Below are 919218 nucleotides of genomic sequence, written 5' to 3' on the forward strand. Positions count from 1 at the left end.
GGTAACCGGTCACTGTCCGGCGTTATTGCCTACGTTACCAAACCGTGTAATGGTGAACGCAATGGATTCTCGGCGAAGTGCTGCTTCCATTGACGAGGCGTCAGTTCTGAAACTCTGGAGGCGGGGTGGTGGCCTACGCGTTGCAAGACATCAACCAGGTAGGTGTAGGGGTCAATGTCATGTAAACGGCATGTCACGATCAGGCTCTGCATGATGCCCGCGCGCTTGGCGCCCACCTCCGTCCAGCAGAATAACCAATTGCGCCTGCCCATTGGTATCGCGCGCAAGGCGCGTTCCAGATGGTTCGTATCCATGGCCACATCCGCATCGCCCAGAAACACCTGCAGTTGCGCGCGGCGCTCGCGTGCATAGGCCAATGCCTTGGTCAACGGATTGCTGGGCAGGAAGCCTTGCCGCTCGAACTGCAAATCCACCCATTCAAAGAAGTTCTGCACCAGCGGTTTGCTGTGGCTTAGACGGTGCTCTCGTTTGGCATCCCCGTAGAGGTCACGTTCACGAATGGCTTCTTCCTGGGCGTAAATCTCGCCAATTTGCTGCAGCGCCTGGCCAGCGGCCTGTGGCTCGGCCCCTAGAGCTTCAAAGAAGCCACGCCTGCAGTGCGCCCAGCATTGGGCATGCGTAATGCCGGTCTTGGCAGCGTAACGTGCATAGGCCTCATAGCCGTCAGTGAGCAACACGGCATCTGTGGCCCCTGGCAGCCCCAATGCCTGCTGTACGTGCTCGTGGCGGCGCGACTCGAAATAGGCAAAGCACACCTCATCGAGTTCGCCGTACACAGGCCAGAAGTAGGCCGCCTTCATCTTGCCGGGCCCACTGCGCCCGGCCTTGATGGGGGTCTCGTCCATTGCCTTGACCCGGCTGTTGCGGATCGACTCGAGCTGCGTGTCGTAAATCGGCTCCAGCAGGGAAATGGTCTTTTGCGCCAGTTGCGTCAGCCACGCCCGGCTGAGTTTGAAGCCCGCTTGGCTCAGGCGCTGGTGCTGCCGGTACAGCGGAATGTGCCAGGCAAACTTGTCAACAACAACGCCTGCGAGCAAGCTCACGTCAGCGCGGCTGCCCTCAATGATGCCTGTTGGCGCGCCCGCACAGTGCAGGGTTTGCGTGTCGTGGCGCTTGATGACAGAGCGCACATACTTCAGCACCACATAGGCACCGGGGCGCTGTGCCAAGCGGTGGCTGACCTTCTGGCTGACAACCTCGTACTGATCGGGCGAGAGGTCTTTGGTCTCGGGGTTGGCCAGCTCGATGGTGTGCACGGGCACCTTGGTTTCGTCAAAGAACGATGCGGGCGTGCCCTCGTCGGCAAAGTTGCTGCGGGGTTTGCGTCGCTGGTGTGCAGGGATGGTGTTGGAGTCGGAGTCGGCTTCGGGCGCATCAGTGGCAGGGAGGTCGCCCAGGAGTTGCCCCAGGTGCATTTGCTGCGCATCGGGCAAGGGTGCAAAGCGCTCGCTCTTCTTGCCAAAGAGTTGGCGTTTGAACCATTCGAGCTGCTGCTCCAGCGCGCTGATGCTGGCGGCCTGTGCTTGCAGTGTCTGCGCGATGCTCTGCGGCGACAGCCCCATGACCGTTTCGACGGTAAATGTGGGAGTGCTGGTATTGGGCATCGACATGGGCCTTATCTTGCGGCCTTTAGGGACAAAGCAAAAGAGTGCTTCTCCGGATTGAAAATGGGCACATCGTCACCTCCGCGCAGGGTGTTGGTAGCGTTTGTGGCGTCGGCGCACTTCGATGCCTTCGAGCATCAGTTTGAGCGCCGTGCAGTCGATCTCGCCACTGCCGCCTTGAACGCCTTTACGGGAGAACTTGCCGCTCTCCAAACGCTTGCACCACAGGCACCAGCCGCTGCGGTCAAAGTACAGCACCTTCATCTGTGTTTGCCGCCGGTTGATGAAAACAAACATGTGTCCGGCCAGCACATCCACTTCAAACCCCTGGCGTGCCAGAGCGTACGGTAATCCCCCCAATTTCCACCGGACCTAAAAGTAGAACGGTTATGCAGCCATGGCCAAGTGCTGCATTGGGGTGAAACCGCCCAGGGCCATATTCGGGCGGTCGTGATTGTAGGACCACATCCACTGCGTGGCGAAGTCCTGAACTTCTTCAATACTGGACCAGTAATACTGGGATAGCCATTCGTATCGAACAGTCCTGTTAAACCGTTCGACATAGGCATTCTGCTGTGGCTTGCCCGGCTGGATATATTCAAACCGGATGCCCCATTCCTCGGCCCAGTTCTGGATGGTGCCACTGATGTTCTCGGGCCCGTTGTCACATCGAATCACTTGCGGCTTGCCACGCCAGGAAATGATCTGCTTCAATGCTCGGATCACCCGCTCCGACGGCAGCGAGAAGTCCACCTCAATGCCCAGCGCCTCACGGTTGAAGTCGTCGATGACATTGAACAAGCGCAGGTTACGGCCGTCCTCCAGCTTGTCGTGCATGAAGTCCATCGACCAGACCTGATTGATGGCCTCTGGCACAGCCAAAGGCTCGGGCTTCTCACGCACCAAGCGCTTCCTAGGCTTGATACGTAGGTTCAACTCCAGCTCACGATAGATGCGGTACACGCGTTTATGGTTCCACCCGAAACTCTTCACATTGCGCAGATACAGGTAGCACAGGCCAAAGCCCCAGTTGCGGTGGTTGTCCGTCAGCCGCATCAACCAATCAGCGATGAGTTCATTCTCAGCGTTTTGCTTGGACTCGTAGCGGTAGCAGGATTCGCTGATTGAGAACACGGAACAGGCGACCCGTATGGCAAGCCCACGCTGCTGCACGACTTCTTTGGCCATCTCGCGCCGGCGAGACGGCAGGCTTACTTTTTTGCGAGGTACTCGTTGGCGATCTCGGCCTTGAGTTTCTCTTCCAGATACATCTTCTTAAGCCGCCGGTTCTCGTCTTCGAGTTCCTTCATGCGGGCCATCATGGATGTGTCCATGCCACCAAACTTGGCACGCCACTTGTAGAACGTGGCGGTGCTGATCCCCAACTCACGACAGATATCAGGAACCGGCAAACCGGCTTCAACACGCTTCAATGCAGCCATGATCTGGCTATCCGTAAATCTCGACTTCTTCACGTAGAACTTCCTTCTTAGAAAATTCTACTTCTCGGTCCTTTGGTTTATCGGGGGGATTACCAACGCCTCGTAGGAAAAGTTAGACAACAATCCCCCCTTGGATGATGAAATCCTGAAGGAGCTTCGCAGCTCTGATGTTGACCCTGAATAAGGGTAGCGCCTTACTTTCCAAGCCTTCGAAATATGTTTTAGCCCTTTGCTGATCGACGGTTGCTTTCAGATCGTCGAAGCGACCAAATTCGTTGAGATTGGCTGGCGTTACATGCGTGTTCATTAGTGCGACGAGTTTTGCTTTATTTACACCCACCAAAGCCACCAGCTTGTCGATTTGCACATTCTTGGCATGGGCTTGATAGACAGCCAAGTAGTCGCGGAAGGTTCGGTGCGTGTCTATCTGCACGTCGCCACGCTGAATGTCGTGCAGGAAAATCTCTGCGATTTTTTGCTCTTCTTGGGACAGCGATGAAAACGAGCGGTGCAACTCGGCCAAGGTGGCTTCTTTGGCTTGCACATCGCCACCTTGCAAGACTTTAAGATATTTGTCAAAGCGCGAGTTCATGTAGTCAGCATCTATCTTGCCGGTGTCAATCTCAGTAATGTGACTATCAATCTCGAACGGAATGCTCTCGCCACCACCGCCGCCCTCAGCTCCTGCGGAAAGTTCTTTGTAACGCTGCAAAAGAGTCAGGTATTGGTGCTGGGTCAGTGCAAGTGCTACCGTCTCGTTTGTCTCGTCGCCCTCATAAATCGCCTGCTCCCAATTGAATCCCTGAATCTTGGCTGCCTCCAGCACTTTGTTGAACTCTTGGAAGGTCTTAGCAAAGGCGGCGCGCTCGGTCAGGTCGTCTGGCAGCTTCATGAAATCTTGAATGCCTGCTGCGCTGAATATGGCGCTTATTTCCGCAAAGCTGGCATTCACGCGCTCCAAATTGTGGGGCAAGCGGTCAGCAAACAGGCCAATGGGTTTGTCGCCTGAATACAGCTTTACGGCAGCGGCTGTCACTTTTCACCACATACAGGCCAATTGGTTTTCGGCACATAGGAGCCAGAGCGTTTTCGGCACATATAGGCCATTTGGTTTTCGTCATATAGGAGCCAGCCGGGGGATTGGACGGGCATCTCGAACGCGACGTAACTGTCGTTACCTTCTGAATTTTTTGTTCAGGAGTAACGGATGGGTCGCAGAAAGATCGAGATGCATGAATACAGAAACGTTTTAATCAGACTACGCGCCGGTGACGGCGATCGCGAGATCGCGCGTCTGGGCCTTATGGGCCGGGTCAAGGTGGCGAGCTTTCGCGAACACGCCCGCAGCTTGGGCTGGTTGGAGGCTGAGCTGCCGCTGCCCGAACCCGAAGTTATTGCCCTGAGTCTGTGCGCAGCGGCCAAGCGCCCATCCAGCACGGTCTCCAAAGCCCACCCATGGCGCGAACAAGTGGCGCGCTGGATGGCTGCCGGGGTTGAGGGCGTAGCCATTCATGCCGCGTTGGTGCGCGAGCACCAGTTCTGCGGCAGCTACTCCTCTGTCTATCGCATCATGCGTGACATTGCCAAGGCACAGCCGCGTACCGATCTCACTGTGAGACTGAGCTTCAAGCCCGGCGAAGCCGCTCAGGTTGACTTTGGCGCGGGGCCATTTTTGGTGCATCCGGATGGACAGCGTAGGCGCACCTGGGCCTTTGTTATGACCTTGTGTCACAGCCGCCATCAGTATGTGGAATTCGTCTGGGACCAAACGGTGGCCACATGGCTGGGCTGCCACCGCCGTGCCTTTGAGTGGTTTGGCGGTGTGCCCGAGCGCGTGATCATCGACAACGCCAAGTGCGCCATCATCAAGGCTTGCCGATTTGACCCGCAGGTGCAGCGCTCCTATGCCGAGTGCGCTGAAGGTTATGAATTCAAGATTGACCCGTGCCCGCCGCACGATCCGCAGAAGAAGGGTATCGTGGAGTCGGGCGTCAAATACGTCAAGCGTAACTTCCTGTCTACCCGCGAATTCCGTGATCTGGCGGACCTTAATGCACAGGCGCAGGCGTGGGTATTGCAGGAAGCCGGTGTGCGCATTCACGGCACCACCCGCCAGCAGCCCATGGATTTGTTTGCGCTGGAGCGGGCCTTGCTCAAGCCGCTTCCACCGCAGGCGCCGGACTTGGGCGTTTGGCAGTGCGTGACGCTGCACCGCGACTGCCACGTCAAGTTTGACTACAAGCTGTATTCCGCCCCCTTTGCGCTGGTGGGCAAAGAGCTGTGGCTACGTGCCACCGATAACTGCGTGACTTTGTTTGATGACTACCGATTGGTGGCAACCCATGCGCGGGGACAGCGTCCCGGTGAACGCCTCACGACCAAAGACCACTTGCCACCCGAGGCACAACTCTTCTTTGCCCGTGACCGCGAGTGGCTGGGTACCCAAGCGCTGCAAATCGGACCGTACTGTCAGCAGGTTATTGACTGGCTACTGAGTGACCGGATTCTGGAGCGATTGCGCGCAGCTCAGGGTGTGATTGGTCTGGCAAAGACCTACAGCGCCCAGCGTGTTGAGCTCGCCTGCCGACGTGCCATGGCCCACAACAGTCCGTATTACCGCACTGTCAAGACCATCCTGAGCAGTAATTCCGACCGGCTACCGATGCCTGATCACAGCATCGTGCCTACCTATGCAAAGGCCCGGTTTGTCCGCGACGCCGCAAGCCTCTTCACCCCCGATACCCACAACCCGCAGCAGGATTTGCTGCATTAACTATCCAGGAGACCATCCCAAATGACACCCATCCCCGAACTCGTTCCACATCTCAAGCAGTTGCGCTTGTCCGGTATTCTGGATTCGCTGGACGCCAGAAACCGCCAGGCGATTGAATCGAAGTTGGCCTATACGGAGTTCCTGGCCATCCTGATGGGCGATGAAGTGGCCCGCCGGGAGCAGAACAGTTTCAGTACCCGCCTGCGCCGGGCCCAGTTCCGCTCCACCAAAACGCTGGAGCAGTTTGACTTCGAGCGGCTACCCCAACTCAACCGCGCGCTGGTGCATGACCTGGCCACCGGGCGCTACGTGCGGGAGTGTTCTCCGGTATTGATTGTTGGCCCTAGTGGAACCGGCAAGAGTCATCTTGCGCAGGCCTTGGGCCATTGTGCGATCCGTCAGGGCGTGGATGTGCTGTTTACCAACTGCTCGGCACTCACGCAGTCACTGCACGCCGCGCGCGCCACCAACGCCTACGAGCGCAAGCTGCAGACCTTGAGTCGCATTCCGGTACTCATCATTGATGACTTCGGACTCAAGCCTCTGCGTGCGCCGGCCGACGAAGACCTGCATGAACTCATTGCCGAGCGCTACGAGCGCACTGCCACCATCGTCACCAGCAATCTGGACTTTACTGAATGGGATCAGGCATTCCCAGTCAACCCGCTCTTGGCATCCGCAACCTTGGACCGCTTACGTCACAACGCATACTGCCTGGTGCTTGATGGCCAGTCCTATCGGGCGCCACGCCAGATGCCGACCACCATGCCGACAAAAACAAAGAATTCAACGCAACAAAAAGACGTCAAATAAAGGCAAAATCCATACCCGAGTGATGTCCGTCAGACACCCTCCGGCTGGTCTCTATATGCCGAAAATCACTGGCTCCTATATGCCGCAAAGTGACAGCGGCCACGTTGCGCTTCATGGTATGCGGCTTGCGGTAGTAGCGAATGGTGCCAAACGGCTTGTCTGGCCCAAAGAGGCGGTTCGTGCGCGAAAACGCCTGAATGATGTTCTCATACGTCAAGAGCTTGTCGAGGTAGAGCGTGTTCACCCACTTCGAATCGAAGCCGGTGAGCATCTGGTTCACAACAATCAGCAGGTCTAGCCTCTTGTGTGGCTCGGCCTCGATGCGAATGTAGGGCACCTTGTGCGCAAGGCGCGCGGCAAGGTCTTGCTTGAAATTGGCATGGCTGCCCAGGTCAAACTTTTGGCCATACGCTTGGTTGTAGTCTTGCAAAATCTCCACCAGGCCATTGGTTTTAAACACCGGATCGCCACCACCGTCTTCATCGCTGATATGCGGATCAAACAGCGCGGTGATGTTTAACTGCGGGCACTTCACCTTTATCAGACGGTAGTAGGCAATAGCCTCCGACACACTGCTGGTGGCAAAAATTGCGTGGAACTTACTGCCTTGGCTCAGGGTGAGCCAATTGTCGGCAATGTCTTGCACCACGGCGTTGTGGTGCCCGGCGAGGCTGTATTGGGTGTTGGGCAAGTGGTCTTCTATGCCGGGTTGATAAAGGCCAGCACCATCCCGGTGCCCCGCCATGGGCACATCGTTCATGTAACTATTGAAAACCGCTTTCTTTTTGGCATTTGCAAAGGCTTCCGCTGGATTTGCAGCTTTGGCTTTACTCAGCGCGACAGCCTGTCGCAAATCGCGGTCGCGGTAGGTCAGCACTTGGTAGGGGTCAAAGCCCAGTACGTTTTTGTCGCGTATACCGTCGGCAATGCTGTAGCGGTGCAACTCATCGCCAAAGACATCGGTGGTGGTGTTGTCCTTGCGCACGTTCTCCCGCTGGATGGGTGTGCCGCTGAAACCGAAAAACACCGCGCCCGAAAAGCTCTCTTTGATATCAATGAGCATGTCGCCAAAGGTATTGCGGTGGCATTCATCAATGATGAACACAATGCGCTTGGCGCGCATGGTTTCCAGATCATGCGCTTTGAGGCCATCCTCCTCGTCCTTGAGCTTGCTCATCTTTTGGATGGAGCTAACGATCAGGGTGTCAGCGGGGTCCGTGCTCTTGAGCTTCTTGATGAGCATGGCGGTGTATTCCGTGGCCTGCACCGCATTGCCATCGCCTGCGAAGCTGCGGTAGGCCTGCAGCGTTTGGGTGCCTAGCTCTACGCGGTCCAGCAAAAAGACGACCTTGTCTGCGTCCTTGGAGTTGGCGATGAGCTGCGCTGACTTGAAACTTGTCATCGTCTTGCCCGAGCCGGTGGTGTGCCAGATGTAGCCGCCCAGGCGGTTGGGGTTTTTCCAATCTGTCTTGGCCACTTTGTCTGAAATGGCGTGCGCAGCGTAGTACTGGTAGCTGCGCATCACCTTGAGCACGCCGTCTGACTCATCAGCCACCGTGTAAAAGCCAATGAGCTGGTGCGCCATGGGGATGGACAGCACGCTTGCCGTAAAGCTCTTCCAGTCGTTGACAGGCTCGTTGTTGAAGTCCGCCCAGTGAAAGGCGTAGTCTTTGTTGAACTTGCCATCTGGCCCTGGGTTCGCAAAGTAAAGCGCCTCGGCGGGCTCCATGGCCACGAATATCTGGATGAGCGAAAAAATGCCCGTAAAAATACCCTCGCGCGAATATTTTTGTATCTGGTTGTAGGCCTGGCTAACCGCCACGCCGCTTTTCTTGAGCTCAATGTGAATCACCGGCATGCCACTGATGAGGAGCACCAGGTCGCCCCGCCGGTCATTGAGCAGCGGCGAGCCCCGAGCATGGCGTGGCTGCTGCACTATTTGGTAGCGGCTTTGCCCGGCGGCTATCTCGTGACGGTCGTAAATTTTTAGGCTCACCTCTTTGCCAAAGTGCAGTGCATCGTAACCGGTCACTGTCCGGCGTTATTGCCTACGTTACCAAACCGTGTAATGGTGAACGCAATGGATTCTCGGCGAAGTGCTGCTTCCATTGACGAGGCGTCAGTTCTGAAACTCTGGAGGCGGGGTGGTGGCCTACGCGTTGCAAGACATCAACCAGGTAGGTGTAGGGGTCAATGTCATGTAAACGGCATGTCACGATCAGGCTCTGCATGATGCCCGCGCGCTTGGCGCCCACCTCCGTCCAGCAGAATAACCAATTGCGCCTGCCCATTGGTATCGCGCGCAAGGCGCGTTCCAGATGGTTCGTATCCATGGCCACATCCGCATCGCCCAGAAACACCTGCAGTTGCGCGCGGCGCTCGCGTGCATAGGCCAATGCCTTGGTCAACGGATTGCTGGGCAGGAAGCCTTGCCGCTCGAACTGCAAATCCACCCATTCAAAGAAGTTCTGCACCAGCGGTTTGCTGTGGCTTAGACGGTGCTCTCGTTTGGCATCCCCGTAGAGGTCACGTTCACGAATGGCTTCTTCCTGGGCGTAAATCTCGCCAATTTGCTGCAGCGCCTGGCCAGCGGCCTGTGGCTCGGCCCCTAGAGCTTCAAAGAAGCCACGCCTGCAGTGCGCCCAGCATTGGGCATGCGTAATGCCGGTCTTGGCAGCGTAACGTGCATAGGCCTCATAGCCGTCAGTGAGCAACACGGCATCTGTGGCCCCTGGCAGCCCCAATGCCTGCTGTACGTGCTCGTGGCGGCGCGACTCGAAATAGGCAAAGCACACCTCATCGAGTTCGCCGTACACAGGCCAGAAGTAGGCCGCCTTCATCTTGCCGGGCCCACTGCGCCCGGCCTTGATGGGGGTCTCGTCCATTGCCTTGACCCGGCTGTTGCGGATCGACTCGAGCTGCGTGTCGTAAATCGGCTCCAGCAGGGAAATGGTCTTTTGCGCCAGTTGCGTCAGCCACGCCCGGCTGAGTTTGAAGCCCGCTTGGCTCAGGCGCTGGTGCTGCCGGTACAGCGGAATGTGCCAGGCAAACTTGTCAACAACAACGCCTGCGAGCAAGCTCACGTCAGCGCGGCTGCCCTCAATGATGCCTGTTGGCGCGCCCGCACAGTGCAGGGTTTGCGTGTCGTGGCGCTTGATGACAGAGCGCACATACTTCAGCACCACATAGGCACCGGGGCGCTGTGCCAAGCGGTGGCTGACCTTCTGGCTGACAACCTCGTACTGATCGGGCGAGAGGTCTTTGGTCTCGGGGTTGGCCAGCTCGATGGTGTGCACGGGCACCTTGGTTTCGTCAAAGAACGATGCGGGCGTGCCCTCGTCGGCAAAGTTGCTGCGGGGTTTGCGTCGCTGGTGTGCAGGGATGGTGTTGGAGTCGGAGTCGGCTTCGGGCGCATCAGTGGCAGGGAGGTCGCCCAGGAGTTGCCCCAGGTGCATTTGCTGCGCATCGGGCAAGGGTGCAAAGCGCTCGCTCTTCTTGCCAAAGAGTTGGCGTTTGAACCATTCGAGCTGCTGCTCCAGCGCGCTGATGCTGGCGGCCTGTGCTTGCAGTGTCTGCGCGATGCTCTGCGGCGACAGCCCCATGACCGTTTCGACGGTAAATGTGGGAGTGCTGGTATTGGGCATCGACATGGGCCTTATCTTGCGGCCTTTAGGGACAAAGCAAAAGAGTGCTTCTCCGGATTGAAAATGGGCACATCGTCACCTCCGCGCAGGGTGTTGGTAGCGTTTGTGGCGTCGGCGCACTTCGATGCCTTCGAGCATCAGTTTGAGCGCCGTGCAGTCGATCTCGCCACTGCCGCCTTGAACGCCTTTACGGGAGAACTTGCCGCTCTCCAAACGCTTGCACCACAGGCACCAGCCGCTGCGGTCAAAGTACAGCACCTTCATCTGTGTTTGCCGCCGGTTGATGAAAACAAACATGTGTCCGGCCAGCACATCCACTTCAAACCCCTGGCGTGCCAGAGCGTACAAGCCGTCGTAGGACTGGCGCATATCGGCAGCTTGGCCATACAGGAACACGCGAATGCGGCCCTCGGGAAAGAACATTACCGGCGTACCAGATGCAAACTCATGCCCGAGCCGAGTTCGATGCGTAACTCCATGGCTCCATTGCCGCTGCCGTGCACTCCAGCAAGGTCGCCCAGATCAACGAACGCCGCCTTCGGCACGGTGGTGGGGGCTACCTTGTTCGTTCGCAGCGGGGACGCGATTCCCCTCTGTTTATTCCTAAGCGTGCGTCGGCGAGCAAGGCTGCTGCGACTGATGCCTTCGCGGCTGCAAAATTCATCTATCGTCAATCCAGCGCGGTCAAAACGATCCAGTACCTCAGCCCAAGTCTGTTCACTCAACACTGCACGCCTGAGCACGCTCTGCGTCTCTTCCATATCCGACCCCGTCCTGTTTGTTGATCAGGGCGCATTCTTTGGTACCTGCAATCAGTTCGCAAGAACGCCGGACAGTGACCGGTTACTGGCGCGCGTTCTTTACGGTGGCGTCATTGAGTCTTTTGTTGCCATGGATGAGTGGCAAGGCAGTGTTTCGCAACACCTTGACGGCGGGCCGCAGCTTTTGGCTCAGCGCAGTGTGTTGGAGCGTCATGTTCACCGCCTTTATGGTGGCTCTCACACTCACCACTGTGGGGAACGTGCTGGTGACCATGTCCATGGGGCCGCTCCTGACAGCGATCATTGCGCGAGTCTTCATCGGTCATACGATTCCGAAACGCACGTGGGTGGCCGTGTGGGTTGCGGGCGCAGGCATTGTGTACATGTACGCCTCGCAGCTCGGGAGCGTGTCCCTGGCCGGTACCTTGGTCGCCTTGTGTGTGCCGCTAGCCGGCGCCACCAATTGGACGGTGACCCAACATGCCCACGATCAAGGTCACGATGTGGACCTGATGCCGGCGGTGTGGGCAGGGGGCCTGATTTCCTGCGTGGCAACCCTTCCCTTGGCCTTGCCGTTGCAAGCGACTGGCCATGATGTCCTGTTGCTCGGCTTTCTGGGCGTGTTTCAACTGGCGGTGCCTTGTGTGTTGAGTGTGCGCTGTGCCCAGATTCTGAAGGCCCCTGAAATATCATTGCTGCAGCTGCTGGAGGTGATCTTCGGCATCCTGTTAGCGTGGTGGGGCGCGGGTGAAGAGCCGGGTGCTGCCGTGTTGACCGGAGGTGCACTGGTCATAGGTGCGCTGGTTGTCAATGAATGGATAGAATGGAGACAAAGAACATGACAGATTTTTCGCAGTGCGATGAGGTGTTGGCGGAGGTTCGCGGTGGCGTGGGCTTGGTGACTCTGAACCGGCCACGAGCCTTGAATGCATTGAGCTTGCCCATGGTGCGAGCGCTGACAGCGGCCTTGAAGCGCTGGAGCGACGACCCGTTGGTGCATGCGGTGGCTATACGCGGTATGGGCAAAGAGGGACCTTTTGGTGCGTTCTGTGCCGGTGGGGACATCCGTTTTTTCCATACCGCTGCTTTGTCCGGTGATCCTGCTCTCGAAGATTTTTTTACCGAAGAGTACGCGCTGAACCACTTGATTCACACCTACCCCAAGCCCTACATCGCTTTTATGGACGGAATCGTGATAGGTGGCGGCATGGGGGTGAGCCAAGGTGCTTCGCACCGTATCGTGACGGGGCGGACCAAGATGGCGATGCCGGAAACAGGTATTGGCCTCTTCCCCGATGTAGGTGGGGGCTACTTTTTAAGCCGTTGCCCGGGGCGTGTCGGTGAATGGTTGGCACTGACGGGTGAGCTGCTGGACGGCGAGGGTGCGGTTGCTGCCGGCCTCGCCGACGTGATGATGGAGTCTGCATCACTACCCTCCGCATGGGATGCACTGTCGCAGATCGATTGGCAGTCACCGGCCTCGTTGGGCAAATGGGTTGCTACGTTTTCTATAGCTACAAGCGCAGGTGCGATAAGCGCCAGGCCCCTGATTGATGCTATTTTTGCAGGTAAGGATGTGTCGACCATCGTTCAGGCTCTGGACTCAGATGGCTCAGAGTGGGCGCGGGCGACTCTCGCTACGCTGCACAAGCGCTCGCCATTGATGCTGCATGTGGTGCTGGAACAGATCCGCCGTGGGCGCGACATGAGTCTGGCTGACGAGCTGCGCATGGAGCGTGACATGGTCCGCCATTGCTTCACGACCCGCCATCTGGCGCGTAGCGGCGCAAGCAGTGAAACAGTGGAAGGCATTCGCGCCCTGGCGGTTGACAAAGACCACCACCCACGCTGGTCACCTGCTGCTATTGAAGAAGTAACACCGGAGATGGTCGAGCCGTTCTTTGATAGCCCTTGGCCTGCTGCGGCGCATCCCTTGCGCCATCTGGCCTGATGTTCTAAGGCTATCGTCGACAAGTCAGACCGGTAGCACAGCGACCGGTCTGGCCCCAGCAGGTGGTTGAAGCCTAGCGGTTGCGGTCTTTCATCGCACGTTCCACTTCCCGCTTGCCCTCGCGGTCTTTGATGGTGTCGCGCTTGTCGTGCTCAGCCTTGCCCTTGGCCAAGGCGATATCGCATTTGACTTTGCCGCTTTTCCAGTGCAAGTTGATGGGTACAAGGGTGTAGCCTTTTTGCTCCACCTTGCCCGTTAGTCGCTTGATCTCTTCTTTGTGCAGCAGCAGCTTTTTGGTACGAACCTTGTCCGGGCTTACGTGGCTTGAGGCTGTGTGCAAAGGGTTGATCTGCAGCCCGATGATGAACATTTCGCCGTCCCGGATCACCACGTAGCCGTCGGTGAGTTGCACTTTTCCCTCGCGCAGGGATTTCACTTCCCAACCTTCCAATACCAGTCCTGCCTCAAACCTCTCTTCAAAGAAATAGTTAAAAGCGGCTTTTTTGTTGTCAGCGATGCGCGATTGAGTTTCGGGTTTCTTGGCCATGAGGTGCAAATGGGGATAACGGGCAGGTTTGAAAGAGACGCATATGGGCTTGTCTACAATCCCGCGCAACCTCGCATTCTATGAAAACCGTTCACAAGTCCGTCCTTATTTGGTACAGCCCCGCAGAAATGTACGCTTTGGTGACTGATGTCGCTCAGTACCCACGCTTTTTGCCATGGTGTGACCATGCCCAAGTCTTAAGCCAAGAGGCGGGCGGAATGACGGCGGAGGTGGGTATTTCGTTCAGCGGAATCCGTCAGACTTTCGTGACCCAGAACAATCACACGCCCAATGAGCGTGTGGGAATGCAGTTGGTCAAAGGACCCTTTTCCAAATTGGAGGGGGAGTGGGTATTTGCCCCCGTGGGGGATGGAAGCCAGCGCGCTTGCAGGGTGAGTCTGGTACTGAACTATGGTTTTGATAGTGGAACACTGGCCAAGTTGGTAGGCCCGGTGTTTGACAAAATCGCGGCCAACTTGGTCGATGCGTTTGTCAAGCGTGCGCAGGAAGTCTATGGTGAATGACTCACCGGAAAGCTTGGTAGATCAGATCGAGGTGATGGTGGCATTGGCCGTAGCACCAAGACAAGTCTCAGAAATCAGAGTCAAGCTACCAAAAGGCTTAACAGCCGCAGGCGCTATTGCTGCAAGCGGCTTGCTCACTAATGTTCCCGATGCGCACGTTGACGCACTGGCCTTGGCGATTTGGGGTAAGAAAGTTGCGCCCACGCATGTGATGAGACAAGGTGACCGTCTAGAGCTGCTATCCCCCTTGAGGGTCGACCCCAAGGTTGCCCGACGAGAGCGGTTTGCTCGGCAGGGATCCAAATCGGCAGGTCTGTTTGCCCAAGACAGGGGAGCGCGGCCCCCCCGCCGCTGAAAACCGCTCGCGCTATTTGCAATCCGCGTCGATCACACCTTGGATGCGTTGCATTTCACTGGCCCGAGCCGCATCATCCAAAAATTCACGTTCACCAGCGGAATTGGCGCGTGCTAGGCGAATTCCGGATTCGAAGGTGGTTTTGGCTTGGCGTGCAAGTTTGCAGTTGTCCGCTTTTGCTTTGGCTACTTTTTCAGCCTCGGCTTTCTTTTGGGCCGCCTCTGCAGCTTCGGCTTGTTTCTTCTTTGCGTCCAGCGCTTTGTCCACGCCTGCATCCTTGGCGGCGGGTGCCACAGCACCATCCACTTTGGTTCCTTCCGGGGTGGTTTGTGCGTTGGAGTCTGAGGCAGGCGCTTTCGTGCCGGCCGGTCGTTTCAAGATGTTTTTCTCAGGCACTTCAGGCCCCGGAGCCCGATCGCTGAAAATTTTTCTGCCGTCTTTGTCCAGCCATTGCCACTGTGCTGTGGCCATCGAGGCTGCGAGTGCCAAGGGGAGCGCAACAAGAAATTTAGAGAAATGCATGGGGCCAGTTTAGCGTTTCTCGCGGAAAGAAGCTGTGTTGTCACGGGTACAATCCGTACTTTTGGAGCTTTGACATGCGCCTTCTCGGCAAAGCGCTGACCTTCGACGATGTGTTGTTGGTTCCAGCGTTCTCCCAAGTCCTTCCTAAGGACACCAGCCTCGCCACCCGTTTCTCCCGCAACATCGCACTGAACCTGCCACTGGTATCGGCTGCGATGGACACCGTCACCGAGGCGCGTCTTGCGATTGCAATCGCCCAAGAGGGCGGCATGGGCATCGTGCACAAAAACCTGACTGCCGCTGAGCAGGCTGCGCAGGTCTCCAAGGTCAAGCGCTATGAGTCTGGTCTGTTGCGTGACCCGGTGGTGATCACCCCAGATACAACAGTTCGCCAGGTCATTGCCCTCTCCGAGCAGCTCGGAGTTTCCGGCTTCCCGGTGTGCGATGGCGGCAAAGTCGTGGGTATCGTGACTGGCCGTGACCTTCGCTTCGAGACCCGCTATGACCAGCCAGTGCGCGAAATCATGACGCCTCGTGAGCGCTTGATCACCGTGCCTGACGGTACAACGCCTGAGGCAGCAAAGGCTCTGTTGAACAAACATAAGCTGGAACGTCTGCTGGTGGTAAATGAGGCCTTTGAGCTCAAAGGCTTGATCACCGTGAAAGACATCACCAAGCAACTCAATTTCCCGAACGCTGCGCGTGATGTGACCGGCCGCCTGCGGGTTGGTGCGGCAGTGGGCGTCGGTGAAGGTACCGAGGCCCGTGTGGAGGCCTTGGTTCAGGCGGGTGTCGACGCGATCGTGGTCGACACGGCGCACGGCCACAGCAAAGGTGTGATTGACCGTGTGCGTTGGGTCAAGCAAAACTTTCCGCAGGTGGATGTGGTGGGCGGGAACATTGCCACCGGCGCAGCAGCGCTGGCGCTGGTGGAGGCGGGTGCCGACGCCGTCAAGGTGGGTATCGGCCCTGGCTCGATTTGTACGACACGTATTGTGGCTGGTGTGGGTGTGCCCCAGATCATGGCTGTCGACAGCGTGGCCACTGCCTTGCGCGGCACAGGTGTTCCCTTGATCGCGGACGGCGGCATTCGCTACAGCGGTGATATCGCCAAGGCCATTGCAGCTGGTGCTGGAACCGTCATGATGGGCGGCATGTTCGCAGGTACCGAAGAGGCCCCTGGTGAAGTGATCTTGTATCAAGGTCGCAGCTATAAGAGCTACCGCGGAATGGGCAGTATCGGCGCGATGCAACAAGGCAGCGCGGATCGCTATTTCCAAGAGTCGAGCACTGGAAACCCTAACGCGGACAAGCTGGTACCCGAGGGCATCGAAGGTCGCGTTCCTTATAAAGGATCCATGGTGGCGATCGTGTTCCAGATGGCCGGTGGTATTCGCGCCAGCATGGGATATTGCGGATGCGCAACGATTGCAGAAATGCAAGAAAAAGCGGAGTTCGTCGAAATCACCACTGCGGGCATTCGTGAGAGCCACGTCCATGATGTGCAAATCACCAAAGAAGCACCGAATTACCGAGCCGATTGAACGTTAGCCGCCTATGCATCAAAAGATTCTGATTCTTGACTTCGGATCGCAAGTCACCCAGCTTATTGCTCGCCGAGTACGCGATGCCCACGTGTTTTGTGAAGTTCATCCCTGTGATGTTTCTGATGAGTGGGTACGAGCCTACGCTGCAGATGGCAACTTGAAGGGCATCATCTTGTCTGGTAGCCACGCCAGTGTCTATGAAGACGAGACGGACAAAGCCCCTGAAGCTGTCTTTAGCCTAGGCGTTCCCGTATTGGGCATTTGTTACGGTATGCAAACCATGGCGCAACAACTCGGCGGCAAAGTGGAAGCAGGGCGCACGCGGGAGTTTGGATCTGCACAGGTGCGTGCTCACGGCCACACCCGATTGCTGGATGGCTTGGAGGATCTTCGTACAGATGAGGGGCACGGCATCCTGGATGTCTGGATGAGCCACGGGGACAAAGTGACAGAGTTGCCCCCCGGCTTCTCTGTGATGGCTTCGAACGCAGCCTGCCCGATCGCGGGAATGGCTGACGAAGCACGTCGCTTTTACGCGGTTCAGTTCCATCCCGAGGTGACCCACACGAAAAAAGGGCAAGAGCTGCTTGAGCGATTCGTTTTGCAAATCTGTGGCACCAAGCCAGATTGGATCATGGGCGACTATATTGCCGAGGCGGTGCAAAGGATCCGTGAGCAGGTGGGTGATGAAGAGGTAATCCTCGGTTTGAGCGGAGGGGTTGACTCCTCCGTCGCTGCTGCACTCATCCATCGTGCGATCGGTGACCAACTGACCTGTGTGTTTGTGGACCACGGCCTGCTTCGCCTCAATGAAGGTGACATGGTCATGGAGATGTTCGTAGGGAAACTGCATGCGAAGGTCATTCGAGTGGATGCTTCCGAGCAGTTTTTGGGGCATTTGGCAGGTGTCAGCGATCCCGAAGCCAAGCGCAAGATCATCGGGCGCGAGTTCGTGGAGGTTTTTAAGGCCGAAGCCTCTAAGTTGACCGCGTCTGGTGCGTCGAAGGCGGGCGCCAAATGGCTCGCGCAAGGCACCATTTATCCGGACGTGATTGAATCCGGTGGTGCAAAGAGTAAGAAGGCCGTCACCATCAAGAGCCATCACAACGTGGGTGGACTGCCCGAACAACTGGGGCTGAAGCTTTTGGAGCCTTTGCGGGAGTTGTTCAAGGATGAAGTTCGTGAGCTCGGCGTCGCGCTAGGGTTGCCGGCAGATATGGTGTACCGCCATCCTTTTCCCGGGCCTGGCCTCGGTGTTCGTATTCTGGGTGCGGTCAACAAGGAATTCGCAGACCTTTTGCGGCGTGCCGATGCTATCTTTATCGAGGAGCTCCGTAACACGCCTTACACCGGGGGTAGTTTGGCCGGTGCGAATCCGCGTAAGCCTCCTAAGACGTGGTACGACGCCGTGTCTCAAGCGTTCACGGTGTTTTTGCCTGTGAAGAGTGTTGGTGTGATGGGCGATGGCCGGACATACGACTATGTCGTTGCACTTCGTGCGGTGCAAACGAGCGATTTCATGACCGCAGACTGGGCTGAGCTGCCGTACAGCTTGCTGAAGACAGTATCTGGGCGGATCATCAACGAAGTACGGGGTATCAACCGTGTGACTTATGACGTCAGCAGTAAACCCCCCGCAACTATTGAGTGGGAATAGCGTTACTAGTTAGATATGAGTGAGGCGCAAAAAGCTGAGGTAACGCTCCCGTTGCCTCAGCTTTTTTAATTTTTGAGCTACGGCGGCGTCAAATCAACATTCAATGGTTCACCATTATTCTTTGCTTGATGCACAATGTTTATATGAGTACTGGCAACTTGTTGGAACAGACCGTGGACACAGACGCCCTGCAGTTTTTAGACGATGAGGTGGCGGGAGACAGTGGTAAGCCACTTGTTTGGCGTCTGCTGGTTGTCGACGACGAACCTGATGTGCACAGAGCAACAACCTTTGCGCTGGCGGGCATCGAGATATTGGGACGTCAGTTGGAGTTTTTGCATGCCTACTCAGCAGCGGAAGCGGCCAGTATTCTCTCCACACAGTCTGATGTTGCGATTGTTTTGCTTGACGTGGTGATGGAGAGGGAAGACGCCGGTCTCGCCCTTGTCAAGACGATTCGCACTGAGCTTAACCTGACGGACCTTCGCATTATTCTGCGGACGGGACAGCCTGGTTACGCGCCAGAAATCGAAACGATTCACGACTACGACATCAACGACTACAAGACAAAGTCGGAGTTAACCCGTACCAAGCTGTATGCGACGGTAACTGCTGCACTGCGCGCGTACGAACAAATCCGCAAACTGGATGAAATGGCTTTTTACGATCGCCTTTCCTGTTTGCCAAACCGTAACAAGTTCATTGACCTCAGCGAAGCTCGACTTGCTTGTGCTGCTAGTTGCAACGAGATCATCGCGATACTGGACATCGATGACTTTTCAGAGATCAATGATGCCCTCGGTCACCAGCAGGGTGACAGGTTGCTTCAGTCTGTTGCAGATCGCCTCAAATTTGAGTTGGGCCCTGATGCTGTTTTAGCACGAATCGGAAGCGATACATTCGGGCTGATGGGGCCACATGACGTGGTCGATCCGATCAGGATTCTTGCGCTTTTCCGCCGTCCTTTTGTGGTTCAAGACGACGCCATGGTTGTCACCGCGACCATGGGATTGACAAGCCTGATGAGCGGAAGTACCTCCGGCAGAGACGCGTTGAAGGATGCGAACATAGCCCTAAAGCGCGCCAAGAAAAGTCGTCGTGGAGGATTCGTGATGTTCTCCGCCGAGATGGGCTCAGACATTCGCGAGCGGGTTCGGTTATTGCAAAGCCTGCGGAGCGCTGTGGAGAGCGAACGGCTTTTTATCGTTTATCAACCTCAAGTTGATCTGATCACAAACGCGGTCGTCGGTTTAGAGGCTCTTATACGTTGGCGTAACGAAGATGGAACTTTCGTTCCTCCCGACCGATTTATTCCTCTTGCAGAAGCTTCCGGAATGATTATCGCCATTGGAGATTGGGTGTTGAGGATGGCCTGCCATGAGTTGGTTAGGCTGCAGGGGCAGGGCGCGAAGGACATTCGGATGTCGGTCAACGTGTCCCAGATTCAATTTCGAAATCCTGAGTTCATCGATAAGCTGAAGTCAGCTCTGTCCGACACATCTATTCAACCCGAGTGTCTGGAACTGGAGATTACAGAGTCCGTTGCAATGGAAGATGCAGACTTCATGCTGGAGACCCTGCACAGTGTGCGCGAGCTAGGAATATCGATCGCCATTGATGATTTTGGAACCGGATATTCATCACTCAGTCAGTTACGACAGTTGCCCATCGATAGGTTGAAGATTGATAGGGCCTTTGTTTCGGAGTTGAGTGACGATGTGATGGGGGGCCATATTGCGTCGATGGTGATCGAGTTAGGCAGAAATTTGCAGTTAAAAGTTATTGCCGAAGGTATTGAATCCGAAGCACAAGCAGCGCGCTTAAAGCAGCTGGGTTGCCACGAAGGTCAAGGGTACTTGTATGCCAAGCCCATGACCTCAGTCTTGCTGAAAGACTGGCTGAAGGAGCGCGGGGCAATCGTTGGAATCTGATGATTTTTTTATGACACTGGCCTTGGAGGAGGCCGTGTTAGCAGAGTCTGCCGGTGAAGTCCCTGTGGGTGCTGTAGTTGTTCTTAAAGGGCAGGTGATTGGCCGTGGACGGAATAGAACTCGAGAGTTGAACGACCCTAGCGCCCACGCAGAGATACTCGCGGTGAGAGATGCTTCTCAAGCCATTGGCAGTCACAGATTGAGTGGTGCTGAGCTGTTTGTAACCCTGGAACCTTGCACGATGTGTAGTGGTGCAATTTTTCATAGTCGCCTCGCTCGAGTGGTTTTTGGTGCACCAGATCCCAAAACTGGTACCGCGGGGTCTGTTTTGGATCTTTTCAGCCAGCGTCAACTCAACCACCACACGCTGGTAACCGGTGGAGTTCTCAGAGACGCGTGTCAGCGAATTCTGCAATCTTTTTTTGTGTCGGCGCGAATGAGAAACCGCGAGGAACAAATCTCACTTCGGGAAGATGCATTGCGTTTAGATGCGCAGGCATTACCTTGCCCCGATGATTCGACAATCAGAAGCAGCTATTTTTATACCAGTGAAGGTTATCGAATTCGGTATCTGGATTCGAATACGGTAAATCCGAGATACACCTTGCTTTGTGTTCATGAATTGGGTTTTTGGTCTTTCCAAGTGTGGTCCTTAGTGAGCCGCATGGCTCATCATGGTGTGCGCGTCATCGTTCCAGACCTGCTTGGCCATGGCTTGAGTGATAGACCGAAAAAAAGTGCATGGCATTCTGTGCGAGCGCACGTAAATTCGCTCATCGCATTGACGAAATATATGGACCTTACCCCGACCCATATCGTGGCCATAGGCAACGCAAAAGCGATTGGGACTGAACTTTGCTCTGTTTTGAAATTAGATGAGTCTTCAGTTTTATCAATTGTTACAGCCAGGCCGCCAGCGTTGGCGGCTCTAGCCGAGTCGTCCCGCCATCAAAGCTGCAGGTCGATCGGTGGTTTGTCCAGAAAACAATTGAATCACTTGGTTGGTTTTCCAGACAATGTGGTAAAGGCGTTGATTGCGCACTTTCCCGACAAGGGTCATGCCGCCGTATTGGATGCCATAAGAAAACCTGATTTCTCACCCGAAAATACGCTCAAATCACCGACATTTTGTCCGGTCGTTTTGGATGAAACCCATCTCGATTTTCTTGAGCGTGAGTTGTTGATCAAATGAGCCTCGTTAAAAAAGTTATTTATCTATATTCTCCATCGGGCGCTGTTCGCGACCGTGCTGCCTTCAAAAGAGGAGTTCGTCGTCTTACTGAATTGGGATATGACGTGGAAGTCGATCAAGATGCCCTGACTCGTTTTGAGCGGTTCGCCGGAGATGATGCGACTCGAATCCGAGCTGTCGAGCGTGCTGCGAATAGTGGCGCAGATGTCGCCCTGATAACTAGAGGTGGTTACGGCATTACACGGGTCATAGATCGACTGCCCTATACCTCTATTGCTTCTGCCATTGAGAACGGAACTCAGTTTGTTGGAATCAGTGATTTCACTGCCTTGCAGCTAGCTTTGTTCGCGCAAACTGGAGCCCGCACTTGGGCAGGCCCTGCACTGTGTGAGGGGTTCGGTGTAGGTGGTGTCAGCGGTGAAATTCCAGACGACATTATGGAAGACTGCTTTGCTGACCTGCTGATGGGGCAAGGGGAGGGGACAGGTTGGCGACAAGATCGCAACGGTCATATTTCAGAAACTGATTTTGTGATCGAGGACGCTACCCTGTGGGGTGGCAATCTGACGGTTCTCACGTCTCTGATAGGTACTCCTTACTTTCCGGATATTCGAGAAGGAATTCTGTTTCTCGAGGACGTCGCAGAACATCCTTACCGTATTGAGCGTATGTTGGCGCAGTTAATGAGGAGTGGCGTCCTGGCGCGTCAACAAGCAATAGTTTTAGGTCAGTTTAGCGCTTACAAACTGACTTCTCATGACAGCGGTTTTGGCCTGCCAAAGGTAATTGGCTGGTTGCGTAATCAGCTCAATATTCCTGTCTATACCAATCTTCCGTACGGCCACGTACCGACCAAAGTACTCCTTCCGTTTGGCTTGAAGGTCGATTTAACCTCGAGCGGCAAAGACGTGCTCTTGTACTGGGGGCATCATTAGTTTTAAGAGTGGCGTACTGAAAATTTGTTCGTTAGGTTGTGAGGCACTAGGCCTACAAACATGGTGCTAATTTGGTGAAGTTTCTCTTTAGCCACCGCTTCGCCACTTAAGGATGCAATTGCTGCCATAACATCCCCACGCAAATACCAAAGATCATCGATATCACTTGCATAAGTAACTCGAAGCTGAACTAAGGGGAATCGTTTTTCTGCAACATCGCCTAACGCCGCTAGCATCTCCATGCGAATCTCGTGCAACGTGGTCACCGAGGCTTTTTTTGAGGGCCCGGACAGTCCTTGCAACAAAGAACCAACGCGGCCAACCAAGTTTTTTGCAATCCAACTCATGTATATTTTCCTTGCTTTTGTGCGAACATAAAGCCATCAGGAGAGCGGTGCAATAGGGGTTTTGCGAATTGTTCCCGTTACGCAACAGCACCAAGTGGACTTAACGGTCGCGTAACAATGTTGTGTATTAGATTCGGTTGGCTCGTAATTCGCATTAACGCCTTTTAATGCGCTTGTAACTTAAGTCATGCGAAGCCTTTCGGAATATCACGGATGGGTATTAAATCAACTGTCGTCTTCACAGATCTTCATGGAAGCACCGGTGCGTTCGGGGCTTTAGGGAACGCACGCGCGACCGTTGTTATCACTCAAATTCTTGACCAGATTACAGCGCTGGTCTACGCGCATCAGGGACAGCTCGTAAAGAAGCTCGGCGACGGCGTAATGGCGGTGTTTGGGCAGCCTGGCAAGGCGTTAGATTTCGCAGTTCAGGTGCAACGGGTCCATAGCCGCCATTTATACAATTTTGAATTAGGTGTGAGTTTGCCCGTCAAGATCGGAATCGCATTTGGTGATACTGAATTCACCGAGGGTGATTACTACGGTGACGCGGTCAATGTCGCTGCGCGTCTATGTGATTTAGCTGGCCCTAGCCAGATTTGGGCGAGCAAAGGAAGTGTGGACGTGCTTGCCCTAAAAAAGGGGGTATCCGTCCGTGCCGTAGGCAACATTGCCATCAGGGGGCGTTCGGAAAACTGCGAAGTTTTACAGGTCGAGTGGAAAGAGGACGAGCAGTCTGATTTTTTGACAATGCAAGCGCAGATTATGGTGAGCACATTGTCCGGCAAAGATGTCTTAGGCAAGCAAGTCGATCTTACGTACCGGGAAAAGCACATGACATTCCGCTCGTTCGAATTACCGGCACATATAGGCCGGGTGAAGAGTGCTGAGTTTATCGTTTCCGACCCAAGGGTCTCTCGGATGCACGCGCGGCTGGTTTGGCGCAACGGGGGGGTTCTGGTCGAAGACCTCAGTACTTATGGGACGTGGGTGCGGTTTGCTGATGACTCGTCTGGGGAAATCTTATTGCGTCGTGATGAGTGTGTTTTGCACGGGTCAGGTGAACTAGGGCTTGGGGCTTCCTTTGGCGACAGCAGTGCGCCTGTGGTGTCGTTCTCAGTAAGCTGAACAATCTCCATGCACAATGGTTAACATAATATACATCGTATGAAGTAAAAGAGCCTCAACAGTAGCAAGAAGGATTCTTAGCGTGTCTTGTGGATTGCTAATGCAGCGTTAGCAATTTATGGGGCGCGCTAAAGCAGCAGATTGGATGCACCCTGGTCACGCAGATGTAGCAGCTACCAAACGCCCTTGGGACGTAGAGCCCTCACAAAGGCGCCGATGATTTCCATGGACTCGTCTTTTTTTGCCTGTCGTGCAAAGTCCATGGCCGTGAGCCCTTTGCTGTTTTTGAGACTGGGATCGGCACCAGCCTCGAGCAATAGCTTTACAACAGAACTGTTGCCGTACATCGCTGCCATCATCAGAGGTGTGGATCCATTTGGGGATGCGGCATCAATGTAGGCGAAGTTTTCCAGCAGCAGCCGCACCACAGGAATATGAGCGTTAGTCGCTGCGTAGTGCAATGGAGTCCAGCCCGTTTTATTTACGTCTGCGTCTTTGGCAATCAATACTGCACACAAATCCACATCCCCCGCGAATGCTGCCAACATCAAGGGGCTCTCATCGTCTGGAGATCTGACTTCAACACGAAGGCTGGGTTGTTCTAAAAGTAGCTTCGTGGCCTTGTTTGCCGACAACTTAATGGCCAACAGTAGCGCAGGTAAGCCCTTGGGATTCACTGTGTTGGGGTCAAAGCCGCGACTCAAGAGACTCTGGATGACCAAGGGGTTGTCAGTCTCGATGGCTTTGAAGAAATCCTCATACGATCCCGCATGAGCGCCACCGCACCAAAGGGACAAAGCACCCAAAACCAAGAGGAGACGTCTTTTAGGATGATTGCGCATGGTTACACCTTGAACAAAACATCGAAATTCACGCTTGTCTGCTCTGCAATTTTTTCAATAGTCACGTTCTTTACCCGGGCTAATTCTTGGGCTACATGAGGAACGTAGGAAGGATTGTTTAGCTTGCCACGGTATGGCACCGGTGCAAGGTATGGGCTATCGGTTTCAATCAATAAACGATCGAGTGGCACAATGGCTGCTACATCCCTGATACTTTGAGCAGATTTAAAGGTAATGATTCCAGAAAATGAAATGTAGAAGCCCAAATCAAGAGCTTGGCGCGCGACATCAACGTCTTCCGTAAAGCAGTGGAAAACACCCCCCGCACTGCTTTGATCACCGCACTCCCCTGCTTCCTTAAGAATTGCCAAGGTGTCGTCCGAGGCGCTTCGTGTGTGAATCACCAGTGGCTTATTTAATTTTCGTGCTGCCTCGATATGCACACGGAAGCGCTCTCTTTGCCACTCCATATCGGAGATGCTTCTGGATCCGAGGCGGTAGTAGTCCAGGCCTGTTTCACCGATTGCCATGACTTTGGGTAGGCTGCCCCATTGCAAGAGACGCTCAAGATCTGGCTCTTGCACTCCTTCATTGTCTGGATGTACCCCAACCGTCGCCCAAATATGAGGCTGAGCCACTGCAAACTCGTGGACCGTAGGAAACTCTTCTAGCGTCGTGCAGATGCACAAGGCGCGAGTTACCTGCGCTGTTTTCATCGCATCCGAAATATCTGGCCATTGGGATGCGAGTTCGGGAAACGTAAGATGGCAGTGGGAATCAGTAAACATGCAAAGTCCGCAAGAAACTCGCGGCCGTCCTCGACACTACATCTGACGCCCTCCGAGTCGTGAGTTTTAAACCGTTTGAGTAGGACGCTCAGAGGCCATATGCGCCCCCAAAATCTCTTCTATTTTTAACTTGAGTGCCCGTGACTTTTCGTCTTTAGGAAACAAAATACCCACCCCTTGGGTTCTCCCGCCAGCAGCTTTGGCGGGTGTAACCCAGGCAACTTTCCCTGCTACGGGGTAGCGCTGCATGTCTTCGGGCAATGAGAGCAACACATAGACATCATCACCCAGGCTGTAGTCGCGCGTTGTCGGTATGAATACGCCTCCCTCGGTAAACATGGGTATATAGGCAGCGTAAAGCGCAGCTTTCTCCTTGATCGAAAGCTGAATAACGCTGGGCCTTGCACTAGCGGTAGGGGTACTGGTCATAGTCTCTTGGGTTCCCCAGAGTTTAGGACGGTTTGCGCTTTGGATACAAGCGACTCGGTCAATAGGCCTGCGTTGAAAGGATGATCAATCGTCTTCATCGATTGTGACAATTCCTTGGACCATGCAGACAGCACAAACATGGGCACTCGCACGTCCTGGAGAGCTTGACGTGGAAAAAAGCGGGGATCTGCGCCTGTAGAAACCACCATAAGATCGTGGCAAACCTTCTGAATCGCGTCGATCTGAGAGGCCGCGCTCCAATCTTTGAATATGCTCACATCGCCCATGCGCAAAGCATGGGGGATAGCGGACCACCGATGGAGTGCGCCTTCTGCTTGCGCCAGTGTCAAGGCGAACTCAGGTCTGCCACCTGATGCCTTGAGCGCCAGATTCATCTGCTCGGCAGTGACTGCTTGGCCAGCCAACCAACTCTCGGCTTCTTGAATAGGCGGCCATTGCAATGTGTGAGAAATACAGCGACTACGGATGGTGGGTAGCAACTGGTGGGCAGATTCAGTGGCAAGGACAAACCGCACATCACCTGGAGGTTCCTCTAGGGTCTTGAGCAAAGCGTTCGCGGTAATGTGATTCATCTGCTCCGCAGGGAACACCACAACCACCTTGCCTCGCCCTCTTGCACTGGTGCGTTGCGAGAACTCCACAGCATCGCGCATTGCATCGACTCTGATTTCTTTGCTCGGCTTGCGCTTTTTGTCATCCACCTCTGCTTGGGCCTTTTCACTCAACGGCCAACCGAGCTCGATCATGGTGGTTTCAGGCATCAGCATGCACAAATCCGCATGCGTTCGCACCTCGATAGCATGGCAACTGCCGCAGGTGCCGCACGCCCCTGCCCCGCTCAGTGCTTCGCAAAGCCAGGCACGCGCAAGCTCCATAGCCAGGGCGTACTGCCCCAGTCCGGACGGACCTTGCAAAAGCCAAGCGTGACCGTTTTGGCTCAATAACGCGCTTCGCTGGCGCTCAATCCATGGTGCAAGGTTCATGCTTTCAGCAGTCCTCGCGTCACAAGTGCTGCCAATACATCAGAACGCACGGCAGCGATTGTTTGATCCGCATTGATCCTGGCAAAACGTGTAGGGTCCTCTTGTGCTCGCCGTTCGTAGGCCTCTGCCACTTTTTCAAAGAACGCCTGAGGTTGAGATTCAAATTTATCCGGGATCCGCGCAGACGTCAGTCGCTGGGCCGCTACGGCGGCCGGCAAATCGAACCAAATAGTCAACAGCGGCTTTATGGGTCGCGGCGAATCAGCGTCGTTCTTGGCAACAGGCGGAGTTTGCACCCAAGCTTCAAGGGTCTCCAAGGTGCTCCAGGCACAACCTCTGCCCCCGCCTTGATAAGCAAAACTGGCATCAGAAAAGCGGTCACACAAAACCACATCGCCACGCGCTAATGCGGGCCAAATCACCTGTTTCAAGTGATCGCGCCTCGCGGCAAACACAATCAGTGCTTCAGTCATTGCGTCCATCGGGTCATTCAAGACCAAACCCCGCAGCTGCTCAGCCAACGGTGTGCCACCTGGCTCCCGCGTCAAGGTGACTCTGGCGCCCGTAGCTTCAAACGCTAGCCGGACAGCATCGATATGGGTCGATTTGCCCGCTCCATCGATGCCCTCAAAACTTATAAACAGTCCCTGCATAACTTCTGGCTCAGCGCCCTCTTTGGTACTTGTCAACCGCCCTATTGTGCTCGTCCAAAGATTCGCTGAAATAGCTGCTTCCATCTCCCCGGGCCACAAAATAAAGTGCCTTGGATGACACCGGTTGAATCGCGGCAATGAGTGCAGATTTCCCCGGTAAAGAAATCGGGGTCGGTGGCAGTCCATTGCGGGTGTAGGTGTTGTAAGGGGTATCCGCCAGCAAATCGGAGCGTCGCAAGTTGCCGTCGAAACGTTCGCCTAAGCCATAAATCACCGTCGGATCGGTCTGCAAGCGCATTCCAATTTGCATCCGGTTGTGAAATACCGATGAAATCAACGTTTGGTCCGCCGTCTTGCCTGTTTCTTTTTCAATGATGCTGGCGAGAATCAAAGCCTGCTCGGGCGTTTGCAAATGCTGGTTTGCTCGGCGAAGGCTCCACGCGGCCTCGAGTTGCTTGTCCATTGCTATGAGGGCCTGCCCGAGTACATCCATATCACTGCTGCCCTTGGCATAGGTGTAGGTGTCAGGAAAAAAGCGCCCTTCCGGATGTTGCCCGGCTCTCCCTAGGGCTGCCATGATGGCGTCGTCCGACAACCCCCGGCTGTCTTGTTTGAGTGCGTCGGCTTTGGCCAATGCCTGTCTTGCTTGGCGAAATGTCCAGCCTTCCAGAATGGTGACGGACCTGAGCGCTTGGTCACCGCGTACAAACTTCTCCAGCAACGTCCGGGGCGTGATACCTGCATTCAGCTCGTAACTGCCAGCGCGGATTTGGCGCGATTTGCCAGAGAGCCGGAACCAAGCATAGAGCAGATCTTCCGACACATCCACTCCCGAGCTTGCCACCTGATGTGCCACTTCACGCGCACTACTTCCTGCGTCTATATGAATATCAACTACTGTTGATTCCAACTTCAGCGGTGACTGAACCCATACAAAGCCCGAAGCCACTAAAGCGACAACTGCCAAAACGACGGCAATGAAAAAGCGCACGGCCCTACTCTCTGTCTGGATGAAACGAAGAATGATAATTCAGGCTATGACAGCACTGAACGCATCCACACCATTCGCCCTGCCTACCGGGGTGGCAAGATTGACACATTGGGGCGTGATCCGTCTTCACGGCGCCGACGCTGCCAAATTCATTCATGGCCAACTGACGCAGGATTTCTCGTTGCTGGGCTCAGATCAAGCTCGCTTGGCAGCTTTTTGCAATGCCAAAGGCCGCATGCAGGCCAGCTTCGTCGGGTTTAAGGCATTAGATGGCGATATCTTTTTGCTTTGCAGCAAAGATCTGCTGGCCCCTACGCTCAAGCGTCTATCGATGTTTGTCATGCGCGCCAAGGTTCAGTTGAGTGACGTGTCGGACATTTACGCCATCTGGGGACTCTCTGGAGACGCCACCAAAACCACAGCTGGGACGCATGACCAGGCATGGTCCAAGGCTGACTTGGCGGACGGCACCGCCATTACGCTTTATCCCGCGGGACCCACCAAGCGCCAACTCTGGGTGAGCCCGGTCGATGCACCTCAACCAGAAGGTGTTGCAATGAGCTTGCAGACTTGGCAATGGGGAGAAGTCATCAGCGGCATCGCCACCGTGACACAGCCGGTCTTTGAGGCGTTTGTGCCGCAAATGTTGAACTACGAGTCTGTGGGCGGGGTCAACTTCAAAAAGGGCTGCTACCCGGGCCAAGAGGTGGTAGCTCGCAGTCAATTTCGGGGCACATTAAAGCGACGCACCTACCTCGCACACACAGCTGTCGAACTGTCGCCGGGCCAAGACGTCACTGTGGCTGAAGACACCGAAAGCGTAGTTGGCCAAGTCGTGCAAGCTGCGGCCTGCCCTTCTGGCGGTTATGACGCCTTGGTGGTGTTACAGACCTCTCACCAAGACGCTGAATTGGCAGTAGCCGGGGCTAGGCTCACGCTCCAACCTTTGCCCTACCCGTTATTGGAAAGCATTTGAGGCCTGTTTACCATCTGTTTATCGGGGTTGACGGGTTGCATGTGCCGCAAGGCAGCCCATAATAAGCATTGAACGACACCGCGCCCGAAGGACTACGACCGCTTATGTCTACACCGCTTAGCAAAGAAGAAGCTTTTGCCCGATTGGGTTCCATCACCCGTGAAATGCACGAAGCACTCTCGGTATTGGGCGCGAATCAACTTCACAACATCGTCGAAGAAATTCCGAACGCCCGTGATCGCTTGGCCTATGTGGGCAAGATGACCGAAGACGCGGCCAACAAGGTGTTGAACCTGGTCGAAGAAGCAAAGCCCGCTTGTGATGACTTGGCGAAACGTGGCGATGAGCTGGGTGCTGCGCTCACCCGCTTGGCGCAGAGCGCGGACTACAGTGATGAAAAAGCCAAGGGCCTCTTAGTGACCTGCGGAAAGTTTGCCCACTCCACGGCGCAGTTTTCATCCAAGCAGGCCGAGGTCTTGAGTGACATCATGATGGCCCAGGACTTTCAGGATCTGTCGGGCCAGGTGATCAAGAAGGTAATCGACATCATCACCCGGACCGAAATGCAATTGGTCCAGCTCCTGATCGACAGTAGCCCTGAGGCTGTGGTGAGCACAAAGGCTGCTGCAACCGAAGGCACCGTGTCCGTCGACGACCATGTGCTCGAGGGGCCGCAAACTGCGGACAACGCACTCAAGCAAGATGATGTGGATGACTTGCTGGCCTCTTTAGGCTTTTAATTGAAGCCCGGCGGCCGCTCTTCAGGTCCAGCGAATTTCCATCTCTTGGTGGGCAATGCCCGCCTCTTCGAATTCTGGCCCTACGGGCTCAAACCCTTCTTTTCGATAGAACCCGGAAGCGCTTGCTTGGGCGTGCAGCACGATGGCTCTATCCCCGCGCTGCTTGGATGCGTTCATCAAGGCGTGCAGTACTTCTCGTGCCAAACCCTGGCCGCGCAAGGCCGGGTCTGTGGCCATGCGGCCGATGCGGCCGGTTCCGGGTGCGTGCACCAGAAGCCGTCCGCTGGAAACCACTCGCCCTAAACCATTTACCACGGCCGCGTGTATCGCCGATTCATCGGCGTCGTCATAGACCAGAGCGGGCGATATCTTTTGTTCGTTCACAAACACGCTATTTCGCAAGGGCGTGATGCTTTCGCCCAGAGCCTGCCAAGACCCTGTAATCGTCTTGATCATGGGCGCGCCTGCTTCGAAATCCGAGAGAACCTTTCTTAGTGCTGTGGGCACTTGGCGTGATGTGCGGCTTGCGGGATCTGCGAACACATAAATCAGCTCAGCGCTGACGAGTAGCGCGCCGTTGTGAAACACCGCACCTGCATAACGCAGTGAACTATTGCCGATGGACTCCAGCCGGAGCCCCACTTGCAGCAACTCGTCATATAGTGCCGGAGCGTGGTAGTCCAAGGTGGCTTTTTTGACGAACAAATCGCCCTCCAAAGACGCCATCGTGTCGGTATAAGGGAGCGCCAATTCACGCCAATAGGCACCCATGGCGGTGTCGAGGTACATCAGGTAGTGCGCGTTGAATACGATCTTTTGCATATCCACTTCCGACCATCGCACCCGTAGCGGGTGCAAAAACCTGAAGTCTTGGAGCGAAGAATTCATGATGTCAGCCTCAGGTAGTGGTGTGGAGTGCCGCGCGCAGTGCGCGGGCGGCATCGGCATGTGCGTGGGCCGCCTCCGGAATGGCGCGGCCCATTTTGATGAACTCGTGGACAACGCCCCGGTAAATTTCCAGATCTACCGGCACACCCGCCATGCGCAGGCGGTCGGCATACTGCACCCCCTCGTCTACCAAGGGGTCGCATTCGGCAAGTCCTATCCATGCAGGCGCTGTGCCGGCAAGATCGGCTTCCAGTCCGTCCGGGCGCACGCCGTCCAGCGGGGCAAAGCGCCAGTCATCCCGGTCAGCTGGTGTGCGGATGTAGTGATCGAAAAAGTAAGTGATATTGGTCTCGTCGAGAACAAAGCCTTTGGCATAGCGGCGGTGTGAGGGTGTGTTTTGGTGCCCTGCACAACCTGGATAAAAAAGCAACTGCAAGGCCAAAGGCAAGCCCTGGTCCCGCGCTTCAATGGCGCATGCGGCAGACAAAGTGCCTCCGGCACTGTCCCCGCCAATGGCCATGCGCTGGCCATTCAACCCGCGCTCGCCACCATGGTGAGCAAGCCATTGCACGGCATCCCAGCTGTCCTCATGCGCTGTCGGGAATTTGTACTCCGGGGCTAACCGGTAGTCGAGGGAGACCACGGCGCAACCTGCCAGGTGGGCCAAGCGGCGGCAAAGGCCGTCGTGGGTGGCGAGGCTCCCTACGGTAAAGCCACCTCCATGCAAATACAGCAGCACCGGTAAAGCCGTGTGATCCGGTGCGTAGTGGCGGGCAGGAATCGCGTATCCATCGCGCGCGGGGATTGAAAAGTCTTCGACCCGCGCAAGCTTTTGTACCGGCAACTCCAGTACATTCGCCGCCGCCGCATAAGCCGCTTTGGCTTGGGTTGCCGAGAGTGCATGCATGGGCACGTGCCCTGCCCGGGCAATACTGTCCAACACCTTCAGCGTGGCCGGAGTGAGCAAGGCACGCGGGTTGGCGTGGCGGTCAAAATGGGGACTCATGGAACGTAGGGAATTGGGTACATTGGAAACCTGTTCAATCCTACACGGCGACACCATGGCTTTGATTCAATACCTGACCCAGATCCAGTTTGAATGTGGCGCACTGCGCCTGCTGCGCAGCGAGTGCGAGCGCGTCGGCATCAGCCGCCCGCTGATCGTGACAGATGCGGGCGTCAAGGCCGCCGGTATCTTGCAGCGGGCCTTGAATGCCTTGGGGGACATGCCCGCGGCCGTTTTTGACCAGACCCCTTCCAATCCCACCGAAGCTGCAGTGCGGGCGGCCGCCGCGCTTTACCGGGCACAAGGCTGTGATGGTTTGATTGCGGTGGGCGGCGGCTCCGCCATTGACTGCGCCAAAGGCGTTGCGATTGCGGCGACCCATGAAGGGCCGTTAACCCACTACGCCACCATCGAGGGTGGCTCTGCCCGCATCACCGACAAAGTCGCTCCCTTGATTGCGGTACCGACCACCAGCGGCACCGGCAGTGAGGTGGCGCGGGGTGCCATCATCATTGTGGATGACCATCGCAAGCTTGGCTTCCATAGCTGGTACCTGGTGCCCAAGTCGGCCATCTGCGACCCGGAGTTGACCCTGGGCTTGCCGGCGCGTCTGACCGCTGCAACCGGCATGGACGCGGTGGCACACTGCATGGAGACCTTTATGTCCGCCGCCTTTAATCCGCCGGCGGACGGCATCGCCCTCGACGGTCTGGAGCGGGCATGGGCCCATATCGAACGCGCCACTACCGATGGTACCGACATCGAGGCGCGCCGCCAACTGATGAGTGCCAGCATGCAAGGCGCCATGGCGTTTCAGAAAGGTCTGGGTTGCGTGCATTCGCTCAGCCATAGTCTGGGCGGCGTGGATCCTCGCTTGCACCACGGTACCCTCAACGCCATGTTTTTGCCAGCGGTCATCGCATTCAACGCAGAAGCTGAGTCTGTGAAAGCAGACAAGCGCCTGCAGCGCATGGCCCATGCCATGGGTTTGAACTCCGCTGCTGATATCGGAGACGCTGTCAAAGACATGAACGCCCGACTAGGCCTGCCCTCGGGTCTCGGCGCTATGGGAGTCACCGAAGATTTGTTCGACAAAATCATCGCAGGCGCTATGGCGGACCACTGTCATAAGACCAATCCACGGTTGGCCAGTTGGGACGACTACAGAGCCATGCTGGCAAAAGCGATGTAGGCCATCTTTACCCTCGTGAGCGCTATCCGGGGGCAGATAGCGCTATACACTGCGCAGCGCCTTCATCATCCGCGCTGCAGCGCTCCATTCCGCCGTCGCTATGCCCCAGGTAAAACAGAGAGCCACACAACGACTACCTTTTTTCCGCGGAAGCTATCCCCTGCTCTACTTCGCGATTCTGGTGATCATGGTTGCCGTGAGCCTGACGCGGTATCACTTGCTTATCAAAGACATCGTTGCCGAGGCCACGGAAGACCGGGCCTTGCAACTGGAGCTGCTGGGTGCGTATGTTCCAGACAATCTGTTACGCAAAAGCCTGGTCTCTCATGGCACCGAGATCCAAGACTCCTTGGACGAGGAACTGGGCAGGCATCGCGGTGTGCAGTCGCTCCAATGGGAGTTTGAAGGTCGCAATTACACCAGCGATAGGCCCGCTACCGCGAGCGCGAAAGTCCCCCGCTGGTTTGCCGAGCTCGCCAACCTTGCGCCGTTGCAACAAGAGTTCGCGGCCATCTCCCCCCAGGGCAGCAAGGCCCGCTTGACGGTCCGGATGCGAGGCGACACCACCCTGCAAAAGAGCTGGGTCACTGTGATGCGGCAGATCCCGGTCTCTCTGTTGATCTTCGTGACGGTGTTCACCTTGTTGTCGCTGCTCTTGAGGGTCAATTCCCGCTTGCTGGAGCGTTTAAGTTTCGCTAGCGACACGCTGCGTTCCGGGGAGTTGGGGGTGCGGATGGTGGAAACCGGCACCTCCGAGATGCGCGCGGTGGCCCAGACCTTTAATGCCATGGCGGCAGAAATCGAGTCTTTGGTGCACTCCTTGCGTCAGAGCAAAACAGATCACCATGAGCAGGTTCACTTTACACATCAATTTATCAATGCGCTGCCACTTCCTGTTTTTGTGAGAGATCAAGACGGCACCTGTCTTGGGGTCAACAAAGCCTGGGAAGAGTTTTTCAACCACCCTTCGGGCGCAGTGGTGGGCGGCCGCTTGCGCAGCGATTTCGCCAACTTTCCCCGCGGGACCAACCAGTATCAAAAATTTGGTAAACCGCGGGAGGATCACGAGATCCAGATAAAAGTGGATGAACACCAGGTCCGTGACATGGCCTACTACAAGGCGCCGTTCACCCTCCGGGACGGTACCCAGGCCGGCACCATCGGCGCACTGGTAGACATTACCGACCGAAAGAACGCCCAAGCAGCGCTGTTGGCCGAGAAAGAGCGCGCAGTGGTCACGCTCTCGTCGATCGCCGACGGGGTCATCACGACCAATGCCGCCGGGCGCATTGAAACCATGAACGAGGCGGCCCAGTACCTGACAGGCCACCAGTTGGTGCAGGCTGTGGGGCTGCCACTAGCGTCCGTTTTTCGCCGGGACCCCACCTCTCAACCACTGCCAGAGGGGCTCCAGGTGAATCATTTGCACCTGGTGCAAGCGCCGGTCCACGCCTTGAATCAGCTTCTGGTGCATCGTTCCGGGGAGCGCTATGCCATCGAATTCACGGCCTCTCCCATCCGTTATTCGGGGGGCGAGGTGTCCGGTTGTGTGCTGGTGTTCCGTGATGTGACCGAAACCAACGCGCTGAAGAACGAAATTTCATGGCAAGCACGCCACGACCCCCTCACCGGATTGAACAACCGCAACGCACTGGGCGAGCGGCTCACCCATGCGCTGTTTCAGGCCCGCGAATCCGGGCAGAGCCTAGCGCTTTGCCTGTTGGATCTGGACCACTTCCAGGCAATCAATGAATCCGAGGGGCAGCGAATCGGCGACCGTCTGCTCAAAGAAGTCGGCCTGCGCCTGCGGCGCTTTGTCAAAGACGAATCCGACATCGCAAGGCTGGGTGGCGATGAGTTTGTCGTACTGTTTCATGAGAGTGCACAGGGGCCCCGGTTATTTGCACGCGTGCGCGAGTTGCTGGGGGCTCTCGCCCAGCCCTTTGCCATTGACGATGTCACGGTGAGCTGCACGGCGAGTGCCGGCATTGCGGTGTATCCGATGGACAACGCGAGCCCCGATACCCTGCTACGGCACGCCGATCAGGCCATGTACCAAGCCAAGCAAGCCGGCAGAGGCAACCTCCATTTGTTCGATGCCTTGCAAGACCAGCAGGTTCAAACCACCCATACCCGAATGGCGCGAATCGGGGAGGCCTTGCAGTCCGAAGAATTCCGCTTGCACTACCAGCCCAAGGTGTATTTGCGCAGCGGCGACATCATCGGTTTCGAGGCCTTGCTTCGCTGGCAGCATCCGGAGGATGGCTTGGTGGGCCCGCAGGCCTTCCTGCCTTTGATTGAAGAGACCGACCTGATCGTCGACACCGGCAACTGGGTGCTCTCGCAGGCCATGCGGCAATTGCAGCTGTGGGTACAGCAGGGGCACGCCTGGAAGGTCAGCGTGAATATTGCCGCACGCCATTTCCACCGGCCGGATTTCGTGGACTCGCTGCGATCCCTGCTGTTGGACTACCCCTCCGTCCCCGCCGGGCTGCTGGAGCTCGAGATTTTGGAGTCCGCTGCGCTTCAGGACATTCAATACATGCGCCACATGATGCAGGAGTGTCAGGCCTTGGGCGTGAGCTTTTCGCTCGACGACTTCGGGACCGGCTTTTCGTCTTTGTCGTACCTAAAAAGACTGCCGGCAGAGACCATCAAAATTGACCGCATGTTTGTCGACGGCATTCTGACCGACCCAGAGGACAGCACCTTGGTGAGCGCGATCGTCGGTCTGGCCCGTGCGTTCGACCGCGCGGTGATTGCCGAAGGCGTAGAAACCGATCAACAAGCCGAAAAGTTGTTGTCCTTGGGCTGCGAAATGGGCCAGGGCTATGGCATTGCCAAACCCATGCCGGCGGATGCGGTGGTGCCATGGGCTAAGGCGCGCCGCACAGCGAAACCCCTGCTCTAGCGCAATCGGCTGGAGAGCGCCGGGCTCAGCGTGGCCAGAAAACCCTCTACCGTGTCGGTGTAGTTGCCGGCCAGCCCGAGGTTCTTGTTGATCTCACCATGGCTGAGGTCCTGGCCGGAGACCTGCACCCTCACCCCCACGACGAGGGCCTGTTGGCTGAATGCTTGGGCCTGGGCACAAGAGTCGCCCCTGCGGGTGGAGCACACCGCCAGCATCGGTTTGGCAGAGCCCTGCAGCTGGTGCAGTGGGGATACTGCGCGCCAGAAGTCCGGATCGGTGCCAAACGCCGGGTCATACAGCTTGTAGTGGCGCGCTTTCATGATGCCGGCCACATCGAGCGCCGCACTGTCGAGCAGCACCGAACCCAGCCAGCCTTGGGCACCCGCTTGAGGCCCGTACACGGATGATGCCGAGAGCAAAGCCACCAGATGGGCCCCGGCCGAATGACCCATGAGCACAAATTGCTTGGGGTCTGCACCCCAGCTGCGCGCCTGGTTTTGCGCCACTGACAAGGCTTGCGCGACATCGCGCACCTGGTCGAGTGGGTCGGCCTCAGGCAGCAGGCGGTTGTTGATCGAGACGAATACCAAGCCCTTGGCAAGCCAGCGATGGGCTTTGTTGTCCACCACATTGCCATTGCGTTTGTCGCCGGTGCGCCAGGCCCCTCCATGCACCATGAAAATGACCGGTGCGGGGCCCGCCGCCTGGGTGTCGGGCAGATAAACATCCATTTTTTGCAGGGCGTCGCTGCCATAAGGCACGTCGCGCAAGACCCTGAACCGCGCTTCGCTCGCAGTGCCGCCGTCCGGGGCCTCCAAGGACTCTTCTGCGCCGCGCCGGTCTCCGCTGTCCCGACGCTCCATGATGCGCTGTTTGATGCGATCCAGCACATTGTCCGCATGGCTTGGCGTGGCGCAGACCCAGAGGGCTGCACACAGCAAAGGGAGTAAGGATGCGCGGAAACCGAAGCGCGGAAGATTCATAGCGGGTGTACCTGGTTCATGTCTGGCTTGTCCAGCCAGGCGATGAACTCGTCCACCATCTGCTGGCTTGCGCTTGTCGCGGCATTCCATGCCTTGACGCGCGCATCCAGATCATTGCCGTAGTGCGTAAAGTCTGTGCGGTCCGGGAGTTTGCTGTTCGGTAAAGTTTTCACCCAATCCGGATTGGGGGCCAGCAAGACCATGGTATCCAGAAACGGCGTGCTGCGATGGCGCCATTTCAGCCCTTTGTCCAACCAGCCCGGCACCACGCTTTGCTGGAAATGCGGGTACAGCACCAAGCCTTTAGGATAAAAAGTGCCGGTAGCCCCCGTATTCATTGCGGGAACAGCTCCTGAATATGTAGCAAGTTCTGCCCCCGGGTAGTTGAGGTGCAGGTGGTAATCGGTAATGCCACCATCCCAATACGCCCCTTTGGGTGCGCCAGGGATATCGTGGACGGCCCGCAAAACAAACGGAATTGAGCAACTGGCCTGCAGCGCAGGGTTGAAGTTGGCCTCGCTCAACAGCACGCGCCGGGTGCGGTAGTCCTGGGTCGCAAATGGCAGGGGCGCCGGGCCCTCGCCTGCCCCGCCGCTGGAAAACACCACCCGCTCCAGCCAGGCGCCCATGGCCTTGCGTTTGACGGTATTGGTCAAAAAGGCGCCCAAATAGCCCAGCGGGGTGCGCACGCCATGCTCGGTGCCCAGCATGTGCCTGCCGCGGGAGGTCACGATGTGCAACCGGTACCGCGGGTGGTTCAGCACCTCGGGGACGCGGCCGCCATAAAAAGCGAGCAGGTTGCGCCCGAAGGTTTCGCTCACCTGGTCTGCGCTGACCCGCTTTTGTCCGGGCGCAAGCTCGTAATGCTGGTGGATGTAGTCGTGCTCCAAGCGCTGAAAGGCAGACACCGGGTCATTCAGGCAGGCAGTCGCCATGCGCCACGCTCCGATGGAGGCGCCCACCAGATCCACCGGCTGGTTGGATCGCTGTAGCCAATCCCCGAACAAAAAGCGGTCCATCGGGCCAAGGATCAGCCCTTTGGGCCCGCCGGCAGCGCCGGGAATGGTGCGGATGTGCTCTGGTTGCAAGCCGTGCGCGGCCAATGACGCGCGGGCCGTCGGGCCCGCATAGATGCGAAGTGCTTTCATATCCGGTTCAGGTGTGGGCTGCCCAGTCAAACGGGTCTTGTTGCAGCACCATGTCGATGTTCAGGCCCAGCGCAATGCCGACGGCATCCGGGTAGGTCACGGCCAGCCCTTTTTCACTCAAGCCGGCCTCCTTGGCGCGTGCCCGCCAGGCGGCCAGGTGAATCACGCCGGCCAGGGGCTCGTAAACATTGTTGTCAAACGGGGCGTATTGGTGCTCGATGGCATCCACCATCGGCTTGGGAAACTGCCACATCCGCGCATAGCCCGCGCCCACGCTGGCATAACAGTAGCCCAGCACAGTGCGCTCTACAAAGGCGCGGTTCATGGCCAAGGGAGCGATTTCGTTGTCCAGCATGGCACACACATCGGGCATCGCCAAGTGCATGGCCAGCTCGCCAACCGCATGGATCAGTCCGGTGGTAAACGCCGCCTGGGCGTTGAGCCGGACCAAGGTGGCCAGTGAGCGCGACACCTTGGCCACGTTGAGGCTGTAGTCCCAGAACTGCGGCAGCAGGATGCCCGGCACCGCTTTGGGCGACGCCACCTCGGCGGCGGCCTGGGCCATCATCCGGACGTGGCTCAAATCCAGCAGAGCAAGGGCCTCAGAGACGGTGCTGATCTTGCCCGACTGCTGAAAAAAGCTCGAATTCGCCAGCTGGAGCAGCCGGCTGGTGAGCGCAGGGTCGGTGCTGATCAGGCGGTTGATTTTGTGCAGGTCCGCCTCGGGTTGGCCCAGCTCGCTCAGCAGCAGCGCCACCACTTTCGGAATGCTGGGCAGGTGAAACTGCTGTTCCAGCAAGGCACTGAGAATCATGTAGGCAAGCTCCGCAAAATTTTTCCATCTCCGCCCGGATTATCACAGCGCCGGGAAGGCAGTACTTTTCCTACTATCAGTTTTGTCACGATGCGCTTTAATTGAATCTAAACGTGCACATGCTGCGTAACAAGCAAGGCCCGTTCTACTTTTGCGTCGTTGGAGACCCTCATCATGAATTTTCACAACCAATCGGTGGGGAAAAAGCTCTTTATTGCTTTTTCCATCCTGGTCACCATATTGGTGGCTGTTTCGATTCTTGCAATTCAAAGTCTGAGCCAAGCCCAGCGGGACTTTGACGGATTTGTAAGCGATGAGTTCAGTCGTGGGAGTCTGGCGCGCGACATCCGGGCTGCGACTAGCGCCCGTGCCATATCTGCCCGTAACTTGATCATTCTGAATGGTGCCGAAGACATCAAGGCTGAATCTGTTGCAGTGCAAGCGGCCCACGATCGGGTGCAAGAGCGCCTGGCCCTGCTGAAAACCACTGTTGCAAATGCCAAAGACGTCAGCAGTGAAGAGCGGGCGCTGCTCGAAAAAATAGAAAAGCTGGAGCAGCAGTACGGCCCGGTAGCCCTTGCGATTGTGGCGAAAGCGACGTCCGGGCAGAAAGATGCTGCGATCCTCCAGATGAACGAGCAGTGTCAACCATTGCTCAAACAGCTGATCGGAGCCACTACGGAGTATTCCAAACTGATTGCTACCGCAGGTGGTAACGAAATCAAACGGTCTGGCGAAAAATTCCGGAGTAACCGGTTTTTGTTGGTGGCGAGCTCCATCGCTTCGGTGGTGATTTCTATTCTTTTAGCAACCATGATTCACCGCAGTCTCATGCGCTCGTTGGGCGCAGACCCTGCCCAATTGAGCGCTGCCGCCCAGCGTGTAGCCTCCGGAAATCTGGGTACGGTGGAAGGAAGTGCGAATGCTCCGAAAGATAGCGTTTTGGCCTCCCTTGGCGATATGCAGTCGGCCCTCGCATCCATTGTTGCCGGGGTGCGAAGCTCTGCAACCTCTATCGAAGCTGGCTCCCGCGAGATTGCCAGTGGCAACAACGACTTGTCGCAGAGGACAGAGCAACAGGCCCACAGCATCCAGCAAAGCGCTGCGTCCATGGAAGAAATGACGGCCAACGTGCAGCAAAGCTCAGAGACCGCTCAGCAAGCCAGCCTGCTCGCGACCAGTGCACGGGCAGCCGCAGAACACGGCGGGAGTGTTGTGGCACAGGTGGTGAGCACGATGGAAGACATTTCCAGCAGCTCACGCCGCATCGGAGACATCATCAGCGTGATTGACGGTATTGCTTTCCAAACCAACATTCTGGCGCTCAATGCTGCCGTGGAAGCAGCCCGTGCCGGCGAGCAAGGGCGCGGCTTTGCGGTGGTAGCCACTGAGGTGCGCACTCTCGCACAGCGGAGTGCGCAAGCTGCCAAAGAAATCAAAACCCTGATCGAGGCTAGCGTGGAGCGCGTGCAAGCTGGCACATCACTGGTGCAGACAGCGGGAACAGCCATGACCGGCATCGTGACCGAAGTCAATCGGGTGGCAGACCTGATTGGAGAAATAAGCACGGCCACTCGTGAGCAAAGCACAGGGATCGGTCAAATTGGTGCTGCCGTCACACAAATCGACCAGTCGACACAGCAAAACGCGGCATTGGTCGAGGAAATGGCGGCCGCGGCCGCCACGCTGAACCAACAAGCCAACGCTCTGGTGCAATCAGTAGAGGTCTTTCAGGTTGGAGACCAAGGTGGTCCCGGCCGTATCCACCCTGCCCGTTTGGCACTTCGTTGAAAAAAAAGCCCCGTGGAACGGGGCTTTGAAGCGTGTCACATGCGCTCTTTTAGCGCTTGAGCTTGGCGAATGCGGCTGCCATGGCGTTGCCGGCAGCCGGTGCGCTGTCTTGGTAGCGACCCACCTGTCGCTCGCCACGGGCCGGGCCCTGGTAGCGGTTATCACCGGCTTTTTGGCGAAACCCCGAGTCCTGCCCTCCAGCGCCCTTGGAACCTGCGGGAGCTGCTCCTATTTTCATAGTGAGGCCGATGCGCTTGCGGGCCACATCCACTTCCACCACCTGCACTTTGACGATGTCGCCGGTTTTGACGACCTCGCGGGCATCGTTCACAAACTTGTGCGCCAGCTGGCTCACATGCACCAAGCCGTCCTGGTGCACGCCCAAGTCGATAAAGGCGCCGAACTGGGCCACGTTGCTCACGGTGCCTTCCAGAATCATGCCTTCTTTCAGGTCGGCAATGTCTTCCACGCCGTCGTTGAAGCGGGCCACCTTGAAGTCCGGGCGCGGGTCGCGGCCGGGCTTTTCCAGCTCGGTGAAGATGTCTTTGACGGTGATCACACCAAATTGCTCGTTGGCGAACAGCTCGGGCTTGAGGGTCTTGAGCATGTCGGCGCGGCCCATGATCTCGGCCACCGGCTTGCCGGTTTTGGACATGATTTGCTCCACCACCGGGTAGGTCTCGGGGTGCACGCCCGTCATGTCCAGCGGGTTGCTGCCACCGCGGATGCGCAAAAAGCCTGCGCTCTGCTCAAAGGTTTTGGCACCCAGGCCGGTCACCTTCATCAAATCCTGGCGGCTGCCGAAGGCGCCGTTGGACTCGCGCCAGCGCACCACGGCCTTCGCCACGGTGCCTGACAAGCCGGATACACGGCTGAGCAGCGGCACAGAGGCGGTGTTCAGGTCCACGCCCACCGAGTTCACGCAATCTTCCACCACCGCGTCCAGCGTCTTGGCGAGTTCGCTCTGGTTCACATCGTGCTGGTACTGGCCCACGCCGATGCTCTTGGGGTCGATCTTCACTAGTTCAGCCAGCGGGTCTTGCAGGCGGCGGGCAATCGAGGCCGCACCGCGCAGGCTCACGTCCACGTCAGGCATCTCTTGCGATGCATATTCGCTGGCGGAGTACACCGAGGCGCCTGCTTCGCTCACTACGACCTTGTCGACTTTGATCTCAGGCGCACCGGCTTGGTCGGCCATCTTGGCCAAGAGCTTGATCAGGTCGGCGGCCAGCTTGTCAGTCTCGCGGCTGGCGGTGCCGTTGCCGATGGCAATCAGGTTCACGCCGTGCTTGGCGCACAGCTTGCCCAAAGTATGCAGCGAGCCTTCCCAGTCCTTGCGCGGCTCGTGGGGGAACACGGTCGCGGTTTCCACCAGTTTGCCGGTGGCATCGACCACGGCCACCTTTACACCGGTCCGGATGCCGGGGTCCAGGCCCATCACCACGCGCGGGCCGGCGGGCGCTGCCAGCAGCAGGTCGCGCAGGTTGTCAGCAAACACCTTGATGGCCACCTTCTCGGCGTCTTCCCGCAGACGGGCAAACAGGTCGCGCTCGGTTGACAGGCTGAGCTTGACCTTCCAAGTCCAGGCCACGCACTTGCGGATCAAGTCATCGCCGGGGCGGCCTTGGTGGCTCCAGCCCAGCTTGAGCGCCAGGCGCCCTTCTGCCAATGACACCACCGCTGCAGGCCGCTTTGCTACAGAATTCGTAGCAGATTGCGCATATCCTGCGGGAGCTACAGCCTGATTTGATACAGAAACCGGCTCGGGCAGCACCAGCTTGGCATCCAGAATGTCCAGCGAACGGCCACGGAACACCGCCAGCGCACGGTGGCTGGGCACGCGGCCGATCGGCTCGTCGTAGTCGAAGTAATCGCGGAACTTGGATACATCGGCATTGTTCTCGTCCTTGCCGTCCATCAACTTGGAGCGGAACAGGCCTTCCTGCCACAGCCATTCGCGCAGGTCCTGCACCAGCACCGGGTCTTCGGCCCAGCGCTCGCTCAGGATGTCGCGCACCCCGTCCAGCACCGCCAGCACGGTGGTGAAGTCGTCGCCGGCCTCGGTCTTTTCTTTGAGTACAAAGGCCTGTGCCTCGTCCATGGGCACCAGCTGCGGGTTGGCATACAGCTTGTCCGCCAGCGGCTCAATGCCTGCTTCGCGGGCGATCATGCCCTTGGTGCGGCGCTTGGGCTTGAACGGCAGGTAAATGTCTTCCACCTCCTGCTTGGTGGCAGCGGCGTCGATGGCGGCCAACAAGGCGGGCGTGAGCTTGCCTTGTTCTTCAATGCTTTTGACCACCGCTTCCTTGCGGTCGCGCAGTTCGCGCAGGTAGCTCAGGCGGGCTTCCAGCTCGCGCAGCTGGATGTCGTCCAGCCCGTCCGTCACTTCTTTGCGGTAGCGGGCGATGAAGGGCACGGTGGCGCCGCCATCCAACAAGGCCACGGCGGCCTCGACCTGCTGGGGGCGTACCCGGATTTCTTGCGCAATTTGCGCGATGATTTTCTGCATTGCGGAAAAGCCGGTCAAAACCGGTGATGGAATTCAATCAAGGGCGCGAGTGTGCCACAGAGAGGATCTACACTTTGCCGATGCCGCGTGTTCTCTCATTCCTGCTGGGTGCCAGCCTGTTTGCTGCCTTTTGCGGCGCGGCATGGGCGCAGCCGCTCACGGTGGGAATGGGCCTGAACAAGCCGCCTTATGTGATGGACGGTGGGCAGGCCGGACTCGAGGTGGAGATCGCCCGCCAAGCTTTTCAAGCCGTGGGGCTCAGCATGCAGGCGCAGCAGTTTCCGCCGTCCAGGGCGCTCATGGTCTATCGCGCTGGCCAGCTCGACGTGCTATTGACGGTGGATGAAGGCATTGGCGGCGATGGCTTTTTTTCAGAGGTTTACATTTCCAACCAAAACGTGGCTATCACTTTGGCAGCCAATCGCTTCCCTATCAAACAAATAGAAGACCTGGCCGGCTATTCCGTGGCGGCTTTTCAAAATGCGAGTTTTTTGCTGGGCGAGCGGTTCAAGCGGGTCGCGGGCGGCCACACCCGGTATACCGAGTACCCTCAACAAATCACCCAAAACAACTTGTTGTTCGCCGGGCGGGTTGACGTGGTGGTGGGTGACAAGCGCATCCTGCACCACCTTCTGCGCGACCTGGACCCCAAGCTCGACCGCAGCAAGCCGCTCACGATTCACCCCATTTTTCCGCCCAACCCGCGCAAAGCCGTGTTCAAAGACGCAGCTGTGCGCGACCAGTTCGATGCCGGTTTGAAGATCATCCAGAGCAACGGCGTGTACGACGCGATCCTCAAAAAGTACGCCCATTTGTAGTAGGCCGTTGGCCCCGGTGGCTTTATGGGGTACAAACTAGCTCCGCCCCCTTCCCTTTTCGCGTCCCCCCTTCTCAGCGAGCAAACCGATGCAGCCGATTACCCCCAGCGTCGGCACCCTGCCCGCCCGCGCCCCCACCCAGTATCTCCATTGGACCGAACAGGGCCAAACCTGCTCTGCGGTCTGGCGCTCTGAACGCGGTGCGGCGCCGCCGGCAAAAGTGGTGCTGGCGGACGATACCTGGACTGCTGACGCGGCCTACCAGATGGCCTGTGGCGGTACGGCCCTGCTGTGGCGGGGCGACTTCCACAACGCGCGGCAACTGCTGCAGGCCCTGCAACGCCGCATTGACACCCCGCCCAAACGCAAAAACCGGGATGCAAAAGACCCGAGTGCAGCACCTACAGACGGCCCGATGGACCCCCAGGTTTTCCATTTGCACCGCCAAGCCCAAGCGCAGCGTGCCCGGATCCTGGCCATGGTATTGGTGCCCTTGGATGGCAATTACGACATCACGCTGCGCCGCGCGCCCGACTCGCGCCTTGCCTGCACAGAAGCTTGGGGGCCGGTGGTCGAGCCAGCGCAAGCCAGCGTGGCCTCGCTGCGCGATGTTCTCGCGATGCGCAGTGCCAGCGAATGGCGCAAAAATGGCGTGGAGATTGCCGCTCTGGGCCCCGCACCCGGCAACAGAATCTACCCGCACTACGGCGTTTTTTCGCCGGTCCGTGGGGAGTACATCGACTTGGTGGCCGCGCAGCCCTTGCCTGCGCAAGACGCAGCAGGAGTGCAAGAAAGCGTCCCCTACCGGGCTTTTGACATCGGTACCGGCTCCGGAGTGCTGTCGGCTGTGCTGGTTCGCCGCCGGGTGGCCCAAGTGGTAGCCACCGATCAAGACGGTCGGGCCATGGCTTGCGCCGGAGATAACTTCGCCCGATTGGGGGTGGCTGCTTCGATTGAATTGCAGCAAACCGACATGTTTCCGGAGGGGCGTGCCAATTTGGTGATGTGCAACCCCCCGTGGCTTCCTGCCCGGCCGAGTGCACCGGTGGAATATGCGGTCTACGACGAAAACAGCCGGATGCTGCTGGCATTTCTGGCAGGCCTGCCGGGCCACCTGTTGCCCGGTGGCGAGGGCTGGCTGATCCTGTCGGATCTGGCCGAGCGCTTGGGGCTACGCAGTCCCACCATGTTGACGGACGCTATAGCGGCTGCTGGCCTGGTGGTACTCGGCCGCAGCGACGCAAAACCCATCCACGCCAAAAGACGGTCGGGCCATGGCTTGCGCCGGAGATAACTTCGCCCGATTGGGGGTGGCTGCTTCGATTGAATTGCAGCAAACCGACATGTTTCCGGAGGGGCGTGCCAATTTGGTGATGTGCAACCCCCCGTGGCTTCCTGCCCGGCCGAGTGCACCGGTGGAATATGCGGTCTACGACGAAAACAGCCGGATGCTGCTGGCATTTCTGGCAGGCCTGCCGGGCCACCTGTTGCCCGGTGGCGAGGGCTGGCTGATCCTGTCGGATCTGGCCGAGCGCTTGGGGCTACGCAGTCCCACCATGTTGACGGACGCTATAGCGGCTGCTGGCCTGGTGGTACTCGGCCGCAGCGACGCAAAACCCATCCACGCCAAAAGTCAGGCCCCAGCGGATGCGCTTCACCCGGCGCGCAGCCGGGAAGTTACCAGCCTGTGGCGCTTGGGCGTGGCTCCCGTGGTGCATTAAGCCTTTGATGCGATTCTCCAAAACAAAAGGCCCTGAAACAGGGCCTTTTGTTTGGCAAGTCTGCTGACCATCGGCCGGCAGCGATTGCAGGGCTTAGCGGTGACGCTTGCCTGGGTTCTTCTTGCTGCGGGTAGCAACACCACGCTCCAAGCTCACGCGCTGGCCACGGCCGCCGGTAGGCAGGGTGAAGCCGGGCAGTGGCTTAGGAGCGGGAGTAGCTTTGCGGTCTGCTTCAGTAAAGATTTTGTTGCCCATGTGGCGATCCTGTTGAGGTTGGTGAGAAAAACAGTATTTTCTCATTATTTTGGGCCGCTATCGGCACCGGTGTAAATCAAGGCCCCACAGCAGGGCGAAAAGCGCGGATTTGCCACAATCCAGACATGCTTGCCTACTACTCGGACCAGTTTGTTTTGCCCCTGCCGGACGGTCACCGCTTCCCGATGGCCAAGTACCGCATGTTGCGCGACCGGATCGCAGCGGAGCTCCCCGCTATTGCCCTGCACGAGGCACCGGCCGCCACCGAGGGCGAGTTGGCGTTGGTGCACACGCCAGCCTATATTGACTCGATCTTGCAAGGTACGGCGGACCCTGCGGTGCTGCGTGAAATCGGTTTTCCTTGGAGCCCTGCGATGGCTGAGCGGGCCCTTCGCTCAGTTGGCGCGACGGTGGCCGCCGCGCGCTCCGCGCTCGTGGCCGGCGTTGCTGCGAACCTTGCGGGCGGCACCCACCATGCCTACGCCCACAAAGGCGGCGGCTTTTGCGTGTTCAATGACCTTGCCGTAGCCGCACGGGTCATGCAAGCGGAATGGGGCCGCAGCCGTAATCCGGATGGCAGCCGCCGCAGTCCCTTGCAAGTAGCAGTTATTGATTTGGATGTGCACCAGGGCAACGGCACCGCGAGCGTATTCCAAGGCGATGACACGGTGTTCACCCTCTCATTGCACGGTGAAAAAAACTTCCCCTTCCGCAAGGAAGCCAGTGACCTCGATATCGGTTTGCCCGACGGCTGCGCGGACGATGAATACCTGAGCACCCTGGACCACGCCCTGCAAGAGTTGGAGCTGCGCTTCTCCGCGGATTTTGTGTTTTTCCTCGCAGGCGCTGACCCGCATGAGGGGGACCGTCTAGGGCGGCTCAAACTCACCGCAGCCGGTCTTTATGCTCGAGACCAAAGAGTGCTGGACTGGTGTTTGGACCGTAGGCTTCCTGTAGTAATCACCATGGGTGGTGGCTACGGTCACGATCTAGAAAAGACAGTGGCAGTGCAAATGCAAACGTACGCGCTGGCCGCTGCCCATGCGCAACGCTGGGCAGAGGCCGACGTTTATATCTGAAAAGTGGTCGCGGTTTGGGCTGCAGCGGTTTCAGAGAACTTTAAGCGCCAGGCGGTGAACTGTTCTAAGGGCAGCGGCCGACTCAAGTGGTAGCCCTGGGCTTCGTCGCACGACAAAGCCCGTAGTTTGTCGGTGATCACCTGGTTCTCCACCCCTTCGGCCACCACAGTTTTGCCGAGGTTGTGGGCGAGTTCGATGGTCGACTTCACGATCAAGCTGTCGCTCTCGTCGCCGTCCATGCCCATGACAAAGGATTTGTCAATTTTGAGCTCATTGACTGGCAAACGCTTGAGGTAGGCCAGCGAAGAGTAACCGGTGCCGAAATCGTCAATCGACAGCTTGAAGCCGCGCTGCGAGAGGCGGTTGAGGGTTGCCTCGGCCCGGTCCGGGTCATCCATGATGGCACTCTCGGTGATCTCCAGGCAAAACGAATCGGTAGCTACACCGTGCTTGCGCATCAGGTCTTCGAGCTTGTCAGGGAAGTCCTGGTCCAGCAAGTCGCGGGTCGACAAATTCACCGACACGCACAAGGGCCCACCCGCTGAATTCAACAGTTGCATATTGCGGGCTACTTCTTCAAACATCCACAGGGTCATTTGCCGGATGTAGCCCGTTTGCTCGGCAAAAGGGATGAACTGCATCGGGGGCACCAAGCCGCGCACAGGATGTTGCCAGCGCACCAGAGCCTCTGCAGACGAGACAGTGCCGCTCGCTATGTGGAGCTTGGGCTGGAGATAGACCCGCAACTCGTTATTCTCCACAGCGTTCCGGAGCTCCGAGAGCATTGAGAGCGTTTCCGGGCTAGAGGAATCGAGGGCTGCGTTGTAGACCTGGATGCCGGTCGACTTGTTTTTCGCGACATACATGGCAATCACGGCGCGGCTCAGCAGGCGGTCTACATCTCCCGCATCGCTCGGCCAGCTGGCAATACCGATGCCAGCGCTGATGTCGACTGTCTGATCCTGCATTTTCATCGGGGCTTCAAACGCTTGTGCCACGAGGTTGGCGAACGGCAGCGCACCGTTTGAATCCACTCCCTCGAGCAAGATCGCAAACTCATCGCCGCCGACACGGGCGATGTTTTCACGCACGATGCCGGGAATACTAACCAGGCGCTCAGCCACTGCGATCAACAACTGGTCGCCGAATGCGTAGCCCAGCACGTTGTTTACGAACTTGAAGCGGTCCAGGTTCAGCATCACGATGGTCACGGGTTGCTTGGTCCCTGACTCTTGGGTGTTGCTGTTGATGGCCAAGGTGACCAGATCGCGAAACTGGATGCGGTTAGGCAATCCGGTCAAACGGTCCCAAAACGCCAGTGCGCGGATTTCGTCCTGCTGGCTCTGGATGCTGGTCCGCATGTGGTTGAACGCACGCGAAAGATCACCGATCTCATCCCTGTGCCGCAGCGCAGGCAAGGCCATCGAATAGTCACCGGCGCTTAACTGATCGGATGCCTTGGAGAGTTTGCGCAAAGGCACCGTGATGCGCCGGGCCAGAATGAAGCTGCCCAAGGTAAACAGCACCATCGCGATGGCGGCGAGTGCGAGTAACGCCTGCTCTACCCGGGAAAACGGTTCCACAAACACATCGATCGGGCGCAACATATAGACATCCAGTCCGGCGGAATGGCTCCGGTCGCCCGATTTACGCGCCACATACTCACGACCATTCAAAATGGCGTTGCCGCCGTCTTTAAGGTTCAGCAACGCTGGATAGGTAGACGACGGCAAGCTGCTGACCGCCACCCCACCCGTAGAGCCAATGATGGCCAAATCAGCCCGGCTCACTTTGACCAGTTCTTCCACCTGCTCCCGCGTGACGGGAAACGCCATCATCACCCAGCCCACTTGGACAGGGGCATTCAAAGGCACCATCACGGTGACCAGCAATTTTTCGTCAAAATCTATGAGCGTGTAACCGTCGCCGCCGGCGGCCAGTCGGCTTGCGGTTTGCTGGAAGAACCCGACCAAACCAGCTTCGGTAAATGCATCGGTGCTCGACGCTTGCAGCTTGTAGTCCACGGTCAGCAACGCAGCAAAGGCTGCTCCGATGCGCCCGGAGCTGTTGTCCAGCACCGAGCGGATGGTCTCGGTATCGCCACTGAGCACTGCATCGCGGAAGCCAAAATCGGTGGCGAGCACCAAGGCGCTCTGGCGCAAACTGGCCGCGCGCTGCTCCATCAAGGCCCACCAATTGGCATCGACCGTAATCAGTTCTTCTTTGACCTGCTGGCGAACGATATCGTCAATATTCCGCTGGGTGATCAGATAGGAAGCCGACTGAATCACCAAAAGAATGGCAATCGACATGGACACGAACTTGGTGCCCACCCCGAATCTGCGCATGAAACCAAACAACTTCAAGCCGTACTCCCCGCGACTTTGACACTGAGGGTGTCGTTACCCGGTGAAATTTTGACCGGCTGTTCGGTTAATGGTGAGCCGGGCACAACCGTGGAGTGCCAAGCTTTGAGTTGGTAATTTCCTGCCGGGGCATCGAGGGTAAGCCGCCCTTTGCCGTCGGTGACACCGAAATAAGGGGTTTCTACGATCAATACCCACGCCACCATGTTGTCGTGGATGTTGCAGCCCAGTACGGCCACTCCGGGTTTGTCAAACACTACCGGAGCTGCCGGAACACCAGAGTAGAGCTTCAATTCAAATTTTTTGGTTGGAGAGAACGAATAGACGTGGTGCCGAACCGTGTCTTTGTTGGGAAACAGCACCGAGGTATTGGGTGTCACCACAGCAATTTGTGGTGAAAACTGTTTCGCAATTTGAATGATTTCGACGCCGGACAGCGGCTTGGCTGCAGCCTTCGCGGAGGGAGACTCCAAGAAAACTACCGCATTTGCGAGGGGTTTGCCATCTTTATCGGTCACCGATACCTGTGTATTGGCAAAAGCGATGCCCGCCGCATAAAGGGTGACGAATGAAAGCAGTCGTAAGGGCCGTGATATCCAACGCATTGCGCTCTCCAACCAAGTGTTCAGTCCGGGCTTCGGTCTCATTTTGCCCGAAACTAACAGATGGTCACGGATTCAGCGGAGTAATCTTTTCAATTCCTCACCCAGATGAGGTTTATGGGCGAACGGGTCGGTGGGGTTACGTGCCAGCATTACGTCTTCCATGCGGGTTTGCACAGAAGCAATCGCCTTGGGATGGCTGTAAATATAGAAGCGCCCTTCGGCCACCGCATCGAACACCTTTTGTGCGACTTCTGCCGCGGTGACCTTGCCGCTCGTCACTGCCTTGTCCGTCATGGCCTGGCCGATCAGCTGGCTACGGGTGGGTTGGGCTGGCGCCGCATCTGACGGGCGGTTTCGCTCGCTCTGGCTGATGCCGGTGGGCACAAAGAAGGGGCACAGCACGCTGGCAGAGACCTGTTCGGTGACCAGCGCCAAGTCCTGGTACAGGGTCTCGCTCAGCGACACCACAGCGTGTTTGCTCACGTTGTAAACCCCCATATTGGGCGCGTTCAGCAGGCCGGCCATGCTGGCAGTGTTGACGATGTGGCCCTGCCACGCCGGGTCCTGCTTGGCCGCCTCCAGCATCATGGGGGTGAACACCCGCACGCCGTGGGCCACGCCCATGAGGTTGACGCCCAGCACCCATTCCCAATCGCGGGCGGAGTTTTCCCAAATCAAACCCCCTGCGCCTACGCCGGCGTTGTTGAACACGAGGTGCGGCGCGCCAAAGCGCTGCAGCGTGGCGGCACCCAGCGCCTCCACCTGTGCAGCCTGGGACACGTCGACCCGCATGCCCAGCACCTGGGCGCCTGCGGCTTCCATTTCGGCAACCGCCTTGTCCAGGGCGTCTTGCTGCACGTCAGCAAGCACCAGGTTCATGCCCAGTCGTGCGCCGATGCGTGCGCACTCCAGCCCGAAGCCGGAGCCTGCGCCGGTCAGCACGGCTGTTTTGCCTTGAAAGTCTTGAATCACAGGGGTTCTCCTCGTTATAGGTGTAAGTCAGCGCTGCTTTTCAGGCGCCGCGCAGCATTTCCAGGTGCGGAATGCCGTCTTCGGTGTAGGGCTTGCCCACGTCCACAAAACCGTGTCGCTCGTAAAAGGCCTTGAGGTGGGCTTGCGCACCGATGCGAATCGGTTGAGGGCTCCACTCGCTTTCCAGCGCTTTGACGGCCTCAGCCATCAGCAGGTGGCCCAGACCACCACCGCGGGCGTCGGGCTTGGTCACCACGCGGCCAATGCTGGCTTCGTCGAACGTTACGCCGGCGGGGAAGCAGCGCACATAGGCGACTAGTTCGGTCTTGGCCCGACCAACAAGTTCGCCATGGAGTTTGGGTGGCAGTGGGTTCTGCTCCGTACAAGGAGTAGCCCGCAACGCGGGCGGGGGACACGGAGCAGAACCCGCTGCCGCCCGAACTCCCAGCAAGTGCATAGCCCTGTCGTCCAGCCCATCCATATCCTGGAACACGCAGTTCTGTTCGACCACAAACACCTCGCTGCGGAGCCGCAGCAATTCGTACAACTGATCCCGGCTCAGCGCATCAAACGCGAGCCACTGCCACTGGATGTCCAAATTCATGCCTGCGCCGCCTTGAGCACATAGCCGATGCGCGGAAAGTGCACATGCACGGTGCCGGCACGCTCGTCCATGCGCTTCAATGTAAAGCGGGTGCGGGTGGCAGCGACCAAGGTGCCCGCAGTCGCCTCCTGGCCGAAGGTTTCGGCGGCGATGGTCACTTCGCTGCCCAAAGGAATGCCGTGCTCGTCCTGGAAGAAAGTATCCAATGGGGCTGTGGCGCGCGCAGCATCTGCGCAAGCTGCTATGGCTTCTGTAGCAGACAGCTTCTCGAAGCTGCCGTGGCCGATGGCCGCCATGCGTGCCATCCAGGCCTGTACCGAGGGGGTTGCGTTCAGGATGTCGCCCATCACCGGCACCCGTTTGGCGGTAAACCACAACGGGTGGTAGGCAGCGAAGTCGGCCACGCAGGGGGCTTGCCCCAACAAAAAGTTCTGTCCTTCGAGCATGCTGGCGATGCGGCGCAAGTAGCTCTTGTAAGCGGCGGCAGCGTCACCGGGGCGCAGGCGCGTCATGCCGCTGGACATGGCGGCGCGGTCGGCGCCGAAGGCTTTGGCGGCTTCCGGGGGCGCGCCCTCAAACATGCTGGCCGCCCCTTTGGGCTGCAGGTTGTAGGCCATGGCGGCCCAGAACAAAGTGCTGTCCGCCCACTGCGCAACGATGCGGCTGAGGCCCTTGTCGTTTTCGGGGTAGAGGGGAGGCGTGGGTCGCAGCTGTTCCAGCACTTCGCAGATCAGGGCGCTATCGCAATACACATCAGCGCCGACTTGCAGAAACGGCGTTTTGCGGTAGCCGCCGGTCAGGGCCACCACATCGGGCTTGGGCATGATGGCCGGGATGATGACGGACTTCCAAGCCTGCTGTTTGTAGCCCAGCACCAGGCGCACCTTTTCAGAAAAAGGCGAGGTGGGGTAGTGGTGAAGAATGAGGTCTGTCATGGGTTTCTCCAGAAAAATCAATAGGGCATGGCGCGCTGCAGGATGGCGTCAAAATCCACCGCAGCACCCAGGGTGCCGAAGCTGTAGCCCCAGTTGCCAGCAAGCCGGGAATCACAAAACGCCTCGAAGACCGCAGTGGGCGCCGTTTGGTAAAGCAGCGCGGCCTGCACGGCGAGTGCCACCTCTTGCGCTAGGCGGCGGGCTTCCATCTCGGTAGCCATGAGTTCCACCCGCGTGGGCAAGGACGCTGCCAGCCTGTCGAGTGCGGGGTGGGCTCCACGGGCGGGAGCCAATTCACGGGCCAGGGCTGCGGCGGTATCGCCCTTGCGCAGGGCGCGCAGCAGGTCCAGCGCCATGATGTTGCCGGCGCCTTCCCAGATGGAGTTGAGCGGCATCTCGCGGTAGATGCGGGCCATGGTGCCTTCTCCGCCCTCCTCCACATAGCCGTTGCCCCCTAGGCATTCCATGGCTTCTTGGGCAAAGGTCGCGCCGCGCTTGCAGATCCAGTACTTGGCCACCGGCGTCAGCAGGCGGCCCATCAGCAATTCATGCGGGTCAGATGCATGGTCAAAAGCGCTTGCAAGCCGCATGGAGAGTGCGCAAGCCGCTTCGCATTCGATAGCAAGGTCGGCCAGCACATTGCGCATCAGCGGTTGCTCGATGAGGGCCTTGCCGAAGGCCTGGCGCTGCGAGGTATGGTGCAGCGCGATGCTGAGCGCCTGGCGCATCAGGCCGGTGGTGCCCAAGGCGCAGTCCAGTCGGGTCATGGTGCCCATTTCCAGAATCTGCGGCACACCGCGCCCCTCCACGCCCACCAGCCAAGCCGTGGCATGTTGAAACTCCACTTCCGAGCTGGCATTGGCGTGGTTGCCCAGCTTGTCTTTCAGGCGCTGGATGCGGATGGCATTCACCGAGCCGGGTGATTGCGGATCCACAAAGTCGGGCAAGATGCGCGGCACAAAAAAGCAGGACAAACCCGCCGGGCTTTGCGCCAGCACCAGAAAAGCGTCGCACATGGGGGCCGAGAAAAACCACTTGTGGCCCAGCAGCTTGAAGCGCGGGCCCCATGCATCTTCGCCATCGGGGATGGCCTGCGTCGTGTTGGCCCGTACGTCAGAGCCGCCCTGCTTCTCGGTCATGCCCATGCCCATGGTCAGGCCGCGTTTGTGGCGGTAAAGCTTGAACTCGGGGTCATAGGCCCGCGCCATTAGGCCGGGTGCCCAAGCCTCAAAAATTGCGGAGTTGCCCCGCAGCGCGGGCAGCACCGCGTAGGTCATGGAAATGGGGCACAGGATGGACGGCTCCGCCTCGGTGAACAGCATGAATGCAGCCGCCCGCCGCAGGTGGGCGCCCTCACCCGCCGCCGGGTCCCAGGGGCTGCCATGCAGGCCGGCTTGGGCTGCAGCATCCATCAGCGCGTGGTAGCTGGGGTGGAACTCGACCTGGTCCAGCCGGCGGCCCAGCCGGTCGTGGCTGTGCAGCACCGGTGGATGGGTATTGGCCAGGCGCGCATGGGTCTGCATGGCGCGACTGCCCATTTGCCCGCCCAGGGAATGCAGTGTGGATGTGTCCATGCCCGGCGCGTGAAAAGCCAGTGCGCTCTGCAAGGCGCGGTTGCCCGCCAGCAGATTCCTGTCTGCCAGGGGCTCGGCCTGGTTGAACACCGTGTGGGTGGCCGGGAAATCGGTCTCGCTGTGCATGCTGTCTCCTCAAACGCTATTCTTTTGATAGCTGCTCGCGCTTGCTTAACGGGCGCCAGAAGCCAATTCGGCCCATAAATCGCTAGTCGGTGGCAATGCCGGTGCCCGGTGTGTTCAGTGCGTTCACGCTGCGTGCGCCGGTGGCCAGGCGTTTCATGTACTTGAAGGTGCCGGTGGCGTGGGCACAGGCTTTTCCGTTTGCGTCATAGACCGTGGCCTGGGTGAAGGCCATGGTGGCGGTGCGGTGCATCAGCTCGCCCTTGGCGGTCAGGGCGCCGACAGCGGGTTGCATGAAGCTGGTCTTCATCTCGATGGTGACTACGCCCAGCTCCGGTGTTTCACTGCGGGCCGCACTGGCCATGGTCACGTCCAGCAGGGTCATTTGCGCGCCACCATGGGTGACGTTGAACGAGTTCAGGTGCTCAGGCAGCGGTGTGTACCGGATCTCAGAGCGCCCGCCCTCAAATACGGTGAGCTCGAAACCGAGGTGGGTGACGAAGGGAATCTCAACGCCGAAGCCCACCGCTTTTTCCCAAAGGTTACTCATGCACCGGTAACCACGCTCACGCCGCCATCGACCGCCAGCCATTGACCGGTGATGTGTTTACCGGCGTCGGACGCATACAGAACGCACAGGCCCTTCAAGTCTTCATCGTCGCCCAGGCGCTTGAGCGGTGCGGCAGCGGCCAGGTTTTCTTCGCCCATGGCTTGCAACAAACCGGCTGTCATCTTGCTGGGGAAAAAGCCCGGGCACACGGCGTTCACGGTGATGTTGTACTTGCCCCACTCGGCTGCCAAAGCGCGGGTGAAGTTGATCACCGCGCCCTTGGAGGTGTTGTAGGCAATGGTTTGCATGGCCGGCGGGTTGCCGTTGAGCCCGGCAATCGAGGCCAGGTTGATGATGCGTCCGGTTTTTCGCGGAATCATGCTTTTCTTGGCAATGATCTGGCTTAGCAAAAAGTAGCCACGCACATTGAGGTTCATCACCTTGTCCCAGGCCTCCAAGGGGTGGTCTTCAGCGGGTGCGCCCCAGGAGGCGCCGGCGTTGTTGACCAGAATGTCCACATCGCCCAAGCGCTGCAGGGTTTCATCGGCCAAGCGCTGGATATCGGATTCTTTGGCACAGTCGGCAGCCACCCAACGCGCGTCGATGCCTGCGGCTTGCAGCTCGGCACAGGCCTCTTCCAGGTCTGCCGCTTTGCGCGAGCTGATCAGCACTTTGGCGCCGGCTTCGCCCAAAGCGTGGGCCAGTTGCAGGCCCAGGCCGCGGGAGCCTCCGGTGATCAAGGCGGTCTTGCCAGTGAGGTCGAAAAGTTGTTGGATAGTGCGTGTCATGCGGTCAGCCCGGAGTTGCAAAAAAGGTGGACGGAATTGTGCGCAGAACCCTGCGCAAAAGCCTGTCCCCTCAGCGATAGAAACGGGTGCTTGGGCCTATTCGCCGCGCAAGCGCGAGCGGATAAACACCATCACCACACCGCCCACAACCGCCAGGCCGCCAAGGTTGTAAAACAAGGCCGCGTCTTGCGCCTCTTGTTGGTCAATAAAGTACCCCAACACCATAGCCAGCAGGCCGCCGTAAATCAGGGTCCAGATCAAGCGCTCCATGCGCACCAATTTGACGTTAGTGGTGCCGTTGTATTTTTTAAAAAATGCCATCAGAAAGCTCCTTCGGGGAATGTTGCACAAGTCAGATCCCTCGATTGCACCACACCCAGCCAGGCATTTATCTTTGGCAACTCATAGTGGAAGAAGAATTTGGCGCAACCCACATGGCCCTGTGTCTCCAGCGTCTCTTGTCGCGGGTCGTTATCCAGCGCGCAACCGGCCACGTCCAGCCAGATCCAGGCCAACACGGTGTGGCCGAAAGCCTGCATGTAAGGCACCGCGTTCGCAAGAGCCTCACTAGGTACGCCGGTGGACCAGGCCTTCTGGGTTGCAACACCCACATCCTGCAAGGCGCGAGCCAGCGCCTTGGCGTGTGGCGCCAGCGCTGGAATGCCGTTGCAGCGGTTGACGGTGGCCATGATGCGGTGGCTCAGCAGGGTCAGGCCTTTGCCCTCCTCCATCAGCACCTTGCGGCCCAGCAGGTCCATGGCCTGAATGCCGTGGGTGCCCTCGTGGATCATGTTCAGGCGGTTGTCGCGCCAGTATTGCTCCACCGGGAAGTCGCGGGTGTAGCCATAGCCGCCGTGCACCTGGATCGCCAAGGAGTTGGCTTCCAGGCACCACTCGCTGGGCCAGCTTTTGGCAATCGGGGTCAGCACTTCAAGCAACAAGCGGGCTTCTTCCGCGTCTTGCGCGGTTCCGGTGTGTTGCTCGTCGATCAGGCGGGCACAGTACAGCTCGAGGGCTAAAGCGCCTTCGCAATAGGCTTTTTGCGTGAGCAGCATGCGCTTCACATCGGCGTGCTCAATGATGCGGGTCTGCGGAGCGGCGGCGTCCTTGCCGGCACCGGTGATGGGGCGGCCCTGTGGCCGGTTTTTGGCGTAGTCCAGTGAAGCGTAGTAGCCCGCCATGCCCAGCATGGTTGCGGCAATGCCCACACCCACGCGGGCCTCATTCATCATGTGGAACATGCAGGCTAGGCCCTTGCCCGGCTGCCCCACGAGGTAGCCCACGGCGCCTGCGCCGTTTCCAAAGGGTCCGCCGGCTTGGCCGTCGACGGGGAACTTTCCCTCGCCAAAGTTCAGCAAGGTATTGGTGGTGCCACGCCAACCCAGCTTGTGGTTCAGACCGGCGAGCGCCACGTCGTTGCGCACACCGGTCAGCTCGCCTTGGGCGTTCACCATCTTCTTGGGCACGATAAAGAGCGAAATGCCGCGGGTGCCGGGAACCAACTTGCCATCCGCATCCGGAATCTTGGCGAGCACCAAGTGCACGATGTTTTCGGTGAGCTCGTGCTCGCCGCTGGAAATCCACATTTTGTTGCCGCGCAGGCGGTATCGCGCACCCAGCGGGTCAGACTCAAAGCCCTCGCCGTCCGGCACCGCACGGGTCGCCACATCACTCAACGAAGAACCGGCCTGCGGCTCGCTCAGGCACATGGTGCCGGCCCAGCGACCCGAAAACTCGTTGTGGGCGAACACCTGCTTTTGCAACTCGGTGCCGTGCGCCATGAGCAAGTTGGCATTGCCCACCGACAGCAAGCTGGAGCCGATGCTGACCGATGCACAGGCAAAAAACGCATTGGCTGCCGCCTCCACGCTGTAGGGCAGCTGCATGCCGCCGATGTCATAGTCCTGCGCGGCGCTCAACATGCCCGACTCGGCATAGGCTTTGAACGCATCGTGGGTAGCCTGCGGCAGCGTGACCTTCTCGCCATCAAAGTGCGGCTCCTGCGTGTCCACCAGGCGGTTGAAAGGCGCGTACTTCTCGCGCGCAATGCGCTCGCAGGTGTCCAGCACCGCGTCAAAGGTTTCGCGGTTGTGATCCGCAAAGCGCTCACGGCTGGTAAGGCCGGTGGTGTCCAGCCAGTCGTGGAGCAAAAAGTCGAGGGTGGTGCGCAGGGTCATGGACGAAGTCTCAAGAAAATAAAAAAGCCGGACTGCGGATTGTGCGCAGACCGGCTCGTTTCAGTTGGCCAATGCTGTCGTGCGGGTTACAGCACTTCAAACACGCCCGCCGCGCCCATGCCGCCGCCGATACACATGGTCACGCAGACGCGCTTGGCGCCGCGGCGCTTGCCTTCGATCAGCGCGTGGCCGGTCAAACGCTGGCCGGATACGCCGTAGGGGTGGCCGACGGCAATGGCGCCGCCGTTCACGTTGAGGCGGTCTGCGGGGATGCCCAGCTTGTCGCGGCAATAGAGCACCTGCACCGCAAAAGCTTCGTTCAGTTCCCACAGGTCGATGTCGTTCATGGTCAAGCCGAGGCGCTTCAAGACCTTGGGGATGGCGAAGACCGGGCCAATGCCCATTTCGTCGGGCTCGCAACCGGCCACGGCAAAGCCGAGGAAGCGGCCCAAAGGTTGCAAACCTTTTTGCTCGGCCAGCTTTTCATGCATCAAGACCGCGGCGCCACCCCCATCGGAAAACTGGCTGGCGTTGCCCGCAGAGATGAGCCCGCCGGGCAGCGCCGAGCGCAGGCCGCTGATGCCTTCTTTGGTGGTGCCGGCGCGAATGCCTTCGTCGTCGCTCACAGTGACCTGCTTGGTCATGAGGCCCATGACTTTGTCTGCCACGCCCATGGTGACGGTGATGGGTGCAATTTCGGCCTTGAATAGACCCGCCTCCAACGCAGCGGTAGCTTTTTGCTGGCTGGCGGCTCCGTATTCGTCCATGGCGTCGCGGCTGATGTTGTAGCGCTTGGCCACGTTCTCCGCGGTTTGCAACATGTTCCAGTAGATCTCGGGCTTGTTTTTGCTCAGCCAAGGGTCGTTAAGCATGTGGATGTTCATTTCCTGCTGCACGCAAGAGATGGCCTCCACACCGCCCGCCACATACACATCACCTTCATTGGAGATGATGCGTTGCGCCGCGGTAGCAATGGTTTGCAAGCCGGAGGAGCAAAATCGGTTGATGGTCATGCCCGACACCGTGACCGGGCAACCGGCACGCAGGGCCACCTGCCGCGCGATGTTGGCACCGGTGGCGCCTTCGGGGGTGGCACAGCCCATGATGACGTCGTCCACCTCGGCGGCGTCGATGCCGGCACGCGCAATTGCGTGCTCCACGGCGTGTCCGCCCAGGGTGGCGCCGTGGGTCATGTTGAAGGAGCCCTTCCAGCTCTTGGCCAGGGGGGTGCGTGCGGTAGAAACAATAACTGCAGATGTCATGGTGATTCCTTGAATGGTGTGAACGGCGCGGACGCTCAGTTGAAGGTTTTGCCTTCAGCGGCCAAACGGGCCAGCAGCGGCGCGGGTTGCCAGAACTTGGCATCGTCCAGCGGGTTCTTGGCAAAGCGGTTCATGGCTTGCACCACGTTGAACAGTCCGACTTCATCCGCGTAGTTCATCGGGCCGCCGCGGTGTGCGGGGAAGCCGTAGCCGAAGATGTACACAATGTCGATATCGCTGGCCTTGGCGGCAATGCCCTCTTCCAAAATGTGGGCAGCTTCATTCACCAGGCTGAACACCAAGCGTTGCACAATTTCTTCGTCCGAAATCTTGCGGGGCGTGATGCCCAGCGCCTTGCGGTGCTCTTCGATCATGGCTACCACTTCCGTATTCGGGATGGCGTCGCGCTTGCCGGGCACATAGTCGTACCAGCCGGCACCGGTCTTCTGGCCGAAGCGGCCTTTTTCGCACAGCAAGTCAGCTGTTTTGCTGTACTTCATGTCTGGCTTTTCGGTGTAACGGCGCTTGCGGATGGCCCAGCCGATATCGTTGCCGGCCAGATCGCCCATGCGGAACGGGCCCATCGCCATACCGAATTTCTCCATGGCCTTGTCCACTTGCTCGGGGGTGCAGCCTTCATCCAGCAGGAAACCGCCCTGGCGGCCGTACTGCTCGATCATGCGGTTGCCGATGAAGCCATCGCACACGCCAGACACCACGGCCGTCTTTTTGATCTTTTTGGCGACCGACATGACGGTGGCCATGACGTCTTTGGCGGTCTTTTCGCCACGCACCACTTCCAGCAGCTTCATCACGTTAGCTGGGCTGAAGAAGTGCAGGCCCACCACGTCCTCTGGGCGTTTAGTGAAGCTGGCGATTTTGTTGACGTCCAAGGTCGAGGTGTTGGAGGCGAGGATGGCGCCAGGCCTCATCACGCGGTCCAGCTCTTTGAACACGGCTTCCTTGACGCCAATCTCTTCAAACACCGCTTCGATCACCATGTCGGTGCCGGCGAGGTCGTCGTAGCTCAGGGTGGTGGTCAGCAGGCTCATGCGCTGCTCGTACTTGTCTTGCTTGAGCTTTTTCTTGGCGACTTGGGCTTCGTAATTCTTGCGGATCGTGGCAATGCCGCGGTCCAAGGCTTCTTGCTTCATTTCCAGCATCTTGACGGGGATGCCCGCGTTCAAGAAGTTCATGGCAATGCCGCCACCCATGGTGCCGGCACCGATGACTGCGACCGAGTTGATAGCGCGCTGCGCAGTATCTGAGGGCACATCCGCGATTTTGGACGCTGCACGCTCCGCCAAAAACAGGTGGCGCAGGGACTTGCTCTCTGCGGTAAACATCAAGTTGATGAAGGCCTCGCGCTCGACCTGCATGCCTTCGTCAAACTTTTTCTTGGTAGCAGCTTCCACCACATCCACGCACTTGGCGGGAGCCGGGAAGTTCTTGCTCATGCCCTTGACCATGTTGCGGGCGAACTGGAAGTACGCGTCGCCTTGCGGGTGCTTGCACTTCAGGTCGCGCACGAGTGGCAAGGGGCGCACATCTGCCACCGAGCGCGCGAAGGCCAAGGCCTCTTCAGCCAGGCTTTCGGCGGACGCGGACAGCTTGTCGAACAGCTTCTGGCCCGGCAGCATGGCCAGCATTTCGCTCTTGATGGGCTCGCCGCTCACGATCATGTTGAGTGCTGGCTCCACACCGAGCACGCGGGGCAGGCGCTGGGTGCCGCCGGCACCGGGCACGAGGCCGAGTTTGACTTCCGGAAGCGCAATGCTGGTGCCGGGTGCTGCAATGCGGTAGTGGCAACCCAAGGCCAGTTCCAAACCGCCGCCCATGGCCACGGTGTGGATCGCCGCGACCACTGGCTTTTCAGAGTTTTCCAACACCTTGATGACGCTGATCAGGTTGGGTTCTTGCAGCGCCTTGGGGCTACCGAATTCGGTGATGTCCGCACCGCCGGAAAACGCCTTGCCGGCGCCGGTGATCACAATGGCTTTGACCGCGGCATCGGCATTGGCCTGGGCCATGCCGTCTGCAATTCCCTGGCGGGTGGAAAGGCCCAAGCCGTTGACCGGCGGGTTGTTCAGGGTGATGACGGCGATATCGCCATGGACTTGGTACTGGGCGGTCATGCAGGCTCCGTGGGTGAGGTTAATCTCAAAATAGAACGATCGTTCTTTTTTCGATTGTAGGAGCTTTACCCCCCTCACCAAGCCCCTTTGTCACCGCTGGGACAAAGGGTTTTCCCGAACCTCAGCGCTGGCTCACCCAGCCTTTGAACGCCAGCTTACGCGCCAGGGAGCTTGTAGTCTTTGAGCAGTTCTCGCAATTTGGTTTTCTGCATCTTGCCGGTGCCGCCCAGGGGAATCGCCTCGATAAACACCACATCGTCCGGCACCTGCCATTTCGCGGTCTTGCCGTCGTAAAAAGCAATCAGCTCATCGCGGCTCACTTCGCTGCCCGGCTTTTTGACCACCGCAATGATGGGGCGCTCGTCCCATTTGGGGTGCTTCATACCGATGCAAGCCGCCATCGCCACTGCAGGGTGGGCCATGGCGATATTTTCGACATCGATGGAGCTAATCCACTCACCGCCGGACTTGATCACATCCTTGCTGCGGTCGGTGATTTGCATAAAGCCGTCAGAGTCGATGGTGGCCACGTCGCCGGTGGGGAACCAGCCATCAACCAAGGGTGAGCCGCCCTCGCCTTTGAAGTATTCGCTGATGACCCACGGGCCTTTGACCAGCAGGTCGCCATAGGCTTTGCCGTCCCACGGTAGCTCTGCGCCCTCGCCGTCCACGATCTTCATATCCACGCCGTAAATGCCGCGGCCTTGCTTCAGGCGAACCTTCATCTTGTCGGCGGAGTCCATGGCAAGGTGCTTGTTCTTCAGGGTACACACCGTACCCAAAGGCGACATCTCCGTCATGCCCCAGGCATGGAGCACTTCCACGCCATACACATCGTTAAACGCGGTGATCATGGCCGGCGGACACGCCGAGCCACCGATCACGGTGCGCTTGAGGGTCGAGAAGCGCAGGCCGCCTGCTTGCATATGACCCAGCATCATTTGCCACACAGTGGGTACACCGGCTGCAAAGCTGACTTTCTCGGACTCAATCAATTCAAAAATGGACTTGCCGTCCATCGCCGGGCCAGGGAATACCAACTTGGCGCCGGTCATGGCAGCCGAATACGGCAAGCCCCAGGCGTTGACGTGGAACATGGGCACCACCGGCAACACCGCATCACGGGCGCTCATGTTGAGTGCATCGGGCAAAGCGCCCGAGAACGCGTGCAGGATGGTGGAGCGGTGGCTGTAGAGCGCCGCTTTGGGGTTGCCGGTAGTGCCGCTGGTGTAGCACATGCTGGAGGCCGAGTTTTCGTCAAACTCGGGCCACGTGTAGGTGGCAGGCTGCTGGCCAATCCAAGCCTCGTAGCTCTGCAAGCCGGGAATGCCGGAGTCGGCGGGCAGCTTGTCCGCATCGCACAGCGCGATGAAATGTTTGATGGTGGTGCAGCGACTGTGCACGGCTTGCACGATGGGCAAAAAGCTCATGTCGAAACACAAGACTTGGTCTTCGGCGTGGTTGGCGATCCAGACAATCTGGTCAGGATGCAAGCGTGGGTTCAGGGTGTGCAGCACGCGACCCGAACCACTCACCCCGAAATACAACTCCAAGTGGCGGTAACCGTTCCAAGCCAGTGTGGCTACGCGGTCGCTAAATGCGAGGTTCAGGCCATCGAGGGCGTTGGCCACTTTGCGGGAACGGGCGGCCACCTCTTTGTAATTGGTGCGGTGGATATCGCCCTCCACCCGGCGGGAAATCACTTCGCCTTCGCCATGGTGGCGCTCGGCAAAGTCAATCAGGGTGGAGATCAGCAACTGCTGGCTTTGCATCAGACCTAACATCAAGTCACCTCTGTCTAAATTTTTGTAACAAACACACCAACACCGGAAACAAGCTGTTGCAACTTCGGCGACTCACATAGTACTGCGAGCAAGTCCCCTCGGAGACGCTGAATTAGTCATATGCGGGACAATTCACCCATGCCCCATTTGCCCCCTGCGCCCGACGCTCTGGACCTCCCCCTCCGCTGGAATAACCGCTTTGCCACCCTGGGAGACGCGTTCTTTGCGCCGCTCTCCCCCACCCCGCTTCCGGCACCGTATTGGGTGGGCACCAGTGCTGCTGCCGCGCGCAGCGCCGGTTGGGACGAGGCTTTGTTGCGCGACCCGGATGTGTTGCAGGCACTGACCGGCAACCGCCCGCTGACCGGCAGCACGCCCCTGGCCAGCGTATACAGCGGCCACCAGTTCGGCCAATGGGCCGGGCAGTTGGGCGACGGCCGCGCGATCCTGTTGGGCGAAGTCGATGGCTTGGAAGTGCAGCTCAAGGGCGCCGGCTTGACCCCCTTCTCCCGCATGGGTGATGGCCGGGCTGTGTTGCGCAGCAGCATTCGCGAGTTTTTGGCCAGTGAGGCGATGCATGGTCTGGGTGTGCCCACTTCACGCGCGCTGTGTGTCACCGGGTCCGATGCGCCTGTGCGGCGCGAGACGATAGAAACAGCCGCGGTGGTGACGCGCATGGCCCCGAGCTTTATTCGCTTCGGGCACTTTGAACACTTCTGCCACCATGGCATGCCCGGCGAGCTGAAAATCTTGGCCGATTTTGTGATCGACCACTACTACCCCGAGTGCCGCACCGAGGCGCGCTGGAACGGCAACCCCTATGTGGCGCTGCTGGCCGCAGTGACGGCGCGGACCGCCGAGATGGTGGCGTCCTGGCAGGCGGTGGGCTTTTGCCACGGGGTGATGAACACCGACAACATGAGTATCTTGGGCCTGACGATCGATTACGGGCCCTTCCAGTTCATGGACGCTTACGACCCCGGTCACATCTGCAACCACTCAGACACGGGCGGCCGCTACGCTTTTTACAAGCAGCCGAATGTGGCGTACTGGAACCTGTTTTGCTTGGGCCAGGCCATGATGCCGCTGATCGACGAGCAGGAACACGCCATTGCCGCCCTCGAAACCTTCAAAGACCTGTACCCGCAGGCGTTTGCCCGCCGGATGGCTGCAAAGCTCGGTTTTACCGACGTGCAAGAGGCCCAGAAGCCGGTCATTGAGGGCATTTTGAAGTTGCTGGCTGCCGACAAAGTCGACTTCACCATCTTCTGGCGGCGCCTCAGCCACTGGGTGGCTGACTCCAGTGTCAAGGCTGATTCGGTGCGCGACCTGTTCTTGGACAGAGCCGGCTTTGACGCCTGGTTGCTATCTTATTCGGAGCTACTTACGCATATTCCACGTGCGCTAGCGGCTGATTTGATGCTCAAGACCAACCCCAAATATGTGCTGCGCAACCACCTCGGCGAACAAGCTATCCAAGCGGCCCGGCAAAAGGATTTCAGCGTGGTCGCCGATTTGCTAAAAGTGTTGGAGACACCTTACGACGAACATCCGGATTTCGAGGCTTGGGCCGGATTTCCGCCCGACTGGGCCGCGCAGATTTCCATCAGCTGCAGCTCCTGAACTTTCAGCGCTGTCTTGCATCCACCTACCCCAGGAGTTCCCATGACCTTCCCTATCCAAAAAACCGACGCTGAATGGAAAGCCCTGCTCGCCGAAAAAGGTGCGGAGCCGGTCGCCTTTCAGGTGACCCGCCACGCTGCCACCGAGCGGCCTTTTACCGGCAAGTATGAGACCCACTGGGCGGACGGCAGCTACCACTGCATGTGCTGCAGCGCCAAGCTGTTTGACTCCGACACCAAGTTTGACGCGCATTGCGGCTGGCCCAGCTTTTCGCTCGCGATTCCGGGCGCAATCACCGAAATCACCGACCGCAGCCATGGCATGGTCCGGGTCGAGACCGTGTGCAGCCAGTGCGGCGCACACTTGGGGCATGTGTTCCCCGATGGCCCTACCGACACCGGTTTGCGCTACTGCATGAACTCGGCCTCGCTACACTTCACGCCCAAATGAAAACACTTCTCGACTTCATCCCCATCCTTTTGTTCTTTGCGGCTTACAAGCTGCATGACACCTTCGGCATCAGCAAAGACGAAGCGATCTATTTCGCCACGCCGGTGCTGATGGCTGCCACCGTGGCGCAAATGGCGATCATTTATTGGATCGACAAAAAGCTCACCACCATGCACAAGATTACCTTGGGCATGATTCTGGTGTTCGGCGGCATCACGCTGCTGTTGCACGACAAGCGCTTCATCATGTGGAAGCCCACCGTGCTGTACGCGGGCATGGCGATTGCGCTGGCCGTGGCGGTGTGGGGTATGAAGATCAACTTCCTCAAGTCCATGTTGGGCAGCCAGTTGGAGCTCCCCGACCCGGTGTGGCACAAGCTCAATATCGCCTGGATCGGCTACACCCTGTTCATGGCGATCAGCAACGGTTATGTCGCCGCGTATTTCAGCGAAGACGCGTGGGCCAACTTCAAACTTTGGGGTTATGTGTTCCCGCTGGCCTTTTTGATTGGCCAGGGCCTCTACATTTCGCCTTATCTCAAGGGCGACAGCACACCAGAGGAGCCCCCCAAGCCATGAGCACCCTGGCTCCTACTGCGCACAACCTGGAGCAGCGCCTGCAGGCAAAATTGCAGCCGCTGCGCCTTGAAGTGATCGATGAAAGCTACCAGCACGCCGGTCATGTGGGTGCCAATGACAGCGGTGTCGGCACACATTTCCGGGTGCGGATTGCCTCGCCTTTATTTACCGGTTTGAGCCGCGTAGCTCGGCATCGCCTTGTGTATGATTCGTTGCAAGATTTCATTGATCAAGGCCTTCATGCCTTGGCCATTGAGGCCGAAGCCTCGCCCTCTGGCAACACTAAGATTTAAGCATTCCTGAAGGAAACGGTATGAAGAAGCACATTTTGTCCTCCTTGGCTGTAGCCAGCCTGATGGCGGTCTCCCAAGGCGCTGTGGCGCAGAACATTGCCATCGTGAACGGCAAGGCAGTTCCCACTGCGCGCATGGAAGCCCTGGCCCAACAGGTCGCCCGCTCCGGCCGCCCTGTGACCCCTGAAATGCAAGGCCAGATGCGTGAGGAAATCATCGCCCGCGAAATTTTTGTGCAAGAAGCGCAGGCACGCGGCCTGGACGCGACGGATGACTACAAAAACCAGCTCGATCTGACCCGCCAGTCCATCCTGATCCGCGAGTTGTTTGCCGATTTCCAAAAAAAGAACCCGGTCACCGACGAAGAAACCAAGGCTGAGTACGACAAGTTTGCCTCAGCCAACGCTGGCAAAGAGTACCGCGCCCGCCATATCCTGGTGGAAAAAGAAGACCAGGCCAAGGCCCTGATTGCCCAGCTGAAAAAAGGCGCCAAGTTTGAAGACCTGGCCAAAAAGAACTCCAAAGACCCAGGCTCCGGTGCCAATGGTGGTGACCTCGATTGGGCCAACGCCAGCAGCTACGTGAAAGAGTTCTCGGACGCGCTGATGGCCTTGTCCAAGGGCAAGATGACCGACACTCCAGTCAAGACCCAGTTCGGTTTCCACATCATCCGTTTGGATGACCTGCGCGAAGCCCAGTTGCCCAAGTACGAAGATGTGAAGCCGCAAATCGCCCAGCAACTGCAGCAACAAAAGATTGCCAAGTTCCAGGAAGACCTGCGCGCTAAAGCCAAGGTCGAATAAGCTGCTACAGGCTGATTCCCATCAAGCGGCTTCGGCCGCTTTTTTGTTGCCTATCACTGGCTTGCACCCCAAGTCCGCTCCACCCGGCGAAGGGGCGCAGCCGTAAAGCTAGCGGCCGATTCCGACCAGCCAAAGCAGGCCCAACAAGACCGGCTGGTGCAGCAGGTAGTAACTCAAACTCCACTGCCCCAGTGCTGCCAGCCGCCGCGTCAGGGCTGCCGGCAGTGGCAGCCGCCCTGTGCGGGGTTGGCGCTGCCACGCGTGCATGAACGCGAAACCCAGCAACATGACGCCCAGCCAGGGAAACAAGGGCACATAGTCCTCGGTGCGTGGCAGGCGGGTGACCCACCCGATCCAGTTCAAGGCACGGCCGTTCATATCCACGCCAAATTGAGTGCTAGCCCAGGTAGATATTGCGCTACCTGCTATGAAATGCGTAGCAATGATCGCAAGACCCAGCAATCCGCACCCACGCCCCAGCGGTGCCACAAGGCGGGTGATGAGCAGCATCACCGCCATGGCGTGCAACACCCCGAAATAGATATAGCTGCCGGGAAACATGAACCATGACCCTAAAGACACCAACGCAGCGGCGGCAGCAATCTGCAGCCAACGCCGTGCGAACTGCCACCCGCTCTGGACACGGGCATGGGCCAGCGCCTGACCGGCGCCCGCACAGCACAAAAACAGGCTGAGGATGGCAGTGCGCTGCCACGTCCAGACGGGGTCTTGCAAGAAGTTTTGTTGAATGACGCCGGCGTTGTTCAGGTCGAAGCAAAAGTGAAACACCGTCATCCACACCATGGCCAAGCCACGCACCGCATCCAGAGTGTCCAAGCGCCGGGCGTTCATGGCCGCTTCAAGGGCTTTGTGGCTTGCCGGCGGCAGACCGTTGCATGATGCTGCCCCATTGGGTGAGCACAGCACCGGTGGACGCTAACAAAAGCACTGGTATTGCAAGCCCCCAAGCGCTGTGCATGGCGGTGGACCATGCAAAAAGGGGCGGCCCCAAGGTGGCGCCCAAATTGCCCATTTGGGCCACCGCGCCGTTGGCTCGGGCCTGTTGGGCGCTGTCGTGGTTGAGGTGAGGAATCAGGGCAAAGGCGCTGCCCCCGGCCAGGCCGGAAATCAGCATCAAGGCGATGGCCGCTTCGACGTAGCCCCAGCCGGTCATGGCGCTCCAGGCACACAACACGCCCGCCAAGCCAAGGCTGGGATACAGCATGCGCAGCAAGCGCAAGGGGCTGCTCCGCTGGGTAAGCCAACCCGCACCAAAGGTGCCGGCTATGCCCATCAGGGGCAATACCGTGGCGGCCCATCGGTCTGTGTCGGTCAGGCCCCGGGGTAAAAACGTCAACAACGCCACAGCCATGCCGGTGTAACAAAAGAAACACAGGCCCGGCAGTGCGGTGCGCCAGTCGGTATAGGTGCGCACATGACGCGCCAGCAAACCTGCTCCGTGGGCGGCGCTAGCTGGCGGCGGCTGGTCAAGGGGCAGTGCCACCCAAGCCAGTACCGCAGCAATGAGCAGCAGCACCGCATGCAGTGCAAACATCGATGGCACACCGGCATACGCCAAAAACTGGTGGCCTCCTGCGGCCGTGAGGGCGAACGCGGTGCCCACAAAGGTGCTCCACAAGCCCATGGCAATCGACCGGTGACGCGCAGCAGTGGTGCCTGACATGAGCGTGGGCGCAGCCACCACCACGGCCAGGTGTGACGCTCCTTCCAGCACCCGGGTCCCCACAAACCAGTGAAATGGCAAGCTCAGTGCCTGCACGGCCGCCAGCACCGCGCCCAGCAGCATGCCCCCGCACAGCAGGCGCCGGTAACCAATGCGCGGAGCCAACAAACCCATGCTGACACCCAGACTCAAGCCCACGACGCCCACGACCGACAAGGCCCACCCCATCTGGGTGGCGCTCACGCCAAACTGCTGCTGCAACAAAGCAAACGCTAGGGACACCTTGGCAAACTGCATGGCCGCCAAAATGCCACAGCCCCATAACAGCAAAACGCGGGGCCAATAGGTGATGTGTGTGTGAGGCATGGGAGCCGGTGAGTGTAGCGGCAGCCCGCGCGCCGGCGGGGCCACGCTGCGGGATAATGCGGCCCCATGTCTTTGCAAGATTTTCAACTCGAATTGCTGGCTCCCGCCCGTACCGCCGAGATCGGCATCGAAGCGGTGAACCATGGTGCTGATGCGGTTTACATCGGCGGGCCCGGTTTTGGCGCGCGGTCCAGCGCCGACAACAGCATTGCCGATATTGAGCGCCTGGTCGCCCACGCCCATCGCTTCAACAGCCGCATTTTTGTCACGATGAACACCATCCTGCGGGATGACGAGCTCGAGCCCGCCCGCAAGCAGGCTTGGCAGTTGTACGAGGCGGGCGTGGATGCGCTGATCGTGCAGGACATGGGTTTGCTGGCGATCGACATGCCACCGCTGCAGCTCCACGCCAGTACACAGACAGACATTCGCACGCCCGAGAAGGCGCGCTTTTTGCAGGATGTGGGCCTGTCCCAGATCGTGCTGGCGCGCGAACTCACCGCCCGGCAAATTGCCGCCATCCGCGCGGCCACGGACCCTGAAAAATGCACGCTGGAGTTTTTTATCCACGGTGCGCTGTGCGTGGCCTACAGCGGCCAGTGCTACATCAGCGCGGCCCACACCGGCCGCAGTGCCAACCGGGGTGAATGCAGTCAAGCCTGTCGCCTGCCCTACCAGGTGGTCGACGACAAAGGCCGCTTCGTCGCCCATGACAAGCATGTGCTCTCGATGAAAGACAACAACCAGAGCGAGAACCTGGCCGCTTTGGTGGATGCGGGCATCCGCAGCTTCAAAATCGAGGGCCGCTACAAGGACATGGGTTATGTGAAGAACATCACCGCCCATTACCGCAAGCTGCTGGACCGCTTGATCGAAGATCGCCAGTACTCGGATCAACCCTTGGCCCGAAGCAGCAGTGGTAGCACCAGCTTCACGTTTGAGCCCGACCCCAACCAGAACTTCAACCGCGAGTTCACTGACTACTTTGTACAGGGCCGGCAGATCGACATCGGCGCCTTTGACAGCCCCAAAAACCCGGGCCAGCCAATTGGCTATGTGACCAAGGTCAACCCTGACAGTGTGGAGCTGGAACTGAGCGACCGCAGCAAGGCTTTGAGCAATGGCGACGGCCTGTGCTACTACGACTTGCAAAAAGAGCTGGTGGGCCTGGCCATCAACCGGGCCGAAGCCATCAACGCGGCCAAGGGTTTGTGGCGGGTATTCCCCAAAGACCCCCTCCCCGGCCTCAAGGACCTGCGCAAGGGGGTGGAGGTCAACCGCAACCGGGATGTCAACTGGACCCGGGTGCTCGATAAAAAGAGCAGCGATCGGCGCATCGGAGTCTGGGCGGTGTTGGCGGAAACCGATGGCGGCATGGCACTGACCCTGACTGACGAAGACGGCTTTACCGCCACCGCCCACACCACCCTGCCCTTGGAGCTGGCCAAAGACCCGGCCACTGCGCTCGACACCTTGCGCGCGAACGTGAGCAAAATGGGCACCACGATTTTTGCCACACTCGATGTGCAGGTGCAGTTCAGCCAGCCTTGGTTTGTGCCCGCGTCGGTGCTGAACCCCTTGCGGCGCGAAGCTGTCGAGGCCTTGGAGCGTGCCCGCACGCGGGGCTTTGTGCGTTTAGCGCCGGGCCATGTGGTGGAACCGCCGGTGGCATATCCGGAAGACACGCTTAGCTACCTGGCCAACGTGTTCAACCAAGCAGCGCACGGTTTTTACGCCAAACACGGGGTGAAAGTGATTGCGCCCGCCTACGAAGCGATTGAAGAGTTGGGTGAAGTGAGCCTGATGATCACTAAGCACTGCGTGCGCTTTTCGCTCAGCCTGTGCCCCAAGCAAGCCAAGGGCGTGACGGGGGTCCAAGGGCAGGTCAAAGCCGAGCCCTTGCAACTGATCAATGGCAAAGAGAAGCTCACCCTGCGGTTTGACTGCAAACCCTGCGAAATGCATGTGGTGGGCAAGATGAAAACCGGTGTCGCCAGCCAAAGCCGCTTGGAGCTGCTGGAGGCCGCACAGGGCGTGCCGATGACTTTCCACAAAACCCGCCCGAAACAAGAGTTCGGGCACTGATCGCTTAGTGGGGGCGCTGGGGCGGGCGCTCTTCAGGCGCCTGCGTCTGCAGCAACTGGCGCATGAAGTACAGCCCCAGCACCATATTGCCCACGGCAAACACCACCACCGCGATGGCCGCTGCGGGCTGCAGTGTGTGGTGTTGCACGATCCAAACCAGCGCCGTCGACAGTGCGTTCAACACCAGCATGAGCCAGAAGGCCGGCTTGCGGGGTTGAAGCAAACGGCGCAGGTACTTCACTTCAGCTCAGTGACAAAGTTTTCACGGCTGCGGCGCACCTTTTTCAGGTTCACCAACCAGTCGCCTTCGTCGGCGCGATAGCCCAAAGGCATGATCACCACGCTGCGCAAGCCGCGCTTGTCGAGCCCCAAGATTTCGTCCACGGCTTTGGGGTCAAAACCTTCCATGGGGGTGGCGTCAACCTTCTCTTCAGCAGCCGCAATCAGGGCGGTGCCCACGCCAATGTAGGCCTGGCGGGCAGCGTGCTGGTAGTTCACTTCGGCCTCGCGGGGCACGTAAGCGCCCAAAATCATCTTGCGGTAGTTTTCCCAACCTTCGTTCACGAAACCGCGCTCGGTATTGACCAGGTCGAAAGACGCATTGATGCGCTCCGCGGTGTAGTTGTCCCAGGCGGCAAATACCAACAGGTGCGAGCCATCGGTGATCTGCGCCTGGTTCCAAGCCACGGGCACGATTTTTTCACGCAACTCTTTGTTGCTCACCACGATCAGCTCATAAGGCTGCAAGCCGCTGGAGGTGGCGGTCAGGCGCACGGCTTCGATGATGCGGTCCAGCTTGTCCTGGGGGACTGCTTTGGCGGGGTTGAATTTCTTGGCGGCGTAGCGCCACTGGAGTGTGCTGATGAGGTCGGACATTTTGGCTTTCGGTGAGGTTAAAAAATTCGCTTTAAACGCTATCTGTGGCCATCCAGCTGAGGGAGTGGGAGTGAGATTTCAAGGTGAGCACTTTCAAATGACTGCAAAAAAACTTGAAAACTCTGTTCGGCCGCACATGCGGCAACAGGAAAGTCAAGGTGGGTTGCTGCTGCATCAACCCATGCGGTGAATGCAGCCCAGCTTGGCCCGGTACGCTCGCCCTCGCCTCTGAAAAACTCGGTCGGGACCTGTGTCCCCAACAGGCGCTCCACATGTTTGGCCAGTACTAGCCCACCCATCCGCGCCCCGTCCAGCACATAGCGCACACCCACGTAAGTCTCCAGGCTGAGGGGCGCTCCCCCGGGCTCACCAGCGGGCGCGCCATTTGCAGAGAGGGTTAAAAGGTCACGTTGTAACGCTACTCGTCGTGGGGTGAAGGGCGGTGGTGGCACAACATCTGGAGACCATGGGGCCACAGCAAGCAGCGGCTCAAGCTGGGAAAGCGCTTCGTTCATCGCGCGCAGCACCACGGTATACACATCCCGTGTGAGCTCGGGTGAGCACAAAGTTCGCATCAAAGGGTGGCCATCAACCCTTATATGCAAGGGATGGGTTTGCTCCCTGAGCCGCTGTCGCAACGAGTTCACAGCCATTGGGCGCCAAGTCCGCGCAGCTTGGTGGCCAGCAGTCGTTCGCTGGATGTCCACTCCCTGCAATAACCGGTTCGAACCTCTATCCATTTTTCAAACGATCTTCTGGGCGACAGTCGCAGCGCCGAAGCATCTTCCGCCGCAGGTTTGTGGGGGCTACCCGCCCATGCGATGCTCTGGTTTTCTGCTTGCCGGAACCAGTAGAGGCGCAAAATCCGCCCGCCTGACATCGGCACCTGTATCGCCATCACGCCACCCGCGAATTGGTAGACCTCTGGGTAGTCTGCGAACATCTCTTGCATGCTCTGCAAATCAGCAACTACCTCCGAACTGGCATTCAGAAACCAGTCATCCACCACTGAGAGCCCGGGGAGGTCTGGCCCCGCACCTTGGATGGCTCCGTCTTCCCCTTGCACCATGGCAAATCCATCGCAGGCGATCAGGCTTGAAAAGTGAGGCTCCACGATGTCAAACGCTGCGAGCGGATCGGCAACTCCTGCAATACTTTGCAAGGCACGTGACACTTGGCGGTCCATTCCGTCGTGCAAGCGCAAGTTGTGCGCGGCCGCAAAGCTGGAGAGCCCCAAAGAAAATGCCGATGCCAGCGCCGCGCAAGCGTCACGCTGGTCATGCGATAGCCACAGGGGTGTTGCATAGTGGTGGCAAGCGACCAGACCCCAGAGTTTCCCCCCACAATCAAGGGGACCGAAAATGAACTTCGGACCCCCATGTTGCGGAGGTATTCGAGGTGCATGGGCGACACGCTGCGCAGGTCGGAGCGGCTCAAATCAGGCGGCTGCGCATCCAAACCGTAAACGGGGTGATCCGGAGCTTCGATGTCGGGAATCATCCGGTATGGGTTCTGAAGGTACAGGCGTCGCGCAATCTCCGGAATATCCCCAGCGGGAAACCGCAAACCCATGTAGCTCCCGTAGTCGCCCGATTGATCTTCGGCGACCACTTCGCCCGTCCAGTCTTCTCTGAAACGGTAAATCATGACCCGGTCCATGCCGCTGACACGACGTACCTGGCCCACCAATGTCTGGTAGTAAGCATCTAACTCGGCGGGGAAGTTGGGTGAACGGACCACACTGCGCAAGAGCTCGTGCACAGGCACCGGCTCCACACCTGCCACCCCATGTTCCCACTCCAATAGCACGTGTGACGTGCTGACCTGCATCGCAACGGCCAACCACTCACCATCTGGCCTTGCGACTGTCAACGTCAAAGGGCGCGGCGACGTACCTGCTGGCAGGGTTTGTTCCATTTCCGGCGGGAACAACGGGGTATCTCGCCATGCGTGCCCCAATAACGCCGATAAGGGAACACCAAACATTTCACCAAGATTGGTGCTCGCATGGGTCACCATCTCATTCGCTCGAGACACCACCGCGAGGGCGCCATGGGATTGGATTTTCCCGGAGAGATGAAGCTGCTCTTGCTCACAAGACACCCATTGAACCGGAGCGTGGGTGCGAGAGGTATCAATCGCCAAGGTCATGAACCATTCCCTCGGCAGCTGGTAGCAGCGTAACCGGTCACTGTCCGGCGTTCTTGCGAACTGATTGCAGGTACCAAAGAATGCGCCCTGATCAACAAACAGGACGGGGTCGGATATGGAAGAGACGCAGAGCGTGCTCAGGCGTGCAGTGTTGAGTGAACAGACTTGGGCTGAGGTACTGGATCGTTTTGACCGCGCTGGATTGACGATAGATGAATTTTGCAGCCGCGAAGGCATCAGTCGCAGCAGCCTTGCTCGCCGACGCACGCTTAGGAATAAACAGAGGGGAATCGCGTCCCCGCTGCGAACGAACAAGGTAGCCCCCACCACCGTGCCGAAGGCGGCGTTCGTTGATCTGGGCGACCTTGCTGGAGTGCACGGCAGCGGCAATGGAGCCATGGAGTTACGCATCGAACTCGGCTCGGGCATGAGTTTGCATCTGGTACGCCGGTAATGTTCTTTCCCGAGGGCCGCATTCGCGTGTTCCTGTATGGCCAAGCTGCCGATATGCGCCAGTCCTACGACGGCTTGTACGCTCTGGCACGCCAGGGGTTTGAAGTGGATGTGCTGGCCGGACACATGTTTGTTTTCATCAACCGGCGGCAAACACAGATGAAGGTGCTGTACTTTGACCGCAGCGGCTGGTGCCTGTGGTGCAAGCGTTTGGAGAGCGGCAAGTTCTCCCGTAAAGGCGTTCAAGGCGGCAGTGGCGAGATCGACTGCACGGCGCTCAAACTGATGCTCGAAGGCATCGAAGTGCGCCGACGCCACAAACGCTACCAACACCCTGCGCGGAGGTGACGATGTGCCCATTTTCAATCCGGAGAAGCACTCTTTTGCTTTGTCCCTAAAGGCCGCAAGATAAGGCCCATGTCGATGCCCAATACCAGCACTCCCACATTTACCGTCGAAACGGTCATGGGGCTGTCGCCGCAGAGCATCGCGCAGACACTGCAAGCACAGGCCGCCAGCATCAGCGCGCTGGAGCAGCAGCTCGAATGGTTCAAACGCCAACTCTTTGGCAAGAAGAGCGAGCGCTTTGCACCCTTGCCCGATGCGCAGCAAATGCACCTGGGGCAACTCCTGGGCGACCTCCCTGCCACTGATGCGCCCGAAGCCGACTCCGACTCCAACACCATCCCTGCACACCAGCGACGCAAACCCCGCAGCAACTTTGCCGACGAGGGCACGCCCGCATCGTTCTTTGACGAAACCAAGGTGCCCGTGCACACCATCGAGCTGGCCAACCCCGAGACCAAAGACCTCTCGCCCGATCAGTACGAGGTTGTCAGCCAGAAGGTCAGCCACCGCTTGGCACAGCGCCCCGGTGCCTATGTGGTGCTGAAGTATGTGCGCTCTGTCATCAAGCGCCACGACACGCAAACCCTGCACTGTGCGGGCGCGCCAACAGGCATCATTGAGGGCAGCCGCGCTGACGTGAGCTTGCTCGCAGGCGTTGTTGTTGACAAGTTTGCCTGGCACATTCCGCTGTACCGGCAGCACCAGCGCCTGAGCCAAGCGGGCTTCAAACTCAGCCGGGCGTGGCTGACGCAACTGGCGCAAAAGACCATTTCCCTGCTGGAGCCGATTTACGACACGCAGCTCGAGTCGATCCGCAACAGCCGGGTCAAGGCAATGGACGAGACCCCCATCAAGGCCGGGCGCAGTGGGCCCGGCAAGATGAAGGCGGCCTACTTCTGGCCTGTGTACGGCGAACTCGATGAGGTGTGCTTTGCCTATTTCGAGTCGCGCCGCCACGAGCACGTACAGCAGGCATTGGGGCTGCCAGGGGCCACAGATGCCGTGTTGCTCACTGACGGCTATGAGGCCTATGCACGTTACGCTGCCAAGACCGGCATTACGCATGCCCAATGCTGGGCGCACTGCAGGCGTGGCTTCTTTGAAGCTCTAGGGGCCGAGCCACAGGCCGCTGGCCAGGCGCTGCAGCAAATTGGCGAGATTTACGCCCAGGAAGAAGCCATTCGTGAACGTGACCTCTACGGGGATGCCAAACGAGAGCACCGTCTAAGCCACAGCAAACCGCTGGTGCAGAACTTCTTTGAATGGGTGGATTTGCAGTTCGAGCGGCAAGGCTTCCTGCCCAGCAATCCGTTGACCAAGGCATTGGCCTATGCACGCGAGCGCCGCGCGCAACTGCAGGTGTTTCTGGGCGATGCGGATGTGGCCATGGATACGAACCATCTGGAACGCGCCTTGCGCGCGATACCAATGGGCAGGCGCAATTGGTTATTCTGCTGGACGGAGGTGGGCGCCAAGCGCGCGGGCATCATGCAGAGCCTGATCGTGACATGCCGTTTACATGACATTGACCCCTACACCTACCTGGTTGATGTCTTGCAACGCGTAGGCCACCACCCCGCCTCCAGAGTTTCAGAACTGACGCCTCGTCAATGGAAGCAGCACTTCGCCGAGAATCCATTGCGTTCACCATTACACGGTTTGGTAACGTAGGCAATAACGCCGGACAGTGACCGGTTACGTAGCAGCTGTACAAAGTCGTCAGCTTTCATCGGTCTGTGGAAATGAAAACCTTGACCCACATCACACCGTAACCGGTCACTGTCCGGCGTTCTTGCGAACTGATTGCAGGTACCAAAGAATGCGCCCTGATCAACAAACAGGACGGGGTCGGATATGGAAGAGACGCAGAGCGTGCTCAGGCGTGCAGTGTTGAGTGAACAGACTTGGGCTGAGGTACTGGATCGTTTTGACCGCGCTGGATTGACGATAGATGAATTTTGCAGCCGCGAAGGCATCAGTCGCAGCAGCCTTGCTCGCCGACGCACGCTTAGGAATAAACAGAGGGGAATCGCGTCCCCGCTGCGAACGAACAAGGTAGCCCCCACCACCGTGCCGAAGGCGGCGTTCGTTGATCTGGGCGACCTTGCTGGAGTGCACGGCAGCGGCAATGGAGCCATGGAGTTACGCATCGAACTCGGCTCGGGCATGAGTTTGCATCTGGTACGCCGGTAATGTTCTTTCCCGAGGGCCGCATTCGCGTGTTCCTGTATGGCCAAGCTGCCGATATGCGCCAGTCCTACGACGGCTTGTACGCTCTGGCACGCCAGGGGTTTGAAGTGGATGTGCTGGCCGGACACATGTTTGTTTTCATCAACCGGCGGCAAACACAGATGAAGGTGCTGTACTTTGACCGCAGCGGCTGGTGCCTGTGGTGCAAGCGTTTGGAGAGCGGCAAGTTCTCCCGTAAAGGCGTTCAAGGCGGCAGTGGCGAGATCGACTGCACGGCGCTCAAACTGATGCTCGAAGGCATCGAAGTGCGCCGACGCCACAAACGCTACCAACACCCTGCGCGGAGGTGACGATGTGCCCATTTTCAATCCGGAGAAGCACTCTTTTGCTTTGTCCCTAAAGGCCGCAAGATAAGGCCCATGTCGATGCCCAATACCAGCACTCCCACATTTACCGTCGAAACGGTCATGGGGCTGTCGCCGCAGAGCATCGCGCAGACACTGCAAGCACAGGCCGCCAGCATCAGCGCGCTGGAGCAGCAGCTCGAATGGTTCAAACGCCAACTCTTTGGCAAGAAGAGCGAGCGCTTTGCACCCTTGCCCGATGCGCAGCAAATGCACCTGGGGCAACTCCTGGGCGACCTCCCTGCCACTGATGCGCCCGAAGCCGACTCCGACTCCAACACCATCCCTGCACACCAGCGACGCAAACCCCGCAGCAACTTTGCCGACGAGGGCACGCCCGCATCGTTCTTTGACGAAACCAAGGTGCCCGTGCACACCATCGAGCTGGCCAACCCCGAGACCAAAGACCTCTCGCCCGATCAGTACGAGGTTGTCAGCCAGAAGGTCAGCCACCGCTTGGCACAGCGCCCCGGTGCCTATGTGGTGCTGAAGTATGTGCGCTCTGTCATCAAGCGCCACGACACGCAAACCCTGCACTGTGCGGGCGCGCCAACAGGCATCATTGAGGGCAGCCGCGCTGACGTGAGCTTGCTCGCAGGCGTTGTTGTTGACAAGTTTGCCTGGCACATTCCGCTGTACCGGCAGCACCAGCGCCTGAGCCAAGCGGGCTTCAAACTCAGCCGGGCGTGGCTGACGCAACTGGCGCAAAAGACCATTTCCCTGCTGGAGCCGATTTACGACACGCAGCTCGAGTCGATCCGCAACAGCCGGGTCAAGGCAATGGACGAGACCCCCATCAAGGCCGGGCGCAGTGGGCCCGGCAAGATGAAGGCGGCCTACTTCTGGCCTGTGTACGGCGAACTCGATGAGGTGTGCTTTGCCTATTTCGAGTCGCGCCGCCACGAGCACGTACAGCAGGCATTGGGGCTGCCAGGGGCCACAGATGCCGTGTTGCTCACTGACGGCTATGAGGCCTATGCACGTTACGCTGCCAAGACCGGCATTACGCATGCCCAATGCTGGGCGCACTGCAGGCGTGGCTTCTTTGAAGCTCTAGGGGCCGAGCCACAGGCCGCTGGCCAGTAACCGGTCACTGTCCGGCGTTATTGCCTACGTTACCAAACCGTGTAATGGTGAACGCAATGGATTCTCGGCGAAGTGCTGCTTCCATTGACGAGGCGTCAGTTCTGAAACTCTGGAGGCGGGGTGGTGGCCTACGCGTTGCAAGACATCAACCAGGTAGGTGTAGGGGTCAATGTCATGTAAACGGCATGTCACGATCAGGCTCTGCATGATGCCCGCGCGCTTGGCGCCCACCTCCGTCCAGCAGAATAACCAATTGCGCCTGCCCATTGGTATCGCGCGCAAGGCGCGTTCCAGATGGTTCGTATCCATGGCCACATCCGCATCGCCCAGAAACACCTGCAGTTGCGCGCGGCGCTCGCGTGCATAGGCCAATGCCTTGGTCAACGGATTGCTGGGCAGGAAGCCTTGCCGCTCGAACTGCAAATCCACCCATTCAAAGAAGTTCTGCACCAGCGGTTTGCTGTGGCTTAGACGGTGCTCTCGTTTGGCATCCCCGTAGAGGTCACGTTCACGAATGGCTTCTTCCTGGGCGTAAATCTCGCCAATTTGCTGCAGCGCCTGGCCAGCGGCCTGTGGCTCGGCCCCTAGAGCTTCAAAGAAGCCACGCCTGCAGTGCGCCCAGCATTGGGCATGCGTAATGCCGGTCTTGGCAGCGTAACGTGCATAGGCCTCATAGCCGTCAGTGAGCAACACGGCATCTGTGGCCCCTGGCAGCCCCAATGCCTGCTGTACGTGCTCGTGGCGGCGCGACTCGAAATAGGCAAAGCACACCTCATCGAGTTCGCCGTACACAGGCCAGAAGTAGGCCGCCTTCATCTTGCCGGGCCCACTGCGCCCGGCCTTGATGGGGGTCTCGTCCATTGCCTTGACCCGGCTGTTGCGGATCGACTCGAGCTGCGTGTCGTAAATCGGCTCCAGCAGGGAAATGGTCTTTTGCGCCAGTTGCGTCAGCCACGCCCGGCTGAGTTTGAAGCCCGCTTGGCTCAGGCGCTGGTGCTGCCGGTACAGCGGAATGTGCCAGGCAAACTTGTCAACAACAACGCCTGCGAGCAAGCTCACGTCAGCGCGGCTGCCCTCAATGATGCCTGTTGGCGCGCCCGCACAGTGCAGGGTTTGCGTGTCGTGGCGCTTGATGACAGAGCGCACATACTTCAGCACCACATAGGCACCGGGGCGCTGTGCCAAGCGGTGGCTGACCTTCTGGCTGACAACCTCGTACTGATCGGGCGAGAGGTCTTTGGTCTCGGGGTTGGCCAGCTCGATGGTGTGCACGGGCACCTTGGTTTCGTCAAAGAACGATGCGGGCGTGCCCTCGTCGGCAAAGTTGCTGCGGGGTTTGCGTCGCTGGTGTGCAGGGATGGTGTTGGAGTCGGAGTCGGCTTCGGGCGCATCAGTGGCAGGGAGGTCGCCCAGGAGTTGCCCCAGGTGCATTTGCTGCGCATCGGGCAAGGGTGCAAAGCGCTCGCTCTTCTTGCCAAAGAGTTGGCGTTTGAACCATTCGAGCTGCTGCTCCAGCGCGCTGATGCTGGCGGCCTGTGCTTGCAGTGTCTGCGCGATGCTCTGCGGCGACAGCCCCATGACCGTTTCGACGGTAAATGTGGGAGTGCTGGTATTGGGCATCGACATGGGCCTTATCTTGCGGCCTTTAGGGACAAAGCAAAAGAGTGCTTCTCCGGATTGAAAATGGGCACATCGTCACCTCCGCGCAGGGTGTTGGTAGCGTTTGTGGCGTCGGCGCACTTCGATGCCTTCGAGCATCAGTTTGAGCGCCGTGCAGTCGATCTCGCCACTGCCGCCTTGAACGCCTTTACGGGAGAACTTGCCGCTCTCCAAACGCTTGCACCACAGGCACCAGCCGCTGCGGTCAAAGTACAGCACCTTCATCTGTGTTTGCCGCCGGTTGATGAAAACAAACATGTGTCCGGCCAGCACATCCACTTCAAACCCCTGGCGTGCCAGAGCGTACAAGCCGTCGTAGGACTGGCGCATATCGGCAGCTTGGCCATACAGGAACACGCGAATGCGGCCCTCGGGAAAGAACATTACCGGCGTACCAGATGCAAACTCATGCCCGAGCCGAGTTCGATGCGTAACTCCATGGCTCCATTGCCGCTGCCGTGCACTCCAGCAAGGTCGCCCAGATCAACGAACGCCGCCTTCGGCACGGTGGTGGGGGCTACCTTGTTCGTTCGCAGCGGGGACGCGATTCCCCTCTGTTTATTCCTAAGCGTGCGTCGGCGAGCAAGGCTGCTGCGACTGATGCCTTCGCGGCTGCAAAATTCATCTATCGTCAATCCAGCGCGGTCAAAACGATCCAGTACCTCAGCCCAAGTCTGTTCACTCAACACTGCACGCCTGAGCACGCTCTGCGTCTCTTCCATATCCGACCCCGTCCTGTTTGTTGATCAGGGCGCATTCTTTGGTACCTGCAATCAGTTCGCAAGAACGCCGGACAGTGACCGGTTACGCTGGCCAGGCGCTGCAGCAAATTGGCGAGATTTACGCCCAGGAAGAAGCCATTCGTGAACGTGACCTCTACGGGGATGCCAAACGAGAGCACCGTCTAAGCCACAGCAAACCGCTGGTGCAGAACTTCTTTGAATGGGTGGATTTGCAGTTCGAGCGGCAAGGCTTCCTGCCCAGCAATCCGTTGACCAAGGCATTGGCCTATGCACGCGAGCGCCGCGCGCAACTGCAGGTGTTTCTGGGCGATGCGGATGTGGCCATGGATACGAACCATCTGGAACGCGCCTTGCGCGCGATACCAATGGGCAGGCGCAATTGGTTATTCTGCTGGACGGAGGTGGGCGCCAAGCGCGCGGGCATCATGCAGAGCCTGATCGTGACATGCCGTTTACATGACATTGACCCCTACACCTACCTGGTTGATGTCTTGCAACGCGTAGGCCACCACCCCGCCTCCAGAGTTTCAGAACTGACGCCTCGTCAATGGAAGCAGCACTTCGCCGAGAATCCATTGCGTTCACCATTACACGGTTTGGTAACGTAGGCAATAACGCCGGACAGTGACCGGTTACATCACACCCTTCTTTGCGCAATGCCTGCACTTGTGCGGCGCTCTCCACTCCTTCGGCGACTACCCGCAAGCCCAATGTATGGGCCATATCGATGATCATTTTGGCGATGCTGCGGTCATCCGGGTCTGTCGCAATGCCGTCCACGAAACTGCGATCCACTTTGAGCTCGTTCAACGGCAGTTTGCGCAAATAGGCTAACGATGAATATCCGGTGCCAAAGTCATCGATGCTGAGCTCAAAGCCCAATTGAGTGAGCGCGGCCAATCGGTCCAAGACGCTATCAAGTCGTTCCATGAGTGCGCTCTCAGTCAACTCCAGGGTGATGAGTGCCGGCTCTATCGCGTAGGTTCGGGTCAAGGAACTCAACCGACTCACAAAGCTTGCATCTTTGAGCTGATGTGCAGACACGTTAACGGCAAGCCGCTGAAGCTGCTTGCCTTGGGCACGCCAATGCGCCATGTCGCGCAGCACACACTCCAAGACATGAAAGCCCAGGTCTTTGATCAAACCAGCCGCTTCGGCAATCGGGATGAAAGTGTTGGGCGGTATCTGGCCGAGCAACTTGTCCTCCCAGCGGGCGAGCGCCTCGCCGCCGACCACGGAGCCGTCCACCAAGGACACCTTAGGTTGGTAGGCCACCGTCAAACTCCGGCGGTGCAGCGCTTCGCGCAACCCGGTCTCTAGTGTCATGCGCTGAAGTGCCTGCACTTTCATTTCGTTGGCGAAATACTGAAACTGATTGCGTCCCCGCTCTTTCGATCGGTACATCGCGGTATCGGCATTTTTAAGCAATGTCACGCTATCTTCCCCGTCGTCAGGGAACACGCTGATACCAATGCTGGCCGACACAAACAACTGATGCTCCTGAATATGGAATGAAGCGGACATAAAGTCGACCACCCGCGCTGCGATCGTATTGATCTCCTCAATCTGAGTACACGTCAGGATGGCGACAAACTCATCGCCGCCCAGGCGGGCGAGTGTGTCTGAGTCACGCACGCAACTTTGCAGGCGCTGAGAGGCCTGCACCAAAAGCAGATCCCCAACGTCGTGACCCAGGGTGTCATTCACATTTTTGAAGTTATCCAAATCAATGAACATCACTGCCAATTTACCGCCCTGCCGTTTGGCGATGGCGAGCGCATGCCTCAGGCGGTCTGTAAGCAGATTGCGGTTGGGCAGCCCCGTAAGCTCGTCGTGGCTTGCGATGTGCTCAATACGTTCCCTGGATTTCTTGATAGCGGTAATGTCGCTAAACAACAGTACGTAGTTCACCACCTGCTTGGCGTCATTGCGTACCGCCGTCACCGTGAGCCACTGCGGAAATTCAGCACCGTCCTTGCGTGTGCTGAGGACTTCTCCCTGCCAGGTGCCTTGGGTGCCCACACTCTCCAGCACCCTCTCATAATCCGACTGCACCCTCGTGTTGGCCAGCAGACTGAGCACGTCGCGGCCCACAACATCGCTGGAGGTGAAGCCGGTGATATCGGTGTACGCCTTGTTGACGCGCACAATTTGCCCTCGCGGGCTCAGGATCGCGACGCCCTCCCCCGCGTGCTCAAACACGGTGGCAGACAGCAAGAGTTGCGCTTCCGCGTTCTTGCGCGCAGTGACGTCGGTAACTTCAATGCAAACCGAACGGACGACACCCTCGCTATCCAAAATCGGAAAGCGCACGCTCTCTAGCCACACGCTTTTGCCGCCCAACTCTACAAGGTCTATGCGTTCAGTCGCTGTTGTGCCGCGCATGGTGTCGAGGTCTGCACCGCGCAATTGCGAAGCCAAATCAGGCTCAAACAGTTGCTGGTCGGTTTTGCCCAGAACCTCCTCGCTACTCCGGCCGAACATCTCTTGAAAACGGCGGTTGACGTAGGTGTAGCAGCCCGAGGCATCCTTCACTGAAACCGCCGCTATGGTGTGATGCAGGATGTCGGCCAATTGTTTCTGACTGCTTTTCAGCAAGCGCTGCGCGCTCATCAGCGCAGAGTTGTCAAGAACCACCATTACCAGCCCCTGAACCGCGGCATGTATGTTCAGGATCGGGTTGAGTAACACTTGGTAGTTGTGGGTACCTTCTTCAATCTGCAGCGTCTGTTTCTGACCCGCAGCACATACCTCTGACAACACGTTTTCGAGCCCACTCAGGTGCACGGGCAAAGGCAAACGGCTGAAATGCAGGCCGATATTGCTGGCAGGCATAGAGTAGGCTCGCACAGCGCAACCGTTGTACCGGCGCACACACAGAGCAGTGTCAAAAACGAGGACCGGGAAGTCCAGCGTGTTGTACATGCTCTCAAACTCACTGTTGACGCCTGCGAGGGTCGCCGACTTCATCAAGTTTTCTTCGTTGACGCTGATCAACTCCTCATTGGTGGCCTGTAGCTCTTCGTTAGCGGCCTCCAGCTCCTCATTTGAAGCTTGCAATTCTTCGTTGGCGGCTTGAATCTCTTCGTTCAAAGCCTGCATTTCTTCGTTCGAGCCCGCCATTTCCTCCATGAGGGTTTGAAGTTGCTCGCGCGCGCTATCGAGCTCTAAGCGGGTTTCTTCGCTGTCATGCACCGTAGGGACAGATTTGCCGGCGTCCTTCGCGTCAGGGCCTTTGCCCTCTTCAAAGACACACAACAAAAGAGGCCCCTCTCCGCTACCCGGCACCGCCTGCAGCCCCAAGCGCCAAGTCTCCCCGCTGCGTGAAACGATCCGCCTTCGTCTGCTGTAGGTGAGTTTGCCGCTTCGCAAAGCCCGTTGCAGAGTGGCCAGTAGCTCACCAGAGAGTTCTGGCACGATCAGCTGACCGAGGTTCATCTCAGGGGTACCGCTGGGAAAAGCCAAAACCTGCCCGACGGGCCCTTGGCTGTGCAGTATCCGCAAGTTGCTGTCCAGCAACATCGAGGGGCCTACATGTTCAGCCAGTGCTTGTACAAAAACTTGCTCATGGGTGCGGGCAGGTTTTCGGCTGGGCAGGCCGACCGCCTTAAACGGGCCGCGTGTTAGGGTGCCCACGCGGGCAGGTTTGCCACTAGCGCGCCCACGGTAAATGCGGGCTCGCCGGTCCACCACCGAGAAAAGTAATTCTTGCTGGTTCACAGTTTCAGACCGCCCTAGGAACAGCAGGCCGTCGTCGTTGAGGGCGTAGCGGATGTTGCCGAGCACCTTGCTTTGAAGCTCATTGTTGAAGTAAATCAGCACATTGCGGCAGGTGACCAGGTCCAATCTCAAAAATGGTGGGTCTACGCTGATGTCCTGCCTTGCAAAGGTGATGCAATCCCGCAAGGCTTTGACAGGTTCATAGCCCACCTCTGTCCTAGAAAAGTAGCGCTCGAGGTAGGCCGCCGGCAGCTCGGAGACAGCGGCAAAGCTGTAGTGCCCTTTGCGGGCCACATTGAGCGCGTCGTTATCAATATCAGTGGCAAAAATCTGCATGCGTACTTGCGGGTTGTGCTGGCGCATCAACTCAAGAAACACAATGCCCACAGAGTAGGCCTCCTCGCCAGTAGCACACCCGAGGACCCAGATGCGGAGTTCATCGCCGGCTTTTTTGGGCTGAAGCAGTTCGCCTGCTGCCCGAGACAGCACGGTAAACGCTTCGCGATCACGAAAAAACTCGGTGACCGAAATAAGTGTCTCTTTGGCCAGTGCGTCCAGCTCTGCCGGTTTGGATTTCACAAACTCCAGGTAGTCTGAAAGCGTCGGGGCGTTGGCTGCCACCATGCGACGCTGCAATCGGCGTTGCACTGTGGAAAGTTTGTAGCTGGAGAAATCGATCCGCGTGTGCTCTTGCACAAGGCCAAAGAGAATGTCTAACTCTTCACGGGGGTAGGCCAATGCATCCACAGAGACCAAGGAGCCCGGGCTTTGGGTGTAACGCTCCAAGTCAGAACCCATGTGCTCGGGCGCCAGCACCCGGTCCACCACTTGGGCCTCGATGGCTGACCTGGGCATACCGTCGTACTTGGCGGTTTCGGGCACTTGGGCCATGGTGAGACCGCCTCCGGCCTTGATGGCGAGCAGCCCGCGGGTACCGTCCGCCCCCGTACCGGAAAGGACGATGCCCACGGCCAGCTCGCCAAACTCTTTGGCCATAGACTGGAACATCTGGTTGATGGACGGCTTAGGCGACACCTCCGGGGGAGGGCTACTCAGTTTGAAACGCCCCTTGGAGAACGACACGTTGTGGCCTGCGGGCACCACATAAATCATGCCCTGCTCGGGTAGCACACCATCCCCGATGTCTTGCACAGGCAGACTGGTTTCCCGCCCAAGGATCTCGGCCATCAGGCTCCGGTGTGTAGGCGCCATGTGCTGCGCAATCACATACACACAGGGCAGGCCTGTAGGGAGCGCGGATACAAAGGCAGCCAAGGCATCAAGCCCTCCGGCAGACGCCCCTACCCCCACCACGTAACACGCAGCTACTTCGGCTGCGCTTATTTCTGCCCGGCTGACCTCTTTATCCATGGCACCCCCTTAGCATTCTCTCCGCATTATGACGGTGAAAATACTGAGAAAAGGCCGGCCAGGTTCAGCCACCGCCCCGGAAATCCGAGCCCCTGGCGCACTGCGGATGCTTTGGGGTCGGACTGTTTACATCGAACTTAACCCACCCACTTGCGCGCATTGCGCCACAACTGCATCCACGGGCTGAATTCGCTCTTGTCCAGGCTGGTCCAGCTCATCTGCACGTTGCGGAACACTCGCTCGGGGTGCGGCATCATGGCGGTGAAGCGGCCGTCTGCGGTGGTGACCGCGGTCAGGCCACCGGCGCTGCCGTTCGGGTTGAACGGATAGGCCTCGGTCGCTGCACCGGTGTTGTCCACATAGCGCATCGCAGCAATGGCCTTATCGGCGTTGCCACGGTATTTGAAGTTGGCGTAGCCCTCACCGTGTGCCACCGCAATCGGCAGGCGCATGCCAGGCCAGATCGGTAAAGAACAGAGACGGTGATTCCAGTACCTCCACCAGCGAGAGGCGCGCTTCAAAGCGCTCGCTCTGGTTGGTGGTGAAGCGCGGCCAATCTTGCGCGCCGGGGATGATGTCGGCCAGCTCGGCAAACATTTGGCAGCCGTTGCACACGCCCAGGCCAAAGGTGTCCTGGCGGGCAAAGAAGGCCTTGAACTGCTCAGACAGCACGTCGTTGAACGTGATGCTGCGCGCCCAGCCAATGCCGGCACCCAAGGTGTCGCCATAACTGAAACCACCGCAAGCGACCACGCCCTTGAAGTCCTGCAGTTTGGCGCGGCCGGTCTGCAGGTCGGTCATGTGCACGTCATAAGCTTCAAAGCCGGCTTCGGTGAAAGCGTAGGCCATTTCCACATGGGAGTTCACGCCCTGCTCGCGCAGCACGGCTACCTTGGGGCGGCTTGTCAGGATGGCAGGAGCTCCTGATTTGATAGCTGCTTGCGCAGATTCCACAAGGGCTAGAGCCTTGTTTGGCATGTAAACATGCATACCGGGGTCTTGCTCGGCACCGGCAGCGGCGTGTTCTGCATCGGCGCAGGTTGGGTTATCGCGCTGCTGGGCAATCTTCCAGCTCACGGCATCCCACACCTGGTGCAGGTCGGCCAGCTTGGCGCTGAAAATGCTCTTGGCGTCACGCCAGATTTGCAGCTCGCCCTTGCCGGCAGAGATTGCGTCAGTGGCTGGCCGTGTTTTACCCACGAAGTGGCTGAACTTGGACAAGCCATGTTCGCGCAGAGTGGCCATCACTTCCGAGCGCTCTGCCGTGCGCACCTGCAAGACCACGCCCAGCTCTTCGCTGAACAGGGCCTTGAGTGTGGCTTCTTCACGGCGGGCACCCACCTGCCCTGCCCAGTTTTTGCTGTCGCCCACGTCCATGCGGCTGTCGGAGATGCCGTCGCCTTCGGTGACCAGCATGTCCACGTTCAAAGCCACACCTACACGGCCGGCAAAGGCCATTTCGGCCACGGTCGCCAGCAGACCACCGTCACCACGGTCGTGGTAGGCCAGCACTTGGCCCTTGGCGCGCAATGCATTCACCGCGTTGACCAAGTTCACCAGGTCTTGGGCGTCGTCCAGATCGGGCACCTTGTCGCCGACTTGGTCCAGGGTCTGCGCCAGGATGCTGGCGGCCATGCGGTGCTGACCTTTGCCCAGGTCGACCAACACCAATGTGGTGTCTTCAGTCGCGTTCAGCTGAGGCGTTAGCGTGCCGCGCACGTCTTGCAAGGTCGCAAAACCGCTCACGATCAGGGACACGGGAGATGTCACCTTCTTGTCGGCGCCGGCGTCTTTCCACTGGGTGCGCATGGACAACGAATCCTTGCCCACAGGAATGGAGATACCCAAAGCCGGGCACAGCTCCATGCCCACGGCCTTGACGGTGGCGTATAGCGCCGCGTCTTCGCCGGGTTCGCCACAGGCTGCCATCCAGTTGGCGGACAGTTTTACGCGCGGCAGCTCGATGGGGGCAGCCAGCAAGTTGGTAATGGCTTCTGCCACCGCCATGCGGCCGGAAGCGGGTGCATCCAACGCTGCCAGCGGCGTGCGCTCGCCCATGGACATGGCTTCACCGGCAAAGCCTTTGAAGTCGGCGAGTGTCACGGCACAATCTGCCACCGGCACCTGCCAGGGGCCAACCATCTGGTCGCGGTGGGTCAAGCCACCCACGGTGCGGTCACCGATGGTGATCAGGAATCGCTTGGAGGCCACAGTGGGGTGTGCCAGCACGTCGATCACGGCTTTTTGCAGGTCCACACCGGTCAGGTCCAGCGGCTTGAATTGGCGAGCCACGGTCTTTACATCGCGGTGCATCTTGGGCGGCTTGCCCAAGAGCACGTTCATCGGCATGTCCACCGGAGACTCCGCGCCCTCGTCCACCAGTTGCAACTGGCGCTCTTCGGTCGCCACACCAATCACCGCGAACGGGCAACGCTCGCGCTCGCACAGCGCTTCAAACTGCGCCAGCGACGCGGGGGCGATAGCCAGCACATAGCGTTCCTGGCTCTCGTTGCACCAGATTTCTTTGGGTGCCATGCCTGACTCTTCGAGCTTGACGGCGCGCAGGTCAAAGCGCGCACCGCGGCCTGCGTCGTTGGTCAACTCGGGGAAGGCGTTAGACAAACCACCCGCACCCACGTCGTGGATGGCGAGGATGGGGTTGTGCTCGCCCTGCATCCAGCACTGGTTGATCACCTCTTGCGCGCGGCGCTCGATTTCGGGGTTGCCACGCTGCACCGAGTCAAAGTCCAGCTCAGCCGCGTTGGCGCCGGTCGCCATGGAGCTGGCCGCGCTGCCGCCCATGCCGATGCGCATGCCGGGACCGCCCAACTGGATCAGCAGGCTGCCTGCGGGAAATTCGATCTTGTGGGTCTGGTCGGCATCGATGATGCCGAGGCCACCCGCGATCATGATGGGCTTGTGGTAGCCGCGTGCCACGGTGTCCACATCGCTGGCCACCGTTTGCTCGTACTCACGGAAGTAGCCCAGCAGGTTGGGCCGGCCGAACTCGTTGTTGAACGCCGCACCGCCCAAGGGGCCTTCGACCATGATTTGCAGCGGGCTGGCAATGTGCTCGGGCTTGCCCAAGGTGCTGCCCCAGAGCTTGGAGACGGTAAAGCCGGTCAAACCCGCCTTGGGCTTGGAGCCGCGGCCGGTGGCACCTTCGTCACGGATTTCGCCGCCTGCACCCGTAGAGGCACCGGGGAATGGGGAAATGGCTGTAGGGTGGTTATGGGTTTCCACCTTCATCAGGATGTGGTTGGTTTTGCTATGTTTTTCATAGCTAGGTGCGCTGACATCACCTGCGCCAGTGGCCGATTTGGCTGTAAAACGCTCGACCTGCACTCCTTCCATCACCGAGGCGTTGTCCGAGTAGGCCACCAACATGTACTGGGGGTTCAGCTGGTGCGTGTTGCGGATCATGCCGAACATGCTCTTGTCCTGCGCCACCCCGTCGATGGTGAACTGGGCGTTGAAGATTTTGTGGCGGCAGTGCTCGCTATTGGCCTGCGCAAACATCATCAGTTCCACGTCGGTCGGGTTGCGGCCCAGCGTGGTGAAGGCATTCACCAGATAGTCAATTTCGTCAGCAGCCAGTGCCAAGCCGAACTGGGTGTTGGCCTTTACAAGCGCATCTTTGCCACCGGCCAACACGTCCACATGGTCCATGGGCGCGGGTTGCAGGGCGTTGAACAGCTCTTGCGCTTGGGCACGGTCGAGCATGGCGCTCTCGGTCATGCGGTCGTGCAGAAGAGCGGCCACGGCCTGCAGCTGCTCGGGCGTCAACACGGTTTTGCTGAGCAAGCCGCTTTTGAGTGTCAGGCGGTACTCCACCAAGCGCTCTACCCGCTTAACGGCCAGGCCGCAGTTGTGGGCAATATCTGTCGCCTTGGAGGCCCAGGGGCTCACGGTGCCGAAACGCGGGCTCACCACAATGGCGGGGCCCTCTACCGGGCCGGTGTACGGGTCGCCATAGGTCAACAGCGCGGCCAGTTTGTCGGCCAAGGGCTTGTCCAGCGCCGCTTCGGTGGCAGCGAGGTGCACAAAACGGGCTGCAATGCCGGTAATCTTGTCGCTCACGCCGTGCAGGGCGGGCAGAAGTTGTTGGACGCGGAAATTGCTCAGGGCGTTGCCGCCCTCGAAAGAGGTGATGTGCAGGGTCACTGTGGTGGCCTTGTAATGGGCTGGAGCGTTGGGGAGTGGTGATCCACACGCGGCCGCTGACTGGGGACGCATATGGAAGCTCCGGATTTTACCCGCCAGAGCGACCCGCTTTTCCCCACCGGCATTGCGGTGTCTGGCGGATGGGATAATCCTGCCCCATGACTATCACTTACAAAGACGCCCAAGGCATTGCCGGCATGCGCATCGCGGGCAGACTCGCCTCTGAAGTTCTGGATTACCTCACGCCCTTCGTGCAGCCCGGCGTGACGACCAACGAGCTCGACAAGCTGGCCCACGACTACATCACCCAGGTGCAAGGCGCCATTCCTGCGCCCTTGAACTACACCGGTGGCGGCAACACGCCGTACCCCAAATCCATCTGCACCTCGGTCAACCAGCAGGTGTGCCACGGCATCCCCAATGACAAGCAGCTGAAAAAAGGCGACATCGTCAACATCGACGTCACCGTCATCAAAGACACCTGGCACGGCGACACCAGCCGCATGTTCCTGGTGGGTGATTGCTCGATTGCAGCCAAGCGCTTGTGTTCCATTACCTACGAAGCCATGTGGGTCGGCATCCAGATGGTCAAGCCCGGCATCCACCTCGGTGATATCGGCCACGCGATCCAGCGTTTTGCCGAAGGCAAGGGCTTCAGCGTAGTGCGTGAGTTTTGCGGCCACGGCATCGGCCAAGTGTTCCATGAAGAGCCCCAAGTGCTGCACTACGGCAAGCCCGGCACCCTTGAGAAACTCAAGGAAGGCATGACTTTCACCATCGAGCCGATGATCAACGCGGGCGGCAAAGACATCAAAGATGGCCCCGAGAAAGACGGCTGGAGCATCGTGACCAAAGACCGCTCCTTGTCCGCGCAATGGGAGCACACCGTGCTCGTGACCCCCACCGGTTATGAGGTGTTGACCTTGTCTGCCGGCAGCCCCGCCACCCCTGACTTTGTGACCGTCTGACCGCCCCACGATGACCGAGCTGCAAGCACTGCGCACTGATTACCGGGCCCGCAAGGGCCAGTTGCTGGATCAAGTGGCCTCGCCTCAGGCGACCGGCCGCCAAGTGCGCAGGGTGTTGCAGCATATGGCCGACCTGACCGACGAGGTGCTGCGCAAACTGTGGCTGGCCGCGGGTCTGGGCGAACCGTTTGCCTTGCTGGCCGTGGGCGGCTACGGCCGCGCAGAGCTGTTCCCGCACTCCGATGTGGATGTGCTGGTGCTCTTGCCCGATGGCCAGTCGGCAGACACCGACAGCGAACTCAAAAAGCGCATAGAAGCCTTTATCGGCACCTGCTGGGATGTGGGCCTAGAAATCGGCTCCAGCGTGCGCACGCTCTCGGACTGTTTGTCAGAGGCTGAAAAAGACGTCACCGTGCAAACCGCTCTGCTGGAGTGCCGCCTGATCACCGGCAGCGCAGAACTGGTGGCGACCTTCCAAGAGGCCTACCGGCAGGCCATGGACCCCAAGGCGTTCTTTGTCGCCAAGACCTTGGAGCTGCGCCAGCGCCACACCAAATTTGAAGACACGCCCTACTCGCTCGAGCCCAATTGCAAAGAATCCCCCGGTGGTTTGCGCGACCTGCAGGTGATTTTGTGGGTGGCCAAGGCCGCCGGCTACGGCGAGCAGTGGAGCGATCTGGCCCGGGGCGGCCTCGCCACCGCGTTTGAAATCAAGCAGATTGAACGCAACGAAACCCTGCTGCTGCTGATTCGCGCCAAGCTGCATTTCATTGCCAAGCGCCGCGAAGACCGCTTGATTTTTGATCTGCAAAACGCAGTTGCCGAGTCGTTCGGGTTTGTGCCAGTGCAAGCCGACAAAGACCGCAAGCAAATGGTGCGCGCCAGTGAAGCGCTGATGAAGCGCTACTACTGGGCCGCCAAGGCGGTGACCCAGCTGAACCAGATTTTGTTGATGAACATCGAGGAGCGGCTCAACCCCTCCACCCATGCGCCACGCCGGATCAACGAGCACTTCAATGACAAGGCGGGCATGATCGATGTGTCATGTGACGACCTGTACCGCAACAACCCGCATGCGATTCTGGAGACCTTTCTCGTCTACCAGACTACGGTCGGGGTGAAGGGCCTGTCTGCCCGGACCTTGCGCGCGCTTTACAACGCCCGCGACCTAATGGACGCCCGGTTCCGCAAAGACCCGGTCAACCGCGCGACCTTCCTGAAGATCATGCAAGCGCCTGAAGGCATTACCCATGCCATGCGCCTGATGAACCAGACCTCGGTGCTGGGCCGCTACCTGTGGGTGTTTCGCAAAATCGTGGGCCAGATGCAGCACGACCTGTTCCATGTGTACACCGTGGATCAGCACATCCTGATGGTGCTGCGCAATGCGCGCCGTTTCTTCATGGTGGAGCATGCGCACGAGTACCCGTTTTGCTCCCAGCTGGCCTCCGGCTGGGACAAGCCATGGATTTTGTACATCGCATCGCTCTTCCACGACATTGCCAAGGGCAGGGGTGGCGACCATTCCGAGCTGGGCATCGTCGAAGCGCGCCGCTTCTGCAAAGACCACGGAGTCCCGACTGAAGATGCCAAGCTGATCGAGTTTCTGGTGGGCGAACACTTGACCATGAGCCGCATCGCCCAAAAGTCAGACCTCTCGGACCCCGATGTGATCCAGGCATTTGCGCAACGCGTGGGCAACGAGCGCTACCTGACGGCGCTGTATCTCCTCACGGTGGCTGATATCCGGGGCACCAGTCCGAAAGTCTGGAATGCCTGGAAGGGCAAGCTCCTCGAAGACCTGTACCGCTACACCGCGCGCGCACTGGGCGGCCGCGCCCCCGATGCGGATGCCGAGGTGGAACAGCGCAAACGCGAGGCGCTGGTCATTGTGGCCCTCTACGCCCTGCCCTTTGAGGCGCACAAGCCGCTGTGGGACACGCTGGATGTGGGCTACTTTATGCGCCACGACGCCACCGACATTGCCTGGCACACCAAGCAGTTGTCGCGCCTGGTGGGGACCGAACAGCCGATTGTCCGGGTGCGCCGTTCGCCTGTGGGCGAAGGCCTGCAGGTCTTGGTCTACACCCAAGACCAGCCGGATTTGTTTGCCCGCATTTGCGGCTATTTCGACCAGGGCGGATTCAGCATTCTGGATGCCCGCATCCACACCACCAAAAAGGGCTATGCGCTGGACACCTTCCAGGTGGTGACCTCGGCCGATATGGACGAGCATTACCGCGAGATGACCAGCTTGCTGGAAAACGGGCTGGCCCACGCGATTGCCCAAGCAGGGCCCCTGCCGGCGCCTAGCCGTGGCCGGGTGTCACGCCGGGTCAAAAGCTTTCCGATTGCGCCCCGCGTGTCCCTCAAACCCGATGAAAAAGCCCAGCGCTGGCTGCTCAATATTTCTGCCAGCGACCGCTTGGGCCTGCTCTACTGCATCGCCCGGGTGTTGGCCAAGCACCAGATCGTGGTGCAACTGGCCAAGGTCGCGACCCTGGGTGAGCGGGTGGAAGACACCTTTTTGATCCATGGCTCGCAGCTTCAGCACAACCGGGCCCAGATCGACATTGAGACCGAAATACTGGACGCCCTCGCGTCCTGACACCTATGCCCGCTACTGAAATTACCGTCACTGCAGCTGGCTCTGTGGCCGGAAAAGAACTGCTGATCCCTACCGGCCAACAGGCCGAAACCCTGCCCCACATCCAGGACTGGGTCACGGCCCAGCTGAGCGCAAAAAAGCCGGTCAAAGACGTGAGCAACCAGGTCTTGGTGAAAGGCATCAAGCAGTGGGCCGCTTACGAGCACAAGGTGGGCGGCAAGCGGCAGCTCACCGTTTTCAAAATCACCTGAGCCGCCCAAGGGCCGGGTCGCCCGCCTCTATCAGTCGTCTTCGGCTGCGGCAATGCCCGGGAACAACACCTCGGTAAAGCCGAATTGGCTGAAGTCCCGCATGCGCATCGGGTACAGCTTGCCCCACAAGTGGTCGCACTCGTGCTGCACCACACGCGCGTGGAAACCCTCTACCGTGCGGTCGATGGCGTCGCCGTATTGGTCAAATCCGGTGTAGCGGATATGGGTCCAACGCGGCACTTGGCCCCGCAGGCCGGGTACCGACAGACAGCCCTCCCAGTCGCTCTCCTCGGCCTCACCCATCGGGGTGATGACCGGATTGCACAGCACCGTGGGAGGCACCACCGGCCGGTCAGGGTAGCGCGGGTTGCGATCGTTACTGCCAAAAATCACCACCTGCAGGTCGACCCCGATTTGCGGAGCCGCCAAACCGGCACCATTCGCAGCCCGCATGGTGTCCAGCAGGTCGGTGATCAAGAGGTGCAGCGCATCGCTGTCGAAGGCGGTGACCGGCTGCGCGGTGCGCAGCAAGCGGGCATCGCCCATTTTGAGAATGTCTCGGACCGTCATTTCAGCAGCTCCAATAAACCGGCTTCATCCAGCACTGCCAGGCCCAGCTCGCGGGCTTTGTCCAGCTTGCTTCCGGCCTCAGACCCGGCCACCACATAGCTTGTCTTTTTACTCACCGAGCCGCTGACTTTGCCACCTGCGGCCTCGATCAGGTCTTTGGCGGCATCCCGACCCAGAGTTGGCAAGGTGCCGGTGAGCACCAGCGTCATGCCGGCCAAAGGCTTGGGGCCGGCGTCAGCAGGTGCGCCCTCAGGCCAAGTCACGCCGCAAGCGCGCAGTTGTTCGACCACCTCACGGTTGTGGGGCTGCTCAAAGAAGGTGCGAATACTCTTGGCCACGATAGGCCCGACATCGGACACACCGAGCAGTGTTTCTTCACTGGCGCTCATCACGGCATCCAGGGTGCCAAAGTGCCGGGCCAGCTCTTTGGCAGTGGCTTCGCCCACATGGCGGATGCCCAGCCCGAACAAAAAGCGAGGCAAGGTGGTGCGCTTGGATTTCTCCAGCGCTTCTAGGATGTTGAGGGCGGACCGGTCGGCCATGCGGTCCAGACTCGCCAGCGCGTTCAGACCGAGCCGGTACAGATCGGGCAGATTGCGGATGACGTTGGCGTCCACCAGCTGCTCGACCAGCTTGTCGCCCAAGCCTTCGACTTCCACCGCGCGGCGCTGGGCGAAATGCAAAATGGCCTGCTTGCGCTGGGCGCTGCAAAACAGGCCACCGGTACAGCGGTAGTCCGCTTCGCCCTCTTCCCGCACCGCCGCCGATTGGCACACCGGGCAGATATGCGGCATGGTGAACTGCGGGGCATCGGCCACCCGCTTTTCGGCCACTACCGAGACCACTTCAGGAATGACATCGCCGGCACGGCGAACAATCACGGTATCTCCCACCCGCACGTCTTTGCGGCGGGCCTCGTCCTCGTTGTGCAGGGTGGCATTGGTGACAGTGACCCCCCCCACAAACACCGGGGCAAGCTTGGCAACCGGCGTGAGCTTGCCGGTGCGGCCCACCTGCACATCGATCGCCAGCACAGTAGTGAGCTGTTCTTGGGCCGGATATTTGTGCGCGACCGCCCAACGGGGTTCCCGGGTCACAAAACCCAGGCGTTGCTGGAGAGCAAGGCTGTTGACCTTGTAGACCACGCCGTCAATGTCAAACGGCAAGGTATCGCGCCGCGCACCGATGTGCTGGTGATACGCTATCAATTCAGTAGCGCCACGCGCAATATCCACCTCGGCTGCGACCGGAAAACCCCATGATTTGAGGGTTTGGAGCATGGCGAAATGGGTGCCGAACTGCGGGCCGCCTGCGGTAGCGGGTGTGACTTCACCGAGCCCGTAGGCGAAAAAGCTCAAGGGGCGTTGCGCTGCAATGCCCGGGTCGAGTTGCCGCACGGCGCCGGCAGCAGCGTTGCGTGGGTTCACAAAGGTCTTTTCCCCTTTTTCGCCAGCCGCAATCCGGTTGCGTTGGCGCTCATTCAGCGCTTCAAAGTCATCGCGGCGCATGTACACCTCGCCACGCACTTCCAGCACTGGCGGCACACCCTCGGGCAAGCGCAAAGGGATCTGGCCGATGGTGCGGATGTTTTGGGTCACATCTTCACCGTATTCGCCATCGCCACGGGTGGTTGCTTGCACCAATACGCCCTGCTGGTAACGCAGGTTCATGGCCAAGCCGTCGAACTTAAGCTCTGCCACATATTCCACTGCGGGATCTGAATCGCTGAGCTCCAGCTCCTTGCGCACCCGGGCATCAAAGGCCTGGGCACCGGTCGATTCGGTGTCGGTTTCGGTCCGGATGCTCAGCATGGGCACCGCGTGTCGCACGCTGGTAAAGGCATCGAGGGGTTTACCGCCTACCCGTTGCGTCGGGGAGTCCGCACTCGCCCATTCCGGGTGAGCTGCTTCCAGGGTTTGGAGCTCCCGGAACAGCCGGTCGTATTCCGCGTCCGGCACCGTGGGGGCATCAAGGACGTAATACGCATGGCCATGGGCGTGCAGTTGCTCGCGCAGGGCCACGAGGCGTTGGTGGGCAGCGGCATCCGGCTGTGCCGGCTCTAGTGAAAACAAGTCCAGCGTAGCCATAAAGAAGAGAAAAACTTAGCTGAAGAGGCGGCGCGCAATCGGCGAGCCGGCGGCAATGTCCCGCTGCTCCAGCGTGTCGTAGAGCACCTGCAGGTCGGCGGCGATCATATCCATGGTTTGGGGCGCCAATGGTTGACCGTGGTCGTCGGTAACCACGCCTTCCATGGCCTGTGCCAGGGCATTGGCGGTTTCCCGCATCCGGACAAACGGCTGTTCACCGCGGTCCACCTGCGCCACATCAAGGTGCAAGGAGAGCTCGCGTATTGCACTTTGGGCCGGGTCGTCTGCAAGCGCGGCTTGGGAATCAAAACCCAGCACCAACACGGGTGGCAAGCCCTCGGCCGCTGCCGGAAGCACCATGCGACCGGGTATTGCACCGGCCACAAAGCCAAGGCGTGCAGCATTTTGATGGATATAGCCGGGGCTCCAGGACGCATTGCGGGCGCGGATGGTGAAGCCGAGCTGCGCATCGTGCGCGCTGGCAAAGTGGTCGAGCTCGCGGGCGCGGGCCACTTCGTCAATCATTTCAGGGAACTCAGGCGTGGCGTTGATAGCGTCCGCAAAGGCCTGGGTTTTGACCACATATTCGGAGTACTCAATATCGTTGAGCGCGCCGGAGCGGTTCGCCAGCTGCACACCTGCTTGAAAGCCCCCGTAGCGCTGCCCAGCGGCGGGCACTTCCCAGACCTGCGTGTTCAGGTTGAACCCTTCCACCGAAAAAGGCTTGGTGCCGGCACGCCGGGTGGCGGGCATGGCGGCCAAGGCCGCATCACCAGAGACTGCCGGGGTTGCCGGGTCCAGGGCGATGGTGGCGATCACATCGATCAGGGAGTCCATGGCGGGCCGAGCCGGTGGACGGGGCAAGTTGAAGGCGGGGGTATCTGCGTCCACTTCGGTCAGACCCGGCTCCATGGCCGAGGTGTCGTCCGTAGGCTCTTGGAGTGGCTGGGCCTGGCGGGGGGCACTGCGGCGCGAGGACCAGGCACCGTGGGCCACGACTCCGGCCAACACGATGCCGCCCGCGATGGCCAAACCGATTTGTAAGTTGCTCATAGTGATGTGGTTACCGTTCAGGCGAGCTCAGCGAGGTGTACTGCAGACTCCATGTCCACCGCGACGATGCGCGAGACGCCTTGCTCCTGCATCGTGACGCCGATGAGTTGCTCTGCCATTTCCATGGCGATTTTGTTGTGACTGATAAACAGGAATTGGGTTCCCTTGCTCATGGCGGACACCAGCTTGGCGTAACGCTCGGTGTTGGCGTCATCCAGCGGCGCATCCACCTCGTCGAGCAAACAAAAAGGTGCGGGGTTAAGTTGGAAGATCGCAAACACCAGCGCAATCGCCGTGAGTGCTTTTTCACCGCCCGACAGCAAGTGAATGGTCTGGTTCTTCTTGCCCGGCGGCTGGGCGATCACCTGCACACCGGAGTCTAGAATTTCGTCACCGGTGATGACGAGGCGCGCATTACCACCGCCGAAGAGCTCAGGGAACATGCGGCCGAAATGGGCGTTCACCTGGTCAAAGGTGCCTGACAACAGTTCGCGGGTTTCGGCGTCGATTTTGCGGATCGCGTCTTCCAGGGTGTTCATGGCCTGGCTTAAGTCGACGTTTTGCATATCAAGGAACTGCTTGCGCTCGCGGGCGGCAGCCAGCTCTTCCAGCGCTGCCAGGTTCACGGCACCCAGCGCTGTGATTTCGCGGTTCAGGCGGTCGATGTCGCCTTGCATGCCAAACAGCCGCACATTGCCATCTTTGATGCTCTGCTCGACCGCAACGAGATCGGCTTGCGCGTCGGCAAGTTGGTTCTCGTACTGCTCAAAGCCCAAGCGCGCTGCTTGCTCTTTGAGCTGGAATTCGGTGATGCGCTGGCGCAAGGGGTCGAGTTCACGCTCGAGTTGCAAGCGGCGCTCGTCGCTGGCGCGCAGCTTGGCGGTCAGGTCGTCGTATTCGCTGCGCTTGGCACCCAGGGCCTGCTCCCGCTCGAGCTTCAAGGCCAGGGCGTTTTGCAGCCCTGCTTGCGCAGCGGCGTCAGTCAGGCGATTCAGCTCATCCTGCGCCCGCTGCTCTTCGGCCTGAATGCTCTGGTTTTGCTGGATGGCGGTTTCAATGGCGCGCGAGAGCTCGGCATTGCGGGCTTGCAAACTGCGCTGGGCAAACACTGCTTCTTGCGCCTGCCGCTCGAGGCTGCGCTGTTGTTCGCGGCACTGGTTTAACTTGCCTTGGAGCTCAATGACCCGCTCGTCCAGTTGGGCGTGGCGCTCCTGGCTATCGGCCAGCTGCATGTCCAAAGACTCGAAGCGGGCCTCTGCCTCGACCCGGCGCTCCTGCAAATCGTCGAGCTGGGCTTCCACCTCCGCCATGTCGGCTGCAATCTGTGCACTGCGTGCACGGGTTTGCTCCAACATCTGCGACAAGCGCAGCGTCTCCACTTGCAGCTCGTGCGCGCGGCTCTGGGTTTCCGCGGCTTCGCGACGGGCACTTACCAGGCGCTGGGCGCTCTCGGCATAGGCGCTCTCGGCGCGGCTCAGCGCGACCCGCGATTCATCGGCGATCAGCACCTGGGCGCGGACCTGCTTTTCGAGGTTTTCAATCTCTTGCGCGCGCGCCAACAAGCCTGCCTGCTCCGAGTCTTGGGCGTAAAAACTCACGCTGTGAGCGGTGACCACATGGCCTGATTTGACGAAGATGCTCTCGCCAGCCGTTAATTGGTCGCGCTGGCCCAGCGCTTCTTCAAAACTGCTGGCGGTGTAACAGCCGTGCAGCCAGTCGGTGAGCACCGCTTTTTGGCCCGCGTCGTGAACGCGCAGCAAATCTGACAAGCGCGGCAAACGGCCGGAGGGCTCGGAAACCTGCGCCGAAGGCGGGCTGTAAAACGCGAGTTTGGCGGGGGGGCCTTCGTGGGCAAAGGCTTTGAGCATGTCGAGGCGGGACACCTCCAGCCCGCCCAGTCGCTCGCGCAGTGCGCCTTCGAGCGCGTTTTCCCAGCCTTGTTCGATATGGATGCGGCTCCACAGTCCCTGTAAATGGTCCAGGCCATGTTTGGCCAGCCAGGGTTGCAACTTGCCGTCCGTCTTGACTTTTTCTTGCAGGGCTTTGAGGGCCTCGAGCCGGGCGGAGAGGTCGGATTGGCGTGAAGACTCGGCGTTAACCCGGCTTTGCTGCTCTTTGCGGGCCTCGTCCAGCTGGGGCACGGCTTCTTGCAACTCTTGCAGGCGGGCGTCCGCAATCTGATGGCTTTCCTGCGCAACTTCTAACTGCTCTTGGAGACCCTGCAAGCGGGATTCGTCCGGGGCAGACAGCGCATTGCGGTCAGTGGAAAGCCGGTCACGGCGGCTACCCAGCTGGCGGCTTTGCTCTTCAATGCCACGCTGCTCGGCAGCCAACACCTGGATCTGCTGTTGCACCTGAGTGACCGCGCCGCGCTGGTCATTGGCAGCACCCTGGGCCTTGGCTAGTGCCTCTTCCACGTCCGGTAGCTGTTGCGCCTGCTCTTCGACCTGGGCGGCCAGCAACTCGGTTTGCTCTTCGCCCATAGCCGCCAGCTCGGCAAGCCGCTCCATTTCGTTCTGGGCGTCGTCTTTGCGGGTGGCCCACTGGGCGATTTGCTCTTTCAAAGTGATCAGGCGCTGCTCGACCCGCTGACGCCCTTCCACCACAAAGCGGATTTCGGCCTCCAAGCGGCCGACATCGGTGCTGGCCTCGTACAGCAAGCCTTGGGCTTGGTTCACCTGATCGCCCGCTGCGTAATGCGCTTGCCGCACGGTTTCCAGATCGGCTTCGATATGGCGCAGATCGGCCATACGCGCCTCAAGCGCGTTAACCGCGGCAAGGCCCTCGGTTTGCACTTTGGCTTTGTCTGCCAGGGCCTCAGCCCGCTTCAAAAACCACTGCTGATGCTGCTTCAGGGTGACTTCGGCCTGCAAGGCGTTGTACTTTTGCGCGACCTCGGCCTGCTTTTCCAGGCGGTCGAGGTTGCTCCCCAGCTCGCGCAAGATGTCTTCCACCCGGGTCAAGTTCTCGCGGGTATCGGATAGGCGATTTTCGGTTTCGCGACGCCGCTCTTTGTATTTGGAGACCCCGGCTGCTTCTTCCAGAAACAGGCGCAGCTCTTCTGGCTTGGATTCAATGATCCGGCTGATCGTGCCCTGGCCGATGATGGCGTAAGCGCGCGGCCCCAAGCCAGTGCCAAGGAACACGTCTTGCACATCGCGGCGGCGCACCGGCTGGTTATTGATGAAATAGCTGCTGGTGCCGTCCCGGGTCAACACCCGTTTGACCGCAATTTCTCCAAACTGACCCCACTGGCCCCCGGCGCGGTGGTCGGCATTGTCAAACACCAACTCCACACTGGATCGGCTGGCAGGTTTGCGGGTCGTGGTGCCGTTGAAGATCACGTCCTGCATCGACTCGCCGCGCAATTCGCTGGCCTTGCTTTCACCCAGCACCCAACGCACCGCATCCATGATGTTGGATTTGCCGCAGCCATTCGGCCCCACCACCCCGACCAGTTGCCCGGGGAGCAGGAAGTTCGTGGGTTCAGCAAATGACTTGAAGCCCGAGAGCTTGATGGAATTGAGTCGCACGGTGGAGCTTGATTGACGCTAAGTATTTGATTTTATTGAGCTTTGCCGGTCTCACACCGACACAGCTGAGCCGCGGATGATACCGCGCGGTGCCCTCAACACCTGAAAGCGGCAGGCGGCCTAAGCAGCAAGTCCGAGGTATTGGGCGACTTCAGCCTTCAAACGGAGCAGTTCAGGCGCCAACTCGGCGTAAGCGGCAGACACCGCAGCAACGTCTCCCTTTTTGCTCATGAGCTCGACCTCGGACACACGGCCATACAGCTCGGTGGTGCAAAAAATCGGGATAAAACCCTTCAAGGGGTGGAGCAGGTGGTTGGCTCCTTTGATATCGCCCTGGGCCAACAGCTCGGTAATGGCAGGCACATCGTTCGTCAAGGACTCGAGCACCATGGGCAGCATCTCTCGCAACGCGCCTTCATCGCCGATTTGCTCCATGGCACCCGCAATATTCAGGTAGCGTGGGGCATCACCGTGGGATGGGATTGCTGACATGGCTCACTCCTCAAATTCAAAGCTGGGCTAACCCGATGGCCAGCAGCCCCTGAGTTTAACGATGACTCAGGGATAATGCCGCCCCATGAATCCGAATTTGTCCCGCCTGCAGGCCTACCCCTTTGAACGCCTGCGCCAATTGTTTGCCGCAGTCACGCCTAACGCGGCCTTCAGCCCGATCAGCCTGGGGATCGGCGAGCCCCGCCACCCGACACCACAACTGATCAAGGACGCTTATTGCCACGCGATCCAATCCGGAGAGAGCGGGCTCGCTGCCTACCCCGCGACGGCTGGTGACCCCAAGCTCCGTCAATCCATGGTCAACTGGATTCAGCGCCGCTATGGGCTCGCGCTCAACCCGGCCACCCAGGTGCTGCCGGTTAATGGATCGCGGGAGGCCTTGTTCGCTTTTGCCCAGGTGGTCATCAACCCCTCGGCTTGCGATGGCACGGTGCAGGTGGTGTGCCCCAATCCGTTTTACCAAATCTACGAAGGGGCGGCGCTGTTGAGTGGTGCGCAGCCTTACTTTGTACCGTCTGTCGCTGATCGAAATTTCGCCCAGGACTGGGACAGCGTGCCAGCCTCGATCTGGCAAAACACCCAACTGATGTTTGTGTGTTCCCCGGGCAACCCCGCGGGCGCCGTGATGCCGCTCTCCGAGTGGGAGAAGCTGTTTGCCCTGAGTGATCAATACGGGTTTGTGATTGCGTCGGACGAGTGCTACAGCGAGATCTATTTCCGGGACGAGGCGCCTTTGGGCGGCCTCGAAGCCGCAGCACGCCTGGGACGAACTGACTTCAAGAATCTGGTGTCGTTCACCAGCCTGTCCAAGCGCAGCAACGTTCCAGGTATGCGAAGCGGCTTCTGCGCGGGCGATACGCGATGGATTCAAAAGTTCTTGCTCTACCGCACGTACCATGGCAGCGCAATGAGTCCGGTGGTGCAGGCGGCCAGCATTGCCGCATGGGACGACGAGGCCCACGTCATTGATAACCGGGCGAAGTACCGTACCAAGTTTGCCGAAGTCACGCCACTTCTGGCCGAAGTCATGGATGTGGCTTTGCCGGATGCCGGCTTCTATTTGTGGGCGGATGTTAAAGGCAGCGACACCGAGTTCGCCCGTGACTTGCTCGCTCAATACAATGTGACCGTGTTGCCGGGTAGCTACCTGGCACGTGAAGCCCACGGTTTCAACCCGGGCGCAGGCCGTATCCGCATGGCGCTGGTCGCAGAGACCGCAGAGTGTGTCGAAGCTGCCCAACGCATCGTGCAATTTGTGAAAAACCGGGCGGCCTGAGCACAGCGCGGCCCCCTCCCCCTTTAACTCCTGAAAACACCATGACACAACAACTCCAAACCGTGATCGAAGCTGCGTGGGAAGACCGCGCGAATATTTCTGTGGCCTCTGCGCCTGCTGAAGTCCGCGATGCCGTGGAACATGTCCTGAATGAACTCGATGCGGGCCGCCTGCGTGTAGCTACTCGTGAGGGCGTGGGCCAGTGGACGACCCACCAGTGGATCAAAAAGGCAGTGTTGTTGAGCTTTCGCCTCAAAGACAACGAAATTGTCCAGTCCGGCGACCTCGGCTTCTATGACAAGGTGCCTACCAAGTTTGCCGGCATGAGCGCTGAAGCCATGAAGGCGACCGGTGTGCGCGTGGTGCCTCCGGCAGTGGCACGTCGCGGAAGTTTCCAGGGCAAGGGCGTGATCCTGATGCCGTCGTACTGCAACATCGGCTCTTATGTGGATGAGGGCACCATGGTCGATACCTGGGCCACGGTGGGCTCTTGTGCTCAGATCGGTAAAAACGTGCACCTCTCTGGTGGTGTCGGCATTGGTGGCGTTTTGGAACCCATGCAAGCGGGCCCGACCATCATTGAAGACAATTGCTTCGTGGGCGCGCGCTCCGAGGTGGTCGAAGGTGTGATCGTCGAGGAAAACTCGGTGATCTCGATGGGTGTGTACATCGGCCAAAGCACTCCGATTTATGACCGCGCCACAGACACTGTGAGCTACGGCCGCGTGCCTGCCGGCTCGGTGGTGGTGAGCGGCAACCTGCCTAAGGGTGACGGCAAATACAGCATGTATGCAGCGATCATTGTGAAAAAGGTCGATGCCAAAACACGCTCCACGACCAGCTTGAACGATCTGTTGCGCGACTAAGCGCATCCCACGGAAGGCAACTATGGCCACGACCGGCACCGCGCAACCCGTTGGCACGATGGAGCGCATCCTGCGCCTGATGAGTGAGAAGAAGGCGTCCGACGTCTACCTCTCGGCCCATGCGCCCGCGCTCATCAAAATCAACGGGCAATGTGTCCCGATCAATAGCCAGACCCTGCCTTCTGATGCGCCCAAAAACCTGCTAGCGGAAGTGTTGCAACCGCAGCAGATTGCTGAATTGGAGCGAACCGGCGAGCTCAACATCGGTTTCCCGATTCCCGGAGTGGGCCGGTTCCGCGTAAGTGCCATGCGCCAGCGCGGCACGATTGCAGCGGTCATCCGTTTCATCAGCGTGGATGTGCCCCCGCTGCACAGCCTGCAACTGCCGCCGGTTTTGGCCGACTTGATCATGGAAAAGCGGGGCTTGTTGCTGATGGTCGGTGCCACCGGTGCCGGCAAAAGCACCACCCTCGCCTCCATGCTGGACCACCGCAATGAAAATGTGTCAGGCCATATTCTGACGATTGAAGACCCGGTGGAGTTTTTGTTCCGGAACAAAAAATCGGTGGTCAACCAGCGGGAGGTTGGAACTGATACCGAGTCTCTGCAAGTTGCTCTGAAAAATGCGCTGCGCCAGGCGCCGGACGTGATTTTGATCGGTGAAATCCGCGACCAGGAAACCATGTCAGCTGCGATTGCCTACGCGCAATCAGGCCACCTGTGCCTGGCCACGATGCACGCCAACAACAGCTACCAAGCGCTGAACCGCATCTTGAGCTTCTACCCGGTGGAGGTTCGCCCCACGATGTTGGGTGATCTGGCCACCGCCTTGCGCGCGGTTGTGTCGCAGCGCTTGATGCGCACGACCTCGGGGCTGCGCGCGCCCGCAGCAGAGGTATTGCTCAATACCAAGCTGGTGGCCGAAATGATTGAAAAAGGCGACTTCTCGGCGGTGCGCGAAGCGATGGAGCAGTCGATGGCAGAGGGCTCTCAAACTTTCGAGGCAGACATCGCGCGCTTGATCCGAGACGGCGTGGTGGATCGCAAAGAAGGCTTGGCCCATGCGGACTCGCCCACCAACCTGATGTGGCGTTTGCAAAACGACTTCACCAAGGCCGCGCAGAGCGCCGCCTTGCCGGAGGAAGACGATGAAGCGTCTTTCACCGAAATTACCCTGGATGTAAAACACTGATGACGAGAACCCTGCAGCTCACCGAGCAACTGATATCCATGGCGTCGGTGACGCCTTCCGACGGTGGCTGCCAGGCCTTGATCGCCGAACGACTGCGCCCATTGGGCTTTGTGTGTGAAACCGTAGAGAGCGGCCCCGATGACTTCCGGGTCACCAATTTATGGGCAAAACGAACTGCAGGCCCCGCAGGCAATGCGCAAGCAGCTAGCAAAACTATAGCAAAGACGCTGGTGTTCGCCGGGCACACGGACGTGGTTCCCACCGGGCCGCAAGCCCAATGGGACAGCCCCGCCTTTGTACCCAGCCACCGCGACGGCAAATTGTTCGGCCGTGGAGCGAGCGACATGAAAACCTCGCTGGCAGCCTTTGTGGTGTCGATTGAAGAGTTTTTGGCGGAACACCCGGCGCCAGACCTCAACATCGCTTTGCTGTTAACCAGCGACGAAGAAGGCCCCGCACTCGACGGCACCGTGGTGATGTGCCAGTTGCTGCAAGCGCGCGGTGAGGTTTTGGACTACTGCATCGTAGGTGAACCCACCTCGGTCGAGCGCACCGGTGACATGATCAAAAATGGACGCCGTGGGACCATGAGCGGCAAGCTCACGGTCAAAGGCGTGCAAGGTCATATTGCCTACCCGCATTTGGCTAAAAACCCCATCCATTTGGCGGCCCCGGCCTTGGCCGAGTTGGTAGGCGTCGAATGGGACAAGGGCAATGACTACTTCCCGGCCACGACCTGGCAGGTGAGCAATATTCACGGCGGAACTGGCGCGAGCAACGTCATCCCCGGTCATGTGGTGATTGACTTCAATTTCCGTTTTTCAACTGAATCCACGCCGGAGAGCTTGCAAAAGCGATTGGCCAGCGTGTTGGCCAAGCACGAGCTCGACTACGACCTCGTCTGGACCATAGGCGGCCTGCCATTCCTGACGACACCCGGCCCGCTGGTGGATGCGGTGCGTGATGCCATCCGGGCGGAGACCGGTATCGAGACCCAACTCTCCACCACCGGCGGCACCAGTGACGGGCGGTTCATCGCCCAGGTGTGCGCCCAAGTCGTCGAAGTCGGCCCGCCAAACGCCACCATCCACAAAATCAACGAGCATGTGAAGGTTGCAGATATCGAGCCGCTTAAAAACATTTACCGCCGTGTGCTCGAGAACCTGAACAAGGCGGGTGCGGCATGAACTTGTTAGCACTGGTTGCGGAATCCAAGCAGCGACTTGAGGAGGCCGGCGTGTCCTTCGGGCATGGCACTACCAACGCGGCAGACGAAGCAGCTTGGCTGGTACTGCATGCCCTGAACCTGCCGCTGGATACCCCGCTGGGACCCGATGATGAAGCATCAAAACGGCCGGTAGCCCCCGAAGAATATGCGCAAGCCGCTACGCTTTTAGGAGCGCGCATTAGCACGCGCAAGCCTGCTGCCTACCTGACCCGTGAGGCGTGGTTGCAGGGTGTGCCGTTTTACGTCGACGAGCGCGTGATTGTTCCGCGCTCGCTGATTGCAGAGCTCTTGGTGGACGGCGGTATCGACTACTGGCTTTTGGAGAGCACCCACAAAGTGCTGGATTTGTGTACCGGCAATGGCAGCCTGGGTATTCTGGCGGCGATGGTGTACCCCGATGTGGTGGTGACTGCCGCCGACATTTCGGCAGATGCGTTGGCAGTCGCACGCATCAATGTCGACAAACACGCGATGCAGGAGCGCATTACGCTGGTGCAATCCGATGGTTTGGACGCGGTACACGACACCTTTGACCTGATTCTGTGCAACCCACCGTATGTCAATGCCCAAAGCATGGCTGCGCTGCCTGCCGAATACAAAGCCGAGCCCTTTATTGCCCTGGACGGTAACCAAGCCGGTGGCAGTGGCGATGGCATGGACTTTGTCCGCACTCTTTTGAGCAGCGTGTGCACAAAATTGTCTGAGGATGGGGTGCTGGTACTGGAAATCGGCAACGAGCGGGATTTTTTTGAAGCCGCTTTCCCGGATCTTGAAGTCGTCTGGCTCGAAACAAGCGCAGGTGAAGACCAGGTGCTACTGGTGACCTATGACGCTTTGCAGCGCTTGCAGACACACTGAACTTTTTCTCTGAAGTGATCAGCTCCGTGTCGGGGCTGATAAACCATTGCCCGCCACAAGCGGGGCCACTATCTGCGGCTAGCGCCGCATTCACATCATGATTACTCTTAAGAATGTCACCTTGCGCCGCAGCGCCAAGGTGTTGCTCGAAGGCGCCTCTGTCGCCCTGAATCCGGGCGAAAAAGTCGGCCTGGTCGGTCGCAATGGAGCCGGTAAATCGAGTCTGTTTGCGCTGCTCAATGGCAACCTGCATGAGGATGCCGGTGAGTACTACATTCCTGCCCAGTGGCGCATGGGCCAGGTGGCGCAGGACATGCCTGAAACCGAACAGGGTGCCACCGACTTTGTAATCGAGGGTGACACGCAACTGGGGGCTGCACGTGCTGAGGTGACGGCTGCTGAGGCAACCGATGATTACGAGCGCATGGCAAATGCCTACACAGCGCTCCACGATGCGGGTGAGTACGATGCGGCAGCCCGTGCACAAGCACTGATTTTGGGTCTCGGGTTCAAAACGACCGAACTCGACAAGCCGGTGAACAGCTTTTCGGGTGGCTGGCGGATGCGTTTGCAATTGGCACGCGCACTGATGTGCCCGAGTGACCTGTTACTGCTGGACGAGCCTACCAACCACTTGGATTTGGATGCATTGGTATGGCTAGAAGCATGGCTCAAGAAGTACGAAGGCACTATGGTCGTCATCAGCCACGATCGGGAGTTTTTGGATGCGGTGACCAATGTCACGCTGCACATCGACATGGGCAAGCTGGTGCGTTACGGCGGCAACTACAGCAAGTTTGAGGATATGCGCGCCGAACAAATGGAGCTGCAGCAAAACGCCTTCTCCAAACAACAGGACAAGATTGCCCACTTGCAGAAGTTCATTGCCCGTTTCAAGGCCAAGGCCAGCAAGGCCAAGCAGGCCCAGAGCCGGGTCAAGGCCTTGGACCGGATGGAGAAAATCGCACCCTTGCTCTCGGAGGCGGACTTCAGTTTTGAGTTCAAAGAGCCGGCGAATCTGCCTAACCCCATGTTGTCCATGCAGGGGGTGAATTTTGGCTACCCGCCCCCTGAAGATGCCCCCAAAGGCACGCCCCCCACGGTGATCGTACACAACGTCAGCAAGTCGGTTCTGGCGGGTCAACGTATTGGTATCTTGGGCGCAAACGGCCAGGGCAAGTCGACCCTGGTAAAAACCGTGGCGCGGGACCTTAAAACCCTTGGCGGCGAAGTCACTGAAGGCAAAGGCCTGAATATTGGCTACTTTGCGCAGCAGGAACTGGATGTGTTGCGACCTGATGAGACGCCACTGGAACACATGATCCGGTTGGTCAAAGATATGACAGCCGCCGGAAAAATTGCCGGACAACAAACCCGTGAACAGGATCTGCGCAGCTTTCTCGGTACCTTCAATTTCAGCGGCGAGATGGTGAAACAATCAGTCGGCAGCATGAGCGGGGGCGAAAAAGCGCGCCTGGTGCTGTGCATGATCGTTTGGCAGCGCCCCAACCTCTTGTTGCTGGATGAGCCAACCAACCACTTGGATTTGGCAACCCGTGAAGCGCTTGCGATGGCACTGAATGAGTTTGAAGGCACTGTGATGCTGGTCAGCCACGACCGGGCGCTGCTTCGATCGGTCTGCGATGAGTTTTGGATGGTGTCGCGCGGTGGTGTAGAGCCGTTCGGTGGCGACTTGGACGATTACCAGCGCTATTTGCTGGACGAAGCCAAGCGCCAGCGCGAGCTTGCCAAAGAGGAAGCCAAGGCAGGAGCTATTGCCCCCTCACCTGCTACCTCGGCCCTGCCTGTGGCTCCCGCCGGACCCAGCGCAGATAGCATCAAGAAATGGAAGAAAGAGTTGGCGCAGGTAGAAGCCCAAATGGCGACCCTCAATACCGAAGGCGCCGAATTGGAAGCCAAGCTGTCTACCAATCCCCACCCTTCCGTGATTGCTGAGGCTGGGAAACGCTTGAAAGCAGTCAATGCAGAGCTGCAAACCCTCGAAGAGCATTGGTTGGAGCTGACCACGCAATTGGAAGCGTAAAGGCTTCTTTACGCGGGAGAGGCCTGAACCACCTCTCCCGTGCGTTACCGACGCTCATGAATGAGATTTCGCAGAAGTAAAAAAACCCGCCATCTTTCGATGGCGGGTTTTATCCACTTGTACCGTGGTGGGAACTGAGAGATTCGAACTCTCGACCTACGGATTAAGAGTCCGCTGCTCTACCAGCTGAGCTAAATTCCCAATAAATTGGTGGGACCAGCGGGGGTCGAACCCACGACAAACGGATTAAAAGTCCGCTGCTCTACCAACTGAGCTATGGTCCCGACAGTGTTCTTTAATTACTTATTGAACCCTGCGAAGCCTCAAATTATAGCGCGGTTTTTTGGGTCAAAACGCTGTTTGAGGATAATTTATCAATAATCCATCCGGCAGCACACATGCCGAAGGTTGCAGTCACGCTGACCATAGAGCCATAACCGTGGCAATTGAGCGTGCCATCGCCTTCCAGGGCGCACGAAGCATCGGGGCCGCGCACGGCTTCTTTGCTGTAGACACAAGAAACGCCGATGGACTTTCCCTCTTTCGGCGCTCCATGTTCTTTGCGCAAGCGGTACCGGAGTTGTGCGAGCAAGGGGTCGTGGGTGCAGACACTCAGGTCTCCGATCTCCACCAAATGCGCAGCCCGCTTGCCACCCGCGGCACCCACCGAAATCATCAGTTTCTTATGGCGGCGGGCCCACGCCGCGATCGCTGTCTTGGCGCGAACCTGATCGCAAGCATCAATCACCGCATCCACCTCGGATCCAAGAATGCCAGGCCAGTTGTCTTGCGTCACGAAGTCATCGACCAAGTGCACTTTGCAGGCTGGATTGATCTGCCCGATGCGCTGTGCCATGGCTTCAATCTTTGACTGGCCAACGGTGTCGGTCAGTGCGTGCAATTGCCGGTTAATGTTCGACTCAGACACATGGTCCATATCCACCAGGGTGAGCTCTGCAATACCGCTACGAGCAAGCGCCTCTGCAGCCCAAGACCCTACCCCACCGATTCCGATGACCGCCACATGCGCGCTTCGGATGCTGCGAGAGGGCTCTTGGCCATAGAGACGCGCCAGTCCTGAAAATCGACGCTCACCATCCACGACTGAAGGATATAAATCGACCGACACCGTCACTTCAACCGAGCCAAACGATCTCTAGCAGCAGATGCAGCTTCGGAGGAAGGGTAAGTGCTGAGCAACTCCTCGAGGGTCTTCTTACCGCCCTTGGCATCTTTGAGCTCAAGAAGACAATTGGCAAGTGCCAAAAGTGCCTCAGGCGCACGCTGGTGGTCTGGCGACTGTTGAACCAGCAAGCGGAAGTTGGTCAGGGCGCTCTTGTAGTCCTTGGTCGCGTACTGAGCGCTACCCGTCCAATAAAGAGCCGACGGACGGAAGCCGGAGTTCGTGTATCGAATTAAAAAATCCGAAAACAAAGACTCAGCAACCGCAAAGTCGCCTTTTCTAAAGACGGCCAGCGCTGCGTCAAAGTCCCGTTTTTCCGCTACATCTACGAGAAAATCACGGCCTTCCCAGCTGATTTTCATCGGCTCAAGCTTGCGCAAACGGTCCTCCACCGACTGGGCAGAGTCCTTTTGCTTGCGCTGAACATCAGCCACATCCTTGGTGAGCTGCTCGACCTGGCCGCGCAAACGGGCATTTTCTACCCGGCTTGTCTCTAGCTGATTCTGCAACTCCACCAGAGACCGGCGAAGTTGAGAAGACTCCTCGGTCATCAGTCTTTGGAGGTCCGCTGACTTTTGCTCTGAGTCGGCGCGCACGGCCTCGATTTTTTGTCGCAAATCGAGGATGGCGCGGCGTGCTTCATCATCGTCAAACAAGCCCGCTGCAGCAGGACCTACGCCACAAACAATCGCCAAGGCCAGGGCTGTTGCCCGCAATCGGCGAACCGGTAAACGCATGGTCGGCATTAACGGTAGCTGAATTCAGCGCGGCGGTTCTTCTCGAGAGCAGCCTCTGTATTGCCGGTCACAGCAGGTTTCTCTTTGCCGAAACTGACAGATTCCATCTGGGATTCCGCAACGCCCAGCAGGGACAGCGCTTTGCGCACTGCGTCCGCCCGCTTTTGGCCCAATGCGAGGTTGTATTCACGTCCACCACGCTCATCGGTATGGCCTTCCAGGTTCACTTTGCGTGACTTATCTGCTTTCAAATAGCGAGCGTGTGATTCCAATGTGGATTGAAATTCAGCGCGGATCACGAAGCTGTCATAGTCAAAGTAGACGGTTCTTTGCGCTGCGCTCAAGGCCGGGTCTTGTTTGGATTTGTCGAGCTCAACACTGGCAACTGCGCTCTTTGACACACCAGAGCCATCGCCGGCTTGTCCAGCCATGCCACCCGCGTTAACCGCCTGACCGCTTTTGTCTTCCACGGGAACGTTATCCAACTTCACGGACGAACCGCAGGCACTCAAAACTGCTGCCACGGAAACTACCAATACAAACTTCTTCATCTGCTCTCTCCAAGTAAATTAATGTTTATTTCTGTGCAGGACCCCAATCGGGCTCCCGTATGTCACCGGATTGACCGGCAAGTCGAGCCTTGATACGGCCGTCCAAGGACGCTGTCATCAAGGCCTCTTTTCCTTGCATCAGGGTGGCGTAAATCACCATCCTGCTGTTAGGCGAAAAGCTGGGACTCTCGTCGGCGGTCGTATCGGTGATGGCCACTGCGGTGCCGGACGAAAGGTCCATGACGTGCAGCTTGAAGGCACCGCTCACCCGCGAAATATAGGCAAGCCACTTCCCATCAGGACTCACCGCCGGCGAGATGTTGTAGTTGCCGGAGAAAGTAATCCGCTCGGCATTGCCGCCGGTCACACCCACCCGATAAATTTGCGGAGCACCGCCACGGTCGCTGACGAAATAAATGCTTTTGCCATCCGGGGAGTAAACCGGCTCTGTATCGATGGCCGAAGACTGCATCAGGCGGCGTGGCTCTCCACCGCGGGCATCCATAACGAAAAGCTGCGAGCCACCGTCACGACTAAGCGTCAATGCGATGGAGCTCCCATCAGGAGCCCATGCCGGTGCACTGTTGGAGCCCTTGAAGCTCGCAACCAACCTGCGTTTGCCGGAATCTATATCTTGTACGTAAACCACTGGCTTCCGGGCTTCGAACGAAACATAGGCGAGTTGATTTCCATTAGGCGCCCAAGCCGGGGAAATGATTGGCTCTGGGCTACTGAATGCAGCTTGCGCATTCTCTCCGTCGGCATCAGCAACCCACAGGCGATAGTTAGACCCAGCTTTGGTTACGTACGTTAGTCGTGTGGAAAAAATCCCTTTATCACCTGTGAGCCGCTCGTAAACAAAGTCGGCAATCCGGTGGGCTGTCAGTCGCAGATCTCCCGCGGGGACTGCATGACTCTGGCCACCGAGATCCTGATTCCGAACCGTGTCCCACAGCCTGAACCTCACGTCGTACCGGCCGTCGGCCAATCGGGAGACGCTTCCGGCGATTAACGCATCAGCGCCTCGCAGACGGATGGCGGACAGATCAGGTCTTGCAGTCTCATCCAGCCCGGGTGCTGTATCGAGCGGTTTGAATTGCCCGCTGCGCTCCAGGTCGGCCTGAACAATGGCCGCAATCTTCTGGGGCGACTGATCGTCACCCCGGAAACCGGAAATCGCAACGGGTATCTGAGTAAGACCAACTCCGGATACTTCAACTCTAAATTGGGCTTGCGCTTGCAAAGCCAGCAAACCCCACATACAAGAAACCAAAAAATTTTTCATTAGATAGATTATCGTTGCTGTGTCACAAGGACTTCAGAGGCGCCTAGGCTCTCTTGGTAACCAATGGATGCTTTGACTTGTTTTGTTGAAATTCGTTCCCGAACCAAGCGGGCATTCACGTTTTCCATGTCCCGACTGCTCTCTCTATGCCATAGGTGATAGACCTCTGTCGACCAGAAGCCGTTTTTGCGGCACAGGCCAGCATTATGGAGACGAAGGACGAAATCGGCGTCTTCGTGACCCCACCCGACAAATGTTTCATCAAAGCCGTTGACCGCAATGTAGTCAGACGTAAATAGTGCCATGTTGCAACTGCGAATTGCTTTCCACTTGAACGAACGCTGGAGTCTCGATGAGAAATCCGGTAAGCGGAGTTTGGCGCCTAGCTTGCTGCTCTCACCCCGGACACGCCGCCCCATCCAAACAGGCCAAGACTGGTCGATCACTGTGGCTTCACTGGTCAGAACCTTGCGCGTGAACGCCTCGCTTAACAGAACCCTGCTTCCATTTACAAAGCAATTCTTTTGCGCAAGAGACCGGTGCCGGGCGACGAAATCCAATTCGGGCACGCAGTCCCCGTCGAGAAGTATCAGGTAGCTGCCCGACGAGACTGCGACACCCAAGTTCCGGGCCTGGGCAGCTGTGAAGCCCACATCAGGGTGCCACACATGGGTCAAAGGGAAAGACGCGCTTGCTTGCAGCTCATGGATTCGCGCTTGATGGCTGGGAGTTGATCCATCGTCGGCGATGATCACTTCAAAGTTTTTATCAAACTGATGCTCTAGAGCGCCAACAACACAGGCGAGCGCGTCGCTCCGGTTGTAGGTGGTGATGACGATAGAGATAAGGTCTGCGCAGGACATTTTCGACTAGACTAGGCCGCCCTCTTGCACAGCCGCAAAAAGACAGCATGTCGATGCTCAGGAGAGGGCCGAACCTTTTGGATGTTATCACCCCATGCCGACCATCTCCGTCTACATCATTGCCTACAACGAAGTGGCGAAAGTGCAACCAGCGATAGAGAGTGTTTCTTGGGCAGATGAGGTCATCCTAGTGGACTCAAATAGTACCGACGGTACCGCCGAGTTGGCCCAGAGTCTGGGCGCGAGGGTGGTCCAAGTCGAATTCAAGGGATTTGGTCACCTGCGTAACCAAGCTATTGCAGCGTGTACCAAGGACTGGATTTTCAGCCTGGATGCTGATGAGCGTTGCACACCACAAGCCGCCCAAGAAATTCAAACACTCATCAATAGCCCCCAAGCGCTCGACGTTTATCACACGCCCCGCCGCAATTACTTTATGGGAAAGTGGATCAAACACTCGGGCTGGTATCCCAATTACCGACAGCCACAGTTGTTCCGTCGAGGAACTATGAGTTACGACATGAAGCCGGTTCATGAAGGCTATGTGCTTCATTCAAATAAGCCCATTGGACATATGGTGCAAGAGATTTGGCAGTTCCCGTTCAAGAACATGGCGGAGGTGATGCACAAAGCCAACCGATATTCAAGCCTGGGTGCTGAGAAGATCAAGCACAAGAAGATCACCATGTTTACGGCACTGAGTCATGGAATTTGGGCATTCGTAAAGCACTACTTCTTTAAAAAGGGCTTTCTGGATGGGTGGGCGGGTTTCGTCATTGCGCTTGGCAATTTTGAGGGCACATTCTTTAGGTACGTGAAAGCGATTGAACTTCAGCAAGGCGAACGTTGGAAGGCACCTGCGGCAAACGATCGGACTAGCAATGAATAAGGAAGACCGGGCGCTCTACATCCGGCTGATGGGCTTTCTGAAGCCCTACTGGAAAGCCTTTTCGATCGCTGTAGCTTGCATGGTGTGCACTGCGGCAACTGAGCCAATGTTCCCCGCCATCATGAAATACCTGCTGGACTCAGGGTTTCAAACGGCAGACAAAAAAATGGTGTGGCTTATTCCTGCGAGTATTGTGCTGCTGTTTGTCGTACGTGGCCTTTTGTCTTTTGTTACAAACTACCTGATGACGTGGGTTTCGACGCGTTTGGTTGTCGACCTGCGACGCGCCATGTTTGACAAGCTTTTGAGTGCGCCAACACAGGTTTTCCAGTCTGAGCCTGCGTCTCGCTGGATATCGCGTTTGCTTTACGACGTGGACAACATCAACCAAGCGGCAACCAATGTTTTGGTGACTGCATTGAGAGAGTCGTTAACCGCCATTGCGCTTCTCAGCTACCTGCTTTACTTAGACTGGAGGCTCACTCTGGTTACATTGACGGTAGGCCCCATCATCGCGATCCTCATTCAAAGCTTTGGAAAGCGCATCAGGAAAGCGAGCAAGGCCAGTTTAGAGTCCTTACGTGCGATCGCCCACACCGTAGAAGAAACAACTGCTGCCAACAGAGTAATCAAGGTGTACGGCGGGCAAGAGCAGCAAAGAGCCAGATTCCATCGTGTCACCGAAAGCTTCCGGCGGAGCATGATGCGCGAAGCTGTGCCGGCATCTGCTCTGACACCTATTACCCATATCGCCGCGTCGTTCGCCATAGCTTTCATCATTTTCATGGCGCTTAGCCGGTCTATGGGGCAGGCAGGGGATTCAGCGGGTGGCTTTGTCTCATTTATCACCGCGATGTTGTTATTGATTTCACCTATCAAGCAACTCACAACCATCAGCCCCATCTTGCAACGAGGCCTTGCCGCGTGTGAAAGCGTGTTCGGAGTCCTTGATGCGGAACCAGAACCCGACTCTGGAAAGCAATCGCTTACCGCCGCCAAAGGCGAATTGGCGTTCGAGAATGTGAGCTTTCAGTACCCGGGGAGCGAGAGAAATGCACTAGAAAATATCAGCTTCACCGCGAAGTCGGGCCAGACTGTCGCATTGGTTGGAGCCTCTGGAGGAGGAAAGAGCTCGCTAGCTGCTTTGATTCCGCGCTTTTTCAGTCCAACATCAGGTCGAATCACTATCGACGGAGTCGACATAGCAAATTTAACCTTGCCGAATCTGCGAAAGCATATTGCCTTGGTTAGCCAAGATATCGTCTTACTCAATGACACGATGCGAGCCAATATTAGCTTTGGAGAGTCATCTGAGGCTAGTGATGCGCAAGTGCGTGATGCAGCGATGGCTGCACATGCCTGGGAATTTATTTCAAAACTTCCCAATGGGTTGGATACTCCCGTAGGAGAAAACGGAGCAACACTTTCAGGCGGACAGCGGCAGCGGATTGCGATTGCACGCGCGCTCTTAAAGAATGCGCCCATACTTATTCTTGACGAGGCGACATCAGCGCTGGACACGGAATCAGAACGAATGGTCCAAGAGGCCTTGGCGTCACTAATGCTCAACAAAACGACATTGGTGGTTGCGCACAGACTGAGCACGATTGAAGGTGCTGATTTGATTCTTGTGATGGATCAAGGGCGTATTGTGGAACGCGGCAATCACTCCAGCCTAGTGCAAGCGAACGGTTATTACGCCAGTCTCCAGAGGTTGCAAACATGAAGATACCTATTTTGATGTATCACCAAATCGATGCGCCTCCCCCTCGCGGAACTATGTTGCGAGGGTTGATCGTGGCACCCTCCTCATTTAATTGGCAAATGAAGATGCTGCGTTTGATGGGATACACCGGCCTTTCCATGCGGGACCTAGAGCCCTATTTACGAGGTGAGAAAAAGGGCAAAGTGGTCGGGATAACCTTTGACGATGGATACCAAAATAATCTGACCTACGCTTTACCCATTTTAAAAGCCAATGGTTTCACGGGAACATGCTACGGCGTGAGTCGCATGATTGGCGGTACTAATTCATGGGACTCTGGGAAGGTTGCTGAAAAACCTCTCATGACTCAACAAGATTGGCGTTCATGGCATGCGGCAGGCATGGATGTAGGCTCGCACACGCAAGACCATGCCAAGCTAACGGAGCTTACACAAGATGATGCGCGTAAACAAATTACGCAATCCAAATTGGAATTGGAGCAAATGTTAGGAGCGGAAGTGAGACATTTCTGCTATCCCTACGGCTGGTTCCAACCAGAGCACGAAAAAATGGTGCGAGAGGCTGGCTATATATCGGCTACGAGCACGCGTCGTGGTCGTGTTCAAGCGGGGGACAATCCTTATGCGCTCAAGCGAATCATGGTCGCGAGAGCCACCAATCCCCTGCAGTTTCTTATGAAACTCGCCACATCGTACGAGGACCGCCGCTCGTGATTACATTTGCGCTCTACTGCAAGAGTTACCGAGTCGATGTCAAGCGTGCAAAGCGTTTGGCGCTGACAGTGGAGAAATATAACGTAGATACAATTCCATTTTATATTTCTTGCCCGCAAGCAGACCTGCCTATATTTAGGGAATACCTCTCTGGTTTGAGTGTCAAACTCATCACTGACGAGGAGATAATCCTGAGCAATCCAGTGCACAGCCTAGACAAGGTGAATGCCATCCCAGGGCATCTGTCACAACAAATTATTAAATCAGAGTTTTGGCGCCTAGGATTTGCAGAAGCCTATTTGTGTTTGGACTCGGATTGTCAATTCATCAGACCATTCCATCTGAGTGAATTTCTGGACACTTCAGGTACCCCATATACGGTAGTCGACGAATGTCGCGAGATACTTCTACCCGCTGTATCCTTGCGCAAGCAAAAAGTCATTGATAACTTTTATAAAGAGTCTTTTCAAGTTCAGCAGGCTTTTGAAAGAACTGGCAAGCATTACAACTTTGGGCCCAATTGCCCTGTTTGGCATCGTGATGTCTGGATGAGTCTCGACGAGAGTTTTATCAAACCGCGCGATACAAGTTTTGCTCAGCTCATCGTGGAGCATCCAATTGAAATGCGTTGGTATGGTGAGGCACTACTCAAGTATGGGGCGATCAAGCTTTTACCTTCACAGCCGTTCTTTAAGATGTACGCCTATGCTTGGCAGCTGCGGAGAGATCGTGCTGAAGGCTTGGTAGAAGAAGATCTGGCTCAATTTTATTGTGGAGTAACTTACCAGTCCGCTTGGGAACGGGAAATGGATTGGCCAAGCGAAGGGGGAAATCTGGCATCCAGACTTGGCCGTCGTTTAAGGCGATCACTGGGACGCACGTAAACCGCATCATGACTATGATCACCACAAAGAAATCAGGGACAGTATTAGTTCTTTCGGCAGCTATTCTTTTAGCAATTTGGCCCTTGCCGAATACTATGGGGGCTCGTCATTTAATGCTGCTTACGGGTTTTACTGCTGCAGCATTCATATTACTGCCAAATCGTCATTTTTTCAATTCACGCCAAGCTTGGCCGATTTACTTTTTCTTTTCTTTTTTCATATGGCTCTTATTTCACTTGCTGATACCGAGTAATCACTTGTCCGAGCAATGGAAAGAACTAACGGGAGACTGGCTAAGAAATTTCTTGGCTTCGGTAACAGGCCTCGCTCTTGGCATCGTGCTCAGTGCCCCTAAGATACACCTCTCTCCGAAGTTACAGAAGATGCAGGAGCCGGTGCTGATATGGGGCTTAGCTGGTACGACCAGCATATTTTGCGTCCGATATATTTTTGAAGTCTTTCAGACGGGTCAGTGGATCCATTCGGATTTTTACATGACGCCCTATCTTGGCAAAACACCATTGGTCATTTTTGGTGGGCTTTTAATTCCCGTCATGCTCATCAAAGCACTGGATGCGCTACAAGGCAAGGAGCGGCAAGCCTGGTATCTGTATAGCTTTATGGGGTTACTAGCAACTCTACTGATGTTTTATTTCGCAAACACAAAAAACGGTTTCGCGATGTTTGCCTTGCTGCTCGGTGTTGCTTTCTTTGCGGCCCTCAAGAATCTGGCACGAGTTAAAGTTTCTCTCCCTAAGTTGGGCGGGGTTACTTTGGTAAGTGTATTGATATTTGGTTACGTCATATACAAGCACCTCGATACCAATCCTGCTTGGTCAAATTTAGTAGCTGATTACAAGACCAGCGTCAAAATTGAAGAGCATGACAACTGGAAAGATAAGACCTCGCCACTCCCAATCAATGGGAACGGAATAGCTGTGAACGGCAGTACCTATGAAAGAGTGGCGTGGGCACGAGCTGGGCTCGAACTTCTGATTGATCATCCCCTAGGCTACGGGCTCATTAACCACTCATTTGGGGCCCTGGCCATCCAAAAGTGGAGTGACTTTCACAAACCTGACGGTAACAATAGAGGCTCAACACACAGTGGATGGCTGGACTTCGGTTTGGGTTTCGGAATACCAGGGCTGTTAATGGTTTGTATTCCTCTGATTGCAAGCTATGTAAGAGCAAGAAACAGGACAGACTTTTGGGGAGTATACGCAGTTTGGACAATTCCCTTGATCGGAGTAAGTTATCTTACCACCGAAGTATGTACTGGCCATTTTATTGAGCTTTTGTTTTTCTTAACGGCATTGTTCAGCGGCTTGACGCTCCAAAACAGCCGCGGGCCCACTGGCGAAAACGTCGGCTGAGTTTAAAGTCTTTGGCCTCATGATCTGAATAGAGCCGAGTTTGAGGGCACGAGTTATCAAGCATTCGCGCGTTCTCCGATAGTTCTAAAGTCTGATATAGCTTTTCCAATTCAGAAAAAATATTGTATTCATACATTACACGACGCTTAGCCTCTTGACGCACTTCCATACTCTTTTGATCAAAGTCGCTTCGTAAGACCTCTTGAATTGTCTTGAATGCCTCACGTGGGCGATCAATATCGATGCGGACATAGCTCCCTTTCGGAAAATAATCGGCCACGTTGATACAACCGCTATAAATCGGGAAACAATCTCTCAGAAACGGATCTGCTAGCTTTTCTGTCCAATAGTTGTGGTGAATGGAGTTTTCGAGGGCTATGTGAAAACGATACTCGGCTAAGGCCTCGTCTTTGTCGGCCATGGTTCGACTACCTCGTCCGAAGTAATCAATCTGATCCCCGAACTCCTCCTTTAACTGCTCGACAAACTTGATTCTCTGTCGGTGACCGCTTGTCACCGCATTGTTTGAGCAAATCACAGAGCACAGCTTTGTTTTTACTGGACTTTGTTTTTCTAGCGAAGAGAAATCCAACTCCGCGCGAAAGCGCTCAATCCCGTCAACGAACTTGACACCCGCGAACCAATTAATGCCTGGTTGCATCAGAATGGCTCCAGGGTGTTTTGTGTTGCTCTGGGTGGTAATCACCGTACCGAATTGTTCAAGGAATCGCGGTTGATAGCGGTGAAAACTCTCAGGTTCACCTGCCACAAAGATGCGACGATGCAAAGGCACGGAAGTCACAAGTGGCATATCTGGCCATGCTGAATAGACCACCAACCAGTCATACCCCCCCGTACAATCGGTGCCAAAAGAATAGTCGGTCTGTCCCCACGAGTCACCGACTTCTTGCATCTGCCTGCTCCAGGGCCACGCGCCACCAGACTCATCGACGAATAGCACTTTACGTTTTTTCACTGTTATGTCGCCTGTTTTTTCCATCGTGCTTTGCACCTATAACGCTCAACCTTATCTTGATGAATGCATTCAGAGCTTGCTCCAACAGACATTCCACGATTTTGAGCTGATTATCGTGGACGATGGGTCCCAAGACGGAACTCTTGCCTATTTGAATGCCCTGACGGATCCACGCATACGCGTTATTCCTCTAGATACAAATCAAGGTTTGATCTTTGCAAGAACAACCGGGTTTGATGCCGCGAAAGGCCGCTACACCGCCATCATGGACGCGGATGACATTGCTCACCCCCGAAGACTGGAAGAGCAACTCCAGGCAATGGATTCGGGAGAGGCTGATGTGTGCGGTTCTTTCCACATCACTCTGGATACAAAAAGTGGAAGGCGTCGCTCCCGACGATCTGCGTTTTCGGACAGCGATATCAGGGCTTTGCTGACCATCTACTGCCCGCTCTGCAATCCGAGCACGAGTGTGGCCACTGAACTACTTCGCCAACACCGCTACGACCCGAGCTACCCACATGCTGAAGACTATGGTCTATGGTGTGATATTGCCTCACAAGGCGGGCGGTTTAAAAATATCACAAGCCCCTTGTTGACGTACCGTTTGCACCCTGGCCAAATTAGTATTGTTAAAAGAGAGACTGCCAACAACTCATTCAAGGCGATCCAAGCCAAATATGTACAGGCTGTCACGGGCAACAGCTTAGTCCCTCACTCCATGCCGGTTAAGCAGCGATGGGAAGACGCAATAGTCTTCATGAAAATGATTAACCAAAAAATACCCGGCATCTCGTTTAGTGCTAACTACGAGCTATATGCAGAATTTCAGTATCGCAGTAACGGCTGGCTAACGCCCCTACTACGTATAGAACGTCTGGTAATCGCTTTATGGGCGACTCTACGAGGTCGCTACAAGAAATCCTGAGCCACAGGCTCATGAAGGACTAATTCAAAAGACATAAGGCCGAGGTTAAGCGGGCTATCTCTTGGAGATCTTCCTGCACAAGAGCATCGCCCAGCTCAAGCACACTATCAGCCCCGCGATAAGAATGCCACATTGAGGGAACAAATTTAGTTTGTCCGCCGAGTATTCCGGCTAAATGCGTCATACCGCTTTTAGAGCCCACAAGGATATCTGCTCCGGTCAACACCCGGAAGGACTCAATGAACGGACTATCAATCAACTCAATAACCTTGCATCGTTCAGGCGGCAACAATTCATGCCAATTCACTGGAACGCCATTTTCAGAACAGTAGCCACCGTTCAGACCTTCACTCACCACATAGACGGAGAGAGCTCTATTGCCACTGGATTGCAATATAGTCGTCAAAATTTGAAGGTACCACGCATCAGGCAGCATACGTTTTGAGAGATCTGCGAATTGCCGACCAGGCAGCAGGTCACCTCTTCGAACGTGAACTGCGACCTTCAGGGCATCCGATAGCTGGGGGGCATATTGCTCTGGGAAGCCGCTTTGCCCTGCTGCGTCATAGCAGCGTTTGAACCAAGCTCTGGTGGCTTCATATTCAAAATCACCTGTTCGTTTCTCAGGTAGACGAAAAACAATGCCATCCTCTGGGTTGGCTCTCACCGCTTCATCAACAGTGCGATAGGCTTCGTCGTCGTCTTGACAATTGGAAGGGATACTAATCGCTGTTGCTGGAAGCAGAACGAGCCTCAGCTTTCTATTACGCAAAAGTAGCTCAATCTCACTGCGATTTTTGGTGTGCGTGGAAAATCCAAACAGCGCATTGATATCGTCGCCAATATTATGTGTTTCGTAGACTTGCCTAAATGTCATTCGACGTATCCACTGCTTTATCCGCCATGCCCACTGGGTGCTGCTTGATTTCCGGACTTGAGAGTCCGAATAAGCAAAGGTAAGCCCATGACGCAGGCATATTTTCACCGCATTGTTCACATGTCCGAGTGAGTGACCAATACCTGCGTCTGGATTCTCATAGTCGACTAGATAACGCCCTAACTCACTCATAGTTCAACCCTCAGCGTACAAAAACATGGTGCACTAAACAACATCGCAGCTTTATCTTTGCGCATTAGTCCAGCCAATCATTGCTGCAACAGCTGCATTGGTGGTGTAAGGACTTTGAAACCCGTTATCCGATAACGTGAACTCTAACCATCGAACCAATAATTCTCGAACCGATTCCGCCAGATCCCAAGAGGCCGGAGCATCGGGTACAGCCTCGACAGCACGTTGGCCCGCGCACACAATTAACTCGGACATCTGAGGATTGCCATACACAGTCGCCAAAATCGGCCGCTGCATCCAAAGATACTCGTACAGTTTGGACGGAATGTACTCGGCACAAATAGGCTCTGTACCATGCAATAACAGCAATACATCCGTATTGCGCATGCGGCGCAAAATTTGCTCCCGCCCAGAGAGACCAGTGACCGGGTCGGCCTCGATCCGCCCAAGGTGTCGCACGATATCTCTGATCGGCGATTTGTGTAGGGCCGCTTCAGACACCTCATCCAGTGGCCCACCAGTGAGTTGCAGCTCAATCTGCTCTCTCAACTCGGGGCTCTCGGACACCAAGGTTTCTAACGCGCAGATGATGGGGCTGAGGTTACGGGTCGCAGACAGGGAGCCGAAATGCCCGATCACCATCTTCGGGCCCGGCACATACGGAGGCATTACTTTGAATGGCGCATCAATCCCCGGCAACATCATCTTGCCGCGCTCACCCAATTGGGGGTGACGGCACCTAGCACTTGCCAATGCCTGATCGGTGAACCAGATCGCCACATCCGCGTGGGTGCAAATAATGCGCTCAACCTCAGCTTGCATCAACTCTTGCTTGCTCACAGGCTCACTGCCCGGCATGACCAATGGATCGTGCACCTCAGCCAGCCAGCGCACGCCCAGCGTTCGCTTTAGGGCGTTACCGGCCAAATGGGCTGCAAACGCACCGCCCGTCGAATAAATCAGATCGAACTTCCGGTCACGAGCCAACAGCCAGCCCTTCACATAGGCTGATAGCCACCAAGACCAAGAGCTCTCCACCGGACGTAGAACCTTTTCGACCAACATGAAAGGCAACAAAGGCAGCGAGAGCAGCAACATCACCAGCCGGTACATCAGCGGAGAACCTAGATGCTTGCGTAAGACGTGACGCAACTCAAAGCGAATTCCTGCCGGCCCTGCTGGCCAGAGTTGGTAATGCTCGTAGTGACGATCACGGCTACCCGACACACCGCTTAGCACCACCAGCTCTATGCCTGCAGCCTCTAGGTGCGGTAACTTATCAGTAATCGTTTGACTTGCAGCACGACCGTCCATATTGAAGGCATGGGAGAGCACCAACCAGCGCTGGCGGTACCGACGCGTCACACCGGCAAAAAGCGTGCGGTAGCGCCGCCCGGCCTCGGTCCAAGAGTTTGCAGTAGCGAAGTTCACCCCACAAGTAGCCAGTGCAGTGGCCTTCTCTCTATCACCCAAAAGAGCCTGTATCTTTGAAGCAAGGTCTATGGCATCGGTCGGTGTTGACAGCAAGATGGCGTTCAAACCCTGCGTCAAATCCTTGGCGATTCCGCTGAATGGTGCGTCGCTCACCACCACCGGCAAACCATGCGCCATAGCCTCCAACACGACCATGCCGTAAGAGTCTTCCAAGGTAGGATGCACCAACATGTCCGCAGCGCTATAGGCCACAGACATATCTCTCAAGCTGCCCCTAAAGTGCACCCGAGACTGCACGCCCAGCGCTGTGGCTTGTTGCTGATAGTCGCCGGTGCGCTCCGAGCGGCCGATCACCAATAGCTGCACCGTCCTATCAAGCGTAGCCAACGCATCCAAAAGGGTTTTGAGCCCCTTTTTGCTGAAGTCATTGCCGACAAAAAGGAGCACCGGAACATCATCTGGCAACTCCAAGGCGCGTCGCGCTTCGGCTTTTACCGCTGCAGTGGCCGGCCCTGGCACTGCATCCACGCCTGGCGTAATGACCTCCAGCATTCCGCGTGAATCAGGAAATGCTCGCTCCACCACCTCTTTCAATGTGGTGGAAGCGCAGACCACTTTCTTCTTGTACGCAAATGCAAAGCGCCGCTCTTCCAGCCACAGATAGGCTAGTAAGCGTGGGCTGGTCACCACTTTCAACCAGCGCAGAGCCAAGCCAAAGCCTTGTTTCCCGGCAAACAGGGTGTGCTTAACCGGCAACACATGCACAGTCTGCACATTCCCGTGCCAGGTGTTTTCGTGAGAGTGAACGATATCGAAGCCACTTCGTGTAGCCCGCCAGGTTTTCCAGGCGAAGTAGAGTTGGTTGATCCAGCGGGGGCGCTCCACCGGCATGGGCACCTGGTGATAGGTCACGTCGGGGCAATCATGCGAAATGGTCTGCGCAAACACATGCACTTCATGCACTTGCGCGAGTTGCTCTACCACCGATATGGAGTAACGTTCTGCCCCACCCCCGGTTACCGAGAAATTGCGGCTCAGCACCGCGATACGCAAACGCTCAGTCACAGTCCACCATCACAGCAACACAATGTCGTATTGCTCCTGGGCCATGCCTGCTTCGCTCTGCAGCGACACCGGTTTGCCGATGAACTCAGAGAGTCCTGCCAAGTGCTGGCTTTCTTCGTCCAACAGGAGCTCAATCACCTTGGGCGACGCCACGACCCGGAATTCGCGGGGGGTGAACTGGCGGGCTTCCCTCAAGATTTCACGCAAGATGTCGTAGGCCACACTGCGCGGCGTTTTGACGATGCCCTTGCCTTCACAGGTAGGGCAAGGTTCACACAACATGTGAGCTAGGGATTCACGGGTGCGTTTACGTGTCATCTCGACCAGACCCAACTGCGAGAATCCGCCCGCCATCGTCTTCACCCGATCACGACCCAGCTGCTTGCGGAATTCCGCCAACACGGCATCACGATGATCCTCGCGCACCATGTCAATGAAGTCGACAATGATGATGCCGCCCAGATTGCGCAGTCGCAGTTGGCGTGCAATCGCTTGAGAAGCCTCGAGGTTGGTTTTGAAGATGGTGTCGTCAAAGTTGCGCGCACCGACAAAGCCGCCGGTGTTCACATCCACCGTGGTGAGTGCTTCGGTCTGATCCACGATCAGGTAGCCGCCCGATTTGAGCTCCACCCGACGCGCCAGTGCTTTGGCGATTTCCTCGTCAATCGAATACAAGTCAAAGATGGGGCGCTCACCCTTGTAGTGCTGCAACTTCTCGGCTGCTGCGGGCATGAACTCCGCGCCAAAAGTCTTAAGCGCGTCAAACTGTTCGCGGGAATCCACACGAATGGTCTGCGTCGTTTCACCCACCAAGTCACGCAACACGCGCTGCAACAGGTTCAAATCCTGGTGCAACAAACTTTGCGGCGGCAGACGAAGCGATGCATCCTTGATCCGGGCCCATGCCTTGCGCAGGTAGGCGATGTCGTCACCCAGCTCTTTGTCAGACGCATCTTCGCCATTGGTGCGCAAGATGAAGCCACCACCTTCTTTACCTGCCAGTGCCTGCATGCGGCTGCGCAGCTCATCACGCTGGGCCGTGGGAATTTTCTGTGACACGCCAATGTGGTCGTCTTGAGGCAGGAAAACTAGCAGGCGGCCGGCAATACTGATCTGCGTGGACAGGCGGGCACCTTTGGTGCCGATCGGGTCCTTGATCACCTGCACCATGAGGGACTGCCCCTCAAATACCTGCTTCTCAATCGGAATCTGGGGCTGTGCTGCGCGGGAGGCACTCAGCGACTCACCCTCTGCCGGGGGATGCCACACATCGGCCACATGCAAAAAGGCCGCGCGCTCTAGGCCAATGTCGATAAACGCCGACTGCATGCCGGGCAACACCCTAGCCACTTTGCCGAGGTACACATTGCCCACCAATCCGCGCTCCAGCGTGCGCTCCACATGCAGTTCCTGCACTGCACCGTGTTCCACGATGGCCACCCGCGTCTCTTGCGGGGACCAATTGATCAGGATGTCTTGTTGCATGCAAAGCCCACCTCGCGCAAGGCCTGCGCTGTTTCAAACAAAGGGAGGCCCATGATGCCAGAGTAAGAGCCCTCAATGCGCGCAATGAACGCGGCCGCCCTGCCCTGCACACCGTACGCGCCAGCTTTGCCCATGGGCTCGCCGCTCGCCACGTAAGCGGTAATGTCGTCTTCGCTCATTGCAGAGAAAGTGACTACCGATTCGGAGCACGCCTGAACGGTCTTGTCGCCCCATGCCACCGCCACTGCAGTAAACACGAGGTGGGTTCCGCCTGCCAAGGCGCGCAACATGCGCTTGGCATCTTCTGCATCTGCCGGCTTGCCGAGAATGGAGTCACCCAAGGCTACAGTCGTATCCGCGCAAAGAATGGGGCGATTTTGGCCACTAGCGCGCGCCAAGCGTGTGCGAGCCGCTATCAATTTAAGAGCAGTCACGCGCTGTACATAAGCTGCAGGCGTATCGCCCTCAAGCACCACTTCCAGGCTCTCGGCATCTTCATCCGGGGTGGGCAACAGCAACTCATGGGCGACACCAATCTGGGTCAGCAACTCGCGACGACGCGGACTCTGGGAGGCGAGATAGATGAAATCGGTGGCACTCATGGTCATTCCCTGTGGTACGGGTGATTGGCATTGACCGACCAGGCCCGGTAGAGCTGCTCAATCGTAACCGGTCACTGTCCGGCGTTATTGCCTACGTTACCAAACCGTGTAATGGTGAACGCAATGGATTCTCGGCGAAGTGCTGCTTCCATTGACGAGGCGTCAGTTCTGAAACTCTGGAGGCGGGGTGGTGGCCTACGCGTTGCAAGACATCAACCAGGTAGGTGTAGGGGTCAATGTCATGTAAACGGCATGTCACGATCAGGCTCTGCATGATGCCCGCGCGCTTGGCGCCCACCTCCGTCCAGCAGAATAACCAATTGCGCCTGCCCATTGGTATCGCGCGCAAGGCGCGTTCCAGATGGTTCGTATCCATGGCCACATCCGCATCGCCCAGAAACACCTGCAGTTGCGCGCGGCGCTCGCGTGCATAGGCCAATGCCTTGGTCAACGGATTGCTGGGCAGGAAGCCTTGCCGCTCGAACTGCAAATCCACCCATTCAAAGAAGTTCTGCACCAGCGGTTTGCTGTGGCTTAGACGGTGCTCTCGTTTGGCATCCCCGTAGAGGTCACGTTCACGAATGGCTTCTTCCTGGGCGTAAATCTCGCCAATTTGCTGCAGCGCCTGGCCAGCGGCCTGTGGCTCGGCCCCTAGAGCTTCAAAGAAGCCACGCCTGCAGTGCGCCCAGCATTGGGCATGCGTAATGCCGGTCTTGGCAGCGTAACGTGCATAGGCCTCATAGCCGTCAGTGAGCAACACGGCATCTGTGGCCCCTGGCAGCCCCAATGCCTGCTGTACGTGCTCGTGGCGGCGCGACTCGAAATAGGCAAAGCACACCTCATCGAGTTCGCCGTACACAGGCCAGAAGTAGGCCGCCTTCATCTTGCCGGGCCCACTGCGCCCGGCCTTGATGGGGGTCTCGTCCATTGCCTTGACCCGGCTGTTGCGGATCGACTCGAGCTGCGTGTCGTAAATCGGCTCCAGCAGGGAAATGGTCTTTTGCGCCAGTTGCGTCAGCCACGCCCGGCTGAGTTTGAAGCCCGCTTGGCTCAGGCGCTGGTGCTGCCGGTACAGCGGAATGTGCCAGGCAAACTTGTCAACAACAACGCCTGCGAGCAAGCTCACGTCAGCGCGGCTGCCCTCAATGATGCCTGTTGGCGCGCCCGCACAGTGCAGGGTTTGCGTGTCGTGGCGCTTGATGACAGAGCGCACATACTTCAGCACCACATAGGCACCGGGGCGCTGTGCCAAGCGGTGGCTGACCTTCTGGCTGACAACCTCGTACTGATCGGGCGAGAGGTCTTTGGTCTCGGGGTTGGCCAGCTCGATGGTGTGCACGGGCACCTTGGTTTCGTCAAAGAACGATGCGGGCGTGCCCTCGTCGGCAAAGTTGCTGCGGGGTTTGCGTCGCTGGTGTGCAGGGATGGTGTTGGAGTCGGAGTCGGCTTCGGGCGCATCAGTGGCAGGGAGGTCGCCCAGGAGTTGCCCCAGGTGCATTTGCTGCGCATCGGGCAAGGGTGCAAAGCGCTCGCTCTTCTTGCCAAAGAGTTGGCGTTTGAACCATTCGAGCTGCTGCTCCAGCGCGCTGATGCTGGCGGCCTGTGCTTGCAGTGTCTGCGCGATGCTCTGCGGCGACAGCCCCATGACCGTTTCGACGGTAAATGTGGGAGTGCTGGTATTGGGCATCGACATGGGCCTTATCTTGCGGCCTTTAGGGACAAAGCAAAAGAGTGCTTCTCCGGATTGAAAATGGGCACATCGTCACCTCCGCGCAGGGTGTTGGTAGCGTTTGTGGCGTCGGCGCACTTCGATGCCTTCGAGCATCAGTTTGAGCGCCGTGCAGTCGATCTCGCCACTGCCGCCTTGAACGCCTTTACGGGAGAACTTGCCGCTCTCCAAACGCTTGCACCACAGGCACCAGCCGCTGCGGTCAAAGTACAGCACCTTCATCTGTGTTTGCCGCCGGTTGATGAAAACAAACATGTGTCCGGCCAGCACATCCACTTCAAACCCCTGGCGTGCCAGAGCGTACAAGCCGTCGTAGGACTGGCGCATATCGGCAGCTTGGCCATACAGGAACACGCGAATGCGGCCCTCGGGAAAGAACATTACCGGCGTACCAGATGCAAACTCATGCCCGAGCCGAGTTCGATGCGTAACTCCATGGCTCCATTGCCGCTGCCGTGCACTCCAGCAAGGTCGCCCAGATCAACGAACGCCGCCTTCGGCACGGTGGTGGGGGCTACCTTGTTCGTTCGCAGCGGGGACGCGATTCCCCTCTGTTTATTCCTAAGCGTGCGTCGGCGAGCAAGGCTGCTGCGACTGATGCCTTCGCGGCTGCAAAATTCATCTATCGTCAATCCAGCGCGGTCAAAACGATCCAGTACCTCAGCCCAAGTCTGTTCACTCAACACTGCACGCCTGAGCACGCTCTGCGTCTCTTCCATATCCGACCCCGTCCTGTTTGTTGATCAGGGCGCATTCTTTGGTACCTGCAATCAGTTCGCAAGAACGCCGGACAGTGACCGGTTACGCTCAATCAGCAGCACCCGCACCATGGCGTGGGGCAAAGTCAGGTCGGAGAGGCGGATGCGTTCATGCGCAGCCTGACGAAACTCGGGGTCCAGACCGTCGGGACCACCGATGATGAGCGCCACATCGGTGCCGCCCAGCTGCCATTCTTTCAGGCGTTCGGCCAGTGCGGTGGTGCGCAGGCTGGTGCCCCGCTCATCCAGCGCCACAATGCGGGCACCCTTGGGAATCGCTTCTTCGATGCGTTTGCGCTCAGCGGCGTAAAGCTGCTCCACCGTTTTAGAGCCGCGGGGCTCCGTTTTGATGGCTTTGAGCTCTACCTTGAGTTCATGCGGAAAGCGCTTGGCGTAGTCATCCCACGCGGTTTGCGCCCAGTCCGGTACCCGCTGACCGACAGCGACGATGACCAGCCTCACGCGGGACCTCAGGCTTTACGGGGAGCGGCTTTCTTCGCAGGCGCCTTCTTGGCGGCAGCGGGCTTGGCTGCTGCTTTTTTTGCGACCGTCTTCTTCACTTCGGGTTTGACCACGACCGTCTTCACCGCAGCCTTGACTGTGGGTTTTGCGGCAGGCTTTGCAGCGGTGGTCTTGGAAGCGGCTTTCTTGGCAGGTGCCTTTACGCCAGCGGCTTTGTCTGCAGCCTTCTTCAGAGCAGCTTTGGATGGGAAGGCTTCTTCCACACCCTTCTTGGCTGCACTGGAACGGCGCATGCTTGGCTCCACGGCCTTTGCAGCGGCTTTCTTGGCGGCGGGCTTGGCCTCTTCGCTCGCCTTGGCGACCACCGGCTTTGCCGCACCCAGCTTCAGGCGCACGGGCTTCTCGCCCCACAGCTCTTCGAGGTGGTAGTACTGGCGGAAGTTGGGCTGCATGATGTGCACCACGACCTGGTTGCAATCCACAATGATCCATTCACCGTTGCCTTCGCCTTCAATACGGGGCTTGGCAAAGCCGGCTTCGCGCACCGCATCGCGCACGCTGGCTGCCAAGGCTTTGGTCTGGCGGTTGCTGGTGCCCGAGGCGATGATCACGCGCTCAAACAAGGCAGACAGGTGCTCGGTGTCGAACACCACAATATCTTGGGCCTTCACATCTTCCAGACCATCGACGACGGCACGTTGGAGTTTTTGGGTGTTTTTGGCAACGGTGGAAGTAGTCATCAGTCGGATCGATAAAGAAGGTGTTGGTCAATATAACGCGCAACCGGCTCAAAAACCAGTGGGGCAATGCTTTTGCCCGAGGCGACGCGTTGTCGGATGTCGGTGGCGCTGACTGCCATGGGAGGCATTTGCAGCACAGTCAGGCCGGGGATGTCGTTGGCGAGGTCATCAAAACGGCCATAGGCGCCCGATGAATCTGCTCGAGCAGCTACACAAATTATAGCAAGTGCCGGCAGTCGCTCCCAATGGTGCCAAGTTTTGAGCCGCTGGGCCTGGTCCTCCCCGATCAGCAGGTACAGCTGCGCACCCGGGTTTTCTGCTTGGAGCTCGCGCAGGGTGTCCACCGTATAACTCGGCCCGTCCCGCAAGGTTTCGCGTGGGTCTACGTACGTGCCGGGCACTGGGCTGAACGCCAATTCCGCCATGCGCAGCCGGTGTTTGGCGTCGGTCAGCGGCCGCGCCTTGTGCCAGGCATGCCCTGTTGGAATTACCACAAGGCGCTGCAGGCCCAGCTGGCTGATGGCAATTTGTGCAAGGGCCGTATGCCCCAGGTGTGGCGGATCAAAAGCCCCACCGAAAACACCGATTCGCAGCGGAGCGCCTTCACCCGTCAAACCCACTCCCGTGCGGTAAGGAAATGGCGGGTCAATGCCTCTTCGGGCGACCCGGCTTCCGGCACTTGCTGATAAGCCCATGTTGCGTGTGGAGGCATCGACAGCAGGATCGACTCGGTGCGTCCCCCCGATTGCAAGCCGAAATGGGTGCCGCGGTCCCAGACCAAGTTGAACTCGACATAGCGGCCCCTGCGATACAGCTGGAAATCACGCTGCCGCTGGGTGTACGCCATGTGCCTGCGACGCTCCACGATGGGCAAATACGCCTTCAGGAAAGCGTCACCCACCGACCGCAAGAGCTCGAAACTGCGAACCGGGCCCAGTTCGGAGAAGTCATCAAAAAACACCCCACCAATTCCGCGTGGCTCGTTGCGGTGCTTCAGGAAGAAATAGTCATCACACCACTTTTTGAAGCGCGGGTATTTGTCGTCTCCAAAATCCGCCAATGACTCTTTACAGGTGCGGTGGAAATGCACCGCATCGTCCTCAAAACCGTAATAGGGCGTGAGATCCATACCGCCGCCAAACCAGCACACCTCTTCGCCTTGGGGATTTTTGGCTGCAATCATGCGCACATTCATGTGCACGGTGGGCACATAGGGGTTGCGCGGGTGAAAGACCAAAGACACGCCCATGGCCTCAAAAGGGGCGCCAGCCAACTCTGGCCGATGCTGGGTGGCGCTGGGCGGGAGCTTCGGCCCTCGCACATGAGAAAACCCGCAACCACCGCGCTCTAACAGTGCCCCGCCCTCAATGATCCGTGTGATGCCTTGCCCCTGCAGGGGTTCGCCAGCGGCCTTCTCCCACGAGTCAGAGATGAAATGGCCGCCATCCGCCGCCTCCATGGCTTCCACGATGCGGGTTTGCAGACCCATCAAATAGGCGCGCACCTGCATGGAGCCCGCTGGTGAATCACTCATCTTCGAGCTTCCTTAAAACCTAACTTGGGGTATGGGGCTCATTACCCTTTGACTGCGCGGTAACCGATATCGGTGCGGTACTGCATGCCGTCAAAGGCAATCTCGTCAATCACCTGATAAGCCCGCTGTTGGGCTTGTTTGACGCTGTCTGCTAGCGCCGTCACACACAGCACCCGGCCGCCGGAGGTGCTCAACACACCGTCTTGCAACTGGGTACCCGCGTGAAACACGGCTGCATCTTCGGCCTCCTTGGGAATGCCGGTGATCACATCGCCTTTGCGCGGATTCATCGGGTATCCGTGCGCTGCCAGCACCACGCCCAACGCGGTACGGCGATCCCATTGCAGTTCGACTTCATCGAGCTTGCCGTGTGGGCCGGGCTCGGTGGCGGCCATCAGCACATCCACCAGATCGGTCTTGAGACGCATCATGATCGGCTGTGTCTCAGGGTCACCCATGCGGCAGTTGAACTCCAGCGTCTTGGGCTGGCCGTTTTTGTCGATCATCAGGCCGGCGTACAAAAAGCCGCTGAAGGGAATCCCGTCGGCCTCCATACCTTTGACCGTGGGCAGAATAATTTCGCGCATCGCCTTGGCATGCACATCCGGTGTGACCACCGGTGCTGGCGAATAAGCGCCCATACCGCCCGTGTTGGGCCCCTGGTCGCCATCCTGCAAGCGTTTGTGGTCTTGGCTGGTGGCCAAGGGCAGCACATTCTTGCCATCCACCATAACGATGAAGCTGGCTTCTTCGCCTTCCAGAAACTCTTCAATCACCACCCGGGCGCCGCCATCGTTATGGGCCACGCCCAGGGCGTTGTCCACCAGCATGAAGTCAATGGCCTCATGGGCTTCGGCCACGGTCATGGCGACCACCACGCCCTTGCCGGCAGCCAAGCCGTCGGCCTTCACCACCGTGGGCGCGCCCATCTTGTCTACATACGCATGAGCAGCTACGGGATCAGAAAAAGTAGCGTACTCAGCGGTGGGAATGCCGTGGCGGCGCATAAACGCCTTGCTGAAGGCCTTGGAGCTTTCGAGCTGAGCGGCGGCTTTGGTCGGCCCGAAAATGCGCATGCCGTGGGCTCGGAACTCGTCCACCACGCCGGCCGCCAGCGGGACTTCTGGCCCGACCAGGGTCAATAAAATTTTGTTGTCCTGTGCCCACTGGCGCAACTGCACCACATCGGTGATGGGAATGTTCTTCAAGCGGCTGTCGGTTGCAGTGCCACCGTTGCCGGGTGCGACATAAACCATCTGCACCTTGGGGGACTGGGCCAACTTCCAGGCCAAAGCATGTTCACGGCCACCGCCGCCGATTACGAGTACGTTCATAAGTGACTTCTTAAAAATTAAAGGGCAGCGTTGTGGAAGATGTCTTGTGCGTCGTCCAGGTCTTCCAGTACATCCAGCAGTTTCTGCATGCGCTCGGCGTCTTCGCCGGAGAGTTCAATCGTGTTTTCAGCGCGCATGGTCACCGTGGCGATTTCAGCGGTCAGGCCGGCAGCCTCCAGCGCGGTCTTTACCGCTTCAAAGTCAGCAGGCGCAGTCAGCACCTCAATGGCGCCTTCGTCGTCGGTGATCACGTCTTCCGCGCCGGCCTCCAGGGCCACTTCCATGACCTTGTCTTCGCTGGTACCGGGCGCAAAAATCATCTGGCCCACGTGTTTGAACTGGAAGGCCACCGAGCCTTCGGTGCCCATGTTGCCGCCATGTTTGCTGAACGCGTGGCGCACTTCGGCCACGGTGCGCACCTTGTTGTCCGTCATGGTGTCAATGATGATGGCCGCACCACCAATGCCATAGCCCTCGTAGCGGATTTCTTCGTAAGTGATGCCGTCGAGCGAACCGGTGGCCTTGTCGACGTTGTATTTCACCCGGTCCGCCGGCATGTTGGCGGCTTTGGCTTTCTCAATGGCCAGGCGCAAACGCGGGTTCATGGCCGGGTCGCCCCCGCCTTGACGGGCCGCTACCGTGATTTCACGGACGATGCGGGTCCAAATCTTGCCTCGCTTCTCGTCCTGACGCCCCTTGCGGTGCTGAATATTGGCCCATTTGCTATGTCCTGCCACACGAAACCCTTCAAAAATTCGTTACGCTACTCGTTCGATTGTACTTTTTGAGACACCTATGGCTTCCATCCAAGACGAAGGCATCCTGATTGCCCAACACGCGGGCAAGTCCGCAGTCCAATGTTTCTTGCGCCCCGACAAGGCCAACCGCCACGGCCTCATCACCGGCGCCACCGGCACCGGCAAGACCATCACGCTGCAAAGTCTGGCGGAAGGCTTCTCTGCCCTGGGCGTGCCGGTGTTCATGGCGGACGTCAAAGGCGACCTGACCGGTATCTCCCAAAAGGTGTATTGACCGAAAAGCTCGGAAAAATCATCAAAGAACGGGGGTTCGACGAACCCGCGTTCTCTGCTTTTCCCACCACCCTCTGGGACGTGTTCGGCAAACAAGGTCATCCGGTGCGCGCCACCGTGAGCGACTTGGGCCCCCTGCTGCTGGCCCGCATGCTCAATTTGAATGAAACCCAGGCCGGCGTGCTGCAACTGGTGTTCAAGATCGCGGACGACGATGGCCTGCTGCTGCTAGATATGAAGGACCTGCGCGCCATGTGCCAGGACGTGGGCGACAACGCAGCCAGCTACACCACCGAATACGGCAACATCAGCGCCGCCAGCATTGGCGCCATCCAGCGTGGCCTGATGCAAATCGAAGAGCAAGGTGGCGACCAATTCTTCGGCGAGCCCATGCTCAACATCGAAGATTTCATGCAGACCGACGGCTCGGGCAAAGGCGTGGTCAACATCCTCGCGGCAGACAAGCTCATGCAGTCACCTCGTCTGTACGCCACCTTTCTGCTGTGGATGCTGAGCGAACTTTTCGAGGCCCTGCCTGAGGTGGGCGATCTCGACAAGCCCAAGCTGGTGTTCTTCTTCGACGAGGCCCACCTGCTGTTTGCCGACGCACCCAAGGTGCTGATCGAGCGCATTGAGTTGGTGGTGCGCCTGGTCCGCTCCAAGGGCGTGGGCGTGTACTTTGTGACCCAAAACCCGCTGGACATTCCCGACAGCGTGCTCGCCCAGTTGGGTAACCGGGTGCAGCACGCCTTGCGCGCATTCACTCCGCGCGACCAGAAAGCGGTCAAGAGTGCTGCCGACACCATGCGGGCCAACCCCGGTCTGGACGTAGCCAGCGCTATCACTGAGCTAGGCGTGGGCGAAGCCCTGGTAAGCCTGATGGACGAAAAAGGCCGCCCGGCTCTCACAGAACGCGTGTTCGTCATTCCCCCGGCCAGCCAGATCGGCCCCATCACCCCCGAGCAACGCAAGACGCTGATCCTTGAATCCATCGTGGCCGGCGTGTATGAACAAGCGGTGGACCGCGAGTCTGCGTTCGAAGCACTCAAAGGCCGCACACAAAACCGTGCGCCAGCCGCTACTGATGCTGAAGGCGAGGCCACCCCTGCCGCTCCGCGTGCCCGCGCAGGTCGCGCAGCGCCTGCTGCCGAGCCGCAGGCCGCGTCCGGCGGCGGCCTCCTGGACAGCTTGGGCGACATGTTGGGCGGCGGCGCCCGCCGTTCACGCGCCAGCGTGGGCGAGCAACTCATCAAGAGTGCTGCGAGCTCTATCGGCCGCGAAGTGGGCCGCCAAATCATCCGCGGGGTGCTGGGTAGCATCCTGGGCGGCAGCAAGCGATAAGCACAAGGAACTAAAAACATGGTCACCATCGATCCCGCAGCACGTGCCAACGTCACCCTCATTGACCACCCTCTGGTCCAGCACAAGCTCACCCTGATGCGCAAAAAGGAAGCCAGCACCAGCAGCTTTCGCCGCCTGCTCAACGAGCTGGCTGGCCTGATGATTTACGAAGTCTGCCGCGACATGCCGCTGCAAGACCTGGAAATTGAAACCCCGCTGGAGAAGACGACTGGCAAGGTCATCGACGGCAAAAAACTGGTGTTTGCCAGCGTGCTGCGCGCCGGCAACGGCATTCTGGACGGTGTGCTTGGCGTAGTGCCCGGTGCCCGCGTGGGCCATGTGGGTCTGTACCGCGACCCCAAAACCCTGCAGGCGGTGGAGTACTACTTCAAGATGCCCAGCAACATGGAAGAGCGCGATGTGGTGGTGGTAGACCCCATGCTCGCCACCGGCAACTCAGCCGCCGCTGCGGTGACCCGCCTGAAAGCCTGCAACCCCAAGTCCATCAAATTCTTGTGCCTGTTGACCTGCCCCGAGGGCATCAACACCTTGTACCGTGAGCACCCCGATGTGCGCGTTTTTACGGCGGCCATAGACCGCGGCCTGAACGACCATGGTTACATCATGCCGGGCTTGGGTGATGCGGGCGATCGCATCTTCGGCACCCAATAAGTCATTCACCATGCTCGATCTGCTCATCCACAACGCCACCCTGCCCGACGGGCGCCACCACATGTCAGTGGCGGTGCAAGGTGGTCGCATCACCGAGGTCACCCAAGGGCTCACACCTGAGGCCGCTCCGGCGGCTGAGGTGGTGGACGCAGGCGGTATGCTTCTCAGCACCCCTTTTGTAGATGCGCACTTTCACATGGACGCCACGCTCAGCCTGGGTTTGCCGCGCTTGAACCAGAGCGGCACCTTGCTGGAAGGCATTGCCCTGTGGGGCGAGCTCAAACCGCATCTGACCTTTGACGCACTGGTGGACCGCGCGCTGGCCTACTGCGATTGGGCGGTGGCCAACGGTCTGTTGGCCATCCGCAGCCATGTGGACACCAGCGACCCGAGCATGCTGGCAGTGGAAGCCCTGTTGGCCGTCAAAAAGAAGGTTGCGCCCTATATCGACCTGCAGCTGGTGGCCTTCCCGCAAGACGGCGTGTTGCGAAGCAAAGGCGGCGTGGACAACATCAAAAAAGCACTGAGCCTGGGCGTGGACGTGGTGGGTGGCATTCCCCACTTCGAGCGCACCATGGCCGATGGGGCAGCCAGCGTCAAACTGCTCTGCGAGCTGGCTGCTGAGCAAGGCAAGCTGGTCGACATGCACTGCGACGAGTCGGACGACCCGCTCTCGCGCCACGTCGAAACCTTGGCTTTTGAGGCCAATCGCCTGGGCCTGCACGGCCGCGTGACCGGCTCGCACCTCACCTCCATGCACAGCATGGACAACTACTACGTGAGCAAACTGCTGCCGCTGATGGCGGAGGCGCAATTGAGCGTAGTGAGCAACCCGCTCATCAACATCACCCTGCAGGGCCGGCACGACACCTACCCCAAGCGCCGCGGCATGACCCGCGTGCCTGAAATCATGGCAGCCGGCATGACCGTCGCCTTCGGTCAGGACTGCTGCATGGACCCTTGGTACAGCATGGGAAGCGGCGACATGTTGGAAGTGGCCGGCATGGGCCTGCACGTGGCGCAAATGACCAGCCAGCCGGCCATGCAGCAGTGCTTTGATGCCGTCACGAAAAACCCTGCCCGCATCCTGCACCTGGAAGGCTATGGCCTGGAAAAAGGCTGTCACGCCGACCTGGTGTTGCTGCAGGCGCAAAACCCTATCGAGGCCATCCGCCTCAAAGCCACCCGCCTCAAGGTCTGGCGCCGGGGCGCGTTGGTGGCACAAACTCCGCCACGCACAGCGGCGTTGACTCTGCCCGGCCGGCCGGCGAACACGTCTTTCTTACATACCAAATAGGTCGCTAGCGCTCATGGATATTGCGCGAGCCGCTAGTAAAAGCATAGCAGTCACGATAGCCGCTGCGCAAAGCACCTCAGTCCCGCTGGACGTGGTGGCCAATGTGCAAAACCACCTGCGCTTTGTGGAAGCCGCGGCGCAGCATGGCGTGCAGTGGCTGGTCTTCCCGGAACTGTCGCTCACTGGTTACGAGCTGGCCGCCATGCCCGGCTTAGTGCTCCAGCCCGAACACACGCTCTTAGCCCCCTTGCGCGAAGCAGCCCGGCGCACCGGCATGGCCATCACTGTGGGTACGCCAGTGGACAGTGGCAGCGCCCTGCCCTTTATTGGTGCCATCACGCTGGGGCCGGATGGTCGCCATGCCGTCTATGCCAAGCACCACTTGCACGGCAGCGAAACCCAGTTCGCCACTGCCGGCTCTTTGCCGGTGCACTTACAAACCTTGAACGGCCACCAGATCGCCAGCGCCATTTGTGCAGATACCAACCACCCGAGCCACGCGGCACAGGCTGCACAGGCAGGGGCCAGGGTCTATGCGGCGGGCATTCTGACCTCGGCCACGGGCTATGCCGCAGAGGCCCCTCTGTGGGCCGGGTATGGCCGTGAACATGCAATGACGGTCCTGATCGCCAACCACGGCGGGCCCTCCGGCGGCTATGTATCCGCAGGCAGAAGCGGCATTTGGGACTCCGATGGCTCCTTGCTGGTGGCAGCCCTCGGGACGGGGGATTACCTAGTGGTGGCGCAGACCGCTTGAACCGATCGCCATCTGCCAACTATCTGTAGGACCTACCTGCCAGGGTCTTGTAGGGTTTGTTGATCGGATGCGGCGGTGTTCACGGCACCCGCTGCACCCGTCACAGCACCTATACCTGCTCCCACGACCACCCCAACCGGCCCGGAGATCATGACTCCGATGGCGGCACCCACCGCCGCCCCAGCAATAAGGCCACCACCCACCAGCACGGATTGCGCCTCTCTCTCGCTGTCTTCCAGCGGCAGGGGCAATTGCGCTGCGGGATCCGGATCTTGAGAGGGAATCCCGTGCCCCGGCACGGCTTGCACCTGCAAATCGGTATCAACAGGCTGCTTTTCTTCTGGGGAACGGGGTTGTGGCAGGCTCATGATGTAGTTCTCCTTAACGGGTTTGTTGGACGGTAAGGTCTTTGCACACCGCTGACTGTGCGTTGGGCAGCAGACCCGGCATTTCGCCCTCGTGACCCGCATCCCTACAGCGCGCTAACCCGCCATACAGCGTTACCCACGTCGTCGGCCACCAGCAAAGCACCCTGTAGATCAATGGCCAAACCCACCGGCCGGCCCCAGGCGCGGCCCTCGGGGCTCAAGAAACCACCCAACACCTCGAGGGGCTGAACATCCATCGGCTTGCCCCCTGCAAACGGTACAAAAACCACCTTGTAGCCACTGTGGGGCTGCCGATTCCACGAGCCGTGCTGACCAATGAACATGCCATTTTGAAAGCCCGACAGATGGCTCCCCTGCGCATTCACCAAACCGAGCGATGCGGTGTGCGGACCCAGCGCGTAGTCAGGCACCCGCGCCTTGGCCACCAGATCCGGGCGCGATGGCGACATTCGCACATCGACATGCAAGCCGTAGTAGCTGTAAGGCCACCCGTAAAAGCCATCTGCTACGACCGAGGTGAGGTAGTCCGGAACCAGGTCACTCCCCAGTTCGTCACGCTCGTTCACCACGGCCCACAGCACACCACTGGCGGGCTCCCATGCCATGCCCACGGGATTGCGCAGGCCCGAGGCAAACACCCGGTTGGCACCGGTTTGCGTGTCCACTTGCCAAATGGCCGCGCGTCCGGCCTCGACCTCCATGCCGCGCTCTGCCACATTGCTGTTGGACCCCACCGCAACATACAGAGTGCGCCCGTCCTTGCTGGCAATCAAATTCTTGGTCCAGTGGTGGTTGATGGGCCCCGCGGGCAACTCCACCAAGCGGGTGCCCTCTGCGCGAATGGTCGTGTCACCCGTCTCGTACGGAAAGCGCCAAATGGCGTCGGAGTTGGCCACAAAGAGTTGCTTGTCGATCAGCGTCATCCCCAAGGGTGAATGCAACCCGGAGAGCAGCACCGAGCGGAAATCCGCCACGCCATCCCCATTGGTATCGCGGAGCAAGGTTATGCGGTCAGCGCTGGGGGTTGCAGCGCCCGCCCGTTGCATGACCAAGCCCATGAGCCAGCCCTTGATGCCCTTGCCGTCGTCCGGCTTGGGCGGTGCATTGGTTTCAGCCACCAGCACATCACCATTGGGCAACACATACAGCCAGCGCGGGTGGTCCAGTTCAGCCGCGAAGGCGGCCACCTGGGTACCCGGGGCCGCTACCGGCGTGGCGCCGGACGCCCAACCCACCGCGGGCGCAATATTCACCGTCGGCAACACGGTGTGCACCGGTTGCGGCAACACTGGGGCGGTGCCGGAGCCGTCAGACACTGCCAGCGTGGCAGTCTCCCCGCAGGCCGATAAAAGAAGGGCCCCTGTCAACCAAAACAAGGGGCGGGGTTGCCGCTGCGGGCCGGTCATGGGGCACCTTCTGCCACCGGGGCAAGCCGCAGGGCAAGGCTGAGCTGGTCCACCATGTCACTCCAGTCAGAGTCTTGCGTCAATGACTCCCGCAAAAACGCGGCTTGCGACGCCGTCCAATACGGTGCGTCCGGCAAGCGCATGCCCTCTGCCATAGCAGAGTGCAGCGTGATGAAGCGCTGAATGTCCTCCGGATGGTTGGGCAGGCCGAGCTGGGCAAAAAGTTGGTGGAAGTGGTGCATGCAGCCCATGGTGAAACCAGGTGGATGCGCTGACTGTGCTGTGGCGCACATAGCACTGGCCCGGGGGGAGTGTGAGCCGTCGCACAGACGATCAGGCACAGAGCGCGCAAGGTTCAGCCCTTCACAACGGAAAGCCACCATGCACTCCAAGCACGCCCCCACCGACATTGACGCCCTTCGCCACGATGCCCTGCAACACCTGGAGTTAGGTGCGGTAACCACCGACTACAGCGCGGACCGGAAGGCGGTGATTGAGCGTTTAAACCAGGCGCTAGCCACCGAGCTGGTGTGCGTGCTCCGGTACCGCCGCCACCATTTCATGGCCCGTGGCATCCATGCACGCGGCGTGGCTGCCGAGTTTTTGGTGCACTCCAATGAAGAGCAAGGCCATGCGGATCTGCTGGCTGCGCGCATTGTGCAGCTAGGGGGCGAGCCCGACTTCGACCCGGACACCCTGACCCGCCGCAGCCATGCCCAGTACATCGCGGGGAGCTCCTTGCGCGACATGATCCGCGAAGACCTGGTGGCAGAACGGGTGGCCATCCACAGCTACCGCGAGTTGGTGCGCTACCTTGGTACGGATGACCCGACGACCAGTGACTTGATCAAAACCATTCTGGCCGTCGAAGAGCAGCACGCCAACGAACTGGCCGACTATTTGGAGGACTTTCCTCACTCGGCCTGAACGCAGGCTCGGGCTAGACCATCTTGGGGTACTGAATCCAGGCATCAAACTCAGCCGCAGTCAGCGCGTTGGAAGCCAGAGCTTCCTCGCGCAGGCTGGTCCCGTGGGCTTGGGCCGCTTTCGCGATCGCTGCCGCACGGTCATAGCCGATATGAGGGGTGAGCGCGGTTACCAGCATCAGCGAGCGCTCCAGCAGGCTTGTCATCCGGTCCGCATCGGCCACCATCCCCTGCATGCAATGGGTGTCAAAGCTGTGCATCGCATCGCCTAACAACCGAACGCTTTGCATGAAGTTGTGGGCAATCAGGGGCTTGAAAGCATTGAGCTCAAAATTTCCCATAGCCCCACCCAGCCCCAAGGCCACGTCATTCCCGATCACTTGGCAACAGACCATCGTCAACGCTTCGCACTGCGTCGGGTTCACCTTGCCGGGCATGATGGAGCTCCCCGGCTCGTTTTCCGGGAGGTGAATCTCGCCCAAGCCGGCGCGTGGGCCACTGGCCAGCCAGCGGATATCGTTTGCAATTTTCATGAGTGCCACCGCAAGCGTTTTAAGGGCGCCGTGCGCACTGACCAATCCATCGTGCGCCGCAATGGCCGCGAACCGGTTCTGGGCACACCGCAGGGGAAAGTCGCACTCCGCGGACAAACGGGCCGCCACGCGCAAACCGAATTCGGGGTGGGTGTTCAGGCCGGTCCCCACTGCAGTGCCCCCTACCGCAAGCTCCATCAGCGGCACAAGCGATTGCTCAAGACACGCTTTCGCATGGTCGAGCTGCGCGGCCCAGCCCGATATTTCTTGCCCGAAGGTGATGGGCGTTGCATCCTGCAAATGGGTACGCCCCAGTTTGATCAGCCCCGCATATTGTTGAGCCTGTTGATGCAATGTGCTGCGCAATTGATTCAACGAGGGCAGCAGCTTCTGCGACACCCCCTGCACCGCCGCCAAGTGCATGGCGGTCGGAAAAATGTCATTCGTCGAATGACCAAGGTTCACATGGTCGTTCGGATGCACCGTCCGGTCCAGGCCCCGCGGCCCGCCAAGAATTTCTGACGCCCGGTTGGCCAGCACCTCGTTCATGTTCATATTGGTTTGGGTGCCCGAACCGGTCTGCCAGATCGACAGCGGAAAGTCTTCCCAGTGCGCGCCTGCCAGAACTTCGTCAGCGGCTTGCGCGATAGCCGCTGCCATGGCGGGATTCAACAGCCCCAGCTCACTGTTGACATGCGCACACACCTTTTTGATATGTGCCAACGCGACAAGCAATTCCCTTGGCATGCGCTCGGTCGAGATCGCAAAAAAGGTCAACGAGCGCTGTGTCGTAGCGCCCCAGAGTGCGCCAGCGGGCACGTCGACGACGCCCATCGAATCGCGCTCTTTCCTGAATATCGGCAAGTCCATCTCGAGCCCCTGACCATTTAGTTTGGGGGGAACCGTCAACGAATGCAGGCTCCCCGATTAGCCCGTTCAAGATAGGTGCATACCAAGGGGCGGTCTGTTCGCTGGCAAGCGGTGCGCAGTGCCGAGCCCGTACCGAAGAAGCATGCCGACCTGTATCCGCGCGATACTCTAGGCCATTCTTCTACTGTCGCCCCCCAGCCCATGCCCCACTACTGGCTCATGAAAGCCGAGCCCGCCGAGGCTTCGATTGACGATGTGCTGGCCATGCCCGATGCCACCGTAGGGTGGACCGGTGTGCGCAATTACCAGGCTCGCAACTTCATGCGCGACCAGATGCAAGTGGGCGATGGCGTGCTTTTCTACCACTCCAGCTGTGCGCAGCCGGGCATTGTGGGGATCGCGCGGGTGGCATCGGGCACCAAGGTAGATCCGACGCAATTCGACCCCGCGTCGCCCTACTTTGATGCGGCGAGCAAGCCTGAAGCACCACGATGGCTCCTGGTCGATGTGCAGGTCGTGCACAAGACGCGCAACCTCACATTGCCGGCGCTGCGCGCTGACGCATCACTCGCCGATCTCCTTATTCTCAAAAAAGGCAACCGGCTGTCTATCACGCCAGTAGCGCCAGCGCATTGGCAGCACATTACCCAGACTCTGGACTTTGAAACGCGATAGCCCCGCGGGTGATCCTTCGCGCCACAGTGCAGGCGCGATTTGCATGTACCTTGGCGCGAATTGCGAGTGACGTGGCACGTCTTGCCACCTACGATTCAGCTATTCCGTCAACAAACCTCTCTGCATTCACAGGAAAACGCCATGTCTACATCTTCACGCCCCCAAGTCGTCCTCATCACCGGTGCTTCTTCCGGCATGGGCAAAGAAGCCGCCAAGTTGCTGCTTCGCCAAGGGCATGTGGTCTACACCGCTGCGCGCCGCATCGAGTTGATGCAAGACCTGCAGGCTCTGGGTGCACATCCCCTCAAAATGGACGTTACTGATGAAGCCCAGATGCAAGCCGGTATCGCGCAAATCACCGCAGCCCACGGCGGAGTGGACGTGCTGGTGAACAACGCCGGCTTCGGCATCTACGGTGCCATGGAAGACACCAGCATGGCCGATGCGCGCTACCAGTTCGATGTGAACTTCTTCGGCCTCGCACGCATGACACAGCTGGTGCTGCCCCATATGCGCAACCAGCAGCGCGGGCGCATCATCAACATCTCGTCCATGGGCGGCAAGATGTATACCCCGCTGGGTAGCTGGTACCACGCCACCAAGCACGCCCTGGAGGGCTGGAGCGATTGCCTGCGCCTGGAGCTGGCACCCTTCGGCATTCAAGTGGTGATTGTGGAGCCCGGCATCATTGCCACCGAGTTCGGCGACGTGATGACCGGCCCGCTGCTGGAACGCTCCGGCAAAGGCCCTTACGCCAAGCTGGCACACATCGTGGCCAAGGCCACCGGAGACGCTTACAGCAAGCCCAATGCTGCGTCCCCTGCTTCCGTGATTGCGGACGTGATCGCCGAAGCGATAGCCGCCCCCAGGCCCAAAACCCGTTATGTGGCGGGCAAAATGGCCAAACCCCTGATGTTCATCCGCAAATGGTTTGGTGACCGTTTCTTTGACATGGCGGTCATGAGCCAGATGAAGTAATCATCGCCACCTGACAGGAGCACCCGGTGAAACACGCCAGCAAATTTGCCATCCAACGCGGCTGGAAGCTGCTTCTGGCCGACATGGCGCTCCCCGTGGGTGAGGTGCTCGCGTGGGCAGGCCTGCCGGGCGACATGTTTTCGCGCCCGGATGCCAGCCTGAGCCCGGCAGACTTCTTCAAGCTCTGGAACGGCATGGAGCAAGTGGCCGGTGGCGACGACCTGCCCCTGCGCTTCGGCCGGGCCATTTCGGTCGAGGCGTTTGATCCGCCCATCTTCGCCAGCCTGTGTGCCCCCAACATGAATGTGGCACTGCAGCGGCTCTCCAGCTTCAAGCGCCTTATCGGGCCCATGATTCTGGAAGTGCAAGTCACCTCCAACGGCACCTCAGCAGACTTGAGCTGCTACGGCTATGAGGGGCATCTGCCCCGCAGCTTGGCGGCCACCGAAATGGTGTTTTTTACCCAGCTGGCGCGTCTGGCCACCCGCAAACAGGTGGTGCCCCTGCGGGTGGAGCTGGTGCAATTACCGGATGACTGCGCCCCGCTGGAGGCCTTCTTCGGCTGCGACTTGCAAGCCGCCGACCGTAACCGCATCACCTTCAGCCCTCAAGACGCAGCACGCCCGTTTTTGACCGAAGACAACGCCATGTGGGAGAGCTTTGAGCCCGCCTTGATGAAGCGCATCACCGATCAGGACCACACGGCCAAAGCCTCTGAGCGGGTGCACAGCGCCTTGCTGGAGCTGCTGCCCGGCGGGCGTAGCGGCATTGACGATGTGGCCACCAAACTGCTCACCAGCCGGCGGACCTTGCAACGGCAGTTGCTGGCAGAAGGCCTGAGCTTTCAGGATGTACTCAACCGCACCCGCCGGGAGCTGGCCGAACACTACCTGCGCCAGGATGCCATCACGCCCGGAGAGGTATCGTGGCTGCTGGGCTTTCAGGATGGCAACTCATTCATTCGCGCCTTCAAAGGATGGACCGGCAGCACACCCGGTCAGTACCGCAGCAACATGCCACGCCAGCCTGCCCCCATGTAATGCGAGTTGCCCCTATGGGGCGGTCTGCTATGGTTTCACATCACAACAAAGGAGACATGTTTCATGACTGCATTGCAAGCATTGGTGGGTTTTGCACTTTGGACGCTGGCCTTGATCACGCTGGTGTTTTTGTACCGCGGCCTGCGCTTTTTACGGGGCACGCCCATCAACCACTGGCCGCGGGGCAACAAACCGCAAGACGACGCCAGCCTGGTCAAACGCCTCGAAGACGCCCACGCCAACTGCATGGAAAACCTGCCGGTTTTTGCGGTGCTGGTGCTTGCGGCCAGCCTGATGGACAAGTCCAACACCATTCAAGCGATCGCACCCTTCGTGCTCTACGCCCGTATCGCCCAGACCCTGGCGCATCTGTGGGGCACAGGCCCGCTGCAGGTGTTTGTGCGAGCCAGTTTCTGGAGCGTACAGCTGGTGATTTGCCTCTGGATGGCCATTCAGCTGCTGGCGGCCTGAGGGACCCATTCATCATCCAACGAGCACCTGGCGCGCATGGAATATGCGCGGAGAGCTCCTGAATTGATAGCAAACACCATGACCATAGACACTGACCTCGCCCGCCTCGCCCTCCAGGAAGAGCGTCTGCAGTTTGACGCCTTTGACCAGCGCACCGCATGGGCGCTGGGCAGCCGCATCAAGGCCCTTAGCGAAGAAGCCGGCGTGGCGCTGGCGATAGAAATCCGGCTGGGCAAGGACACCGTGTTCTTCTACAGCATGCCCGGCACCGGCCCCACCAACGCGGACTGGGCGCGGCGCAAGCGCAACTCGGTGGAGTTGCTGCATACCAGCTCTTACGCGCTCAACCTCAAGCTGGAAAAAGAAGGCAGCACCCTGGAGGCCAAACAAGGCCTGCCACTGCGCGACTACGCCACGCACGGTGGCAGCGTGCCCATACGGGTGCGCGGCGTGGGTGTGGTCGGGGTGGTGACCGTTTCAGGCATCCCGCAGCGGGACGACCACGCCATGGCCATCAAAGCACTGGCCGAGCTTTGCGGAGTCCCTTTGTACGAAGTGGCGCTGGATTAGCGCGGAACCGGTTAGCGCCGCCGCGCAGAGCGCACGCCGGAGAGCTCGTTCACGATCTTGAGCACCCGGGTCAGGCGGCCGGATTCGGCCACTTCCACGGTGAACGTCATCCAGGCGGTGCCTTTGACAGACTGGGTCTGCACCCCGATGACATTCATCTTTTCTTTGGCGAATACCTCCGAGATGTCGCGCAACAGGCCCTGGCGGTCCAAAGCCTCAACTGCAACGTCCACCGGATACACGTTCCCGTCTTTGCCGCCCGGGGCGCCCCATTCCACCTCGATCAGGCGGTCGCCACTGCGTTGCACCATGTTGCGCAGGTTGGAGCAGTCCGACCGGTGCACGCTCACGCCCTTGCCCCGGGTCACAAAGCCGCTGATCAAATCCGGCGGTGCCGGCTTGCAGCACTTGGCCAACTGGGTCATCAGCGAATCGATGCCCACCACCAGTACCCCGCCCTTGCCGCCGGACACACCGCGCGGCTTTTTGAGCGGCATGTAGTCGTCCTGCGTGCCGGCGGGCTCGGGCGGGCGCAGCAGAAGCTCGATGTTGCGCAGTGAAAACTCGTCTTTGCCCACCACCTCAAACAAGGCGTCGGCATTGTGGAAGCCCAGCTGGCTGGCCAGGTCGTCGAGCTTAATGGCGGTTTTGCCCTCACGTTGCAGCAGCTTTTCTACCGCCTCGCGGCCCTTGGCCATGGTCTCACCCATGGCCAGCGCATTGAACCAGGCCCGCACCTTGGCCCGCGCGCGGTGGCTGACCAGGTAGCCCAGCTCGGGGTTGAGCCAGTCGCGCGAGGGGCCGCCTTCTTTCACGGCAGTCACTTCCACGGTCTGGCCGTTTTTGAGCGGCGTATTCAGCGGCACCATGGCGCCATCCACCTTGGCACCCCGGCAACGGTGGCCCAGGTTGGTGTGCACGCTGTAGGCAAAGTCCACCGCGGTCGCCCCCTGCGGCAGCTCCACAATGGCGGCATCAGGCGTGAGCACATAGATGCGGTCGTCAAACATGCCTTGGCCGTCAGACGTGGCGTGAACGCCAGAGAGATCGCGCTCCCAGGCCAGCAATTGGCGCAGCACGGCAATCTTGGCGTCGTACTCGCCGGCGGCTGTCACGCTGCCGCCATAGCCTTTGGCGCCCGCCTCTTTGTAGGCCCAGTGGGCGGCCACACCATGCTCGGCATGGTCGTGCATCGGCTGGGTGCGAATCTGCACCTCAATCGGCTGACCACCGGCGTCGCGCACCACGGTGTGCAGAGACTGGTAGCCGTTGGGCTTGGGCCGGGCAATGTAGTCGTCAAACTCTTCGGTGATGGGCGTGAAACCGGTGTGCACAAGGCTGAGAGCCGCATAGCAGTCCGGCACCGTGGGCACCACGATGCGAAGCGCCCGGATGTCATACACCTGATCAAAACCCAGCGATTTGCCCCGCATCTTTTTAACGATGCTGTAGATGTGTTTCGGCCGGCCCTGCACCGTGGCTGTAACGCCCTGAGCGGCCAGGTCATCGGCGAGTTGCTGGCGCAGGCGCTCCACCGAGGCTTCCCGCTCCACGCGCTTTTCGTCCAAGAGCTTGGCCACCTGTTTGTAGGTGTCGGGCTCCAGAAAACGGAAGGACAGGTCCTCCATCTCCCACTTGATTTCCCAGATGCCCAGACGGTTGGCCAAGGGCGCAAACACCTGCAAGCCCTCAGAGGCCAAGCCAGGCGGCACCGGCAGCTTGGTCGCAGCAAAGTGCCGCAAGGTCTGCAGGCGCGATGCCAGGCGCAACATGACCACGCGCAGATCCTTGCTGAAAGCCAGCAGCATCTTGCGCACACTCTCGGTCTGCGCCGCTGCGGTCTGTGCCATGGGTGCGGCGCTGATGCTGTGGCCCGCCGACTGGTGAGTCAGGCGCGCCATGCGCTGCAAACGCACCAGCTTGGTGGTCTCCATCGCGAGGTCGGCAAAGTTGTCGCCAAAGGCTTTCGCAATCACCTCGTGCGGCTTGTTCAGGTGGTCGCAGGCGTACACCAGATAGCTGGCGGCCTGCATAGCCTCCGAGCCGCCGATGGTGCGCAGAATGGCGGCCACCGCGTCGGCGTGTTGCAGCACGTTTTCACCGGTGTCCAGCGACTCCGTCGCCAACAAAGGCTCGGCAAAAGCGCGGGCGCGCTGCAGGGCGCCAGCTTGCTCGGGCAGGCTGTCTGCAGTAGCCGCAATCACTTGCGGGGTGGCCGAGGCAATCTCCCCGGCGTACAAACTTTTCATGGAAGGCTCACAAGGCGGGGGACGTTACCCCAGCAAAAAAGAAGTCACGGCGTCCTGTTGGTCTTGGGCGATCAGCGTGGGGGCATGGCCCACGCCGGCAAACTCCACCAAGCGGGCTTTGGGCCCCCGCTGTGTCATGGCCTGCGCAGTTTCGGGGGACAAGAGGTCAGAGTCCGCCCCGCGCAGCAGCAAGGTGTCTGCCGTGATGGCGTCATACAGCTGCCACAGCTGCGCCTGGCCGGCCAGCGCCAACTCTTCGGTCACTGCCCGGAAGGGGATGGCAATCGCAGGGTCGTAGTGCAAGCGCACCTTGCCGTCGGCCAGGGTCTTGACCATATGGCGCGACAACTCCAGCCACTGTGCCGGGGTGTGCGGGCCGAAGCTGCTCGAAATCGCCCACATGGCATCAGCCGCCTGCTGCAGATTGTCAAAGCTCACCGCACGGCCCAGATAGGTGCCGATGCGCTGCAGCGACGACCACTGGATCACCGGGCCCACATCGTTGAGCACGAGCTTGCGCACCCGCACACCCACCGACTGTGCATGCGCAGTCACCGCCAAACCGATCAAGCCGCCCATGCTGGTGCCTACCCAATCCAGCGTGGCCGGTTTCAAGTGCGCCAGCAGACCCAACATGTCGGCCGCATACACGGGTACACCATAGCCGGCGGGGTCCTTGATCCAATCGCTCTGGCCACGGCCGGCCACATCGGGGCACACCACACGGATCGGTTGGGATGAGCGAGCCACCAGCGCCCGGGCCAGCACATCAAAGTCGCGTCCCTGGCGTGAAAGGCCATGCACACACACCACCGTGTGGGCGGCATCCGCAGCGCCCCACTGCCAATACGCCATGCGGCGCGGGCCGTTGGCGTCAGCGCAGGGTACGTAATTCAGCGTAGGTTCAGACATGGTGCAATCACTCGTTTGATAATGACCACATCCTAATGGAATCCCCCCACCACTTTGTGAAGGAAGACGCATGTTGAAAGGTAAAACCGCCCTCGTTACCGGCTCCACCAGCGGTATCGGTTTGGGTATCGCCAAAGCACTGGCCGCACAGGGCGCCAACATCGTGCTCAACGGCTTTGGCGACGTGGAAGGCCCCAAGGCGGAAATCGCGGCGTTGGGTGTGCAGGTGACCTACCACGGCGCGGACATGAGCAAGCCTGCCGAGATCGCAGCCATGATCGAGCACGCCAAGGCCACTTTTGGCGGCGTAGACATTCTGGTCAACAACGCAGGCATTCAACATGTCGCGCGGGTCGAAAACTTCCCCATCGAAAAATGGGACGCCATCATTGCCATCAACATGAGCAGCGCCTTCCACGCCACGCGCCTGGCCCTGCCCGGCATGCAAGCCAAGAACTGGGGCCGCATCATCAACGTGGCGTCTGTGCATGGGCTGGTGGGCTCTGCCGAAAAGTCGGCCTATGTGGCGGCCAAACACGGTGTGGTGGGCCTGACCAAGGTGACCGCGTTGGAAAACGCCACCACCGGCGTGACCTGCAACGCCATCTGCCCAGGCTGGGTGCTGACCCCGCTGGTGCAAAAGCAGGTGGATGCCAAAGCAGCCGCGCAAGGCATCAGCAACGCGGACGCTACCAAACAGCTGTTGGGTGAAAAGGAGCCTTCGATGCAGTTCACCACCCCGGAAGAGCTGGGCGCCTTGGCGGTGTTCTTCTGCTCCCCCGCTGGGGACAACGTTCGCGGGGTGGCGTGGAACATGGATGGGGGCTGGACTGCCCAGTAATTGGGATGAAATCGGGCTCTGGCGCAGGTAGTTACTGCACCTACAGCTATCAAAACAATAGCAAAAAGCCCCGGCAGTTGTCTGCCGGGGCTTTTTTTAATGGAGCCTCGCGAGGCTAGCTCGACTGTTTGAACGCCATGACCGCCTGGTTGCGCAAGGTGCGCAGCAAGGCCAGTTCTTTTTCGTCCAGCTCCAGCGCGCCGTACTGCAGTTTGTCGGCATAAATCAGCCCGAAAGGCGCCCCTTTGATCTGCAGCGGCAACAACAAAAAGGCCGGCGCGTTCAAACCTTGGCGGTACCAAAGCGGCAGGCGCTGAGCAATGCGCAGTTCGGTGGCGTCGCTGATCATGGTGTCTGCCCCCTTCGCACACACCACGCCAAACAAATCGGGGCTCGTGGCCCGGAGATGGGTTTTGAAACCTTTGATATGCGCCTCGACGCCATGCCCCAGGCCGAAACGGGCGGTCATCATTTCGGTACGGGCATCGCGCATGCAAAAAATCACCCGATCGAAACCCAAGGCGCGGAACATGGTCTCCAAAATCATGCGCAGGATATCGGTGAGCTTGGAGTCCTCCACCATCGCGTCCGTGATGTCTTGAATACCTGCCGACAAAAGGCTCACCACCTCGGCCCTGGGCATGACGGGCGCTTGGACAGGGGGCATGCTGATCCGGACAGTGGGCGTGGCCTGCAAAGCGAGCCCCCCTAAAGAATCTTCGGTCGTCGCAGGCGCGTCCGGCGCGGTACCCAGCGCATCGGCAGGCAGCTGTAAAAGTTTGGCCGCGACGGACCCCGGCACCACATGGATATCCATCGCGTGCACCAGATCCACCAACTTGTTGCGAGCCTTGGCAGTCGCCTCCTGCAGCTGCGGGAGGCTGCCACCCAGCACAGGGGCGTATCTCTTGAGTACCGTCGCAACCCTGGGTGCTACGTCGTTGGCTTCAGCCTCCAGCAAAACGTCAGCAATCTCGTTGGATGCCATCGCAATCCAGCGGACCCGCTCGGCCGGGTCGACCGGTAGCATGGCAGGCGGTGTCCCGGCAGGTTTGCGCATGCAACGCTGGATACCGGCGGGCAAGCCCCAGCTTTTGGCGATCCCGATGCCGAGGTCTTCATAGCTCAGCCCCAGCACACTCACGGCGGCTGGCGTTTCGGTCTGCATCTCGCGGCTGCCGCAGGTCAAGGTGCGGATGTTCGCCACCTCTTCCGGAAAATAAAACTGGGCCAGCAAGCGCCCCAGGTTCTGAAACATCGAGCCGATAAACGCCTCTTCGCTCCCACGGGCGATAGGGCTGAGCTCGCCACCAATCGCACCAGCCATCAAAGACCGCAAAAACTCCTCTTTGAGCAGCGCTGCGTGGGCCTTGTCTTGCATGTGCTCCAGCAACACCAGGCTCAAAGCCATGTTGCGGATGCCGTTAAACCCCACCAAATGCACCGCACGTGACACCGTGCTGATACTTCCACTCCGGGCAAAGTGGGCACTGTTGACGAGCCGCAGCAGCTTGTTGGTCAAGGCCACGTCTTTGAGGATCTCGTTGGTAACGCTGCTAACACTTTCTTTTTCAGAAAGGGCCATGCTCTGGATGCGGGAGATCGAGTCCGACAAGGCCGGAAAATCACTCTTGTGCCGCATCCGGCGCAACAAAAACTCCAAGGTCGCGTCTGCGCCCGTGGCCTGCTCGGCCGCCGGCGCCTTGAGTGAATCGGTCCACTCCACCAGCTCGCTGCGAAACAAGCTGGCACTCGCAAAACGCTGCTGGGCATCGAGCGCCAGCGCCCGCTGCACGATGGCACGCAACCGGTCGTCCACACCGGCAGGCACCGACGCCGGCAACACCAGTTGCTCGTGGGTGACGCGGTAAATGGCGCTGTACACATCCGATTCCGCCAGCAAGCGCCGGCCGGTCAACATCTCGGCCAACACCAGGCCGGCCGAAAAAATGTCCATGGCCGGGCTGGGTGCAGCTCCGCTGGCCAACTCAGGCGACAGGTAGCCAATGGTTCCCATCAAATCTTCTTCGGGGGCGGGGCTGCCGGCATCGCGCATGCGGGCGGCGATGCCAAAGTCCATGATCAGCGCCCTGCCCTCGGTATCCAGCACGATGTTGGAAGGCTTCAGGTCCCGATGGATAACCCCGGCTGCGTGGGCCGCGGCCACTGCCGACAACACATCGGCCATGACCGCCACCGCCTGGCTGGCCGGCATCGCGCCATGCCGCTGGAGATGCTGGTCCAGGGGGAGCCCCGCCACGTACTTGAAGACCAGGTAAGGCCGGGTTTCGTGGATGTCCGCCTCATACACCGGAACAATCTGGGGATGGGTCACACGGCCCACACTGCGCGCCTCTTCCAGCCAGCGGCTCACAGCCTGTCCGTCGGCAGTACCGGCGGGCCGCAAGAGCTTCAGCGCAACATCCCTCTCCAGCCGCGGGTCGAACGCCAGCCACACGGTGCTTTGTCCGCCTTCCCCGAGGATTTTGACAAGTTGAAATCGACCAACGTAATCATTTGCTTTCAAGACTCAGCCCTTTGCATGGTGTTTTTTTAGCTGGAGCGGTACTTCCCTGCATAGGTCTCAAAGTCCACCAACGACAAGGGGCGGCTGAACAGGTAGCCCTGAAAAAACCGGCAGTGGTTTTCCAGGAGGAAATCCCTTTGACCGGAGGTCTCCACCCCTTCTGCAATCACCGACAAGCCCAAGCTCTCGCCCAATTGCAACACAGTCCGTGCAATCGCCGCATCACTCGGGTCGGTGAGCACGTCGCGCACAAAGGTCTGGTCGATTTTCAACTGATCGAGCGGGAGTTTCTTCAAATATCCGAGCGATGAAAAGCCGGTACCAAAATCATCCAAGGCGCACCCCACGCCCAAGGCGCGCAGTTGCTGCATTTTCTGGACGATATCGTTCATGTCGTGAATCAGGGTGCTCTCCGTCAGCTCGAGCTTGAGGCGCGAAGGGTTCAGGCCGAACTCATGGACCACTGCTGCCACCTGATCCACAAAGTCCGCCTGTAAAAATTGCCGCGCACTGACATTGACCGACAAAGTCAGCCGCGCCAAAGCAGGCACCTGCAACCAATGGGCCAAGGTCTGCCCTGCGGTTGACAACACCCATGCACCCACAGGCAATATTTGCCCCGATTGCTCTGCCACCGGAATAAAGTCCGCCGGAGAAACCAGCCCAAACTTGGGGTGCCGCCAGCGCAGCAAAGCCTCGGCCCCGATGACACTGCCATCCGCCTGCACTTGGGGCTGGTACAGCAAAAAAAAACTCACCGCGCGACAAGCCCTGGTCAATATCCCGCTCCAGCGAGTTGGCGGGCATTCCTTCGCTGAGCATGATGTGCACGAGAGCAATCAAACCCATCATGGCAGTCGCGGTATTGATCCAAGCGCCAACCAGGCGAATCGGCGGGGGAATGAAGAGCTCGGAGGAATGGGGCCAGTTGGAGCTGGCGAACACCACAAAAGATGCCATCAGGACGGCAACGGTGCTCCAACGCAAAAGGGGCGACTCGTTGCGGAACACCAGCATGCTGGCCAGTGTCAAAACCAAAAAGTAAAGGTGAGAGGTCCTCGGCGACACCCCATCGTGCCCGTCAAAAAACATGGCGAACAAGCAGAGCGTGACGTAACCAATCACCAGCACCAATGCCCACGCGAGCCGGGTGCGCTGGTGACGAGTAAGCCAAGCCACCGCTCCCGCAGTGATCAACAGCGCAAGCTCCAAGCCCACAAGGTCCCAGCGACCCATGAGCGAAAACACCAGCGACCAGGCACTGCCCAGCCCTGCCAACAGGGCCACACAGACCCACAACAGACTCACCACCCGTCGTTGGTGTACCTTTTTAAAAAGCGCAGATTGTTGGACGTTCATCACACACTCCCGTTGCCCCACCGGCGCGCTATCGACCCGCGAGGCCTCGCTTTTGGTTTTTACGGACGCTTCTCTCGGGTTGACGATGGCATAGGCCGTGCACCACGTCAAGGCATGGGGCCCTGGGTAGTGGTAAACCCCTCTACAAACCCGGTTGGGTTTTGAGTTGCCCTCTTAGCTCGTCTCTGGCGTTAGGGGTCATGCGCTGGGTGCCCACGGGGGCGACCGGCGGTGTTTGCTGCAAAGCCGCTCTGAGTGTTTCGCGCTTGTTTGCCCGGCTTTGCACCGGGGGCTTGGATTCCTGCAGGGGCTGCGCCGCTGGGTTTGCAGCTGGAATTTGCGCCACGGCGGCGCCGGACACGCACCCTGCCAACGCCATCAGCCAAACAATCCGACGCACCATGAACTCAGCCTCCGTCTCTAGAAGATTCCGATGGTGGCCTGAGCCCCAGCGGAAATACGTGAGAATCCGTCCTTATTTGTAACACGGTGTCAAAGACGGCCGCATCTGCGCGGTTTTCCAAAAAGTCAACGCGCAAAATCTGCTCTGTTACAAATTTGAGGACGTCATGCAAACCCAAACCAACCGACCCAACAAAATCCTGGTGGTGGACGACGATGCCCGTATCCGTGACCTGTTGCGCCGCTACTTAACGCAAGAAGGCTTCGAAGTGCTGACCGCCGAAGACGGCAAGGCCTTGACGCGGGTCATGCTGCGGGAAACAGCAGACCTGATCGTGTTGGACCTGATGATGCCCGGCGAGGACGGCTTGTCCATCTGCCGGCGCCTGCGCGCGGCCAATGACCAGACACCGGTGATCATGCTCACCGCCAAAGGCGAAGATATCGACCGGATTGTGGGTCTTGAAGTCGGTGCAGATGACTACCTTGGCAAGCCATTCAACCCGCGTGAGTTGTTGGCCCGCATCCATGCGGTGCTGCGCCGCCGGCCTGCCCAAGAGGCGCCGGGTGCACCCTCGAGTGACAACGAGATCGTTCGCTTCGGCCTGTTTGTGTTTGACTTGGGCGCCCGCACCCTGAAAAAAGTCGACCAGGAAATCATGCTTACCACCGGCGAATTCGCCATGCTCAAGGCCTTGGTGCGGCATCCGCGCATCCCGCTCTCGCGGGAAAAGCTGGCCCAGCTGTCACGGGGGCGCGAGTTTGAGCCCTTTGACCGTAGCCTCGATGTGCAAGTGTCCCGCCTGCGTAAATTGCTGGAAAACGACCCCTCCACCCCCCGTTTCATCCAAACTGTGTGGGGCGTGGGCTATGTCTTTGTGCCGGAAGAAACCACGACCTAACGGCCCCACCACCCCGGAACCCCGCTTTGCAATCCACCCAGATCCCCGACTTTGATGCAAGTGCCCCCGCTGAGCTGGGGGAAACACCGTCCAGCGGTTGGCGCAAGCCTTTCTCGTCGGTCAGTCTGTTCTGGCGTACGTTTTTCCTGCTGTCGATTTTGCTGATCGGCAGCATCCTCGCGTGGTTGCAGACCCTGCGCTCGCTGGAGTTTGAGCCCCGGGCCGTGCAGACTGCGCAGCTGTTGGCGTCGCAAGTGAACCTGAGCCGGGCAGCGCTGGTCTATGCGGATGGGATCGCCCGTATCTCCCTCATCAAGACCATGAAGGATGAAGAGGGCTTGCGGATCGTGCCCCGCGAGGCCACTGACAGCTTTGAGTCGCGGGACAACGACGCCTTCAGCCGCCGCGTGATCGCGGAACTGGGCAGCCGCTTGGGCCAAGGCACCATCGTGGCCAGCCGCATGAACGGGCAGCCCGGGTTATGGGTGAGCTTTGTGATCGATGGTGATGACTATTGGCTGCAAACCGACCAGACCAAGTTCAACCCCGCGGGTGGCACCACCTGGCTGATCTGGCTCGGCGTCGCAGCTGTGCTGTCGCTCGCCGGTGCGGCTCTGATTGCAGGCCTGATCAACCGGCCTCTCAAGGAACTCTCTTTTGCGGCCAGCCGCATGCGGGATGGGGACTTTGAAGCCAGTCAGCTCGACGAGCATGTCAACACCAGCGAAATCCGCGAGGTCAACATCGGCTTCAACCGCATGGCCCAGAAACTCGCCAAGATCGAACAAGACCGCGCCCTGATGCTCGCAGGCATCTCCCATGACCTGCGCACTCCGCTGGCCCGCTTGCGCCTCGAGACCGAGATGAGCGTGAGCAACCTCGAGGCCCGCGCCCACATGGCATCGGACATCACCCAGCTCGACGCCATCATTGACAAATTTTTGGACTACGCGCGGCCTGACCGGGTGAAGCTGACCCCTGTCGTATTGGGCGATGTCATCGACAGCTGCATCTACTCGATGCGCAAGCTCCCGGACGTCAAAATCGAGGTCGACCTTGAAGAGGACTTGCTCGTCTTGGCCGACGAGGTTGAGCTCGGCCGCGTCATTACCAACCTGCTGGAAAACGCACGGCGCTACGGCAAATCGGTGAACACCGGCATCGCCGATATCCGTATCTCAGCCTTGTCGCGGGACAAATGGGTGCTGATGAAAGTGCGGGACCGCGGCATCGGCGTTGCACCTTCGCAGCTGTACCAGCTCACCCAGCCGTTTTTTCGCGGCGAGGCAGCGCGCACTGCCGCCAACGGGGCAGGCTTGGGGTTGGCGATTGTCGAGAAAACCATGCAGCGCATGGGCGGCACCTTTCAACTGGCCAACTCCAATACGGGCGGCCTCTCTGCCCATTTGCGCCTGCAGCGCGCGACCCGCTTTTAGCCCGGGTAGCGCCTTGCTCAGGACTTGCTGAGTAGCACTACCGCGCGGGCTTCCATCGCACGGCCTTCGCCAACAGGACCCATTTTTTCGGCCGTTTTGGCTTTGACGTTGACGCACCCGATATCGAGCGCTAGCACTTCAGCAATCCGCGCGCGCATCGCTTGTATATGGGGCACGAGCTTGGGGGCTTGGGCGATCACGGTGCTGTCGAGGTTGATGATCTGGTACCCCAGCGCCCGCACATCGGCCGCCACCTTGGCCAGCAGCAAGGTGGAGTCTGCGCCCTTGTACTGCGCATCGGTATCGGGAAAGTGCGAGCCAATATCGCCCAAGGCGGCGGCGCCTAGCAAGGCATCGGTGATAGCGTGCAGCAAGGCGTCAGCATCGGAATGGCCTAGCAGGCCCTTGGTGTACGGAATCTCCACGCCCCCCAGAATGAGTTTGCGGCCTTCGACCAGTTGGTGGGTGTCCCAACCTTCACCGATGCGGATGTTCATGGTTTTGCTCTTTCGTAGTCAAAAGTGCCACTAGCGCAGGTGTAGATTGCGCTGGTAGCTATTATTTTTATAGTGGGTGCCCAGCGCGCGCAGCGAGTACCGCAGCGGCCAACGCGAAGTCTTGCGGGTAGGTCACTTTGAAATTTTGAGCGCTGCCGTCCACCAGGCGGGGAGATTGGCCCACCAACTCGAGGGCGCTGGCTTCGTCGGTCACAGCATCGCCAGCCGCCACATAGGCCGCTTGGAGCGCGCCGATGCGGAACATCTGCGGCGTTTGTGCCAGCCATTTGTCGCTCCGGTCCAGGGTGGCAGCCACCCGGCCGCCCTGCTCTTGTTTAAGGGTATCGGGCAGCTTCAGGGCCAAGAGGCCGCCCACCGGATCGTCCTTGCAGGCGTCAATCAGGCGATTCACATCCGCTGGGGTGATCAGGCAACGCGCGGCATCGTGCACCAGCACCCAATCCAGAGGCTGCGCCCCTTGTGCCAACAGGGCGGATAGACCATTAAAAACGCTTGAGGCCCTTGTGGCACCTCCGCAGTTCGCTACAAAAACAGGAGCACCCTGCGGCTGTGGCGCAGTGTCAAAAAACGGGTCCCCGGCCGACACCACCACCTGAATGCCTGCCAAGCGGTCTACCGCCGCCAAGGCCTCTAGGGTGTGCAGCACCAAGGCCTGTTGACCCAACACGGTGTATTGCTTGGGCCCCGCGGCTCCGGAGCGGCTGCCATTGCCCGCGCAGGGCACCAGAGCCCACAAACGGGGTGCCACCGCCACAAGCTCCGGGGTGGACGGGGACTGCGGGCTGGCCTTGGAGGTCGGGTCGCTGTGCGGCGCGGGGGATATTGGCGTAGTGTGGGTCATGGTGCAGCCTGCCATTCTAAAATCACGGCTGTTGCGCGCAGCCCTGTCAGGGTGATCGTGCCCCGGCTGCCGTTTGGATGGCAGCCCTCTCCCGCACACTTTGGACCCATGGACCTCCCCAAGCTCACCCCCGGCAAACGATTCACCCTGCCCCGCCCTACCGGCTCTGCCGATGCCATGTTGCTGGCGCGCCTCGGTGCGCGCGACAAGGCCGCGGGCAAGCCGATGACGGTGATCACCGCTGATGCGAGTGACGCCCAGCGGCTGCTGGAGGAAATTGCGTTTTTTGCGCCCGACCTGCGCTGCGCCCTCTTCCCCGATTGGGAAACGTTGCCCTACGACACCTTCTCGCCGCACCAAGACCTGATCAGCGAGCGCCTGGCCACCCTGTGGCGCATCAGCCAGCGCGACAAGGACAACGGGGCCGATGTGGTCATCGTGCCGGCCACCACCGCGCTCTACCGGCTGGCACCGCCCAGCTTTTTGGCGGGCTACACCTTTGAGTTCAAGGTCAAGCAAAAGCTCGACGAGGCCAAGCTCAAAAGCCAGCTGACCCTGGCCGGCTACAGCCACGTGACCCAGGTGGTCAGCCCCGGCGAATATGCGGTGCGCGGTGGCCTGATTGATCTGTTCCCCATGGGCAGTCTGGTGCCCTACCGGGTGGATTTGTTTGACGACGAGATCGACAGCATCCGCACCTTCGACCCCGACAGCCAACGCAGCCTCTACCCGGTGCCCGAAGTGCGCCTGTTGCCCGGCCGCGAGTTCCCCATGGACGACGACGCCCGTGCCAAGTTCCGCAGCCGCTGGCGCGAGCTCCTCGAGGGGGACCCGACCAAGAGCCGTATCTACAAAGACATCGGTGCGGGCGTGGCCACCGCCGGTATTGAGTACTACCTGCCCTTGTTTTTTGACGACACGGCCACCGTCTTCGACTACGTGGGGGCGGACGCCACTGTGGTCTTGCATGGCGACCTGGAGCCGGCTTTCCAGCGTTTCTGGCAAGACACCAAAGACCGCTACCGCCTGGTACACGGCGACCCCGAACGCCCGGTGCTGCCGCCTGAAAGCCTGTTTCTGGCGACCGAGCAGTTTTACGCCAAGGCCAATGCCCACGCCCAGCTAGCAATTCGCCCGCAAGCGGACGGCACCGAGTTTGCAGAACTCGGCCCCTTGCCCGAGCTGGGTGTCCAGCGCGGTACCGAAGACCCCTTGGCCCTGCTCAAGCAGCACGCCCGCAACACCCAGCAGCGCCTGCTGGTGTTGGCCGAGAGCGATGGCCGGCGCGAAAGCCTGCTGGACTTTTTGCGCGCCTCGCAGTTCAGCCCGCCAGCCTTTGACAGCTTGCAAGAGTTTCTGGATAGCAAAGAGCCTATCGGCATCGCCACCTCGGGCCTGACGAAGGGCTTCAGTTGGCTGGAGATGGGCATCGATCTCATCACCGAGACTGAGCTGTTTGCCGCCGGGCCCACCACCCGCCGCCGCAAGAAACAGGAGCAGGTCAGCGATGTAGAAGCGCTGATCAAAGACCTTTCCGAGCTCAATGTCGGCGACCCGGTGGTCCACAGTGCCCACGGCATCGGCCGCTACCGCGGTCTGATTCACATGGACATGGGCAACAAAAACGCCGCGGGCGAGCCGGAGCTGCAAGAATTTTTGCACCTCGAATACGCCGACAAGGCCACGCTCTATGTGCCGGTGAGCCAGCTGCAAATGATCAGCCGCTACACCGGGGTCAGCGCCGACGAGGCGCCCCTGCACCGCTTGGGTAGCGGCCAGTGGGAAAAAGCCAAACGCAAAGCCGCCGAACAGGTGCGCGACAGTGCGGCCGAGCTGCTCAATATCTACGCCCGCCGCGCGGCGCGCGAGGGGCATGCGTTCCGCTACAGCGCGGGCGACTATGAGACCTTTGCCAACGACTTCGGCTTTGAAGAGACTGCCGACCAGAAGGCCGCGATCCACTGTGTGATTCAGGACATGATCTCCCCCCGCCCGATGGACCGTTTGGTCTGCGGCGACGTGGGTTTCGGCAAGACCGAGGTGGCGCTGCGCGCCGCGTTTGTGGCCGTCACCGGAGGCAAGCAGGTCGCCTTTCTGGCGCCGACCACCCTGTTGGCGGAACAGCACTTCCAGACACTGGTGGACCGCTTCGGCAAATGGCCGGTCAAGATCGCTGAGATGAGCCGCTTCCGCAGTGCCAAAGAAATCACCGCGGCCCTCAAGGGCGTGGCCGATGGCACGGTGGATATCGTGGTGGGCACCCACAAGCTGCTGTCTGAAAGCACCCAATTCAAAAACCTGGGTCTCTTGATCATCGACGAAGAGCACCGTTTCGGCGTGCGCCACAAAGAGCAAATGAAGGCGCTGCGCGCCGAGGTGGACGTGCTCACCTTGACCGCCACCCCGATTCCGCGCACCTTGGGCATGGCGCTCGAAGGCCTGCGCGATTTGAGCGTGATTGCTACCGCCCCCCAACGGCGCCTGGCCATCAAAACCTTTGTGCGCACGGAAGGCAATGGCGTGATCCGCGAGGCAGTGCTGCGCGAACTCAAGCGCGGTGGGCAGGTCTACTTCCTGCACAACGAGGTGGAAACCATCGAGAACCGCCGCCAGAAGCTCGAAGAGCTGCTGCCCGAGGCCCGCATCGCCGTGGCCCACGGCCAGATGCCCGAGCGCCAGCTCGAAGCCGTGATGCGCGACTTTGTGGCGCAACGCTTCAACCTGCTGCTGTGCTCCACCATCATCGAGACCGGTATTGACGTGCCGAGTGCCAACACGATTGTGATGAGCCGCGCCGACAAGTTCGGCCTGGCCCAGCTGCACCAATTGCGCGGCCGCGTGGGGCGCAGCCACCACCAAGCCTATGCCTATTTGATGGTGCCCGACCTGGAAGGCCTGACCAAACACGCCCAACAACGCCTGGACGCAATTCAGCAGATGGAAGAGCTGGGCAGCGGCTTTTATCTCGCGATGCACGACCTCGAGATCCGTGGCGCCGGCGAGGTGCTGGGCGAAAACCAGAGCGGCAACATGCTGGAAGTGGGCTTTCAGCTCTACAACGAGATGCTGTCCGAGGCGGTGCGCTGCCTCAAAAACGGTCAGGAGCCGGACCTGCTGAGCCCGCTCAATGTCACGACCGACATCAACCTGCACGCCCCCGCCCTGCTGCCCGACGACTACTGCGGCGATGTGCACTTGCGCCTGTCGTTCTACAAAAAGCTGGCTACCGCCAAAAATACCGACCAAGTGGACGCGTTGCTGGAAGAAATTGTGGACCGTTTCGGCAAACTGCCCGCGCAAGCGCAAACCTTGATCGATGTGCACCGCCTGCGGGTGATTGCCAAGCCCTACGGCGTGCTCAAGGTCGATGCGGCACCGGGTGTGATCAACATCACCTTCAAAAAGAACCCGCCGATCGAGATGATCAAGATCATCGAGCTGATCCAGAAAAACAAGCACATCAAGCTGGCCGGCAACGAGAAGCTGCGTATTGAGCGCGAGCTGCCCGAAGTCAAAGACCGGGCCCAGATGGTGCGCGACATCCTGCGCGCCCTGGGTCAGCCCAAGGTGGAAACGGCAGCCGCTTAAAGACCAAATTAGCCTCTAGCGCCCGACCACATTGCACAAGAAGCTCCTCTATTGATAGCAGAAAACATGTCCAGCACCGAACCTACCCCCGGCCTCGTCGTTCAAAACCTGCCTGCCAAACTGCGCTTGAGCGACTACAAGCTCATCGCGTTTGACATGGATTCGACCCTGATCAACATCGAATGCATCGACGAAATCGCCGATGCCGTGGGTCGCAAGGCCGAGGTGGCCGCCATCACCGAAGCGGCCATGCGCGGCGAAATCACCGACTTCAAAGACAGCCTGCGCCGCCGACTGGCCCTGCTGCAAGGCGTGACGGTGGCCGATCTGGAAGGCGTTAAAACCCAGCGCCTCCGCTTGAATCCGGGCGCGGCTGCCTTGGTCGCGGCCTGCCAGAAGGCCGGCTTGAAAGTGCTGCTGGTGAGCGGCGGGTTCACCTACTTTGCGGAACACGTGTGTGCGCTGCTGGCCATCGACTTCATGCGCTCCAACGCGCTGGAAATCGAGGGCGGCGCCTTAACGGGTGGCTTGATCCAGCAAAGCTGGGGCGAAATTTGCGATGGCGCCGAGAAGCGCCGCACGCTGCTCGAGGTGGCGTCCCTGATGAACATTCGCCCTGAGCAATGCATTGCCATGGGCGATGGTGCCAACGACCTGCCAATGATGGGCGCGGCTGGCCTCTCCGTGGCCTACCACGCCAAGCCCGCGGTGCGTGCGCAAGCCCAGGTGGCCATTAACGAGGGTGGGCTGGATCGCCTGCTGGAAGTGTTGGCTGACTGACCACTGCCTTGGTGGCAAGGCTTGAGGTTGCCTAAGCGTTGTGAAGCTTGGGTTGCCCCTGTTCCACTACAAAGCGAGCCAGGGCGCTGATGCCACTGTCTGTGCGGGTCACATCATCCACCGCCCGCAAACTCACCTCTAGCTGCCGGGGCGTGAATTCGGCGACCCCATAACCCCGCCGCTCTCGGTCGGTGAACACAAAGTGCGGGTTCTCGGCGAGCACCGCGGCAGCTCCGTCGTTGCTGCCCCCGCGCGAGGTGATGCTGGTGCCGCAAAATTCGACGCCCACCGCTGCACTGTCAGGGCGGCTGTAGTCCGCCTTGACGTGCCCCACCCAATTGGCATGCACATCACCCCCCAGAAACACCGGATTGCTGACGCGGTGGTTTTGAAGTGCTTGGGTGAGCCGGCTGCGGGCAGGCGCATAGCCATCCCAGCCGTCGTTGCTGAGTACCTGCCCCTCACCGGGGCGGAAATCGCGCTGCCCGAACACGGTTTGCTGGGCTAATACGCTCCAGGTCGCACCACCTGCTTTTAACGATTGGTCCAGCCAGCGCTCTTGCACTGCGCCCAGCAGGCTGCGGGACGGGTCACCCCAAGAGGCGCATTGCGCGGGGTTTACGGTGCTGGAGCCCGGAGCGCCCGCCTTGGTGCAGGCCTGCCGGTCCCGGTACTGGCGGTCATCCAGCGTGTGCAGCACTGCCAGATTGCCGAAGGCGACACGGTCATAGAGCCGCAGCTCGCTGCCCGGCTGCATCACGCCCTGCAGGGCCTTTTGCAGCGTATTGGCCCGCAAGGGCATGTGCTCGTAATACGCCTGGTAGGCGGCGGCACGGCGGGCCGCGAAGTCCACCCCCTCCGGCCCGTGGGTGCCTTGGTTCAGGCCCGCGTAGTCGTTTTGCACTTCGTGGTCATCCCAGGTGAATATCCACGGACAAGCCGCGTGCATGGCTTGCAGGTCAGGGTCGCTTTTGTACAGGGCATAGCGAGCGCGGTAATCGTCCATCGTCACTGTGGCGGCGCTCGGCACCTTGCGCACCGCTTTGCTGCTGCCCCCGTACTCGTAGATGTAGTCGCCCAAAAACATCACCGCATCAAGCGACTCCGCGCGCATATGGCGATAGGCGCTGTAAAAGCCATGTTCCCAATGCTGGCACGAGGCGTAACCCAGCCGCAGCCGGGAGGCCACAGCCCCCGGTGCCGGGAAGGTGCGGGTGTGCCCGACAGCGCTGCTGGCCTGCCCCACCTGGAACCGGTAAAAGTACCAGCGATCCGGCTCCAGCCCCTGGAGCTCCACGTGCACCGCATGCCCCAACTCGGGCAATGCCATCGCGGTACCGCTCTGCACCATGCGCTTAAAGCCCTCGTCATGGGCAAGCTCCCAGCGCACCGCTACAGGGTCCCGCAAACCGCCGGGCTGGGCAGGATCCGCTGCCAACCGGGTCCAGAGCACGACGCCGTCGTGCCGGGGCGACCCGCTGGCAATTCCGAGCGCAAAAGGATCTCCGGCGGCACGCCATTGGCTCCGGGCGCTGCCTGGCAACCAAAGGCCGGCGGCACTCGCGCCTGCGAGGGCCAGCAGGCGACGGCGATCGGCAGTGAATAAGTGGCTGCCCATAGCGCGTAGATCAGCCGGCTGCGATCTGCCGAAGTGCTTGCTCAAACACCTCGGGCGGCTGGCCACCCGAGATCAAATGCTTGTCATTGATGACCACGGCCGGCACCGAGTGGATGCCCGCGCTGAGATAAAACTGCTCCTGCTCGCGCACCAAGTCTGCATAGTCGTCTCCCGCCAAAATGGCGCGGGCCTCTTCACCGGAGAGGCCAACCGACTCGGCCGCTTCGACCAGCACCGCGTGCTGACTCGGGTCTTTGCCATCGGTGAAATAGGCCTTGAACAATGCTTTCTTCAGCGCGGTTTGCAAGCCGGTGTCTTCCGCCCAGTGCAGCAGGCGGTGGGCATCAAAGGTGTTGTAGATGCGGGCGCGCTTGTCCATGTTGAAGGTGAACCCCAGTGCTTCGCCACGAACGCGGATGTTCTCGCGCGCGGCGGCGGCTTGCTCGGGGGTAGAACCGTACTTTTTGCTCAGGTGTTCGGTGATGTCTTCGCCTTCGGGCGCCATGTGCGGGTTGAGCTCAAAAGGCTGGAAGTGCATTTGCACCGCCACTTCGCCATCAAGGCGCTGCAGCGCGGTTTCCAGGGATTGCAGCCCGATGGCGCACCAAGGGCAAGACACATCGGATACGAAGTCGATTTTGAGGGTGGCTGGGGTCATAGCGAATGGGTACCTTGGGCGATAGGGTGAGAAAGAAACAGCGATGTTCCAGAGAAATGGTGCAGCGCCACATAAAATCAAGGCCGCTGCTTTTTTTACCCCCCGACTGTATGTCCGCCGTACGCTTTTTGGTTGCTGACAGCAGCCCCGCCCTCCATACTTTCGCCAGAAAAATGATCGTGGGTTACGGGTTTGAAGCCAATTGGATCCATACCGCAGCCTCCGCAGAGACCGCATTGGCGCTTGCCAATGACATCGCGCCCCACTTTGTGCTCACCGACTGCTTCAGCCGCAAGGCAACTACCGGCCTTCAACTGGTGGAGACTTTGCGAGCGCGCCTGCCCGGCCTGCGTTGGGCCTTGATGAGTATGGAGCTCAGCAGCGCACTCGGCAGTCGCGCGGCGACGCTTGGTGCGATGTTTCAGCTGCGCAAGCCCTTCACCGCGCCGGAAATGCAAACCGCCATGGGCAAAGCGCTCGAAACCTGGGGTTAGGAGTTTGATGAAGTCGGCCGCCGCATGCCGGGCTACCGACGCCCGCGCTATAGCGGCGCGCCCTACGTGCCGAGCAATACACCCACCATCAAGGCAGGTGACTTGGTCGAATACGACGGTGTGCGCCAGACAGTGAAAAGCGTAATCATCAGCCGCGGTGAGCTCAGCGTACAGCTCAGTGACTACCCCGGCGTCGTAGCGGTCCACAAGCTCTTCAAGTACTGAGACACCGGCTAACACCGCAGCGCGGCGTCAGCGTCAGCATCTGCGTGAACCGCGCGCCTTACAGCGCCTGGCCCAGGCGGGCAATACCCTCTTCAATCTTGGCCACATCAGCCGTGGCAAAGCTCAAACGCAGCGTCGTCATATCCGGGTCATGGGCATAAAACGGGGCCCCGGGTACAAAAGCCACCAGCTTGTCGATCGCCCGTTTGGCAAAGTCGCCTGCGTGGGTCGGCTTGCCGTTGGCTCCGGTCAGCCGCGCCCAGAAAAACATGCCGCCTTGTGGCGCATCGAAAGCAATCGCATCGCCCAACTCGGCTTGCAGGCGGGCAGCCATCACACGGGCGCGTTCGGCATACGTGGCGCGCACCGCAGCCAGCGCGGTCGGCAGGCGGTTGAGCGTCAGGTAATGGGCGGCAGTGGCCTGGGTCAGGTTGCTGGTGTGCGCATCGCTGAATTGTTTGCACATGGTGGCACGGCCCAATAAAGCCGGCGGCGCAATCAACCAGCCCACCCGTAGCCCCGGGCTCAGCACTTTGCTGAACGAGCCGCAGTGCGCCAGCCATTCACGGCTGCCGGGGACCGAGTCACTCAAGGCCAACAGGCTGGGCGGCGGCGCTTGGTCGAAGAATAATTCGCCATACGGGTCGTCTTCCACCACCAGGGTTTGGGTGCGGGCCGCGATTTCGAGAATGCGTTTGCGGCGCTCCAGGCTCAGCATGGCACCGCTCGGGTTGCCGAAAGACGGAATCAAGTACACCAGCTTGGGCTTGTGCTCCTCGATCAAGGCTTCGAGCTTGTCGACATCCACCCCATGGGCATCGATCGGAGCACCGATCACCTGCGCGCCATACAGCCTGAAACATTGGATCGTGGCCAGAAACGTAGGCGCCTCCATGATGACCTTGTCGCCGGGGGAAATCATGGTCTTGCCGATCAGATCCAGCGCTTGCTGGCTGCCGGTGGTAACGATCAAGCCATCCGGCGCAACGGTGGCGCCTTTGCCGGCCATGTGCCGGCTGATGCCTTCGCGCAGCGGTTGGTAGCCTTCGGTAGCTCCGTATTGCAAAACAGGGCCGGGGTTGTTTTTCAACACCGCGTCGGTGGACTCGCGAATACCCTCCACATCAAACAACGCGGGGTCCGGAAAACCACCGGCAAAACTGATGATGCCGGGCTTGCCCAGGAGCTTGAAAAGCTCGCGGATGGCAGACGTTTCGACATTGTTCAGGCGATCAGCGAATAGCATATTTAAATTCACATTTCAAACAAAAAATTATTAAAAATTAGCAAGAAACCAGATTTTCAAACCACCAGAAAACAGGTAGATTGTGTCCGTGTCCCGGTCATTCAATCACTTCAGGAGCCACCATGACCCAGCTTGCGGCCTTTTTTGAATCCGTCAAACTACCTTCGATGTCTGAGGTTGCACACGCCCTCATTCAGTCACTCAATGACGACGATGTGGGGATACCGGAGATCCGGGACTTGATCAGCCAGGATCCGGCACTCTCCGCCAAACTTCTGCGACTGGCCAATTGTGCCCAGTTTGGCCTGCCGCGCGGCGTCTCCTCGCTGGACGACGCCATCACCATGGTCGGTATGCAGAAGGTCCGTACTTTAGCGCTGGGCGCCTGCCTGTCAGAGTCGTTTCCGATCATCGAGGGCTTGGACCGCAAAGAATTCTGGCGCACCAGCATGGCCTGCGCGGGGTACTCCCAGTGGCTGGCAGTGGGCCTGGGCATGGACGGCCAGGAAGCTTGGTTGACAGGCATGATGCTGCGTTTGGGCGAGCTGCTCATCGTGCAGGCGGAGCCCGCAGTGTTGCAAGAGATCGAAAAACTCCCGCATATCCCCGGTGTGCGCTGGCAACGCGAGGCCCGCCTGGTGGGCTTTACCGAAGGCCAGATCACCTCGGAGTTGGCACGGCGCTGGAATTTCCCGCCCCAGATTGTTCAGGCGCTGGCCCAGTCTGCCGATCCGGTCACCCCCCATGGGTTCTCGCGACTGGCGGGCGTGGTGCACCTCGCGGGCCTCATGGCCGAGACCGACCACAACGGCCCGGAAGTCATCGACACACTGCCGCCCGAGGTGGTCACTGCCTTGATGCTGGACAATGATTGGCTACACGCCAAATTCCCGGCGCAAGAAAACTTCATCAATGTGACCAGTCTGTGAAACCTGCCCAGATCGAACAATTTTTTTCCACGCTACAAGCTGCCAACCCTCACCCCCAGACTGAACTGGAGTTCAGTTCGGTGTTTGAGTTGTTGGCAGCTGTTCTTTTGTCGGCGCAGGCCACAGATGTGGGGGTGAACAAGGCCACCCGACGGCTTTTTGCCGTGGCCAACACGCCCCAAAAAATATTGGATCTGGGTCTTTCGGGTCTTGAATACCACATCAAAACGATTGGTCTGTTCCGCAGCAAAGCCAGACACCTGATGGAGGCCTGCCGTATGTTGGTCGAACAACATGGCGGCGAGGTGCCTGCAGACCGCGAGTCTTTGGAGGCCCTGCCCGGCGTGGGGCGCAAAACCGCCAATGTGGTACTCAACGTGGCATTCGGGCAACCCACCATGGCGGTTGACACCCATTTGTTCCGGCTCGGCAACCGCACTGGCCTTGCACCGGGCAAAACGCCACTGGCAGTCGAGCTCAAGCTCCTAAAGCGTATTCCGGCCCGCTATTTGGTCGATGCGCACCACTGGCTGATTTTGCACGGCCGCTATGTGTGCCAAGCACGCAAACCTTTATGCCAGTCATGCTCCGTTCATGCATATTGCGGATATAAACTGAAGGGATGAGCCGCGAGTCCCTCGCGGGGGGCAGTCCAATACAAATAGTTTTCATGGCGGACATCAACACTTTTATCCAAGCAGTCAAACTCCCGGTGATGCCTGAGGTCGCGCAAGCGCTGATCCGCACCCTCACCGACGACGATGCCGATGTTGTCACCGTGCGCGACATCATCGCCAAAGACCCTGCACTCACCACTACCCTGCTGCGCATGGCGAACAGTGCGCTGTTCGGCTTGTCCCGCACTGTGACGACCCTTGATACCGCGGTCAGCGTGGTTGGCATGGCGCAGATCCGGGCGCGCGCATTAGGCATTTGCATGTCACAGGTTTTCAAGTTGCCGGATGGCATCAACCGGCTGGAATTCTGGCGCTACAGCATGGTGAGCGCGGGGTACTCCAAATTTTTGGCCCACCAACTCAGGCTGGACGAGCAGCAAGCCTGGTTGACCGCAACCATGTTGCGGCTCGGCGAGCTCCTGGTGGCTTTGCACACCCCAGCGGTGATCGCTGATTTGGAAGCCAAACCTTGCGAGCCCGGTGAGCGTTGGGCCCGCGAACAGCGCTTGGTCGGACACCACGAAGGCGAAATCACCGGCGAGATTGCCCGGCGATGGGATTTCCCAGACGAGGTGGTGCACGCCCTGACCCATTGCGCTGCCCCATTGGCTGCGGCAGCTCCGTCGAAACTCTGTGCCGTGGTGCACTTGGGCGCTTTGTGGGCCGACCAAAGCAAAACGCTGGCAGAGGTGCAGGCGGCCATCGCAGCCTCGCCACAAGACGTCATGGACTTTTTGGGACTGGACGCCCAAAAACTCATCGACACTGCGCCGGACCCCGAGCAGTTCAGCGATATCTCGGCTCTACTGCACTAAGGTATCTGCTCGAGGCGGCTACCGCCCATAAAAAAGGCTCCCCAACAGGGAGCCTTTTTTCTTGTGTTGCTGCGAATCAGCCCTTGAGCAGTGCGCCCAAAGAGCCCAGCAAATCACCCGCGTTGCCCAGGCCTCCGTTTGGCAAAGTGCCTCCGGGTGTGAGCTTGTCTACTAGGCCTGGCAGCATGGTGGAGAGCTGGCCTGCCACATCGCCGGAATTCAAACCCAACTGCTGGGCAAAGCCAGACAGGGCGTCGCCACCCAACACTTGGGTCAACTGGTCTGCAGAGACCGGCTGGTTGGCACCGCTGCCAATCCACGAGGCCACCACATCACCGAGGCCCGCCTCCTGGAATTTGCTGACCAAACCCTGCAAACCGCCAAGGCTGCCATCGTTAGCGAGCAACTGGCTGGCCAACTGCATCAGCTGCGGGTTGCCTTGCACCATTCCCATGATGTCTTGCAGGCCGCCGGAGCCACCGTTTTGCGCCACGGCGCTCAGTACGGAATCAAATAGTCCCATCCCCATCTCCTAGAGTGAATTGAAAAACCGGTGGCAGTGTGACACAAGCCTGTGAACGTTTGTTAAAGACAGACCCACTCGCCGAATGCCGGGCCGGCCACCGGCCATTCGGTGGCGTGCGTGATCGTGCGTTTGCCCTCGCTCAGCAACTGCGCAGCCCGGGCCACACCCGCATGGCTGATCCACACCTCGTGATCACCGGTGTTGCTGCGATAAGCGTCCCAAGCGTCAGCTACCCGCACCATAAACCCGGCCACCGTTTCACCGCCGCCAAATGCGTGGTGCGCAAAATCATCGGTCCAGGCTGCCATCTGCTGCGCGGAGATATCTGCCCACAGCGTGCCCTCGTGGATGCCAAAGCCCATTTCCATGAGCCGCGCATCCGGCTGGCAATCCAGTGCCAAATCAGGCCGCAGCGCACACAAAGCTTGCATGAGGCGCTCACATCTTTGTAGCGGCGAGTAGCGCAGGCGAGCCCCCATGGGCAGCACTTGGGCCGCTGCAAGGGCCGCAGACTCGGTGAGCGCTGCATCGGCCGGAATGTCCAGTTGGCCATAGCAGCTACCTGGCGCAATCAGGGGCACGGCATGTCGCACGATCCACAAGCTCATGGCACGGCACCCGCGGGCCACAACCCCCAAGCCAGCGCAAGACCCAGGTAAAACGCAATTTCACTGACCTGCTGCGCTGCGCCGAGGCAGTCGCCGGTGAAGCCTTGCAAACGTTGGGCAAACCAGCGGTGCATCCAGGCCCACGCCAACACACTGAATCCAGTCGCCAAGCCCCAGAGAGGCCACAGGTTGATGGACGGTGACCCAGTTTCTGCTACTAAATGCATAGCATCAGGCGAGAACCCTACGAGGGCTAGAGCCATAAAACACCACAAATGGGCCACCCCCAAGGCGGGCAGACTGATCTGCGCCGCCAGCGGTTTGGACTTGGAGACTGCACTATCCCCCACATGCGGCAGCAGCCGGATGGTGAGCAGCGGCCAGGTGCGGGACACCACATGCGCAGCAAACACGCCTGCCACCATCAAGCCCATGCTGAGCGAACCCAACATGGCCAGCAGCGCCACTTTGCACAGCAGTGCCAGCATGACCGCGATGGCCCCGAAGGCACCCACGCGGGAGTCTTTCATGATCTCCAGCGCCCGCTCGCGGTTGTAGCTACCACCTAAGCCATCAGCCACATCAGCCAAGCCGTCCTCGTGGAAGGCACCGGTCATCACCACGCTCAGGGCAGTGCCCAAGGTGGCAGCCACTAAGGGGGCAAACGGGCCGGCCGGCAACAGCACCAGCAAGCCCCAGGTCAACAGCGCCACCACGCTGCCCACCAGCCAGCCCACTCCGGGAAAGTGCGCCGCACTGGCGCGCAGCATGGCCGGGCTGAAGCCCACCCAGTCAGCCAAGCGGCCGGTCACTGGCACGCGGCTGAAAAACTGCAGGGCCAGCAGGTAGTGGCGGATGAAGCTGCGCATATCTGCCGCGCGCCGGGCTCAGCCCACCGCCATCGGAGCATCTGACTTCTCAGACACGCCGGCTGATGCAAAACTCGCCATGTCGCGCAGAACCGCACACGCGGATTGCAGCAGCGGCCAAGCCATTGCCGCGCCCGAGCCCTCGCCCAAGCGCAAGCCCAGGTCGAGCAAAGCCTGCACGCCCAGGTGCTGCAACATGAATTCATGGCCCCGCTCGCCCGAGCGGTGCGCAAACACACAGCGCTGCAACACCTGCGGCTGCAAGGCATGCGCCACCACAATGGCGCTGGTGGCAATAAAGCCGTCCACCACCATCACCCGTCGCTCGTGGGCAGCCTGCAACACCGCGCCCACCATGGTCGCAATCTCAAAACCCCCAAAGGCTGCCAAGGCATCCAGTGGCGCGGTCGCTTCAGCGTGCAAGGCCAGCACCTCGCGCAACACCTCGGTCTTGCGCTGCACTGCTAGGGCGTCCAGGCCGGTACCGGCCCCGGTGCACACGGCAATGTCCAAGCCGCCCAAACGCGCCAGCAACATGGACGCGGCGGACGTGTTGCCAATACCCATTTCACCCAACAAGAGCGCATTGCCGGGCAACTCCTTCACCAGCGCCATGCCATGTTGCAAGGCCTGGTCGCGTTGACTGGTGGTCATGGCCGGCTGGGCTGAAGAATCTGCTGTGCCCTGCTCGGCACCCTGCGCCTTGCGCACCTGTAAGCCGGGCCGGGTCGTACCCGCGGGCAAGCCGGCCAGAAAGTCGTGTTTCACGCCGCAGTCCACCACCGTCAAGGCAATCCCGTTTTGCTTGGACAGCACACTCACCGCAGCGCCGCCGGCCAAAAAGTTCTCCACCATCTGCCAGGTCACATCACTCGGAAACGCCGAGATGCCCCGGGCGGTCAACCCGTGGTCACCCGCAAACACCACCATTTGCGGCTGCTCCAGTACCGGCGCGGTGCTGCCCAAAATCTGGCCGATCTTGAGCGCCACATCTTCCAGGCGCCCGAGCGAGCCTAGCGGTTTGGTTTTGTTGTTGAGCGTGTCTTGCAGTGCTTGCGTCAATGCCGGATCGGCAATATCGGCCAAGGCAGTACGCCCGAGAGCGAGGTCCCAAGCGGCTGCAATGTCATTGTGAATTTCGGAAGTTTGGGCGTGCGAGCCCGATGCGGCGTGCGCCGGCGATGTATTCATGGCATTCCCCTGTGCTGAATCAAAGAAGCACAGCCCGGCCTTGCTGTGCATAAACAACATCAGGCCGGTCTTCTGGCTCGGAATCACCTGACCCGACGCGCCTTCCCGGCCTTGGCGGCCAGTGGCATTGAGCGCGGGTCATCATCCTTACAGCGTTGGGCACGCGACGGATTTACACCGTCTTCCCGATTCTCCCCAAGCCGTGGCAAGGGGCACCTGAAGCGATCGATGATAGCAGCGGCGCACCGCTGGAATAACCGCCAGCGACACCCGCCCAGAACGCAGTGTCAGCGCCCGACCAGCCCGTCCAACACACCGGGCCCAAAGTGATTGCCGATGTAATCTGCCAGTCCGTCAAACACCTTGTCCAGCGTAGGCACCTCGCCCTGCAAACGCGCACCAAACAAGGCCTGCAGCACCGCCGCATCCTCCAGCATGCCGTGCAGATACACGCCCATGACGTTGCCAGCCGCGTTGCACCACCCCAGGTCGTCCGGCAACACCGCCTGCGCTAAATTGCCTGCAGCCGCCATGGCCACATGCTGCGCCGTTTGCCCGTGGTGAATCTCATACCCAGCTACAGGCACGCCAGCGAGGGCCAACCAAGGAGAGGCAGGTTGTAAAGCGTCACCCGAGAGCTCCACCGAGCGCGGGGAGGCGAAATCGGGGGGCGATTTCTGCGCATTTGGCAGCATGAGCCCCCCGGCTTTGCCTCCCTGCGCAGGCGAACGCAACGAGACAGAAAACCGCGTAGACGTATGCCGAACCGTCTTGTCCTCCGCAAACACCGTCACCAGCGGCAACAGCCCCAACCCCGGCGCATTCCCATCAATCCCGTGCGGATCAATCAATGCCTCGCCCAGCATTTGCAAACCACCACACACGCCCAATACCGCCCCACCCTGCCCCGCATGGTGCGCCACCGCCGCATCCAAGCCCTGCGCACGCAACCACGCCAAGTCGCCACTCGTGTGCTTGGAGCCCGGCAAGATGATCCAGTCGGTAGGCTTCAGCCCCGCCAATTCGGAGGGGCTGCGCACCCACTGCAACTTGAGCCCTGGAATATTTTTGAGCGGCTGGAATTCGTCCAAGTTACTCATGCGCGGATAGGCAATCACCGCTACCGTCAAGTCCACCGAACCGCAGGCCACGCTGCGGTCGTCAAACACACCATCTTCTTCAGGCAGCCCGTGCTGCCACCACATGGGCAACACCGCCACCGTGGGTACACCGGTCAACTCCTGCAGCCGCTCCGGCGCGGGAGACAACAAGCTGGCATCGCCCCGGAACTTGTTCAGCACAAAGCCTTTGATCAGCAGCCGCTCGTCCTCAGGCAGCAAGGCCCAGGTGCCATACAAGTGGGCAAACGCGCCGCCCTTGTCAATGTCACTCACCAGCAAGCATGCCGCATCCGCATGTTTGGCCACCCGCATGTTCACCACATCGCTGCTGGAGAGGTTGATCTCGGCGGGCGAGCCGGCGCCTTCAATCACCACCACATCGTTTTCCGCGCGCAGTTCGTCCAGCGCCGCGGCAATCTGGGGCCACACCTTCAGGCTGCGCCCCCGCCAGGGCAAGGCGCTCAGCTCGGGGCTCACCTGCCCCATGAGCACCACCTGGCTATGGGTGTCGCGCTCCGGCTTCAAGAGCAACGGGTTCATGCGCACTTCCGGCACGGTGCGGGCGGCCAGCGCCTGAAAGTACTGCGCGCTGCCAATCTCGCCCTGCCCGCTGGCCGAGGACACGACCCGCGCGTTGTTGCTCATGTTCTGGGCCTTAAAAGGCACAACTTTGAGGCCCTGGCGGGCGTAATAGCGGCACAGGGCCGTGGTTACCCAGCTTTTTCCAGCGCCGCTGGTGGTGCCCAGCACCATGATGCATTTAGCGGTCATATTTCAAAGTTATTGGTTGGTAGCTTGCGCAGTCACCTGCATCAAATCAGTCACTGCTGGCACTGGCAACACACCCAGCCGCACCCAGCCGGGTAGGCCAAAGGATGTTGCGTCGCGCAGCTTGATGCCGTGGGCGCGCAAGGTTGCCAACAAGGTCGGCAAGTCGCGCCCCTCAGGCGGGCGAGCGCAGAAAAAGTTGGCATGGCTGGGCATCACCGCCCACCCTGCGTTTTCGAGCATGGCCACTTGGTGCTGCTTCCACTGGCGCAAGATGTCCAGACTTTGGGTTACCCACGCCTGCGTGTCCGCTTGCGCCCAAGCGCTCAACATGGCCACGCCATGTGCGCCCAGCACCCACGAAGGTGCCATAGCGTCCAGAGCGACGGCGGCAGACTGTACATGCACCGGCGCAACCGCGTAGGCGGCACGCACACCCGTCAGGCCAAGCGCCTTGTTGGGCGAAAACATTTGCCACACAGCTTCGCGCTGCTTTGCGCTCAACGCTGGCGCGGCGCTCAAGCGCAACGGCGCATACGCCCCATCCAGCACCACCGTGCAGCGCTCCAGCACCTGGGGCCAGCCGGTGTGGTTTTGGCCGGTGGGGCTGGCGGGGTCGCAGGCCCAAATCAAATCGGCGGCATCCGCGTCAGCGCAGGGATGCAAACCCCAAGCCTGCGCCGCATGTGCGTAGTCGCCATAGGCGTGCTGCGGCAGGTGTACCCGGCTCCCGCCCCCTTGGCGCACCCAGGCACTGATACGAAAAATGAATTCACTGGCGCTGCCCGCCAGCACCACTCGCCAAGGCTCCACGCTGTGGTGGGCGGCCAAGGCCGCTTTCAGGGCGGTGTACTGCGGATCTGGGTAGCGGGTCGCGTCGGCGGACTGCACTGCGGCCAAGGCGACGGGGCATGGGCCGCAGGCGTTGCTGTTGGTCGAGAAGTCGTGCAGCGCCACCCCGCCCGCGTCGGGCCCGCCGTGGATTCGCAATGCCGCGCTCACCTCACACCCCAATTGCTATAAAAAGAAGAGCGGCAAGCGCAATTGCTACCTGCGCCAGCACTGCTTTTGATGCATAAACCTGCGCCGCTTCGGTGTCAGCTGCCTGTGCTGCGCGCCCCTCGGGGTTGAGCACATACACCGCCGGTTTGCGCAAGGCCACGCCCAGCACCAAGGCCATGGCGGCCATGGGCCAGCCGCTGTTGGGAGACGGGGTTTTGCGGGCCTCGGCGCGCAGGGTGCTGCGCAGCGCCCAGCCGCGCCGGCCTGCCGCCAGCAAGAGCAGCACGGCCGTAATTCGGGCAGGCACCCAGCTCAGCACGTCATCGGCGCGGGCGGCCCACTTGCCGGCCCAGGCCCAGTTTTGGCCCTTGTACACACCCGGGTAGCCCCACATGGCATCCGCCGTATTGGCAAAGCGGTAGAGCACCGCGCCCGGCAGCCCGAGCAGTAAAAACCAGAAGATGGGCGCCACCACCGAGTCGTTCAGGTTTTCGGCCAGGGTTTCGATGGCGCTCTCGCGCACCTGCACTTCGGTAAGCTGGGTCACGTCGCGGCTTACCAGCCAGCGCAGGCGTTCCCGCCCTGCTTCCAGCGATACGGAGAGCGCCGCCTCCACGGCCTGCACCTCGCTTTTGAGCATGGCCAGTGCGAGCATGGGCTTGAGCAGCAGGCCCATCAGCACGCCGGCAGCCCACCACGGCAGCTCCAATGCGGCCCCCTGCAGCAGCAAAGCCGCTATCAAAAACAGAGCAGCACCCGCAATCCACATGAGCGCGGCGAGCACAAAAGCCCTTAAATCCCGGACCTCCGGGTCTTGCAGCGCCAGCCGCTGCACCCGGTCACCCGCACGGCCCAAGAAGTTGCCCATCCACACCACCGGGTGCATGCGCACCGGGGGCTCGCCCCAGCGGCGGTCTACCCACAGGGCAACGATCAGGGCCAAGCCCACGGCGCCGGCCCAATGCTGGGGGGTGAATTCAGTAGTCATGGAGGGAACGAATCTTGTAACGGTGCCGAAACGGGGCTTGCAACAGGGCTGGGCGCACGATCATACGTGCGTCAGGCGGCATGAAGGTTGGTCATGCATAGTGGGGTTTTTAGAGAGGGGATAGTGAGATACTTGAGAGTTACCGACGCGTTTCCCCTCGTGCAAAGCCATCTTTCCCCCTCCACTGCCAGCGAGCCCCGCATTCAGGGCTGGTGCCCCGGCGCGCTGCGGCCCATGCCGTCCGGCGACGGGCTGGTGGTGCGAGTCCGGCCGACCTTGGGGCGCCTCACGCCTCTGCAAGCGCAAGGACTGGCAGGATTGGCCCAGCAATTCACATCGCCCGTGCTGGAACTCACCAGCCGCGCCAACCTGCAGCTGCGCGGCGTTTGCCCCGACAGCTACCCCGCTTTGATCAACGGCCTGCGCGGCTTGGGCCTGCTGGACGAACACGCTGATGTGGAAGCCCGCCGTAACCTGCTACTCAGCCCCTTCTGGACTGACTCTGATGGCACGCCCGCCATTTGCGAGGCACTAACCCTAGCTCTGGCAGCGCCCGACGCTCCCACCCTGCCCAGCAAATTCGGCTTCGCGATCGACTTGGGCCCACAGCCCTTGCTGCGGGCGGGCTCTGCCGACATCCGGCTAGAGCGTATGGGCGATCAGGTGCTGGTCTATGCCGATGGCGCTAACACCGGCGCCTGCGTGGAACCAGCGCAAGCAGCGCAAACCGCCATGGAGTTAGCCCGCTGGTTTGTAGCTTCTGGTGGTGTCGTCAACGGCCGTGGCCGCATGGCCAGCCTGCTCCAGCGCCAGGCACTGCCCGCCAAATTCACCAGTACGCCAGCGCCAAAAGCCACAGCACAAGCACCCACCGTGGGGCCCTCTGCCACCGGCATGGTGGTCAGCTTGGAGTTCGGCCAGTTACCCGCCGAAACCCTGCACCAGCTGGCGGCCCTGGCCCCGTTGCGCGTCACGCCCTGGCGTGGATTGGTGCTCGAAGGCCTGCACACCACGCCTGCCCTGCCCGAGCTAATCACACAACCCGGCGATGCGCGCCTGCGCGTCATGGCCTGCACCGGCGCGCCCGGCTGCACCCAGGCGCTGGGCCCCACCCGTGCGCTGGCCCGTTTTCTAGCGCCTTTATTGCCCGCCTGCCGCACAGCTCATGTGTCGGGCTGCACCAAAGGCTGCGCCCACCATGGCGCCACCCTCACGCTGGTGGCCAGTGATGCGGGCTACCACCTGATTGACCACGGCACTGCCCAAAGCCTGCCCGACGCCACCGGCCTCGACGCAGCAGGCATTGCCGCTTACCTAGAACAACAACGATTGCATGCGCCATACGTATGAAACCGATGGCGACGCCATCTACCGACAGTCTTTTGCCATCATCCGCTCGGAAGCGGACCTGGCCCGCTTCAACCCTATCGAAGAGCTGGCCGTTGTCCGCATGATCCACGCCGCAGGCATGGTCGGGCTGGAAGCCCATGTGCGCTTTTCTGAGGGCATGGCCGAGGCCGCCCGCACGGCGCTGGAGGCCGGTGCGCCCATCTTGTGCGATGTGCGCATGGTGAGCGAAGGCATTACCCGCACCCGCCTGCCCGCCGACAACCAGGTGCTGTGCACCTTGCAAGACCCGTCGGTGCGCGAGCTGGCCAAATCCATGGGCACCACCCGCAGCGCCGCAGCGCTGGAGCTCTGGCGCCCGCACCTCGCCGGGGCTGTGGTGGCCATCGGCAATGCGCCGACCGCGCTTTTTCATTTGCTCAATATGTTGCAAGACCCTGCCTGCCCCCGCCCCGCGGCCATCATTGGCTGCCCGGTGGGCTTTGTGGGTGCGGCTGAATCCAAAGTCGCCCTCATGGCCGACCTGCCCGCCCCTAGCATGGTGGTGCACGGGCGCCTGGGCGGCAGCGCCATCACCGTGGCCGCCGTAAACGCACTCGCCAGCCGGAGGGAAATCTGATGGGACGCATCCTCTGCGCGGGCCTAGGGCCCGGTGACCCGGATTTGATGAGCGTGCGCTCCGACCGCGCCATCCGTGCGGCCAGCCATGTGGCCTATTTCCGCAAAAAAGGCCGCCCCGGCCAGGCGCGCCGCATTGTCGAAGGCATGTTGCTGCCCGGTGCCACCGAGTACCCGATGGAATACCCGGTGACCACCGAGCTGCCCTTTGACAGCCCCGAATACATCCATTGCCTTGCCACGTTTTACGACGACTGGGCGGACCGCCTGGCCGCACTCGCCCAAACTGAAGACGTGCTGGTGCTGTGTGAAGGCGACCCGTTTTTCTACGGCTCCTTCATGCACCTCTACACCCGGCTGCAAGGCCGCGCCACGGTGGAGGTGATACCCGGCATCCCCGGCATGGTGGGCTGCTGGTCTGCCACCGGCGTGCCCATCACCTGGGGCGACGATGTGATGACTGTGCTCATGGGCACCCTGCCTGAAGACGAGCTGGTGCGCCACATGCAAACCGCCGACGCACTCGTGGTCATGAAAACTGGCCGCAACCTGCCCCGCGTGCGCAGCGCGCTGGCCAAAGCCGGCCGCTTGGAGCAGGCCTGGTTGGTAGAGCGCGGCACCATGCCCGGTGAACGCGTCATGAAGCTGGCCGAGGTGGATGGCACCGACTGCCCCTACTTCGCCATCGTGCTGGTGCACGGCAGCGGCCGCCGCCCCGAGGTGCAGGAATGACGGCACTTCAGGCAGCAGGCACGCTGTGCATCGCCGGCCTGGGCCCGGGCGACGCGCAGCTGGTCACGCCCGAAGTGACTGCCGCCATCGAGGCCGCCACCGACATCGTGGGCTACATCCCCTACGTGGCGCGCATTGCGCCGCGCCCCGGCCTCACGCTGCACGCATCCGACAACCGGGTCGAGATGGACCGCGCCCGCGCCGCCTTGCAGATGGCGGCCGAGGGCAAGCAGGTGGTGATCGTGTCGTCTGGCGACCCCGGCGTGTTTGCCATGGCAGCTGCCGTGTTTGAAGCGCTGGAAGGCCGGCCCGACTGGCAGGCGCTTAATATTCGCGTGTTGCCCGGCATCACTGCCATGCTGGCGGCCGCCGCCAAAGCCGGCGCGCCCCTGGGCCACGACTTTTGCGCCATCAACCTCAGCGACAACCTCAAACCCGCCGAACTGATTGAAGCCCGTGTGCGCGCCGCCGCCGGGGCCGACTTTGCGATGGCGTTTTACAACCCCCGCTCCGCAAGCCGCCCCCACACATTTGGCCGCGTGTTGCAAGTGCTGCTAGAGGCCTGCGGCCCGGACCGCCTGATCACCTTTGCCCGCGCTGTGAGCACCCCGGAAGAAAAGCTGCTTTCCGTGCGACTGGGTGACGCCACCCCCGAAATGGCGGACATGCGCACCGTGGTCATCGTGGGCAACAGCGCCACCCGCCATGTGGGCCGCTTTGTTTACACCCCGCGCTCGGCGCTATGAAAATTTCAATGGCCTGCCACGCCCAGCCAGCGCAACACCTCGGGCACGCTGCCCACGGTGTGGCGGCTGGGAATGTGCGGCCGGTCTATCAAGATAACGGGCAAGCCCAACTCGCGGGCAGCCACCAGCTTGGCCTCTGCGCCCGCGCCGCCCGAGTTTTTGCCCACGATGTGCGTAATGCCATGCGCTTGCAGCAAGGCGCGGTCGCCCTGCAATGTGAAGGGGCCGCGGTCCAGCACCACATGGCCGCGCGAGGCGGGCAAGTTCAACACCGGGTCCACCAAGCGCAACAGGTACCAGTGCTGTGTGCAAGCCAAAAACGGCGCCAGGTTCTGCTTGCCGATGGCCAAAAACACACGGGCGGGCTCAACGGGCAAGGCTTTCACGGCGGTAGCGATATCCGCCACATTCGTCCATACATCACCATCCTGCGCCTGCCAGGCGGACCGCTCCAGCGCCAACAAAGGCACGCCAGCGGCGGAACAAGCCTGCACCGCGTTGCTGCTCATCTGGGCAGCGAAGGGGTGGGTGGCGTCCACCACATGGCTGATGCGCTCGGCTTGCAAAAAGGCCTGCAGCCCCGCCACACCGCCAAAGCCGCCCACGCGGGTGGGCAGCGGCTGGGCGATGGGCGCATCGGTACGGCCTGCGTAAGAAAACACCGCGTCCACCCCGGCTTGCGCCAAGGCCTGTGCCAGGCGGCTGGCTTCGGTGGTGCCGCCCAGCAACAACACCCGCAAGGAGCCGCGCGCCATGTCTGAACCGTGGTTGTCAATCATTGGTATCGGTGAAGATGGTCTGCATGGTCTGGGCGATGGTAGCCGCTCGGCACTGGCCCGCGCGCAGCATGTGTTCGGCGGGCCACGCCACTTGGCGTTGGCGGAATTGGGCAGTCGTGGCATTGCATGGCCGGTGCCGTTTGACGTGGCGCCTGTGCTCGCCCTGCGCGGCCAGCCGGTGGTGGTGCTGGCCTCGGGCGACCCGTTTTGGTTTGGGGCGGGTGGCAGCCTGGCGGCGCATTTGCAGCCCGGCGAATGGGTAGCCCACCCCGCGCCCTCCACCTTTTCACTAGCCGCCTCGCGCTTGGCCTGGCGGCTGGAAGCGGTGCACTGCTTCGGCCTGCACGCCGCGCCATTTGCCCGCACCCGCAGCGCGCTGCACCCCGGCGCGCAGTTGATCTGCCTGTTGCGCGATGCGGCGGCAGTGGGTGAATTTGCCCAATGGCTCAGCGACCAAGGCTGCGGTGCTTCTAACGTGTGGGTGCTGGAAGCATTGGGCGGCCCGCGCGAACGAGTCCGCCAGACCACTGCGGCTGCACTCGACTTTGCCGACATCCAAACGCCGGTCGCCTTAGCCGTGCAAGTGGCCAGCACCGACACCACATTTACCGGTTTACCCCGCAGCCCCGGCCTGCCCGACGCAGGATTCACCAGCGACGGCCAAATCACCAAATCGCCCATACGCGCTTTGACGCTGGCTGCACTCGCGCCCCGCCCCGGCGAACACCTGTGGGACTTGGGCGCGGGCTCGGGCTCGGTGTCGGTGGAGTGGTGCATGGCGGGCGGCACATCCAGCGCGGTGGAGCAGCACGCAGAGCGCGTGCGCAACATCCGCAGCAATGCGGCAAGCTTTGGCATAGACCACCGCCTGACGGTGCACCACGGCCACTCAGCCGACCTGCTGGCCAGCCTGCCCATACCCAACGCCATTTTTGTAGGTGGCGGGTTCGACTTGGCGCTGTTTGCCCGGATGCAAGCCACCGCACCGCAAGGCACGCGCCTGGTGGTGAACGCGGTGACGCTGGAGACCGAATCTGCCCTGCTGCAGTTGCACGCCCAGCACGGCGGCGAGTTGCTGCGCATTGAGCTGGCGCAGGCCGCCCCCTTGGGCCGCATGCGCGGCTGGCAGCCCAGCCGCCCGGTGGTGCAGTGGAGCGTGACGCTGTGAACCCCGCTGGCCAGATTGCATGACGCTGGTAGCAGGCTTGGGCTTCAGAGCCGGGTGCAGTGTGGACTCCTTGCGCTCGGCCTTGCAAGCGGCGTTGCAGGCGGCCTCTGCCCACCAAGGCGAAGAACTCACTATCGCGCACGTCCGTGGGCTTGCCACCGCTGCTGACAAAGCCCACCATCCGGCCCTGCTGCAACTGGCCGCAGAACTGCAGCTCGATATTCACCCCGTTTCCTTGCTCATACTGGCAAAAACACCCTCCAGCCCCAGCGAAAACCTGCCTGATCGCTACGGAAATCATAGCGTTGCTGAATCGTCGGCATTGGCAGCAGCAGGCCCAGTCGCGGCGCTCTTGGGCGGCCGCAGCATCAGCCCCGACCGCATGGCCACTGCCGCACTGGCTTGCATAGAAAATACCTCACCATGACTGTTCACTTCATTGGCGCCGGCCCCGGCGCACCCGACCTCTTGACCCTGCGCGGGCGCGACCTGATTGCTGCCAGCCCTGTCTGCCTGTACGCCGGCTCGCTGGTGCCCGAGGGCGTGTTGGCCCACTGCCCGCCCGGTGCGCGCATCGTCAACACAGCGCCGCTGTCGCTGGAGCAAATTTTTGAAGAAATCAGCACCGCGCACGCCGCCGGTCACGACGTGGCCCGCCTGCATTCGGGTGACTTGTCGGTGTGGTCGGCCATGGGCGAGCAGCTGCGCGGCTTGCGCGCGCTGGGCATCCCCTACACGGTGACACCGGGCGTGCCATCTTTTGCCGCCGCCGCCGCCACGCTGGAGGCCGAGCTGACGCTACCGGGCCTGAGCCAATCGGTGGTGCTCACCCGCACCTCGGGCCGCGCATCGGCCATGCCCGACACCGAGTCGCTGGCCAACTTTGCGGCCACGCAGGCGGTGCTGGCAATTCACCTGTCTATCCATGTGTTGCCGCGCGTGGTGGCCGAGCTGTCGCCCCACTACGGCGCAGACTGCCCGGTGGCCGTGGTCTGGCGCGCCAGCTGGCCGGACGAACGCGTGGTGCGCGCCACGCTGGCCACCATCGAAGCCGCGATTGGCGAAGGCATGGAGCGAACCGCGCTGATCCTGGTGGGCCACACACTCGGCCAAAACTTGGGTGAAGGAGACTTTACCCACAGCCGCCTGTACGCCGGCGACTACGACCGCCGCTACCGCCCGCTGGGCACCGCGCCACGCTTCCCGGCAGGCACCGAATGAATGCGGACATGAAGGTGGCCAAACAGATCGAACTTTGCCTGGTCGGCATTGGCACTGGCAACCCCGACCACGTCACCCGCCAGGGCGTGAAAGCGCTGAACGCGGCGGACCTTATCCTCGTGCCGCACAAAGGCGAAGGCAAGGCCGACCTGGCCGAGCTACGGCTGGAGTTGTGCCAAGAGCTGGTTACCAACCCTGCCGCGCAGGTGGTGCAGTTCGACATGCCGGTGCGCGACGCGCACGACCCGGACTACCCCGGCGCCGTCAACCGCTGGCACGACGCGATTGCCGAGGTGTGGCTGGCAAAAATCCGCGCCCATTTGCCCGAGGGGGGCCGCGTGGCCCTGCTGGTGTGGGGCGACCCGTCTTTGTATGACAGCACCCTGCGCATTGCAGACCGGCTGGCGCTGCAAGTGCCGCTGGCGGTGTCGGTGGTGCCCGGCATCACCGCACTGCAAGCGCTGACCGCCGCCCACGCCATCGCACTCAACGACATCAACGCCCCGGTCACCATCACCACCGGCCGCCAACTGCGCGACCACGGCTGGCCCGAGAGCGCCGACACTATCGCCGTGATGCTGGACGGCCAATGCGCCTTCCAACACCTGCCGCCCGAGGGCATCACTATCTGGTGGGGCGCCTACCTGGGCATGCCCCAACAAATCTGCATCGCCGGGCCGCTGGCCGAGGTGAGCGAGCGGATTCAGGCGGATCGCCAAACTGCGCGCGCGGCGCACGGGTGGGTGATGGATATTTATTTGATGAGGCGAGTGATCGACTGAAGCGTGCACTCAAGAGTGCAACGGCGAATTCCGCTTTGGGCCATCTGCAGTCACTGGCTAATGTCAGCTTACGAGTCGTTCGACTCTGTACTTTCCGTGCCGACAAAAAAAAGGTCACCGACCCCTTGAGGCTGGCCGCCGCCGCTCAGGTTCAAATGCGGAGCGGCCACAAATAGATAGTAGCCGGTCACAAAAATGGAAACTACTCAACGCGAGGCGTTTCAGTTCGCATGTATGCTGAGGTAATAAGACAAATTTGGGACCTATGGGGAGTGGCAAGCAATGACAATCCGCGTCTACGGCGAAAAAGCCGGACGTACTCACGAAAACCAGATGCTCCAGGTATTTCTGGAACGATTGGAAGACCGTTGGGCGTACAGTACCGACTGGATTGTTGCCATTGCAAACGCGATGTGGAACGGTGCAGAAATTGACTTGGTCTGCATCCTGCCTTCGGCCATTATCGTGGCCGACTTCAAGAGTCACGGCGGCAAGCTGACCGGCACCGAGAACGGACCTTGGCAAGCGGATGGCGCGATAGTAAAAGGTGGGCGGAAGGCCAACCCATACCAGCAACTGCGCGACAACAAGTTCTTCGTTCTGGATTGGTTGCAATCCAAGGCGCTGTTGTCCGGGCGCAACCTTGATCATATCTCTGCCGGTGTCATCTTTTCAAGCAGGATCGAAGATCATTTGGAACTTCCCCCCAAGGTTCGCTCCTGGTTTTACCGGACTGATTTAGCCAACTGCGCAGTCATGCTCGATGGCCTGTCCTCACCCGAGTTGAGGATTGCTCACGACGAGGCGCTGGAGATCGTCCGCAGGCTGGGTGTTCAGCCGATTGAATGGGCAAACAGTCGTCCACAGGTTCGCGATATCCACTCGCGTCCGGATCAGCCCCAGGCGCGCACCCCGCTGACGGCACATCAACGCGAGGCTTTGCAGACACTGAGCAGCTTCGTCGCGGAGGGCGATTCTGTCAGTCTCTCAGTTCTGGGCATGACTTCAACAGGCAAGAGCCGTCTGCTTGCTGAACTGGCCGACGAGGTCAAGAAGGTGGGCAAGCAAGTCATCGTGTTGCAACCCAATCGACGCCTTGCCGGTAGAGCCGAGGTGGAGTCCAACAGCATCTATGGGCATCTCTACACGGGCAGCGTGAACGGTGATGATGAGCTGGAAAACGAGGTAGAACAGAAGGAGCTCAAAGTCATACCGTTGCGCGCCTGCGATGACGCGGCCGACTGCGTCTACCTCGTGGACGATGCGCACCTGCTGGGTGACTCAAGATTCTCGACCCCTGACGGCAAACAATATGGCACCGGCCATTTGTTGTCGGACTTCTTCGAATTCGCTGCCTTCGACAAGGGAGCGCGCAAGGTTGTTTTCTTTGGTGATCCGTATCAGATTCAGCGCGGCGGCAGCGAAGGTGCTGTACTTTCAGGTGACTTCCAGAAGTCACGTGAACTGAAGCACCAATCGCTAGAGTTAACGCAGTTGATCGACTCCACAGGTGGTTCAGCCAAACTCACCAACGCAGTCAAGCTGGTAACCGCCATACATGCCCAGAAATTTGCTACTTTAGAACTAGAAACTGATGGAGGTTTCAGGGTTCTCGATAAGAAGGATGCAGCCAATGAGATGGTGGATCACTTCCAAGCAGACCCAAGTTCAGTCTGGTATTTAGCCGAGACACATGGCCAGTCGAACGCATTCACCCAGTGGATTCGTGAGCGCTTGCACCGCAAGAAACGCCTGGATACGGTGGAGGTCGGCGACCTGCTGGAGGTCTACGTGAGCCCTGATGTGCGCAATGCATTTAGCCCAGGGGAAGCCGTGCCCCCCGGCGGGCGCGTGACGGTCGCGAGTGTTAACGAGCGATCCTCTTACCAACAAGGGTTGAGTTCGGTAAAGAGCGGCCCAGTCAAGTTCCATTCCCTGAGGTGTAGGGTCGATTGTCGTGATGAGATTGAACTCGAGGTATTCGAGGAGTTCCTGCGGGCAGAAAAGCCGGAGTTGGACAAAGAGACGGCAGTTGCCGAAAGCGTCTGGCGAAAGGCCGCAAAGCGCGACAGAGAGAGCGCGTTCGGCGGTAAGCAGGCAGCGCTGCAGGGCATAGAGGTGCCTCCCCCGCCACCAGCCGAGACAGATTTCACCTATGCCCGTTATGGCTATGCCTCCACGGTCCACCATGCCCAGGGTATGTCGCAGCCGATTTGCTACGTGAATTGCGATCATGCCGCAGGTCGCCACTCTGAAGGATTTTTCCGTTGGCTGTACTCTGCACTCACCGTGGCCGAGCGTGAACTGGTTTTGTTGAATTTCACTGACATCCACCCCTTCGATGCTGCTGTTTGGAAAGCAGGTGCTGTCAAGGTAGGCGCTGACATCGCAGTGGGTGCAGGCTGGGTATTTCAGTCCAACGGAATCGCGTCCGAAAGAGATCAGCAGCGCAGCTTGCCCGAGGGACTCGACCAATCAAAGGATGTTCTCAAGTCCGTCGCCATCTGGCTTCGTGTCGTCAACGCCGTAGAGCGGTTCGGTTGGAGGGTCGCAAAAGCGGCCAGTTACCCCTACCAGGAGCAGTATGACCTTTCTGGTCCACAGGGCGAACATTGCCTACTTCGGATCGCCTACAACGGTAAAAATGTCGTCACGGCCATGCACGTGAAGGAACCCGAGCACTGGGGTTTGCTTTCTGACGTGGCCTTTGAATGCCTCTTGACGAACGACTATTCACCAGAGGCTGCAGCTTTGCTCCGATCTACCCGGTCCCGCTTGGGTCAAATTGGCTGGAAGGTCGTATCTGCCACTGAGACTTCGTATCGCTTGGCAATAACGGTTGCTCGCAGCCAAGATGAGCGAGTTGTCACTTTTCACCACATACAGGCCAATTGGTTTTCGGCACATAGGAGCCAGAGCGTTTTCGGCACATATAGGCCATTTGGTTTTCGTCATATAGGAGCCAGCCGGGGGATTGGACGGGCATCTCGAACGCGACGTAACTGTCGTTACCTTCTGAATTTTTTGTTCAGGAGTAACGGATGGGTCGCAGAAAGATCGAGATGCATGAATACAGAAACGTTTTAATCAGACTACGCGCCGGTGACGGCGATCGCGAGATCGCGCGTCTGGGCCTTATGGGCCGGGTCAAGGTGGCGAGCTTTCGCGAACACGCCCGCAGCTTGGGCTGGTTGGAGGCTGAGCTGCCGCTGCCCGAACCCGAAGTTATTGCCCTGAGTCTGTGCGCAGCGGCCAAGCGCCCATCCAGCACGGTCTCCAAAGCCCACCCATGGCGCGAACAAGTGGCGCGCTGGATGGCTGCCGGGGTTGAGGGCGTAGCCATTCATGCCGCGTTGGTGCGCGAGCACCAGTTCTGCGGCAGCTACTCCTCTGTCTATCGCATCATGCGTGACATTGCCAAGGCACAGCCGCGTACCGATCTCACTGTGAGACTGAGCTTCAAGCCCGGCGAAGCCGCTCAGGTTGACTTTGGCGCGGGGCCATTTTTGGTGCATCCGGATGGACAGCGTAGGCGCACCTGGGCCTTTGTTATGACCTTGTGTCACAGCCGCCATCAGTATGTGGAATTCGTCTGGGACCAAACGGTGGCCACATGGCTGGGCTGCCACCGCCGTGCCTTTGAGTGGTTTGGCGGTGTGCCCGAGCGCGTGATCATCGACAACGCCAAGTGCGCCATCATCAAGGCTTGCCGATTTGACCCGCAGGTGCAGCGCTCCTATGCCGAGTGCGCTGAAGGTTATGAATTCAAGATTGACCCGTGCCCGCCGCACGATCCGCAGAAGAAGGGTATCGTGGAGTCGGGCGTCAAATACGTCAAGCGTAACTTCCTGTCTACCCGCGAATTCCGTGATCTGGCGGACCTTAATGCACAGGCGCAGGCGTGGGTATTGCAGGAAGCCGGTGTGCGCATTCACGGCACCACCCGCCAGCAGCCCATGGATTTGTTTGCGCTGGAGCGGGCCTTGCTCAAGCCGCTTCCACCGCAGGCGCCGGACTTGGGCGTTTGGCAGTGCGTGACGCTGCACCGCGACTGCCACGTCAAGTTTGACTACAAGCTGTATTCCGCCCCCTTTGCGCTGGTGGGCAAAGAGCTGTGGCTACGTGCCACCGATAACTGCGTGACTTTGTTTGATGACTACCGATTGGTGGCAACCCATGCGCGGGGACAGCGTCCCGGTGAACGCCTCACGACCAAAGACCACTTGCCACCCGAGGCACAACTCTTCTTTGCCCGTGACCGCGAGTGGCTGGGTACCCAAGCGCTGCAAATCGGACCGTACTGTCAGCAGGTTATTGACTGGCTACTGAGTGACCGGATTCTGGAGCGATTGCGCGCAGCTCAGGGTGTGATTGGTCTGGCAAAGACCTACAGCGCCCAGCGTGTTGAGCTCGCCTGCCGACGTGCCATGGCCCACAACAGTCCGTATTACCGCACTGTCAAGACCATCCTGAGCAGTAATTCCGACCGGCTACCGATGCCTGATCACAGCATCGTGCCTACCTATGCAAAGGCCCGGTTTGTCCGCGACGCCGCAAGCCTCTTCACCCCCGATACCCACAACCCGCAGCAGGATTTGCTGCATTAACTATCCAGGAGACCATCCCAAATGACACCCATCCCCGAACTCGTTCCACATCTCAAGCAGTTGCGCTTGTCCGGTATTCTGGATTCGCTGGACGCCAGAAACCGCCAGGCGATTGAATCGAAGTTGGCCTATACGGAGTTCCTGGCCATCCTGATGGGCGATGAAGTGGCCCGCCGGGAGCAGAACAGTTTCAGTACCCGCCTGCGCCGGGCCCAGTTCCGCTCCACCAAAACGCTGGAGCAGTTTGACTTCGAGCGGCTACCCCAACTCAACCGCGCGCTGGTGCATGACCTGGCCACCGGGCGCTACGTGCGGGAGTGTTCTCCGGTATTGATTGTTGGCCCTAGTGGAACCGGCAAGAGTCATCTTGCGCAGGCCTTGGGCCATTGTGCGATCCGTCAGGGCGTGGATGTGCTGTTTACCAACTGCTCGGCACTCACGCAGTCACTGCACGCCGCGCGCGCCACCAACGCCTACGAGCGCAAGCTGCAGACCTTGAGTCGCATTCCGGTACTCATCATTGATGACTTCGGACTCAAGCCTCTGCGTGCGCCGGCCGACGAAGACCTGCATGAACTCATTGCCGAGCGCTACGAGCGCACTGCCACCATCGTCACCAGCAATCTGGACTTTACTGAATGGGATCAGGCATTCCCAGTCAACCCGCTCTTGGCATCCGCAACCTTGGACCGCTTACGTCACAACGCATACTGCCTGGTGCTTGATGGCCAGTCCTATCGGGCGCCACGCCAGATGCCGACCACCATGCCGACAAAAACAAAGAATTCAACGCAACAAAAAGACGTCAAATAAAGGCAAAATCCATACCCGAGTGATGTCCGTCAGACACCCTCCGGCTGGTCTCTATATGCCGAAAATCACTGGCTCCTATATGCCGCAAAGTGACACGAGTCGGTTTTGAGATCAACTTCGACAAGCAGGGGCTCGTTTCCAGCTTGCGCCCGTTGTCGTGCAGCAGCCCAGAGTCCGTTGAAACGATAAGGTCTGTTTTCCAATGACGTGGGAAGACATACAAGCGCTCCGCAAAACCGGGCGTTTCCAAGAGGCTATTGACCATGGCCTCCATGAGCTTGCGGACGATTCCAATGACTTCAAAATGCGGACGCAGATTGACTGGGCGTTCTATGGCTTGGTCAAGAACTACGTGTCTTCCATAGTTTCCAAGCTAAAAGGAGGGCAGCCAGTCCCCACCGCGGTTGTCAATCAAACTCATCAGGCGTTACGCCGATACGCGCGGCAACCGAAGCGCCGGCCAGACAACGCGCTGTCCAACATCTTGCGCGCGTTGTCGAAGATCGCGCCGCACTTTCCATTCTTCCCTGGGTTTATTCGGTGGGTGGGCTTCGACGGCCTCGGTGCGGAAGATTGGCAGTACAACCAGCTCGATGAAAATCGTTTTCCGCCTATTGCCCTTGGAATCGCCCGTGGCTTGGCGAAGTGGATGAAGGCATTCCCTGATGCGGCCCAAGAGGATATTGATCTGGCGCTTGAATGGATCGACCGCGTGCGGCCTGTGGCCGAGGGTGACGATGCCCTATGGATGGATTGGGACAGAGTTTATCTGCTGCGGCGCGTCCATCGCCATGCCGAAGCTGCCGGAGTTCTTGGTCCAGTCATCAAAGCGAAGAGAAATGAGTTTTGGGTATGGGCCGAGGCTGCGAGACTGTATTCAGAGGAGCAGCCAGACCTCGCATTAGCGTGCGCGTGTCGGGCGTTGGAATGCGGTTCAGACCCCAAGTTCACTGTTAAGGTTCACCGTGAGCTTGCCCAGATGTTGGCAGATCGCGGTGATTTTGCTCAGGCAAGCAGCGAACTGTCATCGGTGATATCTCTCCGGCAAGAGCAAGGTTGGGGAATCGATGCGGAGCTTCAGGACTTGATTAACAGCAGTTGGTATGACTCGTCAGCACAAGGTGCTGATAGGGCCAAGGACTTCTATGCCCAACATTCCCAGGACGCACTGGTACTGTGTTTCGATTCTGTAGAAGTGAAGCCTGCGACCTATTTGGGAACGATCGTGCCACAGCAGCCCAAGGATGCTCCACCGGGAAGGAAAGCTCGGCCTCTTCCTCGTTTTGCGATACGTGAATCAAATGGTGCATCGGTCAGTCTTGTTGGCCCGGGCGTTCGTTGCAGGAATATCAAGATCGGAGATCCTGTAACGCTAGTTCTTGGCAAGCAACGGGATAGTGATCGTGCCGCAATTGTTCAGGTTTCGGTTCGGTCGGATGGGGCTAACTGGGACTGTACCGATTCTGGGATCGGGCTGGTAACTCGCGCAGCAACAGATACGAGGCGGGCAAAAATCTTCGTTGATCGGGATCTTGAGGTTGGAATCGACGACGACCCTTGGATCGGGTCACGTTCCCCAGAAGCCGGGGAAGGCGTTCGTTTTCGAGTGACTCAAAACCGCAAGACGGGCCGAAAGGATCTTTTTGCCGTTGAACCAGGTCCTCGTCCAGATGCTGATGTCAAGGTGACGATTGGGCACTTGAGGAGGAATCCCAAGGGGTTCGCTTTTGTCGATGATGCGTTTGTCCCCCCTTTTATAGTTGAGACGGTCCCGCTGGAAGTCGACACCGTGGTTGCTGTACTTGTGTACGCGAAGCACCCGAAAGAGGATAGATACGGATGGCGAGCAGTAGCCGTTACCGCGACTTGACGGCAGTTTGTCAGTGACGGGTTGTCGACAGCAAGCGTGAGCTTGATTGAATAGGCGGAAAGTCAGCAGTCGCTGCATAGGCGACCTCGGCAGGCGCGCCCCATTTGTATCAGATCAGATGTCTGCTTTCGGGCGTCTATTTCAGGAGTGCGGAGGACCGCTTTGGGTCGATTGTTGAGACGAGTAAGGGCCAACTGCAGTCATCGACGAATGACAGCTATGAGGCTGGAAGATGGCTAAAGATTTCTGGGCGATTCCTGGCGTTAACGCAAACAGATGGGCAACAATGCCGGCTATTCAGAAGGATAGCTAAGAACCGAAATTCGGCGATGCATCAAATACAGTCATCCCTAATGCCGGTTACCCCATCATGCGTTTCAAACTCACCATTTTTTCGTTGATATTTTTCCTTAGCCCTGCTATCTGGGCAGTTTCGCCGACAGAAGCGGCGCAGCGCATTGCATCTCTAAGCCCATCTTTTGAACATCTTCAATCTCTTGGGAAGTTAAATCCACGTCTGGTAGACGGTACCTGTGTCTCATTTGCATTGCATTCTCTACTCGCCGAACGCGATTCAAAGATGAAATATGAGGATGTTGCTGAATTTTCCCAGAACAATTTTTGGACTCTGGGCACAGGCAATAGAGGTGTTCTTTCATCCGTTGCCGGGTTGATACCTTTATGGGGTATTCCCAAAGTAGCCCAGCATTTTGGTCTGGAATTGGAGGGAGACTGGCTCGGTCGCTTCACTGGAAATTATCCAGAATTGCTCGCTCGCTGGCTGGATGAAGGTAGAGGAGTTTTAGCGTCAGTAAAAGCATCCCGGTTGTACAAGTTGCAGATCTACAGTGACAATCCTGATCTTGCTCGGTTGAATGATGAACATGTTGTTCGAGTTGCTGCCGTTAAAAGGGATGAGAGCGGTGCGCCTGATGTTTTCTATTTAATTGATATCAATCGAGGAAATCAGGTAACAGCTGTGCCAGCGAGTCATCTCACGCACGCCTCACGAAACGCAGCAGGTCTGCCCATGGTTGCTTGGCGGACCATGGATACGCTACCTAATTCAATTAAATGAGTAAGCTGTGCGCGATGCAATCAATTACTCTTCGTCGCGCTTGCGACGCCCCCCGTTTTCCACTGGACTCTGGAGTCCGAGGTGAATTGAACGGCCGCGATTCACTGGTTGCAGATCAGATGACTGATTTGGAGATGGTAGGCCAGAGCCTCAGAAGACCGCTGTGGGCTACGAGCAGTCGATCGCAACTGACGTGATTCGCCTAGATCATTCTCAGGAGCATGCCAAGTGAACGCAGCAGAAGTCCCAAATCTTGCAATCGCCGTGAACCGATGGCTGTCCTACCAGCTGTTGTGTGGCCGAGAAGCCTTGCTATCGGAGGCATACCTGGGACATCCAATTGCTGAGTATTTGATTCACAAGCATTCGGGTTCGTTCGCAACAGAGATCGACCATCCGGTGCTCAATGCGCCAGGCCCAGGGCGTCCACGACAGATCGACTACGTGCTTCATACAAAAAACACTGGCGTGATCGAATCCGCAATTGAATGCAAGTGGGTATCGGAACGCCCGTACGACAAGCAAAGAATCGTGAATGACATCCTCCGACTTGAATGCGTCCGAGTTCCCGGACGACATGTGAAGCGGTATTTCATCGTCGCAGGGTTGAAAGAGCACTTTGACAAAAACTTCAAGGACCTGAACGTAAATGCAGGTGGAGGAAGAAAGCGGTTCACAAGGGAGTATCTGTCGTTCTCGAAAAGCAACCCAGACGCGAAGATCAAAGTAAGGGCTTGTTCTGATCGATTTCAAGAGTTCTATAAAGACTTTGAGCGCGGCTTCAATGCACAAGTCCCCATCTCATTTAGCACCAAGCGTCTGAGCTACCGAACGGCAGACAAGATATCTGTTTGCGTCTGGCAAATCTCCAGTGTCAAAAATCGTCAAGCGTTCTCTCCCGCCGCAGAGTGGCCATGATGTCTAGCTGCTTGAGGCGCGGGAAGCCCGATCTTGATCGGTTGAGGGGGACCGGCCGCCGGCGGCTGCGGATCGAACTCTGCCGACCACGGCGAGTCCGCGAGGACATCCGGTTTTCCGCACTCAATCTGGCGAAGTCAAATGTCTAAGAAGGGAATCCAAACGTGATGTGACGGCGCTGCGGCGAACGACAGCAACCGCTCCATTCTGGTTGTCTATCGTACCCATCTGGGGAACTCGCGCGGAATGTCCGCTTGCGGGTCATGAATCCGAATTGCCAGAAGACTGCAATGGGTCGAATCGAGACTCACACCAAAGCCCTAGTCAGCAACACATGCGTACTCGTCAACTGATGTTCAGCGGTTGACGTAAATTGCTTATCAACTTAGACCAGATCAACGATTAGATTTCTAGCCTAAAGAGTGGCGCACAGCGCCACTTTGCAACGAAAACTTTTGACTAAAAACAGGCTTTAGCGCTCATGAAACATGCGCAAGCAGCTCCTAATTTCATAGCGCTTAGCCACACCGCCGATACTCCGCCCTCCAGTGCTCAGCCCAATCAGCACAGCGCCCTACCCGCACATTGGCGTCGTCAAAGTCCACCACTACCAGTTGCTCCGCACCTCGCGGGGCTTGGGGTTGCTCCAGAGTGCGTCCATCGGTCAGCAGCCATAAAACCGTAGACGCGGTGCTGACACTGGTGCTGCGCACCCGGCGGTGTTGGGCCATCAAATTGTCAGCAGCAGCCATGGCCTGTGCCAAGGGTGTGCCGCCACCGCCGCCGCGCTGTTGCACGCGCACTGCGGCGGCGCGGCGTGCGGGGCCTGGGGGCACCAGCACTTCCACGCCCTGTCCGCCAAAGCACAGCAGCGCCACATGGTCGCCCGCGCGGGCGACCTGCTCCAGCACATTAGCCGCGTAGCCTTTGGCCCGCGCTAGGCGGCCGCCTTGGCGCATGGACCCTGAGGTGTCCAGCAGCAGCAAATGCAAGGTAGACGGCCTGCCCTTGGGCTCGCGCCAGCGCAGGTGCTGTGCGGCTAGGGCATTACGGCCTTTGGCTTGCAAGGTGGGTAGCCAGGCGATGGCGCCGCGTTGTATTGCCGAGCCAGATGGCGCGCGCACAGCTACCGCCGGTGCTTGGGCACCAACTGGTAGAGCTGCTGTGCGCCACCGCCCGCCGCGCGCCGCACTTTGGGGCGCGGGGCCGGGGTGGCTCAGGCTTTTTTTGGCGGGAGCACTCCTGCAGCCGCAGGCCGTAGGGTGCCCACAGGCACGGGAGGCATGGCGCCCCAATCGCCATCGGCACTGCTGGCACCGGCCGATTCCGGCCGGGGGGCGCTGGCGTCTTGGCTTTGCATTGGGGATTGGGGCTTTTGCGCTGCTTGGGGCGTTGGCTGTTGCGCCCCCACCTGCCGGCGATGGTGCAAGGCCAGCTCGGCCACGGCGTCCACATCGGCCACCGCAACCGCATCGCGTCCGTCCAGCGCGGCAGATGCGCGGGCGGCGCGCAGCATCACCAGATCGGCGCGCACACCATCTACCCCGGCGGCCAGGGCCAGCGCACCTGCGTGCGCCACCGCATCGTCCGGCCACTGCACGCGGGGCAACAGGGCTTGCGCGTCCAGCACGGTAGCAGCCAGGTTTTGCACCGCATCGGCATGGCTGGCGGCCACGGCTACGGGGTCCGCATCAAACAGCAAGCGGCTGCGCACGATCTGCTGGCGCTGCTCTGCATTAGTGGGGTTGTGCAGCCACACCGAGAGGCCAAAGCGGTCCAGCAGCTGGGGGCGCAGCTCGCCCTCCTCCGGGTTCATGGTGCCCACCAGCACAAAGCGCGCGGCGTGGCGCTGCGAGATGCCGTCGCGCTCCACGGTGTTGACGCCGCTGGCGGCTACGTCCAGCAAGGCATCGACCAGCGCGTCGGGCAGCAAATTCACCTCGTCCACATACAGCACACCCTGGTGCGCGCGCGCCACCAAGCCGGGCGAGAGGCGCACGGCGCCGCTTTGCAAGGCGTCTTCAATACTGAGTGTGCCCACCAGCTGCTCCAGGCTGGCAGCCAGTGGCAGCGTGACAAACGGGGCCTGCGGTAGCAAGGCGGCCAAGGCGCGCGCAGCGGTGGACTTGGCGGTGCCGCGCGGCCCGCCAATGAGCACCCCACCAATGCCGGGGTCTACCGCCACCAGCAGCAAAGCGCGCTGCAGTGCCTGCTGGCCCACCAGCGCGGTGAAGGGGAAAGGCACTGGCTCGGGCGCGCTGGCGGATGCCGGGGCGGCGGATGGCTCGGTGGAGCGCATGTCAGGATTAAGGGGCATGGTCAGGATGCTTCCAGTTGGTTTTCCAGCGCCAGCAGATGGTCCTGGATGCGTTCGCGGTGGTCGCCGGGCTCGGCCCACAGGCCGCGCTGCATGGCCTCCAACAGGCGCTCACCAATGCTGCGCAGGGCGCCGGGGTTGTGTTGCTGCAAGAAAGCGCGGGTGTCGTCGTCATGCACATAGGCGTCGGCAACCAACGCGTACTGGTGGTCGGCCACCACGCCGGTAGTGGCGTCAAAGGCAAACAAAAAATCGACGGTGGCCGCCATTTCAAACGCGCCCTTGTAGCCGTGGCGCTTGATGCCGTCTATCCACTTGGGGTTGACGGCGCGCGAGCGCACCACGCGGGCCACTTCTTCACCCAAGCTGCGAATTTGCGGTGCGCCGGGCACGCTGAAGTCGCCGTGGTACAGGGCGGCTGTTTTGCCGCTCAGGTGCTCCACCGCCGCGGCCATGCCGCCCATGAACTGGTAGTAGTCGCCGGAGTCGAGGATGTCGTGCTCGCGGTTGTCCTGGTTGTGCAGCACCGCGTCCAGGCCGGCCATGCGCTGGGCAAAGGCCTCGGGGGCGGCAGCACCGTCGCTGTCCTGGCCGTAAGCAAAGGCACCGGCACGCAAATAGGCTTCGGCCAGCTCGGAGCGCTCGGTCCAGTTGCCGCTGGCAATCGACGCTTGCAGGCCCGCGCCATAGCCACCAGGCCGGGGGCCAAACACGCGCCAGGTGGAAGCGCGCTCGGCTTCCGCATCGCTGTGGCCGGCGGCCTGGGCCTGCGCAGCCTCGGCCTGCACCCGCACGCGGATGGGGTTGACATCATCCGCCTCGTCCTCGGGCGAGATGGCAGCCACGGCGCGCACGGCAGTGTCAAACAAATCAATCACATTGGGGAAAGCATCACGAAAGAAGCCGGACACCCGCAGCGTCACGTCCACACGCGGGCGGCCCAGCACGGTCATCGGCATGACTTCGATGTCGGTGACGCGGTTGCTGCCGGCTGCCCACTTGGGCCGCACACCCAAAAGCGAGAAGGCCTGGGCCACATCCTCACCGCCGGTGCGCATGGTGCTGGTGCCCCATACCGACAGGCCCATGGCCGTGGGGTATGCGCCATGGTCTTGCAGATGGCGCTCGACCACGCGGTCTGCGCCCTTGGCGCCCATGGCGTAGGCGGTTTGGGTGGGGATTGCGCGGGTGTCCACTGAATAAAAGTTGCGCCCGGTGGGCAGTACATCGGGCCGGCCGCGCGACGGTGCGCCACTGGGGCCGGGCGGGATGAAGCGGCCATCGAGCCCGCGCAGCAGCTGGGTGATCTCATTGGGGCCACAGGCATCGAGGCGCGGGGCCAGCACCGATTGCAGGCGCTGCAGCACTTGGCTGGTGTGGGGCCACGCGTCGGGGATATCTGCCGGGCCACCGGGCAGCGCACTGCCCTGCTCTGCTATGTCTTGCACCACGCGGGTAGCCAGCAGCTCCACGCGCTCGCGGGTGTGGCCGGCGTGGCGCCAGGGGTCATCGCTCAGGGCTTGCAGCACGGCGGGCCGTACGCCGGTCCAGGGCTCGGCCCAGTCGGGGCTCAGGGCGTCAAAGTCCGTCAGGCCCAGGTCTTGCGCCAAGGCGACCGTCAGGCTGGCTTGGGCTGCACCTGACCCGCCGGGGTAGCGGGCCAGCGCCACCAGCGTGTCCACCCTCTGGCGGCCGGTGGGCGACTGGCCGAAGGTGTGCAGGCCATCGCGGATTTGGGACTCTTTAATCTCGCACAGGTAAGCGTCCAGGCGGCGCAGCAGCGCTTCGCGCTCAGCATCATCGACAGGTTTGGTAAAGCCCAGCTCGATATGCAAACCATCGGCCAGTACCTGCTCCAGAATGCTGCCGCGCAGCAGCTTGGCGCGGCGCGGGTCCAGGGACAGGGCTTCGTAATACTCGTCCATGCGGCCTTCGAGCTGCTGCAGGGGCCCATAGGTTTCGGCCCGCGTCATGGCGGGCATGAGGTGGTCGATGATGACGGCCTGCGTGCGGCGCTTGGCCTGCGCGCCCTCGCCCGGGTCGTTGACGATGAAGGGGTACAGGTGCGGCAGCGGGCCCAGGATGGCGTCGGGCCAGCAGGCCGCGCCCAGCGCCACGCTTTTGCCGGGCAACCACTCCAGGTTGCCGTGCTTGCCGACGTGCACCACGGCATCCACTTTGTACGCACGGCGCATCCAAAAGTAAAAGGCCAGGTAGTTGTGCGTGGGCACCAGGTCAGCGTCGTGGTAGGTGGCTACCAGGTCCAGGTCGCGCCCACGGGCGGGCTGGTTGCCCACAAAAACGTTGCCATAGCGCTGGCCGGAAATCATGAAGCGGCCATGGCGCACCAGCGGGTCCTGCTCCGGCAGGCCCCACAGCGTGTTGATGGCGGATTGGCTCTCGGCGGGCAGCGCGTGGAAGTCTTGCAGGTAGTCGGCCATGGCCAAGCTCTGCCCCACTGGGCGAGCGTCGTTGGCGTCCAGGTTGTTGGTGATGCCGCGGGTCAGGTCGGTCATCAGGGCGTCGCTGTCAGCCGGCACATCGCCCGTCGCATAGCCGGCGGCTTGCAGGGCTTTCAGGATGACCACGGTGGACGCAGGCGTGTCCAGCCCTACGCCGTTGGCCAAGCGCGAGTCGTCGTTCGGGTAATTGGCCAGCACCAGCGCCACGCGCTTTTCGCTACTCTTTTTATAGCGCAACGCGCACCATTTACGGGCGAGAGCGGCCACATAGGCCATGCGCTCAAGCTCAGGCTGGTAGCGCACCACATCAATTTCGGCGCGCTCGCAGCGCCAGGCCAGGCCCTTGAAGCTGATGGGCCGGGTGCCAATGCGGCCATCGACCTCGGGCAGCACGATTTGCATGGCCAGGTCGCGCGGGGTGAGGCCGTGCGGGTCGTCTTGCCACTGTTCTTGCGAGCAACCCGCGGTGATGAGCTGCAGCACCGGTGCATCCCCCGCCAGCAGCACGGGTTGCACCTCGGCGCCACTGTCGTTGCCGTCGATGGAACCCACCGCAAAGCTGGTGGCGTTAAGCACCACATCCACCTGGTGCTCGCGCGCCATGGTCTGCAGCAGCGCCATGCTCTCGGGGTTTTTGAGTGAGTCCAGCGCCAGCGCTAGGGTGTTGAGCCCCTGCTCTGCCAGCGCAGCCAGCATGGCGTCAAACGCGGCGGTGTTGCCGGCCTGCAAATGGGCTTTGTAAAACACCAGCAGCGCCACGGGCGCACCGTCGCGCCACGGGGCCACTTGGCTCAAGGGCTCGTAGCGCACTGCACCGGGGAGCACCTGCGCTGGTGCAGGCCGCTCGCCACGGCCAAAGGCAGCATGGGCAATCAGCTGGTAGAAGTTGTTGGCGTTGTCGCGCCCGCCTTCGCGGAGGCAGCGCCACAGGTGGGTGCAGTCGTCTTTGGCGGCGGTGCTGCGCAACAGCAACTGCGCGTCTTCCACACATTCGCCCGACACCATCACCAGCCACTGGCCGCGCGCGGCGGCGGATTCGCACACCTGGTCGACGATGTAGGCCCAGTCGCTGGGGGCGCCCAGGTGTTCGATGACGATGGCCTTGGCGTGGCGCAACACATCGTCCATGTACAAATCAGTAGACGCAGGCTGGCGCAGCCACATCAGGTTGGCCAGGCGCACGGTCGGAAAATCGGCGGGCAGGTTGCTGGCCACTTCGGCCAGGAGCGACAAGGTGGTGTCCGCCACGGTGAGCACCACGATGTCACCGGGCGTTTGCTCCACGCGCACGATGCCATTGCCATCGTCTTCGACATGGCCGCCAGGGCGGGTGGAGAGCAAATGCATGGTGAACTGCCTTTAATGAACGGCCTTTAAGCCAATGCGGCTTGCAACTCAGCCTGCAGCATGGCCGCGTCCAGGTGGTCGCCAATGAACACCAGGCGGGTGGCACGCGGCTCGTCCGCACGCCAGGCGCGGTCAAAGTAACTGTCAAAACGCTGGCCCACGCCCTGCACCACCAGGCGCATGGCGGCACCGGGCAAGGACACAAAGCCCTTGATGCGGTAAATCTCATGGCGCTGCACCAGCGCGGTCAGGGCCGGAATCACCTTGGCGCGGTCGGTCACCTGCAGGGTCAGGGACACCGAGTCGAACTCGTCGTGGTCGTGGTCCTCTTCCTCGTCGTGGTGGGTTTTGCGGGAGTCGATCACATCCTCCACCGCCCGCTCCAGACCCAGCAGCACGTCCATCGGCACATTGCCGTGCGAGGCGCGCACCAGTTTCACGCCCGCTGGCGCTTCAGCGCGGATGGTGGCTTCCACGGCTTCGAGCGCTGCGGCGTCCATGCCGTCCACCTTGTGCACGATGACCAAATCGGCCGTGGCCAGCTGGTCTTCAAACAGCTCGGCCAGCGGGGATTCGTGGTCCAAGTTGTCGTCCGAGCGGCGCAGGGCGTCTACCGCCACCGGGTCTTCGGCAAAGGTGCCGGCAGCGACTGCAGGTGCGTCCACCACGGTGATCACCGAATCCACGGTAAAGGCGTTGCGCAGCGCGGGCCACTGGAAGGCTTGCACCAGCGGCTTGGGCAGGGCCAGGCCGGAGGTTTCGATGACGAGGTAATCGATCTGGTCGCGGCGGGCGGCCAGTTGCTCCATGACCGGAGCAAATTCTTCTTGCACGGTGCAGCACAGGCAGCCGTTGGCCAGCTCGAACAACTGGCCGTTTTCTTCACCGTTTTCATCGCAGCCGATGCCACAGCCGCGCAGCAGCTCGCCGTCAATGCCCAGCTCGCCAAACTCGTTGACGATGACCGCAATGCGGCGGCCCTGTGCGTTGGTGAGCAGGTTACGCAAGAGCGTGGTTTTGCCACTGCCCAAAAAGCCGGTGACGATGGTGGCGGGGATTTTGCGGGTTTGCATGGTGTGGAAATGAACGTAAAAAAATGAATAAAACGGGTGGCAATCAGGCGCCGTCAGACTGGTGCAGCAGGGTGTACATGACAAACAAGGCGCCCACGCTGGCGGTCACGATGCCCACCGGGAGCTCTTGGGGGGCCAGAATGGACCGGCTCACCACATCGCTGAGCAACAGCAGCAAGGCGCCAATCAGCATGGCGATGTGCAGCATGCGGCGGTGCAGTGCCCCAGCCAGTGCGCGGGCGAGGTGCGGAACCATGAGGCCGACAAAACCAATCACCCCGGAGACTGCCACAAAACACGCGGTGGCAAAGGCGCACACCACAAAGGCCTGCAACCGCAGCCGCTCGGGCGCGATGCCCAAGCTGTGCGCGGTGTGGTCGCCGCTGAGCATGGCGTCCAGCGCGTGGCGCCTGTGCCACGAGAAAAGCGACAGCACCAGCAAACCCGTCAGGGGGATAAACAGGTTGTCCCAGCGGGCAGAGCCCAGGCCACCCATGGTCCAGAACATGACCGACTGGGCGGCACGCTGGTCGCCCAGAAAGGTGAAGTAGTAGGTCAGTGCGGTAAACAAAAACGAGACGGACAGGCCTGCCAGAATCATGCGCTCCGGCGTGTGGCTGCGGTAGCGGCGCAACAGCAGCAACACGACCACCACCGACGCCATGCCGCCTACGAAGGCAGCGAGCGGAAGCGTCCAGACGCCCAGCACCTCGCCGGTGAGCGTAATCACTGCCACGGCTCCGGCCGCCGAGCCCGAGGACAGGCCGAAAAGATAGGGGTCTGACAAATCGTTGCGGGTGGTGGTTTGCAACAGCGCACCCACCAAGGCCAGACCGGCCCCCACCACAATCGCCAACAACATGCGGGGCACGCGCAGATCCACCACGATGCGGTCGACCATGGTGTAGTCCGCATCGGGCGCGCCGCGCAACCACAGGCCCAGGCCATGCCCAACCTGCGACCACGCCACCTCAGTAGCACCCGACACCACTGACAGCAAGCTCACGCACGCCAGCAACAGCAGCAGACACACGGTCAGCAGGCTGGTGGATCGCACAGCAGGAGCCAGACGCATGGAGGCGGACCCGGGCATCAGCGGTTAACAGCCCGAGCCATTTTTTCAATGGCAGCCACGTTGGCCGGGCCGGGGGTGAGCTCTTCGTAGCGCAAAGCGACAAAGCGCTTGTTTTTGACGGCCGTGGTGTGCTGCATCAGCGGATGCTTTTGCAGGAACTGGAGGAGCTTGTCAGCGCCGCCGTCGTTTTGATAGTCGAGCAACACCAGGAACTCGGGGTTGCGGGCGGCCACGGCCTCCCACGCCACGGTGCCCCAGCTGGCGTCGACATCGTCCATGATGTTGCGGCCGCCCACGGCTGCCATCATCGCGGTGGGGATGGCGAATTTGCCGGCTGTAAATGGCTTGTCTTCGCCCGAGTCAAACAAGAACATGCGCAGTGGCTCTTTGCCGGTGGCTTTGGGCAAAGCTGCCAGGCGCTGCTTCCACTGGGCAATTTGTGCCTTGGCTTGGGCTTCTTTGCCGAAGATGGTGCCTAGCTTGAGGTAGTCGGCGTACAGCAGCTCCATGCTGGCAGGCGGGCGGGCCTTGTCCACATGGATGCAGCTTTCGCTCAGCACCAGCGTGGGGATTTTGTATTTTTTGAGCGTGGTGGGCGTGACCTCGCCGCCCACGGCCATGCCGTAATTCCAGCCTGCAAAAAAGAAATCAGGCTTGAGCGCCAAGATGTTTTCCAGGCTGGGCTGCTTGGGCGCAATTTCTTTGATGTTGCCCAAGGCCTGCTTGAACTCGGGGCTCATCTTGTACCAGCCGGTAATGCCGCTCACACCGGCCATCTGGCTTTGCAGCCCGAGCGACAAGGCCATGTCGGTCATATTGATGTCGTGGATCAAGGCGGCCTTGGGCGGCGCTGCAAAAGTGAGATTTTCGCCACAGCTGTCCACCGTCACTGGGAAAGTTTGGGCGTGTGCTGCCAAAGACAGCACCGAAAGGCCGCAAGCGGCAAGCCACGAGCGGCAGGAAAAAGTGAGATTGGGTTTAGTTTTCATATTCTTGGATTGCCGGGCGGAGCCCGGGGGATTCAAACACGGCGACCGGCTGGTCACGGTGGGGCAACGGCAGGTAAAACACATCCATCCCGAAATTGCCCAGCACCAGCTCGGGCGTGAGCACTTGGGCGGGCACATCGTCAGCCACCACCCTGCGCTCACCCAGCAACACGGCGCGGTGGGCAAAGCGCTGCACCAGACTCAGCTCGTGGAGTGCGGCCACCACCGTGATCTCTAGGCTGGCCAGCAGGTCCAGCACATCAGAGCGGGTACGCAGGTCCAAATGGTTGGTGGGCTCATCGAGTAACAAAATACGGGGCTCTTGAGCCAAAGCCCGAGCAATGGCGCTGCGCTGCTGCTCCCCGCCGGAGAGTGTGCCCATGGCCCGGTCTTGCAGGTCTTGCAGGCGACAGCGACTGAGCGCAGTGTCGATGGCGTGCGCATGTTCAGCGCGGCCTGCACCGCTGTGGGGTGTGCGGCCCAGTGCTACGTAGTCGCGCACCCGGAGCTGGGCATGGATAAATTCATGCTGATGCACCACGGCCATCTGCAGCGCCCGTTCGGGGCCGGGCATCTGTTGCAGATCGGTGCCGCCGAGCAACACCTGCCCAGACTCGGGCCGCAAGCGACCGGCCATCAGGTGCAGCAGGCTGGACTTGCCCGCGCCGTTGGGCCCTAGCAGTGCAATGTGCTGGCCAAACGGAATGTCCAGCGACACCTGCGCCAGCACCGCCCGCCCCTGCCGCTGATACGACACGGCAGCGAGAGACAAGGCGGGCTCAGCGGACGTAACCCGGGGCACGGTCATCAGTCTTCAATCCCGCGCTGGGCGGGCACACCGGCTTTGAAGTGGTGTTTGATCAGCGTCATCTCGGTGACGGTATCTGCCAGCTCGATCAACTCGGCTGGCGCATTGCGGCCAGTGAGCACCACGTGCACATGCGGCGGGCGCTCGCGCAGGCAAGACAGGATGGATTCCAGCGGAATCCAGCCGTAGCGCAGCGGGTACATGATTTCATCCAGCACCACCATGAAGTGTTCACCGGCCATCACCGTGGCTTTGGCTTGCTCCCAGCCGGCTTGGGCGAGTTCGGCGGAGTGGTCGAGGTCTTTGCTCTTCCAGGTGAAGCCATCGCCCAAGCCGGTAATGGGAATGCCCAACTGCTCGAACAGGCGGTGCTCGCCGAAACGGGCGGTGGGCACTTTCATGAACTGGTAGACCTTGACCGCCTTGCCCCGGCCATGGGCGCGCAGCGCCAGCCCGAAGGCGGCGGTGCTTTTGCCCTTGCCGGTGCCGGTGTGCACCAATATCAAACCACGCCGCTCGCCTTGCGGGCGGGGCGTGTCACGGTCAACGGGCGGGGCGATCAATTCCACAAGAACAGTCCTTCAACTCAAGCGATGCTCAGGCAGCGGTGTACACGCGCTGGTTGACCAAGGGGCTGCCTTGCAGGCGACGCATGGCCTTGGCAGCAGCCAATACGCCCAGGTCCACCAAAGGCTCGAGCAGCACGACGGTCATGTAGGCTGCGCCGAAGGTGGCGATCTGGCTCATGTTTTCCATACCCACGCCACGGCCGTAAATCGCCCAGAAAGCCACCCACGCCACGATGCCACCCTGGTAGGCAGCAGACAGCTTGAAAGCCTGGCTGTAGGTCAGGTCTACATAGGCCACGTTGGCAGGCACGATGCGACGGGCCAAGGCGGAGGCTGCAAACAAGGGCACCAGCAAGGTAGTGACGTTCATGCCGTACTGGGGCAAGTCTTGCTGCGCAAAAAACACGCTCTGGATCAACAAGCCGCCCATCAGGCCGATGGCTGCAGGTGCAACGCCGAAGATTAGCATCAGCGTAGTGCCCAGAATCAGGTGCACCTCGGACACGCCCACGGGGTGGTGGGGTGCCACTTCAAAGAAGCAAAACACCAGACCAATGCACAAGAAAGCGCGCGCGATCAGGGCCAAAGTGCCGTCTTGCTTGACCGCATCGACCGCCAGTTTGGTGGCATACAGGGCCGCGGTAGTGGCCGTCGCATAGCTCAGGAAGATTTTGGTGGTGTCTACCAGACCGGGTTCAATGTGCATGAGGGTGCTCCTTGGTAAAAAAAGTGATGAATGAGATTAAACAGGGAAATCAAACCATGAAAAAAAACGTTTCATGGCGCCTTCAGGGTCAGCGGCAGACCGGCCGCCATGAGGGTGACACGCTCGCAGGTTGCGGCCAACTGCTGGTTGAGCCGGCCCAGCGCGTCCACAAAGGCGCGCACTTCGCGCCCCATGGGGATCACGCCCAGGCCGATTTCGTTGCCCACCAGCACCACAGGCCCGGGAGCTTGCGAAATTGCTATCAAAAGAGAAGCTGCTCGCGCACTATCCACGGGCGCTAGAGGCCTATTTGATTCAATATCTGCGGGCATTAGCTGGTTGGTGAGCCACAAGGTCAGGCAGTCCACCACCACCAATGTTGCCGGAGTGCTGTGCTGGGCAATGCCTTCGGCCAGTGCCAGAGGCTCTTCCACAGTCGTCATGCCGGGTACGCGCTCGGCCCGCTCCTGCTGGTGGCGGGCGATGCGCAGGCGCATTTCGTCGTCCCAGGGCTGGGCGGTGGCGATCATGACCGCGCGGTGCTCGGGCGACTGCTGCACCCACTGGCGGGCCAGCAATTCGGCGCGGCGGGACTTGCCGCTCTTCTGCCCACCCAGAATGAGCTCGCTGCGGGCGATGGTGAAGTCTGTCATGCGGGTGCTCCATCGGTGGGCAAAGTCTTGTCCATCCACTGCATGAAGATGCGGTGCATCTGCTGCACTCCGTCGGTCAACGCAGCGGGGCCGGGTTGCAGGATGTCGGCGGACTTGATTTCGAACAGCTGCGCCTCCCGCACCGCCGGCACATCGGCCCAACCTTCACGGGCAGCTACCTTTTCAGGGCGGAATTTCTTTCCGCACCAGGAGCCGAGCACGATGTCGGGCGCGCGCTGCACGATAGTGGCGCCGTCGGCAATGATGCGCTGCTTGCCCATGGGCTCAAGAGAGAGCTCGGGAAAGCAGTCGTCTCCGCCCGCAATCGTCATCAGCTCTGACACCCAGCGGATGCAGCTGATATGGGGCTCGTCCCACTCTTCAAAAAACACTTTGGGCCTGCGCGCACCAGCGGCCACCCGGGCAGCGACCGCGGCTTGCATGGCCCGCAGGTCAGCTTGCATCTGTGCAATGCGTCGGGCGCCCTGCTCTGCCTCACCCACCATGGCCGCGACTTGGTAGAGCATGGAAAAAATGTCGGACACGCTGCGCTGGTTAAAGATGGTGACCTGCACCCCGCGCTTGACCAGATCGGCCGCGATGTCGGCTTGCAAGTCCGAGAAACCGAATACGCAGTCGGGCTGCAGCGCCATGATCTTGTCGGTTTTGGCGCTCAGGAAAGCGCTGACCTTGGGCTTTTCGTCCCGTGCCCGCCGAGGGCGGACGGTGTAGCCCGAGATGCCGACGATGCGGTGCTCTTGGCCCAACAGGTACAGCCACTCGGTGGTTTCTTCGGTCAGGCAGACGATGCGCTGCGGGCCGGGGCTGAAATGCAAGAGGTCCTGCGTCATGCAACCCCCTCTTGTGCCGGGGTGAACAGCTCCACCACCGCCTCCGGGCAGGATGGGAACCAAGCGTGGAAATAACTAGCCCGCACAGAACCTTGCTGCCATACCGCCTCGCCCGCATCGGGCATGGGATCGTGGTCGGGGCGCGCAGTGCGGGCGACCGGCACCAGCGGGCTGGCGCTGGTGGAGTAGTGAAAGGTGTGACCACGCAGGGTGCCCGTCTGCAGTTTGAGTTGCTGCGGGCCCAGAGCAGACAGGCGCTTGTGCATGGTGACATCACCGGGCAGCAAGCCCCAAAGGGTGTGTTGTGCACCGTCGGTGGTCGTGATCGTGTCGAACAAAACCATCATGCCGCCGCACTCGGCCCACACGGGTTTGCCCGGCCTGCACGTGGGCGGCAAGACTGTCGCGCAAACGGGTGTTGGCTGAGAGTGTGTTGGCGTGCAGCTCCGGATAACCACCGGGGATCCAGACTGCGTCGCAGGTGGGCAAGGCAGTGTCTGCGAGCGGTGAAAAGAAAACCAAGTCGGCGCCCAACTCTTGTAAGCAATCGAGGTTGGCGGTGTAGATGAAGCAGAAGGCGGTGTCCCGGGCTATGGCGATGGTTGTGCCCTTGAGGCTTGGCCTTGTGCGTGTAGAACTCGCCGTCTCAAACTCCACGGACCACTGCTGCAGGTCTTGCAGGCTCATTTTTCCCAGCGGCGTGTTAGCCAATGCGTCGGCAGCGGCATCCAGACGGGCTTGGGCGTCAGCGACTTCGCTCGCCACCGTCAGGCCCAAGTGGCGCTCGGGTAATGTCATCGCAGCGTTGCGCATCACAGCACCCAGCCACGGACTGTCGCTGCGCAGGCTGCGTTGCAGCATGGCGGCGTGGCGTTCGGTGGCAACGCGGTTAGCCAAGGCACCGGCCCAGCGCAGGCCGGGGCGGAAGGTTTGCAGGCCGTAGGCCAGCGCGCCAAAGGTGCCGGCCATGGAGCCGGAGTCCATCACGGCCATGATGGGCAGGCCAAAGCGCTGGGCCAGGTCGGCAGCACTGGGGTCGCCATCAAACAGGCCCATGACTCCTTCCACCAGAATCAGGTCCGCCTCTTCGGCGGCCTGGCTCAGGCGCTGGCGGCAATCGGCCTCACCGGTCATCCACAAATCGAGCTGGTACACCGGTGCGCCACTGGCGAGCTGGTGCCAGTAAGGGTCTAGGAAATCAGGTCCGCATTTGAAGACGCGCACTCGCCGTCCTTGGCGCGCATGCAGGCGCGCCAACGCGGAAGTGACCGTGGTTTTCCCCTGTCCAGAAGACGGGGCGGTGATCAAGAGTGCCGGGCAGGAACGTGACATTACAGGCGCTGTCTCATGCCTTGTGTTGCTTCACTCTCCCCGGCTTCCCCGCCAGGGCTTGAGCGTTACGGACATGCGCCTTGGCGCATATCCACCTTGTTGGCCGGTATCCGGGCTGGTGGAGGCAACCCTCATCGTCTTCCCAAGCGCGTGTTCAAAGCGTTCAGTGACTGTGATGAAAGCAGTGTCAAAGCGACACGTCCACTTACCGTTGCGGGGGCAGCGCAGGTTAAGGACCGCCGCGTGCGGCACCCTCTCCTGCTTCCCGTTGAACTGCGGCATGCGAACCACACCGCGAGCACCAACACCGCGCATTTTACGCAGGGAATGCTTGCGCCACCCCTACAATGAAACACTTATGGCGAATCAGACTCCCATCGACCAAATTGCCGAGCGTGTAGAACGCTTGTTGCTCCGCTACGAGGAGCTTCAGCGGACCAACGCGCTACTCACCAGCCAAGTGGAAACACTCAGCCACGAGCGGGACTCCCTCAAATCAAGATTGAGTGCCGCGCGAGCGCGGGTCGATGCGCTTTTGGAGCGCATTCCCGATCACCTGCTGACCCATAAAGATCCGACATGAAACAGCTGGAAGTTCAAATCATGGGGCAGAGCTACCTGCTTGGCTGCCCCGAAGGCGGTGAATCCCGATTGCTGGAAGCCGTGGAGCGCGTGGACACTGCCATGTGCAAAATCCGCGATGCAGGCAAGGTGCGGGCCCGTGACCGGATTGCCGTGCTAGCAGCGCTAAACCTGGCGTTCGACCTTTCTGACAAGTCTGCAGCCCCTGCCACCGTGGCTGCAAGCGCCGGCACGCCGCTAGCCATTGAGGGCGACAGTGCATTGCTGCTGACTTCGCTGCTAGAGCGACTCGATGTCGCGCTGAGCGACGATGGCCGCTTGCTCTAAGCACTGCAAATAAGCCCCTGAGGGCCACTCAAGCTCAGGGTTGACCCCTACAATGCAGGTGTCTGCGAACCTGCCGGGCTTTATATTTCCTTGAACCAATGCTCATTGAGCCAGGGCTTGGAACATTGCTCCGCTAGCGTGATCATCTCGCGTCAGATGAACCCAAAGTGGCAGCTGACCTCGCCCACCTGAACCCCGGTTCAGGATGCGGGTCCGGTGGAGTTTCGCAGACACCCTTCTCCGGGCGAACGCCCTCACTCCTCGGCACTAGCCGTATCCGGCTCCGCAGCCTGCTCAAAGAAATACGCAATTCGCTGGCGCGGCGCCAGATAGTCCAGCGCTGCCGCAGGCAGGTTGCCAGGCTTCAAGCTGCGCCGGATGCCCAGTTGCGGCATTTTCTCCAGATCCAAAATCAACGCTTCAGCCCGCGCTACACCCGGTTCGTGAAGGATGATTCGCGGCTTGAGCGGCCGCGCCGAGTTGACCGACACCACAATGCCGAACCGGTCGTCGATCAACTGCACCACGGAACCCGGGGGGTACACCCCCATCATGCGGATGAATGCACTCAAGGTCACCGCGTCGAAACGGGCTTTGAACTGCGCAAATATCAGCGAGAGCGCCTCATGCGGCGTCAGCGCAGAGCCAGGCCGGCTCGGGTTGCACAGGTTGTCATACCGGTTCACCAAGGCCAGTATCCGCCCGCTGGTGCCCAAGGCATCTCCGCGCAAGCGTGACGGGAAGCCGCTACCGTCCACCATCTCGTGGTGCTGGAGCATGGCCAGCAACACAGGGGAGCGCAGCTCCATGCCCTTTCCAATAGCGAGGCCCTGAGGCACGTGCTCTTGATAGAGGCGGTACTCTGCACTTGAAAAGTTGTCTTCCAACCAGCGCACCCGGTCCGGCAATTTCACTTTGCCGATATCGTGTAAGAAAGCCGCCATGCCGAGATCGATCAACTCTGCTTTGTTCAACCCCATGGCCTTGCCGAGCAGCAAGGAGATCACAGTGACGTTGACAGGGTGCATGGCCGATTTGTCACCTGCCGCCTCGGAGAGCAAGCGGATGGCTGCCTCACCGTTGTCCATCAGCTCGGTGACATAGGTGTTAACCATCCCGAGGCAGGGCTCAGTCGCCAACTTGGGCTGCGACTGCACCATGTCCATCGTTTTGCGATACAGGCGCACCGACTCTGCGAATCTGCGCTCACAAGCGATCAGACTGCGCTCCTGGGCGGTGAGCATGGCGGCGCGAAGTCGGCGCTGCTCGGCGTCCGCCTGCTCCTGGGTCAAAAGGCTGGCGGCTTCAGACGGGACATCAGCCGCCTCCGCAGAAGGCTCATCACTCTTGCGCGGAACCACACGCACTTGCTTTTTACCCAAGCCTTTGATGACTTCGATTTGCTTGGGGGAGCTGATTTTGAAGCTGCCGGTCGGAAATGGGTGTGCCATCCACCCTACGTCCAATTCCACGTAGTGGCCCACACGCAAAAGCGCAACATCGATCCAGACAGACTCTTCAGATTTCATAGGTTCCGGGGGTTGGCCCTTGGCGATTGCGGGCCAACAAAACTACACCGTAATGAGGATACCCCAGCGCCCGCCAACGATCGCAGAACGCACCTACTTTCTTGTGGTGCTGTCTCACTACAGACGCAAAAAAACCCGCCGAAGCGGGTTTTTGGGATGCGCAGGGCGAAATTAGCCCATGTGCAAGCCGCCGTTGACCGAGAAGTCAGCACCAGTAGCGTAGCCGCCTTCTTCAGACGCCAGCCACGCGATGATGGAGGCGATTTCCGAAGGTTCACCCAAACGCTTGACCGGCACGGTTGCCACGATCTTGGCCAGCACGTCTTCACGGATGGCTTTGACCATGTCGGTACCGATGTAGCCGGGGCTCACGGTGTTGACCGTCACGCCCTTAGTGGCCAGCTCCTGGGCCAGAGCCATGGAGAAACCATGCATACCGGCCTTGGCAGCCGAGTAGTTGGTCTGGCCGGCCTGGCCCTTTTCGCCGTTCACGCTGGAGATGTTGATGATGCGGCCCCAGCCTTTTTCCACCATGTCAGGCACCACTTGCTTGGTGACGTTGAACATGGAGTCGAGGTTGGTGCTCATCACCGCTTGCCAGTCTTCGCGGCTCATCTTCAGGAACATGCGGTCGCGGGTGATGCCGGCGTTGTTCACCAGCACGTCAATGCTGCCGTGCTCGGCCTTGGTCTTGCTGAAAGCTTCGACGGTGGAATCCCAATCACCCACATTGCCCACCGAAGCGTAGAAGCTGTAGCCCAGCTCTTTTTGCTCTGCCAGCCACTTGGCGTGGTCGCGTGTGGGGCCGCAACCGGCGATCACTTTGAAGCCCTCTTTGTGCAAACGCTGGCAGATGGCGGTCCCGATGCCACCCATGCCACCGGTTACATACGCTACTTTTTGACTCATTTTGTTTCCTCTTTTTAAATCAGTTTGCTATTCAATTTATAGCTACCAGCGCTTATCCTCTCTGCGCCAGTAGCCAAAAACACTTCAAATCAACGCTCGACCGCCAAGGCTACGCCCATGCCGCCGCCGATGCACAGGGATGCGACACCCTTCTTGGCGCCGCTACGCTGCATTTCGTGCAACAGAGTCACCAAGATACGGGCGCCGGACGCGCCGATGGGGTGGCCGATGGCGATGGCGCCACCGTTCACGTTGACCTTGGCCGGATCGATATCGAGCAGCTTGTTCACCGCGCAGGCTTGTGCGGCGAACGCTTCGTTCAGCTCAAACAAATCAACGTCAGCTGCCTTCCAGCCGGCACGCGCCAGCGCGCGCTGGGTCGCAGATACGGGGCCCAAGCCCATCAGGGCCGGGTCCAGACCGGTGGTACCGAAGCTGGCAATACGCGCCAGCGGTGTCAGGCCCAAGGCCGCGGCCTTCTTGGCGGTCATGACCATGACGCCGGCGGCGCCGTCATTGATGCCGGAGGCATTGCCAGCGGTGACGCTGCCTGCCTTGTCGAACGCGGGGCGCAGGCCAGCCAACGCTTCGGCATTGGTTTTCTTGTTGATGAACTCGTCAGTGTCAAACACCACAGGGTCGCCCTTGCGCTGGGGAATCACCACCGGCACGATTTCGGACTTGAATTTGCCCGCGTCTTGTGCCGCAGCTGCCTTTTGCTGGCTGCCGAGCGCCAAAGCGTCTTGCATGTCGCGGGTGATGTCGTTGGCCTTGGCCACGTTTTCGGCGGTGATGCCCATGTGGTACTGGTTGTACACGTCCCACAGACCGTCGGTGATCATCGTGTCAGCCATCTTCCACTCGCCCATGCGCTGGCCGTCACGGCTGCCCAACAGCACGTGGGGGGATGCGCTCATGTTTTCTTGGCCACCGGCAATCACGATCTCGCTGTCGCCCCAAGCCACAGCCTGAGCGGCCAACATCACGGCCTTCAGGCCGGAGCCGCAGACGGCGTTGATGGTGAGAGCGGGAGTTTCTTTCGCCAAACCGGACTTGATGCCGGCCTGGCGCGCAGGGTTCTGGCCCACGCCAGCCGCCAGCACTTGACCGAGGATGACCTCGCCCACCGCGTCCACCGGCAGCCCGCTGCGCTCGAGCAGGCTCTTGATCACAATGCTTCCCAACTCGGTCGCGGGCACTTTGGCCAAAGAGCCACCAAATTTTCCAACTGCAGTTCGGGCTGCAGCAACGATCACGATATCTTCCATCAGGTGTCTCCTTCTTGATAAATCGAAAACTCAGGCCTTCGCCTGGACATAGCGCCCTGGAGCCGCCTCTATGGCCTTGTACTTCCCTTTGCCATAGGTCTTGGGGGCAGCAATTTGCTTGCCAGCATGGCTTTTGAGCCAGTGTGACCAATCAGTCCACCAGCTACCGGCATGCTCGGTCGCCCCTTCCAGCCACTGCGCATGCGTTTTGGGCAATTTGCCGTCGGCGCGGATCCAGTGGCTGCGTTTGTTTTTGGAGGGTGGATTGATCACACCCGCAATGTGGCCGGAAGCGCCTTGCACAAAGCGCTTTTTGCCCGGTAGCAGCTGGGTGGACGCATACGCACCGCCGATCGGCACGATATGGTCTTCACGCGAGCCGTAGATGTAGACCGGAATATCGAGCGCGCTCAAGTCCAGCTTCTCGCCGCACACGGTGAGCTTGCCCGGCTTTTTGAGGTTGTTTTCCAGGTAGGTATTGCGCAAGTACCAGGCGTAATACGGGCCAGGCAGATTGGTGCTGTCGCTGTTCCAGTACAACAGGTCAAATGGCGGTGGTGTCTCGCCCTTGAGGTAGTTGCCCACCACGTAGTTCCACACCAGGTCGTTCGGGCGCAGGAAACTGAAGGTGCTGGCCAGGTCTTGGCCCTTCATCAAGCCACCCTTGCCCAGCTCGGCCTCGCGGAACTTGACCATGGCTTCGTCGATGAACACATCGAGAATCCCGGTGTCTGAAAAATCGAGGAAGGTGGTGAGGAAAGTCGCGCTGTCCACCGGCTTTTCGCCCCGTGCAGCCAACACGCCGAGCGCGGTACCCAACATGGTGCCCCCGACGCAAAAGCCCAGCGCATTGATGGTGGGCGAGCCGCTGATATCGCGGGTCACGCCAATCGCGCGGATCACCGCGTGCTCGATGTAGTCGTCCCAGGTCTTGTTGGCCAAGGTGTCATCAGGATTGCGCCAGCTCACCACAAAGGTGCGGTGGCCTTGCTCCACCGCGTAGCGGATCAGCGAGTTATCCGGCTGCAAGTCGAGGATGTAAAACTTGTTGATGCAAGGCGGCACTAGCAGGAACGGCTTTTCATAGACCTTGGCGGTGAGCGGCTTGTATTCGATGAGCTGGAACAGCTCGTTTTCGAACACCACCGCACCTTCGGTGGTCGCCACGTTTTTGCCCACTTCAAACAGACTCTCGTCTGTCATCGAGACATGGCCTTGCTGCAAGTCGTGCACCAGGTTTTTGACGCCCTTGGCAATGCTCTCGCCCTTGGTTTCAATGGCTTTTTTCTGGGCCTCGGCATTGAAAGCCAAATAGTTACTCGGGGAAGCGGCGGCCATCCACTGCTCTACCGCGAAGCGGATGCGATTTTTGGTTTTGCTATCTGTCTCGACTGCCTCGGCCAAGCCCATCATGGTGCGGGCATTGAGGAGATAAGCCGCTGCAGCGTAGGCTGCCACCGGGTTATCACCCCATGCGGGCGCCGCAAACCGGCGGTCCGGCAGGGGCGGCGTGTGGCCCATGCCCTGACTGAAGAGCTTGATGGCCTCTTCCACATAAGACTTTTGCAAGGCTTGCAAACGGTCCTGGGAAAACTTGATGTCCGGCACCGCCTCGCCCATGGCCGGAAAACCTGCCCCGGCGACACCTGTGTCCAGCCCTTTGAAGGACTCCAGCGCTTTGGCAAAGCTTTGGGTCAATGCCTGTTGGAACTGCTCGGCCGCTTGGGCCATAAAGTCAGAGGAGGGTTGCGTCACGCCATCACCTTCAAAATTAGTGGGTCTAGTCTAACGTGCAAGTATGGCAGTCTTAAGCTGCGATATCCTGACACATCCCACCCTCCGAAACCCTTATGTACATCGTCCCCATCGCTTGGATTTACGTGGCGCTCATGATGAGCGTTGCCGAGGCCACCAACACCAACGGTTCGGTGCTGGGCGCGATCTTCACCTTTGTGCTATACGGCGTGTTGCCCGTCGCCTTGATGATGTATTTCATGGGCACGCCCGCCCGCAAGCGGGCCTTGCGGGCCCAAGAGCTGGCAGAGCGCAACGCGGCCATCGCAGCCCACCAGGCCGCTGCCGGCGACAGCCCGTCACTCGAGCCAGACGCAAGCCGCGAAACGGCCGCTGACCCGGTCGCGCCGGTGGCTGAAAAACCGTGAGGGGTTGTTGACGGTGCACCACGCAGTGCTGCCGTCATTGCCAAAAATGCGGCGTACCCCGGCTACCTTCAAGCGGTAACGCGCGAGCCCCGGCAAATCGGCCCACCACTTGCCAGCCGTGTGGGCGGCAAAAAACGCAGCGGTATCCGGGTGCGCCTCTACAAAAGCCGCGCGCACCTCGTCACCGACTTCAAAAGCCGATTGACCGATGCAAGGGCCTAGCCACGCTATCACTTCAGGAGCACCCCCCGCAGCATTTACGTGGGCTAGAGGCTTAAATGACTCTAAAGTCTCTTCCAGCACGCCTTGACCGCCCTGCCCCAGCAAGCCACGCCAGCCCGCGTGAGCTGCGGCTACCCGGCTTCCATCACTGGCAGCAAAAAGCACCGGCAGGCAATCTGCCACCATGACGGTGCACACCGCACCGGGCTGGGCCGTAGTGCAGGCGTCGGCCTCGGTGCCATCGGGCGTAGAGGCATCAATCGCCACACAGGCGGTACCGTGTACCTGGTTCAAAAATACCGGCCTGCTGCTGAGACCACTAGCGAGTCGCTGCCTGTTGATAGCAACGTAAGCGGCATCGTCTGCGACATGCAAGCCCAGATTCAAGCCGGCATAGGGCCCCTGCGACACGCCACCCTGGCGCGTGGTGCACAGGGCACGCACCTGCGCGGGGACCGGCCAATCGGGAATCAGCCAGTCGGGCGCAAGCCCTTCCTGCGAGGGGGTGTTACTGCGGGGCATCAGGGCACGCCTCCGGTCTGGCTGCTTGAAAGGCAGGCAGTGCCATACAGGCATCAAAAGCTGCCATGGTGCGGGGCAAGCCGTCCAGCGACACCGCAAAGCGGCGGGCGTTGAAGATCAAAGGGATAAGACAGCAATCGGCCAATGTGGGCGAGTCGCCGAAGCAAAAAGTGGCAGGTGCGGGGCGCCCTTGTTCACGCTGCCAGGTATCAAGGCGCAGCAGCTGCTCTTCAAAACTGTCAAGGCCCTGCCGCGTCCAGTGGTGGTACCACTGATCTTTGGCGGGATCGGCAAGCCCCATGCCGTCTTTCAAAAACTTGAGTACGCGCAAATTGTTCAAGGGATGAATTTCGCAGGCAATTGCGAGAGCCAGCGCCCGCACTTTGGCTTTGGCAAGCGGACTTGCCGGCAACAAGGCAGGGGCCGGATGGGTCTCGTCCAGGTACTCCATGATGGCCAGAGACTGGGTCAGCAGCTCGCCCCCGTCGTCCAATACCGGAACCAAGCCGTCAGCATGGGTGGAGCGGTAATCGGGGCGGAGCTGTTCACCGTGGGCGAGGTGGACCGCTGCGTAGTCAAAGGGCAGGCCCTTGAGGCCCAGAGCGATGCGCACCCGGAAGGCTGCGGACGAGCGGAAATAGCTGTACAACTTCATGCCGGCGAGCATAAACCGATGCCGTTACTATTCCCGCTTACACCGATTTTTTTGGAGACCCCATGATTCTTGAGCTTGCAGATATCCGCATCCACCCCGGCCAGAACGCCGCTTTTGACGAAGCCATTGCCCGCGGTTTGCGCGACGTGATCAGCAAAGCCAAGGGTTGCCAGGGCTACAAAGTCAACAAGGGCATCGAGAGCCCGGAGCGCTATGTGCTGCAAATCTTTTGGGACACCCTGGAAGACCACACGGTGGGCTTTCGGGAAAGTGAACTGTTTACCCAGTGGCGTGGGATCGTCGGCCCGTTTTTCGCACAACCACCGGTGGTGGAACACTTTGACCTGGTGGTGAAGTCCGCCTGACCACCGAACCAGCCCAACGCTGATTTACTGGAGTTGCTGATGAGTTTTGTATTGCCACCACCTGCCATCCCCAGCATTGCGGTGACCGGAGCGGTCGGCCGCTTTGCGGTGCACCGCATCTACTGCGTGGGCCGCAACTACGAGGAACATGCTAAGGAAATGGGGCACACCGGCCGGGAGCCGCCTTTCTTTTTCATGAAGCCTGCAGACGCCGTGCTCGCGGCGGATGCCGGACAAGCGGTAGACATGCCCTACCCCGCCCTCACCTCCAACCTGCACCATGAGGTGGAGCTGGTGGTGGCCATCGGTATAGGGGGCAGCAACATCCGTGCAGCGGACGCGCATCGCCATATTTACGGCTACGCCGTGGGCTTGGACATGACCCGCCGCGACCTCCAGAACGACATGAAAAAACAAGGCCGCCCCTGGTGCATCGGCAAGGGTTTTGAGCACTCGGCACCCATCGGCCCAATCACCCCTGCTGCACAGGTGCCGGGGGTGGAGGCAGCCGACATTGCACTGACCGTCAACGGCACGGGCCGCCAACGCAGCAGCGTGGCCAAGCTGATCTGGAACATTGCTGAAACCATTGAGCAGCTGTCGGTCGCGTGGACCCTGCAGCCCGGCGACCTGATTTTTACCGGCACCCCCGAGGGTGTGGGCGCGGTGGTGCGCGGTGATGTGCTCTACGCCACGGTCGAAGGGCTGGAGCCTTTGACCGTGCGTGTGGTTTGAACCTTTTTCAGAACTTGCGCTGGTAGCGCACGCCGAGTCCCAGCTGGGGTTCGGCGTTCGCATCATGGCCGGGCTCGAGCTTCAGCAGGGCTTGAGCGGCCACGGTGCCGCCCCACACCTTGGGGCTTTGGTACGAGAGCGCCACATCCTTTTGCATGCCGCTCGGCGCCAAGTTCAGGGTCTGCTGGGCGTAACGCAGGCTGCCGTCTTCCTGGCTTTGCTCTACGGCGGTGGTGACCTGCATCTCGCCGGACATGGTGCGCAAAGGCATGGAAACGCTGAAACCCAGCTTGTCGCCGGTGCGCCACAAACTCTCACGCGCCAAACCCAAACTCCAGGCCATTTGCCGCACCGCGCTGGTTCCGTCGATCAGTGAGGCACTTTCATTGCGGAAGGCATCGGCCTGCCCCAACGTCAACATGGCCGAGGCTGACACACGGGCTGCGACCGGCTTGGATGCAGCCAAGGTGACAAAGCGTGTGCTGGCTTTGCCTTCCATGGCCCAGGCCTCGGTGCCGCTAGCGCCCAGCAGGGAGTTGTTTTCGAGGAGCTGACCCGCGGAAACAACAGTGGTTGCATCACCCCAGCGGCTTTGGTACTCCAACACCGCGACGGTGCGCTGCGTATCCGCAAAAGGTGCCGATTGCCACGGCGAGCTGTTCAAGGGATTGCCTTGGACCACGGAGCCCATGCGCAAAACATCCCCGCTAGCAAGCGTCCACGAAGTACCGGCATGAGTGGCGTTCTGCGCCAGGCTGAAATACGGCGCATTGAAGCGGCTCGCCTCGTCGGCCAGGCTCAAAGGCGCGCTGCCTGTGGCCTGCAAGCCGAAAAATGCATCGCTGCTGCCACCGGTACCGACGCCCCAGGCAAAGCCCGCACTCGATGGGCTGGAAAAGCTCATGCGGGCCAAGGTCAGGGGCGCCTGCTCTGCCGCCAATCCCAGCATGGTTTGCTCGGTAACCAAGGCGGTGTACTCCGCGCTGAATTTGGCGCCGCTGGTCGTTGTGGTCGTGGTCTTGCTGATGGGCAAAGCGGATGTCGCTGTCGACGTGCTGCTCACACTGGCGCCCACATTGACCTGAAAGGCCCGGTTGAACTTGTCGACTGCCAAGGTATTGACCGTTTTGAGCCCTGTGGCGAGCCCGCTTTTGGGCGTGGCGAGGCTGGCGCCCGCAAAACTAATCACTGCACCTGTTTTGGTACCCAGGTTGAGACCGCCAATAGGCTGCAGAGAAGCCCCGACGTTCACCAAGCCCCACCCGTACACAGCGTCCGCCTTGTTGCGAGGGAGGCACACAGCCGCTGCCACGTTATCGCTGCACAAACGGGTAGCGGATTGAAAGATGATTTGCGCTATATCTGTGGCAGGCAGGAAGTTCCAGTTACTTTTGATCAATGCCGCTTGGCCCGCCACAATCGGCGTTGCCATGGAGGTGCCCGACATATAGACGTAGCTGCTGGGCATGGCGGGCGTGGAGTAGCTGGAGGCGATGTTGACCCCGGGCGCAAACACGGTCCAGTTGGCCAAGGTGGCGTCGTAATTGCTGAAGCTGGCGCGCTTATTGTTGGCGTCGAGTGCGCCCACCGCGATGATCTGCCCCTTGGCCCAGGCTTGCTTGGCGTAAGCGGCAGGCCAGCTGCCGCTGGCGCGTCCGTCATTGCCCAAAGCGGCCGTGATCAGAACCCCCTTGTTGACGGCGTTTTGGATGTTGGACTGCATGGCAGCTGCGTTGCTACCCAAGCTGAGCGTGACGATGGGCGCCTTTTGTACATTTACCGCCCAGTCAATACCCCGGCCGATCGTCAGGCTGTCAGAGCCACCGGTGGTGAACACCTTGGCGACTACCAGCTTCGCACCGGGCGCCACGCCCTCGAGCAGGGACCCGTTCGCCAGACTTCCTGCAACCAAGCCACTTACGTGGGTGCCGTGGCCCATTTGGTCGGTCACATCGGTGCCGCCATTGAAGGCGTTGTAAGTCGCAATCACTTGACCGCGCAATTCAGGGTGACTGACTTGCACCCCGGAGTCCACAACCCCGACGACGACACCGCTGCCATTGCCGCTACCGAGCTGATTGGCATAGGGCTTGTTGACTTGATTCAAGAAGGTCTGGTAACTGCGCGCACGGGCCTCTGCCGCTGTGGGCGCTGCCTTCGCCAAGGTAGATGCGCTCAGCTTGGGTGCTGCAGCAGCAAGGGCCTCCCAGCCGCTATCGGCGTCTTCATGCACTTCCAGAACTTGGGCATAGGCTCCGGAGGCAAAGGCAGTGATCAATGCCGCAAAAAGGGGGGAAGGCTGAAACATGGTGCGATTCCTTGTTAACAAACACACAAGGGCTACGCAGTCCAATCATGAGCGCTGGCAAACAGCCCCATGAACCGGCAACCCCGCTGGCATGGCACTCTGAAAAAGTGCGACAGCCCGGTGGCTTTGCGTCCCGACCTTTCGACCGGTTTGCCCAAAAAACTCAACAGATATGCCGAGTCGGCCGCAATCATATCTCAAATTGTTATTTATGTGTTATTCGACTCAATCAGTGCAATGCAAGCTTGCGACACTTGCATTACAGTGAAGCACTGTTTATCCCGACTCAACGTCACTTCCATCAGGGTTTCATGCAGCGCGCTCCCCTCAAACATTGCAAAGAATGCGGTACCGCAGTGGTCTACCGCGTGCCGGATGACGGCGACACCAAGCCTCGTGCGGTGTGCCCTGCCTGCCACACCATCCACTACGAAAACCCCCTCAACGTGGTGGGCACAGTCCCGTATTGGGGGGATCAAGTGTTGCTTTGCAAACGCAACATCGAGCCACGCTTTGGCAAGTGGACATTGCCAGCCGGCTTTATGGAGCTCAACGAGACTACCGCGGAAGGTGCTGCCCGCGAAACCGTGGAAGAAGCAGGCGCCCAGTTTGAACTTGAAGGCCTGTTCAGCCTGCTCAATGTGGCGCGCGTGGGGCAAGTGCACTTGTTTTACCGGGCCCGGCTGACCAGCGATCAATTTGAGCCAGGAACCGAAACCATAGAAGCCAAACTCTTCCGCGAGGACGAAATCCCTTGGGATGAAATTGCATTCCGCACCGTCAAAGAGACGCTGGACTGCTATTTCGCGGACCGCAAGGCGGGCCACTACGGCATCCACACCCTCGACATCACGTGATGCCGGCCATGCTCCCTAGCTATGTGGTCCTCGACCTTGAGACCACCGGCGGGAATGCCGTCAACGACCGCATCACCGAAATAGCCGCGGTGCGAATCGACAACGGGGTTGAAACTGCGCGCTGGTCAAGTCTGGTGAACCCGGGCGTCCGGATCCCGCCTTTTATCCAGAGCCTCACCGGCATTACTGATGCGATGGTGGAGGATGCCCCCACCTTCGAGCAGCTGGCCAAGCCGCTGCTTGCCTTGTTGGAGGGCGCCGTCTTCGTGGCCCACAACGTGCGCTTTGACCATGGGTTCGTTCTGAACGAATTGGCACGGCTAGACATCGCTCTAAAGGTCAAAACCCTGTGCACCGTGCGCTTGTCGCGGCGCTTGTACCCGCAGCACAAGGGCCATGGGCTCGACGCCATCTTGCAACGCCACGGCTTGCACACCCAGGCACGACACCGGGCCATGGGCGATGTGGACGTGGTTTTGGCTTGGCTGGATGTGGCAAACCGCGAGTTAGGCGCGGAGGCCTTGGCACGCGAGGCGCAAGGACTCTTGCAAGGGAGTGCCGCCGTACCGCCCATGCTGGAAACACCGGTGTCTGACATTCCAGATACACCGGGTGTGTATCTCTTTTACGGCGAAAGCAGCATCCCGCTCTATGTGGGCAAAAGTGTGACGATGCGCAGCCGGGTGATGTCGCACTTTCAGGCGTCTACCAAGGTTGCACGCGAGATGCGTATCCTGCAAGAAATCCGGCGCGTCGAATGGCGCGAGACAGCCGGTGAACTCGGGGCCCTGTTGCTGGAGTCGCGCCTCGTGAAAGAGCTGCAACCCATCCACAACCGGCTGCTGCGGCGCGAGAAACAACTCACCGCCTGGAAACTTCACGACGACCCCGCCACCCGCCCCCTTGTGCAACTGGTGCGGCTCGATGAGGTAGACCCGTCTGACATGGGCCAGCTCTACGGGGCTTACCGCTCCAAACGCCAGGCGATGGAGGCGCTGCGCAGCCTTGCCGATATGCACCAGTTCTGCCCGCTGGTGCTCGGGCTGGAGTCCGGGAAAGGCGCTTGTTTTGCCAGCCAGATTGGGCGTTGCAAAGGGGTGTGCGCCGGGCGGGAGCCAGCGCCACTGCACCGAGCGCGCCTGCAAATAGCGTTGGCCGAGCATCGCTTGCAATCGTGGCCCCACGCCGGACGCATGGGTATCCGCGAGCACAACCCCATCACCGGCCGCACAGATATTCATGTGTTTGACCAATGGTGCCATGTTGCCACTGTCCATAACGAGGCGGAACTGCAAGAGGCTATTGCCCAGCGGCAGGTGCTGGCCTTTGACCTCGACACCTATCGCCTGCTGGTGAAGCGTCTCACGGGCACAGGACTGCGTTCGCGCGAGGTTTTGCACTTGGGAGGACACCCTGTCTCAGCCGCCTAGCCCTGTGCGCGCACAGATCGCCCATGCGCTCCTCGAACTCGTCGTGCAAGTGCCTGAGAGCACTGAGCAGGCAGGTGCCGACGCCGCACTGCGCGTGCATGCCATCTCACGCAAGGCCGCGCGACAGGCCAGCATGGTGGCGGCTGGCCTGTCGCTACCGCCGGGTTGGATGGGTTGGCTGACCGTGCTTCCGGAAATGATCAGTGTCTGGAAGATCCAGGCGCAAATGGTTGCTGACATTGCAGCCCTTCACGGCCAGCAGAGCCGACTGGGCAAAGAACAAATGCTGTATTGCTTGTTCAAACATGTATCGGCCCAGCTATTCCGCGACTATGCCGTGCGTGCAGGTGAGCGTGTAGTAGTCCGTTCTAGCACGATGAAGGCACTGGAAGCGCTGGCCCTGCAGATCAGCGGCAAGCTCTTGGGCACTGCGCTGCGCAAAGGCGCCTCGCGCTGGGTTCCATTGGTGGGTGCCGTCGGTGTGGGGGCGTATGCGTACTACGACACCCTACAGGTAGCAAAAAATGCGCACCATCTCTTTCAAACTAAGGGTCCAACTGGCGGGTAGATTTATATCAAATCTGCCCTGAGCCCACCAAGTAACTGCGCAGACTGCTATTTATTTGATAGCAAATCAAATCCGGTCACAATAGCCCCCTTTTAGCCCGCCCTCGCTTTCGCTCTCATGGCCAAACTTTTCTTCCGCTACTCGGCCATGAACGCCGGCAAATCCACCTCCTTGTTGCAGATTGCGTACAACTACGAAGAGCAAGGCCAGCAGGTAGCCTTGTTCACCGCACAGATTGACGACCGTTGCGGCGTTGGAAGCATTGCTTCGCGCCTCGGTATTCAGCGGGCTGCGGAAACCTTTGATGAACATACCGATTTTGAAACGCTGCTGACGCAGCGCCGCGGTTTGGCCTGTGTGTTGATTGACGAGTCTCAGTTTCTCCAACCGGATCAGGTGCGCCAACTGCACCGGGTTGCCCACATGGCCAATATCCCGACGATTTGTTTTGGCCTGCGTTCAGACTTCCAGGGTAAGCCATTCCCCGGCTCTGCCCATTTGCTCACGTTGGCCGATGACATTGAGGAGATCAAGACCATCTGCGCATGCGGCCGCAAAGCCACCATGAATGTGCGTGTGGACGATAACGGCCAAAGAGTCCGTGAGGGTGAACAGGTCGTGATCGGTGGAAACGACCGCTACCACCAAGCGTGCGCGCGTTGCTTTTATGAGGGTGCCGCTACCTGATACGCCCAAAGGCTTAGGGCCTTTGTAATACTGGGCTCCTGCAGAATCAGACAGGCAAGAAAAAAGCCGTTAAGCATTACTGCTTAACGGCTTTATCTTATTTTGGTCGGTGTGAAAGGATTCGAACCTTCGACCCCTTGCACCCCATGCTACCCCTTGTATTTCCAGCAAGGTACAGCGCAATCTCAGAAATTGAAAATAATCATTAAAAATCAATGAGTTACAGACTAGCAGCATTTTGTTGTAGTCCAAAGCAATCCAGCAAGTTACACTCTGAGCCACCCTAACGGTGGGGGCAATGGTGGGGGCAATTTGACATGGCATTGATCACAACCAAGGCGCTGGAAGCGCTGCGCGGCATGGACGACGGCAAGCGTTTGCCGGATGGCGGGTCCATGTTTGGCATGGTGCGCGCCACGCCCGATACAAAGAACCCGGTAAGTGTGGATTTTCAGTGGCGGTACAAGCTGAACGGCAAAACCCGGCAGGTGCGCATTGGCTCCTGGCCCAAGATGTCGCTCAAAGCGCTGCGCGACGAGCGCGACCGGCTGGCCGTGGAAGTGAAGTCGGGGACCGACCCCGTGCAGCGCAAGGCCACCGAAAAGCTCAAGATCGAAGTCGACCAGGTGGAGGCCCACAACAAGCAGCTTGACCGGCTGGAAGTGATCGCCCAGCAGCAGGCCCGTTTGACCGTGCGGCAACTTTTCAAGCTCTGGCGTGACTTGGCTTTGAAGCAGCGCGGCGACGGCGGTGCCGAGGCGCAGCGCGCCTTTGAGCGCGACGTTTTCCCGCTGATTGGCGACCTGGCTGTGGCGGATGTGAAAAAGGCGCACGTTCAGAACATCGTGGACACCATGATGGCGCGCGACGTGGTGCGCATGACCAAGCGCGTGCTGTCCGACCTGCGGCAGATGTTTGGCTTTGCGCTGGACCGCGACTATGTGGAAGCCGATCCGACGGCGCGAATCAAGAAAGCCAAGATTGGCCCCGATGGCGAGCGCGACCGTGTGCTGGGCGAGGCGGAATTGATCGACCTATTGAAGAAGCTGCCTCGTTCGGGCATGGCCGAAACATCGCAATGCGCCCTGCTGATTCAAATGGCCACCATCACCCGCATTGGCGAAACGGTGGGCGCGCGCTGGGAGCATGTGGATTTTGAACGCCGTTTGTGGGTGCTGCCTGAAACCAAAAACGGCAAGTCGCACCAGGTTTGGCTGAGTGACTTTGCGTTGCGCCAGTTTGAGCGCCTGCACGCTATCACGGGTGAAACGCCGTGGTGCTTTCCGGGAAGCCGTTACGACCCTGCGATTGAAAAGACCAATTTGCCACTGGATACCAAAACCGTCACCAAGCAGGTGGCCGACCGCCAGCGCGAACCGGGTGGGCAGATTGCGGGCCGCACCAAGCAGATCGACGCGCTGAAACTGGGCGGGGGCCAATGGCGACCGCACGACCTGCGCCGCACGGGCGCGAGCGCCATGGCCGAGCTGGGCGCGCTGCCCGATGTGATCGAGAAGTGCCTGAACCACACTGAAGAAAACAAGATGAAGCGCATTTACCAACGTGCCACCTATGAAGGCCCCATGCGGGATGCGTGGCGGCTGTGGGGTGAACGGCTGGACTTGTTGACCAACAAACCGGCCAATGTGGTGACGCTACGGGCGGCCTGATGCAATTTTCCGCCATTCCAGTTAAACTAAGTGCTACATCCTTGGACTCCATTGGACATTAACGGGACAAACCATGCACACATCCACACTCCGCGCCGCTGGTGGCTCCATCGCTGTGACCATTCCGCAGTCGCTGGCCAAGTCCACCGGCTTGCACCCTGGCGACAAGGTCAGTTTTGAATTTGACGCCGGGCGTTTGATCATTTCGCCGATCAGCCGTCGCAAGTACAGCTTGCAAGAGCTATTGGCTATGCAGGGCGACGAGCCGCTGGTGATTGACAAGGCGTGGGACAACATGCCCGCCGTCGGCCAAGAGGTTCCTGTTTGAGCCGCCGGATTTGGCAGCGTGGCGATATTGTGGTCGCCAGTTTCGACCCCACGCTGGGCCAAGAGCAACAAGGCCGCAGGCCCGGCATCGTGGTGACGCACGCCGACTTGAACCGGCTGGGCATGATTGGCGTGTGCCCCATCACGCAAGGTGGCATGGGCGCACGCAATGCGGGTTTGTCTGTCAGCCTCATGGGCACCGGCACGCAAACGCAGGGCGTGGTTTTGGTTCACCAGTTCAGGATGATTGACCCGTCGCAGCGCGGATTGACCCTGATTGAGCAAGCGCCAGACGATTTGGTGGAAGAAGTGCGCGCGCGGGTGGCCGCCATGCTCGATTGAACACAAAACCCGACATAGCGCGCACGTTATCCACAATTACGTTGTTTTGTTGCATGTTGGATGTGTGCGTGCTATAAACGCCGTGCTTGGACTACTGGATATAAACCCATTCGGGTTTATCGGTAGCCAAATGCAAGGCCCAAATGATCGTACTCAAAGCGACTCAAGACAAAGTTTTAGCGGTTCTTCAATCCGTTTCTGGCATCGTTGAACGACGCCACACCCTCCCAATTCTTGCAAACGTAATCGCCCGTCGCGGAGGCACCTCGATCTCTGACGGGTTTCCAGAAAGTGGTGGTGGCGGTGCCAGCGCCGCAATCACAGTCATAGGTGTTGACGCCGACGCAGCCGGGGCAGATGCCACCGGGGCCGGTCCAGACGTTGCAGCAAGTGATGACGACGAAGGCGGCGAAGGCGATGGCGACCCCGACCGACAAAGCAGAAAGGCACTCAGAACCAGAAACCCCAAGGTAGGCGCTGACCAGCGCAGTTCATTCACCCGCAAACGCCGAGATGGCGCTGTAAACCAAATGACCTCAAACCCTCGCGCAGATGCGCAACCCAATGCCACCACCCCCACGGCTGGCGCTCTCCCCTCTCCCCAAAATCCTGACATTGCCTTGTGGCGCTTGCCCACGGTGCTGGCACACGTCCCGGTTAGCCGATCCCATTGGTGGGCAGGCGTGGCCGAAGGCCGCTACCCAGCGCCCGTGAAGCTGTCAAAACGCTGCGTCGCCTGGCGCAGCGCCGACATTCGCGCCCTGATTGCTTCTTTCTAAACGAGGTGCAGCATGAAAAGCACCTTGAACGGCACAACGCCGGGAAAAAGCACGTCGGTACGCACGTCGGTTTCAATCGCAGCGGGAGATCAACATGCCGTTTGACCGCACCCTGCTACCCGACCCGGTTACCTACTTTGAGAACCAGGGCCTGACCCTCAAAGGCCCACGGTCTGCCAAGTGGAAAACCACCACCTGCAACTTTCATGGCGGCTCGGATTCCATGCGTGTCAACGTAGCCACCGGCGCATGGGTGTGCATGAGTTGCGGCGAGAAAGGCGGCGACGTGCTGGCCTATGAGATCAAGGACGGTGGCCGCGAGTTTGTGGATGCTGCCAAAGCCTTGGGCTGCTGGGCGGACGATGGCCGCCCGCAGGTTCTAACCAAGCCCACGCCACTCAGCCCACGCCTGGCGCTGTCGGTGATGGCGTTTGAATCAACGCTTGCGGCGGTAGCTGCGGGCAATGTGGCCAACGGTGTGATGCTGACCGACGCCGACCGGGCACGCCTGATGGTGGCGGCCAATCGCATCAACCGACTGGTGGAGGCTTTCGCATGAACCCGCACGACTATGAACACTTTGCAGCCGGTCTGGACGACGACTTGGGTATTGCAGTCGCTATCAATTCAGTAGCTGCTCCCGCACGTTCTACGGGGGCTACAGGCCAATTTGGCACTGAACCATTGCCAAAAAGCACGGTGGTGCTGACTTGCGGGGCCGACCTGACGCCTGAGCCCGTGCAATGGCTGTGGCCCGACTGGCTGGCGCTGGGCAAGTTCCACCTATTGGCGGGAGCCCCTGGGCAGGGCAAAACCACCATCGCAATGGGCATGGCCGCCACTGTCACCATTGGCGGGCGCTGGCCAGACGGGTCACGCTGCGCAGCAGGCAATGTGCTGATCTGGAGCGGCGAGGACCACTACACCGACACGCTGCTGCCCCGCCTGATTGCAGCGGGGGCAGACCGAAGCCGAGTCTTCTTTGTGGACGGCACGCGCACGGGCGACGCGGTCAGGCCGTTTGACCCATCCACCGACACGCGCACCTTGAAGGAAGCTATCCAACAAATCGGCAGCGTGCGCCTAATCGTGATTGACCCGGTATCGACCGCCGTGGCGGGTGACAGCCACAAAAACACTGAGGTGCGCCGTGGGCTGCAACCCTTGGTTGATTTGGCGACCACCATCAACGCGGCGTTGCTGGGCATCACCCACCTGTCCAAAGGTGGCCAAGGCAGTGACCCGGCGCAGCGGGTAATTGGCAGCATTGCGTTTACCGCCGTGGCGCGCGTGGTGCTGGTGGCGGCACGGGTCAAGGGCGAGGATGGCGCAGACAAGCGCATTCTGGCGCGCAGCAAATCCAATATCGGGCCGGACAATGGCGGGTTTGAATACCACCTGGCGCAGGTGGAAGCGCTGCCCGGTATTGATGCAAGCCGTATCGAATGGGGCCAAGCGGTAGAAGGCTCTGCCCGCGACCTGCTGACCGACCCAGCAGAGGGCGACGACGGCACCGACCACGCCGACGCGGTGGGCCTGCTGAAAGCAGAACTGACGGCTGACTGCTGGACCCCGGTTGCAGTTGCGTCCAAACCACTGAAAGACGCCGGATTCAACAAGAAGCAAATTTGGAATGCGTCCAAGAAACTCAATGTCGTTCGCAAAAAAGGCGGCATGGGTGGCGGCTGGTACTTGCGCTTGCCCGGCGGTAGCGACATGGCGTTGCCCAGCGAAGATTCCAAATCACCCGAAGGTTCCGAAGATTCCCCGTCTGAAAAACTGGAACCTTTGGAATCTTCGGAGATTGTTCATGCTGCAAATGAACTGGTCGAGGTGGAACTGTGAGCGCGCAAGCACTGATCCGGCAAGCGCAAGCGTCAGGCATAGCTCTACGACTGGTGGGCGACAAGGTCAAGGCCAGCGGCCCGCGCGAGGCAGTGACGCGCTTGCTCGTGCCCCTGCGGGAGCACCGGGAAGCATTGGTCGATGCGTTGCAATCCGAGCCGGTGGAGCCACTACACAGCGCACCGGTAAAGGCAGCGACCGAACCCGCCGACTGGCACGCGCTGGACGCGGCCTATCTGGCCCACCACTTCAACTGCCCCACTTGCATCGCCGCCGGGCGTGGCAGCCGGTACGGACAACGCTGTGGTGCTGGCATGGCGCTGTGGCGGGCATATTCGGCAGCCTGACCCACTTTGCCCGTTTGAAAAGGCGGGCAATTTCCCAAATGATTTCGGAAAATAAAGGCGGCAAAAACATGGGTGGATTCAACAGTGGCAGGAGTGGCGGAAAGCGCACCACGGGCGATATGTGTGCGCTGGACATTCGCAGGCTGGCGCGTGATGGCTTGCTGGCGCGTGGTACGGCATTTTTGTGGACATGGTCACGCGGCGACGAAAAGGTGGGCTCGATTCAGGTCTGGCCTGTGGAGCGCGACCGTGTTCGCCTGACCTACCGCACGCGCGACTACGGCGCGGACGAATGGAAAGACATGGACTACTCGGTGCGAGTGGTCTGGACTGACTGCGCTCTGGGCGGGCAGCGCGCGTGGTGGCAATGCCCTGCTGTGCGGTGCGGGCGGCGTGTGGCGGTGCTGTACGGGGGTGGCGTGTATGCCTGCCGACATTGCCATAACCTGGCCTATCGCACCCAGCGTGAACAGGCCTATGACCGCGCAAGCAGCCGGGCAGACCGCATCCGCAAGCGGTTGGGGTGGGAACCTGGCATTTTGAATGGCGACGGTGGCAAGCCTAAGGGGATGCACTGGCGCACGTTTGAGCGCTTGCATGCGGCCCATGAAGCGCATGTGAACCAGTCATTGGCGGGCATAGCAGCGCGGTTTGGGTTTCTCGCCCAGCGCTGACAAATATCTATCATTTGTCCAGCAAATGACGTTGCCGTTCAATTGGGCAAAATTACCTGTTGGCAGTGCGATACTCTCAACGAGATTCTGATGGGCGGAGTATCGCTGCGCGTTGGCAATAGATGGCAATCGCAGCCTCATGAGCAAAAGAACAAGGGGGAAGCGTGAAATCTTCAATTCGCGAGAGCAAGCGTAGGGTGTTGATGCTGACTGTGATGCGACGAGCCGCCCCTTCAACGACATACCAGGGGCTTTAATGGACGCCAAAGAAAAGAAAGAACTCAGCGAATCTGACATCAAGGCCAAATTCATTACCCCTGCAATCATCAAAGCAGGCTGGGATGAAATAGCCCATATTCGTCGCGAAGTTACGCTCACACCTGGTCCAGTCGTTGTGCGAGGCAACTTATCTTCTCGGAATAAGAAAAAGAAGAAGTTTGCCGACTACGTCCTGCAGAAGGAAAAAGGCGTTCCTATCGCCGTAATTGAGGCAAAGGACAACAACTGCACGATCAGCCATGGCCTTCAACAAGCATTGGGATACGCTGACATCCTTGATGTTCCATGTGCATTCAGTTCAAACGGCGACGGCTTTGCCAGCCATAACAAAGCTGCAGCAGCGGGCGAGGACACGGAAACTGAGTTCGCCATGGACGCGTTTCCATCACCAGATTTGCTTTGGCAGCGGTACAAACAATTCAGAGGCATCTCGGATGCAAACGAGGAGCTGGTTACCGAGCCGTATTTCGACGCAGGTGGCGGCAAGGAGCCGCGTTACTACCAGGCAGAAGCCATAAATCGAGTTATGGAAAGAGTCGCCCAGGGGCAAAAACGTTTGCTGCTGGTGATGGCAACCGGTACTGGCAAGACTTACACAACCTTCCAGATCATCTATCGCCTCTGGAAGGCCAAAAAAGTCAAACGCATCCTCTTCTTGGTAGACCGCAATATTTTGGTCGATCAGACCTTAGTCAACGACTTCAAGCCCTTTGGCTCGGTCATGACCAAGATCAAAAATCGAAAAATCGATCCAGCCTACGAGGTCTACCTTGGCTTGTATCAAGCACTAACCGGCCCCGACGAAGAAGACAAGATTTTCAGGGCCGTCAAAAGGGACTTTTTTGACCTTATCGTGATTGATGAGTGTCATCGCGGCAGCGCCAAAGAGGACTCGGCGTGGAGGGAAATCCTTGAATATTTTGAAGGCGCAATCCAGCTTGGCTTGACTGCCACACCCAAGGAAACCAAGTACGCCTCAAACATCACTTACTTTGGCGAGTCGATCTACACCTACTCTTTGAAGCAAGGTATCCAAGATGGATTTCTTGCACCCTACAAAGTGGTGCGCATCAATATCGACAAAGACCTCGAAGGTTGGACGCCGCCAGCAGGCATGACGGACGACCTTGGCAACGAAATTGAGCAACGCGAATTCAACCAGGTCGATATGGACCGCAAGTTGGTACTGAATAAGCGCACAAAGCTCGTGGCAGAACGGGTAATGAAACTGCTCAATGCCACCGATCCGTTTCAAAAGACCATCATCTTTTGTGAGGACATCGATCACGCCGAGCGCATGCGCAAGGCCATCGTCAATGCTTCCGGGCCGCTAGCCAAAGAAAACAGCAAGTATGTGATGCGCATTACAGGCGACAGCATCGAAGGCAAAGCGGAGCTAGACAACTTCATTGACCCGGAAAGTCGCTATCCCGTCATTGCCACCACATCAGAGTTGTTGACAACCGGCGTGGATGCCAAGACCTGCAAACTCATCGTGCTCGACAAGAGCATCAATTCTATGACTACGTTCAAGCAGATCGTAGGTCGTGGCACGCGCATTGATGAGCCGCACAACAAGTATTTCTTCACCATCATGGACTTTAAAAAAGCCACTGAGCTTTTCAAAGATCCGGAATTTGATGGTGAGCCTGTGGTCATCTACGAACCCGACGGCGACGACGACCCCGTACCACCAGACCCAGAACCGGGTGAAGACGACGCTGGGGATTACGAGGACGACGGCCAAACCGTCAAGAAATTTCATGTCAGTGGTGTGGAAGTACGCATCCTTTCGGAGCGAGTGGAATACATCGGCGAGGACGGTCAAATGGTCACGGAGAGTTACCGCGACTACAGCCGCAAGAACATCCGCAAGGAATTTGCCTCGCTGGATGACTTCTTGCAGAAGTGGAGCAGCACGAAGAAGAAGGCCGCCATCATTGAAGAGCTGGCCGAATACGGGATTGAGTTGCCAAAGCTTGCCCAAGAAGTGGGTAAAGATTATGGTGACTTTGACCTGATCTGCCACATCGCCTTCGACCAACCCCCTTTGACACGCAGCGAGCGCGCTAACAACGTGAAGAAGCGCAACTACTTCGCGCAGTATGGCGAGCAAGTCCGGGCCGTACTGGAAGCCCTGCTCGACAAATACGCCGACGAAGGCGTCACCAGCATTGAAAACAACAACGTGCTGAAGCTGGACCCATTCAGAACACTGGGCACACCGGTCGAAATCATCAATGGTGTTTTCGGTGGCAAGGCGAAATACGAACAAGCCGTAACGGAACTTGAAGACGAGCTCTTCAAAAAAGCAAGTTAAACCAATCAGGAAATTAGATGAGCAATGTCAGCGGAGTTATTAAGTCCATTCAGGACCTCATGCGCAAGGATGTCGGCGTTGACGGCGATGCCCAGCGCATCAGCCAACTGGTGTGGATGTTTTTTCTAAAAATTTACGATGACCGCGAAGCAGAAATCGAGCTACTGGAAGACAACTACAAGTCGCCATTGCCAGAACACCTGCGTTGGCGCAATTGGGCATCTGACCCGGAAGGCATAACTGGCGACGCACTCAATGACTTTGTTAACTTGCAACTGTTTCCAACGCTAAAAGCCAAGCTGATGGTTAGCGGCGAAGCTGGCAAGCGAGCACTGGTGATTCGCAACGTGTTCGAAGATGCCTACAACTACATGAAGTCAGGCACCCTGATGCGGCAGGTGATCAACAAGATTTGTGAGATCAACTTCAACAACACCGAGGACCGCCACACCTTTGGCAGCATCTACGAGCAAATTCTCAAAGACCTGCAAAGCGCTGGCAATGCCGGTGAGTTCTACACACCACGCGCTGTGACCAAGTTCATCGTAGACCGGGTGGACCCGAAACTAGAAGAAAGCGTGCTGGACCCAGCCTGTGGCACTGGCGGATTTCTGTCCTGCACCATTGACCACAAGCGCGTCAACTATGTGAAGAATGCCGATGACGAAGCCGCGTTGGTAGCCAGCATCCACGGCGTGGAGAAAAAATCGCTCCCCCACATGCTGTGCACTACCAACATGATCTTGCATGGCATTGATACGCCCACGCAGATAGAGCACGACAACATGCTGAGTCGCCGTGCGTACAAAGATTATGGGGACGCCGACCGGGTGAACGTGATTATCACTAACCCGCCCTTTGGTGGAATGGAAGAAGACGGTGTCGAAAACCAGTTCCCTGCCACGTTGCGCACTCGTGAAACCGCCGATCTATTTATGGCGTTGGTGGTGAAGCTATTGAAAAACCATGGTCGCGCCGCTGTGGTCTTGCCAGATGGTTTTCTGTTTGGCGAGGGTATGAAGACCCGCCTGAAAGAAATGTTGCTCAAGCAGTGCCACCTGCACACCATCGTTCGCCTGCCCAATGGGGTTTTCAACCCTTACACAGGGATCAAAACCAACATTCTGTTCTTTACAAAGAAACCAGAAAGCGAATGGCCTGCCACTAGAGAAGTCTGGTTCTACGAGCACCCCTACCCCGAAGGCATCACCAGCTACAACAAGACCCGCCCCATGCAGGTCGAAGAATTCGCCACCGAATGCGCCTGGTGGGGAAGCGAGGCAGATGGCTTTGCCGCTCGCGTCGAGACCCCGCAAGCCTGGAAGATGAGCCTCGAAGCCTTGACCGAGCGCAATTACAACCTCGACGTCAAGAACCCCCACATCGGTGAACAGATCAACCACGACCCTGAAGAGCTGCTCACACAGTATCAGGGTCAGCAACAAAACATCCAGACCCTGCGCGATCAGCTCAAGACCATCCTCGCAGCGGCCCTGAGCGGAGCACGCTGAGTATGACCGCCGATCAACTCATCACCGAACACATCGACCTGTGGACAGCCGCCATCAAGCGCAGATCCACCGCTGGCCGGGGCTCGTCCCGCAAAATTGAGCTGTATGGCATCAAGAAACTGCGTGAGCTGATTCTGGAATTGGCGGTGCGTGGCTTGCTGGTGCCGCAAGATCCGAAGGACGAGCCCGCCAGCGAACTGCTCAAGAAGATCGCCACCGAGAGGGCGAGGCTGGTAAAGGAGGGGAAGATTAAGCAGGACAAATCTTTGTCTTCGACGAGCGTCGGAAGAGCCCTACCTTACATCCCAACAGGTTGGGCTTGTGAGCGTTTTGGCAATTTTGCAGTTATCGAACGCGGCGGATCGCCAAGACCTATCCAGTCCTATCTGACTGATCAACCAGATGGACTCAATTGGATAAAAATTGGCGATACAGATATCGGGGGCAAGTACATCATCGCCACGAGAGAAAAGATCACTAAGGAGGGTCTGAGTAAAACAAGGATGGTATACCCCGGTGATTTTCTATTGACTAATTCGATGAGTTTTGGTCGTCCTTACATTACGAAAATTGAAGGATGCATTCACGACGGATGGCTTCGAATCAGCCCTTCGGAGTATCTAAACAAAGACTTTTTGTATCTCCTACTTTCATCCCCATACATTGCCAAGGCTTTCACTGATGCTGCGGCAGGTGCTGTTGTTCAAAACTTAAACTCAGAAAAAGTCAGAGAAGTTTTGATCTTGCTACCTCCTCTGGCCGAGCAACACCGCATCGTCGCCAAAGTCGATGAGCTGATGGCGCTGTGCGACCAGCTTGAGCAACAGACGTACGCCAGCCTCAGCGCCCATCAGACGCTGGTGGAAACTTTGTTGAACGCGCTCACCGGTGCGGCCGATCACGCGCAGTTCGCCAGCGCCTGGCAGCGCATCGCCGAACACTTCGACACCCTCTTCACCACCGAAGAAAGCATTGACCAGCTCAAGCAAACCCTCCTGCAACTCGCCGTAATGGGCAAGCTCGTCCCCCAAGACCCCAAGGATGAACACGCTAGCGAACCCCTCAAAAGGATCGCTGCCGAGAAGGCGAAGCTGGTGAAAGAAGGGAGGATCAAGGCGGGCAAATTGCTTTCACCAATCGCTAAAGAAGAAACTCCGTTTGCTATGCCCAGTGGATGGGCAGTTGCTCGTTTGGCTAACGTTATCAATGTGCTTAACGGACGTGCTTACAGTAAGCATGAGATGCTTTCAGAAGGGACGCCAATCCTGCGTGTCGGGAATTTGTTCACGTCTAACGAGTGGTACTTTTCCGATCTCGAGCTAGAGCCAGAAAAGTACATTGATGACGGAGATTTGATTTTTGCGTGGTCTGCCTCATTCGGTCCATTCATTTGGCAAGGCGGTAAGGTCATCTACCATTACCACATTTGGAAGATGGATTTTTTCAGCAAGGCCGAGGTAGATAAGTACTTCTTCAGGCATTACTTGCAAGCCATATCGGCAGCAATCAAAGAATCTGGCAACGGAATTGCCATGATCCACATGACGAAAGAGCGGATGGAAAGGCTGGTACTGCCCATTCCACCGCTAGCAGAACAACACCGTATCGTCGCCAAACTTGACGAACTAATGGTGCTGTGCGACCAGCTCAAATCCCGCCTGAGTGATGCGCAAACCACGCAACTGCATCTGGCCGAGGCCCTGGCCGAGCAGGCGCTGGTGGAGGCCTGAGCATGAATGCGCGGGCTGAATCCTGGTGTCAGGCCGATGGTCACGCCGACTTTGAACTGTTTGAAGACTTCAATGCCTGGATTGATCAGGGCGAAGTAAATCTGGATCTACCTCTGCTGCTCAAGCTTGGCTCGGTCGGCCTTTCCCAACCCAGCAAAGCCTTTTTCGCTGGCGACCGGGAGGCTTACGAGCAAGCGTTGAGCGCCTATCGCATCGACCGACGCCAAGAGGTGCTAAGCCGCGCGCAGTTGATCGAGGCTTTCGGTGAAGAAGATGGCAACCATTGGTTTGAACGCAATGAACAGCGTTTCAGCCAATTGCTTGAGCGTCTGGCAGAGAAGATGGTGGTGCCATTCATCGGCGCGGGTATTTCAGTTGATGGGGGCTTCCCCACCTGGGCCAATCATTTGCGACAACAAGGGCGCACGGCGGGCATCCCAAAGGAACAGATTGAAACCTGGCTGGCCGCTGGCGAATATGAGCAGTTCATTGAACACATAGAGCAGAAGAATGGACGCGACGCTTTCGCCCAAGAAATCCGCGACGTATTTGGCAAGCTCGGTAGCATCCAAGGCATCACGCTGATCATTTCCGAACTATTCAAAGACACGCTGATCACCACGAACTACGACCGACTGCTGGAACAGGTTTACGACACGGGCGCGGATTCGCGGGTACAGGTGATCAACGGTGTGACAGCCATGGAAGTGCCACTGGCCGACAAAGTGACGATCATCAAGATGCACGGCGATTTCAAAAACCCGGCAAGGTGCATTTTGGGCAAGGCGCAATACGATCAGGCCTACGGCGAGGCGCAGCTAGATATGGATCGCCCTATCCCGAAGATGCTGCGCTATCACTACAGTAACAACAGCCTTTTGTTCGTTGGTTGTAGCTTGAAAAGTGACAGGACACTGCAGGTCTTTCAAGCCACCAAGGAGCAGGCGGGCGACAAACTGTTCCCTCAACATTTCGCCATCGAGCAAGCGCCGGATCAGCTTGAGGAACTTGTGGAACGCAACGGGGAACTGGCGAGTCTGGGTATCACGGCCATTTGGTATCCCAAGGGCCAGCACAATCAAGTCGAGGCGATCCTCCGCCATGCAAGGAATGAACTGAACCACAGCCGTAGATGAACCACGTTGCGAATTCCTTGGAACTCTGCAATCAGTGGGGTTTTGGTGTGAATCCGATCACGTAGCGCCATGGGAACTAAGGCAGGTCGAGATTACACAATCTTCAACTGCTACTATATTTATAGCTGCTTGCGCACGTTCTACGAGGGCAGCTAGCGGCCTATTCGGCATATATATAGTGCTGCGCAAGAGCTTGATCAGCTTCCGCGAAGGCGGCAAGCAGCGACGAACCTTCGGCACTCGATGCGTGTCTGCGGCCTCCACCAGCGCGGTCATGCCGGGCGCACTGCCTGCTGAAAGGCGCTTTGCGCTGGTGGCAGTGCACCCAACATCACCGCTTTGCTATTGCGTGAGTCTGTAGCTTTGGTCAGTGGCCAATGCGGAGTACCGCAATGGCCAGGCACCACGAAGCTGGCGCGTAGCATCCTCCAGCAGCGCGGCCATGTGTCGCCGCGCTTGGTGGCAACGGCACATCACCGCTTGACTCGGTTCGATGCTCTGTAGTCCCAGTCAGTGGGCACGGCGCAGTACCGCCATGCCCAAGGACCACAAAGCTGTCGCGTGGTGTGCGTGGCAGTTGTGGCACTCGCCCGCTACGGCCACCCGCTTCGCTTTTACATAACGCCGCATTGCCCTCAGTGCCCGCCAGTCGCTGCGCTAAAGCTCCGCTTGGTGCCGGTCACCGCTTCGCGCCCTGTCGGGTGAAGGCAACAGGCGTTATGCAAAGTGGCCTTCGCTGGAGTCGGTCGCACAGCCGTCGGCGCTTCCCGGTCGTTGGCACGCCCTACGCGCCGCCGTCTGCGCGCCCTTGTGGCTGTCGTGGCACCGTGGCATTGGTCAGGCGCTGCGCGCTGTGTGGTCAGTCAGTGGTCTGCGGCCAGTCATGTGGTGTGTGCCCCCGCCCACCCTTGTGCTTCGCCGCTGCGCGGCATCAGCCCCGCGCTGGTCTGCCCGTCCGCCCCCCATGGGGGCTCCCTCAGCCCGCGCGCCTATTGGGTTGGCTTTGCTACATGTTTAGTAGCTAGTCACGCACGGAATACGGGGGCTACAGGCCTAACGGCCTGTAAGCCAGCGTGGCCGCTGGCTTACCTTCTATTGCGACTTCGCACAAGGGGGTATCTAAGGTACTTCCTGAGCAAACTCACTCACGGGTGAATTGAACGGTGCGTGCGTTCTAGTTTGGAAACTACTCCTAGGGGGTAGTAATGTTGGATACGCACTTTCCGCCAGCTTTTGCAGCAGTGGGGGCAATGGTGGGGGCAATTTGACAAACTAGAGCCAAAAAGAAGAAAGGACTTAGAGCATTTCTACTCTAAGTCCTTGATTCATATGGTCGGTGTGAAAGGATTCGAACCTTCGACCCCTTGCACCCCATGCAAGTGCGCTACCAGGCTGCGCCACACACCGATCGAGCCTCAAATTATAGCGTGAGTTTCAGCTGCTTCAGGCTTCGATCATCAGAAGTTCACGAATATCGAGCAATTCCTTTTTTACCTGTTGCCATTCCATGTAGACCTCGGCCACCACCGGAATGTCTTCAGCAGACTCTTCCAAGTCGTCCAACTCCATGTCGCCGAGTTCAAGAACCTCGACACCATCGAGCATGACTTCGCCGTGACGCTTTTTGTCGCGTTCGGTTTGCAGGATTTCCTGCATCTTGTTTCTCGCACCGCTGATGGTGAAACCCTGGTCGTAGAGCAAATCGCGAATACGGCGAATCATCAAGACCTCGTGGTGCTGATAGTACCGGCGATTGCCGCGCCGCTTCATTGGGCGCAACTGCGTGAATTCCTGCTCCCAATAACGTAGCACGTGAGGTTTGACACCGCACAGGTCACCGACTTCACCGATCGTGAAATAGCGCTTTGCAGGAATGGGTGGGAGCGTTTTCTCCATTGAAATCAATGCTGTACGAGACAAAGCGTAGAGGTTACTCTAAGTTTTACCTGTCTGCAAAGTTTCGATGGAGATGTGGCGAGAAATAAACCTGACGCCACGTCAATGCTCAAGAACCGGACTTGCCTTCGTCCTGAATTTGCTCTTTGAGCTTATGGCTGGCGTGAAAAGTGACCACGCGTCGAGCTTGAATTGGAATCGCCTCACCGGTCCGTGGATTGCGGCCGGGCCGTGGCGCTTTGGTACGGATCTGAAAGTTGCCAAAGCCGGAAATTTTGACGTCAGTGCCCTCGACAAGACTGCTGGCAATCAGGTCAAAGAAGGCGTCAATCATGTCTTTCGACTCACGCTTGTTCAGTCCGATCTGCTCAAAGAGCAGATCGGAAAGTTGAGCCTTGGTCAGCGCCGGGGTTTCCAGACTTTCTACAGAAAATTCCATCACTGTACCGTTCTGTTTTGCAAAGTTCAGGCGCGCTGGCGGGCACCCACCGAAGTGACCAATTGATCAACCACCGCTTTCATGGCGGATTCGATTTGGTCTTCGGTGAGGGTGGACTCGTCGCTGTTCAATGTCACGCGCAATGCCAAGCTGCGATCGGTGCTGCCGGCAATGACTTCGGCATCCTTGGCCAGCTTGGGGCGGTAAACGTCGAACAACTGAACATCACGCAGCAAGCCTTGAGTGGGTGCGCTTTTGACAGCGGCGATTAGGTCGGCATGGGTCACCTGATCTGCCACCACCACAGCGATATCACGCTGAACCGCTTGGAACTTGGCAACGCTTTGGAAAGCGGGCACCTGGCGCGCCAGCACCGCATCCAGCTCCAACTCGAACACCACCGGGGCTGCAGCCAACTCATACGATTGACGCCACTTGGGGTGCAACTCCCCCACAAAGCCGATCGAGCGCCCTTGGATCTTGACCTCCGCGGTACGACCGGGATGCAATGCGGGATGCGTTGCAGGCACGAACTCAGCTTTGAGTGGCGCGAGCAAGGCTTCTACATCGCCCTTCACGTCGAAGAAATCAACAGATTGCTCTTTGCGAGCCCATTGCAAGGTGTCTGCCCCACCGCTGGCCAAGCCGGAAACCCGCATGGGTTGGTCGAAGCCTTCTACCGTCGTATCCGTGCTCTTCACTGCGGCGTCGCGCAAGAATACGCGACCAATTTCAAACACTCGCACACGCGGCGCTTTGCGGGCGAGGTTAAACCTCAGCACCTGCAACAAAGAGCCGATCAGGCTACTGCGCATCACACTCATTTGGCTGGCGATCGGGTTCAGCAACTTGATCGGACTGGGGTTACCCGCCAGCTCGTGTTCCCAGCGCTCTTCCACGAAACTGAAGTTGATGGTTTCTTGGTAGCCCAAAGCGGCCAGCGAGCGCCGCACTGCGAACGCGCTACGCTGGGCCTCCTGTCGGATCTTGGCAGTAATGGGCGCTTGGGGTGGTGTGTGCGGCAGGTTGTTGTAACCCACCATGCGGGCGACCTCTTCAATCAGGTCTTCTTCAATTTGCAAATCGAAGCGGAAAGATGGGGGTGTCACCGTGATCAACCCGGGCTCTTCTTGCACCGGCAAACCGAGGCGGCGCAGCGCATCCGCACATTGCGCTTGGGTCAGCGGCATGCCGATCACTTTGACCGCGCGTGCAACGCGCAAGGTCACCGGAGTTGCAGCAGGCAATGCCGCCACTACATCGTCTACCGCACCGCATTGAGTTTCTGGCGTGCCGCATATATCGATGATGAGCTGGGTGATGCGCTCAATGTGCTCCACCGTCTGCTGAGGATCTACACCGCGCTCAAACCGGTGGCCGGCATCGGTCGAAAAATTGAAACGACGTGAACGACCGGCGATGGACTTGGGCCACCAGAAAGCCGCTTCGAGGTAGATGTGACGGGTATCGTCAGACACTGCGGTAGCGTCCCCGCCCATGATGCCGGCCAGAGATTCGACTTGCTGGTCATCCGCAATGACGCCCACCTTCTCATCGAGGGCTACTGTATTGCCGTTGAGGAGTTTGAGCTGTTCGCCAGGCTTGGCCCAGCGGACGTCGAGACCGCCGTGGATTTTGTCGAGGTCAAAAATGTGGCTGGGGCGGCCGAGCTCGAACATGACGTAGTTCGAAATATCGACCAAAGGACTGACACTGCGTTGGCCACAGCGAGCCAAGCGGTCCACCATCCATTGCGGTGTAGTGGCCTTGGTATTGACATTGCGGATGACTCGGCCGGAAAACCGCCCACACAGATCGGGTGCGCTAATCTTGACCGCCACTTTGTCCTGAATCGCAACAGGTGCTTGCGGGAACTCGGGCGCCAGCAAGGGGGCACCGGTCAATGCAGACACCTCACGCGCAACACCGTACACACTTAGACAATGCGCGAGGTTGGGCGTCAGCTTGAGGGTGAACAAGGTGTCGTCCAAGTACAGATATTCGCGGATGTTTGTGCCCAACGGTGCATCCAAAGGCAGCTCCATCAGACCACCATGGTCTTCAGACAGCTTGAGCTCGCGTGCGGAGCACAACATTCCCTGGCTTTCCACACCGCGCAGCTTGCCGACCTTGATCAGGAAAGGCTTGCCATCTTCGCCTGGGGGCAGCTCTGCACCCACCATGGCACATGGAATACGGATACCAACGCGTGCATTGGGTGCACCACAAACAATATTCAGCAGCTCGGCCTGGCCTACATCGACCTTGCAAACGCGCAAGCGGTCGGCATTGGGGTGCTGCTCGGCTTCCTTGATCTCACCCACGACGATATGGGTAAATGGTGGTGCAACGGGCTTGAGTTCTTCGACCTCGAGCCCTGCCATAGTCAGGGTTTCGGCGAGTTGGGCGGTAGAAATGGCGGGGTTGCAGAAAGTGCGCAACCAGGATTCTGAGAATTGCATGTTCGAGACCGGCGTGTGTGTTGTTCTTGTGGATTACTGAAATTGCGACAGGAAACGGACATCACCGTCAAAGAACAGGCGCAGGTCATTCACGCCATAGCGCAACATGGTCAAGCGATCAGGCCCCATACCGAAGGCAAATCCGATGAATTTCTCAGGGTCGAGACCCATGTTACGGATCACATTGGGATGCACTTGGCCAGAGCCTGCGACTTCCAGCCAGCGACCAGCGAGCGGGCCGGTTTGGAACTGGATGTCAATTTCTGCGCTGGGCTCGGTGAACGGGAAGAAGCTGGGGCGGAATCGCAACACCAAGTCGTCCGATTCAAAGAAGGTACGGCAAAAGTCAGTAAAGACGAACTTCAAGTCTTTGAAACTCACGTTCTCGCCCACCCACAGGCCTTCGCACTGGTGGAACATGGGCGAATGGGTCGCATCGCTGTCCACACGGTAGGTGCGGCCTGGAGCGATAACACGGATTTCTGGCATATCACCGGAGTAGAGGCCTTCCGCTGAAGCGCCAGCGGCCGCGCGGTGGGCCTTGACGTGCTGAACCGCGTACCGGATTTGCATGGGGCTCGTGTGGGTACGGAGCAGGTTCGGCGCTGCCTCGGAACCACCTTCTACATAGAAGGTGTCGTGCATCGAGCGAGCAGGATGGTCTTCGGGGGTGTTGAGCGCGGTGAAGTTGAACCAGTCGGATTCAATTTCGGGGCCTTGGGCCACATCAAATCCCATCGAACCAAAGATGGCTTCAATCCGCTCTAGTGTCAGGGACACCGGGTGCAAACCGCCCTGCCCGCGCTGACGACCTGGCAACGTGACGTCCAGCGCTTCCGCTTGGAGCTGGGTCTGCAGCTCGGCGTCGGCCAGTGCTTGGCGACGCTCGGTGAGCGCGGCCTCGATGGCTTGCTTGGCCAAGTTGATAGCGGCACCGCGGGATTTCTTCTCCTCCACGCTGAGGGCGGCCATGCCCTTCATCAGCTCGGTGATCTTGCCGGATTTTCCCAAAAACAGGGCTTTGGCATTTTCCAGATCAGCCGGCGTGAGAGCTTGCAGGAATGCAGCTTTAGCGGTGTCAACGATGTCGTTCAACTCGGTCATAAATAGGTACTTGACGATTCAGATCAATGAAAAAGGGCTAGTGCTTTTTCAAGCGCTAGCCCTTGTTTCTGGTGCGCGGAGTGCTACTGAATCAATAGCACTCTGCTGCGGACTCAAGCAGCCAGTTTGGCTTTCACTTGTTCCACGATGCCAGCAAAAGCAGCCATGTCATGGATTGCGATATCAGACAGAACCTTACGGTCGATCTCGATACTGGCTTTCTTCAGACCATTGGCAAACTGGCTGTATGTCATGCCACATTGACGGGCTGCAGCGTTGATACGCGCAATCCACAACTGACGGAACACACGTTTCTTGGTACGGCGGTCGCGGTAGGCATATTGCCCAGCCTTCATTACCGCTTGTTTAGCGATACGGTAGACATTACCGCGGCGACCGCGGAAACCCTTTGCAAGGGCCAGAACTTTTTTATGGCGGGCGCGAGCCGTTACACCACGTTTGACGCGAGGCATGTGATTACTCCTTGTACGTCGTTAATTAAATACCACGACCGGGCAACATCTGTGCCATGTGACCCATATTGGTCTCATGAACTCCAGTGGAGCCGCGCAAGTGGCGTTTATTTTTAGTGGTCTTCTTGGTCAAGATGTGACGTTTGAAGGCTTGACCGCGTTTCACGGTACCACCTGGACGGACGCGGAAGCGTTTCTTCGCCGCGCTCTTGGTCTTCATTTTGGGCATATTCATGCTCCTTTTCATTTGTGCTCGTGAGGCGTCTGAGAAACTTTCCCAGCCTTGTTGGCCCCGAGCCACTTGTGCGAGGCTATTTCAGACCTCGCTTTGCAAGGCCGCTTACGCAACCCTGCTCATCACAAACAGGTGACCGGACCTGTCTGCAAAATTTAACCTGCTGCTTCTGCAGCTGGCTTTGGTGAACCACCCGGCTTTTTACGGCCTGGTGCGATCATCATGATCATCTGGCGGCCTTCGAGCTTCGGAAACTGCTCGACGAGGATGGTGTCACCCAACTCATCACGCATCCGCTGCAACATCGCCAAACCGATTTCCTGGTGGGTGATTTCACGACCGCGGAAACGCAAAGTGATCTTGCACTTATCGCCATCCGCCAAGAAACGCCTGATGTTGCGCATCTTGATGTTGTAGTCGCCGTCATCAGTACCCGGGCGGAACTTGATTTCCTTGATCTCAATGACCGTCTGCTTGGCTTTCGCTTCCGCTGCCTTCTTTTGCTCTTGGTATTTGAACTTGCCATAGTCCATCAACCGGCACACAGGCGGGTTGGCAGTAGCGGCAATTTCAACCAAGTCAACGTCGAGGTCGCCCGCCATGCGGAGCGCCTCCATAAGGCTGACGACACCCAGAGGCTCGTTCTCAGGCCCGGAGAGGCGAACCTCGGGGGCCATGATTTCACGGTTCAAACGGTGTTTACGTTCTTCGCGCTGGCGGCGGTCACGAAATTCAGTAGCGATGGCTCAATCCTTCACAATATCTGCTACACAAACTGTAGCGGTTGCCGCACAGCGCGCACCAACAAACCATTCAATCCTTGGAAATCTCTTCAGGAAGCTTTGTTGGCAATGTCTGAGGTGATACGTTCAATAAACGACTCCAGAGGCATTGCACCGAGGTCTTGACCACCCCGGGCACGCACTGCGACAGCGCCTGCCGCCATCTCTTTGTCACCAATGACAATTAGGTACGGCAGCTTCTGCATCGAATGCTCCCGTATTTTATAGGTTATTTTCTCGTTGCGCAGATCTAAATGGACCCTAAGCCCTTGATCCTGCAGCGTTTTCGCGACGTTCCGGGCATATTCAGCCTGTGCATCCGTGATATTCAGCACGGCAATTTGCACTGGCGCTAACCAAGCAGGCAAAGCTCCCGCGCTTTCTTCGATCAAGATTCCGATGAACCGCTCTAGGCTTCCGACGATCGCGCGGTGCAGCATCACAGGGCGATGGCGGCTGCCGTCCTCCCCGACAAATTCGGCGTCCAAGCGCTCCGGGAGGTTGGGATCCACCTGGATAGTGCCGCATTGCCACGGCCGACCCAGCGCGTCTTTCAGTGTGTACTCAATTTTGGGGCCGTAAAAAGCGCCCTCACCTGGCAAATACTCAAAGTCGCATCCGGATGCGCGCAAGCCCTCTGCCAAAGCGTTTTCCGCACGATCCCAGCTCTCTTCGGTCCCGATACGCTTCTCGGGGCGAGTCGACAATTTGTAAATGATGTTGGTGAAACCGAAGTCTTTGTAGACCTTTTGCAGCAGCGTAGTGAAGGTTTTCACCTCCTCTTGGATCTGGGCTTCCGTACAAAAAATATGTCCATCGTCTTGAGTGAATGCGCGGACACGCATGATCCCGTGCAAGCCACCTGATGGCTCGTTACGGTGGCACTGGCCAAATTCACCAAAGCGCAGTGGCAAGTCGCGGTAGCTCTTGATACCCTGCTTGTAGATCAGGATGTGGCCCGGGCAGTTCATCGGCTTCAGGGCGTAGTCGCGCTTTTCACTTTCGGTGGTGAACATGTTCTCGCGGTACTTGTCCCAATGGCCTGTTTTCTCCCACAAGCTTTTATCAATGATCTGGGGGCCCTTGACCTCTTGGTAGCCATTGTCCTGGTACACCTTGCGCATGTACTGCTCAACACCCTGCCATAGCGTCCAGCCCTTGGGATGCCAAAACACGGTGCCGGGCGAGTGCTCGTCAATATGGAACAAGTCGAGCTCGCGGCCGAGCTTGCGGTGGTCGCGCTTCTCAGCCTCTTCCAGCATGGTCAAGTACTGCTGCAACTCATCTTTGGTGGCCCACGCGGTACCGTAAATCCGCTGCAACATTTCATTTTTGTGGTCACCGCGCCAGTAGGCGCCTGCCACCTTCATCAGTTTGAAGTGCTTGAGCTTGCCGGTGCTGGGCACGTGGGGACCGCGGCACAAGTCCTCGAACTTGCCTTCGCGGTACAGCGAAACATCTTCGTTTGCCGGAATACTGGCAATGATCTCCGCTTTGTACTGCTCACCCAAGCTCTTAAAGTACTCCACCGCCTCGTCACGCGGCAATACGCGGCGAACCACCGGCTCATCTTTGCCGGCCAATTCAGTCATCTTCTTTTCGATGGCGACCAAATCTTCGGGGGTGAAGGGGCGTTTGTACGAAAAGTCGTAAAAGAATCCGTGCTCAATCACAGGGCCGATCGTCACTTGCGCATCAGGAAACAACTCTTTGACGGCATAAGCCAACAAGTGGGCCGTGGAATGTCGAATGACTTCCAGCCCATCTGCATCTTTGGCTGTGATGATAGACAACGCACTGTCCGCCGACATCTGAAAACTGGTGTCGACCACCTTGCCGTCCACTTTGCCCGCCAGCGCAGCCTTAGCCAATCCGGCACCAATAGAGGCCGCGACCTCAGCGACAGTTACCGGGCCGGGGAATTCACGTTTGGAGCCGTCAGGAAGTGTGATGTTGATCATGGTGGTGTCTAAAAAGAGGATTCAGAAAAACAAAAAGCGCGGAATGGTCCGCGCTTTACTATGAATTTGGTAGCTGATTGCGCACAAGGCGCGCGGACTACGGCCTTATTGCACAGTGAATGTTGCCGGAGTAGTTCGCGGTGTCATAACCAAACTGCCTTTCTCGCTCTTATACAAAGTTGAGCGGCTATTTTACCCAATAAAAAAGGCCGGGCGCCTTGTGAGCTGCCCGGCCCTCGCTCCACAGCGGGTTGCTTAGTGGAACTGCTCTTCTTCAGTGGAACCAGTCAGCGCCTTCACGGAGGAGGAACCGCCCTGGATCACGGTGGTGACGTCGTCAAAGTAGCCAACACCCACTTCTTGCTGGTGGGACACGAAGGTGTAACCCTTTTCACGTGCGGCGAATTCAGGCTCTTGCACCATTTCGGTGTAGTGCTTCATGCCTTCGCCCTGGGCGTAAGCGTGGGCGAACTGGAAGGTGTTGAACCAGTTGATGTGAATGCCGGCCAAGGTGATGAACTGGTACTTGTAACCCAGTGCAGACAGGTCTTCCTGGAAGGACGCGATCTGGCTGTCGCTGAGGTTCTTCTTCCAGTTGAAAGAAGGCGAGCAGTTGTAAGACAGCAACTTACCAGGGCATGCCGCGTGAACCGCTTGGGCAAATTCACGTGCAAAGCCGATGTCTGGCACGCCGGTTTCGCACCACACGAGATCAGCATACGGTGCGTATGCAACGCCACGGCTGATGGACTGTTCCAAGCCGTTTTTGACACGGTAGAAGCCTTCTTGCGTGCGCTCACCGGTAATGAACGGCTTGTCGTTTTCATCATAGTCGCTGGTGATCAGGTTGGCTGCTTCAGCGTCCGTACGAGCGAGAATGATGGTAGGCACGCCCATGGTGTCTGCTGCAAAACGCGCTGCGATCAGCTTCTCGATCGCTTCGCGGGTAGGCACCAGAACCTTGCCACCCATGTGACCGCACTTCTTCACAGCTGCCAATTGATCTTCGAAGTGCACACCGGCAGCACCCGATGCAATCATGTTCTTCATCAGCTCAAAAGCGTTCAACACGCCGCCGAAGCCTGCTTCAGCATCCGCCACGATTGGCAAGAAGAAATCGATGAACTCTTTGTCGCCGGGGTTGATACCGCGACCCCATTGGATTTCGTCAGCGCGCTTGAAAGTGTTGTTGATGCGACGCACCATGGTCGGCACCGAATCGTAGGCGTACAAGGACTGGTCGGGGTACATCGTCTCGGATGTGTTGCCGTCAGCAGCCACTTGCCAACCAGACAGGTACACGGCTTCCAAGCCAGCCTTGGCTTGCTGCATGGCCTGGCCTGCAGAGATGGCGCCAAAAGCATTCACGTAGCCCTTCTTGGCGCCACCGTTGACTTTTTCCCACAATTTTTCGGCACCACGCTGAGCCAAGGTGTATTCAGGCTGCACGCTGCCACGCAAGCGAACCACGTCTGCAGCGGAGTAACCGCGCTTGACGCCCTTCCAGCGGGGATTGGTCGCCCAGTCTTTTTCCAGGGCTGCGATTTGCTGTTCGCGGCTCAATTGTTCTTTGATGGATTGCGGCATGTGAACACTCCTAGGTTGATTGAATGGTTCGGCAGCCTTGACGCTGTCGATGAGTGAATTCTAAGTCTTATATAAGACAGAAGTCCAATCTTATGTCTTATATAAGACATAAATTTTCTCATTAAAAATCAATGACTTAACTGAGATGTACTGCAATATGAAATGACTTCATACGATCCGAAAATCGAACACGTCGAATCAACCAAGGAATTTCCACATTGCGATATTGAAATGTAAGTCGCAAAAAATCGAAGAACACTACACGCCGTTAATACGCATCAGCGTAGCGATTTAATTCCCAATCACTGACAGCTTGATGAAACTCGCTCCACTCCTGCCGCTTGACGGCAAGAAACTGCTCGACGAAGCCATGGCCCAATGCCTCAGCCAAAAAGGTGTCATTCGCCAAGCAGTCAAGTGCATCAATCAAGGTCCGCGGAAGAGCTGGCGGTAAAGCGGCACCGCTGGCCGCCTTCGCATAAAGATCCACATCGCAAGGCTCCGGAGGGACTAAAGCCTTGTCGATACCGTCTAGACCTGCCAATAGAGTGGCAGCTATCGCTGCATACACATTGCAAGACGGGTCAGGGAGCCGCCACTCCAGGCGCCCCGCCACTGTCCGCACCAGACAGGTCCGGTTGTTGTTGCCATAGGACTTCCAAACAGGCGACCAAGTCGTCCCGGATGCACTGGCACTACTCGCCAACCGCTTGTAACTGTTAACAGTCGGTGCGCAAATCGCGGAAAGCGCATCCGCATGCGCCAGCAAACCAGCTGCAAACTGGTGCCCCAAAGGGCTCAGCCCCAAAGTGTCCTGCTCACTACTGAACACCGCCTCCCCCTGGGCATTGGTAATGCTCACATGAAAATGCAATCCACTACCGGGTGCATGGGCCAGTGGCTTGGGCATGCCGCTAAACACCATTCCATGCCTCTCGGCCACCGCATGGGCCGCGATCTTGAACAGCATGAATCGATCTGCGGCGGCAAGCGCGTCGTCAAATCGGTAGTTCACCTCGTATTGCCCCGTCGCATCTTCATGATCGATTTGCTGGAGTTCAAAACCCAAACTCACCAAAGTCTGGCGCATGTCATCCAAATAGGCCGCGTTGCGGTGTATCGACTTCAGGTCGTAAGACGGCTTGGACAACTGGTCACCGTCATCGGCAATCACCCAACGGCCATTTCGCTTATTCAACAAAAAGAACTCAGGCTCTATGCCAACCCACATGGTCCAACCGCGCGAGCGCAGCCGCTCAACGGCTTTCAGGAGCAACTGTCGTGAGCACGTTTCCAGCGGAACGCCATCGGCGTAGCCATCACAGACCGCGTGCGCCACTCCGGGCATGAAAGGCAAAGGGCGTATGGTTTCTGGAATGATGCGCCCATAGTATTCGCTACGCGGTCCAAAACGAGGCAAACCAGTACCCCAGATACTGGGCCCGGCGAAGCCAGCTCCGACCTCCACCCACTCCTTCAAGTTCGCCACAGGAACCAACTTGCCTTTGGCGACCCCGTGGATATCTGTGAACTGAGCTAGTAGCGAATGGATGCCTTGTGCGTGCAAGGCCCCAATCAGCGCCGGGTAATCATGCATAAAAACCCCTATGGCGCTCACCCATCGTACGGAGCGCGCTACAAAAACAATAGCAAATCAACAGCCTTTAAGCGGTGGGCGACTGCAGTACACCTGTCACAGCCCTTGAGGCTGCAGCAATCTCACGCTCACGTTTACGCGTCTGGCGTGCCACCCAGATGCTGTAGCCCACAATCACAGTGGTCACCGTAACGATCAGCAAAGTAGCGGCTGCATAGATCGTCGGATTGATACCGCGGCGGGCATAGCCGAATATGACCTGAGGCAAGGTATTCACCCCCGGACCCGACAGAAACTCTGAGATCACCACATCGTCAAACGACAAAGTAAAGCTCAGCAAAAACGCCGCCAAAATGCCTTGGGCGATGTTGGGGAGTGTGACTAGAAAGAACACCTCATGAGGTCGTGCACCCAAGTCCATGGCGGCCTCTTCCAACGAACGGTTCACTTCCAGCAGGCGGGACTGAATCACCACCATGCCATAGGCCATTCCCAACAGAGTGTGGCCCAAAATAATGGTGAACATGCCGCGTTCGGGCCAACCGAACACATTTTGGGCGCCGACCATCAACAACAAGAGTGACAAACCAATCACCACCTCAGGCATCACCAAAGGTGCATTGACCATGCCAGAGAAGGCGGTACGGCCGAGAAAACGGCGGTAACGCACCAGTACAAATGCGGCAAAAGTGCCCAACACAGCAGACAGCACGCCTGTGACCAGTGCCACTTGTATGGATAACCAAAACCCTTCGACAATTTTGGTATCCCGCGTCAGGGCTTCGTACCAGCGAAGGGAGAATCCCGTGAAGTTGGCATCCTGACGGGTGCTGTTAAACGAGAACACCACCATAAACAACAGCGGCATGTAGAGGAACAGATACACCAAAGCCAACCAGGCTTTGCCGAAATGCTTTTCTATCCAGGCTTTCATGGCGATCCTTAATGCTTGGGCTCAGCGGCTTCGCCGGTGTAGCGGTAGTACAGGGCCAAAGGCACCACAATCAGGCCAATCATCACAACGGCTAAGGCGCTGGCCCGGGGCCAGTTGTTGCTGGTGAACATCTCATCCCAGACCACCCGGCCAATCATGATGTTCTCTGGCCCACCTAAGAGCGAGGGAATCACAAATTCACCGACCGAAGGGATGAAAACCAACATGAAGCCGGCCACGATGCCCGCTTTGGACAATGGCACCGTCACCAACCAAAAGGCTTTGAACGGCGATGTTCCCAAGTCGTAGGCCGCCTCCAGAAGACGGAAATCCATCTTCACCAAGTTGGCGTAAAGCGGCAAGATCATGAAGGGCAGGTAGACATAGGTCATGCCGACCAACATCGACACATTGGTATAGAGCATCTGAATCGGCTCCGACGTCAGCCCCACCGCCATCAGCAGTTGGTTGATGACCCCCTGATCCGCCAAAATCCCTTTCCATGCATAGACCCGCAGCAGAAAGGAAGTCCAAAACGGCAACATCACCATCATCAACAGCGCGGGCCGCACACTCGGCTTGGCACGGGCGATGAAATACGCAAACGGGTAGCCAATCAACAGACACAGTACCGCCGTGCAAAGCGCATACCAAATGGAGCGCAGATAGGCCTCAATGTAGAGCGTCTGGAAAAGCGCCCCACCCTCTCCGGTTCGGAAGATGGACCAGTAATTCTCGTACTTCAACTTCAACAGACCCGTTCCCGAATCCCAAATCGGCTTGAACGGGTTGATGTCATTGCCCATGTCTACAAAACTGATGTAGACCAGAATCAGAAAAGGCAACAAAAAGAAAATCAGCAACCAACTGAATGGCACACCGATCACAAATCGGCGTCCGGGGGAAGGCAAAGGGTTCGTGGACATAAGCGACCTCAATCCCGCAACACGATGCCGGAACGATCACCCCACCAGAAAAACACATCGTCCTCCCAGGTGATATCGCTCAGGTCTTGGCGCGAGGTGTTGGCCTCGGTGATCTTCACCCGGGTTCCGTCCGTTGCGATCACGATGAAGGTGTTGTACGAGCCGAAATAAGCGATCTCTTTCACCTTCCCGGTGAACACGTTCACATTGACCGCCGGGCGCGTCTTGCTGATTTCGATTTTTTCAGGCCGCACAGCGATGCCCACCGGCATGTTGAGCGTGCCGCTCACACCATGGCCGACTTGTATCTCGCCGATACCGGTGACTGCGGCACAGCGGTCGACTTCGTCTACGCTGAGGCGACCTTCAAACACATTCACATTGCCAATAAAACCGGCCACAAAACGGTTGGCCGGATGTTCATAGACTTCTTCAGGGGTCCCCACTTGCAAGACACGGCCTTTGCTCATCACCGCAATACGACTTGCCATGGTCATGGCTTCCTCCTGGTCATGGGTCACCATGACACACGTAACGCCCACCTTTTCGATGATGTTGACCAACTCGAATTGGGTTTGCTCGCGCAGTTTTTTGTCGAGCGCGCCCAAGGGCTCATCCAACAACAACAATTTGGGGCGCTTGGCCAAACTGCGCGCCAACGCCACCCGCTGCTGCTGCCCGCCTGACAGTTGGTGGGGCTTACGCTTGGCATAGGCGCCCAGCTGAACCAAATCCAGCATCTCGCCTACACGCTGCTTAATTTCGTCTTTGGGCAGGCCCTCCCGCTTCAAACCGAAAGCGACGTTCTCCCAGATATCCAGGTGGGGAAACAGCGCATAGCTCTGGAACATCATGTTGATCGGGCGGTCATAGGGTGCCAACTTGGCCACGTCCTGCCCACCAAGCAAGATGCGCCCTGAGGTCGGCGACTCAAAACCAGCCAACATGCGCAGCAAGGTCGACTTACCACAGCCCGAGCTCCCCAAAAGGGCGAAGATTTCACCTTGGGCGATGGATAGCGAGACTTCGTCGACAGCAACAGCTTCGTCAAAGCGCTTTACCAGTTTCTCGGTGACAAGATATCCCACTTTGTCGGGTTGCACTGCCATGTGATTGACCTTTGATGATGTCTCTAGATGCAAAAAGGGCTGTTCATACCGGGGGTACAAACAGCCCTGAGGTACGTCGAATACGGGGCTTACTTACCTTTTTTGAACGCGTTGTAGGCGTTCGCCATCGATTCACGCGCTTCATTGGTGAAGCTGCTTGGTGGGATCATTTTGGAAAAGTACTCGGCATCCACAAAAATGCTCTTGTTAGCAGTCATCTCTGGATTGATTTTTTCCACCGAAGCCTTGTTACCGGTGTTGTAGTTCATCTCATTGGTCATGGATGCACCGCTCTCAGCGCGGAGGTAGAAGTCAATGAAAGCGTGGGCATTGTTAGGGTGCTTGGCATCCTTGGTCAGCCCCATCGCATCAATGAAAATCAGAGCACCTGTGCTGGGCAACATCGCTTCGATTACGTCTTTGGAGCCGTTCTCCTTGGCACGGACTGCCGCAATGTTGATATCGCCAGCCCAGCCGATGGATGCACAAGCCTTACCGCCTGCGAGATCGTCAATCATGGTGGAGCTGAACAAACGCACGTCTTTACGGACTTTCGCCAACATGGCGCCTGCTTCTTTGTAGTCATCAGCGCTGTTGGAATACGCGTCTTTACCAATGTAATGCAAGGCTACCGGCAGAATTTCAGTGGGCGAATCGAGGTAGGCAATACCGCAAGACTTCAGCTTGGCGGTGTATTTGGGGTTGAATACCAGATCCCACGCGTTTTCGGGCATGGGCATGCCGCCCAAGGCTTTCTCGACTTTGGTCTTGTTGATACCCACGGTGGTAAAGCTCCAAGCCCACGGCACGAGGTGCTTGTTATCCGGATCTGCCTTGGTCATGGTGGCCATCAGGGCCGGATCCAGATTGGCCAAGTTTTTGATTTTTGATTTATCCAGGGGCTGCAGCAAGCCGCCTTCAATTTGTGGCTTGGCGAAAACGGTGCCTGGCACCACCAAGTCGTATCCTGTGTTGCCTGCCACCAGTTTTGCATGCAGCGCTTCGTTGGTCTCAAAGGTGTCGTAGTTAACCTTGATACCGGTTTCTTTCTCAAAGGCGGCAATCATTCCCTCAGGAATATAGTCCGGCCAGTTGTAAATATTCAGTACCTTTTCTTCGGTGTTCACCGGCTCAGCCGGGGCACTCGCCACAGGCGCGGGTGTTGCCGCAGCCGCGGGTGCTTCCTCTTTTTTGCCGCATGCGGCCAAAACCAGCGCAGAGAGCGCAAACGTGCAAAGGTACTTATTCATGGTGAGCTGATTCCCGTAGAAATGAAGGTGTTGAACTACGAACGACTAGCCTGACTCAAGCAATATTCAGACCAAAAAAGATTATAGAAGTGCTATGCCAGCCCTTTGGCCCTCAGCTCCGCATGGGTAAGGTCCAATGCCAAATAAATCAAGCGCATCATTTCATCAATGTCAGCGCGGGACATGGTCAGCGGCGGGGCAATGATCATCCGGTCACCGACTGCGCGCATCACCAAGCCACTGCCGAAGCAGTGGGCCCGGCACACCATACCCACCGCATCTTGCTCAGCAAACCGGGTACCTGCGCGCTTGTCTTTGATCAGCACCATGCCAGCTACGAATCCACAGGTTTCGGCAGCAGTGACCAAGGGGTGCTCATTCAGCTCTGCAAAACGCTGCGCAAAGTAAGCCCCAATGTCACCATGCACCCTTTGAGGGAGCTGCTCACGCTCCATCAGGGCGACATTGGCCAGCCCGACAGCGCAAGCCACGGGGTGGCCGCTGTAGGTGTAGCCATGGTTGAACTCACCACCTTGTTCAATCAGGACCTTGGCGACACGGTTGCCTACCATCACGCCGCCCAGGGGGATATACCCGCTGGTGATGGCTTTGGCGAAAGTCACCAAGTCGGGCTTGTAGCCGAATTTCTCGTACCCGAACCAGTGCCCCAAACGGCCGAAGGCACAAATCACTTCGTCACTGATCAGCAAGATGCCGTATTTGTCCACAATCCGCTGGATCTCGGGCCAATAGCTGTCCGGCGGAATAATCACACCGCCCGCGCCCTGCACAGGCTCTGCAATGAATGCCGCGACCTTGTCGGGACCCACGGACAGAATTTTTTCCTCCAGCCACCCCGCTGCCCGCACCCCGAACTCCTCGGCCGACTCGCCGGGCAAGCCGTTCTCGAAGAAATAAGGCTGCCCGATGTGGGTGATGTTGGGAATCGGCAAGTCACCCTGCGCGTGCATGCCACTCATGCCCCCCAAAGAGGCGCCCGCCATCGTGCTGCCGTGGTAAGCATTCAGGCGGCTGATGATGACCTTGCGCTGGGGCTGCCCCAACAAATCCCAATAGCGACGTACCATGCGCACATTCGAATCATTGCTTTCACTGCCGCTTGACGAGTAAAAGACATGCTGAAAACTGCGGTCGCCCACATCTGGTGCCAAGGATGCCAATTTGGCGGCCAGTTGCACGGCAGGCACATTGGTCGTCTGGAAAAAGCTGTTGTAGTAGGGCAGCGTCATCATTTGTTGATGGGCTGCATCTGCCAGCTCGCGGCGCCCGTATCCGGCATTCACGCACCACAAACCACTCATGCCGTCCAGGATGCGGTGACCTTCAGAGTCCCAGACGTAGATGCCATCCGCATGACTGATGACCCGGGCACCGCGGCCCTGCAGGTCTTTAAAGTCGGTAAACGGATGCAAAAAGTGCGCGCTGTCGAGCGCCTGAATATGTGCGGTATCGATGGATGCGTTCATGGCTATTCAAATCAAAGGTGGGCGAAGGCGTTACACATGGAGCAACAAGTGCTCGCGCTCCCACGGCGAAATCACCTTCATGAACTCGTCAAACTCCAGCTCCTTGATTTCTGAATAGACCGTGACGAACTCTTTGCCCAAGACCTCATGCAAATCGGTCTCTTTGCGCAGCCAATCCAGCGCCTCCCCGAGGCTCCGTGGCAAGGCATACGGGGACAGATAGGCATCCCCCCGCATCTCCGGCTTGGGTTTGATTTTGTTTTTCAGACCGAGGTAGCCGCACGCCAAGGTCATCGCCATCGCCACATAGGGGTTGGCATCTGCGCCGATCACCCGGTTTTCTACCCGGCGGGCTGCCGGCGAGGAGATGGGCGAACGGATACCAACAGTGCGGTTGTCATAGCCCCACTCGATATTGATAGGTGCCGCTGTGTTGCGAGACAGGCGCCGATAACTATTCACATACGGTGCCACCAACACCATGGCAGCCGGAATGTAGCGCTGCAATCCACCGATGTAGTGCATAAAGGCTTCGGATGGCGTGCCATCTTCATTGCTGAACACATTCTTGCCCGACTCTACATCCACCAAGCTCTGGTGCACGTGCATGGCACTACCGGGTTCGCCTGCAATCGGCTTGGCCATAAAGGTCGCGTACATGTCATGGCGCAGTGCAGCTTCGCGCACGGTGCGCTTGAAGAAAAACACCTCATCCGCCAAGCCCAGCGGCTTGTTGTGGAAGAAGTTGATCTCCATCTGCCCTGCCCCGACTTCGTGGATCAGCGTGTCCACGTTGAGCTCCATCTTGTCGGAGTAGTCGTAGATTTCTTCAAACAAGGGGTCGAACTCGTTTACCGCGTCGATGCTGTAGGCCTGGCGGGAGGTCTCGGCACGCCCGCTGCGGCCCACCGGTGCACGCAACAGGGTGTTAGGGTCGGTGTTACGAGCGGTAAGGTAAAACTCCAACTCGGGAGCCACAATCGGCTGAAGCCCCTCCGCAGCGTAAAGATCAAGGACCCGGCGCAACACGCTGCGCGGTGCAAAAGGCACCAGCTTGCCCTCGTGGTCAAAGCAGTCGTGAATGACCTGCGCCGTAGGATCTGTAGCCCACGGGACGATACGCACCGAAGATGGATCGGGCCTCAGCTGCATGTCTTTGTCGGTGGGGTCAATGACGTCGTAGTACGGGCCACTTTCAGGAAACTCCCCTGTCACCCCCATGGCCACAATCGCTTGCGGAAGCCGCATGCCACGGTCTTCGGTGAACTTGGCGCGTGGCAGGATTTTTCCGCGAGCGACTCCGGTCAAGTCGGGCACCAAACACTCCACCTCCGTGACCCGGCGCTCATTGAGCCATTGCTCCAGATCGTTGAAATTCATGTTTTTGTTTTCCGTCATGTTGTATCTCCTTGGGGTGCTGCACCGCCATCATGCCTGCAGTGCGGCGCTGTAGACCAAATCATTCTGGTGCAAAATTGGTTGCAAACCGGAGCCATTTAAAAGACCTTCATGGTGCCACTTTAACCATTTGCATCCCCATGCTGTCAGAACTCATCCTCAGTGAAATGCACCAGCTCAGCAGCAAAGGGCAGATGCCGCTGCACCGCCAACTGTATGAAGCCCTGCGCCGGGCAGTGCTGCAAGGCAAGCTCCATGCCGGAGACAAGCTCCCCTCCAGCCGCGAACTCACCCAGGATCTGAACTTGTCGCGCAACACAGTAGTGGCCGCCATCAACCAGCTGGTCACCGAGGGCTACCTTGTCAGTAGGGTGGGCAGTGGCACCTATGTCAACGAGCAATCACGCCAGGTGACGCGCCTCCAGCCAGCGCGGGAAGACAAGGGGTCCGGGCTGTCGAGCCGGGGAGTTGCCGTGTCCACCCAGTTCACCTCCGCCCAACTCGAAGTGCAGCCGTTTACCCCGGGTGTGGCCGACTTCAGCGCTTTCCCGGTGGCTCTTTGGCAACGCCTGCAAAACAAGCATTGGCGCATGACCTACCCCGAGATGCTGGACTACTCGTACGGCGGCGGCCACACCCCTTTGAGGCGTGCAGTGGCCGACTACCTCCGGGTATCGCGGAGTGTGCCGGTCGATATGGATCAGGTGTTGATCACCAATGGAACCCAGCAGTCTCTCGATTTGTGCGCCCACATGCTTGCGGACCACGGGCAATGCGTGTGGATGGAAGATCCCGCCTATTGGGGCGCCGTCAAGGCATTCACTGCCGCCGGCTTACAGCTTCACCCTGTTTCGGTAGACCCACAAGGGTTGGCGCCCGGCCCTCTGGACGACCAGCACCCGCCCCGGCTGATTTACACCACGCCCTCGCACCAGTACCCGACCGGTGCCGTCATGTCGCTCGCCCGCCGGCAACAACTGCTTGCCTTGGGCCGGCAACACAACGCCTGGATCCTGGAGGACGACTACGACAGCGAGTTCCGTTTCAGCGGCCCTCCCCTCTCGTCCTTGGCCGGGCTCGATCACAGTGGCCGGGTGATTTATCTCGGGTCCTTTTCCAAGGTGCTCTACCCGGGCCTCAAGCTGGGGTATCTGGTCGTCCCCAAAAACGTGGCTGCTGCTTTCAAGCAAGCCCACTACGACCTCAACCGGCCGGGGCAACTCCCCCTGCAGGCAGCACTCGCAGAATTCATAGAGTTGGGCCATTTTGCGGCGGCCTTGCGAAAGGCGCGGCAAAGCTATGCCCAGCGCCGAAAATGCCTGCTGGACGCGCTTCAACCCATATTGGGGCCACACGCCAGCATCAGTGGCGCTGAGCAGGGCCTGCACTTGTGCCTGCAACTCCCCACGGTGTTGGACGACGAAGCATTGGCCCGCCGGATCGGACAAGCCGGCATGGTGGTTCGCCCCCTGTCCGCCTACTGCCTCGCACGGCGCGACGCCAAAGGCCTCGTGATCGGCTACGGATACGCCACCTTGCAGGACATTGCGCACTGGGGCCCGCAGCTCGCACGCTTGGTTGCTGGAGCGCTCAAAGATCTTTGAGCTGGTGATACGCCATGCCCAGCACCAAACTGGGCGTCCGCAACCAGCGCCCCCCCGGAAAGCTGCGATGCTGGATGCGCGCAAACACATCAAACCGCTCGGCCTGACCAGCAATAGCTTGCGCGACCAAACGCCCGGCCAAACCGGTCAAGGCCACTCCGTGCCCGCTGAAACCCTGCAGGTAATACACATTGCCATCGATGCGGCCGAAATCAGGTGCACGGTTCATGCTGATATCGACAAAGCCGCCCCACACAAACTCAAGGCGCGCCTTGGCCAGTTGCGGGAACACCCGGGCCATCCTCTGCTGCATGGTGGCCGCCAGATTGCGCGGCGTGGCCGTGGAGTAGCTCACCCCGCCACCGAACAAGAGCCGGTGATCTGCACTCCGGCGGAAATAGTCCACCGCAAAATTGTTGTCGCACACCGCCGCGTTTGCGGGCAGCAAGCTGCTGGCTAGCGTCTCTGGCAGAGGCTCGGTGCCTACCATGTAGGTGCCTACCGGCATGATGCGGCTGCGAATCTCCGGCGCCACCCGGGGGCCGAACTCCGGCAGGGTGCAATTGCCCGCCAGGACGGCAAAATCGGCTTGCACCTCACCGGTGGCTGTTTTGGCCGTCACCTTCGCCCCCCGCTCCAGCGCGGTGACTGGTGAGGACTCAAACACCTGCACCCCTGCCGCTAGCGCTGCACGCATGAGACCCAGGCCATACTTCAAAGGATGCAAGTGCCCCGAGACGGGCTCCCACGTCGCGGCAACATAGCGATCGCTTTGTATCTGCTCCTGCAGGGCAGCCCCCTCCAGCCAGCGGGTGCTGAACCCGTAGTCACGCTCCAGTGCAGCGGCATCGGCTTCAAGTGCACGCGCTTTGCGGGGGCGGTCGGCCACCGTCAGGTACCCGGTAGCCAGATCACACGCAATCTGGTGCTCTGCCACTCGTTCTATGAGCAGGGCCACGGCTTCCAAAGACATGTCCCACACGCTCCGGGCGAGCGCTTTGCCACCCTGCTGCTCCAGCGGCTCCTGCCCACTGGCCACGCCCACGATGAATTGCCCGCCATTGCGCCCCGACGCGCCGCTGACCACCCGATCCGCCTCCAGCAGCACGACCGAGTAGCCCGCTGCGCGCAAATCCAGCGCACAACACAAACCGGCAAAGCCACCACCCACCACCACCACATCCGCCCGGTGCGCGCCCGCCAGCGCCGCAGAGGCCGGCGGACGGGTCACACTCGCTTCGTAAAAGCTGTTGCGATGGAGCTGGGTGTCGGACTTCAGCAGGGACATGTTTGCTGCGCTTTACTTGGCCAATTTGGCGGCCTGCCCGCTCAGGTAAGTCCAGACAAATGTTGCCGCGGCATTGCTGGTGAGTTCGGCATGGTCATACGCGGGGGCGACCTCGACACAGTCCATCCCGATGAACGACAGCGGCGCCAATTCCTCCAACAAGGTCAGCACTTGAGAGCTGCTCATGCCACCGGGCTCAGGGGTTCCGGTGCCTGGGGCAAATGCGGGGTCCAGGCAATCGATGTCCAGCGTCAAATACACCGGCGTGTCGCCGATTCGCTCACGGATGGCCGCGACCACACCTGCCAGCCCATCGCCATCGCGCCCGCGCAGATCGCGGGCAGTAAAGATCAGCCCGCCTTGGTCCCGCACGTATTCCCGGGCGGCACGGGTGCCACTGGATCGCAGCCCGATCTGAATGGTTTTTTCAGCCTGCACCAGTCCTTCTTGCAGCGCTTCATAGGTCCAGGTGCCATGGCCTGAGGGCTCACCGAAATGGTCCTCCCAGGTGTCACAGTGCGCATCAAAATGGATCAGCGCCACCGCACCATGGCGGCGCTTGATCGCGCGCAGCAACGGCAGGGTGACGGAATGGTCGCCCCCTAGAAACACGCAGTGATGTTGGGCCAACAGAGCGTCCGCTTGATACTCAATCGCAGCCCGAACATTCACCAAAGGCGATGCATTCGGCAAAGCAAACTCACCCGCATCACCCAGCACATCGATCGGGGTCACCCCAAAGTACGGATGCAGCCCATCACACAACATCAACGATGCGCGCCGGATCTCCTGGGGGCCGAATCGTGCGCCCGGGCGGTTGGTTACCGCGCCGTCAAACGGGATGCCTGCAAGGGCAAACGGCTGGTGGTGAAGCGGCTCGCAAGCCAAAAAGCGATTGCTGTTGCTCGCGTAAGCGAAGGTACCTGCACCCATGAAACATCCTTTGGTCAACAAGTGGGTTGATGAAAATGGATGCGACCTTACCTGAACCACATCTCCTGCATGGAGCCACTTGACGCCAGTGACTTGGTGTAGGCTCATCGGGTCCTTGTCAGTCCGATTCACAGTGCGCCCCATGAACACCACGCCCCGGCTCCTTTCCTACGCTTTGCTGGCCTCCAGCATGGCACTCGTCGGCAGTTATGTCGCACTCTCCAAGCCGCTGGTGATGGTGCTCCCGGTGTTTTTGCTGGCGTGGCTGCGCTTTGGCATCGGCGGCTTGGCCACCATCCATTGGCTCAAGCGCCCCGCAGACGAAATGCCAATGAGCCCCGCCACCCGCAAGTTTTTGTTCTTGGAGTCCTTTTTCGGAAACTTTCTGTTCTCGATCTGCATGTTGTATGGCGTCAGCATGACCACCGCAGTGTCTGCCGGCGTCATCATGGCGGCCATACCGGCAGTCGTGGCGCTGATGAGCTGGGTGTTTCTCAAGGAAAAAATCAGTGGCCGCACGTGGCTGGCTGTCGCGTGCAGCGCTTTGGGTATCGGCTTGCTCGCACTATCAAAAAGTGAGCACTCTGCGCACGGACCATCTGCGCCAAGTGGCGATTTGACTCAAAACCACCACCTTTTGGGCAACGCTCTGGTGTTTGCCGCAGTGCTCTGCGAAGCCGCTTATGCAGTGATTGCCAAAAAGCTCACCGGTGCCCTGACTCCACGGCGCATCACCGCACTCATTAATTTGTGGGGCTTTGCGTTGATGACACCTCTGGGCGCTTACGTCGCCTGGTCGTTTGACTTCGGCTCAGTGACGACAGGCTCCTGGCTGCTGCTGCTGTTTTACTCTTTGGCCGCCAGTGTATGGACCGTGTGGCTGTGGATGAGCGGCCTGAAAAACGTGCCCGCTTCACGCGCCGGGGTGTTCACCGTGATGCTGCCGATATCAGCGGCCGTGGTGGGCGTTTTAGTTCTGGGCGAGCCACTGGGCGGCCTTCAGATGGTGGCGTTCGGCATCGCTGTGTTGAGCGTTGTACTGGCAACGCTGCCGGGGCGCGGCAGCGCACCCTCACACTAAGGGGCGGGGCGCGATCACCATGCCGTCCCGGTCGGCATATAACCAGTCACCCGGGCGCACCCACACGCCCTGCACCCGCACCGGGAGCTGCACCAAACCCTGTTGACGTTTTTCGGTAGGCAACGGCATGGGCGCCAGAGCCCGGATGCCCACAGGCTGCTGCTCCAGCTCTGCAAGATCGCGGACACACCCGTTCACCACAATACCGGCCCACCCGTTACGGGCCGCTGCTGCGGCCAAATTGCCTCCGACCAACGCCCGCTGCATCGAGGCACCGCCATCGACCACCAGCACCTGCGCCACGCGGCCCGTTGGCGTGTCCAGCCACCCCTGAGAATCCACCGCCTGTTTCACAAAGCTGTTGTCTTCCAAACACTGCACGGTATACACCGGCCCACAGAAGGCTGACAGTCCGCCGAACTCTCTAAAGACAGGGGGCAGCACCCTGAAATCACCGCTGCTGTCACTCTTGTAGAGATCGCAAAAGTCACAGGTGGAAAACGGAGGAAACACGAAACCGGACATCAGGGCACTCCTTGAGGACTCAATTGCATGGATTCTCCAATGAAAAAAACAACATTCGCGCAGGAAAATTGACCATGCTCCCTTGGAAAGCCGCTTTTTTGCCATTAGCATGTGCGACACCAGTGAAGAAGCTTTTTTTTGCTGGGCTAAAACCAACTTCAAAAAGGACAATTCACCATGGCAACTGCGAAAAAAGCGCCGGCTAAGAAAGCCGCTGCACCAGCAAAGAAAGCTGCTCCTGCAACCAAGGCTGCAGCACCTGCGAAGAAAGTAGCCGTCAAGGCTGCGGCTCCTGCAAAGAAAGCCGCTGCACCCGCCAAGAAAGCTGCAGCACCTGCGAAGAAGGCCCCCGCCAAAAAGCGCACTGTGAACGCCGCGTTCATGAAAGCCCTGACCCCCAGCTCCGCACTGGCAGCAGTGGTTGGTTCAGCTGCATTGCCACGCACCGAAGTGGTGAGCAAGCTCTGGACATACATCAAAAAGCACGGTCTGCAAGACGCGGCCAACAAGCGCAACATCAACGCCGATGCCAAGCTCAAAGAAATCTTCGGCAAAGCCCAAGTCACCATGTTTGAATTGGCTGGCCTGATCGGCAAGCACCTGAAGTAAGTCGCCTGCGCGACTACCAAAAAAGGCCGGACTCTCCGGCCTTTTTTTATTCGTGGTAAAGGTCAAAAAAGCCGCGATCTGGACCCCGGAACACCTAGGGTTTTCCGCCAATTTTTATTGGTATGGTTTATGCATAATCGCCACCTTTAAACCAAGGGATTTTTACCCATGAAACTCCAGGTACTCGCTCTCGCCGCAACCATGGCATTCGGAGCAACCGCATTGCAGGCCAAGACATTCAAATGGTCCAGCTCCAGTGATATCGCTACTTGGGACATCCACTCCCAAAACAACGCACTCCAAAACGGCATTCACGCCGCGGTCTACGAAAGCCTCGTTTACTACAACAGCAAGACTTTCAAGATCGAACCCGTACTGGCAACTGCCTGGAAAGACATTTCTCCCACCCAGATGCGCTTCACTTTGCGTAGTGGCGTGAAGTTTCATGACGGAAGCCCGTTGACTGTGGATGACGCTGTGTTCTCCATCCAGCGCGCCATGATGCCGACATCGAACTTCACCCCCTACATCCAGGGCGTGGACAAGGTCGTCAAGGTCAACGAAACCACCTTCGATGTGTACAGCAAGACGCCCAACCCCGTTCTGCTGAACCAGATGACCGAGCTGCGTGTGATGAGCAAAGCCTGGGCCGAGAAGAACAAGTCTGTTGCCCCCAAGGACATCAAGACCCAAGAAGAGAATTTTGCCCACCGCAATGCCAACGGCACCGGCCCTTACATGCTCAAAGAGTGGTTGCCGGACCAAAAGCTGGTTCTCACCCAAAACAAAGGCTGGTGGGGCAAGAGTGATTCGAATGTGACAGAAATTGTCTACACCCCCGTCAAGGCAGTGGCTACCCGTATGGCGGCCTTGCTCTCCGGCGAAGTGGACCTGGTGCTGGACCCCAGCCCGCAAGACTTGCCACGCGTGCGCTCCAACCCCGAGTTGAAGGTGATGGACGGCATTGAAAACCGCACCATCTTTTTCGGCATGGACCAGTTCCGCGACGAGCTCGTGGGCAGCAACATTAAGGGCAAAAACCCGCTGAAAGATGTGCGCGTCCGCAAGGCGCTCTACCAGGCAATCGACGTAAACGCCATCACCCGCGTCACCATGCGTGGACTGGGTCAAGCCACCGGCGCCATCGTGGCCCCTCAGGTCACTGGCTGGACCGAAGCTGTGCACAAGCGTTACCCGTTCGACGTGGCGGCTGCTCAAAAGCTGTTGGCCGATGCCGGCTACAAAGACGGTTTTGAAGTGGATCTGGCTTGCCCGAATAACCGCTACATCAACGACGAACAGATCTGCCAGGCCGTAACTGCCATGTGGTCGCGTATCGGCGTCAAGGCGAAGCTGCGCACCATGCCTTTGGTGACCTACTTCCCCATGATCCAGCGCAATGAAGCCAGCATTTACATGCTGGGCTGGGGCGTGCCCACATTTGATGCGCTGTACAGCCTGCAATCCCTGGTTCGTACCGTGGGCGCCGGCGGTGACGGTAACTACAACGTAGGCCGCTACAGCAACCCCCAGATGGACGCTTTGATCGAGCGCACCAAAAAAGAAACCGACCTGAAGCTACGCGCCGAATTGCTCACTAAAGCACTTCAACTGCACAACGACGACGTTGCCAATATTCCTTTGCATAACCAAGTCATTCCTTGGGCCATGAAGAAAAACATTGACGTGGTCCACCGCGCAGACAACCGCCTCGACTGGCGCTTGGTCAAAGTTAAGTAAGACCGCACTTCTTTAGTAAACGGGGTCGCGGCAGTATCTGCCGCGACCCTCATTTTTTTGAATCTATGTTTGCATTCATAGTGCGGCGCTTGGCGCAAGCGGCATTGGTGATGGTCACCGTTGCCCTCATATCGTTCATGCTGTTTCAATACGTTGGCGACCCTGTCGTCTTCTTGTTGGGACAGGATGCAACGCAAGAGCAAATCAAGGAACTGCGTCAGGCCCTGGGCCTTGACCAACCTTTTATTGTTCAGTTCTGGCATTTCCTCAGTAATGCTGCCCAGGGTGAGTTCGGTTTCAGTTTGCGCCAGGGGACCCAGGTCTCCGCGCTGATTGCCGAGCGTTTCCCTGCCACCCTTGAGCTCGCTTTGGTCGCTGGTTTTCTGGCACTTGCGGTCGGGATCCCCATGGGGGTTTATGCTGCGCTCAAACGCGGCTCGTTCTTGAGCCAAGTGTTCATGACGCTGTCGCTTCTGGGCGTCTCGCTTCCCACCTTCTTGATCGGCATTTTGTTGATTCTGGTGTTCGCCGTAACGCTGGGCTGGTTCCCGAGCTTCGGCCGTGGAGAAGTGGTGAAGATCGGCTGGTGGACCAGCGGTTTGCTGACGGCTAAAGGCTGGCACCACATCGTGTTGCCGGCAGTCACTTTGGCTATTTTTCAGCTCACCCTGATCATGCGACTGGTACGTGCGGAGATGTTGGAAGTCTTGCGGACCGACTACATCAAGTTCGCGCGCGCGCGGGGCCTGACGACACGAGCTGTTCACTTCGGGCATGCGCTGAAAAACACGCTGGTACCCGTGATGACGATCACCGGCTTGCAGCTGGGCGGTTTGATTGCCTTCGCCATCATTACGGAAACTGTGTTCCAGTGGCCGGGCATGGGCCTCTTGTTCATACAGGCGGTGACGTTTGCAGACATTCCGGTCATGGCCGCTTACCTCTGCCTGATTGCCTTGATCTTTGTGGTCATCAACCTGATCGTGGACCTGCTGTATTTCGCGGTGGATCCGCGGCTGCGTGCCGGCAAGTCCAGCGGGCATTGAGCCACAGAACCCAACCTTATTTCCCTCACAGAGGAACATCAATTGAACTCTCTATTTCACCGGTGGTGGGATGGCGATGTGGGCTATAGCTTCCGCACGTCCCCTACTGCCATCTTCGCTGCGCTGATTGCACTCACCTGTCTGGTGTGTGCGCTCTTTGCGCCTTGGATTGCACCTCATAACCCGTTTGACCTGTCCACGCTGCAGCTGGACAACGCCCGACTCCCGCCCGCCTGGAGTGAAGGCGGCAAAGCCGGCTACCTGCTGGGTACCGACGATCAGGGCCGCGACATTTTGTCCGCCTTGATGTACGGCGCCCGCATCTCACTGGCCGTGGGGCTCGCCTCCGTGGTGTTGTCACTACTGGTCGGGGTCAGCTTTGGCCTGCTGGCGGGCTTCCTGGGTGGTTGGGTTGACGCCTTGCTGATGCGCTTGTGCGACGTGATGCTCTCCTTCCCCGCAATCCTGGTCGCTTTGCTGATTGCGGGTGTGGGCCGCGCGCTCTTCCCTAATGCACATGAGTCGCTCGCCTTTGGCGTACTGATCATCTCGATCTCCCTGACGGGTTGGGTGCAATACGCCCGCACCGTGCGCGGCAGTACCCTGGTTGAGCGCAACAAGGAATATGTGCAAGCTGCGCGAGTCACCGGTGTGGCACCGCTTCGCATCATGCGCAAGCATGTGCTACCCAACGTGCTCGGCCCCGTGTTGGTGCTAGCCACGATCCAAGTAGCCACGGCCATCATCACCGAAGCCACCCTTTCCTTCCTTGGCGTTGGTGCGCCACCCACCTCTCCGTCGCTAGGTACCCTGATCCGGGTCGGCAACGACTACCTGTTCTCCGGCGAATGGTGGATCACCATTTTCCCGGGCGCGATGCTGGTCCTGATTGCCCTGAGCGTTAATTTGCTGGGTGATTGGTTGCGCGATGCCCTGAACCCTCGCTTGAGATAAGCACCTATGAGTTTGTTACAAGTTAAAAATCTGGTGGTGGAATTCCCATCACGCAGGGGCACGCTGCGTGCGCTCGATCAAGTCTCGTTCGACATTGCACCCGGAGAAATTCTGGGTGTTGTCGGTGAATCCGGTGCCGGCAAATCGCTGACCGGGGCGGCGATCATCGGCTTGCTGGAGCCGCCGGGCCGCATCGGCAGCGGCGAGATCCTGCTTGAAGGCCAGCGTATCGACAACCTGCCGCAAGATCGCATGCGTGCGATACGCGGCCGCAAGATCGGCGCGATCTTTCAGGATCCGCTGACCTCGCTGAACCCGCTCTACTCGGTCGGCCGGCAACTGATTGAAACCATCACCACCCACCTGCCACTGAACCAGGCACAGGCGCGTGAACGGGCGATTCAGCTGCTCAAAGACACCGGCATTCCGGCCGCAGAACAGCGGATCGACCACTATCCGCACCAGTTCTCTGGCGGCATGCGCCAGCGCGTCGTGATCGCTTTGGCCTTGGCCGCAGAACCCAAGCTGATTGTGGCTGACGAACCCACCACGGCACTGGACGTCTCCATCCAGGCGCAAATCATCACCTTGCTCAAGACCATCTGCAAAGAGCGTGGTGCTGCGGTCATGCTGATTACCCACGACATGGGCGTGATTGCCGAGACCTGCGACCGCGTGGCTGTGATGTATGCAGGCCGGGTGGCTGAAATCGGCCCCGTGCACGATGTGATCAACCGGCCGTCACACCCCTATACGGCGGGCCTGATGGCCTGTATCCCCGACATGAGCCAAGATCGCGAAAACCTCCATCAGATTGATGGTGCCATGCCACGACTAAATGCCATCCCACAAGGCTGCGCATTCAACCCTCGCTGCACCCGCACCATCGCCAAGTGCACCCAACAACGCCCCGACCTGATGCAGGCAGGCAACACCCAAGCAGCCTGCTGGCTGCACGAGGCTGGAGGTGCCGCATGAGCCAAGACGCACAACCGCTGGTCAGGGCGACTGACCTCGCCAAGACCTTTGACGTCTCTGCCCCCTGGCTGAACCGGGTAATCGAGCGCAAACCCAAGATGCTGCTGAAGGCAGTGAATGGCGTGAGCTTTGATATCGAACGCGGCACCACCCTCGCTCTTGTGGGTGAGTCCGGATGCGGCAAAAGCACGGTGGCGCGTTTGCTGGTCGGTTTGTATGAACCCACCCGTGGCGGCTTTGAATTCGATGGGCAAGATGCCCATGCCGCATTCAAAACCCCAGAGGGACGCAAACTGCGCCGCCGGGTGCAGATGGTGTTCCAAGACCCTTATGCCAGCCTGAATCCGCGCTGGACGGTGGGTGACATCATTGCCGAGCCCCTGATCGAGCATGAAATCCTGAGTGAGCAAGCTGCCCTGGATCAACGCGTGGGCGAGCTGCTGGAGTCTGTCGGACTCTCGGCGCAAGACCGCGTCAAGTTTCCGCACCAGTTTTCGGGTGGCCAGCGTCAGCGCATTTCGATTGCACGGGCTTTGGCGACCCAGCCGGAGTTTCTGGTGTGCGATGAACCCACCTCCGCTCTGGATGTGAGTGTGCAGGCGCAAGTGCTCAACATCATGAAAGACCTGCAGCGCAAGCAGGGGCTGACCTACCTGTTCATCTCGCACAATCTCGCGGTGGTGCGGCATGTCAGCGACCAGGTTGGGGTCATGTACTTGGGTGGCTTGGTGGAGTTGGCTGACAAACACACGCTGTTCGACAGCCCGCGTCACCCCTACACCCGCATGTTGCTAGATGCCATTCCCAAAATGCACGACACCGGGCGCGCACGTACGGCGGTGGCAGGCGAAGTGCCAAACCCGCTCAACCCGCCATCGGGTTGTGCGTTTCACCCACGCTGCCCGCACGCCAATGCACGCTGCAAGAGTGAAAAGCCGGAAATGAAGAAGCTCGATGGCATTCGCGTCGCATGCCACGCAGTGGAGGAAGGCCGAATCTGATCGGCTGAACCGCCTCCGCCCCAGCCGGGGCAAAGCACCTCAAAGCGCTCGCAGACCTTGTTCAGCGAGCGCTTTTTTTTGCGATGAGTTCTACTGCGCGGCCGGTAGCAAAGCGGGCCGAACGCTTTTATGATGTGCAAAATAGCCAAGCGTTGGAGGCACTCATGATCGTTACACTCGTCCGTACAGCACTCGTAACCCTGCTAATACTGGCCGCTCCTTTGAGCCCGGCCAAAACGTTCAAGTGGGCAGCTGCGAGCGACGTACTGTCCTGGGATCCGCATAGCCAAAACGCCGGTCTTCAAAACGGTATCCACGCGGCGGTGTACGAGAGCCTCGTGTATTACAACAGCCGGACTTTTGAGATCGAGCCTCTACTGGCGCGCCAGTGGCAACAAATCACCCCTACACACTTGCGCATCACCCTGCGCTCCGGGGTCAAGTTTCACGACGGGCGTCCATTCACTGCTGACGATGCGGCTTTTTCCATCCTGCGCGCAATGAAGCCCACCTCCACGTTCAGCCCCTTCACCCAGGGCATTGTGCGTGTCGTAAAAATTGACGACTTGAGGCTAGACATCCACACCAAAACACCAAACCCGGTCCTTCTCAACCAACTCACAGAGCTGCGCATACTCAGCGAGTCGTGGGCAAAGGAAAACGACTCGACAAATCCCAAGGACATCAAATCCAAGTCAGAAAACTACGCCCACCGTAATGCCAACGGTACCGGCCCTTTTGTACTCAAGGAATGGATCCCCAATCGGGACATCATTCTTACCCGCAACCCTGCATGGTGGGGGTCAATGGAGTCCAACGTCACAGAAATTGTTTTCAGTCCCATACCCAGTTTGCCCAGCCGGATGGCGGCACTGGAAAACAAGAGTATCGACCTGGTGCTCGACCCTAGTCCACAAACCCTGCTAACCATACGCAACAACCCAGACTTCAAAGTACTCACGGGCGCAGAGAACCGCACTTTGTTCATTGGGATGGATCATTTCAGTGATCAGCTCAAGGGCAGCAATGTCAAAGGCAAAAACCCGCTGAAAGATTTGCGTGTTCGCAAAGCGCTGTACACCGCGATAGACACAGGCGCAATCACCCGGGTGACCCTGCGCGGGATGGGACAGGTAACCGGCGCACTGATAATGCCCAAGGTCAATGGTTGGACAGAGGCGCTCAGCCAGCGGCCTGAATTCAGCATCTCCGACGCCAAAGCCCTCCTGGGCCAAGCAGGTTACCCGGACGGATTCGAGATGGAACTCTCGTGCCCCAACAATCGCTACCCCAATGATGAAGACATCTGCAAGGCGATCACGGTGATGTGGGAGCGTATCGGAGTAAAAACCAAGTTGACGACCTACCCGTTCACTGACTACTTCCCCCGCTTGCAACGCCACGAATTGGGTGCCTATCTGATCGGTTTCGGCCCTTCCACATTTGATGGCTTGAACACGCTTCAATCTCTAGTCGAAACCCGCACCCGGAACAGTGGTGACGGCAATTTCGGACGCTACAGCAACCCCGCCATGGATGCCCTCATTGGCAGAATCAGGATGGAGCTGGACCCCAAAGCCCGCACCGACCTCATTACCGAAGCCCTACAACTTCAAAATGATGAAGTGGCCAATATTCCGTTGATCAACCAAATCATCCCTTGGGCAATGCGGAGCAACGTAAGCATCGTTCACCGCCCGGACAACCGAATCGACTGGCGCATTCTTCAGCTCAACTAGCGCAAGCCCAGACAGTGCGCTCTGCTCAATCCCCGAGCGAGTGGGCGCTCTAGCAAACTTCGTAGAGCTCCAATGGCAGTCCATCGGGATCGGCAAAAAAAGTAAACCGCTTGCCGGTGTACTCGTCGACCCGCACTGCTTCCACCGCGAGGCCTTGTGCCTCGAGTTGCTGTTTGGCAAGCTCCACATCGGCCACCGCAAAACACAGGTGCCGCAAGCCACACGCCTCCGGGCGTGAAGGGCGCGGTGGCGGGTTCGGGAACGAAAACAACTCGATCTGCGAGCCATCCGGCAATGCGAGGTCCAGCTTCCAGGAATCGCGCGCGCTACGGTAGTTCTCCGCCAACACGCGCAAACCCAAAACCTCGACATAAAAGTGCTTGGAGCGGGCGTAGTCCGACGCAATCACCGCCACATGGTGCACACCTTGCAACTGCAGCGCAGGCATGGCGCTCATCGCTTGAGGGCGTTTTGGGTCAGGCTCTGCAGGGTTCCGCGGGTGCTGATGAGCTCAGGCTCCAGCACCACCTCAATCACGGTGCCCTGGGGCCGGGCCAAGGCGGCAAGCAGCTCGGCCTCAAAATCTGCACTCTTGCGGATCGTGACACCGGCATAGCCATAGGCCCTTGCCAGCGCACTGAAGTCGGGGTTCGCCAGCGCGGTACCGGCCACATGCTCTGGATATTCGCGCTCTTGGTGCATGCGGATGGTGCCGTACATGCCGTTGTTCAGCAGCAAAATGATGCTCTTGGCACCGTGCTGCACCGCGGTGGCAAGCTCTTGCCCGTTCATCAGGAAATCGCCATCCCCGGCAATTGTGAACGCCACCCGGCTCTGGCCGCTGCCAGTCGCTTCTTGACTCAAAATCGCCGCCGCAATACCTGCGGGCACGCCATAGCCCATGGCGCCGTTGGTCGGCGCCAACTGGGTCTTGTGTCCGGCGGCCAAGCCGGTGTAGCGGTAAAAACGGTGCAACCAGCTAGCAAAGTTGCCGGCACCGTTGGTCAGCACCGCATCGGCAGGCAAGTGCTTTTGCAAACAAGCGATCACATGGGGCATGTCCACCAAACCGCGCTCGTTGTCGGCCGGCAAATCGGCAATCACCGAGGGCACCAAATTCGCCTGGTAGTCGGCATTGCAGGCCTGCGTCCAAGCCTCCCACGGGACATTCACCGGTGCGGTCAACACCTCCAGAGAGCGGGCCGCGGCGCGCATGTTGGCGTGGATGGCCAGATCCGCCTGGTACACCCGGTTGAGCTCTTCTGCACTGGCGTGGATGTGCACCAGCGTCTGCGCCGCTTTAGGCGCTTGCAGCAGGGTATAGCCACCGGTGGTCATTTCACCCAAACGGGGGCCGATGGCAATGATCAAGTCACTGTCGCGCACCCGCTTGGCAAGCGCCGGGTTGATGCCGATGCCCACATCGCCCGCGTACTGCGGGTGGTGGTTGTCAAAGGTGTCTTGAAAGCGGAACGCATTGCCGACCGGCAAGCGCCAGTTTTCAGCGAAGCGCTGCAGCGCTTGCGCGGCCTGCGGCGTCCACCCCCCACCCCCTGCAATCACGAAGGGGCGCTCTGCTTTTAAGAGCAGCTGGCGCAGATCCCGCAGGGCACCAGGGTCGCTCCAGGCCTCGACAGGCTCGACACGGGCCAGCGGCTGCGGAAGCTGCCCCGCGGCATCGGGCACCAACACTTGCGTCAACATGTCTTCCGGCAACACCAGCACCACCGGGCCGGGGCGCCCATTCATGGCGGTTGCAAAAGCGCGCGCCACGTATTCGGGAATGCGTTTCGCATCGTCAATCCGCTCGACCCGCTTGGCCATGCCCAAGGCGCTGGGGCCGAACATGACCCGGTAATCCATTTCCTGAAAAGCCTCGCGGTCGCGCTGGTCGCTGGCCACATCCCCGATGAAAAGCACCATCGGCGTGGAATCCTGAAACGCGGTGTGCACACCAATGCTGGCATTCGTAGCCCCCGGGCCGCGGGTCACAAAACAAATACCGGGGCGGCCGGTCAGCTTGCCCTGGGCTTCTGCCATGAACGCAGCACCGCCCTCTTGCCGGTTGATGATGAAGCGAATCTGATCCCGGTAGCGGTGAAAGCCATCGAGCACCGCCAAATAGCTTTCCCCCGGCACACCAAAAGCGTGGGTAACGCCCTGTGCAATCAAGCACTGGACCAAGAGGTGCCCGGCGAGTGCGGGGGTGGAGGTGTCAAGAGTGGGTGTGGATGTCTGCATGCCCGACATTGTGCCGCTAGGTGCCATGCGCAGGGCGCACAGACCTATGCCATTTCCGCCAGTGCCACCCCGCCCTCCAGGTGCCACACCTGTGTGTGCCCCCGCGCCCGCAAGAGCGCTGCGGCTTGGCGACTGCGTGCGCCGCTGCGGCAGAACATGACCACTGGGCCGAAGGCTTGCGATAGGTCTGCAGGCATGCTGTGGCGAAGAGCCTCCATGGGCACATTCAGGGTGCTGGCTTGCGTCCACGGCAGCAAGTTGTGGCTGGCCTGGTGCTCGGCCACATCGCGGACATCGACCATCCGGGCGTCCGGGTGGCGTTGAAAGAAATCACCCAGGGCGTCAGCTGACAGGCCGCCCTCGCTACCGCATTCGATGGCCAGGTCAGGCCCGCCATTAACTGGGGCAGCGCCCGTACAGCAGGCCCGCAGCACTTGGCCGCAGACGGCGATGCGGGCACATGCCTCGTCGATGAAGGCTGCGTCTACTGTGGCGCCTATCGAGAGGCGCACCGCGCCCTCGGTCTGCCAGGCCGGCAAGCCCATGGCCTGCAGCACATAGCTGGGTTCGGCTTTGGCGGCACTGCAAGCGCTGCCTGCGCTGATGCGCATCCCGGCCGCGTCAAACACATTGAGCAGCGTTTTGCTGTCGATGCCGGGAACCGAAAAATTGAGCGTGGTTGGCAAGCTGCCTTCAAAGGGCATGTTGAACACCACGCCGGGCAATGCTGCCTGCAGCGCATCGGCCAGGCGGGCACGGTAGTGCGCCAGTTGCGCGTGGCTGCGGAACACCGCGTCGCCCCCGTCTTCCAGCACCTGCAACACGGCGCCCAGGGCGGCAATGCCGGGCATGTTTTCGGTGCCGGCGCGGTGCCCGCCCTCTTGGCCACCACCGGCCATCAGCGCGGTGTAGGGGCTGCCCTCCCGCACATAGAGCATGCCGATGCCTTTGGGCGCATAGAGCTTGTGGCCGGAGAACGGCGCGTAGTCGATGCGGGTGGCCGCCAAATTCAACTCGAGCTTACCCAGCGCCTGCACACAGTCCACCAGCCACAAAGCGCGGGAGCCGCTAGCCTGCAACGTGGCCTCTATACCGGCAATGTCCGACACCACTCCCGTCTCGTTGTTGGCGGCCATGGTGCACAGCAAGGTCGCGCCCGGCAGGTGTTGCTGCAGGAATGCCAGTTCGTGCAAGCCGTGTGTGTTGACCGGCACGGTCAGCACCGGCAGGTTCAGGCCCAACAGCTGGTTCCAGTGCGCCACCGCTTGTGGCACCGCTTTGTGCTCGGTGGCACCCAGCAAAATCGGCCCGTTTACCGCTTCGCCAGCATCACGGCGTGCGCGCGCGGCACACAAGGCCGACAGCACAGCCGTTTGAATGCCTTCGGTAGCCCCGCTCCCGAACACCAACTGCCCATTCTCGGTACCCAGCACCCGGGCGGCCTGCGCACGCACCCGATCAAGCACGGCCTTGGCGCGCAAGCCGGTGCTGTGGCTGCTGCTGGGGTTCCCAAATTGGCCGGACAAGGCCCGCACCGCGGCATCCCGAGCGGCGGGCAAGACCGGTGTTGTGGCATTGCAATCCAGGTAAATCTCGTGGGCAGGTGCGTGCATGGAGGTCGTCGTAGGGTGGTGAAAACAAGCCCTCGATGGTAGGCAGGCCCCCACTAACAAACATCTTATTTTTTACTCATATTCAGCGAACCATAGAATATTCATTCTCCAATAACACACCATTGAAGCAATGAAAGCCCATAAAGAACTGGACCGCACTGACCGTGCCATCTTGAGTGAGCTGCAAAAAGACGGCACCCTGTCGGTGGCACAGCTGAGTGAAAAGATCGGCCTGTCCACCACCCCGTGTTGGAAACGGGTGAAAGCGATGGAAGAGTCCGGCCTGATCGAAAAGCGCGTGGCCATCGTGAACCGCGAACAAGCCGGCCTGCCGGTCACCGTGTTTGTGAGCCTGCGCACCAACCGGCACGACGAAGCCTGGCTGCGCGAATTCGCCGCCGCGGTGGCCGGCATGCCCGAGGTGCAAGAGTTCCACCGCATGAGCGGCGATGTGGACTACCTGCTCAAGGTGGTGGCTGCCGACATCGCCGGCTACGACCGTTTCTATAAGCGCCTGATCCAGCTCGCAGAGCTCTCTGGCGTGTCATCGGCCTTCTCGATGGAGCAGATCAAGAGCACCACGGCACTACCATTGTGAAAGCAGCTTGCGCATATTCCATGGGCGCTAGCGGCTGATTTGTTTCAGTTAATTACTGCTGTCGGGGCATACATAGCCCAAATCTTAAAAGCCTAGAAGCCCCAGTACACGCAGCCCTACCCACCATCGCAGGGTGGATCTGCGGCACATAGCAACTGAGGGCGTGCCGAGAGTTTCAACCTCCAAAATTTGGTCTTTAATTTTTTTTAATGTAAATTTCCTCAAGCGAATTTCATTTTTTCGGTACAAAAAATTAAAACCAAACGTGACCTCTTTTAATTCAAACAGATTGTTATCGCTTACCTCTGTCGCGTTTTTAGTGGGGTGCACCAGCCTTCACAGGCCTGGCTATGAGGCAGTGACGTACTTCGCGCCAGACTGCGCCAACCAAGCAGCCCAGATGAGATACCTGAATAAATTGAAACATATAAAAAGTAATGATGGTACTAACGAAGTCCGATACAACCAAACAATCGATATTCAAATTGAAAGATTAGCCTACTACTGTGCGAACTCGAAATAAATTGGTAACAGCGACTTTGGGAAGCTTATTACTTCTTAACGGCTGTACAACCACAACAACTGCAGGCATGGATGTTGTGGATCTCAATTACTTCCAAATAGATTGTCGAATCAGGGAGCAGCAGTTGCAGTTTCTACAAAGACAAATTCCCTCGAAAAATGATCGGCTCCTTAATGGCCTTCGTATGACCAGTTTGAGTGGCAATATCTTCAGTGCATTAGAAGGTACTCGCTCTGAAAACCGAGCCACATTCGATGGCAAACAAGCCGCCATCGCTGAGAACTTAATTACTGCTATTCGACGCCATTGCCCACCACTAAAACCTAACACACCGCAATGCTTGCATTTAGAAGAAAACATGCCCAGCGGAGCAAGCTCGGGCACACAGTGCCGAGCAAAGGACGGACGCGCAGCAATCACCCGATGGGAGGCAATGACCAATGAATAAGACTTTTATTACGATATTTATGGCATGGACACTAGTGGGCTGCGGCACTGCAACGCGCACTGATCCACAAGTGTTGTCGGCCAAACTAATTGAAAAAGAAACCCCAGCTTGGTTTTTAAAGCCTGAAACCAATCCCTCCAACCATCAGGCAGTGGGCGATGGCGTCTCAGCCAGCATGAGCGGTGCGCTCAGCAATGCACGAACCGCTGCGTTTGAAGGCCTCTGCCAAAGTGCGGGCTCTGTGGTTCGCAGCCAAAGCAAGCAATTTAGGCAAGACACGGCCCAAAGCAGTCAGCAGGTCAACACCACCGCCACGCGCACCTTTTGTCCAGACCTTGATGTAGCCGCTGCCACGGTAGAAAAACAGCACATTATTCGCGATGGCTCCCGGTTTCGCGCATTTGTACTGCTAAGCCTGAGCAAAGGTGATGCGGGCTCTAGAGACTTTAAATCGACGTCAGAGGCAGAGTTCAAAGAGCTTGATCGTATGAACAGCGAATACAAAAACAACAAGCAATAATCCGCATGAATAAGGGCCTTAAAACAGTAGATTTTGAATTAAGCCAACAGCAAGTTAGCTTAATTAACAATCACTTCAAAAAGAGAGCCTTGGCTTGCAAACTGGAAGATGAAGACACTTCGGGCAGTGTAAAAGTAGTGCTGGAATGGGTTCCCGGCATTGGCCGACATATCACGGCTTACTATGACGGCGAGGTAACTGGAGCTGAGATAGCCTAATGTATATTTATAAAAAAACAGGGGTAAAACTACTCACGCGTTGCGAAGATCCTGCAGAGATTCCTGCCATGGATCGGGCGGTTGCGCTCGCAAGCTGCCAGTTATTAATTGGACTGGACAGAAGCTTTGTAGAAGATATATTTTTTAGCCGCGCCGTCGCCGCATGCAATGGTGCTTGGGTATGGTCGGAGCAAGTACTTCAAGCTATGGCACACGCCATACCGATGCCAGTGCACGACAGCGCGAGCCCCGCTACACCTAAGAGGCAAAGAAGCCCCGCCGTAGACCGCATCCGCCTGTACGGTCGCTCCGAGCTGGGTGCCCCATCGTCCGCACTAGTTACTCCTGAGCGGGTTTTAGAAACCAACAGCAGCACGTTCAGCAACATCGCTTGCAGCGCACAGTTCCGGTTGCAAATTGCCAAAGACACGATCGAGTGGTTATCCAAGGCGCCCGACCCTGCGCTTGAGCTCCAATGCATACAAAGCGCACGCTATTTAGGAGCGTCATTGAGTCTGCCCGCAGTGCAAACGCGGGTGCTTGAGCTGATGGCTTTAGCTTTGGTGAGTGAGCCATTCAAATGCGCGCTTGCGGGCGTTGCTCTGAGCAACATGTCTACCGCAGTAAACATCATTGCTCGGTGGGTTGGTGCCGATCGACTGGCGATTCACACTTTGTTTTCCTCTTACGGGCCTTTGGCGCAAGCCGGAGTGCATGAGGGCATGCTGCGGCAAATTGGTGATTTGGAGTCCGCACTGCGGCTGGACAACTTCGCCTTGGCTACGCAGCTACAGGAAACGCACGTTAGCCAAGAGGCCTTTTTGAACAGTTTTTTGAATTTGGCGGCACCCGCGCAAATCGCGACCGACGCGGTTCCACACCTCTCAGAGTTTCACCTGCTCGCCACGTCACTTCTTGCGCAGGCCGCCGCTGCTGGCCAGCAAGGAGTCAACGTCATGCTTTATGGCGCGCCGGGCTCTGGCAAAACGGAATACGCCAAGTTGCTGGCACAAGAATCCAAATTGGCACTCTACGAAGTACCTTGCGCCACCAATATGGGCAACAGCTTGGAGCCGCACCAACGGCTCGCCTCATTTTTGATGATGCTCAATGCACTCAAGGGGCGAACAGACGCGGCACTGCTGTTCGACGAGTCAGAAGAGGTTTTCGACTTGCCGATAGACCGCGGACAAAAGGTCAATAAAGCGTGGATGAATCAACTCATTGAGCGCACGCCAGTGCCTGTGATTTGGACCGGCAACTCGATCGCTGACGTAGACCCCGCACACCTACGGCGCTTCTCGCTACTGAAAGAGTTCAAAACCGCGCCCAGGGCTGTTAAAGAAAGCTACACACGCAAATACCTGGACGTGCTACAGCTACCTGAGCAGATGCTGCAAACCATCATCGATATGCCCGACTTGACACCAGGTCATATCCAAAACGCCGCTCGCACAGTGACATTGGCTGGCCCGAACAACGATGTGCAAGCCAGCCTCTGGATCAGCGAACAGCTCAATACATCGCGCAAAGCCTTGGGGCTCAGCAGCCTGCAAGCCACAGCAACACAAACAACCGCCTACTCCTCAGAGTTTTTGAATATCTCCCACGGCCCCAGCCCTGAGCGACTTATTGACTACTTGAAACGATCTCCCAAACTGAGCCTGTGCCTCTACGGTACACCGGGCACAGGTAAAACCGGATTCGCAAAACACATAGCTGAATCGCTCGGCCGAGACATCATCATCAAAACAGCCGGTTCACTCTTATCCAAGTACATCGGTGACACCGAACAGCGCATAGGCGCCATGTTTGACGAGGCATCTGCCGCAGGCCCCGAAACCGTGTTGTTACTTGATGAGGCAGATACCTTATTGCGCAACCGCGACGGTGCCCGCTACAGCTGGGAGATTTCTCATACCAATGAATTTCTGACGAGGATGGAAGCATTCCCCGGCACCTTCATTTGCACAACCAACCTGATGAATGAACTGGACTCAGCCATCTTGCGGCGCTTTCAGTTCAAGCTGCGCTTCAATGTGTTGACCACTGAACAGGCAAGTGCAATGTATCAACGCATTTTCTCAGAGGCCGCACCAGCCACATTACATAACGTAGGCGGATTAGTGCCAGCCGATTTTGTAAATGTGCAACGCCAAAAACTGGTGTACGGAGATGAACTGGATTCAGCAGAATATGTAGCCCTGCTGGAGGCAGAGGTAACCAGTAGACGCGGTGGAAATTACTACTACAAATCTATCGGATTTACGACCCGATTAGAAACGTAAAAACGCCATGAACTTTACTTTGGTATTTTCAAACTACGAAGGTTCTGAACTGACTGTCGGGTTGCTCTTCATACCTTGCGCAGCACGGGTGCAAGGCGGCGAGATTTTAGTTATTCCTGATCAAACAACGCCGCATCATCAGCAGGGCAGCTTGGGTAGGCTACTGAATTTAGCGATATTTACGCCCAAACTAAAGATGCGAGCAAAAAACATTTTGCCCGTTATTCACAATACTGGCCACGGTACTGAAGAAGATCTCAGCTCACTCATTACAGATTGCAAATTCGAGGGCCACTCAATTTAAACGATCAATTCGCAATAGCAAACACAATAAGGAAAGTACACCACCTATGGCAAACCTATCTTCTTCTTTAGAGCATTTAATGAAGCAAATTGGAAAGGAGTGCATCTATAAAGAAGGCGGACTGATAATGCATGCACAGCTTTCTGCCGTAAATATCAATGCCGACATGCTCGAGCTAAAGTTTAGAAAGATTCCGTCTCATGGTTTTACAGAGAGAGAGGCAAATGAGTTCAGTTGTAGCGGCATTAAAGAATACATAAACTTTAGTACCAATCGCATTTATATATCTTTGGTGAACATTGAAATTTTTTTTAAAAAGGAGCAGATTAATGGCATTAAAAAATTGATGAAAAATAAACCAAATATAAAATCTTTAACTGACCTTATTCGCGTATATCGGCAGCACAAAAGTACGAAACTGAATTCTTTTGAACAGAACCAAATGGAGCAATCATGAGTGATTTCCGTAAAAACCAGAAAGCTTGTGGAAACTGTGCTTATTGGACAGGACCTAGACAAATAGACACATTTAACTCAATGGCGAAGGTTGATTCGAGCAACGTGTCAGGGCAATGCTCCGCTCCACCCGGAGTTGGGTTTCGCGGAAGTGAGAAACGTGCTATGCACTCATGCTCCGGATGGGTTCTTTGGAATGCCATTCGCTAAACATTGGGCAATTGGGTTTATTGGAAGCAGCCAGCAAGAACACGCAAATTAAATTCAATTTGGTTGAATTTTTCGGGTTTCAAAAAACTGGATTTAAGTAACTTTAATCCACCTTTTTGAAACTATTTCAAGTTAAAGTAACAAAAAAAATGATTGCCACTTCATACTTAAAAAGATTTAAATTTTTCAAAGCTGGTGAAATCTTGGCTCGCAATCAATCAGAAATTTACTACAGATCAGCAGAAGTTGAAATAGATAGCATTGCAGGAGTTTATCTATGGATTACCCGTAATCACAATAATGATCTTGGAGTCATTTATGCAGGCAAGGCTGGATACGGGATCCATAGACGAATAAACCAACACATTGCTGGATACAAAAGAGTACCTGAAAAGTCCGCATTGGTAGCATCAATAGCAGGAAAATGCAAAGGTGCAGCAATTGAAGTTTGGTTTAGAACTTCAGCCTCTTGCCAAGTTGATCTGTTGAGCGGTGAAGTTAGTATGTACTCTATAGAGGAGGAGGCATTAATTAAAAAATTCTCACCACGCTTGAATCGCCAACTGCCGCCAAAAAACTCTATCTGAACTCAGAGCAAGGCCACACATAGAGTCAGATCAAAAAATAATATCATACAAATATCAAATGAACAGTGAAGAATTTTTTGAAATTGACTACACTCTCCTCAACTTGCTTAGGCTTACACCTTGGGAGGGAATTGAAGACAATCACGAACTAAGAGTAACACTCATAACCGAGTTAAGCAAAAAACATGATGTGGCACTTTTTCATTTCAAACTTCTTGGAAGAGAATACGCTGAGGAATTAATTAGTCAAACAACATCGAACATCTCGCGCACGAACTTATTCATTTTCAAAGGAAGTTTACCCCTGTCGCCTGGTCTTGCGACCCCCTGTGTAAACTATACGAGATTAACCCCTGAATTTTCTGCAGTTTTTAATGCAGGAATACTTGAATACATCGACTCTCAAATAATTGACTCCAGATATATCTCTTCTGACGACCTTAAATTAGCGATTGAAGCTGCTGCAGTTTTATGGCTATCTTACATTGAAATAACACAAACCGCTCCAAATCATATTGAACTTTCAATATCACGAAAAACTCGCTCTAAAGTCAAATTTGACATTACCTCTAAAGAATTACCTTATGACGGCGAAGTGCTTATCAACAAGGATACTAATAAAATAAGCATAAAACACTCACACCCTCCATTCATGATTGCTGAACTCGATGACATTTTCATTATTAAACTAAGATCAGAATTAGAGGCAATAAACAATTCAGAAGATCGACTAAAAACATTTACTGAATCAATTGAATTTATTCAGGCAAATGCAAATTCCGAGTTAACTCCAAGAAAGGGAGAGTACAGTTTCCTCGCTGATGCTTTATTGATCTTATTTTCAGGTTTGGCGATCTGGGGGATTTCGTTTCTCATACCTGTTACGTACGCAGCGATTCTTGTGATCGTTATTTCAACCATATTGAGGTTTTTTTGATAAAGACCAACCGCATGAATGCCGATATGGAATTCCTTCTCAACTTCGTGGCCATCGACATCGCCGGCTACGACCGGTTCTACAAGCGCCTGATCCAACTCGCAGAGCTCTCCGGCGTGTCATCGGCGTTCTCGATGGAGCAGATCAAAAGCACCACGGCGCTACCATTGTGATAGCAGCTTGCGCATATTGAACGGGGGCTAGAGGCTGATTTTGATCATATCTATCAGGTGGGTCCATAGCGACTCAACACGTCCGACAGGTACTCAGCCGCCGGGGTGAGCGGAAAGTCCGGGCGCTGGACCATCACAATCGCAGGCGCCGGCAGCGGCTCGCGGATCCGGATGACCTGCAACGCATCCCGGGTCATCGGGAATTCCTCCCACTGAACGGGCAACATCGCCAGCAAGTCGCTGTGGGCCAAGCTCACCATGATGGACATGGCGGAGCTGGCCTGCAGCACCACATGGGGTGCCGTGAGCCCATGGCTCTCGAACAGGCGGGCAATGTCGTCTTCCACGTTGTAGTCCACGCCCGTAATCGCCCAATCCGCCGCTTGCAAGGCCTTCAGTGAGCGCACGTTGGCCAGTGGATGGCCCTTACGGCATACCACGGCGCGCCGGTTCTCAAACATTTTGCGCATCGCCAGGCCCGGGGCCGGGGGTGTCCGCGGCGCCGCCCCCAGATAAAAATCCACCGTGCCATCGCGCAACGGGCCTTCCGCATCCGGGAACAGGCCTTCGATGATTTGCAGCTTCACGCCGGGGTAGCGCGCCCGGAAGGTTTTGAGGGCAAAGGGCAACATGCCCACGTGCGGCATGATCGACAGAGCCACCACCACCGCCCCGCGGTCATCGCCCCGGTGCTGGGCGATTTCGTCTTGGGCCCGGCGGGCTTCATGCACGATATTGCTGGCCCGGATATGAAAGCGCCGCCCGGTGTCGGTGAGCGTCATGCCGGTGGTTTCGCGTGTGAACAGCGAGCCCCCCAACTCCTTCTCCAAGGCACGGATACTGCGTGTGAGCGCAGGCTGCGGCACGCCCAATCGTCGGGCTGCAGAGCGCAGGCTGCCATGTTCCACGATGGCGACAAAGTACTGGAGTTGATCAAGCTTCATGGGAGATGCGAAATATGAATCACGATTTGCAATTTGCCATCTTATGTGAATCACAGGCCACTTCTACAGTCACGCCCAGATCGACATATTCGTCGACGACCACAGGAGACACCATGAAACCCCTATCGCGTCAACGGCGCGCCGTGATTGCGGCCGCCTGCTTGCTGGCCGGTGCCGCCGGAGCCTTTGCACAAAACTGGCCCGCCAAGCCCATTCGCATGATTGTTCCCGCCCAAGCCGGTGCTGCACCGGACGTGGTGGCCCGCCTGATCGGAGACCGCTTGAGCGCCGCACTCGGCCAAGGCGTGGTGGTGGACAACCGCCCAGGTGCAGGTGGCATCCCCGGCATGTCTGCACTGGCCCGCTCAGCCAACGACGGCTACACGATTGGCTTTGTGCCGGCTGCCATGGGCACCATCACGCCCTTGGTGTACAAAAACCCGCAGTTCAACCCCGATACCGATTTGCAATCGGTCGCCACCATCGGCATCAGCCCGCTGATTCTGGTCACCCAGTCTGGCAACAACATCAAGTCGCTGGCGGATCTGGCCAAGGCCTCCAAGGCCCAACCCGGCAAGCTCAACTTTGCAGCGCCGCAAAACAACTCCCTGCCCCACCTCGCAGGAGAGCTGGTCAACAAGTCCGGCAACATGGGCTTGTTCACCGTGCCTTACGCAGGCCCGCCCGCCGCCATCGTGGCGGTCATGACGGGTGAAGTCACCATGACGGCGGACGGCATTCCGGGTCTGCTGCAACACGTCAAGGCCAAAAAACTGCATGCGCTGGCGGTCACGTCGTCCAAACGCCTTCCGGGTTTTGAGGATGTTCCCACGGTGGCCGAGACCTATCCCGGCTTTGAAGCGGTCGGTTGGTTTCAGATCATGGTGCCCGAGGGCACACCGCCCAAGGTGATCGAGACCCTGAACAAAGAGATCAACAAGATCACCCAGTCGGCCGACATCACCGCCCGCCTGTCGGACCTGGGCGTGTACCCGCGCCAAGACAGCGTGGAAGGTGCCCGCGAGTTTTTCGTCAGCCAACAAAAAGCGATGAAAAAGATCGTCGCGGATCTCGGTATCCAGGCCCAGTAAGCCATGGCACCCCTCTCACCTATCCACAGAAAGATTCCCATGAGTGAACGTAAAAAAGCGCTGGTGACCGGCGGAGCCACCGGCATCGGACGCAGCGCTGTGCTGGCCCTTGCCAAGGCTGACTATGACATTGCCATCAACTACGCCTCCAGCGCCAAGGGCGCCGCAGCCACCGCCGCAGAAGCCCAAGCACTGGGCGCTAAGACCCTATTGGTGCAGTGCGATGTGTCAGACGACAGCGCGGTACGCGCCATGATGGCCACGATTGACGCCGAGTTCGGCCACCTCGACGCCCTGATCAACAACGCCGGCACCACCGCGACCTGGAAGGTCAAGGACTTGGAAAGCCTCGACATGGCCGAGTGGGACCGCACTTTTGCCGTGAATGTGCGAGGCACCTTCCAAGTGACGCGCGCAGCCGTGCCGTTGCTCAAAAAGGGAAGCAACCCGGCGGTGGTCAATAGCGCCAGCATCGTGGGCCTGCGCCCGGGGCCACAACCCCTGCCTTACGCAGCGAGCAAAGCAGCGGTGGTCAACCTCACCAAAACACTGGCCTGGAACCTCGGGCCGGATATCCGGGTGAACGCGGTGGCACCGGGCTGGATGGAAGGCGACTGGATGCAGCGCATGCTGGGTGACAAATACGACGACCTCATGGCAAAGCGCGCCAAAGCCACACCGCTCAAGCGCTGCGTGACCTCTGACGATGTCGCTGAAACCATGCTGAACCTGCTCACCGCCAATCGCTTTGTGACCGGCGAGATTGTGGTGATCGATGGTGGCTTCACCAGTTCGACCTGAGACACGGAGGCCCGCCATGTTGCAAGGATTCGTTCCCTACCCCCCTGAATTTGCGGCCCGCTACCGCGCCCGCGGCTATTGGCAAGACAAGTCGCTGGCCCAGGAGTTCAACGCGGTGTATGCGCGCTTCAGCGACCGCACCGCACTCGTCGATGGCGATGTGAGCTTGAGCTATGCCGACCTCGACCGGCTGAGCACCAACTTGGCGCTCAATTTGCTGGAAATCGGACTCCAGCCGCTGGACCGGGTGGTACCCACCCTGCCCAACGTGCATGAGTTTGTGGTTCTGTACTTCGCGCTGCAAAAAATCGGCGCCATCCCGATTGCTGCGCTGGTAACGCACCGCTACGCCGAGATCAGCCAGTTTGTGAATCTCTCAGGCGCCACCACCTGCGTGTATCCGGATGTGATGGGCGACTTTCACTTCTCGCCGGTCATCGACCGTGTGGCCGCTGAAAACAACGCCCTGCGCATACGCATCGTGCTGGGGCAGGCCAAGCCCGGCGAACACTCCCTGCGGGAGCTGATCGACCGCCCTGCGCAGCTGCCGGCATCCCGCTTGGCCGAAATTGCCATCGACCCTACCGACCCCTGCATCTTTCAGCTCTCGGGCGGCACCACAGGTATTCCCAAGCTCATTCCCCGCACCAACAACGACTACGCCTACAACTCCAAAGTGGCAGCCAGCGTGTGCGAGGTCGATGCCGAGTCGGTGCTGCTCCTGGTACTGCCGATCGCCCACAACCTGCCCTTGGCCTGCCCTGGTATTCAAGGCTTTATGTTCAACGGCGCCAAGGTCGTGGTGCACGCCAACACCCGGCCGGCGGAGATGTTTGCGCTGATCCAAAACACAAGGTCACACACTTGAAGGTCGTGCCGGCGTTGTTGATCCGCCTGATCAATGACCCGTCGGTAGGCGACTACGACCTCTCCAGCCTCAAGCTCATCCAGAGTGGCGGGCAGCGCATGCAACCCGAAGTGCGCGCCAAAACCCGGGCCTTGATTCCCGGTGTGTTCGTGCAAGAGAACTTCGGCATGTCTGAAGGCACCCTGATGTTTGTGCGATCCAGCGACCCTGAAGAGGTCAAGCTGGAAACCTGCGGCCGCCCGGTCTGCGAAGACGACGAGGTCAAGCTCTTGGATGAAGATGACCGAGAAGTGGCCCCCGGCGAGGTGGGTGAATTCACGGTGCGTGGCCCCTACACCCTGCGCGGCTATTTCGGCGTGCCGGAGTACAACGCCAAGCAGTTCACCACCGATGGCTTCTACCGCTCCGGCGATTTGATGCGCAAGCATCCCTCCGGTAACTATGTGGTCGAAGGACGCAAAAAAGACCTGATCAACCGTGGCGGCGAAAAGATCAGCGCCGAGGAAGTAGAAAACCTCATCCTCATGCACCCGGCCGTGCAAAACGTGGCCTGCGTGCCCATGCCCGATGCCCACATGGGCGAAAAAATGTGCGCCTTTGTCATCTTGCGGGCCGGCCAGAGCCTGGAGCTCAAAACCCTGGTCGACTTTTTGCTGACCAAAGAAATCGCCAAGTTCAAGCTACCAGAGCGCTTGGAGGTGCTGGCCGATTTTCCGGTATCTACCTTCGGCAAAGTGTCTAAAAAGGCATTGGGCGAAATGGTCGCAAATATGCTTCAAAACAGCCCACAGCCCTCTTAAATACTGCGCAATTAGCTATAAAAACAGGAGCAACCATGAGAATTATCGATCTGCACTGCTACCCCGGCACCCAAACCTGGATTGATGCCCAGGGCCCCTACCCGGAAGCCCTGGCCACCTACTGGAAACGCGACTGGGTTGCCAAGTCGGAAGACGACGTCATTGCCGAGTTCACCAGCGCCGGCGTCGAGGCCTGCCTGGTGGCACTGGATCTGGAAACCACCGTGGCCACCCCGCCCTGCACCAATGAGTATGTGCACGGCATGTGGAAGCGCCATCCGCAACGGGTGATCCAGTGCTGGGGAGCCGTGGAGCCTGCCAAGGGCGAAATCGCGATACGCCAAGTCGAAAAAGCGGTGAAAGAGCTGGGCTTTGTGGGCTTTCACTTTCACCCGATCATGCAGCACTTTGCAGTGAACGACCGGCGCCACTACGACCTCTTTGAGGTCATCAACGGCCTGGGCGCTGCGGTGATGATCGATGTGGGCACCACCGGCATGGGTGCCGGTATGCCCGGGGGACACGGCGCGCGCATCAACCACGCACACCCGTCCGCCATCGACGACCTGGCGGCAGATTTCCCGAACCTGAAGATCATCATGGCCCACCCCGGCTGGCCGTGGGTGGAGGAAACCACCGCCGTTGCGCTGCACAAGGGCAATGTGTACTGGGAAATGTCGGGCTGGGCACCCAAGCACTTTCCGGGCAACCTCAAAGTCGATATTCGCGGCCGCCTGCAAGACAAAATCATGTTCGGCAGCGACTACCCCAGCCTCCCTTACGAGCGCATCTTGCGCGAGTGGGCCGAGCTCGGCTACAAGCCCGAGGTGATGGAAAAAATCATGCACGGCAACGCTGAACGGGTGCTGGGGCTGTGATGGCGCACGCCTACCTGTGTGATGGGGTTCGCACCCCCATTGGCCGCTACGGTGGTGGGCTCTCGGGCATCCGCACCGACGATCTGGGGGCACTCCCCCTGCAGGCGCTGATGGCGCGTCACCCCGGGCTGGATTGGGCACAGTTGGAAGAGGTGTACTACGGCTGCGTCAACCAAGCCGGCGAAGACAACCGCAACGTGGCCCGCATGAGCGCCCTGCTCGCAGGCCTGCCGCCCACGGTGGCAGCTGCCACTGTCAACCGCCTGTGCGGCTCCGGCCTGGAGGCGGTTGCCAGCGCAGCCCGCGGCATCGGGTGCGGCCAGCTGGATCTGGCCATCGCGGGCGGGGTCGAGAGCATGAGCCGCGCCCCTATGGTCATGCCCAAAGCCACCAGCGCGTTTTCGCGGCAGGCAGAGATTTACGACTCCACCATCGGCTGGCGCTTCGTTAACCCCGCAATGCAACGCCTCTATGGCATCGACTCCATGGGCGAGACCGCAGAAAACGTGGCCGAGGAACACGGCATCAGCCGTGCCGACCAAGACGCCTTTGCCCTGCGCAGCCAACAACGCGCAGCAGCGGCCCAACGCAGTGGCGTACTGGGGCAAGAAATCATCCCGGTCATCGTGCCCGGCAGCAAGCGCGGCACAACCCTGCAGATCACCGAAGACGAGCACCCGCGTGCAGACACCACCCTGGAGAGTCTTGCCCGCCTCAAACCGGCATTCCGGGAAGGTGGCAGCGTCACCGCAGGCAATGCGTCCGGGGTGAACGATGGTGCAGCAGCGCTCCTGCTCGCCGGCGAAGCAGGGGTGGCGCGCCATGGCCTGCAGCCCTTGGCCCGCATCACCGGCTTCGCCACTGCAGGCGTGCTCCCACGCGTGATGGGGATCGGGCCGGTACCCGCAGTTCAAAAATTGCTGGCCCAGACCGGCTTGCAGATCACTGATTTTGATGTGATTGAACTCAACGAAGCCTTTGCGGCACAGGGCCTGGCCGTATTGCGCAGCCTCGGCTTGCCCGACGACGCAGAGCACATCAATCCGCATGGCGGTGCCATCGCCTATGGCCATCCGCTGGGCATGTCGGGGGTGCGGCTGACGCTGACAGCAGCGCTACAACTGAAGCGCACCGGTGGTCGCCGGGCACTGGTGACCATGTGTATCGGCGTGGGCCAAGGCATTGCACTGGCTATTGAACGCGTTTGAAAGCAACCATGAGCACAGACCCTATTCAATTCACCCGCCATGGCCATCTGGCCCTGCTCACCCTGAACCGCCCCGACACCCGCAACGCCTTGAGTGGTGAGGAGATGTTTGCAGCCTTCGAGCAGCTGTTTGCAGAGATGAACGCCGACCTCTCGATTCGCGCTGCCGTGCTGACCGGCGCGGGCAGTGCCTTTTGCTCTGGGGGCAATGTGGCGGAAATGCGCGACCGCACCGGCATGTTCGGTGGCTCGCCCGCACAAATTGCTGCCAATTACCGGGCGGGTATTCAGCGCATACCGCGGGCGTTTCAAACCCTGCAAGTGCCCATCATTGCCGCGGTCAATGGTGCGGCCATAGGTGCGGGCAACGATCTGGCTTGCATGTGCGACATCCGGATTGCCGCAGACACCGCGCGCTTTGCAGAGAGCTTCGTGAAAGTCGGCATCGTCCCGGGAGACGGTGGCTGCTGGTTGCTGCCACGGGTGGTCGGCTGGTCCAAAGCGGCCGAACTGGCCCTGACCGGCGACACTATCGATGCGGCCGAGGCGCTGCGCATTGGACTGGTAAGCCAGGTTGTGCCTGCCGGCCAACTGCTGGAGGCCGCCATGGCCCTTGGCCAGCGGATTGCCGCCAACCCGCCGCAGGTATTGCGCTGGACTAAGCAATTACTCCAAGAGGGGCGCGACAGCACCCTCGACCAGGCGCTGGACTCTGCAGGCCAATTTCAGGGCATGGCGCACCACACCGCAGACCACGCAGAGGCCGTATCTGCATTTTTTGAAAAACGCGCCCCGGTCTTCGGTAACGACGGCGCATCACAACCGGGTACCCCTACATGAGCCCCTTGCTCCGTGAAAACGCAACACCCGGTGTGGTGCTGCTGCGTCTGCACCGACCGGAGGTACTCAACGCACTGAACCTGGCCCTGCGGCAGGCACTGGCAGATGCCTTTCACGCACTCGACCGAGACCCAGGGGTCCATGCGATTGTGATTGGCGGGAGTGAGCGGGCCTTTTGCGCGGGTGCCGACTTGCAGGAATATGTAGACGCCACCCCTACCGACATCCTGGCCAGGCAGATGGACCAGCTCTGGGGTGCCATCAGCGGGTGCAGCAAGCCGGTGATCGCCGCGGTACGTGGCCATGCCCTTGGCGGTGGCTGCGAGCTGGCCATGCACGCCGACATCATCATTGCCGGCCAAGGCGCCCGCTTCGGCCAACCGGAAATCAAAATCGGCATCATGCCCGGTGGCGGTGCCACCCAGCGGCTCACCCGGGCAGTGGGCAAGTTTGCCGCCATGAAAATTTTGCTTAGCGGAGAGCCCTTCACGGCCACCGAGGCCTTGGCTATGGGCTTGGCCAGTGAAGTCGTGCCTGACGCCGAGGTGGAGCAGCGTGCCATAGAGCTCGCCACCCACTTGGCCAGCCTGCCGGTGCAAGCCTTGAAATTCATCAAAGAGGCCGTGCTGGAAGGTATGAATCTTCCCCTGGCCCAAGGCTTGGCGTGGGAGCGCAAATCGTTTCAGTTATTGTTTGCCACCCCTGACAAGACAGAGGGCATTCGCGCGCGCCTTGAAAAGCGCCCTGCGGTATTTGCACACCATGACCACTGACCTCACATTCGCCCCGACGCACATTCCCGCACAGTTGCCCGCCGCAATACAGGCCGCGCTCCAAGCCATGGGGCCGGTCGTCGCACCGCAGCCCACCGAGGTGCTGTTTGCGCCCCTGCACTCCAAAACGGTGCCGCAGGACGTCCGGATTGAGCGTGACGTGCCCTACGGACCCGATGCCCGGAACCGGCTAGACATTTTTACGCCGCTTACTGGCACCGGGCCGCTGCCTGTCTTGCTATTTGTGCATGGCGGCGCCTTTATGCGGGGTGACCGGCGTATTGGCGACGGCACGTTTCACGACAACATGGGTCTTTGGGCAGCGCGCCACGGGATGGTGGGGGTCAACATGTCGTACCGGCTTGCGCCAGAGCACGGCTGGCCCTGCGCGCAGCGCGATATTCAAGCCGCCATCCAGCACTTGCGCACAGCCCCTGCTTTGAGCAACCGGCTTGGCGGCCCCCTTGTACTCATGGGGCACTCCGCCGGAGCAGCCCATGTGGCCCAGTATGTGGCCATGCCAGAGTTCCATCAACAAGTTGGAGTCGGGGTGCGGGCTGCAGTTTTGTTGTCCGGCCTGTTCGACCCGGTGACTGCGGAGCACAACCCGCCACTCAAGGCCTATTTCGGGGCCGATGCGACCCGCTACAGCGAGCGCTCAGCCGTGCCCGGCCTGCTGAAATCGGCTGTGCCCCTGTGGATTGGTTATGCAGAACTCGACCCGCCGGATTTTGTACAACAGGCCCACCAGTTAGGGGCTGCCCTGCAACGCGCCGGCAAACCCACCCCGGTGCACAGGCTGGATGGGCACAGCCATATGTCAGAGCTATACGCCATCGGCACCGCAGACACCTCCCTCTCGGAGCCACTGATTCGCTTCATGCAAGGCGCCATCTCGCTATAAATTCAATAGCTACCTGCGCATATAGAATAGGGGCTAGAGGCTGATTCGGCTTAAAAATCCATCTGATTCATTCAACGCAGGCCGAAACTGGCTTGTGGCTGCGGGCGTAGCCGCCATCCCCGCGCTGAAACACCTTGTCGCTTAGCAGCACCTCGCCCGGCGCATAGGTTGGGCCGCTGTTGAGCCGCTCGTACACCGGGTCAAAGTCGATGCGGGCCAGGTCGAGCAAGTCGCTCAGGCTGTCGAGTACGAAGTAGCACTCTTGGAAATCGTCAATCCGATAGCGGGTGCGCATGACGCGCTCCAACTCAAAGCCGATGCGGTGGGGCGATGGGCTTTGCACCGCGAAGCCACTTTCGGTGAATGACGAGGCAATGCCTGCACCGTAGATGCGCAAAGCCTCCTCAGCGCCGCTTGCGCCCTGCACCTGTTCTTTGACCAGACCGAACTCCACCGTGTACCAATACACCCGCGCCAACTCGGTGAGTTTGCCGATGCGCTGGGCGCGCAGGCCGGCTTGGCCATAGAGCTGGATGAAGTCCGCCATGACCGGGTGCATCAGCATAGGCACATGGCCGAACACGTCGTGGAACACGTCGGGCTCTTGCAGGTAGTCCAGCTGGTCAGCACCACGGATGAAGTTGCCGCTCGGAAAGCGCCGGTTCGCCAGGTGATTAAAAAACACCTCGTCCGGCACCAGACCCGGCACGGCCACCACCTGCCAGCCGGTGCCGGGCATCAACACTTCGTTGAGCGCGGCAAAGTCGGGAATGGCGTCTGCACTCAAGGGCAAGGCGTGCATGCCTTCCACAAACTCGCGGCAGGCCAGTTGGGGTAGTAAAGCGGTCTGGCGCTCAAACAGCGTCTTCCAGACCGCGTGGTCTGCGGCGCTGTAGTGCGCCCAGTGTTGGGGGATGGTGTAGTCGTCCACCGGCCACCCCTCTTAACGCACCGCCAGCAAGGTGCCCCGGCAATCGCCAAAGCCGATACGCCGCGCACCCGCAGCCTCGCAGGCACCACGCAGGATGATCGTGTCGCCATCTTGCAAAAAAGTGCGTACTTCGCCGTTGGGCAAGGTGATGGGCTGCTTGCCACCCTGGGTCAGCTCCAAGAGTGAGCCGCCCTGCTCTGGCGCCGGGCCGGACAAGGTGCCGGTGCCCAGCAGGTCACCCGCGCGCAGGTTGCAACCGTTGACCGTGTGGTGGGCGACCAGCTGCGCCAGCGTCCAGTACGCGTCCCGCATGTTGGACTGTGAGAGACGCACTCCAGCGTCGCCAGCGGCGCGCATGGCGGGCGTTTGCAGCCAGACTTCGAGTTGCACATCCAGCGCGCCCTGTGCGCGGTTGGCCTCGCCGTCCAGATACGGCAGCGGCTGCGGGTCGGCCGCATCTCGCACAAAGGGCGCGCGAAACGGAGCCAGCGCTTCCATGGTCACCAACCAGGGCGACACGGTGGTGGCGAAGTTTTTGGCCAGAAAGGGGCCCAGGGGTTGGTATTCCCAAGCCTGCACATCGCGTGCGCTCCAGTCGTTTAGCAGCGTGAGGCCGAAGACGTGCTCTTCTGCATCCGCTATAGAAACAGGAGCGCCTAAAGCATTACCCATGCCGACCCAAACCCCGAGTTCAAGCTCATAGTCGATCCGCGCACTGGGCCCGAAATCCGGTACCGTGGCACCCGGCTTGAGAGTTTGGCCCATGGGGCGATGAAACTGCTGGCCGCTCGCGCCGATGCTGCTGGCCCGCCCGTGGTAGCCGATGGGTACCCACTTGTAGTTGGGCAGCAGTGGGTTATCGGGGCGGAAGAGCTTGCCCACCGTGGTGGCGTGGTGGATGCCGGTGTAGAAGTCGGTGTAGTCGCCCACCTCGCAGGGCAAGCCCAGCTCGACTTCGGTCTGGCGCAGGAGAGCATCGGCCCAGACTTTTTGCAGGGCCGAGCCCTCGCGCAGGCCTTCCCAGATGGCCAGTCGCAAAGCGCGGCGCTGCGCCACCGGTGCGGCCATCAGGCGGTGCATGTCGTTGTGGTCGATCAGGCCGGTGGCGTGCAGGTCCAACACGCGGTCGCCAATGGCCACGCCGATTTGCCAAGGCTCCAACTCGTTGTGGCGGAAGCGGCCGAAGGGCAGGTTCTGGATCGGGAAGTCGGTGCCCGGCGCATTGGCAGACTCGACCCAGCTTTGCGTGTCGGGTGCGTGGGTGGCGTCCAAGCCTTGGGGCACTGCGCTCATGCTTTCGCTCCAAATTCGTTGGCATGCAAAAAGGCGGCGTGTTTGGGCGCGCGCTTGGTCACGCTCCACTCCTCCAACATGGCCCATTTCACCTTGTCCATTTGCGCCAGCTTGGCCTGTTCGTCGGGGTCCGGGCAAGACAGCTCCAGCCGGTGGCCGTTGGGGTCAAAGAAGTAAATGCTGTGGAACATGCCGTGGTCGGTCACGCCCAACACATCCACGCCTTGGGCTTCGAGGTGGGCTTTGAACTCCAGCAGCTCTGCCCTGTCTTTCACCTTGAAGGCGATGTGCTGCACCCAGGCAGGCGTGTTGGGGTCGCGGCCCATAGGGGGTTGGGTGGGCAACTCAAAGAAAGCCAGCACATTGCCCTGCCCTGCGTCCAAAAAGACGTGCATATAAGGGTCTGGCGCTTTGGTGCTGGGCACCAGGTCTTCGGCGATGGCCAGCACAAAGTCCATGTGCAGCATCTTCTGGTACCAGAGCACGGTTTCTTTGGCGTCTTTGCAGCGGTAGGCCACGTGGTGGATGCGTTCTATTTTCATGGGGTCTCCTCGGGTCGCGTGCTGTATAACTTATGCCACTTCGAGTGCGCCACGGCGCATCTGGTCGCGCTCCAGCGATTCAAACAAGGCCTTGAAGTTGCCTTCGCCAAAGCCCTCATCGCCTCGGCGCTGGATGAACTCAAAAAACACCGGGCCGAGCTGGGTTTGCGAAAAGATTTGCAGCAGCAGGCGCGGTTGACCAGAACCGGAAGCCCCTTCGGTAGCGTCCGTGCTGCCATCCAGCAAGATACCGCGGCTCTGCAACTCTGCCACGGGCTGACCGTGCCCGGGCAGGCGGCCTTCCAGCATTTCGTAGTACACATCGTTGGGCGCGGTCATCAAGGGCACACCCGCCATGGCCAGCTTGTCCACGGTGCTCACCAGGTCGTCACAAATCAGCGCGATGTGCTGAATGCCCTCGCCGTTGAACTGCATCAGGTATTCCTCGATCTGGCCGCCGCCCTGGCGGGACTCTTCGTTCAAGGGGATGCGGATCTTGCCGTCCGGCGCGGTCATGGCCTTGGAGGTCAGACCGGTGTACTCGCCTTTGATGTCGAAGTAACGAATCTCGCGGAAGTTGAAAAGGCGCTCGTAAAAGTCGGCCCAAAAAGCCATGCGGCCGCGGTAGACGTTGTGGGTCAGGTGGTCGATCAACTTCAAGCCATGGCCCACCGGGTGACGGTCCACGCCCTCGATGAATTCAAAGTCGATGTCGTAAATCGACTTGCCGTCTTCAAAGCGGTCGATCAGATACAAAGGCGCGCCGCCAATGCCTTTGATGGCAGGCAGGTTCAGCTCCATGGGGCCGGGGCGCAGCTCTACGGGCTGGGCACCCAGTTCGAGCGCTCGGTTGTAGGCGTGGTGCGAGTCTTTCACGCGGAATGCCATGCCGCAGGCGCTGGGGCCGTGCTCAGCGGCAAAGTAACCGGCCACGCTCTTGGGCTCGCGGTTAACGATGAAATTGATATCGCCCTGGCGGTACAGCACCACGTCTTTGGAACGGTGCTTGGCAACCAGCGTGAAGCCCATGCGCTCAAACACCGGCTCGATCACGCCCGCGACGGGCGAAGCGAATTCCACAAATTCGAAGCCCATCAGGCCCATCGGGTTCTCGAACAAATCTCCGCTAGCTCCGCTGGTGTTGGTAGTGGTCATGGTGCTGCTCCTCGAACGCTGTTTTGAAAGCGTTAATTGTGGTCAAACCTGCCTGCAAAGGGTATGCAAATTAGCGGGACTACGCACAGCCACATGCATAATTTGTGCATGAAGATGATTAAAGACGAAGATTCGTTGCTTGATAGCTTTGATATCAGCCTTCTTGCTGCACTGCAGCGAGATTCGCACGCCACCCACCAGCAAATCGGGGAGCAGGTGCATTTGTCGGCGTCCCAAGTCAGCCGGCGGGTGCAGCGGCTGCAGGCGGCCGGCATCATCCGGCGCTATGTGGCGCTGCTGGAGCCGCAGGCTATTGGCTTGGGCGTTCGCGCGATCAGCTACGTGACACTCACCCGGCACAGCGGTGATGAGGGACTGGCTTTTGAGCGGGAGATTGCCGCCTTCCCCGAAGTGTTGGAGTGTTACTCGGTCGCGGGTGAGTCGGACTACATCCTGCAGATCGTGGCTGCCGATCTGGGCGTGCTCTCTGAGCAGGTGTTGCGCCGCCTGACCAGGATTCAGGGGGTCGGCAGCATCCGGTCGAATATTGTGTTGGGGCGCATCAAAAGCAGCACCGAGCTGCCCTTGGGCCACTTAAAGCGCAGCTCGGCATAAGACCTCCGGTGCGCGGACTGCCTTAACGCACTGCGGCCTTGGTGCCTTGCACGTCAACCTCGACCCGGCGATCCCGCTGCAAGCAGGCAATCAACGCCGCCCGCTTTCCACCAGGGCAATCGGCCAAGGCTGTCAGCGGGTTGGACTCGCCTTCACCATAGGCCAGAATGCTCGCAGGTGACACGCCCTTGCTCACCAGGTAGTCGCTGACTGCAGTGGCGCGGCGCAATGACAGCTTCTGGTTGTATGCCGTGCTGCCAATGCGATCGGTATAGCCCCGCACGTGGATAGCATCAAACGTGCTGCCACTGAGCTCCACGGCCAAGCCGTCTAGCATCGCGGTGCCATTCGGTCCGAGAACGGATTGATCGAAACCAAACAGCGCGTCTGCCGAAAAGTTCAGGCGTTGCGCCGGCATCGGAATCAAAGCCGGAGCCGCCGGCGGCGCAGCCCGTGCCGGCTCTACAGGGGCAGGCGCTGGTGCTGGCACCACGACCGGCGCAGCGGCCATGATGACCGCGTCGCAGGGCGCTACTGCCAATGCGGGCGTCCACGCCCCGTTGCGCCAGCACTGACCGGGGGTGGCACTGCCCACGAAGCTGCCAGCCCCGTCCAGCAAGTACCCCCGGGTATCTGGCGCCTGCGCCAAGCCAAGCCCGGACGACATCGCCAGTGCCAGCCCCGCGACCAGCGGGGCCCTGCGAAATGCACCTTGTTGGATGTGCGTCATACCTTACTCCTTAGACCGGTGGTTCAAGGACGCACCGACACTTCGTTCTTCACCGCCCGAACCCCGCTCACACCCCGTGCAATGCGCTCTGCCGAGTTCTTTTCAAGCACGCTTTTCGCAAAGCCGGAGAGCATCACGGTGCCCTTCATGGTCTCTACGCTGATGGCGCCGGCGTCCACTTCTTTGCTTTCGACAAAGCGGCTTTTCACCTGGGTGGTGATCGTGGCGTCGTCCACATAGGCGCCCATCGTTTCCTGCCCCCGCTGCACTGCGCAACCTGACAAGAGGCCAGAGGCCAGAGGCCAGCGCGATAACGGTCACAAGGATGCGCATTGAATTTTTCATGGAGAACTCCTAAACGGTGAATGAACACCTAGACAGTAGTTCTGACGGCTCCGGATGTCGGTACGCTATCGAACTGTCGGTGCGCCGGCATCTGCAGCTCCACCTGGTGAACGCCCCGCAAAGCCGCGTAATTCAGCCATTCGCCAACGGCCAGCGTTGTCACACGCCGCACCGACACCATGTGCGTTTCTTCGACTAGCGGCTTATCGAATCTCACCTCCAACACACAGTCGGGCAACCGCAGTTGCATGTGCGCTTGGTCCCAGTGCTCGGGAAAACAGGGCCTGAAACACAGCCGCTGCGGCCCGAACTCCAGCCCGAAAATCGACTCGGTGGCCGCCCGGTACATCCATGCCGCAGAGCCGGTGTACCAACTCCACCCTCCCCGGCCTGCATAAGGTGGCGCGCCGTAGACGTCGCCGGCCATGGCATAGGGCTCCAAGCCATAGACAGGCCCCCGCACCGGGTCAGCACTCCGGTGGGCCGGGCTGAGGTCGCAAAAATAGCGGTAAGGCAAGTCACTGCCCGCCTCCCGGTGCAGCTGCGCCATCGCTATCAGCGCCCACACGCCCGCGTGGCTGTACTGCCCCCCGTTTTCGCGCACTCCGGGCGGGTAGCTCTGGATATAGCCCGCGCTGGGCACCTGATGCTGCAAGGGCGGAGCCAAGAGCTTGATCAAGCCCAGCGCAGGGTCCGTCAACTCGTGGTGCGCAGCCTGCATGGCCTGTGCTGCGCGCTCCGGGGGCGCCGCTTGGCTGAGCACTGCCCAGGCTTGCGCAATCAGGTCGATTCGGCACTCCTGCAAGGTGTGGCTACCCAAAGGGCTGCCGTCGTCAAAAAAGGCGCGGGCATACCACTGGCCATCCCAAGCCGGGCCGGCCAGCGCCGCGTGCCAGCCGTCCGCCGCCAGCTCCCAGCGCTGCGCACGCGCCTTCTCGCCCCTGGCTCTGGCCACGGGAGCCCAGTTGCGCACCAATTGCACCAAAAACCACGCCAACCACACCGACTCCCCTTTGCCCAGTGGGCCCACGGCGTTCATGCCGTCGTTCCAATCGCCGGTGCCGATCAATGGCAAACCATGGGCACCGACCTGGAGGCTGTGGTCCAGGGCAAGGGCTGCGTGCTCGTACACCGTGGCGGTGCCTGCAGTGGCAGGTGGAGCAAAGTAAGCGTCCTCTTGCTCGGGCTCCAGCAGCGGCCCCTCGAGAAATGGCACCTGCTCGTCCAGCACCGTGTGATCACCCGTGGCCTGCACATAGCGTGTCAAGGCTTGCGGCAACCACAGCAGATCGTCTGACATGCGGGTGCGCACACCCGCACCACCCGGGTCATGCCACCAGTGCTGCACATCCCCGGCCGCAAATTGGCGGGATGCACACAACTTGATGTGGGCTCGCAGAGTGGCCGGCTCGGTTTGCACCAGCGCCATCGCGTCTTGCAGTTGATCGCGAAAACCTGTCGCCCCGCCCGCTTGGTAAAAGCCGGCCTTCGCCGCCATGCGGCACGCCAGGGTCTGGTAGAGCAACCAGCGGTTCACCAGCGCGTCCATCAACGGGTCAGGCGTGGTGATCGTGATCTGGCCCAGGCGGCGATTCCAGTGGGCGCTGAGCTCGTGGATGCGATGTGCCGGCACCACCGTGAGCGCCTGACGCGCCAAGGCCAAAGCGGCATCGGCATCAGCGGCGTAGCCCATCAAAAACACGTGACTGCGGCTCTGGCCTGCCGGCACATCCAGCGGGATCGAGAGTGCAGCACACGGGTCACTGCCTGACGCCTCGGGTGCGTTGGTGCCTTCGTCGCCGGCCATGAGGTCAGGCACCGAGAGAGCCCCGGTGGAGTCAAAAAACCGCCGTCGGTCGGTGGTCCACTGCAACCGCCCCGCCTTCGAGCTGCTTTCGTGTGGGGTCAAACACGCCCAAAAAGCCGTGCCTCCGCCCAAGCCCGCTGCCTGCTCACGCTGGCTGCACAAGAGCACCGCCTCGGTGGCAGAAATGTAGGCGGCACTTGCGGTGGACATGCGGTCGCGCAAGGCCGCACCCAGCACCCACTCCACCATCCCGGTGCAGCGCAGGCGCACGTCCGCCGCCCCCTGGTTGTGCACAAGCACTTGCACCTGTTTTAGTTGCCGGGCCACATCGACCAGCCACAGCACCTCCACCTCTAGGTAGCCCCGCCGGTGGCGAATCCGGGTCATGCCTTGGGTGTGGCTCACGGTGTATTCCACGCCAGGCAGTGCCCAGGCGTCCGGGCTCAAAGACCACACCGCCTTGGGTGATGCGTCCAGATCCTGCAGCCACAACCACTCGCCCGGCGGGTCCGCAACAGGGTCGTTGGACCACGGGGTCAGCTGGTTCAATCGGCTGTTGCAGGCCCAGGTGAAGCCGCCACCGGCCTCGCTGAGCACAGTGCCAAAGGCGTCGTTGGCCAAGACATTGACCCACGGCCGCAGGGGCCGCGACTCCCGGCTCACCAAAAAGCGGAACGCTTCACCGTTGGCGGCAAACGCGCCGGTGGACACGCGCACCGCTGCTGGCAAGGCACTAGCTGCGGCACCGGGCGCGCGCCTGGGGTGTGTAGCACGCTGTTGGGCATCGAGGTCATGGCTGGCAGACCACGCCTGCACATGGTGCAGCAAGGGCCGGCCATCCGCATCCAGAAACATGCGGGCCAGCGCATGCAGCGTGCTGCGCTCGTCATCACTGACCGCATCATCCCGCAGCACCCACATGCCAATGCTGGTGTTTGCATCTTCTTTCGGGTGCTCTGAGTTCAAGCGGTCACACAGCACCGTGAGCTCCCGTTGCAAAGACAGGTGGTACGAGGCAAGCTCGGCATTCAAGACCACCAGGTCGCAGCCGATTCCGGCCCAGGCCCACATGCGCATGGTCTGGCTGAGCGCGCGCACCAGCCCCAAGCCTTGCAATACCGATATCGACACCAACAAAATCGGCCGGTCGCCCGACAAGCCGATTCGCCACAGCAAGCGCTTGTCACACACCTTGCTCTGGATGGGTAATGCCGCCCTGCGCAGAGCGGAAGGCTTGCTCAGCACAAACAGCAAAGCGGTGGTAATGCTCTGCATCGCAGTCAATGTATCCGGGCTGATCTGTAGCGATCGCAAACGGATACCGGCCAAGGTGGACGACATCGACGATGCGCGCAGCACATGGCTGCTTTGCTGGTATTTGTCGATTAGGGCGTGCAAGAGTGCCGTGCCTGCCGCCGCCGCGCTTGCAAAGGTCAACTGTGCTTTGGCAAAAGGCGCCAGCCGGATGCGCACCGACAGCGCTGCCACCGGGTCCAAACCGCTGCTACCCGGCCCTGCCCCCTGGAAATACGCCTCACCATGGCGCATGCCCTGCGACCAGCCGCTGTCCCGCCCCGGTTTACAGTTGCGCCCCAACCAAACCTGCCGGTCCGCACAGGCCTGCACCGAGAGCACGGTGGCATCGGTGTGCGCCAAAAAGTGCACCGCACACACCGCGGGCTCGGTGGGCACCCGTGGATTGCGCTGAAACAAAAGCGCACGTTGCGCCACGAGCCACTCGCTGTGCACAAACAGCTTGGAGAACGCCGGGTGCGCCTCATCGGCACCTTGGGCGTTGAGCGCCACTTCCCAGCAGCAGCTCAGCTCCAGCTCCAAGACCTCATCCCCCGTGTTGTGCAGCTCCACCTGCCGGAACTCGATATCATCCTCCGGGCTCACCCAGACCGTCATCCGGCTTTCCCAGCGCGGGGTGGTGCAATGAAAAATCGCTCGATCCGGCTGAAAGCTGCAGCGGTAGTCGGCCGCAGGGTCCGGCGCCGGGCTGCGGGTAATGGAATACCGGGGCAAGCCCGCACTCCCCAATTTGCGGCAAAACACAAAGTGGCCAAAAGCGTCGCGCAGCGCGTCATCGCGAAAGCGGCTGATCGCCGTCGTGCCCCAATGGCTGGCGCCCGCCCCGTTGGCGCGGACCACCGTGCCGTAGCGGCCGTTGGACAACAGTTGACTCGGCTCCACCGCGTGCTGCCCCGGCACCAGCTGCCGCACCAGGCCCGGTGGGCGTGTTTGCAAGCGCTGTTCCACCACCGGCTGCGGCAGTCCGGTGGGTTTGCGTATCTCCTTGGGCACCCGCTCATGCAGCAAGCTGCTGACCGCCTCCATGTGCGGATCGGCCATCCCCCACCGTTTGACAATGTCGCGGTGCAACAGGTTGGTCAATGAGGCCAGCGCCATCCCTTGGTGGTGGGCCATGAAAGTACCTACCGGCGTGAAAAGCTCCACGCCAGTTTGCCGCACCGGCGTGTAGTCCAAGGCCTCCATAAAGCCCCACTCACGCCGCATTCCCAGCCCTTCGAGGCGCTGCAAGTTCGCGATGGCCGCATGCGGGCTCACCATCAAGGCCATCAAGGTGGCATAGGGCGCAACCACCAGTTCATCCAGGGGCGTCCTGCGCAGGGCCAGCGACGGCACCCCTTGCGGCGCATATTGATACGCCATGGAGCTATCGCGCCCGGCATAGGCGGACTCCGACACACCCCAGGGCACGCCCTGCTGTTCGCCAAATGCGCGTTGTGCCCCTACCGCGTGTTCGCAAGCACTTTGCAACAAGCTGCCCCGGGGCTCGTCCAGCATCAGGGACGGCATCAGGTACTCAAACATCGAGCCGGACCACGATTTGAGCCCCGGCTGTACCCCATAAAGGCAAACAATCCGCCCCAAAGCCCCCCAATGCGCGGCGTCCACATCGCCTTTGGCAATCGCCAGCAAACTGGTCAGCCGGGATTCGGAGGCCAACAGGTCATAAAAGGAGTTGTCCAGCTCTTGCTCACGCACCCGGTAGCCGATATGAAACAGACGCCTGCGGGTGCTGTACAAAAACCGGTAGTCCGGCGCCAGCGCCAGGGCCTGCATGCGCCGGGCCAACACTTGAAGCTCGGCGCTTTGTGCATCACATGCCACCGACACACCGTCGCGCCCCTCTGTACAAAAATCAAGACACGCCTGGGCGGTGGTGAGCAGGTGACCGCTCAGGTTGCCGCTGTCGACGGTGGACACATAAGCGGGCAGCAGCACTGCCAAAGTCTGGGTGTCGTACCAGTTTAGAAAATGCCCCTCGTGCCGGGGCAACTTGTCAAGCGTGTCCAGCGTTGCTCTCAAGCGGGTAGCCAGATCGGCCATGCTGATCCAGCCCGCCTGTGCCGCGCAGGCGCAGCTCAAAAGGTACAGGCCGATATTGGTCGGCGAGGTGCGGTGGGCCAGCATTTCAAAAGGCAGGACCTGCAAGTTGTCGGGCGGCAAACAATGGTCTTGCACCGTCACACAGCGCTCAAAAAAGCGCCAGGTGTCTTGCGCCACGCCTTGCAGGTAGGCCACTCCGGCGGCGTCCGGCATGTCGATGCGGCGGCTCCACTGGCTCTGGCAGGCCAGCCACAAAGCAAACGGAGACAAAAACCACAAGACCGCCCACGCTGTAGCCCAGGCTGGCAGCGTGATCCACGGGGCCAAAGCTGCGGCACCCGCCAGTGTCAACACCACCAAACCGGCATGGGTTCGCAGCATGGCACTCAGGCGTGTGCTGCTGCCGGCTTGCACGCTGGCGGCCGTGGTCCACTCCAGCAAACCACTCCTGCTGATGGCAAGGCGGTACAGCGAGCGCCAGACGGCGTCCACGGCCAACATACTCTGGCGCAACAACTGCATGCATTGCCATACCCCCAACGCCAGCACCCGCGCAAAGTCGACGCCGGCACAGGCGTAAAAGTAGCGCAGCTCCAGATGGGGTCGCCCCGGCACCAACCCAGCCACCGCCCCGATGAAGGGACCCGCGGTATAGGCCAGTAATACCAATAGCAAGGCAAATACCGGCTCCAGCCCGATGCCGCTGACCGACATCAACAAGAGTGCCAGGCAAGCCGGTGCCACCAGCGAGCGCCTCAGGTTGTCCAGCATCTTCCACAGGTTCAGAAATGAAATGCCGTACTGGCGATAGCGCACCATGAACGGAATCAACTGCCAGTCGCCCCGCGTCCAGCGGTGGATGCGGGCGTTGGCCGTTTCGGGGTGGTGCGGGCCGTCTTCCAGCACCGTCACATCGGTAACCGTGGCGCAGCGCACCAGAGCGCCCTCCAGCAAGTCATGGCTCAGCACCTGCCCATCGGGAAACCGCCCGCTCAACACCTGGTGCACCGCCGCTACATTGAACAAGCCCTTGCCGGTAAAAGTGCCCTGCCCGAATACATCCTGGTACACCTCGGAGCTGGTAGCGCTGTAGGTATCAATGCCGAACTGCCCGGCAAACAGCCAGTGATAAAAGGTGCGTGCATGTTCGCCCGGCAAAGGTGCAGACACCCTAGGCTGCAGCACCCCGTAACCCTTCACGATGGTGTGGGTCGCCGGGTCAAAAATGGGCTGATTGCTGGGGTGGGCCGCAATACCCACCAGCGAGCGCAATCGCCCGGGCGGCAGCTGGGTGTCCGCATCCAGCGTGACCACATAGGGCGTGCCGGGCACCACGTGGCTCAGGGTGCCCAAATCGACAAAATCACCTTGGCCAGTTCCTGTCAGTCTGGCGACCAGGGCCTCCAGCTTGCCGCGCTTACGCTCCCAACCGATCCAGGCGTTTTCAGACCGGCTGAAACGCCGCTCGCGGTGCAGCAGCGCAAAGCGCGGGGCCACAAGTGCCTGCCCCGGTGCAGCGTCTGCCTCGGCGGGTACTGGGTAGCGCTGGTTCAAAGCCTCGAGGGCGCGCACCGCATGGGCCAGCAACACCGGGTCGGTGGGCGTGGTTGGGGTGGCAGCGTCCAGATGGTCGGTCAACAACACAAACTGGGCCAGAGGCTCCGGATTGGCCAGGTAGTGCAAATGGAGCCTGCGGGCCAAGGCCTCAATGCCCGGCGCATCGACCAACATGCACGGGATCACCACCGCCACCCGGTGCTCAGCGGGCAGCCCCTCTTTGAATGCCAGTCGTGGCAGGCGCCGTGGCTCCAAGGACTCGCTGGCCAAGCGGTTGACCAAGGCCACCATCGCCTCGGAGGCCGGCACCATCACCAACAACCACAGCGCCACACGGAGCCAGGCGGAGTCGAGCGCGCGTGGCGCGCCGTGCCAGAGCACCAGCCACGCCATCAGCGCTGCAGTGGCCAGGCCAATGGCGCCCAGGTAGAGGGGCAAGGCCCAGACGCGGCGCACACGGGCCCCGTCAAACCGCAAGTGCGCGGGCAAGCCCAGTGCCACCCGCAAGGCCCCGCCGCCCGCCCCGACCAGCCAATAGGCCGGGACCTGGGTCCCCGTCTCGCTGACTGGCGCTTTTGCCATCAGATCGAGCAGGGTCTCGGTCACATGGGCCTCGGGCTTGCCGCTGCGCTTAGCCAGCTGCTCAATGCCGTGCAATGTGGTTTCGCGGGTCATGGAGTGCTCTGCCTGGAACACCGCATTGCCCAGCAGCAGGCGGGTACACACATTGGTGCGCATCACCACTTCTGGCCAATCGGCATCCCCGATCGTGCGCAGCGAGGTCACCGAGTTGCTCACACTCAGGTTGTCGGCAGCTTGCTCTGCGCGCTGCTGCAGCAACACTGCGGGCAAGAGAGGCAACATGGTTTGCAGCCAGGTTTTGACCATCACCCGGCTGTCCGGCAGGGTGGTTTGCAGGCGCCGGCTCATTTGCGCCAAGAACACGCCCTCCACACCCCGCAGCCGCATACGGGCTGCCAACTCCCCCAGCAGGCTGATGCTGTAGTGCTCCAGGTCATCACAGCAGCGGTTGGCCAACTCGCGTGCGGCCTTGTTGGCCGCCACCCGATCTGCCAAGCGCCGCAGGTTCTCCATCAGCACCACGCGCAGGGTGGTGGGCAATGCCCACAGCTCACTCAAGCGCAGCTCGCAGCTCTGCTGATAGGCGTTCAGAAAATGCACCAGCAAGGACTCATCGAATGCGCCATCGGTGTGCGCTACAAACGCCCAGGCCACGCCGTAGACCCGCGGCAGGCCCGCCAGAGGTGGCTGCACCAGTACCGGCAGGCCCTTGAAATAGTTGGACGGCAGGCCCTCATCCACCTCTTTGAACTGGGCCTCCAGCAAATGGAAGTTTTCCAACAGCCATTCGGCAGCCGGGCTGATGTCGTACCCGGTGCGCGCTTGGCTGCCGATATACGCATTTACGCTGCGCAGGCGTTGAATGTTGTCTTGCAAGCGGGGGGTAAAACTCTCCCGGTGGCTGCGCTCCCTAACGACCTTGTGGGTCAGCCCAAGGCTGATGCCGTGCCGCTCAAAGCGCTCCATCCCGAACACCTCGGACCGGATCGGCGCGTCCAGCGGGCCGGCATCCAAGCCGAGTGCGGACCACAGGCCGTCCGGTACCTGCTCCAGTACCTCGTTCCAACGGGCCGGCGGCATGCCCTACGCCGCCAGGGCGAAACCCGCCCCGAGCACCAACACCGCGACCACCACAAATGTCATCAGCCGCACACGCACCATGCCACCAGCCCAGCCCGCAGCACGGTGTAGGCGTTCGGTATGGCTCACCCGCCTACTGCAATGTTGCACATGGGAGGACAGGCTCCAAAGGTCAAAAGACGAGGTTTCAGCCGCATCCGGGTAGGCAGCAGTGCTCCAGCGCGCCAAACACTGCGAAATGGGACACGGTAAATCAGTCGAATGGGTCATACGGGTACTCCTTGGGATGGGCGATGCCAACAGCAGCAGCGGGGCAATCTGAGAGCGCTTGCTCGCCCCGTGCACAGGGAGCCCATGCTGCGCCCGGCCGCCCGCAAGGTCTGTTCGGAAGCGAACGGTTTGCCATCGCCCGCCCTTCGCAAAGGTGCGCTACCGCACAGACCACTGAACACGGAGGCATACACTGCTCCGCAGCACGGGCCATCGATCCGGTGAGTCCGGCTGACAGGGAAAACACAACAGAGGTATTTATGCCCGCCAACACCGACTCGCGCCGCAACCAGTTGATTGCCTCTTTACCGGATGCCGAATGGGTCCGATGGCAGCCCCACCTGGAGCTTGTGGAGCTCACCTTGGGCAAGGTTCTTTATGAGTCGGGGGCCATCCAGCGCCATGTGTACTTTCCCACCAGCGCCATCGTCTCGCTGTTGTATGTGCTCGAAAACGGTGCCTCGGCTGAAATTGCCGTGGTGGGCCTCGAGGGAGTGGTGGGTGTCTCGCTTTTCATGGGCGGTGGCTCGACTCCCAGCCGCGCCGTGGTGCAAAGCGCCGGACAAGGCTTCCGGCTGAGCTCGCAAATGATGAGAGAAGAGTTCAACCGCTCAGGGCCGGTGATGCACCTGATGCTGCGCTACACCCAGGCGCTGATCACCCAAATGGCCCAAACCGCGGTCTGTAATCGGCACCACTCACTCGACCAGCAGCTCTGCCGCTGGCTGCTCTTGAGCCTGGACCGCTTACGCGGCAGCGAGTTGGTGATGACGCAGGAGCTCATTGCCAACATGCTGGGCGTGCGGCGGGAGGGCGTCACCGAGGCCGCGCTCAAGCTGCAACGCGCCGGCCTTATCAGCTACGCCCGCGGGCACATCAGCGTTCTGGACCGCCCCGGCCTGGAAAAGCGGACCTGCGAATGCTATGAGGTGGTCAAAAAAGAATACGACCGGCTCTTGCCGGCGACTGTGGCGGTTTAAAGGTCTCCCTGCACCGGCCGGTGAAAGATGGCCTCGTAAATCGATGAGTCCCGGGCGTAACACAGGCACGAGACGGCTTTGAGGCCGCGGCGATCCACCACCGTCAATATGCCGCGGTGGTAGTGGATCAGCCCTTGTGCCTGCAGCTCGCTGGCAGCGTTGGTAACACTCACCCGGCGCACCCCCAGCATCGTGGACAAAAACTCCTGGGTCATCGGAAAGGTGTTCGCCGGTGATCGGTCCTGGCACATCAGCAGCCACCGGGCGAGCCGGGGCAACACCTCATGGAAGCGGATGCACGCACTCCCCTGTGACAGCTGGGTCTGCACCACATAGGCGTAAGAGAACAACACCTTGCGCAGGCCGACGGAGTCCGCCAGTACCGCCCTGAATGCCCGGCCATCCACACGCCAGGCCCACCCGCCCTCTTGGACCAGCGCTTTCACCACCGCCACAGGCACGCCCAGGGCAACCCCAAGCCCTAACATGCCCTCGGGCCCCACCATGCCCACCTCCACCACATGCGCATCGCCCGCATCGGCCAGCAGCGAGACATAGCCTTCCAGGGGAAAGTACACATGGGCCTGGTGCCCGCCGGGCGTCCACAGCACGTCCTTGAATGCGAGCGGCACGCAGGTACCCGCCACCCTGATTTTTCGCTGGTCTATTTGCGACAAACTGGCGAGTAAGCGGTTGCGTTGCATCGGGGGACCTTGCTTCAAAAACTGCAGACTAACCCCCTGCTCGACTCCGGGTCTGTACGGTCGGCGCAGACGCTTGTTCGCTCGCGCACAGACCCTGCCGGGACCAAGGTTTACAACCCTTTACATCCCCACCACAAGGAGTGCGCCATGACTTGCATCACCACCAGCAAACGGCACCGTCAACCGGTGTTTGACAACGACCCGGACCGCCAAACGAGTGTCTTTCCTGAAGGCACTGCAAGCACCGGCGCACGCCCTGCCCGCAAACCCACACTGACCCTGCACCTCAGCCACCGGGCACCTGCGGGAGATGCCAATCAGGCAGCAGCCCAAGGGCCCACCCAGCTCTCGCTGTTAGACACGGAATCCACGGTATGAGCGCTCGCCCCACCCCGGCCAACTTCAAGTTGCACGTGCCGGACGGCGCATTCAACAACGGCCACCACGCCGAGCCTTCTGCCCTGGAGGGTGCGCTGCTCTCCAACGCGCAACTGCGTGAGCAAGTCACCCAGCTGCGCAATGCCTTGGTCAGGACCCAGCGTGACCTTGCAGGCACCCGTGCGGGCGAGCGCAGCGCGCGTCACCTTGCGCGGCACGATGGCCTGACCCGGCTACCGAACCGGGCGTACTTTGAGGCGTGCCTGCAAGAGTCGCTCAATGAGCAATTGGCCCACCAGCGCGGCCTGGCCTTGTTCTTTCTGGATCTGGATGATTTCAAGCACATTAACGACACCCATGGCCATGCAATGGGCGACAACCTGCTGCAAATTGTGGCGGCGCGCCTCAACCAGTCGGTGCGCAAAGAAGACATGGTGTGCCGCTTGGGCGGAGACGAGTTTGCCTGTTTGTTGCGCGGCTCCAACCAGGTCCGGCAACTAATGCAACTGGCCGCCAAATTGTTTGACTCGGTCGCCGCACCCTGCCATTTACAGGCCTGTGAACTGACGGTGCGGCCAAGTATTGGTATTGCGATTTGCCCACCGTGCGACATCACTGGCAGCGAGCTGCTGGCCCGCGCGGATGCCGCCATGTACCGCGCCAAGCGGGAACAAACGGGTTATGCCTTCTTTGAGGCTCCAGCCTGAGGCGTGCGCCCCGGCTGACGGGGCTTGCGCGGCTGCATGGCCGCCAACACGGCCCCACCCACCATGCGACACACCGATTGCGCGACCGCCACCTTCACAGCCGTGCTCGGCTGGAACCAGCGCCATGGCTTGACCGACGCCACCACCACAACCCCGGCGACCACCATCAGTACCGTTGCCAAAGGGTAATGTTGCGCCATTTGCCTGGCAGCTTGGCGCGCCATGACCAACTCGGGCCACGTGTCAGCCCTTAACACCTGCTGCATGTTGAGGCGGCTCGCCTCCAGGCGCTGCGCGGGGGTGACGACTACGGGGCTGGCGATCGTCATAACCCGCCCGGCGACAACATGTTGCGGTCAGCCTCCCATTGCACCCGCATTTCATCGAGGCCCGGAGCAGCAGGCCCCCGCACTACAGCCCATCCGCACAACAGCGCACCCAAAAATGCGACTGAGGGCACCACTATCAACACTGCCCACCCCACAGGCAACACGCTGGCCAATATCACCGCCACCCCTGCGAGGGTGAGACCCACAAATGCCAGTAATACTGCGCCAACCAACCACAAGCCTTTGACAAGCCAAAAAGCCGCCCATGTGGTGCTTTCATCGCGCAACAGGTCGGCATAGGCTTGGGCATGTTCCAGCAACAAATCCGGGCGCTCTTGTAACAGCGCCCAGACTGCACCGGCCGCACGGGTAGTTTGTGCGGCCATCGTTCAATGGCTGTGGTGTGAACGACCACGCAACATCAGGCCCACCACGCCCATCAGCACGGCGCCGGCTGCGGCTGCCATCAGCAAAGACTTGAGCGGCTCCTCACGCACATAGGTGTTGACTTGCGCTTGGGTGCGCTCTGCGCCTTCCTTAAAAAATGTGCGGTTCTCGCGCAAGGCATCAGCGCCGCGTTGCAACAAGCCATCGGCTTGCTGGGCGGCGTGGTTGAGCACGGGCATGACATCTGACTCGAGGGGGCCGTTGGCGCCGAGTGCGTTGGAAAGCGGATTGGAATAGCTCATGGGAATGTCCTTATCAGTGGTATCGATGAAGAGAGGCGGCAGATGCCGTCTCACGGTTTGGTGACCTCGTGGCCGATCACGCCGCCAACGGCTGCGCCGCCCAGGGTGCCCAAAGTGCCGCCCCCCAGGACCGCACCGCCCACGGCGCCTACACCGGCACCGATGGCGGTGCCTTTTTCTTGTGATGACATGCCTGCACAGCCAGCCAGGCTGGCCAGGGTGACTGCATAAATGGCCGCAAAGGCCGTGGATTTTTGGAGTTGCATAGCGCTTCCTGGTTGGCGTCACAAAAATCGGGACGCAACTCCAAAGAAGGCACTGCGTCACGCCTCGATCCTCTTGCACCTGCTTTACCAGGGGCGAGAGGTCCGATGCATGAAGCTTAGGCAGCAGGGACGCTGCGGTCTGTCTGCTACGGCACGGAAGTGCGGCGGCCCACACCCAGCGCGGCCCCCACACTCAAGAGCAGCACCAGTGCCGCACCCAGCAGGGTGGCGCCATACCAGCCCCGGTCCATGAACACGCCGAACACCAAAGGCGAGATGGCAAAACCCGTGTCCAGCCCCGAATACACCAGCCCATACACCCGGCCGGTTGCGCCTTTGGGGGTGGCTTTTTTGATCATCATGTCGCGCGAGGGGCCGCCGATGCCCACCGCAAAACCCGTGATCGCCAACACCACCATGGTGCCGGTGGCGCCCAGCCAACCGGTGCCGCACAGCGCAAGCAAAACCGCACCGGCTGCCATAGCCATGGCGACCACGCGGTCTGAGTGCTTGGACTTGGCCGCCACAAAACCGCCGATAAACATGCCCACCGCCCCAAACAGCATGTACGACGAGATGGTGTAAGTGGCCGCCTCAAAGCTGACCCCGTGCATCGCCTTCAGGATGGAGACCGCATAACTCTGCACGACGGCCAGCGTCATGGTCGAGAGCAAAAAGAAGCCAAAACACCACCACACCACCGGCAGCTTCATGAACGCCATGTCGTGCTCGGCTTTCGGGCCACCGGCCACGGGGGCGACTTTTCGGGCCACCGTGGTGTGCAGATGCTGCCGCTGGCTCGCCAGCACGCCAATCACCACCACAAACAGCAAAGCGGCGGCCAGATACGTTTGGCGCCAGCCGATAACAGCGCCCAGGCTGGCAAAAAACACTGGCGCCAGTGCCCAGCCCAAATTACCACTCAGCCCGTGGGCGCTGAAGGCGTAGCCCAGCCGCGGTGCAGACACCCGCTGATTCAGGATGGTGAAATCCACCGGATGGAACGTGGCATTGCCCAAGCCCGCCAGCACCGCAACTAGCATCAGGCCGGCATAGCTGCTCGCAAACGAGGCCAGCACACAGGCAACCACAAACAGGCTCAGCGCCATGAATAGCAGCGGCCGTGCCCCGAAACGGTCCACCACAAAGCCGGCGCACGCCTGCCCCACGCCAGACACCACAAAAAACGCCGTCATCAGCAACCCCAGCTGCGAGTAATTGAGGCCGAACTCCTGCATAAACACCGGGAACAGCAGCGGCAGTATCAAGTGCCCGAAGTGCGAGCTGCCGTGGGCCAGCCCGATCAGGCCGATCACGGTGGCGTCTTGTTTGAAAGGGGCCGCAACGGCGGCAGCAGGCATGGTGGCAGTAGTCATGCACTCATCCTACGACTGGGCAGGTTTTCTGAAATGCGACAAAAAGACAATAATCATCGAAAACCCGCCAAACCTGCCCCACTGGCCAACTCCACCCCAAACACCCATGACCCGCGCCACCAAACCCGCCCGCCTGCACCCGGTGCAGAGCGACACCTCGCCCCACCGCCCGCCCACCGCCCAGCGCCCGGTGCGCAGCCGCGGCCGTGCACTGGCCATGAACGCGCACATCGAGCCGCATCAACACTCGTGGTCGCAGTTCACCTACTGCGCCAGTGGCCTGATGCAAGTTACCGTGACCCAAGGCGCATGCGAAACCACGTTCATCGTGCCGCCCAGTCGCGCGGTGTGGATTCCGCCCCAAGTGCAGCACACCGTGGTGGTGCTGGAGAGCGCCGAGCTGCGCACGGTAGACATCGCCCCCGCCGCCCTGCCCGCCAGCTGGGCGGACTGCCGAGTGCTGGTGGTCAGCCCGCTGCTGCGTGAGCTGATAGGCGCGCTGCAGGGCAGCGAGCCCGGCCCGCGCGAAGACGCTGTGATGGCCCTGGCGCTGGACGAAATTCAACACGCCGACACCCAGGCACTCGGCGTGCCCATGCCGCACCCGGTGCTGGGTGACAAACGCCTGCGCGCCCTGTGCGAAGCCGTGTTGCGCGACCCGGCAGAAAAAAACCAGCTGCGCGAATGGGTGGCCGAGGTGGGCGCCAGCGAGCGCACCGTGGCCCGCTTGTTCCGCGACGAGCTGGGCACCAGTTACCAGCAATGGCGCACCCAGGCGGTGCTGGCCCACGCCCTGCCCCAGCTTGCCCGTGGCGTGCCGATTGCCCAAGTGGCAGCCGCCAGCGGCTACGCCAGCGACAGCGCGTTCTCGGCCATGTTCAAGCAGGCCATGGGCAAGGCGCCGAGTTTCTTTCAAAGTAAGACGCTATCAAAATAATAGCTGGTAGCGCAATATCCATGTGGGCTAGAGGCAGATTTTTCTCAAAAAAAAGAGCCCCATAGTGCAAATTAGCGCGCCGATGCGGGCAAACCAAAAATCCGGTCAAACGCCCAGGTAAATCCGACCGTGTAGAAAAAGAAAAACGCCAGTAGCCCCAAGTCCGCCACAAAGGCAGCCCAGAGTGAAATGTCCAGCCAATAGGCCATCACCGGCATGAGGATGATGGCCAAGCCCCCCTCGAAACCCAGGCCGTGCACCAACCGGCGCTTGGGTGAGCGGCCCCGCACGGTCTGGCGCGCTTCCCAGCGCTCAAACAGCGCATTGAACACATAGTTCCAGACGAGTGCAATGCTCGACATCACCGCCGCCAGCACAAAAGCGGAACCCGGTGGATGAGAAAACGCCAGCGCCAGCGTAGGCGTGACCACAGCGATCGCAATACCCTCGTACAGGCAAGCTTGAAGAATTCGACGTTGCAAAGGAGACATGGCGGCATGGTAACGGCAGCCTGAAGCAATCTCACTTCCCTAGCGTGGGAGAACACAACACCAACCATACTGCGCTGCAAATGGCTGGGGGCAAGTACCGATCATCGCGGTGGAAACTGGGGGCGCCAGCTCGAGGGGCGCCAAGCGCATCTACGAGCAGGCCCTGCAATACACCCAGCGGTGCTAGGTGCAGAGCGTGCTGGTCGGCAAGCCGCTTAACGGCGGCTCATGCTTTATGGAGCGGCGTTCTTCTTGGCAATTTCATTGCCAACGTAGCCGCCACCGACTGCACCGGCGATGGTGGCAAGGGTTTTGCCATCGCCGCTGCCAAACTGGTTGCCGACCAAGCCACCCACAACCGCGCCGATACCGATACCGACCGCGCTGTTTTTCTCGGCCGGAGCAGCGGGAGTGGCAGCAGCTTGTGCGGGGGGCGTGGAGTTCGATGCCACTTGCGCAGAGGTCTTGGGAGTAGCAGGCTTTTGGCTCACAACTTTGGGCGCAGGCGCTTTTGCAGTCGGTGCTGACACATTGGCCGGCGTGCTGGCGGTGAGGCCCGCGGGAGCAGTGGCACTGGAGTTGGGGAGCAGGCCTGTGAGCGCAGCTGCGCCCAAAAGGCTCACAACGATGACGGAGCCTGCAGCGATCGCAATCACTGGATGCAAGCGCGACGCGCTGGGTTGCTGGAGAGTAGTGGGGTATGTGTTCATCGGGTGTCCTTATGGGGTGACTTGATACACCGCCAGTGTGGCGGCCCCCTGCTTTTGTCACCAGAGGACCTGATCCCGAATCGGCGTAGGAAGCCGCCTACAAACTGTGGATCAGATTCACCGATGGCGGAAGGTTTGATGCAGTGAACTGCACTTGAAAAGACAGCTATCCAAGGCACAATGTCTCCCAATTAGTTCAACTCAGCACGTATGCATCCCGCACTCCACCTTGATGAGCAAGCCTTGAAGCTGTTCTGTGAATCTCATCGGATTCGCAGCTTGGCCTTGTTTGGCTCACAAGCCAAAGGAACTGCGCGGTTCGACAGCGATATAGATTTATTAGTCGACTTTGAGCCCGACGGTGTACCTGGCCTGCTGGGTATGGCCGCGTTGGAGGATGAGCTTTCGGCCTTGGCGGGCGGACGCAAAGTAGATTTGCGCACACCAAGTGATTTGTCGCGGTACTTCAGAGACGAAGTCATGCGTACAGCCCAAGTGCAATATGCCCGCTGAAGACCAGGCTCAGAAGCCTCAAATCGCCTCCGGGATTCGCCTCAAGCAGTGACTTGCACACCCTTCCAGAACGCCACACGGTCGCGGACCATGGCGGCTTCGGGTTTGGGGTCGGCGTAGTACCAAACGGCGTCGATGTTCATTTCGCCGTTCACCATCAGCGAGTAGTAGCTGGCTTGGCCTTTCCAGGCGCAGCTGGTTTTGTGGTTGCTGAACTGCACGTAGTCGCGGTTCAGGCTGCTGGCGGGAAAGTAGTGGTTGCCTTCTACGAGCACGGTGTCGTCGCTCTGGGCAATCACAGTGCCGTTCCAAATGGCTTTCATGGCGGTTTCCTTGGGGTATTGAGGGTGACATTGCAACACAGCTGCCAGTGCTGCGGGCCAACCGGGGGCAATCGGTTTCGCTTATCCTGTGGCCTCACTCTAAAGGCTCGCCCCATGCTACCCACCACCCCTTTTATGCGCCGTCACCTTCTTGTATTGGCCACCGGCCTGCTGGCCACCTTTGCCAGCCATGCCCAAAGCCCGGTGCGTGTGGGCTCCAAGATCGACACCGAAGGCAAGCTGCTCGGCAACATCGTGGTGCTGGCGCTGGAGGCCAATGGCATCAAAACAGAAAACAAGGTCTCGCTGGGCAACACCAAGGTGGTACGCACCGCCCTGCTGGCCGGCGAGATTGACCTGTACCCCGAGTACACCGGCAACGGCGCCTTCATGCTGGGTGACGAAAGCAACAAGGCCTGGAAAGACCTGCGCGCTGGCTACGAGCTCGCCAAAAAGATGGATCTTGAGAAAAACAAGGTCGTCTGGCTAGAGCCAGCCAACGCCAACAACACCTGGGCGATTGCAGTTCGCCGCGATGTGGCGGTAGCCAACAAGCTGCGCACCCTGGACGACATGGGCCAATACATCGCCAAGGGCGGCGCCTTCAAACTGGCTGCCTCGGCCGAGTTCATGGAGCGTGCTGACGCCATGCCCGCCTTCCAAGCTGCCTACGGATTCAAACTGCGCGCGGACCAGGCACTGGTGCTGGCAGGTGGCGACACCGCAGCCACCATCAAGGCCGCGGCCGAGAAAACATCGGGCGTGAACGCCGCCATGGCCTACGGCACCGACGGCCCCGTGGCAGCCTTGGGCTTGGTCGTGATGGACGACCCCAAGGGTGTGCAACCGGTGTATGCCCCTGCCCCGCTGGTCCGTGAAGAGGTGCTCAAGCGCTACCCCGCCATTGCCACTGTGTTGGCACCCATCTTCAAATCGCTGGATGGCCCCACTTTGCAAATGCTGAATGCACGCATCCAACTCGAAGGCCAAGACCCACGCAAAGTGGCCACAACCTACCTGCAAAGCAAGGGCTTCTTGAAATAAGCGCCGCCGTGATGGACACGCGCCCCGAGCGCTGGAACCCGGTGCTGGCGCTGTGTATGGCGCTCGCATTGGGGGCCGCATGGGGCCTGCCCTTTGTGCGGGTCGCACCAAACCGGCTGCTGTCTGGCGAGCCGGTTTTTTTATGGCAATGGCTGCCGGGCACCAGTGCGTGGGTGGCAGCAGCCCTGGCGCTCGGGCTGGGGGTGTTGTGCCTAGCGCTTGTGCAAGCCCACCGCCGGGCCGTGCAGGCCTCAGCGGCGCTGGTGCTATCGGCAGGCCTGGCCGCACTGTGGCTGGCGGCCGGCCACCATGCCAGCAGCGTCAGCCTAGCCAACCAAGCAGACAACCCACTGGTCCGCACTTCGTTGGGTGCCGGTTTTTGGACGCTGGCGGCACTGGCGTGGATGGCGGCACTCGACGCAGTCGCCCGCTTGCAACTCAAGACCCTGCCACGCTTGCTGCTGCAAAGCACTTTGTTCGCGCCCCTATTGCTGTCGTTGAGTGCGGGGCAAGACTTGTCCATCGCCAAGGAGTACGCCAACCAGAGCGATGTGTTCGGCCCCGCCATCGTGCGCCATTTGCAGATCGTGTTGCTGGCTATTGCGCCGGCCGTGGTCATCGGCGTGCCGCTGGCCTGGCGCATGACCCGCGAACCGCGCCTGCGCGAGACGCTGTTGCCGGTGCTGAATGTGATTCAAACCATCCCGTCCATCGCCCTGTTCGGCTTGCTGATGGCGCCTCTGGCGTGGCTGGCAGTGCAGGCACCCATGTTGGGCCGGCTGGGGATCAGCGGTGTGGGCCTGGCGCCTGCGGTGCTGGCGCTGCTGCTGTATGCGCTGCTGCCCATCGTGCGCTCGGCGTTGGCCGGGCTGGAGCAGGTACCCGTAGCCACCGTGACCGCAGCGCGCGCCATGGGCATGACACCTAGGCAAGTGCTCTGGCATGTGGAGCTGCCGCTGGCCTTGCCGGTGCTGCTGATCGGACTGCGCACGGCGGTAGTGCAAACCACGGGTCTGGCTGCAGTGACCGCACTGGTGGGTGCGGGTGGATTGGGCAGCATCATGTTTGACGGCTTGTTCAGCGCGGCCAACGAGCTGGTGATGCTGGGTGTGATTCCCATCGTGCTGCTGGCTTTGCTGGCAGACCATTTTTTCAAGGCGCTCGGCACCTTGCTGGAGACGCCCGCCGCATGATTACTTTTGACCACACCTGCAAGTCTTACGACGGCACACCGGCCATCACCGACCTGAACCTGCATATCACTCAAGGCGAACTGGTAGTGCTGCTTGGCCCCTCGGGCTCTGGCAAATCGACCGCGCTGAAGATGATCAACCGCATGGTCGATCACGATGGCGGCCGCATTCTGCTCAACGGCGAAGAAATTTACAGCTTCAATGTGCAGGACTTGCGCCGCCGCATGGGCTACGCGATTCAGTCGGTGGGCCTGTTCCCGCACTGGACCGTGGCGCGCAACATCGCCACCGTGCCCACGCTGCTAGGCTGGGATGCCGCCCGCGTGCAAGCCCGGGTCACGGAGCTGTTGCAACTGTTGGACATGGCCCCCGAGTCATACGCCAGCCGCTACCCGCACCAGCTCTCCGGCGGGCAACAGCAGCGGGTGGGCGTGGCGCGCGCGCTGGCCGCCGACCCCGATGTGCTGCTGATGGACGAGCCCTTTGGCGCGCTGGACCCGGTGACCCGCGCAACGTTACAACTGGAGCTCAAGCGCATTCACCGCGCCACCGGCAAAACCATTGTGCTGGTTACCCACGACATTGACGAAGCCCTGCTGCTGGCTACCCGCATCGTGCTGCTGTACCAAGGCCGCATCGCGCAAGTGGGCACGCCGCTGGAGTTGCTGCAGCAACCCGCCAGCGACTTTGTGGCCGACTTTATGGGGCGCGCAGACTTGGGGCTCAAGCAGCTCTCGCTGCGGCCGATTGCACCCTTGGTGCAAGCGCTAAAGGGGGCCACGCCAGCCCACGCAATTGCCGATACCGCCACGGTGCGGGAGGCTATTTCGCAGATGGCGGCGCTGGGCGTGTCGTGCCTGGGCGTCATTAACCCGAGCGGCTCGGTACTGGGCCAGGTGAGCGCCGCCAATTTGCTGGAAGCACGGCATGGCTAAGGCACCGCGGCACTCACCCCGCTGGTGGAATGACCGGCTGCTGTGGACGCTGGCCGCGCTGCTCGCGCTGGCCTATGGCCTGCCACACAGCACGCCTGTGTTTGCCGCGCTTTTCCCGGCCCTACCTCGTCCGGTGTATTTGCAAGAGCCCTTGGCTCAATTGCTCTGGCAGCACTTGGGGCTAGTGCTGTTGTCCAGCGCAATTGCTATTCTGCTGGGCACAGCCGCAGGCGTGGCGGCCACGCGGCCTGCGGGCCGTGCCTTCAGGCCCTTGCTGGAGGCTCTGGCCGCCATGGGCCAAACTTTTCCACCGGTGGCAATCTTGGCAGTGGCCGTGCCGGCGGTCGGTTTCGGGGAGCTACCGGCCCTGATTGCTTTGTCACTCTTCGGGCTCTTGCCCGTGTTGCAAGCCACGCTGGCGGGGGTGGAGTCGGTGCCGCGCCCGGTGCTGGAATCCGCCCGCGCCATGGGCCTGTCACCTCGGCACATCCTCACGCAGGCGCAGATTCCGCTGGCCCTGCCGCTGTGGCTGGCGGGGGTGCGCACCTCGGTCATCGTCAATATCGGCACCGCGGCCATTGCCTCCACCGTGGGGGCCAAAACCTTGGGCTCGCCGATCATCGTGGGACTCTCGGGGTTTAACACCGCGTATGTGTTGCAAGGCGCGGTACTGGTAGGCCTGCTGGCGATCTCGGCCGACCTCGCGTTTGATCGCCTGGCGCGACGACTGCAGTGGAACACCACTGACACTGCTGGCAAAACGCTCCTGAATTGATAGCTACTCGCGCAGATTTCACGGGCGCAAGAGCACTCTTTGATCTGAAATTGCGGCGTATCAAGATGCCAGCGTGTCGTTGTACCTACAGTGGGTTTTTCCTTATCCCACGGTACACCCCATGAGCTCTTTCGACCACAGCACCCTCATCAAGCAGATCAACGAAAACCTGGGCCCCCTGCGCAAGGCACAACCTGAGGCCATGCAAGGATTTGGGCTGTTGGCCAAGGCATCGATGGCGGAAGGCGCCCTGAGCGCAAAACACAAAGAGTTGATGGCGCTGGCCATCGGCATTACCCAGCACTGCTCGGGCTGCATAGGCTTTCATGTGAAGGCCTTGCACAAGCTGGGCTGCACCCGTGCTGAGCTGGACGAGATGTTGGCCGTGTGCGTCTACATGGGCGGCGGCCCTGCCCTGATGTACGCCGCAGAAGCCACCGCAGCCTGGGACGCCATGGCGCCCCAGACGGCTTAATTGAAGCTGAACTGCCCCGGCGCCAGGATGGGGTCCACCCCCACCTGAATGGTCGATTTGGGCAGGAACTTGCCTTCGAGCAGCAGCTTGGAGAGCGGGTTCTCAATGCGCTGCTGTATAGCGCGCTTCAAGGGCCGCGCACCAAACACGGGGTCGAAGCCCACCTTGGCCAGCTCGGCCACCGCCGCGTCGCTCACCGCCAGCGTCAAGTCCATCTTGGCCAGACGCGCCATCAGCGTGGCCAGCTGAATCTTGGCAATCGAGGCGATGTTGGCAGCGTCCAGCGAGTGGAAGACCACGGTCTCGTCGATCCGGTTCAGGAACTCGGGGCGGAAGTGGTTCTTCAACTCGCCGGTCACGGCTTCTTTCACGTCCTCGTAGTCCTGCCCCACCATGCTCTGGATGAGCTGGCTGCCGATGTTGCTGGTCATCACGATGACCGTGTTTTTGAAGTCTACGGTGCGGCCCTGGCCGTCGGTCAGGCGGCCATCATCCAGCACTTGCAGCAGCACGTTGAACACGTCGGGGTGGGCTTTTTCCACCTCGTCGAGCAGCAGCACGGCATAGGGTTTGCGGCGCACGGCCTCGGTAAGGTAACCGCCCTCCTCGTAACCCACATACCCCGGAGGCGCGCCAATCAAGCGGGCGACCGAATGCTTCTCCATGAACTCGCTCATGTCGATACGGACCAGATGCTCTTCGCTGTCAAACAAGAAACCGGCCAGGGCCTTGCACAGCTCGGTCTTGCCCACGCCCGTGGGGCCGAGGAACAAGAAAGAACCCGTAGGTCGGTTCGGGTCCGACAGGCCCGAGCGGGAGCGGCGAATGGCGTTGGCCACGGCCGCAATGGCTTCTTCCTGCCCCACCACGCGGTCGTGCAGCTTGGCCTCCATTTGCAGCAGTTTGTCGCGCTCGCCCTGCATCATTTTGGAGACCGGAATGCCGGTGGCACGGCTCACCACCTCGGCAATCTCCTCCGCGCCCACCTGGGTGCGCAGCAAGCGATTGGCACCGCCTGCAGCCGCTTTGCCGGCTTCCTGGTCCTGGGCTTCTTTGAGGCGCTTTTCCAGCTCGGGCAGCTTGCCGTATTGCAGCTCGGCCACTTTGGCCAAGTCGCCCTTGCGGGTCAGGCTCTCGATTTGGGTGCGCAGCTTGTCGATCTCTTCGCGCACCTGGGCGCTGCCTTGCGCGGTGGCTTTTTCGGCCTTCCAGATTTCGTCCAGATCGGCAATTTCTTTTTGCAGGCTGTCGATCTCTTCGTTGATCAGCTCAAAGCGCTTGAGCGAGGCTTCGTCCTTCTCTTTCTTGACGGCTTCGCGCTCGATCTGCAGCTGGATCAAGCGGCGGTCCAGCTTGTCCATGACCTCGGGCTTGGAGTCCAGCTCGATCTTGATTTTGGAGGCGGCCTCGTCAATCAGGTCGATGGCCTTGTCCGGCAAAAAGCGGTCGGTGATGTAGCGGTGGCTCAGCTCGGCCGCAGCCACGATGGCCGGGTCGGTGATGTCTACGCCATGGTGCACTTCGTAGCGCTCTTTCAGGCCACGCAGGATGGCGATGGTGGCTTCCACCGTGGGCTCGCCCACCAGAATCTTCTGGAAGCGGCGCTCCAGCGCAGCGTCTTTTTCAATGTACTTGCGGTACTCGTCCAGCGTGGTGGCGCCTACGCAGTGCAGCTCTCCACGGGCCAGCGCCGGCTTGAGCATGTTGCCGGCATCCATGGCCCCCTCGCCCTTGCCGGCCCCCACCATGGTGTGCAGCTCGTCAATGAACACAATGGTTTGGCCTTCGTCCTTGGCCAGGTCCTTGAGCACGTTCTTCAGGCGTTCTTCAAATTCGCCACGGAACTTGGCACCGGCCAAGAGCGCAGCCATGTCCAGCGAAAGCACGCGTTTGCCCTTCAGGCTGTCGGGCACTTCGCCCTCCACGATGCGCTGGGCCAGGCCTTCGACGATGGCGGTCTTGCCCACACCGGGCTCGCCGATCAGGACGGGGTTGTTTTTGGTGCGGCGTTGCAGCACCTGGATGGCGCGGCGGATTTCGTCGTCCCGCCCGATCACCGGGTCCAGCTTGCCCATGCGAGCGCGCTCGGTCAGGTCGATGCAGTATTTTTTGAGGGATTCACGTTGGTCTTCGGCGTCCGAACTGTCCACCGTCTGGCCGCCACGCACGGCGTCGATAGCGGCCTCCAGGCTCTTACGGGTCAGGCCGTTGGTGCGGGCCATTTGCCCGGCGTCGCCCTTGTGGTCCGCCACGGCCAGCAAAAACAGCTCGCCGGCGATGAACTGGTCGCCACGCTTGATGGCCTCTTTCTCAGCCGCCTGCAGCAGCGACACCATATCGCGCCCCACGGTGACCTGCTCATGGCCTTGCACCTGCGGCAGGCGCTTGATGCCAGCCTCGGCAGACGCCAGCAGGCCCGCCACATTCACGCCGGCCCGATTCATCAAGGCCTTGGGCGCATCGTCGGTGCGGATCATGGCCGCGAGGACGTGCACAGGCTCAATAAAGGCGTTGTCATGGGTCAGCGCAAGCGTTTGCGCCTCTGCCAGAGCTTCTTGAAATTTGGTGGTCAGTTTGTCGATTCGCATGGGGTTACTCCTCACGGTTCATCCGTTGATGCATCAGCTTGGGCCCTGGCGATGGTTTTCAAGTCACCGCCAGTGGTGATGTTTGACCTAGCGCAAACTCTGGGCTGAAAGACCCCGGAGCCCGATAATGCGTGCTGGCCATTTTGTCGTTGAGTCCGCATGCAAGTCCACCAGTTTCAAGTCAGCTATATCGCCGAGCAAGACCGCCTGCTGGTGCGGATGAACTCGACCGCGGGCGATGAGCAAGGCCTGTGGCTAACCCGCCGTTTGATGCTGGACCTGTTCCCCCATCTCGACAAGGCAGTGCACGAGCTCAGCCTGAGCGATCCGCAGGTCGTGGGCCATGACGGTGCGGCCGAAGGTGCCGTGCGAGACCACCAGCAGGCGGAGACTCTGGGCCAGTCAGACTTCCAGACCCCGTATCAAGAGGCATCGCCCGACGCAGACGGGCCGCTCTTAGTGACAGCAGCCCACTACCAGCTGCTAAACAAACACGAAATGAGCTTGCGCTTTGACGAATCGTGCCAAGGACAAACGGAGTCCCGTACCGTCGAAATCCATATGGTGAGCGAAACGGCGTTGGCTTTGCTCCATGTGTTGCGCCTGGGTTTGCAGGCCAGCGGATGGGGAATCAGCGGCGCAAATCAACCGAATACCCAGTCCGCGTTGCTCACCCAGGCTTCTCTGGACGCGGACACCAGCGACTGGGATGCATTTGCCCTCGCTGAACGCCCCAAGTACCTGAACTGAGCCCTTGCCCGGTCAAGCGTTGCGGGCGGCAATGCCCCAGCGGGCCAAGGCCTCATCGTCGCTCACCCGCGCATCCACCCAGTGAGCGCCTTCGGGCGTGGTCTCTTTTTTCCAGAACGGTGCCTGGGTCTTGAGGTAATCCATGATGAATTCACAGGCTTGAAAACTCTGGCCACGGTGGGCGGAGCTTACGGCGACCAGCACCACCCCCTCGGTGGGCTGCAGCACACCCACCCGGTGTACCACCCGCGCGCCCAGGATATCGAAGCGGGCAAACGCGGCGTCCACCATGGCTTCAATCGACTTCTCAGTCATACCTGGGTAGTGTTCCAGCTCTAGGGTCTGGACCGAGCCTGCAGCGCCCGGCGCATTGCGGTCACGCACCGTGCCGACAAAACTGCACACCGCACCGACGCGGGGGTCACCCGCCTGCAGCGCAGCGAGTTCAGCAGCGACGTCGAAGGCAACCTCTTGGATTCGTACCTGCGCGCCAGCGCCGTGTAGATTGTTCGGAGCCACCATGGGTCTCAATCAACCACCGGTCACCGGCGGGAAAAACGCGACCTCACAGCCTTCGTGCAAGGAGTCGCCGGGCGCACTCATCACCTGGTTCAGCGCCATCCGCACAGAGCGGTCCGTGCCCAAGGCCTCGGCGCCGGGTCCGCCGCGGGCCATCAACTCCGCGCGCAACTGCGCCAAGGTGGTGGCTGCCGTGTCAAGCACTTCGCTGGAAGTGCCCATGGCCTCTCGCATGGAGGCGAAGTACCGCACCGTGACCCTCATGCCAGCAGGCCTTGAAAAGGAATGAAGCGCACGGCTTGGCCGTACAGAATCGGTTCGCCCGGGGCGACATCGACCAAGCCATCCCCCCAAACTGCGGATGTCAGCACCCCAGAGCTCTGGTTACTGAACAGATCGAGGCCGCCATTGGCGTTGTGGCGCACCCGCAAAAATTCTCGGCGTTTATCGGCTTTGGGCCAATCAAAGTCTGCGCGGACAGCTATGCTTTTCATAGCGGATTCCTGCACGCCTTGCAGGCGCAACAAGAAGGGCCGCACCAGCACCAGAAAGGTCACAAAGCTGGACACCGGATTGCCGGGCAGCCCGATGAAATGCGCCGCACCTATGCGCCCGTGGGCAAAGGGTTTGCCGGGCTTGATGGCGATTTGCCACAAGTCCAGCGTACCCTGGCTTTGCACCGCGGGCTTGATATGGTCTTCCTCGCCCACCGACACGCCACCGCTGGTGAGGATGACGTCGTTGTCAGCCGCCGCGCGTTGTAGCGCTGCGATGGTGGCTTCCCGGTTGTCAGGCACGATACCCAGATCCGCCACCTCACAACCCATGCGGCGCAGCAGGTTCAGCAAGAAAAAGCGGTTGGAGTTGTAAATGGCGCCCGGCGGCATGTCTTGTGGAGCCACCGTGCCGGGCATGACCAGCTCGTCGCCGGTGGAAAACAAGGCGACCCGCGGTTTGCGCACCACTTTCAGCTGCGCCATACCGATGCTGGCAGCCAGGCCCAACTCAGCCGGGCCCAGGCGGGTGCCAGCAGGCAACACGCAGTCACCGCGCTGCACGTCTTCACCGGCATGGCGGATATGCTGGCCCGGCAAGGGCGTGGTGTTGACGCGGATGGTCTCGGGCTGGCCTTGGCGCTCGTCATGGATGCGGGTGCAGTCTTCTTGCATGACCACCGCATCGGCGCCGGGGGGTACGGGTGCGCCGGTGAAAATGCGGGCGGCCGTGCCGGCTTGCAAATGCTCGCCGACAGCGCCAGCGGCAATCCGCTGCGTGACCCGGAGCTCGTTGGAGCCGAACATCAGGTCCTCAGCCCGCACCGCATAGCCGTCCATCGCACTGTTATCAAAGGCCGGCACTTGCAACTCAGACACCACGTCAGCCGCCAGCACACGGCCGTCTGCGTCGAAGGTGGAAACCTGCTCGGTCGCTGTCAGGGGGCTGACAGCCGCCAGCAACTGCGCCAGCGCATCGTCCAAAGGCAATAAAGGCTTACGGGGGGCGCCGGGTGCAGAAGTCATTTGCTATCGATTCAGGAGCTGCTCGCGCACTATTGACGGGCGCTAAGCAGCGTTTTCATACACAAATCAAACACACTCACGCTCAATGAGCGCTTTGATGGCGGGCACATCTGCATCCATCACCAGCACGCGCTTGGGCAGGGCTTCGATGCCTTCAAACTGCGGCGGGCGGACGGGGTCACGACCCAAGGCCTCGACCACGGTGGCCGCGAACTTGATGGGCAATGCGGTTTCCAACACCACCATGGGCAGGCCGGCGGTCAGGTGCTCCAAGGCCACCTTCAGGCCATCGGCGGTGTGGGTATCAATCATCATGCCGTGTTGCTCGTAAGTGGCACGGATGGTGTCCAAGCGATTGGCGTGGGTGCTCTTGCCGCTCACAAAACCGTACTTGGTTGCCGCTTGCGCGAAGACGGGGTCGGCGCTCAGGTCGAACAGGCCGGTCTGGGACAGGCCTTCGCCGAACAGCGCCTTGACCCGCGCACCGTCGCGGCCCAGCAGGTCGAACACAAAGCGTTCGAAGTTGCTGGCCTTGGAAATGTCCATGGACGGGCTGGAAGTCTCGTGGGTGTCGGCCGTGCCGCGCACGCGGTACACACCGGTACGGAAGAACTCGTCGAGCACATCGTTTTCGTTGGTGGCAACCACCAGCTTGTCGACCGGCAGACCCATCTGACGGGCCACATGGCCGGCACATACGTTGCCGAAGTTGCCACTTGGCACGCTAAACGACACCTTTTGGACGTTCGACTCGGTCGCCTGGATGTAGCCGGCAAAGTAGTACACCACCTGCGCCAGCAAACGCGCCCAGTTGATGGAGTTGACCGTGCCGATTTTGTACTTGCGCTTGAACTCGAGGTCGTTGGACACTGCTTTGACGATGTCCTGGCAGTCATCAAACACGCCTTTGATGGCGATGTTGTAGATGTTGGCGTCCTGAAGGCTGAACATTTGCGCCTGCTGGAAGGGGCTCATGCGGCCGTGTGGGCTGGTCATGAATACGCGCACACCCTTTTTGCCGCGCATGGCGTGTTCGGCTGCGCTGCCGGTGTCGCCACTGGTGGCGCCCAGAATGTTGAGCTCTTCGCCGCGGCGGACCAGTTCGTATTCGAACAGGTTGCCCAGCAGCTGCATGGCCATGTCCTTGAACGCCAGAGTCGGGCCGTTGGACAGCGCTTCGATCCAGACACCGTCCTGCAGGTGGCGCAGGGGCACGATTTCGCCGGTGCCGAACACTTCAGCGGTGTAGGTCTTGGCGCACAGGGCGCGCAGATCGTCAGCCGGAATGTCGTCGATGTACAGCGACAGGATTTCAAACGCGAGCGTGGCGTAGCCCTGCTCGTGATAGACCTTGCGCCAGCGGGTCAGCGTAGCGTCGTCCACTTGCGGATAGGCCACCGGCATGTACAAGCCGCCGTCCGGCGCCAGGCCTTCGAGCAGGATTTCGCAGAAGCGTTTGCGGTCTTGATTACCGCGGGTAGAGATGTATTGCATTCGGCAGTGTCCTGATTACGCCAGCTCTTCCTTGCGGATGCGGGTGATGGGCTGCAACACGGTAGGCAGCGCTTGCATCTGGGCAAGGGCCGCATTCATCTTGGCTTCGGCGCAGTCATGGGTCAGGATGATGACGTCCGTTTGGGTCGCCGCTTCACCGCTGATTTCGTCCGCTTCGCGCTGCAGCACGGCGTCGATGCTGATGCCGGCTTCGGCCAGCAAACCGGTGACCTTGGCCAACACACCGGCCTCGTCGGCCACGCGCAGGCGCAGATAGTAGCTAGTCACCACTTCGCTCATCGCCAAAACGGGGGTGTTGCTGATGGCATCGGGCTGGAAAGCCAGGTGCGGCACGCGCTGGGCGGCATCAGCGGTGTGCAGGCGGGTAATGTCCACCAGATCGGCAATCACGGCGCTGGCTGTGGGCTCAGAGCCCGCACCCTTGCCGTAATACAGTGTGGTGCCCACGGCGTCGCCATGGGCCATGACGGCGTTCATCGCACCTTCCACATTGGCGATCAGGCGCTTGGCCGGTACCAGTGTGGGGTGCACGCGCAGCTCAATGCCGGCGGCCGTGCGCTTGGTAATGCCCAAGAGCTTGATGCGGTAACCCAGTTGCTCGGCGTATTTGATGTCAGCCGCGCCCAGCTTGGTGATGCCTTCCACATAGGCCTTGTCGAACTGCACCGGAATGCCGAAGGCAATCGCGCTCATCAAGGTGACTTTGTGCGCTGCATCCACGCCTTCGATGTCGAAGGTCGGATCGGCTTCGGCGTAGCCCAGGCGCTGGGCTTCTTTGAGCACCACGTCAAAGTCCAGGCCCTTGTCGCGCATCTCGGACAGGATGAAGTTGGTGGTGCCGTTGATGATCCCGGCAATCCACTGGATGCGGTTGGCGGTCAGGCCTTCGCGCAGCGCTTTGATGATGGGAATGCCACCGGCCACGGCCGCTTCAAACGCCACCATCACGCCCTTGGCGGATGCAGCTGCAAAAATTTCGGTGCCGTGCACGGCGAGCAAGGCCTTGTTGGCTGTGACCACATGCTTACCGGCCGCGATGGCTTCCAGCACCAGCGCCTTGGCAATGCCGTAGCCACCGATCAACTCGATGACGATGTCGATGTCCGGGTTGGCAATGACCGCGCGCGCGTCGTTCACCACCTTCACGTCGGGGCCGACAACGCTTTGGGCACGCGCCACGTCGAGGTCAGCCACCATGGTGATTTCGATACCGCGGCCGGCACGGCCCTGGATTTCTTGCTGGTTGCGTTTGAGCACATTGAATGTGCCGCTTCCCACGGTGCCAATGCCGAGCAGGCCTACTTGTATCGGTTTCATATCGTTTTTACGTAAAAAGTGCGTCTAGCCCTTGCAAACAGTGCGCGGGCAGCTATCAAAATCGGAGTGAGTCAGTTCCCGTTGCGCTTGCGATAGCTCTCGAGGAACTTGGCAATGCGGCCAATGGCTTCGCGCAAATCGTCCTCATGCGGGAGGAACACGATGCGGAAGTGATCGGGCGCGTGCCAGTTAAAGCCGGTTCCCTGCACCAGCATGACGCGGGTCTCGCGCAGCAGCTCCAGGAAAAATTGCCGGTCGTCCGAGATGGGGTACACCTTGGGGTCCAGCTTGGGAAACATGTACAGCGCGGCCTGCGGCTTCACACAGGTCACGCCAGGGATGGCGGTAATCAGCTCAAAGGCCAAATCGCGCTGGCGGCGCAAACGCCCGCCTTCGCACACCAGATCGTTGATGCTCTGGTAACCGCCCAAAGCGGTCTGGATCGCCCACTGGCCGGGCACGTTCGAGCAGAGCTTCATGTTCGAGAGCATGTTGAGGCCCTCGATGTAATCGGTCGCCGACTTTTTGTTGCCTGACACCACCAGCCAGCCAGCGCGATACCCGCAGGAGCGGTAGCTTTTGGACAAGGAGTTGAAGGTGAGCGTCAACACATCGGTCGACAGGCTGGCCATGGCCGTGTGGTGGATACCGTCGTACAAAACTTTGTCGTAAACCTCGTCCGCCAGAATCACCAGGCCGTGCTGACGGGCGATTTCGATGATGCCTTGCAGCAGCTCGGTGGAATACAACACGCCGGTCGGGTTGTTGGGGTTGATGACCACAATGCCTTTGGTGCGTGGCGTTATCTTGGCGCGGATGTCGTCAAGATCGGGCATCCAGCCATTGTTTTCATCGCACAGGTAGTGCACCGGCGTTCCGCCGGAGAGGCTGGTGGCTGCAGTCCACAAGGGGTAGTCGGGCATGGGCAGCAACAACTCGTCGCCGTTGTCCAGCAAGGCGTTGGTGGCCATGGTGATCAGCTCGCTGGCGCCGTTACCCAAATAAATATCATCGAGAGTGACGCCGGCAATGCCCTGCTTCTGGGTCTCATGCATGACCGCTTTGCGGGCAGCAAAAATGCCTTTACTGTCGGAGTAGCCTGCCGAGTTCGGCAGGTTGCGGATCATGTCCTGCTGGATTTCTTCGGGCGCATCAAAACCGAACACCGCCAAGTTGCCCAGATTGAGCTTGATGATCTTCTGACCCTCGTCTTCCATTTGACGCGCCGCGTCCATGATGGGACCGCGGATGTCGTAGAGCACGTTGGCCAGCTTGGCAGATTTCTGAATGGTTTTCAAAGTCCCTCCGGGAGGTGTCAGCACAGGGTGAAACCTATAATTTGACCACAGTTCGGCAGGCACTCCGCTTGCGTCTTCCGGTACCACCCTCCCCATGAAATTCATCCCCGACGCAACACAAGGCCCCTCCATCACCGGCTACGGTCCTGACTGGGTCGAAGTCAACGGTGAAAAACACCACAGCAGCATCATCGTTAGCAGCCAAGGGATCTGCCGCCCATGGGCTTGCACCCGATTTGAAGACCTGACGGAAGAACTCTTTCAAGAATTGGCAGCACTCGCACCGGAATTGGTGCTCTTCGGGAGCGGTAGCAAGATCCGGTTTCCGCATCCGAAATGGATATCGCCCCTCTACAGCGCCCGCATCGGCATAGAAACCATGGACACCCAGGCTGCCTGCCGCACCTATAACTTTCTGTCGGGTGAAGGTCGCAAGGTGGTGGCGGCCCTCATGGTCTGAGAAAGCAACTCACCGCCCGACGCTTGGTGGGGGCATTTCAGAGTAAAATAGCAGGCTGCGGTCCAGAGCGAAGAATTGCTGTCACGTTCGACGCTGTCCCCTATGACTGACATGTCCGGCTAGCCGGTCAACACACCGAGATTGAAATTCCATATGGCGATTGTTGTCAACAAACCCCTTCCCGAATTCGAAGCCAACGCTACCGGCGGCATCAAGGTGACCAACACCACCCACGTCGGGAAAACCATGGTGCTGTACTTTTACCCGAAAGACAATACCCCTGGTTGCACTACCGAAGCCATGCAGTTCAGGGACAAGTACAAAGATTTCGTGAAAGCTGGCGCCGAAGTGTTCGGTGTTTCCCGCGACAACATGAAGTCCCACGACGAATTCAAGGCCAAGCTCGAGCTGCCCTTTGAGCTGATTGCTGATACTGAAGAAAAAATGTGCCACATGTTCGGTGTGGTGAAAAACAAAATCATGTACGGCAAAAAGGTCAAAGGCATCGAGCGCAGCACCTTCCTGATCGGCGCGGATGGGCTGGTGAAAGAGGAGTGGCGTGGCCTGAAGGTTCCAGGGCATGTCGACGACGTTTTAAAAGCCGTCAAGGTCCTCAAAAAAGCCGCCTGATCCCCTTGTTGTTTTGATGCACCCGTTGCCGATTGGCGTCACGGGGCTCATGCATAATGGTTCGCATGCCGTTGAAGCTTGCAACCGCGATCACACAAAAAGCCGCCTTGGCTCAAGGCGGCTTTTTCGCTTTTTCGGCATAGTTTTTTCACTCTCAACTTCTGCGAATCCACTCCATGCCACTGCCCACTGCCCCGTCCAAGCGTGCTGATCGATTGACCGCCAAAGACTTTGAGGCTCCCGCGCGTGCCAAACCCCGCGCAGCCCGCAAGGCTCCGACAGAAGTTATCGCCGAACCTGTAAGCGCCGTCGCAGTCAAGCGCAGCACTGAACGGGAATCCAAACGCTCCACCCAATCTGCGGCCTTGACCCATAGCCCGGTTACGGCCCCTACAGCCGCGAACGTGCCCACACCCAGCGTTAAGCCCCTACCAGTCGCAGCACCTGTGGCTGCGGCTGTGACTGCCGCAGCGCCGGACACCAAACGCAGCAAACGCGCAAAAACCAGCGGGCCGAAAAAACTGTTTGTGCTGGACACCAATGTGTTGTTGCACGACCCCATGTGCTTGTTCCGGTTCGAAGAACACGACATCTATTTGCCCATGATCGTGCTCGAAGAGCTCGACGGACATAAAAAGGGGATGACAGAGGTCGCCCGCAATGCACGCCAAACCAGCCGCACACTGGACACGCTGGCAGGCGCACCGGGCGCAGACATCACCGCCGGCTTCTTGCTCGACAGCACCGGGCACAAAGATGCCAACGGCAAGCTGATGTTTCAGACGCAGCCACTCAACTACACACTACCCACCAGCTTGCCCCAAGGCAAGGCAGACAACCAAATTCTGGGTGTGGTGGAAGCCCTGCGCCAGCACTATGCCCCCCGCGAAGTGGTGTTGGTCTCCAAAGACATCAACATGCGCGTCAAGGCACGCGCTCTAGGTCTCGCCACCGACGATTACCAGAACGACAAAACTTTGGAAGACGGCGACTTGCTGTATTCCGGCTCGCTCGCCCTGCCCTCTGACTTTTGGGCCACCCATGGCCAGAGCGTGGAAAGCTGGCAGCAAGGCCCCCACACCTTCTACAAGGTGGACGGCCCGTCTGTGCCCAGCATGCTGATCAATCAGTTTGTGTATTTCGAGTCGCCCGGTGAGCCCAGCCTTTACGCCCGCGTGACAGAGATCCGCGGAACAACCGCGGTGCTGAAGACCCTCAAGGACTTCAACCACTTGAAAAATGCAGTCTGGGGCGTGACCACCCGCAATCGCGAGCAAAATTTTGCGATGAACTTGTTGACAGATCCTGAAGTGGACTTTGTGACCCTGACCGGCACGGCCGGTACCGGCAAAACACTGATGGCACTGGCAGCGGGCTTAACGCAGGTGCTGGACGATCGCCGGTATACCGAGATCATCGTCACCCGCGCCACGGTAAGCGTGGGCGAAGACATCGGCTTTCTACCTGGCACTGAGGAAGAAAAGATGGGTCCCTGGATGGGCGCCTTGGATGACAACCTTGAAGTGCTGGGCAAGACCGATACCAATGCCGGCGAATGGGGCCGTGCAGCGACCAACGAGCTGATCCGCAGCCGGGTGAAGATCAAGAGCATGAACTTCATGCGGGGCCGCACGTTCCTGAACAAATACGTGATCATCGACGAAGCCCAGAACCTGACACCCAAGCAAATGAAAACGCTGATCACCCGGGCAGGTCCGGGAACCAAAATCATCTGCATGGGTAACCTCGCGCAGATCGATACGCCTTACCTGACCGAAGGCTCTTCGGGCCTGACGTTTGCCGTCGACAAGTTCAAAGGCTGGCCACACGGCGGACATATCACCCTTGCGCGCGGTGAGCGTTCCCGCCTTGCAGACTTCGCCAGCGAAGTGCTATAAAAATAGTAGCTACTCGCGCAGATGTAAAAAGGGCTGGAAGCCGATTTGGCTTCCAGCCCTTTTTTCTATGTCGATCGCTAAAGCTCAGTAATCGTCACCACCGCTATGTGCCAAGTTCTCGAACTTGGTGAAGCGGTTCATGAAGGCGAGCTTGACGGTGCCGGTTGGGCCGTTACGCTGCTTAGCGATGATGACTTCCGCCACACCCGGCTCTTTGCATTGATCCTTGGTGTAGTACTCGTCACGGTAAATAAACATGATGATGTCCGCATCCTGCTCAATAGCGCCGGATTCACGCAAGTCACTCATCATGGGGCGCTTGTCGGGCCGCTGCTCCACCGAACGGTTTAGCTGAGAGAGTGCAATTACAGGGCACTTCAGCTCACGGGCTAGCATCTTCAAGCCCCGGGAAATTTCACCCAGCTCAGTCGCACGGTTTTCCCCATCGCCACCGCTACCGCTCATCAGCTGCAAATAGTCCACCACGATCAGGCCGAGCTGCCCGCACTGGCGCGCCAAGCGACGGGCATTCGCACGCACTTCGCTGGAATTCAGACCCGCGCTTTCATCGATGTGCAAGGAAATAGTCCGCAGCTTCTCGATCGCCTCCGATAGACGGGGCCACTCTTCGTCGGTCAGCTTACCGGTGCGTAAATGCCCTTGGTCCACGCGACCGATAGAGCCGACGATACGCACCGCCAGTTGGGCGGCGCCCATTTCCATCGAAAAGATGGCCACCGGCAAACCTTCGTTCAGGGCAACGTGCTCGGCAATGTTGATAGCCAAAGCGGTTTTTCCCATAGAGGGACGCGCTGCCAACACGATCAGATCACCTGCTTGCAAACCAGCTGTCATGCGGTCAAAGTCGATGAAGCCCGTGGGCACACCGGTCACGTCATTCGGGTTGTCCGCCATCTCCTGCACACGATCCAGGAGGTTGACGACCAGGCTGTCCATCGACTGGAAGCCCTGCTTGTTGCGCTTGCCTGCTTCGCCGATGTTGAAGATCTTCTGCTCAGACTCATCGACAATTTCAGAGACTGGGCGGCCTTTGGGATTGAACGCGTTGGTCGCGATCTCATCACTGGCACTGACCAGTTTGCGCAAAATCGAGCGATCGCGCACGATCTCCGCATAGCGGCGGATGTTGCTCGCACTCGGCACGTACTGGGCCAGCGAGTTCAGATAGGTGAGCCCCCCCACCTCCTCTGCCTTGCCCTGGTTCTGGAGATGCTCAAAAACGGTAATAACGTCAGCCGGCTTATTCCCGTTGATCAACACACCGATCGAGGCGTAGATAAGACGATGCTCGTGGCGGTAAAAGTCTGCATCCATCAGGATGTCACTCACCCGGTCCCAGGCCTCATTATCAAGAAGCAAGCCACCGATCACGCTGGACTCACCCTCAATCGAATGCGGGGGCACCCTGAGCTGGGCAATCTGGCGGTCGGATTCAAATCCTTCGGTAGCGAACGGTACTGCAGACATGTGGTTTCCTATGAGCTCTTCATCCTAAGGCGCAGCACGCACCGCGTCGAGTGAGAAGCTGGGGGCAAGTTGTGGAAAAACTGTGTAAACCAAGGGATAAACCCGATCCCCAAATACAAAAGCCGCAAGGGCGGACCCTGGCGGCTTTTGTAGGTGTTCAGCCTGCAAGCAGGCTGCGCGGACAATGCTGATTAAGCAGTTTCGCCGTACACGGACACGGTGATATCCACCACCACGTCAGTGTGCAGAGCCACGCTCACAGTGCTGTCGCTCACGACCTTGATAGGACCGTTAGGCATACGCACTTGAGACTTCGCTACCTTGTAACCGGTTTTCACCAATTCTTCAGCGATGTCGTAGTTAGTGACGGAACCGAACAAACGGCCATCCACACCAGCCTTTTGGGTCAGCTTGATGGTAGTACCACCGAGCTTTTCGCCCAGAGCTTGGCACTCAGCCAACTTGGCTGCTGCAGCCTTTTCCAACTCAGCGCGCTTGGCTTCGAACTCTGCCTTGGCAGATTCGGTAGCACGGCGTGCACGGCCGGATGGGATCAAGAAGTTACGAGCGTAGCCGTCTTTCACCTTGACGATTTCGCCCAGGTTGCCGAGGTTCACGACCTTATCGAGCAGAATGATTTGCATGGTCGGGACTCCTTAGATCTTGTGCTGGTCGCTGTAAGGCAGCATCGCCAAGAAGCGAGCGCGCTTGATAGCGGTGTTCAGTTGGCGCTGGAAAATAGCGCGGGTGCCTGTCAGGCGTGCGGGAATGATCTTGCCGTTTTCAGCAATGAAATCACGCAATGTGTCGATGTCTTTGTAGTCGATCTCTTCGACGCCAGTGACGGTGAAGCGGCAGAAGCGTTTGCGCTTGAACAACAACGATTGCGTGTTGCGCTTGGGGCGCTTGTCTTTGTTGAAACGTTTTGGTCCGGGCATGATGGACTCCTAAAAATTAATTTTGCAAAAATTCTTGAATGTGGAAAACGACTGACTTTCCTTGGCGTGCATTTGCCATGAATCCGGAGAACTGCCACACACTGCCAACTGCTTGCTTTGCAAGCCGCTCAGCCAGCGTGCCGAAGGCCACCGCTTTCATCACAAGCTTCACGGTTCGTACAGATCCGGCTTCTGATACTTGAGACTCGTGTTCGAGCCGTAGATTCAGGGCCGGGAGGCCTGATGGTGTGTAGCGCATCGTTTCAAACTCTGCGATACAAGCACCTAAAACCAATGAATTTGCCTGCACTCCTTTAAGGGAGAGGTTCGTAGACCCGTTCAATTAGGCTTGGTACTCGGCCTGCTGGGCCTTGCGTGCGTCTTCGCGCTCGACAGTCTTCATCATGGAAGAAGGACCGGTTTCGGCTTTCTTCTTGGACACTGTCAGGTGACGCAACACTGCATCGTTGAACTTGAACGCGTGCTCGAGTTCAGACATCACAGCTTGGTCAGCTTCGATGTTGACGCACAGGTAGTGAGCCTTGGCCAGCTTGTTGATCAGGTAAACCATCTGACGACGGCCCCAATCTTCAACGCGGTGCACCTTGCCACCGCCAGCGGTGATCATGCCCTTGTAACGCTCCAGCATTGCAGGAACTTGTTCGCTCTGATCCGGGTGGATCATGAGGATGATTTCGTAATGACGCATTGATACTCCTTGAGGATTTCCCAGCATCTGGGTTTTCCGGAACTCTCGTACCGGCTATAAAAGCTGCCCCGGCGTCTAGACAGGGTGCAGCAAGGCGAAGCCCACGATTATAGCCTAACCCAAGGGGGGTGACAAATTGCGATCTTCGGCAGAGTCGGGCGACGTCAACAAACTGACCAAAATAGCCATCATCAGCCCCACAGGCACCCCGAAAACACCGGCAGAGACGGGCTGTATGCCAAACCATAAATGCTCTTCCGAAAAACCAAACCATTGCCGCAATACTGGAAAATTCAGCACCATGTAACCCACCGTGGTGCCCAAGCCTGCCAACATGCCGGCGACCGCGCCAGCCCTGGTCATACGCTTCCAGAAAATACCCAGCACCATGGCCGGCACGAATGCAGCGCCTGCCAATGAAAACGAGGCTGACACGAGATACAAGATGCCCGCGGGTCGCTGCGCAGCGGCATAGGCGGCCATCAAAGCCACCACCAAGAGCGCGAACTTGGACAGCATCACACGGCGCATGGCCTCGGCCTTGTTGCTGTTACCTTCAAAATAAACATCGTGGGCCAGCGCATTGCCTATGGTGAGCAGCAAACCGTCAGCCGTTGAGAGCGCCGCTGCCAAGCCACCGGCTGCCACCAACACAGACACCACATACGGCAAGCCGCCAATATCTGGGGAGGCCAACATCACCAGATCCGCACCGACCCGTAACTCGGCAAACTGCAAGACGCCATCCGCATTTACGTCGCTGAACGATAGCAAGTTGGGATCACGCGACCACTGCAGCATCCAGGCGGGTAGCGCATCAAACGGCTGCCCGACCAAATTTGCCATCACCTCGTACTTCACCAAAACAGCCAAAGCAGGTGCAGACAAATACAACAGGGTAATGAAAATGAGAGACCAAGCCACGGAGCGCCTGGCTTGCGCGACCCCCGGAGTGGTGTAGTACCGGGTCAAGAGATGAGGCAAACCGGCGGTGCCCACCATCAAACAAAACATCAAAGCCAAAAAGTTGGCGCGCGACGTCGAAAACTCTGCTTGCTCCGATGCAGAACCCTCTGGATCCCCCGCAAAGGGCCGCGTCTGTGGCGCCATGCCACCCAGTGCTTTAGCTTTTTCTGTGTTTTCGAGCCAGTTTTTGGTCCACAGCTCACGGGCTGCATTCACATCTTTAGGAAGTGACGCTAGGGCCTTGCGCGTCGCCTGAACCTGAGCATCCGGCGCCTTGCTGTCGCCAAGGATCCGCAACTGTCGGCGCAATTCCTCACGCTCACTCGCGAGCGAAGACTCCACATCCGCCAACTTGTGCTTGAACTCTTCTGCGCGCTGCGCATAGATGGCGATCACCTCTTGCTCTTGGGGAGACACCGCAAAGGCTTGCTCCATTTGGGTAATCTTCCCCAGTTGTTGCCCGTAAGCCAGTGGCGCCAAAGGATTGCCGGTCTGCTGGTAAGAAAGCCAGGACACCGGAATCAGAAAAGCCAAAATGACCACCACATACTGTGTGACCTGGGTCCATGTCACCGCGCGCATGCCCCCCAAAAAGGAACATACCAGCACACCGCCCAACGCCAGGAGAATCCCGATTTCGAAATGCACACCTGTTAAGCGGGAGGTAATCAAACCCACACCGTACAGCTGGGCAACCACATACGTAAAAGAGCACAACACGGCAGACCAGGCGGCAATCCGGCGGGGCCAATGCCCTCCGAACCGCACCCGAAAATAATCCGGAACGGTATACAGATTCATGCTGCGTAAATAGGGAGCCACCAGCAATGCGACCAGACAAAAGCCCCCGGTCCACCCCAGCACATAGGCCAAGCCTCCGGGCTGAGACCCGGAACCACTAAAACCCTGGGTATACAAACCACCCGCCAAGCTGATGAACGAGGCAGCACTCATCCAATCTGCCGCTGTCGCCATGCCGTTGTAAACGCCGGGGATACGGCGCCCGGCCACGTAATACTCGTTGGCGTCAGCAGTGCGCGCAAACACGCCAATCACCGCATAAAGCACCAAAGTGACGGACAGAAAAATGCCGGCAACCCACGCCTTGGGCAAGCCGTACTGCTCCGCCACACCCAAAGCCACCAAAAACAACAACAAACCGACCACAAAACCGAAAAACCGCCTGCGCAACGAGGCGGTGTAGGAACCATATTCAACAGAGTCAAACTGGAAGACTTCGGGCGAACGCCGGTTGGCTACCAAGGCGAAGACCACCACGATCGCAATGAATACCAACAATGCCCCTTGGGCAGTCAGCCAGTAAGCAAGCGGCCACGAGAAAAACGTACCGCTCAGGTCCCGGGCGAAAAAAACAATACCGAAAGAAAAGACAAACCACAGCGCAAGCAGCACTGCGTGCAGGTGCCAATTGCGCTGGGTCGTCTTGAAGGGCATCAGACCGCGAGTTGCTGCCAGGTGGCGATCACCGAGTCTGGGTTCAGGGAGATAGAAGAAATCCCTTGTTGCTCCAGCCACTTGGCGAAGTCAGGGTGGTCGCTAGGCCCTTGTCCGCATATACCCACATACTTGCCCTGGCGCTTGCAGGCCTCAATTGCCATCGTGATGAGGGCCTTGACAGCGGGGTCGCGCTCGTCGAAGTCAGCCGCCAGCAACTCAAGACCGGAATCGCGATCCAGCCCCAAGGAAAGCTGAGTCAGATCATTGGAACCGATGGAGAAGCCGTCGAAGTACTCGAGGAACTGGTCCGCCAAAATGGCATTGCTCGGAATCTCGCACATCATGATGAGCTTGAGACCGGCCTCGCCACGACGCAGGCCGTGACGTCCCAACAATTCTGTGACCCGCTTGGCTTGGCCCAAGGTACGCACAAAAGGCACCATCACCTGCACATTGGTGAGTCCCATTTCATTGCGAACCCGTTTGAGGGCTTCACATTCCATGGCAAAGGCTTCGCCAAACTCGGTGCTGATATAGCGCGCAGCACCGCGGAAGCCGAGCATCGGGTTCTCTTCTTCAGGCTCGTAGCGGCTACCACCAATCAGCTTGCGGTACTCATTGCTCTTGAAGTCGCTCAAACGCACGATCACCGGCTTGGGCCAGAACGCTGCTGCAATAGTTGCAACCCCTTCTGCCACCCGATCCACATAAAACGCGCGGGGCGATGCATGTCCACGTGCAACCGACTCCACTGCCTTTTTCAGGTCGGCATCCACATTCGGGTAGTCGAGAATGGCTTTGGGGTGCACTCCGATGTTGTTGTTGATGATGAACTCCAACCGCGCCAAGCCCACACCTTCGTTAGGCAACTGGCAAAAGTCGAAAGCCAGTTGGGGGTTGCCCACGTTCATCATGATCTTCACCGGAATCTCCGGCATCACACCGCGCTGTACTTCAGAGACTTCTGTCTCCAGCAGTCCATCGTAGATAAAGCCGGTATCACCCTCTGCACAGCTCACGGTGACCAGCATGCCTTCTTTAAGTAGGTCGGTGGCATTGCCGCAACCCACCACGGCTGGGATACCCAACTCGCGCGCAATGATGGCGGCGTGGCAGGTACGACCACCCCGGTTGGTCACAATCGCGCTGGCGCGCTTCATCACCGGTTCCCAATTGGGATCCGTCATATCGGTCACGAGCACATCGCCCGCCTGCACCCGGTCCATCTCGCTGATGTTGTGAACAATCCGCACCGGCCCGGTGCCGATCTTTTGACCGATGGCACGACCTTCGGCCACCACATTGCCCTTACCTTTGAGCTTGTAGCGGTACTCAGCGGATGTGCCGGCCTGGCTTTTCACGGTTTCAGGGCGCGCCTGCAGGATGTACAACTGGCCATCAATACCGTCTTTGCCCCATTCGATGTCCATCGGACGGCCGTAATGCTCTTCAATCACCAAGGCGTATTTGGCCAATTGCTCCACATCCGCATCGGTGAGGGAATAGCGGTTACGCAGTTCGGTGGGCACATCGGTCGTTTTGACCAGCTTGCCGCCAGCTGCCTTCTCTTCGACACTGGTGAACACCATTTGCAAAAGTTTGGAGCCCAGATTGCGGCGAATCACTGCACGATTGCCCGCTTTGAGCATCGGCTTGTGCACATAAAACTCGTCAGGGTTCACAGCACCCTGTACCACGGTCTCCCCCAGACCATAGCTGGAGGTAATGAACACCACTTGGTCAAAGCCGGATTCCGTGTCGATGGTGAACATCACACCGGCCGCGCCCAAGTCTGAGCGCACCATGCGCTGCACACCGGCGCTCAAAGCCACGACATCGTGGGCAAAGCCCTTGTGGACGCGGTAGCTAATCGCGCGGTCGTTGTACAGGGAGGCGAACACCTCTTTCATTTTGTGGAGCACGTCTTCAATGCCCACCACATTCAAAAAGGTCTCTTGCTGACCGGCAAAAGAGGCGTCAGGCAAGTCTTCGGCGGTAGCGGACGAGCGCACCGCAAAGCTGGCTTGGTCATTGCCCGCAGACAGCGTTACAAAGGCTTCGCGAATCGCATGCTCTAAATCTGCGGGGAAAGGCTGAGCTTCAACCAAGGAACGGATTTCGGCTCCGACGACTGCCAAAGCGCGCACGTCTTCGGTATCCAGTGTCTTCAGCTTGGCGCTGATCTTGTCGGCCAGGCCGTCGTGGGCTAAGAATTGGCGAAATGCGTGGGCAGTCGTCGCAAAGCCCGTTGGGACCCGGACGCCTTGCGGAAGCTGGGAAATCATCTCCCCCAGACTGGCGTTTTTGCCGCCGACGGACTCGACGTCCGTCATGCGCAAGCGCTCGAAAGGCACGACCAGGTCGGTCGCATTGAAAAGTTCAGACATAGGATGCTCCAGAAGTTAAAACCTTTCTTTGACCCGCCGGCCAGGCCTTGGGCGGGTCGCGCGACCTGTCACTTTCCTGTTGTTGGTGTTGTGGGAAACGTAACCGGTACCTAAATGCGCTAAATTGCAATCATTGTAGGTGGGCACATCGTGTAACCCGATTACGAAACCCCGCCATGCCCTTGCATCTGACTGACACCACCAACGACCTGTATATGCCCCAACGCACCGTATTCTTTATTTCTGACGGCACCGGCATTACCGCTGAAACATTCGGCAATGCGATCCTGGCGCAATTTGAGACCAAAGCACGGCATGTGCGCCTGCCTTTCGTGGATACCGTGGACAAAGCGCACCAAGCGGTCCGGCAGATCAACCATACGGGCGTGGTCGACGGCAACAAGCCGATTGTGTTTACGACTTTGGTAAACATGGATGTGCTGAGAGTCATCCAAGAAGGCTGCCAAGGCATGTTGCTCGATATGTTCGGTATGTTCGTTCACCCGCTGGAGCAAGAGTTGGGCTTGAAATCAAACCACCGGATCGGCCGCTTCAGCGACGCTAGCAAGAGCAAGGAGTACCACGACCGGATCGAGGCCATCAACTTCTCATTGGCCCACGACGACGGGCAAAGCAACCGCGACTTGGAGCAAAGCGATGTGATCCTGGTCGGGGTCAGCCGCAGCGGTAAAACCCCGACCTCGCTGTACCTGGCCATGCAATATGGCCTGAAAGCGTCTAACTATCCTTTGATTCCCGAAGACTTTGAGCGCCGCCAGCTACCGCCGGCCCTGGTGCCGCACCGTGGGAAGATTTTCGGCCTCACCATCCAGCCCGAGCGCCTGTCCGAGATCCGCAATGAACGGCGACCTAACTCGAAATACGCCTCGCTCGAGAACTGCCGCATGGAGGTCAGCGAGGCCGAGGCCATGATGCGCCGCACCGGGATCCGGTGGCTGTCCACCACGACCAAGTCGATCGAAGAGATCGCTACGACGATTCTTCAGGAAATTCATCCTGAACGACTGGTGTACTGAGCGTCTGCAATTTGCGCTCCAGGGACGAGGCACTGGCGTTCTCCACGTACACGCACTGTTTGCCGGTGCGCTTGCAGAAGTCTTTGACCCGCCAGTAGGCGTTGTGGCTGATGCAGCCGGTCTGGCAAATCACCAGATCAGCCGCCGCCAGGTTGGCATCCAAAACGGCAGCGTTGTCTTCCACCCCACCATCATGGTGCGCAAAGCGCCCCCCTACCCGCTCGACAACATCACGGTAGTTGGCCACATTGCCGGTGCGCCCGCCTACACACAAGACGACTTTGTGATCAAAGCGCACCGGTACTTGTGGCCCCTCGACTCCCACGACCGTGCTCGTATCCATGCGCTCAGTTCGCGCTCTCTCCAGCAAGCTGCGTTCGGCTACTTGTAGCTTGCGACGGCAATCGGCGAGCAATTGGTCTTGCTCCTCTTGGCGTTGCAGAAGTTGCTCAATGCGCTTTTGCAATCGTTGACGCTCATCAAGCTGCGGAATCGAGGCTTGCAACTCCGCGTAGTCCTGCGCCCAAAACGCGAGCCGACTGTCCTTGGCGATGCTCTCCGCCCTGAGGCGTAGCAGTTCCGCTTGCACACGATCGAGCTCTGCCGTCTTCTGCACCATCACACGGGAGATGCGCTCCTGCACCTTGCCGAGCTCACGCGTCAACACCGCGTTCTCATGGGCCAACGCATTGAAACGCGCGATTTCAAGCCGTACGCCGGCCCCAGCCTGGTGCTGGAACATGTGCAGGTCTTTGCACATGGCATCTTGTAGCGCGGCATCACAACGAGGGTGGGTCAAAGCCGCCCAGAAGGCGCCCGCCACATCGCCCGCTTTCAGGTGGTTGACCCACAACTCGGCGACCGCCAAACTGCTTTTCGCCGCCTTGAAGGCTTGGATCTCGCGCACATACCGGGATTCGAGTTCGGCCTGCATCAGCTCCGAGAGCTTGCAGCGGCGCGCAGCCTCAGCAACCGCACCCGCATGCACCTCGTAGTCATTGGCAACCGCTTGCGCGCCTAGTGACTTATTGACCAGCCGCCGGAGCACCTCCATAGGCAAAACTCACCCCCACCAGAGGGCAATGGCAATGGGTCCCCAAGTCCCACAGGCGCCTGCGGCGCGAACCTGTGGCGCCCGCAGGCAACAAATGCGCGGGTGGGCAGATGTCGGAGTTGTCCATAGCTGCGCTGACAGCCACCGGGTCCTGATTTGCAATTGGCATGGTTAAGTCTCTCCGGTTTCTGTAGCTTGCTGAACATCTTGCTCCAAGCCATTTGCCAAGCGAACACGCCATGCCATTACAGGGCGGCGGGTGGCTTGCTTGGTCGGGCGGCCGCGCACGGGTTCAGCCTCTGGCTCGCAGCAAGGGCACATCGACCGGTAGCGCCCGGCTGCGCGGTGTTTGCTAGCGAACTCGCTCATTGAATCGCCTCAGGACTTGCGTGCCAGACTACCGCAGCGGGGCCCGCCCAGGTTGCAGGCGAGCCCTGGTGCGACCACCGCTGCCGCAAGGACCACAACAAGGTTTGGAATCCGGGCGACAACAAAGGGTCGGCCGACAAGCGGGTCAGGTTGCTCACAATTTTTGCGACCATGGCCTCCCGGTGTTCCGGGCAAGCTGTCTGCACATGTCCCGTCATCAGGGCCATGGTGCTGGCCATCAAGGCTTCGGCGGTTGGAATGAGGTATTCCTCGTCTTGCGGCTTCCAATGCGTGGGCATCGTCATCTCCTTGTGGAAACAGGTATCACAGCGAGACCTGAAATTAAAGTATATGCGAATCATTCTCATTAACAAGAAAATCCCGCGCTTCAAATACGGGATTTTTTTAGATCCATTCGATTCGCTTCGACAAGCCCCAAAGGGATAATGAATGTTTCAAAAAGGAGTACCCCCATGAAAGGCGACGCCCAAGTCATCGGCCACCTGCAGGCCCAGCTCAAGAACGAACTCACCGCCATCAACCAATACTTTTTGCACTACCGCATGTACAAGCATTGGGGCTTCGAGAAGCTGGCGAAAAAGGAGTACAGCGAATCCATCGGTGAGATGAAGCACGCCGACATGCTGATGGACCGCATCTTCATGCTCGACGGCCTGCCCAACCTGCAAGACATGGCAAAAATCATGGTCGGCGAAACCGTGCCCGAGGCGTTGGAGTGCGACCTGAAGGCAGAAATGGGTGCACAAATCACCATCAAAGCTGGCATTGCCCACTGCGAGTCGGTGCGCGACTATGTGTCCCGTGATCTGCTCCAAAAAATTCTGGATGACACTGAAGAGCACATCGACTTTCTAGAAACCCAGATCGACCTGATCGACAAAGTGGGCCTACCCAACTATCTGCAGTCCCAGATGGGCGAACTCTCCTAATTCGCTCCCCTTCAACGCTGATGACCTCAGCGTTTTTTTGTGCAATTTATTGAGAACGATTTGCATTAAGATGTGCATTTAGCTTTGCACTTTGCAGAAAGACTCTATGCACAAACGCACCTTCCTCCAAGGAACCCTACTCGCAGCCACCCTCTTGAGCGGACTCCCCTTGCGGGCGCAGACCGTTGATACCGCCAGCGTCGTGCGCAACTACGCAGAATTGGTCTCGGCCAACTACCAGGATGTTTTGGCCAGTGCACTGAGCCTGCAAAAGGCCATCAAAGCCCTGACGGCTGCCCCGAGCGCTCAAAGCTTGGACGATGCGAAAAAAGCATGGCTGGCTGCCCGCGCGTTTTACGGCCAGACCGAAGCCTTTCGCTTCTACAGCGGCCCGATTGATGACGACAAGGGCCCCGAGGGACGACTCAACGCCTGGCCTCTGGATGAGTCCTACATTGACAGCGTGGCCGGCAAGCCCAAAGCCGGCATCGTCAACAACCGGAAGATCACGATCAACAAAGCCACCCTCGCCAAGCTGAACGAGCGCGGCGGCGAAGAAAACATTGCCGCCGGTTGGCACGCCATTGAGTTTCTGCTGTGGGGTCAAGACCAAAGCGACACCGGACCAGGCAACCGCTCTTTTGAAGACTTTGTGGATGGCAAAACCGCCAACGCGGATCGCCGCCGCACCTACCTGAATGTAGTGACCGAGCTGCTGATAGATGACCTGGGCTTCCTCGTCAAAGCGTGGGCACCTGCCAGCAAAAACTACCGTGCGCGGTTCGAGCAAGGCGGCATCCAGTCGGTGCGCAAAATGATCGTCGGCTTAGGCTCATTGTCCCGTGGCGAACTGGCCGGAGAGCGCCTGGAAGTCGCCATGAACACCCAGGACAAAGAAGACGAACACTCCTGCTTCTCTGACAACACCCACCGCGATGCTGCCACCAACGCGCAGGGCATCCAAAACGTCTGGCTCGGCAGCTACCAGCGCCTGGACGGTACTTCGCTGCAAGGCCCCTCGCTTAAAGACCTGGTGGCGCTCAAAAACCCGGCCCTTGCAGACAAAGTGAGTCAACAAATCGCCAGAAGCGTGGCCTATGCCAACGCGATCCAGGCTCCGTTTGACCGAGAGATCTTGGGCGCCAAAGACGCGCCTGGGCGCATCCGGGTGCAAAAGACGATCGATAGCCTGGTCCAGCAATCCAAAGACTTGACCGAAGCAGCCGCCGCTTTGGGCATCCACAAGTTGGCCCAAGCGCAATGAAGCTGCGCGCCCGTCAAAAACTGGGGCTGCTGATCGCGGCGGCCGGCGCAGTTGCCGCATTGCTCTGGCCCGTATGGGGCCACAGCAACAGTGACACCGCTGGCCGCAGTCAAGGCGAACTGACCGCGGACCAAGTGACTGCATTTGTCACCGGGCGCAATGCATTTTCGATGCCACTGCCCACCCTGGACGACGAGGAGCGGGCCCGGTTTGCCGTGGGTAATTCTTTCTTCCGCCGCAATTGGGTGGAGGCACCAGCTTCTACCACCGCCCGCGACGGCTTAGGCCCCCACTTTATTGCCCGCTCCTGCGGCGGCTGCCATGTGCAAGACGGCCGCGGCGCACCGCCCGAATTCCGCAAGGGCCTGAGCGAGCCGCCGGTCGCCTTGCTGATACGGCTCTCGATTCCGGGCACTGGCGCCCATGGCGGCGTGGTGCCCGACCCGGTCTATGGCGACCAGCTCAACAACGCCGCCATTCAAGGCGTACAAGCCGAGGGGCAAGTGCAGATTCGCCACCAGCCGGTACATGGCCGCTTTGCGGATGGCACTCCCTACACTTTGCGCAAGCCGCTCTACCGCCTGACCCAACTGGCCTATGGCCCCCTGGCACCCGGCGCCATGATCAGCCCCCGCATTGCGCCCCAGATGGCCGGGCTCGGGCTGATAGAGGCCATTGCCGAGAGTGACATCCTTGCCAACGCCAGCGCCCAGGCCGCCATGGCAGGCCCCATCAAGGGTGTGCCCAATCGGGTCTGGGACGACCTTGCCCGCGCAGAGCGCATCGGCCGCTTCGGCTGGAAGGCCAACCAAGCCAGTCTGGCCAGCCAAACGGCCGGCGCGTTTTTGGGCGATATCGGCATTACTTCCACCACCCACCCTGAAGAAGCCTGCACCCCCACCCAAAAAGATTGTTTGGCTGCACCCCGGGGTGCACAGGGCCAGGCGCCGGAAATCGACGACCGCACCTTGGGCGACGTGGTGTTCTACCAGGCCACCCTCGCCCCGGCAGCGCGCCGCCATAGCAACCGAGCGGACGTGGTCCGAGGGGAATCGCTGTTTGTGCAAGCCCAATGCGCCACCTGCCACCGCCCCAGCTACACCACGGGCGCAGCACCCTTCCCCCGCTTATCCAGCCCCAAGGTTGAGGGCGTCAAAATCTGGCCATATACCGACCTCTTGCTGCACGACATGGGCCCCGCGCTGGCCGACGGCCGCCCGGACTATGCCGCCAATGGCCGGCAGTGGAAAACACCGCCGCTCTGGGGCGTGGGTCTGATTCACGATGTCAACGGCCACCGGCGGCTCCTCCATGACGGGCGGGCCAACGGGGTGCTCGAGGCCATACTCTGGCACGGTGGCGAGGCCCAGGCAGCGCAACAGCAAGTGCTCAAATTCAGTGCACGCGACCGCCAGGCGCTGGTCGCGTTTGTGGAATCTTTATGAAGCGGCGCACCCTTCTCAAAACATGGTCTTTGAGTGCTCTAGCGCTCATACAACCTGCGCACGCAGCTACAAAAACCATAGCATTCAACTGCGCAGGGGCCGCCGGGACGGCGACGCCGTTTTACCGCGCGAGCGAACTGGTACTGGGCGGTCTGCAAAGCCACTGGCTGCCGCGCGCCCATGGATTCGCCCAAACCGCCAGCGCACTTCATCAGACCCTGCAAACCACGCCTGCCGATGTGCCCACCCAGCGCGCAGCCTGGGTGCGCTGCATGTTGGCGTGGGAGTAACTCGCAGCGGTGCCCGCAGGAGCACTGCTGGAGCGCCGGTCGGTGCGCACCTTGGATTTTTGGCCGACCCGCTCAGCGCAGGTACAGGCGCTGGCGCAAGTCGCCAAAGATGCCAGCGCAGAGGCCTTAGCCGCCCGGGTGCGGGCTGCCGGAGTGGGCGCCAAAGGGCTGCCCGCCTTGGAATGGCTGCTCTGGGTCCAAGCGACTGAGCCCGGTGCGCAGGCGCTGGCTGCGGCTATCAGCGGCGAGGTATCTGCAGAGGCCGGCACGCTGCTGCAGGCCTACCAGACCGCGGCGCAGGCGCCTGACAGCGACTCGGTAGATGAAGCCAAAGCCTGGGCCGACTACGGCGAATTTTTCACCCAATGCATGGGCAGCCTCGACCAGTTACGCCTGAAGAAAATGCGGGTCAACACCCGGGGCAAAGACAGCGCCATCTGGGTGCGCGGCCTGAGCGGGCAAACTGCCGCCGCGTGGCAAGCGCAGTGGGAAAGCATCGCAAACTTTCTGACAGGCGACTCTGCAGGCAACTGCGCACCCTCCAACGACGCGGTGGCCCGAAGCTTTACCGACTTGTTGCGCTCGCGCGGCCACCTTGCTCCCGCCACCCAGTTGGCGCAGCAACTGGCAACGACCTGCCGTGCGGTGCACGAGGCCCGCCCGCAAACAGCGAGTAGCGTATTGCGCGCGCAGCACAGCATCGCGGCGCTGTGCACCTTGGCCAGTGACATGGGGGCCCGGCTCTTCGATTTCAGCCAAGGGTTTACGGATGCCGATGGCGATTGACCCTGCGCCAGACGCGCAGTCGCTGACGCGCCGGCAAACACTGGGCACACTGGCCTCGATGGGCTTCGCAGCTTGGGGTGCAGGGCTACCCTGCGCATCCCTGGCCAAGCCCGGTGCTCGCGCCACAGAGACACAAGTGCTCACCGCCTGGCAAGACCGGGGGCAGGCCTACGCCGGTGTCTGGACCCCACAGGGCGCCCGCTGGGCCACCGCGCTGCCCGACCGTGCGCACCAACTGCTGCCCCTCACCGCCTCACGCGCGGGCCAAGCGCCAGAGGCGCTGGTGGTCGCACGGCGGCCGGGCGAATACCTGGCCCGGGTGGACACGCGCAACGGCCGCCTGCTGCACCTACACCCCATGGAACCTGATCGCTATTTGGGGGGCCACGCTGTGCAGTCGCCCGACGGGAAATTCATTTTCACCACCGAGAGTGATGGCGACACCGGCCAAGGCGTGATTGCGCAGCGGCATGCGGGTTCGCTGGAAACGATTCGCGAATTCCCTAGCGGGGGCATCGGCCCCCACGCCCTGATGTGGCAGCCCGGTGGGCAACTCATCGTGGCGAATGGCGGCATTTTGACCCTGCCCGAGACCGGTCGCCGCAAACGCAACCTGCCGCAAATGGCCTCCAACCTGACGCGGCTGGACAGCACGAGTGGCCGCATCGGCGCGCAGTTTGCGTTAAACGACCCATATTTGAGCCTGCGCCACCTCGCGCTGGCACCCGATGGCACCTTGGCGGTGGCCCTGCAGGCGGAGCATTCCGACCCTGCGCTGCGGCAAGCGGCTCCGGCGTTGGCTTTATTGAGCTCTGATGGGCTGCATACGGTGGCGTGGCTCGCTGACGACGCAGCGCCCGACGGGTGGCAGGGCTATGCGGGCGACGTGTGCTGGGCTGGCGGCACGTTTTGGGTGAGCGCCACCTACGCAGGCCAGGTGATGGGCTGGTCCACAGCTGGCGAATGGCGGGGCATGTTGCCCTTGGCAGGCGCCGGCGCCCTGATGCCTGTGGGCATCGGCGCTGATGGCTTTATGGCGGGCGGTAGTCGCGAGGCGCTAGCTGCACCTACAGGCACTAGCGCTATTGGCAGTGCCAGCCACCACAAGCGCTACCGCTTGGCCAGAGGCTGGGACAACCACGGCACTTTGCTATCTATTTAATAGCTATCCGCGCAATATCGGTGGGCGCTAGGCGGCTTTTTGAAGCATGGATTCGCCAATACTACGGATTTCGGGGTAGCTGGAATCCAACAACCGCTGGCCTGCTTGGCGCTGGTAAGCGGCCGTGGCGGTGGCAGGCACCTTGCGCAACCAGTGCAATGCCGCCTGCAAATCACCGCGCTGTGCCAGCAGGGTGGCGTAGTTGAATTGCCCACGGAAGTCGCCGCCTGTGGCTCCACCCTCAAACCAGACAAAGGCCGCATTCAGGTCACGGGCTACGACCCTACCATCCTCGTAAAAGTAGCCGATCTTGGTCATGGACTTGGCATGCCCGCGCGCCGCGGCGTGGCGGTACCACTCGAGCGCAGCGGCATCGTCTTGTGCAACCCCCATGCCGGCTGCGAGCAGGTTGGCGTAGTTGTACATCGCCGCATCCAGCCCCGCGTGCGCTGCCTGGCGGTACCAGTTGGCGGCTGCAAAGTAGTCCACGTCGCCCCCCCAACCGTTTTCAAAACACCGACCAGCCATATTCATGCCCATGGGGTGTGCCTGCTGCGCCGCTTTCAAAAAACTGGCTCTTGCGGCATCCGCATTCCGGGGTTGTCCGTGGCCATCGAGCAGCCATTGCCCGGCGATGGCTTGTGCATCCGCACTGCCAAGCACGGCTGCGGCTTCCATCCAGCGGGCCGCTACGAGCGGCTCGGCCTGTGTCACCGTTTGCCAGTCTTGCGGTGTCATGGATTGGAGAATGTCGGGAGAAGGAGGTAAATGCAGTTTCAGCGCGGGCATGGTAAACAAAAGTAAATTTTTTAAGAACTATAAATGCAAATGCGACAACTTCTCATTTACAATTTGGTTTTTCCACAGCACCGGACTACCCATGATTGTTTGTGTCTGCCATCGCGTATCCGACAAAGAGATCCACCATCACGCCAGTGAAGGCAAGAGCTTTGAAGACATCCAGATCGATCTGGGCGTGGCCACCCAGTGCGGCCGCTGCGAAGACTGTGCACGCGATGTCGTGGAGCGCTGCCACGCCAATGCCACCATGGTGCACGGTGCCTGGAAAACCATCACCATGACCCGCCACCTTTAGGTCATTTTTTAAAACTAAACAGGAATGCTTCTTGTTTAGTTGACACGTTAGCAAGCCACGTCCAAGACCGCACTGCCGGTGGGAGACATAGCCAGCAAATTCTTTTCATTGAACGTTGAGAGCGCTATGCCCACTACTCGCCCCTTCCCTTCCCCGACGCCTTTGGCGGCTAACCCTGCGACCTTGCTCCCCTTGGGCGCGATGCTGCTGGCAGGATCTTTTTCTGCGGTAGCCCAAGACACCGGAACGGAAGCTGTCAAAACACTCAAACCCGTCACGATCACCGAAAAGGCCGAAGAGGCACAGGGCAAAGACTCCGTGCGTGCCACCACAACATCAATCGGCAAAGGCAAGCAAGAGCTGCGCGACATTCCCCAGTCCATCACAGTAGTGACTGAAAAGCTGGTCGACGACCGTAACCTCGACACCCTGAAAGACGTGCTGCACAACACCGCCGGCGTCACATTCCTAGCTGCAGAGGGTGGAGAAGAAGATATCCGCCTGCGCGGCTTTTCGCTGGCGCAAACCGGCGACATTTTTGTAGACGGCATGCGCGACCCCGCGTTCTACGACCGCGACACCTTCAATAGCGACAAAATCGAACTGCTGCGCGGCTCCGCATCCATGCTGTTCGGCCGTGGCTCCACCGGAGGCGCTGTCAACCAAAGCAGCAAGCAAGGTCGCGCCATTGACGACCATGAAATCAGCACCACCGTCGGCATGTACAACTACCGCCGGGTGACAGGCGACTTCAACATCCAAACCGGTGAAGACTCGGGCCTGCGTATCAATGCCATGGTCACCAAAGCGGACAACAACGCCGCGGGCAGCAGCATCGACAAACGCGGTATCGCCGCCAACTACCGCTGGGGCATCGGCACCAAGGACGAGTTCTCGGTGGGAATCATGTCTCTGGACAATGACAACGGGATCAACTACGGCGTGCGTTGGATCAGGCCCACTTCCGCAACAGCAACCACGAGCTCGGTCCTGAACAGCGCTATCGCCCCCCAAACCTATTACGGCATGGCCAGCGACTACAACAAGGGGACCGCAGAATACCTAACCGCTAGCCACACCCACCGCTTTGACGACGAAAGCGAGCTGAAAACCTCAGTGCGCCGTGGCGTCTACACCCGCGACCAGCGCGCCACCCTCTGGAACTACGCCACCGGCACCGGCATCAACAACTTCTCGGATGCCACCGTTTTAACCCGCGGCGCTCAAAACAAGATCCAGGACCTGAACTCGGTGTATCTGCAAACGGATTACACCAAGAAGTTCTCGGCCTTGGGCGTGAAGCATGAGTTGTTCACTGGCGTGGATTTTGGCCAAGAGAACAAAAACGTTTTCCGGGCCACTGGCGGCGTATCCCGCCCCGCCACCACCGTAGGCACCCCCAACGACGGTGCTTCAGTGGACGAATCGGCTCGAATCGTGACCCGCTCCAGTGCGTTCCAAGCCGACAACCTCGGCCTGTACGCCATGGACTTGGTTCAAGTGGCCGATCATTGGAAAGTCCTGGGTGGATTGCGCTTTGACCGCATGCGCGGCAACTACATCACAGAAAGCGCAGCTGGCGTGAAAACGGCAGCCTTTGAGCAGAATATTGCCAATTGGAGTCAACGGGTTGGCGTGATGTACCAGCCCACTGAGCTGAGCTCGTTCCACTTTTCTTGGGGAACATCTTTCAACACTTCCGGTGACACCTATTCCTACAGCGCCGGTAACTCCAATGCGAAACCGGAACAAAGCCGGAACGTGGAAATCGGTGCCAAATTGGACTCCGCAGACAAGCGCTACACCACGCGTCTGGCGATCTTCCAGTCGGTGAAGTTCAACGAGCGCAACACCGACCCTGACAATGCCGCAGCAACACCGGTACTGTCCGGTCAGCGCCATGCCACCGGACTGGAAATTGACGCCTCGGGCATGTTGACCCCCAAGTGGGAGATTTACGGCTCCTACATGTGGATGCCCGACGCCATGGTGGATGCGGCAGCCCCGTGCCCTGCCACAGGAACTTGCTCTCAGAACACAGCAGGTGACCGTGTCGGCGATCGACCTTCCTTGACTCCCGTGCATAGCGGAACGGTGTGGACTACCTACCAGTTCACCCCCCAATTCCGTGCCGGCACTGGTGTGAATTTCCGCAGCGAGCAGTCACCCAACCGCAATCCCGGCTTCTTTGCACCCGGCTACGCCACCCTCGACTTGATGGGCGAGTACAAGTTCAACGAAAAAACAGTGCTCAAAGTCAACCTGACCAACGCACTGGACAAGTTGTACGCAGATGGTCTGTACACCAGCTTCTACACACCTGGCCCCGGCCGGAATCTGCAAGCCACTTTGAACCTGAAGTTCTAAGCCAGCGTCCTTACCTGCCAACCACTGCCATGCTTTTGCACCTGCCCGATCTGCTGACCTCTGACGAGGTCGCCCATGCCCAGCACCTGTTGAAGGAGGCTCCGTGGACGGATGGGCGCAAAGGCACCGGTGAGTTGGCAAGGCAGGTCAAAAACAACGAGCAACTGGACCACGAGGGTGACATTGCCCGCAGCATCCGCGAACTGGTGCTGCGGGGTCTGGACCGCAACACCACCTTCTTCTCTGCGGCACTACCCAAAAAAGTATTTCCACCCCGTGTCAACCGGTATGGGGGCGACAGCAACTTCTACGGCAACCACATCGATGGCGCCATTCGCTACATGCCCGGCAACGGGCAGCGATTGCGAACGGATGTGTCGTGCACCGTGTTCCTCAATGACCCTGAGGACTATGACGGAGGCGAACTCACGATCGCCGACACCTACGGCGAAAAGACCGTCAAGCTGCCGGCGGGTCACGCGGTGCTTTACCCCGGCACCAGCCTGCACCAGGTCAAACCCGTGACCCGCGGGCACCGTATCGCCTGCTTTTTCTGGATTGAAAGCCTGGTTCGAAGCGACGAGCAACGCCGCATGTTGTACGAGCTCGACATGAACTTGCTGGCCATGCGTCGCCGGCACGGTGATTCGGAAGAAACCACAGCACTCACGGGCGTTTACCACAACATGCTGCGCATGTGGGCCGACACCTAAGGCCACTGGCCACGCTCAACGCCTTTGATGATTTTTACTGCCTATGTCTACTTTTGCACTTCCGCGTTTTGGCGCACTTCCTGCTTTAAGTCGTAACACCAGCATTGTCGTGACGGTGGTTGCCTTCCACGTGGCGGCTTTGTGGGCCGTTCAAAGTGGCTTGCTTAAGCGCGTCGTGGAGGTGGTAGTGCCCGCCGAAATCCTGGTGGAGTTTGTAGCCCCCGCATCGCCACCACCCGCACCACGTGCCACTCCGCAGCCCAAAACACCCACCAAAACAGTCACTACCAAACAACCGACACCTCCGGTGCCTGCACCCACCCCCACAGTGGCACCCCAACCCGCGCCCACGCCCTTGGCGATTGCACCCTCTGCCAATACACCGGCACCGTCAGCGGCAACCCCCGCAGCAACGGCAACTACACAAAGCAATGCCACTGGCAGTAGCAATGTACCTGCAGCCCCGCCCGCACCACCGGCTCCGCCAAAGGTCGAATTGCCCTCCAGCGATGCCGATTACCTGAACAACACCAAGCCTGCCTACCCCGCAATCAGCAAGCGTTTGGGTGAGCAAGGCCGCGTCGTGGTGAGGGTATTCATCGATGCCGACGGGCAACCCAGCCAGGCCAGTGTCAAGCAAAGCAGCGGATTTGACCGCTTGGATCAAGCCTCGGTGGAGACCGCTTTGAAATGGCGCTACTCCCCGGGCAAGCGCGCTGGTGTCGCACAAGGCATGTGGTTTGACGTGCCCCTTAACTGGCAGCTCACCCGCTAGTCCACTCTTTGTCTTTTATTCAATTCGTTTTTCTTCGGAGTTATTTATGGAATCTCAACTCGGCCTCATCACCCTCTGGAACCAAGGCGACTGGGTCACCAAAGCGGTGGCAGTTTTGCTGCTCGGCATGTCCTTGGCGTCATGGATCGTGATTCTGATCAAGGCCCTCGACATCTTCAAGTTCAAGTCGCTGGCGGGCCGCACCGAAAGCTTCTGGCATAGCGCTGACTTTGAATCCGGCATGACGACCCTAGGCAACCCGGTCGACAACCCGTTCGTTCAATTGGCGCGCTCGGGGCAAGAGGCCACCGCCCACCACCGCCACACCCAAACCCAATTGCATGACGCCCTGGACATCAGCGACTGGATCAGCCGCGCCTTGCGCAACAGCATTGATGACAGCACCGCACGCTTCCAGAGCGGCTTGGCCGTGTTGGCATCGGTCGGCTCGACAGCACCTTTCGTAGGGTTGTTTGGAACCGTTTGGGGCATCTACCACGCACTCATGGGCATTGGCGCATCAGGCCAAGCCACTATCGACAAGGTCGCTGGCCCAATCGGCGAAGCGCTGATCATGACCGCCTTGGGTTTGGCTGTAGCCATCCCGGCAGTGCTGGGATACAACGCGTTGGTCCGTGGCAACAAGTCCATCCTGACCAAGCTCAACCGTTTCGCCCACGATTTGCACGCCTACTTTGTGACGGGCGCACGGGTCACCCACGTCCAGAGCGGTGACAGCAAAGTCGTCGCCATGAAAAAAGCCTGATCCGCCGGAGGAGACCCCATGTCATTTGGAATGCAAGACGCTGGCTCCGACAGCGACGCCGAGGTCATGAACGAGATCAACATGACACCGCTGGTCGATGTGATGTTGGTGCTGCTCATCATCTTCATCATTACCGTGCCGGTGATGAAACACGCTGTCAATGTAGAGCTGCCAACGGCCACGAGCCAGCCGGAGCAAGTCAAGCCTGAAACACTGCAGCTCAGTGTGGACGCGCAAGGCGCTTATTTTCTGAACCAATCGTTAGTTGCCAGCGATGCCCTGAGCGGGGTACTGCAAGCCGAGGCCGCCAAGGATCCGCAGCCGGAATTGCATATCCGCGGGGACAAAGCCGTGCGCTATGAATTCGTGGCGCAAGCCATGGCGTCCGCTCAACAGGCGGGGCTGCGCAAAATCGGGTTCATCTCCGAGCCGACACGATGAGCGCGGCGCGTATCAACTTAACGTATGGAATCCCATCAATCACTCCCCGGCACCCTTGCCCCCAAGCCCAGCCCGCTGGGGTCTGCGACGCGGCGCAACGCTTCCAAGCCGATCGATAGCGCTGGCAACCGGGTTGTCAAGGCGAGCACGCTCCTCGGCGAGCGCCAGAGTGTGGACATTGAATACAACGGCCAGCGCTATCGCCTGCAAACTACGAAGGCAGGCAAACTGATCCTGACCAAATAGCAGTTGACCATAAAAAAGCGGGTGGCGCACATAGAACGTGCACCACCCGCTATTTTTTTAATAGCAATCGGTGGGCTTACAGACCAATAGCAGCGATACCCGCCTTGGCGATCTGGGCGTCTTCGTTCGACTTCACGCCGCTCACACCCACCGCACCCAGGCATTGGCCGTCCTTCATGATCGGCACGCCGCCTTCGAGCAGGGCATCGAGGTTGGGCGCGCTCAAAAAGGACACGCGGCCGCCGTTGATCATGTCTTCATACACTTTGCTCTCGCGGCGTCCCAAAGCGGCTGTGCGGGCCTTTCCGGGGGCAATGTGGGAGGAGATGGGGGCCGCGCCATCCAAGCGCTGGAATGACAACAAATGACCGCCGTCGTCCACGATGGCAATACTCACGGCCCAGCTGTTTTTCGCAGCTTCAGCCTGAGCGGCGGCGGCGATGGCGGTGACGTCGGCAAATTCGAGAACGGCTTTGGTTTTCATAAGGTGTGCAGGTGATAAGGGTGAAAACCCTGAGCATAACCAAACGCGGAGTCTTTTTACCCCGCTCGCATGCAGATCACCTGTACCCGAAATGACAAGAATAAGCATACAAACCGTGGGGGTGGCAGCATGAAGGCCTAGAATGTTCGCACTGCTTGCTGTAACCGTGCATGTGCGCGACTCAAGCAGTCAACAACTGGAGTTACACCATGACCGATCGCACTACTACCTTTGGCCAAAGCCTGGGCTATGGCGCATCAACCGCGCAACGCAACAAGGTGCTGCGCAACACATATTGGCTGCTCTCACTGAGCATGGTTCCCACCGTGGTGGGCGCTTGGGTGGGCGTGGCGATGAACTTGGGCCCTATTTTCAGCGGCATCCTTGGCTTCGTGCTGTTCATGGCCATCGCTTTCGGCTTCATTTTCGCGATTGAAAAGACCAAGAATTCTGCCGCTGGCGTCCCTGTGCTGCTGGGCTTTACTTTCTTCATGGGGCTGATGATGTCTCCCCTGATCCAGCGCACCCTGGGCTTTAGCAATGGCCCTCAGCTCATCATGACCGCATTTGCCGGCACCGCAGGTGTGTTCTTCGCCATGGCCAGCTTGGCCACCGTGATCAAGCGCGACCTGAGTGGTATGGGTAAATGGTTGTTTGTAGGCACTATCGTGTTGATCGTGGGCGGCTTGGTAAACGCTTTCGTGGGCTCTACTGCCGGCATGATGGCCTTGTCCATGGCTGCCATCGGCATCTTCAGCTTCTGGATGCTGTATGACGTGAAACGCATCGTGGACGGTGGCGAAACCAACTACATCACCGCGACCCTGAGCCTGTACCTGAACATCGTGAACGTGTTCCAGAACCTGCTCGCTCTGTTGGGCATTTTCGGCGGCGAACGCGACTAAGCGGGGTAGCTGCCGCAAATGGCAGCACGCGCACAACAAAAAAGGCCCCGAGGGGCCTTTTTTGTTGTCAATATCAACACCGGAATGCCGATAACACCAGTAGCACTCCATCCGCCCTATGACACTACGCCCTCTTCTGTTGCTACTCCCCTTGCTGCTCTCAGGTTGCGATCTGCAATCGATTCAGGCAGCAATGGCCGACCCGAAGATCGCCCAACGCGAGGCGGAGGCCAAAGCCATCGGCAGCGCTTGCCGGCACGGGCTGCGCAGTATTGAAGACTGCTATTCGCTCAACGAGAAAGCATCCAAGTCCGCCATTTTCAACGGCTGGAAAGAGATGGATCTCTACATGCGCGAAAACAAAATTGAAGGGGTTGCGCCCCAAGGCTTGAAACCTCCTCCACCTCCGCCGCCACCGCAACCTGCAGAGGCCGTGATCACGGAGGAAGAGGAAGATCCCAAAGCTAAATCCAAGGCCAAACCCAAAGGTTAGTGCTTAGCGCCAAGGGCTCAGTCGTTCCGCTCGAACACGGCAATGCTCTCCACGTGCGCCGTTTGGGGGAACATGTTCACCACGCCAGCCTTAGAGCAGGTGTAGCCGGCCTCATTGACCAGCACTCCGGCGTCCCGGGCCAAAGTGGCAGGCGCGCAGCTCACATACACAATGCGCTTGGGCGGTGTCCAGCCCTTGCGCAGCTCGGGCTGCTGGCACAGCGCTGCCAAGGCTTGCACCAGTGCATAGGCACCCTCACGCGGTGGGTCAATCAGCCACTTGTCGGCAGAGCCATCCGCAATCAACAGCTCAGGCGTCATTTCAAACAGGTTGCGCGCTACAAATTCAGTAGCTGCTAGCGGAGATTCTGCGGGCGATGCAGCCGCTTTTCGCTTGGAATTAAAGACCAGGTTTTCACGCGAACGGGCCACCAGGGCTTCAGCCCCTTCAATACCCAACACTTCGCGCGCTTGGGTAGCCAGTGGCAAAGTGAAATTGCCCAAGCCGCAGAACCAATCAATCACGCGCTCAGTCTTCTCCACCTGCAAAAGACCCAGCGCCCTTGAGACCAGCACCCGGTTGATGTGCGGGTTGACCTGCGTGAAATCGGTCGGGCGGAACGGCATGGTGATGCCAAAGTCGGGCAGGCTGTAGGCCAACTCTCCGGTCTCATGGCCCGGCAACTCGTCAAGGCGGTGAATGGTTTCAGGGCCTTTGGGCTGCAACCACCATTGCAAACCCGCTTGGGTCGCTGCAAAGGCCCGCAGGCGGCCTTTGTCAGCCTCCGACAGGGGCTCCATATGGCGCAGGACTAACGCAATAACGCCAGCCTGATTGTCTTGTTGGTCGCTGATGTCGCCCATGGCGAGCTCAAGTTGCGGAATGGTTTCCACGGCGTCCATGGACTCAATCAACTGACGCAGAGGCATCAGCATCGCGCTAACCCTAGGAGCCAGCACGTGACAGACCTTCATATCCGCCACATAGCGGCTCTTGCGCTCATGGAAGCCGATCAGCACCGCACCCTTTTTCCGAACAAATCGCACGGACAAACGACCACGGTATCGGTAGCCCCACGAGGGCCCCTCGATCGGCCGCACCACATTGTCCGGCTTGAGTTTGCCGATGTGATGCAGGTTGTCTTCCAGTACACGTTGCTTCACGGCCACTTGGGCGCCCACGTGCAAGTGCTGCATCTTGCAGCCGCCACAGGCGCCTTCATGCAGACCAAAGTGCGGGCACGCAGGCTGTACCCGCTGGGAAGACTCGATGTGGATCTCGGTCAGAGTGCCCTTTTCGAAACTGGCCTTGCTGCGGTGCATCTGCGCACTCACCACTTCAAAGGGGAGAGCACCTTCAATAAACACCACTTTGCCGTCAGGCCGGTGGGCGACCCCTTGGGCTTCGAGGTCTAGAGATTTCACTGCCAGCCAGCCATCAGGCAGCTGCGGCGTGGCCGCTGTGTCGTTGTTGTGTTCGTCAGTCATCCCTGAATTGTCTCAGGTCAGACCACACCTCGCCCAAAACTCCGCGTCGATCTCTCCTCGGACTGCGAAGGCGATAAAAAAGCCTCAGCAGCCTAACGAGCGGGGAGGTATTTCATTGGATCCACCGGTTTGCCTTGGCGGCGAACCTCGAAATGCAACTTGACGCGATCTGCATCGGTGCTGCCCATTTCGGCGATCTTTTGACCCTTCTTCACCGTCTGGTCTTCCTTCACCAGCAAGGTCTGGTTATGGGCATAGGCCGTCAAGAAGGTGTTGTTGTGCTTGAGGATGATCAGGTTGCCATAGCCGCGCAATCCGGCACCGGCGTACACGACTTTCCCCTCACCCGCTGCCAAGACAGGGTCTCCGGCATTCCCGCCGATGTCCAAGCCTTTGTTTTTGACTTCATCAAAGCCGGCTAACACCGTGCCATTGCCCGGCCACATCCAAGCGACTGCATCGTCGCTCGTGGCAACGGGGGTAACCGCCGCAACCGCAGGCGCACTGGCAGGAGCAGATGCTGCCTTGGCCGGTGCACTCGCTGCTGCGGTGACGGCGGAGGCCGCTCTGGCCGGCGCACTCGCCGCCGAAGACTGCCCGCTAGCGGGTGGCAGAGCCGTCACGGTGCTACTACTGCTTGCCACCGGCTTGGTACCTGCAGCTTCCGCCACCGCTACCGGCTGAACGATCCGCAGTACTTGGCCCACTTCAATCTTGTTGGGGTTGTCCAGCGCGTTCCAACGTGCGATGTCTTTATGACTTTGGCCGTTTTCCAAGCCAATACGAATCAGCGTATCGCCAGGCTTGACGGTGTAGTAGCCCGGCTTGCCTGCATTCTCAAAACCGGGAGGCTGCTTGACCGCTTGGGTGCGTGGGTCGGTGTTCACCGTTTGTTGTGGCGCTTGGCTGGAGCGATCCTCGACAGGCGCTCGGGTAATGGGCTTGGAGCCACAACCCGCCACCACCAGTAGCGCGGCACCCGCAACGCAAAACCACAAACTACGCATACCAACCATATTGATTTTTCCCTTCAGGCAACACCCGATTTTAGGGGTACAAAATGCACCGCCTCCAGAATGCTCTGGCGCAGGCCCTGGGCTGTTTTGTCAACGACCAGGAGGGCCTGTCCTCCGGCGTGTACCACGGGAGCGACCAAGCGCCCACCCACCGCTAATTGATCAATCCACGCTTGCGGCAAAGCATCGCCTCCGGCGGCCGAAATAATCCCGGCATAAGGCCCCCCCTTGGGATAACCCGCCATGCCATCCCCGAACAGTAAATGCACATTGGGCAAGCGCAGAGGCCTCAAATTGTCTCGGGCTTTGTCGTGCAAACCCTTCAAGCGCTCAATGCTGTAGACCTCTGTGGCCACACGGCTCAGCACTGCGGCCTGGTAGCCGCAACCGGTGCCGATTTCCAGTACGCGGCCCATGGGCCCGGTGGCACCATTACGCAACAGCTCGATCATGCGAGACACCACTCCCGGCTTGGAAATGGTCTGCCCCAGCCCGATGGGCAGGCTGGTGTCTTCGTAGGCCTGGTTCACTAAGCCACTGTCCACAAACCGGTGTCGCTCAATCGAACCCATGGCAGACAAGACCAAGGGGTCTGTAACACCCTGCCCGGCCAGCTTTTGCACCATGCGTTGCCGCACCGCCAGCGAATCCATCCCCAAACCTTGGGGGACAGGTACGCTGGAGACTCCACTTTTGGGAGCCACCGTTTTAGCAGCACCTGTTAAGGGGCCGGCTTGGCCCCGCGGCGCCAGTGGCATTACCGTACCTGACGGATGCGGCCGGTTTTTCGCAAGGGTGGTGTCGAGCCGCGCCGGAAAGGAGGGCCGCTCCTTCATATCTTGGGTGATGAGGTCAAACGGTTCATCGACTGAGCCCAATAGCCCAGATTGTCATGGTCTGTGAGATCGACTTTGAGCGGAGTCACGGCAACATGGCCTTGAGCCGTGGCATGGAAATCAGTGCCATCAGCATCGTCCTTCACCGGACCCGCGGCACCGATCCAGAACATGGTTTCCCCTCGGGGGCTCTGCTGCTTGATCACTTTCTCGGCAGCGTGTCGCTTACCCAGGCGACACAGCTTGGCAGCGCCGATCATCTCAAAAGGCAAATTGGGAATGTTCACATTGAGCAGCCATGGCGCTGTGGTGATCATTTGCTGCTGCTGCATTGCAAGCACCATCTCACGGGCTTTTTGCGCGGCAGATTGCAAGTGAACCCAGTCCCGCTCCACTTGGGAAAACGCAATCGCTGGAATGCCGAACAAAAAGCCTTCCATCGCGGCTCCGACAGTGCCAGAGTAGATGGTGTCATCCCCCATATTGGCACCGTTGTTGATACCCGACACCACCAAATCTGGGCGGTAATCCAGCAAACCGGTGAGCGCGATGTGCACACAATCTGCAGGTGTGCCATTCACGTAGCGAAAACCGTTCGCGGCCTGGTGCACATACAAGGGCGAATGCAGCGTCAGTGCATTGGATTTAGCGCTGTTATTTTGCTCAGGAGCAATGACCTCCACTTCAGCAACATCTTTGAGCGCTTCGTAAAGCGCCACGATACCGGGGGCTTGATAACCGTCGTCGTTGGAAATGAGAATTTTCATAGCAAGAAATAGTGTGGAGGCATTGTAGGGGGCAGTACTGCAGCCGGTCGCCGTCGGGACAATCGGGCGCAGACACTCCGCGCACGGGTTCTATGATTTGAGGAATTATCTTTGGAGAAACACCATGCATGCCTGGCTATGCGAAGACCCCACAGGCGTTGACGCCTTGAATTGGAAGGAACTACCAACCCCTGAGCCCAGGGCCGGAGAGGTCCTGTTGGAGATTCACGCTGCAAGCTTGAACTTTCCAGACCTGCTGATTGTTCAAAACAAGTACCAAATGAAGCCCGCACTGCCCTTCGTGCCAGGTTCAGAGTACGCCGGAATCGTGGTTGCAGTCGGTGAAGGCGTCACCCATTTGAAAGTGGGCCAAGCAGTCGCATGCCTCAGTGGTACCGGCGGTTTTGCGACACACACGATCGCACCCGCTGCCATGTGTATGCCGCTTCCCTTAGGGTTCCCGATGGTGGATGCCGCAGCATTCATCATGACCTATGCGACTTCACACCATGCATTGCTAGACCGTGGGCAACTGAAGGCAGGTGAAACGGTCTTGATTTTGGGCGCCGCTGGCGGCGTGGGCACTGCGGCCATCCAGATTGCCAAAGCCGCGGGGGCCAAAGTGATTGCCGCTGGCTCGAGCGCAGAAAAATGCGAACTTTGTACCCGTATCGGCGCCGATGCCACGATCAACTACAGCACCGAGAACCTGCGCGATGCCCTGAAGGCACTGACGCAAGGACGCGGACCTGATGTGATCTACGATCCTGTGGGTGAGGATCTTGCAGAACCGGCATTCCGCTCCATCGCATGGCGCGGTCGCTACTTGGTCGTGGGTTTTGCCGCAGGCCCTATTCCGGCGCTTCCCTTCAACTTGGCGCTCCTGAAAGGCGCTTCTATCGTAGGCGTCTTCTGGGGCGACTTTGCCAAGAAAGAGCCGGGTGCCAATGCCAAAATGATGCAAGAACTTGTCGGCTGGTACATGCAGGGAAAAATCAAGCCAGTGATTGACCGCACCCTGCCGATGGGCGAAGCCAAAGCCGCTTACGCGCATATGGGTTCACGCAAAGTAATGGGCAAAGTGGTCCTGGTGAATAGTTGAAATCAGCCGGTCGCCACTTTTCAAACCTACAAAAACAAAAACCCGCTAACTTGCGTTAGCGGGTTTTTCAAACTGGGGTGGCTGATGGGGCTCGAACCCACGACAACAGGAATCACAATCCTGGACTCTACCAACTGAGCTACAGCCACCATAGAAATAAATTATAACCCGAATTTCCGGCTCTTTTTCAATTCAAGCCGGTTTTGGGTCTCAAGGTGCAGGTACCTTCATCTGCACTTTGAAACGCTGCTTCAAGCCTTCATAGTAAGCGGCGCTCTCAGCTGCAGCCACCCATTGGGCGTATTGCGCTTGTTCCTGCTTGGATTTTGCCTCTTCCACTGCAGTGCGCTGCAGAACCTTGTTGACTCGCACAATGGCGTAGCCCTGTGTCCCCAAGTCAACGCCCACGAATGCGGGGAGCTTGGCAGGACTGGCACGCAGAGCAGCGTCTACTATTGCGCCTTGCAAGCCTTGGCTCGCATCACGTGACATCGTCACTGCGGCAGCGAAGCTGACACTTGACGGGTCTTTTTGCACCGAGGCTAATTTCTCGGCCCCTTCTTTTTTCGCCTGCTCCAGCGCCCGGCTAGCGATCAAACGATCCCGCACCAGAGGCTTGACTTCTGCCAACGACAGGGCACGCGCAGGGCTGTAAGAGAGGATCCGTGCAGATACCAACTGATTGGCGCCAAGTTCAAGGGCTTCCGTATTGCGCTTGTTCTCCAGCGAGTCAGCGCTAAAAATAGCCTCTAAAAAGCGGCTGTTGGCGAGAGGACCAGTAGCACCCGGCTGCACCGCACGCTGAACACCGTCCGCTGTCTTCACTACGAGCTTCAGACGATCGGCGACAGGCGCCAAGCTGTCCGATTGCTCGTAAACACCATTGGTAAATGATTCAGCCGCTTCAGCAAATTTCCGTTGCGCCAGTTGCGCCCGCAGCTCTGGCTCTAGACTGGCTTTGACCTCGTCAAAAGACGGCTGTTTGGCGCTCTTGATGTCCGCCAATTTGATGATGTGGAAGCCAAAATCAGACTCCACCAGATCGCTGATGTCACCCTTTTTCAGGGAGAAAGCTGCATCTTCAAAAGGCTTCACCATGGCGCCACGACCGAAGTAGTCCAAATCGCCACCGCGGACAGCAGATCCGGCATCTTGCGAATTCTTTTTGGCGACCTCTGCAAAGGTCTCGGGTGCTTTGCGAACTTGGGCGAGCAGCGCAGCGGCGCGTTCTTGAGCCTTGGTACGCTCAGCCGCAGGCATGTCCTTCGGCGCATTGATCAAAATATGGCTCGCACGTCGCTCTTCCTGGGCACTGAAACGGCTTGCGTTTTGATCGAAGTAAGACTTCAAATCAGCGTCGCTCACCACAACCGATTTCTTCAGCGCTTCAATATCAAGCAGCACATATTCAATGTTGGCGGTTTCAGTGGACTGAAACTGCGCAGTGTTCGCTTGAAAGTAGGCTTCAATATCAGCCTCAGAAGGATTTACCTTCGCAACAAAATCTGCCGGCCCGAAGCGGGTTACTTGAATTTCGCGGCGCTCAAAAAAAGCGTTGAGCGCAATGTCCGCCAATGCTTTCGGTGAAAAAGCGGTAGACGAAATGGCCGACTCCACCTGCATCAACGAGAGATCGCGGCGCACACGCGCTTCAAAGCCTTCTGGCGTCAGCCCTTGGCTTGCCGCCAATTGCCGGTAACGCTCCATGTCCACGGTACCGTCGGGTTTGCGGAGACCTGCAATCGTCGGGTTTTGCTGCAACTCTCGCGCCAGGCGGGCATTGCTCATGGTGAGGTGCGACGCTTGAACAGCCTCGGCCATCACCTTGTCACGTACCAAACGTTCAAGTGTCGCGTAACGTGCTTGGGGGGAATCCAGGAGCTTGGGATCCAAATTGGGTACGGAGGTGCGCAGTCTGTCGACTTCGTTTTTGTGGGCAAAGTCCCATTCTTCTTGGGTAATCTTTGCTTTGCCAACGGTCGCTACCGTTGCGCCCTGATCTGCCATGCTTTTGTAACCATCAACCCCCACCAACACAAAGGCGGGAATGAGTAGCAAGAACATCAAGAACATCAACACCTTGGTGTGCTTGCGAACAAAATCGAACATGCGCTAACTCTCCATTTGAACAACAAAAAAGGCGAACAAACTGTTCGCCTTTGCTGGGTAGGGGTGGTGGGTGATGACGGGCTCGAACCGCCGACATTCTGCGTGTAAGGCAGACGCTCTACCAACTGAGCTAATCACCCTCCCGGAAACCGATTTTCAGTTCAGGGCATCTTTCAATGCTTTACCTGGACGGAATTTTGGAACTTTTGCTGCCTTGATTTTAATCGCATCGCCAGTGCGGGGATTGCGACCAGTGCGCGCAGCGCGCTTGCCAACTGCAAATGTACCAAAACCTACGAGCGACACTGTACCGCCTTTTTTCAAGGTCGTCTTCACGGCACCGATGGTGGACTCCAAAGCGCGTGTAGCAGCAGCCTTCGAAATATCTGCGTGCTTGGCAATGTGCTCGATCAATTCTGTTTTGTTCACAAGGGCCCCTTAATCGGAAACGGAGTTAGACAATGTCTCTTCAAATTTCTGGTGATTCGCCTCAGGGCGCTTCGGCTTAACCGGGCACCGCAAATCACGCTTTTCTGCGACTGATTTCGATCAGCGCGGAGGCGAATTCTAGACTGAATTCCGGGCCCTTCTCATCAACGCACAAGTTTTTTATTGTGAGCTTTTGTCAGCGACCCGAAAGCAAGATGCGCAAACCGCATCCGCAGCGATTACGAGGCACGGGCCCGGATCTCAGGGATTGCCTTTTGCAAGTAGTACACCATGGACCACACAGTCAAGACGGCCGCCCCCCACATCAACCAAACGCCCCACAGGTGGGTATCAATCACGCCGAACAACATGCCGTTAAAAAGCAGAAAGGGGATCGCCACCATCTGGACCACCGTCTTGAGTTTGCCGATCATGTGGACAGCCACGCTCTTGCTTGCTCCGATTTGCGCCATCCACTCACGCAGGGCAGAAATCGCGATCTCCCGCCCGATGATGATCAATGCGACAAAAACATCCGCACGCTGTAAGTGCACCAGCACGAGCACACATGCACACACTAAAAACTTGTCGGCTACCGGATCCAGAAAGGCCCCAAATGAAGAGGCCTGGTTCAGCTTGCGAGCCAGATAGCCATCGAGCCAATCGGTCAAGGCGAACAGCACAAACATTACCGTTGCAGCCAGGTTTTTTTCGTAATCGCTGGCCATGCTACCTGGCAGGTAGAACACGCCCACAATGAGGGGAATCGCGAAGATCCGCGCCCAGGTCATGATGGTGGGGATGGTGGTAAACATGTCGGGATTGTGGCACGGCTCAATGCAGCGCCCGGTAGATTTCCTCCGCCAATTCACGCGATATACCTTCGACCGATGCAATGTCTTGCGCACTGGCCTGCTCCACGCCGCGAACCCCACCGAAACGCTGCAACAAGCGCGCCCGCCGCTTGGGGCCTATGCCGGGTATTTCCTCCAACTTGCTGCCACCCGTTCGCACCTTGGCGCGGGCTGCCCGCATTCCCGTAATAGCGAAGCGGTGGGCTTCGTCGCGGATTTGAGCAACCAACATCAGGGCAGCCGAGTCAGCACCAAGGTACACCTTGTCTCTGCCATCGGCAAACACCAATTCCTCAAGACCTACTTTGCGGCCCTCACCTTTCTCGACACCGACGATCAGCGACAAATCCAGGCCCAGGCTCTCGAAGACCTCCCTCGCCATGGACACCTGCCCCTTGCCGCCGTCCACCAACACGAGGTCCGGCAACCGGGCGTTGCTGGCCAAAGTGGTTCCGATGTGCTTGGCTTCACGCACCGCCTCTGCAATCTTGCTGTAACGCCGGGTGAGCACCTGACGCATCGCTGCGTAATCATCGCCACCGGTGATGCCATCGATGTTGAATCGCCGGTACTCAGCGTTCTGCATCTTGTGCTGCTGAAACACCACGCACGAAGCCTGTGTAGCCTCCCCTGCCGTGTGTGAAATATCGAAACACTCGATCCGCAGATCATCCAAGTTGTCCATCGCGAGATCCAAAGCATCCGCCAAGGCGCGTGTGCGAGCCTGCTGCGAGCCCTCTTCAGATAGCAAGCGCGCCAATTGAAGTGCTGCATTGGTTTGGGCCATTTCCAACCAAGCCCGGCGCTGCTCGCGGGGTTGGTGCACTGCCGCAGCCTTAACACCGGTTTGCTCTGCCAATGCCTGCATGAGCGCTTTGCTCACCGGCTCACTCACCACGAGCACCGAAGGCATGGGTACTTGTAAATAGTGCTGGGCGATAAAGGCCTCCAACACTTGCACTTCGACGGGCGGCGCGCTCGCCCCCTCGTCCGTCACATCCATGACCGAGGCATCTTCCACATGCACCGGGAAATACGGTCGGTCGCCCAAATGACGCCCACCCCGCACCATCGCCAGATTCACACAGGCTTTGCCGCCCTGCACCTTGACGGCCAAGATGTCCACATCCCGGTCTGACACGTTGTCGACCGATTGCTGATGCAAAACATTGGAGAGCGCAGCGACTTGATTGCGCAACTCGGCGGCTTTCTCAAACTCCAGCTTGTCCGAGTGCGCCATCATGCGGGTCTCCAGCCCCCGCATGACGTCTTGCGCCTCCCCCTTCAGAAAGCGCTCGGCATTTGCCACATCCTGCGCGTAGTCCAGCGGCTGAATATGGCCGACACAAGGTCCTGAGCAGCGCTTGATCTGGTACAGCAAACAAGGGCGGGTGCGGTTGGCAAATATCGAGTCTTCACAGGTGCGCAAGCGGAACACCTTTTGCATCAACAGAATGGCCTCTTTGACCGCCCACGCGCTGGGGTACGGGCCAAAGTAACGATGCTTTTTCTCGACCGCCCCCCGGTAATACGAGACCCGCGCAAATTCCACCGGTTGCGGGGCCCGTGCTGCCACCGGGGGCTCGGCTGGAGCCAGTTTTTTGGGCACGGGAGGCGTACCCGTCATCTTCAAATAGGGGTAGCTCTTGTCATCCCTGAACAGAATGTTGTACTTGGGGTTCAGGGTTTTGATGAGGTTGTTTTCCAGCAGCAGCGCTTCCGCTTCGGAACGGACCACCGTGGTCTCCATGCGCACAATCTTGCTGACCATGTGCCCGATACGGGTGCCGCCATGGTTCTTCTGAAAATAGCTGCTCACCCGCTTCTTTAGGTTGATGGCTTTGCCGACATACAAGACCTGGCCATCCGCATCAAAATAACGATAGACGCCGGGCAAAGACGGCAACGCTGCCACTTCACGCAGTAGCTCTTCAGGATGGGTATCACTCATGGGGCGCTATTGTCCGCCCAGTGGCGCCCCTTGTGCACAATCGGGCGCATGTCCCTAGTCACCTCTACACCGACCTCCCACCACGACCCCGCACCACCATGGCAATGGGATGTGTTCTGCCGAGTGATCGATAACTTCGGCGACATCGGCGTGTGCTGGCGCTTGTGCGCAGACCTCGCGAGCCGGGGCCACCACGTCCGTTTGTGGGCGGACGATAGCAGCCCGTTAACCTGGATGGCTCCCGGTGCGCGTGAGGGCCTATGGCCAGGCGTTCAAGTACTGGACTGGACACAGTCCCAAGACGCAACCTTTGTCGCACAACTGCCTGCCGCAAGCGTGTGGATTGAGGGATTCGGATGCGATATCGCTCCTGAATTCATAGCATTGCATGCAAGCCACATGAGCGCAAGCGCCTCAGAAGGCATCAAAACCCCGGTGTGGATCAACCTCGAATACCTGTCTGCAGAGGGTTATGTAGAGCGTTGTCACGCCCTACCCTCGCCGGTGATGCAGGGTCCCGCCAAAGGTCGGACCAAACATTTTTACTACCCCGGCTTTACCGCAGGCACGGGCGGCTTGCTGCGGGAATCCAAGCTGCTGGCAACCGCAGCGCAATGGGACCACACAAAGCGCTCCGACTGGCTGCGCAGCCATGGAGTGGCTTGGCAAGGCGAGCGGCTGATCAGCCTGTTTTGCTACGAGCCCGAGGGCTTGGGCGCTGCACTTGCACATTGGATGCGCGGCCCCGAGCAGACGCTGCTGTTGGTTACCCCAGGCCGGGCTGCGCGGGCCGTACAAGCGGCATGGAGCACTGCTATAGAGGCTTCTGGTGTCCCTGAAGGTGAAAGCAAACTGCGTCTCCACCACCTTCCCGCGCTGACGCAGGCCGAGTTTGACGATCTGCTGCGCAGCTGCGATGTCAACCTGGTTCGGGGAGAAGACTCGCTGGTGCGCGCACTATGGGCGGGCAAGCCTTTCCTGTGGCACATCTACCCCCAAGACGACGGGGCACACCTCTACAAGCTCAACGCCTTTCTGGACTGCCTGCAAGTCCCCGCCGGCTTGCGGACGCTCTTTGCCGCTTGGAATGGCCTCCCCTTGCCAAGCGGTGCCGAAGGCACCCCCATAGACTGGGCGCTGCTGCACGCCGAAGAATCTCGCATAGCAGCGCACCGCTGGTGCATTCAGCTGGCGGCTCAAGAGGACCTGGTCACAGCGCTGGTCAATTTCGTGGAGAAAAAGCGATAAAATACGAAGCTTTGCTGAATTTGCCGCCCGAGTTTTGGGGCGATTCATGCCCCGCCGCAGACTGCGGCCTACAGTCGCACTTAGTGACACTCGCTCAAGCAACCCTATGAAAATCGCACAAGAAATCCGCGCCGGCAACGTGATCATGCACGGCAAAGACCCCATGGTCGTCCTGAAGACCGAATACAGCCGCGGCGGCCGCAACTCTGCCACCGTGCGCATGAAGCTCAAGAGCCTGATCGCTAACTTCGGTACCGAAGTCGTGTTCAAGGCCGACGACAAGATGGACCAGATCATCTTGGACAAGAAGGATTGCACCTACTCCTACTTCGCTGATCCCCTGTATGTCTGGATGGACGCTGACTACAACCAGTACGAAGTGGAATCGGAAAACATGGGCGATGCCCTGAACTACCTCGAAGACGGCATGACCGCTGAAGTGGTGTTCTACGAAGGCAAGGCTATTTCTGTCGAATTGCCCACCAGCGTGGTGCGCGAAATTACCTGGACTGAACCTGCAGTCAAGGGCGACACCTCCGGCAAGGTGCTCAAGCCCGCCAAGATTGCTACCGGCTTCGAAATCGGCGTGCCAATTTTTGTGGCTCAAAACGATAAGGTCGAAATCGACACCCGCACCGGCGAATACCGTAAGCGCGTTTAATCCACGCGGTGCACTGGCCTTACCGGGCCTGCTCAAAAAAAGCTCCTTCGGGAGCTTTTTTTATGCCTACGAATAAGTCGCAAAAAACGGCACGTCTCTTGCCTTCAGAGTGCCACGAAACTGCCGCACAATGAAGCCATGGAAAACACGCAAAACCTCAACGAAAGCCGTATCGCCAACGCCTGGGCGGACCTGCAAAACCACTCCGACCAAGGTGGTGCCCTCGACCAAGACGCCTACCGCCTGGCCTTCGCCGATCCCGAATTCCTGCTACGCCGCGAGACCCGTGGCATCCGCATCCAGCTCGAGATGCTCAAGCCCGACCTGGACCAGGCCGCACAGGGCGTGGACAACACCGTGGTGGTCTTTGGTAGCGCGCGCTTCCCGTCACCCGAAGATGCCGAGGCGTTTGCTCAAGCCGCCGAATTGTCAGGGGATGCCCAACAAATCGCGGTGGCCAAGCGCCACTTGCGCAACGCCAAGCACTACGACAACGCACGTTTGTTTGCCCGCTTGGTAGCCGGACACAGCGCCCGCAAACCCAAAGACCAGCGCTTGTTCATTTGCACCGGCGGTGGCCCCGGCATCATGGAGGCGGCGAACCGCGGCGCCCACGAAATGGGTGCACTCACCCCCGGTCTGAACATCACCCTGCCGCATGAGCAACGTGCCAACCCCTACGTGACGCCGTCCTTGAGCTTCAAGTTTCACTACTTTGCCACCCGCAAAATGCACTTCATGATGCGGGCCAAAGCGCTGGTCGCTTTTCCTGGCGGCTTCGGCACCCTGGACGAGCTGTTTGAAGTCATCACCCTGGTGCAGACCAAAAAGGCCAAGCCGGTCCCCATCATCCTATTCGGCACCGACTACTGGAAGCGCCTGATCAACATGGATGTGCTGGTGGAAGAAGGTGCCATCTCGCCCGAAGACCTGAATCTGCTCCACTACACCGACGACCCGCAAGACGCCTGGGACGTGATCCGTAACTTTTACGGACTTCCGGTGTGAGGCCCCACACGCAGCCCCCACGCTGCGTGTGAACCCAGCCCCACCAAGGCACCCACGGTCCAGAACACCACCGACACCCCGACTACTACGCCTGCCGTGCCAAAGAGCATGGGCATGAGCACACTGGAGAGGTTGATGGTCATCAGCCGCAAGGCAATTGCCTGCCCGTGCAAGGCATGGGGCGTGATCTGGTGAAGCATGCTCATGATCATGGGTTGCACCGTGCCCAGCGCCAGCCCCAGCAATACCGAGCACACGCCCATCGCCCAAGCGCTGGGCATCAAAGGGTAGACCGCAAACAGCACAGCGGTCACCACCATGGCCGCGGTAACCACGGCCCACTCGCGCAGACGGGCCGCCAACATGGGCAAGAAGACCCGCACCACCGCAGCCGCCACCGCAAAGGCCCCCAGAATCGTGCCGATCACAGAGGCACTGTAGCCCCGTTCATGGCCGAGCACCGGCACCACAAAGGTATGCACATCCCAGCAGCTGGAGAGCAACCAATTCACCAACAGCAGCCGGCGCATGATCGGCTCTTTGAGCAGCGGCCACGCGCTGGGTGCGACTCCTCCCGCGTGCACGATGGGTTCCAGCTCACGGGTAGAGCGCACGCACAGCCACGCTAACGAGGGCAACAAGGCAGTGAGTGCAAATGCCGCCACAAAGCCGTTGCGGTCTGCTGCACTGCCGCCCAGCCAGACACCCGCATAGTCAATCAGCAAACCCGCACACACAGGCCCCAAAAAGTTGGAGATCGCCGGGCCGATGGACAACCAACTGAACACACGGCGCAAATCAGTCGCATCCGCCGCCGCACGCCCGACATGGCGTTGTAGAGCAATCGAAGCCGCGCCGGTGGCGCCGCCCATCATCAGGGCGGCAAAACACAGCACGACGAAATGAGGAAAAGCCACCGCCGCGCTGGCACCTATCGTGGCGGCCACCACTGCCCGGGATACTGGCTTGCGCAGACCATGGCGGTCTGCAAAGCGCCCCGCCGGCAAGGCCAAAAACACCTGTGACAAAGAGAACAGGGCCAGCAAAAAACCCACCGCTAAGGGGCCATATCCGTGCTGCAGGGCCCACAAGGGCGCAGCCAGTCGCATCCCGGCCATACTGGCATGCAGGCAGACGTGTCCGCTGATCAAGCGCAGCAGCGCCCTAGGTCCCTGCTGTGGGTCAGCTGCGGATGGCGCGGAAGGGTGAAGGCCGCTCATAGACCGGCACCGTCAGCATCCCGGTCCAGATCGCGGTCTATGGGCAACAGGGCTTGCGCCTGGGTGTCCGGCAAGGCCTCCACTTTTTTGAGTGCTCGCCCCATGGCGCGGCTGCGCACTTCGGCGCTGTCCAGGGTTTTGAGCACGGTCTCGGTTTGCGACTTGACCTTGGCCAGCACATCGCCGAACTTGCTGAACTCGGTTTTGACAGCACCCAGCACCTGCCACACCTCGCTGGAGCGCTTTTCCAAAGCCAGCGTCCGAAAGCCCATTTGTAAAGAGCTGAGCATGGCTAGCAAGGTAGTGGGCCCGGCCAGGGTGACGCGGTGTTCGCGCTGTAAGACATCCATCAGACCAGGGCGGCGCAGTACTTCGGCGTACAGACCTTCAGTCGGTAAAAACAGAATGGCGAAGTCGGTGGTGTGCGGGGGCTCCACATACTTCTCGGAAATCGACTTGGCCTCCAGCCGGATGCGCATCTCCAGCGCCTTGCCCGCCGCCTCGGCAGCGGCAGCATCCGCCCTGCCCTGCGCGTCGAGCAAGCGCTCGTAGTCCTCGTTGGGGAACTTGGCGTCAATCGGCAGCCACAGCGGCTCACCGTTCTCCGATTTGCCGGGCAGCTTGATGGCGAAATCGACCACGTTTTTGCTGCCTGGGCGGGTGGCCACCTGCGTAGCGTATTGGTCGGGCACAAACACCTGCTCCAAGAGCGATGCCAACTGGGCCTCGCCGAACATGCCGCGGGTTTTGACATTGGTGAGCAGGTGCTTCAAGTCACCCACGCCTTGGGCGAGCGACTGCATTTCGCCCAACCCTTTGTGCACCTGCTCCAAGCGCTCCGCCACTTGCTTGAAGCTTTCGCCCAAGCGGGCTTGCAAGGTGGTTTGCAGCTTTTCGTCCACCGTGGCGCGCATCTCGTCGAGCTTGGCAGAGTTGGTGGTTTGTAGCTGGGCCAATTGGGCTTCCAGGGTTTGGCGCACTTCCGCCATGCGGCGTGCGTTGGATTCACTCAGGGCACTGAGCTGGTTGGCCAGGGTGTCAGACAGGGTCTTTTGCAACAACGCGAGTTGCTGGCCGAAGGCGTCGATCTGCGTGTTCTGGGTGCGGGTGGCTTCGGCGGCTTGCTGCACCAGGCTCTTTTGAAACATGGCCAGGTTTTGCGCCAGCTCTTGGCGACCACTGCGCGCGCTCTCTTGCACCTCGCGGCGCAGCTCGCGCTCCACGCGCTCGCTGCTGCTTTGCAAGCGGGCCAACAGCTCCTGGCGCTGGGCCTCCAGTTGCGCCAGCTCTTGGGCTCGGGCCTGCGGATCGTTGGCCGTGCGACTGCGCAAAAGCACAACCAGCAGTACCAGTTGCAACAGCCCCAAAGCCACTCCCGCCACGACCATCCACTCCGTCATAGATTCCTTCTAGTTATGCATCATTTAGGCCGCTAGCGCTCATTAAATATACGCAGGTAGCTATGAATTCAATAGCAAATATAAACACAAGACCTGTTGCGCACTTGTGTGAACTTGCCCCTCCCGGAGCGCTTTAACGGCGCACTGCGCCCAGTGTGTTCACGGGGGTGAGCACCTCGCCGCTCGCAAAAAAGCGCAGCAAATTGTCCGCAGCCAGTTGGGCCATAGCACGTCGCGTGGAGAGCGTGGCGCTTGCGATATGCGGGGTCAGCACCACGTTGGGCACCGTCAGCAGGTCCGGGTGCACTTGCGGTTCGCCTTCAAACACGTCCAGCCCGGCCGCGGCAATCTGCCCGCTGCGCAGGGCGTGGGCCAGCGCCGCATCGTCCACAATGCCGCCGCGCGCAATGTTGGTCAGGGTGGCGGTGGGCTTCATCAGCGCCAACTCCGCAGCACCGATGGTGTGGTGCGACTCCGCCGAGTACGGCACCACCAGCACCAGATGGTCGGCTTGTGCGAGCAGCGTCGCTTTGTCTACGTACTGCGCACCACACGCGGCTTCCAGCCCCGCATCCAGCCGGCTACGGTTGTGATAGATCACCTTCATGCCGAAGCCATGGAAACCGCGCCGCGCAATGCCCTGCCCGATGCGCCCCATGCCCAGAATGCCGAGCGTGGCGCCATGGATGTCGCTGCCGCAAAACATGTCGTAGCTCCAGCGCTTCCACAAACCGGCGCGCAAAAAGTGCTCGCTCTCGGCCATGCGGCGGGCGGTAGCCATCATGAGCGCGAAGCCGAAGTCGGCGGTGGTCTCGGTCAGCACGTCCGGTGCATTGGTGCCCTGCACGCCGCTGGCGGTCATGGCCGGCACATCGAAGTTGTTAAAGCCCACGGCCATATTGGCGCAGATTTTGAGTTGCGGGCAAGCCTGCAGCAGCTCGGCGCTGATGCGCTCGCCACCGGTGGTGAGCACGCCGTCTTTGCCTTGCAAACGGGCGGCCAACTCTTGGGGTGACCAGACGGCATCCGTTTGGTTGTGCTCGACCTCGAAGGCCGCCTCCAGCTGAGCGATCACCTCGGGGAAGATGGCCCGGCTGACGAGAATGCGAGGTTTGGTAGATGGTGTTGTCATGCTGAAACCGAGGGTTGGGTGGCGGGCGCGGCGGGTGTTTCCGTCGGGGTCGGTATTTCAAACACCTGGCGCAGGTAGGCCAGGTATTTCTCGTCATCACACATGTTCTTGGACGGTGTGTCGGAGAGCTTGGCCACCGGTTGACCGTTGCAGCGCACCATCTTGATGACGATTTGCAACGGCGTGTAGCCGAGATCATTGGTCAGATTGGTACCGATGCCGAAGGCCAGCTGGCAGCGTCCGCGGAACTGCTGGTAGAGCTCGATGGTGCGCGGAATGGTCAGCCCGTCGCTAAAGATCAGTGTTTTGGTACTCGGGTTCACCCGGTTGCTGAGGTAGTGCGCAATCATGCGCTCACCCCAGGTGAACGGGTCGCCGCTGTCGTGGCGCGCGCCATCGAAAAGTTTGCAAAAGTACATGTCGAAGTCGCGCAGAAACGCGTTCATGCCATACACGTCGCTGAGCGCGATGCCGAGGTCGCCGCGGTATTCCCGGGCCCATGACTCGAAGGCAAAAATCTGGCTGTCCCGCAGTCTCGGGCCCAAGGCCTGCGAGGCCTGCAAGTATTCGTGGGCCATGGTGCCCAAGGGCGTAAGACCCAGCTTCATGGCCAGCAAGACATTGCTGGTACCCGCCAGCTGGCCGGGGCGGCCTGCGGCATTGCCCGGGCTTTGCACCGTGCCGAGCTTAGCACTGAGTACGCGTAGCACCTCGTCGTGCCACGCACGTGAAAAGCGGCGACGGGTGCCGTAATCGGCAATCTTCAGGTCTTGCAGGCCCTCCGCGCGCAACTGCTCGATCTTGGTTTCCAGGCGCTTGCGCCCTTCCACAAAATCCGGCACCCGCTGAGTGTTGCGGAAGTACACCTCGTTCACGATGGCCAGCACCGGAATCTCAAACAAGATGGTGTGCAGCCACGGACCGACGATGCTGATGTCCAACTCACCATGGGCCAAGGGCGTGACGGTGATGTACTTTTCGTTCAGGCGGAACAGCCCCAGAAAATCCACAAAGTCGCTCTTGATAAAGCGCATGGACCGCAGATAAGCCAGCTCGCTCTCCTGGAACTGAAGGCTGCACAGGGAACGGATTTCCTCGCGAATCTCAGCCGCATGCGCCGCCAGATCCATGCCCGGGTTGCGGCACTTGAAGCGGTACTCCACTTGCGCCCCCGGAAACTGGTGCAGCACCACTTGCATCATGGTGAATTTGTAGAGGTCGGTGTCCAGCAGGCTGGTGATGATCATGAGGCGTTCAGGCTGCCATGAAAGGCCGCCCAGGAAATTGCTATCAATTCAGGAGCTAATTGCGCTTATTTTTAGAGAGCTAGTAGCCGTTTTCGTTCAAATGACGGTCACTCTACCCAGCGGGTGAAATCGGCGACGGGCACCCGTGGGGTATGGAAGGTGTTGACCGGCGCATCGGGGTCGGCATAACCCAGCGACATGCCGCAAACCAGCATTTCGCCCTCGCCCGCGCCGATGTGCGGCAGGATGATGCTGGAGAAGCCATTCCACGCCGCCTGCGGGCAGGTGTGGAGACCACGGCCCCGCGCCGCCACCATGATGTTTTGCAAAAACGCGCCGTAGTCCACCAACGAGCCGCGCCCCATGACCTTGTCGACGGTGAACATCAGGCCCACCGGCGCATCAAAGAAACGGAAGTTGCGCTGGTGCTGCGCGTGCATTTTGTCCTTGTCGGCCTTGCCGATGCCCAACAAGCCATAGAGCCCCCAACCGTTCTCGCGCCGACGATCTATATAGGGGCTGACCCACTGGGCAGGGTAGTAGTCGTATTCCTCTTGGTACTCCGCAGCCAGCTCGGGGTTGGCGCGGATGGCGTCATGCGCGGCACAGGTTTTGTCCACCAGCGCATCGCGGCTCGCACCTTGCAGCACATAGACCTTCCAAGGTTGGCAATTGGTACCGGAAGGCGCCCGGCTGGCTACGTCCAGAATGGCTTCAATATCTTCCCGGGCAACTGCCTGGGGCAGAAAGGCCCGGGCGGACATGCGGGAGCGGATGGCGTCATCGACGATAGCTGCGGTCATTGCAAGGTCTCCAGTAGTTGTCTCAAAGCATCAGGGAGCGGGACCGGCTTGCGGGTGAGCCTGTCCACATAGACATGGATGAAGTGGCCTTTGGCGGCGGTGGCCTCACCCTCGCCAAAGATGCCGATCTCGTAGCGCACGCTGGAGGTACCGAGCTTGGCAACCCGAATGCCGGCCTGCACCACCTCGGGGAAGGACACAGAAGCGAAGTAGTTGCACTGGGTTTCCACCACCAGTCCAATGGTGCCGCCCGCATGGATGTCGAGCACGCCCTGCTCCATCAGGTAAGCGTTGACGGCTGTGTCGAACCAGCTGTAATAGACCACGTTGTTGACGTGACCGTAGACATCGTTGTCGCTCCAGCGGGTGGGAATGGTGCGCAGTACCCGGTAGGCACTTCGCGGCTCGGCGTGGGGCTTCAAGGGCACGTTTTGCTGCATGCGAACCATTTTGCCAGCGATAGTGACACGGGCTGCCGTCGCGCCCGATATTGGGGTGTGCGAAGTGGATTTATCTAAAAAGCTTAACTTGCGGTCGATGACACGCCTGTGAAAAACGGCCGGTAATCGCTGAATTAGGAAAAATGCCCTAAATTGCTGCATCGCAACAAAAAGTGCTTGCATTGATACAGGGGCTGCCTATAATCCGATCCATGCTGCACTGCAACATAAAGTCCACAGGGACAGATGATGACGGCGCAGATGGTGATTTTTACCTTAACTCTTGGAGATCTCTATGCTGACCGTTGAACAAGTTATCGCTTCCCACAAAGCCAACATCGAAACCCTGTTTGGTTTGACCACCAAGGCCTTCGAAGGCGTGGAAAAGATTGTCGAGCTGAACATGACTGCCTCCAAAGCAGCCATGGCCGAAGCCGCTACCCACACACAAACTTTGTTGAGCGTGAAAGACGCCCAAGAGCTGTTGGCCCTGCAATCCGGCCTGCTGCAGCCTTTGGCAGAGAAGACTGCTGCTTACAGCCGTCACCTCTATGACATCGCGACCTCCACTGGCGCTGAATTCACCAAAAACGCTGAAGCCCAAGCTGCTGAAGCCCAGAAGAAGTTTTCTGGTCTGGTCGACAGCGCTGCCAAGAACGCTCCTGCAGGTTCCGAATCTGTGGTCGCCATCATGAAGAGCTCTGTGGCTGCTGCCAACAATGCATTGGAATCTGTGCAAAAAGCAGTGAAGCAAGCGACTGAAGTTGCCGAAGCTAACTTCAACGCTGTGGCCGCTACTGCAACCAACGCCACCAAGGCTGCGACTGCGAAAAAGCGCTAATTTGGGTACGGGGCACTAAAACAATTTAGGTTTTTTTGTCCCTACCACTAGCTACCAAGGGAAAACCCTGAGATAATTCAGTCATCAGAAACTTACTTGTTTCTACCGTTTGTCTCCTCGGGTCCTTTCGAAACCTTCAGGTTCAGGGATCCCTTCAAGGCCTCGTTGTAAAACGGGGCCTTTTTTTTATCTGTCTCTCGCGGCAAGTGCCGCTTTGAGCTCGGGAATCATCTTCAGCATAGCTTGCCGGCCTGCCTCGATAGAGCGTTTGCGGGCACTGAAATCTGAACTTCCAATCCCTTGCAGCGCTGGGCGCACCACGACCTCAGCGTCCCGGAGTTCATAGCGGTTGATGCTCTTGCCCATGATCGAGAATGTCTGCATCAGGATATCGAGGGAGCCCCCAGTCAGACTGCCTTCAGGCGGGCTGGAAATGTCGACCGCGATCACAAAATCAGCCCCCATGCGACGCGCTGCCCCCACAGGCACCGGAGACACGAGTCCGCCGTCGACATACTCGCGCCCTGCGATTTTTACCGGCTGAAACACGGCCGGCACAGCGCTAGAGGCCCGCACCGCAGTGCCGGTATCCCCTCTTTGGAACAACACGTCATTCCCGGTGTTGAGATCGGTAGCCACGATGCCCAAGGGCATGGGCAAATCCTCAATCAATTTGCTGCTGACCTGCGCGTTGACGTAGCGCGCCAAGGCATCACCACGCAACATGCCACGGCTGAAGATGGGTAAGGTCCAGTCGGCAATCGCAGCCTCCTCCATCGTTTCCGCCACACGCTGGAGCTGGACTCCATTTTTGCCGCTCGCGTAAATCGCTGCGACCAGACTCCCCGCGGATGTGCCAGTCACCAGATTGGGTTTGATCCCGTTTTCTTCTAACACCTGAATCACGCCGACATGGGCAAAGCCACGCGCAGCGCCCCCACCCAAGGCCAAACCGATTTTCGGGGGCGGCTTGGGCGTTACAACCAGCGGAGGCACGGACTCCAGAGCACTTGAGCCACTGTTTTTCGGCACGCCAGGTGCTGTGGAACACGCCGTGATCAGCGCGGCTACCGCGAGCAACAGTGGTCCGCGCAATACATTCAAAAACTTCATCACCATCCCAATCAAAAAACTGTTTGCTGTCAATGTCGCCTGACTGTCACGCACACTTCAATCGCTCCAAACTTTGACCTACCATCTCCGCATGCAACATTCGCCCAAAGGAACATTCATGAAAACTTTATGGTTCGTCGGCCTGGTAGTGATCCTGCTGCCTGCGGTGGTCTTCTTCGCAGGGCAGCTTGGCATGCTCAAAGGCAAAGCACCGGGTGACCTCGGCGTTCACAACGGTCGCCTCAAGCCTCCCTCCAACACGCCGAATAGTGTCAGCAGCCAAGCCGGGCTATACCCCGAACACCCTCAGCGCGGGTACGCCGATATCCCTCCCCTGCACTACCAAGGCGACGGCGCGTCTGCGCTGCGCAAGCTAGCCGATATTGTCCGCGCTTTGCCAGCGACGACGGTAGTCACGGAGACCAGCGACTACCTGTACGCTCAGAGTACAACTCCAACGCTGAAGTTCACAGACGACGTTGAGTTTTGGTTGAACCCTGCAGAACAGGTCATCCATGTCCGCTCAGCTAGTCGTATCGGACGCAAGGACTTCGCAGTCAACAGGGCCCGTGTAGAAAGCATAAGGGCCCAGTTCGAGAAGAACTGAGCCCTTGAAGGCCTGCAACACTCAGGGGTTGCAGGCTTGGTAGGCATTTCAATCAGCCTGCCGTAGCCTCTTCAGGCTTGGATTTGCCTTCCTTTTTGGGGATAGGCTGGATATCCAAAGACACCTCGTCCTTGTCATCCAGGTCCACCGTCAGGCGACCACCGTCGACCAAGCGCCCGAACAACAACTCGTCGGCCAGTGCACGACGAATCGTGTCTTGGATCAAACGCTGCATGGGTCGGGCGCCCATCAAGGGGTCGAAGCCTTTCTTGCCCAGATGCTTGCGCAACTTGTCAGTGAAAGTCACCTCGACCTTCTTCTCGGCCAATTGGGTTTCCAGCTGCAAGAGGAACTTGTCAACCACCCGCAAGATCACCACCTCGTCCAAGGCCTTGAAGCCAACGATCGCATCTAAGCGGTTACGGAACTCCGGCGTGAACAGACGCTTGATATCGGTCATTTCATCACCGGCCTCCCGCGGATTGGTGAAACCGATCGTGGCCTTATTCATCGTCTCGGCGCCAGCGTTAGTGGTCATGATGATGATAACGTTACGGAAGTCGGCTTTGCGTCCGTTGTTGTCGGTCAAGGACCCGTGGTCCATCACCTGCAACAGCACATTGAAGATGTCCGGATGCGCTTTTTCGATCTCATCCAACAACAACACGGCATGGGGCTTCTTGGTGATAGCTTCGGTCAGCAACCCACCTTGGTCAAAACCCACATAGCCCGGAGGCGCACCAATCATCCGGCTCACCGCATGGCGCTCCATGTACTCGCTCATATCGAAGCGAATCAGGTCGATGCCCATGATGTAGGCAAGTTGCTTAGCTGCTTCCGTCTTACCGACACCCGTGGGACCGCTGAACAGGAAGGAGCCGATCGGCTTGTCGCCTTTGCCCAAGCCTGACCGAGCCATTTTGACCGCAGAGGCGAGCACATCGAGCGCTTTGTCCTGACCAAAGACCACGCTCTTGAGATCGCGCTCCAGCGTTTTCAACTTGCTGCGGTCATCGTTGGAGACATTGGCCGGGGGAATGCGTGCGATCTTCGCCACGATCTCCTCCACCTCGGTCTTGCTGATGGTCTTTTTGCGTTTGCTAGGCGCCAAGATGCGCTGTGCAGCACCCGCCTCATCAATCACATCGATCGCCTTATCCGGCAGCTGCCGATCGTTGATGTACTTGGCACTCAACTCTGCTGCGGCCTGAAGTGCAGCCACTGCGTATTTAACGTTGTGGTGCTCTTCAAAGCGTGACTTCAATCCTTTCAGGATCTCAACCGTCTGGTCAATGGTGGGCTCTACCACGTCCACTTTTTGGAAGCGCCGTGACAGCGCAGCGTCTTTTTCAAAAATGCCGCGATATTCGGTAAATGTCGTCGCACCAATGCATTTCAACTGGCCGGAGCTCAGGCTTGGCTTGAGCAAGTTTGACGCATCCAAGGTGCCCCCAGAGGCTGCACCTGCTCCGATGAGCGTGTGAATCTCGTCGATGAACAAGACGGCATTGGGCTTTTCCTTCAAGGACTTGAGAACCGCTTTCAGGCGCTGCTCAAAGTCTCCGCGGTACTTGGTACCTGCCAAGAGGGCGCCCATGTCGAGCGAATACACCACCGAGTCGGCCAGAATCTCGGGCACGTTATTTTGAGAAATGCGCCATGCCAATCCCTCCGCGATTGCAGTCTTGCCCACACCAGCTTCACCAACCAGCAAGGGATTGTTCTTGCGCCGGCGGCACAGGATTTGAATAACCCGCTCCACCTCGTAATCACGACCGATCAGCGGATCAATCTTGCCCTCTTTGGCCAACTGATTCAGGTTCTGCGTGTACTGCTCCAGCGGAGACGCTTTTTCGTTCTTCTCGCTCACGCCCTCTTCGCCATCCGAAGGTGCTTCATTCGATTTGGCAGCTTCGGGCGGGTCCGTTTTCTTGATGCCATGCGCGATGAAGTTCACCACATCCAAACGGGTCACGCCTTGCTGGTGGAGATAGTAGACCGCGTGAGAATCTTTTTCGCCAAAGATGGCTACCAGCACGTTGGCGCCAGTCACTTCTTTTTTGCCACTGCCTGTGCTCTGCACATGCATGATGGCGCGCTGGATCACACGCTGGAAACCCAGCGTCGGCTGCGTATCGACTTCATCAGACCCCGCCACTTGCGGCGTGTTGTCCTTGATAAAGTTGGTAAGAGATTTGCGCAAATCATCAATGTTGGCGGCGCAAGCCCTGAGCACTTCTGCCGCACTGGGGTTGTCCAACAGAGCCAACAACAAGTGCTCTACGGTGATGAATTCATGGCGCTGCTGACGGGCTTCCACGAATGCCATGTGCAAGCTGACTTCCAATTCTTGGGCAATCATGTGAATTCCTTTTTCTGCCTTGGTGTTGATTAACTGTAATCCGATTTGATTGCTGAGTGACCGAAGTTTCAGCTTTCCCCTACAGATCTACGGGCTCACTGACACATTTCAATGGGTGGCCTGCCTTGTGTGCTGCATCCAGCACCTGGTCCACTTTGGTAGCGGCAATATCTTTCGGGTAAACGCCACACACGCCACGTCCATCCAAATGGATTTTGAGCATGATGGCTGTGGCAGCCTCCAGGTCTTTTCCAAAGAACTCCTGAATCACGACCACCACAAACTCCATCGGTGTGTAGTCGTCATTGAGCATGACGACTTGGTACATCGAAGGCGGTTGGACCTTCTGCGCCAGGCGTTCAAGGACGACAGTGCCGTCATCGCTGCCTGTAGGCGGTGGCTTGATTGCGGGTGGTTTGGGAGTATTTGTAGCCATGAAATGATTCTATCGGGAGGCACAAAGCCGCAAATGCAAAGATCAACTGGGGGGAGATGCCTGAATTTCAAGCACCGTATAGAAAAAGCCGCACAAGCTTTCGCTTAGGTGCGGCTGGTTAACTCAAAACACGGGTTTTCAAGCGGCTACATGTTGTCGATCATGATCTGCCCAAAGCGTGAACAGCTGACCTGCTGGGCGCCATCCATCAGTCGCGCAAAGTCGTAAGTGACCTTTTTACTTGCGATCGACTTCTCCAAAGAGCGGATGATCAGGTCGGCGGCCTCTTTCCAGCCCATGTGACGCAACATCATTTCTGCGGACAAGATTTCTGAGCCGGGGTTGACGTAGTCTTTGCCGGCGTATTTGGGTGCCGTGCCATGGGTCGCTTCGAACATGGCAACCGTATCCGACAGGTTGGCTCCGGGCGCTATGCCGATGCCGCCCACTTGGGCAGCCAAGGCATCAGAAATATAGTCCCCGTTCAAGTTCAAAGTGGCGATCACGCTGTACTCCATCGGGCGCAAAAGGATTTGCTGCAAAAACGCATCCGCGATGCTGTCTTTGATGATGATGTAGCGGCCCGTGTTGGGGTTTTTGAACTTGCACCATGGCCCGCCATCAATCAGCTCGGCCCCGAACTCTGCCATTGCCAAGTTATAGGCCCAATCACGGAAGCTGCCTTCCGTGAACTTCATGATGTTGCCCTTGTGCACGATGGTGACATTGGGCTTGTCATTGTCGATCGCGTATTGAATGGCCTTGCGCACCAAACGCTCAGTGCCTTCGCGCGAAACGGGCTTGATACCCAGACCGGAGGTCTCCGGGAACCGGATTTTCTGAATCCCAAAATCGTCACGCAGCACCTGGATCAGGCGCATGGCTTTTTCAGAGCCGGCTTCAAACTCAATGCCCGCATAAATGTCTTCAGAGTTCTCGCGGAAAACGACCATGTTGGTCTTTTCCGGTTCCTTCAACGGGCTGGGAACGCCTTTGAAATACTGGATCGGCCGCAAACAAACATAGAGGTCCAACTCCTGCCGCAGCGCCACATTCAAAGAGCGAATACCGCCACCTACCGGCGTCGTGAGAGGGCCTTTGATGGATACCAGATAGTCGCGCACCACATCCAGAGTTTCTTGTGGCAACCAGACATCAGGGCCGTACACCCGGGTGGCTTTTTCACCTGCAAAAATTTCCATCCATTGGATTTTTCGGGCGCCGCCGTAGGCCTTCTCCACGGCTGCGTCAACGACCTTCAACATCACCGGCGTAATGTCTTGGCCAACGCCATCGCCTTCAATGAAAGGGATGATGGGCTGATCCGGAACATTCAATGATTTGTCCGGGTTGGCCGTGATTTTTTGGCCTTGCTGAGGTATTTGAATGTGCTGGTACATAGAAAAACAAAACTCCAATATCCAAAACGCACAACCGCAGAGTGTTGAAAAACTCTGGGCTCCGGCGCGGTATGCCTTGGAATCATTCTAGTTGTAAAGTCACAGGCTCCTTCTTGCGAAGCGGTGACAATGCGCCTCGCAACCCGTTATCCCGTAAAGATGTCCGCATGACTTATTTCAAAACACTGTTTCTTTCTGTTGTGCTCCTGGGAGCCCCCTGGGCACACGCCCAAGAAAGCGCCCAGATGGACCTACCCAGGATCAAGATGAGTGCTGGCATGCACCAAATCGAAGCGCAGGTAGCCCGCACCCCCGATCAGCGATCCATCGGCTTGATGTTCCGCAAGGAAATGCCGACCCATGAAGGCATGCTATTTGTGTTTGAACAACCTTCCGGCTTGTGCTTTTGGATGAAAAACACACTCATCCCGTTGACTGCGGCCTTCATCAGCGACGATGGCACAGTTGTGAACCTTGCCGACATGAAACCACAAACGACCGACCCACACTGTGCGTTGCGCCCAGTTCGATACGTGTTGGAAATGAACCGAGGGTGGTTTGAAAAGCGAGGAATCAAGGCAGGCTCCAAGATCAGTGGAGCGCCTTTTGATTCGGCAAAATAAATACACTTGCACCATGTAAAAAGGGTTGCCGGAATCTCCGGCAACCCTTTTTTATGGGTCACAACCCGAAGGCTGCAGTGCGTCTTTAGACAGCAACAGATCCCAAGGCTGCGTTCAAAGTTGCACTCGGGCGCATGATGGCATCAAGCTTAGCGGTGTCTGGCAGGTAGTACCCACCGATATCCACTGGCGCACCTTGCACTGCAGCGAGCTCGGCCACAATGGTTTGCTCTTTGGCAGCCAACTCTTTGGCCAATGGTGCAAACTGAGACGCCAATTGAGCGTCTTCTGTCTGGGCTGCAAGCGCTTCGGCCCAGTACAAGGACAGGTAAAACTGGCTGCCACGGTTGTCGAGCTGACCTGTTTTTGGAGATGGGTTTTTGTTGTTATCCAACAATTTTCCGGTCGCCGCATCCAATGTCTTCGCCAACACCTTGGCCTTGGCATTGCCGGTCTTCAGGCCCAAGTCCTCCAACGACACGGCCAAAGCGAGGAACTCGCCCAACGAATCCCAACGCAAGTGGTTCTCCTCCACCAGCTGTTGGACGTGCTTCGGGGCAGAGCCGCCGGCACCGGTTTCGTACATGCCACCACCGGCCATCAAAGGCACAATGGACAGCATCTTGGCAGAGGTGCCGAGTTCCATGATCGGGAACAAGTCCGTCAGGTAGTCGCGCAGGATGTTGCCCGTAGCGCTAATCGTGTCTTGACCGCGAATCACGCGCTCCAAGGTGTAGCGCATGGCGCGCACCTGGCTCATGATCTGGATATCCAAGCCTGTGGTGTCATGCTCGTGCAAGTACATTTTGACTTTGGTGATCAGCTGCGCCTCGTGGGGGCGATAAGCGTCGAGCCAGAACACAACTGGCATTCCAGAGTTGCGGGCGCGGTTAACTGCCAGCTTCACCCAATCGCGAATCGCGGCATCCTTGACCTGGCACATGCGCCAGATGTCACCCGCTTCCACATTCTGGCTCAACAGCACTTCACCTGTGGCCAAGTCAGTAATGTTCGCAACGCCGTCTTCGGAAATTTCGAAGGTCTTGTCGTGCGATCCGTATTCCTCGGCCTGCTGAGCCATCAAACCCACGTTGGGCACGGTGCCCATGGTCTTGGGGTCAAAGTTGCCGTGCCATTTGCAGAAGTTGATCATCTCCTGGTAAATGCGGGCAAAAGTGGACTCAGGCATCACCGCCTTCACGTCTTTCAAACGGCCGTTGGCATCCCACATCTTGCCGCCGTTACGGATCATGGCGGGCATGGACGCATCCACAATGATGTCGTTGGGTGAGTGGAAATTGGTAATCCCCTTGGCGGAATCCACCATGGCCAGCTCAGGGCGGTGCTCATGGCAGGCGTGCAGGTCACGCTTGATCTCGTCTTGTTTGGACTGGGGCAATGTCGCGATCTTGCCGTACAGATCAGCCATGCCGTTGTTCACGTTGACGCCCAATTCCTTGAACAATGCACCGTGCTTTGCAAACGCGTCTTTGTAGAAAATTTTGACGCAGTGACCGAACACGATAGGGTGCGACACCTTCATCATGGTGGCCTTGACGTGCAGGGAGAACATCACACCCGTTTTGCGAGCGTCTTCAATTTCCTTCTCGTAGAACTCCAGCAAGGCCTTTTTGCTCATGAACATGCTGTCGATCACTTCGCGGTCGAGCAAAGAAACCTTGGGCTTGAGCACCAGCGTCTGGCCGCTCTTGGTGATCAACTCCATCTTGACATCACGCGCACGGTCCAATGTGATGGACTTTTCGCCATGGTAGAAGTCGCCGGCATGCATGTGAGACACATGTGAGCGAGAGGCTTGGCTCCACTCAGCCATGCTGTGCGGGTTCTTGCGGGCGTATTCCTTCACCGCCTTGGGTGCACGACGATCCGAGTTGCCTTCGCGCAAAACCGGGTTGACCGCGCTACCTGTGCACTTGGAGTAACGGACGCGAATCGCCTTCTCTTCGTCAGTTTTGGGAGTCTCGGGGTAGTCAGGGATCGCGTAGCCTTTGCTCTGCAGCTCTTTGATACAGGCGACCAGCTGGCCTACCGAGGCGCTGATGTTGGGTAGCTTGATGATGTTGGCGTCCGCTTGAAGCGTCTTTTTACCCAGTTCAGCCAAGGTATTGGGGACCTTTTGGTCTTCTGTGAGGAAGTCAGAAAACTCGCCCAAAACACGCGCAGCCACCGAAATATCCGACTCCACTACGTTGATGCCTGCAGGCGCAGTGAATGTGCGGATCAAAGGCAGGAACGAAGCAGTGGCCAAACGGGGGGCTTCGTCGGTCAGTGTGTAAATAATCGTCGGTTGCTGGGTACTCATCGCTTATCTCCAAAAATGAGGTGTTGTTGACGCAGAACTGTTTCACGCACAGGCAGCGGTCTCCGGATAGTGCGTAATTGTGCTTTCAGTGGTCTGACCCGAAATGCATTTTTCGCAATGCATTACCGCAATATGAAATTTAAAACCACTTCAAGGAAATATTTTTATAGGTGCAGTGCAGCAAACGCATAAAAAAAGGCCCGGAGGTTGCCCGCCGAGCCTTTTTATTGCACCAAAACTCAGGCGAAGTTCGCTGCAGCGAAATCCCAGTTCACCAATTTATCGAGGAAGGTTTCCACGAACTTGGGGCGCATGTTGCGGTAGTCGATGTAGTACGCGTGCTCCCACACGTCCACGGTCAACAAAGCCTTGTCAGCGGTTGTCAAAGGGGTACCTGCAGCGCCGGTGTTGACGATGTCGACGGAACCGTCAGCCTTCTTGACCAACCATGTCCATCCGGAACCAAAGTTGCCGACTGCCGACTTGACGAAGGCTTCCTTGAAGGCCGCGTAAGAACCCCATTTCGCATTGATGGCATCAGCCAAAGCACCAGTCGGCTCGCCGCCGCCTTGTGGCTTCATGCAGTTCCAGAAAAAGGTGTGGTTCCAGATCTGGGCTGCGTTGTTGTACACCCCACCGCTAGACTTTTTGATGATTTCTTCGAGCGTCATGCTCTCGAACTCTGTGCCCTTTTGCAGGTTGTTCAGGTTCACCACATAAGCGTTGTGATGCTTGCCATGGTGAAACTCCAGAGTTTCCTGGGAGTATGCAGGGGCCAATGCATCAATGGCGTAGGGCAGCGCGGGCAGGGTATGTTCCATGAGATCCTCGTAGTGGGTGGGTTGTTAACAAAACTTATTGTAGAAACTAATTTTCGTGGACTGCGTGTACGGCCATATCAACCGTACCGTCTGCGAGGGTGGCCGTAATCACATCCCCGGGCCCGGCTTGTCGAACCGAGATCACCGTGGCGCCTTGGGCATCCGCAAGCCAAGCGTAGCCCCGTTGCAGCACCAAAGTGGGGTCAAGTAGCCGAAGTCTCAGGGCGGATTGATCCAAGCGCTCATGCGCTTGCCGCCCCAAGGTGTGAACCCCATCTGAAAATTTAAGCGCCGATGCCTCGTGCTGGCGGCGGGCCTCCAGCAAGTGGGCTTGTTGAGCCACCTGGAGCTGATGCGCAACCTGATGCAGCCGCAGTGAGTGCCCGACCACCACCCCAGATGGGCGACCAGCTCTGGTGGCAACGCGGTCCAAGCGCTGCGCCTGGGTATCCAACTGACGCTGGACAGCGGCACTCAAACGCTCTTGCATCAAATCGATAGCAGCCAAGCAGGTTGTAGTGGTTGTCGCTACCAATTCAGCAGCGGCGGTAGGCGTCGGGGCGCGAACATCCGCCACAAAATCTGCAATCGTGAAGTCGGTCTCATGCCCGACGCCAGACACTACCGGAATCGGCGACTCACTCAACGCAATGGCCAGTGCCTCGTCATTGAATGCCCACAGGTCCTCCATAGAACCGCCGCCGCGCACCAACAAAATCACATCCAAGGGGGTGCCTGCGCCATCCATGTCAGCGGAGCGGGCCAACAAGGCTTGCAAAGCGCGGATGAGCTCGGCCGGCGCATTACCACCCTGTACCGAAGCAGGAGCCAGCACCACTGGAATGTGCGGCACACGGCGGCGCAGCGCAGTGGCAACATCATGCAGTGCAGCCGCCCCCAAAGACGTAATCAGGCCTATTCCGCGGGGCATCAGGGGAAGCGCTCTTTTGCGCTCCTGCGCAAAGAGGCCGCGGGATTCAAGCCGATTTTTGAGACGAACAAACTCTTCAAATAGATTGCCCTGCCCTTGCTTGCGCATGCTCTCCACAATCAGCTGCAGATCTCCGCGCGGGCCATAAATATCCAAGCGCCCCGACACCTCCACCAACTCGCCGTCACGGGGAGCAAAGTCCAGCTGAGAGGCCGCGCGCTTAAACATGGCACACCGGATCTGGGCATCTTGGTCTTTGAGCGAAAAGTAACAATGGCCGCTAGCAGCCTTGGAAAAGCCAGACAGCTCGCCAGTCACCCGCACGGGGTTGAAACGGGCATTCAGGGTGTCTGCCAGCGCACGGCAGAGCGCGTCTACCCGCCAGACGCGGGGCGCTGCCTCGTCATGGTTGATCATGGGGCTGTCCGGCTTGCAATGCTGCAAACACTGCCAAAAATTGCGGGGAAATCATGCGGTTTCAAATCCTTTGGGGCGGAGTATGCCTCTTGCAAACGCCCCACGCGGGGCTAACGGTTTGAAACGATTCCAGAGACGCCCGCGCGCCACTGGGTAACCGGCAGTGGGCCATAATCCCCCAGCTTTTTAACTGCGCGGAGATCTGCATTTGTTTTCCATCATCCAAGCCGCCGGCTGGCCCATCTGGCCCCTGATTGCATGCTCCATTGTGGCTCTGGCCATTGTTATTGAGCGGTTTATCAGCCTCAAGACCGCCAAAGTGGCGCCACCCCGCCTGCTGGATGAAGTCTTGAGCGTGACCAAAAGCACGGTCCCCGGCCCCGATGTGGTTGCGCAGCTCGAAAAGAACTCTGCGCTGGGGCAGGTTTTGGCCTCCGGACTGCGTGCTGTGAACGCAAACCCGCATTGCACCGAAGATGATCTTCGCGCCACGATGGAAGGCAGCGGTCGCCTGGTTGCCCAACGGCTCGAACAATACTTAAGCGCATTGGGCACCATCGCCTCAGCCGCGCCCATGTTGGGCTTGTTTGGCACCGTGGTCGGCATGATTGAAATCTTTGGCTCCCAAGCCCCCGGCAGCACAGGCGGAGGCAACCCGGCACAACTGGCCCACGGCATCTCTATTGCGCTGTACAACACGGCCTTCGGCTTGGTGGTCGCCATCCCCGCTTTGATTTTTTGGCGCTACTTCCGGGGCCGGGTCGACGCCTATCTGCTGACACTAGAGCTGAGCTCTGAGCATCTGGTGCGCCACCTCAAAGCACTGCGCAAGTGAAGAAGGACGCATCCATGAACTTCCGGCGCCGCCATCAGGAAGAGCCTGAGATCAACCTGATCCCCTTCATTGACGTGTTGTTGGTGATCCTTATTTTCTTGATGTTGTCGACCACCTACAGCAAGTTCACCGAGCTCCAACTCAAGCTGCCGGTCGCGGATGCGGATGCGCAGCGCGATTACCCCAAAGAACTGATCGTAGCGGTCAGCGCAGATGGCGCCTACAGCATCAACAAACAGGTGGTAGCAGGCCGCAGCACAGAGGCCCTCTCCATGGCCCTCATCGAGAATGCAAAGGCGGGCAAAGACACCGTCATCATCATCAGTGCAGATGCAAGTGCACGGCACCAAGCCGTGGTGACTGTCATGGAAGCCGCCCGCCGCTCGGGAATGAATCAAATCACCTTCGCGACCCAGTCCTCCGGAAACGGTGGCAAATAAACCATGCTGCCCGCAGTCCAGGCGGCCATCACCCGGGCCTGGGTTTCCGGTGGATGGGTGCGTGGGGCCCTGACCCCTATCTCCCTGATTTATGGCGCTCTCACGGGCCTGCAACGCGCCGCCTACCGCGCAGGACTGCTCCAGAGCAGCGCGCTGCCCGTCCCGGTGATCGTGGTGGGTAACGTGATTGTGGGTGGCGCAGGCAAAACCCCCACCGTGCTCGGAGTGGTAGCCCACCTGCTGGCGCAAGGGCACCGGCCCGGCATTGTTTCGCGGGGCTATGGCGGAAGCCATCAGGAGCCAACGCCTGTCACCCAAGACAGCCCGGCCGCGCTCGTGGGCGACGAGCCTTTGCTGATGCACCGCAAAAGCGGCGTGCCAGTGGTGGTGGGCCGCGATCGCGTGGCGGCCGGGCGCCGCTTGCTCGACCTGTACCCCGGCACAACCCACATCGTGTGTGACGACGGATTGCAGCATTACCGCCTGCGCCGGGATATCGAGATCTGCGTATTTGATGCCCGCGGCCTCGGAAACGGTGGCCTGTTGCCAGCGGGCCCGCTACGCCAAGCCTGGCCACGCGCGCTGGTAGCTACTGCAGGTCAAGCCGAGAGCCGGACATTGACGCTCCATACCGGCACCAACACCCTGCCGGGTTTTTTGGCCCAGCGGTCTTTGGCGACCACGGCCATCAACGCCGCCGGGCAGACAATGCCCCTGACTACGCTACAGCACAGTCAGCTGCCGTTGCATGCGGTGGCAGGCATTGCACAACCCGAGATTTTTTTCAGCATGCTGCGCGCCCAAGGGCTCACGCTGGCAAGTACCGACGCTCTGCCGGATCACTATGATTTTCATAGCTGCTCGCGCAATGAATACGGGGGTAAAGTGCTTATTTGCACAGAAAAAGACGCCACCAAACTCTGGCAGCACTGGCCGGACGCATGGTCAGTCCCGCTGATTCAAACCCTGCCTCCTGATTTTCTGGCTGCGCTGGACACAGCGCTCCAAGACATGACCCACGCCTCGGTATCATTCCCCCATGGACACACGACTCATTGAACTACTGGTTTGCCCCGTCACCAAAGGGCCCCTCGAATTCGACCGCGATAAGCAAGAGCTGATTTCCCGGAGCGCTCGCCTTGCCTACCCCGTGCGGGACGGCATTCCGGTGTTGCTGGAGAACGAAGCTCGGGTATTGAGCGACGCAGAACTGGAGGGGTGATATGGTCTACACAGTGCTGATCCCGGCGCGTCTGGCTTCCACCCGTCTGCCCAACAAACCCTTGGTAGACATCGGCGGGCTACCGATGGTGGTCCGCGTTGCGGAAAGGGTAAAGGCCGGGTTATCGGCCGACGTGCGCGTGGTCGTTGCGGCTGACGACGCCAGCATCCTGAGTGCCTGCCAAGCGCATGGCATAGAGTGCCTGCTCACCCGAGTGGACCACCCCTCGGGCAGTGACCGTCTCGCAGAAGCCTGCAGCCTCTTGGGTCTGGCGGATGACGATATTGTGGTCAATGTGCAAGGAGATGAGCCCCTGATTGACACCTCGCTGGTGTCTGCGGTTGCGAGCCTGCTGGAAACCCACCCAGTTGCCACGATGGGCACCGCCGCACATCCCATCCAAGAAGTGGCGGACTTTACGAACCCCAATGTGGTCAAAGTGGTCACCGATGCCGCCGGATTGGCAATGTACTTCAGCCGCGCACCTATCGCCTGGTGGCGGGATGGATTTGCCCAAGGCATCCACACATTGCCCGACCCGGCGCCGCTGCGCCACGTCGGAATCTACTCTTACCGGGTAGGCTTCTTGCGGACCTTCCCTTCCCTGCCGCAAGCCCCCATAGAGGTCACCGAGGCCCTGGAGCAGCTCCGCGCCATGTGGCATGGTCACCGCATCGCGGTGCATGTCAGCCAGACAGCGCCAGGCCCCGGTGTTGACACCCCGGAAGACCTTGAACGCGTGAGACGCATCATCCTCGCCAACTGACCGCCTGATACTGTGGCGCGCTGTAAGTTCCGCACCGGTTAGGGCGTGATATTCTCCAAGGCTAATCGCCCGTCCATAAAAAGCGCGCTGAAGCAAGCGCCCACGGAGACGCGCTGGCTTTTCTTTCAATCCGAGGTATTCATGAGACTGATTCTGTTGGGCGCACCAGGCGCTGGTAAAGGTACGCAAGCGACTTTCATCTGCCAAAAGTACGGAATTCCCCAAATTTCCACCGGCGACATGCTGCGTGCTGCCGTGAAGGCCGGCACACCCTTGGGCCTGCAAGCCCAAGCGGTCATGGCATCCGGCGGACTGGTCAGCGACGAGCTCATCATCAACCTGGTGAAAGAGCGCCTGACCCAGCCCGATTGCGCCAACGGCTTCTTGTTTGACGGATTCCCACGGACCATCCCCCAGGCAGATGCCATGAAGGCCGCGGGCGTTGCTTTGGACTATGTGGTGGAGATCGACGTACCGTTCGAGGCCATCATTGAGCGCATGAGCGGTCGCCGCTCGCACCCCGCCTCCGGACGCACCTACCACGTGAAGTTCAATCCGCCCAAAGCCGAAGGCCAGGACGATGTCACCGGCGAGCCCCTGATCCAACGGGACGATGACAAGGAAGAAACAGTCAAAAAGCGCCTGGAGGTCTACAGCGCCCAAACCCGTCCACTGGTGGAGTACTACTCAACCTGGGCGCAGAACGAGCCCGCTACCGCGCCCCGCTACCGTGCCATCAGCGGAATGGGCGATGTGTCCGACATCACCTCACGGGTGCTGGAAGCATTGTCCAAATAAGGGCCGCAAACCTCACGAAAAAGCCGCTTCAGCGGCTTTTTTTACGCCAGTAAGTCGCACATTAATTGCACGCGCGCCTTCACCGCAGAGAGCCCTGGGTAGACGCGCAAGCCAGTGCCCGGCGCTTCGCTGCGCACCACGCCCCCCCTCGCACATCGACTGGCTAGCACAACCTGCACGCCTAAACCTGCAGCGCGCACCAGAGCGGCCTGTAGGGCCTCGTTCACGGTTCCGTTACCAGTTCCCGCCACCACCAAGCCTGCCAAGGGCACTGGATCGCTGTCACGGGCATTCAGCACCGCTTGGATCACGTGCGCGCCGGCACCTGCGTAGTTCATCACCACCTCCACTCGGGGGGGAGTGGCATCAACCCACTCAGGCAAACGCTGAGCCAGCATGCTGGACGAAGTATCAGACGCGAAAGTCCAACGTACGGCGCCCTCCTCCACCCATCCCAGGGGACCTGCATCGCCTGAATCAAAGGCATCGACGCGGTAGGTGTGCGCTTTTTGTACGTGTTGGGCCGCATGCACAGCTCCCGCACACACGACCATCACCCCCCTGGCCGCGGGATGAAGGGCGACAGACACCGCATCCAAGACGTTCTGCGGCCCATCGGGTGTCAAGGCGCTGGCCGGGCGCATGGCACACGTCAGCACCACGGGCTTGCCATTAAGGCAATTGGCCAGCGCGAGTTGCAAAAAGTACGCCGTCTCCTCGATCGTATCGGTGCCATGGGTAATGACAATGCCCGCCACCTCTTCGTCTTGAAGGTTGCGATGGCAAGCATGGACCAGTGATTGCCAAACACTCCAGTCCATATCCTTGCTATCGACTTGCGCAATCTGTTCGCTGCCCAACGCGGCCCCTTGGAGTCGCTCAGGCATACCGGCAATCGCAGCCAAGATATCTGCCACAGGAACCTCACCGGCGCGGTACCCCACGTTATCGGCCGCATTGCCGGCCCGCCCTGCAATCGTTCCACCTGTTCCCAAAAAAACGACTCGCTTTGTTGCCATTTCCACTGCCCTTGCCAAATTCAAAAAACTGGTTGAAAATACAGTTACTGGATAAGAAAACAGTGTGTATGCACACACAGCCTCTACAGTTACCAAGGAGTCAGTATGCTCGAAAGTCCTAAACTCACAGCCCGGCAACAACAGATTTTTGATCTGATTCAAAGTGCCATTGCGCGTACAGGCGCGCCACCCACACGGGCAGAAATCGCCAGTGAATTGGGCTTCAAGTCTGCCAACGCAGCGGAAGAGCATCTGCAAGCCTTGGCCCGCAAAGGGGTGATCGAGCTGGTGAGCGGCACCTCCCGCGGGATTCGCCTCAAAAGCGACGCCCTACGGTCTATCCAAGAGTCACGCATCAAGCAGTTCTCTCTCCCCTTACCTGGTCTGACCCAGCTAGCCCTGCCCTTGGTCGGGCGCGTTGCCGCAGGCTCACCGATCCTGGCGCAGGAACACGTGGACCAAACCTATTACGTAGAAAACAGCCTCTTTCAGCGGCAACCGGATTACTTGCTGAAAGTGCGCGGTATGTCGATGCGCGATGCCGGCATCATGGATGGGGACCTACTGGCGGTCCAGGCGACCAAAGATGCAAAAAATGGTCAGATCATCGTGGCCCGCTTGGGCGAAGAAGTCACCGTCAAGCGCTTTCGCCGCAACAAGCACCTGATCGAGTTGCATGCAGAGAACCCGGATTACCAGACCATCGTGGTGGAGCCTGGTGAGCCTTTCGAAGTCGAAGGTCTTGCCGTTGGCCTGATTCGTAACACGATGTTGATGTGAACAGGAGCACCGTATGACCATTAGCACGCTTGCACTCAGTCTCCTGAGCCAATGGGCTCCGAATCACTGGTTTTCTGCCCCTTCCACGTCACACTGCATTACCCGCACAAGACGCCCCTTCGCGGCGTCATCCAAGGTTGCCAACGCTATCAATTCGATAGCATCCACCGCAACCGTAGCGTGCGCCAGGGCCCCAAAACCAGTACAAACCAGACCATTGCGGATCGTGCGATTGGTCGAGCAAGGTCAACCAACAGCGCACGTCGGAAGAATGGTGATTTCGGGACGCATGGCAGACGTGTGCGCCGAACTAGATCGGCTTGCAGCCGCTGAAGCTCCATAGATTACACGTTCAGCCGAGCGACTTGGTGGCGTGTCAACAAGGCACAATGTTGGGTATGAACATTGTGATTCTTGACGATTACCAAGATGCGGTTCGCAAATTGGATTGCGCTGCCAAGCTGGATGCCTATCAAGCAAAGGTTTACACCAACACCGTCAAAGGAATTGGCCAGCTCTCAGTACGCCTCAAGGATGCGGATGTCATTGTTCTGGTGAGAGAACGCACCCAGATCACGCGTGCCCTGGTGGAGAAACTGCCTAGGCTGAAGCTCATTGCCCAAACGGGCCGCGTAGGCGCGCACATCGATGTCCAAGCTTGCACTGAGAGAGGCATCGCTGTATGCGAGGGTTTAGGCTCGCCCGTTGCCCCTGCCGAGTTGACTTGGGCCTTGATCATGGCCTCGATGCGGCGCCTGCCTCAGTACATCGGTAACCTCAAACATGGCGCGTGGCAACAATCGGGGCTCAAGGCCGGATCGATGCCGCCGAACTTTGGGCTCGGAAACGTATTGCGCGGCAAGACCTTGGGAATTTGGGGCTACGGGCGAATCGGCCAACTGGTCGCCGACTTCGGCAAAGCGTTTGGAATGCAAGTGAGCGTCTGGGGAAGCCAAGAGTCTCGAGACAAGGCTGTTCAAAATGGTTACGCAGCTGCACCAGATAAAGAGTCGTTCTTTGCCAGCAGCGACGTCTTGTCTATTCACCTCCGGCTATCTGATGCGACTCGGAACATCGTCACAGCGTCAGACTTGGCGAACATGAAACCCACCGCACTGTTTGTGAACACCTCAAGGGCTGAGCTGATTGAAACTGATGCGCTCATTGGTGCGCTGAATCGAGGACGTCCCGGCCTGGCGGCGGTCGATGTTTTTGAAGCGGAACCCATTCTTCAGGGCCACGCCTTGCTTCGTCTGGAAAACTGCATCTGTACCCCCCACATCGGGTATGTGGAGCAAGACAGCTACGAAATGTATTTCAGTGCGGCTTTTGACAATGTCATCAACTACATCAAAGGCACACCCAGCAATATCGTCAACCCGGGCGCCCTTCAAGTCCGACGCTAGATACCACCCCTCACGACCGGGAGAGGGAAATCACAGACTGGTTTTTTTACTGTCCAGCGGAGGCAGATCAAAGTCGATCAAGTTGTCGACCTCTGAAGGAGCTGCCTTCTGAGAGTCTTCTGTGATGTCGAGCTCGAAATCTACAGAGTTGCCCGATTGATACGCCGAGGGGATGCCGGAAGAAACGGGGCCCGGGCCCGTGGGGACTTCGAACGCATTTTCGGACGACAACCTGTTCGCGCTGAATGACAGTGGAGCGCCATCCAGCGCATGCACCAAGCGATTGCAGACAGCATGCAAGAGCAATAGTTCTTTGAAGGCTTCCAGCTCAAACCGCATATCAGACTTTGAACCAGACGTGCGTACGAGGTAAGACTCGATGAGGGACAGTGCCTCTTTCGACGGCCAGAGCTTTACAAGCTGATCACAAATTTCCGGGAAATTTTCTAAACTGCCTTCGCCCTGATTAAATGACTGGTACTCGGGCACATAGCCTGTAAACACCGCATTGAATTCCCGCCGATAGTGATCGAACTTGTCCTTGCGGCTCAAGGTGTGGAATATTTTCAGCAGGTCGATATGAACCATGGGGTTCAGCCCAATGGAGTCATTGACGTGCCCCTCCAACAGGGAGATGGCCTCCTCATACTGCCCCAGAGCCATGAAAAACTCCGCCTGCTGACGAACATCGATCATTTCATGGCTGTTCACCGCCCGGAGACTGGACGGCATACTGACCGAGAAATCACGAGAATCCGCATAAGCAGATGTTTGGTCTTTCTGACCATAAGAACTCACAGGCTCGCTGGAGGCAGAGGGGTGAGCCCCAATGTCTAGATCAATATCGACGCTGCTGACAGCGCCCTGAGATGCCTGGCCTTCGCTCTTTGGCAAATTGGACTCGGCACGCTCTTGTTCCGACAAGGATTGCAGGAAGGACGGGGACACCTCCACCGTTTCTGGAATAACCTCAGTCGTACCGCTGCCGCTCCACCATGCACTACCGGCGTTCGCTCGCTGTGCCTGCCGGCGGAAAAACCATCCTCCCCCTGCCAACAAAAGAAGCAACAGGCCAGAGAGTCCAATCACCACCGGGTTAGTGTATTTTTCACTCTCGGCTCGCTCGATTCGCATCACCAAATCTTGCATCTGTTTTTGGTTTTCCCCAGATGCGTTGCGCAGACTGAGAATGTCAGCCTCCATGCTTTTCAAGCGCGCCGCGTCCTTCAGGATATCTTCAGGCGTCAGATTTAGGGCGCGCCACAGAGCCACCGCCTCACCCCGCTTTTGGGCATCTTCAGTGGATGTGCTTAATAGCTCCTGCGAAGAGACGAGCACGGGATCACGCTCCACCGTGAGATCCAAGGGTGCTAATTTCAATCGCGGTTTGCTCTTTACAACAGGAGGCTCGAACACCTGTTTGGCTCGAACAGACGGCGACGTTCGTGGCGCCTTTGCAGGGCTTTCTGTCTTTTTTTCTCTGCTCGGAACTGATCTGACGCTATCCGCATCCGGGATGGAAGCGAGCGCTCCTGGTCGGTTTAAAGCGGGGGGGACAACCGGCGTCACTTGTGCAGCGACCACTTTGGCGGTGTCGCTCACTATGTCCGAGAGCAATACATAGCGGCGTGATGTCTTGGCGCTACATACTGAGCGCAAGTAGACCGTCACGACAGGCTCATCTACAGGCAAACGCGCCCCAATGCGCACCTGCCATGTGCGGCCCGCAGCAGGCTCCTCGGAGACCAGAGTTACCCTGCTTTGCTCAACCTTGTTTTCGCCATAGAAAACATCGGCCTCAAAGCAGACGTCGCTGACGTCTTCATCAGCGGCCGCCGAAACTGAAATTGACAAATTGAATGGCTGCGAAATCAGCGCTGTACCACTCGCGCGGCCCAACGTCAGAGCCTCGGAGCCCAGCGATGCCACAAGCAACATGGCGCCGAGCGCACAGCTTTTAATTTTGAAAACAGATTTCATTGTTACAAATGATTCTCGCACAAGTCATACAAACGACTGAGGCCCGCCCCCACCAGCTGAGTCGCCAGACACACAGGAGACAACCGCTCCTCCGGCTAGCGCAATGACAAACGACAATCTGATCCTCGGCATTCGCTCCCCTGCCCACTCAAGACACCTTATGGACGAACCCATTCTTACAATTGAAGAACGATCTGCCATCAATGCAGGCCGGTGGTTTTCGAGCCTCTCGCCTTCGCTCAAGCATGATATTTTGCGGTGTGCCTATGTAAAGCGCTACCGCGATGGGGATCTGATCGCAGCGCGCGGTGAGCCACCCGAAGAGTGGATTGCATGCGCCAAAGGCGCGGTGCGGGTCAGCTCCACATCCATTTCCGGAAAGCAAATAACGCTCACCTACGTAGAGCCAGGCATCTGGTTTGGTGACGTTGCTATTTTTGATGGCGACCGCCGCACGCATGATGCCTATGCCCATGGAGACAGCACCGTACTGTGCGTCGCCAAAGCGGATTTCAAGAAGATATTGGCAAGCCATGTCGAGCTATATGAGGCCATGCTTCGCCTGCATGCCCGCCGCATCCGCCAACTCTACGGTCTCGTGGAAGACCTCAACACCCTGCCACTCCGCGCTCGCCTTGCCAAACAGCTTTTACACCTCGTGCGAAGCTACGGAGTTCCCTCGTTGAGCGATGGCAGCGAAGTTCGAATTGGCCTGCAACTGGCGCAAGAAGAGTTGGCCCAATTGCTTGGGGCATCCCGTCAGCGCGTCAACCAGGAACTCAAGGCCATGGAGCGTGAAGAAGCGATTCGCATTGAACCGGGCGGCTTGGTTATTCGCGACCGCGCCGCACTGATGCGCATCATTGAATCCGACCTATAGCCCGAAGGGAGCCATCCACCATGACCCAATTTGACCAATTTGTGGGAACCCGAAGCGTGGGGGCAGCCCATGCCATCGACGAAGCTGCGCTGGAACAGTGGCTGATAGGCCACGTGGGTGGCTACCAAGGCCCCCTGCGCGTGGAGATGTTCAAAGGCGGGCAATCGAACCCGACCTACAAGCTAATCACGCCCGCGCGAAGCTATGTTATGCGGGCTAAACCGGGACCGGTAGCCAAACTCCTACCCTCCGCCCATGCCATAGAGCGCGAGTTCGCCGTGATGCAGGGACTACGGGGTAGTGAAGTTCCCGTCCCCGAGATGATTTGTCTGTGCGAAGACGAGAGCATCATCGGTAGAGCCTTTTATGTCATGGAGTTCATGCAGGGCCGGGTCATGTGGGACCAGTCCTTACCGGGAATGAAACCCAGCGAGCGGTCCGACATTTACGACGAAATGAACCGGGTGATTTCTGCCCTGCACACTGTCAAATTTCAAGAGCGCGGCTTGGCCGCGTACGGAAAGCCGGGTAATTACTTCGAGCGACAAATCGGACGCTGGAGCAAGCAATACATCGCCTCCGTTACCCAAGCAATTCCCGAAATGGACCGTCTGATGGAGTGGTTGCCAGCCAACATCCCGGCGATGGCGCGGAACGACAATTTGGTAAGCGTGGTGCATGGAGACTATCGGCTCGACAACCTGATGTTCGCAAGCGACGCGCCCAAGGTCATTGGCGTACTCGACTGGGAACTGTCCACGCTCGGCCACCCCTTGGCGGACTTCAGCTACCACTGCATGGCTTGGCACATCCCACCGGGCGACTTCCGAGGAATCGGAGGTCTTGACCTGAAGGCTTTAGGTATCCCCTCTGAGCATGATTACATCGCGAGGTACTGTGAGCGAACAGGGTTGGCCACGCCTGCGCAGTTGCAGGAAGACTGGAGCTTTTACATGGCTTACAACATGTTCCGGATTGCGGCCATCCTCCAAGGGATTGCCAAACGGGTCGAAGCGGGTACCGCATCCAGCCCTCAGGCCATGGCTTCTGCAGCCGGTGCGAGGCCCCTTGCACAAATGGCCTGGAAATTTGCGACTCGCGCCTGATACCTGCCTCCAACTCACTCAGCCACAACCCAACGGAGAACCCCATGGACTTTGACTACTCGCCAAAAACTCAAGCGCTGCAAAAACGTCTGCTTCAGTTCATGGAGGACCACATCTATCCTGCTGAGACCGCGTACCACGAGGAAATCGCTGCCAATACGGCAGCAGGCAAGCGATGGACGCCCTTACAAACGATAGAGGCGCTGAAGGTCAAGGCTCAAGAGGCAGGCCTTTGGAATCTTTTCATGCCGGTTGACAGCGCCGAAGCAGCCGGATTCCACGGCGCAGGACTGACCAACCAGGAATACGCACCGCTTGCTGAGATCATGGGTCGGGTGATGTGGTCCAGTGAGGTATTCAACTGCTCAGCGCCCGACACCGGCAACATGGAAACGATTGCACGCTATGGATCGGAGGAAGCCAAGCAACGGTGGCTTAAGCCGCTCATGGCAGGACACATCCGTTCCGCCTTTGCGATGACAGAACCCGCTGTTGCCTCGAGTGATGCCACCAACATTGAAACAAGCATCACGCGGGATGGGGACGATTACGTCATCAACGGCCGCAAATGGTGGATATCTGGCGCTGGTGATCCACGTTGCGCGGTCTACATCACCATGGGCAAGACTGACCCGACTGCGCCGCGCCATTCACAACAAAGCATGATTTTGGTACCGGCGGATACCCCCGGCATCAAAATCATCAGGCCATTAAACGTATTTGGCTACGACGATGCGCCACATGGGCACATGGAAATGGTTTTCGACAATGTGCGTGTGCCAACAAGCAGCATTCTCTTGGGAGAAGGCCGCGGATTCGAAATCGCACAAGGTCGCCTCGGCCCCGGCCGCATCCACCACTGCATGCGCCTCATCGGCCTTGCGGAGCGCGCCTTGGAGTTGATGTGCAAGCGGGCCAGTTCACGCATCGCATTTGGCAAACCCGTCGCTGCACAAACGGTGACGCAAGAACGCATCGCGGAAGCCCGCTGCAAGATCGATATGGCACGCTTGCTGACACTCAAAGCCGCATGGATGATGGATATGGGCGGAAACAAGTTCGCCAAAACAGAAATCGCCATGATCAAAGTGGTAGCACCCAATATGGCCTGCGAAGTCATCGATTGGGCCATGCAAGCCCATGGCGGCGGCGGCATGTGCGACGATTTTCCGTTGGCTTACTCCTATACCTGTGCGCGTACGCTGCGATTTGCCGATGGCCCCGATGAAGTCCACCGCAACGCCATCGCAAAAATGGAGCTGGGCAAGTACTCGGTTGCGAGCGCACCCGTAGAAATGCCGATCACTCGCGGCTGCTGATATCAACAGAGCGCGGCGACCGCCGCGCTCTGTTATTGATAGCAAGACCCGCAATATTTATCAGCGCTAGGCACCGCAATTACGTAATTCTCAGTAGTTCCCTGGCGTTCCCGACCAGAGCTCATCCAGATCAGTGAACTTCCATTTGGCAGGCTCTTCTCTGCTCACAATCTTCTCGGTAGTCCCGGGCCTCGACAGATCAACAACCTCCGGCAGGATGCGCATTTGGGACTTGGTTGAGTAAAAAACCTTCACGCAAGGCGTTGTCAACGATTTGGCGGTTTGCTCGACCACCACCCCCAAGCGCCCGGAGCTAAGCCTTACCAGCGAGCCAATCGGATAGATACCAAGGCTCTTCACAAACGCCTGAAACACTTTGCCGTCAAAGTGCCCACTCGCCCACTCCGCCATTTTTCGAAGTGACTCGGCAGGGTCCCACCCCGCTTTGTAGGGACGGTTGGAAGTGATGGCGTCATACACATCACACACGGCGCCCATTTTTGCAAAAAGGCTGATTTCATCGCCTTTGAGACCATGCGGATAACCAGATCCATCCATTTTTTCGTGATGGTGAAGACATACATCCATCACCACCGGATCGGCCCCGCCACTGTTTTGCAGTAAGCGATAGCCCTCTTCGGGATGCGTTTTGATGATTGAAAACTCTGCTTCAGTCAGCTTGCCCGGCTTGTTCAACACGCTCATGGGCATGGCTGCCTTGCCGAGATCGTGCATCAGGCCGGCAAGGCCTGCGGAGCGGGTTTCCTCTTCATTCAAGCCGAGCTGTTTAGCCAAGGCCACCATCATCGCGCAAACCGCCACCGAGTGCATGTAGGTGTAGTCATCGGCGGTCTTAAGGCGAGCCAAGCTGATCAAGGCACCCGGATTACGCGACACCGAGTCAGCAATCTCTTGTACGAGCTGCTTTGCACCGCCACTGTCCACCGTCTTGCCCATGCGGGCTTCTTCGAACATCGACAGGACAGCAGCGCGCGACTGGTTGCATATCTTCGCGGCCCGGGCTAGCTCCTGTTGAGCAGACACCGGTGCAATGTCCCTGTGCACGGCGACTTCCTCTTGGAGTTCAGCATCCACTGCTTCTTCAGTCTCGACTTCAGAGACGACCGACTCTCCGGGCGGAACATCCAATCCTTTGCTGCAGTCAATCCAGACTTCCCGGATGGCACTCGCGCGGATCGTAGCCAAGTCCTTGGGGTCAGTAATAACAAACCCGGTGCGCCAAAAAGGATGATCCATCCAAGAGCCGCAAAACTCTTTCAGATGCATGCCAATGACCAACTGATCGACTGTAATTTTTTTTAGCATAGGAACCTATAGCCTACCGCTTCCCAGCGAATTCAGTTGGGGAATTTAGGTACCAAATCCAGTCACACTGCCGTGTGAAGTAACCGCACCCTGAGCCTGTAGCGTGGCCCGTTAATGCAGGTGCCGTGGTTTTCTGCCGCCACCATGACCGGAGGACGAGCCGCCCGAGCCGCGGGGCGGTTTCCCGATTTCCAAAGAATTCACGAGATCATCGAACCGCTGGGCAAATAACTTGTCGATTTCAGAAACGACACCGCCCAATTCGGCACCATCAAAATGACGCTCCATCAAATTGACCATGTCCTGCACGAGAATGTCACGCTGAACTTGCATGATGGCAGCAGGGTCCGGCCCCACAAATAGCATCACAAAATCGTCTCTCGACTCGGAGCCGGGCGCGCCCTCTTCCTCGTCGAACTCCGCATCATAAAAAGTAACCTCGATGGCCGCGCCGGCCGAGGCGAGGTCATTCAGATTCATGCATACCTCGTCCAGCGTCTGCCGAAAATCATCCTCGCCAGGCACCGTCCAACACATTTGCAAGATATGTTCGTGCGGATTGAGATGAATGCCGGGTTCGTCCTCGTAGCTGCTCTTGGCAGCATCGGCGAGTGACTTCGAACCTGCGTAACGCCAAAGTGGCTTGAGAGCATCTTGGAGTTGGAGGTAGGTGACCTCCGGCCGCAACACGACTTGGCCGTGGACGTGAATTTCGAACGAGGCGTTGAATCGTGACATAAGACTTGAATGAAATGGTGCCTGAGACCGGAATCGAACCGGTACGCCCGTTATTCACGAAGCGGCGGATTTTAAGTCCGATGTGTCTACCTATTTCACCACTCAGGCACGGGTGTCTATTGTCAAACAAAAATGCCCTACCAACCGGGGCTGACAGGGCATTTTGACCAGATAAATCTGGAGGCGCGGTCCGGAGTCGAACCGGACTAACCGGATTTGCAATCCGGGGCATAACCGCTTTGCTACCGCGCCACTAACCGAATCTGCTGGCTAACAGCAGAATAAAAAAGGGAAGCTTGTGCTTCCCTTTTTCGGAATTGGAGCGGGAAAAGAGTCTCGAACTCTCGACCTCAACCTTGGCAAGGTTGCGCTCTACCAACTGAGCTATTCCCGCGTTTCAAGCCTCAAATTATAGCGTGATTTTTTACGCCAAATTCAAAAATGAAAACTTTTTAAAGACGAATTGCCTTCAATGCTTCACCGGAGTTGCCAGGACATCCTTTGACACTTCCGCAACCGCAGGGGGCACAGGCTCTTCATCCGGCAGCGGCACCGGTTGAGACACTAAGGCCAACTCAAGAACCTTGTCAATCCACCGCACAGGCACGATCTCCAGACCGTCTTTGACATTCGCGGGAATATCCTGCAAATCTTTGGCGTTTTGCTCTGGAATCAGCACGGTCTTGATGCCGCCGCGCAGTGCAGCGAGCAGCTTTTCTTTCAAGCCGCCGATCTCCGTCACCTCACCGCGAAGCGTGATCTCGCCTGTCATGGCAACATCACCGCGGACGGGAATACCGGTCAACGCGGACACAAAGGCCGTCGCCATGGCAGCTCCGGCGCTCGGCCCGTCCTTGGGGGTTGCGCCATCAGGCACGTGGATGTGAATGTCTTTTTTCTCAAAGGTCTCATCCTTAATGCCCAATCTGCGCGCCCGGCTGCGTACCACCGTGCGAGCTGCTTCCACAGACTCCTTCATGACGTCACCCAATGAACCTGTCCTGGTGATGATGCCCTTCCCAGGTGTCAGCGCAGCCTCGATCGTCAACAAATCGCCACCGACCTCCGTCCAAGCAAGACCGACCACCTGACCCACTTGGTCTTGCTCTTCGGCTCGACCGTAGGTGTAACGTCGGACACCTAGAAAATCGTTCAAGTTGTCAGCGGTTACGACGACTTGTGCTTCCATCTTCTTCAGCAGAAGACCCTTGACCACCTTGCGGCAAATCTTAGAGAGTTCGCGCTCTAAAGAGCGCACCCCGGCCTCACGGGTGTAGTAACGGACGATATCGCGCACCGCACTCTCGGCCACCGAAAGCTCAGATTCCTTAACACCATTGTTCTTCATCTGCTTTGGCAGCAGGTAAGTGATGGCAATGTTGGTCTTTTCGTCTTCGGTATAGCCCGACAGTCGGATAACTTCCATTCGGTCCAGCAGAGCCGGAGGAATGTTCATGGAGTTTGACGTCGCGACAAACATCACGTCACTCAAGTCGTAGTCCACTTCGACATAGTGATCGCCAAATTTGCTGTTTTGCTCAGGATCCAACACCTCCAGCAAGGCGCTACTCGGGTCACCGCGGAAGTCCGTGCCCAACTTGTCGATCTCGTCCAGCAAGAACAAGGGATTGCGGGTTCCGACTTTGGAGAGGCTTTGCAGCACTTTCCCCGGCATCGCACCGATATATGTCCGACGGTGACCGCGGATTTCAGCTTCGTCACGCATGCCACCCAAGGCCATGCGAACGTACTTACGCCCCGTGGCTTTGGCAATACTCTGCCCCAACGAGGTTTTACCGACCCCGGGAGGGCCTACCAAGCACAAAATCGGCGCCTTGACCTTGTCGACCCGTTGCTGAACCGCAAGGTATTCCAAAATGCGGTCTTTGACCTTGTCGAGACCATAGTGATCTTCGTTCAGCACATTCTCTGCATTGAGCAGGTTGTGTTTGATCTTTGTCTTTGCAGACCAAGGCAATCCTGTCAAAACCTCGATGTAGTTCCGGACTACCGTGGCCTCTGCAGACATGGGCGACATCAGCTTGAGCTTTTTGAGCTCAGCCTCTGCTTTCTTCAAAGCTTCTTTCGGCATCTTTGCCGATTTGATCTTCTTCTCGATCTCTTCGATGTCCGCACCGTCTTCGCCTTCTCCAAGTTCCTTTTGGATGGCTTTGACCTGCTCGTTCAGGTAGAAATCCCGCTGGTTTTTCTCCATTTGCCGCTTGACCCGGCCGCGGATCTTCTTGTCCACATTCAAGATGTCGACCTCATGCTCGATTTGCTCGAACAAGCTCTCCAAACGGTCCTTGACCTCCGGCAAACCCAGAATGGCTTGCTTGCTATCAAGCTTTAACGGGAGGTGCGCGGCAATTGTGTCAGCCAGACGCCCCGGGTCATCGATGCTGGAAATCGACGTGAGTATTTCGGGCGGAATTTTTTTGTTGAGCTTGACGTATTGGTCAAACTGCTGCATCACCGCGCGGCGCAGGGCCTCTACCTCACTGCCGGCTTTGCGGCTGGCGTCTGTTACTGCCGCAGGCATCTCTATGGGGGTGATGTTGGCGGTGAAATGGGACTCACCTTCAGCAATACTGTTTACCGTAGCGCGTTGATGGCCTTCCACCAGCACTTTGACGGTGCCGTCGGGCAGCTTCAGCATCTGCAAAATAGTGGACACACAGCCCACATCGAACATATCCGACACTAACGGATCGTCTTTGGCAGCCGCTTTCTGGGCCACCAGCATGATGCGGCGCTCTGCCTCCATCGCAGCCTCGAGTGCTTTGATGCTTTTCGGGCGCCCTACAAACAAAGGGATCACCATGTGCGGGAACACCACGACATCCCGCAAAGGCAGCAGGGGAAGTTCTAGGGGGGTAGCAGGCAAGGGAATATGGCCAGACATAGGAAAACCTTTACGTTACCTGTTGAATATGGACCGGATTGCCCGGATTACAAGTACGAGCCCATTATGAAAACGCATTGCTCACACCGAGCGGTCTTGAATGCCCCCAAACACCTCGCTTATCGGATGAATGGGGACAGATTCCGGTTTATGCCTTTTTGGCAGTTTCGCGGTAGACCATCAGCGGAGGTTTATTCTCTTCAATGGTTAATTCATCGACTACGACGCGCTCTACGTTACCGGCATTGGGCAGCTCGTACATGGTGTCGATCAACGATTGCTCCAAAATGGAGCGCAGACCTCGGGCACCGGTTTTACGCACCAGTGCACGCTTGGCAATCGCCTTCAATGCCGCAGGACGGATTTCCAACTCAGCACCTTCCATGGCCAGAAGCTTGGCATATTGCTTGACCAGCGCATTTTTGGGCTCAGTCAAAATCTGAACCAAGGCATCTTCCGTCAGTTCCGCGAGCGTCGCCACCACCGGCATGCGCCCCACCAACTCTGGAATCAAACCAAACTTGATCAGATCTTCAGGCTCAACTTCCTTGAACACCTCTGTCAAGGAACGCTGCTGCTTGCTCTTCACTGCTGCCCCAAAGCCGATACCCGAAGACTCTGTCCGGTTACCGATCACTTTTTCCAGCCCTGCAAACGCGCCGCCGCAAATAAACAGGATGTTGGTCGTGTCAATTTGCACAAAATCCTGGTTCGGATGCTTGCGCCCGCCCTGGGGAGGAACGCTCGCCATGGTGCCTTCAATCAGCTTCAGCAGCGCTTGCTGAACGCCTTCACCCGACACATCTCGCGTAATCGAAGGGTTGTCCGACTTGCGGGAAATCTTGTCGATTTCATCGATGTATACGATGCCACGCTGTGCCCGTTCGACGTCGTAATTGCAGCTTTGCAGCAACTTCAACACGATGTTTTCAACGTCCTCACCGACATAGCCAGCCTCTGTCAGCGTGGTTGCGTCGGCCATCACAAAAGGCACATCCAACATACGGGCGAGCGTTTGAGCGAGCAACGTCTTGCCGGACCCTGTAGGTCCAATCAGCAAAATATTGCTTTTGGCGAGTTCGACGTCGTCTTTCTTTGCCTTCTCTTTGTGCTTCAGACGTTTGTAGTGGTTGTAAACCGCCACTGCCAAAGTGCGCTTTGCCGGCTCTTGACCAATGACATAGTTGTCGAGGTTGGCTTTGATATCTGCTGGAGTGGGCAAATCAGACTTCGACTCTTTGTTCTCAGTCGTAGCTGGCAACTCATCACGGATGATTTCATTGCAAAGGTCAATGCATTCGTCGCACACAAAGACAGACGGTCCAGCAATGAGTTTCTTCACCTCATGCTGACTCTTCCCGCAAAAAGAGCAGTACAGGGTTTTTTCGCTGGTTGAGCCTTTTTTCTCGGCCATGGATGTGTGCCTTTTTTCGCTAAGTTAAGCAATGATAACCAAATGAAAACGGTGCATCTCCGCAGGAGAGGCACCGTCTTGGAGGGAACTGCGCCGGCCGTATCAGGGGCGCTTGGCGATCACTTGATCGACCAGGCCGTATTCCTTGGCCTCGTCTGCCGACAGGTAATAGTCACGCTCTGTATCGCGCTCAATCTTCTCCAAGGGCTGACCGGTGCGCTCGGCCAAAATCTTGTTCAACTGCTCGCGGGTCTTCAAAATCTCCCGGGCGTGAATCTCGATTTCAGTGGCTTGGCCCTGAGTTCCACCCAAAGGTTGATGGATCATGACCTTGGAATTGGGCAAAGAGAAGCGCTTGCCTTTGGCGCCAGCCGCCAACAGGAAGGCACCCATACTCGCCGCCATGCCGGTACACAAGGTGGACACGTCAGGCTTGATGAAATTCATGGTGTCATAGATCGCCATACCGGCGCTCACAGAGCCGCCCGGGGAGTTGATGTAGAAAGAAATGTCCTTGTCAGGATTCTCGCTTTCCAGGAACAGCAACTGCGCCACGACCAAGTTGGCAGTCTGGTCATTGACCGGTCCGACCAGAAAAATAACGCGCTCTTTCAGCAGACGGGAATAAATGTCGTATGAACGCTCGCCACGCCCCGATTGCTCGATGACCATGGGCACCATACCCAAAGCCTGGGTTTCCATTGCGCCGGACATTCCGTATTTGACGTTCATAAGCTCTCCAAAATGTAGGGGGTAACTGTACCGAAAAAGACAAGCCCAAAAAGCAAATGGGGCTTAGCCGCAGGACTGCAAGTCCCGCGCAAGCCCCATTTCGCTGCGACGCACAGAATGCGCCTGCGCCTGACCTTAGTTCTGGCCCATCAATTCGTCGAAGGACACAGCCTTGTCAGTCACTTTGGCCTTGGCCAAGATGTACTCGGTCACGTTGTTTTCAATCACAACCGCCTCGACTTCTGCCATGCGGCGGTTGTCGCCGTAGTACCAACGGATCACGTCGGCTGGCTTCTCGTAGCTGGCTGCGAGTTCTTCGACGTGAGCCTTGATCTGCTCGGGCTTGGCGGCCAGATCATTGGAGCGAACCAATTCAGCCACTACCAGACCCAAACGCACGCGACGCTCGGCTTGTGGGCGGAAGATGTCGTCAGGGATCGGTGCCTTGTCCGCATCCTTGATACCACGCTGCTTGAGGTCTGCACGGGCGCTTTCGACCATGCGATCCAACTCAGCTTGCACGCTGGACTTGGGCAAATCGAGCTCGGCCTTGGCGACCAATGCGTCCATCGCTGCTTGCTTATTGCGAGCCAGCAAGCGGTGCTTGACTTCACGCTCAAGGTTCTTGCGGATGTCAGCGCGCAGCGCCTCCACGGTGCCTTCGGCGATACCGAGCGACTTGGCCAAGTCTGCGTTAACTTCGGGCAGGTTGGCGGCTTCAAGCTTCTTCAGGGTGACCAGGAAGTCGGCTGTCTTGCCAGCCACGTCTTTACCGTGGTAGTCCGCAGGGAAAGCCAAGGGGAAAGTCTTGCTTTCGCCGGACTTCATGCCACGGGTTGCGTCTTCAAATTCCTTCAGCATCTGGCCATCGCCCAGAATGAACTGGAAGTCAGAAGCCTTGCCGCCGGCGAAAGGTTCGCCGTCGATCTTGCCTTCAAAATCTACCGTCACGCGGTCTGTGTCTTGGGCTGCGGTGTCCTGTGCGCGCTGCGCAAAGGTACGACGCTGCTTGCGCAAAATTTCGATGGTCTTGTCAATGGCTTCGTCGGTCACATCGGCAGTCAGTTTTTCAACTTCGGCACCTGCCAAGTCAGCAATTTTGACTTCTGGGAAAACTTCGAAAATCGCGTCAAAAGCCATTTGGCCTTCAGGCGAAGTTTCGCTTTCAGAAATCTTGGGTTGGCCAGCAACGCGCAGCTTGGCTTCGTTAGCGGCAGTGGCAAATGCCTCACCCACTTTGTCGTTCATCACTTCGTAGTGAACCGAGTAGCCGTAACGCTGGGAAACCACGTTCATCGGCACCTTGCCTGGACGGAAACCGTCCATCTTGACGGTGCGCGCCAACTTGCGCAGACGGCTGTCAACTTCGGTCTGGATCACGCCCACAGGCAGTGTCAGCGTGATCTTGCGCTCCAGCTTCTCCAGAGTCTCTACAGTAACGGCCATCGTCTACTCCTAATGTTTGATTGGCAGGACTTTCACCTGCGGGCATCGCATCGATGCATTTCTAAGTTGGTGCGCGGGGGGACTCGAACCCCCACAGTGTTGCCACCGTCAGGACCTAAACCTGGTGCGTCTACCAATTTCGCCACCCGCGCAAAAAACAAAACTCGGGAGCCGGACTCATTTGTGAACATTGCTCACAACACCCCGGCCACCCGTTTGAAATCGGTAAGCCCGCTATTTTAACCTGCAAGCGGGCCCCACTTTCAGGTCAGCGCAGGATTCTCGCGTTTTACCCGGAACCACGCGGCATACATGGCAGGCAAAGCCAGCAATGTCAGGACCGTAGCCACGATGAGGCCACCCATGATCGCCACGGCCATCGGCCCCCAGAAAACCGAGCGAGACAGCGGAATCATGGCCAACACAGCCGCCGCAGCGGTGAGCACAATCGGACGTAACCGTCGCACTGCAGACTCCACAATCGCGTCCCACGCTGGAATACCCGCCGCCCTGTCCTGCTCAATCTGGTCGATCAGGATCACCGAGTTGCGCTGGATCATTCCCATCAGGGCAATCACGCCCAGCAACGCAACAAAACCAAAGGGCCGCCCCATAACAATGAGGGCGCCGGCCACACCGGCAATACCCAAGGGACCGGTAATGAACACCAGCAACGACCGGCTAAAGCTTTGCAACTGCAGCATCAACAAGGTGAACGTCAAGAACAACATCACAGGCACACCGGCCACGATGGACGCCGAGCCTTTGGAACTCTCCTCTACCGCGCCCGCCACTTCGATACGGTAGCCATTGATGCCCTTGGCGGTCCATTGCGCTTCCAGCTCTTTCATCTTGGGCTGCAGTTCGGCGGTCACGGTGGCGCCTTGCAAGCCTTCGACCATATCGCTCTGCACGGTGATGGCGTAGTCACGGTTCTCGCGCCACATCACGCCGGGCTCCCAGGTGAATACCGGTTTGGCGATCTGGGTAATCGGGATCGACTTGCCGCTGCTCGTCGGCAGATACGCATTGGCAATATCGGTGATGGCGTTGCGCTCATCCAAAGGCTGGCGCAACACAATATCTATCAGCTTGTCGCCTTCGCGGTACTGACCGACTGTGGTGCCCGTGGACAGGGTTTTGGCCGCTTGCGCAATGCTCTGGCTGCTAACGCCCAAGGCGCGTGCTTTATCTTGATCCACCTCCAGGCGGAGCACCTTGACCGACTCATTCCAGTTGTCGTTCACACCGCGGGTGTTGCTGCTTTGGCGCATGACGGCTTTTACTTCGTCTGCACGGTCGCGCAAAACCAAAGGATCCGAACCCACCACGCGGAACTGCACTGGGTAAGGCACGGGTGGCCCGTTCGGCAGGAGCTTGACGCGACCCCGCACCTCGGGAAACTCTGCTGCCAGCAAGGCCGGGAGCTTCACGCGCAAAGACTCCCGCACCTTCAAGTCCACCGGCATGATGATGAGCTGAGACACGTTGGTCTGCGGGAACACCTGGTCCAGTGGCAGGTAGAACCGTGGCACGCCGGACCCGATCCAAGTGCTCACCGCCGACACGCCGGGCTCTTGCATCAGGCGTGCTTCCACCCGTTGGGTCACGGCCTGGTTATTGGCAAAGGAGGTCCCTTCCGGGAACCAAATATCCACCAAGACCTCGGGCCGGCTCGAATCCGGGAAGAACTGCTGCTGCACCTTGCCCATGCCCACAATCCCGAGGGCGAACACCAGAATTGTCCCGCCTATCGTCATCCAGCGGTGCTGCACACACCAGTTCACCGTGCGGCGGAAGGTGTTGTAGAACGGCGTGTCAAAGTGCTCCTGGTGTGCGGATTCGCCACCGTGGTGGTCGTGGCTCTTGAGCAGCAGGGTCCCCAGATAGGGCACAAAGTACACCGACACAAACCAGCTCAAAATCAGGGCCAGCACTGTCACCGCGAAAATGGCGTAGGTGTACTCGCCGGTCACTGACTTGGCCATCCCGATGGGCAGAAAGCCCACGGCGGTGATCAGCGTACCGGTCAGCATCGGCATGGCGGTGACTTCGTAGGCAAAGGTCGCAGCCCGCACCTTGTCGTAGCCCTCTTCCATCTTGCGGACCATCATTTCCACCGCAATGATCGCGTCATCCACCAGCAGGCCCAGCGCAATGATGAGCGAACCCAGCGAAATCTTGTGCAAGCCGATGCCCCAGTAGTACATGCCCAAAAAGGTCACGGCCAAGACGAGTGGAATGGTGATGCCCACCACCAGGCCGGGGCGCACATCCAGCGTCCAGCGCTTCCAGAAAGGCTGACCGGCCTTGGTGTGCAGGCCCAGCGCAATAAAGCTCACCGCCAGCACAATCACCACCGCTTCGATCAGCACCTTGACGAACTCGTTCACCGAGCTCGACACCGATTTAGGCTGGTCTTGCAGTTGCACCAGCTTGATACCCGCCGGGAGCGTTTTCTCGATACCGACAAACGTTTTCTCCAGCGCATGGCCCAGCGCGATGATGTCGCCGCCCTTGGCCATGGACACCCCGAGTGCAATCACCTCTTTGCCCTGGTGGTGCACCTTCACGGACGGCGGATCCACATAGCCTTTGCCGATCGTGGCGATGTCTTTGAGGCGGAACTGGTTGCCGCTGGCGCCGCGAATCGGCATATCTGCCAATTGCTGCACCGCATTGAACTGGCCACCCACCCGCACTTGCACGACGTCCAAGGGAGTTTGCACCGCACCTGCAGACTCCACCGCGTTCTGCTGGCCGAGCTGGGCCAGCACTTGGTTGAAGTCCAGGCCCAACTGGGCCAGGCGCTTTTGCGAGATCTCGATGTACAGCTTTTCGTCTTGCGCGCCGAACAACTCCACTTTGGCCACGTCCGGCACCCGCAACAGGCGTTGGCGCACATCGTCCGCCAGGGTTTTGAGTTCCGCGTAATTAAAGCCTTCGCCTTCGAGCGCATAGATCACGCCATACACATCGCCGAAGTCGTCGTTAAAGAATGGGCCCACCACGCCTTGGGGCAGGGTGCCACGCATGTCGCCGATCTTTTTGCGCACGCTGTACCAGACGTTGGGCACCTCGCTGCCCTTGCTGGAATCTTTGATCTGGAAAATGATCTGCGACTCGCCGGGCTTGGAGTAGCTGCGAATCTTGTCGGCGTACTGCACCTCTTGCAGGGTGCGCTCCAGCTTGTCGGTGACCTGCTCGGCCACCTGCTGGGCCGTCGCTCCCGGCCAATAGGTGCGAACTACCATGGCGCGGAAAGTAAAGGGCGGGTCTTCATCCTGCCCGAGCTGAAAGTAGGCCGCAGCCCCCAAGAGCATGAGCACGATCATGAGATAGCGGGTCAGCGCTGAATGCTCCAGCGCCCATTTGGAGAGGTTAAACCCCTTGCTAGGTTCTTGCATCATGGTCGCCTCACTTGGCCACAGTTGCACTGGCAGCAGCAGCGGGCGCTACTGAATCCATAGCTGCTGGCGCTGACGCTACGGGCGCTACAGCACCTTTTGGCTGATAAACAGTGACCTTCTGGCCGGGCGACAGCACATGCACACCGGCAACCACCACCTGCATACCCGGGGTCAGGCCCTGGGTGATGACCGCATCGTTCCCGTCGGCCGTGGCCACCACCACCGGCTGGGACTTCACCGTCATGCTGGCGGTATCCAGCACCCAAACACTGCTGCCGGCACCAGACTTCAGCAAGGCGGTGGTTGGCAGCTTGATGACCTGCACCGCACCACGATCGAGCGACTTGGGCACGACTGACACCGTCGTCCCCAAGGGCAAAGCGTCTTTTCCATCCAGTGCCACCTTGACGGTAAAGGTGCGGGTCACTGGGTCGGCGCTGGCGGCGACTTCGCGCACCGTGCCCTCCACCACCGTTTTGCTGGCCCAGACACGGACCTCCACTTTGGAGCCGGTCTTGATCATGGCCACCTTGTCTTCCGGTACCGAGAACACCACATCCCGGGGGCCATCCTGGGCAATCTGCACCACCGGCGTGCCGGCCGCCACCACCTGGCCGACCTCGGCAGTCACTGCGGTCACCACACCGGACACGTCTGCCACCAGCGTGGTGTAACCGGCTTGGTTGCCCTGGCTATTGAGCTGGGCTTGCGCTTGTTCCAGCTGGGCTTGGGCCGCTTTGAGCGCGGTATCGCGGCGCTCCAGCTCCGCACCACTGATGAAGTTCTGGTCGCGCAACTCCTTGTAGCGCTTGTAGTCGGCAGCCGCGAGGTCGCGGTTGGTTTGCGCCGCAGCCACCTGGGCGCGGGCCGCGTCGGCCGCGAGTTTGTAATCCTGGGGATCGAGCTGGGCGATCACTTGGCCCGCTTTGACCGTTTGGCCGAGATCGACCGCACGGCGCACTACCTTGCCACCCACCCGGAAGCCCAGGCGCGATTCCACGCGGGCGCGTACGTCGGCAGAAAACTCCAAGCTCGACTGGATGCTGCCCGCCCCTACCGTCATCAACTTGACGGCGCGAACGGGTTCCTCAGGAGGCGCAGGTTTGGAACACGCGGCCAGCAACAAGGCACTGAGCAAAACCGGCGTCGCTTTCAGGATGAATCGTGGAGACATGGTGACAGGGTGGGGGGTAAGGTTGAAACGGAGAGGCCCCAACCCCGCGCACGAAGTTAATGACCAGTTGGTTAGTAATTTAAGCGGCACATGGACCTTTGTCAAGCCGTTAGCGAAGAAGCCAGCACCGCCGCCGCACCGTGCGGAAGGCACAATGCCGCCCATGTCTTCCCTGCCCGACCCCGCCACTGCGCCGCCCGCGGCCGCCCAGCCCATCACCCACTACGAGAATTTCCCGGTGGCATCGGTGCTGTGCCCCTCTCACCTGCGCCCGCCGATCGCGGCCATCTACCACTTTGCCCGCACCGCAGACGACATCGCCGATGAGGGCCACGCCACACCTGACGAGCGCTTGGCGGAGCTGGCGCTGTTTCGCACCGGCCTGAGCGAATCCCCGGAAGCTACCGCCCGCTGGCCCCAGGTCTTCGCCCCGTTGCAAGTGCAGCGCCGGGCGCATTCCTTGCCCGATCCGCTCTTGCACGCGCTGTTAGACGCGTTTGTGCAAGACATCGAGAAAACCCGTGCCGGCACCGGCTACCGCAGCCACACAGAGCTGCTGGACTACTGCAGCCGCTCTGCCAACCCGGTGGGCCGCCTGTTGCTACACCTCTATGGCGTGCAAGACGCCCAGTCGCTGGCCATGAGCGACGACATCTGCTCGGCCCTGCAACTGATCAACTTCTGGCAAGACCTGAGCACCGACATTCCCCGGGGCCGCTTTTACCTCCCCCACGACGAATGTGTGCGCTTCGGCGTCAAGCAAGCCGACATCTTGGCGCAACAAGACACCGAAAATACTCGCAAATTGATAGCATCTTGCACAAGCACCGCAAGGGCTCACATGCAAAATGGTATGGAATTGGTGCACCGCCTGCCTGGGCGTGCCGGCTGGGAGCTCAGGCTCGTAGTCCAAGGCGGACTCCGGATTCTGGACAAGATTGCCGCACTAGACCACGCTACCCTCCAGCGCCGCCCCAAACTCCATGCGTGGGACTATGGCGTCATGCTGTGGCGCGCGGTGTGGATGTAGCGACAATACCGCCCATGACACCAGAGCAATACGTCCAGGAAAAAGCCGCCGCCTCCGGCAGCAGCTTCTACTACGCCTTTCTTTTTCTGCCCGCCCCGCGCCGTGCCGCCATTACCGCCTTTTATGCCTTCTGCCGCGAGGTGGACGATGTGGTGGACGACATGGTCGATGCCGGTGTAGCCGCCACCAAACTTGCATGGTGGCGCAATGAGGTGCAGCAATCCTTCAAGGGCAGCCCCACCCACCCGGTCATGAAGGCGCTGATGCCCCACGCCGCCACCTACACCATCGAAACCCGGCACCTGCTGGCGGTGATTGACGGCTGCCAAATGGACCTGGAGCAAACCCGCTACCTCGACTACCCCGGCCTGCAGCGCTACTGCCACCTGGTAGCCGGCGTGGTGGGCGAAGTGGCGGCCGGCATCTTCGGCCAAACCGATCCGCAAACCACCTCATATGCCCACAAGCTGGGCCAAGCCCTGCAGCTCACCAACATCCTGCGCGACGTGGGCGAAGACGCGATGCGCGGCCGCATTTATCTGCCAGTCAACGAACTGCAGCAGTTCGATGTAAAGGCCCACGAAATCCTGAAACGCACCTACTCTGACCGCTTTGTGGCGCTGATGAAGTTTCAAGCCCAGCGCGCCCAAGGACTGTATGACGAGGCCCTGGCCCTGCTGCCCGCTGCCGACCGCCGTGCCCAGAAGCCCGGTCTGATGATGGCCAGCATCTACCGCGCCTTGCTCACCGAAATTGAGCGTGACAACTTCCAGGTGCTGCACCAGCGCGTCAGCCTTACACCGCTGCGCAAGTTCTGGCTCGCTTGGAAGGTGCAGGCCCTCGGCCGCCTATGAGTATGGCCCCCACGCTCCGCCGCTTCGCGGGTCGCTGCCCCCCGAGGGGGTGCGGCTCTCACCTTGGGGCGGCCCTACGGTGTAGCCCGGCCTCCGCGCCCCGCCGCACCACTGCTGTCGTCAGCTCATGCGCGTAGCCATCGTCGGCGCCGGCTGGGCCGGGATGGCGGCTGCGGTCACGGCGATACGTGCCGGGCACCATGCTATTGTTTTTGAAGCATCTCGCGCAGTCGGTGGGCGGGCCAGGGCACTCCAGGGCACCTTGCCGGACGGCACGCCGGTGGTGCTGGACAACGGCCAACACATCCTGATCGGGGCCTACACCCGCACACTGGAGTTGATGCGCTCGGTGAGCGCAGACCCGGCGACCTACCTGAAGCGCCTGCCGCTGGACCTGCGCCATCCTGATGGTGCGGGCATCGCGCTGCCCCTGTGGCCCAGCCCCTTGGATGCAGTGGCCGGTATTGCCACCGCGCAGGGCTGGACCTGGGCGGATCGCTGGAGTCTGGTGCGGGCGTCGATCGGCTGGCAGATAAGCCGCTTTCGCTGCGCGCCCGGCACCACGGTGGCAGACTTGTGCCGCCAAGTCAGCCCCACCGTCCAGTCCACCTTGATTGACCCCTTGTGCGTCTCGGCGCTCAATACGCCAGCGGACCGTGCCTGCGGCCAGGTGTTCCTGACAGTGCTGCGCGATTCGCTATTCGGCGGGCGCGGCAGCTCCAACCTGCTGCTACCCACCACCGACATGGCGCGCCTGTTCCCGGCCACCGCAGCGACTTGGCTGCAGGCCAACGGGGGCGAGGTCCGCGCCGGCATGCGCGTCACGCGCTTGGAGGCCGCCGCCCCGGGCACCGCAGGCCGCTGGCAGCTCAACGGAGAAGTGTTTGACGCAGTGATCTGGGCCACTTCATCATCCAATGCGGCCTCAGCCCTCATGGAATCTGCGCAACACGCTACTGAAAATATAGCAATTGATCTGCGCACTTGGGCGACTACCGCGGGTGCACTGCAGTTTGAATCGATTGCCACCGTCTACGCCCATAGTCAGACTGCCAGCCTTGCGCGCCCCATGGTCGCTTTGCGCAGTGATGCCGCCTGCCCTGCCCAGTTTGTGTTTGACCGCGGCCAGCTGGACGGCACCCACGGTCTCTTGGCATTTGTGGTGAGTGCCAGCAGCGGCGACAAAGACACCATCGAACAACAAGTGCTGACCCAAGCCCGCACCCAACTGGGTTTGGAATTGGTAGCGGTGCAAACCGTGATCGAAAAGCGCGCGACCTTTGCCTGCACCCCCGCGCTGCAGCGCCCGCCAGCGACGATTGCACCCGGCTTGTGGGCTTGCGGCGACTATGTGGCTGGGCCTTACCCGGCCACACTGGAAGGTGCAGTGCGTAGCGGCACAGAGGCCGCGGGCCTGCTGGCGGCGATAGACTGATATCCACGGTATTTGGAGACGCATTTGAAATTCATGGTCAAACTCATGGCGGGCCTGCTTGCTCTGGTTTTACTGGCGGTCGTCGGCGTGGGCGGCTGGTACCTTTACAAAAAGCAACCAGTCCGCAGCGGCGTGGTGGAGCTGCAAAATCTGCAAGGGAACGTCACCGTCCGGTATGACGAGCGCGGCGTTCCGCACATCACCGCAGACAACGAGGCCGACCTATACCGCGCCCTAGGCTATGTGCACGCGCAAGACCGGCTGTTCCAACTGGAGATGGTCAGGCGCCTGGCCAATGGCGAGTTGGCAGAAGTGCTGGGCCCCAAACTGCTGGACGTCGACAAACTCTTCCGCACCCTGGGCCTGCGCGAACACGCCAAAAAAGTGGTGGCGGCCATGGACCGCAACGCCCCCGAAAGCCGAGCCCTGCTGAGCTACATCGACGGGATCAACCAGTGGCAAGACAGCCACCGCGCTCCGCTGGAGTTTGATATTTTGGGTATCCCGCAACAGCCGTTCACCCCCGAAGACACCTATGCCGTGGGCGGGTACCTCGCCTACAGTTTTGCCGCCGCCTTCCGGACCGAACCGCTCATGACCTTCATCCGGGACCGGCTCGGGCCCGACTATTTGCGGGCATTTGATGTCGATTGGCACCCCGAGGGTGTATTGACCCCGATCTCCGGCATGACTCCCGACGCATGGAACAGCCTCCAACGCGTGGCCGGTGTGAGCCTGCAGGCCAGCGAGCTGGGCGGCATACCGCTGCTCGAAGGAAGTAACGCCTGGGCCGTCTCTGGCAAGCGCACCGCATCGGGCAGCCCGATGCTGGCCGGTGACCCGCATATCTCGTTTTCAGCACCGTCCGTGTGGTACGAGGCCCATCTGAGCACGCCGGAGTTTGAGCTTTTCGGGCACTTTCAGGCCCTGAACCCGATGGCGCTGCTGGGTCACAACCACGACTTCGGCTGGAGTTTGACGATGTTCCAGAACGACGACGTCGACTTCATTGCCGAGCAGGTCAACCCCGACAACCCTCAACAAGTGTGGCACCAGGGCAACTGGGTCGACATGGTGAGCCGGACCGAGCTGATTCAGGTCAAGGGTGCGGCACCGGAGCGCATGGTGGTGCGAACCACGCCGCAGGGGCCGGTGATCAACGATGCGTTCAAAGAAAGCTTGGGAACACGGCCCATCTCCATGTGGTGGGCGTTTTACGCCACCGAGAACCCTGCCATCCGGGGCTTTTACGAGCTCAACCGCGCAGACACCTTGGACAAGGCCCGCGAGGCTTCCAGCAAACTCCACGCGCCCGGCCTGAATATCGTGTGGGCCAACGCAGAGGGCGACATCGGTTGGTGGGCCGCGGCCAAGCTGCCCTTGCGCCCGCAAGGCGTGAACCCGACGTTTATCCTGGATGCGGCCAAAGGCGAGGCGGACAAACCCGGTTTTTACGCCTTCCGCTTCAACCCGCAGGAAGAGAACCCGGCGCGCGGCTACATCGTCTCGGCCAACCACCAACCTCTGCCCAAAAGCGGTGTGCCGGTGCCCGGCTACTACAACTTGCCGGACCGGGCGCAACGGCTCGATACCCTGCTCAACACCCCCAACATGAAGTGGACCAGTGTCGAGACCCGCAAGCTGATGCTGGACGTCAACAACAACTATGGCCCCCGCATTCTGCGCAACCTCCTGCCGGCCATGAATGCGGTCGTCACCGACCCCAACGAAAAAGCCTTTATGGAGCCCCTCACCAACTGGGACGGCACCTATGACGAGGGCAGTATTGCGGCCACCCTGTTTACCCAAATGATGTACGAGTTGGCCAAAGCTGCATTTGCCGACGAACTGGGCCCCGTGCAGTTTGCGAACCTGCTGGAAACTCGCGCACTCGACTTCGCCCTGCCGCTATTGGTCGCGGACAACAATTCGCCCTGGTGGGACGATGTCAGCACGCCGGCCAAAGAAAGCCACTTTGAGACGACCCGTATCGCCTGGTCCAACACCCTGAAGCACCTGCAAGGTCTGTATGGCACCAGCCTTTTAGACTGGCGCTGGGGTGTGGCCCACACCTTGACCCACGGGCACCCGCTGGGCCGGCAAAAGCCACTGGACAAGATTTTTAACGTGGGGCCTTTTCAAGTGCCCGGCGGTCGCGAAACGCCAAACAACCTATCGGGCACGCTGGGGCCCGCCCCTTGGGCGGTCACCTCCGGCCCGTCGACGCGACGGGTGATTGATTTTGCAGACGCAGGCAAAGCCGTGGGCATCAATCCGCTCGGCCAAAGCGGCGTGTGGCCCGACAAGCATTACGCCGATCAGGCTGAAAAATATGCCAAGGGCGAGTTCGTGCGCATGTGGCTCGACGAAGCCGACGTAATCGCCCGCACCGAAAGCACTCTTACGCTGCGGCCGGCCCGCTAAGCAAGTCTTGCAGCTCCCGCAGGCTGCCCACGGTGGCGTGCGGGTATTGGGTGAAAGACCAGAGGTGCTCCTCCCGGTTCACCCACACGGTTTGCATGCCCACACCCAAGGCGCCCAAAACGTCCAGTGCTGCGTCATCTCCGATATGCAATACCTCTTCGGCTTTGACGCCTACCGATGCGCAGGCCGCTGCAAAAATACGCGGGTCCGGCTTGCCCACGCCTGCATCCCGCGCGCTCACACTGGCCGCAAAGTAACGGCCAATGCCCACGCGGTGCACATCCGCATTGCCATTGCTCACTGCAACGATCGGCCAACGGGCCGCCATGGCGTCGAGCAAAGGAATCGCATCCTCAAACAGCTCTACCTGCATGCGGGCATCAAAAAACACCTCAAACGCAGGCTCCGCCAAAGTCGAGTCATCGCCACTGCGTTGCAGGGCCAGCCGGATGGACTCACGCCGCAGCACGCTCAGGTCATGGGCGTGGTCTGCCCATTGCGCTTCGGTATCCGCACGCAGCAACTGACGCTGGTGGGGGTCGGCATACATGACAGCGGTGCGGGGCGCGTGTGCCGTGAGCCATTCGCGCAACAGGTCTTCGGCCCGGTGAATCGCAGGCCACACGGGCCACAAGGTGTCGTCCAGATCAAGGGTAATGGCGCGGATGCGGCTCAAGTTCAGCATGGGGCAGTGCGCGACTCGCGGGAGCCGCCAAAACAACGGAGGAAGCTGTGAGGGTACACACAAACGGCGCCGCACCGGGCCGCACAGAGCGCTACTATCAAGCCTGTTGCTTTAACGACCCATTCACCCATGCCCGCCATCACGCTTGATATGCCCAGCCCGACGGGCGAACAACTCAAAGCTGCCCGCTTGGCTGCCGGCCTGAATCAGGCCCAGGCCGCTCAACTGCTAGGCTACTCCTTGCAAACCGGAAGCCGCGGCGGCCTGCAGTCCCGCACCTGGCAAGCCCTGGAAAGCCCGACCGATGACCGCAACATGCAGGGCCCGGTATTTGCCATGTTTTTGCTGCTCACCGGGCAACACCCCACACTCCAATTGGTAGAAAAAGAGCTCAGCGATACGCCCCTGCCCTCCAGCACCGAAGCCGACTGACACTCACCGCGACTGAATATTTCTCTCATGGCACTCCCCTCCCCCTTTGCTCCCGAGCCCTCATACACCCACGGTCAACCCGCACGCACCGCCGTACTGTTGTGCAACCTGGGTACGCCGGATGAACCCACCACCCCGGCTGTGCGCCGCTATCTCGCCGAGTTTTTGAGTGACCACCGCGTGGTCGAGATTCCACGCCTGCTGTGGCTGTTAATCCTGCACGGCATCATCCTGCGTTTCCGGCCGGCCAAGTCGGCCGCCAAGTACGCCAGCATCTGGACGCCTGAGGGCTCGCCACTCAAGGTGTGGACCGAGCGGCAGGCCAAGATGCTGCAGGGCTGGCTGGGCCAGCGCAACCACCACGTCAAGGTGGCGTGGGCCATGCGCTACGGCAGCACCAATATTGCATCCCAGCTCACCGCTCTCAAGGCAGACGGGGTCACCCGCGTCCTGATCGTGCCCGCCTACCCGCAATACAGCGCCACCACGACAGCCAGTGTGTTTGATGCGGTCTACGCCTGGGCCTCGAAAACCCGCTCGATTCCTGAGCTGCGTTTTGTGAACCACTACCACGACCACAGCGGCTATATCGCCGCGCTGGCTGCCAGCGTGCAGCGCTACTGGCGTGCCAATGGCCGGCCTGACAAGCTGGTGATGAGTTTTCATGGCGTGCCTGAGCGCACCCTGCACTTGGGCGACATCTACCACTGCGAGTGCTTCAAGACCGCAAGGCTGCTGTCCGAAGCTTTGGGCCTATCCAAAGACCAGTTCAAAGTGACTTTCCAGTCCCGGTTGGGCCGTGCCAAATGGCTGGAGCCCTACACCGAGCCCACCCTGATTGACATGGGCAAGGCCGGTGTGGAGCGGGTAGATGTGATCTGCCCAGGGTTCACCAGCGATTGCCTGGAAACCCTCGAGGAAATCAACATGGAAGCCCGCGAAGCGTTTTTGCATGCAGGCGGCAAAGAGTTTCACTACATCCCCTGCCTGAACGACGACCCGGAGTGGATTACTGCACTCTGCCAGCTCACCGAAACCCACCTCAGCGGCTGGCGCACCCAAGAAGCCCCCGACACCGCGGCCCAAGAGGTCTCGCGCGCCGCTGCGCTGGCACTGGGCGCGAAACAATGAGGGTTCAGCTGCGGCAAGCGGCGCCGCATGGTGTCCAATACATCCATGGAAATGAACGCCCTTAATGAACAACGCCTCCATGATCTGGAGATCAAGGCCAGCTACCTTGAAGACACGGTGGACCAGCTCGACAGCATCATCATCCGCCAACAAGCGCAAATTGAGCTGTTGATCCGGGAGGTGACCCACCTTAAGCAGCAAACGCCGGATGCCGGTGTTGCGCGGAATCTGCGTGACGATCTGCCACCCCACTATTGACTCTGGAAACTGATATGTCGCTTCACACTTGGTGGTTGTTTGTCATGATGACGTTTGTGGTGTCGGGCACGCCCGGCCCGAATATGCTGTTGGTCATGAGCACCAGCGCGCGTGAAGGCATGCGCGCTGCCATTGTCAACATGGCGGGATGCATGACCTCTTTGATGTTGATGCTGGGGCTCTCTGCCGCAGGTTTGGGTGCGCTGTTGCAGGCATTCCCGGCTGTGTTTGACACGCTGCGTTTGGCTGGTGCCGCTTATCTGGCCTACCTGGGCGTGCAATGCTGGCGCTCGCCGGTAAAGGATGCGGAGGACACCGCAAACAACCCCACAACTCCAGCGGTCAGCGCAGGCACCAGCCTCTGGAGCCATTACCGCCAGGGCGCATTGGTCGCGGCCAGCAACCCCAAAGCCATTTTGTTTGCGGCTGCTTTCTTCCCCCAGTTTCTGAACCCTGAAGCGGCGCAACTCACCCAGTTCGCGATTCTGCTGGGTACTTTTGCTGTCGTCGAAGTCGCTTGGTACTTTGTGTATGCAGCCAGTGGAAAGCAGCTCGCGACCTACCTGCGCCGTGCCACGGTGATGCGCGCTTTTAACCGCCTGACCGGCGGCGTTTTCGTGGGCTTCGCGGCACTGATGGCGGCTGCCAAAAGCTAGACCAACGCGCGCTGCCGCACCTCAAGCGAGGTCTTGGTAGCGGGAGTCTTTCTCGACGTACATCTGCAGATCGCAGCGGTGGAGCCAACTGGCGAGAGTGTCTTGGCTATCGGCCAGTGCAAGCCCGGCGCTGGCTGAGACGCTCAGCCCCGGGTGCACACTGTGCCAGTCAAATTCGTTCACCGCTTTGTGGATACGAGCGACCACCGAGGTACTGCTCTGCGCCTCCACGTGGCTGAAGAGGACCACAAACTCATCACCCCCGAGCCGGACGGACACATCGCCCTCACGCACAAAGCCACTCAAAATCCGCCCCACGGTCCTGAGCACCTCGTCACCCACCAAATGGGAAAAGCGATCGTTGATTTGCTTGAAATGGTCGATATCGACAAACACCAAGGCAGGGGCACGCTGGCGCTCGGTGGCATCGCTCAGCAAAGCCGGCACGATTTGCTCCAGGTACCGGCGGTTGTACAGGCCGGTCAGGGCATCTTGCATGGCCAAGCGCTCCAAATGGCGCGTTTTTTCTTCCAAATGACGGCTGGCTTGGCGATCTGCACGCACCCGCATTTGCCATTCCACACGCTCTTCGCGGCTGTGCAAAGCCTCTTTGCGAAGGTGCATTTCCTGCATTTTCCAGAGCCGTTGCTGCGCTTGTGCCTGCAAGTCTTTGCCCTGGGCAGAGTAGATCTGGATCAGCAACAAATACGCAGTGGCCCGCAGATGCTCGTTTTCAGCCCGCGCCGCAGATTGCAGCAAGCACTGGGCGTGGGCCTCTGCCGACATCCAATCCTCGGCGGCCCATGCAATTTCAGTCCTCAGCCACATCTCCAGCAAAATCACAGCCGGCTGGCGCATTCCCTTGGCCACGCTGGCCGAAATCGTGTCTGCCCTGCGGCTGGCCTCATCCAGATCACCCTGCCAGCAAAGCTCAAATGCATGCGTCAGGTCCAGCAGCGCGCGGGTTTTGCGATAAGGGCACAGCAAGGAGCGCACACTCCCGGGTTGCGAGGTGACTTGTTCGGGCAGCGCGGCAATCTGCGTCAACCGGTCGAGCGACAAAAAAGTGCCGTGGTAATACCGGTCGAGAAAACAGCGGTGCATTTCGGCATACCGCTGGTGGTAACGCGGCAAGCAGGATTCAGCCCACAGGCCCTGGGCTTCAAACATCCGGACCGAGCGCTCCAGTAACTCGGCCGCATTGTCAAAACTCTGGCTGCATGCATAGGCAACCCCGAGGTAGTTGCAGGCCATAGCCTCTGCCAGCGGATGGCTGGCTGGGCTGGACTGGCTGAGCTTCAAGGCCAGCATGGCGGCTTCCAGGCCATCGGCGCTGTGGCCCATCAGGCTCAGCACATTGGCTAAAGTGGTCAGGGCCTCGGCTTCGCCAGCGGCGTCCCCGTGGGTTTGGAACATCTGGGCGGCGCGCTCCGCCGTCTCACGGGCACGGCGCAGGCGCGAGAGCTGGCGGTCTCCCTGCGCAAGGTACAACAGGGCGCGAGCTTGGCCCGCGGCGTCGTTCTGCCGCTGGGCATGTAGCAGTGCGCTTTTGGAGAGCGTCTGGCTGAAGTCCACATCGCCGCGCATCAAGGCCGCCTGCGCTTGGAACAGCAGGGTGACGTGGGTCGGATCAGAGGACAAAAGCGGCGCGTCGGGCATGGGGGAGAGACAAGTAATCAACCCCACAGATTAGGCGGACGCACCGGCGCTGTCATCACCCGAACGGGTGAAATTTGCAAGTATTTGCAACCCGTTTGCGTTACTGCGTGAGCGCCATGGCTTTCACTTGCGCCCAGACGTGCATGCCAGGCTGGAGTTGCAGCTGTTGCACCGCACGCCGTGTCAGGCGGGCCCAAAGTGCTGTACCGCTCACGTCCAAGCGCACCAGGGCCTGGGCGGGTTGCTGGTCCGGCAGAATTTGCGCCACGGTGCACGCCACGGTGTTTTGAATGCTGCTTCCTGATGGGGCTTGGGTTGCAATGCTGACATCGCGGGCCAACACCCGCAAACGCACCCACTGCCCGGTTTGCAGCTTGGCATCAGGCACCCAGAAGGTGCCGCCATCAAATGCAATTTCGCTCAAATGCCACTGCGGGTCGTGGGATATCACACGCCCTGTCACAAGGCTCGCCGTCTCTCCACCGAGGCGGATCACAGGCTCCACCTGAGACAGCACGGTATCTACTGGGCCTATGACCATGACACGCCCTTGTTCCAGAACCACCAAGGTGTCCGCCAGGCGGGTGACCTCCTCGGTCGCGTGCGACACATACACCATCGGGATCTGGAGCTCGCTGCCGAGTTGTTCCAGCCACGGCAAGACCTCGCGCCGGCGGGCCTCGTCCAGAGACGCAAGGGGCTCGTCCAAAAGCAAAATCTGCGGGTTGGTCGCCAGCGCCCGTGCGATCGCGACACGCTGGCGCTCGCCACCGGAGAGGTCGGTCGTCCGCCGGTGCAAAAGTTTCGACAGGCCCAGGGTCTGAATCGCGAACTCAGGCGTCAGCAAGGGGCTGCCATCCATTCGGGGTGTAGCGCGCCGGCGGGCGAACTCCAAGTTACCCGCCACGTCCAAATGGGAGAACAGACTGGCCTCTTGAAACACATACCCCAGGGAGCGCCGGTAGGTAGGCAAAAAAACACCTGCGGACTCGTCTTGCCAGGTATGCCCGCCCACCTGCACCAGCGCTTGCGGCGAGCGCTCGAGACCAGCGATGCACCTCAAAACCGTCGTTTTGCCTGAGCCCGACGGCCCATACAGAACCGTGATGCCCTTTGACGGCAGCTCCATATCCACCACCAGGCTGAAGCCGGGTTTGGAGACATTCAATTGGATGCGGTTGAAACTGCGGTTGCCCATAGCGCTCAAGTCCGCAAACGGCTGCCACGCGGGTTGAGCCACCCCAGTGCTAGCAACACCACAAAAGAAAACAGCACCATGCCACCCGACAACCAGTGCGCCTGGGTGTATTCGAGTGCCTCCACATGGCCATAAATTTGGGTGGACACCACCCGGGTGCTCTCGGGGATATTGCCCCCCAGCATCAGCACCACACCAAACTCGCCCACCGTGTGGGCAAAGCTCAGTACAGCGGCACTCACCACACCGGGACGGCACAGCGGCAAGACTACATGCCAGAAAGTATCCCAAGGGGAGGCCCGCAGTGTGGCGGCGACCTCCAGCGGGCGCGGCCCCAAGCTTTCAAACGCATTCTGCAATGGCTGCACCGCAAACGGCAGGGAGTAAATCACCGAGCCTAGCACCAGCCCCGCAAAAGTGAATGGCAGCAAACCGATACCCAACCACTGGGTGAACTGACCGCCCCACCCCTGCGGCCCCAAGCTGACCAACAGGTAAAAGCCCAACACCGTGGGCGGCAACACCAAAGGCATGGCCACCAGTGCCCCTACAGCGCGACTCCACCAAGAGCCGGACCGGGCCAGCCACCAGGCCAACGGGGTAGCCACACAGAGCAACACAAGCGTGGTGACACTGGCCAGCTCCAAAGTGAGCCGGATGGCCGAAAAATCGTCCGAAGACAGCGGAAACGCAGCCACGGGCAAACTGCTACTCATAGCCCACCGCGCGCATCACCCGGCGGGCAGGCTCAGTGCGCAGATAGGCCAAAAAAGCCAAAGCGGCTACCTGACCTTGCCCGGGATTGAGGAGCACCGCATCCTGCCGCAAAGCCTGGTGCAAGTGGGCGGGCACCTGCCACGCGGAGCCATCCACCAAACGCCCATCCCGCATCACCTGAGACAGCGCGACAAACCCCACGGGCGCGTTACCACTTGCGACAAATTGGTAGGTTTGCGCAATGCTTTCACCCTGAATCAGCCGTCCTTGCAGGCCTTGCCACACCCCCCTCTGCTGCATCACCTGCATGGCGGCAGCGCCATAGGGGGCGGTTTTGGGGTCGGCCATGGCCACCCGCAAACCAGCAGCACCCAGCACCGCGCCCTGCGCGTCGACTACACCGGGCTGCGGACTCCATAAAACCAATCGGCCGGTAGCGTAGGTGAATTGGCTCGCCGCTACGGCCGCACCCTCCAGCACTAGGCGCGAAGGGGTTTCGTCGTCGGCGGATAAAAGCACTTGGTACGGCGCACCATTCTTGATCTGGGCGTATAGCTTGCCGGTGGCTCCTGGCACCAGGGTCACAGTGTGCCCGCTCACCCGCTTGAAGTCGCTGGCAATGGTTTGCGCCATCCCGGAAAAATTGGCGGCCACGGCCACCAACGCAGTGTCCGCCCGCACCGATGAGAGCACCCCGAGACTGAGCAGCCCCACACCCAATCCCAGCCGCAGCACCCATGAAATCACTGAATTAGCCATACGAGAAGATTAGCATTCGCCGCAACAAAAAAAGGGGCGCCGAAGCACCCCTTTTTTGCTACCAAAAATATAGCTACACCCGCATATTAAATGGGGGCTAGCACCCTTTTTTATGCCAAAGCCAAGCGCTGCGCCTTGCCTTGAAAGTGCTTGAGCACCCGTGGCAAGACCAACACACTCAGCACCACCACCAGCAATGTCACCGACATGGGGCGCTGCAGGAAGATCATGGCACTGCCTTCACCAATGGACATGGCGTTGCGCAGCTGCGCCTCTGCCAAAGGTCCGAGGATCATGCCCACAATCACCGGTGCCGTCGGAATATTGAATCGGCGCATCACCAAGCCCATAACCCCCACCACATACAGCAGCACCAGGTCAAAGGCGCTCTGGCGCATACCGTAAGTACCCACGGTGGCAAAAATCAGAATACCGGCGTACAGCTGGGCCTTGGGCACCTTCAGCAGCTTGACCCACAAGCCCACCATCGGCAAATTCAGCACCAGCAGCATGACGTTGCCGATGAACAGCGAGGCGATCAAGGCCCACACCAGCGCAGACGAGGTGGTAAACAGTTGTGGCCCGGGTTGGATACCGTAGTTCTGGAAAGCGCCCAGCAACACGGCCGTCGTGTTGGACACGGGAATGCCGAGCGTGAGCAACGGAATCAAGGCGGTGGTCACCGTCGCGTTATTGGCGGCTTCGGGGCCGGCCACACCTTCGATGGCACCTTTGGTACCGAACTCCGCAAGGTCGTCGCCTTTGGCAAGTTTCTTTTCTGTGGCGTAACTCAAGAAGGTTGGAATCTCTGTGCCGCCGGCAGGAATGCAACCAAAAGGTGCGCCAATCGCAGCACCACGGATCCAGGCGGGGATCGAACGCTTCCAATCACGGGCCGTCATGGTGACGCGACTGAGCTTGTTTTCGGTCTCGACCACCTTGCCCTCAAAGAGCACATAGTGCAGGGCCTCAGCCACCGCAAATAAACCAACCGCCACCAACACAATTTCAATGCCGTCCAGCAGCTCGGGCATGTTGCCGGTGTAGCGGGTTTGACCAGTGATCTGGTCCATGCCAATCAAGCCAATGGCTAAGCCCACAAACAGAGCAGTCAAGCCGCGCAATGTGCTCTGCCCCAACACCGCACTGACGGTGGTGAACGCCAAAAGCATCAAACAAAAATACTCGGGCGGGCCGAGCTTGACGGCGTATTCCGCCACCAGCGGCGCAAACAGGGTCACGACCACCGTGGCAATACTTCCAGCGACAAACGAGCCGATAGCCGCTGTTGCAAGCGCAGCACCTGCGCGGCCGCTCTTGGCCATCTTGTTGCCCTCCATGGCGGTCACCATGCTGGAGGTCTCACCCGGCGTATTGAGCAAAATGGAGGTGGTGGAGCCACCGTACATCGCGCCGTAGTAAATGCCGGCAAAAAAGATCATGGAGGCAGTGGCCTCCACCTGGGTGGTAATCGGCAACAACATCGCCACCGCCGTGGCAGGCCCGATGCCGGGCAACACGCCCACGGCAGTGCCCAGCGCACAACCCACAAATGCCCACAACAGGTTGACGGGGGTACCCGCCGTCGCAAACCCTTGAAGAAGTTGATTCCAGATTTCCATTACAACCATCCGCTTTGCGTCAAACCTGGCAAGCTGATGGCCAGAAACTTGGTAAACATCCAGTACACGGGTGCCGAGATCAGCAGACCGACCACGATATCCGTGATCCAGGTGCGGGCGCCGCCCAAGACCTGGCCTTGGGCCAGGCGCGCGCCCCGCGATGCCAACACAAAACACAGGGCGCAACTGGAGATGAACCCTATGGTGGTGATCAACGCTGCATTCACCAGCAAGCCCACCGACATCCAGATAAATCCGGGCCAGAAGGCGGGCTCGCTGTCTTCGTCATCTTCCATGTCGAGAAAGCCGCCCTTACGGACCTCCCACAGCAAGAAACCACTGCACAGCAGCAAAGCCACAGATACCACCCACGGAAGAAAGTCAGGGCCGATACCGGCGTAACCCGCTTCTGAGGGAATGACCCATGCGCCAGCACCCAGCCCGAGGGCTAGGAGCAGCACGCCCACTGCCACGGCGGCTTCTTGCCGCGCTTTCACGACCTGGCTCATCACAGCATTCCGGAGAGGTGCATCACGCCGCGCAGGCTGGAAAACTCGTTGTCCACAAATTCGTCAAACGCTTTGCCGGTCAACACCGCAGGGGTCCACTGGTTTTTCTCCAGCGCGTCAGCCCAGCCCTTGGTCTTGGTGACCTTGACGATCAGGTCTGTCAGTGCAGCACGCTGCTCGGCGGTGATGCCAGGCGCGCCATATACACCGCGCCAGTTACCCAACACCACGTCATAGCCTTGCTCGCGCATGGTCGGCACATTGATGCCGGGCAGGCGCTTCTCGGAAGTCACCCCGATGGCGCGCATCTTGCCCGCAGCAATGTACTCAGCGAACTCGCTGTAACCGCTACCACCAATCGTCACGTTACCGCCCAAAATAGCCGCAGTGGCTTCGCCGCCGCCACGGAACGCAACGTAGTTGACCTTTTTGGGGTCTACGTTGACCTTGGTCGCCAGCATGGAGGCACAAATGTGCTCTGTGGATCCACGCGAACCGCCACCCCACTTGACACTGCCGGGGTCTTTTTGCATTTGGGTGACCACGTCTTTCATGGTCTTGAGCGGAGAGTCGGCCGGCACCACGAACACGTTGTATTCGCTGGTGATACGGGCGATCGGGGTCACCTTGTCCAAGCCGACGGCAGGCTTGCTGGTGATGATGCCACCCAGCATTACCGCGCCCATCACCATCATGGCGTTAGGGTCGCCCTTGGCGGAATTCACAAACTGAGCCAAGCCGATCACACCGGCCGCGCCACCCTTGTTTTCGTATTGCACAGTGTCCACCAGCTTGGCGTCGATCAGTGCTTTGCCCAGGGCGCGGCCTGTGCCGTCCCAACCGCCGCCGGGGTTGGCGGGGAGCATCATTTTCAGATTGGTGGCTGCACGTGCCGACAAAGGCAGAGCACCGGCAGCAGCCATCACGGCCATGGATTTGAGGAAAGTATCGCGACGCATGGAGGTCTCCTGTGGTTATTGGTAGGGCCTATGATGCGGGCCGTGGCTGTCAAACGGCTGTCCAAATTCCCTAGGGGAAACCCGTAATTCGCACCCTGCTCTGGCCATGCATTTACTCTTGATCGAAGATGATCCCGCCCTGTTCACCACCCTGCAACGCAGCCTGGTACGTGCACAAATGCGGGTCGATGTCTGCAGCGATGGTGCACAAGCGCTCACCTACTGGAACACGCTCCAGCCCGATGTGGTGGTGCTCGACCTGAGCCTGCCGGGAGTAGACGGGCTCGACGTACTCAAGCAGGCGCGCCGCAGCGGCCTGCGCACGCCGGTTCTGATCCTGACCGCGCGCGGAACCGTCGGCGACAAAGTGCTGGGCCTGAATGCCGGTGCCGACGATTACCTGCCCAAGCCGTTTGACCTCGATGAGCTGGAAGCCCGCATACGCGCCCTGCATCGCCGCAATGCCGACAACCCGACACCCCAGAGCAGCGACCTGCTGGTCGGAGAGTTGCGGCTGGACCGCAACAGCGGCGCCATCTATCACCGCCACGAGGTCTTGGACTTGACCCCTCGGGAGTTGGCCTTGATGACGGCCCTGATGTTGCGCCCGGGCCATGCGGTCAGCAAAGAACGCTTATTTGAAGTGGTGTTTCCCGGTCAGGTGGATGTGCAGTTTGAAGCGATCGAGGTGGTGGTGTACCGCCTGCGCAAGAAGCTCACCGCCATGCGGGTCAGCCTGGTGACCCTGCGCGGTCTTGGCTATTTGCTCAAGGCCGACTGAGATGGCGAGCCGCCGCCCTGCGCCCTCATTACGCAAGAGCCTGTTGCTGGGTATCTTGATTCCTATTTTGCTGTTTGTATTGGTCGACACCTACAGCCTTTACCGGCAGGCGCTGGCCGCGGTCAACACGGCTTATGACAGGACGCTGCTCGCCTCTGCCAAAGCCATTGGCGAACTATTGGACATTGAAGGGAGAGGTGCAGATGCACGGCTCAGGGCGCAAGTCCCCTACTCCGCCCTTGAAGCGTTTGAGGCAGACAACCGCAGCCGCATGAGCTACCGGGTGTCTGACGCCAAAGGTCAATGGGTCGATGGCGAGCAAGACATCAAGGTCTGGACGGGTCAGCTGCCCCAGCAGGGCCCTTATGCCGCGCTGGTAGATTTTTACGACGACACCTTCCGGGGTGATGCGGTGCGGGTAGCCGTACTGCTGCAGCCGGTGGCCAGCGGGCGGGAGCGCACCATGGCCATGGTGCAGGTGGCAGAAACGCTGGAGCTGCGCCACACCCTGGCCCGGCAAATTTTGCTGGACACACTCCAGCGGCAGCTGATTTTGATCACCGTCATCACCGCGGTAGTAATGCTGGTGGTAGACCGTGCCACCCGCCCGGTGCGGCAGCTGAGCGAAGAGCTGGAGCAGCGCAGCGAGGACGACCTGACCGCCTTGCCTGCCGGCGAATTGCCGCTGGAAATTCAACCGCTGGCGGTGGCTACCAACCATGTGATGCACAAGCTGCAACACCTGCTGGACCACCAGAAGCGCTTTGTGCGTGATGCGGCACACCAACTCCGGACCCCATTGGCGGTGCTCAAGGTGCAGGTGCAATCCGCACTGCGGGGCGACATAGCCGCCCAGGACGGACTGAAAGAAATTGCCTCCACGGTCGACCGGGCCACCCAATTGGCCAACCAAATGCTCTCGCTGGCCAAAGTGGAACAAGTGCGCCAACAACAAGACTTTGCGGCCATGGACTGGGCCGAACCGGTCCGTACCATTGCGCTGGATTTGTCGGCCTTGGTAGGCGAAAAAGACCTCGACTTCGAACTCGTGACCGAGCCCTGTCCGGTGATGGCCCACGAATGGATGCTGCGGGAAACCATCCGTAACCTGCTGCACAACGCTGTGCGCCTATCACCGCAGGGCGGCGACTTGATGATCCGCTTGCAGCGAGATGGCGACTGGGCACAGCTCACAATTTCGGACAGCGGGCCCGGTATCAGTGATGCCTTGCGCATGCGGTTGTTTCAGCCATTTGCGGCCGGGAGCACTCACTCGGGGTCCGGCCTTGGGCTCACGATCACGCGGGAAATGGTGCTCGCGCTGGGGGGAACCATCCAGCTGAACAACCGGTATTCAGGGGACACCTGCACCGGACTGGATGCTTGTGTACGATTACCGCTCTATCTCAGCTGAAGTTTTCGCATGCAAAGCACCCGGATCGACAAGTGGCTGTGGGCCGCACGTTTTTTCAAAACCCGCTCGCTGGCCACGGATGCAGTCCAACTCGGCCGGGTGCAGTGGGAAGGCCGGGACGTCAAACCCGCCAAAGAGGTCAAGGCCGGCGACACCCTGACGATCTGGCAAGGCAAGGTCAAAAAAGTCGTGCAGGTGCTGCTCATCAGTGAGCAACGCGGCCCGGCACCTGTGGCCCAGCTGATGTACGCAGAAACCCCGGACAGCGTGCGCGACCGTCTAGCGGCCGCCGAGCAACAGCGGTTAAGCCCGGAGCCCGCCCACACGATCGCGGGCGGCCGCCCTACCAAGCGCGACCGGCGTGCCTTGCAAACCGGCTGGAACGAGCGCTGGAGCGCCTCGCTGGACTGAAGTCCCTACTGTGCTCAACCCCTGCGCCTGACCCGCAACCATCCGGTCGAAAGCGGCGATAATCGGGGGTTACTACTGAGGCACCGAGCATCCGGCAGGAGCGCCGCATCCCTCAGGGCCCCCGCCATAGAACGACATTTGGAAAGCCCTTCTGCATGACCGCCCTCACCCCCGTATCCATTTCCCCCGTTGAAGACATCGTGGCCGACATGCGCGCCGGCCGCATCGTGATTCTGGTGGACGAAGAGGACCGTGAAAACGAAGGCGATCTGGTTCTCGCCTCGGACCACGTCACGCCCGAAGCGATCAACTTCATGGCCCGTTTCGGCCGTGGCCTGATCTGCCTGACCCTGACCCGCGAACGCTGCGAGCACCTGAAGTTACCCCCGATGGCGGCACGCAACGGCACGGTGTACAGCACCGCTTTTACCGTATCTATTGAAGCCGCCGAAGGCGTGACCACCGGCATTTCTGCCGCAGACCGTGCAACAACCGTGCAGGCAGCAGTGGCGAAAAACGCGGTGGCGACCGATCTGGTGCAACCCGGCCACATTTTCCCGCTACAGGCGGTGGACGGTGGCGTCCTCATGCGCGCAGGCCACACCGAAGCCGGTTGCGATCTGGCGGCCATGGCCGGCTGCAGCCCCTCGGCCGTGATCTGCGAGATCATGAAAGACGACGGCACTATGGCCCGTCTGCCCGACTTGCAGCTGTTCGCAGCTGAACACGGCCTGAAAATCGGCACGATCGCCGACCTGATTGAACACCGCAGCCGTGTCGAATCGCTGATCGAGCCCGTGGGCAGCCGTACCATGAAAACGGCGTACGGTGAATTCACCGCCCACGCATTCAAAGACAGCACCGGACAAGGCGTGCATCTTGCACTTGTCAAGGGCGAGTGGGACGCCGGCACTGTGGTGCCAGCGCGTGTGCATGAGCCGCTCTCAGTGCTGGACGCTTTGGAGGTCAATCGCAGCATGCACTCCTGGAGCCTGGATGCGGCTCTGGCTTATATCGCCGCTGAAGGCAAAGGCGTGGTGGTACTCCTCAATTGCGGCGAAAGCGGCGAACAGTTGCTTTGCCAATTTGAAGGCACCGCACGCGCATCGCAAGCGCCTGAACGGGGCCGCATGGACCTGCGCACTTACGGCATTGGCGCCCAGATTCTGCTCAAGTGCGGTGTGCAGAAAATGCAACTCATGGGAAGCCCGCGCCGCATGCCGAGCATGACCGGCTACGGCCTCGAAATCACCGGCTACATCAGCAAATAACTCGAATAAAGGAATCACCCATGTTTGGCGCAGACAAAGGCACCGCAGCCTCCGACCGTTTGAACGGCAAGAAACTCAACATTGGCATCGTGCAGGCCCGCTTCAATGCGGACATCACCAATGCATTAGCCAACGCCTGCAAAACCGAATTGCTGGCCTTGGGCGTATCCGAAAAAGATATTGACCATGTCACCGTACCCGGTGCCCTGGAAGTGCCAGTGGCGCTACAAGCCATGGCGGAAAAAGGCACTTACGATGCGCTGATCGCGCTGGGCTGCATCATCCGCGGCGAAACCTACCACTTTGAGCTGGTGGCGAACGAATCCGGTTCCGCCGTGACCCGCGTATCTTTGGACTACCAGATCCCCGTGGCCAATGCGATTCTCACCACCGAGAACCTCGAACAAGCCGTAGCCCGCCAGACCGATAAGGGGCGCGATGCTGCCCAAGTCGCCGTTGAAATGGCCAACCTGTTGGAGAGCATCTGATGAGCGATACCCCCAGCACCTCCGCGGCCAAGCGCCCTCCCCGTCAGAGCCGCACCGGCCTGACCACCACCGGCGCCCGCAAAGCAGGCAGCAAATCCAACCGCACCCGCGCCCGCGAATTCGCGCTGCAAGGCCTTTACCAAAGCCTGGTGGGTCGCAATGCGGTGGACGACATTGACCCGTTCACCCGTGACCTGGCCGGTTTCGCCAAAGCGGACGCTGTGCATTTCGATGCCTTGCTGCACGGCTGCGTTGCCCAAGCGGAAGAGCTTGACGCCCTGATCATTCCGGCATTGGACCGTCCTATGGCCGAGATTTCGCCGGTCGAACACGCCATCATGTGGATTGGTGCTTACGAGTTGAAGCATTGCCTCGATGTGCCATGGCGCGTGGTGCTCAATGAGTGCATCGAACTCGCCAAAGAATTCGGCGGCACCGATGGTCACAAATACGTCAATGGCGTGCTCAACGGCATTGCCCCCCAGCTGCGCGCCGTGGAAATCGACGCCGAACGCAACAAAAAACCCGCTGCCTGACCCCACGACCGCCACGATGCACATTTCCTCACGCGCACAGAACATTGAGCCGTTTTATGTGATGGAGGTTGCCAAGGCAGCTTCTGCCCTGGCTGCACAAGTGGCGCACAGCGATGCGCCTATGGTGTTCCTCAATATCGGGGAACCCGATTTCACTGCACCGCCCCTAGTGCAAGCGGCCGCCGAACAAGCGATTCGCGATGGCGTCACCCAATACACCGCGGCCACCGGCCTGCCTGCGCTGCGCGAATGCATCAGCGCCTGGTACGCCAGCCGCTTTGGCGTGCAAGTGGCGCCGGAGCGCATCGTGGTCACGGCAGGAGCCTCCGCGGCGCTGCACCTGGCCTGTCTGGCCCTGATTGAGCCGGGCGACGAAGTCTTGATGCCGGACCCCAGCTACCCGTGCAACCGCCATTTTGTGAGCGCCGCCGAGGGCAAGGCTGTGCTGCTGGAAACCTCGGCACACGAGCGCTACCAGCTCAGCGCCGCCAAAGTGGAGGCTGCTTGGGGCCCGCGCACACGCGGTGTGCTGCTGGCTTCGCCATCGAACCCCACAGGCACCTCGATTCACCCTGACGAACTGCGCCGCATCCATGCGGTAGTGCAGGCCAAGGGTGGCGTCACTTTGATCGACGAGATCTATCTGGCACTCAGCCATGACGACCAGTTCGGTCACACTGCGCTGGCGCTGGATGACCAAGTCATCAGCATCAACAGCTTCAGCAAGTACTTCAACATGACGGGTTGGCGCTTGGGCTGGATGGTGGTTCCGCAAGACCTGGTGCCGGTGATTGAGCGCCTGGCCCAAAACCTGTTCATCTGCCCCAGCACCATCGCCCAGCATGCGGCGCTGGCATGCTTCGAGCCGGAGAGCATTGCGCTCTACGAGGCCCGCCGCGCTGAGTTCAAAGCGCGTCGCGACTATTTCATTCCGGCCCTGCGTGATCTGGGTTTCAATATTCCGGTGGAGCCCGACGGAGCCTTTTATGTGTGGGCTGATTGCTCGGAACTTTGCGCGCGACTCGGGCTCCAAAGCAGCTGGGAGTTTGCCTTTGAAGTCATGAACCGTGCCCATGTAGCGATCACGCCCGGTCGGGACTTCGGTACCGCGCAGACGGCCCAGTTTGTCCGCTTTTCGACCGCCAGCTCGATGCAACAATTAGAAACAGCCATCCAGCGTTTGCGTGCGATGCTCACATCCGTTTAAGCCCTCACACCATGAACCAAGACCTTTCCATCCTGCACCTGATCCTGAACGCGAGCATCGTGGTCCAGGCCGTCATGGCCTTGTTGATGCTGGTATCGATTGCCAGCTGGGCCGCCATCTTCCGCAAGCTGTTTTCGCTGAAACGCATCAAAACCCAAAACGAAGCTTTTGAACGCGATTTCTGGTCGGGCTCCAGCCTCAATGATCTGTTCAACGCAGCGAGTCGCAATGCCCAGACCTGTGGCCCGATGGAGCGTATTTTTGCCAGCGGCATGCGCGAATTTCAAAAGCTGCGCGAGCGCCGTGTCAGCGATGTCGGCACCTTGATGGACGGCGCACGCCGTGCGATGCGCGCCAGCTTCCAGCGTGAGATGGACGAGGTCGAAAGCAACCTGTCCTTTCTGGCATCGGTCGGGTCGGTGTCGCCGTATGTGGGTTTGTTCGGCACCGTGTGGGGCATCATGCACGCCTTCACCGGCTTGGCATCACTGCAACAAGTGACCTTGTCGACCGTGGCGCCCGGTATTGCAGAGGCCCTAGTGGCTACCGCCATCGGCCTGTTTGCAGCGATTCCGGCGGTGGTGGCGTACAACCGCTTCGCCCGCGACCTGGACCGCATCGCCATCCAGCAAGAAACCTTCATCGAAGAGTTTTCGAACATCCTGCAACGCAACGTGAGCGCCCAGCCTGCGCCGGCAGCCCGCTAAGCCGCACAAGGAATCAACATGCCTGCTGTCGCCGGACGTGGCCGTGGTCGCCGCACCATCAACGAGATCAACATGGTGCCCTTCATCGATGTGATGTTGGTGCTCTTGATCATCTTCATGGTGACCGCACCCTTGATTACCCCCAGCGTGATTGACTTGCCCAGCGTGGGCAAGGCATCGCGCCAGCCCGATCAGATCATCCAGGTGACCCTGACCAAGACCGAATCGCTCGAGGTCAAAGTAAAAGAAAAAACCTCGTCTGTGGCACTCAAAGACCTGGCCGCCACCGTCAAGCAGGCACAAGGCACGGGCGACGGGGCTGCGCCAGCCAACTCGGCAGTGGTGATCAGTGCCGACAAGAACGTGAAATACGAGAGCGTGGTCAAAGTCATGGACACCTTGCAGCGTGCAGGCATTCAGCGGGTCGGCTTGTCCGTCCAGCTGGCCAACTGAGTCTCCGATCTGCACCATGCCCTCTGCTGATACCCGACAGGAATTTGCGCCGCCCCACACACCGGGCATGTTGCGCGCGCTGGTCATGGCCTTGGTGGCGCATGCGGCGCTGGTGGCGGTGCTGGCAATTGGCGTGGCCTGGAAACGCGAACTCCCGCCCGCCACCGTAGAGGCCGAGCTGTGGTCTACGATTCCGCAAGAGGCGGCGCCCCCGCCACCGCCGGAAGAGCCACCAGAGCCTGCCGTCGAGCCTGAGCCAGTCCCTAAGCCAACGCCGACTCCCCCTCCGCCCGCGGTGAAACCCGCAGAGCAGGAAGCGCCTAGCAAGGCGGACATCGCGTTGGCCAAAGAAAAAGAGCGACGTATCGCCGAAGAAAAGCAAAAGGAATTGCAAGCGCAAAAGGCAGAGGCGCGCAAAGCCCAAGAAAAACGCGAACTCGAAAAGCAGGCTCAGGAAAAAGCGGCCAAAGAGAAGCAAGACAAAGCCCGTGCCCAGTTGCGCGAAAAAGAGCAGCTGGAAAAAGAAAAGCTCGCCAAAGAGAAAGCCGCACGCGAGGCGAAAGAAAAAGCTGACAAAGCCAAACTGGCCGACGCCGCGAAACTGAAGGCGCAAAAAGCGGCCAAAGAGGATGCCAAGCGCACCGAAGAGCTGCGCCAGCAACAAATCGCCCGCATGACCGGTCTGGCGGGAGCCAGCGGCAGTGGTGCGCCAAGCTCCACCGGTACCGCCGCGAAGAGCTCAGGCCCCGGGGCGAACTACAGCGGGCGCATCCAGGCGGCAGTCAAACCCAACATCACGTTCACCGACACGATTGTTGGCAACCCCAAAACTGAGATTGAAGTGAGCCTGAGCGCAAGCGGCGAAATCTTGAGCAAGCGCGTCATCAAACGCAGCGGCAACAAGGCCTGGGATGACGCGGCCGAAAATGCGATCGACAAAACCCGCAAGTTGCCGCTGGACGACGGCAAGGTTTGGTCGCCAATGATCATCGTGATCTCGCCGCAGACCCTGGTCGGCCCTTAACCCGCTCAGTTCTGCTCTGTTTTTGATAGCTACTGGCGCAATGATCTAGTGCGACAGCGGCCTTTTTCATCAAAAATCAGTCGTAGGCAATCGCGGCCACTCCCCCATTGGCCTGTGCACGCCAGCTCGCAAGGGCTGCGTCTGTGGGGTAGAACTTGGCTGCTTCGCCCAGATGCAAATCAGCCGCTGCCTGCTCTACCTGATGTGCGCCTGCCGCACTGCACACCAACTGCAGGCGGACTGACAGGCCGCGCACCGTTTCCCCATGTTCGGTTGTTTCGCGCACAGCAGGAAACTCGCGCACCAGGGCCGCCACATCGGGCGCACGTCCCTGGGCATCGAGCTTCACCGGCACACGCAGGTACTTGCCAAACTTGCAGCGTGCCTGCTCCAGGCTCCAGATGTGCTGTACCGTCAATTGCATACCGCCCGAGAAGCGGTCCGGCATGGCCTTGCCTTCCACGATGATGAGCTCATCGTCCTTCAACAAGTCTTTGTAGGTATTGAGCAGCGCCTCGCTGGCGCGCGCCTCGATCATGGCGGATTTGTCGTCGAGCTTGAACAGGGCCAGTTTGCCGCGCTGCCCGTTGATCACCCGCAATTCGGTCACGATACCGGCCAGCAACTGGGGCTCGCGGGAGTCTTTGAGCTCTTCAATCGGCAGGCGGGCGAATTTGCGGACCTCGGTGGCAACTTCGTCAAACAAGTGGCCGGACAAGTAGAAACCGACGGCCGTTTTCTCTTGGGTCAGGCGCTCTTTCACGCCCCAAGGCGTGACCTCCACCAAGTCGGGCTCTTGCGTGCTGGATCCATGGTCGTCGTCACCGCCCATGTCAAACAGGCCCACCTGGTTGGCGTTGGCGGCCGACGCAGCGGCAAACTCAAACGCCCGGTCCATGGAGGCGACCAACTCTGCCCGGTTCAGGTGCAGCGAATCAAAAGCCCCGGCCTTGATCAGCGCCTCCACGCATCGCTTGTTCATGCGGCTGCGGTCCACCCGGCGGGCGAAGTCAAACAGGCTCTTGAACGGGCCGGCTTCTTCGGTCGGGCCTCTGCCCTCGCGCGCGGCCACGATGGCCAGAATCGCCTGCTCGCCGGTGCCCTTGATGGCACCCAGCCCGTAGCGAATCTCTTTGTTCGAAATCGGCTCGAAGCGATAAAAGCCGCGGTTGATATTGGGCGGCTCGAAGCTCAGGCCCATCTTTTCAGCGTCTTCAAACAACACCTTGAGCTTGTCGGTGTCGTCCATTTCGACTGTCATGTTGGCGCAGAAGAACTCGGCGGTGTAATGCACCTTGATCCAGCCGGTGTGGTATGCCAGCAAGGAGTAGGCCGCCGCATGCGACTTGTTGAAGCCGTAGCCGGCAAACTTTTCCATCAAGTCAAAAACCTCATCGGCCTTCGCTTCGGGGATGCCGTGGGTCTTGAACGCACCGGCGCGGAAAATTCCGCGGTGCTCGTCCATTTCCTCTTTCTTTTTCTTGCCCATGGCGCGGCGCAGCAAGTCGGCGCCGCCGAGTGAGTAGCCGCCCAGAATCTGGGCGGTCTGCATCACCTGCTCCTGGTACACCATGATCCCGTAGGTCTCGGAGAGCATCTCAGCCACCGCAGGGTGCGGATACTCCACGACTTCGCGCCCGTGCTTACGCGCCACGAAACTCGGAATCAGGTCCATAGGGCCGGGACGGTACAAGGCGTTCAGGGCAATCAGGTCTTCCAGGCGGCTGGGCTTGGCGTCGCGCAACATGCCCTGCATGCCGCGACTTTCAAACTGGAACACCGCCTCGGTTTTGCCTTCGCTGAACAGCTTGTAGACCTTGGCATCGTCGAGCGGCAGGTTCTCATACGCAAACTTTTCCTGCCCCGGATGGCGCTTGCGGATGAACTCGGCCGCAATTTCCAGAATGGTGAGCGTGGCCAAGCCCAAAAAGTCGAACTTCACCAGGCCGATGGCTTCCACATCGTCCTTGTCATACTGGCTGACCGCGGACTCGCTGCCGGGCTGCTGGTAGAGCGGGCAGAAGTCGGTGAGCTTGCCCGGCGCAATCAACACGCCCCCGGCGTGCATGCCGATGTTGCGGGTCATGCCCTCGAGCTTGCGGGCCATCTCCAGCAGGGTTTTGACGTCCTCTTCTTTGGCTTCGCGCTCCGCCAGAATCGGCTCGGCTTCGGTGGCATAAACGTATTTGTCGCTCTTCTTGCCATCGGTGGGTGGCAACTGCAACGTCACGTTGGTGCCCGGCTTGTTGGGGATGAGCTTGCTGATGCCGTCGCAAAAGGTATAGCTCATGTCCAGCACACGGCCCACATCGCGCACCACGCCGCGGGCCGCCATCGTACCGAAGGTGGCAATCTGGCTCACGGCGTCTTTGCCGTATTTGTCTTTCACATAGTCGATCACCAGGTTGCGGTTGGTCTGGCAAAAGTCGATGTCGAAGTCGGGCATGGACACCCGCTCCGGGTTCAAAAACCGCTCGAATAGCAGGTTGTAGCGCAGGGGGTCCAGGTCGGTAATCTTGAGGGCATACGCCACCAGCGAGCCGGACCGGAGCCGCGCCCGGGCCCCACCGGGCAACCGTTGTTCTTGGCCCAATTGATGAAGTCGCCCACGATCAAAAAGTAACCGGGGAAGCCCATTTTCAAAATGGTCCCCAACTCAAACTCCAAGCGCTCCACATAGCGCGGCATCTCAGCCGCCCGCTCCTGCTCGTTGGGGTAGAGGTGCACCATGCGCTCGTTCAACCCCTCAAACGAGGCGTAGCGGAAATACTCTTCGGGCGTCATTCGCTGCCCGTTGACTTCGGGGGTTGGGAAGGCGGGCAACTGCGGCTTGCCCAGCACCAGCGTCAGGCTGCAGCGCTTGGCGATCTCAATCGTGTTGGCGATTGCCGAGGGAATGTCGGCAAACAGCTCCTCCATCTGGGCTGCGCTTTTGAAATACTGTTCACGGGTGAAACGGCGCACGCGCTTGGGGTTGCTCAAGATCTCGCCATCGGCGATACAGATGCGGGCTTCGTGGGCCTCAAAATCGTCCTGCTCCGCGAACTGGATGGGGTGGGTCGCCACCACCGGCAGCTTCATGCGGGCCGCCAACTTCACCGCGGCGACCACATGCGCCTCATCATCCGCGCGGCCTGCGCGCTGCAGCTCAATGTAAAAGCGGTGGGGGAAGACGCCCGCCAACTGCAGCGCAACATCGTGCGCACGGGCAGTGTCGCCCTGCACCAGCGCTTGGCCCACCGGCCCGGCTTGTGCGCCTGAGAGTGCAATCAAGCCTTCGTTGAGCTCTTTGAGCCAAGCCATCTTGATGACGGCCTGGTTCTTCACCACGTTTTGCGTGAATGCGCGCGCAATCAGCTCCGAGATGTTCAGGTAGCCCTGCTTGTTTTGCACCAGCAAGATGATGCGGGTGACGGCTGTAGCGTCGCCACCCAAGCCTTCGAGAATGATTTCTGCGCCTATGACCGGCTTCACACCTTTGCCACGGCCACCTTTGTAGAACTTGATCGCTCCGAACAGGTTGTTCAGGTCGGTGATGGCCAGCGCGGGCTGCCCGTCTTTGGCCGCCATTTTGATGACATCGTCGATGCGGGTGGTTCCGTCGACGACAGAAAACTCAGTGTGAAGGCGCAGGTGTACAAACATGCCCTGATTGTAGGTTTGGGCCACCATTTAAAATCAGCAGGTGAACACCGTACTGAATATCTCCACCTACAAATTCGTCCCGCTGCCCGACGCCGCCGCTTTGCGCGAGGTTTTGCTAGGCCGTGCACAGGCCCTGCAGCTCAAAGGCACCATCCTGCTCGCGGAGGAAGGCATCAATATGTTCCTCGCCGGTCCGGCAGACGATGTGCGTAGTTTTGTCACCCAGCTCCAGCAAGACCCGCGGTTTGCCGATATTGCGCCCAAGGAGAGCTGGTCAGACACCCAGCCGTTCAGGAAGATGCTGGTGAAGGTGAAGGGTGAAATCATCCGCATGAACCACCCCACCATCAAGCCTGCTGACGGGCGCGCGCCCGCGGTGGCACCTGCTACTGTCAAGCGCTGGCTGGATCAAGGCCATGACGACAACGGCCGCCCGGTGGTCACCCTGGATACGCGCAACGACTTTGAAGTCGATGAAGGCACTTTTGAGGGTGCGATCGACTGGCGTATCACCAAGTTCACCGAATTTCCGGACGCCTTCCGCGCCCACCTGGACGAACTCAAAGACAAAACCGTGGTGAGCTTTTGCACCGGGGGCATCCGCTGCGAAAAAGCGGCCATCCTGATGCGCGAAGAAGGCCTAGAACACGTCTACCAGCTCGAAGGCGGCATCCTCAAGTACTTCGAGGAGACCGACGGCAGCCACTACCAGGGTGGCTGCTTTGTGTTTGACGAGCGCCGGGCCCTGAGCGCGGATCTGCAGGCCACCGGCCTGCAAAGCAGCAGCGAGGCCTGAGCAGCTAGCGCTGCACCTGGGGGACGCCAGCAGACAGATTGGTGCGCTTGAGCCACGCAAACACCGAGTCCACCGTGATGGTTTCGATGCGGTCGGCATAGCGCTTTTCGTCCGGATGGTCGTCAAACGCCACGTTGGCTTTCGTCATGCGAGCTCCCAGCCGAACCAGCGGCGTGATGGTCAGGGTCGTCGGCTGATAGGCGGTGCGCTGCAGCCAAGCCTGCGCCTGCGTGCGGCTGGTCACCGGCTCGGTGCTGGCCGCCGTCATCGCAAAGGCCAGTGTCTCAATGGCCCACTGATTGCTCTGCTGGTACTTCTGCGACCACGGGTAGCTGACCATGTTGTAGCGCGGCTCGTGCAGCACCAAGGACCGCGGCCCATCCAGCAACACTTTCAGCATCGCCGCCTCTGCTTGCGGATTGAGCGCGACCCAAGCTGCCTCGTATTGCCAGAGGTCGTCCAGGAAGAACTCCCCGAGCCCTTGCCGGTAAATGCCCGACTCCGCCGTCCCGCACATATTGAGTTTGTGCACCACCCGCCAGACATGCGCTCCATCGGGGGTGTCTTGCCGGTACACAAACCCGAGGTGCGAGTAGCGCACACCGTATTTGGTTAGGTCCTGGCCGGCGCGCGCCATGACCACCACCTTGGCACCGCTGGCATCCAGCGCCTGCAGCGTTTTCAAGGCCAGGGTCATGGACTTGTCCACCTTGGCGGGCGTCAGGTCCTGAGGCTCATCACAAGTCCTGCCTGCCTGCGCTTGGCCGGCACACGCCAGGGCGACCACTCCTGCCGCCACCCATCGCTGCAGGTACATAAGGCGGCTCACTGGCTCACGCGTTCGTTGTGCAACAAAGCTTTGCCGATTTCGTTGGGCACAAACGCAATCACCTTGCCCGCCACCGACAACACCACGCCGGTGCTGATCACGCTGACAAAAACAGAGGTGCCCACGGCGGTAGAGGCACCGGAGGCTGTTTTGCCCGACACCTCCACGCTGGCGCGTGCGCCGTCCGACACCCGCTCGAGCAGATAGACCGTGCCTTTGGCCGAGGCCTCTACGCCCTTCACCACCAACACCGCGCCTGCGGTGGAAAACGCCACAGGAATGGCGATCACCGCACCCGCGCTCGCACCGACAACCGAAGCCACTGGCATGGCGCTGATAGCACTGAACGCCGAAGCATCGGTCTGCGAATAAGCATGAAAAGGCACCATAGCGCCCACAAATATTGCGCAAGAAGCTATGAATTTAGTAGCAAAACGGATCGTCAAAATGGAACTCCGATAGTCTGAGAGTCCACAGCTTACGCATTTTTCAAGCACACACAAAAAAGCCCGCAGAAGCGGGCTTTTTTGCGGTCAGGCCCCGAGGGCCTGCAAGCGGCTTTATGCCTTCAGCTTGGCGGCAATGGATGCCACGCGTGCGCCGTAGGCTTTGGCGGTGTCCAGATCGCCTTGGGGGATGTCTTCCGCTGGGCTGGTGGGGCCGACTTGGGCCATCACGCCGGAGTTGGAGCCGATGCGGTTGATGGTGCCGTCGTTCATGGCAGGCTGGCCCACCCAGATCATGCCGTGCTGCTGAGACAGAGTGATGAAGTACTGGATAGTGGACAGCTTGTCGCCGCTAGGGCTTGCGGAAATGGTGAAGCCGCCAGCAACCTTGTCTTTCCAGGCGGTGGTGAACCAACGCTTGCTGGATGCATCTGCAAACTTTTTGAACTGCCAGGAGGCCATGCCCATGTACGTGGGGGAGCCGAAGATCACCGCGTCAGCGGCATCCAGCGTGGCCCACTGGGCATCGGTGATCTCGCCATTGGCGTCGATGGTGATCAGCTCGGCGCTCGCGCCTTCCGCCACGAATTGCGCTACGCGCTGGGTGTGACCGTAACCGGAATGGAATACAACTGCTACTTTTGCCATTTTGTGAACTCCTAAGTAAAAAGACTCAAAGAAAGGCATCCGCACCCTGCGGACACCCGAAAAAAATCAGGCTTCCAAATCGAAAACCAGCACTTCTGCATCATGCGCTGCGTCCAGCACCAAGCTGCTTTCAGCACTCAGCAAAGCGGCATCACCCGTCTGCAAGGGCGTGCCGTTCACCGACACCGAGCCGCGCAGCACCTGCACATAGCCTTTGCGAGCAGGGTCCAGTGCAAGGGTCGCAGTTTCAGCGCCATCCAGCAAACCGCTGTACAACTTGGCGTCCGCATGGATCAGCACACTGCCTTCCGCGCCGTCAGGCGAGGCCACCAACTTAAGCAGGCCCTGCTTGTCCGCTGCAGCAAAGGTTTTTTGCTCGTAGCTCGGTGGAATACCGGTCACATTGGGCTCGATCCAGATCTGGAAGAAATGGGTGGTGTCATTCGGCGCGTGGTTGAACTCGCTGTGCGTCACACCGGTGCCGGCACTCATGCGCTGTACATCACCGGGCGGAATGCCCTTGATGTTGCCCATGCTGTCTTTGTGGGCCAAGTTGCCCGACATGACGTAGCTGATGATCTCCATATCGCGGTGACCATGGGTGCCAAAACCGGTGCCGGGCGCGATGCGGTCTTCATTGATCACCCGCAGATTGCCCCACCCCATGTGCGCGGGGTCGTAGTACCCGGCGAACGAAAAGCTGTGGAAAGACTTGAGCCAGCCGTGGTCGGCGTAGCCTCTGTCCTGCGATTTGCGTACGGTCAACATATGAAGTGCCTCTGGTCTCGTATGGCTTGAACTTTAGGCCTCGACCAGGCCTTTTCCATCCATACCGTTTGATGGCATCATTCAAAAAAACTCAACTTAAGGGTATCGATCATGCAAACGGCACGCGACTTCCTCACCCCTGACGCCCTCTCCATGCTGCAGACCATTGCCGAGGCCGGCAGCTTTGCCGCCGCCGCGCGGGACATGGGCATGGTGCCCAGCGCCCTGACCTACCGGGTGCGCCAAATCGAAGACGCATTGGACGTGCTCTTGTACGACCGCAGCTCCCGCCAGGCTAAGCTCACTGCTGCCGGAGCGGAGTTGCTGCGGGAAGGTGCACGCCTGCTGGAAGAAATTGACGCGGTGGCCAACCGTGTCAAACGCGTGGCCACCGGCTGGGAGCCGCAACTCACGATTGCGATTGACACCGTGATCTCCAAGCCGGTCATGATGGAGATGTGTGACAACTTTTTCAGCCAGTCCCCGCCCACCCGTATCCGCCTGCGCGAAGAGACCCTTTCCGGCACGCTGGAGGCGCTCACCACCGGTCAGGCCGATCTGGCCATTGGGGTCGGGGCGGACTCGGCGCGCACCGCCGGTGTACACAGCAAACCCATGGGGTCGATCAGCTTTGTTTATGCGGTCGCCCCGCACCACCCGCTCGCACAAGCCCCGGAGCCGCTGAGTGATGAGCTGATTCAAAAACACCGGGCGGTCGCCGTGGCCGACTCGGTGCAACGCGGCGCGGGCCAAACCTTTGGCCTGCTCAGCGGGCAGGATGTGTTCACCGTGCCCACCATGCACGCCAAGCTCGACGCCCAATTGCGCGGCCTGGGCGGCGGCAACCTGCCCCGCTGTATGGCAGACGCCTACATACAAACCGGCCGCTTGGTTGTGAAGAAAACCGAGCGCCCCCAACGCAACGTGCCGCTGCACTACGCCTGGCGGCAAACCAAAACCATCAACCAAGGCAGGGCCTTGCAATGGTGGCTCAGCCAACTCGAAAGTGAGACCACCCGCAGTGCCTTGCTGGATGAGCATCGCAGCAGTTAAACGATTTACGCCCCGTGGCCAGCGTGTATAAAGAGGCTATTACAACCAACGGAGACTGTGCCCATGACAACATCCCGACACATCGCCATCGTGGGGGGTGGCATGGCCGCCATCACCTGCGCACGTACCCTGGTACAGGCCGGCCACAAGGTCACCGTTTTCGAGAAAAGCCGCGGGCCCGGTGGCCGCATGTCCACCCGCGAAAGCGCCTTCGGCACCTTTGACCACGGGGCCCAGTACTTCACGGTGCGCGACACCCGTTTCACCCAAGCCCTGCAAACCACGCCCGGCCTGTGCCGCCCCTGGAGTGCGAACGCGGTACGCGTGCTCGACTCCCATGGCCGTGTGGCCGCCGCCGCCCTGCCCGGGCGCGATGCGCACTGGGTGCCCGCCCCCGGCATGAACGCGCTGGTGCGCGCGTGGGCACAACCCCTGGCGGATGCCGGGCAGCTGCTGGTCAACACCCGCGTGACCGCGCTCGAACAAGACGCCCTGCACAAAAAGAAATGGCAGCTGCGTACCTCGGGTGACGCGGGCAGCAGCCATGTCTATGGCGGCTTTGACGAGGTAGTGCTCGCCATCCCTCATCCCCAAGCCCAGGAACTACTGGCCACCACCCCCAAGGGCGCAGCGCTGGCCAAGAAAACCTCCAAAGTCTCTGTCGCCCCCTGCTGGACCCTGATGCTGGCCTACCCCCAAGCGGTGCAGCCCGGCCTCACCACCCTGGGCCCGCAGTGGAACGCCGCCCGCAGCACCCACCACCGTGTGGCCTGGTTGTCGCGGGAATCGAGCAAACCCGGCCGCGGCAAGGTCGAACGCTGGACAGTGCAAGCCAGTGCAGCCTGGTCGCAAGAGCATTTGAATGACACGCCTGACCGTATCCAGGCCAAATTGATCAAGGCTTTTGCCGAGATCACCGGCATTCGCGCAGAACCCGCCCACGCCCAAGTACACCGCTGGCTGTATGCCAAAACCGAAGCCCCATTGGGCGAACACTTTTTGTGGGACAGCAAAGCCGGCATCGGCCTATGCGGCGACTGGTGCATTGGCCACCGGGTGGAAGATGCGTTTGTGTCGGGCCTGGAACTCGCGCTGAAAGTTGCTTAAATCTGGTGAATTGAGCGCCGCCGGGCCGAAGAGCGTGGGGGCAACGTACCGGGGCCGCTTTGCCCCCTCCCCCACGGGCCCGCTGCATGCGGGCTCTTTGCTTGCTGCGCTGGCCAGTTGGCTGGATGCCCGTGCCCACGGCGGGCAGTGGTTGGTGCGCATTGAAGATGTCGACACCCCGCGCTGCATAGCAGGCGGTGGTGAATTCATCCTGCATCAGCTCGCAAGCGTGGGCCTGGTGCCCGACGAGCCGCCGGTCTGGCAAAGCCAGCGAAATCATCTCTACCGGCAGGCGCTCGACACACTGATCGCGGCCGGAGATGCCTACCCCTGCGCCTGCTCCCGCAAAGACATTGCCCAGGCACTGGCGCAAATGGGCGCGGGCAAGGCGCGTAACGGAGAGCTGATCTACCCCGGCACCTGCCGCCACGGTTTGCAAGGGCGTGAAGGCCGTGCGTGGCGCCTGCGCACCGACGCTCATAGTTTTAAGCCAAAAAGCCCTCTAGCTCACATATCAACTGCGCCACTAGCTCCTGATTTCATAGCAAATGTGAATGATGACGGTCTATGGACATGGCATGACCGACGCCTCGGTGAGCAGCAGCAAGACCTTGCCCGCGAGGTGGGCGACTTCGTGTTGTTGCGGGCAGACGGCTTGTGGGCCTACCAGCTGGCGGTGGTGGTGGACGATGCCGACCAGGGCATCACCCACATCGTGCGGGGCGAAGACTTGGCGGACAACACCGTGCGCCAGATCGCACTGCAAGTGGCCTTGGGGCTGCCTGCGGTGCGCTACCTGCACACCCCTTTGGTGTTAGGCGCCAACGGGGAAAAACTCAGCAAACAAAACGGCGCTGCAGCCCTCGACCTGAGCGATCCGGATACAACCCTGGCCAGTGCCGCCGCTGCGCTGGGCTTGTCTGCGACAGCAGGTGACAGAGCCAGTGCGCTCAGCGCTTGGACTGCTGAGTGGCGCAGCCGCTACGGCATCTGACACTGGTCTGCAGCAACCCGGGCTGCACAAGCCGTCAGCTCAGGCGCGGTACCTCGTGCCCGCCTTCTACGGTGAACTGCGACATCTGACGCACCAGCTCCGCCGCTTGGACCTTGAGGCTGCTTGCGGCTGCGGCAATTTCTTCCACAAGCGCTGCGTTTTGTTGGGTGACTTGGTCCATCTGACTGACGGCTTCCCCGATTTGCGAGATCCCGCTGGACTGCTCGCGGCTGGCCGCGCTGATTTCTGTCAGCAAGGTGCTGACCTGTTGGGTCGAACGCAACATTTCGTCCATCGTAGCACCGGCTTGGTCGGCCAGTGTGGAGCCATGGGCCACGCGGTCTACGCTGGCATCGATCAGGGCCTTGATTTCTTTGGCCGCTACCGCACTGCGGCCCGCCAGCGATCGCACCTCAGAGGCCACCACTGCAAAGCCGCGGCCTTGCTCACCGGCTCTGGCCGCTTCTACCGCGGCATTCAAGGCCAGGATATTGGTTTGAAACGCGATGGCTTCAATCACGCTCACAATGCCTGCGATTTCGCGGGATGAATCGTTGATGCCCTTCATGGTCACCACCACCTGCCCTACCGCGGCACCGCCGCGTTCGGCAACCTCGGCGGCTTGCTGGGCGAGCCGCTCAGCCTGCTGGGCCGCTTGGGCATTTTGGTTCACCACGGACGTCAGCTCTTCCATGGAGGCGGCGGTCTCCTCCAGGGCACTGGCCTGGCTCTCGGTCCGGGCGGACAAGTCGTGGTTGCCTTGCGCAATTTCCGCGCTGGCATTGGACACGTTGTCTGCCACCAAACGCACCGACGATACGGTGCTGTTGAGGCCTTCGCGCATGGTTTGCAGCGCCTCTTGCAGCACCCCCAAGCTGTCTGTGCGCCCCGGGTCCAAGGCCACATGGGTGGCCAAATCGCCCGCAGCGATCAACTTGGCTGCCTCGGTGCTGCCACGCACCGGTTTTTGGATACTGGCCAGCACCAGCCGGTACACCACGAACACCACCGCCGCAGCTACCAGTGCAGTCACCAACATGGCAGACACACTGAATACGTGCGTGTCTTCAAACTCTTGCATGGCGCTGGCAGCGAACGCATTGGCGTCAACCACCGTGGCGTCCACACCGGCGCGGTGCTGTTGGTACAAGGCATGAACCGCGGGCAAATTAGTGCGGGCTACATCCGCTTTGCCTGCGGCGAAAGGCTCAACCACTTGGCTGCGGGCGGCAGCCAAAAAAGCCTGCGCCGCTTTGTGCTGCTCACCCAAAAGTTTGGCCTCCAGACCAAAGGGCGGATTTTTCTTCCAGAACTCCACCCGCTGGTCGTATTCGGTGGTCAGCTCGTCAAAGCGCTTTTTACCGTCTGCTGCGGACACGCTTCCGTCCAGCATGAGCGACAAGACCAGCCGGGTCTCAATCAGGTACATCGGGGGTGGCAGGATGTCGGCCACCACATCTTTCCCCGCATAGACCTTCAGCGCAGACGCATCGAGCTGCTGAATGAAATGGTAGCCCTGGGCGGCAACCGCTATCGCGGCCGTAACACCAATAGCCCCCAAGAACGACATTACCCAGCGCAAAGACTTGAACATCTCGTTTCCCTCTTGAGTACCACGCCGCGCGGACAGCCCGCGACTGTGCGGAAATGGTGACTTTCGTCAGATCATTTATTTAATTATATGTATATTTATTAAATTTGTTTAAAAAGATTTTTGCAATTAATTTGATATTGCTCAAATTACCGATGTCGCGCCCGACTGCCTACAATGCAGGCCCTGCTTACGTGCTCTTGCCGCCATGACGAACCCTCAATCCCCCCAGCCCGAATCGGCCGAAACCCTTACCCGCACTGACGACGCTGCCAAGCCCTTCATGCGCACCATCAAGAGCTTTGTGAAGCGCGCAGGCCGCATGGGCAGCGGGCAAGAGCGCGCCATGGCGGAACTGGGCCCACAGTTTCTGGTTCCCTACCAGCCTTCTGCTCTCAATTTCGAAGCAACTTTTGAGGGTGCAGCGGGGGCTGGAGCCCCATCAGACGTCCAGCGTCCGGTCGTGCTAGAAATCGGTTTCGGCATGGGCGAAGCCACCGCACAAATTGCACTCACCCTGCCAGGTACCAACTTCTTGTGCTGCGAAGTGCACGAACCCGGGGTCGGCGCTTTGCTCAAGCGCATCGGTGAAAACAACATCCCCAACATCCGCATCTGCAACCACGATGCGGTGGAGGTCATTGACCATATGCTGCCGCTGGCATGCCTGGACGGCGTGCACATCTTCTTCCCCGACCCTTGGCACAAAACCAAGCACAACAAGCGCCGCTTGATCCAAAGCCCACTGATCGCCAAGCTGGCGGCCCGCCTGAAGCCAGGTGGCTACTTGCACGCGGCCACCGACTGGGAGCCCTATGCCCAGCAGATTCTGGAAGTGTTGAGCGCTGAGCCCAAACTCAAAAATCGCGCCCTGCCCACGCACCCTGAGTTGGCAGGCTACTCGCCCAAGCCGCACTACCGCCCCCTCACCAAGTTTGAGAACCGTGGCATCAAACTCGGCCACGGCGTGTGGGACGTCGTGTTCGAGCGCATCTAATCCCACACCACCCTATGGCCCGAACACGGCCTTTGGCTCCTGCGGCCCGGCACGGTGTGCGGCCGAGCAGCGTGGTGGTGGCTGGCGGCCCATGGCCCGGCCTGCTGGCTTTTTTGACCCACCGCTTTCCTACCGTGCCGGAAGAGGTGTGGCGTCAGCGTCTGGATGCGGGCGATATCACCGATGGAGACGGCTGCACCGCGGCTGCCAGCGATACCGCCACCCCGGGCCGCCGCCTGTACTACTACCGCGAGGTGCCGGACGAGCCCGTCATCCCGTTTCAGGAAGAGGTGATCTGGCAGGACGCGCATTTGCTGGTGGTCGACAAGCCGCACTTTCTGCCGGTGGTCCCCAGTGGCAAACATGTGCGTGAAACCCTGTTGGCCCGTTTGCAGCAACGTTTAGACCTGCCCGAGCTTTCACCCATCCACCGGATCGACAAAGACACGGCCGGGCTGGTGATGTTCTCGGTCCAAGCGGCCAGCCGCAATGCCTACCAGGCCCTGTTCCGCGACCGGCAGGTGCACAAGACCTACGAATGCGTCGCCCCCTGGAACCCGGACTTGCCCTGGCCGCTGCACCGCGAAAGCCGTATCGGTGATGCCGTTCATTTCATGCAGCAGGCCGAGGTGCCGGGCGAGGTCAACGCCATCACCGACATTGCGCCGTTGGAAGTGGCAGGTCCCTGGGCCCGCTACCGCTTGCAGCCGCTGACCGGGCAGCGCCACCAGCTGCGGGTGCATATGCACGCCTTGGGCTTGCCGCTGTTGTTTGATGGCATCTACCCTGTCCTCACGCCCGAGGGCGCCAACGATTTCCGGCACCCCTTACAGTTACTGGCCCGCACCCTGGAGTTCACCGATCCGCTGAGCGGCGCACCGCGCAAATTCGACAGCCGGCGCGACCTCATGCCTTTGGCACAAGCGCCTCAAGAGTATTGAGATTTAACGTGTCTCGCTGGGGGGCTCTGTCGCCGGCAGCTCCGGCTTGTTGCCTTGGCGCAGGGCATCGACCTGCTTCTGGGCTTGGGAGGCCTTTTGGGCAGCATAGGCCTGCAAATTGGCCAGCGTAGCGGCCGAGGGCGCGGCACTCTCCGGGGAGGCACGCATCAAATCCTCAAAGCTCTGGCGATAGGGCTGCACTACTTCCGCATCCATCCGTCCGGCGATGGACTCAAACGACGCGCTGTTTTTCTGCACATCATTCAATATCGAATTCCAATGTTCGTGGATGCGTTCATCGTCAGAAATGAAACGTTGAATGCTCTGGCGCGCTTTGACCTCCTCGCCAAAGCGGTAGGCGGGCTCCGGCAACACCAGGCCCAGCAAGACGACCGCAACCACGAGCAGCGTGGCCGACAGCCCAGGGCGCACACCGGCTGCCGGGCTACTCGCCGTCCAGGGCCGCAGCAACAGCCCGGCCCACAACATGCCCGCCAGCAGGCCGCCGCCATGCGCCGCGTTGTCGATGCCCGGCATGAACCAACCCAAGCCCAGCATCAGCACCGAAAAGCCCAGCGCCCCGCCGAATAGCCAGCGGAACTCCCCAGCCTCCACTTGTCTGCGCTCCACCCACAAAAAAACCAGCAAGGCGCCATACAGGCCGAACACGGCACCCGATGCCCCGCCAGACACCGCCCGGTTGCCCTGCACCACCAAAGACACCAGATTCCCGCATACCCCGGCCCCGAGATAGAGCAAGGCAAACCGCCAGCGCCCGAGCAAACCCTCCAACAGGCGGCCGATATCCCACAAGGCCCACATGTTGAGCAACAGGTGCCAAATGCCAAAGTGAATAAACATGGCGCTGCCCAGACGCCACCACTGGCCGTCTTGGGTGGCCGGGGCGAAGTTGGCCCCCCAATCAAGCTGTACGCCCCGCCCTGCATGCCACCAACCGCCGCCGGCGGCGGCCAGTGCCACAAACACCAGCTGGTTCAACACAATCAGCCCCACGGTGACCGGGACCTGTGCCGCAGGTGCACGCATTAACTCGGTCAGTGCTGGAGGCTGTAGGCCAGTGGGTTTGGCAGAAGGTTGTGCGGGTGTTTGCATTAGGTTTATCGACCGAACGGTGCGGCCAAAGGTTCCCCGACAAATACACCTTGGGCCGGCCATGCCACGCTGCGCCAATAGGCCTCCAGCGCGGTCGCGCCTTGCACATAGTGCAGCAAGAGCACCTGGGGGTGCGGAAACTTTTGCCAATGGTTGCAGGGTTCACTCACACTGCCGTAGCTCGCGGTGGCGCCGGCCTCCAGCCATTCGAGCGCGGTCATTTGGCCGCTGGTGTTGAGCAATTGCCCGCCATATGAGGTCAGATGGTCCGCCAGCGCACCGGGCACCCAGTCAATCGCGGCCGGGTTGTCAACCCGGACTGCACCGGTCTGGAGCAGCACTACCCGCTCGGGGCTCTCTGCTGTGCTGTCTTGCACCCGGAGCTGCGCGCCTAAGGGCACGAGCGGATCGGGCTGGCCCATCGCCGGCATGGGCGGGTACCAAGCAGCACGCACATTGCGCGCCGCATCCGTGGTGCGCAGCAGCACCACGCTGGCGGGCGCTACCCCCCGTTTGCCCAACTGGCGGTCAGCTGTCACACCGCGATCGATCAGCGCGGTGGCCTGGGCCACAGTGCGCCCGGCCAGCAACATGCTGGGGCGCACCCCGAGGTCCGTATAGGGCCGGACCGTGGGGTGATTGAACAGTACTGAGGGGCGGCTCGTGGCACATGTCTGGCTGCACAAATCAGGCTGGTACCCCACAGTCAGGGCAGCCGTGATCGCGTTGCACTCCACCGCATAAGGTTGGGCCCATGCCAAGGCCAAGGCCTGCACCTGGGGCCCCATGGCGACTTTGACCTGGGCGTTGAACGACTCGAACTCTGCCGCAGTCAGGGTCGGGCGAACCGGGAGCGTCACACGCAGCACTTGCTCGGAGGGGATGCCGCGCTGCCGGGCGTAATACTCGCCCACCGCGACCGAATTCGGGTCGTTGGTGTTGATCACCAGACCCACATCGGCTGCTACCAAATGCCCCTGAATACGCGGCACGTTGACCCAGGCCGGTTTGGCGGGTGCCATCACCGCAGTACCGGGCTGCGCAGCTGCGTATCCAGCCCATAAACAAACAAACGCAGCCAGCGCAACACCGCTGCGCCTGCCCCAGTTGCCGGGGAACCGCAAAGGGCTAGACCAGCTCGGCATCCAGCCAGCCTCGCAGGCTGTTGATAAACGCCACGCCCTGTGCCTCTGCGAGCTGGTCGGTGTACACCACTTGCTCCACAAAGCGGCCCTCGGCCAGCCAGACCTGCCGGCCGATGCCGGGCAACAAACCACAGGCCAGCGGCGGGGTCACCCAACGGCCGCCCAGCTTGATGGCGATGTTGCCCCGGGTGCACTCGGTCACCTCGCCGGCGCTGTTGAACAGCACCGTGTCAAACACCGCCGGGTCTAAAGGGGTGAAGGCGTCATAGTGCGCGCGGCGCGTCGTTTTGAAACGCACAAACTCGCCTTGTGCATCCGCCATGGGCTGGTCGGCCAGTTGCAAGCGGACCGGCTGTGGGGACTCAAGCAGTGCAAACGCCTCTGCAGTGCACCGCCCACTGGGCTGCAGCAGCAGGCGCACCCGCCACGCACCAGCCGGGCGGGTTTGCGCCAATGCGGCCAGGGCCTCCCGGGCCACGGCCTCGCTCCACGAATAGCCAAAATGGGCGGCCGCCTGCGCCATGCGCTGCAAGTGCAAAGGCAAGTGCTGGAAAACACCATCCCGCAGGGCCAAGGTCTCCAACACCTCGAAAGGCTGGCTGGCGCGCTCCAAAAACATGCGCTTGCTACGCCACTCTTGCCACTCGCCCTCGGCTTGCGCGTCGAAAGTAATACCGCTACCGATGCCACAGCGCGCAGTCCCGTCACGCAGCGTGACGGTGCGGATAGGCACGTTGAAGGTGGCATGTCCACCCGGCTTCACCACCCCCACTGCCCCGCAATACACGCCGCGGGCATCCGGCTCCAGCGCCTTGATCTGGCACATGGCCTGCACTTTAGGTGCACCGGTAACCGAGCCGCAGGGAAACAAGGCCTCAAACACATCCCACAGCCGCGTGCCGTCCCGGGTGGTGGCCACAACGTCTGAAGTCATTTGCCACACGGTGGGCAGTGCCTCCAAATGAAACAGACGCGGCACTTTGACGCTGAATGGCTCTGCCACGCGAGAAAGGTCGTTGCGAATCAAATCCACAATCATCACATTCTCGGCCTGCTCTTTGGGGGTGCTGCGCAAGCGCTCGGCGTTGGCTGCGTCTTCTTGCGGGTTGGCGCCGCGGGCGGCGGTGCCCTTCATCGGGCGGCCCAGGATTCGGGTGCCGTCCCAGTCGAAAAACAGCTCTGGCGAGACCGAAAGCACCTGCTCTTCACCGGTGTCAATGAACGCGCCGTACCCCCGCGGTTGCGAGCGACGCAGGGCCGCAAAATACGCCATGGCACTGCCCTCTACCGATGCAAAAGGCGCTTTGAGCTGAGCGGTGTAGTTCAGCTGATAAAAATCTCCGGCGGCAATGGCCGCGTGGATGCGTGCCATGTTGGCATCAAAGGCCTCGCGGCTGATACGCGGAGTCCACTGCACATGCGGCTCGGGCGCGGTGGGCAGCGCCACATCAGCGTCAGCCAAGGGCTGAGCATGGACACCAAACCACACCAAAGGCCCCTCGGCTGCGTGCACCTGCAGCGCCGCATCAAAAGCCGGCGCGGCCTCATAACGCACATAGCCCACACACCACAGCCCCTCACGGCTCAGCGCATCCACTTGTTCCAGCACCGGCCGCACTTCATCGAGGGTGTGGGCCACCAGCACCTGCTGCGGCTCGCCAAAAGCCAATTTGGTGGCAGGCTGGCCACTGTGATGCGGATCACCGAACTCCAACAGTGCGCGGGGTATGGTCATAAGCAAAAGTGCGAAACGAGGGGATCAAGGTACCTGTTAAGCCGCCAACTCTTTGGCGCTGATCTGGTACTTGAAGTCGTCCGGCGCGTAGGAGTCGAGGCGGCCGGCTGCAGTTTCGGCGGTGGGATACATCAAAAAGCCCAGCTTAGAGCCGCTGGACTGGGGCAATGCCACGTCGTGGGCCATGTTGTAGGCCATCCAGTTACCTTCCCAGCCGCCAAACAAGCCCTTGTTGACGGGCGCGACCAGCGGGTTGCTGGCGGACTTGATCCACTCCGGGGTTTCCTGGCGCATGACCTTGGCCACGTCGGCGGGGTCCATGCCCACCCAGCCGTAGCCTTTGAGGTAGACCTCGGCACGGCAGTGCTGCGCACCCTTGAGGCTGGCAGAGTTGCCACCCAACTCGCGGTAGCCGAACGCGCTGGGCGCCAGGCGCAGGCCATACACATCACGTGCGGGCACGCCGGCCGCCCGGCACAGGCCCACAAACAAGGCATTCAAATCGGCGCACTTGCCGCCCAGGTTACTGGTTTCCAGCATGGTTTTGATATCGCCTTCACCGCAGCCGCGCACCTTGGGTTCGCGGTAGGTGTTGGTGACGATCCAGTCGTAAATCTTTTGCACCTTTTCCACATCGGTTTTGGCGCCGCGGGTGGCTTCTTGCGCGGTGGTGCGCACGATGCCGTCCAGCGGCAGCAAATCGGTGGGCTGGGTCCAGTATTTCAGGGTGGCGGCGTCTTCTGCCACGGCGGTTTTCTGGCCCCAGTCTTGGGCGCGGCTGCGGGTACGGATGCGGCTGGTCAGCTCCACAAAGGGCTTGGCCTGGTCGGCGGCAAAGTCCACAAACAGCATGCGGGCGCCGGTGGCGTTGTCGTCTTCCATGCGGGCCGTGCCGTTGCTGGAATAGCTGCTCTCCAGGGACTGCTGCCACTCGCTATTGATAGAGGGCACGGGCAACCACAAACGGGTGGCGCCTTGGGGCTTGGCAATGTCGACGCGGGTAGTCACCTCAAAGGTGCGCCATGCAGCGGGCTTGGGGCTGAATTGGCGCTCGGTCGCTGCAGCCGTTTGTGCAAAATTGATAGCAGGCAGCGCAGCGCCAGCGAGGGCTACCGCCGAATTCTTCATAAATTGGCGGCGTGCAGCCTGGGGCTGTTTGCCGGCGACGATGGTGCTTTGATCGGACATGTTGAATTCTCCCCTTGGATGAACGGGCCGCATTCTTTGCACAGCAGCGGCGGCTGTGCAGCGGCAAGCGGGCGATTATCCCCTGCTGCCTGTATATTCAGCCCTCCTCTGCCGCAACGGCCCCACGCCTCTATCCCCTTGAGCTCCGATTTCTCCTCCCTGCCCCCTGCCAGCGCCGCCTTGGCCCAGCACGCCCTGCGCGCATTTGAGCAAGTAGTGGGCAGCACCAGCGGATTCAGGAGCCGCCCCGGCCAGCACCAGATGGCCGAAACCGTGGCCGCCACGCTGGCGCAAGCCGACATCGGCGAGCACCCCAACCCCACCAAAGCCATTGCGGTCATTCAGGCTGGCACCGGCGTGGGCAAAAGCGCGGCCTATGCCAGCACCGCGATTGCCATGGCGCTGGAGCGCAAAACTCGCGTCATCATCAGCACCGCCACCGTGGCCTTGCAAGAACAGCTGATGACCAAGGACCTGCCGGCCCTGGCCCGCAGCATGGACCAGCCTTTTGCCTACGCCCTGGCCAAGGGCCGCGGGCGCTATGTGTGCAAGGTCAAGCTGGAACGACTGGTGGGCAGCGGCGCAGTAGAGGACGATTTGTTTGACGACGACCTGCCGCAGCCCAAGGTCAGCGCCCTGTCGCAAGAGGCGATTGAAGAACGCCGCCAAGCCCTGTTTGAGGGCATGGCCCACAAGCTGGCGGTGGCCAGCTGGGATGGCGACCGCGACAACCTGGCCGACACGCCCGACCCACGCGACTGGTCGGCCGTGGCCGCCGAGCGCCACACTTGCACCGCGCGCCATTGCCCGCGCTACAAAGAGTGCAGCTACTACAACGCGCGCACCAAGTTGGCGGAAGCCAATGTCATTGTGGCCAACCACGACTTGGTGTTGGCGTCTTTGGGCATGAAGACTCTGCCCGACCTGGACAACTGCCTCGTGGTGTTTGACGAAGGCCACCACCTGCCGGCTGTAGCACTCGACCAGTTCTCGAACAGCATGGACCTATCCAACCTGCGCTGGCTCGACAAGCTGCCCAAAACCATGACCGAAGTGGCCGGCAAACTGGCCCTGCACTTGGGCGAAGACGTGCAGACGGTGACCAGCCAGCTCAAGGGCGCCCTCACCTCAGTAGCCCGCATGGCCATGGACTTGGTGTGGGCCCACACCGGGCAGGACGCCCACGGCGGCGGCAAAGACGGCACCTTGCGTTTTGCCAACGGCGTGTTGCCCGAAGCCTTGCACGAACCGGTACGACAAATCCAGTCGCAGGCCACCGGCCTGTCCAAAGCGCTGGAAGCACTGGGCTTAGACGTGAAAGCCATCGCCAAAGACGACCCCAGCCAGGCGGTACTGTGCGCGCAGCTCTATGCCCAGTTGGGCGGCATTGCGCCGCGCTTGGGCAGCCTGGTGAGCACCGCCAATTTGCTGCTGGAGCATGGCGACCAGCCCTTGGCTAAATGGTTGCAGGCTGAGAGCGCCAACGGCTACCTGACCATGACCGCGCACGCCTGCCCCATCGTGCCCGGCGATTTGTTACGCCAGTTTTTGTGGAGCCAGGTGCGCGGTGCGATCGTCACAAGCGCCTCGCTCACTAGCTGCGGCAGCTTTGACTACTTTTTGAAAGAAGCCGGCTTGGCTAACAAGCCGTATGTAACTGCGCTGGAAGTGGCCAGCCCCTTCAACTACGCCAAGCAAGGCAGCCTCACGGTGGTGCACACCCAGGCAGACCCCAAGCACGCCGAGGCCTACACCGCCGAGGTAGTGCGCGCGCTCATGGAAGACCTCGAACAGGTCAAACGCGGTGCGCTGGTGCTCTTCACCAGCCGGGCCCAGATGCGCACCGCTTCTGAGGCTGTGCCCGGCCACACGATGGACATGGTGCTGGTGCAAGGCACCCAGTCCCGCACCCGCCTGTTGGCCGCCCACGCCGAACGGGTGGAGAGCGGGTTGCCCTCGGTGCTGTTTGGCCTGCAGAGCTTTGGCGAAGGCTTGGACTTGCCCGGTGCCTTGTGCGAGACCGTGTTCATCGCCAAGCTGCCTTTTGCCCCGCCCAGCGACCCGGTGGACGAAGCCCGGGCTGAATGGCTGCGCAGCGTGGGCCGCGACCCGTTCAACGAACTGGTGATCCCCGCCACCGGGGTGAAGCTGCTGCAATGGACCGGCCGCGCCATCCGCACCGAAGAAGACCGCGCACAAGTCATCTGCTACGACAAGCGACTCACCCAAACCAGCTACGGCAAGCGGATGCTGGCCGGATTACCGGCGTACAAGCTGGGAACGCGGACGCTGGTCTAAGGAGCCCAAACTGCGAGGACGCTTCACGCCCACTCAGCACTTACCAACCGTTGCTGCCGGGTTCGCCTTTGAAGGGCCCGGTCAACTCTGGCGTGATCCACCCACCATAAAAACCACCCGGCTGCGCCAGCACCTTGGCTGCACCCACGGTGCAACTGAGTTCGTGCGCGTAAAAGGCAATGCACTCAGCCAAGGGCTCGGCCCCCTCCAGGGGCTGCGGGTAGCTCCACGCAACCCGCTCCAGGCGGCGCGCACCATCGACCAGATCCCAATACTGCGCAGGACCCTTCCACTCGCAGAACGAGCCACCGCCTGCCGGACGCAACAACGACCGCTCAACATCCGCCAGTGGCAGGTAAAAAGTCGGCGGGTGGGCGGTCTCTCTGAAGGCCCATGCGGCGCGGGTTCGAGCGATCTCCAGACCGCCCCAAACCACCAGAACCTCGCGGACTTCACGCACCAGCTCCGGTGGCCGAGGGAAATCCCATACCGAGGTTTGCCCCTGTGAAGGAATATCGGCAAACGGCGGGCGGTCTGCGCCTCGCCAGCGCCATTGCGCGCGGGCTCGCGCGAGGGTGTCGAGATCTTTGTCGGTCATCGAAGAATCTTAAATGGCATGGTGCGCCTCAGCAGTAGGGCATGGCAAAGCCCCGCTCCCTAGCACGCTCCCGAATTGACCTTTGTCACCGTTATTGCATGGCCATGTGCTCTACTTGCTCGCACCATGATCACTGTTGTTATCGCCTCTTTCAAGTACGGCCACCTTGCAGCGCACTGTATTGAGTCGCTGTTGTCCCAAACCCGCGCTCCGGCGCGGATTTTGTTTGTCGATGATGGCGCGATGGACTGCGACCATCTCCCTGCGCTGTACCCCAGTGTTGAGTATGTGTTGCGCCCAGCCAACCTCGGTACGGTCAACAACTTCCAGGACATGCTGTCGCGTGTGAAAACTGAATATGTGTTGTTCATAGGCGCTGACAACTGGCTGCGCTCGGACGCGATTGAACTGCTCTCCGACGCCACGACCGATATCGTGACCTATGACATCGTGGTGACCGGCGAGCTCAAACACGAAATTCTGACCCGGGTGCCCGGTCAGACAACGCCGCATTTGGGGGATTTGTATTGGGATCGCCAGGCACAACACCATGGATCCATGCTGTATCGCACCGCGTTTGGCCAGCGGATTGGTTACCAAAGAAGGTTCGAGGACGGTGAACACCCGCAAGAAGACTGGAATTTGTGGGACAAGATGCTGGAGCAACAAGCCACGGTGGCCAGCCTCAAAGAAGGCTTATTGTTCTACCGACGGCACCGGGAAAACCATCTGAAATACCCGTGCAGCGAACGGCCTGCCCAAAAGCCCAATCACGCGCAGCAGGCTGCCCGGAGCGCCATGCTGGTTTGAGTTTGGATCCACAGACACCAAAGACCCATGGGCCGTATCAGGCGCCTTCTCCAGCAAGAGCATGTTCGGGTTCTGCCCGCGGACCTGATCTGCCCGCTGTGTGAACGCAAAATTCCACCCAGTCAGCGCGATGCGCATCATTTGGTTCCGAAGTCGAAAGGGGGCAGGCACACGGAATACCTGCACAGGATTTGCCACAGACAGATCCACGCCCTCTTGACGGAGACTGAGTTGGCTCGTCAGTTCAACTCCGTAGACGCGTTACTGACGCATCCCGATGTGGCCTTGTTTGTGGCCTGGGTGAAAACCAAGCCTGACGACTTCATGGAGCGAACCCGCAAGAGTCAGCGCATTCGTCCCAAATGATCCGCATCCATCGGTTACCGCGGGTATCACCGCGCGTCTTTCCCCTGCTCTGCCAACGTTTGCTGCTTGCGTGCTGCGTGATAGGCCGTCAGCACCTGTGTGGCCACCATATCGAGCGCAGGGCGGGTATTGCCTTGCTTGTCGGTCCACACCTTGGGGGTGAGCGCACCGGCCAGGGCAAGGGCATCGCCATCGTCCAGGGCCATCAGGGCGGCGCTGGCCTCGGTGGCAAAAGCAATCACGTTGACGATCAGGCTCTCGCCGTCGCCTGAAGTGGCTTTGACCTTGGCCAATGCAAAGCGGGTGCCGTTTTTCCCCTCACGGGTCTCTGCCAGGCCTACGAGGTGGCCGGCAATCAGTCCGTCAATCATGCTCACTCCTGGGGGCTCAGTTCCAAACGTTTCAGATCAAACCCCTGCTGACCCAACCGGGTCAGCAGGGCCTGGTATGTCGCCGGCTCTACCTTGGGGCTGCGGGACAGCACCCACAAGTATTCGCGCTTGGGCTCGCTCACGGCCACCAACTGGTACTGCGGATCCAGATCAATAACCCAGTAGTCACCCCACACCATGGGCAGGAAAGACAGCCATGCGGGCGCAAAGCGCACTTGCAGCTTGGGCGAGTTGACAGCGCCTACTTGGCGGGCAGCCCCCAAAGCCTCGGTCGTCTGGCCATCCGCGGTGACACATCGGTTCAGCACCTGCACAGAGCCGTCCGGCTGGGCTTGGTAGTCGGCGCGGGTATTGCGCACGCACTTTTTTTGAAAGGTGTTGGGGTACTTGGCGATCTCGTACCAGGTGCCCATGTAGCGGGGCACATCGAGCGACGCAATCGGCTGCAAGGCCGTTGGCTGGGCGTGGGCCATGGCAGTCCCCATGGCCAGGATTGCAGCACCACACCAATTAAGCAATAGGTTTTTCATGGGGGCAGTATGCACGGGTGCGCGGCCCGCATCTGGGCTGCAGCGAACAGTTTTACAAGGCGTATTCCCGAAGTTGCTCCAGACTGACCCGCTCCAGCGCTTTGGCGTGGGTCGCCTCGAGGTGCACGGGTGGCGCTACTCCGGCCTGGAGCGCTTCCAGCCAGCGGTTCACGCACAAGCACCAGCGGTCCCCGGGGCGCAGCCCCACGAAGCGGTATTCCGGGCGCGGCGTGCTCAGGTCATTGCCGCGCTGCAGCGAATAGGCCAAAAAGTCTGCAGTGACCTTGGCACACACCACATGGGTGCCATGGTCGTGCGCATCCGTATTACAGCAGCCATCGCGGAAGAAACCGGTCAGCGGGTCAAACGAGCAGGCTTGCAGGGCAGTACCCAAAACATTCAGGGCGGACATTCTCGACTCGCTTTCAGACAACAAACAATGGCCCCCAAGGACACGGGGGGGCGCCGATTCCCACAAAATACAGGGCATCGAATGCTGCCACAGCGGCAAGCAACTTTTGTACTTACGGCTATTCAGGACCCGACCATGGACAACGACGACGAACGCTGCTGCGGAACCGGCACCTGCATCATCAATGACGAGGGCCTCTGCTGGTGCGGCCAGCAATGGAATGGCACCGCCATGTGCCGCCCCGGGTCTGCAGAACAGGCAACCCCTGCCAGCCAACCGATAGACCCAGACGCAGAGGACGGCGGACCATGACAGCAACAACCCCCTCGGCCCCCCTGCCCTTGCCACGGTGGGCTGCCCGCTTGGGCTATGCCGGTGCATTGCCTTTTGTGGCGCTCGCCGCTGCGACATGGCTGGCGCCCACCGCCTACCGCGGCCACGCCGCGTCAGCCTTGCTAGCCTACGGCGCCACCATCGCGAGTTTCATGGGGGCCATCCATTGGGGATTGGCCATGCGCGGGGCGCTGACGCCTCAACCGGGCCCGTTTGTGTGGGGGGTTTTCCCCAGCTTGGTGGCATGGGTAGCCCTGCTGCTGCCTGCAGCGCAGGGCCTGGTCACACTGGCTCTGTTGTTGGGCATGTGTTTGGCGGTAGACCGCCGCAGCTACCCTGCCTACGGCTTGTCACCCTGGCTACCGATGCGCCTCCACTTAACCTTGGCTGCGGCTGTCAGCCTGCTGGTCGGGAGCTTGGCGGTATGAACCGGCTCCACGTGGCCTTGAGCGAGTCAGATATTTCACGCATCGTGGAAATGGCGTGGGAGGACCGCACCGCGTTCGAGGCGATTGAAGCGCAGTTCGGTCTGAATGAGTCGGCGGTGGTGGACCTGATGCGCAAGCACATGAAAGCCAGCTCTTTCCGGATGTGGCGCAAGCGCATGGCAGGCCGCACCACCAAACACCTGGCTTTGCGATCACCGGCTGTGCAACGGCACCGCGCCAGCCACACCCGGCAGGCATAAAAAAAGGCCTGCAAGCAGGCCTTTTTTGCTACAGCAGGGCTCTTTGAGCCACCGGTGTTTATTGCTCGACGAACGCGCGCTCCACCACATAGTCGCCCGGGGTGGTGGTGTTGCCTTCCTTGAAGCCTTTGGCATCCAGAATCTCGCGCATGTCCTTGTTCAAGCCGGGGCTGCCGCAGATCATGATGCGGTCTGTCGCGGGGTCCAGCGGGGGCAAGCCCAGGTCGGCCGGCAACTGGTTGGATTCGATCAGCGTCGTGATGCGGCCTTGATGCTCGAATGCCTCACGGGTCACCGTAGGGTAGTAGAGCATTTGCTTGCTGACCATTTCACCCAAAAACTCGTGCTTGGGCAGCTCGTTCTTGAAGTAGTCGTAATAGGCCAGCTCTTTGACTTCGCGCACACCGTGCACCACGATCACTTTTTCAAACTTTTCGTAGGTCTCAGGGTCGCGGGCCACGCTCAAGAACGGTGCCAGTCCGGTACCGCTGCCCAGCAGGTACAGGTTTTTGCCGGGCAAGAGGTAATCAATCAACAAAGTACCGGTGGGCTTGCGGCCGATCACAATTTTGTCGCCGACCTTGATGTGCTGGAGCTTGGAGGTCAGCGGGCCGTCTTGCACCTTGATGCTCAAAAATTCGAGGTGCTCTTCATAGTTGGCACTCACGATGGAGTACGCGCGCAGCAGCGGTTTGCCGTTGTCTTGCATCAGCCCGATCATGGTGAAATGGCCATTCGAGAAGCGCAGCGCAGGGTCACGCGTGGTGGTAAAGCTGAACAGGCGGTCTGTCCAGTGGTGTACGCTTAAAACTGTTTCTTCCAGAAATGCACTCATGGGGGCCTTGATTCAGGGTCGGAATGGGGAACACCGGTTCGGCCACAATGGCCTAGGGCGAAACCCTATATTGTAAAACTTCATACCCCTGCAGCCTGTTATATCGATATTGATTTGAGTCATTAGCCAGCGCATGTCATTTCCCACCGATCTCCCTACCCCCGACCTGCTGGTCGTTTGCCTGTGCGCCCAGTGGTGCGGCACCTGTACTGAATACCAACCGCTGTTCACCGCTCTGCAGTCCGAGTTTGCCGGGGCCAAGTTTGTATGGGTGGATGTCGAAGACCAGTCCGACCTGGTCGACCCGATCGAAGTCGAAAACTTCCCGACGCTTTTGGTGGCCCAAGGACAGAGCGCCCGCTTTTTCGGAACCGTGACGCCCCACCTCGACACCTTGCGCAGACTCATCAGCTCGAGTGCCAGCGTCGACGCTGCCGCGGTGAAGGACGCTGAAGTGCAGGCTTTGGTTCAGCGTTTGCGCGCTGGCTGAAGCAAGGGGCGCCAGAGCGCCTCGCCCTCTGCACCTGCCCAATCCAGGGCTCCACGCACCGTGGCACGCGGGACACCATCACGGTCGATCAGCACGGTTGAAGGATAGATGCGCACGCCCCAGGCGCGGGCCGTATCGCCTTGCGGGTCGCGCAACACGGGCAAGCTCAAGCCGCTGATTTGCACGAAGCGTGCAATCGCCTCAGGGCTCTCCTTGAGATTGATCGTCAACACCGCGAGCTGCGCCTGTTCACGCGCCGCAAGTGCTTGCAAAGCCGGCATTTCGGCGCGGCATGGCTCACACCAACTCGCCCAGAAATTCAGCAATACAACTTTGCCGCGCAGTGACGGCAGGCTCCACGGCTGCCCTGTCTGATCAGCCGCGGGGATGGCTGGCACACCACTTTTTGCGGGCCAGGCTTGCACATCGAACCCGGGGCCTGTACCCGCCGCACCGGCAGCCCAAGCCGATGAGACACAGACACCCGCCCCCACAATGAGCAGTTGACGACGACGCATCGGTATTTTCATAAAAAAGAGCTGCTAGCGCAGATACAGTGTGCGCGAGCAGCTCTCAATTTGATAGCAGATTAAACCGTGCTAGATCAAAGCCCTTAGAGCTTGGCGCTTACCCAGGCTTGCACACTGGCCAGTGCACCGGCCAGCTTGGCCGGCTCGGTACCTCCCGCCATGGCCATGTCAGCCTTGCCGCCGCCCTTGCCACCCACTTGGCCAGCCACAAAGTTGGCCAGCTCACCGGCCTTGACTTTTCCTGTGGTGTCGTTGGTCACGCCGGCTGCGATCTGCACCTTGTCGCCATCCACCGCGCCAAGCACGATGACCGCGGTCTTGAGCTTGTCCTTGAGCTTGTCCATGGTGTCGCGCAAGGTCTTGGCGTCAGCGCCTTCGAGCTTGGCGGCCAGCACCTTGACGCCGTTCACCTCTACTGCGGTGCTCACCAGCTCGTCGCCCTGAGCGGAGGCCAGCTTGCCCTTGAGGGCGGCGATTTCTTTTTCCAGCGCCTTGACCTGGTCCACCATCTGGCCCAGGCGGTTGCCCAACTCGGCCACCGGCGTTTTGAGCGTCGCAGCGGCAGCGCTCACGGTGTCTTCCAGGTCCTGCAAGTAGTTCAGCGCGTTGGTGCCTGTCACCGCCTCGATACGGCGAACACCAGCGGCCACGCCGCTCTCGCCTACCACCTTGAACAGGCCGATATCACCGGTGGCGTGGACGTGCGTGCCACCGCAGAGTTCGCGGCTGGAGCCGATGTCCAGCACCCGCACGGTCTCACCGTACTTTTCGCCGAACAGCATCATGGCGCCGGTTTTCTGAGCCGACTCGATATCCATCACGCGCGCTTGGGCAGCAGCGTTGGCCAGCACTTCCGCGTTCACGATAGCTTCAATCTGGCGGATCTGTTCGTCAGTAACTGGCGCGTTGTGCGCGAAGTCAAAACGGGTGCGCTCGGCATTCACCAGCGAGCCCTTTTGCTGCACATGCTCGCCCAGCACTTCGCGCAGGGCTTTGTGCATCAAGTGGGTGGCGCTGTGGTTGCGCACCGTGGCGGCGCGCTTGGCGGCGTCCACATGGGCGGTCACGGCATCGCCCACCTTCAGGGTGCCGGTTTTGAGCGTGCCGTGGTGACCGAACACATCGGCCTTGATCTTCTGGGTATCGCCCACTTCAAACAGGCCGGCATCCGAGAACACTGCGCCCTCGTCGCCCACCTGGCCGCCGCTCTCGGCGTAGAACGGGGTGGTATCCAGCACCAGCACGCCGTCTTGACCTGCCTTTAGCTCGCTAACCAGCGTGCCGTCTGCGTAGAGTGCTACGATTTTTGCAGCTTGGGTCAGGTGCTCATAGCCCACGAAGGTGTTGCCGGCGCCGGTGTATTCCAGCGCCTTGTCCATCTTGAATTTGCCGGCTGCGCGACCCTTGGCCTTTTGCGCTTCCATTGCGGCGGTAAAACCGGCGCTGTCCACCTCAACACCGTTTTCGCGGCACACGTCGGCCGACAAATCGAGCGGGAAACCATAGGTATCGTGCAACTTGAAGGCCACTTCACCGGGCAGCACTTTGACGCCGCCAGCCAAGGCTTCGTCCAGGATCTGCATGCCGGTGGCCAGGGTCTCAAAGAAGCGCTCTTCTTCCACACGCAGCACTTCGGTAATGCGGGCCTCTTGCGACGCCATGTGGGGGTAGGCAGCGCCCATGACCTGCACCAAGTCCTTGACCAACTTGTGGAAGAACGGCGTCTTCTGGCCCAGCTTGTAGCCGTGGCGGATGGCGCGGCGCACGATGCGGCGCTGCACATAACCGCGGCCTTCGTTGCTCGGGATCACACCATCGCTCACCAGGAAAGCAGTAGCGCGGATGTGGTCGGCAATCACGCGCAAAGACTTGTTGCTCAAGTCGGTGCAGCCAGTTTCGCGGGAAGCGGCTTTGATCAGTGCATCGAACAAGTCGATCTCGTAGTTGCTGTGCACGTGCTGCAGGATGGCAGCCAGGCGCTCCAAGCCCATGCCGGTGTCCACGCAAGGTGCGGGCAGCGGGGTCACGGCACCGGTCTCGTCCATGTTGAACTGCATGAACACGTTGTTCCAGATTTCGATGAAGCGGTCGCCGTCTTCATCCGGGCTGCCGGGAGGGCCGCCGGGAATGTGGGCGCCGTGATCGTAGAAAATTTCCGAACAGGGGCCGCAAGGGCCGGTGTCGGCCATCATCCAGAAGTTGTCAGACTTGTAGCGGCCACCCTTGTTGTCGCCAATGCGGATGATGCGCCCCTCAAGCTTCACGCGCTCTGGCGTCCAGCCGGCCTTCACGAAAATGTCTTCCCAAATGGCGTGGGCCTCGTCGTCTTCCTGATAGACGGTGGCGTACAGCTTGTCGGCAGGCAGCTTGTAAACCTGCGTCAGCAGCTCCCACGCCCACTGCAGCGATTCACGCTTAAAGTAGTCGCCAAAGCTCCAGTTGCCCAGCATCTCGAAGAAGGTGTGGTGGCGGGCGGTATAGCCCACGTTCTCCAGATCGTTGTGTTTGCCGCCGGCGCGCAGGCAGGCCTGCACTGAGGCCGCACGCACGTAACTGCGCTTGTCAGAGCCCAAAAACACATCCTTGAACTGCACCATGCCCGAGTTGGTGAACATCAGGGTGGGGTCGTTACCCGGTACCAGCGGGCTGGACGCCACGACGGTGTGCCCCTTGGAGGCAAAGAAATCGAGGAAGGTTTTGCGAATGTCGGCAACACTCATTACGGGCTGGGTCATGACGGAATTTCTTCGAGTGGTGGATCAATAGAACTCATTATTATCGCCGCCCGGGCCAACGAACTGACCGCCACTAAGGTGTTATCGGGTTAGGGGGCAAATTGCCACGAACAACGCCTTTGAGTGCCACGAGCCCTTAGGCGACGATGCAATCGCGAGCTAACATGAATAGGTACCGCAGGACCACGCACAAAGACCCACTTTGCGCTGCCCGTTTTACTGCCTGTGGCCTAACGTGCCCCAATAAAACTTTATGCAACTCACACCCGAGAACACCCTGCCAGCCGATGCTGACCACGCCACCTTGCTGGGCCGCATCTGGCGGCCCGAGCTGCAAGGCCCCAGCGTCGTGACGGTGCGCGACGGCATGGTGATCGACATCAGCGCCAGCTACCCCACGGCACGTGATGTGTGCGAAACCGCCGATCCGGCCCGCGCCTTACGTGCGGCCCTAGGGGAAAAGGTATGCAGTGTGCAGAGCCTGCTGGCCAATAGCAGCGCCGCCAACCGCGACACCGCATTGCCCTGGCTGCTGGCGCCCTGTGATTTGCAAGCCATCAAGGCAGCCGGAGTAACGTTTGCCACCTCCATGTTAGAGCGGGTGATTGAGGAAAAAGCCCGGGGCAACCCGGCTGCAGCAAGCGCCATCCGCACCGAAATCCAGTCGCTGATCGGCGACGACCTGTCCCAACTCAAACCGGGTTCCGAGCAGGCGATGGCGCTCAAACAAGTGCTGATTGCTCAAGGAGCCTGGAGCCAGTACCTTGAAGTCGGCATCGGTCCTGATGCGGAGATTTTTACGAAAGCACCGGTGCTGGCCGCTGTGGGCTGCGGGGACGATGCGGGTTTGCACCCGGCTTCTCAATGGAACAACCCCGAACCCGAAGTCGTACTCACGATTAACTCGCGCGGCGAAGTCGTGGGCGCCACACTGGGCAACGACGTGAACCTGCGTGATGTGGAGGGCCGCTCAGCGCTCTTGCTCGGCAAAGCCAAGGACAACAATGCTTCGGCTTCGGTAGGGCCCTTCATTCGCTTGTTTGACGAAGAATTCACCATCAACGACGTGCGCAGCGCTGAACTGACATTGCGTGTGGAAGGCGCTGACGGTTTCGTGATGGATGGTTACTCGTCCATGGCCCGTATCAGCCGAGACCCGCTGGACCTTGCTGCACAAATGATAGGCCCCCACCACCAATACCCGGACGGCGCGATGCTGTTTTTAGGAACCTTGTTTGCGCCCGTCAAAGATAGAGATGCGCCGGGCAGCGGCTTCACCCACAAGCTGGACGATGTGGTCACCATCCACAGCACCAAACTGGGCACTCTGCGCAACCGCATGCGGCACTGTGACCAGTGTCCGCCCTGGACATTCAGCGCATCCCACCTGATGCGCAACCTCGCACAGCGCGGCTTGCTGTAAGCGCCGCGCGCCTCAGGCGTGCTCGGCGCTTTGCCCCACCAGAATGCGCTGGTCCAGAAAGCGCCACAAACGCTCGTCCGCGCAAAACGCCACATTGAAGCGAAGCCAGCCGGTGGGCCGGGGCTCCACCAAGAACAACTGGCCGGGCCCTAACATGATGCCCTCTTGGGTCGCAGACTGCGACAGCACGGCGCTGTCCGCGATGTCGGGGTGGCGTGCCCACAGGTACATGCCGGCCTCGGGCTCATGGAATATCTCAAAGCCCAGGCCCAGCAGCCGGCGGCTCACCTGGCGATGCGCTTCACCCAAGCGGTCCCGCAGCGACTTCAGGTGCTTGCGCCAACGGCCATCGGTAATCGCGCCAAAGGTGATGCGTTCGGCGATGTCGGAAGACGTCAGCCCTGCAATCATCTTGAGCTGCACAAACTGGGCCGACAAATCCGGCCGGGCCAGCAGGTAGCCCACGCGCAGGTTCGGTGAAATGGTTTTGGAATAGCTGCCCACGTACACCACCCGGCGCAGCTGGTCCAAACTGGCCAGTGTGGTGCGCGAGGTGGCATCCATGTCGGCATAGATGTCGTTTTCGACCAGCACGAAATCGTGCATCTCGGCCAGTTGCAACAGGCGGTGCAGCTGGGCAACTGAAGCCACCGAGCAGGTGGGGCTCTGCAAACGCGGCTGTGTGAAAAAAGCCTTGGGCTTGCGCGTGGTCAGGATGGACTCCAGCGCGGCGAGATCGTAACCCGTGCCGGTACGCGGAACCCCCACTACATCCACGCCCCAGACACGCAGCATGAACAAAAGATTGGGGTAACCGGGGTCATCCACCAACACGGTGTCACCGGGCTTGAGCAGGCAGCGCGCCACCAGATCCAGCCCCTGGCTGGAGCCATGCGTCAGCAGCACCTGGCCGGCGTCTGCCGAGATTTGGTGTTCGGCCAACGACTCCGCAATGATCATGCGCAAGGCCATGTGACCGTAAGGCAAGCCATAACCATCCATTTCGGAGCCGTCGCTGGAGAGCTGGCGCATGCTGCGGCGCACCGCGTCGCCAAACAACCAGTCGTGCGGCAACCAGCCGCAACCAGGTTTGAGGGGCAGGTTGCGGTTCTCGAAAATCTGCTTGAGGTACCAGCTTGCATCAAAACGGGGCGTTTCTGCCTCGCGAGCCGGTACACCGATGCTGCCGCCCTCTTCCCGGCGCTTCACAAAAAAGCCGGAGTGCGCGCGCGAAACCAGCCACCCTTGGGCGACCAAACGGTCATAGGCCTCGACCACCGTGAACACACTGACGTTGTGGGTGACCGCGAATGCGCGAATAGAGGGAAGCTTGCTCCCGGGCTTCAGCACTTGGCCCGCAATCAGCCCGCGCAGTCCGTCCACGATCTGGCTGACCAGGGGGGTTGCGATGTCGGGGCTGAGTGTAAGCATGGCGCGATCGTAAGGCAGGCGAGAGGTGCAGCAAAAGTGCACCAATCTAGGGAAACTCTGTACAGGATTTTAGACCTGCACAGTGTCTCGAAACTTTCATCATTGTGTACATGGTTGTTTGTGTGAACGGTTCCTATAGTTCTGCCACCCGTTCAACTACACCGGACCCCATTTATGCAAGCTGATCGCCAAGTTCTCAATGCCGCCCTTTATGCCCGCCGTCAATCTGCCGTTGCACGCGGTGTCGGTCAGGCCCACGAGATTTTCATCAAGAACGCCCGCAACTCCGAGTTCTGGGATGTGGAAGGCCGCCGCTTCATCGACTTCGCCGGTGGTATTGCGGTGCTGAACACCGGCCACCTGCACCCCCAGGTGATTGAGGCCGTCAAGGCCCAGCTCGACTTGTACACCCACACCTGCTTTCAGGTGATTGCCTACGAACCCTACGTCGAAGTGTGCGAGCGCTTGAACGCCATGGCGCCCGGCAACTTTGCCAAGAAGAGCCTGCTGCTGACCACCGGCGCCGAGGCCGTAGAAAACGCCATCAAGATTGCCCGCGCTTACACCAAACGCCCCGGCGTGATCGCCTTCACCGGCGGCTACCACGGCCGCACCAACTTCACGCTGGGTCTGACCGGCAAAGTGGCGCCCTACAAGCTGGGCTTCGGCCCCTTCCCCGGCGAAGTGTTCCACGCCCTGTTCCCCAATGAACTGCATGGCGTGAGCGTGGCGGATGCCCTGCACTCGGTGGAGCTGATCTTCAAGAACGACATCGAGGCAGAACGTGTGGCTGCCTTCATCGTCGAACCCGTGCAAGGCGAAGGCGGCTTCTACGTGGCGCCTCCCGAGTTCATCTCCGGCCTCAAGGCGCTCGCTGACAAGTACGGCATTTTGTTGATTGCCGACGAAGTGCAAACCGGCGCCGGCCGCACCGGCACCTGGTTTGCCTGCGAGCAGTGGCCTGTGGCTCCTGATTTGATTACCACTGCCAAATCGTTGGCGGGTGGATTCCCCTTGTCCGGCGTGGTTGGCCGTGCAGATGTAATCGATGCACCCGCCGCAGGCGGCTTGGGCGGCACCTATGCCGGCAGTCCGGTGGCTTGCGCCGCGGCACTGGCCGTGATGAAGGCCTTTGAAGAAGAAAAACTCCTGCAGCGCAGCCAAGACATGGGCGCTTTCCTGGTCGAAAAGCTCAAGGCCATTGCCACCAAGGTACCAGCCATCGGTGATGTGCGTGGCATGGGCGCCATGGTCGCCATCGAGTTGTTTGAAGGTGGCGATGTGCACCGTCCTGACGCGGTGTTGACCAAGAAGGTGGTCACAGAGGCTGCACGCCGCGGGCTGATCCTCCTGTCTTGCGGTACCTACGGCAACGTCATCCGCATCCTGGTGCCCTTGACCGCTCCCGACGCGCTGCTCGAAGAAGGCTTGGCCATTCTGGCTGACAGCTTTGCTGCCGTGGCCTGATCGCCTTTTTTGAATCTGCTTCTCGAAGAACACATGTCCTCTACTGAACCCTTGGTGCGCTTTAGCGGCGTACAAAAAACGTACGACGGCGAACAGCTGGTGGTGCGGGAGCTGAACCTCGATATCCAGCGCGGTGAATTCCTGAGCCTGCTCGGACCCTCGGGCTCCGGCAAAACCACCACTCTGATGATGCTGGCCGGGTTCGAGTCCCCCACAGCAGGCGACATCCTGCTCGACGGCAAGCAGATCACCCGCACCCCGCCGCACAAGCGTAACTTCGGCATGGTGTTCCAGAACTACGCGTTGTTCCCCCACATGACGGTGGCACAAAACGTGGCCTACCCGCTCACCGTGCGCAAGGTCCCCAAAGACGAGCAAGAAAAGCGCGTGCAAAAGGCCTTGGACATGGTGCGCCTGACCGGCATGGGCGAGCGCCTGCCCACCCGCCTCTCGGGCGGCCAGCAGCAACGCGTGGCACTCGCCCGCGCGCTGGTGTTCGAGCCCCAACTGGTGCTGATGGACGAACCCCTGGGCGCCCTTGACAAACAGTTGCGGGAACACATGCAACTCGAACTCAAAGAGTTGCACCGCCAGCTGGGTGTGACCTTCGTGTACGTGACCCACGACCAAGGCGAAGCCTTGACCATGAGCGACCGTGTGGCGGTGTTCAACGAAGGCGTGATCCAGCAACTGGCCGATGCCCAAAGCCTCTACGAGGCCCCCAGCAACCGTTTTGTGGCCGGCTTTGTGGGCGACAGCACAGTGCTGCGCGGCACATTGGGTGGTAATGCTGATGCACCATGCATTGAGCTCGGCCAAGGCCAAAAGCTGGCGGGCATCAATGTCAACAACGCAGCCACCGGCGCCATGGTCGAGGCCTGTGTGCGACCCGAGCGGATTGCGCTGCATTTACAGGCGCAGGCCGGGCTGAACACGGTAGCCGCCCAAGTGGCCGGCATTGTGTATTACGGCGACCATGTGCGCCTGCAATGCGCACTGGGTGCTGGTCAGGCGCAAGCCACAGTGAAACTGCCGCTCACCCACGCGTGTGCCCTCACGCCGCCCGCTATGGGCAGCACGGTGCACCTCGAGTTTCCGACCCCGTTTACGCGCATTTACGCGCTCTGAAGTTCCCCCCCCTGTCCCTTCCTCAACTTATCTAGGAAATTTCTCCATGAAAAAAAGCCTGATCGCTGCTGCCTCTGTGGCTGCCTGCTTCGCGATGAATGTTCAAGCCCAAGACGCCATCACCGTGGTGAACTTCGGCGGCGCCAACGCCAATGCCCAAAAGGCCGCTTACTACGAGCCGGTTGCCAAAGAAGGTATCAAGGTCACTGCTGTTGAGTACAACGGCGAGCAAGCCAAGATCAAGGCCATGGTGGAAACCAAGAACGTGACTTGGGACCTGGTGGAAGTGGAGTCTCCTGACGTGGCCCGCGGCTGCGACGAGGGTCTGTTTGAAAAGCTCGACTACAGCAAAATCGCGCCCAAGGCCGACCTGTTGCCGTCTGCAGTCACTGAGTGCGGTGTCGGCCTGTTTGTGTGGTCTACCGTGATGGCCTACAACGGCGACAAGCTCAAAAAAGCCCCCACCAGCTGGGCCGACTTCTTTGACACCACCAAGATCCCCGGCAAGCGCGGCATGCGCAAAGGCGCCCGCTACAACCTCGAATTCGCCTTGCTGGCCGATGGCGTGAAGCCCGCTGACATCTACAAGGTACTGGCTACCAAAGACGGCGCAGAGCGCGCCTTCAAGAAGCTGACCGCGCTCAAGCCCAACATCCAGTGGTGGGAAGCCGGTGCCCAGGCGCCCCAGTTCCTGGTGGCTGGTGATGTGGTCTTGTCCACCGTGTACAACGGCCGTATTGATGCCGCCAACCGCGAAGGCCGTAACCTGCAGATCTACTGGCCCGGTGGCATTTATGACCTGGACTACTGGGTCATCCCCAAGGGCACTGCCAAGAAAGACGCTGTCTACAAGTTCCTGAACTTCGCCATGAAGCCCGAGAACCAAGCGGTTTACGCCCAAAACATCGCCTACGGCCCGACCAACAAGAAGGCTCTGGCCAAGCTGAACGCCAAGGTACTCGCCGACTTGCCCACCTCGGACAAGAACGCCAAGGAAGCCTTGCAGTTCAACACCACCTTCTGGGCTGACCAGGGCGAAGCTCTGGAAAAGCGTTTTGCTGCCTGGGCCACCCAGTAATCCGTAGACCGTCAGGAGCCTGAACCCATGACCATGCAAGCCAGTGCCATCCAGCCCCCGGGCGATCTCCGTGCGGCACTCTCCCGTGCGGAGTCCCGCCGCAAATGGCGGGCCTTCAGCCTGACACTGCCCTTGCTGGTGTTTTTGCTCCTGACCCTGTTGGTTCCTATCGCCGCGCTCTTGATGCGCGCGGTGGAGAACCCCGAAGTCGCCAAGGCCCTGCCCACGACAGTGGAGGCCTTGGCCGAGTGGGACCGCACGTCCCAACCCCAAGCAGCTGCCTACGCGGCCTTGGTCAAAGATTTATCGCAACTGCCCGACACGGCAGATGCCGGCGCCTTGGCGCGCCGCTTGAACTCTGAAGTGCCCGGCGCCCGCTCGCTGATCATGGGTGCCTATAAGGCCTTGCCCATCGAAGGTGATGCCGATACCGTGCGCCAGCAGCTGCTCGATAAAGACGCCCGGTGGGCCGAGCCTGAGTTCTGGCAAGCGATTGCCAAAAACGGCTCCCGCTGGACGCCCGACTACCTGCTGGCGTCGGTAGACCTGAAACGCGATGCGCAGGGCCACATCGAGCGCATGCCCGAAGACCAGCGCGCCTATGGCGGCATATTGGCGCGCACCTTCCAGATCAGTTTTGTGGTCACCTTGCTGTGCCTGCTGCTGGCCTACCCGCTGGCCTATTGGCTCTCCACCCTGCCCGAGCGCAAAGCCAATGTGCTGATGATTCTGGTGCTGGTGCCTTTCTGGACTTCCATCCTGGTGCGTGTGGCTGCGTGGATCGTGTTGCTGCAGTCTGAGGGTCTGGTCAACGGTGCACTGCTGGGCATCGGTGTCATCAGTGAGCCATTGGCGCTGCTGTTCAACCGCACCGGCGTGATCATCTCCATGGTGCACATCCTGCTGCCCTTCATGATTTTGCCACTTTACAGCGTGATGAAGAGCGTGCCACCCACCTATGTGCGTGCGGCAGTGTCCCTTGGCAGCGCACCGCTGGCTGCCTTCATGCGGGTCTATGTGCCGCAAACCTTCCCGGGTGTGGGCGCTGGTGCGCTACTGGTGTTCATCTTGTCGATTGGCTACTACATCACCCCCGCCCTGCTGGGTGGCGCAGATGACCAGATGCTGAGCTACTACATCGCCCGCTACACCAACGTGGAAGTCAACTGGGGCATGGCCTGCGCTTTGGGCGCCTTGTTGCTCGCCACCACGCTGGTGCTCTATGGCGTGTACCGCCGCATCGGCAAAGCAGACCTGGCCTTGGCGTAAGAAAGACATCCATGTTCAAACTGCCTGAATTCCCCCTCTACTTCACGCTGGCCGACAAGGCTGGCTGGTGGCTGCTGCGCATCGTGTGTGTGCTGGTGCTGGGCTACTTGCTGGCGCCGATTCTGGCCATCATTCCGCTGTCGTTTTCCAGCAGCTCGTTTTTGACCTACCCGATCCCTGGTTGGTCGACCAAGTGGTACAGCCACTTGTTCACCGCGCCCGAGTGGTCCAACGCCATGCGCAACAGCTTCATCGTGGCGCCCGCCGCCACCGTGATTGCCACCGTGCTGGGCACACTGGCCGCCGTGGGCTTGAGCCGCACCGAGTTCCGTTTCAAGGGCCTGCTCATGGCCTTCTTGATCGCGCCGATGGTGGTGCCGGTGATCGTGATCGGTGTGGCCACCTACCTGTATTTCGCGCCCCTGGGTCTGAGCGACAGCTATGTGGGCCTGATTGCGGTGCACGCCGCCATGGGTGCGCCTTTTGTGCTGACCACGGTGCTGGCCACCCTGGCCAACTTCAACCACAACCTGGTGCGCGCCTCGCTGAGCCTTGGCGAGACACCGTTCAACACTTTCATGCGCGTCACATTGCCGGTGATTGCCCCGGGTGTGATTTCGGGCGCGCTATTCGCCTTTGCTACCTCGTTTGACGAAGTGGTGGTGACCCTGTTCCTGGCTGGCGCTGAGCAGACCACCCTGCCGCGCCAGATGTTCACCGGCATCCGCGAAAACATCTCGCCCACGATTGCAGCGGTGGCTACCTTGCTGATCCTGTTCACCACCGCCATGTTGCTGGTGCTGGAATGGCTGCGCGGCCGCAAAGCCTGACCCTGAGCCCCAACCGTATGGATTTGAACCAACCTCTCTCCGGCAATGCCATGCCGCGCTTCGGCGGCATCGCAAGCATGATGCGCCTACCGGTTGCCGCATCCGCCCAAGGGCTGAATGCGGCTTTCATCGGTGTGCCGCTGGACATCGGCACCAGCCACCGCCCGGGGGCACGTTTCGGCCCGCGCCAGATCCGTGCCGAGTCCTGCCTGCTGCGCCCTTACAACATGGCCACCGGCGCCGCCCCGTTTGATGCCCTGCAAGTGGCGGATCTGGGCGATGTGCCCATCAACACCTACTCCCTGCTGAAGTCCGTAGACATCATTAAGGCCTATTACTCCGAGGTGTTGGGCCACGGCTGCATACCACTCACCCTAGGTGGGGACCACACCATTGCGCTACCCATTCTGCGGGCCATGGCAGCCCAACACGGTCCGGTGGCGATGGTGCATGTGGATGCGCACGCCGACGTGAATGAAGACATGTTCGGCGAGCGCATTGCGCACGGCACCCCCTTCCGCCGCGCGGTGGAAGAGGGCCTGCTCGATTGCAGCAAGGTCACCCAGATTGGCTTGCGCGGCACCGGCTACGCGGCCGATGATTTCGATTGGCCGCGCCGCCAAGGCTTTACGCTAGTGCCCGCCCACGAGGTGTGGCACCACTCCTTGGCCCCGGTGATGGAGCAAGTGCGCCAGCGCGTGGGCAACACCCCCTGCTACCTGAGCTTTGACATTGACGGCATTGACCCTGCCTACGCCGGCGGTACCGGGACGCCGGAAATCGGCGGGCTGACCGTGCCCCAGGCGCTGGAGATCATCCGGGGTTGCCGTGGGCTTAATATTGTTGGGGCAGACTTAGTGGAGGTATCACCGCCCTACGACACAACCGGCAACACCGCCTTGCTAGGGGCCAACCTGTTGTACGAGATGCTGTGTGTGCTACCCGGGGTGCCGGTGCGCTGACTGCCGGCTACACACCTGAATTTGCTACGTTTTTCATAGCTACTCGCGCAGGTTTTATGTGCGCTAGCAGCCCATTTTGTTTGAATTTTGAGGAGACACCATGTCCACATCGCCGCTTTCCCTGTTGAAAGACCCCAGCCTGCTCAAGACCGATGCGCTGATCAATGGCCAATGGGTCAAGGGAGCCAGTCGCTTTGCGGTGACCGATCCGTCCAACGGCCAGCACCTCGCCGATGTGGCCAACCTCGGTGCCGCAGACGCGGAAGCCGCCATCGCCGCCGCCAACGCCGCTTGGCCCGCCTGGAAAAGCAAGACTGCCAAAGAGCGCAGCATCATCCTGCGCAAGTGGTTTGATTTGCTGATGGCCAACCAGGAAGACCTGGCCCGCATCATGACCGCCGAGCAAGGCAAGCCGTTTGCCGAGGCCAAGGGCGAAATTGCCTATGGCGCCAGCTTTGTGGAGTGGTTTGCCGAAGAAGCCAAGCGCGTCAACGGCGAGACCCTGCCCCAGTTCGACAACAACCGCCGCCTGATGGTCATCAAGCAGCCCATCGGCGTGTGCGCAGCTATCACACCGTGGAACTTCCCGCTGGCCATGATCACCCGCAAGGTGGCGCCTGCGCTTGCCGCCGGTTGCCCGGTCATCATCAAGCCCGCGGAACTCACCCCGCTGACTGCGCTGGCAGCCGCCGAGTTGGCCATCCGCGCCGGCATTCCGGCCGGTGTGCTCAACATGATCACCGCCGACAGCGACCAGTCGATTGCCGTGGGCAAGGTCATTTGCGCGAGCGATGTGGTGCGCCACTTGAGCTTCACCGGCTCCACCGAAGTGGGCCGCATCCTGATGGCGCAAAGCGCGCCTACGGTCAAAAAGCTGTCGTTGGAATTGGGTGGCAATGCCCCCTTCATCGTATTCGACGACGCCGATGTGGACTCTGCGGTCGAAGGCGCTCTGGCCAGCAAGTACCGCAACGCCGGCCAAACCTGCGTGTGCGCCAACCGCTTCTATGTGCAAGCCGGCGTGTACGACCAATTCGTGGCCAAGTTCAGCGCCAAGGTCAAGGCCATGAAGGTCGGCAACGGCTTTGAAGACGGCGTGGTGCAAGGTCCGCTGATCGAAGACGCGGCCATCGAAAAGGTCAAACGCCACGTGGCAGACGCTGTGGCCAAGGGCGGCAAGGTAGAAACCGGCGGCAACGCCCTGCAAGGCCAGTTCTTTGAGCCTACCGTGGTGTCCGGCGCTACTGCTGACATGCTGTGCGCCCGCGAAGAAACCTTCGGCCCTTTCGCCCCGGTGTTCAAGTTCACCACCGAGCAAGAAGCCATTGATGCGGCCAACGCCACCGAATTCGGCCTGGCCAGCTATTTCTACAGCCGCGACATCGGCCGCATCTACCGTGTCGGCGAAGCGCTGGAGTACGGCATGGTGGGCGTGAACGTGGGCATTCTGGCCACCGAACACGTGCCTTTCGGCGGCGTCAAGCAATCCGGCCTCGGCCGCGAGGGCTCGCACTTTGGCATGGACGACTACATCGAAGTCAAGTACCTCTGCCTGGGCGACATCCTCAAATAAGCCCGCACCCGCATGCTTAAAAAGCGCCTTTCGCGGCTTTTTTTCGCCCATTCCATTGCCCATGCAATATCAGCCTTGACAATATTTGCTTAGGCAAATAATATTCGGGCCATGCACCATATCTCCCCTTCGTTTTACAGCCCCGAAAGCTATCGGCCGGAAGACAGCATCGGTTACCTGATGCGCAGCATCCTCTCGCACGTGGCCCAGTCGGTGGAGCACCAGCTCGCCCACACCGACCTGACCAACGCACAGTGGATTCCGCTTTTCAAGCTCTACAACAAGCAAGCGTCCACCGTAGCCGAACTGGCCCGCGCCTGCGAGCTCGACAACGGCGCCACCACCCGCCTGCTCGACCGAATGGAGGCCAAAGGCCTGGTTCAGCGCGTGCGCTCCGAGCAAGACCGCCGGGTCGTCAACATCCAGCTCACGCCTGCCGGTACGCAAGCCGCGGCCGACATTCCCCAGGTGCTGTGCGAGGTGCAAAACACCCACCTTGACGGTTTCAACGCTGAGGAATTCGAGAACCTTAAGGGCTATCTGCGCCGCATTCTGGACAACGCCCAACGCATCAAGGCAGCCAACAGCGCTGCAGTGAGCGCCCCCTCTACCGACCGCTAAGCACCCCATGCAAGACACCAACTCCCTCACATCCCCGGTACTGCGCTGGAGCCGGTTTGCGCTTAGCGCGGTGGCCATTGCGTCTTTGAGCGCGTGTGCCAACTTCTCGGGCATCTTTTCGCAAGCCACGCCGGTTGCTGCGCAGCAAGCCGGCTTGTCTACCCAAGCTATTCCGGCGGACAGCGTCGCGCTGGACAGCCAGTGGTGGAAAGCCTACGGCGATGAGCAACTCAACCAGCTGGTCGCCCAAGCCTTGGCCAACAACCCCAACCTGCGCGTGGCCCAGGCCCGTGTGCTGCGCGTGCAGGCCGGAATCGACAACGCCAACGCCTCCGGCGCACCGCAATTGAACGCAGGGCTGGATGCCTCCCGCCAGCTCTACACCCGCAACGGCTTGGTGCCCGCACCGATTGCTGGCAGCGAGCGCGAGATCGCCACGCTGCAAATGAGCGGCAGCTGGGAGCTGGACCTGTTCGGCAAGAACCGGGCTGCGCTGGATGCTGCCATCGGCCAAAGCCGCGCTGCTCAAGCCGACGCCCAGGCAGCCCGCATGCTGTTGGCCAGCAATGTGGCTCGCAGCTACTTCCAGTGGCTGCGGGTGCAAGGTCAACTCGAAGTGGCCCAGCGCACCCTGGCCCAGCGCGAGCAAACCCGCCAGCTGGTCCGCGACCGCCTGCAAGCCGGCCTGGACACCCAGCTCGAACTCCAGCAAAGCGAAAGCGGACTGCCTGATGCCCGCTTCCAAATCGAAGCCCTGAAAGAGCAGGAAGCTTTGCTCCTCAATGCCCTCGCCGCCTTGACTGGGCAACAAAATACGCCTCTAGCGCTCACCAAATATGCGCCAGAAGCTATCAATTCCATAGCGGCCGCACAAACCAAAGTGCAGTCGGTGCCGATGGACCTGCTGGGCCGGCGTGCCGACGTGGTCGCCGCCCGCTGGCGGGTAGAGGCTGCCACCCGCGATGTGGATAACGCCAAAACCCTGTTCTACCCCAACATCAACCTGACCGCGTTTGCCGGCTTCTCGAGCATCGGCTTTGACAAGCTGGTGCAAAGCAGCAGCGCCCAATGGGGCGTGGGCCCAGCCATTCGCCTGCCCTTGTTTGAAGGCGGCCGCCTGCGCGCCAACCTCAAAGGCAAAACCGCCGACCTGGACGCCGCCATTGAGACCTATAACGCCGCAGTCGTCGACGCAGTGCACGATGTGGCCGACCAGCTTACCTCCACCAAAGCCATTGAGCGCCAGCAGGCCGAGCAACAAGCCGCCCAGCGATCTGCCGAGGCCGCCTACGCCATTGCCGTGCAGCGGTACGAAGCGGGCTTGGGCAACTACCTGAACGTGCTCAACGCCGAAACCGCCGTGCTGGCCCAGCGCAAGCTGGCCGTGGACCTGGCGGCCCGCAGCGTGGACACACAGATCCAGCTGATCCGCGCGCTGGGTGGCGGCTTTACCGACACCGACAACACAGCAGCCAACGCACAGACGAGCGACGTAGTGGCGCGCTAAGCACTCACTACGGCCCCACCCAACACGCACTGAACCTGATTGAAAGAAACACCATGAGCACTTCTTCCACCCCCACCGTCGCCCCGGCCGCCACTCCCGCCGGCAACCCTGCACGCAAAAAAGCGCTGACCGTTCTCTCCATCGTCGTCCTGCTGGGTCTGGCCTATGGCGGCTTCGGCTGCTTTGGTGCTCGCCACTCGGAAGAAACTGACAACGCCTATGTGCAAGGCAACGTGATCCAAATCACCCCCCAAGTGGGCGGCACTGTCACTGCCATCATGGCGGACGACACCGACTTCGTGAAAGCCGGCCAAGCGCTGGTGAAGTTAGACCCGGCCGATGCCAAAGTGGCGCTCGACCAAGCCGAGGCCAACCTGGCCCAAGCGGTGCGCCAGGTGCGCACGCTGTATGCCAACAACGGCACCTTGTCCGCCCAGGTCACGCTGCGTGAGTCCGATATCGCCCGCGCACAGACCGACATCGCCCGTGCCACCGACGACCTGAACCGCCGCCAGGCACTGGCCGGCAACGGCGCCGTGTCCAAGGAAGAACTCAACCACGCCAAGTCGCAACTCACCACCGCCCAGAACGCCCTGTCCGCCGCCCAGGCGGGTGTGGCTGCTGCGCGTGAGCAGCTCTCCAGCAACCAGACCCTGACCGAAGGCACCAATGTAGAAAGCCACCCGAGCGTGGTGGCCGCATCCGCCAAGGTGCGCGAGGCCTTCCTCGCCCTGCACCGCGCCGAGCTGCCCGCGCCCGTGGACGGCTACGTGGCCAAGCGCACGGTGCAGCTGGGCCAGCGCGTGGCAGCTGGTGCTCCCTTGATGGCCATCATCCCGCTGAATCAGTTGTGGGTGGATGCCAACTTCAAGGAAGTGCAGCTGCGCAACATCCGCATCGGCCAGCCAGTCAAACTCACCGCCGACCTGTACGGCAAAAAGATGGAATACAAAGGTACGGTCGCCGGTTTGGGTGCCGGCACTGGTGCCGCCTTCTCGCTGCTGCCAGCCCAGAATGCCACCGGCAACTGGATCAAGGTGGTACAGCGCGTGCCGGTGCGGGTGGCGCTGGATGCTGAGCAACTGGCCCAGAACCCGCTGCGCGTAGGCCTCTCGATGGAAGCCACGGTGGACGTGACCGACCAGAGCGGCAAGTCCTTGGCCGATGCGCCCCGCGCCGCCTCGGTGACCCAAACCGATGTGTACACCGTGTTGGACCAGCAAGCCAACGCCGAAGTGCGCAAAGTGATTGCCGCCAACCTCGGCCGTGGCGCCAAGACCAACGTCCATGCCGCCGCCAAGGCCGGCGAAGGCGTGTGAGCCATCCATGAGCTCACCCGCCGCTTACTCTGCGCTGCCACCCCTGGAAGGGTCGGCGCGCCTGTGGGGCACGATTGCGCTGTCGGCCGCCACGTTCATGAACGTGCTGGACTCGTCCATTGCCAACGTGTCTTTACCGGCCATTGCCGGTGACCTCGGGGTCAGCTCCAGCCAGGGCACTTGGGTCATTACCAGCTTTGGCGTGGCCAACGCGATTGCCTTGCCGCTGACCGGCTGGTTGTCGCAACGCTTCGGCCAAGTGCGGCTGTTTATCACCAGCGTGTTGTTGTTTGTGCTGTCCAGCTGGTTGTGCGGCATTGCGCCCAACATGCCCTTTCTGATTGGTGCCCGCGCCCTGCAAGGCTTTGTGGCTGGCCCCATGATGCCGCTGGCGCAAACGCTGTTGCTCTCCAGCTATCCACCGGCCCTTGCGGGCTTGGCGATGGCGCTCTGGGCCATGACCACGCTGGTCGCCCCCGTGATGGGCCCGCTGCTGGGCGGCTGGATCACCGACAACGCGCACTGGGGGTGGATTTTCTTTATCAACGTGCCGATCGGCATCGTGGCGGGGTTCATCACCTGGAGCATCTTTCACAAGCGCGAAACGCAAACGCGCAAGCTGCCCATCGACACCGTGGGCCTGGCCTTGCTGGTGATTGCAGTAACCGCGATTCAGATGATGTTGGACTTGGGCAAAGAGCTCGACTGGTTCCACTCCAACGAGATCATTGCGCTGACCGTGCTATCGGTGGTGGCCTTCGCGTTTTTGATCGTGTGGGAGCTGACCGATGACCACCCGGTGGTCGATTTGAAGCTTTTCAAGGTCCGCAACTTCTTGACCGGCACCATCGCCATGTCAATTGCTTACGGCCTCTTCATGGGCAACATCGTGCTGCTGCCGCTGTGGCTGCAAAGCTTCATGGGCTACACCGCCACCCAGGCCGGCATGCTGATGGCGCCAGTGGGTTTGTTTGCGATCATCCTGTCGCCCATCATCGGCAAGAACATCACCAAGTTCGACACCCGCCGCTTGGCGACGCTGGCCTTCCTGGTGTTTGCGCTGGTGCTCTGGATGCGTTCGCACTTCAGCACACTCTCGGACTTCAACACCATGATGATTCCGACGCTGATCCAGGGCATTGCGCTCGCGCTGTTTTTCATTCCGCTGACCAGCATCATTCTGGGCGGTTTGCCGGGCGACAAGATTGCGTCCGCCTCGGGCCTGAGCAGCTTCTGCCGGGTGCTGTTCGGCTCCTTTGGCACCTCGATCTCGGTCACGGTGTGGCAAGACCGCACCACCTTGCACCACGCCCAGCTGACCGAGATGATCAACCGCGGCAGCACGGCATCTAACAGCGCCTTGGCGGGATTGAACGCATCCGGCCTGAGCACTGAGCAGGCCCTGAGCCAGATCAACCGCATGATCGACCAGCAAGCCGCCACCCTGGCAGCCAATGATGTGTTCTACGCCTCGGCGGTGATCTTTGTGCTGTTAATTCCGCTGGTGTGGCTCTCCCGCCCGGCCAAGGGGGGCGCAGGCGCCTCGGAAGCAGCGGCCGGCGCACACTGATCACGCGCAATCTGCAGACGAAAAAACGGGGCCTTGGCCCCGTTTTTTATGCAGCACGCTGATCAGCTCAGCTCCGGCCCTTGCGGGTTGGTGGCGCGTGCGCTGCGGTTCACACCATTGTTCACCGACCAGGGAATAGACGCAGCCCGGTCCAGGGGCGCCACTTTGGTCAGCAAAGCCTGCCAGAAAAAGCCACTCTGAATTGCGATCACCGCAAACAGCATGTAGCTCTGTGAGCTGGAAGCCAACCACAGGTTGTACACCGGCATAAACACAAAAGGCGACACCAGCAAAGGCAGGCCAATGCGCAAGGCCTGCATGGACTCCAGCCCCTTGCCGAGGTTGAAGAGGTCCCAGTAGTAATTGGTAAACATGCCCAGCACCATCCAGCAGCCCAAGTGCCATGCGTACACGATGGCGTGGTTGCGTGCCAGCATCAGCACCCAGGGTTGGGAACCCTCGTCGGCATTCATCACGAACACAATCAACACCCCGGTCGCAGCAAAGACCACGGCGTAAATGAACATCATCAACTTGAGCGCTCTGGACATAGTTCCCCTAGGGTGAAATGGTGCGCGCCATCTTACCCGCAGGCCCTCCCGCCTTAGAGCAGGGTCACGCCGGTTTTTGCCTGCACTGCCTCACGGGTGACACCCGGAGCCAACTCCACCAGCTTCAAGCCTTCAGGGGTGACGTCCATCACCGCCAGGTCGGTGATGATGCGGTCCACCACGCCTACGCCGGTCAATGGCAAGGTGCAGCTGGGCAGGATCTTCAGGTCTTCGGTGCCGTCTTTCTTCTTGGCCACATGTTCCATGAGCACAATCACGCGCTTCACGCCGGCGACCAAGTCCATCGCGCCGCCCATGCCCTTGACCATCTTGCCGGGGATCATCCAGTTGGCCAGATCGCCCTTCTCGGACACTTGCATGGCACCTAGGATGGACAGGTTGATCTTGCCGCCGCGGATCATGGCAAAGCTTTGGTCCGAGCCGAAAATGCTGCTGCCTTTGATGGTGGTTACGGTTTGCTTGCCGGCGTTGATCAGGTCGGCATCCACCTCATCTTCAGTCGGAAAGGGGCCGATGCCCAGCATACCGTTCTCGCTTTGCAGCCACACCTCTTTGTCGGCGGGGACATGGTTGGCCACCAGGGTGGGAATGCCGATCCCCAGGTTCACATAAAAACCGTCTTCGAGTTCGTGGGCTGCACGCGCAGCCATTTGGTCTTGGTTCCAGCTCATGGTCAGACTCCTGCTTTTTCAGTGATGGTGCGTTTTTCGATCCGTTTTTCGGGTCGGGTGTTCAGCACGATGCGGTGCACATAAATACCGGGCAAGTGGACCTGATCGGGGGCGATGTCGCCGGTCTCCACAATCTCTTCCACTTCCACCACCGTGATCTTGCCGGCCATGGCCACAGCCGGGTTGAAGTTGCGTGCAGTAAAGCGGAACTGCAGATTGCCCGACTTGTCGGCGCGGTGGGCTTTGACTAGGGACACATCCGGCACCAGCGAACGCTCCATCACGTAGGTCTCGCCATCAAACTCGCGCAGCTCTTTGCCCTCGGCCACCATAGTGCCCACACCGGTTTTGGTGAAGAAAGCGGGAATGCCAGCACCACCAGCGCGCAGCTTCTCAGCCAACGTACCCTGGGGGGTGAACTCCAACTCCAGCTCGCCGGCCAGGTACTGGCGCTCGAACTCTTTGTTTTCACCCACATAGCTGGAAATCATTTTTTTGATCTGACGCGTCTCGAGCAACTTGCCGAGGCCAAAGCCGTCCACGCCCGCGTTGTTGGAGATAGCGGTCAGGTTTTTGGCCCCCGAATCGCGCAAGGCATCAATCAGCGCCTCCGGGATGCCGCACAAACCAAAGCCACCAACGGCCAGTAACTGTCCGTCCTGAATAATGCCTTCAAGCGCCTGCGCGGCGCTGGGGTAAATCTTGTTCACTGCGCGTATCTCCTATGTAGATAGAAACAACATGGGCGCTACGATACTACGTAACCACATACGTAGTTCCCCGTAAAGCCTTTCCCTCACCGCAATCCGCATGGACATTGACTACCGCCAAGCTTTTGACCTTGCGCCCGTCGGGCTGGCGCTTTCGCGCAACCGCACCATGATCGACTGCAACCAGCAACTGTGCGACATGTTCGGGGCCACCAAAGACCAACTGGTAGGCCAGTCCTTCCAGGTGCTGTACCCCAGCGCCGACGAGTTTGAACGCCTCGGCGCGCGCATGGCCCCCTTGCTCAACCGCAATGGAACCTATGCAGATGACCGCATCATGAAACGACTCGACGGGCGCTTCAAAGGCGAGACTTTCTGGTGCCATGTGAGCGGCCGCGCCCTGAACCCCAGCGCCCCGCACGAGGCCGGCATCTGGACCTTTGAAGACCTGAGCGCCCTGCGCCCGGTGCGCGCAGAACTGACCCCGCGCGAGCGCGAAGTCGCGGCCTACCTGATGCAGGGCCAGACCTCCAAACAGATCGGCAAAACGCTGGAAATCAGCCACCGCACCGTCGAAATTTACCGCGCACGCCTGATGCGCAAGTACAAGGCATCGACCACCGCAGACCTGGTGCACAAGTTGATGGCCAGCTAAAGCTGGGGAATCTCTCAAATCGGGAGCTGAAATAAATTGGCCTCGATATCACCTCTTTTTATAGGGCTATCGGCACAGTTAATCGGAAAGAATGGATCACGCATTTGTGGACCTATGTCCGCATTCGCCCCCACTAAGGATGTACCCCATGGACTTTCTGAATCGCTGGACCATCAAGAGCCGCCTCGGTTTTGGCTACGCACTGTTGGGACTGGCAGTGCTGGTAGTAACGATAGTGGCCCTGAACGCATTGAGCAAATCACAGGCCAATTTCGAAAAACAGGTGGACCAACTCGATGTGATTCAAGCGCTGGGAAATGAAGTGCTGGACGCTGCCAACGCCCGCGCCGTCTTTGCGCGCAACCTCGTGATTGCAGCATCTGACGAGCGCGTTCAGTACAACAAAAGCTTGATCGAAAAAGCCCATAGAAATGTGCAAACGCACATTAAAGAGCTGCAAGCAGCGGTGTCGCAACTGGACCCGCCCGACACCACACTTCAGCTGGCCTTGGACAGTATTGTGAAAACCGAATCACAGTATGGTCCGGTAGCACTGGACATTACGCAGCTTGGTGCAAACGGACAACGGAACACGGCAATTGCCAAGATCAACACAGAGTGCCAACCCTTGCTCGACCAGCTGATCAGCGACATCGGGAAATTCAACGACACTGGCAAACGCATCAGCCATGCCAATGTGGAGAGGTCCAAGAGGGACTTCGGCACCTTGCGTATTTCGTTGATGCTGACTGGCGCATTGGTCGTGATCATTGCGGCTGCTCTCGGTGTTGCCACTACCCGCTCGATCATCCGACCTTTGAGTGCGGCCATGCACGCCACCGAAGCGTTCACCCTGGGTAACCTGACCCAAGCACTTCACGCCCGAGGCAAAGACGAAATTTCGCAGTTGCTAAATTCTCTGGAACGCATGCGCAGCAGCCTTAAACAACTGGTTGCTTCTGTCCGGCAGGGTGCTGACGCGGTAAACACCGCGAGCAGTGAAATTGCGCAGGGAAATCAGGATCTCTCCTCGCGCACCGAGAGCCAAGCCAGTGCATTGGAAGAGACGGCCGCGAGCATGGAGGAGCTGTCTTCCACAGTCAAACTGAATGCCGAAAACGCCTCGCAAGCCAATCAATTGGCCCAACAGGCATCTGCAGTTGCCACTCGTGGCGGACATGCGGTCACTGAGGTGGTCCACACGATGCAGGGCATTAGCGACAGCTCACGCAAGATTTCTGACATCATTTCTGTGATCGACGGCATCGCCTTCCAGACCAACATTCTTGCCTTGAACGCCGCCGTAGAGGCCGCACGCGCCGGCGAGCAAGGGAGGGGCTTTGCCGTCGTGGCCAGCGAGGTTCGATCACTGGCAGGACGCTCGGCAGAAGCTGCCAAGGAAATTAAAACCCTGATCAACGACAGCGTGGAGCGCGTTGAAAAAGGCCGCGTCATCGCCGATGAGGCAGGCACCACGATGGACGATGTCGTGCAGAGCATCAAGCGGGTAACAGACATCATGGGGGAAATCAGCTCCGCCAGTGCAGAGCAAAGCACGGGGGTCGCCCAAGTCGGTGATGCCGTGTCGCAAATGGACCATGCCACCCAACAAAATGCAGCGCTGGTTGAACAAATGGCCGCTGCCGCCAGCAGCATGCAAAGTCAGGCCCGAGAGCTGGTGAGCTCTGTCTCGGTCTTCAAGTTGGACTGAGCCCGGTATCTGGCAAGCGCGCCAGGCGAGACATCAGTTCCGCCTTGTCCATCTCCAACGCCGCAATCCGCTGCTCGGCCAGCCCCAAGCTCAGCAGCGCTGCCTGCAGCTCGGCCTCCAGGCGGGCCACTTCCTCCGTCAGGGTGTCCGCCACAGCGGTCACCTTTTCGCGGGTGGCGTCGCGTGTGATGGTCAGGCCGGCAGTCACCGTGTCCAGCCACGCAAGGATCTGCACCCGGGTGGTGTCTTTGTGCAGCGGAGTTTGCAGGGTCGCTTTTTTCACATCGGCCCGGCGGCACAACTCGGATTGGGTCACCCGCCCGTGGTTAAAGGGGTAGACCCCGTGGTGCGCTGCAATGTCTGCTTCGATCTCCGCCATGGCTTTGCGCAGGCGCGCCAGTGCGGCTTCAGTGCGGGGGTTCGCGTTTTCAGTGACAGGAAGGATGGGACGTTCGGACATGAAAGGATCTCTAGGGAGGCAGCCGGCGCAGTGTACTGAAGCTAGACTCACCATCCTCCCAAAGGACAACCATGACAACCCCATTCACCCCCGCCCCCCATGAAACCGAAGCCTGGGCTGCCCTCAAACAGCTGGGCGATACCGCGGTATCCACCGGCGGCCTGCAGGCTCTGCTTCAAATGTTTATCAGCGTGGTGACCTCGGCGGAAGAGGTGGCACGGGTGAGCGAAGAAGCCGGCCACCCGGACTCCATGACCACCCAAGTCATTTCGGAATGGGTCAGCACCCAATACGTGCCTGATATGCAGGCCCAGTTGCAAGGAAGCGGCGAGGCTTAAGGGCGAGGCCTAAATCAGGTTGCGCATGGCGCGTGCGGTTTCCTGCAACACCGGCAACACGCGGCGGACTGCATCATCGGTGCTCTCGTTGCCCATGGGCATGGTGACGTTGAGCGCTCCCATCAGGGCCCCGTGGCGGTCAATCAACGGCACCGCTACACCGCGGTAGTTCATTTCCAACTGCTGCTCTGACACCGCCCAGCCCTGCTGGCGAATGCGGGCGAGCTCGACCCGCATCCGGTCTTTGCTGGCAATCGTGTGCGAGGTATAGGCCTTGAAGGTTTGCTGCTGCAGCCAGTCTTCGAGCCATGCCGGGTCGCGCATGGCCAAGATCAACATGCCTGCCGACGTGACCTGCGCCTGCACCCGCGAGCCCAGCACATAGCCGGTACTCATGGGCCGGTTGCTGCCGTTGCGGGCGATGTAGACGATCTCGTCGCCGTCCAACACACTCACATAGGCAATCTCTTGGGTGCCGGCAGTCACCCGCTGCAAAAACGGCTGCACCACCCGGGGCAGGCGGGCTGACTCCAAGTACGACTGCCCGATGCGCAGCACACGCGGCGTGAGCCAAAACAGCTTGCCATCACTCGCCACATAGCCCAGGTACTGCAAGGTCAGTAGGTAGCGGCGGGCGGCGGTGCGCGTCATGCCACAACGCTCGCCCGCCTGGCTGGCCGTCATGCGCTGGTGCGCATCATCAAAAGCCTCGATCAGCCCCAAGCCCTTCTCCAGGCCGGCAATCCAGTCTTTCTTTTCCAGAGCGGGCGCGTCAATGCCGGCAATGGGCGGGCGCAAGGCAAGTTCAGTAGTCATGGGCGCTGATTTTGGGGGGCCGAAAAACCGGGCAAGCCTAGTGCTTACCCGCAATACGAGCGATCATCGATCATTTAAGTTCAATAAACGATCTTTTTAACCAATATTCACTTTCATCCGCACAAGCTAGTCGCTAAAGTTCGCACCAAATCGCGCCGTTCGTTCGACTAACGAACACCTTTGCTATTGCAGCCACCACCGCGTAACCCTCTTTTTTACTGTTTGACGACCCGGAGAACCCATGGCCAATACCCCACGCCCCAGCGGCGCAGACCGCGAACACATTGACGAAGGCCCCAACCCCTTGGGTCTGGAAGGCATTGAGTTCATTGAGTACGCCACCTCCAAGCCACAGGCGCTGGGCCAGGTGCTGGAGGCCATGGGATTCCGCCCCATCGCCCGCCACCGCTCGCGTGAAGTGCTGCTCTACCGCCAGGGCGATATCAACGTCATCGTCAACGCCCACGGCCGTGGCGCAGCGCTGACCGAAAAACCGGTGATCGCCGCCATCGCCCTGCGGGTGCAAGATGCGTCTGCCGCCTACAAGCGGGCCTTGGCCCGTGGTGCCTGGGCCGTGCCAGTGCAAGTCGAAGTGATGGAACTGCACATTCCCGCGGTGCATGGCGTGGGCAACAGCCGCATTTACTTTGTAGACCGCCACCGCGAATTCTCGATTTACGACGTGGACTTCACGCCCGTACCTGTAGTCGACAAGAACCCGCCGGCCATCACCGGCCTGCACTTCTTCGGTGTGGTGCAGTACATCGGCAATGACCGCAGCGATGACTGGACCGAGTTTTACAGCGCCCTCTTCGGCTTTACCGCCCTGGAGCCCGAGACCCGCTTCGGCATCTTGCCCAAGGGGCGCATTCTGCAAAGCCCTTGCAAAACCTTTTACCTGCAACTCATCGAGCCCGAGCCAGGTGTCCTGGATGTGGAAGACGACGAATGCTTCCAGCGCGTGGGCCTGGGTACCCCGGATGTGCAAGCCACCGTAGCGGCCTTGCGCCAGCGCGGTGTGGACTTTGTGCCCAGCAAAGACCCGGCGCAAGACAGCAAGGGCGCGCTCACCCGCCCCACCATGGGTAACGCCATGTTTGAGCTGGTTCACCACACTCGGGGCTGAACACCATGAGCCAATTTGAAGGCAAATTTGACGACTTCGGGATGGACACCATCACGCTGGCCGGGCCCCTGAAGGCCAAGCTGGACGCCATGAAGGCGGCCGGCTTCACCCAGGTGATGCTGCTGGCCCGTGATCTGGTGAGCCACCCCGAGGGCTGGCGCGCCGCGGTGCAAGAGGTCAAGGACAGTGGCCTGCGCGTGACCGGGTTTCAGGTGCTGCGCGACTTTGAGGGCCTCTCCGGCCACCTGCACGATTACAAGGTCGACATCGCCAAAAGCATGATGGAGATGTGCGCGGCCCTCGACTGCCGCGTCATGCTGGCCTGCTCCAGCACCTCCACCCACGCCACCGGTGACACCGACAAACTGGTGCAGGACCTGCGCAAGCTGGCCATGCTGGCAATTCCGATGAACATCAAAATCGCGTTCGAGGCCCTGTCCTGGGGCCGCAACGTGAATGAGTTTCCCCAAGCGTGGGACCTCATTAGCCAAGCCGACATGCCCAATTTGGGTCTGGGCTTTGACTCCTTCCACCTGTTTGCCACCAAGACCCCGTTGGACGAGCTGGAGATCCTGGACCCCAGCAAGATCTTTCTGGTGCAGCTGGCTGACTTCATGTGGAACGAAATCAAAACCGTCGAGGAGCGCATCACCACGGCGCGCACCTTCCGCGTGTTCCCCGGCGAAGGCGTGCACAGCGAGGCTCTGGCAGAACTCGTGCTCAAGCTGCACCAGCTGGGTTATCGCGGTGACTACAGCTTTGAGGTGTTTAACGACGACTACCAGCAAATGCCGCTGGAAACCGTGGCTGCCCGCGCGCGCCGCGCCGCGCTGTGGCTGGGTGAAGATGTGCTGCGCCGCTCGGTGCCGCTACCCAACCAGATGCGCCTACGCCAAGCGCTGGCCTGACCCACCCGACCCGACCTCAACCAAACAATTGCCATGAGCAGTGTGCTGGACGATTTTTTGTATGCGCCCGAGGTGCTGGAGTCCTTCGGGGCCCAGCGTTTTGTGGCCGCCATGCTGCGGGTAGAAGCCGCACTCGCGCAGGCCCAGGCCGAGCACAGCGTGATACCTGCGGATGCGGCGGTATCCATCGTCGACACCTGCAAGGTCGAGCTGTTTGACGCCGCCCGCATCGTGCGCGACAGCGCCAGCTGCGGCAGTTTGGCGGTTCCTTTGATCAAGAGCCTGCGCGATACGGTCGGGCTCTTCAACCCGGCGGCGGTCGCCTTTGTGCACTACGGGTGCACCAAGCAAGACCTGATCGACACCACCATGGCGCTGATCACACAGCAGGTGTTGGCAGTCACCCGTGGCTATGTGGAAACCTGCATGGCGGCGCTGGCGCAACAACCCGAACTGGCGGTAACGATAGCGCCCTTGCGCCGCGCACTCCAACGCCTGGATGCCAGCTCAGCCGCTGCACTGGCGGTGCAGCTGGGCGGCACCCTGAGCGCCCGGCCCGCGCACGGCCCCGCGGTGCAAGCCGCGCTGGCCCGGCACCTCAAATTGTCTATCCCCGATGCGCCATGGGATACCCAGCGTGACGCCTGGGTAGCATTGGGCTGCGATGTGGCTCTGCTGATCGGCAGCTTGGGCACGCTGGCCAGCGCCATGGTGCAGCGCTCGCCCGGCACAGAGCCCTGTGCCGGAAGCTTGACCGCTCTGGCCATGGCGCGCCGCAGCCCGCAGCGGGTGGCGGGCTTGCTGAGCTCCATGCCCCATGCGTTCGAGCGCACCCTGGGCTTCTGGCAATCCGATCAGAGCGACTGGACCCAGTTGCTGATGTCGGCGCACGCCAGTGCCTGGGGTTTGGCCAAATCGCTACAAAAAACATAGCGCCCCGCGCACATAGATCGTGGGCAAACGACCCATTGAGCAATAAAAGACCTCCAGGCACTCGCGGTGCATGAAAGCTCGATCTGTGTGAATGAGTGTGTTCTGCTGAGGCCACTGCCTTCTTACAGTTGTGGCTCACAGTCTTTCACTAAGCGCACAAGGTTCTCGGAATGGCACACACCCGCTGGGTTTTGAAGGGTACTTTGGTCGACGCTTACGGAAAAGCACTTCCACCGGTTCTGCAAGCCGCCTATGGCTCGGTGGTCGGGCGCAGCCTCTACGGGATCACCCTTTTTTCTAACGGCCATGTGATGCAGCTGCTCGAAGGCGAAGTTGCTGCCTTGCAATCTGCCGTGCGCAACTTGCAAGACCAAAGCAAAATTTTTGGCATCGAGCGCTTGTTGCAAGAGCCTACGGATGGGCCGAGTCACGAGAGCGTGTCGGTCGGACTGCACCGCTTCAAAGACGAAATTGCCAAACACCTGCCAGGCCATGTGCAAGTGTTCAGCTTGTGTGCCGACGAGATTTGCCAACGTACGCCCCCCGGTAAAGCGCGCGATCTTTTGCTTGGATTCGCTTAGACCACGCCACCTGGCGCGTCAGCGCACAGACCCGCCCGCCAAAGGCCCGCAGCATCGGATTTTTGGGGGCTCACGCTCAATCCCATGCCACGCAGCACGCGCTCAACCGCTTGTACGAATGAATGTGTTTTAAAAAAAACACATTCGCCGGACACTGCGCCGGTGGAAATGAACAAGATCAATTACAAACAAATCGTCGGGAAGCGCGTCAGGGGATTACGGCAAAACGCCGAACTGTCTCAGGAAGTTTTGTCGGAACGATGCGGAATATTCCGCACCTACTTGAGCCGGATCGAGTCCGGCGCTGCCAATCCCACCTTGCTGGTACTGGTCGCCCTCGCAGACTCTTTGGGTGTACCGCCCTCAGAGCTACTAACCAAAGATTGAACTAGGGCCCAGGCCTTAGCGGGCGGAGCCCGAAGCGGCCGGCAATGGCGGCATCGCGGCGCAAGCGGTGGCCACAAATTCCCTTAACAAACGCAAACCCGGGGTCAGCTGGCGCCGGTCGGGTAGCACCATGTAAACCGGCACCGGCTCGGTGTCCCAGTCGGTGCACAGCATCACCAAACGGCCTTCGGTCACATCGTGGGCCACATCCAGCCAGGCTTTGTAGGCCACACCCCGGCCTGCCACTGCCCAGCGGCGCACCACATCCCCATCGTTGCCGACATGCCCGCCTTGCACCCGCACGGTCAGGGCCTCACCCGCTTGGCGAAAAGTCCAACGGTCATTCACATCTTCCCCCAGCATGAAACACAGGCAGTCGTGCCCGGCCAGGTCGTGGGGCGTAAGGGGCGTGGGGTGCTGTGCCAAATACGCGGGGGAAGCCACTAGCACCCGCCGGTTGTGGGGCGCTACCGGCAGGGCCACCAAACTCGAGTCCTGCGGCTTGCCGTAGCGGAAAGCGGCGTCGACGGGTTCGCTGAACATATTGGCCATGCGGTCTGACAGGGTGAGCCGGTAGCGCAGCTGCGGGTGCAGCGACTGAAAGTCATCCAGCCACGGCAGCAGCAGGTTGCGACCCATGTCGGACGAAGCCGCTAAGCGCAACACGCCTTGCACCTCGTGGCGGCCGGTACCGAGTGCGCGCACCCCTTCGCTCAGGGTGCTGAGGGCCAGCCGCGCGTGTTCTAGAAAAGCCGCGCCCTCCGGGGTCAGCCGCAGGCTGCGGGTCGAGCGCACCAAGAGCGGCACCTGCAGCTCTGACTCCAGCCGCTTGAGGGCGGCACTGGCTGCCGCCGGGGTCATGTCCAGCGCACGGGCGGCGGCAGAGAGGCTGCCGGCGTCCACCGTGCGCACCAAGATAGCGAGGTCTTGCAGGGCTTTCATTTTCAAATTTTATTTGAAGCTGAATTCAATCCAAGGCCTATTTTTCTTTTCAAGCAATAGAAAGATGATTCAGGCCTTGTCGTTATTACTCTGAGAGTCCGCCATGAAAGCTATCGGTTACACCCAGCCCCACCCTATTGCCGCCACCCCGGGGCTGCAAGACATCACCCTGCCGGACCCGGTTGCGCTGGGCCACGACTTGCTGGTGGAGGTGCACGCAGTGTCCGTCAACCCGGTTGACACCAAGCTGCGCAAAAGCGCCCGCCCTGCTGAGGGAGACGCCTACAAGGTGTTGGGTTTTGATGCCAGTGGCATCGTGCGTGCGGTGGGCCCGGAGGTTAGCCTGTTCAAACCGGGTGATCGGGTGTTTTACGCAGGCGCCATCCAGCGGCCCGGCACCAACAGTGCGCTCCACCTGGTGGATGAGCGCATCGTGGGCCACATGCCCACAAGCCTCGACTTTGGCCAGGCCGCCGCACTGCCACTCACCAGCATTACTGCCTGGGAACTGTTGTTCGACCGCATCGGCGTGCAGCCCGGCAAAAAGCCCACCGGCAAAACCCTGCTGGTGATCGGCGCGGCAGGCGGGGTGGGCTCGGTGCTGGTGCAGCTGGCACGCCGCTTGACCAGCCTGACCATCATCGGCACCGCCTCGCGCCCTGAAACCCGGGAGTGGGTGCAGTCCTTGGGCGCTCACCATGTGATCGACCACAGCCAGCCCATGGCACCGCAGTTGGCCGCTATCGGGCTGCCGCAGGTAGACATCGTGCTGAGCCTGACCCACACCGAGCAGCATTTTCCGGAGATTTTGGAGGTGATCGCGCCCCAGGGTCAGTTCGGCCTGATCGACGATTTGCCGACTTTGGACGTGATGCCCTTCAAGCGCAAAGCCATCTCGGTGCATTGGGAACTGATGTTCACCCGCCCCTTGTTTGCCACACCTGATATGGTAGCCCAGCACCACCTGCTCAATGAAGTGGCCCAACTGGTCGATGCCGGCTTGCTGCGCACCACCCTGGCCGAGCACTACGGCACCATCAACGCCACCAACCTGCAGCGCGCGCAAGCCTTCGTAGAGTCGGGCACCGCCCGGGGCAAAGTGGTGCTCGAGGGCTGGGCCTGATCAACCTGTCGATTGCTATTAAATAAGGAGCAGCGAGTCCAATCAAAATATGGGCTAGCTGCTCTTTTGACATTCAATCGCGGCTGCTGACCACCTCATCGGCACTGCGAAACGCCTCTACCGCGGTGGGCACCCCGCAGTACACCGCGGCGTGCAACAGCACCTCCTGGATTTCTTCGACACTTGCGCCATTGTTCAGAGCGCCCCGCACATGGCCTTTGAGTTCGTTTTGCTTGCCCAAGGCGGTGAGCATGGCCACCGTGATCAAACTGCGGGTTTTCAAATCAAGGCCCGGGCGCTGCCACACATCGCCCCACGCCGCACGGCTGATGTGTGCCTGCATCGGTGCGGTAAACGGCGTGGTTTTGGCCAGCGCCGCGTCCACAAATGCATCTCCCATCACCTGACGACGAGTGGCCAAGCCTTGGGTGTAAGCGTCCGGGTCCGGACGGGCGGGCAAGGGGGTATTGGGGTCTGTCATCAGAGGCCTTCAGGGCAAAGCCGCCATGTTCAGCCGGCGTGCCATTGCCCAAGCTGGGACAACAAGGCCACCAGACCCATGCCATTGATGACGATGCCGACGGTGGTTTTGATTTCTTTCATGGTGCAAGTCTCCGGGTAGTGGGCTGCGACGAAGTTCGCAGTAGGATGAATACTAAAAAGCACCGACACTTATGTAAATTCAATTCACTGAATCACATCGATAGTTTTTAAAAATACGCTGATCAGCGACCCGACGGAGACCCCATGCACCCCACCCCACGCTACCCCCTGCCCGACCTCAACACCCTGCCCGACGACCTGAAGGCCAAGATCCTCGAGGTTCAGGAAAAGTCCGGCTTTGTGCCGAATGTGTTTTTGGCATTTGCCCGCCGCCCTGCCGAATGGCGCGCTTTTTTTGCCTACCACGACGCACTCATGCTGCGCGAGGGCTCCAGCCTGACCAAGGGCGAGCGCGAGATGATCATCACCACCACCAGTGCCGCCAACCAGTGCCTGTACTGCGTAGTGGCACACGGCGCCATTTTGCGGATTTACGAGAAAAAGCCGCTGGTGGCAGACCAGGTAGCCGTCAACTACCGCAAGGCCGACATCACACCGCGCCAGCGCGCCATGCTCGACTTTGCGATGCAGGTCTGCCTGCAAAGCCACACCGTGGAAGACGCCGACTTTGCCACCCTGCACGCCCACGGTTTTGACGACGAAGACATCTGGGACATTGCAGGCATTACCGCTTTCTTCGGCCTCTCCAACCGCATGGCCAATGTGACCGGCATGCTGCCCAACCCCGAGTTTTACCTGCTGGGCCGGGTCCCCAAAACCAAATAGCCACTCGCCACACCCGCCATGACATTCCCCCCCCACCGCACTCTCAGCCTTGCCGTGACGGCGCTTTGTGCAGCGCTGCTGTCAGCGTGTGTCGTGTCGCCGCCACCACCGGCACCGTCCGCGCCACCACCCCAGCCCGAAGCCGCAAGCGGCAGCACCGCCAAACCCGGCTGGGCGACCCGCCGCTATGCGGTGGCTGCGGCCAACCCGCTAGCCACCGATGCCGGGCGCCAGGTGCTCGCAGCGGGCGGCAGCGCCGTCGATGCGGCGATTGCGGTGCAAATGGTGCTGAGCCTGGTAGAGCCGCAGAGCAGCGGCATTGGCGGGGGCGCTTTTCTGCTGCACTTCAATGGCACGACCACGCAAGCGTTTGACGGCCGCGAAACCGCGCCCGCCGCTGCCACGCCGGCCCTGTTTCTGGATGCATCAGGCCAAGCCATGAAGTTTGCCGATGCGGTAGTGGGCGGTCGCTCGGTCGGTGTGCCGGGCGCGGTCGCCATGTTGGCGCAGGCACATGCCTTGCACGGCAAACTGCCGTGGGCTCAGTTGTTTCAACCCGCTATCAACCTGGCCAACCAGGGTTTTGCCATCAGCCCACGCATGGCCGCACTGCTGGCGGCAGACCCGCACCTGAAAAAAGACCCGGTAGCCGCAGCTTACTTTTACGACGCTGCAGGCAAGCCATGGCCAGCTGGCCATGTGCTGCGCAACCCCGAACTGGCAGCGGTGTTGCAAGGCATAGCCACCCGTGGCCCCTCTGCCCTGCTGCGAGGCGAGGTCGGTGAAGCCATCGCCCGCAAAGTGCAAGGCCACCCTACCAACCCGGGCAGCCTGAGCACCCGCGACCTGGCAACTTACCGCCCGCTGGTGCGCGAACCGCTGTGCTTTGACTACGACACGGCACCCCGCCCGGTGCGCATTTGCGGCATGCCGCCGCCAAGTTCGGGGGCGATTGCCATTGGTCAAATTCTGCGCATGCTGGACCACACCCCTGCCCGCAGCCTGCCCCTGGTGCAAGGCCAACCCGGTGCCGACTGGTTGCACCTGTACACCGAGGCTTCGCGCCTAGCGTTTGCCGACCGGGGCCAGTACCTCGGTGATCCGGCCTTCGTGCAAGCCCCAGCGGGCAACTGGGCCAGCTTGTTAGCACCGGCCTACTTGCGCAGCCGTGCCGCGCAGATCGACAGCAGCCCCACTGGGCAGAGCATTCAGTTTGCCTTGCCGGGGCAGCCCGGCGGCACGCCACTGAGCTACGCACCCATGCCTGACCAGTTGGAGTACGGCACCTCGCACATCTCGGTGGTGGATACCTATGGCAATGCGGTTGCCATGACCACCACGATTGAAGATGCCTGGGGCTCACGCCAGATGGTGAACCGGGGAGCCGGCCTCGCGGGCGGCTTTTTGCTCAATAACCAGCTCACCGATTTCAGCTTCAGCCCCACGGGGGGCGACGGCAGGCCGGTGGCCAACCGCGTAGAGCCGGGCAAGCGGCCGCGCTCCAGCATGTCGCCCACGCTGGTCTTTGACAAAGCCACCGGCCAGCTGCTCATCAGTGGCGGCAGCCCGGGCGGCGCACTCATCATCCACTTCACCGCCAAAACCCTCTACGGCATGTTGCACTGGGGTCTGAACGCGCAACAAGCGATCGACCTGCCCAACTTCGGCTCCCTGAATGGCCCTACCCTGTTGGAGGCGGGGCGCTTCAGCCCGGCGGTGGTGCAGGCACTGAAAAGCAGGGGCCACACCGTCGTGGAGGTTCCGATGGCGAGCGGCCTGCAAGCCATCGCGCGCACCCCCACGGGTTTCTTTGGGGGCGCGGATCCGCGGCGAGAAGGTGTGGTGCTGGGTGATTGAATTTTTATTCAGGCATCAAATCGGCCTCCAGCGCTCTTAGAGCCTGCGCAAGCAGCTCCTTATTTGATAGCAAATACCTTGCGCTAGCACAGCCGGACTGCTCCAGCGATCGGCGCAGGCTGCCTACAATCGCCCTATGGCCATCCCGCAAAGCTTCATCCAGGAACTCATCGCGCGCACCGATGTGGTGGAGATCGTGGGCCGCTATGTGCAGCTCAAAAAGGGCGGCGCCAACTTCATGGGCTTGTGCCCGTTTCACGGGGAAAAGTCGCCCTCGTTCTCGGTGAGCCCCGCCAAACAGTTCTACCACTGCTTCGGCTGCGGCAAAAACGGCAATGCCATCAGCTTTTTGATGGACCACGCCGGCATGACCTTCATCGAGGCCGTCAAAGACCTCGCCGGCCAATATGGCATGGTCATCCCTGAGGAAGAAGGCAGCCCCCAGGACAAAGCCCGCGCCCAGGCGCAGCGCGAGAAGCAAAACACCCTCACCAGCGTGCTGGAAAAAGCCGGCGAGGCTTATAAGCGCGGACTCAAGGAGTCACAACGCGCGATTCAGTATTTCAAAGGCCGCGGCCTGTCGGGCGAAATTGCCAAGCAATTCGGCCTGGGCTATGCCCCGGAAGGCTGGCGCAGCCTGGCCAGCATCTTCCCGCAGTACGACGACCCCTTGCTCGTCGAGAGCGGCTTGGTGATCCTGCACGAGGCCGAAAACGGGGGCGAAGAAAAGCGCTACGACCGGTTCCGCGACCGGGTGATGTTCCCGATTCGCAATATCAAGGGCGAGTGCATCGGCTTTGGCGGGCGGGTGCTGGGCGATGAAAAGCCCAAATACCTCAACTCGCCGGAAACCCCGGTGTTTAGCAAGGGGCGTGAGCTCTACGGCCTGTTTGAAGCCCGCAGCTCCCTGCGTGAGCATGGCTATGCGCTGGTCACCGAGGGCTATATGGACGTGGTGGCGCTGGCCCAGTTAGGCTTCCCCAACGCGGTGGCCACGCTCGGCACGGCCTGCACCAACGAGCATGTGCAAAAGCTGTTCCGCTTTACCGATGCGGTGGTCTTCAGCTTTGACGGCGATGCCGCCGGCCGCCGCGCCGCCCGCAAGGCGCTGGACGGCGCCCTGCCCTTTGCCACCGATGTGCGCAGCATCAAGTTTTTGTTCCTGCCCGCCGAGCACGACCCCGACAGCTTTATCCGCGCCTATGGCAAAGACGCCTTTGCCGACTACGTCAGCAAGGCCACGCCACTGAGCCGGTTTTTGATCGAAGCGGCGCAAGAGGGCTGCGATCTCAGCTCCGCCGAGGGACGGGCCCGCATGTCCAGCCAAGCCAAGCCCTTATGGAGCCAGTTGCCCGAGGGCGCGCTCAAGCTGCAACTGCTGAGCGAAATCGCCCAGCTGGTGCAGCTGCCCTCAGCCGAACTCGGCAGCCTGTGGTCAGGCGCCGGCACCAAGCCTGCCGCCGAAGCACCGCGCCGCAAGCGCGAAGCGGCGCCGGCCTCTGCGCCGAGCTTCGATGACGGCATGGGCGACATTCCCTATTTTGATGACGACGAGCCTGCCGGGTTCTCGGAACCATGGGTGCCGCAAGAGGAGTGGAAAAAGAAGACCGAATGGAAGAAAGAGGGCTGGACGCCGCGCGGCAAAGGCGACGGCAAGTGGGAGGGTAAATGGCAAGGCAAAGGCGGCAAGTTCGGCAACCGTGAGGCTCGCCCCAGCGGCCCGCTGGCCAAACTCGATAGCCGTCCGGACCTTGCCGCCCGCATCTTGCTCAACCACAGTGAGCTCTGGGACATCCTTTCCAGCGAAGACCACAGCCTGTTGTGCGAACTGCCTGCCCCCCACGGCGAGCTGTTTACCTGGCTGGAAAGCCAATTGCATGAGCACGGCCCGGTCTCCCGGGGCACCTTGAAAGAAGAAATTGTGGGTCACCCGGCCGAGGACTTGGTGCAGCGTCTGACCGCCGGCCCGGTAATGGCGAGTGAACCATTGCGTGAATCCGGCCCCGAGTTGCGCGATTTGCTCAACCGGATGCTGCTGGACCGTATCGACGCACAGATGCGCGTGCTGGCAACCGATTCTGCCAACCTGGCCGAACTGCGGGTCCTGATGGACCGCAAAAAAGAACTGGGCAAACTACTTGCAGCCAGTTCGATTGACGCCTGAAGCCTAACGCCTGGCCAGGACCGCCGTGGCCCACCGGCCTGCGCACCCCCTGCTGTTGTCGGGCGAAGTTCGTCCGACAACTCTTGGGCTTGTCAATAGCAACTATAATGTCTGATTAGTTCGGCAAGAGCGACAGCAGCACCTCCGGGTCAGGCCACCGTGAATAGTTCATCACAACAGGCCACCTTACCGCAAGGACTGCATTCCAAATGATCGCCCTCCCATCTTGCCAATGGGGAATTTGATTCCCTGCCTAGCCACTACATCGCGTTTGAGCGCAGCGTCAGCCGGCAACTGTTCTGTCGTTTGTTAGTTTTTTGTTGTCCCGAGGTTTCTGCATGCCCGCTTCAAAATCCGCCAAGCCTGTTCAGCCTGCCAGCAAGGCCGTTGCCAAAACCGAAAAGAAAGCACCCTCCGTGTCCGCACCCAAATCCAAAGCCACCCTGTTGAAAGAAGCCGCTGACGCGCTTTTGGCCGCTGCTGAAGCTCCTGCGAAAAAGAAAGCGGGTCGCCCCGCCAAGGCCGCAGCTGACGAATCTGCTGCTCCCGCCAAAACCACCACCGGCGCCAAGCGCGGTCGCAAGCCCAAGGCTGCAGCTGCCGAATCCAGCGGTGATGACATGGACATGTCGGATATTGAAGCGGACTTGGTCGGCGAGCCCGAAGCCGCGGCCACCACGACGGCTACCGGTGAAAAGGTCAAGCCCCTGCGCATGAAGATCAGCAAGGCGAAAGAACGCGCCTTGATGAAAGAGTTCGGCTTGGACGAAACTGTCCTGTCCGAAGAAGACATGGCCAAGCGCCGCGCGCGCCTGAAGGCCCTGATCACCTTGGGCAAGACCCGCGGCTACCTGACCCACGGCGAAATTTCCGACCACTTGCCCGACAAGCTGGTCGATGCGGAAACTCTGGAAGTCGTGATCTCCATGTTGAACGACATGGGCGTGGCGGTGTACGAGCAAACCCCTGACGCAGAAACCCTGCTGCTGAACAACAACGTCTCCACTGCGGCCACTGTGGAAGAAGCGGAAGAAGAAGCCGAAGCCGCCTTGTCCACCGTGGACTCGGAATTCGGCCGCACCACCGACCCGGTCCGCATGTACATGCGCGAAATGGGCACGGTCGAGTTGCTGACCCGCGAAGGCGAAATCGAAATTGCCAAGCGCATCGAAGGCGGCTTGATGGACATGATGGAGGCGATCTCCGCATCGCCCGCCACCATCGCCGAAATTCTGCGTCTGGGTGAAGATATCCGCGAAGGCAAAGTCGTCATCACCACCATCGTGGACGGCTTTTCCAACCCCAACGAAGCTGACGACTATGTGGCTGAAGAAGACTTCGACGAATTCGACGAAGCCGACGATGACGACGGCAAAGGCGGCTCCAAGGCCCTGACCAAAAAGCTGGAAGAGCTGAAAAAGCAAGCACTCGAGCGCTTCGACAAAATGCGCGAGCTGTTCGAGAAGGTGCACAAGGTCTACGACAAGGAAGGCTACGGCACTCCCGCGTATGTGAAAGCACAGAAGGCCCTCAGCGACGAGCTGATGACCATCCGCTTCACCGCCAAGGCGATTGAAAAGCTCTGCGACATGGTGCGTGCCCAGGTGGACGACGTGCGCAAGAAGGAACGCGAACTGCGCCGCATCATCGTAGACAAGTGCGGCTACCCGCAAGAACAATTCATCGCGGAATTCAGCGGTCGCGACAAGGCCGGTAACAAGGCGGTCTCCAACCTGCTGAACCTGAAGTGGATTGAAAAGCAAGCCGCCTCCGGCAAGAGCTGGGCCGCTGTCATGGGCCGCAACATTCCGCCGGTGCAGGATTTGCAACAAAAGCTGATCGACCTGCAGGCGCAGGTGGTGGTGCCTTTGGAGCAACTCAAAGACATCAACAAGCGCATGAATGCCGGCGAGTACGCCTCCCGCGCCGCCAAGAAAGAAATGATCGAGGCCAACTTGCGCCTGGTGATTTCGATCGCCAAGAAATACACCAACCGCGGCCTGCAGTTCCTGGACCTGATCCAGGAAGGCAACATCGGTTTGATGAAAGCGGTGGACAAATTTGAATACCGCCGCGGCTACAAGTTCTCGACCTACGCCACCTGGTGGATCCGTCAGGCGATTACCCGCTCGATCGCGGACCAGGCCCGCACCATCCGTATTCCGGTGCACATGATCGAAACCATCAACAAGATGAACCGTATCAGCCGCCAACACTTGCAAGAGTTTGGTTTTGAGCCGGATGCGTCGGTCTTGGCTGAGAAGATGGAGATCCCGGAGGACAAGATCCGCAAGATCATGAAGATCGCGAAAGAGCCGATCTCCATGGAAACACCGATCGGCGACGACGACGACAGCCACTTGGGCGACTTCATCGAAGACGGCGCCAACACCGCACCTATGGAAGCGGCGATGCAGGCCGGTCTGCGCGATGTGGTCAAGGACATCCTCGACAGCCTCACCCCGCGCGAAGCCAAGGTGCTGCGTATGCGTTTCGGTATCGAGATGACATCCGACCACACCCTCGAAGAAGTGGGCAAGCAGTTCGACGTGACCCGCGAGCGCATCCGCCAGATCGAAGCCAAGGCCCTGCGCAAGCTCAAGCACCCCAGCCGCTCGGACAAGCTGCGCAGCTTCACCGACACCCTGTAAAGCCCGCCGGCTTCACTACAAGCCATTTAGCGCCCCAGCCCACATGCAATGTGCGCGGGGCGCTATTTTTTTGATAGCACCCATTCCAACCAACCGATCGAAAAGATCGCTTTGTCATTCGTATGGCTCACGACATCCCCTACCAACTCGCCGGCGTGATGGGCTGGCCCGTCGCGCACTCGCGCTCCCCGGTCATCCATAACCACTGGATTGCCGAACATGGCCTGCGCGGCGCCTATGTGTTGCTGCCGGTGCAGCCCGCACGCCTGGAGCAAGCGTTGCGCGCCCTGCCCGTTCTCGGAATTGCCGGCTGCAACCTGACCATTCCTCACAAAGTCGATGCGATGTCCATCGTGGACCATGTGGATGCACTCGGTCAGCGTATCGGTGCGGTGAACACGATTGTGGTGAATACAGATGGCTCCCTGAGTGGTCGCAACACTGATGCCTTCGGCTTTGTCCAGAGTCTTTACGAAGCGGGTAGCCCGTGGCAACCTGCCAGCGGGCCGGTTTGTGTGGTCGGGGCTGGCGGTGCGGCGCGCGCCGTCGTGGTGGGCCTGCTGGATGCAGGCGTCCCGGAAATCCGGCTCACCAACCGCAGCGATGGCAAAGCCACCGAGATGGCCGGTGAATTTGGTGACAAGGTCAAGGCCGTCGCCTGGTCAGAAAGGCACGCCTGCCTGGAGGGCTGTGCGCTACTGGTCAACACCACCAACCAAGGCATGCACGGCCAGCCTGCACTCGACCTGCGGCTGGACGCGCTCCCGGCCACAGCGCTGGTGTCGGACATTGTGTATGTCCCGATGGAGACGCCCTTGCTTACCGCCGCGGCGGCACGTGGGAACCCCACCGCCAACGGGCTCGGCATGCTGCTGCATCAAGCCCGCCCGGCGTTTGAGGCATGGTTTGGAACCATGCCCTCTATCAGTCCGGAACTGCTGCAAAAGATCAAAGCGACCTTCTGAAGGTTGCAGGCGTCCGAACGAAGGGCGGCTTTTAGTCGCCTGCCTTGGCGCTACGTTCGCCCACGAAACGGAACGCAAACAGCAAGGCCTCTTCAAGAGACAGGTCAATTGCCTGGCGCTCTTGTTCCGTCAAATAAAACATCAAATCCACGTCGTGGCGTACATAGCGCGCCGGCAGGCGGTTCAGCGCAACGCACGCCACATCACCCAACATATCGTTGTTGAAAGCCGGAAACTCGGCAGCCCGGCGGACGACCTCCTCAAAAACCAGGCGCTCGTAGTAGTTGTGGACCAGCTCAAAGTTGAAAGCCATGTGAAAAAACCTCCGGATCATGAATCACCGCACCTTAGCATCGTGGGCACGCAGTGGCAAGCCGGACACATAGGTATGCGTTTGTAAGTCTGGCGCCCTGTTTACCTGTGCCAACAGCTATGAAACTTGTAGCAAGCAGAAAACTGCGCTATAGTTTCCGCTCGTTTTAGGAATCCGGCCGCATGGCCGGCCCACCATCAAGATACATAAAAAGGGCAAGGTAATGAGTGCAAAAGAAACGGTCGCAGTGGGCCAATTGTTGGAACTCTTGGAATCCCGTTATGCGATACGCGTTTTGTGGGCCCTTCGCGACGGCCACGCACAAACCTTCCGCTTGCTGCAAGACAGCGTCGGTGGAATTACCCCCAACACCCTGAATACCCGGATCAAAGAATTGCGCGAAGCCGGCCTCCTGACCCACGGTACCGACGGCTATGTAGTGACATCCGCAGGTGCAGATTTGCTCAAGCGCCTGGGTGACTTGCAGGCGTTTGCCGTGAAGTGGTCTACCGCTCAGGCAAAAAAGGCGAAGTAAACCGCTGCCGGCCGTTTAACGGCCTGAATCCTGCAGACAGGCCATGGCCTGTCTTTTTTTTGGCTGGGGCATAATTTATGGTTTTTCCGGCCGCCAGCACCCAGTGCGTTTGCGCGACCTGCTCCTGTTTTTATAGCAAAAGGATTTGAATATGCCTACTACCGCCAGCGGACTCCAGTTTGAAGACACGATTGAAGGCACCGGCGACGAAGCCAAAAAAGGCCAAAGCGTCACCGTGCATTACACAGGCTGGCTCTACAACGATGGCGTGCAAGGCGCCAAGTTCGATTCCAGCAAAGACCGCAACGATCCGTTTGTGTTCCATCTGGGCGCCGGCATGGTGATCCGCGGTTGGGACGAGGGCGTGGCCGGCATGAAAGTCGGCGGGGCCCGCACCCTGATCATCCCTGCAGCGCTAGGCTACGGTGCCCGCGGTGCCGGCGGCGTGATCCCCCCCAATGCAACCCTGAAGTTCGACGTGGAATTGCTGGGTGTGCGCGGCTAATTCCGCAGCCTCTCCGTGACACATCTTCCGGATGACCGCACGGCATCCGGAAACTCCCTCTTGAAACAAGGTTATGCGTCGCCATATAGAGCGCAATCGCATTCAACCGGATAGAACAGCATGTCTGATACCCCAAGCCCATCCAGCCCCAACCCGGCCGCTGACGCGGCACAAAGCCCCGAAGAAATTCTCGCAGCGGCCGCTGCGAACGAGGGCGACGCCTTGGCCCAAGCCCAAGCAGAACTTGCCACGTTGAAAGCCAAAAGCAGTGAATTGGCTGACCAATTCTTGCGCGCCAAAGCCGAAGCAGAAAACGCCCGCCGCCGCGCTGAAGACGAAATCTCCAAAGCCCGCAAGTTTGCGGTGGAAAGCTTTGCCGAGAGCATGTTGCCCGTGGCAGACAGCCTGGAAGCCGGTCTTGTGATCAAAGACGCCACCCCCGAGCAGATCCGCGAAGGCGCCCAAGCCACCCTGCGCCAATTGACAGCTGCACTTGAGCGCAACAAGGTGATCGCCATCGCACCGGCTGCCGGCACCAAATTCGATCCGCACCATCACCAAGCCATCAGCGTGGTGCCTTCCGAGCAGGAAGCCAACACCGTGGTCAATGTGCTGCAAAAGGGCTACTCCATTGCTGATCGCGTGCTGCGCCCGGCCTTGGTCACCGTGTCTGCCCCCAAGTAAGTGCGACAGCGCACAACCAGCCGACCGGATTAATCGTAATTTTTGAGCGGTTGGGCACTTGAAACGTTTTGAGTAGCCCACACCTTATCCACATCTGAATTTTTAGAGTTTTAGGAGTACACCATGGGAAGAATCATCGGCATTGACTTGGGAACCACCAACAGCTGCGTGGCTGTGATGGAAGGCAACACGCCCAAAGTGATCGAAAACGCGGAAGGCGCGCGCACCACCCCGTCCATCATTGCGTACCAGGAAGACGGCGAAGTGTTGGTGGGCGCATCCGCCAAGCGCCAAGCTGTGACCAACCCCCGTAACACTCTTTACGCAGTGAAGCGCCTGATCGGTCGCAAGTTCACTGAGAAAGAAGTCCAGAAAGACATCGACCTGATGCCCTACACCATTGCGGCTGCCGATAACGGCGACGCATGGGTAGAAGTGCGTGGCAATAAGCTGGCGCCTCAGCAGGTCAGCGCTGACGTACTGCGCAAGATGAAGAAGACCGCCGAAGACTACCTCGGCGAAGAAGTGACCGAGGCCGTGATTACCGTGCCCGCGTACTTCAACGACGCACAGCGCCAAGCCACTAAGGATGCTGGCCGCATTGCCGGTCTGGATGTCAAGCGCATCATCAACGAACCTACCGCGGCTGCCTTGGCATTCGGTATGGACAAGAACGAAAAGGGCGACCGCAAGATTGCCGTGTACGACTTGGGTGGCGGCACCTTTGACGTGTCCATCATCGAAATCGCTGACGTCGATGGCGAAAAGCAGTTCGAAGTGTTGTCTACCAACGGTGACACCTTCCTGGGCGGTGAAGACTTCGACCAACGCGTGATCGACTTCATCATCACCGAGTTCAAGAAAGAACAAGGCGTCGACCTGTCCAAGGACGTGCTGGCCCTGCAACGCTTGAAGGAAGCCGCTGAAAAGGCCAAGATCGAACTGTCCAGCAGTTCGCAAACCGACATCAACCTGCCCTACATCACTGCAGACGCGTCCGGCCCCAAGCACTTGAACGTCAAGCTGACCCGAGCCAAGCTGGAGTCCTTGGTGGAAGAGCTGATCGAGCGCACCATTGCCCCTATCCGTACCGCCCTGAAGGACGCTGGCGTGTCCGCCTCCGAAGTGCATGACGTGATTCTGGTCGGTGGCATGACCCGCATGCCCAAGGTGCAAGAGAAGGTCAAGGAGTTGTTCGGTAAGGAGCCACGCAAGGACGTGAACCCTGACGAAGCCGTGGCCGTGGGCGCTGCGATCCAAGGCCAAGTGCTCTCCGGTGACCGCAAAGACGTGTTGCTGTTGGACGTGACTCCCCTGTCCCTAGGTATTGAAACCCTGGGTGGCGTCATGACCAAGATGATCACCAAGAACACCACCATCCCAACCAAGTTTGCGCAGACCTTCTCGACCGCAGAAGATAACCAGCCTGCCGTGACTATCAAGGTGTTCCAGGGTGAACGCGAAATCGCGGCGGTGAACAAGATGCTGGGCGAATTCAACCTCGAAGGCATCCCACCCGCAGCGCGCGGCACACCCCAGATCGAAGTGTCTTTTGACATTGACGCGAACGGCATCTTGCACGTAGGCGCCAAGGACAAGGGCACCGGCAAGGAAAACAAGATCACCATCAAGGCCAACTCCGGCTTGTCGGAAGACGAAATCCAGCAAATGGTGAAAGACGCCGAGCTGAATGCAGCCGACGACAAGAAGAAGCTGGAACTGGTGCAGGCCCGTAACGAAGCCGAAGCCAACGCCCACAGCGTCAAGAAGAGCCTGACCGAGTACGGCGACAAGCTGGACGCCGGCGAAAAGGAAAAGATCGAAGCGGCCATCAAGGACGTGGAAGACAGCCTGAAGTCTGACGACAAAGACGCGATCAAGGCAAAGAGCGAAGCCCTGATGGCAGCCAGCCAGAAGCTGGGTGAGAAGATGTACGCTGACATGCAAGCCAAGCAAGCCGCTGAAGGTGGCGAGCAGCCTGCTGGTGCAGAGCAAAGCGCACAGGGCTCCAAGCCAGCAGACGATGACAACATCGTGGACGCTGAAGTCAAAGAAGTCAAAAAAGGCTAAGCTGGCACACTAGCGCAGCACAAAGATGCCGCGTTGAACGCCACTTGGGGTTCAACGCGGCTTTTCTGTTGTTTACAGGCAAAAGAGACACATGGCCAAACGCGACTATTACGAAGTTCTGGGCGTCAGCAAGACCGCTACGGAAGAAGAGATCAAAAAGGCCTATCGCAAATTGGCGATGAAGCACCACCCTGACCGCAATCAGGGTGATGCCGCCAAAGCCGCAGAAGAGAAATTCAAAGAGGCCAAAGAGGCCTACGAGATGCTCTCTGACGCCCAAAAGCGTGCGGCCTATGACCAGTACGGTCACGCCGGCGTGGACCCCAACCGGGGTGGCGGCGGTGGCGAGGGCTATGGCGGCTTTGCCGAAGCCTTCGGCGATATCTTTGGCGACATGTTCGGCCAACAGCGCGGCGGTGCGCGGGGTGGACGTCAGGTCTACCGTGGCAGCGATTTGAGCTACGCCATGGAAGTCACCCTGGAAGAAGCGGCACGCGGCAAAGACGCGCAGATCCGCATCCCCAGCTGGGACAACTGCGACACCTGCAAAGGCACCGGCGCCAAACCCGGCACCCAAGTCAAAACCTGCGGCACCTGTAATGGAGCGGGTACGGTGCAGATGCGTCAAGGCTTTTTCAGCGTCCAGCAGACCTGCCCCACCTGCCGCGGCAATGGCAAGGTCATCCCTGACCCCTGCAATGCCTGCAGCGGCCAAGGCAAGATCAAGCGCCAGAAAACCCTGGAAGTCAAAATCCCGGCGGGTATCGACGGCGGCATGCGCATCCGCAGCGCAGGTAACGGCGAGCCGGGTACCAATGGCGGCCCACCCGGCGACCTGTACATCGAAATCCGCCTCAAGAAGCACGACATCTTTGAGCGTGATGGCGATGACATCCATTGCTCTGTACCCATCAGCTTCATCACCGCAGCGTTGGGTGGCGAGATTGATGTGCCTACGCTGGCTGGCAAAGCGGCGATCGACATTCCCGAAGGTACCCAAACCGGCAAGCAGTTCCGCCTGCGCGGCAAGGGCATCAAGGGCGTGCGCTCCAGCTACCCCGGCGACCTGTATTGCCACATCACGGTGGAAACACCGGTCAAGCTCACCGAGCACCAGCGCAAGCTGCTCAAGGAGTTGGATGAGTCGTTCAAAAAAGGCGGCAGCAAGCACTCGCCCACCGGCGACAGTTGGACAGATCGCCTGAAGAGCTTCTTTAGCTGATCGGCCATGCCCTAAGGGGCTGCCACCGGCCCGACCAAGCCGCCACGATCGCCCAGCGATCCGGCGGCTTTTTTACGCATGTTGGCGCCATGCCGGCCCCGCCGTAGCCTGCCAAGTCGCCGACAAGCGCGGCTGGGCAGGCACAATCGGGGGATGTCGAAACCTGTATATCTGACCGCTGCTTTTTACAAGTTTGTTGAACTGCCCGACTTCGCCGAGCGCAAGGCCCCTCTGCTGGCATTTTGCGAAAGTCGCCGGGTCAAAGGCATGATCTTGCTCGCTGAAGAAGGCATCAACAGCACGATTGCCGGCATGCCTGATGACGTACATGCGGTACTGGCCTATTTGCGTGCGGACCCCTTGCTGGCGGACTTGCAGCACAAAGAATCTTTCTCGGAAAAAGCGCCCTTCTATCGCATGAAGGTGCGCCTGAAAAAAGAGATCGTGACCATGCAAGTGCCGGGCATCAGCCCCACCAAAATGGCGGGAACCTACGTCAAACCGCAGGACTGGAACGCCCTGATTTCCGACCCTGATGTGGTGGTTGTCGATACCCGCAACGACTACGAAGTGGAAATCGGCACTTTTGCCGGTGCCATTGATCCGCGAATCAAAAGTTTTGCCGAGTTGCCCGCGTGGGTCGCGCAAGACCCGGTGTTAGCGGGATCAGGAAAAAAGCCCAAAGTCGCCATGTTCTGCACCGGAGGCATCCGCTGCGAAAAGTCGACCGCCTATATGCGCGAAAAAGGCTTTGACGAGGTCTACCACCTCGAAGGCGGCATTCTCAAGTACCTCGAAACGGTTCCTCCCGAAGAAAGCCTGTGGCAAGGCGAATGCTTTGTCTTTGATGAACGCGTCTCCGTGGGCCATGGCCTCAAGCCGGGGAATCATGGGCTGTGCCGTGCCTGCCGTCACCCTTTGGAGGCAGGTGCTACCGAGTCGCCGCTCTTTGAGGCGGGCGTGAGCTGCCCCCGCTGCCACGCGCACACCAGCGATACTCAAAAAGCCAGCGCTCGCGAGCGCCAGCGCCAATGGGAGCTGGCCAAACAGCGTCAACAGGTGCACATAGGCGCGACCCTGCCCAAGCCCGAATCCCCCTGAATAACCCTGCTTTTTGCGCCATGAGCCTACCTATTTTGTACTCCTTCCGCCGGTGCCCTTATGCCATGCGCGCCCGCATGGCGATTGGAGCTAGTGGGATGCAAGTGCAATTGCGGGAAGTTGTGCTGCGCAGCAAGCCGGTAGCCCTGTTGGAGGCATCGCCCAAAGGGACTGTTCCGGTTTTGGTGCTGCCGGATGGCCTTGTGATCGAGCAAAGCCTGGACATCATGCAATGGGCGCTGCAACAGCACGACCCCATGGGCTGGCTGCCCACCTCAGGTAGCGCGGAATCAGAAGCGAAGGCGTTGGTTCACCGGTGTGATGGGGAGTTCAAACCGCATCTCGATCGCTACAAATACCCCAACCGGTACCACCTGGCTGACGGGCAAGCCAACCGCGCAGAGGGAGCCGCCTTTCTGAGAACGCTTGACCACCACTTGCAAGCGCAACCCTTCTTACAAGGGCCGGCCTGGGGTTGGGCTGATGCAGCGATCGCACCGTTTGTCCGGCAGTTTGCCCACACCGACCCCACCTGGTTCGCGGCACAAGACTGGCAGGCCCTGGTGCACTGGTTGACCTCGTTTGAGGGGTCGGATTTCTTCAAGGTTTGCATGGCCGTTTTTCAGCCCTGGCAGCCGGGGGACCCTGCGGTTTTTTACCCCGCCGCCTGAGTGTTTTCCGCCTGATGGCACGGGGTTACAACTCCTTACCAGAAACCCGCTGATCCCAAGCATTCAGAGGGGCAAAGTGCCCTTGACCCCCTGCAACAAGTGGCACGTCCGTGCGATCATTCCCCCTCGGTTACAACCTTATAAAAGTGCATGCGGGCAAACTGCCAGCCCCATGCCAACGTTGGCTTATGAGCGCTTTTCAGTCATTAACTGCCGGCAACAGCACGCCTGAATCGCGGGCCAGGGCTCAGCGCCTGGTGCGTGCGATGGTGGGAAGAACCTTGGGTTTTTTCGAAGAGCGCGATACTGCCAGCCTGAAACATCTGCGCGGCCATCTGCTGGACCTCGCAGATGGAAAGTTACCGGTCATACAAGGGCAGAACTTGCGGGCCGCCTCGGTCTTACTGGACCGGCAGCCAGAGCGGTTCTTGAAGTCTTACCGAAACCAACTCCGGTTGGCATTGCAGGAAGAAGTGGCCACCACATGGCCCGCCCTCACCCAGCTGTCCGCCTCACCAAAGCCCACCGCAGACACCCTTGAAGGCATGTCGTTCAGCTTGATTGACGTGGATGAGGTGCACCGTATCCTGTTGTTGGACCGGGTGGCTCAACGGTTCAATCTGCATTTCGAGCCTTTGCTCACCACCTTGACGACCCAACTGGCCGCCTTGATGGGGGACGAATCTGCGTCGTTGTCGCAAAACCCCTTCCGCCCGCTCGTGTTGCTCAAAGGTTTCATGCTGGGTTGGGAAAAAGGCGAGCTTGACCCCCAAGTCACAGAGCACCTGGTGGATACGCTGGAGCCTGCGCACTTTGTGGATTTGGGCCCGCTGTACACCGAGCTGATTGCCACGCTCACGCAGGCAGGAGTGCATGCCACCACCGTGCATCGCATCCGGAAATCCCCCAATGGGTCGTCGCAGTTTGCGCCGCTGACCGGCGCAGCCGACCTGGGTCCGCGCAGCGCCGGCGCACCACTTGCCGCAACCACCGAAAGCAGCAGCCTCACTCACCGGGACACGCCTCCGGCGGCACCCGAGTCGGCCCCCTCTGTGTGGTCCCAGTGGGGGCCTGCGCGCCAGGAGTGGGTGCAACAGGCCCGTCACTTCTTGCGTCGCTTGGGTGTTGGACGCCCCTCCGTCGAGCAGGCTGGTGGCTTTGAACTCTCGGATGCCGACTCCGGCGGTACTCCGGGAGCGCACAACAGCCTGTCCATTCCTGCAGACCCCGCCTTGTTGCAGTACCTGAGTGCGATGCAAGCCGGCACCGGACGCGGCTCCCGCTATCAGTTCCTGGAGTCTGACGACGCCAAAGAAACTGCCGGATCCCCGCACAATGTGTTGCGCAAATTGGGGGATCAGCCGACATTCCAACAGGCCCAAGAACTGGACCGCGGCACGGTCAATGCACTGGCCGAGGTGTTTGACTACGTGTTCACCGATGGCGCTATCCCGGCCGAACTGAAGGTGGTCATCGGGCGATTGCAAATTCCTGTTTTGCGCGCAGCCATGGTGGACCGCGATTTCTTCTTGAGTGCGGAGCATCCTGCCCGCAAACTGGTGGACACCTTGGCATCCGCCTCGGTCGCATGGACGCCAGACAAAGGCGAACAAGACCCCCTGTACCAACGGATCGAATCCACCGTCCAGCGGGTGTTGCACGAGTTCAATGACGACCTCACGCTGTTTGCGGCGCTCCTGGCCGACTTCACCGAATTCTTGTTTGAGTCCGAGCGGCAGGCTGACCAACACATCGAGCCATTTGCCTCCCGGGAGAACGACGAGGAGCAGTTGGCGGCCGCGCTGGCACAGGCCGATGAGGCTGTACACGCGCGCATCAGCGCGCTGCCCGAGCACCTGCCGCTGGCGCCGTTTCTCAAACCCTTCCTCACCACCCAATGGCGGCAGGTGATTGCGGTGGCATGGATGACCGAAGACACCCATCCGGGCCATTGGAACCGCACATTGGCCACGATGGATCAGCTCATCTGGAGCACACAGCCCAAGACAAAGCCAGAAGAGCGCCAAGAATTAGTCGGCGTGCTGCCCGAGCTGGTTCGCACACTCAATGCCGAGCTCGATAGCATTGGCTGGGACGGCGAATACAGGGCGAACTTCACCCGCAGGCTGATTGCCACCCACATGCTGGCGATACGGATGAAGGCCGCTCCCCCGCTCGACACCCAAGGTGCGGCCCTCGAGGCACATGCCGCCGATGAGGCGATGCAGGCACTGGACGAGCGTAGGGCCGGCAAACTTGCCGAGCAAGATGCCGAGCAGATGGATGACTTTGATGCCAGTGCGCAGTTGCTGACCCGCGGTGTCTGGTTTGAAAAGGTGTCACCGGAGACACCGCCCTTCCGCTGCCGCCTGAGCTGGGTCAGCCCGATGCGCACACGCTTCTTATTTACCAACCGCGAAGGCTTTGACGCCTTCGTGCTGTCCGAGCGGGAAGTTGCCGCCATGCTGCGCCGCCACGAGCTGCAAATGCTGGATCAGGCACCTATCGTGGAACGCGCCTTGAACCGCCTGATGGCCGACAACGCGCCGGAGCTGCGCCTGCAGGCCTGATCTGTACGGGATATTGGTAACGCCCCGCCTCCCCTACTATCAAAAAAATAGCGCCTCGCGCATGAAGCGCGGGCGCTACCAGCATAAATGCTTAAAAAATCAGGCGTAGTTGCGCGCCAGTAGTTCGGCCTTGGCAGCGGCGTATTCCCGCTTGAGCTGGGCCACAAACTCGCCGGCGGGCTGAATCTTGTCGACGGCACCAATGCCCTGTCCGCAGCCCCAGATGTCTTTCCACGCTTTGGCAGACGCGCCGCCAAAGTTCATCTTGCTCGGGTCGCTCTCCGGCAGGTTGGCAGGGTCCAGGCCGGCCGCGCGAATGCTGGGCGCCAGGTAGTTGCCGTGCACACCGGTGAAGAGGTTGCTGTAAACAATCTCGTCCGAGTTGTTGTCCACGATGGCCTGTTTGTATTCCTGCGCGGCGCGGGCTTCTTCGGTCGCAATAAAGGCCGAGCCGATGTAGGCAAAGTCTGCCCCCATGGCTTGCGCCGCCAGCACCGAGGCACCCGTGGCAATGGAGCCCGACAAGGCCAATGGGCCATCGAACCACTGGCGGATTTCCTGCACCAAGGCAAACGGGCTCTTCACGCCCGCATGGCCACCGGCACCAGCAGCCACAGCGATCAGGCCGTCCGCGCCTTTTTCAATAGCTTTGTGCGCGTGCTTGTTGTTGATGATGTCGTGCAACACTACACCGCCGTAAGAGTGGGCGGCAGCATTGATGTCTTCGCGCGCGCCCAGCGAAGTGATGATGATCGGTACCTTGTACTTCACGCACAACGCCATGTCGTGCTCCAAGCGGTCATTGCTTTTGTGCACGATCTGGTTGATCGCAAAAGGCGCGGCAGGCTTGTCGGGGTGCGCTGCGTTGTGAGCCGCCAAGGCCTCGGTGATTTCTTTCAGCCAGTCCTCCAGCAACTCGGCCGGACGCGCATTGAGCGCTGGCATGGAGCCCACCACACCCGCAATGCACTGGGCTATCACCAGCTTCGGATTGCTGATGATGAACAGCGGCGAGCCGATCACCGGAAATGGCAGCCTATCCAGCGGCGCAGGCAGTTTGGACATGGGGTCTCCTCGGGTACTTTTTATGGAAGAAATCGACCGGTAGCGCTCGCTGCATATGCGCGAGCAGCTACCAAATCTATAGCATCAACGTCACCGGCAACGCCGGCTAGCCCATCAGAAAGCGTCGAGCGGCAAGGCGGTGACGCTGTCGGCACCTTCCACAATGCTGTCGCGCAGGCCACCGGCCTTGCTTAACAAGTGGTCGGCATAGAAGCGTGCAGTGGTGATCTTGGCCTGCATAAACGCCACATCGTCGCCAGCAGCAATCGCCTTTTCGGCGACCAAGAGCGAGCGGGCCAGTTGCCAGCCGGCCATCAAGTTGCCTGCAAGCATGAGGTACGGCACGCTGCCGGCGAACACCGCGTTCGGACTTGCCTTGGTGTTACCAGCCACGAATTCGACCACGTCAATAAACGCCAAACGGGCAGCCTTCAGCCGCTTGGCAACAGCCAGCGCATGGGCGGAGCCGCTGGCCAGCAAATCCGCTTCGGTCGCTTCCACTTGGGCGGCAATACCCTTGGCAATCTGGCCACCATCGCGGGCAGTCTTGCGCCCCACGAGGTCATTGGCCTGGATGGCAGTGGTGCCCTCGTAAATGGTGAGGATCTTGGCATCACGGTAGTACTGGGCCGCGCCGGTTTCTTCGATGAAACCCATGCCGCCGTGCACCTGCACACCCAGCGAAGTGACTTCCAGGCTCATTTCGGTGGTGTAGCCTTTGACCAGCGGCACCATGAACTCGTAGAAAGCCTGGTTCTGCTTGCGGGCTTCGGCGTCGGTGTGGTGGTGTGCCGCGTCGTAAGCGCTGGCAGCCACACTGGCCAACGCTCGGCAGCCTTCGGTGTAAGCGCGCATGGTCATCAACATGCGGCGCACATCAGGGTGGTGAATGATGGGGGCGCTGCCGGGCATGGAGCCATCCACCGGGCGGCTTTGCACGCGGTCTTTGGAGAACTGCACCGCCTTTTGGTAAGCGCGCTCAGCAATCGCAATGCCCTGCACACCCACGCCGTAGCGGGCAGCGTTCATCATGATGAACATGTACTCGAGGCCGCGGTTTTCCTGGCCCACGAGATAGCCAATCGCACCACCCTTGTCTCCGTACTGCAGCACCGCTGTCGGGCTGGCCTTGATGCCCATCTTGTGCTCGATAGACACGCAATGCACATCATTGCGGGCGCCCAAAGAACCATCTTTGTTCACCATAAATTTTGGCACCACAAACAAACTGATGCCCTTCACGCCTTCAGGCGCGCCGCTCACGCGGGCCAGCACCAAATGGACGATGTTCTCGGCCATATCGTGCTCACCCCAGGTGATGTAAATCTTGGTACCGAACACCTTGTAAGTGCCATCCGCCTGGGGCTCAGCGCGGCTGCGCACCAAGGCCAAATCGGAGCCTGCCTGGGGCTCGGTCAGGTTCATGGTGCCGGTCCATTTGCCGCTCACCAGGTTTTCCAGGTAGGTCGCCTTGAGCTCGTCAGAGCCGGCGGTCAGCAGGGCCTCAATGGCACCGTCCGACAGCAAGGGGCACAGGGCGAAGCTCATGTTCGCACTGTTGACCATTTCGCCGCAAGCCGCGCCAATCGTCTTGGGCAAACCTTGGCCACCGAAATCGGTGGGGTGCTGCAGGCCTTGCCAGCCACCATCGGTGAACTGCTTGAACGCTTCTTTGAAACCGGGGGTGGCAGTGACCACGCCGTCTTTCAGGCTGGAGGGGTTTTTGTCGCCTTCCCAGTTCAGGGGGGCCAAAACGCCTTCGGTGAACTTGGCGGACTCTTCCAGCACCGCCTGGGCCGTATCGAGGCCGGCGTCTTCAAAGCCGGGCAGTTGGGCGATCTGTTCAATGTTGGCCAGGTGCTGGATGTTGAACAGCATGTCCTTGAGGGGGGCGACGTAACTCATGGTGAGTCTCCAGTTATTGTGGGGGTTACAGACAAGGTAGGTAACAGGCAAGACCAAAAAAAAGGGCACCGCAAGCGATGCCCCTTTTTCGGACCGGCATCAGAGTGCCGCAATCAGTTCCGGCACAGCGGCGAAGAGGTCGGCCTCCAAGCCGAAATCTGCCACGCTGAAAATGGGGGCTTCCGGATCTTTGTTGATGGCCACGATGACCTTGGAATCCTTCATGCCGGCCAAGTGCTGGATGGCGCCGCTGATACCGCAAGCCACATACAGCTGGGGTGCCACGATCTTGCCAGTCTGGCCCACTTGCCAGTCGTTGGGCGCGTAACCCGCGTCCACCGCAGCACGGGATGCACCCAATGCAGCGCCGAGCTTGTCGGCCAGCGGGGTCATGACTTCGGAGAACTTCTCGGAAGAACCCAAAGCGCGTCCGCCGGAGACGATGATCTTGGCGGCTGTCAGCTCAGGGCGGTCGTTCTTAGCGATCTCGGAACCCACAAAAGTCACGGCAGCGCTGGTGGCTGCAGCTGTCACGGTCTCTAACGCTGCACTGCCACCAGTGGCCGCGGCGGGATCGAAACCGGTGGTGCGCACGGTCAGCACTTTCACGGCGTCAGTGGCTTGCACGGTGGCGATGGCGTTGCCGGCATAAATGGGTCGCTCGAAGGTGTCGGCGCTCACCACTTTGGTAATGTCAGACACTTGGCCCACGTCCAGCTTGGCCGCCACGCGGGGGGCGATATTCTTGCCAGAGGCAGTGGCCGGGAAAACGATGTGGCTATAGGCACCGGCGATAGCCAACACTTGGGCTGCCACGTTTTCAGCCAAGCCATGCTCGAAAGCAGCGCTGTCGGCATGGATCACTTTGGACACACCGGCGATTTGCGCAGCAGCGGCAGCAGCGGCACCCGCATTGCTGCCAGCGACCAATACGTGCACGTCACCACCCGCTTGGGCGGCAGCAGTCACGGTGTTCAGGGTGGCACCCTTGATGGATGCATTGTCGTGTTCGGCGATAACAAGAGCGGTCATGATCAGATTACCTTTGCAACATTCTTCAGTTTGTCCACCAGGGTCGCCACATCGGGCACCTTGATACCGGCGCTGCGCTTGGCAGGTTCAGCCACGCTCAGAGTCTTGATGCGGGGAGCCACATTCACGCCGAGGTCTTCAGGCTTGAAAGTGTCGAGTTGCTTCTTCTTGGCCTTCATGATGTTGGGCAAGGTCACATAGCGGGGCTCGTTCAGGCGCAAGTCGGTGGTGATGATGGCCGGCAGGGTAACCGCCAGGGTTTCCAAGCCGCCGTCCACTTCACGGGTCACGTGGGCTTTGCCGTCCACCACTTCCACCTTGGAGGCAAATGTGGCTTGGGGCAGGTCAGCCAGGGCTGCCAGCATCTGGCCGGTCTGGTTGCAATCGTCGTCAATGGCTTGCTTGCCGAGGATCACCAGGCCGGGCTGCTCTTTGTCGACCAGAGCCTTGAGCAACTTGGCCACAGCCAAGGGTTGCAGCTCCTCAGAAGTTTCCACCAGAATGCCGCGGTCGGCACCAATGGCCATGGCGGTACGCAGGGTTTCCTGGCACTGGGCCACGCCGCAGGACACGGCGATCACTTCCGTGACCACGCCCTTTTCCTTGAGGCGCACGGCTTCTTCCACGGCGATCTCGTCAAAGGGGTTCATGCTCATCTTGACGTTGGCGATGTCTACACCCGTGTTGTCCGACTTGACGCGAACCTTCACGTTGTAGTCCACCACACGTTTGACGGGTACCAGGACTTTCATTGCTGCGACTCCAGATAGTTAGAAATTTGGTCGTTTTAGTTGACGTGCACGTCAATCATCTGATTCTATGCCGTACCAAGCTCCCCAAGAATTTTCTCAAGGATTGCATGCAGGTTATCACAAAATAGAACGATCGTGCTTTTTTGGAATTATAGCGGGGCCAAACTGGGGTGTACCCGCTCGATGCCCCCTCTTTTAGGGGGGTGTATCAGAAATGGCCGCCTAGCGGCTATGGACCACCCGCTGGGGGTACGGAATATCGATCCCGTTATCGCGCAGGGCTTTGAGGATCGCCAAGTTGATCTCCGACCTGAGATTGCCCTGCCCATTTTCGATGTCGTTAATCCAATAGGTGAGCGTGAACTCGAGCCCGTCCGCTCCGAAGTTCGCCAACTGCGCCGCCGGGCCGGGCTCATGCAGCACACGGGGCTGTGTGAGGGCGGCATTGGTCAAGAGTTGCATGACCTGGTCAACATCGCTCTCGTAGCCCACAGACACCGTTAAGGTTTGGTTGACCCGGGGATCCGCCAGCGACAAGTTCTCAACCCGTTGGGTGATCAACATCTCATTGGGAACAATCGACTCGCGCCCGGACATACTCCGCACCACGGTGTAGCGGGCATTGATCTGGGTGATCAACCCCTCAAAGCCATCCACCCGAACCACATCGCCAATCCGCATGCTGCGCTCGGTGAGGATCACAAAACCCGAGACGTAATTGGCCGCGAGTTTCTGCAAACCCAAGCCAATACCCACGCCCACCGCACCGCCCAACACCGACAGGGCCGTCAAATCAATGCCGACCGCTGAAAGGGCCATCATCAAGCCGACAAACATCAACAAAGCGCGCACGGCATTGCTGGCCGCTTTGCGCAGTGACAACTCGCCTCCGGTTGCCGAGCGCAACAAGCGCGACTCAATGCCGGCAGAAATCCACAGCGTAATGATCAGCACGCCACCCGCCGTGACCATGCCTTCCAAGATGTTGCGGACCGATAGCGTGGTGCCGCCGACTTTCCAGGTAATCTGGTCCAGCTCATTCAAGATGACCGGCAGCAAGCCGCTTACCCACAACACCATGGCCATCCATGCAACCCAGGAGATGGTCTGCTCCAAGGGCTTGATCCAGCGAGCCTCAGCAAAAGTCGCCTGCAACACTTTGACTCCCACCCGGATCACCACCAAAGACATCAGCACCGGAATCACCAGGCGGAACACCGCAATGTTCACAAAATGACTGAGCAACTCCAGCATGGCGTAACCCAGCACGAGCAAAGCCAGCGGAAAGAACACGCCGTCCACCACCTTTTTGCCAAACCAGATCGATTTGCCGCTGTCATCCCCCAAGGCCCGGCGCAATGCAGCCACCAAGCCCCACGCAAAGGCCACACTGAGGCCCAAGGCGGCCAGCTCTAGAAGTACTGTGGGCTGGGTGAATGCCTGGAGCCAGCCGGCAAAGTCATCAATAGGCTGGGGCGCTGGGGTCTGTTTCATAAAGTCGTCCATCCAAAAAAATACCGCCACCCTCATCGGGCAGGGCTGTGGAGGATACAAAAGAATCGTTAAGCGTCAGAAAGTGCCCGCAGATGGGCCTCGACGCTGCGGGCCAAAGCGCCCAAGTCGTAGCCCCCCTCGAGGCAGGAAACGATCCGGCCCTGCGCATATTGGTCCGCCACAGAGCGAATTTGTCCGGTCAACCAGTGGTAATCGTCTTCCAACAAGTCCAACTGTCCGAGTTCATCGTCGCGGTGCGCGTCAAAGCCAGCGCTGATAAACACCATCTCCGGCCGGTAGGCATGTAGCCGGGGCAACCAATGCTGCATCACCAACTCCCGGACCGCGCCACCGCGGGTGTGGGCCGGGACCGGCAGATTGAGCAAGTTACTGGCGTTGGAGCGGGCTCCGCCCTCAGGGTAAAAAGGGTGCTGGTAAAAGCCCAGCATGAGGATGCGTTGGTCCCCGTCGATGATGTCCTCGGTGCCGTTTCCGTGGTGCACATCGAAATCCACAATCGCAACCCTGCGCAAACCATGCCGCTCCAGCGCATGTCGGGCCGCCAGTGCCACGCTATTGAAAAAGCAAAAGCCCATGCCTTCATTCTTGCCGGCATGGTGTCCGGGCGGGCGGACCGCGCAAAAAGCGTTGTCCATGTCACCGGCCATCACCGCATCCGTAGCCGCCAACGCGGCCCCGGCCGCACGCAGCGCGGCATTCCATGTGTGTACATTCAAGGAGGTGTCGGGGTCCAGCCAGGCGTGCGTCGCACCAGCGCCTGCCGGTTTGCTGCGCAAACCGTCGGCCAAAGCCTGAAGCCGGGCAATGTAGCGCGGGGTGTGTGCCAGGGTCAGGTCGCTGAGTTGGGCTTGCGGCGCCTCCCGCGCATCCAGGGTGCGGGCCAGTCCGGAGTGCAGCAGCTGCTCATGGATGGCACTCAGCCTTTCGGGGCATTCCGGGTGCCCTGCACCCATTTCATGCAAGTGGCAATCTGGGTGGGTAAAGTATCCGGTCTTCTTCACCTGCGTTCTCATCTCTTTGTATTTTCGGGTAACGTCTTGCCATGGACATCCAAGACAAACTCAGATCCCTGCTCAACCAGCTTAACACGGTGATTGTGGGCAAACCCGACCAGATCCGTGACTGCGTAGCCTGCCTTTTGGCTGGTGGCCACCTGCTGATTGATGATGTGCCCGGCGTCGGAAAAACCACCCTCGCGCACGCACTGTCACGCACCTTCGGCCTGCAGTTCTCCCGGGTGCAATTCACCTCGGACTTGATGCCCAGCGACCTGAGTGGCGTCTCGGTCTACGAGCGCGCCAAGGAGGCCTTTGTTTTCCATCCGGGCCCCTTGTTTGCCCAAGTGCTGTTGGCTGACGAAATCAACCGTGCCAGCCCCAAGACGCAGAGCGCGCTGCTGGAGGCCATGGAAGAAAAACAGGTCACGATCGAAGGAGAAACCCGGGCCCTGCCCCGCCCCTTCTTTGTGATCGCCACCCAAAACCCCTTGGATCAGCTGGGCACCTACGCTTTGCCCGAGTCACAACTGGACCGGTTTTTGATGCGTATTTCCCTGGGCTACCCCGACAGGGCCGCCGAGCGCGCACTGTTAGCGGGCTCAGACCGCCGCAACATGGTCGATCATTTGCCCAGCTTGCTGGCAGGCGATGAACTCGCCACGCTGCAACAAGCCGTGATGGCAGTGCACACCGCAGACCCGCTGCTGGACTATGTGCAAGACCTGATCACCGCCACCCGCAGCGGGCGCTGGTTTTTGCAAGGCCTGTCACCCCGCGCAGGTATTGCCTTGCTGCGCGCAGCCAAAGCGCAGGCCCTTCTATGCGGGCGCGACTATGTGGCGCCGGACGACGTGCAGGCCGTGCTGCCTCAGACCGTTGCCCACCGCATGATCCCGGTGGGCGATGCCGGCCGGGGAGCCGAAGAGCAGGTGCGCGCCATGATGCAAGCAGTGCCGCTGCCCTGATGACCCCCACCCGGAACCCGGTCACGCTCTTTCGGCGGCGTTTTCAGGCGTGGTTCGAGTCGCGCATGCCGCGCCAGGACAGCGCAGTGCTGACGCAACGCAACGTCTACATCCTGCCCACCCGCCCGGGGCTGATGCTGGGGCTGACGCTGCTGGTGTTGCTGATTGCCAGCATCAACTACCAGCTTAATTTGGGCTACTTGCTGACCTTCATGTTGACGGGGGCGGCCATCATCGGCATTCATGTGTGCCACGGTACGCTGACAGGCCTCACTATGCATTTGATAGCGCCAGACGCATGTTTTGCGGGCGCCAGCGTGCCATTAGGCATTCAACTCAACAACCCCTCCAAGCGCACCCGCTATGGCATTGGCTTGGCGGCCCTGGGCAGCGGGCACTGGAGCTGGGCCGATGTCGGCCCCCAGGGCAGCAGCAAAGTGCACATCAGTTTTGTCGCCAACACCCGGGGTCTGCAGCCGATCCCGACACTCACCGCCGAAACCCGTTTTCCCCTAGGCACTTTCCGAGTCTGGACAGTATGGCGCCCGGCCACCCAGGTGCTGATTTACCCAGCGCCGGAGCCCCATCCGCCCCCCCTGCCCCTTGGGGAGCCCCGCACCGGAGGCGCCCCCACCGCCCAGCGCCACACTACCGGCGAGTTCGATGGGGTGCGCGCCTATCGACGGGGCGACCCGCTGAAATTGATCGTCTGGAAAAAAGCCGCCAAAAGCGATGACTTGGTCAGCCGGGATGCACAGCAGGCCCAGCGCCTCGAGCTGTGGTTGGACCTTGCCAGCGTTGAGCAAAGCTTGCGCAGTCGCGCAGCAGGCGCAGCCCGCGAGCAAGCCCTGTCCCGCCTGTGTGCCTGGGTGCTGCAAGCAGAGAGCCGCGGTTTGCGCTACGGCCTGCGCCTGGCCAGCCGCGAACTGCAGCCTGACAGCGGCCCTGCCCACCAGAAAAACTGCCTGCAAGCGCTGGCACTCGCCTGAGCCCGACATGTTGCAACGTTTGAACCACCTGCCCCGCGACGCGCGCGACACCCTGTTTTTGCTGGGGGTGATTGCCTGGGTCATCCTGCCGCAAATCGATCGCCTGCCGCTTTGGTGCAGCCTGATGGCCGGCGCGGTGCTGCTGTGGCGCGGAGTGCTGGCGTGGGGGAGCCGCCCCCTGCCTTCGCGCTGGTGGCTCTTGGCGCTGCTGGCGCTGGCGACTGCCGGCACCTGGATGAGCTATCGCACCCTGCTGGGGCGGGATGCCGGGGTGACCTTTATCGTCGTGTTGCTGGCCTTGAAAACCCTGGAAATGCGTGCGCGCAGAGATGCGTTTGTCATCTTCTTTCTGGGCTTTTTCACCATGCTCAGCAACTTCTTCTTTTCACAAAGCCTGTTGACAGCAGCAGCCATGGTCGTGGCACTCCTGGGCCTGCTCACTGCGCTGGTCAACAGCCACATGCCCGTGGGGCGGCCGCCCTTGATGCAAGCAGCGCGCACCGCCGCCTGGATGGCGCTCGCCGGCGCCCCCATCATGGCGGCACTCTTCATGCTGTTTCCGCGGATTGCCCCGCTATGGGGCTTGCCGGGCGATGCCATGAGCGGGCGCAGCGGCCTGTCGGGGCAGATGCAGGTGGGCACAATTGCCAGCCTCGCCCTGGACGACAGCATTGCCATGCGCATCCGCTTTGAGGGGGCCCTACCGCCCCAGCGCGACATGTATTTCCGCGGCCCGGTGTTTTCGAGCTTTGACGGCAAGGAGTGGCGCCCCCTGCGATCCGCCTTCCCCCAGCGCCTGCAACTGCAGCCGGATTTGGCGGTGCAGGGCCCCGCTTACAGCTACCAAGTCACGCTCGCCGCCAACAACCGGCCGTGGCTGATGGTGTTGGACGCCACACCCCAAGCGCCGGAAATACGGGGCTACAGCGCAAGCATGGGCCCCGATCTGCAATGGCAGGCCAACCAGCCGATTGCCGACCTGGTGCGCTACCGCGCCACCAGCTACCCCGAGTACCGCCATGGGCCCGACCGCCTGGCAGTAGGCCTGCAGGACTACCTGGATCTGCCGCCCGGCTTCAACCCCCGCACGCTGCAGCTCGCCGCTGACTTGCGCCGCCAGCCGGGTCTGGCCACCGCAGGTGCCCAGACTTTGGTCGATACGGTGATGGACAAACTGCGCACCGGAGGCTATGAGTACACGCTGGAGCCCGGGGTCTACGGCACCCATACGGCCGATGAGTTCTGGTTTGACCGCAAGGCCGGCTTTTGCGAGCACATTGCGTCCAGTTTTGTTTTGCTGATGCGCGCACTCGATGTACCGGCCCGCATCGTCACCGGCTACCAAGGCGGGCAGGTCAATAACGTCGACAGCTTCTGGACCGTGCGACAAAGCGATGCCCACGCATGGGCGGAGGTCTGGATGGCGGGCCGCGGCTGGGTGCGGGTGGACCCCACCTCGGCCGTATCGCCGGGCCGCACCGGGACCTTCCAGCGCCTGACACCCCAGCCCGGCGTGCTGGCCCAAGCCTTGAACGCGGTGAGCCCGGGCTTCACCCTCAACCTCCGGGCCCTGTGGGAAGCCACCAACAACCGTTGGAACCAGTGGGTACTCAACTACAGCCAGGCCAAGCAAATGGATTTGCTGCGCAGCCTCGGCTTCAGCGCCCCGGACTGGCAGGACCTGAGCACCGTGTTGATCGGGCTGATCGTGGCGGCCAGTCTGAGCGGCGCCGGCTGGAACTGGTGGAATCGCCTGCGCCGGGACCCGTGGTTGCAGGCGCTGGAGACTGCACGCCAGCAGATCAAGGCTACTGGCTTGCCGGTGGCGCCCGGGTGTACCCCCCGCGCTTTGGCCCTGTTGCTGCAAACTGACCCAAGGGCCAACCCGCTGGCCGTGCAGTGGTTGCTGCAACTCGAAGCGCTCCGCTATGGCAAAACCGATGCAGCGGGCGCGCTGCGCACGGCACGCCTGCAATTGCGCACTATGCGCTGGCTTTCGCCTTGATGGCTAGACAGCTGGGGCCGGCATCGGCAACTCCGAGGGGGCTACCGCAGGCTCTTCTTCTTGCGGCAACTCCAGGTTCTGGCCCGAGAAAAATGCATTGAGCCACATATCGAGGCGCTGCAGGCCCAAGTTCAGTAGCGCGCTGTCCGCCGTCTTTTGGTTGAATTTGAGTACACCATCACGGTAGTCGAAGCCCGCTTTCACGCCATCGGGCAGCGCCGTCGCATAGCCCGAGGACACGGCAAACTCTTTCTGATCCGGTGGCATCAGCCCACCCCGGATTTGAATACTCCCTTGGGATGACAACTGCTCCGCAAGCTGGAGTTCGCGGGCCTTGGCGGGCGCCACCGTGAGCGCTACATCGGCGTCCAGGCTGCCGTCCCGGGTGCGCGCTTGGAGCTTGGTGATACCGACACTGACGCCAGACACCAGCAAGGCTTGCACAGCATCCCGCATCTTTTCACGTTGACCGGGCGTCAGGCTGCGCAAGCCGCAGGTCGCAGACAACACCTCGCCGGCCGAATTGACACTGGGCGCATGCAAGTTCGTCACATCCGCTTGCAACACCACGTCTTCCACCGCCATGTCGGCAGCCCTCAGCTCTTTCACCGATTGGGTAACCCGCATGTCCATGCGGTCTGCGCGCTGCCGGGTCTCGGTGCTGAGGTGCAAGCCCCGGGCGTTGAAGCTCGCGCCTTTGAGGGTCGCCACATCCAGCGCAAGCGCGCCCATGCCGGTTGCGTGGTTCTGCACATCGAAATGCAAGTTCAGCTGCTCCGCCTGCAAGACCTCGCCGCTGCCACGCAAGACCATGCGCGGCATGCTCCACCCCAGCTTCACCGCAGACCCCACCACCACCAGCGTACCGCTGGACGCTGCGGCCACCAGGCTTTGGCCTTTTCCTTTGAATTGCATCTCCGGCAAGCGCATATCCGAGCGCAACACGCCGTCGTAACCCGCACTGCCGGTGCCACTCAACCGGCCCGCGCGCAAGCCTTCACCCGAGGGGCCGAGATCCGAGGCAACAGCTGCCGACCAATCAATACGCGTCAGGCTCTCGCGGTCCGGCACATGCCGGGCGGTGTACTCCACATGCACCACCGCGGGCTGGTCGGGGTCCGTTGCACAGTCGCTGCGCCATTCCAGATCCAGGCTACCCCGCGAATGCAGCCAGCCAGCCTCGTGCTCCAGCCGCGCAATCCGGAAATTGCCCTCCGCATGGGCAGCCGCCAAGCTGCGCAATTCGGCACGCAGGGTCAGGCCGGCATACCACGGCACGGCCAACGCAGCCGTTGCGGCCAATGCCACCGCGCCCACCCCCATTTGAACTTTAGAAAACGAACGCATCAGTCAAGCAGCTCCAAACCCCTGTTTTACCCGTAGCAGGGCCTCGGTGAGACCCGCAAAAGCATTTGATTGTCGCCGTGCCACGCAGGGCCTGCCTGCCACTCGCTACACTGACCCCAACCTCTTACCTCCAAGTTCCCACGTGTTCCTCAAAAAGTCTCTGTTCACTCTCGTTTTGATAGCTGCGTGCGCAAGCGCCATGGCCGCATCCAGCCCAAAACATACAAAAAGCAAGCCTGCCCGCCATGCCGTGAAGCCGGCACTGCCCGAAGGCACCGCCTACGGTGATCGCGCCGACGTCATGCGGCTGGCCGATGACATTGCACAGCGCCGCAACCTGGATGCAGAGTGGGTCCGCAGCACCCTGTCCAAGGCGCGCATGTTGCCCTCGGTGGTCCGGGCCATTACCCCACCGGCCGTGGGCACTCCGAAAAACTGGGCGCTGTACCGCAGCCGCTTTGTCGAGCCGATCCGTATCCGTGCAGGCGTCAAGTTCTGGCTCGCCAACCAAGAGACACTGGCACGCGCCGAGGCGCAAACCGGTGTGCCCGCCAGCATCATCGTGGGCATCATCGGGGTGGAAACTATTTATGGTCAGCAACTGGGCAACTACCGGGTGATCGATGCGCTGACCACCCTGGCACTGGACTTTCCAGACGCACACCCTCGCAAAACAGACCGGCAAGCGTATTTTTTGAGTGAGCTGGAGGCCTACCTCAGCCTCACCCAACGCACCGGCACTGACCCCACGGCCTTGCGAGGCAGCTATGCAGGCGCCATGGGCTGGCCCCAGTTCATGCCCTCGAGCTGGGTGAAATACGGTATCGACTTTGACAATGACAGCCGGGTTGACCTGTTTCACAGCCAGGCAGACGTCATAGGCTCGGTGGCCAATTATTTCCAGGCGTTCAAATGGAAGCCGGGAATGCCCACCCATTACCCCGTGCAATTTGAGGTGGCCCGTCTCGATATGCCCACCCTCATGGCGCCCGACATATTGCCCACCTTCAGCCCTGCCGCCATGCAGGAAAAAGGAGTCATCCTCCCGGCCGCAGCCCTCAACCACCCTGGCCCTCTGGCGTTGGTCGAACTGCAAAATGGCGCAGACGCCCCCACCTACGTGGCCGGCACCGAGAACTTTTACGCCATCACCCGCTACAACTGGAGCAGCTACTACGCGATGGCGGTAATTGACCTCGGGCAGGCCGTGGCCCAAGCCTTGCAGGCGCAGACAGGCGTGCCAAAATAAGCCATGGCCACTGCCCCGACCACCGAACTGGACAACACGGACGAACACTCGACTACTGCACTGTACCGCGCGGCCATCGGGGATATCAGCAATGGCTACTACCTGCCCCGCTTCACCCGCTATGAGGCAGCCGACCGACCTGGCCTGAGCTGGAACTGGGCCGCCGCGCTCAACACCCTGAACTGGCTTCTGTTCCGCCGGCTGTGGCAAGCAGCCTTGGTCTACAGCGGCAGCATCGTCGCGCTGGCCTTGCTGCTGTTCGGTATCGGCAAGCTGGTATTCCAGTTTTCTGAAGGCACGCAGTGGGGCCTGCTCGCCGCTTTGGTGGCCTTGGCCTTTGTGGTGCCCGGACTCGGGGGCAATGCGCTCTATTACTTGGCAACACGCCAGCGGGTGCAGGCCGCCCTCACCAAAAACCAGTCGGTATCCGAAGCTTGTGAGCAGCTCAGTAAAGAGGCCAGTACCCGGAAAGGGCTGATCATCATCGCAGCCTGCAACTTGGTAGTAGCCGCCATCGCAGCCCAGTCGTATGCCATGTTCACCGGGTTTGAGCCCCTGCCTGCCGGAACACCTGTAGCCGTAGGGGTGGTGTCTGAAGGCCGCAATGTCGTCAGCGGCCGCGCCATTGATGCCACGGCAGCGGACAGTGGCAAAGCTGCTGCCTCGGCACCCTTGGCGGCGTCTGCGGCGTCTGCGGCGTCTGCGGCGTCTGCGACATCTGCCCCTTCGGCCCCAGCGTCGGCATCTGCATCAACATCGACCGCTGCCGCTGCATCCCTGCCCGCTTCTGCTCCGGCTCCGGCCCCTGCCCCGACCGTCAGCGCTGCTGCACTCGCAGGTCCGCCTCTCGTGACTGCAAGCGCTGTGGCCAGCAAGCCGGTTTCGACAAGCGCGAGCGCGCCGGTGCCCGCCGCCTCGTCGCCCGCCAAACCGCCAGTCGCCCCCGCATCAGCGCCGCGCTTGTTGCCTGCTGCGTCTGCTGCATTGCCAGCCATCGCCAAACCTGCTGCTGCCGCCAGTGCCGCAAGCCCTCCCAGGCCCGCCCCGGTGGCCTTGCGCTCGGCGGCTGCGGACTTGGCTGCGCGCGAAGTGGCCGCATCGCTAGGGCAGTCTGCTCCGGTACGGCCAGCCACTCCAGTCACACCGCGCCCTGCTGCCGCTGCACCAGCACCAGCAGAAGTACCCGAGGCCAACCGTTTCGTGGTGAATGTAGGTCTGTTCGCAGATGCGAACAACGCACGCAATGCGCTGGTCAAGCTGATGGACGCCGAGCTGCCCGTGGTGAGCAAGGAAATCCGCTTCCCCAAAGGCAATCGCACCCGTGTGCAAGTCGGCCCCTTCGACACCTTGGCCGAGGCCGATGCCGCGGCCGACAAAGTCCGCGCCCTGGAGCTCGAAGCCCGCGTCGCCCCCGTACCCTAGCCCGCCGGGCGGAGGCTCGGTGACTTAGAAACCGGCCGGACCGGTGAATTGCTCGTGCAGCGCGTCTTGCCAGTGCTCGATTTCTTCTTCGCTCACATGCAAATGGGCCAAGCATTCCGCGCCGTGTAAGTCCCACTCACGGTGCTGCTGCACGCCTTCATGCAAAGCCACCAGGTGTTCAGCCAACAAGGCCATGGCCACCAAGGTGCGCACCTTGGCAGGAATATTGTGGTCTTTGAGCACCGTGAAATCGTGGTGTAGGCGCACGGCGTGGGCCACATCGGGGGAGAGGCGCCAGGTTTTGGCAACGATGGCGCCCACTACCGCATGGTCGGTGCGGTGGGCTTCGTTCTCCACCTCCGTCACCGTTTTGTCCGTTTGGGCCAGTGCGTGGGATAAGGTGGCCTCGTAGCCCTTGATGCCTTGCAACATCACCGGAATGCCCACGTTGCAAAACAGCCCGCAGGTGTGCGCTATGTCCGCATTCACGCCATACATCTGCCGGGCGATGTAGCCCATGGCATAGGCGCGGCGGGTGGAGGTTTCCCAGAAATGCTCCAAGAGTGGTGACTTGACCTGAATCGTCTCGCGCAACAAAAAGCCGGTGAGGATCGACACGGTTTGCGAAATACCCAGCAAGGCAACAGCTTCTGCCACGGTGGCTGCCGGACGCGAGCGGGCGTAAATGGGGCTGTTGGCCACCTTGATGAGCGCCGCAGCCATAGCAACATCGCGCGAGGCGATGCGGGCAATGGTGGCTGGCTCCGGGTCTTCGCGGTTCACCTCGACCCGCAGGTCGGACAACAGCGCCGGGCAGGGCTGAATGACGATGTCTTTCAGGGGCCCTTCGGCCCGCGCTGTCTCAATCTCGCGGTCAATATCGGCTACGCGCATAGGTGCTCCTTGTTCTGAACATTATGCTCAGCACACCCTACAAAAAACGGCCCTTGCGGGCCGTTTTTATATGGGTTTGTACTAGTCCTTCAGGTCACTGGAACCAGAAATTCGCGACTGATATGCGCACCCAGGTCATTGACCCGATCCAGGAACTGGGTCAGGTAGGCGTGCAGGCCGGTGGCCAGAATCTCGTCGATACGTCCGTATTGCAGCTCCGAGCGCAGCTTGCCGGCGCGGCGCAGGGTTTCGCTGTCGGGATTGCTGGCCACGAGAGCCAGGTTACCCACTACCTCGTTCAGGCTGGCATGCAGCGAGCGCGGCATATCGGGCTTGAGGATGAGCAATTCAGCCACACGCTCGGGCTTGATGACATCGCGGTACACCTTGCGGTAGATCTCAAACGCCGACACGCTGCGCAAAATCGCGCTCCAGTGGTAGAAGTCGTATTCCTGATCCTTCTCGCTCGCAGCACCAAAGAAGTCGCTCTCCACTGCGTGGAACTTCACGTCGACCAAACGCGCGGTGTTGTCGGCCCGTTCCAAGAAGGTGCCCAAGCGCATGAAGTGCAAAGACTCGTCCATCAGCATGGTGCCCACCGTCACTCCGCGAGAGAGGTGGGAGCGGAACTTCACCCACTCAAAAAACTGCGAAGGATCTTTCTCAAAGTCTCCGCTCTTGATCATGCGCTTGACTTCGAGCCAGGTGGTGTTTTGCGTTTCCCACACCTCGGTGGTCAGCGCCCCGCGCACCGCACGTGCGTTCTCGCGGGCAGCACTCAGACAAGACATGATGGAGGACGGATTGCTCTCGTCCTTGACCATGAAGTCCATGACCTCGCGAGCCTGGATCTCGCCGTACTTTTCCTTGTAGGAATACAGCAGCTCACTGATGGACAGCAGGCCTTGCCAGCCCATCTGGGCCACGGCTTGGGATTGGGGAAGCAGCGATGTCTGGTAGTTCACATCCAGCATGCGTGCGGTGTTTTCGGCCCGCTCGGTGTAGCGGGACATCCAGAACAGATGGTCAGCGGTGCGTGACAACATAGAAAGGTTTCCTCGTCCTTAAGCTGACTGTGTTTGTGATTGTGTTTGTGATTGTGTTTGCGACTGGGTGGCGGCTGTTGCGGCAGGCGCCGCAGGCACGTCTTCTTCCAGAATCCAGGTGTCTTTGGTGCCGCCGCCCTGGCTGCTGTTGACGACCAGCGAGCCTTCTTTCAGGGCCACGCGGGTCAAACCGCCTGGCACCATCTGCACGGTCTTGCCAGACAGCACGTAAGGGCGCAGGTCGATATGGCGGGGTGCGATGCCACTTTCCACAAAGGTGGGGCAGCTCGATAAGCTCAATGTGGGCTGGGCGATGTCGCCGGCCGGATTGGCCAGCACCGCTTTGCGGAAGTCTTCAATCTCGGCCTTGGTGGCAGCAGGCCCCACCAACATGCCGTAGCCGCCGGCGCCATGCACTTCTTTCACGACCAGGTCTTTCAAGTTGGCCAGGGTGTAAGCCAAGTCGTCCTTGTTACGGCACATGTAGGTGGGCACGTTGTTCAGGATGGGCTTTTCACCCAAATAGAACTCGATCATCTTGGGCACATAGGGGTAAATGGACTTGTCGTCCGCAATACCGGTACCCACCGCGTTGCAGATGGTCACATTGCCCGCGCGGTAGGCGTTGATGAGGCCGGCGCAACCCAGCGTGGACGTGGGGCGGAACACGGTGGGGTCGAGGAAGTCGTCATCCACACGGCGGTAAATCACGTCCACACGGCGCGGGCCGCGGGTGGTGCGCATGTAGACAAAGTTGTCTTTGACAAACAAGTCTTGCCCTTCGACCAGCTCCACACCCATTTGCTGGGCGAGGAAGGCGTGCTCAAAGTAGGCGCTGTTGTACATGCCGGGGGTGAGCACCACCACGGTCGGCTCGGCCGTCGTGGCCGGGCTGCTCTGGCGCAGGGTCTCGAGCAGCAAGTCGGGGTAGTGGGCTACAGGCGCCACGCGGTGGGCGCTGAACAGATCGGGGAAGAGCCGCATCATCATCTTGCGGTCTTCCAGCATGTAGCTCACGCCGCTGGGCACGCGCAGGTTGTCTTCGAGCACGTAGTACTCGCCGTTGCCCTTGGGGTCGGGAGCCCGCACGATGTCGATGCCGGAAATGTGAGAGTAAATCTGGTGCGGCACATCCACACCCACCATCTCGGGGCGGAACTGGGCGTTGCCCTCAATCTGGTCGCGCGGCACGATGCCGGCTTTCAAAATCTCTTGGTCGTGGTAGATGTCGTGGATAAAGCGGTTGAGCGCATTGACACGCTGCACCAGGCCTTTTTCCATGCTGGACCACTCGTGGGCCGGGATGATGCGGGGAATCAGGTCAAACGGGATCAGGCGCTCGGTGCCGGAGCCGTCCTCGTCTTTTTCGCCGTATACAGCGAAGGTAATGCCCACGCGGCGGAAGATCATTTCCGCTTCTTCACGCCGTTTGGCCATCATGTCGCCGGGCTGGCGGGCAAGCCATTCGTCGTAAATCTTGTAGTGGTCTCTTATCTGGCTGCCCTTGCTGAAAAATTCATAAGGGAGCTGGGTGTACATCTCATCGAATTTCTGCATGTAAAAGACCTCTCTGATTACCTCTTATGCAAACTTCGGGCCACAGCGCCGATGCACCACTATGGCACATCATGGGCCCAATAATGCCGCTCGTCTTCCCGCATACACGCCACATTTTGGGGCTCTGCAGAGTGCCAACGCGCCGCACCACAACGGGGCGATAACACCAAATGGGTGCCTAAGGCTTCATAGCGCGCGACGACGGTCGCAGCAGGGTGCCCGTAGCGATTGCGGTAGCCTGCCTGCACCAGCGCATGGCGTGGCTGGACTGCTCGCAAAAACGCGTCGGTGCTCGAAGTCTTGCTACCGTGGTGGGGCACCAAAAGCACATCCGCCCGAAGCAGCGGCAACATGGCCGGATCGTCCACCAAACGCTGCTCTTGCGCGGCCTCAATGTCACCGGCTAGCAGCGCGGCTTGGCGCCCGTTGCTGATGCGCAGCACACACGACAGCGCGTTGGCTTTGGGGGCGGGCTCGGCCTCATAGTCCGCTGCGTCAGGGTGCAAGACCTCAAAGTCCACACCATCCCATTGCCAACGCATACCTGCCTCACAACGTTGAGACGCGCGCAGCTGTTGCAAGGTGTGCTGCGGCTCCAGCGAGCTCAGCAGGTTAGCGTGCGGCTGCATCATGAGTACCGCAGGCGCGCCCCCGACATGGTCGATGTCACGGTGGCTTAGTACCACCGTGTCGAGCTGCACATCGAGCGCTTTTAGCAGGGGCAGTAAGACGCGGTTGCCCGCGTCACTCTCGAGGCTGTAGCGTGGGCCCGCATCAAACAGCAGGGCGTGTCGCGCAGTCTGCACCAGCACCGCGTTGCCCTGCCCCACATCGGCGGCGAGCAAAGAAAACTCACCCGGCTCCGGCACGGGCGGGCGCCACAGGAGCAGCGCCAACACCGGCACCAAGCCCATCATCCGCAAGGCACGGGGCAAGGGCATCAACAAAAGCGCAGCGCCCAAAGCCGCCAGAACGCCCGGCAGCAGCGGCGGCAAGGGCAAGCTCAACGCGGCGTAGGGCACAGCAGCAAGCGCATCCATAGCCGCGTAAAGCAGTACGACCGCACCGGTAGCTGCGGTCCAGAGCGCGGGCCAAACCAGCCCCAACAAACCCAGCGGGGTCACCACCAGCGTGACCCACGGAATCGCCACCACGTTAGCCAGCAACCCGACCAGCGACACTTGCCCGAACCACAACAACACGAGCGGCGCCAAAGCCAAGGTGATCAGCCACTGCTCCCGCCACATCGCCACCGCGCCTGCGCGGAGCCGGGCCCAGCCGCGCTCCAATTTGGAGCCATTTAGCCCTCTAGCCCCTGCACGACCTGCACCACCAGCTCCTGAATTGGTAGCATCTCCAGCGGCAAACAGCAGCATGACGGCCACAAAGCTGAGCCAGAACCCCGGCTGCAACATGGCCCAAGGGTCCCACAGCAGCACGCCTACTGCAGCCCACAGTGCCACCCAGGGCCAAGGCCATCTGGCGCCCTGCAATCGCAAGAGCACCACCATCGCCAGCATCAGGCAGGTGCGCTGTGCCGGCACGCCCCAGCCGGAAAACACCGCATACGCCGTGGCCAACAACAGGCCCATTCCCCACGCCGCGTGGGACGCGGGCACCCATTGGCACAAACGCGCTGATGTGCGCCAGCCCCGCCGGACCAGCCAGGTGGCCGCCCAGGCAAACATCGTGATATGCAGACCCGAAATGCTCACGAGGTGACTGATCCCTGTGGCGCGGAACACATCCCAGTCCGAACGCTCAATAGCCCGTTGATCACCCACCACCAGCGCGGTGAGCAAGCCGGCCGAGCGAGGGTCGGTGACCCGGGTCTGTATCCGGTCACGGACCCATTGGCGCAGCTGTGCCACAGGCGCGGCCGTGGTCTGCTCCATCAGCTGTGGCTCCGGGCTGCTCACCGTGGCACGGACATAGCCGGTGGCCTGCACGCCCTGGGTCCACAGGTACAGCTCGTAGTCAAAACCATGGGGATTGATGCTGCCGTGCGGCGCCTTCAGCCGCAATGGCAACTGCCAGCGCTGGCCGGCTCTCAAAGCAGGCGGTGTGCGCTGCAGCTCAGGGGTTTGGGTCTGGAGGTTGAAGCCGGTGGTGTACCACCCCACGTCGAGCAAAGCCGGCACAGTCACCGGTGTGCCATCCAAGAGCGCAGCACCCGTCCCGCTCTCGCCTGCGTCCACCCGTAGCCGGAAACGGAGCCCCGATTCGGTAGCTTGGGGCATATCTGCAACGACGCCGGTCACCAGAACATCGCGCCCCTCCAGCGCAGGGGCTAGCGCTTGACTCATGAACAGCACGGCACGCAAGCCAGTCATCCCCCAAGCCAGCGCCAATGCACAGAGGCCCGCCACACCATGACGCCACAGTCCCACTATCTTTTTGCTAGCAACCCACGCATAACCCACAAGGGCCAGAAGCACAAACGCCACATAAACCGCGGGCGCTGACAACGTGGCTTGCTGCAACTGCAACGCCATCCCCGCCAGCAGCCCCAACCCGACAGCACCGCCAGTGCGGGGCCAGACGGCAAGGCGGAGTGCGGTGGCGTACATGCAACCATGCTAACCGCGCGCAAGGGGCGACAAACCCTCCGCTATGGAGGCACTGGCGCGGACCTTGCTTTAAAAGCCTGTCAAACCCGATTGTTAGTATGGGGCCCGTGCGGTAACCGCTGCACGGCGTCCCCTGTGAGATCTACCGAGACCGGCCCATGTCCATTCACGCAGCGCTGAACCACGTTACCCACTACTCGTACGACCGTCTGGTCAACCTCGGTCCCCAAGTCATCCGCCTGCGCCCGGCGCCACACTGCCGCAGCAAAATCATCTCTTACTCGCTCAAGGTCGAGCCGAGCACCCACTTCGTCAACTGGCAGCAAGACCCGTTTGCCAATTACCAGGCCCGCCTGGTGTTCCCCGAAAAAACCAAGGAATTCAAAGTCACAGTCGACCTGGTGGTCGAAATGGCGGTGTACAACCCCTTTGACTTCTTCCTCGAACCCACGGCCGAAAACTTCCCGTTCAAGTACGACAAGCTGCTGGGCCAAGAGCTAGCCCCCTACCTGGCTGCGGAGCCGCTGACCCCGGAATTCAAAAAGTTCTTAGGAGCCATTGACCTCAAGGAGCGCCGCACCATCGACTTTCTGGTCTACATCAACCAGCTGGTGCACAACGCCGTCAGCTACACCATCCGCATGGAGCCCGGTGTGCAAACGCCGGAAGAAACCCTGACGCTGGCCAGCGGGTCGTGTCGCGACTCCGGGTGGCTGCTGGTTCAACTGCTGCGCCATTGCGGGCTGGCAGCACGCTTTGTATCGGGCTACCTGATTCAGCTGGCACCGGACGTCAAATCCCTGGACGGCCCCAGCGGCACCGAAGTCGACTTCACCGATCTGCACGCCTGGTGCGAGGTCTATTTGCCCGGCGCAGGCTGGATCGGGCTGGACGCGACCAGCGGCCTGCTGGCAGGAGAGGGCCACATCCCGCTGGCCTGCACCCCGCAGCCCAGCGGCGCAGCCCCGATCGAAGGCGGCGTGGACAAGTGCGAGGTGGAGTTTGCCCACCACATGCAAGTCACCCGCATGTACGAGTCCCCCCGCGTCACCAAGCCTTACACGCCCGAACAGTGGGCCGAAGTCATGACTCTGGGCGACGCGGTAGACGCCGAACTCGTGGCCGGCGATGTGCGCCTGACCATGGGTGGCGAGCCCACCTTTGTGGCGGTGAACGACCGCGACGCGCCCGAATGGAACACCGACGCCCTGGGCCCCACCAAGCGCGGCTTCGCCACCGAGCTGGTGCACAAACTGCGCGACGAATACGGCCAGGGCGGCTTTCTGCACTTCGGCCAAGGCAAGTGGTATCCCGGCGAGCAACTACCGCGCTGGGCGCTCAATGTTTACTGGCGTGCCGACAAGCAGAAGGTGTGGAACAACCCCGCCCTGTTCACCGACGAGCGCAAGCCCACCCACTACACCGCCGAAGACGCGGGCTACTTCATCCGCACCCTGGCCGGCAAGCTGGGCCTGACCGACAAGTACGTGCAGGCCGGCTATGAAGACACCTGGTACTACCTGTGGCGCGAGCGCCGCCTGCCGGTGAATGTGGACCCCTTCAACAGCAAGCTCGACGACGAGATGGAGCGTGCCCGCCTGCGCCGCGTCTTCGAGCAAAAGCTCGACTCGGTGGTGGGCTATGTGCTGCCGCTCAAAGTGGGCGATGGCCCGCGCCTGACAGGCAAGGGCAGCAACCCCAGCCTTTCCGGCCCGTGGTGGACTACCGGTCCCTGGTTCTTCCGCGACGAGCGCATGTACCTGATGCCCGGCGATTCGCCCATGGGCCTGCGCCTGCCGCTGGATTCCCTGCCCTGGGTCAGCGAAGGTGACTACCCCTATCTGGTGGAGCGCGACCCGACCGTGGACCGCGGCGCGTTGCCAGCGCACGCGGCCTTTGCACAGCGCTATGCACCCAACGCCACGACCGCAACGACCGCCGGTCATGCAGGCGCCCCTGCGGCCACCGGTACCAGTGCAGGCTCTTTAGATGCCAACGGAGTGCCTTACCTGGCCGGCAACCTGGCCGTACCCGAAGCCGGTCGCAAGATGCAAACCGCCAAGGGCACGGGGGACGCCAGCATTGCGGCCAACGCCCAAAGCGCCACGCAGCCAGAGCCCGCAATGTACGCACAAGCGCCCAAGCGCTTTGAGTCCGCCCACTGGATCACCCGCACCGCCCTGTGCGTAGAGGTGCGCGACCCGCGCCGCGCCAGCGGCCCCAAAGCCGAAGCCGTGGGCTCCAAATCCGGCGTGCTGTACATCTTCATGCCGCCACTGGAGCGGCTGGAAGACTACCTGGACCTGCTCGCTGCCATCGAGGCCACCGCTGCCGAGCTGAAGATGCAGATCGTGCTGGAAGGCTACCCGCCTCCCCGCGATCCACGCCTCAAGCTCCTGCAAGTCACGCCCGACCCCGGCGTGATCGAGGTCAACGTGCACCCCGTCACCAACTGGAAAGAACTGGTCTACAACACCGAGTTTTTGTACAACGCAGCGTTCGAGTCGCGCCTGAGTGCTGAGAAGTTCATGACCGACGGCCGCCACACCGGCACCGGCGGTGGCAACCACTTCGTGATGGGCGGCGCCACACCCGCAGACAGCCCTTTCCTGCGCAAACCCGAGCTGCTGGCCAGCCTGCTGCTGTACTGGCACAACCACCCTTCCTTGAGCTACCTGTTCAGCGGCATGTTTGTGGGCCCAACCAGCCAGGCCCCGCGTGTGGACGAAGCCCGCAACGACCAGCTGTATGAGCTGGAAATAGCCATCGAGCAAATCTACAAAAACCGCGAGCTGTATGGCCAGAGCATGCCGCCCTGGTTGGTGGACCGCACGCTGCGCAACATCCTGATTGACGTGACAGGCAACACCCACCGCAGCGAATTCTCCATCGACAAGATGTACTCGCCGGACTCGTCCACGGGTCGTTTGGGCCTGCTGGAATTGCGCGCCTTCGAGATGCCGCCCCACCCGCACATGAGCAGCGTACAGCAGCTCTTGCTGCGCGCGCTGGTGGCCCGCTTCTGGAAGTCGCCGTACAAGGCCCCGGTCACCCGCTGGGGCACCGAACTGCACGACCGCTACATGCTGCCTACCTTCATCAAAATGGACTTTGATGACGTGATCGCAGACATGAACATGGCCGGCTACGCGTTCGACACCAGCTGGTTCGCCCCGCACTACGAGTTCCGCTTCCCGATGGTGGGCTCAGTCAAGAGCATGGGCGTCGAGCTGACCTTGCGCAACGCGCTGGAACCTTGGCATGTGATGGGCGAAGAAAGTTCCGCAGGCGGCACCGCCCGCTATGTGGACTCCAGCCTGGAACGCCTGGAAGTACGTGTCACCGGGCTGAATGAGAGCCGCTACGTGGTCACCTGCAATGGCGAAGCCCTGCCCATGACCAGCACCGGCACGGTGGGTGAATTTGTAGCTGCCGTGCGCTACAAGGCCTGGAACCCGCCGAGCAGCCTGCACCCCACCATCGGTGTGCATGCCCCGCTGACCTTTGACATTGTGGACACCTGGATGAAGCGCTCGCTGGGCGGTTGCCAGTACTTTGTGGCCCACCCCGGCGGGCGCAATTACGACACCTTCCCGGTTAACAGCTACGAGGCCGAAAGCCGTCGCCTCTCGCGATTCAGTCCATTGGGCCACACACCGGGCATGCTGGTGGTGCCACCCGCCACCATCCATGTGCCAGGCAGCAAAGAATTCCCGTTCACCAAAGACATGCGCAGGAACTGATCTGAAGCGTCACATGGTTCGCATCTAATCTGCTGATGCGAATGTCATTCCTTAGCCATCAGCCCCGGCTGCACGGGCCGGCGTTGCTGCTGTGCAGCGCGCTGGCCAGTGCAGCATTTCTGCTCATGGGTGTGCCCGCGGGCATGTTGCTGGGTTGTATGCTGGCCGGTGTCCTGCTTGCCACGCAGGACATGAAAGTGCAAGTACCCGCCCCGCTGTTTGCCATTGGCCAGTCAGTCATCGCCTGCCTGATGGCGCACAGCCTGCATTTCGAGGTGCTGCAACGCGTGGCCGGCGAATGGCCGCTGTTCCTCGGTATTGCTTTTGCTGTGATGGCGGCCAGCGCGCTGCTGGGTTACTGGCTGATGCGCAGCGGTTTACTGCCGGGCAGCACCGCCATCTGGGGCTTGGCACCGGGCGCGGCCTCCGCCATGGTGCTCATGGCCGGTGATTTCGGTGCAGACACCAGGCTGGTGGCATTCATGCAGTACCTGCGGGTTGCCATGGTCACGGCGATTGCTTCGCTGGTGGCTCACTTTGCAACAGGCGTTGCGGCCTCCCCCGAACACGTCGCACCCGGTTGGGATGTCCAGCTGGCCCATTGGCTGCACATCCAAAACCCCTTGCATGCCGGGCTGACTCTTGTGCTGGTGCTGATTGCCGCCTGGCTGGGCCGCGTCCTCACATTCCCCGGTGGCCCTTTGCTGATCCCCATGGTGCTGGCACTGGCGATGGACAACCTCAGCCCTTGGAAACTGGAGCTGCCGGGCCCGCTGCTGGCGCTGGCGTATGCCGCGCTGGGCTGGGGCATAGGACTGCGCTTCAACCGCGAAATTCTGGAGCACGCCTGGCGGGTGTTGCCGCGGGTACTGGTTGCCATTTTTGCCCTGATCGTGCTCGGTTTGGTGATTGCTAGCAGCCTCATGTTTTTTGCGGGCGTTGCCCCACTCACCGCCTACCTGGCCACCAGCCCCGGCGGTGCGGACTCGGTGGCGGTAATCGCCGTGGGCAGCGCGGTCGATGCAGGTTTTGTCATGGCCATGCAAATGGTCCGTTTTTTCATGGTGTTGCTGCTGGGCCCGCGCCTCTCGCGCTGGCTGGTGCAACGACTCACAAGCCGCAGTGCGGCCTGACGTGTTTCTTTTTTCAACTCAACCAGGATTTTTATGCCCTCTATCAACTTCATCGGCGGCGAAAAAGGCGGCGTCGGCAAATCGGTGCTGGCGCGCGTTTTGGCCCAGTGCTTTATTGACAAGGGCCGCGCCTTCACGGGTTTTGACACCGACCGCTCGCACACCTCCTTCGCCCGGTTTTACAGCGACTTCGCGTCGCCGGTCGTCGTGGACACCTACGAGGGTCTGGACCTTGTAGCCGCGGTCTACGAAGAAGAGCCCGCCGAAGGTCCGCCACCGAATGTGATCGTCGATCTGGCCGCGCAAACAGCCGCACCGCTGGCCCGATGGGTCAAAGACTCCGACCTGGTTTCGCTGATGGCTAGCATGGGCGTCACGGTGAATTTCTGGCATGTGGCGGATGCCGGCAGAGACTCTGTCGACCTATTGGACCGCTTGGTTGTCACCTACGGCGCCGGGCCGAACTACATCGTGGTGAAAAATCTCGGCCGCGGCAGCGATTTCTCGCAACTCGAGGAGTCCGCAGCGCTCAAGAAAGCGGTGGCGCTCGGCGGCCACGTAACGACTTTGCCCCAGCTGCACGAAGCCAGCATGCGCAAGATCGACCGGCAAAACGCCAGTTTTTGGGCGGCCGTCCACAGCAAAGAGGGGGACGATGCGCTGGGCATGCTGGAGCGCCAGCGTGTGAAAACCTGGCTCAAAAACTGTTACAGCACCTTCGATGCCCTGCCGCTGGGTTGAAACACCCGCCAACACTGGAGTGCTTTAGCCGGGTATTGATGAAGATCAAGTGCTCGGGCTGGGGATTTCATAACAATCCAGACATGCCCCGCTATCGTGCGGGCATGTCTTTCACCCTAGGAAACCAAGCCATGACACAACGTCGCGAATTTATCGTTCAAGTCGCGCTCGGCAGCACTGCGCTGCTGGCAAGCCAGGTTCAAGCAGCAGGCCCCATGTTGGCTGAGACCGACGCCCAAGCCGGTGCACTCGGCTACAAGGCAGACGCCACCAAGGTGGACAAAGCCAAGTTCCCCAAATACGCCGCTGGCCAACTGTGCAACAACTGCGCGCTCTACCAGGGCAAAGCTTCTGACGCCGCTGGTGGCTGCCCCTTGTTTGCCGGCAAACAAGTCGCCGGCAAGGGCTGGTGCAGCGCGTGGGCCAAAAAGGCCTGATCGTTTTTGTAGCCTGAAGGCTGCGCCCGTCGCGGCCGCCCTTGAGGCTGTGGCCGACAGCCACCGCAACTCGCGTTGCCGGTGGCTTTTTTTATTGGGGGCGGAACATCTTGAAAAGTTGCTCTGGCCCCACGCTGAAGTAATCCGCCGGCCCGCCGCCGCGCAAGACATGCCCGGCTGCAGCGGTGTCGTAGACCCCGTCCACCAGCAAGCGCCGGTCCAGGTGCACCCCGACCACCTCGCCCAAGACAAGCCAACTGGGCACCGTGGCACCAGCCGCCGTTTGCAGCTGAACGACCTGGGTGCAGCGGCACTCAAAGCTCACCGGGCTTTCCAGCACCCGGGGTACTTGCACCAGGTTGGAGTTCACGGGGGTCAGGCCCGCCAGGGCAAATTCATCGACCTCCGGGCCGACAGGCGCACAGGTCTGGTTCATGGCTTCCGCCAGCGGCCGTGTCACTAAATTCCAGACAAACTCACCGGTGGCCTCGATGTTGCGCACCGTGTCTTTGTAGCCAATGCTCGAAAAACCCACGATGGGCGGCACATAGTTGAACGCATTGAAAAAACTATAGGGCGCAAGATTCAGCAGCCCATCCGCGCTGCGGCTCGAAATCCAGCCGATAGGCCGGGGGCCCACGATGGCATTGAAGGGATCGTGGGGCAAACCATGCCCCAAGCGGGGCTCGTAAAAATGGAAGTCAGCTGTCATGGGGTGTATCCGGCGAGTGGGCTTGGCCGAAAGTATGACCGGCATAGTGATTGCTTGCAGACCGGAGAAATCAGCCCTTGCTGGCATACTTGGTCATAGTGACACATTCTGACGAATCCCGCCCCGACCCCAGCACCGAAAGCGCTGCCGACGTACTGCGCTTTGCGCGCGCCTGCCGCGCCCATGAAAGCCATTTTGACGAACTCCGTGGCGCTATCAATTCAGGAGCTACCGACACACACTTGACCAGCGTGTGGCGGCAATTCTTTAACAATATGGAGGGCAGCAGCGAGGCTGCACTCGACCAGCACATTGCCAGCCTTCAGCGACAGATCCGTGACAACGGCGTCACCTACAACGTCTATGCCGACGCCGAAGGCCCCCAACGCCCCTGGTCGCTGGACTTGTTTCCGCTGATCGTCGATGCACCGGATTGGGCCCATATCGAGGCAGGTGTGCAACAGCGCATGCAACTGCTGGAAGCAGTCATGGCCGATGTCTACGGCCCGCAGCAGCTCTTGCAGCGCGGTCTTTTGCCGCCCGCTCTGGTGCACGGCCACCCTGGCTACCTGCGCCCCATGGCCGGCGTACAGCCGGTGGGCGGGGTGCACTTGCATGTGGCAGCCTTTGATCTCGCCCGCGGGCCGGACGGCAATTGGTGGGTGGTGAGCCAGCGGTGCCAGGCGCCGAGCGGCCTTGGCTATTTGCTGGAAAACCGGCTTGCCGTGTCCCGGCAGTTCCCGCAGGCGTTTCAGGCGCTCAAGGTGCAGCGCTTGGCCAGCACCTACCGCGCCCTGATGGACAGCCTGAAAAACGCCAGTCCCGCGGGTGCCCAAGCCCATATCGCCCTGCTGACACCCGGCCCTTACAACGAAACCTATTTTGAGCACGCTTACCTGGCCCGCTACCTCGGCCTGAGTCTGGTCGAAGGCAGCGACCTCCTGGTGCGCGATGAGCGCCTTTACCTCAAGACCCTACGTGGCTTGGTGCCGGTACACGGCCTGCTCAAGCGGGTGGACGACCAGTACCTTGACCCGCTGGAGTTGCGGCCCGATTCCACCCTGGGTGTGCCGGGCCTGTTGCAAGCGATACGCGCCGGCAATGTGCTGGTCGCCAACACCCCCGGTTCTGCGTTTCTGGAGTCGCCCGCGCTGCTGGGCTTTCTGCCGGCCATCGCCCAAGCCTTGCTGGGTGAGCGCTTGAGCCTCCCGGCCTTGCCTACCTGGTGGTGCGGCGAGCGCAGCGCCATGGAAGCCGCCCTGCCCTTGCTCGGCGAGCGCACCATCAAGCCGACCTACCCCGGCTCCAGCATCCACCCCAGCTTTGATGCGATGCTGGGCCACACGCTGCAGCAAAGTGCATTGGACCGCTTGGCCGGCCGCATCGTGCGCCAAAGCGAAGAGCACACCGTACAGGCTTATATGCCCCTGTCGCAAATGCCAACCTGGCGCAACCCTGCCGACGGCAAGGGCGGATCAGCAGGCATGGAAGCTCGCTCCGTCATGCTGCGGGTGTTCGCCGTGTCTGCCGGCCGCAACGCCCAAGGCCAACCGACCTGGCAAGTACTGCCCGGCGGCCTGGCCCGGGTGGCGGGGACGAGTACGGACATTGCCTCCATGCAACGCGGCGGCAGCAGTGCCGACGTCTGGGCGCTCACCCGTGGCGAAGTAGACACCACCACGCTGCTGCCCACCACCCTCACCCCTGCCGTGTTGGCCCAGCGCAAACGTTTGGTCACCAGCCGCGCTGCAGAAAACCTGTATTGGTTGGGTCGCTATACCGAGCGGGCTGACAACACCATCCGCCTGGCCCGGCTGGCGCTGGAGTACCTGGGCGGCGAAGAGCAGTCCAGCACGCCTTTGCTGCAATGGCTCACGGAGCTGGCGCAAATCAACACCCTCGTCCTCCCCGGGGTGCCGTCTGCGGTGCAAGCGCGGCGCGTTTTTGAGCGATCCATCATCGCCAGCCTAGCCTCGCCCGATGGCGCGACCGGCGTGGGCTACAACATGCGCGCCTTGAAGATGGCAGCCGCCACGGTGCGCGAACGCTTGTCCCAGGAGCACTGGGCCACCATCGTGCGGGCGGAAGAAGAAGTTTTCCAGCGTTGCGCCCAGTTGGCCGCGCAAGGAGACTACGCACCCAACCAGGCCCTGCGGATTCTCAAAGACGCCAGTGACCACCTCGCCGCCATCACCGGCGCCCAAACCGACCGCATGACCCGGGACGATGGATGGCGCCTGCTGAGCATCGGCCGGCATGTGGAGCGGCTGAATTTTCTGGCCACTGCCCTGGATCAGTCACTGGAGACCGGCGCCGTCGATACCGACGGTGGGTTTGAAGCCCTGCTCGGCTTGTTTGACAGCACCATCACGTTTCATGCCCAGTACCAGCAGAGCCGTGATGTGGCGGCGCTCATTGACCTGCTGGTTCTGGACCGCGACAACCCGCGCTCACTGGCGTGGGTCGCTCACACGCTGCGGGGCCGCCTGGCCAAACTCGCCCAGAGCCCCGCCCATGAACTTAGCGAAATGAGCTTACAAGTGCCATCGCCCGTCCGCTGGGACTTGGCCACTTTGTGTGAAAGCCCGGCCGATGGACCGGTGATGGGCCCGCTGCGGACGCTCCTCAAGTCCCTATGCCAAGCCGCCTACACCGTGTCTGAGGACATCAGCACCACCTATTTCACCCACTCGGGCGAAACCAAACAAAGCGTGGGTACCTGATGCTGCTGCAAGTCACCCACGAAACCCGCTACGACTACCAACCCGCCGTTGAGACGGCGCAGCATGTGGCCTATCTGGAGCCGCGCGCCCACGGCAGCCAGCATGTGCTGAGCCACAGCCTGATCATCAACCCGCAGCCAGCCCAGCAACGCAGCGCACCGGATGTGTTCGGCAACCAGCGCTGTTTTTTCTCACTGCAGATACCCCATAGCGTCTTGCAGGTGAGGGCTTGCAGTCTGGTGTCCACGCGTGAGCAAATCCGCCCCCAAAGTAGTTTGCCCTGGGAGACCCTGCGGGACCGGCTGCGCTTTCAGGCCGGTGCGGCTTACGAGGCAGCCGCAGAGTTTGTATTTGCCAGCCCGTTTGTGCCCCGGCAGCTGGAGTTCTCGGGCTATGCGCGCCCCAGCTTTGTTGCCGGCACCAGCCTGATCGCTGTGGCCTGCGACCTGATGGAGCGGATCCACACCGACTTCACCTACGAGTCCCACAGCACCCAGATCAATACCCCAGCACTGCAGGCCCTGGAGCAGCGCAAAGGCGTGTGCCAGGACTTTGCCCACATCATGCTGGCCTGCTGGCGCAGCATGGGCCTGCCTGCCCGCTATGTCAGTGGCTATTTGTTGACCCAGCCCGCGCCCGGACAAGTGAAGCTCATCGGGAGCGACGCGTCCCACGCCTGGGTGAGCGTTTATGTGCCGGACCTCCCTGAGGGTGAGCGCTGGGTGGATTTCGACCCGACCAACAACCGCTGGGGCTGGCACGCCCCCGGGGCCGACTATGTCACCGTGGCTACCGGGCGGGATTTTGGCGATGTGTCGCCGCTGCGAGGCGTCATCCATGGCGGGTCACGGCACACGCTAACGGTGGGTGTCACCGTCGAAGAAATCCGCACCGACAGCCCGCCAGCTGCTGCCCCTGCGCATAATGATGCGCCGCAGACCCAAACCCAAACGCAAGGCCCTGCGGCGGGCATGTCTCAATAGCAGTCGCAGTCGCAGTTGCAATAAACAACGCGACAGCCATCCGGTGGAGACGTTTTCCCGCCACGGAATTGCTATACTTTTGATAGCTATAGGCGAGCATTCCATGAGCGCCAGATGCACTTTTTACTTGTAAACCTGAGAGATTTCCCATGAGCATTTACGACAAACTCGCCGCACTCCAGATCATCTTGCCACCTGTTGCCATTCCGGCAGCGGCCTACGTGCCCTTTGTGCAAACCGGCAAGCTCGTGTTCCTGAGCGGCCACATCGCCAAAAAAGACGGCAAGCCCTGGGTCGGCCAGTTGGGCAAAGACACCACCACCGAGCAAGGCAAAGCGGCAGCGCGTGCGATCGCTATCGACCTGATGGGTACCCTGCACGCTGCGGTGGGTGACCTGAACAAGGTCAAACGTATTGTCAAGGTCATGTCTCTGGTGAACTCCACCGGCGATTTCACCGAGCAACACTTGGTGACCAACGGCGCGAGCGAGCTCTTTGGTGAAGTCTTCGGCCCCGAAGTCGGCGCGCATGCCCGCAGTGCCTTCGGTGTCGCCCAGATCCCGATGGGTGCGTGCGTAGAAATCGAGCTGATTGCCGAAATTGCCTGAGTAGCCATTCCGGTGAACCCATAAAAAAACGCTGCCGCGGCAGCGTTTTTTTTGGTCCCTAACGCAGCCTCAAGTGATGCGCATGGCTCGGCAATTGCGGTGCCATCGGGCGAGTGCTGCCAGCATACGCATCTACCTTGAACACGGCTACCGCCTGTGCCAACTGCGCCGCCTGGTCGCGCAGGCTCTCGGCGGCGGCGGCGCTTTCTTCGACCAAGGCCGCGTTTTGCTGGGTCATCTGGTCGAGGTTCGAAATAGCGTGATTCACGTCAGCAATACCGCTACTCTGTTCGCTCGAGGCGGCTGTGATCTCGCCAATCACATCCACCACCCGGCGCACGCTTTGCACAATCTCTTGCATCGTGGCGCCGGCTGTCGTCACCAGCTGGGTGCCGTGCTCGACCTTGTCGACCGAGGTGCCGATCAAGGTTTTGATTTCTTTGGCGGCCTCAGCGCTGCGCCCGGCTAGCGATCGCACTTCGGAGGCCACCACTGCAAAGCCCCGCCCTTGCTCACCGGCCCGGGCCGCCTCGACCGCAGCATTCAGGGCAAGTATGTTGGTCTGAAAAGCGATCCCATCAATGACACTGATGATGTCGGCAATTTTTTTGCTGCTCGCATCGATCTCTTGCATGGTCTGCACCACCTGGGTCACGACATCGCCGCCGCGCTGCGCGACGCTGGAGGCGTTGGCAGCCAGGGTGCCGGCCTGGCGGGCGTTGTCAGAGCTCATGCGCACGGCTTGGGTCAAGCTGTCCATGCTGGACGCGGTAGACGCCAGGTTGCTCGAGGTTTCTTCGGTGCGATGGGCCAAATCGTTATTGCCCGTGGCAATTTCGCTGCTTGCGGTGGCGATGCTGTCGGTACTGTGGCGGACCTGGGCCACCATAAGCGACAAGGCCCGGTTCATCGCAGCCAGAGAACGCATCAGGTCGCCGAACTCATCCGCCCTTGACTCGTCAACCGCAGAGCTCAAATCGCCTTCCGCAATACGGGCTGCCAAGGCATTGGCCTGTGACAAGGGTTGCTTGATCGAGCGGATCAAGAACCCCGCCCCGAGCAAAATCCCAACGATCAGCACCACCAGCCCACCGGCAGACATGACGATCAGTTTGCGGCCTTCGGACTCAAAGTTTTCACGCAGGCCCTCGCTGGCCGCGTCTTGCATGGCTACAAATTCGGCATGGCCTTTCTGCAGCGCCATGACCGCAGGGCGGTATTGGGTCTCCACAAACGTTGGCATTTCTGCTGGTTTCGTGACCTTGAGCAAAGCTGTCTGGCTGGTCAAATCTTGCAATGTCTTGCGCAGCGACGCAATTTTGGCGAGCTGCTGCCGGTCTTTTTCGCTGAGGTCACTGGCTTCAATGGTCTTTTGCAGCTCTTCAATGCGGCTGTTGCTCGCGCTGATTTCATCTTTGAAGGCTTTGGCAACACCCGGGTCGGTGGACACCACCACGGCGTAGGCGCGGGTGGCATTGACATCTTCCAGCGCCGCCAGCTGGTTGGCGTGCTTGATTTGGGTGACCATGCTGGCATTCACCGCGCCATAGGCCTCGCGCGACTTGCGCGACTGCAAAGCGGTAAACGCAATGATGAGCGCCAACGAAACGACCATGACCGCCATGGCCGACCATAGCTTGGTAGCCAGCCGCATCCGGTTGAACTGCATTCCAATCTCCTTTAATTATTCTGTAATTTGACCACGGGGTCACCGGTTACAGAATGGAGAAAAGACGGGGATTTACCCTGCCAGACGCCAGATTCCTTGATCCCTCACCGCGGCCAGCTGCGTGGCTGATACAAGGTCCGGCGCGATTTCGGCCAAGGGCATCAACACGAAGGCGCGCTCTGTCATGCGCGGGTGAGGCACCGTCAATACCGGCCCTGCCATGCGGGCACTGCCGTAAAGCAGCACATCAAGGTCGAGGGTGCGGGGAGCATTGCGGTACGGGCGCTCACGGCCGGCCTGGTTCTCTTGCGCCTGCAGGGCCGATAGCAGCGCGGGCGCGGTCAACCGCGTGCGCACGCAGGCCACCGCATTCACATAATCGGGCCCACTGGAATCCACCGGCGTGCTGCCATACAGACCGGATGCCCGCAGCACCACTGTGTGGGGCAGTTCTGCCAATCGACCCAAGGCCTGCCGCAAGGCCGCCATGGGATCGCCCAAATTGGCGCCAAGGCCAATGTAGGCCTCGACTGGCTCACGCTGCATGGCCGGGTTTATTCAGCCGCAGGTCCGGCACTGCCGGCGCCACGGCTGGCATTGCTGCGACGACGACGCTTGCGCTTGCGCGGCGCATCACCACCAGTGTCAGTGGCTCCTTGCAGCGCAACCTCTGCGAGGCCGCTCGGCGCTGCATCGGTGGCGCGGGGTTCACGGGGCGGTTTGGCAACCCGTGGGCCTTTGGGGGCTTGCTTGCGTTGCTGCTGTTGCTCGGCGCGGACCTGGTCCACCATGTCCTGGCGCACATCGTCGCTGGCCATGCTGAACTCTTGCCACCAGTCGGCCAGCACCTCGTCCACCTCGCCTGCGTCCGCACGCAGGCGCATGAAGTCGAATGCGGCACGGAACCGGGGTTGCTCCGCCATGCCAAAAGGCGTGCTACCTACGCGCTTGTCAAAGCGGGGCTGCATCAACCAGATCTCCCGCATGTCGCCAGCCAACTTGCCACGGCCGGAGACGTCCCCGATGCGGGCGTTGAACACATCTTCAATCGCATCTTGCAAGGCCGGGTGGCTGTGTTCACCGCGGGCCAAGCGCTGGTCCCAGCCCTTGCGAACATCGTCCCACAGCACACAGGCCAACAAGAAGCTAGGCGCCACCGGCTTGCCTTCGCCGACACGGCGGTCGGTGTCTTTCAGGGCAGCTTCCACAAAGCTCTGGCCCGCCCGCTCCACCACTACATCCAGCAGGGGGTAAATGCCGGTGGCCAAGCCCAATTCTTTGAGTTGCGCGATGGAGGCCAACGCGTGCCCAGTTTGCAGCAGCTTGAGCATTTCGTCAAAAAGGCGGCTTTGCGGCACGTCGTGCAACAGCTTCTGGCTCTTGACCAAAGGACCGGCAGTTTTGGGCTCGAGCTTGAAACCCAGGGGGCTGAGCTTGGCCGCAAAGCGCACCGCACGGATGATGCGGACCGGGTCTTCGCGATACCGGGTGGCCGCATCGCCAATCATGCGCAAGGTACGGCTCTTGGAGTCCTTCAGGCCGTTGTGGTAGTCCACAACGATCTGGGTTTCAGGGTCGTAGTACATCGCGTTGATGGTGAAGTCGCGGCGCACCGCGTCTTCTTCCTGCGGGCCCCAGACGTTATCGCGCAGCACCCGGCCAGTGCTGTCCACGGCGTGCTTCAAGTTGGCCAGCTCGCTCTTGCTGGTGCGCTCGTTGCCGGCGACTTGTTCGGCAGCGGCGTTGTCCAGATACGCGCGGAAGGTCGATACCTCGATCACCTCATGCTCACGCCCGCGGCCGTACACCACGTGCACGATGCGGAAACGCCGCCCGATGATGAACGCACGGCGGAACAATCCTTTGACCTGCTCCGGTGTGGCGTTGGTTGCCACATCGAAGTCTTTGGGCCGCAGACCGACCAGCAGGTCGCGCACCGCACCGCCCACCACATACGCCTCAAAACCCGCTTGCTGCAGGGCACGCACCACGTTAATGGCACGGTCGTCCACCAAGCTGGGGTCGATGCCGTGCACCGACACCGGGATCTCCATCCGTTTGCCGAAGTTGGGCTTGCCGCCCGGTGCAGCGGGGGATTTGCCCAGCAATTTATCGATAAATTTTTTGATCAAGTTCTTGTTCCTAACAGTCCTGCCCGCGGGTCAGGAGAAGAGCTCGAGTATGCGCCATCCACGCTGCTCGGCCAGTGCGCGCAAGCGCGGATCGGGGTTGGTGGCCACGGCCACATCGGCCTTTTCCATCAGCGGCACATCGTTGATGGAGTCTGAATAGAAGGTGGTGTGGACGGTGTCCCAGCCCCAACCGCGGTCCGCCAGCCACTGGTTCACCCGTGTGACCTTGCCTTCGCGGAAAGACGGCACACCGGCAATTTCGCCCGTGTACCAACCGGTGCCGCCGGGGGCATCGTCTTTCACGAGATCGACTGCGATCAACTCTTCAACGCCGAACGCAGTGGCAATCGGGCGTGTAACGAAGGCGTTGGTGGCCGTGACGATGATGACTGTATCGCCAGCGGCCTGATGATCCTGTACCAGCTTCAGGGCTTGGGGTTGAATGGCTTTTTGGATGATAGCCCTCATGAAATCTGCGTGAGCAGCTATCGATTTGCTAGCGCCTTGGCGGATCACTGCTGCAGTGGCAAACCGGATGTACGCGTGGATATCCAGCGTGCCAGGCCTTGTAGTGCTCGTAGAACTCCTGGTTCTTTTGCTTGAAGACTTCGGCATTGGTCCATCCCAAAGCGGTGGTGAACTCGCCCCAGGCGTAGTCAGAGTCCAGCGGAATCAGGGTGTGGTCGAGGTCAAACAGGGCAATCTTTTTCACGGTCATGTGTTTTCCAGCATGGATTTGATCAACGGAATGGTGATGGCGCGCTGGGTTTGCAAGGCGTAGCCATCCATCAGGTCGAGGAGCTCCATCAAGCTGCCGAGATCGCGGCTGAAGCGGTTGAGCATGAAGTCCATCACCTCATCGCTCAAGAACACGCCGCGGGCATCCGCCGCTTGGCGCAAGACACTGCGTCGCTCGGACTCACCCAAGAGCTGCAAGCTAAAGATGTGCCCCCAACCCAGCCGGGTGCGCAAGTCGTCGCGCAGCTTGAGATCGATGGGGGCAAACTCGCCCGCTGCCAGCACCGGTTTGTGGTGGGTATGGGCGTTGACGAACCAGTTAAACGCGGTGTGCTGCTGCTCCGCGGTGAACAGGTGCACGTCATCCAGCACCACCGCAGCCCAGCGCTCATCGAAATCAGCAGGCTCGTCATTGGCGCCCAACCAGCCCACGCGCGCACCCTGCTCGCGCAATCCTTCGCGGGCAGCCTTGAGCAAGTGCGTTTTGCCACTGCCCTCTGGCCCCCAGATGTACGTGGGCACCGGCGAGCGGGTCAAAGAGTGGCTCTCGTCACCGATCCACAACTCCAGGTGTCGGAGGGCGGCCTCATTGGGGCCGGCAAAAAAGTTGGCCACTGTAGGGCCAGTAGACAAACCGATATCCAACGCAATCTGTTTCATACGAAGGGGTCACCCCAGATACAAACGGCTGCCGAGGTAGCCCGAGCGCGCGCGGCGGATCGCCACCAGCAGCACCGCGCTGGCAGGCAAGGCCACCAGTACCCCCACAAACCCGAACAGCTGACCGAACGCCAGCAAGGCAAAGATCACAGCCAGAGGGTGCAGGCCGATGCGCTCGCCCACCAGGCGCGGCGTCAGCACAAAACTCTCAATCACCTGACCCAAGCCGTAGACCACAGCAACCATCACCAACGGGTAGCCGATACCATGCGCGCCCGAAAACTCCAGCAGGCCTGCGAACAAAGCCAGCACCAACCCGACCCCGAAACCCAGATAGGGCACAAAGATCGCCAGCCCGGTAAACACCCCGATCGGTAAAGCCAAGTCCAAGCCGAACATGGCCAAGCCCAAGCTGTAGGCGAGGGCCAGAATCACCATCACCAGCAACTGGCCACGCAGGTACTGCCCCAGCACGTCATCTGCCTCACGCAGAAAACTGTCGGTCGGGGCCCGTAGGCGTGGCGGCACCAATTGCCGCAACTGGCCCATGAAACGGGCCCAGTCCATGAGCAGGTAAAACAAGGCCACGGGAATCAAAATGGCGTTACCAATCAGGGCAAACGCCACACTCCCGCCCAACTTGACCGAAGCCAGCACCGAGCCAAAGGCATCTTCCACGTTGGCATTGAGGTACTTCATGACAAAGTTCTTGATACTGCCCACATCCAGGTTGAGCTTGATGCCCCATTGGGCAAACAGTGGCTTCAGCGCCTCATTCAAACTGTCGAGCAGCACAGGAAACTGCTCCCGCAGCAGCGGCATTTCTTTGGCAAGAATCGGAACAATCAGCAACAGCACACTCAGCACCACAATCAAAAACAAGACCTCCACCAGCACCACCGCCACGACACGGGGGATGCGGCCTAGGCCGATGTCATCAATCCAATTGACCACCGGCGTGAGCGCATAGGCCAGTACCGCCGCCACGGCAAATGGCGCCAACACAGGCGCCAACAGCCATAAAACGAGGACGGCAAATACTGCAATGGCGACCCATGCAGCGAAACTTTTTTGGGTGGGGGTGAGGGGCATGAGAGAAAGAGAAGGGGCAAACCCTTAAAATCTAGGCAAATTCTATCGGGGTCTGCCTCCGCTTCACCCCAAACGTTACCTCCCATGACCCAATCTTCTGCCTCCACTCCCCTTTCTTACAAAGACGCCGGTGTCGATATCGTTGCCGGTGACGCCTTGGTCGAACGCATCAAGCCCTTGGCCAAGAAAACCATGCGCGAAGGCGTGTTGGCCGGTATCGGCGGTTTCGGAGCCTTGTTTGAAGTGCCCAAGCGCTACAAAGAACCCGTGCTGGTGAGCGGCACCGACGGCGTGGGCACCAAGCTCAAGCTGGCCTTTGAGTGGAACATGCACGACACCGTAGGTATCGACCTGGTCGGCATGAGTGTGAACGACGTGCTGGTGCAAGGCGCTGAGCCCCTGTTCTTCCTGGACTACTTTGCCTGCGGCAAGCTGGATGTGGACACCGCCGCCGCGGTGGTCGGCGGTATTGCCAAAGGTTGCGAGTTGAGCGGTTGCGCCCTCATCGGTGGTGAAACCGCCGAAATGCCCGGCATGTACCCCGCTGGCGAGTACGACCTGGCAGGTTTTTGTGTGGGCGCAGTAGAAAAATCCAAAATCTTGACCGGCGCTGACGTCAAGCCCGGCGACGTAGTGTTGGGCCTGGCATCTGCCGGCGTGCACTCGAATGGTTTCAGCCTGGTCCGCAAATGCATCGAGCGTGCAGAGGCTGCCGGCACCGTGCCCGCCACCTTGGACGGCAAACCTTTCAAGCAAGCCATCATGGAACCCACCCGCCTGTATGTGAAAAACGTGCTCGCTGCGCTGGCGGCCCACCCGATCAAGGCTCTGGCCCACATCACCGGTGGCGGTTTGCTGGAAAACATTCCCCGCGTGTTGCCCGAAGGCACCGCAGCCCATTTGGTCAAGGGCAGCTGGCCGCAGACCGAGCTGTTTGCCTGGCTGCAACAGACCGCTGGCATTGACGACATCGAGATGAACCGCACCTTCAACAACGGCATCGGCATGGTCGTGGTGGTAGACGCTGCCAATGCAGAAGCCACCGCTGCGACATTGCGCGCCAGCGGCGAAACTGTCTACACCGTGGGCACTATCGCCGCCCAAGGCGACGGTGCGCAAGTGGTGGTTCGTTAAAACCGATTCCCCACCCGCCGGGCAAGCGCTTGCCCGGCGATTAGATGCCGGTTTGGATACGCAGAATTTTGACCTGCTCCACAATCTGCTCGGTATCCACCATATGACTGGCATGCTCCAGGTAGAGCTCCAAGTCAGACAGTGCCTGCCGTGAGTTGCCCAGCTCGGCATGCACCAAACCGCGATCGCGGTACTCGGGCCATGACTCCGGCAACAGCACCACCAAGCGCTCTTGCACCGCCAACAAGCGCGGCCAGTCCTGCTGGGAGCGATAAATTTCTTTCAAGTTACGCAGCATGCGCGCCAGAATTTCTCGGGGCGATGCGGCTTGCAGATACAACCCCAAGGGCGCTTCGAAATCGTCCACCAAACCGCTGCGGCGGCGAAATGGCTCCAACATTTCAGACAGCTCTTCTTTGCTGAGGGAGCGGCCTGACATCGGGTCAATGACCGCCTGCCCCATCGGCAAATTCACTTTGACCATGAAATGCCCGGGGAAACTGACCCCTTGGGCATCCAATTTCAAACCTTGGGCCAACTCCATCCAGAGCACGGCCAGCGAAATCGGGATGCCGCGGCGCGTGCGCAGCAGTTGCGACACAAAACTGTTGTCCGGGTCGTAATAGTTATTGACGTTGCCGGCGAAGCCAAGGTCTGTGAAGAAAAACTGATTCAGCACCCGCACCCGCTGCAGGGCGGATGCGTCGTCGGCGAGGCGACGTTGCAGACGGGCCACCAGCTGATCCACTTCGGCCATGCTGGCTTGCAGATCGAGCTCCGGGTATTCGTCCTGCCCCAGGCTGAGTGCGGCTTCAAACAGCGCCAAGTCCTGGTCACTGCCGACCAAACTGGCGAAATACTCCAGCGCGGAGGGGACTGTCAGATCCAACTTCATGCTCATCCTCCCGGTTTAGCGCCTCAAGAAGTGGCGAACATTCAAACCCGTCGCCCACAGGGCTCCAAAATATACCGCGGCAGAGCCTGCCATCAAAAGGACCAGCCAACCGATGCGCAACCAGGGCTGGGCGCGCAGGGCCACCCAATCCACCAGACCGGCGGCCCAGAGAAGGTAAACCACCAAGACCGCGGAAGATGCCACTACTTGAAGCAAAAAGCGCCCCCAACCCGCCAGCGGCTGGAAACTGCCGCGGCGCAGCAAGCCGATCAAGAGCCATGTGGCATTGATCAGGGCACCAAGGCTGATCGACAAAGACAGGCCCGCGTGCTGAAACATCGGCACTAACGCCAAGTTCATCAACTGGGTCGCAATCAACACCACCACCGCAATCTTGACCGGCGTTTTGATGTCCTGGCTGGCGTAATAGCCCGGGGCCAGCACTTTGATGGCAACGATCCCTACCAAACCCGCACCCCAGCCCATGAGGGCCCAGGTGGTTTGCTGCACGTCAAGCGCCGTAAATGCACCGTAGTGGTACAGCACAGCTACCAGGGGTTTAGAGAACGTCAACAAGCCCACCGCACAGGGCACCGCCAGCAAAACCACAATGCGCAATCCCCAATCCAACAAGGCGGAGTAGCCTGCACCATCATCTCTGGCTCGGGCGCCAGCCAGCTGCGGCATCAGTACCACCCCCAAGGCCACACCCAGCATGGCGGTGGGAAACTCCATCAAACGGTCTGCATAGGTCAGCCAGCTCACGCTGCCGGTCGGCAAGTGCGAAGCGATCTGGGTGTTGATCAACAGCGATATCTGGGCCACGCTCACACCCAGCAAGGCCGGCAACATCAACTTGCCGATTCGCCGCGTATCAGGGTCGGCGCAGGCTTCCCGCAAGATGGCCCATTGCAGGCTGAAGCGCGGCAACATACCCAAACGGCTCAGGGCCGGAATTTGCACCAAGAGTTGCAGCAGCCCGCCGACCATCACCCCGACTGCCATGGCGTAAATCGGCTCAATACCCTGCCCTTTGAACCATGGCACCAGCAACCAAGCGGCCCCGATCATGCTCAGATTCAAGAGAACGGGCGTAGCAGCCGGCACCGCAAAGCGTTTCCAAGTATTTAATATGCCGGACGACAGGGCCACCATCGACATAAAGCCGATATACGGAAACATGAAGCGAGTCATGAACACGGCCGCCTCGTAGCCCGCCGGATCTTTCTGCAAGCCACTCGCCATGGCCCAAACCAGCAGCGGCGAGGCGATCACCCCTACGACACAAGTCAGCACCAAGGCACAGGCCAGCAAGGTGGCCACCCGGTCCACCAGCAGCTTAGTCGCCACGTCGCCATTTTTGGCTTTGCTGGCGGCCAAGACCGGCACAAAGGCCTGGCTGAAGGCGCCTTCGGCAAACAAACGGCGAAACAGATTAGGGATGCGGAAAGCGACGTTGAAAGCGTCGGTCATTGCGCTGGCGCCAAACGCAGCCGCCACCAACAGCTCGCGGGCCAGGCCGGTGACCCGGGAGGCCAATGTCCACAGGGACACGGTGGATACAGATTTGATAAGACTCACAGGGCAAGTGTAGCGGCGAGCGCGGAATGGGGAATTGATGACAACGCTCCAGACCACCCCGTTTCGTGTTTGAATCGGCGGTCTCGAGCCATATCGTTGGATACTTTATGAAAACAAGTCTGCGCCACTCATTCAGGCCCGCGCGTGCAGCCACTATGCCGCCGGGCAAAAGCTGCGTCTTGATCGTGGAGGACCAGAGAGCCCTCTCTGAAATGCTCACCAGCATGGTCAAAAAAGCCTGGCAATGTACGGTTCTAACGGCCTATTCCCTCGCCGAGGCCAACGCACTCCTGGAACAACACGGCCACGAAATATTCGCCGCAGTCTGCGATGCCAACCTGCCCGACGCTCCCTATGGGGAAGTCTTCGAGCTGATCGCTGCCAAACACATCCCGGCTATTGCCCTGACCGGAACGATCACCAAAGACATCCGCAACATGATGACGCAGGGTCTGATCGTCGACTATGTGCTGAAAAAGGGGCTACCCTCCTTTGAGTACGCGGTGCAATGGCTAAGCCGCCTGATCCGCAACGCAGGTCTCAAAGTTCTGGTGGCTGACGACTCCCCCTCGTCGCTCGAAGTCATTCGCCGCATGCTGTCCATGCAGGGCCTGAATGTGCAAATAGCGCATAACGGGCGCGAAGCCTTGGCAGTGCTTGCGGCACAGCCCGACATCAAGCTGGCTTTGGTCGACTACAACATGCCGGTGGTGGACGGTTTCGAATTCGTGACCGAAGCCCGCCGCACCATGGGCAAAGAGCGCCTCGCCATCATCGGTATCTCCGGGGAAAACCACTCCGACATCTCAGCACGTTTCCTGAAGCACGGGGCCAACGACTTCATGTCTAAGCCCTATTCGTTCGAGGAAATGACCTGCCGGGTCAACCAGAACCTCGAGATGCTGGAGCTGGTCGACCGCTTGCACCACCTGGCCAACGTGGACTCTCTAACCGGCCTCTACAACCGGCGGCATTTTTTCGAGCAAGGTGGCATACGTCACGGTTTTGCCAAAAATGCAGCGAAACCCGTGGTGGTCGCCATGCTGGACATTGACTATTTCAAATCCATCAACGACCGATTCGGACACGCCAATGGCGACATCGTGATCCGTTTTGTCGCTGACTATCTGCGAAAGCACTTTCCAGACGCATTGGTCGCTCGCATTGGTGGTGAAGAGTTTGCGCTGTTCAGCGAATCCCACACCGTCGAGGTCCTACGGCCCCGGCTTGAGGCATTCCGGGAGTTGTTACCGCTCAACACTGCCGAAGGCATACCGGAAGAAATCAAAGTGACGATCAGTATCGGCATCCACGGCGGGCACGATGACAATTTGAACGCCCTCCTCCATGTGGCCGACCAACGCTTGTACGAGGCAAAGGCCCAAGGGCGGAATCGCTTGGTGGGCTGATTCAGCGGAGCCGGTATATAATCATCGGCTTTGCTGACAACATCCTCCAACACAAGGAATATTAATCATGGCATCTGGTAAACCCAAGAAAAAGAACCCGCGCCTGGCGTCGGGCCGTAAACGCGTCCGTCAGGACATCAAAATCAATGCAGCAAACACTTCTTTGCGCTCCAAATACCGCACCGCGGTGAAGAACGTGGAAAAGGCAGTTGTGGCCGGAGACAAGACCAAAGCCGCAGAATTGTTTGCCAAGATGCAAGCCGTGGTGGACACCGTGGCTGACAAGGGCATCTTCCACAAGAACAAGGCAGCACGCGATAAGAGCCGTTTGGCTACCAAGGTGAAAGCCTTGGCACTCGCAGCCTAATCACTTAGGCACTCGCACGGACCTTGGCAACAAGGTTCGCCGTTTGTAAGGGTGCGCTGTCAGCAAAAGCAAAAAAGCCGTTCATCTGAACGGCTTTTTTGTTTCTGTCGTCAGGAAAAAAAAAATTATTCGGAAGCTGCCGGACGAGCGGCGGGCGCAGCAGGCGCCTCAGGGCGGGTCTCGCTGACTTGCAACTCGTTGTCTCGGGCAAAGTTAAGGCAAAAATCCCAAGCCATGACATCGTAGTCACGCAAGTCGGGGTGCACGATGACGCACTTGACCTGCCCGATCGAGGTGGGCACGCACCATGGCGAGTAGCCCAAGTGGCTACCGCGGGTGGCGCCGCCGGGGCGGAATTGGCTCATCACGCCGGCCAGACGCTCCGCCCAGTCACTGGGGCGAAAGGTCTTGCCTTGCCGCGTGATTCCCAGGATGTAGAGTTCTTTTGGAGGAGTGGTAGCCATCAGTGCGTGGAAAATTTCAGGGGGTTCGCCCACCGCTTGATCACGGTGCTGCGACGCACAAGAATTCTACCCGCTCCGCTGTCATGGAGATGACAAACCAGCTATGCCGACGCGCATCAGTGTGATGTGGATTTGTCACGAAACCGCCATCCCCAGTGCGCCTAAAATCAGGCTTCAACGGCCCGACTGGCCTTTGCACCAGTCGGGCCGATCTGTTTTGTAGCCACCACCGGAGTTACCGCATGACCGCCGCCACTGTTACCACGCCGTCTTCACCCCACGTGATGAACACCTACGGCCGACTGCCCATCGCCCTGAGCCATGGACGAGGCTGCCGCGTGTGGGACGTGAATGGTAAGGAATACCTGGACGCCTTGGGCGGCATCGCGGTCAACACCTTGGGCCACAACCACCCCCAACTCGTGCCCGCTTTGCAAGACCAGCTGACCAAGCTGATCCACACCTCCAACTACTACCACATCCCCCTGCAGGAAGAGCTGGCCAAGCTGCTGGTAGAGCGCTCTGGCATGACAAATGTGTTTTTCTGCTCCACCGGCCTGGAAGCCAACGAAGCCGCGCTGAAGCTGGCCCGCAAGTTCGGCCACGACAAGGGCATTGAGCGCCCCGAAGTGGTGGTGTACGAGAAGGCTTTCCATGGCCGCTCCATTGCCACCCTGAGTGCCACCGGCAACCCCAAAGTGCAAGCCGGCTTCGGCCCGCTGGTGGAAGGCTTTATCCGCGTGCCGGTGAACAACATCGACGCACTGAAAAAAGCCACCGAAGGCAACCCCAATGTGGTGGCGGTGTTCTTTGAAGCCATCCAAGGTGAAGGCGGCGTGAACCCGATGCACATGGACTACCTGCGCGAGGTGCGAGCCCTGTGCGATCAGCGCGACTGGCTCTTGATGATTGACGAAGTGCAGTGCGGCATGGGCCGCACCGGCAAGTGGTTTGCCCACCAGTGGGCCGGCATCTTGCCCGACGTGATGCCGCTGGCCAAGGGCCTGGGCTCCGGCGTGCCGGTGGGCGCGGTGGTGGTGGGGCCCAAAGCGGCCACTATCTTCCAACCCGGCAACCACGGCTCCACCTTTGGCGGCAACCCACTGTCCATGCGTGCAGGGGTGGAAACCATCCGCATCATGGAAGCCGATGGCCTGATTGCCAATGCCGAGAAGGTGGGCGCCCACCTGAAAGCCGGACTGCAAGCCGCCTTAGATGCCGAAATCGCCAACGGCGGCGTGAAAGAAGTGCGCGGCCAAGGCCTGATGCTGGGTGTGGACCTGTCCAAACCCTGCGGTGCCCTGGTGCAACGCGCGGCGGATGCCCGCCTGTTGATCAGCGTGACCGCGGACAGCGTGGTGCGCTTGGTGCCGCCCCTGATTTTGAGCACCGCCGAGGCTGACGAGATCGTTGCCATCCTTGCACCCCTGATTTCTGCTTTCCTGAAGGAAGCCGCATTAGCCCCCTGAACAACGGAATCCCCAGCACCCTGCCCCAAGGCGCGCCGCCAGTGCGGCACTACCTGCAGTTTGACGACTTCAGTGCCGACGAATACGCTTACCTGCTGGAGCGCACCGCCTTCATCAAGGCCAAGTTCAAGCGCTTCGAGCGCCACCACCCGCTGGTGGATCGCACGCTGGCTATGATCTTTGAGAAGGCGTCCACCCGCACCCGCGTGAGCTTCGAGGCTGGCATGTACCAGTTGGGCGGGAGCGTGGTGCACCTGACCACCGGCGACAGCCAGCTCGGCCGCTCCGAGCCGATTGAGGACAGCGCCAAGGTCATCAGCCGCATGACCGACATTGTGATGATCCGCACCTACGAGCAAACCAAGCTGCAAGCCTTTGCCGCCAACTCGCGGGTGCCCGTCATCAACGGCCTGACCAACGAGTTCCACCCCTGCCAGATCCTGGCGGATATCTTCACTTACATCGAGCACCGCGGCCCTATCCAGGGCAAAACCGTGACCTGGGTGGGTGATGGCAACAACATGGCCAACACCTGGCTGCAGGCCGCTGCCAAGCTGGGCTTCCACTTGCGCGTGTCTACCCCCAGCGGCTATGAAGTTAATGAGAAATTGGCCGCTAGCGCAGGCGGAATGGGCGCAGGCAGCTATAAAACTTATAGCAATCCGATGGAAGCCTGCCAGGGCGCCGACCTGATCACCACCGATGTGTGGACCAGCATGGGCTACGAGGCTGAAAACGAAGTCCGCCGCAAAGCCTTTGCCGCTTGGTGCGTGGACCGCAAAATGATGGCCGTGGCCGCGCCCAACGCCATCTTCATGCACTGCCTGCCGGCCCACCGTGGCGAAGAGGTAGAAGCCGAAGTCATCGATGGCCCACAAAGCGTGGTCTGGGATGAAGCCGAAAACCGCATGCACGTGCAGAAGGCGCTGATGGAGTACCTGCTGCTCGGCAAGCTCTAAGCTCGCATGTCTGCCTGCACCACTTGCGGCGCCTGTTGCGCGTGTTTCCGGGTGGAATTTTCGGTCTACGAGGTGGACTTGGCCGGCGGCACGGTGCCCGCCGGCATGGCGCACGAGATCAATGGCAACCGCTGGCGCATGAATGGCACCGGCGAAGTGCCCATCCGCTGCACGGCACTGACCGGCACAGTGGGTGAGCGAGTGGGCTGCAGCATCTACGCATTGCGCCCCGCGCCCTGCCATGAGTTGACCGAGGGCAGCGAAGCCTGCGAACGAGCCCGCACCAAGCGGGGACTGCCGCCCCTCTGAGGACTCAACGCATCAGGTCTTCAATCGCATCCACCACGATGCTGGTGCCAATAGCGATCAGCAGAATATCGTTGGCCACCCGAACGAATTTGTAGCCGGCCGGCGGCAAGCCGATGCGAACCGAGATGTCCCGTGGCAGCGGGTAGAAAACCACATCCCTCGGAAGCGCCTGACCACGCGACCACTTCTTGGCCTGGCCGGGTGGCTGGCATCCATTGTTCTTTTTGGCCAAGCCGGGCGGGCATTTGCCCTTGGCCTGTTGGGCGCCGTAGTAGTCCTGCGCGACGCGGCGTTGGTCGTCGCCAAAGTAGCTGCCCACCCGGATCTCTACCGAGCCACCTTGCTGATTTTGGGCATGTGACTCTTCTTCGTGCTTGCCCTTACCTTTGCCTGCCCACTCGGGTTTGGCGGCCCATGCGGCGCAACTCACAACAGAGAAAACCAAGCCCAGAGTTGTAGCCCGAGCCCATGCGCGGACCACAGGCGAACGATGTGTCATGACGAATCCTTTTGTGTTTGCAGTGGGTTCACTGTAAGCGGCATGGTAAACCGGACCTAGTCCAAGGGAACCGGCAGATCCGCCATCTGCCCCTTGAACTCCTGCAACGAAAAATGCGACTGCACTTGCCGCACGCCCGGCAGGCGATGCAGCTTGCGTTGCAACAGCTCGGAATAATGATCCAAGTCGCGGGCCACCAGCCCCACCAAAAAATCAGCCTGCCCCGAGATGGCATGGAACTGCACTACCTCCGGAATCTCGGACACCGCCTGCACAAAGGCCTGTGACGAGGCTTCGTTCTGGTGGTCAATGCCGATCAACACAAACGCCAGCACGCTGTAGCCCAGCGCTCGCCGGTCCAGCGCGGCGTGGTAGCCCTTGATAGTGCCCGCATCCTCCAGCTGCTTGACGCGCCGCCAGGTGGGCGACTGCGACAAATTGGCCACTTGCGCCAGCTCGCCGGAGGTGAGGCGCGCGTTGTCTTGCAGGGCCCGCAAGAGGAGCCGGTCGGCTTTGTCAGTCACCTGCTGCATGAATTTTCCAATTTCTTTACTAAAAAGACTAACTTAGTCTAATTTTTTGAACTCAGTGATTAAAACTTATCACGCCAAGGATCTCAACACATAATTTCTCAAAACAACCCTTCTCGAGACATCATGAGCACCACTCCCCTCACCCTGAACGACTGCCGCGCCCGCGACGCCGCAGACACCTTGCACCCTTTGCGCGAGCTGTTTGATATTCCGGAGGGCGTGATCTACCTCGACGGCAACTCTCTGGGCGTGATGCCCAAAACCGCTGCTGCCCGCGCGGCCGAAGTTGTTACCCAAGAGTGGGGCCAAGGCCTGATCCGCTCCTGGAACACAGCCGGCTGGTTCAACCTGCCCCAGCGTTTGGGTAACCGCATTGCCCCGTTGATTGGCGCGGATGCGGATGAAGTGGTCGCCACCGACAGCACCTCCATCAACCTGTTCAAGGTCTTGTCTGCTGCCTTGTCAATCGCCGCGCAGGACGCACCTGAACGCAAGCTCATCGTGAGCGAACGCAGCAACTTCCCCACCGACCTCTACATCGCCGAAGGCCTGTGCAAAGAGCGCGGTTACACCCTCAAACTGGTGGAGCCCGAAGAGATAGCTGCCGCACTCACCGCCGACGTGGCCGTGCTAATGCTCACCCACGTGAACTACCGCACCGGCGCCATGCACGACATGCCCGCCGTGACCGCCGCTGCCCACGCAGCCGGCGCGCTGATGGTGTGGGACTTGGCCCACAGCGCGGGCGCGGTGCCGGTGACCCTCAAAGCCTCGGGCGCCGACTTCTCGGTGGGCTGCGGCTACAAGTACCTGAACGGCGGCCCCGGCGCGCCAGCCTTTGTGTGGGTGCACCCCAAACACGCCGACCGCTTCTGGCAGCCCCTGGCCGGCTGGTGGGGCCATGCGGCACCCTTTGCCTTCACCCCCGATTACCAACCCGCCCCCGGCATTACCCGCTACCTGTGCGGCACCCAGCCCATCGTCAGCATGTCGCTCTTGGGCTGCGGGCTGGAGGGCTTTGAGGCGGCAGAGAAGCTGGGCGGCATGGCGGCCTTGCGCGCCAAATCATTGGCGCTGACGGACCTGTTTATCCAGCTAGTGGAAGAGCGCTGCCAAGGCTATGGCCTGGGCTTGGCCACCCCGCGCGATCACGCCCAGCGCGGCTCACAGGTCTGCCTGACCCGCGAGCACGCTGCCGGTGGCGCCTTGGGCTCCGGCGCCTTTGCCATCGTGCAAGCGCTGATTGCACGCGGCGTGATTGGCGACTACCGCGCGGGCGATGGCGGCATCCACAAAGACATCTTGCGCTTTGGCTTCACGCCGCTGTACATCGGGTTTGAAGATGTGTGGAACGCGGTGGAGCATCTGCGCCAGGTGCTAGAAACTGGCGAGTGGCAAAAGCCCGAGTTCAACCAAAAGCACGCGGTGACCTGATATGAGCAACACCATCTCTGGCTGCCCGATGCACGGCGGGGGCGCCCCCACCGCGGGCGAATCGATCGTCGCCGAAGAAAAAGCCCAGCTCGACTTCAGCAAAACCATGAGCTACGGCGACTACCTGCAGATCGACACCATCTTGGGTGCGCAAAAGCCGCTCTCGCCCACGCACGACGAGCTGCTCTTCATCATCCAGCACCAGACCAGCGAGCTGTGGATGAAGCTCATGCTGCATGAGCTCACTGCCGCCATGCGCTGCATTGCACAGGACGACCTGCCACCCGCCTTCAAGATGCTGGCGCGCGTGAGCAAAATCATGGAGCAGCTGGTGCACGCTTGGGACGTGCTGGCCACCATGACGCCGCCCGAGTACACCGCCATGCGGCCCTACCTGGGCCAGAGTAGCGGGTTTCAGAGCTTTCAGTACCGCTGTATCGAGTTCTCGCTGGGCAACAAAAACGCCGCGATGCTCAAACCCCACGCCCATGCGCCCGAGCGGCTGGCGCTGGTGCAGGCCGCGTATGAAGCGCCGTCTTTGTACGACGAAGCGCTCCAACTCATGGCCCGCCGTGGCATTGCCGTGCCCGCCAGCCACCTGCAGCGCGACTGGACCCAGCCCTACGCTGCCAGCCCCGAGGTGGAGGCCGCTTGGCTGCAGGTCTACCGCGACCCCAAGGCCCACTGGGACCTGTACCAACTGGCCGAGGAGCTGACCGATTTGGAAGACGCTTTCCGCCTCTGGCGCTTCCGCCACGTCACCACCGTGGAGCGCGTCATCGGCTTCAAACGCGGCACCGGTGGCACCGGCGGCGTGAGCTACCTGCGCAAGATGCTGGACGTGGTGCTCTTCCCAGAGATTTGGACGCTGCGTACGGCGCTGTAGGCCAGTTACAAACCAAATAGGCTGCTAGACCACGAGGAATATGCGCGAGCAGCTATCAAATCAATAGCGATCCAGGGAGGATCAAACGGGCTGGCGCCGTGCCGGCTCGCGCTGATGCAAAAACTTGGTGAGCAAGTCACGCGGCGGCGCCATGCCTATGCCCTTGAGCACCTGCCCCACATTGCCACGGTGGTACGAGCCGTGGGCCAGCACGTGAAAGAGCATCTCCTCGCGCGTCATGCGGCCGGCATCCCCATCGGTGAACTGAAAGTGCAGGTTCTCAGCCAGCGCAGCTTCACTCAGCCCCGCCACATAGGCCTCAAACCAGTGGTCCGTCTCGGCAGCGGCGAAATTCAAATCACCTAACGCGGGCGTGTCGTCGGTATTGGTCTGGGTGTAGCCATGCGCCTCGCCCAACAAATGGGCGCGGAAGATGCGGTCCACCACGTAGATGTGGTTCAGCGTGCGGATGGCCGTGTGCAGCGGCTCGGCATGCTGCACCGGGTCCACAAGATGCATGGCATCTAACAACTCGGCATTGGCCCACGTCTTCTGGGCGAACAGGGTTTTGAGAATGGCGAGGGACATGGCGGGCTCCGGGGTGGGGGCTGTGGGTTGCTGGTAATTATGGGTTCTTCCGCCGTATCAATGACGTTCCAAGCTACAGGGTGCTGATCCTTGACGAAAGACCATCTTCTGACAAGGAAATTTCATGCAACTAAAATAGTTGCATGAAACAGAATAGCCAACTCTCCGACATCCTCCACGTGCTGCTGCACATGGCCGAGGGCGAAGGCCCTGCCACCTCCGAGGCGTTGGCCGCCGCCATGCAAACCAACCCCGTGGTGCTGCGCCGCCTGATGGGCGGCCTGCGCGACGCCGGGTTTGTGGTGTCGGCCAAGGGCCACGGCGGCGGCTGGGTGCTGGCGTGCGACATGGACCGCATCACCCTGGGCGATGTGTACCAGGCGCTGGGCGCACCACCGCTGGTGTCAATGGGTTTTAGAGAGGACCGGCCCACCTGCCTGGTCGCCCAAACGGTGAACGATGCGCTGGCCGGTGCCGCCGAAGAGGCCGAGGCCCTGCTGCTCAAACGTTTTGGAGCCGTCACCCTGGCCACGCTGTCGGCCGACTTTCACCGCCGCATGGTGCAGCACAAGGCATCGGGCCATGCAGGCCACCACCATTTGAAAGAACACACATCGTGAAGCACATAGACTTTGCCGTTATCGGCGGCAGCTACGCCGGCCTGTCCGCCGCCCTGCAACTGGCGCGCGCCCGTCGCAACGTACTGGTAGTAGACGCCGGCCAGCGCCGCAACCGATTTGTGGACGTGGCGGGAGAAACATCGCACGGCTTTTTGACGCAAGACGGCCGCCCGCCCGCCGAGATTGCCGCCGACGCGCGCGAGCAGCTGATGAACTACCCCAACGTGGAATGGATGCACGGCACCGCAGAAGACGCGCGTGTGGCAGCGGATGGGCGGCTGGAGTTTCGCGTGGGCCACGAGACCATCAGCTCCCACCGGCTCATCCTGGCCACCGGCGTGCGCGACGAGCTGCCGCCCGTGCCCGGTCTGGCCGAGCGCTGGGGCCGCAGCATCTTCCACTGCCCGTATTGCCACGGCTACGAGATGAACGCCGGCTCCATCGGCATCATCGCCGCGTCACCCCTGGCGCTGCACCACGCGCTCATGCTGCCGGACTGGGGCAACCCCACGCTGTTCCTGAACGGCGCCTACTCTCCCAGCGCCGAAGACTTGGCTGCCATCGCCCGCCGCGGCACGCAGATAGAGGCCACGCCCATTGCGCGCATAGACGGCGTGGCCGACGTGGTGCTGCAAGACGGCCGCACGATTCGCTTGAACGGCCTGTTCACCCAGCCACACACCGTGCTAGCCAGCCCCGTGGCCGAGCAACTGGGCTGCGCGCTGGAGGATGGCCCGATGGGCAGGTTCATCAAGGTAGACGAAGGCAAGGCCACCAGCGTGCCGAATGTGTTTGCGTGCGGGGATGCCGCGCAGGCGGCGGGGAATGTGACGCTAGCGGTGGCAGATGGGGCGATGGCGGGGTTTGGGGCGCATCGGGCTTCGATGGTTTAAATCGGAGTGACGTCGACTACGCCAGCGCGGGCGAACTGGCGCGGGCCGCGTCCGTCTCGCCGGCCACGGCCAGCGGGCACTTGGCAGGGCTTGCTGCCTTCGGTCAACGCGTTACGGATGAAATTAGCCTCTAGCCCACACCGAATCTGCGTAAACAGCTATTCATTTGATAGCATGCGAGTTCTCTCAAAGCCCCCAACAAGGACCCCACATGCAAGCCGTTGTCTACGAAGCCTTCTCCGCCCCACCACGTCTGCAAACCGTGCCGGACCCGACGCCTGAGTCGCATGGCGTGGTCGTGAAGGTGCAGGCCACGGGCGTGTGCCGCAGCGACTGGCATGGCTGGGTGGGGCATGACACCGACATCGTGCTGCCCCACGTGCCCGGCCACGAGCTGGCCGGCACGGTGGAGGCCGTGGGCAAAGACGTGACCCGCTGGAAGGTGGGCGACCGCGTCACCGTGCCTTTTGTAGGCGGCTGCGGCAGCTGCCCGGAATGCCACTCCGGCAACCAGCAGGTGTGCGAAAAGCAGTTCCAGCCCGGCTTCACGCACTGGGGCTCGTTCGCGCAATACGTGTCTATCCACAAGGCGGACCTGAATCTCGTGGCCCTGCCCGAGAGCCTGGACTTTGCCACCGCCGCCAGCCTGGGCTGCCGCTTTGTGACCTCATTCCGCGCGGTGGTCGATCAGGGCAAAACCTCTGCGGGCCAATGGGTGGCGGTGCACGGCTGTGGCGGCGTGGGCCTGTCAGCCATCATGATTGCCCATGCGGTGGGCGCCAATGTGGTGGCCATCGACATCTCGGACGACAAGCTCGCCATGGCCCGCGCCATGGGTGCGGTGGCCACGGTCAACGCCAACAAGGTGGCCAACGTGGTCGAAGCGGTGATGGAGATCACACAAGGCGGCGCGCATGTGTCGCTGGACGCACTGGGCCACCCCACCACTTGCTTCAACTCCATCAGCAACCTGCGCCGACGGGGCAAACACATTCAGGTGGGGTTGATGCTGGCCGAGAACAGCACGCCGGCCATTCCCATGGCCAAGGTCATCGCCCATGAGCTGGAGATTTTGGGCAGCCACGGCATGCAGGCCCACCGCTACGGCGCCATGCTCGACATGGTGCGCACCGGCAAGCTGGCGCCTGAAAAGCTGGTGGGCAAAAAGATCAACCTTCAACAGTCCATCGATGCGCTGATGAACATGGACAAGTTCGAGGTAGCCGGCGTGACCGTGATTACGGAGTTCTGACACTCTCTACCGGTCGACGACTCACAAAATCTTCAGTTGCTTGGCCTGTGCGGTCAGCTCGTCGCGGAACTTGGGGTGTGCAATGGCGATGAGCGCTAGGGTGCGCTGCTTCATGGACTTGCCGCGCAGCTGGGCCACACCGTATTCGGTGACCACGTAGTTGATGTCGTTTTTGCTGGTGGTGACGTGGGTGCACGGCGACAGCGAAGGCACGATGCGGGAGATGGTGTCGTCCTTGGCAGTAGACGGCAGCACGATGAAGGCCTTGCCGCCCTTGGAGCGGTTGGCCGCGCGCACAAAGTCCGACTGACCGCCGGTGCCGGAATACGGCGCGTGGCCCAGACTCTCGGAGCCGCATTGGCCCAAAAAGTCGATTTGCAAGGTGGCGTTGATGGCCACCAGGTTGTCGTTCAGACCGGCAATGGCCGGGTCGTTGGTGAACTCGACCGGGTGCATCTCCAGCCCCGGGTTGCGATGCATAAAGCGGTAGAGCTTGGACGAACCCAGGCCGAAGGTGGCCACCATTTTTCCGGGCATGAAGTTCTTGCGCCGGTTGGTCACGGCGCCCGCCTCTACCAGGGTCATGATGCCGTCGCCGATCATCTCGGTGTGGATGCCCAAGTCCTTTTTGCCGGTGAGCTGCATCACCACCGCGTCGGGAATGCCGCCATAGCCGATCTGCAGCGTGGAGCCGTCGTCAATCAAATCGGCCACATATTTGCCGATGGCCTGCTGCACCGGCCCGATTTTGGGCAGGCCCACCTCGAGTACCGGCGCATCGCTCTCCACCAGCGCCGCGACTTGCGAGATGTGCACATGGCAGTTGCCAAAGGCAAAGGGCACGTTGGGGTTGACCTCCAGCACCACAGCGCGGGCTTTTTTGACGGCCGCCATGGTGTAGTCCGCGCCCAGGCTCAGCGCAAAAAAGCCGTGCTCATCCATGGGCGAGGCCATGGCAAACACCACGTCTGCCGCCATTTGCCCGCGCTCGATTTGCGCTGGAATTTCGGAGAAGTAGTTGGGGATGAAATCAATCCACCCCTCCTGCCCGCCGGCCGTGTGGCCCCGCCGAAAAAAAAGGCCACGTGGCGCACATGCTCGGTGGTGGCGGGGTCGATGTAGCCGTATTTGCGCATGGCCAGAATCTGGCACACCTTCACATCATGAAAGCTCTGCCGCTGCTCCGACAGCGCGGTCAGCAAACTGGGCGGCTCGCCCACACCGGTAGGGACGATGATGGTGTCGCCATCACGCACTTGCCGGATGGCAAGGTCTGCGGATGTGCGCTTGTGTTCGTAAGACTGCTGGTGCGTCATGGGGGGCCTGCCTGAAGGGGTAAAGATGTTGAATCCGTCGATTCTTCGCCCCGTAACTGACGCAGTGCTTGCCCCACGCCTTATGCACGCTAATTACAAGCAAAATCGACCGCTAGCCCACATTAAATCTGCGCAACCAGCTATTTATTTGATAGCAATCAAGAAAAACAGCGGGTCGGCCAATGCGCCGACGGACAAATAGCATAGCCCCTCAGGTAGACTGGACCAAAGGAATAAACACTATGGCAGGCGTATTTGGTAAAGATCCCAACATGAAGCGAAAAGGTAGCCGGGAGGAGCTGGACCGCATCATGGGCGAGCGAGCCCGCAACAAAGAGGCTGCAGCAGCCCTGTTCCGGCTCAAAAAGCCGGCAGCTCCAGCCCCCCAAAAGACAGAGCCGCCCAAGGCCTGACCCTGCGCATCAAGCCGCCCCGAGCAACGCGCCCAGCTAATTTTGAAAGCACGGGTCGGCGGTCATCGGTTCTCGGCCATTCATTGGCTGACAAAGCAAGGTGAGTAAAAAATAATGGATTGGGTACCAATCGTCTTTCTTGCGTTCAAGGTGCTGGTGTTCGGCACGGCCATGTTCTTTGCCATCAAGTGGCATTACGACCAAGGCAAGTCGAAGAAGGAGATGCGCGTGGTCGTGCGCACGAGTGCAGCGGTCATCGTGGTGTTCGTGCTCTTGGCCGTCGGCTTTGTGTTCGCCACGTTCACCTTTGCCAAATGGCTCGGCATGGATTTGAACTTGCCTTGAGGTAGAAAAGCGCCAACCCCTATCTCGGCCACCGAACCCAATGGCTACTGAAATGGGTATGCGTCGCCGTCACAAGCACCTTTGCCAGCCTGCGTTAATGCCGTTAGCATAGAGACCAAGTGTTCAGCAGTAATGCCCTTACTTCGCCGGAGCGCTTGTCCCCTTTTTGGAGTCGTCAATGAAATTGCGCACCCAAGTACTTGGTCTCTGTTTCGCTGGTCTTCTGGTCAGTGTGGTGGTCGGTGGTGTGGCGCTCATGAACGGCCAAAACATCGGCAGTGCCTTCGATGAATCGATCAATACAAACCTCGTTTTAAGCAGAAGCCAGTCGGCTGACATGATGCACGACGCTATTCGCGGAGATGTTCTGCTGGCGATCATGTCGGCCCAACAGGGCGACGCCAGTGGAGTAGCCCAAGCTGCCAAAGACCTGAAAGAGCATGAGGAAGAGTTCCAAACCAACATGTCTCAAATGGCAGCTGCTCAGCTTTCACCAGAAGTTTCTGTAGAAATCAAAAAGTCTACGCCTCTGGTGACTGCCTACATTCAGCAAGCAGACAAGGTCATCACGCTAGCCCGGTCGGATGCTTCGGCGGCGGCTGCTCAGATGCAAGGTTTCAATGCAGCGTTCAAAGACCTTGAAGTAGCCATGGAACAGCAAAGTGATGCAGTGGCGAAAAATGTTGAACAGTTTTCGATAAACACCCAGAGACTCATTCAGCGTTCATCCATCGTGATCGCCAGTGTGTTGATCGTTGGCGCTGTTGGTTTTATTTTGTTCGGCCTGTGGCTCGCAGCCGTTATTTCCAAACCCATTGTTGGCGCAGTGTCTGTCGCCGAAAGAATTGCCAACGGGGACCTTACAGGCCACATTGATCCTAGTGGCAATGACGAGGCCATTCAGTTGCTGCAAACCATGGGCCGGATGCAAAACAGTTTCTCTGGGGTCGTCCAGTCAATAAAAACCGCTGCGGACTCGGTCTCCACCGCCAGCGCTGAGATTGCTCAGGGCAACCACGACCTCTCAGCCCGTACCGAGCAGCAAGCAAGTGCTCTGGAGCAAACAGCCGCTTCCATGGAAGAGTTGGGCTCCACGGTGAAACAGAACGCCGATAGCGCTCTTATGGCCAATCAATTGGCCAACCAGGCCAGCACAGTTGCAGTGCAAGGCGGAGACGTAGTGGGCCAAGTGGTTGAAACCATGAAGGGTATCAACGAATCTAGCCGCAAGATCGCCGACATCATCAGCGTGATCGACGGTATCGCCTTTCAGACCAACATCTTGGCGTTGAACGCCGCTGTCGAAGCTGCACGGGCAGGCGAACAGGGACGTGGCTTTGCGGTTGTAGCCTCAGAGGTACGCAGTTTGGCTGGACGTAGCGCCGACGCTGCCAAGGAAATCAAAAGCCTTATCAACGCCAGCGTTGAACGTGTCGAGCAAGGCTCGATGCTGGTAGACAAAGCGGGTGAGACCATGACCGAGGTGGTGAGCTCCATACGCCGCGTGACAGACTTGATGGGCGAGATCAGCGCTGCTAGCAGCGAGCAATCGCAGGGGGTGTCGCAGATTGGAGAAGCCGTCGTGAACATGGATACGGCGACCCAGCAAAACGCCGCGCTGGTGGAAGAAATGGCTGCCGCGGCCGGAAGTCTCAAGGTGCAAGCTCAGGAGCTGGTGCAAGTCGTGGCGGTATTCAAGCTCGGTTCAAGCGAACTCGGTGCGGGGGCCACTACACGAAGTGCCCCACCCAGCCAAGGACAACCAGCACTGCGCAAACCCGCCGCTAAGGCACTGCTACATACCCAACGCACGGTTCCTACCGCTGCGGCTCAAACCGCGGGGCCAGCGCCTGCGAAGCTCAAGCCCCCGGCTGTACCTGCAAGGCCGGCAGCGCTTGCCGCAACTATCGCTAAAGGTGGCGATGATGACTGGGAAACCTTCTAGCAAGCGAGCTCCCAGTCTCAGCGAGGCAGATTAACGTTGTTGAACGCAGACTCAAACCGTCCTTCGCGTTCCGCGGCGCGTTGAAACACAACACGCTGCACCGTGATTTCAACGGGAGTGGGCGTCTTGGCAAACAGGGACATGAACTCACCCACAAAGTCGTTCATAGCAATGTGACGCCCTGGCGCTCTTAAAAATAAATCCCGCGGTGTAGCGGCTGGGCTTTACAAGCTATCGAAAGAGACCCGGAGCAGGCACTCTTTGATGCACGCTTTCGCAGGGCCACGATCGAGTTAAATAATTCAGCGGAATATCAAGCCGATATTCCTAATCTCCACCGATCGGTCTACGCCCTGTGCAGGCTGTCGCAGGGTGGTCCAAGCGCATGAGTGAAGGCGAGAGAAATCCCGCAAGACTGACTCCAGCGCCGAGTAGTCCAGCAATCACAAACAGTGCTCGCACGCCCACCAACTCACCCAAAGGCGTGAGCAACGCCAAGCCTACGGGCGCAGCCAGACCCATGATGCTGTTGAGCAACGAAAAAACGCGCCCTTGCATTTGATTGGGCACGATGCCCTGAAGCAATGCGACCAAGGGAGCATCTGCGAGCACAAAGGTGACGCCGCTGATAACCCACCAGGCAACCGCCACGCTGAACAATCTGCTGGGTGCCAGCGCAGTGAGCGCCATGGCAAGGCAAGACACGGAAAACCCCAGCAGAATCCACAGCATCGGCCTGCGAGGGGCCATTGCGGCCACGAGCAAGCCACCGAGCACCATTCCAATCCCCGAAAAACCTTCCATCAAGGCCACGTGGGTTGCGCCGCCAGAGAAGTGTTCTTTCACCAACAGCGGTACCAGTGTAAATGCCGGCATCACAGATAGGACCACCACCGCAAGCAGGGCATAGAGTTGCCGCAGCCCGGGCGTTTTCCAGACCCAACCGACGCCATCCTGAAAATCACGCCAGACGTTTTGTGCTTTCCGATTGGCCTCAAGGGCTTGCGGAATTTTGAAGCACAGCAATGGCACGATTCCCAGCACAGCCGTAGCGACATCAATTGCCAGCGCCCAGCCTATCAGCATGGCACTGATGGCCAACGCTCCCAAGGGAGCGGCGAAGACTATCGTCAGACTTTGCAGTGCCTGGCTCAGTCCACCTGCGCGTATCAGATAGCTGGCAGGAACCAGCATGGCCACACTGGCCATCGCGGCGGGCGCCTGGAAAGCTTGCATGGCACTGCGAATGGCCATCATCGTGTAGATGTGCCAGAGTGCTACCTGTTCAGTCGCGAACAGAATGATCAGCACAACCATACACAGCGCACTGACCGCATCTGCACTGATCATCAGCAGGCGCCGGCTGTAGCGATCCGCCAGGATGCCACCCAGCGGGCTGAGCAGGGCTTGGGGCAACATAGCTGCCAAACCCGCCACTGCCAGGGCCGACATGCTTCCCGTGGTATCGGTAATCCACCAGACCAGGACGAACTGCGTCAGTGCAGAGCCAATCAACGACAGCGACTGGCCGCCGAAGATGCTCCAGAACCTTAAACGCCAGTGCGGCCCCGGATCGATAGTTGAATTATTGAGCATGGGACACCTCACTGGCATCACCAACCAAGCCGCCGCCCAGCGCCTTGTAGAGCGCGATAGCGTTTGCGAATGCATTGCGACGCAAGTCCAGCAGGGCCTGTCTTGCGGCATACAGTTGGCGCTGCGAATCCAGCAATTCCAGCCTACCTTCCAAGCCCGCGCGATAGCGCAAGGCAGACAGCTCGGTGCGACGCTGCGCGAGGGTGACCACGCGGGTTTGCGCCTCCACTTGGCGGCCATAGGTTTCCTGTCCGGCCAAGGCATCGGCGACTTCGCGGAATGCGGTCTGGATGGCTTTTTCGTACTCGACCACAGCACTGGATTTGCGCACTTCGGCAAGGCGCAACTCTGCGCGCAACTTTCCGCCCTGAAAGATGGGCAAGGTCAGTTGCGGTGCGAATGTCCAGACGCGACTCCCAGCATCGAACAGGCTACTCGTGTTGGGGCTCGCGTAGCCCACGGATGTGGTCAATGACAAGCGTGGGAAGAATGCCGCCCTCGCCGCGCCAATGTCGGCATTGGCAGCTGTCAGGTTCTGTTCGGCCTGCAGAATATCTGGGCGTCGGAGTAGCAAATCAGACGGCAGACCTGCAGGCAACTGCGTCATCACCGCTTGATCACCCAAAGGCAATGGTGCGGGAAGATCCTCTTGGATCTCGGTACCAACCAACACATGCAAAGCGTTTCTGGCCTGCTTCACCATACGCACGCGTGCTTCCACATCAGCCTTTGCACTTTCGACCTGTCCCTCGGCTTGGGCTACATCCAAACCGCTGTTCTGTTTAGCCTCCTTCAGCATGCGGACCAGTTCGAGCGACCGGCTCCAGTCAGCCAGTGTGCGTTCCGCCAGCTCCTGCTGTTCCTGTGCCAAGCGCTCCGCAAAATAGGCGTCCGCGACGGCACCAATCAGCGTGATTTGCGTGGCCCTGCGTCCGTGATCGCTTGCCAGGTAGCGAGCGAAAGCCGCTCTAGAAAGAGAGCGGACCCGACCGAATAAATCCACTTCGAAGGCGTTCAAGCCCAGGCTCACCCCGTACTGCTCCTGCACAGCTGTAGAAGTGGTTTGGCTTGATTCAACGATGGCGGTCGTGCGCTGACGCACAGCCGTACCCGTCGCGTCAAACTCAGGTAAGCGCGATGCGTTCTGTATGCCGTATTGCACCCGCACAGCGTCAACATTCAGTGCTGCCATCCGCAGGTCGCGGTTGTTTTTGACCGCCAGCCCAATGAGGTGTTGCAAGCGCTTGTCGACGAACATCGAATGCCAATCCAGATCAGCCACAGGTGCGTGGGTCGATGCAAGCCCTGCATCCGGGAATTTGGGTGGAACGGGAGATGCCGGCTTGACCAGCTCGGGGATGAGCGAGCAAGCCGACAGGCACAAGACCAGTGGAAGTAGGAGTAAACGCATGGAATCAACTCTCTTGGGGTGGGGAAATCGCAATGGCTGCAGTGCGCCCTGCCCAGCGCTGTTTGATACGCTCCTGCCACCCCATCACAAACACAAAGAAAACGGGTACGAAGAAAATGGCCAACACGGTGGCAGCGATCACGCCGCCCAGTACACCGGTGCCGATCGCATGCTGGGTTTCAGCGCTGGCACCGCTAGCAATGACCAGCGGAACCACGCCCAAGCCAAAGGCCAATGAGGTCATCAGAATCGGACGTAGCCGCAGCCGCGCCGCTTCTACGGCAGACTCCACCAAGCCCTTACCCTGTTCGCGAAGCTGCTTGGCGAACTCGATGATCAAAATGGCATTCTTCGCCGACAGGCCGATCACCGTGATCATGCCGACCTTAAAGAACACATCATTCGGCAAGCCGCGCAGCATCACAGCAGCGACTGCACCGATCAACCCGAGCGGTACGACCAGCATCACGGACAACGGAATCGTCCAGCTCTCGTAGAGTGCGGCAAGCACCAGGAACACCACAAGCATCGACAGAGCCATCAGCATGGGCGCTTGCGAAGCAGATTGCCGCTCTTGCAGCGATTGCCCCGTCCAGGCCACCGCAAAGCCCGGTGGCAGCTGTTGCGCCAGCCGCTCCATCTCTGCCATGGCGGCACCACTGGATACGCCGGGGCCAGCATTTCCTGAAAGGCGCATCGATGGAAACCCCTGGAAGCGCACCATTTGTACCGGCGTTTCATTCCACACGGGTCGCACAAGTTCTGACAGGGGAACCATGCCACCGCGGGCGTTGCGCACGTGCAGTTTGAGCACCTGGTCGATCTGCATGCGTGCCGGAGCATCGGCCTGAATGATGATTTGCTGCATGCGCCCGGCATTGGGGAAATCGCCCACATACGTCGATCCCATGGCTGTAGACAGCATCTCACTGATGCCTGTGAACGGGACGCCCAGTGCCTCGGCTTTTAGCCTGTCAATGTCCAGGCGGATGCTGGTGCCTGTCGGCAGGCCGTATGGATAGACCCCATTGACGATTTTGCTTTGCGCGGCCAAGCCCAGCAGCTGCGATTGGGCCGCCAGCAGTGCGGGATAGCCCCGGTTTGCGCGATCCAACAATTGCATAGTGAAACCAGAACTGGTGCCCAACTCGTCAATGGCCGGTGGCAGCATGTTCATCGCCGTTCCTTCGTTGAGACTAGCCATCGCCTCCTGCGTTAGCGCGGCTTCACTTTGGGAAGTCGTTCCATTGCGCTCTTTCCAGTCCTTCAACACGGTAAAAGCCATTGCGGTGTTGGCACCGGAACCCGAGAAGCCGAAGCCCAGAATGGACATGCTGGACTGGATGCTGGGGCGCGATGCAATGTAGGTTTCGTATTTCTTGACTGCTTCGAGCGTGCGTTCCGCGGTGGCGTCCGCAGGCAGCTGGATTGCGGTCATGAAATACCCTTGGTCCTCTTCCGGGAGGAACGAGGAGGGCAACTTCTGCAAGAGCACCCCCAGCACCGCGACGATCACCATGAGCGCCAGCATGATCGGCCCTGTGCGTTTAACCAGTCGCTCAACACGCGTTTCGTACGTGCGGGTCAGGCTGTTGAAACGCCGGTTGAACCAACCGAAGAAGCCTCCTTTGTGGTGATGGCTGGGGTCCACCGGCTTTAACAAGGTAGCGCACAGCGCTGGCGTCAGCGTCAGTGCCAGAAAGGCCGAGAACAGGATGGACACAGCCATGGACAACGTGAACTGTTGGTAGATCACGCCCACCGAACCGCTGGCCAGCGCCATGGGTATGAACACGGCAGTCAGCACCAGGGTGATGCCGATCACAGCGCCGGATATCTCCTTCATGGCTTTGATCGTGGCGTCCTTCGGACCCAATCTTTCCGTAGTCATGAGGCGCTCGACGTTCTCCACGACGACGATGGCGTCATCGACGATGATCCCGACGGCCAACACCATGCCAAACATAGTGAGCACATTGATCGAAAAGCCTGACGCCAGCATCACCGCAAAGGTACCCAGCAGCGCGATTGGCGCAACGATGGCTGGAATCAGCGTGTAGCGGATGTTTTGCAGAAACACCAGCATCACCAGAAATACCAGTGCCATGGCTTCCATCAGCGTATGCACCACCTTTTCGATGGAGATGGTGACAAACGGAGCCGTGTTGAAAGGGACCGAGTAGCTCATCCCTTTGGGCATCGAGCGGCTGAGTTCGGCCAGGCGGTCCTGTACGCCTTTGGCTGTCCGAACGGCATTGGCGCCGGGCGCCAACTGCACCGCCGCAGAGGTAGATACCTTGCCGTTTTCGCGGTTGGAAAACCCGTAAGACTGGGCACCGAGTTCAACGCGGGCCACGTCGGCGAGCACGACCTTGGAGCCGTCTGCATTGGCGCGCAAGACCACGCTGCCGAATTCCTGGGGCGTACTCAACTGCCCCTGCACGGTCAGGGGAACAGTAACGCGCTGCCCCGGCAGGGCCGGTGATGCGCCCACACTGCCAGGTGCAATCTGCGCGTTCTGCTGAACAATGGCCGAGCTCAGGTCGCCCATGGACAGTCCGTAGCTGATCATCTTGGCAGGATCAACCCAGATGCGCATGGCCTGCTCGGCGCCGAACAATTGCACCTTGCCCACGCCCGGAATGAGCCGCAGCTCCTCGATCAGGTTGCGCGCCATGTAGTCGCTGAGCTCGGTTTCGCTGTAGCGACCATCGTCAGACTTCAGGCCCACAATCATCAGGAAGCCTGACGACGCAGACTCCACCGTCAACCCGTTCTGGCGCACCACCTGCGGCAGGCGCGCTTCGATGGTCTTGAGCTTGTTCTGCACATCGACCTGCGCCAACTCCGGATTCGTGCCGGGCTTAAACGTGGCTGTAATGGAGGCCGAACCCGAGGCGTCGGCCGAGGACTCGAAGTACAGCAGGTTCTTGACGCTAGGCAGTTCGCGCTCAATCAAGCTGAGCACAGCGTCATTCATGGTCTGGGGCGTGGCACCCGGGAAGCTGGCACTGATACTGACCGATGGAGGTGCTACCGACGGATAGCGGGCGATGGGTAACTGCGGAATGGCAAGCACCCCCAGCAGGATGATGAACAATGCGATCACCCAGGCAAACACGGGGCGTTGGACAAAAAATTGGGACATGGAAAGTCTCCTGCCAACTCAACGCAAGGCCGAGACGGAAGCCGCAACGGGCGCTTGCCACTCGCGCGCACTGACGCTGGCACCCGTAGATAAACGCTCCATGCCCTCCACAACGACAGACTGACCAGCACTCAGCCCCGAGCGGACGCGGTAACTGCGTCCTACCAGTTCACCCAGCTCGATCGCACTCAGCCGCGCAGTCCCCGAAGTGTCGATCGTCCAGACCTGCGGCTGGCCACCGACCCGAACCACCGCCTGTTGCGGCACGGTCAGCGCCGTGTCATAGCTTTGTCGGACCACGCGCGCACGGACAAACATGCCTGGCAGGAGTTCGCGTTCGGGGTTGTCCACTAGCACCCTCAAAAGCACATCGCCGGTACCAGCATCGACGTTAACGCCAGAGAACAGAATGCGCCCTTTTGCGCCATAGAGAGTGCCGTCGCCGCGAAGTACAGCGACTTGTAGGCCGCTGCCCTTACCCGCGTTCTGGGTTGACAGCATTTCATGCATGGACTCCAAGGACGACGCTGGACGGCGAACATCCACGTAGACCTGGTCAATCTGCTGAACCCGCGCCATTGGGTTGCTATCACCGCTGTTCACCAGGGTGCCTTCGGTGATCAGGGCTTGATCGATGCGCCCGGAAATAGGCGCTTCTACCGTGGAAAACTTCAAGTCGAGCTGGCGGCGCGCCAGTGTGGCACGCGCTTGCGCCACATCCGCGGCGGATTGGTCGCGCAGAGACGCTGCGTCGTCATAGGTTTGGCGACTGATGGCGTCCGCGTCCAGCAGAGGTTGCAGTCGGTTGGTTTGCACCTGGGCACGTGCGAAAGCCACTTCAGCCCGTTGCAAGGCGGCCGCAGCCGTATCGGTCTCGGCGCGAAACGGTGCCGGGTTGATCTGGAACAGCGCTTGCCCGGCGCGTACCTCTGTACCTTGCTCGAACAGGCGGCGCTGTACGATGCCACTCACTTGCGGCCGAATCTCCGCCACACGTAAAGCAACAACACGGCCAGGCAAATCTTCGGTGATATCCAGGTGCGACGGCGCCATGGTCATCACGGACACTTGCACCGGAGCAGGAGCCATGTCTTGCGGCTCAGACTTCCCACACGCTGCAAGTGTTGCCACCAACAGAACCGCCAACCCCTCACGCTGAAACACTTGTTTGATCTTCACGAAACTCTCCAATACACAGACCGTCAGAGCGGCATGCGGGTCGGATTTTTCTCGTCTTCGATGGGGGTTGCGCCACGCTATGATGGAGATTCGATGGAGATGTGAAATAGATGGGTAAACCGCAGCCATGCACAACTTGACGCATCACGCCAACACGGAATCGCCCTCGCAAGCCTTGATCTTGATTGCCGAGGACGAGCCAGAAATCGCCGACATCCTCACGGCCTACATGACACGCTCCGGCTTGCGCTGTGTCCACGCAGCAGATGGTCGCCGCGCACTTGAGCTCCACCTGTCTCTGAAACCCGACCTTGTGCTGCTGGACGTGCACATGCCGCACATGGATGGGTGGCAAGTCCTTTCGGAAATCCGGCATCGCGGCGACACCCCCGTCATCATGCTGACGGCCATGGACCAGGACATTGACAAACTGATGGGGCTGCGAATCGGTGCCGACGATTACGTAGTCAAGCCATTCAATCCTGCAGAGGTTGTGGCCCGCACCCAAGCCGTCTTGCGTCGGTCTTTGGCGCTAGGCCAACGCGTAGACCAGCGCTTGTTGCGAGCCGCTCCGTTCGAAATAGACCTCGACAACCACGAAGCGGTCGTCCACGTCGGCAAGCGGCGCCACGCGCTAACGTTGACGTTGACCGAATTCAAGCTGCTGGCACAACTGGCGCGCGCACCCAAGCGCGTCTTTAGTCGCGCCGAGCTGCTGGTGTCCTGCCTGCCTGAAGGAGACACCCTGGAGCGCACGGTCGATAGCCATGTCAGCAAGCTGCGCAAGAAGCTAGAGGATTTGGGTATCGCAGGCTTTCCGGTCGCGATCCGGGGTGTGGGATATCGGCTCTGGAGTACCGAATGAAGCTGGTCGGACTGAGCCGACAAATTGCGCTGTCGATGATGGCGATGGCCTTTGGCATCACCCTCCTGTTTTTGCTGACGTCCTACGCTTTCTATTACACATGGCAAGCCTACTGGCCCGAGCAGATTCCTTCTGAGAGCCTGCTCCCCACCGGGCCCGAACTGGCATGGATGATCGGGACGACTATCGTCGGACTGGGCTTTGCCATCGTGGTTGCGATTAGTTTGGCGCGGCGTATTCTGGTGCCACTGAATTCGGTCACTGACAGCATTCGCCGCGTTGCGCAAGGCGAACTGGGGGCCAGGGCCGAGGCGGGAGACCGCTCTCTCGGGGAAGCTTCGCTCTTGGCCGACGACTTCAACGCACTCGCTGAAAAACTGCAGCGCGTGACTGAGGAGCAAACTTTCTGGAATGCTGCGATCGCCCATGAGTTGCGTACGCCGGTCACCATTCTTCGCGGGCGGCTGCAAGGCCTGGCAGAGGGCGTATTCCCACCCGAGCCAGCCCAATTTCAAAGATTGCTGACACAGGTTGAAGGCCTCTCCAGGCTGATCGAGGATTTGCGCGCTGTGAGCCTGTCAGAAAGTGGACATCTGGATCTTCAATGGCAAGAGTCCGACCTTGCAGCAGAAATCACGTCGGTTGCGGATTTCTGTTCTGACGCGCTGGCGTTGGCCGGCCAGCATGCTGTGCTGGACTTGGACCGTAGCCCCAAACACTGCGATCCGGCACGCATACGGCAAGCATTGCTGGCCTTGCTGGAGAACGCACGGCTTCACGCGGTTCCAGGGGCGATCCGGATTCAGTCACGACTTGAGAATGGGCAGTGCATTCTGTCGGTCGAAGACGAGGGGCCCGGTATCACAGAAGCTGAAAAAGAGCTGGTTTTCAGGGCGTTTCGACGCGCAAAGTCAGCCCGCACTGACACCAGAGGCAGCGGTTTGGGCTTGGCAGTGGTGGCGGCTATCGCACGGGCGCACGGTGGCAAGGCGGCGTGCATCGCCACCGACAAGGGCGGAACCATCTTTACCTTGTCTTGGCCCCAACCAACATCCAAAGTCGTCGCAGCGTCCTAGCGTCGCAGTCCGCAGGAGAAAGAGACGTGCCTACCCTCGATGAGAAAGCCCTAGTGACGCTGCTCACCGCGCAGCCAAGTAGCTTCAAAGAATTCACACTCGCATTGCAGGATTCTTTCAGCGTTGCCGCGATTGCCGAGTTCGGACACCCGCTGGATGAACCCATTCCGTCCGACGATGACGTTGCGCAATCGCTCAGCGCGCCGGGCTCAGTCGCCCATTGGATCATGGCGAATGGTGAGCGGGTAGGAGGAGCAGTGGTCTCTATAGACGAGAAGAGCGGACGCAACACACTTGCCTTCTTCTTTGTCTCTACCAAGCAGCAAAGCCGCGGCCTGGGACTTCGTGCGTGGCAAGCCATCGAAAAGGCGTATCCATCGACCCGGGTTTGGGAGACTGTGACCCCTTATTTCGAAAAGAGGAACATCCACTTCTACGTCAACAAATGCGGTTTCAAGATTGTGGAGTTCTATAACAAAAGCAATCCTGACCCTCATCATCAGACGGGCCTCAATCTAGGCGAGGAGGATAGCGATGAGATGTTCAGATTTGAAAAGAATATGGGATGGCCGTAACCTATGGCCCCACGACATAGCGCCAGCCAAATCAGGAAATGCTGAGCGTCTGCTAAATTTTGCTAAAGATTCGCTTACTTACACCGGCTTTGGGTCGACTGCTGCTAAGGGCCATTTGCGGACACTTGTGTATGTCTGCTTTCAAACGTCAATAGCAAGTCCCAATTACACAGCCCATCCTGCAAATTGCTGGTGAAAAAGTCTGTCCTGTTGTGTCCAAATGCCTAGTCAAATATTTGCTGTGAGTAGTTGGAATACCGTGCAATCCGCTTGGATTTTTACGGCTTTTTTACACCCTTATCGCTAATCTCATCCCCATTTTTACTCGCCTCTGACCACACTTCTCCCATCGATTTGATGTAGGAGTAAGTAATGGAAACAGTCAACACCCTTAACGTGGTCTACGGCTTGGGCGGCACATGCGCTGCTCTACTGTTGGCATATTTGGTCTATGCACTGGTGCGTGCGGAGGACTTTTAATGAGCAGCTCTGCGTTGGGGCTGCTGGCCCTATTTCTGATCACATTATTGATAGCTTCGTGGTCTTTGGGCATCTGGCTTGCGCGCCTGAGTTCGGGCAGGCTACCGCACTGGGTGCTGCGCCTGGAAGCACCTTTGTTCCAACTGGCAGGCACATCGCCTGACCAGTCCATGCCGTGGAAGCAATACACCGTAGCGTTGCTGGCCTTCAATGCACTCGGTTTAGTTGCCGTTTTTCTGCTGCAGCGCTGGCAGGTAGTTTTGCCACTCAACCCCGCAAGCATGGCGGAAGTTTCGTTGGATAGCGCATTCAACACAGCAGTGAGCTTTGTCACCAACACCAACTGGCAAGGCTACGCAGGTGAGTCCACCATGGGCTACCTCACGCAAATGCTGGGCTTGGCGGTCCAAAACTTTTTGTCTGCTGCCACAGGTATCGCGGTGGTATTCGCGCTGTTCCGCGGGTTTGCCGCGAAATCGACTGCCGTGATCGGCAACTTCTGGGTGGACATCACCCGCATCACCGCTTGGTTGCTGCTACCGCTGTCTTTGGTGTTCGCCATCTTTCTGGTCGGCCAGGGCGTGATTCAGAACTTTGACGCTTACCAGGACGTCACCACATTGGAGCCCACACAGTTCCAGCAACCCAAGCTGGGTACAGACGGCCAACCCGTGCTCGACGACAAGGGTGCCCCAGTAATGGAAGCCACCAGCACCCAAACACAGACACTGCCCATGGGCCCGGTGGCTTCGCAAGAGGCCATCAAGATGCTGGGCACCAATGGAGGTGGCTTTTTCAATGCCAACTCGGCTCATCCGTATGAAAACCCCACGGCTTTAAGCAACTTCCTGCAGATGCTGGCGATCTTCCTGATCCCCGCGGCGCTGTGTTTTGCCTTTGGCCGCGAGGTAGGCGACCAGCGCCAAGGCTGGGCGGTGTTGGCCGCCATGACGGTGATGTTTGTGATTGCCGTTATGGCCATCATGCCCGCTGAGCAAATCGGCAATCCGCAGATTGCGGCACTGGGTGTTGACCAGGCCGCAAGCAGCCTGCAGAGCGGCGGGAACATGGAAGGCAAGGAAACCCGCTTCGGCATTACTGCCAGCAGTCTGTTTGCAGTGATCACCACCGCAGCGTCCTGCGGCGCAGTCAACTCGATGCACGATTCCTTCACCCCGCTGGGTGGCATGGTGCCCATGGTCATGATGCAACTCGGCGAGGTGGTGTTCGGTGGCGTGGGCACAGGCTTGTACGGCATGTTGATTTTCGCCATCCTGGCCGTCTTCATTGCCGGCCTGATGATTGGCCGTACCCCCGAGTATTTGGGCAAGAAGATTGAGTCGCATGAGATGAAGCTCACGTCCATCGCGATTCTGGTTACGCCCATTCTGGTGCTCGCAGGTACCGCCATTGCGGTGATGGCAGGCGCCGGCAAGGCCGGCATTGCCAACCCCGGCGCCCATGGCTTCTCTGAAATTCTGTACGCCCTGACCTCGGCCGCCAACAACAACGGCAGTGCCTTTGCGGGTCTGTCGGCCAACACACCGTTCTACAACTACCTGCTGGCTATTGCCATGTGGTGTGGCCGCTTTGGTGTGATCGTGCCGGTGCTAGCCATTGCCGGTGCGCTGGCAGCCAAGAAGCGCTTGCCCGCTACCGTCGGCACCTTCCCTACCCACGGCCCATTGTTTGTGGTGTTGCTGATCGGCACGGTGCTGCTGGTGGGCTTATTGAATTACGTGCCCTCGCTGGCCTTGGGCCCGGTGGTCGAGCACCTGATGCTCTGGCCAAAGTGATGTGCCCCCAAATTTGCGAGAGAAACTTATGACAAGCAAAAACTCTTTAACCCTGATGGATCCCGCACTGGTCAAGCCCGCGGTGTGGGCAGCGTTCATCAAGTTGGATCCTCGCGTGCAGTGGCGCAACCCGGTGATGTTTGTGGTCTACATCGGCAGCATCATCACCACCTTGCTAGGCTTGCAAGCATTGCAAGGTAACGTAGCCGACTCGCCCGCCTTCATCCTCACAGTGGCGGTGTGGCTCTGGTTCACCGTGTTGTTTGCCAACTTTGCCGAAGCACTGGCCGAAGGCCGCAGCAAGGCCCAGGCCGATTCGCTCAAAGGCTTGAAGAAAAGCACTTGGGCCAAAAAACTCAAAGAACCTGTGCACGGCTCCACCTGGCTCCCCGAGCAGGCCGAAAACCTGCGCAAGGGCGATGTGGTGCTGGTGGAAGCCGGCGACATGATTCCGGTAGATGGTGAAGTCATCCAAGGCGTGGCAACGGTCGACGAGAGCGCCATCACCGGCGAATCCGCCCCGGTGGTGCGCGAGTCGGGTGGCGACTTTGCCTCTGTCACCGGCGGCACACGAGTGCTCTCAGACTGGCTGGTGGTGCGCATTGGCGTGAACCCTGGCGAGTCGTTTCTGGACCGCATGATCGGCATGGTCGAGGGCGCCAAGCGCCAGAAGACGCCTAACGAAGTGGCACTGACCATTTTGCTGGTGGCGCTGACCATCGTGTTTCTGGTGGTGACGGTGACCTTGCTGCCTTTCTCCATCTTCAGTGTGGAGACAGCAGGCAGTGGCACGGTGGTCAGCATCACTGCGCTGATTGCCCTGCTGGTGTGCCTGATCCCGACCACCATTGGCGGCCTGTTGTCGGCCGTGGGCGTGGCCGGCATGAGCCGCATGATGCAGGCCAATGTGATTGCCACCTCGGGCCGCGCGGTGGAAGCCGCTGGCGATGTGGATGTGCTGCTGCTCGACAAGACCGGCACCATCACCCACGGCAACCGCCAGGCCGCCTTGTTCATTCCCGCCCCCGGCATAAGCTTGGAGCAGCTCGCGCTGTGCGCCGCGCAAGCCTCTGCCGCCGATGAAACGCCGGAAGGCCGCAGCATCGTGGTGCTGGCGCAAAGCAAGGTGCAGGTCGAACCATTGACCGGCACGACGACAGAGGTGCCCTTCACTGCCCAAACCCGCATGAGCGGCATGGATGTGACCGGCACCGATGGCAACCAACGCCAGCTGCGCAAGGGCGCGGTGGACGCGGTGCGCAAGTACCTCGAAGCGCAAGGCAACACCATGCCCGCCGAGGTGCTGCGTGCAGCCGACGAGGTGTCACGCCGTGGCAGTACGCCGCTGGCCGTGGTGGATGGCCACCGGGTGCTGGGCGTGGTGGAGCTCAAAGACATCGTCAAGGCCGGTATCAAGGAGCGCTTTGGCGAGCTGCGCCGCATGGGCATCAAGACGGTGATGATCACTGGCGACAATCGGCTCACCGCCGCTGCCATTGCAGCCGAGGCAGGTGTGGACGACTTTCTGGCCGAGGCTACTCCAGAAGACAAGCTCACTTTGATCCGCAGCTACCAGGCCGAAGGCCGCCTAGTCGCCATGACGGGAGACGGCACCAACGATGCCCCCGCGTTGGCCCAAGCCGATGTGGCGGTGGCCATGAACAGCGGCACCCAAGCCGCCAAAGAGGCCGGCAACATGGTGGACCTGGACTCCAACCCCACCAAGCTGCTGGAGATTGTGGAGACCGGTAAAGCGCTGTTGATGACGCGCGGCTCGCTCACCACCTTCTCGATTGCCAATGATGTAGCCAAGTACTTCGCCATCATTCCAGCGATTTTTGTGAGTACCTATCCCCAACTGGGCGCACTCAATGTGATGCACCTAGGCAGCCCCAACTCGGCGATTTTGTCGGCGGCGATTTTGTCGGCGGTGATTTTTAACGCGCTGATCATCGTGGTGCTGATTCCGCTGGCCCTCAAGGGCGTGAAATACCGGCCTGTGGGTGCTGCAGCTCTTTTGCGCCGCAATCTGGCGATCTATGGTCTAGGCGGGCTGATCGTGCCTTTCATCGGCATCAAAGCGATTGACCTCTTACTCGTTGCACTAAATCTGGTTTAAGGAGCCACGTATGAAAAAAACTCTTCGTCCCCTGCTGGTGCTGTTCACCGCGCTGACCTTGGTTACCGGCGTGGCCTACCCGCTGGTGGTCACGGTTGTCGGCCAAGCCGCATTTCCGCAGCAGGCACACGGCAGCCTGATCATGCGAGATGGCAAAACAGTGGGCTCCGCGCTCATCGGTCAGAACTTCACAGACCCGGGCCACTTCTGGGGCCGCCCTTCGGCTACCAGCCCGTTTGCCAACAATGCGGCCGCCTCCAGTGGCTCCAATCAAGGCCCGCTGAATCCGGCACTCATAGATGCTGCCAAGGGCCGCCTGGATGCCTTACGCGCGGTCGATCCGATGAACACCGCGCCAGTGCCGGTGGAGCTAGTTAGTGCCTCTGCCAGCGGGCTGGACCCGCACATCAGCCCCGCCGCCGCGGAGTACCAGATCGCTCGCGTGGCAGAAGCCCGCAAGTTGCCGCCTGAGGTCGTACGGACACTGGTGGCGCAGCACACCACGCGTCCGTTGCTCAGCGTACTGGGTGAGCCGGTAGTTAATGTGCTGCAACTGAACCTAGCGCTTGGTGCACACTAAGTCCATGGCAAGCACTAGCGAATCCCGCCCGGACCCCGATGCGCTTCTGGCGCTGATCAAGGAAGAAAGCCTGGCGCACGAGCGCGGAAAACTGCGCGTGTACTTCGGCGCCAATGCCGGGGTGGGCAAGACATACGCGATGCTAAGTGCCGCCCAGCGGGCGCAACGTGCGGGTTTGCAGGTATTGGTCGGCGTGATCGAAACACATGGCCGCAAAGAGACCATGGAGCTGCAGGCAGACCTCAAGCTGCTGCCGCTTCGCAAAGTGCCCTATCGGGGTCAGGTGTTGCTGGAACTGGATCTCGATGCAGCACTTGCCGCCAAGCCGGATGTGTTGCTGGTTGATGAACTCGCCCACAGCAACGCACCGGGATCGCGCCACCCCAAAAGGTGGCAGGACGTGCAGGAGCTGCTGGACGCAGGCATTGATGTTTGGACGGCTCTCAACGTGCAGCACCTTGAAAGCCTCAACGGCACAGTAGGTGCCATTACCGGTGTGCGGGTGAACGAGACCGTACCCGACACGGTGCTGGACGGCGCCGAAGAGCTCGTGCTGGTGGACGTCACCGCCGACGAACTGCTGGCCCGTTTGAAAGCCGGCAAGGTCTACGTACCCCAACAAGCGGAGCGCGCCACACAAAACTTTTTCCGCAAGGGCAATCTGATTGCACTGCGGGAAATCGCGTTACGACGCACGGCTGAACATGTGGGCGACGACGTGCGAAGTTACCGCCGGAACATGGTGCAGACCAGCCGGCAACTGGACCCGGCACGCACCGCAGCGTGGAATACCTCGGGCGCCTTGCTGGTGTGCGTGGGTCCCCGCGCAGGCGCGGAGCATGCGGTACGAACTGCCGCACGCCTAGCGGGTCAGCTCAATGTGCGCTGGCACGGGGCCTATGTGGAAACACCGGCTTTGCAACGGCTGCCCGCACGTGATCGGGACCGCACTTTGGCAGTGCTCAAGCTAGCCGAAGAACTGGGTGGCAAAACAGCTGTTCTGACCGGCGACCAAATCGCCCCCACTCTCCTGCAGCATGCCCAAGAACTTAACTGCGCAACATTGGTACTCGGCCGCCCGGCGGCGTCCGGCTGGGGCCAGCTCCGCCATCTATTTCGGCCAACCCTGACACGCCAGATCGGGGCGTTGGCCCCCACATTGGACATTGTGGAAGTCGGCTTCACCGAGAGCGTGCGCCAGCTCGGCGAGTCGCTGCGGCACGGTGCACAGGACGAGGAACAGCACAGCCCTTGGGGCGCCAAGCTGAAGCGTTATGGCGGCGCACTGGCCATTTGCGTAGCTGCCACGCTGTTCACTTTGCCGATGCTGAAATGGATTGATCTGGCAAACATCGTGATGTTGTTTCTCTTGGCGGTGGTGGTGGTGGCGGTCAGGTTCGGTCGCGGCCCGGCCTCACTGGCGGCAGTGCTGTCGGTCGCGTCTTTCGATTTCTTTTTCGTGCAACCCCGGCTCTCATTCGCCGTGAGCGATGTGCAGTACCTCGTCACCTTTGCGGTCATGCTGGCCGTGGGGCTACTAATCGGGCAACTGACGGCGAACCTTCGCTTCTCAGCCCAGGTCTCAGTCAGCCGAGAGCGGCGGGCGCAGGCGCTTTTTGAATTGACTCGCGATTTGTCCGGCGCCCTGCAAACTGAACAGATTGTGGAGCTGGGCGAAGCGGCGGTACGCCGCACCTTCGGCGACAGCGCCAAAGTGCTGTTGCCTGACACGCGGGATCAGTTGGTGTTTCCCGACGGGTTGCCGGAAGGCTTGGATCAGGGCATTGCCGACTGGGCTTTCCACCGCGCCCAGCGTGCTGGCCTGGCGACCTCCACCCTGCCATCCAACGCCTGGCATTACGTGCCGCTGCAGGCCCCCATGAGGGTGCGTGGAGTTTTGGCTATGCGGCCAAGCCACGCACGTTGGCTCCTGATTCCCGAGCAGGTGCAGCAGCTCGACATGCTGGCAAGCCAGATCGCCACCGCCTTGGAACGTGTGCACTACGTCGAGGTGGCGCAAAGCGCTGTGGTGCAAATGGAATCAGAGCGCCTACGCAATACCTTACTGGCGGCCATGTCGCACGATATACGCACGCCCCTGACTGCCCTTGTAGGCCAGGCGGATTCGCTGGCGGCATCCACCCCACTGAGTGATGAACAGCGCAACTCCGCCCAGGCCATCAGCCACGAAGCACGGGAACTTAGTGCGTTGGTCAGCAACCTGCTGGAGATGGCCCGCCTTGAAAGTGGACAGGTGGAGCTGCGGCAGGACTGGCAGTCTGTCGAAGAGGTGGTGGGTGGCGCCATCCGCGCGGCGCGGCACGCGCTGGGCCCACGACAAATACGGACGCACTTACCCGAAGACCTGCCCCTGGTGGACTTTGACGCGGGGTTGGTGGAGCGACTTCTGGTGAATCTGCTGGAAAACGCAGCCAAGTATGGCGACAGCATTCCGCCGCATCACCCTGCGATGGAAGTGACGGCCAGCGTCACAGCCGGCACGCTGGTGTTGCGGGTCCGGGATTTCGGGCCCGGTCTGCCGCCTGCCAGCCGCGGCAAAGAAGAGGACTTGTTTGAAAAATTCACCCGTGGCCAGAGTGAATCGTCAACACGCGGTGTGGGACTTGGGTTGGCAATCTGTAAAGCCATCGTAGATGCGCATAAGGGCCGCATCACGGCCTGCAACGCGGACGACGGTGGTGCAGAATTCACCATCATCCTGCCGCGCCGACCGCCACCGCCGCCGCCCACTGAAACCGACGAAATTGACGAGCCTTAAGCCCCATGTCCGCGCCCTCTCCCGTAGCTGTATTGATCGAGGACGAACCACAAATCCGTCGTTTTGTCCGCGCCGCCCTGGAGGCCGAGGGCTGGCAGGTGTTTGAGGCTGCCACAGCACAGCTCGGCCTGCGTGACACTGCTACCCGCAAGCCGGACCTTCTGGTGCTCGACCTCGGCCTGCCGGATGCGGACGGGCTGGAAGTGATTCGCGATGTGCGCAGCTGGTCGGTCGTACCCATCGTAGTGCTCTCCGCCCGCACGGAAGAGACCGACAAAATTGCTGCGCTTGATGCTGGCGCCGACGACTATCTGACCAAGCCCTTCGGTGTGGGCGAGCTGCTCGCACGGGTGCGGGCCAACCTGCGCCGCCCCCGTGCCGCGGGCAGCGAGGGCAAGTCGGACGACTCCCTATTCCAGTTCGGCGAAGTGGAGGTGGACCGCCAGGCCCGGTTGGTTCGGCGCGCGGGCACTGAAGTACACCTCACGCCCATCGAATACCGCCTACTGCTGGTGCTGGTGGCCAATGCCGGTCGTGTGCTCACCCACCGACAGTTGCTGCGCGAGGTTTGGGGCCCGTCGCACGCGGACCAGAGCCACTACTTGCGTATTTACATGGGCCATTTGCGCCAGAAGTTGGAAGTGGACCCCAGCCAGCCGCAACACCTTTTGACAGAGTCAGGCGTAGGTTATCGATTGATGAAATAACTCATTCAGCAGCAAAGTGCTGTTCGGTTGTACTTAGAGTTTGTTTTTTGAATGTCTGCTTACGAGCATTCAAATCAGAATTCTCGACTTCCGCTTTGGGTCGACAGCTGCCACGGGCCATTAACCGCCATTCACCAATGCCGGGTTTCGGACTATTGGTTTCGCAGAAGCTCGGCAACTGGCAATACACGGGCGTACTCACCACTCATGTTGGCCAATGCAACACTGTGTATGTCCTCGGCGCCCCGCAGCTTGCCATCGATATCGGGTCGGTCGTAGGTGTAGCAAGCATCAGCCACAACCATGCAATCAAAGCCCAGACAGGCCGCACTGCGGACGGAAGCCTCAACGGACATGTTTGTGCTCACGCCTACGAACACCAGCGATCGAATGCCCCGTTGGTGCAGCCAACGTTCAAGTCCGCTCTGAGAGAACGCATCGGTCACATGCTTGTCGACAACGTGTTCGTGTTCACCTGGAGCCAGTGGATCCTGAAACTCTGCTCCCGGCTGGCCTGGCCAGAACGGCGAGCCTGGTGTGCGTGACAGATGGCGGACGTGAACGATTGGGCGAGCACAGGCACGCCAGTGTTCAAGCAGTTGCCTGATGTGTGCCTCAGCTTCCGGGTTGTTGCGCGGTAAGTCGTTGACCATGCCCTTCTGCATGTCGACGATGATGAGAGCAGTGGGTTCGTGCGATGGGTTCATTGCATGTATCCGGTCAACAAGGCCCGCTCCCAATCTAGGCAATTACGCAAGCGGGCAAGCTTTGCCATTTCCTGGTGGGGATAGGGCACGGTGAGTAGCTCTACCGCCCAGCCTGCAGCGCCGCGCTCGACGATGGCATAGCGGGCATCAGGCGATCCTGATTCGACGACATGGGAGTGAGGATAGTCGTCGGCATACAGCCGGCAAGCCAACACTGCCTGGGTTGACAATCAGCCCGCCGCGACGCGTGCGTACGCTGCGAACCACATGGCTGTGACCGCACAGGATCAGCTCTGCCCCGTATTCGCCGAGTCGTTGTTCGACTTCCTCAGCCGTGGCGTTCCGCTCTGCAGTTTGCAGTAGCGTCATGTTGTCGGCGCCCGGTGCGCCATGGCAAAGAAGGACCTGTTCATTAAACTGTCGGGTGTGACTCAGTCCACCTATCCAGTCCAATTCCGGTTGCCCCAACTCAGAGCAGGCAAACCGGTCTGAGAAGCTGGCATTGGGGCTCAGATGCAAAATCTGACGTTCATGATTACCTGCCAGATTCACCCAATCTTGGCCCATCAGAAACTGTGCCGTTTCGCGCGGCAGGAGTGGACCGGACAAGCTGTCCCCCAGATTGACCACAGCATCCACACTGCGTCGCTTGAAATCGGAAACGACGGCTTGCAGGGCGGCCAAGTTGCCATGAATATCAGAAAGAACGGCGATGCGCATAGGGCTGGAATACTAGCAAACATGTGTCGCCGGAACTTCAATGCACGGAGTGGAAATGATGGTGCATTTCGCAGAAAGTTCTCGGTTAGGCAGGTCGTGGGTGACCGGTGTGATTGTCCTTTTTTGGGTGCCCAGTCCGATATGGCGAATGTCTCATCTGGGTCGCAAGGCGACCACCAACCAGTGGTTGTGACCCAGGTACCGAAGGCATTACGGCAAACTTTTTGCACACCTGAAGCCGATGTACACCACCGCGGTGGAGGCCGGTTTCGTTTGCAGATGATCGCGATGCATCTGGGCGGCTCCGTACCACCAGGAGCCGCCGCGCGTTGGGCGATTGGTATCTGCCGCTGGGGGCTTGCCGTCATCGGTCCATTCCCATGCATTACCTCCCATGTCCCATAGGCCATTGACGCCTGTTCGCGTGGTTCCGGTCAACACATGGCCACCGCCTCTGGAGGTGACCAAGCCACCTGCATAAGCTGCAAGCGTGTTTATGGTGCCGCAATCTCCCAGGCAGTTGGCGCCTTCAGGGCTGATTCCGGTTGGATACGGGTAGCGCGTGTCTTTCACAAAACCAGTGGTTGGAGTAGTCCGTCGTTCAATGTAAGCCGCCTCCATCCATTCGGCGTCATTGGGAAGCCGCTTACCCGCCCATTGGCAAAATGCTTTGGCCTCATTGAACGTGATGTGCACCGCGGGTTCTCTGTCGTTTGCAGGTATCCCGTAAGGGGTGCGCCAAGTCCAACCGTTGCGTTGCACCCAACCACCCTCATAGGTACCTCCACCCCCTGCCCTTTCGGCAGTGGTGACGACCCCGGTGGCCTGCACATAGCGCGCAAATTGCGCGATGCTCACTTCAGTGCGGTCAATGGCAAACCCTCTTATCGCCTGCATGTAATCGTTCGCCGCCTTCGCCATTGAGCCGGCAAACATCCAAAGCAGTGTGAGCATCCATAAGTTTTTCATAGGGTAATTCTGACGTCAGTCCAATCACCCGTGTTCCCCTCCACCATCGGTGACAAGGAAGGGCTGATATTCTTGCGCACCTTGCCAGACACTGCCGCACAAATGGGCGCGTTGGGCCCTCTCAAAATTCGGAGCTTTCAAATATCTATTCCATCGGTTGACTCCACCCCCACCTCTACCGACCGTGGCACTGTGGAGCAAGAGTTGCTCCGCGTGCAGGCCCTCATGCAACTGGAGCAGAAAGAAGACCTGGCGCAATTCAAGCTTAAAAGCGCAAAGGTCAGTGTCCAGGAGCGCCAAAAGCGTGGCCTCACCTGGTATCCCGTCACCATTACCAACGAAGACACCGGCTTTGGCGGCAAAGTGGTGATGGAGTTGGAGCGCGCGCCGAGTCAGCAGGGCTTGCATTTGTTTCAAGTGGGAAGCAATGCGTCTCTGTTTGCCAATCTATCGGGCCACTCAAAAGAAGACCAGCCCACGCTTCCTGGTGTGATCACCAGCGTGCGGCGCAACAAGCTGTCGCTCACCACGAACAAGGCCGACTTGCCTGACTGGGTGTTGGATGGCGGCAAGCTGGGCATTGACCTCACCTTTGACGAAGTGAGTTACCGCGAGATGGAGCGCGCTTTGGCTGAGGTCACCCGCGCCCGTGGCGACCGGCTGGCCGAGCTACGCGATGTACTGCTGGGCGCGCAGCAACCGCGCTTTCGGGAGCCCAAGACCGACGACCTGCTCTACCCTAGCCCGCTGAACGAGTCGCAGCTGGCGGCGGTGCGCCATGTAGTCGCGGCTCACGATGTGGCCATCATTCACGGCCCACCCGGAACCGGCAAAACCACCACGCTGGTGCAAGCCATTCTGGAAACCACCCGGCGTGAGCGGCGGGTGTTGGTGTGCGCCCCCTCGAACACGGCGGTAGACCTGCTCACTGAAAAGCTGGCCGAGCGCGGCGTCAACGTGATCCGCCTGGGCAACCCCAGCCGTGTGTCAGAGCTGCTGTTGAAGCACACCCTCGATGCCCGGGTGATGGCCCATGGCAGCTACAGCAAGATGCGGGCGATGCGCCAAACTGCAGACCAGTACCGCGAAACCGCCAGTGAATACGTTCGCAACTTTGGCTTCGAGGAACGTCAGCAGCGCCGGCTGCTGAAGGAAGAGGCGCGCGCGCTGTACCAAGCAGCCGACGATTTGGAGCGCTTTATGACCGATGACGTGCTCGACTCGGTGCAGGTTATCACCTGCACCCTGGTGGGCGCGGCCAACCGCAGCATCAGGCACTTTACCTTTGAGACTGTTTTCATCGACGAAGCTGCTCAGGCCCTGGAGCCCGGATGCTGGATACCGATTGCCAAGGGCGAGCGGGTGATCCTGGCTGGCGACCACCACCAGCTGCCCCCCACTGTCAAGAGCGAAAAAGCCGCCCGCGAGGGTCTGCGTGAGACCCTGTTTGAGAAGTGCATCAAACGCCACCCGACCACAGCGCGCATGCTCACGGTGCAGTACCGCATGCATGAGCACATCATGGGTTTTAGCTCCGAGCATTTCTACAACGGCCAGTTGGAGGCGCACCCCAGCGTGCGCCACGCCGACCTGGGTGCATTCGACATGAGTTTCGCGTCCGAACAGCCTGTAGAGTTTCTCGACACAGCCGGTTTTGGCTTCTCTGAAATCACCATTCCCGAAAGTCGCTCCACAGCCAACCCGGAAGAAGCCGACCTATTGCTCAAGCGGCTCACCCAATTGCTAGCGCTGCACACCCCAGCCGACGATGAGACAAAACGCCTCTCTATCGGCGTGATTGCGCCCTACCGTGCCCAGATCAACTATTTGAAAGACACCCTCGAGGAGAGCGCTGCGCTCAGCGGCTTGTTGCAAACCCGCATATTGAGCGTGGGCACGGTCGATTCGTTTCAGGGCCAGGAGCGCGACATCATTGCTATCTCACTGACGCGCAGCAATAACCACGGGGAAATCGGCTTTCTGGCGGACATTCGCCGCATGAACGTGGGCATGACCCGCGCTCGCCGCAAGCTGTTGCTGGTGGGGGATTCGTCTACGCTGAGTAGCCATCCCTTTTTCAAGGAACTGCTGGCCTACGTGAAGCGCATTGGCGGCTATCGCACAGCTTGGGAAATTGTGGACTAGCTGGGCGCAAGGGCTTGATTTACTTGGCTGAGCGCATGGCTTGCGCCAATTCCGCGTGACCTTGGCGGACCAATTCATCTGCTGCATGGAGGCGGTCGCGGTCTTCCCGGTTTTGGCTCAGCTTGGCTTTGCCCTCCATGCGGGTGATGGTGATCTCTATCCCCACAATCGCTTTGAGCATTCCGTCGATGAACTCGGGAGCGGAGTCGCCCATCTTCCAGGGCTTGGACTCTCTGACCTCGTGGGTGCGTGTCAGCCGGCCCACCACTCCGCGTACGAATTTCTCTTTGTCCTGCACCGCCAGTCGCCCGTGCACATGCACAACCTCATAGTTCCAGGTCGGCACCAAACGGTGTGTCTCGTGTTTGCTGGGATACCAGTTGGGGGAAACATAGCCCTCATCCGCGCGAAAAATCACCAGTACGTCTGCACCGTCTTTGGATTGCTGCCAGACAGGATTGGCCCGAGCCACATGGGCGGTGAGCACACCACGCTCGGCGTGGAGTTCAAACGGAATGTGGTTCGCATCCAGCCCCTCAGGCGTCATGGTGACCAGAACACCGAGCGGGTGCGCCTAGATGATCTTGTGCATGACGTCAGCGCTTTTGATGGCAAAGTGATCGGGGATGTACATGGTGTGAACTCGAATCCAAAGAACAAGAGGTACAAAATTCGGCAATAAGCGAAGATTCCCATCCCAGCATCCGGCAGCATATCAGCCAGTTGCTGTATTGAGCCGCCTTTCATTTTAGGTATCAAATAGGGCTTCAGCCCAATTTAAATATGCGCGAGTAGCTATTTTTTTGATAGCAATTCGCGCGACTGCATCCACTCAATTCCTGTCGCGATCCCGCGACCAAATAGCGGCGAAGGCCTTTAGCTTGGTCCATGGGCTTACGCGCTCTTCGGACAGCACATCCAGAAAATCTGACAAGCGCTTGGACTTGGCCATGGTGTACACCGTGAGCGCAGTCGTCACCACAAACACCACCGCAAACACCAGCACCTTGCGGGACACAGGGGCATCCGCCTCGGCCAACAGGTTCATGCCTAAAAAGCCAGTAGTGATGGTGCCTATCAGGCCCAGGATAGTGACCACTGTTAGGCGCACCACGGTGTTGGCTTGGCGGCGCAGGCTGTCAGCCTCTAGGTAGTTGTTCATGTCGGCAATGCGCTCTTTGACTTCGGCGTATAGCGGGTCCAACCCGAGGTGCTGCGCACACTTGGCAAACAGTGCGCGGGTCTGGGCTTGCTCCGAGATCTCGTGAAACCAATAGCGGTGGGTAAAGCGCAAAAAGCTGGCAAATGTGCTGCGGATGCTGCGCTTGAATGCGCGCACGCTGCCAGGGTCGCTGATGTTGAGGTTGCGCAACGTCTCAGCCAGCCGATCTGAAAACATCAAGAGCGCGGCCTTCTGAAAGTGCGCAATCAAAAACAGCAAGAAATGCTGGTGCCTGAACTGCGCCAACACACCCCGGTCCCGGCACGAGAAAAACTGGCTCATGGCATCGCCCACCACCACCAGCGAATGGCCGGTGCAGAGGTAGCGGGTGTGGGGCGCTGCACCACCGGCGGTCCAGAACCGGTCGTAGCAATAGCGCTCCTCAAAGTCCTGCAGATGGTCGTTGGCAAACGGCAGCGCAGCTTCGCCATCGGCACTGCCCGCACCGGTGACCAAGCCGAGGCGCACAAAATCGCTACGGCTCAGTGTCTGCGGGTCGTCTACGGCCAAGTAGCCCAGTAGGGGCATGCGGTAGTACTCGATCTGCCGGTAGCGCAATGCGCCCACCTGGTCCGAGTGGTCGCTCACCAGCGGCTGCAGCAGCCAATCCCAGTGGGCAGCAATGCGGGGCGCGCGGTGGCGGGCCACATGCGACATGAACAGATCGGGCTGGCCTGCATCCGACTGCGCAAGCACCTGGCCCTGAGCACCCAGCCACTCGGCCTGATGCAGGCAATGCTGTGCCTGCCCCTGCGTATCCCAGCCCGAGGGGTAGCCGCGGCCAAAGCGGTAAAGCAACTCTTGCGCGTGGGTGAGCGGCAGGTTATCGCCCGCCACCTCCACATTAAGCAGCACCAGGTCCAGATCCAAAAAGAAATACAGGTCGACGTGCACCACGCTCAGGGTCATGGGCTCAGCCCCGGGCCGCAACACCACCCGGACGGCGCTGACGTCGTGCCGGCGGAACACCCGCATGGGCGAGCCGTGCACCTGCCCTCCGCTTTTTGCATGACCCTCGCCATACAAAAAGCGCTGCACATAAGGCAAGAAAGTCACGAACTCGTTGTAGTGCCGCTCGTGGAAGTTGCAGGCGTCGCCGGTGTACTCGTCCACCACCTCGCGCCACGGACTGGCATCGCCCATGGCAGACAAGATTTCCCACGGTTTGGCGTGCCTGCCCTCGCCCCCCCGCACCGGCATCAGCCGCAAGGGCCACAACAAGATTTGACCGAAATGGCGAACGCGGTGGGGGGCTTCAGGCGTGTGCATGGCGGCCAGTATCGCACTGGCCGCTGCGGTTGAAAACCGGGCTTTAATCCGGAATCCAGAGGGCCGGCAAGCCGCCCAAAGGCTTCAGCAGTTGGGCCACCGCGCCGCTTTGTACCAGTTGAGTTGCATGCGCAATGTCAGGCGCCAGGTAGCGGTCCACATGGTGGGCAGCGATGTCCTTGCGCAGCAGGGCGTGCACCTCTTCCAGAATGGGCGAACTGGTCAGCGGGCGCAAAAACTCGATGCCTTGCGCGGCCGCCAGCAACTCAATCCCGAGGATGTGCGCGGTGTTGTGGATCATGTTTTGCAAACGGCGTGCCGCAAAGGTGGCCATGGACACATGGTCTTCCTGGTTGGCACTGGTGGGCAGGCTGTCCACGCTGGCGGGATGGGCCAGCGATTTGTTTTCAGACGCCAGTGCCGCGGCCGTGACGTGCGCAATCATGAAGCCGCTGTTCAGGCCCGCATCGGCGGTCAGGAAAGCCGGCAGGCGCGACACGCTGCTGTCGATCAACATGGCAATGCGGCGCTCGGCAATCGCGCCCACTTCGGCAATGGCCAGGGCCATGCCATCAGCCGCCAAAGCGACCGGCTCGGCATGGAAGTTGCCACCTGAAATCATGGCGCCGTCTTCAGGGAACACGAGCGGGTTGTCGGTGACGGCGTTCGCCTCAATCAGCAGCACGCGGGCCGCGTGGCGAAGTTGGTCCACACAAGCGCCCACCACCTGCGGCTGGCAGCGCAGGCAATACGGGTCTTGCACGCGGTCATCGCCCTCGGCGTGGCTGGCGCGTATGGCGCTGCCCTTGAGCAGTTCGCGGTAGTACTGGGCCACGTCGATCTGGCCCGGCTGGCCGCGCACCGCATGGATGCGCGGGTCAAATGGGCCGTCGCTGCCACGGGCAGCGTCCAACGTGAGTGCGCCAATCACCAGCGCGGCCTCAAGCACCGGCTCGAAGGCCAGCAGCCCGTGCAAGGCCAGCGCGGTGGACGTTTGGGTGCCGTTGATCAGGGCCAGGCCTTCTTTGGCTTCCAGCGTCAGTGGGGCAATGCCGGCGGCTTGCAGGGCTTGCAGGGCGGGCACGCGCACGCCGTCAACCAGCATGTCGCCTTCGCCCATCAGCGCCAGGGTCATGTGCGACAACGGCGCCAAATCGCCCGAGGCACCCACCGAGCCTTGCGAGGGCACGCAGGGCACCAAGCCCGCGTTGTGCACCGCCAAAATGGTGTCCATCACCACCTCGCGGCAGCCCGAGTAGCCGCGCGCCAGGCTGGCGGCCTTGGTGGCCATCATCAGCCGCATGATGGGAGCCGCCAGCGGCTCGCCCACGCCCACGCTGTGGCTGCGTATCAGGTTGCGCTGCAGAGTGTCGAGCTGGTCTTTGTCGATGCGCTTGTTGGCCAGCTTGCCGAAGCCGGTGTTCACGCCATAGACCGGCGCGTCGCCATCGGCTGCCGCCTTGACCAGCGCATGGGCGGCGCGGATGTTGACGCGCGCAGATTCGGGCAGGCTCAGCTGGCACACGCCGGCGTGGATGAGGCCGAGTTCGTCCAGCGTGATCTTGCCGGGGTTAAGGATGAGAGAAGTCATAGGTATGTCCGGAGTAAGTGTCTTTGTTCAGGGACACCGCAGAACCGGCTTTGCCGGGCTGCAGGTGTCGTCCCCTGGAGGGGAAGCGCCGAAGGCGCTCAGGGGTGTTTCTTAACTTTTCAGCATGGGCAGGTTCATACCTTGCTCGCGTGCGCATTGCTTTGCAATCTCATACCCGGCATCCGCATGGCGCATCACGCCGGTGCCGGGGTCGTTCCAGAGCACGCGCTCCAGGCGCTTGGCTGCTGCGTCTGTGCCGTCAGCCACGATGACCACGCCACTGTGCTGGCTGTAGCCCATGCCCACGCCGCCGCCGTGGTGCAGGCTCACCCATGTGGCGCCGCCAGCTGTGTTGAGCAGTGCGTTCAACAGAGGCCAGTCGCTCACCGCATCTGAGCCGTCTTGCATGCTTTCGGTCTCGCGGTTGGGTGATGCAACCGAGCCGCTGTCCAAATGGTCACGGCCAATGACGATGGGGGCTTTGAGCTCGCCGTTTTTCACCATCTCGTTAAACGCCAAGCCAGCGCGATGGCGCTCGCCCAGACCGATCCAGCAAATGCGTGCCGGCAGACCCTGGAAGGCAATGCGCTCACCGGCCATGTCCAGCCAGCGGTGCAGGTGAGCGTCTTCGGGGAACAGCTCTTTCATCTTGGCGTCCGTCTTGCGGATGTCTTCCGGGTCGCCACTCAGCGCCACCCATCGGAAGGGGCCCTTGCCACGGCAGAACAAGGGGCGCACGTAGGCAGGCACAAAGCCGGGGAAGTCAAACGCATTCTTCACGCCCTGGTCCAGCGCCACCTGGCGGATGTTGTTGCCGTAGTCCACGGTGGGAATGCCCATGGCCTGAAAGTCCAACATGGCTTGCACATGCACTGCGCAGCCTTGAGCAGCTGCCTGGCGCAGCGCGGCGTGTTGGGTGTCGTCCGCCTGCGCGGCCCGCCACTGCTCTACCGACCAGCCGGGTGGCAGGTAGCCGTACACCAGGTCGTGTGCAGAAGTTTGGTCTGTGACCATATCGGGGCGCGGGCCACCGGTGCGGGCGCGGCGCACCATCTCAGGCAACAGCTCAGCAGCATTGCCCAGCAGGGCGACCGACACGGCTTTGCCCTCAGCCGCATAGCGGGCCATGCGTTGCAGCGCGTCGTCCAGATCCGTGGCTTGCTCATCCACATAGTGGGTCTTGAGGCGGAAGTCGATACGGCTTTGCTGGCACTCAATGTTGAGGGAAGAGGCTCCGGCAAAGCTGGCTGCCAGTGGCTGTGCGCCGCCCATGCCGCCCAGGCCGGCCGTCAAAATCCATTTGCCCTGCAGATTGCCACCGAAGTGCTGCTTGCCGGCCTCTACAAAGGTTTCGTAAGTGCCCTGCACGATGCCCTGGCTGCCGATGTAAATCCAGCTGCCGGCCGTCATCTGGCCATACATCATCAGGCCTTTTTTATCCAGCTCGTGAAAGTGCTCCCAGGTAGCCCACTTGGGCACCAGGTTGGAGTTGGCAATCAACACGCGGGGCGCATCCGCATGGCTACGGAACACGCCCACCGGCTTGCCGCTTTGCACCAGTAGAGTTTCGTCCTCATTCAAGTTGCGCAGGCTCTTCAGGATGGCGTCAAAGCATTCCCAGTTACGTGCGGCCTTGCCGATGCCGCCATACACCACCAGCGCATCCGGGTCTTCTGCCACCTCAGGGTCCAGGTTGTTTTGCAGCATGCGATAGGCGGCCTCAATAAGCCAGTTCTTGCAATGCAGGGTGGTGCTATGGGGTGCGCGCACAGGCCGGACTTGGGAGAGAGCAGACATCTTCAAACTCGCTTTCAACAAAAATGCAATGTCGCGGAGTCTACTTGTCTAGACATGCCTATGCAACTACAATTTGCTGATGGTTTCTACCACCCTCCCCCCCTCAGGCGCTGCGGCGCCGTACACCCACGTCAAAAACTTTTTGATGGAAGGCCTCTCGCAAGGCCGCTGGACCCCAGGCAGCCAGATGCCCTCCGAGTCCGAGCTGGTGCAACAGTTCAAAGTCAGCCGTATGACGGTGGGACGCGCCATTCGCGAGTTGCAAGCCGAAGGCTTTGTGACCCGGGTGCAGGGCGTGGGCACCTTTGCTGCGCACCTGGCGCGGGTATCGTCCAACCTGACTATCAAGGACTTGCACGAAGAAATTGCAGCCCGCGGCCACCAGCACCAGGCACGGGTCGTGCTGTCACGCGAAGAGTTGGCAGTAGATGGCTTGGCTCAGCAGCTGGGCCTGCCGCTGGGGGCGCCGGTGTTTCACACCCTGATCGTGCACTCCGAGAACGGGGTGCCGCTGCAGTGCGAAGACCGCTACGTGAACCCCGCCTGCGCGCCCGACTATTTGAGCGTGGACTTCAGCCAGACCACGCCCACCCACTACCTGCTGGAAGTCGCCCCCCTGTGGGAGGCGCAGTACTCCATCGAAGCTGGCCCACCCAGCCCGCAAGAAGCGGAGTTGCTAGGCATCACCCCGCAGGACCCCTGCCTCATCATCGTGCGCCGCACCATGAACCGCGATGTGCCCATCACCCTGGCGCGTCTGGTGCACCCTGGCACCCGCTACCAGATTCAAGGCCAGTTCAAGCCATGACGCTGCAAATCATCCACGCGCAGGAATGCGCACCCCAGCCTTGGCGCAACGGTGGCGGCCAGACCCGCGAGCTACTGGTGTGGCCGCCCGAGGGCGAATGGCAGCTGCGCATCAGCCGGGCCGACATTGCGGCGGACGGCCCTTTCTCTGCTTTCCCCGGTGTGCAGCGCTGGTTTGCCGTGTTGGAGGGCGCAGGAGTTGCGTTGGCGCTACCCGTGCCGCAAACACTGCGTGCCGGCGATGCGCCGCTGGCGTTTGACGGCGCTGCAGCGCCCGGCTGCCGCCTGCTGAAAGGCCCCACCCAAGACCTGAACCTGATGGTGCGGCAAGACCGAGGCTTTATGCAGATAGTCATTGCGGGGCAACCTTGGCACAGCCTGCTCGCCATGCGCGGCCTTTACAGCACCGGCGCCGGCACATGGAGCAACGGCGCACGCCAAGTGCAAATTAGCGCCCACACCCTGCTGTGGGACGAGTCGCCCAACACCGCCCCGTGGACGTTTACCCCGGACACCTGCGCAGAGCCCACGCACGGCGCACCGGCCTACTGGCTGGGCTTTACCCCACACACATCGGATGGAGCCACACCATGAGCCTTACCCACACCGGCACCACACTTTGGCACCACGCCCGCATCGCCAGCTTGCATGGCAACGAACCCTGGGGGTGGCTGGAAGACGGCGCCATGCTGACCCGTGAGGCGCACATCGTCTGGTGCGGCCCGCGGTCTAAGCTGCCTGCCGAGCACACGCACAGCATCACACGCGAGGTGGACCTAGATGGCGCCTTGGTCACGCCCGGGCTGGTGGACTGTCACACCCACTTGGTGTACGGCGGCGATCGTGCCGCCGAATTTGAGATGCGCCTGCAAGGTGCCAGCTACGCGCAAATTGCGCAGGCTGGTGGCGGCATACGCTCCAGCGTGGCCGCCACCCGTGCCGCCAGCGAGGCAACGCTGTTGGCCAGCGCCACCCGCCGCGCCCGCAGCTTGATAGCCGAGGGAGTGACCACGATTGAAATCAAGTCCGGCTACGGTTTGAGCCTGGAGAACGAGGCCCGCTGTCTGCATGTGGCACGCACCTTGGGCGAGCGCCTGCCCTTGAGCGTGCGCACCACCTACCTGGGCGCCCACGCCGTACCGCCCGAATTTTCCGGCCGCAACGACGACTATGTGGACGCCGTCTGCGCCTGGATGCCCGAGCTGCATTCCCGAGGGCTGGTGGACGCTGTCGACGCATTCTGCGAAACCATAGGCTTCACCCCTGCCCAAACGCGCCGCGTGTTTGAGGCGGCACGGGCCTTGGGGCTACCCGTCAAGCTGCACGCCGAGCAGCTCAGCGACCAGGGCGGCGCGGCACTGGCGGCAGAGTTCGGCGCCCTCTCGTGCGACCACCTGGAGCACCTGAGCGAGGCCGGCATACGCGCCATGCAAGCCGCCGGCACCGTGGCTGTGCTGCTGCCCGGCGCTTACTACTTCTTGCGCGAGACCAAGCTGCCACCCATAGATGCACTGCGCGCCCATGGCGTGCCCATGGCAATCGCCACCGACCACAACCCCGGCACTTCGCCCGGCTTGTCCATGCTGCTCATGCTCAACATGGCCTGCACCTTGTTCCGTCTGACACCCGAAGAAGCCCTGCGCGGCGCCACGGTGCACGGTGCACGGGCCTTGGGCCTGCACGACCGGGGCACCCTGGCCGCCGGCCAGCGGGCCGACTTCTGTGTGTGGGACCTGGACCACCCCCGCGAATTGGCCTACTGGTTCGGCCACAACCCTTGCCGCCGCACCATCGTGGGCGGACTGGAGCGCACCCTGTGACACAAGTTAACCCCCAACCCATCCACCACCCCACCTACACCCTCTCGCCCGGCAGCAGCCCGCTGCTGGTGAGTTTTCCGCATGTGGGCACCGACATCCCCGACGCCATTCGCAGCCGCCTGGTGCCCCGCGCACAAAAGGTAGAAGACACAGACTGGCACCTCGAAGCGCTGTATGCCTTTGTCCGCGACATGGGTGCCAGCACCATCGTTCCGCGCCATGCACGCTATGTGGTGGACCTGAACCGTCCGCCCGAAAACGCGCCCATGTACCCCGGCGTGAACAACACCGAGCTGTGCCCCACCCGCTTCTTTAGTGGCGAGCCGCTGTACCTGCCCGGTCAAGAGCCCACCGAATCTGAAGTCGCCCAGCGCGTGACGGACTATTGGCGCCCCTATCACGACGAGCTAAGCGGCGAGCTGCAGCGCCTGCGCACGCTACATGGCCACGCGGTGCTGTTTGATGCGCACAGCATCTGCTCGGTGCTGCCCTGGCTGTTTGAGGGCCGCCTGCCGGATCTGAACCTTGGCACCGTAAATGGCACTAGCGCCTCACCAGCTCTGCGCGAGCTGCTATCAAAAGTATTGCAAAACCAATCAGAGTTTACGCAGGTGGTGGATGGCCGCTTCAAAGGCGGCTACATCACTCGCAACTACGGCCGCCCCGCAGAACAGGTGCACGCAATCCAACTCGAAATGTGCTGGCGTTGCTACATGGCGGAGGAGCCGCCCTACGCCCTCGCACCCGACCGCGCAGCCCGTGTGTTGCCCGTGTTACAGGCGCTGGTGCGTACCATGACCGACTGGAGGCCCGCATGAGCGAGCACGTTTTCTGGGCGCCGCAGGCCTGGGTGAATGGCCGCTGGGAACCCGATGTTTGCCTGGAAGTTGATGCACGCGGCCACTGGGCGGCCATCACCCCCGGCATCACTCCGCCACCGGCCCACGCCACCGTGCTCAGAGGCCCGGTGTTACCTGGCATGGTCAATGCACACAGCCACGCCTTCCAGCGCGCATTTGCCGGGCTCGCCGAGCGGCGTGAATCCGCGGCAGATGACTTCTGGTCCTGGCGTGACCGCATGTACGGTGTGGCCCTGCGCATCACCCCGGCGCAGCTGCGCGCCGTGGCGGCTCAGCTCTATGTAGAGCTGCTGCAAGGCGGCTACACGCAGGTGTGTGAGTTTCATTACCTGCACCACCAGGAAGACGGCCAGCCCTATGCCGACGAGGCCACCATGGCGTGGGCGGTGGCCGATGCAGCCCGCGACGCGGGCATGGGCCTCACCGTATTGCCCGTGCTGTACGAACGCGCCGGCTTTGCACAACCCGCACTGCGGCCTGACCAGCGCCGCTTTGCCGGCACCCCCGAGTTCATCGCACGCCTTCACCGCAAAGTGCAGGCGGCGGGGCGCCCCCTGGTGAATGCGGGAGTTTCCATTCACTCGCTGCGCGCGGCCTCGGCCGAATCCATCGCGGCATTGTTGGCCCAGGTCGGTGATGCGGACGTGCCCATCCACATCCATGTTGCGGAGCAAATGCAAGAGGTGCGCGACTGTGTGTCGGCCACCGGCTTGCGCCCTATTGCTTGGCTGGCGGAGCACCAAACAATGGATGCCCGCTGGCAACTGGTACACGCCACGCACACCGAGCAGGCCGAAATTGATGCGGTAGCCCGCAGTGGCGCAGGCATTGTGATTTGCCCCAGCACCGAGGGCAACCTCGGCGATGGCTTTGCCGATCTGCCCGCGTGGCTCTCAGCCGGGGTGCCCATGGCAGTGGGCTCAGACAGCCATGTAAGCCGCCAATGGGCGGAGGAATTGCGCTGGCTCGAATACGGCCAACGCCTGCGCCTGCAACAGCGCAACGTGGCCGCCCTCCCCGGGCATCAGCCTTCCACAGCCGCGCGCTTGTTGGACCAAGCAATCAGCAGCGGCGCTGCAGCATCAGGCTTCAAGCAATGGGGCCTGCAGACAGGTGCAAGGGCGGACATGGTGGTGCTCGATGTGAGCACCCCGGGTTTGCTCGGCATTCCGCACACACACACGCTGGATGCACTGGTGTTCGCCTGCAATCATGCGGCGATCGATGAGGTCTATGTGGCGGGTAAGCGGAAGGTCAGCGGCGGACTCCACCATGAACAACCAGTGATTGCAGAAAAATTCAAATCCACTATGCTGGAGCTGCTGGGATAATAAAGATCAGGTTACTTCGTTGGGTCGGGAGCTTCAGCAAATCTAACGTAGGAGTCAGAAATGGGTTTTTTGAACCGGTGGAGCGTCAAAGCGCGGCTAAGTTTCGGTTACGCGGTCATGACCCTCATCGTGGTCTTGATTGCAGCAGAGGGCCTGATTGCCCTCTCCAATGCCAAGTCAGAGTTCGAGCGACAGGTATTCCAGCTCAACAAGCTCACCCAGCTCAGCAACCAAACCCTCGACGCCACCAATGCCCGCGCAGTAGGTGCGCGCAACCTGGTGATCAGCGCGTCCCAAGCCGGTATTGAGCGTGACAAGGCGGCGATTGAAAAGGCGCATGCAGCCGTTCAAAAGCATATTGCAGACATTGACAGCATGCTCGCCCAGGACAACTTCAAGGGCTCTGAACTCGCCCGTGCCTTTGAAGCCGTGAAGAAAACCGAGGCCGTGTACGGCCCGGTCGCGCTGGAGATCACCGCGTTGGGTGTAGCCGGCAAGCGTGAGGAGGCGATTGCAGGCATCAACGCCAAATGCCGTCCCTTGCTGGACCAGTTGCTGGCTGACCTCCACGAATTCGGCAAACTCACGGAGGCTGCGGGCCAGGCCAACGTGGTGGAGTCAGAGCGTGATTTTGGAGTCTTGCGCAACACCTTGATCGTGCTCACTCTTCTGGGCTTGGCCATTGCCATCACCATGGGCGTGAGCACCACTCGTTCCATCACACGCCCCCTGCTCACCGCCCGCGCGGCTGCGAAATCATTTGCCCATGGCGACCTGAGCACCGCACTTGTGGCAGAGGGCAGAGACGAAGTCGCACAACTCGTGAATTCGCTGGAGGCGATGCGGCAAGAGCTGTCCGGCATCGTGGCTACAGTGCGTCAGAGCGCTGAAACTGTCTCCAATGCGAGCTCGGAGATCGCCACTGGCAACCACGATTTGTCCGGCCGCACCGAAAGCCAAGCCAGTGCCTTGGAGCAAACATCGGCGAGCATGGAAGAGGTCAACTCTTCCATCCGCCAGAACGCCGACAACTCCCAACAGGCCAGACAATTGGTGGCTGATGCCTCTCAAATTGCCTCGCAAGGCGGCAGCACGGTGACCGAGGTGGTCAATACCATGCGGGGCATCAGCGACAGCTCCAAGCGGATTTCAGACATCACCAGCATCATTGACGGCATCGCCTTCCAGACCAACATCCTCGCGCTCAATGCCGCGGTAGAAGCTGCCCGGGCAGGCGAACAAGGCCGGGGTTTTGCGGTGGTGGCCAGTGAGGTGCGTACCCTGGCCAGCCGGTCGGCAGAAGCGGCCAAAGAAATCAAAAAGCTCATCGGTGACAACGTGCAACGAATCGAGCAAGGCGGGGTTCAGGCCGAGCGCGCGGGCGCCATCATGTCTGAGGTGGTCAGCAGCATCAATGGCCTCAACACCGTGATTACCGAGATCTCGATGGCCAGCCGCGAGCAAAGCGACGGGGTTGCCCAGATTGATGTAGCGATCCAGCAAATGGACCAGGTCACGCAACAAAATGCCGCCTTGGTCGAAGAAATGGCCGCCGCTGCCAGCAGCCTGAGCAGCCAATCCCGCGATTTGGTGCAAGTCGTCGCTCGCTTCAAGCTCAATCCGCTCGACGCACAGAGCCTGTCCATCGGCCATGCCGGAAGCCCCGGCATGCTGGCACTGCAGTACTAGCCCAGGAAACGCAGCATCCCGTAGAGGGACAAAGCGCCGCACACCGCGAGCATGCCCGTTTTAACTGCGCGGCTGCTCGACAGTGCGCCGGCAACGCTCAGTACCAGAATGGCGATAAAGATAAAGCTCGTTTTCATGGCCGGGATGCTAACGCGTAGCCGTACAGCCACGGCAAATCCAGGAGTTTTTCTCCCAACAAGCCCATCGCCGCATCGCGCGCAAGGCGCATAGGCCCTGTGAGGTGAAAAACCTGGCCGTTGCGTATGGCCCGCGCTTGCACCCGCGCGTTACGCTGCCAGCGCGCCGCAGCATAGTGCGCCAGTGCTGCCGGTGTATCGCCCTGCAGAGCTTGTAACGATGCGGCGAGCTGCTGCGCGTCTTCAATCGCCATCCCCGCGCCTTGGGCGAGATAGGGGCGCATCGGATGGGCCGCATCCCCCAGCAAAGCACAGCGGCCGAGCGCCATCTCACGAGCACTGCGCATCGGAGGGCGGTCACTGAGCGCCCACAAGCGCCAGTCATCAATCGCGTGCACCAGATCCAGCAGCGGGCCACCCGCGTTGGCCAAACGCACCCGCAGTTCGCCGGCATTGGCGGTGTGATCCCATGCCGTGGGGTCGCCAGCCAACGCACCGTGAACGATCACCACCACATTCAGCCACTCACCCCCACGGACCGGGTACTGGACGGCATGAAATTGCGGCCCCATCCACGCGGTAACGACCTGGGATCGGATCGCCGGGGGCAGCGAACTTTGCAACACCATCGCCCTGAACGCCAGGTGCCCCGTGACACGCGGTGCACCATCCCCCATCAGTTGGCGGCGCAGCGCGCTCCACACACCATCGGCGCCCACCACACAGTCGGCCTCCAGCTCCTGGCCCTCCTGAGTGATCAAGCGCACCTGCTCTTCATGGCGCGCAAGACTGGCAACCCGGGTGTTGAGCGCAATATCAACCGCACCGGTGCGCACAACCGCCTCGCGCAATAAAGCGTGCAAATCCTGCCGGGCGATAGTGGCGTAAGGGGCGCCATAACGTGCCAACGCCTGAGTCCCCAGCGGCAAGGTGCCCAACAAGCGGGCGCTCATGGCGCTGCGCACCTCCAGCCGCTCCGGAAAAACAGCCACCTGAGACAGCTCTTGTTGCAAGCCCCAGCCATGTAACACGCGAGTGACATTCGGGCCCAGTTGCACACCAGCCCCGACTTCGCCAAACGCAGGTGCCTGCTCGAGTAGCCGCAGCCCTCCCTGCCCCTGCCCTGAGAAAACGCCTTGCCGGCTGCACGCCAATGCCGCAGCCAAGCCGCCGATGCCTCCCCCCACGATCACCATGTTGTGCTTCATAGGCCTGAATTCTGCCGTGCGGCCCACGCACAAAGGCTGCGCCAGCGCAAATTACCCCTCACTTCGCGCCTGCACCTTGCGATGGCTGCCATGCAGATGCCCCGAGGGTGGAGCACCTGCCGACTGCACCGCGAGCCCTTCCAAAATCCCACAGTGCGCAGTGTCCAGCACTCCGATGCACTGGGCCCGCAACGCCTTGAGCTGCTTTTCCAGCGCCCGCAATTCACGGATACGCTGGGCCACATGGCCGATGTGGGCGTCCAATAAGGCGTTGACGCTGGCGCAGTTATCGCCCGGCGCATCCTGAAACGCCAGCAGCGCGCGGATCTCGTCTAGGCTCATGTCGAGGCTGCGGCAGTGGCGCACAAACTGCAGGCGCTGGGTGTGGGCGTCCGAGTAATGGCGGTAGTTGGCATCGGTGCGGGCAGCAGCGGGCAGCAAACCCTCGCGCTCGTAGTAGCGGATGGTTTCCACCGGGGTGGAGGTGGCCTTGGCCAAATCGCCGATTTTCATGGTGCGCCTCGCAATAACCTTGTTGCAGTGTAGCGCTTGACCCTGAAGTGGCTACAGGGTTTCCAATGGCAACATTGAAAGGAAACGCCATGTCTCACGCTTGCGAACACCACACCCCTGCTGCCGGCAGCATTAGCAATCTCGCCCGCTACCGCCGGGTCTTGTGGACAGCCCTGTGGATCAACGCCGCCATGTTCGGCGTAGAGCTGTTCAGCGGCTGGCACTCGGGCTCGCTGTCCCTTTTGGCAGACTCGATTGACTTTGCGGGCGATGCGCTGAACTATGGGGTGTCTCTGGCCGTGCTGTCGGCCGCCCTGGCTTGGCGGGCCCGCGCGGCCGTGGTCAAGGCGCTATGCATGATGGGCTTTGGCACCCTGATATTGGGCCGCGCCATCTGGAGCCTGTACACCGGCACCGTGCCCGATGCCACCACCATGGGGGTAGTCGGCCTGCTGGCACTTGTGGCCAACGTAGCGGTCGCTTGGATGCTCTATGCCTTCCGCGAAGGCGATGCCAATATGCGCAGCGTGTGGTTGTGCTCGCGCAACGACGCCATCGGCAATGTGCTGGTCATGCTGGCTGCAGCAGGGGTACTCGGTACCGGCAGCGGCTGGCCGGATTTGCTGGTGGCCGCCGGCATGGCTGCGCTGGCCCTGCAAGGCGGCTGGCAGGTGATGCGCCAGGCCCGGCAAGAACTTGCGGGTCAACTGGCGGCTGCCGCAACGAGCTGTGGCGATAACCACCACGGTCACTCTCACTGAACACCAGGGGCGGCTCCTCGCAGCGTTTTGCCGCCCCTGTATCGCCTTAGTTGGCGACAGTAAAGCGCTTCTGGATGTGCTTAGGCGTTTCCAGCTCATCCACGATGGCCACCGCCAGGTCATCGACCGAAATGCTGCCGGGCGCTCCGCCTTCAGCCCACAGGGGCTCATCGGCACCCACGCGGTATTGGCCGGTGCGCACGCCGGGATTCAGCAAGATGGGGGGCGACACAAAAGACCAATCCAGAGCCGATTCTTGTTGGATCAGGTTCAAGGCATCGCGGGCGGCAGAGGCTGCCACTTTGATCTCGGCGGGGAACTCAGTGGTATCCACCAGCTGCACGCCAGGTGCCACAAACAGGCTACCCGCACCGCCCACCATCAAGAAGCGCTTCACGCCGGACTGCTTGACGCCGTCAAAAATGGCGCGGGTAGCTTGCAAAAAGATTTCGCCGATACGTGGTTCCGTCCAGCCAGGGTTGTAAGCGCTGACCACCGCGTCATGGCCTGCAGCAGCCTGAGCGACTTGGGCAACATCCAATGCGTCAGCCGCAACTACGGTCAAGCCGGGTTGGGCAGCCAGCTTAGCCGGATTACGGGCCAGCACGGTCACTTGGTGACCACGACTCAGCAACTCGGCCAACAAAGGGGTGCCAACAAAACCAGTGGCGCCAATCAATGCAATCTTCATAAAAACTCCTGTTTCAAGGTGGTTAAGCAATGGCGTTAGTGTGATTGCTTCACGAAAACCTGAATAGACGGTAAATTTCGCTTTTACCGTGAAGTAAAACTTAACAATCAGATATGGACCAACTCAAACGCATGGCCGTGTTCGCCGAAGTGGTCGCTGCCGGCAGCCTTAGTGGCGCAGCCCGCCAGCTCGGCATGACGCCCTCCGCTGTCAGCCAGCACCTGCGCCAGCTGGAAGACGCACTGGGCCTGGCCCTGCTCCACCGGTCCACCCGCAAGCTGACGCTGACAGAGGCCGGCGCCCGCTATGTAGAGGGCTGTACCGCCATGGTGGCTGCGGCCCGCGCTGCGGACCAGGCGCTGGTGCTGCACCGGGACGAGCCCGAGGGTGAGCTGCGCATCACTGCCCCCATCGGCATGGGGGCCTTGCTGGCGCAAGTCTTATTGCCGCTGAAGGACCATGCCAAGTTGCACATCAGCCTCTTGCTGGACGATGCAGTGCTGGACCTGATTGAAGACCGGGTGGACATTGCGCTGCGCACCGGCAGCCTGCCGGACTCCAGAATGGTGTCGCGCCGGCTGGGCGTGATGGAAGCCCAAATGTGCGCCTCCCCCGCCTACCTGGCGCAGCACGGCTGGCCCCAACACCCGCGTGACCTTGCACACCATGCCTGGCTGGGCGGGCGCCCGTCAGGCAATGGCGAAGAAACCTTGGTGCTGCAGGGACCGGGTGGGGAGACAGAGCGCGTGCAGGTGACAGGCCGGGTGCGCGCCTCGCAAGTCACCGTGCTGCACTCCTTGTGCGTAGCGGGCTGGGGCATCAGCGTCACGGTGACCGAAGACGACCGCCGTGCCATGGCCGACGGCCGCCTGGTACAGGTGCTACCCGACTGGAAGCTGCCCGAATTCGTGATTTATGCCGTCACCCCGCGACGGGGCGAGCAGCCTGCCAAAGTGCGGCATGCGCTCACCCTGCTGGCGGATTACTTCGGCAAGCTCACCGGCTGAGGGCCCAGCAACTGCCGCAACACAAAGGGCAGAATGCCGCCGGCGCGGTAGTAGTCCACCTCCACCGGGGTGTCTATGCGCAGCAGCAAGGTGTGGCGAGTCTGGGTGCCGTCTGCCCGGGTCACCAGCAGCTGCGCCTCGCTTTGCGGTGTGAGGTCGGCATCGGGGATGATGCTGATGGTCTCGTTTCCGGTCAGCCCCAGGCTCTTCCAGCTCTCACCGGCCTTGAACTGCAGCGGCAGCACGCCCATGCCCACGAGGTTGGAGCGGTGAATGCGCTCAAAGCTTTGCGCCACGACGGCCTTGATACCCAGCAATTGCGTGCCCTTGGCCGCCCAGTCGCGGCTGGAGCCGGTGCCGTACTCTTCGCCGGCAAACACCACGGTGGGGATGCCGGCCGCCTGGTAGCGGGTGGCGGCGTCAAAGATGGAGAGCTTTTCTACTTCACCTGCAGCGCCCTGGTACAGGGTGACACCGCCCTCTTCCCTCGAACCATCCCCTTGGGGCGGCACCATCAAGTTCTTGATGCGCACATTGGCGAAGGTGCCACGCACCATCACCTCGTGGTTGCCGCGGCGCGCGCCGTAGGAGTTGAAGTCCGCCTTTTGCACGCCGTTCGCCAGCAACCACTGGCCGGCGGGCGAGCTCTCTTTGATGTTGCCCGCAGGCGAGATATGGTCGGTAGTGATCGAGTCGCCAAACAGCGCCATGATGCGAGCGCCCTGCACCGCCTCTGCCGACACTTTGGAACCTTTTGTGCCAATTTGGCTTTTAGCGCCCGTGGAATATGCGCGAGCAGCTCCTTTTTCCATAGCAAAGGCGTCAAAGAACGGCGGCTTGGCGATGTAGGTGCTGGCCGGCCAGGTGTAGGTCTGGCCGCTCACGCCCTTGATTTTTTCCCACAGCTTACCCGGCTCTGACTTCACCTTGGCGTAGTTGGCGCGGAAGGCTTTGCCGTTCATCGCAAATTTGAGCAGCTTGTAGATTTCGTCGCTGCTGGGCCAAATGTCACCGAGGTACACGTCCTTGCCACCCTTGCCCTGTCCCACCGGCTGGGTCATCAGGTCGCGGGTCACGTTGCCGGCAATCGCATAGGCCACCACCAGTGGCGGGCTGGCCAGAAAGTTGGCCTTGAGGTTGGGGTGAATGCGCGCTTCGAAGTTGCGGTTGCCCGACAGCACTGCAGCACAGACCAAATCGTTCTCGGTGATCACCGCGTTGAGCTCGGGCGCCAGGTCGCCAGCATTGCCGATGCAGGTGGTGCAGCCGTAGCCCGCCAGCGAAAAGCCCAGCTTCTCCAGGTAAGGCAAGAGGCCGGTTTCCTGCAGATATTCGGTCACGATGCGCGAGCCGGGGGCTAGGCTGGTTTTGATGTGCGGTGCCACCGTCAACCCCGCCTTGACCGCCTTTTTGGCGAGCAGGCCAGCGGCCAGCAAGACGCTGGGGTTGCTGGTGTTGGTGCAGCTGGTGATGGCGGCAATCAGCACATCACCGTTTTGCACCAGCAGCGGCGTGGGCTCCGCCTTGCCATTTTTGGCGGGTTTGTCTGCAGCCACAGCCAAAGGCGCGGGGTACAGCGTGTGCAGGGTGGCTGCGTCTTTGTTGAAGCCGTTGGCCGTGCCCGGCAGGCTGAACAGCTCGGTGAACTTGTCCGCCACATGGCCCAGCTCAATGCGGTCTTGCGGGCGCTTGGGCCGGCCAGGCTGGGGGTCACGTCCCGCAGGTCAAGCTTGACCACTCGCGTGTAAGCGATGTCTTTCATCTCGGCCGATGCACTCTTGCCACCCGGCACGCCAAACAGTCCTTGAGCGCGGAAGTAGGCTTCAAACGCCTCAATCTCGGCTTTGGTGCGGCCCGTGCCCTTGAAGTAGTCCAAGGTGCGCTCATCCACCGGAAAGAAGCCCATGGTCGCGCCGTACTCGGGCGCCATATTGGCAATGGTGGCGCGGTCCGGCAGGGCCAGGTTTTCGGTACCTTCGCCAAAAAACTCCACAAAACTGCCTACCACTTTTTCGCGGCGCAGCATCTCGGTCACCCGCAGCACCAGGTCGGTGGCGGTCACGCCCTCGCACAGCGCGCCGGTGAGCTCAAAGCCCACCACGTCCGGCGTCAAAAAGTACACGGGCTGGCCCAGCATGGCGGCCTCGGCTTCGATGCCGCCCACGCCCCAGCCCACCACACCGATGCCGTTGATCATGGTGGTGTGGCTGTCGGTACCCACCAGGGTGTCGGGGTAATAGATGGGCGCTTGCTTGCTGCCGTCCGCCGCGCGGGGCTGCTTGGCCTTGTGCACGCCGCGCGCCAGAAACTCCAGGTTCACCTGGTGCACGATGCCAAAGCCCGGCGGCACCACGCCAAAGGTGTCAAAGGCCTGCATGCCCCACTTCATGAATTCGTAGCGCTCGCGGTTGCGCTGGAATTCCAGCTTCATGTTCAGGTCCAGTGAGTTTTTGTGGCCGTAGTCATCGACCATGATGGAGTGGTCCACCACCAAGTCCACCGGCACCAGCGGCTCAATCCGGGCCGGGTCCGCACCCAGCGCGGCGGCGGTGCTGCGCATGGCGGCCAGGTCGGCCAGCAGGGGCACGCCGGTAAAGTCCTGCAGCACCACTCGGCTCACCACAAACGGAATTTCAGCGGTGCGCTCGGCCTGGGGCTGCCAGTTGGCCAACTGGGCCACATGGGAAGGCGTGAGCTTGCGGCCATCGCAGTTGCGCAGCACGCTCTCCAGCACGATGCGCAAGGACAGTGGCAGGCGGCGTATGTTGGGAAACTGCCGCGCCAAGTGCGGCAAGGAGTAAAGCTGCCCGGCTTTGCCGGAAGCTGTTTCAAAAGGCCGGAGGGTGGATGCGAATGCGTGTGGCACTAAAGGCTCCCCATGGACATGAAAAGTCCATTCTGGCAGTAGCCCAATGACTCTTCAATGACAAGTGGCTTTGACTACGCCGCGTCAAGGTCCACCGGCCAGTCTGTGGGCTTGCCCTGCGCATTCACAGGCAATATGGGCCCGAAGGTCCAGTGCACCGGCCGCGCAGCAGGCGCCAGGTGCTGGCGGCACCAAACCGCGAGCGCATCCCGCAAGGCAGCATCTCCCGAGGCCGGGTCCGCCGGAACCACAAAGGCTTTGATACGCGGTGTGCCCGCAAACGGGTGCAAACGCAGCGCCACCGCCTGCACCGCCAGGTGCCCCTGCAGCTTAGCTTGCAGCTGCACCAAATCCACATTCACCCCGCCCACTTGCACCGTGGCATCGAGCCGCGGGCCGGGCACAAAGCAGCCATCCGCCTGCCAAATCAGTGCGTCCTGCAGGGCAACTCGGGCGGTACTGCCATCGGCATGGGTGCGCTGCAGGTGGTGCGGTGCATCTGCCACACGCTGCCAGAACCCATGGAGTTGAAACGCGGCCATGCCGGCACCCGAGGCCCGCCAGCCTATGCCCGCTGTCTCGCTGCTACCGTAAATCTGCAAAAACTCTTGCAGGCCGGCCGCCAGCGCAGCCTGCGCTACGTCTTCGGGGCACGGTGCGGTGGAGCTGACCCCCACCACGCCATCAGGAAAGCGGGGCGACGACCGCAGCGCAGCGCGCCACCAGTCGGGGTATGCCACCACCAAATCCACCGGCTGCAACGACCTCTCCAGCCCCAGCGGTGCGCGCCCCTGCAGGTTCACAACTGGCACCGGCTGCTCGCGCACGATGCGTGGCAACAGCACCGTGAATAAAAAACCATAAATGTGGTGGCTGCGCACCGCAGAGACCACGCGCTGAATCGGCAGCTGCAGCGTGGCCAGCACTGCGGCCATGGCCTGCATTTCCTGCACCAAGTCACCGAACGCATGCACACAACTCTTGGGGGTGCCGGTGCTCCCCGAGGTACGAAAGCGCATGGGCATGCGGGCACCGCTGTGGGCATAAGCAGCTTCCATGGCACTGGCGAGCACTTGTGCCCAGCCATGCCAGGTGGTGTGCTCGTGCAGGGTGTCGACCATGTCGGGCGTTTGCGCGGGCAAGGCATCAGCAAACGCGGCAAAGAGCGACATCATTTCCAGCGAGTCCGCCTGCAGGTCGCGCACCAGATGGATATCGCCTTGGGTAGCAGCTGGCCATGCCCAGCCAGAGGGGCGGAGCAAAGCCATTTCGGACTGCAACAGATCAGCGACAAAGCGCCGCACCACCGCAGGTTCACGCCACCACAAAAGGGCCTCGCCAGTGGCCATGGGCTTTAGCGGATCCAGGCGGCTTGCAAGCGCTTGAGCCGCCAGGCGCCAGAGGCGTCGGTGATCACCACCATCAAGGTATCCGGGTCGGCCGGCAGCCGCATGACGGTCACGCCGAGCGCAATCGGCGCGTCTTTGGCGGCCTTGTTTTCCGGCAGCAACATCTGGAAATCTTCACACAGGATGACGTCTTTGGAGTCTGGAAACTCCTGCACCAGCATGCGCAGGTCTTTGGACACTTTGTCGAAGATGTCAAAGATGTTGAACTCCACATCGTGCATGCCGATGGCATTCAGCAACTGCGAAGCCATGGGGTTCATCAAGACGATTTCGCCTGAAAAACGGGCCCGCACCAGGCCGATGGGTGCGAGGTGCAAAAACTGCAACAGCGCGCTGTATTCAAGCTGCAGTTGCGCGGCGTCCAAGCCGCTGTCGGGGTCTTGGCCGAGTTCCATGACTCAGGCCTTGGCAGGTGCTGGCGTGCGCAACACCAGAATAAACCGCAAACCCTGGTCCGGCTGCGCCAATAGGCGGATCTGGACCCGTGTAGGCCGCATCCGGAAGGTCAGCACATAAGGCATGGTTTCGTCGAGTGCCTCACTGGCAGCGGCAGCATCCTCGAAGCGGGTGGCGACCAGGTAGTTGTTGAAGCAGGGCGCGAGTTCCACGAACACATGCTGGCCGATGACGGTCTTGGGGTCGAACATGGCCGCCTTGGATTCATAGGCGTTGTAGCGCTGGATATGGCCGCTGGCGTCGAAGCCGATCACACCAAAGGGCAAGGCATCGAGGTCCTCCGCCGGCACATCGCTCAACAGGGCGCAGAGTCCGGGAGTATCAAAATCCAATAAATCGTTATTCATACTTTCCCCCAAGAAACACAAAAACTGTTTAAGCAGCCATCACATCCTAGCACTCCAGCGTTATGAATCTCCTGACTTTTGCTCCCACGACAGCACGCCTCCTGTCGCGTGGGTTCTGGACAAGCAGGCTCGGTGCAGCAATAAAGCTCCATTCGCAACCGAAAGCACCAGAACCATGAGCGAGACAAGCCACCCCGTGCACACCCATCACCGTATCTGCCCCCTGTGCGAGGCCTGCTGCGGGCTGGAAATCAAGGTCCAGGACCAAAAAGTCATCAGCATCCGCGGCCACGAGGCCGATGTGCTGAGCCGCGGCTACATCTGCCCCAAGGCGATTGCCCTCAAAGACCTGCATGAAGACCCGGACCGCCTGCGCACCCCGCTGATCAAGCGCAACGGCAAACACGAGCCCGCGACCTGGGACGAGGCCTTTGCCGAGATTGAGAAGCGCCTGCCGCCGCTCATGGCCGCGCATGGCAAACACGCTGTGGCCATGGCCGTGGGCAACCCCTCTGCCCACAAGATCGGCCTGCTCACCTACTTCGGCAAGCTGGCGCGCGCCATCGGCAGCCGCAACGTGTTTTCTGCTTCCACGCTGGACCAGATGCCCAAGCAACTGGCCAGCGGCCTGATGTTCGGCCACTGGCTTTCCACCGCACTGCCCGACATCAGCCGCACCGATTTGCTGGTGGTGATTGGGGCCAACCCGCTGGCCAGCAACGGCAGCATGTGGACGGTGCCCGACTTCAAGGGCAAAGCCAAAGCGCTGCAAGCCCGGGGCGGCCAGCTCATCGTGATCGACCCGCGTCGCACCGAAACAGCCGCCGTGGCCGACGCGCACCATTTCATCCGCCCCGGGGCCGACGTGTTTTTGCTGGCGGCCATGGTGCAGGTGCTGTTTGCCGAAAACCTGGTGAACTTGGGTCGGGTGGCGCCATGGGTGCAAGGCGCTGAGGAGGTTCGCACAGCGGTCGCCAGCTTCACGCCTGAAGCCGCAGCCGCCCGTTGCGGCATGTCGGCCGACACCATCCGCAGCCTGGCGCGCCAGATTGCCAGCACACCCAAAGCCGCGGTGTATGCCCGCATTGGCACCTGCACCCAGCAGTACGGCACGCTGGCCAGCTGGTTGGTGGATGTGCTCAACACCCTGACCGGCCACTTAGACATGGAAGGCGGCATGCTGTTTGCCAAATCTGCCGCCTTTGCCAGCAACACCGTGGGCAACCCCGAGAACAAACCAGGCAAGGGCAAAGGCGTGAGCACAGGCCGCCACCATGCCCGCGTGAGCGGCGCACCCGAGGTGTATGGCGAACTGCCCATCACCTGCATGGCCGAAGAGATCGAAACACCCGGCGAGGGCCAGGTGCGTGCACTGATCACCGTGGCCACCAACCCGGTGCTCTCCAGCCCGGACGGCCCGCGCCTTGCCAAAGCGTTGGACTCGCTGGACTTTATGGTCAGCCTGGACATCTACCTGAACGAAACCACCCGCCATGCGGATGTGATCCTGCCCGGCCTCTCGCCGCTCGAAGACTTGCACTACGACGTGGCTTTCCCCCAGCTCTCGTGGCGCAACCACGCTCGCTACAGCGCACCCGTGTTGCCCCACCCCGATGGCCAGCCCGAAGAGTGGCAGACCCTGCTCAAGCTGACCGCCATCGTGCAAGGCCAAGGCGCCCAGCAGGACGCCAACCTGCTCGACGACCAACAGTTTGCCGACGACGCCAACCGCTTGTTTGGCCCCCATGCCGCTGCCGTTATCGCAGCAACTGGCAACTTGCGCGGCCCTCAGCGCGGGCTGGACGTGGCGCTGCGCAGCGGCCCTTACGGCGACCAGTTCGGCCTGAAGCCTGAAGGTTTGAATCTGCAAAAGGTCATGGCCGCCAGCGACAGCGGTGGCATTGACCTAGGTGAGCTGCAACCCCGCATTCCCGAAATGCTGCGTACCCCCAGCGGTAAGGTGGAGCTCGCACCCCCGCTTTTGCTACAAGATTTAGAGCGCGCTGCGCAGGATTTGTCTGGGCTAGCGCCCGATTTGGTCATTATCGGCAGGCGCGATGTGCGCACCAACAACAGCTGGATGCACAACCTGCCCACGCTGGCAAAGGGCCCCTTCCGCTGTACCGCGCTGGTGCACCCTGACGATGCTGCACGCCACGGAGTGCAAGACGGCGGCATGGCCACACTGCGCAATGGGCACCGCAGTGTGCAAGCGCAAGTGCAATTCAGCACCGACATGATGCCCGGCGTGGTCAGCCTGCCGCACGGCTGGGGCCACAACCTGCCGGGCGCACAGCTGCGGGTGGCGGCTGAGCGCCCCGGCGCCAACCTCAATGCCTTGCTGGACGACCAGCTGCGCGACCCGCTCTCGGGCAACGCGGTGCTGGGCGGCGTGGCCATCACCATGGAAGCGGCGTAAACACACGCCCCCACCCGTTCACTGTCCGGCCACGCGCAGGCAGGCGCTAGAGCAGCGCCTGCCCTGCAGCAGCCACCACACCGCGAGTGAGGCGCTCCAGCTCGGGCAGAGGTTGCTGGGCCACCTGCCAATACAAGGGCACATCCAGCGCGCGGCCCGGCACCAGCTCCACCAGGCGGCGTTTGTCCAGGTGCTCTTGCACCGAGAGCAGCGGGTTCATGCCCCAGCCCACATCGGCCAGCGCAGCATCTACAAACGCCTGCGAGGACGGTAGCCGGTGGGCCGGCAGCATCACATCACGGCGCAGTTGGCGGCGCACCCAGCGCTCCTGCAGGCGGTCGTTGCGGTCAAACACGATGCTGGGAGCGCGGGCCAGGGTGTCTGCGTTCACCCCCCCGGCGAAGTGCTGTTGCATAAAGGCAGGCGAGGCAGTGGCGCAATAGCGCAAAGTGCCCAGCTTGCGCACCTTGCAGCCCTGCACCGCCTTGGCGTGCGAGGTCACCGCCGCCAGCACATGACCACGGCGCAACCATTCGTTGGTCTGGTCCTGGTCGTCCACCGCCACATCCAGCAGCACACGGCTCTGCGCGCAGAAGTCGCGCATGGCGGTCACGAACCAGGTGCTCAGGCTGTCGGCATTGATGGCTATGCGGATGGTGGTGTGCACCGCCTGCGCGTCTTCCGGGGCCAAGGCCGGCAGGTCGCGCCGCAAATCGTGCTCCAGCATGGCCACCGAATCCGCATGGCGGCAGATGCGGGCACCTGCCTCGGTAGCAGTGCACGGCTGGCCGCGCACGATCAGCACCGCCCCCACCCGCTCTTCCATCTGGCGGATGCGCTGCGACACGGCCGAGGGCGTGATGTGCAGCACCCGCGCAGCGCGCTCAAAGCTGCCTTCGCGCACGACGGCAGCTACTGTGGCAAGGAGTGTGGATTCCAACATGGTCAAGCTCAATGAAGTGTGGCTAATTCCAGCGTAGCAGATTTCATGAGTACAGCACCCTGTTCACTTGCATACTGCCCGGCATGCAAGACACGACTTCTTTTCTATCCACGCTCCAAGCGGCCCTGCCCACTATCACCACCGGGCTGACTTTGAGCCTGTCACTCATCGTGGCGATTGGCGCGCAAAACACCTATGTGCTGCGCCAGGGGCTGCGCCGCGAACATGTGCTGGCGGTGGTCATGGTGTGCGCCCTGCTCGATATGGCGCTAATGACCCTCGGGGTCAGCGGGCTAGCGACAACGCTGGGCCAACACCCGCGCGCGCTGAACGCGTTGGCCCTGGCCGGTGCAGCGGTGGTGGCCTGGTACGGCGCCATGGCCCTGCGCCGGGCGCTGGCCCCGCAGGCACTGCAAGCGCAATTGCAAGGTGAACCCCAGAGCCTGCGCACCACGGTGTTGCAAGTGCTGGGGATCAGCCTCCTGAACCCCCACGTCTACTTGGACACCGTGATTCTGGTGGGCGCCGTAGGGGCCAAGCAGGCACCTGATTTGCAGGGCTGGTTTTTGGTAGGCGCCGGCGGCGCGAGCGCTCTGTGGTTTGTCACGCTGGGGTTTGGCGCACGACTGCTCAGCCCCCTCTTTGCGCGCCCGGTGGCGTGGCGGGTGCTCGACCTGCTGGTGGCCGCGATGATGGGCCACATTGCCTACGGTTTGTGGACTCAAGTGACACTGGCGTAAGGTAGGCTCTGCTCTTTTTACTAGGGAGATTGCCATGGTGTGGTTGCATGTGGTCACAGTGCTGGTGGTTGCGCAGTACATGGGCTTCGGGATGCTGGTCGGCTGGGCACGGGGCCGCTACGAGGTACACGCACCCGCGGTCACCGGGCACCCGATGTTTGAGCGCCTGTACCGGGTGCACATGAATTCGCTGGAGCAAATGGTGACCCTGCTGCCAGCCATGTACTTGAGCGCCCAGTTCTGGTCACCACTGTGGAGTGCAGCCGCGGGTGTGGCCTATATCGTCGGGCGCTTTGTTTACCTCAAGGCCTATGCCAACGACCCCAAGAGCCGCACACTGGGTTTTGTGATGGGCTTTTTCCCGATCATTGGCTTGTTGGCGGCGACCCTCGTGGGCGCCATGATGGCCGGCTGATTGAGCGGCTAAAGGCGGGGCTTCAGGCAGTGGCGGCCGCGTCGGGCGCGTCCAGCCACTCCAGTTGCCCGCCACCTGCCTCGTTCAGGCGGGTCATCAAACCCGACACCGCATCTGCGGGTACTGTGAAAGCCATGGTCACTCGCACGTTGTGCTGCACTGGGCCCAGCACCGCACCTGCAGCCTCCAGCTCGCGGCGCACCCGCCCCTCTAGGGGGTAAGGCAATGCACACAGCAAGGCGTGTTGTTTCACGATCGGCACTTTGTCAGCTTTGAGCAGCGCTTGCGCTACCGCGTCGGTATAGGCGCGCACCAAACCACCCGCCCCGAGATTCACCCCGCCGTAGTACCGCACCACAGTGGCCAGCACCCCCTCCAAGTCATGGTGGCGCAGCACATCGAGCATGGGCCGACCGGCGGTGCCGCTGGGCTCGCCGTCATCCACCGCCGCCGAGTGGCCACCGGCCATCAGCGCCCAACACACATGGGTGGCCGTAGGGTGCTCAGCCCACAAGCCGGCCACCACCTTTTGCGCAGTCGCGCGGTCGGCCACGGGTTGCACACAACCGATGAAACGGCTCTTTTTGATCGAGAGTTCGCTGTGTGCCGCTGCGGCTAGTGTGTGTAGCATATGAATAGAATCAGGCCCTAGCGCTCATATCGATTGCGCGAGCAGCTATCAAATCAGTAGCAATCAGACAACCTGCGAGGCTTTCAAGCCGGCCAGGTAGGCGTCCAGCGTAGCCAAGCCCACGGCTTCGAGGTCAAAGGCCTCCGGGTCCAACAGCCAGTTGTATTTGATGCCCCCCACCAGCGCAAACAAGCCGATGGTGGTGTTGCGCAGATGGGCATCGGCTTTGATATGGCCCAGCTTTTGGGCGATTTGGAGCAGGTGCTGCATGTCATCCATGCATTCGTTGCGGCCACTGATTTTGCGCTGCTGCATCTCCTGCATTTCATCGACATACTCCACCTTCTTCATCGCGATTTCGAACACGCGGCGCACCTGCGGGTTATGGGCAATCTCCCGCAGAGCGGCTGCCGTATTGCGCCGAATTTTGTCCAGCGGGCGGGCTTCGTCCTCCGGGGTGATCTCGGTCATGCGCGCCATCATGGGCAGGGTCACGCGCTCCATCATGGCGTGAAAGAGCTCGCCCTTGTTTTCAAAGTGCCAGTAAATCGCGCCCCGGGTCAGACCGGCCTCTTTGGCGATTTCCTGCAGGGACGTGCGCGACACCCCGCGCTGGTAAAACACGCGTTCAGCAGCGTCAAGTATCAATTCGCGGGTAGCTAAAGCTTCTTCTTTGGTGCGGCGGGCCATGGATAGACCTCATAAAAATCTGCGGGTATTGTAGTTTTTTAGAAACATACATTCGTGCATGTATGTATACTAACTTTCATTGCTGCGGTCTGCTAGGCTATTCCTTGAGGGTTTGCCCTAGATCAAACTACCGGCAAGCCACTCCCCCGATTACCGCCCCAACAACTTCTGTCACAAGGGAAATCTGTATGTCGCTGCTCCGTCAGACCCTGGGTCATGCACCCTCATCATCCACCGGTCGCCTCGCTTTGATGGCTATTCCCTTTGCAGTGGCTTTGGCTGCCTGCGGCGCCAAGGACAGCGCCCAGGGCGGTGGTGCACCCGGTGACGGCATGCCGCCAGCGCAAGTGGGGGTGGTCACTGTTGCGCCCCAATCGGTTGCACTGCAATCCGAGTTGCCCGGCCGGGTAAGCGCATTGCGCGTAGCCCAAGTGCGCGCCCGTGTGAGCGGCGTGGTGCTGCAACGCATGTTCCGCGAAGGCAGCGAGGTCAAAGCCGGCCAGGTGCTGTACCAGTTGGACTCCGGCCCTTACCGCGCCGCGTTTGAAAGCGCCCAAGCCACTGTAGTGAAAGCCCAAGCCACTTTGGCCCAAGCGACTGCACAAGTAGAGCGCAACAAGGCCTTGGTAGAAGCCAACGCCATCAGCAAACAAGAATTCACCACCCTGCAAACCACCCAGCGCCAGGCCGAAGCCGACCTGGGCGTGGCCAAGGCCGCTGCAGAGACCGCACGTATCAACCTGGCCTACGCCACTATCACTGCCCCGATTTCCGGCCGTATCGGCCAGTCCTCGGTGACCGAAGGTGCCCTGGTGGGTGCTGCTGACGCCACCGCGCTGGCCACCATCCAGCAAACCGGCTCGGTGTATGTGAACTTCACACAGTCCAGCACCGATGTGCTGCGCCTGCGCAAAGCGATTGCTTCCAAGCAGTTGCGCGCCTCGGGCGATGGCTCGGTGCCGGTGCGCATCGTGCTGGAAGACGGCAGCGAGCTCCCTAAACCCGGCAAGCTGCTGTTCAGCGACCTGACGGTAGACGCCACCAGCGGCCAGATCACCCTGCGCGCCGAAGTGCCTAATGGCGATGGCCTGCTCTTGCCCGGCCAGTACGTGCGTGTGCGCCTGTCGCAAGCTGAGCTGCCATCCGGCATCCTGCTGCCGCAGCAAGCAGTGACCCGCACCAACCAGGGCAACACCGTGCTGGTGGTCGGTGAAGACGGCAAACCCGGCCCACGCCCGGTCAAGGTGGGTAACGCCCAAAACAGCCAATGGGTGATTCTGGATGGCCTGAAAGAAGGCGATCAGGTCATCGTCGATGGCTTCCAGAAAATGATGGTGCCCGGTGCCCCCGTGAAGGCGGTGCCATGGACCGGCTCTGCCCCGGCTGCTGCCGGTGCGCCTGCAGCCGCTGCATCCGCCCCTGCCGCTGCCGCATCCGGCGCTGCCAAGTAACCCGCAAAAAGTAAAACCTTATGGCCCAGTTTTTTATCAACCGCCCCATCTTTGCATGGGTGATATCACTGTTCATCATGGTGATGGGCGGCGTTGCCATCACGCAGCTGCCGATTTCGCAATACCCGCCCGTGGCGCCTCCGGCCATTGTGGTCAACGTGGCCTACCCCGGCGCTTCCGCCCAAACGCTGGAAGACAGCGTGCTCTCGGTCATCGAGCGTGAAATGAACGGTGCCAATGGCCTGGTCTACATGGAGTCGGTGTCGCAAGCCAACGGCTCGGGCACGCTTACGCTCACCTTTGAAACGGGCACCAACGCCGACCTAGCACAGGTGGAAGTGCAAAACCGCCTCTCCCGCGCCACCCCACGTCTGCCCGCCGCGGTGACGCAGCAAGGGGTGCGGGTGGACAAGTCGCGCTCGAACTTCTTGTTGTTCACCATGCTGGCGACCGACAACCCCGAGACCAGTACCATTGAGCTGGGGGACTACGCCTCCCGCAACATCGTGCCCGAGCTGCAGCGCCTGCCCGGTATCGGCCAGGTTCAGCTGTTCGGTACCGAGCGGGCCATGCGCATCTGGCTGGACCCGGCCAAGCTGGCCTCGTTCAACCTGTCGACCGCCGAAGTCAATGCCGCCATCGCCGCACAGAACGCGCAAGTATCCGCCGGCGCAATTGGCGATTTGCCCAACATCACTGGCCAAGGTATCGCAGCCACCGTGGTGGTGAGCGGCCAACTCGGCAGTGTGGCGCAGTTCGGCAACATCACCCTGCGCTCCAACGCAGACGGCTCGGCGGTGCGCCTGAAAGACGTGGCCCGTATTGAGCTGGGTGCACAAGCCTACGGCACCTCCGCACGGCTGAATGGAAAGCCAGCCATCGGCATGGGCGTGCAACTGTCGCCCAGCGGCAATGCCATGGCAGCCGCCAAAGCGGTGCGGGACCGGATGACAGAGCTTCAGTCCTTCTTTCCGCAGGGCATGAAATGGAGCATTCCTTACGACAGCTCGCGGTTCGTGAACATCTCTATCAAACAGGTCGCCCAGACGCTGGTAGAAGCGGTGGTACTGGTGTTCCTGGTGATGTTCCTGTTCCTGCAAAACTGGCGCTACACCGTGATCCCGACCATCGTGGTGCCGATTGCCCTGTTGGGCACCTTTGGCACGCTGCTGGCCTTGGGCATGTCGATCAACGTGCTGACCATGTTCGGCATGGTGCTGGTGATCGGTATCGTGGTGGACGACGCCATTGTGGTGGTGGAAAACGTAGAACGCATCATGAGCGAAGAAGGCTTGCCGCCGCTGCAGGCCACCAAAAAAGCCATGGGACAGATTTCGGGCGCCATTGTCGGCGTGACACTGGTGCTGATTGCCGTGTTTGTGCCGCTGGCGTTTTTTGCCGGCTCGGTGGGCAACATCTACCGACAGTTCTCCACGGTGATGGTGGCCTCTATTGCGTTCTCTGCGTTCCTGGCGCTGTCGCTGACACCGGCCCTGTGCGCAACGCTGCTCAAACCGGTAGAGGCAGGCCATGCGCACGCCAGCACCGGCTTCTTTGGCTGGTTTAACCGCCGCTTTACCAGCACTGCCAAGGGCTATGAGAGTGTGGTGCAGCGCATGCTGAAAAAGGCCGGCCGCTACCTGATCATCTACGCGGCCATCATCGGTGCTGTGGCCGTGGTGTACATGCGATTGCCCACCTCTTTTCTGCCTGCAGAAGACCAGGGCAACGTGATTGTGAACGTGCAACTGCCCCCGGGCGCCACCCAGCAACGCACCACCAGCGTGATGGAGCAGGTAGAAGGCTTCATGCTCAAGCAACCCGAGGTGGAGAGCATGGTGGGTGTGATTGGCTTCAGCTTCTCCGGCCAAGGCCAGAACGCTGCACTGGGCTTTGTAACCCTGAAAGACTGGTCCGAGCGCCAAGGCCCCGGCCAAACGGCACAGGCACTGGCCGGCCGCGCATTCGGCGCGCTGATGGGTATCCGCGATGCGTTCATCTTCCCCTTGAGCCCGCCTCCCATCCCTGAGCTGGGCAATGCATCGGGCTTTACCTTCCGCCTGCAAGACCGTGCCGGCAAAGGCCGCGAAGCCCTGCTCGCCGCACGCAATCAGATGCTGGGCATGGCGTCCCAAAGCAAGGTGCTCACCCAGGTGCGCCCCGACGGCCTGGAAGACGCGCCCCAGCTGCAAATTGATATCGACCGCGACAAAGCCAGCGCTCTGGGCGTGAGTTTCAACGTGATTAACAGCACCATCTCGACGGCGCTGGGCTCCAGCTATGTGAACGACTTCCCCAACGCAGGCCGTTTGCAACGTGTGGTTGTGCAGGCCGACGCAACGGCCCGTATGCAGCCGGAAGACATCCTGAAGCTCAATGTCATCAACACCAGTGGTAAAGCGGTGCCCTTGTCGGCATTTGCCTCCACCCGTTGGGTCAAGGGTGCCATGCAAACGGTGCGCTACAACGGCTACTCGGCCATGCGCATCAGCGGCAGTGCGGCTCCCGGCTACAGCACGGGCGACGCCATGGCAGAGATGGAAAAACTCGCCAGCCAACTGCCCGCAGGTTTCGGCTATGAGTGGACCGGTCAGTCCCGCGAAGAAAAGCTGGCCGGCTCGCAAGCCACCATCCTGTATGCATTCGCCATCCTGGCCGTGTTCTTGTGCCTGGCTGCCTTGTACGAGAGCTGGTCTATCCCGCTGTCGGTGATTCTGGTGGTGCCTTTGGGCGTGCTGGGCGTGGTGCTGGCCACGCTGTTCCGGGGGTATGCGAACGACGTGTACTTCCAGGTGGGCCTGATCACCATCATCGGCTTGTCGGCCAAGAATGCGATTTTGATTATTGAATTCGCCAAAGACCTGCAAGCCCAGGGCAAGACGGCCATCCAGGCTGCCTTGATAGCCGCGCACCTGCGCTTCCGCCCCATTGTGATGACATCGCTGGCCTTTATTCTGGGTGTGCTGCCCCTGGCCATTGCCAGCGGCGCGGGCTCTGCCAGCCAGCGCGCCATTGGTACTGGCGTGATCGGCGGCATGGTGGCCGGCACCGTCCTGGCGGTGTTCTTTGTGCCTATCTTCTTTGTGGTGGTGCGCAGCATCTTTAAGGGCAGCGAGCGCCAACACCAATTTGACGTTGAACACGGACACCAGATCGGAGCCCCCACCCATGAGTAAGCACACATTTGCACGCCCTGCCCTGCGCCTGGCCACCCTGTCGGCGGCCCTGTGGCTGGCCGGTTGCAGCTTTATCCCCACCTTCAGCCGCCCGGCGGCGCCGGTGGCACCAGCCTTCCCGCAAGTGGCAGTCAGCGCCGCACCGGCTGCAGGTGCCAAGGCTGCCGCCGACATCGAGTGGCAAAGCTTTTTCAAAGACGCGCGCCTCAAGCGCCTGATCGAGCTGTCTTTAGAGAACAACCGCGACCTGCGCGTGGCAGCCCTCAACATCGACGCTACCCGCGCCAAACTGCAAGTGGCACGCGCCGACCAGCTGCCCACGGTCAACGCCGGAATCAACGGCAGCCGCGGCCCGGCTGCCAACGGCGCCATTACCAGCAGCTACACCGCCGGCCTGAGCGTCACCGCCTATGAGCTTGACTTTTTTGGCCGCGTACGCGCCCTGAGCCAAGCAGCCCAGGCGCAACTGCTGGCCACTGAAGAGGCCCGCAAGACGGTGCAGATCAGCCTGATTGCATCGGTGGCCAACACCTACCTCACGCTGTTGGCGGACGACGAGTTGTTGCGCGTGACCCGCGAAACGCTCAAGACCCGGCAAGAGAGCCTGCGCCTGATGCAGCTCAAATACGACAACGAAGCCGCCTCCAAGCTGGACCTGAGCACCGCCCAGAGCCAGCTCGAAGCCGCCAAGGTAGCGCTAGCCCAGCTGACCCGCCAACGCGCCACCGATGAAAGCGCTCTGGTACTGCTGGTAGGCCAGCCCCTGCCGGCCGACCTGCCTGCAGGCTTAGGGCTAGCAGAGCAGGGCTTTTTGAGCGACTTGCCGGCCGGTGTGCCGTCGGAGTTGCTGGTGCGCCGCCCCGATGTGCGCCAGGCCGAGCAAAACCTGCTCGCGCTGAACGCCAACATCGGTGCGGCCCGCGCAGCCTTCTTCCCGCGCATCACACTCACTGCCAGCGCCGGAGTGGCGAGCAATGACCTGGAGCAACTGTTCAACAACGGCACCAGTGTCTGGAGCTTTGTGCCCCAGCTGCTGATGCCCATCTTCGATGCCGGCCGCAACAAAGCCAACCTCGAAGTGGCCAAGGTGAACAAAGACATTGCCATCGCCCAGTACGAAAAAGCCATTCAGACCGGCTTCAAGGAAGTGGCCGATGCCCTGGCCGGCCGCGCCACCCTGGGCGAGCAACTGCAAGCCCAGACCGCGCAGCTCCAGGCCACCCAGACCACCATGCAACTGACCGACCTGCGCTTCAAAGCCGGTGCAGCCAGCTCGTTTGAGGTGCTGGAAGCGCAGCGCTCGCTGTTCGCAGCCCAACAAGCACAAGTGCAGGTGCAAACCCAGCAACTGCAAAACCTGGTGACCTTGTACAAAGTGCTGGGCGGTGGATGGACTGAGGCCGCAGAGCAGAAACCAGGCCAGCCTTGAAACCAAAATGGCAATCAGCCATCGTAATATATGACTTTATTGCTATGAAATCGAGAGCAATATTCGATAGAATTCATGCTTAGTTTCAAGCCATTCCAGATAGAGCCCGCAGCCGCAAGGCCACGAGCTCTATTTTTTCTATCCTGCTGTTACCCTACCGCGGGCTAGACGGATCCGCACAACGTCATGACTCCTGCCTGTGCGGATTGACAGCCCCGCCCTGCAGGACAACCCAAACCGCAAACAACAACGGGAGCCTAAGCTCCCGTTACTACCGTCAGTGTCGAATGTCAGACCGTAGCAGCACGCCTCCGGCGGCGAGCCAAGGCACCCATCAAACCCAAACCTGCGAGTAGCAAGGCGTATGTTTCAGGCTCGGGCACAGCCGTGACACTCACAGTGCCATTTGCTGCCAAGCGAGAAAAATCGAGACGTCGACGGTCATATCCTGTCACTGTGATGTTGTCAGCTGTCAGGTTACCCGCAAACGTGTTGAAACCGAACAGCGCGAAACTACTTCCAGCCAGTGGCACATAATCATTTGCAAAAATCAAATTGAGGCTACCGTTGAAGGAGAGGGTGTTGATATTCACCAACTGGTCATACTGTGCGCCCGCAACAGGACCGAAGATCTCCAGATTCAATACAGAGCCAGTTTCAAAGGTCGCATTGCCACCGTTAAAACTGACACTTGCAGGACTGTTTCCAGGGTTGAAAGCTGCCTTGAATGCTACATTGCCCGAGTAGCTGCCAGCACCGCTTACTTCGCCCGAAAACGCAAGCGTGCCACCATTTCCGACCACGGCTCCATGGTTGGAGAAATTGCCAGCCACAGAACTATCACCGTTGAACGAGAGTGCACGGCCAGCACCCAAGCTCATTCCGTTTGAGCTAGCCAACTGGCCTCCGGCAGCCAACGTGGTGCTCGCTCCCAACAAAGCCTGGTCTGCTGAGAGCAGCTCCACTCGGCTTGCGCCAACCCTCAGCTCCCCTTCGAAGGCGTATGCACCCGCAACGCTGGAGTTGCCCAAGGACAAATTACCACCGCTGGCAGAAATGACCTTATCGGCTCCGCCGGTCAGCTTACCAACGACCGCACCGGATCCGCTGATGTTTCCCAAGTTACTCAGGTTGATATCGCCGGTGCTTTGGATAGTGCCCTTGCTTAAATTGGTATTGAGCGCACTAATTTGCCCGTCTTGGATCTGGACCCGTCCGTCCACGCCGACGGACAAAGTCCCAGTACGAACTGTTCCACCGTTCTGGATCTTCAGAACACCCACGCCAACGACGCCTACAGCTAAGGAGTTGTCGGCTGCCAAGGTTGAACCGCTGCCATCAATAGTCGCAACTGCAAAAGGCATAGGGACCGGATTGCCGCCCCCAAATCGGCCATAGCCCACAGTAGCATCCTTCGCGGTAACGGAGGCACCGCTCGTGACATCCAGAACCCCACCATAAGCATCAGAGCCAACCATCAGTGTGGTGTTCTCCCATTTGGACCCCGCGCCAGCAACCTTTACAGAGCTCACGCCTGTGGCGTTACTTCTGACATAACCGGTGCCGCTCTTTACATAACCACCATCCTCGATCCGCAACACACCGCTGCGCGACATACCCACTATCAAGAGGTTCGTGTTTTCCCACCGGGACGAGGGTCCAGACACCACAACAGAAGCCGAATCGGATATGCCCCGTAAATCAGCACCAATCTCAGCCCGGTCACTGAAGACAGCTCCACCTTGCTCAATGGCAAGGGCTCCAGTGCCAACTTTGCCCACACTGATTGTTTGATAGACCTTCCATTTAGACCTATCACCCGTGACTTTCACGACTCCATTGCCGCCCGTAGCAGCACCTATCGAGCCACTGAGGCTTTCGACTTGACCGCCGTTTTGGACCAACATAAGACCCGCACCGCCATCGCCAACCTTGAGACTACCCGAATTGGTAAATTTTGAGCTTGCACCGTCAACGCGTAACTCGCCCGTGCCAGTTCTCGAAACTCCCACGGCGGTGGAGGTGCCTGACACTACCCCACCATTGGTAACGTCTAAGACTCCCCTACCGCCAACACCCACGCTAAATCCCGATGTACTGTTCCAGCTGGAGCCAGCCCCATTGACCGTCACCCGCCCGGATCCGTATGTACCTGCACCGATGTTTCCTGTGCTGCTACGAATGGTGCTACCACCCTGTACTGTCAATGACGCAGAAACCGAATCTCCGATCGTAGAGAGTTGGGTCGTATTGATATTTGTTTTGTTGGTAAGGGTGAGTGCAGCGCCGCCAATGGACACGGCGCCAACAACATTCAATCCTTTTACTCCGCCGTCCCATGTCTGATTAGCCGTAACAGCCAAGGGCATCGATATGGTTTGCAGGTTATTGCTTTTGTTGGTGACGTTTCCTGTCATCGTCACAGCATTCGTCCCGCCCAAATTGAAGGCCCCGGCGCCTTCAGCGAAAGTGATGCTACTGATCGTTCTCCGCAGGCTGGTGGTCGATAGCCTGCTGGAACCCTGAAAAACGAGATCATCTCCGTTGATGGGAGAGCCACCTATCCAATTCGCAGAGTCATTCCAAAGACTGTTGGAGGAGGAGGCGCCGGTCCAAGTGCGGGTTGCGGCGTCAGCATGCGGATACGAGACAAAGGAAATCAGGCCCGCGACGGCAAGATAAACGGCTTTACGCGGATGAGGAATAGTGTTCAGAGAGGGCATCGCAGGAGAGACCGTTCAGGGTAGAGCAAGACAAACAGGAAAGCACAATAGTTTACAAATGCGGAGCTTCCGATTGATAGCTCTTTTGGACTACAAAGCACCCGCCACACTGAGGCGACATCCCGCGCACAAAGCCGCGTTCAGCGGCTCTGTGCAAGGGAGCGTTCAGCCCCTATCACTCCACCCGCGTAATCCGGTTCGGCTTGAAGCCCAAGTCCGCCGCTTTGCCCTTGCGCCCACGGGCTGCGCGGGCGTTGTTGAGGCTGCGGATTTCTAGGGTTTCGTCGCGCTCTTTGGCACCACGGCCGATGCCGTCAATGCGGATGCTGCGGGTGTAGGCGGCAGCGCCGGCCAGGGTGTCTTTGTCTTCCAGGTCGATCAGCATCAAGCCGCGGCCACCGTTGGTCATGGTTTTGAGTTCGGTGATCTCAAAGGTCAGGATGCGCCCGCCGGTGGACGCGCAGGCCACGTGGGTAGCAGGCGCAACCACCGCTGACGGCGTTCCGGCCACGGTGACCTTACCTTGCGCACCCGACACCACAGACGGCGCGCACAGGGTTTCGCCCTCGCCCACGCCCACAAAGGCCTTGCCGGCCTTCTGGCGCGAAGTCATGTTCTCCACACTGGCAATAAAGCCGTAGCCGCCGCTGCCAGACAGCAGCAACTGTGCGCTGGCCGGGCCGGCAAAGTAATACAGAATTTGTGTGCCGCTTTCCAGCTCCAGCAGCGTGGTAACCGGCTGGCCATCGCCCCGCCCGCCAGGCAGTGCAGACACCGGCACGGTGTAGATGCGCCCGTTGGAGCCGAACACCAGCAGCGTATCCACCGTGCGGCACTCGAAGGTGCCGTACAGGCCGTCACCCGCCTTAAAGGCGAAGGTGGATGCCTCGTGCCCGTGGCCGGTGCGGGCACGCACCCAGCCTTTTTCGGACACCACCACGGTCACCGGCTCGTCCACTACCTTCACTTCTGCCACAGCCTTTTTCTCGGCCTGGATGAGGGTGCGGCGCGCGTCAGCAAACACTTTGGCATCCGCCTCGATCTCTTTGATCATCAAGCGGCGCAACGCAGCGGGGCTGCCCAGAATTTCATCCAGCTTGCCTTGCTCAGTGCGCAGCTCAGACAGCTCTTGCTCAATCTTGATGGCCTCCAAGCGCGCCAATTGGCGCAGGCGGATTTCAAGAATGTCTTCAGCCTGGCGGTCGCTCAAGTTGAAGCGGGCAATCAGCGCAGCCTTGGGCTCGTCGCTGTTGCGGATGATGGCAATCACCTCGTCGATGTTGAGCAACACCGTCTGGCGGCCTTCGAGGATGTGGATGCGGTCCAGCACCTTGCCCAAGCGGTGGCGGCTGCGCTTTTCAATCGTGGTCTGGCGGAAGCTGATCCACTCGTTGAGCATTTGGCGCAGTGACTTTTGCACCGGCTTGCCATCCAGCCCCACCATGGTGAGGTTGATCGGCGACGAGGTTTCCAGGCTGGTGTGGGCCAAGAGTGCGGTGATCAGCTCCTGCTGCTCGACCGTGCGGCTCTTGGGCTCAAACACCAAGCGCACCAAGGCGTCTTTGTTGGATTCATCACGCACCACGTCCAGCACGCTCAAGATGCTGGCCTTGAGCTGGGTTTGGTCTTGGCTCAGGGCTTTTTCCCGGCCTTGACCTTGGGGTTGGTGAGTTCTTCAATCTCTTCCAGCACACGCTGGCTGCTCACACCGGGTGGCAGCTCGGTCACCACCAGCTGCCATTGGCCGCGGGCCAGGTCTTCAATCTTCCAACGCGCGCGCACCTTGAGGCTGCCGCGGCCGGTGCGGTAAGCGTCGGCAATGTCGCTGGCGCTGCTGATGATTTGCCCGCCGCCGGGGAAGTCGGGGCCGGGGATCAGCGCGAACAGCTCGTCGTCGGAGAGCTTGTCGTTTTTGACCAGTGCCACACAGGCGTCCGCCACTTCACGCAGGTTGTGGCTGGGGATTTCGGTGGCCAAGCCCACGGCAATGCCGCTAGCACCGTTGAGCAGGCTGAACGGCAGGCGGGCGGGCAGTTGGCGGGGCTCTTCAGTGGAGCCGTCATAGTTGGGCTGAAAGTCCACGGTGCCCTGGTCGATTTCGTCGAGCAGCAGCGTGGTGATTTTGGCCAAGCGGGCTTCGGTGTAGCGCATGGCAGCGGCACCATCGCCGTCTCGGGAGCCGAAGTTGCCTTGGCCGTCTACCAGCGGGTAGCGCTGCGAAAAGTCTTGCGCCATGCGCACCAGTGCGTCGTAAGCCGACTGGTCGCCGTGCGGGTGAAAGCGGCCCAGCACATCGCCCACCACGCGGGCGCTCTTGACCGGCTTGGCACCGGCATTGCCGTTGGCACCGCCAAAGCCCAGGCCCATGCGGCCCATGCTGTACAAAATGCGGCGCTGCACCGGCTTGAGGCCATCGCAAACATCAGGCAGGGCACGGCCCTTGACGACAGAAAGCGCGTACTCCAGGTAAGCGCGCTGGGCGTAAGTGGCGAGGTTGAGTTCGCCATCCTCACCGGGAGGCACCGGGCCTGTCGGTTCAGCGGGTTCGGGGATCAAATCGAGCGTGGTTTGGTCAGTCATGTTTCTTCAGTTCAGTCCACTGCAATCCGGGATTCTTCAAGGGCCGCGGGCAAGGCCGGGGTCATCATGTTGCCGCGCCCGATGGCGCCACCGGGCATGGCGCCAGGCGCCAGCACATAGGCGGTGCGGGAGCCCGACAGCACATAGCCGTCGCCATAGGGGTTGAGCACCGGCTTACCGCCCGCCGCTTGCGGCGTGGGCGCTTTGGCGGGGGCCGGGGGTTTGAGCGCGGCGTAGAGCTCCGTCACGGTGGCGACGTAGTTCTGGGTTTCTTTGTAATTGGGCACTTTGTTGCCGGCACGCTGGACCGCGCCCTCTCCTGCGTTGTACGAGGCGAGGGCCAGATCGGTGCGGCCGGGGAACATGTCGAGCAACAGGCGTAAATAGCGCGCGCCGATGCCGACATTGATTTTGGGATCGGCCAGCTTGGCTTCTACCGACATCCAGCGGTCGCTGTCCACCCCGAAACGGCGCGCCGTATCCGGCATGACTTGCATGAGCCCAATAGCGCCCTTGGGCGACACCGCAGTGGGCTCAAAGCCGGACTCAGTGGTGACCAGCGCCTTGAGCAACTCATAGTCCAGCCGGTACTTGCGCGCGGCCTCTTGCAGCAAGGGCTGGGCTTTGCGGTAGCGCGGAGAATTGTCAAAAAACGCCGCCAACTTGGGCGACAGCTCGGGCGATACCTCGGGTGCCTGGGGTACTGCCGCATGAGGTGCGGTAGCGTCAGCCCCTGCCTTCAGGCCACGGATAGAGGCACGGAAAAACAGGGTGTACCGCTCGTCGGTTTGCACGGCTGAAAAGTGCGACTGCCCCTGCGGGTCTACATAGACCCACACGTCGGCTTTGGCATCAAAAGCGGCTGTAGCGCACATAAATAATGCGCAAGCAGCTACCTTTTTCATAGCAAAACGGGACACAGCGGCACGCAGGTGCATCAGACGTCGATTTCTACCGAGTCGCCATGCAGCTCCATCAGCTCGCGGCGGGAGGCCGCTTCGCCTTTACCCATGAGCTTGGTGATCAGCGACTCGGTGTCAGCCGAAATTGACAGCGCCCAGCATCACCGGCAACAGGCGGCGGGTGTCGGGGTTGAGCGTGGTGTCCCACAGCTGCTCGGCATTCATTTCGCCCAAGCCTTTGAAGCGGCTGATGGACCAAGCGCCTTCACGCACACCCTCTTTGCGCAGCTTGTCGAGGATGGCAGTGAGTTCGCCTTCGTCCAGCGCGTAGGCCTTGCTCGCAGGCTTTTTGCCACGTGCCGGTGCATCCACGCGGAACAGCGGGGGGCGGGCCACATACACATGGCCGGTCTCGATCAGCTTGGGGAAATGCCGGAAAAACAGCGTAAGCAGCAGCACCTGGATGTGCGAGCCGTCCACGTCCGCATCGCTCAAGATGCAGACCTTGCCGTAGCGCAGGCCGCTCAGATCGGGCGTGTCGTTGGGGCCGTGCGGGTCTACGCCGATGGCGACCGAAATGTCGTGGATTTCGGTGTTGGCAAACAGGCGGTCGCGGTCCACCTCCCAGGTGTTGAGCACTTTGCCGCGCAGGGGCAGGATGGCCTGGTTCTCTTTATCCCGGCCCATCTTGGCGCTGCCGCCCGCAGAGTCGCCCTCGACCAGAAACACTTCGTTGTAGGCAATGTCGCGGCTTTCGCAGTCAGTGAGCTTGCCTGGCAGCACGGCCACGCCGCTGCTCTTGCGCTTTTCGACCTTCTGACCCGCTTTCTGGCGGGTTTGGGCAGCTTTGATGGCCAGCTCAGCCAGCTTCTTGCCGTAGTCCACATGCTGGTTGAGCCACAGCTCCAGCGCGGGGCGCACAAAGCTGCTGACTAAGCGCACCGCGTCGCGCGAGTTCAGCCGCTCTTTGATCTGGCCTTGAAACTGCGGGTCCAGCACCTTGGCGCTCAGCACATAGCTGGCGCGGGCGAACACGTCTTCGGGCATGAGCTTGACGCCCTTGGGCAGCAGGCTATGGAACTCGATGAAGCTTTTAACGGCTTGGAACAAGCCATCGCGCAAGCCGCTCTCATGCGTGCCACCCGCGCTGGTAGGAATCAGGTTCACATAGCTTTCGCGCACCGGAGCGCCATCTTCGGTAAAGGCCACGCACCAAGTCGCGCCCTCGCCTTCGGCAAAGGTGTCGTTGTTGCCGTCGGCAAAGCCTTCGCCGTCAAACATGGGGATGACGGGATCGGCGCTCAGGGTCTGGCCCAGGTAATCCTTCAGGCCGCCCTTGTAGAGCCAGTTCTGGCTTTCCTTGGTTTTTTCGTTCACCAGCGTCACGCTCACGCCGGGCATCAACACAGCTTTGCTGCGCAGAAGGTGGGTCAGCTCGCCCATCGGCAAGACGGCGGATTCAAAGTACTTGGCGTCGGGCCACACGCGCACGCTGGTGCCCTGCTTGCGGTCGCCATCTCCAGCCTTGCGCACTTGCAAGGCCTCGGTCACATCGCCGCCTTCAAACACCAGGTGAGCGACGGAGCCTTCGCGGTAGCTGGTAGCTTCCAGACGCTTGCCCAGCGCGTTGGTCACCGACACACCCACCCCGTGCAAACCGCCGGAAAAGCTGTAGGCGCCGCCCTTGCCCTTGTCGAACTTGCCGCCTGCGTGCAGGCGGGTGAACACCAGCTCGATGACCGGCGCTTTTTCTTCGGGGTGCATACCAAACGGAATGCCACGGCCATCGTCTTCCACGCTGACGGAGCCGTCGGCGTGCAGGGTGACCTTGATTTTCTTGCCGTGGCCGGCCAGTGCCTCGTCGGCAGCGTTGTCTAGCACTTCCTGGATGATGTGCAGCGGGTTATCGGTGCGGGTGTACATGCCCGGGCGCTGTTTGACGGGCTCCAGGCCCTTGAGCACGCGGATCGACGATTCAGAATATTCGGGGGTGGGTTTGACAGCCATAGCGGCGGATTGTAGGGGAACTGCGGCAATCCACTGTATATGCATACATGCAAATACCCATCACCAACCCTGACGCCGCCCCAACCGCTGTCCCGCCCGCTGCAAACCTTGGGCCCGAAACTGGCTACATTTGCAGGATGAGTTCGACCTCCCAACCTCTCTCGATCACCCAGGTGCTGGTGTGTGGCGCCACCATCGTGACCCTGTCCATGGGGATACGCCACGGTTTCGGCCTCTGGCTGCAGCCGATTACCCAAGCCCAAGAGTGGACGCGCGAAACCTTTGCCTTTGCGATCGCAATTCAAAACCTTGTCTGGGGCGTCAGCGGAATATTTGCGGGCATGGCCGCCGACAAGTTTGGCGCATTCCGCGTCATCATCATCGGGGCCTTGTTGTATGCGTTGGGCCTGTGTGGCATGGCGCTGACCACGACGCCGCTGACCTTCACCCTGGCAACAGGGGCACTGATCGGCATGGCGCAGGCGGGCACCACCTATGCGGTGATCTACGGCGTGATTGGCCGCAACGTGCCTGCGGAAAAGCGCTCTTGGGCGATGGGCGTGGCGGCTGCAGCAGGGTCATTCGGGCAGTTTTTGATGGTACCCACCGAAGGCTTTTTGATCAGCCACTTCGGGTGGCAGGAGGCCTTGCTGGCATTGGCTGCAGCCACTCTGCTGATGATCCCACTGGCCCGCGGACTGCGTGAGCCAGCGTTTGGCGGCGCGGCAGCCCCGGCTCGCCAGCAAAGCATAGGCCAGGCGCTGCGCGAGGCCTTCAAGTACCCCAGCTTTCAGTTGCTGATGGCAGGTTACTTTGTATGCGGCTTTCAGGTGGTGTTTATCGGCGTGCACATGCCCAGTTACCTGAAAGACCAAGGGCTTTCGCCCCAAGTGGCCAGCTATGCACTGGCCTTAATTGGCCTCTTTAACGTGTTCGGCACCTACGCAGCGGGCGTGCTGGGCCAGAAGATGCCCAAGAAGTACATCCTGGCGTTCATTTACTTTGCGCGGGCAATAGCGATCAGCGTGTTTTTGCTGGTGCCTTTGTCTCCCATGAGCGTGTATGTGTTCTCTGCGGTCATGGGGGTACTGTGGCTGTCGACCATTCCCCCCACGAATGCCACCATCGCCCAGATTTTTGGTGTGGCCCACCTGTCCATGCTGGGCGGGTTCGTGTTCTTCAGCCACCAGATCGGCTCTTTTCTGGGTGTGTGGCTGGGCGGCTATCTGTATGACAAAACCGGTAGCTACGACATCGTTTGGTATATCGCGATTGGACTGGGCGTATTCGCCGCACTGGTGAATTTGCCAGTGCGTGAGGCACCGATTGGGCGCACACCCCAAGCCGCGTGAGAACAGCCGCCATGCTCAAGAAAACAGCGATCACACTGGCCTTGTGCCTGCTGCTGACCGCCGTTTTTTCCATGTACACCCAACCTGAATTCATGATGCAGATGGCCAATCAGGTGTGGGCCTGTTTTTGATCCGCTTTTTACATGACCAGCAACACCACCGTCACCATCATCACCGGCGCGTCTGAGGGCATAGGCGCCGAACTCGCGCGGCAACTGGCCACACGCTATGGCGCGGGCCTGAGCCTGGTGCTGGCCGCCCGCAAGCGCGAGGCGCTGGACGCGGTGGCAGACATGTGCCGCGCCAAGGGCAGCCAGGTTTTGGTGGTGCCCACCGATGTGTCTGTGAAAGCCCAATGCCGCGCGCTCATTCAGGCCACTCTTGACGCCTTCGGCCGGATTGACACCCTTGTCAACAACGCAGGGGTTTCTGCCCAAGCACTGTTTCAGGATGTGGATGCCCAAGACCTGCATTGGTACGAGGACCTGATGCGCGTCAACCTGTGGGGCAGTGTGTGGTGCACCCATGCTGCGCTGCCGCACATCAAGCAAGCCCAAGGGCGCATCGTGGCGGTGTCGTCGCTGGCAGGCCTGATTGGCGTGCCCGGACGCACGGCCTACAGCGCCTCCAAGTTTGCAATGACCGGATTTTTTGAGGCGCTGCGTGCCGAGCTCAAGCCGTCAGGCGTGAGTGTGACCACCGCCTTCCCCGGCGTGGTGTTGACCGACATCCGCGCGCACGGCCTGAACGCCAAGGGCGAGGTCGCGGGCTCCAGCGGCCTCAAGGAAGACAAGGCCATGAACGTCTCCGAGTGCGCCTACCTGATTGCCACCAGCATGCAAAAACGCCAGCGCGAAGTGGTGATGACCGCCCAAGGCAAGCTCGGGCGCTTTCTCAAACTCTTGTTACCAGGCGTTGTGGAGAACATGGCGATGGCGGCGCTCAAAGATGAAGTGAAGCCCAAGTGATGCACACACCGCACCGGCAGTTGTCTGCACCGTCGCCCTGGATTCAGCGCTGGAGCCACCTCATCCCCCCGGGGGCCTCCGTTTTGGACGTGGCTTGCGGCAGTGGGCGCCACCTGCATTGGTTTGCCGGGCGCGGCTGCAAGGTGACCGGCGTCGACCAGGATATTGAAAGTGCACAGCAGTTACTGCCAAATGCCAGACTCGTGCGTGCCGACATCGAAAACGGGCCATGGCCTTTGGTGAACGAGGCCAACGCCGAGCCTGAGTTGTTTGACGCGATTGTGGTGACCCATTACTTGTGGCGGCCACTCATGGACACGCTGCTGGCCAGTCTGGCACCGGGCGGCGTCTTGCTCTATGAAACATTTGCCGCGGGCAACGAGACGGTGGGACGCCCTGCACGGCCTGATTTTTTGCTGAAAAACGGTGAATTGCTGCAGATTTGTAGCGATTTGCACATCGTGGCTTACGAAAACGGTTTTCTAGAGCAACCCGACCGTTTCGTGCAGCGTATTGCTGCCACTCGTATCTTTACCCCAAGTGCATGCAACGGCGCTCCGGCGCGCTATGCACTCTAGTTAAAATGTTTGTTTACAGATTCAACACTCGACATGAACGCTTCTAAAGGTCCGATCCGGGGCAGCATCGTAGCCCTTATCACTCCGATGCTTGACGACGGCTCCGTGGATTACCCCGCGCTGCGCAAACTCATCGATTGGCATATCGCCGAGGGCACCGATTGCATTGGCGTCGTGGGCACTACCGGTGAGTCCCCCACCGTCAGTGTTGAAGAACATTGCGAAATCATCCGTGTGTCGGTCGAGCAATCCGCCGGGCGCGTGCCGATCATGGCCGGTTGTGGCGGTAACTCCACCCGTGAAGCGATTGCCTTGGCCCGCTTTGCCAAGCAAGTCGGCGCAGACTGCCAACTGCAAGTCGTGCCCTACTACAACAAGCCGACCCAGGAAGGCCAGTTCCAGCACTTCAAGGCCATTGCAGAAGCTACTGGCGACCTGCCGATCGTGCTCTACAACGTGCCTGGTCGCTCGGTGGCCGATATGGCACACGACACCGTCTTGCGCCTGACACAGGTGCCCGGAATCGTGGGTATCAAAGAAGCAACCGGCAACATTGAGCGCGCCCAGTGGCTCATCAAAGATGCACCGAAAGAGTTTTCGATCTACAGCGGCGACGACCCGACCGCGGTGGCGCTGATGTTGTGCGGCGGCCACGGCAACGTGAGCGTGACTGCCAACGTGGCACCGCGTCTCATGCATGAGCTCTGCAAGGCAGCTATTGCCGGAGACGTAGCACGCGCGATGGAAATCCAGATGAAACTTTTGCCCGTCCACAAGACTCTATTCATTGAATCCAACCCGATTCCTGTGAAGTGGGCGGTTTCACGCATGGGGCTGTGCAAGCCTGCCCTGCGCTTGCCTTTGACACCGCTGACAGAAGCCAGCCAACCCGCCCTTGAAAAGGCCATGCAAACCGCTGGTCTGATCTAAGCGCGCTGCCATTTTTAGGATTTTTGTGAATTCCATTTCTAAAGTTATTTTGCTTAGCGCGACGATTGGCTTGGGAGCCTGCACCGCGCTGGAAACAGACAAAGTGGACTACCGCTCTGCAGCAAAAGCCCCTCGCTTGGACGTTCCGCCCGATCTCACCCAGTTGAGCAAGGACACTCCTTACACCGTCGTAGGCGGGGCCGTTTCTGTGAATGCGGCCAAAACAACCCAGGCTGTGGCGGAAAAATCCGAGGTAGCGGCAATGGCGGTGGGCGACGTCAGAATCGAGCGCGCAGGCAACCAGCGCTGGCTGGTGGTGAACCGCCCGGCTGAAAAGCTGTGGGAGCCGGTGAAAGACTTCTGGCAAGAAAACGGTTTCTTGTTGGCGCTCGACCAAGACAAACTAGGGATCATGGAAACTGATTGGGCGGAAAACCGCGCCAAACTTCCACAAGATTTCATTCGCACAGCCTTGGGCAAGCTTTTGGACTCCTTTTATTCGACTCCTGAAAGAGACAAGTTCCGGACTCGATTGGAACGCGATAGCAGTGGCAACACAGAAATTTTCATCAGCCATAGGGGCATGGTGGAGGTTTACACAGCAGAGCGCTCCAACGAAACCGTGTGGCAACCGCGAGCAGCAGACCCTGAGCTTGAAGCTGAGTTTTTGCGTCGCTTGATGGTCAAGCTGGGAGTGTCGCAAGAACAATCCAAGGCACTGGTGGCCAATAGCGTCACCAAACCAGTGGCTACCGTTACCAGCCTGAATGGACAGCCGGTTGTTCAACTGGACGAGGGCTTTGACCGGGCATGGCGCCGCACAGGACTCGCCTTGGACAGAACCGGCTTCACTGTGGAAGATCGTGACCGCAAACAAGGTGTCTACTTTGTTCGCTACCAGGAACTAACCTCCGACAAGGCCGAGCCCGGCTTTTTCAGCAAAATGTTCAATGGCACCAAAGCCAACGTCGCGCTCAAATACCAAATTGCGGTGCGCAGCGCAGGTGAAAAATCAACAATCAGCGTGCTGGATGCCAATGGCAACCCCGAGACCACCGCAGTTGCTCAAAAAATTGTGAAAGTCATCGCTGACGACATCAAATAAGCGGAGTTGCATCGCTACGAGGCGATGTACCGGCAAAAAAAAACCACCGAAAGGTGGTTTTTTTTCGTCTGCAAGCAGATTATTGCTTGGCTGGCTCGGAAGCAGCAGCTGCAGGAGCAGTGGCTTCGGAAGCAGCAGCTGCAGGAGCAGCAGCTTCAGGAGCGGATGCAGCAGCAGCAGGAGCTTCAACAGCAGCGGGAGCAGCAGCAGCAGGAGCTTCTTCTTTCTTACCGCAAGCAGCCAGAGCAGCAGCAGCGATCAATGCTGCCAAAACGAGAGACTTGTTCATTTTTAAAGACTTCAGTGAGTTAACGAAACAATTTCCGGAAATTGTCTGGATAGCGAACCACCCAGCCCTGACGTAAAGCATTCGGTCTCTTTCCATCAGAGCTTGAAATTATACAAGACCCAAAACAGTGCGTACGGGTAAACCCTCTTGAACCTTAAAGTCCCAAAACGGAGGCCGGAAAACCGGGGGAGCTTTGACGGAAACACTCGTCTACCGATTCTTTCAAATTCAGTTTCGAGCGGGGCTCACGTGACCACACACCGACCGAACGCTCGGCATCACGGCGGTGCAAGAACCATGCGGGCCCCAATAATGCACTGGGCATTTCAGAGTCGTCAAGATGCTTAACCACCCTGCAATCCAAAAGGTGACCCCAAGTCACGCGCCACTGAACAAAGCGGGGGTGCAGCAGAGTGACCTGGTTGTAACGCTTCGCAATCATGGTCAACCGTCGCCCGGGCTTGACCCATCGCTGGAGAGATTCGATAACCGCTTTTTCGCGCAACGGCCAATCCGCAAAATCAACATCGACCCAGACCATCTGGCTCCAGCCTTCCAGGCCAGCAAGGTCAATGCCTTGCCGGACGGCCTCTGCGAACTCAGAGGGGCCTAGAAACGCACCCTCACCTGGCCACGTTGTCTCATTGGTCGACATGCAACCATCCGGCATCGCACCAGTCCTGCACCAGGCTGATAGCCCCCTCACTCAAACGACGTACTTCTTTCGCGTCCAGCTGGCGCTTATCGGCCAACTGCCGCATCAATTGCGCGTCGCGACCTGCCGCATTAAAACTCTCACCGTTGATAAAAACATGATGCGCGTCGTAGAGCATACGGGTGCGGCGATCCAAGCGGATGGCACCCGCGACGTCTTGGCCCTCGCCATCGAACCATACGTTGGCCTTCGGTTCACTCAAATATTCACCCAGTGCACGGGCGATGGCTTTAGGGTCCTTCAGCGCTGACTGCACTGCAGCCTGAGCGAACTCCAGCATGGCGGATGGCAACTCAGCGTGGGCTTGTACTGCCGCTTGTTTGGGGTCGGTGTAAAGGGTTGCCGGCAAGTCATCCATCACTTGCTCAGCAATGCGTTGCAAAACCTCTTGCGCCAACTCTGCCTGAGAAGGAGAACGGAAGCCGATGGAATAGGTCATGCATTCCCCCTCCGCAATACCGTCGTGGGCGTATTTGGGCGGGAGGTACAACATATCGCCGGGTTCGAGCACGAACTCTTCTTCCGGCTCGAAATTGGCTAGGATTTTGAGCGGCATGTCAGGCACCAACGACAGGTCTTTCTGCCGCCCTATGCGCCAACGACGACGACCATGCGCCTGCAACAGAAAAACGTCATAGCTATCAAAGTGGGGGCCCACGCCGCCTTGGTCTGTGGCGTAGCTGATCATCAAATCGTCCAGGCGCGCATCCGGCACAAAACGGAACTGATTGATCAAGCCATGCACTCGCTCATCATGCGAATCTACCCCCTGCACTAGCAAGGTCCAACCCGCTTGCTTGAGCGGCGGCAGGGCCTTCCGGGCAAAAGGCCCGTGTTTGAATTTCCATGCATCCCCTTCGCCGGGAGCACCCTGCACCACCAAACGCGACTCTACGTCTTCTTGCGCCGCCAGCTCCAACAGCTCGATACGCTCCAGCAATGGAGAAAATCCGGGAATAGCTTGACGGATCACCAGCGGCTTCTTTTGCCAGTAGCGCTGCATGAAGGTTTCCGGGCTGATACCGCCGAGCAGCTGGAGAGGGGTTTGAATTTTCATGGGAGAATTTTGCCTTATGGAAATCACTACACAATGCGTCGTTGCCCTCACATGGACGCTGAAAGACACACTGGGCGAAGAACTGGACGTTTTGGACGAGCCGGTTGAGTTTTTATTGGGCGGCAACGACTTGCTGCCCCCCATCGAAGCTGCGCTGCAAGGCCACGTAGCGGGCGATAAAGTGCAATTGCAAATCGAGCCGGAAGAGGCTTTCGGCGATTTCAATGACCAGCTGATTTTCCTGGAGCCGCGCGGCCTGTTCCCCGCAGAACTGCAAGAAGGCCTGACCATGGAGGGTTATGCATTACCCGCAGGCTGCAACCCGGACGCCCCCAAAGACGCGCTCTACACCATCACAGATATTTACCCCGAACACGTGGTGCTGGATGGCAACCACCCCCTGGCGGGGATCGCCATCCGTATTCAACTCAAAGTAGAGTCAGTCCGGGAAGCCACTGAAGAAGAAATCGGCTCTGGCACCTTGGGTACCGGGTTCTTCCGGGTCCAGCGCTTGCACGAGCAAGCCCCCGGAAACGATCACCTGCACTAAGCCGATCAGGCCTTTCCGGTGGAGCCGTAGCCGCCCTCCCCGCGCTGCGACGCGGGGAATTCGGTCACCACATTGAACTGGGCTTGCACCACCGGCACGATCATCAACTGCGCAATGCGCTCCATCGGCTCGATGGTGAACGGCACTTCGCTGCGGTTCCAGGCGCTCACCATGAGCTGACCTTGGTAATCGCTGTCAATCAAACCCACCAGATTGCCCAGCACGATGCCATGTTTATGCCCCAGCCCGGAGCGGGGCAGAATCAACGCCGCATACGCTGGGTCTTCGAGATAAATTGCCATGCCGGTAGGTACCAGTTGCCATGCATTGGGAGCCAGGGTTAGCGGTGCGTCCAGGCAAGCGCGCAAATCCAAGCCAGCACTGCCCGGGGTGGCATAGGTCGGCAAATTGTTTTGCAAGCGGGGATCGATGATCTTGACGTCGATTTTCATGATGTTCCGTGTGAAAGATTAAGAGGTAGCGTGCAGGCGTTTGGCGATTTCGGCAACGAGTTGCCGGGCCAAATGCAGCTTGGAGTTACGAGGCAGTTCGGTAGAACCGGCGGCATCGATGAGCAGAAGTGCATTGTCGTCCTGACCGAAGGTCGCGGGACCGATGTTGCCCACCAGCAGCGGCACCTTTTTTCGCAGTCGCTTTGCCGTCGCGTGGGCCAATAAATCATGACTTTCCGCAGCAAAGCCCACGCAATAGAGATCGCCACGCACCGCACGTTCGGTTTGGGCCACATCGGCCAGTATGTCGGGATTCTCTACAAACTCGAGTTTCGGCGTTGCACCGCTGCCGTCTTTTTTAAGCTTATGGTTGGCCGCAGTCGCAGGACGCCAATCCGCCACAGCAGCCGTTGATATAAAAACAGTAGCACTTTGCGCATGCTCTGTGCTGGCTAGGTGCATATCAAGTGCCGATTTCACATCGACCCGCTGAACGCCGCGAGGCGTTGCCAAAGCCACCGGGCCGGCGATCAAGGTCACCTCAGCCCCCGCCTCGCGCGCAGCACGGGCAATAGCAAACCCCATTTTCCCGCTAGAGAGGTTGGTAATGCCACGCACCGGGTCAATCGCCTCGAAGGTGGGCCCGGCAGTGACCACCACATGCTGCCCCGCCAGACGCTTGGGCTGAAAGAACGCAACAACCTCCTGCAGCAACTCGTCTGGCTCCAGCATGCGCCCGTCGCCCGTCTCGCCGCAGGCCTGGTCGCCATGTCCCACGCCCAACACATGGGTGCCATCCGCACGCAGCTGCGCGAGATTGCGCTGGGTGGCAGGGTGCGCCCACATCTCCCGGTTCATGGCGGGGGCAATGATCAGCGGCACGCTCTCAATAGGCCGCGCAAGGCACATCAGACTCAGCAAATCGTCGGCACGACCATGCAACAGTTTGGCCATGAAATCGGCGCTGCAGGGCGCAATCAGAATGGCGTCGGCCTCGCGACTCAGGTTGATATGCGGCATGTTGTTGTGCTCGCGCGCATCCCACTGAGAATCAAATACCGGGCGATTGCTCAGCGCTTGCATGGTCACCGGCGTGATGAATTGCGCGGCGGCCTCGGTCATCACGACCTGCACGGTGGCCCCCTGTTTGATCAACGCACGGCACAGCTCAGCCGCCTTGTAGCAGGCAATACCGCCTGTCAAACCCAGAACAATGTGCTTACCGGAAAGGTCCATGTCGTACTCATTTCATGATGGCGAACAGCACGATGGCGCTGCCGCAGACCGCCGCAATGTAGCAGACGCCTATAATCTCGCTTTACCACCTCATCGAACCCTCAAGTTCGCCCCTGACATGACCAAATTTGTCTTCGTCACCGGCGGTGTGGTGTCTTCCCTTGGAAAGGGAATCGCCTCAGCCTCCCTTGCTGCGATCCTCGAATCGCGGGGCCTGACAGTCACCCTCATCAAGCTGGACCCCTACCTCAACGTTGACCCCGGGACCATGTCTCCCCTGCAGCACGGCGAGGTGTTCGTCACCGACGACGGCGCAGAAACTGACTTGGATCTTGGCCACTATGAGCGTTTCATTGAAACGCGCATGCGCAAGACCAACAACTTCACCACCGGTCAAATTTACAAAAGCGTGCTTGACAAAGAGCGCCGCGGTGACTACCTGGGCAAAACAGTCCAGGTCATTCCCCATGTGACCAACGAAATCCAAGAGTTCGTCAAACGCGGTGCGCGCTTCGGCGAGCCGGATGCGGTGGACGTGGCGATTGTCGAAATCGGCGGAACCGTGGGCGACATCGAGTCGCTGCCCTTCCTTGAAGCTGTGCGCCAAATGAGCCTCAAGCTCGGCCCCAACAACAGCGCGTTTGTCCACCTGAGCTACCTCCCCTGGATTGCAGCGGCCGGCGAACTCAAGACCAAGCCGACCCAGCACACTGCCAAGCAGTTGCGCGAAATCGGTATCCAAGCGGATGTTCTTTTGTGCCGCGCGGATCGCCCGATTCCTGACGAAGAGCGCGCCAAAATTTCGTTGTTCTCCAACGTGCCTGAATGGGGCGTGATCTCCATGTGGGATGTGGACACCATCTACAAGGTTCCCCGCATGTTGCACGAGCAAGGCCTGGATGGCCTGATTTGCGACAAGCTCCGCCTGAACACACCACCTGCCAGCCTTAAGCGCTGGGATGATCTGGTGTATGCGACCGAACACCCCCAGGGCGAAGTCACCATCGCTATGGTCGGCAAGTATGTGGACCTGACTGACAGCTACAAATCAGTCAACGAAGCCTTGCGCCACGCCGGCATGAAAAACCATGTGCGCGTCAAAATCGAACACGTGGACTCCGAAACCATCGAAGCCAGCACGGCCAACCAACTGGCGAAATACGACGCCATTCTGGTACCCGGCGGTTTCGGCAAGCGAGGTATTGAAGGCAAGATTAGCACCGCCCGTTTTGCCCGCGAGAACAAAGTGCCCTATTTGGGAATTTGCTTGGGGATGCAGGTTGCCACCATCGAATTCGCCCGGCATGTAGCCGGCTTGACAGATGCCAACAGCACCGAATTTGATCCCGAAAGCCCGAACCCTGTGATCGCCTTGATCACCGAGTGGAAAGATGCGGACGGCACGATAAAAACCCGAGATGTCAATTCGGACCTTGGCGGCACCATGCGCTTGGGCGCACAAAGCTCTGATGTAGCCAAAAACACGCTGGCCCACAAGATCTATGGGGATGTCGTCACCGAGCGCCACCGCCACCGCTACGAGGCGAATGTGAACTACCTCGACACCCTTCGGGCTTCGGGCCTCGTCATTTCTGCCCTGACCCAGCGCGAGCAACTGACCGAGATCGTGGAACTGCCGGAAAGTGTTCACCCTTGGTATGTGGGTGTGCAGTTCCACCCGGAGTTCAAGTCCACTCCGTGGAACGGCCATCCATTGTTCAATGCATTTATCAAAGCGGCCGTTGAGCACCAGAACGGCGGAAAAAGTTTGAAAGCGGTTGCCTGATGAAGCTTTGCGATTTTGAGATCGGCCTCGATCGTCCCTTTTTCCTGATCGCCGGAACCTGCTCCATCGAGGGCTTGGAAATGTCCATCGAAGTGGCGGGGCAACTCAAAGAGGCATGCGCCAGCTTGGGCATCCCCTTGATTTACAAGGGCTCGTTCGACAAGGCCAACCGCTCATCGGGCACCAGCAAGCGTGGTGTCGGCTTGGATGCCGGACTGAAAATTCTGGACGAAGTACGCCGCCAACTGCAATTGCCCATCTTGACCGATGTGCATGACGAGTCGCATATCGCCGAAGTCGCCAGCGTGGTGGATGTGTTGCAAACACCCGCGTTCTTGTGCCGTCAAACTGACTTCATCCGTGCAGTTGCCCAATGCGGCAAGCCGGTGAACATCAAAAAGGGGCAATTCCTTGCCCCTTGGGACATGAAGAATGTGATCGATAAAGCCCGTGCTGCTGCGGAAGAAGTCGGCCTCTCTCCTGACCGCTTCCTGGCTTGCGAGCGCGGTGTGAGCTTTGGCTACAACAACTTGGTGGCGGACATGACCAGCTTGGCCGAGATGCGGAAGTCAGGCGCCCCAGTGGTTTTCGACGTGACCCACTCTGTGCAAAAGCCTGGCGGCTTGGGCGGCAGCAGTGGTGGCGCGCGTGACATGGTGCCTGTGTTGGCACGCGCCGGTGTGGCTGCCGGTGTGGCAGGACTCTTTATGGAGACTCATCCACGCCCCGCAGAAGCTTGGTCTGACGGCCCCAATGCCGTGCCACTGCGCCATATGAAAGCGTTGTTGGAAACTTTGGTCGCACTGGATTCCGTAACCAAAAAAACCCCGTTGCTGGAAGACAACTTCCAGTAATCGGCGGCAAGATGGGATTTGACGTTTTTTTGTTTGTGTGTTTTTGAACTGGAAAGAAACTAATGAGCGCAATTGTTGACATCGTCGGCCGAGAGATTCTTGACTCTCGCGGCAACCCTACCGTTGAATGCGACGTGCTGCTGGAATCCGGCACCATGGGCCGTGCGGCTGTGCCCTCCGGCGCATCCACTGGTTCCCGCGAAGCCATTGAGCTGCGTGATGGCGACAAGAAGCGCTACCTCGGCAAAGGTGTGTTGAAAGCAGTTGAGCACATCAACACTGAAATCTCCGAAGCCGTATTGGGCCTCGACGCTTCCGAGCAAGCTTTCCTGGACAAGACATTGATTGACTTGGACGGCACCGAAAACAAATCCCGCTTGGGCGCCAACGCGATGTTGGCTGTCTCCATGGCCGTAGCCCGCGCTGCCGCTGAAGAGGCAGGCTTGCCTTTGTACCGTTACTTCGGCGGCATGGGCAGCGTGCAAATGCCCGTTCCCATGATGAACGTCATGAACGGTGGCGAACACGCCAACAACAACCTTGATCTGCAAGAGTTGATGATCATCCCCGTGGGCGCACCCAGCTTCCGCGAAGCCCTGCGCTGGGGTGCTGAAGTGTTCCACGCGCTCAAGAAAATCCTGCACGACCAGGGCATCAGCACGGCAGTGGGCGACGAAGGCGGTTTTGCCCCCAACGTGGCAAACCATGAAGCCGCGATCCAGATGATTCTGCAAGCCATCGACAAGGCTGGTTACGTCGCAGGCGAGCAAATCGCTCTCGGCTTGGATTGCGCCGCTTCTGAGTTCTACAAAGACGGCAAATACGAACTCGAAGGTGAAGGCCTGAGCCTGACCGCCCAAGAGTGGACCGACATGTTGGCCACCTGGGTCGACAAGTACCCCATCATCAGCATCGAAGACGGCATGGCTGAAGGCGACTGGGACGGCTGGAAAGTATTGACCGACCGTTTGGGTGCCAAGGTGCAAATCGTGGGTGACGACTTGTTCGTGACCAACACCAAGATCTTGAAAGAAGGCATCGACAAAGGCATTGCCAACTCGATCCTGATCAAGATCAACCAGATCGGCACTTTGTCTGAAACTTTCGCCGCCATCGAAATGGCCAAGCGTGCCGGCTACACCGCCGTCATCAGCCACCGCTCGGGCGAAACTGAAGACTCCACCATCTCTGATATCGCGGTGGGCACCAATGCCGGCCAAATCAAGACCGGTTCCCTGAGCCGTTCCGACCGTATGGCCAAGTACAACCAGTTGCTCCGTATCGAAGAAGACTTGGGTGATGTGGCCGTGTACCCCGGCCGCGCAGCTTTCTACAACCTGCGTTAAGCCTCTCCATCGACCGAACCACTGCCATGGGTAACCGCTGGGTCCCTGTCATGTTGATTGCACTGCTGCTGATCCTGCATGGTCAGCTGTGGTTCGGTCGTGGAAGCATTCCGGACGTCGCTCGACTGTCCAAACAACTAGAAGAACAAAAACAGCTCAACGCGCAGGCACTCCAAGCCAATGAGCGCCTCGAAGCTGAAATCCACGACCTGAAAGAAGGCCTGGAAATAGTCGAAGAGAAAGCACGCTCTGAATTGGGCATGGTGAAGGCGAACGAGATTTACGTTCAGATTGCCCGCTGAGCTCGATAGCCATGGGTATGAAAATAGCGATTCTCGGCGCAGAATCGACCGGCAAAAGTACCCTCGCGCACGATTTGACGCTCGCGCTCCAAGCCGCCGGCACCCAAGCAGTTACTGTCTCAGAATATTTGCGCGAATGGTGTGATCTGCACCAAAGAACACCCCGCCCCGACGAACAAGCAGGCATTGCCATGGAGCAAACACGCCGTGTTGCCGCGCCCCATGGGGTGGCCGTGGTTTGTGACACCACGGCCATGATGACGGCCATTTACAGCGATGTGCTTTTCCAAGACATGAGCCTCTACACCGAAGCTCTCGCGGACCTGCGCACCTACTCGCATGTTCTGGTCATGGGTCTGGACTTGCCTTGGGTGGAAGATGGCTACCAACGCGACAGCCCTGCAGGGCAACAGCGGGTCCATCAGCGCCTGCAAACGGTCTTGCAGGAACACGACATTGCCTATTCGATGGTATGGGGCAAAGGCTCCTTGCGGCTCAAGGCTGCCTTGCGTATCGTGTTGCCCGACCAGATGGAAGACGAGCGCCAGGCCGCCGAGCAATACGCACGTTGGCTTGGCCAATGTGAGAAGTGTTCCGACGCGGCCTGTGAACACAGCCTCTTCAGGTCTTTGCTAGGCCGCTAGTGGGTGCCTGAAGGCCCCTGCTGCAATTGGACCGCATCGGTGAACAACTGAGCAGCATCCACCGGGTCAAACCGGTACTGCACACCGCAGAACTCGCAAGCGACTTCGATATCGCTACGTTCCGCCAAAATGCTGGCAGCCTCTTCGCGCCCGAGACCGACGATCATTTTGCCCACACGCTCACGGCTGCAATTGCAGCTAAAACGCGGCGCAGTCTCGCCCACCAAGGGTTCAAACCGGGTCAAAGGCTCTTCCCAAAAAAGACGTCGAAGAATTGTGTCGACATCCAGCTCCAGTAACTCTTCACTTTTCAGGCTCTTGGCCAGAATGGAAATGCGGTTGTAGTGCTCGTTCAGGCCGATTTCATCCTCGTTCTCTTTGGACACCATGCTGCCTGAGAGATTCCCCTCCCCTTGCATCGGCAAGCGCTGGATCAGCAGACCCGCCGCCACCTTGTCGTTGGCGGCCAATACCAGCGTGGTATCCAACTGCTCGCTTTGCAGCATGTAGTGCTCCAAGACCTCGCTGATGCGCTCTAACGGCTTGCCACTGTCATCAAACAAGGGCACGACACCCTGGTAAGGCTGTTGACCAGGAAACTTGGTGGTGGGGTCCAGGGTAATCGCACAACGCCCTTCGTTTTGCGCGTTCACCATCTGGCTCAACAGCATGTCAGGAGCAATGTCTCCCGCAATAGTGGCGGTAGAGCGAACCTTGAAGTCAGGCTGGATCTCGGTGACCGCCAGCTTGACCGGGCCATCACCAAAAATTTGCAGGACGAGCGCACCGTCAAACTTGATGTTGGACTGCATCAAGGTCGCCGCTGCCGTAATCTCACCTAACAGGCTTTGCACGGGCTCCGGGTAGGCGCCATGCTCCGTGCTGGAAGCGCGTCGCCGCAAAATCTCTTGCCAGGTGTCCGTCAGACGCACGATGGCGCCCCGAACCGGTAAGCCATCAAATAAAAACTTGTGCAGTTCAGACATGCACCTTCTCCAAAAAAAACAGGCCCCTTGCGGGGCGGATAACTAAGCGATTTTCTTCAGGCCGGACCTGAAGCGTCGCGCGTTTTCAACGTAATGCTTGGCACTGGCGACCAACGCTTGTTGCTGTGCTTCGGTCAACTCCCGCACGGCTTTGGCAGGACTGCCGATGATCATGCTGCCGTCAGGAAATTCTTTTCCCTCGGTAACCAAAGCACCCGCACCCACCAAACAGCCTTTGCCGATGCGAGCACCGTTAAGGACCACCGCACCGATACCGATCAAAGAGCCATCACCGATAGTGCAACCATGCAACATGACTTGATGCCCCACCGTGACGTTGTCGCCAATGGTCAAAGGCTTGCCCATGTCTGCATGCAGCACGCTGGCGTCCTGGATATTGGTTCCTGCACCGATGCGGATCGTTTCCGTGTCTCCGCGCACTACGGCTCCGAACCATATATTGGCATCTGCGCCAATTTCAACAGCGCCCATGACTTCGGCGCTGTCTGCGATCCAAACACCCTCAGAAAGCTGAGGCGCTATGCCATCAAGTTCATAAACCGCCATCAGAGTCCCCACAGCGCAAAACTAGAATTGTAAGGATGGAACTTAGAGAACACGCCCTCAAGGCCTTTCAAGCCAGTGTGCCGGAGCACAAAGCGCAACTGGCTTTGGAGTTGCAGTCTGGTGATCCGGCATTCGTCGTAGACGCAAAGCGCCACTTCACACCCCCTGACGCTCCGGGGCAACCGACTCGCCCGGAACTCGTGGATCCCAAAGACGTTCCCCGCCGCTCGCCCTTCACACCTGCAGGGCATGCAGCGTTGATGCATTCGATCGCGCACATTGAATTCAATGCCATCAACCTCGCTTTGGATTGCATTTGGCGTTACGACAACATGCCAGAGGCGTTTTATAGAGACTGGGCGACTGTGGCGGCGGAAGAAGCCCAGCACTTCACCCTACTGTCCGGACACCTGAAGGCACTGGGCTATGCGTATGGCGACTTTCCCGCACATACCGGGCTGTGGACGATCTGCCAAAACACCGCGCCTGACATCGCTGCCCGGATGGCACTGGTGCCGCGCACCATGGAAGCCCGCGGACTGGATGCGACGCCACTCATTCAATCCAAACTCGCCAAGGTCGGCACTGCGGCGGCTCTGGAGGCGCGCGCTATTCTGGACATCATCCTGGCAGAGGAAGTGGGCCACGTCGCTACCGGGAACCGCTGGTACCACTGGCTCTGCGCCCAACACAAGTTGGATGCAGATGCGTTTTATGCGCAAGCAGCGGTGCGGTATGCGGCACCGCGGCCCAAACCACCGTTTAATTACGCAGCTCGCAAAGCAGCAGGCTTTACCCCCACCGAAATGCGACGGCTGGATATCGATGCCGGGCTCGCTATAGGGCTCGAGTTTGGACTCGAAGCTGGGCTCGATGTAGCCTAGTCCAACGCAGCATACACCCCCTAGAATCGAATTAACTATTCTCTGTGCCGGCTCTCCGGCTGCTTGATGTACCCCACCGAAAATGCCTTTGCCAACCCCGGCGCCGCCTCTGTCTCGATTGCCCGACAAGCGATCGTCGACAAGAACCAAGCCGTGGTTGGGTATGAACTTTTCAATCGCAGCGTCCAAAAGGGTGAGCACACGGCGTCATCCGATGCCCAAATGCTGTTTAACTTGCTGTCCATGGCCGAGAGTGAAACGCTCGTTGGCAAGGCCCTGCTCTTTGTCAATTGCACGCTCGACAGCCTCGCAGCGGGCCATGTCGACTTGATTGCGCCGGAACACTATGTTTTGCAAATTCCTGCGGTGCCGCTGTCCCAAATAGATCAAATCCAGCTACGACTACCGACCCTGCGAGCCCTGCATGCGCGCGGCTTTCGGCTGGCGTTCGACTACTCCGTGTTGACCCAGCCCTATGAAGAGTGGCTGCCTTTGGCTGCCTATATCAAGTTCGACACGGTCGTTTTGAAGTCTGCGACCATCACTTCGTTCATCCGCTTGGCGCAAGCGAAGACGCAAGCCCATCTCGTTGCAGAAAAAGTATCGACCCAGACCCAGTACCTTCAACTCAAAGAGCTGGGAGTCGGCTTGTTTCAGGGCGACTGGTTCGCCCGGGCCACCTTGGTCGAGGGGCAAAGCATGCGCCCGGGTCAAGCCACAATCCTGCAGCTGATCAACCTTGTTCGCAAGCAGGCCAGTACCGCAGAGATTGAAGAAGTCTTGAAGCGGGACCCGACCCTCTCTTTTAACCTGCTGCGCTTTATCAACTCTGCAGGATTCGGCCTCCGGACCGAGGTTTCTTCTTTCAAGCACGCAGTCATGCTGCTGGGGTTGCAACGACTCTTCAAATGGGCCGCCTTGTTGCTGACCACATCGACGCTGAGCGGCGCTGCGCCCGCGATCGGAACCACCGCGGTGGTTCGCGGCCGCTTGATGGAATTGCTGGCGGCAGAGGCACTCCCCGCCGATGACTGCGACCACGCGTTTGTCGTGGGCATCTTCTCCTTGCTCGACAGCATGCTGGGTATGCCGCTCGAGACCGCGTTGGCCAACCTCACCCTGCCGGACAGTGTGACGCAGGCTTTGCTCCACCGGAGCGGGCCCCTTGCGCACTACCTCACGCTCACCCTCGCTTGCGAATCAGGCGATGACGAGGCCTTTGCCCAGAGTGCCCAGGCCTTGCAACTGACTGAAAAACAAATCAACTGGGCCCATTTGCAAGCCTTGGCGTGGGCAGAGACATTGGGTGAGACCTGAGCGGGACCACGCCCACCCCGGGCTCCCCGAGCCACTACCCGCGAGGGTGGTGCTGAGCGTGTAGCGCAGCCAACCGATCCCGGGCCACGTGGGTGTAAATGGTCGTAGTGGAGATGTCGGCATGGCCCAAAAGCATCTGCACGGCGCGTAGATCCGCCCCATGGTTAAGCAAATGGGTAGCAAATGCATGCCGCAGGGTGTGCGGTGACATCGGGCTGCGGATACCTGCCATCAGCGCATAGCGCTTCACGAGCCCCCAAAACATGATGCGTGACATCGCGCTGCCCGCCTTGGCACCACGCACAGTTACAAACACATCTTCGCTTTGTCGTCCGGCCAAAAGCTCTGCGCGCGGCCCTTTCAGGTAACGCTGCAACCAGAGCCCCGCCACCTCACCAAAAGGTACCAAACGCTCTTTGGAGCCCTTGCCTACGACCCGCAGGACACCCTCATTGAGTCCGAGCTGCGTCATACGCAGAGCCACCAGCTCGCTCACGCGCAGTCCACTGGCGTACATCAGCTCCAACATGGTCTTGTCTCTGATGCCCAGTGCCTCACCGGTGTCCGGCGAATTCAAAAGCGCTTCTACTTGCGCTTCGCTCAGGGTTTTGGGAACCCGCAGTGCCTGCTTGGCAGCCTGCAGCTTGAGAGTCGGGTCTTGGGCAATATGCTTTTCGCGTAAAGCCCAGCGAAAGTAGCGCTTGAAAACAGTCAGCCGCCGGTTGGCCGTGGTCGCTTTGGTTTCGGCATGCCGGGCCGCAAAATAGGCCTGCACATCATGCTCTTGGGTTTGCACCAGCGGCCGCCCCTTGAGCGAGGCCGCAAACAAGCGGAGATCTCGCCGGTAGGCCTCCAAGGTGTTCTTCGAGAGGCCCTCTTCGAGCCACAACGCATCGATGAATGCATCCACCGATGCGGTGTCTTCCATGATCAGTCCAGACGCAGCTTGGCAGAGTCCACGACCTTTTTGTAGACCTCGAACTCCGCTTTGATCTGCTCTGCAAACTGCTCGGGTGAATTGCCCACCACCAGGGAGCCGGTGTCCTCAATGCGTTTGCGCACCGCGGGGTCCTCCAGCACTTTTTTCACGCCAGCATTGATTTTGTCAATCACGTCTTTGGGCAAGCCTTTGGGGCCGTAGATGCCATAAAAAGCCATGCGGTTCACAGGCTCCAGCCCCACCTCTTTGAAGGTGGGCACGTTGGGCAACTGGCTCAAGCGCTGGGGAGCAGCCACCACGATGGGGACCAACTTGTTGGAATTGATAAACGGCAATGCGGATGGCAGATTGTCGAAAATCAGGGGCACTTGCCCTCCCACGGTGTCATTCAGTGCCGGGCCTGCACCGCGGTAGGGAATGTGGGTGATGAAAGCGCCGGTCAAGCTCTTGAACAACTCCGTCTGCATGTGGCCGATACCGCCGGTGCCAGAGGATGCGTAGGAATACTTGCCTGGGTTCTTTTTGATCTCAGCCAAAAACGCTTTGTAGTCTTTGGCTGGGAACGTGGGGTGCACCGCGATCACATTGGGCGTGGCCGCGATGTTGATGATGGGCGAGAAATCGGTGAGCGGGTTGTAGGGGTTTTTCGGGTTAATGGCAGGGTTGGCAGCCACCGTAGACACGGTGGCAATACCCAGCGAATAACCATCGGGTGTTGATTTGGCAGTTTCGTTAGCTCCGACTACACCGCCACCACCAGCCTTGTTTTCCACAATGACGCTCTGGCCCAACACTTTGCCCAGCGGGTCGGCAATGATGCGGGCAATGATGTCGGTGGTGCCGCCGGGAGCAAACGGCACCTGCAACTTGATCAATTTATTGGGGTAGGTCTGGGCCATGCTCACACCAGAGGCAGCGACCAGGCTGCAGGCCAGAATCAAACGACGTTTCAACATGTAGTCTCCATAAAAAGAAGCCAAGCAAACCCGGCGAGTGTGCTCTGCCGCGATGGTACTGCGACACAAGGGCGCGGGTCTATGCGGTGGAACCATTAGGCTGCTGATATGCTCACCCGCGTGAATTACGCCCAGCTACTTTTCCCCGACTTTTCGCTCATCCTCCTCGGCTACCTGGTCTGCCGCTACACCCAGCTCAACCGCCCCCTGTGGGAAAAGGTCGAGGCCTTGGTGTACTACCTGCTGTTTCCGGTTCTGTTGTTTCACTCCATCGTCAAAAGTCCGCTGGATCTGCAAGTCGCCTCGCGGCTGATGGGCGCAGGCTGGGCACTCGGGGTCGCGGCTATCGGCCTGGCTTATGCGTTGCCCCACCTGCCCGGGTTGCGACGCCATATCAGCGGCCCGGACCACGCTGCGAGTGCGCAGATCGCCTTCCGCTTCAACTCCTTTATCGGCCTGGCAATTGCTGAGCGCTTGGCGGGCCCGCAGGGTCTGCAGCTGATTGCGGTGCTGATCGGGGTCTGTGTGCCTTTGTTCAATGTGGCGGCTGTGTGGCCGATGGCGCGGCATGCCCAACGGAGTTTTCTCAGTGAGCTGGTCCGCAACCCGCTCATCATTGCGACGGTCGGAGGGCTGATCAGCAACCTGCTGGGCTTTCAAATGCCGGTGTGGCTGGAGCCGACGGTGACCCGTTTGGGCGCGGCCTCTCTGGCGATGGGCCTGATGGCGGCCGGCGCAGGAATGCAATTCGGCGCATTGGCACGGGCCAAGACCTTGGCAGTGGCGGTACTGGCCATCCGCCATGTCATTACGCCCGCCATGGCGTGGGGGGTTTCCAAGCTCTTCGGCCTGGACCCAACGCAAACAACAATTTTGCTGGCATTTTCCGCCTTGCCCACCGCTTCTAGCTGCTATGTTTTGGCAGCACGCATGGGCTATGACGGCGCCTATGTGGCGGGCCTGGTGACGCTCTCCACCCTGCTGGGTGTAGTGAGTTTGCCGTTTGCGCTAGGTGTGTTGCGCGGGCTGTAACCTTACTCGTACCAGCGCTGCAAGGCCTCGGCGTGCATCGCATGGCGGTAGCTGCCTTGGGGCAACCAGCTCGGCGCGCTGCAGGCGGCACGCGAGACGAAATCCAACAGCGCCATATGGCGCCGTAACACCCGCTCCTGGCGGTGCCCGATCAAAGGATTAAAAATTCCATAGCGGCTGAATAGTTGCCGGGGATTTTTTTTAATCCAAAGCCAAGAACCCATCTCGAGTGTCAAGGGCAGAAACACCTGCCGGGTGGGATCTTCCAGTCGGGTGTGCAAGTGGTCCCACAAATCGCCATGGGTCAGGTACTGCAGGCTTTGCGGCTCAAACACGTAGGGGTGGTGGCTGTAACTCTGCCGGTACATGCGCTGCAGCACATACATTTCTGCCAGATGCGTGATGGGCTGGCGCGTGTGCGCATACGGAAACCACAAGCGGTCCCGCACCCCGAAGCCGGAATGGCAGTCGATGGAGATGCTGAATGCGCGGTGCGTCAGTTCCGACTCCACCACATCGCACAGCGCCTGGGCTTCGGGCTGCATGGGCGCTGCGAGCGCACCGCGGTACCACGGCAGCTTGGCACTGACACGCTGGCCACCAACCCACGCGGGCACCGGCTCTAGGGCGTCGATCGGGGCATTGCGCATCAGATCTACACCTGCGGGGTTGGCCCGCGTGCCCCGTAGCATCCCCCCCGGATTGACCAGGGGCATGAACACCATGCGCATGGTTTGCAATTGCTGGTGCAAGGTATGGTCCCACGCCATGCGCTGGACCAAACTGGCCAGAAAGGCGAGCACCACCTCGGTACCAATGCGCTCCAGCCCATGCACCCCGCCAAAAAAACCAATGGCGGGCACCTCGGGGGACGGGTTCCCCATGGCAATCGCATAGACCGGCAAGGCCCCACTCTCGGATGCGACTTGGTGCATCACACGCACCTCCACGCGATCACCTGCAAGCTGCAATATCCGGTCGAGTTCTGCCAGCGCGGGCAAGTTGGTGGATGGCACAAAGTCTCCTGTTACTCACGAGCTTAGCGGCCCAAGACACGCTTTCAAAGCCCTGCGGCGCGTCCACCACACTGCCATCAAAGCGTCACACAAAAGACCTAAATTCATTTCAGCAAAACGTAACCGGGAGCTGTCATGATCCTCAAACTGCTGGGCTTGCAACGACTGTTGGATGAATTGTTCGACGATGAGTGGCTAGCCCCCATCGCGTTGATCGAGGTATGACGCGGCGCGGTACCCCGGCGATGCGTCGCCGGGCCTTCCAAGGGTTAGCGCTGACGATGGCTGTTTTACAAGGCGCGTTGGAATGGTGGGCTTTGCAGCGCAACACCCGATAGCCGGACCAGCGCGTAGCGCCTAGACTGGGCGTATGCGTATCAAATGGATCCTTGGCACCTTGGTGGCGTGCCTGGCAATCGGAGCCAGCACACTGGCTTGGCTACTGAGCCACCCACCCGGTATGGAAGGCGTTAAGTCTTTGCGTTGGCCCACCGCCTCCGCGCCGCTTGCGCCACTCAAAGTCCGTTTTTTGGGCGTTGCCACCGTGTTGCTGGACGACGGCGAGACGGCTCTTTTGACGGACGGATTTTTCTCGCGACCCGACAAACTCACTGTTTTCTTGCGCAAGGTGGAGCCCGACGTGCAGGCCATCACTGAAGGCTTGCAACGCGCCGGCATTACCGGGAGTGCGAGTCGCTTGGCCGCTGTGATTCCCCTGCACTCGCATTACGACCATGCCATGGACGCGCCCGAAGTGGCGCGCCAAACCGGCGCCCTATTGATGGGTTCAGGCTCTACCCTCATGGTGGGCCAAGGCTGGGGGCTGCCGCCTGATCGCATGAAGCTGGCACAGCTCCACACACCCTACCGCTTCGGCCGGTTCACAGTCACGCTCTACCCTGCGTTGCACACCCCCACCGGCTTTACCGGGGGCGTGATTGAGCAGCCATTAAAGCCCCCTGTGCGGGCCACCGACTACCTGGAAGGCCAAAGCTACGCCATGCACATAGCGCACGAGGGCCGCACCTTGTTAATCACGGGCACCGCAGGCTTTGTGCCCGGTGCGCTGCAAGGTGTGCGCGCCGATGTGGTGCTGCTCGGGATTGGTGCCATGGGCCCGCGCAGCCCCGAACACAAACTCGCCTATTGGAATGAAACCGTGCGCACCGTGGGTGCCCGCCGGGTCATCCCCATCCATTGGGACGATTTCTGGATTCCCTCCACACAACCCATGCAGCCCATGCCCCGCCCTCTAGACGACTTTGAGGCGTCCATGGCGTTCCTGGAGCGCCAGGGCGCCGCGGAAGGCGTCAACATCCGCTTGCCGGCCGCTTGGACACCGATGGACGTGTTTGACGGCCTGCCGCGCTGAGTCAAGCCAAGGCACTGAGCGTCGTTGCCTGTAGGCCTGCCGCGGTGGCCCGGGCTAAAAAATCTTGCGCGGCCGCCTCAAAGCCGGCCACCGGGCTCATGCAATCGGTCAACAGCACCAACTCCGCCAAACGCTCAGCGGGCAAGACTGCCATCAAGTCGGATACCGATGCGGCCACACAGTGGCTCATGGCCTCACCCGCTATCAAAAGCGTAGCACCCTGCGCAGACAGTGACTGGACCAAAGGCCGATTCAGCAAGGTGCGTGCGTCATCCGCCCGCGGAACCTCAGCCTTAAAGGCGCTGTACTGCTCGGTCAGCGGGTTCTGGCCCTTGAGCACCTTGTGCACCATCCGGCCGGTCGCCAGCTCCCAAGCGGCCAAAGCTTCGCTCAAGCCGGCGTGAATGTTGTGGCCCCAGGTACCCAGCACGCAGTGCACCGGCCAGACCACCAGCTGGCGTTGACCGGTGGCCTCCAGGGCGTGCAGGTAGGCCTGTACCTCGGCTTGCAGCGCCGGATTGCGCGGCTTGAATTGGCCGCTGGCCAGGTCTGCGGCGGTGATCACCGTGAACGGCGCGACCGGCTCGCCGTCAGAACGCAGCCAAAACGTGGTGCGCTCAACGCCCACGCTGGCGTGGGAATCTAGGGTGACGGTGATGCTGCGCACCCGGGCGGCGTGGGGCACCAGCCAATCGGCCAGGCGCTGCATGTCCGCGCCGGCACCCGGAACCGGCAAAGCGGCTCCGGCAATGTCTAGAAAGTCGTTTTGCGGATCGATGATGAGCAGGTCGTAAGTGGTCATGACAAGACGTTTGAGGGGTTTGGAGACAAGGCCGAAAACTGAAGCGCCCAGTGCACATGTTCTTGCACCAGAGGGTCTGGGTGGCTGGTGCGGCGCTGCAAGGATTGGACCAGCACCGCACGCTCAGGTGCCGAGAGCGCACTGCCCTGCAAGGCATTGCCCATGGCCACGGCCACATTGCGCAGCCAGCGCACATGGCCGATGCGCCTGATCGGGCTGCCCTCGGTGTTACGCAAAAAGGTGTCTTCGGTCCAGTCCATCAACGTGGCCAGTGCACTGCCGGTGAGGCCGTGCCGGGCATCAAAGTCGGGCAAGGTGCTGCGCTTGGCAAACTTGTTCCAAGGGCACACCAGCTGGCAGTCGTCACAACCGTAAATGCGGTTGCTAATAAGGGGGCGCATCTCGAGCGGAATCGGGCCATCGTGTTCGATGGTCAGGTAAGACACACAGCGCCGTGCATCCAAACGATGGGGGGCCACGATGGCCTGCGTCGGGCAGGCACTGATACAGGCGCTGCAACTGCCACAGTGCGCCTCGACCGGCGCACTTGGCGGGAGCGCCACATCCAGATACACCTCGCCTAGAAAAAACATAGAGCCCGCTTCGCGGTTGAGCAGCAAGGTGTGCTTGCCGCGCCAGCCCTGGCCGCTACGGCTGGCAAGCTCAGCTTCCAGCACCGGCGCGCTGTCGGTGAACACCCGGTAACCCAAGGGGCCCATATGGGCCGCCATGCCGTCGGCCAATTGTTGAAGGCGGTTGCGCAACACCTTGTGATAGTCCCGGCCGCGTGCGTAGACCGACACAATGCCCTCACCCGGGCGTTGCAAGCGGGCCAGCTCGGCGTCGGCCCAGCCGTCTTCTGTGCCGCGCGGCAGGTAGTCCATGCGCGCAGTAATCACACTCACCGTGCCGGGCACCAACTCGGCCGGACGGGCGCGTTTCAGCCCGTGATGCGCCATGTAGCCCATGCCACCGTGGAAACCGTGCGACAACCATGCCAATAATCCGGCCTCCGCGGAGGACAAATCCACACCGGCCACGCCAATTTGGGAGAATCCAAGTTCCCGGGCCCAGCCCTGTATCTGAGCGACCATTTCGTCGCCATCGAATTGAGCCTTGATTTGAGTGCTGTTGATCGTCACCACCCGATTGTAGAAAGCGCGGCCCCGAGCATCGTCTTGGAATGGGCTGATGAATCCGACACCGTCGCCTTTGCGCAGCAGTGGGCCCGCGCGCCATCCCTCGCCAACGCATTTATTGCACTGCACGGTGATTTGGGTGCCGGTAAAACCACCCTGGTGCGCCACCTGCTGCAAGCGCTGGGGGTGACTGGCCGCATCAAAAGCCCCACCTACGCGGTGGTAGAGCCCTATGAACTGCCTGAGCTGAACATCTGGCACTTTGACTTTTACCGATTCAATGACCCGCGGGAGTGGGAGGAAGCCGGGTTCCGCGATATTTTTGCAAGCCCCGGCCTCAAGCTGGCCGAGTGGCCGGATAAGGCGGCCAGCATGCTGCCGGTGGCAGATGTCACCCTGCATTTGCACACCCTGGATGACAGCCGCCGCGAGGTGCGCCTGACTGCAGGCACCCCCGCGGGCCTGCTACTCATCCAAGCGGCCCAAGGAGCCGGAGCTTGAGGCGCCGCACCCTGCTGCAAGCCGGCAGTCTGGTTTTGACACTGGGCACCGCCGAGCTCGCCAAGGGTGCCGCCATCATGACCGTGCGGGTATGGCCTGCACCGGAGTATTCGCGCGTCACCATCGAGTCTGACTCCGCACTCAGCGCCAAACAGCTATTTGTACCCAACCCGCCACGGCTGGCGGTGGATATCCAGGGCATCAGTTTGAACCCCGCGCTCAAAGAGCTGGTCGCCAAGGTGAAGGCGGATGACCCGAACATCGCGGGCATCCGCGTTGGACAGTTCACCCCGGACATCGTGCGCCTGGTGGTCGACTTGAAGCACCCGATACGACCGCAAGTGTTCAGCCTGGCGCCCGTGGCAGCTTACCAGCACCGCTTGGTGCTGGACCTGTACCCACTGGCCGAGGTCGACCCGCTTGATGCCCTGATCACCGACCGCGCTAACGAGGCCAAGGCCGTTCAGCAGTCCAAGGCAGAGGCACAAGACCCCCTGGACGCCCTGATTGCCCAGCACACCCAGCGCCCCCCTGTGCCGGCTGCCGCTGCCAGCAGCCCATTGAGACCGGTAGACGCTATCAAATCAGGAGCTGCCCGCGCAGACTCCACGAGCGCTGGAGGCACAAAAGATCCCCAAACTGCGGAAAAGGCCAGCACCCCGACCGACCGGCTGATCATCATTGCCCTGGACCCCGGGCATGGTGGCGAAGACCCTGGCGCCATCGGCCCCGGCGGTACGCGGGAAAAAGATGTGGTGCTCAAACTCGCGCACTTGCTGCGCGAACGGATCAACGCTGCCAGCGTCAACGGCAACGCAATGCGCGCGTTTCTGACCCGCGATGCCGACTTCTTTGTGCCCCTGAGCACCCGGGTGCAAAAAGCCCGGCGGGTGCAGGCAGACTTGTTCATCAGCATCCATGCCGATGCGTTTTTCACTCCGGACCCGCAAGGGGCTAGCGTGTTCGCTTTGAGCCAGGGCGGCGCGTCGAGCAGCGCTGCACGGTGGATGGCGGCCAAAGAAAACAAGGCGGATTTGATCGGCGGCCTCAACGTCAAGGCCAAAGACGCCACGGTGCAGCGCGCCTTGCTCGACATGAGCACCACCGCACAGATCAATGACAGCTTGAAACTTGGCGGCAACCTGTTGGGCGAGATCAAACGGGTCGGCAAGCTGCACAAACCCAAAGTCGAACAAGCAGCGTTTGCGGTGCTCAAGGCGCCTGACATTCCGAGTGTGCTGGTCGAGGCTGCGTTCATCAGCAACCCCAGCGAAGAGATCAAGCTCAATAGCGACGAATACCAAAACCGCCTGGCTGACGCCTTGATGCGCGGCATTGAAGGCTACTTCGCCAAAAACCCGCCCCTCGCACGCAACCGCACCACCAGCTAAAACACAAAAATCACCATTTAAAGTAATGGTTTATGTGTTTTTGGCGTGGAGATAGCGGGCTAAACCCTGCTTCATTCGCCGGATGGAACTAGGTAGCAACCCTAGACTGAGTCTTTCAGTCACTCATTGGAAGGAGGTTGTTATGGCTCTGGTAGAGAGAATTCAAGCAGCGGTTGCACGGACCGAATTGTTGCCCTTCAAGGTAGAAATTGCCACCGAGGCGCAGCTAGATGGCGTCATTGTCAAACGCAGTCTCGATTTGATACAACTGTGGAACGCAAACGCGGCGTGGATTTGATACACCGTTATGTGGGGTGATTGGTTGTTTTGTCTTTGCTTGGCGCCTCTAGGCTGCTTGCTCCTCCTGTGTATCAAGGTGACTGCGTTTTCGTTTGAGTAGGGCATTGCTGCTGGCGGCAATCACACCGGCACGCCGCTTATCTTTCAGGCGATAGGAGTCTCCTGAGATCGGGACCACATGGGCGTGGTGGAGCAGTCGGTCAAGTAGCGCCGCTGTCAGCGTTGCATCGTCTGCAAATGTCTGGTCCCATTGCCCAAACGGCAGATTGGAGGTCAGGATGAGACTTCCCACTTCATAGCGTTTGGCAATGACTTGGAACAGAAGATTCGCCTGTTCCCGATTCATGGGTAGGTACCCGACTTCGTCAATGATCAACAGCCGGTAGGGACGCACGATGCGTTTGATAGCCTCTTCCAGGGTGTTCTGCCGTAGTGCCGTGCTCAGTGTCATCAGCAGATCTGCCGCCGTGATGAAACGCGTCTTGATTCCAGCCTGGGTTGCCCTGTAGCCCAAGGCGATGGCCAAGTGGGTTTTGCCCACCCCACTGGCGCCCAGCAAGACCACGTTCTCGCTGCGCTCCACGAAGGCCAGACTGCCAAGCTCCTGCACCAGAGTTTTGGGCACACCGCTGGCAAACTGGAAGTCAAACTCATCGAGCGTCTTGATGGCGGGGAAGCCCGCTATGCGCGTGAGCATGGCGCGCGTTCTCTCCACCCTGGCCAGAGCCTCGCCACGCAAGGCTTGCTCCAGGAACTCCAGGTACCCCAGCTCTTTCTTGGCCGCCATTTGCCCCAAGTGGGCAAGCTGATCGGGTAAGTTGAGCAGGCGCAGCTGATCACACAGTTCACGCAGTCTTTCCATTTGCAGGCTCATGGTCGTCCTCCTGCTGAGGCTTGGTTGTGCACCAGCGTGTCATACATCGCCAGAGGATGCTGCAGGCCTCGCCATGCCGCGGCTGGAATTGGCCGGACTGCTGCGCCGCTACCGGTGACTTTTTGTAATTGACGCACTGTTCGCCCACTGTAGGCGCTGGGGATGGCCAGCAGATGTGCGCGCTCAGTTTGCAAAGCCAGTGCCGGCACACACCCAGTGGTTCCGTGGATCCGCACATTGGCAACGTCACGCAGCCAGGTGCGCATTTCCCGATTGGCTGTGTCCGCGTCCACCACCAAGCCTTGCTGCTTCATACTCGCCACCAATGGCACCCAGAAGCTGCGCCGGATGTAGCCATTCATGCGTTCGACTTTGCCCTTGGTCTTGGCCCGATAGGGCTTGCACACCCGCGGCACAAAGCCATGGTGGTGCGCAAAGTCAGCAAAGGCACCCTGGAACTGGTGCAGGTTCTTGCCGTAGGCGTCACGCTTGAGGATGACGGTCTTCATGTTGTCGTACAGCACTTCACGGGTGACTCCACCAAAGCTCTCGAACGCCCTGACATGGCACGCCAGTAGTGTCTCCAGCTTCATGTCTGTGACGAACTCCGCGAAGGTCGCCCGGCTGTGGCCCAGCGTTGCCACAAACGCCGCCAACATGCCGTCTTTATGCCCAGCCTTGCGGAACTCGATCCAGTCCATCTGCATTTGCTCACCGGGCTGGGTCTCGAACCGCACAACCGGATCCGGGCGCGCCTGTGGACGCAACTCCTTGAGGTACTCCTGCAGGATGCGCACGGAGCCCGTATACCCCTGTGCGGCAATCTCACGCTGCAGCACCGTTGCTGGAATCCAATCAGGCTTGGCCGCCTGAATACGTCCAGCCAGGTAGTCCTTGAATGGATCGAGCTTGCTCTTACATGCCGGCAGTTTCTTCATGGCCGGCGGACCACCCTCCAAATACTTACGCACCGTGTTGACTGCCATACCAGTTTGCACCGATATCTCGCGCAAGCTCAGCCTGTGTTTCCTTAATACCTTGAGTTCCATGTACTCCTCGTTCGTAATCATTGCCAGTCCCATCCATGGTTCGGATGGCTTGGCACGTTAGTCGAGGTGTATCAATTCCTCACCGCGTTCTCGTGTCATTTTCATACTGCGCGTGACATCATCCAACTGCGCGCAGCCTCCTACGGCAAACACCTGCCGGAATTGGGGGCCAAACTGCGAGAGCCTGAAGCCGCCGACTTTGCCTACGGGTGCGAAGTGTTTGTGGCCACCTCCAAACTCGATGGCTCCGTTCTGGGCACTTTGCGGACGCATTCCAACGTGATGGAGCCGTTGCCGTTGCAGATGTCTCTACGCTTGTCTGCTGATTTCCACGGCCAGCGAATGGTGGAATCCACACGCCTTTGCATCAAGGGGACCGCAGGATCATCCTTGGTCCGTGCTGCGCTGTTTAAGGCCTTCCACCGATACTGCCTCGCTCAAAAAGTGGATTTAATGATGGCAACGGGGCGGCGGCCGGTCGACCGCATTTACGAAAGCCTACTCTTCACAGACGTGGGGCAAACAGGTGCGTTTTACCCCATGACTTTCACTGGTGGGGTACCGCATCGGGTGATGTACCTCGCGCCAGAGCGGGCTCGCGAAATCTACGTAGCGGCCCAACAGCCCCATACGGACTTTTTCTTTGAGCAAATCCATCCCGATATCGATATATCCGGTGCTAAAGATTTGTCAGACAAGCTGTGGATGTGCCCGGACCCGCAAGTGATCCCACCGGCCCACAGATCGCATGTCGCGACCGTTGCAGGCACTGCAAACAGCCTCAGTCAATGAAGATAAAAAGCCGTCAACTGGCCGAGTGAATATTCAGCCAAGGGGCGTTGACAGGCTTTTGATCAATCACGGCGCGAATCGCGAAACAAAGGCATCGAAGCTGATTCGCTGTCTTGAATCGACTCAAAGAAAGCCCGGATTGCTTCGTCTTGAATGAAATCTGCGCCACTGGAAGCTGCGAGGATTTCCTCTGGTGTTACGGGCCTGCTGATCCCGTAACCTTGCGCATAGTCGATTCCAGCATCAAAAAGAACTTTGATGGTGGGGAGGTCCTCCGCGAACTCCCCGACTGATTTCATACCTAAATTCCGGACCAATCCACCTATCGCCACAATGATGGCCTGACCGGCATGGATGCGCACTGCATCACGCACCAAGGAGCCATCGAGCTTTAAAGAGTCTACGGACAACTCCTTCAAATAGCCGAAGGACGAATACCCGGCGCCAAAATCATCGAGGGCTACTTTGCCACCCATAGCCCGGACGCGATCGATGAAATGTTGCATCTTCCTCATGTCGGTAATCGCCACTGTTTCAGTGATCTCGATACAGAGCTTTTCAAGCGCCACAGGATGTTGCTCAAACAAGGCAAAAAGCTCTTGCGTAAAAGCTTCGTCGTTCAATGAGCCACCCGACAGATTCACACCGACAAAACGCGTGGTCAACAATTGATGCGCATGCGCCTCGATCCAGCGCACGGTCGTTCCCACGACCCATCGGTCAATGATGGCGGTTTTGCCATGCGCTTCCGCCGCTTCGATGATCGTGCCGGCGGGGACTACATCGCCGTTGGATTTACGCAGTCGAACAAGCACCTCGAAATTCAAGGAATCAAAAGGCCGACTGAAAGAAATTTCCGGCTGCATCACGAGGAATAGACCCTCGGGGGTTTCTCCACGCTCCAGGCAATTGATCAAATCCAATTCATCCTGGTGCTGTTGCAAGAACCGGTCATCCGACTTCATCACCACCATGTGCTGACGGGGGCGCTTCTTCGCCATACGACACAACATGTCAGCCGCAGAAACCAATCCTTTCAAATCAGTCGACTTGAACTGGTCTGTACCTACCAGTCCCGCAGAAATATCCAGTTCAAAGCTCTGCGTTTCGATCTGAAAGGGAGACGCTGCTATCAACGTTGCGATCGTGTTGCATTTCGACTCGCATGTATTGATCGTGCCTTCAAAAAAAACGATCACAAACTCATCCCCGCCGATACGAGCCAGCACATCGGTGTGATGTAGAACGCCACGCATGCGCTCAGTCACTTGGGTGAGCACTTGATCTCCGGCGCTGTGCCCGTACAAATCGTTGATCAGCTTAAATCGATCCAAGTCAAAGTAAGCCAAACCACATGGGCGCTGAGTAATGCGTTCCGTCTCTTGAATCAGTCCCCGTAGATTCAAACAACCGGTCAAGGGGTCGTGTCCAGCCAGATACTCCAGGCGCTCGGTAGCTGAGACTTGGGTCGTTATATCTTGCAAAGAGCATTCGACAATTGCTCCGTCTGCCGTGGATGCTCTCAATGAGAACCACTTGCTGTCGGCGAGGTCCTTGGACTTAATGCAGGTTTGCAACTCCAGCACCCCGCCTTCACTCGCGCATCGCAAAGATGCGATACGCGTCTGCACTTCGCGATCAAACAAGTCTGAAAGATCTGCTTTGCGCACCGCACCCAGAGCAGCAACCATCGACTCAAACGCAGGATTGGTTTTCGAAATATGCGTCCCATGGGTTACCGAAAACAACCCAATCGGAGAGTCTTGGTACGCCGCCTCAAGTAAACGTTGAGCGCGCAAATTTTGTAGCCGATGGGTCCGCATATGCTCGGCTACAGCGGCAGACGCAAGGAGCGCAGACCCTATCGCTGCGGTCACACTGTTAAGGCCGTACTCAAAAATGCGCTGCCCAGTTGCAGCAATAAAGACCTCGTTCAGAGTTGCGATCAAGGTCAAGAAAATGGATGCGCCATACCAGGCAGCCACTCTTGAATGCGTCTTGCGCAATATCAGGAAAACATAGGCTGAGATCACCACGATCCCGGCAAAGGTCGCCGCCCAGAGAGGCGGCAGCAAACTCTCGTAAGGCACTACCGGCGCCAAAATCAAAAAGGCTAGCGACTGAAGATAGAGCAATGTCAGAGGCCACTTTACTTTGACCGCTTTGAGCTCTTGCTTGAACAACACGTAGAACAAACCCACCGTGTTGGCGAAGTACAGGCAAAGCGTCCATTGCCGCATGGGGATCAAGTACTCAATCGGAACCTGCATACCCAGGAAGTAGAAATCGGTACCCACGGAAAGCGATGCCATCCTCATGTTGAGGACCAATCCGCCTACAAATGCAAGATAGAGGGCGCTGGAATTAACGAATGCGGTGAGGAGCATGAAAACGGCCAACACACCGATCGCCGCCTCGATCATTACCCCCGTGTTGCGATGCGAGAGTTGAGCGCGGCTCAGAGCATCGGCACTCCACGATCGAGCAGAAATTTTTGCAGGACCTCTAAAGCTCGATCGGCATAGCACAACCGCGCGAAGTAATACTGGCGCTATTTCGAGTGAAAACCCAGCGCGGCTTCCCGCAATGGAGCCCTGCGCCTCCCGGTGATCGCTGCTGCCAAGCTGCTGTCCGGTCGCAGTATCCCAACATGTCACTCCCATGGAGTGTCGTGAAGGAAAGTCAATCAGGGTCCCTTGATCGCGACTACCTTCCGGAATCACGAATTCGAACCAAAAAGGCGCGGTGGAACGTCGTGTGTCTATGGAGGTTGACTCCCCTCGGAATACCAAGCGGTCCATCTGGAGAACAGGACTTTCTATCGGGACTGCGTCCGTCTGCTCCCAGACCTTGATATTGAGAAGCCGCCCTTCCTCTACAGAGCTTCCATCTTTCCCCCAAACAAACAAACCAAGCGTGAGAGTCAGCGCGATGGCCGGAAACACATAGGTCGTCAGCCGCTCCAGCAGAGTTGCAACAATTTTTTGCACAGGGGTCAATGATTAAGCTGGCCGTTTGGTTCGGCTCTTGAGTGCTCCCACAATCACGATCAATCCGGGGATCAATATCATCGCCCAAATAATCTTGTCCAAATTCATTTTCACCCACGGAATGCTGCCCAAGAAGTAACCTGCGGTACAAATTCCCACCACCCACAGCACCGCGCCTACGATATTGAAGAAGGTGAATTTGGCGCGGTTCATTTCTGCCACTCCGCCCACAAAGGGCACGAAGGTGCGCAAAAACGGCATGAAGCGTGCGGCGATGATGGTGAAACCACCGTAGGTCTCGTAGAAGTTGTGCGCTTTGTCAAAAGCCGCTTTGTTGAAAAACCGGCTCTGCTCCCACTGAAAGACTTTGGGCCCGAAATAGCGCCCGATGCTGTAGTTGCACTGATCGCCCAAAACGGCCGCCACCAGCAGCAGGCCAACAGCCAACGGGTAGCTCATCAAGCCTGCACCGCACATGGCGCCCACTACAAAGAGCAAAGAGTCACCCGGTAAAAACGGCATGACCACTACGCCTGTTTCTACAAAAATGATCATGAATAGCAGGGCATATACCCAAGCCCCGTAGGTCTGGACAAACACCTCAAGGTGCTTGTCGACATGAAGAATGAAGTCGATGAGTACAGTAATGAGTTCCATAGGTGGGATTATGCTGCCCGCCTAAAATACAAATGTGAATGCACCTCTGACTCCCGCACCCCGCCGCCCCATCCGCGAACTCCCTGACGAACTTATCAGCCAGATTGCGGCGGGTGAAGTCGTAGAGCGACCCGCCAGCGTGGTACGTGAATTGGTGGACAACGCGCTGGACGCCGGCGCCACCCAAGTCACCCTGCGGCTGCTGGCCGGCGGTGTGCGCCTGATCAGCGTAGAAGACGACGGCCAAGGCATCCTGCGCGATGAGTTGCCCATCGCCTTCAAGCGCCACGCCACCAGCAAAATCGGCAATCTGCACGACCTGGAGAGCGTGGCCACTATGGGCTTCCGTGGCGAGGCACTGGCCGCTATCAATTCCATAGCTGATTGCGCAATATTGTCCAAGGCTAGCGGCCTGAATGATGCCTATTTGCTCGATGGCCGTACCGGCGAGTTGCGTCCGGTGGCGCGGGGCCAGGGCACCACTGTCGAAGTCAAAGAGCTGTTTTACAGCACGCCCGCGCGCCGCAAGTTCCTGAAAACCGACGCCACCGAACTCGCACACTGCATAGAGTCCGTGCGCCGCCATGCCTTGGCCCGCCCCGATGTGGGCTTTGCCATCTGGCACGAAGGCAAGCTGGTCGAGCAATGGCGCCGCTGCCTGGATGTGCCGCTGGCCGATGCCACCATGGATGCTGCACTCGCCGCCCTAGACCAACGCCTCTCTGACGTGCTAGGCCCCGAGTTTCTGGCCCAAAGCGTTCGCGTCGATTGGCACAGCAAGCAAACCAACGAGTCAGGCCAGCCCGCGCTTCGGGTCTGGGGCCGCGCCGGTGTGCCCGACGCCGCCCGCTCACGCGGCGACCAGCAGTTCTGCTACGTAAACGGCCGCTTTGTGCGTGACAAAGTCCTCACCCACGCCGCCCGCAGTGCGTATGAAGACGTGCTGCACGGCAACCGCCAGCCGGTATACGCGCTGTATGTCGCCATGGACCCGACGCGGGTGGATGTGAACGTACACCCTACCAAGATCGAAGTACGCTTCCGCGACAGCCGCGAAGTGCACCAGGCCGTGCGCCACGCCGTAGAGGACACCCTCGCCGCCCCACGCGCTGCGGCCGCTGCTGGCACTGCAGCCGGCCAGCCCCAACCGCCCAGCTTGTTTGGCACCACCAGCGAGGCCAGCGCCCTGCCCGCGCCCGGTACTTATGTTCCAAACAGGCCGGTAGCGCCCATGTACAGTGCGCAACCCGCTATCAAATTTAAAGCAGAAGAAGGCCTGATTGGTCACCGCGTCAACGACATCAGCCTGCTCTGGCAACGTAACCCAGCCACCCAAGATGGCTGGGTGGCTGCGGGCTCTGCGCAGGTCAAGGAGGAGCCCGCAACGCGGGCGGGGGACACGAAGCAGAGCGCGCAGTCGCCCAACCATCTAGCGAGCAAAGAAGCCTGGCCCCCGGGCCGTGACGGCAACCAAGAAGCTTGGCCCTTGGGCCGCGCGATTGCCCAACTGCAAGGCGTCTACATCCTGGCCGAAAACAACCAAGGCCTGGTCATCGTCGACATGCACGCCGCCCACGAACGCATCGTTTACGAACGGCTGAAGACACAAATCAGCCTCACCGCCCCCGACGGCAGCGTGCACCCACTGGCCAGCCAGCCCCTGCTGATCCCCGCCACCTTCGCCGCCAGCCCCGACGAAGTCGCCACGGCAGAGGCCCACGTCGCCACGCTCAACACCCTGGGCCTGGAGATCAGCCCCTTCTCGCCCAAAACCCTGGCCGTGCGCGCCGTGCCCACCACCCTGGCGCAAGGCGATGCGGTGGAGCTGGCCCGCAGCGTACTGGCCGAGCTGGCGCAGCACGACGCCAGCACCGTCATCCAGCGCGCGCAAAACGAAATTTTGGGCACCATGGCCTGCCACGGCGCGGTGCGCGCCAACCGCAAGCTCACCCTCGAAGAAATGAACGCACTCTTGCGTGACATGGAAGCCACCGAGCGCAGCGACCAGTGCAACCATGGCCGCCCCACCTGGCGCCAGCTCACGCTCAAAGAGCTGGACTCGCTGTTTTTGCGTGGGCGCTAGCCCCGGCGGGCATGCTGATGGCCGCACCGCAGAACATCCGCGGTTTGGGCCCTGAAGCCCGCGCCGCCGAAACTGCCTTATTCGCCCTGGCCGACGCCGGCAAAGCCGCCACTGCGGCACGCTACTTCCAAAGCGGGCCGGGCCAATACGGTGAGGGTGATTTGTTCCTGGGCATCCGCGTGCCGGTCATTCGCACCACCGCGCGGCAGTTCAACACCCTCACGCTAGCTGACTGCGCAGCCCTGCTGCAGTCGCCCTATAACGAGGTGCGCGTGCTGTCGCTGGAGGTGATGGTGCGGCGCTTTGCAAAAGGCAAACCCGATGTACAAGTTGCCGTGTTTGAGTGCTTCATGGCACACCGTAACCGCATCAACAACTGGAACCTGGTGGACGGCTCGGCGCCCTATATCAGCGGCCCATATTTGCTGAAACGCGACCGGAGCATCCTCTGGGAACTCGCAAACTCCCCTGTACTGTGGGACCGGCGTATTGCCGTACTGAGCACCTTTGCCTTCATCCGCGCGGGCGACTTCGACGACGCGCTCAAGCTCTACGCCCAACTGCTCGCAGACCCGCACGACCTGATGCACAAGGCTTGCGGCTGGATGCTGCGCGAGGTGGGTAAGCGCGACGAGGCTCGTTTGCTGGCGTTTCTGCAGACGCACTACGCCGCCCTGCCCCGCACCACGCTGCGCTACGCGATTGAGAAGTTCGATACCGCAACCCGACAGGCCCTGCTGCAGGGGCGATTCAACACCTGATTTTTAAGCCAAATCAGCCTTTAGCCCAGACACTGCCTGCGCAAGTAGCTCCTCAAACCATAGCAACCGGCTGATCAGATTCAACCAAATTTTCGGTCTGCACGTAGCGCGCCACAAACGCGCCCACCGCGGCCTGCGGTAAATCCACCCACACCGTGTGTCCACTTCCGGGGGCCACATCCATCGCAACTCCCTCCGCGTTTTCCATGCGGGTCAGCGTGGCATCGACATTACCCGCAGGGTGGATGATTTCCAGCCGGTCACCCACTGCAAACTTGTTGCGCACATTTACCTGCGCCAGCCCCCGCGTGGCATCAAACGCGAGCACATCACCCACATACAGGCTGCGCCCGCTCTCGGAGTAGCCGCGCAGGTAGTTCTGGGTGGCATCAGGCGTGTGGCGCTGGAAGAAACCGCTGGTGTAGCCACGGTTGGCCAGGCCCTCTAACTGGCCCAGCAGCTCGGGGTTGAGTGCGCGGCCGGCCACGGCGTCATCAATCGCGGCACGGTAGGCCTGCGCAGTGCGGGCCACGTAATACGGGCTCTTGGTGCGGCCTTCAATCTTGAGTGAGTCCACTCCGATTTCCACCAGGCGCTGCACATGCTCGATGGCGCGCAGGTCCTTGGAGTTCATCACATAGGTACCATGCTCGTCTTCCTCGATGGGCATGTACTGGCCAGGGCGTTGGCTTTCTTCGAGCAAGTAAGCAATGCTTTGATGGGCCTCGGCAGGGACCGTGCTGCCCTGTCCGCATTCGTGGCCGCTGCGCTGAGGGCTCAGCACATCGCCACTCGCATCCACCTGGGCGGTGTGCGTTTTGTAGTCCCAGCGACACGAGTTGGTGCAGCTGCCTTGGTTGGCATCGCGGTGGTTGAAGTAGCCTGACAGCAAGCAGCGGCCCGAATAGGCAATGCACAGTGCGCCATGCACAAACACCTCCAGCTCGGTGTCCGGGCAGTCCTGGCGGATCTGCGCCACCTGGTCCAACGACAACTCGCGCGAGAGGATCACACGGCTAATGCCCACCTTGCTCCAGAACTTCACCGCCGCAGCATTCACCGTGTTGGCTTGCACCGAGAGGTGAATCTCCATCTCCGGCCAGGCCTCGCGCGCCAGCATGATGAGGCCGGGGTCCGACATGATCATCGCGTCCGGCTTCAGGGCTATCACCGACTGCATGTTCTTCACATAGCTCTGCGTCTTGTTGCCATGCGGGAAGATGTTGGACACCAGATAAAACTTCTTGCCCTGCGCGTGCGTGTGCTCAATGCCCGCGCGCAGCACATCGAGGCTGCCGAAGTCGTTGTTGCGAACCCGCAAGCTGTAGCGCGGCTGACCAGCGTACACCGCAGTTGCACCGAAGGCGAGAGCGGTTTGTAGCATGGCCAGCGAGCCCGCAGGGGCCAGCAGTTCAGGGGTGCGATGATGGGGGGATACAGGGGCAGCAAGCGTCATGCAGAAATTATCTCGGCCAAGGGCGAGGTGTCACAGACAGCGCATTTGACCCACATCAACAGATCCACAATCCTTGCACCCATGCGAGCCACTTATTTCATTCAACTTGTCGGACTCTCCGCTTTGTGGGGCGCGTCCTTTTTGTTCATCCGCATTGCCAGCCCGGTGTTCGGGCCCAACGTGCTGGCCTTTTTGCGGGTGACCCTGGCAACCCTGACCCTGGCCGTGTTGATGCGTGTCTTGGGCCAGAGCTGGGCTTGGCGCCAGTGGCGCACCCTGGTAGTCATCGGGGCCCTGTCAGTAGCCATGCCATTTTTATTGTTCGCGTGGGCCGGGCTGCAGCTTCCTGCGGGCTACAGCGCGCTGCTCAACTCGACCGCCGTGATCTTTGGCATGTTTGCGTCAGCCCGCATGGGGGAAGACACCATCACCTTCAAAAAGCTGCTGGGCTGTGCGTGCGGCTTCGCCGGCGTGGCCCTCATCGTGAGCCTGGGGCCGGTGGAGCCCTCTTTCAAAGTGGTGATGGCGGTTTTGGCCTGCGTGGCGGCCTCGGCCTGCTATGGCTTGTCGGCCCCTATCACCAAGCGGGCGGTGGGCCAGTTACAACCGGTGCAAATTGCAGCCGGCATTCACGCGATGTCGTTCTTGATGGTACTGCCGGGGGCCGCTTACAGCCTGCCCTCGGCCCGATTCAGCTGGACGGCACTTGCGGCCGTGGCAGCCATGGGCATCGTGACCTCGGGCTTGGCCTATTGGGCGCATTTGCGCATCCTGCGGCACGTCACACCCGTCGCGGCCATGAGTCCGATTTTTATGGTGCCGGTGTTCGGGGTGTTGTGGGGCCACGTATTTCTGGGCGAGCAGCTGGGCCCTGGCCTCGTACTGGGTGGAAGCCTGGTGCTACTGGCCAGCGCGCTGATTACCGGCTTCAACCCCTTGCAGCGCTGGTGGGATCTCATAGACGCCAAGCCCTGACCCGTGTCACGCAACAGTCATCCGGCCACACCATGATCCCGCGTTGGTCATTTTCACAACTGGGGACTTAAATGAAAACCATCCGTTTTGCATCGACTGCCGTGGCTGTTTCGATCGCAACCTTGCTCGCCGCCTGTGCCACCACAAGCATGCAAAGCTCAGGCTACCCCACCCTGAATGGCGCCAAGCCATTGGTCATCGGCCACCGCGGCGCCAGCGGCTATTTGCCCGAGCACACCCTCGCCGCCTACAAGAAAGCCGTCGAGATGGGTGCCGATTTCATTGAGCCCGATTTGGTGGTCACCAAAGACGGTGAACTGATCGCCCGCCACGAACCCAACATCACCGCCACTACCGATGTGTCGGCCCGCCCCGAGTTCGCCAGCCGCAAGACCACCCGCAAGGTGGACGGTGTGAACGAGACCGGCTGGTTTGCCACCGACTTCACCTTGGCCGAGCTACGCACCCTGCGCGCCAAGCAGCCCAACGCTGCGCGCGACAAGTCTTTTGACGGCCAATTCCAGATCCCCACTTTCCGCGAAATTCTGGACCTCGCCAAATCTGAGTCCGCCCGCACCGGCCGCACCATCGGCGTGTACCCCGAAACCAAGCACCCCACCTACCACGTGGACGCCGGCCTGCCCATCGAGCCACGCTTGCTGGCCCTGCTGGCCGAATACGGATACACCAAAAAGGACTCTCCGGTCATCATCCAGTCGTTTGAAGTCTCCAACCTCAAAGCCCTGCGCAAGCTCACCCAGGTTCGCCTGGTGCAACTGGTGGATGCGGACGACGTCGACTCCAAAGGCAACGTAACCCTCGTCGCCCCCTTCGACAAGCCTTATGACTTTGCCGTGGCCAAAGACAGCCGCACCTTCCCCGACCTGCTGACCCCCAAAGGCCTGGCAGAAGTCAAAACCTATGCCGACGGCATCGGCCCCTGGAAGCCCTACCTGGCCAGCGCCGCCCACGTGCTGGGAGCTGACGGCAAGCCGCGTGACCTGAACGGCGACGGCAAGATCACCGACAACGACCGCGTGGCACTGCCCCCGACCGACGTGGTGAAAAACGCCCACGCTGCCGGCCTATTTGTGCACGCCTATACCTTCCTCAGCGAAGCCCCCGGCTTGCTGTCTGACTACAAGGGCGACCCCAAGGCCGAATACAAGCGCTTCTACGCCCTGGGTGTGGATGGATTGTTCAGCGACTTCCCTGACACCGCCGTTGCCGCCCGCGACAGCCAATAAAAGGCCCCGGCCACTACAAAGACAGCGCTTCGGCGCTGTTTTTTTTGGCGGTACCGCACGCGGGTCGAGCGCACTGCAGGGCCACTCTTGCAGGTCACCGATCAATAGGGGGTGCCCCGTAAAATGGGCGCTACATGACCGCTCCCGCTGCAAGCCCCCTTCCGCCACCTTCGGCCCTTCCCCGCACCAACACCCGCACTGAACTGGCCGCCCTGTGGGCGTTGGCATGGCCCATCCTGATCGGCCAGCTTGCCAACGTGGGCATGTCGGTGGTCGATGTGGCCATGGCCGGTCACGCCTCGGCGCACGACCTGGCGGGCATTTCGCTCGGGGTGTCGATCTGGAACATCATCATCATTACCCTTATGGGGTTGATGATGTCGGTGGCCCCCATGGTCGCCCACCATGTAGGCGCCCGCGAGTTCACCCAAGTCCCCCACCTAGTGCGCCAGGGCATGTGGAAGGCTCTGGGCGTGGGCCTCGTGGCCATGGTGCTGGCCCAGTTGTCTACCCGGGTGTTTGACCACATGGACATCGAACCCCATGTGCACGAAGTCGCCACCGGCTTTGTGCTGATCATCAGCTTTGCCCTTCCGGCCTTTGCCTGCTACCGGGTGCTGTACGGATACAGCGCCAGCCTGAATCAGACCAAACCGCTGATGGTGATGTCGGTGGCGGCGCTGCTACTCAACATCGTGGTGAACTGGCTGCTGGTGTTTGGCGTGGGCCCCTTCCCGCGGCTGGGCGGTCTGGGGTGTGCCTGGGCGACCTTGCTGTGCGTGTGGTTCAACTTCGGCGGGTTGCTGCTGTGGATGCGCCTCGCACCGGCCTACCGCAGCACTTGGCCGTTTGCCGAATGGGAGGGTCCGCACCCCGCCAAGCTGTTGGCGCTGTGGAAGCTGGGCTTTCCGATCGGGGTGACCTATTTCGCAGAAACCAGTGCTTTCGGGCTGATTGCCTTGTTGATTGCAGGCTTCGGCAGCCGCGAAGTGGCCGCCCACCAGATTGCACTCAACTTCACCTCGCTGGTGTTCATGATTCCCCTGAGCATGGGCATTGCCCTGCTCACCCGGGTGGGGCAGAGCCTTGGGCCGGCGACCCGGTGGCCGCGCGCTTCAGAGCTTGGGTGGGTGTGAAAGCCGGGTTTGCTTTCGGCGTGGTCTCTGCCATCGGCATGGCCGCCGGGGCGCACCAGATTGCTTGGCTTTACACCAACGATGCCGCAGTGGCGGCAGTGGCTGCGCAGCTGCTGTTTTTGGCGGCGGTGTTCCAGTTGTCGGACTCGGCCCAAGTGGTCATCAGCAGCGCCATCCGTGGCTACAAGGTCACCCGCAGCCCCATGGTGATTCACCTGACGGCGTTTTGGGGCTTCTCGCTGCCGCTGGGTTGCGTGCTGGGCTTGGCCCCGGAGTGGCTGCCATGGCGGCCGGCCCAGGGCATGGGTGCGCAGGGTTTCTGGATTGCACTGGTAGTGGGCTTGACGGTGGCCGCCGTCGGGCTGCTGATCCTGCTGCGCCAGGTCACCCGTGCGCGCCTGCTAACAGGGGCCCAAGCATGAGCAACCCTTTACCCTTCTACCTGTGCCTGGCCGGCCCCACCGCAGCCGGCAAAACCGCCGCCGCGCTGGCGATTGCTGCAGAGCACCCGGCAGAGATCATCAGCGTGGATTCGGCCCTGGTCTATCAGGGGATGGACATCGGCACTGCCAAACCCGAGGCCCATGAGCTGGCCGCGGTGCCGCACCACCTGATCAACATCCGCGACCCGCTGCACACCTACAGCGCTGCCGAGTTCGTGAAAGACGCCAAGACGCTGATCACCGACATCAGCGCCCGTGGCAAGCTGCCCCTGCTGGTGGGCGGCACCATGCTGTACTTCAAGGCCTTGTTTGACGGGCTTGATGACATGCCCGCGGCCAGCCCCGAGATCCGCGCCGCCCTGGAGGCCGAAGCCGCTGCCTTGGGCTGGCCGGCCATGCACGCCCAACTGGCCGCCGTGGACCCGGTCACCGCTGCCCGGCTGGCACCGGCCGACAGCCAACGCATCCAGCGTGCGCTGGAGGTCTACCGGGTATCGGGGCAACCCTTGTCGTACTTTCACGCCCAGCAAGACGCTATCAAAAAAGAAGCAGCTCGCGCAGACATTACGGGCGCTAGCACCCTTTTTTCCTTAGAACCCGCCGACCGCACCTGGTTGCACGGCCGGATTGCCCAGCGGTTTGACCTGATGCTGCAAGGCGGCTTTCTGGACGAGGTCAAAACACTCATGGCACGCGGCGACCTGCACCCCGACCTGCCCAGCATGCGCTGTGTAGGCTACCGCCAGGCTTGGGAGGCACTGACCGGCGTCTCCCCCATGGCAGAGCTGCGTGACAAAGGCATATTCGCCACCCGCCAACTCGCCAAGCGGCAAATCACCTGGCTGCGCTCCATGCCGCGCCGCCAAGTCATCGCCTGCGACCAATCCGGCGCCCAAGAGACCTTGCTGCACGCCGTGCGCACTACCCTTCAACAGCGGGCAAAACCATGACCTTGCAACTGCGCGATGTCGGCAAACACTACGGGAGCACCCCGGTGTTTGCCCATGTGAACCTGGATGTCGCACCCGGCGAGTTTGTGGCCATTGTGGGTGAGTCCGGGGTTGGCAAATCCACCCTGCTGAACTGCATGGCCGGGCTCGACAGCTGGGACCACGGCACCGTGCACCTCGCCGGGCAAGACCTGGGGCGACTGAATGACGACCAACGGGCCCTGCTCCGGCGGGACAAGGTGGGCTTTGTGTTCCAGGCCTTCCATGTGCTGCCACATCTGGATGTCGCGCAAAACGTGGCTTTGCCGCTGATGCTGCTCGGTCGTCAGGAACCCGAACGGGTGCAGGCCTTGCTGGACGCGGTCGGGCTAGGCGAGCTGGGCGCGCGTTTGCCCCAACAGCTCAGCGGCGGGCAATTGCAACGGGTGGCCATCGCCCGCGCGCTAGTGCACCAACCCGCATTGATTCTGGCCGATGAGCCCACCGGCAACCTGGATCCCGCTACCGCGGCCAAAGTCATGCAGGCCCTGGTCACCCAGTGCCGCCAACACGGCAGCGCCCTGGTGCTGGTCACACACTCATTGGCGGCCACCGAGCATGCAGACCGGGTTTTGCACCTGCACCACGATGGGATTCGCCACCCCCACGGCTGACAAACCCGGGCGCCTGCGCTAGACTGCTTGTTACAAATTGCCCTACGTCGCCAGACGCACCTCTGTGAATTTGCCCACCCCCAGGATTCGTAGCTCGCTGCTGGTTGCCCTCGGCTTCATGGCAAGCACCGTGGCCATGGCAGCCTGCGAGCGCAAGCTGCAAGTCCCCGTGTCACCGACCGGCCAGAGCCTCACAGTCAATGGCGAACGGGTCGGCGGAATTTACAAAGACCTGCTCGACGCCATTTCCAGCAAAAGCAAGTGCACCTTTGTATTCAGCCCCGTACCACGGGCCCGACAGGAACGCTTGTTTGAGGTGGGCCAAGCGGATGTAATGCTCGCTGCCACACGATCACCCGAGCGCGACGCCTCCGGTATTTTCATCCCCATGGTGCGCAATCGCGCCACCATCATTTCTTTCGGCAGCGCGGAAAGAAAGGCGTTTACGAACATTCCCGAACTACTCAAGCAAATCAGCGTCAGGTTGGTGGCTGTGCGCGGCTTCAACTTCAGCCCCGAGTATTTAGAGTTCCTCGACTCCATGGAAGCAGAAGGCCGGCTGGTACTGGAGCCAGACCCGATAGGCGTCGCCCGTTGGCTCCGCAGCAATCCGAACGATGTCACCCTCATGGCCCCGATCACGCTGTATGGCGCGCTGATGGATGACGAGCGCATGAAAGACATGCTCGACACGATGCGCGTTGAGCCCATGGACGACATGCCCTGGGGCGAGAGCGGTATCTACCTCTCCCGCACCTCGATGCCGGCCGGAACCTTGAAATACTTGAGGACCGCCATTCAGCGGGAAACCCGCGGCGATTACCTGTACAAAAAGTTCAGCGCGATCTATCCCCCGTTCGTACTCAAAGGCAGTGTGATGCCCCTGGTCCGTTAATCGTCAATGAAGGGCCCGCCAGGGTCAGCACCTCACAGCACCTCCAAGTACAGACCAAAAAAACCACCGCAAGCGGTGGTTTTTTGTTGGCCGGAGCGAATCAGGAGGATTTCTTGCGACGCGCTGCTGCACCAATCGCGAGCAAACCGGCCAGCAACATCGCATAGGTTTCCGGCTCGGGAACCGCAGCCGTGATGCTCAACAAGGTGTAGTCCGACTGGTTAGTACCTTTGCCATCGACACGAGCACCCATAGCCGCACCAAAAGTCACTTGGCTCACCAACTTGTTGCCAAAGGGGTTGGCCACCGACCAAGCGCCACCTTTATTCACCGTCGCTGGGCTCAAATTGGTCACTTGCGTGCTGGAGCCATTCCACAGTGCCACGGTGTTGCCGGTGGCAATCAAGCTGAAATTGGCGGTGGTGTGGTCGGCATACAAGACCGAGACAATGGCTTTCTCTTGCACATCGTGGTACTCGGGGCCATTGAACAAGAGGCCGACGCTGAAGTTTTTGACCAGCACACCGCGGGAGAAAGAACCGGTAATGGTTTCACCGATGTCGATTTCACCAGGGGTACGGCCATTTCCGTGGCTCGGAGACACCCCTACGCCCAAAAAGCCGTCTTGTCCCGGCTTGAAGCTAAAACGCGCAGTCGCACCGTTGTTTTTAGCCGCAAAGCTGGCCACTGTGCCACCCAGGAAAGTGGTGTTGTAGGTGCTGCTCAAATTGGTGAAATTGGCGCCGTAAATAGTGTCGAACGTATTCGCTGGCGACACGGTTGCTTGCGCTGACAGAGCAGCCATGGCAAGACCGGCAACTACCGCGACGCGCTTCAGGTTGGGAATGAACATGGTGAAGACCTTTTCAAATGTGACGAGAGGTTACCGGTTCTGCGCTATTTTTTCGATGAGCCGAATGGACTGTTGCACGGACTTTTTTCACCAAATCGGGCAAAAAACACCATCTTGCAGCCGGTAACCCCGCACCGCCACCGCACGGGCCTCGGCTTCATCGTGGGTCACCCAAAGCGTGGCCATGCGGTGCTCGGCAATATGGGCCTTGAATTCGGCGCGTAGTTGCAGGCGCAGGTCGGCGTCCAAAGCGGAAAAAGGCTCATCGAGCAACAAGGCACGCGGACGCGTGATCAAGGCCCGGGCCAGCGCCACCCGCTGCTGCTCCCCGCCCGAGAGTTGCCACACCTTGGAATGGGTGTAAGCCGACAAACCGAACCGGGCCAGCATCGCTACCGCCTGGTCCCGGGCCGCTTTGCGGGGCACCCGCTGCTCCACCAGGCCGAAGGCCACGTTGTCTTGCACATTCAGGTGTGGGAACAGTGCAAAGTCCTGGAACATCAAGGCAAAGCCTCGGCGCTCCGGTGGCAGCGCGGTGATGTCTTGACCATCCATGCGGACGCTGCCGGCATCCGCCGCCTCCAGGCCCGCCGCAATCCGCAGCAGGGTGCTCTTGCCGCTGCCGCTGGAGCCGAGCAAGGCGACCGTCTCGCCCGCAGCCACGCTGACAGAAACCCCGCGCAGCAAAGGCCGGGCCACTCCTTGAGGGGGCTGCCACTCCTTCACGATCGATTGCAACTCAAGCACGCGCGTCACCTTCCTTACCGGGCCATTCAATCAACACAAAAGCCAACAGTGCCAGCCCCATCAGCACGCAGGCGAGCACCTGCGCAGCACCCAGGTTCACCGCACCGGGCTTGCCCAGGTGCTGATAAATCAAAGTGGTAAGTGTGGCCCACTCAGGGCGCGATAAAAACAAGCTCACGGCAAACTCGCCCACAGCGGTGGCAGCCGCAAAGGCCATGCCCCGGCGCAAAGCCGGCGCCAACAAGGGGAGCGTGACCCGCCAGAAACAGCGCCACGGGCTGGCGCCCAGGCTGCGGGCGGCCTCCAGGTAGTGGGCGGGCAAGCTATCCAAGCGCGAGGCCACACTTTTGGCCACGAAGGGATACGCCAGCAAAGCGTAGGCCGCCACCAACACACCGAAACTCCCGCTGGCCTCGGGGTACAACAACAACAGGCCAAACGCCACCATCACCGGCGACACAATAAACGGCAGAAACACCAAGGTGCGCAGCCATAGCACCCGGCGGGCCGCTAGGGCGTGGGCAACACCCAGCACAGTCGCCAGCACCAATGCCAACAGCGAGAACCGCACGGTGTTGTAGAGGGCCAGCAAGGTGTCGTCCTCCCGCAGCACACCCCAGGCATATGCTCCTGAAAACATAGCACCATGCGCAATGGCTATAAGGGGTGCAGCACATATAAGCACCCAAACACCGACAGTGGCCATGACCGCACTCCACAGCACAACGCCCCGGGCGGGCCGGCGCAGCACCCCATCCGCCCGGGCGGGGGTAGCCAAACGGCGCTCTACCGTCGCGTAGCCTAGGGCAACTGCGCCTGTCAGCAACAACATCCAAACAGACAACACACTGGCCTGCCCCAGTTGCAGCTCATGGGCCACCAGGGTGTAGATCTCGACCTCCGCCGTCGCATAGGCCTGCCCGCCCAAGACCAGCGCCAGTCCGAAACCTGAAAAGCAATACAAGAACACCAGGCACAAGGCCGAGGCCAACCAGGGTGCAATCGCCGGCCACTCCACGCGCCAAAAGGCCCGCCAAGGCGTGGCCCCCAAGCTGCGGGCGGCCGCCACCCTGGCGGCGCTCACCTGCGAAAGCGCATCCACCGCAGCGCGCACCAGCACACACAGGTTAAAAAACAAATTGCCAAACAGCAGCAGCCACGGCGTGCCCTGCAAATCCGGCCCGCCCCACTGCGCGAGTAAGCCACGCGGCCCCATTAAGGCCAACACACCCATGGCCGCGACCAGGGTGGGAACCACAAAGGGCAGCATCAAGCCGCGCAACAACAAGCTCCGCCCGGGGAAATCCAGCCGCGCCAGTACCCAACCCATGGGCAGGCCAATCAGCAACACCAAACCGCAGGTCATTGCCGCTTGCGCCAGCGACCACAGCAGTCGCCCGCGCAGATACGGGTCTTGCCACGGGGCCCACAGGTCGGCACTGCCGCCCTCCACCATCAGGCGCACGGCGGGTGCTACCAGTACCACCGCCAAAAACAGCAGCGGCACAGCAGCCAGCGCCCAACGGTCCCACGCCCAGGGGCGGGGCCGTTTCAGGCGCGGGGTCTCAAACGCCACAGCGGACGCTGCAGGCTTACTTCAACACCACCTTGGTCCAGCGGGCGACCCAGTCGCTGCCCTTGGCGGCAATGTCTGCGTCGGACGGTGCGTTGAACGCGGTGGGCTCAGGCGCAAAGCGGAAGGCATCCGCCTTGGCGACACCGGCTTCGGCCGGGTACATCCACATGTCGGTCTGCATCGCGGTCTGCACAGCCGGGGACCGCATGAACTCGACAAACTTTTCGGCCGCAGGGCGCTGTTTGCCGCCCTTGACCAAGGCAACACCTTCGACCTGGCGGAACACAGCGCCCGGCAAGCTCAGGGAGGCTGTCGGCGGCTCGCTCAACTTGGTCTTGCTGTAGAACACTTCAGCCGCCGGGCTGGTGGCGTAGCTCACCACGATGGGGTGTTTGCCACCGTTCTGGCTGAACTCGGTGTAGTAGGCCTCGGTCCAGCCCTTGGCCACTTTCAGGCCGTTGGCGCGCAACTTGGCCCAAAAATCAAACGCTTTGTCCTCGCCCATGGCGCCGATGGTGGAGAGCAAAAATGCATAGCCGGGGCTGCTGGTGGCCGGGTTTTGCACGACCAGCAATTTGGCGTAGGCGGGTTGGGTCAGGTCATCCAGCGTTTTGGGCACGGCCACGCCGTTTTTGGCGAACCAGGCTTTGTCGTAGTTCAGGGTCACATAACCGTAGTCCACCGGCACCAGCGGGGCCGGCAACTCAGCGGCGGGTTTGCGCCCGGCGGCGGCAGTTGTGCTGGTGTCCAGCACGCCGGCAGCCAGCGCCTTGGGGGCAAACGCGTTGTCAATGCCGTAGACCACATCAGCAATCGGGTTGGCTTTGGTCAGGATCAGCTTGTTGAGCATTTCACCGGCGTCGCCGCCTTTGGTGATGCGCAGCTTGACGCCGTTGTCTTTTTCAAACTGCGCCAACAAGGGCTTGGGCACAGTGAAGGAGCTGTGGGTCAAAACCCGCAGGTCAGCGGCGTTGGCGGCGGTCAGGCCCGCAGTCAGCAGGGCGGCGCCCAGAGTGGTCTTGAAAAACGAAAAAATCCCGTGTGGCATGGTGTGCTCTCTTTTCAATGCGCCGGCGGGGGTCGCATTCAAAAACCGGCACCCGCAAAGGGGGATCAGGCTTCGCACGCTTCCTACGCTGGCATAACCCAGATCAGGTACATGGGGTATTTCTCAGTCCTGTGAAGGACACCCCCGGTGGAATCGGTGATTGTAGGCTTTCAGTCCATGGCTGCATGCGCTAGCCCCAAAAAACCGGTTTGTAGACCATCAGATAGAACACGGCCAGCATGGCCGCAAAGGCCGGATAGCCCAAGGCTTCCCAACGGCGGTCATAGTCCCAGTGCACCCCCTGCAAGGCATGTCCATTCTCGTGGGCATCTTTTGCCAGAGCCGCCATGCGGATCTGCAAACCAACCACCGGCATCCAGCACGAACCCTGTTGCGGGCTGAACTATCGCTGCAGGCGTGGTAAGCCACCAGCCGGCGCGCACGACCAATCGGGTCACCACCGCCTGCGCCGCAACGACCCCGCTGCGGTGGTTCAGTCGGTGTCAGGAGCGTAGCGACAACTGTCATGAGCAACATGGCAAGAAGTGCTACAAAAAAGACACGGCGCCCCGGTTTCCACCACTAGAGCACGCCAAGAGTCAGGTCCAGCGCAGCGCCACTCCACACCGGAACATTGGCAAGAAGCGGATCCGCAATGCCGCCCGCAAGCAACAACGCGTAGCTCTGCCCGTCCAGCTCCCACGCATTGCAAATTGCGGTGAGTAGCCACACCAACACCAAGCCATAGCGCAGTAAATCCCGATCAGCAAGAGACATCACGTCTCCCTTGGGCTTGCCACTGTTCAACGTCAGAAGCATGCTGGGCCAAAAACGACTGCAAGCGCGCAAAGCGCTTCCGCGTCTGGTACCTGAAAACGGCGTCAATCAGAGGTTCGATGCATCGCATCAGAAACCCGGGCCCGGCTTGAAGTGTGTAGGTGTACAAAAGAATGGAGCGACCCTCCCCACTATCCCTGTGGCGCATGGAAGCGGCCCAACGTGAAAAAGGAAAAGCGGTCCCCACCATGGTCGCAGCCGCCAATGAGGGTGGCGAGTAGCTGACAAAGCGGGTGTGCATGGATAAGCTTTGCATCCAGCCCTTGCCACCGCTAACCGTAACCGCCCCGACCGACGGGCACGGCGCACCACCTTCAACCCGTGTGTTCTTGACCAAAGAGTCCCAGCGTAGCCGCCACGCGTGGTAATGGAATGCATCAAACACCACTTCGGACGGAGCGGGCATCTGAAATTCAAATTTGCCGTGAGCCATGGTCTCAACGCTCCTCTACGACCTGAGTCACCATGCCCCATTTCGCAAACTCAGGGCTGAATTCTTCCAAGGCCACAAGGCCCATGGCAGGGTAAGCCCCCGCCGTGAAGCGCTGACCTGAAGCCAGTTTCCGGGCCAGCAGAATGGCGGCCATGCAAGGAATTTCCGGCCCATGGTCATGGTCCGCGGCAATGTGCCAGGAGCGTTTCAGGGAGTTGCCATCCACACCCTTTCCGGAAACCCGGACGACCATCCCACCTAACGCCGAGCCAAAGGGGTCAAAACACTTTGCACCCGCGTTCAGGGCCCCGGCCAGAGCAGCAGGATTGGGGAACGCCCGATGGCGACGCAGCCAGGCCATGGCGGCAAACACTCTCTGCGCCAAGGTCACTTCTACAGCCGCACGGAATTCGACACGATTGCGCACGGCGTAGTGCGAAGGAAATAGCTCCAGGTCCGGGATATCACAGGGCGAGCCAAGGCGAGCCTTCAAGCCGCGTATCTCTACAGGCTGCGGATCGCCCCAACCGGTGAGCGACTGCCACTGTCCGTTGCGCCAGACCTGGATCGCTTCGCCACAATAGCCGAGCACCGCCCGCATGGTGGCCACGCCTCGTGGAGCAGTCTGGGCGGGCGCGATGCAAATGTCGATGGTCTCCACAGTTTGCCATCCGGCACAGAGTGCATTCACCACGGCTGACGACAACGCTGGCACTGTGCTTGCGCCACAGATGGCTACGCGGTCAAGCGCTTTGAATTCCGCGTCCAAGGCCGGTGCGAAATCGCACACAAAACGACGGCCGTCCGCCAGATCGATGTAATGTGCGCCGGCTTGCCCACAAGCACGCGCCACCGCGTAGTCCTGCCCCTGAAAGGGGCCTGCGGTGTGAATCAGCAACTCAACGTTCAAATCGGCCAAGACCCGTGAGAAGTCGGAACTGTGCATATCCACTGCCACACCACGGACACGGTCCCGTGCGGGTATGGTTTCCACAAAATTCTGTGCTGCGAGCCCGTCCCTGCCGGCGACCAGCAGCTCTATGGAGGGTGAGCCCGCCAATGCCCGGCTAATACGTGCGCCGAAATTCCCGTACCCGCCCAAAACCATGACCCGCATGCCCGCTCCCTCTGATTCATCGTTGGCAACTTTCCGATCTCCACTATAGAGCCTGCGGTATCGGTGAAATTGCACAATCGCCCCATGTTCCAGAACTTCCGGCGCCCCGCTGGGCCTTTGTGGCCCCTACTTTGCACTTTCTCGTGGCAAGAGCTGCGCCACCACCCGTGGCGCAATGCAGCGGCGGTGGTGTCGGTGATGCTGGGGGTGGCGCTGGCGTTTTCGGTGCACCTGATCAATGCCTCCGCGCTGGACGAGTTCTCGCAGGCGGTGCGCTCAGTGGGCGGGCAGCCCGACCTGGAGCTGCGCCCGGCCAACCCGCAACAAGGTGTGCCGCTGGATCTGTGGGGCCGCTTGCAACAAGACCCCGATGTTGCGCTGGCCTCCCCAGTCCTGGAACTCAGCACCTACGCCCTGCCCGCCGATGCCGGGGGCAAACGCGTGTTGCTGCGGGTGGTGGGCATCGACACCCTGCAAGTAGCAGCGGTGGCCCCGGATTTGCTGCCCCGGCCTCTGGCAAGTGACGATACAACCGATGCTGACGGCGCTGCCCCGGACCGGCTCGCTTTTTTCGCGCCTGACACCGTGTTTTTGAACCCGATGGCGCGCCAACAGTTGCAGGGCAACACGGTGCGGCTGCAAATGGGCTTGCAACTACGCACCGTGCGGGTCGCCGGCAGTGTGGCTGCCGGGGGCGGCCCCCTGGCGGTGATGGACATTGCCGCGGTGCAAGACTTGTTTGGGGTGGGTGAGCGCATCAGCCGCCTCGACCTAAGGCTGCGTGCCGGAGCCAACCGCCAGGCGGTGCAACAGCGTCTGCAAAACGCTGCAGATTGGCCGCAGGGCCTGAGTCTGCGCGAACCCGGCGACGCGGTGAGCCGCATCAGCAACCTGTCGCGCGCCTACCGGGTGAACCTGACGGTGCTGGCCCTGGTGGCGCTGTTCACCGGTGGCTTTTTGGTCTATTCGGTGCTGGCTCTCAGCGTGAGCCGGCGCTCACAGCAATTTGCCCTGCTGGCGGTGCTGGGCCTCACGGGCGCACAGCGGCTGCGCTTGGTGGTGCTGGAGGCTGCCGCACTGGGGGTCTTGGGTAGCGCCCTGGGCCTCGCACTGGGCACCGGCCTGGCAGCTTTGGCCTTGCGGCTGCTGGGGGGTGACTTGGGCGGAGGCTATTTCAGCGGTGCAGCACCCGCCCTGCAGTGGAGCCCGGTGGCCGCAGTGATTTTTGGCGCCCTCGGTACCACTGCGGCACTCCTGGGGGCTTGGGGCCCGGCCCGGTTGGCCCAACAACTCCCCCCCGCCCAAACCCTTAAGGGCTTGGGCCATGCGCACACCCGTAGCCACGCCACCCGCTGGGGCCTGGCCCTCATGGGTGCAGGCGGCGTACTGGCGCTGCTGCCTCCGGTGTGGGACATGCCGCTGGCAGCCTACCTGAGCGTGGCCGCCCTGCTGCTGGGCGGCATCTTGAGCCTGCCGGCCGCCGTGGGCGTGGTGCTGGACCGCATTGCGCCAATGTTTGCGCGCCGCTTGCTGCCCTTGCTGGCGGTGGAGCGCGCCCGGCGGGTGCGGGAGAGTGCAGCGGTCGCCGTGAGTGGCGTGGTCGCCGCGCTCAGCCTGGCGGTTGCTCTAACGGTGATGGTGGCGAGCTTTCGCGGCTCAGTGATGGATTGGCTGGACCAGGTGCTGCCCGCCGACCTGTACCTGCGCACCGCCGGCAGCGGCAGCGCCACAGAAACCGCCTTTCTGGACCCGGCCTTTGTGGCACAAGCCGCCGCGCTGCCCGGCGTGGCCCGCGCCACCACCCAGCGCACGCTGAGCGTGTCGCTCAGTGCCACACAGCCCCCGGTTGCACTGATCTCCCGCCCCTTGCGCGACCCGCAAAGCGGCAACCTGAATCTGCCGCTGGTGGGCGATGTGCGAACAGTGCCGGCCGGTCATATTGCGATCTATGTGAGCGAGGCCATGGTGGACCTGTATGGCGCTCAGCTGGGGCAACCGTTTCCGGCCCTACAGCGTGCTTTTATGCCAAATAAGGCTGTAGCCCAAGCGGGAAATGCGGGAGTAGCTCCTTTTTTTGTAGCAGGCATATGGCGGGACTATGCCCGCCAAACCGGGGCGATCACCCTTGATCAGGCAGACTTTGCCCGCCTGAGCCAAGACACACGGGTCAACGACATGGCGTTCTGGCTCGACGATGGCACCGATGCCGGCGCACTGCAGGCCCGCATGCGTGCACTGGCCGACCAACTGGCCAACACGCCGGCTGGCGAAGCCGGTGAATTACTGGAGTTCAGCTCCGCCCGCGAGATCCGGACCATCAGTTTGAAGATTTTTGACCGCAGCTTTGCGGTGACTTATTGGCTGCAGGCCGTGGCCATCGGCATCGGCTTGTTCGGGGTGGCTGCCAGCTTCAGTGCGCAGGTGCTGGCGCGGCGCAAGGAGTTCGGGCTGCTGGTGCATCTGGGGCTGACACGGCAGCAGATATTGCGGGTGGTGGCCCTGGAGGGCGCCGCCTGGACCAGTATGGGTGCGCTGGCGGGCGTGGCGCTAGGCCTGGCAGTCGCGGTGGTGTTGGTGCACGTGGTCAACCCGCAAAGCTTTCACTGGACCATGGAGCTGGCCCTGCCTTGGGCGCGGCTGGCGGCCCTGGCTGGGGCTGTCGTGCTGGCTGGCACTGCTACCGCCTGGCTGGCCGGGCGGGCGGCGGCGGGGCGGGATGCCGTGATGGCTGTCAAAGAGGACTGGTAAGTTAGCGCCTTTGCAGGCGTGTCCGACCAGCCGCTCCCATATCGCCCCGATATCGCCCCGATATCGCCGCAGCGCTTATTTTTTGCCGCGGATTTTGGCCAGCTCGGCTTGGGCTTCGTTCCACAAGTCCATGCCGATATCAGCACCGATAGTGGCGTACACCCGGGTCAACTTGTCGCGCATGCGTGCGGCCTCGGCGGGGGGCAACTCGTTGATCTGCATGCCCTTGGCCTTGAGGTCGGCGACTGCCTTGGCGGCTTCATCGCGGGTGTCTTTGCGTTCAAAATCGCGGCTCAGTTTGGCGGCGTCGCTCAGGATTTTTTGCTCGTCCTTGGAGAGCTGGTCCCACCATTTCTTGCTCACCAACACAATCCACGGCGCGTAGACGTGGTTGGTCACGGTGACGTATTTCTGCACTTCGTAAAACTTGCTCGACAGAATGGTGTTGAAGGGGTTCTCCTGCCCGTCCACGGTGTTGGTTTCCAGCGCGCTGAACAACTCTGAAAACGCCATGGGAACGGCATTGGCGCCCAGGGTCTTGAAGCTGTTCAGGTACACATTGTTTTGCATCACGCGCAGCTTGATGCCCTCCAAGTCTTCGACCTTGTTGATCGCGCGCTTGCTATTGGTCAGGTTACGGAAACCGTTTTCCCAGTACACCAGCCCGACCAGGCCTTTGTCTTGCAATTTGTTGCGGATTTTGTCGCCCACAGGGCCATCCAACATGGCGTCGGCCTCTTTGGTGTTGCTGATCAAAAAGGGCGCATCCCACAATGCCATTTCTTTGGTGATGCCGACCAGGGTGGCGGTGGAGCCGACCATCATTTCCTGCGCGCCGCCGATCAAAGACTGCTGCATTTGTGTATCGGGGCCGAGTGCTGCGGCACCGATGGCGCGCACTTTCATTTTGCCGCCCGAGGCTTTTTCAACCGCCTCGGCAAACACCTTGGCAGCGCGGCCCTGGTTGCTTTGCTCGTTGAGCCCGTAGCCGAAGCGGATCAGGCGGGGCTTGATGTCTTGCGCAAGCGCGGGCAGCGCGGCGCTGAACACAGCGGCGCCAGCCAGTGCCAGAACGGCACGACGGATGAGGGTGGTGGATGTTTTCATGGTGTGTCTCCAGGGTGGGTGTTGTTGTGACAAGAAAAAAGGTTTGGGCTCAGCGCATCCACGCGACCGGTGCGGTCACGATCTGCGGGAACAGCACGAAGAGCAGCAGAATCAGCACATAAGTGATCAAAAAGGGATTCACCCCCTGAATCACCCGGTGCAGCGGCAAGCGCCCGACGCCGGCCACCACATTGAGCACCGTGCCCACCGGCGGCGTGATCAGGCCGATGGCGCCATTGAGCACAAACATCAAGCCGAAATAGACGGGGTCGATGCCGGCTTTCACCGCAATCGGCAGCATCACCGGCGCAAAAATCAGAATCGTGGGTGTCAGGTCCAAGGCAGTGCCCACCAGCACCAGCACCAACATCATGACCAGCATCAGCAAGCGCGGGCTCTCCACCAGCGGCCCCAGCCATCCGGTCAGCACGCTGGGCAAATCGGCTAGCGTGATCATGTAGCTGGCCACTTGGGCACCGGCGCACAAGAACATGACGATGGCGGTGGTTTTGGCAGCGCGCACCAACACGCCGTACACCGCCGACACCTGCATTTCGCGGTGAACGAACAGCGCCACCACCAGGGCATAAAACGCGGCCACCACCGCCGCTTCGGTGGGCGTGAAAACGCCGGTTTTCATGCCTCCGATGATGATGATCGGCATCAACAGCGCCCAGAAGGCCTTGAGGGTGGCGTGCAAGCGCTCACTCAGGGGCAGCGGCTGCCCCTCGGGCAGGTCCAGGTTGCGCAGCACCAGCTTCCAGGCGACGATCAAGCCGGCCCCCATGATCAGCCCCGGAACGATGCCCGAGAGGAACAAGGACGATATGGAGGTATTGGTCGTCACGCCGTAAATCACAAACGGCATGCTCGGCGGAATGATGGGCGCGATGATGCCGCCCGAGGCGATCAAGCCGGCCGAGGTGTGCATCGGGTAGCCCTGCTGGCGCATCATGGGCATCAAAATAGTGGCCAAAGCGGCGGTGTCTGCCAACGCCGACCCGCTCATGCTGGCCATGAGCACTGCAGCACCGATGGCCACAAAGCCCAGCCCGCCGCGAATGTGCCCTACCCATGCCTGCGCCATGGTGATGATGCGCCGGCTAATGCCCCCGCTGTTCATCAGCTCACCGGCCAGAATGAAAAACGGCACCGCCAGCAGCGGAAAGCTGTCCACCCCTGCCACCAGGTTCTGGGCGAGCAACTGGGTGTCCCAGAAGTCCAGCACCCAGGCCATGCCGGCGCCGGTCAGGACCAGTGCCAAGCCCATGTTCATGCCAATGCCCATCAGGGTCAGCATGCCGACCGAGAACACCACAAACGCCAATGCTTCGTTGCTCATGGCCTCACTCCACCTCTGCCGCATGACCGAGGTCGAGCGGTGTGCGTTGAATCAATTCCCACAATGCCATCGCACCGATCGACAAGGAACACAAAAATGCGGGCATCGGCAGCAACGCCGTCGGGTAGCCCAAGACCACCGAATAGCTGTCCAACCCGACCACGATCTGCTGCCAGGCCCCGTGGGCCAACATGCAGCATGCCAACAAAACCAGCACGCGAATGAACGCAGTGGCCAAGACCAGGCGTACCGGATGCGCTTTCAGCATGGCCACCAAACTGGTGAATGCCATGTGCTCCCCTGCCGGGTAAGCGGCTGCCGCGCCGATGAACACCATCCAGACAAACAGCAAGCGGGACAGCTCTTCGCTGGCGGCCACACCGCTGCCAAAGCCATAGCGCAGCACCACGTTGACAAACACTGAGAGCGCCATCACGCCGAGGCAAGTGGCCATCAGCACTTGGGTGATGCGCGCAAAGGCGCTGGGGCGCAGTGCAGGCAGTGTGGACTCGGGGGCCGCAGTTTCGGGGTGCTGGCTCATGCAAGCTCCTTGGCGCGCAACAGCCACGTGCAGATATCGGCCTGCAAGGCATCCAGCGAGCGGGTGGCGTCCAGCGTCAAGACCCCGGCTTCGCCCTCAGGCGACTCCAGCGTGGCGAACTGGTTGTCCACGAGTGCGGTGTTGAAAAAATGTTGGGCCGCACGGGCGGTCACCCGGGCCTGGGCCTCGGTTTGTGAAATCTGCAAAAAGGCGAAGCGCAAGCCCGGGCTCGCCTGCCGCAGGCGCTCGCGGTAGCTGCGTTTGAGGGCGCTACAGGTCACCACCACGCCCTGGGGCTGCAAGGAGATCTGCGTGGCCAAGGTCGCGAGCCAGCCCTGGCGGTCGGCATCCGTCAGCGCAATGCCGGACTGCATTTTGTGGCGGTTGGCTTCGCTGTGGTGGTCATCGCCCTCCACCAGCGGCCAAGCCATGGCCTGGGCCACCCGGGCCCCTACGCTGGATTTGCCGCAACCGGCGACCCCCATGATGACAATCGAATTCATATCACTCTGTATTTTTTGGATAGCGCTATCCAGTTCAAACCAAAAAAATGCCGCATCTATCGTGCAACGCAATGCACCCGGCGGCTCTGGACGATACGGGTAACTACCTTCACCCCGTGTCGTCGGATAGCGCTATCCTATGAGAAGATTTTAAAAACCCATTCAGTAGTTTCCCTAGCTCATGAACTCCCCCCTCCGCCCGCGGGCCACTGGTCGTGTGACCCTGTCCGATGTTGCCCAACTGGCAGGCGTCAGCCCGATCACCGTGTCGCGGGCGCTGCGGGGTGAGCGGGCGGTTGCGCCGGATCTGGTGGCTAAGGTGCGTGCAGCAGCCGATACGCTGGGGTATGTGCCCAACCCTGCAGCGCGGGCGCTCGCTTCCGGGCAGAGCAGCCATGTGGCGGTGCTGATCCCGATGTTGTCGAACGCCTTGTTTGTCGACCTGCTGGAGGCGCTGCAACACACCTTGCGACAAGCGGGGTTTCAAACCTTGATCGGCATCACCCACTACGACCCCAGCGAAGAGGAAACCCTGCTGCGCGAGCAGCTGCTCCACCGCCCAGCGGGCCTGGTGGTGACCGGCTTGGAGCGCACCGAGGCCACCCGGCTGCTGATTGCGCAAAGCGGTGTACCGTGTGTGCACTTGATGACCACCGACGCGCCCGCCGGCTCCCACTGTGTGGGCTTTTCGCAGCGGGATGCGGGGCGGGACATGGCGCGCCACCTGATCGCGCAGGGTTACCGGCGGATTGCGTTTGCCGCTGCGCAACTCGACCCGCGCACCCTGCAGCGTTTGGCAGGCTGGCGCAGTGCGCTGGTGGATGCAGGGCTGTATGACGAGGTCCTGGAGTGGCTTAACCCGGCGCCCTCGTCACTGGCCCTGGGGGCCCGCATGTTCGAGCAGATCATGGGGCAGACACCACCGGTGGATGCCATCTTTTTTTGCAACGACGACTTGGCCCAAGGCGCACTGCTGGCCGCGATGCGAACCGGTGTAGCGGTGCCGCAGCGGGTTGCGATTGCCGGGTTTAATGACCTGACGGGCAGCGACCAGATGGTGCCCCCGCTCACCACGGTGCGCACCCCGCGCGCCGAGATCGGCCATGCCGCAGCCCGCATGTTGATGGGGCTGATGCAGGGCGAGCCATCTGACAGCAGCGCTATCGACCTGGGCTACACCCTGCAGATACGCCACAGCACCTGAGCCGCTGGGGGCCCCATGCCTCAGGGTGCGTTGGACTCCAAGCCCCGCAGCACCCGGCCACGGCCGGCCACCAAGTAGTCGCCAAAACCCGCCAAACCGGCGAGCAGGCGCAACATGGAGCGGGCCACCAGTGCCAGCCCAACGCCGATGTCGCGGGCTGGATCCACCACAGTGGCTTGCCAGCGGCTGGCCGCGCCGCTCTCGGGCAAAGGCACCCATTGCAGGCGGATGCTGTCTTGCCCGTGGTAGGGCCACGCCTCCACCACCACCCGCTGCCCGGCGCGCAGCGGCAGATCGTGCCCCAAGGCAACGAAATGGTCCCCCGCGTCCGCCAGCGGTGTGTGGCGCGCCACATCCAGCGTTGCCCACGCCCGCCCGCTGACTACCTGCAGCACACCGGCGGTGCGCGGCTTCAGGGTGACCGCATGGCCGTGCGGCAACTTCCAGGATTGCAGGGCGGGCGATGATGACACGGACTCGCGGGATGGCATAAAAAACTCCTTAGGGGGTGAACAGGCCCATGAATGATCCGCCCGGCCCGCTGTACCGTCCAATGATTTCGGGCTATGCTATTCATTCCGATACCGCATGAATCACTCCTGCCATGAGGCTGCCCCATGTCTGATGCCATCGCCCCGAATACCGAAATACGCTTGCGCACCCGCCCGATCTCTATGGGTCATTTGCGTGCCTTGGAGGCGGTAGCGCGGCACCTCAATTTTCGGGCGGCTGCCGAGGAGCTGGCGTTGACCCAGAGCGCCGTCAGCCGGCAGATCCAATCACTCGAAGAAGAAGTCGGCGTGCCCCTGTTTTTACGGCACACCCGTGCAGTCGAGCTCACCGGCGCTGGAGGACAACTGCTGCGTGCGGCCATGCCCTCGCTGGAGCGGATTGATGCGGCGGTGCGCCAGATCCGCCGCACGGCGGGACGCAAGAGTGTGGCGATTTCCACCTGGGCCTCGTTTGCCTCGATGTGGCTGATTCCGCGGTTGGAGGCCTTTCAGGCCGAGTACCCCGATATCGATATCCGGATTGATGCAACCGACAACCCGGTCGACCTCGACACCAGCGATGTGGACCTGGCCATCCGCTACACCCAGCCCGGCAGTGTGCGAGCCGATGCGGTGCGCCTGTTCGGCGAACAGCTCACCCCCGTGGCAAGCCCGTGGTTGCTCAAAAGCGGCGCGCCCTTGCGCAAGCCCGCGGACCTGGCCCGATTCGCCTTGCTGGAAGCCAGCGATACCCACCGGGTGCAGCACATAGAGTGGCTGACTTGGCGGCGGTGGTTGGAGTTGAACCAACAACCGAGACTGGAACCCAAGCGTTGGATGTACTTCAACTACGCCCACCAAATTGCCCAGGCCGCACTCACCGGCCAGGGTATTGCGCTGGCCCGCATGCCGCTGGTGGCCGACAGCCTGGCCAGCGGCGATCTGGTGGAGGTGTTGCCCGGCGGGCGCATCGATACCCCCATGGTGTATTGGCTGCTGGTAGGTGCCCGCAATAGCAGCCGGCCGGAGATCCAGGCGTTTTGCGACTGGCTGTTGGCCCAGGCCGCCATCACCCGGCAAGCCACCGGCGAAGACCCCCACACCGCCTCGCAAGCCCTTGCACGCTAAACCTGTACCCTCCCCCACCGCATGTCCGCCCCGAACCGTATTCCCCTCTCTGTGCCCGGCCGCTTCAGCCCTCTCAGGCGGCAAATGTTGCTGGCGCCAATGCTGGCGTCCTTGCCGCCCGGTGCACAGGCATTGCCACCGGCGACCCTGCGCTTTCCGCGCGATGCGGGCTCGCACAACGCGTTTAAAACCGAGTGGTGGTATGCGACGGGTTATGCGCGGGTACCAAGCGACCGAGGTGAGGCCTCCCGCTTGCTGGGCTTTCAAGTGACTTTTTTTCGCAGCCGGGTGGAGGCCACACAGGGCATGCAATCCCGCCTGGCAGCGCGCCACCTGCTCTTTGCCCATGCAGCCATCACCGATGTGCAGGGCCGCAAGCTCTGGCACGACCAGCGGATTGCCCGCTGGTCGGGCGAGCCCGCAGGCAGTAACCCGGCCGATGTGGCCCATGCCAGCACCGAAGACACGGCGGTAGTTATCCGCGACTGGTTTTTGCAGCGGTCGGGGCCGCATTTGCAGGCGCGGGTCCTTGCGACTGACTTTGTGCTGGACTTGGAATTGCAGGCCAGCCAGCCGGTACTGCTGCAGGGGGTGGATGGCCTGTCCCGCAAAGGCCCGCAGGTGCAGCAAGCCAGCTACTACTACAGCGTGCCCCAGCTGCAGGTGCGTGGCAGCGTGACGCTCAAGGATCAGAAGTACCCCTTGGCAACCGGCAGCACCGCCTGGCTGGACCACGAATGGAGCCAGGAGGTGCTGCATCCGAACGCCGTAGGCTGGGACTGGATCGGTATCAACATGCTGGATGGGGGTGCGCTGACCGCCTTTCGCCTGCGGACAGCCCAAGACACGGCCCTGTGGGACGGCGGCTCCTACCGCAGTGGCCAAGGCGTGCGCCGGGTGTTTGCACAAGGCGAGCTTGCATTCACCCCGCAGCGCCGTTGGACCAGCCCGGCCAGCCGCGCAAGCTACCCCGTAGAGTGGCTGGTGCGCACACCTGCGGGCAGCTTTACGGTCAAAGCCCTGCTGGACGACCAGGAGCTTGATAGTCGCAGCTCGACCGGCGCGATCTACTGGGAAGGCCTGTGTGAAGTGTGGAACACCAGCGCAGAGCTGGTGGGCCGCGGCTATCTGGAGATGACCGGCTACGCCAGCCCGCTCAAGATCTAAAGTGATTTGCTACGAAAACAATAGCGACTAGCGCAATATTTACCAGCGCCACCGCCCTATTTGGCTCTTAAAGCCTGCAATTCCCGGGCAGTGCGGTGGGTCTTGCGCCGCTCGCGGCCGGCCAACCATCGCAGCACCAAGGCGTGAAAGGCCTCTGGTTGTTCGAGCATCACCCAATGCCCGCAGCGCAGCGCGTGGGCTGCGCCATCCTCTGAAGCGCGCAGGGTGTGCAGCCAGCGCGGGGAATGGAACATAAAGGGTTTGCGCTCCCCGAACACATACAGCACCGGACAGGTCAGCTGCACCGGGCGGGTGCGGAGCCCCCCTCGCATCCCGAACCACTGCATCACATAGGGAAAGTTCATGGTCCAGCTGAGCTGTAGGGCCGGCACGGGGCAGCGCATCAGGCCTGCCATCCAGCGCGTCATCCGGTTGCCCAGGCCGGGGTGCAAGTAGCGCCCCACCATCCAGGCTTTGGCCAACCAGAGCTGGTAGGCTGCCACCGCCAATTTCTGTTTCAGCGACAAGGACTGGAGATACGCCCGCGCATTGTGGTCCCCAATGTCGATGGCGACTACGGCCTCGACCCGCTGGGGGTGCCGCATCGCCAGCTCGTACCCAAAAATGCAACCCCAGTCATGGAGCATCAAGGTGACCGGTGCGCCGGGGCTCACGGTCTGAATCACCGCGACCAGGGCATCCACCACATCATCCAGCTTGGGCACCACCGGGGGCCGCTCCTGCACCTCACCGAAGCCGGGGAGCGTTAACCGCACACACCGGTGGTTGTTTTGCAGGGCGCGAACGGTGCCGTCCCACACGGCCAGGGTGTCTGGCCATCCATGCAACATCAGGACCGTGCGCGGTCCGCTCCCCTCCACCTGTACCTCCATGCCTTGGATATGCATTTTTCGAGTCTCCATGGGTCCTCCTATTTTTTTCATGAGCTTACATCGACTGATGTGCAACAAAATGAAACAAACCGCAAAGTCCCGCTCAGGTGTCTCTCCGGCAGACTGCGCAATACTCAGTGATTGACCGGCACGCGCTTTAATTCTGCGGATCGCCTTGCAGCCCGGCCCATCACCCTTACCTGATTGCCCATGAGTACCTCTGAACGCCCCAAATCGACCAACCCCAAGTCTTTGAGTGGCTTGCTGCCGTTTTTGAAGCCGTATCGCGGGCGGATTGCCATGGCGCTGGTGTTTCTGGTGCTGGCAGCGGTGGCGACCCTGGCCTTTCCGGTGGCGCTGCGCAGCTTGATCGACGGGGGCCTGGTGCAAGCAGACAAAGGGACCCAGGTGATGGCGCTGCGCAATCACTTTGCAGCCCTTTTTGCGGTGGCTGTGGCCTTGGGGCTGTTTTCTGCCGCGCGCTTTTACATGGTGAGCTGGCTGGGTGAACGGGTCACCGCCGACCTGCGCAATGCGGTGTACAGCCATGTGCTTCGGCAGAGCCCGGAGTTTTTTGAAACCACCCAGACCGGCGAAGTCCTCTCGCGCCTATCGGCCGACACCACGCTGGTCCAAACCGTAGTGGGCTCTTCGCTGTCCATGGGCTTGCGTAACGCGGTCATGGGGGTGGGCGCGTTGGCTGTGCTGGTGTGGACCAACCCGGTCGTCATGCTGCAGGTGCTGGCTGTTTTGGTGCTGATTGTTTTACCCAGTTTGTGGTTCGGTCGGCGGGTTCGCAAGCTTTCACGAGCCTCGCAGGACCGGGTGGCCGACTCCAGCGCCATCGCCGCAGAGGTGCTCAATGCGATTCCGGTGGTGCAAAGCTACACGGCCGAAGACCGGGAGACCCAGCGTTTCATCAGCTCGACCGACAACGCCTTTGCAACGGCCGCCAAACGCAGCCTGATGCGCTCGGGCCTGGTGGCCTTCATCATCATTGCCACCAGTGCGGCTTTGTTGTGGGGCTTGTACCAAGGCACCCAAGCCGTGGCCGAGGGGCGCATTACCGCCGGGCACTTGGGCCAGACCGTGGTGTATGTGATTATTTTGGCCAGCGCATTTGCGGTGCTGGGTGAGGTGTATGGGGATCTACTCCGGGCCGCCGGCGCCACCGAGCGTCTGATGGAGTTGCTGGGCACCCGGTCGCCTATTACTTCACCGGCTAAACCAGTGATTGCGCCCATGCCTGTTGCGGGGAGTGCTATTCAATTTGAAGCAGTCAACTTTCATTACCCGTCACGCCCTCAGCAACAAGCCCTGAAAAACTTCCACTTGAACGTGCTGCCCGGGCAAACGGTCGCGATTGTCGGGCCCAGCGGAGCCGGCAAAAGCACCGTGTTTCAGCTGCTGCTGCGCTACTACGATCCGCAAAGCGGCAGCATTGTGCTGGACGGCTCAGAAACACGGCAACTGGCACTCGATGCGCTGCGACAGCGCGTAGGCATCGTGCCGCAGGATGCGGTGATTTTCTCGAGCAGCGCTATCGAAAACATCCGCTACGGCAAACCCGGCGCGACCGATGCGGAGGTCAAAGCCGCAGCCCATGCCGCTTTCGCCCATGAATTTATCGAGGCACTGCCGGAGGGTTATGACACTTTCCTCGGCGAGCGGGGCGTGCGCTTGTCTGGCGGACAACGCCAACGGATTGCCATTGCACGCGCCATGCTCAAAAACCCGCCTCTGCTTTTGCTGGACGAGGCCACCAGTGCGCTGGATGCCGAAAGTGAACGCATGGTGCAAGCGGCCCTGGAGTCCGCGATGCGCGACCGCACCACATTAGTGATTGCCCACCGGTTAGCGACCGTCCAAAAAGCTGATTTGATCGTGGTGCTCGACCACGGCGAATTGGTCGAGCAAGGGACCCATGCGGAGTTGGTGGCCAAGGGCGGCGTCTATGCGGGTCTGGCCGCCTTGCAGTTCAACGCGTGAGCCCACACAGCCCCCGGTGATTGCTTAGCCGATTTTCGAAGTTAGCTATCGTTTGATAAACAGGCGGTAACTCCCTAAAATCAAGGCTTCACCACCGGAGGCCGCTATGGAAGTTACTCGCACCAAGGTACAGCAACCCGAGCAGACACAAGCGTCCAAACGGGCTGAAAACATCCAACGCGAAGCCGTCAGGCAGGCTGCCGCGACCGAACTGAAGCCCCCCAAGGCGCAAGAAGCAGAGAAAAAGCCGGTCGTGAACGGGCAAGGCCAAACCATCGGCACCCGCCTCAACGTGAGTGCCTGAGCGGTCACAGGCAAGCCCGATGGCCATCAGTGCAACCAACAGCGCAACGCCGTCGATTCAGTCGACCATAAGTCGCGCCCGTTTGGAACAGGCCAAGCGGGAGGCCGAGAATGCGGAAAACAAGGTCGAGTCGCTGCAACAGCAGACCGATCAGGCCGAGCAAGAAGTCCAGTCTAAGAAGAATACAGTTCAGACATTAACTGCGCGCAATACTCTCGAAGACACCACCTACATCAGCCAACTCCGGGCTTCGACATCTTCAGTAGCGCCCGCCACGCAGGACTTTCTTCTGCGCATGTACAGCGCGACTTCCGCCAAATTTGCGGCCAGTGGCAATGCCCTGCGCGCCAGCTTGAATGCACGACCTTTCGTCAACACGCTAGGGCAACCGACGGGCCGGATCGTGGATCTGACGGCCTGATCATCTATAAATATTTCGCATAGTTAGCATATCAAGTGGCCTTGGACAGGTCGGTAAGGGCAGCCTACATTGCGAGCCTTGACGACAACTACAAGGAGCATTCATGTCGCAGCAATCCGGCGTTCAACAGACGCCTAACGCCCACAACGCAGCCGTCACCCATGCGCTGCCGTCTTACCTGCAGGCCGACCATCTCGGCCCGTGGGGCATTTATCTTCAGCAAGTGGATCGTGTGACACCGTACCTCGGCCATTTGGCGCGCTGGGCTGAAACACTCAAGCGTCCCAAGCGCGCTCTGATCGTCGATGTGCCGATTCAATTGGACAACGGTACCGTAGCCCACTTTGAAGGCTACCGGGTTCAGCACAATACGTCCCGCGGTCCGGGTAAAGGCGGTGTGCGCTTTCACCAAGACGTGACCCTGTCAGAAGTGATGGCCTTGTCCGCTTGGATGTCGGTTAAAAATGCAGCGGTGAATGTGCCCTACGGTGGCGCAAAAGGCGGCATCCGCGTAGACCCCAAGACGCTGTCCATGGGTGAGTTGGAGCGTTTGACGCGCCGCTACACCAGCGAGATTGGCATCATCATCGGCCCCTCCAAGGATATTCCCGCACCTGACGTCAATACCAACGAGCAGATCATGGCGTGGATGATGGACACCTACTCCATGAACGAAGGTGCTACCGCTACCGGCGTAGTCACAGGCAAGCCCATTGACTTGGGTGGTTCATTGGGTCGCCGCGAGGCCACCGGCCGTGGTGTCTATACCGTGGGCGTTGAGGCCGCGCAGCACCTCGGACTCGATATCAGCAAGGCACGTGTGGCCGTGCAAGGCTTTGGCAATGTGGGCGGTATCGCTGCCAAGTTGTTTGCCCAAGCCGGCGCCCGCATTGTGGCGGTGCAAGACCATGGAGGCACGATCTACCAAGAGTCCGGACTCGACGCTAATGCATTGTTAGCCCATGTCGGCCGCCAAGGTACCGTCGCCGGTTTTCCGGGCGCGGAAACCATCGATGCCAATGCTTTCTGGGATGTGCCTTGCGACATTTTGATTCCTGCAGCGCTGGAGCAGCAGATCACCGCCGCCAATGCCCATCGCATCCAAGCAAGACTCATCATTGAAGGTGCGAACGGCCCCACGACACCGGCGGCGGATGACATTTTGCAGAGCCGCAATATCCTGGTGGTTCCTGACGTGATCGCCAACGCTGGTGGCGTGACGGTAAGCTACTTTGAATGGGTACAGGATTTCTCGAGCTTCTTCTGGAGCGAGGACGAAATCAACGCGCGACTGGTGCGCATCATGAAAGACGCGTTCGCAGCAGTCTGGGAAGTGGCCGCCGAGCACCGGGTGAGCCTGCGCACCGCAACATTCATCGTTGCTTGCAAGCGGATTTTGCACGCACGCGAATTGCGCGGCCTCTACCCATAAGCAGGGTAATGTGGAACCTCTGCAGTTTCTACTGGAGGGGATTCTTCAAATGCGCGGGAATGGGGATAGCCATAAGCTCTATCCCCTCCTCCACAAGCTCCCTGGCCTCGTCCGCAGTCGCTTGACCGCGGATCGCACGCTCCTCTTTTTCGCCATAGTGAATGCGCCTGGCTTCTTCTGCAAAACGGTCACCGACGTCAACGGTGCTGGCTAACACATGTTGAACGACTTTCGCGAGTGCAGTCTGCAATTCCGCCTGCATTTCTTCGGACATGGGGGGTGTCAGCGATGCGCCAGAAGGTGCGCTCTTCGCAAAGGATGGCGAAATAGCAGAAGCACTGTCATCCGGTGCTTTGGCGCGTGACAGGTTAAGACGTGGAGCACTCAGCTTTTTATGAACGCTGGACGAACCACACACAGGGCATTGCACTAAGCCACGAGCCAATTGGGATAAAAAGTCATCCTCAGAACCAAACCAGCCCTCAAAGACATGGCCGGACAGGCAAGACAAATCGAGTACCTTCATACCTAAAGAGCTATGGGGCAGACTCAGACAGCGGTGTGCCAGGCGGGCGACCAAGTCCCTGCCATATAGTGCTGTAACCAGAGTGCGGCGGCAACCGTCTTGGCATCTGTGACTTGCCCTTCAAGGCAGGCGGTGATCAATTCCACGGCAGGCGCGTCAAACACTTCTAGGAACTCCCCGGAGTCCAACTGGCTCGGGCCGGGGACCAGATCGCGCGCGAACCAGACCTCAATAAACTCGGTGGAGTAGGCAATCACCGGGTGGATCACGCCCGCTTTGGCCCACTGGCCAGCGCGGTAACCGGTCTCTTCAAACAACTCGCGCTGAGCACACTCCAAAGTGGTCTCACCCGAATCCAGCTTTCCTGCAGGAAATTCGATCATCACCCGCTGAACCGGATAACGATATTGACGCTCTAGCACGACCCGTGTTGGTGCGTCAGAACCCTCCAGTAAAGGAATGACCATCACAGCGCCAGGGTGTACAACGTATTCTCTCGTGGCAGCCTTACCGTCAGGTAAAACTACTGAATCCCGCAAGACCTTGAGAAAGCTACCCTGAAGGACTTCTCCACTCGAAACCAGTTCCTCGCGGAGGTGCGCATCCTCCCGGGAACTAATCATGGCGTTTCAGGAGATACCGAAACACAAACCCAGGAAATGCCAGCGTGACAAAGAGCGTACCGGTGATGGCGTAAAACTCCCAGCCTTGCGGGAAGATTTGGCCTGCTGTGTGTTCCAGCAACAACCCTATGCCACCTACGAGACAGTAAGCCACTACGAGTTCCCCTAAGCGGGCCCCGAGCGACTTTTCTCCGGTTCCGAAGAACCCGAAAACTCGCCGGGTGAGAAAAGGAGCATTTGCGAATGCAACCGCAGTCAGCAACAACACGAACACACTGGAAGAACTATCCATTCAGCGAGGCCTCGGGATTCGTGGAGACGCTACTTACATCCCCAGCATCTGGCGAACGGAGGCAGCACACAAGGCCATCAAACCACCAGGCGCCAAGCCCAGTATCAGCACCAACGCGCCGTTGATAGACAGTACCACCCGAACGTCAGCAGGTGCATTGACGGTTGTAGCCGTAATTGGCTCGTCGAAATACATCACCTTGACCAAACGGAGGTAATAGAAGGCGCCAATCAAAGACATCAACACAGCGAACACAGCCATGCCCAAATAGATAGTCTCTCCAGAGACTACCAATGCCTGCAATACCGACAACTTGGCGTAGAAACCGACCATTGGCGGAATACCAGCTAGCGAGAACGCACAGGTGGCCATCACCGCCGCGTACAAAGGGCTGCGCTGGTTCAGGCCGGCGAAATCGGAGATCTCTTCACTCTCAAAACCTTCGCGAGACAAGAGCAAAATGACACCGAAAGTGGCAAGCGTGGTCAACACATAGGTCACCACATAGAACATAGCGGAGCTGTAGGCGTTGGCCGCAAAAGTCACAGCATCGCCCTGTACCACCCCCGACATCAGTCCCAACAACACGAAACCCATCTGGGAAATCGTCGAGAAAGCCAGCATACGCTTCAAATTGGTCTGGGCAATAGCAGCCAGGTTACCGATCAACAAGGAGCCCACCGACAACACCATCAACATTTGCTGCCAATCACTTGCCAGCGGACGCAGTCCCTCCACCAACAAACGGATACAAATCGCAAAAGCTGCCAGCTTGGGAGCTCCACCGATCATCAAGGTCACAGCAGTGGGCGCGCCCTGATACACATCGGGAATCCACATGTGGAAAGGCACGACGCCCAACTTAAAGGCCAAGCCCGCAACAATGAACACCAAGCCAAACACCAAAACGTCTGGGCGCACCTGGCCGCTCGAGATCGACTTAAACAACTGAGTGATATCGAGAGTACCGGTCGCGCCGTACAACATGGACATCCCGTACAGCAAGAAGCCCGAAGCCATCGCACCAAGCACAAAGTACTTCATTGCGGCTTCTGTCGCTGCTACGTTATCCCGGCGCAATGCCACCAAGGCGTAGCTGGACAAGGTCAACAGCTCAAGCCCCATGTACGTCAGCAACAAGTTGTTGGACGAAATCATCACAAACATGCCCAGCAAAGCCAGCATATTCAAAGTGAACAACTCGCCACCGCGAAGCATGTCACGATGGGCAGCATAGGGGCGCGCGTAAACCAGAGAAACCATGACGGCAATAGCCGCGAAGCACTTGAGCCAATTGCCCATAGCATCGCTGACTACCATATTGCCAAAGCCATAGTAGGTTTGACCTGCAACGGCGAGATGCGCCTCTGCCACCGCCACTACGGCGAGTGTCAGCATAGTCAAGACATAGGTTAAGCCCCTGAGCGGGCTCTTGACGCCGAGGTCTATCAACAGGATGGCACAAGCCATCACCATCAAGGTAATTTCTGGATAGACCGTGATCCAACTGATTGTGTCAATCATCATTCTTCTCTCAATTCAGTTTGATCAGTTCAACTTGGAAATAGCGACGTGCTTCAGTAGCTCAGCAACGGAAACATCCATCACGTCGGTAAACGGCTTGGGGTACAAGCCCATGGCCAAGACCGCAATCGCCAACAGAGCGAGCATCAAAAACTCACGCGCATTGATATCGGTCAATGCCTTGACATCATCATTCACCACGGGGCCCAAGTAGACGCGCTTGAACATCCACAAGGTGTAGGCTGCGCCAAAAATAAGAGCGCTTGCGGATGCGAAGCCGACCCAGAAGTTGAACTTCACGGCACCCAGGATAACCATCCACTCGCCGACGAATCCGGCCGTTCCTGGCAGACCACAGTTGGCCATCGCGAAAAACAAACCAAACGCTGCAAATTTCGGCATGGTGTTCACTACACCGCCATAGCTGGAGATCTCACGAGAGTGGACTCGGTCGTACAGGACCCCAATCGACAAGAACATGGCGCCAGAAACGAAGCCGTGGGCAATCATCTGGACCAAGCCACCCGACACACCCAAATCGTTGAAGATGAAGAAACCCAAGGTTACGAAACCCATATGGGCCACAGAAGAGTAAGCCACCAGCTTTTTCATGTCCTGCTGAACCATGGCAACCAAGCCCACATAGACCACAGCCACCAAAGACAGACCCACCATCAAGCTACCCCATGTATGCGCAGCGTCTGGGGCTATGGGCATGGAAAAGCGCAGGAAACCGTAAGCTCCCAATTTGAGCATGATGGCGGCCAATACTGCCGAGCCACCCGTAGGCGCTTCGACGTGTACATCGGGAAGCCATGTGTGCACCGGCCACATAGGCACCTTCACAGCAAAGGCCGCAAAGAACGCAAAGAACAACAGAGTCTGCGCTGTTTCACCCAAGGGCAGCGCGTGCCATTTGGCCAAGTCGAAACTACCGCCGGATTGGGTGTAGAGATAGATCAACGCAACCAGCATCAGCAGCGAACCGAGCAGGGTGTACAAGAAAAACTTGAATGCGGCGTAGATCTTGTTGGGCCCACCCCAGATGCCGATGATGAGATACATCGGGATCAAAGTTGCCTCGAAGAACACATAGAACAGCATGCCGTCCAGTGCGGAGAACACGCCGATCATGAGGCCACTCAGGATCAGGAACGCACCCATGTACTGATTGACGCGTTCAGTAATCACTTCCCAACCGGCAATCACCACGATCACCGTGATAAACGCGGTCAATGGCACGAACCAGAAAGAAATTCCGTCCAAACCGAGGTGGTAATTGACATTAAAACGCTCGATCCAGGGCAAGTTCTCAACGAACTGCATGGCAGCAGTGGTGTTATCAAACTGGCTGTACAGAGGAAGCGTCAACAAAAAGCTGCACAGTGCACCAATCAGTGCAACCCACCGCACTGCAGTCGCCTGCTCATCTCGTCCGAATGCAAGAAGAACAACCCCGAAAGCGATGGGCACCCAGATAGAAAGGCTCAACAAACCCATATTATTTTTCTCCTACTTGAGCCAAACGAAATAAGTCATCAGCACAAAAATCCCGAGGATCATGACCAATGCGTAGTGGTAGAGATAGCCCGACTGTGCCTTACGCACAAAACCGGAAAGCAAGCCCACCAACTTCCAGGAACCATTAACCACAGCACCATCAATCATGGCTTGGTCGCCGACCTTCCATAAGCCGGTACCCAAGAGTCGCGCACCACGTGCCAATACGTTCTCGTTGAACCAGTCCAAGTAGTACTTGTTTTCGAGCAAGGTGTAGATTGGCTGGGCAACCCGCTTGATTGCAGCGGGTATCGCTGGGAACATCATGTAGAACACATACGAAGACACCACACCTGCCACTGCGAGCCACAGAGGCAACGTCGAAAAAGAATGAGACGCCATTGCAGCGGCACCGTGGAACTTTGAGGAAATCTCCTCCATCGCTGGGTGCAAGGTGTGATTGACGTAGATCACATCCTTGAAGAAGTCACCGTGGAGCATAGGCCCGATCGTGAAATATCCAATTAGTACGGACGGGATCGCCAACAAAACCAAGGGCACCCAGACCACCCAAGGGGACTCATGGGGAACCGCATCGTGATGATGGTCGCCATGGCCGTGGTCGTCATGGTGGGCATCAGGGTTTTGGTCAAAGCGCTCTTTTCCGTGAAATACCAAAAAGTACATACGGAAAGAGTAGAAGGCCGTGACGAACACGCCTGCAAGCACTGCGAAATTGGCAAAGCCGGAGGCAGGCAGGTTACTGGCGTGAACCGCCTCGATGATGCTGTCCTTTGAGTAAAAGCCAGAAAACAACGGGGTACCAATCAGGGCTAACGAGCCAAGTAGCGAAGTAATCCAGGTGATGGGCATGTACTTGCGCAAACCGCCCATCCAACGAATGTCCTGGTTGTGATGGACCCCCATAATGACCGAACCCGCACCAAGGAACAACAGTGCCTTGAAGAATGCGTGGGTCATCAAATGGAAGACTGCTACCGAATAAGCAGACACGCCCAAGGCCACCGTCATATAGCCGAGCTGAGACAGAGTTGAATAGGCGACAACCCGCTTAATGTCGTTCTGAATGATGCCCAAAAAGCCCATGAACAGCGCAGTAATCGAACCCACCACGAGAATCAAATTCAAAGCTGTGTCACTCAGCTCAAACAATGGAGACATACGCGAGACCATGAAGATCCCTGCAGTCACCATCGTGGCAGCATGAATCAACGCGGAGATGGGCGTTGGCCCTTCCATAGAGTCGGGCAACCAAACGTGCAAAGGGAATTGCGCGGACTTGCCCATGGCGCCGATGAACAAACAGATGCAAATTACTGTGACCAACATCCAGTCAGTACCGGGGAAGACCAAGGCTGAAAGATCACTGGTTTTCGCAAAGATTTCGGTGTAATTCAAGCTACCGGTGTAAGCGCCGATCAGACCAATACCCAAAATGAAGCCGAAGTCGCCTACCCGGTTGACCAAAAATGCCTTCATGTTGGCAAAAATCGCCGTCGGCTTGTTGAACCAAAACCCGATCAACAGGTAAGACACTAAGCCCACTGCCTCCCAGCCAAAGAACAGCTGGAGCAAGTTGTTACTCATCACGAGCATCAGCATCGAGAAAGTAAACAAGGATATGTAAGCAAAGAAACGGTTGTAACCCTCGTCCTCTTCCATGTAACCCACTGTGTACAAGTGAACCATGAGAGAGACGAAGGTAACCACGCACATCATCATGGCGGTCAGGGAGTCCACCAAGAAGCCAACTTCCATTTTCAAACCACCAACGACCATCCATGTATAAATGGTTTCGTTGAAGCGCGCTCCGTCATTCACGACCGACATCAAGGTCATCGCGGACAAAACGAAGGAAATAAAGACGCCGAGAATAGTGAGGCTGTGGCTAAGCTTGCGACCAAACCAATTGCCACCAAATTTCGTACCGAAAACACCTGCCAAAACAGCACCGGCAAGTGGCGCTAAGGGTACAGCTAGTAATGTCGACGCAGAAAGGGTCTGGCTCATTAGATTAACCCTTCAAAGTATTGAGCTCATCCACGCTGATACTGGATTTATTGCGGAACAGCAAAACCAGAATCGCGAGTCCGATAGCAGCTTCAGCAGCAGCCACGGTCAGGATAAAGAAAACAAAAATTTGGCCGTGCATGTCGTTCAAATAGTGGGAAAAAGCCACGAAATTTGTATTCACTGCCAGCAACATAAGCTCAATTGCCATCAACAAAACAATCAGGTTGCGACGATTAAGAAATATCCCGACTACCGAGAGTGCGAACAACATCGCACCCAGTGATAGGAAGTGTCCCAGGGTCAAAGTCATGCTTTTTGCTCCGTATCATCTGTCTCAACCACTGGCGCAGACTTCGTAGCGTCCATCTTAAGTACTGTCATGCGATCTACCGACTTGACACGTACCTGCTCACCTGGAGACACATATTTGCTGTCCTTGCGAGCGCGCAAGGTCAGTGCGATTGCCGCAATCATGGCTACCAAGAGTATGGCGGCAGCCACTTCAAGCTGAACAATGTATTGGGTGAAAAGCAACTTACCCAAAGCCTTTGCGTTACTTGGCTCAGCTGCGGTAGCAGCAGCCAGGGCGGCTGGGTCATCCACTACCCGGAATCCGCCCATCAACACAGCGGCCATTTCCAAAGCAATCACAACGCCCACAACGGCTGCAAGCGGGAAATGCTTCCAAAAACCAACACGCAGGTTCTCCACGTTGATGTCCATCATCATCACAACGAAAAGGAACAACACCATAACTGCGCCGACGTACACCAACACTAGTGTGATCGACAGGAACTCAGCTTTCAACAGCATCCAAATCATGGCTGCTTGAAAGAAGGTCAACACCAAATACAGCGCCGCATGCACTGGATTGCGTGCAGTGATAACTCGAAACGCTGCGAACAAGAGCACCGCAGCGAAGACGTAAAAAAGTCCGGTCGTAACATTCATGATTCAAGGGCTTTCTTGCGGCTATTCATCGGTACTTCGCATCTGCCTGCTTGTTTGCGGCAATCTCGGTTTCGTAGCGATCTCCCACCGCCAGGAGCATGTCCTTGGTGAAGTACAGGTCGCCGCGCTTTTCACCGTGGTATTCCAAAATGTGTGTTTCAACGATGGAGTCAACGGGGCAGCTTTCTTCACAGAAGCCGCAAAAAATGCACTTGGTCAAGTCGATGTCGTATCGTGTCGTCCTGCGCGAACCATCGTCCCGTACATCGGACTCAATAGTGATCGCCATCGCAGGACACACCGCTTCGCACAATTTGCAGGCAATACAACGTTCTTCCCCATTTTCATAGCGCCGCAACGCATGCAGGCCTCGGAAACGCGGTGAAAGAGGCGTCTTTTCTTCGGGAAATTGAACAGTGACTTTCTTACGAAACAAGTAACGGCCTGTCAAAGCCATTCCCTTGAATAGCTCCACCAGCAAAAAGCTGTAGAGAAAATCCTTGATGGAAAAGGCCGAAGCCGGGCGAGCCGTAGTTTGTGTAGACATTACTATGCCCCTCACTTCCAAATGTTCAGAGGCGTTTGCATCCACAAACCGACCACCAATAACCAAACCAACGTTACGGGAATGAATACCTTCCAACCCAAGCGCATGATCTGGTCATAGCGGAAACGGGGGAAGGTAGCACGTACCCAAATGAACAAGCTGACAATCGCGAAAGTCTTGAGTCCCAACCAGATCCAGCCAGGTATCCAATTTACCAGCGCGTGGTCAAAGGGGGACAACCAGCCGCCCAGAAACATAAGGGCTGCAAGAATAGAAATAAGCCACATATTGGCGTATTCAGCCAGGTAGAACATGGCGTATGACATGCCTGAATACTCGACCATGTGACCGGCAACGATCTCGGCTTCGCCTTCGACGACGTCAAACGGGTGACGGTTGGTTTCAGCAAGGCCGGAAATGATGTAAACCACAAAAATGGGGAGGAGTGGCAACCAATTCCAAGACAAGAAATTCAAGCCCGCGGCTGCGAACTGACCAGTCGCCTGTCCCGCCACGATATCTGAAAGATTCATGCTGGAGGACACCATGAGCACGATCACGAGGCAAAAGCCCATGGCAATTTCGTAGCTCACCATTTGTGCGGACGCGCGGAGCGCTCCTAAGAACGCATACTTGGAGTTCGAAGCCCAGCCCGCGATCACGACGCCATAAACCTCCATGGAGGTAATGGCCATAACAAACAGCAATCCCGCATTGATGTTGGCCAGCGCCACATCAGGTCCGAAAGGAATGACGGCCCAGGCTGCCATAGCCGGCATGATGGTCAAAATCGGACCCACAAAGAACAAACCTCTGTTCGCAGCTGTAGGTACCAAAATTTCTTTGGTCAATAGCTTCAGCGCATCGGCGATAGGTTGCAAAAGACCCCATGGTCCTACACGGTTGGGCCCCACTCGCACTTGCATCCAACCCAAGAACTTCCGCTCCCAAAGGGTGAGATAGGCCACAGCACCCATGAGAGGGAGGACCACAATGACAATTTTCAACAGAGTCCAAATGACCGGCCACAACACGGATGCCCATACAGGCACACTGAACAAACCCAAGCCTGTGCTGTAAATAGTGTCAATCATGCTGCCACCTCATGTGCGGCACGCGCATCCGCTGTTAACTGCAAGGAACTCGAGCGACGTACCAAGCCATCCAATTGATAGATGCTGGCCACAACTGGAAGCACTTCTGCCGGCGTCAAGTCAATAGCTCCACTCACGCTTAGGCCCAAACGGTCAGCGGCTACGCTGCCTGCTTGGATACCGACCGATTCCAAAGAGGCCAAAACCTCTTGACTCGAATCAAACTCCATGCCTTGAACCGACATGAGGTTGCCCAATACGCGAAGTACCTTCCAGGCGGGGCGAGTTTCACCCAAGGGCTTCACCACCGCATGGAAACTTTGGACACGACCCTCGGCGTTCACGAATGAACCGGAGGTTTCAGTAAATGGCGCGATCGGCAAAAGTACATCGCTAAACGACAGGTTGCATTTAAAAGGACTGAGGGTCACGACCATCTCGGCCCCCATCAATCCCTGCATGGACGCAGCTCCGACAGCGGTGTCGAATTCAGGTTCAACATTCACCAGGATCGCCGCTTTCAGTGCGCCGGTTAGCATCTGACCTGCATGGAAACCATCACCTGTTGGCAACGCTCCCACCGCATATCCCCCCACGGTATTGGCTGCTTCTGTCAGGTATCCGATAGAGGCGCCAGTTTGAGCAGCAAGCCATGACGCAATAGCAACCAAACTCGAAGACTTCGCATGGTGGGCCGCCGCATTACCCAACAAGATGGCTTTTCGCTCACCAGTGCTCAGGGATTTGGCCACTGACTTCGCAGCTTCGGTCGGGGTACCGGCCGCAGGTGCAGCAACACCATTCATCTCAGCCAATGCAACGGCAATATCGGCCAGGGTTTGGACCCACATCGCAGATTCAACAACCTGGCTTGTAGACAAAGGCAGCGCCCAATCCGCGTGGGAATCGACGATGGCATGCACTTGTGCTCCAGCCTTGGTAGCCTGGCGAATGCGCTGTGCAAAAAGCGGATGGTCTTTACGCAGGTTTGAACCGATAACCAGGACTCGCTGCAAAGTAGTCAAAGACGCGATCGACGCTCCCAAATAAGGGACCTTTTGCGTGCTGGAAAACTCTGCATGGCGAAGACGGAAGTCCACGCTTTCGGATCCGAGTCCCTGAATAAGGGTCTTAGTAAGCGCCATTTCCTCAAGCGTGCTGTGAGGGCTTAGCAAGGCTCCAATGCGGTTTGCACCGTGATTGGATTTGATTTGCTTCAAACCGTTGGCAACGTACTCAAGTGCAGTTTGCCAATCCACCGCTTTCCACTCACCGCCCTGCTTGATCATTGGGGACGTCAAGCGGTCAGGACCATTCAGCGCTTCATAGGAGAAGCGATCACGATCGGCAATCCAGCACTCGTTCACGGCTTCGTTCTCCAAAGGAACGACGCGCATGACTTGATTGTTTTTGACTTGAACAACCAAGTTGGCACCGGTTGAGTCGTGAGGGCTCACTGATTTACGACGTGACAGCTCCCAAGTACGAGCGCTGTACCGGAATGGCTTGCTCGTGAGAGCACCCACCGGGCAAATATCAATCATGTTGCCGGACAACTCAGAGTCCACGCTCTGGCCAATAAAGGTCTCAATCTCAGCATGTTCGCCACGATGCGACATACCAAGTTCCATCACACCGGCAACCTCTTGCCCGAAACGGACACAGCGGGTGCAGTGGATGCAACGGCTCATCTCTTCCATGGAAACGAGTGGGCCAACATCTTTGTGGAACACGACGCGCTTCTCTTCCTCATAACGTGAGGAGGAACCGCCGTAACCCACTGCTAGATCCTGCAATTGGCATTCACCACCTTGATCGCAAATCGGGCAATCCAAAGGATGGTTGATCAACAGAAACTCCATGACGGACTTCTGCGCTTTGATGGCTTTTTCGCTTTTGGTACGAACGATCATGCCGTTGGTGACCGGTGTTGCGCAGGCCGGCATCGGCTTGGGCATCTTTTCGACATCCACCAAGCACATGCGGCAGTTCGCTGCAATGCTCAGCTTCTTGTGATAGCAAAAATGCGGGATGTAGGTGCCGGCCTTTTCAGCAGCATGCATCACCATGCTGCCTTCAGCAATTTCAACTTTTTTGCCGTCGAGTTCGATTTCAATCATCTTGTGGACTCGCTCAAACGTAGGCAGGGACCATGCAGGTCTTGTTCGCCACGTGGTACTCAAATTCGTGCCGGAAGTGTTTAATCATGGCGCGCACAGGCATAGCCGCCGCATCACCCAGAGCGCAAATTGTGCGTCCTTGGATATTTTCGGCAACGTTGTCCAACAGATCCATATCGCTTGGACGACCCTGTCCTCCCTCAATGCGATCCACCATTCGGGACAACCAGCCCGTGCCCTCCCGGCATGGGGTGCACTGACCACAGGATTCATGCATGTAGAAATAGCTCAAGCGCTGCAGAGCCTTCACCATACAACGACTGTCATCCATCACGATCACGGCACCAGACCCAAGCATCGACCCTGCCTTGGCAATCGAGTCGTAGTCCATCGTGCATTCCATGATGATGGACGCCGGCAATACGGGCGATGAAGATCCGCCTGGAATGACTGCCTTCAACTGTCTACCCGCGCGAACACCACCAGCCAACTCGAGCAGCTTTGCAAAAGGTGTGCCCATCGGAACTTCGTAGTTACCCGGACGCTCTACGTCTCCGCTTACGGAGTAGATCTTGGTCCCACCATTGTTAGGCTTGCCGCACTCAAGATAGGCCTGACCACCGTTACGGATGATCCAAGGCACAGCCGCAAAAGTCTCTGTGTTGTTGATCGTGGTCGGCTTGCCGTAGAGGCCAAAGCTTGCAGGAAACGGCGGCTTGAAACGTGGCTGACCTTTTTTGCCCTCTAGGGACTCCAACAACGCTGTTTCTTCACCGCAGATGTACGCGCCGAATCCGTGTGCAGCATGCAATTGGAAGTTAAAGTTGCTGCCCATGATGCTGTCGCCAAGAAAACCTGCAGCGCGGGCTTCTTCGAGTGCAGCTTCAAAACGATCGTAGGACGCAAAAATTTCGCCGTGAATGTAGTTGTACCCAACCGAGATACCCATCGCATAGGCAGCGATGGCCATACCTTCGATAACGATATGCGGATTGAATTGCAAGATGTCGCGATCTTTGCAAGTGCCGGGCTCGCCTTCATCAGAATTGCAAACCAAATACTTCTGGCCCGGAAATTGACGTGGCATGAAGCTCCACTTCAACCCTGTTGGGAAGCCTGCGCCACCGCGACCACGAAGGCCCGATTCTTTCACCGTGGCGATGACTTGGTCTTGGGTCAGTCCTTCGCCACCGTCTTTGCCCAAAATCTTGCGCAATGCTTGGTAGCCGCCACGAGATACGTAGTCTTGGAGGCTCCAGTTAGAGCCATTCAAACCTGCATAAATTTGAGGCTCGATGTGGCGATCATGAAAACAAGTTTCAGCGCCGGAAGCGCTGAATTTTGCGAGGATGCTGTCGGCACTCATGCTTGGCCTCCCGAGGCACGCAGTTCATCAACCAACTGATCAAGCCGGTCGTTCGTCATGAAGCTGCACATCGCGCGGTCATTCACCAACATCACCGGAGAGTCGGCGCAAGCGCCCAAACACTCGCTCTGTTGGAGTGTGAATAGGCCATCAGCAGTGGTTTCCCCCATATGGATTCCGAGTTTGGACTCCAAATGATGGAGGGCTCTTTGGCCGTCACGCAACTGGCATGGCAGGTTCGTGCATACATTCAACTTGAACTTGCCAACCGGACGCTTGTTGTACATGTTGTAGAACGTAGTGACCTCATGCACTGCCATGGGCGCCATGGACAAATGCTCAGCAATCACTTTTTCACTGTCGGTGCTCACGAAGCCCAGCTCCTGCTGAACTATCGCCAAGCAAGCCATGACTGCGGATTGCTTTTGCTCAGATGGGTACTTCGCAACTTCGCGATCAAAACGCGATTTCATTTCAGCGGAGATCATCGATCAATCTCTCCAAAAACAATATCCATGGTTCCAATAATGGAAACAGCATCGGCAATCATGTGACCCTTTGCCATCTCGTTCAAACTGGCCAAATGCACGAATCCTGGGGGTCGAATTTTCAAACGATAAGGTTTGTTAGCTCCATCACTGACGATGTAGATACCGAACTCTCCCTTCGGATGCTCCACTGCGGCATAAGCTTCACCTTCAGGCACACGGAAACCTTCTGTGAACAACTTGAAGTGGTGAATCAGCTCTTCCATGCTCGACTTCATCGCTTCGCGAGAAGGGGGTGCCACTTTATGGTTGTCCGTAATGACGGGACCAGGATTGGCTTTGAGCCAATCCACGCACTGCTTAATGATGAGATTGGACTGCTTCATCTCTTCCATGCGGACGAGATAGCGGTCATAGACATCGCCAGTCTTCCCGACAGGAATATCGAACTCAACTTTGTCATAAGCGTCATAGGGCTGCTTTTTGCGCAAATCCCAACCGATGCCAGACCCACGCAGCATAGGGCCTGAGAAACCCATATTCAACGCACGCTCAGGCGACACAATTCCGATATTGACAGTGCGCTGCTTCCAAATCCGGTTCTCGGTCAGCAGAGTGTGGTACTCATCCAAACAAGCCGGAAAGCGCTGTGCAAAGTCGTCGATAAAGTCCAGCAACGAACCCTTGCGATTGGCGTTCAGTTCCTCGATGCCCTTGGCATTCCGAACCTTGCTGGCCTTGAATTGGGGCATGGTATCCGGCAGGTCACGGTAGACACCGCCTGGACGGAAGTACGCAGCATGCATGCGGGCGCCACTGGCGGCCTCGTACATGTCAAAGAGATCCTCCCGCTCGCGGAAGGTGTAAATCAGAATCGTCGAGCTACCACAATCGTTACCGTGCGAGCCCAGCCACATCAAATGGTTTAGCAGTCGGGTGATCTCCGAGTACATCACCCGGATGTACTGCGCACGAATCGGTACCTCGATGCCCAACAGCTTTTCGATAGCCAGGCAATATGCATGCTCGTTACACATCATGGACACGTAGTCCAAACGATCCATGTACGGCAAGGATTGAATATATGTTTTGCTTTCGGCCAACTTTTCAGTCGCACGATGCAACAAACCAATGTGCGGATCCGCACGTTGGATCACCTCGCCATCCAACTCCAAGACGAGGCGCAAAACTCCGTGAGCCGCAGGATGCTGCGGACCGAAGTTCAAAGTGTAGTTTTTAATTTCAGCCATGCTGGTTCTGCTTACTGCAGGCCTCCGTAATTGTCTTCACGGATGATGCGTGGTGTGATTTCCCGAGCCTCGATCGTGACAGGCTGATACACCACACGCGCTTGTTCCGCGTCGTAGCGCATTTCAACATGCCCACTGAGCGGAAAGTCCTTGCGGAATGGGTGACCAATGAAGCCGTAATCCGTCAGGATGCGGCGGAGGTCATCATGACCTTCGAAAAGAATACCGAACAAGTCAAAAGCTTCACGCTCAAACCAATTCGCAGAGTTCCAAATCGAATTTACCGACGCAATAACCGGCATGTCATCGTTTGCGACCCACACTTTCAAACGCAAGCGCTGATTCAAGCTGATGGATAACAAATGCGAGACGACAGCGAAACGAGCACCTTCGTACGCGCCATCTTTGTACTCTGAGTAGTCAACCCCACACAGGTCAATCAACTGCTCAAACTGGCAACCAGGCGCATCACGGAGAGACAGTGCAGCTTCCAAATAGTCTGCCGGGGCCACTTGTACGGTGACTTCGCCAAGCGCTATCGAAATTTGCTTTACCTTATCGCCCAAAGCCGCTTGAACCGCGGCCAGTGTTGCCTCAGGACTCACTGAATAAATAGTCATATCTCTCAGGCCCGTGCGATGGTTTCGGTACGACGGATTTTTTGCTGTAGCTGCAAAATTCCGTATACCAAGGCTTCAGCGGTTGGAGGACAGCCTGGCACATAGACATCCACCGGGACAATGCGGTCGCATCCCCGCACCACCGAATAGCTGTAGTGGTAATAACCACCGCCATTGGCGCACGAACCCATGCTGATCACCCAACGCGGCTCCGACATCTGGTCGTAGACTTTGCGCAGCGCAGGGGCCATTTTGTTGCACAGTGTGCCTGCCACAATCATCAAATCTGACTGGCGAGGGCTCGCGCGAAACACTTCGGAACCAAAGCGGCTGATGTCATAACGCGCTGCCGCAGCGTGCATCATTTCCACAGCGCAACAGGCCAATCCAAATGTCATCGGCCAGATGGAACCGGTCTTTGCCCAGTTCACTACAGAGTCGTAACTCGTCGTGACGAAGCCTTCTTTCAAAACGCCTTCAATCATTGCGTTACTCCCAGTCCAATGCGCCTTTTTTCCACATGTAGACGAATCCGATAGTCAAAATAACCACGAACTCGACACCGAGCAAGAACCCGAACAGACCGAGTTCCTTGAGGGCTACCGCCCATGGAAACAGAAACGCTGTTTCCAAGTCAAACAAAATAAAGAGAATAGCAACGAGGTAGTAGCGGACGTCGAACTTCATCCGAGCGTCTTCAAACGCTTCAAAACCGCATTCATAGGGGGAGTTTTTGGCAGCATCAGGCTTGTTGGGCCCAAGGATGTACCCCAAGATCTGGGGCACAACGCCTACGCCGATACCGACCAAGATGAACAGCAAAACGGGGAGATATTGGTCGAGGTTCATCTTGAGATTCTGATCACCATAAATGCCTGCCACAGGGGTAGAACCTGCGCAAGCTGATTTCTTTCTGGTGCCGTCGGCGAGACTCGAACTCGCACAGCTTTCGCCACTACCCCCTCAAGATAGCGTGTCTACCAATTTCACCACGACGGCGGCTCTCAGCCGATGAATTTGCGTGAGGAGCCTTGCGGCATTTGCTCGTTCATCAGCCCTAGAGTTTACCCTGAAATTCTCTGCCTTGCAGGCAGATACAGGGATTTCAGCGGGGTTTATTTTGCAGGAATTTGCGCAGCACCCGATGCAGGGGCCGCTGGCACTGTTTCAACGACCGGCGCTGCGGGAATCGCTTCAAGCACGGAGCCGGAAGTGGATGAGCGGAGGTTGCCGAAGTAAGCCAACGCAAGGGTCGAAACAAAAAACACCGTGGCCAGAACTGCGGTTGTGCGAGAGAGGAAGTTCGCACTGCCACTTGCACCGAACAAGCTGCCGGATCCGCCGCTACCAAAAGCAGCACCCATATCAGCACCCTTGCCGTGCTGAACCAAAATCAGTCCGATCATCGCGATCGCCGACAGCAACTGGATGCTCAAAATAATAGTAATCACAACGTTCATAAATTTCTCCTTGATTCAAATTCAAAAAATAGTTCAAGCGGCGGCTGCAATCGCTAGAAAGTCGGGCGCTTTCAAAGAAGCTCCACCCACCAAACCACCATCAATGTCTTTTTGCGCGAGCAGTTCCGCAGCATTCGATGCGTTCATGCTGCCACCGTACAAGATGTGCATGCGTTCTGCATGCGGTGTTGCAGCCAGAAGCTGAGCCCGCAGCACTGCATGAACTTCTTGGGCTTGCGCGGGTGTGGCAGTTTTACCGGTGCCAATCGCCCAGACAGGCTCATAGGCGACCACAATTTCGCTGATGCAATGCCCGTTGGTGTGAATCACGGCTGCCAGCTGACGCTTGACAACCTCTTCGGTCTTGCCGGCTTCACGCTCAGCCAAGGTTTCACCCACACATACGATGGGGGTTACACCAGCAGCCAAGGCCTTTTGGGTTTTCACCGCCACAGTAGCATCGGTTTCGCCGTGGTACTGACGCCGCTCAGAATGCCCCACTATCACATAGCGCACACCACATTCACGCAACATAGCCGCGGAGATTTCACCCGTGTAGGCACCGGAGTCATACGCGGACACATCTTGTGCACCCAAACCGATGTCCGAGTTTTGAACGAGCTGCGCCACTTGCGACAAGTACACCGCTGGCACGCAGATCGCCATCTGGCAGGACGCTCCCGCGAGGCCTGCGCGCAAGGCCTCTACAAGAGCCGCATTGGCAGCTGCGCTGCCGTTCATCTTCCAATTGCCCGCAATCAGTTTCTTTTTCATGCAGATTCCCAATTCAACACAAGTTTCCCGATATGGGCGTTGCTTTCCATCACACTGTGTGCGGCAGCAGCAGCCGTGCCGCCATCGGCCCCGGATACAGCAAATTGTCGAAAAACCACAGGACGCACCTCTTTACGCGACAACAAGGGCCACACCTCTTGGCGCAAGGCCTTGGCGATAGAAGCCTTGAATGCCACAGGGCGCGCGCGCAACGTAGAACCGGTGACCGTTAAGCGCTTGCGCAAGATGGCACCCGCATTGACCTCCGCGTGAACACCGCCCTGAACGGCAATCAACACCAATCGCCCATCGTCCGCCAAGCAGTTCACTTCTTTGCCGAGGTATGAACCCGCCACCATATCCAGGATCACATCGACGCCACGCCCTTGGGTCAAGCCCATGACCTGCGCCTCAAAATCGTCTGTCCGATAATTGATCGCCTGGTCTGCGCCCAGAGCCATACAAGCCTCGCACTTTTCGTCCGTGCCCGCCGTGACGATCACAGTGGCACCACGTGACTTAGCGAGTTGGATCGCAGTCACCCCGATACCACTACTGCCCCCTTGGATTAACAAGGTTTCGCCGGCCTTCAATGCGCCGCGGTCGAACACATTCGACCAGACGGTAAAGAATGTTTCCGGCAGGCTGGCGGCCTCCACCAAGGTCCATCCATCGGGCACTGGCAGGCACTGCGCAATCGGTGCGACGCAGAACTCTGCATAGCCGCCACCCGCTACGAGGGCGCACACGGGAGTCCCGATATCCAAACCGGCAAGCGCAAGCGCCGCACGATCCCCATCAACGATATGCCCAGCGACCTCCAAACCCGGAATGTCCGAGGCGCCGGCGGGCGCAGGATATTTGCCCAATCGCTGCAACACATCCGGACGATTAACGCCGCTGGCCGCTACACGAATCAGCAACTCCCCTGCCCCCACAATAGGCGCAGGCCGATCCACCAGACGCAGAACGTCCGGCGCACCGGGAGAGGATATTTCAAATGCTCGCATATCGAATTGACCGGCAGCGCCCGCCAGGGTTGCGCGAGCAGCTACCAAATCAATAGCAGACCAACGATTTACTCTTGCGCAGGACGCTCGATCAAGGCCTTCATGGACAGCTTGATGCGGCCCTTTTCGTCAGTCTCCAAAACCTTGACTTTGACGATCTGGCCTTCAGACAGGTAATCAGTGACCTTCTCGACGCGCTCGTGAGCGATCTGGCTGATGTGCAACAAGCCGTCCTTGCCGGGCAGCAGGTTGACCAGCGCACCGAAGTCCAAGATCTTGGTGATCGGGCCTTCGTACACCTTGCCGATTTCGACTTCAGCCGTGATCTGCTCGATGCGCTTCTTAGCCAGTTCTGCCTTCTCAGGATCGCTGGAAGCGATGGTGATCGTGCCGTCTTCCTCGATGTTGATCTGGGTGCCGGTTTCTTCGGTCAATGCCCGGATCACGGAACCACCCTTGCCGATCACGTCACGGATCTTTTCGGGGTTGATCTTGAAGCTGAACAGACGTGGCGCGAAGTTGGACACTTCCGTACGCGCTTCCGCCATGGACTTTTGCATTTCGCCCAGGATGTGCACGCGCGCTTCCTTGGCCTGAGCCAAAGCCACTTGCATGATTTCCTTGGTGATGCCTTGGATTTTGATGTCCATCTGCAGCGCGGTGATACCGTTGGTAGTACCAGCAACCTTGAAGTCCATATCGCCCAGGTGATCTTCGTCACCCAAGATGTCGGTCAACACCGCGAAGCGGTTTTCTTCCTTGATCAGGCCCATGGCGATACCGGCCACATGCGCCTTCAAAGGCACGCCAGCGTCCATCAGGGACAAGCAGCCACCGCACACGGAAGCCATGGAAGACGAGCCGTTGGACTCGGTAATTTCCGACACCACGCGCAGAGAGTAAGGGAACTCTTCCTTGCTAGGCAACACAGCGACCAAAGCGCGCTTGGCCAAACGGCCGTGACCGATTTCGCGGCGCTTGGGCGTACCCACGCGGCCGGTTTCGCCGGTGGCGAAGGGAGGCATGTTGTAGTGCAGCATGAAGCGGTCTTCGTACTCACCGCTCAAAGCGTCGATACGCTGTGCATCACGCTCGGTACCCAAGGTGGCGATCACCAAAGCCTGGGTTTCGCCACGTGTGAACAAGGAAGAGCCGTGGGTGCGGGGCAGCACGCCGTTGCGGATTTCGATAGCGCGCACAGTGCGTGTATCGCGACCGTCAATACGGGGCTCGCCCGCCAAAATCTGGCCGCGCACGATCTTGGCTTCAATGTCAAACAGCATGCCTTCGACCTTGACGCTGTCAAACTCGACGCCGTCGGCCTTCAAACCGGCGAACACGTCTGCGTAGGCAGCGCGGCAGGCTTGGGTACGGGCTTGCTTGTTACGGATTTGGTACGCGGCAACCAGCTTGTCTTTGCCGAGGGCATCGACCTTGGCGATCAAGGCTTCATCACGGGCAGGAGCCTTCCAGTCCCACACGGGCTTGCCGGCGTCACGCACGAGTTCGTGGATGGCGTTGATGGCAGCCTTGCTCTGCTCGTGGCCGTAGACCACAGCGCCCAACATCACTTCTTCGGACAGCTGTTGTGCTTCGGATTCGACCATTAACACAGCGGCTTCGGTACCGGCAACCACCAAGTCCATGATGGAGTCCTTGCGTGCGGTCTGACCGGGGTTCAACACGTATTCGCCGTTGACGTAACCCACGCGGGCTGCGCCGATCGGGCCGTTGAATGGGATACCGGAAACGGACAGAGCCGCGCTCACTGCGATCATGGCAGCGATGTCAGCATCCACTTCGGGGTTCAAGGACACGGTGTGCACCACAACATGCACTTCGTTGAAGAAGCCTTCGGGGAACAGGGGGCGGATGGGGCGGTCGATCAGACGGCTGGTCAGCGTTTCAAATTCGCTGGGGCGGCCTTCGCGCTTGAAGAAGCTGCCGGGGATCTTGCCTGCGGCGTACGACTTTTCCAGGTAGTCAACAGTCAAGGGGAAAAAGTCTTGACCGGGCTTGCCTTCAGTCTTCCCGACCACAGTGGCCAAAACCACGGTGCCGTCCATATCCAACAGCACAGCGCCGGTGGACTGGCGTGCGATTTCGCCGGTTTCCATGGTGACGGTGTGTTGGCCCCATTGGAAAGTCTTGGTAACTTTATTGAAAATGCTCATGGTGGTTCTCCTGTGAGTATCGAGTTTTATTGGGGGATGCAGGCCATCCCGCCACAGCCCGGATTCCACAACACAGTCCACGATGCCATTCCAGAAACACTGCCCATTTGGGGCAACGGCTTTGGAATGACACAGCTTCGTTCTGTTTTTGCGGTCTCCGAAGTAAAAAACGCCTGAGCTAGTGACCTAACTCAGGCGTTCGTCATTCAGTCAGTCGCTTACTTACGCAGACCCAACTTGGCGATCAGGGCCACATAGCGGTCGTGGTCCTTGGAGTTCAAGTAGTCCAACAGCTTACGGCGACGGCTCACCATACGCAGCAAACCGCGGCGACCGTGGTGGTCTTTAGCGTGGGTCTTGAAGTGGGGTGTCAGCTCGTTGATACGGGCTGTCAGCAGTGCTACTTGCACTTCTGGGCTACCTGTGTCGGTAGCGGAACGGGCGTTGTCTTTGACAACAGCAGCTTTGATGCTGGAAGCGATCATGTGTTTTTCCTTTTGTGTTTTGACTTGCGCCAGGTGCTGGAATGGCTCTTGGCGTGCGCCTTGCCCAATGCAAAGCCGTTCGATTATAGCCCGAAGCACGCCCTCCGCGAAGCACGGCTTCAGCCGACGCGCTCCGGATTGCGCTTGCCCTTGCGCAGCAAACGCCCTGCAAACCCGCGCCACATAACGCCTTTGACGCCATTTTCAAGGGGCATTTTTAGGGTTTAAATTCCTACAGATTGACTTGAATTGCACCCCGCCGCGCTCAGTTAGGGAACAAGCGGCAATCACGGTGAGCGCCGCGCAAGATAAGGAATCCCATCATGTTCTTCGCCACTGCACCCGCCGCCTTTCAAGCCTCTTTGCGCCGCCCTGCCCACTCCGGCAGTGCTCATGCGGTCGAGCGCTTTTTGAGCGACGCACTCCTCTCAGCCCGCCAAGCCGGCACCACCTACACCCAGGACGACACCAGCTTCACCCTGAGCTTGGACATGCCCGGTATCGCCAAGGAGCACCTGCGCATCGCGATTGACGGTGCGGTTGTCCGCATCCAAAGCAAGGACGATGCCCCCCGCCGCTACCGCGCCGCTTACGAGCTGCCCCAAGAGGTGGACAGCGCCTTGAGCGAGGCCAAACTCGAAAACGGCGTGCTCACGCTCAAATTGGCTAAAAAGGTACCCGTGGATACCTCGGCAGAGCTCACGATCCAGTAAGTCACCCCACGCCCCAGCGCTGCACTCACGTGCACGCGCTATCAAAAAAGGAGCTTCCCGCGCTTGATTTGCAAGCGCCGGAGGCTCTTTTCACAAGGAATGCAGGGACCAGCGCGGCTTGACGTCAAACGCGTAGTCGGTCACCGCGCTTTGCAAGCCGCTTTGCAGCCGCATCGCAGCGGCCATGGCGATCATGGCACCGTTGTCGGTGCACAAATGCAGCTCGGGGTAATGCACCCGGACGCCGCGCTTGGCGCACTCGGCATTGAGCTGCTCCCGCAATTTGCGGTTGGCCCCCACGCCACCGGCCACCACCAGGCGCTTGAGACCGGTTTGCTTCAAGGCCGTGACCGACTTCTTCAGCAAGACCTCCACAATCGCGGCTTGCGTGGATGCCGCCAGATCCGCCTGCTGTTGCGCAGGCAGGGCCTGAAAACTGGTGACGCCGCCGGCAGCCAACATGCGCTGGCTTTGCACCAGCACGGCGGTTTTGAGGCCGGCGAATGAAAAATCGAGGTTGCCGCTGTGCAACAAAGGGCGCGGCAAGGCATACGCCTTCGGGTCACCCGACTCGGCCAACTTGGAGAGCAAGGGCCCGCCGGGATAGGCCAGCCCCATGAGCTTGGCGGATTTGTCAAAGGCCTCGCCCGCCGCATCGTCGATGGTCTCGCCCAGCAGCTCGTAGCGCCCGACGCCGTCCACCCGCATCAGCTGGGTGTGCCCGCCGGATACCAACAAGGCTACGAACGGGAACTCTGGCGGGTCTTCACTCAAAAACGGCGACAGCAAATGCCCTTCCAGGTGGTGCACGCCCAGCACCGGTTTACCCAGTGCCGCGCCCAATGCACACGCCACACCCGCCCCCACCAGCAAGGCACCAGCCAATCCGGGGCCGCGGGTGTAGGCCACCACATCCACCTCTTGCAGGCTGCGGCCGCTCTCACTCAACACTTGTCGGGTCAAGGGCAGCACACGGCGGATATGGTCACGGCTGGCCAGCTCAGGCACCACGCCACCAAAGGCCTGGTGCATCTCGATCTGGCTGTGCAGGGCGTGTGCCAGCAGCGTGGGCACAGCATCGCCTTGTGACTGCACCATCGCCACCCCAGTTTCGTCACACGAAGACTCAATCCCCAACACCAGCATGCTTGATTCCTTTAGAGGCGCCGAGTGTAGAGGATGCCCCTCCAACCCGGCCAGACCCACCGCGATTCACAGACAATTGGCGCGAATCTTGCAATTCACCAGCCCATGACAGAACCCCTGCGCATCGTTGTGATTACCTCAGACCTGGCGGTGCAAGACCCCGAGGACACCCATGCGCAAGACCAGGCCGACCGCTCGCGCAGCCTGCGCATCGGATTGCTGGAAAGTGGTTTCAACCTGATCGCCTCTTTGCCGGCCGATGTGTTTTTGACCGAACGGCTGGCGCAACTCCAGCCCGACATGGTCATTGTGGATGCCGAGAGTGACGCCCGCGACGCCCTTGAGCATGTGGTCATGGCCACCCGGGACGAGCGCCGCCCGATCGTGATGTTCACCAACGACCACGACAGCCGCACCGCCCGCGAGGCGGTGGCAGCCGGGGTATCGGCCTACATCGTGGCCGGCTTGCAGCCAGAGCGGATCCGACCCATCCTCGATGTCGCGATGGCCCGCTTTGAACAAGAGCAGGCCTTGCGCCGCGAACTGGCCGACACCCGCAACGAGCTCCACGAGCTCTCCAGCGCCCTGCAAGACCGCAAGGTCATCGACCGGGCCAAGGCCCTGTTGATGCAACGCCAGTCCCTCTCCGAGGAGGCCGCTTACGCCAAGCTGCGTAAAACCGCGATGGACAAGAACCTGAAGATCGTCGAGGTCGCCCAGCGCATGCTGGATGTCGCCGACCTGCTGGGCTAAACGAAGGCACAAGGCCTGAAATGGTGCACTGCACACAAGCAGTGCATCCACACACCGTGAACCCGCCCACCCAGCGGTTATGAATAAAAAGTGCACCTAACGCCCGAATAAATTGCGCAGGTAGCTCTCTTTTTCATAGCAAACGGGCACTCACAACAGTTGGCACAGACATTGCATTGATTCTAGCAAGACCGGCAACGGTCATGCAAACGCCCCGTCCAACGGCGGGCAGGGTGAATGCATAAGGACAAAGGCGTCCCCACAGCTTCGAGAGCGCACAGCGCATCGGGGCCTGTGTGGACGCCTTTTTTGTTTTCTGGTTTTGTTTTGTGTGTTTAACCCTTCTGGAGCGAGTTCTATGACAGATCTTCTGAAAGCCAAACTGAGCCGCCGCGCGGTTCTGCAAACTGCAGCCGTCGGTGCCGCGGGCATCAGCCCTGCCCTGCGTTCGGTGGTGTATGCCGCAGGGTCGGATGCGCCAGAGAAAACCGAAGTCAAGATCGGCTTTATCCCGCTGACCGATTGCGCCAGCGTGGTCATGGCCTCGGTGTTGGGCATTGACCAGAAATACGGCGTCAAGATCATCCCCAGCAAAGAAGCCTCTTGGGCCGGTGTGCGCGACAAACTGGTCAGCGGCGAGCTCGACTTTGCACACGTGTTGTATGGCCTGGTCTATGGCGTGCACCTCGGTATCGGCGGCCCCAAGAAAGACATGGCCGTGTTGGCCACCCTCAACAACAACGGCCAGGCGATCACTCTGTCCAAGAAGCTGGCGGACAAGGGCGCCGTGGACGGCCCGGGCCTGGCCAAACTGATGGCCGCAGAAAAGCGCGAGTACACCTTTGCCCAGACCTTCCCCACAGGCACCCACGCCATGTGGCTGTACTACTGGATGGCGGCCAATGGCATCAACCCGATGAAGGACTCCAAGGTCATCACCGTGCCGCCACCCCAGATGGTGGCCAACATGCGTGTCGGCAACATGGATGGCTTCTGCGTGGGCGAGCCCTGGAACCACCGCGCCATCATTGACGGCATCGGCGTGACCGCCGCAACCACACAGGACATCTGGAAAGACCACCCTGAAAAAGTGCTGGGCACCACCGGCGACTTTGTCAAAAAGTACCCCAACACCGCCCGCGCCGTGACCGCCGCCATTCTGGAGGCTGGCAGATGGATTGACGCCAGCTTGTCCAACAAAAACAAGATGGCCGAAACGATTGCCGACAAGAGCTATGTCAACACCAGCGTCGACGCGATCAATCAGCGCATTCTGGGCCGCTACCAGAACGGCATGGGCAAGACCTGGGACGACCCGAACTTCATGAAGTTTTACAACGACGGTGCGGTCAACTTCCCCTACCTGTCGGACGGCATGTGGTTCCTGACCCAGCACAAGCGTTGGGGCTTGCTCAAAGACCACCCTGACTACCTGACCGTGGCCAAGCAGATCAACCAAATCGACATCTACAAACAAGCCGCCACGGCCAGCAAGACCCCGCTGCCCAAGAGCGATATGCGCAGCAGCAAGCTGATGGACGGCGTGGTATGGGAAGGCAAGGATCCCAAGAAATACGCCGACGGTTTCAAGATCAAAGCATAAGGAAGCCCCACCATGGTCAGCGCCGTTTTTCATTCGCCGATAGCCACTGCCGACGACGGCACTGCTATCAAAACAGAAGCTACCAGTGCAGATTTGACGGGCGCCAAGGCCCCAAAGTCTGCCCAAACAAGCGTACTGGCACCCGCCGCTGCGCCTGGCTTTGATTGGAGCGGCCTGATGCTCAAGGTGTTGCCACCCTGCTTCGGGCTGGCACTGCTGATCGGCATCTGGGCCATGGTGAGCATCGGCACGGCCAGCTCCATCCCCAGCCCGCTGGAGACCTGGAAGCAGGCTGTCGTGATCTTCAGCGACCCGTTTTACAGCAAGGGGCCGAACGACCAGGGCGTGGGCTGGAACATCTTGTACTCGCTGCAGCGCGTCGCGTTGGGCTTCGGTCTGGCCGCGGTAGTGGGTATTCCGGTGGGCTTTTTGATCGGGCGGTTTGAGTTTTTGAGCCGCATGTTCAACCCGCTCATCAGCCTGCTGCGCCCGGTGTCGCCATTGGCCTGGTTGCCGATTGGTTTGCTGGTGTTCAAGGGTGCGAACCCCGCCGCCATCTGGACCATCTTCATCTGCTCCATCTGGCCCATGATCATCAACACCGCAGTGGGTGTGCAGCGCGTGCCGCAAGACTACATGAACGTGGCCCGCGTGCTCAACCTCAGCGAGTGGAAGATCGTCACCAAGATCCTGTTCCCCTCCGTGCTGCCTTACATGTTGACCGGTGTGCGCTTGGCGGTGGGCACAGCCTGGCTAGTGATCGTGGCCGCGGAGATGCTGACCGGCGGCGTAGGCATCGGCTTCTGGGTGTGGGACGAGTGGAACAACCTCAACGTCAAGAACATCATCATCGCCATCTTCGTGATCGGCATCGTGGGCCTTTTGTTGGAGTTCGCCCTGATCAAGTTGGCAACTGCATTCACATTTGAAGAGGTGAAGTCATGAGCATCGAATCCATGAACGCCAAGTACATCGAAATCCAGGGCGTGGACCAAACCTTCAAGACCAAGAAGGGCCTGTTCCCGGCGCTGCGCAACATCAACCTCAATGTAGCCAAGGGCGAGTTTGTAGCCCTTATCGGGCACAGCGGTTGCGGCAAGTCCACCTTGCTGAACCTGATTGCCGGCTTGACCATGCCCACCCAGGGCTCACTGATCTGCGCCAGCCGCGAGATTGCCGGCCCCGGGCCCGAGCGCGCCGTGGTGTTCCAGAACCACTCGCTGCTGCCCTGGCTCACCTGTTTCGAGAACATTTATCTCGGCGTGGAGCGCGTGTTCGGCACCCGCAATCCCGGCGCGCCGGCGGAGACCAAAGCGCAGCTCAAGGCTCGCACCGATGCTGCACTGGCCTTGGTGGGCCTGACGGCAGCCGCCCAAAAGCGCCCTGGTGAGATCAGCGGTGGCATGAAGCAGCGCGTGGGTATTGCCCGTGCGCTGGCCATGGAGCCCAAAGTGCTGTTGATGGACGAGCCCTTCGGCGCGCTCGATGCGCTGACCCGCGCCAAGCTGCAAGACGAGTTGCTGGAGATCGTGGCCCGCACTGAGAGCACCGTGGTCATGGTGACCCACGATGTGGACGAGGCCGTGCTGCTGTCCGACAAGATCGTGATGATGACCAACGGCCCCGCCGCCACCATCGGCGAGGTGCTCAGCGTGAACCTGCCCCGCCCTAGATCCCGCGTAGCCCTGGCTGATAGCCCGGAGTACCTGGGCTACCGCAAGGCGGTGATTGACTTTTTGTACACCCGCCAAGCCCACGTCGAAAAAGCCGCTTGAGGAGCCACATCATGGACATGCGCGTTAAAACAAAACAAAAACTCGTGATGATCGGCAACGGCATGGCCGGTGTGCGGACCATTGAAGAGCTGCTCAAGGTCGCACCGGACCTGTATGACATCACGGTCTTCGGTGCCGAGCCGCACCCCAACTACAACCGCATTTTGCTGAGCCCCGTGCTCGCCGGTGAGCAGACCTTGGACGAGATCGTGCTCAACGCATTTGAGTGGTACGCCGAGAACGGCATCACCCTCCATGCCGGCAAAAAAGTGACCGAGGTGGACCGCGTCAAACGCGTGGTGAAGGCGTCGGACGGGACCGAGGCCGAGTACGACCGCTTGCTGATTTGCACCGGCTCCAACCCCTTCATCCTGCCCGTGCCCGGCAAGGACCTGCAAGGTGTGATCGCCTACCGCGACATTGCCGACACCAACGCAATGATCGAGGCGGCCACCAAATACCAACACGCAGTCGTCATCGGCGGCGGGTTGCTGGGCCTGGAAGCGGCCAACGGCCTGATGCTGCGCGGCATGCAAGTCACCGTGGTGCATGTGCAGCCCACGCTGATGGAGCGCCAGCTCGACACCGTGGCCGGCGGCCTGCTGCAGAAGTCGCTGGAGGAACGTGGCCTGAAGTTCCTGATGGGTGCGCAAACGCAGGAGCTTGTGGGCGGTGAAGACGGCCGAGTGAAGAGCATTAAGTTCAAAGACGGCACCGAGGTACCTGCCGACCTCGTGGTCATGGCCGTGGGCATTCGCCCCAACACCGAGCTGGCGCAAAGCATGCGCCTGCATGTAGACCGCGGCATTGTGGTCACCGACACCATGCAAACCGTGACCGACGCGCGCATCTACAGCGTGGGTGAATGCGCTGCCCACCGCGGCATTGCTTACGGCCTGGTCGCGCCCCTGTTTGAGCAGGCCAAAGTGGCAGCCAACCACTTGGCCGAGTACGGCATCGGCCGCTACCAGGGTTCGCTGACCTCCACCAAACTCAAGGTCACAGGCATCGACCTGTTCTCGGCCGGTAACTTCACGGGCGGTGAAGGGTTTGAAGAAATCGTGATGAGCGACCCCTTCGGCGGCGTCTATAAAAAGCTGGTCATTAAAGACGACAAGCTGGTAGGCGCCTGCATGTACGGCGACACGGTGGACGGTAGCTGGTACTTCAAGTTGCTGCGCGAGGGCCGCAATGTGGCCGACATCCGCGACAAGCTGATGTTCGGCGAAGGCGGCGCCAACATCGGCGACGTGGGCCACCAGGGCCAAAACAAGGCTGCCGCCATGGCCGACAGCGACGAGGTCTGCGGCTGCAACGGCGTCACCAAGGGCACCATCTGCAAGGCCATCAAAGAGAAAGGCCTGTTCACCCTGGACGAGGTGAAAAAGCACACCAAGGCCAGCGCATCCTGCGGCTCTTGCACTGGCTTGGTGGAGCAGATCATCATGTTCACCGCCGGTGGCGACTATTCGGCCACGCCCAAGAAGAAGGCCATGTGCGGCTGCACCGACCACAGCCATCAGGAAGTGCGCGATGCCATTTTCGCCAACAAGTACCTCACGATTGCAGAGGTGCAAAAGAACATGGGCTGGAAGACACCCAACGGTTGCTCCAGCTGCCGCCCTGCGCTCAACTACTACCTGATCTCCAGCTGGCCCAAGCTCGCCAAGGATGACCCGCAAAGCCGCTTCATCAATGAGCGCAGCCACGCCAACATCCAGAAAGACGGCACTTACTCCGTGATCCCTCGCATGTGGGGTGGAGAGACCACTGCTGACGAGCTGCGCCGCATTGCGGACGCGGTGGACAAGTTCAAGATCCCCACTGTCAAAGTCACCGGCGGCCAGCGCATCGACTTGCTGGGCGTCAAGAAAGAAGATTTGCAAGCCGTGTGGCAAGACATCGGCATGCCCAGCGGCCACGCCTACGCCAAAGCCTTGCGCACGGTGAAGACCTGCGTAGGCAGCGAGTGGTGCCGCATGGGCACTCAGGACAGCACCCAGATGGGCAAAGACCTCGAGCGCGCCCACTGGCGCATGTACGCCCCGCACAAGGTGAAATACGCCGTGTCCGGCTGCCCGCGCAACTGCGCAGAGGCCGGCATCAAGGACGTGGGCATCATCGGCGTGGACAGCGGCTGGGAGATGTACATCGCAGGCAACGGTGGCATCAAAACCGAAGTGGCGCACTTCTTTGTCAAGCTCAAAACCGCCGAGGAAGTGCTGGAGTACACCGGCGCCTTCATGCAGCTCTACCGCAAAGAGGGCTGGTACCTGGAGCGCACGGTGCATTTTGTCAGCCGTGTGGGCCTGGACTATGTGAAGAAGCGCATCTTGGAGGACGCCGAAGGCCGCAAGGCCCTGAACGAAGAGCTGCTGTTCGCACTCGACGGTGAGCCCGACCCGTGGTTCGATTTTCAGGACGCACAGGTCGACACCCGCCAGTTCGCGCCGGTGGCCGTCGCCTAAGCATGGGAGGAGCCGACATGCAACGCCGAAGCCTGATCACAGCCGCCGCTGCGAGTGCCTTGGCACTCGCCCTGCCCGCCGCAAACGCGCAGGTGGCGGACCTGAGCGACGCCATCAACAAAGCCGGCCGCCAGCGCATGCTGAGCCAGCGCATGGGCAAGGCCTGGCTGGCCATGCTGCTGAGCGTGGAGAAAACCAGCGCCCAGCTGGTGCTGGACAAGTCGATCACCCTGTTCGACCGGCAGCTACTAGAGCTCAAAGCCTTTGCGCCCAACCCCGAGGTGCTGGCCACCTACACCAAGCTCGATAGCGCCTGGAGCGACTACAAAACCCTGTTGGTTGGCAAAGCACCAACCCGCGAGGCCGCGGCCGCCCTGCTGCAGCAAGACGCCAAGGTGCTGGCACTGGCCCACCAGGGCACACAGCAGTACGAGGCGGCACTGGCCAAGCCGGTGGGCAAACTGGTGAACGTCGCAGGGCGCCAGCGCATGCTGAGCCAGCGCATGGCCAAGTACTACCTGGCCACCACCTTGCCGGTGGATGCTGCGACCGCGGGCATGGAGCTCAACAAGGCGCGCAGCGAATTCACCGCAGCGATGCAGCTGCTCAAAAGCGCACCGGAAGCTACCTCGCGCATCAAAGACGAGCTGACCCTCGGCGACGCCCAGTGGGTGTTTTTTGACAACGCCTTGCAGAACCTGCAAGAGGGCGCGCAACGCCCACGCCCGATGGCGGATGTGTACCTGGCCAGCGAAAACCTGCTCACCGTGATGGACCGGGTGACCGGCCTGTATGCGGCCATCAAAACCTCATAAACACCAAATAAGCCTCTGGCGCAAACAGCACTTGCGCCAATAGCTATCAAAACAATAGCATTCAGGAGAAACCGCATGACCGAATGGACCCGCATCTGCACCCTCGAAGACATCCCCGTGCTGGGCTCCCGCCGCGTGGAACGCAGCACTGGACTCGATGTCGCCGTCTTCCGCAACAGCCAGGACGAAGTGTTTGCGCTATTGGACCGCTGCCCGCACAAGGGCGGCCCGCTCTCCCAAGGCATTGTGTTCGGCACCAGCGTGGCCTGCCCGCTGCACAACTGGACCATCGGCCTGTGCGACGGCCAGGCCAGCGCGCCTGATGAGGGCTGCACACCCAAATTCAGCGTGAAGCTGGAAGAGGGCTTGGTGTACCTCAATGCAGCCGAGCTTCAGAATCACGGCACCGATTTGGTGCGCCCCATCGCGGGGCCAAAACCACGCCCCACCACCGCAGCCTGACGCACCATGGATTTGGTCAAGGAAACCCAAAGCACCTGCCCCTATTGCGGCGTGGGCTGTGGCGTCATCATCCAGAGCACCGGCAACCAGATCACTGGAGTCAAAGGCGATCCACAGCACCCGGCCAACTTCGGGCGGCTGTGCTCCAAGGGCAGCACGCTGCACCTGACGGCGACCGCCGAAGTCACCCTGCAAACCCGCTTGCTGCAACCCCTGCAGCGCCTGCAGCGCCTGCAGCGTGGTGCCGCGCCTGAGCCAGTGACCTGGGACAGCGCGCTGCACACCGCCACCACGAAATTTGCCCAAGTGATCCGCGACCACGGGCCAGACGCTGTGGGCTTTTACGTGAGCGGCCAGTTGCTCACCGAGGACTACTACGTCTTCAACAAGCTGGCCAAAGGGCTGATCGGCACCAACAACATCGACACCAACTCCCGCCTGTGCATGAGCAGCGCGGTGGCTGGCTACAAAAAAACACTGGGTGCCGACTCGCCACCTGCCAGTTACGAAGACCTCGGGCTGGCCAGCACGCTGTTTATCGCTGGCTCGAACGCCGCCTATGCCCACCCCATCCTGTTCCGCCGCATTGAAGACGCCAAGGCCGCCAACCCCGCGCTGAAGATCGTGGTGGTGGACGTGCGTCGCACCGACACCGCCGAGGCTGCAGACCTGTTCCTGCAAATCCAACCCGGCACGGACGTGATGCTGTTCAACGGCATGCTGCACCTCATGCTGTGGGAAGGCTGGACCGACGCGGCCTACATTGCCGCCCACACCGAAGGCTTTGACTCACTCAAGGCGCTGGTGCGCGACTGCACGCCTGATGCGGTCGCCGCCGTCTGCGGCATCCGCAAAGCAGAGCTGATGGAGGCCACGCGCCTGTTTGCGCAGTCCAGCGCCACCCTCAGCTTGTATTGCATGGGCTTGAATCAGTCCAGCGCCGGCACCGCTAAAAACACCGCGCTCATCAACCTGCACTTGGCCACCGGCCAGATCGGCAAGCCGGGCGCCGGCCCTTTCAGCCTGACCGGCCAGCCCAATGCCATGGGCGGGCGCGAAGTGGGTGGCTTGGCCAACCTGCTCTCCGCCCACCGCGACCTGGCCAACCCCACCCACCGCGCCGAGGTGGCTGCACTCTGGGGTGTGCCCAACGTGCCCGAGAAGCCCGGCAAAACCGCGATCGAGATGTTCCAAGCCACGGCCGATGGCGAGATCAAGGCCCTATGGATTGCCTGCACGAACCCGGCCCAGAGCCTGCCCGACCAGGCCACCGTGCGCCGCGCCTTGGAGCGCGCCGAGTTCGTGGTGCTGCAAGAAGCCTTTGCCACCACCGCCACCGCCCGCTACGCCGACCTGCTGCTGCCAGCCACCACTTGGGGCGAGAAGGAAGGCACCGTCACCAACAGCGAGCGCCGCATCTCCCGAGTGCGCGCCGCAGTCGCGGCACCCGGCCCGCAAGACAACGGCTCGCGCCACGACTGGGCGATTGCTGTGGACTTCGCGCAGCGCTTGGAGTCGGCACTGGGCCGCACACCCGCCTTGCCCACCCTGTTCCCCTACCCCACGCCCGAGTCGGTATGGAACGAGCACCGCGAAAGCACCCGGGGCCGGGACCTCGACATCACCGGCATGAGCTACGCGCAGCTGGAAGCAACCCCACTGCAATGGCCCATGCCCGAAGGCACCACCAGCGGCAAAGTGCGCTTGTATGAGGACGGCGTCTTCCCCACGCCCACCGGTCGCGCCCGCTTTGTAGCCGCGCCCTACACCCCGGTGGCAGAGCAACGCGAAGCGCGCTACCCCTTCGCCCTGACCACCGGCCGCCTGCGTGACCAGTGGCACGGCATGAGCCGCACCGGCACCCTGGGCCGCTTGTTCGGCCACGTGCGCGAGCCTGCCTTGCACATGCACCCACAAGACATGTCCCGCCGCCTCTTGGCCGAGGGCGATTTGGTGCACATCACCAGCAAGCGCGGCTCCATCCTCGCGCCGGTGCAGGCCAGCACCGAAGTGGGCTTGAGCCAAGTATTTCTGCCCATGCACTGGGGCGACGAGTTTTTGAGCGGCCAGAGCAACACCGGCGAGCGCTTGGGCGGCGTGAACGCGCTGACCAGCCCCGTGTTTTGCCCTGACTCCAAACAACCCGAGCTCAAACACGCTGCCGTCAAAGTGCTCAAGGCCGACATGCCCTGGGGCGTGACAGCTCTGGCCTGGTTGCCCGCCGACCTAGTGCTGGCCCGCCGCACCAAGCTGCAGGCCTTGATGGCCCGCTTTGAATTCGCCAGCTGCGTATTGTTCGGCAACGATGCCGCACTAGGCCAAGCTGGGCGCACCGGCGTGATGTTCCGCGCGGCAGGCAGCGCTCCGCCGGATGATGCGCTGCTGGCGCAGATCGAGACCCTGTTGGACCTGCAGGGGCCAGACGCCGTACGCTATGCCGACCCCAAGCGCGGCCAGCGCCGTGTGGTGCGGCTACAGCGCAGCACGGTCAACGCCACACTGGAAGGCTTTTTGCTCAGTGGCGATACCCAAGCCCGCGACTGGATGGCGGCCCTGCTGCGCGAAGAGCAACCCGCCCAGAACTACGGCCGCGCCCTATTGGCTGGCGGCGCCCAAGCGCCCCTGCCGGTGCTCAGCAAAGGCAAAACCGTGTGCACCTGCTTCAACGTGAGCGATATCGCCATCACCGACACACTGTCGCGCTGCACCGGCAACGACGCCGAGCGCCTAGGCCAACTGCAAAAAACCCTGCAATGCGGCACCAATTGCGGTTCCTGCATTCCGCAATTGCAGCGCATGGTCAAGGCGACGCCGATGGCGGCAGTGCCGGCTGATGCATAAGAACATAGCCGAAAGTTATCAGGCTTCACCGACAATCGCGGCATGGCTATTGGCAACTACATCAAAGAAATCGGTCGCGGCAAAGACGGCGCACGTGCGCTCAACCGAGCGCAGGCGGCCGACCTGCTGGGCCAAGTGCTAGACGGCACCGTCACCGACCTCGAAGTGGGCGCCTTTTGCCTGGCCATGCGCATCAAGGGCGAAACCGCCATTGAGATGGCCGGGTTTCTGGACGCCGTACGCAGCCGCATGGCCCTGCTGCCCGCCAGCGATGTTCCGGTGGTGGTCATTCCCAGCTACAACGGTGCGCGCAAACTGCCGCTGCTGACGCCGCTGCTGGCCCTGTTGCTGGCACGCGAAGGCCTGCCTGTGCTGATCCACGGCACCGCTACCGAGGACAAGCGCGTTTTTGTGTCTGAAGTGCTCGCAGGCCTCGGTATATCTGCGCAAGCAGCTACTAAAAGAATAGCAAATGGCAGTGTGGCCTTTGTACCGACCGGCACCCTGCTACCCGGCCTGCAGCGCCTGCTCGATGTGCGCCGCGTCGTGAACCTGCGCAACCCCGCGCACAGCTTGGTCAAACTGATGAACCCGGTGGACGGCCCGGCTCTCCTGGTGAGCAGCTACACCCACCCCGAATACGCAGTGTCCATGGCGGACACCTTCGCCTTGGTGCAAGCCAACGCCCTGCTGATCCGCGGCACCGAGGGCGAAGCTGTGGCCGACGCCCGCCGCACCCCCAAGATGCAAGCCTTCGTGGCCGGCAAGGCGACCGACCTGCAGGCCTACCAGGCCGGCTCGTTGACTGCGCTGCCGGAGCTGCCCACCGCGATCGATGCGGCCAGCACCGCGGCCTACATACAATCGGTATTGAACGGAGAGAGCCCGATTCCTGCCCCGATTGCAGAGCAAGTGGCGCACATCTTGCAGTTGCACCAAGCACTATGACAAACACCCTGAACACCCCGGCCGCAGGCCATGTCACGCTCGTGGGCGCCGGCCCCGGCGACCCGGAGTTGCTCACCCTCAAGGCCTTGAAAGCCATCCAGCAAGCCACCGTGCTGCTGGTGGACGACTTGGTGAACGACGCCATCGTGGCCCATGCCAACCCGGCGGCCCGCATCGTCCATGTAGGCAAGCGCGGCGGCTGCAAGTCGACCCCCCAGTCATTCATCGAACGCCTCATGATCACCGCAGCCCTTGAGGGCGAAAACGTGGTGCGACTCAAAGGCGGCGACCCCTTCATCTTTGGCCGTGGCGGCGAAGAGGTGGAGCACCTTGAAGAAGCCGGCATCCGCGTGTCGGTGGTCAATGGGGTGACCGCCGGACTGGCGGCGGTGACCTCCCTCAATGTGCCCCTCACCCACCGCGAACATGCGCATGGCGTGGTGTTTGTCACCGGCCACGCCAAACCCGGCGACAGCGGCACCGACTGGCCTGCACTGGCCACAGCCGCCCGCCAGGCCAAACTGACGTTGGTGATCTACATGGGCGTAAGCGGCGCTGCTGATATCCAAGCCGGACTGCTGCAAGGCTTGGCAGCCAGCACGCCGGTAGCCGTCGTTCAAAACGCCAGCCTGCCGCACCAGCGCCACGCAGTTTGCACATTGGGCGAGCTGCAGGACACCATTGTTCGCGAACATTTGGCCAGCCCGAGCGTGATCGTGGTGGGCGATGTGATGAGCGGCTTGCTGGCTGCTGCGCAAGCCGACACTACTACCGGCGCCTCTGCCGGCGCCCAACGCGCCCACTGAAACCGGCACGCAACTTGCGGCGTTGTGGGCACCCTCACCACGCACCAGTTGCCCATGTCGCACCCCGCAACCACGCTTGCTCCTGCTCCTGCCGTTGCCCCCGCCCCGGGTGCCAATGCGCCTTTGTCAGACCTCAACCTGGCAGCCCGCCAGCGCATGCTGTCACAGCGGGTCATCATGCAAGCCCTATTGGCATCCCACGGCGACACCACCCAACTGCAGGCCGCCCAGAAAACATTTCAGCTGTTTTGCGACAGCGAGGCCAAACTGCTGGCCACCCTCAACCACTACGAGCCGCTCAGTGCCCGCCAGTTGCGCGCGGTGTACGAGGGGCCGCAAGGCATCGGAGTCACGATAGAAACCTTCATCGACCGGATGCGCCGCACCCTCGACACCATCAGCCGCAAGGGTGATGCGCGCCCCCTCTTGGCCGACATGGTGGCCGACAACGACACGGTCCTGAATGCGCTCAACAAAGCCACCAGCACCTTTGACGCGATTGCCCAGGCCCAATCGGACAACCTGTTCAAAGAACTCAGCGGAATCGTGTCGGACATCCACACCATCGCCCGGGAAGCCAAGATCGTGAGTTTCAATGCCCAAGTCATTGCAGCGCGTGCCGGCGACAAGGGGCGTGAGTTTGCGGTGGTGGCCAATGTGCTTTCGGGCATCAGCACCGAGGTCGACCGATTGACCCAAAAGGCCATCCATCTGGCAGATCGCAAGTCGCAGCACGCCTAGCGCAAAGGTCGTATCTCCGACCCCCCATAGACCCTTGCCGTCGCCTACACTGCGCGCCTATGCATAGTTTTGACGTGGTGATCGTGGGTGCCGGGGCTGCCGGTTTGTTTTGCGCCGGTGTGGCGGGACAGCTCGGGCTGAAGGTTCTGGTGCTCGACCATAGCGAGAAAGTCGCCGAGAAGATTCGCATCTCCGGGGGCGGGCGCAGCAACTTCACGAACATGGACGTGAGTGCGGCCAATTTCATCAGCGAGAACCCGCGCTTTGCCAAATCCGCACTTTCGCGCTACACCCCCGCTGACTTTGTGGCGCTTGTTAAAAAACACGGCATCGCCTTCCACGAGAAACACAAGGGCCAGCTCTTTTGCGACCGCTCTGCCGAAGACCTGATTGCCATGCTGCTGGCCGAGTGCGCCGCAGGTGGTGTAGAGCGCTGGCAACCCTGCAGCGTCAAAAATATACGCTTTTCGGCCTCTAGCCCCCATGGAAACTGCGCAAGCAGCTATGAAATTGATAGTGACCGCGGCACCATCCACTGCGCAGCGCTGGTGATTGCCACCGGCGGCTTGTCGATACCCAAGATCGGCGCCACCGATTTCGGCTACCGGGTTGCAAAACAGTTCAACCTGCCGCTGATTACCCCGCGCCCGGCGCTGGTCCCGCTCACTTTCGACGAAACCTCGTGGGCTCCGTTCGCCGAGCTGTCAGGCTTGTCGCTGCCGGTCGATATTGCAACCGGCAGCAAGAAAAGCAGCATGTCGTTCCGCGAAGATTTGCTCTTCACCCACCGCGGCCTGTCCGGCCCCGGGGTGCTGCAAATCTCCAGTTACTGGGCCGAGGGCACGCCTATCCGCCTCAACCTGGCGCCCACTGTGGACTTGGCACAACACCTCTCGCAGGCCAAAAGCAGCTCGCGCAAACGGGTGGCTAATGAGCTGGCAGGTCTGGTGCCCAGCCGCCTTGCAGATACCTGGGTGAACCAGGGCCCCACGTGGGGGCATGATTGGCAGCGCCCCGTGAATGAAGCCAGCGACAAGGCCTTGAACGCACTGGCCGAGCGCCTGTCCCGCTGGGAACTCACGCCCACCGGGACCGAGGGCTATCGCAAAGCCGAAGTCACCGCGGGCGGTGTAGACACCAAAGTGTTGTCCAGCCAGACCCTGGAGAGCCAACAACCAGGCCTGTTTTTCATCGGTGAAGTGACCGATGTCACTGGCTGGTTGGGCGGATACAACTTCCAATGGGCCTGGGCCAGCGGCTTTGCGTGTGCGCATGGCTTGGCAGCCCGCCTGAAGGCGCTATAATCGCAGGCTGCTTCTGGCAGAACCCCCATCGGCCAATACTAGTTAAGCAATAACAGATGGGGACATTTCGCTGATTCAGACGTGCAGGGCCCGATCTTCCCTCATGCCAACGAACAGCATATTTTGGAATTCATTACGTAATGACAACGATCCGTGTAAAAGAAAACGAGCCCTTTGACGTAGCACTGCGTCGCTTCAAGCGCACCATCGAAAAATTGGGTCTGCTGACAGACCTGCGCGCCCGCGAGTTCTACGAGAAGCCCACTGCAGAGCGCAAGCGCAAGAAGGCAGCTGCCGTGAAGCGTAACTACAAGCGCATCCGCAGCATGCAACTCCCTAAGAAGATGTACTAATCTTCGCGGCCTGGTCGCTCTCACGAGCTACGCAGCCCACAAAAGCTCGCCTGGGGACGCTCCGGCGGGCTTTTTTCATTTTGAACTCACCCCTTTTGTTTCACTCTCAGGAAGCACCGCTATGTCCCTCAAAGACCAGATCACCGAAGACATGAAAACCGCCATGCGCGCCAAAGACAGCGAGCGCTTGGGCACCATCCGCCTGCTGCTGGCCGCCTTGAAACAAAAGGAAGTCGATGAGCGCGTGGAGCTGGACGACGCCATGGTGGTCGCCATCGTCGACAAACTGATCAAGCAACGCAAGGACTCGATTGAGGCCTTCGTGAAAGCGGAACGCCAAGAGCTGGCTGACAAAGAAGCGGCTGAAATGAAAGTTTTGCAAGCCTACTTGCCACAGCGCATGAGCGCTGACGAGGTGCTGGCGGAAGTCAAGGCCATCGTGGCAGAACTGGGTGCCTCAGGCCCCGGCGACATGGGCAAGGTCATGGGTGCGGTCAAAACCAAATTGGCCGGCAAGGCCGAGATGGGCACCGTATCCGCAGCCGTCAAGGCCGCACTGGCGGGCTAAGGCTTCACTTTGACAGTGGCCGTGACCGGCCCCGTCAACACTTGCTGGGGGTTCAAGTTGTCGACGAAGTCCAGCTTGAGGGTGTAATTCCCGGCGGGCGGGGCCAACCATGCTTCGGTTTGTCCCTCCGCGAAGTCCATTTCAGCCACCGCGCCCGTCTTGCTGGTGATGGTGAGCTTGAAATGGCCCGTGTCTTTTTCCTGCTGTGCGGCATGGCCGACATTCAGACCGGAAGCATGGAACTGCACCCGGAATGGCGGCTTCTGCTCGCCCTCAGACAGCGTCAATGCCAACCCGGGTTTGACCAAAGATTTGGGGTCTACGGCGTTTTTCTTGGTGATCGTGACCTTCAAAGGCTTGCTGTACACGAAATGGGGTAAATGCTTGTCGTCGGCCAACAGCATCCGCAAGGTGTAGGTTCCCGGGGCCAGCGTGAGCACGGTTTCCATTTGGCCTTTGCCAAAGTGGATGTACTGCTCGTTAAAGGGCAGCGCCGCCTTGAAATCCAGAGGCAAATCACGATTCACCAGCAAATGGTGGTGGCCGCTTTTGCCCGCCATGGGCTTGGAGATCGGCGCCAGACCCCAGCCACCGGACAAGCCGAACTTCAAGACATAAGGGGTTTCAATCCGGTCACCGGACTTAAGGTTAGTGAAATACGCTTCTGAGTTGCCGGCAGGCATGGGCGCTTGCCACGGGTGCAAGGTGCGGGTGGTATTTGCTGGAGTTTGAGACCATGCCAGTTGCCCGGCAAACACCGCGAGGGCACCCACTCCGACTGCAAATCGCCGCATCAATACCCTTTCAGCTGCCTGCCACTTTCATGCGATTCAGCAGCACAGAGCCTACCGTTTTGGCTCCGTAGTTGTAGGCGTCGGCGCCGACGGCCTCAATGCCTTTGAGCATGTCTTTCATGTTACCGGCGATGGTGATTTCATGGACCGGATAAGCGATGCGACCGTTCTCGACCCAGAAGCCGCTGGCGCCACGGCTGTAATCGCCCGTGACGTAGTTCACGCCTTGCCCCATCAACTCCGTGACAAACAGGCCGGTACCGAGCTTTTGCAGCATGGCATCGAGGTCATCGCCGGCCTTGGTCAGGCGTGAGGTAAAGGTCAAATTGTGGGAGCCACCGGAGTTGCCGGTGGTACGCATACCTAGTTTGCGAGCGGAATAGCTGCTTAAAAAGTAGCCCTGCACCCGGCCGGCATCAACCACCTTGCGGGGCTGCACACGCACACCCTCGTCGTCGAATGGGGAGCTGCCCTTGCCGCGCAACACAAACGGATCTTCCTGAATGTCGATGTGCTTGGGGAGCACTTGCTTGCCCAACGAGTCGAGCAGAAAGGTACTCTTGCGGTAGAGGGCTCCACCACTGACAGCTTGAACAAAAGCGCCCAACAAACCGGCAGCGAGCGGCGATTCAAACAGCACAGGGCACTCTACGGTGGCGATCTTGCGGGCCTTCAAGCGGCTCAATGCGCGCTCTGCCGCATAGCGACCCACCGCTTGGGGCGATGCCAATTCGTCCGCAGAGCGCATGGAGCTGAACCATGCGTCGCGCTGCATGTCCTTGCCCTTGCCGGCAATCGGCGAGACCGAATACGAATGACGCGAGGAAGCATAGCCACCCCGGAATCCGCGGGTATGGGCACTGAAAAAGTGCGACTGCTGCGCAGATACCGCCGCGCCTTCGCTATTGGTGATGCGCTTGCTCACACCTAGTGCGGCGGCTTCGCATTCCAGCGCGAGGGCAGCAGCCTGCTCACTGGTCACGGCCCATGGGAAAAACAAATCCAACTCGCGTTCGCGCTCGGAGACCGGCACGATGTCGTCCGCATCGGGCAGGCTGGCAAACGGATCTTCTGCCGTGAAACGGGCGATGTCATAGGCGGCACGCACCGTCTGCTCAATCGCCGCATCCGAAAAATCAGAGGTGCTCGCATTACCCCGGCGATTGCCGAGGTAAACCGTGACGCCCAAAGACTTGTCCCGGTTGCGCTCCACATTTTCGAGTTCGCCATTGCGAACGGAAACGCTCAGGCCACAACCTTCCGACACCTCGGCCCCGGCATCGCTGGCACCCAGTTTTTTGGCGTGGGCCAACGCAGCATCCACGCGGGTTTCGAAAAAAGCGCGGGTGTAGGCGAAACCGCTGTCGGCAGGTTTTACGGAGGGTGTGGAGGGCTGGGGACGGGCGGAGGTGGGTTTCTTCATGGCGACGGATATGATACTTGGCTATGTCACGCAAACTAAAAAAAGGCTATTACGTCCGGGGCTTGTTCGTTGCCGAAGGCAGCGCACTCGATCTGGAGTACAAGCGCGAACTCAAGGGCACGGATGAACCGACCCGCACCGACCTCAAAAAAGAAAGCGACGCATTGCAAAAGCTGGGGGAAGACCTGCTGAACATGCGCGCCGAATTGATGATCAAACTAGAACTGCCCGACCGGTTGGTGGAAGGCGTGGCGGAAGCCAAACGCATCACCAACTTTGAGGGCAAACGCCGCCAGATGCAGTTCATCGGCAAGCTGATGCGCAAACTCGACCCGGCCAAATGGGACCAGATCCGCGCAGCGCTCGAAGAACAGCATATGCCGTCGGTCCAAGAAACCATGGTGCTCCACCAAGCCGAACAATGGCGCGACCGGCTGATTGCCGATGACGATGCCGTCGGCCAGTGGCTCAATCTGAGCCCAGACACCGACAGCCAGCAACTGCGGGCTCTGGTCCGCCAGGCTCGCAAAGACGCCAAACCCGAAAAACCCGGCGAAGCGATCCGCCACGGCCGCTCGTACCGCGAAATTTTTCAACTCGTGCGCGAGTCCTTGCTGGCCCACCAAGAAGCATCGAAGCAAGATGCGGCTGCCAAGGATGACGAAGGAGACGAGGATTGAACGGTAGCGCGATGGATGAGGTGCGCATCGGCCTGGTATCTATCAGCGACAGGGCATCTGTCGGCGTCTATGAAGACAAAGGCATACCGGCGCTGCAAGACTGGATCAGCCGCGCGGTGCAGAACCCGGTAGTGTTTGAAACCCGCTTGATTGCCGACGACCAGCACACGATCGAGGACACCTTGATCGCACTGGTCGACGCACGCTGCGCCCTGGTGCTTACCACCGGCGGCACTGGCCCTGCACTGCGGGACGTCACTCCGGAAGCCACGCTGGCAGTCGCACACAAGGAAATGCCGGGCTTTGGCGAGCAAATGCGCGCCATCAGCTTGAACTTTGTGCCCACGGCGATTTTGTCGCGCCAGGTCGCCGTCATCCGCGACCAGACACTCATCATCAACCTGCCCGGCCAACCCAAGGCGATTGCAGAAACATTGGAAGGCGTGAAGGACGCCGAGGGCAAGCAAGTGGTACCCGGCATCTTTGCGGCCGTGCCGTACTGCGTAGACTTGATCGGTGGCCCCTACATCGACACCGTAGACACCGTCTGCAAGTCCTTCCGCCCCAAAAGCGCCATCCGGCGCACATGACCCCACCAGAGACACCGTGGAACCGGCTCAGCCGGGCCACCGGTGTCGCCCCCTGCAAGGGGGAGGCGGCAAAGCCGCTCGGGGGTGTACTCTACTTCCCGATCAGCTCGTTAATTTTCGCGGCCTCAAAGCACTCTTTGCGGGCCGCGTCTTTGGGCACGCAGTCGCTGTCTGCCAGGCGCGCTGACAGTTGCTCGACGGCTTTCCACAGCATGGCAATCTGATGGTCTTGGCCAGAGGCGCTGTCCACCAGGCCGCGCAGTGCCTGGCTCACCGGGTCGTCGTCTTGGGTGATGCCATAAGCAGTGAACTTGCGGTCTTGGGTGGTCACATCCGCACTCATACCCTCTTTGCTGGGAATGATGCGCGCCGGAATACCAACCGCTGTCGCCCCCGCAGGCACAGGCTTGATCACCACGGCATTGCTGCCGATTTTGGCGCCGTCACCCACTTCAAAACCACCGAGCACTTTGGCACCGGCACTCACCACCACGTCTTTGCCCAGTGTGGGGTGGCGCTTGGCGCCCTTGTACAGGCTGGTGCCGCCCAGGGTCACGCCCTGGTAAATCGTGCAACCGTCGCCGATCTCGGCTGTCTCCCCCACCACCGCGCCCATGGCGTGGTCAAAAAAGACGCGCTCACCCAGCTTGGCCCCGGGGTGAATCTCAATCCCAGTCAGGAAACGGGCAATGTGGGAAGTAAAGCGCCCCAGCCACTTCAGGCCGTGGGTCCAGAACCAATGCGCCAGACGGTGCAACACCACCGCATGCAGGCCGGGGTAACAGGTGATGACCTCCCAGGTACTGCGGGCAGCGGGGTCACGGTCAAGGATGCACTGGATGTCGGATCGGATACGGGCAAACATGGTGGCAGTCTATCCCTTCAAGACCGGCTTGCCGTCTACCGCCACCAAATCCGCACTGCGGGCAGGCGATTGCGAGCTTTGCTGCAGGATGGCTTTGGCAATGCCCCGCAGGATGTGGATTTCCTCTTGCGTGACCTGCGCCCGGTTGAACAGGGCATTGAGCCGGGGCATCAGCTTTTTGGGCGCCGCAGGATCGAGAAAACCCAGCTGCACCAGCGACTGCTCCAGATGCGTCAACATGCCCGTTACCTGCGCTGCATCGGCCAGGTGTGACGGAGCGACAGGAGACTGAACTCCAAAACCACCCAAGGCCAAGCGCCACTCATAGGCAATGACCTGCAGGGCCGCGCCGATATTGAGCGAGCCGAAGCTCGGATTACTGGGAATGGACAGGCAGACATGGCAGCGGTAGACGTCTTCATTGCGCATGCCGAAGCGCTCAGAGCCGAACAAAAAACCGATGCCCTGCTGCCCCAGCGTTGCAGGTTCAGATGCCAAATCATTGCCCGGCGCCGATGGAGTCTGCGCGAGCAGCTCCTTTTTTGATAGCGCCTCGAAGTGCTCTCGCGGCGTGGTGGTGGGCGGCCCGAAGTCCCGCGGAGTCATGGCAGTGGCGCACAAATGGGTGATGCCATCCAAGGCCTCATCCAGGGTGTCAACGATGCGGCACTTGTCCAGCACATCCAAGGCGCCACTGGCGCGCTGAATGGTTTCTTCCCGGCGTAACACATTGGCCCACCGGGGTGCGACCAGCACGAGATCGTCGAAACCCATCGTTTTGATGGCGCGGGCAGCGGCGCCCACATTGCCAGCGTGGCTGGTATTGATGAGGATAAATCGGGTGTGCATGCAGACTGAATGAGGCCAAATTGCTGCAACCGCACAAAGATAGGGTGCGCAACCAAAGCCGAACCGTTAAAATGCGCCTATTGTCGCCGCCTGCATCGCCAAGCGGTCCTTCCAGTTCTTCCCCCAGCAATTCATGACGCTCAATCTGCACCCCATGGCCAACGTGGCCATCAAGGCCGCCCGCACCGCCGGTTCCATCATCAACCGCGCTGCGCTGGACATCGAATCCGTTCGCGTGTCACAGAAAAAGGCCAACGACTTTGTCACGGAAGTGGACAAGGCTGCAGAGCAAGCGATCATAGAAACCCTGCTGACGGCCTACCCCGGCCACGGCATCCTCGCCGAAGAGTCGGGCAGCGAATTCGGCGCCCGCGACTCCGAATACGTCTGGATCATCGATCCGCTGGACGGCACCACCAACTTCATCCACGGCCTGCCGGTGTACTGCGTCAGCATTGCCTTGGCGGTGCGCGGCAAGGTCGAGCAAGCCGTGGTGTACGACCCTACCCGCAACGACCTGTTTACCGCCACCAAAGGCCGCGGCGCTTACCTGAACGACCGCCGCATCCGCGTCTCCAAGCGCACCCAGCTCAAAGAGTCGCTGATTTCCACCGGCTTCCCCTTCCGCCAGGGTGACAACTTCAACCAATACCTGCAAATGATGGGCGACGTGATGCAACGCACCGCCGGCCTGCGCCGCCCCGGCGCTGCTGCGCTGGACTTGGCCTATGTGGCCGCCGGGTACACAGAGGGCTTCTTTGAGCTCGGTCTGCAACCTTGGGATGTGGCAGCCGGCTCTTTGCTGGTTACCGAAGCCGGTGGACTGGTAGGCAACTTCACCGGTGAAGCTGATTTCCTGGAGCAGCACGAGTGCCTGGCCGGCAACCCGCGCGTCTACGGTCAGCTGGTCAGCCTTTTGGGCAAGTACAGCAAGTTCGCCCCTGCCGGCGAAAAAGCGGCTTTGCGTCAGGCTGCCATCGAAGCCGACAACCCGGTCGCCGCTGAGCCAGCAGCACCCGCTGCAAGCGGCGAAGACGCCCCCTTTTAATTGAAGCGAAACTCGGCCACCGGCACCGGTCGACCGAACAGATACCCCTGAAACAAGGTGCAGCCCTGATCCAGCAGGAACTGGCGCTGCCCCTCGGTTTCCACCCCCTCGGCCACCACATCAAAGCCGAGGCTTCGCCCCAAGGCGAGCACCGTGCGGGCAATAGCCGCATCGTTGTGGTCGGTGAGTACATCCCGCACAAATGACTGGTCGATTTTGAGCTGCTGCAAGGGCAGCATTTTCAAGTACGACAGTGATGAATAGCCGGTTCCAAAATCATCCAGCGCAAAGCGCACGCCCAGGCTTCTGAGGGCGGCCATTTTCATGATGGCATCCTGGGTGTCGGTAAGCAGCAGACTCTCCGTCAACTCGAGCTTGAGTAGCTTGGGGTCGGCTCCGGTTTGCTGGAGCGCGCCCTGCACTTGAGACACAAATTCATCCTGGCGGAACTGACGGGCGCTCACATTCACCGCAACGGTCAGGTGGGCGGTCAAAGGGTCTGACGCCCATTGCGCCAGCTGCGCGCACGCGGTTTGCAACACCCACACACCCACCGGAATGATCAAGCCGGTCTGCTCTGCCAAAGGCACAAACTCCAAGGGTGACACCAGACCGCGCCCCGGATGGAGCCAGCGCAACAGCGCCTCAGCACCCACCACAGCTCTGTTCGCATCCACCACGGGCTGGTAATACAACATCAACTCACCGCGCTTCAACCCGAGGCGCAGGTCCGACTCCAGCTCGGCGCGCTGGGCCACCATCAACTGCATGGCCGGATCGAAAAACCGCAGCGTATTACGGCCCGCCGCTTTGGCCTCGTACATTGCCAAGTCGGCTTGCTTGAGCAGCTCATCCACCGACTGGCGCTGCCCGTGAATCAGCACAATGCCCAGACTGGGGGTGCTGTGGTGCGGGCCACCGGGCAGGTCATACGGGGCATTCAACTGGAGCAGGATTTTTTGCCCCACCGCTTCGGCTTGGAGACCCGCTTGGGCTGCTGTGCCATCGAGGTCCTGCAACAGAACAATGAACTCATCCCCACCCAGGCGGGCCACCGTGTCCGATTCACGGACGCAGGCCTGCAGGCGCCTGGCAACCAGGGTGAGCAGCCGGTCGCCGACATCGTGCCCCCGGGTGTCATTGAGGTCTTTGAAGTTGTCCAGGTCAATGAACAGCAATGCCCCGTGCAGGCGCCCGCGGGCGCAGGCCGCCACTGCGTACTGCAAGTGGTCTTGCAGCAACCTGCGGTTCGGCAGGTCGGTGAGCACATCGTAAAAGGCGAGCCGCTCAATCTTGGCTTCGTCCGCCTTGCGCTCGGTAATGCTCCGTCCGATGCCCCGGTAGCCCTTGAACACGCCATGCGAATCAAAAATGGGAGCGCCGCTGACAGAGATCCAAAACACTACGCCGTCCGCATCGTGGTCACACAGCTCCAGCTCATAGAAAGGCAGCCTCGCATCCAGCAGGGCGCGATGGGCTTGCCAATCAGCGTCTGTCATGTTGATCGCACCGGCATCCCATCGGGTCAGCCCGATATTCCGCTCCCCTGTTTTGGTCTTGCCGGCCTGCAAGGCGCCGTCAAAACGAATGAAGCGGTGGTCAGTATCCTGCTCCCAGTACCAATCGGAGGAGAGCTCCGTCAGCGCTCGGAACCGGGCTTCGCTCTCCTGAAGCACCGCCAGCGAGGCCTTGTGCTCCGTCACATCGGTCAGAGAGCCATACGCATTAAAGCGGCCCGTGGGCTCCAGAAAAACAATCGCTTTGCCAAACAAGCTGCGCACCGTGCCATCCTTGCGTCGGATACGGAACTCCTGGGCCCAGGTCATCCCGTCGGACGCCGCGGCGTTCATGGACTTCAGCGTTTGGATGATGTCATCGCTATGCACCAAACGGAACACGTTGGCGGGGTTGGCACGCGCCTCCTCCGGAGTTACGCCAAAAATGTCACTGCACGCATCGCTCACAAACACAAAGCGACCGCTGTCGCGGGTGAACATCTCGAACTGAAACACCATCTCCGGCAAACGGCTGGTCAAGCGCTGAATCACGTCCAAACGCTGCTGCAGCACCTGCTCGGCCAATGCCTCTTCGGTAAAGTCTTGGACCACACCGAAGTCCACATAGCTGCCATCCTGACGGTGGTAACGGTGCATGCGGCTGCGCCACCAGCGCACATCTCCATCGCGGCAAGTCCACCGGAATTCTGCCAACCGGCCATCCATGGCCTCGCGCGCCGCGAGATAGTTCGCCCGGTCTTCTTTGTGCAGGCCGGCTTCCCACACATCAGGGCCTATCTTTTCAGTCCATGGGATGCGTGCCATCTGAAACAGGCCCCGGGACCACCGCGGATTGGAATGGCCCTGGGGCACGATCCAATGACCTGCTTGGGCCAGCTTTTCGGTTTCTTCGTACAACTCCACTTGTCCGCGCAAATCGTCATTGGCCTCTTGCAAAGCGTGCTCGCCCTCAACCACGGCCTCTTGGGCCACTCGCTGCGCGGTGATGTCGATCAAATACGCCAGCAAAAACGACTCGCCCGCAATCTGCATGACCGAGCCACGCCACTCCAGCAACATGTTTTCGCCGCGGGCGTTAATGAAGTTGATTTCCACGCCCGAGAGGGAAGGGTCTTGCTCCAGCTCCGCCAGCGCGCGGTTTCTGGACTCGATATCCGGCCAGAACCCCAAGCCCAGAGAAGTGCTTGAGGTCGCTTGCTCCCAAGAGTAGCCCGTCAACCGCTGCCATTGGATATTGACATCCACAAAACGGCCATCTTCGACACTTTGCAAAGAAATGGCGGCCGGGCTGTGCAAAAAAAGCGCCTGCAACATATCGAACTGGCGGCGGTTCACCCGCTCCAGCGACGCATTGGCGGTGCGCAAGCCGTCCAGCTCGGTCAGGGGAACCGCATCACCGGAGGCGGCGTTTTCAGACATTACAAGGGCCTTAGTTGCAGTTGCTCGACAGGCACTGGCCGGCCGAAAAAGTAACCCTGAAAAGCGTGGCACCCGGCCGCGAGCAAAAAGTCGCGCTGCCCCGCTGTTTCGACGCCCTCCGCCACCACCCCGAGGTCCATGCTTTTGGCAAGGCTCAAAATCGTGCGCGCGATCGCGGCATCGTTCGGATCGGTCAACACGTCGCGTACGAACGACTGATCGATTTTGAGCTGATCCAAAGGGAGCCGTTTCAAGTACGCCAGGGACGAATAGCCCGTGCCAAAGTCATCGAGTGAAAAGCTCACCCCGATCGACCGGAGTTCGCTCATCTTCAAAACCGCTTCTTCAAAATCAGTCAAGAGCAGGCTTTCAGTGAGTTCCAGCTTCAGGCGGTAGGGATTCGCCCCGGTGGTCCGCAACAAATCAAGAATATGGGTCGAGAAATCGGGATGCCGGAACTGCCTGGCGCTCACGTTCACCGCCACGCTCAAACGCTGCGTGTGCGGATCCGCACTCCACGCCACCAGCTGGGCACAGGCTGCCTCCAGCACCCATTGCCCCAGGGGCAGTATGAGCCCTGTCTGCTCTGCCAGTGGAATAAATTCACCCGGCGACACCATGCCTTTGACGGGGTGCATCCACCGCACCAAGGCTTCTACGCCGGTTATCGCCCCATTGGCGGTCACCACCGGTTGGTAGTACAACACCAACTGCTCTTCCTGCAGGGCCTTGCGCAGGTCGACTTCCATCTCTGCACGGGCAGAGGCTGCCAGCTGCATGGCCGGATCAAAAAAGCGTACGGTGTTACGGCCCGCATTTTTGGCTTGATACATGGCGAGATCCGCCCGCTTGAGCAGCTCCTCAATCCCTTCTGCGTGCCCGCAAAACATGGCAACCCCGATGCTGGGTGAGCTGTGCATGTTGTGGTTGCCCAGCGCAAACTGCTTGTTCAGGGTGTTCAGCACTTTCTTGGCGACGGCTTCTGCCTCAGTGGCCGCGATCCCGGCATCGGCGTGCAATTCTTCCAACATGACCACGAACTCGTCGCCACCGAGACGGGCCACGGTATCGACACTGCGCACACACTCCTGCAAACGCTGGGCCACTTGCTTGAGCAACAAATCGCCCATGTGGTGGCCGAGGGTGTCGTTGAGTACCTTGAAGTTGTCCAGGTCAATAAACAGCAGGCCACCGTGCTGGCTGTTGCGGTGGCTCGACGACAAGGCCAGCCCGAGCCGGTCCAAGAGCATCCGCCGGTTCGGCAAGCCTGTGAGCGCATCAAAAAAAGCGAGGCGCTCGATTTCAGACTCTGCCGCTTTTCGCGATGAAATATCCCGCCCTGTGCCGCGATAGCCGCAAAACCGGCCCTGGCTGTCAAAAACAGGGGCTCCGCTGATCGATATCCACATCAGCTGCCCGTTTGACAGCTCCCGTTGCATCTCGAAATCTTGAAAGGTTTGGCGGGCCTCCAAAGCTGCGATGTGAGCTCGCCACTGCGATGGAGTAACCCCTTGCCCGCCTGAGTCCCAGCGGGTGCGACCGATAGACGACTGCGGCGCCAAACGGTCCGTGTTGGCACCATTGCCATCGATGCGGGTGAAGCGCAACTCGGCGTCCTGCTCCCAGTACCAGTCTGAAGACAGGCTGGAGAGACTGCGAAAACGCTCTTCGCTTTCTTGAAGCTTTTCAAGAGCAAGCTTTTGCGAGGTGATGTCAGTGATGGCGCCAGTGAACAGCACAGAGCCGTCGGTGAGCTTTTCTGGAACGGAAGCCCCCAACAACCAGCGCAGCGGCGCGCCGGGCACCTGCGCCCTGAACTCACATTGCCAAGGCTGCATGGTCTCTGTCGCGTGCAGAGTGGTGTTGATGACCTGATTGACATCCTGTGGGTGGATGCGCGACATCACGCGCCGGGAATCTAGTTGGGCCTGCTCGGCTGTGACGCCGAAGAATTGTCGAACCGCATCGCTAACGAATGGAAATCTGAACCGCCCATTCGGCAAACGCTGGAACTCAAACAACATGCCGGGCGCGCGACTGGTGATTTTGTGAATGAAATCGAATTGTTTCTGGAGGCTGTCGCGCGCTTCGCGCTCCTGCGTGAACTCTTGAACCACCCCGAAGTCAGCTAGCACCCGTCCGTCCACCACTTGGCGGTGCATGCGCGAACGCGCCCACAGCGTCCGTCCTCCGGGGCCGGAAGATCGGAACTCCACCACTTCGCCGTCCATCCGATGGCGCGCTTGGTGCAACGCGGGCAGATCCTCCGGAAACACTCGCCCCCACAACATGTCCATCGTGACAACCGCCTCTTGCTCCAAGCCCGCAATCTGGGCCAGACCGGGGGAGAGGTAGACGGTCTTGTCTCCGGGGTAGTTCACCCAATGGCCCACTTGCGCCACCGACTCGGTGAGCTCGTGCAGCTTGACCTGCCGATTCATTACTGTATTTGCATTGGCTAGGGCCAACTCACCTGACCTCAGCGCCTCACGGGCCAACAAGTCAGCGGTGACATCGCGCAGGTAAATCAGGATGTACGCCTCACCCGCTTCCATCAGCATGGTCGCATTCAGGCGCACTACGCGTGGGGAGCCGTCCTTCATGACCAGGGACACGTCTACGTCCATCACCCGACCACCGGGCTTCAGATCGCCAAAGATCGATGTGCGCTGCTCAGGGTGCAGCCAATGGCCCAAGGCCAGCGCGGTGCGCCCCACCACCTCCTCGCGGCGATACCCGGTCAGGGACTCCCATTCGCGGTTTACCTGGACGATGGCACCATCGCGGACCCGTGTCAGCGCGATCGCCTCCGGACTGGACTCGAAGATGATGTGAAACACACCCGCCCCCACACCGGCTGGCGGTGGATGGTCGACAGCAGCCGAAGCATCGGGATCAAACGGTGAAGATTCCGGAAGAGGTTGCACTGTAGGCGGTATCTTTGGTGTGTGACCTCCTTATGATAGGGCCTGAAGCGGGCTTGCGCCAAGTGCAGCACGCCCTCGCCTGACTACCTTCTCCCCCTACTGTGACACGTCCCCCAGCCTCCGCTCCGCTCGACCAGCACACCCCCATGATGCAGCAGTATCTGGGGCTCAAAGCCGACCATCCCGACACCCTGCTCTTCTACCGCATGGGTGACTTTTATGAGATGTTTTATGACGACGCCGAAAAGGCGGCCCGGATTCTGGACATCACCGTCACCACCCGAGGCCAGTCTGCCGGGCAACCGGTGGTCATGGCAGGCGTGCCTTTTCACTCGATGGAAGGGTACCTGGCCAAACTGATCCGCCACGGCGAGTCGGTAGCCATTTGTGAGCAGACCGGCGAAGTGGGGGCCACCAAAGGCCCGGTGGAGCGCAAAGTCGTGCGCGTGGTAACGCCCGGCACGCTCACCGACGCCGAGCTGCTGTCCGAGAAAACCGAGTCCATGCTGATGGCTGTGCACCAGGGCCCGCGCAACCGCTGCGGCCTGGCGTGGTTGTCTGTGACCCAGGGCGTGGTGTTTCTGGCCGAATGCACGCCTGACGAAGTACCCGACTGGGTGAGCCGCATCGCCCCCAGTGAGCTAGCCTACAGCGCAGGTTGCACCACCACCTTTGAAGACCGCATCAAGCGCCTGCGCCACGGCACAGCTGTCTACCTGACCGCCCGCCCCGAATGGCAGTTCGACAGCGCTCTGGGCCAGCGCAAACTGCTGGACGCGCTGCAAGCCGCGAGCCTGAGCAGTTGGAACGCGCAAGAGCTGGCCTTGGCCCACGCCGCAGCGGGCGCCCTGATCGGCTATGCCGAACACACCCAGGGCCGCACGCTCACCCACATCCACAGCGTGCAAGTGCAGCGCGACGACGCGCTCATCGACCTGCCCGCCACCACCCGCCGCAACCTCGAGCTGGTGCAGACCCTGCGTGGCGAAGACAGCCCTACCCTCTTCAGCCTGCTGGACACCTGCATGACCGGCATGGGAAGCCGCCTGCTCAAACGCTGGCTGCTGGAGCCCCTGCGCGACCGCACCGAGGCGCAACACCGCCTGCTGGCTATAGGCACCTTACGTTCCAATTTGTGGCAAACCCTGCGCGGCCAGCTCAAGGGCTGCGCCGACGTAGAACGCATCACGGCCCGCATCGCGCTGCGCCAAGTGCGCCCACGCGAGCTGGTGGCGCTGGTGCAAACGCTACAAAAAACAGAGCTACTCGCGCAGAATCTACGAGGGCTAGAGGGCTATTTGGCTCATATTTGCAGCCATCTTCAGCCACCAGCCGATGCCATTGCCCTGCTAGGGCACGCCATTGCTCCCGAGCCCGCTGCTCTGGTGCGCGACGGTGGCGTGATGGCTGACGGCTTCGACGCCGAGCTGGACGAGCTGCGCGCCATCCAGACCAACTGCGATGCCTTTTTGCTGGACCTCGAAGTCCGCGAAAAAGCCCGCACTGGCATTGCCAACCTGCGGGTGCAGTTCAACAAGGTGCACGGCTTTTACATCGAAGTCACCACCGGCCAAGTGGACAAAGTGCCCGAGGACTACCGCCGCCGCCAGACCCTGAAGAATGCCGAGCGCTTCATCACCCCCGAGCTCAAGGCCTTTGAAGACAAGGCCCTGAGCGCCCAAGAGCGCGCCCTGGCCCGCGAGAAATGGCTGTTTGAGCAGGTGCTGGACCAGTTGCAGGCGCACATCCCTGCGCTCACTGCCGTGGCCCAATCCCTCGCCGCGCTGGACACTCTGTGCGCGCTGACCGAGCGATCCCTCACGCTGGACTGGAACGCCCCGCAGTTTGTGACCGAGCCCTGCATCGACATCACTCAAGGCCGCCACCCCGTGGTGCAGGCACGGCTGGCTGAACTCAGTAGTGGAAATTTCATCGCCAATGACACGCGCCTCGGCCTGAAGCAGCGCATGCAGATCATCACCGGGCCCAACATGGGCGGTAAATCGACCTATATGCGCCAGGTCGCCCTCATCGTGCTCTTGGCCAGCATCGGCAGCTACGTGCCCGCGCAGACTTGCCGGCTGGGACCGATCGACGCCATCCACACTCGCATTGGCGCGGCAGACGACTTGGCCAACGCCCAATCCACCTTCATGCTCGAGATGACCGAGGCCGCGCAGATCCTGCACAGCGCCACGCCGCACAGCCTGGTGCTGATGGACGAAATCGGCCGGGGTACCAGCACCTTTGACGGCCTGGCACTGGCAAGCGCGATTGCCACCCAGCTGCACGACAAAACCCAGGCCTTCACCCTATTTGCCACCCACTACTTCGAGTTGACTGAGTTCCCCGCTACCCACCATGCGGCGCTGAACGTGCACGTGAGCGCCGCCGAAGCGGGCCGCGACATCGTGTTCCTGCACGCCATCGAACCCGGTCCGGCGAGCAAGAGCTACGGCGTGCAAGTGGCGCGCCTAGCCGGCATGCCGGCAGCAGTGCTCAACCACGCCCGCCACACCCTGGACGCACTGGAAGCCCAGGCCAGCGAGTCGCAAGCCCAGGTGGACCTGTTCGCCGCGCCACCCGCTACAGAAATAGTAGCTGCCAGCGCTGTAGAGACGGCGCTTGCAGCCATCAACCCTGATGCGATGAGCCCCAGAGAAGCGATGGACGCGCTGTATCAGCTGAAAGCTTTGGCAGGTAAGGCGTAAGGGTACATAGACGCGTAAGGCAACTCAGCTTTGCTGCCTCGCGGAGCTGGCAATACACACATGATCGTCTAACTCAACTGGATCTGCTATGCCTCAAGAACCCATTACAAAAGCAGACCTTTCCAAAACCGCTGAATACTTAGGTTGGACTATCGGAGCTGCGCTTAGTTTTGTCTTCAATTACGCGGTTACAAAAGGGGCCATCTCCCCGGCTTTCGACCTCATCAACTGGCTGGGATTGATCGCCCTTTTCGTCGTCACCGCGATTCATATTTTTTGGAAAGTAAAGCGCTTGGACTTCAAACCCAACTACACCTTTGTTTGGTGTGTTTGTCTAGGCTGGTCGCTAGGATGTTGGTTAGTGTCAAGGTTTGTCAGCTGATTTAAGACAACTTGAACTGAACGTACACCAACTCGGCGATAACGCATGTTTCCCGGGAGGCGAAGCGTTTGCGCAGCGCCAAAAGCGCGTCCCGCAAACCCCATGTCCTTGCCGGGCGGGGAGGCGGTGTGCGGGTTGGGGGCGATTTTAAAAACCGAAGGTTCATTAGCCCCCGGCCCGCACACCGCCTCCCCACCCGGCAAGGACTGCCCCGCAAAGTCCACCCGCCCCACCCCGATACACTCTAGGTTTCGCCCTCAACGACAATAAAAATGACCTACTGCGTCGCCATCAAACTCAACGCCGGCCTGGTGTTTCTCTCCGACTCCCGCACCAACGCCGGGCTCGACCAGATCAGCACCTTCCGCAAGATGATCGTGTACGAGAAGCCCAACGACCGCTTCATGGTCCTGCTCTCGGCCGGCAACCTGAGCATCTCCCAATCAGTCCGCGAGATCTTGCAGATCGAAAAGCTCAAGGACCACGAGGACGACGAAGGCATCACCATCTGGAACGCCAAAAGCATGTTCGATGCAGCACGCGTACTAGGCTCGGCCATCCGCAAGGTACAAGAGCGTGACGGCGCTGCCCTCAAAAACGCGGGCGTGGATTTCAATGTATCGCTGATCTTCGGTGGTCAGATCCAGGGCGAAGGCATGCGCCTGTTCCAGGTCTACTCGGCCGGCAACTTCATCGAAGCCACCCCCGAGACGCCGTACTTCCAGGTGGGCGAATCCAAATACGGCAAGCCGGTGCTGGACCGGGTGATCACCCCCGACACCCCGCTGGACGAGGCCGCCAAATGCGCGCTGGTGTCCATGGACTCCACCCTCAAGTCCAACCTGTCGGTGGGCCTGCCGCTGGACATGGTGGTGTACGAGGCCAACACCTTTGCCACCGACAAAGTGGTGTGCATCGACGAGAACAACCCGTACTTCAAGATGCTGCACAACAGCTGGGGCCAGAAGCTGCGAGAAGTATTCGACAGCATTGAAGACCCGATGTGGAACGGCGGCCAGACCGATGTGCCGCTGTTGATACCCAGCACCCGCAGCCTGCCATTGAAGAAAATCACCACCCCTGACGAGAAATTGATTTAGTCTCGCCCGCATGTCGACCATCGTTTTCTCTCACGCCAACAGCTTTCCCGCCGCCACCTACAAAGTGCTTTTCAAAAGCCTGCGTGCCCGGGGCTACAGCGTCAAAGCCGTTGACAAATACGGCCATGATCCACGCTACCCGGTCAGCAACAACTGGCCGAACGTCGTACAACAGCTGGTGGACTTTGCAACCCCCATCGTCGAAAAAGCCGGCGAGCCTGTCTGGCTCGTGGGCCACTCGCTGGGGGGCTTCTTGAGTGTGATGGCGGCGGCGCGCCAGCCCGGTCTGGCCAAAGGTGTGGTGTTGATCGACTCCCCCTTGGTGGGCGGCTGGCGCTCGCGCATGGTGGGCTTGGCCAAAACCACCCAACTCGTGGGGTCGATATCGCCGGGCGCGGTGAGCCGCAAACGGCGCAACAGCTGGCCTGACGCCGATGCGGCCCTTGCGCATTTCCAGCACAAAAAGGCTTTTGCCCGCTGGGACCCGCAAGTCTTGATGGATTACGTACACGATTTCCCTGAAGACAGCGAAGGCAAACGCGTGCTAGCCTTCGACCGTGATGTAGAAACCGCTTTCTACAACACCTTGCCCGACAACCTAGATCGCTTGTTGGCCCGTCATCCGCTGAAATGCCCTGTGGCTTTCATCGGGGGAGACCAGTCCGCAGAGATGAAGCAAGTCGGCATGGATCTGACCAACAAAATCACCAAGGGACGGAACATGATGCTCGATGGCACCCATCTTTTCCCCATGGAAAAGCCTCTCGCGACAGCGGCGGCGCTGGAAGCCGCCCTGCGCAACCTCGGGGGCTGAGCAGATGACCATTCCGGCCTCCAAGTTACTGGAATCGCTGGAGGCACAAATCGCCGCGCTGCGTGCGGAAAACGAATCCTTGCAACAGCAAGTGGTTGCCCAGCTGAGTGGGGCACGCCAGTGGATGATCCGGCGCACCACAGAGATGCAGCAGGACAACGAAGAACAAAAGCGGGCCGAGACCATGCAACGGGTGTTCTACCGGATTGCAGAGCGTGCAACCGCCGGCCTGTCGTTTCACGATTTCCTGCAAGTGGTGCACCAGCTGCTGCGCGAGTTGATGTTTGCCGACAACTTCTATGTCGCCCTGCACAACCACGACCTCGGGGTGGTGGACTTTCCTTACTACGTGGATGAGCGGGATGGCGACGAAATGCAGCGCTACGGCGTGCCCTACAAAAAAGGCATGACGGAATACTTGCTGGAGCTGCAGCAGCCCTTGCTGATGGACACGGCACGCTTTAAGGCCCTGCGCAAGGCGGGCCATATGTCAGAGGCCAGCGGAGACTTGACCTTCGCCTCTTGGCTCGGCGTACCGATGCAAATTCACGGCCGGACCTCCGGTGTATTGGTCGTGCAGGCGTATAGCGACGACGTCATTTACAACGACGAGGATGTGAAAATCCTCGGGTTTTTCGCGAACCACGTCAGTGCCGCCATCGAGCGCTACCAGACTATTGAGGAGCTGCGCAAATCAGAGGCGCGCTACCGCTCGGTGATTGAAAACGTGGGGGTGGGTGTGGTCGTCGTGCAAAACGGTCACATGGTGTTTGTCAACCCGAGCATGGAGCGGATCGTGGGTCACACCACCGAGGCCCTGATGGCCATGCCCTTCACCGGCAGCATCCACCCGGACGACGTACCCACTGTCGTTGAGCGGCACCAGCGGCGCCTGCGTGGCGAACCGGTGGAAGAAAACTACAGCTTCCGGGTCATTACCGCCCGGGGCGAGGTGCGCACCCTCGATCTTTCCGCGGTGTTGATTCAGTGGGGGCAACGGGATGCCACCTTGCTATTTGTCGTCGATGTCACCGCGCGGGTGCGCGCAGAGGCGGACCAAAAGCGGGCTTTGCAGCAGCAAATTGAGCTGAACGACCTCAAAAGCCGATTCATTTCGGTGGCGTCGCACGAATTCCGCACGCCACTGGCCACTATCCACGGCTCGGTGGAGTTGCTGAGCCACTACGAAGCCCGCATGAGCACTGAGCAGAAGCGGCTCACCCTGAAGAAAATTGATGATGCGGTGGCGCGTATGGCGCACATGCTGGAGAACGTCTTGGTCATCGGCCAGTCGGCAGCCGGGCGTTTGCAATTCAAGCCACAGGCCTCCGCGATTGCCAGCTTTTGCAGGAGCCTGGTGGACGAACTCCGCAGCACCATGCCGGATGCCTTTCAAAACATACAGATGACACTGGACCTGCCACACGAGAGCCTGCGGTTTGAGCTAGACGAAAGCCTGATCCGCAATATCGTGGGCAACCTGTTGTCCAACGCGGTCAAATACTCACCCGATGGTGGCGCAGTCACCTTGCGGGTGAAGCCAGTGCAAGCCACCAAGCTGCTGATTGAGGTGTCCGACCAGGGTATCGGCATACCGCCCGCGGACCAACCCAATTTGTTTGAAAGTTTTCACCGCGCCAGCAATGTCGGCAACATCGCCGGAACCGGCCTCGGTCTCTCGATTGTCCGGGACGCGGTGGAATGCCACCGCGGTACCATCAGTCTGCACAGCGCGGCGGGGCAAGGCAGTTGCTTCACCGTGATGCTCGAAGCCCCACCAGCTGATACCGGGAATACGTGATGCACATCTTGATCGCGGAAGACGAACCCTCCCTGCGGGAAAACCTGCAATGGATGCTCGAGCTAGAAGGCTACGAAGTCACCGCCGCAGCGGATGGCCGTGTGGCCTTAGCGGCCGCCTTGGCCCATCGCCCCGACCTGGTGCTGACCGACGTCATGATGCCGGAGCTCGACGGTTTCGGGCTCATCAAAGCATTGCGCAGCCACCCGGCCACTGCCACCCTGCCGGTGATCATGCTAACGGCCCGCGCCGACCGCAGCGACACCCGCACCGGCATGAATCTCGGGGCAGACGATTACCTCACCAAGCCCTGCCGCCGCGAAGAGCTACTGGCCGCCATCAGCGCCCGGCTGGAGCGCAGCCGTATCCAGCAACTGGCTGCGCAACGCCTCCAAACCGAGGCTCAACAGGCCATGCAAATCGACACCCTGACCGGACTCCCCGGGCGGGACTTGTTTGAAGAGCAACTCGATCACGCGGTCAGCACCTGCGAAACCGTGGCCTTGCTCTGCTTCGGGCTGGACGGTTTTTCAAAAATCAACGAATCCCTGGGCACCGGAGTCGGCGATCTTGTGTTGCGCGAGGTCGGCAAACGGCTGCAGCAGTGCATCCGCGGTTCGGTGTCCAGCCACCCGCATGATGTGGTCGGCCGGCTCGGCGGAGACCAGTTCGCGGTGTGCGTTACCGGCTTGCCGGATGCCTGCTCTTTGGCTGGCTTTGCCACCGTGGCCTTGAGCGCATTGGCGCAGCCCTATCGGGTATCCGGACACACCCTGTTTCTGACCGCCAGCGCCGGTGGAAGCACCTACCCGGCACAGGCCGACAGCGTGCACGCGCTGCTGCTCAACGCAGAGTCCGCGCTCCACCACGCCAAGCCGGACGGCCCGGGCATGTACGCCTACTTTGACAGCGCCATGAACCGGCGGGTCGCGCGCACCTTGCTGATCCACAATGAGCTCCACAGCGCCCTGCATGCCGGTGACCTGGAGCTGTACTACCAGCCCCAGATCCGCATTGCGACCGGCAAAGTCGTGGGCTTCGAGGCGTTGCTGCGTTGGCACCATGCCACCTTGGGTGCGATACCGCCGAGCGAATTCATTCCGATTGCGGAACAAAGCGGAATCATCGTGCAGGTGGGTGAGTGGGTGTTGCGCACCGCCGCGCAACAAGCCGCGCGCTGGATAGCTCAGGGGCACCAAGGCTTCCGGATTGCGGTCAACATTTCGGCAAGGCAGTTTGTCGGGCAAAACCTGCCGGAACTGGTGGGCCGGATTCTGAAAGAAACCGGCATTCCGCCCAGCGCGCTGGAGCTGGAGGTGACCGAAAGCCTGGCCTTGCACAACGTGGCCAACACCCTGGCCACCCTGCACGAGTGCAAAGCCCTGGGCGTGCACCTCGCGATGGACGACTTCGGCACCGGGTACTCGAGCCTGTCGTACCTGAAACGCTACCCGCTCGACACCCTCAAAATCGACCAATCCTTTGTGCGCAACATCCCCCACGACTTGGGCGATGTGGCGATCACCCGGGCCATCGTGGCCATGGCACAGAGCTTCGGCCTGTCACTGGTGGCTGAAGGGGTGGAGACCCCCGAGCAGCTCGCTTATCTGCGCGAGCTGGGGTGCGATGACGCCCAAGGCTATTTGTTCAGCCCCGCGGTACCCGCCCCGCAGGCCGAGCGCTTTTTTACCGAGCAGCAAAACACCGCGCTACCGGCGTAAAAAAGGCCACCACAGTGGCCTTTGGCAAACCGAGGTGCGGCGCGCCGCAGATTACTCGGCCCAGACCACCAGCCCGCTCCAGGATGTGAGCAGCACCACGATGCCGAACACAATCCGGTAGTACGCGAAGCCGACAAAGCTGTGGGTGGAGATGAACTTGAGCAACCAGCGCACGCACAACCACGCGCTGATGAATGAGAACACCAGCCCGACGCTGAACATCGGCACATCCGCCACCGACAACAGGCCACGCTCTTTGTAGAGGCTGTAGGCACCCGCGCCAATCAAGGTCGGAATCGCGAGGAAGAAAGAAAAATCGGTAGCCGCCTTGCGCGACAAGCCCAGCAACATGCCGCCAATGATGGTCGCGCCGCTGCGGCTGGTGCCGGGTACCATGGCCAGGCACTGCACCAAGCCCACTTTCAGGGCGTCCAGCGGGCTCATGTCGTCCACGTTGTGCACCCGCACTGCGGTGCCGCCTGCGCTTTGGCGGCGCTCCGCCCACAGAATGATGAAGCCGCCCACAATAAATGTGGTGGCCACCACCGCCGGCGTGAACAAATTCGCCTTGATGGCCTTGCCGAACAGCAAGCCCAGAATGACGGCAGGGAAGAAACCGATAAAGACATTCAGCGCAAAACGCTGGGCCGAGCGCTCTGCCGGCAGGGCGACGATGGTGTCGCGGATCTTTTGCCAATAGACCAGAATCACCGCAAAAATTGCACCGGTCTGGATCGCAATATCAAACACCTTGGCTTTGGCATCCACAAAGCCCAACAGCGAGCCCGCAAGAATCAGGTGCCCGGTGCTCGAAATCGGCAAAAACTCGGTCAGCCCTTCCACCACGCCCATGATGGCGGCCTTGATCAACAACGTAATATCCAAAAAATCTCTCCCTGAAATACAAGCCAAATTGGCCTCTGGCGCTCATTTTATATGCGCGAGTAGCTCACATTTTGATAGCAACTACTCGTAGCGCAGGGCCTGGATCGGCAGCAGCTTGGCCGCGCGCCGCGCCGGGTAGTAGCCAAAAAAGACCCCCACCACCGCCGAGAACCCCACCGCCAGCAGCACCGAGCCTGCACTCAACGCCACCTGCCACCCCGCGAAGTGTCCCACCCCCCAGGTGGCCAGCGCCCCGAACGCGACCCCGATGGCGCCACCCAACAAGCTCAGCGTGACGGCTTCAATCAAGAACTGCGCCAGGATGTCCCGCCCCCGGGCTCCCACTGCCATGCGCAGCCCGATCTCGCGGGTGCGCTCGGTCACGCTGACCAGCATGATGTTCATGATGCCAATGCCGCCAATCAGCAAGCTGATGCCCGCCACCGCCGCCAACAGCAGCGTCATCACACGGCTGCTTTCTTCCTGGGCCTGCAAAATCTCGGTGAGGTTGCGCACCACAAACGGGTCTTCAATGCCCTCTTGCACCTTGAAGCGCTGGCGCAGCAGGTCTTTGATGCTGTCTTCCACCGCCCGCATGTCCTGCCCTTCACGCACCTTCACGCTGATGCTTCCCACCCGCTTCAGCCGGCTGGTCGCGTCGCCGCCCCAGATGCGGTTGCGCAAAGTGCCCAGCGGCACCATGACTACGTCGTCCTGGTCCTGGCCCATCGAGTTCTGGCCCTTGGGCGCCAACACGCCGATCACCGTCATCGGGATGTTGCGCACCCGCACCACCTGCTCGATCGGGTCCTGATCTCCGAACAGCTCGCGGGCCACGGTGCTGCCGATCCAGGCCACTTTGGCCGAGCCCGCCAGTTCACCGGCATCAAACATGCGGCCGGCAGCCATAGGCCAGTCGCGCGCCTCGAGGTAGTCGTTGTTCACCCCGAAAACGGTTGAACTCCAGTTGGTATTGCCAAACACCAGCTGGGCACTGGTGCGCGAGGTGGGTGCGGCCACCTGCACTTCGGGAATTTCGAGGCCAATGGCCGCAGCGTCTTCTTCGGTCAGGCGCTGGCGGGTTTGTGCGCCCAGGCGCACCCCCGCCTGCGACACACCGCCGGGCAGCACCAGCATGATGTTGGAGCCCAGCCCCTTCATTTGCTCCTGCACCCGGTCAGTCGCGCCCCGGCCGACCGCAATCATGGTGATCACTGCCGCCACCCCGATGATGATGCCCAGCATGGTCAAGATGCTGCGCAAGGTATTGGCCGCGAGCGACCGCCATGCGCTGCGCAATGCCGCAAAAAAGTTCATAGCCCCCACGCTCCACCGCTTTGCGGGTCGCTGCCCCCCACGGGGGCCCTCACGCCTTGGGGCGGCCCGGCGGCGTTCGACTCTCCCTCGGCCCCCGCTTGCAAGGTATCTTCCACCATGCGGCCGTCTTTGAAAACCAGTTTGCGGCGGGCCCAGGCGGCGATGTCGGGCTCATGGGTTACCAGCACTACCGTCATGCCTTGGCGGTTGAGATCAGTCAGCAGGCGCATGATGTCTTCGCTTGTTTCCGAGTCCAGCGCGCCGGTGGGCTCGTCGGCCAAGATGAGTTGCGGTCGGTTCACCAGCGCACGCGCAATGGCAACGCGCTGCTGCTGCCCGCCCGACAACTCGGCCGGCGTGTGGTGGGCCCGCTCGCCCAAGCCCACGCGCTGCAGCGCCTCCAGAGCGCGGGCGTGGCGCTCCGGCGCTTTGACGCCGGCATACACCATGGGCAGCTCCACGTTTTCGAGCGCACTGGTGCGGGCAAGCAGGTTGAACTGCTGGAATACAAAGCCGATACGCCTGTTGCGGATCGAGGCCAGCGCGTCGGGCCTCATGTCTTGCACCGCCTCGCCCGCCAGCAGGTAGCTACCGCTGCCGGGCTGGTCCAGGCAGCCCAAAATATTCATCAAGGTAGATTTGCCGGACCCCGAGGTGCCCATGATGGCCACCATCTCGCCCTCGGCAATGTCCAGCGACACGCCGCGCAGGGCGTGCACCGTCTGGTCGCCCATGGCGTAGGTCTTGGTCAGTTCGCGGGCCGATATCAGCATCGGGCGTCCCTCAAAACGGCGACCGCGGGCCTCTGCCGCCCGCTTTGGCAGAGGATGTGTTTTTGAGACCCGTGATCACTTCAGCGCCCTCCGCCAGACCAGCAGAACCCTCGCCGCCTTCGAGCACCTCGGTCGCACTGCCGTCGCTCACCCCGATGCGCACCGCCACCGCCTGCGGCTTGCCGTCGGCGGCGAGTGTGTACACCCGGCCCCGGCCCTGCCCGCGCCCGCCTGCCGGGGCGTCCACGCCCTCGATACGCATGCGCAGTGCGGCGTTGGGCACCTTGAGCGCTTTGTCACGCTGGTCGGTGATGATGCGCACATTGGCCGTCATGCCGGGCAACAGCTTGCCGCCTTCGTTTTTGAAACCGACGATGGCCACATAGGTCACCACATTGGCCACATTGGTGGCGGCCTTGCGCACTTGGCGGATGCTGCCTTCAAAGGTCTGGCCGGGAAAGGCATCGACCGTGAAACTGGCTCTTTGGCCGGTTTTGAGGCGGCCCACATCGCTCTCGTCAATCGCGGCTTCGACCTGCATGTCGGACAGGTTCTGGGCAATCACAAACAACTCGGGCGCCTGCAGACTGCTCGCCACCGTTTGGCCGCGCTCAATGGTACGCTTGATCACAATGCCGTTCACCGGCGAGGTAATTCGGGTGCGGGCCAGATCGATACGCGCTTGCGCCAGTGCCGCCTCGCGCTGGGCCACATTGGCCTGCGCCGTTTTGACCTGGGCTTGGGCCACGCCCACCTGGGCCTGCACGCTCTTCATGGCCTCCAGGCTGGTATTCACCAAAGCGCGGGCCTTGTCGGCCTCGCTGGCGGCAATGAACTGCTGGTCGGCCAGGCTCTTTTTGCGGTCAGAGTCGCGGCGGGCCTCGTCCAAGTCCACCTGCGCGCGCGACACCTGGGTTTGTGCGGCCAGCGCGTTGGCCTGGGCGGTCAGCACCGCGGCGCGGGCGGCATCGACATCGGCTTGGGCGCTGCGCACCCGGTATTCAAACGTCTCGGGGTCGATCTGGGCGATCAGCTGGCCGGCTTTGACCTCGCTGTTGAAGTCCACCAGCACATCGCGGATCTGGCCGCTCACCTGGGTGCCCACACTCACCTGCGCCACGGGGCTGACGGCGCCACTGGCCGCCACGGTGGCTTGCAGATTGCCGCGACTCACCGTCGCAGTGCGGTACTCGACTTTGCCGCCATTCTGTTGCTGCACCCACCACCAGCTGCCGGCTCCCAAGGCAGCTACCAGCGCCACGGCAGCGCCTATGCGTTTTGTATTCATGCCTTGATTTTAGAAAGCCGCCATGGCAAACCCATGTCAGCCACCCAAAGGCCCTTGACCGCTACGGGGCGGCCCCTTTGCCACTGTCCAGCTGCCACTCACGCCTTGCCGCTGCATCTCGCGCCGCCGGAGGTGCATTCCGTCGCAAACCGGTGGGCAAGTGATGGCGCACGCGGCACAGTCACGCCATCGCCAGAACCCAACCCCGCCGCCATGCCACTCACACCCGTCATTGCTGTTCATTTGACCGCTGCACTCGCCGCACTGGTGATCGGGCCGCTGGCCATCTGGGCCCGGCGCGGCAGCACACAGCGCACCCGCTTGCACCGCGCGGCCGGCTACGCTTGGGTCACGATGATGCTGACTACCGCCATCAGCGCCATGTTTATCCGCGACTACCAGCTGCCCAACTGGGCCGGCTATACCTGGATCCATTTATTTGTGCCGGTCACGCTGGCCGGCCTGTTCGGTGCGTTCCGCGCACTGGTGCTTCACGATATTGCCCGCCACCGCAAGATCATGCAGGGCCTCTATGTCGGTGCCTGCCTGGGTGCGGGCGCCTTCACGTTGCTGCCCGGGCGCTACCTTGGCCAGATGGTCTGGGGCCAATGGTTCGGCCTTTTGTAATTCACCCCGCTTGGAGTCCATCCCCATGAACGCATTCACCGCTCTCTCACCCGCCGACTTGGAGCGCCTAGCCCGCAAACGGGCGGGCGCCAAAATGGGGTGGTACATCCACGCCCTGGTGTTTGTCTTGGTCAACGCCGGGCTGATGTTGCTGGCAGCCTTGCAAGGCCTGCACTGGGCCGTGTTCCCTGCTGCGGGCTGGGCACTGGGCCTGGCGGTACACGGTGCGGTGGTGTTCATCCGCCTGCAACGGGCCGGCCTGTTTCACTCGCTGCTGGAGCGTGAGCGCCAAGCCCTGCAAGCCCAGCGCGACCCTTGGTAAGCGCGCCACACTTGGCGGCATACTCAGAGCCCTATGCGCCCCCTGCCCCCTACTGCTTTAGCCCTGCGCGGCCTCAAGGTGCTGATCCTCAACACCGTTATTGCGCTGGGCATCACGCTGTTTGACAACCACTCGTTCGGCCTCAACCTGCTGTATTCGCACTGCATCGGTATTTGCATCTGGTGCTACATCGAGGGTGCGAACTTCTTCTTGGTGGACAACTGGCAAAAGCATGTGTCCCGGCTGATCTTCATCGTGCCGGTGTCGGTGGTGCTGGGCTATGTGAGCGGCCATCTGCTAACCGATCTGATCCTAGGCACCACCTCGTTTCAATACTGGAAACAGACCCCCCGCATGGCTTGGGGCATGTTGTTTGTGAGCCTGGTGGCCGGCGGCACGATTTGCTGGGTGTTTGTGAGCCGGGAGCAACTCGCCGCCGAGCGGCAAAACCTCGAGATTGCCCGCCGTCAAGCCAGCGAGGCCCAGCTCAAGCTGCTCGAATCGCAGCTGGAGCCGCACATGCTGTTCAACACCCTGGCCAACCTCCGCGCCCTGATCAGCCTCGACCCGGCCCGGGCCCAAACCATGCTGGATCACATGATTGCCTACTTGCGGGCCACCCTCTCGGCCTCGCGCGCGCCGGCAGGCGGCACCCGCCACACCCTGGCCGATGAGTTTGCCCGCCTGCACGACTACCTAGAGCTCATGGCCATCCGCATGGGGCCCCGCCTGCAGTTCACCCTGGACCTGCCCGATGCCCTGCGCGACCACCCGGTGCCGCCCCTGCTGCTGCAACCCTTGGTGGAAAACAGCATCCAGCATGGCCTGGAGCCCAAGGTGGAAGGCGGCCGCATCCGCATCGCCGCCAGCGCAGACCACGGGCGCTTAACTTTGCAGGTGCAAGACACCGGCTTGGGCGCAGACCCGACCCGCCTGCAAGGCCAAGCCACGCCCTCACCCGGCCACGGCTTTGGCTTGCAACAGGTGCGCGAGCGGCTGGCGACTACCTTCGGGAGCGAGGGCGCTATGCTTTTAGTAGCAGCACCCGGAGGCGGAATAAGCGCCAGTGTCACTTTCCCTCTCAAAACCTGAGCCCCCATGACCGTTGCGACCGCACTGATAGCTGAAGACGAGCCCCTGCTGGCTATGGCCCTGCAGGCCGAGCTGGCCCGCGCCTGGCCCGCGCTGCAGGTGCTGCGCACCGTGGGCGATGGCGCATCCGCTGTGCAGGCTGCGCTGGAGCTGGCACCCCAGGTGCTGTTTTTTGACATCCGCATGCCCGGCCTGAGCGGGCTGGACGCCGCCCTCGAGCTGGCCGAACTCTGGCCCCCGGCCCATGCGCCGCACCAGCCCTTCCCCGCGCTGGTGTTTGTGACCGCCTACGACCAATACGCGGTGCAAGCCTTTGAAGCGCAGGCCATGGACTACCTGCTCAAGCCGGTACAGGCCGCGCGCTTGCAAAAAACCATGTCAAAACTGCAGCAGGCGCTCATAGAACCTGCGCGTACCGCTCCTGAAACAATAGCAAACCCAGTAACTGATGCCACCCTAGAAGCCACGCTACACCAACTGCGCGGCCTGCTGGAGCACAACGCCCGGGTCACCGGCAACGGCATGAGCACCCCGCCTGCCCTGCCTCGCCTGCAGGTGCTGCAGGCCAGCGTGGGGCAACAGATTCACATGGTCGCTGTGAGCGAGGTGCTGGTGTTCGAGGCGGCCGACAAGTACCTGCGGGTCCTGACTGCCGACCGCGAATACCTGCTGCGCACCCCCCTCAAAGATCTGCTCACCCAGCTCGACCCAGACGAGTTCTGGCAGATCCACCGCGGCACTGTGGTGCGGGCTAGCGCAATTGCAGTCGTGCACCGCGACGACGCGGGCAAGCTCTCGCTCACCTTGCGCGAGCGCCATGACAAACTGCCGGTCAGCCGTCTCTACGCCCACCGCTTCAAAGCCATGTAGTGGGCGGCTTCTACTTGGGGTAAACGAGCCCTCTGTGGCATGGGTGTTGCTGGGTATAGCTCCCTACAATGCCCCATCGATTCCCTAGGACCCCTTCCATGCAATTGAAACTCTCGCGTCGCAGCACACTGCGCCTGCTTTCCGCGTCCGCTGTAGCCTCATCCGGGCTGTTGGCTGGCTGCGACTCCACGCCCGCGGTCATCAAAATCGGCGTCGCCCAACCTTTGAGCGGCAACCTCGCGGCGCTCGGCCAGGACTTGCTCAATGGTGTGAACCTCGCGGCAGAAGAAATCAACAAGGAAGGCTACAAAGTCAAGGGCAAGACCGTGACCTTTGAGATCGTGGCTGTCGACGACAAGGCCAACGCCGAAACCGGCAAGGCCGTCGCTCAGCAACTCGTAGACGCTGGTGTGGTGGCAGTCATCGGCCACCTGAACTCGGGCGTGAGCATCGCCGCAGCGCCTATTTATGCGGGCCGCAACATCGCCCAGTTGGCGATTTCCACCAACCCCAAATTCACCCAGCTCGGCCTGGACACCACCTTCCGCCTGGTGGCCAACGACACGCTGCAGGCCAAGGCCATTGGCAGCTACTCGGCGTCGCAAATCTCCGGCACCCGCTACGCCCTGCAAGACGACAGCACCACCTACGGCAAAGAGCTGGCGGAGGGAGCTGAGGTCCAGCTCAAACTCGCCAAAAAAGAAATCGTGCTCAAACAAAGCTTTGACGACAAGACGGTCGATTTCGACGCCTTCGCCGCCAAGCTCAAGGCAGAGAACGTGCAGGTGCTGGTCACCACCGTGAGCGACTTCCAGGTCGTCGCCCTGATCGAAGCCCTCAAAAAACTCGACTACACCGGCATCACCATCCTCGGTGCAGACACCGCCAAAACGCCCGACATGCTCAAGGGCGGCGGCGGCATGAAGGGCTTGTTTGTGACCTCGCCCATCCTGGAAGCCCGCGAATTCACCGCAGGGGCCGCCTTCCTCGACAAGTACCGCGCCAAGTTCAAAAAAGACCCCGCCTACGCCGGTCACTACACCTACGACGCGATGCACGTGCTGGCCGCAGCCATCCGCCGTGCCGAGTCCAGCAAGGCTGCAGACATTACTGCCATGCTCAAAAAGCTCGATGGCTATGCCCCGGTAACCGGTTCCATGAAATGGGATGACAAAGGCGAGCAGCGCTACGGCGTGATTGGGGTTTACAGTGGCAAAGGCGGGCTCTGGGAATCCCAGATGCGCTCTGACAGCTGGTAAACCCCACCGCAAAGAACACTGAGGAGAACACCATGACTTTGCGCTACACCACCGTACCCAACACCTTGCCCGAGAGCAAGATGCGCATGTACCCCACCAAGGTCATCAACATCATTGGGGGGCCGGGTAGCGACAAGTCGCTGTTCTCCGCAGCCATCATTCTGTTTCTCAACCTCCACCACAAAACGGTGGAGACCATTCCCGACTACGCCAAGTCACTGGTCTGGCAACAAAACTTTGAGGTGCTGAAAAACCAGTACTTCATTGCCCAGCGCCAGTTCGAGATGCTCAACCTGCTCGACGGGCAGGTGCAGTTCCTGATCACCGAGTGCTCGCTCCCCCAAGTGCTGTACTACAACGAGCACTACCCCGAAAACATTTGCGACGTGGGCAAGACCCGCGCCCAAATTTTGGAGTGGTACCACCAGCACAACAACATCAACATCCTGGTGGAGCGCGGCGACAAGAAATACGTGCACACCGGCCGCTTCCAAGATGAAGACCAGGCCCGCGAGGTGGACCGCGGCCTGCGCACCACGCTGCTGACCGAAGGCATTCACTTCACCGCACTGCCGGCCGATGTGGACGCCATCAACACCTTTGCCCGCACCCTGATCGACTAATCAGGTCCGGAGGCCAAAACCGCTTCCGCCCCGGGGCTTTCCTTGACACGCAACTCGCACCAAAACTGTGCATTCGTTCATCCGGGGCACCAAAGCCAACCTCGCTTCAGAGGGAGAAGCCCTGTTTTTGGAGCAAATCAATTCATGCTCCATTAGAGATTTAAATACTAGTACCATATCAGTACAAGCCTGATGCTCACCTTTCAAGACTTGCGCTAATGTTCGCCCCGGTGAGAAATTTATTCACACTTTTTTAATTTGGAGTTTTTATGAAGTTGAAAATTGTTGCAGCCGCAGCCATCGCCTTGACCACTGGAATGGCTTTCGCACAAAACGCGGTTGTCACTATCGCTCACGTTGGCCCTACAAGCGGCGCGATCGCCCACTTGGGTAAGGACAACGAAAACGGCGCCAAATTGGCCGTTGAAGAACTCAACGCAGCTGGCGTGACCATCGGCGGTAAAAAAGTTACTCTGCGTTTGATGACTGAAGACGACGCAGCTGATCCTAAGCAAGGTACTGCAGTTGCCCAGAAGCTGGCTGATGCCAAGGTTTCCGGCGTGATCGGTCACTTGAACTCCGGCACCACCATCCCTGCTTCCAGCATCTACTCTGACGCTGGCATCCCCCAAGTTTCTCCTTCCGCTACCAACCCCAAGTACACACGCCAAGGCTTCAAGACAGCTTTCCGTTTGGTGGCTGACGACGCACAACTGGGCGGCACACTGGGCCGTTACGCTGTGAAAGAACTGAAGGGCAAGTCCATCGCCGTGATCGACGACCGTACTGCTTACGGCCAAGGCGTTGCACAAGAGTTCAGCAAGGCTGTTGAAGCTGCTGGCGGCACCGTGGTTGCTAAAGAATTCACGACCGACAAGGCCACTGACTTCTCCGCTATCCTGACCACCATCAAGGGCAAGAAAGCTGACGTCGTGTTCTTCGGCGGTATGGACGCTGTTGCAGGCCCCATGCTGCGTCAAATGAAGTCCTTGGGCATCAACGCCAAGTTCATGGGCGGCGACGGCATCTGCTCCACCGAATTGGTGAAGTTGGGTGGCGACGCGATTGCTGACAACCAAGTCTACTGCGCGGAAGCCGGTGGCGTGGAAGGCCAGCAAAAGGTCGGCATGGACGCATTCAAGACCAAGTTCAAGGCCAAGTTCGGTACAGACGTGCAGGTGTACGCACCCTACGTGTACGACGGCGTGAACCTGATGGTTGCCGCCATGGTCAAGGCCGGTTCTTCCGACCCAGCCAAGTACCTGCCCGTGTTGGCAGCTACCAAGGACTACAAGGGCGTGACAGGCAACATCTCCTTTGACAACAAGGGCGACATCCTGAACGGCGCTTTGACACTGAAGACCGTCAAGGGCGGCAAGCTGTCTGAAATCGCTGTGATCCGCTAATCACGGACCTGTCCCATGGCAACGCAAGTTGCCATGCACAGCAAAAAGCGCACTGCTTGCAGTGCGCTTTTTTTATGTGTGCCCGCTAATCTGCCCCGCCAGCAAGGCAGACGTTCACTCAAGGCCGGGGTTGCAAACCACGTGGCACAAAGGCACTCAGCCGGGCCGCAATCGCAGCCTCGTGGCGCTGCCACCAAACGCCCAAGGCCACCAGGCCCAAGCCCAGCACCGTGAGTGCAAACGGAAACATAAAACTATCCTGAAACACCTTGTGCGACAGGTGCCCCAGATACAGCAGCACCCCAAAGGCACCGTACACCGTGAACACGCGCCGCCCGATGGCCGCCCCCAGCAGCACCAAGGCCACATTCAGCGCGCAGTAGCCCAGCTTGGCCAGCTCGGAGCCCGAGTCGTTGAGGCTCAGGCCGCACCAGAACATAGTGGTGCCAAAGATATAGAGCCAAAACGCAAAATCCTGCCGCCACTCGACCGACTGCGAGAGCCGGGTCCGCACATCCACCCACAGGGCTACTGCCACTGTGCCAATGCCAAACACCAGCGACATGTCGCGCATGAACTCCCACTCCCAGCGATGGTCCAGAAGCAGCATGTTGGCCACATCCATGCTCAGGTACCACAGCGTGAGTGCCAACGGCATCACCATAAAGGGCAAGCGGTAGCGCCACAGCATCACCACACCGGCTGCCAGGGTAGCCAACTCCAGGGTCAGCCAGCGCCAGTCAATCCGCGTGTGGTAGCTAGCCAGCGAGTCCGAGCCCCCAGGCGGCCACCAGCCCATCAGGTGCTGCCCGCTCCACACAATCAAGGGCACCAAAAACACTGCCAGCGTGGCCAGCAGGCCTGCCGGCACCATCAGGCCCCGGCCTTTGAAATGGTCTGCCACCTTGAGCGCCGCCCACAAGTAGGCCACGCCCAGTAGCAGCAAGGCCATGGGGCCCATTTGCTGGAAACCCAAGGTCATGAACAGCGACATCGCCCCGATGGCCAGCAAACCGCCAAAGTAATACAGCACATTCACAAAGCTGAACCCCGGCCCCGCAGCCACCGGCTGCAGCCCATTGCCCGGCTCGCGCTGCGCAGCGCTGTGCGGCTGCACGCGATAGTGCCAGCGCTGCCACAAGGCCTGCGCCTGCGACTCGGTGATCACGCCATCGCGGGCAGCGTCGGTCAAGTCTTGCAAGCGCAGCGCAACCGACAAATCTGCCGCGCCTGTGTCGTCTTTGATGTGCATTGCGCATCCCCCCTATGGTTGGCCTGCATATGTACCACAAGGCCACTCCTAGAATGAAACCATGCACACCCTCACCACCGCCCTGGCCCAAATCAACACCGAAGCCCGCGCCCTGTTCGGGCAAGGCAAGGTGGCCGACTACATTCCCGCGTTGGCCCAAGTGCCGCCACGGCAGTTTGGTATGGCGGTGGCGCTGGTAGACGGCAGCACATTTCATGTGGGCGACGCGCACACCCCGTTCTCGCTACAGAGCATTACCAAGCTGTTTACCTTTGTACTGGCGCTCAAGGCCATCGGCGAAGACCTGTGGAAGCGCGTGGGCCGCGAGCCTTCGGGCGCGGCGTTTAACTCGATGGTGCAGCTGGAAACCGAACACGGCATTCCGCGTAACCCGTTTATCAATGCCGGCGCTTTGGTGATTACCGACATCCTCACCACCCGCTACGCCCACCTCGACTACGCACTCTTGGGTGCCCTGCGCCGCCTGACCGACGACCCCGACCTGAGCTGGAACGCGGCCGTCGCCAAAAGCGAGCGCGACACCGCCCACCGCAACATGGCCATGGCCTATTTCATGAAAAGCCATGGCAACTTTGCCAACGCGCCCGAACTGGTGCTCGACAACTACTGCCGCCAGTGCGCCACCGAGATGAACTGCGCCCAGCTCGCCCAAGCCACCATGTTTTTGGCCAATGCGGGTCGCGACCTCGGCCGCGATGGCTGCCCGGACGAGCAGTTTTTAAGCCCCGACGAGGCCCGCCGCGTCAACGCGCTGCTGCTCACCTGCGGCGCCTATGACGCCGCTGGCGACTTCGCCTACCGCATCGGCCTGCCGGTCAAAACCGGCGTGGGCGGCGGCATTGTGGCGATTGCCCCCGGCGTGGGCACGGTGGCGGTGTGGGCGCCCGAGCTGGACGCCAAAGGCAACTCGGTGCTGGGCGCCTTTGCCCTGGAACGCCTTGTGAAGCTCACCGGTTGGAACCACACCTGACATGCGGCACCACCGCGGATTTGCAGCGCTGTTGCTCACTGGGGTGTTGGGTGTGAGCTGCGCAGCCCATAGTGGCGCGGTCGATGCGGATGGTGTGCAAGCCCTGCTGCCCGCTCAGCCCGGCGGCAGCGCACTGGCGCTGGGCAGCGGCAACCCCAACACCGACAAGCGCTTTGGCTTCGACTACAAAGCCGCCGCCACTGCCGCGCAAGAGGGTGAGCTGCGCTACTGGAGCCTGCCTGCCACCCCGCTCACCTACAGCAGCGGCGGTAATGGCTACACCGCGCGCCTGCACCTGTTTGCCAGCGGCGGCCAGCAGCAGTTCACCTGGAAGACCCAGCGCGGCTACCTCAGCAGCCCGCACGATGTGCGCAACCAAGAGTTCACGGTCTATGTGCGGGTGCACGAGCCACTCACGCCGCTGAACGCACAAGTCACCCTCAAGATCCGCGGCGGGCGCCACAGCGAGAAAGATGGCGACGCCGCCTCCAGCACCATGATGACCTTTGGCCCCGGCGGGCCCAGCGGCATTACCCGTTTTGCCAAAGAGCTAACCCACCCGCTGTACGACTATGTGGTGCTGCGCCCCTTGCTAAACGTGGCCCTGCAGCCCGGGCATTGGTACGGCCTTAAGCTCATCAGCTACAGCCGCCCTGGCGTGCCCGGCGAGGTGCTGAACCAGCTTTATATAGACACCGCACCCTTTGACGCCGCAGGCCGCCCTGCGAACGGCTGGCAGCTGCTGAGCGAATACACCGATGTGCAAGGCAAACGCACCGGCCGCCATTACGACACGCTGGCCGACTGGGGCGGCTGGCAAACCACCCTGCGCATGGATGGCTACCGCAGCATCGACTTTGCGCTGCCCTCGGTGCGTGAGATAGTGCCGCCCGCCCCCTGAGCGGCCGGCAGCCGGGCCCGGCTCAGGCCCACATCAGCCGGTCACGGCCTGCGCCCTTGGCGGCGTAGAGCGCGCGGTCGGCATTGCGCATGTTTTCAATGCTGCTCAGGGCAGGGTCCAACATGGTCAGGCCAGCAGAGCAGGTGTGGTGAAAGCGCGGCACCTCGGGCAGGGGCGAAGACTCGCGCACCAGCTCCAGGATGGCTTGCACCTTGGCCTCAGTCTCGGCGGGGGTGGCTTGGGGGAAGAGCAGCAAAAACTCCTCGCCCCCGATACGGCCAAACCCGTCGTTGCGCCCCAGCGAGCTCACCACCAGGCGGGCAAAACGCTGCAAGACCTCGTCCCCCGCGTTGTGGCCATAGGTGTCGTTGATCTTTTTAAAGTAATCCAGGTCCAGCAGCACCAAACCGCAAGGCTGCTGGTTACTGCGCAATTGGTTGAGGCGCAAATCGAGCTGCTCCAGCACATGGGCGCGGCTGCTCACACCCGTGAGTGTGTCTACCTGCGCGGCACGCAAAGCGCCATCGCGCGCTTGGCGCAACGAGCGGTCGTTGGTGCGCAGGGCCGTAATGTCAAAGCCCACGCTCAACATCCAGCCCTGCTCGTCCATGGTCTCGGTGATGTACATCCAGCGGCCATTGCGCAGGTCGGTCTCAAAACAGCGAAACGGCAGCTTGCCCCGCCGCGCCTTGGCAGAGATCAGCCACGCCTCTATGTCGTCGGTCTGGATAGCGGCGCCCACCTTGTTGGCAAAGCTGTGGCGCATCATGTCGGACCACGAAATCGGCACATCCCGCGCCATGGCAAAGTCAATGCAGTGCGACGGGTTCGCGTAGCGCACCATGTCTTGCGGGTCATACAACACCACATGCAGGGGCGACTGCTCGTACAGGCGAGCCAGGTCTTCCGCGAAATACGAGCTCACAGCAATGCCTTTGGAGTCAGCCATCAGATCCTATAAATTGTTAAAAATGTAACAAGCACATAGTAACGAACTCCGCTTACACAAGCCCTTCGGGCACCTCCGCGGGGCGAGACGCAAGATGCGGCGTCTAAAATCTGCGAATGAGCACCCCCACCCCCGCGAACACAGCTACTGATTCCGTCAAGCCCAGCAACTTTTTGCGCCAGATCATCGAATCTGACCTCGAAAAAGGCACTTACGCCCAACGCCGCTGGGCCGGCACCCCTGGCGACGCCGCGCACCACGCTGCCGGCCAGCCAGACCCCGCCAAAATCCGCACCCGCTTTCCGCCCGAGCCCAATGGCTACCTGCACGTAGGCCACGCCAAGAGCATCTGCATCAACTTCGGGCTGGCGCGCGACTACGGTGGCGTGTGCCACCTGCGTTTTGACGACACCAACCCCGAAAAAGAAGACACCGAGTATGTGAACAGCATCATCGACGCGGTGAAGTGGCTGGGCTTTGACTGGAACGGCAGCCAGGGCGACTACAGCGTGGCCCCCTACCAGGCCAGCGACTACTTCGACTTTATGTACCGCGCCGCCGAGGCGCTGATTGAAGCCGGCCACGCCTATGTGGACGAGCAAACGCCTGAGCAAATGCGCGTGAACCGTGGCGACTTCGGCAAGCCCGGTGTGGACAGCCCTTTCCGCACCCGCACGCCTGCCGAGAACCTGGCCCGCTTCCGCGAAATGCGCGACGGCAAACACGCCGACGGCTCCATGGTGCTGCGCGCCAAGATCGACATGGCCAGCCCCAACATCAACATGCGCGACCCGGCCATCTACCGCATCCGCCGCGCCACGCACCACAACACGGGCGACACCTGGTGCATCTACCCCATGTACACCTTTGCGCACCCGATTGAGGACGCACTGGAGCAAATCACCCACAGCATCTGCACGCTGGAGTTTGAAGACCAGCGCCCGTTTTACGACTGGCTGATGGACCGCCTGTGCGAGAGCGGCCTGCTGGCAGCCCCCGCGCCCAAGCAATATGAATTTGCCCGCCTGAACCTCACCTATGTGATTACCAGCAAACGCAAGCTGGCCGCGCTGGTGAATGAAGGCAAGGTCAGCGGCTGGGACGACCCGCGCATGCCCACCATCGTCGGCCTGCGCCGCCGTGGCTACACGCCTGCCGCCATCCAACTGTTTGCCGAACGCATTGGCGTGACCAAGAGCGACAGCTGGATCGACTACAGCACCCTGGAAGGCTGCCTGCGCGAAGACCTGGAGTCTGTAGCCCACCGCGGCATGGCCGTGCTGAACCCCGTGAAGCTGGTGCTGACCAACTGGGGCGAGGTGTTTGCAGAGCAAGGCGGCGACGCCTATCTGGACGCGTGCAGCATGCCCGCCTTGCCCCACCCACCCGAGGGAACCGAATCACCGGTGCGCCACTTCACCATCGGTAAAGAGGTGTGGATCGAGCGCGAAGACTTTGAAGAAGTGCCCCCCAAGGGCTACAAGCGCCTGTTCCCAGGCAACAAGGTGCGCCTGAAGGGCGGCCACGTGATCGAGTGCACCGGCTGCACCAAAGACGCCAATGGCGTGATTACCGAAGTGCTGGCCACCGTGGTGCCCGACACCAAGAGCGGCACCCCCGGCGCCGACCTGGTGAAGGTGAAAGCCGCCATCACCTGGGTGGGCGTGGCCGACGGCGTGCACGCTGAAGTGCGCATGTATGACCGCCTGTTCAGCGACGCCCAGCCCGACGCGGGCGGCAAAGACTTCCTGGAAAGCCTGAACCCCAACAGCCTGAAGGTGGTGACCGCCATCGTGGAGCCGTCACTGGCCAACGCACAGCCCGACCAGAAGTTCCAGTTTGAACGCCACGGCTACTTTGTGGCCGACCGCGTGGACCACAAAGCGGACAAGCCAGTGTTTAACTTGGCGGTGGGGTTGAAGGATTCTTGGGGGAAGTAAATACCCTTGGATGAATAAATTATAAAAAAGGGAGTAGCAGTGCAGATTGATCCGGAAACAGCATTAGCTGCGTTTGAAACGCTGAAAAGTACTTTAGGAATAATTGCTGATAAAGCGAAGCCAAAAGTTAAAGAGCAACTATTGAAATGGAAAGCCCCCGATTTAGCTGAAAAGTTGCAGGAGAACATTAGGCAGATAGGGAAAATTACAACAATTGCGAGCCGCGAAGCGTCAACAATTGACGAAATTTATTATCCCTCTCGGATAAAGCTCGGGAAGTCAGGCAGTAGGGTAATTGCTTTTGCCTCGGAGTTAGTTACTGGGAACTCCAGAGTAACTCTAATAATTGGTACGGCCGGTCAAGGAAAATCTGTATTTCTTCGTTACTTATGTTTAAGAGATCTCGATGTACAAGGCAATCTTCCACTTTTTGTTGAGCTCCGAAAGATTGATGAAAACAAGACTCTAAATAGTCTTCTTCATGAACACCTGGTTTCACTTGGAATCGGCGAGGAGGACCCTGAGGAAGTACTTAAAGCATTACTAAAATCAGGAAAAGCAAAGATATTTCTGGATGGTTATGATGAAATTAGTCGTGAATATAGCCTTCGAACAAAGGCAGAAATTACTCGACTGATTAGAAACTACGACAAAGTAAACATTCTGATTACATCTCGCCCAGGAGCAATCTCTCAGCATCTCGGGGATTCGTTTGAAATTCATCAATGTGAAGTTGCTCCTATCTCCCCAAACGAGCATGACGAGTTCTTTCAGCGCATCGGCGTCCCGTTAGAAACAAAACAACGCCTTCTTGGAGCGATTGGCCGGAGCAGGGCTGAGATAAAAATTCTGTTGTCTACGCCCTTGATGCTTACTTTGTTGGTAAAAACTTGCGGTGCTCAACAAGATTTACCAGATACATTGCCCGAGTTTTATGACTCGCTGTTTAATGTCCTTGCCAGTACCCATGATGGTACAAAACCTGGTTATGTGCGGCAAAAAGCGACGGAATTGGGAAACACCGACCTTGAGATGCTATTTTGCGCATTCTCCTTTGCTTCAAAAGAGCTTTTTAAGAAAAATTCTTTATCACAGAGACAGCTTGAAGAATCCTTCACGAATGCAACTCGAATTTCTGATGTTCGATGTTCAATAGAAGGATTTAAAACAGATGTCACAGAGACCATTTGTCTAATGGTTAGAGATGGGCTCGACACAGCATTCATTCATAAAAGTATCCAAGAATACTATGCTGCTCGATTTATTCACACTCTTGAAGATAAAGAGAAAGCACGAGAGATACTGGAGTCAATTGGAACTGGCAGCATTTTTGAATGGTCGAGCGAACTACAGTTTCTTGAAGATTTTAAAGACAAGTCCTTCGAAAATGTTATTGGAATACCGCACGCTGCTAGTTTGTTAGACGAGCTATGCTTAAAGAAAAAGCAAAGAACCGTTTCAGGCCAAAAGTTGATTAGATTCCTAAGAGGCTTTGATATCTCAATTGGAAGATCAAAGGAAACAAAAGAAATAAGGACTGCAAGCTGGAGCTATCATCACAAGTCAAGCCCAACCAACAGATACTATGCTGAACTAATGTCTGCAATAGTGCACGAAGTAATGTCAAGTGCATCAAAGTCCTCGAGGGTGGATTCAATGTCGGACACACTCGAGATCATTAAACTGGCTGATTTACTCAAAAGTGATTTACGTCTTGCTCAGAATGCAGTCTTGGCAGTTCAAAGGTATTGTGAAAAGCTTGAAAGGCGCATGAATGCTATGAAAGATAGACAAATAAGAAAGAGCGCCGGATTGATAGCACTGCTCAGCAGGCCCACCATGAGCACAAGCTGAATTCGAATTTGACTTTTTTATTTGATCGCAATATCCAACAGTGTTGAGATGCAACCCCAAACCATCCTCCACTTCTGGTTCACCGAGCTAACCCCCAAGCAGCACTTCGCCAAAGACGCTGCTGTGGACGAAGCCATCCGCACCCGCTTCGGCGCCACGCTGGAGGCTGCGGCGAGGTGTGAGCTATTTGCCTGGCGCGCCACGGCCGAGGGGCGGCTGGCGGAGGTGTTGGTGCTGGACCAGTTCTCGCGCAATGTGTACCGCGACACCGCCCGCGCCTTTGCGCAGGACGCGCTGGCCCTGGTGCTGGCGCAAGAGCTGGTGGTCAGTGGGCAGGACCGCAGCCTGCCCCTGGCGCAGCGCAGCTTTGCCTACATGCCCTACATGCACAGCGAGTCCGCGCTGGTGCACGCGCAAGCCGTGGCCCTGTTTTCGCAGCCGGGCATGGAAGACACCCTGCGCTTTGAGCTGCGCCACAAAGAGATCATCGACCGCTTCGGCCGCTACCCCCACCGCAACGCCATCCTGGGCCGCACCTCCACGCCCGAGGAGCTGGCTTTCTTGAGCGAACCGGGGTCTTCGTTCTAGGTTTCATCTGGAATTTGCTACGCTTTTAGTAGCTGCTAGCGCATATTCCACGAGGGCTAGAGGCCAATTCAACGTAAATCCTCGAAGCACTAATAAGATATTCCTGTATGAAATCCAAACCAAAACGCTCGCCCTTAGACAGAAACAAGCCTTTACGAGCAGCTGGGCAATCCTTAACTGAGCAACTTCAAGACGAAGCCTATGACCACATCTTGGCACCTGCTTTGCTCGCCCTAATGTTGGCAATCATGGCAGGCCTAGAGTGGTTCAGGTATCTGACCGCTGCCAAGCCTAATCCGATCATTTACACGGCTATTGCTGTAATCGCAGTGGTCTACGCTGCAATCAAGATAAGTCGAGCTCAGAAGCGCCTGTCCCAACTCAAACTGGGCCGAGATGGAGAGCGCGCAGTAGCAGAACATCTGGAGTGGTTACGGAGAAAAGACTTTGTTGTCTTCCATGATGTGCCAAGTGGCGATGCCAATGTGGACCATGTATTGATTGGCCCTCAGGGCGTGTTCACCATCGAAACCAAAACGCACTCCAAACCACTACGCGGCGATTGCAAGATCTCCGTAGCTGGGGGCGAAGTGTTTGCAAATGGACAGCGAATTGACCGAAATCCGGTGATTCAAGCCAAGGCGCAGGCGCGTTGGTTAGGTAACTTCTTGCGAGAGAGCCAGTTTCAGCCCTTCGTTTGGCCGGCAGTTGTCTTCCCTGGCTGGTATGTCGAGTCCTTTGACAACGTTGCAGAGGGTGTCTGGGTAGTTGAGACAAAAGCGCTGACCAAGTTCATCGAGAACGAACCAGTTCGTCATTCGTTGGATGAAGTGAAAGCAATGGCATCGGCTTTGCGAAGCTACGTCCGTGCTCAGCAGTGAAGATCATCCGCTACGCTTTTAGTAGCTGCTCGCTCATATTCCACGGGCGCTAGAGGCCAATTTCATACATAAAAGCCCCCACGCGTACACTGCTCCGCCATGGGCTCTTTGTTCAATCTGTCTCTGCTGGCGCTGGCCATGCTGGCCTTTGCGGGCAACTCGCTGTTGTGCCGCGTGGCGCTCAAGGGCGGCGCCATGGATGCGGCCAGTTTCACCACTGTGCGGCTGGTGTCTGGCGCAATCACGCTGGCCGCCTTGGTGTGGCTGCAGCGCAAACCAAGCCCGCAGGGCGCGCACACCGCAGCACTGCCGGGTGATGGCTGGTCGGCGCTGGCTTTGTTTGTGTATGCGGCTGGGTTCTCGTTTGCCTACCTCAGCATGTCGGCGGCCACGGGGGCGCTGCTGCTGTTTGGTGCGGTGCAGGCCACCATGATTGCCTGGGGCCTTTACCGAGGCGAGCGCTTGAGCCCGCAGCAGCTGGGCGGTTTTGCGCTGGCGGTTGCGGGGCTTGTGGTGCTGATGTTGCCGGGCGTAGCGGCGCCGGGCTTGGCAGGCTCTGCGGCCATGCTGGGTGCCGGGGTGGCCTGGGGCGCTTATTCACTGCTGGGCCGGCGCCAGCCCGCCCACGGTGGCGCTGACCCCACGGCGGTAACGGCGGGCAACTTCATTCGCACCGTACCCATGGCGCTGGTGCTCAGTGCGGTGGCGCTGCCGCAGCTTCACGTCACCAGCAGCGGCTTGGTGTTTGCTTTTGCCTCGGGCGCGCTGACATCGGGCGTGGGCTATGCCGTGTGGTACCGGGTGTTGCCTACCCTGCAAGCGACCCACGCCGCCACGGTGCAGCTCAGCGTGCCGGTGATTGCGGCTGTGGGCGGCGTGGTGCTGTTGGGCGAGGCCGCTACCTGGCCGATGGCGCTGTCGGGCTGCGCCATCTTGGGCGGCATTGGCTTTGTGATTTGGAAGAAGGCCTAAGCGCCCGCCACCACCAGTGCTGCTTACACCGGGCCAGTGAACTCCCCGCGCGCTGGGTAGTCTTTGCTCACCGCGAAGTCGATGGCACCGATCAGGTCTTGAAACTGTGGGCGCGCAAAAGGCATGGTTTGCACTGCACCGTAATACAACGTGCCGTCAGGGCGCACGATAAACACACCGGGTTCTGAGAACAGGGCGGGCTCTTCTATGCCGATGGATGTTTTGCCACGCGAGGTGCTGATGTACAGGCCCCACTCGCGGGCGGCCTTGAGGCTCAGCCCGTAGCCGAACTTGAGCCCTTGAGCATTGACCTTGGTGGCCATTTGCTGGGCGCGGTCTGCATCGTCGCTGCTGATAGCCACCACCTGCACACCCCGGCTCGCAAACTCGGGCGTCAGGCGCTCCAGTTCGAGCAAGTATTTGGCGCACAAGGGGCAGTGCAGCCCGCGGTAAAACACCAGCAGGTCAAACGTGTCGCCGGGGTTGGCGCCCAGCACAAAGCGGCCGCCAGTGGTCAGCGCCACATTGAGGGCAGGCACGGGAAAACGGGGCATGAGGGACTGTGAGCGCATGGGGCTTCCTTCTGAGGGATCGATTAAAGCAACCATTGTGTAGTACTCTAAGCAAACATTGGTTCACTATTGATTGCAATTCGTTCAGATATGCCCACAACCCGCTTACCCACCAACGCCCGGCTGGACCGACTCTCTGCCCTGTTGCAGGCAGCCGCACCGCGCGTTGAGTTGGGTGCGCCCCACGCGCAATGCCAAGGGCAGCCCAACTGTTTGTCGATGGGTCTGTTGGCTTCGGAAGGCTCCAACACTCCCCACAGCCTGGTGGTTGCACAAGCCCACTGCAGCACAAACATAGGCACACCCACTGTGGCTTTGCAAGTTCATCTGGACGGGCCTGGCGCACCCATGCTGTTGCGCGAGTTTGCACAAGCTATGGTGGTTCCACTCCGTGGTGCGGACGACGCCTTGGCATTGGCCGTGCAACTGTTGTACCGCGAGCTGGTAGCACCGCGCTGCGGGCAATCTGCCATGTTGGCGAGCGCGGGCAACATGCTGTTCATTGGGCTACTGCGCCACTTGGTAGCCCAGCCGCAAACACGCCAGGGCTTGTTTGCGGGATTGAGCGATCCGCGCATTGCCGTTGCGCTGGTGGCCATGCACGAGCAGCCGCACACCGGCTGGGTGCTGGAGTCTTTGGCCGAGCGGGCTGGTATGTCGCGCACCGCCTTTGCCACCCGATTTAAAGACGCCATGGGCACCTCGCCGGGCAAATACCTGACGCAACTCCGCTTGCTGATCGCTGAGCGCGCGGTGCAATCGGGCAAAGGGCTTAAGGGTGCTGCCCGCGCCACTGGCTACAAAGATGCGTCTGCACTGTCGCGGGCGCTGGGTCGAGCGCGCAGCCAGGGCGGGCGCGTGGCAACCACCGGTGCTGCTTTGCACACCGGTTTGTAAGATTTTTTGGGTTGGCCGGACCAATAGTCTTTACCCCGCACTGCTAACTCACCATGAAAACCTTGCTTATCCGCTGCGCCGCATTGCTGCTGGCCGCTCTTGCCACCATGGTCCACGCAGCCGAGCCTGTGAGCACCGGCTGGATGAGTGGGGCCGCCATTGGTGGCAAAGATGCGGTGTCGTATCACTCACCCGAAGCCAAAGCCAGCCACCAGGTGGTGGAAGGCAGCAGCACGTTTACCGTGCAGTACCTGGGTGTGCCTTGGCGCTTTGCATCCAAGGCCAGCGCCGACAAGTTTGCAGCCAACCCGGCAGCCTATGCGCCGCAGTACAACGGGCATTGCTCTAACGGGCTGTCCCTGGGCGAAGGCTTGATACCCACCAGCGGCTCGGTGTGGGAGTTTTTTGACAACAAGCTGCACTTGTTTTACGCCGAGCGCGGCCGCCAGCGCTGGCTCAATGGCGATTGGAAAGCCTATCGTCAACAGGCGGACAAAGCGTGGCAGGAAATACTGGCCGCCAAGCGGTGAATCGGCGTGGGCGGTGAGCGTGCTACCCAAGCACCTCGCCAAACACTTTGGCTGGGCGAAACCATCAGTGTGCACTTCAGCGCTTAGGGCAGTTGATTTGCTACGCTTTTTGTAGCTGCTCGCCTATATTCCACAGGCGCCAACGGCATATTTGGCACATAAAGGGCTTGCTCCGGTAAACTCCACCACATGCCCGTACAAGCACTCCAGTCTCCAGCCGTTTTGAGCGCCGCCCGCGACTTTGCTCGCCGGGTAGCTTTGACATGGCCCATGCAGAGCGCCATGTTGTTTGGTAGTCAGGCACGCGGAAACTCGCGCATTGGCAGCGACACCGATGTGGCCGTCCTACTGCGTGGCGCACCGGGAGACTTTGTTGCGACCAAGCTGGCGTTGGACGATGTGGCCTACGACGTGTTGTTGGACTCTGGCATCCGCATTCAGCCGCTGCCGATTTGGGAAGGCGAATGGGCACATCCTGAGCAGTACAGCAATCCGCGCTTGTTGGAAAACATTGCGCGTGAAGGGTTGGCGCTTTGACACCCCAAGACTTGATGGCAAAGGCAAACCGCGCGATGGCCTCCGCCAAGCTTTTGTTGGACAGCGGTGATGTGGATGGCGCTTGCAACCGAGCCTATTACGCGATGTTTGACGCCGCTAGAGCTGCACTGCTATCCATTAAAGCGCCTGTTCCAGCAGAAGTGGCGCGAACCCACAGCGGTCTGATTGCCGCTTTTAGTTTGCACTTGGTCAAACCCGGAAAAGTTGCCATTGAGCATGGTCGCTCACTCAATAAGGTTGAAGATTTGCGCCTCATTGCCGATTACCGGGGAGACCCCGTGACTCTGGAAAACGCAGCGTGGGCTTTGGAGCAGGCCAATAATTTTCTGGCCGCCGTACAAGCATTGCAAAGCAAAGACTTGCCTTGATCCACGGTTTACGGCTTTTTGCTTGCTACGCTTTTAGTAGCAGCCTGCGCATATTCCACAAGCGCTACAGGCTGATTTCGCATATATCCGGCGAACGCGCACTCTATACTGCCGCATGCCTCAAGCCCACCCTACCCTCACCCCTCAGCTGCTGCGCCAGCTAACGCTCAACCCCGCTGACCACCCCCGCGGTGTGGCGCACTTGAGCGCGGCCAGCGGCCTGGTGCGCGTGGGCGAGCGCCTGTATGTGGTGGCCGACGACGAGGTGCACCAGGGCGTGTTTGACAGCAGCGCCATGCATGCACCCGGCGCGCTGCTGCGCCTGCTGGAGGGCGACTTGCCGCACGACAAGGGCGCGCGCAAAAAAGCCAAACCCGACCTCGAAACCCTGGCCCAGCTGCCGCCCCTGCCCGGCCACGCCCACGGGGCTTTGTGGGCCTTGGGGTCCGGCTCTAAGCCCAAGCGCGAAACTGCTGTGCTGCTACCGCTGGATGCACAGGGCGTTCCGCTTGGGCAGGTGGGCACCGTCGATCTAGCGCCGCTGTATGCGCCGCTGCGCGAGCGGTTTGCAGACCTGAACATCGAAGGCGCTTTCCTGCTGGGCAACGAATTGCTGTTGCTGCAGCGGGGCAACAAGGGCAACGCCTTGAGCGCGTGCATTCGCTACGAGTGGAACCACATTGCCCCGTGGCTGGCAGGCCAGCAGTCCCAGCCACCCGCCCCCTACGACGTGCAGACCATGGACTTGGGCGAGGTGGACGGTGTGCCCCTGAGCCTGACCGATGGCACGCCCCTACACGGCGGCGCCTGGGCCTTTTGCGCGGTGGCCGAAAGCACCGACGACAGCTACCACGACGGCGCCTGCGTGGGCTCCGCCATTGGCATCGTCACGCCTGATGGGCAAGTAAAGCTGCAGCTACTGGCAGGCGCCCCCAAGGTGGAAGGCATTGCCGCCCAAGCCGCGGACGGTGGCTGGCAGATCACCCTGGTGACCGACCCCGACGAGCCCCGCTCCCCCGCACAGATGCTGCAAACGCACTGGGTGCTGTAACCACGCACAAGCAACCCGCCCCATGGCCCGCCGCAAGCAACACCACGTGTATGTAATTGAGCTGCACAAAGACGTGATGCTGGAGCCCCGCTTTCGCAAAAACAACCCGGGCTATGTGGACGGCAAGCCCTGCGTGTACGTGGGCATGACCGGGCTGGACCCGGATGTGCGCTTCGACAAACACAAAGCCGGCATTCAGGCCAACCGCTTCGCCCAGCAATACGGCCTGCGCCTGCTGCCCGACCTGTTTGAAGGCTTCAACCCCATGAGCTACGACGACGCGGTAGACAAAGAAATAGAAGTCGCCATAGACCTGCAATCGGCCGGGTTCGGGGTTTGGCAGGCCTGAGATTCCATCGTTCAATTGCTATGTTTTTAGTAGCTGCACGCGCATATTCCATGTGCGCTAGAGGCCAATTTGAGGCCTAACCGCACCCTCCCCGCTACACTGCAAGCCATGCAACGCAACTGGTATGAGCGGCACATCTTGCCCACGGCGCTGGACATGGCCTGTGGCATGCCCATGATCGGGCGCATGCGGCAGCAGGTGGTGCCGCGCGCGCAAGGGCGCGTGCTGGAGGTGGGCATTGGCACGGGGCTGAACATGCGCTACTACGACAAGGCCCGTGTCACCCACATCACCGGCCTGGACCCGGCCTTGCAGATGCACCCGCTGGCGCAAGAGCGCATTCACAGTGCTGGCTTGCAGGTGGACTTGATCGGCCTATCTGCCGAGCAGATTCCGCTGCCCGATGCCAGTTTTGACACTGTGCTCATCACCTACACGCTGTGCACCATTCCCGACCCGCACGCCGCTCTGCTGGAGATGCGCCGCGTGCTGGCACCCACAGGAAAGCTGCTGTATTGCGAGCATGGGCGCGCGCCCGATGCCTCTGTACAGCGCTGGCAAGAGCGTTTGCAGCCGCTGTGGGGCAAAGTGGCGGGTGGCTGCCATTTGGGGCGCGATGTGCCCGCCTTGCTGCAAGCCACGGGCTTTGCCCTGCCGGACCTGCAAACCCGCTACCTCACAGGCCCACGGCCTTTCACTTTTCATTACTGGGGCGAGGCGCTGCCGGCCTAGCCACAATGGCTGCGCGTTTTGCGATACAAATAGCGCCATGCCCCACACGCCCACACCGCCGCCCGATTTCACGCCCACCTTTGCCGTGGTGCCGCCCGGCCCCTTGTCCGGCCCCTTGCAGTTGCTACCTGTAAACGCCGATGTGCTGGCCGTCCACACGGCCGATGGCGCGCATGTGGGGTCGCTAAAAAAGATTGGCGCGGTCTGGAAGTTCAAGTCCATGGGCTACGACGAAGCTGGTGCCATGGAGCCCGGTGGTGGCCCGCTGACTGACCAGCACAACATGCAGTTCCAGACACCCGATGCAGCTGAGGTGAGCGCGCGCTTGCTGGCCGGCTAGCCCGCGCGGCAGCTGGGGCTTAGCTCTGGACCTGGTTTCGCCCGCTGCGTTTGGACTTGTACAGGGCGGAGTCGGCGGCGGCCATGAGTGCATCAACAGTTTGGCCGGTCTTGTAGGTGGCGGCACCAATAGACACCGTTATGGCCAGCGGCGGGGTGGTGGGCAGCGGCTCGGCCTCTACAGCGAGGCGCAGGCGCTCGGCCACCTCCAGCGCAATCTGCAAGGGGGTCAGGGGCAGCACGATCAAAAACTCTTCCCCCCCGTAGCGGGTGCACACATCGCCCTGGCGCAGGCCCTCGCGGACGCGCTGTGCAAAGGAGCGCAGCGCTTCGTCACCGACCAGGTGGCCGTGGACGTCGTTGATTTTTTTGAAGAAATCGATGTCCAGCATCAAGATAGAGAAAGGCTGGCCGGTGCTGACCGAGAACTCCAATTGTTGTTTGAGCAATGCATCGAGCGCGCGGCGGTTGCCCTGCCCGGTGAGCGCGTCGGTGGCGGCATCGATGCGCACTTTGGTGAGCAAGCCGCGCAGTTGCTGGGCCAGCGCCGCATTGGACAGTTGCAGAGCAATGCCCTCCCGCACACGGTTGGCAATGCGGCTGGAGTGATAGAACATGAGCACCTGAAACACGCTAAACGCCACGATCAGGTCCACGGTGTATTGCTGGTTGGCGTGGCTCGCCAGCCCCAGCACCGAGATGCTCCACATCAGCCCGCTTTGCAGGTAGTAGCCGCGGATGTAAGACACATACACCTGCGCGTTGACGGCACTCACCCCGCACAGCAGCGCCACCATGATGGCGTCCAACAGCACATCGTGCCCCGCCAGCAACCAGCCCAGCAAGCCCCACGCCATACCGTCCAGCGCCGCCATGACCCGCAGGCGCGGGCCGTGGGTCTGCTGGTCGCATCCGTCTTTGAGGGCGCGGTCGATCGAAAGCAAGCCCATCATCCACACCGCAAAGAACAGGACCAGCCAAAGCAGCAGGTTTTTGTCGGGCACACGCCCCCATGCCATCCAGGCAGCCACAAACCAACCGGCTGGTGTGGTGTGCAAGGTTTGGCGAAACGACGCCACCCACAAGGTAAAGCCCGTCTGGTTAACCACCAAACGGTCGCTGACCGATAGATCGGGAAGGGGCTGCATGGGCAGGGTGGGTGTGGGTTTGCGGCTATTCGGGGTGCAGCTTCTGGATTCCATTCTAAGGAGACGTTTGCAAAACAACCATCCTTTTTGGATGTAACCGATGACGGCAAGGGCCTGTTGGGTCAAACTGGGCCGGGCTCGTAAAATAGTGCGCTTTGTCGTCCGGAACCCCTAAAAATCATGCCCCAAAAATCCAATAACAAACCTTTCGTGATCGGCGTTGCCGGGGGCAGTGGCAGCGGCAAATCTACCGTGACCCGCGAGGTGCTGGCCTCCATCGGGCCGGGCATGGCATCTGTGGTCTACCAGGACGACTATTACTGCGACCAGACCCACTTGGCGCCTGAAGAGCGCGTCAAAACCAATTACGACCACCCCGACGCCTTCGACTGGCCGCTGATGGTGCAGCACATGCAGGCACTGCGCCGCGGTGAGGCCATCGACATGCCCACCTACGATTTTGTGACCCACAACCGCGCACCCAGCACTGTGGTGGTGAACCCGGCACCGGTGATCGTGATTGAGGGGCTGTTTGCGCTGTTTGACCCTGAGCTGCGCAAGATGATGTCGCTGAAGATTTTTGTGGACACCGCGGCCGATGTGCGATTTATCCGCCGCCTGCAGCGCGACATTACTGAGCGCGGCCGCAGCACCGAGAGCGTGATCGCCCAGTACTTGGAAACCGTGCGCCCGATGCACAAGCAGTTCATCGAGCCCACCAAGCGGCACGCCCACGTCATCCTGCCCCACGGCGCCAACGACCCTGCGGTAGACATCATCACCACCAAGGTCAAAACCCTGATCCGGGATTTGGATCGGGGCTAATCTCTATCCTCTGGTGTAAGGACTGTCCTATCTACTACGCGCCTTACATCATGAAACACAAACACGCACGCCCACAACAACGGCCACCGTTTTTCTCGTCGGTGGGCAAAGATGCACTCTTGTTGCTTGCAGTGGTGCTCATATTGGGCTTGGTGTACGCCACGTCACCTTCCAAAGCGGACAAAGGGGTGGTTTTGCCGCCGCCCTCTGCTGAAGTGGTAGCAGCGGTAGGTGACACAGCTCTTCCTACAGAAACAGCGGTGTTTGCCGGGGGATGCTTTTGGGGAATACAGGCTGTGTTTCAGCACACTCAAGGGGTGCTGAACGCGGTGTCTGGCTATGCCGGAGGCAGCGCTCAAGATGTCACCTACGACAAAGTGAGTAGCGGCCGCACTCAGCACGCTGAGGTCGTGCAAGTGCAGTTTGACCCTCGGCAGGTCAGTTATGCGCAGTTACTGCAGATTTTTTTTTCCGTGGCCCACAACCCGACGCAGCTCAATGCGCAGTACCCGGATGTAGGCACGCAGTACCGCTCGGCCATTTTTTACGCCTCGTCGAACCACAAGCTGGCGGCGGAGCGCTACATCGCACAACTCATTGAGGCCAAATCATTTGAGGCGCCGATCGTCACCCAGCTGGAGCCGCTACAAGCGTTTTACCCGGCAGAGGCATATCACCAGAATTACGCCACTCTGCACCCAGAGTCGAACTACATCGCGCGGTTTGACCGTCCCAAGATAGACAACCTACACGCCTTGCTGCCCGCGATGTATCGAGCCCAGCCAGCACTGGTTCCATAACAAACAAGCGACCTGGGGCCCTCAGACCACTGCCAACACAAAGCGCAAGGCCGCGTTGACGGCAGTCACTTGCGCGGCAATGCACTGCTCGGGGTTGGCGCGGGGGCTGTCGGGGTAGACCTCGGTGATGCTGGTGTAGCGCGCCCCGGTGATGCCGGTGCACAGACCCCAGCCTTTCACGTCATAGGCAATCACACCGGGTGCCTCTAGCGGGGTGCCGATCAGGCTGCCCTCGGCGTCGGCAGGCGCAATGTGCGTGACCTGCTCCACAGCGCGCAGGATGGCCTGCTGGAATGCGGGCTGGGGGTTGGCGGTGTCGTCCACCAAGTAAAACCCATCGGGAATCACGCACGGTTCAAAGGCTTTGCCATCCCGCGCGGCCACGGCGGGGCGGTACTCGCTCTCGTCGGTGTCGGTGGTTTCGTGCAGGTCGATATGGGCGGCAAACTGCCCCAGCAGCGGCGCAACCAGGCGCATCAGAGCCGCACTCTCTGGGGCGGGGCTGTCTGCACGGAAGCTGCGGTTGGGGTCCAGCGCATCAAAGTTCCAGCGCTGAATGCGCTCATAGGCCCAAGGGCTCACGCAGGGCGCGACCAGCAGGTTCACCCGGCCGGCAAAGGCTGCTGCGTGGTCTGCTGCAAAGCGCAACGCGCCATGCACACCACTGGTCTCGTAACCGTGCACCCCGCCGGTGACCAGCACGGTGGGCAAAGCACTGCTCCAACTTCGGCTGCGGAGGGCCATGAGCGGGAAACGCTCTTCAACTTGCGCGGCATCGGCATACACCACTTCGCCATAGCACTCCACATCCCACTGCGCGCGCAACTGCTCTATCGCAGCCAACACGTCATCGGCATAGCTGCGCTGGCGCACCTGGCGGGCGCGCCACTGTTGCACCTCGGCAGGCCCCCAAGGCTGGCCAGGAGTACCCAAGGGATAGAAACGGGAGAGGGTCATGAAAATGCTTTGACTGTAAAACTTGTTTGCTACGATTTTAATAGCTACTAGCGCAGGTTATCAGAGCGCCAGAGGGCTTTTTGATGCCCTAACGAAGCGTGGCAGTGCGGCCTGCATAGAATGCCCCGTGCGCTGCACTGCCGATGTGCAGCCCCCCGATTTTTACCCCTTATAAGGACAACACCATGCCCCAACTGAAACTCAGCTACTTTGATATGCACGGTGGCCGCGCCGAACCAGTGCGCCTGGCCCTGCACATCGGTGGTGTGGCGTTTGACGACCATCGCTTTACCTTCCCTGAGTTTGCAGAGGTCCGCAAAGCCACCCCGTTCGGCCAAGTGCCCACGCTGGATGTGGATGGCACCCAGTTCACCCAAAGCGATGCGCTCTTGCGTTTTGCGGGCAAGCTCTCGGGCCTGTACCCCACCGACCCGCTGCAGGCGCTGTACTGCGACGAAGTGACCTACGTGGTGGAAGAAGCCGGAGCCAAAATGGGCCCCACCTTCCGAATGAGCGGTGAAGAGCAAAAGGCGGCGCGCCTGGCTCTGGTCAACGGCTCCATGCCGGTGTACCTGGGCTGGTTGCAGCAGCGCCTGCAAGCCCAAGGCGGCGAGTTTTTTGCTGATGGCCGCCTCACCGTGGCAGACCTGAAGGTGTGGGTGGATGTGCGCGCCCTCAACTCCGGCCGCTTTGACCATGTCCCCACCGATTTGGTGGAACGCGTGGCCCCGGCCCTAAACGCCCACATGCAGCGCATTGGCGAGACACCGGCCATCAAGGCCTATTACGCGCAGTTTGCAGCCAAGTAAGCGTCGGATGCAGTTGATGGAGCGGCTCATGCCGCACTACCAGTTCAGCGAGAAACACCGCTTGCTCACCCAGGCCAGCCCGGCCGCCCTGATGGACGCGGTGCTGCAGCCCGGCGTGAGTGAAGACCCGTGGGCGCGCCGATTCATCCAGCTGCGCGAGCTGCCCGACCGGCTGCGGGGCGCCTTGGGTGGCAGTAGTCGCCTGCAAAACCAGCCCCCTTTCGGGATCGACAACTTCACGCTGCTCGGGCGTGATGGCGATACTGAGGTGGCCCTGGGCCTGACAGGCCGGTTTTGGCAGGCAGACTACGGCCAGTTGCCAGTGGCGGGGGCCGACGGGTTTGCGGCATTTGCCAAGCCCGGCTGCGCCAAGCTGCTGCTGAACTTCAGCACCCAAGCCGAGGCCGGCGGCGGCACCTGGCTGCTGACCGAGACGCGGGTGTGGTGCACCGACCGAGCAGCCCTGCTGCGGTTCACCCCCTATTGGTACCTGATACGGCCAGTGAGCGGCTTGATCCGGCACCGCCTGCTCGCCCGCGTGCGCGATGCGGCTCTGGCCCAGCATTAAACCTACCGCTACCCCGAAACCGAGTAACCCCACCGCATCGGGCTTATTGCCCCGGTGCCACACTCGCGCCCCTCGTTGTTACGTTTACAGGTTTTTGAACATGCTTTTCTCTCCCCTCCAAGTCGGCGCGCTGACACTGCCCAACCGTTTCGTCCTCGCGCCACTGACCCGCACCCGCGCGGGCATGGAGCACCTGCCCAATGATTTGATGGCTGAGTATTACGCCCAGCGCGCCAGCGGCGGCCTGCTGATCACCGAGTGCACCATGGTGACTGAAGGCACCTCTGCCTTTGTGGCCGAACCCGGTGTGTACTCCGCAGAACAAATCGCCGGCTGGAAGAAAACCACCGACGCAGTCCACGCCAAGGGCGGCCGCATCTTCATGCAAATCTGGCACGCAGGTCGCGCTGCCCACCCCAGCATCAATGGCGGTGCTCGCACCGTCTCCAGCAGCGCGCTGGCCATTGAAGGTGAGATCCACACCCCTGAAGGCAAAGTGCCCCACGTAGCGCCCCACGCGCTGACTGTGGAAGAAATCAAAGAGATCGTGGCCGCTTTTGCCCAAGGCGCCAAAAACGCAATGGCCGCCGGTTTTGACGGTGTGGAAGTGCACGGCGCCAACGGCTACCTGATAGACCAGTTCTTGCGCGACGGCTGCAACCAGCGCACCGACGCGTATGGCGGCTCGGTAGAAAACCGTGCGCGTTTCTTGTTTGAAGTGCTGACTGCGGTGAGCGATGCCATCGGCTCCGACCGCGTGGGCGTGCGCCTGTCGCCCCTGAACAGCTTCAACAGCATGATCGACAGCGACCCTGTGGGCCTGACTACCTTCTTGGCGGACAAGCTCAACAGCTTCAAGCTGGCTTACCTGCACATGATGCGTGCGGATTTCTTCGGCGTGCAAAAGGCCGACGTCATGTCGGTGGCGCGCGCGAACTACAAGGGCGTGCTGATCGGCAATATGGGCTACAGCGCGGAAGAGGCTGAGCAAGCGATCAAAGACGGGAAGCTGGATGCGGTGGCTTTCGGCAATGCCTACATTGCCAACCCGGACCTGCCGGAACGCGTGAAAGCGGGTGCGGCGTTGAACACGCCTGACAGCAGCACCTATTACACGCCCGGTGCCAAGGGCTACACCGATTACCCCACGATGTAAGGGGAACCCTGCGCTCCACCCGGCCAGCACAGCCGGGGTGGGCGCTTGGGCCGCGAAGGCTTACAGGCCTTCGTGGCGGTCTGCAGCGGCAAACAGGTCCAGGGCAAAGTCGGGGTCCGACTTCTGGATACTGGCCGCAAAAGTGCGCAACTCTTCCGCCTGCTCCAGGCGGGTCTGGCCGGCACCGGATGCGCGGCCGAAAGCGGCTTGGCTCAAAGCCACCACCAGGTTTTTACCGGCTACCCACAGCGCCTGCAAGGAAGCGCCCACAGTGGGTTGTGCGTCGCGGGGCAGAGAAATGCTGTGAAGAGTCGTGCTGGCCATGGTGGGCTCCTTTAAGTAAAAACAAGTGATGTTGCACTGCAGTATAGGGTTAACCCTAGACATAATGCAAGGGTTAACCCTAATGGTCGTTGTTTCTTAGGGTGAAACGCCTAAGCCCTGCACCTCGGGCGCTTGAGTTTTGGCCCCGCGCCGCCAGCTAACCTGCATGACCGAAGCACTCCATATCGTTTGCCCCCACTGCCACACCACCAACCGGGTGAAGGCAGACCACATGTCCAGTGCGCCCGACTGCGGCAGCTGCAAGGCCCCGCTGTTTACCGGCAAGCCGGTCGACTTGACCACAGCCTCTTTTGACAAGCATTTGCACCGCAGCCATATCCCACTGTTGGTGGACTTTTGGGCGCCGTGGTGCGGGCCTTGCCGGCAGATGGCGCCCGCCTATGCCGCTGCTACCCGCCAGCTGGAGCCGCACATCCGGGTGGCCAAAGTGGATACCGAGGCCGAGCAGGCGCTGGGCGCCCGATTCCAGATCCGCAGCATTCCCACCCTTGCGCTGTTTGTGAACGGCCGCGAAGTCGCCCGCCAACCCGGAGCCATGGGGCAGGCCGATATCCTGCGTTGGGTGCAAATGCACTTGCCGGTGAAATAGCCCGCCACGCCGGCAAGGCTGTGTATAGTGGCCGTTATGGGCTCTACACTTTTTCCCGGCGGAAGAACTTGTTGGCTGCGCATTGCAGTGAGCGCGGCTTTGACCTTGGGTACAAGCCTGAGCCACGCGATGTGCTCGCGGACCATCGTGGTGCCGGCGGCACCGACGGGCTTCAATGTCAAGGTGACTGATGAGGGAGTCTCCGGCGTCTACCCGGACTGGCTGCGCGAGGTCAGTCGCAAAGCGGGTTGCCAGCTCCAGTTTCCGGTGGTGCCGCGCGCCCGGGCGGATTCGATGACCTTTGTCTCCCACCAGGCCGACATTTTGATTCCGGCCTCCCAGAACCAAGATCGCGACCAAAAGGCGCAATTTGTACACCTCGTCAACCTCACGCCCAACCTGATCACGCTCAGCACTGCGCCCTTGCCGCCCAAAGACCTCCGCTCGCTGGTAGAGCGGTCCAAACTGCGCGGCGCCTTGGTGCGCAGCTACAGCTGGGGCGATGAATACGATGCGCTGGTACAAAAGCTGACCGACGACAACCGGGTGGACTTTGTCAATGATTTAGGCACCGTGGGCCGCATGCTGCGTGCAGGGCGGGTGGACTTCACGATATTGCCACCCACGCTGCTGCACTCGGCACTGCAAACTACAGCCGACGTGGCGCAGAGTGGCGAATTTCGTTTCAGCGCGGTCATCGGACTGCCCAAATCCCGCGTGGGGGCCTACCTTTCGCGCCAGACGCTGAGCCAGACCGATATGGATCTGTTGAGCAACGCGATGGTGAAAAGCGCGCGCGAGGGCAACTTACGCGCTGTTTTTGAAAAGTACTACCCGATAGAAGTGGTCGCCGCGGACATTGTGAACAATTAATTAATAAAAAAACTTACCCCAAGCGCCTGTGGGCTGTTGTGTGGATAAGCGTGTTCACAAGCCGCGAAATCCGCGCCAGCATTGGGTTTGACAAGCCTGCCCAAAAATAAGGCAGCGCGTAGAGCATTGTTTTTAAAGGCAAAAAGCTGTGGTATGGGGGAACCGGCTGTCCGGTCCCCACGGCGCCAGAACCCCCGATGAGGTAACCTCGCCGCCTCACTGAACGACAAACACAAGGACTTTTCCATGAAAAAACTCAACGTCACTATCAAGCTGGAAATGTCGGTACCCGATGACTGGGCACTGGTAGAAACCTCTGAAGGCACCCCGGTGCTGAGCCTGCCAAATGGCCAGTTCCTGGACATCGCCATCGAGCCTTTGTTCGCAGCAGACCCCGAAGACACCTGGAGCAGCACGGAGAGCGAAGACGAACTCAACGACATTCTCGACATGGTCGAGAGCGAAGAAGTCAGCTACGAGTTTGTGACCCACTAAGCCACGCTCCATGGCGCAACCCGACCACAGCCCATCTGCCGAACGCAACAAGCACCCGATTCTGGAAGTGCTGCAAACCCTGCTGCCTGCCAGTGGCCGGGCGCTGGAGATTGCCTCGGGCACCGGGCAGCATGTGGTGTGGTTTGCGCAGCACCTGCCGCAGTGGGCCTGGCAGCCCACCGAGGTGCACCGCGGCGCGCTCTACAACATCGAGGTGCGCGCCACCGAAGCGGATTTGACCAATATCGAAGTGGCCCAGCAGCTCGATGTCTGCCGTGAGCCGTGGTTTACCGAGGGCGCCACTTGGGCGGGACCGTATGACCTGGTTTTGTGCATCAACATGCTGCACATTGCGCCGTGGGCCGCGTGCGCAGCCCTGATGCGGGGTGCCGCCGCCTGCCTGGCGCCCGGCGGGGTGCTGGTGACCTACGGGCCTTACTTTGAGGCCGGCGTGCCGCCTACCCAGAGCAACCTCGAATTCGATGCCAGCCTGCGAGCGCATGACCCGAGTTTTGGCATACGCCAATTGGCCGATGTGGCAGCCGTTGCGGCACAAGCCGGCCTGCAGCTACAAGCCCGCCACGCCCTGCCCGCCAACAACCTGTTGCTGGTGTGGGGCCGCCCCGCGAACCCTGCGGCCTAAAGCCCGAGCGCGTTAAACACCCGGATGGCGGCGTAAGCGTCGTTGGCTGCGTAGACCAGCTGGGACTCTGTGAGCCGGGGCGCCGCCCAATTGCTGGTGGCCGCCTTTTTGCTCTTGATGAAGCGCTGCCCAAACAACACTGCCACGGCACCTTTGACCCCCATGTCTTTGCGGTAGCCGCGTTCGCGGAACACCACATTGAGCTCCAACACGCCCACCGGCTCCACCCCCAGTTTGTGAAGAATGCGCTTGCGGTCATCCCCCAGGCCAAAACCGGCCTTGGCAATACCGGGCAGCGCCATGAGCTCGGCAGCCACCGCTCGGCACTCGGGGTCGTGCAGCTGAAACACCCAGGCCCGCTCAGGCGTGGAGAGTTGCAACACATGGGGTCCGTCGGAGACTTCGCCCACTTTGAAGGTGGGTTTGGACTCGGTATCAAAGCCCCAGGCGCGGGCTTGGCGCAGATTGGCCAAGGCAGCATGGGCTTGCGCGCCCTCGTTCACAAGAGTGATGCGGTCCAGGCCCAGCCGGGTAAATTCAGGCAGCAAGGCAATGGCATCTTTGTGGGGGGTGGAGTGCTGTTCGCGGGGGTTTTGTTGCATGGGGCGTATCATCGCCCACCTGCCACTGGTTGGCCTCACAGTTTTGCCCGCAGCCCACAGAGCGGCGCGGCGCACAAGGATTTCCCCATGAAAAAGACATTCCCCCTCCACGTTGAAGGCAAGCACCCCGATCGCCTGTTGGACGCCACCAAACACGAAATCCGCAAATACATGAAGCGCGAACGCAACCGCGCGCTGCCCGTGGGCGTGGATTTTTGGGACTTTGATTGCCGCTTCGGCGCTACCGAGCAAACCGCCGTAGTAGCACACCCGGCCGAGTTGATCGGCCTGATCGACGCCGCTGCCAAAGAGGGCGGCACCCAGTTCTATATTGAAATTCTGGCCAAGCACGGGGTGCGCAAGCCGCGCGACCCGTCGGCAGGCGCCACGATTGCCAACTTTTTGGAAGAGTAAGGGCGGGGCTAGCACACTCAGCGAGCCCATTCACCGCGCGTGGGGCAAATAAAGTTGAAAAAAACTTACCCCAGTCACCTGTGGGTTGCTGTGTGGATAAGCGTGTTCACAAGCCGCGAAATCCGCGCCAGGCTTAGCTTTCAACACGACGCCTAAAAAATAGGCAGCCTGACAACCCCGTTTTTTACGGGGTTTTTTTATGCTAGAGCGTTACTGCGGCTTAGCGGTGTGGGTTTGCCCCTTGCCCGCAGACTTGGCGGCGTACATGGCGCTGTCCGCCCCCAGCATGAGAGATTTCAAATCCGACCCGTGGTGGGGGTACATGGCAAGGCCAATGCTTACACCCAAGGGCACACTCACACCGTAATACGGCTGGCACAGGGCATGCACCAAGCGCTCGGCCGTTTGCAGGGCATCTGATTGGCTCACCCCGTCGAGCAACACAATGAACTCATCCCCACCGATGCGGGCCGCGACATCGGACGCCCGGATGGTGTAGCCGATGCGCTGCGCCACGGTTTTGAGCACCTCGTCGCCAATCGAGTGACCCAGGGTGTCGTTGACCTTTTTGAAACCATCGAGGTCCATGGCCAAAAGCGCCAACTCGCCGTGGTGCCGCATGGCGCTCAAAATGCTGCGCTGCGCCAACTCGTCAAACAGCAAGCGGTTGGGCAGCTCGGTCAGTGCATCGTGCTGGGCGAAAAACTTGACCTTGCGCATGGCATCTGCCGCCTGCAGCATGGCGGTGCCCACGGCTTGGGCCTCTTGCAACTCCAGGCTGGGCGGGCTCACATCCTCCCCTCGCCCGAGTGCGAGCGCCGTGTCATTGAGCTGCTGAACCGATGACATGACCTTGGCCCCTGCCCGCCGCGCCAGCCAAAACCCCAGCCCCAAGGCCAGCACCAAGCCAAGCAGCACCTGGGCGAGCTGGGCAAACAGGTGGTCATACAGGCTGCGCTGCGGTGCTGCAGCCACCACTGTCCAGCCCCAGCGGTCTGAGGTGCTGAACCCCGTGAATACCGGCACATTGTCTTTGGTCACCGACTCCAAAAAGCCGGATGAATTGCCGTCCATAGCCTGCTGCACTCGGAGCCCGACCAGCTGGCCAATGAATTTCAAGGGGTCGCGCGAACGGCCCACGATCGTGCGGCTCCGGTCCAGCACCGCGATGAGCCAGCCGTCTGGCAGCGGGCGCTGGGCAATAAGGCGGTTGATGTAATCGGGCGTCAGGCCCATGTTCAGGCTGTAAACGACCTTGTCATTGACCACGACCGGCACCCCGACCGCCATGATGTGCGCTTGGGTCGTTACGCCCTTGAAAAGATCGGTGAGCACCGTCTCGCGCTGGGCAAACACCTGCTGGAGCTGAGCGGGTGTGCCAGCTTTGGGCAAGGCTGCACCAAAGGGGAACAAGGTGTTGAGCACTTGCAGGCCTTTGGCGTCCGTCAACACATAGTTGAGCGCCATGTCAGGTGCCAAGACGTTGTTGGTAGCGTGCTGATGAAAGGCCTTGAGATCGCCACGCGCCAACTCAGGGGCTGTAGCCATGACCTTGAGGCCGGACTCGATGGCAGCGAGCTCCCGCTCGATCTCTGCCTGAATCGCACGCGCTAAGAGCACAGTCTGTTGCTCAAAGCCCTCCCGTTGCAATCGGTAGTTGCTGTAAGCCAGCCAAGCGCAAATCAGCACCGTAGGCAGCACACTGAAGATGACCAGCATCCGCAGCGCGCGCCGCAATGACACACTGCGCCGCACACGTATCCGGTTTGGCATGTGATGGCCGTCCCGCGTTGTAGTTAATCGTTTTCCTCTGTCTGCACTATGGCAGAGGATGCTTATCGGAACAACTACCAAGAAAAAAACTTACCCCATTCCCGTGTGGGCCACGCTGTGGATAACCCTAGGCACAAGCCGCCAAATCCGCGCCAGCATTGGGCTGCAACACGATGCCTATTTTTTAGGCAATTTCAAATTTCGCGAATAAGAAAAACGGCGTTTTGTCAATGAGGGAAAGTTTTGTGTTAGCACTTGCGGTGAATCGGTGTAGACGTGAAAAGCGACGCCCCGTAGGCCCGAATTACCCCTCAAAACTGTGCGCCACTCTGTGGATAACTTTGTTTACAACCGACAAAACCCGCACAAACAGGGGCTTTGGCACCGTTGCCTGTAAAGTAGTCACTGCGGGAACCAATGCCGCTTTTCACGACTCTACCCGCGCTAAAACTTTTACACGCTGCAACAACATGACCATCAAGTCCCCCTCGTCTTCCGCCCTCGCTTCGCCCACACCGCCCCAGCGCAGCCGCCTGCACCTGCTGGCACTGCCCGCCTTGCTGGGCTTGGGCGGTCTGGCCGGTTGCGGCGACAAGAAAGACGAGACGGCAGCGCCCGCTGCCAAATCCACGGCGCTGAGCCCTGCACAGGCCTACGACAAGATTGCAGCCGAGGGCAAAGGCTTCACCGTGGGCGCACTCATGGCGGCCAACCCCGCTTATGTGCTGTTTGACCCCCAGTGCCCGCATTGCGGCCATTTGTGGACAGCGTCGCAGGCGTTGCTGCCCAAGGCCAAGTTTGTCTGGATCCCGGTGTCGTTTATCAACGGCAAAAGCGCTCCGCAGGGCGCTGCAATATTGACCGCCGCCAACCCCGCCGAGTTCATGGCCGCGCACGAGGCCTCGCTGCTCGCCGGCAGTGGTGGTACCCCGTTGCCCGCGTCAGTACCGCCGGAGGTGGAAGCCATCATCAAGGCCAACACGGTGCTGTTCAATGACCTGGCTGCCGAATCGGTGCCCTACATGGTGGCCAAGAATGTCAAAACCGGCCAAGTGGTGGCCAATGCGGGTGCCATGCAAACGGCAGCATTGGCTGAGTTTTTGGGTGTGAACTAAGCGCTACAGCACCGCGTAGCGGCCCGGGCGGTGGTTGACCGCGATGAACAGGTTCATGACCACCGCCGCCAACACCGAATAGGCGACCCGCACCGGGTCGACCACAGTGAGTGCCAGTAGCACGATGGTGCAGTCCATGCCCATCTGCACCATGCCAGCGCGCCAGCCCCGTGAACGTTGCAGGTACAACGACACAATGGTAGCGCCCCCCAAACTGGCCCGGTGCCGCGCCAGAAACAAGCACCCCGAGCCCAGCAGCAGCCCGCCCAACACCGCGGCATAGGCCGGGTGCAGCCGCTCGATGGCAAACAAGCGCGGCGACCATTCAGCCATGGCAGACAAAAAGCTGATGGCCACAAAGGTTTTGATGGTGAACTCGCGGCCCATGCGCTGCCAGGCAAACCAGTAAAACGGCAGGTTGATCAAAAAGAACAGCTTGCCCAGGCTGACACCGGTCGCGTAGTGCAGCACAAATGCCGCACCCGCAGTGCCGCCGGTCAGCAACCCCGCCTGGCCGAACAAAATCAGCGCAAGGCTCACGAACAAGGTGCCGGTAAAGATGGCCTGAGCATCCTCAAACCAGGTGTGCTGCTGCACCGCCCCCTGCAATGCGGAGGGCAGCTCAACCGGCCCGCGCAGGGGCTTTTCTGGGGGGTTGGGGGGTATGGAGGTCGACATAAGCCTTACGGAGCAAGCATTGTGCCGTGCCTGCCCATGGTATGTTGACACGCTGCTTACCGGGCCACCCGCTCACCAGCTGGAAGGGTCCACCTTGAAGTAACCCTGCAACTCGCGATAGAGCGCAGCGTCGTAGCTGCGCAAGGCCGCACCTTGCTCAAAAAAAGCTTCGGTGGCGACCGAGAAAAACTCCGCCGGGTCTTGCGCGCCATAGTGGTCCAGCAGCACTTGCTCGTGCATGAAGGCCTCGCCTTGCAGGCGCTCGTAGGCGGCAGTAAACACCGCCTTCCAGCGGGCGGGATGGTGATCCGCATCACCGGGCAGTGGCATTGGTGCGCCGATCGCCTGGCCGTTTTCCTGGTCCAGCTGATGGGCGAATTCATGGATCACGACGTTGCGGCCATCGTGCGCATCGGCAGCGCCTTGGAGCACGTCTTGCCACGACAGGATGACCTGCCCTTCCGACCAGCTTTCGCCCGCCAAAGAGCGTTGCTCGGCGTGGTGCACACCCGCCGCATCGGTGTGCTTGCGCTGCACGACAAAGGCAGCGGGGTACAGCAGTATCTGGCGCACTCCGGCAAAGTAGTCCGCCGGCAGCCCGCGGGTGCGGTTGAGCAGCAGCAGGCAGGCATTGGCGGCGACCACGACCCGCATTTCTTCAGTCACCTGCAAACCATCGCAACCGATAAAGGTTTTTTCGGCCACAAAAACCTGGATGTGCTTTTTGAGCTGCAGCTGCAGGTCTGCCGGCAAACGGGCAAACATGGGAACGCGCTTGCGCAGGTGTTTGCGCCACCCGGGCGGGAACGGTTGCTGTTGCAGTCGCTCGCGCCGCCAGCGCATCCAACGCGGATACCCCAGCAGCCCGATCAGCAGCAACAACGCTGCAAGGCAAAAAATCAAAAAGGCCACAAGCTCTCCGTCAGCAGCGTTGCACTGGCTGGTTAACTGGAGCCCCTGCGGCCTTTTTCAAGCACGCCCGTCCATGCGGGGGTGCCGTGGGGTCAGGGTTAGCGCGCTACCAGTACCGGCACCGGACTCTGGGCGACCACTTTGGCCGCCACACTGCCAAGCACCAGGCGTTCAATACCCGAGCGCCCGTTGGAGCCGATCACGATCAGGTCGACGCCCAGCGTCTCTGCCGTTTGCACGATACCGCTCACGGCGGTGACATCTTCCACTAAGCGGACATCGAGCGCCACCACAGACCCCTCACGGCACAGGGCATCCACATGCGCATGGGCTTGGGCGGCGAGCTGCTGGCCGGCCGCCGCATAGGCTTGCAGGCCAGCCGGATTGAGCTCGCCAATACCGATATAGGGGTACGGGTCCGCCACATACAAAGCGGTGAGCTTGGCGCCGTGGGTGCGGGCCAAATCCACCGCCAAGCGGGACGCATGCTCTGAAGACGCAGAGCCGTCGGTTGCCAAAAGAATGTGTTTGAACATGGGAGCCTCCTGTGAATCGATGCCCTTACTGTGCGGGAAGGCGGCGCGGCCGGTCTTGATCTGCGTCACACAGAGGCGCTGGCCCGGCTTACATGGTCTGTCACATGGGCGCGCTACACTGTTCTTCAAATACAAGGAGCGTAGAAATGCTGCGACTCTTCAAAGCACTAGCCGTCGTTGGCATATCACTCACCGTGTGGCTGCAGCCTGCAGCTGGGGCAACATCGCCCATGCAATACACCTATCCGCCCCCCGAGAGCGGCTCGGATGTGCGCATGCAGTTTTACTGGGATGTATTGCAGCTCGCCCTGGAAGAAACACGCCCCAAGTGGGGACCGTTCCAGATGCAGCCAGCCCCCAAAGTGATGACGCCTGCGCGCGCGGAAATGCAGCTGAGCAACAGCCAAGATATTTCCGTTATGGCGCGCACCACCAGCCAGGAACGTGAGCGCAAGCTCTTGCCCATCCGCTTGCCCCTGGACAAGGGCCTGACAGGCTACCGCCTGTTTTTGATCAAGGAAGTCAATCAACCCGCCTTCAGCGGCATTCGCAGCACCAGCGAGTTGCGGCAGTTCACCATCGGGCAGGCTGCGAACTGGATCGATGTGGACATCCTGCGCAACGCCGGCCTGGAGGTGGTTACCGCCCCGACCTATGAGAGCCTGTTCCCCATGCTGAGCGCGGGGCGGTATGACCTGTTCTCGCGCGGAGTGAACGAAATCAGCGCGGAGCTGGCTTCCAACATCGGCAGCTATCCCGACCTCGCGGTGGAAAGAAAACTGCTGCTCTACTACCCCCTGCCCCGCTACTTTTTCTTCGCCCGCTCGCCTGAAGGTGAAAAGCTGGCCCAGCGGGTCGAGGAAGGCTTGAAGCTGTTGATGCGCAATGGCAAGTTCCAAAAGCGCTATCTGGTCTTCAAGAAAAGCATCCTCGCGGACCTGAGTCTCTCAGGCCGGCGGGTGATCCGCATCTCCAACCCCACGCTCTCGCCCGAAACGCCTTTGGCAGACAAAGAGTTGTGGGACACCCTGGAGACCGAGCTCCGCTGAGCCCGGCCACAGCCACCACCGCCTAAAACAATGACAAGTTTTCTGGCGGAGGGGTCTGGGGTTTGGCGTTGCGCGCAGCCGTAGGCGCCGCACGCGGCACCGGGGCCGGCTCAGCATGCATTTGCTCAGCGGGAAAACGCGTCATGAACGCCATCGCCTGCTGCGGGCTGGCATGCAGCCAATCGGCGTAATGCGCAGCGGGTACGATCACCGGCATGCGCTTTTCATCCCCGGGGCGGTGCATCCGCCCCATCACCGGGTGGCCATCGGCATTGACTGTGAGCAAGGTAAAGCTGTCGGCCTGCTCGCCACTGGCTTTGTCGGTCCAACGCTCCCACAGGCCGGCTACCGCAAACGGCTCTTGGTCGTGCATGGCAATCCGCCAGCGGGTTGCCCGGCCGCCTTGGGTGGCCGCATCCTCCCAGCAGGGTTCAAAAAAGCATTCCATCGGCACCAGCGCCCACTGGCGGGCCGCCCAGGCATGGCGAAAACTGGGCTTGATAGCCACCGTCTCGCTGCGGGCGTTGTAAGTGCCGCGGGCCAACTCACGGGCGTGGCGGGCATCTTTGCTCCAGGGCGGCACCATCCCGAACTGCGCCAGCTGCACCGCGGCCCCACCGGAGCTGCGCACCACCACTGGGGCGTTATAGCCCGGGTAGGTTTCTGCCGGCCAGCCGGGTGCGGCCGGGGCCACTGTGCCCAGGCGCTTGTCTAAAAAGTCAGTCCGGGCCGAGGGAATGAAGTTGGTGCACATCAGGCGAATGCTATAAAAATCATAGCTACTAGCGCAGGTATATCGTGCGCTACATGCTTATTTGACTCTTATTCGGCCTCAGGCTCTGGTGCAGCACCTTGGCCGGCAGCGGCCTCCCGCTCGTCGCTATGGCGGGGCTGCGCCGGGCGCTTGACCTTCTTGAGGCGGATAAGACGGGCCATTTCGATGGCGTCCTTCTTCATCTGGCGCTCGGCGTCGATCTGCTTGCCCTCGGCCAGCCACTGGGCAAATTGCTCCGGCGTCTCCAGGGTGATACGGCCTAGCACCGCGCTGCGGAAGTCGTGGATCACGATCTCGGCGGCTTTGTTGAGGTTGATGCGCCCGCCCGACTGCAAAGCACCACGCTTGCGCCCAATGGCGTCCAGCAACTGCTCGTCGGTTTGCCCGGCCACACCAGTGAGCTTGTAGCGCGCCTCCAGTGTGGCGGGATAGTGCTGGCGAAGGTAGTCCAGCAGCTCGAGGGCCACTTCTTCTTCATCGAATGCGTTTTTGCCGATGGCGCCGCTGGCCGCGAGGTTGTAGCCGCTCTTGGCCACGATGATGCGGGGCCACAGCACACCCGGCGTGTCATAGAGGTAAAAGTCGTCCGCAATCGTGATGCGCTGCTCGATCTTGGTGACGCCGGCCTCGTCGCCAGTTTTGGCGGCGCGCTTGCCCTTAAGAGTGTTGATCAGCGTGGACTTGCCCACGTTGGGAATGCCGCAAATCAGCACTCGCATCGGCTTGGCCATGCCGCCCCGATTAGGGGCCAGCTCGTGGCAGGCAGCCACCAGCGCTTTGGCGGGGGTGGTCATGCTCGCATCGAGCGGGAGGGCGCGCACGCCAGGCATGGCGTTGTAATGCGCCAGCCAGAGTGCGGTGCGCTCGGGGTCGGCCAGGTCTTGTTTGTTGAGCACTTTGAGCGCGGGCTTGCCTGCGGTGAGCTCGGCGAGCATGGGGTTGGCGCTGGAGCCGGGCAAGCGGGAGTCCAGCAGTTCAATCACCACATCGATCTCTTTGATGCGCTCTTGAATCGCCTTGCGGGTCAGGTGCATATGCCCCGGGAACCACTGAATTGCCATGCCGTGTGTCTTTCTGCCTGTCGCTAAACCCTGCATTGTCCCGTATGTGGCCGCCGCGCGCCGCTTAGACAGCCGCCCCTAGGAAACAGACGGTATTTAAGGTGCCTTCACTAGGGGGGATCTTGAGAATCCAAGTATTCCCTCACGATTTCACTTTGCAGGAGCTGCACATGCGCACGACCACCCTTACCCTCGCCACCAACGACCTGATCACCACCTACGGCAACACCGCCAAAAACGTGATCAATGCCTACCGCGTCGGCAATGCCCGCGCCGCCAGCTACGTTGAAAAAACCTGGTCTGCCTCTGTGCAAAAAGCCGGCAAACGCATCAGCGGCGAAGTTCGCCGCAACGCCCTCAACGCCCAGAAAAAGCTCACCGGCTACTACGTGCAAGGCGTGACGTTTACTACTGACGGTGCAGACGCTGCCGTAGACAAAGCCGTCGAGCTGGCCGGCAAGAGCCTGGAACAAGTGGCAGTGAACGCCACCCGTTTTGAACAAACCACCGGCCTGAGCACACTGGGCACCGTCGCCAACGCCGCAGTGCCTGCTGTGGTGGCTGCGAACAAAGTGGCCGCCAAGCTGGAAGCCAAGAGCAGCGACCTGGCGATCCGCCTGGCAGGCTCAAAAGTCAAAGCCAAGGCTGCAGGCGCCAAGCGTGTGGTGAAAAAGGCAGTGCGCAAGGCCGCTCCCCGCGTGCGCAAAGCCGCCGCTGCTATGGAAGCAGCAGTCGCGGTTTAAGCCGCTGCTGTGCTGCGGCGCCCTGCCAACAAGCGGTGGGGTGCCAAAAACTCTTTGAGGTAGACATCAAACGGCATGGTGTCTGCCGCCTCGATGGCGCGCTGGTCGCTCCACGACACCGCGGACTCTTGCTCAAAGAGGGCCTGCTGCGCAGCAGGCAAGGCCTGCGCCAGCATGGCATCCCGTGTGCGGTTGCTCTGCGCCAACACGAAGGCCGCGAACGAACCCCCATGGTCTTTTTGCATTGCCTGCAGTACCCGGGCGGATGGCAAGGTATCCGGCTGATCCAACCCTACTGTGGCCGCTTGCAATGCAGCGGTGTACAGCGTGTTGCCATGGGCCGCATCCAGCGCCTGTGCAAAAGGCTGCATCTGGGCCAAGAGATCGCGCCCCCAATCGACCAGCGTCACCGGCTGTCCGTCGCGCTGCAATAGCAAACCGGGTTGGCGGCCTCGCTCAGCGACGTCTTGTTGGTTGCGCGCCAGCGCTGTGATCTCGGCAGGCGAATCGTCCGGGCTGGTGGTGCCCAGACTGTGCAGCAAAAACACATCAATAAAGCGCATGGTGCTGCTGTTGATACCCACCAGCTCAAAGGGATCGAGGTCCATCAGCCGCACTTCCACATATTCGACACCGCGCTCGCGCAGCGCGTGCAGCGGCCGCTCGCCAGGGAAAGTGACCCGCTTGGGGCGGATGGTGCCGTAAAACTCGTTCTCGATTTGCAGCAGGCTGGTCCCGAGCTGGCGGTAGGCCCCGTCAGGGCCTTGCACGCCAATGGCCTCGTAGGCCGGGTAAGCCTGGGTCAACGCGCCTTGCAATGAGTGGCCGTAGCCCTCCAGGCTGTTGTAGCTCACCGCGAGCGACGATTGCGCGTCGCTCTGGTACCCCAGCCGCCCCATGCGCAGCGAAGTGGCATAGGGCAAATACATGGTGCCTTCGCTCAAGGGCTGCAGCTGGTGCTGGCGGCCGGCCACGAAGGTAGAACACACCGCAGGCGAGGCGCCAAACAAATACAACAACAAAAACGCATGGCGCCGGAAATTGCGGATCAACCCGAAATACGCTTCGCTGGACACATCCGGCATCGACCAGTTGTAGTGAATGCCCGAGATGGTTTGCATGCGCCGGCCATAGCGGTTACCCAAGCCCATGCGGTACACGGTTTTGGAGCGACCCACATTCGAGGTGCCATATTGGCCTAGCGGAATCGCATCGTCATCCGGCAAACAACACGGCATGCTCGACACCCACAGCCGCTCTTCGCCCATGCTCTGCAGGGTAAAGCGCTGCACATCGGTGAGCTCTTGCAGGCAGTCTTCAGGCTGGGCGTGTACACCGGTAATGAGCTCGACCTGCGACTCACTGAAGTCGGTCGTGATGTGCGGATGCGTCAGGGCAGAGCCCATGGCCGAGGGGTGCGGCGTCATCGCCAGACTGCCGCTGGGGAGTGCGCGCAGGCTTTCTTTTTCCAGCCCGCGTCGGATCCCGCGGAGCCGTTCGGGAGTCAGGGCGCTGAAGGCCTCTTGTGTGTTATCCATGACCAAAGGCCCTTCAGAAATCAAACGGGGGGCAAAGGTACCACAGGCGCATGAAACGTGCAGAGCAGCGGTTTCCCCCGGGTGTTACGGCCCAGATAACGTTGTTTCCCGCCATTTCAAGGCTTTGCGCTTTGGCACAAACATGAATAATGGCGCCATGGGTGTCACCGAAATCATCATCTGGTCATGCTTGCTCGGGGGCCTGCTGACCCTGAGCTGCGGGGCCGTGGGTGAAATTTTGAGCGACAACAACCCGGGCGCTTGGCGCGCCTTGTCTTATGTGCTCGTGCTCGGTGGCTCCGGCGTAGTCGGCAGCGGGCTGCCCTTGGCCTTGTTCCCCGACCTCTCCCCCCAGACACTGCAAACGGTGCAGAGCATCATTGCCCCCCTCAGCGGTGCGCTGGTGCTGTGGTACCTCGGCGTCTGGCTTGGCGTGGCGCTGGTCGACCGGATGCTGTACGTCACTATCAACTGGGGCGCTGCTGCCATGGTGGGTGTGGCCGCCTTGCAATCGCTTATTGGCCTGGGGTTTATCAGCACCGGCAGCCTCAACCCCCTGTGGATTTCTGCGGTGGTGAGCACCACCGGTGTCTTGTTTGCACTGCATGCCAGTGTGCGGGCCTACCGGCTGGGCGACGACCTGGCCCGCTGGATGGCGGTGGCTTGCGGCTTTCTGGCAGTGATGGTGGTCGGCCTCTACACCTGCGCGCTGTGGCCTACGGCGATTCCGGTCGGTGGCAAAGCCGTGATTGCACTGTGCGCGCTGGTGCACTTCTTGATGGGCATCCGCTTGTCCATGCGGCGCAACCAAGCCAACAGCCGGCTTAAGCGGCGTGCCAGCGACACCGTGGGTTTTGACCGGGCCACAGGCCTGCCCACCGGCTCGGTGTTGCTCACTAAGGTAGACGATGCCCTGTGGCGGGCTGAGCGCGCGGGCGTGGGCTGTGCGGTGGTGGCGCTGCATTTGCGGAATTTGTATTCCATGAGCGAGTCGGCCGGACACGCCATTGACCAGCAGATACTGACCGCCGTGGCAGCCCGCGTGCGCAGGGCGGTGGGCTTCCGCTATGTGGTGGGCCTGTACCACCCGCGCTGCTTTGTGATGGTGATTACCCATGCCAACCGGCCCCAAGAGGTAGACCGCATGATGTTCAGGCTCAAGGCACTGGTGTCAAGCCGCCTGCTCCTGAGCGATCCGCAAGCGGGCGGGCACCACTTTCAGCCGGTGTTTGGCTTGGGCGTTTCGCACTGGGTGCCTGGCAGCTCGTCCGCACAGCAAGTGCTCGACGACACCGAGCAGCGCGCCTTGGCCCAGGTGCAATCGGAGTCGCCGCGCGAGGCCGCGTCCACCGCCTCTGCAACCCTGACCGCCGCCAGCCCGCTGAGCTAATGCCCGCGGACCGGCCGGCTGTTAACCGGCCAGGTGAGACAGAGCGCGGGTCACCTCTTGGCTGCCTTGCGCAGCGCCACTCTCCGGCACCATGTCGCCCGCGCGGGCCAGCACTTGGCGCAGGTTAGCGGCCAGTGTTTCAGGCGCTTGCGCATCCAGCCCGATCCACGCGCCTTGCGTGAGGGTGATGTGTGCAGCTTCCACACTGCCGGCACCGGCGCACAGCGTGGTGCGGGTGGGCGCGTCTTCGGACACCAGTACCAGCATGGCGGGCACCACCGCTTCGGGCTTGAGGGCGGCCAGCACTTGCGGCGGCATCAGGCCTTCGGTCATGCGGGTGGCAGCCGTGGGCGCCAGGCTGTTGACGTGGATGTTGTTTTTGGCGCCTTCCAGCGCCAGCGTTTGCATCAGGCCCACCAGCGCCAACTTGGCCGCGCCATAGTTACTTTGGCCGAAGTTGCCATACAGGCCGGAGCTGGAGGTCGTCATGAGAATGCGGCCGTACTTTTGCTCGGTCATGTGCGGCCACACGGCCTTGCAGCAATGCACTGCGCCCATCAGGTGCACATCCACCACGGTGCGGAAGTCGGCAATCTCCATCTTGGCAAAGCTCTTGTCGCGCAGGATGCCGGCGTTGTTCACCAGAATATCCACCCGGCCCCAAGCGTCTATGGCCTGCTGCACCATGGCCTGCACGGCCTCGAAGTCTGTGACCGATGCGCCGTTAGCGATTGCCTCACCACCCGCCGCGCGGATCTCGGCCACGACCGACTCAGCCGCGGAGAGCGAGCCACCGGAGCCATCGCGCGCGCCGCCCAGGTCGTTCACCACCACTTTGGCGCCGCGTGCGGCCAGGGCCAGCGCATGTTGGCGACCCAAGCCGCCGCCTGCGCCCGTTACGATGGCCACGCGGCCTGTGAAATCTAATGCCATGCTGTGTCTCCTCAAATGGTTGGATCAGGCTAAGGGCAAGTCCGTAGGCCCGTAGTCAGCTGCTGGTACTTTAATTCAAGCAGTTGCTCACTAAAAAACAAAAGAGAAAAGACAGTCCCATGCAAGACATGCTCGAACCCACCTCCGGCGCTGCGCGCGACGCATCCACTGTGGTGCTGCTGCGCGACACGCCCGCTGGCCTTGAAGTTTTTTTGATGAAGCGCAGTGGCCTCTCAGACACCTTTGGCGAGGCCTATGTGTTCCCCGGCGGCAAGCTGGACGCGCACGACAGCAGCCCCGCCGCCCTCGCCGCCCTGAATGAACCGGCCACCGCACTGGCCCACCGCCTAGGCGAACCCGAGTTGCACCACGACACTGCCGCCGCCCTGTATGTGGCCGCCCTGCGCGAGTTGTTTGAAGAAGCCGGCGTGCTCTTGAGCGCAGCCGCCCACCGGCCTGCCGGCGTGTCGCCCGCCGATTGGCAGGCATGGCTGGCCGCACCCGCTGCCAGCCTGGATGCCACCGCCCTGGTGCCCTGGAGCCGCTGGATCACCCCCCGCATGGCGGCCCTTAGCAAAAAGCGCTTCGACACCCGCTTCTTTTTGGCCATGGCACCCGGCGACCAGATCGCCAGCCACGACAACCACGAGACCACCGCCAGCATTTGGCTGAAGCCTGTAGAGGCCCTGCAACGCTACTACCGCCAGGAGATTGAAATGGCGCCGCCCCAGATCATGAGCCTGGGGCACTTGGCCCGCTACGCCACCGCAGCCGAAGCCATCCGGGCGGCACAGGCGCAGCTGCCCCCCTGCGTGCTGCCTGAGAATTTTGAAGAAAACGGCACCACCGTGCTGAGCTACCCCGGCGACCCGCGCCACTCGGTGCCCGCGCGCGCCCTCCCCGGCCCTACCCGTATGCTGGTGCGCAACAAGCGCTTTGTGCCCGAGGGCCCACTGGAGAGTTTGTGGCAATAAGTACAGCGCTATCTGCTATTAAATAAATAGCTACCCGCGCATATTCCGTCTGGGCTAAAGGCCGATTTGACTCTTAAACCGGGATAGACCGGCGTATCCACGCATCCACATCGCTGGGCTTGACCAGCGTGCGCATTTCGTCAAACGCGACCTGCGCTTCGGGGTAGTGGCGGCGCAGCAGGTTGAGCCACTGCTTCACACGACCGGCCTGCTGCTTTTGCTCTAGGCGGGTGCTGGCCACTTGCCAGAAGGCGTGCATGAGCGGGCCCAAGTCTTGCCACGTCCAGTCGTCCCCCGGCTGAGCAATGCTGTCAGGCGCGGTGCCCATGGCCGCCAAAATACTGCGGGCCAGCGCAGGGCGGGCCACGATGCCGCGGCCCAGCATCAGCGTGTGGCAGCCGCTTTGCGCCACCGCGGCTTGGGCGTCTTGCACGTTCCAGATTTCGCCATTCACTACCACCGGCACCTGTACCGCACCCCGCACATCGGCCACGCGGTCCCAGTAGGCGGGCGGGCGGTAGCCCTGGGCTTTAGTGCGGGCGTGCACCACGATTTCGGCAGCGCCCCCAGCCTCCAGCGCTCGGGCGCAGTCCAGGGCCAAGCTGTCGTCGTTGTAGCCCAGCCGCATCTTGGCCGTCACCGGAATATGGGCCGGCACCGCCGCACGCACGGCGGCCACGATGGTGTGAAGAATCTCGGGGTCTTGCAGCAGCGTGGCGCCACCGCCATGGCGGTTGACCACCTTGGCCGGGCAGCCGAAGTTCAGGTCAATGCCGGGCGAACCCATCTCGGCCAGGCGTGCTGCGTTCTCGGCCATGCAGGGCGCGTCTGAGCCCAGCAGCTGCGGCCACACCGGCACACCTGCAAATGTGCGCGCACCGAACTCCAGCTCGGGCACGGTGCGAAGGAGCGCCTTCTCAGACATCAGCGAGTGCGTGATGCGAATGAACTCCGACACGCACTTCTCCACCCCGCCCACACGGGTCAGGATGTCGCGCAACACAAAGTCGAGAAGCCCCTCCATGGGGGCGAGGTAGATACGTACGGGCACGGGAATAGGGAGATGCGGCTCTGGGGGAATCAGGGGCGCATTGTCACCGCATTCCAATTTCGGGCCTACGCGTGGCGCTAGTCGCCATTGGCGGGCACAGCGCCGTCAATCAGATTCCAATGCGCGATCACGCCCTTGCCGCAGGCCAGCTGGGTGACCTGCCCCGTGCGCTCTTGGATGACACGGACACCTACCGCGCTAGGCGGCTTGGCGCCCTGCTCGTATTCGTCAAACAGCTCATAGGTGAAATCGCCCGAGGTGAACCGCAGTTGCGTGCGGTCCGTCTGGGCGCGAAAGTAATGCGAGTGCACAAACTTGGCGGGCGAGCCCGATTTGTCTTTGGGAAATTCCAGCTCCACAGCCACCAGCTTGCCAAAGCGGTAGACCAGATAGCCCTTGCTTGGGCTGGCCAGCAACCGCGGCGACGCACACACCGACACCACCTTGGCCGTGCGCTGCAGTGGGCAGCTGAACACCACCTCTTCGGCGGATGTGCAATGGGTGGGTGCTGCGGTGCTGAGGGCCGGCAGCAGCAGTACCAATGCGCCCGCAAAATGTCGAGTCATGAACGTTGGATGCCACCGTCAAGCAACACACGTCGCGAAGCGGCAACCTGATGCTGCTTGTCCGTGTGGGTCGAAATGTTAGACATGCGAAGAAACGCTATCGAAGAAGCCCAGACAGGAGGTTGTAGCACCCCGCTCCCAAGGGAACCCGTAAGCCCGAATCAGTTGGACCTTTGCCTTCCATTCTCCGACTGCGACCACCTTGCCCTGATATGCAGCGTGGACGTTGATATCGGACTTTCTGTCAACGCAAGCCAAAACTAGTAACTCTTCACCTACCGTCATCTCTCCGACCTGTTTAGGTGCATTGCCGATACTCCCGGCCAGCGTTTCTGGGTCAAACAGCGGTACTTCCTCAAGGGCTCGAACCTTAATTACTTCTGCCGCGTTCAGCCACGCGCCTGCTAAGACTGCTAAGGCGAGGGCGCTGCAGACTGACAGGAAAAGTCTGGATGTATACATTCGCACGTCTAACGTTTGAGCTGAGGGGCCGGAACCGGGATGGCGCTTGGCCCGCGAAGCGGATGATGACAGCGAGCGCTTCGCGGGCCAAGAGCCATGCCGGTGGAGGTCCCGCTCCAGCGAAGGGTTAGGCCTCGCTCGCTGGGTGAGGAACTGGCTCGCAGAGATTTCGGCTCACCGCTTGTAGCGAGTGACTGCCGGCGCCTCCGCTCTTTGCACCCAGTTGCGGTGCGCCCATGGCTGCCACCCAAGTTGCACGCTCAATGAGTACCGGTGATTCTGAGTAGCAGGCCTATGCATGCGCCTGCGACAGCTGCTGCGCTACAGAAAAATGCGCTACGAACCTTGGTGCGACGGGCTTTGACTAACGGATTGAACTTGCCTAGCAGTACACCGGGTCCTTTCGAGAATGCACGATTCTCTGCGACCACGAACCACGATAGAGCGATACAAACTGCGAAGAGTCCGAGGATGACGTGCGGCACGTACTCTGCTGTGACGACACCCGCAAGCAATGCGCCAGCGATCGCGCTAAGCAAAGGTAGAAGAACGTACATGGGTCGGAGTCGCGAGGCCTAACGTTGGCCGTGAGTGGACCACAACGGCGCACTCTGTTGTGAAGAACAGCAGGAGCGCGTCCCGCCGTTGTGGGTCCAATCGACGAACCTGTTAGACGTCATTGGCACTGACCTCCATCTCCGAAGGGCTGAGGCAAAGCGAGTGTGAAGAAGCTTCGTCGTCCGATTCATGCCACCACTTCTCCACCCAGGCACCGCCCCACTCGTCTACTTCATACACCTCAAAAATTTCACCGACCATTGATAGGACTCGTTCGCGCTCCGGTGTTTCAAGGTGATCCAGAATCGACGAAGAAATACACACCACACGCACGCGAGTCCCTGTTGCAACAGGAAAGCCGTTGCAATCGGTAGTCGAGTATGAAGATTCCGCGTTCATGAGGTCTAACGTCGGCCGTGAGTGGACCGCAACGGCGCACTCAGTTGTAAAGAACGGCAGGAGCGCGTCCCGCCGTTGTGGGTCCAATCGACGAACCTGTTAGACATTGCCATCGCTCTTAGCCCGCCATCTGTGAACCGCAATTGGCAGGACCCCAAGCAGGCCGACAGTGGAAACAACGGCCACCAAAAATGCAACGACTGCCTCGGCCGCAGTTTGCCACCCGTCAATGAAATCTCCGTTTTGGAGCTTGTATTCACTCGCGAACGCGAATACGGCGTATGCGCAGAAAGCGCCCAGAAGACATCCAACCACTAGTGGGCCAATCAGTGTTTGTTTTTCTGCGGGCGAGAGCGTCATTGCACTGTCTAACGCCCAAGGTAAGCGGCGCCGGAGCACCGCAGGTGCGTAGGGCACCAACACAGGCCATGAAAATGCCGAAGGCATGGCCTGTGTTGGCGTCCGCTTGACCGCCCAGTTAGGCAGCACGGGCTTCGCATTTTTTTGGGCTCATGCAACGAGTGTTCCTTCCTCGTAGTGCTCATGGCGCTGCCTGGAGCTAGTGAATGACTGAATAAATTTGGCTTGGCTGTGTTCCGGTTTCTTGGGGAGGAAGAACTGATTGGTAATAGCCCAGTCGAGCGTTCCCGTGTCCACCGGGTACTCAGTTAGTACTCCGGAAAGTTTGTGCTGAGCGATCCAGTTGGTAGCTTGCTCTCTGTGAGCGAAGACGCCGGATGGGAATGCTGCTTTGTGCCCGTTAAAGATCCAAACCGTGGAAGTGCTCATGGTGTGTTTGGGGTGGCCTAACGTGTTATGGACGTCAAACAGGTCTTATGAACAACTTTGCAACCCAACATGACCGCCTCCCAGCTCTTTGTTTAAGTGCTTGATTTATAACTGACTTCAAGACCTAGGCAGCGAATGCCCACCAACGAAAATGCCGACAGACCCTGCAAGCTTGCTTATGAACAATGGACTTTGCTGTTGAACAAGTTTCGGCTAATGCTCTACAAGGCTTGATTTTATTGGCGTAGAAATCAATACTGTTTATATGAACAGTATTAAAAGTCCGGCAAAGACGTCACCGCAGCATCATCCGCCCCTGCGCGCTACCCGCCTGCTTGACCAAGTGCGTGAGCGACTGCGCTACATGCACTACAGCCTGCGCACCGAGCAAACCTATGTCTACTGGATACGCTGGTTTATCCGCTACAGCGGTCTTCGCCATCCCAAAGACATGGGGCGCCCAGAAGTTGAGGCGTTTCTGACCATGCTGGCAACGGAGCGCAAGGTCGCTGCATCTACCCATCGGCAGGCACTTAGCGCCTTGCTCTATTTGTACAGAGAAGTTCTGGCACAGGAGCTGCCATGGCTACAGGAAATAGGCAGGCCGACGACGGCGAAACGGATTCCAAGTGTCTTGACGCGAGAAGAAGTTCAGCGAATGTTGGCGCTGACACCTTCCGTTGAGGGGCTGCTGGCTCGCTTGATGTATGGCACAGGGATGCGCCTCATGGAAGGACTTAGCCTTCGCGTCAAAGATCTGGACTTTGATCGCCATGTACTCATCGTGCGCGATGGCAAGGGCAGTAAAGACCGGGTAGTCATGTTGCCCCGCTCACTGGAGCAGCCGCTACGCGAACAACTTGCTGTGTCACAGGCGTTGTGGAGTGCAGACCGTGCCGCACAGCGCCCTGGCGTGTACCTTCCGCACGCACTGGAGCGCAAGTACCCGCGTGCCGGGCAGTCTTGGGCATGGCATTGGGTGTTTCCCTCTCCCACCCTGGCAATAGACCCGCGCTCTGGCGTGGAACGAAGGCACCACCTTTACGAGCAGCGCCTGCAGCGAGCGCTCAAGCAAGCGGTTGTGCGGGCCGGTATACACAAACCCGTATCTGTGCACACCCTACGCCACTCCTTTGCCACGCACCTTCTACAAGCAGGCACCGACATTCGCACGGTACAAGAGCTGCTAGGCCACAGCGATGTGTCCACCACCATGATTTACACCCACGTGCTCAAGGTGGCGGCGGGTGGCACTGCCAGCCCACTGGATACGTTGCTGCCTGTGCACTAGCCATTCACTATCTTTTTCATAGCTACTTGCGCAATAGAAAAGGGCGCCGCAGCGCCCTTTTCATTCAAAGCACCGGCTAAATAAAATCAGTGCCGGATCAAGTGGTCAAACGCGCTCAGCGCTGCCTTGGAGCCTTCGCTGGCGGCAATCACGATTTGCTTGTAGGGCACGGTGGTGCAGTCGCCTGCGGCAAACACGCCGGGCACGTTGGTGTGGCCTTTGGCGTCCACCACGATTTCGCCGAACTTGCTCAGGTCCACCACGCCCTTCAGGAACTCGGTGTTGGGCACTAGGCCGATTTGCACGAACACGCCTTCCAGCGCCACGTGGTGCTCCACGCCGGTGGCGCGGTCTTTGTACTTTAGGCCGTTGACCTTGCCGTCGGCACCGGTGATTTCGGTGGTTTGGGCGTTGGTGTGCACGGTCACATTGGGCAGGCTGTGCAGCTTTTTGACTAGCACGGCGTCGGCCTTCAGTTGGTCTGCAAACTCAATCACGGTAACAAACTTCACCACACCGGCGAGGTCGATAGCGGCTTCGATGCCGGAGTTGCCACCGCCGATCACCGCCACGTCTTTGCCCTTGAACAGGGGGCCGTCGCAGTGCGGGCAGTAGGCCACGCCTTTGTTTTTGTACTCGGCTTCGCCGGGCACGTTCACATTGCGCCAGCGGGCGCCGGTGGACAAGATCACGGTCTTGGCTTTGAGCGTGCCGCCATTGGCCAGCACCACTTCGGTCAAACCACCGGCTTCTGCGGCGGGCACGATTTTGTCGGCGCGCTGCAGGTTCATGATGTCCACGCCATACGAGCGGGTCTGGGCTTCCAGGGCGGCGGCGAAGTTGGGGCCATCGGTTTCTTGCACCGAGGGGTAGTTCTCAATGGCCATGGTGTCGTTGGTCTGGCCGCCAAAGCGCTCGGCCGCTACACCCACGCGGATGCCTTTGCGGGCGGCGTACACCGCAGCAGCCGCACCTGCGGGGCCACCGCCGACGATGAGCACGTCAAACGCCTCTTTAGCACTCAACTTGGCAGCGTCTTTGTCGGCCGCGCCGGTGTCGAGCTTGGCCACAATTTCTTCCACCAACATGCGGCCGTTGCCAAACAAAGCGCCGTTCAGGTAGACGCTGGGCACTGCCATGATTTCGCGGGCGTTGATTTCGTCTTGGAAGGCGCCGCCTTCGATCACCGTGGTTTTGACCTTGGGGTTCAGGATAGCCATGAGGCTCAGGGCTTGCACCACGTCCGGGCAGTTGTGGCAGGTCAAGGACATGTAGACCTCGAAGTTGAAGTCGCCGTCCAGGCCTTTGATCTGGTCGATCACGTCTTGCTCGACCTTGGGCGGGTGGCCGCCGGTCCACAGCAGGGCCAGCACCAGCGAGGTGAATTCATGGCCGAGGGGCAAGCCGGCAAAGCGCAGGCTGGTGTCAGTGCCACCGCGCTTGAGGCTAAAGGATGGCTTGCGGGCATCGGTGCCGTCGAATGCCACGGTGATCTTGTCGCTGCGCAAACTCTGGATGGTTTGCAGCAGGTCGCGCATTTGCGCGGAGTTGTCGTCATCACCCAAGGACGCCACCATCTCGATCGGCAGCGTGACGCGCTCCAGGTAAGCGCCGAGTTGGGATTTGAGGGTGTCGTCTAACATGGTGATTCCTTGTTTGCTATCTATTTGGTAGCTATCAGCGCACATCGTGTGTGGGCTACAGCCATATTTCGGGTAAAAAAAAGCCGGACGGCCTGCTGCATATGCCGCAGGACGCTGTCCGGCTGGTGAGCGGCTAGCGCCGCTCTACCGACGGGTGCCGGTGATTTAGATCTTGCCGACCAGGTCGATGGAAGGAGCGATGGTCTTGGAGCCTTCGTTCCACTTGGCTGGGCACACTTGACCGGGGTTAGCGGCGGTGTACTGGGCAGCCTTCAACTTGCGCACGGTTTCCTTGACGTCGCGAGCGATTTCGTTGGAGTGCACTTCAGCAGTCTTGATGACGCCTTCAGGGTTGATGATGAAGGTGCCGCGCAGTGCCAAGCCTTCTTCTTCGATATGCACGTCAAAAGCGCGTGTCAGGGCGTGTGTAGGGTCGCCGATCAGGGGGAACTTGGCCTTGCCCACTGCGGGAGAAGTTTCGTGCCACACCTTGTGTGCGAAGTGGGTGTCGGTGGTCACGATGAACACTTCAGCGCCGGCCTTCTGGAATTCAGCGTAGTTGTCAGCTGCGTCTTCCACTTCGGTGGGGCAGTTGAAGGTGAAAGCTGCGGGCATGAAAATGAACACATTCCACTTGCCCTTGATGGACTCGTTGGACACGGTCACGAACTTGCCGTTGTGGAACGCTTCGTTCTTGAAGGGAGCGATGGTGGTGTTAATCAAAGACATGGTGATTTCCTCTTGAATTGGTTGTTCGATAAGTGAACGGGTTGAATCTTAGGGCCTGTTTGCGATGTTTAGGGTTGATTGATCCAATCAAGCAGATTGGAAAAACCTATAAGCCCGCCCTACACCCCATAGGAATCTTCCATGGGCTTATGACACCGATGTGAACAGCCGGTGGTGCAAGCGCCGCAAAGACCACCACACGCTGCCTGCCACCACCGGAATGGCGGCGGCCGCGGTGACCTCGGGGCTCAAGGGCCAACCGTGGTGAGAGGCCGCCTTGGCCATGTAGCTCACCAAACCCACGATGTAATAGGTGATAGCCGCTACCGACAGACCTTCCACGGTGGACTGCAACTGCAGCTGCAGGCCTTGGCGAGTGTTCATGGTAGCCAGCAGCGCCTGGCTGCTTTGCTGCTGCTCGATCTCTACCCGGGTGCGCAGCAGGTTGCTGATGCGGGATACGCGCTGGGACAGGGCATCCTGCCGACGGCTGGACCACGCACACGTGCTCCGCGCGGGGGTGAGGCGGCGGTCCATAAATTCACGGATGGTTTGCATGCCCGCCAAGCGAGATTCGGCAATGTCTTCAATGCGCTTATCCACCAATTCAAAGTAGGCCGCACTGGCCGAGAAGCGCGAATGGGTGGCTGCGTGCTGGCTCTCTACCTGCCCGGCCAGACGGGTCAGCCGGTCGAGCAACATGGGTTCGTCATTGCGGGTGGCGGAGCGTATGGCTTCAGCGAGTTCCGCAAGTTCACGCTCTGCGCTGGCCAGCACGTGCGAGGCTTCGCGCGCTGCGGGCAGGCCCAGCAAGGCGGCCATGCGATATGTCTCGATTTCCAGCAGGCATTGCACCAGGCGGCCCAAGCGGCGTGGCGTCATGCCACCGGCCAGCAGCACCATGCGGGAGAAGCCATCGGCATGCACCGAAAAGTCGGTGTACACCTCGCCCAATCCATCAGCCACCGTGGAGGCCACCAACGTTTCTTCGTGCAGCACATGGCGCAACCAGGGCATTACGGTTTCTTCCTTGGCGGGTAACACCCACAAGTGCAGGCACGCCAAGCACTCGCCGGGCAGCTCAGCAAACCACTGCTGGGGTACAGCGTCCAGCGCGACTTCAGGGTCCCGCTCCGTGCCGCCCTGAGCGGTAATGCTGCGCATGAAGGTCCAGGTTACAAACTCGGTGTGTAGTTCCCAGCGCACCTTGAAGGGACCGAAATCCATGCGCATGTGGATGGAGCCATCCTCAGGCGCCGGCAGGTGGTGGTCACGGGCCAGAGCGGCCATGTGCGAGCGGCTGGCATCGCGCTGCTCGGAGTTACAGGCCATGACGACATGCGAAAGTGCCATGGGGCTACCCATGGGTTCGGGTGGGCGGGCATGCACTTCGTTGTGCAGCGAAAGGCGCAGTCGGTGCTGGGGAGGTAGCTGTGTCATGGCGGCTTCGATGAAGGCATGCTGCATTGCAGCGTTACCGGATCATAGAGGCCCAGAGGAGGCACTGCCCCCCACATAAATTTACACAAACGTGCCTTGCTCGCCCTGGATATGGCAACCGCTGATCAGCCACTCTTTGTTTTTCTGGAGCTCTAGGGTGTAAGCCACCATCCAGCTCACGCCGTTTTCGTCGGTCAGGCGCACTTTCACCAGCGCTTCTTTGCCGATGATGGTGGGCTTCAGGAACGCTGCACTGGCGTGGCGGTAGACCACTCCGTATTGCACCTTCACCAGCACCAAAAAGTTCTGCGCATTGCCGGACATCGCTTTGATGCCTGGGGATGCCAGCCGGAAAGCCTGCTCGGCGTCGTCGGCTGCAAAAGCGTCGAACTGCTTTTGGATCACGGCAATCACCGCGGCTTCACTTTTGGCGCTCTGCGCCTGAGCCGGGCCGGCGGCGCACGCTGCAAAAAGCCCCATCAGGGCCGCAGCGCGAAACACAGACTGACAGAACCGGGTAACGCTGGAGACCATAGAACCCCCTGACAAGAAGGATGCCGGAAATCGGTGCAACCAGTCTATGCCAAGCCCCTGTACCCATGCGGCTACCCTAACCGCTTACCCCAGTGAAACGTTAAGGATCTCGCCGCACCAGACACAGCCACTCCGAAACACGTGCACAAAAAAGGCACCCGAAGGTGCCTTTTGTTGGATAGCGCCGCAGGAAATCAATCCTCCACAAAAGCCTCCTCCCGCTTAGCCTTGATGGACGGCAGCATCACCACCACCAAGAGTGCGAGCGCCGCTACTAACAGGCTGGCTGAGAGCGGACGGGTGATGAACACACTCCAGTCCCCACGGCTAAGCAGCAGCGCCCGGCGCAAGTACTCCTCCATCATCGGCCCCAGAATGAAACCCAGAAGCAGTGGTGCAGGCTCCGTACCCAGCTTAATGAAGAGATACCCGATCACCCCGAAGATCGCCACCATCCAGATATCGAAGGTGTTGTTGTTGGTCGAATACACCCCGATCGCACAGAACAGCACGATAGAAGGGAACAACCAGCGGTAAGGCACGGACAAGAGCTTGATCCAGATACCGATCAAAGGCAGGTTCAAGATCACCAGCATCAGGTTGCCGATCCACATCGAAGCAATCAGACCCCAGAAGAGTTCCGGGTTGGCCGTCATCACCTGTGGTCCGGGCTGGATGTTGTGGATCGTCATCGCACCCACCATCAACGCCATCACCGCGTTAGGTGGGATACCCAGGGTCAGCAGAGGAATGAAAGAAGTCTGGCTTCCAGCGTTGTTCGCTGCTTCAGGAGCCGCCACCCCGCGGATGTTGCCCTTACCGAACGGCACTTCACCGGGCTGGAGTTGGGTCTTCTTCTCAATCGTGTAAGCCGCAAAGGCTGCCATCACCGCACCACCACCGGGCAAGATACCCAACAGTGAGCCCAAGGCAGTACCACGCAGAACAGCCGGCACCATGCGCTGGAAGTCTTGTTTGGTCGGCAAGAGGCCTGAGACAGAGGCCGTAAAGATCTCCCGCTCACCCGCACTCTTGGACAGGTTGCTGATGATCTCGCCGTAGCCGAAGACACCCATGGCAATCACGATGAAGCCGATACCGTCAGTCAGCTCAGGGATATCAAAGCTGTAACGGGCGACACCGGAGTTCACGTCGGTGCCCACCATCCCCAGCAAGAGACCCAAGAGAATCATGGCAATCGCCTTGAGCAAAGAGCCCGAGGCCAGCACCACCGCACCGATCAAGCCCAGAATCATCAGGCTGAAGTATTCGGCAGGGCCGAACTTGAAGGCCAGCTCAGTCAAGGGGCCTGCAAAGGCCGCCAGGATCAAGGTACCGACGCAACCGGCAAAGAAAGAACCCAAGCCCGCTGCAGCGAGTGCAGGGCCTGCGCGTCCATTACGGGCCATCTGGTAACCGTCAATCACGGTCACCACCGACGAAGACTCGCCGGGCAGGTTCACCAAGATGGCTGTCGTTGATCCGCCGTACTGGGCTCCGTAGTAAATACCGGCCAGCATGATCAAGGCCGATACAGGAGGCAAGGCATAGGTAGCAGGCAAGAGCATGGCGATAGTCGCCAAGGGGCCGATGCCGGGGAGTACCCCGATCAAAGTACCGAGCAAACAGCCGATGAAGGCATAAATCAGGTTCTGGCCGGTGAAGGCCACGCCAAAGCCGAGGGCGAGGTTGTCAAAGAGTTCCATGGTGTGCAGTTCCTGTCGATGGTTCAGTCGTGGCTTAGGCCGTGAAGTAAGCAGGCCAGACCGGGAACTGCAGTTTGAGGAGAACGATGAAGGCGACGTAGCTCAAGATAGCCAAGACAGTGGCCAACACAGCGACTTCCTTGAACTTGTGTTCATCACCGGCGTGGCTGGCGATGTAGGTGAGCAGGTAGATACCGACGATCAGGCCCAGAGGTTTCAAACCGATCATGGGCAGGCCGCCGATGCAGGCACCGAACACCAGGTTGGCGCTGATGATGAAGAACAGGGGCTTCCAGGCGAATTTGCCGACCTTGTCGCCGTCTTCGGTTTCCACGACCAGCGAGGTGAAGGTGACTGCGATGCCAATGATGGCGAGGAGCACTCCGAGTACCAGGGGGAAGTAGCCGGGGCCCATGCGGGCACCGGTACCAATGCTGTAGGTGCTGGCGCCTAAGGCAAACGCCGCGCCCACTACGATGAACATAAGTCCCGAGAAAAAGTCTTTTTGACTTTTGATATTCACTGTCTCTCTCCTAGTTATAAGTTGTAACTATTTTGCATCAAAATCAGCAATGTTAGCCCGTGAGCGGTGGGGTGGCAGACATCACCTCCTCCATGACGGTGACGCCCTCCGAAACACGCAGTGCCCCTGCTAAGCGCAGTGGCCGCATGCCATCCACAATGGCTTGTCGGCGCAGAGCATCAACGCCCGGTTCGCCGCTGACCCGCGATTTGAACCCGTCTGTGACCACAAGCAATTCGTACAAACCCATGCGCCCCATGTAGCCCGTCATCCGGCAGTCCACGCAACCCACAGCTTTATAAGGCTTGTAGCCCCCGTTGATTTGCCAGGGCTTGACCATTTCGCCCAAGGCCTCGCGCGTGGCTTCTTCATCACGCACCTTGCATTGCTTGCACAAAATGCGAACCAGGCGCTGGGCCAACACCCCCAGCAAAGTGGCGTTGATCAGGTAGGCGGGAATGCCCAGCTCCATCAGCCGCGTGACCGCGGAGGGCGCATCGTTGGTGTGGAGGGTGGAAAACACCAAGTGGCCGGTGAGGGCTGCTTGCACCGCCATTTCGGCGGTCTCCAGGTCGCGGATTTCGCCCACCATGATGATGTCCGGGTCCTGCCGCATGAGGGCACGCAGACCTTGCGGAAAGCCGAAGTCCAGCTGCGGCTGCACCTGGGTTTGGTTGAAAGACGGCTCGATCATTTCGATCGGGTCTTCCACTGTGCTGACGTTCACCTCTTCAGTAGCCACCCGCTTGAGGGTGGAGTACAGCGTGGTGGTTTTGCCCGAGCCCGTAGGGCCAGTCACCAGAATGATGCCGTGCGGGCGCTTGACCAACTGCTCCCAGCGGGTCGCGTCGTGGCTGCTGAAGCCCAGGGCGTCCAGATCTTTGACCGCGTTGTCGGGGTCAAAAATCCGCATCACCATCTTCTCGCCAAACGCGGTGGGCAAGGTGGAGATACGCATTTCAATTTCATCACCGCGCGGGTTGCGGGTTTTGATGCGGCCATCTTGCGGGCGGCGCTTTTCAATCACGTCCATGCGGCCCAGCAGTTTGATGCGGGCGGTCATGGCGTTGAGCACGCCCATGGGCATCTGGTAGACCGGGTGCAACACGCCATCGATCCGGAAGCGGATCACGCCCTGCTCTCGCCGTGGCTCGAGGTGGATGTCGCTGGCGCGCTGGTCGAAGGCGTATTGCCAGAGCCAGTCGACCACCTGCACCACGCCCTGGTCGTTGGCGTCGAGTTGCTTGTTGCTCTTGCCCAGCTCCACCAGCTGCTCGAAACTTGCGCCGTTGTTGGAGCCGGTTTTGTTCGCAGCCCGCACGCTTTTGGCCAATGCATAAAACTCGGCGGTGTAGCGGGTAATTTCCTGCGGGCTGGCGACCACGCGCTTGACGCTGCGGCGGCTCTGGCGCTCCACTTCAGCCACCCAATCGGTAATGAACGGCTCCGACGTGGCCACCGTGATCTCGCTGAGGGTGACCACAACGGGCAAGATTTTGTGTCGCTCAGCATAAGCGGCACCCATGGCATCGGCCACCTTGCCCACATCGACCTTGAGCGGGTCAATGCGCAGGTAATCCAGTGCCGCGCGCAGCGACAACCATTGGGTGAGCATCTCAATATCGAGAGGCTTTTGGTCTGCCGCCCGGCGCATCGATACGGCGGCGAGCCGGACCATCGGATGCTGCGAACTCTCGGCCTGCGAGCAACGGGCAATCGTGCGCACTGCCTCTTCTTCTGCGATCACTTTGTCTTGCTTGAGCCACTCCACCAGCAAGCGCCAGTCCAAGGGACCGTTGTAAGAAACCGCGGAGGAACTGGCTTTTTTGGGACTAGGGCTCATGTCTTCACCGGCTTGAACACGCGGACCCACTTGTCAGCAGGCAGGCCCCACTCGCTTTGGATGAACTCGGCGCGCTCTTGCATCAGGGCGCGCTTGGGGCGGCTGGGGGTGCGCTGAGCCATCACCACGGTGTTGCCCTCGCGGGTGGACTTGAAGGCCCAGATGGCATCTTCGCCAAAGGCCTCCGCAATTTTGTCGACGCTGTTGTCAAAGCTCGACGAGCGGCCGAACAGGTTGACCGTCATGCAACCCTCTTCGGTGAGCGTGGCGCGGCAGTCGGCATAAAACGCGGCGCTGTCGAGCACCGGGGCGGCTGCCTCCTCGTCATACAAATCGACCTGCAGCGCATCGACCGCACTCAGCCATTTTTCTTGTTTGATTTCTTCAGCGGCGTCAGCCAGCACCACTTGCATACGGCTGTTGTCTGCGGGCAGCTTGAACCAGCCGCGGCAGGCGTGCAGCACCTGGGGGTTGAGCTCGATGGCGGTGGTCTTCATCTTGAGTTCTTTGTGGCAGAACTTGGTGAGTGAGCCGGCACCCAGCCCGAGCTGCAGTGCCTGGCGCTTTTTAACGGTCTGGGGGTCTACAAAGAGCAGCCACGCCATCATGCGCTGGATGTACTCGTGCACCAATACGGTGGGTGCGTCTACCAGCATGGAGCCTTGTATCCATTCGCTGCCCAGGTGCAGGTGACGGATGGGGCCTTCTTCGGAGAAATTAACTTCGGGGAATGTGATCGGTGCTTTTCGTGCCATGGGGATTTATACCAGCAGCGCCCCCAGCTTCGGCAGGGCCATCAGACTGTTACTTAACGCGGCCTGCGCCAGTGTTTCAAGGGGAATGCCACGCAGCTCGGCAATGCACTGCGCGATGCGCGGCAACTCGGCGGGCGCATTGCGCCCCTGCGGCACACCGGCTGCGCGCTGCTCGGCGGTGGTGTAGAGCCAGTGCGGCTGGATGTCGGGGGCATCGGTCTCGAGCACCAGCGCATCCAGGGCCAAGGTGCGGGCCAGGTGGCGCAACTGCAAAGCCCGCTCATAGGTGACCGCGCCCCCAAACCCGAGCTTGAAACCCAGCTTGATGAACTCCGCCGCCTGCACTTCGCTGCCATTGAACGCATGCGCAATGCCCTGCCACCGCCCTTGCGGGCCGGCCACCTCGCGCAGGTGCTTGAGCAGCCTGTCTGAGGACTTGCGCACATGCAGCACCACGGGCAAGCCGTGTGCGCGGGCCAGCTTGAGCTGTTGGCGGTAGACCACCTCTTGCCGCTCACGCAAGGGGCTTTTGCACAGGGCGGGGACAAAGTAGTCGAGCCCGATTTCACCCACGGCCACCAGTCGCGGGTCATCAGCGTTGGCGCTGAGCGCCGCGTCCAGGGCTACCAGATCGGCATCGCTGGCACTCGCCACATACAAAGGGTGGATGCCCAAACAATAGCTGTCGCCACCGTGGTGCGCCAGCAGGCGCACCGTGTCAAAGTTGCTGCGCTCTACCGCCGGAATCACACAATGCGCGACACCCGCTTGGCGGGCACTCTCGCGCACGGCGCTGCGGTCCGCATCGAACTCGGGCGCATCGAGGTGGAGATGGGTGTCTACCCAGCGCATGGTGGTATCGAACGGCTCATTGCTTGCGTTGCACAAAAAGGTTGCGGGTGCGGTCTTCAGGGTAAGCGAAAGTGACCGCCCCATTTTTGACCAAGCCCATCACCAGCATATTGCTGGTGATGGCGTCTTTGTCGTCCTTACTAAAAGGGCGCTCGTGGGTCGCTGTCACCCCGTAGTAGACCCGGGGCGGATTTTCCAGCGCGTTTTTCACCGAGGGGCCCGACAAATCACCATTGCGGATCGAGAGGATGGCGTAGGTCAGCAAATACACCGTGTCATAGGCCTGCGCCGCAGCCATGGGCACGGCAATCTTGCGGGTGCCGTATTTGCGGTTGTAGGCGGTTAGAAAAGAGATGCGACGCTCGTTGCTGGGCTCGGCAATAAAGGTCTGGGCCATGAGTGCGCCTTCGGCAGCGTCTTTTGCGCCGTCCAAAAAGAACGGAAAAGACAAAGGCCATGCACCCACCTGCGGCACATTCCACTTCAGGGCTTGGCGGCCTTTGGCAATGACTGCATTCTCAGGGCCGACCGTGTAGCTGAACACCACATTGGCACCGGCGGCCTGGGCGGCCTTGAGCTCGGGTTGCAGGTCTTTCACACCGGTGTCAAAGCGCCCCACGTACACCGGCTGCAGTTGTTTAGTGGCCAGCGCCTTGGTGACGTCTGCGAGACCGCCCTCGCCGTAAGCGGTTTTGTCGGCCAGGATGGCCACCTTGGTCCAGCCCCGCGCCACGATGTCGTTCACCACAAACGGGGCCTGGATGGCATCCCGCGCGGAAGTGCGGAAGATATAGCTCTCTGCTGCGGGGTACTTGGCCGTAATCGGAGTGCCTGTTGCGCAGGGCACGATCAGCGGGGAGCGGGCTTGTTGAAACACGTCCAGCGACTTCATGGCCACACCGGTATTGCAAAAGCCGATGGTGCCAACCACACCGTCTTGCACCAGCTCCTGGGAGTGCTGTAAGCCCACATCGGGGTTGGCGGTGTCGTCTTTGATCACAAACTCAATCGGTCGCCCGAGGTAGCCGCCGGCGGCATTGATTTCATCCAGCGCCAGCTTGGCCCCGTTGAGCATCGGATTTCCAAAATCTGAGGACGGCCCGCTGAAGGGGCCAATCAAGCCGATGCGCAAAGGCTTGGGCGTTTGCGCGTGGGCGCCCGGCAAACAGGCCAGTGCGATCACGCCAAGGCAAATCAGTGCCTGCAGTTTCCAACGTTGTTTCATGGTGTTCCCCGACTAAGGTGGCGGCAGCTTAGGGGGCGGGCCGGCAAACGCCAATCGGCGTCTACCCTTGGCACCGCCGCACAACGCCCCATCCGTCAGGAAACTGCAAGCGTGGGTGTCAGTCGACCAAGCGGCCCGATACCAAACGCAACTGGCGGCTGCAGCGCGCGGCCAGCGTGGCGTCGTGGGTGACCAGCACGAAGGCGGTACCCTGCTCCCGCGCGAGCTGGAGCATCAGCTCAAACACGCCGTCAGCGGTGCTGCGGTCGAGGTTGCCGGTGGGCTCGTCGGCCAGCACGCAATCAGGCCGGGTGACCAGCGCCCGCGCAATCGCCACCCGCTGTCGCTCGCCGCCCGAGAGCTCGGCAGGCCGGTGGTTCAAGCGGTGCTCCAAGCCGACAAGCGCTAGCATTTTGGTAGCAGCTTGCGCAGCTTCTGCGGGCGCTACACGCCGAATTGTCAGGGGCATGGCCACGTTATCCAGCGCGCTGAACTCGGGCAAGAGGTGGTGAAACTGGTACACAAACCCGAGGTGCCGATTGCGCAAGCGGCCCTGCGCGGCCGCAGTGAGATCGGCCAGGCTTTGCCCCAGCAAATGAACGCTGCCACTGGTGGGCGCATCGAGCCCGCCCATGAGGTGCAGCAAGGTGCTCTTGCCGGAGCCGGATGCCCCCACAATCGCCAGCGTCTCGCCCCGGTGCACCTGCAGGTCAACCCCGTGCAACACGGTGACATCCAGCCGCCCTTCCTGAAACCGCTTGGTTAGGCCGCGTGCTTGCAGCACCAGCTCGCCCAATGGAGCGGCTGGCATAGGCGAGCCTGCCAAATCGGCCACCTGCTGGTATTGCGCGGCGGCGAGCGCCTGTTCTACGGATGACATCGGGTTACTCATAGCGCAAGGCCTCCGCAGGGTTCACCCGGCTGGCGCGCCAGCTCGGGTAGAGGGTGGCCACAAACGCCATCAGGAGCGAGATCACCGTGATCGGCAGGATGTCGCTCTGTTGCGGCTCGCTCGGCATGCGGCTAATCAGGTAAATATCTTTGGGCAAAAAGCTGGCGCCCAGCGCCTGCTCCAGCGCGGGCACGATCACATCAATATTGAACGCCACGCCCAGCCCCAGCAGCAAGCCGGCCAGGGTGCCTATAACTCCCACCATCGCTCCCTGCACCACAAAAATGCCCATGATGCTGCCCGGGCTCGCGCCCAAGGTGCGCAGGATGGCAATGTCAGCCCGCTTGTCGGTCACTGTCATCACCAGGGTGGACACCAGATTGAAGGCAGCCACCGCCACGATGAGGGTCAGGATGATGAACATCATCCGCTTCTCGACCTGTACCGCTGCAAACCAGCTGCGGTTCTGGCGAGTCCAGTCGCGCAACACCAAGTCGCCGCTCAGGCTGCGGGCGAGTTGGTCAGCCACCTCGCGCGCCTGGTGCAAGTCTTTGAGTTTAAGGCGCACACCGCTCGGGCCTTCGAGCCGGAAAATGCGGGCCGCGTCTTCCCAATGCACCAGCACCAGTGCAGAGTCGTACTCATAGTGGCCGGAATCAAAGGTGCCCACCACGTTCATTTGCTTGAGGCGCGGCACAACGCCGGCCGGGTGACTTGCCCGCTGGGCGCAACCAGCGTGACCTTGTCGCCTACCCGCACACCCAAGCTGCGGGCCAACTCGCCGCCCAACACCACGCCGAATTCGCCCGGCACCAGCTGGTTCAAAGCCTGCTGCTGCGCGCCGGCGGCAAAGTCGCTCACCTCGGGCTCCAGGGCGGGGTCGATCCCGCGCACGATGGCGCCCTTCATGTCTTCACCCCGCGCAATCAGGGCCTGCGCCGCAATGAAGGGGGCGGCTCCAATGACTTGCGGGTTCTCTTTGGCCTGGGCCAGGGTGGTCGCCACATTGGGCAAGGCCTGGCCGTCTGCGGCATACACCTCGATGTGGGACACCACACCGAGCATGCGATCGCGCACTTCTTTCTGAAAGCCGTTCATCACGCTCAGCACGATGATGAGCGCGGCCACGCCCAAAGCAATGCCCAGCATGGACACGCCCGAGATAAAGGAGATAAAGCCGTTACGCCGCGTGGCGCGGCCGGCGCGGGTATAGCGCCAGCCGATCGTCAGCTCAAAGGGGAGTTGCATGGAAGGTTACAAAGTGCTTCAACCGGCGGATTGTGGCATCCATGCGGGACAATCCTGCCCATGCACACCCTTATCCCTTTTGCAGCACCGGCAGGACCCCAATGCCAGGACGCAATGCCCCGGCTCGAACTTCCCTATCTGGCAGAACTGCTGGGGCTGTTGACCCCCACGCCTCCAGTGCTGGGCAACGACGACTCGCTCTCGCCCCTGCATGAACGGGTGCACGCGAAAAGCCTGAATTTGCCGGGGGTAGACGGCTTGCTGCCCTGGGCTGCGCTGGATGCCCGCCAACTCGGCCTGACCCGCAACCATGGCGACACCGGTTGGGCCTGGATCACCCCATGCCACTGGCAAATCAACGCGGACCATGTGGCTATGGACCACCCCGATACGCTGGCCCTGGATGCCCACGAAATCGATGCGCTGCGCGAAGCCATGCAGCCCTACTTTGCCGAAGACGGCATCACCCTGCACTCGCTGAACCACAGCACCTGGCTGGCCCATGGCGAAATCTTGTGCGACCTGCCCACCGCCTCGCTGGCGCGGGCCTGTGGCGCCAAAGTAGACCGCTGGATGCCGCGCGTGGCCCAGGCCCGCAGCCTGCGCCGCCTCCAAAACGAGATGCAGATGCTGCTGTACCGCCACCCGGTGAATGACGCACGGGCCGCCCAGCGCCGGCTCACCGTCAACTCCTTCTGGATCAGCGGGACCGGAACCCTGCCTTCGGGCGCGGTCGACAAGTCAGACACCATGTCGGTGCAACACAGCCTGGAGGCGGCGGCGCTGCGCGACGACGCCCACGCCTGGGTGCAAGCATGGCAGCAGCTCGACAGCAGCCTGATCGCCCTGCTGCTGCGCCAAGCCAAAGCGGGCCAGGCCCTGGAGCTGACGCTGTGCGGCGAGCGCATGGCCGCAGGCTTTGAGTTGCAAAATACGGCCTGGTGGAACCGCATCCAACGCCGCTTCACCACCCCTTCACCTGCTGAATTGCTGCGGACCCTGTAAGCCCATGAAAATTGTTCCCCGAGACATCCCCCCCGCGCGGCGTGGGCGCTGGAGCAGGCCGGACTGCACCCGCTGCTGGCCCGCCTTTATGCCGCCCGCGGTGTCACCGGCAAAGACGAGCTCGATGACGCCTTGGGCAAGCTGCTGCCCCCATCGGGCATGTTGGGCGTTGCCCGGGCCGCCACCCTGCTTGCCGATGCGTTTGCCAACAACCTCAAACTCTGTGTGGTCGCCGACTACGACTGCGATGGAGCCACCGCCTGTGCGGTCGCCGTGCGCGGCCTGCGGCTCTTGGGCGGCCGCCATGTCGAATATTTGGTGCCCGACCGTGTGGTTGATGGCTATGGCCTGACCGCGCCGATCAGCGAGCGCGTTAAGCAATCCGGCGCCGATGTACTCATCACCGTGGACAACGGCATCGCCAGCGTAGACGGTGTGGCCCGTGCCAAGGCGTTGGGCCTGCAAGTGCTGGTCACCGACCATCATTTGCCTGGCAGCCAGTTGCCCGATGCGGATGTGATCGTCAACCCCAACCAGCCGGGCTGCACCTTTGAGAGCAAGTCCATGGCCGGGGTGGGTGTGATGTTTTACACCCTGCTGGCCCTGCGCTCAGAACTGCGCAAGCGCGGCGTGTTTGATGCCGCGACCCAACCCAAGCTCGACACCCTGCTGCCCTTGGTAGCCCTGGGCACCGTGGCCGATGTGGTCAAGCTCGACGCCAACAACCGCCGCCTTGTGGCCCAAGGCTTAAAACGGGTGCGCGCCCACGCCATGCCTGCGGGACTAGCTAGCCTTTTTATAGCAGCAGGTCGCAAAGCGGAGGTGGCTACCACCTTCGATTTTGGCTTTGCCCTCGGGCCACGCATCAACGCCGCCGGTCGTTTGAGTGACATGACGCTGGGCATCGAATGCCTGCTAACCGACGACCCCGCCCGTGGCGACGAGCTGGCCAAGATGCTGGACGGCATCAACCGCGAGCGCCGCGAAATTGAGGGCGACATGCGCGAGCAGGCCTTTGCGATTGCCGAGAGCCTGTTTGACGAAGGCGACGAGCCGCCCCCGGCGATTTGCGTCTTCGACCCTGACTTCCACGAAGGCGTGGTCGGTATCGTGGCCAGCCGGATCAAAGACAAGCTACACCGCCCCACCTTTGTGTTTGCGGCCAGCGCTGCCGAAGGCAAAGAGCACGAGCTCAAGGGCTCGGGTCGCAGCATTCCCGGCTTTCACTTGCGCGACGCGCTGGACCTGGTGGCCAAGCGCTACCCCGGTGTCATCTTGAAGTTCGGCGGTCACGCCATGGCGGCCGGCTGCACCGTGGCCGAAGAGTTTTTTGACGACTTCGAGAACGGCATGAACGAGGTCGCCCAGGAATGGCTGGACGCCGCCACATTGACCCGCCGCATGGAAACCGACGGCCCGCTGGCCGCCGAATACCGCCGTGTGGACCTGGTAGATGCGCTGCACAAAGAGGTGTGGGGCCAAGGCTTTGCCGCCCCCACCTTTAGCGAAGAGGTCGAGGTCGTGTCCCAACGCTTGGTGGGTGAAAAACACCTCTCGCTCAAGCTCAAACACCAGGGCCAGCCGGTGGACGGCATTTGGTTCGGCCACACCGAGCCCCTGCCGCCCAAGGTCACGCTGGCCTTCCGGCTCGATGCCGACGAGTGGAACGGCGTGCGCCGTGTGCGCTTTCTGGTGGAAGGCGCTCAGGTGTGAGCCTGCCCGGCGCGCGGGCGTTTGGTGCTGCATTTGCCGCCGCCCTGACGCCGGTGCAAAGGCGCACCCTGGCAGACGCGGCCCGTCAAGCCAGCGCTGCACCACCGCCTGACCTGCAGACCTTTTGGCTCAGTGAACCTGGTCATGCAGAGCCCTTGCAACTCGGCCGCATGGAGCCTGAGCGCGCCGCCCTGTTGGCCAGCCTGTTGCCGGACTGTTACTTCCAAGCCCATGGGGCTACTGCCGGCCTGCACTGGCCCGCGCTGACCTTACCCGCCCATGAGCGCAGCGCCCGTTTACAAACTGCACTGGCACAGTGCCGTGCGCGCGGCCTGGTGCACGGTTGGCGCAACGAGGCCTTTGCCTTCTGGCACCACGACTGCCTGGAGCCGCCGGACGATGGGCAGCCCCCGCTGCTGGCGGTGGAGCGCGCAGGCTTTCGCTTTCTGGGCATGCGCAGCCATGCGGTGCACATCAATGGATTCACCCCGGATGGGCGCCTGTGGTGCGGGCGGCGCTCGCTGTCCAAAGCCACTGACCCCGGCCTGCTCGACAACGTAACCGCAGGCGGTTTGCCTGCCGGCGAGTCGCCCTTGGGCTGCGCCCTGCGCGAGCTGCAAGAGGAAGCCGGCGCAGTATTGCAGGACACCCGAACCCTGCAAGAAGCCGGGCTGGTGCGCACGGCCCGCTGGGACACCGGTGGCTGGCACGACGAAACCCTGCTGGTCTACAACCTGGCCTGTGCGGACGGCTGGGCGCCCCTCAATCAGGACGGCGAGGTCGCCGGCTTTGTGTGCCTGAGTGCTGCGCAAACGCTGGAGCAGATTCAGGCAGGTGCCTTCACACAAGACGCCGTCGCCTCGTTGGCGCAAGGCCTGGGCCTGTTGTGACACATACACGCGCTACCATGTGCGCTCGCCCCGAGCAGCCTCTACGCCCCGCCCACCGATGACCCCACCCGCCCAGAATTACGGTGCAGACCCCAGCGGCCTGATTTACGGATTTGCGTTCGATGCGGATGGCTCCGGCCGCCCCATCGGCACCAGCGAAGCCTTGCAGTGGTTGCGCCAGACGCCCCCGCAGGCCGGTGGCTTTGTGTGGCTGCACTTCAACCTCTCGCACACCGCCTGCGCCAAGTGGATCAAAGAGCAACTGCAGCTCTCGGACCTGTTTCACGAGTCCCTGACCGACGGATCGCGCTCCACCCGCGTCGAGCTCGATGACGACACCCTGGTCGCCGTGGTGAACGATGTGCACTACGACTTTGCCTTTGAGCCCAGCGACATTGCTACTTTGTGGCTCTCGGTCGGCCCGCAGCTGGTGGTCACGGCCCGCTTGCAGCCCTTGCGCTCGATCGACCGCTTGCGCGATGCCGTGCGCCGGGGCGAGAAGCTGATGTCGTCGGTGGCGCTGCTGGTGCACCTGATGCATGACCAGGGCGATGTACTGATCCAGATTGTGCGCAACACCACGGCCCGGGTGGACGACATCGAAGACAAGTTGCTCGCCGGGCGGCTGGAGACCAAGCGCGCCAACCTGGGAGCCCTGCGGCGCTTGTTGGTGCGCTTACAGCGCCTGCTGGCACCGGAGCCGGCTGCCCTGTTCCGCCTGTTGCGCAAGCCACCGGGTTGGATCAGCGAAGACGATTTGGGCGACCTGCGCCAGAGCACCGAAGAATTCAACGTGGCCCTGAGCGACATGGCTGCGCTGCAAGAACGCATCAAGCTGCTGCAGGAAGAAATTGCCGGCCGCGTGGCTGAAGCCAACAACCGCAGCCTGTTTGTGCTGACCATCGTGACAGTGCTGGCCCTGCCCATCAACATCATCACCGGCTTGCTGGGCATGAATGTGGGCGGCATCCCGCTGGCCGAACACCCCCACGGCTTCTGGTGGGTGGTGGCGATTGTGGTGACCTTCACCGTGATTGCCGGCTACATCGCGATCCGCAGACACCGCGACTAGCGAACGCCGCTTCATTGCGGACTTACATCCGCATTTACCCCGAGTGGCAATCGGGTCAATTCATCTATTATTCCTACACACTTTTAACTGGTGTTGTGTGGATGGAAATACAACGACCACGCCACACTTAGAACGCAGCAGGCCATCACCATGCACTGCTGTTGACGCCCCCATTTCCTTAGAAAGCACCTCTGTGAACAACGAACCACTCCAAGTCCGTTACGGCATCATCGGCTGCGGCATGATGGGCCAGGAACATTTGCGCAATATTGCATTGCTGCCCGGTGCCCGGGTCACCCGAATTTTTGAGCCTGATGAAGCCATGGCGGCCAGCAGCTTGGCATTGGCTCAAGGTGCGGTGCGAGCGACCAGTCTCGCCGAGGTTGTCTCATCGGCAGATGTAGATTGCTTACTGATTGCTAGCCCCAACTTCTGCCATGCAGACCAGCTCCGGGAAATTGCCTCGATACGCCCCTTGCCCGTGCTCCTAGAAAAGCCGGCATGCACCCGGCTTTCGGATGTGCGTGATCTTGCAGCACTGAGTGCGAGTTACCCGGCGCCAATATGGGTAGCGATGGAGTACCGTTACATGCCGCCCGTTACCCGACTCACTGAAGAGGTTCGCAGCGGGGCCCATATCGGAGCACTGACGATGTTGAGTATCCGGGAACATCGTTTCCCCTTTCTGGTGAAAGTAGGTGACTGGAACCGCTTCAATCGCTACACCGGTGGCACCTTGGTCGAAAAGTGCTGTCACTTTTTTGACTTGATGCGCCACTTGGTGCGTAGTGAGCCGATACGAATTTATGCTTCCGCAGGCGTTGATCACAATCACCTTGACGAACGCTACCCGGATGGCACGCCCGACATCCTGGACAACGCCTATGTGATCGTGGACTTTGCCGGCGGGCAGCGCGCGCTCTTGGAACTCTGCATGTTCGCAGAGGGCTCGCGCTATCAAGAGGAAATCACCGTGGTTGGCCCGCTCGGAAAGGCGGAATGTTTCGTCCCCGGGCCGGGCCGCTTTTGGCCTGCTGACTTGGGGGAGCCACCCGTTCCCAAAGTAGTCATCAGCCCCCGCCATCCAAAGGGCCCGCGAGAGCTTGATGTACCCGTCGATCCCATCGCATTGGCCGCAGGTGATCACAATGGATCAACGCTCTATCAACACCAGCGGTTCAACGCGGTTGTTCGCGGAAAAGGACACATTGAAGTCAACCTGGAAGATGGCTTAGCTGCAGTGCTCATGGGGCTTGCAGCTCAGGAATCTGCGCGGACAGGGCAAGCGATCAGTCTTGTCGAAGGGGAATATTCACTGAAGGGGCTGCCCTCTAAGCATTAACCCCAAGACGTTCGAGGCAACAAGTCCTCTATTATTCCTACACACACTCACCAACGCGATCTTTGATCCAGATCAGAGGTCGTAACAGTTTTCTCATGGCCTCAGTCCAGCTACACAACGTTCAAAAAAACTACGACGGTAAAACGACAGTCATTCATGGAATGGAGCTTGAAATCCGCCATGGGGAGTTTGTCGTATTTGTAGGCCCTTCGGGATGTGGAAAGTCCACCTTGCTGCGCATGATTGCGGGCTTGGAAGACATCAGCGGCGGCGATGTATTGATTGATGGGGTACGCGTCAACGATGCACCACCCCGACATCGGGATATCGCCATGGTCTTTCAAGACTATGCCTTGTACCCCCATAAAACGCTGTTTGACAACATGGCCTTCGGACTGCGATTGCGCAAAACACCGGAAGACGAAATCAAACGGCGCGTGATGGATGCTGCGCGTTTGCTTCGCATAGACCATATGCTGGACCGCAGACCCGCCGCGCTCTCGGGTGGACAGCGGCAGCGGGTGGCTATCGGGCGCGCGATCGTCCGCCAGCCTAAGGTTTTCTTGTTCGACGAACCACTTTCGAATCTGGACGCACAACTGCGCAACGAAATGCGCAGCGAAATCAAAAAGCTGCACCAACGCTTGGGCGCAACCATCATTTATGTGACACACGACCAAGTGGAAGCCATGACCTTGGCCGACAGGATTGTGGTCATGAGTGGTGGCCACAAAATGCAATACGCCACACCGGATGAAATCTACAACCAGCCGGCTGCTCAGTTCGTTGCAGGCTTCACCGGTAGCCCACCGATGAACTTGGTGCCGTGCGCACTTTCTGGAGGGGCGGTCGATCTCGGCGGAGCCCGTGTGCAACTGCCTCCTACTCTGGCAACACGAGCCGAAATCGCAAAGAAGCATGTATTTGGCATTCGCCCGGAAAACATTTCTCCTTTGCCAAGAAACGTGACAGGCGAACTGAATGTGCAGTCTACCGTTGTGATCAGTGAGCCGCTGGGTGCAGAGACGTTGGTTACCTTTCAAGTTGGACAGGTGGAACTCGTCGCACGCTGCGCTGCAAGTTACAAAATGCCTGCGGGATCGCAGCAAACGCTGTATCTGGATCCGCAAGCGATGCATTTGTTTGATGGTGACTCAGGGAAAGCACTCTGAGTCTTTTGCGACCGCTCAACCTGCTTGAGTGATTTTCAACCGTGCTAGGAGACAACGATGAATAAAAATTGGGTTCTAAAAATCGCCGCCGCCGCTCTGACTGCCCCTCTGCTCGCTGGGGCGAGTTGGGCTCAACAAACCACACTAAGGGTTTTTGTTGGACCCAACCAGCGGCCCGACCTGCAAGCCAAGCTGTTTGAGCAGTACACCAAAGCCAATCCGAGCGTGAAGGTGGAGATTGAAACCGGTGGTGCAACCTCTGAACTGCAACGACAGTACCTGAGCACCGTTCTCAATGCCAAAGATGCCGCCATTGACCTTTTCATGATCGATATCGTGAACCCGGCACAGTACGCAGGCAAAGGTTGGATTGAACCTTTGGATAAATACGTGGGCGGGGCCGCCAGCTTGCGCAACGACTATCTGCCGGTGTACCAGCAGTCCAACATCGTGGACGGCAAGGTCATGGCATTACCCAGCCAGGGTGACTCCATGTTCATGTATTACCGCAAGGATTTGCTTGCCAAACACGGTATTGCCGAACCCAAAACGTGGGATGAGCTCAGCGCTGCTGCGAAGAAAATCACCGCGGCTGAGAATAATCCGAATTTGCAGGGCCTGTCCTTGCAGGGCGCGCCGATTGAAGGCGCTGTGTGCACCTTTTTGTTGCCGTACTGGGGCCAGGGCAAGCAATTCAATGACGCGGCCGGCAAGCTCACCTTAGACAAGTCCGCGGCAGTCAACGGCTTGAAAATGTGGCTGAAAATGATGGATGACGGCGTGGTCAAAAAGAACATTGCCGAAGTCACCACACCAGTGACAGTGAATGAGTTCAAAGCGGGTAACGTGGTGTTTGCCATCAACTGGGGCTTTGCATTCGACCGCTTCAAAGACGATGCAGACTCCAAAGTGAAAAACAACGTGGGGGTCATTCCCCTACCTGCCATGAACGGCGGCAAATCGGCGACTTGTATGGGTGGTTGGCAATGGGCCATGAATGCCTATGGCAAGAACAAAGACGCTGCGGGTAACTTGATCAAGTTCTTATCCTCCAAGGAGGCCAGCGCATTTGTAGCCCGTGAAGGCTCCATCTTGCCGGTGTACCAAAGCCTCTACAGTGACGCTGCCGTCAACAAGGCGGTTCCGTGGTTCAAAGACGCACTCCCTGTGGTGTTAGGCGCCCAAAGCCGCCCCATGGTGGAAGACTATGGACAGGTATCTGACATCATCCGGACGACAACCAGCGCAGTACTGGCCCGAACCAAAACGCCGGAAGCAGGAGTAGACGAAATTGCGGCTCGTGTAGGTCGATTGATGCGCTGAAACGCGGAACGCAAAACGACCTCATATTGAGGGTGCCGCCCCAGCCCCAGGTCATGCCATATGGCTTGGGGCTCTTTAGAGAAATAGCATCTCTCGCAATCTCACCCGAAGCGCACGCCATGCTCTCCAAACTCAAGGACCCGAGCGAAAAAACGCTCGCGATCCTGCTCTTGACACCCGCCTTTCTATTACTGGCGATGATCGTGGTCTACCCGATCGGCAAGCTCGTTTACAACAGCTTGTTTGACATCAACAAAACCGGGGCTTACATCGGTTTTTTGAACTACACAGACGTTTGGCGCGACCCCCTGTTCTGGAATGCCACCAAAAACACCTTACTTATCACAGTCATCACAGTGCCAGGGGCACTGGTTGCAGGACTCGGCCTCGCTTTGCTGGCGAATCTGCCATTCAAGCGTAAATGGCCCGTGCGCCTTTCGCTGTTGTTGCCTTGGGCACTTCCGCTCTCTTTCGCCGGTCTGATATTCGCCTGGTTCTTCAACACGGACTACGGCGTTGTGAATGACGTGTTTTTGCGGCTGGGCCTGATCCCGGAGTCTGTAAGCTGGCTATTAAAGCCAAACTGGGCCTTTGCTGCCATTTGTCTGACGATCATTTGGAAAACATCGTCATTCATGGCGTTGATCCTGCTCGCAGGTTTGCAAATGATCCCCCGCTCACTTTATGAAGCTGCAGAGGTCGACGGGGCGAGCAGATGGCAACAGTTTTGGCAAATCACGATACCAATGTTGATGCCCAGCATCGTAGTGGCACTGATCTTTCGCACCATCACCGCACTCCAGACCTTTGATATCCCCTACACCATGACACGAGGTGGGCCAGGGGAATCTACAGAAACACTGGCGATGTTGATTCACAAATACACGATTGATTACTCTGACATCGGCTACGGATCGACCCTAGCAGTGTTCATGTTTTTGATTTCGCTGGCTGTGTCCGGCTTTTACTTACACCATATCGGAAAGAACGCGTCATGAGCAAAGCGACACCGGTGATTTGGACATCTGCTGCATTGCGGTGGGCGGCTGCGGGCATTGTGGTTATCAATGGTTTTTTTCCAGCCGTGTGGATTCTGTTCACTTCGCTCAAAACAGAAACAGAACTGGTGCAAAAGCCCATCACCTGGTGGCCCGACGCTCCCACCCTGGAGAACTACATCAAGGCTTTTGAAGACCAGCCTCTTCTGCACTATTTGAAAAACAGTGTCATTGTGGCTACAGGCGCTACGGCGCTATCGCTTGTTGTTGCGGCTTTTGCCGCTTACGCCATCGCGCGACTGAATCTGAAACACCGACAGCTCATCCTCACTTGCATCGTGGCGTCCAGCATGTTTCCGTTGGTCACTTTACTGGTGCCGATATTTGAGACGATGCGGGCATTGGGATGGCTCAACACCTATGCCGCGCTTATTCTTCCTTATGTGGTGCTGAACTTACCGGTGTGCACCCTCGTTCTGGTGAGTTTTTTTCAAAGCATTCCGCGAGATCTGGAAAACGCCGCCATGATCGACGGTTGCACCCGTATGGGTGCACTTTGGAGAGTCGTCGTACCCCTAGCTGCACCTGGAGTGTTCACTGCGGGCATCCTGGCCTTTGTCAATGCATGGGATGAATTTTTGTTGGCGTTGTCCCTGAACTCCAGCCCCGCAGTGCGGACTTTGCCTGTCGGCATTTCTCTGTATCAAGGTGAATTCACCTTCCCATGGCCCATCATTTCCGCGGCCCTTATTGTGGCTATCGTGCCGATCGCGCTGTTGATTGCGGCGTTCCAGGAGCGTGTCGTAGGTGGATTGACACAAGGTGGTTTGAAAGGCTGACACAGCCTCTCCGCCGGCCGAGTAAAAGCTGTGAAGCTCAGCGCATTTAGAAAAACAGCATGTGAGCTGCAACCAGCGCCAGGAAGCCGGCGAAAGCCTGCTGCAGGCGCCGTTTGTCCATGCGCTGAGATATGCGGGCACCCCAGTTCGCAAAAAACATACTCACGAGGCTGATGCCGACAAAAGCCGGGCCGTGTACAAAGCCCCAGGAAACAGATGTGTTGACACCGGTTACGCCCATGCCAATCGCTCCAATCGTCGCAATCGGGATCGCCAACGCAGAGCTAATGACCACCGCTTTGCGGACATCCGTCCCCCGAAGAACGAAGTAAGGCACTGTCAAAGCTCCGCCGCTCACGCCGAGCAAGGTAGAGACATTACCAATTAAGGCCGCTACCCCCAATAACTCTGCGGACGACGGACGTGGCCCCTGTGCAGGCTGCGCAGACTGCTTCCACATGATGCAGCACGTCGCCAACGCAAAAAGCCCGAACGCCATCTTGAGCCACTCAGTGGGCATCCATCGGGCCAGTACGACTGCGGAAACAGCTCCGGCACTCACTGCCCCCAGTAGCCAAGGCGCGCGGTCAAACTGCATACGACCTGCACGCCAGTGGGTCCAACTGCTGGTCACCGAAGTCACTACGATGCAGGCCAGCGAGGTGGCAACGGCAAAATGCATCACATGCGATCCCAGCAGCGGATCCTCTCGCCACAGCCAATACAGAGTGGGCACTATGACAAGACCACCACCCACGCCGAATAGGCCCGCAGTGAAGCCTCCCGCTGCGCCCACCAGCAGGAAAAGCAACCAAAGTGGAATCATGGGGTGTTGGTCTGAAACTGACCGAATTGGCTGCGCCAGAAGCCGAGGGCTGCGGTATCGCGCCACCCGAATTCCTGTACTTGCCCGATGAGAATGTAGTGATCCCCGGCGTCCACCAACTGGTGGAGCGAGCAATCAAACCAAGCCATGGCGTCTGTAAGGCACAGGCGCTCGCTGCTTTGGCGCTCTACAGGAACACCCGCAAAACGGGAGTTCATATCTCCCGTTGCAAACTGTCGGGCTGTTGCTTCTTGCTCATGTGAAAGAACGTTCACGGTAAAGCCGCCCGAGCGGGTGAACGCCTCCAAACTGCTGGCCGCCTTTCGGATACTCCATAGCACCAGCCGCGGCTCCAAAGACACCGAAGCGAAGGAGTTGCAGGTCATTCCCCAATCACCGCTTTCCCAACGCGCAGTCACAACGGTAACGCCGGTCGCAAAGCACGATAGCGCCTTCCGGAAGTCAGCCGGGTCTGAAAGAGGCACGGCCTTGGAGCACGCGGGCATGGATTCTGGAAGGTGGCGCATAGGATGTTTCCTCTGGTAATTTGCTCAGGGCACCTCATGCCCGTTGGCCAACTCATACAGTTCGTACCAGGTTTGACGATCCATAGGAACGGAAAACGCCTGATCAAACGACTTGATACGCGCAAGCTGGTTGCTACCCATGACCGGCATAACCCCCACAGGGTGATGCATTAACCACGCCATGGCGACCGCCGTGGTGTCCGTTCCACTGGCCTTCGCCAGTTGCTCCAATCGAGGAGCCAAACGGGCTGCAGCTGACCCTGCCTGATGCGCTTGCGAATGAAGACGACCACCGCCCAAAGGTGACCACGCCATCACGGGCAGTCGATGTTGTTGTGCGTGGGCTATCTGTCCGTTTATGAAAGGAGTGGTGGCAAGCAGGCTCACTTCAACCTGGTTAGTTTGCAGCCGGTGCTTCATCCGTGACTGCAACAAGTCAAGATCCCAGGGCATGTAATTGGACACACCGATACCCCGAACTTTGCCGCAATCGACCAGGCCATCCAAGCAGGCGCCCAATGCATCTGCGTCGCACAAGGGATCTGGGCGGTGGATCAAAAGGAGGTCAATCACATCCACTCCGATTCGTTGCAACGATCGGTCAACACTCGCCAACACATGGGCAGATGACGTGTCGTAGTGCTTCACTCGGGTGCTTGGCCACTGCTCAGAGAGCAACATGATGTCGGTCTTGGTGACCACCTCAATCTGGTCACGCAGGGAAGGACGGGCTTTCACCGCCTCACCGAACAAGGCCTCGCAGCGGTAGTCGCCGTAAATGTCTGCATGGTCAAAGGTCGTGATGCCCTGCTCCAGGCAGGCATCAATGCGCTGCAGATTGGCACTGATGCTGGTGTCTTCGGCCTCAGAGAGGCGCCACACGCCGTAAGCCATCTGGCTAAGGGTGCGGGAGTTTTGCAAAGTAATACGGTTCATGGAAACAAGAAATCAGTCGTTGAAAAAAGCTGGGAAATTCAGGTCAACGGCGTACGCCGTTGCCCAAGGGAGTCGCAGGTGTCTGCGCCGGCACACGACCGTACTCCTGTGCCAGCGACACAGTGCGTAAATGTGGCAGCACTTTGGTGCCGAACATTTCGCACTCCTGCAAATGGGGATAACCCGAGAAAATGAACGCGCGGATGCCCATCTTCATGTAATCGTGGATCTCGCTCAGCACCTGGTCTACGCTACCCACCAGGGCCGCACCACAGCCACTACGGGCACGGCCCACCCCTGTCCACAGGTGAGGTTCGATGTAGCCTTCTTCGTCGGCAATCTCGCGGTTGGCACTTTGCAATGAGACGCCCAGACTTTTGGCATCCAGAGCGCGCTGGCGGATCTCGCGCCCCTTATCGTCGTCGAGCTGCGACACCAGCTCTCGCGCATATTCGCGGGCTTCAGCTTCGGTGTCGCGCACGATCATGTGTACGCGTAGGCCGTAGTCGAGCACACGCCCATGCTGGGCCGCTTGAGCATGCACGTCCCGCATGCGTTGGGCCAACACCTCTTTGGGTTCAGGCCACATCAAATAAGTGTCACAGTGGGCACCGCACAGGGCCAAGGCATCAGGGCTATAGCCACCGAAATACAACAAAGGGCCGCCTGTTTGATAAGGACGCACCGGGTCTGTGGATAGCCCTTTGATGTTGTAAATCTGGCCTTCGTAATTGATGGTGTCCTGCGTCCACGCCTGCTTGAGAATCTCCACGACCTCCCAGCTACGGCGGTAGCGATAAGCACTGTCAGCGGTTTCGCCCGGAAAGTCGGAGGAAATCACATTCAGCGTCAGGCGCCCTTCCAGCATGTGATCCAGTGTTGCCACCGTGCGCGCCAGCATGGCAGGCTGCATTTCGCCGCAACGAATGGCTCCCAACATATTCATGTTCTTGATTTGCGGCGCCATCGCTGCGACAAAGCTCAGGGTGTCTTGTCCTACCTGGTATGACGACGGGCACAAGATGTTGCGAAAGCCCAGTTGGTCAGCTCGCAACGCGATATCACGGGTGTTGCTCCAGCTGCTTCGCAACTGACCGTCTGGAACGCCCAATACCCGGAAGTCGTCCGAGCACAGTGGCGCAAACCATGCTACCTCTGCGCCCTCAATGTCTGCGCCTTTGACGGGAACAACACTCATGAATCACCTCGCTTTAAACATGAATGAATAGTATATGACTTGAATAAATTACCAATGAGGGTTTCCACCGACGCAAGCCGCATTTGTCATACTGCGCGGCATGCCCGAATCCATACCTGCTAAGCCGCTACCTATCTATCTGCAAATCGCTGAGCTTTTGGCCCGCCAGATCAAAGCGGGCTATTGGCGCGAGGGCGAACGCTTACCCACCGAGGCAGAGCTGTCAGAGACCTTGAATGTGGCTGTCGGCACCCTACGCAAATCGTTGGCGCTTCTGTCAGATCAAGGCGTGCTGGAACGCAAACAAGGCTCAGGCACCTATGTCAAGCAGGTGGCGGGCACCCAACAAATTTATGAACTCTTCCGACTGGAATTGCACACAGGCCCTGGTCTGCCGACGGCACACATTTTGGATGTCTGCAAATTAGCCCGCCCAACCTACGTCCCCGCATTCGGGAGCAACCCGACAAGCAAAGTGTGGCGCGTCCGTCGTTTGCGTTTTTTGAGTCAGGTGCCTGCAGCACTTGAAGAAATTTGGTTCGATGCGAGCGACTGCCCGGTGCTTACCGCAGCAGATTTAGGGGACTCAATGTATCTGTTCTACCAAGAACGTTTTGGCACATGGATTTCCCGTGTTGAAGACCACGTGAGTGCAGCACCGTCACCAACATGGTCCCTGCCCCCTTACGGACGCCTAGCTGACGAGTACGCCGGCTTTATCGAACGTACTTCTTGGACAGCGGCCAACACCATTGCGGAGTTTTCACAAACTTGGTTTGACCCTTCGGTGTGCCGCTACTCCTCACGTCTGAGCCAATAAGCTGCTGAAGTATTTCAATCGTTAAATAATGCTCTAGTCCTTTTATTTATTGGACTAAGCGCTACTAATTAGATAGCAAATCCAAAACTGATGTCGACCCCAGTGCAACACCTTTACATCCTGACCGGCGCCTCCCGTGGCATGGGTTTGGCCATGGCGCAGCAACTGCTGCAGCCGGGTCACCATTTGCTGTGCCTGTCGCGCAACACCCAGCCCGCCTTGCAGGCCGAAGCCGAGCAAGCTGGTGCAGCACTGACCCAATGGTCGGCAGATCTGGCGGATGGCGCAGCGGCTGCGCAGCGTTTGCAAGACTGGCTGGACAGCCAAGACCCCACGCTCTTTGCCAGCGCAACCCTGATTAACAACGCAGGCGTCATCCCCGCGCTGGTGCCGCTGCGGGACAGCAGCCCTGCAGACCTGGCCCATGCGTTGCGGGTGGGTCTGGAAGCGCCGATGCAGCTGTGCGCGGCATTTCTCGGGGCCACCCGCCACTGGGAGGCGACTCGCAAAGTGCTGAATGTGTCGTCTGGCTTGGGCCGCCGGGCCATGGCCTCGCAAGCCGGCTACTGCGCGGCCAAAGCGGGCATGGACCACTTCACCCGCTGCGTGGCCATGGACGAAGCGCTGATGTCCAACGGCGCGAAAGTCTGCTCACTTGCGCCGGGGGTGATAGACACCGACATGCAAGTCCAGCTGCGCGGCGCGGATGCGGCGAACTTTCCCGACCGGGGCAGCTTTGAAGGCCTGAAGACCCATGGCCAGCTCACCAGCCCCGAAGAGGCTGCACGCCGCGTGCTGGCCTATCTGGCCCGCCCGGATTTCGGCGAACAACCCGTGGCGGATGTGCGGGGCTAGTAAATCGCCGGCACGTACATCTCGGCGGGTACGGGGTGACGCTCGTAATCCTGGTGGCGGACCCGCTCTGGCAGCTCCACCGGGGGGTGAGGGATTTCTTCGTAGGGCATCTGGCTCAGCAGATGGTGAATGCAGTTCAAGCGGGCCTTCTTTTTATCGACGGCCTGCACCACCCACCAGGGCGCCTCAGGAATGTGGGTGCGTTCCAGCATGGCTTCTTTGGCGTGGGTGTAGGCCTCCCAGCGCACGCGGGACTGCAGGTCCATGGGGCTGAGCTTCCATTGCTTGAGCGGGTCGTGAATGCGGCCCAAAAAGCGGGTGTGCTGCTCTTCGTCGGAGATGGAGAACCAGTATTTGATGACCTGGATGCCTGAGCGCACCAGCATCTTTTCAAACTCGGGCACGGTGCGGAAAAACTCTTCGAGCTGCTCGTCATTGCAAAAGCCCATGACGCGCTCCACACCCGCGCGGTTGTACCAGCTGCGGTCAAACAGCACGATTTCGCCCGCTGCCGGCAAGTGGCTCACATAGCGCTGGAAATACCACTGGGTGCGCTCCCGGTCGTTGGGCGCAGGCAGTGCTGCCACGCGGCACACACGGGGGTTGAGGCGCTGGGTAATGCGCTTGATCGCACCACCCTTGCCGGCCGCATCGCGGCCTTCAAAAATCACCACCACCTTGTGGCCGGTGGCGACCACCCAGTCCTGCAGCTTGACCAGCTCGCCCTGCATGCGGAAAAGCTCGCGGAAATAGGTGCGGCGGTCCTGTTTTTGTTGGGCACTCAGCTCGGGACTCAGGCCATCGGCCAGCTCGTCCTGGTTGTGGTCGTCGAGCTCCATTTCCAGCTCTTCGTCATAGCTGTCCAACATGTCGCTGCGAATGCGACGGATCATTTCTTCTTCACTGGAACTCACGAGCAACTCCTGAACGGGCAGATTTTTGACACTCTGAGGGTAGGTCCCTCTAATGTCAATTTCATGACAAAACCATGACCACCTCCGGCCGTAAGATGGCTGTATTGCAAGCGGCGCACACTGGCTGCTGCACCCATTTTTAATTTGAGAGGAGTCTTGTATGTCCCGTGAAGTCGTCGTCGTCAGCGCTGTGCGCACCGCCATTGGTACCTTTGGTGGCAGCCTCAAAGACATTCCCCCCACTGATCTGGCCGCCCAGGTGGTGCGCGAATCCCTGGCCCGTGCCAACGTGGAAGGAAAAGACGTGGGCCACGTCGTATTTGGCCATGTGGTGAACACCGAGCCCAAGGATATGTACCTCAGCCGTGTGGCCGCCATCAACGGTGGCTGCGCACAAGAGACGCCGGCTTACAACGTGAACCGCCTGTGCGGCTCGGGCCTGCAAGCCATCGTGAACGCCAGCCAAAGCATTTTGCTGGGAGACGCCGATATCGCCATCGGCGGTGGCGCTGAAAACATGAGCCGCGCGCCCTTTGCCAGCCTCAACATGCGCTGGGGTGCCCGCATGGGGGACACCAAGATGGTCGACATGATGATTGGCGCGTTGCACGACCCCTTCCACACCATCCACATGGGTGTGACCGCGGAAAACATTGCCGCTAAATGGGGCATCAGCCGCGAAACGCAGGACGCTTTGGCGGTCGAGAGCCATCAGCGCGCCCAGAAGGCCACCGCTGCCGGCGACTTCACCAGCCAGATCACCCCCGTCATGCTCAAGAGCAAAAAAGGCGAAGTGGCCTACGCCACCGACGAGCACTTCCGCCCCGACTGCAAACTCGAAGACATGACCAAGCTCAAGCCCGTTTTCATCAAGGAAAACGGCACCGTGACCGCTGGCAACGCCTCGGGCATCAATGACGCTGCCGCTGCCGTGGTGCTCATGGAAAAGAGCGTGGCCCAGGCCCGCGGCCTCAAGCCCCTGGCCCGCCTCGTGGCCTACGCCCACGCCGGCGTGGACCCGAAGTACATGGGCATCGGCCCGGTACCTGCCACCAAACTGGCATTGCAAAAGCCGGCTTGACGGTGAATGACCTCGATGTGATTGAAGCCAACGAAGCCTTTGCAGCCCAGGCCTGCGCCGTCACCAAAGATTTGGGCCTGGACCCTGCCAAGGTCAACCCCAATGGCTCGGGTATCTCGCTGGGTCACCCTATCGGTGCGACTGGCGCCTTGATTACCGTGAAGGCTTTGTATGAGCTGGAGCGCATCAATGGCCGCTATGCGCTGGTGACCATGTGCATTGGTGGCGGCCAGGGCATTGCCGCTATTTTTGAGCGCGACCGCTAAGCGGGCACCCAAGGTGTGGGCCGCTTAGAAGAGGTCCACATCCATCTCGTCGGCGGCTTGCTCGGTGAGGTGGCCCTCAGCCACTAAGAGCTGGTAGTTGCACAAGCGGTTACGGCCATGCTCTTTGGCGTAGTACACCGCCTTGTCGGCCCGGCCGAACGCGCTGCTGGGCGTATCGTTAGGCAGCAACTGCGAGACCCCGATACTCACCGTGATCGAGCCCACCTGCGGGAACGCGAAATCGCTCACCCTTCGGCGCAGTCGCTCCAGGGCGATCTCGGCGTGGCTGGCATCGTCGCAGCGCATTAGCACCACAAACTCTTCGCCACCGAATCGGTAGAGCTGGTCGTAAAACCGGAAGTTGTTGCGCATCAGGCGGGCCAGCAGCAACAACACTTCATCCCCGATCAAGTGGCCATAGGTATCGTTAACCCGCTTGAAGTGATCAATATCAAGCACTGCCAGCCAGACGCCACCTGCAATCCGGCCCGACTCGCGCCGCTCATCCACGCCCTCAGGCGGGGTGCTGCTGTTATCGGCCGTGGCTTTGAAAAAAGCGCCATCAAAGGTCTTGCGGTTCAACAGCTCGGTGAGTGAGTCGCGCTCGCCGTAGTCCAACAAGCCCAGCAAATTTTGATAGGCCAGCAGCACGCTTTGCAGCAAGTCCACGCGTCTGGGGGACAGGGGTTTGGCGGAGGTGACCTCAAGCAAAATGCGCAATCCATCCCGGGTCCCCATCGGCAGCACAGCCACGGGCGCGGGCTGGTCTTCTTGCACCGCACGGCCTTTTTCGAAGGCGCGCACACGCAGGGGGAAGTCCATCAAATGGGGCAATTGGGTCCAGTCCGACCACAACACATCATGGGTCGGTTGATCCTGGTCATGTCGCATGGTGGCCAGCGCCAGGTAACGTTGCTCATCGCCGTCGCCCAACACGCGAATCAACTCTGCGCGCGTCACACCCAAACCGGCATGCCGCACCACCAAGCGCACCAGCTCAGTGTCTAACGTATCGCGATCCCGCAAACCGCCCAAAGCAGCGAGACCTTGCACCAAAGCATTCATGAGGTTTCAACCCAATTTTTGTAGTTGTCCGGTTCCAACACCCGATCGCACTGCAGTTTGACCCAGCGCAAACCTGCTTCAACGCCCAGAACCTAAGCTGCGCGTTTGCAGAACCACCACCATCTTAGACCAGCCCATGAGCAACACCAAGCAGCAAAGCCCTGATATGCCCCCAGAAGCCCTCCACCTGCTGCACCAAAGCGGCCTGAAGGCTTTGCAGATTGCAGGGCGGACGCTGTTACCCGTAGTGCAGGGCGGCATGGGCATCGGGATCTCCGGCAACCGCTTGGCTGGCAGCGTGGCGGCCGCAGGCGGGGTGGGCACGCTCTCCAGCGTGGATTTGCGCCGCCACCACCCCGACCTGATGGACCGTACCCGCGAGCTGGCGCCCGGTGAAGAAGCCAAAGCCGGCATCAACGCCGCCAACTTGGAGGCCATTGACCGCGAGATAAAGGCCGCCCGCGAGCGCACCGGCGGCAAGGGCCTGCTCGCCATCAACGTGATGCGGGCGGTGAGCGAATACGCCGCCAACGTGACCCGCGCTCTCGAAGCCGGCATAGACGCCGTCGTGGTGGGTGCCGGCTTGCCGCTGGACTTGCCCGACCTCGCCAAAGACCACCCCAAGGCAGCGCTGATTCCCATCCTCTCCGACGCGCGGGGTGTGCAACTGCTCGTCAAAAAATGGGAGCGCAAAAAGCGCCTGCCGGACGCCATCGTGATCGAGCACCCGCGCCTGGCCGGTGGCCACTTGGGCGCTGCCAAGATTGCAGACTTGCAGGACACCCGGTTTGACTTTGAGAACGTGATTCCCCAAGTGCGCCAGTTTTTCAAAGACGCGGGCTACGAACAACACATTCCGCTGATTGCTGCCGGCGGCATCCGCAGCCATGAAGACATTGCACGCCTGCAGGCTCTGGGCGCCGACGCGGTGCAACTGGGCAGCGCGTTTGCGGTGACCGAAGAGAGCGACGCCCACGCCGAATTCAAACGGGTGCTGGCCGAAGCGCGCGAGGAAGACATGGTCGAGTTCACCAGCGTCAGCCGGCTTGCCCGCCCGCGCGGTGGGCACACCCTGGCTGCGCGCGTACATGAAGATCGAGCCCAAGTTACAGGCTGTGGCTCACGCCAAGAGCCGCTGCACCAAAAGCTTTGACTGCCTGGGCCAATGCGGCCTGCGCGATGGTTTGCCGGGCTGGGGCCAGTTTTGCATCGACAACCAACTGGCGGCTGCGCTGCGTGGCGATGTGAAAAAAGGCCTGTTCTTCCGGGGTGCCGGCCGCCTGCCCTTTGGCGACCAGATCAAAACGGTGCGCGAGCTCATGCAGCGCTTGCTGACGCCCGGCATGGCAGGCGCGGCAGCATAAGCAGCGACATAAGCAGCGATTACGCTATCAATTCAGGAGCAGCTCGCGCTTATTCGGCAAGCGCTCCAGGGCAAAAAACCTTTAAGCCTCGCCCTGGAACCCACCGGCGCGCAGGGTCACCACCAAGGTGTCGCGGTAGCCGCCCTCGGCCAAAGGCTGGATCGGTGTGGACTCGTGGATGACACGCTCATCATCCAAGAGCAGCAGTGACCAGGGCTCACTCAGCGTAAAGCGCTGGCCGTTGGGGCCATCGGCCTCAAACACGCGTGTCTCGCCCCCCTTCACACGATCACGGGCCACCATGAACACCGCCACCAAGTCCACACCATCGCGGTGTGCGCCTTCAGGCGTAGGGCGGCCAATGCCGTCGGTGGTGTCGATGCGGAACTGGTGCGCCTCGGCAAACCAGGTGTGGGGGCCTTTCAAATCGTCTGCCACCCGGCCCAGCCAGGCCAATAACTGCTGCCAAGGCGCTTGCGCTGTGACGCTGCTGTCCATCGGCTCAAAGTGGCGCTGCATGCCGCCGTGCAGCGCGTTGTAAGACAGGGGCTGCCAGTGCGGCCGGTGCGGTGCCTGGGTCACGCCATGGCTGTCAAGCACAAAGCAAGAGTGGCGGCGGCGGCGGTAGCGGCCACCATCCTTGAGGTAGTTGTCAGGCGGCAGGTCATTCCAGCCGTCGCACCAGCCCAGCATGGCATCCAGGGGTACGCCGGACAAGCCTGCGACTTGTGACGCTCCTACGACCGCATAGCCCTGACGAAACAGGGTGGCGCCCAGGTCGGCGGGGCGGGCAATCAGGGGAGGCTGGAAGGAGATGGTCATAGCGGAAGATTATCAACCGCCCTGTGATGCCGCCGCCTGATGTGGGTCAATACGTCCAAGGCCTGCGCCGCCTATGCTGGGCCCGATCAAGGAGAAGCCCGATGACCGAAACCCTTACCGTCCCTACCACTCTCGCCTGGACCGATGCCCTGGTACTTGACATGCCCGTGATGGACGAAGTGCATCAAGAGTTTGTAGACCTGCTAGCGCGCGTGGTGCTGGCTGACGATGACATGCTCCTGCCCTTGTGGTCGGCGCTGATTGCCCACACCCAGGAGCACTTCAACCGCGAAGACGAGTGGATGCGCGCCACCGGCTTTGCCGCCGGTAACTGCCACGCCACCCAGCACAAAGTGGTGCTGCAGGTGATGCGCGAAGGCGAAGCCCGAGGGCACGGCGGTGACCTCGCGGTGGTGCGGCAGATGGCTGATGAGCTGGGCATCTGGTTCCCGCAACATGCGCAGAGCATGGATGCATCCCTGGCATTGCACTTGCGTTCGGCAGGCTACGACCCGGCTACCGGGGCGCTCGCCCAACCTGACCGTTTGCCACCAACGGAGATTCATGGCTGCGGCGGCGCTACCTGCTCGGACACCGCCACCGCCTGACTACACATCGCCCAATGCCCCAAACCCCTGACAGCACCACCGACTTACGCCACCGCCCCACTGAAGACCTGCAAGCCCTGCTCACCGGCACCATTTTTGTGGCGCTGGGGGTCTTGATGTTCAAGCAGGTCGGCCTGCTGACCGGTGGCACCGCAGGGGTGGCCTTCTGGCTGCACTACGCCACGGGCTGGAATTTCGGGCTGATCTTTTTCGCGATCAACCTGCCGTTTTACGCCCTGGCCTACCAGCGCATGGGGCGGGTGTTTACCGTCAAGACCTTTATGGCAGTGGCCCTGCTGGCTGGCCTGACCAACCTGATGCCGCAGTGGGTGGGCTTTGAGCACCTGCACCCGGCGGCCACTGCTGTCATTGGTGGCTTGCTCATGGGCACAGGCATGTTGATTTTGTTCCGGCACAAAGCCAGCCTGGGTGGTTTCAATGTGCTGGTGCTTTACTTGCAAGAGAAATTCGGCTGGCGTGCCGGGCGCCTGCAAATGGCGCTGGACTGCACCATCGTGCTGCTGGCTTTCGGGGTGACTGATTGGCAGCATGTGCTGCTCAGTGTGCTGGGCGCCATCACCCTGAACCAGACCCTAGCGACCAACCACCGCGCCGGCCGCTACATGGCCCACTGAGCGCACGCTCAGGCCACCGGCACCGCAACGCACACCACCGGAGGCCCGCATGCCCACTGACAACACCACCCACAAACCGGCAACGGTAGACCAACACCAGCTCGGCCTGTTGCGTGAACACCGGCGCAAACACCGCCACAAGCACCCGCCCAAAGTCACCGCCGCGCCAGAGCACTTTGACCTGCCACCCGCCACCCGCGGGCAGCGCATGGCAGACGGGGTGGCCCGCACCGTGGGGTCTTGGCGCTTCATCCTGATTCAGAGTGGCTTGATCGTGGTGTGGATCACCGGCAATGTGCTGACCGGGTCGCACGCCTGGGACCCCTACCCTTTCATCCTGCTCAACCTGCTGCTGTCTTTCCAGGCGGCCTACACCGCACCGGCCATCATGATGAGCCAGAACCGCCAGTCGGAGCTGGACCGCAAACATGCCGAGAGCGACTACGAGGTCAACGTCAAGGCAGAGCTCGAGATTGAGCTGCTGCACGAAAAAATCGACCTGCTCAAAGACAAGGAGCTCTTGCTGCTGACACAGGCCGTCAAAGAACTGTCGAGCCAGCTCGCCGAGCTGCGCGGCAGGCCCCCCGCTTGTCACCTAGGCTACCAAGCTACGCAAGGTACGGCGCTACCATCCGCGACCATTGTTGACCCCCTTTCCCCGGAGCCCCTATGACCCAAGCCCTGTCCACCCTGACCAACCACCAGATCCGCTTGGCCGCGCGCCCCGTGGGCATGCCCAAAGCCAGCGACTGGAGCCACACCTCCGAGCCGGTGGCCGAGCCCGCTGAAGGTGGTGTCACCCTCAAAACCTTGGCGCTGAGCCTGGACCCCGCGATGCGCGGCTGGATGAACGAAGGCAAGAGCTATATCCCGCCGGTGGGCATTGGCGAAGTCATGCGCGCTGGTGGCGTGGGCGTAGTGGTGGCCAGCAAGAGCGACAAGTTCGCCGTGGGCGACTATGTGAGCGCAGGCTTTGGTGTACAGGAATACATCACGATTGCCAAAGACGAGATGAAGCGCAACGGCTTGGTCAAGATCGACCTGCGCGCCGGCACCCTGACCCAGTGGCTCAATGTGCTGGGCATGCCCGGTATGACCGGCTATTTCGGCCTGATGGATGTGGGCCAGCCCAAAGCAGGCGAAACCATCGTGATCTCCGGTGCCGCCGGTGCCGTGGGTCAGACCGTAGGCCAGGTCGCCAAAATCTTGGGCCTGCGCGTGGTCGGCATTGCGGGCGGCCCCGCCAAGTGCGAGTGGGTGGTGAAGGAACTGGGCTTTGATGCTTGCATCGACTACAAGGCTGGCCCCGGCGCCGTGCGTGCAGGCCTGAAAGAGCACTGCGCCGCCGGCGTCGACATTTACTTCGACAACGTGGGCGGCGAAATTCTGGACGACGTGCTGGCCCGCATCAACCGCAAGGCCCGCATCATCATTTGCGGCGCCATCAGCCAGTACAACAACACGACCGCCGTGCAAGGCCCCAAGAACTACCTGAGCCTGCTGGTGAACCGCGCGCGCATGGAAGGCATTGTGGTCTTCGACTACGCCGACCGCTACCACCTGGCCGTGGCCGAGATGGCCGGCTACCTCAAAGACGGCCGCATGAAGAGCAAGGAAGACGTGGTGGTGGGCCTGCAAACTTTCCCAGAGACGCTGCTCAAGCTCTTCAACGGAGAGAACTTCGGCAAGCTGGTGCTGGAAGTCGCCAAGGGCTGATCACGTCCTTGGCAGCAAAAGCGAATTGCTATTGTTTTTATAGCTATCTGCGCAATCAAATAGAGGGCTAGAGGCACTTTTTATAGGTGACTCTAGCCCCCTGACGCTGGAGTTCAATCGTTCAACGCGGCGTACACCAGGTTGCGGAACAGCGGCCGGTACCAGCTGCGCTGATTGGGCGCCTGGGTGAGCAGGATCGCGAAGAAGTCTTTGGCAGGATCCACAAAAAACACAGTACCGGAGATGCCGCTCCAGTAGTACATGCCCTTGCTGCCCAGCTGGCTGCCCAAGCCCTCTTGCAGCCGCACGGCAAAACCCAGGCCAAAGCCGTGGCCCGGTGGCAGCAGCTCCGCAGCGCGGCCGCTGCGGTTGACCGAAATATCGCCCAAGTGGTCAGAGGTCATCAAGCGCACCGAAGCCGGACTCAGGATGCGCGCACCGTCCAAGGTGCCGCCCCCCAACATGCACTGCAAAAAGCGCGCGTAATCTGCCGCGGTGGAGCCCAACCCGGCACCACCCGCCTGCATGGGCGTGGTTCTGCGCAGATCCATCAAGGGCATTGGCTGGCCGCCATCGGGATCGTGGGCGAAGGGCTCGGCAATGCGGTGGTGCTTGTCGGGCGGAACCACAAACGCGGTATCCACCATCCCCAGGGGCCCCAGGATGTGGGCCTGCAAATAGTCGCCCAGCGGCTGGCCGGTAACCCGCTCCAGCAAAGCGCCCAGCAGGTCGGTGGCCCGGCTGTATTGCCAGATGCTGCCGGGTTCGTAGCGATAGGGTATGGCCGCCAAGGCGTGCGAAAAACCGGCGTTGCTGAGCTGGCGGGTGCCTAGCCCGGCAGCCGCATAACGCTGCTGAATGGCGTCGTCGCCCAATATCTCGTAGGTCAAGCCGGAGGTGTGGCGCAACAGGTCTTGCACCGTGGGCTCCCGGGCAGGTGCGCGTGGCGCCGGGGTGTGGCCGTCGTCCACCCGCACCGCCGCAAACTCGCTCAAGTGCTGGCCCACAGGGTCGCTGAGCAGCAGTTGCCCGCGCTCGACCAATTGCATGATCGCCACCGACACCAGCGGCTTAGTCATGGAGTAGATGCGAAAAATACTGTCCGCAGCCATGGGCGTGCCATCCGCCGGATTTTGCTGGCCCCAGGCACGGTGCAACACGGTCTGACCCCGCCGGGCAATCAGGGCTACCGCACCGGGCAAGCGGCCTTTGTCTACCTCGGCTTGCAGCACCCGACCGAGCGCCTCCAAGGCGGGCGCGTCAAACCCGGTATCGGGCGTGGCGGCCACCGTCAGGCTCCGTAGCGTTGGCGCGCCAATGCGGCACCTTGGGCGAGGGCCTCTAGCTTTTTGGTGGCCACCTCGCGGCTCATGGGAGCGAGACCGCAGTTGGTGCAAGGGAAGATGCGATGGCGCGGCACATGCTGTAGCGCGACGCCGATGGTGTCTGCCACCTGCTCGGGGGTTTCAATCACATCGCTGGCGACATCGATCACGCCCACCATGACGTCCTTGTCTTTGAGCAAAGCCATCAGGTCCGGCGGCACATGCGACTGGTAGCACTCCAGGCTCACTTGTTGGATACTGCTGGCCGCCAGCGCGGGAAAGACCTGCGCGTATTGGCGCCACTCCTGGCCAAGGGTTTCTTTCCAGTCGTTGTTGGCTTTGATGCCGTAGCCATAGCAAATGTGAACCGCCGTGGTGCAGGTCAGGCCGCGGGCCGCAATCTCGAGGGCCTGCACACCCCAGTCCACCGCGTCTTGCATGTAGACATTGAAACCCGGCTCGTCGAACTGGATGATGTCCACCCCATCGGCCTGCAGGGCGAGGGCTTCCTGGTTCAGCAGCTCGGCAAACGCAAACGCCATGGTTTTCTTGTCGCCGTAAAAACGGTCGGCCACGGTGTCCACAATGGTCAGCGGGCCGGGCAGAGTGAATTTGAGTTTTTTCTTGGTGTGGGCGCGGGCCAATTGGGCTTCAAACGCGTGCACCCGGCCTTTGAGGCGCAGCGCTGCGATGACCTGGGGGACCTGGGCGTCGTAGCGGTTGTTACGGATGCCCATGGTGACTTTGTTGTCGAAGTCGATCCCTTCTACCTGCTCCAGAAAGCCATGCACAAAGTGCTGGCGGCTCTGCTCACCATCGCCTACAACATCAAGGCCCGCGTCCTCTTGGGCTTTGATCCATAGCAAGGTGGCATCTGCCTTGGCTTGTTGCAGGTCGGGGCCGGCCAGTTTCCATTGGGGCCAAAGTTTCTCGGTCTCTGACAACCAAGAGGGTTTGGGCAGGCTGCCGGCAATCGCGGTTTCGAACATGGTGTCTCCTTGTTATGGGGGGCTCAGGGAATGTCGCGGAAATACGGTGACAAGTGTGCCCCACAGTGCAGGCAATAGCGCGCCTCGGGCAAATGCCCCTCCGTCAGGCATTCGTGGCAGGTGCGGGTGGTGGCGGGCGCTGGGGCTCCGCGCAAAGAGGCCATCTCGGACGTCACGATGCCGGTGGGCACCGCCAGAGTGCCCCAGCCCAGCAACATCATGCAAGAGGCGATAAAGCGGCCCAAATCGGTTTTGGGCGTGATGTCGCCAAACCCCACTGTGGTCATGGTGGTCACCGCCCAGTACACCGAGGTCGGGATGCTCGTAAACCCGTTGACCGGGCCTTCGACGACGTACATCAACGTCCCCATGACCAGCACAATCATCAGCACCGCTGACAAAAACACCGAAATCTTGCGCCGGCTGGCGGCCAATGCGCGGGCCAATGCCTGGTATTCCTGCACATAGGCAGTGAGCTTGAACACCCGGAAGACGCGTAACAAGCGTAGCACCCGCACATCAATCAGGGCGGAGACCTCAGGCACCAAGAGTGCCACGTAAGTGGGCAGCAAAGCCAGCAGATCGATCACCCCGTAAAAGCTCAGGGCATAGCGCATCGGGTGCCGCACACACAGGAGGCGGGCGACGTACTCAGCAGTAAACAGGAGCGTGAACACCCACTCCAGCACCTCGAACCAGATGCCAACCCGGTCAGCCACCGCGCCCACGCTCCCCATGGCCACCACTGCCACACTGACCAGAATGGCAAAAATGAGGCACTGGTCGAACAGCCGCCCGGCACGGGTATCGGCTTCAAAAATGATGGTGAACAGCTTTAAGCGCCAGCCGTCTAGCGGTTTACCGAGGTAGGAAGAGGTTTCTGTGGGCGTGGTCATGAAACAATGGCAAGTGGCGATGCGTGTGGGGGCTCTACTGTGCCACTGCGCAAAGCCGCTGAGTGGCACGCTTTCTGCTTGCTGCTGTCAGCTATTGGGAGGATTGCGGCGAATTAGGTTATTACTTTTCCGCATACCTTTCGATGGTAAACCCCGATGAGGGCGCGGGCCCACAAAGCTACAGTTCAGCGTCAGAATCGGGGCGCAGACACCAATCTGGTGCACCCTGCTGATTCAATTCTTTGGAGTAATGATTTATGAGCATGAAGAAACTGAAAACACTGGCAACCGTGGTTGCCGCTTTGGGTGCCGTCGTTGCAGCACCCGCCCACGCTGGCAAGACATTGGATGCCGTCAAGGCCCGTGGCCAAGTGGTTTGCGGTGTGAACACAGGTTTGGCTGGTTTCAGTGCTGCTGATTCCAACGGCAAGTGGACCGGTCTCGATGTGGACGTGTGCCGCGCAGTAGCCGCTGCTGTGTTGGGCGACGGCGAAAAGGTGAAGTACGTTCCCCTGAACGCACAAGCCCGTTTCACTGCTTTGCAATCCGGCGAAGTTGACGTGCTCTCCCGCAACACGACTTTCACTCTGACACGTGACGCATCTTTGGGTCTGTCCCAAACTGCCGTGACCTATTACGACGGCCAAGGCTTCATGGTTCCCGTGAAGAGCAAGCTCAAGAGCGCCAAGCAGCTCAAGGGCCAGACCGTGTGCGTGCAGTCCGGCACCACCACTGAAAAGAACCTGACTGACTTCTCCAAGGCCAACGCGCTGAACATCAAGCCTATCGTGTTTGAAAAGCTCGAAGCCGCTGAAGGCGCTTACTTCTCCGGCCGTTGCGTGGCTTACACCACCGACGCATCCGGCCTGGCCTCTACCCGTAACAAGGTTGCCAAGAACCCTGCTGACCACATGATCCTCCCCGAGCTGATCTCCAAAGAGCCTTTGGGCCCCATGGTTCGCCGCGGTGACGACGAGTGGACCGCCATTGTGAAGTGGACCGTGTACGGCCTGTTGGAAGCTGAAGAAGCCGGCATCACCGCCGCTAACGTCGACGACCTGAAGACCAGCAGCCAAGACCCCGTGGTCGGCCGCTTGTTGGGCTCCAAGGAAGACACTGGCAAGTTGCTGGGCTTGGACAAAGAGTGGCTGGCACGTGCTGTGAAGACCACTGGTAACTACGGCGAAATGTTTGAACGCAACGTGGGCCCCAAGTCTGCCCTGCAGTTGCCACGTGGTTTGAACAACCTGTGGAACAAGGGCGGCGTGCAGTACGCCCCTCCAGTGCGTTAATGAGAGTAAACGGAAGGCTGTAAACCGGCGTTCCGTGACCGAAAAGGGCAGTCGCATTCACCTTGCGCTGCCCTTTTCACTTGATGAGTGTTTTTCCAGTGAACCAAAGGGCTGACATGTCCACACCCTCCTCCCCTCCCAAAAAGTCCTGGTCCTGGCGCAGCCAGGCATTCCGTGGACTGATGTACCAAGCTATCGCCATCGTGGTGGTGCTGGCTACGGTGCTTTATCTTGCCCACAACACCACCACCAACATGAAGTTGCGTGGCATTCAAAGTGGTTTTGACTTTTTGTCCAACCCTGCCGGGTTCGACATCGGCGAGAGCCTTTTCGCCTTCGACTCCGGTGAGTCGTACTGGCGGGCTTACCTCGTCGGATTTGTGAACACGCTGCGCGTTGCCGTGGTGGGCATCATCCTGACCACCATTCTGGGCACCTTGATCGGTGTCGGACGCTTTTCGCGCAACGCACTGGTCCGGGGCATTTGCGCCGCGTATGTGGAATTCTTCCGCAACATTCCGGTGCTGCTGCAGTTGCTGATGTGGTACCTGATGTTCACCGAGGTGCTGCCCGCATCCAACGAGCCCTGGGTACTGGGACCCTTCTTTCTGAGCAAGGGGGGGATTAACTTCCCGATTCCTCAGTGGGCGCACGGACATGTTTGGGGCGCCTGGGGCCTGCTTTTGGGCGTGGCTGCCGCTTGGGCTTACCGCGTGTATGCGCAAAAGTCGTTTGAGCAGACCGGCAAGGCCAAGAGCATGGTGCTGGCTCCGATCGGCATTGTGCTGGCGGTCGGTGTGCTCGGCTGGTTGTTGGGCGGTGCGCCTACTGCGCTCAATATGCCGATCCAAGGTGAATTCGCTATTGAAAACGGCGGAGCTTTGACACCTGAGTACCTGTCTGTGCTGCTGGGCCTGACGATCTACACCGCGGCTTTCGTATCCGAAGTGGTGCGGGGCGGCATCCAGTCTGTCGCCTTGGGCCAATCGGAGGCGGCTGCCGCTTTGGGCTTGAGCCGTGGCCACACCATGCGCTTGGTGATGCTGCCGCAGGCACTGCGCGTGATCATTCCGCCAGTGACCAACCAGTACCTGAACCTGACCAAAAACTCATCCTTGGCGGTGGCCATCGGCTACCCGGATGTGGTGTCTATCGCGAACACCGCCATCAACCAAACCGGCCGCGCGGTGGAGTGCATTGCCATCATCATGCTGGTGTACCTGAGCACGTCGCTGTTCACGTCCATCACCATGAATTGGTACAACACCCGCTCTGCGATCAAAGAACGCTAAGGCCTAGTTATGAGCGCAACTACTTTTGAACCTATTCCCGCACGTCCCGCCCCGGTCAAGACCGAAGGTGCGGTTGCCTGGATCCGCAGCAACCTTTTTGGCAGCTGGCAGACCACCATCGGCACCCTCATCATGGGGGCGATCCTGCTCTACATTTTGCCGCCCCTGTTTGGCTGGGCATTGATCGACGCCAAGTGGGCCGCCAACGCCGATGCCTGCAGCGCAGACCGTGCAGGCGCCTGCTGGGGCGTGGTGACGGAAAAATTCCGCATCATCATTTTTGGCCGTTACCCCTTTGAAGAGCAGTGGCGCCCTCTGGTAGCCACACTGCTGCTCTGCAGCTTGCTGGTTGCCAGCTGCATGCGCATGTTCTGGAAGGCATGGCTGGGCGCAGCCTGGGTGCTGGTCTTGGGCACCTTCTTTGTGCTGATGCACGGCGATGTCATGGGCTTGTCCCTGGTCGAAACCGACCGCTGGGGTGGCCTGACACTGACGCTGCTGCTGTCCTCGCTGTCGATGGCCATGGCTTTCCCGCTGGCCTTGATGATTGCCTTGGGTCGCCGTTCCAAACTGCCGGCGATCAAGACCTTCTGCACCATTTACGTGGAGCTGATCCGTGGCGTGCCCTTGATCTCGGTGCTGTTCATGGCGTCCTTCATGTTCCCGCTGCTGATGCCACAGGGCTTCAACATCGACGTGTTGGTGCGGGTGCTGGCCGGTATCACGCTGTTTGCTGCGGCCTACATGGCCGAAGTAATCCGCGGTGGCCTGCAAGCAGTGCCCAAGGGCCAGATTGAAGCGGCCGCCACCCTAGGCCTGAGCTACTGGCAAACCCAGCGCAAGATCGTCTTGCCCCAAGCCCTGGCCATGGTCGTGCCCGGCATCATGAACAACTTCATCTCCACCTTCAAGGACACGTCGTTGGTAACCATCGTGAGCTTGTACGAGCTGACCGGTGCCATGAGCCTGGCCCTGAACTCGGACTCTGACTGGCGCCCCTTCAAGATTGAAGGCTACATCTTCATCGCACTCATCTACTTTGTGTTTTGCTTCTCCATGTCGCGCTACAGCCTCTGGATCGAAAAGCAAGTGAACAAAAGCAAACTCCGCTAAGGAACGAATATGTCTGAACCCATCATCACCTTCAACAAAGTCAACAAGTGGTACGGTAACAACTTCCACGTACTGCGCGATATTGACCTGACCGTCACCAAAGGCGAACGCATCGTGGTTTGCGGCCCGTCGGGCTCCGGCAAGTCCACCATGATCCGCTGCATCAACCGCCTCGAAGAGCACCAGCAGGGCAACCTGATCGTGGACGGCGTGGAGCTGACCGACGACGTCAAAGCCATCGACGATGTGCGCAAAAAAGTCGGCATGGTGTTCCAACAGTTCAACCTGTTTCCGCACCTCACCGTGCTGGAAAACCTGACGCTCTCCCCCATGTGGGTCGGCAAAATGCCGAAAAAAGAAGCTGAAGAAAAGGCCATGATCCAGCTGGAGCGTGTGCGCATTGCCAACCAGGCCAACAAGTACCCGCTGCAGCTCTCCGGCGGTCAGCAGCAGCGCGTGGCGATTGCCCGCGCCCTGTGTCTGAAACCCAAGATCATGCTGTTCGACGAGCCTACCTCGGCCCTCGACCCGGAAATGATCAAGGAAGTGCTGGACGTGATGATTGAGATGGCCAGCCAAGGCATAACCATGATCTGCGTCACCCACGAAATGGGCTTTGCCAAGGCTGTGGCTGACCGTGTGATCTTCATGGACCAAGGCCAGATCGTGGAGCAGAACACGCCGCACGAGTTCTTCAACAACCCGCAGAACGAGCGCAGCCGCGACTTCTTGTCCAAGATTCTGGGGCACTAAGTACATGCCAACCTCTGCTGACCTCCACATTGCCGAAGAACAGCTTCAAGCCTTTCAATCAGGCTTGAAGCAGTTTCAGTCAGGGGGGTTGGCGGCGCACGCCTTGTCAGAGATGGCGCGCGGCCAGACAGTATTGCTGACCGCGTTGCCTGAAAAGTTCACCGTCGTACTGCACCAGCTGATGGATCGCCTGGAGTCTAGCGCCCTGTTCAGCGAAGAGAGCTGCTCATTCAGTCAACGTGACTTGATTGACAGCCTTCAGCTCTGGATCGACAAAGCGACCCAGCGCCTCACTCAAAGCTAGAGGCCCAGCCTATTGCTTGGCAGCCGCAACGGGGGCCAAGCGGTCGTGGGTCCAACGCAGTAAATCCATCCACATCTGGCGCACTTCTGCATCTTGGGGCAAGCGGCTCGCGCTGGGCAGCTCAATCGTGACCACCGGAATCCGCTGGTGGACGCCGGCATAGTTCCCTAGCGACCCCGGAAAGATACCCACCTGATCCAGGTAAAGGCGCCCGAGCTTGCTGGGCGGCACCGAGGGGCCGTCAAAGTCCAGCACCCCATACGGTGCATGCACGCTCACGATCAAGTTAGGCTTGAAGCTGCCCATTTGCTCCAGCAAAAACCGGGATTCCGGCTCAGACGCCGGTTTGTCACCCGGCCAGCGACGCGGGTCGCGCTTGGTGCGTTGCTCCCAATACACTTTAGCGTCCCGAGCCCAGTTAGGCGTGGGGAAGTTGCGATTGAGGTCCACGCCATCCGCATTGGTGCGCCGAGCCGGTTTGGCAAACAAGCCATCGGGGTTGAGACTTGGGATGAAGCGCCAGTGGATATTCAGCGCAGTGTCGGATGGAGGGGTCTGTGCCAGCCCTAACCAGTGGTAGACCAGCGACACGGACGACATTTCATCCCCGTGAATACCCCCCACCACCAGCACACGGAAATTAGCGTCCACCGCCGTCACATCGCGGCCCCAAATGACGCGCCCTTTATTAGAGCGGGCCTTCAAATCCTGCAGCGAAGCCGCTTCGCACATGGCGGGGCTCACGCTGGGTATTTTTGAAGAATAGTCGCCGCAAGCCCTCTTGATATCTGCATGAGCTGCTACAGAAAAAATAGCAAAAACAAAACTGGCAATGATTTCCTTGTGCATATCGGGAATTGTAAAGGTCGCCCGTCGCCCATGGTTTTGGGTGGGCCGTTATGGCAATGCGGTGAAAGCGCGTTAAATTCCAGAGATGACGCCCCCTGCTCGAGCACGATCTGCTATCCCCCCTGATTTTTCCAGCCAAGAATTCCGGCAAGCCTTGGGGATGTTTGCCACCGGTGTGACCGTGGTTACGGCCCAAGCCCACGATGGCACCCTGGTGGGCCTAACCGCCAACTCTTTCAACTCGGTATCGCTCGCGCCTCCGCTGGTACTCTGGAGCCTGGCCCAAAAGGCCGGATCCATGGAAGCATTCAGCCGCGGCGCACACTACGCGATCAACATCCTGGCTGCTGACCAGCAGGCTTTGGCCATGCAGTTCGCCAGCAAAGACATCGACCGCTATGCAGGCGTCAACTTCAGCCGTGGCGCCCACGGCGCACCACTCCTGGCCGGTGCGGTGGCGCACTTTGAGTGCTTCAACCGCAGCCAGTACGAGGAAGGCGACCATGTGATTTTTGTGGGCGAAGTGGAGCGCTGTAGCCACCGCGCAGGTGCAGCCCCCCTTCTCTACCATGGCGGGAAGTTCTACACCGAGCACCCGCTCTGAATCGCATGTCACTCCACCTGCCCCGGCCGGTCAAAGCAGCACTCCTTGGATTCTGGGATTTATTCACGTCGGCCAGCCCCTTGCTGTTCGCGGGTGCGGGCCTGATCTGGCTTGCCTATTGGTGGCTGAATCCGATGCCACCCAAACAGCTGACCCTGTTGACGGGCCCGGAGCAAAGCGCTTACGCCGAAATGGGCGATCAGTACGCAAAGCTGCTGCGCCAGCACGGAATCACGGTCCGACTGGTGCCCACAGAGGGTTCCGCTGACAACTTGCGCCGACTGCAGGCCGGCGAGGCGGATGCCGGTTTTGTGCAGGGGGGGTCTGCAACGGCGCCGACCGATGACGACACGGAAGAACTCCTCACGCTAGGCAACTTGTTTGTGGAACCGGTCTGGCTGTTCTATCGCGCTCAATCTGCGGCAGACATCTCAGAAACGGGCCGGCTGCAGTCCTTGAACCAGTTGAGTACCTTGCGAATCAACGCGGGAACCGCCGGTAGCGGCGTCCCGCCGTTGATGGACACGCTGCTGGACATGCACCGCATGGACCCCAAGAAAATCAAAATTTCGCACCTGGAGCAAACGCCCGCCACGGTGCAGATGTTGCAAGGCAAGCTGGATGCGGTGGTGTTCGCCTCGGCCCCGCAGGCCCCTATGGTGCAAATGCTGCTGCAAACACCCGGTATCCGGCTCATGGATTTTCCTCAGAACGAGGCCTATGCACGCCGCCTGCCGTTTATCACCCCGGTCACACTGCCGCGCGGCGTGGTCGATCTGGCGCGCAACATTCCAGCGCAAGATGTACACCTGATTGCCACGACCACCAGCATGCTGGTGCGTGAGAGCCTGCACCCGGGCTTGCGTCAATTGTTGTCTCAGGCAACGGTACAGACCCACGGGCAATCCGGCTGGTTCCAACGCACCCGAGAGTTTCCCAACGCATCCAACAGCGAGTTTCCGTTGGCACCCGAAGCCGAGCGCACTTTGAAAAATGGCATCCCCAGCCTGCAGCGCTACATCCCGTTTACCTTGGCCAATCTTGTAGAGCGCATGTGGCTGGCACTGGGCATCATCATTGCCGTGCTGCTCCCGTTGGGAAAAATAGCGCCTCCGCTGTACGCCTACCGCGTGCGGTCTCGCGTTTTCCGTTGGTATGGCGAACTCCGGGATATTGAAAGCCGACTCGAAGCACACCCCGAAGACAAAGAAAAATTGTTGGAAGAGCTGAACGCGATTGAAGCCAAGGTGGAAAAAGTCATTCTGCCCCTGTCCTACGCGGATGAACTCTATGCACTACGCAACAACATCGGCCTCGTGAGACAGCGCTTAACTACAGCTTAGCAATCACGCTGTTTTTCATGGCCTGCTGGGCCACCGCGTCCAGCGCAGCATCCAGCACGGTCTGCGCCGATATCACCCGCAATTGACCGGCGGCCACCAACTTGTCATGCGTGCGGCGGGTCATGGACTGTGTAGAGCCTGATGCGCTCGTGAACAAAAACAGGGTTCCATGCGGACTCGCCCAGGTGAGCTGCGTGCGGACCCAATCGTCATTGGACTGCAGCTCCACCCAAGAGCCGAGTGGCAAACTGCCTGCGCCGCTGCCCGCGACGGGCACTTCCGCTTCCTGCGCCGTGGACGTCGATGACTCTGGTGCAGTGCTGCTGGCAGAGGGCGCGTCGTCGAGCTCCAGCAGATTCGACTCGCTGGCTTCGGAAGGTGCAACCCAAGGGTCGCCATCTTCCACCGGGCGATGAGGCACTGCCAAAGCGACAGCGCGCGCGGGTGTCTCGGGCGCCTCCTTGGAGCGGGTCCAGGGATCCCGGTGAACTGCCCGGAAGGCCGCTTGGTGCAAGCCCATCAGTGCTTCAAAAAATGCACCCACCTTGGTGGCGGGGTATTGGATGGTCTCCAGCCCGTCACGCAAGGTTCCCAGCAAGAGCGGAACCAGCTTGGTGAGTTTGGGAATATTCTTGGGCGCCAGATCCGGATGGGTGCTCCACAACAGCGCCGCGATCAGTGCTTGGTACCGGTCTGCCGCCGCAGAGCGACTGCCGCCTGCGAGTCGCGCTTGCGCAACCACTTGCGCCCACGGGCCGCACAAAAAATGCAAGACTACTTCGGGTACTTTGTTGGCATCCCGGTGCCCGTCGATTTCCCGGGCAATCTTTTCAGCCAGCAAGTTGCGCTGCTCGGCCTTCTCCAAGGCCCTGACAGCCTGAGCCCTCAAGGCGGCTTGCTTGGAAGCCTCGTCGTCCCAGAGTGACTGCAAATGACTCAGAACACGCTCAAAACTTTCCGGGCCCGCGTGCTCGTCCATCAAGGGAGCGATGGCCTCCCGCGCTTCGTCCAGATACGCCAAAAAGCCGGGACTCCCGACCTTCGCGAACGCCAAGCTGCGATGCGTCAACTCTTGGACCAGCATCCTGGCAGCGTGCCCTTTATCGGTAAAAAAGCGCGGATCGGCCAAAGCCAAACGCATCAGAGCGGGCTCCAGCCCGCGCACCAAGCCCTGCACTGGTTCCAACAAACGCGGATCGCGCGCTATGTTGTCCACCATCAGGCTCACCACTTCCAAACTCAAAGCCTGCGCAACCCCATTGGCCGTGCGACGGATTTTTTCACGCACATCGCCGTCCACCCCCGCGCGAATTTCGGGCGTGGCACTGCGGCGCTGCTCGAGCCGCTGGACCACACGATCGACTTGCCGCATTTCGGCCAGGGCCTCAAAGGCCGCAGGAACGGTCGCCGCAAAGTCGGTAGGCTCAGCTTCGTGTGCCCGATACCCCGCCTGCGGCGATTCAAAGTCTCGCTCGAACTGTTTTGCAAATGCAGCGACTCTGTGCGTCGTGCCTGCAGAATCCAGTTCACCCGCCAGCAGCAGGCGCAGCCTGTCCAGGGTGAGCAAACCAGGATCAACGACAGGCTTAGGGCGGCTCAACTCTCGGGCTATCAAGGCCTCCCGCTCCGCACTGCCCGGTGCGCCATAGCGGGTGGTCTCCATCAGCGCGGAGCCAGCGCCTTCAGCGCGTTTAAAGCCAGCGGCCCCCACGCCGGGCGTGGCACTTTGCGAGACCGCATAACTTGCGGCCACCACACCTTGCGCGCGTAACCGGACCACGAGATCACGGTACAACACTTGAAGCTCACTGCCTAAAGCAGTTCCCATCACGGTGAGCCAGTCCAAGCGCATCGAGGAAGGAGCGGGGGTGCGCTCCACGGTATTGCGCAATGCTTGGATATAGGCCTCCGGGCGCAAGGGGTTGCGCTCCGGGCGAACCGTAGGCAAGCCCAAAGCTGCACACATCAAGGCATTGAGTTCAGACAGGCTTGCCTCCGCAGCCAGCATGACCATTTGCTGCGCCCGCGCCATATTGACGCTCTCTTGCACCTGAAGCTCGTCCATCAGCTCCAGTTGATCAAACTGCACATCAGCGATGCTGGGCATCGACGTGCGAGGCGTATCCACCGGCTTGGTGAACTGCTCCATCAATGCTGCTTCGAAGCCCTTTTCCAGAATAGCCTCATGAGCAAACAGCTGCCGCAAGGAATCCGCGTGAACTTCCCGCTCCCTGAAGTCACGCGCTGCGCCTTCGCGCAAATGCAAGTCGCGGCGCAGTGCAGCGACCAGTTTGGCCATCAGAGCAGGACCGGCCGCCGCGGCTTCCTTGACGGTCGCTTGGAACAAGGGCGGCGGGGGCGAGTGTCGATTTTGCATGCAGCAGCGTGGACTCTCTCAGTACCAAAGAGGCTTACTTCAAAGCCTTGTAGCGCACGCGCTTGGGCTTGGCACCCTCTTCGCCCAGACGCTTCTTCTTATCGGCTTCGTACTCTTGGTAGTTGCCGTCAAAGAAGGTCCACTGGCTGTCGCCTTCGGCAGCCAGGATGTGGGTGGCAATACGATCGAGGAACCAGCGATCGTGGGAAATCACCAGCATGGTGCCGGCGAATTCGAGCAGCGCATCTTCTAGGGCACGCAAGGTTTCCACATCCAAGTCGTTGGACGGCTCATCCAGCATCAACACGTTGCCGCCTGCGATCAGTGTCTTTGCCAAGTGCAAACGACCCCGCTCACCACCGGACAACATGCCCACCTTCTTCTGCTGGTCGCCACCGTTGAAGTTGAAGCGACCGCAATAGGCGCGGCTGGCCATTTGGAACTTGCCCACGTTCAGGATGTCGAGTCCACCGGACACGTCTTCCCAAACGGTTTTTTCATCCGACAGCGCATCGCGGTGCTGGTCCACAAACGCCATCTTGACGGTGGACCCAATGACGACTTCACCCGAATCCGGCTTCTCGCGACCGGCGATCAGCTTGAACAAGGTCGATTTACCGGCACCATTCGGGCCGATGATGCCGACAATCGCGCCGGCAGGGATGTTGAAACTCAGGTTGTCGATCAACACGCGGTCGCCAAAGGACTTGCTCACGCCCTTGAATTCGATCACCTGGCTACCCAAACGGTCTGCCACCGGGATAAAGATTTCGTTGGTTTCGTTACGCTTCTGGTATTCGAAGTCGCTCAATTCTTCAAAGCGGGCCAGACGGGCCTTGCTCTTGGCTTGGCGGGCCTTGGGGTTCTGGCGGGACCATTCCAATTCCTTCTTCAAGGCCTTGGCACGGGCTTCTTCGCCCTTTTGTTCGGCTTCCAAACGGGCGCCCTTCTGGGTCAGCCAGTCAGAGTAGTTGCCCTTGTACGGAATACCGGAGCCGCGGTCCAGTTCCAGAATCCACTCAGCAGCGTTATCCAGGAAGTAGCGATCGTGGGTGATAGCTACCACGGTGCCGGAGTAGCGCTGCAGGAATTGCTCCAGCCAATCCACTGATTCAGCGTCCAAGTGGTTGGTCGGCTCATCGAGCAGCAGCATGTCGGGCTTGGAGAGCAGCAAACGGCACAAGGCCACGCGGCGCTTCTCACCGCCGGACAGCACGCCGATGTTGGCATCCCATGGGGGCAGGCGCAGGGCGTCAGCGGCAATTTCGAGCTGGTGCTCGGAATCCGTGCCGGCGGTGGCGATGATGGCTTCCAGTTCAGCCTGCTCAGCAGCCAGTGCGTCAAAGTCGGCGTCTTCAGCGCCGTAGGCGGTGTACACCTCTTCCAAGCGGGCCTTGGCAGTGAACACTTTGCCCATACCGCTTTCCACGGCTTCACGCACGGTGTGGGTCGGGTCGAGTTGGGGTTCCTGGGGCAGGTAACCGATGTTCAGGCCGGCCATAGGAATGGCTTCGCCCTCAATTTCCTTGTCCACACCGGCCATGATCTTAAGCAGGGTGGATTTGCCGGAACCGTTGGTACCCAAGACACCGATCTTGGCACCGGGGAAGAAGGAAAGGGAGATGTCTTTAAGAATGTGCCGCTTGGGGGGCACGATCTTGCCGACGCGGTTCATAGAGAAAACGTATTGGGCCATTGCGATTCTGGTTATTCAGCGGTAAAGCCATATTATCGACTGCGCGGCAACCAAGCGATCAAGGGTTGCGGTCTGATGGGGTTTCAAACGCGTTTTTTACATCGTTTCGCAGGGCCTCGCGGGCCACGGCATCGAGGGCGTTGTCCATGACATGGCCATCAGACACCAGCCGGATCAAGCCCAGCCCCCGCAAGCGGTCCATGGTGCTGCGCGACATGGAATGCGTCATGCCGCTAGCCGACAAAAACATGAACAGGGTCCGGTGCGGGCTCGCCCACGAGAGCTGGGCGCGCACCCATTCGCTACCCAGGGCCATATCGACCCAAGACCCGGTGCGCAGGCTCTCTGCACTCCAAGCATCGTGCAGCGCTTGGTCTGCGACTTCGGAGGGCTCTGCATTGCCCTTGCGGGACACCTGCTGGCCGTTGAAAAAGCCGGAGTCCTCAGCCTCCATCTCGGCGAGCCAGGGATCGTCTTCAAGTGTCTCTGGCCCGGTAATAGCCTGTGGGCCTCCGGCAGGTGTTGCGCTCTGTGCATCCCGGTGGGACACATATTTGGCGTTGTCAAAGGCCTGCTCATGGATATCGATCAGGGCATCAAAAAACGGCGGGATCCGGTCTTCGGGGTGATCCACCAAAGCCAGCCCTTGCCGGATTTTCACCAGCATCAGCGGCACCAATTCGACCAGACGCGCCCTGTTTTTACGCACCAGGCGGGGCTGCACACTCCAAATCAGGTCATCCACCAGTGCGAGATAGCCTTCTGCATCGTCCGAACCACCGGCGCTCCGCAACTGGTACTCGGCCACCACCTGCGCCCACGGCCCCCGCAAAAATGCCACCACGATGTCCGGTGCATTTTTAAAGGTCATGCGCTGCACAAACTCCTGGGCCAGGCGCTGGGCCAGCATGTTCCGCTGCTCCACGTGCATGAGGCCACGGGCAGCCTCGGCGGCAGCCTGCTTGTGCAGATGGTCTTCCTGCCCCCACGCTTCGTCCAACTTTTGCAACACTCGCTCAAAAGTGGCGGCACTTCCCTCGCTCCCCAAAAGCGCGGAGATAGCGTTTTCCATGTTTTGCCGGAAACGCGCGTAGCCCGAGGCCTCTTCGCTCTGAAACGCCAGACTCCGGTGCGTCATGCGGTCCAGAAAAACACGCGCAGGGTGCTTGCGGTCTGCAAAAAAGCGGGAGTCTTGCTGAGACATCCGCTGCAGCAGAGGCTCCATACTCAGCACCAATTGCCGCACACCGGGTAACAGGCGGCGGTCTTGCATCAAATTTTCCAGCATCAGGCGCACGACTTCCTGACCCAACTCCTCGCCCAAAGCCTTGCCTTGCAGCGCCTCCCGCGCTGACGCCCTGGCGCGAGACCGTGGCTGCCCGGCGCCCGCATCGGCCACGACTGCGCGCTCAGAGAGGCGCTTGAGCATCGGCTCGACCAGCTTCATATCCTCTAGGGCCAAGAAAGACGCGGGCACGGTGTGGGTGAAATCTGCATTTCCTGCAGCTGCAGGCCGCGGATCGAGCTCACCAGAGAGCAAACGACGCAATTTATCCAGCGTGAGCAAGCTGCGTGACACGGAGGACGCCGGGGCGCTGGAAGTCAGGCCGAAAGGATGTGTCGTGGGGCCATACATCGGCACCGGTTCTACGCCCTGAGATTTCAGCCACTCGATCAACTCGCGGTACATCTGGTCCAGCGCGCTACCCAACAAACCAGCGGCAGGCGCCATCACCGACAAGCGCGCCTCATCCTCGGGCACCACTTGGACAAACGCCTCGCGCAAGGCGTGGGCAAAAGCTTCCGGTTTGAGCGGATTCAAATGGGCCTGCACGCTGGACCAGCCCATCAAATTGCTGATAAAGGCGTTCAGATTCGGCAGAACCGCCTCCACAGACCGGGTGACTTCCTGCTCATTGACGGCCAACTCAATGTTGGCATCGATCTGCTCTTCTTCCAGAAACTGGAAATCGTCAAATCGCACAGGGCTGATGCTGGGCTTGCGGAAAGAGCCGCCCCCGTACACCGCGCTGCGCAACTCCACACGAAACACCGCTTTCAACTCCGCAGAACGGGCCAACAGTCGCTCAACGGTGACCTGCCGGACGGGATGCAGCTTGGCATGCAGGGTTTTGCCCCCGCCCACTTTGAGCATGGACTTCAGGCCTTCGAGCACATCATCCAACAGCGGGTCGCACTGCTCCAGCACTGCATCGATACAAGCAGACAGCGTGGGCTTGGTGTTGCCGATTTCGTGGGCAACTCCCAGGCGCCGCAACAAGTATTTCTTCATGGTGACCGTATTCTCAACGCCGCGAATGGGCTTCGCCAGTGTATTGACAGATTGTTACCCGCGCCAACACCGTACGCCTGATTCCGTGTCGACAAACCGACACCAGGCCAAGCCGTGCGACAATACGGGCCATTGCAGCTATTCAGTTGCCTGCAATATCAGCAACTTGCTGGGGATCGCTACGTGACAGGGCATCCCACTTTTGAATCCATCTGCCTTTGACTGACTGCGCACCGAGTGTCCGCAGAACGGCTGATTCCCAAGCGTCCCGGACGGACGCATCTATCCAATGAACTTTGAAGAATTGAAGCTGGCACCTGCCATCGTGAAGGCCGTGCGCGAGCAAGGTTACGAAACGCCCACCGCCATTCAGGCACAGGCTATTCCCCTGGTGCTCGAAGGCCACGACCTGCTGGGCGGCGCCCAGACCGGTACCGGCAAGACCGCTGCCTTCACCCTGCCCCTGCTGCACCGCCTCTCGATGAGCCGCAGCGCGGAGAACAAATTCGGTGGCACCGGCATCCGCGCCCTGGTGCTGACTCCCACCCGCGAACTCGCCGCCCAGGTGGAAGAGTCCGTTCGCCAGTACGGCAAATACCTGCAACTCAGCTCCACCGTCGTGTTCGGCGGCGTGGGCATGAACCCGCAAATCTCCAAGGTCAAAAAAGGCGTGGACATTCTGGTGGCCACCCCCGGCCGTCTGCTGGACCTGGCCCAACAAGGCATGTTGGACCTGGGCCAGGTGCAAATGCTGGTGCTGGACGAAGCCGACCGCATGTTGGACATGGGCTTCATCCATGACGTGAAAAAAGTGCTGGCACTGGTGCCCAAAGAAAAGCAAAGCCTGCTGTTCTCTGCGACCTTCAGCGACGAAATCCGCGAGCTGGCCAACGGCCTGCTCAAGAACCCACAAAGCGTGCAGGTCACACCGCGCAACACCACGGTGCAGCGCATCACCCAGGTGATCCACCCCGTGGGCCGCGGCAAGAAAAAGGCCCTGCTCGCCCACATCATCAACGAGCAAAACTGGAGCCAGGTGCTGGTGTTCACCCGCACCAAGTTCGGTGCCAACAACGTGGCCGAGTTTCTGGAAAAGAACGGCATCACGGCCATGGCGCTGCACGGCAACAAGAGCCAGGCAGCCCGCACGCAAGCCCTGTCCGGCTTCAAGAGCGGCGATGTTCGCGCCTTGGTAGCCACCGACATTGCCGCCCGCGGTATCGACATCGACGACCTGCCGCACGTGGTGAACTACGAAATCCCGAACGTGAGCGAAGACTATGTGCACCGCATCGGCCGCACGGGCCGCGCAGGTGCCGATGGCGCCGCGGTAAACCTGGTGTGCTTGGACGAAGAAGGCTTCATGCAGGACATCGAGCGCTTCACCAAACAAAAAATTGAAGTGAAGGTCATCGAAGGCTTCGGCCCCGAGCCCGGCGAGAAGGGCGAGCCGATTGCCATGGGTCGCCAGACCATCTGGGGCGGCGCAGGCAAGCCCCCAAGCCGTGACGTCATGCAGGCAGCCGCCAAGGCCGCCCGCACCGAAATGTTGCAACGCGTGCGTGACAACAAAGCCGCACAAGGCGGCGGTCGTGCAGCCAGCGGCCCAGGCGCCGGTGGCAATGGCGGCGGCCGTGGTGGACAAGCCCCACGCGGTAACGGTGGCAGCAATGGCGGCGGCGGCCGTAGCCCCGATCGTGGTGGCGACTTCCAGCAACCACGCGCACAGGGGCCACGCCCCGCGCAAAACCGCGGCCCGCGTCGTGATGGCGGCAGCGCCGAGTTCCAGCCGCCCGCAGGCTTCACCCACGAAGGTCGCGCACCGCGCCCTTCTACGGCCCAACCTGACCCCATGCGCACCAGCGTCGATATGATGGCTGGCCGTGGCGCCCGCCGCGGTGGTGGCGGTGGCTTTGGCGGCGGTGGTCGCAATGGAGGTGGAAATGGCGGCGGATACGGTGGTGGTGGCGGAGGCGGCTTCGGCGGCGGTGGACGCCCGGGTGGCGGTGGTCGCGGGGGCAACGGGCCTCGTGGGCCGCGCGGTCCTGGCGGCTCTTCTAGCCGATAAACACACCAGCGCGGTACACAGTCTGGGGCGGCGCACGCTGCCCTTGACCCACCCTAAGCTGACCCAACACATCGTCGACTTTGCGGCGCTCCCTGAGCTGCCGCAGATCGACGATGTTTTTATTTGTCTGGGCACCACCATCAAGGTGGCCGGCAGCCAGGCCGCGTTCCGCGCAGTGGACTATGACGCCGTTTTGGCTGTAGCCCAGGCGGGACGTGCACGGGGCGCTACGAAATTAGGAGTAGCCAGCGCCATGGGCGCAGATGCCAAATCCGGCGTGTTCTACAACCGCGTCAAAGGCGAAGTGGAAGATGCGATTACCCAGCTGGGCTATGCCAGCGTCAGCATCGTTCGCCCTTCCCTCTTGGTGGGTGACCGCGGCCCACTGAACCAACCCGAACGCCCCGGCGAGCGCATCGGCCTGATGGTCAGCAAACTGCTCAAGCCAATCATTCCTGCGAATTACCTGCCCGTGCAAGCTGAGGACGTGGCCGCTGGCTTGATTCAAGCTGTCAAAGCGGGCAAGCCGGGTGTGCAGCGCATCTTGTCGGGTGCATTGCAAGGCGCAACGGCGCGCGCTAACGCGGTTTAGCCTCGGACAAACAGGGTGACCAAGGGCTGGTCACCCACCTGGCGGCTCCAGTGGCCATGGATGGCCGGATCAAACGTGGCACCTTCGGGCAGCAAATCTGCCGAGTAAAAGTGCTGGCCGGGCCCGAATACGCGTGAGCTGCCGTGCACCCCGATCTCCATCTGCCCTTGCAGAATAAAGCACCACTGCGTGTGCCCCGAGCAATGGAACTGGCTGCGAAAGCCCACCGGGCTGGTGCGCAACTGGTAGCCACCCGACGCAAACACCTCCGAGAGCATGGACTGCGGTGTGCCGCCGTCCAGAGGAATGGCCTCTTCACGGAATTTCGCGAAACCATCGGTGTCGGTATAGAGAATGACTTGGGTGAATGTGCTCATGGCGGGCCTTTGAAAGTTGGCGGGATTATTCACCAAGCACAGACAGGGCAATGGCCCTCGTGCACAATTTGCTGCATGCAATTTCTTCACACCATGCTGCGCGTTGGCAACCTTCAACGCTCCATCGATTTCTATACCCAAGTGCTGGGCATGCAATTGCTGCGCACCTCGGAAAACCCGGAATACAAATACAGCCTCGCCTTCCTGGGCTTTGCAGGAGGCAATCCCGCCCAAGCCGAGATCGAACTCACCTACAACTGGGGCGTGGAAAGCTACGAACTGGGCACCGCCTACGGCCACATAGCTCTGGGTGTGCCGGACGCGTATGCCGCCGTGGAGAAGATTAAGGCCGCCGGGGGCAACGTGACCCGCGAGGCCGGCCCCGTCAAAGGCGGCAGCACCGTGATTGCCTTTGTGACGGACCCGGACGGCTACAAGATCGAGCTGATCCAAAAGTCTCTACAGGCACAAGGTCTCGGTTTACGCTAACACCACGCCGGGCTAGCTGCTTCCTGTACACAAACACCTCTTGGGCTCAAACACAGGGCCTGATAAGAGGTGTTGTGTACAGACCATCGTTTGGAATCAACTCCAACAAATATCAAAAAGTGGAACACTGCGAGGGCAAGCTGCCACTATTTGACCTCAATCCGGTTAAAAACTCCGCCACACGATGCAAAACAGGACTTAAATCCGGCATCACAAGAGCTCAAGTCTGCCGAACTCTTGCAGCCTTTTACCGGCTCTTTGCAGGGTGATTCATAACTGGTAACGCTGCATTCTTGGCGAGTCTCGGTTTTGCCGTTAATCGTTACAGTTTTTGTTGTGTAGCTTTTGCAAAAGCTCGTAGCCGGGTTCTTTGCCTTACAAACCTGATAGTCGTTCATCGCAAGGTTGTGATTCGCCTCGCATTGCTGGGCCAACGCTTGTTGCGATATTTGGCACGACTGTTTGCTGGTGTTGCACTGCGACACACAAGCCATACCGGATGGACTGGTTGGCGGCACCAGTTCATCTTTATAGACCGTGCATGATGCGAGAGTGAAACCACTCAATAATATTGCCAAACAATTGATTGATTGATTGATTGATTGAGAATTTCATAACCAACTCCTGCAAAAAGATAACCCATCGAAACCAAGAATCAAGAACCTCAAAGCGAAAAATATCGCAGTTTAATATCTTCTCAAAAATCACCGATTTTCAGTAAGCTCTTCTATTCAAAGACATAGAGCATCGGTAATCCCCCCAATTTCCACCGGACCTAAAAGTAGAACGGTTATGCAGCCATGGCCAAGTGCTGCATTGGGGTGAAACCGCCCAGGGCCATATTCGGGCGGTCGTGATTGTAGGACCACATCCACTGCGTGGCGAAGTCCTGAACTTCTTCAATACTGGACCAGTAATACTGGGATAGCCATTCGTATCGAACAGTCCTGTTAAACCGTTCGACATAGGCATTCTGCTGTGGCTTGCCCGGCTGGATATATTCAAACCGGATGCCCCATTCCTCGGCCCAGTTCTGGATGGTGCCACTGATGTTCTCGGGCCCGTTGTCACATCGAATCACTTGCGGCTTGCCACGCCAGGAAATGATCTGCTTCAATGCTCGGATCACCCGCTCCGACGGCAGCGAGAAGTCCACCTCAATGCCCAGCGCCTCACGGTTGAAGTCGTCGATGACATTGAACAAGCGCAGGTTACGGCCGTCCTCCAGCTTGTCGTGCATGAAGTCCATCGACCAGACCTGATTGATGGCCTCTGGCACAGCCAAAGGCTCGGGCTTCTCACGCACCAAGCGCTTCCTAGGCTTGATACGTAGGTTCAACTCCAGCTCACGATAGATGCGGTACACGCGTTTATGGTTCCACCCGAAACTCTTCACATTGCGCAGATACAGGTAGCACAGGCCAAAGCCCCAGTTGCGGTGGTTGTCCGTCAGCCGCATCAACCAATCAGCGATGAGTTCATTCTCAGCGTTTTGCTTGGACTCGTAGCGGTAGCAGGATTCGCTGATTGAGAACACGGAACAGGCGACCCGTATGGCAAGCCCACGCTGCTGCACGACTTCTTTGGCCATCTCGCGCCGGCGAGACGGCCGGCTTACTTTTTTGCGAGGTACTCGTTGGCGATCTCGGCCTTGAGTTTCTCTTCCAGATACATCTTCTTAAGCCGCCGGTTCTCGTCTTCGAGTTCCTTCATGCGGGCCATCATGGATGTGTCCATGCCACCAAACTTGGCACGCCACTTGTAGAACGTGGCGGTGCTGATCCCCAACTCACGACAGATATCAGGAACCGGCAAACCGGCTTCAACACGCTTCAATGCAGCCATGATCTGGCTATCCGTAAATCTCGACTTCTTCACGTAGAACTTCCTTCTTAGAAAATTCTACTTCTCGGTCCTTTGGTTTATCGGGGGGATTACCCATCGAGCAGAGCCCTCCTGGCCATAGCAATACAGTGAAATCAAAAACCTTACTTCAGTAAGCAGCGACGACCGTTCTTTAATCCTAGTGAGACAACATGCAGTAAGAGCCATGATCTATTTCATAAAGCCTCGAGAGCTGAGTGGTTTATATTCGGACACGTAAACATCAGCGCATATTTTTTATCACCCCACGCGGTAAACGCACAGTATTTTCCATCACCCACGCCTGTTGTCCTGGAATACACTGCCTCAGCAAGCACGTCTATCACACCGTACTTATTCGCATAACCCTGCTTTCCTACAAATACACCATCAGGGAAGACCATCGGAATTTCATTCACCACCGGCTCACCAGTAGCCTTGTCCTTCACTATGTAGGCATAAGTAAAAAATCCGGGGTTACTGTCATAAAACGGCAGCGGCGGCACGCCCACGCTAAATTTCTGACTACTATTGACGTAATCAACCTCCTGGCCGTAAAAAACCTCTTCATTCTGAATGGAACAGGCTGGTGGAGCTTTTGGATAACATTTTTTAAATTTTATTTTATTACTTACCTCCGCAGGCTCAAGATCTTTGGTTTCCTCCTCCTCGAGCGGGAACTCTACAAAAAATACTTTGGGGGAGCCTAGATCGAATACAGGGATGCTAACGCTGACCCATTTCGTATTGAGAGAAATAGTCGGTTTAAATGTGGTGAAAAATCCAATCCCTCCCTCTGAATCCCACTTGTATTTTTTAAAAGTTTTATTCTTCTCATCAACGGAATACTCACTAGATTGTTTAACGCCAAGTAATGCATCCATAAGTTCAACGTCGATTCGAGCTTTAGCGATCCAAAAGCCGACCTCACCACGCATCACTAACCCCACTCCAACACCAAAAGCATAGCTCCCCTCAAATGGTTTTCCTCCCGCAGATGCGCCTTCAGCAAATCCCAAATGATTTCTGGATGTCTTCGATTGCGCATCAAATTCGGTTTTAAGACCTCCACTTGAAGAGTATTTCACACCCACTGTGCCCGGCTTTTCGATATCAGACTTGGAACCCATTGAAAACCGCGGCCCCACCAAAGGATAGGTTCCAGCGGTACTTACCCCAAATTCAGCCCTTGCCTCCAAAGGTATAACTACTTGCAAACTGCCCAGCAACGGGACGCCAACCTCAAAGCCCGTAAATTCTTTCAGCACTATTCCACATCCAAGCACGGCCTCAGCCCCCACGTCCAGTTCTATTTGCCCACCAACATTCACAAATGGTTTGATTGCGAGCTCAATGTCGGGCTTGCCACTATTCCAGCTGAATGAACCTCCAAAACCGGTCGACACCTGCGTTTTGAAGGATCTTAAGTTGATCGTACCTGGGGCAATCGCTCCCTTAAAACGGCATTCTGGGGCATCAACTCCGAGGCGTTCACCATTAGATTGGCGCAACTCGTACTTGTAGTAATTCACAGAATATCGACCGTAGCCCACTTGCTCAGCAGCCATATTTTTGGAACTGGTGTACTCGGATCCATCTGAGAATACCATGCCAACTAGGTGGGCTTTGACGGATGCATCTGGTGGAATCTCGTGTACCAGTTCAGAGATCTCCTCTGGATCGCGAAGTGGACTGGACGTTAGTTTCCCACCAAAATCAATATAAGTATTGAACTCTTCCTGAGTTGCCAAATAACCTACGACCAAAGCGTTAAGGAAAAGTGAATCGTTGGCTGGGTCTTTCTCGGCAGGATCAAGTGGGTTACGCCCAATTACTGCCATCCGTTCTACAGTCGAAGTCCCGTCTTCCATTACAACCAGAACATCAAGATTCTCGAAGTAAATTGCTTTTTTCTTAAAGTCAGAAGAGCTGTTATTTAATTTTCTCAACTTTTCTATCGAACCAGTATCAAACATAAGATACTTCTTACCCGTACTTGCATTCTTTAAAAAGTTATCTATAGAAAAAGAATTACCTGATTCCCCCCAATCAAAGCTAGTGGAAGTGGTGTAATCACACACTGTACCGAAGCGAGATTCGCTTCTGCTGAGGCAAAGCATAGGACGAATATCCGGATCATCGACTACCAAGACGTCCTCTTGGGGCTCCGCAGACAGCACCATGAACTTGGAAATCGCATCGCCGCGCGCATCCAAAGCAGTGATGTAACTATTGCCTTTCTTGCCCGTAAGGCTCACTAGTGGTTGGTTTGTACCCGGGCGAACCTTAACCTCATCCACGATGGATATGTCGCTAATATGAAAACTAGCGGGCATTTCCTGAGAAAGCGTGCCTAGCTTATCTTCGTGATAAGCGATCTGTAGTGATTTGCTTTTTCGCGGGTCTATATGAACGATACCGCTTAAGGGAATATACGGATGCGGCGCATCGTCAGCCAAAAGCTTCCCGTCTTTAAACCTTTTATGGGTGACCCCAAAAGGCAAGGGTTTCGCCCGATGATGTGTGCTGAGCCGCTTTGCCTTGATTTGAGCGGCATTGCCAATAACTACTTTCTTTTCAGCAGGTGGTGCACCTTTACCTCTGTCACCACATGCTGCAAGAAGAGCTACCAGAACACTAGCAATCAATAAGCGCCAAGATCTTTTCATGTTGCTTATTCCACGCTTGAATCTTTAAACTGCCAACGATCCAGCCCAAGGCCGCAACCACATCATAGGCTGGAGAAACTGCTGCAGTAAAGCCCACAGCAACGAGGCCCAGGTATCTGACACACCGTCCTGCATGGCGTAAATCATGGCGTTGCTCAACAGTACAAACATCAGCAACACGATATACAGCAAAGCCACAATTACGCGCTCACCTCGCCAAAGGTGAGGCCACCAACTGCGTAATGCATGGATCGGCGCAACCCACAACAACAAAACCCAAAAGATGGACGCTGCCACCGCCAGCATATGTGCCAAGAATGCGGCTTCAAAAGTATGTTTGATGCCAAAGACCAACTCTGTAAGCCCTGCACTCATGGCTTGAGAAATTGACAAATACTGGGCGACAGTGGCCACGATGAACCAAACACGTTTGGACTTGTACCAGGCCCGGTCGCTTGCTAAGCACTGCTGGCAGGCCAATAAACCGGTGATGGAAGCGATCGCCATCAGTGCGCCGACCACCAGCGCGACCTCCAAGTAGGCAAATGTTTCGGCAAAGGTGCGTCCAGATTTGGACTGGGCATGCAACTGCATGGCAAACGAGCCTGCAAAAAATAATGTTGCCAACACCAGTCCTGCTGCGGTCAGTCGATTTTGAACCGCTGAATCTGGCGGCCCTTCCGCTCCATTCAGTTGGGAAATGCTCATAGCTCCAATCCTCTGTACATCGACAAACACTCAAGGCTCAGCCGGCATTTTTGCTTTCGGCTAACCGTTAAGAGCCCTATAGGTTTAGATCGTAGACGAAGTGCAGACGTAACTATCCGCCGATTAAGGGCTGTTATCGCCCACCGCGCCTGGTTCGTTAGTGGAGTTTGGGCCCCAAGGAGCGCCAGCCATGTGCCGTAAAACTAAAGACGCGATGGATCGCCTTGGTTGAAAACTTATTTGCTTCCAATTTAATAGCAGAATACGCAATAAAAAAGAGGGCCGCGGCCCTCTTTTTCCTGGAATCTCTCTTTCTGCTTACTTGCGCAGCGCCTGCGTGTCCTTCGCCAGTTGGGTGATCTTGTCCCACTCGCCCTTGGCCATCGCATCGGCCGGCACGATCCACGAGCCGCCTACGCACACCACATTGGGCAGTGCCAAGAACTCAGGTGCGTTTTGCAGCGTCACGCCACCAGTGGGGCAGAACTTCACATCGAAGAACGGGCCGCTCCAGGCCTTGAGCATGGCCGGGCCGCCGGCTTGCATGGCGGGAAAAAATTTGAGTTCGGTGTAACCGTCTTCCTGAGCCATCATGATTTCGCTGCCGGTGGCCACACCGGGCAACAAGGACAGGCCCAAGTCACGGCAAGCCTGGCCCACGGCGCTGGTGTAGCCGGGGCTCACGGCAAAGCGGGCGCCCGCATTGGCAGCGGCTTGCGCATCGGCCTTGCTGCGCACGGTACCGGCACCGACCACGGCTTCGGGCACATCACGGGCGATGGCTTCCATGCAGGCCAGGGCCTGGGGGGTGCGCAGAGTCACTTCCAGCATGCGCACGCCACCGGCCACCAGGGCGCGGGCCATGGGCACGGCGTGGGCCACATCATTGAGCACGATGACGGGAATGACGGGCGCGTCCTGCATGACTTGCAGGGCGGTAAAAGCGGGAGCGTTAGACATTGAAAAGTTCCAGATCGACGTTATGGGTTGTGGGTTCAGAACCAGGTACAAGCACCTTCTTCAGCGGCCAGTGCATTGCGGCGGAAGTTGGCAAACAACTCACGGCCCATACCGATGCCGTTGGCCACCCGCAATTCTTGGGGCATGGTAGCGAGCGGGCGCGCATCCCACTCGGCAGCGCTCACCAGCACCTCCAGGGTTTCGGCAGCAGCATCCAGACGAATGATGTCGCCATCGCGCACCTTGGCCAAGGGGCCGCCTGCCGCCGCTTCGGGCGACACGTGGATGGCGGCAGGCACTTTGCCCGACGCGCCACTCATGCGGCCATCGGTCACCAGTGCCACGCGGTAGCCTTTGCCTTGCAACACGGCCAGCGGAGGCGTGAGCTTGTGCAACTCAGGCATGCCGTTGGCCTGGGGGCCTTGCCAGCGCACCACACAGATCAGATCGCGGTTGAGCTCGTCCGCGCTAAACGCTTGGTGTAAGGCTTCTTGCGAGTCAAACACGCGGCAAGGGGCTTCGATGATGTGGCGATCCTCAGGCACCGCAGACACCTTGATCACGCTGCGACCCAGGTTACCCTTGAGCAACTTGAGGCCACCGCTGGCGCTGAAGGGGCTGCTGGCGGGGCGCACCACGGTTTCGTCCTTGCTGGCGCCCGCATCAGCCCACTGCAAGCTGCCATCGGCTTTGGCCGAAGGAATCGCGGTGAATTCACGCAAGCCACCGCTGCGCACGGTCAACACATCAGCGTGCATGAAGCCAGCATCTAACAGCTCACGGATCACGTAGCCGGGGCCGCCTGCCGCCTGGAACTGGTTCACGTCAGCGCTACCGTTGGGGTACACACGGGTCAGCAAAGGCACCACGTCCGACAGGGATGAGAAATCGTTCCAGTCGATCACGATGCCGGCCGCGCGGGCCACCGCCACCCAGTGAATCAAATGGTTGGTGGAGCCGCCGGTAGCCAATAAGGCGACCATGGCGTTGACGATGCAGCGCTCGTCCACCACCTCGCCAATGGGCGCAAAGCGCTTGGCTTTGGTAATGCCCAGCACGGTGCGCACGGCTTCGCGGGTCAGCTCCTGGCGCACACCGTCGCCGGGGTTGATGAAGGCGGTGCCGGGCACATGCAGGCCCATGGCTTCGAGCAGCATCTGGTTGCTGTTGGCGGTGCCGTAAAAGGTGCAAGTGCCTTCGCCATGGTACGCAGCGCTTTCGGCGGCCAGCAGTTCAGGGCGGCCGACCAAGCCTTGGGCGGCTTTTTCGCGGACCTTGGCTTTTTCGTTGTTGGGCAGACCCGAAGTCATGGGGCCAGCCGGCACAAACACGGTGGGCAGGTGGCCGAAGTGCAGTGCGCCGATCAATAGGCCGGGCACGATCTTGTCGCACACGCCCAGCATCAGGGCAGCGTCAAACACATCGTGGCTCAGCGACACGGCAGTGGCCATGGCGATGGCGTCGCGGCTGAACAAGCTCAGCTCCATGCCGGCCGTGCCCTGCGTCACACCGTCGCACATGGCTGGTACACCGCCCGCCACTTGGGCTGTCGCGCCGTGCTTGCGGGCTTCGGCCTTGACCAGATCAGGGTAGTGCTGCAGAGGCGCGTGGGCGGAGAGCAGGTCGTTGTAGGCGTTGACGATGCCGATGTTGGCACCCTTCTCTTCCACAATTTTGAATTTATCCAAGCCGGTGACGCGGGTCTTGTCGGCGTCGGGCATTGCAGCAAAAGCGTGGGCCACGTTAGCGCAACCCATGCGGTCGACACCGGGCTTGCGGTCGGCCATGTGCGCGACTTGGGCCAGATAAGCGCTGCGGGTGGCGGCGCTGCGCTCCACGATGCGGCGGGTTACCGCCTCCACAACAGGGTGCAAAGCGACGGGGGTAGAGGTGGTGTCTGGCATAGAGTTTCTGTAACTAAATTACACCTCTGATGGTAACTTGGAATCAAACCTTTGTGCCAACCCCTAGTTACCAGAAGGGTACCAACTCAGCTCGGCGAGGCGAGGCAAAGTAGCCGCACCATGGGTCTTACTACGCTGTTGGCCCAACATTTGTAACTTTCAGGATGCGGAAAATCCGCTGACTTTTCTCCAAAAAGGGTAGCTTTACGAGGCTACCCTTTTTGTTTTGAAAGTTCCAAAAAATGAAGAAAACCCCGTCTGCGTTGAAGTGGCTAGCAGAAAGCAGAGGAAGAATCGCCCATAAACACAGCGCCAACGCCTCTGTCATCCTGTTGCTGGAAGCTAAGGTAACTACGTTGAGTTCCGAGCTTCGTATTGCCGAGTTGATGCTATCGAACGCCAAAGAGAATCAACTCAAGCTCGACTCCGAGTTGAAAGCCTTAGACCAAACAGTTCAAATATTCGATGAGAGGCTTGACCCCACCAAAATCGAATCGATTCGAGGTTGGCAGGGAGGTAATCCCCCCGATAAACCAAAGGACCGAGAAGTAGAATTTTCTAAGAAGGAAGTTCTACGTGAAGAAGTCGAGATTTACGGATAGCCAGATCATGGCTGCATTGAAGCGTGTTGAAGCCGGTTTGCCGGTTCCTGATATCTGTCGTGAGTTGGGGATCAGCACCGCCACGTTCTACAAGTGGCGTGCCAAGTTTGGTGGCATGGACACATCCATGATGGCCCGCATGAAGGAACTCGAAGACGAGAACCGGCGGCTTAAGAAGATGTATCTGGAAGAGAAACTCAAGGCCGAGATCGCCAACGAGTACCTCGCAAAAAAGTAAGCCGGCCGTCTCGCCGGCGCGAGATGGCCAAAGAAGTCGTGCAGCAGCGTGGGCTTGCCATACGGGTCGCCTGTTCCGTGTTCTCAATCAGCGAATCCTGCTACCGCTACGAGTCCAAGCAAAACGCTGAGAATGAACTCATCGCTGATTGGTTGATGCGGCTGACGGACAACCACCGCAACTGGGGCTTTGGCCTGTGCTACCTGTATCTGCGCAATGTGAAGAGTTTCGGGTGGAACCATAAACGCGTGTACCGCATCTATCGTGAGCTGGAGTTGAACCTACGTATCAAGCCTAGGAAGCGCTTGGTGCGTGAGAAGCCCGAGCCTTTGGCTGTGCCAGAGGCCATCAATCAGGTCTGGTCGATGGACTTCATGCACGACAAGCTGGAGGACGGCCGTAACCTGCGCTTGTTCAATGTCATCGACGACTTCAACCGTGAGGCGCTGGGCATTGAGGTGGACTTCTCGCTGCCGTCGGAGCGGGTGATCCGAGCATTGAAGCAGATCATTTCCTGGCGTGGCAAGCCGCAAGTGATTCGATGTGACAACGGGCCCGAGAACATCAGTGGCACCATCCAGAACTGGGCCGAGGAATGGGGCATCCGGTTTGAATATATCCAGCCGGGCAAGCCACAGCAGAATGCCTATGTCGAACGGTTTAACAGGACTGTTCGATACGAATGGCTATCCCAGTATTACTGGTCCAGTATTGAAGAAGTTCAGGACTTCGCCACGCAGTGGATGTGGTCCTACAATCACGACCGCCCGAATATGGCCCTGGGCGGTTTCACCCCAATGCAGCACTTGGCCATGGCTGCATAACCGTTCTACTTTTAGGTCCGGTGGAAATTGGGGGGATTACCGGGACGCTATGGCGAGCGAGGAGCATTACGGAAATACTTGCAGACCTTTGCGGAGAGCAACGCGCCGGCCTATCTATCGCTGAGCGACTTTGCCTTGGCAACAATTGCAGAGTTTTCCTTGGCGTTCAGCACCAACAATGAACTACGAGAGTGGTGCCACAACACACTACGTCGCGCGCTCCGTGTACTTTCAGACCGAGATGTATTGGAAGCCCGTCAGGACGACATTTCAGGAGCAACCTCATGGCGCCCAAAGCAGCAAAAGCCTAAGACGCTGGCTGACTTGTAACCGGAGACCTAGCCTTCCACTCAAGTGCAGTTCAGATAGCAGCGGGCTTCTTGAAGTTCTTGTGTTCGTCCACGAGCTTCGGTATGTCGCACGAAATGCGCACAAAGAATTGACTTCGTTTGACCACTACATGCTCGTAGAGTTTTGCTGCGCGTTCAATAATTTCCGCACGATGGGCCTTGATGAACTCATATTGTTTCTGCAACATGCGCTTGTACTTATCGCTTTGTGCGTCAACATCCAATTCAGCAATCTCGCTGTCAAGCACCGGTATCATGTAATTGAGGGCAATCATTCCCAGCTTATTTGCGGGATTCAGACGCTCATGGAGCTTGAACGCGGTGGGGGCCGATGAGTCAATTCGGTCCTGCTGAGGCTTATAGGAGGAAAGAGGTGCCAGAAATTTGTGGCTGCCTATTTCCAGTAAGACTCCGACGTAGACCTTTGAACCCTTGTAGTTCACGCCCCCGTTATTCGGGACCTTCGAATCGAATTGCTGCAGAAACTTCACGTATTCGTCGGTCACCGTATAGAAGCGCATTGAATTTATCTCCCAGATAGCAAAAAAAAAGTGGCCGAAGCCACTTTTTATCCCGACTTAAGGTGTCGAGAACCTGATTTCAAGCTCGCACTCAAGGTAGCGTATCACCTGATTTTCAAGTTCGCACTTAAAGGCAGCGTATCTCCTGTGGAGGGAAGTATACAACCTCCGCGCTCTGAATGTCAAAGACTTGTACAAAAAGAGGCTCTGACAACTTTTGACATCCTTACATCCTATACCTACCGATTTTAGCCCGCTATCAACAACACAAACAATCATCGGGGAGGTCTTCCGTTGGCCATTGAAACAGGTGACCTTCCTTTATCAGGACCACTGGCCTTAGCGAACCGATTTCCGGTCAACAGCATTTCAAAGTTCCGATGCCTTCCATGCGTAAAGCCTCGGAAGTGATGGGAGAGCCGGTAATCCCCCCAATTTCCACCGGACCTAAAAGTAGAACGGTTATGCAGCCATGGCCAAGTGCTGCATTGGGGTGAAACCGCCCAGGGCCATATTCGGGCGGTCGTGATTGTAGGACCACATCCACTGCGTGGCGAAGTCCTGAACTTCTTCAATACTGGACCAGTAATACTGGGATAGCCATTCGTATCGAACAGTCCTGTTAAACCGTTCGACATAGGCATTCTGCTGTGGCTTGCCCGGCTGGATATATTCAAACCGGATGCCCCATTCCTCGGCCCAGTTCTGGATGGTGCCACTGATGTTCTCGGGCCCGTTGTCACATCGAATCACTTGCGGCTTGCCACGCCAGGAAATGATCTGCTTCAATGCTCGGATCACCCGCTCCGACGGCAGCGAGAAGTCCACCTCAATGCCCAGCGCCTCACGGTTGAAGTCGTCGATGACATTGAACAAGCGCAGGTTACGGCCGTCCTCCAGCTTGTCGTGCATGAAGTCCATCGACCAGACCTGATTGATGGCCTCTGGCACAGCCAAAGGCTCGGGCTTCTCACGCACCAAGCGCTTCCTAGGCTTGATACGTAGGTTCAACTCCAGCTCACGATAGATGCGGTACACGCGTTTATGGTTCCACCCGAAACTCTTCACATTGCGCAGATACAGGTAGCACAGGCCAAAGCCCCAGTTGCGGTGGTTGTCCGTCAGCCGCATCAACCAATCAGCGATGAGTTCATTCTCAGCGTTTTGCTTGGACTCGTAGCGGTAGCAGGATTCGCTGATTGAGAACACGGAACAGGCGACCCGTATGGCAAGCCCACGCTGCTGCACGACTTCTTTGGCCATCTCGCGCCGGCGAGACGGCCGGCTTACTTTTTTGCGAGGTACTCGTTGGCGATCTCGGCCTTGAGTTTCTCTTCCAGATACATCTTCTTAAGCCGCCGGTTCTCGTCTTCGAGTTCCTTCATGCGGGCCATCATGGATGTGTCCATGCCACCAAACTTGGCACGCCACTTGTAGAACGTGGCGGTGCTGATCCCCAACTCACGACAGATATCAGGAACCGGCAAACCGGCTTCAACACGCTTCAATGCAGCCATGATCTGGCTATCCGTAAATCTCGACTTCTTCACGTAGAACTTCCTTCTTAGAAAATTCTACTTCTCGGTCCTTTGGTTTATCGGGGGGATTACCAGCCCAACGTTCAGGGCATGGGGCAGAACACGTTTTGAAGCTGCGCCTGGTGCCTCGCGATTTTGGTCTTCGCGAAAGCTCGTCTCCACCGCACAGTCATGCATGTACTTTGGCTCGATATTCAGGTAGACGCCCTTCTCAGAGCGGCTCGGACCTATAAGGGCGGCACTACAAACTTACCGTGGTGGGCGCCCATTCACAGACGAAATCGGTGAACGACCCTTGGCCGGCCCACTGGATGTCGCCCACTGATTGCCAGTGACCAGCACCTCGTGGTTTCGGTGTCGTCCATGCGTGTAGCCCCTGAAGTCCCTTGAGAGGCCCACGTTCGTCGCATAGTGCATCAAGCGTTGTGTGATTGCACCCGGAGGCATCCGGTTATGGTCTTCCCGAAACGCCGTCTCGACCGCGTACTCGTGCAAGTACTTAGGCTCCAGGTTCAGATAGATACCTTTTTCTGCGCGGTCCATGCGTGCAGTAAAGCTTTCTGAGTTGTTGGAGTGCTCGCCCCCTGGACCTACCAAGTGCTGGCTGTGATTCACTTGCACGTGCCCCATAAATCGCTTTCCTAGCTTGCTAAACGCATTGCCGGTATCAGTGGCCAAAATGGACTCTGGTATGGCAACAAACCGACGTGCGAGCTCCTCTGCAGCCGCAGGGTTTTCAGCAAGGCAAATGGCCGAGCGCGTTTGCAATGCGCCCTTGCCCGAAGCACCGCCTCGCATGCGAGCATTCAGCGTGATGCGCCGCAACGGAGGAAGAACGTTTCCATAGGCCGGGTCAAGCACTCCTCCTTCAGCCAGTGCTTTCGCTTTGGCATCACGCTTTTTCTTCTGCCTTGCCGCTTGCGTGAGCATTGCATCATCCAGAGCTTCAGACTCATCGATAAGGCGCTGACCAAGTGGGATACCGCGCTTCTCACTGGCACGCCGCCCAGATGTATGTGCACCGTCCATCTCGATGACACCAGAGATGAATCCAATGTTGTAGCCACGGGCAATGGCTTCTCTTGCTTTCGTGAGCAATGTAAAAGCTGTGTTGTAGCCCTTCATGTTCAGAATGCGTCGCACCTCTAGAGCAGGCTTTCCTGAGGCTCCGCAGACCCACAAATGAACAGCAGCCAACAATGTTTGAAGCGGCATCCGACGATTCGCAAATACTGTGTTTGAAGTGACGCTAAATCGCTTACCGCAGCCCTTGCACTTCCAACGGAGTTCTTTCGTTGACCAGTAGTGCGTGGCGCTCGAACTGCAATGGGGGCATGTGACGACCTTGAAGCATCCCCACCTCGCTTTTGCTAAGTGGCGGACACACTGAAGGTCAGTCATGCTTGCGTAAGTCGATACCGAGACGTCGACGGCCCCTGATGACATGTGATGCAAGCTCGATGGTGAGCTCGGACGGTAGACACTTTACCTGCGCTCCTTCTTTGCTGCCGGCGTAGTTGCTGCGTCACTCATACGGCGGTACTCAAAAAGTCCACAAACTCTTCCTCGCTGACGCACTCCGAGCTCACGATGCTCACTTTAGAAAAAGGACGCTGTGTTCGAGTCATCCATCTCGCGAGGCCATTGCGCGTGACGGCAGGTAGCGTGTCGACGGCAACATAGCTTTTCTCATTTTCTTCAATAGGTATGGGCAGGCACAGGTCCGGTCTTGGCGGCAAAGCAAAACGCCCATTGGATGCGTGTGCATAGGCTCTCGCGAGTAGGTCCCACGCCTGGATGCCGGCAGGCTTGTGTACGAAGAGTGGGGTTCCGAAATCTGACTCTAAGTCAGAAGAAAACACAGCGCTGTAATGACCTTTGCGCTTGTTCATGGTGATGGTCGCGGTCGCAATTTGTGCAACATTCTTGTTGAGACCGTCTGGCCAATGCGCGATGACGGCACTCATGTTCTCGATGAACGCTGGCCGCTTGGAAGGGGCGATTTCTTCGGGCTCCAGGGCTTCCACCTGATTAAACGTGAGACACACCAGCCGCGCGACCAGGTCCCAGACACTTGCAGACCACCGTGGGTAGTTGGTGATGAAGCCCATTGGGAGTTCGCCGACTCCCGCAACATACGTGGCTGACTTGTAACTGGCTTCTGCTTGAAGAACCTCGTAAGCGATATCCATGCGTCCAAGCACATTCATGGATGTCTCTTTGCCCGGCTTGCAGGCGTGAAGGGATACTTTGAGCATCAGAGCACCCTGATATCCCAAGTTTGGCCGTATTGGATGCCGTCTACGTACTCAAACCCGCGAATGCGCATCTGGCTATCTTTTAAAAACAGGACATCGGCATCCAGCAGCATGGGAATCAGCGGCTGCGGTACAGGCTCTGTCGAGGAGTAAAGCTCAGCCGTTGCAACGATTCGACCGAGTGCAGGGACGCGTGCTTCTCGGATGTGCAAGACGCCCTTGTAGACAGGCATTGCCGCGCGTTGCCGAGCAGGAACAGCGCTTCCTCGTTGGTTGATTAATTGAACAGCGGCTTTCATAAAAACTCCTTTGACCTATTCAGCGTCTAGGTCGCGTGCTCACTTTTTCTTATACATAAACCTTTTAAGATTTATTAGAGATAAAACATACTGGGGCTCGGTAGGATTCGTATAAATCTAAAAACGTTTATACGCCTCGTCTGTGAGAACCCGCGATTCCGACTTTTATGCCAAGCATGCCAAGGCCTTGGTAAAGGACATTCGCGAACAAAAAGAGGTGTCGTACAAAGAACTGGCACGCAAGCTCGAGCCCGAGAACGCACATGACGGCGACGTAGACGTGCAGATGCTTATCAACAGAGTTAACAAAGGCAAATTCAGCTTTGCTTTTGCACTTGAGTTGCTCGCAGCACTCGGCGTCAAGAGCATCGACATTCCCGTGCCTCCGCAAAAGCGGCCTAAGCCTTAGTTTTTGCATGGTGCCTCCGCTTCTGTCCTTGGCGTTTGAGGTTGCTCCAGCATCTTCTTAGCCAACAGATACTCTGTACGGCGCACCATGTCGGCTACGCTGTTGCCCTGCGCCGGTCTGGCTTCGTAATCGCGGACTATCGCCTCCAGCGTTTGGTTTTGTTTCGTCTTCATTTAAAACCACTCCCGACCTAATCAGCCTGAATTGCTACGCGCTTTTTGAGCCAGCGCAATCAACGCAATGACCTCTTCCTCGGGCGCCTCCAGCGGCCCGTATGACTGGTTCATACGTTCAAGCACCGGCTCAATGGCTTGCGGACTGATACCAAGACGTGCTGCACCCTCAGACAGCATCTCTGGATAAGGATGTGACTGCAGGTCCTTGGGGGCTCCCAGGATGGCAAGCGCATAGAGATACAGCGCATCAAACGCACAGCTGTACCGTGTAGCAAGACTGTTCTCGGCATTTTGTGCAGCTTGGAGCATGAGGTCCCCTAAACCATTACGTGACGTGGCGAGCGCCGAATCGCGTGTCATTGATTGCATAGTTGCTCCAGTGCTGCTTTGATTTTTTGATGAACTTCCGGATGGCTGATGCCGTCTTTTTCGTGGGTTTGGATGAAATTGCTGGCGCATTCCTGTGGCCAACCCTCGCCGTTGTCACGCGCAGTATGAAAATGACACGAGAACGCGGTGAGGAATTGATACACCTCGACTAACGTGCCAAGCCATCCGAACCATGGATGGGACTGGCAATGATTACGAACGAGGAGTACATGGAACTCAAGGTATTAAGGAAACACAGGCTGAGCTTGCGCGAGATATCGGTGCAAACTGGTATGGCAGTCAACACGGTGCGTAAGTATTTGGAGGGTGGTCCGCCGGCCATGAAGAAACTGCCGGCATGTAAGAGCAAGCTCGATCCATTCAAGGACTACCTGGCTGGACGTATTCAGGCGGCCAAGCCTGATTGGATTCCAGCAACGGTGCTGCAGCGTGAGATTGCCGCACAGGGGTATACGGGCTCCGTGCGCATCCTGCAGGAGTACCTCAAGGAGTTGCGTCCACAGGCGCGCCCGGATCCGGTTGTGCGGTTCGAGACCCAGCCCGGTGAGCAAATGCAGATGGACTGGATCGAGTTCCGCAAGGCTGGGCATAAAGACGGCATGTTGGCGGCGTTTGTGGCAACGCTGGGCCACAGCCGGGCGACCTTCGCGGAGTTCGTCACAGACATGAAGCTGGAGACACTACTGGCGTGCCATGTCAGGGCGTTCGAGAGCTTTGGTGGAGTCACCCGTGAAGTGCTGTACGACAACATGAAGACCGTCATCCTCAAGCGTGACGCCTACGGCAAGAACCTGCACCAGTTCCAGGGTGCCTTTGCTGACTTTGCGCACCACCATGGCTTTGTGCCGCGGGTGTGCAAGCCCTATCGGGCCAAGACCAAGGGCAAAGTCGAACGCATGAATGGCTACATCCGGCGCAGCTTCTGGGTGCCATTGGTGGCGAGTATGAAGCAGCAAGGCTTGGTGGTGGACGCGGACACAGCCAATCGGGAAATGCGCACCTGGCTGCGTGACGTTGCCAATGTGCGGATCCACGGAACCACTGGGTGTGTGCCGGCACTGGCTTTGCAAACTGAGCGCGCACATCTGCTGGCCATCCCCAGCGCCTACAGTGGGCGAACAGTGCGTCAATTGCAAAAAGTCACCGGTAGCGGCGCAGCAGTCCGGCCAATTCCAGCCGCGGCATGGCGAGGCCTGCAGCATCCTCTGGCGATGTATGACACGCTGGTGCACAACCAAGCCTCAGCAGGAGGACGACCATGAGCCTGCAAATGGAAAGACTGCGTGAACTGTGTGATCAGCTGCGCCTGCTCAACTTACCCGATCAGCTTGCCCACTTGGGGCAAATGGCGGCCAAGAAAGAGCTGGGGTACCTGGAGTTCCTGGAGCAAGCCTTGCGTGGCGAGGCTCTGGCCAGGGTGGAGAGAACGCGCGCCATGCTCACGCGCATAGCGGGCTTCCCCGCCATCAAGACGCTCGATGAGTTTGACTTCCAGTTTGCCAGCGGTGTGCCCAAAACTCTGGTGCAGGAGCTTGGCAGTCTGGCCTTCGTGGAGCGCAGCGAGAACGTGGTCTTGCTGGGCGCCAGTGGGGTGGGCAAAACCCACTTGGCCATCGCCTTGGGCTACAGGGCAACCCAGGCTGGAATCAAGACGCGTTTCATCACGGCGGCAGATCTGCTGATGACACTGAGCACGGCACTACGGCAGAACACCCTGGAAGAGGCTATCAAACGCATCGTGCGTCCCTACCGGCTGTTGATCATTGACGAAGTCGGGTACCTACCCATGAATCGGGAACAGGCGAATCTTCTGTTCCAAGTCATTGCCAAACGCTATGAAGTGGGAAGTCTCATCCTGACCTCCAATCTGCCGTTTGGGCAATGGGACCAGACATTTGCAGACGATGCAACGCTGACAGCGGCGCTACTTGACCGACTGCTCCACCACGCCCATGTGGTCCCGATCTCAGGAGACTCCTATCGCCTGAAAGATAAGCGGCGTGCCGGTGTGATTGCCGCCAGCAGCAATGCCCTACTCAAACGAAAACGCAGTCACCTTGATACACAGGAGGAGCAAGCAGCCTAGAGGCGCCAAGCAAAGACAAAACAACCAATCACCCCACATAACGGTGTATCAAATCCACGCCGCGTTTGCGTTCCACAGTTGTATCAAATCGAGACTGCGTTTGACACCGTCATCGTCCAGAGCAATCCAGCCCGAGGGCTTACGGCGCCGCACGTCCTCCCACACCTGCTTGCCTCGCGGCAAGGCCGTGAACATGTCTTGGTCCATTCGGCTGTGAAAGGTTGCCCCGATAACGCGTTGGCGCAGCCGCGGCCCCAGCTGCTTCGCAGACTTGGCGCACCCATAGCGGCAGACCCAAGCGGTACTGAGGACGATGCGTACCTGTGGGTATGGCTCAAGCAAGGTTTCGAGCAAGCCAATGTGCTGGAAAAGTTTGTACTGCTCTGGCGCCGACAAGTAGGCTCCAATCCGTGGGTGCCAAAGGACATTTTCGTGATGGAGTACGCCATCAAAGTCGAGGTACAGCAGCAGTTCACCGTGGCCTAGGAGCTTTCTCATAGGGGGCTCCCAGCACGCACCAAGATAAGGCCCGAGTGGAATTCCCGGGTGACGTCCCGCTCGTAAGTGATGTGATGCAGCGTCTTCCACGCAGACCAGAGCCGGCGGACTTCTTTCGGCAAATCGGGTGTCACTTTTCACCACATACAGGCCAATTGGTTTTCGGCACATAGGAGCCAGAGCGTTTTCGGCACATATAGGCCATTTGGTTTTCGTCATATAGGAGCCAGCCGGGGGATTGGACGGGCATCTCGAACGCGACGTAACTGTCGTTACCTTCTGAATTTTTTGTTCAGGAGTAACGGATGGGTCGCAGAAAGATCGAGATGCATGAATACAGAAACGTTTTAATCAGACTACGCGCCGGTGACGGCGATCGCGAGATCGCGCGTCTGGGCCTTATGGGCCGGGTCAAGGTGGCGAGCTTTCGCGAACACGCCCGCAGCTTGGGCTGGTTGGAGGCTGAGCTGCCGCTGCCCGAACCCGAAGTTATTGCCCTGAGTCTGTGCGCAGCGGCCAAGCGCCCATCCAGCACGGTCTCCAAAGCCCACCCATGGCGCGAACAAGTGGCGCGCTGGATGGCTGCCGGGGTTGAGGGCGTAGCCATTCATGCCGCGTTGGTGCGCGAGCACCAGTTCTGCGGCAGCTACTCCTCTGTCTATCGCATCATGCGTGACATTGCCAAGGCACAGCCGCGTACCGATCTCACTGTGAGACTGAGCTTCAAGCCCGGCGAAGCCGCTCAGGTTGACTTTGGCGCGGGGCCATTTTTGGTGCATCCGGATGGACAGCGTAGGCGCACCTGGGCCTTTGTTATGACCTTGTGTCACAGCCGCCATCAGTATGTGGAATTCGTCTGGGACCAAACGGTGGCCACATGGCTGGGCTGCCACCGCCGTGCCTTTGAGTGGTTTGGCGGTGTGCCCGAGCGCGTGATCATCGACAACGCCAAGTGCGCCATCATCAAGGCTTGCCGATTTGACCCGCAGGTGCAGCGCTCCTATGCCGAGTGCGCTGAAGGTTATGAATTCAAGATTGACCCGTGCCCGCCGCACGATCCGCAGAAGAAGGGTATCGTGGAGTCGGGCGTCAAATACGTCAAGCGTAACTTCCTGTCTACCCGCGAATTCCGTGATCTGGCGGACCTTAATGCACAGGCGCAGGCGTGGGTATTGCAGGAAGCCGGTGTGCGCATTCACGGCACCACCCGCCAGCAGCCCATGGATTTGTTTGCGCTGGAGCGGGCCTTGCTCAAGCCGCTTCCACCGCAGGCGCCGGACTTGGGCGTTTGGCAGTGCGTGACGCTGCACCGCGACTGCCACGTCAAGTTTGACTACAAGCTGTATTCCGCCCCCTTTGCGCTGGTGGGCAAAGAGCTGTGGCTACGTGCCACCGATAACTGCGTGACTTTGTTTGATGACTACCGATTGGTGGCAACCCATGCGCGGGGACAGCGTCCCGGTGAACGCCTCACGACCAAAGACCACTTGCCACCCGAGGCACAACTCTTCTTTGCCCGTGACCGCGAGTGGCTGGGTACCCAAGCGCTGCAAATCGGACCGTACTGTCAGCAGGTTATTGACTGGCTACTGAGTGACCGGATTCTGGAGCGATTGCGCGCAGCTCAGGGTGTGATTGGTCTGGCAAAGACCTACAGCGCCCAGCGTGTTGAGCTCGCCTGCCGACGTGCCATGGCCCACAACAGTCCGTATTACCGCACTGTCAAGACCATCCTGAGCAGTAATTCCGACCGGCTACCGATGCCTGATCACAGCATCGTGCCTACCTATGCAAAGGCCCGGTTTGTCCGCGACGCCGCAAGCCTCTTCACCCCCGATACCCACAACCCGCAGCAGGATTTGCTGCATTAACTATCCAGGAGACCATCCCAAATGACACCCATCCCCGAACTCGTTCCACATCTCAAGCAGTTGCGCTTGTCCGGTATTCTGGATTCGCTGGACGCCAGAAACCGCCAGGCGATTGAATCGAAGTTGGCCTATACGGAGTTCCTGGCCATCCTGATGGGCGATGAAGTGGCCCGCCGGGAGCAGAACAGTTTCAGTACCCGCCTGCGCCGGGCCCAGTTCCGCTCCACCAAAACGCTGGAGCAGTTTGACTTCGAGCGGCTACCCCAACTCAACCGCGCGCTGGTGCATGACCTGGCCACCGGGCGCTACGTGCGGGAGTGTTCTCCGGTATTGATTGTTGGCCCTAGTGGAACCGGCAAGAGTCATCTTGCGCAGGCCTTGGGCCATTGTGCGATCCGTCAGGGCGTGGATGTGCTGTTTACCAACTGCTCGGCACTCACGCAGTCACTGCACGCCGCGCGCGCCACCAACGCCTACGAGCGCAAGCTGCAGACCTTGAGTCGCATTCCGGTACTCATCATTGATGACTTCGGACTCAAGCCTCTGCGTGCGCCGGCCGACGAAGACCTGCATGAACTCATTGCCGAGCGCTACGAGCGCACTGCCACCATCGTCACCAGCAATCTGGACTTTACTGAATGGGATCAGGCATTCCCAGTCAACCCGCTCTTGGCATCCGCAACCTTGGACCGCTTACGTCACAACGCATACTGCCTGGTGCTTGATGGCCAGTCGTATCGGGCGCCACGCCAGATGCCGACCACCATGCCGACAAAAACAAAGAATTCAACGCAACAAAAAGACGTCAAATAAAGGCAAAATCCATACCCGAGTGATGTCCGTCAGACACCCTCCGGCTGGTCTCTATATGCCGAAAATCACTGGCTCCTATATGCCGCAAAGTGACATCGGGCTCCTCTAGCAGCTGAACGATATGCCCTCTGGCCGTATGAGCGCTTGCGCCGGCGGCATCAAAGCCGACAACGGCATCGCTGATAAACGGCTGGTCAGAGCAAATGCCTGTGAAATGCCGGAACCACTTGGTTTGCCCCTCCGGGGGTGGGACTTCGAATACGGACCACTGCTCGATGACGTGAACAACAGGTGCGGGGTTTGGGGTGTCTTGCATAAAGAGGTTTCAAAAACTGATGACAAAGGTTCTCCCTCAGCCATCCAGTGACTGATTCGAGAGATGTGGATTGCCCTGAAGGGCTAGGGAGTGGAGGTAGTGTTCAGTGGCTACCTCCTGAGGCGTCTTACGACGCTGACGACTACGCCCAGGATTTCCAAGGAGGCCTTGGGATAGATGGAGGCGTAGGCTGGATTGGCTGCCTCCAGATAGAACTTGCCTTCGTTATCCAGGCGCAGGGTTTTGACCGTCAGCTCGTTGTCTGCATAGGCAACGACTACGTCGCCTGGCTTGGTTGGGCTGTTCTGCTCGACTGCAACCAAGTCGCCATCAAAGATGCCCAAGTCCTTCATGCTGTCGCCGCGCACACGATGCAATGACGTCCGGTTTGGCTCATCGATGAGATAGTCATCAAGGGTCAAAAGCTCTGCCTCTTCCTGCGTCGCCGGCTGCGGTAAGCCTGCCCGGACGGGCCCGAGGAGAGGGCGAGCAAAGAACTTCTTCGTGGGGGCAACACGCCCGTCTTTCCGCTCAAGGTACCCGGCATCGGCGAGCCGGCCCACCAGAGCAAACACACTCGATGTGGAGCTCAATCCGAGCACGTCGCAAAGCTTGGCCAAGGCAGGGAATGCGCGATGCGTCTTCCAGTAGGTTCGCAGGGCTGCAAGGTACTTTTCGTCGTTCACTGACTCTCTCCTTCGAATGTCTGTTCGCATTAACTGTATGTGCATACAGCATTGAGAGCAAGATAAATCAGAGAGACCCCTTAAGGCGTTCAGCCAATTCTGAGTGTGGAGCTGGGTTTACACGGTGTGTGGGTTGAAAGGACAGGCGGAGATTCGTTACTGGTGCCTGAAGAGGTTGTCTCATGCATATGGGTGCTCTCGATTGTGAAAAATGCTCACATATGCATTCAAGGCAGCTACCCTGTCGTGGACTTGCCTAAGTAGCGCTCCACAAAGGGAGCCTGCGTCGCCGAAGTGGCGTATACGCAAGATTTGGCCTTAAGTACCGTGTCTAAATTTGCCGCCTTAACAAAACTTGTTGTAGTGCGCTCGTCTAATGTTCTACCAATCTCGGGAGCGCTGTAAGCGACAAAAGCCTGCTCAGGGGACAGAGGAAGGGTCATCAGAAACTTTCCCCCCAACCCCTCACCAACAAGAATTAGCGGGTTATCCGAAATGAGGAAATCGTATGCTGCGCGCCCTCGATTTAGCGTTTCCCACGTGGCGGCCAGCAGTTTTGGATTGAGAACTTCTGAATTGATAAGTGGTTCGAGTGTCTGAACCCCTAGGTCCTCGAAGGAGTCGGGGTCTTCTAGTTGCGCCCACTCTATGAGGCTAATGTCTGGGCGGCCATACGGGGAAACGCCTGCTTCTGTGGCGTCACCAATCACCTCGAGCAATTTAAGGCGCCCTCGGTATCGCAGGTCCGCTATGGCTTTGGGACCCCGGAAGAGCAATGACAGGAGAAATTTAGCCCATGTCTCTTGCTCGGCGTTGCTTAATCGACCTACGCCTCCTGCAAGTAGCTTCTGATGCACTAAGGCTGCCGGGTCGTCGACTTTGGGCCCCATTACGTCCACCTCTATCCCAACGTCTGGATTGCCAGTGCTGCGGTTGGTGGAGTAGAGGTGCTTTTCTTTGGCAACGCTTTTTGCCTGCCGCCTCGAAGTAATGAACCGGTTGTTTTCCCAAGTGAATTGGGTCAACTTATTGTCGGCTTGTTGCCACTCGCGTAGCAAGAAAGCTGGTACATAGTGATGGTTTTGATGTGAGGGCATTAGGGCGGATTGACGCTGGACAACAGCTTCATTCTTTGCTTGTCGGGTTCCGAAGGCCAGACCCCTGCAATTAGGCCTGGGTCGGCTAATGCGCTTATTCCCTTTGAGGACGTTGGTGGCCTTTTTCGAGCTTCTCGACGCTCAACAATACGCCTGAGAAGTTTATCGGATAGCCATGGCAGCAGCAGGCCGCCACGGTTTATACAATAGTCCTGTCCACCTCAGAGCGAGCCTTTCTTGAGTTACTTTCCAGAAACGCCTCAAGGTACGCATGGTTAGAAAACACGAATGAGTGGGTAGCCCCGTGCCACCACTCATACCGGACAGCTGACCCGGTTGAGCAACAAGTGCTTTTTCTACTGGACTTAGCTAGGCCTTGCAGGACTGCCCCTATGAGTACAAGAGGAAGTGTTGCAACAACTAATCCGTACATCCCAAAAGCCACCCATACCAAAGTCAGGAATAGCCCAACTTTAAGCAGCGGGGCGGCAATCTCGGTTTTCTGCCGGTGCAGCGCGCAATTATTGCAGTATGGGACCTTCCATTTTCTTGTCGTCTGCCATACAACTCTCCGGCCCTTATTTCTATGGGAGCAGACAGAGACATAGCGTTCTTTCGCAGTGCCGCAACATGCGCAATAGGGAGGCCAGCTAAGGTGCTGGGCAGAAATTTGAAAACGATATGCCATTTTCAGTATAGGCGCCGGTAGCGCCAAGGTGTGCGCTCTACCAATGCTTAGCCATGAGGAGGCGCTTTTGACCGGCATAAAGGTCGATTTTTCGGCGATGAGCTGATACGACGGCCCGTGGAAGGTGCCGGTTCTTGGGCAATAAAAGAACCGGTATAGCGCTGCGAAAACTAAATTCACCTGTTCTTTTTCAAAATCGCAAATGAACAGGTGAATCTTTTGAAATCAATGACTTACAGTGTTTTCATCTTTGGTTGGACTGTAGTTGGCAGCACTTTTTGGTAATGATGCCCTGCTTCGCTTTGAGGATTTGTTGAAGTGGCAGGCTCCACCCAGAGGATGGCTTAAGCTCATCCGTCAGGCATTGGGGCAAACGGAGCGTCAGCAAGCTAAGCGACTGGACATTTCTGGGCCAACGCTTCACAAGTGCGAACAGTCCGAATCGGAGGACCGCATCACTCTCGGGCAACTGCGCAAGCTTGCTAATGTGCTGGATTACGAGTTGGTCTACGCCCTAGTTCCCCGTCGCCCGCTCACAGACATGGTCCAGGAACGGGCTCGCAACATTGCCCTGCAACAAGTCGGTGGCGTCGCGCACTCAATGGGTCTTGAAGACAAGCACCCCAGCTCCGAGCTGCTCTACAAGCAGAGGGAGCGCAGAACCGAGGAGTGCTTCGCGGACGCTGGTCAGACCAATGGCGATAGATTCAGCTGCGGAGCGCGAAACAGTGACTGGAAGCCTGATAGGTTGAGCCTAATAGAGCGAAGTTTTTGCGAAATCATGATGCGACTTTTCTGCGCTCCCTGGAGCTCTTTGCCTGAGCCTTCTTGACTAGAATTACGACGAAGGGTCAAAAAGGCCCAAGGGAGCTATGGTTTGGCTGAGGCATCAACGTTCGTAATCGACCTGCTGACTTATATCGAAGAGGTCGAAAAACTCAAAACAAAACCGGCCTTCACAGTGCCAACAGAGTTTTTTGTTGCCTTTCAGCAGGACCTCAAAGGGCTCCCCGAAATCCGCTTCAACGTGCAAGTTGAAGGTGACGACGTTTGGTTAAAAGTACCTCGTCTTCAAGAAATTGGCGCCCCCGACCCCGGTGAAGCCTTGAGGCAATGGGTAACGCTGCCCAAAACTCCGGAAAAGGTCCCAGAGCTAAAAGCTGAGTGCGTACTTTTCGAGGGAAAGCGGGAGGTTTCTCGTGAGCAACTGCAAGACCGCCCCGATGTCAAAGAGCTCTTCGACTGGTATGTGGAAAACCAATGGGAGCCATGGGCTGCCGCTGAAAAGCCACGCCGTAAATCAATATCCCTCTACAACAAGCTTTTCGCACTGCAGCAGACCATCTCATCTGAAGGTGCCGAAACCCCGCTTGAGCTTGCATGGGGTCTTGGATATTCAACTTGGAAGAAGGAGGGGCAGGCGAATTCGGTCAAGTACCCGCTTTTGGTGCAGTCCTGCGAAATAACTCTAAATCCGCGGACTTTCGACCTTGAGGTTAGACCTCGTGATGTGGACACACGTCTTGAGGTGGACTGCTATGCCGAGATGGACGTTCCAGGCGTCAAACCGATTGAGGAGTTCTGGAAAAGCTTCCAGGCTACTAGCCAAAATAGAGTCAATCCATTTGAAGACTCAACCTTTGAAGGGGTCCTGAAGGCAGCTGTTGGCCATTTGGACCCCTCCGGCAAGTACGAGGTCCGCACAGATGACGTGACGCTGCCAGCTGTCGGAGACAAATTGTTGGCCACCAACACTTGGGTTCTCTTTGGACGAAAGCGTAGTGGCGATATTTTTCTTGAAGACATCCGTCGACTCAAGAAGACTGTTGAGGCCACGGAAACCTTGCCAAACGTCATTAGGAGCTTTGTCGAAGAAGGAGATGCTTCGGTTCGGGTACGTCCAGAAGTGCAGTTCCGGGGGTTGTCGACTAGCGACGGTTCTAACGCGGCCAAAGAGTTGTATTTCCCGATGGCCTATAACGACGAGCAGGTCTCGATAATCCAGAAGCTTGAGGCGAATGATGGGGTTGTAGTGCAAGGCCCGCCGGGGACTGGAAAGACCCACACGATTGCTAACGTCATATGCCATTACTTGGCCATGGGCAAGCGGGTGCTTGTTACTTCAAAAGGTGAAACCGCTCTATCAGTTTTGCAGGAAAAGCTCCCCGAGCGTATCCGCCCACTGAGTGTGGCACTGCTCTCTGAAGAGCGAGAGGGCATGAAGCAGTTTGAACACGCCATTCAGACCATTGCAACGGGAGTGGAGGGACTTCAGCCCCATCGGATTGAGGCACACATAGTGAGCCTTGACGCGGAACTCAATCAGCTTCATGCCAAGATTTCGCATGTTGACCGGTCAATTGCCGCGCATGCAGCGAGTCACATGCGCCAATATAAATTCCAAGGGCGAGAAATCTCCCCCGAAGAAATCGCGAAGTTGGTGATTGAGCAAGCAGATGAGCATCAGTGGTTTGACGACAATGTTTCAGACCAAAAAGGCGAGGCTTTGTCATTCACAGATGCCGACATCACTGGATTGCGGCAGGCTCGGGCAAAAGTTGGCGCAGATATCGCGTATCTCACAGCATCCTTGCCGCCAAACGATGACCTGCCCAGCTGGTCTGACCTTATTGGGCTGCACAAGGACATCGTTAAGGCTAAATCCATTGAATCAAAAGTAGAGGCTGGCGCCATCATCTCTTTGGTTGATTCGAAGTATGAAACCTTCAATCGTGCCCAAGAGTTACTGACATTCCTCGATGAATATTTAGCGCTCAAGGGAAGGCTGCTCGGCGATGCTATCGGACGCACTCTAGCTACCAGGCTCGCTGAATTGCAAGAACACGACCCTGTTCTGACTGGTTTGCTTGGCGTTTGCGGGTCATTTCGAGACATTGAGGCCAAGAGGAAAGAGTTTGTTGCAAAAGCTATCAGCGTCCCAGATTTGGCCGAGCGCAATCCAGATTTCATAGAAGCGTTGACGCGATTGATGAATGGCAAGGGCGCGTTTTTGCTCCCATTTGGAAAAGGCGAGGCTCGCCAATTGGTCGCGTCTGTCACGTTGTTGGGCGGAGCCCCCCAACGTACAGAAGACTGGCAAGAGGTCAACACTTATGTGCAGTGGCGGCTAAATGCACATCGGGAGGTGGCTCGATGGGCAGCAATCAGTACAGAATTTGGACTTAGCTGCCAAATCGCTGAGATTGAGACAACGGTCCGTTCCGTTGTCCAACAACAGGCTTGGGTTGACGATGCAAAACGGTTTGTTTTCGAAATGGACCGGCAAATGCATGGCCGTGTTCAAGCAGTCTGCGGCAAGCAAGTTGCCGACGCGGTGACAGAACAGGGTGACGGCTATCTAGTTGAAGTACGAGCAAGCCTGAATGCCCATTTGGAGCGAGGGCAGCTTGGCTATGCAATCAAGCGCGCGGGCGATGTTTTGGATAAGTTGAGAGATAGAAGTGGTTTAGTAGTTGACCAGCTGCGCGAATTCTTAACCCGAGAACTCGGCTCGCCGGTTTCAGTTGAAAGTGACCTACAAGCAAATTGGCTTGCGATTCAGAGAGATTTGTCACGGCTCAACGGTCTGCGTAGTTCGTTTGATGAGATTGACCGGGTGACCAATCTCATTTTCTCTGCGGGGGCTGAGAACTGGGCAAGTAGGTTGCGCACGGTTGCTGTATCCGGAGACTCCGATGCGGTGCTGCCAGTTCGTTGGCGCGAGGCTTGGTCATGGCGTATTGCCTATCTGTTTCTCGAAAAGATAGACGTTCATCAAAAAATTCGGGACCTATTTGGCGAGCGGCGCACACTGACGGCATCGCTTTCACGTACTTACCAAGACCTCGTCGCAGAGAAGACCTGGCTGGGCGTTTTCAACAACTCTCCACAAAGCATTCGCCAAGCGCTGCAGGCTTACCTGAACTCTATCCAGGCAATGGGTTCCGGCACAGGCATACGCGCGGTTCGTCATCGCCGGCACGCACGTGAAGCTATGCTAAAGGCATACATGGCGGTGCCTTGCTGGGTACTTCCACAGTGGCGAGTTTCCGAGACGTTACCCCCTGAGATAGGTCTATTCGACCTTGTCATCATTGACGAGGCGTCACAATCCGATATCTGGGCTTTGCCAGCCTTACTTCGTGGCAAGAAGTTGCTTGTCGTCGGGGACCACAAGCAAGTATCCCCCGGGGCAGTAGGTCTCGCTGAGCAAAGAATCATTGACTTGGAACAGCGTTTCTTAAGGTCGCAGTTCCATGGCGCGCAAATGACTCCGGACAAGTCGGTTTATGACCTGGCTCGCGTCGTCTTTGCAGGCAACTCTGTAATGCTGAAAGAGCACTTTCGATGTGTGCCGGCAATCATTGAGTTCTCAAACCGAGAGTTTTACAGCGGGGATATTAAGCCGCTAAGAGTTCCAAAGGCCAACGAGCGTCTGGACCCACCACTTATCGATGTGCGGGTTAAGGGTGGTTATCGCAAAGGGGATACCAACCCCGCCGAAGCACAGGCAATCGTTCAAGAGATTGAAAAAATCCTCACGACCCCAGAAATGGATGGCCGTTCTATCGGAATCGTCACTTTGCTTGGTACTGAACAGGCAAAGTTAATCAATGACTTGATTAATGAAAGAGTGTCGCCGGGGGATATCGTCTCTCGCAAGATTGCGGTTGGGCCACCCCCTGTGTTTCAAGGGCGCGAACGCGACATCATGATGGTGTCGATGGTGCTCGCACCGGGTGACCGTACCGCATCGGCAGTGGCTGGCCAACAACAACGGTTTAACGTGGCCCTATCAAGGGCACGCGACCGTATGTACTTATTCCGGTCAGTTGCGGATAACGCATTTTCAGAGGACTCCCTTAGCGGCAAGGTGATGCGGCACTTCCGCCAACCTTTCAATCAGGATGCACGGCAAGTTGAACGGCTGAGAGACCTATGTGAGTCTGCGTTCGAGCGGGACATGTTCGATGAAATCACCAAGAGGGGGTATCGCATCCAACCGCAAGTGCCCTGTGGTTCCTACCGAATCGATTTTGTAATTGAGGGTAGCGAGGGTCGTCGACTGGCCGTGGAGTGTGATGGGGACAGGTTCCATGGCCCCGGTCAATGGTCCGACGACATGGCTCGTCAAAGGGTTTTGGAACGCGCTGGCTGGACATTCTGGCGTTGCTTTGCGTCTAGTTTTGCCAGACGTCGCTCAGAGGTCCTAGATGACTTGTGGTCGACGCTAGCGGGGCTAGGGATTGAGCCACTTGGAGCAGATTTTGTTGACAACACCGCATGGGTTGAAACAAGGGACGTGGACCCATTTGGGGTCGACGTTACTGTGTCCGAACCCGTCGTGGAGGTTGCACTGCCATGACTAGGCCGCTGGGACGACTTGGAATTGCAGAGTTGGAAGAGCTTTTCAAGAAGCCGAACGCTACTGCTGACGAAATCAAGGCATTGGAGACAGAGCTCACATATCGGTCAACTGCGAAAGCTGAAAAGCTACTTTCGGAAATTCGCAGCGGCGGTCGTTATAAACAGGCGATTGCCAGTGCAGGAAAGAGGATTGCTGAGAAGCAGCTGGTCCAACTCGAGCTCCCGTCGGTCGATGGCTTTGAGTTGTCTTCCAGTGCAGCTAACCCTAGCGTTCAATTGGTTAATCGCCCCTCATCGCCCGCGTCAATTCCTACGCCCACCCCACAAAAAATGACTAATGCCAAACCTGTATTGGCAATGTCAAAAGAACAAGCCTTCAAGATTTTGAAAGTATCGCCAACAGCCAGTTGGGAGCAACTTGAGAAATCGCGGAGAGAACTTGTAGCCAGTGGTCAACCAGACAAGTTGGCGGGTATGGCACCGGATGTACGGCAGTCCATTCAAGAGGAATGTAAGCAAGTCAACGCAGCCTACAAGTTTCTATTGCAGGGCTCCTGACAGTTAGACGGTTGCTCCCGTCGTAGGCTACGCGTCTCTATTTTGCATGTTCCGCTACCGCAGCGAGGACCAAACTTCAGCTCTATTCAGGGAGAGAAAAAAATGGAAGAGCCCCTTTACGCAGAGCTTCAGCGTGAAGTTCAAAGAAAGCTTGGCCGGTGCTTGATTCGAATTCAACAATACGAACTTCTGTTGAAAGAGATGCTCGCAAAGCGTGAAGTCTCGTTACAGACAGGTCGCAAGGGTTTGGTTCCGGAAGACTCTGAGTCAAATTTCAAGACCCTGGGTCAATTGGCAGGGGAGCTGACTGACGAGTATTTTCAGCCCACCCTCACAGATGCAGAAACACCCCTACCCGACAAATCAACAGACGAGAAAGAGCAGCCCCCGGGTTCATTCCACCTAAGTTTCAGCGTTTCGATTGCCCCAGAAGCGCACGCCAAGATGGTTAAAGAGCTACAAGAACTCGTAGACCTGCGCAATGACCTCGTCCATCACTTTTTAGAAGGCCAAGACCTTCTCTCAGAGCAGGGTTGTATTGCGGCGGACATGTACCTACAAGACTGTTACTCAGAAATTGACCGGCACCTCGCCTCTCTTCGGGAATGGGCTAAGTCATCGAATGAATCGAAGCTGTCGATGGCGGCATTTGTGATAAGCCCTGAATTTCAAGAGTTCTTGCTGGCAGGCATGAAACCGTCCAGCTCTGAGCGTGAAGGTGCTCTACCTAAATTCGTGGAGGTCCTTCGCCAGGCTGAAGGCGAGGTTGCCATTGATGGATGGACCCCCTTGAGTGCTGCAATTGAATTCGCAAAAGGCACGGCACCCGATGTGACACTAAAAACACACAGATTTGGCAGCTGGCGCCAAGTCTTGTCGGAAGCTCGTGTTTTTGAGGTTTCCCGGCTGTCAAACGCAGTCTCGATTTGATACAACTGTGGAACGCAAACGCGGCGTGGATTTGATACACCGTTATGTGGGGTGATTGGTTGTTTTGTCTTTGCTTGGCGCCTCTAGGCTGCTTGCTCCTCCTGTGTATCAAGGTGACTGCGTTTTCGTTTGAGTAGGGCATTGCTGCTGGCGGCAATCACACCGGCACGCCGCTTATCTTTCAGGCGATAGGAGTCTCCTGAGATCGGGACCACATGGGCGTGGTGGAGCAGTCGGTCAAGTAGCGCCGCTGTCAGCGTTGCATCGTCTGCAAATGTCTGGTCCCATTGCCCAAACGGCAGATTGGAGGTCAGGATGAGACTTCCCACTTCATAGCGTTTGGCAATGACTTGGAACAGAAGATTCGCCTGTTCCCGATTCATGGGTAGGTACCCGACTTCGTCAATGATCAACAGCCGGTAGGGACGCACGATGCGTTTGATAGCCTCTTCCAGGGTGTTCTGCCGTAGTGCCGTGCTCAGTGTCATCAGCAGATCTGCCGCCGTGATGAAACGCGTCTTGATTCCAGCCTGGGTTGCCCTGTAGCCCAAGGCGATGGCCAAGTGGGTTTTGCCCACCCCACTGGCGCCCAGCAAGACCACGTTCTCGCTGCGCTCCACGAAGGCCAGACTGCCAAGCTCCTGCACCAGAGTTTTGGGCACACCGCTGGCAAACTGGAAGTCAAACTCATCGAGCGTCTTGATGGCGGGGAAGCCCGCTATGCGCGTGAGCATGGCGCGCGTTCTCTCCACCCTGGCCAGAGCCTCGCCACGCAAGGCTTGCTCCAGGAACTCCAGGTACCCCAGCTCTTTCTTGGCCGCCATTTGCCCCAAGTGGGCAAGCTGATCGGGTAAGTTGAGCAGGCGCAGCTGATCACACAGTTCACGCAGTCTTTCCATTTGCAGGCTCATGGTCGTCCTCCTGCTGAGGCTTGGTTGTGCACCAGCGTGTCATACATCGCCAGAGGATGCTGCAGGCCTCGCCATGCCGCGGCTGGAATTGGCCGGACTGCTGCGCCGCTACCGGTGACTTTTTGTAATTGACGCACTGTTCGCCCACTGTAGGCGCTGGGGATGGCCAGCAGATGTGCGCGCTCAGTTTGCAAAGCCAGTGCCGGCACACACCCAGTGGTTCCGTGGATCCGCACATTGGCAACGTCACGCAGCCAGGTGCGCATTTCCCGATTGGCTGTGTCCGCGTCCACCACCAAGCCTTGCTGCTTCATACTCGCCACCAATGGCACCCAGAAGCTGCGCCGGATGTAGCCATTCATGCGTTCGACTTTGCCCTTGGTCTTGGCCCGATAGGGCTTGCACACCCGCGGCACAAAGCCATGGTGGTGCGCAAAGTCAGCAAAGGCACCCTGGAACTGGTGCAGGTTCTTGCCGTAGGCGTCACGCTTGAGGATGACGGTCTTCATGTTGTCGTACAGCACTTCACGGGTGACTCCACCAAAGCTCTCGAACGCCCTGACATGGCACGCCAGTAGTGTCTCCAGCTTCATGTCTGTGACGAACTCCGCGAAGGTCGCCCGGCTGTGGCCCAGCGTTGCCACAAACGCCGCCAACATGCCGTCTTTATGCCCAGCCTTGCGGAACTCGATCCAGTCCATCTGCATTTGCTCACCGGGCTGGGTCTCGAACCGCACAACCGGATCCGGGCGCGCCTGTGGACGCAACTCCTTGAGGTACTCCTGCAGGATGCGCACGGAGCCCGTATACCCCTGTGCGGCAATCTCACGCTGCAGCACCGTTGCTGGAATCCAATCAGGCTTGGCCGCCTGAATACGTCCAGCCAGGTAGTCCTTGAATGGATCGAGCTTGCTCTTACATGCCGGCAGTTTCTTCATGGCCGGCGGACCACCCTCCAAATACTTACGCACCGTGTTGACTGCCATACCAGTTTGCACCGATATCTCGCGCAAGCTCAGCCTGTGTTTCCTTAATACCTTGAGTTCCATGTACTCCTCGTTCGTAATCATTGCCAGTCCCATCCATGGTTCGGATGGCTTGGCACGTTAGTCGAGGTGTATCAATTCCTCACCGCGTTCTCGTGTCATTTTCATACTGCGCGTGACACGGCGGCCTCAAGCAACAGGAGACTCCAGGGAGACTTGGTATCGGTCGCGTCTTGGTTGAACCAGCTTGCATCCAGTGAGCCTGGTGAAAAGAGTCAAAAGGCTAGAAAAAGGTACCGACCCATCTGGGCCAATACACGATTTCCTCTGGTTTTTGGTGCTTTTTACGGGCTGGAATTGGCCCCAGAAGGCGTTCTACGTGTGGGCTTCTAATTTACTTTTTCCCGGCATCAACGTTCACGTAAGTTGTTGATTTCAAAGGGAAATGGCCACCTGCTGGATAACTCCCCCTCCAAGAGAAAAAAAGGCCTTCGAAATTGATGAGGCCTTTGCGGAATTTGAAGTGGTGTCGAGTTTCATTTCTCCACAGCCCATCCCAAGTGGATAAAGCATTATCTGGCTACGTGGCCCATATCCGGGATATGCCCGAATGGTCAAGGTCCATTTAAATGCATACCTATGTTGGCATGGCCAGAATTTAAAGATTGATTGCAACCGCCAGCCGGACGATTTTTCCTCTGAGTTCGGGGTCGGTATCAACTGCGAACGTCATTGTTTTCAGAAGCAGTCCGAGGGGAATACCCGTTTTTGAGCTCAGTTTGGTTAAGGCTTCGCGCTCAGATATGGCAACTCTGATAACTCCGTACTTTTGGCTGGTTGGACTCTTGTTTGCTTTTTGACGACGTAGTGCATTCAGCAGTTTGACTCGACCCGCCGGCGTCACATTCGCGCTGAGCCATTCATGGCAAGCTAGCCCTCGAAGGTCCTCTTTCGACTTAGACAACCTCTCTTCAAGCATTTCGACTCGATTTTTCGGGTCGACTTTGGCCTGCTTGAAGATGTCCGAACCTCGCATTACTGCTCTCTTGAGATATGCGAGTACAGCTGGTACTGATTCGTGTTTTAAGGGCATAGGTGCTTTTGACATGCCTCATTATGCGTGATGGACATCACGCATAAGCAACCCAGACAGAGCATTAACGTGATGTGCATCACGCCAATTGTCGGCAAAGATGTAAAAGTCCAAAAATAGTCAATTTCTTGGGCGCTACCCTTTGGAAACCCGCATGCCTATTGGGTTTGAAAGGAATCGTTGGGCCAACAGCGTAGTAAGACCCCGCACCATGCAAAAGGCCCGACTGAATCGGGCCTTTTGCATGAGGTCGAAACGATCTGATTTATTTCACAACCACTTCCACGCGGCGTGCTTCATTGGCGGGGCCTGTAGCCATTGCTTCCTCAGGCTTTTTCAACTCGACTTTGTCTTGGGGAACACCCAGGGCCACCAGAGCGTCGCGCACCGCGATGGCACGTTGCTTGGCCAATTCGGCGTTCTGAACGGGGTCGCCGCTCGCGTCATGAAAACCACTGATCACCGCTTGCTGACCGGCAGATACGGCGGTCACTGCGTTGGCAAGGGCTTCGTTAGCACCCATGGCAACGTCTGCTTTGCCTGTGGCAAAAAAGAACTTCACCACACCGTCTTCAACCCGCACACTGGCCGCGTCTGCCACTTCAACAACCGCTGCCGCAGGTGCAGGCTTAGCGCCAGACCGGCTGACGGCAAAACCAATCACAGAAGCCAGAATGGCGACGATGATGGTGCTCACGACGATGGCAACGACTTTGGTACCGGTATCTTCCTGCTCAGACATGTCAAACACTCCCTTAAAAATGGAGCGTATTGTAGGTTGTCGCAGCATGGGCTTCTCCTGCCCATGACCCAACGCAATTCACGGAAAGCCTGTAATTCCTATACTCCGGCTATGACATCCATTGCCTCCTTACGCAAAAGTTACGAACGTGCCGAACTCGATGAGCAGGCTTCGCATGCCGACCCCATGCTGCAGTTTGACCGCTGGCTGCAAGAAGCCATCCAGAGCGAGGTGCCTGAGCCCAACGCCATGACGCTGGCCACCGTGGGCAGCGACCTGCGCCCCAGCACCCGGGTGGTGTTGATCAAAGGCTTTGATGCCCGCGGCATTGTTTGGTTTACCAACTACGAAAGCCGCAAAGGCAAGGCCCTGGCGGGCAACCCGTATGCCGCGCTGCAGTTCCATTGGGTAGAGCTGGAGCGGGTGGTCCGGATCGAAGGCGTGGTCGAAAAAGTGAGTGACGAAGAGAGCGACGCCTATTTCCACAGCCGCCCGCTGGACTCGCGCATCGGCGCATGGGCCTCCCCGCAGAGCGAAGTGATCCCTGGCCGCACGTTGCTGGTAACCAACGCGGCCAAATACGCCGCCCAGTTTCTGCTGCAGCCGCCGCGCCCGCCACACTGGGGCGGCTACCGCCTCAAGCCGGACCAGTGGGAGTTCTGGCAGGGCCGCAAAAGCCGTTTGCATGACCGGCTGCGTTACAGCCAAGGTACCGACGGCGCCTGGTTGCGCGAGCGACTGGCGCCCTAGCGTGCACGGGGCTTAGACCCCCTGCTCCTCAAGGTGCCGATTTGGGTAGGTACTGGTCAGAGGTCACGCCCATGGAGACATAAATGCTGGTGACGGCCTCCATGCCAATCTCCGCCGGTTCCACCCAGTCGGGTGGCACATACAGCAAGCCGCCCCCCACCGGAACCGGTGCCGTAGGCACCAGTACCCCCAGATAAGGCAAGCCGCCAATCATGACCGCCTGCGGCGTTGACAGGAAACCGAGCACCGCGGTTCCTTGTTTGCCAGCTCCACCAACGGTAGCGGCACTAGCAGTGTCCGGCTGAGGCTTGCCGCCGAAATACAGCCACACCGGGGACAGCGACTGCAGTTCCGCCCCCTCTTTGCGACCCAGCAGACCGACCAGCTTTTGCACCACGTCGTACACGGTGCGGACCACGGGAATGCGTTGCAAAAGCGTTTCCAGCAGTCTGGCAGCGCCCTGCTCCAAACCGCGCTCCACCATCAAGCCAAACGCGTAGACCAGCACCACCACCAGCAACAAGCCCAGCAGGTAGCCAATGATCTCGGACTCGGTCAGCCCCAGGCCAATGCCGGTGAGCATTTGCCCGAACGCGCTCCCCGGCCCGAGCCACACCGCGAGCAGGCTCAACAACCACGACAGCAAGAGCAAGGTTGCGGCCAAAGGCAAGAGCGCCAGCGCCCCGGTGAGCAGGGTGCGCAGGGGGTGTTTCAGCTTGAGGTTCATGTCTCGGAATTTCCTGCAAAAAGTGACCGGCCGCGCAAGCGCGCCCATACCGCCACGGCGGCGGTCCCCAAGGCAACGCCAACAGCATCGGCAAGCCAGTCCATCCAGTCGCCTTGGCGCCAACCGGTCAAAGCCTGTGCGCATTCAATGCTGGCACCGAACAGCAACACACCTGCCAGCACACGCGGCACAGCCAAAGGGTAGGCCAGCAAACCCAGCACTGCGAGTGCCGCAAAGCCCAGGGTGTGCTGCGCCTTGTCCCAAAACACCAGGCTGGAGGGCACCTGCTCGTTGGGCATCAGGGACATGACAGTCGTCAAGACCACCAGGGCCCAGAAGGCGACTTTCCAGAATACACGGACCCGATTCAACGTCACAAACACCCCTTCATACGGCTCAGCCAACCCACAAGGGCAGCAGGTACATCACCAGTGACACGGTAAATAGCGCCATCACGGTGGACACCACCACGCTGGCGGTGACCAGCTCTTCCGCCTTCTGGTAGCGCTGGGCAAACAAAAACACGTTGGCGCCGATCGGCAAGGCGGCGGCCATCACCAGCACTGTCAAAGTGATACCGCGCAAGCCGGCGGCATAACCCAACAAGGTCATCAGCAAGGGGTGCAGCAGGTTCTTGATGCTGGAGATCACGAGCGAAGCCCGCAGGTGCTGCCCAATGGACGTTTTGGCCAGTGTCACCCCCATCAGCACCAGCGCCACCGGGCTGAATGCATTGGCCAGCAGTTGCAGCGGGCGGTCTACTACCCCGGGCAGCACCCAGCCGGTTTGCGCAAACAACAAGCCGGCAATGATGGGCATGGGCACCGGGTGAAAGATGGCGTTGCGCACCGCCAGGCCGATGGTGCGCAAGTGGCCGCTCCGGGTGTGCCCGGCATGGGCTTGCTCGCGGGCGCTGCACAGCTCCAGCACCACGGTGGTCATGGTCAGCAGCACCAGCGAGTGCATCGAGATCAGGGTGAACAGCACCACCAGCGCCTCTTTGCCATAGGCCAGGCCAATGAGCGGAATACCAATCGTGGCGGTATTGCTGAAAATGCCGGAGAGCGCCAGCACCGCCGCGCGGCTACTGCCACCCTGCGCCACCAGCAGTACAAAGAACAAACCAGCCGCTGTAGCCAGGTAGATCGACAGGGCACTGAAGTCGAGATGCGCCACATCCACAGCGCACATGGTGCGAAACAGCAGCGCCTGGATCAGTACCAAGAAGACCAGATTGCTAAGGTCGCGCACCGCCTCCTGGCGGATGACATTGAATCTGCCACTCAGGTAGCCCACCAAAATCAGCAGGACGACCGGTAGCAGGGAAGAGAGTACGGGGTTGTCGAGTGGCATCCTGCTGCGGCTACTTCACAGCCACAGCGTCTGTCATGCGGTAGTACAGGCCATAGGGGTCGTCGTTGAGCACCGCGAACTGGCCCTCCACCACGACAGCTTCCATCGAATATTTGACAGCGGTTTTGGTCTTGACCTCGATCATGCTCTCAGGGCCACCTGCCACGCAAAACGAGCAGGTCAAGGGCACCGAGCTGATGAGAAAGTGTTTTTGCTTTTCACCGGGCTCCAGCGGCATCATGAAACCCTGAATCCGCTGGGTTTTTTTATGAAGCGCCTGAATGTCTGCCGTGAACACCGGCAACAAGCGGTTCTTCTCGGTTTTGGTTTTGACGGCTGTCAGCACTGACCAGGGCAACACATCGGCCCGCTCTTTGAGCGGTGCAAACGGGCTGTTGGCACCATGCACGCCCGCGCCAGTACCGGCAGGCACGCCCGGCACACCCGGCATCGGGGAACTGAGCTGGGCCAAGGCCGGAGCCGCCCACACGACAGCGGCACACACCAGTGCCAAACGACGGTGGCCAGAGAAAACAGAGTCAACGCGCATAAAACACCTCGGGAGAGGCCTACAGTTTAGTGGGCCTACAAAAAGCCCCCACCGCCGGGGGCCATGGCGTGGGCTCGCTCAGTGCTCGTGCTTCATGCCGCAGAACTTGCCGATGGCAATGCCCTTGCAGGCGGTTTGCAGCTCCTTGTTGCACACTGCTTCGCCTTTGCCGGCCTCGCGGCACTTGGCAGCAGACTCGTGGGCAGCGGCCATGGCACGGTGCTTGGCGATGTCCTCGCGGGTTTCTTTGTCGGATTCGGCCGCTACAGAAAACATAGCTGCTTGCGCAAGCAATACGGCGGCTAGAAGGCTTTTTTTCATAAATTTCATCGATAGAGAGTAGTAAAAATCAATACAAGGGTCAGTGGCTCTGCAGCAAGCGCAACACGCTCACCCGGTAGGCTGCCACCGTGGGTAGCAAGGCCGAGGCCAAAGACACCACCAAGGCCAGTGCGGGCACCACCCACAAACCGGCCGGCCACACCATGCCGCCGATCAGCAGCGAATGGTCCAGACTCAAAAACAAAGCCAGCGCCTGCGCAAAACCTTGGCCCAGCAACACACCCAGCACCGCTGCGAGCAAGCCCAGCCACAAGGCCTCGCACAGCAGCAAGGCAGCCACTTTGGCAGGTGGCGCGCCCAACATGCGCAGCAAGGCGAGGTCGGTGCGCCGCTCGCGCACCGCACTCCACAGCGCAATAAACACGCTCAGGCCCGCGGTCAGCAGCAGCACCCCGGCAAAGGCGCGCAACACATCGGTACCCAAGCCCAACATGCTGAGCAAGCGCGTGATCTCCAGCGCCGGGGCAGCGGCCTGCATATCGGTAGTGCTGTTCACAAAGCGCGGAAAGCTCACTGCCGCCATGGGTGTGCTGTAGCGGATCAGGGCCATGGTGATTTCGCGCTCGTCTTCCATGACGCGGCGGTCGTCGTCGTCCACGGCGGTGTAGTCCTCATGCACCTTCCAGACAGAGGCGGTATCGGTCAGGATCAGCCGGTCCAGCACGCTGCCACCGGGCGCCAGAATACCGACTACGGTGTAGACACTGTCGCCATGCGGGTGCCCGCCGGCACCGAGACCGTGGGTGCCCACAAAGGTCTGCCCCACCTGGATGCCCATGGCCTTGGCAGCGGTAGCACCCAGCACCGCCTCCATGGGCGCGGTCCACAAGCGACCTTGCGTGAGCTGGGCGTCATAGTGGGCCGGATAGTCAAGCGAGGTGCCCACGATCCGGTAGCCGCCGTAGTTGTCGCCCAAGCTGATCGGGATCACTTGTTCCACCAGCGGGTTGCGGGCCAACTCCTGCACCGCCTTAATCGGCACATTGCCCGGTGGTACATCGAGGTGCAAGACCCCGGAGAGGATGAGCTGCATCGGGCTGCCCTTGGCGCCCACCACCACATCGATACCCGCCAAATCACGCTCAAAGGCTTTACTGAGTTGCGCCCCTACCAGCAGCAAAAACGTGATGGATGCCAGCCCCAGACTGAGCAGCAAGAGATTGAGCGCCGCCCCCAAAGGCCGGGACCACAGGTAGCGCCACGCAAAGAAAAGTGTCGTCATGTCGCTATTATTTTGATAGCTGCTCGCGCGCCAAAGACAAGCGCGAGAAGCCAATTTGACCTAAACCATCGCCCTCCTGCGCTGTGAGTAAACTGGCCACCCGCGCATCGTGGGTGGCAATCACCAGGGTGGCGCCGTGCTGCTGCGCCGTGGTGTGCAAGAGCCGCACCGCTTGGGCGGCAGCTTCGTCATCGAGGCTGGCAGTGGGCTCGTCGGCCAGCACCACCCGGGGTTTGAGCAGCACCGCGCGGGCCAGGGCGACCCGCTGCGCTTGCCCGCCAGACAGCTGGTGGGGCAAGCGGCCAGCCAACTCGGCCACGCCCAAGGCTTGCAGGGTCGCGTGGATGCGGGCTTTGTCCTCCGCCCGACCGGCCGCCCATTGGGCCATGGCCAGGTTTTGCTGCACCGTGAGCGCTGCGCTCAAATGCAGCTTTTGCGGCAAAAAGCCGATGTGGGCCGCCCGCCAGGCATCTGCCGTGGCACCGCGCAAGTCGCCCATGGCTTGGTCTGCCACATGCAGCGTGCCTGCCGAAGGCGCTACCAGCGCAGCTACCAGGGCCAACCAGGTGGACTTGCCGCTACCCGACGGGCCGCTGAGCAGCAGCACCGCGCCGTGGGGCACCTCTACATCCGGAAAACGCAACTCACTGCCACCGGGGTAGCGGTAGCAGAGGCCCCGCGTCTGGATCATGCCGCCGGACCTGCGTTGGCCATGCCGCCGGGCACGGTGCCTGTGGCGCAATCTGCGCAGACGCCGCGCACCGCGAAGTCGAGGTGCATGTCGGTGTAACCCAGTGCGCGCAAGGATTCGATGGCAGTTTGCGCCGCCTTTTCCAGGTCCACCGCGTGCAAGGCGCCGGCCAACGGGCTGTCGCGGTGGCAGGTCTGGCACTCAAAGTGGGGGGTGGCGTGCACGCTGGCGGGCATGGCCTGGTAGCGGCGGACCCGCTGGCTGTCCACCCGGCACAAGAGCAGGCCCACTTGGGTCAAGCGGTCGATCAGGCGGTAGAGGGTGACGCGGTCCAGCGGCTCAGCGTGGTCGCCCGCCAAAGACTCCTGCAACTGCGCGTGGGTGTAACTGGTCTCGGGGTGGGCCAACAACCAGCCCAGGACGCGGCGCGCAGCCGCCGTACGGCGCAGGCCGTGGGCGGAGAGCAGTGCGTCGATCGGGTTGTCACCCTCGAGCACCGGGGTCACAGGGGGTTGGACTGAAGCCATGGAACCATCCTAAAAATGCAATTCAGTTGCATTAATTAATAAATGCAACTGAATTGCGTTAGACTATATCGCAATCGAGTTGCATTATGAGTCATTTTCGTGAACCTGCCTGAACCCCGCCGCCAGCGCACCAGTGTCCTGGCCCTACCCGCTTGGCAGCGTGTGCTGTGGATCCTGCCGGCACTGGCCCTGTTGTGGCTGGGCGTGTGGTGGGCTTGCCTGGAGGCCGCCCCGCTATGAGAGCGCCTGACTACGCGCCTGACAACACGCGGTTGGCCGGCGCTGCGGCCATCGAGCTGCACAACCTCACCGTGAGCTACCGCCGCCACCCGGCACTGCACCATGTGAGTGGTCACTTTGCGCGCGGCTCCCTGACCGCCGTGATCGGGCCCAACGGTGCCGGCAAAAGCACCCTGCTCAAAAGCCTGGCCGGGCTGGTCAAGACCGAGCCACACGGGCACATCACCCGCGCACCGGGCTTGCGCATGGCCTACCTGCCCCAGCACAGCGAGCTGGACCGCAGCTTCCCGCTGAATGTGCGCGACTGCGTGCTCATGGGCCTGTGGCCGCAAACCGGTGCCTTCGGTAGCGCCACACCGGCCATGCTGGCGCGGGTGGATGCGGCGCTGGAAGCGGTGGGCCTGCAAGGCTTTGAGCGCCGCCCGGTGGGCACGCTCTCCAGCGGGCAGTTGCAGCGCACCCTGTTTGCGCGCCTGCTGGTGCAGGACGCCGACCTGATTCTGCTGGACGAACCTTTCAACGCGGTGGATAGCAAAACCACCGCCGGTCTGCTGACATTGGTGAAACAGTGGCACCGCCAAGGCCGCACCGTGGTGGCCGTGCTGCATGACGACGCGCAGGTGCGGGAGCACTTTCCCCAAACCCTGTTGCTGGCACGCGAGTGCATCGCCTGGGGTGCAACCGCCGAGGTGCTGACAGACGCCAACCTGCAGCGCGCCCGCGCCATGGCTGAGGCCTGGGACGAGACGGCCGCCATCTGCGCCATCGACGGCGAGGTCAACGGCCTGGACTTCGACACCCTTCTGGCCCGGCGACTCGCCACCACTCCCACCACCCCTTAAGGATGCCCATGGACTTGTTGCTGGGCCCGGTGTGGGAGGCCTTGATTTCCCCTTTTTCAGAATTTGCCTTCATGCGCCGCGCGCTGGTGGCCACGCTGGCACTGTCGCTGAGTGCCGCACCCTTGGGCGTATTTTTGACGCTGCGGCGCATGAGCCTCTTGGGCGACGCGCTCAGCCATGCGGTGCTGCCCGGAGTGGCCATCGGCTTCATGGTCAGCGGCTTGTCGCTCACCGCCATGGCGCTGGGTGGCGTGCTGGCCGGCATGGTGGTGGCAGGGCTGGCCGGTGCGGTCAGCCGCTTTACCACCTTGAAAGAAGACGCCAGCCTCGCCGCCATCTATCTGGTGGCACTGGCACTCGGGGTGACGCTGATTGCGGGCCATGGCACCCAGCTCGACTTGCTACACATTTTGTTTGGCAGTGCACTGGGCGTGGACAACAGTGGCCTGCTGCTGGTGACGGGTGTGGCCACTGTCAGTGTGCTGGCCTTGGCGCTGATGTACCGCGGGCTGGTGCTGGAGACCTTTGACCCGGTGTTCATGGCGGCCCACCGCAGCGGAGTGCCGCCCTGGGTCTGGCAACAGGGCTTTTTGATGCTGGTGGTGCTCAATCTGGTGGCCGGCTTTCAGACCCTGGGCACGCTCATGGCCGTGGGTTTGATGATGCTGCCCGCCGTGAGCGCCCGCCTCTGGCACGACACCCTGCCCGCGCAACTGCTCAATGCCAGCCTGCAAGCGGCGCTGGCCGGCGTAGCCGGGCTGCTGCTGTCGTACCACTTTGACACGCCGTCGGGCCCCACCATCATCGGCTGCGCGGGGGCGCTCTACGCCGCCTCCCTGTTGCTCGCGCCCGGCGGCTGGCTGCCGCGCTGGTGGGTCACCACCCACCGCGTGGCCTGACCAGCCTGCCCTCCACTCTCCCCTGTTTTTCCACCTTCCACGGACTACCGCCATGACCCTGCTCGACACCTTCCCATTGACCGCCCTGCCGCGCCGCTTTCTATTGGCCAGCGTCACTGCTTTCGCTTTGCTGGGCAGCCACGCGCATGCCGCCGAGAAGCTGCCGGTGACCGCAAGCTTCAGCATCCTGGGCGATCTGGTGCGGGTGGTGGGCGGCGACCGGGTGGCAGTGACCACGCTGGTGGGCGCCAATGAAGACGCCCATGTCTTTGAAGCCAAGCCCTCGGACGCAAAAACGCTGCTCGCCTCCAAGCTGGTAGTGCTCAACGGTCTGGGTTTTGAGCCGTGGGCGGGCAAGCTGCTCAAGTCTTCGGGCTACAAAGGCGAGACAGTAACCGCCGCCAAGGGCGTGAAAGCCCGCGCCATGCAAGAAGAAAAAGGCCATGGCGCCCACGCCGGCCACGCGCATGAAGAAATGGATCCCCACGCTTGGCAAAACCCCAACAACGTGGCGCTGTACGTGCGCAACATTGCAGCCGGTTTGGCCAAAGTGGACGCCGCAGGTGCTGCCACCTACCAGGCCAACGCCGAGGCCTATGTCAAAGAGCTGCAGGCGCTGGACGCCTGGGCCCAAGCGCAAATTGCCACCATCCCCGCTGATAAACGCAAGGTGATTACCTCGCACGATGCGTTTGGCTACTTTGCCGCGCAATACGGCGTGAAGTTTCTAGCCCCGCAAGGCGTGAACACCGAGGCCGAGCCCAGCGCCAAGCAAGTGGCGCAACTGATCAAGCAAATCCAGCGCGAAAAAATCCGCGCTGTGTTTGTAGAAAACATGAGCAACCCCAAGCTGATCGCCCAGCTCAGCAAAGACGCCGGCGCCACCTTAGGCGCCAGCCTGTATGCCGACGCCCTGTCCACCGCCGACCAGCCCGGCGCCACCTACTTGCAAATGATGCGCCACAACGTGACGCAGCTGGTGGCCGGCATGAAGCGCAACTGATACCCATTGCTATCAATTTAATAGCTACCTGCGCACTCTTGATGGGCGCCAGGGCCTGATTTGACCTAAAAACCTCTGCACCATGACACTTGCACCCCCTCCATCCGCCCTGCGTCGCGCCCTGCTCTTGAGCGCGGCCGTATCCGTCTCCACGGCCATGGCCCAGACCGGCCCCACGACCAACGCCCGTGTACTCAAAGTCGCCGCCCCCTGGGAAATCGGCAGCCTGGACCCTTCTAAAACCGGCTACATCTTCACCCGCCTCGAAGTCACCGAAACCCTGGTCGATGTGGATGCCAGCGGCCAACTTGCGCCCGGCTTGGCTGTGCGCTGGGCGGTATCGCCTGACCAGAAAACCTGGCGCTTTGCCCTGCGCCCGGGCGCGGTGTTTCATGACGGCAGCCCGGTCACCCCGGAGGCAGTGGTGCGCAGCCTGCAGCGGGCACTGGCGCAACCGGGTATTCTGAAAAACACCCCGGTTCAACGGATTGCCGCGGTCAATGGTGAAGTGCAGATCGAGCTAAAACAAGCCTTCACCGCCCTGCCGGCTTTTCTGGCTCACAACAGCACCCAGGTGCTGGCCCCCGCTTCGTTTGCCGCAGACAACAGCGTGCAGGCAGTCGTGGGCTCAGGCCCTTACAAGGTCGTGCGGGTCAATGCCCCGCAGAAGCTGGAGACCGCGGCCTTTGAGGGCTGGACCGGCAAACGCCCCGCAGTGCAGCGCGTGGAATACCTGGCCACCGGCCGGGGCGAAACCCGGGGCATGTTGGCCGAGAGCGGTCAGGCGGACCTGGTATTCACCCATGATGCCGTCGCCATTGAGCGCCTCAAACGCAACCCCCGGCTGCAGTTCCACACCCTGCCGATTCCGCGCACCCTGTACCTCAAGGTCAATGCCGCGCACCCGCTGCTCAAGGACATCAAAGTGCGCCAGGCCATCAGCCTGGCGATTGACCGGCCCGGCATCGCACAGGCCATTCTGCGGGAGCCCAAAGCTGCAGCCACCCAGCTTTTCAGCCCCGGCATGGCCGAGTGGCATGTGCCGGGTTTGCAGCCGCTGGTGCGCGACCCTGGCCGTGCCCGCCAGCTGCTGCAAGAAGCCGGCTGGGTTGCCGGCGCAGACGGCCTGCTGCGCAAAGACGGCCGCCCTTTCAAGCTGACCTTGCGCACCTTTTCAGACCGCCCCGAGCAGCCGCCCATGGCCACTGCTATCCAGGCGCAACTGCGGGAGGTCGGGCTGGACGTGGCGGTAGCCATCATGAACGCCAGTGACATTCCCGCCGGGCATCAAGACGGCTCGCTAGAGCTGGCCCTGGTCGCCCGCAACTACGCGCTGGTGCCCGACCCGATCGGCAGCTTGCTGCAAGACTTCAGCCCCCAAGGCGGTGACTGGGGCGCCATGGGCTGGCAGAGCGCGCAGGTCACCAGCGCCCTGGAGAGCCTGAGCACCACCAACGACCCGGCCCGCCGCTCCCGCTTGCGCGGCGCACTGTCCACCGTATTGCAGGCAGAGCTACCGCTGATTCCGGTGGCCTGGTACCAGCACACTGCCACCCACAGCAAACGGGTGGGCAATGTGAGCATCGACCCGCTCGAGCGCAGCTACCGCATCAGCCAAATCACCTGGGGGCTATGAACATGGGTTGGACACTGGCTGCCCGACAGGGAGCACGCCTGCTCGGCCAAAGCGCTTTGGTCGCCGGCGCTGTCGGGGTGCTGAGTTTTGCCATGACCCGGGCGCTGCCGGGCGACGCGGCTTACCGCATCGCCGCCGGCCGCTATGGCTATGACATGGTCGACACCGCAGCCGCCGACGCGGTGCGCAGCGAACTGGGCCTGGACCGCAGCGCCGCCGAGCAACTGCTGGCCTGGCTGGGCGATCTGGCCCAACTGCGCTTGGGGCAGTCGATGGTGTCGGGCGACCCGGTGCTGGAAGAAATTGCCCACCAGCTCGGGCACACCCTGCAACTCTCGGTGGTCGCGTGGTTGGCCGCCATGGTGCTGGGCTTGCTGCTGGGCACCTGGGCCGCCCTGCGGGGCACGCACTGGAGCACCCGCTGGATAGACCCGGCCTGCACCGTGCTGCGGGCCAGCCCGGCTTTTTTGCTGGGCGTGGTGCTGATGCTGGGCTTGGGAGTGCACCTGGACTGGCTACCGGTGGCCGGCCACGGCGAGCCGGTTCATCTGGTGTTGCCCGGTCTGGCACTGGCCTTGACGCTGCTACCCGGCATGACCCAGGTGGTGCGCACCCGGCTGCAACAGGTGTTGCGCTCAGACGCTTTTGAATTCGCCCAGACCAAAGGCTTGCCCCTCCCGGCGGCCCTGTGGCGCCATGCGGCAGCACCGCTGGCGCTCGGCACCCTGGCCTATGCAGGCATGCAACTGGTGTTACTGGTCGAAGGCGTGGTGGTGATAGAGAGCCTGGTCGCATGGCCCGGTATCGGGCACGCGCTGGTGCACGCTGTCATTTCGCGCGACGTGCCCATGATCCAAGGCACTGCACTGGCCATGGGGCTGCTCTTTGTGCTGCTCAACGGCGTGATGGATGCCGCCGTGCAATGGCTGGACCCGCGCCTGCGCGAGCCCGCAGGAAGGAGTGCCGCATGAGCTCCATGACTCACATGGCGACACCGCTGCCCGCCGCCCGACACTCTTGGAGCTGGGGCCTACCGGTGCTGATGGCGGTTTTGTTGCTCGGCCTCCTCAGTGTCTGGCTGGGGCAGAACCCGGCCCACCAAAACCTGAGCAACACCTTGACTGCGCCCGGCCCCGCCCATTGGCTGGGTACCGACCATTTGGGCCGGGACCTGATGGCGCGCTTGGGCGAGGCGATCCGCGTTTCACTCTGGCTGGCGCTGGGCTCGGCCTTTTTAGCAGTCACCTTGGGCACCCTGCTGGGCCTGTGCGCCGCGTGGCGACGCGGCCTCACCGACCGGCTGCTGTGCCTGTGTGCGGACGGTGTGGCGGCAATACCCGGCCTGCTGTGGGTGCTGCTGGTAGCCGCACTGGCACCCGGCCAGAAGTGGGCGCTCTACAGCGGGCTGGTGCTGACAGCGTGGGTGGAGTTCTTCCGCCTGGTGCGCAGCCAAGCCCTTGCCACACTGGCCGGTGATGGCGTGCAGGCCGGGCGCTTGCTGGGCTTTGGCGCGCCCTACTTGCTGCGCTGGTATGTGCTGCCCCCCATGGTGGGCGATTTGCTGCGCCTGTGGAGCTACGCCATTGCCAATGCAGTTCTGGCCGTGGCAGCGCTGGGCTTTGTGGG

The 919218-nt window shown here is 59.8% G+C and carries 848 protein-coding genes, 10 tRNA genes, 23 pseudogenes and 4 riboswitches (1 of these 885 only partly in view); of the genes and pseudogenes, 440 read left to right on the top strand and 441 right to left on the bottom strand.

Translation table 11 applies throughout. The features are described 5' to 3' along the window. Positions 1 to 29: 29 nt before the first annotated feature. From tnpC (RAE19_RS00005) to RAE19_RS00020, 4 genes are all read right to left on the bottom strand, one after another. Entirely contained in the window at positions 30 to 1631 is a 1602-nt protein-coding gene (gene tnpC / locus RAE19_RS00005) for an IS66 family transposase (protein ID WP_313872998.1), read from the bottom strand. A gap of 69 nt (positions 1632 to 1700) precedes the next feature. Beyond that, on the bottom strand, positions 1701 to 1985 hold the full coding sequence (gene tnpB, locus RAE19_RS00010; RefSeq protein ID WP_313872999.1) for an IS66 family insertion sequence element accessory protein TnpB: 285 nt from the start codon (positions 1983 to 1985) through the stop codon (positions 1701 to 1703). 27 nt (positions 1986 to 2012) lie between these two features. Then, positions 2013 to 3100, bottom strand: a protein-coding gene (locus RAE19_RS00015) for an IS3 family transposase (protein ID WP_313873000.1) whose coding sequence is annotated in 2 segments (ribosomal slippage) — positions 2013 to 2839 and positions 2839 to 3100 — 1089 coding nt in all. Because the reading frame shifts where the segments join, the coding sequence is not laid out codon by codon here. 79 nt (positions 3101 to 3179) lie between these two features. Further along, positions 3180 to 4103, bottom strand: coding sequence for a type I restriction endonuclease subunit R, EcoR124 family (locus tag RAE19_RS00020; protein ID WP_313873001.1), 924 nt, complete (start codon positions 4101 to 4103; stop codon positions 3180 to 3182). A gap of 192 nt (positions 4104 to 4295) precedes the next feature. On the opposite strand from RAE19_RS00020, the gene istA (RAE19_RS00025) reads away from it, so the two are divergent. Together istA (RAE19_RS00025) and istB (RAE19_RS00030) are read left to right on the top strand one after the other, a co-directional pair. Then, on the top strand, positions 4296 to 5840 hold the full coding sequence (gene istA / locus RAE19_RS00025; protein ID WP_313876140.1) for an IS21 family transposase: 1545 nt from the start codon (positions 4296 to 4298) through the stop codon (positions 5838 to 5840). Between the two features lie 21 nt (positions 5841 to 5861). Beyond that, complete coding sequence (gene istB, locus RAE19_RS00030; RefSeq protein WP_313873002.1) at positions 5862 to 6653, top strand: IS21-like element helper ATPase IstB; 792 nt, start codon at positions 5862 to 5864, stop codon at positions 6651 to 6653. Here the strand turns inward: istB (RAE19_RS00030) and RAE19_RS00035 are convergent. From RAE19_RS00035 to RAE19_RS00050, 4 genes are all read right to left on the bottom strand, one after another. Further along, the gene (locus RAE19_RS00035) at positions 6646 to 8685 is read right to left on the bottom strand and encodes an HsdR family type I site-specific deoxyribonuclease (RefSeq protein ID WP_313873003.1); all 2040 of its coding nucleotides are present in this window, start codon (positions 8683 to 8685) and stop codon (positions 6646 to 6648) included. The two genes, istB (RAE19_RS00030) and RAE19_RS00035, sit on opposite strands and share 8 nt — an antisense overlap. A gap of 16 nt (positions 8686 to 8701) precedes the next feature. After that, positions 8702 to 10303: an IS66 family transposase gene (gene tnpC / locus RAE19_RS00040; RefSeq protein WP_313872998.1), complete on the bottom strand. Its 1602-nt coding sequence runs from the start codon at positions 10301 to 10303 to the stop codon at positions 8702 to 8704. Between the two features lie 69 nt (positions 10304 to 10372). Beyond that, entirely contained in the window at positions 10373 to 10720 is a 348-nt protein-coding gene (gene tnpB, locus RAE19_RS00045) for an IS66 family insertion sequence element accessory protein TnpB (protein WP_313873004.1), read from the bottom strand. After that, entirely contained in the window at positions 10720 to 11058 is a 339-nt protein-coding gene (locus tag RAE19_RS00050) for a hypothetical protein (RefSeq protein ID WP_313873005.1), read from the bottom strand. The genes tnpB (RAE19_RS00045) and RAE19_RS00050 overlap by 1 nt, the downstream gene beginning before the upstream one ends. A gap of 74 nt (positions 11059 to 11132) precedes the next feature. Between RAE19_RS00050 and RAE19_RS00055 the strand changes: the two genes are divergently transcribed. Next, the gene (locus RAE19_RS00055) at positions 11133 to 11900 is read left to right on the top strand and encodes a DMT family transporter (protein WP_346432766.1); all 768 of its coding nucleotides are present in this window, start codon (positions 11133 to 11135) and stop codon (positions 11898 to 11900) included. Further along, the gene (locus tag RAE19_RS00060; RefSeq protein WP_313873006.1) at positions 11897 to 13009 is read left to right on the top strand and encodes an enoyl-CoA hydratase/isomerase family protein; all 1113 of its coding nucleotides are present in this window, start codon (positions 11897 to 11899) and stop codon (positions 13007 to 13009) included. The genes RAE19_RS00055 and RAE19_RS00060 overlap by 4 nt, the downstream gene beginning before the upstream one ends. Positions 13010 to 13082: 73 nt before the next feature. Here RAE19_RS00060 and smpB read toward each other — a convergent pair whose 3' ends face one another. After that, positions 13083 to 13556: an SsrA-binding protein SmpB gene (smpB, locus tag RAE19_RS00065; RefSeq protein ID WP_313873007.1), complete on the bottom strand. Its 474-nt coding sequence runs from the start codon at positions 13554 to 13556 to the stop codon at positions 13083 to 13085. Positions 13557 to 13636: 80 nt separating this feature from the next. Between smpB and RAE19_RS00070 the strand changes: the two genes are divergently transcribed. Beyond that, on the top strand, positions 13637 to 14080 hold the full coding sequence (locus RAE19_RS00070; RefSeq protein ID WP_313873008.1) for a type II toxin-antitoxin system RatA family toxin: 444 nt from the start codon (positions 13637 to 13639) through the stop codon (positions 14078 to 14080). Positions 14081 to 14114: 34 nt separating this feature from the next. Then, a complete protein-coding gene (locus tag RAE19_RS00075; RefSeq protein ID WP_313876142.1) occupies positions 14115 to 14435 on the top strand; it encodes an RnfH family protein in 321 nt (106 codons plus the stop codon). Positions 14436 to 14447: 12 nt separating this feature from the next. Here RAE19_RS00075 and RAE19_RS00080 read toward each other — a convergent pair whose 3' ends face one another. Beyond that, on the bottom strand, positions 14448 to 14957 hold the full coding sequence (locus RAE19_RS00080; RefSeq protein ID WP_313873009.1) for a DUF4124 domain-containing protein: 510 nt from the start codon (positions 14955 to 14957) through the stop codon (positions 14448 to 14450). Between the two features lie 74 nt (positions 14958 to 15031). Between RAE19_RS00080 and guaB the strand changes: the two genes are divergently transcribed. The 5 genes from guaB (at position 15032) to RAE19_RS00105 (ending at position 22219) form a co-directional block, all read left to right on the top strand. Next, positions 15032 to 16501 (top strand): IMP dehydrogenase, encoded by a 1470-nt coding sequence (gene guaB / locus RAE19_RS00085; protein ID WP_313873010.1) that lies wholly within the window; start codon positions 15032 to 15034, stop codon positions 16499 to 16501. 13 nt (positions 16502 to 16514) lie between these two features. Then, a complete protein-coding gene (gene guaA, locus RAE19_RS00090) occupies positions 16515 to 18161 on the top strand; it encodes a glutamine-hydrolyzing GMP synthase (RefSeq protein WP_313873011.1) in 1647 nt (548 codons plus the stop codon). Positions 18162 to 18334: 173 nt separating this feature from the next. After that, positions 18335 to 20092: a putative bifunctional diguanylate cyclase/phosphodiesterase gene (locus RAE19_RS00095; protein WP_313873012.1), complete on the top strand. Its 1758-nt coding sequence runs from the start codon at positions 18335 to 18337 to the stop codon at positions 20090 to 20092. Positions 20093 to 20102: 10 nt separating this feature from the next. Further along, entirely contained in the window at positions 20103 to 21284 is a 1182-nt protein-coding gene (tadA, locus tag RAE19_RS00100; protein WP_313873013.1) for a tRNA adenosine(34) deaminase TadA, read from the top strand. Beyond that, positions 21281 to 22219: an LD-carboxypeptidase gene (locus RAE19_RS00105; RefSeq protein WP_313873014.1), complete on the top strand. Its 939-nt coding sequence runs from the start codon at positions 21281 to 21283 to the stop codon at positions 22217 to 22219. Before tadA ends, RAE19_RS00105 begins: the two co-directional genes overlap by 4 nt. Positions 22220 to 22221: 2 nt before the next feature. On the opposite strand, the gene RAE19_RS00110 is transcribed toward RAE19_RS00105, so the two are convergent. Then, positions 22222 to 22566 (bottom strand): hypothetical protein, encoded by a 345-nt coding sequence (locus tag RAE19_RS00110; RefSeq protein ID WP_313873015.1) that lies wholly within the window; start codon positions 22564 to 22566, stop codon positions 22222 to 22224. Positions 22567 to 22779: 213 nt separating this feature from the next. On the opposite strand from RAE19_RS00110, the gene RAE19_RS00115 reads away from it, so the two are divergent. Further along, on the top strand, positions 22780 to 23694 hold the full coding sequence (locus RAE19_RS00115; RefSeq protein ID WP_313873016.1) for an adenylate/guanylate cyclase domain-containing protein: 915 nt from the start codon (positions 22780 to 22782) through the stop codon (positions 23692 to 23694). A 173-nt stretch (positions 23695 to 23867) separates the two neighbouring features. Here the strand turns inward: RAE19_RS00115 and RAE19_RS00120 are convergent, their stop codons facing one another. The 6 genes from RAE19_RS00120 to mltG form a co-directional block, all read right to left on the bottom strand. Beyond that, the gene (locus tag RAE19_RS00120; RefSeq protein WP_313873017.1) at positions 23868 to 24536 is read right to left on the bottom strand and encodes an ankyrin repeat domain-containing protein; all 669 of its coding nucleotides are present in this window, start codon (positions 24534 to 24536) and stop codon (positions 23868 to 23870) included. A 2-nt stretch (positions 24537 to 24538) separates the two neighbouring features. Then, positions 24539 to 25324, bottom strand: coding sequence for a TatD family hydrolase (locus RAE19_RS00125; protein ID WP_313873018.1), 786 nt, complete (start codon positions 25322 to 25324; stop codon positions 24539 to 24541). Between the two features lie 66 nt (positions 25325 to 25390). Beyond that, positions 25391 to 25753, bottom strand: coding sequence for a PilZ domain-containing protein (locus RAE19_RS00130; RefSeq protein ID WP_313873019.1), 363 nt, complete (start codon positions 25751 to 25753; stop codon positions 25391 to 25393). Next, positions 25750 to 26757, bottom strand: coding sequence for a DNA polymerase III subunit delta' (locus RAE19_RS00135; protein ID WP_313873020.1), 1008 nt, complete (start codon positions 26755 to 26757; stop codon positions 25750 to 25752). Before RAE19_RS00135 ends, RAE19_RS00130 begins: the two co-directional genes overlap by 4 nt. Further along, positions 26754 to 27410, bottom strand: coding sequence for a dTMP kinase (tmk, locus tag RAE19_RS00140; protein WP_313873021.1), 657 nt, complete (start codon positions 27408 to 27410; stop codon positions 26754 to 26756). The genes RAE19_RS00135 and tmk overlap by 4 nt, the downstream gene beginning before the upstream one ends. Before the next feature lie 10 nt (positions 27411 to 27420). Continuing rightward, positions 27421 to 28401 carry an endolytic transglycosylase MltG gene (gene mltG / locus RAE19_RS00145; protein ID WP_313873022.1) on the bottom strand — a complete coding sequence of 327 codons (981 nt, stop codon included), beginning with the start codon at positions 28399 to 28401 and terminating at the stop codon, positions 27421 to 27423. A 46-nt stretch (positions 28402 to 28447) separates the two neighbouring features. Between mltG and RAE19_RS00150 the strand changes: the two genes are divergently transcribed. Both RAE19_RS00150 and RAE19_RS00155 read left to right on the top strand, forming a co-directional pair. Beyond that, entirely contained in the window at positions 28448 to 29377 is a 930-nt protein-coding gene (locus RAE19_RS00150; protein WP_313873023.1) for a YgfZ/GcvT domain-containing protein, read from the top strand. 104 nt (positions 29378 to 29481) lie between these two features. Further along, a complete protein-coding gene (locus RAE19_RS00155; protein WP_313873024.1) occupies positions 29482 to 30117 on the top strand; it encodes a protein phosphatase CheZ in 636 nt (211 codons plus the stop codon). Positions 30118 to 30138: 21 nt separating this feature from the next. Here the strand turns inward: RAE19_RS00155 and RAE19_RS00160 are convergent, their stop codons facing one another. Together RAE19_RS00160 and RAE19_RS00165 are read right to left on the bottom strand one after the other, a co-directional pair. Beyond that, positions 30139 to 31005, bottom strand: a complete 867-nt coding sequence (locus RAE19_RS00160) for a YbgC/FadM family acyl-CoA thioesterase (RefSeq protein WP_313873025.1) — start codon at positions 31003 to 31005, stop codon at positions 30139 to 30141. Between the two features lie 10 nt (positions 31006 to 31015). Then, on the bottom strand, positions 31016 to 32011 hold the full coding sequence (locus RAE19_RS00165) for an alpha/beta hydrolase (RefSeq protein WP_313873026.1): 996 nt from the start codon (positions 32009 to 32011) through the stop codon (positions 31016 to 31018). 55 nt (positions 32012 to 32066) lie between these two features. Between RAE19_RS00165 and RAE19_RS00170 the strand changes: the two genes are divergently transcribed. Beyond that, on the top strand, positions 32067 to 33203 hold the full coding sequence (locus tag RAE19_RS00170) for an iron-containing alcohol dehydrogenase (RefSeq protein WP_313873027.1): 1137 nt from the start codon (positions 32067 to 32069) through the stop codon (positions 33201 to 33203). A gap of 187 nt (positions 33204 to 33390) precedes the next feature. Beyond that, on the top strand, positions 33391 to 36114 hold the full coding sequence (locus tag RAE19_RS00175) for an EAL domain-containing protein (protein ID WP_313876143.1): 2724 nt from the start codon (positions 33391 to 33393) through the stop codon (positions 36112 to 36114). Here RAE19_RS00175 and RAE19_RS00180 read toward each other — a convergent pair. From RAE19_RS00180 to RAE19_RS00190, 3 genes are read right to left on the bottom strand one after another with little or no spacing between them, the layout of a single operon-like run. Further along, positions 36111 to 37097, bottom strand: a complete 987-nt coding sequence (locus RAE19_RS00180; RefSeq protein ID WP_313873028.1) for an alpha/beta hydrolase — start codon at positions 37095 to 37097, stop codon at positions 36111 to 36113. The genes RAE19_RS00175 and RAE19_RS00180 overlap by 4 nt on opposite strands. After that, on the bottom strand, positions 37094 to 38245 hold the full coding sequence (locus RAE19_RS00185) for a phospholipase (protein ID WP_313873029.1): 1152 nt from the start codon (positions 38243 to 38245) through the stop codon (positions 37094 to 37096). The genes RAE19_RS00180 and RAE19_RS00185 overlap by 4 nt, the downstream gene beginning before the upstream one ends. Before the next feature lie 7 nt (positions 38246 to 38252). Next, a complete protein-coding gene (locus tag RAE19_RS00190; protein WP_313873030.1) occupies positions 38253 to 39059 on the bottom strand; it encodes an HDOD domain-containing protein in 807 nt (268 codons plus the stop codon). 174 nt (positions 39060 to 39233) lie between these two features. Here RAE19_RS00190 and RAE19_RS00195 point away from each other — a divergent pair, with 174 nt between their 5' ends. Further along, entirely contained in the window at positions 39234 to 40850 is a 1617-nt protein-coding gene (locus tag RAE19_RS00195) for a methyl-accepting chemotaxis protein (protein ID WP_313873031.1), read from the top strand. A gap of 49 nt (positions 40851 to 40899) precedes the next feature. Here the strand turns inward: RAE19_RS00195 and RAE19_RS00200 are convergent, their stop codons facing one another. Continuing rightward, positions 40900 to 43359 (bottom strand): Tex family protein, encoded by a 2460-nt coding sequence (locus tag RAE19_RS00200; protein ID WP_313873032.1) that lies wholly within the window; start codon positions 43357 to 43359, stop codon positions 40900 to 40902. 80 nt (positions 43360 to 43439) lie between these two features. Between RAE19_RS00200 and RAE19_RS00205 the strand changes: the two genes are divergently transcribed. The 3 genes from RAE19_RS00205 to RAE19_RS00215 all read left to right on the top strand — a co-directional run bounded on the left by RAE19_RS00205 (position 43440) and on the right by RAE19_RS00215 (position 45898). Further along, positions 43440 to 44177 (top strand): substrate-binding periplasmic protein, encoded by a 738-nt coding sequence (locus RAE19_RS00205; RefSeq protein WP_313876144.1) that lies wholly within the window; start codon positions 43440 to 43442, stop codon positions 44175 to 44177. 88 nt (positions 44178 to 44265) lie between these two features. Further along, positions 44266 to 45471 carry a methyltransferase gene (locus tag RAE19_RS00210; RefSeq protein ID WP_313873033.1) on the top strand — a complete coding sequence of 402 codons (1206 nt, stop codon included), beginning with the start codon at positions 44266 to 44268 and terminating at the stop codon, positions 45469 to 45471. After that, complete coding sequence (locus RAE19_RS00215) at positions 45452 to 45898, top strand: hypothetical protein (RefSeq protein WP_313873034.1); 447 nt, start codon at positions 45452 to 45454, stop codon at positions 45896 to 45898. The genes RAE19_RS00210 and RAE19_RS00215 overlap by 20 nt, the downstream gene beginning before the upstream one ends. 93 nt (positions 45899 to 45991) lie before the next feature. Here RAE19_RS00215 and RAE19_RS00220 read toward each other — a convergent pair whose 3' ends face one another. Beyond that, positions 45992 to 46153 carry a hypothetical protein gene (locus RAE19_RS00220; protein ID WP_313873035.1) on the bottom strand — a complete coding sequence of 54 codons (162 nt, stop codon included), beginning with the start codon at positions 46151 to 46153 and terminating at the stop codon, positions 45992 to 45994. Positions 46154 to 46278: 125 nt separating this feature from the next. Here RAE19_RS00220 and RAE19_RS00225 point away from each other — a divergent pair, with 125 nt between their 5' ends. Further along, complete coding sequence (locus RAE19_RS00225; protein WP_313873036.1) at positions 46279 to 47232, top strand: histone deacetylase family protein; 954 nt, start codon at positions 46279 to 46281, stop codon at positions 47230 to 47232. Here RAE19_RS00225 and RAE19_RS00230 read toward each other — a convergent pair. The 13 genes from RAE19_RS00230 to RAE19_RS00290 all read right to left on the bottom strand — a co-directional run bounded on the left by RAE19_RS00230 (position 47223) and on the right by RAE19_RS00290 (position 63107). Continuing rightward, complete coding sequence (locus RAE19_RS00230) at positions 47223 to 49598, bottom strand: bifunctional diguanylate cyclase/phosphodiesterase (protein WP_313873037.1); 2376 nt, start codon at positions 49596 to 49598, stop codon at positions 47223 to 47225. The two genes, RAE19_RS00225 and RAE19_RS00230, sit on opposite strands and share 10 nt — an antisense overlap. Next, positions 49595 to 50215 (bottom strand): methylamine utilization protein, encoded by a 621-nt coding sequence (locus tag RAE19_RS00235; protein ID WP_313873038.1) that lies wholly within the window; start codon positions 50213 to 50215, stop codon positions 49595 to 49597. Before RAE19_RS00235 ends, RAE19_RS00230 begins: the two co-directional genes overlap by 4 nt. Positions 50216 to 50275: 60 nt before the next feature. Next, entirely contained in the window at positions 50276 to 51175 is a 900-nt protein-coding gene (locus RAE19_RS00240; RefSeq protein WP_313873039.1) for an SDR family oxidoreductase, read from the bottom strand. Positions 51176 to 51215: 40 nt separating this feature from the next. Continuing rightward, positions 51216 to 51779, bottom strand: a complete 564-nt coding sequence (locus tag RAE19_RS00245; protein WP_313873040.1) for a GNAT family N-acetyltransferase — start codon at positions 51777 to 51779, stop codon at positions 51216 to 51218. After that, positions 51776 to 52714, bottom strand: a complete 939-nt coding sequence (locus tag RAE19_RS00250; protein ID WP_313873041.1) for a glutathione S-transferase family protein — start codon at positions 52712 to 52714, stop codon at positions 51776 to 51778. The genes RAE19_RS00245 and RAE19_RS00250 overlap by 4 nt, the downstream gene beginning before the upstream one ends. A gap of 17 nt (positions 52715 to 52731) precedes the next feature. Beyond that, on the bottom strand, positions 52732 to 54414 hold the full coding sequence (locus RAE19_RS00255) for an isovaleryl-CoA dehydrogenase (RefSeq protein ID WP_313873042.1): 1683 nt from the start codon (positions 54412 to 54414) through the stop codon (positions 52732 to 52734). An 82-nt stretch (positions 54415 to 54496) separates the two neighbouring features. Further along, positions 54497 to 54961, bottom strand: coding sequence for a PaaI family thioesterase (locus RAE19_RS00260; RefSeq protein ID WP_313873043.1), 465 nt, complete (start codon positions 54959 to 54961; stop codon positions 54497 to 54499). Further along, on the bottom strand, positions 54958 to 55749 hold the full coding sequence (locus tag RAE19_RS00265; RefSeq protein ID WP_313873044.1) for an SDR family oxidoreductase: 792 nt from the start codon (positions 55747 to 55749) through the stop codon (positions 54958 to 54960). The genes RAE19_RS00260 and RAE19_RS00265 overlap by 4 nt, the downstream gene beginning before the upstream one ends. A 96-nt stretch (positions 55750 to 55845) precedes the next feature. Continuing rightward, positions 55846 to 56070: a hypothetical protein gene (locus RAE19_RS00270; RefSeq protein ID WP_313873045.1), complete on the bottom strand. Its 225-nt coding sequence runs from the start codon at positions 56068 to 56070 to the stop codon at positions 55846 to 55848. Beyond that, positions 56070 to 57926: an acyl-CoA dehydrogenase gene (locus tag RAE19_RS00275; protein ID WP_313873046.1), complete on the bottom strand. Its 1857-nt coding sequence runs from the start codon at positions 57924 to 57926 to the stop codon at positions 56070 to 56072. The genes RAE19_RS00270 and RAE19_RS00275 overlap by 1 nt, the downstream gene beginning before the upstream one ends. 86 nt (positions 57927 to 58012) lie before the next feature. Then, on the bottom strand, positions 58013 to 59188 hold the full coding sequence (locus RAE19_RS00280; protein ID WP_313873047.1) for an acetyl-CoA C-acyltransferase: 1176 nt from the start codon (positions 59186 to 59188) through the stop codon (positions 58013 to 58015). 35 nt (positions 59189 to 59223) lie between these two features. Further along, the gene (locus RAE19_RS00285) at positions 59224 to 61323 is read right to left on the bottom strand and encodes a 3-hydroxyacyl-CoA dehydrogenase NAD-binding domain-containing protein (RefSeq protein ID WP_313873048.1); all 2100 of its coding nucleotides are present in this window, start codon (positions 61321 to 61323) and stop codon (positions 59224 to 59226) included. A gap of 155 nt (positions 61324 to 61478) precedes the next feature. Next, positions 61479 to 63107 (bottom strand): 3-(methylthio)propionyl-CoA ligase, encoded by a 1629-nt coding sequence (locus RAE19_RS00290; RefSeq protein ID WP_313873049.1) that lies wholly within the window; start codon positions 63105 to 63107, stop codon positions 61479 to 61481. A 138-nt stretch (positions 63108 to 63245) separates the two neighbouring features. Between RAE19_RS00290 and RAE19_RS00295 the strand changes: the two genes are divergently transcribed. From RAE19_RS00295 to RAE19_RS00315, 5 genes are read left to right on the top strand one after another with little or no spacing between them, the layout of a single operon-like run. Further along, positions 63246 to 64730: a protein adenylyltransferase SelO gene (locus tag RAE19_RS00295; RefSeq protein ID WP_313873050.1), complete on the top strand. Its 1485-nt coding sequence runs from the start codon at positions 63246 to 63248 to the stop codon at positions 64728 to 64730. 42 nt (positions 64731 to 64772) lie between these two features. Beyond that, entirely contained in the window at positions 64773 to 65180 is a 408-nt protein-coding gene (gene msrB, locus RAE19_RS00300) for a peptide-methionine (R)-S-oxide reductase MsrB (protein WP_313873051.1), read from the top strand. Then, entirely contained in the window at positions 65177 to 65758 is a 582-nt protein-coding gene (locus RAE19_RS00305) for a septation protein A (RefSeq protein ID WP_313873052.1), read from the top strand. Before msrB ends, RAE19_RS00305 begins: the two co-directional genes overlap by 4 nt. Next, positions 65755 to 66051, top strand: coding sequence for a BolA family protein (locus RAE19_RS00310; RefSeq protein ID WP_313873053.1), 297 nt, complete (start codon positions 65755 to 65757; stop codon positions 66049 to 66051). Before RAE19_RS00305 ends, RAE19_RS00310 begins: the two co-directional genes overlap by 4 nt. A gap of 20 nt (positions 66052 to 66071) precedes the next feature. Beyond that, positions 66072 to 66854: a foldase protein PrsA gene (locus RAE19_RS00315; RefSeq protein WP_313873054.1), complete on the top strand. Its 783-nt coding sequence runs from the start codon at positions 66072 to 66074 to the stop codon at positions 66852 to 66854. A 108-nt stretch (positions 66855 to 66962) separates the two neighbouring features. Here the strand turns inward: RAE19_RS00315 and RAE19_RS00320 are convergent, their stop codons facing one another. Both RAE19_RS00320 and RAE19_RS00325 read right to left on the bottom strand, forming a co-directional pair. Continuing rightward, positions 66963 to 67706 (bottom strand): DUF1624 domain-containing protein, encoded by a 744-nt coding sequence (locus RAE19_RS00320; protein WP_313873055.1) that lies wholly within the window; start codon positions 67704 to 67706, stop codon positions 66963 to 66965. Positions 67707 to 67713: 7 nt separating this feature from the next. Beyond that, positions 67714 to 68904, bottom strand: coding sequence for an MFS transporter (locus RAE19_RS00325; protein ID WP_313873056.1), 1191 nt, complete (start codon positions 68902 to 68904; stop codon positions 67714 to 67716). 66 nt (positions 68905 to 68970) lie between these two features. On the opposite strand from RAE19_RS00325, the gene RAE19_RS00330 reads away from it, so the two are divergent. Then, positions 68971 to 70989, top strand: a complete 2019-nt coding sequence (locus RAE19_RS00330) for a peptidase U32 family protein (protein WP_313873057.1) — start codon at positions 68971 to 68973, stop codon at positions 70987 to 70989. Between the two features lie 4 nt (positions 70990 to 70993). Here the strand turns inward: RAE19_RS00330 and RAE19_RS00335 are convergent, their stop codons facing one another. The 4 genes from RAE19_RS00335 to RAE19_RS00350 form a co-directional block, all read right to left on the bottom strand. Continuing rightward, on the bottom strand, positions 70994 to 71230 hold the full coding sequence (locus tag RAE19_RS00335; RefSeq protein WP_313873058.1) for a hypothetical protein: 237 nt from the start codon (positions 71228 to 71230) through the stop codon (positions 70994 to 70996). Beyond that, the gene (locus tag RAE19_RS00340; RefSeq protein WP_313873059.1) at positions 71227 to 71865 is read right to left on the bottom strand and encodes an NAD(P)H-dependent oxidoreductase; all 639 of its coding nucleotides are present in this window, start codon (positions 71863 to 71865) and stop codon (positions 71227 to 71229) included. Before RAE19_RS00340 ends, RAE19_RS00335 begins: the two co-directional genes overlap by 4 nt. Before the next feature lie 643 nt (positions 71866 to 72508). Then, positions 72509 to 73051: a hypothetical protein gene (locus tag RAE19_RS00345; RefSeq protein ID WP_313873060.1), complete on the bottom strand. Its 543-nt coding sequence runs from the start codon at positions 73049 to 73051 to the stop codon at positions 72509 to 72511. Then, complete coding sequence (locus RAE19_RS00350; protein WP_313873061.1) at positions 72955 to 74016, bottom strand: GAF domain-containing protein; 1062 nt, start codon at positions 74014 to 74016, stop codon at positions 72955 to 72957. Before RAE19_RS00350 ends, RAE19_RS00345 begins: the two co-directional genes overlap by 97 nt. A 115-nt stretch (positions 74017 to 74131) precedes the next feature. Here RAE19_RS00350 and RAE19_RS00355 point away from each other — a divergent pair, with 115 nt between their 5' ends. The 6 genes and pseudogenes from RAE19_RS00355 to tnpC (RAE19_RS00380) form a co-directional block, all read left to right on the top strand. Next, entirely contained in the window at positions 74132 to 74470 is a 339-nt protein-coding gene (locus tag RAE19_RS00355; protein ID WP_313873005.1) for a hypothetical protein, read from the top strand. Continuing rightward, positions 74470 to 74817, top strand: a complete 348-nt coding sequence (gene tnpB / locus RAE19_RS00360; protein ID WP_313873004.1) for an IS66 family insertion sequence element accessory protein TnpB — start codon at positions 74470 to 74472, stop codon at positions 74815 to 74817. Before RAE19_RS00355 ends, tnpB (RAE19_RS00360) begins: the two co-directional genes overlap by 1 nt. A 69-nt stretch (positions 74818 to 74886) precedes the next feature. Beyond that, complete coding sequence (gene tnpC / locus RAE19_RS00365; RefSeq protein WP_313872998.1) at positions 74887 to 76488, top strand: IS66 family transposase; 1602 nt, start codon at positions 74887 to 74889, stop codon at positions 76486 to 76488. Positions 76489 to 76671: 183 nt separating this feature from the next. After that, positions 76672 to 77010 (top strand): hypothetical protein, encoded by a 339-nt coding sequence (locus RAE19_RS00370; protein ID WP_313873005.1) that lies wholly within the window; start codon positions 76672 to 76674, stop codon positions 77008 to 77010. Continuing rightward, positions 77010 to 77357, top strand: coding sequence for an IS66 family insertion sequence element accessory protein TnpB (tnpB, locus tag RAE19_RS00375; protein WP_313873004.1), 348 nt, complete (start codon positions 77010 to 77012; stop codon positions 77355 to 77357). The genes RAE19_RS00370 and tnpB (RAE19_RS00375) overlap by 1 nt, the downstream gene beginning before the upstream one ends. A gap of 75 nt (positions 77358 to 77432) precedes the next feature. Then, positions 77433 to 78494, top strand: a pseudogene (gene tnpC, locus RAE19_RS00380) (IS66 family transposase); the annotation flags it as partial. Between the two features lie 27 nt (positions 78495 to 78521). On the opposite strand, the gene tnpC (RAE19_RS00385) reads toward tnpC (RAE19_RS00380), so the two are convergent. The 3 genes from tnpC (RAE19_RS00385) to RAE19_RS00395 form a co-directional block, all read right to left on the bottom strand. Continuing rightward, positions 78522 to 80123, bottom strand: a complete 1602-nt coding sequence (gene tnpC, locus RAE19_RS00385; RefSeq protein ID WP_313872998.1) for an IS66 family transposase — start codon at positions 80121 to 80123, stop codon at positions 78522 to 78524. Positions 80124 to 80192: 69 nt separating this feature from the next. Then, positions 80193 to 80540, bottom strand: a complete 348-nt coding sequence (gene tnpB, locus RAE19_RS00390) for an IS66 family insertion sequence element accessory protein TnpB (RefSeq protein ID WP_313873004.1) — start codon at positions 80538 to 80540, stop codon at positions 80193 to 80195. Beyond that, a complete protein-coding gene (locus tag RAE19_RS00395; protein WP_313873005.1) occupies positions 80540 to 80878 on the bottom strand; it encodes a hypothetical protein in 339 nt (112 codons plus the stop codon). Before RAE19_RS00395 ends, tnpB (RAE19_RS00390) begins: the two co-directional genes overlap by 1 nt. Positions 80879 to 80898: 20 nt before the next feature. On the opposite strand from RAE19_RS00395, the gene RAE19_RS00400 reads away from it, so the two are divergent. Further along, positions 80899 to 81507, top strand: coding sequence for an IS66 family transposase (locus RAE19_RS00400; RefSeq protein WP_313876145.1), 609 nt, complete (start codon positions 80899 to 80901; stop codon positions 81505 to 81507). A 37-nt stretch (positions 81508 to 81544) separates the two neighbouring features. Here RAE19_RS00400 and RAE19_RS00405 read toward each other — a convergent pair. Both RAE19_RS00405 and purL read right to left on the bottom strand, forming a co-directional pair. After that, positions 81545 to 85990, bottom strand: a pseudogene (locus tag RAE19_RS00405) (EAL domain-containing protein); the annotation flags it as partial. Positions 85991 to 86127: 137 nt separating this feature from the next. Next, a pseudogene (purL, locus tag RAE19_RS00410) lies at positions 86128 to 90154 on the bottom strand (phosphoribosylformylglycinamidine synthase). 158 nt (positions 90155 to 90312) lie between these two features. Between purL and map the strand changes: the two are divergent. From map to RAE19_RS00425, 3 genes are read left to right on the top strand one after another with little or no spacing between them, the layout of a single operon-like run. Continuing rightward, positions 90313 to 91122 (top strand): type I methionyl aminopeptidase, encoded by an 810-nt coding sequence (gene map, locus RAE19_RS00415; protein WP_313873062.1) that lies wholly within the window; start codon positions 90313 to 90315, stop codon positions 91120 to 91122. 10 nt (positions 91123 to 91132) lie between these two features. After that, entirely contained in the window at positions 91133 to 93730 is a 2598-nt protein-coding gene (locus tag RAE19_RS00420; RefSeq protein WP_313873063.1) for a [protein-PII] uridylyltransferase, read from the top strand. 5 nt (positions 93731 to 93735) lie between these two features. Beyond that, positions 93736 to 93981: a hypothetical protein gene (locus RAE19_RS00425; protein WP_313873064.1), complete on the top strand. Its 246-nt coding sequence runs from the start codon at positions 93736 to 93738 to the stop codon at positions 93979 to 93981. A 30-nt stretch (positions 93982 to 94011) separates the two neighbouring features. Here RAE19_RS00425 and def read toward each other — a convergent pair whose 3' ends face one another. From def to RAE19_RS00450, 5 genes are all read right to left on the bottom strand, one after another. Next, positions 94012 to 94551, bottom strand: coding sequence for a peptide deformylase (gene def, locus RAE19_RS00430; protein ID WP_313873065.1), 540 nt, complete (start codon positions 94549 to 94551; stop codon positions 94012 to 94014). Beyond that, complete coding sequence (gene ligA, locus RAE19_RS00435) at positions 94548 to 96638, bottom strand: NAD-dependent DNA ligase LigA (protein ID WP_313873066.1); 2091 nt, start codon at positions 96636 to 96638, stop codon at positions 94548 to 94550. Before ligA ends, def begins: the two co-directional genes overlap by 4 nt. Positions 96639 to 96653: 15 nt before the next feature. Continuing rightward, the gene (locus tag RAE19_RS00440) at positions 96654 to 97691 is read right to left on the bottom strand and encodes a cell division protein ZipA C-terminal FtsZ-binding domain-containing protein (RefSeq protein WP_313873067.1); all 1038 of its coding nucleotides are present in this window, start codon (positions 97689 to 97691) and stop codon (positions 96654 to 96656) included. Between the two features lie 17 nt (positions 97692 to 97708). Next, complete coding sequence (gene smc / locus RAE19_RS00445; RefSeq protein WP_313873068.1) at positions 97709 to 101224, bottom strand: chromosome segregation protein SMC; 3516 nt, start codon at positions 101222 to 101224, stop codon at positions 97709 to 97711. A 120-nt stretch (positions 101225 to 101344) separates the two neighbouring features. Further along, positions 101345 to 101716 (bottom strand): Hpt domain-containing protein, encoded by a 372-nt coding sequence (locus RAE19_RS00450; protein WP_313873069.1) that lies wholly within the window; start codon positions 101714 to 101716, stop codon positions 101345 to 101347. 85 nt (positions 101717 to 101801) lie between these two features. Between RAE19_RS00450 and dapC the strand changes: the two genes are divergently transcribed. The 6 genes from dapC (at position 101802) to RAE19_RS00480 (ending at position 109201) form a co-directional block, all read left to right on the top strand. Continuing rightward, entirely contained in the window at positions 101802 to 103013 is a 1212-nt protein-coding gene (gene dapC / locus RAE19_RS00455; protein WP_313873070.1) for a succinyldiaminopimelate transaminase, read from the top strand. Between the two features lie 41 nt (positions 103014 to 103054). Continuing rightward, positions 103055 to 103879 (top strand): 2,3,4,5-tetrahydropyridine-2,6-dicarboxylate N-succinyltransferase, encoded by an 825-nt coding sequence (gene dapD / locus RAE19_RS00460; protein ID WP_313873071.1) that lies wholly within the window; start codon positions 103055 to 103057, stop codon positions 103877 to 103879. Between the two features lie 22 nt (positions 103880 to 103901). Next, the gene (locus tag RAE19_RS00465; protein WP_313873072.1) at positions 103902 to 105071 is read left to right on the top strand and encodes a PilT/PilU family type 4a pilus ATPase; all 1170 of its coding nucleotides are present in this window, start codon (positions 103902 to 103904) and stop codon (positions 105069 to 105071) included. Next, the gene (gene dapE, locus RAE19_RS00470; protein WP_313873073.1) at positions 105071 to 106258 is read left to right on the top strand and encodes a succinyl-diaminopimelate desuccinylase; all 1188 of its coding nucleotides are present in this window, start codon (positions 105071 to 105073) and stop codon (positions 106256 to 106258) included. Before RAE19_RS00465 ends, dapE begins: the two co-directional genes overlap by 1 nt. Continuing rightward, a complete protein-coding gene (gene prmB, locus RAE19_RS00475; RefSeq protein ID WP_313873074.1) occupies positions 106255 to 107157 on the top strand; it encodes a 50S ribosomal protein L3 N(5)-glutamine methyltransferase in 903 nt (300 codons plus the stop codon). Before dapE ends, prmB begins: the two co-directional genes overlap by 4 nt. A gap of 97 nt (positions 107158 to 107254) precedes the next feature. Then, positions 107255 to 109201: an ABC-F family ATP-binding cassette domain-containing protein gene (locus RAE19_RS00480; RefSeq protein WP_313873075.1), complete on the top strand. Its 1947-nt coding sequence runs from the start codon at positions 107255 to 107257 to the stop codon at positions 109199 to 109201. Between the two features lie 125 nt (positions 109202 to 109326). Here RAE19_RS00480 and RAE19_RS00485 read toward each other — a convergent pair. The 7 genes from RAE19_RS00485 to RAE19_RS00515 all read right to left on the bottom strand — a co-directional run bounded on the left by RAE19_RS00485 (position 109327) and on the right by RAE19_RS00515 (position 113820). Further along, a tRNA-Lys gene (locus RAE19_RS00485) sits at positions 109327 to 109402 on the bottom strand. Positions 109403 to 109409: 7 nt separating this feature from the next. Then, positions 109410 to 109485: transfer RNA gene (locus RAE19_RS00490), tRNA-Lys, on the bottom strand. A 44-nt stretch (positions 109486 to 109529) separates the two neighbouring features. Beyond that, a complete protein-coding gene (locus RAE19_RS00495; RefSeq protein ID WP_430962498.1) occupies positions 109530 to 110336 on the bottom strand; it encodes a tRNA threonylcarbamoyladenosine dehydratase in 807 nt (268 codons plus the stop codon). Beyond that, positions 110333 to 111121: a tol-pal system protein YbgF gene (gene ybgF / locus RAE19_RS00500; RefSeq protein WP_313873076.1), complete on the bottom strand. Its 789-nt coding sequence runs from the start codon at positions 111119 to 111121 to the stop codon at positions 110333 to 110335. The genes RAE19_RS00495 and ybgF overlap by 4 nt, the downstream gene beginning before the upstream one ends. An 8-nt stretch (positions 111122 to 111129) precedes the next feature. Further along, complete coding sequence (pal, locus tag RAE19_RS00505) at positions 111130 to 111672, bottom strand: peptidoglycan-associated lipoprotein Pal (protein ID WP_313873077.1); 543 nt, start codon at positions 111670 to 111672, stop codon at positions 111130 to 111132. 25 nt (positions 111673 to 111697) lie between these two features. Continuing rightward, a complete protein-coding gene (gene tolB, locus RAE19_RS00510) occupies positions 111698 to 112933 on the bottom strand; it encodes a Tol-Pal system beta propeller repeat protein TolB (protein WP_313873078.1) in 1236 nt (411 codons plus the stop codon). Between the two features lie 32 nt (positions 112934 to 112965). Then, positions 112966 to 113820, bottom strand: a complete 855-nt coding sequence (locus tag RAE19_RS00515) for a glycosyltransferase family 2 protein (protein ID WP_313873079.1) — start codon at positions 113818 to 113820, stop codon at positions 112966 to 112968. 94 nt (positions 113821 to 113914) lie between these two features. Here RAE19_RS00515 and RAE19_RS00520 point away from each other — a divergent pair, with 94 nt between their 5' ends. The 5 genes from RAE19_RS00520 to RAE19_RS00540 are packed head-to-tail and all read left to right on the top strand — an operon-like array spanning position 113915 to position 119408. Beyond that, on the top strand, positions 113915 to 114709 hold the full coding sequence (locus tag RAE19_RS00520; protein WP_313873080.1) for a glycosyltransferase family 2 protein: 795 nt from the start codon (positions 113915 to 113917) through the stop codon (positions 114707 to 114709). Then, entirely contained in the window at positions 114702 to 116435 is a 1734-nt protein-coding gene (msbA, locus tag RAE19_RS00525) for a lipid A export permease/ATP-binding protein MsbA (protein WP_313873081.1), read from the top strand. Before RAE19_RS00520 ends, msbA begins: the two co-directional genes overlap by 8 nt. Further along, positions 116432 to 117148: a polysaccharide deacetylase family protein gene (locus RAE19_RS00530; RefSeq protein ID WP_313873082.1), complete on the top strand. Its 717-nt coding sequence runs from the start codon at positions 116432 to 116434 to the stop codon at positions 117146 to 117148. Before msbA ends, RAE19_RS00530 begins: the two co-directional genes overlap by 4 nt. Next, positions 117145 to 118032: a DUF6492 family protein gene (locus RAE19_RS00535; protein WP_313873083.1), complete on the top strand. Its 888-nt coding sequence runs from the start codon at positions 117145 to 117147 to the stop codon at positions 118030 to 118032. Before RAE19_RS00530 ends, RAE19_RS00535 begins: the two co-directional genes overlap by 4 nt. Before the next feature lie 8 nt (positions 118033 to 118040). Next, entirely contained in the window at positions 118041 to 119408 is a 1368-nt protein-coding gene (locus RAE19_RS00540; protein ID WP_313873084.1) for an O-antigen ligase family protein, read from the top strand. On the opposite strand, the gene RAE19_RS00545 is transcribed toward RAE19_RS00540, so the two are convergent. After that, positions 119353 to 120408 (bottom strand): glycosyltransferase family 10 domain-containing protein, encoded by a 1056-nt coding sequence (locus RAE19_RS00545; RefSeq protein WP_313873085.1) that lies wholly within the window; start codon positions 120406 to 120408, stop codon positions 119353 to 119355. The genes RAE19_RS00540 and RAE19_RS00545 overlap by 56 nt on opposite strands. Here RAE19_RS00545 and RAE19_RS00550 point away from each other — a divergent pair. Beyond that, positions 120389 to 121312 (top strand): glycosyltransferase family 2 protein, encoded by a 924-nt coding sequence (locus RAE19_RS00550; RefSeq protein WP_313873086.1) that lies wholly within the window; start codon positions 120389 to 120391, stop codon positions 121310 to 121312. The genes RAE19_RS00545 and RAE19_RS00550 overlap by 20 nt on opposite strands. A 19-nt stretch (positions 121313 to 121331) precedes the next feature. Here the strand turns inward: RAE19_RS00550 and RAE19_RS00555 are convergent, their stop codons facing one another. From RAE19_RS00555 to RAE19_RS00615, 14 genes are all read right to left on the bottom strand, one after another. Next, on the bottom strand, positions 121332 to 122381 hold the full coding sequence (locus RAE19_RS00555; protein ID WP_313873087.1) for a hypothetical protein: 1050 nt from the start codon (positions 122379 to 122381) through the stop codon (positions 121332 to 121334). 51 nt (positions 122382 to 122432) lie between these two features. Continuing rightward, positions 122433 to 124880, bottom strand: coding sequence for a glycosyltransferase family 4 protein (locus tag RAE19_RS00560; RefSeq protein WP_313873088.1), 2448 nt, complete (start codon positions 124878 to 124880; stop codon positions 122433 to 122435). Between the two features lie 9 nt (positions 124881 to 124889). Beyond that, entirely contained in the window at positions 124890 to 126365 is a 1476-nt protein-coding gene (rng, locus tag RAE19_RS00565) for a ribonuclease G (RefSeq protein WP_313873089.1), read from the bottom strand. Further along, complete coding sequence (locus tag RAE19_RS00570; RefSeq protein WP_313873090.1) at positions 126347 to 126967, bottom strand: Maf family protein; 621 nt, start codon at positions 126965 to 126967, stop codon at positions 126347 to 126349. The genes rng and RAE19_RS00570 overlap by 19 nt, the downstream gene beginning before the upstream one ends. Before the next feature lie 2 nt (positions 126968 to 126969). Beyond that, positions 126970 to 127029: a hypothetical protein gene (locus RAE19_RS19395; RefSeq protein ID WP_430962558.1), complete on the bottom strand. Its 60-nt coding sequence runs from the start codon at positions 127027 to 127029 to the stop codon at positions 126970 to 126972. A gap of 29 nt (positions 127030 to 127058) precedes the next feature. Further along, entirely contained in the window at positions 127059 to 128660 is a 1602-nt protein-coding gene (tnpC, locus tag RAE19_RS00575) for an IS66 family transposase (RefSeq protein WP_313872998.1), read from the bottom strand. 69 nt (positions 128661 to 128729) lie between these two features. Continuing rightward, on the bottom strand, positions 128730 to 129077 hold the full coding sequence (gene tnpB, locus RAE19_RS00580) for an IS66 family insertion sequence element accessory protein TnpB (protein ID WP_313873004.1): 348 nt from the start codon (positions 129075 to 129077) through the stop codon (positions 128730 to 128732). Beyond that, positions 129077 to 129415 (bottom strand): hypothetical protein, encoded by a 339-nt coding sequence (locus tag RAE19_RS00585; RefSeq protein ID WP_313873005.1) that lies wholly within the window; start codon positions 129413 to 129415, stop codon positions 129077 to 129079. The genes tnpB (RAE19_RS00580) and RAE19_RS00585 overlap by 1 nt, the downstream gene beginning before the upstream one ends. A gap of 51 nt (positions 129416 to 129466) precedes the next feature. Then, positions 129467 to 129916 carry a 23S rRNA (pseudouridine(1915)-N(3))-methyltransferase RlmH gene (gene rlmH / locus RAE19_RS00590; protein ID WP_313873091.1) on the bottom strand — a complete coding sequence of 150 codons (450 nt, stop codon included), beginning with the start codon at positions 129914 to 129916 and terminating at the stop codon, positions 129467 to 129469. Between the two features lie 8 nt (positions 129917 to 129924). Continuing rightward, the gene (rsfS, locus tag RAE19_RS00595) at positions 129925 to 130656 is read right to left on the bottom strand and encodes a ribosome silencing factor (protein ID WP_313873092.1); all 732 of its coding nucleotides are present in this window, start codon (positions 130654 to 130656) and stop codon (positions 129925 to 129927) included. After that, on the bottom strand, positions 130656 to 131270 hold the full coding sequence (nadD, locus tag RAE19_RS00600) for a nicotinate (nicotinamide) nucleotide adenylyltransferase (protein ID WP_313873093.1): 615 nt from the start codon (positions 131268 to 131270) through the stop codon (positions 130656 to 130658). The genes rsfS and nadD overlap by 1 nt, the downstream gene beginning before the upstream one ends. Continuing rightward, positions 131267 to 132190, bottom strand: a complete 924-nt coding sequence (gene hemF, locus RAE19_RS00605; RefSeq protein WP_313873094.1) for an oxygen-dependent coproporphyrinogen oxidase — start codon at positions 132188 to 132190, stop codon at positions 131267 to 131269. Before hemF ends, nadD begins: the two co-directional genes overlap by 4 nt. A 41-nt stretch (positions 132191 to 132231) precedes the next feature. After that, the gene (gene purD, locus RAE19_RS00610) at positions 132232 to 133524 is read right to left on the bottom strand and encodes a phosphoribosylamine--glycine ligase (RefSeq protein WP_313873095.1); all 1293 of its coding nucleotides are present in this window, start codon (positions 133522 to 133524) and stop codon (positions 132232 to 132234) included. A 17-nt stretch (positions 133525 to 133541) separates the two neighbouring features. Then, the gene (locus tag RAE19_RS00615) at positions 133542 to 134261 is read right to left on the bottom strand and encodes a YebC/PmpR family DNA-binding transcriptional regulator (RefSeq protein ID WP_313873096.1); all 720 of its coding nucleotides are present in this window, start codon (positions 134259 to 134261) and stop codon (positions 133542 to 133544) included. A gap of 58 nt (positions 134262 to 134319) precedes the next feature. Here RAE19_RS00615 and RAE19_RS00620 point away from each other — a divergent pair. The 4 genes and pseudogenes from RAE19_RS00620 to RAE19_RS00635 all read left to right on the top strand — a co-directional run bounded on the left by RAE19_RS00620 (position 134320) and on the right by RAE19_RS00635 (position 138622). After that, a pseudogene (locus RAE19_RS00620) lies at positions 134320 to 135896 on the top strand (helicase HerA-like domain-containing protein). A gap of 18 nt (positions 135897 to 135914) precedes the next feature. Then, positions 135915 to 136568, top strand: a complete 654-nt coding sequence (gene upp, locus RAE19_RS00625; protein ID WP_313873097.1) for a uracil phosphoribosyltransferase — start codon at positions 135915 to 135917, stop codon at positions 136566 to 136568. Between the two features lie 10 nt (positions 136569 to 136578). After that, positions 136579 to 137865, top strand: a complete 1287-nt coding sequence (locus RAE19_RS00630; protein WP_313873098.1) for an amidohydrolase family protein — start codon at positions 136579 to 136581, stop codon at positions 137863 to 137865. Between the two features lie 13 nt (positions 137866 to 137878). After that, on the top strand, positions 137879 to 138622 hold the full coding sequence (locus RAE19_RS00635; protein WP_313873099.1) for a carbon-nitrogen hydrolase family protein: 744 nt from the start codon (positions 137879 to 137881) through the stop codon (positions 138620 to 138622). A gap of 32 nt (positions 138623 to 138654) precedes the next feature. Here the strand turns inward: RAE19_RS00635 and RAE19_RS00640 are convergent, their stop codons facing one another. The 3 genes from RAE19_RS00640 to RAE19_RS00650 form a co-directional block, all read right to left on the bottom strand. Then, positions 138655 to 138990 carry a bacteriocin gene (locus tag RAE19_RS00640; RefSeq protein WP_313873100.1) on the bottom strand — a complete coding sequence of 112 codons (336 nt, stop codon included), beginning with the start codon at positions 138988 to 138990 and terminating at the stop codon, positions 138655 to 138657. 104 nt (positions 138991 to 139094) lie between these two features. After that, positions 139095 to 140417, bottom strand: a complete 1323-nt coding sequence (locus tag RAE19_RS00645) for a PQQ-dependent sugar dehydrogenase (RefSeq protein WP_313873101.1) — start codon at positions 140415 to 140417, stop codon at positions 139095 to 139097. Beyond that, positions 140414 to 140659 (bottom strand): DUF2789 family protein, encoded by a 246-nt coding sequence (locus tag RAE19_RS00650; protein WP_313873102.1) that lies wholly within the window; start codon positions 140657 to 140659, stop codon positions 140414 to 140416. The genes RAE19_RS00645 and RAE19_RS00650 overlap by 4 nt, the downstream gene beginning before the upstream one ends. A gap of 139 nt (positions 140660 to 140798) precedes the next feature. Here RAE19_RS00650 and RAE19_RS00655 point away from each other — a divergent pair, with 139 nt between their 5' ends. Further along, positions 140799 to 141344 carry a ferritin-like domain-containing protein gene (locus RAE19_RS00655; RefSeq protein WP_313873103.1) on the top strand — a complete coding sequence of 182 codons (546 nt, stop codon included), beginning with the start codon at positions 140799 to 140801 and terminating at the stop codon, positions 141342 to 141344. 13 nt (positions 141345 to 141357) lie between these two features. Here RAE19_RS00655 and fumC read toward each other — a convergent pair whose 3' ends face one another. Beyond that, positions 141358 to 142746 carry a class II fumarate hydratase gene (fumC, locus tag RAE19_RS00660; RefSeq protein ID WP_313873104.1) on the bottom strand — a complete coding sequence of 463 codons (1389 nt, stop codon included), beginning with the start codon at positions 142744 to 142746 and terminating at the stop codon, positions 141358 to 141360. A 201-nt stretch (positions 142747 to 142947) separates the two neighbouring features. Between fumC and RAE19_RS00665 the strand changes: the two genes are divergently transcribed. The 5 genes from RAE19_RS00665 to RAE19_RS00685 all read left to right on the top strand — a co-directional run bounded on the left by RAE19_RS00665 (position 142948) and on the right by RAE19_RS00685 (position 146480). After that, a complete protein-coding gene (locus RAE19_RS00665) occupies positions 142948 to 143421 on the top strand; it encodes an EVE domain-containing protein (protein ID WP_313873105.1) in 474 nt (157 codons plus the stop codon). Between the two features lie 141 nt (positions 143422 to 143562). After that, a complete protein-coding gene (locus RAE19_RS00670; protein WP_313873106.1) occupies positions 143563 to 144399 on the top strand; it encodes an oxidoreductase in 837 nt (278 codons plus the stop codon). A 26-nt stretch (positions 144400 to 144425) separates the two neighbouring features. Then, entirely contained in the window at positions 144426 to 145439 is a 1014-nt protein-coding gene (locus tag RAE19_RS00675; protein ID WP_313873107.1) for an AraC family transcriptional regulator, read from the top strand. A 63-nt stretch (positions 145440 to 145502) separates the two neighbouring features. Continuing rightward, entirely contained in the window at positions 145503 to 145910 is a 408-nt protein-coding gene (locus RAE19_RS00680) for an MAPEG family protein (RefSeq protein WP_313873108.1), read from the top strand. 78 nt (positions 145911 to 145988) lie between these two features. Then, a complete protein-coding gene (locus RAE19_RS00685; protein ID WP_313873109.1) occupies positions 145989 to 146480 on the top strand; it encodes a heme-degrading domain-containing protein in 492 nt (163 codons plus the stop codon). Between the two features lie 11 nt (positions 146481 to 146491). Here the strand turns inward: RAE19_RS00685 and RAE19_RS00690 are convergent, their stop codons facing one another. Beyond that, positions 146492 to 148729 carry a RelA/SpoT family protein gene (locus tag RAE19_RS00690; RefSeq protein ID WP_313873110.1) on the bottom strand — a complete coding sequence of 746 codons (2238 nt, stop codon included), beginning with the start codon at positions 148727 to 148729 and terminating at the stop codon, positions 146492 to 146494. 24 nt (positions 148730 to 148753) lie between these two features. Then, complete coding sequence (locus tag RAE19_RS00695) at positions 148754 to 149641, bottom strand: alpha/beta fold hydrolase (protein ID WP_313873111.1); 888 nt, start codon at positions 149639 to 149641, stop codon at positions 148754 to 148756. A gap of 70 nt (positions 149642 to 149711) precedes the next feature. Here RAE19_RS00695 and RAE19_RS00700 point away from each other — a divergent pair, with 70 nt between their 5' ends. After that, positions 149712 to 150482 (top strand): 3-hydroxybutyrate dehydrogenase, encoded by a 771-nt coding sequence (locus RAE19_RS00700; RefSeq protein ID WP_313873112.1) that lies wholly within the window; start codon positions 149712 to 149714, stop codon positions 150480 to 150482. Between the two features lie 115 nt (positions 150483 to 150597). On the opposite strand, the gene RAE19_RS00705 is transcribed toward RAE19_RS00700, so the two are convergent. From RAE19_RS00705 to RAE19_RS00715, 3 genes are all read right to left on the bottom strand, one after another. Beyond that, entirely contained in the window at positions 150598 to 153009 is a 2412-nt protein-coding gene (locus RAE19_RS00705; protein WP_313873113.1) for a protein kinase domain-containing protein, read from the bottom strand. Positions 153010 to 153035: 26 nt separating this feature from the next. Next, positions 153036 to 153767, bottom strand: a complete 732-nt coding sequence (locus tag RAE19_RS00710; RefSeq protein WP_313873114.1) for a putative bifunctional diguanylate cyclase/phosphodiesterase — start codon at positions 153765 to 153767, stop codon at positions 153036 to 153038. Positions 153768 to 154510: 743 nt separating this feature from the next. Continuing rightward, positions 154511 to 154771, bottom strand: coding sequence for a hypothetical protein (locus RAE19_RS00715; protein ID WP_313873115.1), 261 nt, complete (start codon positions 154769 to 154771; stop codon positions 154511 to 154513). Between the two features lie 166 nt (positions 154772 to 154937). Here RAE19_RS00715 and ompR point away from each other — a divergent pair, with 166 nt between their 5' ends. After that, on the top strand, positions 154938 to 155672 hold the full coding sequence (ompR, locus tag RAE19_RS00720) for an osmolarity response regulator transcription factor OmpR (RefSeq protein ID WP_313873116.1): 735 nt from the start codon (positions 154938 to 154940) through the stop codon (positions 155670 to 155672). A 26-nt stretch (positions 155673 to 155698) separates the two neighbouring features. Then, entirely contained in the window at positions 155699 to 157108 is a 1410-nt protein-coding gene (locus RAE19_RS00725) for an ATP-binding protein (RefSeq protein ID WP_430962499.1), read from the top strand. 17 nt (positions 157109 to 157125) lie between these two features. Here RAE19_RS00725 and ispF read toward each other — a convergent pair whose 3' ends face one another. Both ispF and ispD read right to left on the bottom strand, forming a co-directional pair. Then, positions 157126 to 157605: a 2-C-methyl-D-erythritol 2,4-cyclodiphosphate synthase gene (gene ispF, locus RAE19_RS00730; RefSeq protein WP_313873117.1), complete on the bottom strand. Its 480-nt coding sequence runs from the start codon at positions 157603 to 157605 to the stop codon at positions 157126 to 157128. A 67-nt stretch (positions 157606 to 157672) separates the two neighbouring features. After that, positions 157673 to 158467, bottom strand: coding sequence for a 2-C-methyl-D-erythritol 4-phosphate cytidylyltransferase (gene ispD / locus RAE19_RS00735; RefSeq protein WP_313873118.1), 795 nt, complete (start codon positions 158465 to 158467; stop codon positions 157673 to 157675). Between the two features lie 108 nt (positions 158468 to 158575). Between ispD and mfd the strand changes: the two genes are divergently transcribed. After that, positions 158576 to 162055, top strand: a complete 3480-nt coding sequence (gene mfd, locus RAE19_RS00740; RefSeq protein WP_313873119.1) for a transcription-repair coupling factor — start codon at positions 158576 to 158578, stop codon at positions 162053 to 162055. A gap of 66 nt (positions 162056 to 162121) precedes the next feature. Beyond that, positions 162122 to 162835 (top strand): phosphoserine phosphatase SerB, encoded by a 714-nt coding sequence (gene serB / locus RAE19_RS00745; protein ID WP_313873120.1) that lies wholly within the window; start codon positions 162122 to 162124, stop codon positions 162833 to 162835. Between the two features lie 31 nt (positions 162836 to 162866). Here serB and RAE19_RS00750 read toward each other — a convergent pair whose 3' ends face one another. Both RAE19_RS00750 and RAE19_RS00755 read right to left on the bottom strand, forming a co-directional pair. Then, complete coding sequence (locus RAE19_RS00750; RefSeq protein ID WP_313873121.1) at positions 162867 to 164453, bottom strand: alkaline phosphatase D family protein; 1587 nt, start codon at positions 164451 to 164453, stop codon at positions 162867 to 162869. 10 nt (positions 164454 to 164463) lie between these two features. Beyond that, a complete protein-coding gene (locus RAE19_RS00755) occupies positions 164464 to 165111 on the bottom strand; it encodes a DsbA family oxidoreductase (protein ID WP_313873122.1) in 648 nt (215 codons plus the stop codon). Between the two features lie 110 nt (positions 165112 to 165221). Here RAE19_RS00755 and RAE19_RS00760 point away from each other — a divergent pair, with 110 nt between their 5' ends. Beyond that, complete coding sequence (locus RAE19_RS00760; protein ID WP_313873123.1) at positions 165222 to 165605, top strand: response regulator; 384 nt, start codon at positions 165222 to 165224, stop codon at positions 165603 to 165605. A gap of 24 nt (positions 165606 to 165629) precedes the next feature. Further along, the gene (locus RAE19_RS00765; protein WP_313873124.1) at positions 165630 to 165830 is read left to right on the top strand and encodes a hypothetical protein; all 201 of its coding nucleotides are present in this window, start codon (positions 165630 to 165632) and stop codon (positions 165828 to 165830) included. Positions 165831 to 165888: 58 nt separating this feature from the next. On the opposite strand, the gene RAE19_RS00770 is transcribed toward RAE19_RS00765, so the two are convergent. Further along, a complete protein-coding gene (locus RAE19_RS00770; RefSeq protein WP_313873125.1) occupies positions 165889 to 167076 on the bottom strand; it encodes a PLP-dependent aminotransferase family protein in 1188 nt (395 codons plus the stop codon). A 122-nt stretch (positions 167077 to 167198) separates the two neighbouring features. Here RAE19_RS00770 and RAE19_RS00775 point away from each other — a divergent pair, with 122 nt between their 5' ends. The 3 genes from RAE19_RS00775 to RAE19_RS00785 are packed head-to-tail and all read left to right on the top strand — an operon-like array spanning position 167199 to position 169497. Beyond that, entirely contained in the window at positions 167199 to 168005 is an 807-nt protein-coding gene (locus RAE19_RS00775; protein ID WP_313873126.1) for an HDOD domain-containing protein, read from the top strand. Continuing rightward, complete coding sequence (nth, locus tag RAE19_RS00780; RefSeq protein WP_313873127.1) at positions 168002 to 168631, top strand: endonuclease III; 630 nt, start codon at positions 168002 to 168004, stop codon at positions 168629 to 168631. The genes RAE19_RS00775 and nth overlap by 4 nt, the downstream gene beginning before the upstream one ends. 44 nt (positions 168632 to 168675) lie before the next feature. Then, the gene (locus RAE19_RS00785) at positions 168676 to 169497 is read left to right on the top strand and encodes an HDOD domain-containing protein (protein WP_313873128.1); all 822 of its coding nucleotides are present in this window, start codon (positions 168676 to 168678) and stop codon (positions 169495 to 169497) included. 76 nt (positions 169498 to 169573) lie between these two features. Here RAE19_RS00785 and RAE19_RS00790 read toward each other — a convergent pair whose 3' ends face one another. The 7 genes from RAE19_RS00790 to cbiB form a co-directional block, all read right to left on the bottom strand. Then, positions 169574 to 170020, bottom strand: a complete 447-nt coding sequence (locus tag RAE19_RS00790; RefSeq protein ID WP_313873129.1) for a YidB family protein — start codon at positions 170018 to 170020, stop codon at positions 169574 to 169576. A 62-nt stretch (positions 170021 to 170082) separates the two neighbouring features. Next, a complete protein-coding gene (locus RAE19_RS00795) occupies positions 170083 to 170631 on the bottom strand; it encodes a histidine phosphatase family protein (protein ID WP_313873130.1) in 549 nt (182 codons plus the stop codon). Continuing rightward, positions 170628 to 171500, bottom strand: a complete 873-nt coding sequence (locus RAE19_RS00800; protein WP_313873131.1) for an adenosylcobinamide-GDP ribazoletransferase — start codon at positions 171498 to 171500, stop codon at positions 170628 to 170630. The genes RAE19_RS00795 and RAE19_RS00800 overlap by 4 nt, the downstream gene beginning before the upstream one ends. A gap of 18 nt (positions 171501 to 171518) precedes the next feature. Further along, complete coding sequence (gene cobT / locus RAE19_RS00805) at positions 171519 to 172691, bottom strand: nicotinate-nucleotide--dimethylbenzimidazole phosphoribosyltransferase (protein ID WP_313873132.1); 1173 nt, start codon at positions 172689 to 172691, stop codon at positions 171519 to 171521. Positions 172692 to 172736: 45 nt separating this feature from the next. After that, a riboswitch (cobalamin riboswitch) is annotated at positions 172737 to 172926 on the bottom strand. Positions 172927 to 172978: 52 nt separating this feature from the next. Next, positions 172979 to 174583, bottom strand: a complete 1605-nt coding sequence (locus RAE19_RS00810; protein ID WP_313873133.1) for a cobyric acid synthase — start codon at positions 174581 to 174583, stop codon at positions 172979 to 172981. Positions 174584 to 174592: 9 nt separating this feature from the next. Further along, entirely contained in the window at positions 174593 to 175582 is a 990-nt protein-coding gene (locus RAE19_RS00815) for an aminotransferase class I/II-fold pyridoxal phosphate-dependent enzyme (protein ID WP_313873134.1), read from the bottom strand. A gap of 1 nt (position 175583) precedes the next feature. Continuing rightward, positions 175584 to 176570 carry an adenosylcobinamide-phosphate synthase CbiB gene (gene cbiB, locus RAE19_RS00820; protein ID WP_313873135.1) on the bottom strand — a complete coding sequence of 329 codons (987 nt, stop codon included), beginning with the start codon at positions 176568 to 176570 and terminating at the stop codon, positions 175584 to 175586. 132 nt (positions 176571 to 176702) lie between these two features. On the opposite strand from cbiB, the gene cobG reads away from it, so the two are divergent. Genes cobG through cobJ form a run of 4 tightly spaced genes read left to right on the top strand, consistent with a single transcriptional unit; the run spans position 176703 to position 180013 of the window. Next, entirely contained in the window at positions 176703 to 177920 is a 1218-nt protein-coding gene (gene cobG / locus RAE19_RS00825) for a precorrin-3B synthase (protein WP_313873136.1), read from the top strand. Continuing rightward, the gene (locus tag RAE19_RS00830; RefSeq protein ID WP_313873137.1) at positions 177904 to 178536 is read left to right on the top strand and encodes a precorrin-8X methylmutase; all 633 of its coding nucleotides are present in this window, start codon (positions 177904 to 177906) and stop codon (positions 178534 to 178536) included. Before cobG ends, RAE19_RS00830 begins: the two co-directional genes overlap by 17 nt. Further along, positions 178536 to 179267 (top strand): precorrin-2 C(20)-methyltransferase, encoded by a 732-nt coding sequence (locus RAE19_RS00835; protein ID WP_313873138.1) that lies wholly within the window; start codon positions 178536 to 178538, stop codon positions 179265 to 179267. The genes RAE19_RS00830 and RAE19_RS00835 overlap by 1 nt, the downstream gene beginning before the upstream one ends. Further along, positions 179264 to 180013: a precorrin-3B C(17)-methyltransferase gene (cobJ, locus tag RAE19_RS00840; protein WP_313873139.1), complete on the top strand. Its 750-nt coding sequence runs from the start codon at positions 179264 to 179266 to the stop codon at positions 180011 to 180013. Before RAE19_RS00835 ends, cobJ begins: the two co-directional genes overlap by 4 nt. 5 nt (positions 180014 to 180018) lie before the next feature. On the opposite strand, the gene RAE19_RS00845 is transcribed toward cobJ, so the two are convergent. Beyond that, positions 180019 to 180792, bottom strand: a complete 774-nt coding sequence (locus RAE19_RS00845; protein ID WP_313873140.1) for a cobalt-precorrin-6A reductase — start codon at positions 180790 to 180792, stop codon at positions 180019 to 180021. On the opposite strand from RAE19_RS00845, the gene cbiE reads away from it, so the two are divergent. The 10 genes from cbiE (at position 180767) to RAE19_RS00895 (ending at position 193249) form a co-directional block, all read left to right on the top strand. Further along, positions 180767 to 181960 (top strand): precorrin-6y C5,15-methyltransferase (decarboxylating) subunit CbiE, encoded by a 1194-nt coding sequence (gene cbiE / locus RAE19_RS00850; protein WP_313873141.1) that lies wholly within the window; start codon positions 180767 to 180769, stop codon positions 181958 to 181960. The genes RAE19_RS00845 and cbiE overlap by 26 nt on opposite strands. Positions 181961 to 181979: 19 nt before the next feature. After that, positions 181980 to 182387 carry a cobalamin biosynthesis protein gene (locus RAE19_RS00855; protein WP_313873142.1) on the top strand — a complete coding sequence of 136 codons (408 nt, stop codon included), beginning with the start codon at positions 181980 to 181982 and terminating at the stop codon, positions 182385 to 182387. Beyond that, complete coding sequence (gene cobM, locus RAE19_RS00860) at positions 182384 to 183181, top strand: precorrin-4 C(11)-methyltransferase (RefSeq protein ID WP_313873143.1); 798 nt, start codon at positions 182384 to 182386, stop codon at positions 183179 to 183181. The genes RAE19_RS00855 and cobM overlap by 4 nt, the downstream gene beginning before the upstream one ends. Positions 183182 to 183189: 8 nt before the next feature. Further along, a complete protein-coding gene (gene cobF, locus RAE19_RS00865; RefSeq protein WP_313873144.1) occupies positions 183190 to 183963 on the top strand; it encodes a precorrin-6A synthase (deacetylating) in 774 nt (257 codons plus the stop codon). Positions 183964 to 184245: 282 nt separating this feature from the next. Then, positions 184246 to 187050: an NERD domain-containing protein gene (locus RAE19_RS00870; protein ID WP_313873145.1), complete on the top strand. Its 2805-nt coding sequence runs from the start codon at positions 184246 to 184248 to the stop codon at positions 187048 to 187050. After that, positions 187026 to 188570: an IS21 family transposase gene (gene istA, locus RAE19_RS00875; protein ID WP_313876140.1), complete on the top strand. Its 1545-nt coding sequence runs from the start codon at positions 187026 to 187028 to the stop codon at positions 188568 to 188570. Before RAE19_RS00870 ends, istA (RAE19_RS00875) begins: the two co-directional genes overlap by 25 nt. Before the next feature lie 21 nt (positions 188571 to 188591). Then, positions 188592 to 189383, top strand: coding sequence for an IS21-like element helper ATPase IstB (gene istB, locus RAE19_RS00880; protein WP_313873002.1), 792 nt, complete (start codon positions 188592 to 188594; stop codon positions 189381 to 189383). A gap of 202 nt (positions 189384 to 189585) precedes the next feature. After that, complete coding sequence (locus RAE19_RS00885; protein WP_313873146.1) at positions 189586 to 191253, top strand: DUF7017 domain-containing protein; 1668 nt, start codon at positions 189586 to 189588, stop codon at positions 191251 to 191253. A 370-nt stretch (positions 191254 to 191623) separates the two neighbouring features. Next, positions 191624 to 192331, top strand: a complete 708-nt coding sequence (locus RAE19_RS00890) for a hypothetical protein (protein WP_313873147.1) — start codon at positions 191624 to 191626, stop codon at positions 192329 to 192331. Between the two features lie 228 nt (positions 192332 to 192559). Further along, entirely contained in the window at positions 192560 to 193249 is a 690-nt protein-coding gene (locus RAE19_RS00895) for a hypothetical protein (protein WP_313873148.1), read from the top strand. A 518-nt stretch (positions 193250 to 193767) separates the two neighbouring features. Here RAE19_RS00895 and RAE19_RS00900 read toward each other — a convergent pair. From RAE19_RS00900 to RAE19_RS00955, 12 genes and pseudogenes are all read right to left on the bottom strand, one after another. Continuing rightward, entirely contained in the window at positions 193768 to 194373 is a 606-nt protein-coding gene (locus RAE19_RS00900) for a vWA domain-containing protein (RefSeq protein ID WP_313873149.1), read from the bottom strand. A 92-nt stretch (positions 194374 to 194465) separates the two neighbouring features. Then, the gene (locus tag RAE19_RS00905) at positions 194466 to 195566 is read right to left on the bottom strand and encodes an ATP-binding protein (protein ID WP_430962500.1); all 1101 of its coding nucleotides are present in this window, start codon (positions 195564 to 195566) and stop codon (positions 194466 to 194468) included. Between the two features lie 2 nt (positions 195567 to 195568). Beyond that, on the bottom strand, positions 195569 to 199375 hold the full coding sequence (gene cobN, locus RAE19_RS00910; RefSeq protein ID WP_313873150.1) for a cobaltochelatase subunit CobN: 3807 nt from the start codon (positions 199373 to 199375) through the stop codon (positions 195569 to 195571). A 26-nt stretch (positions 199376 to 199401) separates the two neighbouring features. After that, positions 199402 to 200448 carry a cobalamin biosynthesis protein CobW gene (cobW, locus tag RAE19_RS00915; RefSeq protein ID WP_313873151.1) on the bottom strand — a complete coding sequence of 349 codons (1047 nt, stop codon included), beginning with the start codon at positions 200446 to 200448 and terminating at the stop codon, positions 199402 to 199404. Positions 200449 to 200491: 43 nt separating this feature from the next. Further along, on the bottom strand, positions 200492 to 201523 hold the full coding sequence (locus RAE19_RS00920) for a FecCD family ABC transporter permease (RefSeq protein WP_313873152.1): 1032 nt from the start codon (positions 201521 to 201523) through the stop codon (positions 200492 to 200494). Positions 201524 to 201540: 17 nt separating this feature from the next. Then, the gene (locus tag RAE19_RS00925; protein WP_313873153.1) at positions 201541 to 202512 is read right to left on the bottom strand and encodes an ABC transporter substrate-binding protein; all 972 of its coding nucleotides are present in this window, start codon (positions 202510 to 202512) and stop codon (positions 201541 to 201543) included. Further along, complete coding sequence (locus RAE19_RS00930) at positions 202502 to 203320, bottom strand: ABC transporter ATP-binding protein (protein ID WP_313873154.1); 819 nt, start codon at positions 203318 to 203320, stop codon at positions 202502 to 202504. Before RAE19_RS00930 ends, RAE19_RS00925 begins: the two co-directional genes overlap by 11 nt. Next, positions 203320 to 203889: a cob(I)yrinic acid a,c-diamide adenosyltransferase gene (cobO, locus tag RAE19_RS00935; RefSeq protein ID WP_313873155.1), complete on the bottom strand. Its 570-nt coding sequence runs from the start codon at positions 203887 to 203889 to the stop codon at positions 203320 to 203322. Before cobO ends, RAE19_RS00930 begins: the two co-directional genes overlap by 1 nt. Positions 203890 to 203917: 28 nt before the next feature. Beyond that, entirely contained in the window at positions 203918 to 204595 is a 678-nt protein-coding gene (locus RAE19_RS00940; RefSeq protein WP_313873156.1) for an energy-coupling factor ABC transporter permease, read from the bottom strand. 71 nt (positions 204596 to 204666) lie between these two features. Then, positions 204667 to 205248 carry a bifunctional adenosylcobinamide kinase/adenosylcobinamide-phosphate guanylyltransferase gene (locus RAE19_RS00945; protein ID WP_313873157.1) on the bottom strand — a complete coding sequence of 194 codons (582 nt, stop codon included), beginning with the start codon at positions 205246 to 205248 and terminating at the stop codon, positions 204667 to 204669. Beyond that, positions 205245 to 206099 (bottom strand): ABC transporter substrate-binding protein, encoded by an 855-nt coding sequence (locus RAE19_RS00950; protein WP_313873158.1) that lies wholly within the window; start codon positions 206097 to 206099, stop codon positions 205245 to 205247. The genes RAE19_RS00945 and RAE19_RS00950 overlap by 4 nt, the downstream gene beginning before the upstream one ends. Further along, a pseudogene (locus tag RAE19_RS00955) lies at positions 206096 to 207431 on the bottom strand (cobyrinate a,c-diamide synthase). Before RAE19_RS00955 ends, RAE19_RS00950 begins: the two are co-directional and overlap by 4 nt. 84 nt (positions 207432 to 207515) lie before the next feature. Beyond that, a riboswitch (cobalamin riboswitch) is annotated at positions 207516 to 207752 on the bottom strand. A 37-nt stretch (positions 207753 to 207789) separates the two neighbouring features. Here RAE19_RS00955 and zapB point away from each other — a divergent pair. Further along, positions 207790 to 208014: a cell division protein ZapB gene (gene zapB, locus RAE19_RS00960; RefSeq protein WP_313873159.1), complete on the top strand. Its 225-nt coding sequence runs from the start codon at positions 207790 to 207792 to the stop codon at positions 208012 to 208014. Continuing rightward, complete coding sequence (locus RAE19_RS00965; protein WP_313873160.1) at positions 208011 to 208340, top strand: cell division protein ZapA; 330 nt, start codon at positions 208011 to 208013, stop codon at positions 208338 to 208340. Before zapB ends, RAE19_RS00965 begins: the two co-directional genes overlap by 4 nt. Before the next feature lie 254 nt (positions 208341 to 208594). On the opposite strand, the gene RAE19_RS00970 is transcribed toward RAE19_RS00965, so the two are convergent. The 4 genes from RAE19_RS00970 to RAE19_RS00985 form a co-directional block, all read right to left on the bottom strand. Continuing rightward, the gene (locus tag RAE19_RS00970) at positions 208595 to 209869 is read right to left on the bottom strand and encodes an HD-GYP domain-containing protein (protein WP_313873161.1); all 1275 of its coding nucleotides are present in this window, start codon (positions 209867 to 209869) and stop codon (positions 208595 to 208597) included. A 171-nt stretch (positions 209870 to 210040) separates the two neighbouring features. Further along, complete coding sequence (phbB, locus tag RAE19_RS00975) at positions 210041 to 210778, bottom strand: acetoacetyl-CoA reductase (RefSeq protein WP_313873162.1); 738 nt, start codon at positions 210776 to 210778, stop codon at positions 210041 to 210043. An 89-nt stretch (positions 210779 to 210867) separates the two neighbouring features. Further along, a complete protein-coding gene (locus RAE19_RS00980; RefSeq protein ID WP_313873163.1) occupies positions 210868 to 212046 on the bottom strand; it encodes an acetyl-CoA C-acetyltransferase in 1179 nt (392 codons plus the stop codon). A gap of 30 nt (positions 212047 to 212076) precedes the next feature. After that, complete coding sequence (locus RAE19_RS00985) at positions 212077 to 213777, bottom strand: PHA/PHB synthase family protein (protein ID WP_313876149.1); 1701 nt, start codon at positions 213775 to 213777, stop codon at positions 212077 to 212079. 119 nt (positions 213778 to 213896) lie between these two features. Between RAE19_RS00985 and RAE19_RS00990 the strand changes: the two genes are divergently transcribed. Next, a complete protein-coding gene (locus RAE19_RS00990; protein WP_313873164.1) occupies positions 213897 to 214208 on the top strand; it encodes a hypothetical protein in 312 nt (103 codons plus the stop codon). Here RAE19_RS00990 and pgeF read toward each other — a convergent pair. Further along, positions 214140 to 214952, bottom strand: coding sequence for a peptidoglycan editing factor PgeF (pgeF, locus tag RAE19_RS00995; RefSeq protein ID WP_313873165.1), 813 nt, complete (start codon positions 214950 to 214952; stop codon positions 214140 to 214142). The genes RAE19_RS00990 and pgeF overlap by 69 nt on opposite strands. Beyond that, positions 214939 to 215607, bottom strand: a complete 669-nt coding sequence (maiA, locus tag RAE19_RS01000; protein ID WP_313873166.1) for a maleylacetoacetate isomerase — start codon at positions 215605 to 215607, stop codon at positions 214939 to 214941. The genes pgeF and maiA overlap by 14 nt, the downstream gene beginning before the upstream one ends. Before the next feature lie 62 nt (positions 215608 to 215669). Between maiA and RAE19_RS01005 the strand changes: the two genes are divergently transcribed. Both RAE19_RS01005 and RAE19_RS01010 read left to right on the top strand, forming a co-directional pair. Continuing rightward, positions 215670 to 215972 (top strand): antibiotic biosynthesis monooxygenase family protein, encoded by a 303-nt coding sequence (locus tag RAE19_RS01005; protein ID WP_313873167.1) that lies wholly within the window; start codon positions 215670 to 215672, stop codon positions 215970 to 215972. Between the two features lie 39 nt (positions 215973 to 216011). Further along, the gene (locus tag RAE19_RS01010) at positions 216012 to 216707 is read left to right on the top strand and encodes a fumarylacetoacetate hydrolase family protein (RefSeq protein WP_313873168.1); all 696 of its coding nucleotides are present in this window, start codon (positions 216012 to 216014) and stop codon (positions 216705 to 216707) included. A gap of 7 nt (positions 216708 to 216714) precedes the next feature. Here RAE19_RS01010 and RAE19_RS01015 read toward each other — a convergent pair whose 3' ends face one another. After that, entirely contained in the window at positions 216715 to 219015 is a 2301-nt protein-coding gene (locus tag RAE19_RS01015) for a S8 family peptidase (protein WP_313873169.1), read from the bottom strand. Between the two features lie 73 nt (positions 219016 to 219088). Continuing rightward, positions 219089 to 219180, bottom strand: a riboswitch (cyclic di-GMP riboswitch). 146 nt (positions 219181 to 219326) lie between these two features. Between RAE19_RS01015 and RAE19_RS01020 the strand changes: the two genes are divergently transcribed. The 17 genes and pseudogenes from RAE19_RS01020 to RAE19_RS01100 all read left to right on the top strand — a co-directional run bounded on the left by RAE19_RS01020 (position 219327) and on the right by RAE19_RS01100 (position 235517). Then, positions 219327 to 219872 carry an NUDIX hydrolase gene (locus RAE19_RS01020; RefSeq protein WP_313873170.1) on the top strand — a complete coding sequence of 182 codons (546 nt, stop codon included), beginning with the start codon at positions 219327 to 219329 and terminating at the stop codon, positions 219870 to 219872. Further along, complete coding sequence (locus RAE19_RS01025; protein WP_313873171.1) at positions 219872 to 221302, top strand: exonuclease domain-containing protein; 1431 nt, start codon at positions 219872 to 219874, stop codon at positions 221300 to 221302. Before RAE19_RS01020 ends, RAE19_RS01025 begins: the two co-directional genes overlap by 1 nt. A 4-nt stretch (positions 221303 to 221306) precedes the next feature. Continuing rightward, entirely contained in the window at positions 221307 to 221870 is a 564-nt protein-coding gene (locus tag RAE19_RS01030) for a hypothetical protein (protein ID WP_313873172.1), read from the top strand. A gap of 117 nt (positions 221871 to 221987) precedes the next feature. After that, entirely contained in the window at positions 221988 to 222557 is a 570-nt protein-coding gene (locus RAE19_RS01035; protein WP_313873173.1) for a thymidine kinase, read from the top strand. A 317-nt stretch (positions 222558 to 222874) separates the two neighbouring features. Further along, positions 222875 to 224227: a tyrosine-type recombinase/integrase gene (locus RAE19_RS01040; RefSeq protein WP_313873174.1), complete on the top strand. Its 1353-nt coding sequence runs from the start codon at positions 222875 to 222877 to the stop codon at positions 224225 to 224227. A 73-nt stretch (positions 224228 to 224300) separates the two neighbouring features. Continuing rightward, complete coding sequence (locus RAE19_RS01045) at positions 224301 to 224555, top strand: AbrB/MazE/SpoVT family DNA-binding domain-containing protein (RefSeq protein ID WP_313873175.1); 255 nt, start codon at positions 224301 to 224303, stop codon at positions 224553 to 224555. Then, a complete protein-coding gene (locus RAE19_RS01050; protein WP_313873176.1) occupies positions 224552 to 224896 on the top strand; it encodes a type II toxin-antitoxin system PemK/MazF family toxin in 345 nt (114 codons plus the stop codon). The genes RAE19_RS01045 and RAE19_RS01050 overlap by 4 nt, the downstream gene beginning before the upstream one ends. 143 nt (positions 224897 to 225039) lie before the next feature. Then, a pseudogene (locus tag RAE19_RS01055) lies at positions 225040 to 225168 on the top strand (DNA polymerase III subunit beta); the annotation flags it as partial. 258 nt (positions 225169 to 225426) lie between these two features. Continuing rightward, positions 225427 to 225675, top strand: a complete 249-nt coding sequence (locus tag RAE19_RS01060; RefSeq protein WP_313876150.1) for a helix-turn-helix transcriptional regulator — start codon at positions 225427 to 225429, stop codon at positions 225673 to 225675. Between the two features lie 94 nt (positions 225676 to 225769). Then, on the top strand, positions 225770 to 226234 hold the full coding sequence (locus RAE19_RS01065; protein ID WP_313873177.1) for a CHC2 zinc finger domain-containing protein: 465 nt from the start codon (positions 225770 to 225772) through the stop codon (positions 226232 to 226234). Beyond that, positions 226231 to 227520, top strand: a complete 1290-nt coding sequence (locus RAE19_RS01070; RefSeq protein ID WP_313873178.1) for an AAA family ATPase — start codon at positions 226231 to 226233, stop codon at positions 227518 to 227520. The genes RAE19_RS01065 and RAE19_RS01070 overlap by 4 nt, the downstream gene beginning before the upstream one ends. Then, positions 227517 to 227867 (top strand): hypothetical protein, encoded by a 351-nt coding sequence (locus RAE19_RS01075; protein WP_313873179.1) that lies wholly within the window; start codon positions 227517 to 227519, stop codon positions 227865 to 227867. The genes RAE19_RS01070 and RAE19_RS01075 overlap by 4 nt, the downstream gene beginning before the upstream one ends. A gap of 38 nt (positions 227868 to 227905) precedes the next feature. Then, entirely contained in the window at positions 227906 to 228541 is a 636-nt protein-coding gene (locus RAE19_RS01080) for a hypothetical protein (RefSeq protein WP_313873180.1), read from the top strand. Positions 228542 to 228797: 256 nt separating this feature from the next. Beyond that, positions 228798 to 231140: an EcoAI/FtnUII family type I restriction enzme subunit R gene (gene hsdR, locus RAE19_RS01085; RefSeq protein ID WP_313873181.1), complete on the top strand. Its 2343-nt coding sequence runs from the start codon at positions 228798 to 228800 to the stop codon at positions 231138 to 231140. Between the two features lie 17 nt (positions 231141 to 231157). Continuing rightward, on the top strand, positions 231158 to 232651 hold the full coding sequence (locus tag RAE19_RS01090; protein WP_313873182.1) for a type I restriction-modification system subunit M: 1494 nt from the start codon (positions 231158 to 231160) through the stop codon (positions 232649 to 232651). Positions 232652 to 232653: 2 nt separating this feature from the next. After that, on the top strand, positions 232654 to 234381 hold the full coding sequence (locus tag RAE19_RS01095; RefSeq protein ID WP_313873183.1) for a restriction endonuclease subunit S: 1728 nt from the start codon (positions 232654 to 232656) through the stop codon (positions 234379 to 234381). 2 nt (positions 234382 to 234383) lie between these two features. Then, positions 234384 to 235517: an SIR2 family NAD-dependent protein deacylase gene (locus tag RAE19_RS01100; RefSeq protein WP_313873184.1), complete on the top strand. Its 1134-nt coding sequence runs from the start codon at positions 234384 to 234386 to the stop codon at positions 235515 to 235517. A gap of 1330 nt (positions 235518 to 236847) precedes the next feature. Here the strand turns inward: RAE19_RS01100 and RAE19_RS01105 are convergent. The 17 genes from RAE19_RS01105 to RAE19_RS01185 form a co-directional block, all read right to left on the bottom strand. Continuing rightward, a tRNA-Pro gene (locus RAE19_RS01105) sits at positions 236848 to 236924 on the bottom strand. A 36-nt stretch (positions 236925 to 236960) separates the two neighbouring features. Then, positions 236961 to 237413 carry a MerR family transcriptional regulator gene (locus tag RAE19_RS01110; protein WP_313873185.1) on the bottom strand — a complete coding sequence of 151 codons (453 nt, stop codon included), beginning with the start codon at positions 237411 to 237413 and terminating at the stop codon, positions 236961 to 236963. Positions 237414 to 237522: 109 nt separating this feature from the next. Further along, entirely contained in the window at positions 237523 to 237852 is a 330-nt protein-coding gene (locus tag RAE19_RS01115) for an integration host factor subunit alpha (protein ID WP_313873186.1), read from the bottom strand. A 26-nt stretch (positions 237853 to 237878) separates the two neighbouring features. Further along, a complete protein-coding gene (gene pheT / locus RAE19_RS01120; protein ID WP_313873187.1) occupies positions 237879 to 240314 on the bottom strand; it encodes a phenylalanine--tRNA ligase subunit beta in 2436 nt (811 codons plus the stop codon). 33 nt (positions 240315 to 240347) lie between these two features. Next, positions 240348 to 241418: a phenylalanine--tRNA ligase subunit alpha gene (gene pheS, locus RAE19_RS01125; RefSeq protein WP_313873188.1), complete on the bottom strand. Its 1071-nt coding sequence runs from the start codon at positions 241416 to 241418 to the stop codon at positions 240348 to 240350. A gap of 113 nt (positions 241419 to 241531) precedes the next feature. Beyond that, complete coding sequence (rplT, locus tag RAE19_RS01130; RefSeq protein ID WP_313873189.1) at positions 241532 to 241891, bottom strand: 50S ribosomal protein L20; 360 nt, start codon at positions 241889 to 241891, stop codon at positions 241532 to 241534. A gap of 25 nt (positions 241892 to 241916) precedes the next feature. Then, positions 241917 to 242120: a 50S ribosomal protein L35 gene (rpmI, locus tag RAE19_RS01135; RefSeq protein ID WP_094481090.1), complete on the bottom strand. Its 204-nt coding sequence runs from the start codon at positions 242118 to 242120 to the stop codon at positions 241917 to 241919. Between the two features lie 161 nt (positions 242121 to 242281). Continuing rightward, positions 242282 to 242869, bottom strand: coding sequence for a translation initiation factor IF-3 (gene infC, locus RAE19_RS01140; protein ID WP_313876151.1), 588 nt, complete (start codon positions 242867 to 242869; stop codon positions 242282 to 242284). Between the two features lie 89 nt (positions 242870 to 242958). Next, positions 242959 to 244869: a threonine--tRNA ligase gene (thrS, locus tag RAE19_RS01145; RefSeq protein ID WP_313873190.1), complete on the bottom strand. Its 1911-nt coding sequence runs from the start codon at positions 244867 to 244869 to the stop codon at positions 242959 to 242961. A 255-nt stretch (positions 244870 to 245124) separates the two neighbouring features. Continuing rightward, positions 245125 to 246456, bottom strand: a complete 1332-nt coding sequence (gene aceA, locus RAE19_RS01150) for an isocitrate lyase (RefSeq protein ID WP_313873191.1) — start codon at positions 246454 to 246456, stop codon at positions 245125 to 245127. 268 nt (positions 246457 to 246724) lie between these two features. After that, the gene (gene glnT / locus RAE19_RS01155; RefSeq protein ID WP_313873192.1) at positions 246725 to 248053 is read right to left on the bottom strand and encodes a type III glutamate--ammonia ligase; all 1329 of its coding nucleotides are present in this window, start codon (positions 248051 to 248053) and stop codon (positions 246725 to 246727) included. A gap of 67 nt (positions 248054 to 248120) precedes the next feature. Further along, on the bottom strand, positions 248121 to 248987 hold the full coding sequence (locus RAE19_RS01160) for an ABC transporter permease (RefSeq protein ID WP_313873193.1): 867 nt from the start codon (positions 248985 to 248987) through the stop codon (positions 248121 to 248123). Between the two features lie 8 nt (positions 248988 to 248995). Then, positions 248996 to 249913: an ABC transporter permease gene (locus tag RAE19_RS01165; RefSeq protein ID WP_313873194.1), complete on the bottom strand. Its 918-nt coding sequence runs from the start codon at positions 249911 to 249913 to the stop codon at positions 248996 to 248998. A gap of 8 nt (positions 249914 to 249921) precedes the next feature. Next, on the bottom strand, positions 249922 to 251022 hold the full coding sequence (locus tag RAE19_RS01170; RefSeq protein ID WP_313873195.1) for an ABC transporter ATP-binding protein: 1101 nt from the start codon (positions 251020 to 251022) through the stop codon (positions 249922 to 249924). Positions 251023 to 251111: 89 nt separating this feature from the next. Then, on the bottom strand, positions 251112 to 252272 hold the full coding sequence (locus RAE19_RS01175; RefSeq protein WP_313873196.1) for an extracellular solute-binding protein: 1161 nt from the start codon (positions 252270 to 252272) through the stop codon (positions 251112 to 251114). Positions 252273 to 252364: 92 nt separating this feature from the next. Then, a complete protein-coding gene (locus RAE19_RS01180; protein ID WP_313873197.1) occupies positions 252365 to 253759 on the bottom strand; it encodes an aspartate aminotransferase family protein in 1395 nt (464 codons plus the stop codon). Positions 253760 to 253789: 30 nt separating this feature from the next. Next, positions 253790 to 255157 carry a glutamine synthetase family protein gene (locus RAE19_RS01185; protein WP_313873198.1) on the bottom strand — a complete coding sequence of 456 codons (1368 nt, stop codon included), beginning with the start codon at positions 255155 to 255157 and terminating at the stop codon, positions 253790 to 253792. Positions 255158 to 255297: 140 nt separating this feature from the next. On the opposite strand from RAE19_RS01185, the gene RAE19_RS01190 reads away from it, so the two are divergent. Next, positions 255298 to 256761: a PLP-dependent aminotransferase family protein gene (locus RAE19_RS01190; RefSeq protein WP_313873199.1), complete on the top strand. Its 1464-nt coding sequence runs from the start codon at positions 255298 to 255300 to the stop codon at positions 256759 to 256761. Here the strand turns inward: RAE19_RS01190 and RAE19_RS01195 are convergent. Together RAE19_RS01195 and speB (RAE19_RS01200) are read right to left on the bottom strand one after the other, a co-directional pair. Next, positions 256748 to 258049: an NAD(P)/FAD-dependent oxidoreductase gene (locus tag RAE19_RS01195; RefSeq protein WP_313873200.1), complete on the bottom strand. Its 1302-nt coding sequence runs from the start codon at positions 258047 to 258049 to the stop codon at positions 256748 to 256750. The two genes, RAE19_RS01190 and RAE19_RS01195, sit on opposite strands and share 14 nt — an antisense overlap. 12 nt (positions 258050 to 258061) lie before the next feature. Further along, entirely contained in the window at positions 258062 to 258982 is a 921-nt protein-coding gene (gene speB / locus RAE19_RS01200; protein ID WP_313873201.1) for an agmatinase, read from the bottom strand. Between the two features lie 142 nt (positions 258983 to 259124). Between speB (RAE19_RS01200) and RAE19_RS01205 the strand changes: the two genes are divergently transcribed. After that, positions 259125 to 260063: a DMT family transporter gene (locus tag RAE19_RS01205; protein WP_313873202.1), complete on the top strand. Its 939-nt coding sequence runs from the start codon at positions 259125 to 259127 to the stop codon at positions 260061 to 260063. Here the strand turns inward: RAE19_RS01205 and rraA are convergent. Continuing rightward, on the bottom strand, positions 260055 to 260588 hold the full coding sequence (gene rraA / locus RAE19_RS01210; protein WP_313873203.1) for a ribonuclease E activity regulator RraA: 534 nt from the start codon (positions 260586 to 260588) through the stop codon (positions 260055 to 260057). The two genes, RAE19_RS01205 and rraA, sit on opposite strands and share 9 nt — an antisense overlap. Positions 260589 to 260765: 177 nt before the next feature. Between rraA and RAE19_RS01215 the strand changes: the two genes are divergently transcribed. The 7 genes from RAE19_RS01215 to RAE19_RS01245 all read left to right on the top strand — a co-directional run bounded on the left by RAE19_RS01215 (position 260766) and on the right by RAE19_RS01245 (position 268655). Then, positions 260766 to 261197 (top strand): SWIB/MDM2 domain-containing protein, encoded by a 432-nt coding sequence (locus tag RAE19_RS01215; protein ID WP_313873204.1) that lies wholly within the window; start codon positions 260766 to 260768, stop codon positions 261195 to 261197. A gap of 168 nt (positions 261198 to 261365) precedes the next feature. Continuing rightward, positions 261366 to 262937, top strand: coding sequence for an ABC transporter substrate-binding protein (locus RAE19_RS01220; RefSeq protein ID WP_313873205.1), 1572 nt, complete (start codon positions 261366 to 261368; stop codon positions 262935 to 262937). Between the two features lie 65 nt (positions 262938 to 263002). Then, positions 263003 to 263983 carry an ABC transporter permease gene (locus tag RAE19_RS01225; protein ID WP_313873206.1) on the top strand — a complete coding sequence of 327 codons (981 nt, stop codon included), beginning with the start codon at positions 263003 to 263005 and terminating at the stop codon, positions 263981 to 263983. A gap of 42 nt (positions 263984 to 264025) precedes the next feature. Next, a complete protein-coding gene (locus RAE19_RS01230; protein ID WP_313873207.1) occupies positions 264026 to 264937 on the top strand; it encodes an ABC transporter permease in 912 nt (303 codons plus the stop codon). A 6-nt stretch (positions 264938 to 264943) separates the two neighbouring features. Next, complete coding sequence (locus RAE19_RS01235) at positions 264944 to 265915, top strand: ABC transporter ATP-binding protein (protein ID WP_313873208.1); 972 nt, start codon at positions 264944 to 264946, stop codon at positions 265913 to 265915. After that, entirely contained in the window at positions 265912 to 266916 is a 1005-nt protein-coding gene (locus RAE19_RS01240) for an ABC transporter ATP-binding protein (RefSeq protein WP_313873209.1), read from the top strand. Before RAE19_RS01235 ends, RAE19_RS01240 begins: the two co-directional genes overlap by 4 nt. A 164-nt stretch (positions 266917 to 267080) precedes the next feature. After that, the gene (locus RAE19_RS01245) at positions 267081 to 268655 is read left to right on the top strand and encodes an ABC transporter substrate-binding protein (RefSeq protein ID WP_313873210.1); all 1575 of its coding nucleotides are present in this window, start codon (positions 267081 to 267083) and stop codon (positions 268653 to 268655) included. A gap of 49 nt (positions 268656 to 268704) precedes the next feature. Here RAE19_RS01245 and gloA2 read toward each other — a convergent pair whose 3' ends face one another. Genes gloA2 through RAE19_RS01260 form a run of 3 tightly spaced genes read right to left on the bottom strand, consistent with a single transcriptional unit; the run spans position 268705 to position 272509 of the window. Then, a complete protein-coding gene (gene gloA2, locus RAE19_RS01250; RefSeq protein WP_313876152.1) occupies positions 268705 to 269094 on the bottom strand; it encodes an SMU1112c/YaeR family gloxylase I-like metalloprotein in 390 nt (129 codons plus the stop codon). Positions 269095 to 269108: 14 nt separating this feature from the next. Continuing rightward, complete coding sequence (locus tag RAE19_RS01255) at positions 269109 to 270905, bottom strand: thiamine pyrophosphate-binding protein (RefSeq protein ID WP_430962559.1); 1797 nt, start codon at positions 270903 to 270905, stop codon at positions 269109 to 269111. 35 nt (positions 270906 to 270940) lie between these two features. Next, on the bottom strand, positions 270941 to 272509 hold the full coding sequence (locus RAE19_RS01260) for an aminotransferase class V-fold PLP-dependent enzyme (RefSeq protein WP_313873212.1): 1569 nt from the start codon (positions 272507 to 272509) through the stop codon (positions 270941 to 270943). Positions 272510 to 272639: 130 nt separating this feature from the next. On the opposite strand from RAE19_RS01260, the gene RAE19_RS01265 reads away from it, so the two are divergent. The 10 genes and pseudogenes from RAE19_RS01265 to RAE19_RS01310 all read left to right on the top strand — a co-directional run. Continuing rightward, positions 272640 to 273107, top strand: a complete 468-nt coding sequence (locus tag RAE19_RS01265; RefSeq protein WP_313873213.1) for an Lrp/AsnC family transcriptional regulator — start codon at positions 272640 to 272642, stop codon at positions 273105 to 273107. Positions 273108 to 273697: 590 nt separating this feature from the next. Further along, positions 273698 to 274078, top strand: coding sequence for a hypothetical protein (locus tag RAE19_RS01270; RefSeq protein WP_313873214.1), 381 nt, complete (start codon positions 273698 to 273700; stop codon positions 274076 to 274078). After that, a complete protein-coding gene (locus RAE19_RS01275) occupies positions 274071 to 274598 on the top strand; it encodes a hypothetical protein (RefSeq protein ID WP_313873215.1) in 528 nt (175 codons plus the stop codon). The genes RAE19_RS01270 and RAE19_RS01275 overlap by 8 nt, the downstream gene beginning before the upstream one ends. 5 nt (positions 274599 to 274603) lie before the next feature. Continuing rightward, entirely contained in the window at positions 274604 to 274816 is a 213-nt protein-coding gene (locus RAE19_RS01280) for a hypothetical protein (RefSeq protein WP_313873216.1), read from the top strand. A gap of 206 nt (positions 274817 to 275022) precedes the next feature. After that, positions 275023 to 277104, top strand: coding sequence for an AAA family ATPase (locus RAE19_RS01285; protein WP_313873217.1), 2082 nt, complete (start codon positions 275023 to 275025; stop codon positions 277102 to 277104). Positions 277105 to 277111: 7 nt separating this feature from the next. Continuing rightward, complete coding sequence (locus tag RAE19_RS01290) at positions 277112 to 277408, top strand: hypothetical protein (RefSeq protein ID WP_313873218.1); 297 nt, start codon at positions 277112 to 277114, stop codon at positions 277406 to 277408. A gap of 46 nt (positions 277409 to 277454) precedes the next feature. Next, positions 277455 to 277865 (top strand): hypothetical protein, encoded by a 411-nt coding sequence (locus tag RAE19_RS01295; RefSeq protein ID WP_313873219.1) that lies wholly within the window; start codon positions 277455 to 277457, stop codon positions 277863 to 277865. Between the two features lie 325 nt (positions 277866 to 278190). Further along, entirely contained in the window at positions 278191 to 278661 is a 471-nt protein-coding gene (locus tag RAE19_RS01300) for a hypothetical protein (protein ID WP_313873220.1), read from the top strand. A 58-nt stretch (positions 278662 to 278719) separates the two neighbouring features. Next, the gene (locus RAE19_RS01305) at positions 278720 to 279598 is read left to right on the top strand and encodes a hypothetical protein (protein ID WP_313873221.1); all 879 of its coding nucleotides are present in this window, start codon (positions 278720 to 278722) and stop codon (positions 279596 to 279598) included. 8 nt (positions 279599 to 279606) lie between these two features. After that, positions 279607 to 279771 (top strand): annotated as a pseudogene (locus tag RAE19_RS01310) (transcriptional regulator); the annotation flags it as partial. Positions 279772 to 279824: 53 nt separating this feature from the next. On the opposite strand, the gene RAE19_RS01315 reads toward RAE19_RS01310, so the two are convergent. After that, the gene (locus RAE19_RS01315; RefSeq protein WP_313873222.1) at positions 279825 to 280715 is read right to left on the bottom strand and encodes a LysR substrate-binding domain-containing protein; all 891 of its coding nucleotides are present in this window, start codon (positions 280713 to 280715) and stop codon (positions 279825 to 279827) included. Positions 280716 to 280828: 113 nt separating this feature from the next. Here RAE19_RS01315 and RAE19_RS01320 point away from each other — a divergent pair, with 113 nt between their 5' ends. From RAE19_RS01320 to RAE19_RS01360, 9 genes and pseudogenes are all read left to right on the top strand, one after another. Beyond that, complete coding sequence (locus tag RAE19_RS01320) at positions 280829 to 281806, top strand: Bug family tripartite tricarboxylate transporter substrate binding protein (RefSeq protein WP_313873223.1); 978 nt, start codon at positions 280829 to 280831, stop codon at positions 281804 to 281806. Between the two features lie 39 nt (positions 281807 to 281845). Further along, complete coding sequence (locus RAE19_RS01325) at positions 281846 to 282607, top strand: SDR family NAD(P)-dependent oxidoreductase (protein ID WP_313873224.1); 762 nt, start codon at positions 281846 to 281848, stop codon at positions 282605 to 282607. Between the two features lie 16 nt (positions 282608 to 282623). Continuing rightward, positions 282624 to 283768 (top strand): annotated as a pseudogene (locus RAE19_RS01330) (AMP-binding protein); the annotation flags it as partial. A gap of 267 nt (positions 283769 to 284035) precedes the next feature. Beyond that, positions 284036 to 284275 carry a hypothetical protein gene (locus RAE19_RS01335; protein WP_313876153.1) on the top strand — a complete coding sequence of 80 codons (240 nt, stop codon included), beginning with the start codon at positions 284036 to 284038 and terminating at the stop codon, positions 284273 to 284275. Positions 284276 to 284310: 35 nt separating this feature from the next. Further along, positions 284311 to 285153 (top strand): amidohydrolase family protein, encoded by an 843-nt coding sequence (locus RAE19_RS01340; RefSeq protein ID WP_313873225.1) that lies wholly within the window; start codon positions 284311 to 284313, stop codon positions 285151 to 285153. Next, positions 285153 to 286361: a 3-oxoadipyl-CoA thiolase gene (pcaF, locus tag RAE19_RS01345; protein WP_313873226.1), complete on the top strand. Its 1209-nt coding sequence runs from the start codon at positions 285153 to 285155 to the stop codon at positions 286359 to 286361. Before RAE19_RS01340 ends, pcaF begins: the two co-directional genes overlap by 1 nt. A gap of 8 nt (positions 286362 to 286369) precedes the next feature. Continuing rightward, positions 286370 to 287200, top strand: coding sequence for a crotonase/enoyl-CoA hydratase family protein (locus RAE19_RS01350; RefSeq protein WP_313873227.1), 831 nt, complete (start codon positions 286370 to 286372; stop codon positions 287198 to 287200). Further along, the gene (locus RAE19_RS01355; RefSeq protein ID WP_313873228.1) at positions 287197 to 287973 is read left to right on the top strand and encodes an enoyl-CoA hydratase-related protein; all 777 of its coding nucleotides are present in this window, start codon (positions 287197 to 287199) and stop codon (positions 287971 to 287973) included. The genes RAE19_RS01350 and RAE19_RS01355 overlap by 4 nt, the downstream gene beginning before the upstream one ends. Next, entirely contained in the window at positions 287963 to 288877 is a 915-nt protein-coding gene (locus RAE19_RS01360; protein ID WP_313873229.1) for an alpha/beta hydrolase, read from the top strand. The genes RAE19_RS01355 and RAE19_RS01360 overlap by 11 nt, the downstream gene beginning before the upstream one ends. A gap of 67 nt (positions 288878 to 288944) precedes the next feature. Here RAE19_RS01360 and phhA read toward each other — a convergent pair whose 3' ends face one another. The 4 genes from phhA to hppD are packed head-to-tail and all read right to left on the bottom strand — an operon-like array spanning position 288945 to position 292798. Continuing rightward, a complete protein-coding gene (phhA, locus tag RAE19_RS01365; protein ID WP_313873230.1) occupies positions 288945 to 289808 on the bottom strand; it encodes a phenylalanine 4-monooxygenase in 864 nt (287 codons plus the stop codon). 12 nt (positions 289809 to 289820) lie between these two features. Further along, on the bottom strand, positions 289821 to 291101 hold the full coding sequence (gene fahA, locus RAE19_RS01370) for a fumarylacetoacetase (RefSeq protein ID WP_313873231.1): 1281 nt from the start codon (positions 291099 to 291101) through the stop codon (positions 289821 to 289823). Continuing rightward, on the bottom strand, positions 291098 to 291643 hold the full coding sequence (locus tag RAE19_RS01375; RefSeq protein ID WP_313873232.1) for a VOC family protein: 546 nt from the start codon (positions 291641 to 291643) through the stop codon (positions 291098 to 291100). Before RAE19_RS01375 ends, fahA begins: the two co-directional genes overlap by 4 nt. 30 nt (positions 291644 to 291673) lie before the next feature. Next, positions 291674 to 292798 (bottom strand): 4-hydroxyphenylpyruvate dioxygenase, encoded by a 1125-nt coding sequence (hppD, locus tag RAE19_RS01380; RefSeq protein WP_313873233.1) that lies wholly within the window; start codon positions 292796 to 292798, stop codon positions 291674 to 291676. A 108-nt stretch (positions 292799 to 292906) separates the two neighbouring features. Between hppD and RAE19_RS01385 the strand changes: the two genes are divergently transcribed. Then, entirely contained in the window at positions 292907 to 293413 is a 507-nt protein-coding gene (locus RAE19_RS01385; RefSeq protein WP_430962501.1) for an Lrp/AsnC family transcriptional regulator, read from the top strand. A gap of 22 nt (positions 293414 to 293435) precedes the next feature. Here the strand turns inward: RAE19_RS01385 and RAE19_RS01390 are convergent, their stop codons facing one another. The 4 genes from RAE19_RS01390 to RAE19_RS01405 form a co-directional block, all read right to left on the bottom strand. Beyond that, the gene (locus RAE19_RS01390; RefSeq protein ID WP_313873234.1) at positions 293436 to 294143 is read right to left on the bottom strand and encodes an OmpA family protein; all 708 of its coding nucleotides are present in this window, start codon (positions 294141 to 294143) and stop codon (positions 293436 to 293438) included. A 23-nt stretch (positions 294144 to 294166) separates the two neighbouring features. After that, on the bottom strand, positions 294167 to 294391 hold the full coding sequence (locus RAE19_RS01395; protein WP_313876155.1) for a BON domain-containing protein: 225 nt from the start codon (positions 294389 to 294391) through the stop codon (positions 294167 to 294169). Between the two features lie 125 nt (positions 294392 to 294516). Then, entirely contained in the window at positions 294517 to 302871 is an 8355-nt protein-coding gene (locus RAE19_RS01400; RefSeq protein ID WP_313873235.1) for a GH36-type glycosyl hydrolase domain-containing protein, read from the bottom strand. 3 nt (positions 302872 to 302874) lie between these two features. Then, positions 302875 to 303141, bottom strand: coding sequence for a hypothetical protein (locus RAE19_RS01405; RefSeq protein WP_313873236.1), 267 nt, complete (start codon positions 303139 to 303141; stop codon positions 302875 to 302877). 260 nt (positions 303142 to 303401) lie between these two features. Here RAE19_RS01405 and RAE19_RS01410 point away from each other — a divergent pair, with 260 nt between their 5' ends. Then, a complete protein-coding gene (locus tag RAE19_RS01410) occupies positions 303402 to 304121 on the top strand; it encodes a Crp/Fnr family transcriptional regulator (RefSeq protein WP_313873237.1) in 720 nt (239 codons plus the stop codon). On the opposite strand, the gene RAE19_RS01415 is transcribed toward RAE19_RS01410, so the two are convergent. Beyond that, positions 304118 to 304825: a Crp/Fnr family transcriptional regulator gene (locus tag RAE19_RS01415; protein ID WP_313873238.1), complete on the bottom strand. Its 708-nt coding sequence runs from the start codon at positions 304823 to 304825 to the stop codon at positions 304118 to 304120. The genes RAE19_RS01410 and RAE19_RS01415 overlap by 4 nt on opposite strands. A 147-nt stretch (positions 304826 to 304972) precedes the next feature. On the opposite strand from RAE19_RS01415, the gene RAE19_RS01420 reads away from it, so the two are divergent. Beyond that, a complete protein-coding gene (locus RAE19_RS01420) occupies positions 304973 to 305203 on the top strand; it encodes a hypothetical protein (protein ID WP_313873239.1) in 231 nt (76 codons plus the stop codon). Beyond that, positions 305200 to 305910 (top strand): GGDEF domain-containing protein, encoded by a 711-nt coding sequence (locus RAE19_RS01425; RefSeq protein WP_313873240.1) that lies wholly within the window; start codon positions 305200 to 305202, stop codon positions 305908 to 305910. The genes RAE19_RS01420 and RAE19_RS01425 overlap by 4 nt, the downstream gene beginning before the upstream one ends. On the opposite strand, the gene RAE19_RS01430 is transcribed toward RAE19_RS01425, so the two are convergent. The 5 genes from RAE19_RS01430 to RAE19_RS01450 form a co-directional block, all read right to left on the bottom strand. Beyond that, positions 305883 to 306239, bottom strand: a complete 357-nt coding sequence (locus RAE19_RS01430; RefSeq protein ID WP_313873241.1) for a hypothetical protein — start codon at positions 306237 to 306239, stop codon at positions 305883 to 305885. The two genes, RAE19_RS01425 and RAE19_RS01430, sit on opposite strands and share 28 nt — an antisense overlap. Next, positions 306236 to 306625, bottom strand: coding sequence for a hypothetical protein (locus RAE19_RS01435; RefSeq protein ID WP_313873242.1), 390 nt, complete (start codon positions 306623 to 306625; stop codon positions 306236 to 306238). The genes RAE19_RS01430 and RAE19_RS01435 overlap by 4 nt, the downstream gene beginning before the upstream one ends. A gap of 3 nt (positions 306626 to 306628) precedes the next feature. Beyond that, the gene (locus tag RAE19_RS01440) at positions 306629 to 306928 is read right to left on the bottom strand and encodes a hypothetical protein (protein ID WP_313873243.1); all 300 of its coding nucleotides are present in this window, start codon (positions 306926 to 306928) and stop codon (positions 306629 to 306631) included. 50 nt (positions 306929 to 306978) lie between these two features. After that, positions 306979 to 307194, bottom strand: a complete 216-nt coding sequence (locus RAE19_RS01445; protein ID WP_313873244.1) for a glycine zipper 2TM domain-containing protein — start codon at positions 307192 to 307194, stop codon at positions 306979 to 306981. Positions 307195 to 307340: 146 nt separating this feature from the next. Next, positions 307341 to 308570: an MFS transporter gene (locus RAE19_RS01450; protein ID WP_313873245.1), complete on the bottom strand. Its 1230-nt coding sequence runs from the start codon at positions 308568 to 308570 to the stop codon at positions 307341 to 307343. Positions 308571 to 308676: 106 nt separating this feature from the next. Here RAE19_RS01450 and RAE19_RS01455 point away from each other — a divergent pair, with 106 nt between their 5' ends. Next, entirely contained in the window at positions 308677 to 309507 is an 831-nt protein-coding gene (locus RAE19_RS01455) for an AraC family transcriptional regulator (RefSeq protein ID WP_313873246.1), read from the top strand. 71 nt (positions 309508 to 309578) lie between these two features. On the opposite strand, the gene RAE19_RS01460 is transcribed toward RAE19_RS01455, so the two are convergent. Together RAE19_RS01460 and RAE19_RS01465 are read right to left on the bottom strand one after the other, a co-directional pair. Continuing rightward, on the bottom strand, positions 309579 to 309998 hold the full coding sequence (locus tag RAE19_RS01460; protein ID WP_313873247.1) for a PACE efflux transporter: 420 nt from the start codon (positions 309996 to 309998) through the stop codon (positions 309579 to 309581). A 233-nt stretch (positions 309999 to 310231) separates the two neighbouring features. Beyond that, positions 310232 to 310708 (bottom strand): glycine zipper 2TM domain-containing protein, encoded by a 477-nt coding sequence (locus RAE19_RS01465; protein WP_313873248.1) that lies wholly within the window; start codon positions 310706 to 310708, stop codon positions 310232 to 310234. A 210-nt stretch (positions 310709 to 310918) separates the two neighbouring features. Here RAE19_RS01465 and RAE19_RS01470 point away from each other — a divergent pair, with 210 nt between their 5' ends. Then, positions 310919 to 311221: a nucleotidyltransferase family protein gene (locus tag RAE19_RS01470; protein ID WP_313873249.1), complete on the top strand. Its 303-nt coding sequence runs from the start codon at positions 310919 to 310921 to the stop codon at positions 311219 to 311221. A gap of 41 nt (positions 311222 to 311262) precedes the next feature. On the opposite strand, the gene RAE19_RS01475 is transcribed toward RAE19_RS01470, so the two are convergent. Continuing rightward, positions 311263 to 311544 (bottom strand): DUF427 domain-containing protein, encoded by a 282-nt coding sequence (locus RAE19_RS01475; RefSeq protein WP_087494170.1) that lies wholly within the window; start codon positions 311542 to 311544, stop codon positions 311263 to 311265. 114 nt (positions 311545 to 311658) lie between these two features. On the opposite strand from RAE19_RS01475, the gene osmF reads away from it, so the two are divergent. The 5 genes from osmF to RAE19_RS01500 all read left to right on the top strand — a co-directional run bounded on the left by osmF (position 311659) and on the right by RAE19_RS01500 (position 315966). Then, complete coding sequence (gene osmF, locus RAE19_RS01480; RefSeq protein WP_313873250.1) at positions 311659 to 312588, top strand: glycine betaine ABC transporter substrate-binding protein OsmF; 930 nt, start codon at positions 311659 to 311661, stop codon at positions 312586 to 312588. An 11-nt stretch (positions 312589 to 312599) separates the two neighbouring features. Then, entirely contained in the window at positions 312600 to 313781 is a 1182-nt protein-coding gene (locus tag RAE19_RS01485; RefSeq protein WP_313873251.1) for an ABC transporter permease, read from the top strand. Further along, a complete protein-coding gene (locus RAE19_RS01490) occupies positions 313778 to 314716 on the top strand; it encodes an ABC transporter ATP-binding protein (protein ID WP_313873252.1) in 939 nt (312 codons plus the stop codon). Before RAE19_RS01485 ends, RAE19_RS01490 begins: the two co-directional genes overlap by 4 nt. Further along, on the top strand, positions 314709 to 315491 hold the full coding sequence (locus tag RAE19_RS01495) for an ABC transporter permease (RefSeq protein WP_313873253.1): 783 nt from the start codon (positions 314709 to 314711) through the stop codon (positions 315489 to 315491). The genes RAE19_RS01490 and RAE19_RS01495 overlap by 8 nt, the downstream gene beginning before the upstream one ends. A gap of 121 nt (positions 315492 to 315612) precedes the next feature. Further along, the gene (locus tag RAE19_RS01500; RefSeq protein WP_313873254.1) at positions 315613 to 315966 is read left to right on the top strand and encodes a carboxymuconolactone decarboxylase family protein; all 354 of its coding nucleotides are present in this window, start codon (positions 315613 to 315615) and stop codon (positions 315964 to 315966) included. Here the strand turns inward: RAE19_RS01500 and clpB are convergent. Continuing rightward, on the bottom strand, positions 315963 to 318554 hold the full coding sequence (gene clpB / locus RAE19_RS01505; RefSeq protein WP_313873255.1) for an ATP-dependent chaperone ClpB: 2592 nt from the start codon (positions 318552 to 318554) through the stop codon (positions 315963 to 315965). The two genes, RAE19_RS01500 and clpB, sit on opposite strands and share 4 nt — an antisense overlap. Before the next feature lie 159 nt (positions 318555 to 318713). Between clpB and RAE19_RS01510 the strand changes: the two genes are divergently transcribed. Beyond that, positions 318714 to 319304, top strand: a complete 591-nt coding sequence (locus tag RAE19_RS01510) for a hypothetical protein (RefSeq protein ID WP_313873256.1) — start codon at positions 318714 to 318716, stop codon at positions 319302 to 319304. Between the two features lie 12 nt (positions 319305 to 319316). Here RAE19_RS01510 and RAE19_RS01515 read toward each other — a convergent pair whose 3' ends face one another. The 6 genes from RAE19_RS01515 to RAE19_RS01540 all read right to left on the bottom strand — a co-directional run bounded on the left by RAE19_RS01515 (position 319317) and on the right by RAE19_RS01540 (position 325473). After that, entirely contained in the window at positions 319317 to 319823 is a 507-nt protein-coding gene (locus tag RAE19_RS01515; RefSeq protein WP_313873257.1) for a molybdenum cofactor biosynthesis protein MoaE, read from the bottom strand. Positions 319824 to 319835: 12 nt separating this feature from the next. Further along, positions 319836 to 320087, bottom strand: a complete 252-nt coding sequence (gene moaD / locus RAE19_RS01520) for a molybdopterin converting factor subunit 1 (protein WP_313873258.1) — start codon at positions 320085 to 320087, stop codon at positions 319836 to 319838. Then, complete coding sequence (locus RAE19_RS01525) at positions 320084 to 321343, bottom strand: molybdopterin molybdotransferase MoeA (RefSeq protein ID WP_313873259.1); 1260 nt, start codon at positions 321341 to 321343, stop codon at positions 320084 to 320086. The genes moaD and RAE19_RS01525 overlap by 4 nt, the downstream gene beginning before the upstream one ends. A gap of 66 nt (positions 321344 to 321409) precedes the next feature. Continuing rightward, the gene (gene thrC, locus RAE19_RS01530) at positions 321410 to 322837 is read right to left on the bottom strand and encodes a threonine synthase (RefSeq protein WP_313873260.1); all 1428 of its coding nucleotides are present in this window, start codon (positions 322835 to 322837) and stop codon (positions 321410 to 321412) included. A 15-nt stretch (positions 322838 to 322852) separates the two neighbouring features. Continuing rightward, positions 322853 to 324175, bottom strand: coding sequence for a homoserine dehydrogenase (locus tag RAE19_RS01535; protein WP_313873261.1), 1323 nt, complete (start codon positions 324173 to 324175; stop codon positions 322853 to 322855). Between the two features lie 71 nt (positions 324176 to 324246). After that, positions 324247 to 325473, bottom strand: coding sequence for a pyridoxal phosphate-dependent aminotransferase (locus RAE19_RS01540; protein WP_313873262.1), 1227 nt, complete (start codon positions 325471 to 325473; stop codon positions 324247 to 324249). Positions 325474 to 325567: 94 nt separating this feature from the next. Between RAE19_RS01540 and RAE19_RS01545 the strand changes: the two genes are divergently transcribed. The 3 genes from RAE19_RS01545 (at position 325568) to RAE19_RS01555 (ending at position 328461) form a co-directional block, all read left to right on the top strand. Continuing rightward, positions 325568 to 325933 (top strand): Mth938-like domain-containing protein, encoded by a 366-nt coding sequence (locus RAE19_RS01545; RefSeq protein ID WP_313873263.1) that lies wholly within the window; start codon positions 325568 to 325570, stop codon positions 325931 to 325933. Between the two features lie 153 nt (positions 325934 to 326086). Beyond that, complete coding sequence (locus RAE19_RS01550; RefSeq protein WP_313873264.1) at positions 326087 to 326563, top strand: peroxiredoxin; 477 nt, start codon at positions 326087 to 326089, stop codon at positions 326561 to 326563. A 176-nt stretch (positions 326564 to 326739) separates the two neighbouring features. Beyond that, positions 326740 to 328461: a PhoH family protein gene (locus RAE19_RS01555; protein WP_313873265.1), complete on the top strand. Its 1722-nt coding sequence runs from the start codon at positions 326740 to 326742 to the stop codon at positions 328459 to 328461. An 84-nt stretch (positions 328462 to 328545) separates the two neighbouring features. Here the strand turns inward: RAE19_RS01555 and dnaB are convergent, their stop codons facing one another. From dnaB to ppsA, 7 genes are all read right to left on the bottom strand, one after another. Then, positions 328546 to 329949, bottom strand: coding sequence for a replicative DNA helicase (gene dnaB / locus RAE19_RS01560; RefSeq protein ID WP_313873266.1), 1404 nt, complete (start codon positions 329947 to 329949; stop codon positions 328546 to 328548). 191 nt (positions 329950 to 330140) lie between these two features. Continuing rightward, positions 330141 to 330593 carry a 50S ribosomal protein L9 gene (rplI, locus tag RAE19_RS01565; protein ID WP_313873267.1) on the bottom strand — a complete coding sequence of 151 codons (453 nt, stop codon included), beginning with the start codon at positions 330591 to 330593 and terminating at the stop codon, positions 330141 to 330143. Between the two features lie 12 nt (positions 330594 to 330605). After that, positions 330606 to 330887 (bottom strand): 30S ribosomal protein S18, encoded by a 282-nt coding sequence (gene rpsR, locus RAE19_RS01570; RefSeq protein ID WP_029708819.1) that lies wholly within the window; start codon positions 330885 to 330887, stop codon positions 330606 to 330608. A 16-nt stretch (positions 330888 to 330903) separates the two neighbouring features. Beyond that, a complete protein-coding gene (gene priB, locus RAE19_RS01575) occupies positions 330904 to 331197 on the bottom strand; it encodes a primosomal replication protein N (protein ID WP_313873268.1) in 294 nt (97 codons plus the stop codon). 33 nt (positions 331198 to 331230) lie between these two features. Then, on the bottom strand, positions 331231 to 331596 hold the full coding sequence (rpsF, locus tag RAE19_RS01580; RefSeq protein ID WP_296507481.1) for a 30S ribosomal protein S6: 366 nt from the start codon (positions 331594 to 331596) through the stop codon (positions 331231 to 331233). 114 nt (positions 331597 to 331710) lie between these two features. After that, positions 331711 to 334017, bottom strand: coding sequence for a VC_2705 family sodium/solute symporter (locus RAE19_RS01585; protein ID WP_313873269.1), 2307 nt, complete (start codon positions 334015 to 334017; stop codon positions 331711 to 331713). Continuing rightward, on the bottom strand, positions 334017 to 336407 hold the full coding sequence (ppsA, locus tag RAE19_RS01590) for a phosphoenolpyruvate synthase (RefSeq protein ID WP_313873270.1): 2391 nt from the start codon (positions 336405 to 336407) through the stop codon (positions 334017 to 334019). The genes RAE19_RS01585 and ppsA overlap by 1 nt, the downstream gene beginning before the upstream one ends. Before the next feature lie 215 nt (positions 336408 to 336622). On the opposite strand from ppsA, the gene ppsR reads away from it, so the two are divergent. Then, entirely contained in the window at positions 336623 to 337444 is an 822-nt protein-coding gene (gene ppsR / locus RAE19_RS01595; RefSeq protein ID WP_313876156.1) for a posphoenolpyruvate synthetase regulatory kinase/phosphorylase PpsR, read from the top strand. On the opposite strand, the gene RAE19_RS01600 is transcribed toward ppsR, so the two are convergent. The 4 genes from RAE19_RS01600 to RAE19_RS01615 are packed head-to-tail and all read right to left on the bottom strand — an operon-like array spanning position 337398 to position 339166. Next, positions 337398 to 338498 (bottom strand): DUF2325 domain-containing protein, encoded by a 1101-nt coding sequence (locus RAE19_RS01600; protein WP_313873271.1) that lies wholly within the window; start codon positions 338496 to 338498, stop codon positions 337398 to 337400. The genes ppsR and RAE19_RS01600 overlap by 47 nt on opposite strands. Continuing rightward, entirely contained in the window at positions 338470 to 338667 is a 198-nt protein-coding gene (locus RAE19_RS01605) for a hypothetical protein (RefSeq protein WP_313873272.1), read from the bottom strand. Before RAE19_RS01605 ends, RAE19_RS01600 begins: the two co-directional genes overlap by 29 nt. Positions 338668 to 338669: 2 nt before the next feature. Further along, complete coding sequence (locus RAE19_RS01610; RefSeq protein WP_313873273.1) at positions 338670 to 338867, bottom strand: hypothetical protein; 198 nt, start codon at positions 338865 to 338867, stop codon at positions 338670 to 338672. Beyond that, positions 338864 to 339166 (bottom strand): hypothetical protein, encoded by a 303-nt coding sequence (locus tag RAE19_RS01615; protein WP_313873274.1) that lies wholly within the window; start codon positions 339164 to 339166, stop codon positions 338864 to 338866. Before RAE19_RS01615 ends, RAE19_RS01610 begins: the two co-directional genes overlap by 4 nt. 174 nt (positions 339167 to 339340) lie before the next feature. Between RAE19_RS01615 and bfr the strand changes: the two genes are divergently transcribed. The 6 genes from bfr (at position 339341) to RAE19_RS01645 (ending at position 344764) form a co-directional block, all read left to right on the top strand. Beyond that, entirely contained in the window at positions 339341 to 339817 is a 477-nt protein-coding gene (gene bfr, locus RAE19_RS01620) for a bacterioferritin (protein ID WP_313873275.1), read from the top strand. A 106-nt stretch (positions 339818 to 339923) separates the two neighbouring features. Continuing rightward, positions 339924 to 341081, top strand: a complete 1158-nt coding sequence (locus RAE19_RS01625) for an imelysin family protein (protein WP_313873276.1) — start codon at positions 339924 to 339926, stop codon at positions 341079 to 341081. Further along, entirely contained in the window at positions 341078 to 342526 is a 1449-nt protein-coding gene (locus RAE19_RS01630) for a di-heme oxidoredictase family protein (RefSeq protein WP_313873277.1), read from the top strand. Before RAE19_RS01625 ends, RAE19_RS01630 begins: the two co-directional genes overlap by 4 nt. After that, entirely contained in the window at positions 342523 to 342816 is a 294-nt protein-coding gene (locus RAE19_RS01635) for a hypothetical protein (protein ID WP_313873278.1), read from the top strand. Before RAE19_RS01630 ends, RAE19_RS01635 begins: the two co-directional genes overlap by 4 nt. A 9-nt stretch (positions 342817 to 342825) precedes the next feature. Continuing rightward, entirely contained in the window at positions 342826 to 343602 is a 777-nt protein-coding gene (locus tag RAE19_RS01640) for an imelysin family protein (RefSeq protein WP_313873279.1), read from the top strand. Then, a complete protein-coding gene (locus RAE19_RS01645) occupies positions 343586 to 344764 on the top strand; it encodes a DUF1513 domain-containing protein (protein WP_313873280.1) in 1179 nt (392 codons plus the stop codon). The genes RAE19_RS01640 and RAE19_RS01645 overlap by 17 nt, the downstream gene beginning before the upstream one ends. A 27-nt stretch (positions 344765 to 344791) precedes the next feature. On the opposite strand, the gene RAE19_RS01650 is transcribed toward RAE19_RS01645, so the two are convergent. Then, positions 344792 to 345553: a tetratricopeptide repeat protein gene (locus RAE19_RS01650; protein WP_313873281.1), complete on the bottom strand. Its 762-nt coding sequence runs from the start codon at positions 345551 to 345553 to the stop codon at positions 344792 to 344794. Between the two features lie 91 nt (positions 345554 to 345644). On the opposite strand from RAE19_RS01650, the gene RAE19_RS01655 reads away from it, so the two are divergent. From RAE19_RS01655 to hemP, 7 genes are all read left to right on the top strand, one after another. Further along, on the top strand, positions 345645 to 345860 hold the full coding sequence (locus RAE19_RS01655) for a (2Fe-2S)-binding protein (protein ID WP_313873282.1): 216 nt from the start codon (positions 345645 to 345647) through the stop codon (positions 345858 to 345860). Positions 345861 to 345986: 126 nt separating this feature from the next. Further along, positions 345987 to 348227 carry a TonB-dependent receptor gene (locus RAE19_RS01660; protein ID WP_313873283.1) on the top strand — a complete coding sequence of 747 codons (2241 nt, stop codon included), beginning with the start codon at positions 345987 to 345989 and terminating at the stop codon, positions 348225 to 348227. Between the two features lie 29 nt (positions 348228 to 348256). Beyond that, positions 348257 to 348940 carry a Fe2+-dependent dioxygenase gene (locus RAE19_RS01665; RefSeq protein WP_313873284.1) on the top strand — a complete coding sequence of 228 codons (684 nt, stop codon included), beginning with the start codon at positions 348257 to 348259 and terminating at the stop codon, positions 348938 to 348940. 43 nt (positions 348941 to 348983) lie between these two features. Continuing rightward, positions 348984 to 349715 (top strand): energy transducer TonB, encoded by a 732-nt coding sequence (locus RAE19_RS01670; RefSeq protein WP_313873285.1) that lies wholly within the window; start codon positions 348984 to 348986, stop codon positions 349713 to 349715. 46 nt (positions 349716 to 349761) lie between these two features. Beyond that, a complete protein-coding gene (locus tag RAE19_RS01675) occupies positions 349762 to 350481 on the top strand; it encodes a MotA/TolQ/ExbB proton channel family protein (protein ID WP_313873286.1) in 720 nt (239 codons plus the stop codon). A gap of 18 nt (positions 350482 to 350499) precedes the next feature. Continuing rightward, a complete protein-coding gene (locus tag RAE19_RS01680) occupies positions 350500 to 350922 on the top strand; it encodes an ExbD/TolR family protein (protein ID WP_313873287.1) in 423 nt (140 codons plus the stop codon). 24 nt (positions 350923 to 350946) lie between these two features. Next, entirely contained in the window at positions 350947 to 351168 is a 222-nt protein-coding gene (gene hemP / locus RAE19_RS01685; protein ID WP_313873288.1) for a hemin uptake protein HemP, read from the top strand. Between the two features lie 76 nt (positions 351169 to 351244). Here hemP and RAE19_RS01690 read toward each other — a convergent pair whose 3' ends face one another. Beyond that, positions 351245 to 351652 (bottom strand): GlcG/HbpS family heme-binding protein, encoded by a 408-nt coding sequence (locus tag RAE19_RS01690; RefSeq protein WP_313873289.1) that lies wholly within the window; start codon positions 351650 to 351652, stop codon positions 351245 to 351247. A 209-nt stretch (positions 351653 to 351861) separates the two neighbouring features. Here RAE19_RS01690 and RAE19_RS01695 point away from each other — a divergent pair, with 209 nt between their 5' ends. Beyond that, positions 351862 to 352557 carry a Bax inhibitor-1/YccA family protein gene (locus tag RAE19_RS01695; RefSeq protein WP_313873290.1) on the top strand — a complete coding sequence of 232 codons (696 nt, stop codon included), beginning with the start codon at positions 351862 to 351864 and terminating at the stop codon, positions 352555 to 352557. 118 nt (positions 352558 to 352675) lie between these two features. Next, on the top strand, positions 352676 to 353050 hold the full coding sequence (locus RAE19_RS01700) for a hypothetical protein (protein WP_313873291.1): 375 nt from the start codon (positions 352676 to 352678) through the stop codon (positions 353048 to 353050). 17 nt (positions 353051 to 353067) lie between these two features. Here RAE19_RS01700 and rlmD read toward each other — a convergent pair whose 3' ends face one another. The 4 genes from rlmD to surE all read right to left on the bottom strand — a co-directional run bounded on the left by rlmD (position 353068) and on the right by surE (position 357156). Further along, the gene (gene rlmD / locus RAE19_RS01705) at positions 353068 to 354537 is read right to left on the bottom strand and encodes a 23S rRNA (uracil(1939)-C(5))-methyltransferase RlmD (RefSeq protein WP_313873292.1); all 1470 of its coding nucleotides are present in this window, start codon (positions 354535 to 354537) and stop codon (positions 353068 to 353070) included. A 92-nt stretch (positions 354538 to 354629) separates the two neighbouring features. Beyond that, positions 354630 to 355553: a peptidoglycan DD-metalloendopeptidase family protein gene (locus RAE19_RS01710; RefSeq protein WP_313873293.1), complete on the bottom strand. Its 924-nt coding sequence runs from the start codon at positions 355551 to 355553 to the stop codon at positions 354630 to 354632. Positions 355554 to 355567: 14 nt separating this feature from the next. Further along, positions 355568 to 356389 carry a protein-L-isoaspartate(D-aspartate) O-methyltransferase gene (locus tag RAE19_RS01715; RefSeq protein WP_313873294.1) on the bottom strand — a complete coding sequence of 274 codons (822 nt, stop codon included), beginning with the start codon at positions 356387 to 356389 and terminating at the stop codon, positions 355568 to 355570. Continuing rightward, a complete protein-coding gene (surE, locus tag RAE19_RS01720) occupies positions 356386 to 357156 on the bottom strand; it encodes a 5'/3'-nucleotidase SurE (protein WP_313873295.1) in 771 nt (256 codons plus the stop codon). Before surE ends, RAE19_RS01715 begins: the two co-directional genes overlap by 4 nt. Positions 357157 to 357280: 124 nt before the next feature. On the opposite strand from surE, the gene RAE19_RS01725 reads away from it, so the two are divergent. Then, positions 357281 to 358258 (top strand): NADPH:quinone oxidoreductase family protein, encoded by a 978-nt coding sequence (locus tag RAE19_RS01725; RefSeq protein ID WP_313873296.1) that lies wholly within the window; start codon positions 357281 to 357283, stop codon positions 358256 to 358258. A 73-nt stretch (positions 358259 to 358331) separates the two neighbouring features. Here the strand turns inward: RAE19_RS01725 and RAE19_RS01730 are convergent. The 6 genes from RAE19_RS01730 to uvrC all read right to left on the bottom strand — a co-directional run bounded on the left by RAE19_RS01730 (position 358332) and on the right by uvrC (position 363601). Beyond that, a tRNA-His gene (locus RAE19_RS01730) sits at positions 358332 to 358407 on the bottom strand. Positions 358408 to 358468: 61 nt separating this feature from the next. After that, entirely contained in the window at positions 358469 to 360367 is a 1899-nt protein-coding gene (locus tag RAE19_RS01735) for a peptidylprolyl isomerase (protein ID WP_313873297.1), read from the bottom strand. A gap of 64 nt (positions 360368 to 360431) precedes the next feature. Beyond that, a tRNA-Val gene (locus tag RAE19_RS01740) sits at positions 360432 to 360507 on the bottom strand. Between the two features lie 16 nt (positions 360508 to 360523). After that, positions 360524 to 360796: an HU family DNA-binding protein gene (locus tag RAE19_RS01745; protein ID WP_142810653.1), complete on the bottom strand. Its 273-nt coding sequence runs from the start codon at positions 360794 to 360796 to the stop codon at positions 360524 to 360526. A 239-nt stretch (positions 360797 to 361035) separates the two neighbouring features. Continuing rightward, positions 361036 to 361611: a CDP-diacylglycerol--glycerol-3-phosphate 3-phosphatidyltransferase gene (gene pgsA / locus RAE19_RS01750; protein ID WP_313873298.1), complete on the bottom strand. Its 576-nt coding sequence runs from the start codon at positions 361609 to 361611 to the stop codon at positions 361036 to 361038. Positions 361612 to 361630: 19 nt separating this feature from the next. Then, positions 361631 to 363601 carry an excinuclease ABC subunit UvrC gene (uvrC, locus tag RAE19_RS01755; protein WP_313873299.1) on the bottom strand — a complete coding sequence of 657 codons (1971 nt, stop codon included), beginning with the start codon at positions 363599 to 363601 and terminating at the stop codon, positions 361631 to 361633. A gap of 48 nt (positions 363602 to 363649) precedes the next feature. Between uvrC and earP the strand changes: the two genes are divergently transcribed. The 3 genes from earP (at position 363650) to RAE19_RS01770 (ending at position 366518) form a co-directional block, all read left to right on the top strand. Beyond that, positions 363650 to 364849, top strand: a complete 1200-nt coding sequence (gene earP, locus RAE19_RS01760; protein ID WP_313873300.1) for an elongation factor P maturation arginine rhamnosyltransferase EarP — start codon at positions 363650 to 363652, stop codon at positions 364847 to 364849. Positions 364850 to 364955: 106 nt separating this feature from the next. Then, entirely contained in the window at positions 364956 to 365510 is a 555-nt protein-coding gene (gene efp, locus RAE19_RS01765; protein ID WP_296507542.1) for an elongation factor P, read from the top strand. A gap of 138 nt (positions 365511 to 365648) precedes the next feature. After that, positions 365649 to 366518 carry a TIGR00730 family Rossman fold protein gene (locus RAE19_RS01770; protein ID WP_313873301.1) on the top strand — a complete coding sequence of 290 codons (870 nt, stop codon included), beginning with the start codon at positions 365649 to 365651 and terminating at the stop codon, positions 366516 to 366518. Here RAE19_RS01770 and RAE19_RS01775 read toward each other — a convergent pair. From RAE19_RS01775 to RAE19_RS01800, 6 genes are all read right to left on the bottom strand, one after another. Next, complete coding sequence (locus RAE19_RS01775) at positions 366500 to 367738, bottom strand: MFS transporter (protein ID WP_313873302.1); 1239 nt, start codon at positions 367736 to 367738, stop codon at positions 366500 to 366502. The two genes, RAE19_RS01770 and RAE19_RS01775, sit on opposite strands and share 19 nt — an antisense overlap. Continuing rightward, positions 367735 to 369138 (bottom strand): DNA recombination protein RmuC, encoded by a 1404-nt coding sequence (gene rmuC / locus RAE19_RS01780; protein ID WP_313873303.1) that lies wholly within the window; start codon positions 369136 to 369138, stop codon positions 367735 to 367737. The genes RAE19_RS01775 and rmuC overlap by 4 nt, the downstream gene beginning before the upstream one ends. A gap of 133 nt (positions 369139 to 369271) precedes the next feature. Next, positions 369272 to 370270, bottom strand: coding sequence for a 2-hydroxyacid dehydrogenase (locus RAE19_RS01785; RefSeq protein WP_313873304.1), 999 nt, complete (start codon positions 370268 to 370270; stop codon positions 369272 to 369274). Next, positions 370267 to 371517: a nicotinate phosphoribosyltransferase gene (gene pncB / locus RAE19_RS01790; protein ID WP_313873305.1), complete on the bottom strand. Its 1251-nt coding sequence runs from the start codon at positions 371515 to 371517 to the stop codon at positions 370267 to 370269. The genes RAE19_RS01785 and pncB overlap by 4 nt, the downstream gene beginning before the upstream one ends. Before the next feature lie 107 nt (positions 371518 to 371624). Continuing rightward, entirely contained in the window at positions 371625 to 372320 is a 696-nt protein-coding gene (locus RAE19_RS01795; RefSeq protein ID WP_313873306.1) for a nitroreductase, read from the bottom strand. Beyond that, positions 372317 to 372760: an acyl-CoA thioesterase gene (locus tag RAE19_RS01800; RefSeq protein WP_430962502.1), complete on the bottom strand. Its 444-nt coding sequence runs from the start codon at positions 372758 to 372760 to the stop codon at positions 372317 to 372319. The genes RAE19_RS01795 and RAE19_RS01800 overlap by 4 nt, the downstream gene beginning before the upstream one ends. Before the next feature lie 295 nt (positions 372761 to 373055). Between RAE19_RS01800 and RAE19_RS01805 the strand changes: the two genes are divergently transcribed. Continuing rightward, positions 373056 to 373601: a phasin family protein gene (locus RAE19_RS01805; RefSeq protein WP_313873308.1), complete on the top strand. Its 546-nt coding sequence runs from the start codon at positions 373056 to 373058 to the stop codon at positions 373599 to 373601. 186 nt (positions 373602 to 373787) lie between these two features. On the opposite strand, the gene RAE19_RS01810 is transcribed toward RAE19_RS01805, so the two are convergent. Further along, positions 373788 to 374714, bottom strand: coding sequence for a patatin-like phospholipase family protein (locus tag RAE19_RS01810; RefSeq protein ID WP_313873309.1), 927 nt, complete (start codon positions 374712 to 374714; stop codon positions 373788 to 373790). 118 nt (positions 374715 to 374832) lie between these two features. Here RAE19_RS01810 and RAE19_RS01815 point away from each other — a divergent pair, with 118 nt between their 5' ends. Then, positions 374833 to 375321, top strand: coding sequence for a DUF1499 domain-containing protein (locus tag RAE19_RS01815; protein WP_313873310.1), 489 nt, complete (start codon positions 374833 to 374835; stop codon positions 375319 to 375321). A 52-nt stretch (positions 375322 to 375373) separates the two neighbouring features. On the opposite strand, the gene clpA is transcribed toward RAE19_RS01815, so the two are convergent. The 3 genes from clpA to icd all read right to left on the bottom strand — a co-directional run bounded on the left by clpA (position 375374) and on the right by icd (position 379519). Continuing rightward, the gene (clpA, locus tag RAE19_RS01820) at positions 375374 to 377683 is read right to left on the bottom strand and encodes an ATP-dependent Clp protease ATP-binding subunit ClpA (RefSeq protein WP_313873311.1); all 2310 of its coding nucleotides are present in this window, start codon (positions 377681 to 377683) and stop codon (positions 375374 to 375376) included. A 79-nt stretch (positions 377684 to 377762) separates the two neighbouring features. Beyond that, on the bottom strand, positions 377763 to 378119 hold the full coding sequence (gene clpS / locus RAE19_RS01825) for an ATP-dependent Clp protease adapter ClpS (protein WP_313873312.1): 357 nt from the start codon (positions 378117 to 378119) through the stop codon (positions 377763 to 377765). Between the two features lie 146 nt (positions 378120 to 378265). Then, a complete protein-coding gene (gene icd, locus RAE19_RS01830) occupies positions 378266 to 379519 on the bottom strand; it encodes an NADP-dependent isocitrate dehydrogenase (protein ID WP_313873313.1) in 1254 nt (417 codons plus the stop codon). 167 nt (positions 379520 to 379686) lie between these two features. Between icd and RAE19_RS01835 the strand changes: the two genes are divergently transcribed. Beyond that, the gene (locus RAE19_RS01835) at positions 379687 to 380142 is read left to right on the top strand and encodes a DUF192 domain-containing protein (RefSeq protein ID WP_313873314.1); all 456 of its coding nucleotides are present in this window, start codon (positions 379687 to 379689) and stop codon (positions 380140 to 380142) included. A gap of 85 nt (positions 380143 to 380227) precedes the next feature. Here the strand turns inward: RAE19_RS01835 and RAE19_RS01840 are convergent, their stop codons facing one another. The 3 genes from RAE19_RS01840 to xseA form a co-directional block, all read right to left on the bottom strand. Continuing rightward, complete coding sequence (locus tag RAE19_RS01840; RefSeq protein ID WP_313873315.1) at positions 380228 to 382465, bottom strand: NADP-dependent isocitrate dehydrogenase; 2238 nt, start codon at positions 382463 to 382465, stop codon at positions 380228 to 380230. Positions 382466 to 382704: 239 nt separating this feature from the next. After that, positions 382705 to 383286, bottom strand: a complete 582-nt coding sequence (locus tag RAE19_RS01845; RefSeq protein WP_313873316.1) for a superoxide dismutase — start codon at positions 383284 to 383286, stop codon at positions 382705 to 382707. Between the two features lie 46 nt (positions 383287 to 383332). Next, a complete protein-coding gene (xseA, locus tag RAE19_RS01850) occupies positions 383333 to 384634 on the bottom strand; it encodes an exodeoxyribonuclease VII large subunit (protein ID WP_313873317.1) in 1302 nt (433 codons plus the stop codon). A gap of 208 nt (positions 384635 to 384842) precedes the next feature. Here xseA and RAE19_RS01855 point away from each other — a divergent pair, with 208 nt between their 5' ends. From RAE19_RS01855 to adk, 6 genes are all read left to right on the top strand, one after another. Beyond that, positions 384843 to 385469 (top strand): MotA/TolQ/ExbB proton channel family protein, encoded by a 627-nt coding sequence (locus RAE19_RS01855; RefSeq protein WP_313873318.1) that lies wholly within the window; start codon positions 384843 to 384845, stop codon positions 385467 to 385469. Positions 385470 to 385483: 14 nt separating this feature from the next. Beyond that, on the top strand, positions 385484 to 385909 hold the full coding sequence (locus RAE19_RS01860) for an ExbD/TolR family protein (protein ID WP_313873319.1): 426 nt from the start codon (positions 385484 to 385486) through the stop codon (positions 385907 to 385909). A gap of 3 nt (positions 385910 to 385912) precedes the next feature. Beyond that, entirely contained in the window at positions 385913 to 386968 is a 1056-nt protein-coding gene (gene lpxK, locus RAE19_RS01865) for a tetraacyldisaccharide 4'-kinase (protein WP_313873320.1), read from the top strand. Continuing rightward, entirely contained in the window at positions 386949 to 387131 is a 183-nt protein-coding gene (locus RAE19_RS01870) for a Trm112 family protein (RefSeq protein WP_296507580.1), read from the top strand. The genes lpxK and RAE19_RS01870 overlap by 20 nt, the downstream gene beginning before the upstream one ends. A gap of 1 nt (position 387132) precedes the next feature. Beyond that, on the top strand, positions 387133 to 387897 hold the full coding sequence (gene kdsB, locus RAE19_RS01875) for a 3-deoxy-manno-octulosonate cytidylyltransferase (protein WP_313873321.1): 765 nt from the start codon (positions 387133 to 387135) through the stop codon (positions 387895 to 387897). Positions 387898 to 388038: 141 nt separating this feature from the next. Further along, positions 388039 to 388695 (top strand): adenylate kinase, encoded by a 657-nt coding sequence (gene adk / locus RAE19_RS01880; protein ID WP_313873322.1) that lies wholly within the window; start codon positions 388039 to 388041, stop codon positions 388693 to 388695. Positions 388696 to 388736: 41 nt separating this feature from the next. Here adk and RAE19_RS01885 read toward each other — a convergent pair whose 3' ends face one another. Then, positions 388737 to 389714, bottom strand: coding sequence for an asparaginase (locus tag RAE19_RS01885; RefSeq protein ID WP_313873323.1), 978 nt, complete (start codon positions 389712 to 389714; stop codon positions 388737 to 388739). A gap of 105 nt (positions 389715 to 389819) precedes the next feature. Between RAE19_RS01885 and lexA the strand changes: the two genes are divergently transcribed. After that, the gene (gene lexA, locus RAE19_RS01890; protein WP_313873324.1) at positions 389820 to 390494 is read left to right on the top strand and encodes a transcriptional repressor LexA; all 675 of its coding nucleotides are present in this window, start codon (positions 389820 to 389822) and stop codon (positions 390492 to 390494) included. A 398-nt stretch (positions 390495 to 390892) separates the two neighbouring features. Then, entirely contained in the window at positions 390893 to 391900 is a 1008-nt protein-coding gene (locus RAE19_RS01895; protein WP_313876157.1) for a D-2-hydroxyacid dehydrogenase family protein, read from the top strand. A 30-nt stretch (positions 391901 to 391930) separates the two neighbouring features. On the opposite strand, the gene RAE19_RS01900 is transcribed toward RAE19_RS01895, so the two are convergent. Next, positions 391931 to 393880: a type IV pilus assembly protein FimV gene (locus RAE19_RS01900; protein ID WP_313873325.1), complete on the bottom strand. Its 1950-nt coding sequence runs from the start codon at positions 393878 to 393880 to the stop codon at positions 391931 to 391933. A 160-nt stretch (positions 393881 to 394040) separates the two neighbouring features. On the opposite strand from RAE19_RS01900, the gene RAE19_RS01905 reads away from it, so the two are divergent. From RAE19_RS01905 to RAE19_RS01915, 3 genes are read left to right on the top strand one after another with little or no spacing between them, the layout of a single operon-like run. After that, entirely contained in the window at positions 394041 to 394760 is a 720-nt protein-coding gene (locus RAE19_RS01905; protein ID WP_313873326.1) for a Crp/Fnr family transcriptional regulator, read from the top strand. Between the two features lie 20 nt (positions 394761 to 394780). Beyond that, complete coding sequence (locus RAE19_RS01910) at positions 394781 to 395866, top strand: phosphotransferase (RefSeq protein ID WP_313873327.1); 1086 nt, start codon at positions 394781 to 394783, stop codon at positions 395864 to 395866. A gap of 44 nt (positions 395867 to 395910) precedes the next feature. After that, positions 395911 to 397185, top strand: coding sequence for an acyl-CoA dehydrogenase family protein (locus RAE19_RS01915; protein ID WP_313873328.1), 1275 nt, complete (start codon positions 395911 to 395913; stop codon positions 397183 to 397185). Between the two features lie 90 nt (positions 397186 to 397275). Here RAE19_RS01915 and RAE19_RS01920 read toward each other — a convergent pair whose 3' ends face one another. The 12 genes from RAE19_RS01920 to RAE19_RS01975 all read right to left on the bottom strand — a co-directional run bounded on the left by RAE19_RS01920 (position 397276) and on the right by RAE19_RS01975 (position 410330). After that, on the bottom strand, positions 397276 to 398511 hold the full coding sequence (locus RAE19_RS01920; protein WP_313873329.1) for an HD-GYP domain-containing protein: 1236 nt from the start codon (positions 398509 to 398511) through the stop codon (positions 397276 to 397278). 111 nt (positions 398512 to 398622) lie between these two features. Continuing rightward, complete coding sequence (locus RAE19_RS01925; protein ID WP_313873330.1) at positions 398623 to 399249, bottom strand: DUF6806 family protein; 627 nt, start codon at positions 399247 to 399249, stop codon at positions 398623 to 398625. A gap of 15 nt (positions 399250 to 399264) precedes the next feature. After that, positions 399265 to 399357 (bottom strand) — tRNA-Leu (locus tag RAE19_RS01930). Positions 399358 to 399427: 70 nt separating this feature from the next. Continuing rightward, positions 399428 to 399501, bottom strand: a tRNA-Cys gene (locus tag RAE19_RS01935). Between the two features lie 66 nt (positions 399502 to 399567). Further along, positions 399568 to 399643 (bottom strand) — tRNA-Gly (locus RAE19_RS01940). A gap of 75 nt (positions 399644 to 399718) precedes the next feature. Next, positions 399719 to 402154 (bottom strand): endopeptidase La, encoded by a 2436-nt coding sequence (gene lon / locus RAE19_RS01945; RefSeq protein ID WP_313873331.1) that lies wholly within the window; start codon positions 402152 to 402154, stop codon positions 399719 to 399721. Positions 402155 to 402302: 148 nt separating this feature from the next. After that, positions 402303 to 403568 (bottom strand): ATP-dependent Clp protease ATP-binding subunit ClpX, encoded by a 1266-nt coding sequence (clpX, locus tag RAE19_RS01950; RefSeq protein WP_313873332.1) that lies wholly within the window; start codon positions 403566 to 403568, stop codon positions 402303 to 402305. Between the two features lie 102 nt (positions 403569 to 403670). Continuing rightward, the gene (gene clpP / locus RAE19_RS01955) at positions 403671 to 404300 is read right to left on the bottom strand and encodes an ATP-dependent Clp endopeptidase proteolytic subunit ClpP (protein WP_255413700.1); all 630 of its coding nucleotides are present in this window, start codon (positions 404298 to 404300) and stop codon (positions 403671 to 403673) included. 135 nt (positions 404301 to 404435) lie between these two features. Beyond that, positions 404436 to 405746 (bottom strand): trigger factor, encoded by a 1311-nt coding sequence (gene tig / locus RAE19_RS01960; protein ID WP_313873333.1) that lies wholly within the window; start codon positions 405744 to 405746, stop codon positions 404436 to 404438. A gap of 67 nt (positions 405747 to 405813) precedes the next feature. Continuing rightward, positions 405814 to 405898: transfer RNA gene (locus RAE19_RS01965), tRNA-Leu, on the bottom strand. A 111-nt stretch (positions 405899 to 406009) separates the two neighbouring features. Continuing rightward, entirely contained in the window at positions 406010 to 409156 is a 3147-nt protein-coding gene (locus tag RAE19_RS01970; protein ID WP_313873334.1) for an efflux RND transporter permease subunit, read from the bottom strand. Positions 409157 to 409163: 7 nt separating this feature from the next. After that, positions 409164 to 410330, bottom strand: coding sequence for an efflux RND transporter periplasmic adaptor subunit (locus RAE19_RS01975; RefSeq protein WP_313873335.1), 1167 nt, complete (start codon positions 410328 to 410330; stop codon positions 409164 to 409166). 154 nt (positions 410331 to 410484) lie between these two features. On the opposite strand from RAE19_RS01975, the gene hpnC reads away from it, so the two are divergent. The 4 genes from hpnC (at position 410485) to RAE19_RS01995 (ending at position 416073) form a co-directional block, all read left to right on the top strand. Further along, complete coding sequence (gene hpnC / locus RAE19_RS01980; RefSeq protein ID WP_313873336.1) at positions 410485 to 411360, top strand: squalene synthase HpnC; 876 nt, start codon at positions 410485 to 410487, stop codon at positions 411358 to 411360. Positions 411361 to 411374: 14 nt separating this feature from the next. Beyond that, positions 411375 to 412214: a presqualene diphosphate synthase HpnD gene (hpnD, locus tag RAE19_RS01985; protein ID WP_313873337.1), complete on the top strand. Its 840-nt coding sequence runs from the start codon at positions 411375 to 411377 to the stop codon at positions 412212 to 412214. A 127-nt stretch (positions 412215 to 412341) separates the two neighbouring features. Further along, a complete protein-coding gene (gene hpnE, locus RAE19_RS01990; RefSeq protein WP_313873338.1) occupies positions 412342 to 413649 on the top strand; it encodes a hydroxysqualene dehydroxylase HpnE in 1308 nt (435 codons plus the stop codon). Between the two features lie 33 nt (positions 413650 to 413682). After that, complete coding sequence (locus tag RAE19_RS01995) at positions 413683 to 416073, top strand: penicillin acylase family protein (protein WP_313876158.1); 2391 nt, start codon at positions 413683 to 413685, stop codon at positions 416071 to 416073. Here RAE19_RS01995 and RAE19_RS02000 read toward each other — a convergent pair. Further along, positions 416051 to 416758 (bottom strand): HAD family hydrolase, encoded by a 708-nt coding sequence (locus tag RAE19_RS02000; protein ID WP_313873339.1) that lies wholly within the window; start codon positions 416756 to 416758, stop codon positions 416051 to 416053. The two genes, RAE19_RS01995 and RAE19_RS02000, sit on opposite strands and share 23 nt — an antisense overlap. A 129-nt stretch (positions 416759 to 416887) precedes the next feature. Here RAE19_RS02000 and RAE19_RS02005 point away from each other — a divergent pair, with 129 nt between their 5' ends. From RAE19_RS02005 to RAE19_RS02020, 4 genes are read left to right on the top strand one after another with little or no spacing between them, the layout of a single operon-like run. Further along, positions 416888 to 417190, top strand: a complete 303-nt coding sequence (locus tag RAE19_RS02005; RefSeq protein ID WP_313873340.1) for a helix-turn-helix domain-containing protein — start codon at positions 416888 to 416890, stop codon at positions 417188 to 417190. Positions 417191 to 417217: 27 nt separating this feature from the next. Continuing rightward, the gene (gene hemH / locus RAE19_RS02010; RefSeq protein ID WP_313873341.1) at positions 417218 to 418321 is read left to right on the top strand and encodes a ferrochelatase; all 1104 of its coding nucleotides are present in this window, start codon (positions 417218 to 417220) and stop codon (positions 418319 to 418321) included. A gap of 27 nt (positions 418322 to 418348) precedes the next feature. Beyond that, complete coding sequence (locus RAE19_RS02015; protein WP_313873342.1) at positions 418349 to 418579, top strand: SlyX family protein; 231 nt, start codon at positions 418349 to 418351, stop codon at positions 418577 to 418579. A 14-nt stretch (positions 418580 to 418593) separates the two neighbouring features. Beyond that, a complete protein-coding gene (locus tag RAE19_RS02020) occupies positions 418594 to 419235 on the top strand; it encodes a LysE family translocator (RefSeq protein WP_313873343.1) in 642 nt (213 codons plus the stop codon). Positions 419236 to 419256: 21 nt separating this feature from the next. Here RAE19_RS02020 and RAE19_RS02025 read toward each other — a convergent pair whose 3' ends face one another. The 7 genes from RAE19_RS02025 to RAE19_RS02055 form a co-directional block, all read right to left on the bottom strand. Beyond that, positions 419257 to 420894 carry a GGDEF domain-containing protein gene (locus tag RAE19_RS02025; protein WP_313873344.1) on the bottom strand — a complete coding sequence of 546 codons (1638 nt, stop codon included), beginning with the start codon at positions 420892 to 420894 and terminating at the stop codon, positions 419257 to 419259. A 100-nt stretch (positions 420895 to 420994) separates the two neighbouring features. Continuing rightward, a complete protein-coding gene (gene modC / locus RAE19_RS02030; RefSeq protein ID WP_313873345.1) occupies positions 420995 to 422092 on the bottom strand; it encodes a molybdenum ABC transporter ATP-binding protein in 1098 nt (365 codons plus the stop codon). Positions 422093 to 422097: 5 nt separating this feature from the next. Next, positions 422098 to 422808: a molybdate ABC transporter permease subunit gene (modB, locus tag RAE19_RS02035; protein WP_313873346.1), complete on the bottom strand. Its 711-nt coding sequence runs from the start codon at positions 422806 to 422808 to the stop codon at positions 422098 to 422100. Beyond that, a complete protein-coding gene (modA, locus tag RAE19_RS02040) occupies positions 422801 to 423568 on the bottom strand; it encodes a molybdate ABC transporter substrate-binding protein (RefSeq protein WP_313873347.1) in 768 nt (255 codons plus the stop codon). Before modA ends, modB begins: the two co-directional genes overlap by 8 nt. 110 nt (positions 423569 to 423678) lie before the next feature. Further along, positions 423679 to 425190 (bottom strand): tripartite tricarboxylate transporter permease, encoded by a 1512-nt coding sequence (locus RAE19_RS02045; RefSeq protein WP_313873348.1) that lies wholly within the window; start codon positions 425188 to 425190, stop codon positions 423679 to 423681. After that, positions 425190 to 425699 carry a tripartite tricarboxylate transporter TctB family protein gene (locus RAE19_RS02050; protein ID WP_313873349.1) on the bottom strand — a complete coding sequence of 170 codons (510 nt, stop codon included), beginning with the start codon at positions 425697 to 425699 and terminating at the stop codon, positions 425190 to 425192. Before RAE19_RS02050 ends, RAE19_RS02045 begins: the two co-directional genes overlap by 1 nt. Further along, entirely contained in the window at positions 425699 to 426658 is a 960-nt protein-coding gene (locus tag RAE19_RS02055; protein ID WP_313873350.1) for a Bug family tripartite tricarboxylate transporter substrate binding protein, read from the bottom strand. The genes RAE19_RS02050 and RAE19_RS02055 overlap by 1 nt, the downstream gene beginning before the upstream one ends. Before the next feature lie 106 nt (positions 426659 to 426764). Here RAE19_RS02055 and RAE19_RS02060 point away from each other — a divergent pair, with 106 nt between their 5' ends. The 10 genes from RAE19_RS02060 to tolA all read left to right on the top strand — a co-directional run bounded on the left by RAE19_RS02060 (position 426765) and on the right by tolA (position 434950). Next, on the top strand, positions 426765 to 427439 hold the full coding sequence (locus tag RAE19_RS02060; protein WP_313873351.1) for a response regulator transcription factor: 675 nt from the start codon (positions 426765 to 426767) through the stop codon (positions 427437 to 427439). Position 427440: 1 nt separating this feature from the next. Then, positions 427441 to 428853 carry a sensor histidine kinase gene (locus tag RAE19_RS02065; RefSeq protein ID WP_313873352.1) on the top strand — a complete coding sequence of 471 codons (1413 nt, stop codon included), beginning with the start codon at positions 427441 to 427443 and terminating at the stop codon, positions 428851 to 428853. 9 nt (positions 428854 to 428862) lie between these two features. Next, positions 428863 to 429264: an RNA-binding S4 domain-containing protein gene (locus RAE19_RS02070; RefSeq protein ID WP_313873353.1), complete on the top strand. Its 402-nt coding sequence runs from the start codon at positions 428863 to 428865 to the stop codon at positions 429262 to 429264. 155 nt (positions 429265 to 429419) lie between these two features. Further along, positions 429420 to 430535, top strand: a complete 1116-nt coding sequence (gene ribBA / locus RAE19_RS02075) for a bifunctional 3,4-dihydroxy-2-butanone-4-phosphate synthase/GTP cyclohydrolase II (protein ID WP_313873354.1) — start codon at positions 429420 to 429422, stop codon at positions 430533 to 430535. Between the two features lie 20 nt (positions 430536 to 430555). After that, entirely contained in the window at positions 430556 to 431023 is a 468-nt protein-coding gene (gene ribH, locus RAE19_RS02080) for a 6,7-dimethyl-8-ribityllumazine synthase (RefSeq protein ID WP_313873355.1), read from the top strand. Beyond that, complete coding sequence (nusB, locus tag RAE19_RS02085) at positions 431023 to 431559, top strand: transcription antitermination factor NusB (protein WP_313873356.1); 537 nt, start codon at positions 431023 to 431025, stop codon at positions 431557 to 431559. Before ribH ends, nusB begins: the two co-directional genes overlap by 1 nt. 16 nt (positions 431560 to 431575) lie before the next feature. Further along, complete coding sequence (locus RAE19_RS02090; protein WP_313873357.1) at positions 431576 to 432766, top strand: pyridoxal phosphate-dependent aminotransferase; 1191 nt, start codon at positions 431576 to 431578, stop codon at positions 432764 to 432766. Between the two features lie 11 nt (positions 432767 to 432777). Beyond that, the gene (gene tolQ / locus RAE19_RS02095; protein WP_313873358.1) at positions 432778 to 433473 is read left to right on the top strand and encodes a protein TolQ; all 696 of its coding nucleotides are present in this window, start codon (positions 432778 to 432780) and stop codon (positions 433471 to 433473) included. An 18-nt stretch (positions 433474 to 433491) separates the two neighbouring features. Continuing rightward, entirely contained in the window at positions 433492 to 433926 is a 435-nt protein-coding gene (locus RAE19_RS02100) for an ExbD/TolR family protein (RefSeq protein WP_313873359.1), read from the top strand. 16 nt (positions 433927 to 433942) lie between these two features. Then, the gene (tolA, locus tag RAE19_RS02105; RefSeq protein ID WP_313873360.1) at positions 433943 to 434950 is read left to right on the top strand and encodes a cell envelope integrity protein TolA; all 1008 of its coding nucleotides are present in this window, start codon (positions 433943 to 433945) and stop codon (positions 434948 to 434950) included. Between the two features lie 76 nt (positions 434951 to 435026). On the opposite strand, the pseudogene dnaE reads toward tolA, so the two are convergent. Continuing rightward, positions 435027 to 438595: pseudogene (dnaE, locus tag RAE19_RS02110) on the bottom strand (DNA polymerase III subunit alpha). Positions 438596 to 438635: 40 nt separating this feature from the next. Here dnaE and RAE19_RS02115 point away from each other — a divergent pair. Beyond that, complete coding sequence (locus tag RAE19_RS02115) at positions 438636 to 439391, top strand: sulfurtransferase (RefSeq protein ID WP_313873361.1); 756 nt, start codon at positions 438636 to 438638, stop codon at positions 439389 to 439391. Between the two features lie 4 nt (positions 439392 to 439395). Here RAE19_RS02115 and RAE19_RS02120 read toward each other — a convergent pair whose 3' ends face one another. The 4 genes from RAE19_RS02120 to RAE19_RS02135 form a co-directional block, all read right to left on the bottom strand. Then, positions 439396 to 440208 (bottom strand): DUF2145 domain-containing protein, encoded by an 813-nt coding sequence (locus RAE19_RS02120; protein ID WP_313873362.1) that lies wholly within the window; start codon positions 440206 to 440208, stop codon positions 439396 to 439398. A gap of 8 nt (positions 440209 to 440216) precedes the next feature. Continuing rightward, complete coding sequence (locus RAE19_RS02125; protein WP_313873363.1) at positions 440217 to 440609, bottom strand: hypothetical protein; 393 nt, start codon at positions 440607 to 440609, stop codon at positions 440217 to 440219. 171 nt (positions 440610 to 440780) lie between these two features. Continuing rightward, on the bottom strand, positions 440781 to 441314 hold the full coding sequence (locus RAE19_RS02130) for a flavodoxin family protein (protein WP_313873364.1): 534 nt from the start codon (positions 441312 to 441314) through the stop codon (positions 440781 to 440783). 66 nt (positions 441315 to 441380) lie between these two features. Beyond that, on the bottom strand, positions 441381 to 442082 hold the full coding sequence (locus RAE19_RS02135; protein WP_313873365.1) for a pirin family protein: 702 nt from the start codon (positions 442080 to 442082) through the stop codon (positions 441381 to 441383). Between the two features lie 111 nt (positions 442083 to 442193). Between RAE19_RS02135 and RAE19_RS02140 the strand changes: the two genes are divergently transcribed. From RAE19_RS02140 to gluQRS, 3 genes are all read left to right on the top strand, one after another. Beyond that, positions 442194 to 443135, top strand: a complete 942-nt coding sequence (locus tag RAE19_RS02140; RefSeq protein WP_313873366.1) for a LysR substrate-binding domain-containing protein — start codon at positions 442194 to 442196, stop codon at positions 443133 to 443135. Positions 443136 to 443198: 63 nt separating this feature from the next. Continuing rightward, positions 443199 to 444242 carry an NAD(P)/FAD-dependent oxidoreductase gene (locus RAE19_RS02145; RefSeq protein ID WP_313873367.1) on the top strand — a complete coding sequence of 348 codons (1044 nt, stop codon included), beginning with the start codon at positions 443199 to 443201 and terminating at the stop codon, positions 444240 to 444242. 34 nt (positions 444243 to 444276) lie between these two features. Then, positions 444277 to 445236: a tRNA glutamyl-Q(34) synthetase GluQRS gene (gluQRS, locus tag RAE19_RS02150; RefSeq protein WP_313873368.1), complete on the top strand. Its 960-nt coding sequence runs from the start codon at positions 444277 to 444279 to the stop codon at positions 445234 to 445236. Positions 445237 to 445270: 34 nt separating this feature from the next. Here gluQRS and RAE19_RS02155 read toward each other — a convergent pair whose 3' ends face one another. Further along, complete coding sequence (locus RAE19_RS02155) at positions 445271 to 446830, bottom strand: methyl-accepting chemotaxis protein (RefSeq protein WP_313873369.1); 1560 nt, start codon at positions 446828 to 446830, stop codon at positions 445271 to 445273. 205 nt (positions 446831 to 447035) lie between these two features. On the opposite strand from RAE19_RS02155, the gene trmB reads away from it, so the two are divergent. Next, entirely contained in the window at positions 447036 to 447824 is a 789-nt protein-coding gene (gene trmB / locus RAE19_RS02160; protein ID WP_430962503.1) for a tRNA (guanosine(46)-N7)-methyltransferase TrmB, read from the top strand. 14 nt (positions 447825 to 447838) lie between these two features. Beyond that, positions 447839 to 448765, top strand: coding sequence for a pseudouridine synthase (locus tag RAE19_RS02165; protein WP_313873370.1), 927 nt, complete (start codon positions 447839 to 447841; stop codon positions 448763 to 448765). A 3-nt stretch (positions 448766 to 448768) separates the two neighbouring features. On the opposite strand, the gene RAE19_RS02170 is transcribed toward RAE19_RS02165, so the two are convergent. The 4 genes from RAE19_RS02170 to RAE19_RS02185 are packed head-to-tail and all read right to left on the bottom strand — an operon-like array spanning position 448769 to position 453946. Further along, positions 448769 to 449878, bottom strand: a complete 1110-nt coding sequence (locus RAE19_RS02170) for a rhomboid family intramembrane serine protease (RefSeq protein ID WP_313873371.1) — start codon at positions 449876 to 449878, stop codon at positions 448769 to 448771. 5 nt (positions 449879 to 449883) lie between these two features. Then, positions 449884 to 451023 (bottom strand): TIGR03790 family protein, encoded by a 1140-nt coding sequence (locus tag RAE19_RS02175; protein WP_313873372.1) that lies wholly within the window; start codon positions 451021 to 451023, stop codon positions 449884 to 449886. Then, a complete protein-coding gene (pabB, locus tag RAE19_RS02180) occupies positions 451007 to 452758 on the bottom strand; it encodes an aminodeoxychorismate synthase component I (protein ID WP_313873373.1) in 1752 nt (583 codons plus the stop codon). The genes RAE19_RS02175 and pabB overlap by 17 nt, the downstream gene beginning before the upstream one ends. 36 nt (positions 452759 to 452794) lie before the next feature. Continuing rightward, entirely contained in the window at positions 452795 to 453946 is a 1152-nt protein-coding gene (locus tag RAE19_RS02185) for a transglutaminase-like domain-containing protein (protein ID WP_313873374.1), read from the bottom strand. 138 nt (positions 453947 to 454084) lie between these two features. On the opposite strand from RAE19_RS02185, the gene dinG reads away from it, so the two are divergent. Beyond that, positions 454085 to 456244, top strand: a complete 2160-nt coding sequence (gene dinG / locus RAE19_RS02190) for an ATP-dependent DNA helicase DinG (RefSeq protein ID WP_313873375.1) — start codon at positions 454085 to 454087, stop codon at positions 456242 to 456244. A 40-nt stretch (positions 456245 to 456284) separates the two neighbouring features. Here dinG and RAE19_RS02195 read toward each other — a convergent pair whose 3' ends face one another. Beyond that, entirely contained in the window at positions 456285 to 456842 is a 558-nt protein-coding gene (locus tag RAE19_RS02195) for a DUF427 domain-containing protein (RefSeq protein ID WP_313873376.1), read from the bottom strand. Positions 456843 to 456968: 126 nt separating this feature from the next. Here RAE19_RS02195 and RAE19_RS02200 point away from each other — a divergent pair, with 126 nt between their 5' ends. Both RAE19_RS02200 and RAE19_RS02205 read left to right on the top strand, forming a co-directional pair. Then, positions 456969 to 457652, top strand: a complete 684-nt coding sequence (locus RAE19_RS02200; RefSeq protein ID WP_313873377.1) for a glycosyltransferase family 2 protein — start codon at positions 456969 to 456971, stop codon at positions 457650 to 457652. 231 nt (positions 457653 to 457883) lie between these two features. Beyond that, positions 457884 to 458018: a hypothetical protein gene (locus RAE19_RS02205; RefSeq protein ID WP_313873378.1), complete on the top strand. Its 135-nt coding sequence runs from the start codon at positions 457884 to 457886 to the stop codon at positions 458016 to 458018. 26 nt (positions 458019 to 458044) lie between these two features. On the opposite strand, the gene RAE19_RS02210 is transcribed toward RAE19_RS02205, so the two are convergent. From RAE19_RS02210 to RAE19_RS02220, 3 genes are read right to left on the bottom strand one after another with little or no spacing between them, the layout of a single operon-like run. Then, the gene (locus tag RAE19_RS02210) at positions 458045 to 458389 is read right to left on the bottom strand and encodes a single-stranded DNA-binding protein (protein ID WP_313873379.1); all 345 of its coding nucleotides are present in this window, start codon (positions 458387 to 458389) and stop codon (positions 458045 to 458047) included. 2 nt (positions 458390 to 458391) lie between these two features. Further along, positions 458392 to 458940, bottom strand: a complete 549-nt coding sequence (locus tag RAE19_RS02215) for a lipocalin family protein (RefSeq protein WP_430962504.1) — start codon at positions 458938 to 458940, stop codon at positions 458392 to 458394. A 52-nt stretch (positions 458941 to 458992) separates the two neighbouring features. Beyond that, positions 458993 to 459352: a DUF2237 family protein gene (locus RAE19_RS02220; protein ID WP_313873380.1), complete on the bottom strand. Its 360-nt coding sequence runs from the start codon at positions 459350 to 459352 to the stop codon at positions 458993 to 458995. A gap of 135 nt (positions 459353 to 459487) precedes the next feature. On the opposite strand from RAE19_RS02220, the gene RAE19_RS02225 reads away from it, so the two are divergent. The 3 genes from RAE19_RS02225 to RAE19_RS02235 are packed head-to-tail and all read left to right on the top strand — an operon-like array spanning position 459488 to position 460373. After that, a complete protein-coding gene (locus RAE19_RS02225; protein ID WP_313873381.1) occupies positions 459488 to 459664 on the top strand; it encodes a hypothetical protein in 177 nt (58 codons plus the stop codon). Next, the gene (locus tag RAE19_RS02230) at positions 459661 to 460113 is read left to right on the top strand and encodes a DUF3429 domain-containing protein (protein ID WP_313873382.1); all 453 of its coding nucleotides are present in this window, start codon (positions 459661 to 459663) and stop codon (positions 460111 to 460113) included. Before RAE19_RS02225 ends, RAE19_RS02230 begins: the two co-directional genes overlap by 4 nt. After that, positions 460110 to 460373 (top strand): TIGR03643 family protein, encoded by a 264-nt coding sequence (locus RAE19_RS02235; protein WP_313873383.1) that lies wholly within the window; start codon positions 460110 to 460112, stop codon positions 460371 to 460373. Before RAE19_RS02230 ends, RAE19_RS02235 begins: the two co-directional genes overlap by 4 nt. 58 nt (positions 460374 to 460431) lie before the next feature. On the opposite strand, the gene RAE19_RS02240 is transcribed toward RAE19_RS02235, so the two are convergent. Further along, a complete protein-coding gene (locus tag RAE19_RS02240; protein ID WP_296507721.1) occupies positions 460432 to 461208 on the bottom strand; it encodes a ferredoxin--NADP reductase in 777 nt (258 codons plus the stop codon). Positions 461209 to 461341: 133 nt separating this feature from the next. Between RAE19_RS02240 and RAE19_RS02245 the strand changes: the two genes are divergently transcribed. Continuing rightward, complete coding sequence (locus tag RAE19_RS02245) at positions 461342 to 461698, top strand: thioredoxin family protein (protein WP_313873384.1); 357 nt, start codon at positions 461342 to 461344, stop codon at positions 461696 to 461698. Here the strand turns inward: RAE19_RS02245 and RAE19_RS02250 are convergent. Together RAE19_RS02250 and alaS are read right to left on the bottom strand one after the other, a co-directional pair. Beyond that, entirely contained in the window at positions 461677 to 462216 is a 540-nt protein-coding gene (locus RAE19_RS02250; protein WP_313873385.1) for a TlpA family protein disulfide reductase, read from the bottom strand. The two genes, RAE19_RS02245 and RAE19_RS02250, sit on opposite strands and share 22 nt — an antisense overlap. 95 nt (positions 462217 to 462311) lie before the next feature. Beyond that, positions 462312 to 464963 carry an alanine--tRNA ligase gene (alaS, locus tag RAE19_RS02255; protein ID WP_313873386.1) on the bottom strand — a complete coding sequence of 884 codons (2652 nt, stop codon included), beginning with the start codon at positions 464961 to 464963 and terminating at the stop codon, positions 462312 to 462314. Positions 464964 to 465216: 253 nt separating this feature from the next. Between alaS and RAE19_RS02260 the strand changes: the two genes are divergently transcribed. Then, positions 465217 to 466386: a fumarylacetoacetate hydrolase family protein gene (locus tag RAE19_RS02260; protein ID WP_313873387.1), complete on the top strand. Its 1170-nt coding sequence runs from the start codon at positions 465217 to 465219 to the stop codon at positions 466384 to 466386. A gap of 12 nt (positions 466387 to 466398) precedes the next feature. On the opposite strand, the gene RAE19_RS02265 is transcribed toward RAE19_RS02260, so the two are convergent. After that, entirely contained in the window at positions 466399 to 467817 is a 1419-nt protein-coding gene (locus RAE19_RS02265; RefSeq protein ID WP_313873388.1) for a PLP-dependent aminotransferase family protein, read from the bottom strand. A 174-nt stretch (positions 467818 to 467991) separates the two neighbouring features. On the opposite strand from RAE19_RS02265, the gene gabT reads away from it, so the two are divergent. The 11 genes from gabT to RAE19_RS02320 all read left to right on the top strand — a co-directional run bounded on the left by gabT (position 467992) and on the right by RAE19_RS02320 (position 481141). After that, positions 467992 to 469284 (top strand): 4-aminobutyrate--2-oxoglutarate transaminase, encoded by a 1293-nt coding sequence (gabT, locus tag RAE19_RS02270; protein WP_313873389.1) that lies wholly within the window; start codon positions 467992 to 467994, stop codon positions 469282 to 469284. Between the two features lie 33 nt (positions 469285 to 469317). Further along, the gene (locus RAE19_RS02275) at positions 469318 to 470412 is read left to right on the top strand and encodes an ABC transporter ATP-binding protein (RefSeq protein WP_313873390.1); all 1095 of its coding nucleotides are present in this window, start codon (positions 469318 to 469320) and stop codon (positions 470410 to 470412) included. Between the two features lie 46 nt (positions 470413 to 470458). Then, positions 470459 to 471490, top strand: a complete 1032-nt coding sequence (locus tag RAE19_RS02280) for an ABC transporter substrate-binding protein (RefSeq protein WP_313873391.1) — start codon at positions 470459 to 470461, stop codon at positions 471488 to 471490. Positions 471491 to 471517: 27 nt separating this feature from the next. Then, positions 471518 to 472759, top strand: a complete 1242-nt coding sequence (locus RAE19_RS02285) for an ABC transporter permease (RefSeq protein WP_430962505.1) — start codon at positions 471518 to 471520, stop codon at positions 472757 to 472759. A gap of 11 nt (positions 472760 to 472770) precedes the next feature. Further along, positions 472771 to 473589, top strand: a complete 819-nt coding sequence (locus tag RAE19_RS02290) for an ABC transporter permease (RefSeq protein WP_313873392.1) — start codon at positions 472771 to 472773, stop codon at positions 473587 to 473589. Positions 473590 to 473606: 17 nt separating this feature from the next. After that, positions 473607 to 474551, top strand: a complete 945-nt coding sequence (gene speB, locus RAE19_RS02295) for an agmatinase (RefSeq protein ID WP_313873393.1) — start codon at positions 473607 to 473609, stop codon at positions 474549 to 474551. Positions 474552 to 474651: 100 nt separating this feature from the next. Then, entirely contained in the window at positions 474652 to 476124 is a 1473-nt protein-coding gene (locus RAE19_RS02300) for an NAD-dependent succinate-semialdehyde dehydrogenase (RefSeq protein ID WP_313873394.1), read from the top strand. Positions 476125 to 476235: 111 nt separating this feature from the next. Further along, positions 476236 to 476745, top strand: coding sequence for a MarR family winged helix-turn-helix transcriptional regulator (locus tag RAE19_RS02305; protein WP_313873395.1), 510 nt, complete (start codon positions 476236 to 476238; stop codon positions 476743 to 476745). A gap of 7 nt (positions 476746 to 476752) precedes the next feature. After that, entirely contained in the window at positions 476753 to 478252 is a 1500-nt protein-coding gene (locus RAE19_RS02310; protein ID WP_313873396.1) for an efflux transporter outer membrane subunit, read from the top strand. A 53-nt stretch (positions 478253 to 478305) separates the two neighbouring features. Further along, the gene (locus RAE19_RS02315) at positions 478306 to 479571 is read left to right on the top strand and encodes an HlyD family efflux transporter periplasmic adaptor subunit (protein WP_313873397.1); all 1266 of its coding nucleotides are present in this window, start codon (positions 478306 to 478308) and stop codon (positions 479569 to 479571) included. 7 nt (positions 479572 to 479578) lie between these two features. Beyond that, the gene (locus RAE19_RS02320; protein WP_313873398.1) at positions 479579 to 481141 is read left to right on the top strand and encodes a DHA2 family efflux MFS transporter permease subunit; all 1563 of its coding nucleotides are present in this window, start codon (positions 479579 to 479581) and stop codon (positions 481139 to 481141) included. A gap of 62 nt (positions 481142 to 481203) precedes the next feature. Here RAE19_RS02320 and RAE19_RS02325 read toward each other — a convergent pair whose 3' ends face one another. From RAE19_RS02325 to RAE19_RS02335, 3 genes are all read right to left on the bottom strand, one after another. After that, positions 481204 to 481668, bottom strand: a complete 465-nt coding sequence (locus RAE19_RS02325; RefSeq protein ID WP_313873399.1) for a hypothetical protein — start codon at positions 481666 to 481668, stop codon at positions 481204 to 481206. 77 nt (positions 481669 to 481745) lie between these two features. Then, entirely contained in the window at positions 481746 to 482384 is a 639-nt protein-coding gene (locus RAE19_RS02330; protein WP_313873400.1) for a CoA transferase subunit B, read from the bottom strand. Positions 482385 to 482386: 2 nt separating this feature from the next. Continuing rightward, complete coding sequence (locus RAE19_RS02335; protein ID WP_313873401.1) at positions 482387 to 483094, bottom strand: CoA transferase subunit A; 708 nt, start codon at positions 483092 to 483094, stop codon at positions 482387 to 482389. Positions 483095 to 483194: 100 nt separating this feature from the next. Here RAE19_RS02335 and RAE19_RS02340 point away from each other — a divergent pair, with 100 nt between their 5' ends. Both RAE19_RS02340 and RAE19_RS02345 read left to right on the top strand, forming a co-directional pair. Beyond that, positions 483195 to 483749 (top strand): PAS and helix-turn-helix domain-containing protein, encoded by a 555-nt coding sequence (locus RAE19_RS02340; protein WP_313873402.1) that lies wholly within the window; start codon positions 483195 to 483197, stop codon positions 483747 to 483749. A 148-nt stretch (positions 483750 to 483897) separates the two neighbouring features. Further along, positions 483898 to 485460: a methyl-accepting chemotaxis protein gene (locus RAE19_RS02345; RefSeq protein ID WP_313873403.1), complete on the top strand. Its 1563-nt coding sequence runs from the start codon at positions 483898 to 483900 to the stop codon at positions 485458 to 485460. Here the strand turns inward: RAE19_RS02345 and RAE19_RS02350 are convergent. After that, complete coding sequence (locus RAE19_RS02350; RefSeq protein WP_313873404.1) at positions 485447 to 485920, bottom strand: hypothetical protein; 474 nt, start codon at positions 485918 to 485920, stop codon at positions 485447 to 485449. The two genes, RAE19_RS02345 and RAE19_RS02350, sit on opposite strands and share 14 nt — an antisense overlap. 71 nt (positions 485921 to 485991) lie before the next feature. Between RAE19_RS02350 and RAE19_RS02355 the strand changes: the two genes are divergently transcribed. Further along, on the top strand, positions 485992 to 486258 hold the full coding sequence (locus RAE19_RS02355; RefSeq protein WP_313873405.1) for a hypothetical protein: 267 nt from the start codon (positions 485992 to 485994) through the stop codon (positions 486256 to 486258). A gap of 9 nt (positions 486259 to 486267) precedes the next feature. Here the strand turns inward: RAE19_RS02355 and RAE19_RS02360 are convergent, their stop codons facing one another. Next, positions 486268 to 487074: an IclR family transcriptional regulator domain-containing protein gene (locus RAE19_RS02360; protein WP_313873406.1), complete on the bottom strand. Its 807-nt coding sequence runs from the start codon at positions 487072 to 487074 to the stop codon at positions 486268 to 486270. A gap of 241 nt (positions 487075 to 487315) precedes the next feature. On the opposite strand from RAE19_RS02360, the gene RAE19_RS02365 reads away from it, so the two are divergent. The 5 genes from RAE19_RS02365 to RAE19_RS02385 all read left to right on the top strand — a co-directional run bounded on the left by RAE19_RS02365 (position 487316) and on the right by RAE19_RS02385 (position 491009). After that, positions 487316 to 488200, top strand: a complete 885-nt coding sequence (locus RAE19_RS02365) for a 4-hydroxyphenylpyruvate dioxygenase (RefSeq protein WP_313873407.1) — start codon at positions 487316 to 487318, stop codon at positions 488198 to 488200. A 5-nt stretch (positions 488201 to 488205) separates the two neighbouring features. Next, on the top strand, positions 488206 to 489108 hold the full coding sequence (locus tag RAE19_RS02370) for a sugar phosphate isomerase/epimerase family protein (protein ID WP_313873408.1): 903 nt from the start codon (positions 488206 to 488208) through the stop codon (positions 489106 to 489108). Positions 489109 to 489141: 33 nt separating this feature from the next. Next, on the top strand, positions 489142 to 490041 hold the full coding sequence (locus RAE19_RS02375) for a 3-carboxy-cis,cis-muconate cycloisomerase (RefSeq protein ID WP_313873409.1): 900 nt from the start codon (positions 489142 to 489144) through the stop codon (positions 490039 to 490041). A 170-nt stretch (positions 490042 to 490211) separates the two neighbouring features. After that, the gene (locus RAE19_RS02380; protein WP_313873410.1) at positions 490212 to 490622 is read left to right on the top strand and encodes a hypothetical protein; all 411 of its coding nucleotides are present in this window, start codon (positions 490212 to 490214) and stop codon (positions 490620 to 490622) included. An 84-nt stretch (positions 490623 to 490706) separates the two neighbouring features. After that, on the top strand, positions 490707 to 491009 hold the full coding sequence (locus RAE19_RS02385) for a helix-turn-helix domain-containing protein (protein ID WP_313873411.1): 303 nt from the start codon (positions 490707 to 490709) through the stop codon (positions 491007 to 491009). Between the two features lie 15 nt (positions 491010 to 491024). On the opposite strand, the gene RAE19_RS02390 is transcribed toward RAE19_RS02385, so the two are convergent. Then, a complete protein-coding gene (locus RAE19_RS02390) occupies positions 491025 to 491951 on the bottom strand; it encodes a LysR family transcriptional regulator (protein WP_313873412.1) in 927 nt (308 codons plus the stop codon). A gap of 103 nt (positions 491952 to 492054) precedes the next feature. On the opposite strand from RAE19_RS02390, the gene RAE19_RS02395 reads away from it, so the two are divergent. Beyond that, the gene (locus tag RAE19_RS02395; protein WP_313873413.1) at positions 492055 to 493074 is read left to right on the top strand and encodes a zinc-binding alcohol dehydrogenase family protein; all 1020 of its coding nucleotides are present in this window, start codon (positions 492055 to 492057) and stop codon (positions 493072 to 493074) included. Between the two features lie 73 nt (positions 493075 to 493147). On the opposite strand, the gene pcaC is transcribed toward RAE19_RS02395, so the two are convergent. Further along, on the bottom strand, positions 493148 to 493555 hold the full coding sequence (gene pcaC / locus RAE19_RS02400) for a 4-carboxymuconolactone decarboxylase (RefSeq protein ID WP_313873414.1): 408 nt from the start codon (positions 493553 to 493555) through the stop codon (positions 493148 to 493150). A 266-nt stretch (positions 493556 to 493821) separates the two neighbouring features. On the opposite strand from pcaC, the gene RAE19_RS02405 reads away from it, so the two are divergent. From RAE19_RS02405 to RAE19_RS02425, 5 genes are all read left to right on the top strand, one after another. Then, positions 493822 to 494403, top strand: a complete 582-nt coding sequence (locus RAE19_RS02405) for a peroxidase-related enzyme (protein WP_313873415.1) — start codon at positions 493822 to 493824, stop codon at positions 494401 to 494403. An 18-nt stretch (positions 494404 to 494421) separates the two neighbouring features. After that, positions 494422 to 496260 (top strand): gamma-glutamyltransferase family protein, encoded by a 1839-nt coding sequence (locus RAE19_RS02410; RefSeq protein WP_313873416.1) that lies wholly within the window; start codon positions 494422 to 494424, stop codon positions 496258 to 496260. A 136-nt stretch (positions 496261 to 496396) separates the two neighbouring features. Next, the gene (gene dnaG / locus RAE19_RS02415; protein WP_313873417.1) at positions 496397 to 498424 is read left to right on the top strand and encodes a DNA primase; all 2028 of its coding nucleotides are present in this window, start codon (positions 496397 to 496399) and stop codon (positions 498422 to 498424) included. 338 nt (positions 498425 to 498762) lie between these two features. Then, positions 498763 to 501075 carry an RNA polymerase sigma factor RpoD gene (rpoD, locus tag RAE19_RS02420; protein ID WP_313873418.1) on the top strand — a complete coding sequence of 771 codons (2313 nt, stop codon included), beginning with the start codon at positions 498763 to 498765 and terminating at the stop codon, positions 501073 to 501075. Between the two features lie 122 nt (positions 501076 to 501197). After that, positions 501198 to 502040, top strand: coding sequence for a shikimate dehydrogenase (locus tag RAE19_RS02425; RefSeq protein WP_313873419.1), 843 nt, complete (start codon positions 501198 to 501200; stop codon positions 502038 to 502040). Positions 502041 to 502071: 31 nt separating this feature from the next. Here the strand turns inward: RAE19_RS02425 and RAE19_RS02430 are convergent, their stop codons facing one another. After that, positions 502072 to 502353 carry a late competence development ComFB family protein gene (locus RAE19_RS02430; protein WP_313873420.1) on the bottom strand — a complete coding sequence of 94 codons (282 nt, stop codon included), beginning with the start codon at positions 502351 to 502353 and terminating at the stop codon, positions 502072 to 502074. Between the two features lie 223 nt (positions 502354 to 502576). Between RAE19_RS02430 and RAE19_RS02435 the strand changes: the two genes are divergently transcribed. The 8 genes from RAE19_RS02435 (at position 502577) to RAE19_RS02470 (ending at position 511711) form a co-directional block, all read left to right on the top strand. Continuing rightward, positions 502577 to 502888 carry a winged helix-turn-helix transcriptional regulator gene (locus RAE19_RS02435; RefSeq protein ID WP_313873421.1) on the top strand — a complete coding sequence of 104 codons (312 nt, stop codon included), beginning with the start codon at positions 502577 to 502579 and terminating at the stop codon, positions 502886 to 502888. Between the two features lie 151 nt (positions 502889 to 503039). Next, complete coding sequence (locus RAE19_RS02440) at positions 503040 to 503393, top strand: FKBP-type peptidyl-prolyl cis-trans isomerase (protein WP_430962506.1); 354 nt, start codon at positions 503040 to 503042, stop codon at positions 503391 to 503393. A 120-nt stretch (positions 503394 to 503513) separates the two neighbouring features. Further along, positions 503514 to 504077 (top strand): nucleotide exchange factor GrpE, encoded by a 564-nt coding sequence (grpE, locus tag RAE19_RS02445; protein WP_313873423.1) that lies wholly within the window; start codon positions 503514 to 503516, stop codon positions 504075 to 504077. Between the two features lie 123 nt (positions 504078 to 504200). Beyond that, positions 504201 to 506147 (top strand): molecular chaperone DnaK, encoded by a 1947-nt coding sequence (dnaK, locus tag RAE19_RS02450; protein ID WP_313873424.1) that lies wholly within the window; start codon positions 504201 to 504203, stop codon positions 506145 to 506147. Between the two features lie 91 nt (positions 506148 to 506238). Then, the gene (gene dnaJ / locus RAE19_RS02455) at positions 506239 to 507369 is read left to right on the top strand and encodes a molecular chaperone DnaJ (protein ID WP_313873425.1); all 1131 of its coding nucleotides are present in this window, start codon (positions 506239 to 506241) and stop codon (positions 507367 to 507369) included. A 153-nt stretch (positions 507370 to 507522) separates the two neighbouring features. Then, a complete protein-coding gene (locus RAE19_RS02460) occupies positions 507523 to 508470 on the top strand; it encodes a rhodanese-related sulfurtransferase (RefSeq protein WP_313873426.1) in 948 nt (315 codons plus the stop codon). Positions 508471 to 508490: 20 nt separating this feature from the next. Further along, positions 508491 to 509141 (top strand): glutathione S-transferase, encoded by a 651-nt coding sequence (locus RAE19_RS02465; protein ID WP_313873427.1) that lies wholly within the window; start codon positions 508491 to 508493, stop codon positions 509139 to 509141. A gap of 188 nt (positions 509142 to 509329) precedes the next feature. Next, the gene (locus RAE19_RS02470) at positions 509330 to 511711 is read left to right on the top strand and encodes a DUF1631 family protein (protein ID WP_313873428.1); all 2382 of its coding nucleotides are present in this window, start codon (positions 509330 to 509332) and stop codon (positions 511709 to 511711) included. Between the two features lie 99 nt (positions 511712 to 511810). On the opposite strand, the gene RAE19_RS02475 is transcribed toward RAE19_RS02470, so the two are convergent. The 6 genes from RAE19_RS02475 to RAE19_RS02500 form a co-directional block, all read right to left on the bottom strand. Next, positions 511811 to 512776, bottom strand: coding sequence for an NAD(P)H-dependent flavin oxidoreductase (locus RAE19_RS02475; protein ID WP_313873429.1), 966 nt, complete (start codon positions 512774 to 512776; stop codon positions 511811 to 511813). Between the two features lie 114 nt (positions 512777 to 512890). After that, entirely contained in the window at positions 512891 to 514681 is a 1791-nt protein-coding gene (locus tag RAE19_RS02480; protein ID WP_313873430.1) for an acyl-CoA dehydrogenase, read from the bottom strand. A gap of 99 nt (positions 514682 to 514780) precedes the next feature. Next, on the bottom strand, positions 514781 to 515713 hold the full coding sequence (locus RAE19_RS02485; RefSeq protein ID WP_313873431.1) for an electron transfer flavoprotein subunit alpha/FixB family protein: 933 nt from the start codon (positions 515711 to 515713) through the stop codon (positions 514781 to 514783). Between the two features lie 2 nt (positions 515714 to 515715). Beyond that, a complete protein-coding gene (locus RAE19_RS02490) occupies positions 515716 to 516465 on the bottom strand; it encodes an electron transfer flavoprotein subunit beta/FixA family protein (RefSeq protein ID WP_313873432.1) in 750 nt (249 codons plus the stop codon). 222 nt (positions 516466 to 516687) lie between these two features. Continuing rightward, positions 516688 to 517959 (bottom strand): mechanosensitive ion channel family protein, encoded by a 1272-nt coding sequence (locus tag RAE19_RS02495; protein WP_313873433.1) that lies wholly within the window; start codon positions 517957 to 517959, stop codon positions 516688 to 516690. Positions 517960 to 518027: 68 nt separating this feature from the next. Beyond that, positions 518028 to 518981, bottom strand: coding sequence for a histone deacetylase family protein (locus RAE19_RS02500; protein ID WP_313873434.1), 954 nt, complete (start codon positions 518979 to 518981; stop codon positions 518028 to 518030). A gap of 41 nt (positions 518982 to 519022) precedes the next feature. Between RAE19_RS02500 and RAE19_RS02505 the strand changes: the two genes are divergently transcribed. Genes RAE19_RS02505 through RAE19_RS02515 form a run of 3 tightly spaced genes read left to right on the top strand, consistent with a single transcriptional unit; the run spans position 519023 to position 522937 of the window. Continuing rightward, on the top strand, positions 519023 to 519943 hold the full coding sequence (locus RAE19_RS02505) for an AAA family ATPase (RefSeq protein WP_313873435.1): 921 nt from the start codon (positions 519023 to 519025) through the stop codon (positions 519941 to 519943). Further along, positions 519943 to 520932 (top strand): DUF58 domain-containing protein, encoded by a 990-nt coding sequence (locus tag RAE19_RS02510; RefSeq protein ID WP_313873436.1) that lies wholly within the window; start codon positions 519943 to 519945, stop codon positions 520930 to 520932. Before RAE19_RS02505 ends, RAE19_RS02510 begins: the two co-directional genes overlap by 1 nt. Before the next feature lie 7 nt (positions 520933 to 520939). Continuing rightward, the gene (locus RAE19_RS02515; RefSeq protein ID WP_313873437.1) at positions 520940 to 522937 is read left to right on the top strand and encodes a DUF3488 and transglutaminase-like domain-containing protein; all 1998 of its coding nucleotides are present in this window, start codon (positions 520940 to 520942) and stop codon (positions 522935 to 522937) included. Between the two features lie 3 nt (positions 522938 to 522940). Here RAE19_RS02515 and RAE19_RS02520 read toward each other — a convergent pair whose 3' ends face one another. Continuing rightward, positions 522941 to 524284, bottom strand: coding sequence for a DUF945 family protein (locus tag RAE19_RS02520; RefSeq protein ID WP_313873438.1), 1344 nt, complete (start codon positions 524282 to 524284; stop codon positions 522941 to 522943). Positions 524285 to 524483: 199 nt separating this feature from the next. On the opposite strand from RAE19_RS02520, the gene mltB reads away from it, so the two are divergent. Next, on the top strand, positions 524484 to 525533 hold the full coding sequence (mltB, locus tag RAE19_RS02525) for a lytic murein transglycosylase B (protein ID WP_313873439.1): 1050 nt from the start codon (positions 524484 to 524486) through the stop codon (positions 525531 to 525533). A 3-nt stretch (positions 525534 to 525536) separates the two neighbouring features. Continuing rightward, positions 525537 to 526955 (top strand): SPOR domain-containing protein, encoded by a 1419-nt coding sequence (locus tag RAE19_RS02530; RefSeq protein WP_313873440.1) that lies wholly within the window; start codon positions 525537 to 525539, stop codon positions 526953 to 526955. Positions 526956 to 526979: 24 nt separating this feature from the next. Here RAE19_RS02530 and RAE19_RS02535 read toward each other — a convergent pair whose 3' ends face one another. From RAE19_RS02535 to RAE19_RS02550, 4 genes are all read right to left on the bottom strand, one after another. Beyond that, a complete protein-coding gene (locus tag RAE19_RS02535) occupies positions 526980 to 527849 on the bottom strand; it encodes an HDOD domain-containing protein (RefSeq protein ID WP_313873441.1) in 870 nt (289 codons plus the stop codon). Between the two features lie 89 nt (positions 527850 to 527938). Next, complete coding sequence (locus RAE19_RS02540) at positions 527939 to 528895, bottom strand: alpha-E domain-containing protein (RefSeq protein ID WP_313873442.1); 957 nt, start codon at positions 528893 to 528895, stop codon at positions 527939 to 527941. Positions 528896 to 528913: 18 nt separating this feature from the next. Beyond that, positions 528914 to 530452: a circularly permuted type 2 ATP-grasp protein gene (locus RAE19_RS02545; protein WP_313873443.1), complete on the bottom strand. Its 1539-nt coding sequence runs from the start codon at positions 530450 to 530452 to the stop codon at positions 528914 to 528916. 59 nt (positions 530453 to 530511) lie between these two features. Continuing rightward, the gene (locus tag RAE19_RS02550; protein WP_313873444.1) at positions 530512 to 533022 is read right to left on the bottom strand and encodes a DNA internalization-related competence protein ComEC/Rec2; all 2511 of its coding nucleotides are present in this window, start codon (positions 533020 to 533022) and stop codon (positions 530512 to 530514) included. 158 nt (positions 533023 to 533180) lie between these two features. Here RAE19_RS02550 and RAE19_RS02555 point away from each other — a divergent pair, with 158 nt between their 5' ends. From RAE19_RS02555 to RAE19_RS02570, 4 genes are all read left to right on the top strand, one after another. After that, positions 533181 to 536765, top strand: a complete 3585-nt coding sequence (locus tag RAE19_RS02555; RefSeq protein WP_313873445.1) for a DUF2126 domain-containing protein — start codon at positions 533181 to 533183, stop codon at positions 536763 to 536765. A gap of 35 nt (positions 536766 to 536800) precedes the next feature. Beyond that, positions 536801 to 537898, top strand: a complete 1098-nt coding sequence (locus RAE19_RS02560; protein WP_313873446.1) for an AbrB family transcriptional regulator — start codon at positions 536801 to 536803, stop codon at positions 537896 to 537898. Between the two features lie 33 nt (positions 537899 to 537931). Beyond that, positions 537932 to 538639 carry a mobilization protein gene (locus RAE19_RS02565; RefSeq protein WP_313873447.1) on the top strand — a complete coding sequence of 236 codons (708 nt, stop codon included), beginning with the start codon at positions 537932 to 537934 and terminating at the stop codon, positions 538637 to 538639. A 131-nt stretch (positions 538640 to 538770) separates the two neighbouring features. Then, positions 538771 to 539076, top strand: coding sequence for a high-potential iron-sulfur protein (locus tag RAE19_RS02570; protein WP_313873448.1), 306 nt, complete (start codon positions 538771 to 538773; stop codon positions 539074 to 539076). Between the two features lie 91 nt (positions 539077 to 539167). On the opposite strand, the gene RAE19_RS02575 is transcribed toward RAE19_RS02570, so the two are convergent. After that, positions 539168 to 539788, bottom strand: coding sequence for a flavin reductase family protein (locus tag RAE19_RS02575; RefSeq protein WP_313873449.1), 621 nt, complete (start codon positions 539786 to 539788; stop codon positions 539168 to 539170). Positions 539789 to 539886: 98 nt separating this feature from the next. Here RAE19_RS02575 and RAE19_RS02580 point away from each other — a divergent pair, with 98 nt between their 5' ends. The 3 genes from RAE19_RS02580 to RAE19_RS02590 all read left to right on the top strand — a co-directional run bounded on the left by RAE19_RS02580 (position 539887) and on the right by RAE19_RS02590 (position 544102). Next, a complete protein-coding gene (locus RAE19_RS02580; RefSeq protein WP_313873450.1) occupies positions 539887 to 542511 on the top strand; it encodes a circularly permuted type 2 ATP-grasp protein in 2625 nt (874 codons plus the stop codon). Beyond that, a complete protein-coding gene (locus RAE19_RS02585; protein ID WP_313873451.1) occupies positions 542511 to 543494 on the top strand; it encodes a transglutaminase family protein in 984 nt (327 codons plus the stop codon). The genes RAE19_RS02580 and RAE19_RS02585 overlap by 1 nt, the downstream gene beginning before the upstream one ends. Positions 543495 to 543643: 149 nt before the next feature. Then, positions 543644 to 544102: a RidA family protein gene (locus RAE19_RS02590; protein WP_313873452.1), complete on the top strand. Its 459-nt coding sequence runs from the start codon at positions 543644 to 543646 to the stop codon at positions 544100 to 544102. A 58-nt stretch (positions 544103 to 544160) separates the two neighbouring features. On the opposite strand, the gene RAE19_RS02595 is transcribed toward RAE19_RS02590, so the two are convergent. From RAE19_RS02595 to RAE19_RS02620, 6 genes and pseudogenes are all read right to left on the bottom strand, one after another. Beyond that, on the bottom strand, positions 544161 to 545771 hold the full coding sequence (locus RAE19_RS02595; protein WP_313873453.1) for a methyl-accepting chemotaxis protein: 1611 nt from the start codon (positions 545769 to 545771) through the stop codon (positions 544161 to 544163). A 72-nt stretch (positions 545772 to 545843) separates the two neighbouring features. Beyond that, positions 545844 to 546317, bottom strand: coding sequence for a 2-amino-4-hydroxy-6-hydroxymethyldihydropteridine diphosphokinase (folK, locus tag RAE19_RS02600; RefSeq protein ID WP_313873454.1), 474 nt, complete (start codon positions 546315 to 546317; stop codon positions 545844 to 545846). Positions 546318 to 546325: 8 nt separating this feature from the next. Further along, positions 546326 to 547903, bottom strand: a complete 1578-nt coding sequence (gene pcnB / locus RAE19_RS02605) for a polynucleotide adenylyltransferase PcnB (protein ID WP_313873455.1) — start codon at positions 547901 to 547903, stop codon at positions 546326 to 546328. Between the two features lie 30 nt (positions 547904 to 547933). Continuing rightward, positions 547934 to 548621, bottom strand: a pseudogene (locus tag RAE19_RS02610) (HAD family hydrolase). Further along, on the bottom strand, positions 548618 to 549301 hold the full coding sequence (hda, locus tag RAE19_RS02615) for a DnaA regulatory inactivator Hda (protein ID WP_313873456.1): 684 nt from the start codon (positions 549299 to 549301) through the stop codon (positions 548618 to 548620). Before hda ends, RAE19_RS02610 begins: the two are co-directional and overlap by 4 nt. A 9-nt stretch (positions 549302 to 549310) precedes the next feature. Then, a complete protein-coding gene (locus RAE19_RS02620) occupies positions 549311 to 550393 on the bottom strand; it encodes an AI-2E family transporter (RefSeq protein WP_313873457.1) in 1083 nt (360 codons plus the stop codon). 84 nt (positions 550394 to 550477) lie between these two features. Between RAE19_RS02620 and purM the strand changes: the two genes are divergently transcribed. Next, positions 550478 to 551527: a phosphoribosylformylglycinamidine cyclo-ligase gene (gene purM, locus RAE19_RS02625; RefSeq protein ID WP_313873458.1), complete on the top strand. Its 1050-nt coding sequence runs from the start codon at positions 550478 to 550480 to the stop codon at positions 551525 to 551527. Between the two features lie 40 nt (positions 551528 to 551567). Here purM and RAE19_RS02630 read toward each other — a convergent pair whose 3' ends face one another. Together RAE19_RS02630 and murJ are read right to left on the bottom strand one after the other, a co-directional pair. Beyond that, a complete protein-coding gene (locus RAE19_RS02630; RefSeq protein WP_313873459.1) occupies positions 551568 to 552422 on the bottom strand; it encodes a SirB1 family protein in 855 nt (284 codons plus the stop codon). A 15-nt stretch (positions 552423 to 552437) separates the two neighbouring features. Then, positions 552438 to 554003: a murein biosynthesis integral membrane protein MurJ gene (gene murJ / locus RAE19_RS02635; RefSeq protein ID WP_313873460.1), complete on the bottom strand. Its 1566-nt coding sequence runs from the start codon at positions 554001 to 554003 to the stop codon at positions 552438 to 552440. 107 nt (positions 554004 to 554110) lie between these two features. Between murJ and RAE19_RS02640 the strand changes: the two genes are divergently transcribed. Next, positions 554111 to 555412, top strand: coding sequence for a diguanylate cyclase (locus tag RAE19_RS02640; RefSeq protein ID WP_313873461.1), 1302 nt, complete (start codon positions 554111 to 554113; stop codon positions 555410 to 555412). Between the two features lie 67 nt (positions 555413 to 555479). Then, entirely contained in the window at positions 555480 to 555779 is a 300-nt protein-coding gene (rpsT, locus tag RAE19_RS02645; protein ID WP_094478292.1) for a 30S ribosomal protein S20, read from the top strand. 125 nt (positions 555780 to 555904) lie between these two features. On the opposite strand, the gene RAE19_RS02650 is transcribed toward rpsT, so the two are convergent. Next, positions 555905 to 556243, bottom strand: coding sequence for a DUF3579 domain-containing protein (locus RAE19_RS02650; RefSeq protein ID WP_087494413.1), 339 nt, complete (start codon positions 556241 to 556243; stop codon positions 555905 to 555907). 242 nt (positions 556244 to 556485) lie between these two features. Here RAE19_RS02650 and RAE19_RS02655 point away from each other — a divergent pair, with 242 nt between their 5' ends. The 3 genes from RAE19_RS02655 to RAE19_RS02665 are packed head-to-tail and all read left to right on the top strand — an operon-like array spanning position 556486 to position 558980. After that, positions 556486 to 557712, top strand: coding sequence for an aspartate aminotransferase family protein (locus RAE19_RS02655; RefSeq protein WP_313873462.1), 1227 nt, complete (start codon positions 556486 to 556488; stop codon positions 557710 to 557712). 41 nt (positions 557713 to 557753) lie between these two features. Beyond that, positions 557754 to 558671 (top strand): ornithine carbamoyltransferase, encoded by a 918-nt coding sequence (gene argF, locus RAE19_RS02660; protein ID WP_313873463.1) that lies wholly within the window; start codon positions 557754 to 557756, stop codon positions 558669 to 558671. 6 nt (positions 558672 to 558677) lie between these two features. Beyond that, positions 558678 to 558980 carry a YkgJ family cysteine cluster protein gene (locus RAE19_RS02665; protein WP_313873464.1) on the top strand — a complete coding sequence of 101 codons (303 nt, stop codon included), beginning with the start codon at positions 558678 to 558680 and terminating at the stop codon, positions 558978 to 558980. A gap of 4 nt (positions 558981 to 558984) precedes the next feature. Here the strand turns inward: RAE19_RS02665 and RAE19_RS02670 are convergent, their stop codons facing one another. After that, positions 558985 to 559479, bottom strand: coding sequence for a hypothetical protein (locus tag RAE19_RS02670; RefSeq protein ID WP_313873465.1), 495 nt, complete (start codon positions 559477 to 559479; stop codon positions 558985 to 558987). A 56-nt stretch (positions 559480 to 559535) separates the two neighbouring features. Next, positions 559536 to 560012: an Lrp/AsnC family transcriptional regulator gene (locus tag RAE19_RS02675; protein ID WP_313873466.1), complete on the bottom strand. Its 477-nt coding sequence runs from the start codon at positions 560010 to 560012 to the stop codon at positions 559536 to 559538. 123 nt (positions 560013 to 560135) lie between these two features. Between RAE19_RS02675 and kynU the strand changes: the two genes are divergently transcribed. Both kynU and kynA read left to right on the top strand, forming a co-directional pair. Further along, positions 560136 to 561446, top strand: a complete 1311-nt coding sequence (gene kynU / locus RAE19_RS02680; protein WP_313873467.1) for a kynureninase — start codon at positions 560136 to 560138, stop codon at positions 561444 to 561446. Position 561447: 1 nt separating this feature from the next. Then, positions 561448 to 562332 (top strand): tryptophan 2,3-dioxygenase, encoded by an 885-nt coding sequence (kynA, locus tag RAE19_RS02685; RefSeq protein ID WP_313873468.1) that lies wholly within the window; start codon positions 561448 to 561450, stop codon positions 562330 to 562332. 81 nt (positions 562333 to 562413) lie between these two features. Here kynA and RAE19_RS02690 read toward each other — a convergent pair whose 3' ends face one another. Further along, the gene (locus RAE19_RS02690) at positions 562414 to 562920 is read right to left on the bottom strand and encodes a DinB family protein (protein WP_313873469.1); all 507 of its coding nucleotides are present in this window, start codon (positions 562918 to 562920) and stop codon (positions 562414 to 562416) included. Positions 562921 to 563063: 143 nt separating this feature from the next. On the opposite strand from RAE19_RS02690, the gene RAE19_RS02695 reads away from it, so the two are divergent. From RAE19_RS02695 to RAE19_RS02705, 3 genes are all read left to right on the top strand, one after another. Beyond that, positions 563064 to 563540 carry an Rrf2 family transcriptional regulator gene (locus RAE19_RS02695; RefSeq protein WP_313873470.1) on the top strand — a complete coding sequence of 159 codons (477 nt, stop codon included), beginning with the start codon at positions 563064 to 563066 and terminating at the stop codon, positions 563538 to 563540. Beyond that, on the top strand, positions 563537 to 564433 hold the full coding sequence (locus RAE19_RS02700) for an NAD(P)/FAD-dependent oxidoreductase (RefSeq protein WP_313873471.1): 897 nt from the start codon (positions 563537 to 563539) through the stop codon (positions 564431 to 564433). Before RAE19_RS02695 ends, RAE19_RS02700 begins: the two co-directional genes overlap by 4 nt. A 211-nt stretch (positions 564434 to 564644) precedes the next feature. Beyond that, on the top strand, positions 564645 to 565685 hold the full coding sequence (locus RAE19_RS02705) for a zinc-dependent alcohol dehydrogenase family protein (RefSeq protein WP_313873472.1): 1041 nt from the start codon (positions 564645 to 564647) through the stop codon (positions 565683 to 565685). Between the two features lie 21 nt (positions 565686 to 565706). Here RAE19_RS02705 and RAE19_RS02710 read toward each other — a convergent pair. Then, positions 565707 to 567001, bottom strand: a pseudogene (locus RAE19_RS02710) (acetyl-CoA hydrolase/transferase family protein). A gap of 242 nt (positions 567002 to 567243) precedes the next feature. Here RAE19_RS02710 and RAE19_RS02715 point away from each other — a divergent pair. From RAE19_RS02715 to RAE19_RS02725, 3 genes are all read left to right on the top strand, one after another. Further along, positions 567244 to 567414, top strand: a complete 171-nt coding sequence (locus tag RAE19_RS02715) for a hypothetical protein (protein ID WP_313873473.1) — start codon at positions 567244 to 567246, stop codon at positions 567412 to 567414. A gap of 111 nt (positions 567415 to 567525) precedes the next feature. Then, entirely contained in the window at positions 567526 to 567759 is a 234-nt protein-coding gene (locus tag RAE19_RS02720; protein ID WP_313876162.1) for a hypothetical protein, read from the top strand. Between the two features lie 178 nt (positions 567760 to 567937). After that, on the top strand, positions 567938 to 569704 hold the full coding sequence (locus RAE19_RS02725; RefSeq protein ID WP_313873474.1) for a methyl-accepting chemotaxis protein: 1767 nt from the start codon (positions 567938 to 567940) through the stop codon (positions 569702 to 569704). A gap of 17 nt (positions 569705 to 569721) precedes the next feature. Here the strand turns inward: RAE19_RS02725 and RAE19_RS02730 are convergent, their stop codons facing one another. The 5 genes from RAE19_RS02730 to RAE19_RS02750 all read right to left on the bottom strand — a co-directional run bounded on the left by RAE19_RS02730 (position 569722) and on the right by RAE19_RS02750 (position 577038). Further along, a complete protein-coding gene (locus RAE19_RS02730) occupies positions 569722 to 569871 on the bottom strand; it encodes a hypothetical protein (RefSeq protein WP_313873475.1) in 150 nt (49 codons plus the stop codon). 160 nt (positions 569872 to 570031) lie between these two features. Beyond that, the gene (locus RAE19_RS02735) at positions 570032 to 571300 is read right to left on the bottom strand and encodes an MFS transporter (protein ID WP_313873476.1); all 1269 of its coding nucleotides are present in this window, start codon (positions 571298 to 571300) and stop codon (positions 570032 to 570034) included. Further along, the gene (locus RAE19_RS02740) at positions 571290 to 572711 is read right to left on the bottom strand and encodes an efflux transporter outer membrane subunit (RefSeq protein WP_313873477.1); all 1422 of its coding nucleotides are present in this window, start codon (positions 572709 to 572711) and stop codon (positions 571290 to 571292) included. Before RAE19_RS02740 ends, RAE19_RS02735 begins: the two co-directional genes overlap by 11 nt. A 4-nt stretch (positions 572712 to 572715) precedes the next feature. Beyond that, positions 572716 to 575859, bottom strand: coding sequence for a multidrug efflux RND transporter permease subunit (locus RAE19_RS02745; RefSeq protein WP_313873478.1), 3144 nt, complete (start codon positions 575857 to 575859; stop codon positions 572716 to 572718). An 18-nt stretch (positions 575860 to 575877) separates the two neighbouring features. Next, the gene (locus tag RAE19_RS02750) at positions 575878 to 577038 is read right to left on the bottom strand and encodes an efflux RND transporter periplasmic adaptor subunit (protein WP_313873479.1); all 1161 of its coding nucleotides are present in this window, start codon (positions 577036 to 577038) and stop codon (positions 575878 to 575880) included. Positions 577039 to 577165: 127 nt separating this feature from the next. On the opposite strand from RAE19_RS02750, the gene RAE19_RS02755 reads away from it, so the two are divergent. The 9 genes from RAE19_RS02755 (at position 577166) to kdpE (ending at position 588015) form a co-directional block, all read left to right on the top strand. After that, entirely contained in the window at positions 577166 to 577903 is a 738-nt protein-coding gene (locus RAE19_RS02755; protein WP_313873480.1) for a response regulator, read from the top strand. Then, positions 577900 to 578979, top strand: a complete 1080-nt coding sequence (locus RAE19_RS02760) for an ATP-binding protein (protein WP_313873481.1) — start codon at positions 577900 to 577902, stop codon at positions 578977 to 578979. The genes RAE19_RS02755 and RAE19_RS02760 overlap by 4 nt, the downstream gene beginning before the upstream one ends. Positions 578980 to 579005: 26 nt before the next feature. Beyond that, positions 579006 to 579554, top strand: coding sequence for a GNAT family N-acetyltransferase (locus tag RAE19_RS02765; protein ID WP_313873482.1), 549 nt, complete (start codon positions 579006 to 579008; stop codon positions 579552 to 579554). A 372-nt stretch (positions 579555 to 579926) separates the two neighbouring features. Beyond that, complete coding sequence (gene kdpF / locus RAE19_RS02770) at positions 579927 to 580034, top strand: K(+)-transporting ATPase subunit F (RefSeq protein WP_313873483.1); 108 nt, start codon at positions 579927 to 579929, stop codon at positions 580032 to 580034. Then, positions 580034 to 581830 (top strand): potassium-transporting ATPase subunit KdpA, encoded by a 1797-nt coding sequence (gene kdpA / locus RAE19_RS02775; RefSeq protein ID WP_313873484.1) that lies wholly within the window; start codon positions 580034 to 580036, stop codon positions 581828 to 581830. Before kdpF ends, kdpA begins: the two co-directional genes overlap by 1 nt. Positions 581831 to 581858: 28 nt before the next feature. Next, on the top strand, positions 581859 to 583949 hold the full coding sequence (kdpB, locus tag RAE19_RS02780; protein WP_313873485.1) for a potassium-transporting ATPase subunit KdpB: 2091 nt from the start codon (positions 581859 to 581861) through the stop codon (positions 583947 to 583949). A gap of 10 nt (positions 583950 to 583959) precedes the next feature. Then, entirely contained in the window at positions 583960 to 584529 is a 570-nt protein-coding gene (kdpC, locus tag RAE19_RS02785) for a potassium-transporting ATPase subunit KdpC (protein WP_313873486.1), read from the top strand. Positions 584530 to 584533: 4 nt separating this feature from the next. Then, the gene (locus RAE19_RS02790) at positions 584534 to 587308 is read left to right on the top strand and encodes a DUF4118 domain-containing protein (protein WP_313873487.1); all 2775 of its coding nucleotides are present in this window, start codon (positions 584534 to 584536) and stop codon (positions 587306 to 587308) included. Between the two features lie 5 nt (positions 587309 to 587313). Beyond that, positions 587314 to 588015 carry a two-component system response regulator KdpE gene (gene kdpE, locus RAE19_RS02795; RefSeq protein ID WP_313873488.1) on the top strand — a complete coding sequence of 234 codons (702 nt, stop codon included), beginning with the start codon at positions 587314 to 587316 and terminating at the stop codon, positions 588013 to 588015. 152 nt (positions 588016 to 588167) lie between these two features. On the opposite strand, the gene RAE19_RS02800 is transcribed toward kdpE, so the two are convergent. The 3 genes from RAE19_RS02800 to RAE19_RS02810 form a co-directional block, all read right to left on the bottom strand. Beyond that, the gene (locus tag RAE19_RS02800) at positions 588168 to 588722 is read right to left on the bottom strand and encodes a cysteine hydrolase family protein (protein ID WP_313873489.1); all 555 of its coding nucleotides are present in this window, start codon (positions 588720 to 588722) and stop codon (positions 588168 to 588170) included. Between the two features lie 147 nt (positions 588723 to 588869). After that, a complete protein-coding gene (locus tag RAE19_RS02805) occupies positions 588870 to 589442 on the bottom strand; it encodes a metallophosphoesterase family protein (RefSeq protein WP_313873490.1) in 573 nt (190 codons plus the stop codon). Positions 589443 to 589652: 210 nt separating this feature from the next. Continuing rightward, positions 589653 to 590411 (bottom strand): formylglycine-generating enzyme family protein, encoded by a 759-nt coding sequence (locus RAE19_RS02810; RefSeq protein WP_313873491.1) that lies wholly within the window; start codon positions 590409 to 590411, stop codon positions 589653 to 589655. Between the two features lie 30 nt (positions 590412 to 590441). Between RAE19_RS02810 and RAE19_RS02815 the strand changes: the two genes are divergently transcribed. Further along, positions 590442 to 592556, top strand: a complete 2115-nt coding sequence (locus RAE19_RS02815) for an AAA domain-containing protein (protein WP_313873492.1) — start codon at positions 590442 to 590444, stop codon at positions 592554 to 592556. 19 nt (positions 592557 to 592575) lie between these two features. On the opposite strand, the pseudogene RAE19_RS02820 reads toward RAE19_RS02815, so the two are convergent. From RAE19_RS02820 to hutU, 4 genes and pseudogenes are all read right to left on the bottom strand, one after another. Further along, positions 592576 to 593190: pseudogene (locus RAE19_RS02820) on the bottom strand (FMN-binding negative transcriptional regulator). 198 nt (positions 593191 to 593388) lie between these two features. Beyond that, positions 593389 to 595047, bottom strand: coding sequence for a hypothetical protein (locus RAE19_RS02825; protein ID WP_313873493.1), 1659 nt, complete (start codon positions 595045 to 595047; stop codon positions 593389 to 593391). Between the two features lie 43 nt (positions 595048 to 595090). Continuing rightward, positions 595091 to 596638, bottom strand: coding sequence for a histidine ammonia-lyase (hutH, locus tag RAE19_RS02830; protein ID WP_313873494.1), 1548 nt, complete (start codon positions 596636 to 596638; stop codon positions 595091 to 595093). A 111-nt stretch (positions 596639 to 596749) separates the two neighbouring features. Further along, positions 596750 to 598435, bottom strand: coding sequence for a urocanate hydratase (gene hutU / locus RAE19_RS02835; protein WP_313873495.1), 1686 nt, complete (start codon positions 598433 to 598435; stop codon positions 596750 to 596752). A gap of 79 nt (positions 598436 to 598514) precedes the next feature. Here hutU and hutC point away from each other — a divergent pair, with 79 nt between their 5' ends. Genes hutC through RAE19_RS02865 form a run of 6 tightly spaced genes read left to right on the top strand, consistent with a single transcriptional unit; the run spans position 598515 to position 604942 of the window. After that, a complete protein-coding gene (gene hutC / locus RAE19_RS02840) occupies positions 598515 to 599243 on the top strand; it encodes a histidine utilization repressor (protein WP_313873496.1) in 729 nt (242 codons plus the stop codon). Beyond that, positions 599240 to 599836 (top strand): HutD/Ves family protein, encoded by a 597-nt coding sequence (locus RAE19_RS02845; protein WP_313873497.1) that lies wholly within the window; start codon positions 599240 to 599242, stop codon positions 599834 to 599836. Before hutC ends, RAE19_RS02845 begins: the two co-directional genes overlap by 4 nt. Further along, the gene (gene hutI, locus RAE19_RS02850) at positions 599833 to 601062 is read left to right on the top strand and encodes an imidazolonepropionase (RefSeq protein ID WP_313873498.1); all 1230 of its coding nucleotides are present in this window, start codon (positions 599833 to 599835) and stop codon (positions 601060 to 601062) included. Before RAE19_RS02845 ends, hutI begins: the two co-directional genes overlap by 4 nt. Next, the gene (hutG, locus tag RAE19_RS02855) at positions 601059 to 601880 is read left to right on the top strand and encodes an N-formylglutamate deformylase (protein WP_313873499.1); all 822 of its coding nucleotides are present in this window, start codon (positions 601059 to 601061) and stop codon (positions 601878 to 601880) included. Before hutI ends, hutG begins: the two co-directional genes overlap by 4 nt. After that, positions 601877 to 603253 (top strand): formimidoylglutamate deiminase, encoded by a 1377-nt coding sequence (locus RAE19_RS02860; protein WP_313873500.1) that lies wholly within the window; start codon positions 601877 to 601879, stop codon positions 603251 to 603253. The genes hutG and RAE19_RS02860 overlap by 4 nt, the downstream gene beginning before the upstream one ends. A 60-nt stretch (positions 603254 to 603313) precedes the next feature. Beyond that, on the top strand, positions 603314 to 604942 hold the full coding sequence (locus tag RAE19_RS02865) for a methyl-accepting chemotaxis protein (RefSeq protein ID WP_313873501.1): 1629 nt from the start codon (positions 603314 to 603316) through the stop codon (positions 604940 to 604942). Here the strand turns inward: RAE19_RS02865 and RAE19_RS02870 are convergent. Genes RAE19_RS02870 through cadR form a run of 3 tightly spaced genes read right to left on the bottom strand, consistent with a single transcriptional unit; the run spans position 604939 to position 606800 of the window. Then, positions 604939 to 605079: a hypothetical protein gene (locus RAE19_RS02870; protein WP_313873502.1), complete on the bottom strand. Its 141-nt coding sequence runs from the start codon at positions 605077 to 605079 to the stop codon at positions 604939 to 604941. The genes RAE19_RS02865 and RAE19_RS02870 overlap by 4 nt on opposite strands. Then, complete coding sequence (locus tag RAE19_RS02875; RefSeq protein WP_313873503.1) at positions 605076 to 606287, bottom strand: FAD-dependent monooxygenase; 1212 nt, start codon at positions 606285 to 606287, stop codon at positions 605076 to 605078. Before RAE19_RS02875 ends, RAE19_RS02870 begins: the two co-directional genes overlap by 4 nt. Before the next feature lie 51 nt (positions 606288 to 606338). Further along, positions 606339 to 606800 (bottom strand): Cd(II)/Pb(II)-responsive transcriptional regulator, encoded by a 462-nt coding sequence (gene cadR / locus RAE19_RS02880; RefSeq protein WP_313873504.1) that lies wholly within the window; start codon positions 606798 to 606800, stop codon positions 606339 to 606341. Positions 606801 to 606889: 89 nt separating this feature from the next. On the opposite strand from cadR, the gene RAE19_RS02885 reads away from it, so the two are divergent. Beyond that, positions 606890 to 607561 carry a cation transporter gene (locus RAE19_RS02885; RefSeq protein WP_313873505.1) on the top strand — a complete coding sequence of 224 codons (672 nt, stop codon included), beginning with the start codon at positions 606890 to 606892 and terminating at the stop codon, positions 607559 to 607561. Between the two features lie 46 nt (positions 607562 to 607607). On the opposite strand, the gene RAE19_RS02890 is transcribed toward RAE19_RS02885, so the two are convergent. Then, the gene (locus RAE19_RS02890) at positions 607608 to 608252 is read right to left on the bottom strand and encodes an NAD(P)-dependent oxidoreductase (RefSeq protein WP_313873506.1); all 645 of its coding nucleotides are present in this window, start codon (positions 608250 to 608252) and stop codon (positions 607608 to 607610) included. A gap of 113 nt (positions 608253 to 608365) precedes the next feature. On the opposite strand from RAE19_RS02890, the gene RAE19_RS02895 reads away from it, so the two are divergent. Beyond that, positions 608366 to 609259 carry a LysR substrate-binding domain-containing protein gene (locus tag RAE19_RS02895; RefSeq protein WP_313873507.1) on the top strand — a complete coding sequence of 298 codons (894 nt, stop codon included), beginning with the start codon at positions 608366 to 608368 and terminating at the stop codon, positions 609257 to 609259. Here the strand turns inward: RAE19_RS02895 and acnA are convergent. From acnA to RAE19_RS02915, 4 genes and pseudogenes are all read right to left on the bottom strand, one after another. Next, positions 609235 to 612125: pseudogene (gene acnA / locus RAE19_RS02900) on the bottom strand (aconitate hydratase AcnA). The gene RAE19_RS02895 and the pseudogene acnA overlap by 25 nt on opposite strands. A 74-nt stretch (positions 612126 to 612199) precedes the next feature. Continuing rightward, positions 612200 to 613474: an AMP-binding protein gene (locus tag RAE19_RS02905; protein ID WP_313873508.1), complete on the bottom strand. Its 1275-nt coding sequence runs from the start codon at positions 613472 to 613474 to the stop codon at positions 612200 to 612202. Between the two features lie 5 nt (positions 613475 to 613479). Further along, positions 613480 to 613929 carry a hypothetical protein gene (locus RAE19_RS02910; RefSeq protein ID WP_313873509.1) on the bottom strand — a complete coding sequence of 150 codons (450 nt, stop codon included), beginning with the start codon at positions 613927 to 613929 and terminating at the stop codon, positions 613480 to 613482. Positions 613930 to 613932: 3 nt separating this feature from the next. Next, on the bottom strand, positions 613933 to 614337 hold the full coding sequence (locus RAE19_RS02915) for a PAS domain-containing protein (protein ID WP_313873510.1): 405 nt from the start codon (positions 614335 to 614337) through the stop codon (positions 613933 to 613935). A gap of 175 nt (positions 614338 to 614512) precedes the next feature. Here RAE19_RS02915 and RAE19_RS02920 point away from each other — a divergent pair, with 175 nt between their 5' ends. Continuing rightward, entirely contained in the window at positions 614513 to 616756 is a 2244-nt protein-coding gene (locus tag RAE19_RS02920; protein WP_313873511.1) for a molybdopterin-dependent oxidoreductase, read from the top strand. Between the two features lie 46 nt (positions 616757 to 616802). Here the strand turns inward: RAE19_RS02920 and RAE19_RS02925 are convergent, their stop codons facing one another. After that, positions 616803 to 617699 (bottom strand): LysR family transcriptional regulator ArgP, encoded by an 897-nt coding sequence (locus tag RAE19_RS02925; protein WP_313873512.1) that lies wholly within the window; start codon positions 617697 to 617699, stop codon positions 616803 to 616805. Positions 617700 to 617782: 83 nt separating this feature from the next. Here RAE19_RS02925 and RAE19_RS02930 point away from each other — a divergent pair, with 83 nt between their 5' ends. Further along, positions 617783 to 618439, top strand: a complete 657-nt coding sequence (locus tag RAE19_RS02930) for a LysE/ArgO family amino acid transporter (RefSeq protein ID WP_313873513.1) — start codon at positions 617783 to 617785, stop codon at positions 618437 to 618439. A 34-nt stretch (positions 618440 to 618473) separates the two neighbouring features. Further along, positions 618474 to 618854, top strand: a complete 381-nt coding sequence (locus RAE19_RS02935; protein WP_313873514.1) for an MAPEG family protein — start codon at positions 618474 to 618476, stop codon at positions 618852 to 618854. A gap of 22 nt (positions 618855 to 618876) precedes the next feature. On the opposite strand, the gene RAE19_RS02940 is transcribed toward RAE19_RS02935, so the two are convergent. Both RAE19_RS02940 and RAE19_RS02945 read right to left on the bottom strand, forming a co-directional pair. Then, positions 618877 to 619485 (bottom strand): IMPACT family protein, encoded by a 609-nt coding sequence (locus RAE19_RS02940; RefSeq protein WP_313873515.1) that lies wholly within the window; start codon positions 619483 to 619485, stop codon positions 618877 to 618879. 63 nt (positions 619486 to 619548) lie between these two features. Beyond that, positions 619549 to 620175, bottom strand: a complete 627-nt coding sequence (locus tag RAE19_RS02945; RefSeq protein ID WP_313873516.1) for a TetR family transcriptional regulator — start codon at positions 620173 to 620175, stop codon at positions 619549 to 619551. 188 nt (positions 620176 to 620363) lie between these two features. Here RAE19_RS02945 and RAE19_RS02950 point away from each other — a divergent pair, with 188 nt between their 5' ends. The 3 genes from RAE19_RS02950 to RAE19_RS02960 are packed head-to-tail and all read left to right on the top strand — an operon-like array spanning position 620364 to position 626231. Next, a complete protein-coding gene (locus RAE19_RS02950) occupies positions 620364 to 621626 on the top strand; it encodes an efflux RND transporter periplasmic adaptor subunit (protein ID WP_313873517.1) in 1263 nt (420 codons plus the stop codon). Between the two features lie 20 nt (positions 621627 to 621646). Next, positions 621647 to 624802: an efflux RND transporter permease subunit gene (locus RAE19_RS02955; protein WP_313873518.1), complete on the top strand. Its 3156-nt coding sequence runs from the start codon at positions 621647 to 621649 to the stop codon at positions 624800 to 624802. Next, positions 624795 to 626231 (top strand): efflux transporter outer membrane subunit, encoded by a 1437-nt coding sequence (locus RAE19_RS02960; protein WP_313873519.1) that lies wholly within the window; start codon positions 624795 to 624797, stop codon positions 626229 to 626231. Before RAE19_RS02955 ends, RAE19_RS02960 begins: the two co-directional genes overlap by 8 nt. A gap of 290 nt (positions 626232 to 626521) precedes the next feature. On the opposite strand, the gene RAE19_RS19400 is transcribed toward RAE19_RS02960, so the two are convergent. From RAE19_RS19400 to RAE19_RS02980, 5 genes and pseudogenes are all read right to left on the bottom strand, one after another. Further along, complete coding sequence (locus RAE19_RS19400) at positions 626522 to 627112, bottom strand: FxDxF family PEP-CTERM protein (RefSeq protein WP_430962560.1); 591 nt, start codon at positions 627110 to 627112, stop codon at positions 626522 to 626524. Between the two features lie 375 nt (positions 627113 to 627487). Next, positions 627488 to 628954 (bottom strand): annotated as a pseudogene (locus RAE19_RS19405) (hypothetical protein); the annotation flags it as partial. 175 nt (positions 628955 to 629129) lie between these two features. Then, positions 629130 to 631534 (bottom strand): annotated as a pseudogene (parC, locus tag RAE19_RS02970) (DNA topoisomerase IV subunit A). A gap of 11 nt (positions 631535 to 631545) precedes the next feature. Then, positions 631546 to 632409, bottom strand: a complete 864-nt coding sequence (locus RAE19_RS02975; RefSeq protein WP_313873521.1) for a lytic transglycosylase domain-containing protein — start codon at positions 632407 to 632409, stop codon at positions 631546 to 631548. Positions 632410 to 632471: 62 nt separating this feature from the next. Continuing rightward, positions 632472 to 634443: pseudogene (locus RAE19_RS02980) on the bottom strand (DNA topoisomerase IV subunit B). A gap of 137 nt (positions 634444 to 634580) precedes the next feature. On the opposite strand from RAE19_RS02980, the gene RAE19_RS02985 reads away from it, so the two are divergent. From RAE19_RS02985 to bamC, 5 genes are all read left to right on the top strand, one after another. Further along, positions 634581 to 635795: an MFS transporter gene (locus RAE19_RS02985; protein ID WP_313873522.1), complete on the top strand. Its 1215-nt coding sequence runs from the start codon at positions 634581 to 634583 to the stop codon at positions 635793 to 635795. 143 nt (positions 635796 to 635938) lie between these two features. Next, complete coding sequence (locus RAE19_RS02990; RefSeq protein WP_313873523.1) at positions 635939 to 636763, top strand: SDR family oxidoreductase; 825 nt, start codon at positions 635939 to 635941, stop codon at positions 636761 to 636763. Next, positions 636763 to 637341, top strand: a complete 579-nt coding sequence (locus RAE19_RS02995; RefSeq protein ID WP_313873524.1) for a class I SAM-dependent methyltransferase — start codon at positions 636763 to 636765, stop codon at positions 637339 to 637341. Before RAE19_RS02990 ends, RAE19_RS02995 begins: the two co-directional genes overlap by 1 nt. A gap of 33 nt (positions 637342 to 637374) precedes the next feature. Further along, entirely contained in the window at positions 637375 to 638271 is an 897-nt protein-coding gene (dapA, locus tag RAE19_RS03000) for a 4-hydroxy-tetrahydrodipicolinate synthase (protein WP_313873525.1), read from the top strand. Positions 638272 to 638296: 25 nt separating this feature from the next. Beyond that, positions 638297 to 639376, top strand: coding sequence for an outer membrane protein assembly factor BamC (gene bamC, locus RAE19_RS03005; RefSeq protein WP_313873526.1), 1080 nt, complete (start codon positions 638297 to 638299; stop codon positions 639374 to 639376). A gap of 79 nt (positions 639377 to 639455) precedes the next feature. Here the strand turns inward: bamC and RAE19_RS03010 are convergent, their stop codons facing one another. From RAE19_RS03010 to RAE19_RS03020, 3 genes are all read right to left on the bottom strand, one after another. Next, positions 639456 to 639665 carry a hypothetical protein gene (locus tag RAE19_RS03010; RefSeq protein WP_313873527.1) on the bottom strand — a complete coding sequence of 70 codons (210 nt, stop codon included), beginning with the start codon at positions 639663 to 639665 and terminating at the stop codon, positions 639456 to 639458. Between the two features lie 154 nt (positions 639666 to 639819). Continuing rightward, a complete protein-coding gene (locus RAE19_RS03015) occupies positions 639820 to 640320 on the bottom strand; it encodes a hypothetical protein (protein ID WP_313873528.1) in 501 nt (166 codons plus the stop codon). Continuing rightward, on the bottom strand, positions 640307 to 641437 hold the full coding sequence (locus tag RAE19_RS03020) for a cupin domain-containing protein (RefSeq protein ID WP_313873529.1): 1131 nt from the start codon (positions 641435 to 641437) through the stop codon (positions 640307 to 640309). The genes RAE19_RS03015 and RAE19_RS03020 overlap by 14 nt, the downstream gene beginning before the upstream one ends. Before the next feature lie 16 nt (positions 641438 to 641453). On the opposite strand from RAE19_RS03020, the gene RAE19_RS03025 reads away from it, so the two are divergent. Continuing rightward, positions 641454 to 641987 (top strand): FKBP-type peptidyl-prolyl cis-trans isomerase, encoded by a 534-nt coding sequence (locus RAE19_RS03025; protein ID WP_313873530.1) that lies wholly within the window; start codon positions 641454 to 641456, stop codon positions 641985 to 641987. A 5-nt stretch (positions 641988 to 641992) separates the two neighbouring features. Here RAE19_RS03025 and dut read toward each other — a convergent pair whose 3' ends face one another. Together dut and coaBC are read right to left on the bottom strand one after the other, a co-directional pair. Then, positions 641993 to 642439: a dUTP diphosphatase gene (gene dut, locus RAE19_RS03030; protein ID WP_313873531.1), complete on the bottom strand. Its 447-nt coding sequence runs from the start codon at positions 642437 to 642439 to the stop codon at positions 641993 to 641995. An 18-nt stretch (positions 642440 to 642457) separates the two neighbouring features. Further along, the gene (gene coaBC, locus RAE19_RS03035; protein WP_313873532.1) at positions 642458 to 643675 is read right to left on the bottom strand and encodes a bifunctional phosphopantothenoylcysteine decarboxylase/phosphopantothenate--cysteine ligase CoaBC; all 1218 of its coding nucleotides are present in this window, start codon (positions 643673 to 643675) and stop codon (positions 642458 to 642460) included. Positions 643676 to 643793: 118 nt separating this feature from the next. Between coaBC and RAE19_RS03040 the strand changes: the two genes are divergently transcribed. The 5 genes from RAE19_RS03040 (at position 643794) to RAE19_RS03060 (ending at position 648607) form a co-directional block, all read left to right on the top strand. Further along, positions 643794 to 645461 (top strand): CTP synthase, encoded by a 1668-nt coding sequence (locus RAE19_RS03040; protein WP_313876163.1) that lies wholly within the window; start codon positions 643794 to 643796, stop codon positions 645459 to 645461. Then, positions 645461 to 646315, top strand: a complete 855-nt coding sequence (kdsA, locus tag RAE19_RS03045; RefSeq protein WP_313873533.1) for a 3-deoxy-8-phosphooctulonate synthase — start codon at positions 645461 to 645463, stop codon at positions 646313 to 646315. The genes RAE19_RS03040 and kdsA overlap by 1 nt, the downstream gene beginning before the upstream one ends. A gap of 62 nt (positions 646316 to 646377) precedes the next feature. Then, positions 646378 to 647661: a phosphopyruvate hydratase gene (eno, locus tag RAE19_RS03050; RefSeq protein ID WP_296507956.1), complete on the top strand. Its 1284-nt coding sequence runs from the start codon at positions 646378 to 646380 to the stop codon at positions 647659 to 647661. Between the two features lie 26 nt (positions 647662 to 647687). Further along, positions 647688 to 647963 carry a septum formation initiator family protein gene (locus RAE19_RS03055; RefSeq protein WP_313873534.1) on the top strand — a complete coding sequence of 92 codons (276 nt, stop codon included), beginning with the start codon at positions 647688 to 647690 and terminating at the stop codon, positions 647961 to 647963. An 11-nt stretch (positions 647964 to 647974) separates the two neighbouring features. Next, complete coding sequence (locus RAE19_RS03060; protein WP_313873535.1) at positions 647975 to 648607, top strand: ATP-binding protein; 633 nt, start codon at positions 647975 to 647977, stop codon at positions 648605 to 648607. On the opposite strand, the gene RAE19_RS03065 is transcribed toward RAE19_RS03060, so the two are convergent. Together RAE19_RS03065 and RAE19_RS03070 are read right to left on the bottom strand one after the other, a co-directional pair. After that, positions 648604 to 649593 carry an Hsp33 family molecular chaperone HslO gene (locus RAE19_RS03065; protein ID WP_313873536.1) on the bottom strand — a complete coding sequence of 330 codons (990 nt, stop codon included), beginning with the start codon at positions 649591 to 649593 and terminating at the stop codon, positions 648604 to 648606. The two genes, RAE19_RS03060 and RAE19_RS03065, sit on opposite strands and share 4 nt — an antisense overlap. A gap of 42 nt (positions 649594 to 649635) precedes the next feature. Next, positions 649636 to 650160 (bottom strand): gamma carbonic anhydrase family protein, encoded by a 525-nt coding sequence (locus RAE19_RS03070; RefSeq protein WP_313873537.1) that lies wholly within the window; start codon positions 650158 to 650160, stop codon positions 649636 to 649638. 35 nt (positions 650161 to 650195) lie between these two features. Between RAE19_RS03070 and RAE19_RS03075 the strand changes: the two genes are divergently transcribed. Continuing rightward, the gene (locus RAE19_RS03075; protein WP_313873538.1) at positions 650196 to 651044 is read left to right on the top strand and encodes a ferritin-like domain-containing protein; all 849 of its coding nucleotides are present in this window, start codon (positions 650196 to 650198) and stop codon (positions 651042 to 651044) included. A 66-nt stretch (positions 651045 to 651110) separates the two neighbouring features. Beyond that, complete coding sequence (locus RAE19_RS03080) at positions 651111 to 652361, top strand: EAL and HDOD domain-containing protein (protein ID WP_313873539.1); 1251 nt, start codon at positions 651111 to 651113, stop codon at positions 652359 to 652361. A gap of 34 nt (positions 652362 to 652395) precedes the next feature. On the opposite strand, the gene xerD is transcribed toward RAE19_RS03080, so the two are convergent. Beyond that, positions 652396 to 653295, bottom strand: coding sequence for a site-specific tyrosine recombinase XerD (xerD, locus tag RAE19_RS03085; protein WP_430962561.1), 900 nt, complete (start codon positions 653293 to 653295; stop codon positions 652396 to 652398). After that, a complete protein-coding gene (locus RAE19_RS03090; RefSeq protein WP_313873541.1) occupies positions 653292 to 654257 on the bottom strand; it encodes a tripartite tricarboxylate transporter substrate binding protein BugE in 966 nt (321 codons plus the stop codon). The genes xerD and RAE19_RS03090 overlap by 4 nt, the downstream gene beginning before the upstream one ends. A gap of 108 nt (positions 654258 to 654365) precedes the next feature. Between RAE19_RS03090 and RAE19_RS03095 the strand changes: the two genes are divergently transcribed. Next, positions 654366 to 655289 carry an AEC family transporter gene (locus RAE19_RS03095; protein ID WP_313873542.1) on the top strand — a complete coding sequence of 308 codons (924 nt, stop codon included), beginning with the start codon at positions 654366 to 654368 and terminating at the stop codon, positions 655287 to 655289. 2 nt (positions 655290 to 655291) lie between these two features. Here RAE19_RS03095 and RAE19_RS03100 read toward each other — a convergent pair whose 3' ends face one another. Further along, entirely contained in the window at positions 655292 to 656305 is a 1014-nt protein-coding gene (locus RAE19_RS03100; protein WP_313873543.1) for a M14 family zinc carboxypeptidase, read from the bottom strand. Positions 656306 to 656675: 370 nt separating this feature from the next. On the opposite strand from RAE19_RS03100, the gene RAE19_RS03105 reads away from it, so the two are divergent. Next, entirely contained in the window at positions 656676 to 657677 is a 1002-nt protein-coding gene (locus tag RAE19_RS03105; protein WP_313873544.1) for an MBL fold metallo-hydrolase, read from the top strand. A 1-nt stretch (position 657678) separates the two neighbouring features. On the opposite strand, the gene RAE19_RS03110 is transcribed toward RAE19_RS03105, so the two are convergent. Together RAE19_RS03110 and queG are read right to left on the bottom strand one after the other, a co-directional pair. Next, entirely contained in the window at positions 657679 to 658479 is an 801-nt protein-coding gene (locus RAE19_RS03110; RefSeq protein WP_313873545.1) for a cysteine hydrolase, read from the bottom strand. Further along, positions 658476 to 659573: a tRNA epoxyqueuosine(34) reductase QueG gene (gene queG, locus RAE19_RS03115; RefSeq protein ID WP_313876164.1), complete on the bottom strand. Its 1098-nt coding sequence runs from the start codon at positions 659571 to 659573 to the stop codon at positions 658476 to 658478. The genes RAE19_RS03110 and queG overlap by 4 nt, the downstream gene beginning before the upstream one ends. A 27-nt stretch (positions 659574 to 659600) precedes the next feature. On the opposite strand from queG, the gene tsaE reads away from it, so the two are divergent. The 3 genes from tsaE (at position 659601) to RAE19_RS03130 (ending at position 661808) form a co-directional block, all read left to right on the top strand. Continuing rightward, a complete protein-coding gene (tsaE, locus tag RAE19_RS03120) occupies positions 659601 to 660119 on the top strand; it encodes a tRNA (adenosine(37)-N6)-threonylcarbamoyltransferase complex ATPase subunit type 1 TsaE (RefSeq protein WP_430962507.1) in 519 nt (172 codons plus the stop codon). Further along, positions 660116 to 661510, top strand: a complete 1395-nt coding sequence (locus tag RAE19_RS03125) for an N-acetylmuramoyl-L-alanine amidase (RefSeq protein WP_313873546.1) — start codon at positions 660116 to 660118, stop codon at positions 661508 to 661510. The genes tsaE and RAE19_RS03125 overlap by 4 nt, the downstream gene beginning before the upstream one ends. A gap of 142 nt (positions 661511 to 661652) precedes the next feature. After that, positions 661653 to 661808 carry a hypothetical protein gene (locus RAE19_RS03130; protein WP_313873547.1) on the top strand — a complete coding sequence of 52 codons (156 nt, stop codon included), beginning with the start codon at positions 661653 to 661655 and terminating at the stop codon, positions 661806 to 661808. Positions 661809 to 661856: 48 nt separating this feature from the next. Here RAE19_RS03130 and istB (RAE19_RS03135) read toward each other — a convergent pair whose 3' ends face one another. Continuing rightward, positions 661857 to 662684, bottom strand: coding sequence for an IS21-like element helper ATPase IstB (istB, locus tag RAE19_RS03135; protein ID WP_313873548.1), 828 nt, complete (start codon positions 662682 to 662684; stop codon positions 661857 to 661859). Continuing rightward, positions 662681 to 663754, bottom strand: coding sequence for an IS21 family transposase (gene istA, locus RAE19_RS03140; protein WP_430962508.1), 1074 nt, complete (start codon positions 663752 to 663754; stop codon positions 662681 to 662683). The genes istB (RAE19_RS03135) and istA (RAE19_RS03140) overlap by 4 nt, the downstream gene beginning before the upstream one ends. Before the next feature lie 45 nt (positions 663755 to 663799). On the opposite strand from istA (RAE19_RS03140), the gene RAE19_RS03145 reads away from it, so the two are divergent. Continuing rightward, a complete protein-coding gene (locus tag RAE19_RS03145) occupies positions 663800 to 664525 on the top strand; it encodes an N-acyl amino acid synthase FeeM domain-containing protein (RefSeq protein ID WP_430962509.1) in 726 nt (241 codons plus the stop codon). 62 nt (positions 664526 to 664587) lie between these two features. On the opposite strand, the gene RAE19_RS03150 is transcribed toward RAE19_RS03145, so the two are convergent. Together RAE19_RS03150 and RAE19_RS03155 are read right to left on the bottom strand one after the other, a co-directional pair. Then, complete coding sequence (locus tag RAE19_RS03150; protein WP_313873550.1) at positions 664588 to 667515, bottom strand: putative bifunctional diguanylate cyclase/phosphodiesterase; 2928 nt, start codon at positions 667513 to 667515, stop codon at positions 664588 to 664590. 12 nt (positions 667516 to 667527) lie between these two features. Then, positions 667528 to 668172 carry a VTT domain-containing protein gene (locus tag RAE19_RS03155; RefSeq protein ID WP_313873551.1) on the bottom strand — a complete coding sequence of 215 codons (645 nt, stop codon included), beginning with the start codon at positions 668170 to 668172 and terminating at the stop codon, positions 667528 to 667530. A 34-nt stretch (positions 668173 to 668206) separates the two neighbouring features. Here RAE19_RS03155 and mutL point away from each other — a divergent pair, with 34 nt between their 5' ends. Together mutL and RAE19_RS03165 are read left to right on the top strand one after the other, a co-directional pair. Further along, the gene (gene mutL / locus RAE19_RS03160) at positions 668207 to 670255 is read left to right on the top strand and encodes a DNA mismatch repair endonuclease MutL (RefSeq protein ID WP_313873552.1); all 2049 of its coding nucleotides are present in this window, start codon (positions 668207 to 668209) and stop codon (positions 670253 to 670255) included. A 17-nt stretch (positions 670256 to 670272) separates the two neighbouring features. Further along, the gene (locus tag RAE19_RS03165) at positions 670273 to 671016 is read left to right on the top strand and encodes a DNA alkylation repair protein (protein ID WP_313873553.1); all 744 of its coding nucleotides are present in this window, start codon (positions 670273 to 670275) and stop codon (positions 671014 to 671016) included. A 52-nt stretch (positions 671017 to 671068) separates the two neighbouring features. Here the strand turns inward: RAE19_RS03165 and yegQ are convergent, their stop codons facing one another. Beyond that, the gene (gene yegQ, locus RAE19_RS03170) at positions 671069 to 672472 is read right to left on the bottom strand and encodes a tRNA 5-hydroxyuridine modification protein YegQ (RefSeq protein ID WP_313873554.1); all 1404 of its coding nucleotides are present in this window, start codon (positions 672470 to 672472) and stop codon (positions 671069 to 671071) included. Between the two features lie 81 nt (positions 672473 to 672553). Between yegQ and RAE19_RS03175 the strand changes: the two genes are divergently transcribed. From RAE19_RS03175 to RAE19_RS03200, 6 genes and pseudogenes are all read left to right on the top strand, one after another. After that, on the top strand, positions 672554 to 673447 hold the full coding sequence (locus RAE19_RS03175) for a DMT family transporter (RefSeq protein ID WP_313873555.1): 894 nt from the start codon (positions 672554 to 672556) through the stop codon (positions 673445 to 673447). 71 nt (positions 673448 to 673518) lie between these two features. After that, on the top strand, positions 673519 to 674694 hold the full coding sequence (locus tag RAE19_RS03180; RefSeq protein ID WP_313873556.1) for a glycerophosphodiester phosphodiesterase: 1176 nt from the start codon (positions 673519 to 673521) through the stop codon (positions 674692 to 674694). Positions 674695 to 674978: 284 nt separating this feature from the next. Beyond that, positions 674979 to 676252: pseudogene (locus tag RAE19_RS03185) on the top strand (MATE family efflux transporter). Beyond that, a complete protein-coding gene (miaA, locus tag RAE19_RS03190) occupies positions 676249 to 677223 on the top strand; it encodes a tRNA (adenosine(37)-N6)-dimethylallyltransferase MiaA (RefSeq protein WP_313873557.1) in 975 nt (324 codons plus the stop codon). The pseudogene RAE19_RS03185 and the gene miaA overlap by 4 nt, the downstream one beginning before the upstream one ends. Further along, positions 677220 to 677876 carry an ABC transporter ATP-binding protein gene (locus tag RAE19_RS03195; RefSeq protein ID WP_313873558.1) on the top strand — a complete coding sequence of 219 codons (657 nt, stop codon included), beginning with the start codon at positions 677220 to 677222 and terminating at the stop codon, positions 677874 to 677876. Before miaA ends, RAE19_RS03195 begins: the two co-directional genes overlap by 4 nt. Positions 677877 to 677940: 64 nt before the next feature. Further along, positions 677941 to 678771 carry a hypothetical protein gene (locus tag RAE19_RS03200; protein ID WP_313873559.1) on the top strand — a complete coding sequence of 277 codons (831 nt, stop codon included), beginning with the start codon at positions 677941 to 677943 and terminating at the stop codon, positions 678769 to 678771. Positions 678772 to 678871: 100 nt separating this feature from the next. Here the strand turns inward: RAE19_RS03200 and RAE19_RS03205 are convergent, their stop codons facing one another. The 8 genes and pseudogenes from RAE19_RS03205 to RAE19_RS03240 form a co-directional block, all read right to left on the bottom strand. Beyond that, positions 678872 to 679624 (bottom strand): PEP-CTERM sorting domain-containing protein, encoded by a 753-nt coding sequence (locus RAE19_RS03205; protein ID WP_313873560.1) that lies wholly within the window; start codon positions 679622 to 679624, stop codon positions 678872 to 678874. An 87-nt stretch (positions 679625 to 679711) separates the two neighbouring features. Further along, on the bottom strand, positions 679712 to 680371 hold the full coding sequence (locus tag RAE19_RS03210; RefSeq protein WP_313873561.1) for an ABC transporter ATP-binding protein: 660 nt from the start codon (positions 680369 to 680371) through the stop codon (positions 679712 to 679714). Further along, a complete protein-coding gene (locus RAE19_RS03215; RefSeq protein ID WP_313873562.1) occupies positions 680364 to 681947 on the bottom strand; it encodes an ABC transporter permease in 1584 nt (527 codons plus the stop codon). The genes RAE19_RS03210 and RAE19_RS03215 overlap by 8 nt, the downstream gene beginning before the upstream one ends. Before the next feature lie 16 nt (positions 681948 to 681963). Continuing rightward, positions 681964 to 682995 (bottom strand): thiamine ABC transporter substrate-binding protein, encoded by a 1032-nt coding sequence (locus RAE19_RS03220; RefSeq protein WP_313873563.1) that lies wholly within the window; start codon positions 682993 to 682995, stop codon positions 681964 to 681966. 62 nt (positions 682996 to 683057) lie between these two features. After that, positions 683058 to 683151: riboswitch (TPP riboswitch) on the bottom strand. Positions 683152 to 683185: 34 nt separating this feature from the next. Further along, positions 683186 to 683486: pseudogene (locus tag RAE19_RS03225) on the bottom strand (DUF2269 family protein); the annotation flags it as partial. Between the two features lie 91 nt (positions 683487 to 683577). Then, entirely contained in the window at positions 683578 to 683772 is a 195-nt protein-coding gene (locus RAE19_RS03230) for a hypothetical protein (protein WP_313873564.1), read from the bottom strand. Continuing rightward, on the bottom strand, positions 683759 to 684265 hold the full coding sequence (locus RAE19_RS03235) for an SRPBCC family protein (protein ID WP_313873565.1): 507 nt from the start codon (positions 684263 to 684265) through the stop codon (positions 683759 to 683761). The genes RAE19_RS03230 and RAE19_RS03235 overlap by 14 nt, the downstream gene beginning before the upstream one ends. A gap of 4 nt (positions 684266 to 684269) precedes the next feature. Next, a complete protein-coding gene (locus RAE19_RS03240) occupies positions 684270 to 685382 on the bottom strand; it encodes a saccharopine dehydrogenase family protein (RefSeq protein ID WP_313873566.1) in 1113 nt (370 codons plus the stop codon). 84 nt (positions 685383 to 685466) lie between these two features. Here RAE19_RS03240 and RAE19_RS03245 point away from each other — a divergent pair, with 84 nt between their 5' ends. Then, positions 685467 to 688130, top strand: coding sequence for an FtsX-like permease family protein (locus RAE19_RS03245; RefSeq protein ID WP_313873567.1), 2664 nt, complete (start codon positions 685467 to 685469; stop codon positions 688128 to 688130). A gap of 75 nt (positions 688131 to 688205) precedes the next feature. On the opposite strand, the gene RAE19_RS03250 is transcribed toward RAE19_RS03245, so the two are convergent. The 4 genes from RAE19_RS03250 to RAE19_RS03265 are packed head-to-tail and all read right to left on the bottom strand — an operon-like array spanning position 688206 to position 691623. Beyond that, the gene (locus RAE19_RS03250) at positions 688206 to 689237 is read right to left on the bottom strand and encodes a TRAP transporter substrate-binding protein (protein WP_313873568.1); all 1032 of its coding nucleotides are present in this window, start codon (positions 689235 to 689237) and stop codon (positions 688206 to 688208) included. Positions 689238 to 689286: 49 nt separating this feature from the next. Then, positions 689287 to 690579, bottom strand: coding sequence for a TRAP transporter large permease (locus RAE19_RS03255; protein WP_313873569.1), 1293 nt, complete (start codon positions 690577 to 690579; stop codon positions 689287 to 689289). Between the two features lie 4 nt (positions 690580 to 690583). Continuing rightward, positions 690584 to 691120 (bottom strand): TRAP transporter small permease subunit, encoded by a 537-nt coding sequence (locus RAE19_RS03260; protein ID WP_430962510.1) that lies wholly within the window; start codon positions 691118 to 691120, stop codon positions 690584 to 690586. Beyond that, positions 691117 to 691623 carry a gluconokinase gene (locus tag RAE19_RS03265; protein ID WP_313873570.1) on the bottom strand — a complete coding sequence of 169 codons (507 nt, stop codon included), beginning with the start codon at positions 691621 to 691623 and terminating at the stop codon, positions 691117 to 691119. The genes RAE19_RS03260 and RAE19_RS03265 overlap by 4 nt, the downstream gene beginning before the upstream one ends. A 181-nt stretch (positions 691624 to 691804) precedes the next feature. Between RAE19_RS03265 and RAE19_RS03270 the strand changes: the two genes are divergently transcribed. Beyond that, positions 691805 to 692827 (top strand): LacI family DNA-binding transcriptional regulator, encoded by a 1023-nt coding sequence (locus tag RAE19_RS03270; protein WP_313873571.1) that lies wholly within the window; start codon positions 691805 to 691807, stop codon positions 692825 to 692827. 20 nt (positions 692828 to 692847) lie between these two features. Here RAE19_RS03270 and RAE19_RS03275 read toward each other — a convergent pair whose 3' ends face one another. Beyond that, positions 692848 to 693318, bottom strand: coding sequence for a DUF2917 domain-containing protein (locus RAE19_RS03275; RefSeq protein ID WP_313873572.1), 471 nt, complete (start codon positions 693316 to 693318; stop codon positions 692848 to 692850). A 126-nt stretch (positions 693319 to 693444) separates the two neighbouring features. Here RAE19_RS03275 and RAE19_RS03280 point away from each other — a divergent pair, with 126 nt between their 5' ends. Both RAE19_RS03280 and RAE19_RS03285 read left to right on the top strand, forming a co-directional pair. Beyond that, complete coding sequence (locus RAE19_RS03280) at positions 693445 to 694446, top strand: LysR substrate-binding domain-containing protein (RefSeq protein ID WP_313873573.1); 1002 nt, start codon at positions 693445 to 693447, stop codon at positions 694444 to 694446. A gap of 21 nt (positions 694447 to 694467) precedes the next feature. Next, positions 694468 to 695613 carry a carotenoid 1,2-hydratase gene (locus tag RAE19_RS03285; RefSeq protein ID WP_313873574.1) on the top strand — a complete coding sequence of 382 codons (1146 nt, stop codon included), beginning with the start codon at positions 694468 to 694470 and terminating at the stop codon, positions 695611 to 695613. A gap of 56 nt (positions 695614 to 695669) precedes the next feature. Here the strand turns inward: RAE19_RS03285 and RAE19_RS03290 are convergent, their stop codons facing one another. Further along, complete coding sequence (locus RAE19_RS03290; RefSeq protein WP_313873575.1) at positions 695670 to 696536, bottom strand: alpha/beta fold hydrolase; 867 nt, start codon at positions 696534 to 696536, stop codon at positions 695670 to 695672. 180 nt (positions 696537 to 696716) lie between these two features. On the opposite strand from RAE19_RS03290, the gene RAE19_RS03295 reads away from it, so the two are divergent. The 4 genes from RAE19_RS03295 (at position 696717) to RAE19_RS03310 (ending at position 700652) form a co-directional block, all read left to right on the top strand. Further along, entirely contained in the window at positions 696717 to 698495 is a 1779-nt protein-coding gene (locus tag RAE19_RS03295; RefSeq protein WP_313873576.1) for an ABC transporter transmembrane domain-containing protein, read from the top strand. A 106-nt stretch (positions 698496 to 698601) separates the two neighbouring features. Continuing rightward, a complete protein-coding gene (locus RAE19_RS03300) occupies positions 698602 to 698799 on the top strand; it encodes a hypothetical protein (RefSeq protein ID WP_313873577.1) in 198 nt (65 codons plus the stop codon). A gap of 19 nt (positions 698800 to 698818) precedes the next feature. Further along, positions 698819 to 699220: a hypothetical protein gene (locus tag RAE19_RS03305; protein ID WP_313873578.1), complete on the top strand. Its 402-nt coding sequence runs from the start codon at positions 698819 to 698821 to the stop codon at positions 699218 to 699220. A 103-nt stretch (positions 699221 to 699323) separates the two neighbouring features. Beyond that, entirely contained in the window at positions 699324 to 700652 is a 1329-nt protein-coding gene (locus RAE19_RS03310; protein ID WP_313873579.1) for a Glu/Leu/Phe/Val family dehydrogenase, read from the top strand. A 28-nt stretch (positions 700653 to 700680) separates the two neighbouring features. On the opposite strand, the gene RAE19_RS03315 is transcribed toward RAE19_RS03310, so the two are convergent. From RAE19_RS03315 to rpsO, 23 genes are all read right to left on the bottom strand, one after another. Beyond that, positions 700681 to 701178 carry a DUF1178 family protein gene (locus tag RAE19_RS03315; RefSeq protein WP_313873580.1) on the bottom strand — a complete coding sequence of 166 codons (498 nt, stop codon included), beginning with the start codon at positions 701176 to 701178 and terminating at the stop codon, positions 700681 to 700683. Between the two features lie 23 nt (positions 701179 to 701201). After that, on the bottom strand, positions 701202 to 701645 hold the full coding sequence (locus RAE19_RS03320) for an NUDIX hydrolase (protein WP_313873581.1): 444 nt from the start codon (positions 701643 to 701645) through the stop codon (positions 701202 to 701204). A 148-nt stretch (positions 701646 to 701793) separates the two neighbouring features. Continuing rightward, positions 701794 to 702093, bottom strand: coding sequence for a DUF2818 family protein (locus RAE19_RS03325; RefSeq protein WP_313873582.1), 300 nt, complete (start codon positions 702091 to 702093; stop codon positions 701794 to 701796). A 33-nt stretch (positions 702094 to 702126) separates the two neighbouring features. Next, entirely contained in the window at positions 702127 to 703617 is a 1491-nt protein-coding gene (gene nuoN, locus RAE19_RS03330; protein WP_313873583.1) for an NADH-quinone oxidoreductase subunit NuoN, read from the bottom strand. A 24-nt stretch (positions 703618 to 703641) separates the two neighbouring features. Beyond that, on the bottom strand, positions 703642 to 705117 hold the full coding sequence (locus RAE19_RS03335; protein ID WP_313873584.1) for an NADH-quinone oxidoreductase subunit M: 1476 nt from the start codon (positions 705115 to 705117) through the stop codon (positions 703642 to 703644). A gap of 12 nt (positions 705118 to 705129) precedes the next feature. Further along, complete coding sequence (nuoL, locus tag RAE19_RS03340) at positions 705130 to 707148, bottom strand: NADH-quinone oxidoreductase subunit L (RefSeq protein WP_313873585.1); 2019 nt, start codon at positions 707146 to 707148, stop codon at positions 705130 to 705132. A 4-nt stretch (positions 707149 to 707152) separates the two neighbouring features. After that, a complete protein-coding gene (gene nuoK / locus RAE19_RS03345; protein WP_296508048.1) occupies positions 707153 to 707461 on the bottom strand; it encodes an NADH-quinone oxidoreductase subunit NuoK in 309 nt (102 codons plus the stop codon). Next, the gene (locus RAE19_RS03350; protein WP_313873586.1) at positions 707458 to 708102 is read right to left on the bottom strand and encodes an NADH-quinone oxidoreductase subunit J; all 645 of its coding nucleotides are present in this window, start codon (positions 708100 to 708102) and stop codon (positions 707458 to 707460) included. Before RAE19_RS03350 ends, nuoK begins: the two co-directional genes overlap by 4 nt. Positions 708103 to 708127: 25 nt before the next feature. Next, positions 708128 to 708649, bottom strand: a complete 522-nt coding sequence (nuoI, locus tag RAE19_RS03355; protein WP_313873587.1) for an NADH-quinone oxidoreductase subunit NuoI — start codon at positions 708647 to 708649, stop codon at positions 708128 to 708130. A gap of 11 nt (positions 708650 to 708660) precedes the next feature. After that, on the bottom strand, positions 708661 to 709743 hold the full coding sequence (nuoH, locus tag RAE19_RS03360; protein ID WP_313873588.1) for an NADH-quinone oxidoreductase subunit NuoH: 1083 nt from the start codon (positions 709741 to 709743) through the stop codon (positions 708661 to 708663). Then, positions 709740 to 711863 carry an NADH-quinone oxidoreductase subunit NuoG gene (gene nuoG, locus RAE19_RS03365; RefSeq protein ID WP_313873589.1) on the bottom strand — a complete coding sequence of 708 codons (2124 nt, stop codon included), beginning with the start codon at positions 711861 to 711863 and terminating at the stop codon, positions 709740 to 709742. The genes nuoH and nuoG overlap by 4 nt, the downstream gene beginning before the upstream one ends. 13 nt (positions 711864 to 711876) lie before the next feature. Then, the gene (gene nuoF, locus RAE19_RS03370) at positions 711877 to 713229 is read right to left on the bottom strand and encodes an NADH-quinone oxidoreductase subunit NuoF (RefSeq protein ID WP_313873590.1); all 1353 of its coding nucleotides are present in this window, start codon (positions 713227 to 713229) and stop codon (positions 711877 to 711879) included. After that, positions 713226 to 713702: an NADH-quinone oxidoreductase subunit NuoE gene (gene nuoE / locus RAE19_RS03375; RefSeq protein ID WP_430962511.1), complete on the bottom strand. Its 477-nt coding sequence runs from the start codon at positions 713700 to 713702 to the stop codon at positions 713226 to 713228. The genes nuoF and nuoE overlap by 4 nt, the downstream gene beginning before the upstream one ends. Before the next feature lie 11 nt (positions 713703 to 713713). Continuing rightward, positions 713714 to 714967, bottom strand: coding sequence for an NADH-quinone oxidoreductase subunit D (locus RAE19_RS03380; RefSeq protein WP_313873592.1), 1254 nt, complete (start codon positions 714965 to 714967; stop codon positions 713714 to 713716). Between the two features lie 11 nt (positions 714968 to 714978). Beyond that, on the bottom strand, positions 714979 to 715587 hold the full coding sequence (locus RAE19_RS03385) for an NADH-quinone oxidoreductase subunit C (protein ID WP_313873593.1): 609 nt from the start codon (positions 715585 to 715587) through the stop codon (positions 714979 to 714981). 5 nt (positions 715588 to 715592) lie between these two features. Beyond that, the gene (locus RAE19_RS03390) at positions 715593 to 716072 is read right to left on the bottom strand and encodes a NuoB/complex I 20 kDa subunit family protein (RefSeq protein WP_313873594.1); all 480 of its coding nucleotides are present in this window, start codon (positions 716070 to 716072) and stop codon (positions 715593 to 715595) included. A 4-nt stretch (positions 716073 to 716076) separates the two neighbouring features. Continuing rightward, a complete protein-coding gene (locus tag RAE19_RS03395; RefSeq protein ID WP_313873595.1) occupies positions 716077 to 716436 on the bottom strand; it encodes an NADH-quinone oxidoreductase subunit A in 360 nt (119 codons plus the stop codon). A 65-nt stretch (positions 716437 to 716501) separates the two neighbouring features. After that, a tRNA-Leu gene (locus tag RAE19_RS03400) sits at positions 716502 to 716586 on the bottom strand. Between the two features lie 116 nt (positions 716587 to 716702). Beyond that, the gene (gene secG / locus RAE19_RS03405; protein WP_313873596.1) at positions 716703 to 717047 is read right to left on the bottom strand and encodes a preprotein translocase subunit SecG; all 345 of its coding nucleotides are present in this window, start codon (positions 717045 to 717047) and stop codon (positions 716703 to 716705) included. Between the two features lie 33 nt (positions 717048 to 717080). Then, the gene (gene tpiA / locus RAE19_RS03410) at positions 717081 to 717821 is read right to left on the bottom strand and encodes a triose-phosphate isomerase (RefSeq protein WP_313873597.1); all 741 of its coding nucleotides are present in this window, start codon (positions 717819 to 717821) and stop codon (positions 717081 to 717083) included. Continuing rightward, on the bottom strand, positions 717818 to 718831 hold the full coding sequence (locus RAE19_RS03415; RefSeq protein ID WP_313873598.1) for an NAD(P)H-quinone oxidoreductase: 1014 nt from the start codon (positions 718829 to 718831) through the stop codon (positions 717818 to 717820). The genes tpiA and RAE19_RS03415 overlap by 4 nt, the downstream gene beginning before the upstream one ends. Positions 718832 to 718899: 68 nt before the next feature. Then, on the bottom strand, positions 718900 to 721005 hold the full coding sequence (gene pnp / locus RAE19_RS03420; RefSeq protein ID WP_313873599.1) for a polyribonucleotide nucleotidyltransferase: 2106 nt from the start codon (positions 721003 to 721005) through the stop codon (positions 718900 to 718902). A 218-nt stretch (positions 721006 to 721223) separates the two neighbouring features. Continuing rightward, a complete protein-coding gene (gene rpsO, locus RAE19_RS03425; protein ID WP_293659965.1) occupies positions 721224 to 721490 on the bottom strand; it encodes a 30S ribosomal protein S15 in 267 nt (88 codons plus the stop codon). A 323-nt stretch (positions 721491 to 721813) separates the two neighbouring features. Here rpsO and RAE19_RS03430 point away from each other — a divergent pair, with 323 nt between their 5' ends. Beyond that, positions 721814 to 722203: an Hsp20/alpha crystallin family protein gene (locus RAE19_RS03430; RefSeq protein ID WP_313873600.1), complete on the top strand. Its 390-nt coding sequence runs from the start codon at positions 721814 to 721816 to the stop codon at positions 722201 to 722203. A 90-nt stretch (positions 722204 to 722293) separates the two neighbouring features. On the opposite strand, the gene tsaD is transcribed toward RAE19_RS03430, so the two are convergent. After that, a complete protein-coding gene (gene tsaD / locus RAE19_RS03435; protein WP_313873601.1) occupies positions 722294 to 723349 on the bottom strand; it encodes a tRNA (adenosine(37)-N6)-threonylcarbamoyltransferase complex transferase subunit TsaD in 1056 nt (351 codons plus the stop codon). A gap of 105 nt (positions 723350 to 723454) precedes the next feature. Between tsaD and RAE19_RS03440 the strand changes: the two genes are divergently transcribed. From RAE19_RS03440 to RAE19_RS03505, 14 genes are all read left to right on the top strand, one after another. After that, positions 723455 to 724102, top strand: a complete 648-nt coding sequence (locus RAE19_RS03440; RefSeq protein ID WP_313873602.1) for an ANTAR domain-containing response regulator — start codon at positions 723455 to 723457, stop codon at positions 724100 to 724102. A 358-nt stretch (positions 724103 to 724460) separates the two neighbouring features. Beyond that, complete coding sequence (locus RAE19_RS03445; RefSeq protein WP_313873603.1) at positions 724461 to 725705, top strand: CmpA/NrtA family ABC transporter substrate-binding protein; 1245 nt, start codon at positions 724461 to 724463, stop codon at positions 725703 to 725705. A 12-nt stretch (positions 725706 to 725717) separates the two neighbouring features. Beyond that, positions 725718 to 726650 carry a nitrate ABC transporter permease gene (gene ntrB / locus RAE19_RS03450; protein WP_313873604.1) on the top strand — a complete coding sequence of 311 codons (933 nt, stop codon included), beginning with the start codon at positions 725718 to 725720 and terminating at the stop codon, positions 726648 to 726650. Then, positions 726647 to 727480 carry an ABC transporter ATP-binding protein gene (locus RAE19_RS03455; protein ID WP_428983960.1) on the top strand — a complete coding sequence of 278 codons (834 nt, stop codon included), beginning with the start codon at positions 726647 to 726649 and terminating at the stop codon, positions 727478 to 727480. Before ntrB ends, RAE19_RS03455 begins: the two co-directional genes overlap by 4 nt. Before the next feature lie 11 nt (positions 727481 to 727491). Then, entirely contained in the window at positions 727492 to 729948 is a 2457-nt protein-coding gene (gene nirB, locus RAE19_RS03460; protein WP_313873605.1) for a nitrite reductase large subunit NirB, read from the top strand. Positions 729949 to 729965: 17 nt separating this feature from the next. Beyond that, the gene (locus tag RAE19_RS03465; protein WP_313873606.1) at positions 729966 to 730763 is read left to right on the top strand and encodes a type IV pili methyl-accepting chemotaxis transducer N-terminal domain-containing protein; all 798 of its coding nucleotides are present in this window, start codon (positions 729966 to 729968) and stop codon (positions 730761 to 730763) included. A gap of 75 nt (positions 730764 to 730838) precedes the next feature. Then, the gene (gene nirD / locus RAE19_RS03470) at positions 730839 to 731225 is read left to right on the top strand and encodes a nitrite reductase small subunit NirD (protein ID WP_313873607.1); all 387 of its coding nucleotides are present in this window, start codon (positions 730839 to 730841) and stop codon (positions 731223 to 731225) included. Positions 731226 to 731231: 6 nt separating this feature from the next. Further along, positions 731232 to 734066 (top strand): molybdopterin-dependent oxidoreductase, encoded by a 2835-nt coding sequence (locus tag RAE19_RS03475; RefSeq protein ID WP_313873608.1) that lies wholly within the window; start codon positions 731232 to 731234, stop codon positions 734064 to 734066. Between the two features lie 42 nt (positions 734067 to 734108). Further along, positions 734109 to 735014, top strand: coding sequence for a DNA-binding protein YbiB (gene ybiB, locus RAE19_RS03480; RefSeq protein WP_313873609.1), 906 nt, complete (start codon positions 734109 to 734111; stop codon positions 735012 to 735014). Next, a complete protein-coding gene (gene cobA, locus RAE19_RS03485) occupies positions 735011 to 735820 on the top strand; it encodes a uroporphyrinogen-III C-methyltransferase (protein ID WP_313873610.1) in 810 nt (269 codons plus the stop codon). The genes ybiB and cobA overlap by 4 nt, the downstream gene beginning before the upstream one ends. Before the next feature lie 54 nt (positions 735821 to 735874). Then, positions 735875 to 736561: a methyl-accepting chemotaxis protein gene (locus tag RAE19_RS03490; protein ID WP_313873611.1), complete on the top strand. Its 687-nt coding sequence runs from the start codon at positions 735875 to 735877 to the stop codon at positions 736559 to 736561. Between the two features lie 59 nt (positions 736562 to 736620). Further along, positions 736621 to 737865, top strand: a complete 1245-nt coding sequence (locus RAE19_RS03495) for an NAD(P)/FAD-dependent oxidoreductase (RefSeq protein WP_313873612.1) — start codon at positions 736621 to 736623, stop codon at positions 737863 to 737865. A gap of 140 nt (positions 737866 to 738005) precedes the next feature. Beyond that, positions 738006 to 738218 carry a 30S ribosomal protein S21 gene (rpsU, locus tag RAE19_RS03500; RefSeq protein WP_094477962.1) on the top strand — a complete coding sequence of 71 codons (213 nt, stop codon included), beginning with the start codon at positions 738006 to 738008 and terminating at the stop codon, positions 738216 to 738218. Positions 738219 to 738339: 121 nt separating this feature from the next. Then, on the top strand, positions 738340 to 738786 hold the full coding sequence (locus tag RAE19_RS03505; protein ID WP_313873613.1) for a GatB/YqeY domain-containing protein: 447 nt from the start codon (positions 738340 to 738342) through the stop codon (positions 738784 to 738786). On the opposite strand, the gene RAE19_RS03510 is transcribed toward RAE19_RS03505, so the two are convergent. Both RAE19_RS03510 and pmbA read right to left on the bottom strand, forming a co-directional pair. Then, positions 738783 to 739580: a DUF4399 domain-containing protein gene (locus tag RAE19_RS03510; protein WP_313873614.1), complete on the bottom strand. Its 798-nt coding sequence runs from the start codon at positions 739578 to 739580 to the stop codon at positions 738783 to 738785. The two genes, RAE19_RS03505 and RAE19_RS03510, sit on opposite strands and share 4 nt — an antisense overlap. A 10-nt stretch (positions 739581 to 739590) precedes the next feature. After that, positions 739591 to 741003, bottom strand: coding sequence for a metalloprotease PmbA (gene pmbA, locus RAE19_RS03515; protein ID WP_313873615.1), 1413 nt, complete (start codon positions 741001 to 741003; stop codon positions 739591 to 739593). 23 nt (positions 741004 to 741026) lie between these two features. Between pmbA and yjgA the strand changes: the two genes are divergently transcribed. Beyond that, positions 741027 to 741683: a ribosome biogenesis factor YjgA gene (gene yjgA, locus RAE19_RS03520; protein WP_313873616.1), complete on the top strand. Its 657-nt coding sequence runs from the start codon at positions 741027 to 741029 to the stop codon at positions 741681 to 741683. An 11-nt stretch (positions 741684 to 741694) separates the two neighbouring features. Then, positions 741695 to 742273 (top strand): molybdopterin adenylyltransferase, encoded by a 579-nt coding sequence (gene mog / locus RAE19_RS03525; protein ID WP_313876169.1) that lies wholly within the window; start codon positions 741695 to 741697, stop codon positions 742271 to 742273. 91 nt (positions 742274 to 742364) lie between these two features. Here mog and cysE read toward each other — a convergent pair whose 3' ends face one another. Further along, entirely contained in the window at positions 742365 to 743138 is a 774-nt protein-coding gene (gene cysE, locus RAE19_RS03530; RefSeq protein WP_313873617.1) for a serine O-acetyltransferase, read from the bottom strand. A 9-nt stretch (positions 743139 to 743147) separates the two neighbouring features. Further along, complete coding sequence (locus RAE19_RS03535) at positions 743148 to 743987, bottom strand: RNA methyltransferase (RefSeq protein WP_313873618.1); 840 nt, start codon at positions 743985 to 743987, stop codon at positions 743148 to 743150. A 133-nt stretch (positions 743988 to 744120) separates the two neighbouring features. Here RAE19_RS03535 and RAE19_RS03540 point away from each other — a divergent pair, with 133 nt between their 5' ends. Then, on the top strand, positions 744121 to 745035 hold the full coding sequence (locus RAE19_RS03540) for an inositol monophosphatase family protein (protein ID WP_313873619.1): 915 nt from the start codon (positions 744121 to 744123) through the stop codon (positions 745033 to 745035). Here the strand turns inward: RAE19_RS03540 and RAE19_RS03545 are convergent. Both RAE19_RS03545 and RAE19_RS03550 read right to left on the bottom strand, forming a co-directional pair. Then, positions 745032 to 747971, bottom strand: coding sequence for a sensor domain-containing protein (locus tag RAE19_RS03545; protein ID WP_313873620.1), 2940 nt, complete (start codon positions 747969 to 747971; stop codon positions 745032 to 745034). The two genes, RAE19_RS03540 and RAE19_RS03545, sit on opposite strands and share 4 nt — an antisense overlap. Further along, positions 747971 to 750898: a sensor domain-containing protein gene (locus RAE19_RS03550; protein WP_313873621.1), complete on the bottom strand. Its 2928-nt coding sequence runs from the start codon at positions 750896 to 750898 to the stop codon at positions 747971 to 747973. The genes RAE19_RS03545 and RAE19_RS03550 overlap by 1 nt, the downstream gene beginning before the upstream one ends. A gap of 146 nt (positions 750899 to 751044) precedes the next feature. Here RAE19_RS03550 and mutS point away from each other — a divergent pair, with 146 nt between their 5' ends. The 6 genes from mutS (at position 751045) to RAE19_RS03580 (ending at position 759427) form a co-directional block, all read left to right on the top strand. Next, positions 751045 to 753609 (top strand): DNA mismatch repair protein MutS, encoded by a 2565-nt coding sequence (mutS, locus tag RAE19_RS03555; RefSeq protein WP_313876170.1) that lies wholly within the window; start codon positions 751045 to 751047, stop codon positions 753607 to 753609. A gap of 88 nt (positions 753610 to 753697) precedes the next feature. Further along, the gene (locus RAE19_RS03560; RefSeq protein WP_313873622.1) at positions 753698 to 753991 is read left to right on the top strand and encodes a hypothetical protein; all 294 of its coding nucleotides are present in this window, start codon (positions 753698 to 753700) and stop codon (positions 753989 to 753991) included. Between the two features lie 272 nt (positions 753992 to 754263). Beyond that, positions 754264 to 755091: a proteasome-type protease gene (locus RAE19_RS03565; protein ID WP_313873623.1), complete on the top strand. Its 828-nt coding sequence runs from the start codon at positions 754264 to 754266 to the stop codon at positions 755089 to 755091. Between the two features lie 10 nt (positions 755092 to 755101). Continuing rightward, complete coding sequence (locus RAE19_RS03570; RefSeq protein WP_313873624.1) at positions 755102 to 755905, top strand: alpha/beta hydrolase; 804 nt, start codon at positions 755102 to 755104, stop codon at positions 755903 to 755905. Between the two features lie 4 nt (positions 755906 to 755909). Then, on the top strand, positions 755910 to 757706 hold the full coding sequence (locus tag RAE19_RS03575) for a sensor histidine kinase (protein WP_313873625.1): 1797 nt from the start codon (positions 755910 to 755912) through the stop codon (positions 757704 to 757706). After that, positions 757706 to 759427, top strand: a complete 1722-nt coding sequence (locus RAE19_RS03580; protein ID WP_313873626.1) for a putative bifunctional diguanylate cyclase/phosphodiesterase — start codon at positions 757706 to 757708, stop codon at positions 759425 to 759427. The genes RAE19_RS03575 and RAE19_RS03580 overlap by 1 nt, the downstream gene beginning before the upstream one ends. A 51-nt stretch (positions 759428 to 759478) precedes the next feature. Here the strand turns inward: RAE19_RS03580 and RAE19_RS03585 are convergent, their stop codons facing one another. The 4 genes from RAE19_RS03585 to RAE19_RS03600 all read right to left on the bottom strand — a co-directional run bounded on the left by RAE19_RS03585 (position 759479) and on the right by RAE19_RS03600 (position 763690). After that, complete coding sequence (locus RAE19_RS03585; protein WP_313873627.1) at positions 759479 to 760312, bottom strand: undecaprenyl-diphosphate phosphatase; 834 nt, start codon at positions 760310 to 760312, stop codon at positions 759479 to 759481. Positions 760313 to 760393: 81 nt separating this feature from the next. Continuing rightward, complete coding sequence (locus RAE19_RS03590) at positions 760394 to 761629, bottom strand: ABC transporter permease (RefSeq protein ID WP_313873628.1); 1236 nt, start codon at positions 761627 to 761629, stop codon at positions 760394 to 760396. Then, positions 761626 to 762402 carry an ABC transporter ATP-binding protein gene (locus RAE19_RS03595; protein WP_313873629.1) on the bottom strand — a complete coding sequence of 259 codons (777 nt, stop codon included), beginning with the start codon at positions 762400 to 762402 and terminating at the stop codon, positions 761626 to 761628. The genes RAE19_RS03590 and RAE19_RS03595 overlap by 4 nt, the downstream gene beginning before the upstream one ends. A gap of 10 nt (positions 762403 to 762412) precedes the next feature. After that, positions 762413 to 763690 (bottom strand): efflux RND transporter periplasmic adaptor subunit, encoded by a 1278-nt coding sequence (locus RAE19_RS03600; RefSeq protein ID WP_313873630.1) that lies wholly within the window; start codon positions 763688 to 763690, stop codon positions 762413 to 762415. Between the two features lie 213 nt (positions 763691 to 763903). Here RAE19_RS03600 and RAE19_RS03605 point away from each other — a divergent pair, with 213 nt between their 5' ends. The 7 genes from RAE19_RS03605 to RAE19_RS03635 all read left to right on the top strand — a co-directional run bounded on the left by RAE19_RS03605 (position 763904) and on the right by RAE19_RS03635 (position 769889). After that, positions 763904 to 764317: a DUF2306 domain-containing protein gene (locus tag RAE19_RS03605; RefSeq protein WP_313873631.1), complete on the top strand. Its 414-nt coding sequence runs from the start codon at positions 763904 to 763906 to the stop codon at positions 764315 to 764317. 25 nt (positions 764318 to 764342) lie between these two features. Next, complete coding sequence (locus RAE19_RS03610) at positions 764343 to 764639, top strand: 2TM domain-containing protein (RefSeq protein WP_313873632.1); 297 nt, start codon at positions 764343 to 764345, stop codon at positions 764637 to 764639. A gap of 33 nt (positions 764640 to 764672) precedes the next feature. Beyond that, positions 764673 to 765731, top strand: a complete 1059-nt coding sequence (locus tag RAE19_RS03615; RefSeq protein ID WP_313873633.1) for a sensor histidine kinase — start codon at positions 764673 to 764675, stop codon at positions 765729 to 765731. Positions 765732 to 765737: 6 nt separating this feature from the next. Further along, positions 765738 to 766601 carry a LytR/AlgR family response regulator transcription factor gene (locus tag RAE19_RS03620; RefSeq protein ID WP_313873634.1) on the top strand — a complete coding sequence of 288 codons (864 nt, stop codon included), beginning with the start codon at positions 765738 to 765740 and terminating at the stop codon, positions 766599 to 766601. A 98-nt stretch (positions 766602 to 766699) separates the two neighbouring features. Further along, positions 766700 to 767860, top strand: a complete 1161-nt coding sequence (locus RAE19_RS03625) for a branched-chain amino acid ABC transporter substrate-binding protein (protein WP_313873635.1) — start codon at positions 766700 to 766702, stop codon at positions 767858 to 767860. Between the two features lie 32 nt (positions 767861 to 767892). Beyond that, a complete protein-coding gene (locus RAE19_RS03630; protein WP_313873636.1) occupies positions 767893 to 768483 on the top strand; it encodes a hypothetical protein in 591 nt (196 codons plus the stop codon). A gap of 269 nt (positions 768484 to 768752) precedes the next feature. Beyond that, on the top strand, positions 768753 to 769889 hold the full coding sequence (locus RAE19_RS03635; RefSeq protein WP_313873637.1) for a branched-chain amino acid ABC transporter substrate-binding protein: 1137 nt from the start codon (positions 768753 to 768755) through the stop codon (positions 769887 to 769889). 118 nt (positions 769890 to 770007) lie between these two features. Here the strand turns inward: RAE19_RS03635 and RAE19_RS03640 are convergent, their stop codons facing one another. Next, positions 770008 to 771141: a DUF2157 domain-containing protein gene (locus RAE19_RS03640; protein ID WP_313873638.1), complete on the bottom strand. Its 1134-nt coding sequence runs from the start codon at positions 771139 to 771141 to the stop codon at positions 770008 to 770010. Positions 771142 to 771202: 61 nt separating this feature from the next. Between RAE19_RS03640 and RAE19_RS03645 the strand changes: the two genes are divergently transcribed. Beyond that, positions 771203 to 772132: a glutaminase gene (locus RAE19_RS03645; RefSeq protein WP_313873639.1), complete on the top strand. Its 930-nt coding sequence runs from the start codon at positions 771203 to 771205 to the stop codon at positions 772130 to 772132. A 1-nt stretch (position 772133) separates the two neighbouring features. Next, positions 772134 to 773033, top strand: a complete 900-nt coding sequence (locus RAE19_RS03650; RefSeq protein WP_313873640.1) for a hypothetical protein — start codon at positions 772134 to 772136, stop codon at positions 773031 to 773033. Positions 773034 to 773055: 22 nt separating this feature from the next. On the opposite strand, the gene RAE19_RS03655 is transcribed toward RAE19_RS03650, so the two are convergent. Next, positions 773056 to 773982: a sensor domain-containing diguanylate cyclase gene (locus RAE19_RS03655; RefSeq protein ID WP_313873641.1), complete on the bottom strand. Its 927-nt coding sequence runs from the start codon at positions 773980 to 773982 to the stop codon at positions 773056 to 773058. A gap of 116 nt (positions 773983 to 774098) precedes the next feature. Between RAE19_RS03655 and RAE19_RS03660 the strand changes: the two genes are divergently transcribed. The 5 genes from RAE19_RS03660 to RAE19_RS03680 all read left to right on the top strand — a co-directional run bounded on the left by RAE19_RS03660 (position 774099) and on the right by RAE19_RS03680 (position 780217). Next, positions 774099 to 775922 carry a glutamine--tRNA ligase/YqeY domain fusion protein gene (locus tag RAE19_RS03660; RefSeq protein WP_313873642.1) on the top strand — a complete coding sequence of 608 codons (1824 nt, stop codon included), beginning with the start codon at positions 774099 to 774101 and terminating at the stop codon, positions 775920 to 775922. Between the two features lie 39 nt (positions 775923 to 775961). Continuing rightward, positions 775962 to 777776: an NACHT domain-containing protein gene (locus tag RAE19_RS03665; protein ID WP_313873643.1), complete on the top strand. Its 1815-nt coding sequence runs from the start codon at positions 775962 to 775964 to the stop codon at positions 777774 to 777776. Positions 777777 to 777824: 48 nt separating this feature from the next. After that, positions 777825 to 778364 carry a DUF924 family protein gene (locus tag RAE19_RS03670; RefSeq protein ID WP_313873644.1) on the top strand — a complete coding sequence of 180 codons (540 nt, stop codon included), beginning with the start codon at positions 777825 to 777827 and terminating at the stop codon, positions 778362 to 778364. Between the two features lie 107 nt (positions 778365 to 778471). Then, positions 778472 to 779245: a nuclease-related domain-containing protein gene (locus RAE19_RS03675; RefSeq protein ID WP_313873645.1), complete on the top strand. Its 774-nt coding sequence runs from the start codon at positions 778472 to 778474 to the stop codon at positions 779243 to 779245. 99 nt (positions 779246 to 779344) lie between these two features. Beyond that, positions 779345 to 780217 carry a DMT family transporter gene (locus RAE19_RS03680; RefSeq protein ID WP_313873646.1) on the top strand — a complete coding sequence of 291 codons (873 nt, stop codon included), beginning with the start codon at positions 779345 to 779347 and terminating at the stop codon, positions 780215 to 780217. A 23-nt stretch (positions 780218 to 780240) separates the two neighbouring features. Here the strand turns inward: RAE19_RS03680 and RAE19_RS03685 are convergent, their stop codons facing one another. Continuing rightward, the gene (locus RAE19_RS03685; protein WP_313873647.1) at positions 780241 to 780789 is read right to left on the bottom strand and encodes a peroxiredoxin-like family protein; all 549 of its coding nucleotides are present in this window, start codon (positions 780787 to 780789) and stop codon (positions 780241 to 780243) included. A gap of 90 nt (positions 780790 to 780879) precedes the next feature. Here RAE19_RS03685 and RAE19_RS03690 point away from each other — a divergent pair, with 90 nt between their 5' ends. The 8 genes from RAE19_RS03690 (at position 780880) to RAE19_RS03725 (ending at position 785614) form a co-directional block, all read left to right on the top strand. Beyond that, a complete protein-coding gene (locus tag RAE19_RS03690; protein ID WP_313873648.1) occupies positions 780880 to 781686 on the top strand; it encodes an AraC family transcriptional regulator in 807 nt (268 codons plus the stop codon). A gap of 53 nt (positions 781687 to 781739) precedes the next feature. Then, positions 781740 to 782216: a YHS domain-containing (seleno)protein gene (locus RAE19_RS03695; protein WP_313873649.1), complete on the top strand. Its 477-nt coding sequence runs from the start codon at positions 781740 to 781742 to the stop codon at positions 782214 to 782216. Positions 782217 to 782405: 189 nt separating this feature from the next. Next, complete coding sequence (locus RAE19_RS03700; RefSeq protein ID WP_313873650.1) at positions 782406 to 782753, top strand: nucleotidyltransferase domain-containing protein; 348 nt, start codon at positions 782406 to 782408, stop codon at positions 782751 to 782753. Further along, entirely contained in the window at positions 782750 to 783142 is a 393-nt protein-coding gene (locus RAE19_RS03705) for a HEPN domain-containing protein (RefSeq protein ID WP_313873651.1), read from the top strand. The genes RAE19_RS03700 and RAE19_RS03705 overlap by 4 nt, the downstream gene beginning before the upstream one ends. Positions 783143 to 783257: 115 nt before the next feature. Further along, positions 783258 to 784193 (top strand): DUF6929 family protein, encoded by a 936-nt coding sequence (locus RAE19_RS03710; RefSeq protein WP_313873652.1) that lies wholly within the window; start codon positions 783258 to 783260, stop codon positions 784191 to 784193. A gap of 22 nt (positions 784194 to 784215) precedes the next feature. After that, positions 784216 to 784542: a hypothetical protein gene (locus tag RAE19_RS03715; RefSeq protein ID WP_313873653.1), complete on the top strand. Its 327-nt coding sequence runs from the start codon at positions 784216 to 784218 to the stop codon at positions 784540 to 784542. Positions 784543 to 784650: 108 nt separating this feature from the next. Next, the gene (locus tag RAE19_RS03720; protein ID WP_313873654.1) at positions 784651 to 785274 is read left to right on the top strand and encodes a class I SAM-dependent methyltransferase; all 624 of its coding nucleotides are present in this window, start codon (positions 784651 to 784653) and stop codon (positions 785272 to 785274) included. Positions 785275 to 785311: 37 nt separating this feature from the next. Then, positions 785312 to 785614 (top strand): hypothetical protein, encoded by a 303-nt coding sequence (locus tag RAE19_RS03725; RefSeq protein WP_313873655.1) that lies wholly within the window; start codon positions 785312 to 785314, stop codon positions 785612 to 785614. Positions 785615 to 785633: 19 nt separating this feature from the next. Here RAE19_RS03725 and RAE19_RS03730 read toward each other — a convergent pair whose 3' ends face one another. Beyond that, positions 785634 to 786761: a GGDEF domain-containing protein gene (locus RAE19_RS03730; protein WP_313873656.1), complete on the bottom strand. Its 1128-nt coding sequence runs from the start codon at positions 786759 to 786761 to the stop codon at positions 785634 to 785636. Between the two features lie 180 nt (positions 786762 to 786941). On the opposite strand from RAE19_RS03730, the gene udk reads away from it, so the two are divergent. Together udk and msrA are read left to right on the top strand one after the other, a co-directional pair. Then, positions 786942 to 787586, top strand: coding sequence for a uridine kinase (gene udk, locus RAE19_RS03735; RefSeq protein ID WP_313873657.1), 645 nt, complete (start codon positions 786942 to 786944; stop codon positions 787584 to 787586). Positions 787587 to 787636: 50 nt separating this feature from the next. Next, positions 787637 to 788386 carry a peptide-methionine (S)-S-oxide reductase MsrA gene (msrA, locus tag RAE19_RS03740; protein WP_313873658.1) on the top strand — a complete coding sequence of 250 codons (750 nt, stop codon included), beginning with the start codon at positions 787637 to 787639 and terminating at the stop codon, positions 788384 to 788386. A gap of 21 nt (positions 788387 to 788407) precedes the next feature. On the opposite strand, the gene RAE19_RS03745 is transcribed toward msrA, so the two are convergent. Next, positions 788408 to 789343, bottom strand: a complete 936-nt coding sequence (locus RAE19_RS03745; protein WP_313873659.1) for a M14 family metallopeptidase — start codon at positions 789341 to 789343, stop codon at positions 788408 to 788410. A gap of 185 nt (positions 789344 to 789528) precedes the next feature. Here RAE19_RS03745 and RAE19_RS03750 point away from each other — a divergent pair, with 185 nt between their 5' ends. From RAE19_RS03750 to RAE19_RS03760, 3 genes are all read left to right on the top strand, one after another. After that, a complete protein-coding gene (locus RAE19_RS03750; RefSeq protein WP_313873660.1) occupies positions 789529 to 790152 on the top strand; it encodes a glutathione S-transferase in 624 nt (207 codons plus the stop codon). A 28-nt stretch (positions 790153 to 790180) separates the two neighbouring features. Beyond that, positions 790181 to 790720 (top strand): hypothetical protein, encoded by a 540-nt coding sequence (locus tag RAE19_RS03755; protein WP_313873661.1) that lies wholly within the window; start codon positions 790181 to 790183, stop codon positions 790718 to 790720. A 100-nt stretch (positions 790721 to 790820) separates the two neighbouring features. Beyond that, positions 790821 to 791876, top strand: coding sequence for an alkene reductase (locus tag RAE19_RS03760; RefSeq protein ID WP_313873662.1), 1056 nt, complete (start codon positions 790821 to 790823; stop codon positions 791874 to 791876). Positions 791877 to 791936: 60 nt separating this feature from the next. Here the strand turns inward: RAE19_RS03760 and RAE19_RS03765 are convergent, their stop codons facing one another. After that, the gene (locus RAE19_RS03765) at positions 791937 to 792200 is read right to left on the bottom strand and encodes a hypothetical protein (protein ID WP_313873663.1); all 264 of its coding nucleotides are present in this window, start codon (positions 792198 to 792200) and stop codon (positions 791937 to 791939) included. Between the two features lie 166 nt (positions 792201 to 792366). Between RAE19_RS03765 and trxC the strand changes: the two genes are divergently transcribed. The 4 genes from trxC to RAE19_RS03785 all read left to right on the top strand — a co-directional run bounded on the left by trxC (position 792367) and on the right by RAE19_RS03785 (position 794821). Further along, complete coding sequence (gene trxC / locus RAE19_RS03770; protein WP_313873664.1) at positions 792367 to 792810, top strand: thioredoxin TrxC; 444 nt, start codon at positions 792367 to 792369, stop codon at positions 792808 to 792810. Positions 792811 to 792909: 99 nt separating this feature from the next. Further along, a complete protein-coding gene (locus RAE19_RS03775) occupies positions 792910 to 793683 on the top strand; it encodes a transporter substrate-binding domain-containing protein (RefSeq protein WP_313873665.1) in 774 nt (257 codons plus the stop codon). 246 nt (positions 793684 to 793929) lie between these two features. Then, positions 793930 to 794178 carry a hypothetical protein gene (locus tag RAE19_RS03780; protein ID WP_313873666.1) on the top strand — a complete coding sequence of 83 codons (249 nt, stop codon included), beginning with the start codon at positions 793930 to 793932 and terminating at the stop codon, positions 794176 to 794178. Between the two features lie 10 nt (positions 794179 to 794188). Then, entirely contained in the window at positions 794189 to 794821 is a 633-nt protein-coding gene (locus RAE19_RS03785) for a DUF938 domain-containing protein (protein WP_313873667.1), read from the top strand. Here RAE19_RS03785 and RAE19_RS03790 read toward each other — a convergent pair. Then, positions 794818 to 795423, bottom strand: a complete 606-nt coding sequence (locus RAE19_RS03790; protein WP_313873668.1) for a 3'-5' exonuclease — start codon at positions 795421 to 795423, stop codon at positions 794818 to 794820. The two genes, RAE19_RS03785 and RAE19_RS03790, sit on opposite strands and share 4 nt — an antisense overlap. A gap of 87 nt (positions 795424 to 795510) precedes the next feature. Between RAE19_RS03790 and RAE19_RS03795 the strand changes: the two genes are divergently transcribed. Beyond that, the gene (locus RAE19_RS03795) at positions 795511 to 795837 is read left to right on the top strand and encodes a DUF6172 family protein (RefSeq protein WP_313873669.1); all 327 of its coding nucleotides are present in this window, start codon (positions 795511 to 795513) and stop codon (positions 795835 to 795837) included. Between the two features lie 210 nt (positions 795838 to 796047). On the opposite strand, the gene RAE19_RS03800 is transcribed toward RAE19_RS03795, so the two are convergent. After that, positions 796048 to 797610: a GGDEF domain-containing protein gene (locus RAE19_RS03800; RefSeq protein ID WP_313873670.1), complete on the bottom strand. Its 1563-nt coding sequence runs from the start codon at positions 797608 to 797610 to the stop codon at positions 796048 to 796050. Positions 797611 to 798080: 470 nt separating this feature from the next. On the opposite strand from RAE19_RS03800, the gene RAE19_RS03805 reads away from it, so the two are divergent. Next, entirely contained in the window at positions 798081 to 798725 is a 645-nt protein-coding gene (locus tag RAE19_RS03805) for a DsbC family protein (RefSeq protein WP_313873671.1), read from the top strand. Between the two features lie 3 nt (positions 798726 to 798728). Here the strand turns inward: RAE19_RS03805 and RAE19_RS03810 are convergent, their stop codons facing one another. The 3 genes from RAE19_RS03810 to RAE19_RS03820 all read right to left on the bottom strand — a co-directional run bounded on the left by RAE19_RS03810 (position 798729) and on the right by RAE19_RS03820 (position 800851). Further along, positions 798729 to 799403: a YitT family protein gene (locus tag RAE19_RS03810; RefSeq protein WP_313873672.1), complete on the bottom strand. Its 675-nt coding sequence runs from the start codon at positions 799401 to 799403 to the stop codon at positions 798729 to 798731. Between the two features lie 72 nt (positions 799404 to 799475). Continuing rightward, entirely contained in the window at positions 799476 to 800315 is an 840-nt protein-coding gene (locus RAE19_RS03815) for a zinc-dependent peptidase (protein ID WP_313873673.1), read from the bottom strand. Positions 800316 to 800413: 98 nt separating this feature from the next. Further along, the gene (locus RAE19_RS03820; protein ID WP_313873674.1) at positions 800414 to 800851 is read right to left on the bottom strand and encodes a universal stress protein; all 438 of its coding nucleotides are present in this window, start codon (positions 800849 to 800851) and stop codon (positions 800414 to 800416) included. A 146-nt stretch (positions 800852 to 800997) separates the two neighbouring features. Between RAE19_RS03820 and RAE19_RS03825 the strand changes: the two genes are divergently transcribed. Next, the gene (locus tag RAE19_RS03825; protein ID WP_313873675.1) at positions 800998 to 801900 is read left to right on the top strand and encodes a hypothetical protein; all 903 of its coding nucleotides are present in this window, start codon (positions 800998 to 801000) and stop codon (positions 801898 to 801900) included. Positions 801901 to 801922: 22 nt separating this feature from the next. Here the strand turns inward: RAE19_RS03825 and RAE19_RS03830 are convergent, their stop codons facing one another. Both RAE19_RS03830 and ylqF read right to left on the bottom strand, forming a co-directional pair. Beyond that, complete coding sequence (locus tag RAE19_RS03830; protein ID WP_313873676.1) at positions 801923 to 802654, bottom strand: SOS response-associated peptidase; 732 nt, start codon at positions 802652 to 802654, stop codon at positions 801923 to 801925. 68 nt (positions 802655 to 802722) lie between these two features. Continuing rightward, entirely contained in the window at positions 802723 to 803736 is a 1014-nt protein-coding gene (gene ylqF / locus RAE19_RS03835) for a ribosome biogenesis GTPase YlqF (protein ID WP_313873677.1), read from the bottom strand. Between the two features lie 170 nt (positions 803737 to 803906). Between ylqF and RAE19_RS03840 the strand changes: the two genes are divergently transcribed. Continuing rightward, positions 803907 to 804479, top strand: a complete 573-nt coding sequence (locus tag RAE19_RS03840) for a hypothetical protein (protein WP_313873678.1) — start codon at positions 803907 to 803909, stop codon at positions 804477 to 804479. Here RAE19_RS03840 and gshA read toward each other — a convergent pair. Further along, on the bottom strand, positions 804476 to 806017 hold the full coding sequence (gene gshA / locus RAE19_RS03845) for a glutamate--cysteine ligase (RefSeq protein WP_313873679.1): 1542 nt from the start codon (positions 806015 to 806017) through the stop codon (positions 804476 to 804478). The genes RAE19_RS03840 and gshA overlap by 4 nt on opposite strands. 157 nt (positions 806018 to 806174) lie before the next feature. On the opposite strand from gshA, the gene RAE19_RS03850 reads away from it, so the two are divergent. After that, on the top strand, positions 806175 to 807407 hold the full coding sequence (locus RAE19_RS03850) for a diguanylate cyclase domain-containing protein (protein ID WP_313873680.1): 1233 nt from the start codon (positions 806175 to 806177) through the stop codon (positions 807405 to 807407). Positions 807408 to 807428: 21 nt separating this feature from the next. On the opposite strand, the gene RAE19_RS03855 is transcribed toward RAE19_RS03850, so the two are convergent. After that, a complete protein-coding gene (locus RAE19_RS03855; RefSeq protein WP_313873681.1) occupies positions 807429 to 808340 on the bottom strand; it encodes an SDR family oxidoreductase in 912 nt (303 codons plus the stop codon). A gap of 119 nt (positions 808341 to 808459) precedes the next feature. Here RAE19_RS03855 and RAE19_RS03860 point away from each other — a divergent pair, with 119 nt between their 5' ends. Beyond that, complete coding sequence (locus RAE19_RS03860; RefSeq protein WP_313873682.1) at positions 808460 to 809314, top strand: NUDIX hydrolase; 855 nt, start codon at positions 808460 to 808462, stop codon at positions 809312 to 809314. 73 nt (positions 809315 to 809387) lie between these two features. Here the strand turns inward: RAE19_RS03860 and RAE19_RS03865 are convergent, their stop codons facing one another. The 5 genes from RAE19_RS03865 to RAE19_RS03885 form a co-directional block, all read right to left on the bottom strand. Continuing rightward, positions 809388 to 810338 carry a tRNA dihydrouridine synthase gene (locus tag RAE19_RS03865; protein WP_313876171.1) on the bottom strand — a complete coding sequence of 317 codons (951 nt, stop codon included), beginning with the start codon at positions 810336 to 810338 and terminating at the stop codon, positions 809388 to 809390. Between the two features lie 104 nt (positions 810339 to 810442). After that, entirely contained in the window at positions 810443 to 810931 is a 489-nt protein-coding gene (locus RAE19_RS03870; protein ID WP_313873683.1) for a hypothetical protein, read from the bottom strand. A 78-nt stretch (positions 810932 to 811009) separates the two neighbouring features. After that, positions 811010 to 811393, bottom strand: a complete 384-nt coding sequence (locus RAE19_RS03875) for a hypothetical protein (RefSeq protein WP_313873684.1) — start codon at positions 811391 to 811393, stop codon at positions 811010 to 811012. A 669-nt stretch (positions 811394 to 812062) separates the two neighbouring features. After that, a complete protein-coding gene (locus RAE19_RS03880; protein WP_313873685.1) occupies positions 812063 to 812350 on the bottom strand; it encodes a hypothetical protein in 288 nt (95 codons plus the stop codon). A 510-nt stretch (positions 812351 to 812860) separates the two neighbouring features. Then, complete coding sequence (locus RAE19_RS03885) at positions 812861 to 813139, bottom strand: DUF7710 domain-containing protein (protein ID WP_313873686.1); 279 nt, start codon at positions 813137 to 813139, stop codon at positions 812861 to 812863. 265 nt (positions 813140 to 813404) lie between these two features. On the opposite strand from RAE19_RS03885, the gene RAE19_RS03890 reads away from it, so the two are divergent. Continuing rightward, entirely contained in the window at positions 813405 to 814430 is a 1026-nt protein-coding gene (locus tag RAE19_RS03890; protein WP_313873687.1) for an integron integrase, read from the top strand. Positions 814431 to 814516: 86 nt separating this feature from the next. Here the strand turns inward: RAE19_RS03890 and ahpF are convergent, their stop codons facing one another. The 12 genes and pseudogenes from ahpF to RAE19_RS03950 all read right to left on the bottom strand — a co-directional run bounded on the left by ahpF (position 814517) and on the right by RAE19_RS03950 (position 827820). After that, complete coding sequence (gene ahpF, locus RAE19_RS03895; protein WP_313873688.1) at positions 814517 to 816073, bottom strand: alkyl hydroperoxide reductase subunit F; 1557 nt, start codon at positions 816071 to 816073, stop codon at positions 814517 to 814519. A 165-nt stretch (positions 816074 to 816238) separates the two neighbouring features. Further along, positions 816239 to 816802 carry an alkyl hydroperoxide reductase subunit C gene (ahpC, locus tag RAE19_RS03900; RefSeq protein WP_313873689.1) on the bottom strand — a complete coding sequence of 188 codons (564 nt, stop codon included), beginning with the start codon at positions 816800 to 816802 and terminating at the stop codon, positions 816239 to 816241. 147 nt (positions 816803 to 816949) lie between these two features. Beyond that, positions 816950 to 818242 (bottom strand): DUF3422 family protein, encoded by a 1293-nt coding sequence (locus RAE19_RS03905; protein WP_313876172.1) that lies wholly within the window; start codon positions 818240 to 818242, stop codon positions 816950 to 816952. An 81-nt stretch (positions 818243 to 818323) separates the two neighbouring features. Beyond that, positions 818324 to 818776, bottom strand: a complete 453-nt coding sequence (locus RAE19_RS03910) for a DUF4864 domain-containing protein (RefSeq protein ID WP_313873690.1) — start codon at positions 818774 to 818776, stop codon at positions 818324 to 818326. A 194-nt stretch (positions 818777 to 818970) separates the two neighbouring features. Then, positions 818971 to 820482, bottom strand: a complete 1512-nt coding sequence (locus RAE19_RS03915) for a tripartite tricarboxylate transporter permease (RefSeq protein WP_313873691.1) — start codon at positions 820480 to 820482, stop codon at positions 818971 to 818973. A 34-nt stretch (positions 820483 to 820516) separates the two neighbouring features. Beyond that, positions 820517 to 821005 (bottom strand): tripartite tricarboxylate transporter TctB family protein, encoded by a 489-nt coding sequence (locus tag RAE19_RS03920; RefSeq protein WP_313873692.1) that lies wholly within the window; start codon positions 821003 to 821005, stop codon positions 820517 to 820519. 52 nt (positions 821006 to 821057) lie between these two features. Continuing rightward, positions 821058 to 822848, bottom strand: coding sequence for a GspE/PulE family protein (locus tag RAE19_RS03925; protein WP_313873693.1), 1791 nt, complete (start codon positions 822846 to 822848; stop codon positions 821058 to 821060). Beyond that, complete coding sequence (locus RAE19_RS03930; protein ID WP_313873694.1) at positions 822845 to 823603, bottom strand: spermidine synthase; 759 nt, start codon at positions 823601 to 823603, stop codon at positions 822845 to 822847. Before RAE19_RS03930 ends, RAE19_RS03925 begins: the two co-directional genes overlap by 4 nt. A gap of 6 nt (positions 823604 to 823609) precedes the next feature. Further along, a complete protein-coding gene (locus tag RAE19_RS03935) occupies positions 823610 to 824455 on the bottom strand; it encodes a TatD family hydrolase (protein WP_313873695.1) in 846 nt (281 codons plus the stop codon). Positions 824456 to 824471: 16 nt separating this feature from the next. After that, a complete protein-coding gene (locus RAE19_RS03940) occupies positions 824472 to 825680 on the bottom strand; it encodes an ABC transporter substrate-binding protein (protein WP_313873696.1) in 1209 nt (402 codons plus the stop codon). Between the two features lie 118 nt (positions 825681 to 825798). Continuing rightward, on the bottom strand, positions 825799 to 826491 hold the full coding sequence (lolD, locus tag RAE19_RS03945; RefSeq protein ID WP_313876173.1) for a lipoprotein-releasing ABC transporter ATP-binding protein LolD: 693 nt from the start codon (positions 826489 to 826491) through the stop codon (positions 825799 to 825801). A gap of 73 nt (positions 826492 to 826564) precedes the next feature. Further along, a pseudogene (locus RAE19_RS03950) lies at positions 826565 to 827820 on the bottom strand (lipoprotein-releasing ABC transporter permease subunit). Positions 827821 to 827880: 60 nt separating this feature from the next. Here RAE19_RS03950 and RAE19_RS03955 point away from each other — a divergent pair. The 9 genes and pseudogenes from RAE19_RS03955 to RAE19_RS03995 all read left to right on the top strand — a co-directional run bounded on the left by RAE19_RS03955 (position 827881) and on the right by RAE19_RS03995 (position 838174). Next, a complete protein-coding gene (locus tag RAE19_RS03955) occupies positions 827881 to 828825 on the top strand; it encodes a phosphoglycerate mutase (RefSeq protein ID WP_313873697.1) in 945 nt (314 codons plus the stop codon). Between the two features lie 4 nt (positions 828826 to 828829). Continuing rightward, positions 828830 to 830538 (top strand): annotated as a pseudogene (gene recJ / locus RAE19_RS03960) (single-stranded-DNA-specific exonuclease RecJ). Further along, complete coding sequence (locus RAE19_RS03965) at positions 830535 to 831428, top strand: NUDIX hydrolase (protein ID WP_313873698.1); 894 nt, start codon at positions 830535 to 830537, stop codon at positions 831426 to 831428. The pseudogene recJ and the gene RAE19_RS03965 overlap by 4 nt, the downstream one beginning before the upstream one ends. Before the next feature lie 58 nt (positions 831429 to 831486). Further along, entirely contained in the window at positions 831487 to 832500 is a 1014-nt protein-coding gene (locus tag RAE19_RS03970) for a transporter (RefSeq protein WP_313873699.1), read from the top strand. A 193-nt stretch (positions 832501 to 832693) separates the two neighbouring features. Then, positions 832694 to 833842 carry a Gfo/Idh/MocA family protein gene (locus RAE19_RS03975; protein ID WP_313873700.1) on the top strand — a complete coding sequence of 383 codons (1149 nt, stop codon included), beginning with the start codon at positions 832694 to 832696 and terminating at the stop codon, positions 833840 to 833842. Between the two features lie 95 nt (positions 833843 to 833937). Next, positions 833938 to 835014, top strand: coding sequence for an ABC transporter ATP-binding protein (locus RAE19_RS03980; RefSeq protein ID WP_313873701.1), 1077 nt, complete (start codon positions 833938 to 833940; stop codon positions 835012 to 835014). A gap of 57 nt (positions 835015 to 835071) precedes the next feature. Then, positions 835072 to 836337, top strand: a complete 1266-nt coding sequence (locus RAE19_RS03985; protein ID WP_313873702.1) for an ABC transporter substrate-binding protein — start codon at positions 835072 to 835074, stop codon at positions 836335 to 836337. Positions 836338 to 836456: 119 nt separating this feature from the next. Continuing rightward, positions 836457 to 837335, top strand: coding sequence for a carbohydrate ABC transporter permease (locus RAE19_RS03990; protein WP_313873703.1), 879 nt, complete (start codon positions 836457 to 836459; stop codon positions 837333 to 837335). Continuing rightward, positions 837332 to 838174 carry a carbohydrate ABC transporter permease gene (locus RAE19_RS03995; protein WP_313873704.1) on the top strand — a complete coding sequence of 281 codons (843 nt, stop codon included), beginning with the start codon at positions 837332 to 837334 and terminating at the stop codon, positions 838172 to 838174. The genes RAE19_RS03990 and RAE19_RS03995 overlap by 4 nt, the downstream gene beginning before the upstream one ends. Positions 838175 to 838220: 46 nt before the next feature. On the opposite strand, the gene RAE19_RS04000 is transcribed toward RAE19_RS03995, so the two are convergent. The 4 genes from RAE19_RS04000 to RAE19_RS04015 are packed head-to-tail and all read right to left on the bottom strand — an operon-like array spanning position 838221 to position 841661. Next, positions 838221 to 839000 carry a sulfite exporter TauE/SafE family protein gene (locus tag RAE19_RS04000; RefSeq protein WP_313873705.1) on the bottom strand — a complete coding sequence of 260 codons (780 nt, stop codon included), beginning with the start codon at positions 838998 to 839000 and terminating at the stop codon, positions 838221 to 838223. Then, positions 838997 to 839527: a flavin reductase family protein gene (locus tag RAE19_RS04005; RefSeq protein ID WP_313873706.1), complete on the bottom strand. Its 531-nt coding sequence runs from the start codon at positions 839525 to 839527 to the stop codon at positions 838997 to 838999. Before RAE19_RS04005 ends, RAE19_RS04000 begins: the two co-directional genes overlap by 4 nt. A gap of 24 nt (positions 839528 to 839551) precedes the next feature. Next, a complete protein-coding gene (locus RAE19_RS04010) occupies positions 839552 to 840463 on the bottom strand; it encodes an aldo/keto reductase (RefSeq protein WP_313873707.1) in 912 nt (303 codons plus the stop codon). Positions 840464 to 840506: 43 nt separating this feature from the next. Next, a complete protein-coding gene (locus tag RAE19_RS04015; protein ID WP_313873708.1) occupies positions 840507 to 841661 on the bottom strand; it encodes an LLM class flavin-dependent oxidoreductase in 1155 nt (384 codons plus the stop codon). A 100-nt stretch (positions 841662 to 841761) separates the two neighbouring features. Between RAE19_RS04015 and RAE19_RS04020 the strand changes: the two genes are divergently transcribed. Next, on the top strand, positions 841762 to 842481 hold the full coding sequence (locus tag RAE19_RS04020) for a GntR family transcriptional regulator (RefSeq protein WP_313873709.1): 720 nt from the start codon (positions 841762 to 841764) through the stop codon (positions 842479 to 842481). Positions 842482 to 842571: 90 nt separating this feature from the next. Further along, the gene (locus tag RAE19_RS04025) at positions 842572 to 843336 is read left to right on the top strand and encodes an SDR family NAD(P)-dependent oxidoreductase (RefSeq protein WP_313873710.1); all 765 of its coding nucleotides are present in this window, start codon (positions 842572 to 842574) and stop codon (positions 843334 to 843336) included. Here RAE19_RS04025 and ppk2 read toward each other — a convergent pair. Continuing rightward, a complete protein-coding gene (gene ppk2 / locus RAE19_RS04030) occupies positions 843333 to 844229 on the bottom strand; it encodes a polyphosphate kinase 2 (protein WP_313876174.1) in 897 nt (298 codons plus the stop codon). The genes RAE19_RS04025 and ppk2 overlap by 4 nt on opposite strands. A gap of 181 nt (positions 844230 to 844410) precedes the next feature. On the opposite strand from ppk2, the pseudogene bktB reads away from it, so the two are divergent. Next, a pseudogene (bktB, locus tag RAE19_RS04035) lies at positions 844411 to 845597 on the top strand (beta-ketothiolase BktB). Between the two features lie 24 nt (positions 845598 to 845621). Here bktB and RAE19_RS04040 read toward each other — a convergent pair. After that, the gene (locus RAE19_RS04040; protein WP_313873711.1) at positions 845622 to 846662 is read right to left on the bottom strand and encodes a GGDEF domain-containing protein; all 1041 of its coding nucleotides are present in this window, start codon (positions 846660 to 846662) and stop codon (positions 845622 to 845624) included. Positions 846663 to 846828: 166 nt separating this feature from the next. Here RAE19_RS04040 and RAE19_RS04045 point away from each other — a divergent pair. Next, a pseudogene (locus tag RAE19_RS04045) lies at positions 846829 to 848026 on the top strand (NAD(P)H-dependent flavin oxidoreductase). Positions 848027 to 848107: 81 nt separating this feature from the next. On the opposite strand, the gene RAE19_RS04050 reads toward RAE19_RS04045, so the two are convergent. Further along, positions 848108 to 848848, bottom strand: coding sequence for a 2OG-Fe dioxygenase family protein (locus RAE19_RS04050; protein WP_313873712.1), 741 nt, complete (start codon positions 848846 to 848848; stop codon positions 848108 to 848110). Between the two features lie 101 nt (positions 848849 to 848949). Here RAE19_RS04050 and RAE19_RS04055 point away from each other — a divergent pair, with 101 nt between their 5' ends. Genes RAE19_RS04055 through RAE19_RS04070 form a run of 4 tightly spaced genes read left to right on the top strand, consistent with a single transcriptional unit; the run spans position 848950 to position 851807 of the window. Continuing rightward, entirely contained in the window at positions 848950 to 849456 is a 507-nt protein-coding gene (locus RAE19_RS04055) for a hemerythrin domain-containing protein (RefSeq protein ID WP_313873713.1), read from the top strand. A 14-nt stretch (positions 849457 to 849470) separates the two neighbouring features. Beyond that, the gene (locus RAE19_RS04060) at positions 849471 to 850091 is read left to right on the top strand and encodes a YitT family protein (protein WP_313873714.1); all 621 of its coding nucleotides are present in this window, start codon (positions 849471 to 849473) and stop codon (positions 850089 to 850091) included. 49 nt (positions 850092 to 850140) lie between these two features. Beyond that, positions 850141 to 850764, top strand: coding sequence for a DUF1003 domain-containing protein (locus tag RAE19_RS04065; protein ID WP_313873715.1), 624 nt, complete (start codon positions 850141 to 850143; stop codon positions 850762 to 850764). Then, complete coding sequence (locus RAE19_RS04070) at positions 850761 to 851807, top strand: NADP-dependent oxidoreductase (RefSeq protein WP_313873716.1); 1047 nt, start codon at positions 850761 to 850763, stop codon at positions 851805 to 851807. Before RAE19_RS04065 ends, RAE19_RS04070 begins: the two co-directional genes overlap by 4 nt. Before the next feature lie 113 nt (positions 851808 to 851920). Here the strand turns inward: RAE19_RS04070 and RAE19_RS04075 are convergent, their stop codons facing one another. Genes RAE19_RS04075 through RAE19_RS04085 form a run of 3 tightly spaced genes read right to left on the bottom strand, consistent with a single transcriptional unit; the run spans position 851921 to position 855017 of the window. Next, positions 851921 to 853096 carry a serine hydrolase domain-containing protein gene (locus tag RAE19_RS04075; protein ID WP_313873717.1) on the bottom strand — a complete coding sequence of 392 codons (1176 nt, stop codon included), beginning with the start codon at positions 853094 to 853096 and terminating at the stop codon, positions 851921 to 851923. Between the two features lie 2 nt (positions 853097 to 853098). Next, positions 853099 to 854121 carry a methionine synthase gene (locus RAE19_RS04080; RefSeq protein ID WP_313873718.1) on the bottom strand — a complete coding sequence of 341 codons (1023 nt, stop codon included), beginning with the start codon at positions 854119 to 854121 and terminating at the stop codon, positions 853099 to 853101. Positions 854122 to 854144: 23 nt separating this feature from the next. Next, positions 854145 to 855017: an ion transporter gene (locus RAE19_RS04085; RefSeq protein ID WP_313873719.1), complete on the bottom strand. Its 873-nt coding sequence runs from the start codon at positions 855015 to 855017 to the stop codon at positions 854145 to 854147. A gap of 257 nt (positions 855018 to 855274) precedes the next feature. On the opposite strand from RAE19_RS04085, the gene RAE19_RS04090 reads away from it, so the two are divergent. The 5 genes from RAE19_RS04090 to RAE19_RS04110 all read left to right on the top strand — a co-directional run bounded on the left by RAE19_RS04090 (position 855275) and on the right by RAE19_RS04110 (position 859771). Next, the gene (locus tag RAE19_RS04090) at positions 855275 to 856309 is read left to right on the top strand and encodes an amino acid ABC transporter substrate-binding protein (protein WP_428983956.1); all 1035 of its coding nucleotides are present in this window, start codon (positions 855275 to 855277) and stop codon (positions 856307 to 856309) included. A 116-nt stretch (positions 856310 to 856425) separates the two neighbouring features. Next, positions 856426 to 857601 (top strand): amino acid ABC transporter permease, encoded by a 1176-nt coding sequence (locus RAE19_RS04095; protein WP_313873720.1) that lies wholly within the window; start codon positions 856426 to 856428, stop codon positions 857599 to 857601. A 9-nt stretch (positions 857602 to 857610) separates the two neighbouring features. Then, positions 857611 to 858714 (top strand): amino acid ABC transporter permease, encoded by a 1104-nt coding sequence (locus RAE19_RS04100; protein ID WP_313873721.1) that lies wholly within the window; start codon positions 857611 to 857613, stop codon positions 858712 to 858714. Positions 858715 to 858723: 9 nt separating this feature from the next. Continuing rightward, entirely contained in the window at positions 858724 to 859467 is a 744-nt protein-coding gene (locus RAE19_RS04105) for an amino acid ABC transporter ATP-binding protein (protein WP_087494649.1), read from the top strand. Between the two features lie 4 nt (positions 859468 to 859471). Beyond that, complete coding sequence (locus RAE19_RS04110) at positions 859472 to 859771, top strand: hypothetical protein (protein WP_313873722.1); 300 nt, start codon at positions 859472 to 859474, stop codon at positions 859769 to 859771. Between the two features lie 9 nt (positions 859772 to 859780). Here the strand turns inward: RAE19_RS04110 and RAE19_RS04115 are convergent, their stop codons facing one another. After that, the gene (locus RAE19_RS04115; protein WP_313873723.1) at positions 859781 to 860620 is read right to left on the bottom strand and encodes a M14 family murein peptide amidase A; all 840 of its coding nucleotides are present in this window, start codon (positions 860618 to 860620) and stop codon (positions 859781 to 859783) included. Positions 860621 to 860705: 85 nt separating this feature from the next. Here RAE19_RS04115 and RAE19_RS04120 point away from each other — a divergent pair, with 85 nt between their 5' ends. After that, positions 860706 to 861224 (top strand): flavin reductase family protein, encoded by a 519-nt coding sequence (locus tag RAE19_RS04120; RefSeq protein WP_313873724.1) that lies wholly within the window; start codon positions 860706 to 860708, stop codon positions 861222 to 861224. Positions 861225 to 861229: 5 nt separating this feature from the next. After that, positions 861230 to 862567 (top strand): TAXI family TRAP transporter solute-binding subunit, encoded by a 1338-nt coding sequence (locus RAE19_RS04125; RefSeq protein WP_313873725.1) that lies wholly within the window; start codon positions 861230 to 861232, stop codon positions 862565 to 862567. On the opposite strand, the gene RAE19_RS04130 is transcribed toward RAE19_RS04125, so the two are convergent. The 3 genes from RAE19_RS04130 to RAE19_RS04140 are packed head-to-tail and all read right to left on the bottom strand — an operon-like array spanning position 862557 to position 868933. Then, a complete protein-coding gene (locus RAE19_RS04130) occupies positions 862557 to 864944 on the bottom strand; it encodes a DUF1631 family protein (protein WP_313873726.1) in 2388 nt (795 codons plus the stop codon). The genes RAE19_RS04125 and RAE19_RS04130 overlap by 11 nt on opposite strands. Positions 864945 to 864978: 34 nt before the next feature. Next, positions 864979 to 866640, bottom strand: coding sequence for an energy-dependent translational throttle protein EttA (gene ettA, locus RAE19_RS04135; RefSeq protein ID WP_296510993.1), 1662 nt, complete (start codon positions 866638 to 866640; stop codon positions 864979 to 864981). A gap of 58 nt (positions 866641 to 866698) precedes the next feature. Next, positions 866699 to 868933, bottom strand: coding sequence for a DUF1631 family protein (locus RAE19_RS04140; RefSeq protein WP_313873727.1), 2235 nt, complete (start codon positions 868931 to 868933; stop codon positions 866699 to 866701). A 289-nt stretch (positions 868934 to 869222) separates the two neighbouring features. Here RAE19_RS04140 and RAE19_RS04145 point away from each other — a divergent pair, with 289 nt between their 5' ends. Both RAE19_RS04145 and RAE19_RS04150 read left to right on the top strand, forming a co-directional pair. Next, complete coding sequence (locus RAE19_RS04145) at positions 869223 to 871001, top strand: DEAD/DEAH box helicase (protein ID WP_313873728.1); 1779 nt, start codon at positions 869223 to 869225, stop codon at positions 870999 to 871001. Continuing rightward, positions 870964 to 871593 carry a nucleoside-diphosphate sugar epimerase gene (locus RAE19_RS04150; protein WP_313876176.1) on the top strand — a complete coding sequence of 210 codons (630 nt, stop codon included), beginning with the start codon at positions 870964 to 870966 and terminating at the stop codon, positions 871591 to 871593. The genes RAE19_RS04145 and RAE19_RS04150 overlap by 38 nt, the downstream gene beginning before the upstream one ends. Here the strand turns inward: RAE19_RS04150 and RAE19_RS04155 are convergent. Beyond that, positions 871590 to 871970, bottom strand: a complete 381-nt coding sequence (locus RAE19_RS04155; RefSeq protein WP_313873729.1) for a hypothetical protein — start codon at positions 871968 to 871970, stop codon at positions 871590 to 871592. The two genes, RAE19_RS04150 and RAE19_RS04155, sit on opposite strands and share 4 nt — an antisense overlap. Positions 871971 to 872045: 75 nt before the next feature. On the opposite strand from RAE19_RS04155, the gene gloA reads away from it, so the two are divergent. Next, on the top strand, positions 872046 to 872459 hold the full coding sequence (gene gloA / locus RAE19_RS04160) for a lactoylglutathione lyase (RefSeq protein WP_313873730.1): 414 nt from the start codon (positions 872046 to 872048) through the stop codon (positions 872457 to 872459). Between the two features lie 790 nt (positions 872460 to 873249). On the opposite strand, the gene RAE19_RS04165 is transcribed toward gloA, so the two are convergent. The 5 genes from RAE19_RS04165 to edd form a co-directional block, all read right to left on the bottom strand. Further along, positions 873250 to 874337, bottom strand: a protein-coding gene (locus tag RAE19_RS04165) for an IS3 family transposase (protein WP_313873731.1) whose coding sequence is annotated in 2 segments (ribosomal slippage) — positions 873250 to 874076 and positions 874076 to 874337 — 1089 coding nt in all. Because the reading frame shifts where the segments join, the coding sequence is not laid out codon by codon here. Positions 874338 to 874519: 182 nt separating this feature from the next. After that, complete coding sequence (locus RAE19_RS04170; protein ID WP_313873732.1) at positions 874520 to 876991, bottom strand: LptM family lipoprotein; 2472 nt, start codon at positions 876989 to 876991, stop codon at positions 874520 to 874522. Positions 876992 to 877015: 24 nt separating this feature from the next. Continuing rightward, positions 877016 to 877729 carry a hypothetical protein gene (locus RAE19_RS04175; protein ID WP_313873733.1) on the bottom strand — a complete coding sequence of 238 codons (714 nt, stop codon included), beginning with the start codon at positions 877727 to 877729 and terminating at the stop codon, positions 877016 to 877018. A gap of 288 nt (positions 877730 to 878017) precedes the next feature. Then, positions 878018 to 878659 (bottom strand): bifunctional 4-hydroxy-2-oxoglutarate aldolase/2-dehydro-3-deoxy-phosphogluconate aldolase, encoded by a 642-nt coding sequence (eda, locus tag RAE19_RS04180; RefSeq protein WP_313873734.1) that lies wholly within the window; start codon positions 878657 to 878659, stop codon positions 878018 to 878020. A gap of 35 nt (positions 878660 to 878694) precedes the next feature. Next, on the bottom strand, positions 878695 to 880563 hold the full coding sequence (gene edd, locus RAE19_RS04185) for a phosphogluconate dehydratase (RefSeq protein ID WP_313873735.1): 1869 nt from the start codon (positions 880561 to 880563) through the stop codon (positions 878695 to 878697). A gap of 242 nt (positions 880564 to 880805) precedes the next feature. Between edd and RAE19_RS04190 the strand changes: the two genes are divergently transcribed. Both RAE19_RS04190 and RAE19_RS04195 read left to right on the top strand, forming a co-directional pair. Beyond that, on the top strand, positions 880806 to 881165 hold the full coding sequence (locus RAE19_RS04190; protein ID WP_313873736.1) for a hypothetical protein: 360 nt from the start codon (positions 880806 to 880808) through the stop codon (positions 881163 to 881165). Continuing rightward, positions 881140 to 882227 (top strand): IS3 family transposase gene (locus RAE19_RS04195; protein ID WP_313873731.1). Its coding sequence is split into 2 segments (ribosomal slippage): positions 881140 to 881401 and positions 881401 to 882227, totalling 1089 coding nucleotides; the frame shifts between segments, so codons are not numbered across the junction. Before RAE19_RS04190 ends, RAE19_RS04195 begins: the two co-directional genes overlap by 26 nt. 361 nt (positions 882228 to 882588) lie before the next feature. Here the strand turns inward: RAE19_RS04195 and RAE19_RS04200 are convergent. The 6 genes and pseudogenes from RAE19_RS04200 to RAE19_RS04220 all read right to left on the bottom strand — a co-directional run bounded on the left by RAE19_RS04200 (position 882589) and on the right by RAE19_RS04220 (position 887193). Continuing rightward, positions 882589 to 883098, bottom strand: coding sequence for a type III toxin-antitoxin system ToxN/AbiQ family toxin (locus RAE19_RS04200; protein ID WP_313873737.1), 510 nt, complete (start codon positions 883096 to 883098; stop codon positions 882589 to 882591). Positions 883099 to 883560: 462 nt separating this feature from the next. Further along, positions 883561 to 884648 (bottom strand): IS3 family transposase gene (locus RAE19_RS04205; protein WP_313873731.1). Its coding sequence is split into 2 segments (ribosomal slippage): positions 883561 to 884387 and positions 884387 to 884648, totalling 1089 coding nucleotides; the frame shifts between segments, so codons are not numbered across the junction. A 237-nt stretch (positions 884649 to 884885) separates the two neighbouring features. Further along, positions 884886 to 885761 carry a transposase gene (locus RAE19_RS04210; RefSeq protein WP_313873738.1) on the bottom strand — a complete coding sequence of 292 codons (876 nt, stop codon included), beginning with the start codon at positions 885759 to 885761 and terminating at the stop codon, positions 884886 to 884888. A gap of 144 nt (positions 885762 to 885905) precedes the next feature. After that, positions 885906 to 886082 (bottom strand): annotated as a pseudogene (locus RAE19_RS19410) (transposase); the annotation flags it as partial. Positions 886083 to 886165: 83 nt separating this feature from the next. Beyond that, a complete protein-coding gene (locus RAE19_RS04215) occupies positions 886166 to 886894 on the bottom strand; it encodes a hypothetical protein (protein ID WP_313873739.1) in 729 nt (242 codons plus the stop codon). Next, positions 886894 to 887193, bottom strand: a complete 300-nt coding sequence (locus RAE19_RS04220) for a hypothetical protein (RefSeq protein WP_313873740.1) — start codon at positions 887191 to 887193, stop codon at positions 886894 to 886896. The genes RAE19_RS04215 and RAE19_RS04220 overlap by 1 nt, the downstream gene beginning before the upstream one ends. Before the next feature lie 142 nt (positions 887194 to 887335). Between RAE19_RS04220 and RAE19_RS04225 the strand changes: the two genes are divergently transcribed. Continuing rightward, the gene (locus tag RAE19_RS04225; protein ID WP_313873741.1) at positions 887336 to 887602 is read left to right on the top strand and encodes a DUF6471 domain-containing protein; all 267 of its coding nucleotides are present in this window, start codon (positions 887336 to 887338) and stop codon (positions 887600 to 887602) included. Here the strand turns inward: RAE19_RS04225 and RAE19_RS04230 are convergent. Together RAE19_RS04230 and RAE19_RS04235 are read right to left on the bottom strand one after the other, a co-directional pair. Continuing rightward, positions 887599 to 887775, bottom strand: coding sequence for a hypothetical protein (locus RAE19_RS04230; protein ID WP_313873742.1), 177 nt, complete (start codon positions 887773 to 887775; stop codon positions 887599 to 887601). The genes RAE19_RS04225 and RAE19_RS04230 overlap by 4 nt on opposite strands. 21 nt (positions 887776 to 887796) lie before the next feature. Then, entirely contained in the window at positions 887797 to 888087 is a 291-nt protein-coding gene (locus tag RAE19_RS04235; RefSeq protein ID WP_313873743.1) for a hypothetical protein, read from the bottom strand. A gap of 269 nt (positions 888088 to 888356) precedes the next feature. Here RAE19_RS04235 and istA (RAE19_RS04240) point away from each other — a divergent pair, with 269 nt between their 5' ends. After that, the gene (istA, locus tag RAE19_RS04240; RefSeq protein ID WP_430962508.1) at positions 888357 to 889430 is read left to right on the top strand and encodes an IS21 family transposase; all 1074 of its coding nucleotides are present in this window, start codon (positions 888357 to 888359) and stop codon (positions 889428 to 889430) included. Then, positions 889427 to 890254, top strand: a complete 828-nt coding sequence (gene istB, locus RAE19_RS04245) for an IS21-like element helper ATPase IstB (protein ID WP_313873548.1) — start codon at positions 889427 to 889429, stop codon at positions 890252 to 890254. The genes istA (RAE19_RS04240) and istB (RAE19_RS04245) overlap by 4 nt, the downstream gene beginning before the upstream one ends. Positions 890255 to 890302: 48 nt before the next feature. Here istB (RAE19_RS04245) and RAE19_RS04250 read toward each other — a convergent pair whose 3' ends face one another. Beyond that, positions 890303 to 890971 carry an HAD domain-containing protein gene (locus RAE19_RS04250; protein WP_313873744.1) on the bottom strand — a complete coding sequence of 223 codons (669 nt, stop codon included), beginning with the start codon at positions 890969 to 890971 and terminating at the stop codon, positions 890303 to 890305. Positions 890972 to 891078: 107 nt separating this feature from the next. On the opposite strand from RAE19_RS04250, the gene istA (RAE19_RS04255) reads away from it, so the two are divergent. From istA (RAE19_RS04255) to RAE19_RS04265, 3 genes are all read left to right on the top strand, one after another. Beyond that, positions 891079 to 892623, top strand: coding sequence for an IS21 family transposase (istA, locus tag RAE19_RS04255; RefSeq protein WP_313876140.1), 1545 nt, complete (start codon positions 891079 to 891081; stop codon positions 892621 to 892623). A gap of 21 nt (positions 892624 to 892644) precedes the next feature. Then, positions 892645 to 893436, top strand: coding sequence for an IS21-like element helper ATPase IstB (istB, locus tag RAE19_RS04260; RefSeq protein ID WP_313873002.1), 792 nt, complete (start codon positions 892645 to 892647; stop codon positions 893434 to 893436). A gap of 136 nt (positions 893437 to 893572) precedes the next feature. Next, positions 893573 to 893803 carry a hypothetical protein gene (locus RAE19_RS04265; protein ID WP_313873745.1) on the top strand — a complete coding sequence of 77 codons (231 nt, stop codon included), beginning with the start codon at positions 893573 to 893575 and terminating at the stop codon, positions 893801 to 893803. 59 nt (positions 893804 to 893862) lie between these two features. Here the strand turns inward: RAE19_RS04265 and RAE19_RS04270 are convergent, their stop codons facing one another. Next, positions 893863 to 894438, bottom strand: a complete 576-nt coding sequence (locus tag RAE19_RS04270; protein ID WP_313873746.1) for a LexA family protein — start codon at positions 894436 to 894438, stop codon at positions 893863 to 893865. Positions 894439 to 894674: 236 nt separating this feature from the next. Then, a complete protein-coding gene (locus RAE19_RS04275; RefSeq protein ID WP_313873747.1) occupies positions 894675 to 895535 on the bottom strand; it encodes a DUF4238 domain-containing protein in 861 nt (286 codons plus the stop codon). 1565 nt (positions 895536 to 897100) lie between these two features. Here RAE19_RS04275 and RAE19_RS04280 point away from each other — a divergent pair. From RAE19_RS04280 to RAE19_RS04290, 3 genes are all read left to right on the top strand, one after another. Beyond that, complete coding sequence (locus tag RAE19_RS04280) at positions 897101 to 901588, top strand: AAA domain-containing protein (protein ID WP_313873748.1); 4488 nt, start codon at positions 897101 to 897103, stop codon at positions 901586 to 901588. Further along, complete coding sequence (locus RAE19_RS04285; RefSeq protein WP_313873749.1) at positions 901585 to 902148, top strand: J domain-containing protein; 564 nt, start codon at positions 901585 to 901587, stop codon at positions 902146 to 902148. The genes RAE19_RS04280 and RAE19_RS04285 overlap by 4 nt, the downstream gene beginning before the upstream one ends. A gap of 102 nt (positions 902149 to 902250) precedes the next feature. Continuing rightward, positions 902251 to 903078 (top strand): hypothetical protein, encoded by an 828-nt coding sequence (locus tag RAE19_RS04290; RefSeq protein WP_313873750.1) that lies wholly within the window; start codon positions 902251 to 902253, stop codon positions 903076 to 903078. 83 nt (positions 903079 to 903161) lie between these two features. On the opposite strand, the gene istB (RAE19_RS04295) is transcribed toward RAE19_RS04290, so the two are convergent. From istB (RAE19_RS04295) to RAE19_RS04310, 4 genes are all read right to left on the bottom strand, one after another. Further along, complete coding sequence (gene istB / locus RAE19_RS04295; RefSeq protein WP_313873548.1) at positions 903162 to 903989, bottom strand: IS21-like element helper ATPase IstB; 828 nt, start codon at positions 903987 to 903989, stop codon at positions 903162 to 903164. After that, positions 903986 to 905059 carry an IS21 family transposase gene (gene istA / locus RAE19_RS04300; protein WP_430962508.1) on the bottom strand — a complete coding sequence of 358 codons (1074 nt, stop codon included), beginning with the start codon at positions 905057 to 905059 and terminating at the stop codon, positions 903986 to 903988. The genes istB (RAE19_RS04295) and istA (RAE19_RS04300) overlap by 4 nt, the downstream gene beginning before the upstream one ends. Before the next feature lie 574 nt (positions 905060 to 905633). Continuing rightward, entirely contained in the window at positions 905634 to 906011 is a 378-nt protein-coding gene (locus tag RAE19_RS04305; protein ID WP_313873751.1) for a hypothetical protein, read from the bottom strand. Positions 906012 to 906333: 322 nt separating this feature from the next. Next, the gene (locus RAE19_RS04310) at positions 906334 to 906810 is read right to left on the bottom strand and encodes an OmpA family protein (RefSeq protein ID WP_313873752.1); all 477 of its coding nucleotides are present in this window, start codon (positions 906808 to 906810) and stop codon (positions 906334 to 906336) included. Positions 906811 to 906921: 111 nt separating this feature from the next. Between RAE19_RS04310 and pdxH the strand changes: the two genes are divergently transcribed. Beyond that, entirely contained in the window at positions 906922 to 907560 is a 639-nt protein-coding gene (pdxH, locus tag RAE19_RS04315) for a pyridoxamine 5'-phosphate oxidase (protein ID WP_313873753.1), read from the top strand. A 28-nt stretch (positions 907561 to 907588) separates the two neighbouring features. Here pdxH and RAE19_RS04320 read toward each other — a convergent pair whose 3' ends face one another. The 8 genes from RAE19_RS04320 to RAE19_RS04355 form a co-directional block, all read right to left on the bottom strand. Then, on the bottom strand, positions 907589 to 908287 hold the full coding sequence (locus tag RAE19_RS04320) for a DUF502 domain-containing protein (protein ID WP_313873754.1): 699 nt from the start codon (positions 908285 to 908287) through the stop codon (positions 907589 to 907591). Further along, the gene (locus RAE19_RS04325; protein ID WP_313873755.1) at positions 908284 to 908664 is read right to left on the bottom strand and encodes a VanZ family protein; all 381 of its coding nucleotides are present in this window, start codon (positions 908662 to 908664) and stop codon (positions 908284 to 908286) included. The genes RAE19_RS04320 and RAE19_RS04325 overlap by 4 nt, the downstream gene beginning before the upstream one ends. 19 nt (positions 908665 to 908683) lie before the next feature. Further along, positions 908684 to 909640 carry an AEC family transporter gene (locus tag RAE19_RS04330; RefSeq protein ID WP_313873756.1) on the bottom strand — a complete coding sequence of 319 codons (957 nt, stop codon included), beginning with the start codon at positions 909638 to 909640 and terminating at the stop codon, positions 908684 to 908686. Positions 909641 to 909650: 10 nt separating this feature from the next. Beyond that, positions 909651 to 910190, bottom strand: coding sequence for a hypothetical protein (locus RAE19_RS04335; protein ID WP_313873757.1), 540 nt, complete (start codon positions 910188 to 910190; stop codon positions 909651 to 909653). A gap of 78 nt (positions 910191 to 910268) precedes the next feature. Continuing rightward, positions 910269 to 910511 (bottom strand): hypothetical protein, encoded by a 243-nt coding sequence (locus RAE19_RS04340; protein WP_430962562.1) that lies wholly within the window; start codon positions 910509 to 910511, stop codon positions 910269 to 910271. Between the two features lie 40 nt (positions 910512 to 910551). Next, a complete protein-coding gene (locus RAE19_RS04345; RefSeq protein WP_313873759.1) occupies positions 910552 to 911754 on the bottom strand; it encodes an ABC transporter permease in 1203 nt (400 codons plus the stop codon). Positions 911755 to 911761: 7 nt separating this feature from the next. Next, complete coding sequence (locus RAE19_RS04350; protein ID WP_313873760.1) at positions 911762 to 912445, bottom strand: ABC transporter ATP-binding protein; 684 nt, start codon at positions 912443 to 912445, stop codon at positions 911762 to 911764. Then, positions 912442 to 912972 (bottom strand): Fur family transcriptional regulator, encoded by a 531-nt coding sequence (locus RAE19_RS04355; RefSeq protein ID WP_313873761.1) that lies wholly within the window; start codon positions 912970 to 912972, stop codon positions 912442 to 912444. The genes RAE19_RS04350 and RAE19_RS04355 overlap by 4 nt, the downstream gene beginning before the upstream one ends. Before the next feature lie 99 nt (positions 912973 to 913071). Here RAE19_RS04355 and RAE19_RS04360 point away from each other — a divergent pair, with 99 nt between their 5' ends. The 7 genes from RAE19_RS04360 to RAE19_RS04390 form a co-directional block, all read left to right on the top strand. Next, positions 913072 to 913212 (top strand): hypothetical protein, encoded by a 141-nt coding sequence (locus tag RAE19_RS04360; protein WP_313873762.1) that lies wholly within the window; start codon positions 913072 to 913074, stop codon positions 913210 to 913212. After that, positions 913209 to 914054: a zinc ABC transporter ATP-binding protein AztA gene (aztA, locus tag RAE19_RS04365; protein WP_313873763.1), complete on the top strand. Its 846-nt coding sequence runs from the start codon at positions 913209 to 913211 to the stop codon at positions 914052 to 914054. The genes RAE19_RS04360 and aztA overlap by 4 nt, the downstream gene beginning before the upstream one ends. Positions 914055 to 914062: 8 nt before the next feature. Next, positions 914063 to 914953, top strand: coding sequence for a metal ABC transporter permease (locus tag RAE19_RS04370; RefSeq protein ID WP_313873764.1), 891 nt, complete (start codon positions 914063 to 914065; stop codon positions 914951 to 914953). Positions 914954 to 915005: 52 nt separating this feature from the next. After that, positions 915006 to 915956: a metal ABC transporter substrate-binding protein gene (locus RAE19_RS04375; RefSeq protein ID WP_313873765.1), complete on the top strand. Its 951-nt coding sequence runs from the start codon at positions 915006 to 915008 to the stop codon at positions 915954 to 915956. A gap of 82 nt (positions 915957 to 916038) precedes the next feature. Next, positions 916039 to 917592, top strand: a complete 1554-nt coding sequence (locus RAE19_RS04380) for an ABC transporter substrate-binding protein (protein ID WP_313873766.1) — start codon at positions 916039 to 916041, stop codon at positions 917590 to 917592. Continuing rightward, positions 917589 to 918563 carry an ABC transporter permease gene (locus RAE19_RS04385; RefSeq protein WP_313873767.1) on the top strand — a complete coding sequence of 325 codons (975 nt, stop codon included), beginning with the start codon at positions 917589 to 917591 and terminating at the stop codon, positions 918561 to 918563. The genes RAE19_RS04380 and RAE19_RS04385 overlap by 4 nt, the downstream gene beginning before the upstream one ends. Beyond that, positions 918560 to 919218, top strand: the 5' portion of a protein-coding gene (locus RAE19_RS04390; RefSeq protein ID WP_313873768.1) for an ABC transporter permease. The gene runs 166 nt beyond the window's last position; the window shows 659 of its 825 coding nt (coding positions 1-659); the start codon lies at positions 918560 to 918562; its stop codon lies off the right edge, out of view. Before RAE19_RS04385 ends, RAE19_RS04390 begins: the two co-directional genes overlap by 4 nt.

Origin of the sequence: Rhodoferax potami (assembly GCF_032193805.1) — a bacterium.
In the GTDB taxonomy this organism is placed as follows: Bacteria; Pseudomonadota; Gammaproteobacteria; order Burkholderiales; family Burkholderiaceae_C; genus Allorhodoferax; species Allorhodoferax potami_A.

Coding starts and splice junctions, on each gene's coding strand:
- RAE19_RS03285 (WP_313873574.1), top strand. CDS start 694,468: ATGTCCGCCCCGAACCGTATTCCCCTCTCTGTGCCCGGCCGCTTCAGC.
- tnpB (WP_313873004.1), top strand. CDS start 74,470: ATGTTCTTTCCCGAGGGCCGCATTCGCGTGTTCCTGTATGGCCAAGCT.
- RAE19_RS04265 (WP_313873745.1), top strand. CDS start 893,573: ATGAGCGCTTGCGCCGGCGGCATCAAAGCCGACAACGGCATCGCTGAT.
- rplI (WP_313873267.1), bottom strand. CDS start 330,593: ATGCAAATCATTCTGCTCGATAAGGTCGTGAACCTCGGCAACCTGGGC.
- yegQ (WP_313873554.1), bottom strand. CDS start 672,472: ATGACGCTTGCTGCCCCTGTATCCCCCCATCATCGCACCCCTGAACTG.
- RAE19_RS03180 (WP_313873556.1), top strand. CDS start 673,519: ATGAAAACCATCCGTTTTGCATCGACTGCCGTGGCTGTTTCGATCGCA.
- RAE19_RS02145 (WP_313873367.1), top strand. CDS start 443,199: ATGACAACATCCCGACACATCGCCATCGTGGGGGGTGGCATGGCCGCC.
- RAE19_RS02200 (WP_313873377.1), top strand. CDS start 456,969: ATGATCACTGTTGTTATCGCCTCTTTCAAGTACGGCCACCTTGCAGCG.
- RAE19_RS03725 (WP_313873655.1), top strand. CDS start 785,312: ATGCCCCACACGCCCACACCGCCGCCCGATTTCACGCCCACCTTTGCC.
- RAE19_RS01645 (WP_313873280.1), top strand. CDS start 343,586: ATGCCGATGGCGATTGACCCTGCGCCAGACGCGCAGTCGCTGACGCGC.
- RAE19_RS01715 (WP_313873294.1), bottom strand. CDS start 356,389: ATGAAGGAGCGGCCCTCCTTTCCGGCGCGGCTCGACACCACCCTTGCG.
- RAE19_RS00130 (WP_313873019.1), bottom strand. CDS start 25,753: ATGACCAGTACCCCTACCGCTAGTGCAAGGCCCAGCGTTATTCAGCTT.
- RAE19_RS03905 (WP_313876172.1), bottom strand. CDS start 818,242: ATGACACAGCTACCTCCCCAGCACCGACTGCGCCTTTCGCTGCACAAC.
- RAE19_RS01785 (WP_313873304.1), bottom strand. CDS start 370,270: ATGACAACACCATCTACCAAACCTCGCATTCTCGTCAGCCGGGCCATC.
- RAE19_RS03800 (WP_313873670.1), bottom strand. CDS start 797,610: ATGCCAAACCGGATACGTGTGCGGCGCAGTGTGTCATTGCGGCGCGCG.
- ahpC (WP_313873689.1), bottom strand. CDS start 816,802: ATGTCTTTGATTAACACCACCATCGCTCCCTTCAAGAACGAAGCGTTC.
- RAE19_RS00650 (WP_313873102.1), bottom strand. CDS start 140,659: ATGCACCACTTCCACCAACTTTTTGCCCAGCTCGGCCTGCCCAACCAT.
- tnpC (WP_313872998.1), top strand. CDS start 74,887: ATGTCGATGCCCAATACCAGCACTCCCACATTTACCGTCGAAACGGTC.
- RAE19_RS01070 (WP_313873178.1), top strand. CDS start 226,231: ATGAACCCGCACGACTATGAACACTTTGCAGCCGGTCTGGACGACGAC.
- RAE19_RS00585 (WP_313873005.1), bottom strand. CDS start 129,415: ATGGAAGAGACGCAGAGCGTGCTCAGGCGTGCAGTGTTGAGTGAACAG.
- RAE19_RS03890 (WP_313873687.1), top strand. CDS start 813,405: ATGAACAGTATTAAAAGTCCGGCAAAGACGTCACCGCAGCATCATCCG.
- RAE19_RS01660 (WP_313873283.1), top strand. CDS start 345,987: ATGCCCACTACTCGCCCCTTCCCTTCCCCGACGCCTTTGGCGGCTAAC.
- RAE19_RS02955 (WP_313873518.1), top strand. CDS start 621,647: ATGGCCCAGTTTTTTATCAACCGCCCCATCTTTGCATGGGTGATATCA.
- RAE19_RS01355 (WP_313873228.1), top strand. CDS start 287,197: ATGAGCCCCTTGCTCCGTGAAAACGCAACACCCGGTGTGGTGCTGCTG.
- rmuC (WP_313873303.1), bottom strand. CDS start 369,138: ATGACGGAGTGGATGGTCGTGGCGGGAGTGGCTTTGGGGCTGTTGCAA.
- dnaK (WP_313873424.1), top strand. CDS start 504,201: ATGGGAAGAATCATCGGCATTGACTTGGGAACCACCAACAGCTGCGTG.
- RAE19_RS02860 (WP_313873500.1), top strand. CDS start 601,877: ATGAGCGAGCACGTTTTCTGGGCGCCGCAGGCCTGGGTGAATGGCCGC.
- phbB (WP_313873162.1), bottom strand. CDS start 210,778: ATGAGTCAAAAAGTAGCGTATGTAACCGGTGGCATGGGTGGCATCGGG.
- RAE19_RS00355 (WP_313873005.1), top strand. CDS start 74,132: ATGGAAGAGACGCAGAGCGTGCTCAGGCGTGCAGTGTTGAGTGAACAG.
- nuoH (WP_313873588.1), bottom strand. CDS start 709,743: ATGATTGACACTATTTACAGCACAGGCTTGGGTTTGTTCAGTGTGCCT.
- RAE19_RS01700 (WP_313873291.1), top strand. CDS start 352,676: ATGACACTACGCCCTCTTCTGTTGCTACTCCCCTTGCTGCTCTCAGGT.
- RAE19_RS19400 (WP_430962560.1), bottom strand. CDS start 627,112: ATGAGCTTGGGTGCTGGCCGTGCACTCTCGTTCAACGGTGATAGTTCT.
- RAE19_RS00540 (WP_313873084.1), top strand. CDS start 118,041: ATGACTATGATCACCACAAAGAAATCAGGGACAGTATTAGTTCTTTCG.
- RAE19_RS03915 (WP_313873691.1), bottom strand. CDS start 820,482: ATGGAACTCTTTGACAACCTCGCCCTCGGCTTTGGCGTGGCCTTCACC.
- istB (WP_313873548.1), bottom strand. CDS start 662,684: ATGAGCCTGCAAATGGAAAGACTGCGTGAACTGTGTGATCAGCTGCGC.
- RAE19_RS03075 (WP_313873538.1), top strand. CDS start 650,196: ATGGAACTTAGAGAACACGCCCTCAAGGCCTTTCAAGCCAGTGTGCCG.
- RAE19_RS01165 (WP_313873194.1), bottom strand. CDS start 249,913: ATGTCCACGAACCCTTTGCCTTCCCCCGGACGCCGATTTGTGATCGGT.
- dnaJ (WP_313873425.1), top strand. CDS start 506,239: ATGGCCAAACGCGACTATTACGAAGTTCTGGGCGTCAGCAAGACCGCT.
- hemH (WP_313873341.1), top strand. CDS start 417,218: ATGGCACTCCCCTCCCCCTTTGCTCCCGAGCCCTCATACACCCACGGT.
- RAE19_RS01625 (WP_313873276.1), top strand. CDS start 339,924: ATGCACAAACGCACCTTCCTCCAAGGAACCCTACTCGCAGCCACCCTC.
- RAE19_RS03130 (WP_313873547.1), top strand. CDS start 661,653: ATGGCTCTGGTAGAGAGAATTCAAGCAGCGGTTGCACGGACCGAATTG.
- RAE19_RS02285 (WP_430962505.1), top strand. CDS start 471,518: ATGACCATGCAAGCCAGTGCCATCCAGCCCCCGGGCGATCTCCGTGCG.
- RAE19_RS00155 (WP_313873024.1), top strand. CDS start 29,482: ATGTCTACACCGCTTAGCAAAGAAGAAGCTTTTGCCCGATTGGGTTCC.
- RAE19_RS01895 (WP_313876157.1), top strand. CDS start 390,893: ATGAACATTGTGATTCTTGACGATTACCAAGATGCGGTTCGCAAATTG.
- RAE19_RS04130 (WP_313873726.1), bottom strand. CDS start 864,944: ATGCAAAATCGACACTCGCCCCCGCCGCCCTTGTTCCAAGCGACCGTC.
- earP (WP_313873300.1), top strand. CDS start 363,650: ATGTCCCTAGTCACCTCTACACCGACCTCCCACCACGACCCCGCACCA.
- RAE19_RS04095 (WP_313873720.1), top strand. CDS start 856,426: ATGTCCACACCCTCCTCCCCTCCCAAAAAGTCCTGGTCCTGGCGCAGC.
- istA (WP_313876140.1), top strand. CDS start 4,296: ATGCATGAATACAGAAACGTTTTAATCAGACTACGCGCCGGTGACGGC.
- RAE19_RS01315 (WP_313873222.1), bottom strand. CDS start 280,715: ATGAAGCTTGATCAACTCCAGTACTTTGTCGCCATCGTGGAACATGGC.
- RAE19_RS03675 (WP_313873645.1), top strand. CDS start 778,472: ATGAAATCCAAACCAAAACGCTCGCCCTTAGACAGAAACAAGCCTTTA.
- RAE19_RS03220 (WP_313873563.1), bottom strand. CDS start 682,995: ATGCCACACGGGATTTTTTCGTTTTTCAAGACCACTCTGGGCGCCGCC.
- RAE19_RS03825 (WP_313873675.1), top strand. CDS start 800,998: ATGCTGCGACTCTTCAAAGCACTAGCCGTCGTTGGCATATCACTCACC.
- RAE19_RS02275 (WP_313873390.1), top strand. CDS start 469,318: ATGTCCTCTACTGAACCCTTGGTGCGCTTTAGCGGCGTACAAAAAACG.
- rpsO (WP_293659965.1), bottom strand. CDS start 721,490: ATGATCGCTTCCAGCATCAAAGCTGCTGTTGTCAAAGACAACGCCCGT.
- RAE19_RS01290 (WP_313873218.1), top strand. CDS start 277,112: ATGAACTTTACTTTGGTATTTTCAAACTACGAAGGTTCTGAACTGACT.
- RAE19_RS00265 (WP_313873044.1), bottom strand. CDS start 55,749: ATGACACGCACTATCCAACAACTTTTCGACCTCACTGGCAAGACCGCC.
- RAE19_RS01485 (WP_313873251.1), top strand. CDS start 312,600: ATGGACACGCGCCCCGAGCGCTGGAACCCGGTGCTGGCGCTGTGTATG.
- RAE19_RS01350 (WP_313873227.1), top strand. CDS start 286,370: ATGAGCACAGACCCTATTCAATTCACCCGCCATGGCCATCTGGCCCTG.
- RAE19_RS02140 (WP_313873366.1), top strand. CDS start 442,194: ATGCAAACGGCACGCGACTTCCTCACCCCTGACGCCCTCTCCATGCTG.
- RAE19_RS03430 (WP_313873600.1), top strand. CDS start 721,814: ATGTTCTTCGCCACTGCACCCGCCGCCTTTCAAGCCTCTTTGCGCCGC.
- RAE19_RS00665 (WP_313873105.1), top strand. CDS start 142,948: ATGCCCCACTACTGGCTCATGAAAGCCGAGCCCGCCGAGGCTTCGATT.
- RAE19_RS02465 (WP_313873427.1), top strand. CDS start 508,491: ATGAGCCTACCTATTTTGTACTCCTTCCGCCGGTGCCCTTATGCCATG.
- RAE19_RS02495 (WP_313873433.1), bottom strand. CDS start 517,959: ATGAAACAGACCCCAGCGCCCCAGCCTATTGATGACTTTGCCGGCTGG.
- RAE19_RS02725 (WP_313873474.1), top strand. CDS start 567,938: ATGAAATTGCGCACCCAAGTACTTGGTCTCTGTTTCGCTGGTCTTCTG.
- RAE19_RS03930 (WP_313873694.1), bottom strand. CDS start 823,603: ATGGCACGAAAAGCACCGATCACATTCCCCGAAGTTAATTTCTCCGAA.
- cobJ (WP_313873139.1), top strand. CDS start 179,264: ATGACGGCACTTCAGGCAGCAGGCACGCTGTGCATCGCCGGCCTGGGC.
- eda (WP_313873734.1), bottom strand. CDS start 878,659: ATGTCTAACGCTCCCGCTTTTACCGCCCTGCAAGTCATGCAGGACGCG.
- RAE19_RS03465 (WP_313873606.1), top strand. CDS start 729,966: ATGCAACGCCGAAGCCTGATCACAGCCGCCGCTGCGAGTGCCTTGGCA.
- RAE19_RS00965 (WP_313873160.1), top strand. CDS start 208,011: ATGAAACAGCTGGAAGTTCAAATCATGGGGCAGAGCTACCTGCTTGGC.
- RAE19_RS01190 (WP_313873199.1), top strand. CDS start 255,298: ATGCTGTCAGAACTCATCCTCAGTGAAATGCACCAGCTCAGCAGCAAA.
- clpP (WP_255413700.1), bottom strand. CDS start 404,300: ATGAACGTCAAATACGGAATGTCCGGCGCAATGGAAACCCAGGCTTTG.
- RAE19_RS01490 (WP_313873252.1), top strand. CDS start 313,778: ATGATTACTTTTGACCACACCTGCAAGTCTTACGACGGCACACCGGCC.
- RAE19_RS00170 (WP_313873027.1), top strand. CDS start 32,067: ATGGCTTTGATTCAATACCTGACCCAGATCCAGTTTGAATGTGGCGCA.
- adk (WP_313873322.1), top strand. CDS start 388,039: ATGAGACTGATTCTGTTGGGCGCACCAGGCGCTGGTAAAGGTACGCAA.
- RAE19_RS02515 (WP_313873437.1), top strand. CDS start 520,940: ATGTTGCAACGTTTGAACCACCTGCCCCGCGACGCGCGCGACACCCTG.
- RAE19_RS02385 (WP_313873411.1), top strand. CDS start 490,707: ATGCCACGCAGCACGCGCTCAACCGCTTGTACGAATGAATGTGTTTTA.
- RAE19_RS02375 (WP_313873409.1), top strand. CDS start 489,142: ATGAGCAGTGTGCTGGACGATTTTTTGTATGCGCCCGAGGTGCTGGAG.
- RAE19_RS01375 (WP_313873232.1), bottom strand. CDS start 291,643: ATGAAAATAGAACGCATCCACCACGTGGCCTACCGCTGCAAAGACGCC.
- RAE19_RS00210 (WP_313873033.1), top strand. CDS start 44,266: ATGCAGCCGATTACCCCCAGCGTCGGCACCCTGCCCGCCCGCGCCCCC.
- RAE19_RS02350 (WP_313873404.1), bottom strand. CDS start 485,920: ATGTCCGAACGTCCCATCCTTCCTGTCACTGAAAACGCGAACCCCCGC.
- rpsR (WP_029708819.1), bottom strand. CDS start 330,887: ATGCCCGGACCAAAACGTTTCAACAAAGACAAGCGCCCCAAGCGCAAC.
- RAE19_RS03015 (WP_313873528.1), bottom strand. CDS start 640,320: ATGTCGACCAATGAGACAACGTGGCCAGGTGAGGGTGCGTTTCTAGGC.
- kdpB (WP_313873485.1), top strand. CDS start 581,859: ATGACAAGCAAAAACTCTTTAACCCTGATGGATCCCGCACTGGTCAAG.
- RAE19_RS02490 (WP_313873432.1), bottom strand. CDS start 516,465: ATGAAAGTCCTGGTACCCGTCAAACGTGTGGTGGACTACAACGTGAAG.
- RAE19_RS03970 (WP_313873699.1), top strand. CDS start 831,487: ATGACCCCACCCGCCCAGAATTACGGTGCAGACCCCAGCGGCCTGATT.
- nirB (WP_313873605.1), top strand. CDS start 727,492: ATGGACATGCGCGTTAAAACAAAACAAAAACTCGTGATGATCGGCAAC.
- modC (WP_313873345.1), bottom strand. CDS start 422,092: ATGGGCAACCGCAGTTTCAACCGCATCCAATTGAATGTCTCCAAACCC.
- RAE19_RS02020 (WP_313873343.1), top strand. CDS start 418,594: ATGTCGCTTCACACTTGGTGGTTGTTTGTCATGATGACGTTTGTGGTG.
- nusB (WP_313873356.1), top strand. CDS start 431,023: ATGAGCGATACCCCCAGCACCTCCGCGGCCAAGCGCCCTCCCCGTCAG.
- RAE19_RS02690 (WP_313873469.1), bottom strand. CDS start 562,920: ATGTCCCTCGCCATTCTCAAAACCCTGTTCGCCCAGAAGACGTGGGCC.
- RAE19_RS02440 (WP_430962506.1), top strand. CDS start 503,040: ATGCCTACTACCGCCAGCGGACTCCAGTTTGAAGACACGATTGAAGGC.
- RAE19_RS00700 (WP_313873112.1), top strand. CDS start 149,712: ATGTTGAAAGGTAAAACCGCCCTCGTTACCGGCTCCACCAGCGGTATC.
- RAE19_RS03690 (WP_313873648.1), top strand. CDS start 780,880: ATGCCCACAACCCGCTTACCCACCAACGCCCGGCTGGACCGACTCTCT.
- RAE19_RS00800 (WP_313873131.1), bottom strand. CDS start 171,500: ATGCGCAGCTTCATCCGCCACTACCTGCTGGCCCTGCAGTTTTTCAGC.
- RAE19_RS00765 (WP_313873124.1), top strand. CDS start 165,630: ATGCCGGGCTACCGACGCCCGCGCTATAGCGGCGCGCCCTACGTGCCG.
- RAE19_RS02260 (WP_313873387.1), top strand. CDS start 465,217: ATGCAACTCACACCCGAGAACACCCTGCCAGCCGATGCTGACCACGCC.
- RAE19_RS04340 (WP_430962562.1), bottom strand. CDS start 910,511: ATGAAAAAAAGCCTTCTAGCCGCCGTATTGCTTGCGCAAGCAGCTATG.
- def (WP_313873065.1), bottom strand. CDS start 94,551: ATGACGGTCCGAGACATTCTCAAAATGGGCGATGCCCGCTTGCTGCGC.
- hppD (WP_313873233.1), bottom strand. CDS start 292,798: ATGACCACTACCAACACCAGCGGAGCTAGCGGAGATTTGTTCGAGAAC.
- thrS (WP_313873190.1), bottom strand. CDS start 244,869: ATGATCAACATCACACTTCCTGACGGCTCCAAACGTGAATTCCCCGGC.
- RAE19_RS02165 (WP_313873370.1), top strand. CDS start 447,839: ATGGCCCGAACACGGCCTTTGGCTCCTGCGGCCCGGCACGGTGTGCGG.
- pgsA (WP_313873298.1), bottom strand. CDS start 361,611: ATGTTTACCACCATCCCCACCATCATGACCTGGGCGCGGATCTTCGCG.
- RAE19_RS00980 (WP_313873163.1), bottom strand. CDS start 212,046: ATGGAAGATATCGTGATCGTTGCTGCAGCCCGAACTGCAGTTGGAAAA.
- RAE19_RS01455 (WP_313873246.1), top strand. CDS start 308,677: ATGACCCGCGCCACCAAACCCGCCCGCCTGCACCCGGTGCAGAGCGAC.
- RAE19_RS00110 (WP_313873015.1), bottom strand. CDS start 22,566: ATGAGTTGGATTGCAAAAAACTTGGTTGGCCGCGTTGGTTCTTTGTTG.
- RAE19_RS03925 (WP_313873693.1), bottom strand. CDS start 822,848: ATGAGCCCTAGTCCCAAAAAAGCCAGTTCCTCCGCGGTTTCTTACAAC.
- icd (WP_313873313.1), bottom strand. CDS start 379,519: ATGTACCAGCACATTCAAATACCTCAGCAAGGCCAAAAAATCACGGCC.
- RAE19_RS03105 (WP_313873544.1), top strand. CDS start 656,676: ATGCGTATCAAATGGATCCTTGGCACCTTGGTGGCGTGCCTGGCAATC.
- dapE (WP_313873073.1), top strand. CDS start 105,071: ATGACGAGAACCCTGCAGCTCACCGAGCAACTGATATCCATGGCGTCG.
- RAE19_RS04010 (WP_313873707.1), bottom strand. CDS start 840,463: ATGAACCGTATTACTTTGCAAAACTCCCGCACCCTTAGCCAGATGGCT.
- RAE19_RS02550 (WP_313873444.1), bottom strand. CDS start 533,022: ATGTACGCCACCGCACTCCGCCTTGCCGTCTGGCCCCGCACTGGCGGT.
- RAE19_RS02890 (WP_313873506.1), bottom strand. CDS start 608,252: ATGAAGATTGCATTGATTGGCGCCACTGGTTTTGTTGGCACCCCTTTG.
- cobA (WP_313873610.1), top strand. CDS start 735,011: ATGACAAACACCCTGAACACCCCGGCCGCAGGCCATGTCACGCTCGTG.
- RAE19_RS02055 (WP_313873350.1), bottom strand. CDS start 426,658: ATGCGTCGCGATACTTTCCTCAAATCCATGGCCGTGATGGCTGCTGCC.
- RAE19_RS02790 (WP_313873487.1), top strand. CDS start 584,534: ATGGCAAGCACTAGCGAATCCCGCCCGGACCCCGATGCGCTTCTGGCG.
- RAE19_RS00370 (WP_313873005.1), top strand. CDS start 76,672: ATGGAAGAGACGCAGAGCGTGCTCAGGCGTGCAGTGTTGAGTGAACAG.
- RAE19_RS03790 (WP_313873668.1), bottom strand. CDS start 795,423: ATGCAACAAAACCCCCGCGAACAGCACTCCACCCCCCACAAAGATGCC.
- nuoL (WP_313873585.1), bottom strand. CDS start 707,148: ATGAGCCAGACCCTTTCTGCGTCGACATTACTAGCTGTACCCTTAGCG.
- RAE19_RS00165 (WP_313873026.1), bottom strand. CDS start 32,011: ATGAGTCCCCATTTTGACCGCCACGCCAACCCGCGTGCCTTGCTCACT.
- RAE19_RS03505 (WP_313873613.1), top strand. CDS start 738,340: ATGTCCCTCAAAGACCAGATCACCGAAGACATGAAAACCGCCATGCGC.
- mutS (WP_313876170.1), top strand. CDS start 751,045: ATGATGCAGCAGTATCTGGGGCTCAAAGCCGACCATCCCGACACCCTG.
- RAE19_RS03625 (WP_313873635.1), top strand. CDS start 766,700: ATGCAATTGAAACTCTCGCGTCGCAGCACACTGCGCCTGCTTTCCGCG.
- zapB (WP_313873159.1), top strand. CDS start 207,790: ATGGCGAATCAGACTCCCATCGACCAAATTGCCGAGCGTGTAGAACGC.
- tnpC (WP_313872998.1), bottom strand. CDS start 80,123: ATGTCGATGCCCAATACCAGCACTCCCACATTTACCGTCGAAACGGTC.
- hpnC (WP_313873336.1), top strand. CDS start 410,485: ATGCCGCCCATGTCTTCCCTGCCCGACCCCGCCACTGCGCCGCCCGCG.
- RAE19_RS00225 (WP_313873036.1), top strand. CDS start 46,279: ATGCTTGCCTACTACTCGGACCAGTTTGTTTTGCCCCTGCCGGACGGT.
- RAE19_RS02280 (WP_313873391.1), top strand. CDS start 470,459: ATGAAAAAAAGCCTGATCGCTGCTGCCTCTGTGGCTGCCTGCTTCGCG.
- RAE19_RS04320 (WP_313873754.1), bottom strand. CDS start 908,287: ATGAACCTCAAGCTGAAACACCCCCTGCGCACCCTGCTCACCGGGGCG.
- RAE19_RS02015 (WP_313873342.1), top strand. CDS start 418,349: ATGGTGTCCAATACATCCATGGAAATGAACGCCCTTAATGAACAACGC.
- pnp (WP_313873599.1), bottom strand. CDS start 721,005: ATGAGCATTTTCAATAAAGTTACCAAGACTTTCCAATGGGGCCAACAC.
- RAE19_RS00220 (WP_313873035.1), bottom strand. CDS start 46,153: ATGGGCAACAAAATCTTTACTGAAGCAGACCGCAAAGCTACTCCCGCT.
- RAE19_RS03605 (WP_313873631.1), top strand. CDS start 763,904: ATGCCACTCACACCCGTCATTGCTGTTCATTTGACCGCTGCACTCGCC.
- RAE19_RS02195 (WP_313873376.1), bottom strand. CDS start 456,842: ATGACCGACAAAGATCTCGACACCCTCGCGCGAGCCCGCGCGCAATGG.
- RAE19_RS00425 (WP_313873064.1), top strand. CDS start 93,736: ATGCCCGCTACTGAAATTACCGTCACTGCAGCTGGCTCTGTGGCCGGA.
- mog (WP_313876169.1), top strand. CDS start 741,695: ATGGATGAGGTGCGCATCGGCCTGGTATCTATCAGCGACAGGGCATCT.
- RAE19_RS02510 (WP_313873436.1), top strand. CDS start 519,943: ATGACCCCCACCCGGAACCCGGTCACGCTCTTTCGGCGGCGTTTTCAG.
- RAE19_RS04120 (WP_313873724.1), top strand. CDS start 860,706: ATGACGCCCCCTGCTCGAGCACGATCTGCTATCCCCCCTGATTTTTCC.
- trxC (WP_313873664.1), top strand. CDS start 792,367: ATGACCGAAGCACTCCATATCGTTTGCCCCCACTGCCACACCACCAAC.
- RAE19_RS01225 (WP_313873206.1), top strand. CDS start 263,003: ATGTTTGCATTCATAGTGCGGCGCTTGGCGCAAGCGGCATTGGTGATG.
- RAE19_RS02210 (WP_313873379.1), bottom strand. CDS start 458,389: ATGATTGACGGACTGATTGCCGGCCACCTCGTAGGCCTGGCAGAGACC.
- RAE19_RS01655 (WP_313873282.1), top strand. CDS start 345,645: ATGATTGTTTGTGTCTGCCATCGCGTATCCGACAAAGAGATCCACCAT.
- RAE19_RS03860 (WP_313873682.1), top strand. CDS start 808,460: ATGCAAGACATGCTCGAACCCACCTCCGGCGCTGCGCGCGACGCATCC.
- hpnD (WP_313873337.1), top strand. CDS start 411,375: ATGACACCAGAGCAATACGTCCAGGAAAAAGCCGCCGCCTCCGGCAGC.
- RAE19_RS00150 (WP_313873023.1), top strand. CDS start 28,448: ATGACAGCACTGAACGCATCCACACCATTCGCCCTGCCTACCGGGGTG.
- RAE19_RS01500 (WP_313873254.1), top strand. CDS start 315,613: ATGAGCTCTTTCGACCACAGCACCCTCATCAAGCAGATCAACGAAAAC.
- RAE19_RS02135 (WP_313873365.1), bottom strand. CDS start 442,082: ATGTTGACCGTACGCAAATCGCAGGACAGAGGCTACGCCGACCACGGC.
- pncB (WP_313873305.1), bottom strand. CDS start 371,517: ATGATCATCACCAGCCTGCTGGACACCGACCTCTACAAATTCACCATG.
- RAE19_RS02745 (WP_313873478.1), bottom strand. CDS start 575,859: ATGTCCCAATTTTTTGTCCAACGCCCCGTGTTTGCCTGGGTGATCGCA.
- RAE19_RS02845 (WP_313873497.1), top strand. CDS start 599,240: ATGACGCTGCAAATCATCCACGCGCAGGAATGCGCACCCCAGCCTTGG.
- ispD (WP_313873118.1), bottom strand. CDS start 158,467: ATGACCCACACTACGCCAATATCCCCCGCGCCGCACAGCGACCCGACC.
- RAE19_RS02310 (WP_313873396.1), top strand. CDS start 476,753: ATGCAAGACACCAACTCCCTCACATCCCCGGTACTGCGCTGGAGCCGG.
- RAE19_RS02485 (WP_313873431.1), bottom strand. CDS start 515,713: ATGACCGCTCTTGTTATCGCCGAACACGACAATGCATCCATCAAGGGT.
- hemP (WP_313873288.1), top strand. CDS start 350,947: ATGGAATCCCATCAATCACTCCCCGGCACCCTTGCCCCCAAGCCCAGC.
- RAE19_RS02470 (WP_313873428.1), top strand. CDS start 509,330: ATGAGCGCTTTTCAGTCATTAACTGCCGGCAACAGCACGCCTGAATCG.
- RAE19_RS01295 (WP_313873219.1), top strand. CDS start 277,455: ATGGCAAACCTATCTTCTTCTTTAGAGCATTTAATGAAGCAAATTGGA.
- RAE19_RS02185 (WP_313873374.1), bottom strand. CDS start 453,946: ATGTCCGATCAAAGCACCATCGTCGCCGGCAAACAGCCCCAGGCTGCA.
- uvrC (WP_313873299.1), bottom strand. CDS start 363,601: ATGAGTGATACCCATCCTGAAGAGCTACTGCGTGAAGTGGCAGCGTTG.
- RAE19_RS01010 (WP_313873168.1), top strand. CDS start 216,012: ATGAGTTTTGTATTGCCACCACCTGCCATCCCCAGCATTGCGGTGACC.
- RAE19_RS03165 (WP_313873553.1), top strand. CDS start 670,273: ATGGCCGCACCGCAGAACATCCGCGGTTTGGGCCCTGAAGCCCGCGCC.
- kdpE (WP_313873488.1), top strand. CDS start 587,314: ATGTCCGCGCCCTCTCCCGTAGCTGTATTGATCGAGGACGAACCACAA.
- RAE19_RS02435 (WP_313873421.1), top strand. CDS start 502,577: ATGAGTGCAAAAGAAACGGTCGCAGTGGGCCAATTGTTGGAACTCTTG.
- RAE19_RS00770 (WP_313873125.1), bottom strand. CDS start 167,076: ATGCTATTCGCTGATCGCCTGAACAATGTCGAAACGTCTGCCATCCGC.
- RAE19_RS03250 (WP_313873568.1), bottom strand. CDS start 689,237: ATGAAAACATCCACCACCCTCATCCGTCGTGCCGTTCTGGCACTGGCT.
- yjgA (WP_313873616.1), top strand. CDS start 741,027: ATGTCACGCAAACTAAAAAAAGGCTATTACGTCCGGGGCTTGTTCGTT.
- lolD (WP_313876173.1), bottom strand. CDS start 826,491: ATGCCAGCCGCTCCATTGGGCGAGCTGGTGCTGCAAGCACGCGGCCTA.
- pal (WP_313873077.1), bottom strand. CDS start 111,672: ATGAAGAAGTTTGTATTGGTAGTTTCCGTGGCAGCAGTTTTGAGTGCC.
- RAE19_RS02545 (WP_313873443.1), bottom strand. CDS start 530,452: ATGCAGAAATTCGATGAGATGTACACCCAGCTCCCTTATGAATTTTTC.
- RAE19_RS02325 (WP_313873399.1), bottom strand. CDS start 481,668: ATGTTCATTTACGCCGTGGTCTTTGCTGCGACCGGGGTGTTGATTGTG.
- RAE19_RS01845 (WP_313873316.1), bottom strand. CDS start 383,286: ATGGAACATACCCTGCCCGCGCTGCCCTACGCCATTGATGCATTGGCC.
- RAE19_RS04355 (WP_313873761.1), bottom strand. CDS start 912,972: ATGGCTTCAGTCCAACCCCCTGTGACCCCGGTGCTCGAGGGTGACAAC.
- pmbA (WP_313873615.1), bottom strand. CDS start 741,003: ATGAAGAAACCCACCTCCGCCCGTCCCCAGCCCTCCACACCCTCCGTA.
- RAE19_RS04235 (WP_313873743.1), bottom strand. CDS start 888,087: ATGCTCCAAGCTGCACAAAATGCCGAGAACAGTCTTGCTACACGGTAC.
- RAE19_RS02340 (WP_313873402.1), top strand. CDS start 483,195: ATGGACATTGACTACCGCCAAGCTTTTGACCTTGCGCCCGTCGGGCTG.
- trmB (WP_430962503.1), top strand. CDS start 447,036: ATGACGAACCCTCAATCCCCCCAGCCCGAATCGGCCGAAACCCTTACC.
- RAE19_RS00950 (WP_313873158.1), bottom strand. CDS start 206,099: ATGACGCAGGACCTCTTGCATTTCAGCCCCGGCCCGCAGCGCATCGTC.
- RAE19_RS02715 (WP_313873473.1), top strand. CDS start 567,244: ATGGCAGGCGTATTTGGTAAAGATCCCAACATGAAGCGAAAAGGTAGC.
- RAE19_RS01695 (WP_313873290.1), top strand. CDS start 351,862: ATGACCGATCGCACTACTACCTTTGGCCAAAGCCTGGGCTATGGCGCA.
- tnpB (WP_313873004.1), top strand. CDS start 77,010: ATGTTCTTTCCCGAGGGCCGCATTCGCGTGTTCCTGTATGGCCAAGCT.
- RAE19_RS00925 (WP_313873153.1), bottom strand. CDS start 202,512: ATGAAAACTAAACCCAATCTCACTTTTTCCTGCCGCTCGTGGCTTGCC.
- RAE19_RS01870 (WP_296507580.1), top strand. CDS start 386,949: ATGGACACACGACTCATTGAACTACTGGTTTGCCCCGTCACCAAAGGG.
- RAE19_RS00550 (WP_313873086.1), top strand. CDS start 120,389: ATGTCGCCTGTTTTTTCCATCGTGCTTTGCACCTATAACGCTCAACCT.
- RAE19_RS01470 (WP_313873249.1), top strand. CDS start 310,919: ATGCATCCCGCACTCCACCTTGATGAGCAAGCCTTGAAGCTGTTCTGT.
- RAE19_RS01670 (WP_313873285.1), top strand. CDS start 348,984: ATGTCTACTTTTGCACTTCCGCGTTTTGGCGCACTTCCTGCTTTAAGT.
- RAE19_RS02120 (WP_313873362.1), bottom strand. CDS start 440,208: ATGTACCTGCAGCGATGGGTGGCGGCAGGAGTGGTCGCCCTGGCGTGT.
- RAE19_RS01260 (WP_313873212.1), bottom strand. CDS start 272,509: ATGCACGCACCTGCCCACGAGATTTACCTGGATTGCAATGCCACAACA.
- rpsF (WP_296507481.1), bottom strand. CDS start 331,596: ATGCGTCATTACGAAATCATCCTCATGATCCACCCGGATCAGAGCGAA.
- RAE19_RS03475 (WP_313873608.1), top strand. CDS start 731,232: ATGGATTTGGTCAAGGAAACCCAAAGCACCTGCCCCTATTGCGGCGTG.
- RAE19_RS02875 (WP_313873503.1), bottom strand. CDS start 606,287: ATGAAGCACAACATGGTGATCGTGGGGGGAGGCATCGGCGGCTTGGCT.
- RAE19_RS02540 (WP_313873442.1), bottom strand. CDS start 528,895: ATGTTGTCACGCACCGCTGACCATCTGTTCTGGATGTCCCGCTACACC.
- RAE19_RS04190 (WP_313873736.1), top strand. CDS start 880,806: ATGAAGAAAACCCCGTCTGCGTTGAAGTGGCTAGCAGAAAGCAGAGGA.
- aztA (WP_313873763.1), top strand. CDS start 913,209: ATGAGAGCGCCTGACTACGCGCCTGACAACACGCGGTTGGCCGGCGCT.
- RAE19_RS03610 (WP_313873632.1), top strand. CDS start 764,343: ATGAACGCATTCACCGCTCTCTCACCCGCCGACTTGGAGCGCCTAGCC.
- RAE19_RS01340 (WP_313873225.1), top strand. CDS start 284,311: ATGAGAATTATCGATCTGCACTGCTACCCCGGCACCCAAACCTGGATT.
- RAE19_RS04140 (WP_313873727.1), bottom strand. CDS start 868,933: ATGAAGAAATACTTGTTGCGGCGCCTGGGAGTTGCCCACGAAATCGGC.
- RAE19_RS02705 (WP_313873472.1), top strand. CDS start 564,645: ATGCAAGCCGTTGTCTACGAAGCCTTCTCCGCCCCACCACGTCTGCAA.
- nuoG (WP_313873589.1), bottom strand. CDS start 711,863: ATGATTGAAATCGAACTCGACGGCAAAAAAGTTGAAATTGCTGAAGGC.
- istA (WP_430962508.1), bottom strand. CDS start 663,754: ATGATTACGAACGAGGAGTACATGGAACTCAAGGTATTAAGGAAACAC.
- RAE19_RS00190 (WP_313873030.1), bottom strand. CDS start 39,059: ATGATTCTCAGTGCCTTGCTGGAACAGCAGTTTCACCTGCCCAGCATT.
- map (WP_313873062.1), top strand. CDS start 90,313: ATGACTATCACTTACAAAGACGCCCAAGGCATTGCCGGCATGCGCATC.
- clpB (WP_313873255.1), bottom strand. CDS start 318,554: ATGCGAATCGACAAACTGACCACCAAATTTCAAGAAGCTCTGGCAGAG.
- RAE19_RS04170 (WP_313873732.1), bottom strand. CDS start 876,991: ATGAAAAGATCTTGGCGCTTATTGATTGCTAGTGTTCTGGTAGCTCTT.
- RAE19_RS01450 (WP_313873245.1), bottom strand. CDS start 308,570: ATGACTACTGCCACCATGCCTGCTGCCGCCGTTGCGGCCCCTTTCAAA.
- RAE19_RS02940 (WP_313873515.1), bottom strand. CDS start 619,485: ATGCTACACACACTAGCCGCAGCGGCACACAGCGAACTCTCGATCAAA.
- RAE19_RS03255 (WP_313873569.1), bottom strand. CDS start 690,579: ATGAGCAACGAAGCATTGGCGTTTGTGGTGTTCTCGGTCGGCATGCTG.
- RAE19_RS04375 (WP_313873765.1), top strand. CDS start 915,006: ATGACCCTGCTCGACACCTTCCCATTGACCGCCCTGCCGCGCCGCTTT.
- RAE19_RS02360 (WP_313873406.1), bottom strand. CDS start 487,074: ATGACTACTGAACTTGCCTTGCGCCCGCCCATTGCCGGCATTGACGCG.
- RAE19_RS00830 (WP_313873137.1), top strand. CDS start 177,904: ATGCGCCATACGTATGAAACCGATGGCGACGCCATCTACCGACAGTCT.
- RAE19_RS01170 (WP_313873195.1), bottom strand. CDS start 251,022: ATGGCAGTGCAACCCGACAAAGTGGGATATCTTGTCACCGAGAAACTG.
- RAE19_RS02730 (WP_313873475.1), bottom strand. CDS start 569,871: ATGAACGACTTTGTGGGTGAGTTCATGTCCCTGTTTGCCAAGACGCCC.
- istB (WP_313873548.1), top strand. CDS start 889,427: ATGAGCCTGCAAATGGAAAGACTGCGTGAACTGTGTGATCAGCTGCGC.
- gabT (WP_313873389.1), top strand. CDS start 467,992: ATGCAAGCTGATCGCCAAGTTCTCAATGCCGCCCTTTATGCCCGCCGT.
- RAE19_RS02915 (WP_313873510.1), bottom strand. CDS start 614,337: ATGAATAACGATTTATTGGATTTTGATACTCCCGGACTCTGCGCCCTG.
- RAE19_RS04275 (WP_313873747.1), bottom strand. CDS start 895,535: ATGCCCTCACATCAAAACCATCACTATGTACCAGCTTTCTTGCTACGC.
- RAE19_RS01835 (WP_313873314.1), top strand. CDS start 379,687: ATGACTTATTTCAAAACACTGTTTCTTTCTGTTGTGCTCCTGGGAGCC.
- bfr (WP_313873275.1), top strand. CDS start 339,341: ATGAAAGGCGACGCCCAAGTCATCGGCCACCTGCAGGCCCAGCTCAAG.
- RAE19_RS04000 (WP_313873705.1), bottom strand. CDS start 839,000: ATGATTCCACTTTGGTTGCTTTTCCTGCTGGTGGGCGCAGCGGGAGGC.
- RAE19_RS01090 (WP_313873182.1), top strand. CDS start 231,158: ATGAGCAATGTCAGCGGAGTTATTAAGTCCATTCAGGACCTCATGCGC.
- prmB (WP_313873074.1), top strand. CDS start 106,255: ATGAACTTGTTAGCACTGGTTGCGGAATCCAAGCAGCGACTTGAGGAG.
- RAE19_RS01405 (WP_313873236.1), bottom strand. CDS start 303,141: ATGACCCATTCGACTGATTTACCGTGTCCCATTTCGCAGTGTTTGGCG.
- msrB (WP_313873051.1), top strand. CDS start 64,773: ATGACCTTCCCTATCCAAAAAACCGACGCTGAATGGAAAGCCCTGCTC.
- RAE19_RS02995 (WP_313873524.1), top strand. CDS start 636,763: ATGCACACACCGCACCGGCAGTTGTCTGCACCGTCGCCCTGGATTCAG.
- RAE19_RS01220 (WP_313873205.1), top strand. CDS start 261,366: ATGAAACTCCAGGTACTCGCTCTCGCCGCAACCATGGCATTCGGAGCA.
- RAE19_RS00555 (WP_313873087.1), bottom strand. CDS start 122,381: ATGAGTGAGTTAGGGCGTTATCTAGTCGACTATGAGAATCCAGACGCA.
- RAE19_RS00760 (WP_313873123.1), top strand. CDS start 165,222: ATGTCCGCCGTACGCTTTTTGGTTGCTGACAGCAGCCCCGCCCTCCAT.
- alaS (WP_313873386.1), bottom strand. CDS start 464,963: ATGACCCAGCCCGTAATGAGTGTTGCCGACATTCGCAAAACCTTCCTC.
- RAE19_RS02520 (WP_313873438.1), bottom strand. CDS start 524,284: ATGCGTTCGTTTTCTAAAGTTCAAATGGGGGTGGGCGCGGTGGCATTG.
- kdpA (WP_313873484.1), top strand. CDS start 580,034: ATGAGCAGCTCTGCGTTGGGGCTGCTGGCCCTATTTCTGATCACATTA.
- modB (WP_313873346.1), bottom strand. CDS start 422,808: ATGAGTAGCAGTTTGCCCGTGGCTGCGTTTCCGCTGTCTTCGGACGAT.
- RAE19_RS00645 (WP_313873101.1), bottom strand. CDS start 140,417: ATGACCGGCCCGCAGCGGCAACCCCGCCCCTTGTTTTGGTTGACAGGG.
- RAE19_RS02365 (WP_313873407.1), top strand. CDS start 487,316: ATGGCCAATACCCCACGCCCCAGCGGCGCAGACCGCGAACACATTGAC.
- RAE19_RS01040 (WP_313873174.1), top strand. CDS start 222,875: ATGGCATTGATCACAACCAAGGCGCTGGAAGCGCTGCGCGGCATGGAC.
- RAE19_RS03080 (WP_313873539.1), top strand. CDS start 651,111: ATGTACCCCACCGAAAATGCCTTTGCCAACCCCGGCGCCGCCTCTGTC.
- RAE19_RS03010 (WP_313873527.1), bottom strand. CDS start 639,665: ATGAACAAGTCTCTCGTTTTGGCAGCATTGATCGCTGCTGCTGCTCTG.
- nuoN (WP_313873583.1), bottom strand. CDS start 703,617: ATGATTGACACAATCAGTTGGATCACGGTCTATCCAGAAATTACCTTG.
- RAE19_RS03910 (WP_313873690.1), bottom strand. CDS start 818,776: ATGGTCTCCAGCGTTACCCGGTTCTGTCAGTCTGTGTTTCGCGCTGCG.
- RAE19_RS03580 (WP_313873626.1), top strand. CDS start 757,706: ATGCACATCTTGATCGCGGAAGACGAACCCTCCCTGCGGGAAAACCTG.
- RAE19_RS01635 (WP_313873278.1), top strand. CDS start 342,523: ATGAAGCGGCGCACCCTTCTCAAAACATGGTCTTTGAGTGCTCTAGCG.
- tpiA (WP_313873597.1), bottom strand. CDS start 717,821: ATGAAAAAGAAACTGATTGCGGGCAATTGGAAGATGAACGGCAGCGCA.
- RAE19_RS00205 (WP_313876144.1), top strand. CDS start 43,440: ATGCCGCGTGTTCTCTCATTCCTGCTGGGTGCCAGCCTGTTTGCTGCC.
- rpoD (WP_313873418.1), top strand. CDS start 498,763: ATGCCCGCTTCAAAATCCGCCAAGCCTGTTCAGCCTGCCAGCAAGGCC.
- RAE19_RS00480 (WP_313873075.1), top strand. CDS start 107,255: ATGATTACTCTTAAGAATGTCACCTTGCGCCGCAGCGCCAAGGTGTTG.
- RAE19_RS00985 (WP_313876149.1), bottom strand. CDS start 213,777: ATGGCCCAAGCGGCCGAGCAGTTCCAACAGGCATTGACCCAAAGCTTT.
- RAE19_RS02985 (WP_313873522.1), top strand. CDS start 634,581: ATGAGTTCGACCTCCCAACCTCTCTCGATCACCCAGGTGCTGGTGTGT.
- RAE19_RS03715 (WP_313873653.1), top strand. CDS start 784,216: ATGGCCCGCCGCAAGCAACACCACGTGTATGTAATTGAGCTGCACAAA.
- RAE19_RS03155 (WP_313873551.1), bottom strand. CDS start 668,172: ATGGAACTCATTACTGTACTCATCGACTTCATTCTTCATGTCGACAAG.
- RAE19_RS03275 (WP_313873572.1), bottom strand. CDS start 693,318: ATGCCATCCCGCGAGTCCGTGTCATCATCGCCCGCCCTGCAATCCTGG.
- RAE19_RS01910 (WP_313873327.1), top strand. CDS start 394,781: ATGACCCAATTTGACCAATTTGTGGGAACCCGAAGCGTGGGGGCAGCC.
- RAE19_RS00215 (WP_313873034.1), top strand. CDS start 45,452: ATGGCTTGCGCCGGAGATAACTTCGCCCGATTGGGGGTGGCTGCTTCG.
- nirD (WP_313873607.1), top strand. CDS start 730,839: ATGACCGAATGGACCCGCATCTGCACCCTCGAAGACATCCCCGTGCTG.
- RAE19_RS03380 (WP_313873592.1), bottom strand. CDS start 714,967: ATGGCTGAAATTAAAAACTACACTTTGAACTTCGGTCCGCAGCATCCT.
- RAE19_RS01395 (WP_313876155.1), bottom strand. CDS start 294,391: ATGGGCGCCTATGTGGACGACGCCACGATCACCACCCAGGTGAAAAGC.
- RAE19_RS02130 (WP_313873364.1), bottom strand. CDS start 441,314: ATGGCAAAAGTAGCAGTTGTATTCCATTCCGGTTACGGTCACACCCAG.
- RAE19_RS02215 (WP_430962504.1), bottom strand. CDS start 458,940: ATGAAAAACCTATTGCTTAATTGGTGTGGTGCTGCAATCCTGGCCATG.
- RAE19_RS03840 (WP_313873678.1), top strand. CDS start 803,907: ATGCGCACGACCACCCTTACCCTCGCCACCAACGACCTGATCACCACC.
- RAE19_RS02425 (WP_313873419.1), top strand. CDS start 501,198: ATGGCTCACGACATCCCCTACCAACTCGCCGGCGTGATGGGCTGGCCC.
- RAE19_RS00635 (WP_313873099.1), top strand. CDS start 137,879: ATGGATATTGCGCGAGCCGCTAGTAAAAGCATAGCAGTCACGATAGCC.
- RAE19_RS01815 (WP_313873310.1), top strand. CDS start 374,833: ATGAAAACTTTATGGTTCGTCGGCCTGGTAGTGATCCTGCTGCCTGCG.
- RAE19_RS03885 (WP_313873686.1), bottom strand. CDS start 813,139: ATGAGCACTTCCACGGTTTGGATCTTTAACGGGCACAAAGCAGCATTC.
- RAE19_RS00315 (WP_313873054.1), top strand. CDS start 66,072: ATGAAGAAGCACATTTTGTCCTCCTTGGCTGTAGCCAGCCTGATGGCG.
- RAE19_RS03025 (WP_313873530.1), top strand. CDS start 641,454: ATGGAAATCACTACACAATGCGTCGTTGCCCTCACATGGACGCTGAAA.
- RAE19_RS00135 (WP_313873020.1), bottom strand. CDS start 26,757: ATGAACCTTGCACCATGGATTGAGCGCCAGCGAAGCGCGTTATTGAGC.
- RAE19_RS04200 (WP_313873737.1), bottom strand. CDS start 883,098: ATGCGCTTCTATACGGTGACCGACGAATACGTGAAGTTTCTGCAGCAA.
- tnpC (WP_313872998.1), bottom strand. CDS start 10,303: ATGTCGATGCCCAATACCAGCACTCCCACATTTACCGTCGAAACGGTC.
- RAE19_RS01805 (WP_313873308.1), top strand. CDS start 373,056: ATGCTGACCGTTGAACAAGTTATCGCTTCCCACAAAGCCAACATCGAA.
- RAE19_RS01495 (WP_313873253.1), top strand. CDS start 314,709: ATGGCTAAGGCACCGCGGCACTCACCCCGCTGGTGGAATGACCGGCTG.
- RAE19_RS02065 (WP_313873352.1), top strand. CDS start 427,441: ATGGCGAGCCGCCGCCCTGCGCCCTCATTACGCAAGAGCCTGTTGCTG.
- tnpB (WP_313873004.1), bottom strand. CDS start 80,540: ATGTTCTTTCCCGAGGGCCGCATTCGCGTGTTCCTGTATGGCCAAGCT.
- tolB (WP_313873078.1), bottom strand. CDS start 112,933: ATGTGGGGTTTGCTGGCTTTGCAAGCGCAAGCCCAATTTAGAGTTGAA.
- istA (WP_430962508.1), bottom strand. CDS start 905,059: ATGATTACGAACGAGGAGTACATGGAACTCAAGGTATTAAGGAAACAC.
- ppsR (WP_313876156.1), top strand. CDS start 336,623: ATGCCCCAACGCACCGTATTCTTTATTTCTGACGGCACCGGCATTACC.
- ahpF (WP_313873688.1), bottom strand. CDS start 816,073: ATGTTAGACGACACCCTCAAATCCCAACTCGGCGCTTACCTGGAGCGC.
- pheT (WP_313873187.1), bottom strand. CDS start 240,314: ATGCAATTCTCAGAATCCTGGTTGCGCACTTTCTGCAACCCCGCCATT.
- RAE19_RS01335 (WP_313876153.1), top strand. CDS start 284,036: ATGCCCGATGCCCACATGGGCGAAAAAATGTGCGCCTTTGTCATCTTG.
- istB (WP_313873002.1), top strand. CDS start 892,645: ATGACACCCATCCCCGAACTCGTTCCACATCTCAAGCAGTTGCGCTTG.
- RAE19_RS03560 (WP_313873622.1), top strand. CDS start 753,698: ATGCCTCAAGAACCCATTACAAAAGCAGACCTTTCCAAAACCGCTGAA.
- pcaF (WP_313873226.1), top strand. CDS start 285,153: ATGGCGCACGCCTACCTGTGTGATGGGGTTCGCACCCCCATTGGCCGC.
- lexA (WP_313873324.1), top strand. CDS start 389,820: ATGCTCGAAAGTCCTAAACTCACAGCCCGGCAACAACAGATTTTTGAT.
- RAE19_RS02250 (WP_313873385.1), bottom strand. CDS start 462,216: ATGCGTCGTCGTCAACTGCTCATTGTGGGGGCGGGTGTCTGTGTCTCA.
- RAE19_RS03320 (WP_313873581.1), bottom strand. CDS start 701,645: ATGGTCATTCCTTTACTGGAGGGTTCTGACGCACCAACACGGGTCGTG.
- kdsA (WP_313873533.1), top strand. CDS start 645,461: ATGAAGCTTTGCGATTTTGAGATCGGCCTCGATCGTCCCTTTTTCCTG.
- RAE19_RS02870 (WP_313873502.1), bottom strand. CDS start 605,079: ATGAAAACGAGCTTTATCTTTATCGCCATTCTGGTACTGAGCGTTGCC.
- RAE19_RS03870 (WP_313873683.1), bottom strand. CDS start 810,931: ATGACTCGACATTTTGCGGGCGCATTGGTACTGCTGCTGCCGGCCCTC.
- RAE19_RS01240 (WP_313873209.1), top strand. CDS start 265,912: ATGAGCCAAGACGCACAACCGCTGGTCAGGGCGACTGACCTCGCCAAG.
- RAE19_RS00785 (WP_313873128.1), top strand. CDS start 168,676: ATGGCGGACATCAACACTTTTATCCAAGCAGTCAAACTCCCGGTGATG.
- RAE19_RS02925 (WP_313873512.1), bottom strand. CDS start 617,699: ATGTTGGAATCCACACTCCTTGCCACAGTAGCTGCCGTCGTGCGCGAA.
- kdpC (WP_313873486.1), top strand. CDS start 583,960: ATGAAAAAAACTCTTCGTCCCCTGCTGGTGCTGTTCACCGCGCTGACC.
- RAE19_RS00340 (WP_313873059.1), bottom strand. CDS start 71,865: ATGTCCGACCTCATCAGCACACTCCAGTGGCGCTACGCCGCCAAGAAA.
- RAE19_RS01600 (WP_313873271.1), bottom strand. CDS start 338,498: ATGGAGGTGCTCCGGCGGCTGGTCAATAAGTCACTAGGCGCGCAAGCG.
- RAE19_RS02585 (WP_313873451.1), top strand. CDS start 542,511: ATGCTGCTGCAAGTCACCCACGAAACCCGCTACGACTACCAACCCGCC.
- RAE19_RS00105 (WP_313873014.1), top strand. CDS start 21,281: ATGAGCCTCGTTAAAAAAGTTATTTATCTATATTCTCCATCGGGCGCT.
- RAE19_RS04380 (WP_313873766.1), top strand. CDS start 916,039: ATGACACTTGCACCCCCTCCATCCGCCCTGCGTCGCGCCCTGCTCTTG.
- RAE19_RS03940 (WP_313873696.1), bottom strand. CDS start 825,680: ATGAAACAACGTTGGAAACTGCAGGCACTGATTTGCCTTGGCGTGATC.
- hutU (WP_313873495.1), bottom strand. CDS start 598,435: ATGTCTGCTCTCTCCCAAGTCCGGCCTGTGCGCGCACCCCATAGCACC.
- RAE19_RS04125 (WP_313873725.1), top strand. CDS start 861,230: ATGTCACTCCACCTGCCCCGGCCGGTCAAAGCAGCACTCCTTGGATTC.
- RAE19_RS01465 (WP_313873248.1), bottom strand. CDS start 310,708: ATGAACACATACCCCACTACTCTCCAGCAACCCAGCGCGTCGCGCTTG.
- RAE19_RS02025 (WP_313873344.1), bottom strand. CDS start 420,894: ATGCCCGACGCGCCGCTTTTGTCCTCTGATCCGACCCACGTCACCCTG.
- xseA (WP_313873317.1), bottom strand. CDS start 384,634: ATGATCAACCATGACGAGGCAGCGCCCCGCGTCTGGCGGGTAGACGCG.
- hutI (WP_313873498.1), top strand. CDS start 599,833: ATGAGCCTTACCCACACCGGCACCACACTTTGGCACCACGCCCGCATC.
- RAE19_RS04155 (WP_313873729.1), bottom strand. CDS start 871,970: ATGAGCACATTCACCCAAGTCATTCTCTATACCGACACCGATGGTTTC.
- modA (WP_313873347.1), bottom strand. CDS start 423,568: ATGGCTAATTCAGTGATTTCATGGGTGCTGCGGCTGGGATTGGGTGTG.
- RAE19_RS00545 (WP_313873085.1), bottom strand. CDS start 120,408: ATGGAAAAAACAGGCGACATAACAGTGAAAAAACGTAAAGTGCTATTC.
- clpA (WP_313873311.1), bottom strand. CDS start 377,683: ATGATTGCCCAAGAATTGGAAGTCAGCTTGCACATGGCATTCGTGGAA.
- RAE19_RS03695 (WP_313873649.1), top strand. CDS start 781,740: ATGAAAACCTTGCTTATCCGCTGCGCCGCATTGCTGCTGGCCGCTCTT.
- RAE19_RS02740 (WP_313873477.1), bottom strand. CDS start 572,711: ATGCGTTTACTCCTACTTCCACTGGTCTTGTGCCTGTCGGCTTGCTCG.
- RAE19_RS00245 (WP_313873040.1), bottom strand. CDS start 51,779: ATGAATTTGGACATCCAGTGGCAGTGGCTCGCGTTTGATGCGCTGAGC.
- RAE19_RS01390 (WP_313873234.1), bottom strand. CDS start 294,143: ATGACGCACATCCAACAAGGTGCATTTCGCAGGGCCCCGCTGGTCGCG.
- RAE19_RS03785 (WP_313873667.1), top strand. CDS start 794,189: ATGGCGCAACCCGACCACAGCCCATCTGCCGAACGCAACAAGCACCCG.
- hutC (WP_313873496.1), top strand. CDS start 598,515: ATGGTTTCTACCACCCTCCCCCCCTCAGGCGCTGCGGCGCCGTACACC.
- RAE19_RS03855 (WP_313873681.1), bottom strand. CDS start 808,340: ATGGCATTAGATTTCACAGGCCGCGTGGCCATCGTAACGGGCGCAGGC.
- grpE (WP_313873423.1), top strand. CDS start 503,514: ATGTCTGATACCCCAAGCCCATCCAGCCCCAACCCGGCCGCTGACGCG.
- RAE19_RS00290 (WP_313873049.1), bottom strand. CDS start 63,107: ATGTTAGGTCTGATGCAAAGCCAGCAGTTGCTGATCTCCACCCTGATT.
- RAE19_RS01435 (WP_313873242.1), bottom strand. CDS start 306,625: ATGGCCGCACAAACTACCCGTGCGGCCGGTGCAGTCTGGGCGCTGTTA.
- RAE19_RS02480 (WP_313873430.1), bottom strand. CDS start 514,681: ATGAGTTACGTCGCCCCCCTCAAGGACATGCTGTTCAACATCCAGCAC.
- RAE19_RS00295 (WP_313873050.1), top strand. CDS start 63,246: ATGCCCCATTTGCCCCCTGCGCCCGACGCTCTGGACCTCCCCCTCCGC.
- RAE19_RS03700 (WP_313873650.1), top strand. CDS start 782,406: ATGCCCGTACAAGCACTCCAGTCTCCAGCCGTTTTGAGCGCCGCCCGC.
- RAE19_RS00075 (WP_313876142.1), top strand. CDS start 14,115: ATGGTGGCATTGGCCGTAGCACCAAGACAAGTCTCAGAAATCAGAGTC.
- RAE19_RS02990 (WP_313873523.1), top strand. CDS start 635,939: ATGACCAGCAACACCACCGTCACCATCATCACCGGCGCGTCTGAGGGC.
- RAE19_RS02560 (WP_313873446.1), top strand. CDS start 536,801: ATGCGAATGTCATTCCTTAGCCATCAGCCCCGGCTGCACGGGCCGGCG.
- RAE19_RS03240 (WP_313873566.1), bottom strand. CDS start 685,382: ATGCGGGTCATGGTTTTGGGCGGGTACGGGAATTTCGGCGCACGTATT.
- guaA (WP_313873011.1), top strand. CDS start 16,515: ATGCATCAAAAGATTCTGATTCTTGACTTCGGATCGCAAGTCACCCAG.
- RAE19_RS00050 (WP_313873005.1), bottom strand. CDS start 11,058: ATGGAAGAGACGCAGAGCGTGCTCAGGCGTGCAGTGTTGAGTGAACAG.
- RAE19_RS02945 (WP_313873516.1), bottom strand. CDS start 620,175: ATGGCCCGCCGCACCAAAGAAGAAGCTTTAGCTACCCGCGAATTGATA.
- rng (WP_313873089.1), bottom strand. CDS start 126,365: ATGCAACAAGACATCCTGATCAATTGGTCCCCGCAAGAGACGCGGGTG.
- RAE19_RS00450 (WP_313873069.1), bottom strand. CDS start 101,716: ATGTCAGCAATCCCATCCCACGGTGATGCCCCACGCTACCTGAATATT.
- RAE19_RS02590 (WP_313873452.1), top strand. CDS start 543,644: ATGAGCATTTACGACAAACTCGCCGCACTCCAGATCATCTTGCCACCT.
- RAE19_RS04005 (WP_313873706.1), bottom strand. CDS start 839,527: ATGCGCCACCTTCCAGAATCCATGCCCGCGTGCTCCAAGGCCGTGCCT.
- RAE19_RS00345 (WP_313873060.1), bottom strand. CDS start 73,051: ATGGACCGCCAAGTGTCACGTGCCTTGCAAAGTATTGCAGGAGTTGCC.
- RAE19_RS00640 (WP_313873100.1), bottom strand. CDS start 138,990: ATGAGCCTGCCACAACCCCGTTCCCCAGAAGAAAAGCAGCCTGTTGAT.
- smpB (WP_313873007.1), bottom strand. CDS start 13,556: ATGGCCAAGAAACCCGAAACTCAATCGCGCATCGCTGACAACAAAAAA.
- nuoE (WP_430962511.1), bottom strand. CDS start 713,702: ATGAAATCGCGTTTTGATCGCGAAGTTGCGAAGTACCCATCTGAGCAA.
- RAE19_RS00685 (WP_313873109.1), top strand. CDS start 145,989: ATGACCATAGACACTGACCTCGCCCGCCTCGCCCTCCAGGAAGAGCGT.
- RAE19_RS03670 (WP_313873644.1), top strand. CDS start 777,825: ATGCAACCCCAAACCATCCTCCACTTCTGGTTCACCGAGCTAACCCCC.
- coaBC (WP_313873532.1), bottom strand. CDS start 643,675: ATGGACCTTTCCGGTAAGCACATTGTTCTGGGTTTGACAGGCGGTATT.
- RAE19_RS00630 (WP_313873098.1), top strand. CDS start 136,579: ATGCTCGATCTGCTCATCCACAACGCCACCCTGCCCGACGGGCGCCAC.
- tmk (WP_313873021.1), bottom strand. CDS start 27,410: ATGCAGGGACTGTTTATAAGTTTTGAGGGCATCGATGGAGCGGGCAAA.
- RAE19_RS01905 (WP_313873326.1), top strand. CDS start 394,041: ATGGACGAACCCATTCTTACAATTGAAGAACGATCTGCCATCAATGCA.
- kdsB (WP_313873321.1), top strand. CDS start 387,133: ATGGTCTACACAGTGCTGATCCCGGCGCGTCTGGCTTCCACCCGTCTG.
- dapC (WP_313873070.1), top strand. CDS start 101,802: ATGAATCCGAATTTGTCCCGCCTGCAGGCCTACCCCTTTGAACGCCTG.
- RAE19_RS03055 (WP_313873534.1), top strand. CDS start 647,688: ATGGGTAACCGCTGGGTCCCTGTCATGTTGATTGCACTGCTGCTGATC.
- RAE19_RS03415 (WP_313873598.1), bottom strand. CDS start 718,831: ATGCGAGCATTTGAAATATCCTCTCCCGGTGCGCCGGACGTTCTGCGT.
- edd (WP_313873735.1), bottom strand. CDS start 880,563: ATGCCAGACACCACCTCTACCCCCGTCGCTTTGCACCCTGTTGTGGAG.
- RAE19_RS02235 (WP_313873383.1), top strand. CDS start 460,110: ATGAACCGGCTCCACGTGGCCTTGAGCGAGTCAGATATTTCACGCATC.
- RAE19_RS04335 (WP_313873757.1), bottom strand. CDS start 910,190: ATGCGCGTTGACTCTGTTTTCTCTGGCCACCGTCGTTTGGCACTGGTG.
- RAE19_RS01770 (WP_313873301.1), top strand. CDS start 365,649: ATGGAAAACACGCAAAACCTCAACGAAAGCCGTATCGCCAACGCCTGG.
- RAE19_RS02920 (WP_313873511.1), top strand. CDS start 614,513: ATGAGCGAGACAAGCCACCCCGTGCACACCCATCACCGTATCTGCCCC.
- RAE19_RS04210 (WP_313873738.1), bottom strand. CDS start 885,761: ATGAAGGGCTACAACACAGCTTTTACATTGCTCACGAAAGCAAGAGAA.
- istA (WP_313876140.1), top strand. CDS start 187,026: ATGCATGAATACAGAAACGTTTTAATCAGACTACGCGCCGGTGACGGC.
- ettA (WP_296510993.1), bottom strand. CDS start 866,640: ATGGCCCAATACGTTTTCTCTATGAACCGCGTCGGCAAGATCGTGCCC.
- RAE19_RS02935 (WP_313873514.1), top strand. CDS start 618,474: ATGGTGTGGTTGCATGTGGTCACAGTGCTGGTGGTTGCGCAGTACATG.
- RAE19_RS01065 (WP_313873177.1), top strand. CDS start 225,770: ATGCCGTTTGACCGCACCCTGCTACCCGACCCGGTTACCTACTTTGAG.
- cbiE (WP_313873141.1), top strand. CDS start 180,767: ATGTCTGAACCGTGGTTGTCAATCATTGGTATCGGTGAAGATGGTCTG.
- RAE19_RS03175 (WP_313873555.1), top strand. CDS start 672,554: ATGCGAGCCACTTATTTCATTCAACTTGTCGGACTCTCCGCTTTGTGG.
- RAE19_RS04145 (WP_313873728.1), top strand. CDS start 869,223: ATGAACTTTGAAGAATTGAAGCTGGCACCTGCCATCGTGAAGGCCGTG.
- RAE19_RS03455 (WP_428983960.1), top strand. CDS start 726,647: ATGAGCATCGAATCCATGAACGCCAAGTACATCGAAATCCAGGGCGTG.
- RAE19_RS01970 (WP_313873334.1), bottom strand. CDS start 409,156: ATGATGCAAGAACCTAGCAAGGGGTTTAACCTCTCCAAATGGGCGCTG.
- RAE19_RS01585 (WP_313873269.1), bottom strand. CDS start 334,017: ATGCCCTTCAAGACGACCCAGCGCAATTGGCACCTGCACGCAGTGCTG.
- RAE19_RS03440 (WP_313873602.1), top strand. CDS start 723,455: ATGACAGAACCCCTGCGCATCGTTGTGATTACCTCAGACCTGGCGGTG.
- RAE19_RS00310 (WP_313873053.1), top strand. CDS start 65,755: ATGAGCACCCTGGCTCCTACTGCGCACAACCTGGAGCAGCGCCTGCAG.
- RAE19_RS02125 (WP_313873363.1), bottom strand. CDS start 440,609: ATGGTGCCTTTTCATGCTTATTCGCAGACCGATGCTTCGGCGTTCAGT.
- RAE19_RS03710 (WP_313873652.1), top strand. CDS start 783,258: ATGCCTCAAGCCCACCCTACCCTCACCCCTCAGCTGCTGCGCCAGCTA.
- RAE19_RS04290 (WP_313873750.1), top strand. CDS start 902,251: ATGGAAGAGCCCCTTTACGCAGAGCTTCAGCGTGAAGTTCAAAGAAAG.
- RAE19_RS04025 (WP_313873710.1), top strand. CDS start 842,572: ATGTCGACCCCAGTGCAACACCTTTACATCCTGACCGGCGCCTCCCGT.
- RAE19_RS03315 (WP_313873580.1), bottom strand. CDS start 701,178: ATGAAGGTACTCGATTTGTCTTGCCTGTCCGGCCATGTCTTTGAGGGC.
- RAE19_RS03615 (WP_313873633.1), top strand. CDS start 764,673: ATGCGCCCCCTGCCCCCTACTGCTTTAGCCCTGCGCGGCCTCAAGGTG.
- hpnE (WP_313873338.1), top strand. CDS start 412,342: ATGCGCGTAGCCATCGTCGGCGCCGGCTGGGCCGGGATGGCGGCTGCG.
- RAE19_RS02060 (WP_313873351.1), top strand. CDS start 426,765: ATGCATTTACTCTTGATCGAAGATGATCCCGCCCTGTTCACCACCCTG.
- RAE19_RS04110 (WP_313873722.1), top strand. CDS start 859,472: ATGCCAACCTCTGCTGACCTCCACATTGCCGAAGAACAGCTTCAAGCC.
- RAE19_RS01305 (WP_313873221.1), top strand. CDS start 278,720: ATGAACAGTGAAGAATTTTTTGAAATTGACTACACTCTCCTCAACTTG.
- RAE19_RS03880 (WP_313873685.1), bottom strand. CDS start 812,350: ATGAACGCGGAATCTTCATACTCGACTACCGATTGCAACGGCTTTCCT.
- RAE19_RS00125 (WP_313873018.1), bottom strand. CDS start 25,324: ATGTTTACTGATTCCCACTGCCATCTTACGTTTCCCGAACTCGCATCC.
- RAE19_RS02640 (WP_313873461.1), top strand. CDS start 554,111: ATGAAAACAAGTCTGCGCCACTCATTCAGGCCCGCGCGTGCAGCCACT.
- RAE19_RS00200 (WP_313873032.1), bottom strand. CDS start 43,359: ATGCAGAAAATCATCGCGCAAATTGCGCAAGAAATCCGGGTACGCCCC.
- osmF (WP_313873250.1), top strand. CDS start 311,659: ATGCTACCCACCACCCCTTTTATGCGCCGTCACCTTCTTGTATTGGCC.
- RAE19_RS00945 (WP_313873157.1), bottom strand. CDS start 205,248: ATGACAGACTTCACCATCGCCCGCAGCGAGCTCATTCTGGGTGGGCAG.
- RAE19_RS01025 (WP_313873171.1), top strand. CDS start 219,872: ATGCCGGCCATGCTCCCTAGCTATGTGGTCCTCGACCTTGAGACCACC.
- RAE19_RS01215 (WP_313873204.1), top strand. CDS start 260,766: ATGGCAACTGCGAAAAAAGCGCCGGCTAAGAAAGCCGCTGCACCAGCA.
- RAE19_RS02050 (WP_313873349.1), bottom strand. CDS start 425,699: ATGAGCCAGGTCGTGAAAGCGCGGCAAGAAGCCGCCGTGGCAGTGGGC.
- RAE19_RS01735 (WP_313873297.1), bottom strand. CDS start 360,367: ATGTTCGATTTTGTTCGCAAGCACACCAAGGTGTTGATGTTCTTGATG.
- rpsU (WP_094477962.1), top strand. CDS start 738,006: ATGACAACGATCCGTGTAAAAGAAAACGAGCCCTTTGACGTAGCACTG.
- RAE19_RS03095 (WP_313873542.1), top strand. CDS start 654,366: ATGCTCACCCGCGTGAATTACGCCCAGCTACTTTTCCCCGACTTTTCG.
- ybiB (WP_313873609.1), top strand. CDS start 734,109: ATGGCTATTGGCAACTACATCAAAGAAATCGGTCGCGGCAAAGACGGC.
- RAE19_RS01840 (WP_313873315.1), bottom strand. CDS start 382,465: ATGAGTACCCAGCAACCGACGATTATTTACACACTGACCGACGAAGCC.
- RAE19_RS03590 (WP_313873628.1), bottom strand. CDS start 761,629: ATGAACTTTTTTGCGGCATTGCGCAGCGCATGGCGGTCGCTCGCGGCC.
- RAE19_RS01245 (WP_313873210.1), top strand. CDS start 267,081: ATGATCGTTACACTCGTCCGTACAGCACTCGTAACCCTGCTAATACTG.
- RAE19_RS04305 (WP_313873751.1), bottom strand. CDS start 906,011: ATGCGAGGTTCGGACATCTTCAAGCAGGCCAAAGTCGACCCGAAAAAT.
- RAE19_RS04215 (WP_313873739.1), bottom strand. CDS start 886,894: ATGCTCAAAGTATCCCTTCACGCCTGCAAGCCGGGCAAAGAGACATCC.
- RAE19_RS04080 (WP_313873718.1), bottom strand. CDS start 854,121: ATGTTCGAAACCGCGATTGCCGGCAGCCTGCCCAAACCCTCTTGGTTG.
- RAE19_RS03805 (WP_313873671.1), top strand. CDS start 798,081: ATGACCATCAAGTCCCCCTCGTCTTCCGCCCTCGCTTCGCCCACACCG.
- cbiB (WP_313873135.1), bottom strand. CDS start 176,570: ATGACTACTGAATTCACCCCCCAGCATTGGGCCGGCGCCGTGGGCTTG.
- RAE19_RS04085 (WP_313873719.1), bottom strand. CDS start 855,017: ATGACCACGCCCACAGAAACCTCTTCCTACCTCGGTAAACCGCTAGAC.
- RAE19_RS01385 (WP_430962501.1), top strand. CDS start 292,907: ATGAAGATGATTAAAGACGAAGATTCGTTGCTTGATAGCTTTGATATC.
- RAE19_RS02565 (WP_313873447.1), top strand. CDS start 537,932: ATGCCCTCTATCAACTTCATCGGCGGCGAAAAAGGCGGCGTCGGCAAA.
- RAE19_RS03780 (WP_313873666.1), top strand. CDS start 793,930: ATGAAAAAACTCAACGTCACTATCAAGCTGGAAATGTCGGTACCCGAT.
- RAE19_RS00305 (WP_313873052.1), top strand. CDS start 65,177: ATGAAAACACTTCTCGACTTCATCCCCATCCTTTTGTTCTTTGCGGCT.
- RAE19_RS01160 (WP_313873193.1), bottom strand. CDS start 248,987: ATGAAAGCCTGGATAGAAAAGCATTTCGGCAAAGCCTGGTTGGCTTTG.
- RAE19_RS01235 (WP_313873208.1), top strand. CDS start 264,944: ATGAGTTTGTTACAAGTTAAAAATCTGGTGGTGGAATTCCCATCACGC.
- RAE19_RS02395 (WP_313873413.1), top strand. CDS start 492,055: ATGAAAGCTATCGGTTACACCCAGCCCCACCCTATTGCCGCCACCCCG.
- RAE19_RS01180 (WP_313873197.1), bottom strand. CDS start 253,759: ATGAACGCATCCATCGATACCGCACATATTCAGGCGCTCGACAGCGCG.
- RAE19_RS02675 (WP_313873466.1), bottom strand. CDS start 560,012: ATGCAGCAGGTGACTGACAAAGCCGACCGGCTCCTCTTGCGGGCCCTG.
- RAE19_RS01860 (WP_313873319.1), top strand. CDS start 385,484: ATGAACTTCCGGCGCCGCCATCAGGAAGAGCCTGAGATCAACCTGATC.
- RAE19_RS02070 (WP_313873353.1), top strand. CDS start 428,863: ATGCAAAGCACCCGGATCGACAAGTGGCTGTGGGCCGCACGTTTTTTC.
- rlmD (WP_313873292.1), bottom strand. CDS start 354,537: ATGACTGACGAACACAACAACGACACAGCGGCCACGCCGCAGCTGCCT.
- RAE19_RS01195 (WP_313873200.1), bottom strand. CDS start 258,049: ATGTCCCTGCTGAAGTCCGACACCCAGCTCCATCGCAACAGCTTTTAC.
- RAE19_RS03390 (WP_313873594.1), bottom strand. CDS start 716,072: ATGATTGAAGGCGTTTTGAAAGAAGGCTTCGTCACGACGAGTTACGAC.
- RAE19_RS01725 (WP_313873296.1), top strand. CDS start 357,281: ATGCATGCCTGGCTATGCGAAGACCCCACAGGCGTTGACGCCTTGAAT.
- RAE19_RS02535 (WP_313873441.1), bottom strand. CDS start 527,849: ATGCGCGTAGCCGATATTGACCGCGAGATTGAGACAGCGCGGGCCGAA.
- RAE19_RS00795 (WP_313873130.1), bottom strand. CDS start 170,631: ATGAGCTTGTGGATCGTGCGACATGCCGTGCCCCTGATTGCGCCAGGT.
- ppk2 (WP_313876174.1), bottom strand. CDS start 844,229: ATGATCCGTCGCATTCGCAGCGACATGTTGGACAGCTATGACGAAGAG.
- RAE19_RS01900 (WP_313873325.1), bottom strand. CDS start 393,880: ATGAAATCTGTTTTCAAAATTAAAAGCTGTGCGCTCGGCGCCATGTTG.
- RAE19_RS00940 (WP_313873156.1), bottom strand. CDS start 204,595: ATGCACATTGAACCCGGTCTGGTAGACACCACCAAAATCTTCCTGAGC.
- ribBA (WP_313873354.1), top strand. CDS start 429,420: ATGACCGCCCTCACCCCCGTATCCATTTCCCCCGTTGAAGACATCGTG.
- RAE19_RS02175 (WP_313873372.1), bottom strand. CDS start 451,023: ATGCCGAGCTGGTCTAGCCCTTTGCGGTTCCCCGGCAACTGGGGCAGG.
- ppsA (WP_313873270.1), bottom strand. CDS start 336,407: ATGTCTGAACTTTTCAATGCGACCGACCTGGTCGTGCCTTTCGAGCGC.
- RAE19_RS00330 (WP_313873057.1), top strand. CDS start 68,971: ATGTCTTTGCAAGATTTTCAACTCGAATTGCTGGCTCCCGCCCGTACC.
- RAE19_RS03300 (WP_313873577.1), top strand. CDS start 698,602: ATGGAAGTTACTCGCACCAAGGTACAGCAACCCGAGCAGACACAAGCG.
- RAE19_RS02390 (WP_313873412.1), bottom strand. CDS start 491,951: ATGAAAGCCCTGCAAGACCTCGCTATCTTGGTGCGCACGGTGGACGCC.
- RAE19_RS01615 (WP_313873274.1), bottom strand. CDS start 339,166: ATGCCCACGCATTGGAAGCCGCAAGACGAGGAATACCTCATTCCAACC.
- RAE19_RS01095 (WP_313873183.1), top strand. CDS start 232,654: ATGACCGCCGATCAACTCATCACCGAACACATCGACCTGTGGACAGCC.
- RAE19_RS03955 (WP_313873697.1), top strand. CDS start 827,881: ATGCACACCCTTATCCCTTTTGCAGCACCGGCAGGACCCCAATGCCAG.
- RAE19_RS03640 (WP_313873638.1), bottom strand. CDS start 771,141: ATGCACATCAAAGACGACACAGGCGCGGCAGATTTGTCGGTTGCGCTG.
- RAE19_RS02895 (WP_313873507.1), top strand. CDS start 608,366: ATGGACCAACTCAAACGCATGGCCGTGTTCGCCGAAGTGGTCGCTGCC.
- folK (WP_313873454.1), bottom strand. CDS start 546,317: ATGCAGCGTGAGCCAGTCGAGGCCTACATTGGCCTTGGCGCCAATTTG.
- RAE19_RS03090 (WP_313873541.1), bottom strand. CDS start 654,257: ATGTTGAAACGTCGTTTGATTCTGGCCTGCAGCCTGGTCGCTGCCTCT.
- RAE19_RS04350 (WP_313873760.1), bottom strand. CDS start 912,445: ATGATCCAGACGCGGGGCCTCTGCTACCGCTACCCCGGTGGCAGTGAG.
- RAE19_RS01325 (WP_313873224.1), top strand. CDS start 281,846: ATGAGTGAACGTAAAAAAGCGCTGGTGACCGGCGGAGCCACCGGCATC.
- RAE19_RS00185 (WP_313873029.1), bottom strand. CDS start 38,245: ATGAAAGCACTTCGCATCTATGCGGGCCCGACGGCCCGCGCGTCATTG.
- RAE19_RS03795 (WP_313873669.1), top strand. CDS start 795,511: ATGAAAAAGACATTCCCCCTCCACGTTGAAGGCAAGCACCCCGATCGC.
- RAE19_RS03685 (WP_313873647.1), bottom strand. CDS start 780,789: ATGCGCTCACAGTCCCTCATGCCCCGTTTTCCCGTGCCTGCCCTCAAT.
- RAE19_RS02530 (WP_313873440.1), top strand. CDS start 525,537: ATGGCCACTGCCCCGACCACCGAACTGGACAACACGGACGAACACTCG.
- RAE19_RS03820 (WP_313873674.1), bottom strand. CDS start 800,851: ATGTTCAAACACATTCTTTTGGCAACCGACGGCTCTGCGTCTTCAGAG.
- RAE19_RS01255 (WP_430962559.1), bottom strand. CDS start 270,905: ATGTCGGGCATGCAGACATCCACACCCACTCTTGACACCTCCACCCCC.
- tsaD (WP_313873601.1), bottom strand. CDS start 723,349: ATGCTGGTGTTGGGGATTGAGTCTTCGTGTGACGAAACTGGGGTGGCG.
- RAE19_RS03295 (WP_313873576.1), top strand. CDS start 696,717: ATGAGTACCTCTGAACGCCCCAAATCGACCAACCCCAAGTCTTTGAGT.
- RAE19_RS02595 (WP_313873453.1), bottom strand. CDS start 545,771: ATGCAGTTCAACCGGATGCGGCTGGCTACCAAGCTATGGTCGGCCATG.
- RAE19_RS03660 (WP_313873642.1), top strand. CDS start 774,099: ATGAGCACCCCCACCCCCGCGAACACAGCTACTGATTCCGTCAAGCCC.
- RAE19_RS03760 (WP_313873662.1), top strand. CDS start 790,821: ATGCTTTTCTCTCCCCTCCAAGTCGGCGCGCTGACACTGCCCAACCGT.
- RAE19_RS01525 (WP_313873259.1), bottom strand. CDS start 321,343: ATGACTTCTGCACCCGGCGCCCCCCGTAAGCCTTTATTGCCTTTGGAC.
- RAE19_RS00920 (WP_313873152.1), bottom strand. CDS start 201,523: ATGCGTCTGGCTCCTGCTGTGCGATCCACCAGCCTGCTGACCGTGTGT.
- RAE19_RS01690 (WP_313873289.1), bottom strand. CDS start 351,652: ATGAAAACCAAAGCCGTTCTCGAATTTGCCGACGTCACCGCCATCGCC.
- RAE19_RS03070 (WP_313873537.1), bottom strand. CDS start 650,160: ATGGCGGTTTATGAACTTGATGGCATAGCGCCTCAGCTTTCTGAGGGT.
- RAE19_RS03620 (WP_313873634.1), top strand. CDS start 765,738: ATGACCGTTGCGACCGCACTGATAGCTGAAGACGAGCCCCTGCTGGCT.
- hda (WP_313873456.1), bottom strand. CDS start 549,301: ATGAAACAGATTGCGTTGGATATCGGTTTGTCTACTGGCCCTACAGTG.
- RAE19_RS02225 (WP_313873381.1), top strand. CDS start 459,488: ATGGACAACGACGACGAACGCTGCTGCGGAACCGGCACCTGCATCATC.
- gshA (WP_313873679.1), bottom strand. CDS start 806,017: ATGGATAACACACAAGAGGCCTTCAGCGCCCTGACTCCCGAACGGCTC.
- RAE19_RS03325 (WP_313873582.1), bottom strand. CDS start 702,093: ATGGATAGTTCTTCCAGTGTGTTCGTGTTGTTGCTGACTGCGGTTGCA.
- RAE19_RS01400 (WP_313873235.1), bottom strand. CDS start 302,871: ATGCCGCCGGCCCGTTGGAACGAGGTACTGGAGCAGGTACCGGACGGC.
- RAE19_RS01035 (WP_313873173.1), top strand. CDS start 221,988: ATGGCCAAACTTTTCTTCCGCTACTCGGCCATGAACGCCGGCAAATCC.
- RAE19_RS02330 (WP_313873400.1), bottom strand. CDS start 482,384: ATGAGCTGGAACCAAGACCAAATGGCTGCGCGTGCAGCCCACGAACTC.
- RAE19_RS00570 (WP_313873090.1), bottom strand. CDS start 126,967: ATGAGTGCCACCGATTTCATCTATCTCGCCTCCCAGAGTCCGCGTCGT.
- RAE19_RS00695 (WP_313873111.1), bottom strand. CDS start 149,641: ATGTCTGAACCTACGCTGAATTACGTACCCTGCGCTGACGCCAACGGC.
- RAE19_RS01925 (WP_313873330.1), bottom strand. CDS start 399,249: ATGTCACGATTCAACGCCTCGTTCGAAATTCACGTCCACGGCCAAGTC.
- mltB (WP_313873439.1), top strand. CDS start 524,484: ATGGCCGCATCCAGCCCAAAACATACAAAAAGCAAGCCTGCCCGCCAT.
- RAE19_RS00520 (WP_313873080.1), top strand. CDS start 113,915: ATGCCGACCATCTCCGTCTACATCATTGCCTACAACGAAGTGGCGAAA.
- tolQ (WP_313873358.1), top strand. CDS start 432,778: ATGAACCAAGACCTTTCCATCCTGCACCTGATCCTGAACGCGAGCATC.
- RAE19_RS02305 (WP_313873395.1), top strand. CDS start 476,236: ATGCACCATATCTCCCCTTCGTTTTACAGCCCCGAAAGCTATCGGCCG.
- pheS (WP_313873188.1), bottom strand. CDS start 241,418: ATGACCGAGTTGAACGACATCGTTGACACCGCTAAAGCTGCATTCCTG.
- RAE19_RS02405 (WP_313873415.1), top strand. CDS start 493,822: ATGCACCCCACCCCACGCTACCCCCTGCCCGACCTCAACACCCTGCCC.
- RAE19_RS01100 (WP_313873184.1), top strand. CDS start 234,384: ATGAATGCGCGGGCTGAATCCTGGTGTCAGGCCGATGGTCACGCCGAC.
- RAE19_RS04070 (WP_313873716.1), top strand. CDS start 850,761: ATGACCCAAGCCCTGTCCACCCTGACCAACCACCAGATCCGCTTGGCC.
- RAE19_RS01430 (WP_313873241.1), bottom strand. CDS start 306,239: ATGACGATCGCCAGCCCCGTAGTCGTCACCCCCGCGCAGCGCCTGGAG.
- RAE19_RS01630 (WP_313873277.1), top strand. CDS start 341,078: ATGAAGCTGCGCGCCCGTCAAAAACTGGGGCTGCTGATCGCGGCGGCC.
- RAE19_RS03935 (WP_313873695.1), bottom strand. CDS start 824,455: ATGCGCTGGGTAGACACCCATCTCCACCTCGATGCGCCCGAGTTCGAT.
- thrC (WP_313873260.1), bottom strand. CDS start 322,837: ATGCAATACATCTCTACCCGCGGTAATCAAGACCGCAAACGCTTCTGC.
- RAE19_RS01605 (WP_313873272.1), bottom strand. CDS start 338,667: ATGCCAATTGCAAATCAGGACCCGGTGGCTGTCAGCGCAGCTATGGAC.
- RAE19_RS02575 (WP_313873449.1), bottom strand. CDS start 539,788: ATGACAGCTGACTTCCATTTTTACGAGCCCCGCTTGGGGCATGGTTTG.
- RAE19_RS01275 (WP_313873215.1), top strand. CDS start 274,071: ATGAATAAGACTTTTATTACGATATTTATGGCATGGACACTAGTGGGC.
- RAE19_RS00855 (WP_313873142.1), top strand. CDS start 181,980: ATGACGCTGGTAGCAGGCTTGGGCTTCAGAGCCGGGTGCAGTGTGGAC.
- dut (WP_313873531.1), bottom strand. CDS start 642,439: ATGAAAATCGACGTCAAGATCATCGATCCCCGCTTGCAAAACAATTTG.
- RAE19_RS04055 (WP_313873713.1), top strand. CDS start 848,950: ATGACCGAAACCCTTACCGTCCCTACCACTCTCGCCTGGACCGATGCC.
- RAE19_RS02005 (WP_313873340.1), top strand. CDS start 416,888: ATGCCCGCCATCACGCTTGATATGCCCAGCCCGACGGGCGAACAACTC.
- istA (WP_430962508.1), top strand. CDS start 888,357: ATGATTACGAACGAGGAGTACATGGAACTCAAGGTATTAAGGAAACAC.
- RAE19_RS03570 (WP_313873624.1), top strand. CDS start 755,102: ATGTCGACCATCGTTTTCTCTCACGCCAACAGCTTTCCCGCCGCCACC.
- RAE19_RS00175 (WP_313876143.1), top strand. CDS start 33,391: ATGGTTGCCGTGAGCCTGACGCGGTATCACTTGCTTATCAAAGACATC.
- RAE19_RS04105 (WP_087494649.1), top strand. CDS start 858,724: ATGTCTGAACCCATCATCACCTTCAACAAAGTCAACAAGTGGTACGGT.
- RAE19_RS02265 (WP_313873388.1), bottom strand. CDS start 467,817: ATGCTTACACTCAGCCCCGACATCGCAACCCCCCTGGTCAGCCAGATC.
- dapA (WP_313873525.1), top strand. CDS start 637,375: ATGAACGCTTCTAAAGGTCCGATCCGGGGCAGCATCGTAGCCCTTATC.
- efp (WP_296507542.1), top strand. CDS start 364,956: ATGAAAATCGCACAAGAAATCCGCGCCGGCAACGTGATCATGCACGGC.
- hutH (WP_313873494.1), bottom strand. CDS start 596,638: ATGACTTCTCTCATCCTTAACCCCGGCAAGATCACGCTGGACGAACTC.
- RAE19_RS03280 (WP_313873573.1), top strand. CDS start 693,445: ATGTCTGATGCCATCGCCCCGAATACCGAAATACGCTTGCGCACCCGC.
- RAE19_RS01080 (WP_313873180.1), top strand. CDS start 227,906: ATGATTTCGGAAAATAAAGGCGGCAAAAACATGGGTGGATTCAACAGT.
- RAE19_RS01545 (WP_313873263.1), top strand. CDS start 325,568: ATGAAATTCATCCCCGACGCAACACAAGGCCCCTCCATCACCGGCTAC.
- cadR (WP_313873504.1), bottom strand. CDS start 606,800: ATGAAAATCGGCGATTTGGCCAAGGCCACCTCCACCCCGGTGGAAACC.
- RAE19_RS03650 (WP_313873640.1), top strand. CDS start 772,134: ATGCGGCACCACCGCGGATTTGCAGCGCTGTTGCTCACTGGGGTGTTG.
- RAE19_RS01270 (WP_313873214.1), top strand. CDS start 273,698: ATGGATGTTGTGGATCTCAATTACTTCCAAATAGATTGTCGAATCAGG.
- RAE19_RS02315 (WP_313873397.1), top strand. CDS start 478,306: ATGAGCACTTCTTCCACCCCCACCGTCGCCCCGGCCGCCACTCCCGCC.
- RAE19_RS01020 (WP_313873170.1), top strand. CDS start 219,327: ATGCAGCGCGCTCCCCTCAAACATTGCAAAGAATGCGGTACCGCAGTG.
- RAE19_RS04220 (WP_313873740.1), bottom strand. CDS start 887,193: ATGAAAGCCGCTGTTCAATTAATCAACCAACGAGGAAGCGCTGTTCCT.
- rraA (WP_313873203.1), bottom strand. CDS start 260,588: ATGTCCGGTTTCGTGTTTCCTCCGTTTTCCACCTGTGACTTTTGCGAT.
- RAE19_RS03265 (WP_313873570.1), bottom strand. CDS start 691,623: ATGAATTCGATTGTCATCATGGGGGTCGCCGGTTGCGGCAAATCCAGC.
- RAE19_RS01115 (WP_313873186.1), bottom strand. CDS start 237,852: ATGGAATTTTCTGTAGAAAGTCTGGAAACCCCGGCGCTGACCAAGGCT.
- speB (WP_313873393.1), top strand. CDS start 473,607: ATGGATTTGAACCAACCTCTCTCCGGCAATGCCATGCCGCGCTTCGGC.
- RAE19_RS03595 (WP_313873629.1), bottom strand. CDS start 762,402: ATGCTGATATCGGCCCGCGAACTGACCAAGACCTACGCCATGGGCGAC.
- RAE19_RS04090 (WP_428983956.1), top strand. CDS start 855,275: ATGAGCATGAAGAAACTGAAAACACTGGCAACCGTGGTTGCCGCTTTG.
- clpX (WP_313873332.1), bottom strand. CDS start 403,568: ATGGCCGAGAAAAAAGGCTCAACCAGCGAAAAAACCCTGTACTGCTCT.
- RAE19_RS03510 (WP_313873614.1), bottom strand. CDS start 739,580: ATGCGGCGATTTGCAGTCGGAGTGGGTGCCCTCGCGGTGTTTGCCGGG.
- RAE19_RS02380 (WP_313873410.1), top strand. CDS start 490,212: ATGGCACACACCCGCTGGGTTTTGAAGGGTACTTTGGTCGACGCTTAC.
- RAE19_RS00690 (WP_313873110.1), bottom strand. CDS start 148,729: ATGAAAAGTTTGTACGCCGGGGAGATTGCCTCGGCCACCCCGCAAGTG.
- RAE19_RS02300 (WP_313873394.1), top strand. CDS start 474,652: ATGTCCACATCGCCGCTTTCCCTGTTGAAAGACCCCAGCCTGCTCAAG.
- RAE19_RS02555 (WP_313873445.1), top strand. CDS start 533,181: ATGTCCATTCACGCAGCGCTGAACCACGTTACCCACTACTCGTACGAC.
- RAE19_RS00255 (WP_313873042.1), bottom strand. CDS start 54,414: ATGCACAGCGAGACCGATTTCCCGGCCACCCACACGGTGTTCAACCAG.
- RAE19_RS01460 (WP_313873247.1), bottom strand. CDS start 309,998: ATGTCTCCTTTGCAACGTCGAATTCTTCAAGCTTGCCTGTACGAGGGT.
- RAE19_RS00285 (WP_313873048.1), bottom strand. CDS start 61,323: ATGACCGCCCAGTACCAAGTCCATGGCGATATCGCCGTCATCACCCTG.
- ylqF (WP_313873677.1), bottom strand. CDS start 803,736: ATGGCAATTCAGTGGTTCCCGGGGCATATGCACCTGACCCGCAAGGCG.
- RAE19_RS01415 (WP_313873238.1), bottom strand. CDS start 304,825: ATGCAACGCAACCGCTTACTCGCCAGTTTGTCGCAAATAGACCAGCGA.
- RAE19_RS01680 (WP_313873287.1), top strand. CDS start 350,500: ATGTCATTTGGAATGCAAGACGCTGGCTCCGACAGCGACGCCGAGGTC.
- RAE19_RS03205 (WP_313873560.1), bottom strand. CDS start 679,624: ATGTTCATTCCCAACCTGAAGCGCGTCGCGGTAGTTGCCGGTCTTGCC.
- RAE19_RS03305 (WP_313873578.1), top strand. CDS start 698,819: ATGGCCATCAGTGCAACCAACAGCGCAACGCCGTCGATTCAGTCGACC.
- eno (WP_296507956.1), top strand. CDS start 646,378: ATGAGCGCAATTGTTGACATCGTCGGCCGAGAGATTCTTGACTCTCGC.
- RAE19_RS03260 (WP_430962510.1), bottom strand. CDS start 691,120: ATGAGCCAGCACCCCGAAACTGCGGCCCCCGAGTCCACACTGCCTGCA.
- rplT (WP_313873189.1), bottom strand. CDS start 241,891: ATGCCTCGCGTCAAACGTGGTGTAACGGCTCGCGCCCGCCATAAAAAA.
- RAE19_RS01285 (WP_313873217.1), top strand. CDS start 275,023: ATGGCACACGCCATACCGATGCCAGTGCACGACAGCGCGAGCCCCGCT.
- RAE19_RS03245 (WP_313873567.1), top strand. CDS start 685,467: ATGTTCCAGAACTTCCGGCGCCCCGCTGGGCCTTTGTGGCCCCTACTT.
- RAE19_RS04015 (WP_313873708.1), bottom strand. CDS start 841,661: ATGAGTGTTGTTCCCGTCAAAGGCGCAGACATTGAGGGCGCAGAGGTA.
- RAE19_RS01015 (WP_313873169.1), bottom strand. CDS start 219,015: ATGTTTCAGCCTTCCCCCCTTTTTGCGGCATTGATCACTGCCTTTGCC.
- cobN (WP_313873150.1), bottom strand. CDS start 199,375: ATGCATTTGCTCTCCACCCGCCCTGGCGGCCATGTCGAAGACGATGGC.
- moaD (WP_313873258.1), bottom strand. CDS start 320,087: ATGAGGGTCACGGTGCGGTACTTCGCCTCCATGCGAGAGGCCATGGGC.
- tnpC (WP_313872998.1), bottom strand. CDS start 128,660: ATGTCGATGCCCAATACCAGCACTCCCACATTTACCGTCGAAACGGTC.
- ompR (WP_313873116.1), top strand. CDS start 154,938: ATGCAAACCCAAACCAACCGACCCAACAAAATCCTGGTGGTGGACGAC.
- RAE19_RS02885 (WP_313873505.1), top strand. CDS start 606,890: ATGTCTCACGCTTGCGAACACCACACCCCTGCTGCCGGCAGCATTAGC.
- RAE19_RS01650 (WP_313873281.1), bottom strand. CDS start 345,553: ATGCCCGCGCTGAAACTGCATTTACCTCCTTCTCCCGACATTCTCCAA.
- tig (WP_313873333.1), bottom strand. CDS start 405,746: ATGGCCGTTACTGTAGAGACTCTGGAGAAGCTGGAGCGCAAGATCACG.
- dapD (WP_313873071.1), top strand. CDS start 103,055: ATGACACAACAACTCCAAACCGTGATCGAAGCTGCGTGGGAAGACCGC.
- RAE19_RS02825 (WP_313873493.1), bottom strand. CDS start 595,047: ATGCACACGCCTGAAGCCCCCCACCGCGTTCGCCATTTCGGTCAAATC.
- RAE19_RS04385 (WP_313873767.1), top strand. CDS start 917,589: ATGAACATGGGTTGGACACTGGCTGCCCGACAGGGAGCACGCCTGCTC.
- RAE19_RS00080 (WP_313873009.1), bottom strand. CDS start 14,957: ATGCATTTCTCTAAATTTCTTGTTGCGCTCCCCTTGGCACTCGCAGCC.
- nuoF (WP_313873590.1), bottom strand. CDS start 713,229: ATGAGTGCCGACAGCATCCTCGCAAAATTCAGCGCTTCCGGCGCTGAA.
- RAE19_RS03990 (WP_313873703.1), top strand. CDS start 836,457: ATGCTCTCCAAACTCAAGGACCCGAGCGAAAAAACGCTCGCGATCCTG.
- RAE19_RS02630 (WP_313873459.1), bottom strand. CDS start 552,422: ATGAAGTTGGATCTGACAGTCCCCTCCGCGCTGGAGTATTTCGCCAGT.
- RAE19_RS03235 (WP_313873565.1), bottom strand. CDS start 684,265: ATGGCTCACGGCAAATTTGAATTTCAGATGCCCGCTCCGTCCGAAGTG.
- RAE19_RS03745 (WP_313873659.1), bottom strand. CDS start 789,343: ATGACCCTCTCCCGTTTCTATCCCTTGGGTACTCCTGGCCAGCCTTGG.
- RAE19_RS02865 (WP_313873501.1), top strand. CDS start 603,314: ATGGGTTTTTTGAACCGGTGGAGCGTCAAAGCGCGGCTAAGTTTCGGT.
- RAE19_RS00870 (WP_313873145.1), top strand. CDS start 184,246: ATGACAATCCGCGTCTACGGCGAAAAAGCCGGACGTACTCACGAAAAC.
- RAE19_RS02810 (WP_313873491.1), bottom strand. CDS start 590,411: ATGAAAAACTTATGGATGCTCACACTGCTTTGGATGTTTGCCGGCTCA.
- hsdR (WP_313873181.1), top strand. CDS start 228,798: ATGGACGCCAAAGAAAAGAAAGAACTCAGCGAATCTGACATCAAGGCC.
- mfd (WP_313873119.1), top strand. CDS start 158,576: ATGGACCTCCCCAAGCTCACCCCCGGCAAACGATTCACCCTGCCCCGC.
- RAE19_RS03720 (WP_313873654.1), top strand. CDS start 784,651: ATGCAACGCAACTGGTATGAGCGGCACATCTTGCCCACGGCGCTGGAC.
- glnT (WP_313873192.1), bottom strand. CDS start 248,053: ATGCATGATTACCCGGCGCTGATTGGGGCCTTGCACGCACAAGGCATC.
- RAE19_RS03195 (WP_313873558.1), top strand. CDS start 677,220: ATGACCTTGCAACTGCGCGATGTCGGCAAACACTACGGGAGCACCCCG.
- RAE19_RS04040 (WP_313873711.1), bottom strand. CDS start 846,662: ATGAATGCTTTGGTGCAAGGTCTCGCTGCTTTGGGCGGTTTGCGGGAT.
- RAE19_RS02930 (WP_313873513.1), top strand. CDS start 617,783: ATGCAAGACACGACTTCTTTTCTATCCACGCTCCAAGCGGCCCTGCCC.
- RAE19_RS02910 (WP_313873509.1), bottom strand. CDS start 613,929: ATGGAACTCGGCCAAGACCCCGACAGCGGCTTGGACGCCGCGCAACTG.
- RAE19_RS00755 (WP_313873122.1), bottom strand. CDS start 165,111: ATGACCCCAGCCACCCTCAAAATCGACTTCGTATCCGATGTGTCTTGC.
- RAE19_RS01110 (WP_313873185.1), bottom strand. CDS start 237,413: ATGGAGAAAACGCTCCCACCCATTCCTGCAAAGCGCTATTTCACGATC.
- RAE19_RS03995 (WP_313873704.1), top strand. CDS start 837,332: ATGAGCAAAGCGACACCGGTGATTTGGACATCTGCTGCATTGCGGTGG.
- msrA (WP_313873658.1), top strand. CDS start 787,637: ATGAAACACAAACACGCACGCCCACAACAACGGCCACCGTTTTTCTCG.
- cobW (WP_313873151.1), bottom strand. CDS start 200,448: ATGCAAACCCGCAAAATCCCCGCCACCATCGTCACCGGCTTTTTGGGC.
- cobF (WP_313873144.1), top strand. CDS start 183,190: ATGAAGGTGGCCAAACAGATCGAACTTTGCCTGGTCGGCATTGGCACT.
- RAE19_RS01265 (WP_313873213.1), top strand. CDS start 272,640: ATGAAAGCCCATAAAGAACTGGACCGCACTGACCGTGCCATCTTGAGT.
- kynU (WP_313873467.1), top strand. CDS start 560,136: ATGAGCACCACTCCCCTCACCCTGAACGACTGCCGCGCCCGCGACGCC.
- RAE19_RS01005 (WP_313873167.1), top strand. CDS start 215,670: ATGATTCTTGAGCTTGCAGATATCCGCATCCACCCCGGCCAGAACGCC.
- RAE19_RS01535 (WP_313873261.1), bottom strand. CDS start 324,175: ATGAAACCGATACAAGTAGGCCTGCTCGGCATTGGCACCGTGGGAAGC.
- istA (WP_313876140.1), top strand. CDS start 891,079: ATGCATGAATACAGAAACGTTTTAATCAGACTACGCGCCGGTGACGGC.
- RAE19_RS01610 (WP_313873273.1), bottom strand. CDS start 338,867: ATGAGCGAGTTCGCTAGCAAACACCGCGCAGCCGGGCGCTACCGGTCG.
- RAE19_RS03575 (WP_313873625.1), top strand. CDS start 755,910: ATGACCATTCCGGCCTCCAAGTTACTGGAATCGCTGGAGGCACAAATC.
- RAE19_RS00845 (WP_313873140.1), bottom strand. CDS start 180,792: ATGATTGACAACCACGGTTCAGACATGGCGCGCGGCTCCTTGCGGGTG.
- RAE19_RS00775 (WP_313873126.1), top strand. CDS start 167,199: ATGACCCAGCTTGCGGCCTTTTTTGAATCCGTCAAACTACCTTCGATG.
- RAE19_RS03600 (WP_313873630.1), bottom strand. CDS start 763,690: ATGAATACAAAACGCATAGGCGCTGCCGTGGCGCTGGTAGCTGCCTTG.
- RAE19_RS03335 (WP_313873584.1), bottom strand. CDS start 705,117: ATGGGTTTGTTGAGCCTTTCTATCTGGGTGCCCATCGCTTTCGGGGTT.
- RAE19_RS02735 (WP_313873476.1), bottom strand. CDS start 571,300: ATGCTCAATAATTCAACTATCGATCCGGGGCCGCACTGGCGTTTAAGG.
- RAE19_RS01045 (WP_313873175.1), top strand. CDS start 224,301: ATGCACACATCCACACTCCGCGCCGCTGGTGGCTCCATCGCTGTGACC.
- RAE19_RS01205 (WP_313873202.1), top strand. CDS start 259,125: ATGAACACCACGCCCCGGCTCCTTTCCTACGCTTTGCTGGCCTCCAGC.
- ligA (WP_313873066.1), bottom strand. CDS start 96,638: ATGGCTACGCTGGACTTGTTTTCACTAGAGCCGGCACAGCCGGATGCC.
- RAE19_RS01445 (WP_313873244.1), bottom strand. CDS start 307,194: ATGCAACTCCAAAAATCCACGGCCTTTGCGGCCATTTATGCAGTCACC.
- RAE19_RS01920 (WP_313873329.1), bottom strand. CDS start 398,511: ATGCTAAAAAAAATTACAGTCGATCAGTTGGTCATTGGCATGCATCTG.
- RAE19_RS02755 (WP_313873480.1), top strand. CDS start 577,166: ATGCACAACTTGACGCATCACGCCAACACGGAATCGCCCTCGCAAGCC.
- RAE19_RS00905 (WP_430962500.1), bottom strand. CDS start 195,566: ATGCCCCTTAATCCTGACATGCGCTCCACCGAGCCATCCGCCGCCCCG.
- istB (WP_313873002.1), top strand. CDS start 188,592: ATGACACCCATCCCCGAACTCGTTCCACATCTCAAGCAGTTGCGCTTG.
- RAE19_RS02170 (WP_313873371.1), bottom strand. CDS start 449,878: ATGCAAACACCCGCACAACCTTCTGCCAAACCCACTGGCCTACAGCCT.
- upp (WP_313873097.1), top strand. CDS start 135,915: ATGGTCACCATCGATCCCGCAGCACGTGCCAACGTCACCCTCATTGAC.
- RAE19_RS04285 (WP_313873749.1), top strand. CDS start 901,585: ATGACTAGGCCGCTGGGACGACTTGGAATTGCAGAGTTGGAAGAGCTT.
- RAE19_RS04345 (WP_313873759.1), bottom strand. CDS start 911,754: ATGACGACACTTTTCTTTGCGTGGCGCTACCTGTGGTCCCGGCCTTTG.
- RAE19_RS02460 (WP_313873426.1), top strand. CDS start 507,523: ATGTCGAAACCTGTATATCTGACCGCTGCTTTTTACAAGTTTGTTGAA.
- ybgF (WP_313873076.1), bottom strand. CDS start 111,121: ATGCGTTTACCGGTTCGCCGATTGCGGGCAACAGCCCTGGCCTTGGCG.
- istB (WP_313873002.1), top strand. CDS start 5,862: ATGACACCCATCCCCGAACTCGTTCCACATCTCAAGCAGTTGCGCTTG.
- RAE19_RS02570 (WP_313873448.1), top strand. CDS start 538,771: ATGACACAACGTCGCGAATTTATCGTTCAAGTCGCGCTCGGCAGCACT.
- RAE19_RS02905 (WP_313873508.1), bottom strand. CDS start 613,474: ATGGCCACTGGCGAGGCCCTTTTGTGGTGGCGTGAACCTGCGGTGGTG.
- RAE19_RS02975 (WP_313873521.1), bottom strand. CDS start 632,409: ATGTGCGCTACAGCCGCTTTTGATGCCAAAGCCGACGTGTGGGTCTAT.
- RAE19_RS03755 (WP_313873661.1), top strand. CDS start 790,181: ATGCCGCACTACCAGTTCAGCGAGAAACACCGCTTGCTCACCCAGGCC.
- RAE19_RS01795 (WP_313873306.1), bottom strand. CDS start 372,320: ATGACCGCAGCTATCGTCGATGACGCCATCCGCTCCCGCATGTCCGCC.
- RAE19_RS01800 (WP_430962502.1), bottom strand. CDS start 372,760: ATGCAGCAAAACGTGCCCTTGAAGCCCCACGCCGAGCCGCGAAGTGCC.
- RAE19_RS00930 (WP_313873154.1), bottom strand. CDS start 203,320: ATGACCGTGCCCCGGGTTACGTCCGCTGAGCCCGCCTTGTCTCTCGCT.
- tadA (WP_313873013.1), top strand. CDS start 20,103: ATGACACTGGCCTTGGAGGAGGCCGTGTTAGCAGAGTCTGCCGGTGAA.
- RAE19_RS02620 (WP_313873457.1), bottom strand. CDS start 550,393: ATGCCCCTCACCCCCACCCAAAAAAGTTTCGCTGCATGGGTCGCCATT.
- RAE19_RS02155 (WP_313873369.1), bottom strand. CDS start 446,830: ATGTTCAAGTCTTTGCGCTGGGTAATGTCGTTCTTGGGGGCTATTGGT.
- RAE19_RS00885 (WP_313873146.1), top strand. CDS start 189,586: ATGACGTGGGAAGACATACAAGCGCTCCGCAAAACCGGGCGTTTCCAA.
- RAE19_RS02290 (WP_313873392.1), top strand. CDS start 472,771: ATGTTCAAACTGCCTGAATTCCCCCTCTACTTCACGCTGGCCGACAAG.
- RAE19_RS01915 (WP_313873328.1), top strand. CDS start 395,911: ATGGACTTTGACTACTCGCCAAAAACTCAAGCGCTGCAAAAACGTCTG.
- RAE19_RS00750 (WP_313873121.1), bottom strand. CDS start 164,453: ATGGGCAGCCACTTATTCACTGCCGATCGCCGTCGCCTGCTGGCCCTC.
- RAE19_RS01410 (WP_313873237.1), top strand. CDS start 303,402: ATGCCCGCCAACACCGACTCGCGCCGCAACCAGTTGATTGCCTCTTTA.
- pcaC (WP_313873414.1), bottom strand. CDS start 493,555: ATGACAGACCCCAATACCCCCTTGCCCGCCCGTCCGGACCCGGACGCT.
- hemF (WP_313873094.1), bottom strand. CDS start 132,190: ATGAGTGATTCACCAGCGGGCTCCATGCAGGTGCGCGCCTATTTGATG.
- RAE19_RS00350 (WP_313873061.1), bottom strand. CDS start 74,016: ATGACCTTGGCGATTGATACCTCTCGCACCCACGCTCCGGTTCAATGG.
- RAE19_RS00835 (WP_313873138.1), top strand. CDS start 178,536: ATGGGACGCATCCTCTGCGCGGGCCTAGGGCCCGGTGACCCGGATTTG.
- RAE19_RS01280 (WP_313873216.1), top strand. CDS start 274,604: ATGAATAAGGGCCTTAAAACAGTAGATTTTGAATTAAGCCAACAGCAA.
- RAE19_RS03350 (WP_313873586.1), bottom strand. CDS start 708,102: ATGAATGTTACGACCGGACTTTTTTACGTCTTCGCTGCGGTGCTCTTG.
- ntrB (WP_313873604.1), top strand. CDS start 725,718: ATGGTCAGCGCCGTTTTTCATTCGCCGATAGCCACTGCCGACGACGGC.
- RAE19_RS02320 (WP_313873398.1), top strand. CDS start 479,579: ATGAGCTCACCCGCCGCTTACTCTGCGCTGCCACCCCTGGAAGGGTCG.
- RAE19_RS00970 (WP_313873161.1), bottom strand. CDS start 209,869: ATGAAATCTGAAGAGTCTGTCTGGATCGATGTTGCGCTTTTGCGTGTG.
- cysE (WP_313873617.1), bottom strand. CDS start 743,138: ATGTTTGCCCGTATCCGATCCGACATCCAGTGCATCCTTGACCGTGAC.
- ispF (WP_313873117.1), bottom strand. CDS start 157,605: ATGAACATCCGCATCGGTGAAGGTTGGGACACCCACCAACTGGTCGAA.
- purD (WP_313873095.1), bottom strand. CDS start 133,524: ATGAACGTACTCGTAATCGGCGGCGGTGGCCGTGAACATGCTTTGGCC.
- RAE19_RS03495 (WP_313873612.1), top strand. CDS start 736,621: ATGCATAGTTTTGACGTGGTGATCGTGGGTGCCGGGGCTGCCGGTTTG.
- RAE19_RS02670 (WP_313873465.1), bottom strand. CDS start 559,479: ATGACACATCGTTCGCCTGTGGTCCGCGCATGGGCTCGGGCTACAACT.
- RAE19_RS00250 (WP_313873041.1), bottom strand. CDS start 52,714: ATGACAGACCTCATTCTTCACCACTACCCCACCTCGCCTTTTTCTGAA.
- serB (WP_313873120.1), top strand. CDS start 162,122: ATGTCCAGCACCGAACCTACCCCCGGCCTCGTCGTTCAAAACCTGCCT.
- RAE19_RS01665 (WP_313873284.1), top strand. CDS start 348,257: ATGCTTTTGCACCTGCCCGATCTGCTGACCTCTGACGAGGTCGCCCAT.
- RAE19_RS02430 (WP_313873420.1), bottom strand. CDS start 502,353: ATGGCTTTCAACTTTGAGCTGGTCCACAACTACTACGAGCGCCTGGTT.
- RAE19_RS01710 (WP_313873293.1), bottom strand. CDS start 355,553: ATGGTTGGTATGCGTAGTTTGTGGTTTTGCGTTGCGGGTGCCGCGCTA.
- RAE19_RS01175 (WP_313873196.1), bottom strand. CDS start 252,272: ATGAATAAGTACCTTTGCACGTTTGCGCTCTCTGCGCTGGTTTTGGCC.
- RAE19_RS01420 (WP_313873239.1), top strand. CDS start 304,973: ATGACTTGCATCACCACCAGCAAACGGCACCGTCAACCGGTGTTTGAC.
- RAE19_RS02800 (WP_313873489.1), bottom strand. CDS start 588,722: ATGAACCCATCGCACGAACCCACTGCTCTCATCATCGTCGACATGCAG.
- RAE19_RS02220 (WP_313873380.1), bottom strand. CDS start 459,352: ATGTCCGCCCTGAATGTTTTGGGTACTGCCCTGCAAGCCTGCTCGTTT.
- RAE19_RS02045 (WP_313873348.1), bottom strand. CDS start 425,190: ATGGAAATCTGGAATCAACTTCTTCAAGGGTTTGCGACGGCGGGTACC.
- RAE19_RS02805 (WP_313873490.1), bottom strand. CDS start 589,442: ATGCGCATCGCCGTTCTTTCTGATATTCATGGCAACTTGGCCGCCCTG.
- RAE19_RS04100 (WP_313873721.1), top strand. CDS start 857,611: ATGAGCGCAACTACTTTTGAACCTATTCCCGCACGTCCCGCCCCGGTC.
- RAE19_RS02345 (WP_313873403.1), top strand. CDS start 483,898: ATGGACTTTCTGAATCGCTGGACCATCAAGAGCCGCCTCGGTTTTGGC.
- RAE19_RS00810 (WP_313873133.1), bottom strand. CDS start 174,583: ATGACCGCTAAATGCATCATGGTGCTGGGCACCACCAGCGGCGCTGGA.
- RAE19_RS03875 (WP_313873684.1), bottom strand. CDS start 811,393: ATGTATACATCCAGACTTTTCCTGTCAGTCTGCAGCGCCCTCGCCTTA.
- udk (WP_313873657.1), top strand. CDS start 786,942: ATGCCCCAAAAATCCAATAACAAACCTTTCGTGATCGGCGTTGCCGGG.
- RAE19_RS04115 (WP_313873723.1), bottom strand. CDS start 860,620: ATGCACAAGGAAATCATTGCCAGTTTTGTTTTTGCTATTTTTTCTGTA.
- RAE19_RS03645 (WP_313873639.1), top strand. CDS start 771,203: ATGCACACCCTCACCACCGCCCTGGCCCAAATCAACACCGAAGCCCGC.
- RAE19_RS00890 (WP_313873147.1), top strand. CDS start 191,624: ATGCGTTTCAAACTCACCATTTTTTCGTTGATATTTTTCCTTAGCCCT.
- kynA (WP_313873468.1), top strand. CDS start 561,448: ATGAGCAACACCATCTCTGGCTGCCCGATGCACGGCGGGGGCGCCCCC.
- RAE19_RS00715 (WP_313873115.1), bottom strand. CDS start 154,771: ATGGTGCGTCGGATTGTTTGGCTGATGGCGTTGGCAGGGTGCGTGTCC.
- RAE19_RS00320 (WP_313873055.1), bottom strand. CDS start 67,706: ATGAACGCCCGGCGCTTGGACACTCTGGATGCGGTGCGTGGCTTGGCC.
- RAE19_RS03540 (WP_313873619.1), top strand. CDS start 744,121: ATGACGCTCAATCTGCACCCCATGGCCAACGTGGCCATCAAGGCCGCC.
- dnaB (WP_313873266.1), bottom strand. CDS start 329,949: ATGTCTGCAGTACCGTTCGCTACCGAAGGATTTGAATCCGACCGCCAG.
- RAE19_RS02230 (WP_313873382.1), top strand. CDS start 459,661: ATGACAGCAACAACCCCCTCGGCCCCCCTGCCCTTGCCACGGTGGGCT.
- RAE19_RS02650 (WP_087494413.1), bottom strand. CDS start 556,243: ATGGCTACCACTCCTCCAAAAGAACTCTACATCCTGGGAATCACGCGG.
- RAE19_RS01440 (WP_313873243.1), bottom strand. CDS start 306,928: ATGAGCTATTCCAATCCGCTTTCCAACGCACTCGGCGCCAACGGCCCC.
- RAE19_RS04050 (WP_313873712.1), bottom strand. CDS start 848,848: ATGACCATCTCCTTCCAGCCTCCCCTGATTGCCCGCCCCGCCGACCTG.
- RAE19_RS01555 (WP_313873265.1), top strand. CDS start 326,740: ATGCCACTGCCCACTGCCCCGTCCAAGCGTGCTGATCGATTGACCGCC.
- RAE19_RS01975 (WP_313873335.1), bottom strand. CDS start 410,330: ATGTCTCCACGATTCATCCTGAAAGCGACGCCGGTTTTGCTCAGTGCC.
- RAE19_RS03060 (WP_313873535.1), top strand. CDS start 647,975: ATGGGTATGAAAATAGCGATTCTCGGCGCAGAATCGACCGGCAAAAGT.
- RAE19_RS02665 (WP_313873464.1), top strand. CDS start 558,678: ATGTCTGCCTGCACCACTTGCGGCGCCTGTTGCGCGTGTTTCCGGGTG.
- RAE19_RS02475 (WP_313873429.1), bottom strand. CDS start 512,776: ATGTCCAAACTGCCTGCGCCGCTGGATAGGCTGCCATTTCCGGTGATC.
- nuoK (WP_296508048.1), bottom strand. CDS start 707,461: ATGACTTTGACCCTGGGACACTTCCTATCACTGGGTGCGATGTTGTTC.
- RAE19_RS01185 (WP_313873198.1), bottom strand. CDS start 255,157: ATGACGGAAAACAAAAACATGAATTTCAACGATCTGGAGCAATGGCTC.
- RAE19_RS04230 (WP_313873742.1), bottom strand. CDS start 887,775: ATGAAGACGAAACAAAACCAAACGCTGGAGGCGATAGTCCGCGATTAC.
- RAE19_RS03730 (WP_313873656.1), bottom strand. CDS start 786,761: ATGCAGCCCCTTCCCGATCTATCGGTCAGCGACCGTTTGGTGGTTAAC.
- rpmI (WP_094481090.1), bottom strand. CDS start 242,120: ATGCCCAAAATGAAGACCAAGAGCGCGGCGAAGAAACGCTTCCGCGTC.
- RAE19_RS00325 (WP_313873056.1), bottom strand. CDS start 68,904: ATGCCTCACACACACATCACCTATTGGCCCCGCGTTTTGCTGTTATGG.
- RAE19_RS03110 (WP_313873545.1), bottom strand. CDS start 658,479: ATGACCACTTACGACCTGCTCATCATCGATCCGCAAAACGACTTTCTA.
- RAE19_RS00160 (WP_313873025.1), bottom strand. CDS start 31,005: ATGAATTCTTCGCTCCAAGACTTCAGGTTTTTGCACCCGCTACGGGTG.
- RAE19_RS02000 (WP_313873339.1), bottom strand. CDS start 416,758: ATGCTGAACTTGAGCCGCATCCGCGCCATTACCCTTGATCTGGACGAC.
- RAE19_RS00680 (WP_313873108.1), top strand. CDS start 145,503: ATGACTGCATTGCAAGCATTGGTGGGTTTTGCACTTTGGACGCTGGCC.
- RAE19_RS03750 (WP_313873660.1), top strand. CDS start 789,529: ATGCCCCAACTGAAACTCAGCTACTTTGATATGCACGGTGGCCGCGCC.
- RAE19_RS02695 (WP_313873470.1), top strand. CDS start 563,064: ATGAAACAGAATAGCCAACTCTCCGACATCCTCCACGTGCTGCTGCAC.
- RAE19_RS01510 (WP_313873256.1), top strand. CDS start 318,714: ATGCAAGTCCACCAGTTTCAAGTCAGCTATATCGCCGAGCAAGACCGC.
- RAE19_RS02355 (WP_313873405.1), top strand. CDS start 485,992: ATGACAACCCCATTCACCCCCGCCCCCCATGAAACCGAAGCCTGGGCT.
- RAE19_RS00790 (WP_313873129.1), bottom strand. CDS start 170,020: ATGGGACTATTTGATTCCGTACTGAGCGCCGTGGCGCAAAACGGTGGC.
- RAE19_RS00655 (WP_313873103.1), top strand. CDS start 140,799: ATGCACTCCAAGCACGCCCCCACCGACATTGACGCCCTTCGCCACGAT.
- aceA (WP_313873191.1), bottom strand. CDS start 246,456: ATGCCGCAATCCATCAAAGAACAATTGAGCCGCGAACAGCAAATCGCA.
- RAE19_RS01475 (WP_087494170.1), bottom strand. CDS start 311,544: ATGAAAGCCATTTGGAACGGCACTGTGATTGCCCAGAGCGACGACACC.
- RAE19_RS03310 (WP_313873579.1), top strand. CDS start 699,324: ATGTCGCAGCAATCCGGCGTTCAACAGACGCCTAACGCCCACAACGCA.
- guaB (WP_313873010.1), top strand. CDS start 15,032: ATGCGCCTTCTCGGCAAAGCGCTGACCTTCGACGATGTGTTGTTGGTT.
- cobT (WP_313873132.1), bottom strand. CDS start 172,691: ATGAATACATCGCCGGCGCACGCCGCATCGGGCTCGCACGCCCAAACT.
- RAE19_RS02950 (WP_313873517.1), top strand. CDS start 620,364: ATGTCGCTGCTCCGTCAGACCCTGGGTCATGCACCCTCATCATCCACC.
- rpsT (WP_094478292.1), top strand. CDS start 555,480: ATGGCATCTGGTAAACCCAAGAAAAAGAACCCGCGCCTGGCGTCGGGC.
- RAE19_RS03655 (WP_313873641.1), bottom strand. CDS start 773,982: ATGGCTGACTCCAAAGGCATTGCTGTGAGCTCGTATTTCGCGGAAGAC.
- cobM (WP_313873143.1), top strand. CDS start 182,384: ATGACTGTTCACTTCATTGGCGCCGGCCCCGGCGCACCCGACCTCTTG.
- RAE19_RS01550 (WP_313873264.1), top strand. CDS start 326,087: ATGGCGATTGTTGTCAACAAACCCCTTCCCGAATTCGAAGCCAACGCT.
- RAE19_RS03395 (WP_313873595.1), bottom strand. CDS start 716,436: ATGAACCTCGACCAATATCTCCCCGTTTTGCTGTTCATCTTGGTCGGT.
- RAE19_RS04020 (WP_313873709.1), top strand. CDS start 841,762: ATGCCCGAATCCATACCTGCTAAGCCGCTACCTATCTATCTGCAAATC.
- RAE19_RS02090 (WP_313873357.1), top strand. CDS start 431,576: ATGCACATTTCCTCACGCGCACAGAACATTGAGCCGTTTTATGTGATG.
- RAE19_RS03545 (WP_313873620.1), bottom strand. CDS start 747,971: ATGTCTGAAAACGCCGCCTCCGGTGATGCGGTTCCCCTGACCGAGCTG.
- RAE19_RS00070 (WP_313873008.1), top strand. CDS start 13,637: ATGAAAACCGTTCACAAGTCCGTCCTTATTTGGTACAGCCCCGCAGAA.
- RAE19_RS00060 (WP_313873006.1), top strand. CDS start 11,897: ATGACAGATTTTTCGCAGTGCGATGAGGTGTTGGCGGAGGTTCGCGGT.
- queG (WP_313876164.1), bottom strand. CDS start 659,573: ATGGTCGCTCAGATACAGGGCTGGGCCCGGGAACTTGGATTCTCCCAA.
- RAE19_RS00515 (WP_313873079.1), bottom strand. CDS start 113,820: ATGTCCTGCGCAGACCTTATCTCTATCGTCATCACCACCTACAACCGG.
- RAE19_RS01425 (WP_313873240.1), top strand. CDS start 305,200: ATGAGCGCTCGCCCCACCCCGGCCAACTTCAAGTTGCACGTGCCGGAC.
- RAE19_RS01675 (WP_313873286.1), top strand. CDS start 349,762: ATGGAATCTCAACTCGGCCTCATCACCCTCTGGAACCAAGGCGACTGG.
- RAE19_RS03985 (WP_313873702.1), top strand. CDS start 835,072: ATGAATAAAAATTGGGTTCTAAAAATCGCCGCCGCCGCTCTGACTGCC.
- RAE19_RS02240 (WP_296507721.1), bottom strand. CDS start 461,208: ATGAGTGCATTTCTGGAAGAAACAGTTTTAAGCGTACACCACTGGACA.
- ribH (WP_313873355.1), top strand. CDS start 430,556: ATGTTTGGCGCAGACAAAGGCACCGCAGCCTCCGACCGTTTGAACGGC.
- secG (WP_313873596.1), bottom strand. CDS start 717,047: ATGAACGTTGTGATTACTATTATTTTGAGCATCCAGTTGCTGTCGGCG.
- RAE19_RS03830 (WP_313873676.1), bottom strand. CDS start 802,654: ATGTGCACCAACTTCATTCCCTCGGCCCGGACTGACTTTTTAGACAAG.
- gloA (WP_313873730.1), top strand. CDS start 872,046: ATGCAATTTCTTCACACCATGCTGCGCGTTGGCAACCTTCAACGCTCC.
- RAE19_RS01320 (WP_313873223.1), top strand. CDS start 280,829: ATGAAACCCCTATCGCGTCAACGGCGCGCCGTGATTGCGGCCGCCTGC.
- rsfS (WP_313873092.1), bottom strand. CDS start 130,656: ATGACTACTTCCACCGTTGCCAAAAACACCCAAAAACTCCAACGTGCC.
- RAE19_RS00115 (WP_313873016.1), top strand. CDS start 22,780: ATGGGTATTAAATCAACTGTCGTCTTCACAGATCTTCATGGAAGCACC.
- RAE19_RS04060 (WP_313873714.1), top strand. CDS start 849,471: ATGCCCCAAACCCCTGACAGCACCACCGACTTACGCCACCGCCCCACT.
- RAE19_RS00420 (WP_313873063.1), top strand. CDS start 91,133: ATGACCGAGCTGCAAGCACTGCGCACTGATTACCGGGCCCGCAAGGGC.
- RAE19_RS01775 (WP_313873302.1), bottom strand. CDS start 367,738: ATGAGCGGCCTTCACCCTTCCGCGCCATCCGCAGCTGACCCACAGCAG.
- RAE19_RS03020 (WP_313873529.1), bottom strand. CDS start 641,437: ATGAAAATTCAAACCCCTCTCCAGCTGCTCGGCGGTATCAGCCCGGAA.
- RAE19_RS00670 (WP_313873106.1), top strand. CDS start 143,563: ATGTCTACATCTTCACGCCCCCAAGTCGTCCTCATCACCGGTGCTTCT.
- maiA (WP_313873166.1), bottom strand. CDS start 215,607: ATGAAGTTGTACAGCTATTTCCGCTCGTCCGCAGCCTTCCGGGTGCGC.
- RAE19_RS00275 (WP_313873046.1), bottom strand. CDS start 57,926: ATGACCCTGCGCACCACCCTCGACTTTTTGCTCCACGACTGGCTGGAC.
- RAE19_RS03040 (WP_313876163.1), top strand. CDS start 643,794: ATGACCAAATTTGTCTTCGTCACCGGCGGTGTGGTGTCTTCCCTTGGA.
- RAE19_RS01360 (WP_313873229.1), top strand. CDS start 287,963: ATGACCACTGACCTCACATTCGCCCCGACGCACATTCCCGCACAGTTG.
- RAE19_RS02245 (WP_313873384.1), top strand. CDS start 461,342: ATGTCATTTCCCACCGATCTCCCTACCCCCGACCTGCTGGTCGTTTGC.
- clpS (WP_313873312.1), bottom strand. CDS start 378,119: ATGGCTACAAATACTCCCAAACCACCCGCAATCAAGCCACCGCCTACA.
- RAE19_RS03680 (WP_313873646.1), top strand. CDS start 779,345: ATGGGCTCTTTGTTCAATCTGTCTCTGCTGGCGCTGGCCATGCTGGCC.
- RAE19_RS03850 (WP_313873680.1), top strand. CDS start 806,175: ATGGGTGTCACCGAAATCATCATCTGGTCATGCTTGCTCGGGGGCCTG.
- RAE19_RS02760 (WP_313873481.1), top strand. CDS start 577,900: ATGAAGCTGGTCGGACTGAGCCGACAAATTGCGCTGTCGATGATGGCG.
- RAE19_RS03230 (WP_313873564.1), bottom strand. CDS start 683,772: ATGTCTCTTGCTGATCGGGATTTACTGCGCTATGGCTTGGTGTTGGTG.
- RAE19_RS00440 (WP_313873067.1), bottom strand. CDS start 97,691: ATGAGCAACTTACAAATCGGTTTGGCCATCGCGGGCGGCATCGTGTTG.
- RAE19_RS00120 (WP_313873017.1), bottom strand. CDS start 24,536: ATGCGCAATCATCCTAAAAGACGTCTCCTCTTGGTTTTGGGTGCTTTG.
- RAE19_RS03270 (WP_313873571.1), top strand. CDS start 691,805: ATGAACTCCCCCCTCCGCCCGCGGGCCACTGGTCGTGTGACCCTGTCC.
- pabB (WP_313873373.1), bottom strand. CDS start 452,758: ATGACCATACCCCGCGCACTGTTGGAGTTCGGTGATCCGCATCACAGT.
- RAE19_RS02370 (WP_313873408.1), top strand. CDS start 488,206: ATGAGCCAATTTGAAGGCAAATTTGACGACTTCGGGATGGACACCATC.
- RAE19_RS00465 (WP_313873072.1), top strand. CDS start 103,902: ATGGCCACGACCGGCACCGCGCAACCCGTTGGCACGATGGAGCGCATC.
- RAE19_RS01995 (WP_313876158.1), top strand. CDS start 413,683: ATGGTCAAACTCATGGCGGGCCTGCTTGCTCTGGTTTTACTGGCGGTC.
- lpxK (WP_313873320.1), top strand. CDS start 385,913: ATGCTGCCCGCAGTCCAGGCGGCCATCACCCGGGCCTGGGTTTCCGGT.
- RAE19_RS03065 (WP_313873536.1), bottom strand. CDS start 649,593: ATGTCTGAACTGCACAAGTTTTTATTTGATGGCTTACCGGTTCGGGGC.
- RAE19_RS02100 (WP_313873359.1), top strand. CDS start 433,492: ATGCCTGCTGTCGCCGGACGTGGCCGTGGTCGCCGCACCATCAACGAG.
- speB (WP_313873201.1), bottom strand. CDS start 258,982: ATGGGTGCAGGTACCTTCGCTTACGCGAGCAACAGCAATCGCTTTTTG.
- tnpB (WP_313873004.1), bottom strand. CDS start 129,077: ATGTTCTTTCCCGAGGGCCGCATTCGCGTGTTCCTGTATGGCCAAGCT.
- tolA (WP_313873360.1), top strand. CDS start 433,943: ATGCCCTCTGCTGATACCCGACAGGAATTTGCGCCGCCCCACACACCG.
- RAE19_RS03630 (WP_313873636.1), top strand. CDS start 767,893: ATGACTTTGCGCTACACCACCGTACCCAACACCTTGCCCGAGAGCAAG.
- RAE19_RS04310 (WP_313873752.1), bottom strand. CDS start 906,810: ATGTCTGAGCAGGAAGATACCGGTACCAAAGTCGTTGCCATCGTCGTG.
- RAE19_RS04370 (WP_313873764.1), top strand. CDS start 914,063: ATGGACTTGTTGCTGGGCCCGGTGTGGGAGGCCTTGATTTCCCCTTTT.
- RAE19_RS00990 (WP_313873164.1), top strand. CDS start 213,897: ATGTACATCGTCCCCATCGCTTGGATTTACGTGGCGCTCATGATGAGC.
- RAE19_RS00180 (WP_313873028.1), bottom strand. CDS start 37,097: ATGAATCTTCCGCGCTTCGGTTTCCGCGCATCCTTACTCCCTTTGCTG.
- RAE19_RS02410 (WP_313873416.1), top strand. CDS start 494,422: ATGACATTCCCCCCCCACCGCACTCTCAGCCTTGCCGTGACGGCGCTT.
- msbA (WP_313873081.1), top strand. CDS start 114,702: ATGAATAAGGAAGACCGGGCGCTCTACATCCGGCTGATGGGCTTTCTG.
- RAE19_RS03535 (WP_313873618.1), bottom strand. CDS start 743,987: ATGCACACCCGATTTATCCTCATCAATACCAGCCACGCTGGCAATGTG.
- RAE19_RS00195 (WP_313873031.1), top strand. CDS start 39,234: ATGAATTTTCACAACCAATCGGTGGGGAAAAAGCTCTTTATTGCTTTT.
- RAE19_RS00395 (WP_313873005.1), bottom strand. CDS start 80,878: ATGGAAGAGACGCAGAGCGTGCTCAGGCGTGCAGTGTTGAGTGAACAG.
- RAE19_RS02655 (WP_313873462.1), top strand. CDS start 556,486: ATGACCGCCGCCACTGTTACCACGCCGTCTTCACCCCACGTGATGAAC.
- RAE19_RS00270 (WP_313873045.1), bottom strand. CDS start 56,070: ATGGCATTTTTTAAAAAATACAACGGCACCACTAACGTCAAATTGGTG.
- RAE19_RS01060 (WP_313876150.1), top strand. CDS start 225,427: ATGACCTCAAACCCTCGCGCAGATGCGCAACCCAATGCCACCACCCCC.
- RAE19_RS00260 (WP_313873043.1), bottom strand. CDS start 54,961: ATGAGTAACCTTTGGGAAAAAGCGGTGGGCTTCGGCGTTGAGATTCCC.
- RAE19_RS03385 (WP_313873593.1), bottom strand. CDS start 715,587: ATGACTATTTATTCAGTGAGTCCTGAGGCAACACTGGCCGCGGTTCAA.
- istB (WP_313873548.1), bottom strand. CDS start 903,989: ATGAGCCTGCAAATGGAAAGACTGCGTGAACTGTGTGATCAGCTGCGC.
- RAE19_RS03980 (WP_313873701.1), top strand. CDS start 833,938: ATGGCCTCAGTCCAGCTACACAACGTTCAAAAAAACTACGACGGTAAA.
- RAE19_RS03565 (WP_313873623.1), top strand. CDS start 754,264: ATGACCTACTGCGTCGCCATCAAACTCAACGCCGGCCTGGTGTTTCTC.
- kdpF (WP_313873483.1), top strand. CDS start 579,927: ATGGAAACAGTCAACACCCTTAACGTGGTCTACGGCTTGGGCGGCACA.
- RAE19_RS03810 (WP_313873672.1), bottom strand. CDS start 799,403: ATGTCGACCTCCATACCCCCCAACCCCCCAGAAAAGCCCCTGCGCGGG.
- RAE19_RS03865 (WP_313876171.1), bottom strand. CDS start 810,338: ATGGAGGGGCTTCTCGACTTTGTGTTGCGCGACATCCTGACCCGTGTG.
- RAE19_RS01885 (WP_313873323.1), bottom strand. CDS start 389,714: ATGGCAACAAAGCGAGTCGTTTTTTTGGGAACAGGTGGAACGATTGCA.
- lon (WP_313873331.1), bottom strand. CDS start 402,154: ATGTCTGGCCATATTCCCTTGCCTGCTACCCCCCTAGAACTTCCCCTG.
- surE (WP_313873295.1), bottom strand. CDS start 357,156: ATGAAAATTCTCATTTCCAACGACGACGGTTATCAAGCCCCCGGTATC.
- RAE19_RS00280 (WP_313873047.1), bottom strand. CDS start 59,188: ATGACATCTGCAGTTATTGTTTCTACCGCACGCACCCCCCTGGCCAAG.
- RAE19_RS02505 (WP_313873435.1), top strand. CDS start 519,023: ATGGACATCCAAGACAAACTCAGATCCCTGCTCAACCAGCTTAACACG.
- RAE19_RS04065 (WP_313873715.1), top strand. CDS start 850,141: ATGCCCACTGACAACACCACCCACAAACCGGCAACGGTAGACCAACAC.
- RAE19_RS03490 (WP_313873611.1), top strand. CDS start 735,875: ATGTCGCACCCCGCAACCACGCTTGCTCCTGCTCCTGCCGTTGCCCCC.
- tnpC (WP_313872998.1), bottom strand. CDS start 1,631: ATGTCGATGCCCAATACCAGCACTCCCACATTTACCGTCGAAACGGTC.
- RAE19_RS04330 (WP_313873756.1), bottom strand. CDS start 909,640: ATGCCACTCGACAACCCCGTACTCTCTTCCCTGCTACCGGTCGTCCTG.
- RAE19_RS04250 (WP_313873744.1), bottom strand. CDS start 890,971: ATGACGAAAACCAAATGGCCTATATGTGCCGAAAACGCTCTGGCTCCT.
- RAE19_RS03445 (WP_313873603.1), top strand. CDS start 724,461: ATGACAGATCTTCTGAAAGCCAAACTGAGCCGCCGCGCGGTTCTGCAA.
- RAE19_RS03765 (WP_313873663.1), bottom strand. CDS start 792,200: ATGGCCAGCACGACTCTTCACAGCATTTCTCTGCCCCGCGACGCACAA.
- RAE19_RS01810 (WP_313873309.1), bottom strand. CDS start 374,714: ATGAAGTTTTTGAATGTATTGCGCGGACCACTGTTGCTCGCGGTAGCC.
- dnaG (WP_313873417.1), top strand. CDS start 496,397: ATGGCCATCCCGCAAAGCTTCATCCAGGAACTCATCGCGCGCACCGAT.
- RAE19_RS02960 (WP_313873519.1), top strand. CDS start 624,795: ATGAGTAAGCACACATTTGCACGCCCTGCCCTGCGCCTGGCCACCCTG.
- RAE19_RS00530 (WP_313873082.1), top strand. CDS start 116,432: ATGAAGATACCTATTTTGATGTATCACCAAATCGATGCGCCTCCCCCT.
- purM (WP_313873458.1), top strand. CDS start 550,478: ATGACCCAATCTTCTGCCTCCACTCCCCTTTCTTACAAAGACGCCGGT.
- fahA (WP_313873231.1), bottom strand. CDS start 291,101: ATGAGCGCAGTGCCCCAAGGCTTGGACGCCACCCACGCACCCGACACG.
- RAE19_RS03290 (WP_313873575.1), bottom strand. CDS start 696,536: ATGGAGACTCGAAAAATGCATATCCAAGGCATGGAGGTACAGGTGGAG.
- miaA (WP_313873557.1), top strand. CDS start 676,249: ATGAGCAACCCTTTACCCTTCTACCTGTGCCTGGCCGGCCCCACCGCA.
- fumC (WP_313873104.1), bottom strand. CDS start 142,746: ATGGACTTGCCGATATTCAGGAAAGAGCGCGATTCGATGGGCGTCGTC.
- pgeF (WP_313873165.1), bottom strand. CDS start 214,952: ATGCCCCGCAGTAACACCCCCTCGCAGGAAGGGCTTGCGCCCGACTGG.
- nuoI (WP_313873587.1), bottom strand. CDS start 708,649: ATGTCTACACAAACTACGGCTCGCCCGGCTTCGGCCTTTTCCATCAAG.
- pdxH (WP_313873753.1), top strand. CDS start 906,922: ATGACATCCATTGCCTCCTTACGCAAAAGTTACGAACGTGCCGAACTC.
- RAE19_RS03635 (WP_313873637.1), top strand. CDS start 768,753: ATGAAGTTGAAAATTGTTGCAGCCGCAGCCATCGCCTTGACCACTGGA.
- tnpB (WP_313873004.1), bottom strand. CDS start 10,720: ATGTTCTTTCCCGAGGGCCGCATTCGCGTGTTCCTGTATGGCCAAGCT.